The organism is Isoptericola dokdonensis DS-3, assembly GCF_001636295.1.
GTDB classification, from domain to species: Bacteria; Actinomycetota; Actinomycetes; order Actinomycetales; family Cellulomonadaceae; genus Isoptericola; species Isoptericola dokdonensis.
In genome coordinates, this window is sequence record NZ_CP014209.1 from 1,190,866 (window position 1) to 2,113,611 (window position 922,746).

Here is a 922,746-nt window from a genome sequence, read left to right on the forward strand (position 1 = left end):
CGAGGAGGGCTGCAGCCCAGGTTCATCCGGTGCCGCGACGGTGAGCACCACCCCGGCGACCGCGGGGTGCGCGACGACCTGCCGCTCGATCGCGTCGAGGCGCCGCCCCACGGACGACTCGACGTCGTCGCCCGTGAGGTCGACGGCGGCCACGAGGTACACCGACCGCGGCCCGACGAACTCCAGGCGCAGGTAGGTGACACGGTCGACGTCGGGCAGGGCGAGCAGGCTCGTCAGCGCGGCGTCCCGGACCTCGGGCCGCGTCACCTCACCGACGAGGAACCGGCGGTTGCGGTCGATGAGGACGACGGCGACGACGCCGAGCAGGAGGCCGATGACGATCGACCCCACGGCGTCGGGCACGGCCGACCCGGTGAGCTGGTGGGCGAGCACGCCCGCGAAGGCCACGACGAGCCCGATCAGGGCCGCGGCGTCCTCGGCCACGACGGCGCGCAGCGTCGGGTCGGAGGTGCCGACGACGTGGTCGAGGACGTCCTGGCGGGACTCCCGCGCCCCGGCGCGCGCCTGCCGCACCGCCTGCAGGAACGAGACGCCCTCCAGCACGAACGCGACGCCCAGCACCGCGTACGCGATCCCGAGGTTCTCCGCCGGCTCCGGGTGCACCAGCTCCTGGATGCCGTGCACCACGGACACGCCCGCGCCGACGGCGAACAGCCCGATCGCCGCGAACATCGACCAGACGTAGGCCTCGCGCCCGTGGCCGAGAGGGTGGTCCCGGTCCGCCGGGCGGCGGGCGCGCCTGCCGGCGATCAGCAGGAACACCTCGTTGCCGGCGTCGGCCCACGAGTGCACCGCCTCGGCGAGCATCGACGCCGACCCGGTGACGACAGCCGCTGCCGTCTTCGCCACGGCGATGAGCAGGTTGGCGACGAACGCGACCACGACGGTCAGCGTGCTCTCCCCGCCCTGCTCGCTCTCGACGACACGGGCGCTCTTCGGCCCCTCGACGGCCTGCGACGATTCCGGCATGGAGCCGGTCTACCAGCGACGACGGCGTCGCGCACGGGCGGGCTACCGCACGGGCCGGTAGCGCTGGGCGACCACGCCCGACCGGAGCTCGTGGCGATCCACCAGCTCGAGCCGGACGCGCTCGTGCAGACCTGCGAGCAACGTGGGGCCGTGCCCGGCGAGGACCGGCTGCACGAGGAACACGTACTCGTCGATCAGCCCCAGGTCCGCGAGCGCCAGGGGAAGGGTGACGCCACCCACGGAGAGGTACTCCCCCGGCTCCTCCTTGAGCCGCCGGACGGCCTCCCCCAGGTCACCGCGCACCAGCTCGGCGTTCCAGTCGACGTCGTCCAGCGTGCTCGACACGACGTACTTCTTCTTCGGGTCGAGGGCCTCGGCGAAGGGGGTCTCCCACTCGCCCATCCAGTCGGGCCACGTGCCCGTGGCCGGCCGCCGCCACGCCGCCTCCATCATCTCGTAGGTCACCCGGCCGAACAGGACGGCGCCGGCCTCCTCCATCTCCTGCGTCCAGTACCGCATCGACTCCTCGTCGGGCGGGAGCCCGGCCTCGTGGTGGCAGCAGCCGTCGAGCGTGACGTTGATCGAGTAGCGAAGCGGTCTCATCTTCCAGGTCTCCCTCGACGTGCGGGCGTTCTCACCGGACCGTGGAGGAGACCGTCGTCGACGCCGGTTCTCATCGGCGTCCGGGCAGGTGGAGTCGCCGCACCGACCAGTAGGGTGAGCCCGTGCCCCGTGAACGCCCCGCTGCCGCCGGTCCCGTCGAGGTGCGCGGAGCGCGTCTCGCCGACGAGTTCGACCGCGCCGCCGACCGTTACGACCTGCTGACCCGGCTCAACCCCGGCTACCTCCGCGCCCTGAGCACCGCGGCGGGCGAGCTGGTCTCGCGGCTGCGGCGGCGCGGTGGCGACGGGCCGCTCGTCCTGTGGGACCTCGGCTGCGGCTCGGGGCTGTCCACGCGGGCCCTCGTCGACGCAGCGGGCGAGGACGCCCGCATCGTCGGGGTGGACGCGTCCGCCGGGATGCTCGGCCGCGCCGAGGTCAAGTCCTGGCCCGACGGCGTGGCGTTCGTGCAGGCCTTCGCCCAGGACCTGCCCGAGGTGGCGCGCGAGCACGGGCATCGCGACGCGGACGGCGTGTTCGCCGCGTACCTGCTGCGCAACGTCCCCGAGGGGCAGCGCGACGAGGTCGTGGCCGCGATCCGCGACCAGGTGCGGCCCGGCGGGTGGATCGCCCTGCAGGACTACCACGTCAAGGACCGCCGGGTGGCCACGGCCGTGTGGTCCGCCGTCTGCTGGGGTGTCGTCATGCCGTTGTCGGCCGTCGTGCGGGGCAACCCGGCGATCTACCGCTACCTGTGGCGCAGCGTCGTCGACAACGACAGCACCACCCAGCTCCAGGCCCGCCTCGAGCGGGCGGGCTTCACCGACATCACCTGGCACACCGGCACCGGCTGGCAGCGCGGGATCCTGCACACCGTCCTGGCGCGGCGACCCGACGCCGACGCGGCATGAGCCGGCCCGTCCCGCCGGGCCGTGACCGCGGCGCCGTCCTCCACCCGGCCGCACCCGGTGCCGAGCGCGTCCGCGACGGCGAGCACGTCGTCGTCGTCGGGGGCGGCATCGCCGGCCTCGCCGCGGCGACGATCCTCGCGGAGCGCGGGGTGCGCGTGACGCTGCTGGAGGCGTGCGACCAGCTCGGCGGCCGGGTCCGCGCCTGGCCGGTCGAGGCCCCCGCCGAGGACGCGGACGACGCGGCCGACGACGGCGCCCGCACCGGCAGGACGATGAGTCGCGGCTTCCACGCCTTCTTCCGGCAGTACTACACGCTGCGCGCGCTGCTGCGTCGCGCCGACCCGGAGCTCGCCCACCTGGTCCCGGTGCCCGACTACCCCTTGCGCCGCGGCGACGGGCTCACCGACAGCTTCGCGGCGCTGCCGCTGACCCCGCCGGTCAACCTCGTGGCGTTCGTCGTGCGCAGCCCGACCTTCCCGGTCTCCGCCCTGCCCCAGGTGCACCTGCCCAGCGCTCTCGAGCTGGTCTCGGTCTCCTACCCCGAGAGCCACGAGCGCTACGACGGCGAGTCCGCGCAGGACTTCCTCGACCGGCTGCGCTTTCCCGAGGGCGCTCGGCACCTCGCCCTGGAGGTCTTCGCCCGGTCGTTCTTCGCGCACCCGACCGACTTCGGTGCCGGCGAGCTGGTCGGCATGTTCCACACCTACTTCGCGGGGTCGTCGGAGGGTCTGCTCTTCGACGTCCCCGACGACGACTACGACACCGCCCTGTGGGCCCCCCTGGGCCGGTACCTCGGCGACCTCGGGGTGGACGTGCGCACCGGCACGCGGGCGGAGTCGCTCGCGCAGGACGAGGACGGGTCGTGGCGGGTGCGGACCGCGTCCGGGGAGCTCACCGCGGACGCCGTCGTGGTCGCCACCGACCCGCGCGTCGCGCGCGAGCTGCTGGCGCCTCTCGCGGACGAGCGCCCCGGCACGGCCGGACCCGAGCGCGAGGACTGGCACCGGCGGGTCGCCGCGGGGCGCAACGCGCCGCCGTTCGCCGTGCTGCGGCTGTGGCTGGACGGTCCGGTCGCACCGGAACGAGAGGCCTTCCTGGGTACCAGCGGCTACGACCTGCTCGACAACGTCACCGTCCTCGAGCGCTTCGAGCAGGGGGCGGCCGACTGGGCTCGCGAGCACGGCGGCTCGGTCGTGGAGCTGCACGGCTACGCCGTCGACCCGGAGCGGGACCCCGACCTCGCCGGGGACGGGCCGCGCGGGCTGGACGCGCAGCGGCTGCGCTCCCGGCTCCTCGACGCCCTCCACGAGGTCTACCCCGAGACCCGCGGACGCCGGGTGGTCCACGAGGAGCTGCTCGTCGAGGACGACTGCGGCCTGGTGGGCACGGGCCCGTGGCGCGACCGGCTGACCGTCGACACCCCGTACCCGGGCCTGGCGCTGGCCGGGGACGGCCTGCGGGTCGACTGGCCGATCGCCCTCATGGAGCGCGCCGCGGTGACGGGTGTGCTCGCGGCCAACCACCTGCTCCAGGGGTGGGGGGTGCGCGGCGAGGACGTCTGGACCGTCCCGCTGCAGGGCGTGCTCAAGCGCCGGCCGGACCTGTCGGTGGCGCGCGCCGCCGTCGCCCGGACCGCGCGGTCCGCGCGCGCTCGCGTCCCCCTCGGCCGGCGATGACGGGCCGACGGCGCGCGGTACGCCCGGGCGAACCGAGCACCCCCCGCGTGGAGCGGCAGGGCGCCGACGGCAGCCGCGGGGTGAGCACCGTGTGGCGCATCCGGTCGCTCGAGACCGGGCGGCAGGTGCTGCGCGCGCGGCACGCCACGACCCAGGCCGGGTTCACCGCCGAGGCCATCCCCCAGGGCCAGCTGAAGCACCACCCGATCCTCGTCTCCGACGGACCGCTCCACGACGAGCAGCGCAGCAAGGTCGCCCGCTTCTTCGCCCCCGTGGTGGTGGCCGACCGCTACACCGCGCAGATGGAGGAGTGCGCCGACCGCCTGCTCGGGCAGACCGGGCCGGGTGGCCGCGTCGTGCTCGACGAGCTCGCGCTGCACTACACGGTCGAGGTGACGGCCGAGGTCGTCGGCCTGACGGAGTCGTCGGTGCCGCGCATGTCACGCCGGCTGGTCAGCTTCTTCCGCCAGCCGCCCTTCGACATCACGCGCCGCGACCTGGGCCGCACCCGACGCCAGTGGATGCGCGCGGCGTGGAACGGGCTCCTGCCGGTCGGGCGCTTCTACCTGGCGGACGTGCGCCCGGCGGTCCGGGAGCGCCGACGGGAGCGCCGCGACGACGTCATCAGCCACCTGATCGACGAGGGCTACACGGACGTCGACATCCTCGTCGAGTGCGTCACCTACGGCACGGCCGGCATGGTCACCACGCGCGAGTTCGTCACGATGGCCGCGTGGCACCTGCTGCGCGAGGACGCCCTGCGTGAGCGGTACATCGTCGCCGGGGAGCAGGAACGCTTCGCGATCCTGCACGAGATCATCCGGCTCGAACCGGTCGTCGGGCACCTCTACCGTCGCGCGCAGGAACCGATCGACGTCACCGACGGCGACGACTCGTGGACGATCGAGGCCGGTGACCTCGTCGACGTGTGCGTCCGGTCCGCCAACGCCGACCCGCAGGCCCTCGACGAGGACGGCCTGGACCTCTGCCCGGGCCGCACCCTGCCGCGGGGCGTCAACGCCGCCGGGCTGAGCTTCGGCGACGGCGCCCACCGGTGCCCGGGGCAGCCGCTGGCGATCCTGGAGTCCGACCGGCTGCTGACCCGGCTCCTGGCGCGTTCCCCGCGGGTCGTGCGCGAGCCCGAGATCGGCTGGGACGACCTCATCGAGGGCTACACGCTGCGCGGGCTCGAGCTGGAGCTGCCGGCCGTCTCGGCCGGGAGCCGGTGACGGAAGGTCCACGACGTCAGGGCCGTGACGAGCATCGCCAGCAGCACCCCGGTGAAGATGTGCACGGACCGCAGGTCCCCGCCGAGCTCGCCCAGCGCGAGCTGCACCGCCACCAGTACTGCCACCGCCACGGCGAGGGCCACGTTGACCGGACCCGCGGAACGGCGGAGCACGACGTAGAGGACGGCGCTCAGGACGGCGACGGCCAGCGTGACCCACGCGCCCGCCTGGTGGTTCGGGAGGTACTGCGGCTGCCCGCCGAGGAACGCCGCCGCCCAGCCCGCCTGCCCGACGACGCAGGCCAGGACGACGGTGGCCGCGCTGCGCAGCCAGATCAGGTGGGGGTGCGGCAGGGCGGGCAGGCGCGACCTGGGTGCTGCGCTCATGTCGCTCTCCTTCCGACATAGGGTGTGGCCCGGAGGTGGACGTGACGGACGTGGCAGTGGTCGGGCTGGGCCCCGCGGGGCGTGCCCTCGCCTCGCGGTGCGCGGCCCACGGCCTGTCGGTGCTCGCGGTCGACCCGCGGCCCGGCGCGGTGTGGACGCCCACCTACGGTATCTGGGCCGACGAGCTCGGCGACCTGCCCGCCTCCGTCGTCCGTGCGCGCGCGGCGAACCCCGAGCTGCGGTCGCGCGGTGTGCACCCGCTGGAGCGCGCCTACCTGGTCCTCGACAACGCGGCCCTGCAGGCGGCCCTGCCCCTGGACGGCGTCGAGGTCCGCACCGGACGCCTCGACGACGCCCAGGTCGCCGCCCTGCGCGACGAGGCCCGCGTGGTGGTGGACGCCCGTGGCCCGCGCCCGGGCGGGCTGCGCGCCGACGACCCGGCGCCGATGCAGACCGCGTACGGCGTCGTCGTGCCGGCCGAGGCCGCCGCACCGGCCCTCCAGGGGGCCGAGTCGCTGCTCATGGACTGGCGCACCGACTGGTCGGAGCACGAGCACCCGACGGCCACCCCGTCCTTCCTCTACGCCGTCCCCGTGGGCGAGGGCCGGATGCTGCTCGAGGAGACCTGCCTGGCCGCCGCACCGGAGCTGCCGGTCGCGGAGCTGCGGACGCGGCTCCGACGCCGCCTGCTGGCCCGGGGGGTCGACCCGGCCGTCGTGGACGACCCGCTCGAGCGGGAGGTCGTGCGTATCCCCATGCGGGGGCGGGATGCTCCCCCGCCCCCGGGCGTCCTGGCTGTCGGGACCGCAGGACGCGGCGGGCACCGGATCACCGGCTACTCCGTCGCGCACTCGCTGCGCCGGGCCGACCCGCTCGCGCAGGCCCTCGCCCAGGGTGACGCGCCGGCCGACGCCGACCCGATGGACGCCGCCGAACGCCTCCGGGAGATCGGCCTGCGCGCGCTGCTGCGGCTGAGCACGCCGGGCACGCTGGAGCTGTTCGAGGGCTTCGGCCGCCTGCCCGCCTCCCGTCGGCGCGACCTCCTCTCCCGCAGGTCCGGTGCAGGCGAGGTGGCGCGTGCCATGTGGGGGATGTTCGCGGCGATGCCCGTGGCCGCCCAGGCCGAGCTCGTCCGCGCCTCGGCGGGCGTCCCCCGGCGACGCGCCTGACCCGACGCGCCGCACTACGCAGGGCCATGCCGTCGACCCGGACGGCGGACGGCCCTCGAGAAGATCTGTCGGGGTGACAGGATTTGAACCTGCGACCCTCTGCTCCCAAAGCAGATGCGCTACCAAGCTGCGCCACACCCCGTGGTACCCGTCCGCCCTCGGGACGGCGGGTCCGGCGTCAGTGTAGTGGGCCGTCGCCCCGACACCGCGCGACTTCCCCGCGTCGACGTGCACGCGTCGTCCACGTGCACGGACGGGTGTCGCGTCTTTGCTAGGCTGACGCCGCATCCCGACGCACGTCGTCGGGCATCGTCGCGGGCGTAGCTCAATGGTAGAGCCCCAGTCTTCCAAACTGGCTACGCGGGTTCGATTCCCGTCGCCCGCTCCACGGCACACGCAGGGCGGCCCGGGCTCCGGGTCGCCCTGCGTCGTCTCTCGCTCCCCGGCCGGTTGCTAGCATGCGCGCAGCGTCGCGTGTCGTCGGCAGGCTGTGCCGGGCATGGAGGCGTGGGACCCGAAGGAGACGACGATGTCCGCGTCATTCCCTTCGCCCTCACGTGGCTGAGGGCGACCAGGCCAGGCTCGTCGCCTGGAGCCGTGAGATGCGCGCCGTGCACGGCCGCCTGCGCGACGCGTTGTCGGTGACGCAGTCAGCGCTGGAGTCCGGCGAACCCGGGCAGGCCGCGACCCGTGACCTGCTGCTGTTCTGTCACGGCTTCTGCACGGCGCTGACCGGCCACCACGAGGGCGAGGACCGCGCGCTGTTCCCGGCCGTCGAGGCCGCGCACCCGGAGCTGCGTGACACGCTGCGCTCGCTGGAGCAGGACCATTCGATGATCGCGCACCTCGTCGCCGCTCTGGAGTCGGCCGTCGCCCGTGCGGACTCTCCGGACGTGCTCGCCCGGCACCTGGAGGGCGTCGGCGCGCTCATGGAGAACCACTTCCGCTACGAAGAACGCCGGCTGCTCTCGGTGCTCGACACCCTCGCGCTCGACGCCGATCCTCACGACGTGCTGGGGCCGCTCTGAGACGGGCAGGCCCGGAGCTCCGCCCCCTAAACGGTTCGCCGGTCGCCCGGAGGGTTCCGGGCGTGGAGGGATGGAACTCGCCCGGGTCGCGTCCCGCGGCCCCGACGAGGAGGACAACGATGTCTCACTTGACCCGACGGCAGCGCGCTGCGATGGCGGCCGCAGCCGTCCTTGTCGCCCCGCTCGCCCTCGCCGTCGCCGTGACGGGCGGCGCGACCACCGCCGCGGCGCACGGCTCCGTCACCGACCCGCCCACCCGCAACTACGGCTGCTGGGACCGGTGGGCCGACGAGTTCCAGAACCCGGACATGGCCGAGCTCGACCCGCAGTGCTGGCAGGCCTGGCAGGCGGAGCCGGCGGCGATGTGGAACTGGAACGGCCTGTACCGCGAGCAGGTCGGCGGCGACCACCAGGGCGCGATCCCCGAGGGCCAGCTCTGTTCCGGCGGGCAGGCCGAGGGAGGCCGCTACGACGCCCTGGACGACCCCGGCGAGTGGTACGCCACGGGGGTGGACCACCAGTTCGAGCTGACGCTCACCGACCAGGCGAACCACGGCGCCGACTATCTGCTGGTCTACGTCTCGAAGGAGGGCTTCGACCCGACGACCGAGGCCCTCGGCTGGGACGACGTGGAGCTCGTCCAGGAGACCGGCTCGTACCCGACGCAGTCCCCGTACGTGACGGACGTGGACCTCACGGGGCGTGACGGCCGCGCGGTGCTGTTCACCGTCTGGAAGGCCTCGCACGCCGACCAGAACTACTACCTGTGCTCCGACATCAACATCGGCGGGCCCGACCTCGTCCCGGGCGACGGCGGCGTGGACCCGACGGACCCGCCCGTCGAGCCCACCGACCCGCCGGTCGAGCCGACGGATCCGCCCGTCGAGCCCACCGACCCGCCGGTCGAGCCGGATGCCGGGTGCACGGCGGAGGTGACGGTCGCCGGGTCGTGGAACGGCGGCTACCAGGCGACGGTGACGATCACCGCCGGCGACGCCGCGATCTCCGGCTGGGAGGTCGACGTGGCGGGCGCGACCATCACCCAGGCGTGGAACGGCGTCCGCTCGGGGAGCACCATCGCCAACGCCGCCTGGAACGGGTCGCTCGCCCCGGGGTCGTCGACGACGGCGGGCTTCCTGGGCAGCGGCGAACCGTCGGACCTGACGGCGGAGTGCACGGTCGCGTGACACGTCGGCGCGGGGTGCCTGTCGCCATCCCGGCGGCCGGCACCCCGCGCACGCGCGCCACCACACTCATCAGGCTTGTCGATCGATGAGCATGATCTTGTCGATCGGTGGTTTGGTGGATAGGCTCGACGCCGCAGGCCGATCCGGGCCTGCCGAGACGAGCCGAGAGGGACGACGCACCATGCTCACCGCGCATCCCCCCGTCGTCTTCCCGGCCATGTCGGCCTGCTGCTGTCGCTAGAGCGTCCACGCCACGCCTGACCCCGGCAGGGTCGTGGCGACCGTGCGACGCTCGCACAGCATCGACCACCTGCCCGCAGGACGCCCCCGACGCCGGAGGGCACCCCGACGACCGCCGCCGTCGAGCCCGGGTCGAACCAGACCACCGCACCATCGCACCCACCGAAGGATCATCACCATGGCCACCATCTACGACGACGCCACGAAGCTCATCGGCCGCACCCCGCTGGTCCGGATCAACCGGCTCACCGAGGGCGCGGGCGCCACGGTGCTCGCCAAGCTCGAGTTCTACAACCCCGCCAGCTCCGTCAAGGACCGCATCGGCGTCTCGATCGTCGACGCCGCCGAGGCCTCCGGCGAGCTCAAGCCGGGCGGCACGATCGTCGAGGGCACGTCCGGCAACACCGGCATCGCGCTCGCCTTCGTCGGCGCGGCCCGCGGCTACGACGTCGTGCTGGCCATGCCCGAGACGATGTCGAAGGAGCGCCGCGCCCTGCTGCGCGCGTACGGCGCCGAGCTGATCCTCACCCCGGCCGCCGAGGGCATGAAGGGCGCCGTCGCGGCCGCCGAGCGCATCGCCGCCGAGCGTCCCGGCGCGATCCTGGCCCGCCAGTTCGCCAACGAGGCCAACCCGAAGATCCACCGCGAGACCACGGCCGAGGAGATCTGGGCCGACACCGACGGCGAGGTCGACATCCTCATCGCGGGCGTGGGCACGGGCGGCACCATCACCGGTGTCGGCCAGGTGCTCAAGGAGCGCAAGCCCGGCGTGCAGATCATCGCCGTCGAGCCGGAGGAGTCCCCGATCCTCAACGGCGGCGCCCCCGGCCCGCACAAGATCCAGGGCATCGGCGCGAACTTCGTCCCGGAGATCCTCGACACCTCGGTGTACGACGAGGTCATCGACGTCAACGCGGAGACCGCCGTCGAGTGGGCCAAGCGGTCCGCGCAGGAGGAGGGCCTGCTCGTGGGCATCTCGTCCGGTGCCGCCCTGGCGGCCGCCGCCCAGGTCGCGCAGCGCCCGGAGAACGCCGGCAAGACGATCGTCGTGATCATCCCGAGCTTCGGCGAGCGCTACCTGTCCACCGTCCTCTTCTCGGACCTGCTCGACTGACGTGACCGACCACCACGACGCCGACCACGACGACACCGACCACCCGATGCCCGACGGGCACCGTCCGGGGCTGCGGCACCTCCTGGAGATCCTCGCGGAGGACCTCGGTGCGGCGCACGCCCACGACCCGGCGGCGCGCAGCCGGATCGAGGTCGCGCTCGGGTACCCCGGGGTGCACGCGCTGTGGACCCACCGGCTGGCCCACCGCATGTGGCACCGTCCGGGCCTGCGGCTGCCCGCCCGGCTGGTGTCCCAGCTCGCGCGGTGGCTGACCGGCATCGAGATCCACCCGGGGGCACGGATCGGGCGGCGCCTGTTCATCGACCACGGCATGGGCGTGGTGATCGGCCAGACGACCGTCATCGGGGACGACTGCGTGCTCTTCCACGGCTCCACGCTGGGCGGGCGGTCGATGGCCCGGGGCAAGCGGCACCCCACCCTCGGGGACCGCGTCATGGTCGGCGCAGGGGCCAAGGTGCTCGGTCCGCTGTGGATCGGCCACGACGCCCAGATCGGCGCGAACGCGGTCGTGACCAAGGACGTCCCCTCGGGGATGGTCGCGGTCGGGGTCCCGGCGGCGGTCCGCGCCCCGGGGCACCGGCCCGACCACGGTCAGCGCGTCGAGGACGCCTCCGAGCTCCTCGAGTACGTCATCTGACCGTTCCCGCCACGACGGCCCGGGGCCGTGCGACCTGACGTCGCGCGACCCCGGGCCGTCGAGCGTCCGGGCGGCGCACGAGCCCCGCCGACCGGACAACTGATTGCGATTCGGCAACGAGACTTGTACGTGCTCTTGCCTGGCACTAGAAAGGAACGCGGTGCGGAGCAACGGCGCTCCGCACCACTTCTTGTCGTTCCGCCTGGAGGTCACCGCCCCGATGCCCGCCGCCGCCCCGCACCGCTGGCGACGATCGGCGGTCCGCGCGATGCTCGGGGCCGTCGCGACCGCGTGGCTGCTCGCCGGTGCTGCCGTGCTGGTCGCGCGAGGCTGGCAGGACGACCTCCCCGACCGTGTCGCCTCCCACTGGGACGGCCAGGGGGTCCCTGACGACACGATGTCCCTGGGGACGTTCGTGCTCGTCGACGTCGTGCTGGTGCTCGCCCTCACCCTGATGTTCGCCGGCATCGGCGTGGCGGCCGGACGGGAGGCCTCGACCCGACGGACGCTCGCCGGGGTCGTCGTCTGGTCCGGCGGGCTGGGCGCGACGCTCCTGCTGGTCACGCTCGGAGTGCAGCGCGGCCTGACGGACCCCGCGCAGGCGGAGCTGCCGGGCTGGTTGCTCGCCGCCGTGCTGCTCGTCCCCCTGCTGCCCGCCGTCGTCGTCGCGGCGCTCGTCCCCGCGGACCCACCCCGGCCCACCACCACGCCCGTCCCCGCCGACGCGCCGCGCGCCGAGCTTCCGCACGGCACCGGCACGGTCTGGGAGACGCGGATCGGTCCCGGCCGAGGGGCGCTCGTGGTCGCCGCCGGGGCGGCCGCCTCCGCCGTGGTCGTCGCCGTGGCCGTCGGGTCGTGGTGGCTGCTGGTGGTCCCGGCGGCGCTCGTCGCGCTCTGCGCCGCGACGCTCGCCTTCACCGTCCGGGTCGACGCCTCGGGCCTGCGGGTGCGGTCGTCGCTCGGCCGACCGCAGACCCTGGTCCCCGCCGACGAGATCGTCCGCGCCGACGTCGTCCACGTGAATCCGCTCGGCGACTTCGGCGGCTGGGGCTGGCGGGTCGGGATCGACGACGGCCGCGTCGGCGTCGTGCTGCGGACCGGCGACGCGCTGCTCGTGGAGCGGACGGGCGGCCGGAAGCTGGTGGTGACCCTCGACGACGCCGCGCACGCCGCCGGGCTGCTCAACTCGGTCGCCGACCGCGCCCGTCCCTGACCCGGACCCTGCGACGGAGCTCAGGTCTCCTCGGGGTCCTCGGACAACAGACGCTGCGCCTCGGCGAGCCGCCGGGGCGCGCGGGCGAACCAGGCGTCCTCGACGGTCCGCGCCAGCGTCGCCGCATCGACGGCGTCCAGCCGGACGAGGACTGCCGCGTAGCCGTCCAGGTGCGGGATGGTGAAGTGCGAGGCGGGCTCGGCGGCGAGCACGACGTCCTTCTCGACGAGGTCGTCGACGGCGGCGGCGAGGATCGGGCCGGACGGCACGGGATCGTCGCCGAACCGGCGGAGGTCGGCCTTGGTGAACGGCCGCTCCCACACGAACATGCGCTCCCCCACCGACCAGACCCGCCACCCCCGCGAGACGCTCTCGTGGGTGCCGGGCAGGGCGAGCGCGAGGCGCGCGACGTCGTCGTAGGTGGCCACGACGACCAGCCTGCGAGATGTCGCACGGCGTCGCACGTCGGCTAGGGTGTCGGTGCCTGCGACGGCACGTCCTAGGTATCACTCGACGAGGAGAGACATGACCACGTTGCGCATCGGCATCCAGACCGGCTACTGGTCCCGCCGCCCGCCCGCAGGTGTCGTGGAGATGCTGCAGCAGGCCGAGGCCGCCGGCCTCGACTCCGTCTGGACCGCCGAGGCGTACGGGTCCGACGCCTTCACCCCGCTCGCCTGGTGGGGCTCGCACACCTCCCGCCTGCGCCTCGGCACCGGCATCGCGCAGATGGCAGCGCGCACCCCCACCGCGACGGCGATGCACGCCCTGACCCTCGACCACCTGTCCGGCGGGCGGTTCGTGCTCGGGCTCGGCGCGTCGGGGCCGCAGGTCGTCGAGGGCTGGTACGGCCAGCCGTACCGTCGCCCGCTGGCGCGCACCCGCGAGTTCGTCGAGATCGTCCGCGAGGTGATCGCCCGCGAGCGCCCCGTCACCTACGACGGCGAGTTCTACACGCTCCCCGTGGGCGCCGGCACCCCGGGCGCGACCGGTCTGGGGCGCCCGCTCAAGGCGACCGTGCACCCGCTGCGCCCCGAGGTCCCCATCGTCCTGGCCGCGCAGGGCCCGAAGAACGTGGCGCTGGCCGCCGAGATCGCCGACGGCTGGATGGCGGGCTTCTACGCGCCGCGCGCCGACGCCGAGCAGCGGGCGCTGCTCGACGAGGGCTTCGCGGTGCGGGCCGACGAGCGCTCCCGGCCCGAGGACTTCGAGGTCCTGGCGACGATCCCCGTCGTCGTGCGCGACGACGTCGAGTCCGCGGCGGACGTCGTGAGGCCGCACATCGCCCTGTACGCGGGCGGGATGGGCGCCAAGGAGGCGAACTTCCACAAGGCGTCGCTCGACCGGCTGGGATACTCCGAGGTCACGGACGAGGTGCAGCGGCTGTATCTCGCCGGGCGCAAGGAGGACGCCGCCCGGGCGGTGCCGACGGAGATGGTCGAGGAGATCGCGCTCGTCGGACCGGCCGCCAAGGTGCGGGCCGACCTCGCCCGCTGGGAGGGCACGGCCCTGACGACGCTGCTCGCGCAGGGCGACCCGGCGTCGGTGGCGGCGCTGCTCGGCTGAGCCCTCAGGGCAGCCAGACGGCCCGCCGCAGGTCCACGCGGCGCCCGTCGCGCGTGAGGGGGCAGCCCTCGGCGCGCAGCTCCGTCAGCGCCCGGTCGAGGTGCCGGGCCGGGGGCGAGCCCGCCGCGTTCACCACGCGCCACCAGGCCACGCCCGACCCCGCGCGCGCCACCACCTGACCGACCTGACGGGGGCCGCCGCGGCCCAGGACGTCCGCCACGGCGTCGGCGACGATCCCGTAGGTCGTCGCCCGGCCCGCTGGCACCCGCTCGACGACGGCCAGCACCTCGTCGAGGTACTCCTCGGCGAGGGTCGGGGCGTCGAGCGGCGCGTCGTGGTGCGGCGCGGCATCGGGGTGCGGGCGGGACGGCATGCCCCGACTATGGCACCCGCCGGCGACGTGCCCGGGCAGCGACGCCATGCGCCGCCACGGGGCCGGCACGAGCCACCGCGGCCCGGGCAATCAGGTGGCGCCGCCGGACCGGTGCACCGCAGGATCGGGGCATGGCCCACACCCGCGACGCCGCGCTCCCCGACGGCTACCGCTTCCGCACCCTCACCGCCGACGACCATCGCGCCGCGATCCGCCTCGACGCCTGGGCGTTCCCCACCGGCGTCTCCCTCGACGAGCTCACGCAGGTCCCCACGGCGCTGACGTGGGAGCGCACGGTCGGCGTCGAGACGACCGGCGCCGACGGCACGACGTCGCTCGCGGCGATGCACTCGTCGTACCCGTTCACGCAGTTCGAGGTCCCGGGCGGCACGCTGCCGACGGCGGGGCTCACCTGGGTCGGGGTGCATCCCCAGCACCGGCGCCGCGGTCTCGCCACGGCGATGGTCGACCGGCACCTGGCCCGCTGCCGGGAGCGGGGCGAGCCGCTGTCGGCCCTGTTCGCCGCGGAGTACGCCATCTACGGCCGGTTCGGGTACGGCAAGGCCGCCGACGACGTCCGGCTGACGATCCCGCGGGGCGCCCGCCTGCGCGACGTCCCGGGCGCCACGGAGCACACCGTGCGGATCGAGGACGCCGACGGCGCCGTGCACGGCGCCCTCGTGGACACCGTGCACCGGGCGGCCGGCCGCTCCCCCGGCGGCCTGGGCGTGAACCGGCCCGGCTGGGCGACGCGCGAGACCGCGGAGCTGCGGGCGCACTTCTGGGCCGACGTCCCCGCGTTCCGGGGCGGGCGGGAGACGCGGCGCGTCGTCGTCGTGGAGCGGGACGGCGAGCCCCGCGGCTACGCCCTGCTGCGCCGCACGCTGGAGTGGGTGCCGACGGGCACGAACGGCACCGTGGCGGTGTCCGAGGCGGTCGCGCTCGACGCCGCCGCGGCACGCGCGCTGTGGGGTGTGCTCGTCGACCTCGACCTCATGACCGAGACGAAGACCTTCGTCCTCGCGCCCGACGACGCCGTCCTGACCCTCCTGGAGAACCCGCGGGCGACCGCCCAGCAGCGGCTGGACAACGTGTGGGTGCGGCTCGTCGACCTGCCGGTCGCGCTGGCCGGGCGCCGGTACGCCGCCGACGTCGACATGACCCTCGCCGTGACGGACGCCCGGCTGCCGGACAACGCGGGGGTGTGGCGGCTGCACGCCGACGCGTTCTCCCCGGCGTCGTGCGAGCGCTCCGACGTCCCGTCGCAGGACGCGGACCTCGCCCTGGACGTGCGCGAGCTCGGTGCCGCCTACCTGGGCGGCACGTCGTTGGCCGTCCTGGCGTCCGCGGGCCTCGTGGCCGAGCGCACGCCCGGCGCGCTGGCCGCGGCGAGCACCGCGTTCGGGTGGCCGGTCGCGCCGGTCTGCTCCTGGGTGTTCTAGGCGCCCTGAGCCGACCAGGTCAGGCCTGGCAGGCCGGGCACCAGAACAGGTTGCGGCCCGCCAGCTCCTTGAGCAGCACCGGGGTGCCGCACACGCGGCAGGGCAGCCCGTCGCGGTGGTAGACGTAGAACGCCTCGTCGGCGGGCACCGCGCCCGCGTCGTCGTCGGTGTTCTGCCGGGTGCGACGTCGCCCGCCGTCGGGGACGTCGTGCCCCGCGCCGCGGTCCGCCGGCCGGGTCGTGACGATCCGGCCCGTCGCGGCGCCGTCGCGCATCAGGTCGACCAGGTCGTCCCAGATCGCATCGAGCACCGCGGCGGGGACGTCACGGCCGGGGCGCAGCGGGTCCAGCCCGGCACGGAACAGCACCTCGGCCCGGTAGATGTTGCCGACGCCCGCCACGACCGCCTGGTCCATGAGCTGCTGGCCGACGGTGACGCGCGAGCGCCGCACCCGGGCGACGAACGCGTCGCGGGCGGCCGCGAGCGACGCGTGGCCGCCGTCGGGCCGGATCGGGTCCGGCCCGAGCCGGCCCTCGACCGCCGCCTTCTCGACGTCGGTGAGGACCTCGCAGGCCGTCGGCCCGGTGAGGTCCGCGACGGCGTGGTCGGCGAGCAGGCGCACGCGCACGGCGCCACGGGGCTCCGGCGGCTCCCACGCCTCCGACGCCGCGGGCACGGCGCCGTCAGGCGCCTCCGGGACCGAGTCCCGTTCCCCGATGCGGCGGCGTGGTGCCCCGATGGCGTGCACGACGTCGTCGCCCTCGCCGGCGAACGTCCACGCCCCGTAGAGCCCCAGGTGGACGCGCAGCCAGTGCTGCACGCCGTCACCGGGCACAGGGGCGAAACCGCAGAAGAGCTGCTTGCCCCACGCCTCGGCGCGCACCAGGACGGACCCGTCGAGCAGCGCCGCGCCCGCGGCGAACCGGCCCTGCGGGCTGGAGACCGCGAGCCGCCGGCCGGCGAAGAGCACCTCCAGGGTGCGGGCCAGCCGGTGGACGGTGTGCCCCTCGGGCACGTCAGGAGGCGGCGGGCCGGGCGGCCTCGTAGTCGGCGAGCTGGTCGATGCGGCGCTGGTGGCGCGCGTCGCCCGAGAACGGCTCCGCGACGAACGCCTCGACGAACGACGTCGCCTCCTGCGTGGAGTGCATGCGCCCGCCGACGGCGATCACGTTCGCGTCGTTGTGCTGGCGGCCGAGCCGCGCGGTCTCCAGCGACCAGGCCAGCACTGCCCGCACGCCCGTCACCTTGTTCGCGGCGATCTGCTCGCCGTTGCCCGACCCGCCGATGACGATGCCGAGCGAACCCGGCTCCGCGACGACGGCCTCGCCCGCGGCGAGGCAGAACGACGGGTAGTCGTCCTGGGCGTCGTAGGTGTGGGCCCCGTGGTCGACGACGTCGTGACCGGCCTCGGTCAGGTGGGCGACGAGGTGGGTCTTGAGCTCGTATCCGGCGTGATCGGCGGCGATGTGCAGACGCATGGTCGCCATTCTCCCCCATCGCGCCGCGTAGGGTGACGCCATGACGACCGACGCGACCGGGCTGAGGTCCGGCATCGACCTGTCCGCCCTCGACGACGCCGTCCGCCCGCAGGACGACCTGTTCCGCCACGTCAACGGCCGCTGGCTCGACACCTACGAGATCCCCGCCGACCGCGCCATGGACGGCGCGTTCCGCGCCCTGCACGACGCCGCGGAGGAGCAGGTCCGCGAGATCATCACCGACGCGGGCGCCGCCGTGCTCGCCGGGACCGCGACGGGTTCGCAGGCCCAGGTCGGTGCGCTGTACGCGAGCTTCATGGACACCGACCGCATCGAGGCGCTCGGCACCGCGCCGATCGCCCACGAGCTCGCGGCCGTGCGCGGCGCCGCCGACGCCGCCGCCCTGACGCGCGTCCTCGGTGAGCTCCAGCGCACCGGCGGTGGCGGCGTCGTCGGCCTCTACGTCGACAACGACGCCAAGGACCCCGAGCGGTACGTCGTCTACCTCGTCCAGGGCGGACTCGGACTGCCCGACGAGGCGTACTACCGGGAGGAGCAGTACGCGCCCGTCCGCGACGCGTACACCCCGCACGTGGCCCGCATGCTCGACCTCGCCGGCGTCGACGAGGCGTCGTGGGGCACGACGCCCGAGGCCGCGGCCGAGCGCGTCGTCGCCCTGGAGACGGCGCTCGCCGCGCACCACTGGGACGTCGTGCGCGACCGGGACGCGACGCTCACGTACAACCCGACGACGCTCGCCGCGCTGGCGGCGTCCGCGCCCGGGTTCGACTGGCTCGCGTGGGCCGACGCCCTCGGCGCGCCCGCCGGGTCGCTCGACGACCTCGTCGTGCGCGAGCCGTCATTCGCGACCGGCTTCGCGGAGCTGTGGGAGCAGGCCGACCTCGCCGACTGGCGGCTGTGGGCCGCCTACCACCTGATCACGGCGCGCGCCCCGTACCTCGCGGACGCCGTCGTGCAGGCCAACTTCGACTTCTACGGCCGCACCCTCTCCGGCGCCCAGGAGGTCCGCGAGCGCTGGAAGCGCGGCGTGTCCGTCGTCGAGGGGGCGCTCGGCGAGGTCGTCGGCCAGGAGTACGTGGCCCGGCACTTCCCGCCGTCCCACAAGGAGCGCATGGACGAGCTCGTCGCGAACCTCGTGGCCGCGTACCGCGAGTCCATCACCGGGCTCGACTGGATGACGCAGGAGACCCGCACGCGGGCGCTCGCCAAGCTCGAGCAGTTCACGCCGAAGGTCGGCTACCCGGTGCGCTGGAAGGACTACTCCGCCCTCGTCCTGGCCGAGGACGACCTGGTGGGCAACGTGCGGCGCGCCCACGCCGTCGAGCAGGACCGCGAGCTCGGCAAGATCGGCAGGCCGCTCGACCGCGACGAGTGGTTCATGACCCCGCAGACGGTCAACGCCTACTACAACCCGGGCATGAACGAGATCGTGTTCCCCGCGGCGATCCTTCAGCCGCCGTTCTTCGACCCGGACGCCGAGGACGCCGTCAACTACGGCGGGATCGGTGCCGTCATCGGCCACGAGATCGGCCACGGGTTCGACGACCAGGGCTCCAAGTACGACGGCGCCGGTCGGCTCGAGGACTGGTGGACCGAGGCGGACCGCACCGAGTTCGAGAAGCGCACCTCCGCCCTGGTCGCGCAGTACGACGCCTACCGGCCCGCCCAGCTCGGCGACGACGGCCCGACCGTCAACGGGTCGCTCACCATCGGCGAGAACATCGGCGACCTCGGCGGGCTGTCCATCGCGCTGAAGGCGTACCGGATCGCGCTCGGCGGCGGGCTCGACGAGGCCCCCGTGATCGACGGCCTCACCGGTACCCAGCGCGTGCTCCTCGGCTGGGCGCAGGTGTGGCAGGCCAAGGGGCGCGACGCCGAGATCGTGCGCCGCATCGCCACCGACCCGCACTCCCCCAACGAGTTCCGCTGCAACGGCGTCGTGCGCAACGTCGACGAGTTCTACGAGGCGTTCGACGTCGCCGACGACGCCGCCCTGTTCCTGCCCGCGGCGGAGCGCGTGCGCATCTGGTGAGACGGGTGCGGTCGTGACACGGCCGTCCTGACCGGGTCATGACCAACGGCACTGTCCGGGCCGTGCGGGCGGTGCGAGGTTGAGCGGGTGAACCTCGCACCGCCCCGCACCGATCCCGCCCACGGCCCCGCCCACGACCCCGGTGGTCCCGCTCCGCGGCTGCGGCCGCCGCACCACCGCGTCGACCCGCGCGCGCTGCGCTGGTGGACGCTGCGGAACCTGGTCGTGTCCCTCGGCGCGCTCGCCGTCCTCGGCGCGCTCGCCTGGTGGTGGCAGGCGGCGCGCCCCTGGCTGCTCGCACCCGCCGTCGTCGTCGGCCTGTGGGCGCTCGTGCGCGTCGCCGTCGAGCCCCGGTGGCGGTACGCCGTGCACCGCTGGGAGGCCACCGACGACGCCGTCTACGGGCTCACCGGCTGGGTCGTGCGCGAGTGGCGGGTCGCCCCGCTGTCGCGCGTGCAGACCGTGGACGCCGTGCGCGGCCCCCTCGAGCAGGTGCTCGGCCTGGCGACCCTGCGCGTCACCACCGCGTCGTCCGCCGGGACGATCAGCATCGTCGGCCTCGACCGGCAGGTGGCCGCCGACCTCGCCGAACGTCTGACTCTCGTCGTCGAGCGCACCCCCGGGGACGCGACGTGAGCCCGACCGTCGCCACCGACGCGGTGCGGGAGGGTGACGTCCCCGCCGACACGCGCGACACGACCCCCTGGCTGCGGCTCGACCCCCGCGTCGTGTGGGTCGACCTCGCCCGGTCCCTGCTGTCCGCCGTCCCCGCGGTGCTCGCCGTCGTCCTCGGCGTCGAGCCCACGGGGGCCTCGTTGTGGCCGTTCCTCCTGGCGGGCGCCTGGGCGCTGGTGAGCGCGGTCGGGGACGCCGTGCGGTGGACGTTCACCCGCTACCGCGTCACCGCCGAGCACGTGGAGCGGCGCACCGGCGTCCTCGTGCGCCGCTACCGCTCGGTGCGGCGCGACCGGATCCGCAGCATCGACGTCACCGCCCGAGCGCGCCACCGCGTCGCCGGGCTGCGCGTCGTGCTCGTCGGCGCGGGTCAGCAGGTCTCCGGCGGCGAGTCCGCCCTGTCGCTGGACGCCCTGCACCGCCGCGACGCCGACGCCCTGCGACGGCTCCTCCTCGCCCCGCACCCCGGGCAGGACGCCGCGGCCCCCGAGGCCTCCGCGACCGGCGAGGCCGGGCCGGACGACACCCCCGCCGCCCTGGACCCCGTCGATCCCGCGGGCACCGAGGTGCTCGCACGGCTGCGGCCGTGGTGGGTGGTCCACAACATGCCGGGCGTCTGGGGCGTGGTCACCGCCGCCGGGCTGCTGTGGGGTGCCTACTGGCTCGCGTCCGCGTTCGGTATCGACCTGGCCGACCACGCCCTGGACCTGGCCGGACCGGACCGGCTCGGCACGACCGGGAGCGTCGTCGTGGCGGTGACCGGCACCGTCGCGCTCGGCGCCGTCGGCATGGGCGTCGCGTTCCTCGTGACCTCCTGGCGGTTCGAGCTCGCCCGCGTCCCCGGCCCGCAGGGCACCCGGCTGCGCACCCGCGCGGGGCTGCTCACGACCCGCGAGGTCGACCGGGACGAGGGCCGGCTGCGCGGGATCACGATCTCCGAGCCGGTGCTCTGGCGCTGGATGGGGATGGCCGACACCCAGGTGGTGACGACGGGCCTGTCGCTCTGGGCGATGTCGCAGCCCGCGGCCATCCTGCCCCGGGGTCCGGTGACCGAGGCCCGCAGGGTCGCGGGACGGGTGCTGGGCGGCGCGCCCGGCCCCCTGGAGACGCCGCTCGTCGCCCACCCCGCAGGAGCGTTGCGGCGGCGGCTGTGGTGGGCGACCGTCGCGGCCGCGGTGCTCACCGCCGTGCTGGGACGGCTCGTCGCCCTCGGCGTCCTGCCGTCATGGACGCCGTGGGGCGGCGCCGCGGCCTGGCTGCTCGGCCTGCTCGGCGCTCTCGTGGCCTACCGCGCGCTCGGGCACGCGATCAGCGGTCCCTACCTCGTCGTGCGTTCCGGGCTGGTGGCCCGGTCCACGACGGCGTTGCGCCGCGACGCGGTGAGCACGATCGTCGTGCGCGAGTCGCTGCTCCAGCGGCGGCTCGGGCTGCGCACCGTCGTGGCCGCCACCTCGGCGGGCTGGGGCGCCTACGACGCGCGGGACCTCGCCGCCGACGACGCCCTGCGGTTCGCCGACGCCGCCGCACCCGGCCTGCTCGGACCCTTCCTGGAGCCGGACGGGTCGCGGCGCTGACCGGCCGGCGCGGCGGGCGTCCGTCGACGCCCGCCGCCCCTGCTACGAGCTGGCGCCGATCCCGGCACGGGCCAGGGAGAACCCGTTGCCCGTCGGGTCGTGGCGGCAGTACATGCCGTCCTGCTCGGACGTGCAGGTGAAGTCGCCCTCGGTGACCGACTCCCCGTAGGCGAGCTCGTCGAGCTTCTTCGGCGCCTTCTTCGGCTTCTCGGCGACGCACGGCAGCGCCACGTCGCCCGCAGCGTCGAGCGCGACCACGTACCCGGACGACCCGTCGCAGCCCTCCACCGGGGCGGGCCGCTGGTTGAGCTCGGCGATCCCGCAGGACACGCCCGCCTCGAAGATCTGGCAGCTGATGTTCCGCGACGGCGACCGCAGCTCGGCGACCTGTGCGCCGAACCCACCCGCGGCCTCCTCCTCCGCCGCCGCGTCGTCCTGCTGGACGGCGGCCGGGGTGTCGGACGGCGTGGACACCGTCGGGACGTCCGACCCGCCGAGCGCCTGCACGACGAACACCAGCGCCACGACGGCGAGGACGACGTCGACGGCGATGAACGCGATCCACCCGGGGCTGAGGCGGCGTCGGGACGAGCGTCCCACGGCGGGGTTCTGCGTCGTCGCCGGGCCCGGGGCCGCCCGGGGCGCCTGCGGTGCGGGCGCCGGGGACGCGGCGTACGCGTGCTGCTGCGGTGCGTACCCGTACCCGTACCCGGGCGCCGGCGCGGGCTGGGAGTACGCCGGCTGCCGGGCGGGCGCCGTGGCCCGCTGCGCGGCGGGCGGGGCCGGCGGGTACGCCGCGGTCGGCTGCGCGACCGGCGGCTGCGCGGCCGTCGGCTGCGCGGCCGTCGGCTGCGGAGCGTAGGCACCCTGCGGCGGGTACGCGGCCGTGGGCTGCGCCGGGTACGAGCCCGGGGCGGGCCGGGGGGAGAACGCCGCGGTGGCCTGTCCGGCGCCGGGCGCGGCCGGGGACGACGGGGACGACGACGGCGCAGGCGGCACCGGGGCGTGGACGCCGTGGTGCACCTGCGTCGCCTGCGGGTCGGCCGCCGGGGCGGGCGTCGCCGCCGTCGGAGCGGCGGCCGGGGACGCGGCCGACCAGGGCCGCGCACCGGCGGGCGCGAACGACGGCGGGGCCTGGCGCGGTTCCTGCGACCGCTCGGCACCCGGCTCCTGCGGGGCAGGACCGGGGGGCGGAGGGGGCGGCACGGTGCCGGACATCTGAGCTCCTTCCCGCGTCCGACGAGGTGTGCGAACCCGGCCGACGCGATGACACGCAACGCGCAGGATGTCACGACCTCCGGCCGCAGGTCGAACCCCCCTGACCCGGATTTCCCCCGCGGGAGCCCGGAAACACGTTCGGGGGCGCACCGCGGAAGTGGCATGATCGACCGCGTGTCGCGACGACCTCGCGGCCCGCCGACCTGCCACCGTCCAAGGGAGCACCCGTGCCCGGAGAGAACCTCACCCGCGCCGAGGCGATCGAGCGCGCCGCCGTCGTGCACGGCGTCGAGTCGTACGCCATCGACCTCGACCTGACCACCGGCGCGGAGACGTTCTCGTCGACCACCGTCATCCGGTTCACCGCCGCCGAGGGCGGCGCCACGTTCCTGGACCTCGTCGCGCCGCACGTGCGCGAGATCGTCCTCAACGGCCGCGCCCTCGACGTCGCGGCGGTCTTCACGGACTCGCGCATCGCGCTGGCCGACCTCGCCGCCGACAACGAGGTGCGCGTCGTCGCCGACTGCGCCTACATGAACACCGGCGAGGGCCTGCACCGGTTCGTCGACCCCGTCGACGGCGAGGTCTACCTCTACACGCAGTTCGAGGTCCCGGACGCCCGCCGCGTCTTCGCGACGTTCGAGCAGCCGGACCTCAAGGCGCCGTTCCAGCTCTCGGTGACCGCGCCCGCGCGCTGGCACGTCGTGTCCAACCAGCCCACGCCGGAGCCGGTGGCCGCCGTCCACGCGACCGAGCCCGCCGTCGAGGCAGCCCGCTGGGAGTTCGGTGCCACGCCGCGCATCTCCAGCTACCTCGTGGCGCTCGTCGCCGGGCCCTACGCCGTCGAGCGCGGCGAGGTCACCTCCGCCGACGGCCGCGTGATCCCGCTGGGCGTGTTCTGCCGGTCGTCGCTGTCGCAGCACCTCGACGCCGAGGCGATCATGGCGACCACCCGCCAGGGCTTCGCGTTCTACGAGGGGACCTTCGGGGTCCCCTACCCGTTCGACAAGTACGACCAGCTCTTCGTGCCCGAGTACAACATGGGCGCGATGGAGAACCCGGGCTGCGTCACCTTCACCGAGTCGTACGTGTTCCGCTCCAAGGTGACCGACGCCGTCCGCGAGCGGCGCGTCGTGACGATCCTGCACGAGCTCGCCCACATGTGGTTCGGCGACCTCGTCACCATGAAGTGGTGGAACGACCTCTGGCTCAACGAGTCGTTCGCGGAGTACGCCTCCACGCTCGCCACGGCCGAGGCCACCGAGTGGGAGGCCGCCTGGACCACGTTCAACGCCATGGAGAAGACCTGGGCCTACCGCCAGGACCAGCTCCCCTCCACGCACCCGATCGTCGCCACCATCGACGACCTGGAGGACGTGCAGGTCAACTTCGACGGCATCACGTACGCCAAGGGCGCCTCCGTGCTCAAGCAGCTCGTCGCCTGGGTCGGTCGTGAGGAGTTCATCAGCGGCGTCTCCGCGTACTTCCGCAAGCACGCGTGGGGCAACACCGAGCTGAGCGACCTGCTCGTCGAGCTCGAGGCCACCAGCGGCCGCGACCTGACCGCCTGGTCGAAGATCTGGCTCGAGACCGCCGGCGTGAACACGCTGCGCCCCGAGATCGGCACCGACGCCGACGGCGTCGTGACGTCGTTCGCGATCACGCAGACCGCGCCCGCGGACCACCCGACCCTGCGCCCGCACCGCCTCGGCATCGGCTTCTACGACGTCGACGCGACCGGCGCCGTCGTCCGCACCCGCACGGTGCAGGTCGACGTCGACGGCGAGCGCACCGAGATCGCCGAGCTCGTCGGCACCGAGCGCCCCGGTCTCGTCCTGGTCAACGACGACGACCTCGCGTACGCGAAGGTCCGCCTCGACGACGCCTCCCTGGCGTTCGCCGTCGAGCACCTCTCCCGCATCGCGGACCCGCTGGCCCGCTCCCTCGTGTGGGGCTCCGCCTGGGACGCCGTCCGCGACGGCGAGACGCCCGCGTCGTCGTACGTCGATCTCGTGCTCGGCAACATCGCCGCCGAGACGGAGTCGACGACGGTCCGGACCACCCTCGCGCAGCTCGGGCTCGCCGTGCGCTCCTACGTGGACCCCGCCCGCCGTGCGGCCACCTCCGAGCGCGTCGGCGACACGCTGTGGCAGCTCGCCCGCGCGGCCGACGCCGGATCGGACCTGCAGCTGCAGCTCGTGAAGTACTTCGCGGCGCTGTCCTCGACGTCCGCCCACGTGGCACCGCTGCGCGGCCTGCTCGACGGGACCGTCGTGCTCGACGGCCTCGCCGTCGACACCGACCTGCGCTGGGAGCTCCTCGAGGGTCTCGTGCTCCTCGGCGACGCCGACGAGGCCGAGATCGACGCCGCACAGGCCGCCGACGACACCGCGACCGGCCGCCAGGCCGCCGCCCGGGCGCGCGCCGCGCTCCCGACCGTCGCCGCGAAGGAGCGCGCGTTCTCGTCCGTCGTCGACGACGCGGACGCGCCCAACGCGATCATCCGCGCCACCGCGTCCGGCTTCGTGCACGTCGTCGACCCGGCCGTGCTGGAGCCGTTCGCCCAGCGGTACGTCGACGCGCTGCTGCCGATCTGGGAGACGCGCAGCTACCACATCGCCGAGGAGCTCATCGAGGGGCTCTACCCGGCGCCGCTCGCCTCGGCCGAGCTGCGCGACACCGTCCGCGGCTGGCTCGACGCCCACCCCGACGCGCCGGCCGCCCTGCGCCGCATGGTCGTCGAGGGTCTCGCCGGCACGGAGCGCGCCCTGGCCGCCCAGGCGGCCGACGCGGCCTGACGAGTCAGCGCTCATCGGCGCGAGTCAGCGCAGGTTCTCAAGGAATCTGCGCTGACTCGCGCCGTTCTGCGCTGACTGGCGGGAATCTGCGCTGACTCGCGCCGTTCTGCGCTGACTGGCGGGAATCTGCGCCGGCTCGCGCCGGTCAGCGACCCTGCGCGACGGCGGCGAACAGGGAACGCAGGCGGGCGTTCTCGAAGAGGTCCTCGACCAGCACGGGGTTGCCGGCGGAGTCGCCGAGCGGGACCTTCCAGTTCGGGTACTCCCGGTCGGTGCCGGGCTGGTTCTGGGAGCGCCGCTCCCCGACGGCGTCGACGAGCTGGACGCCCACGAGCGCGGCCCGCGACCGACGCAGGTAGCGGTGCAGCGCCTCGACGACCTCCCGCTCGGACGGGTTGTCGCCGACGAGCCCCTGCTCGGCGAGCGCACGCACGGCGGCGGCCCGCTCGGAGCGGGCGCGGGAGCGCAGCACCTGGGGGTCCTCGGTGAGCAGGCCGAGGCGGTCGCGCAGGTCCACGTGCTCCCCGGCCAGGTACCCGGCGGTGGGGGGCATGTCGTGGGTGCCGACGGACGCGAGGGTGAGCCGGCGGTAGTCCTGCGGCGCGGTCGGCTGGTCGCCGTCCTGCTCGAACCAGAACACGGACGTGCCGAGCACGCCGCGGTCGGCGAGGTAGTCCCGCACCCAGGGCTCGAACACCCCGAGGTCCTCGCCGATCACGATCGCGCCGGCCCGGTGCGCCTCCAGGCAGAGGATGCCGACGAGGGCGTCGTGGTCGTAGCGGACGTACGCACCCTGCGTCGGCGCCATGCCGCGGGGCACCCACCACAGGCGGAACAGGCCGAGGACGTGGTCGACGCGCAGCGCACCGGCGTGCCGCAGCACGGTGCGGAGCATGTCCCGGTAGGGCGCGTACCCGGCCTGGGCGAGCGCGCGCGGGTTCCACGGCGGCTGCGACCAGTCCTGGCCCTGCTGGTTGTACATGTCGGGCGGGGCGCCGACGCCGACGCCGGAGGCGAGCACGTCGGCGTTCGCCCACGCGTCCGCACCGTCGGGGTGCACGCCGACGGCCAGGTCGTGCACGACGCCGATCCGCATCCCGGTGTCGACGGCGGTGCGCTGCGCGTCCCGCTTCTGCTCGTCGAACACCCACTGGAGCCAGGAGTAGAAGTCGACGCGGTCGGCGAGGCGTTCACGGGCCTGCGCGACGGCGGGCGACGCGGGGTCGGCGAGCTCGGCGGGCCAGCGGCCGCCCCCGAGCTCCTCGGTGAGGGCGCACCAGGTCGCGAAGTCGCGCAGCCCGGTGCCCTGCTCGGCGACGAACTCCTCGAACGCGGCCTGCCGGGAGGCCCGGCGCGGCGCCGTGTGCACGACCTCCAGCGCGGCCTTCTTCGCGTCCCAGACGGCGTCCCGGTCGATGGGGCCGTCGTCGGCGGCGAGGTCGCGCACCGGGTCGGACGCCCACTCGACGAGCGAGCGGTCGGCGGCGGTCAGGTAGGCGGTCTCGGGGATGTCCTCGACCCGCACGTACAGGGGGCTGCCGAACCGGCGCGACGTCGGCAGGTAGGGCGAGGGGGTCAGGGGGGTCACGGGCTCCGCCGCGGACAGCGGGTTGACGGCGATGAAGTCCGCCCCGGCCCGGTGCGCGGTGAGCCACGCGAGGTCGGCGAGGTCGGCGAGGTCGCCCATCCCCCACGACGTGCGGGACCGGACCGAGTAGAGCTGGACGAGCACGCCCCACGCCTGGCGCCGGTCGAGGTCGGTGCCGAGCTCGAGGCGGCGCGGGGTGACGACGAGCGTCGCGGTCGTCTCGTGCCCCTCGGTGAGGGCGTGCAGGGTGTGCCAGCCGAGCGGCAGGTCCGCCGGCACGGAGAAGGTGGCGCGGCCCACCTGCCGTCCGTCGACCTCGCGCGGCTCGACGAACGCGTCGACCTGCTCCAGGTCACGGCGGGGCCGGACCTGGTGGGGGCGGGCGGTGGGCTCGGCGCCCTCGACCTCCAGCCACACGTGCACGGACGACCCGTGGGTGACGTGCACGGGGACGTCGTGCCGGTCGCCCTGGCGGACGACGACGGCGGGCGGCAGCACGGTGCGCCACTCTTCGTCGCGGGCACGGCGCAGGCTGTGCGCGACCTCGCCCGGGGTGGACGCCGCGACACCGAGCGCCGTGAGGACGGCCACGAGGGTGGCGTCGGCCACGGCGTCGACCCCGCCGCCGTACCGGTGGTGCTCGGTGAGCACGCCGTACGTGGCGGCGAGCTCGCGCAGGTCGTCGGGCGCGGCGGCGTCGGGCACGGCCTGGGACGTCTCGGGTGTGCTCACGGGACGATCCTGCCACTTCCGCGGGCGCGGAGCACCGCCTCCACGCTGCGGCGACGGTCGCGGGAGGGCGCCGCCGGAGGGTCCACGGGTTTCACGCGGGCGCACCCGTGGGCGTTAGCGTGGCCCCGTGCTGACCTCTTCGCCCGCCACCGCCCTGCGCACGTCGACGGCACCCACGCCGTCCCCGGACCCGAGCGACAACCTGCTCCAGCAGACCGAGGACACCCTCGGGGAGGCGGGCCGGTCGTTCTGGGACTGGTTCACCGACTGGCCGCTGCACGTCATCGTGATCCTGGTGGTCGGCATCGTCCTGCTGGTGGTCCTGCGCCGGGTGATCAGCCACGTGTCCGAGCGGATCGCGACGGGCGCGCCGAGCGGGTCGGAGAGCCGCTGGCAGGACTGGTTCCGCAAGGCGCCGCTGATGGAGGACGCGATCGCGGTGGCGAACCCGCTGGCGAACGAGCGGCGCGCCCAGCGGTCCCGCACGGTGGGCTCGGTGCTCAACTCGACGGCCAACATCGTCATCTCGGTGATGATCCTGCTGAGCATCCTGGCCGAGGTGGGCTTCAACGTCGGACCGCTGCTGGCGTCCGCCGGCCTCGTGGGCATCGCGGTCGGCTTCGGCGCGCAGTCCCTCGTCACGGACTTCATCTCCGGCATCTTCATCCTCATCGAGGACCAGTACGGCGTCGGTGACGTGGTGGACCTCGGCTCGGGCGCGGAGGGCGTCATCGAGCAGGTGCAGCTGCGCACCACCCAGGTACGCGCGCTCGACGGCACCCTGTGGTGGGTCCGCAACGGCGAGATCCTGCGCGCCGGGAACCGGACGCAGCGCTGGTCGCGCGCCCTGGCGGAGGTGCGGGTCCCGGTCGACGCCGACGTCGACGTCGTGCGGGCGGCGCTCGGACGCGCGGCCGACGCCGTCGCGGCCGACGAGGCCTACGCGACCGAGTTCCTCGAGCCGCCGGCGGTGCGCAGCGGCGTCGACACCGTCTCCGACATCTCGATGTCGTTCACGATCCTCGCGCAGGTGCGCCCGGGCGTGCAGTGGGACGTCTCGCGGGCGCTGCTGCTCGCGGCGCAGGCGGAGCTCCGCACGGCGGGCGTGCTGCGCGGCGAGCCCACGGTGCGCGCCGAGGCGGCGACCGACGGGTCGTGAGCGGCGCTCGCCGGGCCGACGGGAGCCCCGTCGGCCCGGCGGGAGCTGCGGTCAGGCCGAGGCGAGCCGGCCGTCGAGCTCGGCGGCGAGGTTGTCGGCCTCGGGGCCGACGATGACCTGGATGATGCGCCCGGACCGGACGACGCCGAAGGCCCCGGACGACTTCAGCCCGTTCTCGTCGACGAGCGCCGGGTCGGACACCTGCACGCGCAACCGGGTGATGCAGGGCTCCAGCTCGACCACGTTGGCCGTGCCGCCGAGCGCCTCGAGGATGTTCTCCGCCTTGCTCATTCGGTGTCTCCCCAGTTCTTCATGGTCGTGCGGATCGCGTCGTTGCAGGTCCGTCCCCAGCCTAACCCCTGCGCGGGACGCCCACGGGGCGACGGCCGGGTGAGACGACCGGGTGACCGGCACCACGTCCGTGGCGGCGCCGTCGTCTGGGAGGATGACCCGGTGACGACCCCCAGCTTCTTCGAGGAGATCGGCGGACACGAGGTGTTCGTCCGGCTCGTCGACGTGTTCTACGAGGGCGTGGCGACCGACGAGGTGCTGCGCCCCATGTACCCCGAGGAGGACCTCGGTCCCGCCAAGGTGCGGCTGACCATGTTCCTCGAGCAGTACTGGGGTGGCCCGACGACGTACAGCGAGCAGCGCGGTCATCCTCGCCTGCGCATGCGGCACGCACCCTTCACGGTGAACCCGGACGCGCGCGACCGCTGGCTGAAGCACATGCGCGTCGCCGTCGACTCCCTCGACCTGGCGCCGGCCCACGAGTCCCAGCTGTGGGACTACCTGGAGCGGGCGGCGTTCAGCCTGATCAACACCTTCGAGCAGTAGCGGCACGGGCACCGCCCGGCACCCTCCGCCCCGCCCTCCCCCACGACCTGAGGACGACGAGCATGACGCACACCTCCCCCGACCCGCTGGACCGACTGCTGGCGGCGCTCGAGCTGCGCGAGATCGAGGGCTGGGGCCCGCGCGGCGAGGACGACGTGTGGCGGGGACGGTCGCTGCCGGGCCCGGCGCGGCGCGTGTACGGCGGGCAGGTGCTGGCGCAGGCGCTGATGGCGTGCGGACGCACCGTGGAGCAGGACCGGCTGCCGCACTCGTTGCACGCGTACTTCCTGCGCGAGGGCGTCCTGGACGTGCCGATCGACTTCGCGGTGGAGCGGTTGCGGGACGGCCGGTCGTTCAGCGCGCGGCGCACGCACGCGATCCAGTCGGGCAAGCCGATCCTGACGCTGACGGCGTCGTTCCAGACGGACCAGCCGGGCTACGAGACGTACCGGCCGGCCCCCGCGGACGTGCCGGAGCCGGAGGACGTGCCGTCGGCGGTGGACCAGCTCGGCCGGATCGACCACCCGGCGGCGCGGTTCTGGTCGCACGAGGCGGCGTTCGACCTGCGGCACGTGGGCGGGTCGATCTTCCTGGCCCCCGACGCCGCGCCGCGCCCGACCCAGCAGGTGTGGGTGCGGGCACGGCACGAGATCGCGTCGGACGACCTGCTGCTGCACCGCGCGCTGCTGGCGTTCGCGTGCGACCAGATGATGCTGGAGCCGGTGCTGCGGCAGGCGGGACGGTCGTGGGTCGACATCGGCACGACGGTGCCGATGGCGAGCCTGGACCACGCGATGTGGTTCCACCGGGACGCGCGCGCGGACGAGTGGCTGCTGTACGTGCAGGAGTCGCCGGGAGCGCAGGGCGGTCGCGGGATGGGCATGGCCCGGGTGTACGACCGCCGGGGTGCGCTGGTGGCGAGCATCGCGCAGGAGGGCATGGTCCGCCTCGGCGAGTGACGCCGTCGGCCCGACCTGCGCCGGGCGCCGGCGCGCAGCACACTGGCGGCATGCGTCTGCGCCGTGTGTCCGTCTCCGCCCCGGGTTACGCCCGCCGCCCCAAGGGTGACGGGTGGGTGTTCCTCGACCCCTCCCAGGTGCCGTTGACGGACGAGGTGGAGATCGCCCGATGCACCCGGCTCGCCGTGCCGCCCGCCTGGACGGACGTGTGGATCTGCCGGTACGCGAACGGGCACGTCCAGGCGTACGGGCGCGACGACGCCGGCCGAGGGCAGTACCTGTACCACCCGCAGTGGGTGGAGCGGCGGGCACGCCGCAAGCACGACCACGTGCTGGAGGTCGGGCGGCGTCTGCCGGGTGCGCGGCGCACGGTGACGCGCGACCTGTCGCTGCCGGGCGTGCCCCGGCCCAAGGCGCTGGCGCTGGGGTTCCGGCTGCTGGACGAGGCGTACTTCCGGGCGGGCGGCGAGGTCTACGCGCGCCGGCACCGCAGCTTCGGGCTGGCGACGATCCGCAAGGAGCACGCGACGGTGCGGCGGGACGGGTCGGTCCACTTCCGCTACCCGGCGAAGTCCGGCCAGGTGCGCGACACGGTGGTCGAGGACCCGGTGGTGGCCGAGGTCGTGTCGACGCTGAAGCGTCGGCGCGGCGGCGTGGAGCTGCTGGCTTGGCGGGAGAGGTCACCGGCCGGCGTGGTGTGGCACGACGTCACGAGCGCGGACGTCCAGGAGGACGTGAAGGACCGGCTGGGCGACGACGCGACGCCGAAGGACTTCCGGACGTGGCACGCCACCGTGATGACGGCCCGGGCGCTGGCCGCGGTGGAGGTGCCGTCGTCGCAGCGCGCCCGCCGGCGCGTCACGACGGGCATCGTCCGGGACGTGGCCGAGGAGCTGGGCAACACCCCGGCGGTGGCCCGCGGCTCCTACATCGACCCGCGGTTGTGGGACCTGTGGGAACGGGGCCGCACGATCGGTCCGACGACGTCGCGGTCGGCGGCCGAGCGGGCCGTCCTGGAGCTGCTGTCATGAGGGCGGCGGTCACGGGGGTCACGGGGTACGTGGGCGGCCGCCTGGTGCCGGAGCTGCTCGCGGCCGGGGTCGAGGTCCGGGCGCTGACCCGCGACCCGGCTCGGCTGGCGGGCCGGGAGTGGGCGGGCGACGTCGAGGCCGTCGAGACGGACGTGTCGGACCTGGACGCGGTGCGCCGTGCCCTGAACGGCGCGGACGTCGCCTACTACCTGGTGCACTCCCTGGGCACGGGGGCGACGTTCGAGGCCCGGGACCGCCGCAACGCGCTGACGTTCGCGCGCGCCGCGCGCGAGGTCGGGGTGGGCCGGATCGTCTACCTCGGCGGGCTGTACCCGGACGTGCCGGAGGGCGAGCTGTCCCGGCACCTCGCCTCGCGCAAGGAGGTGGAGGAGATCCTCCTGGCGTCGGGGGTGCCGACGACGGTGCTGCGGGCCGCGGTGATCCTGGGGTCGGGCTCGGCGTCGTTCGAGATGATGCGGTACCTCACCGAGCGGCTGCCGGCGATGACGACGCCGCGCTGGGTGGACAACCGGATCCAGCCGATCGCGATCCGGGACGTGCTGCGCTACCTCGTGGGGTCGGCGTCGATGCCGCCGGACGTGTCGCGGGGGTTCGACATCGGCGGGCCGGACGTCCTGACGTACCGCGAGATGATGCAGCGGTACGCGCGGGCCGCCGGGTTGCCGCGCCGCGTCATCGTCGGCGTGCCGGTGCTGACGCCGCGGCTGTCGAGCCTGTGGGTGGGTCTGGTGACGCCCGTGCCCTCGGGGATCGCCCGCCCGCTGGTCGAGTCCCTCGTGCACGAGGTGGTGTGCCGCGAGGACGACGTGCGGCAGTACGTCCCGGACCCGCCGGAGGGCCTGGTGGGGGTGGACGGGGCGATCGAGCTGGCCCTGACGCGCATCCACGACGGCGAGGTGACGACCCGCTGGTCGTCGGCGTCGGTGCCGGGCGCGCCGTCGGACCCGCTGCCCACCGACCCGGACTGGGCCGGCGGCTCGCTGTACGTCGACGAGCGGCGCATCGTGGTGGACGCCCCGGCGGACGTGCTGTGGCAGGTCATCGAGGAGATCGGCGGGCACGGCGGCTGGTACTCGTGGTCGCTGGCGTGGCGCGTGCGCGGTCTGCTCGACCGGCTGGTGGGTGGCCCGGGGCTGCGTCGTGGCCGCCGGGACGAGCACCGGTTGCGCGTCGACGACGCGGTCGACTTCTGGCGCGTGGAGGCGATCGAGCCGGGCCGCCGCCTGCTGCTGCGCGCCGAGATGCGCCTGCCGGGGCTGGCGTGGCTGGAGCTGCGGGTCGACTCCGCGGCCGCCGAGATCACCGACCCGGACGACGCCGGCCCCTCCCCCGAGGACGCCTCCGGCCCGGGGCGCACCTACTTCGCGCAGCGGGCGCTGTTCCACCCGCAGGGCCTGCTCGGCCAGGCGTACTGGTGGTCGGTGGCACCGTTCCACGGGGTCGTGTTCGGCGGCATGCAGCGCAACGTCGCCGCGGACGCCGAACGGCGCGCCCGCGGCGACGACTGACGCGCCGGTGTCGCCCCGGGCGCGCCACGGCGGGCGGAGCCTCGCAGCCCCGCCCGCCGTGCGTGCACCGGGAGTCAGTCGGTGCAGGTGAGGGTCTGGGCCGCCGGCGGCGTCCCGGTCCCGATGAACCCGACGGTCGCGGTCTGCCCCGCGCCGAGGTTCGCGTTCCACGCCTCGGGCGTGATCTTCCCGGCGGCGAGCTTCCCGCCCCACAGGTTGGAGGTCGTGAGCCCCGCGGGCGCCGTGACGACCCAGCCCTGGACGCCGCCGGAGCCACCCGTGACGGTGATGGTGCCCTGGTACCCGCCCTGCCACGACCCGGCCGTGGCATAGGTGGCCGTGCACGCGCCGGTCGGCTCGGGCTCGGTCTCCTCGTCGGTCGTGGCGGTGGCGGCGGCCGACGCCGCGGACGAGTTGCCCGCCGCGTCCTTCGCCGTCACCGTGTACGAGTACGTGGTCGCGGGCTCGAGGCCGTCGTCGGTGAACGACGTCGCCGTCCCTCCGACGCTGCCGACGACCACGCCGTCCCGGCGGACGTCGTAGCCGGTCACCCGCACGTCGTCGGTGGACGCCGTCCAGGTGACCTGGACGGTGGTGCCGTCGGCGGTGGCCACGACGGCACCGGGGACCGTCGGCGGCTCGGTGTCCTCGACCGGTCCCGGAGCCTCCCCGAAGAGCCGGTCGTAGTCCGCGAGCGCCGTGGCGACCGCGGTCTGCGCCCAGAACCGGTGGTAGGTGAACTCCGGTGCAGGGCCGCCGTCGAGGTGCGCCTGCACCTTGTCCCACTGCGGGTCGTCCTCGTAGAACGAGCGGATGTCGAGAAAGGACACGCCCGGCTCGACGACGTCGCCGTTCGGCATGGTGCCGCTCCAGCCCTCGGGCACGTACACCCCGTTGCCGTCCGGCGACGTCAGGACGTCGTCGAAGCGGGCGTAGTCGCCGCGCGTCTCGGTGGTGGCGACGCCGACGGCGTCGAGGTTCTGCTCCCAGATCGCGTCGAGGAGGTCGTGCGCGGTCTGCTGCGCCGCGGTGTCCCCGGACTCCGCCGCGTAGTACATGAGCGAACGGGCGAGCGCACCGGCGACGCCGACGTCCTGCCCGTAGCTCGTGACCTCGACGCTCAGGCCGGAGTTGTCACCGGGGTTCGCGGGGTCCCAGTCGTCCGGCTGCCCCTCCCAGGCGAGGTTGGACGGGATCTGCCAGGAGTCCTCGGTGATGGTGATGTGGTCGATGACCCACGGCACCCACTTGTCGAGGATGTCCCCGGCGCGCTCGTCACCGGTCTCCTCGTAGAGCTGCGCGATGCGCTCGACGCCCCAGCCCTGCATGCCCATCCAGGAGTTCGACGGCGGGTCGTGGTAGACGGGCGCCTCGGTGTAGCCCATGCCGTAGAAGGTGGCGACGTCGTCGGGCCGGTCGGCGTAGTGACCGTCCCAGCTGTTGGTGGACCCGCCGGCGATGCCGCCCTCGGGCGACTGCAGCCACTGGAACAGCTCGACCTGCCGGTCGAGGCTGGCTGACCAGTCGTCCTCCGCGGTGGGCGAGTCCGGCTGGAGCGCCGGGTCGTTCGCCAGGGCCCAGGCCGCCATGGGATTCTGGTACCCGAAGTGGGCGTGGCTGGAGCCGATGCGCCAGGCCCACGGCGAGGCGGTGTCGAGGGCGCCGCCCCACGCGTAGTACCAGGACAGCAGGTAGTGCGCGCTGTCGCGGCCGGTGCCCGCGGCGCAGGAGGTGGACTGGCAGTCCGGCGTCTTGAAGTACTTGTCGAAGAGCGCGTAGCGCAGGTAGTCGCCCATCTTGGAGGCCTTGCCGACGGTCTCGGCGACGGCCTCGGGCTGGCCCTGCTCGGTCGCGAACTTGTTGGCCCAGTAGGCGGCCTCGACGGCGCGGGCGTCGGCGTCCGGGGCGTTGGTGAACTTCCACTGCTTCGCGTAGGACGCGTCGCCGGTGAAGAGGTCGAGGTAGCCGTTCTCCCCGCCGTAGCTGAAGTCGTCGATGGACGGCTGCGGGACGGTCTCCCAGACGGACTCCTGCGGGCCGCGCTGGAAGGTGTTGATGTAGCTGGTGCCCTCGTGGTCGGGCCCGAGGAGCGTGCTGGAGCCGGGCGCGGCGCCGAAGCCGTAGATGTTGTCGACGTCGGCGAGCCAGTGCATGCCGTAGATCTCGGAGGTGCCGTACGTCGACTCGAGCTCGTTGCCGATGGGGTCCGTGCCGACGGACACCCCGGGGTCGAGCTGGGACGGGTACTGGCCCGGGTGGTTGAACTCGGGCGCGTACGTGGCGGGCTTCGACGGGTCGTAGGCGCCGTTGGTGGGCTGGTTCTCGGTGGTGGGGATCATGTACTGCTCGAGGGTGTCCCACGCGTGGTTGAACGGCTCCCAGTCCCCGGTGACCTGGCCGTACGACGTCTCGAGCCACAGCCAGAACGAGTACGCCTCGCTGGTGGTCTCGTGCCCGTGGTCGGGTGCCTCGACCATGAGGGTCTCCACCGCGTGGTAGGGGATGCCCTGGGGCGAGAAGTAGCCGTTGGCGGGGTCGTGGATCTTGGCGTAGAGGTCCAGGAAGCGCTGGGTGTACTCGCCGTCGGTGTCGAGGTCGACGGCGGCGGCGACGGGCGACGCGGCGGTCGGGGGCGCGGCACCGGCCGGGACGGCCGCCACGAGCGCGGCCAGGGTGGCCGTCGCCGCGGCGCCCGCCAGCAGGCGGGTGCGGACTGGTGTGCGTGGCATGGGTGATACCTCTCTCCGTTGAGGGGACACCCTGACGGTCGCGCCGTGGAAGCGATCCCACAACCAGCGAAACGTTTAGGCCGCGCCGACGCCGGCGCTCAGACGTCGACCGACAGCCGCGCGACGGGCACCGGCCGTCCCCGGCGCAGCACCTCGCCCGCCCGCCGCAGGACGGCCTGCGCGTCGAGGCCGCCCGCCGGCTCGCCCGTACCGACCGGCTCGACCACCACGTCGTCGCCGAGCACCGCCGCGAGCCGGGCCGCCAGCCGCCGTGCGGCCGCCAGGTCCTGACCGTCGAGCAGCACCACGACCCCGCGCGGGCCGAGCGAGGTGAGGCAGTCGTCCTCGCCGAGCTCACCCTGGAGCCGGTCCAGGGCCGCGGCGCCGGGCTCGGCGGGGAACGCGACCGCCAGCACCTGCCACGCGTACCCCGCCACGCGGCGACGACGCCGGATCGCCCGGTCGGTCCGGTCGACGAACAGCTCGCGGGGCACCGTCCTGAGACCGGTGCCGGCGCGGGCGGTCGGACGCGGCTCGCGGTCCTCGCCGCGCGGGTCGTCCACCCGCGCCATCGCCCCCACCAGGCGCGCGGGGCGGTCGCCCGCGTCGTGCACCGTCACCGCGCGGCAGCTCACCCGCACGTAGGCGCCGTCGGCCCGCCGCACGCGGTGCTCCACGTCCAGCGGCTCGCGGGACCCCGACAGCTGGGCCGCCACCGCGGCGTGGACCCGCTGGAGGTCCTCGGGGTGCACGCGGGAGAACCACTCGTGGGGGTCGTCGCCGAGGGTCGCCCGGTCGGTGCCGAGCAGCCGCGCCCACGCCGCGGAGTACCGCACGGTGCCCGCGTCGACGTCCCAGTCCCACGTGCCGTCCTGGGAGGCGATCGACACCAGGGCCGCGCGCTCCTCACCGGCGGCGACGTCGACGGCCAGCGCCCGCTCGCGCTCCGCCGCCTCGGCCAGCTCCCGGCGCTGCGCGCGCAGCGCCGTCAGCGCCTCTTCCGCGTCGAGCGCGACGGCCAGCATGGCCGCCCAGTGGTTGTACCGCGCCCGGGTGCTCGTGGCGCGGGTGTCGACGAGGCCGCCGACGACGAGGAAACCCCGGTCCGAGCGGCCGAACGCCACGGGGACCACGACGGTGAGCGAGCGCGGGTCGGTGAGCGACGTCGGCGGGAACTGGTCGGCCGTCATCACCCGTCCGACGAGCGCGTCGCCGCCGGGGTGCGGGCCGCGGGCGCCGACCACCCGCAGGAGCCGCTCCCCCGGCCGCCCCGGGTCGTCCTCCCAGAGGGCGAGGGCGGCCACCGAGGTGCGGGTGCGCGGCATCCAGTCGAGCCGGCGCAGCGCGTCGCCGTCGGAGCGCATCAGCTCCAGGTCGACGGCGTTCTGGTCGACGAGGTCCTGCTCGAGCCGCCCGGCACGGGCCAGGTCGCCGTGCCCGCACCCGCGGGCCAGGGCGGCGACGACCAGGCTCAAGGCCTCCTCGACCTCGTCCGCCGCTCCGGGCTCGAGGCCGCGCAGCCGGGGGGGCGCACCGGTGCCCGCCGCCTGGGCGGCGGCCCGCTCGGCCACGTTGCGGCGTACGCGTCGGCACTCGGCGTGCAGCGCGGGCACGAGCTGTTCGAGGGCGCCCGCACCGGGACGCAGGGCGGCCGTGCGGTCGCCCAGGGTGCGCAGCGCGGAGGACGGCGGGTGCTGGGCCGTGACGACGCAGGCCTCGACCACCTGCCGCACCGACGTCAGCCAGGCGTCGGTCGCACCGCGGCGCACGCCGTCCGTGCGGGCGAACACGACCCGGGCGACGGCGGCCAGCGGGTCGGGCTCGCCGCCGCCGGCCGTCCCGTCCACCACCACCGTGCTGCGGGTCCCGTGGGCACAGCCGCACGACTCACGGGTGACGAGCGCGGCGACGTCGAGCCGGTGGTCGCCGGGGACCTCCTCGCCACGGACACGTGCCAGCACGAGCTCCGCAGCCCGCTCCCCCACGACGTCGTGCATGGGGTCGATCGAGGTCAGCCGCGGCCAGGTGCGCGCGCCGGAGTCCGAGTTGTCGAACCCGACGACGGCCTGCACCGCGGGCACCTCCAGCCCCGCCAGGTGCAGCCCGCGCAGGAACCCGACGGCGTTGCGGTCGGTCGCGGCGAGCGTCGCCGTCGTCGTCAGCCCCTGCTCCGCGAGGCGGCGGGCGACGAGCTCCGCGCTGGACTCCTGGTTGTCCCGGGTCCGGTAGAAGTGCTCCGGCCCGTGCTCCAGCCCGTGCTGGGCGAGCGCGTCGCGGAACGCGTCGTACCGCTCGGCGATGTCGCTCTGCCCCGTGCTGCCGAGGAAGCCGATGCGCCGGTGCCCGTGGTCGACGAGGTGGTCGACCGCCGCCCGGACCCCGCCGACGTTGTCCGGTGACACCACCGGCACGGCCAGGTCCTCGGCGGCCACCCCCAGCCCGACCATGGGCACGCCGGATGCCTCCAGCCGGCGCAGGTCGGCGTCGGCCAGCGCGCTCGTCACCACGACGAGACCGTCGAACGCCCCCACCCCGGGGGCCGCCCGGCGGAACGGCGCGACGGGGAACTCGTCGCGGTCGAGGTCGGCGGGGTAGGTCTGCACCGCCACCACCCGGTGCCCCTCCGTGCGCAGCACGCGCGTCATGCCGGCGAGGATCCGGCCGAAGTAGTAGCCACCCACCACGGGAAGGAGCACACCGATCGTCAGGGGCGCGCCGTGACCGCCCCCGGCGCCACGTGTCCACGTCGACACCTCAACCACCGTCCTCGCCGTCGAGTCCTGCAGTGCGTTCCCCCCGCAGGTGCATCATGCCCCGAAACCCGGCAGCATGTGGGAGCGTGTCCAGAACGCAGCGCCGCGGGACCCCGAGAACCTCCGCCGGGCCACGAGTGACGATCACCGACGTCGCCCGGGCCGCGGGTGTCTCGATCGCCGTGGTCTCCTACGCCCTCAACGGCCGCCCCGGCGTCTCCGACAGCACCCGCCGCCACGTCCTGCGGGTCGCCGACGACCTGGGCTGGCGACCGAACGCCGCCGCCCGGTCCATGCGCTCGGCCGTGGCGTCGAGCGTGGCGCTGCACACGCTCGACCCGCGCAGCGGCTCGCTCAGCCGCCCGGTCGCGCTGGAGCTGGCGGGTGGCCTGCGACCGCACCTCGGGACCACCGCGCTGGCCCTGGAGGTGCTCGCCGACCGGGCCGCGGGCGCCGCCGCGCTGGAGGCCGGGTGGACCGAGCGGCGGCACGCCGCGTTCGTCCTGCACGACCTGCTCCTGGACGACGCCCGGATGCGGGCCGCGGGTCGCGTGGGGGCACCGGTCGTCGCGGTGACTCCACCAGGGATCGGCACCGCCGGGGTGACGGACCCCGTCTGGTTCGCCGGGCACGCCGAGGCGGCCGTCGGCCGTTACCTCACCGACCTGGGGCACCGGAACTTCGCGCTGCTCGTCGACGACGCCCGCGCCGACGTGGCGCGCGCCCTGCACGAGGGTCTGCTGGACGCGACGGCGGGCCTGCGCGCGGCTGTCGAGGTCGTCGAGGTGTCGGGCGCTGCCGAGGCGGGCGCGGCGGCGGCGCGGCTGCTCGCCCGCACCGACCGGCCGACGGCGCTGGTGACGGACGGGGACGTCAGCGCGCTGGCGGTGCTGGAGTCGGCGCGGCACCGGGGGTTCCAGGTCCCGTGGGAGGTGTCGGTCGTGGCCGGGTCCGACGCGGAGACGTGCCGCCTGGTCGACCCGCAGCTCACCGCGGTGTCGCGGCCCTGGCGGGCGCTGGCGCCGGTCGTGGCGGCCGCCCTCGACCTGGGTACGACGCCGGAGGATCCGGCAGAGCAGCCGCCGGGCCCCACGGTGCCCACGGCCCGGCTGGTGATCCGGGGGACGACGGCGCCGCCGCCGTCGTCGTGACCGCCTAAACGTTTCGGGTGCTGCGGTGGGAGCGCAACCAGGGAACCGTGGTGGAGGTCGGGCGACGAGGCCCGACGCACGGGCAGCGCCGCCCGTGCCCCCGAAGCACCTGGAGGATCTCGTGCGATCACGATCCCGTCGCCCCCGCGACCGAGCGGCGGTCCGCCCGCTGGCCGTCGCCGCGACGCTCGCCCTGACCGCAGCACCGGTCGTCGCCGTCGCGTCGTCGGCGTCCGCGGCCGAGCGGGTCGACAACCCGTTCGTCGGGGCCGACCAGTACGTCAACTCCTACTGGGCGTCCAACGTCACCCAGGCCGCGGCCGAGGCCGGCGGCGAGCTCGGCGAGAAGATGCTCACGCTCACCGACACCCCGACCTCGGTGTGGATGGACCGCACCAGCGCGATCGAGGGCAACGTCGACGGTCCCGGCCTGCGGTACCACCTCGACGCGGCGCTCGAGCAGCAGCAGGGCAGCACCCCGATGGTGTTCAACCTGGTCATCTACAACCTGCCCGGCCGCGACTGCTACGCGCTCGCGTCGAACGGTCTGCTGCCCGCCACCGCCGCGGGCCTCGCCGAGTACGAGAACGAGTACATCGACCCCATCGCCGACATGCTGGCCGAGCCGCAGTACGCGGACCTGCGGGTCGTGGCCACCATCGAGCCGGACTCGCTGCCCAACCTCGTGACCAACATGAGCGAGCCGAAGTGCCAGCAGTCCGCGCCCTTCTACCGTGCGGGCGTCGCCTACGCGCTCGACCGGCTGTACGAGGCGGGCAACGTCTACTCCTACATCGACGCGGCCCACTCCGGCTGGCTGGGCTGGGACTCCAACGCGGGCCCCGCGGTCGACGTCTTCCACGAGGTCGTCACGAGCACGGACCACGGCTACGACACGGTCGCGGGCTTCGTCACCAACACGGCGAACTCCACCCCGCTGCACGAGCCGTTCCTCGAGGACACGACGTTCGGCTCGGGCGGCGGCACCCAGGTGCGCCAGGCCGAGTTCTACGAGTGGAACCGCGACTTCGACGAGCTCGACTGGACCGAGCACCTGTACTCGCTGGCCACGGCCGCGGGCTTCCCGTCGGACATCGGCATGCTCATCGACACCTCCCGCAACGGGTGGGGCGGCCCGGACCGCCCGACGGCCCCCTCGACCTCGACCGTGCTCAACACGTACGTCGACGAGACCCGTGTCGACCGCCGCACGCACCGCGGCGCCTGGTGCAACCCGGACGGCGCCGGCCTCGGCGAGCGCCCGACCGTCGCCCCGACGGACAACGCCGCCTCGCACCTGGACGCCTACGTGTGGGTCAAGCCGCCGGGCGAGTCCGACGGCGGGTCGACGGACATCCCGAACGACCAGGGCAAGGGTTTCGACCGCATGTGCGACCCGACGTTCAACTCGCCCAAGCTCGCGGGCAAGCTGACGGGCGCCAAGGCGGGTGCCCCGCTGGCCGGTCAGTGGTTCCAGGAGCAGTTCGAGATGCTCGTGGCCAACGCGTACCCGGCGATCGACGGCGACGGCGGTCCCGTCGACCCCGACACCCAGGCCCCGACCGCGCCGACCGGCCTCGAGGCCACGGCGAGCACGGCGACCTCGGTGGCGCTGAGCTGGGACGCCTCGACCGACGACACCGGCGTGACCGGCTACACCGTGCGCGTCGACGGCACCGTCGCCACGACGGCGGCCGGCACCTCGGCCACGATCACGGGCCTGACGCCGGACACCACCTACGAGGTGACCGTGACGGCCCGCGACGCGGCCGGCAACGTCTCGGCGGCGTCCGCGCCGCTGACGGTGACGACGTCGTCGGACGGCGGCGGTGGCGACACCCAGGCGCCGTCCGTCCCGACGGGCCTGGCGGCCGGTGACGTGACCACCTCCTCGGTGGCGCTGAGCTGGAACGCCTCGACCGACGACGTGGGCGTGACGGGCTACCGCGTGCTGCGCGGCGGCCAGGTGGTCGCGAACGTCACCGGCACGTCGGCGACGGTGACCGGCCTCGCGGCCGACACGGCGTACTCGTTCCAGGTCGTGGCCGTCGACGCGGCGGGCAACGCCTCGGCGGCGTCCGCGGCGCTGTCGGTCACCACCGACGAGGAGGCGAGCACCCCCGGCGGCGCGTGCACCGTGACGTACCAGGCGAACTCCTGGAACAACGGGTTCACCGGCAACATCACGCTGCGCAACGACTCGTCGGCGGCCGTGTCCGCCTGGGACCTCACGTTCTCGTTCCCGAGCGGTCAGCAGATCACCCAGGTGTGGTCGGCGCAGTTCACCCAGACCGGTTCGGCGGTGACCATCACCCCGGCGGCCTGGACGACGAGCATCCCGGCGGGCGGCTCGGTGTCGTTCGGCTTCAACGGGACGCACTCCGGCACGAACACGACCCCGTCGGACTTCGCGCTCGACGGCGTCGACTGCGACGTCGCCTGACGTCCCCTCGCTGCGGGGACCCACCCGGCCCACCGGGTGGGCCCCCGCAGCCCGTCGAGGGCGCCTGCGCCCTTCCCCCCTCTCCCGCGGCCGGGACGACCGAGTCCCGGCCGCGGGCTCCACCTCGCACGGAGGACATGATGCGCACGGAGTTCGAAATCGATTACCACAGCCGACGGGGCCGCAGCGTCGCCGCCCTGGCCACGACCGCCCTCGTCGCCGTCGCCGGGGCCGCACTCGTCGGGGGCGCCCTGACGCCCGCACAGGCCGCCGAGCCGACGTTCGAGCCCTGGCGGGACGCCGCCGACGACCACGGGATCACCGTGGGTTTCGCGCTGAGCCCCGGTCACCTGTCCGACCCCGGGTACCGGGCGATCGCGGAGCGGGAGTTCAGCCTCGTCGTCGCCGAGAACGCCATGAAGTGGGACGCCACCGAACCCACCCGGGGCTCGTTCTCGTTCGGCCAGGCCGACCAGGTCGCCGCGTTCGCCACGGCGAACGACGCCGACCTCTACGGCCACACGCTCGTCTGGCACTCCCAGCTCCCCGGCTGGGTGGAGAGCCTCACCGCCCCCGCCGACCTGCGCGACGCGATGTACGACCACATCGACGCCGTCGCGGGCCGGTACGCCGGGGACGTCGTCGCCTGGGACGTCGTCAACGAGCTCTGGAACGACGACGGCACCCGCCGCCCGAGCGTGTTCCAGCGGGTGCTCGGCGACGGCTACGTCGCCGACGCGCTCCGGCGCGCGCGGCAGGCCGACCCCTCGGCGAAGCTGTGCCTCAACGACTACAACACCGACGGCGTCAACGCGAAGTCGACGGCGATGTACGACCTGGTCGTGAGCCTGAAGGCGCAGGGCGCCCCGATCGACTGCGTGGGCTTCCAGTCCCACCTCATCGTCGGGCAGGTGCCGAGCACCTACCGGCAGAACCTGCAGCGGTTCGCCGACCTCGGCGTCGACGTGCGGATCACCGAGCTCGACATCCGCACCACCGTCCCGGCGTCGGCGAGCGCGCTCGCCCAGCAGGCCCGCGACTACCGCACCGTGGTCGAGGCCTGCCTGGCCGTGGCCCGCTGCGACGGTGTGACCGTCTGGGGGATCGACGACGGCCACTCCTGGGTGCCGGGCGTGTTCAGCGGCCAGGGTGCGGCGCTGCCGTGGGACGCGCAGTACCAGGCGAAGCCCGCGTACACGGCCGTCGCGGAGGCGCTCGGCGCGGCGGTCGAGGGCTCCCCGTCTCCCGACCCGACGCCGACCACCAGCCCCTCGCCCGATCCCACCGGAGAGCCCGGGACGACCTGTTCCGTGACCTGGGGGGTCAACGCCTGGAACTCCGGCTACACCGGGTCGGTGACGATCCGGAACACCGGCGGCACGCCGTGGACGTCCTGGACCCTGCGGGCGACGCTCCCGGGTGGGCAGTCGCTCCAGCAGGGCTGGTCGGCGCAGTGGGCGCAGTCCGGCTCCGTCCTGACGGCGACGAACGCCGCCTGGAACGGCAGCGTCCCGCCGGGCGGCACGGTGCAGGTGGGCTACAACGCCGGGCACTCGGGCGACACGTCCGCCCCGTCCGGGGTCACCGTGAACGGCACCACCTGCGGGTGACACGAGGGACTACCGGTGGCCGCGGCGACGCGGCCACCGGTTCACCCTCCGAATCGCCTCAAGTGGCGCGTGCGCACCCTCCGCAGGGTGGAGGCTGTGCCCATGACCACGCAGAACCTGGGCGACGGCCCCGTGCCGGCCCGAGGCGACGACGCCTCCGCACGACGTACCCCCTCCCGGCGGCCCGCCGCCCGCACCGCGGCCCGCCGCGCCACCACCACGGTGGCAGCCGGCACGGCCGCCACCCTTCTCGCGGCGTCGCTCGTCGCCGCGACGCCCGCCACGGCGGCGCCGCTCGCGGCAGCACCGCTGGCGACGGCCCCCGCCGCGGACTGCGCGGCGCCCTTCCCCGTCGGCGAGGTGACCAGCGGCGCGCCCGTCACCGGTCTCACGGTGAGCAAGGGCACCACGCCGCAGGAGTTCACCGGTGAGGTCCTCGGCGTGGTCGCCGACGGCATCGCCCCCGGTCTCGACCTGATCGTCGCCGAGCTCGACTCCCCCGCCATCGAGAAGGCCGGCGGGATCTGGCAGGGCATGTCCGGCTCGCCCGTGTACGCGCAGGACGGCCGCCTGATCGGTGCCATCGCCTACGGGCTCGCCGCCGGCAGCTCGCCCGTCGCCGGGATCACGCCTTTCGGGGACATGGCGCGCTACCTCGGCGGGGCCGGCGGCGGCTCCGCCCCGACCACGGTCAAGGTCGGCTCGACGATGGCGAACCGCATCGCCGCGCAGACCGACGCGACGCGCGCGGAGGCCGGTCAGGGCCTGCGCCAGCTCCCGATGCCCGTCGGCGTCGGCGGGATCAGCCTGGCCCGGGCCCAGAAGTCCGCGAAGGAGCGCGGCACGTCGATGATCGACGCGGACTCCTACCGCATCGGCCGGTCGAGCAGCGCCGCGGCCGCGAGCGTCGACTCCGTCGTCGCGGGCGGGAACGTCGCGGCCGTCCTGTCCCACGGTGACATCACGATGGCGGGCGTCGGCACCGTGACGTCCGTGTGCGGCTCCCGCATGGTCGCGTTCGGCCACCCCATGAACTGGTCCGGCCCGGCCCGGATGGGTCTCGCCGCGGCGGACGCCGTGTACGTCCAGGAGGACCCGCTCGGCGTCCCGTTCAAGGTCGCGAACGTCGGCGCGCTCGGCGGCACGATCACCGACGACCGGCTCGCCGGCATCGCGGGCACGTTCGGCGCGGCACCCGCCGCGGCCACGGTCACCTCGAAGGTGAGCTACCACGGCACGTCGCGCACCGGCACGACGAAGGTCCTCAACAAGGGCGTCCTCGGCGACGTCGCGTTCTTCGCGACGAACTCCAACCACGACCGGGTGGCGGACGGCTGGATCCGCGGGTCCCAGCGGCAGTCCTGGACCATCCGGGCCACCCACGCCGGCAAGCCCTACACGCTGCGCTACGCGGACCGGTACCGCTCGACGTACGACATCGGGTGGGAGGGCGTCTTCGACGTCTCGGCCGTCGTCCAGGCGCTGTCCGCGGCGCCCGGCACCACCGTCACCTCCGTGGTCCACGACGTGCGCACCAGCGACGACATGCGCACCTACCGGGTGGCGAAGATCGAGCAGCGCGTGCAGGGCCGGTGGGTCGACGTCACCGGCAAGCGGGCCAAGGTCAAGGGCGGCAAGGAGCTGAAGCTGCGCGTCACCCTCGCCGGGTCGGACGGCGTGACCCGCACCTTCCGGCACACGACGAAGGTCCCGAAACGCTACCGCGGTGACACCGGGTTCGTCGAGGTCGTCGGCGGGAACCTGTTCCAGGGCGAGTTCTTCGAGGTGCGGCCCTCGTTCGAGGCCGTGCGGACGGCGCTGCGCACCAACCAGGGCAACGACGAGGTCCGCCTCGCCCTGCAGGTCGGAACCGGCCGGACCGCGCTCCAGCGCACCACGACCACGGACCCGCTGCCCCGGGTCGTCGGCGGGTACAAGTCGGTGCGGGTCAAGGTCACCCGCTAGTCCCCCGGGGCGCCGGACCGTCGCCTAAACGGTTCGGCGCCCCGCCCTCCCTGTCAGGGTCGAAGCGCTTCACCTACGGTGGCTCGCGGGCACGGTGCCGTGCCCGCGGGCCACCGTCTGCGTGTGCGCCCCGCCGTCCGCACGAGGGAGTGACCACGGATGAGACGTCGACCCACCGTCGCCGCGCTGGCGACGACCGGGCTGTTCGCCGCGGGGGTGGGCGTCGCCGTCGCCCAGACCCCCGCCGCACCGCTCGGCACCATCACCGGCTCCGCCCCGACGAGCGTCGTGGCGGACTACGCCTGGGGCAACGTGGAGATCGTCGGGGGCGGGTTCGTCCCCGGCATCGTCTACAACGAGGGCGAGCAGGGACTCGTCTACGCCCGCACCGACATCGGCGGCGCCTACCGTCTCGACCAGGCCACCGGGCGCTGGGTACCGCTGCTGGACCACGTCGGCTGGGACGACTGGAGCTACTCCGGCGTGCTGTCGCTCGCCACGGACCCCGTCGACCCCGACAACGTCTACGTCCTGGCCGGCACCTACACGAACTCGTGGGACCCGAACGACGGCGCCGTGCTGCGCTCGCGGGACCGCGGCGAGACGTGGCAGAGGACCGTGCTGCCGTTCCAGGTCGGCGGGAACATGCCCGGGCGCGGCATGGGTGAGCGGCTCATGATCGACCCGAACGACCACCGGGTGCTCTACCTGGGCAGCGAGGGCGGCCACGGCCTGTGGCGATCCACGGACTCCGGCGTGACCTGGTCGGAGGTCACCAGCTTCCCGAACCCCGGCAACTACGTCGCCGACCCCGACGACACCGGCGAGTACGGCACCACCAACCAGGGCGTGCTCTGGACGGTGTTCGACGAGTCGTCCGGCACGGCGGGCTCCCCCACCCCGACGCTCTACGTCGGTGTCGCGGACAAGGAGAACAACGTCTACCGCTCCACCGACGCCGGGGCCACCTGGCAGCGGGTCGCCGGTCAGCCCACCGGGTTCCTCCCGCACAAGGCCGAGCTCGCCGACGGGCAGCTCTACGTGACGACGTCGTCCACCGGCGGCCCCTACGACGGCGGGCTCGGCGAGGTCTGGCGGCTCGACACCGCGTCGGGCACCTGGACCGACATCTCCCCCGTGCCGTCCGACAGCCCCGACGCCCACTTCGGCTACTCGGGCCTGTCCGTCGACCGGCAGGACCCGGACACGCTCGTCGTCACCTCCCAGATGTCGTGGTGGCCGGACAACCAGGTCTACCGGTCGACGGACCGCGGCGAGACGTGGAAGCCGATCTGGGAGTGGGCCGGGTACCCCGCCCGCACCAAGCACTACACGCTCGACGTCTCCGGCGCCCCCTGGCTGGACTTCGGCAGCGCGGGCACCGCGCCGGAGGACAGCCCGAAGCTCGGCTGGATGATGGAGTCGTTCGAGATCGACCCGTTCGACTCCGACGCCTTCCTCTACGGCACGGGCGCGACCGTCTACGGCGGCGAGAACCTCACCGCGTGGGACACCGGCGGGACCGTCGACATCTCCGTCAAGGCGCAGGGCATCGAGGAGACCGCGATCCAGGACCTCGTCGCCCCGCCCGGCGCCGTCGAGCTGGTCTCCGGGATGTACGACATCGGCGGCTTCGTGCACCACGACATCACGCAGGTGCCGGCGAAGTTCGCGTACACCCAGCCGTACCACTCGGGCGTCCTGAGCCTCGACGTCGCCTGGAAGAAGCCCGCCACGATGGTGCGCGTCGGCACCGGTGGCGACCAGTACCTGGGCGTGTCCACGTCGGACGGCGACTCCTGGTGGGCCGGGCAGCAGCCGAGCGGCGTGACCGGGCCGGGCAACGTCGCGATGTCCGCCGACGGCGCCACGATCGTGTGGAGCCCGGCGGGCACGGGCGTGCACCGCTCGACCACGCTCGGGTCGTCGTGGACCGCGTCCACCGGCGTCCCCGCGGGTGCCACCGTGCGGTCGGACAAGGAGGACCCGCAGGCCTTCTACGCGTTCTCCGGCGGCACGTTCTACACGTCGCGCGACGGCGGCGCGTCGTTCACGGCGTCCGCCGCGACGGGGCTGCCCGCCGCGGGCAGGCACCACGTCGAGACCGTCCCGGGCAAGGCCGGGCACGTCTGGGTCGCCGGCGGCGAGACCGACGACGTGTACGGCCTGTGGCGCTCGACCGACTACGGCGCGACGTTCACCCCGGTGGCGGGCGTGGAGGAGGGCGACACGATCGGCTTCGGCAAGGCCGCCGACGGTCACGACCACCCGGCGGTGTACACGTCGTCGAAGATCGACGGGGTACGCGGCATCTTCCGGTCCGACGACGCCGGGGCGACCTGGGTGCGGATCAACGACGACGCCCACCAGTACGCCTGGACGGGAGCCGCCATCACCGGCGACCCGGACGTCTACGGCCGGGTGTACGTCGGGACCAACGGTCGCGGGGTGATCGTCGGCGAGTTCGACGGCCTCCAGCCGACGCCCGGACCCACCCCGTCGGCGACCCCGACGGTCTCCCCCGACCCGTCACCGAGCCCGTCGACCACGCCCGACCCGTCACCGAGCCCGTCCACGTCGCCCACGACGCCGCCGGCGGGCAGCTGCGCGGCCACGTACACGGTCGTCGGCCGGTGGCCGGGCGGCTTCCAGGGCGAGGCGACGGTGCGGAACACCGGCGCGGCGCCCCTGTCGTCGTGGACGCTGACCTGGGCGTTCACCGGCGGGGAGACGCTCGTGCAGGGCTGGGGCGGCACCGTGTCCCAGACCGGCACCACCGCGACCGCCGCCGCGCCCGGCTGGCAGACCGACCTCGCCCCCGGCGCGTCGGCCACCGTCGGGTTCATCGGGTCCGGCACGCCCGGCCCCGTGACCGACCTGACCGCGAACGGTGAGGCCTGCACCACCACCTGAGCGCCACCCGGCGCACGACCACCGACGGCGCAGGCGGCTCGTCCCGCCTGCGCCGTCGGCGTGCACAGCGCCAGTCAGCGCAAGATCCGCCCAGTCAGCGCAGGATCCGCCCAGTCAGCGCAGGATCCGCCCTGTCAGCGCAGGATCCGCCCAGTCAGCGCAGGATCCGCCCAGTCAGCACAGCCCGGCGCGAGTCAGCGTGAACTTCGTTCAGTCAGCGCACGACGGCGCGAGTCAGCGCAGGATTCGCCCAGTCAGCATGAACTTCGCTCAGTCAGCGACCGTCGTCGGGCCAGTTCTGCGGATGCGGTGAGCGAGTTGGCTCGAGCTCCGTACCGCAACTGCAGCAGCTCGCCGGTGTGCGCAGCAGGGCGGATCTCCCGAGGTCGGACCACGCCCCGCCGTCGTGCGCTGACTGAACGAAGTTCACGCTGACTCGCGCCGATGAGCGCTGACTGAACGAAGTTCACGCTGACTCGCGCCCTCGTGCGCTGACTGAACGAGTTTCACGCTGACTCGCGTCAGTGAGTGCTGACTCGCGGACTCGTCAGCGACGACGGCGGAACTCGATCGGCTCCCCGACGAACTCACCGAACACGGCCCGCTCGTCGTCCGACAGCCGTCGCGGGCGCCCCGTGGCGGCGTCGATGAGGACGATGGTCGTCACGGCGCGCGTGTACGGCGCGGCCCCCGAGGCCGGACCCGTGCGCGCGAACCCGGCCGGGCCGCCGTCGTGCACCTCGTAGCAGACCTCCAGCGACGCCCCGCCGAGGGACCCGATCCACATCTCCACCCGCACCGGGTCGCGGGAGAAACCGAGGGGCCGCAGGTACTCGATCTGCTGCCCGGCGACCAGCGTGTGGCTCGTCGCGTGCGGGCCGGTGTCGAGGATCGCCGTCGGCCACGGGTCCTCCGCCTCCGGGTGCCGCCAGAACGCGGTGATGCGGGCGTCCTCCAGGAGCCGGAACATCGCGACGTTGTTGACGTGCTGGTAGGCGTCGAGGTCCGACCAGCGCAGGGAGACGGGCACGTGCAGGCGACTCATCCCCGCATCGTCGCACGTCCGGCCGTGCGGTCCGTGGGAGCGGCCGCCTCGGCGCGGGTCAGGACGCCGCGGTGCGGGCCGCCGTCCGGCAGGCCGACAGGGCGTCGAGCTCCTCGGCGACGGGGACGCGCACCTGCTCGACGGCGACCGCCACGACGGACTCCCGCAGGCGGCGCCGCACCCGCGCCGCGCGACGCCGCGCCCCGACGGCGCCGAGCAGGCGGCCCAGCAGGGCGAGCAGCAGCCCGGCGACGATCCCGCCGACGGCGAGCACGGTGGGCCACGGCACCTCGAACGTGCCGCCGCCCCACCGAGTGAGGTCGATCGTCAGGTCCGGGGTGAGCAGCGGCGGGAGCTGGAGGTAGGCGAGCAGCGCGTCGACGCCGAGCCAGGCCAGCCCGACCACGGCGGCGGCGAGCAGCAGCCACTGGAGGAACCCGACGGCCCGCCACCAGAACGGTCGGCGCGCCTCCTCCAGCCGGGTCGACGCGACCGCCAGGTCGAGGGCGTCGGGGAGCCGGTCGGTCGCGTCCGTGCCCTTCGCCCGGGCGGTCAGCACCCAGGCGTCGGGGGCTCCGGCCGTCACCTCGTCGACGTACGTGCGCACCGCCGTCGCCGTGGCCGCGCGCACGCTCGGCCGCGACTGCGGCAGCGACGTGTGCTGCAGGTCGGGGCGCTCGACGGGGACGCGCACCTCGTCGCGGCGCAGCCCGAGCCGACGCAGCGGGTCCTTGCGGAAGCGGGCGAACCAGCGGGTCACGGGCCAGCCGGTGGCGAGGTGGGCGTCGCGCCGCGCCGACCTGCGGACGGCCTCCACGACGGTGGTGACACCGGCGGCGTCCTCGAGGGCGTCGACCAGCGCGCCCTGGGCCCGGTCGGCGGCGCGGGCCGGGGGCGCGTCGCCGCACGCCGCCACGACCTCGCGGGCCACGGCCCGGGTGTCCGCGGCGAGGCGCGCCGTGGCGGCCTCGCGGCGGCGCGCGGCGTCCGCCAGCAGGCTCCGCAGCCGGTCCACGCCCTCGCCCGTGCGGGCGGACACGGCGAGCACGGTGGCGCCGGCGAGACCGTCGGCGGCGACGAGGCGGCGCAGGTCCTCCAGCACGGCGTCCCGCTCGGCCGGGGCGAGGCGGTCGGCGTGGTTCAGCGCCACCACGACGACGTCGCTGCGCCCGGCGAGCGGCCTCAGGTAGCGCTCGTGCAGGGCGGCGTCGGCGTACTTCTGCGGGTCTACGACCCACACCAGCAGGTCGGCGCGCTCCACCAGTCGCTCTGCGCGCACCCGGTGCTCGACGACGACGGAGTCGTGGTCGGGCAGGTCGAGCAGCACCAGGCCCGTCGTGATCCCGACCGGCGTGCGGGTGCGCCGCAGCAGGCCGGTGGCCGTGGGCGCCTCGTCGGACGGTTCCATCTCGTGGCGACGTGGCACGTCCAGCCAGTCGAGGAGCGCGTCGGCACCGTCGCCCCACACGGCCGCCAGCGCGTGCGAGGTCGTGGGGCGCCGCACGCCGGGCTCGGCGAGGTCGGCCCCGGCGACGGCATTGAGGACGCTGGACTTGCCGGACCCGGTCGCGCCCGCGAGCGCGGCGACCGTGTGCTCGGCGCTGAGGCCGCCACGCTCGCGCGCCCGGCCGACGACGGCCCGCGCGGACACCAGCAGCGCCGGGTCGAGGCGGCCCTCCCCGGCGGCGACCGCGGACTCGAGCGCGGTGGTGCGGGTGGCCAGGTCGGCGGGCTTCATGCGTCCTCCCCGCGGCGCCAACGCCGCCAGAACGGTGTGCGGCGCGGCGCCTCGGTGGCGTCGGTGGTCTCCGTGCCCGTGCCCGGCACGCGGGGCACGCCGTGCGGCCCGGTGGGCGGCCGGAAGGTCCCGGCGCCACGCAGCAGCCCACCGCTCCACGGCCGGGTGAGCCCGTCGTCGGAGGTCGGGCGCCGGGACCGCTCGGTGCGGGCGGCCTCCGCGACACCGGTGGCGGCGTCGCGCAGGCGGTCGCCGCGCACGTCGTCGGTGCCGAGGGCGTCGAGCTGGGCGGTGTACCGGGCGGCCTGCCCGCGCAGGACGGCGTCGACGCGGGCGGTGAGCCGTTCCTTCGCCTCGGCGGCGAGACGTCGGACGGCGTCGTCGCCGAACACGGCCTCGAGCAGCTTCTGGGCGGCGACGGCGGTGCCGCCCGCGATGCCGACCTCCAGGCCGGTGAGCCCGGCGGTGGAGGCGAAGACGACGATCATGAGGCTGACGCCGAGCGCGTTGAGGCCGAACGACAGCGCGCGGGCGGTGCCGCGGCGGGACTCGCCCTGCTCGCGCACCAGGGCGAGCACGTCGCCCTGCCAGGCACGGATCGCGGCGGCGACCTCGGGGCGCAGGTTCGGCGCGGTGCGGGACAGCTCCAGCCCGTCGAGCAGCCCCGCCCCGGCCGGGTCGCCGCGCCAGTCGGCGTAGGTGCGTTCCGCGGACTGCTCGGCGGCGTCGAGCACCACCGACTCCACCCCGTGGGCGATGGCCTGCTCGACCTGCGGCGCCTCCTTGGGCCTCCCGCGGAAGAACCGGCCGACGGCGTCCCGCACCTTGCCGACGCCCGCCTCCAGGGCGCGGAAGAACTCGCCGGTGCCGACGAAGTCCTGCCAGCGGGCCAGCACCTCGCCGCGCAGCAGCGCGCCGTCGGACGTCGCCGCCTCGACCTGGCGCAGCGCCTCGGCGTGGTGGCGCTCGACGGCGTCCCGCAGCCTGCCGTCCGCGGCCCGCTGGGCGTCGGCGGCGTCCGCGAGGGTGCCGGCGCGACGCACCAGGTCGTCGACGACGCCGTCGCGCGTGGCCGCGATGACGCGTGCCCGCGACTCCGGGTCGCCGCCGAGCCCCGACAGCCACGTCGCGAGCTCGCCGACGGCGGGCTCGGGCAGCAGGCCGTCGACCATGCCCTCGCCCGCCGACTCGGGGACGACGAACAGCGACGCGTCGCGCAGGCCGTGCTCGGTCATGAGTCGTCGCAGGTCGTCGGCGACCTCCTCGACGCCCGGGTCGACGCGGTCCAGGACCAGCGCCACCTGGGCCCGTCGCCCGGCGGCCGTGGTGAGCAGGTCCCAGGGGACGGCGTCGGCGTAGCGGGCGGCGGTGGTGACGAAGAGCCACAGGTCGGCCGCCCCGAGGAGCTGGGCGGCGAGGTCCCGGTTCGCCTCCTCCACGGAGTCCACGTCGGGGGCGTCCAGCAGGGCGAGGCCCTGGGGCAGGTTGCCGCTCGCCACGAGGCGCAGCGCCCGCGCGGAACCGTCGCGCGGAGCCTCGGCGTGCGACTCGACGCGGGCCAGTCCCGGCAGCACGCGGTCGCCGGTGAACCAGCGGCCGTCGAGCGGGTGGTGGACCAGCACTGGCGAGCGCGTGGTGGGGCGCAGCACGCCCGGCGTCGTGACCTGCTCGCCGAGCAGGGAGTTGACGAGGGTGGACTTCCCGGCGCCGGTGGACCCGCCGACGACGACCAGCAGCGGCGCTCGTTCCGCCCGCAGCCGCGGCAGCAGGTAGTCGTCGAGCTGGTCCGTGGCTCGCGCCAGGTCCGTCCGGGCGGCGTGGACGCCCGGGACGTCGAGCGGCAGACGCAGCGCACCGAAGCGGGCGCGCAGGGTGTCCAGGGCGTCCAGCAGGGCGGCGGTGCCGACGTCGGGGGTGAGAGCCGAGTTCGCGGAGACCTCGCCGACCGTGGGGTCGGACGGCTCGACGGGGTCGTCCTGCGGTCCGGTCTCGGTCATGTGCCCAGTCTGCACACATCGGACGTTCCGCGCAGGTACCCCCGGGCCGCCGTGTCGGGAGGTCGGGGCGTCAGGCACGCAGGCGGCGGCGCAGCCAGGCGATCCCCGCCGCACCCTGGGCGCGCTGGAACGCCCGCACGTGCGGGATGCCCGGCGGGTCCGGCTCCAGGGACCTCGCGACGAAGTAGCCGACCAGGGCCACCAGGACCGCCGTGACGGCGTCGTCGTCGGTGCCCGCCGGGAGCGGGTGGCGCGCCAGCACCTCCTCCGGCGCGGGGCCACCCTCCGCCTGGACGGCGGGCAGCATCCCGACCAGGTCGAAGAACGCGGCGCCACGGTTGGCGTACGGCCAGTCCACGGCGACGGCGCGCAGGTCGTCGCCGGGGCCGACGAGCACCGCGTTGTCCGCCCGCAGGTCGCCGTGGACCAGCGCACCCCCGCGGGCGGCCGCCGCCGCGTGCTCCTCGAGGGCCGCCAGGTCGTCGAGGTGCTCGACGAACCACGGGTCGTAGGTGGCGAGTCCCGGCGGACGGTCCGCTGCCAGGTCCGCCGTGCAGGTGACGTCGAGCTCGTCCGCGAGCTCGGGCAGCACACCCGGGGCGATCTCGACGGCACCGATCTCCCGGGCCAGGCGTGCGACGGCGCCGAGCTCGGGGCCGATCAGCGGCGTCCGCGGCGCGCGTCCGGGGACCGCGTCGAAGGCGACCGCGACCCAGCCGCCCTCGGTGCCGTCCGCCGGGACGTCCAGCACCCAGCGCGCCCGCGGGGCGGGCACGTCCGGTGGCAGCACCGACGACCGTTCGACCTCCTGGCGGTAGACGCGCGCCGAGAACTCCTCGGCCACGGGCACGGCCTTGACGAACACCGGGCCGGCGGCCGTGGAGAGGGTGGAGGCCAGCCCCGGCGAGTACCCGCCGTCGTGGCTGGTCGCCGCGGTGACGCGCGTGCCGAGCCGCGCCTCGACCGCGGCGCGGACGGACGGCGGCAGCTCGGACCAGGTGGGGCGACGACGCATCCACCGACCCTGGCCGTCCCGCGGTCGGGAGGGCAACCCCTTTCGGGCGGAGGAGGCGCCCACCTGGTCCCGAGCAGCACGACGCCCCCGGGACCGACGGGTCCCGGGGGCGTCGTGGCACCCGTGCCGGACGGTCAGTCGCGCGTGAGGCGACGGTAGGTGACGCGGTGCGGGCGCGCCGCGTCGGCACCGAGGCGCTCGACCTTGTTCTCCTCGTAGGACGCGAAGTTGCCCTCGAACCAGTACCAGTTCGCCGGGTCCTCCTCGGTGCCCTCGTAGGCGAGGATGTGCGTGGCCACACGGTCGAGGAACCACCGGTCGTGGGAGACCACGACGGCGCAGCCGGGGAACTCCAGCAGGGCGTTCTCCAGGGAGCCGAGGGTCTCGACGTCGAGGTCGTTGGTGGGCTCGTCGAGCAGCAGCAGGTTGCCGCCCTGCTTGAGGGTGAGCGCCAGGTTGAGGCGGTTGCGCTCGCCGCCGGACAGCACGCCCGCGGGCTTCTGCTGGTCCGGGCCCTTGAAGCCGAACGACGCGACGTACGCGCGCGACGGGATCTCGACGTTGCCGACCTTGATGAAGTCGAGGCCGTCGGAGACGACCTCCCACAGGGTCTTCTTCGGGTCGATGCCACCGCGCGACTGGTCGACGTAGGAGATCTTCACGGTCTCGCCGACCTTGAGCTCGCCGCCGTCGAGCGGCTCCAGGCCCACGATCGTCTTGAACAGCGTCGTCTTGCCGACGCCGTTCGGGCCGATGACACCGACGATGCCGTTGCGCGGCAGGGTGAAGCTCAGACCGTCGATGAGCTGGCGGTCGTCGAAGCCCTTCTCGAGCTTCTCCGCCTCCAGGACCACGCTGCCCAGGCGCGGGCCCGCGGGGATCTGGATCTCCTCGAAGTCGAGCTTCCGCGTCCGCTCCGCCTCGGCCGCCATCTCCTCGTAGCGGGCCAGACGCGCCTTGGACTTGGTCTGGCGGCCCTTCGCGTTCGACCGCACCCACTCGAGCTCGTCCTTGAGGCGCTTGGCGAGCTTGGCGTCCTTCTTGCCCTGGACGGCCAGACGCTCCTGCTTCTTCTCCAGGTAGGTGGAGTAGTTGCCCTCGTACGGGTAGAGGCGGCCGCGGTCGACCTCGCAGATCCACTCCGCGACGTGGTCGAGGAAGTACCGGTCGTGGGTGACGGCGAGGATCGCGCCGGGGTAGGTCGCCAGGTGCTGCTCGAGCCACAGCACGGACTCGGCGTCCAGGTGGTTGGTGGGCTCGTCGAGGAGCAGCAGGTCGGGCTTCTCCAGGAGCAGCTTGCACAGCGCGACGCGGCGGCGCTCACCACCGGACAGCACGGACACGTCGGCGTCCGGCGGCGGGCAGCGCAGCGCGTCCATCGCCTGCTCGAGCTGGGAGTCGAGGTCCCACGCGTCGGCCGCGTCGATGGCCTCCTGGAGCTCGCCCATCTCGCCCATCAGCGCGTCGAAGTCGGCGTCGGGCTCCGCCATGAGCGCGGAGATCTCGTTGAAGCGGTCGATCTTCGCCTTGATCGGCCCGACCGCCTCCTCGACGTTGCCGAGGACCGTCTTCTCCTCGTTCAAGGGCGGCTCCTGCAGCAGGATGCCCACCGAGTAGCCCGGGGACAGCCGCGCCTCGCCGTTCGACGGCTGGTCGATGCCCGCCATGATCTTGAGGATCGTCGACTTGCCGGCACCGTTGGGGCCGACGACGCCGATCTTCGCGCCGGGCAGGAAGTTCAGCGAGACGTCGTCGAGGATGACCTTGTCGCCGTGCGCCTTGCGCGCCTTGTACATGGAGTAGATGAACTCAGCCACTGGCTCTGTTCCACCGTTCGATCGCGCTACGAGTGAGGGATTGCGGGGCGGCCGGGCCGGGGTCCCGGCGGGCGCCCGGTCCCCCAGCCTACGCGACCTCCCCCGTCAGGCGTCGACCAGGACCCGGTCGGGCGCCGGGTCGTCCTGCGCGGCGTCCGGCTCGCCCGGGGCGTCTCCGGGGGCGTCTCCAGGCGCGTCGCCCGGGGTGTCGCCCGGGTCGGCGGCCCACGGGTCGTCCGTGACCGCTCCGCCGGGGCCATGCCAAGGGTCGGACCCCGGACCCTGCGGGCCGCGCCCCGCCCCGGCCTCGCCCTCGGAGGCCTCGACCCGCACCCGCGCGAAGCGCGTGACGCCCCGGGTGGCGTCCGGTCCGACGGCGTCGGCCTCCACCACCAGGCTGCACCGCTCGCGTCCGTCGCGGTCCGTCCACTCGTCGGTGGAGAGCCGCCCGACGACCACGACGGGCTGGCCCTGCACCAGCGACTCCGACACGGTGCGGGCCGCGGCCCGGAACGCCTTGACCGTGAACCACGTGGTCGCCCCGTCGCGCCACTCGCCGCTGCGGGGGTCGCGCACCCGCCGGGTGCTCGCCACCCGGAAGCTGGTCCACGGCACCTGGTTGGCCGACAGGTGCAGCTCGGGCGTCGTCCCGACGTACCCGGTCACCGTCACGCTGGCCTCGCTCATCGCGTCCTCCTGGGTTCCCGCGGCCGGCCGTGCGCCGGTCGCGGGTCCAGGGTCAGACGGCGGCGTCGGCCCTGTCCTGCCCGGAACCTCCGGCTGTGGACGACGCGGAGGTGTCCGCCCCGGTGGGCAGCCGCAGCGCCCCGGTCAGCGGCCGCGCCGCCGTCTCCTCGCGGGCGGCCAGGGCCGACTCGCGCACCTGGCGCTGCTCCCCCAGGATCCGCTGCGTCGGCTCGCCCAGCCGTGCGACGAGCACCCGGCGCACCGCCGCCCGGCCGTCCTCGCGCACCTGCGCCGTGCGCCGGGACGCCAGCCGCCGCCGCAGCGACGTCCGCGCCGCCGCCAGGACCCCGGCGGCGACGACCAGCACCACGCCCGCCACGGTCACCACGACCCCCCAGGGGTCGTCCAGCGGGACCACGCCCAGCAGGGCGAGCACCCCGACGACCGCGAGCACCGCGCCCACGGCGAGGCACGCCCACGACGCGCGCCGCAGGAGCCGCGACGACGCCGGGCCCCGCACGTCGAGGTCCACGTCGCGCAGCGCCGCCGTGACGTCGGCGCGCAGGGCGTCCGACCCCGCGACCGCCTCGGCGAGCGAACGCTGCCAGCCGGGCCGCAGCGCGGCCCCCGCGCGGGTGAGCCACCGCGCGCGGGACAGCGCGATCGCGTCGCGGTCGGGCGCGGGCAGGTCCGGGGCGCCGTACCCGTTGCGCACCGCCGCGCCGACCTGGTTGGCGACCTGGTCGAGACCGGTGGCCTCGACGACGGGCTCCAGCTCGCGGTCGACGGCGGCGTCGAGCTGCCACGGCGTATCGGAGGGCACCTGGGCGAGCAGCGCGACGGCCGCCGAGTCGAGCTCCGCCGCCGCACGGCCGGCCGCCACGGAACGCCGCTCGCACGCCTCCTCGAGGATCTCGCGCACGCGCGCCACGCCCTCGCCGGTGCGCGCCGACACCGGCTGGACGTGCACGCCCTCCAGCCCGTCGTCGGCGAGCAGCCGGTCGAGGTCCTCGACGAGGTTCTGCCGCTGGGTCTCCGGGACGGTGTCGACCTGGTTGAGCAGCACCACCATCGACGACTCGGACCCGACCTGCGCCCGCAGGTAGCCCGAGTGCAGGGCGTCGTCGGCGTACTTCTGCGGATCCACGACCCACACCAGCAGGTCGACCAGCGGCAGCACGCGGTCCACGACCTCGCGGTGGGCGGGCTCGACGGAGTCGTGGTCGGGCAGGTCGAGCAGCACGAGCCCGGACAGCGCGCCCGCACCGTCGCCCTCGAGGTCCTCGCTGTGCGCGATGCGGCGCTCGCGGTCGACGCCGATCCAGTCGAGCAGGGCCTCGGCCTCGGCCGACCACGAGCAGGCCGTCACGCGCGCCGTGGTGGGGCGCTTGACGCCGACGTCGGCGAAGGACAGCCGCGACACCTTGTTGAACAGGCTCGACTTGCCCGAGCCGGTGCCGCCGGCGAGCGCGACCACCGTGTGGTCGACGCCGAGCGCGAGCCGCTGCCGCACGCCCTCCACGGCGGCGGCGACCCGGCGTGCGGTCGCCCCGTCGAGGCGGGGGCCTGCCAGGTCGAGGGCGGAGGCCAGCGCGTCGGTGCGGGCCTGCAGGGTGGCGTCGTGCGAGGTCGTCATGTGAGCCTCCTCAGCTCGGCGAGCCGCAGGCGCAGCGCGGCGGCGGCGTCGTCCGCCAGGTCGGGTGCGTCGAGGGCGGCGTGCACGGCCGCGACCTCGTCGTCGACGACGGTCTCCGCGCGGGCCGCGAGGTCCTCCCGCAGCCAGGTGACGTCGTCGGCGAGCCCGCCGGGCACCACCCGGCCCAGCAGCCGGACGGCGTCGTCGCTGCCGGCGGCGGCGGCGAGCAGGAGGGTCGCGAGCCCGCGGTCCCCGAACGCCTTCGCGGCGGCGGCCACCGGTGCGGACGGCGCGGCCGCCAGCGCGGTGACACGCTCGTCGCCGCCCGCGGTCCACGCCGCGACGGTCGCCGGGACGGCGGCCTCCCGCGCGGCGACCCGCTCGGCCTCGACGGGGGTGACGTGGCTCCCGCCGGGCGGTCCGGTCGGGCCGGTGAGCACGCCCCGCAGCCGGTCCTCGACGCGGGCGCCGGAGGCGGTGAGGGTGCGCGCCGCGGCTCCCGCGACGTCGTCGCGCAGCACGTCCAGGGCGGCGGACCTGGTCCGGCCCCGGCGCCGTGTGCTGCGCACCCGGTCGCCCTTGACGGTGATCCGGTCGATGCCGACCGTGCCGGACAGCTCGCGCCAGCGCGACTCGACCGACGCCCCGGCCACGACCCCGGCGAGCACCGCGTCCCGGGCGAGCTTGCGGGCGGCGGGGATCTCGGCGTCGACCACCCTGCGCAGCGCGTCGACCGCCTCGCCCTGGTGCTCGACCGCGTCGGCGAGCGTGGTCACCCAGGCGGGCAGCGCGTGCAGCGACCCCTTGAGGGTGCGCACGACCACCGCCCGCGACCGCTCCGGCCCGGCGAGCATGGTGAGCCACCGCTTCACGGGCGCCACCACGGACTCGTCCAGCAGGCCCTCGTGCGGGCCGACGTCGGGCACGACGAACAAAGGGGTGTCGGTCATGCCGTGGGAGCGCAGCCGCTCCATGAGGTCGCCACGGATCGTCGGCAGGTTCTCCTTCGGCACCCGGTTGAGCACCATCGCCACGGACGCGCCGCGCTCGGTGGCGCGGGACAGCGCCTGCCACGGCAGGGCGTCGCCGTACCGCGAGGCGGTGGTGACGAACAGCCACAGGTCCGCGCCCTCGAGGAGCTGGTGCGCCGTGGAGCGGTTCCCCTGGTCGAACGAGTCGAGGTCGGGCGCGTCGAGCAGCGCGGTGCCACGCGGCACCCCGGCGTGGTGGATCACGCGGGACAGCTCGGTCGCCGGGCCGTCGGCGATCACGTCGGCGTCGGCGGGGTTGAACGCGAGCACCGGCTCGCGCGTGGTGGGGCGCAGCACGCCCGCCGCGGACACCTCCTCGCCGAGCAGCGAGTTGTACAGGGTCGACTTGCCCGCCCCCGTGGAGCCCGCCACCACGACGACGGCGGGCGAGCTGAGCTCGCGCAGCCGCGGCAGGAGGTGCTCGTCGAGCTGGGCGAGCAGGCGGTCCCGCGACGCGGTGGCCTCCGCGGCGCCGTCGACGGGCAGCGGGAGGCGGACGTCGGCCACGTCACGGCGCAGGTCGCGGGCGACGTCGTGGACCGTGAGGCCGATCTCTCCGGCCGCGTCCGCGTCCGCACGCCCGCCGAGCAGGCGGCCGGAACGAGGGGTGGTTGTCACGCGCTCATCCTGGCGCGCCGATGCGCCTGTGCCAAACGCGCGCGCCGCGCGGGTCCGCACCAGGTCGCGGTTCAGTGCTCGTCGGCGCCCGGCGCGGGCCGGCCGTTCTCCCGCTCCCACGCGTCGAGCTGCTGGGTGAGCGCCCGGGCGAGCTCGAACACCTGCTGCGGCGGGATCCGCACCCGGGACACGACGCGGGCCGGCATGACCCGCCCGCCGGTCTGCTCCCCCGAGGCGGGGTCCACCACGGCCTTGGCGGGGGACTTGGCGGCGACGAAGTCCAGGACGAACGACGTGGACGTGTGCCACACGGAGGCGAAGTCGGCGGGGACGCCCGTCTCGTGCTCGGTGGGGAGGTCGATCTGGAGCTTCATCTCAGCGCCGGTCATGGCGGTCCTCTCACGGGCGGCAGGGGCCCCTCGACCGTACCGCCGTCCCGGGCCCGGCGGGTGTGGTGCCCCCGGCAGGACTCGAACCTGCAACCGACGGATTAGAAGGCCGTTGCTCTATCCATTGAGCTACGGAGGCGCAGGGTCATCGTAGTCACCCGTCGACGGCGTCCCGCGCCGTCGCCGCGCCCCGGTCGCCTGCCGTGACGGCACGCAGCCGCAGGGCCAGCAGCCCGCAGACCAGGCACACCGCCGCGTTGACGAGCACGAGGACCCGATGGTCGACGACGGCGAGCGCGGCGGCCCCGGCCAGCGTCACCAGGACGCCGGGCAGGTTCAGCACGACGTGGCTCGCGGCGCCGACGCGCCCCTGGAGCCGGGCGGGGGTCATCACCTGACGCTCGGTGACGAACGCGACGACCGACGACGTGACGGAGAACCCGACGACCCCCATCGCGACGACGGCGGCCACCACGCTCGAGGAGGCGAGCGGCACGAGGCCGACCCCGAGGCCGAGCAGCCCGGCGGTGAAGACGGGCAGGCGGCCCCACCGCAGCATGAGGCGCCCGGCCAGCAGGCCGGCGACGAGCCCGGCCACCCCCTGGAACGTGGTGAGCGGGCCGAGCAGGGCGGCGTCGAGCCCGAGGTGGTCGAGGATCGCGAACGCGACGGCGTTGACGAGGCCGACGGCGGCGAGCGCCCCGAGGATGGTCCAGGTCATCCCGCCCAGCGGCGGGGTGGAGAACAGGTGCCGGAACCCGTCGAGCGCCTCGTGCCAGAACCCGGCGCCCTCGTCGTCGGTGGCGACGGACTCCGTGAGGCGCACGCCCGCGAACACGGCGGCCGCGCCGAGGAACGCGACGATCGCGGCGGCCACCAGCGGCCCGGGGCCGGTCCACACGTACACGGCGGCGCCGAGCAGCGGCATGGAGATGCGGAACACCTGGTCGATGGCGGCGAGCCGACCGTTGGCGAAGCCGAGGGACTCGTCCGGCAGCAGGTCCTTGAGGAGCCCGGACTGGCAGGCCGCGGTGACGTAGGCGACGGTCGCGTAGACCACGGCGACCACGTAGACGAGCCACACGTGCGACGCCTGCGAGACCCAGAACAGCGGGACGAGCACGGCGGCGCCGGCCACGTACGTCCACACGAGCATCCGCCGTCGCGAGACGCGGTCGGCGAGGCGGCCGAGGAAGGGCGCGACGAACGCGGGCGCCCCGAAAACGGCGAAGGTCGCGCCGCCGAGCGCGGCGCTGCCCGTGAGGTCGGTGACCCAGACCGCGAAGATCAGCGACAGGACGGAGTCCGCGAAGTTGGTCAGCGCCCAGCCCGCGGTGAGGACGCGGAACGTCGTCGTACGCAGCGCGGCCGCGGGTGAAGTCACCGGCACACGGTACCGGCCGGGCGCGCGGCACCTCCGCAGAAGAAGGGGAGGAAAAGGCCGTGCACCACGACCCCTCCCTCCTCCATCCTGGAGGCTCACCGCGGTGACGTCCGTCCGACCTCCGGACGGTCGGGTGGTCCCTGGCCCGGACCGACAAGACCCACGTCACGAAGGAACACTCCCATGCACACCCTGGAATCGATGGCCCTGTACCGGGTCGTCCACGAGGACCGGGTGGCGGACGTCGAGCGCGAGCGCCGGTACCGCGAGGTCCGCCGCTCCGCCCGCCGTCCCCGCCCGCCGACCGACCCTCGGCCCACCGTCCGCCACCTGTGGTGGCACGGTGCCGTCGAGCGGCTGCACCACCTGTGGTCGCCACGCCACGACGACGCCGTGTCCCGGCACGTCGGGGCGCGGAACGTAGGCTGAGGCCCGTGAGCCCGAGCAACCCGAACGACCGCATCGTGTGGATCGACTGCGAGATGACCGGCCTGGACACCCGCGCGGACGCGCTGGTGGAGGTCGCCGCCGTCGTCACCGACTCCGAGCTGAACGTCCTCGGGGACGGTGTCGACGTCGTCATCAGGCCCCCGGCGCCGGCGCTGGAGCAGATGAACGACCTCGTGCGCGACATGCACACCACGTCCGGGCTGCTCACCGAGCTCGACGCCGGCACGACCCTCGCCGACGCCGAGGCGCGGGTGCTGGAGTACGTGCGCGAGCACGTGCCCGACCCCCGCAAGGCGCCCCTGGCGGGCAACTCGGTCGGCACCGACAAGATGTTCCTCGACCGGGACATGCCGGAGCTGGTCGAGCACCTGCACTACCGGATCATCGACGTGTCCTCCGTCAAGGAGCTGGCACGCCGGTGGTTCCCCCGCGTCTACTTCGCGGCCCCGGCGAAGGACGGCGGGCACCGCGCGCTGGCGGACATCCTGGAGTCCATCGACGAGCTCCGCTACTACCGCGAGGCCCTGTTCGTGCCGCAGCCCGGCCCGGACACGAAGACCGCGCGTGCGGTCGCGGCGCGCGTCAAGGAGACGTCCGTCACCAAGCCCGCGGTGACGTCCTGACGATGTCCTGATCACGTCGGGGAGCATGTACACTTTTCGACGGCCCGGTCCTTCGGTTCCGGTCCGTCCCCTGGTGCTCGAGGGCAGGCCCTGACAGCACCGTGGTGGCTATAGCTCAGTCGGTAGAGCGCCTGGTTGTGGTCCAGGAGGTCGCCGGTTCAAGCCCGGTTAGCCACCCCACGAGCTCGAGGCCCGGACGTCCGCGTCCGGGCCTCGAGCCGTCTCCGGCACCGGCACCGGACCTGTTTCGCGGCACGCCCGGCGGCGCAGCGCGCGCGCACGGCCCGGGTGTGATCGGCTGGGACGTCGGACCGCACCGGTCTGACCAGCACCAGGAGGCGCCATGATCGAGTTCCGGTCGGTCACCAAGACGTACCCGGACGGGACGCACGCCGTCGCGGACTTCGACCTGGTCGTCCCGCCGCACCGCACCACCGTGCTCGTCGGGTCCTCCGGCAGCGGCAAGACGACCCTGCTGCGGATGATCAACCGCATGGTGGAGCCGACGTCCGGCAGCATCGAGATCGACGGCGAGCCCGTCGCCGACCGCGACCCGGTGAAGCTGCGCCGCTCCATCGGCTACGTGCTGCAGAACGGCGGCCTGCTCCCCCACCAGCGGGTCATCGACAACGTCACCACGGTGCTGCGCCTGGACGGTGTGCCCAAGGCCGCCGCGCGGGAGCGTGCGCACGAGGTGCTCGACGTCGTCGGGCTCGACGCCGCGCTCGCGCAGCGGTACCCCAGCCAGCTCTCCGGCGGGCAGCAGCAGCGCGTCGGCGTCGCCCGTGCGCTCGCGGCCGACCCGAACATCCTGCTCATGGACGAGCCGTTCGGCGCCGTCGACCCCATCGTGCGGGCCGAGCTCCAGACGGAGACGCTGCGCCTGCAGCAGGAGCTGCACAAGACGGTCGTGTTCGTCACCCACGACATCGACGAGGCGTTCCTGCTGGGCGACCAGGTGGTCATCCTGGAGAAGAGCGCCGCGGTCGCGCAGATCGGGTCGCCGAGCGAGATCATCGAGAACCCCGCGAGCGAGTTCGTGGCGTCGTTCATCGGCGTCGAGCGGGGCGCCCGCGCCCTGCACACCCGGGCCACCGACCAGGGCACCACCGTGCTGGTGGACGCCAACGGGCGCACCCAGGGCGTGCTCGTGGAGGACGACCGATGACCTGGGTCCTCGACAACCTCGACCTCATCGGCCGCCTCACCGTGGACCACCTGCGCCAGTGCGTGCTGCCGATCGTGCTGGGCCTGGTGCTCTCGGTGCCGGCGGGCTGGCTGGCCTACCGGTTCCGGCTGACCCGCGGGCTGCTGCTCACCCTCGTCGGGCTGCTCTACACGATCCCGTCGCTGGCCCTGTTCGCGCTGCTGCCGCCGGTGCTGGGCATCAGCTTCCTGTCGGAGCTCAACCTCGTCATCGCGCTGACGATCTACGCGGTGGCGATCATGACCCGGTTCGTCGCGGACGCCCTGACCTCCGTCGACCCGGTCGTGCGGCAGGCCGCCGACGCCGTCGGCTACGGGGCGTGGCGCCGGTTCTGGCAGGTCGACCTGCCCCTCGCGGGTCCGGTCGTGCTGGCCGGGCTGCGCGTCACCGCGGTGTCCACCATCTCGCTGGCGACCGTCGGGATCCTCATCGGCATCGACAACCTCGGCTATCTCTTCACCAACGGGTACCAGCGGCAGATCGTCGCCGAGATCCTCGCCGGCGTCGTCGCCGTCGTCCTCATCGCGCTCGTCGTGGACCGGCTGCTCGCCGTCGCCGGGCGTGCCCTCATGCCCTGGGCCCGTGGAGGTGCCGCATGAACCTGTTCGCCGACGCGTTCGCGTGGATCTTCTCCCCCGACCGGGCGACCGGCTCGCTGCCGCTGTCCGAGGCGATCTGGACGCACCTCGCGTTCACGGTGGTGTCCGTGCTCGTCGCCGCGGCCGTCGCGATCCCTGCCGGCTGGGCCGTCGGGCACACCGGCCGGGGCCGCGAGGTCGCGGTCGCGCTGTCCGGCGCGGCCCGCGCCATCCCCTCGTTCGGGCTGGTGCTGCTGCTCGTGCTCGTCGTCGGGGTCACGCACAAGGTCGGCGCCGCCACCACGGCGTTCGTCCTGCTCGCGATCCCGCCGATCCTCGCCGGCGCGTACACCGGCGTGGAGGCCGTGGAGAAGCGTGTCGTCGACGGCGCCCGGGCCGTCGGGATGACGTCGGGGCAGGTGCTGCGCCAGGTCGAGATCCCGCTCGGGCTGCCGCTGCTCGTCGGTGGGCTGCGCTCGGCCACGCTGCAGGTCGTCGCCACCGTCACCCTCGCGGGGTACGTGGGGAGCTGGGGGCTCGGCTTCTACATCGTGCAGGGCATCCAGCTGCGCGACTTCGCCCAGATCCTCGGGGCGTCCCTGCTCGTCGTCGTCCTCGCCGTCGTGCTCGACGTCGTCTTCGCGCTCGCCGAGCGTGCCGTCGTCCCGCGCGGCGTGCGGGTCCGGCAGGGCTCCACCGGTGGGCGGACCCGGCGGCGCCGCGCCACACCGGCACCCGCCTGAACAGGACCAACCGGGCATCGCGTGCTTGACTGAGCCGCACCGACCTCCCCCGCCCGAGCCGACGCCGGGCACGCCCGCAGAGAGGCACACCATGCGCAACGCACGACGCACCACCCTGATCGCCGCCGGTGCCGCGGCGGCCCTGCTCACCCTCACCGCCTGCGGCGGCGACTCCGACCCGCTGGCCGCGGAGTCCGGCGCCGCCGAGAGCCCCGAGGCGGGCACCATCGTCGTCGGCTCCCAGGCCTACTACTCCAACGAGATCGTCGCGGAGATCTACGCCCAGGCCCTGGAGGGCGCGGGCCTCACCGTGGAGCGCAACTTCTCCATCGGTCAGCGCGACGCCTACATGCCGGCGCTCGAGAGCGGCGAGGTGCAGGTGTTCCCCGAGTACACGGGCAACCTGCTGCAGTTCTTCGACCCCGAGACCACGGCGACCACCGCCGAGGACGTCTACGCCGCGCTCGCCGACGCCCTGCCGGACTCGCTCACCGTGCTCGACCAGTCCACCGCGTCCGACCAGGACTCGTACACCGTCACCGGGGAGTTCGCCGAGGCGAACGGGCTGACCTCCATCGCGGACCTCGCGGGCGTCGCCGACCTGACCCTCGGCGGCCCGCCCGAGCTCGAGGAGCGGCCCTACGGCCCGCAGGGGCTGGCGGACGTCTACGGCGTCGACGTCGCCTTCGAGGCCACCGGCGACACCACCGTCCAGGACCTCGTCGCCGGCACCGTGAACGTCGCCAACGTGTTCAGCGCCGACCCCCGCATCCAGACCGAGGGCCTCGTCACCCTGGAGGACCCCGAGGGCCTGTTCCTCGCCTCCAACGTCGTCCCGCTCGTCAGCGCCGGCGTCGCCGACCAGGTCGCCGACGTCCTGAACCCCGTCAGCGCCGCCCTCACCCCCGAGGGCCTCGTCGCCCTCAACGTCGAGTCCACCGAGGAGAAGCGCTCCAGCGACGACATCGCCGCCGACTGGCTCGCGGAGAACGACCTCGGCTGACCTTCACCCGACCGCACGAGCGGGATCGGGTCCGAGGGCGGCGCGGCCGTCAGACGGGACGCGCAGGTCGCGCAGCGACCGTGAGCGCGACCGCGCCGCCCTCGGGTCCGGTCCCGCTCACGCGCACCGGTCCGCAGGACGAGACCTCAGCCGACCCGCGCCACGATCGCGTCGGCAAGCTTGCCGAGCGTGTCGGCGTCCCCGGCGTACTTGAGCCACAGCGACGGCTCGGTGAGCTCGAGCTCGATGACGGTGGGGACGTCGTCGGCACCGTTGACGAGGTCGACCCGGGCGTAGAGGAAGGGCTTGTTCTCGCCGGTGGCCTCGTGGGCGACGGCGAGCGCCTTGCGGGCGACGTCGACCTGGGCGGCGGTGGCCTCGACCGCGCTCATCTGCTCCTTGCGGTACAGGCCCTGGGTGGGGCGGCTGGGACCGGTGAGGAGCGCGTTCTTGTGGACGGCGTGCCGCAGCTCGCCCTCGACGAACACCACGCAGGTCTCACCGGCGGTGTCGACGCTGGTGACGTACGGCTGGATCATGACGGCGCGGCCGGACTCGAGGAGGTCCTTGGCGTGGTCGATGGCCATGGCGCGGGACTGGGCGCTGACGGGCTGGTAGCGGCCGGTGTCCCGGGCGCCCGCGGACACCACGGGCTTGACGACGAAGTCGCCGAACGCCGGCATGCGGGTGTGGATGGCGCGCTTGGAGAAGTGCCGCTCCGGGTCGAGCCAGATCGTGGGGATGACGGGCACGCCGCCCTGCTCGAGCGCCTGGAGGTAGGTCTTGTCGGTGTTCCAGGCGATCACGTCGGCGGCGTTCGCGAGGCGCGGGACCCTGCGCGCCCACTCGACGAACTCGTCGCGGCGCGGGGAGTAGTCGTACGTGGAGCGCACGACGACGAGGTCGTAGGAGTCCCAGTCGACGTCGGGGTCGTCCCAGACGACGGCCTCGGCGGTGACGCCGCGGGCCGCGAGGGCGGCCAGGAGGGGCCGGTCGTCCGCGTCGAGGTCGGGCAGGACGGAGCAGGTGGCGAGTCCGACTCGCTTCGTCTGGGTCACGTCCGAAGCCTAACCGGACGAGGTTTCGTGACGGTGCCACGTCCAGGGTGAAGGGGGTTCACAGGCCCGCGGTCTCGGCGAGGCGCAGCCACACCTCGCTGACGGTCGGGAACGCGGGCACGGCGTGCCAGAGCCGGTCGAGGGGCACCTCGCCGACGACGGCGATCGTGGCGGCGTGCAGCATCTCGCCGGCGTCGGGGCCGACGAACGTGGCGCCGACGATCACGCGGCGCTCGCGGTCGACGAGGAGCTGGGCGCGGCCCGGGTAGCCCGGGGAGGTGACGCCCGCTCCGGCGACGTCGCCGAGCGCGTAGGCCACGACCTCGACGTCGGTCCCGGCGGCGCGGGCCTGCGCCTCGGTGGGTCCCACCCATGCGACCTGGGGCCGCGTGAACACGACCTGGGTCTGGGCGCCGTGGTCGGCGGTGGCGCGGTAGCGGCTCCAGGCCCCGGCGTCCGCGACGTCGGCGGCGCGGGCGCCGTCGTCGCCGAACCGGGTGGCGACCACGTCCCCGCAGACGCGCGCCTGGTACTTGCCCTGGTGGGTGGTCGCGACGGACCCCGTGACGTCCCCGCAGGCGTACAGCCAGGGGCGTCCCGCGCCGTCGAGGTCGGCGGCCACGACGGCGGTGGAGTCGTCGACGGCGAGCGGCGCGTCGGGGTCGAGGCCGATGCTGCCCAGGCCGACGTCCCCGGTGCGGGGGCGGCGCCCGGTGGCGACGAGCAGCTCGGCGGCGGTGACCTCGGCCGGTCCGGCGCCGTCGGCGTCGGTGACGGTCACCGTGACCGGCCCGCCGGGCTCGGGGCGCTCCACTCCTTGCGTCTCGACGCCGAGCCGGACGTCGACCCCGGCGTCCCGCAGGGACGCCGCGACCGCCTCGCCCGCGAACGGCTCGGCACCACCCAGCAGGGTTCCCCGCGCCAGGAGCGTGACGCGGGCGCCGAGGTCGGCGTACGCCTGGGCCATCTCGCAGCCCACGACTCCCCCGCCCACCACGACCAGCGACTCCGGCACCGACTCCACGGCGGTCGCCTCGCGGGACGTCCACGGCGCGGCCTCGGCCAGCCCCGGCACCGGCGGCACGACGGGCGCGCTGCCGGTCGCGACGACGACGGCGCAGCGGGCCGTGAGGCGACGCACCTGCCCGTCGACGTCGTCGTCCACGCCCTGGGCGGGCGTCACCTCGACGGTGCGTTCGCCCACGAGCCGCCCGTGCCCCCGCACGAGCGCGATCCCGGCCGAGTCGAGCCACTGCTCCTGCCCGGAGTCGTCGCCCTCGCCCGTCCGCTCGTCGCGCCACGCGAGCACGGCGGCGACGTCGAGCGGGCCCGGGTCGGCGACCCCCGGCACCGCGGCCGCGGCCGCCCGGGCCGCGCCGGGGCGCAGCAGCGTCTTGGACGGGATGCACGCCCAGTACGAGCACTCCCCGCCCACGAGCTCGGCCTCCACGACCGCGACGGACAGGCCGGTACGGGAGGCGCGGTCGGCGGCGTTCTCCCCCACGGGGCCCGCGCCGATGACGATGACGTCGAAGGTGTCCATACGCGCATCGTGTCGTGCCGGGCGGCGAGGCGCAGCCCGAGCGGGTTGGCGGGACCGGCCACCACAGGGCGGACACCGTTGAAGGGTTGCGACAACGCGTTGTACGTTCCGTGCACTCCGACGACGTCACCCTGGCCGGCCGTCCGGCGAACGACCGACCAGGTGGCGGCCACAGTGGAAGGGCCCGACGACCGCCCGACGAGGGAGCACGATGACCGGCACCGACACCAGGCCCACCGGCGGCTCGCCGACCGCCGACGGACCCGCCGCCGGCGACGGCACCGGCGCACCGGACGTCGCCGAGACGCCGGCCCGCGGCGGGCGCGGCACCGCCGCCGACGCGGCACGGATCGCCACGTTCGCCGCGCTCATCGCCGTGCTGGGGATGCCGGGGCCGCTCGCGCTGTTCGGCAACGCCGTCCCGATCACGTTCCAGACGCTCGGCGTCATGCTGGCGGGTGCGGTCCTCGGGGCGCGGCGGGGGGCGCTCGCGGTGCTCACGCTGCTCGCGCTGGTGGCGGCCGGGCTGCCGCTGCTCGCCGGCGGTCGCGGGGGCCTCGGGGTGTTCGCCGGGCCGTCGGCCGGGTACCTCGCCGGGTTCGTCGTCGGGGCGTTCGTCGTGGGGCTGCTGGTGCAGCGGCTGCGCCGGGTGACGTTCGGCGGCGTCCTGGCGGCGAGCCTCGTCGGCGGGGTCGCCGTCGTCTACGCGATCGGCATCCCGGTGCAGGCGCTCGTCACGGGCGTGCCGCTGGGCGAGACCGCGCTGCTGTCGGTGATGTTCCTGCCCGGCGACGTCCTCAAGGCGCTCGCCTGCGCGGGCATCACGGTGGGCGTGGCCCGCGCCTACCCTGCCGCGCTCGCGCACCACCGCCGGGAGGTCTGAGTGCCCGTCGCCCACCAGGTGCTGCGCCGCGCGACCGGCCCCGACGCCGATCGCGCGGCGCTGCGCTGCGGGGACCGCACCCGCACGTGGGCCGAGCTCGCGGCGGACGTCGCCGCGGGCGCCGAGCACCTGCGCGGGGGCGGCATCCGCGCCGGCGACCTCGTCGCCCTGACCCTCGCCGACCCGCTGGACACGCTCGTCGCGATGCTCGCCGTCGACCACGCGGGGGCCGTCGCGCTCGTCGGCGACCCCGCCTGGGGCGTCCACCAGCGTGCCGAGGTGCTGCGGACGCTGGCCCCGGCGGTCGTCGTCGCGCTCGCCCTGCCGCGCGGGCGCCGCGTCCCCGCCGACCCCGGCCCGGCACCCGACGACGACGCCCCCGCCTGGGCCGGGTTCTCCTCCGGCAGCACCGGCCGGCCCCGCGCCGTGCGCCGCACCCGCGGGTCGTGGACCCGCTCGTTCGGGCACGTCACGGACCTCACCGGCACCACCACCCAGGACACGGTGCTCGTCACGGGGCCCCTCGCCAGCTCCCTGCACTGCTTCGCCGCCGTGCACGCCCTCGGCACGGGCGCCGCCGTCCTCGTCGCGCCCACCCCCACCACCGCGGTCGCCGCGCTGGCCGACGCCGACGTCGCGCACGTCGTGCCGTCCCGCCTCGACGACCTCCTCGACGCCCTCGACCAGGGCGCACCGAGCCGGCTGCGCACCGTCGTCGTCGGCGGTGCCGCGCTCGACCGGACCCAGCACGAGCGCGCCGCGGCCCACGGGCTGCGCCTGGTCGCCTACTACGGCGCCGTCGAGCTGAGCTTCGTCGCGGTCGACACCGGCGACGGCCTGCAGCCGTTCCCCGAGGTGGAGATCGACGTGCGCCCGGCCGCGCACACCGGGCTCGGCGAGGTCTGGGTGCGTTCCCCGTGGGTGGCCGACGGCTACCTGGCGGACGCCCGCGGCCCCCTGCACCGCGACGACGGCTGGAGCACCGTCGGCGACCTCGCCGACCTCACCGGACCCGGCGCACCGCTGGTGCTGCGCGGCCGGGGCGACGGCGCGATCCTCACCGCCGGGGCGACCGTCGTCCCGGAGGACGTCGAGCTCGCGCTCCGCGCCGTGCCCGGCGTCCGCGACGTCGTCGTCGTCGGTGCCCCGCACCGGCGGCTCGGGGCCGTCGTCGTGGCGGTCGTCGAGGCCGACGCCCGTCCCGGCCTGCGCGCGCACCTCGACCGGGTCGCGCGCGCCACCCTCGCCCCCGCTCAGCGCCCGCGACGCTGGTACCGCCTCGACGCCCTCCCCCGCACCGGCGCCGGCAAGCCCGCCCGGTCCGCCCTGGGCGCGGCCGCCGCGGGGATCGACCCCACCGCCGACGTCGGCGCGCTGGAGGCGCTGCCGTGAGCGTCGTCGTGGCGGCACGCCGCACCTGGGTCGGACGGGCCGGGCGCGGCCACGCCGCCCAGGACGAGACCACCCTTGCCGCTGCCGTGCTCGCGGCCTGCGCGCGCGACGCCGCCCGCGACGTCGACGACGTCGTCCTCGGCAACGCGGCCGGGCACGGCGGCGACGTCGCCCGCCGGGCGGCCCTCGCCGCCCTCGGGCGGCACGTGCCCGGGGTGGGCGTTGACCGGCAGTGCGCCTCGGGTCTGGCCGCCGTGAACCTCGCCGCGGCGCTCGTGGACGCCGGCCACGCGGACGTCGTGCTGGCGGGCGGGGTCGAGGTGGCCGGGCGGGCGCCCGCCCGTGCTCACGGCCCGCTGCGCTACGACCGCGCGTCGTTCGCGCCGCCGCCGTGGGCGGACCCGGACCTCGGGGTCGCGGCCGAGGCTCTCGCGACGCGCCGCGGCATCGGGCGCGAGCGGCAGCACGCCTGCGCCGCGGCATCCCACGCCCGCGTGCTCGCCGCCCACCGGGACGGCCGGTTCGCCGCCGAGACCGTGCCCGCCGCCGGGCTCCACCGCGACGAGCACGCCCGCTCCCTGCGCGCCGCCGTCGAGGCCCGGTTGCCCGGCGCGTTCGCGCCCGGCGGGTCGGTGACCGCCCTGTCGGCGGCGCCCGCCGCGGACGGCGCCGCCGCCGTGGCGATCGTCGCCGACGGCTCCCGGCCGACCGGGGTGCCGGGGCTGCGGGTGGTGGCGACCGCCACCGTGGCGGGCGTGCCCGCCCAGGCCCCGCTCGCCGTCGTCCCGGCCGTGCGCGCCGCCTGCTCCCGGGGCGGGGTGCGGCTCGACGACGTCGCCGCGTTCGAGGTCGTCGAGGCGTTCGCCGCGCAGGTCCTCGCCGTCGGCGACGACCTCGGTGTCGACGTCGCGACCGACCTCCGGTGGAACCCGGACGGCGGGGCGCTCGGGTACGGGCACCCGTTCGGGGCGAGCGGTGCCGTGGCGCTCGTGCGGCTCTTCGCCCGGCTCGTCGGCGGCGGCGCCCCGCCGGGGACGTTCGGGCTGGCTGCCGCCGCGGCCGCCGGGGGTCAGGGCGTGGCCGTGCTCGTGGAGGTGCTGAGATGACCGAGATCGTGCTGGACGACGTGCACGTGCACCGCGAGGGCCGGCACGTGCTGCGCGGGGTGTCCCTGCGGATCGCCGAGCGGCGCGTCGCCGTGCTCGGGGCCAACGGGTCCGGCAAGTCCACGCTCGCCCGGCTGCTCAACGGGCTCGTGCTGCCCACCCGGGGCAGCGTGCACGTCGACGGGCTCGACACCCGGCGCCGGGGCCGCGACGTGCGCCGCCGCGTCGGGTTCGTGTTCACCGACCCGGACGCGCAGATCGTCATGCCCACGGTCGCGGAGGACGTCGCCTACTCGCTGCGGAGGTCCGGCCTCACCCGCGACGAGGTCGCCGCACGCGTGGCAGCCGAGCTGGACCGGCACGGGCTCGCCGACCACGCCGAGCACCCCGCCCACCTGCTCTCCGGCGGGCAGAAGCAGCTCCTCGCCCTGGTGAGCGTGCTCGTGTCCGGGCCGCGGCTCGTCGTCGCGGACGAGCCCACCACCCTGCTCGACCTGCGCAACACCCGCGACGTCGCCGCGCGGCTGGCCGCGCTGACCCAGGACGTCGTGCTCGTCACCCACGACCTCGACCTCGTGGCCGCCTACGACCGGGTGCTGGTGGTCGACGACGGCCGCGTCGTGGTGGACGACGTCCCCGCCGTCGCGGTGCCCGCCTACCGGGCGCTCATGGAGGTGCCGGCGTGACCGGTCCGGCCCCGGGATCGACACGCCGCCGCCGTCCGCGGGCTCGGCGCGACGGCCGTCGGTCGTGCACCGGCTCGGGGCCGGCACCAAGCTGCTCGCGCTGTGCGGACTGTCTCTCGGGCTCCTGGCGGTCGGTTCGCTGCCGGGCGTCGGGGTCGCCGTCGGCGTCGTCGTGCTGCTCTACGTGCTGGCCGGGCTCGGCCCCCGGGCGCTGTGGGGGCAGGTGCGCCCGCTGCGCTGGTTCGTGCCCGTCCTGGCGGCCGTCCAGGTGTGGACCGTCGGGGCGCTCGGGGCGGCCGTCCTGACGACCCGGCTGGTCGTGCTGGTGGCCCTCGCCGGGCTCGTCACGCTCACCACGCCGACCTCCGCGATCCTCGACGCGCTCGAGCGGGCGCTGCGGCCGTTCGAGCGGTACGGCGCGGACGCCGACCGCGCCGCCCTCGTGCTCGCGCTCACGCTGCGGTCCGTGCCGGTGCTCGCCGACCTCGCCGGGAAGGTCCGGGACGCCCAGCGCGCCCGCGGTCGGGAGCGGGACGTGCGCGCCTTCGCGGTGCCGCTCGTCGTCGGCGCGCTGCGCCGGGCCGACGCGCTCGGTGAGGCCCTGCGGGCTCGGGGGCTGGACGACTGACCACGCGCCCACCAGATCGGCAGCACGTCAGCGCCGGACGAACTCCAGGTCCGTGACCGACCGGCCCGCGGTGAGGCCCTTGCGCTCGAAGCTCGTCATGACGCGCCCGTCGAAGCGCGGCGCGACGTTGCCGGTGCCGTGCGCGTTGTGGAACTGCTCCGCGGCGTCGCCGACGGCGAGCATCACCTCGCCGTACTCGGCCCAGTCGGTGGCGAGACGCCACACGCCGCCCGGGCGCAGCACACGCGCGGCGAGGTCCGCGAACTCGGGCGACACCAGCCGCCGCTTGTGGTGCCGCTGCTTCGGCCACGGGTCCGGGAAGAACACCCACAGCTCGTCAAGGCTCGCCGCGGGCAGCCCGTGCTCCAGCAGCGCGGCGGCGTCGGCCTGGAGGATCCGCAGGTTGGTGAGCTCCTGGCCCGGGGCGCCACCGGCGTCCGCCGGGTCGGTGCCGGCGTGGCCCGCCCGCACGATCGTGGACGCGACACCCGGGGTGTACACCTCGACGGCGACGTGGTCGCGCTCCGGGTGGGACGCGGCGGCGTGCACCACGCACTCCCCCAGGCCCGTGCCGATCTCCATGACCACCGGCGCCGTCCGACCGAACTCCGCGGCGGCGTCGAACCGCCAGTCCGGGTGCACCGACAGGACCCGGTCCTCGGCCTCGCGGCGCACGTCGACCAGGTACTGGTGGCGGCGGGTGTCCCAGGCGCGCTGCTGGCTCGGCGTGAGCCGCGCCGTGCGGCGCACGTAGCTCAGCGGGCGGCGCAGGTGCGGGGCCTCGCCGACGGTCGGTTTAGGGGTCTCGGGCACCGGCCAAGCCTACGGGCGCGGGCCGCGTGCGCCGCGCAGCGTCCCGGCGCCGACGGCGACCGACCGGGGCCGGGCGGGTCAGCCCTCGGAGGCGAGGCTGACCAGCGCGAGCAGCGCCTCGCCGTAGGCGTCCGCCGCCTCCGGCCCGCTGAACGTGCGCGGCTCGCCCAGGAGCTCCGCTTCCACGACCCAGCCGTCGTCGTCCGCCCGCAGCGTGCGGAACGTGCCGCCGAGCAGGTCGCGGAGCTGGTCCTCGCGCGGCAGCCACAGGGTGTCCTCGATCCGCACCGAGTCCAGCGCCCACTCGGTGGTGCCGTTGAAGCCGAGCACGGTGCCGGTCGGGAACTGGTGCGCCTCGATCGTCATCGTCGAGACCGTGAACACGTCGGCGTCGAGCTCCGGGGAGTCGATGTGGAACCGGTCACCGTCGGCCGGTCTCCACACGAGTCCCGCGTCGCGCAGCCGGGCGGCGAGCGAGGTCGAGATCATCGTCCCATCGTGCACGTCGCACGCCGGGACGCAACCGCCCGCCCGCGACCTCAGCCGGCGACCGGGTCGACGGGATCCGTGGCCGGCCGCCTTGCGCCCGCGGCCGACGGGCCCGACGCGAGCCCCAGCACCGCCGCGAACCCGGCTCGCTCGGAGACGCCGAGCTTGAGACCGGCCCGGTAGAGGTGCCCCTCCACCGTGCGCACCGAGACGGTCAACCGCCCTGCGATGGCACGGTTCGACGCCCCGCCGGCGGCGAGGGTGACGATCTCGCGCTCCCGGCCGGTCAGCGGCAGCGGTCGGACGGCGCTCGCCAGGGCGGGGGTCCGGGCGCCCGATCGCCCCGCCAGGTCGGCCGCGAGCGCCGCGGCGGAGTACGCGGACCCGCGGCGTCCGGCCCGGCGGTGCGCCGCGGCGGCCTGGGCGGCGGCGTCCCCCGCGGCGACGAGATCACCCAGCCCGGTCCAGGCCGTCGACACCCGCAGCAGGGCCGCGCCGTCGTCCGCGACGCGGGCTCGGGCGTGCTCGTTTGCCGTCGCGGCGCGCGGTCCGAGCCCGGCGAGCGCCGTCAGCGGGGCGAGCGCCGGCGTCGCGTCCCCGAGCTGGACCACGGTCTGCCAGGCGAGCACCTCCCAGGCGGGTGCACCGGTGGCCCGGGCGAGCTCGGCGGCGGCGGTCGCGTGGGCGGTGGCCTCGGTCGTCGAGCCCTCTGCGGCGGCGCCCCACGCCCGGGCGAGCAGGTCGTCGGGGGCGAAGATCCGGTAGGCCGGGTGCCCGCCGGCGACGATGCCGTCGAGGTGGGGGGCGGCCCGATCCGCGTCACCCGCCAGCGCCCGGGCGGTCGCGAGCAGCGTCCGGCACCGGAACCGGAACTCGTGCCCCGAGTCGGCCAGACCGGCCCAGGCGTCCTGCAGCAGGGGCAGCGCGTCGGCCACCCGGCCGCCGGCGAGGGCGGCGTGCCCCGCCACCACGAGGCCCATCAGCCGGGCGGGGCCGGGCAGGTCGGCGGACACGGCGACGAGGCGGCGGACCCGGTCGTCCGCGCGACCGGGGGTCCCGGCGAGGCGGTTCCCGAGCACCTGCATGTCCGCGAGCCCGAACCCGGGGATGCCCGGCGGCACGCGGTCGGCGCCCAGGCCGCCCACGTCGGCGGCCTCGTCGAGCAGCGCGCGGTCGCCCGTGAGGGCGGCCGCCGCCGTGACCGCCGACGACGCGAGGATGCGCACCAGGTCGTCCGCGTCGTCGGTGCGCAGCAGCGCCGGCCCCTGGGCGAGCACGGTGGTGACGTCCCCGGCGGCCGCGGCCAGGGCGAGCGACATCGCGGCGACGTGCAGCGGGAGCGCCGCGGTGGCCCGGGCGGCGGCGAGCGCGCGGTCGGCGTCGTCGGGCCGCGCCAGCGTCCACATGAGGTTCCCCGCACGGTGCAGGTGGGCCATGGCCTGCATCCCGGCGTCCGGCGCGGTGGCCGCCAGGTCCGCGAGGACGGCCTCGGCGTCGTCGCCCCGGCTGAGCCAGGACAGCGCTGCCGCGTGGACCAGCCGGGCGACGGGTGCACCGGTCGTGGCGGCGGCGCGGGCGAGCCGTTCGGCGAGCGGCAGGTCGAACAGCCGGGTCGCCGCCTCGGCGGCCTGCAGGAAGAGCGCCGGGTCCGGCTCGAGGTCGGAGTCCAGGGTGAGCACGGCGCGCGGGATCGGGTCGGGCGCGGTGTCGAGGGTCCGGGCGACCAGGCCCCGCAGGCGGCGGGCCCGCAGGGTCCCCATGCCGGACCGGCGCACCTCCCCGTAGAGCGGGTGTGCCAGCCGCGCCACGGTCTCGTCGGTCCGGACCAGCCCGCGGGCCTCCGCCTGCTCGACGTCGGCGGCCGACGTCAGACCGCACAGCGCCGTGACGGCGACGGGCTCGGCCAGCGCGACGACGTCCACGACGTCCTGCACGCCCGGGTCGAGGCTCCCGATCTGGCCGGCCAGGAGGTCGGCGAGCGCCGGTGAGAGCGTCGGCTCGCTGACCCACCGCCAGATCCCGGCGGAGACGGTGAAGCGGCCTGCCGACACCTCGCCCGTCAGCAGGTGACGCAGGAACAGCGGGCTGCCCTCGGTGAGCGTCCACAGCCGGTGCGCCGACGCGGCCTCGACCGGGCCGCCGAGCACCCGGGCGACCAGGGCTGTGGTCCGCGCGGGGTCCAGCGGCGCGAGGTCCAGGCGTCCGAGCCGATCGTCTTTCCACAGGGCGGTCACGGCGTCGGGGGTCGGCTCGCCGGTGCGCACCGTGACCAGCACCGGGGCAGCCCGCCGTTCCACCACCCGGTCCAGCAGGATGGCGGAGTGCTCGTCGAGCAGGTGCGCGTCGTCGACGGCCAGCACGGGCGAGCGGTGCCGGGCGAGCTGCTCCAGCGCCCGGCCGACGGTGTGCGCGGCGTCCCCGGGCGGCACGTCGAGCAGCCCGGCGAAGGCACCCAGCGGCAGCGGTCGTGCGACGGCGCTGCCGTGCGCCCAGAGGACCTGTGCCCCGCCGCGCGCGGCGAGCGCCACCGCCTCGCGCGCGAGCCGGGTCTTGCCCACGCCGGCCGGACCCGCCACGACGATGCCGGCCGCACCCGCACGGACGGCTGCCGCGACGGTGCGCAGCTCGTCGTCCCGACCGGTGAGCGGCCAGGTCCGCTCCATGGGACCAGCGTAGGAGCCGGATCCGGGTAGCGCACTACTCGCGCCGCCCGTGCGACGGCGCGCGACGGTGGAGCCATGAGCACGCGCACCGTCCTGGTCACCGGCGCCTCCCGCGGCATCGGCCGTGCGACCGCCCTGCACCTGGCGGGCCACGGCTGGCAGGTCTACGGCGGCGTCCGCAGCGACGTCGCCGCCAAGGAGCTCGCCGAGGCGTCCGACCGCATCACGCCGGTCGAGCTCGACGTCACCGTGCCCGAGCACGTCGAGGCGCTGGGCGCGGTGCTCCCCGACCGGCTCGACGCCCTGGTCAACAACGCGGGCGTGGCGGTGGCCGGGCCGGTGGAGACCCTGTCCCGGACGGACATGCTGCACCAGCTCGACGTGAACCTCGTCGGCCCCCTCGCGCTGACGCGGGCGGTGCTGCCCCGGTTACGCCGGACCCGTGGCCGGGTCGTGTTCATCTCCTCGATCAACGGCCGGGTGTCGTTCCCGTTCACCGGCCTGTACAACGCGTCGAAGTACGCGGTCGAGGCGGTGGCCGACTGCCTGCGCGTCGAGCTGCGGCCCTTCGGTGTGCAGGTCGCGCTCGTCGAGCCGGGTGTGGTGGACACCGAGCCGTGGCACCACATGGACGAGCTGCTCGACGAGCTCGAGGCGGGTCTCGACCCGGAGCTGCGGCAGCTCTACGCACCGCACTTCGCCGGTGAACGGCAGCTCGTCGCCCGGATCCGCCGGAACGCCAAGCCGGCGGGGCACGTGGCCGCCGCCGTCGAGCGGCAGCTCACCCGGCGTCGGCCGCGACCGCGCACGCTCGTCGGCGGTGACGCCCGGGTGATCCTCGCGATGAAGGCCCTGCTGCCCGCCCGCGCCCTCGACGCCGTCTGGGCCCGCGGCGTCCGAGGGTGAACCGGGGACGTCGAAGGCCCGCCGCCGGCCACGGCTCGTGAGCCATCGACCGAGGCAGCGCACCCAGGGCTGAACCAGGCAGAGCGAACGCATGACGAGGGCCTCCGCACCAGCGGCAGGTGCGGAAGCCCTGCGTGTCGTGGGGTGGTGCGGTCAGCCCACCCGGTGCGAGAACCTCTGGAACGCGGCTTGCCGCGTGGTGTCCAGAGCGGCGCCGATCACCGTCCATGAGTCACCCGCCTCGCGGGCCTCAGAGACAGCACGCACCAGTTTCTGGTCCGCCTCCTCCACCTCCTTGCGGGCCGCGATGATGGCACGGAAGTGGGTGGCGTCGCGTGAGGGATGGGACTTCGGGGTGACCGCGTCCAGCGCGCGCACCTCGCCGTCAGAGTTGATGGTGTTCGCCATGTCGTATCACCTCGAGTAGTCGTATCGCTGGGGCCTGAGCCTCTCGCAGTGGATGATCCGGGCGGGAGCTGCGCACGGAACCGCCACGAGTTCGAGCATCGTCCCGTGCGGGTCGGGGCCGATGACCAGGAGTCGATCCTCGCCGTCGTACTCGAACTCCACGAGCCTGATGGCGTTGTCCCAGGCGTGCCGGATGTCCTCGTCGGAGAACCCGTGCTTCAGCGCGGTAGGGAGGATCTCCATGTTGTCAACGCTATCTTGACGGCGCGGGGGCGGTCCAGCAGCACCGTGGCCGTCAAGGTCACCTTGACAGGATACAGCTCCTTGACCGTCCCGGCGCCCGCAGGCCCCGGCCGCCCTCCCCCGGCGCGCCCCACGCGGGCCCCACGCGGGCCCACTCGCAGCACCATGCGCCTGGCGCAAGAAAAGGGCCCTGACCTGGTGCATCCCAGGTCAGGGCCCTTCAGTCTCCGGTGCGCCATCAGGGACTCGAACCCCGAACCCGCTGATTAAGAGTCAGCTGCTCTGCCAATTGAGCTAATGGCGCAGGTGCGCGGACCACCCCCGCCGGAGCGGTGGAGGTCGTTGCCGGTGCGCCATCAGGGACTCGAACCCCGAACCCGCTGATTAAGAGTCAGCTGCTCTGCCAATTGAGCTAATGGCGCGTTGCGAGGTGAAACATTACCAGGCCTGCGGCTCCCGTTCGAACCGGCTCCGGCGCCCCGGGCTGTGACCTCCACGACAGTCCTGGCCGGGCTGCCGTGCAGGTCAGGCGACGCCCGGGCAGGTCACATGTACAGGCCGGTGGAACCGTCGTCGTCGCGGCGCTGGGCGACCGCGTGGACGTCGCGCTCGCGCAGCAGGACGTAGTCGGTACCGCCGAGCTCGACCTCGGCGCGCTCCTCCGGGTCGTACAGGACGCGGTCCCCGACGGCCACCTGGCGCACGTGCTCGCCCTGCGCCACGACCTTCGCCCACGCGAGGCGCTTGGGCCCGGCAGCGGTGGCCGGGATGACGAGCCCGGCGGACGACTGCCGCTCGGACGAGTCGACCTCCGGGTCCACCAGGACGCGGTCGTGGAGCATGCGGATGGGCAGCGGCTCGGTGCCGGACGACGGGGTGCTGGGTGCTGCGGAGCTCACGGGTCCACGCTACGCGAGCCACGGACGCGCTCCGCACGGCGGACCGGTGCTTCCCGCACCCCGGCCCTAGGCTTGTCCCCGCAGGCCGGGCGACGACCGAAGGGCACCGACGATGGACCTCGCGCACCGCATCGCCGTGGTCACCGGCGGCGCCTCCGGCATCGGGCGCGAGCTCGTCGCCCAGCTCGCCGCCGGCGGCACCCACGTGGCGGCCTGCGACGTCGACGGCGACGGGCTCGGACGGACGGTCCGTCGCGTGCGCGCCTCCACGCGCGCGGTGCGGGTGACCGCGCACGTGGTCGACGTCACCGACGAGGACGCCGTCGGCCGCCTCGCGACGGACGTCGCCCGCGAGCACGGCACCGAGGCGATCCACCTGCTCGTCAACAACGCGGGCGTGGTCGGTGGCGGGTCCTTCGTGGCCGGTCCGCGCGAGGACTGGGAACGCACGTTCGCGGTGTCGTGGTCCGGCGTCTACGTCTGCACCCGCGCGTTCCTGCCCCTGCTCCTCGCCGCCGACCAGGGCGCCGTGGTGAACGTCGCCTCGGTGAACGCCCTCTGGGCGAGCCTCGGACCGAGGTCGGCGCACACCGCCTACTCCACCGCGAAGTTCGCGGTGCGCGGCTTCACCGAGGCCCTGCTCGGTGACTTCCGCGTCCACGCGCCGCACCTCACCGCCGTGCTTGCGCTCCCGGGCCACGTCCGCACGGGCATGCCGGCGCCGCCTCGGTCCTGGCGCCGAGCGCTGGACTCGTCGTTCGCGGACTACGAGCCCGTCACGCCGGCTGAGGCGGCGAACGAGATCCTCGACGCCGTGCGCGACGGCCGCTGGCGGGTCGTCATCGGCCAGGATGCCGTCACCGTCGACGAGCGCGTGCGCGCCGACCCGTGGACCGCCTACGACTGACGGTCCCCGTGCGGCACGCACTAGTCTCGACGGCGCACCCGTACCGACCCGAGGAGACCTCGTGACGCTCGCCGCCGGCGACACCGCCCCCGACTTCACCCTGCCCACCGCGGACGGCGGCACCGTGTCGCTCGCCGACCTGCGCGCGTCGGCGGACCGGGGGGTCGTCGTGTACTTCTACCCGGCCGCGATGACGCCGGGCTGCACGACGCAGGCGTGCGACTTCCGCGACTCCCTCGCCGCGCTCCAGGGCGCCGGGTACGCCGTCGTCGGCATCTCGCCCGACGAGCCGGCCAAGCTCGCGAAGTTCGCCGAGAAGGACGCCCTGACGTTCCCGCTCGCGTCCGACGCGGAGCACACCGTGCTGGAGGCGTACGGCGCCTGGGGCGAGAAGAAGAACTACGGGCGCACGTACGTCGGCGTCATCCGCTCCACCGTGGTCGTCGGCACCGACGGCGTCGTCCAGGTCGCGCAGCACAACGTCAAGGCCACCGGGCACGTCGCCCGGCTGCGCAAGACGCTCGGCATCGACTGAGGCCTGTCGCCACCCGCACCCGTAGGATGCGGGGAGCACGCGCGAGTGGCGGAACAGGCAGACGCGCTGGGTTTAGGTCTCAGTGTCCTCGGACGTGCGGGTTCGACTCCCGCCTCGCGCACCCTTGAGCAGTTCCCTCGACGAGGGGCCGTGAGCAGACGCGCCCGGTGACGTCAGCGCTGGGCGGCGACCATGTCCTCGATCTCCTCCAGCACGAGCTCGGGGCGGTCCTTCGCGACGTCGTGCGAGCTGCCGTCGGCGTCGACCAGCGTGCGGTGCGGGCCGGCCTGCACGAACGACGCCGCGGCGTCCTTCCAGCGCTGGACGTCCTCCGGGGATCCGTCGAACGGAGTCTTCTCCGAGACGACGACCGTCGCCGGGACCGCGTCCGGCCAGGTCGCCTGGTGGAAGTCGGTGCTCGTCGCGACGAAGCTCTCCGCGGTGGACAGGAGCTGGCGGTTCTGCGGGTCGTCCGGGTCCTCCTCCGCTGCGTCGAGCTGAGGCTGGCTGAAGGCCACCAGGCGTTCGATCTGCTCGTCGGTGAAGAACGGAGGCAGGTTGGCGTCGACCAGGACCGCACCGGAGATCAGCTCCGGGTTGTCCTGCGCGAAGTAGGTCGCGATCTGGCCGGCCTGGGAGTGGGACACCAGGGTCACGTCGTCGGTGACCCCCAGCTGCTCGAGGCCGGACTCGAGGTCGCTGACGGCGCTCTCGACCTGCCACGGGCCGGGCACGACGTCGCTCTGGCCGAGCCCGGCCCGGTCGTAGGTGATGACCGTGGCGCCGGTGGCCTCGTGCAGCTCGGGGACGAGGTCCGACCAGTAGGAGGCGTCCTCCCCGCCGCCGGAGTCGAGGACGATGGTGGGGCCGGTTCCCTGCGTGACGTAGAACGCGACCCGGTGACCGCCGTTGTCGATCATGTGTCGTGTCGCCCCCGCGGGCTGGCCAGTCTCGGGCGAGGCGGACTGCGGAGCCCCCGGTTCGGACGCGGCCTCCGGAACCGTGCAGGCGGTGACGGCGCCCGCCGTCAGGGCCAGGAGCGCGAGGGCGGACAGGGGCGATCTCAGGGACCGGCGGGAGATCGTGCGGGACATGAGGATCCTTCGTCTCGAGGGAAGCTGGCGATCTCCATCCTTCGGCGATCCGGTGCGGCACGGAATCCGGCTGGCACACCAGTCGGCCGTGGGGCAGGCACGAGTGCGCTCGGGGGGTTGCCCGCCGTCGGACCTCGGTCTAGTTGCACGTGTCACTCATCGGAGTAACCTCTCGTTCACACACGCATCCACGGGCCCGCCCCGGGGTCGGCGACGAGGCCGACAGGGGGCTCCGGGCGGTCGCTCGCGCCGGGTGCCACACCCCATGAGGTGAACGAACGATGACGTTCAGGGACAGGGCTCCTGCCAGCAGTGACACGAGTCAGCACCAGCAACGACGACGCCGTACCGCGGGCGCAGCCGCGCTCGCGCTGCTCGTCGGCAGCGCCGTCGTCGCGACGGCCGCCCCCGCGAGCGCCGACATCGTCGACGTCGGCGAGGGCAGCTACACCACCGACCAGGTCGGTGCGACGCCGCAGGGCTGCGACGCGATCGAGGCCGACCCGCGGGCGTTCGTCACCGACGACGCGCCCGACGCCCCGCTGCCGACCAACGACTGGTGGTCGTCGCTGGCGTTCAAGGTGTTCGACTGCTCGTTCAGTGCGCCGCTGCACGCGCACCCCGCCTCCTACCTGCCGTCGGCGGGCGGGCTCGGCATCTCCTACACGACCACGCCGTCGATCAGCGGCACCCCCACCGGGGTCTCGGAATACCACTTCCCCTACGCCGAGGACCTGCGCGCCGGGGTCGTGGGGCTCGACGCCCCGCACGTCGCGGTGGGCGGCTGGACCGACTGGACGGTGGACCCCGTCTGGGACGACGGCCAGCAGTCGTTGCGCGCGACCATCGGGCACGGCCTGCCGGTCGCCTGGTTCGAGGCGACCGGCGGCGACGCCCAGCTCACGCTGAACGGCACGCCCGACGTCTGGCTGGACGAGCCGGGCCGGCTGGGACTCAGCGTCGGCGGGGCCGACTACCTCGCCGTCGTGCCCGCGGACGTCCGCTGGACGGGTTCCGGCACCACACGCAGCGCGGCCACCGACCGGTTCGCCGTCGCGCTGCTGCCCGACGTGAGCACGAGCGAGCGTGACGCCCTCGTGGACGCCTACACCGCGGCCGGCCGCGCCCCCGTCACCGGGACCCTCGCCGACTACGACTACGACGAGGCCGAGGGCGTCGTCCGGACCACCTACGCGCTGGAGACCACGCCGTGGCCCGGCGCCGCGGACGCCGGGACCGTCGCCGCGCTGTACCCGCACCAGTCGGCCTACCTCACCGGCGACGACCCCGCCGGCGCCACGTACGTCTCCCCGCGCGGCGACCTGGCCGTGCTCACGGGCGTCGACGAGTTCACGACCGCCACGCCGTTCGGCGGCCTGCTGCCGGAGGTCCCGGCCGTGGCGACGTCGTCCGGCGCGGGCCGGGCGGAGCTGGAGGCGCTGCTCGACGAGCTGGGCGACCCGCTCGGCCAGCAGAAGGCCGACACCTACTGGACGGGCAAGGCCCTGGGCCGCGCCACGCGCGTCGTCGAGATCGCCGACCAGCTCGGCCGCACGGGCCAGCGCGACGCCGCGCTCGCCGACGTCCGCGACGTGCTCACCGACTGGTTCACGGCCGCCCCCGGCAAGACGGAGCAGGTGTTCGCCTACAACGACGACTGGGGCACCCTCGTCGGCTACCCGGCGTCCTACGGCTCCGACACCGAGCTCAACGACCACCACTTCCACTACGGGTACTTCATCGCCGCGGCGGCCACGCTCGCCCGGTTCGACCCGCAGTGGGCGCAGGACTACGGGCCGATGGTGGACCTGCTGATCCGCGACGCGAACGGCTACGACCGCTCCGAGACGCGGTTCCCCTACCTGCGCGACTTCGACATCTACGCGGGCCACGACTGGGCGTCCGGCCACGGGGCGTTCGCGGCGGGCAACAACCAGGAGTCCAGCTCGGAGGGCATGAACTTCGCCGGAGCCCTCGTCCAGTGGGGCGAGGCGACCGGCGACACCGCCGTGCGCGACGCGGGCGCCTACATCTTCGCGACGCAGGCCGCGGCGATCGACCGCTACTGGTTCGACGTCGACGGCACGACGTACCCCGAGGAGTTCGGCCACCCGGTCGTCGGGATGGTGTGGGGCGACGGCGGGTCGTACTCGACCTGGTTCAGCGCCGAGCCGGAGATGATCCAGGGCATCAACACCCTGCCGATCACGGGCTCGCACCTCTACCTCGGGTCGTCGCCCGCCACCGTGCGGGCCGCGTACGAGCACATGGCGTCGGTCAACGGGGGTCCCCCGACGGTGTGGCAGGACATCCTGTGGAACCACCTCGCGCTCGGCGACGGGCCGCGGGCGCTGGACCTGCTGGAGTCGTCGTCGTACACGCCGGAGGAGGGCGAGACCCGCGCGCACACCTACCACTGGATCGCCAACCTGGCCTCGCTCGGCACGGTCGCGTCCGACGTCCGGGCGGACCACCCGCTGGCGGTCGCGTTCGACGCGGACGACGGTCGCACGTGGGTCGCGGCCAACGTCACGGCTGCGCCGATCACGGTGACGTTCTCCGACGGCCGCACCCTCGAGGTGCCCGCCGGGCAGACCGTCGCGACGGGGGCGAGGTCGTTCGCCGGCGGGTCCGGCACCGGCGGCCCGACGGATCCCCCGGACCCGACGCCGACGCCCACCGAGCCGACGTCCACGCCGACGCCCGATCCGACGCCGAGCCCGACGCCCACCGAGCCCGACCCGGAGCCCACGGGCGAGCCGTTCGCCCCGACGCTGCACCTCGGTGCGGGCGGCGACCTGACGGCCGCGCCGGGCACCGCCGGGCAGGTGTCGCTCGCGAGCGCCGGCGGCGCCACGCGGGACGGCACGCCGCACGCCCCGACGGTGTTCACCGCCACGGGCGTCACGGCGGAGCACACCGGGGGCGGGACGCAGTTCGCGTTCGCCGTCGACGGCGGCAGCACCGTGGGCCTGGCCGTGCAGGCGCGCGTCAGCTACGACCTCACCGGTGACGGCTCGTTCGACCGCACCGAGACGTACGCCTACTTCGCGACGGACCCCGTGCCCGGGCCGGAGACGTACTCCTCGCCGGGGCGGCCGGTGACGACGACGGGCGCGCTCGGCGACCTCGACGGCGGCACCGTGCGGGTCGAGCTGTGGAGCGTGCTCGGCACGGCGCAGCCGCAGGTCGCGCTCGGGCCGGCCTCGAGCGTCACCCTGCCGTTCGAGTAGCACCCCGCACAGCACGACGGCCGCCCCGGGAGCCCGGGGCGGCCGTCGTCCTGTCCTGCGGGTGGCGTCAGGCCTGCGGTGCGGCGTCCGCGGCGGCGACCTGGGCACGGACCTCGTCCATGTCCAGACCCTTCACGGCGTCCACGACCTGCTTGAGCGCCGGGCCGGGCAGCGCGCCGGCCTGGTTGAAGACGAGCACGCCCTCGCGGAACGCCATCAGTGTCGGGATCGCGGTGATCCCGGCGGCCGCGGCGATCTGCTGCTGGGCCTCGGTGTCGACCTTCGCGTGCACGACGTCCGGGTTGTCCGTGCTGGACGCCTCGAACACCGGCGCGAACTGGCGGCACGGGCCGCACCAGGACGCCCAGAAGTCGACCAGGACGATGTCGTTCTCCTTGATCGCCTGCTCGAAGGTGGTGTCGGTCAGCTCGACGGTGGCCATCGGTTCGTGTCCTCTCGTGGCGGTTCGTGTCCACCTGGTGCCAGCGTCCGGGCGGCCCCGGGTATTCCGGCGCTCCTGCACCGCGCGGGCACCGGGCCGGCGCCGGGTCGGCCACCACGCCGTCGGGCTGGTAGAAACGAGGGGTGACCGACACCGCCGAGTTCCCTCCCGACGACGATCCCGGACGCGACGGCGGTCCCGCCGGCTGGCTCACGCCCGAGGATCTCGCCGCCGCCCGCGCGCAGCTCCCCCTCGTCTACGTGGACGCCGTCCCGGTGCGGGTGGACGAGTCCGGTGACGTCGTCGCCGTCGGCCTGCTGCTGCGCGCCACCCCGCTGGGCAGCATGACGCGGGCCCTGGTCACGGGCCGTGTGCTCTACCACGAGCGGGTGCGCGACGCCCTGCTGCGGCACATCGAGAAGGACCTCGGTCCGGTCGCGCTGCCGCAGGTCCCGGCGTCCCCGCAGCCGTTCACGATCGCGGAGTACTTCCCCACGCCGGGCATCACGCCGTTCCACGACCCGCGCCAGCACGCCATCTCGCTGGCGTACGTCGTGCCCGTCGCCGGGGACTGCCGCCCCCAGCACAACGCGCTGGACCTCGCGTGGCTCACCCCCGAGGAGGCGTGCAGCGACACCGTGCAGGCGGAGATGGTCAACGGCCAGGGCACGCTCGTGCGCCAGGCGATGGCGCACGTCGGCCGGCTCGACTGAGCTCCTCCGCCCTGACGCGCCGACGACGCCGCTCAGGCGGGGACGGTCGCCAGGTCCAGGACGGGCCAGTCCGCGAGGTCGGTCCGCATGCGGCGGTCGTGGGTGGCGACGACGACGGCCGCGGACGTGCGCAGCAGAGCGGTCGTCAGGGCGTCCATGACGTCGACGGACAGGTGGTTCGTCGGCTCGTCGAGCACCAGCAGGTGCGGGGCGTGCAGCAGGGCGAGCGCGAGGTCGAAGCGGCGCTTCTGCCCGACGCTCAGCTCGACCAGCGGCCGCTCCAGCTCCTCCTCCGACAGCAGGCCGAGCGCCGCGACGGGCACCAGGTGGTCCGGGTCGAGCTCGCCACGACTCAGCAGCGCCAGGGCGTGCGCGGCGTACGCGTCGAACGCGGAGCGGCGGGCGTCCTCGGGCGCGACGGCGTCGCTCTCCTGCCCGACGACGCCGACGCGCAGCCCGTCGCGGGCCGTGCGGGTGCCGCGGGCGAGCGGCAGGGTGCCGGCGAACGCGGCGAGCAGCGTCGACTTGCCGGTGCCGTTCGGCCCGGTCACGAGCAGGCGACCCGACGGCGGTACCGCGAGGCGGGTTCCGGGCAGGTCGAGGCGGGTGGCGCCGTCGGGCGCGAGGACGTGCGGCGAGCGCACCTCGACCAGCGGGTCCCCCGGGTCCCAGCCCGCCGACAGGGCGGGCAGGTCGGGGAACGCGAGCGCCGGGGGCGGCGGCGGCACGTCGACGGCCTCGGCCTCGAGCTTCTCCACCAGGCGGTCGGCGGCCTTGACGTGGATGCGCGCCCGGGTGCCGCGCCGGTGCTTCTGGGAGCCCTTGGGCGGGCGCCACTCGTCCGACAGCCCCTCGTAGGAGCGGTCGAGGCGGTGCGCGAGCTCGGCGGCACGCTTCTGCTCGGCCCGGAACCGCTGGTGCCAGCGGGCCAGCATCTGCGCCTTCGCGAACCGGTACTCGTGGTAGCCGGGCTGCCCGTACAGGGCGGGGCGGCCGTCCATCGCGGGGTCGAGGTCGAACATCGCCGTGACGACGTCGTCGAGCAGCTCGCGGTCGTGCGTCACGACGACGACGGCCCCGCGCCACGACTGGATCGACTCGGTGAGGTACGCGACACCGGAGTCGTCGAGGTGGTTGGTGGGCTCGTCGAGCAGCAGCAGGTCGGCGCGCTCTGCCAGGCGGCACGCGAGCCGCACCCGGTAACGCTGCCCCACGGACAGCGTGTCGAGGCGACGGTCGTGGTCGCGCACCGCCCCGAGACGGGTGAGCGCGACGTCGACGCGGCGGTCCGCGTCCCACGCGGCCAGGTGCTCGACGCCGGCCAGCAGCCCGCCGAGCTGGCGCAGGTCGCCGGTCTCGTGGTCGAACGCGGCGGCGGCCTCCTCCAGCCGGGCGGCGAGCGCCCGCACGTCGGCCAGCGTCTCGGCGACGAGGTCGCCGACGGTGCGCCCCGCCGTCTCGGTGAGCTCCTGCGGCACGTACGCGAGGCTGCCGCGCCGGCGCACCTCGCCCGCCTTGGGCTTCAGCTCACCGGCGAGGACGCGCAGCAGCGTCGACTTGCCCGACCCGTTCTCCCCCACCACGCCCAGGCGCACGCCGTCGGACACCCTCAGGTCGACACCGTCCAGGACGGGCCGGCCGGGGTACGCGAAGGAGATGCCCGAGGCGACGAGATGCACCGCACCAGCGTAGGCGGACGGCAGGCGGGACCGCGCCACGACCCGATATCGTGCGGTCCACGCGGCGCGACGCTCCCCGCAGCCGCCCTCTCGACGAGGAGACGCTGTGCCGTTCGATCACCGCTCCACCACTGTCCGGGCCGCGGTCGCACTTGTCGGCGGCTTCGTCGCTGTCGCCGCCACAGCGGGATGCTCCACCGAGTCCGGGACCTCGGGCGAGGCAGCCTGCGCGGCGCCGACGGTCGAGGTCGAACCGAGGTCGGTCGCGCCCGGCGACGAGATCGAGATCACTGGGCGAGACTTCATGGACGGCTGCGAGGACCACCCCGGTGCCGAGGACTCAACGCCGATGTCGGGGCTGACCGTGCGCTGGCTCCAGGGTGGTGTCACGGCCGACCTGGGCGTCGTCGACGCCAACCAGGAGGGGACCTGGACCGTCATCGCCCCCGTGCCGGAAGACGCCGTCGCCGGTGAGGCCCGCATCGACGTGGCGCCGAGCACGGGCACCTCCGTCGTCGTGACGTCATAGCCGCAGCGTCAACCCTTGATCGACGGACCCGACTGGCAGTGGTCCGCGAGCCACTCAGCGATGCGCTCCACAGAAAGATGCGGTCCCGCGACGGTCAGCACGAACACCTCTGCCTGGTCGTCGTCCGCTTCGATGTGCAGTCCGGCAAGCTGATAGGTGCGCAGGACGAGGATCCACGACAGGCGTTTGTTCCCGTCGACCAACGGGTGCAGACGATTGACTGTGTCCATGAGTGCCGCCGCCTTGGCGTGCACCCCCGGAAAGAGCTCGACACCAAACTGACGACCGGCCGGGCGGGACAGGACGTGGAGCAGCGCCCCGGGTTCGCGCTCGTGCCAGCCGAATCGGCGGCAGATCGCCAGAGTGTCGGCGTGCGTGGGAAGCGCCGTCACGCGAGGCGGTCCAGCAGCGGGCCCCACCGCTCGGTGACGTCGTCCAGGAACGACTCGATGTCGGGTGCGGGTGTGGCATCCAGCAGTCGCGCCAACGCCTCGCCCTGACTGATCCCCTGGGCCTCGGCGCGCTCGCGCAGCCGGTCACGGACCTCGGTCGGCACCTTGATCGTCGTCATGGTCATACCTCGGAGTATACCTCCGGCTGCTGGGGGAGGGTCGGTCGACGTCGTGGCCCGACCAGAGGTCGCCGCACCCGACGTCGAGGGCGTGGTGGGCGGTGAGGTAGCGGCCCGCGCCGGTGTCCCCGGCGAGGCCTGCGCGCACGCCGTCCCAGTGGTCGCGGCCGATCACGACGGGGTGGCCGGGACGGCCGGCGTAGACGGCGCGGGCGAGCACGGCGGCCGGCGCTCCGGCGGCCTGTCGTGCGCGGTCGAGCACCCGGACGACGGCTGAGGGCGGCGCGTCGGGGGTGTCGACCGGCGTGACGACCAGTGCGTCGACGTCGAGCGACGCCGCGGCGTCGAGCCCGGCCCGCAGGGTGGCGCCGAGCCCGTCGGCCCAGTCCGGCACGACCACGACGCGCGCCGAGGCCGGGACGAGGGCGGCGACGTCGTCCGCGCGGGCGCCGACGGCGACGAGGATCTCGGGGCATCCGGCGGCGTCGAGCATCGCCACGGCACGCCCGACCCAGGTTTCACCCTCCGCCGTCCGCGCGAGCCCCTTGGGGCCGCCGAACCGTGTGCCCGCGCCCGCGGCGAGGACCAGACCGCACCACCGCATGCTCCTCCGTCCATCGGCGTCACAGAAGCGTAGTCCGCACGAAACAATGGCCGGGCTACGTTGAGTCCATGCTTAAGTCAGCGCTTGATCTGCTGCCGCTGGTGAGGTCGGGAACCCCCGTCGCCGCGGTGACGATCACGCGCGTGAGCTCCAGCGCCCCGCACGGCGTCGGGGCCGCGATGGCGGTCACTGGCGACGGCGCGGTCGTCGGGTCGATCTCCGGCGGCTGCGTCGAGGGCGAGGCCGTGGTGCTCGGGCGGCTCGCCGCCGTGACCGGCGAGGCACGCACGGCACGGTTCGGGTTCGACGACGCCACCGCGCACGCCGCGGGGCTCGCCTGCGGCGGGCAGGTCGAGGTGGTCGCCCACCGGATTGAACCCGACGACGCCCGCACCGTCCGTGCCCTGGAGGCGGCCGCCGCGGACCGCGCCGCGGCGCTCGGCATCGTCGTCTCCGGGCCGGACCTGGGGCGGGTCGTCGACGTCGATGCCCTCCGCGCGGGCGCCTCCCTGCCGGGAGAGCTCTCCGCGGCGCTGGAGTCGTCGTTCGTGGACCGCGAGAGCGTGCTGCTGCCGGGCGCCCTCGACGGCGCCGACCTGCTCGTGCTCCAGCACGCCCCCCGCGCCCGGCTGATCCTGCTGGGAGCGGGCGAGCACGCGGCCGCGCTGTGCCGCGTGGGCGCGGCGGCCGGGTTCGCGGTGACGGTGTGCGACCCGTGGGAGACGCTGGTGACGGCCGAACGGTTCCCCGCCGCGGACCGCCTGGTCACGGCGATGCCGGCCGAGTACCTCGCCTCCCTGGCCGCCGACGACACCGACGCCCGCACCGCCGTCTGCGTCCTCACCCACGACGAGCGCCTCGACGTCCCCGCGATCCGGGCGGCGCTCGCGCTGCCGGTGGGCTTCGTCGGGGCGCTGGGGGCGCGCCGCACCACCGCGCACCGCGCGGACCTGCTGCGCGCCGCCGGGGTGGACGACGTCGACCTCGCCCGCCTGCACTCCCCGCTCGGGCTCGACCTCGGCGGCACGACGCCCGAGGAGACCGCGCTGTCCGTCCTCGCCGAGATCATCGCGTCCCGCCGAGGCGGCTCGGGCATGCCGCTGCGCGAGACGACCGGTCGGATCCACCGGGATCCAGCACGCCCCGACGCCCCCGCCTGCACCACGAGCACCACCACCGAAGGAGCCCGGTCATGACCCGCACCATCCTCGAGAACGGCCACGTCGCGACGGTCGACGCCGCCGGCACGGAGCACGCCGACGGCCACGTGGTCATCGAGGGCGGCGTCATCACCGCCGTCGGGCCGGGCCGCGCGCCGGAGCACCTGCGTGCCGGGGCCGACGTCGTGGACGCCACCGGGTGCCTCGTCACCCCGGGTCTGATCAACACCCACCACCACCTGTACCAGTGGCTCACCCGCGGCTACGCGCAGGACTCCATCCTCTTCGACTGGCTGACGTCGCTGTACCCGCTGTGGTCGCGCATCGACGCGGGCCTCACCGGCGCCGGTGCCGCGGGGGCGATGGCGGTCCTCGCCCGGTCGGGCTGCACCACGGTCGGCGACCACCACTACGTGTTCCCGCAGGGGTCGGGCGACATCGTCGGCGCGCTCGTGGAGTCCGCCGCGACCGTCGGGGTGCGCCTGCACGCCACCCGCGGGTCGATGGACCTCGGTGCCTCGCAGGGCGGGCTGCCGCCGGACTTCGCCGTCGAGACCACCGACGCCGCGCTCAAGGCGTCCCAGGCCGCCGTCGAGACCTATCACGACGCCTCCCGTGAGGCGATGGTGCGGATCGCCATCGCCCCCTGCTCCCCCTTCTCGGTGACGAAGGACCTCCTGCGCGAGGCGGCGGTGCTCGCCCGCTCCCTCGACGTCCGCCTGCACACCCACGCCTCGGAGACGGTCGAGGAGGACGCCTACTGCCTCGAGCACTTCGGCTCCTCCCCCACCCAGTACCTGGAGGACCTCGGCTGGCTCGGCGACGACGTCTGGATGGCGCACGGCGTGCACCTGGACGCCACCGCCATCGCCCGCTACGCGGCCACCGGCACCGGCGTGGCGCACTGCCCGTCGTCGAACGCCCGCCTCGCCGCGGGCATCGCGCCGGTACGCGACCTGCTGGACGCAGGCGTGCCCGTCGGGCTGGGCGTGGACGGCGCGGCGTCGAACGAGTCCGGCCAGCTCGGCGTCGAGATCCGCGAGTCCGTGCTGATGAACCGGCTGCGCACGGGCGCCGACTCGATGAGCGTCCGCGACGCGCTGCGCGTCGCGACCATGGGCGGGGCCCGGGTGCTGGGCCGCCACGACGAGCTCGGCTCGCTGGAGCCGGGCAAGCTCGCCGACGTCGCCGTCTGGCGGGTCGACGGCGTGGAGCACGCCGGGATCCTCGACCCGGTCGCCGCCCTCGGTCTCGGCGCCCTGCCCCCGCTGAAGCGCCTCTACGTGGGCGGTCGCGCCGTCGTCGAGGACGCGACCCTCGTGACCGCGGACGAGCAGGCCCTCGCCCGCGGCGTCGCCGCCGCCTCGCGCGAGCTGGCCGAGCGGCTCTGACCATGGACGTCACCGCCGTCACGTCGTTCCGCGCGGCGAGGTCGCGCGCGGACCTCGCGCTCGCCCCGGGCGAGGTGGTCATCGCCGGCGGCACCTGGCTGATGAGCGAGCCGCAGCCCGGCACCACCGGGTTCGTCGACCTCACCACGCTCGGCTGGCCCGACCTCGAGGTGACCCCCGAGGGGCTGCGCGTCGCGGCGACCTGCACGATCGCCGCCCTGCGTGCCTGGGCCGAGGGCCGCGGGGCCGTCCCGGTGCCCGCCGGGTGGACGGCGGTCGCGATGGTCCCGGACGCCTGCGACGCGCTGCTCGCCTCCTTCAAGATCTGGAACACCGCGACCGTCGGCGGGAACGTCTGCCGCGCGTTCCCCGCCGCCGCGATGGTGTCGCTCGTCGTCGCCCTCGACGGCGTCGCCGAGATCTGGACGCCCGACGGCGGCACGCGCCGCACCCCCGTGGCGGACCTCGTCACCGGCGCCGGCACCACCGACCTGGCCCCCGGCGAGGTGCTGCGATCGCTGCTGCTGCCCGCCACCGCGCTGCGGGCCCGCGCCGGGCTCCGCAAGATCGCCCTGGCCGAGCTGGGCCGCTCCGGCGCCGTCGTCACCGGCCGGGTGGACCCCGACGGCGGTGCCGTGCTCGCCGTGACGGCCGCCGTCGTGCGGCCCGTCGTCCTGCGCTACGCCGCCCTGCCGGACGCCGCGACCCTGGCCGCCGACGTCACCGACGCCCCCGGCTACTACACCGACCCCCTCGGCGCGGCCGACTGGCGGCGCGGGGTGAGCGTCGTGCTCGCCGAGCGCCTGCGACGCGAGCTCGCCGGGACCGAGACCGTCGAGGAGCCCGCATGAAGATCGAGGTCAACGGGACCACCCACGACGTCGACCCGCGCCCCGGCCAGTGCCTGCGCACCCTACTGCGCGAGCAGGGGCACACGGAGGTCAAGAAGGGCTGCGACGCCGGCGACTGCGGCGCCTGTGCCGTCGTCCTGGACGGTCGGCCCGTGCACTCGTGCATCGTGCCCGCGCTGCGCGCCGACGGCGCCGCCGTCACGACCGCCGCCGGCCTGGCCCCCGGCGACGACCTGCACCCCGTGCAGGAGGCGCTCGTGCGCGAGTTCGGCTTCCAGTGCGGGTTCTGCGCCCCCGGCATGAGCGTGACGGCGTCGTGCCTCACCGCCGACGACCTGCCCGACCTCGACAAGAAGCTCAAGGGCAGCCTGTGCCGCTGCACCGGCTACCGCCCGATCCGCGCCGCGATCCGGTCCGTGCTCGACGACGGCGCGCCCGCGGCGGGCGAGGCCTGCGCCGGGCACGGCGTCGGCCGGTCGGTCACGCCCGAGCCCGCACGCCGCGTGGTGCAGGGCCGCGAACCCTTCACGTTCGACACCCCGCTCGCCCACGACGCCCTGGTGCTGCGCGTGCTCGGCTCCCCGCACGCGCACGCGCGGATCACGGCGATCGACACCGCGGCCGCCCGGGCGCTGCCGGGCGTCGTCGCCGTCCTCACCCACGCCGACGCGCCGCGCAAGCGGTTCTCGACCGCGCGGCACGAGCACCGCACGGACGACCCCGACGACACGCGCGTGCTGGACGACGTCGTGCGGTTCGTCGGCCAGCGGGTGGCGGCGGTCGTCGCGGAGTCCGCGGAGGTCGCCGACGCCGCCCTGGCCCTGATCGACGTCACCTACGACCCGCTGCCCGCCGTGCTCGACCCCGAGGCCGCGCGCCGTCCGGGCGCACCCCTGCTGCACCCCGAGCTCGGCCCGGAGGACCGCGTCGCCGAGCCCCACCGGAACGTGCTGGCCGGGCTGCACGCCGGGATCGGTGGCGACCCCGACGCCGCGCTGGCCGCGAGCGCCGTCACCGTGAACGGCACGTGGCGCACGGGCCGGGTGGCCCACGCGCAGCTCGAGACGCACGGCGCGATCGGGTGGATGGACGACGACGGCCGCCTGGTGATCCGCGCGAGCACGCAGGTGCCGTTCCTGGCGCGCGACGAGCTGGCGCACCTGTTCGACCTGCCGCGCGAGCGGGTGCGCGTGCACGCGGCCCGGCTCGGCGGCGGGTTCGGCGGCAAGCAGGAGGTGTTCGCCGAGGACCTCGTCGCGCTCGCGGTGCTCACCACCGGGCGGCCGGTGGCGTACGAGTTCTCCCGGCCGGACGAGTTCCGGCGGGCGGCGCTGCGGCACCCGTTCCGGGTGGAGGTGTCGCTCGGGGCGGACGCCGACGGTCACCTGACGGCCATGAAGCTCGACGTGCTGAGCGACACGGGCGCGTACGGCAACCACGGCATCGGGGTCCTGTTCCACTCGGTGTCGGAGTCGGTCAACGTGTACCGCTGCCCGGTCAAGCGGGTCGACGCGGAGGCCGTGTACACGAACACGGTGCCGTCGGGCGCGTTCCGCGGGTACGGGCTGGGGCAGGTGATCCTCGCCGTGGAGTCGGCGATGGACATGCTCGCCCAGGAGCTCGACGTGGACCCGTTCGAGTTGCGGCGCCGCAACGCGGTGCGCTCCGGCGACCCCCTGCTGACCGTGTTCGAGGAGCCCGAGGAGGACCTCCGCTGGGGCAGCTACGGCCTCGACCAGTGCCTCGACCTCGCCCAGGACGCCTTGCGCCGCGGGAACGGGGTGACCGCGCCCGCGGGCTGGCGCACCGGGGAGGGCATGGCGATCTCCTTCATCGCGGGCGCGGCCCCGGGCGGGCACCACGCGCACGCGACGGCGACGCTGCGCCCCGACGGCACGTACGTCCTGGCCGTCGGCACGGCCGAGTTCGGCAACGGCACCTCGACGGTGCACCGCCAGATCGCGGCCACCGTCCTGGGCGCGCCGCCGGACAAGGTGGTGCTGCGCGCCGCCGACACGGACCTCGTCGAGCACGACACCGGAGCGTTCGCCTCCGCCGGCATCGTGGTGGCGGGCAAGGCCCTCACGCGCGCCTGCACGGCCCTGGCCGACCTGATCGCCGCCGGCACGCCGGTCGGCCCCGAGGGCCTCACCGCCCACGGCCGCGACGACGGCCTGGAACGCAGCGTGGCGTTCAACGTGCACGCCGTGCGCGTCGCCGTCGACCCGGAGACGGGGTCGGTACGGGTGCTGCAGTCCGTGCAGGCCGCGGACGCCGGGTTCGTCATGAACCCCGCGCAGTGCCGAGGACAGGTCGAAGGCGGGGCCGCGCAGGGACTCGGCTCGGCACTGTACGAGGAGGTGCTGATCGACGACCGCGGGGCGGTGGTCAACCCCGTCTTCCGCACCTACCGCGTGCCGCAGTCCGCGGACGTCCCCGACACCGAGGTGTATTTCGCGGACACCTACGACACGGTCGGCCCGTTCGGTGCGAAGTCGATGAGCGAGTCCCCCTACAACCCCGTCGCCCCCGCCGTCGGGAACGCCATCGCCCGCGCCCTCGGACGGCGCCCCTACCAGCAGCCGTTCACCCGTGAGCGGGTGTGGCGGCTCGCGCAGGTGCGTTGAGGCTGGAGCTTCCCAGAACGACCTGCCGCGGCGCAGGGTCTGCCTTCATCTGGCGGCTCAACCTCCGACCGTCCCGTCGGCCACGCTCACCGACGCACCTTCAGGGGTCGCGGTCGAGAGGTCGTCCGCGATCAGCCCGTTGAGGACACGCACGACGACGCGATCGAAGAGGTCGTCGTCGGACGTCCTTGCATCGCCGAGGGCGGCCGCGAGGTGCGGGTGCCCGCCGCGCGCCACGATGTGCGCGAGGTACGCACCGGCGGTGGCCTGGGTCCGGGCGTCGACCGCGGCCCCCGTGGTCTCCGCAAGCTCGGCGCCGGCCAGCAGGCGCACGACACCGCTGAGGATGGCGAGCGCCTCAAGCTTCTCCCACCCGGGGCGTCGCACCTGGTGCAGCGCCGCCAGCCCGTGCTCCAGGTAGGCGGCGGCTCCCGGCCCGACCTGACGCCCGCTGCCCTGCGCCTCGATCATCCAGGGGTGACTCATGAGCATCGTGCGACTCTGCCGGGCGAGGGTGACCAGGTCTGCGCGCCAGTCACCGGAGAGTGGTTCGTACGGCACTGCGCCGACGACCTGGTCGATCATGAGCTCGACCAGCTCGCTGCGCGTGGCGACGTAGCGGTACAGGGACGCCGGCGCGGTACCGAGCGCCGTCGCCACCTGCCGCATCGTCGCGGCCTGCAGGCCTCTGACATCGGCGATCTCGATGGCCGCCCGCGCCAGCGCAGCGCGGCTGAACTCGGGCGCGGGCCCCCTGGCAGCCCGCTCGGGTCGCAGCCAGATGCTCGATGCGGGGTCGGTCACCACACTCACCTCCGTTTCTGCGAACAGTGTACTCAATGGGCTACCCTGAACCGCGAACACTGATCGCAGTAACAGGGGACGAAGCCATGACTGATGCCTGGACACCGACGATGCACGCCTGCAACGGGACGGTCTCCCTGGCGTACGACCGGCGTACGCAGTCCTCCGGGGAGCCACTGTTGCTCATCATGGGCCTCGGCACGTCCAGGTTCTGGTGGCCCACCGGCCTCGTGGACGCATTCGTGCAGCAGGGCTTCGACGTCGCGCGCTATGACCAGCGCGACGCCGGGGGATCCACCCGCATGCCGACCACCTCCACCAGCAACCCGTTCTCCGCACTCTTCGGGAAGATGGGCGACGCCTACTCCTCGGAGGACATGACCGACGACGCCGTCGCGGTGCTCGACGCACTCGGTTGGCGACGGGCGCACGTCTTCGGGCACTCCCTCGGTGGGGTGGTCGCCCAGCGCATCGCCCTGCGCCATCCCGACCGCGTGCTCAGCCTGGTTTCGTCGGCCGCACTGCCGAGCGACGTCTCGGGAGTCGGCGTCGCCCGCTACCTCCGGCCCGGACTGCTCGCCAAGCTCGCCCGCACGAAGTTCCCGGAGGGGCGCGAGGGGGACATCGCCGCGAGCCTCGCCGTGGCACGTGGGGTCGCTTCCCCGCGCTACCCCTTCGACGAGCAGGCCGCCCGCGAGTGGATCGAGCGCGAGGTCGACAGCGGCCCGCGCGATACCCAGGCTCAGAGCCGCCAGATCGGCGCACAGTGGCACGGGCCGCGGCTCGACACCCTGGATGTTCCCGCACTGGTGCTCCACGGTGACGCCGACCCGATCCTGCGCACCAGCGCCGGCCGGGCGACCGCACGAGCGATCCACGGGTCCCGCCTGGTCACTTTCCCCGGCGTCGGCCACGACCTCCCCGAACCGCTGTGGCCCACCATCGCCCGCGAGGTCGGTGCTATCGCGGCCGCAGCACGCAGGGTCTCGTGATCGGCTCCGACCGCCGCGGGGAACCGACCTCCGGACGCGCTCCTCGGCCGCGCCCAGCCCGCAGCGGGAGGGTGAAGTGATGGCTTAACCACGGCGAAACGCACGCACCGTCGTCCGGAAACGTCCGCTGCCTACGTTGCGGTACGTCACATCGGAAGACGTCGAGCGGAGTTCCACCCATGGCAGTTCACAGCAGTTCCTCGCGACGTGCCCGCCTGGGTGCCGTCGGCGCGATGGTCGCCGCGTCCGCGCTCGTCCTGGCGAGCTGCTCCAGCGGCGAGCCCGAGCCCGCGGGCGGGTCCGGCGAGGACGCGTCGTACGGCGAGATCAGCGTGCAGTACTCGTGGATCAAGAACGAGGAGTTCGCGGGCGAGTTCTACGCCTACGACAAGGGCTACTACGACGAGGCCGGCTTCGACGACGTGCTCGGGATCTCCGGCCCGGACACCGGCGTCGCGAAGCTCCTGTCCGGCTCGGTGCAGGTGGCGCTCAGCGACGCGGCGTCGGTCGGCGCGGCCATCGCGGAGCAGGAGGCGCCGCTGAAGATCATCGGCGCGACGTTCCAGAAGAACCCGTTCACGATCCTGTCCCTGGCCGACGGCGGGAACATCACCTCCCCCGAGGACCTCGTGGGCAAGACCATCGGCGTGCAGGACTCCAACGCGTCGGTGTTCGCCGCCCTGCTGCGGGCCAACGACATCGACGAGAGCGAGGTCACCGTCGTGCCGGTCGACTTCGACCCGACGCCGCTGATGAACGGCGAGGTCGACGGCTTCATGGCCTACCTGACCAACGAGGCCCTGACGGTCGAGCTCGCGGGCTACGACGTCACCAACCTCGCCTACGCCGAGAACGGCGTCCCCTACGTGGCCGAGACGTTCAGCGTCACCGACCAGTACCTGGCGGAGAACCGCGAGCTGCTCAAGGCGTTCCTCACCGCGGAGATCAAGGGCTGGACGCACGTGTTCACCGAGCCCACCGACGACACCGTCGCACTGGTCGAGGAGCACTACAACGCCGCGGCGGCCGAGTCCGCCGAGGGCCTGGAGGCCGTGTTCGGCGCGCTGGACCCCGAGAAGACGGCGATGGGCCTGGAGGCCTCCAAGGAGCTGATCACCACCTCCGAGACCGAGGCCAACGGCCTCTTCACCATCTCCGACGAGCTCCAGCAGCAGACCGTCGACTCCCTCGCCGCCGCCGGCTGGGAGGTCACCACCGACCAGCTGTTCGACACGTCGATCATCGACGAGATCTACGCCGAGTCCCCCGAGCTCGTCGACTACCTCCCGTAAGGAACCATGAGCAACGACCTCACGTCGGAGGCCACCGTCCCGGGGCCGTCGCAGGCGACTGCGACGGCCCCGGGCGGCACCGGCCTCGCCATCGACGGCCTCACCAAGACGTTCCCCACCGGCCGCGGCCGGAGCGTGACCGCCCTGCAGGACACCCACCTGCACACCGACCAGGGGTCGTTCCTCGCGCTCCTCGGCCCGTCCGGCTGCGGCAAGTCGACGATCCTGCGCGTGCTCGCCGACCTCGAGCAGCCGACGTCCGGCACCGTGCTCGTCGACGGCAAGACCCCGGCGCAGCTGCGCCGCGACAGCGAGCTGGGCATCGCCTTCCAGGACCACGCGCTGCTGCCGTGGCGCAGCGTCACGGCGAACATCCGCCTCGTGTTCGAGGTCGCTGGCCGCAAGGTCGACAAGGCGTACGTCGACGAGCTGGTCGCGCTGGTCGGCCTCACCGGGTTCGAGAAGGCCAAGCCCGCCCAGCTCTCCGGCGGTATGCGGCAGCGCGTCTCCATCGCGCGGGCCCTCGCCCTCAAGCCGTCCGTGCTGCTCCTCGACGAGCCGTTCGGGGCGCTGGATGACATGACCCGCCAGAACCTCAACCTCGAGCTGCTGCGCATCTGGACCGAGAAGCCCGCCACCACGCTGCTCGTCACGCACGGCATCGCCGAGGCGATCTTCCTGTCCGACCGCGTCGCGGTGATGTCCCCCCGGCCGGGACGCATCAAGGAGATCATCGAGGTCGACCTGCCCCGCCCCCGCACCCCCGACATGATGCGGTCCCCCGAGTTCCACGCGCTGGTCGACCGGGCCTCCGAGCTGCTGTTCGGGTCCGACGGCCGCGCCGCGGCGGAGGCCTGATGCGCCGCGGCCCCGGCGTGCCCACCTGGCTCGCCGGGCTCATCGGCGCCGTCGTGCTCGTCGCCGCGTGGTGGCTGTTCTCCGCCACGATCTTCGACCCACCGCCCGGGACCACCTTCACCCCCGTCCCGCCCCCCGGCGTCGTGCTCCAGACCCTCGCCGCCGACGGCCTCGCCCCCTACTGGTCGGTGTTCCAGGTGACCATCACCGAGGCGCTGATCGGCTTCGCGTGGGGCAACGGCATCGCGCTGCTGCTGGCCGCCACCGTGCTGCTCGCCCCCCGCATCGAGACGGTGGTCGTGCAGATCGCCGTGGTGAGCTACTGCTTGCCGGTCGTGGCGGTCGGCGGCATCGCCATCGTCGTCCTCGGCGGTGCCGAGCGGCCCGGCGAGCCCAGCGCGACGGCGATCTTCCTCGCGGCGCTCGCGGTGTTCTTCACCACTGTCGTCGGCGCCCTGCTGGGCTTCCGGTCCGCGGACCCGGCGAGCCTCGACGTCGTGCGCGTGTACGGCGGCTCGCGGCTCACCCAGCTGCGCAAGGTGCGGCTCGTCGCCGCGACCCCCGCCATCCTCAACGCCCTCCAGATCGCCGTCCCGTCCGCGTTCCTCGGGGCGGTGCTCGGCGAGTACATGGGCGGCACGGACCGCGGCGTCGGCATCACCCTCATCCGCCTCCAGGGCGAGCTCGACTCGCCCCGCGTGTGGGCCGTGTTCCTGCTCACCGCCGCCGTCGCCCTCATCGGCTACGGCATCGTGGGGCTGGCCGCACGACTCGCCACCCCCTGGGTGGCAGGACGGAGCACCCCGTGAACGCCGTCTCGTGGCGTCCCGTCGGGCGGGCGGTCCTCAACGCCGGCCTGACGCTCGTCATCGTCCTGGCCCTGTGGTGGGCCGTGGTCAACCTCACCGGCATCTCCGAGTACGTGGCCAAGGGCCCCGCCGAGGTGTGGGAGTTCCTGGTCACCTCGCCCGAGGCGGCGGCGAACCGCGCCGAGCTCGCCCCGCTGCTGGGGCGCACCCTGCAGGACGCCGCCCTCGGGTTCGTCGTCGGGATGAGCGTCGCCGCGGTGCTGGCGGTGTGCTTCTCGCTGTCCCGGACGGTCGAGGCCGGGGTCATGCCGCTGGCCCTGCTGCTGCGCTCGATCCCGCTGGTGTCGATCGCCCCGGTGATCATCCTCGTCACGGGCCGCGGCACCCAGGCGTCGGTGGCGGTGATCGGCTCCATCGTGGTGCTGTTCCCGGCGCTCGCCTCGATCATGTTCGGCCTGGGCCGGGCGAGCGCACAGTCGCTCGACCTGGTGCACGTGTACGGCGGGTCGCGGCTCACCGCGATGCGCAAGGTCAACGTGCCGGGCGCGCTGCCGTCGCTGTTCGCGGCCGCACGTGTCTCCGTGCCGGGCGCCGTGACGGGTGCGCTGCTCGCCGAGTGGCTCTCCACCGGACAGGGCATCGGCGGGTCGATCGTGAAGTTCACGGCGTCGGCGAAGTTCGACGACCTGTGGGCCTCCGTCGCGCTGATCACCGTCATCACGCTGCTGCTCTACAACCTGGTCCAGGTCGTGGAGAACGTCGTGCTCGCCCGCATGGCGATGACGTCCGCCCAGCGCTGACACCCTGCCCGCACGGCGGGCACGGGAGTGACGACCGGCCGGGCTCGGGGGACCCCGGCCGGTCGCCGGCCACGAGGGCCGCGCAGACGGTACCCCAAACTGACACGTGTCTGTTATTCGCGGCGACCGTGGGTGCCACCATGTCGCCATGGACACCCGGCAGCTCCGCACCCGCGCGCAGCTGCGCAGCGCGATCCTCGGTCTCGCTGCCCGGGAACCGGTCGGCACGCTCTCCGTCGCCGAGGTCGCCCGTGCGGCCGGCGTCACCCGCGACACCTTCTACCGGTACGCCGCGAGCCCGGTGGAGCTGCTGGCGGGCGTGCTCGACGACGAGGTGCGCGCCATCGAGCTGCCCGCCCAGAGCGGCGCCGACGAGTTCGAGGACGCCCTGCGGCTCCTCCTGGAGCACGTCGCGACCCACGCGGCCGTCTACCGCGCCGCGCTCGTCGACGGCGCCGACGGCAGGATCCGCGCAGTGCTCCACGACGTCGTCGCGGCGCGGCTCCAGGAGTACCTGAGCACACGACCCGCGGCGCTGCCGCCCGACGTGCCCGACGGGCTGCCCCGAGACACCGCCCGCGCGGCGCTCGTCGCGTTCTCGGCCGCGGGGACCGTCGGCGCGATCACCGAGTGGCTGCGCGCCGGCGGGCACGCGGCGGACATCCCCGCGCTCGCCCGCACCGTGCTGGCCGCGGGGCCGGCCTGGTGGCGCACCCCCGTCGCCGGGACCGCCTGACCCGCCCGACCCCTCAGGGCCGGTCGGCGGCCAGCTGCAGCACCGACTCCGCGAGCGCCCGCACCCCGTGCGCGACGTCACCGGTGGACACCGACTCGGCCGGGTGGTGGCTGATACCGTCCGGGTTGCGCAGGAACAGCATCCCGACGCCAGTGAGGGACGCGAGCGCCATGCCGTCGTGACCGGCCGGGCTGAACAGGGTCGCCGGTTCCTCGGCCCCGGGCCGCAGGGTCGAGACGATGCCCTCGCGGACGACGTCCTGGAGCAGCGGAGCGCAGAACACGGCGGGGGCGCTGTGCACCTCACGGGCCTGCCACGACAGGTGGCGGCGCCCGGTGATCTCGTCGAGCTCGGCCTCGATCGACCGCCACACGCGGTCCCGCTCACCGTCGAGCTCGCCGCGCAGATCGAGGCTGAGGTGCGCCTCCCCCGGCACGACGTTCACCGCCCCCGGGTACGCCTCGAGCTGCCCGACCGTGCCGATGACGTGGTGCTCGGCGCGGCAGAGCCGCTCGACGGCGAGCGCGGCCTCCGACGCGCCGAGCAGCGCGTCGCGGCGCCGCTCGTACGGGGTGCCGCCCGCGTGCCGGGCCTCCCCGGCGACGACGATCTGGAAGCGGCGGGCGCTCGCGATGGACGACACGACCGCCAGGGACTCGCCGGTCTCGTCGAGCCGGGGACCCTGCTCGATGTGCGCCTCCAGATAGCCGACGAGCTCCTCGGGCCGGCGCGCGGCCTCCCCGACCCGCCCGGGGTCGAGCCCGAACTCGCGGAACGCCTCCGCCAGGGTGACGCCGTCGGCGTCGGCGAGGTCCCACCACGCGGGGTCCCACGACCCGGCGACGGCGGAGGACCCGAGCAGCGCCTTGCCGAACCGGGTGCCCTCCTCGTCCCAGAACGCCAGCACCTCGACGGCGAACGGCAGCGGCGAGCGGAACCCGACGCCGTCCGGCCCGGGCACCCGCAGCAGCCGTACGACCTCCAGGGCCACCAGGACGCCGAGGATGCCGTCGTAGCGGCCGGCGTCGGGCACGGTGTCGAGGTGGGAACCCAGCACGAGGGCAGGCGCGTCGTCCCGGACCGCGCCGGAGGGCGAGCCTGCCTCCAGGCGCCCGACGAGGTTGCCCGCCGCGTCCTGGCGCGACGTCATGCCGAGCTCACGCATCCACTCGGCGACCAGCCGGTTGACGCGGGCGTGCTCGGCCGAGAGGTACACCCGCTCGATGGCGCCCGTCGTGGCTGACACCCGCGCGAGCTCGTCGCAGCGCGCCATGACGCGCCGGGCGGCCACGGCGACCAGGTCGCTCTCGGCGACGAGCAGCCGACCGGTCATGCGGCGGCCCGGTAGACGTCGGCCGCGGCCTCGACCCCGCCCGCCACCGGGACCTTCGCCCCGAACCGGCGCAGCACGGCCTCCAGCGCGGCCAGCGTGGTCAGCACGGCGTCCTGGCGCGCGTTGTACCCCATGGTGCCGATGCGCCACACCCGCCCGTGCAGGGGCCCGAACGACGTGCCGATCTCGATGCCGAAGTCCTCGAGCAGCACGGTGCGCGCGGCGTCCCCGGGGACGCCGTCGGGGATCTCGACGGCGACGACGTTGTGCATCTTGTGCGCGACGTCGCCGAAGACCTCCAGGCCGAGCGCCCGCACGCCGGCGAGCATGGCGGCCCCGGCGAGCCGGTGCCGGTCGATCACGGCGTCGCGCCCCTCGGCGAGCAGCACCCGGGCGCACTCGCGCGCCCCGTAGAGCATCGACGTGGCCTCGGTGTGGTGGTTGAGCCGCCGCGGACCCCAGTAGTCGAGGATCTGACCGAGGTCGAAGTAGTTGGAGCGCACGAAGTCCGCGGCGTCCGGGTCGCCGTCCTCGCGGATCCCCGCCTCGATGGACTTGCGGGCCACGACCACCTCGACCGCCCGGTCGGACAGCGTGATCGGGGACGACCCGGAGGGCCCGCCGAGGCACTTCTGCAGGCCCGCGGTCGCGGCGTCCAGGCCCCAGGCGTCCGCCTCGAAGTCGTTGCCGCCGAGCGAGGCGGTGGCGTCGGTGTAGAACAGGGCGCCGTGCCGGGCGCAGATCGCGCCGATCTCGTCCAGCGGCTGGTTCATCGTCGTGGACGTGTCGCCCTGCACCAGGGCCAGCAGGTGCGGCCGCACCCGGGCGACGGCCTCCTCGATCGCGGACGGCGTGAACACCTGCCCCCAGGGCACCTCGATCGTGTGGACCTCGGCCATCGCGCGTCGGGCGATCTCGGCCAGCAGGTGCCCGAACCGGCCGAACACCGGCACGAGGACCCGTTCGCCGGGACGCACGAGCGACGTGATGGCGGCCTCGATGCCCGCCCGGGACGTGCCGTCGACGAGCACGGTCGCCTCGTTGCGGGTCGACCACACGCCGCGGTACAGCTCCTGGGTCTCGGTCATCGTGGCGGTCATGAACGGGTCGTACTGACCGACCAGCGGCGCGGACATCGCGCGCAGCACGCTCGGGTACGCCGAGATCGGTCCCGGTCCCATGAGCAGCCGGGCGGGCGGGTCGATCGGGCCGGGCAGCGGGGCGTGCGTCATGCGGGGGAACCTCCGGGTGCAGGGACGTCGGCGGCGAGGCGCGCGAGGCGGCGGCCGAGCCGGACGAGGGCGATGTCGGTGCCGCGGCGCGAGACGACGCACACCCCGACGGGGGCTGCGCCGAGCAGCGACGGCACGGTGAGCAGCGGCACGGACAGGGCGGGCAGGCCCGCCACCGCGGCGGGGGTAGTCATGCGCAGCGTCGCGGCGCGCACGGCGTCGACGGCGGCGGCGTCCCGGGTGCGCATCGGTGCGGGGCCGGGCACGGTCGGCAGCAGCAGGACCGCGTCGTCGGTCAGGCGCTCCAGGCGTCCGGCGAGCGGGCCGAGGGCCTCGCGGGCGGCCGACTCGTCGTCGGCGGTCACCTGCGCCGCCGCGCGGAAGCGGTCCGCCACGGCCGCGCCGACGGCGTCGGGGTGCTCGCGCAGCCACGGCCCGTCGTTGCGCCACGCCTCGGCGCCCTGCACGGTGCGGAACGGGGCGAGGTAGTCGTCCAGCGGCCCGATGGGCACCTGCTCCACCGCGGGCGCCTCCGGGTGGGCGGCCAGCGCGGCCAGGAACGCCTCGAACGCGGCCCGGGTGGCCGGTTCGACGTCGTCGAGCACCTCGGTGGGGACCAGCAGGTGCCACGGCAGGTCGTGGCCCGACTCGCCGTAGACGCTCTCGGTGGACTCCGAGCCGTCGTAGCTCAGGCACCAGTCGGCGACGCGTTGCAGGGTGTCGCCGTCGCGGGTGAGCCAGCCGACGGTGTCGAAGGACTGCGCGAGCGGAAGCATCCCCTGCCGGGGCACCAGCCCGTGCGTCGTGCGCAGCCCCCACAGCCCCTGGTAGGACGCGGGCACCCGCACCGACCCGGCGGTGTCGGTGGCGAGCCCGACCTCGGCCTGCCCGGTCGCGACGGCGGACGCCGGGCCGCTGGACGACCCGCCGGGCAGCGCGCCGGGCAGGGCGCCGTTGGGCGGGGTGCCGTAGTGGGCGTTGTCCCCGGCGATCGAGTAGGCGAACTCGTCGGTGCGCGCGATGCCGCGCAGCGAGGCGCCGCCGCGCAGCAGGTCGCTCACCGCGGGAGCCATCGACCGCTCGGGCCGGGCCGTCTGCAGGAACGTCGGGTTCCCGGCGCCGATGCGGTAGCCCTGGACGGCGAACACGTCCTTCACCGCGACCGTCAGCCCGGCCAGCGGCCCGTCCCAGGCGCCCTGGTAGAGCGGGTCGCCGACCGTGCGCCACACGGACCGGTCGAACGCCTGCGCGCGGGGCGTGACGTGCGCGGCCGTGATGCGCCACGTCTCGCCGTCGCGCTGCCACACCTGCGTCTGCAGGCCGGTGCCGCCGCTCGCGTACCGGGAGACGGACACCAGCAGGGCGACGCCGGGCGCGAGCTCGCGGTGCTCGATCCGCTCGATGACGCGCGGCGGCACCCCGCCGCGCGTGGAGCGGAACGCCGAGATCGCGTCGTGCCCGACGAGCAGCCCGGCGGCATCGCCGCGCAGCGTGTCCGCGGCGGGCGCGAACGCGTCGTCGAGGTGGTCGAGGTCGTCGGCGGCGAGGGCCGCCTCGTACGCCGTGAACGCGGCCAGCAGCGCGGGCGGCACCGACCCGGAGCCGGGGACGCCGTCGGTGACGCTCATCGGGCGACCCCCTCGAAGTCGGCCTCGCGGATGCGGGCGTGGACGCCGCACACGACGTCGACCACCTGGGAGACGTCGAAGTCGGTGGCGGCGGACAGGTAGGCGTAGGCGAGGTGCTCGTCGAGCCCCCACCGGGCCTGGATCAGGGCGAGCGACGCGCGGACGGCGCGACGCATCGCCTCGTCGAGGTCGGGGTCCATCCCGGTCGGGACGAGGTAGCCGTCGGCCCGCACGAGGGGGCCCAGCACGTCGCCGAACTCCGCGAGCGCCTCGGCGCGCGGCACGACGTCGAACCGCAGCGTCGCGCGCAGCGACCCCTCCAGCGCGGTGAGCGCCACCTCGCCGTCACCCTGCGCGAAGTGCGGGTCGCCGACGTAGGCCAGCGCGCCGTCGACCTGCACCGGCAGGTACAGCACAGAGCCCTCGGTGAGCAGGCGGATGTCGATGTTGCCGCCGTGCGCGCCCGGCGGCACGGAGTGCGGCCGGTCGCCTCCCTCGACGGCGACGCCCATCGTGCCGAGGAAGGGCGCGAGGGGGAACTCCACGACCCGCGGGCCGCCCTCGGTGACGGGCAGCGTGCCGACGAGCCGCCCGTCACGCTCGGCGACGGGGCAGAACACGCTGACCGTGCCCGGCGTGCGGGGCAGCTCGCCGGGCAGCGCGCCCTTGCCGTGCCGGTTCGAGATGACGCCGTAGGGCACCCGCAGGGCAAGCTCCTCGACGGTGATGCGCAGCAGGTCGCCGGGTCGGGCGCCGGCGACCCGGACGGGCCCGGTGACGACGTGCGGACCGTCGACGCCCGGGTCGCGGGCGAGGGAGCCGGCGATCTCGACCGCGTCGTCGAGCACCTGCTCGCGCGGCACGCCGTGCCGGGCGAACCAGGCGGCCGGGTCCTTGCCCTGGTCCTCGAGGATCCCCTCGTGGCTGATCGTGTCGATCGTGACCGTCTCGCCGGGGGCGACCGTCAGCACCGGGGCGTCGGAGGCGCAGGGCAGCCGGCCCCACAGGACGGTGGCCGGCGTCGCGGGCAGGTAGTGGTCGCCGGGCACGGTGCCCGGGTGCGGCTGGAGGATCGGTGTCGGCACGGGCGGGGTCCTCTCGGTGTCCGGCGTCGTCGCCGGGGTGGCGGACGGCGGAGGTGTGGTCGACGTGGTCGCCGGCGTCGGCGCCGCCGCGGTCACCGCGCCGCCCCGGCCGTCGTGGCGGACCCGGTCGCGGCAGGCCCGGTCGCGGCGGTGCGCGCGGCGAGCAGGCGCCCCTGCGGCTCCCCCACGACCCCGCCGGCGGCGAGGTCGAACACCGTCTCCCCGTGCAGCCACGTGCGGTGCACGCGCCCGGCGAGGGTGCGGTGGTCGTAGGCGGAGACGGGGTTGCGGTGCAGGAGCGTGGCCGCGTCGACGACGAACTCGTCGTCGGGCGCGAAGACCGCCAGGTGCGCGGCGGTGCCCGGCTCGATCGCCCCGACGCCGGTCAGGCCGGCGACGGCGGCGGGACCGGTGGTGAACAGCGGCACCAGGGCCTCCAGCGGGACGCCGCGCGTGCGGGCCTCGGTCCAGACGGCCGACAGCCCGACCTGGAGCCCGGACACGCCGCCCCAGGCGAGCCCGAAGTCGCCGTCGCCGGACCGCTTGAGCTCGACCGTGGACGGCGAGTGGTCGGTGACGACGGCGTCGATCGTCCCGTCGAGCAGCCCCTGCCACAGCAGGTCCTGGTTCGCGGTGCCGCGGATCGGAGGGCAGCACTTGAACTCCGCCGCGCCGTCCGGGATCTCCTCGGCGGTGAGGGTCAGGTAGTGCGGGCAGGTCTCGACGGTGAGGTCGACGCCGTCCGCCTTCGCGGCACGGATCAGCGGCAGCGAGGCGGCGTCGCTGAGGTGCAGCACGTGCACGCGGGCGCCGGTGCGGCGCGCGGCCGCGACGACGGCCCCGATCGCCGTCGACTCGCTCGCCGGGGGCCGCGAGCGCAGGAACGCGTCGTAGCCGCGGCCCAGCGCCCCGGGGGCGGCCAGCAGGTCGGGGTCCTCGGCGTGCACGATGAGCCGGGAGCCGAGCACCGCGACCTCCGCCGTCGCGGCGTCGAGGCCCGCGCCGTCCAGGTGGCCGAACTCCGGGACGCCCGACGGCGCGAGGAAGCACTTGAAGCCGAACACGCCGGCGTCGTGCAGGGGTGCCAGGGCGCCGAGGTTCTCCGGGACGGCGCCGCCCCAGAACCCCACGTCCACCCGCACCTGCGGGGCGGCCGCGGACTGCTTGAGGGCCAGCGCCTCGGCGGTGGTGGTGGGGGGCAGCGAGTTGAGGGGCATGTCGACGATCGTGGTGACGCCGCCCGCCGCGGCCGCCGCCGTCGCGGAGGCGAAACCCTCCCACTCGGTGCGGCCGGGCTCGTTGACGTGCACGTGGGAGTCGACCAGGCCGGGCAGCAGCACGGCGTCGTCGGGCACCAGGGTCTCCGCGGCGCCGGGGACGGGGGCGTCCACCGGCAGGACCGCCTCGAACCGGCCGCCGTCGACCACGACCGCCGCCGGGCGGAAGCCGCCGTCCACGAAGGCACGGCGGGCGCGGACCACGTGGCGCGTCATCGGCGCGCCCGGGCATCGGTGGAGCGGATCGTCATGAGGCCTCCCGGTGGACGAGGCGGACGCGATGCACGCCCGCAGAGTGTCAAGTCATTGCTTAACACTCTCCCGTTTCACTCCGGTAACGCCGCGATGACGTCGGGCACCGCGTCCGGCACCTGCTCCGCCCCGCCCGGCTCCACCGTCAGCCAGATCGCCACCGCCACCTCGTCCGTCGCGTTGACCACCCGGTGCGGGCGCGACGCCGCGAACGACAACGACCCACCCGGCCCCAGCCGCACCTCGCCGTCCGAGAACTCGAACGTCAGCTCGCCGGCCACCACGTGCCCGCAGTCGTAGCCCGCGTGCACCAGCATCTCGCCGTCCGGGCTCGACGCCGCGCGCGGGGGGTACGTCGACTCGAACAGCGTCACCCCCCGCAACGGCGCCGGCGACAACCGCCGGTACGTCACCCCCTCCCCCAGGTGCGCCGGCCGGTCGTCGTCCCCGTAGGACACCAGCACGCCCGGCACCGGCTCCGCCACGTCGCCGCCCGCCGTCGCCCGCGGCGCCGCCACCGCGACGTCGTCGAAGATCGCCGACACCGGCGCCCCCAGCACCCCCACCAGCTCGACCAGCCGCTGCACCGACGGCTTCATCACGCCCGTCTCGATCTGCGACAACGCGCTCGACGAGATCCCCAGCTCCTGCGCGACGGAGGCCAACGACCTCCCCGACGTCGTCCGCAGCCGGCGCAGCCGCGTCCCGATCTGAGCGGGCAGGGGGGTGGTGTCCACGTCGTCTCCTGTCGGCGAAGGTGGCGTCATCGTAGGCCGACCACCCGGGCGTCACGCCGCCGACATCACCCCGAAACGACCCGGCAGCCTGCGCGACGTACGTTCGCCCGACGAAAGGAGTCCTGTGCACATCGACGACTTCGACACGCTCGACGTCCCCGCCGCCACGGCGACCGCCACCGTCTGGGCCGCCGTCCCGCCCTGGGCCGACGCCCTGGTCGCGGGCCGCCCCTACGGCTCGACGACGGCGCTCGCGGACCGGGCCGCCGCCCTGGCGGCCGGCTGGGGGCGCCCCGAGCTCGACGCGGCCCTCGCCCACCACCCGCGCATCGGCGAGCGACCGGCGGGCACCGGCGCGGAGGCCGCGGCCTCCCGGCGCGAGCAGGCGAGCATGGCCGACGCCGGCGCCGACGTCGCCGCGCGCATGGCCGCCGGGAACCGGGCCTACGAGGACCGGTTCGGGCGGGTGTTCCTGATCCGCGCCGCCGGGCGCACGCCCGACGAGATGCTCGCCGAGCTCGAGCGACGGCTCGCCCACGACGACGCGACGGAGGTCGTCGAGGCCTGCGACCAGCTCGCCCAGATCGCGCTGCTGCGGCTGCGCGCCGACGTCACCGACGAGGGGACCACCCCATGAGCCACCTGACGACCCACGTGCTGGACGCCACCGCCGGGACCCCCGCCGCGGGGGTCGGCGTGGAGCTGACCGATGCGGGCGGCTCCCTGGTCGCCGCGGGCGTCACGGACACCGACGGCAGGGCAGCGCTCGGCCCGGACCGCCTGGAGCCGGGCCGCTACCACCTGACGTTCGCCATCGGCGCCCACTTCACCGAGCAGGGCGTGGAGACCTTCTACCCGGAGGTCACCGTGACCTTCGAGGTCACGCCCGCGGGCGCCGACCGGCACCTGCACGTGCCGCTGCTGGCGAGCCCGTTCGCCTACTCGACCTACCGCGGGAGCTGACCGTGCGGATCATCGTCATCGGAGCCGGCGTCGGTGGCGCCAGTGCCGCCATCGCGCTCCAGCGGCTCGGCCACGAGGTCGTCGTGCACGACCGGATGCGCGAGAACCGTCCCGTCGGGGCGGCGCTGTCGCTGTGGTCGAACGGCGTCAAGGTGCTCAACTGGCTGGGGCTCGGCGACGAGGTCGCCGCGCTCGGCGGCCGCATGGAGGACATGGCCTATCTCGACGGGCGCACCGGCGAGGAGCTGTGCGCGTTCAGCCTCGCGCCCGTCACCGAGCAGACCGGCCAGCGGCCCTACCCGGTGGCCCGCGCCGACCTGCAGCGTCTCCTCATGGAACGGGTCGAGCACCTGCACCTCGGCCACGAGATGGTCGCGATCGACGACGACGGCGAGCGCGTCACCGTGACGTTCGCCGACGGCTCCACGGACACCGGCGACCTGCTGATCGCGGCCGACGGCGCGCGCTCACGGGCCAGGGACCACGTCACCGGTGCCGCCGAGGGCGGGCCCCGGATCGAGCGCACGTACTCCGGCTACACGAACTTCAACGGCCTGGTCGCCGCGGACCCGGCGATCGGCCCGGCCGACCGCTGGACGACCTACGTCGCGGACGGCAAGCGCGCCGCCGTCATGCCGGTGGCCGACGGCCGCTTCTACTTCTGGTTCGACGTCCCGCAGCCCGCGGGCCTGCCCGACGAACGCACGGACGGCAAGGCCCCGCTGGAGGAGGCCTTCGCCGACTGGGCCCCGGGCGTCAAGACGCTGCTCGCGGCGATCGACCCGGAGCGCTCGCTCAACCGGGTGGAGATCTGGGACATCGACCCGTTCCACACCTGGACCCGCGGCCGGGTCGCGCTCCTCGGCGACGCCGCCCACAACACCGCCCCCGACATCGGCCAGGGTGCCTGCCTCGCCCTGGAGGACTCCTTCGCCCTGGCGATCAGCCTCGCCACCAACACCGTGAGCGTCGAGGACTCGCTGCGCCGCTACGCCGCGAGCCGCTCCGAGCGGGCGGGCGACCTGGTGCTGCGGGCCCGCGCCCGCGGCGAGGAGACCCACGGCTACGACCCCGCCACCACCGCCGCCTGGTACGAGTCCCTGCGCGGCAACGACGGCGCCGGCATCATCCGCGGCATCGTCGGCAACATCACGGGCTCCCCCGTCAACCTGGGCGTCGGGGTCCTCTGACCCACCCGGCGATCACGACCCCGAGGTAGTACCCCCGGTCGCGAGGTCGCACCCCGGGGGTACGACCTCGCGACGGGAAGTACTACCTCGCGCACGGGACGGGACGACGAAGGGTGGGAGGACGGGTCTGCCGCGCGGTCGTCAGACCGGAAGCGGAGGGCGCGCAGCGCCCGTGAGCGCGACCGCGCGGCAGACCCGTCCTCCCACCCGCAGGTGAGACCCGTGAGCCGGCTACTCCGTCTCGGACACCCGCGCCGCCACGCGCCGGGCCGGGTACCGGATCTCCTCGACCATCTCCTGGACGTGCTCCGACGGTGGCCTGGTGAGCTTCGAGACCACCACGGTGACGATCAGGTTCACCAGGGCGCCGATGGTGCCGATGCCCTCCGGCGAGATGCCCCAGACGTGCTCGTTGGCGGGGGTGCCGAACACCTCGAGCGTGTAGATCATGTAGGTCGCGGTGAACACGAGGCCCACGATCATGCCGGACGCGGCGCCGACGGCGTTGGCTCTCTTCCAGAAGATCCCCAGGACGAGGATCGGGAAGAACGTGGACGCCGCCAGTCCGAAGGCGAAGGCGACCACCTGGGCCACGTACGCCGGCGGGTTGATGCCGCCGTAGATGGCGACGACGACGGCCAGGCCCATGGCGATGCGCCCGACGAGCAGCCGCTGCGACTCCGAGGCCTCCTTCTTCACGACGCGGAAGTACAGGTCGTGGGAGACGGAGGAGGAGATGACGAGCAGCAGGCCCGCGGCGGTCGACATGGCGGCGGCGAGGCCACCGGCGGCCACCAGCCCGACGATGGGGGCGGGCAGCCCGGCGATCTCGGGGGTCGCGAGCACGAGGATGTCGTTGTTGACGATGAGGTCGGCCCCGCTGGTGGGGTCGTTGCTCAGCGTCGTGATCGTGGTCGCGCCGTCGGCGACGGTGACCAGCTCGGTGGCCTGCCAGTTGCCCACCCAGGCGGGGAGCGCGTCGACGGCGACGCCGTTCACGGACTCCATGAGGTTGAGCTTGGTGAACGCACCGACCGCGGGGGCGGTGGTGTAGAGCAGGCCGATGAAGACCAGCGCCCAGAAGGCGGAGAACCGGGCGCCGCGCACCGACTTGGTCGTGTAGAAGCGGACGATGACGTGCGGCAGGCCGGCGGTGCCGATCATGAGGGACATGGTCACGAGGAACACGTCGATCTGCGGCCGGGCGGCGAACGCCTCGGTGTAGGCGGCGAGCCCGAACTGCTCGCTGAGCGCGTCGAGCTCGGCGAGGATCTGCCCGAACGTCACCTGCGGGACGGGGAACCCGGTCATCTTCTGCGCGATGGTCCACGCGGGGATGAGGTACGCGACGATCATCACCGTGTACTGGGCCACCTGGGTCCAGGTGATGCCCTTCATGCCGCCGAGCACGGCGTACATGAAGATGACGATCGCGGCGACGACGACGCCGCCCTCGATGGACAGGTCCAGGAACCGGCTGAACACGATGCCGCCGCCGCGCATCTGCCCGACCACGTAGGTGAAGGACACGATGATCGCGGCCACCGCCGCGATGAGCCGCACGTACTCGGAGTACCGGTCGCCGACGAACTCGGGGACGGTGAACTTGCCCCACTTGCGCAGGTAGGGGGCCAGCAGCAGGGCGAGCAGCACGTAGCCGCCCGTCCAGCCCATGAGGTAGACGGAGCCGTCGGAGCCCATGAAGGCGATGAGGCCCGCCATGGAGATGAACGAGGCGGCCGACATCCAGTCGGCGGCGACGGCCGCACCGTTGGCGACGGCAGGCACGCCCTGGCCGGCCACGTAGAAGCCGGCGGTCTCCTTCACGCGGCTGCGCCACGCGATGTAGAGGTAGACGGCGAAGGACACCCCCACGAAGACGAGGGACCAGATCTGGATGTCGCTCACAGCCGCTTCCCCTCCTCGTCGCGCTCGGCGACGCCATACTCGTCGTCGAGGCGGTCCATGCGCAGGGTGTACACGAGGATCAGGATGATGAACGTGTAGATGGCACCCTGCTGGGCGAACCACAGGCCGAGCGGGAAGCCGGCGATCACGATCTTGTTGAGCTGCTCGATGAGCAGGATCCCGCAGACGAACGACACCACGAACCAGATGGACAGCAGCACCACCATCAGTCGCAGGTTCTTCTTCCAGTACTCCTGACGCCAGCCGTTCGCCCCGGGTGGTGACCCGGGGTCCGGCGCGGTCGCCGGTCGGTCGTCGACCATCGGACGCTCCCTTCGTCGCGGTGACCCCGGACGCCGTCGTCCGGGGCACGTCCGTCCCTGTACCCGGTGAGCGAATCGCACCGTTCGTGCTGGTCACAAGGCCTGCCGCCCCGGCGGCGGGTCGGGTCCCGCGAGCGGTCGGCACGGCCTCGCGAGCGGTCGGAGCCCCGTCGTGGACCGTTCGCGGGCCGCTGCCGACCGTTCGCGGGACCGGAGGGACCGTTCGCCGATCGCCCGGGTCCGGCCCGGCCCGGCCCGACCTACAGTCGGTCCATGGCCTCGACGACGAGCTCAGCCCTCGGCAACCTCCTCCGTGCGGGAGGCCGCGCGCCCGCCCGGCGCCGGCAGGTGTTCCATCCCGGCAGCGTCGGGATGCTGACCGGCGCGCTGCTGGTGGTGGTGGGCAGCCTCCTGCCGTGGGTCGTGACCCCCTTCGGGAACCTGGGCGGGACCGCGGGCCCGGGCCTGTGGACGCTGTGCGCGGGTTTCATCGCCCTGGCGGGCGCGCTGCTGCCGCGTCGCTGGGTGGCGATCTGGCACGCGGTCGTGGCCGGCGGCACGGCGGGGCTCGTCGTGGGCTGGCAGCTCGCGCGGCTGGTGCAGGTGATGTCCTCGACGAACTCCTGGGGGCAGGCCATGCCCGGCATCGGCCTGGTGATGGTGGGCGGCGGCGCGGTGGTGCTGCTCGCGACGGCCGTGCGGCTGGTCCGCAGGCCGGCCGTCGCACCGGGTGCCTGACGGGCCTCGATCCGTGCCCGGGAGGGCTTTCCCGGAGGAGCCGTCGTCCGTAGGGTTGCCCGACATGGACGACGACGTCGCGACCACGGACACCGTGGCGGAGGTGGACGCCACCTTCCGCACGCTGCGCCGCGTCGCGGTCGGCTACTTCGTCGTCTTCGTCCTCGGCGTGGCCGCCTTCCCCGTGCTGTCCCTGACGCTGGACTGGTGGTCGCAGGCGCGGCTGCTGGGCGGCATGAGTCCCGGGTTCCTCGTGGCGGCGTTCGGGCTGTACGTGTTCTTCGCGGTCCTGGGCCTGGCGGCGGCACGCCTGTCGTCGGCGGTGGAGCACCGGATGCTGGGCGACACCCCGGCGACCGACGACGACCTGTTCCTCGACGACGGGCGCGCCCCGTGACGGGCGCGGGCGCCGCCGGCCTCGTGGTGGCGCTGGCCGCCGTGGCGACGGTGGCAGTGGTCATGCGGCCGCGGGGGGCCTCGACGGTGGACTTCTACCTGGCGGGTCGCCGCGTCGGGGTGGTGACGAACAGCTGGGCGATCTGCGGCGACTACTTCTCGGCGGCGTCGTTCCTCGGCGTAGCCGCGGCGGTCTACGCCACGGGCCTGGACGGCGCCTGGTACGCCGTCGGCTTCGCGGCGGGCTTCGTCCCGGTGCTGCTGTTCGTCGCCGCCCCCCTGCGCCGGTTCGGAGAGTTCTCCATCCCGGACTTCCTGGGGCGGCGTCTCGGCTCCGAGCGGGTGCGGCTCGTGGCCGTGGGCGTGGTGCAGCTGATCATCCTCACCTACCTGGTGCCGCAGACCGTCGGCTCGGGCATCACCTGGGAGCTGCTGGTGGGTGACGGCGTGCTCGGCATGTCGGCGTACGCCACGGGGGTGGTGGCCTCGACGGCGGTCGTGGCGACGCTGGTGGCGTTCGGCGGGATGCGGGGCACGACCTGGGCGCAGGCGGTGCAGTTCCTGCTGCTGCTCGGCGCGCTGGTGTGGCTGGCGGCGACCGTCGTCGGGGCGGGCTTCCACTACGGGGACGCGGTGCAGCACATCTCGACCGTGCCGCTCGAGGCCCCGGGGGCGGACGGCGCGCTGGAACCGGAGCAGAGCGCCCTGCACCCCGATCGCCCGGCGGTGTTCGGGGAACCCGGCGCCACCTATGGGGGGCTGGGCCAGCTCGCGCTCATCGTCACCCTGGCGATGGGCACGGCGGGCCTGCCGCACGTGATGAACCGCTACTTCACCGCGCCGACGGGTGCCGCGGCCCGCACCACGACCGTGTGGGTGCTGTGCCTGGCCGGCCTGTTCTACTCCCTGGCCGTCATGGTGGGCACGGCGGCCCGCGAGCTGATCCCCGGGGCGGTCGACGACAACCCGTGGCTCGCCGACCTCACCGTGGACGGCGTCCTGCTCGTGCCCGAGCACGCCCTGCCCGTGCTCGGTCGCCTGTTCGGCGGCGAGGCCGGGCTGGGGGTGGTGGCCGCGGGCGCCCTGGTGGCGGTCATGTCGACCGTGGCGGGGCTGCTGCTCGCGGCCGCGACGTCCTGGGGCCACGACGTCTACGAGCGGCACCTCAACCCCCGTGCGACCCAGCGCCAGGCCGTGCTGGCCGGCCGGGTCACGACGCTGGTGACGGCCTGCGCGGCCGCCGGGCTGGGGTTGCTCATGCGCCCCGACACGATGGTGGGCGCCACCCCGTCCGTCGTCGCGACGATGGTGACGTGGGCGTTCGCCGTCGCCGGGTCGGCGCTGACCCCCGTGTTCGTCCTGGCGATCTGGTGGCAGCGCACCACCGCCACGGGGGCCGTGTGGGGCATGGCGGTGGGCGCGGTCGTGTCCGTGGGGATGTTCACGGCGGGCGCCGTGTCCAGCGGCGGGCTGCTGCACGACGTGCTGGTCACCCCCACGCTCGTGGCCGCTCCCCTGGCCGCCTCCGTGACGGTGCTCGTCTCGCGGCGGACCACGCCGCCGCCCGACGTGGAGCGGTCGTGGCTGATCATGCACGGCACCGCGGCCGACCGGCGGGCCGAGCGCCTCGCCCGGCTGGTGGTGGCCGAGGACCGGCGCCGCCGGGAGGTGCGCCGTGCGCGGCGGTAGCGGGCTGCTGGCGGTCGTGCTCGCCGTCGCCTGGCTGCTCGTGTTCCTGGTGACGCAGGTGCTGGTCGCGCCGGGGCTCGACGTCGCCGCGACGCTCGCCGTGGGCCTGGTGGTGAGCACCGTCGTCGTCCTCGGCTACCCGTCGGCGTTGCGCGGGCCGCGCGCCGGCGGTCGCGCGGCCCGCGTGCCCCGTCGGACCCGCGACCCGCGCGGCATGCGCGACGGGCTGACGATCGCGGCGGCCGGCCGGTCGGTGCCGCTGCGGCGGGGCCTCACCCCCGACGCGGCGCGGCGCACGGCGCAGCTGCTCAAGCCGCTGCTGGGCGGGGACGCCGTGGCCATCACCGACACCGAGCAGGTGCTGGCGTTCGTCGGCCCGGGAGCCGACCACCACACCGTCGGCGGAGCGCTGCAGACGCGGGTCGCGCGAGCGGCGCTGGGCAGGCGGCGCACCGTCGAGGTGCACGCCCGCGACGGCATCGGCTGCCCGGAGCCCGGCTGCCCGCTGCGCACGGCGGTCGTCGCACCGCTCGCGATCGGCGAGCGCGTCGTCGGGACGCTCAAGGTGTACCGCACCCACGACGAGCCGCCGCCGCGCGTGCTCGTCGAGGACATGGCCTCGATGCTGTCGCTGCACCTGGAGCTCGCGGAGATGGACCGCGAGCGCCACCTCGCCGCGGACGCGAAGCTCGACGCGCTGCGGGCGCAGATCAACCCGCACTTCCTGTTCAACATCCTCAACACGATCGCGTCGAAGTCCCGCACCGACCCGGACGAGGCGCGCCAGCTGCTGCTGCGGCTGAGCGACTTCTTCCGGTACGCGGTGCGTCAGGACGGCCACTTCGCGGAGTTCAGTCAGGAGTACTTCTTCGTGCGCACGTACGTCTCGCTGGAGCAGGCACGGTTCGGGGACCGGCTGCGGGTGCGGTACGACATCGACCCCCAGGTGCTGACCACCCGGGTGCCGGTGCTGGTCATCCAGCCGCTGGTGGAGAACGCGGTGAAGCACGGGGTGGCGGACTCCGTGGGCGGCGGGACGGTGCACCTGCGGGCCCGGGTGGACCCGCTGACGCGGACCACGTCGATCCGGGTGTCGGACGACGGCGCGGGGATGGCGCCGGACGTGCTGGAGCGGCTCCTCGCCGGGACCCGGGACCCCGCGCCCGGACCGCGGCACTCGGGGGTCGGGCTCTGGAACATCTCGCAGCGCCTCGACGCGCTGTTCGGCGACCGGTACACGTTCGACGTCGTCTCCACCCCCGGCGCGGGGACCACCGTCGACCTGCAGATCCCGCTGAGGTGATGACCGTGCGCCCGAAGGCCCTCATCGTCGACGACGAGGCACCCGCCCGAGCTGAGCTGCGCTATCTGCTCGAGGAGGTCGGGCAGGTCCAGGTGGTGGGCGAGGCGACCAACGGCGAGGAGGCGCTGCTGCTGCTGGGCTCCCTCGACTACGACCTGGTGCTGCTGGACGTGCGGATGCCGGGTGGCTCGGGGCTGGACGTGGCGGCGGCGCTGCGCGAGCGGCCGCACCCCCCGAAGGTCATCTTCACCACCGCCTACCCGGACCACGCGGTCGACGCCTTCGACCTCGCCGCGGCGGACTACCTGCTCAAGCCGTTCGACGTCGACCGGCTGCGCCGCGCGCTGGACCGCGCGCTCGGCGACACCCCCGACCCGGCGGACAGCCCCGCCGAGCCGGTGGCGCGACGCGCGCCCCGCCCGGCGGGCGCCGACCCGGCCGCCCCGGACCCGGCGTCGTCCCCCGTGGCTCCGCTGGTGCGGATCCCGGTGCAGCGCGACGGTCGTACGGTGCTCGTCGACGGCGGTTCCATCGTCTACGCGACGGCGGCGCGCGGGTACTCCTACCTCAAGCTCGCCGACGAGCGGCTGCTGGTGACGATGTCCCTCAACGAGCTGGAGCGCCGCCTGCAGGGGCACTTCTTCCGCGCCCACCGTTCCTACCTGGTGAACCTCGACCACGTGCGCGAGCTCGTGCCGGACTTCCAGGGGTCGCTGGTGGTGGTGATGGACGACCGGCAGCGCTCCCGCGTGGAGGTGGCACGGCGGCACGCACGCGAGCTGCGCCGCCGGTTCGGCCTCTGACGGGCGGCCCGGACGCCCGCTCCACGCTAGGTAGGGTGAGCCGCATGACCACGACTCGCGCCGACGGCCGTACGCCCGACCAGCTCCGCCCCGTGACCATCACCCGCGGCTGGACGCGGAACGCCGAGGGCTCGGTGCTCGTCGAGTTCGGCGACACCCGCGTGCTGTGCACCGCGTCGTTCACGGACGGCGTGCCGCGCTGGAAGAAGGGCTCCGGCGAGGGCTGGGTCACGGCCGAGTACGCGATGCTCCCCCGCGCCACCAACGAGCGCAGCCAGCGCGAGTCCGTCAAGGGCAAGATCGGCGGTCGCACCCACGAGATCTCGCGCCTCATCGGCCGCGCCCTGCGCGCCGTCGTGGACGTCACCGCGCTCGGCGAGAACACGATCGTGCTCGACTGCGACGTCCTGCAGGCCGACGGCGGCACCCGCACCGCCGCGATCACCGGCGCCTACGTGGCCCTGGCCGACGCGGTCGCCTGGGGCACCCGGCACGGGCACGTCACCGGTGGGAAGAAGGTCCTCACCGACTCCGTCGCGGCGGTCAGCGTGGGCATCATCGACGGCGTGCCGATGCTCGACCTGCCCTACGTGGAGGACGTCCGCGCCGACACCGACATGAACGTCGTCACCACCGGCTCGGGGGCGTTCGTCGAGGTGCAGGGCACGGCCGAGCACGCGCCGTTCGACCGCGCCGAGCTCGACGCGCTCCTCGACCTGGCCACCGCCGGGACGGCCGAGCTGACCCGGATCCAGCGCGAGGCGCTGGAGCGCGCGCTGTGACCGTCGAGGTCCCGGCGGGCGCCCGGCTGGTGCTGGCCTCGCACAACCGCAAGAAGCTGGTCGAGCTGCTGGCGGTCCTGCGCGCGCAGCCGGGTCTGGACGCCCTGCCCGACGACGCGGTCGTCACGGCCGGTGACCTCGGCGCGCCGGAACCCGTCGAGGACGGCGTGACGTTCGCCGAGAACGCGCTGATCAAGGCGCGTGCGCTGGCCGCGGCGACGGGACTGCCCGCCGTCGCCGACGACTCGGGCCTGGCCGTCGACGTGCTCGGCGGTGCGCCGGGGATCTTCTCCGCCCGCTGGGCGGGCCGCCACGGCGACGACGTCGCGAACCTCGGCCTGCTGCTCGCCCAGCTCGGCGACGTCCGCGACGAGCACCGCACGGCGGCGTTCGTCGCCGCGGTCGCGCTCGTCACGCCGGACGGCCGCGAGGAGGTCGCGCTCGGCGAGATGCCGGGTGTCCTGGTGCGCGAGCCGCGCGGGGAGCACGGGTTCGGCTACGACCCGGTCCTCGTGCCGGCCGAGCAGGCGCCCGACGCGTCGGGCGCCCCGGGGACCCGGACGTCGGCGGAGCTCACGCCGGACGAGAAGAACGCGATCAGCCACCGCGGCAAGGCGCTGCGCACGCTCGCCCCCGCGATCGCGGCAGCCCTCTGACCGCAGCCGCGCGGGTCGACCCGTCGCCCTCGCCCGGCGTCAGCGGGCCGAGGCGGGGCGACGGCGCCGGGCGAGGCTCGCCAGCAGGCGCCAGCCGAGCAGCGTGGCCGCGAGGAACAGCGCCGTCACCAGGGCGAACGACCACTCCAGGCCACCGCCGAGCAGGGGCCGCAGGCCCAGCCCGAGGGCGACGGTCGCGAACCAGACCGCCACGCCCGTCGGCCAGGGCCGGGCCGGGTCGCGCCACGCCCGGGCGCCGACCCATCCGGCGGCCAGGCCCATCAGAAACGGCAGCGCGACGACGGCGACATGGACGAGCGAGGTCGCCGAGTCGTGGTTGACGGTCCCCACGAGGGCGAACGCCAGCACGCACACGACGTCGCAGACGACCGCGGGCCACACGGGGAGCCTCTTCCCAGGGCGAGCCTCGCCGCGGCCCGGCCGGGCACCGTGCGCGCCCGAGGTCGGGCGGGCGGCCGTCACAGGACGTGCGACCCGCCGGCCACGGCGAGCTCGACGGGACCGTCGTACTCGCGGCGGGCGTCCGCCACGGTCTGGTCCGGACTCGTCCAGGGCTGCAGGTGCGTCAGCACCAGCGCCTTCGCCCCGGCCTCGGCGGCGACGCGGCCCGCGCGACGGCCCGTGAGATGGATGCCCGGTGTCACGTCGTCGTCGCGACCCTCCTGGAACGCGGCCTCGCACAGCAGCAGGTCGGCGTCCCGGGCCCCGGCGACCAGGCTGTCGCAGTAGTCGGTGTCCCCGGAGAACACCAGGGTCGCGGACTCCCCGGCGCGCAGCGACGACGGGCCGGTCACGCGCACGCCGTACGCCTCGACGGGGTGCGCGACGACGAACGGCTCCAGGGTGAGCGGGCCGACCGTCACGGGCACGCCCGGCTGCCAGGTCGCGAACGCGTACTCGTCGTCCATCGACTCGTCGTCGCCCAGGCCGTACATCGCGGCGGCCCGCTCCCGCGTGCCCGACGGCCCGAGGACCGGCAGGTGGGGCGGCACGCCCGTCGCGACGGCGCCACGCTCCGGGTGGTAGCGCAGGTACACGTACAGGCCGCTGAGGTCGGAGCAGTGGTCCGGGTGCAGGTGCGACAGCGTGACCGCGTCGAGGTCCGCCGGGTCGACGACCCGCTGCAGCGCCCCGAGTGCCCCGGCCCCCAGGTCCAGGAGCACGTTCCAGGTGCGCGTCCCGTCGTCGGCCTGGACCAGGTAGCAGGACGCGGGCGACGCGGGGCCGGGCATCGACCCGGCGACACCGACGGTGACGAGTCTCATGCGGCCTCCACCAGGTTGACCTCGGGCCCGAGGAACCGGCGCGCCAGCTTCTCGAACGGTGCCGGGCTGCCCGTGGCGAGGAACCGGTGGGCGGGCGCCGGGGCGTCAGGCGACCGCTCCAGGCCGTGCTCCACCAGGTTGCGGTACACGTCCTTGGCCGTCTCCTCGGCGCTCGACACCAGCGTGACGCCCTCCCCCATGATGTAGGACACGGCGCCCGACAGCAGCGGGTAATGGGTGCAGCCGAGCACGAGGGTGTCGACGCCCGCCGCCTTGACGGGGTCGAGGTACCGGTGCGCGACCTCCAGCACCTCCGGCCCGGACGTCACCCCCGCCTCGACCAGCGGCACGAAGTCCGGGCACGCCTGGGTGGTGATCGTCAGTCCCGGCGTCACGTGGAACGCGTCGTCGTAGGCGCGCGAGTCCACCGTCGCCCGGGTGCCGATGACGCCGATCCGGCCCGTGCGCGAGACCAGGACGGCGCGGCGCGCGGCCGGGCGGATCACCTCGACCACGGGGATGCCGCGCCGCACCGTGTAGCGCTCGCGGGCGTCCGGCAGCGCCACCGCGGTGGCCGAGTTGCACGCGATGACCAGCATCTTCACGCCGGCGTCCACCAGGCGGTCCATCACGTCCAGCGCCATCGCGCGCACGGCCGCCAACGGCTTCGGCCCGTACGGGCTGTTCGCCGTGTCGCCGATGTAGAGCAGCTGCTCGTGCGGGAGCTGGTCCAGCACCGAGCGGGCGACCGTCAGGCCGCCCACACCGCTGTCGAAGATTCCGATCGGGGCGTCGTTCACGGCTCGCAGCCTATCGGCGCAGGCCCGCGCCGACCCGGTGTCGTGACCACCGACACGGCGTGGCACCGGCCACAGGCGACGGTCACCGGGACCGGCGGGCCCGCAGCTCGGAGAGCAGCTCGTCCATCAGCGACTCCTGGGCGAACCCCGCCGCGACGAACACCCCGCCCCAGTAGACCCACTGCTCGGGATCCATCCCGGCGGGCGGCACGACGTCGTCGACCTCGCCCCCGACGACGGCGTCGTGCAGCCGCTCCACCGCCTCGTCGTCCTCGAGGGACAGCCGCTCGGCCAGCACGAGCCGCAGGTCGGTCAGCGCGCCCGCGAAGTCCTGCGCCTCCTCGCGCGGCACGAGCACCTGGGAGCCGCCCGGTCCCTGGTCGTCGGCCGTCCCCCCGACGGCGGCGGCGAACGCCTCCAGACGGCGCACCTTGCCCGCGGCGAGGTCCGTCTGCGTGAGGTGCCGGAACTCCGCGGCGGCCTCCGCGTCGTCCCGGTGGGCGTCCGGCAGGAGCCGCATCACCGCCGGGTCGCGCGGCACCCGCGGCACCCCCGTGAAGGCGGCGTCGGCGTCCAGGCCGTCCGGCAGGCCGGAGTCGGCGCGCAGCAGGTCCGCGACGTCCCGCGCCACCCGGGCCAGCACCTCACGCTCGACGGGCTCCCACGTCGCGGCGAACCCCGCCGGCGTCGACCGGAACGGGGTCATGCCCCGCCTCCGGCCGCGCCCGGCGCGTCCGCGCGCTGCATCGTGGCCCACAGCCCGAACCCGTGCATGGCCTGCACGTCCACCTCCATGCGTTCGCGCGGCCCCGTCGACACGACCGCGCGGCCCTCCTGGTGCACCTGCAGCATGAGGCGGCGCGCCCGCTCCGGCGGGTGCCCGAAGTAGCTCTCGAACACGTACGCCACGTAGCTCATGAGGTTCACCGGGTCGTTCCACACGATCGTCACCCAGGGGTCCGCGACCTGCGCCGAGACGTGCGCGGCGGTCTCCTCGGCCGTGTCGGCACTCGTGATCGTCACGGCACCAGCCTAGGTGCAGCCCCGCCCGGTGCCCACGACCCGCCCCAGCGCTCGTGCCGCGGCCCGTGATCGCGTCGTGACCCGTACCGTAGGGGCATGAACGACGAGCGACGGGGCAACGGTGTCCCGGTCCAGACCGTGGCCGCGCCCCGGTCCCTGCCGGCGGCCCCCCTGCCGACGGTGCGTCCCTCCCTCGCCCTGCTCACCGACCGGTACGAGCTGACGATGCTCCAGGCCGCGCTCGCCGACGGCACCGCGCACCGCCACTGCGTGTTCGAGGTGTTCACCCGGCGGCTGCCGCCGGGGCGGCGCTACGGCGTGCTCGCGGGCACCGGGCGGGTGCTGGAGGCGCTGTCCGCCTTCCGGTTCGGCGACGCCGAGCTCTCCTACCTCGCCGGCACCGGCGTCGTCGACGACCGCACCCTCGACTTCCTGCGGGGCTACCGGTTCACCGGGACGGTCACCGGGTACGCGGAGGGCGAGACGTTCTTCCCCGGCTCCCCCGTGCTCCAGGTCGAGGGTACCTTCGCCGAGGCCGTGCTGCTCGAGACCCTCGTGCTGTCGATCCTCAACCACGACTCGGCGGTCGCGTCCGCCGCGTCGCGCATGACCAGCGCCGCCGTCGGGCGCCCGTGCCTGGAGATGGGGTCGCGCCGCGCGCACGAGCAGGCCGCCGTCGCCGCCGCCCGTGCCGCCGTCGTCGCCGGGTTCGCGGGAACCAGCAACCTCGAGGCGGGCTTCCGCTACGGCCTGGCGACCATCGGCACCGCCGCGCACGCCTTCACCCTCCTGCACGACGACGAGGAGGCGGCGTTCGCCGCCCAGGTCGCGTCCGCGGGCACCGGGACCACGCTGCTGGTCGACACCTACGACGTGCGCCGCGGCGTGGAGCGCGCCGTCGCCGCCGCCGGGACCTCGCTCGGGTCCGTGCGTCTCGACTCGGGCGACCTCGGCACCCTCGCCGTGGAGGTGCGCGCCCAGCTCGACGCCCTCGGAGCGCACGGCACGAAGATCGTCGTCAGCTCCGACCTGGACGAGTACGCCATCGCCGGGCTCGCCGCCGTCCCGGTCGACAGCTACGGCGTCGGCACCTCCGTGGTGACAGGCTCCGGGGCGCCCACCTGCGGCATGGTCTACAAGCTCGTGGCGCGCGCCGGCGCCGACGGCGTGCTGGAGCCCGTCGCCAAGGCCTCCACCCTCAAGACGAGCCAGGGAGGGCGCAAGGCCGCCGCGCGCCGCCTCGACGCCGAGGGACGTGCCGTGCAGGAGGTCGTCCTGTCCGGCCCGGATGAGGCGGTGACCGCCTGGGAGCCGCACGGCGCCGTCGCGGGCGACGGCGAGCTGCGGCCCCTGCACGTCCCGCTGGTGACGGACGGCGCCGTCGACTCGCGCTGGGTCGGCGCCTACGGCGTCGAGAACGCGGTGCTGCGGCACCAGGCCTCCCGGTCCGAGCTCCCGCGCGGTGCTCGCCGCCTCTCGCACGGCGACCCCGCCATCCCGACCGTCGAGGTCGCGCTGGCGGAGCCCGTCGCCCCCTGAGCGCCCGTCAGCGCCTGCCGACGAACCAGCCGCGCACCATCTCGATCCGCGCCTCGAGCTGGTCGGCCGTGGCCAGCGGGACCTCCGGGCCCCCGCAGCGGCGCCGCAGCTCGGTGTGCACCGAGCCGTGCGGGCGGCTCGCCTTGCGCGCCCACGCCGACACGAGCTTGGAGAGCTCCTTGCGCAGCGCGGCGGCCCGCCGGTGCTCCTGCTCGGAACGCTCCAGCTCCGCCGCGCGCGCCGACTCCGGGCCACCGGACCGGCCCGCGGCCTGCGCCGCCTGGTGCTGACGCAGCAGCAGGCCCACCTGGTCGGCGTCGAGCAGGCCCGGCAGGCCGAGGAAGTCCTGCTCGGCGGCCGAGCCGAGCTCGCCGCCCGTGCCGAACTCGCCCCCGTCGAACAGCACGCGGTCGAACGACGCCTGCGCGTCCAGCGCCTCGAAGGAGCCCGTCAGCTCGCCCGACGCCTTCTCCTCCTTGTTCGCCGCCGCGAGCAGGGCGGCCTCGGGGTCGTACTCGATCCCCTGCTCCTCGGCCGTGCGCGGCCGGTCGAGGGCGTGGTCGCGCTCGGCCTCCATCGCGTTGGCCAGCCCGGTGAGCAGCGGGACGGACGGGAGGAACACCGAGGCCGTCTCACCGCGCTTGCGGGCCCGCACGAACCGGCCGACCGCCTGCGCGAAGAACAGCGGCGTGGACGTGCTCGTGGCGTAGACGCCGACGGCGAGGCGCGGCACGTCGACGCCCTCCGACACCATGCGCACCGCCACCATCCACCGCTGCGTCCCGGCGGCGAACTCGTCGATGCGGGCGCTGGCACCGTCGTCGTCGCTCAGCACGACCGTCGGGCTCGAGCCCGTGATGCGCGCCAGGTAGCCGGCGTACGCGCGGGCGTCCGCCTGGTCCGAGGCGATGACGAGGCCGCCGGCGTCCGGCACCGCGCGGCGCACCTCGGTGAGGCGCTGGTCGGCCGCCGCCAGGACGGACGGGATCCACTCGCCGCTCGGGTCCAGGGCGGTGCGCCACGCCTGCGCGTGCATGTCCTTGGTCATCGCCTCGCCGAGGCGGGCGCTGACCTCGTCGCCGGAGCGTGTGCGCCAGCGCATCTCGCCCGAGTACGTCATGAACAGCACCGGGCGCACGACGTGGTCGCGCAGGGCGTCTCCGTAGCCGTACGTGTAGTCCGCCTTCGACCGGCGGATGCCCTCGGCGTCCGCCTCGTAGGTGACGAACGGGATCGCGGCGGTGTCCGACCGGAACGGGGTCCCGGTCAGGGCGAGGCGGCGGGTGGCGTCCTCGAACGCCTCGCGCACCGCCTCGCCCCAGCTGAGGGCGTCGCCGCCGTGGTGCACCTCGTCGAGGATCACCAGGGTCGGTGCCGCCTGGGTGCGCGCGCGGTGCAGGGCGGGCTTCGCCGCGACCTGCGCATAGGTCAGCGCGACGCCGTCGTAGTGGGTCCCGTGCCGCCCCTGGGAGTTCTTGAACGACGGGTCGATGCGGATGCCGACGCGCGCCGCGGCGTCCGCCCACTGGTGCTTGAGGTGCTCCGTCGGCGCCACCACGGTGATGCGGCGCACGAGGCCCGCCTCGAGCAGCTCGGTGGCCACCCGCAGCGCGAACGTCGTCTTGCCGGCGCCCGGCGTCGCGACCGCGAGGAAGTCCCGGCCGGACTTCGCGTGGTACAGCGCGAGGGCCTCCGCCTGCCAGGCGCGCAGGTTCGACGCCGTCCCCCACGGGGCCCGCCGCGGGTACGCGGGACTGAGGTGGGAGGCCGCCGCGGCGGACGGCGACTGCGGGAGCGGTCGGGGCGGCTCGGTCGGCTCGGCGGCGGCGGCGAACAGGTCGACGGACTCGGACTCGGGCAACGGCCCCGCACTCACTTGCCGGAGCCGCCCTTGCCGGAGCCGTCCTTGCCGTCCCCGCCGTCCTGCGGTGCGCGCAGGCCGTCGTAGATCTCCTGGCAGATCGGGCACACGGGGAACTTCGACGGGTCCCGGCCCGGCACCCACACCTTGCCGCAGAGCGCGATCACGGGCTTGCCCGACATCGCGGACTCCATGATCTTCTCCTTGCGCACGTAGTGCGCGAAGCGTTCGTGGTCGCCGGGTTCCGCGGTCTGCTCGCGGGTGTCCGGCCGCTCGAGGACGCTCGTGCCCGCACCGGTGTCCTGCGAAGGTGCCGCGGGGGGCGTGGAGAGGGGGTCGCTCATGGTCCTCATCCTACGGGTGGGGCACCGACATCGTCGGCCCGTGCGGCGTGAGCCGACGCACGGTCCGACGACGCCGGTGCCCGTGACCCGTGAGGTCAGAGCCCCTGCCAGGACGGCTTGGAGGCGTAGGTCTGGCGGTAGTAGTCCGCGAGCTGGAGACGCGACGCGGCGGCCTCGTCGACCAGCACCGTGGCGTGCGGGTGGAGCTGCATCACCGTCGCCGGCCACAGGGCGGACACCGGACCCTCGACGAGCTGGTGCACCGCCTCGGCCTTGTGCCGGCCCGTCGCCAGCAGCACCAGGTGGCGGGCGTCCATGATCGTGCCCAGGCCCTGCGTGAGGCAGTGCGTGGGGACCCGGTCGACGTCGCCGTCGAAGAACCGTGCGTTGTCCTCGCGGGTCTGCTTCGTCAGCGTCTTGATGCGGGTGCGCGACGCGAGCGACGAGCCCGGCTCGTTGAACGCGATGTGCCCGTCCGTGCCGATCCCGAGGATCTGGAGGTCGACGCCGCCCGCCGCGCGGATCGCCTCCTCGTACGCGGCGCACGCCGCCGGCAGGTCCGCGGCGAGCCCGTCCGGGCCCTGCACCCGCTCGGCCGGCCACGCCACGCGCTCGGCGATCTCCGTGGCGATGACGTTGCGGTACCGCTCCGGGTGGTCGGCGTCCAGGCCGACGTACTCGTCGAGCATGAAGCCCCGGGCCTCGGCGAACGAGAGCCCCTCCTCGGCGTGCCGGCGGGCCAGCTCGTCGTACACCTTGAGCGGGCTCGAGCCCGTCGCCAGCCCGAGCACGGTGTCGGCGCGGCGGCGCAGCAGCGCCTCGATCGCGTCCGCGGCCAGCACCGCGAGCTCCTCGGCGGGAGCGATCACGACCTCCATGGTTCCATCCCTTCGTCCTCGCCCGGGGCGCGGCCGGGCCGCGCCACCGGGATCACTCGTCGTCGGTCGTGCCGTCGAGCAGCGGCGTGATGATCGCGTCGTACTCCGCCGCGACCTGCGCCACGTCGCCGCCGCGCGCGATCTCCTTGAACAGGTCCTCGTAGATGGCGCGGGACTCGATCTCCGCCCAGCCCGGCGCCGCGGGCGTCAGCTTGGACGCCTCCGCCGTCTCGACGAGGGTGCGACCGAACTTGTCGCCCTCCATCGCCTCGGTGAACGTCGTGTTGGCGGGCCCGAGACCGGCACCCGCGAGCATCGTCTGGTACTCGTCGGAGTAGACGATCCGCAGCAGGTCCTCGGACAGCTCGACGTTGCGCGTGAGCGACGAGATCGCGAGGTTCGAGCCGCCCGCGAACACGGGCGCGACCCCGCCGTCGACGCCCGGCAGCGCGAAGATGTCGAACTTGCTGGTGTCCGCCATGCCGTCGCGGACCTCGGCGCCGTCGTCGTTGCGCACGAGGTCGCCCACCGACCAGCGGGCCCATGCCGGGGCCATCATCGTCGCCGCGGCCGGGGTGTCGGAGTCGACCCCGTCGTTGATGAAGTCCCAGTAGGACGCGTCGAGCTCGGTGGCCGGGAGGTAGGACGCGTTCGAGTACACGTCCTGCCACTGCTCGAGGCCCGCGACCGTGTTCGGGTCGGACAGCGTCGACACCCAGCGGTCGCCCTCCTTGACGGCGAGCTCGCCGCCGTTCGCGAACACCCAGGAGATGCCGTTGCGCCAGTCCTGCCCACCGAGGGCGAAGCCCGCCATGTTGTCGGTGTGGAGCTTCTTGACCGCGTCGCCGAACTCCTCGAGGGTCTCGGGCACCTCGACGCCGGCCTGCTTCCACACGTCCTTGCGGTAGAAGACGTACCGCGAGCCGAAGTAGTACGGCAGCGCGTACACGGTGCCGTCGACCGAGCCGGCCTCGACGAACGACTGCAGCAGGTCCTCCCCGCCGAGCTCCTCGTAGAGCTCCGGGGAGATCTCGCGGAACGCGCCGGACGTCGTGTAGGTCGGGGCCTGGGTGTTGCCGAGCTCGACCACGTCGGGCGTCAGCGCGGGGTCCACGAGCGCCTCGTCGAGGTCACCCAGGAGCGTCGACCAGTCCTTCTCCTCGATGGTCAGCGTCGCACCGGGGTTGCGCTCGGCGAACGTCGTGACCAGGTGCTCGCGCAGGTCCTCGCCGGTGTCGGGCCCGACGAGCCACAGCACGATGTCGTCGGAGCTCTCGGGGACGGGTTCGTCGGAGCCGCAGGCGGCCAGGGCGGGGACCAGCACCAGGGTCGCGGCGAGGGCTGCGGCGCGACGACGGGGGTTCACGGGGTGGGTGTCCTCTCGGTCGGGCCGGGCGCGGTCGGGGGTGGGCGCCACGCCTCGGCTCAGGGGTCGTGTCAGTACGAGCGGGTCGCCGGCGCGGCCAGGCCGCGGCCGACGACCGCCGCCCCGACGGCGCCGACCGGGACGCGTCCCGGCGCGAGCCGGACCCGCGCGGGCAGGTCCAGGGAACGCAGGAACGGCGAGGCGTCGGACTCGTCGGTCAGGGCGGCGCGCACCGCGTCGAGCAGCGGCACGCCGAGCTGGGCGACGCCACCACCGAGGACGACGTGCTGCACGTCCACGCTCAGCACGAGCATCCGCACGGCCGCGGCGACTGCGCGAGCGTACCTGTCCCGGGCGACCACCGCGTCGAGGTCTCCGCCGGCGGCGGCCTCGAAGAGCTCGACCGGGGCCGGGCGCCCGGTCCGGGACGGCCACAGGGTGCTGACGGCCGTGCCCGAGGCGTACAGCTCGAGGCAGCCGCGCTGGCCGCAGGGGCAGGCCGGGCCCGCCGGGTCGACCGGGACGTGCCCGATCTCCCCCGCGGCGCCCGAGGCGCCGCGGCGCAGCCGGCCGCCCAGCACGAGCCCCGCCGCCAGGCCGGTGCCGAGGGCGAGGAAGGCGAGGTCGGTGGAACCGCTGCCACTCTCGGCCTCGATCAGGTGCGCCGCGCCGACCGCGGCGGCGTTGAGGTCGTTCTCGACCCCGACGGGCACACCACCGAGCCGCGCGGACAGCATCGCGGCGAGGTCCAGCGGGTCGCCGTTCAGGCCGAGGTTGACCGCGTGCCGGACCGTGCCGTCGTCCGCGTCGACCAGACCGGGCACCCCGACGCCGACGCCCGTCACCGCGGAGAAGGGCATCCCGGCCTGCCGGGTCACCCCCTCCACGGCCCGGACCGCGCCGTCGATCACGCCGGTCGCGCCCTGCTCCGTGGCCAGGCGGGACTGGGCGAGGACGGCGCCGTCCGGGGCGAGCAGCACCGCGAGGGTCTTCGTGCCGCCGATGTCGAGGCCCACGCTGAGGCCGGGCGACACCGGGGGCGCCGCCGTTCCGAGGTCGCTCACGTCAGCCCTTCACCGCTCCGGACACGAGCCCGGACGTCATCCGGCCCTGGACGATCATGAAGAAGACGATGACCGGGACCGCGATGAGCGTGGAGGCCGCCATCACCTCGGCCCAGTTGATGCCCTCGTTCGCCGACGCCGACAGGAAGCTGCGCAGCCACACCGGCAGCGTCTGCTTCGACTCGGCGGGCAGGATCACCAGCGCGGTCGTGAACTCGTTCCACGCCTGGAGGAACGCGTACACGCCGGAGGCGACCAGCCCGGGGGCCAGCAGCGGGAACGTGATCCGGACGAACGCCTGCGTGCGCGACAGGCCGTCCACCATGGCGGCCTCCTCGAGCTCGGCGGGCACGCCGGCCACGAAGCCGCGCAGCATCCAGATGGTGAACGGGATGAGCATCGCCGTGTAGAGGATCGAGATGCCGAGCACCGAGTTGAGGCCGAGCGCGGGCACCGTCTCGCCGAACGACGAGAGCATCTTGTACTGCGCGATGAACAGGCCCTCGGCGGGCAGCATCTGGATGAACAGCACCGCCAGGACGAAGCTCGTGCGGCCGCGGAACTTCCACCGGCTGATGGCCAGCGCGCCGAAGAACGCGAACACCAGCACGCACACCAGGGTCACGCCGGTGATCATCAGGCTCATGCCCAGCGCCTTGGTGAAGCCGCTGTCGGTGATGACCGACTCGAAGTTCGACGTCGTGAAGTTCACCGGCAGGAAGCTCGGGGTGACGGAACGCAGGAGCGCGTCCGGCGTCACCGCCGACAGCAGCATCCAGTAGACCGGGAAGACCCAGACCAGTGCCAGGGCGACGCCGAGCACGCTGAGCAGGATCTTGCCCGGGCGGGGGCGCGGCCGGCGCACCGGCGGGTGCTGGTCACGGCGTCCGGGGACACCGCCGCGGCGGCGCGGTCGGGAGCGGTCGGCGGGGTCGGCGAGGCGGTCGCGGCGCTCATGCGGCGTCCTCCTTCATGAGGCTGCGCACGTACGGCGCGGAGAGCAGGACGGTGAGCAGCAGGACGAAGATCGAGACGGCGGCGGCCCCGGCGAAGTCCTGGGAGCCGATGCCGAGCTCGTAGATGAAGTTGCCCAGCAGGTTGGTCTCGGAGACCGGGGCCCCGGCGTCCTGGAGCAGGCGGATCTGGGCGAAGACGCGCAGGTCCCAGATGATCTGGAGCAGCAGCACGATCGCGAGCACCGGACGGACCAGGGGCAGCAGGATGTGGCGCAGGATCTGCGCCGGGCGGGCGCCGTCGAGCCGGGCCGCCTCGAGCACCTCCTCGGAGACCTGCGTGAGGCCGGCGTAGACGGACATCGCGACGAACGGCACGGACATCCAGATGACGACCAGCGAGGCGACGACGAAGAACGTCAAGGGGCTCGAGAGCCACGCGCCGTCGTGCGGCGGGGTGATCCCGACGCTCTCGAGCAGGTAGTTCACGACACCGGTCCGGTAGTCGAAGAGCCAGCGGAAGACGGTGACGGCGGCGACCATCGGGGTGGCCCACGCCAGCAGCAGGGCGACCTGGATGATGATCCGCACGGCGCCGTGCACGGCGCGCATCAGCAGCGCCAGGCCCATGCCGATGGCGACCGTGAGGAAGGCGTTGACCAGGCAGAAGGCGATCGAGCGGAGCACAACGGCCCAGAGCCGCTCGTCGGTGAAGATGCGGGCGTAGTTGTCCAGGCCGACGAACGTCGGCGGCGCACCGAACTGCTGCAGGAGCCCGTACTCCTGCATGGAGGTGACGACCTGCCAGTAGACGGGGTAGCCGAGGCCGACGAGCAGCGCGACGACGGCGGGGATCAGCAGGACGTAGGGGACGACGGGTCGGCGTCGGTGCCGGATCTCCACCGCGGGCGCCGAGGGCGCCGCCTGCGCGGGACTGGTCATACGAGGGGGTCCTTCTCCGGTCGAACCGGGGGCGGGGCGACGATGGTCGCCGCCCCGCCCTCGGAAGGGGTGTCGGTCGGCGTCAGCCGGCCTGGCCGTTGAGCATCGGCGTGAGCTTCTCGTCGTACTCGGTGGCGAGAGCGGTCACGTCACCACCCTCGGCGATCTTCTGGAAGAGCTCCTCGTAGACGAACGCGCCCTCGACGGCGGCCCAGCCCGGCGCGGCCGGGGTGAGCTTCGAGGCCTGGGCGGTCTCGACGGTGACCTCGCCGAACTTGTCGGTGGCCATGACGTCGGTGTACTCGGCGTTCGCCGGGCCGAGCCCGTTCTCCGCCAGGAGGGTCTGGTACTCCTCCGAGTAGATGATGCGCAGGAGGTTCTCGGAGAGCTCCGGGTGCTGCGACTGGGCCGAGACGGCGAGGTTCGAGCCACCGGCGAAGACGGGGGCCAGGCCGCCGTCGACGCCCGGCAGGGCGAAGATGTCGAACTTCGACTCGTCCACCATGCCGTCCCGGACCTCTTCACCGTCGTCGTTCGTGGTGAGGTCACCGATGGACCAGCGGGCCCAGCCCGGCGCCATGATCGTGGCGGCGGCGGGGTCGCCGCCACCCTCGGCGTCGTTCAGGAAGTCCCAGTAGGCGACGTCACGCTCGGTCGCCGGCAGGTTCGAGGCGGAGTAGACGTCCTGCCACTGCTCGAGGCCCGCGATCGTGTTCGGGTCGGAGAGGGTGGAGACCCACTGCTCGCCCTCCTTGACGGCGAGCTCGCCGCCGTTGGCGAACACCCAGGAGATGCCGTTGCGCCAGTCCTGGCCGCCGATGGCGAAGCCGGACATGTCCTTGGTCTTGAGCTCCTTGACCGCGGTGCCGAACTCGTCGAGCGTGGTCGGGACCTCGACACCGGCCTTCTCCCACAGGTCGGCGCGGTAGAACATGTAGCGCGAGCCGAAGTAGTAGGGCAGCGCGTAGACCTTGTCGTCGACCGAGCCGGCCTCGACGAAGGACTGGAGCAGGTTCTCGCCGCCGAGCTCCTCGTAGAGCTCCGGGGAGATCTCGCGGAACGCGCCCGCGTAGGTGAAGGTCGGCGCCTGCGTGTTGCCGATCTCGACCACGTCGGGGGTGTTGGCGGCGTCGGGCAGGGCCGTCGTCAGCTTGGTGACGAGGTCGGTCCAGTCCTGCTGCTCGATGGTGAGGCTCGAACCGGGGTTCTCCGCCTCGAAGGTGTCCACGAGGTACTCGCGCAGCGGCTCCGGGGTGTCGCCACCGGCGACCCACAGGGTGATGTCGCCGGGCTCGACCTCGGCCGCCGCGGTGTCCTCGGACTCCGCCGGGGCCTCGGACTCGGACGAGCACGCGGTGAGCGTGAGCGCCAAGGTGATGGTCGACGCCGCGGTCACGGCGACGAGACGGTTCCTCTTCACTGGGGATTTCCTCTCACTGGGTGTCGGGCGGCTCGGGCCGAGCCGTCCGGCGGGTTGGGGGGTCGGGGGTCAGGAGACGCCGAGCTGCGCCCCGAGCACGAGGACGGCCGCCCCCGCCAGGACGACGTCGTCGTCCAGCGTGGACATCCGCAGCTCGAGCCCGGCCGCGATGGCGGGCATGGCGCGTTCGGTGATGGTGTCGAGGGCGGCCTCGCTCAGGGGGCCGGCGAGCAGCTCGGGCGGCCCGGCGAGGACGACCTCGCGCAGGTCGAGCGCGCTGACGACGGGCGCGAGCGCCCGGCCGAGGATGCGGCCGACGTCGGCCAGGACGGCGTCCGCCGCGGGCGCGTCGAGCCCGTCGACGGCGCGGCGCAGCGCGGGCGCGGACAGCACGGTCTCCAGGCAGCCCCGGCGACCGCAGGCGCACTGCTCCCCGCCCTCGTCGACGACGGTGACGTGCCCGAGCTCTCCGGCGGCGTCCCGGGCACCGTGCACGCGGGCGCCGTCGACCATGACGCCGGCACCGACGCCCTTGCCGACCGTGAGCACGAGGGTGGAGCCGGTGGCGCCGCCGTAGGTGTACTCGGCGAGGGCGGCGGAGTTGGCGTCGTTGGCGACGTGGACCGGCAGCCCGAGTCGCTCGGTGAGGACCGCCGCGAGCGGCAGGTCGGTCCACTCGACGTTGGGGGCCTCGACGATCCGGCCCGACGGGTCGACGACGCCGGGCGAGCCGACGCCGATCCCGATGACCGGGCGGGTCGCCGCGGCGACGAGCCGGCGGGCGAACCGCCCGAGGAGGTCGACCAGGTCGTCGCCGCGGCGGCCGTCCACGGCCAGGGACCGGCGCTCGACGGCCTCCCCGGTGAGGGTGAGGACGGCGCCGCGCAGCACGGTGTCGTCGGACAGGTCGAGGGCGACGATCTGGTAGGCGTCCGTGCGCATCCCCACGAGGATGGCGGGCTTGCCGACGCGACGGCCGGGCTGGGTGCCGAGCTCCTCGACGAGCGCCTCGGCGAGCAGGACGCCGACGAGGTCGGAGATGGTGACGCGCGTGAGGCCGGTGGCGCGGGCGAGGTCGGCGCGCGAGGTGGGGCCCTCGTGGAAGAGGTGCTGGAGCACGAGGGACCGGTTGTGCGCGCGAGCGTGCTCGGGGAGCACCTTCGAGGTGGCGCGCAGACCGTTGCCCAGCCCCCGTCGGCTGGGTCGTGTCGTCGTCGTGGTCATGTTTGTTAGTACACCGTCCTTACAAGCCTCGGTCAATGTCCGCACCCCTTCGTTATCGGATCGTTACAGGGTGTCGCTGAACGCGGGACGCGCGCAGGTCACGACCATGGCACGGTCCCATCACGATCGTCACCGCGACCCTCGTCCGAGCAGGTCAGGGCCCTACAGTCGGAGCCATGACGCTCGCCGCACGCCGCCCGGTCGCCACCACGGCCCTCGCGCTGCTGCTCGCCCTCGGCCTCGCGGCCTGCTCCGGCAGCGACGAGAGCGCGGCCGAGTCCGCCGGATCGGCCGCCCAGGACCAGGCCGGTCCCGCCGCCGGCGAGGCCGCCGCCTCCGTCGCCCCCGGTGCCGACGCCGAGGAGTCCGCCGTCGTCGACCGGGAGGTCGTCGTCTCCGGCTCGGCGGAGCTCGTCGCCGACGACCCCGTCGCGGCGATCGACGAGATCGTCCGCATGGTCGAGCAGGCGGGCGGACGCATCGAGAGCCTGGTCGAGTCGCCGGGCGCCGACGGCGAGCCCGGCCACGGCTCGCTGCGGGCCCGCCTCCCCGTCGACCTGACGACCGGCACGATCGACGCCCTGTCCGACGTCGCCGAGCTGAAGAGCGTCGAGATCGGCCGCGAGGACGTCACCAGCCAGGGACAGGACCTCGACGCCCGCATCTCCGCCCTGGAGACCTCCACCGCGCGGCTCGTCGAGCTCATGGGCTCGGCGGCCACCACGGCCGACCTCCTGGAGGTCGAGCGCGAGCTCGCCGCCCGCCAGGCGGAGCTCGACTCGCTGGTCGCCCAGCGGGCGGCGCTCACCGACCAGGTCGCGATGTCCACCATCGACATCACCGTCACCGCGACCTCCGCACCCGTGAGCGCTCCGCGCAGCGGGTTCGTCGACGGCCTCGCCACCGGATGGAGCGCTCTGGTGGCCACCCTGAGCACGGTCGTGCTCGTCCTGGGGGTGCTCCTCCCCTGGCTCGCCCTCGCCGCGGCCGGCTGGGTCGCCTACCTCCTGGTCCGCCGTCGCCGCCCCGCGCCGCCGGCCGGGCCGGGCGACGGTCCCGGGGAGAGCGCCGACGACGACGGGCCCGCACCCGAGGCCCCCTCGCAGGACCCCGAGCGCGAGCCCGCGCTCACCCGGTAGACGTGTCGCCGGGGCGGGCGTCACCCCGCCCCGGCGGCCCTCCCCGTCAGGCCGCGTCGTCGACGACCGCGAAGGCGTCGATCTCGACCAGCATCTCCGCGCGCGGCAGGCCGGTCATGACCGTCGTCCGGCTCGGCAGTACCCCCGACGGGCAGTGCGCCGCGACGAACTCGCCGTACGCGTCGTTCATCGCGGCGAAGTCGTCCCGGGTCGTCAGGTAGACGCGGAGCATCATCACGTCGTCGAACGACGCACCCCCCGCCTCGACGATCGCCCGCACGTTCTCCAGCGTGCGCGTCGTCTGCGCGGCCACGTCCCCGGGGTGCAGGTACTCCCCCGTCGCCGGGTCCACCGGCCCCTGGCCGGACACCTGGAGGAACGGCCCGCGCCGCACCCCCTGGTGGAAGGTGTGGGCGGGGGCCGGGGCGTGCGGCGTGCTGATCGGGGTCTTGCTCATCGCTCCTCCTCAGAGCTCGAGGGCGAGCTCGTCGACGACGTCGAGGCCGTCGACGAGCAGGCCGGTGCGGTGCTTGTCCAGGGTCGTGCACGGGTGGGAGACGCCGAACGCGACGACGTCACCGGGCGCGAGGTCGTCGTCCGGGGTGTCGAGATAGGCGTGCTGGTCGTCGAGGGCCGTCACCGTGGCGGTCAGCAGCCGGGCGGGCCCGAGCCGACCCGCGCCGTCGACCGCGTGCGCCCGCAGCGGGATCGGCAGGTCGATGTCGAACGAGACGTCCCGGCGACCCATCCCGCACACGGCACGGCCCGGCTCGGGGGCCGACAGCACCGCCGCCCACACGGTGATCGCCGGCCGCAGCGGTGCGGCGCCGAGCCGTGTCCACGGGTCGGCGCGCCGGTAGTGGCCGTGGTCGTGCGTGACGTACGCGCCCGAGCGCAGCACGGCGCGCACGCCCGGCCGCCGCGCGAGCGCGGTGAGCACCACGTCGGCGTACGCGCTGCCGCCCGCGCTGACGACGACGTCGCCCGCGACCAGGTCGGCGAGCGCGTCGGCGGCCGCCAGCAGGTCGGCGCACCAGCGCGCGACGCCGGCCCGCGGGTCGGCGCCCGTCGCCGCCGGGCCCTCGTACCCCGCCGCACCGACGAGCCGCAGCCCCGCCGCGACGACGTCCCGCGCCAGGCCGACCGCCTCGGCCACGGAGCGCACCCCCGTCCGGCCGCCGGGCACGCCGAGCTCCACCAGCACCCCCAGCCGTTCGTGCGCGGTGTCGCCGAAGGCCGCGGCGAGGGTCCGCACCCCGGGCACGGAGTCCACGTACACCCACACCTCGTCGGCGCCGTCGGCGTCGAGCACGCCCCGCAACCACGCCGCGTCGCGCGGGTCCACCAGCTCGTTCGCCAGCACCACGCGGCGCACGCCCCAGCGCAGCACCGTCGCGAGCTGGCGCGGCGTCGCCACCGTGGCACCCCATGCCCCGGCCGCGGCCTGCCGCTCCCACAGCCCGCGCGCCATGTGCGTCTTGACGTGCGGCGCGTGGTCGACGCCGTGGGCGGCCATCACGCCCGCCACGGTCGCGACGTCGTGCTCCACCGCGTCGCGGTCCAGGGTCAGCAGCGGCCACGAGCGGCCGGGGTCGTCGATCCTCATGGCCTCAGCCTCCCGCACGTGGCGCCGGGTCCGGTGCGCCCGGGCGCAGCGCGCGCCCCGGTCGGGCGCGGGTCGCCTCGCCGTCGACCAGCACCGGCACCCCTGCGACGACGACGTCGTCGACACCGGTCGCGGGGCGGCGGGGGTCGTCGTAGGTGGCGCGGTCCACGAGCGTGGCCGGGTCGACCAGCACGACGTCCGCGACCGCACCGGGCGCCAGCGAGCCCCGACCCGCCAGCCGGAAGCGGCGGGCGGGCCGCGCCGACAGGTGCTCGACGGCGTCGTGCCACGACCAGTCGCCGGAACCCAGCACCTGCTGGGCGAGGAACCGCGCGAACGCACCCCAGCCCCGCGGGTGCGGGCGACCCTGCCCCGCGTCGGCGCCCACCGGCTGGTAGATGGCGTCCGAGCCGCCGAGGTGCGCACGGTGCCCGGCCAGCCGGCGCACCGACTCCGCGCTGTTCGTCGGTGGCTGGGCGAACACGCAGCTCGCCCGCAGGCGCGACGCCCGCAGCACCCGCAGGGCGGCGTCGCCCGGGCTGACGCCCCAGCGCGCCGCCACCTCGACGAGCGGGCGGCCCGCCACCTGCTCCTCCGCCCCGAGCCCGGGCACCCAGGCGAGCGTGACGCGCGGCCACAGGTCGTCCAGGCCCGCCAGGTGCGCCCGCAGGCGTAGCCGCAGCGCGGGCGCGTCGATCGCGGACAGGGTGGCGTCGGGGTCGGCCAGCGGCAGCCACGTGGGCAGGGCGACCATCGCGAGGATCGAGCAGCCGCGCAGGTAGGGGTAGGAGTCGAACGTGACGTCGTGGCCCTGGGCGAGCGCGTCGTCGAGCATCGCGACCAGCGTGTCCGCGGGACCGTGCAGGTGCGACACGTGGGTCGCCACCCCCGTGTCGGCGGACAGCCGCAGCAGCTCGGCGAAGGCGCGGGCGGCACGGGCCTCGTAGCCGCGCATGTGCGACACGTGCGGCAGGCCGTGCTCGGCCGCGACCCGGGCCAGCGCCACCAGCTCGGCGTGGTCGGCCCACGCCGCCGGCACGTACTCCAGGCCCGTCGACAGGCCGAGCGCCCCGTCGGCGAAGGCCTGCGCCACGACGGACGCCATCTTCTCCGCCTCGGCCCGGCTCGCCCGGCGCTGCGCGGTGCCGAGCACCAGGTGCCGGACCGTCCCGTGCGGCACCAGCACCCCGACGTTGACGGGCGTCGTCCGCTCGTACGTGGCCAGCAGCTCGGCGACCGTCCCGCCCGCGAAGCGCGGGTGGTCGCCGTCGATCCCGGCGAAGTAGCCGCTCGCCCAGAGCAGGCTCGCCCGGTCCGACGGCGCGTACCCGACGCCGTCGGCACCGGTCACGATCGACGTCACGCCCTGGCGCAGCAGCGCGAGCTGGACCTCCGGGTCGAACACCGCTCCCCCGGCGTGCACGTGCGCGTCGACCAGCCCCGGCAGGGCGATGCGACCACCCGCCTCCAGCACCCGTCCCGCAGGGGTCCGCGCCGACGCCGGGACGACGTCGCGCACCCGCCCCTCGGCCAGGTGGAGGTCGACCGGGCCGCTCAGACCGCCGTCCGGCAGCGGCAGCACAGCGCCCCGGACGACGTCGACCGCGCCCCTCACGACCCGTCCCCCGCACCCTCGACCCAGCCGCCGGCACCGCGCCAGCCCGCCGCGGCACGTTCGGCGGCGAGGTCGCGGGGGTGGCCCTGCACGCCCGGCCGGCGCTGCCACGGGTGCGGGCCGGCGGGCGGGCGGTACTCCACGCCCGCGGCGTCGAGCCGTGGCAGGTGATGACGGTCGAGGCGGTCGAGGAACCGCGCGGACGCGGGGCCGCCCACCGCCCGGGACTCCGGGCGGGTCGTCCACACCGCCTCGGCGAACGCGGCCAGCCGCGGGAACGTCGCGTAGTCGACCCGGCGCGCCGAGTCCAGGTGCTCGGTCCAGACCTGCGCCTGCGCCCCGAGCAGCCGGCCGGGGAGGTCGTCCGGCAGGTCGGGGCGGGACGCCCGCACGGCGTCGGGCAGCGGCTCGAACGCGAACAGGTCCGCCGTCGTGCGGACGAAGCCGACGGGGACGGGCTCGTCCGGGTCGTCCGAGGCGCGGTGGTCCAGGTAGACCTCCTGCTCGGGCGCCAGCACGACGTCGTGGCCCGCGGCCATCGCCTCCAGCGCCACCTCGTGGCCGCGCCAGCACAGCACGACGGCGTCCCCCGGCAGGTCCGGGCCGAACGCCTCGTCCCACACCACCGCGCGCCGCCCGAGCGTCCGCAGGTGGTCGGCCAGCCGGGCCACGAACCAGCCGTGCAGGCGGGCGACGTCGCCCGCGCCGGTGGCGTCCGTGAGGCCCAGCGCCGCGGCGCGCTCGACCAGGTCGGGACGCGCCCGCCAGGCGGTCAGCGGCACCTCGTCGCCGCCCAGCGCCACGAAGGGCGCGTCGAAGACCTCGCACACCTCGTCGAGGACGTCGCGGAACACCGCCAGCGCCTCCTCGGAGGGGTCGAGGACGTCGGCACTGACGCCCCACGTGGTGAGCACCTCGTGCGGGCCGTCCTGCGCGGCGAGGTGCGGGTACGCGGCCAGCACCGCCTGCGTGTGCCCCGGCACGTCGATCTCGGGGACCACCATGACGCCGCGCTCACGGGCGTACGCGACGATCTCGCGCAGGTCGTCCGGGGTGTAGTGACCGCCGTGCGGCCGACCGTCCGGCGTCCCCGTGCGCCAGGTGCCGACGGTGCTGAACGTGCGCCAGGAGCCGACCTCGTGCAGCCGCGGGTGCCGTCGCGACGCGAACCGCCACCCCTGGTCGTCCGTCAGGTGCAGGTGCAGCACGTCGAGGTGGTGCATGGCGGCGAGGTCGACGAACCGCAGGACGTCGGCCGTCGGCAGGAAGTGCCGGGCGACGTCGAGCAGCACGCCGCGCCACGCGTGCGCAGGAGCGTCGGTGAGGTTCACCGCGGGCAGCGCGAGGGTGTGGTCGGTACGGACCGGCGCACGCCGGAACGCGTCGGGCCCGGCGAGCTGGCGCAGCGTCTGGACCGCGGCGTGCGCCCCCGCCGGGTCCGCCGCGGTGACGTGTACACCGTCCTCGCCGGTGCGCAGCGTGTAGCCGCCGTCGGGGAGGCCGGGGTCGAGGTCGACGGCGACGCGCGGGGATCCGGGCCGCGCGTCGTGCGGTGTCGGTCCGGGTGCCAGGTCGCCGACGATCTCGAGCCCGAACGCCTCCTCGGTCACCCGGCGCCACCAGCGGCCCGCCGCGCGCAGCGCGGGGTGCACGGCGAGGCGGGTGCCATCGGTCAGGACGACGGCCCCGCCTCCCCCCTCGGCGCGGGCAGGTAAGGGCACGGTGGGCGGCGCCGACGTCGGCGCCGGGAACGGTGTGTCGTCGGCCACACCGCTCACCCTAGCGGAATTAGGGAGCGATCCTGACAATCTCCCCCGGCGCCACGCCGTGGTGTCCGGTCAGTGAACCGGGGCGTGCGGCACGACGACGGCACGCCCCGTCAGCGAGCCCTCCTCGAGCCGGCGGTACGCCTCGAGCGCGTCCTCCAGGGCGAACTTCTCGACGTCAGGGCGGATCTGACCGGCGCGGTACATCGCCACCACCTCGTGCAGCTCCTCGAGGGTGCCCCAGTAGGTGTTGGTCAGCGTCGCCTCGTAGGGATTCGCGAAGAACGACCACTCGGCCGCGCCCCCGGCGATCCCCACGACGGTGAGCCGGCCCTGGCGCGCCATCGACGCCTGCGCCGTGCGGATCGTCGGACCCGCACCCACGAAGTCGAAGGCGGCGTCGACGCCGCGCCCGCCCGTGATGGCGCGGATCGCCTCGACCTGCCCCTCGCCGCCGGGGACGGTGACGGCGCCCGCGGCGGCGGCGCGCTCCATGGCGTCCGGCTTCATGTCCGTCGCGATGACGGTCGCGCCCGTCAGGGCCGTGAGGATCTGCACGGCGATCTGCCCCAGGCCGCCGAGCCCGACGACGAGCGCGAAGCGACCGCCGCCCGCCAGGTTCGGCAGGGCGAGCTTGATCGCGTGGTACGGCGTGAGCGCGGCGTCGCTCAGCGGCGCGGCGGCGACCGGGTCGGCGTCCCCGAGCGGGACCAGGTTCCGCACCGGGACGGTCACGTACTCGGCCATGCCGCCGTCGCGGCCGATGCCGGTCGCGAGGTACGGCATGCTCGCCACGTTCTCGCAGTAGGTGTCCTGGCCGCGCGAGCAGGCCGCGCAGCGGCCGCAGCCGATCGGGCCGTAGACGAGGTGCGCCGACCCGACCTCCACGCCCCGGACTCCCTCACCGAGCTCCTCGACCCAGCCGGAGACCTCGTGGCCGAGGACGAACGGCGGCGCGATGCCCGCCGGGTTGTCCGCCGTGAACTCGGCGTAGATGCTCACGTCGGAGTGGCAGGCGCCCGAGCCCGCGACCTTGAGGAGCACCTCCCCCGGCCCGGGGGTGGGCCGGTCGACCTCGGTGACGACCGGAGCGGACTGGAACTTCTCGAACACGACGGCTCGCACGGCGATGCCTTCTTCCTGACGTGGTGACGTCCTCGGCGGGCCCGCCGCTCGTGACGGCGGGACACCACTCACCGTAAGCATGCGTTCGCATGGAAAGGTGCCTCGGGCGACAGAAGCGACCGACGTCACACCCCGGGCGTGCCGGCCCGTGCCACTCCGGGCACCGCCCCGGAACGACGAGAGGCCCCGCCGTGGCGGGGCCTCTCAGGGCTGTGGAGCTGCGGGGAATCGAACCCCGGTCCGGTGACGCTGTTCCAGGACTTCTCCGGGCGCAGTCTGCTGTGCTTTTCTCGGCCCCCGCACTCACGCAGACAAGGTGCGGACGGGCCCAGTCACCTGAAAGTCCCCGCCGCCCCGGTGACGAGGGCGACGAGCAGTGGCTCTCTAGATGACGCGAGCTACCGGGTCGAGAGCGATCCCGGGCTCACGGACTTCGGGACTCGCTCAGGCGGCGAGGGCGAAGTCGGTGCGCTTGTTATCGGCACCTATAGGTTTGCAGGCAAGCGTTCACGAGATGAGCCTGCATCCTCGGCCCGCTTCTCCTGGAAGCACGACCACCGTCGAAACCGATCAGCCCCTGTGGTGTTGTCAACCGCCGACCCGCAGGCCGACCGTCCCATCGTAGTGGAAGAACGCCGCGCCCCGCACCGACATTCCGGCGGGACAGCACGCGACCTCAGGAGAGCAGCTCCTGGTGGCGAATCGCGCGGTGCGCCTCGCGCATGTCCTGCTGCTCGCGCAGGGCGTGCCGCTTGTCGTACTCCTTCTTGCCGCGCGCCAGGGCGATCTCCACCTTGGCGCGACCGTCGAGGAAGTACAGCCGCAGCGGGATGATCGTGTGACCCTTCTCGCGCGCCTTCACCCCGAGCCGGTCGATCTCCTCACGGTGCAGCAGCAGCTTGCGCTTGCGCCGCGGGGCGTGGTTGTTCCACGTGCCCTGGAAGTACTCCGGGATGTGCACGTTCTCCAGCCACGCCTCGTCCCGGTCGATCGCGACGTAGCCGTCCACCAGCGACGCGCGTCCCATCCGCAGGGCCTTGACCTCCGTGCCCGAGAGCACGATGCCCGCCTCGAAGACGTCCTCGATCACGAAGTCGTGACGTGCCTTCTTGTTGTTCGCCACCACCTTGCGGGGGTCTTCCGGCTTCTTCTTGGCGTTCTTGGCCATGGCTCCTCCTTCCTGGTGCGACGTCCCAGGATACGCGGCCGACGACGACGTCCCAGCGATTTTCTCCGCCGGCGAAGCCCGCCCGAGCCGGGGCGGGTCAGCCCAGCCAGCCGCTCATCGGATCCACCGTGCTGCCGTTGACGTACACCTCGAAGTGCAGGTGGCACGCCGTCGACGTCCCCGTCGTGCCCGAGTAGCCGATGATCTCGCCACGGTCGACCTTCTCCCCCACGAACACCGTGTCGCGGGACAGGTGCAGGTAGCGGGACATCACGCTGTCGCCCTGGTGCCGGCCGTGGTTGATGAGCACGTTGTTGCCCGGCCCGCTGCCGAAGTACGCCTGCTCCACGTAGCCGCTCTCCGCGGCGTAGATCGGCGTGCCGCAGTACGCGCGGATGTCGGTGCCCGCGTGCAGGCGCCAGTAGTTCAGCGACGGGTGGTAGCGCATCCCGTAGGAGCTCGTCACCACCGGGTACGCCGTCGGCCACCCCAGGAACGGGCCCGACGACGAGCCGCCGCCACCGCCGCCGTTGCCGCCACCACCGGAGCCTCCGGAGCTGCCGCTCCCGCCCGAACCGCCGCCACTGCCGGAGCCGTTGCCCCCGCCCGAGCTGTTGCCGCCACCGCCGGAGCCCTGCCGCCCGGCCTCCTTCTCGGCCTGCCGCTCGGCCTCCTGCTCGGCGCGACGCTGGGCCGCCGCCTCCGCCTCCCGCTGCTTGCGCGCGGCCTCCTCGCGACGCTTGCGCTCCTCCTCGAGCCGACGGTCACGCTCCTCCTGCTTGACCATCAGCTCCTTGATCTGCGCCTCGAGGTCGGAGCGCTGGTCCTCGTTCTCCTCGAGCTCGGTGATCGTCTCGTCCCGCTGCTCCGCGATCGTCGCCTTCAGCGCCTCCTGCTCCGCGATGAGCCGCTCGACCTCCGCCTTGCGCTCGGCCGCTTCCTGCTCGGCCGCCTCCGCCGCCACCACGTTGGCGTCCGCCTCGGCCTTCAGCTCCGCGATGGTCTCGCGGACGGCGTCCAGGCGCGCCTGCTGGTTCCGCGCGACCGTCTCCGCCTCCTGCAGGTCCGTCACCGCGCGCGACCGGCTCCGCGCCGCCGACGACGTCACCGCCACGTCGTCGAGGAACTCCTGCGTCGACTGCGCGCCCGTCACCAGACCCAGCGTGCTCAGGTCGTCGCCGCGCCGGTACGCCTCGCGCGCCATCGCCACGACGTCCGAGCGGGCCTCCTCGACCTGGCCCGCGCCCTCCTCGATCTGCCCGGCGACCTCGCGCTCCTCGGCCTCCGCCGCCGCCAGCCGGTCCGCCAGGACCTCCGCCTTGCGGCGTGCCTCCGCCAGCACGGCCTGCGCCTCCGCCAGCTCCGCCTGCGCGACCGGCAGCCGCCCCTCCACCTCGTTGAGGTCGAGGACCGCCTGGCGGAACGCGTCGTTCGCGTCCTCCAGCTCGTGCTGCAGGTCCTCGCGCTCCGCCTCCTTCTGGCGCTGCTGCTCCTCGGCGGCGGCGCGCTGGTCGTCCAGCTCGTCCGCGCCCACCGGCATCGCCGGGCCGAGCAGGAGCAGCCCGACGAGGGCGGCGCCGAGCGCCTTGCGCAGGTCAGTGGCTCGCACGGGTCACACCCTCGTGTAGCGGTGCAGGGTCAGGGCGGAGGAGACGGCCGCCAGCGCGACCGCCACCCCCAGCAGCAGGGGCGCGATCGTCAGCACGTCCGTGGTGGTCACGCTGCTCACCCAGTCCACGGATTCCGCCAGCCAGTCCACGACCAGATACTGCACGGCCGCCCACAGTCCCGCCACCGCGAGCACCGCCCCCACCAGCGCCGCGATCGCACCCTCCAGCATGAACGGGAGCTGCACGAACAGCGTCGACGCCCCCACGAGGCGCATGATCCCGGTCTCCCGCTGCCGGGACACCGCCGACAACCTGATCGTCGTGACGATGAGCAGGGTGGCTGCCAGCAGCATCACCGCCGCCAGCCCGACGGCCACCAACGACGCCCGGTTCAGCACGAGGAACAGCGGCTCGAACGCGGCCCGCTGGTCCTCCACCACCTCGACGCCGTCACGCCCCGACAGCACCTCGTCGACCACCTGGTACTGCTCCGGGTCGGACAGCTGCAGGCGGAACGACGCCTGCATGTCGTCCTCCGTCAGCTGGGTGCCCTCGTACCCGTCCGGGTAGCGCTCGCTGAACGCCTCGAACGCCTCGGCCTTCGACTCGAACCACGTCGTCGCGACGATGTCGCCCAGGTCGGTCTCGATGGTCCGCTCCAGGGCCGCCACCTGCTCCTCGGTCGCCTCGCCGCCCGCGCAGGCCGGCGACGTCGACCCCTGCGGGCACAGGAAGACCGACACCTCCACCAGGTCGTACCAGTCGCCCTTGAGCTTCGTCACCTGGAGCTGGAGCAAAGCCGCCGCCCCGACGAACGTCAGGGACACGAACGTCACCAGCACCACCGACACGACCATCGTCGCGTTGCGCCGCAGGCCCAGGAGCACCTCACCGAGCACGAACTGGAGTCGCACGCTCAGACCTCCCGCTGACCGCGCGCGGCACCGGACAGCTCGTGGCGCCTCGGCCGCTCGTCCGGGCCGGCCGCACCGTCGTCCGGGAAGGCGTCGGGGCCGCCCGGGCCGTCCGGGCCAACCGGGCCGTCCGTGGCCGCATCGTCGAGAGCGTGCTCGTCCGGCGCCTCACCGACGGCCGGCGGGACGACCTCCGCGGCCGCGTCGGGGGCCACGTCGTCGCCGGACCGGTACGCGGGCGCCCCGCCACGCGTGCGGCGCGACGGCACGGTCTCCTCCTCGGGCAGCGGCTCCTCCTCGAACACCCCGTGCTCCGCGGCCTCCTCGGCCGCACGCTCCGCGGCCACGTCGCCCGGCTCCGGCTGCACCGTGATCCGCGGCGTCGGGACACCGCGCCCCGGGGCGTCCAGGCCCGGCGCGGGACCCACCGCGGGCAGGATCTCCTCACGCCGCCCGTAGGCCGCCTCGGCCTCGTCACGCACCACGTGACCGGTCGAAAGCTCCACCACGCGGCGGCGCATCTCGTTGACGATCTCGTCGTCGTGCGTGGCCATGACCACGGTGGTCCCCGTCCGGTTGATGCGGTCCAGTAGCCGCATGATGCCGAGCGACGTCGTCGGGTCCAGGTTGCCCGTCGGCTCGTCGGCCAGGAGGATCGGCGGCCGGTTGACGAACGCCCGCGCGATCGCGACGCGCTGCTGCTCACCGCCCGACAGCTCGTGCGGACGCCGCCGCTCCTTGCCGTCCAGGCCCACCCACTCCAGCACCTCGGGCACCGTGCTGCGGATGACGTGCCGCGGCCTGCCGATCACCTGCAGCGCGAACGCCACGTTCTCGTACACCGTCTTGTTCGGCAGCAGCCGGAAGTCCTGGAACACCATGCCGATCCCCCGGCGCAGGCCGGGGACCCGCCACGACGACAGCCGGGTCAGGTCGCGCCCGGCGACGTACACCCGCCCGCCCGTGGGCCGCTCCTCGCGCAGCACCAGCCGCAGGAACGTCGACTTGCCCGACCCCGACGCGCCGACGAGGAACACGAACTCGCCCCGCTCGACGTCGACCGAGACGTCGTCGAGCGCCGGACGTGCCCCGCGCTCGTAGACCTTCGAGACGTTCTCGAACCGGATCACGGCGTGCCCCTTCCCGGCCCGCACCGTCGGGTGCCTGCCGGATTCGAGAGTCGCACGCACGTCACCGGCGCTCCGGGGACGACACGCCGGGGCGCCGCGGGTTGGTCGGTTGCCTCGGACACCCGTTCGAGCCGGGTCAGCCCAGAGTGGCGCGAGTCAGCGCACGACGGCGCGAGTCAGCGCACGACGGCGCGAGTCAGCGCACGACGGCGCCGGGGGGCAGGGTCAGCTGTCCCTGCCGGAGCGGCGCCAGCGGATCCCGGCCTCGATGAAGTCGTCGATCGCGCCGTCGAACACCGCCTGCGTGTTGCCCGACTCGTGCTCGGTGCGCAGGTCCTTGACCATCTGGTACGGCTGCAGGACGTAGGAGCGCATCTGGTCGCCCCAGCTCGCCTTGATGTCGCCGGCGAGCTCCTTCTTCTTCGCGGCCTCCTCCTGCTGACGGATCAGCAGCAGTCGGGACTGCATGACACGGAGCGCGGCGGCGCGGTTCTGGATCTGCGACTTCTCGTTCTGCATCGACACGACGGTGCCGGTGGGGATGTGCGTCATGCGCACGGCGGAGTCGGTGGTGTTCACCGACTGACCGCCGGGGCCCGAGGAGCGGAAGACGTCGATCTTCAGCTCGGACTCGGGGATCTCGATGGAGTCGGTCTGCTCGATGAGCGGCACGACCTCGACGGCGGCGAACGACGTCTGCCGGCGGCCCTGGTTGTCGAACGGGGAGATCCGCACCAGGCGGTGCGTCCCGGCCTCGACGGACAGGTTGCCGAACGCGTAGGGCGTGTTCACCTCGAAGGTGGCCGACTTCAGCCCGGCCTCCTCGGCGTAGGACGTGTCCATGACCTTCGTCGGGTAGCCGTGGCGCTCGGCCCAGCGCAGGTACATGCGCATGAGCATCTCGGCGAAGTCCGCGGCGTCGACGCCACCGGCGCCGGCGCGGATCGTGACGACGGCCTCGCGGGCGTCGTACTCGCCGCTGAGCAGGGTGCGGACCTCGAGGGCGTCGAGGTCCTTGCGGATCTTCGCGACGTCGGCCTCGGCCTCGATCAGCGAGTCCTCGTCGTCCATCTCGTGGCCCAGCTCGACGAGGGCCTCGACGTCGTCGATGCGGCCGGCAAGCTTCTTGACACGGTCGAGCTCGGCCTGCACCGCAGACAGGGCGCTGGTGACCTTCTGACCCTGCTCGGGGTCGTCCCACAGGTCGGGGGCGGCGGCCTGCTCCGACAGCTCGGCGATCTTCGCCTGGAGGGCCGTGGGGTCGCTCACGGCCTCGATGGACTCGAGGGTGCTGCGGAGCGCCTTGATCTCGGCGGGGAAGTCGATGGTGGCCACGAGATACCACCCTACCGCCGGGTCACGTCCGGTCCCGCCTGTGACGGGGTGAGCACCGACCGGCCGAGGGCCGGCGCGGCGTCCGTGCCGGGCGCGTCAGCCACCGCGCGCGGTCGCGGTCGCCGTGACCGTGATGCCGCCGCCGAAGGCGTCGGTGAACCAGCGCAGCAGCGGCGGACGCGACGTCGCGGCGAGGGTCACGGTCGCGGACCGTCCGTCGGGCGTCGAGGCGTCGACCACGACGACGGAACGGAGACCGGGCGCGGTGGCGGCGGACTGGAGCGCAAGATGCTCGGCCACCCGGTGCGCGACGGAGGCGTCGGTGAGCGTGAGGGTCCCCGTCGCGTCGGGGGCAGCCACGGCGTCGCCGTAGTACACGTCCTCGGGCATCGAGTCGGCGCCCGCGACCGCCAGGGAGTCGGCGAGGTCGAAGAGGTGCTTGCGGTCGAGATGGACCGCGGCGGCCGACGACACCGCCGCGACCAGCATGAGACCCACGGCGAGGAAGCCGATGGTCAGCAGCATGATCCGCCCGTCGTCGTCGCCGGAACGGGCGTGGGCACCCCTCACGGCCTGACCGCCACGTGCTCCTCGACGGGGGCGACGTGCGACGCCTCCACGGGGACGGCCACGGGCACCCAGCCCTGCAGCGCCGCGGGGACCAGCGGCAGGGGGACGCTGTAGCGCACGTGCACGCCGACGGTGGCGCCGGGCGTCAGGCAGGGCTGGTGCGAGCACTCGAGGGTGAGCAGCTCGCCCGGGTCGACCTCGAACCCCTGGTCCGCCAGCGCCAGGGCGGTGGCGGCCTGCGCCCGTGCCGCCCCCTGCGCCGAGGTCTCCGCCGTGACGACGGACCGTGCGGCCTCCCGCGCCGCGCCCTCGACGGCGAACGCCGCCGCATGCACCTGCGCGAGCACGACCACCAGGTAGACCAGCGGCACGAGGAGCAGCACCCCGGCCCCGAGGAACTCGATCATCGCGGACCCCCGCTCGGCGTCGACGCCGCCTGCGCCGTCGGGCCCGCCGTCGACAACCGTCTCCCTGCTGCTGCGCATCAGGCGTCCTCGTCCAGGGCGTGCCCCTCGGCCGTCATCGTGCCGCTCGGTCCGAGCAGCCCGACGACGGGCAGCGGAGCCCGCACCGTGACCTCCACGACGGGCAGGCCGTCCCGGACCGTCTCGCGGACGCTCACGTCCCGTGCGTATCGCTCGTCGAGGGCCGTCGTGAGCAGGTCCCGGGTCCGGGCCGCGCCGGCGGCGAGGTCACGGTCCGTCCGCGCCGCGACGCGCGCCCCCTCGGCCGCGGCATCGACGACCAGCACCCGGACGTGCAACGCGAGCGCGAGCTGGACGACGCCGAGGAACAGCGCCACCAGCAGCGCGGAGACGAGGACGAACTCCGCGACCGCCGACCCGCGCTCCCGCACGTCGCGGTCGCGGGCGTCGTCGACGGCCGACGCCTCGCTCACGGACCGGTGACGCTCTGGATCGCGTCGGTGAACGTCTGCTCCAGGAGCGGACCGGCGAGCGCCCACAGGGCGACGACCAACCCGGCGGTCATGAGCGTGACGAGCACCCAGCCGGGCACGTCCCCCCGCTCGGGGTCGTCCACCGGTACGTCGACAGCGGAGCGGTCGGGGTGGTCGGTCGGGTCGGCGATCATGGTGCACCTTTCGGGTCGTGCGGACGGCTCAGAGTCCGATCCGGAGCGTGGCCAGGGACGGGAAGACGGCGAAGACGACGGTGATCGGCAGCACCAGGAAGACCACCGGCACGAGCATGGCGAACTCAAAACCACTAATCTGCCCTTGTGAGCACCCCGAAGCGCCCCGCCGCCGCCCCCGTCCGCGCCGCGATCTACGTCCGCATCTCGTCCGACCGGACGGGAGGCGGGCTCGGCGTCGAGCGGCAGGAAGCCGACTGCCGCGACCTCGCGGCCCGGCTCGGGTGGGACGTCGCGGCGGTCTACGCCGACAACGACGTCTCCGCGTACTCCGGTGCCCCCCGGCCCGGCTACCTCGCGATGCTGGACGACGTGAAGGCTGGGCGCGTGCAGGCCGTCGTCGCGTGGCACACCGACCGCCTGCACCGCCGCACCCTCGAACTGGAGGAGTTCGTCGCGCTCGCGGAGTCGCACGACCTGCAGGTGCAGACGGTCCGGTCCGGGCAGGTGGACCTCTCGACCGCCTCCGGCCGCATGGTCGCCCGGATGCTCGGCGCTGCTGCGCAGCACGAGGTGGACCACGCCCGCGAGCGTATGAAGCGCGCCAAGGTGCAGGCCGCGAAGGACGGCAAGTACCGGGGCGGGAAGCGCCCCTACGGGTTCGAGCGCGACGGCGTGACCCACCGCGAGGAGGAGGCGGACGTGATCCGCCACGCGACGAAGGCTGTCCTCGCTGGCCGCTCACTGCGGGCCGTGTGCCGCGACCTCAACGCCGAGGGGCACCTCACGAGCGGCGGCAAGGAGTGGGGCCCGATCCTGCTCCGGGACGTGCTCCTGCGGGCGCGGAACGCGGGGCTCATCGCGCACGGGACCGCGAACCGAGCCGGGTTCGAGGTCATCGGCACCGCGCAGTGGGAGCCGGTCGTGGACGAGGACTCCTGGCGCGCGGTCGTGTCGCTGCTGACAAACCCGAAGCGACGCACCAACTCGACGTCGTCGGAGAACCGCTGGCTCGGGTCCTACCTCTACCGCTGCGGGCGCTGCGGTGCCGTCATGCGCGCGGACTCCACGGCCGGGCCGGGGTCGAACCGGCCGAACCAGGCCAAGCGTGTCCACTACCGCTGCACTGCCGCTGCGCACCTCCAGATCACGCAGGAGCGCACCGACGCCTACGTGCGCGAGGTCGTCGCCGAGCGGGTGCGCGACCCCCGCGTCGTCGCCGCCCTGACGGCAGCGAAGGACTCCGACGCGGCGACCGCCGACCACGAGCGCCGCACCGCGCTCGCGGCCCGTCTCGCAGCGTTCGAGGACGACTACGCGGCCGGGCACCTCACGGGCGCGCAACTCGCCCGCGCCACGGCGACGGTCCAGGCCGAGGTCGAGCAGATCGACGCCCGGCTCGCGGCCCGTGTGTCACGCTCCGCGCTCGCCCCGGTGCTCTCCTCGAACGACCCCGGGAAGGCGTTCCTCGACGCCCCTCTCGACGTCCAGCGCGCGGTGCTCGCCGCCGTGCTCCGCGTCGAGGTGCAGCCCGCGACGAAGCGCGGCGTCTGGTGGTCCCCCGAGCGGCTGACGCTGACGGCCGTGGGCGAGTAGGCCCTCTGCGGCTCGGCCGGAGCCCCCACGGTCCCCGCGACCGTGGGGGCTCCTGCTTGTCCAGATAGGGCATCTGCTCATGGATGGGTGGAGACCCCATGGATGGGTTCGCTCGGCGGCCGGATCATGTTGTTGGCATGGGGCTTTGGGCTTATGTTCGAGACACACCGCTCGGGGGTCGGTCGCCTGATCGCCCGGGAGCACGGTCAGTCGCGCAACCCAGCACCGGGCACAGCGCGGGGAGGCGGCGAGGGAGCGACCCACCGGGTTCGCGAGGTGCGAGGTACAGCGGAACGGGACAACGCCTAGCGCCCCGGGACTGCGCGCTTCCCAGGAGCACTCGTGTCCGACCCGACCACTCCCGCCCGACTCCAGTACGTCTCCATCCCTGCGGCAGCCCGCATGTTCGGCCGCAGCGAGCAGACGATCCGCAACTGGCTGCACCGGGGCTACCTCACCCCTTACCGCGCTCCTGGCGAGCGCGGCGTGCGCGTGAACGTCCAGCAGGTGCGAGACATGCTGCGCTCGCAGCCGCCGAGCCGCGTCCACCGCGCCCGTCGGATCACCCACGCCGCCAAGCCGTTGCCCGCGAGCGCCCGATGAGCGTCGCCGACGTCGTCACCGCTGCCCGTCGAGCTGCTGCGGCACTTCCGCCCCTGACCGACGAGCAGGTCGCCCGCGTGGTCGCCGCGCTCTCCGCGAGCGCCCCGCCGGTGCGCCGACCCTAGACCGCCGCGCGGGCTGCACCTCTGCGGTCGAGGCGATCACCCCGGCTCCGGCCGGGAGCGGCCCGCGCGGCTCCCCCCAGATACGACGACGGCCCCACCTGACCGGGGTGGGGCCGTCCAGACACCGAACGGAGAGATTCGATGAGCACTACCGATGACCACCAGGCTACAGCGCGCACAGTTCGTTGGGCGTGCGAATGGGCGCGCCTTCCCGATGCGGACACGCCGACGTACGAGGCGGTCCACCGGCGGCTGCGGGCCTCGCTCGGGCGCGCCGCCGACCACGTATGCGCGACTTGCGGCGAGCAGGCTGCCGAGTGGGCCTACGACCACGGAGACCCCGAGGAGTTCGAGGGCACGTCCGGCGGGCGTCGCGGGGCCGTCGTCTACTCCATCGACCCGGAGCGCTACCGGCCCCTGTGCCTGCCCTGCCACCGCCGCGAGGACCGTCCCAAGCGCGACGTGTGCGGCTGGGGGCACGACATGAGCGAGGGGAGCGCGAACGTCTACGCTCCCCGCCCCGGCTACCGCCGCTGCCGCGCGTGCCACGCTGCCCGCGCTCGCGAGGAGCGCCTGGCTGCCCGGCTCGGGCTGTCTCGCGGCGTGCTCGTCTCGCACGGGCTCGGCGAGCGATGAGCCCCCACGAGGTGGCGGCGGAGCAGGCGCGCCGCGCCGCCTTGCGAGCTCGCTTCCCGGCAACCAACTTCGCGACGTTTCGCGACCGCCCGGCACGACAGTGGCACGTCCCGGGGCTCCTGCCGGTAGGCGCTCAGGTGTCCCTGGTCGCGGGAGCCGGTGCCGGGAAGTCGAATCTCGCGCTCGACCTGGCGCTGCACATCTCCCAGGGCTTGCCGTGGGCGGGGCTGGCACCGGCCTACGACCCGCTCTACAGCGAGGACTACGCGCCCTCGGTGCTGTACGTGGACATGGAGAACGGCCCCGACGACCTGGAGGAGCGCCGGGGCGCGCTGCGCGCCGCCGAGGGCGTGGACCCGGAACGGTTCATCCACCAGTGGATGCCGGACCTGCCGGGTCTGGACACCGCCGCCGGTGCTCGGGCGCTCACGGACATGCTCGACGGCTGGTTCATCGCCGAGGGTGACCTGCTCGTGCTCGACTCGCTCCAACGGCTCACCGAGGGGCCGGAGGACAAGGGCGACACGATGCGGGCCTACTACCGGCACACGGCCGCGATGCTGCGCCGTCGAGGGATCACCGTGCTGCGAACCGACAACACCGGCAAGGACGAGTCACGCGGCGCTCGCGGCTCGCGAGCGAAGCAGGACGACGTAGACATCGAGTGGTCGCTGCGGCGCACCTCCTCGGGCCTCACGTTGCGGCCGACGAAGAACCGGACCGGCGTCGCCCCGCTCGCCGTCGAGGCGGACATGGGCACGCTGCCGGACGGTCGCCCGGTCGTCACCGGCTACCGGTGCGCGCAGGCGAAGACCGACGTGACCATCATCGAGCGCGAACCTCGCGACGCCCTCCTCATCGCCCTTGCGGACGACGTGAGCGCACCGCGCTCCGGGTCCGGCCTGACGGCCCACCTCGGCTGGGGAAAGGGCCGGACCGCCCGCGAGCGCACGCAGGGGCTTCTCGACACGCTCGCCGCCGAGGGTCTGGCCGAGAACCGAGGCGAGGGGAAGCACCCGCGCTGGTACGTCACTGCGGCAGGGAAGGACGCTGCTGCCGAGGTGCGCGAGCGAGACGAGGCGGAGGCGTGACCGCCGGATCGGTTGCCCTTCTGGTTGGCAGCGGGGCAACCGAGGGGGCAACCAACCAGAGGGGCAACCAGGGGGCAACCGGCTCCCGAGAACCTCAGAATTCCAACGATTCTGGTTGCCCCCCAAGGGGTAACCAGGGGGCAACCACGGTGTAGATGGGGGTTGGTTGCCCCCTGCCCACACCCCGAAGGGGTGGGGGGCAACCAACCAACACACCCGCCCGTGGCGGGGGATGATGAAGAAGCACGACCACGAGTCGCTGGCAGCAGGGCCGGACTCTCCGAACGAAGGAGAGAGCCATGTCCAGCACGACCGGCACCGCTGCGCGAGCCGCCCGCAAGAAGCGCGCGAAGGAGCGCGCCCGACAGGACGCGCCGCAGCCCACCCTCGAAGTCCTCGCCCGCGCCGAGCGAGAGCGGCGAGCACGCGCCGACGAGGTCGCCCTCGCAGGCCGCGCGGTCATCCTGTGCGCCGGGTGCGAGACGCCGGTGCTCGCCTCCCGGCCCCGCGCCGGGGTCCTGTGCCCCGAGTGCGCCCGCCCGGCGGCGCTCCGGCCACGCTCGACGCCGCTGAACGACTCGCTCGGTCCGGCGATCCGCTCGGCGCTGGCGGTGTCGCGATGAAGGTCCTGTCCTACGCCGAGGGCGTCCTGCCCCGGATGCCACGCCGCCTGCCCCCGCTGCCGCCCGCCGAGCCGGAGCCGGTCACGTGGGCCTCCCTCGGGCTCGACCCCGCCGACGCCGCCGCCCTGGCCCGCCTCGCGGCCCGTGAGGAGTCCCTCGACCGCGTGCGCTGGGTCGCCGCAGGCCGTGCCCACCAGCGCGCCGAGGTCGAGCGGACCGGCCAGCGCAACGCCGCCCGCCGCGCGGCCGTCCTCGCGGGCCTGCCCGCCCTGCTCGCCCAGCGCCGGGCGGAGACCGCCCGGCAGGACGCCGACGCGGCAGCCCTCGACGCCGAGCGCGCCGATGAGCTCGACCGCTCGCGGCGCGTTCTCGCGTCGCTGCGCACCCGATGACCGACACCCCCGGAGGAACCATGAGCACCACGACCGACACGACCACCGACGCCTCGACCCGCTGGACCGTCCTCGACGGCCCCGACGCGCTCGCCTGCGGCTGGTGCGGGATCGCCGTCCCCGAGCCGGGCGAGCGGCCCGCCTGGACCATCGAGGAGGCCCCCACCATCGCCGGGTTCCGTGAGGACTCCCCGGTGCGCGCCGGTGCGCGGCACACGTTCACGCGCTGCGACCAGTGCGCCCAGCGCCGCGCCGAGGCCGGGGCGATCAGCCAGCCGGAGGCGTCCCGCTGGCACCGCCGCTACGGCAGCAGCGCCGCCGCGTTCGACGCCGCCGAGGCCGTGCTCGCCGCCCTCGACATGCTTGGCCGGCCCCGCGCCGAAGCCCACGCGCCGGACGCCGCCGTGACCCTCGCCGGGCTCGTCGCGGGCGGCACGGCCCTGCGCTGGTCGGGCTGGTTCATGCCCCGCCGTGCGGCCGGTGTGCCGCTGCGCGGCGCGACGACCGCCCCGTGGGCGCACATCGAACGTGAGGACCCTGACGGCGCTGTGGCCGCGCTCCGGGACGCCTACGGAGCCGTGCTGCGCCGCCGCGTCGCCGCCCGTGTTCCCGCGAGCACGACGCACGCCGCCGTGCCCGCCCCGGTCACCCTTGCAGGTCACTGGGCCCTGCCCGACCGGCACCTCGCGGCCCTCGGCGGCTGCCTGCTCTGCGGCGTCGCCAGCGCCGTCCCGCCCGCCTCGGTCCCCGGCCACCGGCTGCTGACCCCCGCCGCGCGCCTCGCCGCCACCTGGCACCCGGCGACCTGCAACCCGCAGTCCCTCGGCGGTCACCGGTCGCTGCGCACCAGCGGGCGACGCGCGGCCGGGTTCCTCTGCCCGCCCTGCCACGACGCGGCCGCGCGGGTCGGCGACGGGGATACGGTCGATGCCGCCGCCCGTGACGCCGCCCTGGCCGCCTGGCTGCGCGAGCACCAGCCCGAGGACGTCGCCGGGCTCCGGGTCGGCGGGACCGACCCCGCCTTCGACCAGCGCCGCACACCCGCGTGGGCAGTCCTCGCGACCTGGGACACGCTGCGCGGCGTCACGCGGCATGGGAACGTGACGCCCTGGGCGCACCTGCGCTGAGTGGGTGACGAAAAAGGACGTCGCGGCAACGCGCCAGTTCGTCCGTACCACACAACGCCATGAGCGGGTGCGCCAGTCGCTCAGGGCATAGTCCGGTAGCGAGGGGCGCTCGGCGTAGAGGCATTTTCGTCGGCATCCAACAGTGCCTCAACCGCGTCCGCAGTTCGCTCGCCGTTAAAGATGTGCTCCTCGAACAGGTCCACGAGGCGCAGCGTCGCCAGCGCGTAGAAGACCAGAGCGCCTAGGAGTAGCACGCTCCCGACTACGACCGCCCAAGTTCCGTTGCTTTCTAGCGTCACCAGTCCGGCAATGAGTCCGGCGTAGCCCACGAGCGATAGCCCAATGGCGGCGATGAGGTAGACGCCAGAGGTGGACCTCTCCGGCCTGCTGCTGGACATGTGCTGCCTCACTCGGATCGATGTGTGCTCTGGACGCGCAAGACTAGCGGCCCCTGTCAGGAAACTGGGGCTTCTCCGCCCAGTGGAAGGATTTCACCCGTGGAATGCTTCAGGCGGTCGGGGCCGTCGGGGAGGTCGGGGCGGAACCGGTCAACCAGCACTGGGGGTCGCGGGCGGGTCTTGTCGCTGGAATCCGGTGCCCTCTTCCCAGATCACGCTGCACCGATGCTCGTGGAGGAGTCCGATCAGGTCGTCGCTTGGCCGGAGAGGCAGAAGCAGTGCCCTGGACCTGTGCCCGATGAAGCGCCCGTAGTCGAGAATCTGCCCGAGTCCGGCACGGACGAAGGTTCGAGCGGCGGACGCCTTCGCCTCAATGAGTTCGTCGGTGGTCTTGTTGAAGACATCGGTGAACATGTACCCACCGCCGGGTATTGGCAGGCGGTGGCGACACGTGGCCTGACCTCGGACGTTGAGCCAATCAACGTATCGGCTGACGAGGAGAGCCTCGCGGCGAACGGCCGCGTTCGGCTCGTCTGGGCGCTCTGCGGCGTACACGTCGATGTTTCGAGCCTCGATCGGGAGTTCCTCCGGCTCGGGCGTGTCTGCGTCGGCCAGGTCTTCGGTATCGCGGAGAACATCCCCCGTCGGTACCAACCTGAAGACGAGAACCGATCGCGTCTCGCCGTTGCGGTCCAGGGCGTCGGCTCGGTAGTAAGGCGGATCAGCGAGCTCAAACTCGCCTGCGTACGTGGTGAGGCGTCCAGCACTCCGGAACACTCGGATAGTCCTGCCAAGCTGCTCCGCGATCATGACGGCCTTGTTACCACCGAGAGCGAGCGACTGGTCGCCCTCCTGGCCGTCACCCGTGTAGTGATAGGTGCCGTCAGAGTGCCAACCGTCGTACTTGTATCCGAAGGCACCGCCCGCGCTTGGGTTGCTGAAGAGGAAGACGCTCGCAGCCTTCACGGATGGCTCCATGCCACCGTAGCGGCCTCCGCCCCAGCGGTCATGGAGCTCTCGTCGGAGCAGGGTCTCTCCGACAGCGATGTCCCAGTTAGTCATGGATTGAGCGAACCACGACCGTACGACATCCACGTGTGCGACGCCGTGGCGGCACTGGCTCGGTGACCCTCGCTACGTCCTGGACGGCGTGTCTGCCCTACGGAGCCAGCGCCACCGCCCCGTCCGACTGACCTTGGGCTCGATCAGTTCTGGACGGCTAAGGTATGGGACCTTCCAGATGCGCCACTCGGCGTCGTTGACCAGGAGGAACGCGTCGCGGAGCAGCCCGGCGGTTTCGATCTCAAGATCGACGGTGGCCTCGTCACCCGGTGCAAGGTCCCCGACGACTCGGCCTGTGATCGCCCCGCTAAGGCTGCTCCTGCCTTCCAGTTGTACGTGCTGCAGCGGGCCGTCGGAGTCGTTGGACACGCGCCAGCGCTGGACCCCCTCAGGAGCGTTCCGCAGGTCCTGGCGGAACCGGACATGGCTGATCTGTGCCCCCTCGCGCAACCGGCGCGACTCAGCCTCAGCCGCCCTGCGGTCCCGCCGCTCAACGAACCAGAACACGAAGGGGGTGAGGATGGCCAAGAGGCCGACGACCGCCTGGGCGGCGTCCCAGTTGATTCCCCCCGCAGCCGCCCCGGCGGCGAGCACGATGGTCATGCGGGCGACCGTAGCGGTGCTCGCTGACAGACGCTCGGCGGCCGGGACCCAGCATCGTGCCGTGGTTGCAGCAGCCTAGGCTCCGACCAAACCCTAAGATTCCTGCACATGCCGCCCATCGAGATCGTACTGAATCAGGACTCTGGAGTCTGGACCACCTGGGGACCGCCAGTGGTGACTGCGATTGGCTCCATCACCGTCGCTCTGCTCACGCTCTTTGGAGTGCTGAGAGCGGCGTCTAGGAATGCTACGGCGGCTCGCAAGGCAGCGGCGCGGTCCGCCCGGGCACTGATCGAGGTTGAGAACGCGCGGATGGAGACCGAGCATCGGAGGCATCTACGGGAACTCATCGCCGAGTTCGGCGCTCTCACGATGCGGCGCGTAACGCTGATGAACGACGTCGCAGCCCAGAGGCAACTCACTGAAGAGTCGCCAGTCATCCTTCTAGACAGGAACCTTCACGATTTCATGAAGAGCGCGTCGCTCGTCCTTCTTGCGACCCGTGACGAACGCCTGCGGGCCGGTGTCAGGGAAGTCACCGACGCCGAGCGCGAGGCGAGCCGGATCGGTTCGCGCCTCTCGTCTGACCAAGACCTGGATGCTCTCGCTGGCGCCGCCCAACGTGTCGCCGAGGCAAGCGGTGCACTGGTCGGTACAGCCGCGGCGATCCTCGCCGAAGACGGCTGACGTGCGAATCGGGTGGCCAGCGGTCATGGGGAGGGCAGAAACCTGGTTTTGACACCTCCTTCTTGCCGCCGGCCTCCATGAGGGCACGGCGTCCGGCCTCCCGGACGTCCTGCGCCTGGGCGCGCAGGACGTCGGCGAGCGGCGTCCCTCGTTCGAGCGCGACGGCGACACCCTCGGAGAAGCGGGTGAGCGTGGCGAGGCCGGTGCGGTCGGCCATCGCGTGCAGGGCCCCGACGATCGGGGTTCCGGCGCGGACGTCCGCCAGCATGGCGGCGAGCTCGTCGGAGAGCTCGCCGCGGGCGGTGGCGGCCACCCGCTCCAAGGCGGGCACGGGACCTTCGCCCGCGGTGACGGCGAGGGCGAGGAGCTCGGCGACGGTGGGGAACTCGGCGAGCATCTGCTCCTCGCGGCGGCGGGCGGCCGCGGTCAGCTGCTGGTCGCACAGGACGAAGCCGACGGCGCCGACGATGAGCACGAGCACGGCCAGCACGACGGGCGGGCTGTCCCGGGTGGCGGCCAGGAGGAGGGCCAACGCGAGGCCCACCGCGAGCGCCGCCGTGGTCCAGACGAGCTGCCGGGCACGGAACTGCTCGACGGAGTCCGGGAGCCCTGCTCGCTCGAGGCGCCGCTGCACGTCGGCCCGGCTCGAGCCGAGGCGTTCGAACCAGTCGGCGACGTCGACGACGACGGGTGCGAGCAGCCGTTCCAGGGGTCCGAGCGTCCGCGGGACGTCGGAGTCCCGCAGCAGGGCCGAGCGTCGGTCACGGGGACGCAGGGTCGGGGCGAGCCGCTCGTCGAGGCTGATCCGGCGACGGCGGACCCCGGACGCGACGAGCACCAGGCCGAGGCCTGCGATCAGGCCGACGAGGGCGCCGAGGGCGGCCGGCGTCATCGCAGCACCCGCCGTTCCTCGGGCAGGCGGCCGATCCGGCGCATGACCCGGTAGGCGACGACTGTGCAGACGGCACCGGAGACGAGGACCGCCACCCCCGCGGCGGAGTCGTAGGCCGCCGCCGTCTGGGGCCGAGTGGCGAGGAGCGCAAGGACGATCCAGGGTCCCGCCGCCGCGACGCGGGCACCGTTGACGGTCCACGACTGCCGTGCCTCGAGCTCGCCACGGGTGCGGGCGTCCTCCCGCAGGAACTCCGAGAGGTTGCGCAGCAGCCGACCGAGGTCGGTGCCCCCGACGTCCCGGGTCAGGCGCAGGGCCTCGACGATCCGGTCGGCCACCGGGTCGGCGAGCCGGTCCTTGAGGAGGTCGAGGCACTCGCCGAAGCGACCGGTGGCACGGTAGTCGGCGGCGAAGCGGGCGAACGGCTCGCGCAGCGGTGCGGGTCCGCGCTCGCCGAGCTGGGCGACGGCCTCGGGGAGGGACAGCCCGGCGCGGACGCCGGAGGACAGGTGGTCGACGACGTCGGGCCACACCTGGCGCAGGTCGTCGCGGCGCCGTCGGGCCCGGGTGCGGACGAGGGCGCCGGGCGCGACGGCGGCGAGCACGGCGAAGGCGGCGGCGATGACCGGCGAGCGGGTGACCGCGACCCCGACGAGCAGCACGACGACGGCGGTGCCGGCACTGACGAGGTACAGCCCGCCGGGGGTGACGGTGGGTGCACCGGCCTGCACGAGGAGGTCCTGGAGGGCCTGGTGGCGCGCGCTGCGGCGGCGCGTCCGCGTGGGCCGTTCCCAGCAGGACCACCACAGGCTGAAGAGCCCCGCGCCGCCGACCAACCCGACCACGACCCCCATCAGGCGTCCCCGCTGAGCAGGGCGTGGACGTCCACGCCGATGCGCTCGTACCGCTCGACGCCTGCGGGGAAGCCGTCCCCGCGGACCAGCTCGCCACCGAGCGCGACCGGACGACGCCGGAAGATCTGGGCGGTCTCCACCCTGTCCTCCTCGACGCGTCCGGTGACCGCGACGACCTCCCGCACCTGCCGCACGCCGTCGGGCGTGACACCGAGGTGGACGACGAGGTCGAGGGACGCGGCGACGGCCGGGGTGACGAAGCGGTCGGAGACGTTCTCGCCCGCCAGCAGTGGCAGGGTGCACATCTTCGTGACGGCCTCCCGCGCGGAGTTGGCGTGCAGGGTGCACATCCCGGGTACGCCCGCGTTGAGGGCGACGAGCAGGTCGAAGCTCTCGGCCTCGCGGACCTCGCCGATGACGATCCTGTCGGGGCGCATCCGCAGCGCTTCTTTGACGAGGCGCCGCAGCGGGATCTCGCCCGTGCCCTCCAGGGAGGGTTGTCGGCACTGCATGGCGACCTGGTCGCGGACGGGCAGCCGGAGCTCGAAGACCTCCTCGCAGGTGACGACCCGCTGCCCGGCGGGGATCGAGCCGGCGAGCGCGTTGAGCATGGTCGTCTTGCCTGCCTGGGTGGCGCCGGCGACGAGGACGTTGGCGCCGGCGCGGACGGACGCGTCGAGGAACCGGGCGGCGTGCGGGGTGAGCGACCCGAGGCGCACCATGTGGTCCAGGTGGTGGGCGCGGACGACGTGCTTGCGGATGTTGACGGCCATGTGCTCGCGCGTGACGTCGGGGATGACGACGTGCAGCCGTTCCCCGCCGGGGAGGGTGGCGTCGACGAACGGGCTGGACAGGTCGAGCCGGCGGCCGCTGACCTTGAGCATGCGTTCGACGAGGTCGCGCACCTGGTCGGCGGTGAGCAGCGTGGTGGTGAGCTCGCTGACGCCGCGGCGGGCGACGAACACCTGCGCCGGGGAGTTGATCCAGATCTCCTCGATTTCGGGGTCGTCGAGGTAGGGCTGGAGTGGACCGAGCCCGCCCAGGGAGTCGGCGACGGCGCGGGCGGTCGCCTCGGGGTCGGCGAGGGCGGGCACGACGCCGAGGGCGGCACGTTCGGTGTAGTCGGCGAGGGCGTCGGCGACGAGCTGCTCGAGCCCGGCGCGGTCGCCGACGGGGTCGAGGCCGCGCCGCCTCACGAGCTCGCGCACCTCGCGCGCGACGGTGCTGACGGCGTCGTCGCGCGCCATGACGTCGATGGTCACCGGTCAACCTCTCGTCGGGGACGTTCCGGGGGCCTTCCACCAAGCGCGCCGAGAGTAGCGAAGACCGGCCGGGGCGCGTCGGCGGCCTGTGGACGACGGCGGACGCTGTCCCTGGCGGGCGGCGACGACGAGCCTGTGGACGGCCGAAGGCGCAGGCCACGGCCTGGATCCGCCTCCCGGCGCGATATCCACGCACGGAGCAGAGTGTGACGCGAGTCACAGCAGCGCGAGGAGGTTCGTCCTGGTTCGTCTCACGTGCTGAACAGCGGCCCGCGGCCCGTCGGTGGCCGGTCGGTAGTGTCGACGCATGACGACGACCCCCCGCTGGCGCGCCGTCGCCGCCGCGACCGGCCTGCTCGCCGCCGACGGCACCGTGGCCCGCACGATCTTCGCGGAGATGACGACCCTCGCCGCCCGGACCGGCGCGATCAACCTCGGCCAGGGGTTCCCCGACGTCGACGGCCCCGACTGGGTCAAGGCCGCCGCGAAGGACGCCATCGACGCCGGCCGCAACCAGTACGCGCCCGGCGACGGCGTGCCCGAGCTGCGTGCTGCGATAGCCGACCACCAGCGCCGCCACTACGGCCTCGACGTCGACCCCGACACCGAGGTGCTCGTCACCACCGGGGCGACCGAGGCCCTCACCACCGCCGTCCTCGCCCTCACCGGCCCGGGCGACGAGGTCATCACGCTGGAGCCCTTCTACGACTCCCACGCCGCCGCGATCGCGATGGCGGGCGCCACGCACGTGCCCGTACCGCTCACCGCCGACCTGCGCCTCGACGCCGCTGCGCTGCGGGCCGCCGCGAGCGACCGCACCGCGATGATCCTGATCAACACACCGCACAACCCGACGGGCACCGTGCTCACCCGCGCCGAGCTGGAGCACGTCGCCGCCGTCGCCCGCGAGCGTGACGCCGTCGTCGTCAGCGACGAGGTGTACGAGCACCTCGTGTTCGACGACGCGCGGCACGTGCCCGTCGCGACCCTGCCCGGGATGGCGGGGCGCACGCTGACGGTGTCGTCGTCCGGCAAGACGTTCAGCCTCACCGGCTGGAAGGTCGGCTGGGTCCACGGTCCCGCCGAGCTCGTCACGGCGATCCGCACCGTCAAGCAGTTCGTCACCTACGCCTCGGGCTCGCCGTTCCAGCCCGCGATCGCCCGGGCGCTCGCCGACGACGACGTCCCGCGCGAGCTAGCGGCCTCCCTCGCCGCCCGCCGGGACCTGCTGTGCGACGGGCTGCGTGCCGCCGGGTTCGACGTCGTCGTCCCGCAGGGCACCTATTTCGTCGTCGCGGACGGCGCCCCGCTCGGGTTCGACGACGGGCACGACCTGTGCCGGCGTCTGCCCGACCTGGCGGGCGTCGTGGGCGTCCCGGTGTCGGCGTTCTGCCGGGCCAGCTCCCCCGCGGCGGACGCTCTCGCGTCCCGGGTGCGGTTCACGTTCGTCAAGCGTTCGGACGTCCTGCGGGACGCCGTCGGACGCCTGGCCGCCCTCGCCGAGCTGCGCTGACTCGCGCCCACGAGCGCTGACTCGCGCCGACCTGCGCTGACTCGCGCGGAACTGCGCTGACTCGGCGAGATCTGCGCTGACTCGCGTCAGGCGCCGGCGACCAGCGACACGGCGACGGCGACCATGACGAGCGCGATGACGCCGTCGACGACGCGCCAGGCGCCGGGACGGCGCAGCAGGGGCGCCGCCGACCGGGCGCCGTACCCCAAGGCGACGAACCACACGACGCTGGAGAGCACGGCCCCGGCGGTGAACCACCAGCGGTCGTCGCCGTAGGACGCGGCGAGCGCGCCCTGCAGGACGACGGTGTCGAGGTACACGTGCGGGTTGAGCCAGGTCAGGGCGAGCGCGGTGAGCAGGACGGGCCGCAGCCGGCGGCCCGCGTCGGGGACGGCGCCGTCGGTCGCGGCGACGAGCTCCTCGCCGCCACGCAGCGCCCGGCGCGCCGCCAGGGCGCCGTAGGCGATCACGACGACGGCCCCGGCCCACCGGGCGGCGGTGACGAACCCCGGGTGGGCCTCGACGAGCGCCCCGAGGCCCGCGCCGCCGACGATGTACAGCACGGCGTCGCTGGCTGCGCAGACGGCCACGACGACGCCGACGTGCTCGCGGCGGACGCCCTGGCGAAGGACGAAGGCGTTCTGGGCTCCGATGGCGACGATGAGGGACAGGCCGAGGCCGAAGCCGGCGAGGAGGATCACGTCGTCGACGCTAGGCAGCGCCCTTGATGAAGTCCAACGAATCATTCTTCGTCCGATGAAGGGATACTTCATCCATGCGCTGGGACTCGGGACAGCTCGCCGCCCTCGCCGCCGTCGTCGCGGAGGGCTCCTTCGAGGGCGCGGCCCGCGCCCTGCACGTCACCCCGTCGGCCGTGAGCCAGCGCGTCCGCGCGCTGGAGGGCACCGCGGGCGCGGTGCTCGTGCAGCGGTCACGCCCCACCCGGCCCACCGGCCCCGGCCGGGTGCTGCTCCGTCTCGCCCGCCAGGTGGAGCTGCTCGGGGCGGAGGCCGCCGACGAGCTCGGGCCCGCCGATGCCGGGTACCGCCCCGTCACCGTGCCGATCGCCGTCAACGCGGACTCCCTGGCGACGTGGCTGCTGCCCGCGCTGGCCGCCGTGGACGGCGTGACGTTCGACGTCCACGTCGCCGACCAGGACCGCACCGTCGACCTGCTGCCCGACGGCGCGGTCATGGCGGCGGTGACGTCCCGGCGCGAACCCGTGCAGGGCTGCACGTCGACGCCGCTCGGCCTGACCCGCTACCGGCCCGCGGCGCACCGCGACGTCGTCGCCCGCTGGTTCCCCGACGGCGCCACCCCGGAGTCGCTCGGCCGCGCGCCGATGGTGGTGTTCGCCCGCACCGACGACCTCCAGGACGCCTGGCTGCGGCAGGTCGCCGCGGCCGCGGGCACCGCCGTCCCCGACCCGCCCCGCCACCACGTGCCGTCGACCGCGGAGTTCCTCACGGCGATCCGGCTCGGGCTCGGCTGGGGCATGTGGGGTCCGCTCCCCCGGCCGGGCGCCCGCTTCGGCGTGCTGGAGCCCGCCGACGACGTGGTGATGCTCGGGGACGACGTCGTCGAGGTGCCGCTGTACCTGCAGCAGTGGCGGCTGCGCTCGACCGTGCTGGACCGGGTCACCGACGCGCTGCGCGAGGCGGCGCGCCGGTCGTTGCCGCAGTCCTCAGGCGCAGACGCCGGGCAGGAGTGAGGCGCTCGGCGACGGCTCGGGTGCCGGCCGGTCGCCGGACGAGCCGCTCCCCGCCTCGTCGTCGCCGCCGTCGCCGCCGTCGTCCTGCCGGCCTGCGCCCTCAGAGGGTCCCGCCGAGCCGTCGTTCGTGTCCCGCGAGGGTGTCGGCGACGGGCTGGGCTCCGGGCGCAGGGGCTCGTCCTGGTCGAGCCGCTCCCAGATCTCGTCGGCCTCGGACGTCCACACGACCCGGTTGACGTCCGTCGGCGCGGTGGCCACCGGGACGGACTCGAAGACGATGTCGTTCGGGTCGATGTCCTTGATGCTCCACGCGAGACCCGCGAGCGCCGCGGGGCTGCCGAGCGCCGGGCTGGTGGACATGGCGCCGAGCGCGGCGCGCACCATCCGGTAGAGGGCCGGGGTGTCCGTGATGAGGTTCTGGCCGAGGACCTCGCGGAGCATCGAGTCGATGAACGCCTGCTGGCGCTCGATGCGGGCGAGGTCGCTGCCGAGCTCCAGGCCCAGGCCCTCGCCCTTGCGGACGCGCAGGAACTGGATCGACTCCTCGCCGTCGAGGGTGTGGGCACCCTGCGGGAGGTCGAGGTCGGAGTAGCGGGAGTCGCCGACCACGGGCTCCGGGAAGCACATGGGGACGCCGCCGAGGGCGTCGACGATGTCGACGACGCCGGTCATCTTCACCACCACGTGGTCGTGGATCCGCAGCCCGGTCAGGGCCTCGACCGTGAGGATGGTGCAGGCGGCGGCGCCGGTGATGTCCAGCTCGGGCCCGCCGCCGAGCGTGAACGCCGTGTTGAACATGGCGCCGTACTGCGGCGAGGTCGAGCTGCCGTCCGGGCGAGGGCACGAGGGGATGTCCACGAGGGAGTCGCGCGGGATCGACACGGCCTCGATGCGGGAGCGGTCGCCGCTGATGTGGACCAGCAGCGTGGTGTCGGAGTGGAACTCCTCGCCCGCCCCGGCGATCTTCGCGTTCGCCGCGTCCCGGAAGTCGGTGCCCATGACGAGGATGTTGCGGTCCTTGCCGGCGAACGGGTCGGACGGGTCGGCCATCTCGTCCGCCGGTTCCGCGATCGGGGCGGGGGCGTCCCGGCCGAGGAGCGCGTCGACGTCGGAGACCTCCAGCTGGTTGCGAAGGTCGACGTACGCGGCGACGGCCGCGGTCCCGAGGAACGCGAGCACGGCCGTCACGCCGAGCGCGACCCACCGGAGCACGGGATGCCCGGAGACCGCTCCGGCGTGCCGGGGTTGGACGTTCGTCACCTGCTCAGCCTATGTCGATTGTCACGTTGGCGAGGATCGAGAGGTCCGCGGGGCACGGCCCCGGGGCGCCAGGTGCGGCGCCCCGGGGGCCGTCCGCCGGGGCGCCATGGTCAGACGTCGCGGCCGAGGAGCTCGGCGGCGAGGCCCGGCTGGTCGGTGAACAGGCCGTCGATGCCGGCGTCGAGGAAGACCTCGATCTCGGCGGCCATGTCGCCGTGCGCGGCCGGGTCGGCCGAGCTGCGCAGGTCGGTCGGCAGGAACGAGTTCTCGGCGCGGAACGTCCAGGCGTGCACCTCGAGGCCGGCCCGGTGCGCGTCGCGCACCACGGAGGTCGGCTCGCCGAGGGTGCCGTCGGCGAGGCGCGGCACCAGCACGTCCTTCACGGCGCCGAGCCCGTCGGCGTACCGGGCGACGTCGCGCAGGCCCTGCCGGGTGAGCAGGTCGGCGTACGTGACGGGCGACCCGGCGGCCACCAGGTCGTAGGGGGCGCCGCTCGCGGAGACGAGCTGGGCGAGGCGGACGTCGGTCATCCGGTCGAGGTCGCGCAGGTTGCCCGTCTCGAAGGACTGGAGGATCACCGGGTCGCGGCGGGAGTCGAGGTCGTTCGCCTCGAGGGCGGCCACGAGCGGCTCCTCCAGGGAGAGCCCGATCGAGTCGAAGTAGGTGGGGTGCTTCGTCTCCGGGTAGACGCCCACCTGGTCGCCGTCGCAGGTGACCGAACGCCGGGCGAGGTCCATGACCTCGTCGAGCGTGGGCACCTGGTAGAGACCGTCGAACGCCGCGCTGCCGGGCCGCAGCTGCGGCAGCCGCTCGACGGCCCGCAGGGTGCGCAGCTCGGCGAGGGTGAAGTCCTCGGTGAACCAGCCGGTGACGGGACGGCCGTCGATGCTCTTCGTCGTGCGGCGGTCGGCGAACTCCGTGCGGGTCGCGACGTCGGTCGTGCCGCCGATCTCGTTCTCGTGCCGGGCGACGAGCACGCCGTCCTTCGTGGCCACGACGTCGGGCTCGATGTAGTCGGCGCACTGGAGGATCGCCTGCTCGTACGCGGCGAGCGTGTGCTCGGGCCGGTCGCCGGAGGCGCCGCGGTGCCCGACGACGGTCACGCCGTCGGGGCGGACCCGCTCGCGCTCGAGGTCGATCACCACCAGCTCGGTGTCGTCGGGCGTGCCGGCGACCCGGGAGGCGTTGCCCGGGTAGTTGTTGTCGTTGCCGAGCAGGACGCGGCCGTCGCGCAGGCGCAGCACCGTCTCGAAGGACTGCACGGGCAGCGCGTACGTCTCGCCGAGCCCGTAACCCTCGCCGGCGTCGATGCCGCGCGGGTTGGCGATCTTCAGCGCGTCGAGCACGAGCTCCTTGCGGAGGTTGCCCTCGGCGTCGGTGCGGCGCAGGTCGACCTCGTACACGCGCTTGGTGACGGCTGCCGGGCCGTCGAAGTTGTCCCGCTCGACGAACCAGAGCTTCCCCCGGCCCACGGTGAAGGAGTCGCCGACGAGGTTGCCGGGGGCGTCCACCTGGTAGCTCCACGTGCGCCCCGTGTACTGCCCGCGCCGGGTGTCCAGCTCGTGCACGACGCGGCGGCGCTCGTCGTCGCCGACCAGCCCGTTCTCGATCACCGGGTAGAGGTAGCGGCCGTCGGGCGAGGCGCTCATCGCCTCGAACCCGCTGCTGGCGCGCACCCGGGCCTGCTCGCCGGGGACGAGGTACGGGTTCTGGGGCGACTTCAGCCCGTCGGGCAGCGGGATCGGGTCGGACAGCAGCGTGCCGGTGGCGTCGAAGTGCAGCACGAAGGGGCCGAACTCCTCGCCCACCCAGAATGTGCCGTCCTTCGCGCGCACCACGGACTCGATGTCGAAGTCCGCCCCGGTGAGCAGGCGCTCCTCGGTGTCCTCGTGGACGATCGGGAAGTCCAGGACGTGGTCGGCGTCGTCGTAGTCGATCCGGTCGAGGATCTCGATCTCGCCGGTGCCGCCGCGCCGGGAGCCGGTGTCCCAGTCGGGCTCGACGAGGTAGCTGCGCAGCAGGAAGTCGGCGCTGTTCGCCTTCGACCCGAACCCGTTGTCGGGCTGCGCCCAGAACGTGCCGTCACCGTTGTCGACCATGGCGGAGAACCCGGGGACGACCTGCCCGTCCCACGGACCCTGGCGGCCGTTGGCGGCGGACGCCAGCGCGCCCGACGGCGGACCGTCGACCAGGTGGTCGGCGCTCAGGGTGGCGCGCCCCTCCAGGACGGGCACCGTGCGGGTGCCGACCGGGCCGCGGTCATCCCCGTGGCCGTGGCCCCGGTCCGCGGTGGTGGCCGCGGCCGCGCCGCCGACGGCGGTGGTGAGCATCAGGGTCGCGGCGGTTCCGACCGCGACCGTGCGGGCAAGGACTGCGGACTTCCGTGTGCGTCGCATGGGCCCATGCCAGCGGCGCGGGACGTCGTCGAGCCCAACCCCGGGTGAAACCTGGACGGCGACCGGGTGAAGTCGTCAGGCGAGCTGGGTCCAGCCGCCGCGCCGGTAGGCGGGGGTCGCGAGGGCGAGGACGGCCAGGGCGCACGCCCACGCGCCGAGCATGACGGCGGACATGGCCACCGCGTCGCCGCCCAGCACGCCCACCAGCGGCGAGACGAGACCCGCGACCCCGGACTGGACCGCACCGATGACGGCGGCCGCGGTGCCGGCCCGCTCGCCGTGCCGCGACAGGGCGATGGCGGAGGCGTTGGCGGGGATGAGCCCCTGGAAGGCGAGCACGATCCAGAGCATGACGAGCAGCCCGACGACGCCGCCGAACTGGGTGATCGCGACGACCAGGAGCCCGACGGCGAAGACGCCCTGCACGAGCAGCGCGGAGCGCAGCAGGCGGATCGGCGCGACCCTCCGCACGAGGGACGCGTTGACCTGGGCGGACAGCACGAGGCCCAGGCCGTTGATCGCGAACAGCAGGGAGAACTGGGTGTGGCTGAGGCCGTAGTACTCCTGGAAGACGAACGGCGAGCCGACGACGTAGCTCATGAGCACGGCCTGGCCGAGCCCGGGGATGACGGCGAGCGCCATGAAGTGCTTGTCGCGCAGCAGGACGCCGTAGCCGCCGAGGACGTTGCGCGCCCCGCCGCGCTGTCGACGCTCGACGGGCAGCGTCTCGGGCATGAGGCGCCACACGACCAGGGCCATGCCGACCCCGGCCAGCGCGAGGAACGCGAACACCCAGCGCCAGCCCGCGGCGGCGGCGACGGCGGAGCCGAACGCGGGGGCCAGCATGGGGGCGACGCCGATGATCAGCATGAGGCGCGACAGGATGCGGGCGGCCTCGGCCCCGACGAACCGGTCGCGGACCACGGCCATGGCGGCGACGCCGCAGGCGGCGTTGAAGAAGCCCTGGAGCAGTCGCAGCCAGATGAGGGTGGTCATGTCGGGGGCGAACGCGCACAGTACCGACACCACGACGTGCAGCCCGAGGCCGACCATGAGCGGGGCCCGGCGCCCGTACCGGTCGGAGAGCGGGCCGATGACGAGCTGTCCGACGGCGCCGCCGATGAGCATGATCGAGACGGAGAGCTGAGCGAGGGCGTCGGTGGAGCCGAGGTCGGCGGCGATCTCGGGCAGCGACGGCAGGTACATGTCGACCGTGAACGCGGGCAGCGCGGCGAGCGCGCCGAGCATGATCACCCAGCGGTAGGTGCGGGCACGCCGGGGTGAGGTCGGGTGGTCGGGCATGCCGGACATCCTATCGAATCGATACGAGAGCGTCCGCGTGTTTCCTGGTGACACCGCTCACCGCGCCGTGTCGGTGGCGTGCGCGAGGATCGAGGCATGTGCGGCAGGTATGCGTCCTTCACCGAGTCCCAGGACCTCGCCGACGAGCTCGCCGTCGCCGAGATCGCCGACGACGCTCGCCTGCTCGGGCCCCGCTGGAACGTGGCGCCCACCGACGACGTCCGCATCGTCGTCGAGAAGCCCCGCCGCGAGAAGCTCCCCGACGGCACCACCACCGCGGGTGAGATCACCCGCTCGATCCAGGCGGCCCGCTGGGGCCTCGTGCCGTCCTGGGCGAAGGACCCGAGCGTCGGCGCGCGGATGATCAACGCCCGCCGCGAGACCCTGCTCGACAAGAGCGCCTTCGCCAAGCCCCTGGGCGCGCGGCGCTGCCTGGTGCCCGCCGACGGCTACTGGGAGTGGCGACGCCTCGCGGCTCCCGAGGGCACCCGCAAGGTCCCCAAGCAGGCCTACTGGATCCACCCGTCCCGCGGCGGGGTCGCGGCGTTCGCCGGGCTCTACGAGTTCTGGCGCGACCGCTCCCGCGCCGACGACGACCCCGCCCGCTGGCTGGTCTCGACGACGATCATCACCCGTGACGCCGCCCCCGGCCTCGACCGCATCCACGACCGCATGCCCGTGCACCTGCCCGCCGAGCGCTGGGACGACTGGCTCGACCCGGCCGTCGGCGCGCAGGACGCCTACGACCTCCTCGACGACGCCGAGGTCGCGCTGAGCACCCGGCCCGTGCGCGCCGCGGTCGGCAACGTCCGCCACGACGACCCGTCGCTGCTGGAGCCCGACCCGGACCCGATCGACCCGGACGTCGTCGAGCTCTGACTCAGCCCGTGTACGCGCGCTGCAGCCGCACCGGCTGGATCTCGCCCAGCCCCTGCACCGACTGCGGGGTCTGGGCGGTGAGCGCGTAGCGCGCCGACGATGCCAGCAGCGCCGCCGTCGGCGGGTCCACCAGCACCGTCGAGGGCTCGGCCAGCTCGGTGATCCGCGAGGCGAGGTTGACGTCCGGACCGAACACGTCACCGAACCGGGACAGCACCCGGCCCCACACGAACCCGACGCGCACCGGGATCTCCTCGGCGCTCGCGTGCGGCGCCGCCAGCCCGAGCGCGACCTCCGCCCCGGTGACGACGTCGTCCGCGACGAACAGCACGGCGTCGCCGATGGTCTTCACCACGCGGCCGCCCGCCTCGACGATGACGTCCCGCGCACGGGACTCGAACGCCTGCACGTACTCCGAGAGCTCCTGCGAACCCAGGCCCGCGGTGCGCTTCGTGAACGACACGATGTCCGCGAAACCGACGGCGCGGCGCAGCGGGAGCTGGCCGCGGGACACCTCCGAGCCGTCGACGTCGCGCAGCTCCGTGGCGAACCGGCCCATGAGAGCGGCGAGCTGGCGCCGCCACGCGTGGTCGAGCTGGCGGGCCAGCACGTCGACGAACCGGGGCACCCGGTCGAGCGTCGCCTGGCGGGCGGCGACGTCGTCGAGGCCGAAGCGCCGCGACAGGTGCTCGACGAACGCCTCGACCTGCCAGAGCGCCAGCCGGTCGGCGGTGTGGCCGAGCGACCGCACCAGCGTCATCTGCGCCTGCTCGTCGAGCTGGCCGAGCTCGATGAGGTCGCGGATCTCCCGCAGCGACTCGACGTCGGCGGCGGTGAAACGGGCCTCGTGGTGGTCGCTGACGGGCAGGCCCAGCCAGCGCCAGTAGTCCTCGACGAACTCGGCCGAGGCGCCCGTCGCGGCGAGCAGGTCGTCGAAGTCGTACCGGCGGGGCCCGCCGAGGATCAGCTCGTCGATGCGGCCGGCGGCGTCGCGCGGACCGTCGTCCGGCAGGTCGGCCGACGCCGGGGGAAGGGGGACCTCGGGGGTCTCCTGGGGGGTCTTGCTGGTCACGCCCCCACTGTAACGGGGGTCACCTGGGCGTCCGCTGTGCCCGCTCCCGCCGCACGACCGCCCAGCGGAGGACCGTCACGCGCCGGCGAGGCGCAGGTGGTGCACGTCGCCCGCGGTGACGACCCGTTCCCGCACGCTGCCGTCGCCCTCCGTCGCGACGACCAGCGCCCCGTCGTCGGTCAGCCCGACGGCCGTCCCCTCGAGGACCTCGGCGCCACCCGCGAGCTCGACCCGCACCCGGGCGCCGAGGGTCGCCGACGCCGCCGCGCACTCCTCGGCGAGCCCGCACCCGGTCGCGTCACCGTCCGCCGCCTCGAGCCGCCCGAGCAGACCGAGGAGCTCGGTCGTGACGGCGGCGAGCAGGTCGCCACGGTCCGCGACCGTGCCGGCGAGGCGCAGCGACGTCGCCGTCGGGACGGGCAGCTCGCCGGCCTCCTGGTCCACGTTGAGCCCCACGCCGAGCACCACCGTCGGGTGCGCCGGGCCGGGCACCGCCTCGGCGAGCACGCCCGCCACCTTGCGGAAGGCGCCGAACCCGTCGATCTCGTCGGCGTGCGGCAGCAGGACGTCGTTGGGCCACTTCACGCGCGCCTCGACGCCGGTCGTGGCGAGGGCGCGCACGACCGCGAGCCCGGCGAGCAGCGGCACCCAGCCGAGCGCCGTCCCCGGGACGTCGGGACGCAGCAGCCAGGACGCGGTGAGTGCGGCTCCGGGCGGCGTCCGCCACGACCGGCCGGCGCGCCCGCGCCCCGCCGTCTGGTGCTCGGCCACCAGCAGCGCCGGCGCCTGGGCCGTCGTCGTGCGGGCGCGCGCGACCAGGTCGGCGTGCGTCGACGCGGACTCCGCGACCACGTCGAGGCGGGCCAGCGGGCCGGTGGGGCGCAGCAGGGCGCGTCGCAGGAGCTCGACGTCGAGCGGGGTGCGGGACATGGTGGACATGCTGCTACGCCACGACCCGCGCCGTCACGGCCGCGCGTCGACTTTGTGGGAAACGCACAAAAGTGCGCGAGGGGCGCGGGCCTGTCGCGCATCGATCCTCACGGCTGCACGACCTAGGGTCACGAGTGTGAAGACCACTGCCGACAAGCTCGCCGAGCTCGACCGCCGCCGCACCGCTGCGATCACCGAGCCGGAGGCGACCGCCCGGACCAAGCAGCACGCGCGCGGCCGGAAGACGGCCCGCGAGCGCATCGAGGCGCTGCTCGACGAGGGCTCCTTCGTCGAGCTCGACGCCCTGGCGACGCACCGCAGCCGCAACTTCGGCATGGACGCCAAGCGGCTGCCGGGCGACGGGGTCGTCACCGGCCACGGCACCGTCGACGGCCGCCAGGTGTGCGTGTTCTCCCAGGACTTCACCGTGTTCGGCGGGTCGCTGGGCGAGGTGCACGGCGAGAAGATCACCAAGGTGCAGGACCTCGCGCTGCGCACCGGGGTGCCGATCATCGGGATCTCCGACGGCGGTGGCGCCCGCATCCAGGAGGGCGTCGCGGCGCTCACCCAGTTCGCCGAGATGTTCCGGCGCAACGTCGCCGCGTCCGGCGTGATCCCGCAGATCTCGCTGATCCTCGGCCCGAGCGCCGGCGGCGCCGTCTACTCCCCCGCCCTGACGGACTTCATCGTCATGGCCGACGGGACGTCCAACATGTTCATCACCGGCCCCGACGTCATCAAGACCGTCACCGGTGAGGACGTCGACTTCGAGACGCTCGGCGGCGGCCGCACGCACAACGCGACGTCCGGCGTCGCGCACTACCTCGGCGAGGACGAGGACGACGCGATCGACTACGTGCGTCACCTCGTCGGGTACCTGCCGCAGAACAACCTGTCGGACGCGCCGACGTTCGCCCCCGAGGACGAGACCGCGCTCGAGGTCACGCCCGACGACGAGGCGCTCGATGCGATCGTCCCCGACGGCGACAACCAGCCGTACGACATGCGGGCCGTCGTCGAGACGGTGCTCGACCCGGACTCGTTCCTCGAGGTGCAGCCGCTGTACGCGCCGAACGTGCTGGTCGGCTTCGGGCACGTCGAGGGACAGTCCGTCGGCATCGTCGCGAACCAGCCGCAGCAGATGGCCGGCACGCTCGACATCAACGCGTCCGAGAAGGCCGCCCGGTTCGTGCGCACCTGCGACGCGTTCAACATCCCCGTGCTGACGTTCGTCGACGTGCCCGGGTTCCTGCCCGGCGTCGGCCAGGAGCACCAGGGCATCATCCGGCGTGGCGCGAAGCTCATCTACGCGTACGCCGAGGCCACCGTGCCGCTCGTCACCGTCATCACCCGCAAGGCGTACGGCGGCGCGTACATCGTCATGGGCTCCAAGCAGCTCGGCGCGGACGTCAACCTCGCATGGCCGACGGCCCAGGTCGCCGTCATGGGCGCCTCCGGTGCCGTGAACATCCTCCAGCGCCGCGCGCTGAAGCAGGTCGCCGACGACGGCGGGGACGTCGAGACCGAGCGCGCGCGGCTCACCGACGAGTACACCGAGGCCATCGTCAACCCGTGGGACGCCGCCGAGCGCGGGTACGTCGACGCCGTCATCCGACCGTCCGAGACCCGCGTGCAGGTCGTCCGCGCCCTGCGTGCCCTGCGCAGCAAGCGCGCCAGCCTGCCCCCGAAGAAGCACGGCAACATCCCGCTGTGAGCGGTGTCTGAGAGGATCGGACGATGAGCCACGAGGACACCACCCACGGACCCTCGCCGCTGGGCGACGTGGACGCCGACCCGATGCACCGGGCCGTCGACGCGCTGGCCGCGGCGCTGCACGAGTACGTCGACGCCGCCGTCGGCGTGCGCGCCGAGTTCGGTGCGCACGAGGCCGACGAGGACCCCCGGATCCTCGCGCTCGAGCACCGCGTGGGCACGCTCAACGGCACCCTGTTCGACGCCCTGCACGACGCGCTCGGCATGCACCCGGACCTCACCACGTCCGTGTGGGAGCCCGACGAGGCCGACGACCACGACGACGCCGAGGACCTGCCCGAGGGCACCGTCCCCGCCGAGGCGTTCTACCTCGGGTTCGTCGTCGCGGACTCCCCCGCCGGGGCGTCGATGACGCTCGACGGCGTCATCGAGCTGCTGGACGAGGCGGGCGAGAACGCCGCGGCGCGGCTCGTCGGCGGCGGCTACCACGTCATGGAGTGGGCCGCGTCGCGCGGTCTGCCGCCAGGGTTCGGCGACGACGCGGACGAGGAGGACGACGAGTGAGCCCCCAGGTGCGCGTGGTGCGCGGCGCCCCGGACGACGTCGAGGTGGCTGCGCTCGTGGCCGGCCTCGCCGCCGTCACGGCCCGCGACGACCTGCCCGACGACGTCGCCCCCGTGGACGAGTGGACCAACCGGGCCCGGAACCTGCGCGGCAACGGCGCGGCGACCGCCCGCAGCTTCGGCGGGCGCGCCGGACGGCACAACGTCGACGCCTTCCGCTGGAGCCTGCGGTCATGAGCGTGCGCTGGAACCAGGTCGACACCCCCGCCGAGGTCGAGGCCCCGCTCGGCGACCTGCCCGCCCCCGCGAAGCCGGGCCTCGTGCGGCGCTGGCTGTGGCTGGTCGGGCTCGTCGTCACCGCCGGCGTGTACGTCGCGCGGCGCCTGATCGACAACCCGTCCGGCGAGCTCGAGATGTGGCTCATGCTCGGCCTGCTCGGCGGCCTCGCCCTCACCGCGGTGGCCGCGCTCGTGCGGTACCGGGACGACCAGCGCCTCGCCGCCGAGACGAAGGCCGTCGAGGAGCTGCGCCGCGACGCCCGCTCCACGACGGGCTCGGTCACCGTGTCCGAGCGGCCCGCCGGGGACGACGTCATGCTGCGCGGCCTGCTCACCTACCCCCGCGGCGCCGAGACGGCCGAGGACACCTGGTCGCTGCTCGTCGCCGACGGCGACGCCCCCGGCCCTCGGCCCGGCGACCCCGTCGCCGTGTGGTGGGCGCCGGGCACCGACACCGTCGTGGTCCGCTACCACCGGGGCTGGGCGGACGACGTCCGCGGTCGCACCCGCCGCTGACTCCCCGGCCACCGGCCGCTCCCGCGCTGTGCCCCCTCACGAGCGTCTCTGAATGTCTCCCAACCTCCGGCTTTGAGCGACATTCAGAGACGCTCGCCCGCGCGTGCAGAGACGCTCGTGATCGACCGGACCCCAGGAAGCGGTTTCCCGGGGCGATAGGCTCTCCGCGTGACCCACGACACCTCCGGCGCCCCCACCTCGGGCAACCCCACCAGCTCCCCCCGCACCCCGACGCCGCTCGACGCCGTCGCCGACGCGTACGTCCGTGACTCCGCGGCGCTGCGCCCGGACGAGGCGACGATGATGGGGCTGCCGGGTCACGACCACGAGCTGCCCGATCTCTCCCCCGCGGGCCACGACGCCCGCGCGGACCTGGACCGGGCGCTGCTGCTCCGGCTGGACGAGCTGGAGGCCGCTGGCGAGGCACCAGTGGACGCCGTCGATCGGGTGACCCTCGCGGCGCTGCGCGAGCGCGTGGGCCTCGCCGTCGAGCAGCACGAGGCGGGCGACCCGCAGACGAGCCTCAACAACATCGCGTCGCCGGTGCAGGACCTGCGGGACCTGTTCGACGTCATGCCGACGGGCACGGTCGAGGCGTGGGAGAACGTCGCGGCGCGACTGAACGCGATCCCGGACGCTCTCGCCGGGTACACCGCGTCGCTGCGGTGGGGCGCGGAGCGCGGCCGGGTCGCGGCGGTCCGCCAGGTGCGCGCCGTCGTCGAGCAGGCCCGCGAGCTCGCCGGCGACGGCTCGACGTTCACGGCCATGGTCCGGGGCGAGGAGGCGGCGCGGGTGCTGGACGACTCGGCCGCGTGCTCGCTGGTGCGGGCCGAGCTGGAGCGCGGGGCGACCGCGGCGCGCGCCGCCTGCGCGGAGCTCGCGGACTTCCTCGAGTCGGAGCTGGCCCCGCAGGCGCCGGAGCAGGACGCCGTCGGGCGCGAGGCGTACGCGCGGTACTCGCGGGAGTTCCTCGGCGCGGCGGTCGACCTCGACGAGACCTACGAGTGGGGCCTGGCGGAGCTGGCCCGGATCGTCGCCGAGCAGGAGGCGCTCGCCCGCCAGATCGCCGGCCCCGACGCGACGGTCGCCGACGCCGTCGCCGTGCTCGACGCCGACCCGGCCGGCCAGCTCCACGGCACCGACGAGCTGCGCGCCTGGATGCAGGAGACCGCGGACCGCGCCGTCGCGGACCTCGCGGGCGTCCACTTCGACATCGAGGGCCCCGTCCGCACGATCGAGTGCATGATCGCCCCCACGCAGACCGGCGGCATCTACTACACCCCGCCGAGCGACGACTTCTCGCGCCCGGGCCGCATGTGGTGGTCCGTGCCGACGGGCGTCACCGAGTTCACCACCTGGCGCGAGACCACGACCGTCTACCACGAGGGCGTCCCCGGCCACCACCTGCAGTGCGCCGCCGCGGTCGCCGCGCGCGACACCCTCAACTCGTGGCGTCGCCTCGCCTGCTGGGTGTCGGGCCACGGCGAGGGCTGGGCCCTGTACGCGGAGCGGCTCATGGCCGACCTCGGCCACCTCGACGACCCGGGCGACCGGTTCGGCATGCTCGACGCCCAGCGGCTGCGCGCCGCCCGGGTCGTGCTCGACCTCGGCGTGCACCTCGGCAAGCCGTGCCCCGAGCAGTGGGGCGGCGGCACGTGGGACGCCGACAAGGCGTGGACGTTCCTGGCCGCCAACGCCAACATGGACGAGGCGTTCCTGCGGTTCGAGCTCGACCGCTACCTCGGCTGGCCGGGGCAGGCCCCGTCGTACAAGGTCGGGCAGCGGCTGTGGGAGCAGATCCGCGACGACGCCCGTTCGGCCGCGCAGGCCCGCGGCGAGGAGCTCGACCTGCGGGCGTTCCACGCCCGCGCGCTCGGCCTCGGCTCGGTGGGGCTGGACGTGCTGCGCGACGCCCTCGCCTGATGCAGGGGATCGTCACCGGCTTCGCGATCATCGGCGTCGTCATCGCCGCCGGGTACGTCGCGGCGCGGCTGCGCCTCGGCGGCCCGGAGGCGGGCACGGCGCTCAACCGGATCGGGTTCTTCGTCGCCAGCCCGGCCCTGCTGTTCACGGTGGTCGCCGACGCCGACCTCGGCGCGCTGCTCGGCCTGCCGCTGCTCGTGCAGCTGGTCTCCGCCGTCGTCGTGGCGGCGATGTTCGTGACGGTCAATCTGCTCTGGTTCCGGTTGCGCACCCCCGAGGCCACGATCGGCGCGCTCGGGTCGAGCTACGTCAACGCCGGCAACATCGGCCTGCCCGTCGCCGTGTACGTGCTCGGCGACGCCTCGGCGGCCGTGCCCGTGATCGCTCTCCAGCTGCTCGTCATCAGCCCGCTGGTGCTGCTCCTGCTGGACGCGTCGACCAGCGGGACCGTGTCGTGGAAGTTCGTGCTCAGCCAGCCGGTGCGCAACCCGATCATCCTCGGAGCGCTCGCCGGGGCGGCGGTGTCGCTGACGGGTGTCACGGTGCCGGACGTCGTGATCGCGCCGCTGGAGATCCTCGGCGGCGCGGCCGTCCCGATGATCCTGCTCGCCTTCGGCATGTCCCTGCACGGGTCGCGGCCGCTCCGCGGCGAGGAGGGGCGCGGGCCCGTCGTCGTCGCGTCCGTCCTCAAGGCGGTCGTCATGCCGGCGGTCGCCTTCGTCACCGCCCGGTACGTGTTCGGGCTCGACGACGCCGAGGTCGTCTCGGCGGTCACCCTCGCCGCCCTGCCCACGGCGCAGAACATCTACAACTACGCCGCGCGGTTCCGTCGCGGCGACGTGCTGGCCCGTGACGTCGTCCTGGTCACCACGCTCGCCTCACCGGTCGTCATGCTCGTCGCGGCGGTGCTGCTCACCTGACCCACGGCGTCGCACGGCCCGCCAGGGATGAACGGTCCGACGGCCACGACGGTCAGTTCGGTCGTTCGGAGCCGGTTCGGCAGCCCGAGCTGCCGAGCCGGGCCCGTCCTGCCGATCACATCCCAGGGGCTAGGGTCTTCCCGTGGTGCACCTCGTCCTGGCCAGCCAGTCCCCCGCCCGCCTGTCGACCCTGCGCAGCGCGGGCGTCGACCCGACGGTGATCGTCTCGGCCGTGGACGAGGACGCGGTGCTCGCCGCCGCCCGCGAGCGGTTCGCCGATCTCCCGCCCGAGGACGCGGTGCTCGCGCTCGCCCAGGCGAAGGCGGAGGCCGTCGCGAACCACGTGGAGGACACCGACGGCCCGAGCGCGCTGGTGCTGGGCTGCGACTCGATGCTGGAGATCGACGGCGAGATCGTCGGCAAGCCGGGCACGCCCGAGACGGCGCGAGAGCGCTGGCGACTCATGCGTGGCCGCTCGGGCGTGCTGCACACGGGCCACTGGGTGGTGGACGTGCGCGACGCGGAGGACGGCGGCACGGGCGCGACCCTGGGGGCGACGTCGTCGACCACGGTGTTCTTCGCGGACCTCGACGACGACGAGATCGACGCGTACGTCGCCACGGGCGAACCGCTGCAGGTGGCGGGCGCGTTCACGATCGACGGCCTCGGCGGCCCGTACGTGGAGCGGATCGAGGGCGACCACCACGGCGTCGTGGGGGTGAGCCTGCCGCTGCTGCGGGAGCTGCTCGGCGCGATCGACGTCTCCTGGCACCTGCTGCGTCAGGGCTGACCACAGCCGCCCCCGGCGGGGCCGACAGGACGGGCCCGCCTGCCGATTCCACCAAGGCCGGGCGCACCTCGGGCGCCCTGCGCCGGGTGCCAATGTGGGAAACCTCCAAGACGCACCCGAGGGGCGTTGGCCCGCGGCACAGACTTCCGCGACGACTCCTCCCGGGTGCGGGTCGGCGCTCCCCGGCGCGTTACGGTGAGCCGTGCCCACCATCACGAAGGTCCTCGTCGCGAACCGCGGCGAGATCGCCGTCCGCATCGCCCGCGCCTGCGCCGACGCCGGCATCGCCTCGGTCGCGGTGTACGCCGACCCGGACCGCCAGGCCCTGCACGTCCAGCTGGCCGACGAGGCGTTCGCCCTGGAGGGCGTGCGCGCGGCCGACACCTACCTGGACGTGGCGAAGCTGCTCGACGTCGCCCGCCGGTCGGGCGCGGACGCCGTGCACCCGGGCTACGGGTTCCTGTCGGAGAACGCGACGTTCGCGCAGGCGGTCATGGACGCGGGCCTGACGTGGATCGGCCCGCCCCCGGCGGCGATCGAGGCTCTCGGCGACAAGGTGAGCGCGCGGCACATCGCCGACCGTGCGGGCGCCCCGCTGGTCCCGGGCACGAAGGACCCCGTCGCGGACGCCGCCGAGGTGCGGGCGTTCGCCGCCGAGCACGGGCTGCCCGTCGCGATCAAGGCGGCGTTCGGCGGTGGCGGGCGCGGCCTGAAGGTGGCGCGCACCCACGACGAGATCGACGAGCTGTACGACTCCGCGGTCCGCGAGGCCGTGGCGGCGTTCGGTCGGGGCGAGTGCTTCGTCGAGCGGTACCTGGACAGGCCGCGCCACGTGGAGACGCAGTGCCTCGCCGACGCCCACGGCAACGTCGTGGTGGTCTCGACGCGCGACTGCTCGCTGCAGCGCCGTCACCAGAAGCTGGTCGAGGAGGCGCCCGCGCCGTTCCTCACGCCCGAGCAGAACGCCGAGCTGGACCGCGCCTCGAAGGCGATCCTGCGCGAGGCCGGCTACGTCGGGGCGGGCACCTGCGAGTTCCTGGTGGGCCTCGACGGCACCCTGTCGTTCCTCGAGGTCAACACCCGGCTCCAGGTGGAGCACCCGGTGACGGAGGAGGTCACGGGCATCGACCTGGTGCGCGAGCAGCTCCGCATCGCCGCGGGCGAGCCGCTCGGCTACGACGCCACCACGGTGCGGGGGCACTCGCTCGAGTTCCGCATCAACGGTGAGGACCCGGCCGCCGGGTTCCTGCCCGCACCGGGCACCATCTCGACGCTGCGCTGGCCGTCCGGGCCGGGCGTGCGCGTCGACACGGGCGTGGTCGAGGGCGACGCCGTCTCGGGCATGTTCGACTCGATGATCGCCAAGCTGATCGTCACGGGTGCGACGCGCACGCAGGCGGTCGAGCGGGCCCGCCGCGCCCTGCGCGAGCTGGAGGTCGCCGGCATCCCCACGGTCGTGCCGTTCCACCGGGCGGTGCTGGAGGCCGAGGCGTTCGTCCCGTCCGCGGGCGAGGACGCCACCACGTTCGGCGTGCACACCCGCTGGATCGAGACGGAGTTCACCGACGAGCTCGCCGCGCTGGCACCCGCCGCCCCGGCCGAGCCCGCCGTCGAGGACGAGCCCGAGTCCGCGCCGGAGCGCGTCGTCGTCGAGGTCGGCGGACGCCGCCTGGAGGTCGTGCTGCCCGCCGGGTTGGGCATGTCCCGTCCGCGTGCGGCGGGCGCCGCCCGGGGCGGACGCCGTCCGGTCCGGCGCAACGGGCGCGGGGGCGCCTCGGCGGCGAGCGGTGCGACGCTCGCCTCGCCCATGCAGGGCACCATCGTCAAGGTGGCGGTCGCCGAGGGCGACACCGTGGCCGAGGGCGATCTCGTCGTCGTGCTGGAGGCGATGAAGATGGAGCAGCCGCTGGTGGCGCACCGGGCCGGCGTCGTGCGCGGCCTGGCCCTGGAGCCGGGCGCGGGCGTCACCGCCGGCGCCGCGATCTGCGACATCGTCGACGCCTGACCGGGCTCGTCCCGCACGAGAGGGCCGCCCTGCCGCGTTCGGCAGGACGGCCCTCTCGCCTTCCGGGGACGTGCCGACGGCTTCAGCCGGTCGTGGTCCCGGACGTCGGCACCACGTCGCCGGCCCCCGCGTCCGCGTCCGCGTCCGCGTCGGCCACCGGACGCGAGACCGCGGCCAGGGACCGCCGGGCGGACGGGATCGCGAGGACGACGAGCACGAACGCGGTGAGCAGCGCACCGGCGAGCACGAGCAGGCTCTCGACCGAGTACCGGTCGGCGAGCGGCCCGAAGGCGACCATGCTGAGCGGCATCGCCACGGTCATGACGATGCCGACGAACCCGAAGACGCGGCCCTGCATCTCCGGCTCCACGGTCTCCTGGAGGATCGCCATGGCGGGCGCCGACATCAGCGTGAACGACGTGCCGACCAGCAGGCCGAGGACGAAGAACACCCACATGTTGGTGGCCAGCCCCAGCCCGGCGGTGAACACGCCCGCGGAGAGCACGACCCCGACGATGAGTCCCATCCGGTTGGTCACGCGCGGCCCGACCGCCGCCATCGCGATCCCGCCGAGCAGCATCCCGACGGCCCAGAAGATCTCGTTCGCGGTGAGCTTCCAGACCTCGTCCCCGAACGTGCGGGTCACCATCAGCGGCGTGAGGTAGGACGGCGCCCCGACGAGCACCATGGTCACGGCGAACACGGTCATCAGCCACTTCACGGGGCCGTGGGAGCGGATGTACCGCACGCCCGCGGCGAGGTCGCCGAAGTAGCTCGGCGGCGCCGCGGCGTCGGCGCGCACCAGCCGGGGCACCCGGACGGCCAGGAGCAGCCCGACGCCGATCAGCGCGGTGACGACGTCGATGAAGAACACCGCGACGATGTCGAAGTTCGCGTAGATCGCGGCCGCGACCACCGGGGCGAGCAGCATCATCCCGGACTGGATGGTCTGGTTGACGCCGTTGACGCGGATGAGCTGCGAGGCGGGCACGATCTGCGGGATCATCGCGCTCACCGCCGGGGTCTGGATGCCCGCGAAGGTGGAGCGGACCGCCAGCGCCGCGTAGATGACCCACAGGTCGTCGACGCCGGACACCATGAGCAGCGCGAGGGCGAGCGTCGCGACCGCGATGGCGGAGTCCGCGCCGATGATGAGGAGCTTGCGGTGGTGCCGGTCGGCCCACACGCCGCCGAAGATCGAGACGAACGCCTGCGGCAGCATGCCGAACACGATGCTCAGCATGAGTACCGACCCGGACTGCGTGGTGATGGTCAGGTGCCACATGACGGCGTACTGGACGAGCATCGAGCCCAGCAGGGACACCGTCTGGCCGGTGAGGAAGACCGAGACGTTCCGCACCCACCCGGGGTGCTCAGCACCGTCGGTCGGGGCGGGCGGCTCGGCGGGGGCGGGCGGCTCGGCGGGGGCGGGTCCGGTCATGGCGGTGCTCTCTCGTCCTGGTGGGGCGTGACGTCGTGGTGCGCCAGGTGGCGCGGGCGGTGCGCCTACTCTCGCCGGTAGCCTGGCCGGGTGCCAAGTCCAATTCCGCCCCGGGACGCGCCGCACCGGCACGCCGGTGACGGCTGGGTGGAGTGCGGCGACCACCGGCACTGGGGCCTGCACGGTGCGGCAGGGCTGTTCCTCGTCCGCCGGGAGACCGCGGTCGACGGCGTGCGGCGGGTGACCGACGTCGTGCTGCAGCACCGGGCGGTCTGGTCGCACGAGGGCGGCACCTGGGGGATCCCGGGCGGCGCCGTCGCGCCCGACGAGTCCGCGGAGGCGGGCGCGCTGCGCGAGGCCGGCGAGGAGGCGGGCGTCGACCCGGCAGCGGTGCGGGTCCTCGGCGAGCACCTGCTGGACCACGGCCCCTGGTCGTACACGACGGTCGTCGCGGAGGTCGCGCCGGGCGCCCGGGTGGACCCGGCGGCCACGGACGCGGAGAGCATCGCGGTGCGCTGGGTGCCGGTCGATGAGGTCCCCGCGCTGCCCCTGCACCCCGCGTTCGCGGCCGCCGTCGCGGACCTGCTCGCGGTGGCGTCCACGGCCTGAACCCGCTCGGGCGGGCCGCCGGGACGTCAGCGGGGCTGCACCTGCCCGTGCAGCACGCGCGCCGCCTCACCGATGGTGCCGGTGAGCGACGGGTACACGGTGAACGCCTCGGACACGTCGTCCACGGTGAGGCGGTGCGACACCGCGAGGGTCACCGGGAAGATGAGCTCGCTGGCGCGCGGCCCGACGACGACCCCGCCGAGCACCACGCCGGCCTCGGGGTGCGCGAACAGCTTGACGAACCCGTCGCGCACGCCGTGCATCTTGGCGCGCGGGTTGCGGGCGAGCGGCAGGGTCGTGGTGACGTAGCGGGAGCCCTGCGCCCGCAGGCGCTGCTCGGAGTAGCCGACGGTCGCGATCTCGGGCGCGGTGAAGATGTTCGCCGCGACGTTGCCGAGGTGCAGGGGCGCCACGGCGTCGCCGAGAGCGTGCGCCATCGCGACGCGTCCCTGGGTCGCCGCGACCGACGCGAGCGGCAGCACCCCCGTGCAGTCGCCGGCCGCGTACACGCCGCGCACCGACGTCCGCGACACCTTGTCGACGGCGATGTGGCCCGAGTCCGTGAGGCGGACGCCCGCCTCCTCCAGGCCGATGCCCGCGGTGTTCGGCACGCCGCCGACCGCGACGAGGACGTGCGTGCCCTCGACCGTGCGCCCGTCGGTGAGCGTCACGACGACGCCGTCGGCGGTGCGCTCGGCCGACGCGGCGCGGGAGCGGGACATGACGGTCATGCCGCGCGCCCGGAAGACGCCCTCCAGGAGCTCGGCGGCGTCCTCGTCCTCGCCCGGCAGCACGCGGTCGCGCGAGGAGACGAGCACGACGTCCGACCCGAGCGCCAGGTACGCGCCCGCGAACTCCGCGCCGGTCACTCCCGACCCGACGACGATCAGCCGCTCCGGCAGCTCGTCCAGGTCGTAGAGCTGGGTCCAGGTGAGGATGCGCTCGCCGTCGGGCTCCGCCGTCGCCAGGGTGCGCGGGGTGGCACCCGTCGCGACGAGCACGATGTCGGCGTCGAGCTCGACGTCCGGTCCGCCGTCGGACGGCGACGCCACGACCCGTCCGGGTCCGTCGAGTCGACCCGCGCCGTCCACGACCGTGACGCCCTCGCGCTCCAGGCGGGCGCGGATGTCGGCCGACTGCGCGGCCGCGAGCGCCAGCACGCGCGTGTTGACGGCCTCGAGGTCGACGAGCTCGCGGCGGGCCCTCTGACCGTCGGCCGGGGAGACGGGCGCGACGCCGGTGCGGATGCCGAGCTCGGGCGCGGACTCGGCGATCGTCAGCCACTCGGCGGTCGCGATGAGCGTCTTGGACGGCACGACGTCGGTCAGGACCGCCGCGCCGCCGAGCCCGGCCCGCTCCACGACGGTGACGGTCGCGCCGGCGCGCCGCGCCACCAGCGCGGCCTCGTACCCGCCGGGCCCGCCACCGAGGACGACGACGCTCTGGTTGGGACCGGCGAAGGATGCGTTCTGATCGGGCACGCGCCCATTGTGGCAGCCCCGGCAGGTGGCCGCGGGCGGAGATAGTCTCGGCCCATGAGCACCGACGCCCCCTCGACCCTCGATCTCGACGACCCCGCGACGGACCCCTTCGACGTCGCCCGCGCCGCCGCGGACCACATCGCCACCGCCACCGGGGTGTCCGGCCACGACGTGGCCCTCGTCCTCGGATCCGGCTGGGGAGGTGCCGCCGAGCTGGTCGGCGAGGTCGTCGCGGAGATCCCCACGCACGAGATCCCGGGCTTCTCGCGGGCGTCGGTGGAGGGTCACCGGTCGACGACCCGCTCGATCCGCGTGGAGCGGCCCGACGGCTCCACCCGCCACGCGCTGGTCATCGGCAGCCGCACCCACCTCTACGAGGGCAAGGGTGTGCGCCGGGTGGCGCACGGCGTGCGCACGGCCGCCGCGACGGGCTGCAGCGCCGTCGTCCTGACGAACGGCTGTGGTGGACTCCACATCTCGTGGCGTCCCGGCCAGCCGGTGCTGCTCAAGGACCACATCAACCTGACGGCCACCTCCCCGCTGGAGGGTGCGACGTTCGTCGACCTGACCGACCTGTACTCCCCGCGGCTGCGCGACGTCGCCCGCTCCGTCGACCCCGAGCTCCCGGAGGGCGTGTACGCCCAGTTCCCCGGCCCGCACTACGAGACGCCGGCCGAGGTGAAGATGGCCGGGATCATGGGCGCCGACCTGGTCGGCATGTCCACCACGCTGGAGGCCGTCGCGGCGCGGCACTGCGGCATGGAGGTCCTCGGGATCTCGCTGGTGACGAACCTGGCGGCCGGGATCAGCCCGGAGCCGCTGTCGCACGCCGAGGTGCTCGAGGCGGGCCAGGCCGCCGGCCCGCGCATCAGCGAGCTGCTCGCCCGGATCGTCCGGGCGATCTGAGGGAGGCACGATGGCCGAGTCCATGGAGTCCCTGCTGGCGCGCGTCGAGACGTGGATCCGGCACGACGTCGACGACGGTGACGCGGACGAGCTCACCCGGCTCGTGGAGCGCGCGACCGCCGACGACGGCACGCGGTTCCCGCGGTCCCTCGCGGAGCTGCGGGACCGGTTCGACGGCACCCTGGAGTTCGGCACGGCCGGGCTGCGCGGGGCGATGGCCGCCGGGCCGAACCGGATGAACCGTGCCGTGGTGACCCGTGCGGCGGCAGGTCTCGGCGCGTACCTGACCGACACGCTCGGTCCGGGTTCGGGCCCGCGCGTCGTCATCGGCTACGACGCCCGGCACCGGTCGTCGGACTTCGCGCACGACACCGCGGCGGTCCTCGCGGCGGCCGGTGCGGAGGTGCTGCTGCTGCCCGCGCCGCTGCCCACCCCCGTGCTGGCGTTCGCCGTCCGGAGGCTCGACGCGGACGCGGGGGTCATGGTCACGGCGAGCCACAACCCGGCGGCCGACAACGGCTACAAGGTGTACCTGGGCGGCCGGGTGGTCGCCGACGACGGGCAGGGCGCGCAGATCGTGCCCCCGCACGACGCCGGGATCGCCGAGCGGATCGCCGCCGTCGGGCCCGCCGACTCGGTGCCGCGCGCCGAGGGCGGGTGGGCGGTGCTGGACCGGGACGTCGTGGAGGCCTATCTCACCTCGCTGGTGCCGCTGCGCACGGCGGGCGCGGACGCCGCGGCCGCCCTGCGGGTCGTCACGACGTCGCTGCACGGCGTGGGCGGCCGGGTGCTGGCCCGGGCGTTGGCCGACGCCGGGTTCACGCACGTCGCCCCGGTCGAGGAGCAGGCGGCACCCGATCCCGACTTCCCGTCGGTGGCGTTCCCCAACCCGGAGGAGACCGGGGCGATCGACCTCGCGCTCGGGCTGGCGCAGGACTGGGGGGCCGACGTCGTCATCGCGAACGACCCGGACGCCGACCGGTGCGCGGTGGCCGTGCGCGACGTGACGCTCGGGACGCACCTGGGCGTCGAGACGGCGCGGTCGAGCGGGTGGCGGATGCTGCACGGCGACGAGGTCGGCATGCTGCTCGGCGCGGAGGCCGTCGCCGGGGCGGTCGCCCGCCCGGGCACGACGGTCGCGAGCTCGGTGGTGTCGTCGCGGGCGCTCGGCCGGATCGCGGCCGACGCCGGCGTGGAGCACGTCACGACGCTGACGGGCTTCAAGTGGATCTCCCGCACGCCGGGCCTCGTGTTCGGCTACGAGGAGGCGCTCGGCTACTGCGTGGACCCGGCGAGCGTGCGCGACAAGGACGGCATCAGCGCCGCCGTCGTCGTCGCCGGGCTCGCCGCGCGCCTCAAGGCGGACGGTCGCACGCTGGTGGACGCGCTCGACGACGTCGCCCGCGCGCACGGGTTGTACGTCACCGACCAGCTCTCGGCCCGGTTCGACGACCTGGAGCAGATCCCCGCGACCATGGCGCGCCTGCGCTCCGCTCCCCCGGCGACGCTGGGCGGATCGACCGTGCACACCGTCGTGGACCTCGCCGACGGCTACGACGGTCTGCCGCCCACCGACGGCATGCTGCTGCTGGCCGAGGACCACACCCGCGTGATCGTGCGCCCGTCCGGCACCGAGCCGAAGGTGAAGTGCTACCTGGAGGTCGTCACCCCGGTGGCGGTCGACGCGTCCGCCCTGGACGTCGGGCACGCCCGGGTCGCCGCGCGCGAGCGGCTCGTGGCCCTGAAGAAGGAGCTCACCGCGGCGCTCGGCCTCTGACTGGTCGCCACACTCCCTGGGGTGGCAACGAGCGTGCAGACCTGGTACCTCATCCGGCGCGATGAGGTACCAAGTCTGCACGCTCGTTGCATACCCGGGGGCGGTGTCAGAGGGTCGCGTCGTCCTGCTCGACGGCGGCGTTCCAGTCCCGCTTGGCGGCCCGCCACGCCTCGTCGTCGTGGCCGAGCCGCCAGTAGCCCGAGGCCGACAGCCGGTCGGTGCCGACCGCGAGCTCGGCGCGCGCCCAGCGGCGCAGGGCGCGCACGCACCCGGCCTCGCCGTGCAGGAAGGCGTGCGGGACGCCGTCCGGCAGGTCGCCCGCGGCGTGCGCGGCCCGCACGGCGTCCTCGAGCCGGACCGTCCCCCGGTGGACCCAGACGAGCGTGAGGTCGGCGGCGGTGGTGAGCGGCTGCTCGTCGGCGGACCCGGGCACCTCGACGAACGCCACGGCGCGGGCCCCCGCGGGCAGCGCCTCGACCGCGGCGGCGATCGCCGGCAGGGCGGAGTCGTCGCCCACCAGCAGGTGCCACGGCGCCGTCGGGTCCGGCGCGTACCCGCCGCCCGGTCCCAGGAACGTGACCTCCTCGCCGGGCTGCACGCGGGCCGCCCACGGACCGCCCAGCCCGACGTCGCCGTGCACGACGAGGTCGAGGTCCCACCCGTCGTCGCGCACCGCGCGGATCGTGTAGGTCCGCACCACGGGGCGGGCACCCTCGACCGGCGGCGGGCCCAGGACGAGCTTGACGTACCGGTCGGTGTGCTCGGTGACGTCGAGCGCGGCGAGCGCGGGCCCGGCGATGGTCACCCGCACCATGTGCTCGGTGAGCCACCGCACGGCGGTGACCGTCGCGCGGTGGGGGGTGCCGCGCCGGGGCGGTCCGGGGCGGTCGGTCGTCTGCGTCGAGGTGTCCATCACAGGTGAGCCTAACCTCCGGCCCGGTCCCGTCGTCAGGAGACCTGCATCACACGGGGGCCGAGCCCTGCTCAGCCCCGCTCCGCGCGCCGCACGGCGGCGACGGCCCATCCCCCGGCCACGACCGCGGCGAGGAGCACCGCGCCGGTCGCGGACCGGGTCGTCGACCAGGCCACCGCACCCACCACCAGCCACCCGCGCAGGTACCAGGCGGCGACGACGAGCGCCGAGAGGTCCCCCGTCGGGCCCACCGTCGGGGTGAACAGCCCCGGCGGCACGGTCGTCGCACCCGCCACCCCTACGCGCGCGCCGAGCACCGCCACGACCACCGCCCCGACGGCGGGACCGGCCCCAGGCCCGGCGACTCCCGCCGGTGCCGCGAGCACGACCCCGGCGGCGGCCACCACGATCCCGACGACGACCGGTACCGCGGCGTGCCCGGCCACCTGACGCCCGGGCCCCTGCGGCAGCAGCCCGCCCGGGACCGGCTGGGAGGCCATCGCCTCCAGGCCTCGGGTCCAGGTGGCGGACGCCGCGTAGAACGCCAGGGCCCCGACGACGGCGACCAGCGCCGCGGCGTCGGCGACCGCCACCGCGGCGGCGCCCAGCACCCCGACGAGGACGGACCCGGCCAGGCCGACCGGCCGGCGGCGCAGGCCGAGGACGTCGCGGGCGACCACCGGCGAGACCCGCAGCAGCCGGGCGGACAGCTCGGCCCGGTGCCGACGCGCGGGAGAAGTGGCCGGCCGGAGCCCGCTCGCGTCCCCGGCGGCCAGGCCGACCCCCGTGGTCCGGGCGATCGCCCCGGCAGCGGCCGTCGCGTCCGGGTCCACGGCCGCAGGGAGCACCCCCAGGACGAGCCAGGCGGCGACGGCCGCGACCGCGACGCTCCACCCGACCACGACCGCGGGCGGCCCGGCCGACGACGTCGCGACACCCGGTCCGGCGCATCCGGCGGGGTCCACGCAGAGCTCGGCCACCGCCGGGGCCGCGTCGACCGTCAGGCCGGGCCCGACGACGGCCACGACCGCGGCGACGACGACCACGCTCACCGCGACCGGCACCGCGACGGCACGCCATCGCGGGCACTGGGCCGCGACCCCGATCGCCACCGGTGCGAGCGCGATCCCGGCGGCGCACGCCGCCCAGCCGATCAGCTCCCCCGCGGAGGCCGGCCGGACCAGGGCGGACGCCAGGGCGGACCCGACGACCGTCCCCAGCACGGCGGCGAGGGCGAGCACGAGGGCACCGCGTCGCCACAGCACGGTCCGGGGACGCCAGACCCCGACCAGGGCGTACCGCGCGTCGGGCGCGGACACCCACAGCGGCAGTCCCGCACGCGGCAGGGCCAGGGCTCCGAGCCCCGCCACCGCGACGAGCGCCACCCCGGCCACCATGAGGGCGTCCGTCCCGGACCCGCCGCCGACCGTGCCCGCGGCCCGCCCCAGCGACGTCCCGGCCTGCTCGATCGCGACCCAGCCCATCGGCACGTACATCAGCGCGACGAGCACCAGCCCGTACAGCAGGGAGAGCCGCTCCCCGTGACCGCCGTCGCCCTGGCGTCGTGCGCCGCGGGCGCGCAGCGCGCGGACCCAGCGCCGCCACCGCCCGTAGGGCACGAGACGTTGCGGGTCGAGGCCGCCGGGAACGGGTCCGGGGGACGGCGCCGGGGAGGCGGGGACGGCGGCGGGACGGCCCGGTGGGTTCTCGTCGCTCATCGTGCGGGCGCGGCGAGCTCGACGACGGGGCCGCGGTCGGCGAGCGCGTCGCGCAGCCCGGGGTCGTGCGTGGCGGCGAGGACGGTCCGCCCGCGGTCCAGCGCGGCGAGCACGAGGCGCCGGGCGACGTCGCGCCAGACGGCGTCGAGGCGCTGCTCGGGCTCGTCGAGCAGCACCAGGGCGGCGGGGCGGTAGAGGGTGAGGGCGAGCGCGAAGAGCTGCGACTCCCCCGACGACAGCTCGCCGGGGTACTGGTCGCGCACGCGCTCGAGGTGCGCACCCGCGAGGGCCTCGTCGACCCCGGGCCCCGGGTGGTGCCCGCCCCACGCGACCTCGACGAGCCGCAGGTGCTCGGCCACGGTCAGGTCGGGGTAGGTGGGTGCGGCGCCCAGCAGCCGGGACACCTGGGTGCGGCGGCGCAGCCGCGCGTCGACGGCGGCCAGGCCCAGCACGGTCACCGTGCCGGCGGTCGGGGTGTCGGTGCCCGCGACGAGCCGCAGGAGGGTGGACTTGCCCGCCCCGTTGGCGCCGACGACGGCCGCCCCCTGCCCGGCTCCGAGGCACAGCGACGTCGGGGCGAGCACCTGGACGGTGCCGTGGGTGCGGGAGGCGGCGGTGACCTCGACCAGCGCGTTCACCCGGTCGAGGCTACCGCCGCCCGGCTCAGTAGCCGCTGCCGGCGTCCGGCGCGGCCTGGTCGCCGTCGAAGCCGGCGAGCACCGCCGCGGTGCCGGACAGCCCGAGCCGGGTCGCCCCGGCGGCGATCATGGCCTGGGCGTCGGCCAGCGTCCGGACCCCGCCGGAGGCCTTGACGCCGAGACGCCCGCCCACGGTGGCGGCCATGAGCCCCACGGCGTGCACGGAGGCACCGCCGGCCGGGTGGAAGCCGGTCGACGTCTTGACGAAGTCGGCGCCCGCGGCCTCGGCGGCGCGGCACACCGCGACGATCTCGTCGTCGGTCAGCGCCGCGGACTCGATGATGACCTTGAGGACCTTGTCCGCCGGGACGGCGGCGCGCACGGCCGCGACGTCCGCCTGGACGAGGTCGAACCCGCCGGCCTTCGCCGCGCCGACGTCGATCACCATGTCGACCTCGTCGGCGCCGTCCAGGACGGAGCGCGCGGCCTCGGCGGCCTTGATGTCGCTCGCGTGCTTGCCCGACGGGAACCCGCACACGGTGGCCACGGCGAGGCGTCCCGCGGCGGTCTCGACGGCGTGCGCCACGAACGTCGGCGACACGCACACGGAGAACACGCCGAGCGCGGCGCCCTCCTCGACGAGCGCGGTGACGTCGGCGGGCGTCGCCTCGGGCTTGAGCAACGTGTGGTCGACGTACGCGGCCAGCTCGGCCGCCGTCGTCGGCGTGCGCACCTGGCTCATCGCAGGGCCCCCTCGACCTTCTGGTAGCCGGGCAGGATGACGTCGTCGACGAGGGCGCGGCGCTCGTCGTGGTGCAGGAAAGCGCTCCACGCGGCCGTCAGCGTGACGTCGGCGAGGTCGTCGATCGTCCAGCCCGCCTCGGAGACCAGCAGACGCATCTCGTGCGACAGCGACGTGCGCGACATGAGGCGGTTGTCGGTGTTGAGCGTGACCGCGAAGTCGAGCTCCTTGAGCCGCGTGATCGGGTGGTCCGCGACCGAGGTGGCGCCGGGCGCCGCGTCCGTCTGGAGGTTCGACACCGGGCACACCTCGAGGACGATCTGGTGGTCGCGGACCCAGTGGGCCAGCGGACCGAGCTCGGCGGTGCGGTCGTGCTCCGACAGCCGCACGTCCTCCATGATGCGCACGCCGTGGCCGAGGCGGTCCGCCTGGCCCAGGTGGACGGCCTGGGAGATGGAGGCGAGCCCGGAGGCCTCGCCCGCGTGGATCGTCGTCGGGAAGTTCTGCTCCGCCAGGAACCGCCACACCCCGGCGTGCCGGTCGGGGGCGAACCCGTCCTCGGCGCCCGCGATGTCGAAGCCGACGACGCCCGCGTCGCGGTAGGCGACGGCGAGCTCGGCGATCTCCTGCCAGCGGTCGGCGTGGCGCATCGCGGTGACGAGCTGGCCGACGCGGATCGTGCGGCCCGCCGCGGCGGCCTCGCGCACACCCGCGTCGATGCCCGCCTGGACGGCCTCGACCGTCTCCGGCAGCGTCATGCCGCGCTGGACGTGCTGCTCCGGCGCCCAGCGCTGCTCGGCGTAGACGACGCCGTCCGCGGCGAGGTCCAGCACCGCCTCCTTGGCGACGCGGGCCAGCGCCTCGGGGGTCTGCATGACCGCGATGGTGTGGTCGAACGTCTCCAGGTAGCGGGGCAGCGAACCGGAGTCCGCGGCGGCCTGGAACCAGTCGCCCAGGGACTCGGCGTCGTGGGCGGGCAGGTCGTGCCCGACGGCGGCCGCCAGCTCCAGGACGGTCTGCGGGCGCAGCCCGCCGTCCAGGTGGTCGTGCAGGAGGACCTTGGGCAGGTCGGGGATCGCGTCGAGGAGGGCTTGCGTCATGGTGCCCAACCTACCGGCGCGCCGGAGCCGCTGCCGTCCCGTCGGGCCCCGCCGTGGCGGGGCTCACCCCGCCTCGGGGTCGTCCGGTCCGTCGGGGACGACGCTCGCCTGCTCGGCCACGTCCGCCTCGTCCGCGGACCCGTCGAGGTCCGGGCGGGGCGTCCCCGGCCGGTACTCCTCGGCGTCGGGGACGGTGGGCGGCGCGGGGGCGCGCGAGGTCTCGTCGACCAGGCTCGTCACCTCGTCGGGTTCCTCCAGCCCGGCGTCGCGCCAGGCGTCGGACGGCGTCGTGGTCATGCCGCCATCGTGACCCGCGTCAGCGGCGCTCGCACGGCAGGACCGCCCACACGACGTGCGGCCACCCGCCCAGCGCGCGGGTCCGCGCGGCGCGGGCCCGGGGCTCGTCGGACGCCTCGATCAGCACCGCGGCGGGCAACGTGTGCAGAGCGCCCGACGACGGTTCGTAGAGCGTCACGGCCTCGCCGGTGCCGCTACCCCGCGCGCCCGTCAGCAGGACGACGTGGCGCGGCACCGCGCGGTCGACGCCGCCCGCCACGTCACCGCCCGAGTAGAGCGGCACGGGCAGGCCCTGCCGGGCGGCGGCGACGGCGTGGCGGAGCACGGGCCGCCCGTCGCGGCCCACCACCCGGTGGGTGTACCGGACGGGCCCGAACCGGGCCTGCGCCGCAGCACCCCACGGCGGGGTGCCGAACCCGCGCGGCCAGGCGGGCAGCCCGCCCGGACCCCGGGTGGCCGCCGCGTGCACGCGCTCCTGCAGCCCGGAGAACGCGGCCGCCGGGTCGGCCGACCGCGCCAGCCGCAGCGCGAGCCGGGAATCCCCGGCCAGGGCCAGCATCGACAGGACGGCAGCACCGCACGTGACCGGCGACGTCTGCCGTGCCACGTGCCCGCCGGGCAGCCCGAGCGCGCGCGGCACCCAGGGGCGCGGCGGACGGGCGCGGACGAGCGGGTCGCGGACCCAGGTCGCGGCCTGCACCGGGAGCGCCTCGAGCGCCTGCTCGACGTCGGCGGGGAGCGCGTCCGACGGCGTCGGCGGCAACGGGTCCGGGCCGCCGGAGAAGAGCCGCGCCCCCGCGAGCAGGTCGGTGAGGCGCAGCCCGGCCACGTCAGTGGATCCGGTCGATGACGATCGGGTGGTCCGGCACCGCCGACCCGGGCGGCGCGACCCGCCAGCCGTCGTCGAGCGCGTCCAGGGCGCGGGCGAACCGCTCCGGGGTGTCCGTGTGCAGGGTGAGCAGCGGCTGCCCCGCCGCCACCCGGTCGCCCGGGCGGGCGTGCAGCTCGACGCCGGCACCGGCCTGCACCGGGTCCTCCCGGCGAGACCGCCCCGCACCCAGCCGCCACGCCGCGACGCCGACGGCGTAGGCGTCGAGGTGCTCCAGGACGCCGTCCTTGTCCGCGACGACCTGCTCGGTGTGCCGCGCGACCGGCAGCGGCGCGTCGGGGTCGCCGCCCTGGGCGCGGATCATCCGGCGCCACACGTCCATCGCCCGACCGTCGCCGAGGGCGGCACGCACGTCGGCCGGGTCCTGCGGCCGGTCCGCCGCCGCCAGCATCTCGACGGCCAGCGCGACCGTGAGGTCCACGACGTCCGCCGGGCCGCCGCCGTCCAGCACCTCGACGGACTCGCGCACCTCCAGCGCGTTGCCCGCGGTCAGGCCGAGCGGGACGGACATGTCGGTGAGCAGCGCGACGGTGCGCACGCCCGCGTCGGTGCCGAGCTCGACCATGGTGCGCGCGAGCTCGCGCGCCTGGGCGAGGTCCTTCATGAACGCGCCGGAGCCGACCTTGACGTCGAGCACCAGCGCGCCGGTGCCCTCGGCGATCTTCTTGCTCATGATCGAGCTCGCGATGAGGGGGATCGCCTCGACGGTGCCGGTCACGTCGCGCAGCGCGTACAGCTTCTTGTCCGCCGGCGCGAGGCCCGAGCCGGCCGCGCAGATCACGGCGCCGACGTCCTCGAGCTGGGCGAGCACCTCGTCGTTGGACAGCGCGGCGCGCCAGCCCGGGATCGACTCCAGCTTGTCGAGCGTGCCGCCCGTGTGACCGAGCCCGCGGCCCGACAGCTGCGGCACCGCCACCCCGAAGACCGCCACGAGGGGAGCCAGCGGCAGGGTGATCTTGTCCCCCACGCCACCCGTCGAGTGCTTGTCCGCCGTCGGGCGGGACAGCCCGGAGAAGTCCATGCGCTCGCCGGACGCGATCATCGCGTGCGTCCAGCGGGCCACCTCGCCGCGGCTCATCCCGTTGAGCAGGATCGCCATGGCGAGGGCCGACATCTGCTCCTCGGCGACGACGCCGCGGGTGTAGGCGTCGATCACCCAGTCGATCTGGGCGTCGGACAGGTGGGTGCGGTCGCGCTTGGCGCGGATGACGTCGACGGCGTCGAACGGTTCGTTCATCGGTTCAGGTTCTCCGGTCCGAAGGCCTGGGGCAACATCTCCGTCATCGGCACGACGCCCCCAGGGGTCTCGACGAGCAGGTCGGGGCCGCCGTGCTCCCACAGGAGCTGGCGGCACCGCCCGCACGGGGTGATGACGGCGCCGGCGGCGTCCACGCACGTGAACGCCGTGAGGCGGCCGCCGCCCCCGGTGACCAGCGCGGACACCAGGGAGCACTCGGCGCACAGCGTGACGCCGTAGGCGGCGTTCTCCACGTTGCAGCCGACGAGCAGGCGGCCGTCGTCCGCGTAGGCGGCCGCGCCGACCCCGTACCCGGAGTACGGGGCGTAGGCGCGGGCGGACACCTCGACGGCGGCGGCGCGCAGCGCCTCCCAGTCGACGCCCATCCCTACTCCTTGGTGTAGGGCTGGGCGAGCGCAGCGGGTGGCCGCGACCGTCCGACCAGGCCGGCGACGGCGAACAGGGTGACCACGTAGGGCAGCATGAGCATGAACTGGCTCGGCACCGGGGACCCGACGACGGACAGCACGTTCTGCAGGTTGGTCGCGAACCCGAAGAGCAGGCCGGCGAGCGCGGCCCGGATCGGGTCCCACTTGCCGAAGATCATGGCGGCCAGGGCGATGAAGCCCGCGCCCGCCGTCATCTCCTTGTTGAACTGGTTGATGGAGACCACGGTGTAGAACGCGCCGCCGATGCCGCCGACCGCGCCCGCGATGAGCAGCGCACGGTAGCGGGTGCGCAGCACGTCGATGCCGACCGTGTCCGCGGCGCGGGGGTGCTCGCCCACGGCGCGCAGGCGCAGCCCCCACCGGGTGCGGAAGAGGGCGAACCACACCGCCGCGACCACGACGAACATGAGGTAGACGATGATCGTCTGGTTGAACAGCACCGGCCCGATCACCGGGATCTGCTCCAGGAACGGGATCGGGAGGCGCGGGAACCGGGTCGTGGCGTTGAGCGCCTCCGTGTTGGGCACCAGGACGAGCGAGTAGAAGAAGCTCGTCAGACCGATGACCAGCACGTTGAGCACCACACCGACGATGATCTGGTTGACGCGGTACGTGATGGTGAAGACGGCCAGCACGAGGGACACCAGCGCGGAGGCCAGCATGGCGGCCACCAGGCCCGCCCACGGGCTGTCGGTGAGGGAGCCCGCGATGGCCGCCGTGAAGGCGCCCGCCAGCAGGTTCGACTCGATCGCGATGTTCGTGACACCGGCACGCTCGCCGATGACGCCGGTCATGGCGCCGTACACGAGCGGCACCGACAGCACCAGCGCGCCGCTGAGCAGGCCCACGACCGACAGGTCGCGCGGGCTGCCCGCGGCGGCCCACGCGAGGAACCCGACGAGCAGCACGGCGGCGAAGACGCCGACCGCCCACCGCGGGGTCCGGCGCTGCGCCCGGGTCGCGACGACCGACAGCACCAGCATGACGGCCGCGATCGCGCCGCACACCCACGCCGTCGGCATCGCCGGCACCACGAGCACCGGGAAGACGACGAAGTCGGTGGGCGTCGACAGCGAGAACCGGGAGCTGCCCTCGTGCGGCACCAGCAGGAGCAGCAGCGCGTACAGCGCCAGGACGACACCCAGCACGATCGGGGTCTTCCAGGACAACGTGCTGATCCGGCGCGGGGCGTCCGGCGTCGCGGCGGACGCGTTCTCGACGGCGGGGGCGGTCATGCCGACACCTCCTTCGCGGCGGCCTTGGACCGCTTCTTCTTCGGGGTGCTGCCCGGCTGCGGCAGCCGGAAGATCGCGCGGACCAGCGGGGGTGCGGCGATGAAGAGCACGATGAGCGACTGGACGACGAGGACGATCTCGATGGGGATGCCCTGGGAGGCCTGCATGGCGGAGCCGCCGGCCTTGAAACCACCGAACAGGATGCCCGCGCCGAGGACGCCGATCGGGTTCGAGTTGCCGAGCAGCGCGACGGTGATGGCGTCGAAGCCGATCCCGGCGTCGACGTCCGAGCTGAACCCGGTGGTGGACGTGCCGAGCACCTGCGTGACCCCGGCGAGACCGACGAGCGCACCCGCCACGAGCATGACCGACACGGTCGCCCGGGACACGTCGATGCCGGCGACGCGTGCGGCGCGCGGGTTCTCGCCGACGGCCCGGTAGGAGAACCCGACGGCGGACCGGTTGAGCAGCCACCACACGATCGCGACGGCCACCAGCATGAGGACGAAGCCCCAGTGCAAGGGGTACCGGTCGCCGAGCAGCGGCGGCAGGATCGCCGACTCCTGCATGGGCGGCGTCTTCGGGTTCGCCGAACCCGGCGCCTGCATGAGGCCCGGCGTCGCGAGGAAGTAGGACAGCAGGTAGAACGCGACGTAGTTCAGCATGATCGTCACAATGACCTCGTGCGCGCCGGTGCGGGCCCGCAGGAGGCCCGCGATCCCGGCCCACAGCGCACCCGCCAGGAGCCCGGCGACCAGCGCGACGAGCAGGTGGATCGGGAAGGGCAGCCCCGTGACGCCGAAGCCGATCCAGCCGGCCGCGGTGGCGGCCATGAGCATCTGCCCCTGACCACCGATGTTGAACAGGCCCGCCTTGAACGCGACCGCGACGCCCAGGCCGGCCGCGACGAGCGGCGTCGCGTTCGTCAGGGTCTGCGTGAGGGGGCGGATGCCGGTGGCGAAGTCGTCCGCGTTGAAGTTGTAGACCGCACCCTGGAACAGCGCCGAGTAGGCGCCGCCCACGGCCTGGCCGACGGCGGCCAGCATGTCCTGCGGCCGCGCGAAGAAGTACTGCGCGGTCGCCTGGACGTTCTCGTCGGTGACGACGATCATCAGGGATCCCGCGATCACCGCGAGCAGCACGGCGCCGAGCGAGACCGCCCACCCACCCGAGGCGATGCGGCGGAACGCGTCCCGCCAGCGGTCGCCCGACTCCTCGACGGCGAGCGCCTCCTCGCGGGCGCGCTCCTGCTCGAGCTCCTCGGCGAGACCGGGCTCGGTGGCGGGGTCGACCTGGTCCATCGCCTCGTCGAGGGTGTTCTCCCCCCGCTCGGCGGCGTCCTTCGGTGGCGTGTCGCTCACGCGGCCTCTCCTTCGGTGGACTCGGGAGCGATACCGGCCATCATCAGGCCGAGCACGTCGCGGGGGGTCTCGGCGGGCACGATCCCGACGACCTTCCCGCGGTACATGACCATGATCCGGTCGGCGAGCGCGACGGCCTCGTCGAGCTCGGTCGAGACGACGACGACGGGGATGCCGGCGTCGCGCGTCGCGACGATCTGCTTGTGGATGAACTCGATGGAGCCGACGTCGACGCCGCGCGTCGGCTGGGCGGCCACGAAGAGCCGCAGGTCACGGGACAGCTCGCGCGCCAGCACGACCTTCTGCTGGTTGCCGCCGGACAGGCGGCCGACCGGCAGGTCGATGCCGGTGGTGCGGACGTCGTACTCGCGGACCTTGTCGCGCGCGAAGTCGTCCCGGGCACCGAGCTGCAGGCTGCCCGCCCGGACGAACGGCGGCCCGTCGGTGCGGTCCAGCACGAGGTTCTCGGCCACCGTGAACTCGCCGACGAGCCCGTCGGTGCTGCGGTCCTCCGGCACGAACCCGACGCCGGCGTCGAGCACCTGTCGCACGCTGCGGCCCACGAGCTCGCGCCCGTCCAGCAGGACGGAGCCGGACACGTCCTGGTGCAGGCCGAGGAGCGCCTCGGTGAGCTCGGTCTGCCCGTTGCCCTGGACACCGGCCACGGCCAGCACCTCGCCGCCGCGCACGGTGAAGCTCACGCCGTCGACGGCGACCTGACCGTCGGGCAGCGCCACGACGAGGTCCGCGACGGCGAGCTCGTTGTCGGTGAGCCGCGGGGCGTCCTTGCGCACGGTGAGCTCGACGGCGCGGCCCACCATGAGGGACGCGAGCTCGGCGTCCGTGGCCGTCGGGGAGGCCTCGCCCACGACCCTGCCGTGCCGCACCACCGTGATGCGGTCGGCGACCTCGCGCACCTCGCGCAGCTTGTGCGTGATGAACACGATGGCGGCGCCGTCGTCCCGGAGCTGGCGCATGATCGCCATCAGCTCGTCGGTCTCCTGCGGGGTGAGCACGGCGGTGGGCTCGTCGAAGACGAGCACCTGCGCGTCGCGGCTCAGCGCCTTGATGATCTCGACACGCTGCTGCACACCGACCGGGAGATCCTCGACGATCGCGTCCGGGTCGACGTGGAAGCCGAAGCGGGCGGCCGTGGACCGGACGGCGTCGCGGGCGGAACCGAGGTCGAGCACCCCGGGACCGGACGTGCGCTCGTGACCCAGCATGACGTTCTCCGCGACGGAGAACACGGGCACCAGCATGAAGTGCTGGTGCACCATGCCGATGCCGGCCGCCATCGCGTCGCCCGGGCCGGCGAACGCCTGCACCTCGCCGTCGAGGAGGATCTCGCCCTCGTCGGCGTCGTACAGGCCGTACAGCACGTTCATCAGCGTCGACTTGCCGGCGCCGTTCTCCCCGAGGAGACAGTGGATCTCCCCCGGTTCGACCACCAGGTCGATGTGGTCGTTGGCCACCAGTGCACCGAAGCGCTTGGTGATGCCTCGCAGCTCGAGCCTCATCGTGTTGCGTCCGCCTTCCTCGCGGTCTGCGTCGGTGCCAGCCTAGGCCGCACGACGCCGCGGGACACGGGGGAAGCTTCCCGTGTCCCGCGGCGTCGTCAGGCGCTCGGGCGGATCACTCGGCCAGGTAGGACGTGACCTCGACCTCGCCGGCGATGATCTGCTCCTGCAGCGCCATGGTCTCCTCCCACAGCGCCGGGTCGACCTTCGACTCGAAGTCGTGCAGCGGGGCCAGGCCCACGCCCTCGTTCTCGAGCGTGCCGACGTAGGTCGACGCGTCGAAGGAACCCTCGCCGGAGGCCAGCACGGCCTCGTAGGTGGAGGTGTCCATCTTCTTGAGGATGGAGGTCAGCACGAACGGCTGGGTGGTGGGGTCGGTCTCGTAGAAGTCGGCGTCCACGCCCACGAGCGCGACGTCGCGACCGGAGTCCTCGATCGCGGCGATCGCGGACTGGTAGATCGGGCCGCCGACCGGCAGGATCACGTCGACGCCCTGGTCGAGGATGTTCTTCGCCGTGGTCTTCGCGGTCTCGTTGGCGACGAACTCGCCGGTGAACGCGCCCTCCTCGCCACCCTCGTAGCCGATGACCTCGACCTCGGTGCCGTTGGCCTCGTTGTAGTACTCGACGCCCTGCTTGAAGCCGTCCATGAAGATCGTCACGGTCGGGTACGGCGCGCCGCCGAAGGTGCCGACCTTGCCGGCCTCGGAGTAGCCGGCGGACAGGTAGCCCGCGAGGAACGCGGCCTCGGCCGTGTTGTACAGCAGCGGCTTGATGTTCTCCGCGTCCGTGGTGCCGTCGAAGTCGGCGTCGGCCGCGTCGTCGACGATGATGTAGTGCGTCTCCGGGTTGGCGGTCGCCGACTCGATGGTCGCGGCCGACAGGGCGAAGCCGACGGACACGATGGTGTCGCAGGACTGGTCGACGAGCGACTGCAGGTTCGGCTTGAAGTCCGAGTCCGAGGCCGACTGGACCTCCTTGAACTGCGCACCGAGCTCGTCGGACGCCTTCTTCGCACCCTCGTAGCTGAGCTGGTTGAAGCTCTTGTCGTCGAAGCCGCCCTGGTCCGAGACGATGCAGGCGGAGAAGTCGCTGGCCGGCGCCGCCGACTCGCCGGACTCGCCCGTGGTCTCCTCGGGGGCCGAGCCGCACGCCGCGAGGGTCAGCGCGGCCACGCCCGCGAGGGCGGTGAAACGGAACGCACTCTTCACCAGTTGCTCCTGTCAGATCAGGGGGCGTGAGGCCGGGAGGACCCCGTCTCACGATCAGAGACGACCAGCGTATCCACGCCCGGGAGCGCTACCGGTCAATCCGCAGGTGCCGTGGCCGAGTCGTTACCGAACGGGAACACGCCTGGAATGATCCTCGTCACACCGGGCCCTCGCCGACCTGCGCGAACGGTCCGGCGAGGGCGAACCGGGCGAGGAACCGGGCCCCGATCCCGATCGCCCGCTCGTCGACCTGCAGCTCCCCCTGGTGCAGGTCGTACCGCGGGCCGCCCGGCGTCGCGGTGCCCAGCCGGGCCATCGCCCCGGGCACCTTGGTGAGGTACCAGGCGAAGTCCTCCCCGCCCAGGGACTGCTCGGTGAGCACCACGCCCTCCTCGCCCAGCGTCGCCGTCGCCGCCGCCTCCAGCGCGGCCGTGACCTCCGCGTCGTTGTCGACCGGCGGGACGCCGCGCACGTGGTGCACCGTCACCTCGACGTCGTACGCCGCGACGACCTGCGCCACCGCCTCGTGCAGCACCTGGCCGGCCTTCTCCCACGCCCGCACGTCCAGGCAGCGCATCGTGCCCCGCACCGTCCCCGTCGCCGGGATCGCGTTGTGCGCGTTGCCCGCGTGCACCGACCCCCACGTGAGGTTCACGCCCGAGCGCGGGTCCAGCCGCCGCCCGAGCACCGCCGGGACCTGGGTGATCACCTGGCCGAGGGCGTAGACGACGTCACCCGTCAGGTGCGGGCGCGAGGTGTGCCCGCCGCCGGAGGACAGCGTGACCGTCACCATGTCCGACGCCGACGTGATCGGGCCGATGCGGGTGCCGATCCGACCCACGTCCAGCTTCGGCTCCGTGTGCACCGCCCCGATGCGCGCGACCCCGTCCAGCGCGCCCTGGGCGATGACGTCGAGCGCCCCGCCCGGCATGGACTCCTCGGCCGGCTGGAAGATCAGCCGGGCCGACACGTCCGCGCCCTCCTTGGCGAGCCGCGCGAGGGCCAGGCCGGCCCCGAGCACCACCGACGCGTGCACGTCGTGGCCGCAGGCGTGCGCCGTGCCCGGCACCGTCGAGGCGAACTCCAGCCCGCAGGCGTCCTCCACCGGCAGCGCGTCGATGTCCGCGCGCAGCGCCACCCGGCCGCGTCCGGGGACGTCCGGCCCGATGTCGCACACCAGGCCCGTCCCCTCCAGCAGCCGGGGCGTCAGCCCCGCCGCGACCAGCCGGTCCGCGAGCAGCGCCGTCGTGCGGAACTCCTGGCGCGCCGTCTCCGGGTGGGCGTGCAGGTCGCGGCGCACCGCGACCAGCTGGTCGGCCAGCCCGGCCACGATCTGATCGACCCTCTCGACGGGGTCCAGGGGCGCGTTCACAGCAGGTCCTCCCGCCCGTGGTCGCGCACCGCGTCGACGATGCGCCGCACCTGCTGCGCCCGGGCGCGGGTCGTGACCAGGACGGCGTCGGGGGTGTCGACCACCACGACGTCGTCGATGCCGAGGAGCGTCACGGTGCGGCCCGACGCCGGCACGACGACCGACCCGGCGCTCTGGACCCGCACGACGTCCGCGCTCTCGCCCAGCACCTTCGACCCCGCGTCGTCCTCCGCGGGCAGCAGCGCCGCCAGCGAGTTGAAGTCGCCGACGTCGTCCCACCCGAACGACCCGGGCACCATCGCCACCCCGCCGGTCGCGGCGACCGGCTCCGCGACGGCGTGGTCGATCGCGATCTTCTCCAGGCCCGGCCAGACCTGCGCCAGGACGGCGTCGCGGTCGGCGGTGTCCCACGCGGCGGCGATCCGCCGCAGACCCTCGTGCAGGGCCGGACGCTGCTCCGCGAGATGGTCGAGCAGCACGCCGGCGGACACGACGAAGATGCCCGCGTTCCAGCGGTAGTCCCCCGAGGCGAGGTAGGAGCGCGCCGTCGTCGCGTCGGGCTTCTCGGTGAAGCCCCGCACGTGCACCGCGCTCGGCGCGCCCGCCACCTCCAGCGGCTCCCCGCCCTGCACGTACCCGAACGCCACCGACGGGCGCGAGGCGGCGATGCCGACGGTCGTGACGTACCCGGCGCGGGCCGCCTCCACGGCCTCGCGCACCGCCCGCTCGAACTCCGCGCGGCCGGTGATCACCTGGTCGGCCGCGAACGAGCCGAGGACCACGTCGCCGTGCCGTTCGGCCAGGACCGCGGCGGCCAGGCCGATCGCCGCCATCGAGTCGCGCGGGGAGGGCTCCGCGAGCACGTCCTGCGCGCCCACCCCGGGCAGCTGGGCCCGGACCGCGTCGACGTGCCGGGCGCCCGTCACCACGAGGATGCCGTCCTCGCCCGCCAGCGGCACCAGCCGGTCCGCCGTCGCCTGCAGCAGGCTGCGGCCGGAACCCGTCAGGTCGTGCAGGAACTTCGGGGACGCGGCCCGCGACACCGGCCACAACCGGGTACCGGCACCGCCGGCAGGAATGACGGCGCGGAATCCCGGGATCGCAGCAGAAGGCATGTTCCGAAGCATAGTGACGCTCCGCGCGGACATGACGTGACCGCTGTGCAATCTGTCACAGAAACGCCGCAGCGGCGCCGATCTGCGGCACTCTGTGACCACATCGCGACCTGCTGTCACTACAGTGGCTTGCGACAGTCCGACCGATTCCGCCAATGGAGGCTCCCCCCGTGCCGACAGCCCCCGCAGGCACGCTCTACCGCGGCCGAGAAGGCATGTGGTCCTGGGTCGCGCACCGCGTGACCGGCGTGCTCATCTTCTTCTTCCTCCTGGTCCACGTGCTCGACACCGCCCTGGTACGCGTCTCCCCCGAGGCGTACAACGCGGTCATCGGCACCTATCAGACGCCGATCATGGGACTGGGCGAGGCAGGGCTCGTCGCCGCCATCGTCTTCCACGCCTTCAACGGTCTGCGCATCGCCCTCGTCGACTTCTGGTCCAAGGGCCCGCGCTATCACAAGGCCATGCTGTGGATCGTCCTGGGCCTCTTCGTGGTGACCATGGCCGGCTTCCTGCCGCGCCACCTCGGCAACGTCTTCGGAGGCGGTCACTGATGACGACCACGACCACCGTCCCCACGCCGCGCTCCCCCTACGCGCGCCGCCGGACCACCCGGGGCAACTACGAGCTCTACTCGTGGGTCTTCATGCGCGCCTCCGGCGTCGTGCTGATCGCGCTGATCTTCGGCCACCTCTTCGTCAACCTCATGGTCGGCGAGGGTGTGCACGCCATCGACTTCGCGTTCGTCGCCGGCAAGTGGGCCAGCCCGTTCTGGCAGGTCTGGGACCTGCTCATGCTCTGGCTCGCCATGATCCACGGCACCAACGGCGTCCGGACGATCATCAACGACTACGCCCAGAAGGACGTCACCCGCGGGGTGCTCAAGGGGCTGCTGTACCTGGCGTTCACCATCACCGTCGTCCTCGGCACCCTGGTCATCTTCACGTTCGACCCGTGCCCGCCGGACGCGCCCGCCGAGCTGCTCGCGTCGTTCTGCACGGCCTGACCGGCCCCCACCCCCCAGCCCGCACCACCACCTTCTCGCAGGAGGCATCGGACCCGATGCAGACCCACCAGTACGACGTCGTCATCGTCGGCGCAGGCGGCGCCGGGATGCGCGCGGCGCTCGAGGCCTCGAAGGAGGCCCGCACCGCGGTCATCTCCAAGCTCTACCCCACGCGTTCCCACACGGGCGCGGCGCAGGGCGGCATGGCCGCCGCGCTCGCCAACGTCGAGGACGACAACTGGGAGTGGCACACCTTCGACACGGTCAAGGGCGGCGACTACCTCGTCGACCAGGACGCCGCGGAGATCCTCGCGAAGGAGGCCATCGACTCCGTCCTCGACCTGGAGCGGATGGGCCTGCCCTTCAACCGCACCCCCGAGGGCCGCATCGACCAGCGCCGCTTCGGCGGGCACACGCGTGACCACGGCCAGGCCGCGGTGCGCCGCGCCTGCTACGCCGCGGACCGCACCGGCCACATGATCCTGCAGACGCTGTACCAGAACTGCGTCAAGCAGGACGTCGAGTTCTTCAACGAGTTCTACGTCCTCGACCTGCTCACGGACCACGACCTCACCACCGAGGAGCTGGAGGACGGCGCCGAGGTCAACGCGACCGGCGTCGTCGCCTACGACCTCGCCTCCGGCGAGATCCACGTCTTCCAGGCCAAGGCGATCATCTTCGCCACCGGCGGCGCGGGCAAGATCTTCAAGACGACCTCCAACGCGCACACCCTCACCGGTGACGGCATGGCCCTGGCCTACCGCCGCGGCCTGCCGCTGGAGGACATGGAGTTCTTCCAGTTCCACCCGACAGGCCTGGCCGGCCTCGGCATCCTGCTCTCGGAGGCCGCGCGCGGCGAGGGCGGCATCCTGCGCAACTCGGACGGCGAGCGCTTCATGGAGCGCTACGCCCCCACGATCAAGGACCTCGCCCCGCGCGACATCGTCGCGAGGTCCATGGCGAACGAGGTCCGCGAGGGCCGTGGCGCAGGGCCGAACAAGGACTACGTCCTGCTCGACCTCACCCACCTCGAGCCCGCGCACATCGACGCCAAGCTGCCGGACATCACCGAGTTCGCACGCACGTACCTCGGCATCGAGCCGTACACCGAGCCCGTCCCGGTGTTCCCCACGGCCCACTACGCCATGGGCGGCGTGCCCACGAACGTGTCCGGCGAGGTCCTGCGCGACGGCCACAACGTCGTCAAGGGCCTCTACGCCGCCGGCGAGGTCGCCTGCGTCTCCGTGCACGGCTCCAACCGTCTCGGCACCAACTCGCTGCTGGACATCAACGTCTTCGGCAAGCGCTCGGGCCGTTCCGCGGCCGCGTACGCCAAGACGGTCGCCCAGCACCTCGACCTGCCGGAGAACCCCGCCGCCCGCGTCGAGGCGCAGCTCGCCGAGATGCGCGACCGCCCCGACGGCGACCGCGTCGCGGACGTGCGCAAGGCCCTCCAGGAGACGATGGACGCGAACGCCCAGGTGTTCCGCACCGCGGACTCCCTGAACCAGGCGCTGTCCGACATCCGTGAGCTCCAGCAGCGCTACCGCAACGTGTCCGTCCAGGACAAGGGCAAGCTCTTCAACACCGACCTCCTCGAGGCCATCGAGCTCGGGTTCCTCCTTGACATCGCCGAGGTGACGGTCGTCGCCGCGCTCAACCGCAAGGAGTCCCGCGGCGGGCACTACCGCGAGGACTTCCCGAACCGCGACGACGCCAACTACATGCTGCACACGATGGCGTACCGCCGTCCGACGGCAGCGCCCGACGTGGCCGAGGGCCACGTCGAGGGCTACTTCGACCACGTCGAGTCCTTCGACGACTACAAGGTCGTGCTGGGGTCCAAGACCGTCACCCAGACGCGCTACGAGCCGATGGAGCGGAAGTACTGATGACTGCTGTTCTCGAGAATACCGACGCGGCCGCCACGCCCAAGGCGGGCGAGATCCCCTCGTTCGAGGTCACGCTGAAGATCCGTCGCTTCAACCCCGAGGTATCCGACGAGGCCACGTGGGAGGAGCACACCGTCACCGCGTACGGGACGGACCGCATCCTCGACGCCCTGCACAAGATCAAGTGGGACATCGACGGCTCGCTGACGTTCCGCCGCTCGTGCGCGCACGGCGTGTGCGGGTCCGACGCGATGCGCATCAACGGTCGCAACCGGCTCGCCTGCAAGACGCTCCTCAAGGACGTCAACCCCGACAAGCCGATCACCGTCGAGCCCATCAAGGGTCTGCCCGTCATCAAGGACCTCGTGGTCGACATGGAGCCGTTCTTCGCCTCCTACCGCGAGATCATGCCGTTCCTCATCACCTCCGGGAACGAGCCCAGCCGCGAGCACATCCAGTCCCAGGCCGACCGCGAGCGGTTCGACGACACCACCAAGTGCATCCTGTGCGCCGCGTGCACGTCGTCCTGCCCGGTGTTCTGGACCGACGGCCAGTACTTCGGCCCCGCCGCCATCGTCAACGCGCACCGGTTCATCTTCGACTCGCGCGACGAGGGCGCCACCCAGCGTCTGGAGATCCTCAACGACAAGGAGGGCGTGTGGCGCTGCCGCACGACCTTCAACTGCACCGAGGCCTGCCCCCGCGGCATCGAGGTCACCAAGGCCATCCAGGAGGTCAAGCGGGCGATGATCACCCGCGCCTTCTGATCGACCCCTCGACGGCACCGTCCCGCACCCGCGGGGCGGTGCCGTCGTCGTTCCCGGGTGCTGCTGCAGTCCCGTCCGGTCCCCACCCTCTCGCGTCGGGCGCGAGTCAGCGCTCGTCGGGCGCGAGTCAGCGCAAGGACGGGCGGCGGCACGTCAGTAGGCGTACAGGGCGCGGCGCACCCCGCGGACGACGGGGCTGTACGGTCTGCCCGAACCTCGGCCCTGGCGGACGATGCGCTCGACCTCGGCACGACGACGCATCTCGACGAGCTCGGCCTCCGCGCGGGCGATCTCGTCGAGGCGGGGCGGGTCGTACATCCACGCGCAGGCGACGAGCAGCACGCGGGCGACGAAGTTGATGAGCAGCAGGATGGCGGCGAGCGTCACGAACGGGACGAGGAGCGCACTGTTGGAGGCACTGGCGGTGACGACGGCGGTCCCGACCCAGCGGAGGCTGCCGGTGACGAGCCCGGTGGCGAGGCACCCGAGCAGTGCGTCCCGGCGGCGGCGCGGGCGGATGCGGGCCACGACCCGGATGACGAGGTAGACCAGCAGCGCGTCGAGCAGGACGGCGACGCCGAACGTGCTCGCGGCCAGGACGACGCCGAGCGTCCAGGACTCCCCGAACCATGCCTCGATCTGTTCCGTCACCGTCCGGGAGACGACGCTGGCGGCCGCGGAGACGACGAGCATCGCCCCGAGGATCGCGAACCCGACGAGCTGCCAGACCTTGCTCAGCACGGGGCTGACGCCGACGACGGGAGCGTCGAACATGAACCGGACGGAGTGGCGCAGGGCTCCCATGAAGCTGATCGCGGTCCAGAGGAAGACGACGGCGGCGATCGCGGTGGTGAGGCTCCAGGCCGTCTCGACCACGAGGGTCGAGACCGGCACCAGTCCGTCGCCGCTGCCGGTGTCGAGGAGACCGGGGAGCCAGGTGTCGATCTGCTCGTAGATCGCCGCCTGCAGCTCCGGGCGACGGGACAGCTCCGAGGAGAAGACGGAGAAGCCGATGGTGAGGGCCGCACCCAGGGAGAACAGGGCCGAGTAGGCGATGCCGCCGCTGAGCTGGCTCCCGCGCCGGGCGAGGTACCACTGCACGGAGCGGACCTCGCGCCGGTCCTTGGCCCAGTTCGTGGCACGCGCCGCCAGGGACCTGAGGCGTTCGATCCGTTCCGGCACATGCCGACCCTAGCGGCGCGCCGTGGCGTCGGCAGGTCGCCACGAGCGGGCACGGGCGCGGCGGCGACGCGTCCCGGACGAGCCCTCCGTGCAGGTCAGGCGGACGGTGCCGCGGCGGCGGTGAGCGGGAACGACCGCTGCGGGCGCCACACGCCGTCGTCGCCGTGCTCGTACTGCCACAGCTCGGTGACGTCGAAGACCGCCTCGAAGTCGCTCATCGCGGCGAAGGCCTCGTCGAGGGCGTCCTCGGAGACCTCGTGCGCGACGGTCACGTGCGGGTGGTAGCTGAACCGCAGCTCCTGGGCGAGCACGCCGGAGCGGGCCAGCTGCTCGACCAGCTCGCACTCGGCGATGCCCTCGACGAGCGCGACGAAGACGACGGGCGAGACGGGCCGGAACGTGGCGGTGCCGCGCAGGTGGACCCGGAAGGGGGCCGTCTCCGCGGCGACCTTCTCCAGGTGCTCGGCGACCGCCGGCAGCACGGACTGATCGACGACGGTCGGCCCGATCACGGTGATGTGCGGCGGGATGGCGTCGGCGAGGGGGTCACCGACGCGCGACCGAGCCTCCTGGAGCTGCCCGGCGTACGGTGCGGGGATCGCGATCGCCACCCCGATCCGTGCCTGGTCGGGCCCGCGCGGAGGCAGGTTCACCGGGCGCCCCGCGGCAGCAGGCCGAACCGGTCGAACATCCGGTCGCGGACGCCGCCGGCGATCTCGCGGGCGCGAGCAGCGCCGTCGTCGAGGACCTTGTCGAGCTGGGCCGGGTCGGACAGGTACGTCCCGGCACGCTCCTGGAACGGCTCGAGGAACGCGACGACGGCGTCGGCGAGGTCGACCTTGAGGTAGCCGTAGCCGCGACCGTCGTACTCGGCGGCGATGGCGTCGACGTCGCGGCCGGTGACGGCGGAGAAGATCGTCAGCAGGTTCGAGATGCCGGGCTTCTTCTCCCGGTCGAAGAACACCGCGTACGACTCGTCGGCGTCGGTGACGGCGGACTTCACCGCCTTGGCGGCCTTCTTCGGGTCCTCCAGCAGCCAGATGACGCCCTTGCCGCCCGCGTTCGACTTCGACATCTTCGCGGTGGGGTTCTGGAGGTCCTGGATCTTCGCGGTCGCCGAGACGATGTGGGCGTCGGGGACGACGGCGGTGCCGGCGCCGAACCGGGTGTTGAGCCGCTCGGCGAGGTCGCGCGTGAGCTCGAGGTGCTGGCGCTGGTCCTCGCCGACGGGCACCAGGGCGGCGTCGTACACGAGGATGTCGGCGGCCATGAGCACCGGGTAGGTGAAGAGGCCGACGGTGGTGCCCTCGGTGCCCTGCTTGGCGGACTTGTCCTTGAACTGCGTCATGCGGCTGGCCTCGCCGAACCCGGTCTGGCAGGCGAGCAGCCACGCGACCTCGGTGTGCTCGGGCACGTGCGACTGGACGAACAGCGCGGACCGCGCCGGGTCGACACCGCCGGCGAGGTACTGCGCGGCGGTCGCGCGGGTCCGCTGACGCAGCGCCTCGGGGTCCGGGTTCACCGTGAGGGCGTGCAGGTCCACCACGCAGTACAGCGCCTCGTGGTCGTCCTGGAGGGCGACCCACTGGGTGAGCGCACCCAGGTAGTTGCCCAGGTGGAGGGACGAGTCGGTGGGCTGCATCCCGGACAGGATGCGAGGACGGCGCGCGGCGTGCGTGCCCGGTGCGGTGACGTCGGACATGTTCCTCATTCTGGCAGGTCTGCGGGCCGAGCCGTCAATGCGCGGTATGTCCGGTAGGTCCGGTCCGCGGTCACGTCGCCTCGTCGTCGAAGGGTGCCGGCGCGCCGGCGGGGCGGGCCACCGGGACGGTCGCCGCCGCGGCGGCAGCTCCCGCACCGGCCGCGGCGGCCGGGCGGCGCGCGGCCGGCTCGTCGTCCAGCAGCGCCTCCTTGACGATCCGGCGCGGGTCGTACTGGCGCGGGTCCAGCTTGCCCCAGTCGACGTCCCGGAAGTCTTCGCCGAGCTCGTCGTCGACGCGGGTCTTGGCGTCCTGGAGCACGGACTTGCCCCGGCGGACGAGCGCGCCGAGCTGCGCCGCGTAGCGCGGCAGCCGCTCCGGCCCGATGAGCACGAGCGCCAGCACGATGATGACGACGAGCTCGCCACCGTTGATCCCCAGCACGCGCGCCAGCCTAACCCCGGGCGTCGGGCGTCGGGTAGTCGCCCATCAGTCGCTCGGGCTCTCCTGCAGCACGACGCGCAGCTCGCGCTCGTCGTCCCCCGTCCGGACGGTCAGCGTCACGGCGTCACCGGGCTGACGTGCCCGGATGGCGACGATGAGCTCGTCGCTCTGCGAGACGGGACGGCCGTCGATCTCGAGGATGAGGTCGCCGGGCCGGACACCGGCGAGGTCGGCCGGGCCGCCGGGCGTGACCGGCGCGACACCGTCCTGCGCCTCCTGCGCGACCTGGACGCCCTCGCCGGAGTAGCCGGAGTCCAGCAGGACGCCGATCACCGGGTAGGTGGCCTGCCCGTCCTCGATGAGCTGCTCGGCGGTGGTGCGGGCCTGGTTCGCGGGGATGGCGAACCCGAGGCCGATGCTGCCCGTCGCCTGGAGCGCGCCGGGCGGCTGCGCGATGGCGGAGTTGATGCCGACGACCTCGCCGTCGGCGTCGACCAGCGGCCCGCCGGAGTTGCCGGGGTTGATCGCGGCGTCGGTCTGGATCGCGTCGATGAACGCCGTCGTGGCCTGGTCCCCCGCCTGCACGGGCCGGTGCAGCGCGGACACGATGCCCGACGTCACGGTGGAGTCCAGGCCCAGCGGGGCACCGACGGCGAGCACCGCGTCACCGACGACGACGTCGTCCGAGTCGCCGAGCACGAGCGGGGTGAGCCCGTCGGCGTCGATCCGCACCACCGCGAGGTCGTAGTCGGAGGTGCGGCCCACGACCTCGCCCTCGTGCTCGCTGCCGTCGGCGAGGACGACGACGATCTCGCCGCCCTCGGCCCCGGCCGCCACGACGTGGTTGTTGGTCAGCAGGTAGCCGTCGTCGCGCAGCACGAAGCCCGACCCCGACGACCCGGCGCCGTCGGAGGACGTGACCTCGAAGGAGACGACCGACGGGAGCACGTCCGCGGCGATCGCCGCGACGGACCCCGCCGGGCGGGACGGCTCGGCCGCCTCGTCGTCGGCGGCCACGGGCAGGTTCGCCGCGGGGGCCGGGCCGGCGGTCCGCTCGGCGACCCGGTCGCCGGCGTAGCCGCCGGCGAAGCCGACGACGAGGGCCAGGACGACGACCGTCGCGACGCGGCTCGCGCCGAGACGGGCGGGGGCGGGCGCGGCGGCGGGAGCCGGGGTGTCGGTGCTGCGCGGCGCAGGACCGGCGGGGAACACCTCGTGGCTCGGCGGCCCGGTGGGCGCCGTGCGGGGCGGGACGGCCGGCGCGGGGCCGGGAGCGGTCGACCCCGTGGTCACGGGGCGTGCAGCCGGGTCGGCTGCCGCGGGGGCCCGCTCCGGCCGCGGGGCGGCGGACGGCTCGGGCGCGGCGAAGAGGTCGGGGTCCTCGGCGGTCATGGAAGGGTGAACGCTCCTGTCACGGTCGACCATCCCCGGCTGAGCCGAGGCAGCACCCCGGCATCGTAGTCATGACCCGGGAACGCGGCGACCACCTCGACGAGCACGTCCTCGGGGGCGTCCGTGGTGACCTCCACGACGACGTCGCCGTCCTGCCAGGCGACGTGCCACGGGTCGCGGGAGAGCACGACCACCTCGCGCCCGTCGCCGACGGAGAGCCGGTCCGTGGCGTCCTCGGCCAGCCGCCCGGGCTGCTCGCGGACGACGACGCTGCCGTCGGGTCCGGTGAGGTCGATCTGCGCGACGTCGCCGTCCACCTGCACGGCCGAGAGCAGGTAGCCGTCGGGGAGGGCGCCGGGGGCCACGAGCCCGCTCGCCGAGAGGTCGCCGACCGACGCCGGCGTGCTGCCGGTGGTCGCGGCACCCGAGAGGGTGGTCAGCGCGGCCGCCCGCGACGCCTCGGGGGACACGACGGGCGCCTGCCCGAGCGCGAACAGCGTGCACCCGATGACGCCGGCACCGGCGGCCCCGACGAGCGCCACCCGGTGCCGACGCCGCCGGCTCGCTGCCGCGGTCACGTCCCCCGTGAGGGTGGTGCGCCAGGCGTCGGGCACGGCCCACGTGTCGTCGTGCTCACGGGCCCGCAGCGGGTCGCCCTGCGTGGAGGGGATGGACTCCGACAGGGCGAGCAGCCGGGCGGTGAGGTCGGGGGCGGGCGCCACCTCGGCGGCCTGGGACAGCCGGCGCCGGGCCGACCGGGCGTGCTCGAGCTCGGCGGCGCACAGCGGGCAGCGCGCGACGTGCGCCAGCGCCCGCTCCGTCTCGCGCGGCGCGAGCTGGCCGTCGGCGAGAGCGCTCACCAGGTCGCCGAGGTGGGGGCTCACCGCACGACCTCGTCGCGCCGGTGCTCGAGCGCGTCCCGCAGCTGCGCGCGGGCGCGGTGGATCCGGGAGCGGACGGTGCCGATCTTCACGCCGAGCGTCACCGCGATCTCCTCGTAGCTGAGGCCCTCGATGTCGCACAGCACGACGGCGGCGCGGTACTCGGGGCGCAGCGCGTCCAGCGCGGCCTGGACGTCGTGGTCGAGGTTGCCGTGCTCGAACCCGCGCTCGGGGCGCGACCGGTCGTCGTCGGACACGACCCGGGCGGCGTCCTCGCCCATCTGCTCGAACCGGATGCGCTTCTTGCGGCGCACCTGGTCGAGGAACAGGTTCGTGGTGATGCGGTGCAGCCAGCCCTCGAAGGTGCCGGGCGTGTAGCTGGACAGCGAGCGGAAGACCCGCAGGAACGTCTCCTGCGTGAGGTCCTCGGCGTCCTGGCGGTCACCGGTCAGGCGGTAGGCGAGCCGGTAGACGCGGGCGGAGTGCTCCCGCACGATCTCGTCCCACGTCGGGGGGACCCACGGCGTCACCTCGGGTCCTGCTGTCTTGGTCATCACGGCCATCGTCCCATGCGAACGTGTGGGCGCCGTGAAGAGTTCCCACGTACCATCTGCCCAGCAGAGGGAGGCGCCATCACGACCGAGGCCGGTGCCCACGAGGGCCGTGGTGCCGCGTGGGCGTTCAGCGAGACGTACCTCGTGGAGGACGCGACGCTCGTGCGCGCCCGGGACCGTGGCGACGAGCTGGGTGCCCCCGCCGTCAGCACCGCGACGGGCGCCCTGCTGCAGGTCGTGGCCGGCGCGCTGCACGCCCGCGCGGTCGTCGAGATCGGCACCGGCAGCGGCGTGGCGTCGCTGTGGCTGCTGCGCGGGATGGCGCCGGACGGCGTGCTGACGACCATCGACGCCGACGTCGCGCACCACCGGGCGGCGAAGGCCGCCTTCGCGGAGGAGGGCGTCGAGCCGCAGCGCACCCGCACCATCGCCCGCCCCGCGGCCGACGTGCTCCCCCGCCTCGCGGACACCGCCTACGACCTGGTGGTCGTCACGGCCGAGCCGCACACGCTCGCCGCCTACGTCGACGCCGCGGTGCGGCTGCTGCGCCCCGGCGGGGTGCTCGCGCTGGTGGACGCCCTGCAGGCGGGACGCGTCGTCGACCCCGCCTGGCGCGACCACGACACGACCGCCGTCCGGCGGGTGCTGGCGGCCCTGCGGGAGGACGAGCGGCTCGCGCCCGCGATGGTGCCCGTCGGGGACGGCGTGCTGCTCGCCGTCCGCCGCGCCGACGCCTGACCGACCCCGGGAACCACGACGGGCGCGGGACGGTCACCCGTCCCGCGCCCGGAGTCGCTCCGACGACGTCGCGTCGTCAGCCCACGACGGCCTGAAGGGCCTCGCCCAGCTCGCCGGCCTCGGTGGCGTTCAGCTCGACCACCAGGCGGCCACCACCTTCCAGCGGGACACGCATGACGATGCCGCGTCCCTCCTTGGTGACCTCGAGCGGCCCGTCGCCCGTCCGCGGCTTCATCGCAGCCATGTGTGGCTCTCCATTCCGTTGTCCGGTTCCTCGACGCCTGCTCGCCGCGTCGACACGGCGGCGGGTCGGCACTGCCGGGCGGTCGCGGGAGCACGAGCGGTCCGAGCCATTCTAGCGCCGACCAGCACGGTTCCAGCACCGCACCCGCACGAACCCGCGCGCCGCAGCCCGCCGTCCCCCGGTCACCCCAGACCGCGGCGCGCGGCCCGGGGCGGCGCCTCGTCGCGCACCGCGGCGATCAGCTCGAGGGCGTGCCGGGTCGCCACGACGTCGTGCGCGCGGAACACGCGCGCCCCGTGCCACGCCGCCAGGGAGGTCGCCGCGAGGGTCCCGGCGAGCCGGTCGTCCGCCCCGACGTCGAGCACCTCGCCCACGAAGTCCTTGCGGCTCAACGCCATGAGGACCGGGTACCCGAGCGCCACGAGGGCCTGTGTGCGGCGCAGCAGGTGCACCGAGTGCCACGTGTTCTTGCCGAAGTCGTGCGTAGGGTCGATGAGCACCGACGCCGGCGGGACGCCGCACGCCACCGCGCGCGCCGCCGCCGCCGCGAGCGTGCTCAGCACGTCCCGGGTGACACCGTCGCGAGGGTCGTCGAGCGGCATCCACGGCACGTCGGCCGTCGCGCCGTCGACGCCCGTCTCGGGGTAGGCGACCCGGAACGGGTCGGTGCGCGGCAGCGCCCCGCCCGTGTGGGAGCAGACGACACCCACGCCGGCGGCCCCCGCGACCTCGACGAGCGCCGGGTCGTGACCGGCCCACGTGTCGTTGATCAGGTCGGCCCCGGCGGCGATCGCGGCCCGCGCGACGCCGGAACGCCACGTGTCGACGCTGACGAGCAGCTCCGGCACCTGGGCGCGGACCTGCTCGACGAACGGCACGACACGGTCGACCTCCTCGGCCTCCCCGACCTCCGGCCCCACCCCGGCCCGCACTCCCCCGACGTCGAGGATCGCCGCGCCGTCGGCCCACGCCTGGTGCGCCGCCGCGAGCGCCGCGCCGTCGTCGGCGAGGCGCGCGGGCGCGTAGAAGGAGTCGGTGGTGCGGTTGACGATCGCCATGACGACCGGTCGCAGCGACCCGTCGGTTCCCCGCCCCACCTCGCGTCCGCGCAGGACCAGCGGGGCCCCGGCGGGCGGGATCACGACCGGAACTCGGCGGCCAGCGCCCGCCCGCGCTCCAGCACGTGCTCCACGGCGTCGTCGGCGGTGTCCGCGAGGTGCAGCAGGTCGAGGTCGGCGGCGTTGATCATGCCGCGGTCGACGACCGCGGTGCGGCACCACTCCAGGAGGCCGCCCCAGTAGTCCGACCCGACGAGGACGACGGGGAACCCGGTGACCTTGTGCGTCTGGACGAGCGTGAGGGCCTCGAAGAGCTCGTCGAAGGTGCCGAAGCCGCCGGGGAGCACCACGAAGCCCTGGGCGTACTTGACGAACATCGTCTTGCGGGCGAAGAAGTAGCGGAAGTTCACCCCGACGTTGACGTGCTCGTTCATGCCCTGCTCGAAGGGCAGTTCGATCCCGAGACCCACCGAGGTGCCGCCGGCCTCGACGGCACCCTTGTTCGCGGCCTCCATGATGCCGGGACCGCCGCCGGTCATGACGGCGTAGCCCGCCTCGACGAGCCGCCGGCCGACCTCCTCGCCGAGGGCGTAGTCGGGGTGGTCGGGGCGTGTGCGGGCCGAGCCGAAGACGGACACGGCGGCCCCGATCTCGGCCAGCGCGCCGAAGCCCTCGACGAACTCCGCCTGGATCCGCATGACGCGCCAGGGGTCGGAGTGGACCCAGTCGGTGCCCTCGCCGGGGGCGAGGAGCCGCTGGTCGGTGGTCATGGCGGGGATCTTGTCGCCGCGCAGCAGGACGGGTCCCTTGCGGTAGCCACGGCCGGTCTGGGGCACGCCGTCGTCGGTGCGATCGCTCATGGTCCGAGCCTAAGCACCGCACAGCCAGGAGCGCAGGGCGTCCCGGCACAGGGCGAGCTCGCGCACGGGGACGCGCTCGTCGTCGGCGTGCGCGAGCAGCGGGTCGCCGGGCGCGAAGTTCACGGCCGGCACGCCGAGCGCGGCGAAGCGGGCGACGTCGGTCCAGCCGTACTTGGGCCGCGGTGCGCCACCGGTGCGGGCGAGGACGGCGGCGGCGAACTGGGCGGCGAGCGGGTCGTCGAGGCCCGGGCGGGCGCCCGGCGAGGAGTCCGTGACGACCACCTCGAACCCGTCGAACAGCTCGCGCAGGTGCGCCTCGGCGTCGGCCTCGGAGCGCGACGGCGCGAACCGGTAGTTCACGGTGACGGTGCAGGCGTCGGGGATGACGTTGCCCGCGATGCCGCCGGCGATGCCGACGGCGTTGACGCCCTCGCGGTAGACGAGGCCGTCGACCTCGACCTCGGCGGGCTCGTAGGCGGCGAGGCGGGCGAGGACGGGCGCGGCGGCGTGGATCGCGTTCTCGCCGCGCCAGGCGCGCGCCGAGTGGGCGGCCCGGCCGTGCGTGCGCACGTCGACCCGGATCGTGCCGTTGCAGCCGCCCTCGATGCCCGCGGACGTCGGCTCGCCGAGCACGGCGAAGTCGCCGGCCAGCAGCTCGGGGCTGTTCCGCACCAGCCGGCCGAGCCCGCTCTTGGTGGCCTCGACCTCCTCGTGGTCGTAGAAGACGTAGGTGACGTCCGTCGTCGGCTCGCTGCCGGGACGCCCCAGCTCCACGGCGAGGGCGAGGAACACCGTCAGGCCCGCCTTCATGTCGACGGTGCCGCGACCCCACAGGACACGGTCGTCGCCGGTGCCCTCGCACCGGGTGGGCAGGTTCGGCGGGTCGGTCAGCGGGACGGTGTCGAGGTGCCCGGCGAGGACGACGCGCCGGTCCAGCCCGAGGTGGGTGCGGGCGACCACGGCGTCCCCGTCGCGGTGCACCTCCAGGTGCGGCTGATCGCGCAGCACGGCCTCGACGGCGTCCGCCAGAGCCGTCTCGTGGCCGGAGACGGACTCCACGTCGCACACCGCCGCGAGCAGGTCGGCGAGGTCGGAGGTCGGCAGCACCGCCGGGTCCAGGAGGGCGGGGTCGAGGCGGTTCCGTGCAGCGGGCATGCGACCATCCTGCCAGCCGCCGTGGATAGGCTGGACCCCATGACCGCGCCCACCACCTCCGCCCGCCACGCCTGGGGCCTCGGCCTCGCGACGATCGCCGACGACCGCACCACGCTCGACGTCTGGTACCCGGCCCCCGCGCTGGGCGAGTCCCCCGACGACGTGGACGTCCCGGCCGAGCTCGCCGCGCTCACGCAGCGCGACGACGCCCGCCGCGTGGACGTGTCCGTGGTGCACACCCAGATCGACCTGGACGCCGCCCCGGCGAGCGCCGCGGACGCCTACCTGCGCCTGCACCTGCTGTCGCACCGCCTCGTCGCCCCGCACGGCCTCAACCTCGACGGCGTGTTCGGTGCGCTGGCGAACGTCGCGTGGACGTCGCACGGGCCCTGCAGCGTCGCCGGTTTCGAGGCGACCCGGCTGCGGCTGCGCGCCGCCACCGGCGCACCCGTCACCGTGTTCGGCATCGACAAGTTCCCGCGGATGGTCGACTACGTCGTGCCGTCGGGCGTGCGGATCGCGGACGCCGACCGCGTGCGGCTCGGCGCCCACCTCGCCGAGGGCACCACCGTCATGCACGAGGGGTTCGTCAACTTCAACGCGGGCACGCTCGGCGCCTCGATGGTCGAGGGCCGCATCTCGGCGGGCGTCGTCGTGGGTGACGGCTCGGACGTGGGCGGCGGCGCCTCCATCATGGGCACCCTGTCCGGCGGCGGCAAGGAGGTCATCTCCCTCGGTGAGCGCAGCCTGCTCGGCGCGAACGCCGGTCTCGGCATCCCGCTGGGCGACGACTGCGTCGTCGAGGCGGGCCTGTACGTCACCGCGGGCACCAAGGTGACGGTGCTGGACGAGATGGGCGACGAGGGCGAGCCCCGCGTCGTCAAGGCCCGCGAGCTGGCCGGGCGCGACCGGCTGCTGTTCCGCCGCAACTCCCGCACGGGCGCCGTCGAGGCCCTCACCCGGGGCGGCGTCGGCGTCGAGCTCAACGCCGCCCTGCACGCGAACTGATGGACGAACGGCGGCGCCCGGCCGCGCGGACGGCCGGCGCCGTCGCCACGTTCCTCCTCCTGGGGGGCGCTGCCGTGGCCGGGGTGGTCTGGTTCCTCGGCTCGCAGGAGCGGACGCGGGTCACCGAGGAGTGCTCGGCCGCGCTCGACGGCGACCGGTACGTGCTGTCGCCGGTGGAGGCGGGCAACGCGGCTCTCATCACCGGCATCTCGATCCAGCGTGGGATGCCCGCTCGCGCGGCGACGATCGGCCTGGCCACCGCCATGCAGGAGTCCCGCCTGGTCAACATCGACTACGGCGACCGTGACTCCATCGGGCTGTTCCAGCAGCGCCCCTCGCAGGGCTGGGGCACCCCCGCCGAGATCATGGACCCCGTCTACTCGACCAACGCGTTCTACGACGGGCTCGTCCAGGTCGACGGCTGGCAGGACATGGAGGTCACGGACGCCGCGCAGGCCGTGCAGCGCTCCGCGTTCCCCGAGGCGTACGCCCAGCACGAGCAGCTCGCCCGCGCCTGGGCCTCCGCGCTGACCGGCAACTCTCCCGGCGCGATCACGTGCACCCTGCGCCCGGTCGGCGACGACGACCCGACCGGCGCGGACGCCGCCACCGTCCTCACCGATCTCCTGGCCCGCGACCTCGGCGTCCCGCAGGGCTCGGACGGCGTACAGGTCGGCGAGCCCTCCGAGGACGGCGTGACCGTCGTCGTCGACGCGTCGTCCCTCCCTTACGACGACCCAGACCGCGCCGCCTGGGCGGTCGCCCACTGGGCCGTCACGACCGCCGACGCCACCGGCGCCGTCGAGGTCCGCGCCGCCGACCAGGTCTGGACCCGCGACTCCGCGCAGTGGTCCCCCACCCCCGACGGCACGGAACCCGTCCCCGCCGGCGAGGCCGTCGTCGTCGTCGCTCCCGCCCCCGCCTGATCACGAGTCAGCGCACACCGGCGCGAGTCAGCGCAGAACTCCACCAGTCAGCGCACGACGACGCCAGTCAGCGTGAATCGGCGCCAGTCAGCGCAAGATCCGACGAGTCAGCGTCGATCCGTGCCATACAGCGCAGGCCAGCGCATCGACCCGACCAGGCGAAGCGAACCCGGTCCGTGCTGACGACCCCGACCGGCTGACGGCTGTCCGCTGACTCGCCGGGTTCAACGCTGACGGGTGCCGATCTGCGCTGACTCGTCGGATCTTGCGCTGACTGGCGTCGAGGTGCGCTGACTCGTCGGATCTTGCGCTGACTCACGTCGAAGTGCGCTGACTCGCGGCAGGCCGAGCCGGACGAAGCGCGACCCACGGCAGAGCCCGGTGTCCGACGACGAGGGCGCGGTCGTCAGACCGGAAGCGGAGCGCCCCCTGGGGCGCGTGAGCGCGACCGCGCCCTCGTCGTCGGACACCGGGCGGACCAGCGCTGACTCGGCGGAATCCACGCTGACTCGCGCCGATGTGCGCTGACTCGGCGGAACGTGCGCTGACTCGCGCCGACGTGCACGGACCTGGCACGACGAGAGCCCGCACCGGACGGTCGGTGCGGGCTCTCGACGTACGCCGGGACGGCCCGGCGAGGGGTCAGCGGTTCTCGACGGCGACGAAGTCGCGCGCGGTCGGGCCGGTGTAGATCTGGCGCGGGCGGCCGATCTTGGTCTGCGGGTCCTTCATCATCTCGCGCCACTGGGCGATCCAGCCGGGCATGCGGCCGAGCGCGAAGAGCGGCGTGAACATGGCGGGCGAGAAGCCCATCGCCTTGTAGATGAGGCCGGTGTAGAAGTCGACGTTCGGGTAGAGCTTGCGCTCGACGAAGTAGTCGTCGCTCAGCGCGATCTCCTCGAGGCCGCGGGCGATGTCGAGGAGCTCGTCCTTGGCGCCGAGCTCGTCGAGGACGGCGTCGGCGTGCTTCTTGACGATGGCGGCGCGCGGGTCGTAGCTCTTGTAGACGCGGTGCCCGAAGCCCATGAGGCGGACGCCGTCCTCCTTGTTCTTGACCTTCTTCATGAAGGTCTCGACGGAGTCGTCACCCTTGCGGATGTTCTCGAGCATGAGCAGCACGGCCTCGTTGGCGCCGCCGTGCGACGGGCCGGAGAGCGCGTTGATGCCGGCGGAGACGGACGCGAAGAGGGTGGCGTTGGAGGAGCCGACGATGCGCACGGTCGAGGTGGAGCAGTTCTGCTCGTGGTCGGCGTGCAGGATGAGGAGCTTGTCCATCGCGGCGACGAGGGTGGGGTTGGCCTGCCACTCCTCGTAGGGGCGCGCGAAGGTCATGCGCAGGAAGTCGTCGACGTAGCCGCGGGCGGCGTCGGGGTAGAGCAGGGGCTCGTCCTTCATGGCGCGGTGCACGTAGGAGGTGATGGTGCGCGTCTTGGCGAGGAGGAGCACGGTGGCGAGCTCGACGGCCTCGTCGTCGTGGGGGTCGAGCGCCTCCGGGTAGTACGTGGCGAGGGCGTTGACCGCGGAGGCGAGGATGGCCATGGGGTGGCCGCCGCGCGGGAACGTGCCGAGGAAGGTGCGGAACGCCTCGGGGACGAGGGTGTGGCGGTTGACGCGGTCGGTGAACGCGTCGAGCTCGGTCGCGGTGGGGAGCTCGCCGTGGATGAGCAGGTACGACACCTCGAGGAACGAGGAGCTGTCGGCGAGCTGCTCGATGGGGTAGCCGCGGTAGCGCAGGATGCCCTGGTCGCCGTCGATGTAGGTGATCTCGGACTCGCAGGACGCGGTGTTCATGAACCCGGGGTCGACGGTGACCATGCCCGTGTTCTTGAGCAGGGAGGACACGACGATGCCGTCGTTGCCCTCGGTGGCGGGGACGACGGAGAGCGGGTTCTCCGACCCGTCCACGGTGAGCCCGACCGAGGGGGTGTGCTGGGTGGACGTCATGTCTTCCTTCCCTGACGGGCCCCGGCTCCCGTCGTCGGGGGCGCTGCGGGCACGCGATCTCATGGCAACGTGACGGGCTACCTGCCGGCACCGCCAAGGGCGGCGTCACCACAGGGCAGCCTCGGCCTGCGGATGAAACTACCCCCCAATCCCATGTGGTTCCAATCCCGGAGTCAAGGCGCTGTGATGCGCGACACAGCGGTCGCTATCGCCTCGTCGTGCGCGGTGAGGGCGACGCGGACGTGCCGGGCGCCGGCGGGGCCGTAGAAGTCGCCCGGTCCCACCAGGATCCCCCACCGGGCGAAGGTGCGCGCGAGGTCGCGGGAGGTGCTCCCACCTGCGGCGTCGTCGGCCCCGCGCACCCACAGGTACAGGCCGGCCTGGGAGTGGTCGACGACGAACCCCGCGGCCCGCAGCGCGGGGAGCAGGAGGTCGCGGCGGCGCCGGTAGCGTTCCCGCTGCTCGGCGACGTGCTGCACGTCACCGAGCGCCGCGACGGTCGCGGCCTGCACGGGGGCAGGCACGATCATGCCGAGGTGCTTGCGGGTGGCGACGAGGTCGGCGACGACGCGCGGGTCGCCGGCGACGAACGCGGCGCGGTACCCGGCGAGGTTTGACTGCTTGGACAGGGAGTAGGTGACGAGGAGCCCGTCGGTGCTGCCGCCGCTGACGCGCGGGTCGAGGACGCTGGGCACCTGGCTCGCACCGTCGGGGCCGACGGCTCCGCCCTCCCACCCGAGCTCGGCGTAGCACTCGTCGGACACGACGAGGGCCCCGGCGGCGCGGGCGGCGTCGACGACGGAGCGCAGCTCGTCGACGTCGGCGACGGCGCCGGTGGGGTTGGACGGGGAGTTGACCCAGACGACGCGGACGTCGTCGCGACCGGCCCAGTCGTCGATGCCGTTCACCGGCAGCGGGGTGGCGCCGGCGAGGCGGGCGCCCACGTCGTAGGTGGGGTAGGCGATCCCGGGGTGCACGACGACGTCCCCGGCACCGAGGCGCAGGAGCGAGGGCAGCAGCCCGACGAGCTCCTTGGAGCCGACGGTGGGCATGACCCCGTCGGGATCGAGGCCGGGCACCCCCCGGCGCCGCGCGAACCAGTCGGTGACGGCTTCGCGCAGCGCCGGGGTGCCGTGGGTGAGCGGGTACCCGGGGGCGTCGGCGGCGGCGCACAGGGCGTCGCGGACGACGGCCGGCGTCGGGTCGACGGGGGTGCCGACGGACAGGTCGACCATCCCGCCCGGGTGGGCGGCGGCCGTGGCCCGGACGTCACCGAGCGTGTCCCAGGGGTACGGGAGACCGGAGAGGTCGGCGAGCCCCATCCGGGGCCTCAGGCCTGCGGGGGCAGGACGGAGATGACCGGGTGGTCCTTCTCGATGAGACCCATCTTGGCGGCGCCGCCCGGGGAGCCCAGGTCGTCGAAGAACTCGACGTTGGCCTTGTAGTAGTCGCTCCACTCCTCGGGGACGTCGTCCTCGTAGTAGATGGCCTCGACGGGGCACACGGGCTCGCAGGCGCCGCAGTCGACGCACTCGTCCGGGTGGATGTAGAGCGACCGGGAGCCCTCGTAGATGCAGTCCACGGGACACTCCTCGATGCACGCCTTGTCCTTGACGTCGACGCACGGCTGAGCGATCACGTAGGTCACTGCGGACACCTTCCGGGGGGACGAGGACGGAGCGAGCTCCGGTGGTACGGGGGGAACTCTAGTATCGCTCACGTGAGTTACCCGAACGACGGTACGCACCTGTCCGACTGGCGAGACGCCGCGGTGGACAGCCGGGTCGTGGTGCGGTGCGGACTGGATCCTGACGAGGCACGACGCACGGGCCGGCGCTGGACCGACGTCATCGGCGTCGTCGTCGCCGTGGAGCCCGACGGGCTCACGCTGCGCCGTGACCCGGCGCGCCGCTCCGACCCTCGCGACGGCGCCGTGGTGCACGTCGCGGGTGCGTCCGTCGTGGCGGTGCGGCTCCTCGGGCCGCGGCCGCGGCCGCGGCGGCGCGACCACCGGAACGGCGCGCCGGGCGGTCCGGCTCGCGCCGACACCCCCGACCCGCCGGCGGACCCCGACGCCCGCCGCTGAGCTCAGCCCGCCGGCACCTCGAGGTCGGCGCCGTGGGGCGTCACGCCGACGACGACGGCCCCGGCGGTGCAGCGCTCGACGAGCGCGGCGGCCCAGTCCCCCGTCAGCGCGAACCGCTCGGTGCGGGCAGCGGCGCCGTCCCGCACCGCCCGGACCGGCCGGCCCGTCGCGCGCACGTCGTCCGCGGCGTGGAAGAAGTCGTGCGTCGCACCGTTCGTCTCCAGCGCCGCCACGAGCACCTCGAGGTCCCGCACCACCTTGCGCAGCGCGGGTGCCACCCAGCCGGCGTTCTGCCCGACCATCGCCGCGGTGCGCGCCGGGTCGCCGAACGCGACCCGGGTGCCGTCGCGGAAGCTGCCCGCCGCCAGCCGCAGGGCGACGTGCCGCACCGGCGCGCCCGCGACGGCGTTGAGCAGCTGCGTCGCCAGCACGTGCGGGACGTGGCTGACCAGCGCGGCGGCCTCGTCGTGCACGTCGTCGGTGACCACCGTCGCCCGGCCGCGCAGGGGGCCCGTGACGAGCGCCAGGACCTGCCGCAGCCGGTCGGGGTCCACGGCGGCCGGGTCGTCGACGGTGACCGCCCAGACGACGTCGTCGAGCAGGTCCGCGGTGGAGGCGTCGAAGCCGCTGCGCTCGGTGCCGGACATCGGGTGCGCGCCGACGAACCGGTCGCCGAGCCCGGCGGCGCGCACGGCGTCCCGCACGGGCCCCTTGACGCTGCCGACGTCCGTGACGGTGGCGTGGGCGGGCGCCGCGGCGGCCACCTGCTCCGCGACGACCCCCATGACGCGCAGGGGGACGGCCAGCACGACGAGCGCGGCGTCGGGGACGCACGCGGCCACGTCGTCCGCGACGGCGAGCCCGGCCCGGCGGGCGGCCTGGCGGGCGGCCGGCACGACGTCGGTCGCGACCACGTCGACGCCGCGGGCGTGCAGCAGGCGGGCCAGCGACCCGCCGATGAGCCCGAGGCCGACCACCGCCACACGACCCGGCGCGCCGGGCGGCAAGCTCACCACAGCAGGCCCTGCGCGACCGTGGTGGGGGCGTCGTCGGCCCGGACGCTGCCGGTGGGTGCGTGGTCGGCGAGGACACCGTCGAGACCGCCCTCCCCCGGCGCGGCGGGATAGGCGCCGAGCACTTTGAGCGCGTCGCCGGCGGCCAGGAGGTCGCCGAACAGGTCGCGGACCCCCGGTTCCCAGGGCGCGGCGTCGAGGGTCACGACGAACACGTACTGGCCCTCGCGGGCCTTCAGCGGCCGGGTGACGAGGCTCGACATGTTGACGTCGCGCTCGGCGAAGGCGCGGGTGACCCGCGCGAGCACGCCGGGTCCGGTGACGACGGGCGTCACGGCCACCATCGTGCGCCAGGCGTCGGCCGTCGTGGCGGCGAGCCGGGCGTGGGCGTCGGCACGCCGGTCGAGCACGAGGAACCGGGTGCGTGCCCCCGCGAAGTCCTCGACCCGTTCGGCGAGGGTGTCGAGGCCGTAGAGCTCGCCGCACAGTCGCGGCCCGAGGGCGACCTGGTGCGCGGCGACGTCCCGGCACGCCGCGGCGTTGGACGCCGCGGGGACCTCCGTCAGGCCGTGCGCGGTGGTGAACCGACGGCACTGGGCGAGCCCGTGCGGGTGCGCGGTGACCTCGGTGAGGGGGCCGTGACCGGGACGGACGAACGCGTCGAACGACACGTCGAGCACGACCTCGTCGACGGCAGCGACCCGGGCGGTGGCGAGCAGCATGTCGACCGACGGGACGACGTAGCCCTCCACGGAACTCTCCACCGCGACGACGCCGAGGTCGGCCGTGCCGTCCGCCACGGCGTCGTGCACGGCCGCCACGGTCGTCAGGGGCAGCGCGTCGACGTGTGCGGGCTCCGTGACGCGACCCGCCGCCCAGGTCAGCACGGCCTGGTGGGTGAAGGTCCCCTCGGGGCCGAGGTACGCGACCCTCACGCGCCGGCCCACCGCGGAGCCAGGGGGTCGGGGCCCGGCTCGAAGTGGCCGCCCGGCAGCACCGCGAGGGTGCGGTGGGCGACGCCGCGGGCGTCCAGCTCGGCCACCAGCGCGTCGAGGGCGTCGACGGACGGGCAGCGGAACGAGGTGAAGAAGACGTGCGGCCCCTGCGCGGACGGGTGGCTGCGCAGGTGCTGGAGGTCGACCCCCGCGTCGTCGATGACGGACAGCGTGTGCCGCAGGGAGCCGCGGTGGTCGGCGGAGGGCCCGAAGGCGAGCCAGACCTGGGCGGGATCGATGAAGCGCGGCCAGTCGGCGCGGGACTCCAGCAGGCCGTACCAGACGGGTCCGCGCTCGCCGAGCCGGTCGCTGCCCGCCATCGCGGTCCAGCCGGCGGGGACGCGCGTGTCCTCGACCACGAGCGACCCGTGCTCCCCGGCGAGCGCCACCCGTTCCTCCAGCGAGGTCGCGGTCGGCACCAGGCGCGGGCTGACGCCCATGCCACGCAGGACGTCGGCGCAGTCGCGCACGCCGGCCTCGTCCACGACGACCTGCCCCGCGCCGCCTCCCGGCCGCGGGGACACCCACACCCAGCGGGGGGCGACCGTCACCGCGGCGGTGACGATCAGCGACGGGTCGCCGTCGAGCAGCGCCTGCTCCAGCGACGGCGACGGCTGCTCCGGGTGGCCGAGGTGCACGACGGCGGCGAGGTCGTCGATGTCGGCGACGGTCGCGAGCGTCTGCTCCGTCGAGCCGAGGTCGAGCAGCTCGACCGACTCGTCGGGCACGGCCGACAGCACGGGCGAGCCGACCGCGACGCCCGACCAGCCGTGCTGGTGTGCGGCGAGCGCCGCGTGCACCGGGGACTCGCGCGAGGTGCGTCCCAGCATCAGTCGTCCTCGTCCTTCTTCTCGGTGTCGTCCGGCCGGTCGTCGCCGTCACCGGCCGCGTCGTCGCGCTCCTCGGCGCGGGACGCCGAGCAGCTCACGGCGTCGTCCGGCTTGTAGCGCCAGTAGTCGGACTCGTCCTTGACGAGCTCGCCCTCGAGGTAGACCTTGCGGTACACGGTGATGTCGAACCCGTCCTCGCCGCCGGGGTACGGCTCGCAGCCGGGGTCGCCCGACCGGTCGATCGTGGACGCGGGGACGACGTTCTGCTTGCCGGAGTCGCTCGTCTCGACGTCGTAGTACTCCGTCGACCAGATCTTGACGTAGAGGCGCCCGCCGGAGACGTACGCCTGCATGAGGGCGCCGTACGGGGTGTCGTTGGTGAACTTCATGTCGATCGAGCCGACGTAGATCGTCGCCTCGCGCCCCGCCGGGTAGCGGCTGAACCAGTAGCTGTGCTGGCGGTGCTCGACGTCGTCGAACCCGGCGAAGAACCCGGCGTTGTACGTGGTGGTGGCCATCTGGGACAGGCCGCCGCCGACGGCGTCGGAGTGGATGCCGTTGTTGACGACGCCCGCGGCGAAGTAGCCGTTGGACACCTCGATGGGCGACAGCGTCTCGACCAGGGAGAAGGTCTCCCCCGGCTTCACCAGCGTGCCGTCGACCAGCTCGGCGCCGCGCACCAGGTTCTTCGTGCGGATCGGCTCGCTGGTCAGCGGCGTGGAGAACTCCGAGACCACCTCGTCCACGCCGAGCTCCGCGAGCGACTCGCGGGTGTCCTCCGGGTCCTGCTCGACCAGCTCGACGGCGGCGGTCCGCTCCGTCGAGACGGCGGCGGCGCCGACGGAGTCCGCGACCTGCGCGGGATCGAGGGTCGTGCCGGTCTCGCCGCCGACGATCACCGGCTCGCCGCCGGAGAACTCGAAGTGGGCGTCGTCGGGCTCGGTCAGGAGGTCGTCGGTACGGTCCACGACGGCGCTGGTGAGCCGGTCGCCGTCGAACGTGGTGACGAGGTCGCCGTCCTGCGCGACGAACGACGTGGAACGGGCCAGGACCCGTGCGGGCAGCTCGGGGTTCTGGCCGCCGACGTCGACGGTCACCGGGCCGGACACGACCTGCTCCGCCTCGGCGAGGGCCGCGTCGGTGTCCGCCTGGTCGATCGCCGGCGGCACGGGCTCGGTCGGCAGCTCGATCGGGCCGGAGGTCACGAGCCAGCCCGTCACCACCGCGTCCTGCGCGGCGTCGACGACGACCGCGGTGCCGTCGGCGGGGTCGGTCGCGACGGGCTCGCCGCCCGTGAACCGGACGGTGCCGTCGACGGGCTCCTTCGCGAGGGACTCGGCGGCCGACCCGACCGCAGCCGACAGGGCGGACCGGTCGACGTCGACGACGGGCGCCACCTCGTCCCCGCCGAGCACGTGCTCGAGCAGCCGGGCCGGGTCGAGCGTGAAGCCCGTGAGGGAGTCGACCGTCGCCTGCGCGTCGAGCGTGAGACCGGCCTGCGCCGGGTCCAGGCTGCCCGTGGCGTCGCCCGCCTGCACCGCGACCGGCTCGACGGCTCGCGGCCCGAGGTCGGACTCGAGCGTGGCGACCGCCTCGTCCGCGGGGAGACCGCCGACGTCGACCCCGGCCACGGTGGTGCCCTTCGCGACGTCGTCCGCGACGAGCCACTGCGCGCCGGCGTAGAGGCCGGCGAGGATCACCAGACCCAGTCCCGCGCCGATCAGCACGCGCGGCCACCGGCTGGGGGCGCCGTCGCCGGCAAGACCCGCCAACGGGTCGGCCGCGGCAGTGCCGCCACCGGACCCTGCCCCCGCGGCGGCCACCGACGGGATCGCCTCGGTGGGCGCACCGGTGGGCAGCCCCGCCACCGGCGCCGAGATCGTGCCGATCCGGCGCTGCTCGTAGGCACGCACGGCGGGCTGGTAGGGGGTGTCGTCGTCCTCGGGGGCGTCCTGCGCGGCCGGGCCCTGCGCGCGCGCGGCCGGTACAGCGGCGGGCGCGGCCGGTACAGCGGCGGGCGCGGGAGGCGCGGGGGCGGGCGAGGCCACCGGGGACGCGGCCGACGACGTGGAGGCCGGGGCCGAGGACGGCGAGGCGATGGGCGCCGGCGGCGCGAAGGCCGAGGCCGCGGGCCGTCCGGTGGCCGGCGACGCGGACGGCGACGACGCGGAGGAGACCGCGGGAGTCGCCGCGGCGGGGGGCGTGGCCGGGGACGCAGCGACATCCGGCGCCGGTCGTCGCTGCGGCAACGGGGTGCGCTGCGGTGCGGCGGACGCCGGCGGTCCGGAGGGGGCCGGAGGCGTCGCCGGCGCGGCGGACGCAGGGGTCGTCGGGGCGGGCGGGCTCGCTGCGCTCCCGGCGGTCGTCCCGCCGTCGGACAGGTTCTCGTCGCCGTCGTTCGGCTGGCCCATCGACACACGCTCCGTGCTGCACTGGTGGGGACCCGTCAGGGCCCCGGGACGGTGGTCGCGGCTCAGCGCCACGCCAGCACGGATCCTACTCGGGTCCGCCGGACGGCTCGTCGTCGAACCAGCGCCGCGGCAGGAACGCCGCGACGGCGAAGAGGACCAGGCCACCGTAGGTCCACAGGTAGCCCGTGAGGTCCGCCGGGACGAGCACGTCGCCGCCCGGTCCGTCGGTCGCGAGCAGCTGGACGGTGACGAGCCAGCCCGCGCCGGCGGCCAGCAGCGCGCCCGTCCCGGTCCAGGCGCGGCACAGCACCGCGGTGGCGAGGGTCATGACGAGCGCGAGGACCAGACCCACCGGCAGGTCGGCCCAGGTGCTGCGGTGCGTGACCGTGCCGACGAGCCCGATCACGGCGCCGAGCAGCAGGGCCAGCAGGACGCGGCCGACCAGGCCGGGCACGGTCGGCCGGGTGCCCGGGGGTGCGCGTGGTGCGGTGCGGTGGGGCTCACCGGGCCGAGCCTACCGGCGCGTCGGTCGCGGCCACGCGCAGGTGGGCGGTCGCCAGGAGCGGGGCGAGCTCGTCGTTGCTCAGGGCGTAGCGGGCCACGACGCCGGGAGCGTCGAGGGCCGCGACGTGCTGCACCTGCGTGGCGTGGGCACGCAGCGCGGCCAGCACGCGGTCGAGCACGGGGGCGACGTCGTGCGTGCGGACGTCGCCGGCCGGGCCGTCGACGGCGACGGGCGGCAGCACGGCGTCCGGGTCGGCGACGCGGGCACCGGCGGCGACGAGCCGGCGCACCTCGGGGTCGGCGGCGAGGGCGCGGCGGGCGCCGCGCAGCGCGTCGGCGGGGGCAACGACCTCCCACCGGGCCGCCGTCCAGGGCTCACCGGCGACGGGAGCGGCCGGGTCCGCGGCGAGCTCGACGGCGCGCACGGTGACGTCGTGGGCGCGCACGTGGTCGGGGTGGCCGTAGCCGCCCCCGGCCTCGTAGGTGACGACGACGGCGGGGCGACGGTCACGCACGACGGCGGCGAGCCGGGCGGCCGCCTCGTCGAGCGGCACCCGGGCGAAGGCGCCGGGCCCGGAGTCGGGGGCGGGCCCGGCGATGCCGGGCGCGACCCATGCCATGCCGGAGTCCTCGAACCGGACGCCGTCCGGGGGCGTCGCCGGGGCGACCTCGTCGAGGAACAGGTGGTCGGCGACCCCCAGCGCGGCGAGCGCGGCGGTGAGCTCCCGTTCCCGGTGCGCGGCGAGCGCAGGCCCGTCGCCCTCCAGGTGCCCGAGCCCGGTCGGGTGGGCGGGGGTGTCGATGACCTCACCGCGCTCGCCGCGGGTGCAGGTCACCAGGGTGACCCGCTCCCCCGCTGCCGCCCAGGCCGCCAGGAGCGCGCCGGTCGCGAGCGTCTCGTCGTCAGGGTGCGCGTGCACCGCCAGCAGCGGCCCCACGGTCGGGTCGACCGGGTGGGGACCGACTCTGAGGCCGGCACCGGCACGGACGTCGGGCGGCGAGATCGGTGGACCGACCGGCGGGGAAGGGGTGCCCGGGCCTGCGGCTGCGGACGGCGAGCCCGCCGGGACGCACGAGGACGGGTCACCGGTTCCTTCGTCGCGAGGCTGGTCGGGCCTTGCGGGAGGCCGCGAGGCACGAGCCGCCGGATGGCGGCCTCGCGAGGAAGGAACCGGTGACCCGTCCGTCACCACGCGGTCAGGCGCGCTTCGCCCGGGCGACGGCGCGGGCGCGCTCGGTGGCGTCGAGGTGCACCTTGCGGATGCGGACGATCTCCGGGGTGATCTCCACGCACTCGTCCTCGGCCGCGAACTCGAGGGACTCCTCGAGGGTGAGCTTGCGCGGCGGCACCAGGTTCTCGAAGTTGTCGGCGGTCGAGGACCGCATGTTCGTCAGCTTCTTCTCCTTGGTGATGTTGACGTCCATGTCCTCGTTGCGGGAGTTCTCGCCGACGACCATGCCCTCGTAGACGTCCTGCGTCGGGTCCACGAAGAACGAACCGCGCTCCTGCAGGTTGATCATGGCGAACGGCGTGACGGCGCCGGCGCGGTCCGCGACGAGCGAGCCGGTGGCGCGGGACTCGATGGGCCCGTGCCACGGCTCGTAGCCCTCGGCGAGGGAGGACGCGATGCCGGTGCCGCGGGTCTCGGTGAGGAACTTGGTGCGGAAGCCGATGAGGCCGCGCGCGGGGACGACGAACTCCATGCGGACCCAGCCGGTGCCGTGGTTCGACATGGTCTCCATGCGGCCCTTGCGCTGCGCGAGGAGCTGGGTGACGGCGCCGAGGTACTCGTCGGGGACGTCGATGGTCATGCGCTCCATCGGCTCGTGGCGCTTGCCGTCGACGTCCTTGGTGACGACCTGCGGCTTGCCGACGGTGAGCTCGAAGCCCTCGCGACGCATCTGCTCGACGAGGATGGCGAGCGCGAGCTCGCCGCGGCCCTGGACCTCCCACGCGTCGGGACGCTCGGTGGGCAGGACGCGCAGCGACACGTTGCCGACGAGCTCGGCGTCGAGGCGGTCCTTGACCTGGCGTGCGGTGACCTTGTGGCCCTTGCCGCCCTTGCCGGCCAGCGGGGACGTGTTGATCCCGATGGTCATGGAGATGGCGGGGTCGTCGACGGTGATGAGCGGCAGGGGGCGCGGGTCGTCGACGTCGGTGAGCGTCTCGCCGATCATGATGTCGGCGATGCCGGCGACGGCGACGATGTCCCCGGGCCCGGCGGACTCGGCCGGGACGCGGTCGAGCGCCTTCGTCTCGAGGAGCTCGGTGATCTTCACGGGGCGCTGGGTGCCGTCCTGGCGGGCCCAGACGACCGTCTGGCCCTTGCGCAGGGTGCCGTTGAAGATGCGCAGCAGGGCGAGGCGGCCGAGGAACGGCGACGCGTCGAGGTTGGTGACGTGCGCCTGCAGCGGCATGTCCTCGTCGTAGGACGGCGCCGGGATGGTCTGCAGGATGGTCGAGAACAGCGGCTCGAGGTCCTCGTTGGCGGGCAGGGCGCCGTCGGCGGGCTGCTCGACGGACGCGCGGCCGGCCTTGGCGGACGCGTAGACGACGGGCACGTCGAGGACGGCGTCGAGGTCGAGGTCGGGGACCTCGTCGGAGAGGTCGGAGGCGAGCCCCAGCAGCAGGTCGGTGGCCTCGGCGACGACCTCGGTGATGCGGGAGTCGGGGCGGTCGACCTTGTTGACGACGATGATGACGGGCAGCTTGGCGGCCAGCGCCTTGCGCAGCACGAAGCGGGTCTGCGGCAGCGGGCCCTCGGACGCGTCCACGAGCAGGACGACACCGTCGACCATGGACAGGCCGCGCTCGACCTCGCCGCCGAAGTCGGCGTGACCGGGGGTGTCGATGACGTTGATGGTGATGCCGTCGGGCTCGCCGGCCGCCGCGGCCGCCGGTCCGGCGTACCGGACGGCGGTGTTCTTCGCGAGGATCGTGATGCCCTTCTCGCGCTCGAGGTCGCCGGAGTCCATCACCCGGTCGTCGACCTGCTGGCGCTCGGAGAAGGCGCCTGCCTGGCGCAGCATGGCGTCCACGAGGGTCGTCTTGCCGTGGTCGACGTGGGCGACGATCGCCACGTTGCGCAGGTCGGAGCGCACAGACATCTACGGTTCTCTTTCCGTGGGAGGGCGGCACCGGGACACCGGGGCCGGTCCATCCTACCCGGAGGTGCCCGCCGGCGGTTCGTCAGATCCCTCACGTCGGCGTCGGGGCGGACCGTTGCGGCGCCGTCGGGCGTCCCGATCGCCGTCGCTCTCGTGCGGCTTGGTGAAGACCGGGACCTGACCGGTGAGCGTCTCGAGGTGCTCGGTCACGTGCTCGGTGACGTGCTCGGTGACGTGCTCGGTGAGCTCGCGGCGGCGCAGCCGGCGTTCGGCGCGGGTGATGTCCTTGTACTCGGCGTCGAGCGCCTTCCACACGGCGACCGCCATGCCGATCATGACGAGCGTGAAGGGCAGGGCGGTGAGGATCGCCGCCGTCTGCAGCGACTGGAGCCCGCCGGCGTAGAGGAGCGCCATGGCGACACCGCCCTCGAGGACCGCCCAGAACAGTCTCGACCACAGGGGCGGGTTCTGGTCGCCGCCGTTGGCGAGCATGTCGACGACGAACGACCCGGAGTCCGACGAGGTCACGAAGAACACGACGACGAGCACGAGGGCCGCCACGGCCAGCAGGGTCCCGCCGACGGGCAGCGTGTCGAAGAGCTGGAACATGGCGGTGTCGGTGTCGACGGTGCCGTCGGCACCGAGCAGGGAGCCGGGGGCGTTGCGCTCCTGGTGGATGGCGGACCCGCCGAACACGCTGAACCAGACGGTGGTGACGATCATGGGGACCAGCAGGGTGCCCATGACGAACTCCCGGACGGTGCGACCGCGGGAGATACGGGCGATGAACAGCCCTACGAAGGGCGCCCAGGAGATCCACCAGCCCCAGTAGAAGATCGTCCAGGCGGACTCCCACTCGAGCCCGGCGTCGCCCTGGAACGCCAGGGTGTCGAACGTCAGGAACATGACGTTCTGGAAGTAGTAGCCGATGGACTGCACCCACTCGCGCAGGATGAACAGCGACGACCCGGCGAGCAGCACGACGAGGAGCACCGCCCCGGCAAGGATCATGTTGGCGTTCGACAGCCACTTGATCCCCTTCTCCAGGCCGGACGCGACCGAGATGGCCGCGATGGCGGTGATGGCGGCGATGAGCCCCATCTCCAGGGCGAGGGACGGTTCGGCGACGTCGAGGTAGTCGAGGCCGGCGGCGACCTGCAGCACGCCCAGGCCGAGCGACGTCGCGACGCCGAACACCGTGCCGAAGATGGCGAGCACGTCGATGACGTCGCCGAGCCGGCCCTTCACGCGGTCACCGAGGATCGGTTCGAGCGCCCAGCGGATGGAGACGGGCCGCCCCTTGCGGTGGATGGCGTAGGCCAGCGCGAGGCCCACGACGACGTAGATGCCCCAGGCGTGGAACCCCCAGTGGAGGTAGGTCTGGCCCATGGCGGCCTGGGCGAGCTGCGGCTCGTCGCCCGAGACCCCGGGCTTCGGCGAGGTGAAGTGCGACAGCGGCTCGGCGACGCCGTAGTAGACGAGGCCGATCCCCATGCCGGTGGCGAACAGCATCGCGAACCACACGGGCAGCTTGAAGTCGGGGACGCCGTCGTCCGGTCCCAGGGTGATCTCGCCGAACCGGCTCACCCCGACCCAGATCGCGAAGATGAGGAACGCCGCGACGATGACGATGTAGTACCAGCCGAACCCGCTGATCACCCAGCCCTGCAGGGTGCTCATGACGTCGGCCACCCCGTCGGAGAAGACCACCGTCACCAGGACGAAGAGGAGGATCAGTCCGGCGGCCGGGTAGAAGACCGCGGGGGCGAGTGTCGATCGTCGGGCCATGGCGTCACCCTCACCCGGTTCGTGGTGCCCGGCAAGCGCAAGGACGCCGGCAGGCCCGGGGGCCTGCCGGCGTCCTCGGCCGTGCGGTGGGCTCAGCCGGCGATCTGGTCGCCGACCAGGCCCGCGCCCGGGATGGCCGCGAGGAGGTCGCGCGTGTACTGCTCGCGCGGGCGGTCGAACACCTCGTCGGTGCTCGCCTGCTCCACGACCCTGCCCGACTGCATGACCACCACGTCGTCCGCGATCTGGCGGACGACCGCCAGGTCGTGGGTGATGAACAGGTAGCTCAGGCCCAGGTTCTTCTGCAGGTTGTCCAGCAGCTCGAGGATCTGCGCCTGGACGAGCACGTCGAGCGCGGACACCGCCTCGTCGAGCACGACGACCTCGGGGTTGAGGGCGAGGGCTCGGGCGATGGCGATGCGCTGGCGCTGGCCTCCGGAGAGCTCGTTGGGGAACCGGCGCATGGCGGACTGCGGCAGGGACACCAGGTCGAGCAGCTCACGGACCCGCTGCTCGCGCTCCTTCGCCGACCCGACGCGGTGCAGCTTCAGCGGCTCCTCGATCGAGCGGTAGATGGAGAACATGGGGTCGAGCGACCCGTAGGGGTTCTGGAACACCGGCTGGATGCGACGCCGGAACGCGAACGCCTCCTTGGTGTTCAGGGAGGCGACGTCGACCCCGTCGAACTCGACGGTGCCGGACGTGGGCTCGAGCAGGCCGAGCACCATGTTCGCGGCGGTCGACTTGCCGGAGCCCGACTCGCCCACCAGGGCGAGGGTGCGCCCACGGCCGAGGGTGAACGAGACGTCGTCCACGGCCTTGAAGTCGGTCGTCGAGCCCGGGCGGGAGCCGCGGATCTGGAAGACCTTGGTGAGGTTCTTCGCGACGACGACGTCCTTCGGGCCGGCCGGAGCCTGCTCCACGTCGCCGTGGTGCGCCTTGAGCTCCTCGGACTCCTCGCCGTGCTCGTGCGCGACCTGGATGCGGCGCGACGCGAGCGACGGGGCCGAGGCCACGAGCCGCTGGGTGTACGGGTGCTGCGGGTCGGCGAGGATCTCCCGGGCGGGCCCGGACTCGACGATGCGGCCCTTGAACATCACGACGAGGTGCTCGGCGCGCTCGGCGGCCAGGCCCAGGTCGTGGGTGATGAACAGCACGGCGGTGCCGAGGTCGCGCGTCATGTCCCCGAGGTGGTCGAGGATCTGCCGCTGCACGGTGACGTCGAGCGCCGAGGTGGGCTCGTCGGCGATGAGCAGCCGGGGGCGCGAGGCCAGGCCGATGCCGATGAGGGCACGCTGGCGCATGCCGCCGGAGAACTCGTGCGGGTACTGCCGGGCGCGGCGCTCGGCGTCGGGCAGGCCGGCCTCGGCCAGCACCTCCGCCACGCGGGCCCGCAGGTCGGCCTTGGACCCTTGGAAGCCGTTGGCCTTGAGGGCCTCGGTCACCTGGGTGCCGATGCGCCACACCGGGTTGAGGTTCGACATCGGGTCCTGCGGGACCATGCCGATCTCCCGGCCGCGCAGGGCCTCCTTGGCCTTGCGGGTCGCGCCGACGAGCTCGCGCCCGCCGAACGTGATGGACCCGCCGGTCACGCGGCCCGTGCCGGGCAGCAGGTCGATGATCGCCGCGGCGGTCGTCGACTTGCCGGAGCCGGACTCGCCGACGATCGCGACGCTCTGGCCGGGGTAGACGGTGAGGTCGACGCCGCGCACGGCCTGGACCTCGCCGACGGCGGTGGTGAAGGAGATCTGCAGGTCGCGGATCTCCAGCAGCGGCGTGCTCGGGTCGACGGGGCGGTCCTCGCCGTCGCCCTCGGTCACGGTGATCTGTGTCGTCATCGCTTGCGAGCCTTCGGGTCGAGGGCGTCGCGCACGACGTCGCCCATCATCATGAATCCGAGCACGGTGATCGCCAGCCCGGCGGCCGGGTAGAGCAGGATCTCCGGCGCGGTGCGGATCGCGCTCTGCGCGGCGGAGATGTCACCGCCCCAGGAGACCGTGGACGGCGGCAGGCCGATGCCGAGGAAGCTCAGCGTGGCCTCGGCCACGATGAACTGGCCGAGCGCCACCGTCGCGTAGACGATGATCGGCGCGGCCGAGTTCGGCAGGACGTGCTGGAGCAGGATCCTGCCCTTGCCCATGCCGAGCGACTTCGCGGCGGTGACGTACTCGTTGTTCTTCACCGACAGCACCGTGCCCCGCGTGATGCGGGCGATCTGTGGCCAGCCGAACACCGCGAGCACGAACGCGACGGTGAAGGCCGTCCGGTTCTGCGACAGCGACATGATGACGATCGCACCGAGGACCAGCGGGATCGCGAAGAAGATGTCGGTGGTGCGGGACAGGATCGTGTCGAACCACTTGCCGTAGTAGCCGGCGATGGAGCCCATCGTCGTGCCGATGACGACGACCATGAGGGTGGTCAGCACACCGACGACGACCGACGCGCGGGCGCCGTAGATGGTGCGCGTGTAGATGTCGCAGCCCTGCCGGTCGAAGCCGAACGGGTGACCCGCCTCCGGCCCGCCGAGGGCCTGGCTGAGGTTGCAGTCGAGGCGCGGGTCCAGCGAGGTGAACCAGGACGGGAACGCCGCGACGAGCACGACGACCACGATGATCACGCCGGCGACCCAGAACAGCGGGCGGCTGCGCATCTGGTGCCAGGAGTCGCGCCACAGGCTCGTCGGCGCCTCGTCGGTCCTGACGGCGTCGACGGCGCCGAGGCCGCCCTCGTCGAACGGCGCGGTGTAGCGCTCCTGGCCGGGTCGCGGGGTGGTGGCCGCGGCGCCCGGGGTGTCGTAGCGGTTCTCAGGCATAGCGGATCCTCGGGTCGAGGGCGGCGTACAGCAGGTCCACCAGGAGGTTCGCCCCGATGTAGACCAGCACCAGCACGGTGGTGAGCGAGACGACGGTGATGGACTCGCCGCGGGTGATCGCGTCGTAGAGCGTCCCGCCGACGCCGTTGATGTTGAAGATGCCCTCGGTGATGATCGCGCCGCTCATGAGGGCGCCGATGTCGGCGCCGAGGAACGTCACCACGGGGATGAGGGAGTTGCGCAGCACGTGGCGGCCGGTCACCTGGGACCGGCGCAGGCCGCGGGCGCGCGCCGTGCGCACGTAGTCGGCCGACAGGTTCTCCGCCACCGACGTGCGCGTGAGCCGCAGGACGTACGCGAACGACGTCGCCGCCAGCACCATCGCGGGCATGAGCAGACTGACGAAGTCGGGATCTCGTCCCGCGGTGACGGGCAGCCACTCGAGCTTCACACCGACGACGATCTGCATGACGAAGCCGACGACGAACGTCGGGACGGCGATGAAGAACAGGCTGACGACCAGCGCCGTGCCGTCGAAGATGCCGCCCTTGCGCATGCCGGCCCACAGGCCGAACGCGATGCCGAAGACGGCCTCGATGACGAGCGCCATGAGCGCGAGCTGGATCGTGACGGGGAACGCCGCGGCGATGACGTCGGCGATCTCGCGACCGCGGAAGTCGACGCCGAAGTCGAGGGTCACGACGCCCTTGAGGAAGAGCAGGTACTGGACGATGAACGGCTGGTCCAGGTTGTACTCGGCGCGGATCTGGTCCTGCACCGCCTCGGGCAGACCGCGTTCGCCGCCGAGCGCGGCGACGGGGTCGCCGGGGCGCAGGAACACCAGGGCGTAGAGCAGGAGGGTGGCCCCCAGGAACACAGGGATCACCTGCAGGAGCCTGCGTCCGAGATACCAGAGCATGCGAAAAAGTCTCCTCGTGGGCCCGGGAGGTTCTCCCCAGGCTACGGGTTACACGGGCCCGCGGCCCGGTCGGGCCGCGGTCACAGCGGTGGGCGGGGAGGCCTGGTGGGCCTCCCCGCCCGCGCGACGAGCGGTCGGCGGGTCCGAGGTGGACCGGGCCGACCGCTCGGTGCCCGAGGCGGCCGGGCCGGGAGAGTGTCCCGGCCCGACCGCCTCAGGGGGTCGTCACTCCTTGGTGATCTGGTACAGGATCGGGTCGCTGTCCCAGCCGAAGACGACGTTCTCGACGTTCTCGCTGAAGGCGCCGGTCGCGTTCTGGTACCACAGCGGGATGCCGGGGAGGTCGGAGAACAGGATCTCCTGCGCCTCCTTGTACAGCGCGGTGGCCGTCTCGGCGTCGGGGGCGGAGCCCGCCTCGGCGAGCTTGGCGTCGAACTCCTCGGAGGAGTACTGGGCGTCGTTCGAGCCCGCACCCGTGCCGTAGACCGGCCCGAGGAAGTTGCTCATCGACGGCCAGTCGGCCTGCCAGCCACCGCGGAAGATGCCGTCGACCTCACCGTTGTCACGGGCGTCGAGGAACTCGTCGAACGTCGTGTACGGTGCGAACTCGCACCCGATGCCCAGGTCCTGGCGGATCGTGGTGCAGACGGCGTCGATCCAGTCCTGGTGGTCCGAGTCGGCGTTGGAGGCGATGTTCAGCGTGTAGTCGCCGACCGGGTCCATGGACTCGGCCTCGTCCCACAGCTCCTTGGCCGTGGCCGGGTCGTACGCGAGCATCTCGGAGCCCGGGATGTCGTCCGACCAGCCGTCGATGACCGGCGACGTGAAGTCCTTCGCCGGGGTGCGCGAGCCGGCGAAGAGCTGCTCGGTGATGGTGTCGCGGTCGATCGCGTGCGAGATGGCCTGGCGGCGCATGTGGCCGGCCTCGCCCTGGAACTCGGGCAGCCACTCCGGGACGTTGACGACCTGGATGAGGGCCGACGGCTGGTTGACCGCCCGCTCGCCCAGCTCGTCCTCGAAGGTCGCGAAGGCCGACGACGGCACGTTGATGACGACGTCGAGGTTGCCGCCGAGGAGGTCGTTGTACGCGGTGTCCTCCTCGGTGTAGGCGAGGAGGTCGACGCCACCGTTGGCCGCCGCGCGGGGACCGTTGTAGGACTCGTTCGGGACCAGGTTGATCTCCTGGTCGTGGGTCCACGAGTCGAGGACGTACGGGCCGTTGCCGATCGGGGTCTCGTCGAAGGTCGACGGGTCCTCGAAGAACGCCTCGGGCAGCGGGGAGAACGCCGAGTAGCCGAGCCACAGCGGGAAGTCGGCCGCCGGCGCGGAGAGCTCCGCGGTGATCGTCAGCTCGTCGGTGGCCTCGACCGCGATGTCGGAGCTCTCCTCGGCGGAGAAGCCGGCGAAGCCGTTGAAGAAGTACTGCTGGTTCTGGGCGTTGTCGAGGTCCGCCGTGTACTTCCAGGCGTCCACGAAGGAGCTCGCGGTGACGGGGGTGCCGTCGGAGAAGGTCCAGCCGTCCTGGAGCGTGATCGTCCAGGTCGTGTTGTCCTCGGACTCGATGGACTCGGCGACCTCGTTCTGGATGCCACCCTCGGCGTCGTAGTAGACGAGGCCCGAGTAGATGTTCTTGACCACGAGACCGCCGTAGACCTCGTTGGTCATGCCGGGGGTCAGCGGGTTCTGCGGCTCACCGCTGCTGACGGAGACGACGCCGCTGCTGGCGCCGTCGCCCTCACCGGTGGCGGTCGAGTCGCCGTCGCCGGAGCCGGAGCTCCCGCACGCGGAGAGCAGGAGTGCCGAGGCAACGGTGAATGCCCCGATCCCTGCGAGTCGACGAGGGGTCACGTGTCCTCCTGGGTGTGTGTGCCGGTCCCGGGATGGTGCCCGGGCGGCCGGTCGCGGGTGCGGGTCCGCACTCGCGCCATGATCGCGAAGGAGCCTATCCCCTCGTTTGGTGGCCCCCGTCACCTATCGGGCCGGCTTGGCCCGATCGTGACCTGATTGGAACGCGCCCGACACATGGCGACCAGCGCAAGCGGTTTCGCAGATGATTCACTGTGATCTGGGTCACAGTGCGACGGTGGGGCCCCGGAGCGCGCCGTCGTGCAGGTCGACGACCCGGTCCGCCCGCGCGACCAGCTCGGGGTCGTGGGTGGTCACCACCGCCGCCGTGCCGGCCGTGTGCACCAGCTCGCGCAGCAGGTCCATCACCCGACGGCCGGTCGCCGAGTCGAGCTGGCCCGTCGGCTCGTCCGCCAGGAGCACCCGCGGCTCCGCGACCAGGGCGCGAGCGATCCCCACCCGTTGCTGCTGACCACCGGACAGCTCGTACGGGCGCTGGTCCGCGTGACCGGACAGGCCCACACGCTCCAGCGCGTCGGCCACCCGCTCCGCCCGCTCCCCCGCCGGGACCCGGCGCAGGCGCAGCGGCACCTCCACGTTCTCCGCGGCCGACAGCACCGGGACGAGCCCGAACGACTGGAAGACGTACCCGATCTCGTCACGTCGCGCGGCCAGCACCTCGTCCGCCGGGACCGCGGTGAGCTCCCGCTCCCCCAGCCACACCCGGCCCGACGTCGGGGCGTCCAGCCCGCCGAGCACGTTGAGCAGCGTCGTCTTGCCGGACCCGGACGGCCCCCGCACCACCAGCAGCTCCCCGGCGGCCACCTCCAGGGTCACCCCCTGGAGGGCGTGCACCTGCGCGTCGCCCCGGCCGAACGTCCGGGTGACGTCCGCGCAGCGCAGCGCCGCCGTCGGCGCCGTGGTGGCCGCGGCGGCCGACGGGACGGACGGCGGTGTCGTGGGGGTGCTCATCGGGGGTCCTCCTCGTCGCGGTCCGGGCGGACCTGCACGTGGTCGGGCTCGAGCGCGAGACGCACGCGCTCGCGCAGGTCCAGGGCCTCGACGAACTCGTGCGGCAGCTGGAGCCGGCCCACCCGGTCGAGGACCGCGTACTCCTGCGCGTGATGCGTCTCGACGCCGTCGGCGTCGGTCTCGGTGCGGCGCAGCACCTCCGTCGAGGTGCGGCCGTCCCGGATCTGGATCGTGCGCGCCACGTGCCCCGAGACCGTGGGGTCGTGCGTGACGACCAGGGTCGTGACACCGGTGGCCTCGTTGACGCCGCGCAGCGCCTCGAGCACCTCGACGCTGGTGGCCTCGTCGAGCTCGCCCGTGGGCTCGTCCGCCAGGAGCACCTGCGGGCGGTTCGCCACGGCGACGGCGATCGCGACGCGCTGCTGCTGACCACCGGACATCTCGCCCGGCCGCCGGTCGGCGACGTCCGCGACGCCGAGCAGGTCGAGCAGCTCGGCGACCCGGGGGCCGCGCTCGCCGCGGGGGCCCCGGGCGACGTCGAGCACGAGCCGGACGTTCTGCGCGGCCGTCAGGTACGGCAGCAGGTTCCGCGACGTCTGCTGCCAGACGAACCCGACCCGGTGCCGCTGGAAGTCGACGCGGCCCGCCCGGGTGAGGGTCGACAGGTCGACGCCGGCGACCGACGCCGACCCGCCCGTGGGGGTGTCCAGCCCGGACAGGATGCCCAGCAGCGTGGACTTGCCCGAGCCCGAGGCCCCGACGACGGCCACCAGCTCGCCCCGCTCGACGGTGAGGTCGAGGCCCTGGAGGGCCTGCACCTCGACCCCGTCGGTCGCGAAGATGCGCACCAGGCCGCGGCACACGATGTCGCTCATGGTCTCCTCCTTCAGTCCGTCCCGCCGCGCAGGTGATCGACCTCGCGGCGTCGTCCGAGCAGCCCGGTCACGGCCGCACCCGCGGCCACGACGACCAGCAGGCCGGCGCCCAGCGCGGCGAGCCACCAGGGGTCGGCCGCCAGGGTGGGGGCCGTGGCGGCCCCGGTGAGCGGGGTCAGGTCCACCATCGCCACGACGAGGGCGGGGACCGCCCAGGCCAGCACCGCGCCGGTCACCAGGGCGGCGCCGACCCAGGGCCCGACCTCCCACAGCACGAGGCCGCGCTCGGCGCCGCGCGGCAGGCCGAGGGTGCGCAGCACCGCGAGGAGCCGTGCCCGGGCCGGTCCTCCGAGCACGAGGGCGAGCACCACCGCGGCCGCGCTGAGCAGGGCGGACGCCACCACCGCGACGACGAACGCCGCCTGGAGCCCGGCGGCCGACGGCGTGGCGAGCAGCGCCCGCTCCCCCGCCAGCGGGTCGTCGACGACGGCGGTCGGCAGGAGCTCGGCGACCGCGGCGTCCACCTCGGTGCGGTCGGCGCCGGCGTCGAGACCGACGAGCGCCAGGCGCGCCGTCCCGTCACCCGTGCCGAGCAGCGCGGCGGCCGCCGCCTCGTCGGCCAGCAGCGCGGCGGACGTCGGCGGCAGGCCTGGCAACCGGTCGACGGTGTCCAGCACGTCCAGCGGCACCGGCGCGCCCGCGGCACCGGCGAGCGCACGGGTGGCGCCCACGTCGCCCGCGGCGACGACGGGCAGCCCGTCCCCGGCCGCGGAGAGCCGGTCGAGGTGCTCGGGAGCGCCGGGGACGTCCGTCTGCACCCGGGCGAGAGCATCGCCCGGGGTGAGGTAGAGGGTCACCTGGACGTCGCCCAGCAGCCAGCGGCCCGCGTCGCGCACGGTGGCGACGTCGTCCACGCCGTCCACGGCGGCGAGGACCGCGGCGGTGTCCGCGTCGACGACCGGGCCGGCGACCCGGACGTCGGCGCCGACCTCGCCCCACGCCTCGTGGGTGACGCCGGCGCGCACGGTCGAGGCCAGCACGACCGACGACGCGGCGGTCCCCACGGCGAGCACGAGCGCGACGGCGGGCACGAGCCCGCCCGCGGGGTCGCGGCGCACCCGGGCGGCGCCGAGGAACGGCACGAGGTCGCGCCGTCGTGCCAGGACCCGCTCGACGGCGTGCAGCACCGGCGGGACGGCGCGGACGGTCAGCAGCGCGGCGGTCAGGGACACGAGCAGCGGGGCCGCGACGAGCACGGGGTCGAGGCCGCGGCCGTCGGCGGCGCCGCTGACGACGCCCCGGTCGAGCGCGAGCCAGGTGGTCACCGCGGCCGCTGCCGCCACCGCGACCTCGCCCCCCAGCCGGGCACGCCGACGCCGCGCCGGGGCCGTCCCGAGGTCGCGGCGACGCTCCCGCAGGCCGGCGTCCCCGGCGGACAGCGCGAGCGCGACGGCGGGTGCGACGCCGCAGGCCAGCGCGGTGGCGACCTGCACCGCCGTCGGTGTCCCGGGCACCACCGCGAGGCCGGCGAGGAGCCCGAGCAGCGCTCCCGGGACGCCCACGACGAGGCCCTCGGCGGCGACGACGGAGCGCGCCCACGCCCCGGACGCCCCGCGGGCGCGGACGAGGGCGAGGGCGTGCCGCCGCTGGTCGACGACGAGCCGGGCGGCCAGGGCCAGCACCGCGACGAGGGCGCCCAGCGGCCCGACGGCGAGGACGGCGACGATCGCGTCGACTCCGCGCCGCTGCCCCAGGGTGGTGGCGAGCACCTCGACGAGGCCGGAGGAGGGCTCCAGCACGGCGGTGTCGGCCTCGACGACGGTCGACGTGGCGGCGGTGAACCCGCGCAGCTGGGCGAGCAGCTCCTCGGTGTCCGCCGCGGGCACGCCGGTGGCGTCGACGGCGTACCAGACGCGGGCGGAGGGGTCGTCGATCCAGCCTGCGAGGGTCCCCGGGTCCGCGAACACGGCACCGGTGACGATCCGCCCGACGTTCGGGTCGACCAGCATCTCGGGCGTCACGGCCAGCGGCCCGTGCTGCCAGTAGTCGGCGGTGGGGTCGACGGGCTCCCAGGTGCCGACGAGGCGCAGCGGTGGCAGCACCGGGTCGGCCGTCTCGTGGACGGACCCGACCGTCCAGCCGAGCTCGTCCGCGGCGGTCGTGGACATGGTGACCTCGATCGGTGCGACGGTGACGTCCACGACGCCGTCGGACCCGGGCAGCAGCAGGTTCGTGTCGGCGAGCACCGTGGTGGGCCGCGGCCACCGACCCTCGACCGTCACGACGCGATCGGCCGCCGTCGGTCCGGCGCGCAGCACCACGCCGGGGTCGGCGACGTCGTTGCTCTCGACGAGCGCGGTCTCGACGCGCGGCGAGCTGACGAGCAGGTCCGGCTCGCCCAGCACGCCGGCGAGCGGCTCCGGCTGGGCGGCGGCCAGGTCGCGCAGCCCGTCCAGGTAGGACTCCAGGTCCGGCTGCGGCGGCTCCAGCTCGTCCGGACCATCGGCGAGGTCGAGCCCGTGGTACGGCTCGAACAGTTCGCCGTACCCGGGGAACGACGTGCTCACGGACACGACATCACGGCTGACCGCCGACGTGGACGCGGTGGCCTGCGCGAGCTGGTCGGCGTGCATCGCGGCCACCGCGCGGGGGACGGCGGAGGTCACCCCGGCGGCCAGCAGCGCGACGACGCCGAGCGCGAGCGAGGCGGCCACCGCGGTGCGCAGGTGGCGGGCGACCAGGAGCAGCAGGCTCATCGCACCTCCGGACGGTAGTCGGTGTCGCGGGCCTGGGCCGCGACGACGGCGGCGACGGCCCCGGCGACCACGGCGGACCCGCCGACGGCGGCGAGGACGGCGACCAGGACGGGCCCCGGCAGGACGGCGACGGGGGCGGCCGTCCCCGGCACGACGCCCGCGACCAGGCCCGGCACGGCGAGCACCGCGACCACGCCCCCGGCGAGCAGCCCGGAGAGGGTCCCGGCAACGGCGACGACACCGAGCTCGAGCGCCCGCCCCGCCCCCTGCGCCCGCGGCGGCACGCCCAGCGCGCGCAGCACGACCACCTCGGCGCGGCGGCCCGCCGTCGTCGTGACGGCGACGGCGGCGAGCCCGAGCAGCGCGACGAGCACCGCGCCGGCGGCGACGACGAGGAACACGAGCCGCACCGGGGAGCCCGCGTCCGCCCCGGCGGCGTCGGCGACCGTCGTGACCGTCACTGTGCCGGGCTCCGGCGCTGCGGCCCGTGCCGTGGCCGCGGCGTCCTGCGCGAGCGCCGGGACGGCGTCCGGCGAGGTCGCGGCCACCCAGACCTCGCCCGGCCGGGGCAGGCCGGGGGCGGTGCGCAGCAGTGCCGCATCGAGGGTGCCGAGGTCGACGAGGACGGCGGCGGCACGGGACTGGCCGGGGACCTCGGCGACCGTGCCGACGACCTCCAGCGGCACCGCGGTGCCCGCCCACGTCACCTCGACGACGTCGCCGGCGGTGGCGTCCCACCGGGCTGCGGCCGCGTCGGTCACGAGGGCGGGGACGCCCGGGCCCGGGTCCGACGACCCGGCCACCAGGCGCGCCCACGACGGTGCGGGCGAGGTGAGGGTCGTGGTGAACCGCGGCACCCGTCCGTCGTCGAGGTCGTCGGCGGGCGCGGTACCGACCGGCGTCCAGCCGGCGTCGAGGTCGACGGGGACCTCCCCGGCCGCGGTCCGCGCGGTCAGGGCCTCCAGCCGGACGTCCACCCGGGTCGGCACGACGGCCGGGCCGAGGTCGAGGCCGACGGCGGCGAGCCGGGACCCGGCGGGCAGGTCCTCGACCGGCACGGACAGGCGGGTCCGCTCCCCCGCCGTGCCGAGCGCGGGCGAGCCCGCGTCGAGCACCGTCAGCGTGCCGTCGGGCGCGACGAGCCAGAGCGTGACGGCGACGGTCGGCGCGACGTCCGCGTCCTGCACCTCGGCGATCTCGGCGGCCGCGAGGTCCGGCGTGACGCTGCCGGCGAGGACGAGCTCGAGGCCGCTGGCGTCGTCGGGGAGCACCGGCGCGCCCGCGAACGGGTCGGTCCCGCGCAGGGGGTCCGCGATCGTCGCCGCGCCGGGAGTGCGCACGACGCCGGGGACGGCGTCCGCGGGCAGGGCGGTGGCCCCCACGTCCTCGCCCTGCACCGTCGCGTCGCCGACGAGTGCGGGTGCGGCCGCCGCGGCCCCGGGGAGGGCGGCGAACGCCGTCGCGTCGGGCGGCGGGGCCGACGGACCCAGCATGGCCCCGGCCGTGCCGGGCCCCGGCACGGCGACCCGCACGTCGGTGCCGACCGCCTGCACGGCGGCACCCTCGCGGGCCGCCTCCTCCGTCCCGGCGTACGCCCCGGCCAGGACCGCCGAACCGATGGCGAGCACGAGCAGCACGACCGGCACGACGGCGAGCCGCAGCCCGCGCGCCGTCCGCCGTGCCACGAGAACCCCCGTGAGGCGCGGGCCGCGCGCGGCGAGGGTGGCCCAGGCCCGGGTGGCCGGGCCGAGCAGCACGAGCACGGCCAGGCCGAGCGCGACGAGGGCGACCGCCGGGCCCGCGGCCGCCAGCGGGTCCGCCACGCCCTGCCCGCCGGGGACCGCCGGCGAGCCGAGGCTGCGCAGCCGCAGCAGGCCCAGCAGCGCGACCGCCGCCACGGCGACCACCGTGCCCGCGGTCGCCGCCTGCCGCAGCCGTCCCGACCGGTCCCGCGCACCGCGGGCGGCCACCGCACGGGCCTGCGCCGCGACGACCCCCGTGAGCACGGCGACGGCCGCGAGTGCCGTCACGGCCCCGGCGGCCACCGGCGGACCGGGCGTCCACGGGCCCCGGCCGGTGAGCAGCAGCGCGGCCAGCCCGGTCCCGAGCGCCGCCGCCGGCACGCCCACGACCACCGCCTCCACCGCCGCGGCCGCCACGAGGCGACGCGGGGACGCCCCCCGCGCGACGAGGATCTCGACCTCGTTCTCCCGCGCCCCCGCGAGCACCCGGCCGACCTGGGCCAGCGCGACGAGCGACACGAGGAGCAGCAGGGCCAGCGGGACGGTGACGACGGCGCGCGCCGCGCCGAGGGCGGCGAGCTCGACCGCCGCCCGCTCCCCCAGGTCACCGGTGACCGTGATCCCGCGGACGGCGACCGCGTCGTCCTGGCGCAGGGTGTCGCGCAGCGCGACGCTGCCCGCCGCGAGCCCCGCGAGGTCGTCCGGGACCAGCGCGGAGAGGTCAGGGGTCAGGGTCCACACCACGAACGGCGCGTCGCCCTCCGCGGCGGACTCGGTGCGCGCCACGCGCACGGGCGCGCCGCCGAAGAGGTCGTCGACGGCGGCGGTGAGGCCCGCCTCCTGGGCGGCGGGGTCGTCAGCGACCCGCGTCGTCACGACGAGGGCCGCCGGGTCGGTCCCACCCAGCGCCGCCCGGGCGGACGCCGTCGTCGTCGCGGTGAGCAGACCGAGGGCCGCCCCGCCCGTGGTCGCGACGACGACCACGAGCAGGGCGACCAGGGCGAGCAGCCCCCGGCGGGCGAGCGCGCGCCGCGCCGCGAGCGGCACCGTCAGCCGCCGTGGAAGGCGCCCGTCCCGAGGGGGTTGCCACCCTCGGAGCCGGGGACCTTGCGATCGGCCGGAGCCTCGTCGACGCGCAGCTCGACGACCTCGTCACCGAGCTCGGCGAGCAGCCGGTGCCGGTCCTCACGACGCTGCTTCTGCTGCCCGGGGTGCGGCACGGGCGCGGCGGCGAGCAGGCGGCGCGTGTAGTCCTGCCGCGGCTGGCGCAGCACCTCGTCGCGCGTGCCCTGCTCGACGATGCGACCGTTCTGCAGCACGACGACCCGGTGCGCCAGCATGTCGATGACCGCGAGGTCGTGGCTGACGAACAGGCAGGCGAACCCGAACTCCTGCTGGAGGCTGGTGAACATGTCCAGCACGGCGGCCTGCACGGACACGTCGAGCGCGGACGTCGGCTCGTCGGCGACCAGCAGCTCCGGCTCCAGCGTGAGCGCCCGCGCGATGGAGACGCGCTGGCGCTGACCGCCGGAGAGCTCGTGCGGGTAGCGGTTGTAGAACGAGCGGGGCAGCTCGACGGCGTCGAGCAGCTCCAGCACCCGCTTCTGCCGCGACTTCGCGTCGCCCACCTCGTGCACGACCAGGGGCTCGGCGATGGCCTCGCCCACCGGGAACCGGGGGTTGATCGAGGCGGCCGGGTCCTGGAACACGACGCCGATGCGGCGACGCAGCGCCTTGAGCTCCTTCTTGCTGAGCCGCGCGTAGTCCTGGTCGAGGATCCGCACGGCGCCGGACACGGCCGGGATGAGCCCGAGCGCGCACTTGCCGATCGTGGACTTGCCCGAGCCGGACTCGCCCACCAGGCCGACGATCTCGCCCGCGCCGACGGTGAACGACACGTCGTCCACGGCCCGGAAGGCCGGCTTGCCGAGGCGGTGGTACTCGATGACGAGGTTGTCGAGGGTGAGGGCAGGCACCCCGGCGTCGACGTTCTCCGACTCCACGGCCTTCGCGACCGCGGTGTCGTCCTGTCCGGTGCCCTCGCCGAGGCGCGGCACCGCGGCCAGCAGCCGCTTGGTGTACTCGTGCTGGGGGTCCGTGAGCACCTGCTCCGCCGTGCCCTGCTCGACGAGGTCACCCTTGTACATCACCGCGACGCGGTCGGCCATGTCGGCCACGACGCCCATGTTGTGGGTGATGAGCAGGATGCCGGTGTCGAGCTTGTCCTTGAGCGAGCGCAGCAGGTCGAGGATGTCGGCCTGCACGGTGACGTCGAGGGCCGTGGTGGGCTCGTCGGCGATGATCACCTTGGGGTCGCAGGAGATCGCCATGGCGATGACGACGCGCTGGCGCTGCCCCCCGGACAGCTCGTGCGGGTACTGCTTGAGACGCCGCTCCGGCTCCGGGATGCCGACCATGCGCAGCAGCTCGGCGGCGCGGGCGGTGGCCTGCTTGCCGTAGGCGAGCCCGTGCAGCTGGAGCGACTCGGTGAGCTGGTCACCGATGGTCAGCACCGGGTTGAGCGCCGTCATCGGCTCCTGGAACACCATGGCCACGTCGTTGCCGCGCAGCTTGCGCAGGCCGGACGGGTCGAGCTCCGTGACGATCTTGTCGCCCACGCGCACCGACCCGGAGACCCGCGCGTTGCCGGGCAGCAGACCGAGCGCCGTCGTCGAGGTCACGGACTTGCCGGACCCGGACTCGCCCACGAGGGCCACGACCTCGCCCGGGTGCACCTCCAGGGAGATGCCCTTGACGGCGTGGACGTCACCGAACTCGGTGCCGAACGTCACGCGCAGGTCGGTGAACTCCAGGACGGCGTCGCCCGGGGTGGTGGGCTCGGACGACGAGGTGATGTCGAGGGTGGTCATCAGCCCTTGCTCCTGTTCTGCCGCGGGTCGAACGCGTCGCGCAGCCCGTCGCCGATGAAGTTCACGCTCAGCGCGATGGCGAGGATCATCAGACCCGGCCACCAGAACAGCCAGGGTCGGGTGGTGAACGCCGTCTGGTACTGCGAGATGAGCAGGCCCAGCGAGGTGTCGGGCGGCTGCACGCCGAACCCGAGGAAGCTCAGGGACGTCTCCAGCAGGATCGCCGAGGAGATCGCCAGCGTGGCCGACACGATGATCGTGCCCACCGCGTTCGGCAGGATGTGCTTGAAGATGATCCGGCTGTTGCCGGTGCCGACCGCCGTGGCGGCGACGACGAAGTCGCGCTCGCGCAGGGACAGCACCTCGCCGCGCACGAGCCGGGCGAGCCCGGTCCACGTGACGATGCCCAGCATGAGGGTCAGGCCCCAGATGCCCCACGGGGTCGCGATCTTGCCGAGCACGGCCGCGAGGACCAGCAGCGGGATGACGATGAGCAGGTCGGTGAGCCGCATGAGCAGCGACTCGACGACGCCGCGGTAGAACCCGGCGACGGCGCCGATCACGGTGCCGATCACGGTCGAGAGCAGGCCGACGCCGAACGCGATGATGATCGACTTCTGCGTGCCGAGCATGACGAGGGCGAAGTAGTCCTTGCCGATCGTGTCCTGCCCGAACGGGTGCGCCCAGGTCGGGGCGCCGGTGCCGATCTTCTCGTACTGGGAGAACGGGTCCTTGTCCCACCAGCCGGGGATCGGGCCGATGCCGATCGACGTGAACGCGACGACGACGACCACGGCCAGCACGATCATCGCGACGATGGCGCCCCGGTGCCGGAAGAACCGGCGGCGGACGAGCTGGCCCTGGCTGTACGACTTCTCCTCGCCGGGCAGCGGGGCCGTGTCGAGGCCCGCGCCGACGCCGCCCTGGGCGTCGACCCCGGCCACCGACAGGATCGGCTGGTAGTCCTCCCCGTGCGGGTCGCTGTTCCTGATGTCACTCATGGTGGTCTCCCGCGGTGCGGATGGTCGTGGGGGTCACGGTGCGGTGGCTCACGGGGCTCACCGCCGGATCCGCGGGTCGAGGCCGGCGTACGCGAGGTCCGCGACCATGTTCATGACGATCGCGGCCGTACCGGTCACGAGGAAGAACGCCATGACGGGCGCCGGGTCGACGGCGTTGAGGGCGTCGGCGAACATCGCGCCCATGCCCTTCCAGCCGAAGACGCGCTCGGTGATGACCGCGCCGCCGATGAGGGCCGCGAAGTCGAACGCCACGATGGTGGTGATCGGGATGAGGGCGTTGCGGAACGCGTGCTTGGTGATCACGGCCCGCTCGGACAGGCCCTTGGACCGCGCGGTGCGCACGTAGTCCTGGTTCATCGTCTCGAGCATCGACGAGCGCGTGTACCGCGAGTAGGACGCGACGGAGACGAGCGTCAGCAGGATGGTGGGCAGGACGAGCTGCATGCCCGTGTCCAGCACCGACTCCCAGAAGTCACCGGTGAAGTTCGGGGTCTGCGAGCCGATCGTCGAGATCGGCCGCGACTTCAGCGCGAGGAAGCTCGACCAGTTCGCCACGAGGATGTCGAAGACGATCACCAGGGAGGTGATGACGCCGGTGACCCCGGCGACGAGCACCGCCTGCTTGCGGGCGTAGCCGCCCCAGGCGGCGCCGATGCCGATCGAGACGACGACGGCCACGGCGAACAGGCCGATGAGCACCCACCACGAGCTCGGCTCGAGCAGCAGGCCCGCGAACAGCAGGTAGCTGACGGTGCCGACCACCGCGGTGGTGAGCGCGCCGTAGAGCACCCGACGGTTGCCGAAGCCCGCGACGAGCGCGGTCATGAGCACGCCGGCGCCGAGCGACGTCAGCAGCACCATCCCGATGCCGAAGAAGGGGTTGCGGTACCAGTCGAAGATGTTCAGCACGTACAGCACGACCGCGACGAAGACGAAGACACCGGCACCGGTGGCGAGGCGACGCTTCCAGGTCCCGCCGAGGACCGCCGGGACGACGACCGCGAGCAGCAGCGCGATGCCCAGCACCATCGGTGGTTCCATGTCGCCGCTGGCGATCCAGTCGTTGAACCGGATGGCGCCGTACTCCTTGAGGAGCACCGCGGCCCAGAAGACGGGCAGCGAGAAGAAGAGGAAGGCCAGGAACGTCACCACGTAGTCGAAGCCCGAGTACTGGCGGATGGCCGTGAGGATGCCCAGCGAGATGCCGATGACGATCGCCAGCAGCGTGGCGAGGGTAACGAGGCGCAGGGTGGAGCCGGCCGCGGTGGCGGTCATGTCCAGCACGCTCTGGCCGTTGATGCTGGTGCCGAGGTCGCACGAGCCCGTGAAGCAGCCGCCCACACCCTTGAGCCAGTCCCAGTACCGCTCCCACCAGGGATCGTCGAGCCGCATGAGGTCGATGCGCGCCTGGATGAGCTGCTGCTTGTTCTCGGCGTTCGACTCGCGCAGATCCTTCAGGGGGTCGCCCGAGATCGTCACGAGCCAGTACAGGAGCATCGACGCGAGCCACAGGACGAGGACGGAGACGCCGAGCCGTCGGAGGATGAACTTGAGCACGGGGTGCCTCTTCACAGGCGGCGAGATGGTCGCCGCCGATCAACCGGGAGGGACAGGGTCAGCACACTGTACGGCGGGGGACGACGTGCGGATGACACGGCCCCGGGGCGCCTGGGTGTGCGGGGGGACGCCACCTGTGCGGTGGCAGAACCGTGGGGCAGGGGGCGCGGCCCCCTGCCCCACGGCAGGTGTTACCTCAGACCGTCAGGAGGCGCGGGCCCACTGCTCGGCGTTCCACACGATGCCCGACTGGGCGGCGGTGTCACGCACGTTGGTCAGGTCCGAGCTGTAGGCACCGACGCCCGGGTGGGCGAACAGCGGGATGCCGAACAGCGTGTCCCAGAGCTGCTTCTCGATGATCTTCGTCTGCTCGGTGTGGACGGCCTCGTCCACCGTCGAGGCGAGGGTGTCCCAGGCCGCGTCGACGGTCTCGTCCGAGTAGCCGCCGTAGTTCTGCGGCTGGCCCGTGGCGTAGATGTTCTGGCCCGAGGCGATCTGGCCGGAGCCGGCCCACGCGAACAGCGCGACCTCGTAGTCACCGTTCGGCAGGTCCTTGTCGAAGAACTCCGGCGAGCCGGTGTCGACGACGTTGAACCCGACCTGGTCGCACGACGCCTTGATCGCGGCGACCTCGTCGGCACGACGCGGGTTCGGGGCGGAGTAGCCGATGCGGAGCTCCGTGCCCTCCTCCAGGCCGGCGGCGGCGAACTTCTCCTTGGCGAGGTCGAGGTCGACCTCGTCGTAGCGGCCGTCGTACGACGCCGAGACGACGTCCTCGTACGAGTCCTGGAAGGGGAAGACCTCACGGGCGTTCATGACGACCGCGGCCTCGTCGATCGGCTTGATCAGGTCGTCGACGATCTTCTGACGCGGGACGCAGTAGGCGAACGCCTCACGGGCCTCGAGCGAGTCGGAGAAGATGCCGTTGTTGAAGTTGAAGTCCAGGTGCTCCCAGGTGAGCGTCTGGCCCGTGGTGACGGTGACCGCCGAGCCGAGCTGCTCGAGCTGGGCGACGGTGTCGACCGTGGCCTGCGGCTCGATGACGTTGAGGTCACCGTTCTGCAGCGCCTGCACGTGGGTGTCCGCGGCGGCGAAGCGGAACGTGACGTCCTGCGTCGCGGCCGGAGCGCCCCAGAAGTTCTCGTTGGCGGTCAGCGTGATGGACTGACCGGCGACCCAGCCGTCCGGCTTGAAGCCGTAGGCGGCCGACGACGGCGTGAGGGCGGGGTCGCCCAGCTCGCCGGCGGTCATGAGCCAGCCGGTGTTCCAGAACTCGGCGGCCGGCTCCAGGACCGACATGTCGAGCTCCTGGATCGCGGTGACGAGCTCGTCGGTGGTGACACCGATCTGCTCGGCCACGACGTGGGCGGGGAGCGGGGAGCCGATGAGGATCTTCCAGTCGGCGTACACGCGCTCGTAGTCGTACTGGAACGACTTGGCCTCCGCGGAGTCCGCGACGGGGCCCTCGGGGACGTAGTCACCCAGCGTCAGACCGGAGACGTGGTTGAACAGCGGGGTCTCCGAGGCGTCCTCGGTGACCGCACCGTCGGAGGTGATGGCCTGGGTGGCCCAGTCGAGGAGGAAGTCCGCGTAGGAGACGGGGGTGCCGTCCGACCAGGCGGCGTCGTCGGCGACCGTGTAGGCGACCTGCAGCGGGTCCTCGGAGACGGCCTCGTAGGTGCCGAACGCGTCGTCCGTGCAGATGGTGCCGTCGACGCCGAAGTACCAGAACCCACCGAGGATGCGCTCGGTGACGGCGCTGTTGTAGGTCGAGTACGTCTCGGGGGTGTTGGTGTTGTAGCCGAGGAACTCGTCCTCACCGACCGAGTACTTGACCTCGCCCTCGGCGGTCTCCGTGGTGCCCGTGTCCACCTTGCAGGGGTCGGACGGGGTCTCCGCGGCAGCGGTCTCGCCGGCGGTGGTGGTCTCCTCCGCCTCGGGCTCAGCAGCCGGGCTGGAGCACGCCGACAGCAGCAGCGCGCCGGCCGCGACGGCCGCGAAGGCTGCGCCTGAACGCCTGATCTTCACTGGGTTCCTCCTCAGGGGAAGGGCCCCCCGTCGACGCTGCCCGTCACCCGGGTGCGGGAGACGAACGTCACCGCAGGGAGGTCCGTGGTGTTGGACACACGCTACCCATCGCCCGGGCCGACAAATTGCCTGAGACCCCGATCACGTTTGATTGTTATCGATCTGAGACTGGTGGGTAGCATGTGGCGCGATTTGGGCGGTTGCGCCGAAACTCAGGGGAAACACCGGTTCCCGCACCATCACTCGACCCCCCCTCTATTCGCGTTATATATCGCGAGGAATAGTGCACCGAGGGGATTACCGGAGCGGTCGCGCGCAATTCGTGGCGCACTCATCGTCCGCCACGGGCTCCGCGCCCGCCAGTGCAGCGAGAGGAACCGTCCCACGCCCGTCAGCGGCGCCGGTTCCTCGCCTCAGCAGGCTCACGCGGCACGGCGTCGACCAGCCAGGCACGCAGCACCTCGACCCACAGGTCGAACACATCGAGGTGCGCGTCATGACTGCCGCCGACGAGATCGACCCGGTCCGTGGCCGGGCGACGACGGATCAGCTCGTCCTTGTCACCCGCGGAGAACATGCCGTCCGCAGCGAAGACGGCGAGGGTCGGGACCTCGACCGCCGCCCACTCGGCCCACCGCGGCACGTGGACCGCTGCGATCGTGCGTTCCATGACGTCGGCGTCGAAGCACGGACGAAGCCCGTCGGCCGTGACCTCGAGGTCGTCGACCCAGGCGCCCACGACCGCGTCGTGCCCGAGGTGCGCCCGCGCCGCGGCCCGGTCGACGAACGGCGTCGGCCAGGAGGCGAAGAACCGCCCGAGCCTCGCCGCCTCGTCCGGGTCGGCGCTTCCCGCGACGTGCCCCTCGAGCATCACCAGACGCTCGACGAGGTCCGGGCGTGCGGCTGCCGTGAGGAACGCCGTGTGCGCGCCCATCGACTGCCCGACGAGCGTGCAGCGCTCCCCCGGCAGGCATTGCTCCAGGACGGCGACGACGTCGCCGACGAACGCCTCGCGGGACAGATCGGTCGGACGTCGGGTGCTCCCACCATGGCCCCGCTGGTCCATCAGGAGGACCCGGAAGGATTCCCGGAGCGCGTCGGCCGTGGGCAGCAGCTCGCGCGAGCTGCCCGCGAGCCCGTGCAGGAGGAGCAGCGGTGGGCCATCACCGCCACGATCGGTGACCGCGACCGACACGTCACCCCGGGTGACCACCCGGGTCCCGTCGGTCATGCGGTCCGCAGCGGTGCGATCGCGCGCACCACGTCAGACGTTGAAGCGGAACTCGACGACGTCGCCGTCGCGCATGACGTAGTCCTTGCCCTCGATGCGGGCCTTGCCGGCCGCCTTGACGGCCGCCACGGACCCGGCCTCGACGAGGTCGTCGAACGAGATGACCTCGGCCTTGATGAAGCCCCGCTCGAAGTCGGTGTGGATGACGCCCGCGGCCTGCGGCGCGGTCCAGCCCTTGCGGATCGTCCACGCCCGGGCCTCCTTCGGCCCGGCCGTGAGGTACGTCTGCAGGCCGAGGGTGTCGAACCCGACGCCCGCGAGCTGGTCGAGCCCGGACTCGGCCTGGCCGGTCTCGGCGAGCATCTCGGCGGCCTCGTCGGGCTCCAGCTCGACGAGCTCGGCCTCGAACTTCGCGTCGAGGAAGATCGCGTGCGCCGGGGCGACCAGCTCGCGCAGGCGCTCCTGCATCCCCGCGTCCGCGAGACCCGCGTCGTCGGTGTTGAAGACGTAGATGAACGGCTTGGCGGTCATGAGCTGGAGCGAGGCGATCTCGGCGAGGTCGAGGCCCGCGGCGGCGGCGCCCTGGAAGAGGGTCGCGCCCTCCTCGAGGATGCGCTGCGCCTGCTGGGCGGCGGCGAACAGGACCGGGTCGCCCTTCTTGATCTTGACCTCCTTCTCCATCCGCGGCAGCGCCTTCTCCAGCGTCTGGAGGTCGGCGAGGATCAGCTCGGTGGAGATGGTCTCGATGTCGCCCGACGCGTCGACGGACCCCTCGACCCGCACGACGTCGCCGTCGTCGAAGGCCCGGGTGACCTGGCAGATCGCGTCCGCCTCGCGGATGTTCGCGAGGAACTTGTTGCCCAGGCCCTCGCCCTCGCTGGCGCCCTTGACGATGCCCGCGATGTCGACGAACGACACCGTGGCCGGCAGCACCCGCTCCGAGGAGAAGATCTCCGCCAGCGTGCCGAGGCGAGCGTCGGGCAGCGGGACGACGCCGACGTTCGGCTCGATCGTCGCGAACGGGTAGTTCGCGGCGAGCACGGAGTTGCGGGTCAGCGCGTTGAACAGGGTGGACTTGCCGACGTTGGGCAGGCCGACGATGCCGATAGTGAGAGCCACGTCGGACGAGTCTACGCGTCGGGCGTCTCGCCGCCGTGCTCGGCGACGACGACGTCCCGGTGCCAGGACTCGGTGGTGTACTTCGTGCGCCAGCCGAGGTGCACGTACAGCGACTCGGCACCGGTCGGGCTGTCCGCGTCCACCTCGAGGCCCACGCGGTTGCGGCCCCGCGCCGCGGCGTCCGCGACGACGGCGTGCAGCATCGCGGTGGCCACCCCACGCCCGCGCGCCACCGGGGTGGCGCCCAGGTAGTCGACGTAGGTGCCCTCGACCCCCGAGGCGTCCGGCGACGAGACCGTGGCGACGAGCGCGCCCGCCGCGACGGGCTCGCCGTCACCCTCCGCGGTGTCGGTCTCGTCGACGAAGGCGAGCCACCAGTGGTTCCAGCGGTGGCCCGGGTCCTCGCGCAGCCGCTGGACGAACTCGGGGAAGCTCTCCAGGTAGGAGTTGAAGTGGTCGCGGAACGCCTCCTCCAGCACCCGGTGGACGGTGTTGAGCTCCTCCGCGACGGGCACGCCGTTGTCGTGGTGGGCGACCTGGCGCACGGTCACGCCCGGCTTCGGGGCGGGCAGCGCGCCGGGTTCCGCCTCGTCGGGCGTGACCGGGCGGGACATCTGCCACCACGTGCGGGCGCGCTCGAACCCGGCCGCGGTCAGCCAGGCCCGGTGCACGTCGTCGCCCGCGAACGCTCCCGCGTCGAGCTGGGTCACCGGCTGCTCGCGCAGCCGCGCGAAGTCCACGGCGGCCTCGGTGAGCCAGGCGTAGCACCAGGCCGCGACGACGTCCTGGACCTCACGGGGCAGGGTGCGGTCGACCTCGACGCCGATGACGGCGCGGCCCGCGGCCCGGTCGTGGGCGTGCGCCCAGGCACGGATCACGCCGTCCGCGTCCTTGAGCACCGTCTGACGACGCGTCCACGACATCTGGCCGGCCACCTCGGCCTCGACCGTCGCCGTGTCGAAGCCCGCGGACCCCGTGAAAGGCTCGGCCTGCCGACCTCTGAGCTCCCCCAGCCGGGGTACGTCGGCGAGCTCGGGGACCACCGCCGTCCAGCGCGCGGGCAGGGTCTCGGACAGGCCGTCGTTCGCGGGGATCACGGGCACATTCTGTCAGGGTGCTGCGACACGCCCGAGCGCGGGGGCCGTCAGGAGAACGCCGTGACCTGCGCGAGCAGCTCGGGCAGACGCCGCTCATACGTGCGCGCACCGACCCGGACGCCGACCACCAGCACCACCACCGCCGTCGCCAGCCCGACCGCGAGCGCCACCGCGCCGAGCGGGGCGCTCGGCAGCAGCAGCGCCGGCAGCCCGACCGCGAGGGTGGGGACCATGAGGGCGGTCGTGGCGAGGAACGCGACCCCCTGGGCGAGCATCGTCGCCATGGCGGCGCCCTGCACCGTCTTGAAGGCGCTCTCCCCCGGCTTCGGGACGGGATACACCAGGCGCGTGGACACCGCGCTCGACACGCCGAGCGCCGCGCCGAGGACACCGAGGGTCAGGCCGAGCATCGCGGGCAGGTCGGCCCAGCGACCCGCGACCGCCACCCCGGCGACGGCGAGCCCCACGACCAGCGGCACGCCGAGGACGACGACCGGCACGACACGGCCCCACCGGTCGGCGCGGCCCGAGGTCCCGGTGGCGACGTGCAGCGCGAAGGCCGTGTTGTCGTACCCGACGTCGTTCGACAGCCCGAACCCGAGGACGAAGGCCGCCAGCGGCGCGACGAGCAGCAGCAGTCCGGCGCCCGCGCCGCTGGACACCCCCAGCACCACCACGACGAGCGGCATGAGCGGGACCAGCGCCAGCGACGCGGCGTACCGCGGGTCGCGCAGCCAGTAGGTGGCGCAGCGTGCGATCACGGCCCCCGTGGGGGTCGCGGGCACGCGGGCGAACCAGCCGAGCCCGCGGGTCCGGCCGGCATCACGGCCGCCGCCCCGGGGGGTGACGAGCGTCCGTGCGAGGGCCCGGTCCCACACCACCACGGCCAGGACCAGGGTGGCGACGACGACGAGGACCTGGGCGGCCAGGCGTCCCCACGCGCCGTCGTGCACCGCTCCGGCCCACGCCCAGGGCGCGCCGAACGGCGTCCAGGCGACGACCGACGCGGCGGCACCCACGGCGTCCTCCGTGCCCTCCCCGCCGTCGAGCGTGACCGTGGTCCCGCTGCTCCCGGCCGTCACGGAGGACAACCACGCGAAGAACGGGCCGATCGCCAGCAGCGGCACGATCGCCGCCACCATGAGCACCTCGCGGTAGCGGCGCGAGTCGAGCAGCGGGGCGCACAGCGTGGTGATCGCGCGGGAGCCGACGACGCACAGCGCGAGCGCCGCGACCGCGCCGAGCAGGGCGGCGACCAGCGCCAGGACGTCGGTGCTCCAGGCGAGCGCCGACCCGAGGGCGGCCAGCGCCGTCACGGCGGCGGGGACGGACACGAGCCCGGCGACCGCGAGCCCGGTCAGCAGCGTGCGGCGCGGGATCGCGAAGGTCGTGAACCGCATCGGGTCCAGGGTGGAGTCGAGCCCGAACGCGAAGAGCGGCACGACCCACCAGCCCAGCACGACCAGCGCACCGACGAGCGTCAGCGCGTCACCGGTCAGTCCGGGGTCGGTGCGGCCTCCGACGATCGCGGCACCGACGAGCACGGTGACGACCGACAGGCCGTAGAGGACGGCGACCGCCAGGCCGATGGTCTGCCACACGCTGCGCCGCAGCGTGTTGCCCAGCAGGGTGAGCCTCAGTCGGACGAGGTGCGCAACCACTCGAGCCCTCCCGCCTGCCTGCGGCCCCCGACGAGCTCGACGAACCGGTCCTCCAGCGTCTGGTCGCCGCGCACCTGGTCCACCGTCCCGGTGTCGAGCACGTGGCCGCCGGCGATGATCGCGACGTGCGAGCACATCCGCTGGACGAGGTCCATGACGTGGCTGGACACGACCACGGTCCCGCCGTCGTCGACGTACCGGCGCAGGATGTCGCGGATGTTCGCGGCGCTGACCGGGTCGACGGCCTCGAACGGCTCGTCGAGCACGAGCACGCGCGGGGCGTGGATCATCGCGCAGGCCAGGGAGACCTTCTTGGTCATGCCGGCCGAGTAGTCCACGACGACGGTGTCGCGGTCGCCGGTGAGGTCCATCGCGGCGAGGAGGTCCTCGGTGCGGGCGGCGACGGTGGCCCGGTCCAGGCCGTGCAGCAGCCCGGCGTAGGTGAGGAGCTGGGCGCCGGTGAGCCGGTCGAAGAGACGCAGCCCGTCGGGCAGGATGCCGAGCCGGGGCTTGGCGACGCCGGGCTCGGCCCACAGGTCCGTGCCGAGCACGTGGGCGGTGCCGAAGTCGGGGCGCAGCAGGCCCGTCGCCATCGACAGGGTCGTGGTCTTGCCCGCCCCGTTGGGACCGACGAGCCCGAAGAACGACCCGGAGGGGACGTCCAGGTCGACCCCGGCGACCGCGATCTTGTCGCCGAACCGGCGCCACAGCCCGCGCAGGCTGAGCGCCGCGGCCGGGTCGGGCGGCGGCGGGACGGTGGGCTCGGGGCGGGGGCCGGGGGCCGGCTCCGGGACGGCAGGTGCGCTCACCCCGTCACCGTAGCGGCCCGGGGCGGACCTGCGACGGGGCGCCTCACCGGCCGTGTCGGTCCCCCGTGACAGCCTGTGCCCCATGGAGACGACGACCGCTCTGCTCATCGCGTTCGGCACCCTCGTGGCCGGCGGGGTGATCGGCTGGCTCTGGCACGCGCTGCGCACGGCGGGGGCGCACCGGTCCCAGGAGATGGAGGCCGTCCGTGCCCGCACCGAGCTGGACGCCGCCCGGCGGGAGGCCGCGGCGCTGCGCGAGCAGGTCGAGGCGACGCGCGAGGACGGCGAGCTCCGGCTGGAGCGCGCGGCCGACGACGCCGAGCGGCGGCTCGCGGCCGCCCGCCAGGAGGCCGACCACCGCCTCGCCGAGGTCCGCGCGGAGGCCGAGCGTCAGCTCGCCGCGGTCAAGGGCGACCAGGAGCGCGCCGCGCAGCAGTTCCGCGCCCTGGCGGGAGAGGTCCTCACCTCCAGCAACCAGCAGTTCCTCGAGCTCGCCGAGCAGCGCCTCCAGGCGAGCACGGTGAAGAACGACGAGACGCTCGCCCAGCGCGAGCAGGCGTTCCGTGCGCTGCTCGACCCGATGAGCAAGACCCTCGACCAGGTGAACCGTCGCGTGGACGACGCCGAGAAGGCGCGCCGGGAGGGGCACAGCACCCTGACCGAGCACCTGCGCCACCTGCAGTCGGTCAACACCGAGCTCCGCACGGGCACGAACGACCTCGTCGCCGCGCTCCGGTCGAACCAGACGCGCGGCGTGTGGGGCGAGCTCCAGCTCCGCCGCGTGGTCGAGGCCGCCGGGATGCTGGACCACGTCGACTTCGACGTGCAGGTGCACCGCACCGACGCCGAGGGGGGCTCCCTCGTCCCCGACCTGGTCGTCAACGTCGCGGGCGGCAAGAACGTCGTCGTCGACTCCAAGGTGCCGCTGACGGCCTACCTGCGGGCCCAGTCCACGCACGCTCCCGACGAGGCCGACAAGGAGCTCGACGCGCACGCCAAGGACCTCCTCAAGCACGTCGACGTGCTGGCGGGCAAGGCGTACTGGTCGCAGTTCGACGCCGCCCCGGAGTTCGTCGTGCTGTTCGTCCCGGCCGAGCCGATCCTGTCCGCGGCCGTCGAGCGGCGACCGGACCTCCTGGAGTACGCCATCCGCAAGCGCGTCGTGGTGGCGACCCCCATGACGCTCGTCGCGATGCTGAAGACGGTCGCCTACGCGTGGCAGCAGGACGCCGTCGCGGAGGACGCCCAGAAGGTGCTCCAGACGGGCAAGGAGCTCTACGGCCGCCTGGTCACCATGACGGCGAAGATCACCAAGCTGGGCCGCTCGATGACCCGGGCGACGACCGACTACAACGAGTTCGTCGCCACCCTGGAGACGCGCGTCGTGCCGTCCGCGCGCCGGATGGTCGAGCTCAAGGTCGCCGACGCGACGACCCCGCTCGAACCGCTCAAGGCCGTCGAGGCGACGACCCGCCCGATCGTGCGCCCCGAGCTGCTCGCCGGAGCCGAGGGGGCCGTCGTCGACCTGGGAGACGTCGCGGTGACCACCGACCGCACCTCGGTCGAGGCGCTGGTCGAGGCCGACCGTGCCGCCCTGGAGCGCAGCACCGAGGACGACGACAGCGCGTCGAGCGCCGCCGCCGGCTGACGGGCCGACGGGCTCAGACCGGCCGGATCGGCAGGGTCCGGCGCTCGGCGGGCCGGGGGCGGTCGTCCCCGCCGCCGGTCCGGCTCAGGCCCGTGCGCAGCTCGCGCGGCAGCGAGAACATGAGGTCCTCGGTGGCGGTGCGGACCTCCTCGGGCTCCCCGAACCCGCGGTCGGCGAGCAGGCGCAGCACGTCCTCGACGAGGATCTCCGGCACCGACGCCCCGGACGTCACACCGACCGTCGCGGCCCCGGCGAGCCAGGCGTCCTCGACGTCCGCGGCGCGGTCCACCCGGTGCGCGGCGCGGGCGCCGGCCTGCAGCGCCACCTCCACCAGCCGCACCGAGTTCGACGAGTTCGCGGACCCCACGACGATCACCAGGTCGCACTCGGGCGCCAGCTTCTTCACGGCGACCTGCCGGTTCTGGGTGGCGTAGCAGATGTCGTCGCTCGGCGGGTCGGCCAGCAGCGGGAAGCGCTCGCGCAGCCGCCGTACCGTCTCCATCGTCTCGTCCACCGACAGCGTGGTCTGCGAGACCCACACGACCCGGGCCGGGTCGCGGACCTCCACCCGGTCGGCCTCGTCCGGGGAGCCCACCACCTGCACGTGCGCGGGCGCCTCCCCCGCGGTCCCCTCCACCTCCTCGTGACCGTGGTGGCCGATGAGCAGGATGTCGACGTCGTCGCGGGCGAACCGCTGGACCTCCTTGTGCACCTTCGTCACCAGCGGGCACGTCGCGTCGATCGTGTCGAGGTCCCGGGCGACGGCGGCGTCACGCACCGCGGGCGAGACGCCGTGCGCGGAGAACACCAGGCGTGCGCCGCGCGGCACCTCGTCCGTCTCCTCGACGAACACCGCGCCCCGCTCGCGCAACGTCTCCACGACGTGCTTGTTGTGGACGATCTCCTTGCGCACGTAGACGGGAGCGCCGTACGCCTCGAGCGCCTTCTCGACGGCGACGACGGCGCGGTCGACGCCGGCGCAGTAGCCGCGGGGCGCGGCCAGCAGCACCCGCCTGGCGCGGTCCGTCCCGGCCGGAAGCGTGTCGGTCACGCTGCCAGTGTAGGAGCGCGTCGGCCGATCGTCCGTGTCGGCGCGGTGCGGCATGCTGGACGCCGTGACCGATCCGGACCGAGGACCCGACCAGCGCACCGCGCCCGACGCCGACGCCACCGACGTCGCGCTGCCGCTGCCCGAGATGGCGGCCGACACCACCGCGCACCGCCCGTGGCCCGTGCGGCTGCTCTCGGCGAAGATCCAGGGCTACGTGGCGCGCATGTCGCCGGTGTGGGTCGAGGGGCAGGTCGTCGAGCACACCTACCGCCGGTCCGCGGGCATGCAGTTCCTCACGCTGCGCGACACCGACGCGGAGGCTTCCCTGCCCGTGCACATGCTCACCCGGGCCTTCGACGGGCAGCCCGCGCAGCCGCAGGTGGGCGACCACGTCGTCGTGCAGGCCAAGCCGGAGTTCTGGGTGAAGTCGGGCCGGTTGTCGATGCGGGCGTCCGCGATCCGGCAGGTCGGCGTGGGCGAGCTCCTGGCCCGGATCGACCAGCTCCGCCGCGTGCTCGCCGCCGAGGGCCTGTTCGACCTCGACCGCAAGCGCCCGCTGCCGTTCCTGCCCGCCGTCGTCGGCCTCGTGTGCGGGCGCGAGTCGAAGGCCGAGCACGACGTCGTGGTCAACGCGCGCGCCCGCTGGCCGCAGGTGCGGTTCGAGATCCGCGAGGTCGCGGTGCAGGGCGTGGACGCGGTCCGCGAGGTGAGCGCCGCCGTCGCCGAGCTGGACGCCCGCCCCGAGGTCGAGGTGATCGTCGTGGCGCGCGGCGGCGGCTCCGTGGAGGACCTCCTGCCGTTCAGCAACGAGACGCTGGTGCGGGCCGTCGCGGCGTGTCGGACCCCGCTCGTCAGCGCGATCGGCCACGAGACCGACACCCCGCTGCTCGACCTCGTCGCCGACCACCGGGCCTCCACCCCGACCGACGCCGCCAAGCGGGTCGTGCCCGACGTCGGCGAGGAGCGGGCGCGGGTCACCCAGGCCCGGCAGCGCGCCCGGTCGGCGCTGACGGCGCGCGTGGAGCGCGAGCAGCACGGGCTGGACGCGATGCGCTCCCGCCCGGTGCTCGCCCGGCCGGAGTCGATGGTCGAGGCCCGTGCCCACGACGTCGCCCAGCAGGTGCGGCACGCGCGCCAGCTGGTGCACGCGGCGCTGCTCACCGCGGCGGGCGACGTCGGCCGGCTCGCCGCCCAGGTGCGGGCACTGTCCCCCGCCTCGACCCTGGAGCGCGGCTACGCCGTGGTGCAGCGCGCCGACGGCACGGTGGTGCGCGGCGCCGACGACGTCGCGGCGGGCGACGCGGTGCACGTGCGCCTCGCGGCGGGTGCGCTGGACGCGGAGGTCACCGCCGTCACGTCGTGACGCGGGGTGACGTCAGCGGGCGCGGGCCACCCGGCCCTCGTCCCAGACCGCCTCGGGGGTCTCGCGGACCGTGCCGTCGGCGCCGAACACGAGGAACCGGTCGAACCCGCGGGCGAACCAGCGGTCGTGGGTGACGGCGAGCACGGTGCCGTCGAACGCCTCCAGGCCCTCCTGCAGCGCCTCGGCGCTCTCCAGGTCGAGGTTGTCCGTCGGCTCGTCGAGCAGCAACGCCGTGCAGCCGGACAGCTCCAGCAGCAGCACCTGGAACCGCGCCTGCTGCCCGCCGGAGAGCCGGTCGAACGGCCGCTCGGCCGCCTGCTGGAGCTCGTAGCGGCGCAGCACGGACATCGCGGCACCCCGGTCCTTCGCGTGGTCGGCCCACAGGATGTCCAGCAGGGTGCGGCCCACCAGCTCGGGGTGGGCGTGCGTCTGGGCGAAGTGGCCCACCACGACCCGCGCCCCGAGCCGCGCGGACCCGGTGTGCGCGACGTCCTGGCCGGCGAGCAGCCGCAGGAAGTGCGACTTGCCCGAACCGTTCGACCCGAGGACGGCGACCCGCTCGCCGTAGAACACCTCCAGGTCGAACGGCTTCATCAGGCCCGTGAGCTCCAGCGCCTCGCAGGTGATGGCGCGGGTGCCCGTCCGGCCGCCGCGCAGGCGCATCCGGATGTCCTGCTCGCGGGGCGGCTCCGGCGGCGGGCCGGCCTCCTCGAACTTGCGCAGGCGCGTCTGGGCGGCCCGGTAGCGCGAGGCCATGTCCGGGCTGCTCGCCGCCTGGGCCCGCAGGGTCAGCACCAGCTTCTTCAGCTGGGCGTGCTTCTCGTCCCAGCGACGGCGCAGCTCCTCGAAGCGGGCGAACCGTTCTCGGCGCGCGTCATGGAAGGTCGCGAACCCGCCGCCGTGCACCCAGGCGTCGGAGCCCGACGGCCCCGGCTCGAGCGCCACGATCCGGTCCGCGACCCGGGACAGCAGCTCGCGGTCGTGCGAGACGAAGAGCACCGTCTTGCGGGTGGCGAGCAGCTGCTCCTCCAGCCAGCGCTTGCCGGGCACGTCGAGGTAGTTGTCCGGCTCGTCGAGGAGCAGCACCTCGTCGGGGCCGCGGAGCAGCGCCTCCAGCACCAGCCGCTTCTGCTCGCCGCCGGACAGGGTGCGCACCTCGCGCCACTGCGCCTGCTCGAACGGCACCCCCAGGGCCGCCATGGTGCAGACGTCCCACGTCGTCTCGAAGTCGTACCCGTGCACCTCTGCCCAGTCCGCGAGCGCCTGCGCGTACGCCATCTGGGCAGGTTCGTCGTCGATCTCCATGACGGCGGTCTCGGCGTCCTCCAGCGCGCGGGCGGCCTCCCTCACCGGGGTCGGCGAGACCGAGGCGAGGAGCTGGCGCACGGTGGTGGCGTCCCGGACGGAGCCGACGAACTGCGGCATGACGCCGAGCCCGCCGCTGACGGTGACCGTCCCGGCGTCGGGCCGCAGGCTTCCGATGACGAGGCGCAGCAGGGTGGTCTTGCCGGCGCCGTTGGGGCCGACGAGCGCGGTGGCGCTGCCCTCACCGACGCGGAACGAGACGTCGTCGAGCAGCGTGCGACCGTCGGGCAGCACGTACTCGACGTGCGCCACCTCCAGATGACCCATGGGGCGAGGGTCGCACGGCCGCCGGTGCCGGGTCGACGCCTTTGGTGCCGGTGTGACGGGCGGCACCGCGGCGCGGCGAGACGGTTCGGCCGGTGTCGGCACGGTGCGGTTGACTGTCCTCGTGACCGACGAGACGCCGAACACCGACGTGTCCGCCCTCGGCTACGAGGAGGCCCGCGACGAGCTGGTCCAGGTGGTCGCCCGCCTGGAGGCCGGGGGCGAGCCCCTGGAGGACTCCCTCGCGCTGTGGGAGCGGGGCGAGGCGCTCGCCGCGCGCTGCCAGCAGTGGCTCGACGGCGCCCGGGAGCGGCTGGCCGCGGCCCAGGCGGGGGCGAGCACCGACGACGGCGAGGACGACTGATGCCCGCGCACGTCCTCGCGGTCGGCGAGGCGCTGGTGGACGTCGTGCGGGGTCGTGACGGCTCGGTCGCCGAGCACCCCGGCGGATCGCCGGCGAACGTCGCCCTCACCCTCGGCCGGCTGGGCCGGGACGCCCGGCTGGCGACGTGGCTGGGCACGGACGAGCGCGGTGACACGGTGCGCGCCTGGCTCGCCGGATCGGGCGTGACGACGACGCCGGGCAGCGACGCCGCGCCGGTCACCTCGGTGGCGCGGGCGACGCTGGACGCGTCCGGCGCCGCGACGTACGAGTTCGACCTGGACTGGCGGGTGCCCGCCGGTGCCGCCGCCGCGGCGGACACCCTGGCGGTGCACACCGGGTCCGTGGCGGCCACGCTGGAGCCGGGCGCGTCGCAGGTGCGCGCGCTGGTCGAGGCGGCCCGGGCGACCGCGACCGTCACCTACGACCCCAACGCCCGCCCCGCCCTCATGGGCGACCCCGCGGACGCCCGCGGCCCGGTCGAGGCGCTCGTGCGGCTCGCCGACGTCGTCAAGGTCAGCGACGAGGACCTCGGGTGGTTGTCCGACGGCGCGGCCCCGCTGGACGTCGCCCGCCGGTGGGTCCACGAGCTGGGCGTGCCGCTGGTCGTGGTCACGTTCGGCGGGGAGGGTGCCACGGCCGTCACCACGCAGGGCGAGGTCCACGTGCCGTCGGTGCCGGTGAGCGTCGTCGACACGGTCGGTGCCGGGGACTCCTTCATGGGCGCGCTCCTGGACGGGCTGTGGCGCGCCGACCTGCTGGGCGCGGACCGCCGGGCGGCCCTGCGCGGGATCGACCACGCCACCGTCGAGAACCTGCTGTCACGGTGCGTGGCCGTGGCAGCCGTCACCGTCTCCCGCGCCGGGGCGAACCCGCCGTGGGCGACCGAGCTGGAGGACGCATGACCACCCCCACCGAGGCCTGGGCCGCGCTGCGCGCCGGCAACGACCGCTTCGTCGCCGACGCACCGATCCACCCGTCCCAGGGCGCCGCCCGTCGTCGCGAGCTCGCGGCCGCGCAGCACCCGCACACCGTGCTGTTCGGCTGCTCGGACTCCCGCGTCGCCGCGGAGATCGTCTTCGACCAGGGTCTCGGCGACCTGTTCGTGGTGCGCACGGCCGGGCACGTCGTGGACACCACGGTGCTGGGCTCCATCGAGTACGGCGTCGAGGTGCTCGGCGCCCCGCTGATCGTGGTGCTCGGCCACGACTCGTGCGGCGCGGTCGCGGCGACGGCGAACACGCTGCGCACGGGCGAGCAGCCGCCCGGCTTCGTGCGGGCGGTCGTCGACAAGGTGATCCCGTCGATCGCGCACCTCGCCGGCTCCGCGGACGCCGGCTCGACGGAGGACACCGCGAGCGGGCCGTTCGCCGACCGGCTCCGCACCGCCCACGTCCGCCACACCGTCGGCCTGCTGCGCGGGTACTCCGCCGCGCTCGACCAGGCCGTCACCGACGGGCGCGTCGCGATCGTGGGCGTCGAGTACGACCTTCAGGACGGCTCCGCCCGCCTCGTCGAGGTCGCCGGCGACGTCGGCGAGCAGCCGCTGTCCTGACGTCCCTCGCCCGGGCGGCCCGGACCCCTCGGCGGGGATCCGGGCCGCTCGCGTGACACCTCTCACACCGTCCCCGCTCCTGGCGTGCGGCACGATGGACGCATGACTTCTGACACCGTCGTCCCCGGCGCCGACGCGCCCGAGGCCGAGTACCGCATCGAGCACGACACGATGGGTGAGGTCCGCGTCCCGGCCCAGGCCCTGTACCGCGCCCAGACGCAGCGCGCGGTCGAGAACTTCCCCATCTCGGGCACCCCCCTCGAGCGCGGCCACATCGAGGCCCTCGCCCGGGTGAAGAAGGCCGCGGCGCGCGCCAACGCCGAGCTGGGCGTGCTCGACCAGGACGTCGCGGCCGCCATCGTCGCCGCCGCCGACGAGGTCGCCTCCGGAGCCCTGGACGCCCACTTCCCCGTCGACGTGTTCCAGACCGGTTCGGGCACCTCGTCGAACATGAACACCAACGAGGTCCTCGCGACCCTCGCCACGCGCTCGCTGGGCAAGGACGTCCACCCGAACGACCACGTCAACGCCTCGCAGTCGTCCAACGACGTGTTCCCGACCTCGGTGCACGTCGCCGCCACCGCCGGCGTCGTCCGTGACCTCGTGCCCGCCCTGGAGCACCTCGCCGCGTCGCTCGGCGCGAAGGCCGACGAGTACGCGACCGTCGTGAAGTCGGGCCGCACCCACCTCATGGACGCCACCCCGGTGACGCTCGGCCAGGAGTTCGGCGGGTACGCCGCCGCGATCCGCTACGGCATCGAGCGCCTGCAGGCCGCGCTCCCCCGCGCCGCCGAGGTCCCGCTGGGCGGCACCGCCGTCGGCACCGGCATCAACACCCCCGCCGGGTTCCCGCAGCGCGTCATCGAGCTGCTGCGCGAGGACACCGGCCTGCCCCTGACCGAGGCCCGCGACCACTTCGAGGCGCAGTCGGCCCGCGACGGCCTCGTCGAGCTGTCCGGCGCGCTGCGCACCATCGCGGTGTCGCTCACCAAGATCTGCAACGACCTGCGCTGGATGGGCTCCGGCCCCAACACCGGCCTGGGCGAGATCTTCATCCCCGACCTGCAGCCGGGATCCTCGATCATGCCGGGCAAGGTCAACCCCGTCATCCCCGAGGCCGTGCTCATGGTCGCGGCCCGCGTCGTCGGCAACGACGCGACCGTCGCCTGGGCCGGTGCGAGCGGCTCGTTCGAGCTCAACGTGCAGATCCCCGTCATCGCGCAGGGCGTCCTGGAGTCGATCCGCCTGCTCGCGAACGCCTCGCGCGTCCTCGCGGACAAGACGGTCGACGGGATCACGGCGAACGTCGACAAGGCCCGCGCCTTCGCGGAGTCCTCCCCCTCGATCGTCACCCCGCTGAACCGCGTCATCGGCTACGAGGCCGCGGCGAAGGTCGCCAAGCACTCCGTCAAGCAGGGCCTCACCGTGCGCGAGGCCGTGATCGACCTGGGCTTCGTGGAGCGCGGCGAGGTCACCGAGGCGCAGCTCGACGAGGCGCTCGACGTGCTGTCGATGACGCGGCCGCCGCAGGCCTGAGCTCGTCCGTGCCGTGGTGGGGTTGCCCGGGCGCCGTCGCGCTCACGGTCGCTGCGCGACCTGCGCTTTCCGTCTGACGACGGCGCCCGGGCAACCCCACCACAGCACTCACAGGTGACCTGGGTCTCAGCGGGCGGACAACCCTTTGGTAAGCCTTACCTCACCTGCTAGTGTCGGGATCAAGCGAAAGGCGCGCTGCCGGTGCGCGGGGCTGGGGGGTTCCACGAGGCAGCGCGTCTTTTCGCATTCCCGGCACCTTGCCGGCCGAGGTCCCGACAGGAGCGCCCCGGAGCGAGGGTCCCGGCACGTCATCCCGCAGGCCTGCCGAGCGCCCTGCCGGTCAGTAGTCGACGGGGTCCAGGCGGTGCAGCACGACGGCGAGCAGGCGGCCGAGCTCGGCCCGCTGGGTCTCGTCGAGGTCGGCCAGCGCGTCACGCTCCCGGTCGACCTGGCGGGGGAACGCCTCGTCGACGAGTCGCTCCCCCGCCGCCGTGAGGGCGACGACGACCCCGCGGCGGTCGCGCTCCGGCACAGTCCGCTCCACCAGGCCCGCCCGGGCGAGGCGGTCGAGGCGCTTCGTGATGGAGGCCCCCGGCGCGCCGGTCATCGTCGTGATCTCGCCCGCACGCAGCGGCCGGCCCGCGCGGCGCAGCGCGGTGAGCAGGTCCAGCTCGGGCCGCGTGAGGTCGCGGCCCGCCAGGTCCGCCTCGGTCGCCGCGTCCAGCAGCGCCGCGATGCGCCGCACCCGGGCGCCGACCTCGGCCGGCGCGGTGTCGACGCCGGGGAGCCGCTCCGCCCACTGCACCCGCACCCGCTCGATGTAGTCCACGCGCCCAGCATAGGTGTGACGACCGCGATAGTTTCCTGATGTTTTACTCGTGAACTATCATCGAGGCGATGACCTCCCCCGTGCTCACCTCCGCCCGGGACGTGCTCGACCGGGGACACCTCCGCGAAGCGCTGCGCGTCCACCCCTCGCCCGCCACCGCCGCGAGCGTGCTCGCCGCCGTCCGCTGCGGGGCCGCCGTCGCGCTCGCGCTCGGCCTCGCCGCCGCCCTCGGCCGCCAGGACCTCGCCGGCTACGCCGCCCTCGGGGCCCTCGCCTCCCTCTACGGCCGCTTCGAGCCGTACCGCCGACGCGCCGAGGTCGTCGCCCTCCTGGGTGTCGTGCTGACCGTCGCCTTCACGGGCGTCGCGGCGCTGACGACCCTCGGCGCCCCCGCCCTCGGGGTGCTCGCCGCCGTCGCCCTCGTCGCCGCCGGGGCGACCGTGCTGTGCCTCCTGGTCCGCACCGGGCCGCCCGGCGGGACCATCGTCGTCTTCGCCGCGGCGGGCGGGATGGCCGCCGGCACCAGCTGGGCGGACGTCGGCGAGCGCGGGCTCGCCGTGGCCGCCGGAGCGGCCGTGGCCTGGCTCGTCGCCATGAGCGGGTGGGCCGTCCGCCCGGGCGGTGCCCTGCGGCGGGCCGTCCGCCGGGTCACCCCCGGACCGACCGCCACGACGCCGCCCGTCGCCGACACGACGACGCCGGTTCCGTCGGTACGGCAGACGCTCCGGGAGACCTGGCGCGAGCCCGGGTGGCGCCTCGGCGGGATCCGGGTCGCCGCCGCCGCGCTCGGCGCCGGCGTCGTCGCCCACCTCGCCGGGCTCGCGCACCCGGCCTGGGCGCAGCTGGGTGCCACCGCCACCCTCCAGGGGAGCACCACCCGGCACGCCGTCGTCCGGGCGCTCCAGCGCGCCGGCGGCACCGCCGTCGGAGCGCTCCTTGCCTGGCCCCTGCTCGCCGCGCACCTCGGGTTCGCCGCGACCTGCGTCGTCGTGGTCGTGCTCCAGGTCGTCACCGAGATCGTCGTCGGACGTCACTACGGGCTGGCGATGCTCACCATCACGCCCATGGCGCTGCTCATGACCTCCCTCGCCGCCCCCACCGACCCCGGCGGTGCGGCCGCAGCCCGCGCGCTCGACACCGTCCTCGGCGCCGCGCTCGGCGTGCTCGCCGTCGTCCTGGTCCACGCACGCCGACGGGGCGCCGCGACGACGGTGTGAACCGCCGCCCCGACGCCCCGCCCGCGGTGGCCCCGGGTCAGATCTCCAGGCCCTCCAGCATCTCCGTGACCAGCGCCGCCACCGGCGACCGCTCCGAACGCGTCAGCGTGACGTGCGCGAACAGCGGGTGACCCTTGAGCGCCTCGATGACCGCCGCGACGCCGTCGTGGCGCCCCACCCGCAGGTTGTCGCGCTGCGCCACGTCGTGGGTGAGCACCACCCGCGACGACTGCCCGATGCGGGACAGCACCGTGAGCAGCACGTTGCGCTCCAGCGACTGGGCCTCGTCGACGATGACGAACGCGTCGTGCAGCGAACGCCCCCGGATGTGCGTCAGCGGCAGCACCTCGAGCATCTCCCGGTCGATCACCTCGTCGAGCACCGCCGGGGAGACCAGCGCACCGAGCGTGTCGTGGACGGCCTGCGCCCACGGGTTCATCTTCTCGGACTCGCTGCCCGGCAGGTACCCGAGCTCCTGACCGCCGACGGCGTACAACGGGCGGAACACGATGATCTTGCGGTGCTGACGACGCTCCAGCACCGCCTCCAGCCCGGCGCACAGCGCCAGCGCCGACTTGCCGGTGCCGGCGCGCCCGCCGAGCGAGACGATGCCGATGTCGTCGTCGAGCAGCAGGTCGATCGCGACGCGCTGCTCGGCCGAGCGGCCGTGGACGCCGAACAGGTCCTGGTCGCCACGCACCAGCCGGACCCGCTTGTCGGCGGTGACCCGTCCCAGCGCCGACCCGCTCGCGCTGTGCACCACCAGCCCGGTGTGGCACAGCAGCGGGCCGGCGTCCTCGACCACTCCCGGGTCGAGGGCCGCCAGGTCGACCTCGGTGCCGTCGTAGAGCTCACCCATCTGGTCGTCCGTCATCGTCAGCTCGCGCATGCCGGTCCAGCCCGAGTCCACGGCTAGCTCGTGCCGGTACTCCTCGGCCCGCAACCCCACCGCCGACGCCTTGACCCGCATCGGCAGGTCCTTCGACACGACCGTGACGTCCAGCCCCTCCGAGGCCAGGTTGGCGGCGACGGACAGGATGCGGGTGTCGTTGTCGCCGAGCCGGAACCCGGCGGGCAGCACCGCCGGGTCGGTGTGGTTCAGCTCGACGCGCAGCGAGCCGCCGTCGGCCCCGACCGGGATCGGGGCGTCGAGCCTGCCGTGCTCGATCCGCAGGTCGTCGAGCGCCCGCAGCGCACTGCGGGCGAAGTAGCCGAGCTCGGCGTGGTGCCGCTTGGCCTCGAGCTCCGTGACGACGACGACGGGCAGGACCACGTCGTGCTCGGCGAAGCGGTAGATCGCCCGCGGGTCGGACAACAGGACGGACGTGTCGACGACGAACGTCCGACGGTCGGTGCTGGGTGTTTCGGTGTGGGCCACGATGTGCTCCCTCGCGCAGAGCGGAACGGGGTGTGGGGCGGGCGGCCGGTCCGGAGCGCACAGTGCGCGAGGACCGGGGCCGGCCCTCCTGCACGGAGCGTGCACTCCATCGGTTGGCCTCCCGGGGACACCCTGGGTGGGTGTCCTGCGCGCCACGTTACGACCGCCGACCGGTGACGGGTGTCACACCGGCGGCGCGTCGCGAACTCGTCACGCAGAGTTCACACCGCCGTGACCGCGGGGGCAGGATGGGACGGTGACGACGTACGCGGTGCTGCTGCGCGGGGTCAACGTCGGAGGCCACCGGCGCGTGCCGGCCGCCGACCTGCGGGCCGCCGCCGACGCCGTCGGGCTGGGCGACCCCCGCACGTACGCCACCAGCGGCAACCTCGTCGTGACCTGCGACGACGCCGCCACGACGGACCAGGTCGCCCACGACCTGACGACGGCGCTCGCCGACCGGCTCGGCCTGGAGGTGCAGGTCGTCGCCGTCGCCGCCGACCGGCTCGCCCGGCTCCTCGCGGCGGTCCCCTTCCCCGACGCCGCCCGCGACGAGCCCGCGAAGGTGCTGCTGCACGTCGGGCCGCGCGACGTGGACGCCGCCGGCGTGGCCCGCCTCGCGGACGAGCACACCGGGCCCGAGCGGGTCGCCGTCGCCGAGGGCGCCCTGTACGTCCACCACGTCGACGGCGTGGGGCGCAGCCGTCTCACCGGCGACCGGATCGACCGGGCCGCCGGGACGTGGACGACAGGCCGCAGCTGGCGCACCGTCATCCGGTTGCTGGAGATGGCCGCGCCGTGACCGGGTCGACCGCCGCACCGTCCAGCGGGCGGCGTGGCGGCGATCCGGAACCGGTAGGGTGTTCGCCAGTGGTGAGCCGGGAAGTCTGGTCGGTGGCACCGGCTGAGACGCCGGTCGACGAACCGACACCTCCTCGAAGGAGCACACCCTGAGCACCGACGTCTCCACCCCGTCCTTCGGCGCCCGCCTCGCCCGCTGGGTCTCCCGCGAGACCACCGGCGGGGCGCTGCTCATCGGCGCCGCCGTCATCGCGCTGATCTTCGCCAACTCGCCCTGGCGCGACGCCTACACCTCGCTCACCGAGTTCGTCCCCGGCGGCGACCTGCTGCACCCGCTGCACCTGGACCTCTCCCTCGCGGCCTGGGCGGCGGACGGGCTGCTCGCGGTCTTCTTCTTCGTCGTCGGCCTCGAGCTCAAGCACGAGTTCGTCGCCGGCTCCCTGCGCAGCCCGAAGCAGGCGGGCGTCCCGATGCTCGCGGCGGTCGGCGGCATGGTCGTCCCCGCCGCCATCTACGCGGTGCTCGTCGTCGCGCTGGGCGACTCGAGCGCCCTGCACGGGTGGGCCATCCCGACGGCGACCGACATCGCCTTCGCGCTCGCCGTGCTCGCCGTCTTCGGCAAGGGCCTGCCCGTCGCGATCCGCACGTTCCTGCTGACCCTCGCCGTCGTCGACGACCTCCTGGCCATCACGGTCATCGCGGTCTTCTACACGTCCGAGATCCACTTCGGCTACCTCGCCGCCTCCCTCGGCGTCATCGCCCTGTTCGGCTGGTACGTGCGGACCCGGCGCCCCCACTGGTGGCTCCTCGTGCCGCTGTTCGCCGTGGCCTGGACCTTCATGCACGCCTCCGGCGTGCACGCGACCGTCGCGGGCGTCCTCATGGGCTTCACCGTGGCCGCCCGGCCGACGCACGGCGAGACCGAGTCCCGCACCCACTACTACGAGCACTGGGTCAAGCCCTGGTCGCAGGGGATCGCCCTGCCGGTGTTCGCCTTCTTCTCCGCCGGGGTCAACCTGGTCGACGGCGGCGGCCCCGGCGAGCTCCTCGGCCAGCCGATCGTCGCCGCCATCGTCGCCGGACTCGTCGTGGGCAAGGTGATCGGCGTCCTGGGCACCACGTGGCTCGTCACCCGGGTCACCCCGCTCCGGCTGGCGCAGGGCATCGGCGTGCGCGACCTGCTGCCCGTCGCCCTGCTCGCCGGGATCGGGTTCACCGTGTCCCTGCTCATCGCCGAGCTCTCGTTCGAGCACGGCTCCGAGCACACCCTCGGCGCGAAGGCCGCCATCCTGCTGGCGTCCGTGATCGCCGCGGTGCTGGGGGCGTTCATGCTGCGCTGGGACGCACGCCAGGAGCGCAGCGCCGACATGAACCGCGACGACGTGCCCGACGAGGTCACGTCCTACATCGGCGACGAGCAGGACCGCGAGACCCACTGACCGTCGTCCGTGCACGGGCCCGGTCGGCGACCTGCCGACCGGGCCCGCTGCCGTCCGTGCGGGGTTACGGTGGACGGGAGGTCCGTGACGAGGAGGTCACCCATGATCAGCGCTCCCGACGACGTGGTGGTGGTCGCCGCCGCCCGCACCCCGCAGGGTCGCCTGCGCGGTGCGCTCTCGCCCCTGAGCGCCGTCGAGCTGGGGGCGGTCGCCGCCCGGGCCGCGCTCGCCGCGGCCGGGCCGCTCGCCGAGCAGGTGGACGCCGTCGTGCAGGGCCAGGTGCTCCAGGCGGGGGCCGGTCAGAACCCGGCCCGGCAGACGGCGGTCGCCGCGGGCGTCGCGCTCGACGTGCCCGCCGTGACGGTCAACAAGGTGTGCCTGTCCGGGCTGACGGCGGTGATCGACGGTGCCCGGCTGCTGCGCACCGGGGAGGCGTCGGTGGTGCTCGCCGGCGGGCAGGAGTCCATGACGAACGCCCCGCACCTGCTGCCCGGCGCCCGCGCCGGGTTCGGCTACGGCGACGCGACCCTCCTCGACGCCGTTGCCCGCGACGGCCTGACGGACGCGTTCGACGGCCGGGCGATGGGGCTGAGCACCGAGGAGCACAACGTCGGCGACGCCTTCGTGTCCCGGCAGGAGCAGGACGCCGTCGCGGCGGCCTCGCACCAGCGGGCCGCCCGCGCGACGAAGGACGGTGTGCTCGCGGACGAGCTCGTGCCCGTCGAGGTGCCGCAGCGGCGCGGCGACCCCGTCGTCGTGCGCGCCGACGAGGGCGTGCGCCCGGACACCACCCCCGAGTCGCTCGCACGGCTGCGCCCCGCCTTCTCCCCGGACGGCACGATCACCGCCGGCAACGCCTCCCAGATCTCCGACGGCGCCGCCGCCCTGGTGCTCACCACGCGCGCTCGCGCGGAGGCCGCCGGGGTGTCGGTGCTCGCCACCGTGCGGGCCGCCGGGCGGGTCGCCGGCCCCGACCGGTCGCTGCACTCGCAGCCCGCCCGGGCGATCGCCGCCGCCCTCGACCGGCAGGGCTGGACCGCCGGCGACCTCGACCACGTCGAGATCAACGAGGCGTTCGCCGCCGTCGCGGTGGTCTCGACACGCGCGCTGGGCCTTGACCCGTCCGTGGTCAACCCGCACGGCGGCGGCATCTCCCTGGGCCACCCGATCGGGGCGTCCGGCGCACGGCTCGTCGTGCACGCGGCGCACGTCCTGGCCCGGCGCGCGGCCGAGGGGCTGCCCGGCCGCGCCGCCGTCGGGCTGTGCGGCGGCGGCGGTCAGGGCGACGCGCTGCTGCTGGAGGTCTGACCCGGTCGGTCAGGCGGCGACCGGTCGGCGCGCCAGGAGCACGGCGACGACGACGCCCACGACGCCCGCGACGGCGGCCACACCGAAGGCCGCCGTGAACCCGCTCGCCGGGTCCACGCCGCCCCGCGCGAGGAGCACGCCCACCACGGGAGCCGCGGCGGCCGAGCCGACGGTCCGCACCACGCTGTTGAGGCCGGTCGCCGCGCCGGTCTCGGTGGCGGGCGAGAAGTCCACGACGAGGCGGGCGCAGATCGCGTACCCGATGCCGTTGCCCAGACCGAGCACACCGAACGCGACGACGATCCCCCACCCGCTGGTGGGCCACCCCGCCATGAGCGCGGCACCCACGGCCATCGCGCCCGACGCGACGGCAGCAGTCCTGCCGGCACCGATCCGGGCAACCATCGCGGGGGTCAGCCGTCCGCCGAGGAACACCATGACGGCGCTGGGCAGCATGGCGAGCGCCGACACCGTCACGGACATGCCGTGCCCGTAGCCGGTCGAGGTCGGCGCCTGGGTGAGGACCGGGATCGCGACGTAGCAGACGTAGGGCACGAAGCCGACGACGACGGTGAGGACGCTGGTCAGGACCAGGGAGGTGCTGCGGAAGGTTCGCACGTCGACGAGCGGTGCCGTGCGGCGCGACTCGACGCGGACGAGGACGGCCAGGAGCAGCAGGCCCACGACGCCGGTCGCGAGCGTGCGGGCGGAGCCCCACCCCCACGACGCGCCCTGGGACACGGCGAGGAGCGTCGCGACGAGCCCGACGGCCAGCAGGACGGTGCCGAGCCAGTCGGTGGACCGGCTGACGGCGGGGGCCCCGCCGCGCGGGACGAGCAGGACGATCGCGACCGCGGACGCGGCGACGAGCACGGTGCCGAGGGCGAAGAGCCAGCGCCAGCCGAGCGCGTCGACGACGATGCCACCGACGACGAGCGCGGCGCCGGCCCCGAGACCGATCATGCCGGGGATCCACCCGAAGGCGGCGGCGAGCGACCTGCCGTGCAGGAGCTGTCGGGCGAGGGCGAGGGCCAGCGGGAAGGTCGCGGTGCTGACGCCCTGCACCGCCCGGGCGGCGAGGAGGACCGACATGTTCGGGGCGGCGGCGGCCGCCGCCGAGGCGAGGGCGAAGACGGCGAGGGTGCCGAGCAGCACCCGGCGGTGCCCGAAGCGGTCACCGAGGTTGCCCACGACCGGGGCGAGGACGGCGCCGGAGAGCAGGAACGCGGTGATGACCCAGCCGGTCCCCTGGGCCGTGGCGCCGAGCTCGGCCCCGATGGTCGGCAGCGCGGGCACGACCAGGGTCTGCATGAGCGAGAAGGCCAGGACGACCAGGCTCAGGGCGACGGTGACGGCTCCCGGGCGCGCGATGTCGCGCGGGCCGAGGGGAGGGGTGGGCATGGCGAGGCCTCTCGAACGGTACGGGGAGGGGCGCTCGACAGGTTCTCGGCGCACCCGGAGGTTGTCGGAACGGAACATCCGTTCCGATTCACCTTAACACCGGCCGTGCGACTACCGTGATCCCATGCCCAGCACACCCGGCGACCACCTGCCCGGCCGGCAGCGCGAGGCACGCGCCAACGACTCGGCCGTGCTGGCCGCCGCTCGCGAGGTCTTCGCCCACCAGGGCCACGGAGCCTCGATGGCCGACGTCGCCCGGCACGCCGGCGTCGGCGTCGGCACCGTGTACCGCCGCTACCCCACCAAGGACGCGCTCGTCGAGGCGCTGCACACCGAGGCGGTCCGGGTCGCCGCGGCGCTCGCCGCCACCGTGGCCGACGCACCGGGCGCCGACGGGGCCGTCGTGACGTTCCTCGCCCGCCACGTGCACGAGGCCGAAGGCTCCCTGCTGCGCCCGACCGGGGCGACCACCCCGATCCCGCCCGACCTCGCGGCCGCCACGGCCGACCTGCACGACGCGCTCCGCCGACTCGTCGAGCTCGACCAGGACGCCGGCGTCGTGCCGGCCGGGTTCACCGCCGCCGACGTCATGCTGCTCCTGCTCCACCTGCGCCCGGCGCTCCCCCTCCCCCGCGAGCGTGCCGACGAGCTGCACCTGCGCTACCTCGCGCTCGCCGCGCGAGGACTGCGCGACCAGGCGGCGGACGGCGCGCTCCACGCCGGACCCGGCTGGGACGAGTGGGTCGGGACCTGGCACGCCTGACCCGCGTCACGACGTCGGCGCGTGCCGCTCCAGGAACTCGTACACCTCGGTGGTGTCCACCCCGGGGAAGGCGCCGGACGGCATCGCCGCCAGCATCGACGCGTGCGGGCGGGCGCTGGGGAACGCCTGACCGTCCCAGCGCTGCGCGAGGGGCGCGCGGGGCCGGCGGCAGCACGACTCGTCCGGGCAGCGCGACGTCGACCGCGCCGTCGTCTCCCGCCCGAGGAACCACTTGACCTGCGCGTACGGCACGCCCACGCTCACCGAGAACCGCCCGTCCGGGGTGTCCGTCACCCGTGAGGTGCACCAGTAGGTGCCCGTCGGGGTGTCCGTGTACTGGTAGTACGGGCTGAGCCGGTCCGCGATGCCGAACACCACGCGCGCCGTCCACTGCTTGCAGACGTGCTGCCCCTCGACCGTGCCCAGGGCGTCGGCGGGGAACCGCACCCCGTCGTTCTCGTACGCCTTGTGGATCGCGCCCGACTCGTGGACCTTCATGAAGTGCACGCCGATCCCGAGGTGGCGGGTGGCGAGGTTCGTGAACCGGTGCGCCGCGGTCTCGTAGGAGACGGCGAACGCGTCGCGCAGGTCCTCGATGGAGATCGCCCGGGCGTCCTTCGCGTCGCGCAGGTGCCGCACCGCCTCCCGCTCGGGCAGCAGCAGCGCGGCGCACAGGTAGTTCGCCTCGACCCGCTGGCGCAGGAACTCGCCGTAGTCGCGCGGCTCGGCATGCTCCAGCACGTGCGACGACAGGGCCTGCAGCAGCGCCGACCGGGCGTCCGAGCGCCCGCGGATGCCGTTGCTCGGCAGGTAGACGCGCCGGTGGCGCTGGTCGATGACGGCCCGGGTCGAGTGCGGCACGTCCGACTCGTAGTGGATCGTGAAGCCCAGGTGGGAGGCGATCTCCACCGCGGCACGCTGCGGCACCGGCCCGTGCGTGTGCCCGACGTCGTCGAGCAGCGACCGCGCGACGAGCTCCAGGTCGGGGAAGTAGTTGTCCTGCGCGCGCATGTCCGCCCGCAGCTCGGTGTTCGCGCGCCGCGCCTCCTCCGGGGTGAGCGCCCGCTCCGAGTGCAGGCGCTCCAGCTCCGCCTGGAGCGCGACGATCGCCTCCAGGGCGTCCGTCGGCAGCGACTTGCCGACCCGCACCGACTTCACCCCGAGCGCCGAGAAGAGCGGCCCTCTTTGCACGCGCTCCAGCTCGATCTCCAGGGCGTCGCGCCGGGACGGCGCCTCCGGCGACAGCAGCTCGTCCACCGTGGTGCCCAGCGCGCGGGCGACCGCCTGCAGCCGGGCGATCGTCGGTTCGCGCTTGCCGTTCTCCAGCATGGACACCTGCGACGGCGCACGTCCGATGGCCTCGGCGAGGTCGCCGAGCGTCATGCCCCGGCGGGCGCGCAGGTGCCGGATCCGCCGCCCGATCGTCAGCGCGTCGGGCTCGGCGTCCGCCGTGGTCGTGGTCGGCAGGGTCGGTGCCGGCCGCTGGGTCGTCGTCGTGGCCATGCCCCAGGGTGACATGCGGCACACCTTCTGGGAAGGAGAAGAACCGCCGAAGTTCTTCGCCGCGGAGGTGGCCACGGGGGTGGTGCGGGGCCCAGAGTCGTGGTCGAGGGGACGACGACGACGGCCCGGGAGAAGCCCTCCCCGCCTCCCCCGGGCCGCCGTCGGAACCCCGCACCGCTGGCAACGACGACCGGAAGGCGATCACCATGACCGCGACCCTCGACACCGCGACCGACTCCCGCACCACCGCCCGCCCGGGTGACCAGGTCGCCACGGCCGAGGCCCTGGCCGAGCAGTGGGCGACCGACCCGCGCTGGGCCGGCGTCACGCGCGACTACTCCGCGCACGACGTCGTCGCGCTCCGTGGGTCCGTCGGCGAGGAGCACACCCTCGCCCGCCGCGGCGCCGAGGTGCTCTGGGACCTCCTGCACACCGAGGACTACGTCAACGCGCTCGGTGCCCTCACCGGCAACCAGGCCGTGCAGCAGGTCAAGGCCGGGCTGCAGGCCATCTACCTGTCCGGCTGGCAGGTGGCCGGCGACGCGAACCTGTCCGGGCAGACCTACCCGGACCAGTCGCTCTACCCCGCGAACTCCGTGCCCGCCGTCGTGCGGCGCATCAACAACGCGCTGCTGCGCGCCGACCAGATCGAGGTGCAGGAGAAGGGCGCCCCGACCCGCAACTGGCTCGCGCCGATCGTGGCCGACGCCGAGGCCGGGTTCGGCGGCCCCCTCAACGCCTACGAGCTCATGCGCTCCATGATCGCGTCGGGCGCCGCGGGCGTGCACTGGGAGGACCAGCTCGCCTCGGAGAAGAAGTGCGGCCACCTCGGCGGCAAGGTGCTCGTGCCCACCAAGCAGCACGTGCGCACCCTCAACGCCGCCCGGCTCGCGGCCGACGTCTCCGACGTGCCGAGCGTCGTCATCGCCCGCACCGACGCCGAGGCCGCCACCCTGCTGACCTCCGACGTCGACGAGCGCGACCGCCCGTTCCTCACCGGCGGCCGCACCGGCGAAGGGTTCTACGAGGTGCGCAACGGCATCGAGCCGTGCATCGCCCGCGCCCACGCCTACGCGCCGTACGCCGACCTCATCTGGATGGAGACCGGCACCCCCGACCTCGACCTGGCCCGCCGGTTCGCCGAGGCGGTCAAGGCCGAGTTCCCCGACCAGATGCTCGCCTACAACTGCTCGCCGTCGTTCAACTGGAAGAAGCACCTCGACGACGACACCATCGCGAAGTTCCAGCGCGAGCTCGGCGCCATGGGCTTCAGCTTCCAGTTCATCACCCTGGCCGGGTTCCACGCCCTCAACCACTCGATGTTCGACCTCGCCCACGGCTACGCCCGTGAGCAGATGACGGCGTACGTCCGGCTCCAGGAGGAGGAGTTCTCCTCCGAGTCCCGCGGCTACACCGCGACCAAGCACCAGCGGGAGGTGGGCACCGGCTACTTCGACCGCGTGTCCACGGCGCTCAACCCCGACGCCGCCACCCTCGCCCTCGCCGGCTCCACCGAGGCCGCTCAGTTCTGACTCGCACCGTGACCGGGAGACCATCATGACCATCACCGCATCCGCACCCACCAGCACCCGCCCCGACCCGGGATCGCCGCACACGCCGCCCCGCGGCATCGCCCTGGCCGACTCCGGATCGGTCGCCGAGGGCACGATCGACGTCGTCGGCCCGATGGAGCCGCGCTTCGCCGAGATCCTCACGCCCGCCGCGCTGGACTTCCTCGCGCTGCTGCACGACGCGTACGCCGACGCCCGCACCGAGCTGCTCCTCGCCCGGCAGCGGCGCACCCGGCAGATCGCCGACGGCGCCGACCCCGACTTCCTGCCGAGCACCCGGCCCGTCCGCGAGGACCCGTCGTGGCGGGTCGCCGGGTCCACCGGCGCCCCGGGGCTGGAGGACCGCCGCGTCGAGATCACCGGGCCCACCGACCCGAAGATGACCATCAACGCCCTCAACTCCGGGGCGAAGGTGTGGCTCGCCGACGCCGAGGACGCCTCCAGCCCGACGTGGGAGAACGTCGTGGGCGGGCAGCTCGCCCTGCACGACGCGATCCGCGGCACCCTGACCCACACCAACGAGGCCGGCAAGCAGTACGCGCTGCGCTCCACCGAGCTCACCGACCTGCCGACGATCGTGTTCCGGCCGCGCGGCTGGCACCTGTTCGAGAAGCACCTCGCGTACACGGGCACCGACGGCTCCACCCAGCCGGCGTCGGGCTCGCTCGTCGACTTCGGCCTGTACCTCTTCCACAACGCCGCCGAGCTGATCGCCCGCGGGCGGGGGCCGTACTTCTACCTGCCCAAGCTCGAGGGGCACCGCGAGGCCCGCCTCTGGAACGAGGTCTTCGAGCTCGCGCAGGACACGCTCGGCATCCCCCGCGGCACCATCCGCGCCACGGTGCTCATCGAGACCCTGCCCGCCGCGTTCGAGATGGAGGAGATCCTCCACGAGCTGCGCGACCACTGCGCCGGCCTCAACGCCGGCCGCTGGGACTACCTGTTCAGCGTCATCAAGTGCTTCCGGTCCCGCGGCGACTCCTACGTCCTGCCCGACCGCGCCCAGGTGACGATGACCGCCCCGTTCATGCGCGCCTACACCGAGCTGCTCGTCGCGACCTGCCACCAGCGGGGCGCGCACGCCATCGGCGGCATGAGCGCCTTCATCCCCGACCGCCGCGACCCGGAGGTCACCGAGGCCGCGTTCGCCAAGGTCCGCGCCGACAAGCAGCGCGAGGCCGGCGAAGGGTTCGACGGGTCCTGGGTCGCCCACCCCGACCTCATCCCGATCGCCCGCGAGGCGTTCGACGCCGTGCTCGGCGACGCCCCCCACCAGGTGGCACGCCTCCGCGACGACGTCACCGCCGGTCAGGCCGAGCTCCTCGACATCGCCTCCGCCCGACGCGGCGGCGCCACCGTCACCGAGGCCGGGCTGCGCACCAACATCTCGGTGGGCATCCGGTACGTCGCCTCCTGGCTGCGCGGGACCGGCGCCGCCGCGATCGACCACCTCATGGAGGACGCCGCCACCGCGGAGATCTCCCGGTCCCAGGTGTGGCAGTGGATCCACTCCGGCACCACGACCGACGACGGCGTCACCATCACCCGCGACCTGTGCGAGGCGATGGTGCGCGAGCTCCTCACCACCGAGCCCCGCCGTGCCGGGGACCGGCTCGACGACGCCGCCTCGATCTTCCGTGAGATCGCCCTGGGTGACGCCTTCCCGCCGTTCCTCACCACCGGCGCGTACGCCCGCCACTTCTAGGCCTCGCCCTCGGCCCGTCGTCGTCCCACCCGGACGACGGCGGGCCGTCGTGCTGCCCGGACTTCATCCGCTCGCCGGCGCTGCGGACGTCCGGCGCCGTGCCATGCTCGCTCCAGCCGTTCGCACATCACGAAAGCCGGGACTGTTGGACTCGATCATTCTGCACAACTACGCGTACACCGGCCTCGCCGCCGCTCGCGACGGAATCCTGTCCAGAGAGAGCACGGACCTGGCGCGTTCGTGGTCGTGGAACCTCTGGCAGACGAGGCAGTCATCCTGGAACTGGGTCGAAGAAGGCCAGGTCATCGGGCTCGTCGCGTCCTGGGGCGCAGATCGACGGCTGGCGTGGCTCGTCCGGATGCACCAGGTGCTGAAGGTCGAGGTCGTCGGATGGGAATCAGCGGTCAAGGCGCTTCGCTCCCACACGGGCCTTCGCAAGGCAGAGATCCTGAGCGACGGCTACGCCGCGCGGAAAGCCGCCACCGACGTCAGGTACGTCATGGCGTGGCGATCCGAACCGGTGCGCTTCCTCGACGCCCCCATCCCCACGGACCTCAGACTTCTCGGAAACGGTTGGGCACGGGCCGACGCCTCGATGCTTGAGGCGGGACAGATCGCCTCGTCGACCTCCACGACGGCAGAGCATGTGCGCCTCGATGCCGAGTCCAGGCGCGCCGTCGAGCTTCGGGCCGTCGAGGTCGCCCTGGCGTGGTGCCGCGAGAACGGCTGGACGGACGTCCGCCACGTCGGCGACGTCTACGTGGACGGCGAACGCCGTTCCTGGGACATCGAGGGACGCGACGGCGACATCCCGCGTCGCATCGAGGTCAAGGGGACGACCGGCAGCCTCGGATCGGTGCAAGTGACGCGTAAGGAAGTCGACGCGGCACGCGGCAACGTCGACCACCTCATGGCGGGCGTGCACGGCATCGCACTCGGCTTCGACAGCAACGGCGATGTCTTCGCGAGCGCGGGCAAGCTCCGTGTCTACGACCCTTGGCTGCCCACTGAGGACGAGTTGACCGTCCGGAGCTATACCTGGTCGGCACGCATCTGACGGGCTCCGGACGACCGCGCTCGTTGGCTGCGAGCCCCGCCGCGCGGCCCAGCGCGCTCTCACCCGGACCTCAAGGTCGTTCGGAACCTGTGGATAACCCCGGCAAGGTACGCGAGCCCTCCGGCAGGGTGTCGCCATGAACACCGAGACCGTCCCCGCCGTCCGCACCGGCGACCACGTCCTGACCGACGCCGACCGGCTCCGCCTCGCCCGGATGCTCGCCGCCTCGGCGCTCCCCCGCAGCCGCACGCTCTGCCTCGCCTGGATCGACGTCGAGCGCCGGTTCTCCGGCGTCGCCGTGCCCGTGCGCGACGTCCCCGACCGCCCCGGCACCGACGACGCCGCCCGCTTCGGCATGGTCATCGCGTCGGTCACCGAACGCTCCGTGCCGTACGGCAGCGTCGTCGCCGTCTACGTCCGCCCCGGTGGCGACGCCATGACCGACGCCGACCGCGCCTGGAACCTCGCCCTGCGCGAGCAGGCCACCACCCACGGTTTCCATCTCCACGGTCTCTTCGTCTCCGGCGGTGGTGCAGTCCGCCCGCTCACCCTCGACGACGCCGTCTGACCGGCCGCCGCGAGTCAGCGCAGGCCCGCGCGGGTCAGCCCAGGCCCGCGCGGGTCAGCGCTGACCGCGCCGTCCCTCTAGCGTGGTGCGATGGCTCCTTCACGTGCGGACGATCTCGCCGGTGACGTCTTCGCGGACGTGCTCGCCGAGCACGTTCGGCGCATCCAGCAGCGGATCCCGCCTGCCCTCGCAGACGAACCCGACGCCGTGCACCGGCTCCGCACCGCTGTCAGACGGCTGCGCACGACGCTCGCCGTCTACCGCCCAGTGTTCGAGCGGCGAGCCAGTGACGACCTGCGCGACCGCCTCGCGGAGCTGGGGCACGTCCTCGGGCCCGCGCGCGACCTCGAGGTACGGCGTGACGACGTCGAGTCGACCGGTCGCGCGTCACGAACCCCCCTCGCCGCCCGGGAGCGGCTCGTCGTCGAGCTCACCGAGGCGCATGCCGCCGCGCACCGAGATCTGCTCGAGTGGTGTGCCGGGGAGCGCATGCGCGCGCTGAACGCCGAGCTGGTCCGGTGGGTGGCCGCCCCACCCTGGGCGGAAGCCGCCGAGAAGCCGGCCCGCAAGGTCGCGCGCAAACGCCTGCGCAAGGCGGTCCGCAGGTCGCTGAGCGCCGCCGACGACGTCGACCTCGGCGTCCTGGCCGACAGGACGGAAGAGCTGGCGCGCGACACACGCCCCACCGCGGACGACCTCCTCGACGCGGCACATCGGTTGCGCAAGGCCGGACGCCGCCTCACGCATGCCGCCCGCGACGTCACCAGGAAGCCCACCAAGGTGCTCGGGTCCCACGCCCGAGAGCTGGACATCGCGGGCAAGGCCGTGCAGTCCTCCCTCGGTGACCACCGCGACGCTCTGCTGCTCGCTCGTCGAGCCCGTGTCGTCGCTGACGCCGTCGAGACGGAGGGCGGGGACCGCCGGCCCTACGACCGGCTCGCACATGCCGCCGAGCGGAGGGCGTACGCAGCCCTCGACGACGCCGCACGGGCCGTCGCCGCGTTGCGCGACGTGGCGGGGCGCACCGGCCAATAGCCGTCCGCGCACTGCGCGGCCCGTCCGGACGAACGAGGCCGCTCGCCATTCCAGCGTCGCCCCGGACCGGAGTCACCGCACCCCGGGGACCACAGGTCGTTGTCCACAGGTTGGGACGCACGGTTCCGTCCGATACGTCGGATCGCTAGCCTCGGACCGGCCTTGTCCGCTGCCCCTGGAGACGCGATGACGCGCGCACGACAGCACCACCGCCTCGGCCCGACGACGGCGCTCGCCCTCGCGGCCACGCTCGCCCTCGGCGCGTGCACGTCCGACGATCCGCCGCCCTCGCAGGCTCAATCGCCGGCGCCGGTTGCCGAGTCACCGACTCCCGACGCGAGCCCGACACCGAGCCCTTCGCCTAGTCCGTCCGATCAGGCAGCCCCCGAACGTCCCGCAGCGATGGATCGTGACGACGCCGAGGGTGCTGCTGCTGCGGCGGCACATTTTCTGCGGCTGCGCGCACCAATGATGGCCTCTGGCGAAACTGCCGAGTGGGTCGAGATGTCTCATCAGGCCTGCGAGTTCTGCGCATCCGGCCTTGAGCAAGCAGAGACAATCCAAGAACGTAACGACACATATACGGGCGGCGATGCCACCACGGAGGCAGTCGAGGTGTACGCCATGGACCCGGTCACCGGAACATGGCCCGTTGAAGTCCGCATCACCGAAGACGCCTCACGTATCGTGAATTCGTCCGACGAGGAAGTCTTCGCCTCCGTCAGATCTACGACCAGACTGCTCGTTGAAGTAGGCCTGAGAGATGGGTCCTGGGTCATAGTTGGAGTCGGAGATGCTAAATGAACGCACTCATAGCTTCACTGGCGGTGACCACAGCTCTCGCAATGGGCGGCACCTTTGATGACCCTTACACAACTGCAGCCAACGATGTGAAGGACGAGATCTATGCGGAGCGGCTCAGTCCTGCCGAGCAGCAAGCCCTGATCGAGTCGACCAGCGGCAGCGGCGAGCCTTCGGACACCCGCTACGTCCGCGCCGACGCTGACATGTGCTGGCTGCGGGACCTGGACACGACGATCCTGGCGGCGGTGTGCGACGACGGCGAAGAGGTCGCGTACACCGGCCCTGATTGCTCCGAGGACTCCTACGAGCTTCCCGCTCTGTTCTCCGTGACGGTCCGCGACGACGGCTCCACCACGCCGCCGGTCTTCGAAGCCGAAGGCGTGTGCGTCACTCCCGCGGACCTCGCCGACGAGGCCCGCCGCGCCTGGCGCACGATGCCGATCGAACCCGCGCAGATCCAGCTCGAGGTCGAACGGGACTGGGCGATCGTCAATCTCGGCGTCCACCCTCGCACCACGGACGAGCCGCAGATCATGGACACCATGCTCCTCGGCGTCCCGGTCCAGCTCCAGGCCGTACCCACCGAGTACACCTGGGATCCCGGCGACGACTCCGATCCCGTCACGACCACACACCCGGGTGACCGCTACGACTCCCCCGACGCCATCCACCTTCCGTACCCCGCGCCTGGCGTCTTCACCCTCACCCTGACCACGACCTGGGAGGGTCAGTTCCGCATCACGGGGACGCCGTCCTGGACCTCGATCGACGGCACCGTCACGACCGACGACTCCACCGACCCGATCGAGGTGCACGACGCCGAGGTCCGACTCACCAATTGACGGACAAGGCCTGCGCACCGCCGCACGATGCGAGTGCGTTCCCCTGACATCCCTGCGCTGACTCGGCGCGCGCCACGCTGACTCGCCACGTTCTGCGCTGACTCAACGCGTCCTGCGCTGACTCGCGCCGCCCCGCGCTGACTCGCGCCGCCTTGCGCTGACTCGCGCCGCCCCGCGCTGACTCGCGCCGCCTTGCGCTGACTCGCGCCGTTCCCGGCAACCGGACGAACGGCGCAGAGCGGTGGATCTTGGGCTCGGGAGGCCGTGGCACGACGCCGGTCGGACCGAAAATGCTGGACTTCCGGGCATCTCACCTCTAGTTTTCATCGTGACGGACGCCACAGCGGCGCCCGTCCGGTGGTTGCTGAGCGACCGCCGCCGCCCGAGCCATCGACCCGACGAGGAGCCGCCAGCAGCGCACCGACCATCCAGGTCGGGCGCACCACCGGAAGGAGCAGGACCGTGGCCGACGTGCTGGTCCTCAACGCCGGCTACGAGCCGCTGCACCGCGTGTCCGTCAAGCACGCCATCACGATGCTGGTGCGCGAGGTGGCGGTGGTGGAGGAGTTCGTCGAGGGTGCGTCGTTCGGCCCGTATCCGCTGCCGCGGGTCCTCCGCCTGGTCCGGTACGTGACGATGCGGTGGGTGTACCGAGGTGGTGGGCGTCCGTCGGTGACGAAGGACGGCGTGAAGCGGCGGGACGGTGCGTGCGCGTACTGCGGTGGTCCGGCGCAGACCGTCGATCACGTGGTCCCGCGGTCCCGGGGTGGGGACAGCTCGTGGCTGAACCTGGTGGCGGCGTGCGAGCCCTGCAACCATCGCAAGGCGGACCGCACCCCGCTGGAGGCGGGCATGCCGCTGCGGGTGACGCCGTACGTGCCGGACGCCGACCACGGTCTGGTCCGACGTCACAGACGCGCGCGGACCCTCGCCGCCGCCTGACAGCCGGCGGGCCGCCGGCTGACGACGGACGGCCGTCAGACCGCCGTCCGGACACATCGTCCAGTCGCACCGGCAGCACCGGCAGCACCGGCAGCACCAAGGAAACCGGCGCCGTCGCACCTCACGCATCAGAGCCGGGATCCCGGAGGGACCGCAGCACCGCGCCCACCGATGCCGCAGGACCTCAAGCATCACCCTCCGATGCGTGAGGTCCTGCGGCGTCAGGCCGGGTTCAGCGCCCCTCGACGGGCTCCCAGCGGTCGGCGTCGGCCTCGTCGGCGGCGACGCGCGAGATGGCACCGGTGACGGGCTGCGGCACGGCCGGGCCCTGGGCGTCGAGCACGCGGGACGCGACGACGGTGCTGCCGAAGTTGGCGTGGCACTCGGTGCAGTACCACTCGGGGGCGGGCACGGGGACCTCGAAGCCGCCGTAGACGACGTCGGGCTCGGCGCTGACGACGTCGTCGGAGAACGTCATGCCCCACACGATGCGCTTGGTCTTGCCGCGCACGCCGCAACCGGGGCACTGGGGGCGCAGGCGGTTGCGCTGCGACGACACGCTGTGGGCGTGCATGAGGTCGTGGCACTGCCCGCACAGCAGGTGGACGTCGCGGATGACCTGGTCGAGGGTGCGGCCGCCGGCGGTGGTGGTGCCGAGGCGGACGGCGCCGTCGTCGTGGGCCTGCAGCTCGTGGACGTCGACGAACCGCTCGCAGGTGGCGCAGCGCTCCTCGCGGCGCATGGCCCAGCCGGTGACGGCACGGTGCCCGATGAGGCGCAGCACGTGGACGTCGGGCGCGGTGTGCCCGGCACCGCAGTCGCCGGGGTCGATGGTGTGCACGGGGCCGTCGTGGAACTGGTTGGCGACGCCGTCGAGCACCGCGCGGGCGTGCTCGGCGGGGAGCCAGCCCGAGGAGCCGATGTAGGCGTCGGCGCCGTCGAACAGGTCGGCCCAGACGATGGGGCGGTCGGGCCCGAACAGCTCGTCCGTCACCCAGGAGTCACCGTCGGAGGACCCCATGAGCTCGACCGAGGCGACCACGCCCGCGTCGCCCAGCACGGTCACGACGACGTCGCCGCGCTTGGGTCCGTCCGGCCCGCCGGGCAGCGAGTGCTCGCGGGAGCGCGTGGCGATGGCCACGGACTCGCGCAGCCAGTCCGTGGACCAGTTCAGGTACACGGACGGCACGAGCCAGGCCGGCAGGGAGGAGACGGACGGGAGGGCGTCGGCTTCGGTGCTCACGGCCCAGAACATACCCGTTCGTCCCGTCCGCGCCCAGACCCTTGCCCGCGGCTCCCCTCTCGGCTGCGCCGCCGCCGGCGCCGCTCACCGCCCGGCGAGCGCGTCGGCCTCGTCGTCGGTGAGCAGCCGGGAGCGGATGAGGAACCGGACGCCCTCGGGCGCCTCGACGCTGAACCCGGCGCCGCGGCCGGGCACGACGTCGATCGTCAGGTGGGTGTGGCTCCAGTACTCGAACTGCGCCCGGGACATCCATACGGGCACGGTGAACGAGGCGTCGTCGTCGGGGTCGGTGAGCGGAAGGTCGCCGAGGTGGACGTCGGCGTCCCCGACGAGGAAGTCGCCGTCGGGGTAGCACATGGGGCTGGACCCGTCGCAGCAGCCGCCGGACTGGTGGAACATGAGGTCGCCGTGCCGGCGCCGCAGCCGGGCGAGGAGCCCGGCCGCGGCGTCGGTGACGGCGACGCGGGCCGGGGGCGCCGGGGCGCCCGCGGTGGCGTCGTCGGACATCGTGAGCCTCCGGCCTAGAAGAAGCCGAGCTTCTGGCCGGAGTAGCTGACCAGGAGGTTCTTCGTCTGCTGGTAGTGGTCGAGCATCATCTTGTGGTTCTCCCGCCCGACGCCGGAGCCCTTGTACCCGCCGAACGCGGCCGCGGCCGGGTAGGCGTGGTAGCAGTTCGTCCAGACGCGCCCGGCCTCGATGGTGCGCCCGGCCCGGTAGGCGATGCCGCCGTCGCGGGACCACACCCCCGCCCCGAGGCCGTAGAGGGTGTCGTTGGCGACCTTCATGGCGTCGTCGAAGTCGGCGAACTCGGTCACCGCGACGACGGGACCGAAGATCTCCTCCTGGAAGATCCGCATGGAGTTCTTGCCCTCGAACACCGTCGGGGTGACGTAGTAGCCGCCCGCGAGGTCGCCGTCGAGCTCGGCCCGGTGCCCGCCGGTGAGGACCTTCGCCCCCTCGGCCTTGCCGATGTCGATGTACGACAGGATCTTCTCGAGCTGGTCGTTGCTGGCCTGCGCGCCGATCATCGTCCCGGTGTCCAGCGGGTCGCCCTGCTGCACCGCGCGGGTGCGCTCCAGGGCGTCGCCGAGGAACTGGTCGTAGATGTCGGCCTGGATGAGGGCGCGCGACGGGCAGGTGCACACCTCGCCCTGGTTGAGGGCGAACATGGTGAACCCCTCGAGCGCCTTGTCGTAGAAGTCGTCCCGCGCGGACGCGACGTCGGAGAAGAAGATGTTCGGGCTCTTGCCGCCCAGCTCCAGCGTCACGGGGATGATGTTCTGCGACGCGTACTGCATGATCAGGCGCCCGGTCGTCGTCTCGCCGGTGAACGCGATCTTGCGGATCCGCGGGCTCGACGCGAGCGGCTTGCCCGCCTCCACGCCGAACCCGTTGACGACGTTGACGACACCCGGCGGCAGCAGGTCGCCGATGAGGTCCATGAGGAACAGGATCGACGCGGGCGTCTGCTCGGCGGGCTTGAGGACGACCGTGTTGCCGGCCGCGAGCGCCGGGGCGAGCTTCCACACGGCCATGAGGATGGGGAAGTTCCACGGGATGATCTGCCCGACGACGCCGAGCGGCTCGTGGAAGTGGTAGGCGATGGTGTCGGCGTCGATCTCCGAGATCGACCCTTCCTGGGCGCGGATGGCGCCCGCGAAGTAGCGGAAGTGGTCGATGGCGAGCGGGATGTCGGCGGCGAGGGTCTCCCGGACGGGCTTGCCGTTCTCCCAGGACTCGGCGACCGCGATCTGCTCGAGGTTCGCCTCCATCCGGTCGGCGATCTTGTTGAGGACGACGGCGCGCTCGGTCGCGCTGGTGCGTCCCCACGCGGGGGCGGCGCCGTGCGCGGCGTCGAGGGCCTTGTCGATGTCCTCGGCGGTGCCCCGGCCGACCTCGCAGAACGTCCTGCCGGTGACAGGGCTGGGGTTCTCGAAGTACTCGCCCCGGGCGGGGGCCACGTACTCGCCGCCGATCCAGTGGTCGTAGCGGCTGCGGTACTCGACGATCGACCCGGGCTGTCCCGGGGGTGCGTAGACGGTCATGGGAGGTGCCTCCTCGCACTGCTCACGCGTCGCCGGGTCGCAGCGACGACGGCGCCTCGTCGCGCCGTGCGGCCGACGGTAGGACGGCGAGGGTTGCAACCCCGTTGCAGCGCGCCCGCCCGGTCCGGGCCACCGGTCGGGCGTGCCGGGGCGGTTCAGCGCAGGGCGGCGTCGACGACGACGAGGTGGGCGCGGGCGCGGTGCCAGCGGGCGCTGCCGGGGGCGGTCACCTGCACGAGGCGCTGCCACGCCTCGACGTCGTCGGCGCCGTCGTCGCCGGCCGTCCAGGCCTCGAGGGCGACGGCGTCCCCCCGGGCGAGGACGGCGGCCCGCAGGTCGGCGGCGAGGTCCGCGCGGGCGCGCTCGACGCCGGGCGCGGTCGACCGGGGCAGCAGGGGCCCGGGGCAGGCGGCGAGCGCACCGTGCAGGTCACCGCGGGCGAGGCGCTCGCGGACGACGTCGACGTCGCTGCGCAGCCCGGGTGCCCGCCGGTAGGGCCGGGAGCCGGTGACGACGTCCCCGGCGGCGCGGCGCAGCCGGGAGATCTCGGCGCGGACGGTGACCTCGGACAGGTCACCGGGGTGCAGCAGGACGGCGAGCTCCTCGCTGGTGAGGCCGCGCGGGTGCTCGCCGAGCAGGGCGAGGATCTCGGCGTGCCGCCCGGACAGGCGGTGGGGGCCGTCGGGCAGGTGCAGCAGCGGTGCGGGGCCGAGCAGGACGACGGCGGGGCGGCGCGGGTCGACGGCGGGGCCGGGCGCGCCGGCGGCGGCGAGCTCGCGCTCGATGCTGGCGACGGCGGCGCGGACGAGGGAGAGGGCGACGTGGGAGCCGGCGGCCCGTCCCCCGGTGACGTCGAGGACGCCGAGCACGCGCCCGGTGGCGTCGTGGACGGGGGCGGCGACGCAGTTGAGGGACTGCACGGGGCGCGCGAAGTGCTCGGCGCCGAGCACCTGCACGGCGCGACGGGTCGCCAGGGCGGTGCCGGGAGCGTTGGTGCCGACGTCCTGCTCCCGCCAGACGGCGCCCGGCAGGAAGCCGACGTGCTCGGCGGTGCGGCGGGTGCGGGTGTCGCCCTCGACCCACAGCAGGCGGCCGACGTCGTCGGAGACCGCGACGACGAGACCGTCGTCGGCGGCGCCGTCGACGACGAGGTCGCGCACGAGCGGCATGAGCGGCGCGAGGGGGTGGGTGGAGCGGTAGGCGTCGAGCTCGGCGGCGGTGAGGCCGGTGGGCGCGCCGGGGCCGTCGGGGTCGACGCCGGACGTGCGGCTGCGGCGCCACGACTCCGCCACGAGCGGGTCGAGGTGCGGTGGCAGCAGGCCGGTGTCGAGGAACGTCCCGTGGGCGTCGAGCACCCAGCGGCGGTCCCGCCGGACGTCCGCGCGCGGACGCTCCGTGGACGGTGTGCCACGACCCTGCACCGAGAACCTCCGACGTCGTCGTGCGGTGGTGCCGCCAGTGTAGGCACGGCACCGCCGCACGCTCGCCGAGCGGTCTCACATCGTGGTCCCACATGATGGACGACGGGTGTCGCCCCCGGTGAGGGCATGTCTAGGGTGGGCCCAGGAACCCGCCACGGACCAGGAGGACACCATGTCCGCACCGCTCGACCCGAACCCCCGCCTCCAGGAGTACGCCCACCCGGAGCGCCTCGTCACCACGGAGTGGCTCGCCGCCAACCTCGGCAACCCCGACCTCGTCGTCGTCGAGTCGGACGAGGACGTCCTGCTCTACGAGACCGGCCACATCCCCGGCGCCGTGAAGGTCGACTGGCACACCGACCTGCTCCTGCCCGTCGAGCGCGACTACCTCGACGGCCCCGGCTTCGCCGACCTGCTCGGCTCCAAGGGCATCGGCCGCGACACCACGATCGTGCTCTACGGCGACAAGAACAACTGGTGGGCCGCCTACACCGCCTGGGTCTTCACCCTGTTCGGCCACGAGGACGTCCGCCTCCTCGACGGCGGCCGCAACCTCTGGGTCGCCGAGGGCCGCGAGCTCACCACCGACGTCCCCGCCCCGGCGCACGTCGCCTACCCGCACGTCGACCGCGACGACACCACGTTCCGCGCCTTCAAGGAGGACGTGCTCGCCCACCTCGGCCACGGACCCCTCGTCGACATCCGCTCCCCGCAGGAGTTCACCGGCGAGCGCCTCCACATCCCGGACTACCCCGAGGAGGGCGTGCTCCGCGGCGGCCACATCCCCACCGCGCACAACGTCCCCTGGGCCACCGCCGTGTCCGAGGACGGCACCTACAAGCCCCGCGCCGAGCTCGAGGCCATCTACCGCGAGGGCGGCCTCGGCCTGCAGCTCGACGACAAGGTCATCACCTACTGCCGCATCGGCGAGCGCTCCAGCCACACCTGGTTCGCGCTGCGCTACCTCCTCGGCATCGACGACGTCCGCAACTACGACGGCTCCTGGACCGAGTGGGGCAACGCCGTGCGCGTGCCGATCGTCGCCGGCGACCAGCCGGGCGAGGCTCCCGGGCGCGCCGCCTGAGAGACACTGGGACCATGACCGACCACGCGCCCACCACGCCCGAGCTGCCCGCCCAGCTCGCCGCGATCCGCGAGGACTTCCTGGCGCTCACCGAGCCCGACCGGCTGCAGCTCCTGCTCGAGTTCTCGCGCGAGCTCCCCGAGCTGCCCGAGCGCTACGCGCTGGCACCGGGGCTGCTGGAGAAGGTCGAGGAGTGCCAGTCCCCCGTCCGCGCCTTCGCGGAGGTGGACGACGGCGTGGTGCACTTCTACGCCTCGGCACCGCAGGAGGCACCCACCACGCGGGGCTTCGCCTCGATCCTCGCCCAGGGGCTGTCCGGCCTCACCGCTCGGGAGGTGCTCGACGTCCCCGAGGAGTTCCCCCTCCAGCTCGGGCTGACCCGCGCGGTCAGCGCGCTGCGGCTCAACGGCATGGCCGGCATGCTGACGCGGGCCAAGCGCCAGGTCGTGGAGCAGCTCGCCGCGTCCTGACCCCGCCCGCCGCGACCCACCCCCGAGAGGCTCGCGCGCCCGTACCCTGGGCGCGTGAGCCTCTCGAGCGCGCTGCTCGTCCTGTCCGGATTCGTGCTGCTCGTCGGCGGCGGGGAGGCGCTGGTCCGTGGCGCGGCGTCGCTCGCGCGGACGATGGGCATGTCCGCCCTCGTCGTCGGACTCACCGTCGTGTCCTTCGCGACCTCCAGCCCCGAGCTCGCCGTCAGCGCCGGCGCCGCCCTGTCGGGATCCCCCGGGCTGGCCGTCGGCAACGTCGTCGGCAGCAACATCGCCAACGTCCTGCTCGTCCTCGGCCTCTGCGCGATCGTCGTCCCCCTGGTGGTGACGTCGCGCGTCGTGCGCACCGACATCCCCGTGATGATCGGGCTGTCCGTCCTCACCCTGCTCCTGGCGCTCGACGGGACGATCAGCACCATCGACGGCGTCCTCCTGCTCGCGCTCGTGGTCGCGTACACGGTCGTCACGGTCGTCCTGTCCCGCCGCGAACGTCCCGCCGAGCCGCCGCGGCCGCTCCCCGGGGCCGAGGAGCCGACGAGCCGGTTCCGGGCGACCCGGGCCCGCTCGATCCTGCTCGACGTGGTGCTCGTCGCCGTCGGCGTCGCCCTGCTCGTGGTCGGGGCACAGCTGCTGGTCCGTGGTGCGACGCAGGTCGCCACCAGCCTCGGGGTGAGCGACCTCGTGATCGGTCTGACCGTCGTGGCGGTCGGCACCTCGCTGCCGGAGCTCGCCACGAGCATCATCGCGGTGCGGCGCGGCGAGGGCGACCTGGCGGTGGGCAACATCGTGGGCAGCAACATCTTCAACATCGGCGCGGTGCTGGGCCTGACCGCCGTCATCGCCCCGGGCGGCGTCGGCGTCGACCCCGCCGCGGTGCACCTCGACCTCCCCCTCATGATCGCCGCCGCCCTCGCCCTGCTGCCCCTGGCGTTCACCGGCCAGATCATCAAGCGTTGGGAGGGCGCGCTGCTCGTCGTGCTGTACCTCGCCTACGTCGCGTTCGTGCTGCTCGCCGCGGCGGACCACGACGCGGCCCGGCCCTTCAGCTCCGCGATGCTCGGGTTCGTCCTGCCGGTCACGGCCGTGTGGCTGGTGGCCCTGGCCGCGTACGAGCTCGGCCTGCGGCGAGGCCGTCGGCAGGTGTGACAGAGTTGGGCCATGACGGTGCTCGTGGCCTACCACGCCTCCCCGCACGGCGAGGCGGCTGTCCGGACGGCACTGGAGGAGTCGCAGGGCCGCGACGTCCCCCTCCACGTGCTGGTGCTCGACCCGCAGCCCGCGGAGGCGCCGACGCCGGACGCGCTGGCGTCGCTGCTCGGGCCGGCGGACGTCGCGGTCACCTACCGCGGGGAGCACGACGAACCGGCCGACGCCATCCTCGACACGGCCGACGCGGTCGGTGCGACCCTCGTGGTCGTCGGGTCGCGCAAGCGGTCCAGCCAGGGCACGTTCCTCATGGGCACGACGACGCAGCGGGTGCTGCTGGACGCGTCGGTGCCGGTCCTGGTCGTCAAGGACGTGTACGACGCCTGACGCTCACGCGGTGAGCAGGTGCCGGTCGTCGTCCGGCGGTACGCCCACGTCGACGGTGGGGACGAGCTCGAGGCCGCCCGCGGCCTCCACCCACCAGGAGAGGTTGCGCGCCCGTTCGGCGTACCGGTCCCGCACGGCGTAGCGCACGGCCGTCTCCGCGAGGAGGACGGCGTCGGGCCAGCGCCCGTCTCCCGCGCCGGACGGCGGTGCGTCCTGGACCTCCGCCGTCGTCGACCGGGCCGGAGCACCGTCGGCGGACGTGAGCGCGAGGACGCGCAGACCGTCGCGGAACACCTGTCGGCCGTCGACGACCCCGGACCGGGACACGACGCGGCGGCCGAGGTTGAGGGCACGGAACAGCACGTTCGGGCCGGGGTCCAGGACGAGGGGGTCGTTGCCGCGCTGGCGGGCGAGCCGGGCACGGTCGAGCACGAGGCCGGCCCGTTCGAGCTCGTCGGCCATCCACTCGAGCGCCACGTCGGACAGCCCGGTGCGGGGCGCCCCTCCCCCGACGTCGCTGTGCGCGCCGGGGAACCACACCTGCTGCACGCGGCCGGGCGGGTCGCCGGCGGGAACCCGCCACAGGCACGGTGTGAACGTCATGCGGCGCTCGTCGATGGCGAGTCCCTGCCGGGCGACGTCGACGATGCTCGACAGGACGACGTCGTGGAACCCGCTGCGGCCCCGGGTGAGACCGGGGACGCCGAGCGCCCCGACGGTGTCGTAGACGCCGAGGAACCGCACGCGCGGGCTGCTGGAGTGCGCGGCCCGGAAGGTGTCCTTCGTCCGGCGTGCCCCCGGCTCGTCGAGCGACAGCCGGTAGGTGCTCAGCGCCTCGCCCAGCATCCCGGCGTCGACCGCCTCCGGGGTGAGCAGCCCCACCTGCGCGATCATCCCGACGACGCTGCGGGCGGTGAACGCGCCGCGGGAGAACCCCACGACGTAGATCTCGTCGCCGGGCGACCACGTGGTCGCCAGGAAGCGGTAGCCGTCGACGACGTTGCGGGTGAGCCCGTACCCGAACGCGCCGCCGAGCACCTGGTCCACCTTGTACCCGCGAGCCCCGACGCCGCCGACGTAGCCGACGATCTGCACGACGTCGTCGTCGGCTCCGGGGACGAGGCCCTGGACGACGCACCGCTGGAGCTTCTCCACGTTCGTCACCCGCGGGTTGACCGCGTGGTTCCACGTGCCGTCGCAGCACAGGACGATCCGTTTCATGGCGCACCTCCTGCCCGGAGGGAGGCTCGTCGGGGGCGTGTAGATACAGTCCGGTCCCGCCGGTGCGGCACCCGGCGCGGGGCGGACGGCGAAGGACGCGCCGGACCCCTCGGGGAAGGTCCGGCGCGCCCGGTCCAGGTGGACGCCCTCGCGGGCGGTCCGGGGCCGACGGCGGGTCGGCCGGGAGGCGGTCAGCGCGCGGTGGCGAAGAACACCGGGTCGGAGAACCAGCCGGCGGTGAGCGTCCAGGCGCCCGGAGCGCCGGCGGGCACGGCCACGCAGACGTTGCCCTGCGCGGTGCCGCCCTCGTAGAGCTCGTCGGTGTCCATGAGGTCGTCCGGGATCACGCCGCAGTAGTCGCTGTAGGTGACGGAGTCGTCCCCGACGAACTCGACGGTGAGGTCGACCCACGGGGTGCCGGTCTCGGTGCCGGTGTAGGTGGCCCGCACGGGCACGATCCAGAACTCCGTGCCGTCGGCGGGGGCGTCGTTGAACTCGTTCTCGGCACGGATCTCGTCCCACGCCTCGTACGGCCTGCCCAGGTCGACGGTCCAGTCGTCGGTGCTGACGTCCTGCGAGAACCGGTACGGGTGCTCCCGCGTCCCGTCGGCCGCCGCGGCGGGCGCGGCGTCCTGCGCGGTGTCCTGCACGTCGTCCTGCGCGGTGCCGGCCGGCGGGGCGTCGGCCGCCGCGTCCTCGACGGCGGTGCCGTCGTCGTCCGCCGTCGGGAGGTCCGACAGCTCGGCGGAGACCTCGTCGACCACCTTGCCGTAGAACGCCTGCGAGGCGAGCACGCCGATCCCGGCGAGGACGGCCAGCACGACGCCGGCCACGGCCAGGCCGCCACGGGGCGCCCCCTTGCGGGCCTTGACGACCCCCACGACCGCCAGGGCGAGCCCGACGACCGCGCCGAGGAAGGCGAGGTTGTTCACGATCGGGACCAGGCACGTCACCAGCGAGACGAGGGCGACGACGAACCCGGCGACGGCGAGGGCGTTGCCCTTCGCCGGCGGGACGGGCGGGGCGGCAGGCGCCGGGGCCTGCGGGAACGGAGCGGTCACGGTGACTCCTCGGACGACGGGTGAGCGGCCGGTGACGGTCCGCTCGAAGGAACGTCGTCAGCCTCGCCGCCGGGGCGGACGGCGCACATCACCCGGTCGGTCAGCACCGCCTGCCCGATCGGGTGTGGTCGGGCGTCGGTGGCGCTGCGTACCCTCGGCCGCATGTCCGTTCCTCTCCGCCCGGCGCCCGCCGCGGTCCACCCACCGCTCGCCGGGCCGTCCCCGCGTGCGGGCCGGCCGGCCGGTCGGGCGTGGTGGTCCCGCCTCGGCACGGCGGGCGTCGTCGTCGTTGCCGCCACCAGCTCGCTGGTGGCGGTCGCGATGCTGTCGCCGGCCGACCCCGACGACGTCGCGGTGATCGCCTCGATCCTGGCGATGCTGACCGGGTTCGTGCTCGCCGGGTGCCTCGTCCTGCGGCGTCAGTACCCGGTGCCGCTGTGCGTGGCCGCCTCGGTGGCGCCGATGCTGCTGCCCATGGACTCGGCGGCGGCGCTCCTGACCCTGCCGTGGGTGTGGGCGGTGGCGCGCGGCCGCACCGTCGCGCTGTGCACGGCGGCGGTGACGGCGGGCACGGCGGCGGCGCTGTGGCGCGACGCGGCCCGGCCCGCGGGCGAGCACGTCTTCAGCGTCGTCGACGAGGCCGGCGTGCTCTCCTACGACCCGGGGCCGGTGGCGTTCGTCGGGTGGGGCCTGCTCTTCCTCGGGCTGTCCGTCGCCGCCGGGATCGTGCGCCGGTCCCGGGCCGCGACGGCGTCCGCCCGGCGGGACACCCGGGACGCACGCGAGCAGACGGCCGCCGAGGTGGCGCGCAGCGCCGTCCTGCAGGACCGCATGACCCGGCAGGAGGAGCGTGAGCTCATCGCCCGCGAGGTCCACGACACCGTCGCCCACCACATCGCGTCGATCTCCCTGCGCGCCTCGGTGCTGGAGGTGCAGCACCCCGACGACGCACCGACGCGGGACGCCGCCCGCGAGGTCCGCGCCTCGGCGCAGCGTGCCGTCGCCGAGCTGCGCACGCTGCTGCACTCGCTGCGCACCGACGACGGCGACCTGCTGCCGGGCACCACCCTGGAGGACCTGGTCCCGCTGCTCGACCGGCTGCGGGCGGGCGGCACCCAGGTGTGGGGCACCGTGTTCGTCACCGACTCCCACCTCGCGGCGCCGCACGTGACGCGGGCGACGTTCCGCATCGTCCAGGAGGCCGTCACCAACGCGCTCAAGCACGCACCCGACCGGCCGGTGTCCGTCACCGTGCGGGCCGGGCGCGGCTCCGGCGTCGAGGTGCGCGTCGAGAACCCGCTCGGGACCGGGGCGCCCGGCCCGGGCACCGGGCACGGCATCACCGGCATGCAGGAGCGCGCCGAGCGGCTCGGCGGCAGCCTGACGGCCGGCCGGGACGGCGACCGGTTCGTCGTCACCGCGCGGCTGCCCTGGGCGGAGGTCGGTGTCGACCCGCAGCGCTGACGGCGTGTCGGTGCGGACCGCTAGGGTCGGTCGACGTGATCCGAGTGCTGCTCGTCGACGACGACCCCCTGGTGCGCCAGCTCCTGTCCGCCGTCCTGGCGGCGGCCCCGGACGTGGACGTCGTCGGCACCGCCACGGACGGTGACGAGGTCGCGGACGCCGTGGCCGCGCACCGGCCGGACGTCGTCCTCATGGACCTCCAGATGCGTCGCGTCGGCGGGATCGCCGCCACGGCCGCCCTGCAGCGCAGGCCGGACGCGCCGCGGGTCGTCGCGCTGACGTCGTTCGGGTCGGACGACGCCGTGCGCGCCGCGCTCGACGCGGGCGTCGTGGGCTTCGTCAACAAGACGGCCGACCCGGAGGACGTCGTCAAGGTGCTGCGGGACGTCGCGGCCGGGCACGGCGGGCTCGACCCGGCGGCGCAGCGCGCCCTCATCGACGGCCGGGGTGCCGACCGCGCGGGCACCGACCGGCAGCGGGAGGCGCAGGTCCGGCTGGCAGCCCTCACCGCCCGCGAGCGCGAGGTCGTGGAGTGGCTCCCGCACGGCCTGTCGAACCCGCAGATCGCCGAACGCACCTACCTGTCCGCCTCCACGGTGAAGCAGCACCTGTCGAGCGCGATGCGCACCCTGGGCGTGGACTCGCGGGAGGCACTCGCCGTCGTGGTGGACCGGGCCGGGGCCACCGCCCGCCCCGACTGACCGCCCCGGGCGCCCGCAGGGGCGGCGGTCAGCGCAGGCGCCGCAGGAACTCGCGGGTGCGCTCCTGCTGCGGGTCGTCGAGCACCTGGGCGGGGGTCCCCCGCTCGTGGACGCGGCCGTCGTGGAGGAACACGACCTCGTCGGCGACCTCGCGGGCGAACCCCATCTCGTGGGTGGCGACCAGCATGGTGGTGCCGTCGGCCCGCAGCGACGTCAGCAGGTCGAGGACCTCCCCGACGAGCTCGGGGTCGAGCGCCGAGGTGACCTCGTCGAGCAGCAGCAGCTCGGGGCCGGAGACGAGGGCACGGGCGATGGCGGCACGCTGCTGCTCCCCGCCGGAGAGCTGGTCGGGGTAGGAGCCGGCGAGGTGCGCGAGGCCCACCCTGTCGAGCATCGCGTGCCCTGCCTCGACGGCCTCGGCGCGGGCACGGCGGTGCACGAGACGCGGCGCGAGGGTCAGGTTGTCGAGCACGGTGAGGTGCGGGAACAGGTTGTACTGCTGGAACACCATCGCGAGGCGGGCCCGCACCGCGTCGGCGTCGACCCACGGGTCGGCCACGTCGACGCCGTCGAGGAGCACCTGGCCGTCGTCGATCTCCTCCAGCAGGTCCACGACGCGCAGCAGCGTCGACTTGCCGGACCCGGACGACCCGACCAGCACCACGCAGGAGTGCTCGGCGACGTCGAGGTCGATGCCGTCGAGCACGACCTTGCGCCCGGCACGGCGGCCGGGACCGGAGGGGTAGGTCTTGCGGACGTCGCGCAGGCTGAGCAGGGCGGGCACCGGCGCGACCGGGGCGGCCGTCATCGCAGCACCCCCGCCCCGGCGACGCCGCGCAGGCTGCCCCGCCAGCCCTGCCGGGCCGACCACGCGTCCACCAGGCGGGTGAGCGGGATCGACACGAGCAGGAACAGCACGCCCGCCACGACGTACGGGGTGAAGTTGTAGTCGCCGGTGGTGGCGATCTGCGCGGCGCGGATCGCGTCGACGGCGCCGAGGATCGAGATGAGCCCGGAGTCCTTCTGGAGCGAGACGAGCACGCTCGCCACGGGCGCGGTGACGTTGCGGACAGCCTGGGGCAGCACGACCCGCCGGACGGTCTGCCCGCGCGTGAGGCCGAGGGACCGGGCGGCGGCCACCTGGGACGGGTGCACCGACTCGATGCCGGACCGGAAGATCTCCGCGAGGTAGGCCGTGTACGTCAGGACGATGGCGAGCCCGCCGAGAAACGCGGCGCTGGTGGGCAGCCACTCCAGCCGCAGGGCGGGCAGCCCGAACCCGACGAGCAGCAGCACCAGGAGCACGGGGACGCCGCGGAAGACGTCGACGTACAGCACCGTGACGACGCGTGCGGGGAACAGCGCCGGGACGCGGGAGGTGCGCACGACGGCGAGCAGGAGCCCGACGACGAGCCCCACGACGGAGGCCACGACCCACACCCGCAGGTTCAGCCACAGCCCCTCGGCGACCTCGGGCAGCACCTCCCACGCCCGCTCGGGCGAGAAGAAGGCGTCGCGGGCCCGCTCCCAGCCGGGGGCGGTGGTGACGACCCAGAGCACCGCCGCCACGACGACCGCCGTCGCGACACCCGCCACCAGCAGGGCGCGCCGGTGCTGGGCGCGCCGGAACGCCGTGCGCGCCTGCGCGCGCGGCGAGGGGACGTGGTCGGCCGGGCTCATCGGACGCGGGTCAGGACAGCTCGGGGACGTCGTCGGACTTCAGCCACTCGGTGCGCAGGGCGTCCAGCGTGCCGTCCTCGTCCAGGGAGTCGACGGCGTCGGAGACGCACGCGGTGAGCGCGGAGTCCTTGTCGAGCACCAGGCCGAGCTGCTCGGGCTCGCCGACGGCCGGGAGGGTGCCCACGACCTGCGTGTCGGGGAAGTACACGGTGGACGCGGCGACGCCCTGGTCGACGTCCATGACCATCGCGTCGACGGTGCCGGAGCTGAGGGCCGTCATGCCGTCGCCGGCGGCGCTGAACGGCACGACCTCGACGGCGTCGCCCCAGGCGGCCTCCACGGCGTCCAGCGAGGTCTGCGCGGCGGTCACGCCGACCCGCGCGCCCTCCAGGTCGGCGAGGGAGGCGGCGTCGGAGAACTCGCCGGAGTCGGCGACGATGACGCCCTGGCGGCTCGTGAGGTACGGGCTGGAGAAGTCGACGGCCTCGGCGCGCTCCGGCGTGATGGACGTCTGGTAGGCGGCGAGGTCGAACGGCTTGATCGCCGGGGAGACGATCTGCTCGAACGTCACGGTCTCCCACACCACGTCCTCGGCGGCGTAGCCGAGCCGGTCGGCCACCGCGTACACCAGCGCGGACTCGAAGCCCTCGCCGGAGGTCGGCTCGCCCACGTACCAGGGCTCGTAGGGCTCCCCCGCCCCGACGGTCAGCGTGCCGTCGGTGAGGGTGGGCAGCGCGCCCGGCTCGCACGCCGCGGCGTCGGTCGCCCCGGGCGTGGCCGCGTCGTCGGCGTCGGTGCCGCCGGCCGAGCAGGCCGTCAGCGCGAGCAGGACGACAGGGGCGAGGGCTGCCAGGGCGCCGCGGGTACGCACGATGTTCCTCCGGAGGTGGGACGACGGCGCGGGTCACCGTCGTGGGCCGGTGTCGAGCCTAGGCCCGCGCCCCGACGGGGTGAACCTCCCGGCGGTGTGCCGCCGGTCACGCCGCCGCGGCCTCGTCCCGGCCGCGCCAGGACGGGGAGCTCAGGTGTGGACGTGGCCCTTCGTCCCGGTCGCCGCGGTGATGTCGTCCTCCGCCTGGCCGAGCATCGCGTCGGCGAGCCGGCGCAGCGCCCGCCCCGCGGCGACCTCGTCACCGATGACGGGGATCTCCTCGTCGTGCGGGTCCCGGCGCGCGTGCCCCACCGACCGCAGCGGCCCGACGTCGGCGTGCTCCGGCGGTCCCGCGACCAGCACCGCCTCGGCCGTCGTGCTGCCCGCCGCCTCGACGAGCGTGAGCTGGACGTGCCAGGTGGTCGAGCGTGCCGTCCGCGGTCCCGCGTCGTCGGGCTGTGCGCCCTCCTCCTCCGGCTGCACCAGGGAGTCGGGCCCCGGGAACACCAGCGTCTCCTCGCCGGTGTCGCTCCACCGGACGCGGTAGGGCGGCGAGCCGTCGTCGTGCGGGCAGTCCACCACCACCCCGGACCGCACCGCTCCGCCGACCACGCCGGACGCCGTCACGATCCTGTCCCCCACCGACGCGTGCATGGCAGGTCACCTCCGTCTCGTCGTCGAGGGTCTCCTCCCATGGTGCGCCTGTCCCCGCCCGCTCGCGACGGGCGGGGACGGGTCCCGCGGAACGGTCAGGACGACATCGCGGTCGTCCGGGCCACGGTGTGCAGGATGGTGTGGGCGCGGTCGCGCAATGCGGCGCCCATGCCCACCGGGTCGGCCTCGACGGCCGCCGTCGTGGCGTCGACCGTGGCGGCCGGGAACACCGCGAGCATCCAGTCGTTGCCGTGGCGGGCGGCGAGCTCGGGGTCCATCCAGCCGCCGAGCACGGCGTCGGTCGAGACGAATCCGTCGAAGCCCCACTCGCCGCGCAGGACGCCCTGCAGCAGGTCCTCGTTGCCGCCGGCCCAGCTGCCGCCCAGGTTGATGAACGAGCTCATCGCACCGGTCGCTCCGCCCTCCTTGACGGCGATCTCGAAGGGCCGCAGGTACAGCTCGCGCAGCGCCTGCTCCGAGGCGAACACGTTGATGCCGGAGCGCGCGTTGACCTCCTGGTCGTTGAGCACGAAGTGCTTGATCGTGGTGAGCACGCCCTGGTCCTGCGAGCCCGAGATCACGGCGGCGGCCATCGCACCGGTCAGCAGCGGGTCCTCGGAGAAGTACTCGAAGCCACGGCCGCCCATCGCGGTCCGGTGCAGGTTCATGCCCGGCGAGTACCAGACCTCGACGCCGTAGGCGTTCGCCTCGGTGCCCACCGAGGCTCCGACGGCGTAGGCCAGCTCGTCGTTCCACGTCGACGCCACGACCACCTCGGTCGGGTAGGCCGCCGCGTCGAGCGGGGAGAACAGCGAGTTGAGGCCGGCGGGGCTGTCGAGCATCGTGATCGACGGGACGCCGAGGCGGTCGATCGCGACCGACCGGTACGCGCCGTACGAGAACAGGTCGACCTGCTCCTCCAGGGTGAGCTGGTCGAGGAACTCCTCCCACCGGGGGTCGTCGCGCTCGAGGCCGACCATGTCGGCCAGCACGAGCCCGTGGTCGGCGCCGTAGGTCGGGGCGTCGCCCTCGGTGGGCGCGACCTGCGGGTCCATGCGGGCCAGCAGCTCGTCGGACGCGACGAGGTCCGCGTCCTCGACGGTCGGCCAGGTGCCGTCCCAGTCGGAGCGCGAGAGGTAGGTGAGGTCGCCCTCGACGTACCCGAAGCGGCTCTCGTAGGCGACGCCCGTGTCCGGGTCGGCGTCGTGCACGACGTCGTCGGCCACGGTGGTGGTGTACGACGCGACGGGGGTGTGGACGTCCGTGCGCACCGAGATCTCGTAGTCACCGGCCTCCAGCAGGTACACGCCGGCGGCGGTGTCCCAGGACGCCATGTCCCGCACCGCGTACTCGACGGTCACGGTCTCGGACGCACCGGGCTCCAGCACGCCCGTCTTGGCGTACCCCGCGAGCTCGATCGCCGACTTCTCGATGCCGCCCTCGGTGTACGGCGCCGAGAAGTAGACCTGCACGACGTCCTTGCCCGCGACGTCGCCGGTGTTGGTGACGGTGACGTCCACCGTCACGGTGTCCGCTGTGACGACCGGCTCGGCCGCGTCCCATGTGAAGTCCGTGTAGCTGAGCCCGTACCCGAACGGGTACTGCACCGCGGCGGCGTAGCCCGCCTCGTCACCGGCGTACCGCGTCTCGTAGTAGCGGTAGCCGACGTAGATGCCCTCCTCGTAGTCGAGGAAGCTGCGCGCCACGTTCTCGTAGGAGAAGTCGCCGAAGTTCTCCGTGGACGGCGCCGAGGTCACGTCGGTGGCGTAGGTGTCGGTGAGGTGCCCCGAAGGGTTCACCGCGCCGGTGAGCACCTTCGCCAACGAGGTCGCACCCTGCGGGCCGGGGGTGCCCATCCACACCGCGGCGGTGATCTCCGGGTACTCGTCGAGGAAGCCGAGCTCCATCTGGTTGCCGGAGTTCACGACGACGACGACCTCGTCCTGCACGGACGTGACCTTGTCGAGCAGGTCGTGCTGCGCGGCGGTCAGCCGGAGCTGCTCGGCGGTGAAGTCCGAGCCCTCCGAGCCGTCGTTGCCGACGACGACGATCGCGGTGCCCGAGAACTCCGCCGCCTGGGCGAGCACGTCGTCGGTCAGGTAGTCCGGCGCGGGCTCGTGGTCGCCCTGACCGAGCATGCCACCGGCGATCTGGACGAACGCGTTGCTCGGACCGTCGGCGTGCTCCGCCCCGGCCTCGACCATCGAGTCGTACAGGGCGGTGTTGTGCTCGATGCCCTGGGCCGCGAGCGCCTCGTAGAGGGTGGGCGCGCCGGCCGTGTTGGACCCGCCGGAGCCGCCGCCACCCAGGCGGAGGTTGAACGAGGCGAACGAGAAGACGTTGACGCCGCCGTCGAGCGGCAGGGTGCCGGCGTCGTTCTTCAGCAGGACGAGGCCCTCGTCGGCGACGTCCTCCGCCACGCCGAGCGCGGCCTCGCGCGCCGCGGCGGCGGCCGGGGTGTCGTCCGTGAACGTCAGGGAGGACACCCGGGCGATGCCGGCGGCGTACGGGGCGGCGAGCGCGCCGACGCCGACGACGGCGACCGCGGCGACGCCCCAGCCGACCGCACGGCGGGGACGGTGCCCGACCTTGCGGTAGACGCGCTCACGTCGCTTGTCGGCGCGCCGTGCGGCACGGTCCATCCCGGCGCGCGCCTCGGCGCGTTCGGCCTTCCGGTCCGCCTTCGCCGCTCGCGCGGCGGCCTTGTCCGCGGCCTTCGCGGCGCTGCGCTCGGCCGGGTCCATCGCCTTCAGCTCGGCGGAGCGCTCCCGACGGGCCGCGCGCTCGTCCTGGACGCGCGCGACGGCCTCCTGCTTGATCTCTCTGCGAGTTGCCATGTCTTCCTCAGTTCTTGCGTGAAGCGCGCTCGCTCCGTCGACGGGCGCACCAGGCCGACACCACGCGGGCCACGCCCGCGAGGAACCGACGGTTGACCATGAGCAGCAGGCCGTCGAGCATCGCGTCGTCGACCCTCCCGCCGCTCATGCGCGCCACCGACCTGAAGGGCAGGTCGAGCGCGAAGCGGGTGTTGTTGGCCGCGAGCGGCCGACCGAGCGCCAGGAGCACGGCGCCGGTGGCGTCGATCAGGCGGACCAGGAGGCCGCCGAACCCTCCGCGGCCGCGGGCCTGCGCCACGATGTCGTCGCGGGTGAGCGGCCGGCCGGTCTCCCAGCGCGCCGGGGGCGGGGTGCGGCCGAGCAGGGTCGCGAACTCCGCGTCGTCGACGCCGCGGACGTCGCCGCTGACGTAGTGGGGCAGCCGGTCCGCGTCGGGCGTCGTCCACGCCCCGCCCGGCACGACGACGTCGGCACGCAGCCGGACGTCGCGCGACGAGGCGCCGACGAGGGCGCCGTACGTGCCGCCGACCGTGCGCCACCGGTCGGCGGCGACGTCGTAGACGTCGAACGCGTGCTCGCGATGGGAGACCTCGACCGTCGCGCTCTCTCCCGGCGCCAGGTGCACCGTGGTGAACCCGGCGAGCTCGCGCGGGGCACGTAGTTCGCCGTGCGCGGCGCCGGGCGCCTCCGTGTAGACCTGGACGGTCTCGGTGCCCGCGACGGCGCCGGTGTTCGTCACCGTGACGCGCGTCTGCGTCGGGCCCGCGACGAGGTCGCTGTACGCGAAGGTCGTGTAGCCCAGGCCGTGCCCGAACGGGTAGCGGACCGGGGCCCCGACCTTGTCGAAGTACCGGTAGCCCAGGTAAACGCTCTCGCGGTGCTCGGACGTCGCCTCCGTGCGGCCGAACGTCGCCGACGACGGCACGTCCTCGCCCCGCAGCGGGTACGTCTCGGCGAGGCGGCCCGCCGGGTTCGCGGCCCCGGTGAGGAGGTCGGCGATCGCGCGCCCCCCGCCCTGTCCGGCGAGGTAGCCGTGCAGGATCGCGTCGACGTGCTCGGCGAAGGGCAGCTCGACGGGCGCGCCCCCGGACAGGACGACCACCACCCGCTTGCCGAGGTCCACGAGCTCGCGGGTCAGCGCGAGCTGGTTGCGCGCCAGGCGCAGGTGGGTGCGGTCGACGCCCTCGGCCTCGGCCGACTCGTCGAGCCCCAGGAACAGCAGCACGACGTCGGCCCGCCCCGCGAGGCGCAAGGCGCGCTCCCGCAGCCGGCGCGACGGCCTGTCGCGGCGGGGGAAACCCGGCTCGTAACCGACGACGTCGAGGTCGGTCGCGCGCAGCGCGTCCAGCGCCGCCTCGAGGCGGGTCGGGTTGACCAGCGAGCTGCCCGCGCCCTGGTACCGGGGGCGTGCGGCGAAGTCGCCGATCACGGCGACCCGCCCGGAGCCCGGTCCGAGCGGCAGCGTGCCGCGTGCGTTGCGCAGCAGCACCAGGGAACGGCGGGCGGCCTCGACGGCGAGCTCGTGGTGGGCGCCGTGGAGGGCGGCGCGGTCGCCACCGGCGACGCCCCCGCGGTCGGCCGTCCGGTCGATCAGCGCCAGGAGCTCGTCCACGCGGGCGTCGAGGACGGCCTCGTCCAGCAGCCCGGACTCGACCGCGCGGACGACCTCACGGTCGGTGGCGCCGTCGGTCGACGGCATCTCCAGCGCGTTGCCGGCGCGCAGCCCGGCGACGCGGTCGTTGTTGCCGCCCCAGTCGGTGACGACGAGTCCGTCGAAGCCCCAGGTGTCCCGCAGGGTCGCGGCGAGGCCGAGGTGCTCGTTGGCGTAGGTGCCGTTCACCTTGTTGTAGGAGGTCATCACGGTCCACGGGTCGCCCTCGGCCACCGCGACGCGGAAGCCCTCCAGGTAGAGCTCGTGGAGCGCGCGGGCGTCGACGACCTCGTCGACGCTCATGCGGTGCGTCTCCTGGCTGTTCACGGCGAAGTGCTTGAGGCAGGCGGCCACGCCGCGCGACTGGATGCCGCGCACGAGGGCGGCGGCCAGCCTCCCCGACAGCAGCGGGTCCTCGGAGAAGTACTCGAAGTTGCGGCCCGCGAGGGGGTTGCGCTTGATGTTCAGCCCGGGCCCGAGGAGGACGGCGACGTCCTCCGCGGCGGCCTCCGCCCCCAGCGCCTCGCCGACCTGCTCCACGAGCCGGAGGTCCCAGCTGTTCGCGAGCGTGGCGGCGGGCGGGAAGCACGTGGCGGGCAGGCTGGCGTTGAGGCCGAGGTGGTCGGCAGCACCGCCCTGCTTGCGCAGCCCGTGGGGCCCGTCGGTGAGCATGATCGACGGCACGCCGAGGCGGGTGACGGGCTTGGTGTTCCAGAAGTTCTGGCCCGACGTCAGGGACGCCTTCTCGGCGAGCGTCATCGCGGCCCGCAAGCGTCGTCGGTTGTCGTTGGTCGTCATGCCTCGATACCTTGAGTCAAGTTCCACCACGTGGTGGATGTCGAGGAAGATAGCAAGTTCCACCGCCTGGTGGAAATCTGGCGCCTGCGCAGCAGGCCGGAAGGAGTGCACGTGCCCGAGGAGCAGGTCGCGCAGCAGCGCGCGGAGGGTTACGCCACCGGGCGGGCGACCAAGCTGTCGATCGTCGAGAGCGCCGCCACCGCCTTCGCGCAGAAGGGGTTCCACGGCGCGTCGCTGCGCAGCATCGCCCGCGAGGCCGGCGTCGACCACTCGACCCTCATCCACCACTTCGGCAACAAGACGGCGCTCCTGCTCGCCGTCATCGAGTGGCACGACGCCCAGGACATGCCCACCGAGCTGCCGGCGGAGATCACGGCGGAGTTCGTCGCCGAGGGCTTCGTCGCCACCGCCCGCCGCAACGCCGAGACGCCCGGCCTCGTGCAGCTGCTCTCCGTGCTGACCGCCGAGGCCGGCGCCGAAGGGCACCCCGCCCGCGAGCCGCTCCGCCGCCGCCACGACGTCGTCACCACGCTCATCGCCTGGATGATCCGCACGCAGCGCGCCGCCGTCGACATGCCGCACGACCCGCTCAGCCCCGAGGATCGCGCCGCCGTCGTCGTCGCCACGTGGGACGGGCTGCAGATGTACGACGCGCTCCACCCCGGGCAGCTGGACGTCCCCGCCCTCGTCGCCCGCGCGCTCCACGACGCCTTCGGGCTCGAGTGAGCCGGGACGCTCCGCCCCCGCCGGACCGCCCGGGCACGACCGCCCGGGAATGACGAAGGCCGGGCCGACTGATGTCGGCCCGGCCTTCTCGGTGTCTACGACACCGCACTGGTAGCGGGGGCAGGATTTGAACCTGCGACCTCTGGGTTATGAGCCCAGCGAGCTACCGAGCTGCTCCACCCCGCGGCGATTCCTGAACACTACGTCATCGCCCGGGGCCCCGTCCAACCGGCTCCCGGCGCCCCGCGACCGGAGCTGCCAGGACCGGCTCTCCGCGCCGCCGAGGCCGCCGAGCCCGGGGAAGGTCCCGCGGAGGTCGAGCGGCCCGAGCCGCCGGCGACGCAACCCCGGACATGACGAAGGCCCCCGACCGGTGAACCGGTCGGGGGCCTTCGCGTGTGGTAGCGGGGGCAGGATTTGAACCTGCGACCTCTGGGTTATGAGCCCAGCGAGCTACCGAGCTGCTCCACCCCGCGTCGATGGGTGCACGACCCCCAGCGCCGTTCCTGGTTCGCCGCCCAGCGCACGCTGGTCGGGTGCGCCCGCCCGTCGAGGTAGCGCGCCGAGAGCTCCTGGGCACGGTCCACCAGCTCGTCGTCCGACGGGCGACGCCGGCGCTCCTTGTCCTCCAGGCGGGCCAGCATCTTGGCGACCCACTCCCGCTCCTGGGCCTGCGAGAAGCGCGCGGGAATGGCCACGACGGTCCGATCCCCGTCGCGGTACGCGCTCACCGTGGCGGTCCGGCGTCGGCTCCGCCGGACCTCGACGGACGCCGTCGTGTCCTGGGCCACGCCCTGACAGTACCCGGTGGACACGCCGTCCGTGACCTCGGACACACCGGAGGCCTGCGCGGACGCCGGTTGTCCACAGCCCGCGAAGGACGTCGTGACGACGCCGCGGCACCCGTGGCACGGTGCAGCCATGCCCCGGACCCGTCGCACCACGCCCGAGCCGATCCTGCGGCCGGGCATGCCGGTGCTCGACCGCGGCGACGGCGCGGTGCAGCTCGGCACCGATCCCCGCTGGGCGCTCGTCCTCACCGGGCTGGAACCGCGCGAGGTCCGCTGGCTGTGCGACGTCGCCGCGCACCGTCACGCCTCCCTGCGCCGGGCGGCCGTCAGGCACGGGGTCACCGCCGACCGCCACGACGCCGTCGTCGCCACCCTCGCCCGGGGTGGCCTCGTCCTCACGGTGCCACCGGCCCGCACCGACGTCACGGCGGCCGCCGGCGGCAGCGCCGACGTCACCGCCCTGGCCGCGCTGCTGCCCGACGGCGACGGCCTCGGCACGCTGGCGCGACGCGCCCGCCGGACGGTCGCCGTCGTCGGGCTCGGCCGGATCGGCTCGCTGCTGGCCGCGCACCTGGGGACCGGCGGGGTGGGCACGCTCCTGCTCGACGACGACGGCCCTGTGCAGGTGACCGATCTCGGGGTCGGCACGTACGCGCAGGCGGACGTGGGGCGGCGGCGCGCCGACGCGCTCCGCGAGCTGCTCGCCGGGCGCTCGCCCGGCACGGTGACGGACGCGACGCGCTGGCGGGACGACGCGCCGCCGGACGCCGTCGTCGTGGTGGGCGACCGGGTGGACCGCCCGGAGTCGTTCGCCCGCCTGAGCAGCCTCGGCGTCGCGCACCTGTCCGTGGTCGTCCGGGAGGCCGACGTGCTCGTCGGCCCGTTCGTGCTGCCCGGCAGCACCGCCTGCGTGACGTGCCGTCACCACCACGCCGCCGACGACGACGCCCGCTGGCCCGACCTCGCCCGGCAGCTCCGCGCGTGGCACGGCGTGACGGGTCAGGAGACGGTGCTGGCGACGACGGTCGCGGCGGTCGCCGCCGGGCAGGTGCTCGCCCGGCTCGACGGGAACCGCCCGGCCCTGTGCGACACCGTCGCCGAGGTGCGGCTGCCGGACGCGCTGCCGCGGGTGCGCCCGCTCGCACCGCACCCGGTGTGCGGGTGCACGGCGGCCGTCCCGCCGCCCTGATGTCCCCCCAGATGTCCCCCGAGGAGCGGCGCGGACGTGCGAGCGGGGCCCGTCGCTCGGCGACGGGCCCCGCGGGGTGGGTGCTTCAGGCGGCGGCCTGCTCCGACTTGCGCGGCCGGCCCCGGCCACGCTTGCGGGCGACGACGACGCCGTCCACGAAGACCTCGCCGCCCCAGACGCCCCATGGCTCGGATCGCTCGAGGGCACCGGCCAGGCAGCCCGCCTGGAGCGGGCAGTCGCGGCAGAGCGCCTTGGCCTGCTCCACCTGGGTGGTGTGCTCGGCGAACCAGAGCTCGGGGTCGTTGGTCCGGCAGGGCAGCAGGGCCGCGAACTGTGCGTCGAGCTCGGCCGCCTCGTTCGGGTCCTGGGTCACGGGCTGGTGGGGGGTCCAGTGGCGGGCACCACCGGCGGGGGCCGCATCGACCAGCCGCTCGTCCAACAGCTGTGCGAGACGCACGATGTTCCTCCGTCAGGTCCTGGGTGTGAATGAACGTCGGTGTTCAGGACCTGCGGTGGACCCCTGTGGTCAGAGGTCTGGCTCGTCCGGCCGGTGAGGGCCGACATCCCGGTCGGGAATGACGAAGGCCGCGGGTCCCATGTGGACTCCGCGGCCTGGACCGGTGCTAGACCGGTTGACTCCAGGTGGCGGAGCTGGGTGCGAGAGAGGCGAGGGGATCGCCTGCGACGTGGCGCGTACGGACGCGCACGATCGGCTCGAAGCCACGCAGGGCAGAGTTCTCCCCCGTGTATCCGCCGATCGCGCCGATGAACGGCTTCATGATCTCCATCTCTTCACCCACCTCCTCACTGTCTCGGGCCCGCACCTCTCGGCGCGGACCGCCACGAACTCGGTCAGCACGAGCATAGACCTCGGCGTCCGTGGCGCCACATCTTTTTTGGAACTTTTTCTCGACGTTCTTCTCGACGTCCTTCTCGACGTCCTTCTCGACCCGGCTCGCACCACGCTCCGCGAGCCCGTTCCGCCGCCGCGTCGTGCCCCTCAGGCGCCCCGTCCGGCCGTCTCGACGAGGCTCAGCAGCGTCTGTCCGTAGCGGTCGATCTTCGCCGGGCCGATGCCGTTGATCCGCGCGAGCTGGGCGGTCGAACCCGGGCGCAGCTCGGCGATCGCCGCCAACGTGGCGTCGCCGAGCACCGTGTACGCCGGCTTGTCCGTCTCACGCGCCACCGACGACCGCCATTCCCGCAACGCGTCGAAGAGGGCTGCGTCGGCCTCCCCGAGCCGCGCTCGCGCCTGCCCGCGCTGCGCCCGTCCCGTCCCGCCGCGGCGGTCGTCGGGCCACAGCCCGTCGAGGAACCGGGTGCGCTTGCGGGTCGCCCGTCCGCCGGGGTTGCGCGACCGCGCGAACGACAGCTCCAGGTGGTCGCGGGCGCGGGTGACGCCGACGTACAGCAGCCGACGCTCCTCGTCCACGCCCTCGTCCGTCTCCGCCAGGGAGATCGGCATGAGGCCCTCGCTCATGCCCGCGAGGAACACCGCATCCCACTCCAGCCCCTTCGCGGCGTGCAGCGAGGCGAGCGTCACGCCCTCGACCGTCGGGGCGTGCTGCGCGGCCGCCCGTTCGGTGAGCTCGGCGACCAGCGCCTCCAGGGTCGCGGGCGCGTCGTCCGGCGCCGCCGCGGCGAGGTCGTCGGCCAGGCCGACCAGCGCCTGCATCGCCTCCCACCGCTCCCGCGTCGCGCCCCGGGCCGCCGGCGGCTTCTCCGCCCAGCCCGCCGACAGCAGGACGTCGCGGACCTGCTCGGGCATCGGCTGGTCCGGGTCGGCGGACCGCGCCGCCCCGCGCAGCAGCACCACCGCGTCCCGCACGTCCTTGCGCGAGAAGAAGCGCTCCCCGCCGCGCACCTGATAGCTCACCCCGGCGTCGGACAGCGCCGACTCGAACGCCGCCGACTGGGAGTTCGTGCGGTACAGCACCGCGATCTCGCTCGGACGCACGCCGTCGGCGACCAGCCGGGCGGCCCGCGCCGCGATCCCCGCGGCCTCCGCCTCGTCGTCGTCGTACGTCGTGAACGCCACCGGCGGCCCGGACGGCCGCTGCGCGACCAGCTCGAGCGCGTTCGTGACCCGCCCGCGGCGCAGCACGTCGTTGGCCAGGTGCACCACCTGCGGGGTCGAGCGGTAGTCCCGCACCAGGCGGATCACCTGCGCCCCCGGGTGCCGGCGCGGGAAGTCGAGCAGGAAGTGCTGCGTCGCGCCCGTGAACGAGTAGATCGTCTGCGACGGGTCCCCCACGACGCACAGCTCCTTGCGGTCCCCCAGCCACAGGCCCAGCAGGTACTCCTGCAGGGGCGACACGTCCTGGAACTCGTCCACGAGGAAGTGCCGGTACTGGGACCGCACCTGGTCCGCGACGTGCGGGTGCGAGCCCAGCATGTCGGCCAGCATGAGCAGCACGTCCTCGAAGTCGATGACGCCGCGCTCCGTCTTCACGTCCTCGTAGGCGGCGATCAGCCGGGAGACCGTCTGGTGGTCGTGGCCCGACGGCGGCGGACGGTCCTCGGACGCCGCCGCCTTCTCGTAGTCCTCCGCGCTGATCAGCGAGGACTTCGCCCACTCCACCTCGCTCGCGAGGTCCCGCACCGCGACCCGGTCGACCGACACCCCGAGCCGCCGCGCGGCCTCCGCCACCGCCGCGGCCTTGTGCTCGAGGATCTGCGGCGGCGCGCCGCCCACGACCCGCGGCCAGAAGTAGCCGAGCTGGCGCAGCGCCGCCGCGTGGAACGTGCGGGCCTGCACCCCGGCGACCCCCAGGTCGCGCAGCCGGGTCCGCATCTCCCCCGCGGCGCGCGCCGTGAACGTCACCGCGAGCACCGACGTCGGCGCGTACGCCCCCGTCCGCACGCCGTACGCGATGCGGTGCGTGATGGCGCGGGTCTTGCCCGTCCCGGCACCGGCCAGGACACAGACCGGACCGGTCAGGGCGAGGGCGACCTCCCGCTGCTCGGGGTCGAGCGCGTCGAGGATCGCGTCGGGATGAAGAGGGGCACCCGGGGAGTTGGTCGTGAGGGACATCGTCTGCGATTGTCGCAGCCGAGACCGACACCGCCACCGCCGTCCACAGGAGACCCCCCGATGACCGCCACCCCGACGCTCCCCGAGCCCGGCACGCTCACCATGTACTCGACCACGTGGTGCGGCTACTGCCGCCGGCTGCGCACGCAGCTCGACTCCGAGGGGATCCGTTACACGGTGATCGACATCGAGGACGAGCCGGAGACCGCCGCGTACGTCGAGCAGGTCAACGGCGGCAACCGCACCGTCCCCACGGTCGTCTACCCCGACGGCAGCGCCGCCACCAACCCGACGCTCGCCGACGTCAAGGCCGCGCTCGCGTCCTGACCGCGGCCACGGTGGGACCGGTGCTCACCAGGACCCGGGCAGCTCCGCGCCGTACCACTCCTCGATCAGGGCCCGGGCGATCGACGCCCGGCCCGGCAGGCCCACCTCGCCGCTCTCGACGGCGGCCAGCAGCCCGGCCCGGGTGAACCAGCGCGCCTCGCTCACCTCGTCGTCGTCCGTCCGGACCTCCGTCGACACCGCGCGCGCCCGGAACCCCAGCATCAGCGAGGCCGGGAACGGCCACGGCTGCGAGCCCCGGTAGACGACGTCGCCCGGCCCGGCGCCGATCGTCACGCCCGCCTCCTCGGCGACCTCCCGGCGCACCGCGTCCTCCAGCGCCTCGCCCGCCTCCACGAACCCCGCCAACGTGGAGAACCGGCCCGGCGCCCAGGCCGCCGCGTGCCCGAGCAGCAGGCGGTCGTCGTCGTCGACCACCGCCATGATCACCGCCGGATCGGTGCGCGGGTAGGACTCCCTGCCGTCCACCGGGCAGCGGCGCGCCCATCCCGCCTGCACGACCGTCGTCGGGGACCCGCACCGCCCGCAGTGTTCGTGGGTGCCGTGCCAGCCGGCCAGCGCGACCGCCTCCACCGCGAGCCCGTGGGCCAGCACCGCCACGTCGTCGTCCGCGGCGAGCGCCGCCACCTGCTCCCGGGCGGTGTCGCGCAGCCCCGCCCAGCCGTCCGCGCCCGTCGGCACCCCCGGGTCGTCGTCCCCGGGCAGGACCAGGGCGAGCCGGGCGGCGCCGTCCTGCTCCCCGAGGAAGAGCCGCAGGCCCTCCGGCAGGCCGGACGGCGGCAGCAGCGCCGCCCGGGGCGTCCCGGCCCCGACGACGGCGAGCCGGCCGCGGTGCAGCACCAGCGTGCGGGTCGTGGGATCGGCGAGCGCGCGGTCGATCACGTCGGGCTCCGTGCGGCGGTGCGCCGCGCGGTCGTGCCGCGTGCGGATGAAGGGCAGGTCCAGGACGTCCACGCCAGCGACCGTACCCGCGCCGGGGCCCGCCCGGGCACGCGGCGCCCGGACACGCCCGCACCGCAGCGACCCGCGCCGCCCCCGACCGCACTACGGTGAGCACGTGCCCCGCAGCCCGCTCGCCCTCGCCGCCCTGTCGACGGCCGCCGTCCCCGGCCTCGACGCGCGCACCGTGCACGCGGAGGACGTCCCCGGCGACTACGACGTCGCCGTCGTCACGACCGTCGACGCCGAGGAGTGGATGGTGCGCGCCCCCACCACCGCGCTCGCCGGGGCCGCGCTCGAGGCCGAGATCGAGCTCCTGGAGTCGCTGCACCTCTACGTCCAGGCCGGGGTGCTGCCGTTCGCGGTGCCGCAGATCGCCGGGTCCGCGCTGCTGCCCGAGGGCGGGCGCGCCGTCGTCCACCAGCGCCTCACCGGCGTGCCGCTCGACATCGGCGGGCTGCGTCCCGGACCCGGCCTCGCCGCCGACCTCGGCCGCACCCTTGCCGCCGTCCACGAGCTGCCCGCCGCCGTCGTCGAGGCGTGCGGGCTGCCGTCCTACACCGCCGCCGAGTACCGCGAGCGTCGTCTCGTCGAGCTCGACGAGGCCGCCGCGACCCGGCGCGTCCCCGCCGACCTGCTGCGCCGCTGGGAGCACGCACTGGAGGACGTCAGCCTGTGGCGGTTCCAGCCCGTCGTCGTGCACGGCGACCTCGCGCCCGACCAGGTGCTCGTCACCGGCAACCGGGTCACCAGCATCAGCGGCTGGTCCGACGCCCGCGTCGCCGACCCCGCCGACGACCTCGCCTGGCTCCTCGCGGCCGCACCCCCCGAGTGCGTCGACGCGATCATGGAGGCCTACCAGCTGCGCCGCACCGAGCTCACCGACCCGCGACTGGTCGACCGCGCGCTGCTCGTCGGTGAGCTGGCACTGGCCCGCTGGCTGCTGCACGGCGTGCGGCGCGGGCTGTCGGACGTCGTCGCGGACGCCGAGTCGATGCTCGCGGACCTGGACGAGGCGACCCGGGAGGACACCCCCGCCTGAGGCGTCGGCGGCACGGTGCGCCCGCGGCGCAGCGGCGCGCACCGGTGCAGGTGGCCGGCGGCCTCAGGCGCCACGGACCAGCGCTTCGAGACCGGCTTCGTCGAGGAGCTCCGTCGGACGCACCGTGGTGCCGTCGGCCACGTGGACGAACGCCGCGCTGACCTTCTCCACGGGAATGCCCTTCCACCGCGACCACGCGAGCCGGTAGGCGGCGAGCTGCACCTCCCGCTGGGCCCGGTCGACGGGGTCGCGGGGTGCGCGGCCCGTCTTCCAGTCCACGACGACGACGGCCGGGGCCTCCCCGGGAGCGGGTTCCGGGGCGTCGGGGTCGGGGAACACCGCGTCGATGCGGGAGCGGACCATGACCCCGCCGACCGGGGTCTCGACGTCCTGCTCGACGGCGACGGGGGTGAGCGCCGCCCACGGGGTGCCCAGGAAGAGCTCCTTGAGCTCGTCGAGGGCGAGGTCGCCCGAGTGGTCGCCGGCGTCCTCGGCGCCGGGCATGTCCTCGACGTCGAGCAGGGACGCGGCGCCGAAGTACTGCTCGACCCAGGCGTGGAAGAGCGTCCCGCGCCGGGCGTGGACCGTCGGCTCGACGGGCACGGGCCGGCGGAGCTGGCGCGCGAACTCGTCGCGGTCCCGGGCGAGGCGCACCAGCCCGGAGGCGGACACGTGGGCGGGCATCTCGACGCTCGGCTCGACGCGGTCGGCCCGCTCGGCCAGGAGGAGGCGGGCGAGACCGACGAGGTCGTGCCCGGTCTCGTCGACGAGACCGCCGTCGGCGGGCTCGGCGTCCGCGGCCGCACGGACGCGCGCGGCGGTGCGGCGCAGCAGGTCGCGCGCCGTCGGCACGTCGCCCGGCGCCGTCGGCGCGCTCCCCGGCACCGCCGGTTCCGGGGCGGTCCCGCCGGCCTCGGGCGCGGGCCACACGCCCGTGGGCACCTCGCCGTCGCGCGGGTTGTCGGTGCCGTCGGGGGCCGGTTCCCAGCCCTCCGTCGACACCAGGCCCGCCTCGGCGAGCTCCTGCAGGAACGGTGACAGGGCTCGCGGCTTGGCGGCCGTGCCCCACCAGTGCGCCGTGCAGAACAGCTCACGGCGGGCGCGGGTGAACGCGACGTAGGCGAGACGCCGCTCCTCGGCGAGCTGGTGCGCCCCGCAGTCGAGGACGAACTCGTCGCGCCGGGCCATCAGCTCCTTCGTGTCCGCCACGGACGCGAGGTCCAGGCCCGGGAGGTCCTCGGCGTCGCCGCGCAGAGGGTAGGGCAGCTCGCCCAGACCGGACAACCAGCCCGGCGAGGTGCGCCCCCGGGAGCTCTCGGCGACGGTCGGGAACACGCCGTCGACCAGCCCGGGGACGGCGACGACGTCCCACTCGAGCCCCTTCGCGGCGTGCGCCGTGATGATCTGCACGGCGTCCGGGTCGGGCTCGCGGACCGGCATGTCGAGGCCGCGCTCCTGGTCGTCGGCGACGCCGAGCCAGGCGAGGAACGCGCCGAGGGTGGCGACGTCCGCCGACTGGGCGAAGGAGGCCGCCACGTCGCGGAACGCGTCGAGGTGCTCGCGGCCGCGGCGGCTCACGCCGTCGGCGGCGTACGGCCCGGCACCCGCGAGGCCGTCCGCCAGCAGCTCGGCCGTCGCCACCTCGACGTCCAGGCCGAGCGCGCGCTCCGCCGCCACGACGAGCTCCGGCAACGACAGGTAGGTGAGGGAGCGCAGGTCCCGCAGCAGCCGGGCGAGGGCCGCGAGGCGGGTGCGTCCTTCCGGGGTGAGGACGCGGCCGTCGCGGGCGGCGCGACCCGGCTCGGGCAGGTCGTCGAGGGCGTCCACGAGAGACCGGTGGTCGACGACGTCACCCTCGACGACCGTCACCTCGTCGCCGTCCGGCACGTCGCCGGGTGCGTCGTCGGGCGCACCCGCGGCGGCGTGGCGGCGCCGCGGGTCGTCGCGACGGGCCAGGTCCGCCGCCGAGGAGCCCAGGGCGTGCAGGTCGGCGGCACCGAGGTTGACCCGCGGGCCCGTGAGCAGCCGCAGCAGGGAGTCCCCTCGCGACGGGTCGTGCACGGCCTCCAGCAGCGCGACGACGTCGACCACCTCGGGCGTGGTGAGCAGGCCGCCGAGCCCGACGACCTCGACGGGCAGCCCGCGGCGACGCAGGGCCGTCTCGAGCACGGCGAACTGCGACCGCGCCCGGCACAGCACGGCGGCGGTCACCCGGTCGGCGCCGTCGGGCCGGGTGCCGCGCCGCCAGCGGGCGGCGACGAGCTCGGCGACGACCTCGGCCTCCTCCTCGAGGGTGGCGGCGACGTGCGCCCGCACGACGCCCTGGCCGGCGCCGTCCCGCAGGTGCAGCGGCGGCACCGGCACGGCCGTCCCGGCGTCCCGCAGCGGCCCCGAGGCGACGTTGGCGGCGGCGAGGACGGCGGCGTCGTTGCGCCACGACGTGCTGAGGAAGCGCACCGGGGCCGCACCGCCGTCGGCGTGCCGGAACCGGTCCGGGAACCGCGACAGCCCCGCGGCCGACGCGCCGCGCCAGCCGTAGATCGACTGGTGCGGGTCGCCGACGGCGGTCACGGCGTGCCCCCCGCCGAACAGGCCGGCCAGCAGCTCGACCTGCGCGAACGACGTGTCCTGGTACTCGTCGAGCAGCACGGCCCGGAAGCGCGTGCGCTCGGCGGCGCCGACCGCGGGCACGGTGCGCGCCAGCTCGGCGGCGAAGGCGACCTGGTCGCCGAAGTCGAGGGAGTCCGCGACCCGCTTGCGGCGCCGGTACTCGGCGACCAGGTCCAGGAGCCGGGCACGTTCGGCGACCGACCGGATCAGCTTCTCCACGTCCTGGGTGCGCGCCCGCTGCCGGGGCCCCAGCGGCAGGGAGTCCAGCCGCTCGACGATCCCGTCGAGGACGTCACGGGCCTCGTCGACGCCGCGCAGGTGCTCCCCCAGTGCTCCGGACAGCGACAGCACCGCCCCCACGACGGTGCTCACCGCCTTGTCGGTGCCGAGGTCGCCGTCCCACGACTCGACGACCTCGGCCGCGAGCTGCCACTGGTTGGCCTCCCCCAGGAGCCGTGAGCCCGGCTCGACCCCGAGCCGCAGGCCGTGGTCCGCCACGAGGGACGCCGCGTACGCGTTGTAGGTCGCCACGGTGGGGCGGGCGAGCAGGTCGAGGTCGGCCGTGGTGCGACCCTCCGCGCGGGCCAGCTGGGCGAGCCGCGACTGGACGCGGGTGGAGAGCTCGCCGGCGGCCTTGCGCGTGAAGGTCAGGCCGAGCACCTCCTCGGGCTCGACGAGCCCGTTCGCGATGAGCCACACGACGCGCGCCGCCATCGTCTCCGTCTTGCCGGACCCGGCGCCCGCCACGACGAGCACAGGCTCCAGCGGGGCCTCGATGACGGCCACCTGCTCGTCCGTCGGCGCGGGGCGGCCGAGCTTCTCCGCGATGTCCCGCGCCGAGTACCGGGGGCGCGACACATCGACCGGGCTCTCCAGCTCGGGGAAGCCGAGGTCGGTGTCACGGTGGTCGGCGTCGAGCGCCGCCCACCAGGTCTCGTCGCCGAGGGTGGCGTGCCCGTCGTCCTCGGGGAGCTGGTCGCCGGTGGGGTGGCTCGTCACGGGACGACCGTCCTTCCCTCGGGCTGCACGGGGCAGCTGCGCCGCACCGGGCACATCCCGCACAGGTCGTTCTGCTGGGCCGTGAACGCCGACGCCGCCATCGTGTCGGCGGCCTGCGTGACCAGCGCCCGCGCCCAGCTCGACCCGTCCGGCTCCGGCTCCAGGGCGGCCTGGGCACGCAGCGCCGGCCCCCGGGTGTCCGTCCCGACGTAGACGAGCCGCGCACCTGCGCTGCGTGTCCCCGCGGGCAGGTCGAGCGCACCCTCGGTCACGGCGAGCTGGTAGGCGCCGAGCTGCGGGTTCTCCGCCGCCTTGTCCTTCGACGTCGCCGACCGTCCCGTCTTGAGGTCGGCGACCGTGACGGCGTCGTCGCCGTCCCGCTCGACCCGGTCGATCTTGCCGCGCAGCAGGGCCCGGCCCACGGGCACCTCGAAGGCCGGCTCGACGAGCACGGGCTCCCCCGCCTCGGCGGTGTAGGCGGCCAGCCGCTCGATCATCGCCTCGGCCCGGCGGCGCAGCTGGCGGGCGGGCCAGCCGTCCGCGAGCGCGAGCTCGGGCCAGCGCCGGTCGAGCTCGGCCCGCAGCGCCGTGAGCGACCCGGCGGGATGTTCCTCCGCGATGCTGTGCACGAGGGTGCCGAGGCTCTGGTGGGTGGCGTCCGGCGCCGTGCCGCCCGCCGACTCGAACGCCCAGCGCACCGCGCAGGTGGTCACGGTGTCGACCTTGGACGGCGACACCGTGACGACGTCGTCGGGGCCCCACAGCGGGGCACCGCTCGACGTCGCCGCGACGCCGTACCAGGTGCGCGGGTCGGCCTCGGCGACGCCGGCCCCGGCGAGCCGGGCCAGCAGCGCGGCCGCGGTGTCCGCGGCGCCGCCGTCCGGCCCGGCCGGGCCGGTGCGTGCCGCACCCGGGACCAGGTCCGCCGCCGCCTCGCGGACCAGCTCCGCCCGGGCCGCCGCGACGACGCCCCGCAGGTCGAGCGGCGGGCCGACGCGCACCCGGCGCGGGTCGGGGCCCTCACCGTCGTCGCCGCGCGGGGACACGACGTCGCAGAACACCGACGGCGACTCCTCGGCGTCCTCGACGGCGGTGACGAGCAGCCGGCGACGAGCGCGGGACGTCGCGACGGCGAAGGAGCGCAGCTCGTCGGCGAGAACCTGGGCGCGCGCCTCCTTGCCGACCCCGTGGGCGTCCTGGCTGCGACCGGCGAGGAGCTCGACGAGCGCCTGGGAGCCGAGCAGGGAGTCCCGCAGGCGCAGGTCCGGCCACACGCCGTCCTGGACGCCCGCGACCACGACGACGTCCCACTCGCGCCCGGCGGCGCCCGCCGGCGTGAGGGCCTCCACGGCCCGCGCCCCCGTCGCGGACGCCGCGAGGGAGTCGGCGGGGAGGTCCTGGGAGGCGAGGTAGTCGACGAACGAGGCCACGGGGGCACCGGGCATGCGCTCGACGTAGGTCTCGGCGGCCCGGAAGAGCGCCAGCACGGCGTCGAGGTCGCGGTCGGCGCGCACCCCGGCCGGACCGCCCGCGAGGGCGAGGTCGCGCCAACGGTCGGCGAGGCCGGTGGCCGCCCACACGGCCCACAGCACGGTCTGGGCGGTCGCCCCGTCGGCCGCGGCCGCCGCCCGCCCGGCGGCGAGCACGCGGGCCACGGCGGTCGGGCCGCGACGCACGGCCGCGGGCAGGGTCGTGGCCCGGTCGGGGTCGCCCAGGACCTCGACGAGCAGCGCGTCGGACGACCTGCCGCCGCCGCCGGCGAGCTCCTCGGCCCGCAGGGCGCGGCGCAGCCGCCGCAGGGAGACCGCGTCGAGGCCGCCGACCGGGGAGGTGAGCAGCAGGGCGGCCGCCCCCGGGTCGAGCCCGTCCAGGTCGCCGTCGCCGGCCGGGGCGTCGTCGTCGGTCGGACGCAGGTCGGCCAGCAGGCGGTCGAGCGAGCCGGGACCCGCGCAGATCCGCACCGCCGTCAGCAGCGGGACGACCGCGGGCTCGTCGCGCAGCGGGACGTCCGAGCCGAGCAGCGCGACGGGCACGGACGCCGCCACGAGGTCGCGGCGCAGCGCGGCGAGCCGGTCACCGCTGCGCGCGATCACGGCCATGCGCTCCCACGGCGTGCCGTGCAGCAGGTGCTCGGCCCGGAGCTCGCGCGCGACGTAGGCGGCCTCCTGCGCGGCACCCGCCAGGACGGCGACGTCGACGCGCGGGGTCCCGGCCACGGTCCGGCCGGTGCCGGCCTTCCCGTCCCCGCCGCCCGGGCCGGCGTCGGCGCCGGACGGCTCCGTGGCGTCCGGCCCTCCGGGCCGGGCGTCCGCACCGCGGTGCAGCGGACCACCGACGGTGGGCACCCGCGAGGTGACGGCGCGGTTGACCGCGCGCAGGCGCTCCGGCTGGCGCCAGGAGGTCCCGAGGACGACGGGACGCGCGTCGAAGGCGCCGACCTCGTCCCCGCGCGCCCCGGCCCGCCCGACGAGCGCTGGCGCGGCGCCGCGGAACCCCTGCACGGCGACGTCCGGGTCCGCGACGAGCACCAGCCGCGCGCCGCCGGCGCGCAGCACGCCCAGCAGACGCGCGGTCGCGACGGTGGCCTCCTGGTAGTCGTCCACGACGACGAGGTCCCACGTCGGCGCGGGCACCTCCGGCACGACCTCCGTCCACGTCGCCAGCGCGTGCGCGGCCTCGTCGACGACGACCGCGGGGTCGAACCGCTCCCCCGCGTCCGGGGTCCCCTGCCGCAGCGCCGACACGAACCGGTACTCCTCGTAGAGCCGCGCCCCGAGCTCCCACTCGGGTCGTTCGTGGCGGCGGCCGAGCTCGGCGAGGTCCGCCGGTTCGAGCCCTCGTTCGGCGGCGCGCATGAGCAGGTCGCGCAGCTCCTGGCGCAGGCCGCGCAGCCCCAGCGCCTCGGCCGGCAGGTCCGGGGGCAGGGGGAGGTCGACGCCCTCGCCGTCGAGGTGCCCGGCGAGCAGCTCGCCCAGCACCAGGTCCTGCTCCGGCCCGGACACCAGCGTGGGCGACGGCTCGCCGAGGGCGTCCGCCCGGGAGCGCAGCACCGCGAAGGCGGCCGACGCGGCCGTGCGGACCATGGGCGCACCGATCGTGCGGCCCGTCGCCGCCGTCACCTCGTCGCGCAGCCGGGCGGCGGCACGTCGGGACGCGGCGAGCACGAGCACGCGGGCGGGGTCGGTCCCCGCCTCGACCGCTTGCACCGCGACCTCGCGGACCACCGTCGTCTTGCCGGTCCCCGGTGCACCCACGACGAGCGTCGCGGGCTCCGAGGACGCCGCCACCACCGCGGCGTGCTGCTGCGGGTCCAGCACGACGGCGGCCCCGGCGCTGCGCGCGGGGGCCGGCGGCTCGAGACGGACGGCGGCGGTCACGAGGAGATTCGACCACGGGCCACCGACACGGCCCGCGTGCGTTCACCCTGCGCGGACGACGACGCCTCGGCCCGGTCGGCGTGCATAGGATCGTGGCGGCCAGGAACCACCCGGCGTCGCGGGTCGCGGCGTCGATCGCGAAGGAGTCAACGTGGAGATCACGATCGGTGTGCAGAACCTCGCCCGCGAGCTGGTGGTCGAGACCGACCTCAAGCCCGAGGTCGCTGCGAAGGCGGTCCGCAAGGCCCTGGAGGACGGCACCCCTCTGGAGATCACCGACGACAAGGGCCGCCTCGTCATCGTCCCGGCGGCCACCCTCGGGTACGTGCAGATCGGCAGCGGCGAGCAGCGACCCGTCGGGTTCGGCTCGCTCTGACCCGCCGTCCGGTCGGCGGCCCGAGGAGACTCAGGCCGCCAGCCGGAGCCGGTCCATCCGACGCGTGTGCTCCGCCGTCAGACGACTGACGAGCCAGGCGCGCGGGTCGGCGTCCACCCCGAGGGTGCGGGCGGAGTCCCCGGCGAGCGCGGTCAGGTGCGGGCGGGCGTCGACGAACGTCGTGACGAGGCTCAGCGCCTCCCCGACGACCCGCCGCCCCCACAGCGCCAGGCGCGACGCGAGCACCTCGTCCGCCGCGGCGACCTCGTCCAGCAGACGCACGGCCTCGGCGTCCGCGCCGGCCGCCGCCTCGGCCTCCCGGCCCGGCGCGGGTCGCTCCAGCACGGTGCGCAGGGACGTCCCGACATGCCCCTGCACCCCCACGGCGAGGGTGCGGCAGAAGTCCTGCGCCACGCCGTGGCCGACGACGCCCTTGAGCAGACCCTCCGCCCACACGTCGGTGCGGGTGCGCATGTCGAAGTCGACGAACGCCCCGTCGAACGGGGCCACCACCACCGCGGCCGCGTCGGCGCTGCCGTCCGTGACCAGCGCGAGCAGTGCGTGCTGGCGGGTCAGCGCCCGTGCCGCGCCGTCGGCGAGCGCCTGCCGTGCCGCCAGCGTCGGGGCGTCCACCGACCGGGCGGCCAGCAGGCCGAACTCGGCGAGCTCGGTGTAGGCGGCCAGCCCCACGAGCTCGACGACGCCGGCGGGGACGGAGGGGTCGACGCCGGCGGCGCCCGGGGATGCACTGCTCACGTCCTCAGGATAGGCGCCACCGTGACGCACGCCTCCCCCGGTCCGGGCCCGCGTCGGATACCATGTGAGGCGTACCTCGGTTGCCCGGTCGTCTCGATGCTGACCCCCCGCGCGCACCGCGCGACGTGAAATACGCGATCGGCTGCCGACCATCTCGGCGCTGCGACGACCCGCGGCCTGGCCCTGTGGTCCCCGCGCCGACGACCTGCGAAGGCAACCAGTGACCACCACGAACACCACCGCCGACGACGCCACCACGGCCCCGGCGACCCCCGAGACGCTCGACTACTCGTCCGCCGCGGCCATCCAGGCCCAGGACGTCAGCTTCGCCGACTTCGGCGTCCGCGACGAGATCGTCGCCGCCCTGCGCGACGCGGGCATCACCCACCCCTTCCCCATCCAGGCGATGACCCTGCCGGTCGCGCTCCAGGGGCACGACATCATCGGCCAGGCCAAGACGGGCACCGGCAAGACCCTCGGGTTCGGCGTCCCGCTGCTGCACCGGGTCGCCGCGCCGGGCGAGCCGGAGTTCGACCTGCTCCCCGCGCCGGGCAAGCCGCAGGCCCTCGTGGTCGCCCCGACCCGCGAGCTCGCGGTCCAGGTCGCCAACGACCTGCAGACCGCGTCCCGGCACCGCGGCGTGCGCATCGTGCAGATCTACGGCGGCCGCGCGTACGAGCCCCAGATCGAGGCGCTGAACCGTGGCGTCGAGGTCGTCGTCGGCACGCCGGGCCGCATGGTGGACCTGCTCAACCAGGGACACCTCAACCTGACCCGCGCCGCGACCGTCGTGCTGGACGAGGCCGACGAGATGCTGGACCTCGGGTTCCTGCCCGACGTCGAGAAGATCCTGGCCCGCACCCCTGCCGTGCGGCACACCATGCTGTTCTCCGCGACGATGCCGGGCGCCGTCGTGTCCATGGCCCGCCGCTACATGAAGCAGCCGACGCACATCCGTGCCGCCGAGCCGGACGACGACGGCGCGACCGTGAAGAACACGCGCCAGGTCGTCTACCGTGCGCACGCGCTCGACAAGATCGAGGTCCTGGCCCGCATCCTGCAGTCCGACGGCCGCGGCCGCACCATCGTCTTCACGCGCACCAAGCGCACCGCCGCCAAGGTGTCGGACGACCTGCGCGAGCGCGGCTTCGCCGCCGGCGCCCTGCACGGCGACCTCGGTCAGGGTGCCCGCGAGCAGGCGCTGCGGGCGCTGCGCCACGGCCACATCGACGTGCTCGTCGCGACCGACGTCGCGGCCCGTGGCATCGACGTCGACGACGTCACGCACGTCGTCAACTACCAGTGCCCCGAGGACGAGCGCACCTACCTGCACCGGATCGGCCGCACCGGCCGCGCCGGCAACAAGGGCACCGCGGTGACCTTCGTCGACTGGGACGACGTGCCGCGCTGGCAGCTCATCGACCGCACCCTGAACCTCGGGTTCCCGGAGCCGGTCGAGACGTACTCGTCGTCCCCGCACCTGTACACCGAGCTCGGCATCCCCGAGGGCACCAAGGGCCGCCTGCCCCGGAGCAAGCAGGAGCTCGGCGGTCTGGACGCCGAGGTGCTCGAGGACCTCGGCGAGACGGGCAAGCGCACCGCCGCTCCGTCGCGCGGCGGCTCCCGCTCCGGCGGTCGTGACGGCGGCTCCCGGTCGGGCGGTCGCGACGGCGGCCAGCGCGGCGGCCACGGGGGCCAGGGCGGCCGGTCCGGCGGCCAGGAGCGGTCGGGCGCCGAGCGTCCGACCGACGCCCCGGTCTCCGAGCCCGCCGGCGAGGGCTCGGGCGAGGGCCAGCGTCGTCGCCGTCGTCGCCGCACCCGCAGCGGCGGCGGTCGTCCCGCCGGGCAGGGCGGTCAGGGTGCCGCTGCGGCACCCGCCGCCGACTGACCTCGCCCGTCGCGGCCGCAGCCGCTCGTCGTCGTCCCGCTCCTGTCACGGACAGGGGCGGGACGACGTGTCTCCGGGACCAGGTCCGCACCGCACCGACCGCACGGGTCCACGCGTGTCACCGGCCCGTCGTACCGTCAGGTCCGTGCAGCTCACCTTCACCGCACCGCTCTGGCGGTGGACGGCCCGGCAGGACGACGCGTGGTGGTTCGTCACCGTGCCCCCGGACGAGTCCGACCTCCTGGCGGAGCTGCCGCTGCCGCCGCGCGGCTTCGGCTCGATCCGGGTGGAGGTGACGGTGGGGTCGACGACGTGGCGGACGTCGGTGTTCCCGTCGGACGAGCACAAGGCGTACGTCCTGCCCATGAAGAAGCAGGTGCGCACGGCCGAGCACCTGGAGCCCGACCAGCCGGTGCCGGTGCGGCTGGTGACGGTCGACCTGTGACCCGTGCCGGCCGGGTCAGGCCGTCTCGGCGAACGCGAGGACGGCGTCGGCGATCTGCTGGACGGCGATCGCCGCGAGCAGGATGCCCGCGATGCGCGTGATGAGGGTGACGCCGGAGTCGCGCAGCACGCGGTGCAGGACGTCGGCGAACCGCATGGCCAGGTAGAGGCACACGTGGACCAGGACGATGGCGACGGCGATGGCGACGGCGGCAGGGACCCAGTCGTCGACGGTGTGCGCCTGCTGGACGAACACCATCGTCGCGACGATCGCCCCGGGACCGGCGAGCAGCGGAGTGCCGAGCGGGACGAGCGCCACGTTGGCGCCCGCGGTGGCGGCGGTCGCCTCACCGTTCTCGAAGTGCCCGGTGAGGAGCTGCATCGCGACGATCAGCAGCAGCAGGCCACCGGCACCCTGCAGGGCGGGCAGCGAGATCCCCATGTACGACAGCAGCTGCTGACCGAACAGCGCGAACGACACGATGACGCCGAACGCCACGCCGACGGCCTGCAGGGCCGCGCGCCGGCGTTGCTTGCCGCTCATCGTGGACGTCAGCGCGAGGAACACGGGGATGGTGCCCGGCGGGTCCATGATGACGAACAGCGTCACGAACGCCTGCGTGAACAGGGTCAGGTCGATCACCGCGCTCACGGGTGCAGCACCTCCAGGCGGCCACGCCCGGCCAGCTCCTCCAGGACGGCCGGGTCGGTGGCGTTCTCCCCGATCCGGTTGAGCTTGCCCGTGCCGTGATAGTCGCTGGAGCCGGTGACCAGCAGCCCGAGGTCGGCGGCGAGGCCGCGCAGGGCGGTCCGCTCGTCCGGGTCGTGGTCCCGGTGGTCGACCTCCAGACCCGCCAGACCGGCGTCGGCGAGCGCGGCGATCGCGTCGTCCGTGACGACCCGCCCCCGGCGCCCGGCACGCGGGTGGGCCATGACGGGCACCCCGCCCGCCGCGAGGACGGTCCGCACGGCGTCGGCCGTGTCGGGCGCGTGGTGCGGGACGTAGAACCGGGCGCCGGGGTGCAGGATCGTCGCGAACGCCTCGTCACGGTCGGCGACCACGCCCGCCGCGACCAGGGCGTCGGCGAGGTGCGGGCGCCCGACGGTCGCGCCGTCGGCGGTCTGCGCGAGGACGTCCTGCCAGGTGATCGGGTGCTCCTGCGCGAGCAGCCCCACCATGCGGCGGGCGCGGGACACCCGGTCGAGGCGGGTGCGGTCCAGCTCCGCCACCAGGCCGGGGTGGTCGGGGTCCGGCAGGTAGGCGAGCAGGTGGACGCTGAGGCCGCCGTCGGGGGTGTCGGTCCGCGTCGAGATCTCGATGCCGCGCACCAGTGCCACCCCGGTCGCGGCCACGGCGTCGGCCGCCTCGGCCCAGCCCGCGGTGGAGTCGTGGTCGGTGAGCGCGACGACGCGCACCCCGGCCGCAGCGGCCGCGGCCAGCACCTGCCGAGGCGTGTCGGTGCCGTCGGAGGCGCGCGAGTGGGTGTGGAGGTCGATCACGCGCCAAGTGTAGAGACGCGACGGCCGCTCCCCCACACGGTCTCCACGCGCCCTGCCCGGGCCGCGCGCCCGCCGCCACGCCCGGCCCGCCAGGATGGTGAGTCGTGACCGCTCTCCTCCTTGCGCCCTCCCTGACCGCACCCCCGGACGTGGCCCCGGCCCGTCGGCACGGGGTCGTGCTCGTGCACGGCATGCGGCAGAGCTCGCGCACGTGGGCGGCACAGGAGGCCTACCTCGCCGCGGCCGGGCACACCGTGGTCCCGGTGGACCTGCCCGGTCACGGCCGCCGCATCGGTCAGCGCTTCACGCTGGACGCCGCGCACGACGTCATCGACGACGCGGTCGAGTCCCTGCCCTCCGGCGACCCCGTCGTCGTGGTCGGCCAGTCGCTCGGCGGCTACACGACCCTCGGCTGGGCCGCCCGGCGCGCGACGTCGACCACGCACCCGCTGGCCGGCGTCGTGGCGTCCGGGTGCAGCACCGACCCGTTCGGCAAGCCCGTCGCGCTGTACCGGGGTGCGGCCGACCGCGTGGCGCGGACGGCGGCGTCCTGGCGGGACCGCCTCCCGGGTCGTGCGGGGCAGACCCCGCGGACCTCGCCCGACGGCTCGGCACGACCCGGGTGGGGTCTGGTCACGGACGCGCTCGGTGCGCTGGCGGGACGTTCCTCGCTCGCCGACCTGGCCGACGTCCGCGTCCCCGTGTGGTTCGTCAACGGCGCCCGCTGCCACCTGCGCTGGCAGGAGCAGCGCTACCTGCGCACCGCCGAGCGCGGGGCGCTGGTCGTCGTGCCGCGCACGGGGCACGACGTCCAGCTCGAGGCCCCGACCGTCTACAACCGCATCCTGGGCCGGGCGCTGTCGGACTTCACCCGGTCCGGCCCCCTCGTGGGCGCGGCCCACGGCGCGGGTGCGAGACTGGGGTCATGAGCGACACGACCCCCGTCGAGCAGAAGCTCGAGGACCGCGGGAGCAACCGGTCCCAGCGTCCCGACTCGCAGGCCTTCAAGGACTTCATCACCTCCGGGTGGGGTCCGCGCGCGGACCTCGGCGTGACGCCGGACCGTGCGGTGCCGTTCACCGCGGCCCGCCGCGAGCGCCTCTCCGCCCGTTTCCCCGGCACCCGCCTGGTGCTCCCTGCCGGCGCGTTGAAGCAGCGGTCGAACGACACGGACTACCGGTTCCGCCCGCACTCGGCGTTCGCGCACCTCACCGGCTTCGGCACGGACCAGGAGCCCGACGCGGTGCTGGTGCTGCACCCCACCGAGGAGGGCGCGGGCGACGGCGGCTCGAACCACCACGCCGTGCTGTACGTGCGACCGCTGGCGCCGCGCGACACCGAGGAGTTCTACGCCGACGCCCGCTACGGCGAGTTCTGGGTGGGCGCGCGCCCCTCGCTGGACGACGTCACCACCGCCACGGGCGTCGAGGCCCGCCACGTCGACGAGCTGCGCGACGCCCTCGCGAAGGACCTCGGCGCCGACGGCGTGCGGATCCTCGTGATCGCGGAGGCGGACGACGAGATCACGGCCGTCGTGGAGGCCCTGCGCGAGGAGGCCGGGATCGCCGAGGAGGCGTCCGACGCGGACCTCGCCGAGGCGACGTCCGAGCTGCGTCTCGTCAAGGACGAGCTGGAGATCGAGCTCATGCGCGAGGCCGTCGCGCGCACCGCCGAGGGCTTCGAGGCCGTCGTGCGGTCGCTCCCCCGCGCCGTCGGGCACCGCCGCGGCGAGCGCGTCATCGAGACGACGTTCGACGGGCACGCCCGCCTGGAGGGCAACACGGTCGGCTACGAGACGATCGCGGCCGCCGGGGAGCACGCCACCACGCTGCACTGGATCACCAACGACGGCCAGGTGCGCCGCGGCGAGCTGGTGCTCGTCGACGCGGGTGTCGAGGTCGACGAGCTCTACACGGCCGACATCACGCGCACCCTGCCGGTGGACGGCGAGTTCACCGACGTCCAGCGCCGCATCTACACGGCCGTGCTCGACGCCGCGGACGCCGCGTTCGCCGTCGCGAAGCCCGGCGCGCGGTTCCGCGACATCCACGCCGCCGCGATGGAGGTCATCGCCGCCCGCCTCGAGGAGTGGGGCCTGCTGCCCGTCTCCGCCGAGGAGTCGCTGTCCCCCGAGGGCCAGCAGCACCGCCGCTGGATGGTGCACGGCACGTCCCACCACCTCGGCCTGGACGTGCACGACTGCGCGCAGGCCCGCCGCGAGATGTACCTCGACGGCGTGCTGGAGCCCGGCATGGTCTTCACCATCGAGCCCGGCCTGTACTTCAAGGCCGACGACCTGGCCGTGCCCGCCGAGTACCGCGGCATCGGCGTCCGCATCGAGGACGACGTGCTCGTGACGGCCGACGGCAACGAGAACCTCTCCGCCGCGCTGCCCCGGCGCCCGGAGGACGTCGAGGCCTGGATGGCCGGGCTGCGCGACTGACCGCGGGTCGCTTCGGTCGGTCGTCACCGGTTCGGTCACCCGAGTGACCGAACCGGTGACGACCGACCGAACTCGTGCGGTCCCCCGTCAGTCCGGCAGCGGGAGGTTCCGGTTCACCCGGAAACCTGCCGCGACGACGTCCGGGAAGCGGGCGGACACCCTCGCCACGACCCGGGCGACGCCGCCGGGGCCGGTGGCCGTCACACGCACCGGGTTGATCCCCGTCGCCCGGATGGCGTCGAAGCGCAGCTTCTCTCGCCACAGCTCCTCCTGACCGGAGGTCGCGTACTTGGAGCGGCCGTCGAACTCGAGGTAGACACCGTGCTCGCGCCAGCCGAGGTCGCAGTGGTAGGTGCGCTCCGCGGTGACGACGGGGGCCTGCGTCCGGGGTCTCGGCATCCCCGCACGCAGGCAGACGTACCGCGCCCAGGTCTCCCACGGGGAGTCCGCCCCGGCATCCGCGTGGTCCAGCACCCACCGGGCTCGCACCCGGCCGTTGCGCCGCGGCGACTCGGCGAGCATCCGGCGCGCCACCTCGAGGTCGAGAGGATCGGGCAGCCGCAGCGCGGAGTCCGCGATCACGAGCGCCGCCAACGGGTGCAGGTCGAGCGCACAGTCCAGGACGGTCCGCTCGGGAGAGGTGATCGTGAGACCGGCGACCGACGTCCGCTGGTCCGCCGGCACCGACCCGAAGTGCCAGGCGACGTCTCGCGAGGCGTGCCCGGATCGTCGGTAGCCCCGCACGACGTGCGTGACCCGGGGCGTCCGCCAGGTGCGACAGCCCAGGAGGACCGCCGCCGTCTCGTGGCTGAGCACGGCGTCCGGGCCCAGCTGGAGCACCAGCGCCCGGGCGCGGTCGGCGACGGTGGGCTCCGCGTGCTCCGCCGCGAGGTAGGCGCCCCGGCGGACCGTGCGCACGGCACCGGCCCGTCGGGCGCGGCTCAGGGTCTCGCCGGGGAGGTCGCGCGCCAGGAGTATCTCTCGCTCGCTGTGCATCGCCCGATCATCGGGGGCGGTCACGGTGACCCGCAGCGCGTCGTCCTCCGGCTGTGGAGAAGGTCCGCCCGAGGGGCACGGTGGACGACGGGAGCCGTGGCGCCGGTTCGGTCGGTCGTCACCGGTTCGGTCGCTCTGGTGACCGAATCGGTGACGACGGACCGAACCCGGCGCCCGCGGGCTCAGCGTGCGGGCGGGGGCGCCCAGGGGTCGTCGTCGGAGTCGCCGGGAGCCGGCTCGGTGCTCGACGGCGCGGGCGGCTGCGGGCCCGTCTGCGGCGGCTGCGGGTGGGACGGGCCCTCGCCGCCGGCCACCGAGGTCGTCGAGGAGCCGCTGCCCGTGTCCGGCTGGTCCGGCGTCGACGGCGCCTCCCCGCCGGGACGCATCGCGCCGTAGCGCGGCGCGCCGTCGGGCAGCGTCCAGCGCGGGTCCGGGGCGGAGGGTGCCGGGGTCGTCCCGGCGCTCGTGCCCGTCGGGGGGCCGACGGCGGGGCCCGGGGCGGCGACCGCCCGCTCGGGACGGCGGGGCTTGCCCAGGCCCCCGGGGGACTCGGTCAGCATCCGCCGCGCCTCGCCGGAGTGCTCGGTCGCGCACAGCAGGGCGTAGGTGGACGCGACGATCTGCGACTGCGACGTGAAGTCCCGACGACCGCCGGTGAACGCGTAGGACAGCACGGAGAACATCAGGCCGAACCCGGCACCGAGCGCCATCGCGACGAGCAGCACGCTGGACTCGCCGCCCGCGAACAGCGTGAGGAGCAGACCGACGAAGAACCCGAACCAGGCGCCGGACAGCGCACCCGCCAGGGCGACCCGGCCGTACGTGAGACGTCCCGTGACGCGCTCCACCATCCGCAGGTCGGTGCCCACGATGGTGACGTGCTGCACGGGGAACTTCTCGTCGGACAGGTAGTCGACGGCCTTCTGCGCCTCGAGGTAGGAGTCGTAGGCCGCCACCTCGTCCCCCTGCGGCAGGGTGGGGACGCGGGGCACGGGCGACGGGCGGCTGAAGCTCATTCGCCCAGTATTTCCTACTGTGCGCACCGTGGCCACATGCGCTCCGCCTACGATCGGGTCATGAGCACCACCCCCCTGGAGGACAAGGTCCGCGCCGCGCTGGCGACCGTCGTCGACCCGGAGATCCGCCGGCCGGTCACGGAGCTGGACATGGTCCGGTCCGTCGCCGTGCGCGACGGGGCGGCGGGCGCGCACGTGGTCGTCGGGATCGATCTCACCGTGGCGGGCTGCCCGATGAAGTCGCAGCTGGTCTCCGAGGTCACGGCGGCCACGGTCGAGGTGGACGGCGTGGCCACCGCCGAGGTGGAGCTGGGCGTCATGACCCCCGAGCAGCGCGCCGCCCTGCGCACCCGGCTGCGGGGCGGCACGGGCGACCCGGTGATCCCGTTCGCCCAGCCGGGCTCGTTGACCAAGGTGATCGCGGTCGCGTCCGGCAAGGGCGGGGTGGGCAAGTCGTCGGTGACGGCGAACCTCGCGGTGGCGATGGCGGCCGACGGCCTGAGCGTGGGCGTCGTGGACGCCGACATCTACGGCTTCTCGATCCCGCGCATGCTGGGCGTGGACCGGCAGCCGACGCGCGTGGACTCGATGCTGCTGCCCCCGGTCGCGCACGGCGTCAAGGTGGTCTCGATCGGCATGTTCGTGCCGGCGGGGCAGCCGGTGGTGTGGCGCGGGCCGATGCTGCACCGCGCGCTGGAGCAGTTCCTCGCCGACGTGTGGTGGGGCGACCTGGACGTGCTGCTGCTCGACCTGCCGCCCGGCACGGGCGACATCGCGATCTCGGTGGCGCAGCTCCTGCCCGGCAGCGAGATCCTCGTGGTGACGACGCCGCAGGTCGCGGCCGCCGAGGTGGCGGAGCGAGCCGGGTCGATCGTGACGCAGACGTCGCAGGGGCTGGTGGGCGTGGTCGAGAACATGTCGTGGCTGGAGCAGCCGGACGGCTCGCGGCTCGAGGTGTTCGGGTCCGGCGGTGGCGCGGCGGTGGCGGAGCGGCTGGCGAAGGCGGTCGGCCAGGACGTCCCCCTGCTCGGGCAGGTGCCGCTGGACGTGGCCGTCCGCGAGGGTGGCGACGGCGGCACCCCGGTGGTGCTCACCGCCCCCGACGCGCCCGGTGCCCGCGTGCTGCGCGACGTGGCCCGCCTGGTGGCGGGCCGGCGCCGCGGGCTCGCCGGGATGCAGCTCGGCGTCACGCCGGTGCGGGCGGTCTGACGCATCCCGGACGGTGGGCCGAGAGCGGTCACAGGTCGGCGATACTGGGGGCCATGACGTCTCCCCAGTGGCTCGACTCCTGGACCGCCGACGACGGCGCCGCCCGCGTCCGCACCCTCTTCGCCGAGGCCTTCGGCGCCGACGGCGACCCCGACGGCGTGTGGTCGGCTCCCGGCCGCGTGAACCTCATCGGCGAGCACACGGACTACAACGCCGGGCTCGCCCTGCCCGTGGCGCTCCCCCACCGCACGTACGTCGCGCTGCGCTCCCGCACCGACGACGTCGTCCGCCTCGCCTCCGCACAGGCCCCCGGCACGACGTGGGAGACCACGCTCGGCGAGGTGGGGCCCGGCGCGACGACGGGCTGGGGCGCGTACGTCGCCGGCGTCGCCTGGGCGCTGCGCGAGGCCGGGCACACCGTCACCGGGTTCGACGCCGTCGTCGACTCGTGCGTGCCGTTCGGTGCCGGCCTGTCGTCGTCGGCGGCGCTGGAGTGCGCTGTCGCGGTCGCCCTGGACTCCGTCCACGACCTCGGTCTCGGCGCCGACGACGCCGGTCGCGCCGAGCTGACCGCGGCGTGCGTGCGCGCCGAGAACGAGATCGCCGGGGCGCCCACCGGCGGCATGGACCAGGCGGCGTCGCTGCGCTGCTCGGCCGGGCACGCCCTGCTGCTGGACTGCCGACCGGGCCTGTCCGCCCTGGAGTCCGGCCGCCGCGTCCCGTTCGACCTGGTGCCCGCCGGTCTCACCCTGCTCGTCGTGGACACCCGGGCCGAGCACGCGCTCGTCGACGGTCAGTACGCGGCCCGCCGTGCCGCCTGCGAGCGGGCCGCCGCGCTGCTCGGCGTCGAGAACCTGCGGGCGATCGACCCGGCGGACCTCGACGCCACGATGGCCCGGCTGGCCGACGCCGAGGACGGCGCCATGCTGCAGGCCCGCGTGCGGCACGTCGTCACGGAGATCGCCCGCACCGCCGAGTTCGCCGAGCTGGTGCAGGGCGGCCGGCTCGCCGAGGTCGGCCCGCTGATGAACGCCTCGCACGACTCGCTGCGCGACGACTACGAGGTGTCCGCACGGGAGCTCGACCTGGTCGTCGACGTCGCCCGGGCCCACGGCGCGCTCGGCGCCCGGATGACGGGCGGCGGGTTCGGCGGTTCCGCCATCGCCCTCGTGCGCGCCGCGGACGTCGACGCCGTCGTGGCGGCCGTGGACGGCGCGTTCGCCGACGCGAGGCTCACCGCCCCCGGCTTCCTGCTCTCCCCGCCGTCGCAGCCCGCCGGCTGAGGGCACAGGGACGACGACGGCCGGTCACCAGGACCTCGGTGACCGGCCGTCGCCGCGGGTCAGAGGGCCGCGGTGACCGCGATGAGCGCGAGCGGGATGCCGATGAAGACGCCCAGCACCCACGCGGCGGCCCAGGCCTTGTGGGTCGCGGCGAGGTTGCCGAGCCACGTCGCCCCGCGCAGCGGGATGTCCCGCAGCAGCGGCAGGCCGAAGACGACGGCGGCCGCGAAGATGTTGAACAGCATGTGCACGAACGCGGCCTGGAGGGCGAGGGTGGCGTCCGCGCCGGTGAACGCGAACGCCGCGATGAGCGCGGTCACGGTGGTGCCGATGTTGGCCCCCACGGTGAACGGGTAGATCTGACGCAGCGAGAACGTGCCCGACCCGGCCAGCGGGATCATGAGGCTCGTCGTCGTCGACGACGACTGCACCATCATCGTCACCGCGGCACCGCTGACGAGGCCGCTCACGGGACCACGCCCGACGGACCGGTGCAGCACCTCGGCCGCCCGCCCGACGAGCAGCGCCTTGAGCAGGCGGCCCAGCCAGTTGATGACCAGCAGGATGAGGCCGATCCCGAGCAGGATCATCCCGATGCCGTGCCACACACCGGGCAGGGCCGACGTGGCGCCCTCGAGGAGGTTCGCCAGCGGCTCCGTGACGGCGTCGACGACCGACCCGACGGCGCCGAACAGCGTCGCGACGAACCCGCCGTCCGTCCCGGACACCGTGCCCGCGAGCCAGCCGGACGTCCTCTCCAGCAGCCCGAACATCAGCTCCAGCGGCAGGAAGATGGCCACGGCGACCAGGTTGAAGAAGTCGTGGACGGTCGCCGCGGAGAACGCCCGGCGGAACGCCTCGCGGTCCCGGGCCGCGCCGAGGCTGACGAGCGTGTTGGTGAGCGTGGTGCCGATGTTGGCGCCCATGAGCAGCGGGATCGCGATCGAGATGGGCAGCCCGCCCGCGACGAGGCCGACCGTGACCGACGTCGTCGTCGAGCTCGACTGCACGAGCGCGGTGAACAGCACGCCGACCATGAGGGCGACGAACGGGTTGGACGCGAACGCGAAGAGCTGCTCCGCGGAGTCCCCCGTGGCGGCGGCGAAGCCCGACCCGATGAGCTCGACCGCGGTGATCAGGACGTAGACGCCGACGGCCACGCCGAGCCACCCGGCGGTGCGCTGCGCGCGATCCGACAGGCCGAACCGCGACAGCAGACCGACAGGTGCCGGTCCGGACGGCGTCGGGACGGGCGCCGGCGCGGTCGTGGTGGTCACGGACGCCTTCGGCAGGACGTCGGTCATCAAGGCTCCCGGGTGGGTCGGTGACAGCCACCGGTCGGTGGCCGCAGCACGTCATCGCGACCGAGTCGACCAGGCGTCGATGACCCGGACCCGGCGTCCAGGTGAACATCGGGTGAACTCACCCGGTCTCGTGCATCACACGTTCATCTCGCCGCCCGTCAGAGGTCGTAGGTGGCCAGCAGCGGGGCGTGGTCGCTCCACCGCGCCTCGTACGTCGCGGCCCGGTCCACCTCGACCTTGACGGCGCGGTCCGCGAGCACCGGGTTGGCGAGCTGGTAGTCGATGCGCCAGCCCTTGTCGTTGTCGAACGCCTGGCCACGCCAGGTCCACCAGGTGTAGGGGCCGGGACCCTCGCCGCCGTGGGCGCGACCGAGGTCCGTCCACCCCGCGTCGAGCCAGCGGTCGACGTAGGCGCGCTCCGTCGGCAGGAAGCCGGCGTTCTTCACGTTGCCCTTCCAGTTCGCGATGTCGACCTCGCGGTGGGCGATGTTGACGTCCCCCGCGACGACCACGGGCGCGTCGTCGCGGACGAGCTCGTCGAGCCGGGCGGACACCTTGTCGAGGTGCGCGTACTTGGCGGCCATCGTGTGCTCCTGGCCCGGCTTCGCCGACCCGGAGTGCAGGTAGGCGGACACGACGGTGAGGCGACCGCCGTCCGGCAGCGCGAGGTCGGCCTCGAGCCAGCGGCCGGTGTCCACGTCGGGTTCGGTCCCGTCCGCGCCCGGCAGGCCTGCGCGCGAGGCGGTGATCGGCAGCCGGGACACGACCGCCACCCCCGCGCGACCCTTGATCGCGCACGGCAGGTGCGCGACGTGCCACCCGTCGAACTGGGCGGCCACGACCTCGTCGGGGGCGCGGACCTCCTGGAGCAGCAGGACGTCGGGGGCTCGGTGGGCGGTCCAGGTGTCCATGCCGCGACGGACGGCGGCTCGGATCCCGTTGACGTTGGCGGTGGCGACGGTCAGCACGCCGGACATCCCACCACACGGCGCCCACATCGTCAGCGGCGCAGGTCACGCCCGTCCGACGACGGCCCGCCGCGACCCTCGATCAGTCGCCGCGGTAGGCGGCCTCCAGCGCGGCGACGTCGATCTTCGTCATCTGCAGCATGGCCTGCATGGCGCGGCGGTTGGCGGGCGTCGTGTAGTCCCCGCAGAGCTCCTCGAGCTGCTGCGGGACGACCTGCCAGCTCACGCCGAAGCGGTCCTTGCACCAGCCGCACGGGCCGGGCTCGCCGCCGTCGGCGGTGAACAGCTCCCAGTAGTGGTCGACCTCGTCCTGCCCGTCGCACAGCAGGTAGAAGCTGAACGCCTCGTCGAGGCGCAGCGAGGACCCGGCGTTGAGGCCGACGACGTCGATCCCGCAGACGGTGAACTCGACGATGAAGGGCGAGCCCTCGGTCGCTCCCGGCACGCCGTCGGGGGCGACGAGCACCTTCTCCACGCTGGACCCTGGCACGTGCTCGGCGTAGAACGCGGCCGCCTCGTGGGCGTTGTCGTCGGCGAACCACAGGTGCGGTCGGACGGTGACCATGTCTCCTCCTTCACGACCCCGCGGGCCGGGGTCCCAGGAGTCGGGACGGTGACGCGAGGGCGAACTCATCGCCCGGGTGCCGGCAGCAGGTGCGGTGCCGGCCACCGCGACGCAGGATCAGGGGTGCGGGCACGACGTCCGCCCGACCCGAGGAGCAGATGACGATGCGACAGACCCGCCGGTGGACCTCGTTCGCCGTCGCCGTGCTGGCGGCAGGCGCACTGACCGCGTGCAGCAGCGACACCCCGGAGGAGAACAGCGCCGACGCCTGCTCGAGCTGGACCGCCTACACGGCGGCCGTCGACGACCTGGTGGCGGTGCTCTCCTCGGAGACACCCACCGTCGGGGAGGTCCAGGACGCCCGCGACGCCGTGGGCGACGCGTACTCCGACCTGGAGGACGCCGCCGAGGACGTCGCGGCGGACCGCACGTCGGAGCTCGAGGACGCCTGGGACGGGCTGGAGTCCGCGCTCGGCGACGTCCCGGACGACGACACGCTGTCGGAGGCCCGCGCGTCGCTCCAGGAGGAGGCGACCGGGGTCCGCACGGCGGCCGACGGCCTGAACGCCGAGCTGGGCTGCTCCTGACCGCCGCCCCACCCGCAGACACCGACGCATCGAGCGTGCCGGCTCGACACCTCACCACCGTTCGTGAGGTGTCGAGCCGGCACGCTCGTCGACCGGACGCGGGCCCTCAGGTCGGACCGGGCAGCCCGGGTCAGGCGGCGGCGATCCCCGCGGCCCGCTCGGCGGTCTCGACGACGTTCGCGAGCAGCATGGCGCGGGTCATCGGCCCGACGCCGCCCGGGTTCGGCGAGTACCAGGACGCGACCTCGCGCGCGGCGGGGTCGATGTCCCCCACGACGCGGGACTTCCCGGTCTCCGGGTCCGTCTCCCGGGAGACGCCGACGTCGATGAGCACGGCTCCCGGCTTCACCATGTCGGCGGTGACGAGGTTCTTCACCCCGGCACCGGCGACCACCACGTCCGCGCGGCGCACGAGCTCCGGCAGGTCGCGGGTCCCGGTGTGCGTCAGCGTCACCGTGGCGTTGACGGCCCGCCGCGTCAGCAGCAGGCCGATGGGACGGCCCACGGTGACACCGCGACCCAGCACCACGACCTCCTTGCCGCGCAGGTCGACGTCGTGCCGCAGCATGAGGTCGATGATCCCGCGGGGCGTGCAGGGCAGCGGGGAGTCGATCTCCTCGTTGACGCGCAGCACGAGCCGGCCCAGGTTGGTCGGGTGCAGGCCGTCGGCGTCCTTGGCGGGGTCGACGAGCTCGAGCACGCGGTTCGTGTCGATGCCCCGCGGCAGCGGGAGCTGCACGATGAACCCGGTGCAGGCCGGGTCGTCGTTGAGGCGGCGCACGGCCGCCTCGATCTCCTCCTGCGTGGCGTCGCCCGGGAGGTCCTCCCGGATCGACTCGATCCCGACCTCGGCGCAGTCGCGGTGCTTGCCCGCGACGTACCACTGCGAGCCCGGGTCCTCACCGACCAGCAGCGTGCCGAGGCCGGGCACCACGCCGTGCTCGCGCAGCACCGCGACCCGCTCGCGCAGCTCACCCTTGATGACGGCGGCGGTGGCCTTGCCGTCGAGGACCTGCGCCGTCACTGGGCCAGGCCCGGGTAGAGCGGGAAGTCGGCGGTGAGCTTCGCGACGCGGGCGCGCAGCGCGTCGGCGTCGGCGGAGGCGCCGTCCCGCAGCGCGGCGGCGATGATGTCGGCGACCTCGGTGAACTCGGCGTCGCCGAACCCGCGGGTGGCGAGCGCCGGGGTGCCGATGCGCAGGCCGGACGTGACGCGCGGCGGGCGCGGGTCGAACGGCACCGCGTTGCGGTTCACGGTGATGCCGACCGAGTGCAGGAGGTCCTCCGCCTGCTGGCCGTCCATCGCCGAGTTCCGCAGGTCGACGAGCACGAGGTGCACGTCGGTGCCGCCGGTGAGGACGGAGACGCCGGTGTCCGCGACGTCGGCGTGGCCGAGCCGCTCGGCGATGATCTGCGCGCCGCGCAGGGTGCGCTCCTGACGCTCCTTGAACGCCTCGCCCGCGGCGATCTTGAACGCGACCGCCTTGCCGGCGATGACGTGCATGAGCGGGCCGCCCTGCTGACCCGGGAACACGGCCGAGTTGATCTTCTTGGCGTACTCCTCCTTGGCAAGGATGAAGCCGGAGCGGGGGCCGCCGATGGTCTTGTGCACGGTGGAGGACACGACGTCGGCGTGCGGCACCGGGGACGGGTGCAGGCCGGCGGCCACGAGGCCCGCGAAGTGCGCCATGTCGACCCACAGCTTGGCGCCGACCTCGTCCGCGATCTCGCGGAACGCCGCGAAGTCGAGGTGGCGGGGGTACGCGGACCAGCCCGCGATGAGGACGTCGGGCCGGTGCTCGAGGGCCTTCTTGCGGACCTCGTCCATCTCGATACGGTGCGAGACCGGGTCCACGCCGTAGGCGCCGACGTCGTACAGCTTGCCGGAGAAGTTGATCTTCATGCCGTGCGTGAGGTGGCCGCCGTGGGCCAGCTCCAGGCCGAGGATCTTGTCGCCCGCGTTGATGAGGGCGTGCAGCACGGCCGCGTTGGCCTGGGCGCCGGAGTGCGGCTGAACGTTCGCGTACTCGGCGCCGAACAGCTCCTGGGCGCGCGCGATCGCGAGGTTCTCCGCGACGTCGACCTGCTCGCAGCCGCCGTAGTAGCGGCGGCCGGGGTAGCCCTCGGCGTACTTGTTGGTGAGGACCGAGCCCTGGGCCTGCAGGACGGCGCGGGGCACGAAGTTCTCGGAGGCGATCATCTCGAGGGTGTCGCGCTGGCGGGCCAGCTCACCGTCGAGGACGGCCGCGATCTCGGGGTCGATCTCGGCGAGCGGCGCGTCGAACGTGGGGTCGGGAGTGCTCATCGGGCGTCTCCATGCTGTGTCGGCGGTGGTCGATCGTGGTGTCGCTCGTGGGCGAGCGATGTTCACAGGTGGTGCTTGATCGAGGACCAGGCCCAGGCGAACGACCCGTCGTCACACAGCGCGTCGCTCCCCGGTGGTGATCCACCTGTACGCCAGTCGCGACACGGCGATCCTAACCGATCGTCCGGTGTCGGGGCACGGGTACGCCGGACGTCCCGGCACCCCCGGCGCGGACCGTGGGCGCGTCGACCGGTCCGGTGGGTCAGGCGGCACCCTCGTCGCGCAGGCGGCGGAGGTCGGCGACGAACGCCTCCGTCGCAGCGGCGTCCGCCCAGCCGTGGCGGCTCGACCCCGACGCCAGGACCACAGGCACCGACACACCGTGCCGTGACTGCAGGACGACGGCGGGCACCTGCGTGAACTCCCACGTGGTGCTGCCGACGACGACGGCCGAGACCTCGTCCCACGCCCACGCCAGGACCGGTGCACGCCCCGGCGGGCACCACAGCTCGACCCGGTCCGCCCCGGCGGTGAGCACCAGGTCGGAGCCCGCGAGGTTGCGCAGCTCGGGCCGCCACAGCCCGGCCTGCTCGAGGGCGGGGCCCAACGCCGGCACCACGTGCGCCCGGCGGGTCTCCCAGCCCGGCCGCTCCCCGCACCCGGTCGTGGAGACGGCGCGCCTGCCCGCGCATCACGACGTTCACCAGCACGATCACCAGCACGATGACGGCCGCCGCGATCAACCAGGTCATAGCGCTTCCCCCGGGGTCGCGTCACCGTCGGCGGCGACGGTCATGACGACGGGCGGCTCGTAGGCGGCGACGAGCGGCGGGTACTGCGGGGCGGGGACTGCGGGGCGGGGACCACGTGACCTCCTGCGGCGACGCCCCACCGTACCGGCCGTCAGGACGCCGGCACCTCCGTCGTGGCCACGGGCCACCCGTCGCGCGTCCAGCCGAGGTCCTGGATCGACAGGCGGAACATCCCGCCGTCGTCGCCGTCGTAGAAGTGGTTGGCCAGGTGTCCGCGGGACAGCGACTGCCCGCCGGGGCCGATCACGGCACCCTCGCTCGCGAGCAGGGGCGTCCCGCCGCCGAGCGCCATGTCCTTGCCGTCGGCGTCGAGGAACGGACCGGTGACGTCCTGCGAGCGCCCGACCCGGATCTCGTAGGTCGAGTCGACGCCGGAGCAGCACTTCCCCCACGAGACGAACAGGTAGTACCAGCCGTCGTGCTCGGCCACGTACGGCGCCTCGATCTGGTTCTCCGGGACGCCCGCACGGGTGGCGACCATGACGGGCTCGGCGCCGTCGGCGGGCAGACCGTCGGGCCACTGCAGCGGCAGCACCTGGATGCCGCCCCAGAACGAGCCGAAGAACAGCCACGGGTCGCCCGCGGCGTCCGTCACGACGCCCGGGTCGATGGCGTTGTAGAAGGTCTCCCCCGCCTGCGACCGCCACACCGGGCCCTGGTGGGTCCAGCCGTAGCCCGGGTCCGCCGGGTCGAGCGTCGGGCTGGTCGCCAGCCCGATCGCGGAGGTGTTCGAGCCGAACGTCGACGCGGAGTAGTACAGGTACCAGGCGCCGTCGTGCTCCACGAGCTCGGGAGCCCAGAAGTGCTCCACGCCGTCGATGGTCTCGCGCACCCACTGCGGGTCGTCGGCTGCCTCCCAGGCGGGGCCGACCCGCTCCCAGGTGGCGCCGTCGTCGTCGGAGCGGTGGACCATCGGCGCGCCGAGCCCGCGGGCCGGGTCGCCGGTGGAGTAGACGAACCAGGGTTCGCCCTCGTCGCCGACGACGAGCGCCGGGTCGTGGGTGGCGAGGTCACCGTCCAGGGCGAGCGCCTCGGGAGCGGCCTCCCAGGGCCGCAGGACCGCGAGGGTCGCGCCCGCCGCGGCGAGCAGCACGGCGACCGCCACGGACACCACGGCGACCGCGCGACGCCTGCGACGCCGGGCGGACGGGGCGGGTGGGGCGACGGGTCCGGGCCGCCCGGTCCCGGCCGCGACGGCGGCCGACGCGTCGGGCGCGGTCGTCACGACAGGTCCATGGCGTGGGTCTCGTGGCGCAGCAGCCGCACGCCGTGCGCGGGCACCTCGAGGTCGAGGACGACGTCGTGGCCGCTCGCCGCCGTGGCGGGCAGGGTCACGACCTTCTCGTCGGACCAGACGTCGACGAGCGTGTCGGGGTGCCCGATGAGCCCGGCGGCGCCGGCGGGGACCGCGACGCGCCGGGCCTCGTCGGCGGTGTTGAACAGGGCGACCCACCGGACGGTGCCGTCGGGCGTGCCCGCCGCCCAGACGACGGTGTCGCCCTCGCGCAGCAGCTCGCGGCCGCCGGCGGAGCGGTGCAGCACGTCGATCAGACCCCGGTGGGTGAGGTCGGCGACGGTGGCGGCGTCGGTCGTGGGCAGGTCGCCGCCCATCATGAGGGGCGAGCGGGCCAGGCACCACAGCGTCAGCAGCGTGCGCCGCTCGTCGGTGCCGAGCAGCGCGTCGCGCGGCTCGCCGCGCTCCGCGCGCAGGCCGATCCGCCCGAGGGGCAGCATGTCGGCGTCGGGCCAGCCGGCGGACCCGGCGTGCGGGGCCCACCGCGCGGCGCGGCCGAGCTGGTCGACGACGTCCTCCCAGCGGTCCCAGAGGTCGTCGGAGACGCGCCACATGTCCGCGTGGGCCCGCAGGTGGTCGAGCCGGGCCAGGGACAGGTGCGTGCCGGGCGACAGGGAGATCGTCACCGGCCGGCCGTGCTTGGCCTCGGCGCGGCGCACGGCCAGCGCGAGGGCCTCGACGGCGTCGGCGTGGTACGGGGCGAGCATGTCGTCGACCTTGAGGAAGTCGACGCCCCAGCCGACGACGTGGTCGATCATCGCGTCGAGCCACACCTGGGCGCCCGGGTGGCTGTGGTCGAGACCGTAGTTGTCGCCGTTCCAGGTGCAGGTGCTGGTGGTGTCGGCGATGTCGGCGGTCGTCCACGGGGTGCCGGGCACGGGCAGCGCGGCGGCGACCGCGCGCCGGGCGATGCCCCGCATGAGGTGGAGGCCGAGCCGGAGGCCGAGGTCGTGGACGGCGGTGGCCAGCCCGGTGAGGCCCGAGCCGTCGGCCGCCGAGGGGAAGCGGGCGGGGACGGGCTGGAGGAACCCGTGCCCGTCGAACAGCAGCGGGGCGTCGTCGTTGTACCCGTGCGCCCGGGCGGTCGGCTCGAACCACTGGGCGTCGACGACGACCGTGTCCCAGCCGGTGTCGGCCATGTGCTCGGCCATGAAGCGCGCGTTGGCGAGCACCTCGGCCTCGGTGACGGTGGTGCCGTAGCTGTCCCAGGAGTTCCATCCCTGGGGCGGGGTGTTCGCGCGGTGCGGCTGCATTGCTCGTCCGTTTCGTGAGTACATCGATGTAACCGGACCATCCTCTCCGGCGCGCGACCCGGGGTCAACCTTCTCTGCATCGTTGTACATCCGTGACCCACGCCACTTGACCGATGGCCTCGAAGCGTGCGAATCTCTCACCTGTCGGTGGGCTTCCATCGATGTAAAGCGGCCCGCAGGCGTCGAAGCCCACGCGAGGTGCGCCAGGCTCCAACCCCGAGAGGACCTCGTGATGAAGAAGTCACGCCTGATGGCCGGTGTCGTCGCCGGTCTCGTCATCGCCAGCACCGCTGCCTGCAGCTCCGGCGCCGGCGGTGGCGACGAGTCCGAAGGTCTCACCTTCATGTTCCGCGGCGGTGAGGACGAGAAGGCCGCCTACCAGGCCGCCATCGACCGCTTCACCGAGGAGACCGGCGTCGAGGTGGAGGTCATCGTCACGGACGCCGACCAGTACGCCACCAAGCTCCAGGCCGCCATCGCCGGCAACACCGTGCCCGACGTGTTCTACATCGAGCAGGCCAACCTCCAGTCTTACGTCAACAACGGCATCCTCATGGACATCACCGACCAGGTGGCCGAGCAGGACGTCGACCTCGAGAACATCTGGGAGTTCGGCGTGAACTCCTACCGCTACGACGGCACCCTCCAGGGGACCTCCGAGGGCCGCCTCTACGGCCTGCCCAAGGACGTCGGACCGTTCGGCTTCGGCTACAACAAGACCATGCTCGAGGAGGCGGGGATCGAGCTGCCCGACGCCGACGAGCCCCTGACCTGGGACGAGTGGCTGCCGATCCTCACCGAGCTCACGAAGGACACCGACGGCGACGGCGAGATCGACCAGTGGGGCACCGGGCTCAACGTCCAGTGGAACCTCCAGTCGTTCGTGTGGAGCAACGGCGGTGACTGGACCAACGAGGACAGGACGCAGGTCACGGTCGACACCCCGGAGTTCGCCGAGGCGCTGCAGTTCTTCACGGACCTCACCACCGAGCACGCGGTGACGCCGAACCCCGAGCAGGCGCAGACCATGGACACCTACCAGCGGTTCATGGCGGGCGAGATCGGCTTCTTCCCCGTCGCGCCGTGGGACCTGAGCGTCTACAACGAGCTCGACTTCGACTACGACGTCATCCCCTGGCCGGTGGGCTCCACCGGTGAGACCGCGACCTGGGTCGGCTCGCTCGGCATCGGCGTGTCCACCACCACCGACATGCCCGACGAGGCCGTGAAGCTGGTGACCTACCTGTCCGCGGACGAGGAGGCGCAGCAGACGCTGGTCGACGCCAACATCCAGATCCCGAACCGGATCGACACCGCGCAGGAGTGGGCGTCCGCGCCCGACGCGCAGCCGGCCAACCGCCAGGAGTACCTGGACATCGTCGAGGACTACGGCCGCGCCATGCCGGCCGCGTTCACCTACGGTGCGCAGTGGTACGACGAGCTCTGGGTGAACATCCAGCCCGTCGTCGACGGCGACCAGCCCGCCGCGGAGTACCTCGCCGAGGTCCAGCCGCGCATGCAGGCGCTCCTCGACGAGTCGAACGCGCAGGCCGAGGCCGCCGCCGCGCAGAACAACGGCTGACGCCACCGAGACCGGCCGGGGTGCGGCCTGGCGAAGGCCGCCGCACCCCGGCCCCGTACCACCTGGACGAAGGAGTCTTCGATGACCTCCGCCACCACTCCCGCCGCGGTCGGACTGGGGACGGCCGCCCGCAAGAAGGCGGCCCGGCGCACGCCGGCCCCGCAGGACGGGGGCTCGACCAAGCTGCACCGGATCGAGCGTCGCTGGGCGCTGCTGTTCGTCGCCGCGCCCGTCATCGGGTACCTCCTGTTCGTCCTGTACCCGACGGGGTACGCCCTCGTCGCGTCGTTCACCCGCTGGAACGGCCTCGGGGCGATGCAGTTCGTGGGGCTCGACAACTACGTCGCGCTCCTGAGCGACGAACGGTTCCACCTGTCGCTCTACAACACGTTCTTCTACATGCTCGGCATCCCGATCGGGCTGGCGCTGTCGCTCGCGCTGGCCCTGGCGATGAACCGCCGGCTCGTCGGGCGTGCCGCGTTCCGCACCATCTACTACATCCCCGTGATCAGCTCGCTGGCCGCCATCGCGATCCTCTGGCAGTGGGCCTACAACGGCGACTTCGGGCTCGTGAACCAGTTCCTGGCGTTCTTCGGCATCGAGGGCCCGAACTGGCTCGCGGACGCCACCTGGTCCAAGCCGGCCATCATCATGATGGCGGTCTGGAAGGGCCTCGGGTACTCGATGCTGCTGTACCTGGCGGCCATCCAGTCGGTCCCCCGGTCGTTGTACGAGGCCGCGTCGCTCGACGGCGCCGGCGCCTGGCAGCGGTTCCGGGCGATCACCCTGCCGATGGTGCAGCCCGTGACGTTCTTCCTGGTGGTCACCAACATCATCGCCGGGGCCATGATCTTCACCGAGATCCAGATCATGACGCCGACGGGCGGGCCCGAGTACTCGACGGCCTCCACGGTGTTCCACATCTGGCAGCAGGCCTTCAAGTACCAGCAGATGGGCTACGCGACCGCCATGGCGATCGTGCTGGGGGTCCTGATCCTCCTCATCACGCTCATCCAGTTCCGTCTGAACAAGCGCAGCAGCTTCGTCATCGACTGAGGCCAGGAAGACATCATGCGAACCAAGGACCTGAGCCGCACGACGCGCTCGCGCATCACCGACGTCATCGTCTGGATCGTCCTCGCGGCCGGCGCGATCTTCATGATCGCCCCGCTGCTGTGGATGATCTCCACCTCCCTGAAGACCCAGCTCGAGGTCTTCGCCCTGCCCCCGGTGTGGATCCCCGAGGTGCCCCAGTGGGACACCTACGTGCGGATGTGGCAGGACTCCTACGTCCTGTCCGGCTTCCGGAACTCCGCGATCGTCGCGTTCACGGTGACGATCATCGGCACGTTCACCTGCTCGCTCGCCGCGTTCTCGCTGGCGAAGATGCGGCTGCCGTACCGCAACGCCATCTTCATCGGCCTGCTGTCCGGCATCATGATCCCGTTCCCGACGATCATGATCCCGCAGTTCGTGATGTTCGCCCGGCTCGGCTGGGTGGACACCCTGCTGCCCCTGATCGTCCCGGCGATCTTCGGCAACATCGTCATGATCTTCTTCCTGCGCCAGTACCTCGAGTCGGTGCCGAACTCCCTCATCGAGGCCGCGAAGATCGACGGCGCCTCGTACTGGCAGATCTTCTGGCGCATGATCATGCCGATCATCCGCCCCGCCGTGGCCGCGCAGTTCATCCTGTGGTTCATGGCGGTCTGGAACGACTACCTGGCGCCGATCCTGTACCTGAACACGCCGGAGAAGCAGACGCTGCAGGTCGTCATCGCGAACATGAACGTCCAGTACGCGACGCAGCGCGACTACCCGCTGATCATGGCGGCGTCGTTCGTCTCGCTGCTGCCGATCCTCGCCGTCTTCCTCGTGTTCCAGCGGCAGATCATCGAGTCGATCGCGCTGACCGGGTCCAAGGGCTGACATGACCGAGCTCCGCGAGCCCGCCGCCGGCCCCACCGGCGGCGGGCCGGGCGCCACCGCGCCCGTGATCCCCCCGACCGCAGCACCCGACGCACCCGACACGACGTCGTGGGGCGGGCGCCACGCGCACGACCCGACCGTCGCGCGCGACGATGACGGCGTCTACTGGTGCTTCTCCACCGACGCCCGGTACGACGGCCCCGTGCGCGCCGGCGTCCAGGTGCGCCGCTCGACCGACCTCGTGACGTGGGAGCTGACCGGCTGGGCGCTGCCCGGCGTCCCGCCCGCCGCGGCCGCGTGGGCGTCGGCGGAGGGCCTGTGGGCCCCCGAGGTGGTCCGCTCCCCCGACGGCGGCTGGCGCATGTACTACTCCGCGTCGTCGTTCGGGTCCCGCCGCTCGGCGATCGGGCTGGCGACGGCCCCGCACCCGGCGGGTCCGTGGACGGACGCCGGGCTCGTCGTCTCGTCCCGGCACCACGAGCCGCCGGAGGGGACGGGCCACCCCAACGCCATCGACGCAGCCGTCGTCGACGACGACGACGCGCAGTGGCTGGTCTACGGCTCGTTCTTCGGGGGGATCCACGCGCTCCCCCTGGACCCCGTCACCGGGCTGGTCGCCGAGCGGGCTGCCGCCTCCGCCGCGCCAGGTGCCCTCACCGACCACCCCGGCGTGCTCCTCGCGCGCCGCTCCCCCGCGGTCGACAACGGCGCCGTCGAGGGCGCCTTCGTCCTGCCCCGCCCAGGCGGCGGCTGGGCGCTGCTCGTCTCCTACGACTCGCTGGCGTCGAGCTACCACGTCCGGGCGGCGGTCGCCGACGCCGTGACCGGGCCGTACCGCGACCGGACCGGGCGGCTCATGACGGACACGGACGCCGCGCCGTGGTCCGTCGGGGTGCCCGTGCTGTCTGGGCACCGCCACGACGGCGGTCCCGGGGTCCTCGCGCCCGGCCACGGGTCGGTGCTGACCGAGGACCTCCCGGACGGCGGCCGGCGCCAGACGTTCGTGCACCACGTGCGCGACGCCGACGCACCCGCCCGGCACCGCCTGCAGGTCCGCCGCCTCGTGTGGACCCACGACGGGTGGCCGCTGGTCAGCCCGCAGCCGTGGGCGGGCGCCGCGCGGGAGACCGACGACGAGGACGCCTGGCCGTCCGACCCCGCCGTCCTCGACGGCCGGTGGGAGAGCTGGGAGCCCGGAGCGGACCCGACGCACGTCCGCACCACGACGACCGGCGTGCTCGAGCCCCGCGACGAGGTCCGCTCCCACGGGCGCGGCCGCTTCGGCTGGCGGGCCCCCGACGGCGCGGAGGTCAGCGCCGTCGTCCACCCCGGCTGGGACGCCGTGCGCGGGCGTGCCACCCTGGTCCTGACGGCGCTGGACGCGACCGGCCGCGTCGTGCTGGCCACCAGGGTGGACGAAGGAGCATGACGATGGACCGTCCGCAGGACCCGCGCGAGACGGCGCGCGAGCGCGTCGCCGACGCCGAGGTGCCGGGCTGGGCGGGCGGCGTCATGCTGGCCCTGCGCTGGGCCACGCTGCTCGTCGAGGTGCAGGTCATGGTGGTCCTCGGCACCCTCGCCGGCGGGGTGGTCGCCGGGCTCGGCCCGGCGCTGCGCGCGGGCGGCGCGGTGACCGCGCGGATGACCGACGAGCCGACGCCGTGGCGCACGTTCTGGCGCACCTGGCGCGACGGGTTCGGGCGCACCAACCTGCTGTTCGCGCCGTTCTGGGTGATCGCCGTGCTGCTGTGGTTCGACGGCGTCGCGGTGCGGCTGCTCGAGGGCCCCTCCGCCTCGGCGCTCCTCGGGGGCTGGTCGTGGTCGTCGCCTGGTCGGGCGTGATGCTGGCCTACTGGCCGCGCGTGGTGCTGCGGTACGACCGTTCCTTCGTCGAGACCTGGCGGTTCCTGCTGCTCAGCCCGCTGCTCGGCCCCGCGGTGTCCGTCGCCGTGCTCATGGTGCTCGTGGTCCTGTGGGTCGCCTGGACCTTCCTGCCGCTGGCGGCCGTGCTGGTCGGTGCGGCGTTCGTGCTGTGGGCGACGGGCCGCCTGGTGTCCGAGCGGCTGGACCGGATCGACACCGACGCCCGCTGAGCGGGGAGCCCGCCGGGCGGGACGCCCGCAGGCCCCCCGCCCGGCGTGGTCTCACCGCCAGGTGTCGTCCAGGACGAGGGTGCCGTCCGGCGCCACGGTCGCGGTCCGGTTCGACCCGTTCTCCCAGACGACGGCCCCCGAGCCGTCGACCTTGACGAACTTGTACTCGAAGGACGCCCCGGCGGGCAGGTCGACCGTCGCCGTCCAGACCGGGTAGGAGCCGGCGCCCAGGCGCACCCCGTGCTGCGGCGACCACGACCCGAGCTCCGGCAGGGAGCCCACGAGCCGCACGTCCTGGCCCCAGACCGTCGTCGCACGGACTGCCACGGAGGTCTCCCCCGTCGCCTCCTCGCCGCCGTCGCCGTCGTCGCCGTCGTTCCCGTCGGCCGCGAGCAGGGCGAGGGCGCCGTAGGCCGGGACCGTCGCCGTGAACGTGCCCGACGCCGAGACGGTGTAGGTGGTGGAGCAGTCGTCGGAGGCGACGACGTCGCAGTACGTGCCCGCCGGCAGCGAGGTCGCGTAGGTGCGGGTCACGGCCGAGGCCGTGTTGTTGATCGTCACGTAGCCGACGTCGCCGCGGCCGTAGCCGATGTGGTTGCCCCCGTCGTCCCACCAGCTCGTCACGGCCGTGCCCTCGACGGCGTTGTGGAACCCGACCATGCCGCGCACCTCGGTGGCGTCGTGGGTGCACGTCCAGGCGGACGACCCGCAGGACGCGTCCGGCACGGAGGTCTGGGTGGCGCCCGGGGCACCGGCGTCCTTGTCGGTCCACGCGTAGCCCGAGTAGACCGTCGGCGAGCCGTACGGCCACGACAGCAGGAACGTGTTGGCCAGCAGGTACTTGGCGCCCCACCGGTAGTTCATCGTCTCGCCGTTGCGCTCGGTGTCGTGGTTGTCGACGAACACCCCGGCGTCCGCGGACGGCAGCTTGCCGTCGCCGATGGTCCGCAGCCCGGCGATCGCTCCGTCGAACCGGGACCGCAGCTCGCGGGCGTAGTCGAACTCGTGCGAGTCGCCGCTGCCGAGGTACTCCGACGGGCGGATCGGCTCACCGGCCGCGCCGATGACCTCGTGCACCCAGAAGACGTCCGGGTCCGAGAGCCGCGACCGGATAGCCTCCAGGTCCGCCGCCGGGACGTGCTTGGCCGCGTCGATGCGGAAGCCCGCCACCCCGAGGCCGATCAGGTCGTTCAGGTAGGCCGCGATCCGGTCCCGGACGGAGGCCGACCCGGTGCGCAGGTCCTGCAGCGACAGCAGGCGGCAGTTCTGCACCTGGTAGCGGTCGCCGTAGTTCGAGATCGAGGTGCGGCAGTCGTTGAAGTCCGCCGCGGAGTAGGTGCCGGGGAACGAGTCGACGCCGAACGGGCTCCCGGCCACGCCGGTGCCGGAACCCTGGTCCGCGCCGGTGGTGTGGTTGACCACCGCGTCGACGACGACCCCCACACCCGCCGTGCGGCAGGTCTCCACCATGTGCGCGAACTCGGCGCGGGTGCCGAGCTTGGACTCGACGCGGTAGCTGACGGGCTGGTACGAGGTCCACCAGGCCGTGCCGCGGACGTGCTCCTGCGGCGGGGAGACCTGGACGTAGCCGTACCCGGCGGGCCCGAGGCTGGACGTGCACTCGGCGGCCACCGAGTCCCAGGTCCACTGGAAGAGGTTCGCGATGACGTTGCCGCGACCGTTCGGCGAGTCCACGACGGGGCTCGGGACGGGCGTCGTGGCGCCGGCGGGCCCGCCGGCCAGCAGCCCGGCGCCGGCGACGCCCAGGGCGGCCAGCGCGGCGAGGAGCCGGACGGGACGGCGGGCGGCCCGGGAACGGGGTCGTGCGGTGCGTGATCGATGTGCGAGCGGCATTGCTCTGCTCCTTCGTCGGGGCCCGTCGTCGGGCCCGGTGCGTCGCTCCCGGCGTCGGTGCCGGGGCGGTGCTGCGACCTGTGGGCCGCCTCCTGCGGGAGCATCATGTCGATGCAGTCCGCAACGTTACTGCAAGGCTTGCAAAACCACCAGCACCACCCGGGCACGACGGAGCCCGCGCACCGAGAGAGGTGCGCGGGCTCCGTCGAGCTCTCCGTCAGGCGGTCCGAGCCTCGCCGCCGACGACGATCTCCTCCACCCCGCCGGCCTGCTCGCCCACGACACGGGACGGGGCACCGGCAGCGACGCAGCCCGTGGACTCCCGGCCGACGATCCGGGAGGTCGGCACGACCCGGCGGAAGGTCCGCCCGGAACCGCCGGAGATGCGCTCCACGAGCAGGTCGACCGCCGTCCGGGCGATCTGCGCGCTGCCCGGGTCGACCGAGCTGACGGAGGGCACCGAGTAGCGCACGTCGTCGACGTCGTCGAAGCCGATGAGCGCCACGTCGCCGGGGACGTCGAGGTCGCGGGCGTGCAGCGCGTGCAGCGCACCCAGCGCCATCGCGTCGTTGAGGGCGAACACGGCGTCGACCTCGACGCCCGCGTCGAGCATGGCGCCCATCGTCTCGGAGCCCGTGGAGCGGTGCCACAGGCCCGCCTCGCCGACGAGCGCCGGGTCGTAGGGCAGCCCGGCCTCGGCCAGGCCCTGGCGGTAGCCCTCGGTGCGCAGCGCGGCGGAGCCCTGCTCCTCCCCCTCGTGCGCGCCGATGACGGCGATGCGGCGGCGGCCCATCGCGGCGAGGTGCAGCGTGGCCGCCTTGGCGCCGGCGACGTTGTTCATCGTCACGTGGTCGGCCGGGGCGTCGAAGACGCGCTCACCGAGCACGACGAGGGGGAAGTCGACCTCGAACAGGCCGACGTCCTCCTGGCCCAGCTCGAGCGGCGAGAAGATCACCCCGTCGGTGAGGTGCCGACGACGCCCGGTGAGGACGTCGATCTCCCGCTCGCGCGACCCGCTCGTCTGCTCGATGAGGACGTTGAGGCCCTGCTCCTCGGCGGCACGGATCACCCGGTCGGCGAGCTCGGCGAAGTACGGCAGCGACAGCTCCGGCACCGCGAGGGTGATCATGTCGGTGCGCCGGGTCCGCAGGTTCCGGGCGGTCGTGTTGAGCCGGTACCCGAGCTCCTCGATCGCGGCCTGCACACGGGCCCGCGTCTCGGGCCGGATGTGCGCGTAGCCGTTGACGACGTTCGAGACGGTCTTGATGGAGACGCCGGCGCGCTGCGCGACGTCGTGCATGGTCACTGCCACGTGACGATCCTCCTGTCGGTCTGCACAGCGTAGGGCAGCGGTGCCGGGTGGTGCGCAGACGGCCTGTCGTGATTGACTCTACATCGTTGTAACCAATGGCGGTACATCCGCTCCGTTCGCAGAGGAACACCGAGAACCATGGCTGACGCCCGCATCACCCTCCACCCCGACTTCCGCCGCGGCACCGTCGACCGGCGCCTCTTCGGCTCGTTCGTCGAGCACCTCGGCCGCGCCGTCTACACCGGCATCTACGAGCCCGGCCACGACACCGCCGACGCCCACGGCTTCCGGCGCGACGTCGCCGACCTCACCCGCGAGCTGGGTGTGTCGATGGTGCGCTACCCCGGGGGGAACTTCGTCTCCAACTACGTGTGGGAGGACGCCGTCGGCCCCGTCGAGCAGCGCGAGCCGTTCCTCGACCTCGCCTGGCGCACCGTCGAGCCCAACCTGGTCGGCACCGACGAGTTCCTGCAGTGGGCCGAGCGCGAGGGCGTCGAGCCGATGATGGCCGTCAACCTCGGCACCCGTGGCGTCGCGGCCGCCGCCGCCCTGGTCGAGTACTGCAACGGCGAGGCCGGCACCCGGTGGGCCGACCTGCGCATCGCGAACGGCCGGGAGGAGCCCTACGGCGTGACGCTGTGGTGCCTGGGCAACGAGATGGACGGCCCGTGGCAGATCGGCCACAAGGACGCCCACGAGTACGGCAAGCTCGCCGCCGAGGCCGGCAAGGCCATGAAGCTCGTCGATCCCTCGATCTCGCTGGTCGTCTGCGGCTCCTCGTCCATGCAGATGCCGACCTTCGGCGAGTGGGAGCGCACCGTCCTGTCGTACACGTACGACCTGGTCGACCACGTCTCCATGCACGCCTACTACGAGGAGCACGACGGCGACCGCGGCTCGTTCCTCGCCTCCGGCACCGCGATGGACCGGTTCATCGACCGCGTCGTCGCGTCCGCCGACGCCGTCGGGGCCGAGCGCCGCTCGGACAAGAAGATCACCATCAGCTTCGACGAGTGGAACGTCTGGTACCTCGAGACCCGGTTCCCCGGCGAGGGCAACCTGCCGATCGGCCGGGACGCCCCGCGCATCATCGAGGACGTCTACTCCGGCCTCGACGCCGTCGTCGTCGGCGACCTCCTGGTGACCCTGCTCAACCACGCCGACCGCGTCCCCGTCGCCGCGCTCGCCCAGCTCGTCAACGTCATCGCGCCGATCATGACCGAGCCCGGCGGTGAGGCATGGCGCCAGCCGACGTTCCACCCCTTCGCCACGACGGCCCGGCTGGCCCGCGGCACCGCGCTCGACGTGCGCGTCGACGCTCCGGTGTACTCCACCGCCCGGCACGGGGAGGCCCCCGTCGTCACCGCCGCCGCCACCGTGGACGACGACGGCTCGCTCGGCCTGTTCCTCACCAACCGCAGCGACCGGGCCGTCGAGGTCGACCTCGCGCACGTCGGCGCTTCGCTCGCACTGACCGAGGGCTGGCAGATGGTCGCCGACCACGAGCAGGCCGTGCACGGCCCGGAGCACGCCACCAAGGTGGCCGACGCCTGCTGGTCCGTGCTCGACGCCGCCGGGGCCGTCACCGGTACCAGCGCCGGTGCGACGACCGTCCGCCTCGCACCGGAGTCCTGGACCGCGTTCGCGGGTACCTTCGCCCGCGCCTGACCCCCTCGTACGCGCCGAGCGTCTCTGAAGGTCGGGCAACGACGGTCCTCGCCCAACTTTCAGAGACGCTCGGCGGCTTGCGGGCTGGGCGGCGTGGCCGCCCCGCGTGTCAGGCGTCGACGAGCTCGCGGTCCGAGCCGCCCGCGGGCTGCTGGTCCCTGTAGCGGCGCACGACGCGGCTGACGACGGACTTGGACGCGGACACCTGCTCGGCGATCTCGCGCTGCGTGAGGCCCTGGCGGGCGAGCTCGACGATGCGGCGGTCGCGCTCGGCGGTCGGGTCCTCGTCGCCTGGGTCCCCGTCGTTCTGGGCGGAGCCGGGGGAGGCGACGGCGGCCTCGGCCTGCTCCGCGGCGGCACCGCGCTGCACGAGGTCGAACACCTCGACGCGGCGGGTGTGGCCGGTGGCGGTCGGCGGCTCGACGGCGGGCGCGGAGGCGTCCGCGGGTGCCGGCTGGTCCCAGGGCAGGGAGTCTCGGGTGCCGAACGCCTTCCGGACGCTCGCACCGAACTCCAGCTCCTCGAACGCCGTCTCCGGCACGTACGGCTGGTCCTCGTCGTCGTCCGCGCGGGCCGGCGACGGGGCGGGCGTCGACGGCGCGACGACGGCGGGGCGGGTGGCCCCGGCGTCCTGCGCCGACTCCCGCACGAGCGCGGGCAGCTCGCGGGCCTCGGCGACCGGGACGGGTGCCGCCTGACGCGCGGCGGCCGCGGCGTCGGCGCCGGTCAGCGGCCCGCGTGCGGTGCCGCGCTTGACCGAGCTGGCGCCGATGAGGTCGAGGCGGTTGCCGTGCCGCTCGGCCGCCTCCAGCCGCTCGACCCACACCTGCATGCGGCGTTCGAAGTCCTCGACCGTGAGCAGCTTGAGCGCCCCGTCGCGCGCGGCACGCTGACGCTGGTGGGCGGCCCGCACCTTGCGCAGGTCGGCGGCGCTGCCGCTGGAGTCGACGCGGGCGTCCCGCCACTGCTCCAGCGCGGTGACGTACTGGTGCACGCGGCTCTCGCGGCGGCGCTCGTCGAGCGTGTGCCCCGTGACCATGTGCCGTTCGCCGACGAGGGCGAGGTGCCACATGAGCGCGGCGACCAGCGGCGGGACGAAGCGGAACACCACCATGTACGGGGTGCTCTCGGTCGGCACCGCGACCTCGTGCAGCGCCGCGAACACGCCCGAGGTGCCCGACAGCACCCAGGTCAGCGTGAGCAGGACCCCGTACGGGCGCCCCTCGAGCGCGGCGTTGCGCGCCATGAGCGCGACCGCCACGAGGCTGACCTCGAGGAAGCCCGCCATGCCGTAGGCCTCGATCGGGGTCATGTGCGCGACCTCGAGGCCGAACAGGACCATGCCGCTGTAGGCCAGCGCGGTGGCGATCGTCGCCGCGATGACGACGGCCACCATGGGCAGGTGCCGCCCTCGGTAGCGCACCTGTCGCGGCGAGCCGCTCGTCGCAGCCCGGTCCTGCTGTGTCACGTCGTCCTCCGAAATGTCGTATGAGCCGTCATATATCAGCACCTCGCACTTCGGGACGTCAACGCTCGGGCGCCGATCGCAAGCCGATCGTGACCAGCGACGACGCGGTCGTCGGGCCACGCTCGACGACGCGACGAGCCGCACCTGACGTACCGCCCGGTCGGTTTGCTAGGCTGCGGCCACCGTCAAGGAGGACGACCGATGAGCGAACGCCTCACCGCCCCTGCCGAGTCCGGCCCGAGCGGCCGCCCGACCCGCGCCACGACCGCGCTCGGCGGCTTCCCCGCGCTCGTCGACGACGGCGTCGAGCGCCTCCGCAACATCCGGTACGCCCGCGCCGACCGCTTCGCGCCCCCGGAACCGCTGCCGCCCGACCCGGACGAGAGCGCCGAGCTCCAGCACGTCGTCGTCGCCTGCCCCCAGCCGCCGTCCGCCGCCGACGAGATCTACGGCCCCCAGCTGCGCGACGTGCGGTTCACGGAGGACTGCCTGCGGCTCACCGTCACCCGACCCGCGGGCACCGGCAGCGGGGACGCCCTCCCCGTCATGGTCTGGGTGCACGGCGGCGCCTACGTCTCGGGCGCGGGCGACCTGCCCGGCTACGACCCCGCGGCCCTCGTGCGCGAGCAGCAGGTCGTCGTCGTCGCCGTCACGTACCGGCTCGGCGCGCTGGGATTCCTGGGGGACGACGCGGTCGACGACGGGGGCGCCACGAGTGTCCCGGACCGGATCCCCCTCCCCCTGAACCTCGGGCTCCTCGACGTCCTCGCCGCGCTGGGCTGGGTGCGCGATCACGTCGCCGCGTTCGGGGGCGACCCCGACCGGGTGACGGTGTTCGGCCAGTCCGCCGGCGCGGACCTGCTGGCGCACGTCCTCGGTGCCGACGGCGCCGACGGCCTGTTCCGGCGGGCGATCCTGCAGAGCGCGCCGCTCGGCCTGCGCGGCGGGCGCGACGAGGTCCGCGCCCTGCTGTCCCGGACCGCCGGGGACCTGCCGCGCACCGGGCCGGTGGCGGAGGTTCTGGACGCGCAGGTCCGCGCCGCCGAGGCGGTCAAGGGGATCAACGACCGCGCGGGCATGCCGTTCGCCCCCGCGTGCGGCCACGCCCCGCTGCCGCCGGAAGCCGGGTTCCTCGGGGCCTGGCGCCGTCGCGCACCGGACGTCGACCTGCTCGTCACGTGGACGTCGCAGGACGGCAGCGCGTTCGTCCACCTCGACCCGAAGGGCCGCGCGCTGCTCGACAGGCCGCTGGTCGGCAAGGCGTTGTTCGGCCTCGCGACGCGCAAGGTCACCGACGTGCTGTTCCGCACCGCGGCGCGACGGTTCGCCCGCGACATGGTGGCGGCGGGCGGCACGGTGGCCGCCGCCGAGGTCACGGCACGCGTCGTCGGCAACCCGCTCGGCGCCACGCACGCCGTCGAGCTCGGGCTGCTGTTCCCGCGGGCCGAGCGCTGGGCCGCGGCTCCGGTCATCGGGCCGGACGGCGCCGCCGACCTCGTCGCGGCGGGCCGTGACCTGCGAGCCGCGTGGGCCGAGTTCGCCCGCGGCGGCCGCTCCCCCGGTGACGTGCGGGTCGCCGACGGCACCGGCTGGACGGGCGGCCTGCGCGTCGTGCGTCCCTGATCGCGCCGCCCCCGTCCCGCAGACGACGAGCGTCTCCGGACGTCCCGGTCCGGCACGGATCAGGGACGTCCGGAGACGCTCGCGGTCAGGTCGCTCGATCAGGTCAGGGCGTCACCTGCCACGGGCCCCACGGTGACGACGCCGGCTCCTGGTTCCGCGTCCACCACCTCGCCGTGTACGTCACGCCGTCGTGCTCGACGACGTCACCCGCGGTGAAGATCCGCGACGGCGTCCAGATCGCCACCCCGCCGGTGGTCGAGGCGATCTCCTGCCACGCCGAGTACGGCGAGGCCCCGGGGGTCTGGCCCCTGGTCCACCAGGTCGCCTCGAACACCGCCCCCTCGTAGGTCACCCGGTCCCCCGCGGTGTAGACGCTCGACGAGTCCCAGGCCGCGTGCTCCGGCTCGGCGGGCTTCTCGGCGAGACGCAGGAACGTCACCGAGTGGGCCGGGAAGTCGTACGTGAACGCGTCCGCTCCCCCGTCCCAGGCACGGTCGACGGGCACGACGGCGTCCGGGTCGGCCTTGGTGTTGGTGACCGACGGGTCGGCCACGATCTCGGTGACGGCGACGTCGGCCGCGACCTCGAAGCCGCCGGTGACGGACACGTCGGTGCGCGCGGTCGAGGCGCCGGGGTTGACGACCTTGACGATCAGCTCGCCGGTGTCCGCGTCGTGGGTGACGACCTGGTAGAGCGACTTCTCGGTCGGCTCGGTGTAGGTCATCTGCAGCTCCCCGTCGAGGTAGAGCTCGACCGTCCGGCCGGACACCACGACCTTGACGCGGTAGTCCTGACCGGTGGTCACCGACTCGCCCTCGAGCGCGGCCACCTCGTTGGCGGACCCGCCGTCGGCCCGCTGGAGGACGGACCGGGTGTTGTTCCACCCACCGAGGTTCCACCAGAGGTAGTCGTTCGCGCCGCCGGCGGCGAAGCCGACGAGGAAGCCCTCGTTCCCGGAAAGCTTGCGGGCGTCGAGCTCGAGCGTGTAGTTCGACCAGTCGACGTCGTAGGCGCCGGTCGGCACGGTCCGGGCGTCGTTCGCGGTGCCCGACTGGACGTACTCGCCGTCCTGCACGGCCCACGACCCGGCGACCGGCGACCAGCCGGAGGCGTCGTCGAAGGAGTCGGAGTACAGCACCTCGCCGGTCTCGTTGTCCGTAACGGTGACGTCGTCGTACGCCGCCTGGGTGGCCCAGGTCGACAGGAAGACGCCGCCGTCGAGCGGGCCGTTGCCCGGCGCGGCCGGGCCCGTGTGCTCGCTCGGCACGACCTCGTCACCGACGTTGTTCATGAACAGGTGCTGGTTCCAGTAGTTCACCGAGGCCCAGGACTCGTCGTTGTCGAACCACATCATGTCCGGGGACCACTGGACGTAGTCCTCGTTGGCGAACATCGGCGCGTAGGAGGCCAGCTCGACGAGGTCGGAGTTGCGCTCCAGGCCGGTCATGTACGCCGCCTCCGCCAGGGCGTTGCCCCACGTGTTGCCGCGGGAGGCGTACTCCCCGAGGAACACGTGCGGGCCCTCGCGGTCGTAGGCGTCGTACCGCTCGTCGTTCTGCAGGAACCACGACGGGTCGTTGTAGTAGTGCTCGTCGACCATGTCGACGCCCTGGTCGCGGTTGAACTCCCACAGCTCGTCGAACCGGGCGCCGGTGTCGTCCGGGCCGGAGTTGGAGATGATCGTGACGTCCGGCCAGGCCTCGGCGACGGCGTCGCGGAAGGCCGGGAAGTTCGCCTGGAAGGTGTCGGTGTTCTCCTCGTTGCCGAGGCCGATGTACCGCAGGTCGAAGGGCTCCGGGTGGCCGAGCTCGGCACGCACGGCGCCCCACTCGGTGTCGACGTCACCCTTGGCGAACTCGATGAGGTCGACCGTGTCGGCCACCCAGCGGTCGAAGTTCTCGTCACCCTCGGTCATCTCGGGGATGGACGAGCCGCACCCGTTGGCGCCGACGGAGACCACGGGCAGCGGGGTGGCGCCGAGGTCCTCGGCCCACTCCATGTACTCGAGGTAGCCGATGCCGTACGACTGGTTGTAGCCCCAGAAGTTCCAGTTGGTCGGGCGCTCCTCGACGGGGCCGATGGTCTCCTTCCACTGGTACGTGCGGCGGCGGTCCTGGCCGTCGGAGCCGAGGTAGGTGTCGAACGTGCCGACGTTGGTGACGCACCCGCCGGGGAAGCGCAGGAACTGCGGGTCCAGGTCCTCGACCATCTGGGCGAGGTCCTTGCGCAGCGGGCTCTTGCCGTTCACCGGACCGACCCACGTGTCCTGCGGGAACAGCGACACCATGTCGAGGCGCAGCGTGCCGGCGGCGCCGGTGACGACCTGGAACCGGGCGTCGTTCGCGGTGCCCGCCACGGTGAGCGTGGTCGTGTACCGCTTCCACTCGTCGGAGCCGTCGACGGCGACCTCGCCGGTCGCGTAGGTGGTGGCGCCGTCGGTCGACACCACGCGGACGGTGAGGTCCTGGGCGGTGGCGCTGCGGGCCCACACCGAGACGTCGTAGGAGGCGCCGTCGTCGACGGCGACACCCTCGTTGTACGACGCGTTGGCCACGCCGGTCGTGCCGTCGGAGTCGACGGTGAGGTAGTAGCGGTTGGAGTCGTTGAGCCACTCGTCCCGCTCCGACTCGACGGCGATCGAGCCGCCGCCGACCTTCGACCAGCCGGTCAGGCCGGTGAAGGACGCGTTGTCGGACGCGTTGAACTCGAAGGACCGGTTGCGGACGAGCTCGGCGTACAGCCCGCCGTCGGCCGCGTAGTTGATGTCCTCGTAGAACGCGCCGTAGAGGTCGTCGCTCATGTCGGTGCGCTCGGCGGCCGTGTCGATCGTCAGCTCGTGCTCGGTCACGTCGACCGGCACGACGACGAGCCGTGCGGCGTCGTCAGCGTGGCCCAGCACGAGGGCTCCGTCGGCACCCGCGGTGAGCGCCTGGTCGCCGACCAGGACGGCGATCGTGCCGCCGCCGACGTCGGACAGCCGCACGACGACGGGCTCGTCGCCCGCTGCGCCGACCGTCAGCCGGTCGCCGTCGCGCACCAGCGGGGCGCCGGACGGCGTGGCCAGGGTGACCGGACCGGGCACGTCGCCCGTCGCGGTGGCGACGAGGCTCGTGGTCTCCAGCGGGCGGTCCGCGACGAGCGCGAGACCACCGTCGTCGACGAGGTATCCGCCGTCGGCGCCCGCCAGGGTGAACTCGCCCTCGGGCACGACGTCCGCGCCCTCCGGCTCGACGAGCGCGAAGTAGTCGAACTCGACCTCGTGGCTGGGCGCGCTGCCGGCCGCGAGCGCGTAGAGCCCGACCTGCGTGACGTCGGCGGCGAGCGTGGTGGTGGCCACCTGCGTCCAGTCGACGTCGTCCCACACGGCGACGGTCAGCTCGTCACCGGTGCGGGTGACGCGGATCGTCTCCCCGGTGGAGCCGGGACGTGCGGCGAAGGTCGCGCCGTAGACGGCGCCCGTCTCGGTGCCGGTCTCGATGCCGACGGGCTCGCCGCCGAACACGGACGCGTGGGTGAGGCCCGCGCGGACATAGTTGTCGTGGTCCTGCCAGGCGACGATGCCGGCGCCCTGGAAGTCGGCCTGCGGGGTGGCCGCCAGCGCCGTCTGCGCGACGAAGTCGCCGGCCGGGACGTCGAGGAGGAACACGTTCTCGTAGCTGTTGTCGCCCTGGTAGGTGTCGCCGGGCTGCGACTGCAGCGTGAGGGCCCCGTCGCCGAGGGACCAGGCGGACGCCTCCTCGCGGGCGATGCTCCAGCGGTCGTCGAGGTCGGTGCCGTCGAACGGGTCGACCCACGCGCCGTCGGGCAGCGGGGCCGCCGTGGGCGTGGTGACGGTGACGGTCGCGGACGCGGACGCGGTGCCGAACGGCGAGGTCGCGGTGATCGTCGCCGTGCCGTCGGCCACGGCCGTCACGACGCCGTCGGCGTCGACGGTCGCGACCGCCTCGGCGTCGCTGGACCAGGTGACCGACCGGTCGTCCGCGGTGATCGGCGTGACGGTGGCGGTCAGCGTCGTCGTGGCGCCCGCGGCGAGGCGGACGTCGGAGCGGTCGAGGGTGACGCCCTCGGCGAGCAGGTCGGGCTGGTACGCCTCCAGGAGGGCGGTCTGCTCGTCCGCGGTGATGGGCAGCACGGTGCCGTGCCGCGGGTTGCTCGGCAGGTCGACGTCGGGCAGCGACGTCCAGTCGCCGGACGCGAGGTCCTGCGTCCGGAACAGCATGTATCCCTGGCCGCCGTGGTACGACGGCTGGTCGATCATGAGGTACCACGAGTCGTCGGTGAGCGACGGGAACATCGTGGGGCCCTCGCCCGCGGTGAACGTTCCGCCCCACGGGTTGGGCTGGCCGACGCCGATGCGCTCGGCGACCAGGTCCCAGCCGTCGCCCTCGGTCACGCCCTGGGTGCGGCGCAGGTCGGTCGAGGTCTCCTGGCGGACCGTGTAGTCGGCCTCGTCCTTGGTGAGCCGGTGGTAGACGCTGCCGCCGGCGCCGTCGGAGACCTCCGCGATCGTGGAGTCGATCATGCCGCGGCCGGCGCCGCGGTCCATGTCGATCCACGGCTGCGGCTCGGTGAGCTCGGTGAAGTCCTCCGTCGTGGAGTACAGCATCCGCTGGTACGACGTGGCGATGTCACGGTCCTCGGGGGCGACGTCGTCGGGGTAGAGCGCGGAGGCCCAGTAGACGACGAACTCCCCGGCGGCGGCGTCCCAGTGCGCCTCCGGTGCCCACAGGTTGCCGGCCTCGGCGGGCGCGAGCTCGACCTCACGCTGCTCGGACCACGTGACGAGGTCCGGGGACTCCCAGACCATCATGGACCGGCTGCCCGTCTCCTGGGCGGTGCCGAAGTCGCCGCCACCGTAGATCTGCAGGTCGGTGGCGAGCAGGTAGTAGACACCCGTCTCGGGGTGGCGGATCAGGAACGGGTCGCGCAGCCCCTCGGTGCCGAGGGTGGACTCGAGGATCGGCTCGCCGTCGTTGAGGGTGTGCCAGGTGCTGGGGTCCTCGGACTCGCTGACCGCCAGGTAGATCTTCTCGCCGTCGGCGCCCTCGCCGGCGAAGTAGGGGAAGACGTAGGCGGCGTGGTCGGCGTCGACGGCTGCGGGCAGGGGGGCGGCGGCCGTCGCGGGGACGGCGAGGGCCGCGGCCGGCAGGGCCAGGGCCAACGTCAGTGCGGTGGGCACCGATCGGTGTACAGCTCTGTACATCGTGCTTGCTCCTCGCTGAGCGGGTCGTTGTGAGCGCTCACATTCGTGCGCGGTCGGTCGGTCTCGCAGAGGTGGGACAGGACGGACGACGGTCCGGGTCGCCCGCGACGGGCGGGCGACCCGGACCGGACGGGCGCTACGTGCGCCGAGCGGTGAGGACGCGCTGCAGGATGACGAAGACCAGCAGCAGGACGCCGATGAAGATCTTCGTCCACCACGAGCTGAGCGTGCCCTCGAACGTGATGACGGTCTGGATCAGGCCCAGGACCAGCACACCGAGCACGGAGCCGAGCACGAAGCCCGTCCCCCCGGTGAGCAGGGTGCCGCCGATGACGACGGCGGCGATGGCGTCGAGCTCCATCGCCACACCGGTCAGCGAGTAGCCCGACCGGGAGTACATCGCGAACAGCAGGCCGCCGAGGCCCGCGCAGGTGCCGGACACCACGTAGACGAGCACCTTGGTGCGCGCCACCGGCAGACCCATCAGCCGGGCCGACTGCTCGCCGCCGCCGATCGCGTACACGGTGCGGCCGAACTGCGTGTAGTGCAGCAGGAAGAACGCGACCGCCACCACCACCAGCGCCACGGCGACCCCCGTCGTCATGCGCCAGTAGCCGCCGATCCACGTCGTCCAGCCCGCGATCGCCGCGAAGGTCTCGTCGTTGATCGGGATCGACTCCGGGGCGATGACGAAGCACAGCCCGCGGGCGAAGAACATCCCCGCCAGCGTCGCGATGAACGGCTGCACGTCGAACACGTGGATCATCACGCCCAGCAGGAGCCCGATGAACGAGCCGACGAGCACCACGAGCGGCATCGCGACGGCCACGGGCCAGCCCGCGTCGATGAGGTACGCCGCCGTCACCGCGGACAGGGCGAGCACCGCCCCCACCGACAGGTCGATCCCGCCCGTGAGGATGACGAACGTCATCCCGACGGCCAGCACGATGAGGAACGAGTTGTTGATGAACAGGTTCGCCAGCACCTCGAGCGACAGGAAGTTCTCGTAGCGCACGCCGCCGACCGCGAGGATCAGGGCGAGCACCACGAACGTCCCCACGACGGGCATGTACCGGCGGTCGACGCGCCACCGGCGCGGCACGGAGGCCATCCGCGGCCCCTCCTTCCGAGGTCCGGACGCCGGTGCGACGGCGTCCTGCGGACCGGTGACGGGCGTGACGTCGGCAGCCATCAGACGGCCACCTCCTCGGGCCGGGCCGCGCGCCGTCGGGCGCGGGCTGCGAACGTCGCCCGGATCCGCGGCGACTGGAGCAGCGTCACGACGATGACGACGAGCGCCTTGAACAGTGGCGTGACCAGCGGCGAGATGCCGACGATCGTCACCGTCAGGGTGAGCGTCGTGATGATGAGCACCCCGACGAACGTGCCCGACAGCGAGAACTTGCCGCCCTGGAGCGACGTCCCGCCGATGACGACCGCGAGGATCGCGTCGAGCTCGATGAACAGGCCGGCGTTGTTGGCGTCCGCCGCCATGACGTTCGACGCGAGGATGAGCCCGGCCAGGCCGGAGAACAGCCCGGACAGCGCGAACACCGTCCACACGATGGTGCGGGCCTTGACGCCGGCCAGCCGGCTGGCCGCCGGGTTGATGCCGACGGACTCGACCAGCATGCCGAGCGCGGTGCGACGGGTCAGCAGCGCGACGAGCACGAACACCCCGTACGCGATGAGCATCGCCACCGGCAGGCCGAGGAGGAACCCCGTGCCGAGCGTCTTGAACGGCGCGCTGGTCACCGTGGTGATCTGCCCCTCGGTGATGAGCATCGCGATGCCGCGGCCCGCCGTCATGAGGATGAGGGTCGCGATGATCGGCTGGATGCCGACCACCGACACGAGGAACCCGTTCCACACCCCCAGCAGCAGGCAGACGCCGAGCGCCAGGCAGATCGCGGTGAGGACCGTGACCGGCGACCCGGGCGTCGGGGACGTCGCGATGTAGCTCAGCGACAGCGCCCCCGCGATGGCCACCACGGCGCCCACCGACAGGTCGATGCCCCGCGTCGCGATGACGAGCGTCATGCCGAGCGCCACCAGCATCAGCGGCGCGGAGTTGCGCAGGATGTCGATCGGCGCGCCGAAGAGGTGGCCGTCGCGGACGCCCACGGCCAGGAAGTCGGGGCTGAACGCCGTGTTCGCCAGCAGCAGCGCCGCCAGCGCGACGACGGGCCAGAACAACCCGTGCCGCGTCGCGCGACGCCAGGCCGGCTCGGTCGGGGCCGGCGCCTTGGTCGTGGCCGCCATCAGTGGTTCCCTCCGCTCGCGATGAGCTCGACGACGTCGTCGACGCCGACGTCGCCATTGTTGACGACCTCGGCCACCTTGACCCGGTCGCGCATGACGGCGATCCGGTGGCTGAGCCGCAGGACCTCCTCCAGCTCGGCGGAGATGAACACCACCGCCATCCCCTGCCCGGCGAGCTCGGCGACGAGCTTCTGGATCTCCGCCTTCGCCCCGACGTCGATGCCGCGGGTCGGCTCGTCGAGGATGAGCAGCTGGGGCGCGGTGGCGAGCCACCGCGCCAGGAGCACCTTCTGCTGGTTGCCGCCCGACAGGTTGCGCAGCAGCGCGTCCGGGTTCGCCGGGCGGATGTTGAGCGCCGCGACGTACTTCGCGACGATCTCGTCGACCTGCTTCGTCGGCAGCCGGCGCATCCAGCCGCGGTCCGCCTGCAGACCGAGCACGATGTTCTCGCGCACGGTGAGGTCGCCGACGACGCCCTCGGCCTTGCGGTTCTCCGAGGAGAACGCGATGCCGCGGTCGATCGCGGCGCGCGGGGTCCGCAGCCGGACGTCGTCGCCCCGGACGCGGGTGCTCCCGGCGTCCGCGTGGTCGGCGCCGGCGAGCAGCCGCGCCACCTCGGTGCGGCCGGACCCGAGCAGGCCGGCCAGGCCGACGACCTCGCCGGCGTACACGTCGAGGTCGAACGGCTGGACGCTGCCCCGGCGGCCGAGCCCGACCGCCTGCAGGAACGGGGTCGCCCCCTGCTCGACCGTCACCGTGTGGTCGGTGGTGACCTGGAGGTCCTCCAGGACCTCCATCGTCCGCCCGATCATCGTCGACACGAGCTGCAGCCGGTCGATCTCGGACGTGCGGTACTCCCCGACGCGACGGCCGTTGCGCAGCACGGTCATGCGGTCGGAGATCTCGTACACCTGCTCCAGGAAGTGCGACACGAACAGGATCGCGACGCCCTGGTCGCGCAGGCGGCGCACCACGGCGAAGAGCTGGGCGACCTCGTCGGCGTCCAGCGACGACGTCGGCTCGTCGAGGATGAGCACCTTGGCGTCGACCACCATGGCGCGGCTGATCGCCACGAGCTGCTGGACGGCGATGGAGTGCGCACCGAGCGACGACGCCGGGTCGATGTCGAGGCCCATCGTGGCCAGGTGCCGGGCGGCCTCGCGGCGGGTGGCCCGCCAGTCGATGGCGCCGAGCCGTCGGGGCTCGCGGCCCAGCATGATGTTCTCGGCGACGGTGAGGTTCTCGCAGAGGTTGACCTCCTGGTACACCGTGGCGACGCCCGCGGCCTGGGCCTCGCCGGGGCCGGAGAAGAGGTGCGGCTCACCGTCGACGACGATGTCGCCGGCGTCGATGCCGTAGACGCCCGTGAGCGCCTTGATGAGGGTGGACTTCCCGGCGCCGTTCTCGCCCATGAGGGCGTGCACCTCGCCGGGGAAGAGGCGGAGGTCGACCTGCTCGAGCGCCTTGACGCCGGGGAACTCGACGGAGATCCCGGTCATCTCGACGACAGGTCGCACCGCGGGGTCGGTGCTCGTCATCGCGTGCCTTCCGTGGTGCGCGGCGGGGTGCGTGCGCACCCCGCCGCGGGTTCGACGGGTGGACCGGCCGGGCGTCGTGGCGCCCGGCCGGTACCGCTCAGTACTCGCGGGTCGGCAGGGCCTCGATCGCGGCCTCCTGGTCGAACGCCTCGTCCTTGACGACGATGCGCTTCTCGACCTCCTCGCCGGCCACGACCTTCTTGGCGATGTCCGCCAGGTCCGGGCCGAGCAGCGGGTTGCACTCGACGATGTAGTTGATCTTGCCGTCGGCGAGGGCCTGCATGCCGTCCTTGACGGCGTCGATCGTGATGATCTTGATGTCCTCGCCCGGCACCATGCCGGCGGCCTCGATGGCCTCGATGGCACCGAGCCCCATGTCGTCGTTGTGGGCGAAGACGAGGTCGATGTCGTCGTACTTCTGGAGGAAGCCCTCCATGACCTGCTTGCCCTCGGTGCGGGTGAAGTTGCCGGTCTGGGAGTCGATGATCTCCAGGTCGGTGCCCTCGATCGCGGTGGCGAAGCCCTCCTTGCGGTCGATCGCCGGGGCGGAGCCGGTGGTGCCCTGGAGCTCGACGACCTGGAACCCCTCGCCGTCGTACTGCTCGGCGGCCCACTCGCCGGCCATCTCGCCCTCGAGGACGAAGTCGGAGCCGATGAACGACTCGTACAGGGTGTCGTCCTCGGAGTCGACGGCGCGGTCGGTGAGGACGACGGGGATGCCGGCCGACTTGGCCTCCTGGAGCACCGGGTCCCAGCCGGTCTCGACGACCGGGGAGAACGCGATGACGTCGACGCCCTGGGCGATGTAGGAGCGGATCGCCTGGATCTGGTTCTCCTGCTTCTGCTGGGCGTCGGAGAAGCTCAGGTCGAAGCCGTTCTCGGCGGTCAGGGTGTCCTGGATGGACTTGGTGTTGGCGGCTCGCCAGCCGGACTCGGCGCCGACCTGCGAGAAGCCGATGGCGATGGTCTCGTCGCCGGACCCGCCCTCCTCGGCCGCTCCGGTGGGCTCGGCGGTGCCGCCGGCCTGCTCGCTGGAGCACGCCCCGAGCGCGAAGAGCGCGACGGCGGACAGCGCGGCGACGGTGCCGCGGGTGAAGGTCGAACGTGCCATGGTCTCCTCCTCGAGATGCCGGGCGGCCGGTGCTTCCGGCCTGGGGGTCAGCTCCGACCCTCCGGCGAACGCTTGGCGTTGTGACCGCTAACATAGTCTCGGATGTGACCGGTCACAATAGTGCCGGCCGTCACCGGTGGTCACGATCCTGTAACAGCGGCTCCGGCGACCGTCAGTCGGCGTCGTCCAGCTCCGCCGCGATCATCTCGACGATCGTGTCCACCGTGACCCCCGGGCCGTTGCTCAGCTCGCCGATCTTCTCCCGGTCCTTGAGGACCACGATGCGGTCGCTGAGGCGCACGACCTCCTCGAGCTGGGAGGAGATGAACACGACCGCGACACCCTCCCCCGCCAGCATCGCCACCCGACGCTGGATCTCGAGCTTGGCGGCGATGTCGATGCCACGGGTCGGCTCGTCGAGGATCAGGACGTGCGGGCGGGTGGCGAGCAGCCGGGCCAGCATGACCTTCTGCTGCGTGCCGCCGGACAGCTCGCCCGCCGGGCGGTCCAGGTCCGCGGGCTCCAGGTGCAGCGCGTCCAGGTAGGTGTCGACCACCGCGTCCTGCTCGGCGCGGGACAGCGGCCGCGTCCAGCCCCGGAGCGCCTGCAGCCCCAGGACGATGTTCTGCCGCACCGTCAGCTCGGCGACGATGCCCTCGCGGCGCAGGTCCTCGCTCGACACCGCGATCCGGTGCCGCAGCGCCGCCGCCGGGCCGCGCAGCTGCACCCGCGCGCCGTCCAGCCAGAGCTCGCCCCGGTCCGGGCGCTCCACCCCGCCCATCAGGCGGGCGAGCTCCGTGCGCCCCGAGCCGCGCAGGCCCGCGAACCCGACGACCTCGCCCGGGGAGAGCTCCACGTCCGTCGGCTCCAGCGACCCGCGCCGCCCGATCGCCGCCGCCCGCAGCCGCACCGGCCGGGACTCCGCGTAGTGGTGCTCCAGCCGTTCGGAGTGCAGCGCCTGCAGCGCGTCGATGTCCTCCCCGATCATCTTCGAGATCAGCTCGGCGCGGTCCACCTCGGACGTGCGGTACTCCGCCACGACCCGGCCGCCCCGGAGCACCGTCATCCGGTCGCTCACCTCGAGCACCTGCTCGAGGAAGTGCGAGACGAACAGCACCGCGACGCCCTGGCCCCGCAGCCGCCGGACCACGCCGAGCAGCCGGTCGGCCTCGGCCTCGTCCAGGCTCGACGTCGGCTCGTCGAGGACGAGCACCCGCGGCTGGAGCACGATCGCGCGGGCCACGGCCACGAGCTGCTTCGTGGCGGGGGGCAGGGACGCCAGCGGCGCCCGCGGGTCGACGTCCTCGATGCCCAGGGTCGCCAGCGCGGCCGCGGCACGCTCCCGGTTCCGCGCCCAGCGGATGCCGAACCGCCCGCGCACCTCGTGCCCGATCATGATGTTCTCGGCCACCGACAGGTGCGGGCTGAGGTGGGACTCCTGGAAGACCGTCGCGATGCCCTCCGCCCGGCTCCGCGCCACGCTCGTCGGCGGGCGGGGCACCCCGTCGACCAGGACCGTGCCCGCCTGGATCGGCACGGTCCCCGTCAGCGCCCCGATGAGGGTGGACTTGCCCGCCCCGTTCTCCCCCATGAGCGCGTGCACCTCCCCGGGGCGCAGCGTGAGGTCGGCGGCGTCGAGCACCCGCACGCCCGACAGCTCGACGGTGATGCCGCGCATCTCGACCACCGGGGCCGTCACCGCGGTGCGCGCCATCAGGCGGTCTTCCGCGGGCGGGCGCTGGAGGCGCGGGTGACGATCTCGGCCGAGATCCGGGTCACGTCGGGGATCTCCCGCTCCTCGATCGCCGCCCGCAGCACCTCGACGATCGACACCCCGAGGGCGTCGAAATTCTGCCGCACGGTGGTCAGCGGCGGGATGACGTGACGGGCCAGCGGGATGTCGTCGAACCCGACGACGCTGAGGTCGTCCGGCACCGAGAACCCGCGCTCGTGCAGCCCGTGGACGAGCCCCACCGCCATGTCGTCGTTCGCGACGAACACGGCCGTGTACTCCGGGAGCTCGCGGATCCCGCGCGCGAACTCGTACGCGAAGTCCGCCGTCCAGTCGCCGACGACGACGGGACGCTCGCGGATCCCCCACGACTTGGCCCGGGCGTGGAACGCGCGCTCGCGGCTGCGGGCGTCGAGCCAGTCGAGCGGCCCGGCCAGGTGCAGGATGTCGCGGTGCCCGAGCGCGACGAGGTGGTCGACCGCGAGGGCCGTCCCCGCCCGCTGGTCGACGGTCACCGTGAGGAACGTGGGGTCCTTGTCCGGCTTGACGACGAGCACGGGGACGCCGACGGCGATGCGCCGCAGGTCCGCGATCGACGAGGACCGCGGCGCGACGACGCACAGCGCGTCGACGCCGAGCGCGACGAGGTGGTCGACGGCCTCCTGCGGGGTGATCTTGGCACCCGCCTGCAGGAAGACGGAGCTGACCTCGTAGCCCGAGGCGCGGGCGGCCGACTCGACGGCGTACAGGGTGCTGGTCGGGCCAAACGTCGTCGCGCTCTCGACGAGGACGCCGATGCGGTGGCTGCGCTGGGTGGCGAGCGCCCGGGCCGTCAGGCTCGGCCGGTAGCCGAGCTCCTCGATGGCCTCCTCGACGCGGCGCCGGGTGGACTCCCGGATGTTCGGGTGGTCGTTGAGCACCCGCGACACCGTCATGTGCGACACGCCGGCGAGCTGCGCGACCTGCCGGATGTTCGGCTTCTCGACGCCGGGACTCGCCATGCAGGGCCTCCATCGGACTCGCCGGACGACCGTCGGGCGGCGTGGCGACGCCAGGATACCGCCGCCCGGACAGGCGACGAGCGTGCAGACTCGGTACCTCATCCGGTCGGATGACGTACCAAGTCTGCACGCTCGTCGCTCAGGAGGGGGTCGCCCTGGGGGTCAGAGACCCCGGGCCAGGCGGTAGTAGACCTGGTTCCATCGGACCTGGTCGGCGAACGCGCGGCGCGTCGTCGACTCGTCGATGACCAGCAGCTCGGTGCCGGCGATCTGGGCGAACACCTCGAACGCCTCGATGCCCGCGGCGGTCGACATGACCGTGTGGTGGGCACCGCCGGCGGTCAGCCACGCCTCGGCCGACGTCGCGAAGTCCGGGCGCGGGGCCCACACGGCACGGGCGACGGGCAGGTTCGGCAGCTCGTGCGTCGGGGCGACGACGTCGACGACGTTCGCCGTCAGGCGGAACCGGTCGCGCATGTCCGCCAGCGACACGACGACGGCGCCCTCGACCGGGTCGGCGTCGAACACCATGCGGACCGGGTCCTCCTTGCCGCCGATCCCCAGCGGGTGGATCTCGATGCGCGGCGTGGCGGTGGTCAGCGACGGGCAGATCTCCAGCATGTGCGCGCCGAGGATGAGCTCCGAGCCAGGGGTGAGGTCGTAGGTGTAGTCCTCCATCAGGGAGGCGCCGCCGGGCAGCCCCTCGCCCATGACCTTCGCGGCGCGCACGAGGACGGCGGTCTTCCAGTCGCCCTCGGCGCCGAACCCGTAGCCCTGGGCCATGAGCCGCTGGACGGCCAGGCCGGGGAGCTGGCGCAGCGCACCCAGGTCCTCGAAGTTGGTGGTGAACGCCTTGGCGCCGCGCTCGACGAGGAACGCCTCCATGGCGATCTCCTGGCGGGCCGCGTACCGCAGCGAGTCGTGCCGCTCGGCGCCGGCGCGCAGCTCGGGCGCGACGTCGTAGAGCTCCTCGTACTGCGCGACGAGCCCGTCGATCGCGGACTCCTCGACGGCGTCGACCGCCGCGACGAGGTCGTTGACGCCCCAGGTGCTCACCGAGACGCCGAACTGCAGCTCGGCCTCCGTCTTGTCGCCCTCGGTGACGCCCACGTTGCGCATGTTGTCGCCGAACCGCACGAGGTTCAGCTCGTGGGTGGCCGCCCAGCCCGCGGCGCCCCGCACCCAGGTGCCGACGCGCTGCTGCACGGCCGGGTTCGTCACGTGCCCCACCACGGTGGTCCGCGCGACGCCGAGCCGGGACAGCATGTACCCGTACTCGCGGTCGCCGTGCGCCGCCTGGTTGAGGTTCATGAAGTCCATGTCGATGTCGGCCCACGGGAGCTCGACGTTCGCCTGCGTGTGCAGGTGCAGCAGCGGCTTGCGCAGCGCGTCCAGGCCGGCGATCCACATCTTCGCGGGGCTGAAGGTGTGCATCCAGGTGACGACGCCGAGGACGTCGTCCCGGGCGTTCGCGTCCAGCATCGCGCGGCGGATGGAGTCCGAGTCCTTGAGGACGGGCTTCCAGACGATCTTCGCGGGCACGGCCTCGGACCCGTCGAGGACGGACGCGACCTCGCGGGACTGCGCCGCGACCTGCTCCAGCGTCTCGGGGCCGTACAGGTCCTGGCTGCCGGTGAAGAACCAGACCTCACGGTCGCCGTAGGGCTTGCTCATGGTGTTCCTTTCGGTGGCGACGGCGCGTCAGCGCTGGCCGTAGACGTTCTGGTAGCGGGCGTAGAGCGCGTCGACGTGCTCCTGGGCGATGGGCAGCGGGTCGCCGAGCTGGCGCGCGACGTGCACGGCGCGGGCGACCTCCTCGCACAGCACCGCGGCCTTGACCGCGGCCTTCGCGTCGCCGCCGATGGTGAACGGCCCGTGGTTGCGCATGAGCACGGCCGGGCTGCGCGACCCGCTCAGGGTCTCGACGATGCCGCGACCGATGGAGTCGTCGCCGATGATCGCGAACGGGCCGACGGGGACGGGCCCGCCGAACTCGTCGGCCATCATCGTCAGGACGCAGGGGATCTCCTCGCCGCGCGCCGCCCAGGCGGTGGCGTACGTGGAGTGGGTGTGCACGACGCCGCCCACCTCGGGCATGTTCGCGTACACGTAGGCGTGCGCCGCGGTGTCGGACGACGGCGAGCGGTCGCCCTCGACGAGGTTGCCCTGCAGGTCGCAGACGACCATCGCGTCGGGGGTGATGTCGTCGTAGGAGACGCCGGACGGCTTGATGACGAGCAGGTCGTCCGTGCCGTCGGCGGCACCCTGGGTGTCGCGCACGCGCTCCGAGACGTTGCCGGCGGTCCACACGACGAGCTCCCAGCGGGGCAGCTCGGCGTGCAGGTCGGCGACCTTCTTCTTGGCGGCGTCGACGGCGGCGCGCAGGTGCGTCGGGACCTCGGTGATGGCCATGCGTGGTTCTCCGTTCGTGGGCGTCGTCGTGGCGACAGGTAGGTCAGAGCGCCGCGACGGCGGCGCGCTCGACGGCGAGCCCGGCCGCGTACCGCTCGAGATAGGTGGCGAAGCCGGCGACGTCCGCGGCGTCGGGCTCGACGACGTCGAGCTCGACGTCGGCGAACACCTGGTCCGTGAGGAAGCCGGCGAGGGTGAGGTCGGGCTGCTCGGCGGCCGCCGCGGCGAACGCCGCGAGCACGGCGATGCCCCAGGCGCCGCCCTCGCCGGCGGTGCGGCCGACGGCGACGGGCGCGTCGATCGCGGCGGCGAGGAGCCGCTGCGCGACGCCGGCGGTGCGGAACATGCCACCGTGGGCGAACATCGCGTCGATCTCGACGTCCTCGCCGTCGAGCACGCGCATGCCGAGGGCGAGGGTGCCGAACGCGCCGTAGATCTGGGTGCGCACGAAGCTCGCCAGCGTGAGGCGGCTGTCGGGGGTGCGCACGAAGAGCGGCCGGCCGGCCTCCAGGCCGGTGATGGGCTCGCCCGCCAGGTAGTTGTAGGCGAGCAGGCCGCCGCCGTCGGCGGCGCCGTCGAGCGCGGCGTTGAACAGGGTGCCGAACACGGCGTCGGGGCCGCTCGGGCCGCCGAGCGCGGTCGCGAACTCGCGGAACAGCCCGGCCCAGGCGTCGAGCTCGCTGGCGCCGTTGTTGCAGTGCACCATCGCCACGAGGTCGCCCGCGGGGGTGGTGACGAGGTCGAGCTCGTGGTGCACGGTGGTCAGCGGCTTCTCCAGCACGACCATCGCGAAGATCGACGTGCCGGCGCTGACGTTGCCGGTGCGCGGCGCGACCGAGTTGGTGGCGACCATGCCGGTGCCGGCGTCCCCCTCGGGCGGGCAGAGCAGCACGCCGGGACGCAGGTGGCCGGTCGGGTCGAGCAGGGCGGCGCCCGCCTCCGTGAGCCGGCCGGCGTCGGCGCCCGCGGGGAGCACCTCGGGCAGGAAGCCCTCGATGTCCAGCCCGGGTCGCTTCGCGGCGGCGAGGTGGGCGAACTGGGCGAGCATGCGGGCGTCGTAGTCGCCGGTGGCGGGGTCGATCGGGAACATGCCCGAGGCGTCGCCGACGCCGAGCACGTCACGCCCGGTCAGCGCCCGGTGGACGTAGCCGGCGAGGGTGGTGAAGGACGCGATCTGCGGCACGTGCGGCTCGTCGTCGAGGATCGCCTGGTAGAGGTGCGCGATCGACCAGCGCAGCGGGATGTTGTACCCGAACAGCGCGGAGAGCTCGGCGGCGGCGGGGCCGGTGCTGGTGTTGCGCCACGTGCGGAACGGCACGAGCAGCTCGCCGTCGGCGTCGAACGGCAGGTATCCGTGCATCATGGCGGACACCCCGAGCGCGGCGTAGCCGGTGGGCCGCACGCCGTAGCGGGCCTCGACGTCGGCGACGAGCGCGGCGTAGGCGCCCTGCAGCCCGGCGTGGACGGCGTCCAGGGAGTACGTCCACCGCCCGTCGACGAGCTCGTTCTCCCAGGCGTGGGAGCCGCTCGCGAGGGTGACGTGGTCGGGCCCGACGAGGCAGGCCTTGATGTTGGTCGAGCCGAGCTCGATGCCGAGGGTCGCGCGTCCTGCCGCGATGGCGTCGCGTGCGTCGTTCACCTGGTCTGGCAGCGTCATCGCCGTGTTCACTCCTTGTCGTCCGTCCGCACCATGTTAACGCTCACAACTCCGTGGCCCAACCCCGCGCCCGTGGGTCCGGGCGCGAACGGACCGGGCGCACCGCGTCGACGCGGGCGCCCGGTCCGGGACGTGCGGGGCCGGTCAGGAACCGGCGCGCGCGGGCCGCGGCAGGGTCACCTTCGCAGGCTCGCTCGTGACGCTACCGTGCGCGTTGGAGACCTGCGCCCGCACCTGGACCCCGGGTGACGCCTGGCTCCGGTGCAGCGACAGCGTCGCCGTGCCGTCGTGGGCGCGTTCCGCCGCACCGGCCGGCCGCCAGGTCCTGCCGCCGTCCATCGACCGCTCCCAGGTGACGACGGGCGCCGGCGCGCCGGCCACCTCGACCTCGAACCGGACCGTGGGGCCGGCCTGCCGCACCGACGCGTCCTGCGGCGGGGTGACGACGGTCGGCGCCTCGGCCGTCGTGTCCACGACCGGCCAGCCGTCCTGCGTCCAGTCGAGCCGGTGCAGGCCGAGGGTCGGGAACCCGGGGATCTCGGCGTTGGACGCGTCGTAGTAGTGGAACGCGAGGACGTCGTCGAACACGGACTGCCCGCCGGGGCCGACCATCGCGCCGTGCGACTCCAGGAGCACCGTGCCGCCGCCGCCGAACAGGTCGCGGCCGTCCTGGTCGAGGTACGGGCCCGTCACGGAGTCCGCCCGGCCGACCGCGATCTTGTAGGTGCTGTCCAGCCCCCGGCAGCAGGCGTCGAACGAGACGAAGGCGTAGTAGTAGCCGTCACGCTCGACGATGTACGGCGCCTCCACCGGGTTGCCCGGCACGAACCGGTCCACGATGTGGGTGGCGTCCGCCAGCGCGCCGTCGGCGAGCTTGCCCGACGGCCACTCGAGCTCCACCAGGAAGATCCCGTACCAGTACGACCCGATGGCCATGTACGGGGTGCCGTCGGCGCCCTCGACGATACCGGCGTCGATCGCGTTGAACGTCTTGCCGTTCTCGATCTCCTGCGGCGACGTGATGACCGGCCCCTGGTCGACCCACTCGTAGTCGGGGTCCGACGGGTCGAGCGTCGTGTTGGTGGCGAGCGCCGTGACCGAGGTGTTCGTGCCGAAGCGCGACGCCGAGTAGTACAGGTAGTAGGTGCCGTCGTGCTCGTACACCTCGGGCGCCCACAGGTTGTCCGGCAGCGCCCCGTCGGCGAAGTGCTCGTCGATCCACGCGGGGATCTCGTCCCACACGGTGCCGTCGGACGACCAGGTGACGCCGTCGTCGTCGGAGCTCCAGATCTGGATGGTGCCGCCGTTCTCCCGGTTGACGAGCCCGGTCGAGAAGACGTACCAGGTGCCGTCGTCGGCGACGATCAGGGCGGGGTCGTGCACCGGCGAGGTCTCGCCGGTGACGGAGAGCCCGCCGGTCGGCAGCACGGACGGTGCGGGGGACGGGTCGTGGCGGCCGGTGTCGACGGACGACGGCGCCGCCAGGGCGGACGGGCTGAGCGCCAGGCCGCCGACGACGGCGAGGGCGACACCGGCGGCCCATCGGCGGGCACGGTGGTGAGTTCGCACGAATTCTCCTCTACAACGATGTAGAACAACGATGTACAGAGGCTAGCCAGCCGTCGCCGACCGGTCAAGGGAACAGGCAGGCCGCCCGAGGGCTCAGCGCGGCGGCGCGGTCGAGGACCGCACCACGAGCTCCGGCTCGATCCGCTGCACCGGCACCGTCCGGCCGTCCAGCGCCGCCAGCAGCATCTCCACGCTGCGCGCGCCCAGCGCGGCGAACGGCTGGCGCACCGTCGTCAGCGGCGGCACGAAGTACGCCGCCCCGTCCACGTCGTCGAAACCCACCACCGACACGTCGTCCGGCACCCGCACTCCGCGCTCCCACAGCGCGCGCAGCACACCGAGGGCGAGCTGGTCGTTGCCGGCGAAGACCGCCGTCGGTCCCTCCCCCGCCGCGAGCGCCTCCGCGAGGTCCCGACCGGCGGCGTAGCCGTCGGCCGCCGACCACGACCGCACCCGCGCCCGCGCCGGGACGAGCCCCCGCGCCTCCATGGCCTCGCGCCACCCCGCGGCGCGCTCCCGGGCGTCGAACCAGTCCGGCGGGCCTCCGACGTGCACGAGGTCGCGGTGGCCCAGGTCCAGCAGGTGCTCCGTCGCGTGCCGCGCACCCGAGCGCTGGTCCACCGCGAGCGACATCGTCGACGACCCGGCACCGACGGGCACGGCACCGGCGACGTCGTCCAGCGCGGCCACCACGACCACCGGCACCGGCGCACCGAACGACTCCACCGCGGCCGCCACCTCGTCGTGCGGGGCGATGACGACGATCCCGTCGACGCCCTGGTCCATGAAGTGCTCCAGCACCTGGTGCATCGAGGCGGTGTCGTAGGTGCGCAGCGTCGCCACCGACACGAAGTAGCCCTGGTCCCGGGCGGCCTCCTCGACGGCGATGAGGGTGCTCGTGGGGCCGAAGAGCGCCGACCCGGTCGTCACGACGCCGAGGGTCGCCGAGCGCGAGGTGACGAGCGCCCGGGCGGCGCTGTTGCGCCGGTACCCGAGCTCGTCGATCGCCGCGAGGACCCGCAGGCGCGTCTCGTCGCGCACGCTCGGGTGGGCGTTGAGCACGCGGGAGACCGTCTGGTGCGAGACCCCGGCGACCGCGGCGACGTCGGCCATGGACGGTCGCCGCACGCGGCCCGTCCCGGCCGCGGTCACGGCCGGTCGGTCGGGGCCGGTGCGGTGCGACCCGCGTCGACGGCGTGCAGCACGCGGCGCAGGTAGGTGTAGGTGAGCTCGCCGGCGGCCTCGTCGTACTGGGCCTCGTAGCCGTGCTTGGTGTACATGGCGAGGTTGTGGCGCGAGTCCTTGCCGGTGAACGCCCAGATCTCGGCGACGTCCTCGGGCAGGTGGTCGAGGATCGCGAACAGCAGCGTGGTGCCCAGGCCCTTGCCCTGCTGGTCGGGCGCCACGGCGAGACGGCCGAGCGTCGCCCGGGACCCCTCGACCTCGACGCGGATCGACCCGACGAGCCGGTGGCCCTCCCAGGCGCCGATGGTCACGACGTCGTCGCGCGCCATGTCGTCGCGCAGCTCGGCCAGCGTCTGGGTCAGCGGCGGGATGTGCGGGTCGTCGTAGAGCTGCGCCTCGGACACGAACGCGGCGCGACGCAGCGTGAGGAGCTCTCCGGCGTGGGCGTCCTCGACGAGGGCGATCCGGGTGGGTGCGTCGTCCGCGGCGGCACCGGCTGCGCTGCCGGCGGAGGCGGGGGTGGCGGTGCTGTCGCTCATGGCCCCATCGTGGCAGACGGTGGGCGACAATGGCGTCCGTGACCACGCTGCCGAACCCCTCCGCCCCGGCCCGGCCGACGGAGTGGGTGCTCACCCTGTCCTGCCCCGACCGCCCCGGGATCGTGCACGCCGTCAGCGGCGCGCTGGCCGAGCACGGCGGGAACATCACCGAGTCGCAGCAGTTCGGCGACCCCGTCTCAGGGCTGTTCTTCCTGCGGATGCAGGTCGAGTCGGCGTCCGACCGCGCCGAGCTGGAGGCGGCGATCGCCGAGGTCGCGGGACGGTTCGCGATGACGTGGGAGCTCGACGTCGTGGGGCGCCCGGTGCGCACCCTGCTCATGGTGTCGAAGGCGGCGCACTGCCTGGTGGACCTGCTGTACCGCGAGCGGTCCGGTCAGGCGCCGATCGACGTCGTGGGCGTCGTGGGGAACCACACCGACCTGGCGGACCACGCCGCGTTCTACGGCAAGCCGTTCCACCACGTGCCCGTCACGGCCGCGACGAAGGGCGCGGCGGAGGACCGGCTGCGCGAGCTGGTGCGCGAGCTGGACGTCGAGCTGGTGGTGCTGGCCCGGTACATGCAGATCCTGTCGGACGGGCTGTGCCGCGACCTGTCGGGTCGGGTCATCAACATCCACCACTCGTTCCTGCCGTCGTTCAAGGGCGCCCGCCCCTACGCCCAGGCGCACGACCGCGGCGTGAAGCTCATCGGCGCGACGTCGCACTACGTGACGGGCGACCTCGACGAGGGTCCGATCATCGAGCAGGACGTCGAGCGCGTCGACCACTCGCGCGCGGTCACGGACCTCGTGTCCCTCGGCGAGGACGTCGAGCGACGCACGCTGGCACGGGCGGTGCGCTGGCACGCCGAGCACCGGGTGCTCCTCAACGGGCACCGCACCGTCGTCTTCCACTGACCCCGGCGGGCAGGTGCCCGCTCCGCACGGCCCGCACCGGCACACGTCGGGGCGGGCCGTCGTCGTCCCCGTCGAGCACGCCCGACACCATCTGGTGCCACGAATGACGCCATACCTCTTGCACTGACACCACAGTGGTGTCATAGTTGCTGTCATGCACCTCGACCAGTACGTCGCCGAGCTCCAGCAGCAGCTCGCCACCGCCGCCGCCGCGGGCGGCGACGAGGCCCGCGAGCTCGCCACGCGACTCACCGCTCCCCTCGACGCCGCCGCCCGGCTCGCCCTGCTCGCCGCCCTGTCCGACGCCGCCGGCGAGATCTCCGCCGAGCTCGCACCCGGCTCCGTCGACGTCCGCCTGCGCGCCGGCAACCCGGAGTTCGTCGTCACCGCCCCGCGCGCCACCACGACCGACGCCACGGCTCCCACCCCCGCCCCGTCGCCGCAGGCCACCGAGCCCGTGGACACCGACGGGCCCTCCACCACGCGCACCACCCTGCGCCTGCCGGACCACCTCAAGGCGCAGGCCGAGGTCGCCGCCGCCCGCGACGGCGTCTCGGTCAACACCTGGCTCGTGCGCGCCGTCGCCGGCGCCCTCGAGCAGTCCAGCGGCCGCCCGGCGGCCCGACCCGCGCAGCGCGGCTCCGGCCGCGTCACCGGCTGGGTGCGCTGACACCGGCCCACCTGCCCGCAGCCCCGGAAGCACGGCCGGCGACACCACCGGCCACCACCAGACACCACATCGACACCACCCGACCCAGGGAGAGTCCGTCATGCCCACGTTCCCCGCCCCCCGCCCCGTCCCCGTCACCGTGGACGTCCCCTTCGCGCAGCTGCACGTCGTCGCGAGCGACCGTGACGACGTCGTCGTCACCGTGCTGCCGAGCAACCCCTCGAAGTCCGGCAGCGTCCGCGCCGCCGAGGAGGTGCGCGTCGAGACCACCGGTGACGGCGTCTCCGTCAGCTACCCCGGCTCGTGGAAGCAGTGGGTGCTGCCGTTCGCGGCCGGCACCGCCGACATCACCGTCGAGCTGCCCACCGGCTCCCAGGTGCGCGGCAAGGTCGGCAACCTGCACGTCGAGGGCTTCCTGGCCGTCGTCGACATGTCGCTCAGCGCGGGTGACGCCCGCGTCGACGACGTCGACCGGCTCGCGCTGTCCGTCGGCGCGGGATCCGTGCACGTCGGCCGCGCCGCGTCCGCGGACGTCAAGGCCGGCGCCGGGTCCGTCCGGATCGAGCAGGTCACCGGCGACGCGACCGTCAAGGCCGCCAACGGCGGCACGAGCGTCGGCACCGTCACCGGGGCCCTCACCGTGCAGGGCGCGCACGGCGACATCGCCGTGAGCCGCGTGCGCGGCACCCTCACCGCACGCTCCGCGCACAGCAGCATCCGCGTGGACGCGCTCGAGTCCGGCAGCGTCACGCTCACCACGTCGTTCGGCTCGATCGACGTCGGCGTCCCCGAGGGCACGGCCGCCTACCTCGACCTGCAGACCGAGCACGGCACCGTCCGCAACCAGCTCACCCCCACCGAGGGCCCCGTCGACGACGAGGCCACCGCCGAGATCCACGCCGGCACGGGGTACGGCGACGTCGTCGTCCGACGCCCGCGCGCCTGAGCCGCCACCGCCACCGCCACCGCCACCGACCAGCAGTGCCCGTCGCCCGACCACCACCAGGAGAACACCATGCCCTCCCCTGCCCTCGAACCGGCGATCCAGGTCACCGGACTGCGCAAGTCCTACCCCTCCAAGCAGGGTCCGCAGCTCGTCCTCGACGGCGTGGACCTCACCGTCCCGGCCGGGACCGTCACCGCCCTGCTCGGCCCCAACGGCGCCGGCAAGACCACCGCCGTCGGCGTCCTGTCCACCCTGCTCCACGCCGACGCCGGCACCGTGCGGGTCGCCGGGCACGACGTCGCCCGCGAGGGTGACGCCGTCCGCGCCGCCATCGGCGTCACCGGTCAGATCACCGCCGTCGACGACCTCCTCACCGGCGCCGAGAACCTGCGGCTCATGGCCGACCTGCACCACCTCGGCCGCAGCGCCGGGAAGCGCCGCACCGCCGAGCTGCTCGACCAGTTCGGCCTCGCCGACGCCGCCGCGAAGCCCGTGGCGGCGTACTCCGGCGGCATGAAGCGCAAGCTCGACCTCGCGATGACGCTCGTCGGCTCCCCCGCCGTGGTGTTCCTCGACGAGCCGACCACCGGCCTCGACCCGCGCAGCCGCCGCACCCTGTGGGACGAGGTGCGCCGACTCGTGGCCGGCGGCACCACCATCCTGCTCACCACGCAGTACCTGGAGGAGGCCGACCAGCTCGCCGACTCCGTGGCCGTGCTGCACGGCGGCCGTGTCGTCGCGCAGGGCACGCCCGACGAGCTCAAGGCGGTGCACGACGCCGGCTCCCTCGACGACGTCTTCCTCGCCCTCACCGAGCCCCCCGCCGAGGACCTCCCCGGCGCCGACACCGCCACCACCAGCCCGAAGGAGGACGTCCGATGACCGCCGTCGCCACCCCCGCACCCGTGACCGCGCGACCCCGCCCCGTCGCCGACGTCACCACGATGGTGCGCCGCAACCTGCTCCGCGCGGTGCGCTACCCCGGTCTGACGATGTTCCTCGTCGCCGGACCGCTCGTCATGCTCGTGCTGTTCGTCTACGTGTTCGGCGGGGCGTTCGGCGCCGGGGTCGCCCCCGGCGTCACGCCGGGGGCCGAGGGCCGGGCCGCCTACCTCGCCTACATCGCCCCGACCATGCTGGTCCTGACGATCGTGGGGGCCGGGCAGTCCATCGCCATCAGCGCAGCCATGGACGCGGCGGGCGGCATCATGGCCCGCTTCAAGACGATGGCGATCTCCCCCGGGTCCGTGCTGTCCGGCCAGGTGATCGGGTACGTCCTGCAGGGGCTCGCCGCCGTGGTGCTCGTCACCGGCGCGGCGCTGCTCATGGGCTACCGGCCCGACGCCGGACCGCTCGACTGGCTGGGTCTGCTCGCCCTGCTGGTGGGGCTGGGCGTGGCCCTCAACTGGCTGTGCGTCGCCATGGGGCTCCACGCCAAGAGCGCGGAGACAGCGAGCAACACCCCGATGATCCTGCTGCTCCTGCCGTTCCTCGGCAGCGGGTTCGTGCCCGTCGAGACCATGCCGTCGGGCGTGCGCTGGTTCGCCGAGCACCAGCCGTTCACGCCGATCATCGAGACCGCCCGCGGGCTGCTCGCCGGCGGCGTCGGCCTCGAGACGTCGGAGGTCGTGCTCGCGTTCGCCTGGATCGCCGTCATCGGCGTCGCCGGGTACGCCTGGGCGCGGACGCTCTACCGCCGCGAGCGTCGCCTCTGAGGGCGCACGGACGACGACGGACGCCGCAGGCCGCACCGTGGACGGTGCGGCCTGCGGCGCTCGTGCGTGGGAGTCGTTCAGCCGACGGAGACCTCGACGAGCGTGTTCCACGGGTCGTCGAACCGCAGCGTGCGGCCGTCGTCGCGGGCGGCGATCCCGGCGTGCGCCAGCCGCTCGCGCAGCGCGCCGACCTCGTCCGCCGTGGGCACGGCCAGGGCCATCTGCCCGAGGCCGAGGGTCGCGGCGCGCGGGCCCACGCCCGCGCTGTTCCACGTGTTCACCGCGACGTGGTGGTGGTAGCCCCCGGCGGCCATGAACAGCGCGCCGTGGAACGTGGCCATCACCTCGAAGCCGAGGGTGTCGACGTAGAACTTCCGCGCGGTGGGGATGTCACCCACCTGCAGGTGGACGTGGCCCACCTGGGCACCCTGCCCGGCGGTGGTGCGCAGGGCGTCCTCGGTGAGGTGCTCGGCCAGGAACGCCTGCGGGTCGAACCAGTCGGAGCCCATGTCGACGCGTCCGGTGGTGTGCGTCCACGCGGAGCGCGGGCGGTCCCAGTACAGCTCGATCCCGTTGTCCTCGGGGTCCGTGAAGTAGAACGCCCGCGACACCCAGTGGTCGGAGTTGCCGACGAACCGCGACAGCGGGTGCCGGGCGGCGTGCGCGACGGCGGCCGCCAGCGCCTCCTCGGTCTCGAAGAGCACGGCCGTGTGGAACAGCCCCGCCTGGTTCCGGGCCGTCGCCGGCAGACCGGGGGTGTGCTGCAGGACGACGACGGGCGACGTCCCGCGGCCGAGCGCCACCCGCCCGGGCCCGGCGAGCGCCGGGATCTCCGTCAGGGCCAGCGCATCGCGGTAGTAGTCGGTCATGGTCGCGAGGTCGCCGACGTGGAGCGTGACCGCTCCCATGGTCGTGTCGGCCGCGAGCAGGTCACCGGCGGGGCGGGGCGTCGTCATGTCGTCAGTCTCCTCGGTCGCGGGGGTCAGGCCAGCACGAACCCGGCGTCCCAGCCGGTCTTCTCGCCGGCGGCGAGGGTGAGCTGGAGGAAGCCGACGGCCTCGAGCTCGCGGGCCCGGCGCAGCGGGCCGGCGTCGACGACGCGCACGCCGTCGATCGCGTCGGCGAGCGCGGCCTTGGCGTCGGCGTCGTCCCCGGCGACCAGCACGGTGGTGGGCAGACCGCCGACGGCGCCGGTGGCCAGCGTGGCGGCGAAGCTGGTGTTGAACGCCTTGACGACCTTCGCCCCGGGGAGGCGGTCGGCGAGCCCGGCGGCGGCCGAGGAGTCGGCGGGCACGACGAGCGCGTCGAAGGTGGCGAAGTCGAGCGGGTTGGTGATGTCGACGACGACCTTGCTGGCGAGCTGGTCGCCGTAGGTGGTCACGACGTCGTCGAGCGCCGGGTAGGGCAGGGCCAGGACGACGACGTCGCCGGTGAGCGCGTCGCCGAACGGCGCGGCGGTGACGGCGGGGTCGACGGCGGCGGCCTGGGCGACGTCGCGGGCGACGACCTGGACGTCGCTGCCGGCGGCGAGCGCGAGGCGCGCGATCGCGGTGCCCATGTTCCCGGTGCCGATGATGCTGATGGTGGCCATGAGGTCCTCCTTGGACGTCGCGCCGACCCGATTGGTTGACGCTACAACCAACATAGCGAGGTAAGGTTGTCTCGTCAACCTTCAGGCGAAGCAGCAGACCAGCGGACGAGAGGACGGTCACGGTGACGGACACGCAGGACGGCTCCGCACAGGGCGCAGGCGCAGGTGCCGGTGCGGGCGAGCCCCGCTGGCTCGACGACGAGCAGATGCGCAGCTGGCTGCGCCTCCAGGCCGTCGTCACCCTGCTGCCCGGCCTGCTCGACCAGCAGCTCCGGCGCGACGCCGACCTCACGCACTTCGAGTACCTCGTGCTGGCGATGCTGTCCGAGGCCCCCGACCGCGAGCTCCGCATGAGCGCCCTGGCGCGCCTCACCAGCAGCACCCTGCCGCGCCTGTCCCACGTCGCCAAGCGCCTCGAGGCGCGCGGCCTGGTGGCTCGGTGCGCGGCCCCCGACGACGGCCGGGCCACGGTCGCGCGGCTCACCGACGACGGCTGGGACAAGCTCGTCGACAGCGCCCCCGGCCACGCCCGCACCGTCCTGGAGCACGTCTACGACGACCTCGACGCCGACGACGTCCGCGCACTGTCCGACGTCCTGGCGAAGATCCTCGTGCACGTCGACCCGGGCGACTCCTTCCGCCGCGAGCACGAGCGCCCCGGCGCGGACTGACAGCCGAACGACCGGAAGAGCGCGGCGGGAGGGAAGGTCCGCGCGCGGTCGTCAGACCGGAAGCGGAGGGCCCCCTGGGGCCCGTGAGCGCGACCGCGCGCGGGCCTTCCCTCCCGCCGCGCGGCGAGGACCCCTCAGCGCGCCCCCGTGATCGCCGCGAGGATCGTCTCGTGGCTCTCCGTGGCGGGGAACGAGCCGTTGTTGCGGCCGTGGCGCAGCACCTCGATGCGGTCGGCGACGGCGCGGACGTCGTTGAGGTTGTGGCTGATGAGGACGACGCCGAGCCCCAGCTCGCGCAGCCGTTCGATGTGGGTGAGGACCTCGCCGGTCTGGGCGACGGACAGCGATGCCGTCGGCTCGTCGAGGACGACGATGCGGGGGTCCCCGATGAGGGTGCGGGCGATGGCGACGGCCTGCCGCTGCCCGGCGGACAGGTTCCGCAGCGGCGTGCGGACGCTGGGGATGCGCACGGTGAGGTGCTCCAGCAGGCGGCGGGTCTCGACCTCCATCGCGCCGGCGTGCAGGAGTCCTGCCTTGTTGCGCAGCTCCTGGCCGAGATAGACGTTGGCGGTGACGTCGAGGTTCTCGGCGACGGCGAGGTCCTGGAACACGCTGGCGACGCCGAGCTGCTTGGCGACGGACGGCGAGGAGATGTTGACGGCGCGGCCGTCGATCTCGACCTGTCCGGCGTCGGGGGTGAGCACGCCCGCGACGATCTTGGCGAGCGTGGACTTGCCGGCGGCGTTGTCGCCGACGAGGGCGACGACCTCGTGCGAGTACACCTCGAGGTCGACCCCGACGAGCGCCTCGACGGCGCCGAAGTACTTGCTGACCTCGCGCAGCGCCAGCAACGGCACCCGGGCGCGCGTCCCCTGCGGTGTCGTCATCGTCCTGCTCTCTCCTCTTCCCTGGTCTCGGCACGGTCGAAGACGTCGGTGTTCTCGAGCGCCAGCGCGATCGCCCCGACGATCTGCGCCCGCGTCCCGAGCGCGGCCGGCACGACGTCGGGCCCGCTCGCCTGGCTGAGCATGGTCCGGCGGCGCAGCTCGGCGCGGATCGGGCCGAGCAGGGTCTCCCCCGTCTCGGCCAGGTCTCCGCCGACCACGACCACCTGCGGTGCCAGCCCCGTCGCGAGCCCCGCGACGACGGACCCTACCCGAGCCCCGGCGTCGGCGACGATCTCCCGGCAGCCGGGGTCGTCCTCGCCGGCGAGGCGGACGAGGTCGCGCAGGGTGAGGTTGCCGTGGCTGGTGCGCAGCGGTTCGAGCAGGGCGGGCATGCCGACGACGGTGTCCAGGCAGCCGCGGCTGCCGCACCCGCAGATGCGCCCGGCGGGTTCGACCTGCACGTGGCCGATCTCGCCGGCGGTGCCGTCGGAGCCGCGGTGCAGCCGGCCGGCGATGACGATGCCGGCGCCGACGCCATGGGCGACCTTGACGTAGAGCATGTCGCGCCAGTCCCGTCCGGCGCCGAGGGTGGACTCGGCGAGGGCGCCGACGTTGGCGTCGTTGTCGACGTAGACGGGGCGGGCGAGCCGTTTCTCCATGACCTGGGCGATCTGCACGCCGTCCCAGCCGCGCAGGACGCCGCGGACGCTGATCATGCCGGTGACGGGGTCGACGGGTGCGGGGATCCCGATGCCGAGGCCGAGCAGCTCGTCGAGCTCGGAGCCGACGCGTTCGACGAGGTCGACGACGAGGAGGGCGGCGCGGTCGAGGCTGGTGTCGGCCTTGTGGTCGGCGGGCAGGGGCAGGACCTGCTCGGCGAGGATCTGGTGGCCGACGTCGGCGACGGCGACGCGCAGGTGCCGGTGCCCGACGACGATGCCGGCGACGAGGCCGACCTGGTGGGCGAGGGTGACGAGCTGGGCGCGGCGGCCCGAGCGGACGGTGCTGCGGACCTCGACGACCTCGGCGGCGAGGAGCTCCTTGACGATGACGGAGACGGTCGCCGCGGACAGCCCGGTCGCCCCGGTCAGCTCGACCTGGGTGAGGCCACCGTGCTTCTTGACCGCGTCGACCACGCGGGCACGGTTGGCCTCGCGCAACGACGACTGCGATCCAGCCATGGGTCGCCGTCCTCTCACCCGGGGAGTGTAGACGCCCGCGGCGGGCGGGTGCCCGGCACTTCCGTGCCCGGGGACCCACCCGCCGCGGGGATCGGATCAGCGCACGACCGACGCGCGGCGCTTGTTCCAGATGTCGAAGGCGACGGCGAGCAGGAGCACGAGGCCCTTGACGACCTGCTGGGTCGACTGCGGGACACCCATGAGCTGCATGCCGTTCGACATGACGGCCATGATCAGACCACCGATGACGGCTCCGCCGACGCGGCCCACACCACCGGTGGTGGAGGCGCCGCCGATGAAGCAGGCGGCGATGGCGTCGAGCTCGAACATGTTGCCGGCGCCCGGCTGGGCACCGTTCATGCGCGAGGAGTAGACGACGCCGGCCACGGAGGCGAGGACGCCCATGTTGACGAAGATCCAGAAGTTGACCCGCTTGACCTTCACGCCGGACAGCTCGGCGGCATGACGGTTGCCGCCCACGGCGTAGACGTGGCGGCCGAACACGGAGTTCTGGGTCACCAGGGCGTACGCGATGATGAGCACGGCGAGGATGATGAGCACGATCGGCAGACCGCGGGAGATCGACAGCTGGTAGCCGAACCACATGACGACCGCGGCGACGACGACGAGCTTGGTGACGAACAGCGGCATGGACTCGACCTGCTGCTGGTAGGCGATCTTGCCGCGGCGGCTGCGCCACTGGCTGACCGCGTACCCCGCGACGCCGATGGCGAAGATCACCAGGGTGAAGACGTCGAACCCGTACCCGCCGAACAACCCGTTGAGGAAGCCGTTGGCGATGTTGTAGTAGGTCCCGCCGAACGGGGACAGCGAGGCGTTGTCCAGCACGAGGAACGTCAGGCCACGGAAGATGAGCATGCCCGCCAGGGTCACGATGAAGCCGGGGATGCCGACGTACGCGACCCAGAAGCCCTGCCACATGCCGACGAGCAGGCCCACGAACAGGGCGGCCAGCACGCCGACCCACCAGGGCATCCCGTTGCGGATGACCACGACCGCGGACACCGCACCTGTCAGTGCGACCACCGATCCCACGGACAGGTCGATCTGTCCGGCGACGATGATCATCACCATGCCGATCGCGAGGATCAGGATGTACGAGTACTGCAGGACGATGTTGGTGAGGTTCCCGGGCGACAGGAAGCTGGGGTGCAGCACGGCGAAGATCGCGACGATGACGACGAACGCGATGACGATGCCGCTCTGGCGCATGTTCCGGGTCAGGACGTCCCGGACCGAGTCGATGGCATTCATGAGGCGGATTCCTTCGTGGGCAGGGGCTGTTCGCGCTCGATGGTCATGAGCTCCATGAGCCGCTCCTGGGTCGCGTCGGCGACGGGGAGCTCTCCGGTGATGCGACCGAAGGCGAGGGTGTACACGCGGTCGCAGATGCCGAGCAGCTCGGGCAGCTCGGAGGAGATGACGACGACCGCCTTCCCCTCGGCGACCATCTTGTTGATGATCGTGTAGATCTCGTACTTCGCGCCGACGTCGATGCCACGCGTCGGCTCGTCGAGGATCAGCACGTCCGGGTCGGTGAGCAGCCACTGGGACAGCACGACCTTCTGCTGGTTGCCGCCCGAGAGCTTGCCGACCTCGGCCAGGACCGTCGGCGTCTTGATGTTGAGCGAGCCGCGGTACTCCTCGGCGACGCGCAGCTCCTCGTTCCCGTTGACCCAGCCGCGCGAGGCGAGCCTGTCGAGGGAGGCGAGGGAGATGTTGCGCCGGACGTCGTCGATGAGGTTGAGGCCGTAGTGCTTGCGGTCCTCGGTGGCGTAGGCGATGCCGTGCCCGATCGCCTCCGAGACGGTCCGGGTGTGGATCTCCTGGCCGTTCTTGTAGATGCGGCCGTGCACGTTGCGACCGTACGACCGGCCGAAGATGCTCATCGCGAGCTCGGTGCGCCCGGCACCCATGAGCCCGGCGATGCCGACGACCTCGCCGGCGCGCACGGTGAACGAGGCGTCGACGATGACCTGACGGCCGGCCTGCGTCGGGTGGTCGACGTTCCAGTCCTCCACCCGCAGCACCTCGTCGCCCACGACGCTGGTGCGCTCCGGGTAGCGGTGCTCGAGGTCGCGCCCGACCATGCCGCGGATGATGCGGTCCTGGGTCGAGGTCGCCTCGGACATGTCGATCGTCTCGATGGTCTGCCCGTCGCGGATGATCGTCGTGCGGTCCGCGATCTCCTCGATCTCGTTGAGCTTGTGCGAGATGATGATGCAGGTGATGCCCTCGTCGCGCAGGGCCCGCAGGAGCTCGAGCAGGTGCTCGGAGTCGGTGTCGTTCAGGGCCGCGGTCGGCTCGTCGAGGATGAGCAGGCGCACCTCCTTCGAGAGCGCCTTGGCGATCTCGATGAGCTGCTGCTTGCCGACGCCGAGGGTGCCGATGGGGGTGGTGGGGTTCTCGACGAGCCCCACGCGCCGCAGGAGCTCTGCCGCGCGGTGGTTGGCGTCGTTCCAGTCGATCAGCCCGAGGCGTCCGCGGGTCTCGTTGCCGAGGAAGATGTTCTCGGCGACGGACAGGTACGGGACCAGGGCGAGCTCCTGGTGGATGATGACGATGCCGCGCGCCTCGGAGTCGTTGATCGACCCGAACTCCGCCGGCCGACCGTCGAAGACGATCTCGCCGTCGTACGTCCCGTGCGGGTACACGCCCGACAGGACCTTCATCAGCGTCGACTTGCCGGCGCCGTTCTCACCGCAGATGGCGTGGATCTCGCCCTGCTCGACGGTGAGGGTGACGTCCGACAGCGCCTTGACGCCGGGGAACTCCTTGGTGATGGAGCGCATCTCCAGGATGGTGCTCATCTGCGCTCTCGTCCCTCCTTCGGTGGGTGGCCCGTCACGGGGTACCGCGGCGGACCCGGGGCGGGCGACCCGTCGTCGCGTCGTGCGACGACGGGCACGCCCGCCCTGGGGTGGCTCCGTGCCTGCGGATCAGGTCAGTCCGCGACCTGTCCGGCCTCGACCTCTTCCTGGGTGAAGTACCCGGAGTCGATGAGGACGGGCTGGATGTTGTCGGCGAACACCGTCTCGACCTCGAGGAGGTACGACGGGACGACCTTGACGCCGTTGTCGTACGTGTCGGTGTCGTTGGCCTCCGGCTCCTCGCCGTTGACGAACGACTCGGCGGCGGTCACGGCCTGCTCGGCGAGCAGGCGCGTGTCCTTGAAGATCGTGGACGACTGGACGCCGTCGTTGATCAGCTTGATGTTCGCGACCTCGGCGTCCTGACCGGTGACGACGGGCAGGCCGTCCTCGAGGGTCGGGCCCATGCCGGCGCCCTGGAGGGCGTTGATGACGCCGCGGGAGAGCACGTCGGCCGGGGCCAGCACACCGTGCAGCTCGGCGTCCCCGCCGGTGTAGGTGGAGGTCAGCAGGTCCTCCATGCGGCTCTGGGCGGTCTCGAGCTCCCAGCGCAGCGTGGCGACCTGGTCGAACGACGTCTGGCCGGACGGGATGACGACGGTGCCGTCGTCGATGAGCGGCTGGAGGATCGACATCGCACCGTCGAAGAAGAAGTGCGAGTTGTTGTCGTCCGGCGAGCCGGCGAAGAGCTCGACGTTGTACGGGCCCTCCTCACCGGTGGGCTCGCCGCTCTCGTCGAGGTAGCCGAGGCCGCGCAGGAGCGCGTTGGCCTGGGCGACGCCGACGGCGAAGTTGTCGAACGTCGTGTAGAAGTCGACGTTCTCGCTGTCACGGATGAGGCGGTCGTAGGCGATGACCGGGATGTTCGCGGCCGCAGCGGCCTCGAGCTGGCTGGTCAGGGCCGTGCCGTCGATGGACGCGACGATGAGGACGTCGACGCCCTCGGTGATCATCGAGTCGATCTGCTGGGTCTGGGTGGGGATGTCGTCGTTGGCGAACTGGAGGTCCACCTGGTAGCCGAGCTCCTCGAGCCCTTCCTTGACGTTGTTCCCGTCCTGGATCCACCGCTCGTAGGTCTGCGTCGGCATCGCGACGCCGACCATGACGTTGTCGTCGCCGTCGCCCGCCGCACCGTCGGTGCTGCCGGAACCGGCGCCCTCGCCACCACAGGCGGTCAGGGTGAGCGCCAGCGCCGCACCAGCGGCGACCACGCCCATCTTCTTGCCGAGTCGCATCCTCGCGCTCCTTCTCGTCGTCGAGTGTCCTTCCGTGCGGCGACCGTCACCGCCGGTGCCCGCACGGGGCTGGACCGGGTCACCGAGTGACCGGGCTCCACTTTGCTGCGTTCGAGTCTCGAAGTCAAAGGGGGAACGGGCGAAGAACGGTAACGATCTGGTCACGCGGCCGAAACCCTGACGTTTGCTGGCTACCGGAGCGCCAGGCGGGGTCGGCCGATCTCGTTCGCCCGGCCGTCCGTTCCGTTCGAGACCCGAATGCAGGAGCCTCGGGCGACCGACCCGAGGACGACGCAGGGCCCGGCGACGGCCTTCGCCGACGCCGGGCCCTGCCCGCGGTGCGGGTGCCTCAGCGCTGCCGCTCCTCCAGCACCGCCACCGTCCGCCCGGGCACCGTGACCACACCGGCCCGGCGGTCCCAGCGCGTCTGCTTCACCACGCGGTCACCGCCGTCCGCCTGGACCTTCGACAGCCGCAGGTCGCGCCCGGCCCAGCCCGGCACCTCGACGGTCACCGGCTCCGGCGACGCGTTGAACACCGTCACCAGGCCGTCGAGCCGACGATCGGCGTCCTTGCCGAGGCGGTCGTCGACCGCCATGACGATGACGCCCGGCGCGGCGTCCGGGCCGGAGCCCGGGAACGTCACCTTCTGCCGGATCGCGTCGGCCGACCCCAGCCGGAACAGCCGCGTCGAGGAGCGCAGCTCCAGCAGCTCGGCCGCCCGGTCGGCGGACGTCGCGATGTCGGCGGGCGACGGCTTGAGCGCCGGGTCGGTCAGCAGGGGCCGCATCACGTCCCACTTCTCGGAGTTGTCCGCCGCCATCGGCAGCCCCCGGCCGAAGCCGTTGTCCTGCCCCGACCAGTCGATCGCGTTGAACCAGTCGCCGGAGTCGTAGGAGTTGCGGTCCAGCGACTTCGAGCGCAGCAGGTCCGTGCCCGCGTGCCAGAACGACGGCGTCTGCGCGAGGGCGGCCGTGGCCAGCGAGACCGTGTTCATCCGGACCCGGTCCGCCGTCGTGGTGCCCTGGGGCAGCTTGAGGGCGAGCAGGTCGAACAGGGTCTCGTTGTCGTGGGCGTCCACGTACGTGACGACCTCCTCGGGCGAGTCCGCGTACCCGGCCGGGGAGCCCCGGTAGTCGAGGTCCTCGCCGCGGGTGAGCTCGCCGTCGGCCGTCACGAACGCGAAGTCGCGCAGGTTGCCGGCCAGCCCGAGCCGCACCAGGTCCGTCTGGAGCGCGAGGTCGGCCGCCTCGTCCGCGCCGCCGTCGTTGACGGTGCCCGGCTCCCCCGTGCGCGCCTCGCGCCCGTTCGGGTCGGTGAACAGGCCGGTGCCGAAGCCCTGCGTGAACGTCGAGGCGCCGTCGACCGGCGACCCGCCGTGCACGGCGTCGCGGAGCCGGTCGGAGAACGTCCCGATCCCCGTCCCGCCGAGCTGACCCTGCGTGGCCTGCGTGAACAGGGCGTTGTCGGCCACCTCGCCGAAGTTCCACCCCTCGCCGTAGAGGTACACGGCCGACCCGTCGACGCCGTCCTCGCGCGGCGTGAGCGCGTCGAGCGCCTCGCGCACGGCGAGCATGGTGTCGCGGGAGTGGTGCCCCATGAGGTCGAACCGGAACCCGTCGACCTTGTAGTCGCGCGCCCACGTCACCACGGAGTCGACCATCAGCCGCTCCGCCATGGCGTGCTCGGTCGCGACGTTCTGGCAGCAGGTGCTCGTCTCCACCGCACCCGTGACCGGGTTCAGCCGGTGGTAGTACCCCGGCACCACCCGGTCCAGCACCGACTTCTCGCCCTGCCCGCTCGCCGCGGTGTGGTTGAACACCTGGTCGAGCACCACCTGCAGCCCCGACGTGTGCAGCCAGCCCACCATGGAGCGGAACTCCGCCACGCGGGCCGCGCCCTCGCGGTGCACGGCGTAGGAGCCCTCCGGCACCGAGAAGTGGAACGGGTCGTAGCCCCAGTTGAAGGCGTCGGAACCCTGCACCTGCGCCACCGCGGCCTGCTGCTCGGTCGAGTCCGGCGCGAACCCGCTCAGGTCGCCCGTGGTGGCCTGGTCGGCCGGGTCCTCGGGGATCGTCGCGATGTCGAACGTCGGCAGCAGATGGACGGTCGTCAGCCCGGCCCGCTCCAGCGAGCGCAGGTGCCGCATGCCGTCCGACCAGAACGCGCCGAACGCCGCGTACGTGCCGCGCAGCTTCGCCGGCACCGTCTCGTCGGACACCGAGAAGTCCCGCACGTGCAGCTCGTAGATCGTCTGGTCGACCGGGCGGACCTCCGGCTGCGGCGCGAGGCGCCACAGCAGCGGCTGCGTCGCCCGGTCGTCGAGGTCGACGACCACCGAGCGGGTCGAGTCCGTGGTGAGGCCCACCGAGTACGGGTCGGTGACGACGTTCGTCTCGACCTGCCCCGTGGCGGGGACGTACACCTGCACCGCGTAGCGGTACCGGGCCCCGACCCAGTCGAGCTTCTTGTCGGCCTGCTTGCCGTCCAGCGTCCACGTGCCGTCGTCGCCGCGGGTGGCGTCGAACCGGCGCGGCTCGTCGTCCAGGGAGGCCTTCGACGGCCACACCAGCAGGTCGACGTCCTGCGCCGTGGGCGCCCACAGCGCGAACGACGCCCACCTCCCGTTCGGGTGCACGGTCACGCCGAGCTCCCGGTCGGCCGCGGCGTCGGCGTACAGGTCGTCGAGGACGCCCGGGATCTGCACCCCGGTCGCGGCGGTGAGCGCGTCGCCGTCGGCGCGGGTGACCAGGAGCTGCCCGGTGAGCAGCTCCTCGACGGTCGCCCGGTCCAGCGGCTCCCCGTCCGACGTCGGCACGAGCGCCGTGTGGTCCGCGAGCGCCGGGAAGTCCGCCGACACGTCGTCGGGGACGTCACCGCCGGGCTCGAGCGCGTAGGACGCCGCACCGTCGGGGAGCGCGCCCCCGTCGGGTCCGGTGACCTCGCGGCCGCCGTCGCCCTCGGTGACCTCCAGGCCGCCGGCGGGCGCGGTCCAGAGCGTCCAGTCCCCCGCGCCCAGGTCGCCCGGCGCGAGGAGGAGCCCCTGGCGCACCCAGTGCGCGGCCTGCTGCCCGGTGCCCGCGAGCGGCGGGTCCTCGGTGCCGATCGTGAGCTCGTGGCTCGCGAGGTCGTAGGAGAACGTCACGGTCTCACCCTCGCTCACGGAGAAGGAGTAGTTCGCGCCGTCGGGCGCCCCGCCGACCCCGTAGTTCTCGGCCCACGTCATCCCGTGCGCGGCCTTGACCTCGTAGGCGCCGTCGGCCAGGTCGTCGGTCGACCACGTGTACGTGCCGTCGCCGTCGGGGTCCTTGGCCCAGGTGGCGAGGCAGTCGGGCGACCACGCCGCGGGGCAGCCGACCTGGTCCTGGTAGGAGCCGGGCAGGGTGATCACGGGCCCCTGGGCGGTGGACGAGAAGTCCTTGCTCACCGGGTCCCAGAAGAACGTGACCTCGCCGCCGTCGTGGGTGTAGGTCGCGTTGCCGCCGTCCGGCACGCCGCCGACGCCGTAGTTGAGCGTCCACGACCCGTTGACCGCGACCTTGTACTCGTAGGTGCCGGCGGGCAGGTCGAACGTGCCCGCCCAGACGCCGTCGGGGCGCTGCGTGAGGCGGGCGCCGTCGCAGTCGGGGGTCCAGTCGCCCGCGCAGCCCATCTCGTTGTTGTGGCTGCCGGGCACGGTGACCATGTCGATCTCGGGCTCGGGCTCGACGTCGCCCACGACGCCGGAGACGTCGACCCCCACGGACGCGAACGTGGAGGTGGCCGCATGGTCGCCGTCGGCGTCCACCGTCACGGCGCGGTACTCGACCAGGGTGCCCTCGGGCAGGTCGCCGGCGTCGTGGAAGACGCGCGGGGTGGTGTCCTCGGCGGTGCCGAGCACCTGCCACGCGTCGGTGCCGACCTCGCGCCACGCGAACGTGGTCTCGGCCCAGGCGTCGTCGTCGACGGTGGCGCGCACGGGGGCGCTGCCGTCCACGGCCGCGCCGGGGGCGGGCACGTCGAGCGTGATCGTCCCGGCGGAGTCCGTGCCCACGGTGCGATCGGCGCGCAGCACGACGGCGGAGGTCGCCGGGACGGCCAGGGTGACCTGCCCGTCGGCGTCGGCGCTCACGGCGTCGGTGCCGCCGTACAGCACCTCGTAGGTGGCGCCCGGGGTCAGGGTGGTGAACGTGGCCTCGGCGCCCTGGGCCGCGTTGTTCACCGCCACCAGGTGCTCGACCTTCTCCTCGCGGTCGACGCGGCTGAACGCGTAGTAGCCGCGCCCGCCGTTCGCGTCGTCGCCGACGAACCGCTCGAGCTGGGCACCGGTGGCGAGCGCCGGGTGTGCGTCGCGCAGGGCCGCGAGCGCCGCGATGTGCTCGTACAGCGGCGCGTCCGTGCCGTACCGGTCCACGCTGCCCGCCTGCTCGCCGGTGACCAGCGGCTGGTCCGCGTACTCGGTCACCTGGGTGGCGAACAGGGTCTGCCGGGCGTCCTTGTCGCCGCCCGTGCCCGCGAAGCCCTGCTCGTCGCCGTAGTAGACGACCGGCTGGCCGCGGGTGAGGTACATCAGCTCGTGCGCCAGCTCGTCGCGGGCCAGCGGGTCGTCCGTGCCGGACAGCAGGTAGCCGATCCGGCCCATGTCGTGGTTGCCGAGGAACGTCGGCAGCGCCGCGGCCGACGTCGTCGGGGTCGTGTAGCGGTCGTCGCTCGCGAACAGGGTTGCCAGGCCCCGCGCGCTGTTGCCGCTCGAGAAGCTCGTCGCCGCCGCCTGGAACGAGAAGTCCAGCACCGAGCTCATGTCGGTGTCGCGCACGTACGGGGCGGTCTTCGCGGCGTCGGCGTCGTACACCTCGCCGAACATGAAGAACTCGTCCTTGCCCTGCGCGTGGGCGTAGTCCATCACCTCGGTCGTCCAGGTCTCCCAGAACTCGGGGTTCACGTGCTTGACCGTGTCGATGCGGAAGCCGTCGATGCCGAGGTCGATCCAGTCGGAGTAGACGTCCACGAACCCGTCGACCACCGTCGGGTGCTCGGTCATGAGGTCGTCCAGGCCGTCGAAGTCGCCGTAGGTCACCGACTCCCCCGTCCACGTCGAGTTGCCCCGGTTGTGGTAGAGCGTCGGGTCGTTGAGCCACGCCGGGACCTTCACGTCGGCGTCCTCGGGGGCGACCACCGGCGTGTACGGGAACGAGGTCGCGGCGTCGAGCTCCGGGAAGTCCGCCGAGCCCGCGACGTCCGCCGGGTCGAAGACGTTGCCGTCGGCGTCGGTGTACGGCGACGTCGCCTGGTCGACGTAGGAGTACTCGCCCTCGGCGTAGTCGACGACGTCGGCCGTGTGGTTCGTGATGATGTCGAAGTACACCTTGATGCCGCGGGCGTGCGCGTCGTCGATCAGCCCGCGCAGCTCCTCGTTCGTCCCCAGGTGCGGGTCGATGCGCGTGAAGTCCGTGATCCAGTAGCCGTGGTACCCGGCCGAGACGTCGGCGCCCGTGCCCTGGACCGGTCGGTTGAGGAACGACGGCGTCAGCCAGATCGCCGTCGTGCCGAGGCCCTCGACGTAGTCCAGGCGCTCGCGGATGCCGGCGATGTCGCCGCCGGAGTAGAACCCCTTGTCGGTCGGGTCGAAGCCGTGGTCGAGGCGGTCGCCGTCGAGGCCGCCCGTGTCGTTGGACGGATCGCCGTTGGCGAACCGGTCGGTCATGACGAAGTAGAAGCGCTCGTCGGAGCCGGCCTGACGCACCGGCGGCAGCACGAGCCCGGCGTCGGTCGCCGCGTCGTACTCCCCGGCGAGCCCCAGCGGGGTCAGCGCGACCCGGTGGGTGGTGTCGTCGTAGGTGACGCGCAGCCGCGTGTCGCCGCCGAGCACGAGGGGCGCGTTCTCGTCCGTGCCGTCCCGGCCGTAGGACTCGTCCCAGGCGTCGTCGAGCGCGACCTTGTACTCGTACGTGCCCGCGGGGAGGTCGAACTCTGCCGCGAACGTGCCGTCCCCGGCGGGGGTGAGCTCGGTCTCGGCACAGGCCGGGTCCCAGTCGGCGGCGCAGCCGAGCTCGGACTGCAGGCTCCCGACCAGGGCGGCCGACCGCTCCGCGGCGGCAGCGGGGGCGGGGACGGCGGTGAGCGCCACGGCGCCGCCCAGGACGGGCGCCGCGACGGCGAGCGCCGCGACCGCGGCGACCACCGCCCGCGAGCGTGGCAGGGGGATGGGACGGACCATGGCGGGGACTCCTTCGTCGACCGGGGCGCGCGTCGCGACCTCGGCCCGACTGTATCGCTTGCAGCAATCTTGCAGCAATGGTCGAAGGAGGGTTCGGCTCCTGCTCGGGCGGGGCCGACGCCCCCGCGCCGACCATGCCCTGACGGCCGCCGAGCATGCGATCGGGGCCCGTCCCCCGGGTGGGACGGGCCCCGATCGCATGCTCGGCGGCGGGTGGTGTCGGTGCGGTCAGCCCGCCAGGTGCCCCCACCGGGGCGCCAGGTCGCTCCATGGCCCGACCTCGGCCACCTCGCCCTCGACCAGCACCACCACACGATCCGCCCGCGCGAGCGCCGCGCCCTTCGACGTCGCCCCGACCACCGTGGTGCCGCGTTCGCGCAGCGCCGCCCACAGCTCGATCTCCGTCGCCGCGTCCAGCGCGCTGGACACGTCGTCGGCGAGCAGCAGCTCGGCGTCCGCCGCGAGGGCGCGCGCCAGCGCCAGGCGCTGCACCTGGCCGCCCGACAGCCGCACCCCGCGGTGCCCGACGAGCGCGTCGTGGCCGCCCGCCTCCGACACGTCCTGCTCCAGCCGGGCGGCCGCCACCGGGCCGTGCACCTCACGCTCGTGGTCGAGGCGCACGTTGTCGGCGAACGTCCCGGACAGCACGCGCGGCAGCTGCGCCACGTACGCCACCTGGCCCGGGCGCAGGAACGACTCGGTGTCCGTGACGTCGGCACCGTTCCAGCGCAGCGCGCCCCGGTGCGGCACCAGGCCCGCCAGCGCGGACAGCATGCTCGACTTGCCCGACCCGACCTGGCCGAGCAGCAGGACGAGCTCGCCGCGGCGGACCGTCAGGTCGACGTCCAAGACGCCGATCGTGCCGTCGTCGTGCACCGCGGACATCCCTGCCAGCTCGAGCTGCTGCAACGGGCGTCGCTCCCCCGCGACCGGCGTCGGCGCGGCACCCGTCAGCAGGTCGACGCCGTCGGGCAGCACGACCAGGTCGGCACCCCCGGCGAAGCGGCTGGTCGCCTGCTGCCAGGAGCGCGTGCCCGGCGCCTCCGTGACGACCGCCCCCGCCACCGTGCCGAACCAGCCGAAGCCGGTCACGGCCGTCGCGACGAGCAGCGCCGTGGCGAGGTCCCAGGCACCGGCCAGCAGGCCGCCCCACGCCGCGACGACGCCCAGCTGGATCATCACCTGCGGCACGCCGTCGAGCGCGGCCTGCACCCGGTGCTCGAACACCGCGGCCTGCACCCGCCCGCCGTCCACCTCGCGCAGGTGCGCGTGCACCTGCGGCGTCCGGGCCGCGAGCTTGACGGTGCGGGCCGAGTCCAGCGCCGAGACCAGCGCCCGCCCGAACTGGGCGCGCGCGGCGGACGACTGCGTGGCCGAGCGGCCCGCGATGGGGCGGCCGAGCGCCGACGCGCCCGCCGAGACCACCATGACCGCGAGCAGCACCGTACCGGCGAGCCACGACCCGCTGATCAGCGCCGTCACGCCCGCGATGATGAGGCCGTTGACGAAGTCGACCCAGCGGTCGGCGTACCGCACGAACCGGTCGGCGTCCATCGCGCGGGCCACGATCTCCCCCGGCGGGGTGGCCGCGAGCCGCTGCTGGCGGGTCTGCCCGACCATGACCGCCATGCGCACGCGCAGCAGCACCTCGATCCACCAGCGCGGGTAGAGGTAGATGGCGTACGCCAGGGCGAGGGGGGCGGCGAGGATCAGGACGGTGAACGTCACGAGCAGGGCCGTCGGGAACCCGTCGGCGACGTCCTCGACGGCGCGTCCCCAGAGGTAGGCGGTGATCGCGCCCTGCGCGGACACCAGGCTCGCCACCAGGAACAGCAGACCCCCGACCACGCCCCACGCCGGGCGGACCACCAGGGCGTGCAGCACACCGCGGGCCAGGCTCGGGCCGTCCCCCGGGTCGCGGCGCGGCGGCGGGGTGCCGCGCCGACGGCGACCGCCGACCGCCTGCGGGCGGCCGTCGTCCTCGGTGCCGGGCGTGGCCGGGCCGTCCCGGCGCTCCGCCTCGCGGCCGGCTGTCGTCGCGGCGTCGAGGTCGCCGTCGGCGTCCGTCCCGTCCGCGGCGTCGTCCGCGCCGTCGTCCAGGACGTCGCCGCCGTGCGCGACGCTCGCCTCCAGCAGGTCGCGGTAGCGCCCGGGGACCCCGGCGAGCTGGGCGCGCGGCCCCTGCTGCACGACGCGGCCGTGGTCGAGCACGGCGACCAGGCCGGCCCGCTCGATGGTGGTCAGCCGGTGCGCGACGAGCACGCCGGTGCGACCCGTGAGGAGCCGCTCGGCCGCCGCGACGACGCGGGACTCCGTGAGCGGGTCCATGCGGGCGGTCGCCTCGTCGAGCACCACCACCTGGACGTCGCGGACCAGGAGGCGCGCGAACGCGACGAGCTGCTCCTCGCCCGCGGACAGCGTGGTCCCGCCGGGGCCGAGCAGCGTGTCGAGACCGTCGGGGAGCCCGGCGACCCAGTCGTCGAGCCGGAGCTCGCGCACCGCGGCCTCGACGTCCGAGCGGGGGACGTCCGCGAACAGCGCGACGTTCTCCGCGAGCGTGCCCGCCAGGATCTCGGTGCGCTGCGTGACGACGCCGACCGCGGCCCGCAGGTGCTGCAGGTCCAGGTCGCGCACGTCCGCGCCGCCGACGAACACGCTGCCCCGCTCCGGCTCGACCGCACGGGACAGCAGCGACGCCAGGGTCGACTTGCCCGACCCCGTGCGGCCCACCAGCGCGATCGTCTGCCCGGCGGGAACGCGCAGGTCGACCCCCGCCAGCGCGAAGGTGCCCTCCGCGTAGGAGAAGTGCAGGTCGCGCACCTCGATGCCGACCGGGCCGGCCGGCACGCGGTCGCCGCCGGCGGGCTCGGGCTCGATGTCGAGCATCTGGCGCAGGCGCGTCAGCGCACCGACACCCTCCTGGATGTCGGGCAGGTGGTGGACGAGGGTGTCGACCTGGCCGACGAACAGCGCCGTGACGAGGAACAGGGTGACGAGGTTCCCCACCGGCAGGTCGCCCTCGGCCGCGAGCGCGGCACCGGCGACCGCGACGCCCGCCAGCAGGCTCGCCAGGACGAGACCGGCACGGCGGAGCATTCGGGTCTCCACCGCCACGACCGCTCGGAACTTGGCGTGGACGTCGGCGGAACGCTGCGCCAGGCGGCGGATCGCGAACGCCTGGCCCAGGCTCGTGCGCAGGTCGTCGCGAGCGGCCACGGACTCCTCGAACGCGGCGGCGTGGTCGGTCCAGGCGGCCTCCTCGACCACCTTGCGGCGTGCGATCTCCCCCAGCATGGGTCGCACGAGCAGCGCGGCCAGCGCGGCCAGCGCCGGGAACAGGACCCAGGCGGGCCACCAGGTGACGCCGGCCACGACCCACATCGGCACGACGCCCACGAGCGTGCGGCCCGCGCCCCACAGCTGGCGGCGCACGAGCGTGCCGACGGCGTGGGTGTCGTCGTCGACCCGGTCGAGGACCTCGCCCACCGCCTGCTCCGTGAGCGTGGCGAGCGGCTGGTGCAGGGCCGCGGTCAGCAGGTCGCCCCGCAGCTTCCCCTCGGCGCGGTCGACGACGCCCGCCCACACGACCTGCCCGGCGGCGTCGAGCAGCGCGGCCCCGACGATGCAGAGCGCGAGCAGCAGCAGGGTGGACAGGGTCGGGTCCTCGGCGAGACCGCCGGCGATGACGGTGCCGAGCGCGGCGCCGACGGCGCCGACGGTGAGGGCGGACAGGGCGACCCCGGACAGCGGGGCACGCAGCCGCCGCCAGTCGAGGCGGCGGGCAGGGTCGGCACCGTGGCGGGCGGACGGGTCGGCGTCCGCCGCGCGGTGCGCGTCGAGGGATGAGGGTGCGTCGATCATGGCCCGTCGACGATACGTCGCGGGACCGACACCGTTCGACGGATTTTCCGGGCTCCCGAGCGGGCCGGCCGAGGTCAGACCAGGCCGAGCTCGCGCACCGTGTCGCGCTCCGCCTCGAGCTCCGCCACGCTGGCGTCGATGCGCGCCCGGGAGAAGTCGTCGATCTCCAGGCCCTCCACGACATGCCACCGCCCGTCCGACGAGGTCACGGGGAACGAGCACACGAGGCCCTCGGGGACGCCGTACTCGCCGGTCGAGACGACGCCCGCGCTGGTCCAGTCGCCCTCCGGCGTGCCGAGCACCCAGTCGTGGACGTGGTCGATGGCCGCGTTCGCCGCGGACGCCGCCGACGACGCCCCCCGGGCGTCGATGATGGCCGCGCCGCGCTTGGCGACCGTCGGGACGAACTCGTCGCTCAGCCACGCCGTGTCCGCCGTGAGGACGCCCGCGGGGGCGCCGGCGACCTCGGCGTGGAACAGGTCGGGGTACTGCGTCGCGGAGTGGTTGCCCCAGATCGCCAGCCGGCGCACCTCGGAGACGGGCACCCCGGCCTTGTGCGCCACCTGGGACAGCGCCCGGTTGTGGTCGAGGCGGGTCATCGCGGTGAACCGCTCGGCGGGGACGTCGGGGGCGTGCGCCGCGGCGATGAGGGCGTTGGTGTTGGCGGGGTTGCCCACGACCAGGACGCGGACGTCGCCGGCCGCGTGGGCGTTGATCGCCCGGCCCTGGGGGCCGAAGATCCCGCCGTTGGCCTCCAGCAGGTCGCCGCGCTCCATCCCCGGCCCGCGGGGCCGCGCCCCGACGAGCAGCGCGACGTTCGTGCCGTCGAAGGCGCGCGCGGCGTCGTCCTCGACGTCGACGCCCGCCAGCAGCGGGAAGGCGCAGTCGTCGAGCTCCATCGCGGTGCCCTCCGCCGCCTTGACGGCCTGCGGGATCTCGAGGAGCCGCAACCGCACCGGGGTGTCGGGCCCCAGCATGGCGCCGGAGGCGATGCGGAACAGCAGCGCGTACCCGATCTGACCGGCAGCGCCGGTCACGGTGACGTTCACGGGAGCAGTCATGGCCCTACTCTGGCGCACCCGGCGGGCACAGTCACCCCGACCCGGCCAGATCCGGCCACGAAGACGTCGCGCACGGGCGCCGGACGGCCCCGACCGGGCCCGTTCGGGGCCCCCACGGCCAGGTCGCGGGCGTGCAGGGGTGCCGCACGATACGGTGCAGGGGTCACATCCCGACGTGATGCCCGGCATACAGGTGAGTCACAGGAACCGGTGCCAGCATCGCCGCCGCGCGCCAAGCCGGCGCCCCTGACCTTCACCGACGACCAGCAAAGGACCACCCATGGCCGAGCACACCGTGACCGACGTCGAGGTCGAGACGCCGACACCGCCCCGCCTGTTCACCCGTCTGGCCGCCGAGGCCTTCGGCACCTTCGTGCTGGTGCTCGGCATCGTCGGGACGGCGACCTTCAACGCCGCCAACGGCGGCTCCATCCTCACCGTCGCCCTCGCGGGCGGCATCGCGCTGATGGCCGCGATCGCCGCCGTCGGGCACCTGTCCGGCGGGCACTTCAACCCGGCCGTGACGTTCGGTCTCACGCTGGCCGGCCGCGCCCGCTGGGCCGACCTCGTGCCGTACTGGGTCGCCCAGTTCGTCGGCGCCGCCGCCTGCGGCGCCCTGCTGCTGCTCATCATCCCGGACTCGTACGCCACGCTCGTCGGCCGGGCGTCGGCCGGTGAGGTGCTGGCCGCCACCGCGAACGGCTACGGCGACCTCTCGCCGATGTTCACCGTCTCCCAGGGCCAGGCCACGTTCGACCTGCTCCCCGCCCTCGTGGTGGAGATCCTCATCGCCGCGGTCTTCGTCGGCGTGATCCTCGGCGTGACCAACCAGCGCGCCGGCATCGCCTACCCGGCCGTCGTCATCGGTCTGACCCTCGGCGCGCTGCACATCGTGTCGTGGCTCGTCACCAACACGTCGTTCAACCCGGCGCGCTCCTTCGCCTCCCTCGTGTCCCCGGACGCCTGGGGCTCCGGCACGGCCGGCTCGCAGTACTGGCTGTTCGTGGTCGCGCCGCTCCTCGGTGGCGCGCTCGCCGCCCTGTTCGCCCGCGCCTTCGCCCCGGTCCCCGCGGTCCAGGCGATCGAGGACCCGACGTGGGACGCCCAGCCGGGCACCGCGCCCGCCGCCGCGCAGGCGGCCACCGTCGCCGCGACGGCCACCGCCACCGCGGCCGCCGTCCAGGCGGAGACCGCACCGGTCGTCGAGGAAGAGGTCGTCGTCGAGACGGTCGAGGACGAGCCCGTCGTGGCCGAGCCGGTCGACGAGCCCGTCCTGCCGGCCACGGACGACGTCGAGGCCCGGGGCGACGAGGGCGACGTGACGCCCCCCGCCAAGCCCTGACCCGCACGACGAGCCCGTCAGGGCCGTGACGCGCAGAGGCCCGCGAGCACCGCTCGCGGGCCTCTGCGCGTCCCCGGACGGGGCCGAGGATCAGATGCCGGGCGCGGTGAGCGCGAGCACCGAGATGCCGGTGGCGGCCGACCAGCACAGGAAGACGTCGAGCCCCCGGCTGCGGATCGCCAGCCCGGCCGGACCCGTCGGCGAGGTGGCCCGCCAGGCTCCCGCCACCGCGAGCGTGGCGGCGATCGTCAGCGACCCGACCTGCGCGCTCACCGTCAGCCCGAGGACCACCGACAGCAGGATCCCGGTCAGCGCCACCAGGATCGCCGGCACCGGGCTCGGTGCCGCACGGCCGGGCGCGGACGGCACCTCGACGGCGTGCCAGCGAGGGGCGGCGGGCTGCGGGGAGTCGGGGACCACGACGACGAGCGTACCCGGCACGCGGCCGACGACGGGCGGCGAGGCAGGCCGGTAGGGTCGCTGGCGTGAGCACCCCGCAGGCTCCTGCCGTCGACCTCCCCCCGCTCCCCCGCACCGTCGTCGTGGTCGGCGCCGGTCTCGCGGGCGCCCAGACCGTCGCGGCGCTGCGCACGCACGGCTACGACGGCCGGGTCGTCCTGCTCGGTGACGAGGGCGTGGCACCCTACGACCGTCCGCCGCTGTCCAAGGACCTGTTCACCCGGCCGGAGCCCGTGTGGCTCGCCGACGACCTCGGCGTCGACGTCGAAGCCCTCGCGGACGAGGTGCGGCTCGGCGACCCGGCGGTCGCCTGGCGGCCGGGCACCGTCACCACCCGCACCGGCGACGAGCTCGCCGCCGACGCCGTCGTCCTCGCCTGCGGCTCCCGGCCCGTCGTGCCGCCCGGCTGGGGGGCGGACGTCCTGCACACCGCCGGGGACGCCGACCGGCTGCGCCGCGACCTGCGCGCCGGCACGCGGCTCGTCGTCGTGGGGGCCGGCTGGGTCGGGGCGGAGGTGGCCGGGGTCGCGGCCGGCGCCGGGGCGGACGTCACCGTCGTCGAGGCCGGGCCCGCGCCCCTCGCGCGCCAGCTCGGGACGCACGTCGGCGCGCTGCTCGCCCCCTGGTTCGCGGACGCCGGGGTGCGGCTGCTCCTCGACGCGCCCGCGACCCGCGTCCGCCCCGACGGCGTCACCCTCGACTCCGGGGAGGTCGTCCCCGCGGACGTCGTCCTCGCCGCCGTCGGCGCACGTCCCGCCACCGAGTGGCTGCGCAGCACCCTGCCCCACGACGTGTTCGACGCCGTCGGCTCGCTCCGGGTCGACGCGGGCGGCGCCGTCGTCGGCGCGACCGGGCTGTGGGCCGTCGGTGACGTCGCGGCCCGGCCGCACCCGGTGCTCGGGCGGGTGCCCGGCGGGCACTGGTCGTCGGCGCTGCACGACCCCGAGGCCACCGTGCGGGCGCTGCTCGGCCTCGACGTCGGCCCCCCGCACGCCCCGTACGTGTTCTCCCGCCAGCTCGGCCACGACCTGGCCCTGTTCGGGCTCCCCCAGGGCGACCCGACGGTGCTGCGCGGCGTCCCCGGCGACGGCCCGTGGGCGGCGTTCTGGACCGCACCCGACGGCGGACCCGACGCAGCGGTCCCGGGCGACGGTGCGGGCGCGCCGAACGACGGCGCCCCCGGGACGGTGCGCGCCGTGCTGCTGGTCGACTCCCCGCGCGAGGTGGGCCCGGTGCGCAAGGCGATGAACCGGCCCGCGCCGCTGGTCGTCGACCTCGACCGGGCGGCCGACCCCGCCGTGCGCCTGCGCGACGCCCTCGCCGGCTGACCCGTCCGGGCTGCCGAGCCACCCCGACCTCCGAGACGCGACGACCTTCGAGACGCGACGAGCGTGCGGACTTCGCACCTCATCGGACTCGATGGGGTGCGAAGTCCGCACGCTCGTTGCAGACCCCGGGGGCTGCGTCAGTGCGCGAAGTGGCGCGTCCCGGTGAGGTACATGGTCACGCCGGCGGCCTGGGCGGCCGCCACGACCTCCTCGTCGCGGATGGAACCGCCGGGCTGGACGACCGCGCGCACACCGGCGTCGAGCAGCACCTGGAGACCGTCGGCGAACGGGAAGAACGCGTCCGACGCGGCGACGGCACCGCGGGCGCGCTCGGCGCCCTCGGCGAGCGTGTTGGCGCGCTCGACGGACAGGCGGCACGAGTCGACCCGGTTGACCTGACCCATGCCGATGCCGACGGCGGCGCCGTCCGCGGCGAGCAGGATCGCGTTCGACTTGGCGGCGCGCACGGCCCGCCACGCGAAGGCGAGGTCGGCGAGGGTCGCGTCGTCGGCGGGCTCGCCCGCGGCGAGGGTCCACGCGGCGGGGTCGTCCCCGGCGGCCTGGAAGCGGTCCACCTCCTGGACGAGCAGCCCGCCGGAGACCGGGCGGGTCTCCACGGGGGCGGTACCGCCCTCGGCGTCGTCGATGACGAGCAGGCGGATGTTCTTCTTCGCCTGGAGGACCTCGAGCGCCTCGGGCTCGAAGCCCGGTGCCACGACGACCTCGGTGAAGACGGGCGCGATCTGCTCGGCCGCGGCCTTCGTCACGACCCGGTTCGTGGCGATGACGCCGCCGTAGGCCGACACCGGGTCGGTGGCGTGCGCGCGGGCGTGCGCCTGGGCGACGTCGTCGCCCACCGCGATGCCGCACGGGTTGACGTGCTTGATGATCGCGACGGCGGGCTCGGTGTGGTCGTGGGCGGCGCGCCAGGCGGCGTCGGCGTCGACGTAGTTGTTGTAGCTCATCGCCTTGCCGTGCAGCTGCGTGGCCTGGGCGAGACCGGTCGAACCGTCGACGGCACGGTAGAGCGCGGCGCGCTGGTGCGGGTTCTCGCCGTAGCGCAGCACGTCGGCGCGCTCGTAGGCCGCACCGGCGACGTCGGGCAGGCCCGACTCGACGGCGGCGGCGTCGGGGGCGTACACCGACGCGAACCACGCGGCCACGGCGACGTCGTACTGGGCGGTGTGCGCGAACGCGGCGGCGGCGAGGCGCTTGCGCCCGGCGAACGTGAACCCGCCGCCCTGGACGGCGGCGACGACGTCGTCGTAGCGGGCCGGGTCGACCACGACGGCGACGCTCGGGTGGTTCTTCGCCGCGGCGCGCACCATCGAGGGGCCGCCGATGTCGATCTGCTCGACGACGGCGTCCGGCGCGGCGCCCGAGGCGACGGTCGCGGCGAACGGGTACAGGTTCACCACGACCAGCTCGAACGTGTCGATCTCGAGCTCGGCGAGCTGGGCGAGGTGGTCCGCCTTGCGGGTGTCGGCGAGGATGCCGGCGTGCACGCGCGGGTGCAGCGTCTTGACGCGCCCCTCCAGGCACTCGGGGAACCCGGTGAGGTCCTCCACCGGCGTGACCGGCACGCCCGCGTCGGCGATGCGCGACGCGGTGGAGCCGGTGGAGACGAGCTCGACGCCCGCGGCGTGCAGGGCGGTGGCGAGCTCGACGAGGCCGGTCTTGTCGTAGACGCTCAGCAGGGCGCGGCGCACGGGCCGCTGGGTGTCGTCGGCGAGCTGGACGTCGGGGGTGGAGGGGGCGGCAGACATCGTGGTGGTCTCCTCGGGACGGTCTTCGCGGAAACCCTGGCGCCCAGGCGGGCGGCGCTCACGGCGGTCTCGACGACGCCCGGCAGGCCCGGTGGTCGAGGCGGCCGCTCCCCGGTGGTTGTCCACCTTCGCCAGTCACGGCCGCCTCGATCCTACCCGGGCCCTCAGCCCTTGACCGCCCCCGCGGTGAGCCCGGCGGCCATGCGCGTCTGCACGGTCATGAACAGCGCGATCACGGGCAGCGCGATGAGCAAGGACCCCGCCATGATGCCGCCCCAGTTGGTCGCCTGGTTCGCGCCCGAGAAGTACTGCAACCACAGGGGCAGCGTCTGGTTGCCGTCGCTCATGACCACCAGCGCCAGCGTGTACTCGTTCCAGGCGGTGATGGTGGCGAAGATCGCGCCGGTCACCAGGCCCGGGCCGAGCAGCGGGAGCGTGATCCGCACGAACGAGCCGACGCGCGTGCAGCCGTCGATCATCGCCGCGTGCTCCAGCTCCACCGGGACGCCGTCGACGAACCCCTTGAGGATCCAGATGTTGAACGGGACGATGAGGCCCACGTACAGGATCGACAGGCCGACGACGCTGTTGAGCAGGTCCCAGCCGTCGAGCATCTTGTACTGGGAGATGAACAGCGCCTCGGCGGGGATCATCTGGATGACGAGGATGCAGGCGATGACGGCCTTGCGTCCCCGGAAGCGGAACCTGGAGATCGCCACGGCCGCGAGGAACGCCACGGACACCGCGACCAGGACCGCGACGCCGGTGACCTGCAGGCTGACGGTCATCGCCGACCAGAAGCGGTCGTCGCCGAGGACGCCCGCGAAGTGCTCGGTCGTCGGGTGGGTGTTGACGAACGTCGGGGTGGACGACCGGAACTCCGCGTTCGGCAGCAGCGCGGAGCTGATCATCCAGTACAGGGGGAAGAACCACACGAGTGCGGTGACGACGGCGAAGACGTCGGCCGCCCGCCGCACCCGCGCCCCGCGGGGGCGGCGACGGCGCGGCGGCGGGACGCTCGGGGGCGCCTCGGCCGGCGCCGGGGCCTGCGTGACGGCGGTCATGACGAGACCTCCCGGTCGTTCTTGAAGAGCTGGTGGACGTACGGCAGGGTCACGACGACGGTCAGGCCCAGCACGATCGTGGCGGTCGCCGCGGCCATGCCGAACTCGCCCTGCCCGATGCCGAGCCGGAAGATGTAGGTGCCCAGCACGTCGGTGTCGTCGAGCGGAGCCCCGGCGTCCTGCAGGATCTTGATCTGCGTGAAGACCCGCAGGTCCCAGATGATCTGCAGCAGGCCGATGAGCAGCAGCACCGGGGCGACCACGGGCACCGTGACCCGGAAGAAGCGCGCCCAGACCCCGGCGCCGTCGAGCTCGGCCGCCTCGTGGATCTCCTCGGGGACCTGGCTCAGGCCGGCGTACGCCATGAAGGCGACCAGCGGCACCGACATCCAGATGATGATGATCGACGCGATGGTGAGCATGCCCGTCGCCTGGCCGAGCCAGTTGTAGTCCTCGGGCCACCAGGGCACGACCCGCTCCAGCGTCCAGTTGACCACCCCGAACCGGGTGTCGAAGAGGAGCTGCCACACGGTCAGGGAGGACACGATCGGCACGGCCCACACGAGCAGCAGCACGGTCTGGAGCAGGAACCGGGCCCAGCCCGACATGCGCATCATGACGACCGCGACGAACACGCCGACCACGATCGTCACGGCGGCCGTGACGAGACAGAAGACGATCGAGCGGGCGAAGACCTCCCAGGTGTACGGGTCGGCGAGCACGGTCGAGAAGTTGTCCAGCCCCACGAACTCGGCGGGGGCGCCGAACTGCTGCTCCAGCCCGTAGTCCTGGAAGGCGAGCACGAACTGGCGCACGAGCGGGTAGCCGAGGGCGAGCAGCACGACGGCGGTCGCCCCGAGGAGCAGCACGTAGGGCAGGCGCGAGCGCTGGTCGCGGCGGGTCGCGGGGCGGGGCGACGACGAGGTGGTCGTCGGGGGTGACGGCGGTGCGGCCACGGGAACCTCCGGGTGTGACGGCGGACGGCGGCGCCGGGCGGGACCTCGGTCGGTCCCGCCCGGCGCCGTCACGTCACTTGTTGAGGAGCTCTTCGATGCGGGCGTCGACGTCCGCGGCCACGGTGGCCGGGTCCTCACCGCTCGCGATCGCCTTCCAGAAGTCCTTGTCGAGGTTCTCGCCCTCGACGAGCGCCCAGTAGCGGGCCGGCGGGGTGAGCTGCGAGTTGGCGGCGACCTCCGCGAGGAGCGCCGCGTTGTCGGCCGTGCCCTGGGCGTCGGCGAACGTCGTGTTGCCGGGCACCCAGCCGTTCTGGGCCATCATGATCTGGAACTCGTCGGAGTAGACGAGGTCGAGCACCTTGGCGGCGAGCTCCGGGTGCCGGCTCTTGGCGGCGATGCCGAGGTTCGACCCGCCGGCGAACGTCTTGCCGAGCGTGCCGGCCTCCAGGCCGGGCACCGCGAAGACGCCGACCTTGTCGTTCTCGCGCAGCTCCTCGGCGATGTTCGGGTACGACCACGTCAGGCCGGAGAACATCGCGACGCGACCCTCGTTGAAGTCGTTCCACGGCTCCTGCGCCGCGTCCACGGAGTCCTCGGCGCCGAGCACGCCGGCCGCGTAGAGGTCGGCGACCTGCTCGATCGCCGCCATCGACTCGGGGCTCGACAGGTTGCCGACCCACTGGTCGCCCTCCTGCACCGCGTACTGGCCGCCGTGGGTGTAGAGCCACGCCTCGAGGGTGTGCTGGTCGACACCCGCGATGTAGGCGCCCTGGAAGCCGTCGGTGCCCTCCGGGTTGGCCTCCGTGAGGGTCGACACGACCTCGGTGAAGTCGTCGAGCGACGTCGGGGCCCCGACCCCGGCCGCCGCGAAGAGGTCCTTGTTGTAGTAGAAGATCCGCGAGCCGGCGTAGAACGGCACGGTGTAGACCGTGTCGTCGACGGAGCCGATCTCGACGAACGAACCGATGAGGTCGTCGCCGCCCCAGCCCTCGACCTCGTCGGTCACGTCGGCGAACGCCCCCACGGAGGTGTAGGTGGGCGACTGGGTGTTGCCGACCTCGACGACGTCCGGCGTCTGGGACTCCGAGGCCATGGCCGTCTGAAGCTTCTCGACGATGCCGTCCCACTGCTGGATCTCGATCGTCAGCGACGAGCCGGGGTTCTGGGCGGCGAACTCGTCGGTCAGCCACGCCTGGGCGTCGTCCGGCACGGAGCCGTCCATGAACCAGACGGTCAGGTCACCGGTGCCGCCGCCGTCGGCGGTGTCGTCGTCGGCGCCGCCGCAGGCGGTCAGGACCAGTGCGGCGGTCGCGGCGGTGGCGACCGCGGCGAGAGAACGAGTGCGCTTCACGTGAGCTCCTTCGACGTCGTGGCGGGCGCCGGAGGCCGGCACCCGCTCACCCTCGTACGTGGTGTGGGTCACACTCTGACGACCCGTCAGCGGTTTTGCTATCTAGCCTCTCTAACTGTTACCAGACCGCAACACGGTCGTCATCACCGGCGGCAGGACGGCGCGAGTCAGCGCACGACAGCGCGAGTCAGCGCAGGCTGGCGCGAGTCAGCGCACGACAGCGCGAGTCAGCGCAGGCTGGCGCGAGTCAGCGCACGACAGCGCGAGTCAGCGCAGGCTGGCGCGAGTCAGCGCACGACGGCGCGAGTCAGCGCGGCGGCGCCGCGTCGAACCCGAGCAGCGCCCAGGCGCGCGCGGCGTACGACGCCCGCTCGGTGGCGGGGCGGCGGGTCAGGGCCGCGGTGACCAGCTCGACGCCGAGCAGGAGGTCCTCGACGGTCGTGCCGGGAGGCACGGCACCCGCCGCGACGGCGTCGTGCACGCGCGTGGCGAGGACGTCCGCGACCCGCGCCCGCAGGTCCATGAGGCGGCGGTCGGGGTGCTCCTCGGGGCGGGCCGAGACGAGGTCGATGCTCACCACGGAGTCCATGGCGTGCCGGGTGATCAGGCCGAGGAGGTCGGCCAGGCGGGCGTCGGGGTCGACGGCCCGCTCCTCGAGGGCGACGACCTGCTCCTCGAAGAGGGCGATGACGAGCTCGACGCGGTCCGGGAAGTGCCGGTAGAGGCTGCCCTGGCCGACGCCGGCGCGGCGTGCGACGGCGTTGAGCGGGGCGTGCGCGCCGTGCTCGGCGAACACCTCGCGGGCGGCGGCGAGCAGCGCCGCACGATTGCGCGCCGCGGCCCGCGGGCCGGGGTTGCTGCGGCGCGAGCTGCTGCCTGCCTGGGTGGTCACGGTGCTAGTGTAGGCAACGGAACCGGACAACAATGTCCGGTATCGATGGAGGACAGCATGACCACCGAGCTCACCCTGAAGAACACCGTCGCCGAGTGGCTCGCCGACCCGGTCGGCGAGCGTCTGCTCACCGAGATGCTGGCCGCGGCCGGCGCCACCCCGAAGGCGCTCACGCCCGCCCGCCGCCTCTCCCTGGGCAAGCTCGTCAAGCTCTCCCGCGGCAAGTTCCCCGCCGAGGCCGCCGAGGCGCTCGTCACCCGCGCCGCCGAGCTCCGTGCCGCCGGCGACACCGTGCCGTCGAGCACCGCCCCGTCGAGCACCGCCCCGTCGAGCACCGCCCCGTCGGACACCGCACAGTCCACGGTCGGGACGACCTCCGCGCCCGAGCCCGCCGAGTGGGTCGAGGAGATCTCCCCGGGCCGTTTCTCCGGCGAGACGGTCGTCGTCACCGGCGCCGCCTCCGGCATCGGCCGCGCCACCGCGTCCCGCGTCGCCCGCGAGGGCGGCCGCGTCGTGGCCGTCGACATGACGCAGGCCGGGCTGGACGAGCTGGCCGCCGACCTCGCCGGCGCACTGCCCGAGGGCGCTGCGGTCGTGCCCGTCGTCGCCGACATCACCGACTCCGCCGCGGTGGCGCGCGTCGTCGGGGCCGCCGGCGAGCGCGTCGACGCCCTGGCGAACGTCGCGGGGATCATGGACCGCTTCGCTCCCGTGCACAGCGTCGACGACGCCACGTGGGAGAAGGTCCTCGCCGTCAACGTGACCGGCACGATGAAGCTCCTGCGCGCCGTCGTGCCCGGCATGCTGGCCGCGGCCGAGGGTCGGGTCGTCAACGTCGCGTCCGAGGCAGGCCTGCGCGGCTCGGCCGCGGGCGCCGCGTACACGGCGTCGAAGCACGCCGTCGTCGGACTCACCAAGAACGCGGCCTACATGTACACGGGCACCGGCGTGCGCGTGAACGCCGTCGCCCCGGGCGGCGTCGCCACCGGCATGCAGCCGCGCGACGTCGACGAGTTCGGGATGGGCCGCGTCCAGGCGGGCATGGGGATCATGGCCGACATCGCGATGCCCGAGCAGCTCGCCGCGTCGATCACGTTCCTGCTGTCGAAGGACTCGACGAACGTCAACGGACAGATCCTGGCTTCCGACGGCGGCTGGTCCGCCGCCTGACCGGACCGCCGGCACCCGCTGCCCCGGCCCGCACCGCCCCTGTCCGGGCGGTGCGGGCCGTGCTGCGTCTCAGGGGACGACGACCGCGTCGTCGGCCCAGGTGTCGGGGCGGCCCACGCGGCGCAGCGGCCGGGCGCACGAGGTCCCGACGACCGTCACGCCGAGCACGGCGGCCAGGACGACGAGGGTGGGACCGATGCCGAGGAGCGCCAGCAGTCCGCTGCCGACCAGCGGCGCCAGCGGCAGCGCGGCCGACACCGACAAGTCCATGACGGACGAGAACCGGCCCTGGAGCTCGGGCGGGGTGATCGCGGCGGCGTAGCCCGCCATGGCGGCGTTGGCGGCGGGCACCAGCAGGACACCGGGCACGAGCGCGGCGACGTACCCGGGCAGCGACTGCGTCGTCGCCATGGCGGCCGCGGCCACCGCGACCATCGCCAGGGCGGCGGGCACGAGCCGGCCGACCCGCACCCGCGCCACGAGCCACGGGGCGAGGACGGCGCCGGCCAGCATCGCCGCGCCGACCGCGGCCGAGAGCAGGCCGATCCGCGGGGCCGGCACGCCCTCCTCCGCGAGGGAGAGGGTCACGGCCACGAGCAGGCCGCTGAGCAGCACGTTGATGAGGGCGAACAGCCCCAGGCAGAGCCGGAACAGCGGCACCGACCAGACGTAGGCCAGCCCTTCGCGCAGGGCCGTCACGGGGTGGGTGCGCCGGGCCGCGGCGGTGTCGCCGTTGAGCGGCTCGCGGACCAGGGCGGCGCACACCGCCGTGACGAGGTGCCCGACGGCGCCGGCGAGCAGCGGCAGGGCGTGAGCGATCCCGTACAGGACTCCGCCGACAGGGCCGGCGACGAGGCTCGCGGCGGCGTCGCGACCCTGGGTGGCGGCGTAGGCCGTGGGGAGCTGCGCGGCAGGGACGACGGCGCGCAGCGCCCCGGCGACCGACGGCTCGACGAACGCGCCGGCCACCGAGGACGCCAGCAGGACGATCGCGAGATGGACGGCAGTGAGGTGTCCGTCCAGGGCGGCCACCCCGGCGCTCCCCCAGGCCAGCGCCGCCACGGTGGCGGTGCCGACGAGGAGCCGCCGGCGGTCGACCCGGTCCGCGACGACGCCGGCCGGGAGCGTGGCGAGCAGTCCCCCGACGTGGCCGACGGCGGCGACGACGCCCGCCTGCCAGACGGAACCGGTGATCGCCAGGGCGAGCAGCGGCACGGCGAAGGCGGCGATGCCCGCGCCGAACGCCTCCGTGGTCAGGCCCGACATCAGCAGCAGGTAGGGCCGGTTGCGCAGGAGCCGGGGCGGGTCGGCGGCCGGGGCGCCGAGGGGCGTCGTCATGTGCGCAACACTAGTTGCGCACCTATTTTTGCGCAAGAGGTGTTGCGCAAGACTTGTCGATACGATCCACCGGTGGACGAGACCTTCCTGGTGCAGACCCCCGAGGCCCTCAAGGCCGTCGCCCATCCGGTGCGCCAGCGCATCCTGCTGCGGCTCGCCGTCCTGGGCCACGCCCGCGCCGCCGACCTCGCCCAGGACATCGGCGAGCCCGCGAACTCGGTGAGCTTCCACCTGCGCACGCTCGCGCGGGCCGGGATGGTCGTCGAGGCGCCGGAGCACGCGCGCGACCGCCGCGACCGCGTCTGGCGCAACGTCGCGCGCAGCTACCAGGTGGACCCCACCACACCCGGCGCGGCCGACCAGGCGCTCGGGCCCGTCCAGGTCTGGCTCCAGGAGCTCGTCGCCCTCGTCGGCTCGGGCACGCGCCCGGACCACGACGGTCGGCACCGCACCGTCGTCGTCAACAACCTGCCCCTCACCGCCGCCGAGGCCGAGGAGTTCTCCACCGAGCTCGTCGCCCTCCAGGAGCGCTGGAGCGACCGTGTGTTCACCAGCGCCCGGCAGGAGCCGGGGACGCCGCGCGAGATCTACCAGCTCCTCCTGGCGCTGGCTCCGCGCCACGGCGACGCCGGGGGGCCGACCGCCGGCTGACCCCCGCGGCGAGGAGGGCCGGCGGCGGGTCAGCCGATGCGCGTGCGGCGACCCTCGACGACGAGCCCGTCGCGCGCCACCCGGCCGACCGTCTCGACGAGCAGGGCCCGCTCGGCCACCTTGATGCGCTCGTGCAGCGACGACTCGTCGTCGCCGTCGAGCACCGGCACCGCGGTCTGGGCGACGATCGGGCCGGTGTCCACGCCGTCGTCGACGACGTGCACGGTGCACCCGGTCTGCCGCACGCCGTAGGCGAGGGCGTCCCGGACGCCGTGCGCGCCGGGGAACGACGGCAGCAGAGCCGGGTGGGTGTTGATCACGCGCGCCGGGAACCGGGCGAGGAACGACGGCGCGAGGATGCGCATGAAGCCCGCGAGCACGACCCAGTCGGGCCGGAACACCGCGACGGCCTCGGCGACGCCCTCGTTCCACGCGTCACGGTCGGCGAAGTCGGCGGGGGCGACCACGACGGACGCCACCCCGGCCTCGCGGGCCAGGTCGAGCGCGCCCGCCCCCGGCCTGTCGGACACCACGCCGACGACGCGGGCGCCGTAGGCGGGGTCCTCGTGGGCGGCGAGCAGAGCGGCGAGGTTGGAGCCGCCGCCCGAGGCGAGGACGACGAGGCGGGCGCCGGGGGCGGGGGCGACGGGGTGGCCGGACGGAGTCTGCACGGCCGTAGCCTAGCCAGACGCGGTCGGGGCCCGGCTCAGTGCGCGCCGCCCAGGCGGCCGGCGAGCCGCTCGAGGCGGGCGGAGCTGTCCGGGTTCAGCCCGCGGAACTCCACCTTCTTGCCGCGCGCGGCGTACTTGTGCTGGACGGCGTCGAGCGCCGCCACGGTGGAGGCGTCCCACACGTGCGTGTCGGACATGTCGACGACCACCCGGTGCGGGTCGCCGGTGTAGTCGAACTGGTAGACGAGGTCGTTGGAGGAGGCGAAGAACAGATCGCCGGAGACGGCGTAGACACGCTCGTCGTCGGCGTCGTCCGCGTCCAGCCGCGTCACGGTGGTGAGGTGGGCGACGCGCTGCAGGAACAGCACCGCGGCGACGACCACACCCACGATGACGCCGTACGCCAGGTTGTGGGTGACGACGGTGACCACGACGGTCGCGAGCATCACCGCGGTCTCGGACTTCGGCATGCGCCGGAGGGTGCCGGGCCGGACGGAGTGCCAGTCGAACGTGCCGACGGACACCATGATCATGACCGCGACCAGTGCCGCCATGGGGATGATCGCGACCACATCACCCAGCCCGACCACCAGGGCGAGCAGGAAGACACCGGCGAGGAACGTCGACAGCCGGGTGCGCGCACCGGAGGCCTTCACGTTGATCATGGTCTGGCCGATCATGGCGCAGCCGCCCATGCCGCCGAAGAACCCCGTGACCACGTTCGCGACGCCCTGGCCCCAGGTCTCGCGGGTCTTGTTCGAGTGCGTGTCGGTGATGTCGTCCACGAGCTTGGCCGTGAGCAGCGACTCGATGATCCCGACCAGCGCCATCGCCAGCGCGAACGGGGCGATGATCTGCAGGGTCTCGAGGTTCAGCGGCACGTCCGGGAACAGCAGCGACGGCAGGGACTCGGGCAGCGCGCCCTCGTCCCCGACGGTCGGGACGTTGATCGCCGCAGTGACGGTCGCAGCGGTGAGCAGCACGATCGCCACCAGCGGGGCCGGGACGACCTTGGTCCAGCGCGGCAGCAGCACCATGACGGCCAGGCCGACGACGACCAGGCCGTAGATCATCCAGCGGTTGCCGTCGGTGACCTTGTCGCCGAACAGGTGCGGGAGCTGGGAGGTGAAGACGAGGATCGCCAGCGCGTTGACGAACCCGACCATCACCGAGCGCGGGATGAACCGCATGAGCTTGGCGACGCCGATCAGGCCGAGGACGACCTGGAGCACGCCCGCCAGGATCACGGTGGCGACGAGGTACTCGACCCCGTGCTGCTGGACGACCGGGGCGACGACCAGGGCGACGGCGCCGGTGGCGGCGGAGATCATCGCCGGGCGTCCGCCGACGAACGAGATCGTCACCGCCATCGTGAACGCGGCGAACAGTCCGAGCCGCGGGTCGACCCCGGCGATGATCGAGAACGCGATGGCTTCGGGGATGAGGGCCAGCGCGACGACGAGGCCCGCCAGGACCTCGGTGCGCAGGGTCGTGACCGAGCTGAACGCGGCCTTGAACGACCCCGTGGACGTGGCCTCGGGGGGCGCCACCGGGACGGGCCGCGGGGCGGGGTCGGGCAGGGCGGCGCGGGATTCTTCCGACACGCGGCACTCCTTCGGTACGGGGGCGCGCACGCCCCGGGACCAGGTCGCAGAGACAAGGTCCGGGCAGACAGGACTGAGCACGCGACGCTGCGTACGCGGAAAGCGGGTGGGCGGTGCAGGCCTCCCCCTCGGGGGCGGACGACCGACGACGGCCGCAACTCTACCCTGACGTGAGGGTAGTCTTCGATCCGGCGTCGGGACGACGTCGGGACGTCGGGGAGAATGAGGCGATGGACGAGCGCAGCACCGGGACCGCCACCGGCACCACCATGCACATCGGCGCGGTCGCCGAGCGCACCGGGCTGTCGCTGCGCACCCTGCGGCACTACGACGACGTCGGCCTCCTGCGACCGTCCGGCCGAACCGACGGCGGCTTCCGCCTCTACACCGAGCGCGACGTCGATCGCCTGCTGGTCGTCCGGCGCATGAAGCCCCTCGGCTTCACCCTGGAGGAGATGCGCGAGCTGCTCGACCTGGTCGACCGGGTCGACGGCGACGGCAGCCGGGACGACGACGCCCGCGCCCGGCTCGCCGAGTACGTCACCCGGGCCGAGGAACGCCGTGCCGACCTCGCCCGCAAGGTCGACATGGCCGACGAGTTCATCGACCTGCTGCACGCCCGCACACGCTGAGCCCGACGCCGCCGGGACGCCCGGACGGCGTCAGGCGACCGGCCGCCCGCGCGCCGCGAGCCCCCACGCGACGAGCAGCACCACGGCCGCCCCGCCGCCGACCTCGGCGGCGACCAGGCCGCCCGTCACCCACGGGTCGGCCCCCACGTCGGCGAGCCGGCCGGCACCCGCCGCTCCCCCGGCGAGCCGCTGGAGCACCAGGGTCGTCGCACCGGCCGACAGTGCCGTCCCCGCGACGATCCACGCGACGTCCCGGATCCCGACGAGCGCCGGCTCGAGGTTCCGCCAGGCGAACCAGCCCGCCGCGGCGCCGCAGGCGACGACCAGCACGGGCGTCCATGCGGCCCACGACGAGGTCCAGGCCTCGCCGGGCAGCGCACCGAGCAGCGGCAGCGCGGGCAGCACGTCGGCCTGCGCCGCGGCGGTCGTGAACGAGCTGCCCGTCCCGACGGCGAACCCCGGCCCCGCGACCCACGCCGACGCCCACAGCACCAGGTTGGGCACGAGCAGCAGCTGCACCACCACGAGCATGACGACCCCGAGCCAGCTCCCGCCCAGGCCCGCGGCGATCTGGGAGACGGTGTCCCGGCCCGCGACCACCCACACCCCCACGAGCACGGCGGACAGGGCGGTGAGCAGCGCCACCCCGACGAGGCCGCCCCGCAGCCCCAGGCGCAGGGTGTCCGGCACCCACGGGTCCAGCCGGGGCGTGATGCCCGCGAGCAGCGGCCCGTCCGGAGCGGAGAACATGCCGAGCGCGAGCCCGCCGCCGCCGACCACCACGCCGCCCAGCACGGCCGCGCCGATCTGCAGCACGAACGCCACGACGTCGTCCGGGGTGGCCGTGCCCGCCAGGTCCAGGGCCACGGTCAGCGCGACGACGGCGCCCGTGTAGAGCACCGTGCCGCCCCACCACGCGGCGAGGGTCGGTGCCGCCGACCGCTTCGCCGCGACGTGCGCGGTGAAGACCAGCAGCGCGGTCAGGCCCAGCGGCACCACGGTCACCGTCGCCGCACCGGCCGCCAGCGGCACACCGTGCCCGAGCAGCCACAGACCGGTGGCCACGCCCACGCCCGCCGACAGGCCGCCGTCGGACCCGGACGTCGACGGGGCGTCCAGCACCGCGACGACGGCGAACAGCGCCACCACCGCGTACGACAGCCCCACCGCCTGGACCGCGGCCCACACCCCCGAGGACGCCAGCGCGACACGGGCGCGCCAGGGCGCGACGGCGGCGACCTGCTCGAGGAGCCGGGGCGGGGACGTGCGGGAGGTGCTCACGCCCCCATCGTCGCCCGTCGCGGCGTCGTCGTCGGGCAGCAAAACGCCGAGGCGCCGGGTTCGGGCCCGGCACCACCGTCGTGGTGGTACCGCACCCGGACCCGACGCCTCGGCGTCAGGGATGCTCGGATCAGAGCGCCTGGAGGATCTCCCGCATGAGCGCGGCGGTCTCGGACGGCGTCTTGCCGACCTTCACGCCGACGGCCTCGAGGGCCTCCTTCTTCGCCTGCGCGGTGCCGGCCGAGCCGGACACGATCGCACCGGCGTGGCCCATCGTCTTGCCCTCGGGGGCGGTGAAGCCCGCGACGTAGCCCACGACCGGCTTGGTGACGTGCTCGGCGATGTAGGCCGCCGCACGCTCCTCGGCGTCGCCGCCGATCTCGCCGATCATGACGATCGCCTTGGTCTCGGGGTCGTTCTCGAACGCCTCGAGCGCGTCGATGTGGGTCGTGCCGACGATCGGGTCGCCGCCGATGCCGATGGCGGTGGAGAAGCCGAAGTCCTTCAGCTCGTACATCATCTGGTAGGTCAGGGTGCCCGACTTCGACACCAGGCCCACGGGGCCCTTGCCGGTGATGGTGTGCGGCGTGATGCCGGCGAGCGACTCGCCCGGCGTGATGATGCCGGGGCAGTTCGGCCCGATCATCCGGGTGTTCTTGCCCTGCAGGTAGGCCCAGACCTCGGCCGTGTCCTGGACGGGCACACCCTCGGTGATGACGACGATGAGCGGCATCTCGGCGTCGATCGCCTCGATGGCGGCGTCCTTCGTGAAGGCCGGCGGCACGAACAGCACGGACACGTTCGCGCCCGTGGCGGCCATGGCCTCGGCCACGGTGCCGAAGACCGGGAGGGTGACGTCGTTGCCCTCGTGGTCCTTGTGCTCGACGGTGGTGCCGGCCTTGCGGGCGTTCACGCCGCCCACGATCTGGGCGCCCGAGTCGAGCATGAGGGCGGTGTGCTTCGCACCCATCCCGCCGGTGATGCCCTGGACGATGATCTTCGAGTCGGAGTTCAGGTAGATCGACATGGTGTTCTTGTCTCTGCTCTCAGGTTCCGTCGGCGGTCAGGCGTTGGCCAGCTCGGCCGCCTTGTCGGCGCCGCCGTCCATGGTCTCGGCCAGGGTCACGAGGGGGTGGTTCGCGTCGGCCAGGATCTGGCGGCCGAGCGCGACGTTGTTCCCGTCGAGGCGGACGACGAGCGGCTTGGTGGCCTCGTCGCCGAGGATCTCCAGCGCGCCGACGATGCCCTTGGCGACCTCGTCGCACGCGGTGATGCCGCCGAAGACGTTGACGAACACGCTCTTGACCTGCGGGTCGTTGAGGATGACGTCGAGACCGTTCGCCATGACCTTGGCGTTCGCGCCGCCGCCGATGTCGAGGAAGTTGGCGGGCTTCACGCCGCCGTGCGCCTCGCCGGCGTAGGCGACCACGTCGAGGGTCGACATGACCAGGCCCGCGCCGTTGCCGATGATGCCGACCTCGCCGTCGAGCTTGACGTAGTTGAGGCCGTTCGCCTTGGCCTTCGCCTCGAGCGGGTCGGCGGACTCGGCGTCCTCGAGCTCGGCGTGGTCCGGGTGGCGGACCTCGGAGGCGTTCTCGTCGAGGGTGACCTTGCCGTCGAGGGCGACGATCGCGCCGTCCTCGGTGCGGACCAGCGGGTTCACCTCGACGAGGGTGGCGTCCTCGGCGGTGAACACGGTCCACAGCTTGCGGATGACGTCGGCGACGGGCGCCTGGAGCTCCGGGGCGAACCCGGCGGTCTCGACGATCTCGGCGGCCTTGGCCTCGTCGATCCCGACGATGGGGTCGACGGCGACCTTGGCGAGGGCCTCGGGACGCTCGACGGCCAACTGCTCGATCTCCATGCCGCCCTCGACCGAGCACATGGCCAGGTAGTTGCGGTTCGAGCGGTCCAGCAGCACCGAGAAGTAGAACTCCTCGGCGATCTTGGCGCCCTGGGCGATCATCACGCGGTGGACGGTGTGGCCCTTGATGTCCATGCCGAGGATCTCCTCGGCCTTCTCCTGCGCCTCGGCGGGCGAGTGCGCGAGCTTGACACCACCGGCCTTGCCGCGGCCACCGGTCTTGACCTGGGCCTTGACGACGACTGTGCCGCCGCCGAGCTTCTCTGCGCCTGCGCGAGCCTCTTCGGGCGTCGTCGCGACGACGCCGCCGAGCACGGGGACGCCGTGCTTCTCGAAGATGTCGCGAGCCTGGTATTCGAACAGGTCCACCCTGCTGCGTCCTTCCATCGGTGATGCCTCTGGGTCGGCAGAGGCCGGCACGAGCGATGTCTCGACATCAAGACATCTCCGCCCAGGGTAGCCGCGTGCGCGGGCGCGGCGGCACCCCGGGCCGTCAGATGCCACTTCACCGTGACGGATCCCACACGGGATGCCGCCCTCGGTGGGAACTCCGGGCGCGAGTCAGCGCAGAGCGGCGCGAGTCGGCACGACCGATGTCAACCTGGGTTGACGCGCGTCTCATGTCAACCTAGATTGACACCATGACGGAGCAGACGATCGCCACCGCCGCCGGGGACGACCCCGCCGCAGGGATGCGCGCCGTCCGCGCGCTGCGCGACCTCGCCGACCGCCTGGAAGTCCTCCAGGTCGAGCGGGCCCGCGGCCTCGGCTGGTCCTGGCAGGAGATCGCCGACGCCCTCGGCGTCTCCCGGCAGGCGGTCCACAAGAAGCACAGCAGGAGGCCCTGATGTTCGAGAGGTTCACGCGCGACGCCCGGGAGGCCGTCGTCGGCGCCCAGCAGGTGGCCCGCGAGACGAGGTCCGCCACGATCGACACCCGGCACCTGCTGGTGTCGCTCGTCGACGGCGGCGGGCCGGTCCCCGACATGCTGCGGTCCGCCGGACTACGGCCCGACGACGTCTCCGCCCGCGCGCGACGGTCCCTCACGTCGGGCGAACCGCTCGACGCGGACGCGCTCGCCGCCGTCGGCGTCGACCTCGCCGAGGTGCGTCGGCAGACCGACCAGGTCTTCGGTGCCGGGGCGCTGGACCGGGCGGGACGCCGCCCTTCCCGGCGCGGCGGGCACGTGCCGTTCGCGAGGGACGCGAAGAAGGCGCTGGAGCTCGCGCTGCGCGAGGCGGTCCGCCTCCACGACAAGGGCATCGGGACCCGGCACCTGCTCCTCGGCCTGCTGCGTGCCGACAGCCCCGGCGGCCGCGTCCTGGAGACCGCCCTGCACGACGCGGGGACCGACGTGCCCGCCCTGCGCGCCGCCGTCGAGCGCCCCGACGCCGCCTGACCCCCGGCGCGAGTCAGCGCACGACGGCGCCAGTCAGCGCAGGTGGGCGCGAGTCAGCGCACGGCAGCGCCAGTCAGCGCACGGCAGCGCCAGTCAGCGTGGGTGGGCGCGAGTCAGCGCAGACCTCGACGTCAGGGATGCCCGGACGTCGCGTCGAGATACGCGCGACCACGCGGGGAGAGGCGGTAGCCGACGTCGAGGCTCTCGGTGAGGCCGAGCTCCTTGAGCCGACGGACGCGGATCTTGAACGGGTCGCGCTCCATGCCGACGTCGGCGGCGAGGACGCGCGCAACGACGGCGGGCCGGGCCGCCACGAGCTCGAGGTACCGGCGGGTCCAGGGTTCGTCGGCCGCGCGGTCCATGCGGGCGAGCCGCCGGGCGATCGCCGTGACGGCGTCGGCGTCCAGGTCGTCGTCGTCCCGCAGCGCGACCCGAGGGTCGGGCCCGGCGACGCGCAGGCCGACCCGGTACAGGTCGCCGTCGCCCCGGCGCTCGATCCAGGCGCGCGCGGCGTCCGCGGACCCGAACCCGGCGCCGGTCGCGTCGTCGGCGCTGATGCCATCCGGCTCCACCCGGTCGAGCGACGTCACCTCGACGACACCGACGCGCGTGCGCACCGCGGACCCGACGTGCACACGGACGACGGCCCACCGGCGGTACGTGTGGTCGACCGTCCCGTCGGCGAGCCCGCGCAGCGTCTTGGCGTCCAGCAGCACACGGTCACGATGCCAGTCGCTCCCCCGGCACGCGCGCCGGCCCGCGCTGACTCGCGCCCACCAGCGCTGACTCAGGCCTCGAACCGGTACCCGGCCCCGGGATGGGTGAGCAGGTGCCGGGGCGCGGAGGGGTCGTCCTCGAGCTTGCGGCGCAGCTGGGCGGTGTAGACGCGCAGGTAGTTGGTCTCGTGGTCGTAGCCCGGCCCCCAGACGTCGTGCAGGAGCTGCTGGCGGCCGACCATGCGGCCGCGGTGGCGCACCAGCACCTCCAGCAGCGACCACTCGGTGGGCGTGAGCCGCACCTCGACGCCGTCCCGCTCGACGACGCGGCGCGCGAGGTCGATGCGCAGACGGCCGGCCTCGACGACGGGGTCGCCCGGACCGGCCGTGTCGGCGGGCGCGGCCCGGCGCACGGCGGCCCGCAGCCGGGCGAGCAGCTCGTTCATGGCGAACGGCTTGGTCACGTAGTCGTCGGCGCCGGCGTCGAGCGCGTCGACCTTGTCCTCCCCGAGCTGGCGCGCCGACAGCACGACCACGGGCACGCTGCTCCAGCCGCGGATGCCGGCGAGCACGTCGAGCCCCGACATGTCGGGCAGGCCGAGGTCGAGCACGACGACGTCGGGGCGGGCGCCGGCGGCGGCGTCGAGGGCGGCCGCGCCGGTCCCGGCGACGGTGACGTCCCAGCCGTGCGCGCGCAGGTTGATGGCGAGCGCGCGGGCGAGCCCGGCGTCGTCGTCCACGACGAGCACGCGGTGCCCGGTCACGGACGTCCCTCCGGGGCGTCGGCGCGGGGCACGGTGACGAGCATGGTGAGTCCGCCGCCGGGGGTGTCCTCCGCGGTGACGGTGGCGCCGACGGCGCGGGCGAGCCCGTCGGCGACGGCGAGCCCGAGACCCAGGCCAGTCCCCGTGTCGTCGAGCCGCTGGAACGGCTGGAACATGCTCCCCTTCCGGTCGTCGGGCACCCCGGGCCCGGTGTCGACGACGCGCACCTCGACCTCCGTGCCGGTGGCGGACGCCGCGACCCGGACGCCTGCCGGCGAGTGTCGCACGGCGTTCGACACGAGGTTCGCGACGGTCCGCTCGAGGAGCCCGCCGTCGGTGCGCACGAGCGGGAGGTCCTCGGGGACGTCCAGGACGACGTCGGCGAGCCAGGGTTCGACGGCGAGCGGCACGACCTCCTCCAGCGACGTGGCCCGCAGCACGGGTCGCACCGACCCTGTCTGGAGGCGCGACAGGTCGAGCAGGTTGTCGATGAGCCGTTCGAGCCGCCCGGTGGACTCCTGGATGGTGGCCGTCAGGGCGTCGGTGTCTTCCGGGTCGAGGTCGACGTCGGGTGCGGCGAGCCCGTCGACAGCGGTGCGGATCGCGGTCAGCGGGGTGCGCAGGTCGTGGGAGACGGCGGCGAGCAGCGCGGTGCGGGTGGCCTCGGCGTGCTCGAGCTCGGTGGCGGCGGCCGCCTGCTCGCGCAGCCGCCGATGCTCCAGGACGATCGCCGTCTGGCTGCCGAACGCCTCCAGCACCTGCCGGTCACCGGCGGGCAGGGGCCGCCCGACGAGGACGAGCCGGCGGGTGTCGTCGACGCGCACCTCCGTGACGTCCCGGGACCCCGTGCCGGGGCCCCGCCGGGTGGAGGCCACGACGTCCCAGGCGGCCCGCTCGTCGGCGCGGTGCTCCAGCCGCACCTCCTCCAGGCCGAAGGTCGTCGCGAGCCGTTCCACGACGGCGAGGGCGGTGTCCTCCCCCGACAGCACGGAGCGTGACAGCGCGGCGAGCGTCGACGCCTCCGCCCGGGCACGGTAGGCCTGCTCGCTGCGCCGGGCGGCGAGGTCCACGACCGAGGCGACGGCCACGGCGACCAGCACGAACACGACCAGCGCCAGCGCGTTCTCGGGCTCGGCGATCGTCAGCCGGCCGGTCGGCTCGGTGAAGAACCAGTTCAGGCAGAGGAACGAGGCGACGGCGGCGGCGACGGAGGGCCGGCGCCCGCCGACGAGCGCGACGGCGACCACCCCGGCGAGGAACAGCAGCAGCTCGGTGGACAGGGAGTCGTCGGCGGAGCCGAGGGCGAGGAGCCCGAGGGTGAGCGTGACCGGCGCCAGCAGCGCGACCGCCCAGCCCACGGCGCGCCGCCGGGCCGACAGCGACGACGGACGCGCGGCGCGGCGGGCGCCGCGCCGGGCGTGCTCGTGGGTGACGAGGTGCACGTCGATCGCGCCGGACAGCCGGGCGATCTCGGCGCTGGACGACCCGAGCAGCGCCTGCCGCCAGCGGGAGTGCCGGGAGACGCCGACGACGATCATGGTCGCGTTGACGCCGCGGGCGAAGTCGACGACCGCGGAGGGGACGTCCTCCCCCACGACCGTGTGGAAGGTGCCGTCGAGCGCCTCGACCAGCGCGCGCTGGGCGGCGATCGCGGCGGGCGGTGCCGCCGGCAGACCGTCGGTGGGGAGCACGTGGACGGCGAGCAGCTCGGACCCGGCGGCCCGCTGCACGATGCGCGCGGCACGGCGCAGCAGGGTCTCGGACTCGTCCCCGCCGGTGACGGCGACGACGACACGCTCCCGCGCGGGCCAGGTGCCGGCGATGTCGTGGTCGGCCCGGTAGCGGGTGAGGGCGTCGTCGACGCGGTCGGCGAGCCACAGCAGCGCGAGCTCGCGCAGCGCCGTGAGGTTGCCCTCGCGGAAGTACCGGCCGAGGGAGGCGTCGATCTGCTCGGGCCGGTACACGTTGCCGTGCGCGAGCCGACGGCGCAGCTGCTGCGGGGACAGGTCGACGAGCTGGATCTGGTCGGCGTCGCGCACGACCTGGTCGGGCACGGTCTCGCGCTGGCGCGCCCCGGTGATGGCCTCGACGTCGTCCGTGAGCGACGCGAGGTGCTGGACGTTGACGGTGGTGACCACGTCGATCCCGGCGTCGAGGAGGACGTGCACGTCCTGCCAGCGCTTGGGGTGCGCGGAGCCGGGGGCGTTGGTGTGCGCGAGCTCGTCGACGAGCACCACCTCGGGCGCGCGGGCGAGGACCGCGTCGACGTCGAGCTCGGTGAGGGTGGCGCCGCGATGGTCGACCGCGCGGCGGGGCACGACCTCCAGGTCCCCCAGCTTGGCGGCCGTCCCGGCGCGGCCGTGGGTCTCGACGAGCCCGACGACGACGTCGGTGCCGCGGGTCCGACGACGCTCGGCCTCGTCGAGCATGGCGAAGGTCTTGCCCACGCCGGGTGCGGCGCCGAGGTAGACGGTGAGCCTCCCCCGGCGCCGCCCCGCGGACGGCTGTGCGGTCATGCGGGCATTGTCCGTCACCCGTGGTCCGGCGCCCCGGACGCGGCGTCCCCGGTCGTGCCGTCCGCCGGCCTGCCGGCCTGGTTCTCCAGCGCGAGGTTGAGCCCGAGGACGTCGACCCGGACGTCGCCGAGGACGCCGAGCGTGCGCCCGGTGGTGTGCTCGGCCACGAGGGCCCGCACGACGGCGGGGTCGAGGTCGCGCGCGGCGGCGACCCGGTCGACCTGGAGCGCCGCGTAGTCGGGGCTGATGTGCGGGTCGAGGCCGGAGCCGGACGCGGTGACGGCGTCGGCGGGCACCGCGGCGGGGTCGACGCCCTCGGTGGCCGCGACGGCGGCCCGCCGGTCGGTGATCGCGTCGACCAGCTCGGGGCTCTCGGGCCCGAGGTTCGACCCGCCCGAGGCGAGGGTGTCGTAGCCGTCGCCCGCGGCGGACGGGCGCGGGTGGAACCACTGCTCGCCGTCGAACGGCTGACCGACGAGCGCGGAGCCGACGGCCTCGGCCCGGTCGCGGGTGGGCTCGCCCGTCGCGGTGACCAAGGAGCCGTCGGCCCGCCAGCCGAACAGCGCCTGGCCCGCACCGGTGACGGCGAGCGGGTACGCGAGCCCCAGCAGGAGGGTGAAGCCGAGCAGGACGCGAGCGCCCGCGAGGGTGTGGGCGAGCAGCGTGCCGCGCCCGGTGACGTGGGTCGGGGTGGTCATGGGGGTTCCTCCGGGGTTCACAGGCCGGGCAGCAGCGAGACGACGAGGTCGACGGCCTTGATGCCGACGAACGGCACCACGAGCCCGCCGAGCCCGTAGACGAGCAGGTTGCGTCGCAGCAGGGCGGACGCCGACGACGGCCGGTACCGCACGCCGCGCAGCGCGAGGGGCACGAGCACGAGGATGATCAGCGCGTTGAACACCACCGCGGAGACGATCGCCGACTGCAGGCTCGACAGGCCCATGACGTTGAGCACCGCCAGGCCCGGGAACAGCCCGGAGAACATGGCGGGCAGGATCGCGAAGTACTTCGCGACGTCGTTCGCCACGGAGAATGTCGTCAGGGCGCCGCGCGTGATGAGCAGCTGCTTGCCGATCTCGACGATCTCGATGAGCTTCGTCGGGTCGGAGTCGAGGTCGACCATGTTGCCGGCCTCCTTGGCCGCCGACGTCCCGGACGCCATCGCCACCCCGACGTCCGACTGGGCGAGCGCCGGGGCGTCGTTCGTGCCGTCGCCCGCCATGGCGACGAGGCGCCCGCCGGACTGCTCGCGCCGGATGAGGGCCAGCTTGTCCTCCGGGGTGGCCTCCGCGAGGACGTCGTCGACGCCCGCCTCGGCGGCGATGGCACGGGCGGTCACGGCGTTGTCGCCCGTCACCATGACGGTGCGGATGCCCATCGCCCGCAGCTCGTCGAAACGTTCGCGCATGCCCTGCTTGACGACGTCCTTGAGGTGGACGACGCCGAGCACGCGGGCCGGGCCGTCACCGACCTGCTCCGCGACGACGAGCGGCGTGCCCCCGGTGCGGGACACCCCGTCGACGTGCTCGGCGAGCCGCGCGGCGACGTCGGCGCCCAGGTCGGCTCCGGTGCCGCGCACCCAGGCGGTGACCGCCGAGGCGGCGCCCTTGCGCAACCGGCGCACGCTCCCGTCGGCGCCGTCGCCGCCGACCGGCAGGTCCACCCCGGACATGCGGGTCTGCGCGGTGAACGGCACCAGCTCCGCACCGCCGGGCAGGCCACCGCCGAACCCGCCACCGGCGCGCGCGTCGACCAGCTCGACGATGCTGCGACCCTCCGGGGTGTCGTCCGCGAGGGACGCGAGCCGTGCTGCCGCGGCGAGCTCCGCCTCGGCGGCGGGCTCCACGGGCAGCACCGCCACCGCGCGCCGGTTGCCGTACGTGATGGTGCCGGTCTTGTCGAGCAGCAGGACGTCGACGTCGCCCGCGGCCTCGACCGCACGCCCCGACATCGCCAGGACGTTGCGCTGCACGAGGCGGTCCATGCCCGCGATGCCGATCGCCGACAGCAGCGCGCCGATCGTCGTCGGGACGAGGCACACCAGCAGCGCGACCAGCACCACGACGTCCTGGCGGCCGCCCGAGAAGGCGGCGAACGGCTGCAGCGTCGCCACCGCCAGCACGAACACCGCGGTGAGCGCGGTGAGGAGCAGGTTGAGCGCCACCTCGTTCGGGGTGCGCTGCCGCTCGCTGCCCTCGACCAGCGCGATCATCCGGTCCACGAACGTGTGGCCGGGAGGCGTGGTGATCCGCACGACGATCCGGTCGGACAGCACGACGGTGCCTCCGGTGACCGCGCTGCGGTCTCCGCCCGACTCCCGGACCACCGGCGCCGACTCCCCCGTGATCGCGGACTCGTCGACCGACGCGACGCCGTCCACGACGTCGCCGTCGCCGGGGATCGTCTCCCCGGCCCGGACCTCCACGAGGTCGCCCACCCGCAGGGCGGCGGACGGCACCTCGACGCTCGGGACCTCGTCGGCGCGCAGCCCGCGCAGGTCGCCGACGGCGGCCTGCAGCTTGCGGGCCGTCGTCTGCTCCTGCGTGGCCCGCAGCGTGGACGCCTGCGCCCGGCCGCGTGCCTCCGCGATCGACTCGGCCAGCGTCGCGAACAGGACGGTCGCCCACAGCCAGGCCGTGACCACCCACGCGAACACGCTGGGCTCCAGCACGGCCAGGACGGTGGTGGCCGCCGCACCGACCTCGACGACGAGCAGCACGGGGGTGCGCCACAGCCGGCGCGGGTCCGTGCCCCGCACGGCTCCGGGCAGTGCGGCCCGCACCTGCGCCCAGGACAGGGCACTGCTGCGGCGGGGACGCGACCGCCCGGGGCCGTCCGGGGCGGGGAGGTCTCCCGGCAGACGGCCGGGGCGGTGGACGGTGGTGCTGGTCATGACAGGGACTCCGCGACGGGACCGAGGGACAGGACGGGGACGAACGTGAGACCCACGACGACCAGCGCGACCGCGGTCACGAGGCCGACGAACAAGGGCTGGTGGGTCGGCAGCGTGCCGGCGGACGCCGGGACGGTGCGCTGCGAGGCGAGCCGCCCCGCGAGCGCCAGGACGAGCGCGATCGGCACGAACCGTCCGACGAGCATCGCCAGGCCGAGCAGGGTGTTGTAGAAGGGGGTGCCGGTCGCCAGGCCGGCGAACGCGGACCCGTTGTTGTTGCCGGCCGACGCGAACGCGTACAGCACCTCGGACAGGCCGTGCGGTCCCGACTCCTGGATGCCGGCCTGCCCCGCACCGGTGGACACCGCGACGGCCGTGCCGACCAGGACCACGGCAGGCGTCACCAGGACGTACAGCGCCACGAGCGTCATCTCGCCGCGGCCGATCTTCTTGCCGAGGTACTCCGGGGTGCGGCCCACCATGAGCCCGGCGACGAACACCGCCAGGATGGCCAGCACGAGCATCCCGTAGAGGCCGGCACCGACGCCGCCGGGCGCGACCTCGCCGAGCAGCATCTCGAAGAGCAGCACTCCGCCGCCGGGCGCGGTGAACGAGTCGTGCATCGCGTTGACGGCGCCGGTCGACGTGCCGGTCGTCGCGGCGCCGAACAGGGCGCTCGCGGCGATGCCGAACCGGGTCTCCTTGCCTTCGGTGGCGGCGCCGGCGAGCTGCGGGGCGGTGCCGGGGGCGGCCAGCTCGGCCCAGGTGACGAGGGCGACGGCCCCGACCAGGAGCGTCACCATGACGCCGAGGACCGCCCAGCCCTGGCGGCGGTCGCCGACCAGGATCCCGAAGGTGCGGGGCAGGGCGGTGGGGATCAGCAGGAGCAGGAAGATCTCGAGGAGGTTGGTCCAGGGGGTCGGGTTCTCGAGGGGGTGGGCGGAGTTCGCGTTGAAGAAGCCGCCGCCGTTGGTGCCGAGCTCCTTGATGGCCTCCTGGGAGGCGACGGGGCCACCGAGCAGGTGCTGGGTGCCGCCGCCGAGCGTGGTGACGGCGGTGTGGGGGTCGAGGTTCTGCACGACGCCGGCGCCGACGAGGACGAGGGCGGCGACGCACGAGATCGGCAGGAGGATCCGGGTGACGGACCGCGTGAGGTCGGTCCAGAAGTTGCCGATCCGCGCGTCGGTGCCCGAGCGGGCGAAGCCCCGCACGAGCGCGATCGCGACGGAGAGGCCGACGGCCGCGGAGACGAAGTTCTGGACGGCGAAGCCGGCCATCTGGAGCAGGTGCCCCGCGGCGGCCTCGCCGGAGTACCACTGCCAGTTGGTGTTCGTGGTGAAGCTGACCGCGGTGTTCCAGGCGCCGGCGGGGTCCAGGCCGGTGAACCCGAGGTTCCACGGCAGGTGCGCCTGGAGGCGTCCGAGGGAGTACAGGGCGAGGACGGAGGCGAGGGAGAACCCGAGGACGGACAGGAGGTAGGTGCGCCAGTGCTGCTCGGCGTCGGGGTCGACGCGCACGGCGCGGTACCAGAGCTTCTCCGCGCGCCAGTGCCGGGAGGTCGAGTGGACGCGGGCCATGTACGCACCCAGGGGCGCGTGGGCCGCGGCGAGCATCGCCACGAGCAGGAGGACCTGCCCGACGGCGGCGAGGACGTCGGTGCTCATCGGGCGTCAGCGCTCCCGTCCGTCGCGGAGCATCACGACGAGCAGGTAGCCCAGGGTGACGACCATGGTGGTCAGGAAGACGGCGTCGAGGACGGTCACGCGGACCTCCGACGGGCGACGAGGGCGACCGTGGCGAAGAACGCGACGGTGAGCAGGACGTAGGCGAGATCGCTCATACGTCCTGGTCTAGTCGCCGGCGCGGCCCTTCCCGCCGGTCTTGACGGGTCCTTGACACCCTGGGCGGGCGCTCTGACGGGACCCTGACGTCGGCAGCAGCGACCGGGACTCAGTCGATCTGCGCGAGGGTCTTCCTCAGCAGCCGGGCGTAGGCGGACGTGCCGTCGACGTCGGGGTGGGTCCGGTCGGCGTGCAGCAGGCCGGGCCGGTCCCGGACGACGTCGTCCCACGGCGCGACGTGGACGTTGTCGTGGCGCGCGGCGATCTCGTCGAGCGTCCGGTTCGTGCCGGGCACCCAGTCGCTGACGCCGACGACGGCGAACACGACGACGTCCCGGTCCGGGCCGACGACGTCCAGGACCTCCTCGAAGGCGTCGACGGCGCCGTCCCACGCGAACCCGCCGTTCGTGCCGAACTGGAGCACCACGACGTCGCGGAGCTCGCCCCGCCGTTCCGCCGCGCGGACGATCGCCGGGGCGTCGACCCACTTGCGGATCGGCTCACCGTCGATCGCGATGCCCGGGAACTTCTCGAACAGGGCGGGCGCCGCCCCGGACAGCACCGAGTCGCCGAACGCCGAGATCCGGTCGCCGGTCACCTTCTCGGCAGGCCGGGCCGCCTCCCTCGTCGGGTCCTGGACCGACGCCCGGACGATCATCGCCTGGCCCTGCTCGATCGCGAGCTGCGCCTGCGACGTCCCGGGTGCGGTGACGACCACGGCCCCCGTGACCACGACCGCGAGCCCCGCGGCGCCGGCGAGCACCCGCGCACGGGTGACGCGCCGTCCGGTCGTGGCGACCGCCGTGCGGACCCTCGCCGCGGTCCCCCGGAAGCCGTCGCGCCGGATCGGCGTCTCGACCCACCGGTACGACGCGGCGGCCGCGAGCACGGTGACGCCGAGCGCGACCACCGTGCCGCGCCACCACGGCACGGTGCCGGGCTGGGCCGCCACCACGGCGTCGACGAGCAGGAGCACGGGCCAGTGCCACAGGTACAGGCCGTAGGACCGGGTCCCCACCCACACCACGGGTGCCGACTCCGCGAGCCGCGCGCCAGGGCCGCGCCGTCCGGCGATCAGGGCGTCGGTCGTGGCGTCGGCGCAGCGGGCGACGAGCAGCAGGGCGAGCAGCGACGCGGCGAGGATCCCGCCGCGGTACGGCCACGCGGTGTCGGTGTGCGCCGTCAGGGTGAGGACGCCGAGGCCGGCCAACCCTGCCGGGACGGCCCAGCGGGCGCTCCTGCCGGGCAGCAGCCGGGCGCCCGTGCCCCGGTGCAGCGCCGCGGCGGCCCCGAGCAGCAGGCCGAACGCGTGCGTGTCGGTGCCGTAGTAGACGCGGGTCGGGTCGCCGGGGTCGAGCAGCACCGCCATGGCGACGGCGGAGGCGGCGGCGCCGACGGCGACGACCCGCACCCGGGAGCGCGTCGTCGGGGTCAGCACGATGAGCAGCACGAGCAGCAGCGGCCACACCAGGTAGAACTGCTCCTCGACGGCCAGCGACCAGAAGGTCTGGAAGAGCACGGGCTGCGTGGCGTCGAAGTAGCTCTGGCCCGCGGCGACCTCCAGCCAGTTGGTGCTGAACGTCGCGGCGCCGAGCACCTGCCGGCCCACCCCGACGAGGAGGTCGGGTGCGACGACCCGCGCCGCGAGGACGCTCACGACGACGACCACGGCGAGCGCGGGCAGCAGCCGGCGGGCCCGGCGGCGCCAGAACTCGCGCAACCGGATCCGGCGGGTGCCGGACAGCTCGCGCAGCAGCAGCGTGGTGATGAGGAACCCGCTGACGACGAAGAACACGTCGACGCCGACGAAGCCGCCGGGGAGCGCCGCGGGCGCCACGTGGTAGGCGACGACCAGCAGGACGGCGAGCGCGCGCAGCGCGTCGAGACCGACGACCCGCTCCGACCCCCCACCGGTCGGTGGGCGTCGGCTCGCGGTCGTGGACCGCTCGGCCCACGGCGCGGGTCCGTCCGCCGCGCGCGCTCGGTGCGGGGCGGAGGGCCGGCGGGCCGACGACGGCCGCTCGGGAGCGCTGCCGGGGGCGCGGTCGAGCGACGTGCGCTCCGACCCGACCTCCGTGACCATGGGCGCTCCTGCGACCAGGGGGCACGTCCCACGACGCGCCGTCGCCGGTCACGCTAGCGCCGGACCGCGGCGACGTGCGGGAGGCGCGCGACGGGCGTCGCCCGCCGCCGCCGCGACGGTGCCGGGCGGGCCCGACGGGGAGGTCAGAGCTTGGTGACGGGGCTGAACCGCAGCAGCAGCCGCTTGGTGCCGTCCGCGCCGAAGTCGATGCGGGCGACCGCGTTGTGCCCGGTGCCCTCCAGCGCGACGACCCGCCCGACGCCGTACGCGTCGTGGGTGACCTTGTCCCCCACGCTCAACGACGGGATGTCGGCGTCCTGGCGCGGGGCGGCCGACCCGAAGCTCGCGCTCGTCCCGCTGCTCGCCGGCGCCGCGCGGGGGGTCTCGCGGCGGGTCGTGACCCGGCCCGACGTCGCCCCCGAGCCGCCGGTCCACCCGCCGCCCTGGCTCGCTCGGGCGCCGCCGCCCCACGCGGAGACGCCGCGCCGCAAGGTCTGCGTCGCGGACTCGGCCCGCCGCCAGTCCAGCAGGTCGGCGGGGATCTCCTCGAGGAACCGGCTCGGCGGGAACTCGTTCGCCATGCCGAACGCCGACCGGGTGCCCGCCCGCGACAGGTACAGCCGCTGTCGCGCCCGGGTGATGCCCACGTAGGCGAGGCGCCGCTCCTCGGCGAGCTCGCCGTCGTCGTGCAGGGACCGCATGTGGGGGAACGTGCCGTCCTCCAGGCCGGTGAGGAACACGACCGGGAACTCCAGCCCCTTGGCGGTGTGCAGGGTCATGAGGGTGACGACGCCCGGGTCCTCGACCGGCTCGGCGTCGTGCTCGTGCTCGGCGCCGCCGTCGGCGACGTCCTCCGCGGGGATCTGGTCGGCGTCCGCGACCAGCGACACGCGCTCCAGGAAGTCGCCCAGGTCGCCCTCGGGGTCGGCCTCCGTGAACTCGGCGGCCACGGCGTGCAGCTCGGCGAGGTTCTCCACGCGGGAGGCGTCCTGCGGGTCGTCGCTGGCGCGCAGCTCGGCGAGGTAGCCGGTGCGGTCCAGCACGGCACCCAGCACCTCGGCCGGGGTCGCGCCGTCGGTCACCATCGCGCCCAGCTCCGCCATCATCTCGGCGAACGCCCGCAACGGCTTCAGGGTGCGGGTCGTCATGCCGGGGATCTCGTCGACCCGCCCGAGCGCAGCACCGAACGAGATGCGCCCGGCGTCGGCGAACCCCGCGACCAGCGCCTCCGCCCGGTCCCCCAGGCCGCGCTTGGGCACGTTCAGCACCCGGCGCACCGAGACGTCGTCGTCCGGGTTGGACAGCGCCCGCAGGTACGCGACGGCGTCCTTGACCTCCTTGCGCTCGTAGAAGCGCGTGCCGCCGACCACCTTGTACGGCAGCCCGACACGGATCAGCACCTCCTCCAGCGCCCGCGACTGGGCGTTCGTCCGGTAGAAGATCGCGACGTCGCCGGGGCGGACGCCGTCCGCGTCGCCGAGGCGGTCGATCTCCTGCGCGACGAACCTCGCCTCGTGGTGCTCGTCGTCGGCGACGTAGCCGACGATCTTCTCCCCCGGCCCGGCGTCCGTCCACAGCCGCTTCTCCCGGCGTCCCACGTTGCGGGCGATCACCGCGTTGGCGGCCGACAGGATGTTCTGAGTCGAGCGGTAGTTCTGCTCCAGCAGGATCGTGCGCGCGTCGGTGTAGTCCTCCTCGAACTCCACGATGTTGCGGATCGTGGCGCCGCGGAACGCGTAGATCGACTGGTCGGCGTCGCCGACCACCGTCAGCTCGGCGGGCTCCAGGACGTAGCCGTCACCCGCACCGCCGCCCTCCGACGGCTCGCCGCTCGCGGGGACGCCGGCGAGCTCGCGCACCAGCACGTACTGCGCGTGGTTCGTGTCCTGGTACTCGTCGACGAGGATGTGCCGGAACCGGCGCCGGTAGTGCTCGGCGACGGCCGGGAACGCCTGCAGCAGGTTGACCGTCGTCATGATGATGTCGTCGAAGTCCAGGGCGTGCGCCTGTGCGAGACGCGCCTGGTAGCGGCGGTACACGTCGGCCAGGACGGCGTCGAACCGGTCGCCGCCGTCCGCCAGGCCGCCGCCTGCGAGCGCCCGTTCGCGCCAGCCCGTCGCGGGGACGTCGGACGCGGACCGCTGCGCGTACGCGTCCGGGTCGACCAGCTCGTTCTTCAGGTCGCTGATCTTGTTCGCGAGCGACCGCGGCGGGTACTTCTTGATGTCGAGGTCGAGCTCGCGGCACACCAGCGTGATGAGGCGCTGGGAGTCCGCGGCGTCGTAGATGGAGAAGCTGGACCGCAGCCCGAGGGTCTTGGCCTCGCGCCGCAGGATCCGTACGCACGCCGAGTGGAACGTGGACACCCACATGCGGCTCGCCGCCGGGCCGACGAGCTGTTCGACGCGCTCCCGCATCTCCGCCGCGGCCTTGTTCGTGAACGTGATCGCGAGGATCTGCCCGGGCCGGGCCCGGCGCGTCGCCAGCAGGTGCGCGATGCGGTGCGTCAGGACGCGCGTCTTGCCCGACCCGGCGCCCGCCACGATGAGCAGCGGCGACCCGGCGTGCACGACGGCGTCCCGCTGGGCCGGGTTGAGCCCGTCCAGCAGCGCCGCGGCCTCCTCCTCGGCGGCGGCGTCCCTGGTGTCGTGCACGACGTCGCCGCCGGCGGCGCGCGGCACCCAGTCGGGCGCCGCGGCGTCGTCGTCCCACCGCGGGGCGGTCGTGGGCAGGGGCGCGGTGCCGCTCGCCCGGGCAGGGTCGAGACCGGGCAGGGAGAGGCTGTCGAAGAGCGAAGTCATGGCTGTCCCAGCGTAGGCGGTGCCGGGGACATCCGGACGCGCCGACGCCGCCGTGCGCGGCTATCTTGCGGCCATGAGTCAGACGCCGTCGGCCGGGACCGCGCCGCAGCAACCGCCGACGTCGTTCGCGGCCCTGCTCGCGCACCCGCGCGGTCTCGTCAACCCCTCGACCGTCGGCGGCGCGGTCGCCCTGGGCGTCGGGCTCGTCCTCGTGCTCGTACCGTCGCTCTCGCACGACCTCACCGAGGCCCTGCTGAGCGTCGGGCTGCTCGTGTCGGGCGCCAACGACGTGTGGGTCACCGCGCGGCGCCGCCACCTGCGCACCGCGACCCGGGTCACCGCCGCGCTGCGGGGCGTCGCCGCGATCGCGCTGGCGCTCGTGTTCCTCCTGGACAGCCAGGACGCCCTCGAGGCCGTCATCGTGCTCGGCACGGTGTTCCTGCTGCTGCGCAGCCTGCTCACCCTGCTGCTGGCCGTGGTGAGCCGGGACCGCGGGCGCCGCGCGCCCCGCTACGCGGCCGGTGCCGTCGGGCTGGCCTTCGCCGTGCTGCTCATCGCCACGCCCGCGGTCTACATCGACTGGATCGCCGCCGTCGTCGGCCTCGCGGCGGTCGTGGGCGGCACCATCACGCTCGCGTACGGCTACCGGATCGCTACCGGGCTGGTCCCCCGGCCGGAAGGCCTCTACCCCACGTTCACCGAGATCCTGTGGTCCTGGGTCGAGCACGTCGACGTCGGCGACGCGAGCCGCGACGACCTCGCGGGCCAGCTCTACCTGGAACGTCCCGAGGTGGCCGCCAAGCGGATCGCCTGGTGGACGATGCTCGTGCTGAGCGTCGCCATCGCGACGCTCGCCGTCCTGCAGGACTCCACGGCCGTGGTCATCGGCGCGATGCTGGTGGCGCCCCTCATGACGCCGATCCTCGGGCTCTCCGCCGCGCTGGTCAGCGGCTGGGCGGCCCGCACGCTGCGCTCCCTCGGCCTGATCGTCGCGGGTGTGGTCGTGGCGGTCGGGCTCGCGTTCGTCATCTCGTCGTGGGTCCCTGCCGTGGTGCCGTTCGACAGCAACTCGCAGATCTCCTCGCGGGTCGACCCGACGCTGCTCGACATGCTGGTCGCGCTGGCCGCCGGCGCGGCGGGGGCGTTCGCGACGGCTGACCGCCGGGTCGCGTCCTCGCTCGGAGGCGTGGCCATCGCCGTCGCGCTGGTGCCCCCGCTGTCCGTCGTCGGGGTGGCCCTCGGTGCGGGTCGCCCCGACGACGCCGCGGGCGCCCTGCTGCTGTTCGGCACGAACTTCGTCTCGATCGTGCTGTCCGCCGCGGCCGTGTTCGTCCTCATGGGCGTCGCGGACCCGGCCGCCCTGCGGCGTGGCGGACGACGGATCGCCCTGACGCTCGCCCCGTTCGTCGCCGCGGCGCTGCTCATCCTGCTGCCCCTGCTGCTCACGACCGACGGGCTGCTCACCACCACCGGCCAGCAGCGCACGGCGCAGGACGTCGTCACCACCTGGCTCGGCGACGACACCGGCCTGCGGCTGGCCGACGTCACCGTCGCGGGCGACACCGTCTCCGTCGCCCTCACCGGCGCGTCCGACGACCTGCCGTCCCTGGAGGACCTGCGCACCGCTCTCGACGACGCCCTGGACGGCTCGTGGGCCGTCGAGGTCGCCGTCACGCCCGTCGTCACCGAACGGCTGCCCGCGGCGGGGTGAACGTCACGGACCGATGAGTCCCGGCCCCCCACCCGGTCCACCCCACGACGCCGCACCCGCGGCGGGGACGGACCGGACCATGACCACGCACCTCACCACCCTGCACGCCGTCGCGATCCCGGTGCGTGACCAGGACGCCGCCCTGCGGTTCTACACCAGCACGCTGGGGCTGGAGGTCCGGCTCGACGCGCTCCTTGCCGAGGGCTTCCGCTGGCTCGAGGTCGCACCACCGGGTGCGGCCGTGCACCTCGCACTCGTCCACGCCGACGCCGACTTCCCCGCCGGCCGGGACACGGGGATCCGGCTCGTCTCGACGGACGCCGCCGCGGACCACGCCGCCCTCGCCGCCGCGGGTGTCGACGTCGGGGATCTGCTCCTGTGGGAGACGGCGCCGCCGATGTTCCACCTGCGCGACCTGGACGGCAACATCCTGTACGTCCTGGAGCCGCCGGCCTGACGACCCGGGCGCTCAGCGCCGCAGGCGCATCGGGGTGTGGGGGATGTCGTCCTCCAGGTACTCCGGGCCGTCCGCGACGAACCCGAACCGCCCGTAGAACCCGACCAGCGGGGACTGCGCGCCCAGCACGACGTCCTGGTCCGGCGCGGCGTGCGTCGCGGCGTCGACGGCGGCCCGCATCAGGTCGCCCGACGCGCCGGTCCCCCGGACGTCGGGGTGGCAGACGACGCGACCGATGCGCTGGGTGTCACCGTCGTCCAGCACGCGGGCCGTCCCGACCACGCGACCGTCGTCCAGCAGCAGCACGTGCCGGGTCCCGGGCTCCAGGTCGCGTCCGTCCAGGTCGGGGTACGCGCACTCCTGCTCGACGACGAACACGTCCTGCCGCAACCGCCACATCCCGTACGCGGTGCGGGGGTCGAGGGCGTCGAGGGTCTGCACGAGGATCTGCACGCGCACATGCTCGCACGGGTCACGGCCTCGGGTCCGCGTCCGTCGACGTCCCGGCCGACAGCACTCGGCCGTCCATCGGGACCGTGTGCTCCGCCGTCGCTCACCCTGCTTCGGGATGCGTGAGCTTCCGCAGCGGGGATCGACGTCACGCTGCGGTGTCTCACGCATGGTGCCGCCATGCGCGAGGTTCCGCGGCCCAGATCGACGGCGGGCCGACCCTTGTCACGCATCGTGCCGTGATGCGTGAGGTACGACGACGTCGGGACCGCGCTGCTCGGAGTTCCGCGGCGTGCACCGGAGGTAGCCCTCGGCCACCTCGGCGTCCGTCATCGTCTCGACGTCCACGACTCCCCCGGTCAGGTGACGAGCAGACCGACGACCCACGCCCCGGCGGCGACGAGACCGCCGAGGAGCTGGACGCCGATGGTGATGGCCATGGCCTGGAGGGCGGCGACGGTGGCGCGCCAGGCGGCGCGGGCGTCGCGGCGGCGCAGGTACTCGAGGATCATCACGGCAGCGGTGAAGAAGAGGAAGAGGCCGACGACGGGGACAACGAAGAACCCGACGACACCGGCGAGGCCGCCGACGGCCAGCACGCCCCAGGGGACCTCGGCGCGGCGCATGTGGCGTCCGGCGAGCAGCCACTGGCCGAGCTCGGCGAGCCCGATGGCGAGGGCGGCGACGGCGAAGCACACCCAGGCGGCGGTGCCGCCGGTCATCCACGCCCAGATGAGGATCGCGGTGAAGGTCAGCGCGTTGCCGGGCAGGATCTGCACGACGATGCCGACCAGCCCGACGGCGATGGCCAGGCCGACGAGGACTTCACCGAGGGCGCTCATGGGGCACACCATCCCACGCCGCGGACCGGCGACGGGACGAGCGGGGTCAGCGGGCGGGCGGCAGCACGTCGAGCGCGGGGTGCGGGACGCCGTCGAGCACCCAGGAGCGGATCATCGCGGAGAACAGGTCGGGATCCTCGGCGCTCCACTGGTGGTGCAGGCCGGGGGCGAGGCGGACGACGGCGCCGGGCACGCGCCGCTGCACGGTGCGCAGGGCGCGGCGGGCCGGACGCATGTCCCGGGACCCTGCGACGGCGAGCACGCGGGCACCGGACGACTCGATGCCGTCGGGCCAGGGCGTGCGGTACACGTCGTCGACCAGCCGTTCCATGGTGGCGCGGCGGATCCCCAGACCGGTGCGGACGAACGTCTCGCGGGCGTCGGCCGGGATCCCCATGACCCTCGCCTGGGCGCGCCAGTACCAGGGCCTGTCCCACACCTTCAGCTGGAGGCGACCCGCGGCGCCCGCCACCCCGTGGACGCCGTCGACGACGGCCCCGGACGCGAGCACGGACGTCACGAGCCCGGGGTGCCGCGCGGCGACCCGCAGCGCGACGACGCCGCCGAGGGACAGCCCGACGACGTGCACCGCGCGCCCGGGCCGGTCGGCACGGAGCCGCTCCACGAGGCCGGCGACGTCGTCGGCCACCGCGTCGAGGGACGCCGGGGTCTCCGCGGAGCGGGTGCCGAAGCCGGGCAGGTCGGGGGTCCAGAGGTCGAGGTCGGCGAGGGCCTCGACCTGCGGCTCCCACATCCACGAGGCGACGTTGCCGCCGTGCAGCAGCACGACGCCGGCCTGCTCGGTGCCGGGCGCGCCGTCCCGGGTGGCCGGGTGGTGCCCGGCGGCGGTCACGGGAGCACCTCGCGGGCGGTCTCGTCGAGCCAGGCGAGCTCGGTGCGGGCGTGGGCGAGGCCGCTGCGCAGGGTGGCGAGCCGCAGGGCGAGGCCGCGGTCGGCGGGGGCACCGGCGGCCTGGGCGGCGAGCTCGGCGGTGACCCGCGCGTCCTCCGCGGTGAGGGCCTCGAGCATCGCCTCGGCCTGGCGGCGGCGCGCGGCGAACAGGTCCGCGAGGGCGTCGTCGTCGAGGGCGTCGCCGAAGAACACGCGGCCGAGGAACGGGTCGCGCTGGTCCTCGACCTCGAGCGGCGAGGCCAGCCAGTCGCGCAGGGCCACCCGCCCGGCGGGGGTGATGTGGTGGACCTTGCGGTCGGGGTAGCTCTCCTGGGCGACGACCTCGACGTCGGCGTGCCCGGCCGCCACGAGGGCGGCGAGGGTGCGGTAGAGCTGCGAGCGGTCGGCGGCCCAGAAGTGCCGGACGCTGTGGTCGAAGGCGCGCTTGAGGTCGTAGCCCGTCATGGGCTGCACGCTGAGGAGCCCGAGCACGAGGAACCGAAGGACCATGCGACTAGTGGACCATGCACCTAGAAGGTCGTCAAGGGTTCCGGGAACGACGACGGCGCCCCGCGACCAGAGGTCGCGGGGCGCCGGGCGGGGGGTCTGCGGGCGTGCGCGGGTCAGTTCCAGAAGACGGCGACGACGATGTTCACGAGCGTCAGGGCGCCGATGGCGTGCTTGACGCCGGGGGCGACGGCACCGGTGCCGTTGTCACCCTTGGCGCCCTGCCGCTTGGCCACGAACGCCAGGACGGCGATGACCAGGGCGAAGGTGAGCTTGACGGCGATCTTGGCCATGTCGGGGCCGCCGTCGTCCCACATGCCGCTCGCCTCGGCGACGCCGACCATGCCGACACCACCGACCAGCGCGGCGAGCGCACCGTGGAACACGCCGCGGTACAGGCCGGGGCTGCGCAGGGAGACGAGGTAGCCGCCCAGGACGATCGCCCAGCCGACGAAGTGCAGGAACGCGAGCAGGTTGTAGACGAACTCCATGGGGGTCAGCGTATCGAGGTGACACCGGTGTCAGATACCCGCTCGTCGGGTTGCGACACATTTCACAAGTCTCACATCGTGAGAGCATCCCACGATGTGGACGAAGGGTTCCCTCGGCCGGTCGGCGCGGGTTAGATTTCTCCTCATGACCACGGCTGCGCCCTCCCCCCTCGCGACTCGTCGCGAGATGTCGGCGTGCCTGCGCATGTGCCTGCGCAGCTGTCAGTGCTGCTGTCGCTGATCGCGCCCCACCTCAGCCCGACCCGCACACCGCGGACCTGAGCACCGGCGCGCGCCGTCGGTCTCGGCCCGTCCCGCTGAGCACCCGTCGTCGCGCGTCCCGCCCCCCGAGGACCCGAGGATCTCCCCCCACATGACGACGCAGACCACGACCCCTGACGCCACGGCCGCCGAGGCACCGGCACGCCCGGCCCGGCCGGCACGCGCCGCCCGACCGAACGGGCAGTGGAAGGTCGACGGCACGACCCCCCTGAACCACAACGAGGAGTTCAAGCAGGAGGGCCCGCCCCTCGAGGTGCGCGAGCGCATCGAGACGATCTACGCCCGCGACGGCTTCGACTCCATCGCCGACGACGACCTGCACGGCCGGTTCCGCTGGTGGGGCCTGTACACGCAGCGCAAGCCCGGCATCGACGGCGGCCGCACCGCCACGCTCGAGCCCCACGAGCTCGAGGACCGCTACTTCATGCTGCGCGTGCGCTCCGACGGCGCCGCCCTGTCCCCCGAGGCGCTGCGCGTCCTGGGCGGCATCTCCGCGGAGTTCGCCCGCGGCACCGCCGACATCTCCGACCGGCAGAACATCCAGTACCACTGGATCGAGGTCGAGAACATGCCGGAGATCTGGCGCCGTCTCGACTCCGTCGGCCTGGAGACGACGACGGCGTGCGGCGACTCGCCCCGCCCGTTCCTCGGCAGCCCGGTCGCCGGCGTCGCCACCGACGAGATCCTCGACGCCACCGACGTGATCCGCGAGATCAAGCGGCAGTTCATCGGCAACCCGGACCTCGCGAACCTGCCCCGCAAGTTCAAGACGGCGATCTCGGGCCACCCGAGCCTGGACGTCGCGCACGAGATCAACGACATCTCGCTGGTCGGCGTCGTGCACCCCGAGCTCGGTCCGGGCTTCGACCTGTGGGTCGGCGGCGGCCTGTCCACCGCGCCCCGGCTGGGCGAGCGCCTCGGAGCGTTCGTCACCCCCGAGCAGGCGCCCGCCGTCTGGGAGGGTGTGGCCAGCATCTTCCGCGACTACGGCTACCGGCGGCTGCGGAACAAGGCCCGCCTGAAGTTCCTGCTCGCCGACTGGGGTCCCGCCAAGTTCCGCCAGGTGCTGCAGGACGAGTACCTCGGCTACGAGCTGCCCGACGGCCCTCCGCCCGCGCCCGCCACCCGCCCCGGCGACCACGTGGGCGTGCACGAGCAGAAGGACGGCCGGTTCTACGTGGGCGCCGCCCCCGTCGTCGGGCGCGTCGGCGGCAACACGCTGTCCGGCCTCGCGGACCTCCTCGAGAAGGTCGGCGCCGACGCCGCGCGCCTCACGGCCCACCAGAAGATCGTGGTCCTCGGCGTCCCCGCGGACCGCGTCGACGAGCTGGTCAACGGCCTGGAGCCGCTGGGCCTCACCGCCCGCCCGTCGCTGTTCCGCCGCTCCACCATGGCCTGCACCGGCATCGAGTTCTGCAAGCTCGCCATCGTCGACACCAAGGACACCGCGGCCGGCGTCATCGCCGACCTCGAGCAGCGCCTGTCGGACGTCACCGAGACCCTCGACGTGCCGATCGGACTCTACGTCAACGGCTGCCCCAACTCGTGCGCCCGCATCCAGACGGCCGACATCGGGCTCAAGGGACAGATCATCACGGTCGACGGTGAGCAGATGCCGGGCTTCCAGGTGCACCTGGGCGGCAGCCTCGCCGGGCAGGGCCAGGACGCGGGCGGCCTCGGCCGTACCGTGCGCGGCCTCAAGGTCCCGTCCACGGAGGTCGCGGACTACGTGGAGCGGATCGTGCGCCGGTTCGCCGACGAGCGTGCCGCGGGCGAGACCTTCGCCTCGTGGGCGCTCCGGGCCGACGAGGAGGCGCTGGTATGAGCGCCGTCCCCGTCGCCCTCGGCGTCGCCCCGACCCACGCCCGCACCGGCGGCGAGGGTTCCTCGCTCGCCGGGCTCGCGGCCGAGGCGCGCCGCAAGGCCGCCCTGCGCGAGCAGTCCCGCGCGCGCCGCAACGCCCGCGTCGACGGGCGGGAGCGTCGTCGGCGCTCGATCTCCGAGCTGTCCGAGATCGCCCGGCGCGGCCAGGCCGAGCTCGGCGGGTCCGGGATCGGCGCCGCGGACGAGGCGTCGGCCGAGGAGGTCATCGCCTGGGCCGTCGAGCAGTTCGGCGACTCCCTCGCCGTCGCGTCGTCCATGACCGACTCCGTGCTGTCCTACCTGGTGAGCCGCCAGCTCCCCTGGGTGGACGTGCTGTTCGGGGACACCGGCTACCACTTCGCCGAGACGCTCGGCACCCGCGACGCCGTCGCGCACTCGATCGACGTCACCGTGGTCGACGTGCGGCCGCGGCTCAGCGTCGCCGAGCAGGACGAGGCGTACGGCGCCGACCTGTTCGCCCGCGACCCCGAGTCCTGCTGCCGGATGCGCAAGGTCGAGCCGATGCGCGAGATCCTCGGCGGGTACGAGGCGTGGGCCACGGGCCTGCGGCGCGCGGACTCCGGCACCCGGGCCAAGGCCCCGCTGGTGACCTTCGACCACAACAACAACCTGGTGAAGATCAACCCGATCGCGGCGTGGGACGACGACCGGCTCGTCGGCTACGCGCTGCGCCACGGGCTGACGGTCAACCCGCTCCTCAACGACGGCTACCCGTCGATCGGCTGCGAGCCCTGCACCCGTCGGGTGTCGGCCGGGGAGGACTCCCGCGCCGGCCGCTGGTCGGGCGTGGACAAGACCGAGTGCGGCCTGCACATCTGACCCTCCGAGCGTGAAGATCGAGACGTGACCGACCTGTACCCCCTGGGCCTGCGCGTGCGCGGCCGGCTCGTCGTCGTCGTCGGCGGCGGGCCGGTCGCGGCGCGGCGCACCCGTGGCCTCCTCGAGGCGGGCGCCCGCGTGCGCGTCGTCGCGCCCGGGCTCACCGACGCCCTGGAGCCCCTCGCGGCGTCCGGCGACGTCGAGCACGTCGCGCGCCCGTACGCGTCCGGCGACCTCGACGGCGCCTGGCTCGTGCACACCGCCACCGGCGTGCCCGACGTCGACGCGGCCGTGGCGCGCGACGCGGAGGACGCGCGCACGTTCTGCGTCGTGGCGTCCGACGCCGACGCCGCCACCGCCTGGGTACCCGCGGTCGCGCGCCTCGACGACACCCCCCTCGGTGCCGTCGAGGCGCACGTCGGCGGGTCCGCCGACGCGTCCGAGGTCGTCGTCGCCGTGCACGCGGCACGCGACCCCCGCCGCGCGACCCGGCTGCGCGACGCCGTCACCGCGTCCCTCGACGCGGGCGAGCTGCCGCTGCGCCGGGTGCGCCCCTCCGACCGGCCCGGCCGGGTGGCCCTGGTCGGCGGCGGCCCTGGCGCTCCGGGCCTCGTCTCCGGGCGCGGACGGCGGTTGCTGGCGAGCGCGGACGTCGTCGTCGTGGACCGGCTCGGCCCCCGCGACCTGCTCACCACCCTGGCCGACGACGTCGAGGTGATCGACGTCGGCAAGACCGCCGGGAACCATCCTGTGCCGCAGGAGCGCATCAACGAGCTGCTGGTGGAGCACGCGCTCGCCGGGCGGGACGTGGTGCGGCTCAAGGGCGGCGACCCGTACGTGTTCGGCCGCGGCGGCGAGGAGCTGGCCGCGTGCCGCGCCGCGGGCGTCGAGGTCGAGGTCGTACCCGGCGTGACGTCGGCGATCTCCGTGCCCGCCGCCGTCGGCATCCCCGTGACGCACCGCCAGGTGGCGGCCGGGTTCAGCGTCCTCACCGCGCACGAGGCCGTGGGCTCCGTGCCGGGCGGCGCGGACCACACGCTCGTGCTGCTCATGGGTGTCACCCGCCTCGCGACGACCGCCGCCGCGCTGGTCGCGGCCGGGCGGCCCGCCGACACCCCCGTCGCCGTGGTCGAGGACGGGTACGGCCCGCGCCAGCGCGCCACGTTCGGCACCCTGGCCGACATCGCCGAGCGGGCCGCCGCGGCCGACGTCCGCCCGCCCGCGGTCACCGTCGTCGGGGACGTGGTGCGCCTCGCCCCCGGCTGGGCGGCTCACACCGGCGACGCCGAGGCCGTGAGCAAGGCGTGACACGTCGTCACGTGCACGACACCACCACGACCGATCCACGGCGTAGCGTGGCGGGCATGGCTGCCCCGACCCTCCTCGCGATCTCGCACGGCACCTCGTCCGCCACGGGCGCGGGCGCCGTCGCCACCCTCGTCGACGCCGTCGCGGAGCACCTCGGCGACGAGGCCCCGGTGCACGCCGGGTTCGTCGACGTCCAGCAGCCCGACGTCCCGGCCTGCCTGGCCGGCCTGCGGGACACCACCACGGTGCTCGTGCCGCTGCTGCTGTCCGCCGGGTTCCACGTGCACGTCGATCTGCGCGAGGACGTCGACGCCGTCGCCACGACCGGGCAGCAGGTGATCCTCGCCGGGGCGCTGGGCCCCGACGAACGCCTCGTCGACCTCCTGGAGCGGCGCCTGCGCACGGCCGGCCTCGCCGACGGGGACGTGATCGTGCTCGCCGCCGCCGGGTCGTCCGACGCCCGCGCCGTCGCCGACTGCGAGCGCACCGGCGCCCACCTGGCCGCCCGCACCGGCCTGCCCGTGCGGGTCGGGTACATCGCCAACGCCACCCCGCAGCTCGCCGAGGTCGTCGCCGCCACCCGCTTCGAGCACCCCGGTGCCCGCGTCGTCGTGGCGAGCTACCTCCTGGCCCCCGGCTACTTCCAGACCCTCGCCGAGAAGGCGGGCGGCGACGTCACCACCCCTCCCCTGCTGCTGCCCGACGCCGAGGCGCCCGCGGAGCTCGTGGAGATCGTCGTCGACCGCTACCGCGCCGCCGCCCGGGTCACCGCCTGACACCACCGGGTTGCCCGCCCGCCCAGGGCGCGCGACAGTCGCGGCATGACGACCCCGGACTTCCCCGACGCGATGGCCGCCTGCTCGCCACCGCCGCGGAAGACGGGTTCGACGTCCGCCTGGACGGGACGCTGTGGCTCGCCTTCATGGAGGAGAGATGACGGATCGTCGGCATCGCCCTGACCACGTCGGCCAGACCGAGTGCGACCTCGAACCGGTCGCGGAACGTCAGTTCGGCGGGTTCCCCTTGACGCTCCCGGACGACTCTCTCCTCTCCCCGCTCGACGACGAGGAGCTCGCCGCGTGGGAGTGACGTACCTGCCGGACACGCACCTTCTGACCTGACTCCTCGGGTCACTGGCGCGCCTGACCGCCACGACGCACGGAGGAGCGCCGACCTCGACCGGCGCGGGATGCCCATGAGCCGCGGTCAAGCCCCTCCGGGTCGGGCGGGGCCGTCGAGCAGACGGCGGACACGATCGGCGACCATCGGGAGGTGCCGCTCGAGGATGGTCCAGACGATGGCCGGGTCCACGACGTCGTACCCGTGCGCCACGAGGTTGCGCGCGTCCTTGAGGCGGCGGAGCCCGAGGTCCGGGTGCTGGTCGACGAACGACGAGTCGTCGCGATCGATGCGCGCCACCGCCTCGCCCAGGCGGATGAGCAGGTCCTCCCCCGCGTAGCGCAGCATCTCGTCGGCGTCGTAGGCGGTTCGGCCCCGGGAGACCAGCCGGGACGCCGCGTCGGCGTGGTCGACCAGGTCGCGCAGGAGTCGCCCGGTCCGTGGTGTCACAGCGGGACGGCTTCGTCGAGGATCGCGCGGTGCTTCTCCTTCAGCCCGCCCTCGCTGACGACGTCGACGTGGACCCCCAGGAGCTCGGAGAGCTCGCGCCCCGTCGAGACGAACGTCCAGGCCGCCTCCGGCGGGACGGTCACGAGGAGGTCCAGGTCGCTCGCCGGGGTGTCCTCACCTCGTGCCACCGAGCCGAAGACCCGCGGGTTGCGGCCGCCGTTGCGCTCGACGATCCGGGCGACCTCGTCGCGGTGGGCGCGCAGACGGTCCGAGGGCCGTACCGTCGCGCGCCGGATCCGCGCGATCATCGCCGGCGACGCGGCGCGCCTGCCCGACTCGTAGGCGGACAGGTTCGACGGCGCGATGCCGGCGAGCTCGGCCAGGCGGGCCTGGGTCAGGCCCGCCGCCTCCCGCTCCGCCCGGAGATCGACCACGCTGCGACATTATCACTGATAACTCCCGCCCCGACGGCAGCCGTCACAGGAGGCGGCGTGCCGCCGCCCAGCGGGTGAGCTCGTTGCGGTTGGAGAGCTGGAGCTTGCGCAGCACGGCGGACACGTGGGTCTCGACGGTCTTGACCGAGATGAACAGGTCGCCGCCGACCTCGCGGTAGGTGTACCCGCGGGCGATGAGCCGCATGACCTCCTGCTCCCGCTTGGAGAGCCGGTCGAGCTCGTCGTCGGCGACGGCGACGTCCCCGGCGGCGGTGCCGAACGCGTCCAGGACGAACCCGGCGAGCCGCGGGGAGAACACGGCGTCGCCGCCGGCGACACGGACGACGGCGCCCGACAGGTCGGACGCCGAGATGTTCTTCGTGACGTAGCCGCGCGCCCCGGCGCGGATGACGTCCACGACGTCCTCCGCGGCGTCGGACACCGACAGCGCGAGGAACCGCGTGGCGCCGCCCAGGTCGGCGCACCGCCGCACCACCTCGGCACCGCCGCCGCCGCTGCCGCCGGGCAGGTGGACGTCGAGCAGCACGACGGGCGGGCGGTGCTCGTGCACGACGGCGACGGCCTCGTCGACGTCGGCGGCCTCCCCCACGACGGCGACGCGCGCGTCCAGGCTGGCGCGCACGCCGGTGCGGAACATGTGGTGGTCGTCCACGAGGACGACGGGCACGGCAGCACCGGACGGGCCGGGGGCGCTCCCGCCGGAGTCGGTGGGGCGGGGTTCGATCACGATCGGGTCCCTTCGGTCGTCGCCGACGACGGCGACTCGGCGCCGGCGGTGCTGCTCGTGCTGCGGGCGGTGCGCGGCATGCGCAGCCGCACCTCGGTGCCCCACCCGGGCCGGCTGACCACCTCGGCCGCGCCGCCCCGTCGGTGCACCCTGCCCAGGATCGACTCTCGCACCCCGAACCGGTCGGACGCGATCTCGTCCATGGCGAACCCGTCGCCGCGGTCGCGGACGAACACCTCGGCGGCGGCGTCGGTGACCTCCAGGTAGACGGTGACGGGCGCGGCGCCGTGCACGACGGCGTTGACGAGGGCCTCGCGGGTCGCCTGCAGCAGCGCGGCGGTCGCCTCGGTGGGCGGGCAGTCGCCGACGACGACGAGCTCGACCTCGGCGGCGCGGCCGTCCTCCACCTCGCCGACGAGCCCGCGCAGCTCGGCCGCGAGAGACGTCCCGGCGGGCGGCCGGTCGTCGTACAGCCACTCGCGCAGCTCCCGCTCCTGGGCGCGAGCCATGCGCGCGACCTCCTCGGAGTCGTCGGCGCGCGCCCGGATGAGCGACAGGGTCTGCAGGACGGAGTCGTGCAGGTGGGCGGCGATGTCGGCGCGCTCGGCCTCGCGGGCGCGGGCGGCACGCTCGTCGCCGAGCTCGCGCACCAGCCGCAGCCACCAGGGGGCCAGCACCAGGGCGACACCGATCAGCACGGCGAGGGACGCGAGGGTGACCGTCAGCAGCTCCCGCGCCGGGGTCCCCTGGACGAACAGCAGCAGCACGCCCGCGGTGACGATGACGAGGCCGCCGACGAGCCGCAGCAGCACGCCCCGGCGAGAGGTCAGGTTCTGCTCGCTGCGGGAGCGCTGGACCGCGTCGAGCTGGCTCCACGCGAGCGCGGCACCACCGGCCACGACCAGCACCGGCAGCCACGTCGTGGGCAGGTCCCAGCCCGCACGGACCGCGAGCAGCAGGGCCGCGCCGACCAGCAGGCCCGCACCGACGACGACGTCGCGCGTGGACAGCCCGCCCCCGGCGGCGTCGCGACGCAGCCGCGGCGCGAGCCGGGACACCGCGGCGGGTCGGACCTGCGCGGCCGCGTCCCGCGGGTCGCCCGCCGGGACGGTGAGCCACCAGAAGACGTACACCGCGACGCCCGCGCCGCCGAAGAGGGCCAGCGCGGCCATCGCGACCCGCACCTGCCAGGCCGCGACCCCCAGGTGCGCGGCCAGCCCCGCGCAGACGCCGCCCAGCACCCGACCGGCGCGCGGGCGGCGCAACGGCAGGCGGGCAGGGTTCTCGGTGCTGGTCACGTCCCGATCGTGTCACGCCCCCGGGCCCGGTCGCGCGCTCCTGAGGGTGACCACCGGGGCGAATCAGGGACGGTTTCAGGGCATCACCCCATGCCGCGGGCGCCGCCACGGCGACATGATGCTCGCATGACCACGAACGACAGCTCCGAGCCGGGCGTCCCGCCCGGACCGTCCGGCCCCGCCCCGCGGCCCGCCGGGAACCAGTTCTTCGACTCGCTGCGCCGGATCGGCGTCGCCCGCTCCGACGACCGCTGGATCGGCGGCGTCGCGGCCGGGGTCGGCGAGCGGTACGGGCTCGACCCCCTGCTCGTGCGGGGCCTGCTCGTGCTCAGCGTGTTCGTCGGCGGCATCGGGCTGGTGCTCTACGGCATCGCCTGGCTGCTCCTGCCCGAGCGGTCCGACGGACGCATCCACCTGGAGCAGACCCTGCGCGGCACGTTCGACGTCGCCGTCGTCGGCGCCGCGATCATGCTCGTCGTCGGCTTCACGTGGAGCGGCGGCATCTGGCCGTGGTGGGGCGGTCCCGCCGAGTGGGTCGTGGTGCTGCTGTGGATCGCCTTCTGGGCCGCCGTCGTGTGGCTCGTGGTCAAGATGGTGCGCACGCGCCGCCGCGACGGCGCCGCCGCGGGCAACCCGGCCGGCCCCCCGCCCGGACCGTGGGCCGGGGCGGCTCCCACGGACCCTCCCGCGGCCTCGGCTGAGCCGTCGTCGCGCCCGACGACGTCCCCCGCCGAGGCGTTCACCCCCGCCCCCCGGGCGCACTACGTGTCCGCCCCCGTCACGCCCCCAGCGTCCGAGACCTCCTGGACCCCGCCGCCCGCACGGTCCGCCCGCCTCCGCGACGGCGCCACGCAGCCGGGTGGCCACGTCCCGCCGGTGCCGCCCGCGCCGCCGCTGCCGCCCGTGGGCCCGCCGCCCGCGCCGCGCCCCCGCACCCCGCGGGCCGGGTCCACGACGGTGGGGATCGTCGTCGGCCTCTCGCTGCTGCTCGGCGCCGCGATCCTGGCCGCGGGCCTCACGTTCGACCCGGCCGGGTCGGCGTGGGCGCTGTGGCTCGGCGGCACCCTCGTCCTGCTCGGTGCCGCCGTCGTGGTCACCGGGCTGCGCGGACGCCGCGGCGGCGGCCTGACCGCCCTCGCGATCCTCGGACTGATCGCCGCCGCCGTCACCTGGCCGTTCGCCGCCGGCGGGCAGAGCTGGGACTGGGACGGCTGGTCGTGGGACGAGGACGCGCAGATCGCGACCTCGGCCGGCACCGTCGTCGGGCAGGGCGAGGTCACGCCCCGCTCCGTCGACGAGGCCGCCGCCGGCTACCGGATCCAGTTCGGCGACGCGACGCTCGACCTCACCGGGCTCGACCTGTCGGGCGTCGAGCCGGGCGCCCCGGCCGTCGTCCCCGTCGAGACCACGGGCGGTCGCGCCGTCATCGAGATCCCCGACGGCGTCGCCGTCGAGGCCGTCGTCGACCTCAACGCCGGCCACTTCGCGTGGGACGTCGACGACCAGCACCTGTCCGTCAACGGCTTCACCGGCGGACCCGCCACCTACCGCAGCGTCGAGGCGGAGAACAGCGGCCCCGTGCTGCTGCTCGACGTCGACGCCCGCGCCGGAGAACTCGTCATCCAGGAGAGCCGATGAGCACCGACCCGTACCGTGACCCGTCCGACCGTCCGACCGGCTCGCCGGCCGACCCGGACGTGACCGAGCCCGGGACGACCGAACCGGTCACTCCCGACGCCGTCGACACCGATCGTGCCGATGCCGCGCCCGACGGCCCGCTCGACGCCACCGACCCGACGGACGCGACGGTCGAGGCGGACGCGGACCACGGGACACCCGTCGTCACGCACGACGAGCTCCCGGAGCCGCCCGGCTCGACGCAGGTGCTCCCCGTCGAGCACGCCGAGCCGAACGACACCCAGGTGCTGTCCGCGAGCCCGGCGGAGTCCGCGCCGGACGACACCCAGGTCCTGGGTGCCACCTCCGCCGATCCGGCCCCCGGCGGCACCCGCGTCTTCCCGGCGGCGACCCCCGCGTCGCAGACCCCCGACGCGTGGACCGATCCCGACGCGTCGTCGGGGCTCCACGACCCCGGGTACGCCACCCCGGCGCCGGCGGCCGGCGCCGACCCGTTCGCGGCGTCGGCCGCGTCCCCCGTCCCGGCGGCACCGTCGGCAGCCTCGGGCCCGGCCGCGCCGTCGGCGGACTCCGGGGCGGCCGTCCCGGTCGCCACGGTGCCGGCACCGCTGGTCAGCACCGGGCCCCGCACCAGCACGGTCGTGTGGGGGCTCGTCGTCGCGGTGATCGGGTGCGGTCTGCTCGCCCAGGCCGCAGGTGCCAGCATCGACCTCCAGCTCGCGACGATCCTGCTGCTCGGAGTCGCGGGCGTCCTGCTGGTGGTCGGCTCCGTCGTCAGCGCGGCCCGCCGCAAGCGCCGCCGTCCGACGGCGGCCTGACCGCGACGACCTCCCCCCGGGGCGGACCCCGGGGCACCCGGACGGCCCGGACACCTCGGTGTCCGGGCCGTCCGGCGTACTCCCCCAGCGGTGATGTCAGGCGCGGTCGGTACCGTCCTGCCGCCGGGTCGGGTCGACCGGCTCGGTGTGGGCGTCCGGGGCCGGGGCCGAGGACGCCGGCGGCGTGGCGGGCGGCTGGTCGGCCGGCGCCGGGTCTGCCGTCGGTGCGGCGGCCGGCGGTGCGGCGGCCGGCGGTGCGGCGGCCGGCGGTGCGGCGGCCGTGGGCGGCGGGTCGTGAGCGATGGCGGAGTGCCGCGCAGGGGCGGACGGCGCCGCCGCGGTCCCCGCCTCGGACAGCCCGCCGCCGGAGGCGAGCGCCGGCGTCTCGACGGACACCTCCGATCCTCCGGCCAGCCGTCTCAGCGCGATCCCGATGAGGATGAACATCAGGCCCAGCCCGATGACGAGGGCGCAGACGCCGAACGCGACGACGGACGTGAACAGCGACGCCCGCAGGAACGACGCGTTCATGACCGTCGCCCGGACGGGGTCGTCCTGCTCGAGCTCGGCGTACGTGGCACCGCCCGAGGCCTCCAGGGCGTGCTTGTTGATGACCTCGGCCTGCGCGAAGGCGGTGAACGGTCCGGCGACCTCCTGGCCGGCGAACATGTTCGCGTCGTCGGAGACGACGATCTTCTCCTCCTGGAGCGTCAGGGACACGACGATCCAGACGACGACCCCGGCGACGATCAGGATCACCCCGACGACGAGGGAGAACATCCCGATCCCCCGCACTCCTCTCGGGGGACGGACTGTGACGGTGCTCGACATGGCTCAACCTCTCGGTCGCTGGTGAAGAAACTGTGACGTGCTTCACCAGCACGGTAGCCCGGCGTGCGCGTCGCCGCCCTGCGAACAGTGAGGTCAGCGTCGTGACGGCGGCCCCGCGACCGTCCCCGAGAACGCCGCACGCCCGGCCGAGGAACCCGGCCGGGCGTGGGGACGTCGACGGCGCGGGGGCCGTCAGCTGCGGGAGGTCACTCCCACTCGATGGTGCCCGGCGGCTTGCTCGTCACGTCGAGGACGACGCGGTTGACTTCGGAGACCTCGTTGGTGATCCGGGTCGAGATGATCGACAGCACGTCGTAGGGCAGGCGCGTCCAGTCGGCCGTCATGGCGTCCTCCGACGACACGGGGCGCAGCACGATCGGGTGGCCGTAGGTGCGGCCGTCACCCTGGACGCCCACGGAGCGGACGTCGGCGAGCAGCACGACGGGGCACTGCCAGATCTCCTCGTCCAGCCCGGCCCGGGTCAGCTCCTCGCGGGCGATGGCGTCGGCCTGGCGCAGGATGTCCAGCCGCTCGGCCGTGACCTCGCCGACGATGCGGATGCCGAGGCCGGGACCGGGGAACGGCTGCCGGGCGACGATCGGCTCCGGCACGCCGAGCTCGCGACCCACCGCTCGGACCTCGTCCTTGAACAGCGTGCGCAGCGGCTCGACCAGCGAGAACTGGAGGTCGTCGGGCAGGCCGCCCACGTTGTGGTGGCTCTTGATGTTGGCCGCGCCCTCGCCGCCGCCGGACTCCACGACGTCCGGGTACAGGGTGCCCTGGACGAGGAACTTGACCTCCTCGCCGTGCTCGCCGGCGTCGGCGACGACGTCGCGCGCGGCGTCCTCGAAGACGCGGATGAACTCGCGGCCGATGATCTTGCGCTTGGTCTCGGGGTCGGAGTGCCCGGCGAGCGCGTCGAGGAACCGCTTGCGCTCGTCCCGCACGACGAGGTTCACGCCGGTGGCCGCGACGAAGTCGCGCTCGACCTGCTCCACCTCGCCCTCGCGCAGCAGACCGTGGTCGACGAACACGCAGGTGAGCTGGTCCCCGACCGCCCGCTGCACGAGCGCTGCGGCGACCGACGAGTCGACGCCGCCGGACAGCCCGCAGACCACCCGGGCGTCACCGACCTGCGCGCGGATCGCCGCGACCTGGTCGGCGATGACGTTGCCCGGCGTCCAGTCCGGCGCCAGCCCGGCGCCCTCGTACAGGAAGTGCTCCAGCACGGTCTGCCCGTGCGCGGAGTGCTTGACCTCCGGGTGCCACTGCACGCCGTAGAGGCGACGGCCGCCGTCCTCGAACGCCGCGACGGGCGAGCCGGGCGAGGTGGCGAGCACCTCGAAGCCCGCGGGCGCCTCGTGCACGGCGTCGCCGTGGCTCATCCACGTGGTCTGGTGCTCCGGGGTGCCGGCGAGCAGCACGCCGGCGGAGCACACCTCGACCTCGGTGCCGCCGTACTCGCGCGCTCCCGTCTGGGCGACCTTGCCGCCGAGCGCCGCGGCCATCGCCTGGAACCCGTAGCAGATGCCGAGCACGGGCACGCCGGCCTCGAACAGCGCCGGGTCGACGAACGGCGCGCCGGTGGCGTACACCGAGGACGGCCCTCCGGACAGGATGATCGCGGCCGGGTCCTTGGCCAGCATCTGCTCCGTGGTGAACGTGTGCGGCACGATCTCGGAGTAGACGTTCGCCTCGCGCACGCGACGCGCGATGAGCTGGGCGTACTGGGCGCCGAAGTCGACGACCAGCACGGGCCGGGGCGTGGGATCGGGGGTGGTGGCGGGAGACGTCACCGCCCCAGGATAGTCGCCCGCCCGCGCGGCACGGTCACCCCTCGAGGTCACCCCTCGAGGCGGTCCCGCAGCGCGCGCGCCGCCCGCTCGGGGTCGGCCGCCTGCGTGACGGCCCGCACGACGACGACCCGGGTCGCCCCCGCGTCGAGCACGGCGTCGAGCCGCTCGCCGTCGATGCCGCCGATCGCGAACCAGGGCGTCGTCGGGCCGCTCGCGGCGACGTCGCGCAGCAGGTCGAGGCCGACGGCGGCGCGGCCGGGCTTGGTGGGGGTCGCCCAGAGCGGGCCGACGCAGAAGTAGTCGGTGCCGGGGTCGGCCGCCGCGGCGGCGGCCTGGGCGGCCGAGTGCGTGGAGCGTCCCAGCACCGGACCGGGGCCGAGCAGCGACCGCACGGCCGCCGTCGGCAGGTCGCCCTGGCCCATGTGCACCACCGGCGCGCCGGTGAGGGAGGCAATGTCCGCCCGGTCGTTGACCGCCCACAGGGCGCCGTGCTCGGCGGCCACCCGGGCCACGAGCTCCTGCAGCTCCAGCTCGCGGGCGACGTCGAGGGTCTTGTCGCGCAGCTGCACGACGTCGACCCCGCCGGAGAGCACCGCGTGCAGGAAGTCCTCCAGGTCTCCACGCTCCTCACGGGCGTCGGTGCACAGGTAGAGGCGGGCGGCGGCCAGGCGGGTGCGGGCGTCGACGGTCACGGTTCGCGAGCCTAGCCGCCGACGTCGGCGCAGGTCGTCGCCGCTCGGCGGGGGCCGGTAGGGTGGTCCGAGCACGGGAGCCCTGCGCAGGGCTGAGAGGGCGCGGCGGCGCCGACCGTCGAACCTGATCTGGGTCATGCCAGCGAAGGGAGCACACCATGCAACGCGACCTCGTCGTGGTCGGGGGCGGGATCATCGGTCTCGCCGTGGCCTGGCGCGCCCTGGTGGCGGGCCTCACCGTCACCGTGCTCGACCCCGACCCGGGGGACGGCGCCACGCACGCCGCCGCCGGGATGCTGGCCCCCGCCACGGAGGCCGAGTTCGCCGAGAGCGACGCCCTGCACCTGCACCTCGCCGGCGCCGCGCACTGGCTGCGGTTCGCCGCCGAGCTCGAGGCGACCACCGGCCTCGGCGTGGGGCTGCGCGAGTCCGGCACCCTCACCATCGCGTACGACGCCGCCGACGCCGCCCTGCTGCGCCGCATCGTCGAGCTCCACGAGCGCCACCGCGTCACCTCGCACGAGCTCACCGTCACCGAGGCCCGCCGCCACGAGCCGCTGCTCGGCCAGCGCATCGCCGCCGCGGCCTGGGTGCCCGGCGACCACGCCGTCGACCCGCAGGCCACGCAGCGCGCGCTGCGCGCCGCCGTCGAGCAGCATCCCGCCGGGACGCTCGTCCACCGGGCCGCCGTGCGGCTGGAGCAGGGCGGCGACGGGCGGGTCACCGGCGTGGTCGACGACGACGGGACCCTCCACCGGGCGGGGACCACCCTCGTCGCCGCGGGCTGGGCGTCCGCCCCGCTGCTCGCCGGCGTCGACGGCGTCACCGTGCCCGTGCGGCCCGTCAAGGGGCAGACCCTGCGCCTCCAGACCGACCCGGCCCTGGCCCCGAGCCACGTCGTCCGCGGGCTCGTGCAGGGACGCCCCGTCTACGTCGTCGCCCGCGACGCCGCGACCGGCGGACCGTGGGCCGGCCACAGCGAGCTCGTCGTCGGCGCCACCACCCGCGAGCACCCTGACGACCGCCGCGCCGACGCCGGCGGGGTGTACGCGCTGCTGCGGGACGCCCGCGCACTGCTGCCCGCGATCGACGAGGCGGCGCTCGTCGCCGTGACGCCGCGGGCCCGCCCCGCCACGCCGGACAACCTCCCGATCATCGGCCCCACGGCCGTCCCCGGCCTGCACCTGGCCACCGGGCACCACCGCAACGGCGTGCTGCTGGCACCGCTGACGGCCGACGTCGTGGTCGCCCGGATCACGGGGACGTGGTTCGACGTCGGCCGCACCGCCGCCGACCCGCCCGCGACGCTGGCCGCGCTGCGCGCCTGCGACCCCCGCCGCTTCACGCCCGGCACCGACCCCCGCCCCGACGGAGCCCAGCCATGACCGCACCCCCCACCGCGCTCGTCAACGGCGCCCCCTACGACCTCGGTGCGGGTGGCGCGGTCCCCGTGGCGGACGTCGTCGCGCACCTGCTGCCCGGACATGTCGTGGACGGCGCTCCTCGCGGGGTCGCCGTCGCCATCGACGACGTCGTGGTGCCGCGCGGCGTGTGGGACCGGACGTCGGTGCGCGCCGGGGACCGGGTCGAGATCGTGACCGCCGTGCAGGGCGGCTGAGAGAGGGAACCATGACCACCACCGACACCACGACCGACCCGCTGGTCGTCGCCGGGACGGAGATCGGCTCCCGGCTCGTCATGGGCACCGGAGGCGCCGCGAACCTGCTGCTGCTCCAGGACGCGCTCGTCGCGTCGGGCACCGGCCTGACGACGGTCGCGCTGCGCCGCGTCGCGGCGGCCACGACGCCGGAGGCCGCCCGCGACGCCGGGATCTGGGGCCTGCTGGAGCGCCTCGGCATCCGCGCCCTGCCCAACACGGCAGGCTGCTTCTCCGTGCGCGAGGCCGTGCTCACCGCGCAGCTCGCCCGGGAGGCGTGCGGCACGAGCTGGGTGAAGCTCGAGGTGATCGCCGACGACGTCACCCTGCTGCCCGACCCCCTCGGGCTCGTCGAGGCGGCCGACATGCTCGTGCGCGACGGGTTCGTCGTCCTGCCGTACACCAACGACGACCCGATCCTCGCCCGACGGCTCGAGGACGTCGGCTGCGCGGCGGTCATGCCGCTCGGCGCACCCATCGGGTCCGGCCTCGGCATCCTCAACCCGCGCAACATCGAGGCGATCACCCACGCCGCGCGGGTTCCCGTCATCCTCGACGCCGGGATCGGCACGGCGTCCGACGCCGCGCTGGCGATGGAGCTGGGGTGCGACGGCGTGCTGCTGGCCACGGCGGTCACGCGCGCCGAAGACCCGGCCCGGATGGCCCACGCCATGCGGCTCGCGGTCGAGTCCGGGCGGCTCGCCGCCGGCGCCGGTCGCATCCCGCGCCGCGAGGGGGCGCTCGCCAGCTCGACGCCCGAGGGGCGGCTCGACCTGGCGCTCTGACCGGGCGCTACCCGAGCGCGGGCAGGCCCCCGACGACGGAGCGGGCGTCGACCCCGGCCGCGCGCGCGACGGCGGCCACCCGTGCCGACCGGGCGCCCACCGCGCACACCAGCACGACGGGACGGTCGGTCGGGAGCTCCGCGAGCGCCGCACGGGCGGTGGCGTCGGGGGCGTCGGCGGAGCGGCCGAGGAACGTGCCGCTGGGCACCAGCCGCGCCCCGGGCAGGGGGCGCACCTGCGCCTCCCACTCCTCGCGCACGTCGACGAGCAGCGCGGGCGGATCGGCGGCGAGCAGGGCGGGGACCTCGACGCCGCGGACCTCCGGGTCGGACGTCGGCGCGCCGGCCCCCGGCGTCGTCGCTGCGGATGCCGCGGGGGCGAGCCCGCAGAACGCGGCGTACGCGTCGTCGCCGGGCAGCAGCGCGGTGACGGGCTCGCGCGTCGGGTCGGGCAGCACGGTGAGCTCGCGCCATTCGGGGCCCAGCGCGTCGTGGACGGCGAGCCGCCCGAGCAGGGTGCGGCCGACGCCGGTGATCAGCTTGACGGCCTCGACGGCCATCGCGGAACCGATGGTGCCGCACATCGCGCCCAGCACTCCCCCGGTGGCGCAGTCGGGCACGGTGCCGGGAGGCGGCGGGACGGGGAACACGTCGCGGTAGGTGACGCCGCGCCGGGTCTCGGTGCCGTGCGCGTCGTCGGCGACCAGGTGGCGCGGCGCGCCCCAGAACACGGCGACCTGACCGTCGAACCGGTCGATCGACCCCCACACGACGGGCAGACCCAGCACCTCGGCGGCGTCGGACACGAGGTAGCGGGTCGGGAAGTTGTCGGCCCCGTCGAGGACGACGTCGTAGCCGCGCAGGACGTCGAGCACGTTGCCCGGGCCGAGACGCACCGGGTGCTCGACGACCGTCACGTGCGGGTTGACCTCGGCGACCGTCTCCCGGGCGGAGGCCACCTTCGCCCGGCCGACGTCCGACTGCCCGTGCGCGACCTGGCGCTGCAGGTTGGTGACGTCCACGACGTCGTCGTCCACGACGCCGAGCGTGCCGACGCCCGCCGCGGCGAGGTAGAGCAGCGCCGGGCTGCCGAGGCCGCCCGCTCCGACGACGAGCACCCGCGCGGCGGCGAGGCGCCGCTGCCCCTCCGGCCCCAGACCGGGCAGCGCGAGGTGGCGGGCGTACCGCGCGACCTCGGCGTCGCTCAGGGCGGGCACCGGCTCGACGAGCGGCGCGAGCCGGTCGGCGTCGCCGCTGACACCGGAGTCGGGCCGCAGCGCCGTCATGCGCCGTACCGGTCGGCCAGCGCCGTCAGCTTCACCTCGGCCTCGGCGTGGATCTTCTTCTCCAGCACGAACGACATCACCGGCACGACGCCCGCGAACACCATGGAGGCGAGACGGCCGTAGCCCCAGCGCATCTTCGCCCACAGGTCCAGCACGGTGATGAGGTACAGCACGTAGATCCACCCGTGCGCGAACGGGATCCACGACAGGTACGCCATCACGCCGTCCACGTCGACGAACGCCCCCACCACGTACTTGACGATCATCTCGCCGCAGAACACCAGCAGCGTCACACCCGTGATCAGCGCCATCACGCGGTAGCGGGACAGCGCACCGCGGGCCTTGCGGATCGCGGTCGCGGCCTGCTCGGTGGAGACGGTCGGGGCGGAGGGCTGCTCGGTGCTCACGCACTCCAGGATAGGCGGCGAAAATGCGGTGATCGGTGTCAGGTGCGCCACCTAGGGTCGACCCCGTGCGCCCCCTCCCCCTGCCCGACCTCGGCACGCCGCCCCTGACCTCCGCCCCCGCCTGCTGCTGTGGCAGGCGGGGCGCCAACGTGGCGTCGTCGCCCTCGCCGCGCTCGCGGGCACCGTGTCGATGCTCGCGTCGGCCGCGTCGCCGCTGCTGCTCGGGCAGGCCGTCGACGCCGGGCTCGCGGCCGGGTTCGGTCCGCAGCTGTGGGTGTGGTGCGGGTGGATGCTCGTCGCCGCCGCCACGATCGTCGTCTCCGGGTACTTCTCCCACACGTTCGACGTGGAGAGCTGGCTGCGCGCCACCTTCGCCCTCACCGAGCTCGTCGGCGACAAGGCGACCCGTGCCGGGCACGCCGTCACCCGCAAGCTCCCCACCGGGGAGGTCGTCGCGGCCGTCGCGAACGACGCGCTGCGCGTCGGCGACGTGTTCGCGATGTCCGGGCGGTTCGTCGGCGGGGTCGTCGCCTACGCCGCGGCGACCGGCGTCCTGCTCTCCCAGGACCTGCGCCTCGGGCTCGTCGTCGCGCTCGGCATCCCCGTCGTCGCCGCGGCCCTCGCCCTGCTCGTCAAGCCGCTGCAGGCCCGCCAGCAGGCCAGCCGGGAGGCCACCGGCCGGCTCACCTCCCTCGGCGCCGACACCGTCTCGGGGCTGCGCATCCTGCGCGGCATCGGCGGGGAGGACGTCTTCACCGCGCGGTACGCCGCGCAGTCGCAGGAGGTGCGCCGCCGCGGCGTGCGCGTCGCCGTCGTGCAGTCCGTCCTCGACGGGCTCCAGGTGCTGCTGCCCGGGCTGCTCGTCGCGCTCGTGCTGTGGATCGGCGCACGCGCCGTCGTCACCGGCGACCTCACCCCCGGCGAGCTCGTCACCTTCTACGGGTACGCCGCGTTCCTGTCGTGGCCGGTACAGATGGCCACCCAGATGCTCCAGATGACCACCAACGCGCTCGTGTCCGCCCGCAAGCTCCTCGGCGTCCTCCAGGTCACCGAGGCGACCCCGCAGGCCGCCGCGCCCGCCGCGGCGCCGCCCGCCGGCAGCGACCTCGTCGACCGCGCCAGCGGGCTCGTGCTGCGGCCCGGACGCGTCGTCGGCCTCGTCTGCGCCGACCCCGACGTCTCCGCCGCGCTCGCCACCCGGCTCGGCCGGATCGACGACGACGTCGAGGCGCCCCACCACGTCACCCTCGGCGGGGTGCGCCTCGCCGACCTCGACAAGGCAGCGCTGCGCGAACGCGTCGTCGTCGCCGAGGCCACGCCCCACCTGTTCTCCGGCGTCCTCGCCGACACGCTCGACGCCCGCGGCCGCGCCGCCCGCGACGACCTCCTCGCCGCGCTGCTCACCGCCGACGCCCAGGACGTCCTCGACTCCGTGCCCGGCGGCCTCGACGGCGAGATCCCCGAGAAGGGCCGGTCGCTGTCCGGCGGGCAGCGGCAGCGCGTCGCACTCGCCCGCGCCCTGCTCACCGACGCCGAGATCCTCGTCCTCGTCGAACCCACCAGCGCCGTCGACGCGCACACCGAGGCCCGCATCGCCGAACGCGTCGCCGCCGCCCGGCACGGCCGCACCACCCTCGTCGTCACCGCCAGCCCGCTCGTCCTCGACCACGTCGACGACGTCGCCCTGCTGTCCGACGACGGGCACGTCGTGGCCACCGCCACCCACGCCGACCTGCTCACCCGGACCGACGCCGTCGCCGCCGCCTACCGCGCCGTCGTCGGCCGGAGCCTCGACGACCCCGTCGCCGCGGGCCGGCCCGAGGCCTCCGCCGACACCGCCGACACCCTCGAAGGAGCCGCGCGATGAGCGCCACCGCGCCGCCCCCGTCGTCCGACCCCCGCCGCCTGCCCGTCGCGGACAGCGCCGAGGTCCGCCGCACCGTCGCCCGCCTGTTCCACCGCCACCGTGGCAGCCTCGGCGGCGTCGCCGTGCTGCACACGCTCGCGGCCCTCGCCGGCCTCACCGGGCCGTTCCTGCTCGGCCGCATCATCGACGAGACCACCGCCGGGACCACCCTCGCGCGGGTCGACACCCTCGCCCTCGTGCTGCTGGCCGCCGTCGTCGTGCAGGCCGTCGTCACGCGATTCGCCCAGCGACTGTCCATGGTGTTCGGCGAGCGCGTCTTCGCCGAGCTGCGCGAGGAGTTCATGGCGACCGCCACCCGCTTGCCGCTGTCCACCGTGGAGAAGGCCGGCACCGGGGACCTCGTCGCCCGCACCACCAACGACGTCAACAAGCTCGCGCACGCCGTCCGGTTCGGCGTGCCCCGCGTCCTGGTGTGCGTCGTCACGCTCACCCTGACCCTCGTCGCGTCGTTCCTCGCCGACCCCCTGGTCGCTCTCGCCCTGCTCGTCGGCGTGCCGATCATCGTGTTCACCCTGCGCTGGTACCTGCGCCGTGCCACCCCCGGCTATCTGCGGGTGTCCTCCGCGTTCGCGACCCTCAACGGGACCGTCACCGAGGCCGTCGAGGGCGCGCGCACCACCGAGGCCCTGTGGCTCGGCGCCGGGCTGCGCCGCCGGCTGCGCGGCGACCTCGCCGAGACCTTCACCGCCGAGTCCCACACGCTGCGCCTGCGTCAGCGCCTCATCCCGGGGCTGGACACCGCCGTCGCGATCGCCCCCATCGCCGTCGTCCTCTGGGGCGCGTGGCTGGCGTCGCAGGGCCTGACCACGGTCGGCACCGTCGCCACCCTCGCGGTGTACGCGCACCAGATGGGCGGGCCCGTCTTCGACCTCGTGTTCTGGCTCGACGAGCTCCAGGTCGCCGCCGTCGCGCTCGCCCGCGTGGTCGGTGTCGGGCTCGTCGCCCCCGACCGCGAGGTCTCCGGCGCCGTCCCGGCGTCGGAGGAGGTGCGGGCCGCCGCCGTGCGGTACGCGTACACGCCCGGGCGGGACGTCCTGCACGGCGTCGACCTCGACCTGCGCCCCGGCGAACGTCTCGCCGTCGTCGGGCCGTCGGGAGCGGGCAAGTCCACCCTCGGACGCATGCTCGCCGGCATCCACCCGCCCACCGGAGGCACCGTGACCGTCGGCGGCGTGCCGCTCGTCGACCTGCCGCTGGAGGACCTGCGCGGCCACGTCGCCCTCGTCACCCAGGAGCACCACGTGTTCGTCGGGACGCTGGCGGAGAACCTGCGGCTCGCCGACACCGGCGCGACCGACGACGCCCTGTGGGACGCGCTCGGCGCCGTCGACGCCCGCGGCTGGGTGCGTGCCCTGCCCGACGGGCTCGCCACCGAGGTCGGCTCCGGAGGCCACCCGCTCACCCCGGCGCAGGCCCAGCAGGTCGCCCTCGCCCGGCTCGTCCTGCTCGACCCGCACACCCTCGTGCTCGACGAGGCGACCTCGCTGCTCGACCCCCGCGCCGCCCGGCACCTCGAGCAGTCCCTCAACGCCGTCCTGGCCGGACGGACCGTCGTGGCGATCGCCCACCGGCTGCACACCGCGCACGACGCCGACCGCGTGGCCGTCGTCGACGGCGGCCGCATCACCGAGATCGGTTCGCACGACGACCTCGTCGCCGCCGGCGGGGACTACGCCCGCCTCTGGCACTCCTGGCAGGCCGACTGACCCTCCCCTCCCCCGCGAGATCGACCCTCCGGGATCGAGATCGACGCTCGGTGCGTCGATCTCGGTCCGGGAGGGTCGATCTCACCGACGGCCGTCCACAGGTTTGCCCGCGGCGCACCACCGCGGCCGCGCAGCTGGCACGCTGACGCCCATGACGGACGACTCCACCGGTCCCCGACGCCGCGACACCGTCCGCCCCGGCGACCGTCGCGGGCTCACGCCGGCGGCCGTCCCGCCCGCCGTGCGGTTCGACGAGCGACGCCGCCCCGAGCTGCGGCGCCGTCGCCGCGACGGCAGCCTCGAGCGGCTCCGCAAGGGCGTCTACCTCGCCCCGGTCGCCGGCGACGGCGGGGTGGCCCGCCGTCGGCAGGACGAGCTGTTGCGTCGCGTCCGAGCCGTCGAGAGCAGGCTCGACGTCGACCACTGGTTCTCCCACACCACCGCCGCGGTGCTGCACGGCTGCTGGACGTGGCGGCTGTCCGCCGTCGTGCACCTCACCCAGCTCCGCCCGCCCAACCAGTCACAGGTCCGCGAACGCGACCTCCACCGTCACTGGACGACGCTCCCGCCGCGCGACCGGACCGACGTCGGCGGCATCCCCGTGACGACGCTGGAGCGGACCGTCGTGGGCTGCGCACGTCTGGTGCCCCCGGGCCAGGCGCTCGTCGTCGCCGACTCGGCGGTGCGTGGTGGCGCGGACGTCGAGCTGATCGCCGACATCCTCGACGAGTCCGCCGGGAAGCGGGGCGTCGTGCGGGCCCGCACGGTGCTCGACCTGGTGGACCCCCGGTCGGAGTCGCCGGGCGAGTCGGTGCTGCGGTGGACCCTGCACGACGAGGGCCTCCCCCGGCCTGAGGTCGGCCTGGCCGTGGACACCCGGCTCGGGACCTTCTGGCTGGATCTCGCCTGGCCGGAGCAGAGGGTCGCGGTCGAGTTCGACGGGTTGGTCAAGTACTCGGGCGGCGACTACGGGGACCCGTCGGCGCGGGTGGTGGCGGAGAAGGCTCGTCAGGACGCGCTGGAGGAGGCCGGGTGGGTCGTCATCCGGGTCGTCTGGTCCGACCTCGCCGAGGGTGCCGCGCTGGCGGAGCGGATCCGCCTCGCACTCCGACGCCGCCACCGGTGACGAGATCGACCCTCCCGGATCGAGATCGACGCACGGTACGTCGATCTCGATCCGGGAGGGTCGATCTCGCGGCGACGAAAGGTCGCAGACGTCAGGACGGCAGGCCGGCGATGCCCCGGCCGACGGGGTCGTCGGTGCGGTCGTCGCGGCGACGGGTCTCCCGACGCCCCCCGGCCATCTCGTCGCGGACGAGGCGGACCCACAGGGAGAACGCGAAGAGGCCGAACACCCACCACTGGAGGGCGTAGAAGAAGTTCTGCAGGTTCACGTCGGTGCCGCCCTCCAGCACGGGCCGCGGCAGGGGTGCGGGTCCGCCGTCGGCGACGCCCGGCTGGGCGGGGTCGGAGTCCGTGAGCACGACGTAGCCGGTGTAGACGGGGCCGTCCCAGAGGTTGGCAAGCTGCGACGACGCGATGTCCTGCACGAGCGGCGGCCCGCCGGGGTTGGCGGGCAGGTCGCCGGTGCGCAGGGTCGACTCCGACGCCTGGAGCCAGCCGGAGACGCGCACCTCGCCGTCGGGGACGTCGAGCGCGGCGGCGTCGGGCTTCGGGGAATCGACCCAGCCGCGCACGACGGGCAGCACGGGCGCCCCGGAGAGCGTCGCCCAGGACTCGCCGCCGGTGCCGTCCTCGCTGACGCGCAGCGGGGTGAGGACGAGGTAGCCCTCGACCCCGTCGAGGGACCGGCCGGCGACGAGCACCTGGTCGTCAGGCTCGTAGGTGCCCTCGACCCACGTCTGGCGACCGACGAGCTCGCCGGGGAACGACGTCTGGGGCACCAGGAGGTCGCCGAGCGCGGCGGGTCCGGCGGCGGCGGCCTCGGCGGCCTCCTGCTGGGCGGCGAGGGTGGCGCGCTCGTAGGCGCGGTCGATCTGCCAGACGCCGAGGCGCCCGCACACGAGGGCGGCGAGCAGCAGGAGCAGCAGGATCGCCAGCATGCGCGGCTGGCGGGCCACCGACCAGAAGGTTCGGCGCACGGGTGGGGCGTCGGGCACGGGTCCACGGTATCGGGGCCGTGGCACCGCTCCGGCATCCGGTGACGCAGGTCACCGGCCCGGACGGCGGCCCGGTCCGCACGTGCCCGCCGCTCGCGCTGCGGTCCGGTGCCGCCTGGGGTGGAATGAGAGCGATCGCAAGAATCAGTGCAGCCCAGGGAGTGTGTGATGACCTCGAGCACCACGTCCACCGGCACCGACTGGCGCGCCACCGGCGTCGCCGAGCTGTCGGACACCGACGTCGAGCGCCTCGACCAGTGGTGGCGTGCCGCGAACTACCTGTCGATCGGGCAGATCTACCTGCTCGACAACCCGCTCCTGCGCGAGGAGCTGACCCGCGACCACGTGAAGCCCCGGCTGCTCGGCCACTGGGGCACCACGCCGGGCCTGAACTTCCTCTACGCGCACCTCAACCGGGCGATCCGGGAGCGGGAGCAGTCGACGATCTACGTGGCCGGTCCGGGGCACGGCGGTCCGGGCCTGGTGGCGAACACCTACCTGGAGGGCACCTACTCGGAGATCTACTCCGACGTCACGCAGGACGACGAGGGTCTGCGCCGGCTGTTCCGGCAGTTCTCGTTCCCCGGCGGCATCCCGAGCCACGTGGCCCCGGAGACCCCGGGCTCGATCCACGAGGGCGGCGAGCTGGGGTACGCGCTGAGCCACGCGTACGGCGCGGCGTTCGACAACCCGGACCTCCTGGTCGCGGCGGTCGTGGGTGACGGCGAGGCGGAGACGGGTCCGCTGGCGACGAGCTGGCACTCGAACAAGTTCGTCAACGCCCGCACGGACGGCGTCGTGCTGCCGATCCTGCACCTCAACGGGTACAAGATCGCGAACCCGACGGTGCTGGCCCGCATCAGCGACGACGAGCTGCGCGACCTGATGATCGGCTACGGGCACACGCCGTACTTCTTCGTGGGCGGGTTCGACGGCGAGGACCACGCGGCGGTGCACCGCCGGTTCGCGCAGCTGCTGGACGAGGTGCTGGACCACATCGCCCGCATCAAGGCGGACGCCGCGGCGGGGAACGACGAGCGGCCGGCCTGGCCGATGATCGTCTTCCGCACCCCCAAGGGGTGGACGTGCCCGCCCGAGATCGACGGGCACAAGACGGAGGACTCGTGGCGCGCGCACCAGGTGCCGCTGGCGAGCGCGCGGGACACCCCGGAGCACCTGGAGGTGCTGCGGAGCTGGCTGGAGTCGTACCGGCCGCACGAGCTGTTCGACGACACCGGTGCGCTGCACGCCGACATCGCCGCGCAGGCACCGACCGGCACGCTGCGCATGAGCGACAACCCGCACGCCAACGGCGGGCTGCTGCTCAAGGACCTGCGCCTGCCGGACTTCCGCGAGTACGCGGTGGACGTGCCGGCGCCGGGCGGCACGGTCGCGGAGGCGACCCGCGTGCTGGGCCAGTGGCTCACCGACGTGGTGCGACGCAACCCGGACAACTTCCGGATCTTCGGGCCGGACGAGACGGCGTCGAACCGTCTCCAGGCCGTCTACGAGGTGACGGACAAGCAGTGGAACGCGGACTTCTACGGGCCCGACGTCGACGAGCACCTGGCTCGTGCGGGGCGGGTCATGGAGATGCTGAGCGAGCACCAGTGCCAGGGCTGGCTGGAGGGCTACCTGCTCACCGGGCGGCATGGCCTGTTCACCAGCTACGAGGCGTTCATCCACATCGTCGACTCGATGTTCAACCAGCACGCCAAGTGGCTGAAGGTCACCAACCACATCCCGTGGCGGCGGCCGGTGGCGAGCCTCAACTACCTGCTGTCCAGCCACGTGTGGCGGCAGGACCACAACGGGTTCAGCCACCAGGACCCGGGGTTCATCGACCACGTGGTGAACAAGAAGGCCGAGATCGTGCGGGTGTACCTGCCGCCGGACGCCAACACCCTGCTGTCCACCTACGACCACTGCCTGCGCAGCCGCCAGTACGTGAACGTCGTGGTGGCGGGCAAGCAGCCGGCGCCCCAGTTCCTGTCGATGGACGAGGCGATCGCGCACTGCACGCGGGGCCTGGGCATCTGGGAGTGGGCGGGCACGGAGGTGCCGGGCGAGGACCCGGACGTCGTGCTGGGGTGCGCCGGCGACGTGCCGACGCTGGAGGTGCTGGCCGCGGCCGACATCCTGCGCCGCGAGCTGCCGGACCTCAAGGTGCGGGTGGTGAACGTCGTGGACCTCATGCGGCTGCAGGACGAGCACGAGCACCCGCACGGGATGTCGGACAAGGACTTCGACGGCCTCTTCACGTCGGACCGACCGGTGATCTTCAACTACCACGGCTACCCGTGGCTGATCCACCGGCTGACGTACCGCCGTCGGAACCACTCGAACATCCACGTGCGGGGGTACAAGGAGGAGGGCACGACGACGACGCCGTTCGACATGGCGATGCTCAACGACGTCGACCGCTACCACCTGGTCCTCGACGTGATCGACCGGGTGCCGGGTCTGGGGTCGAAGGTCGCGGGGTTCAGGCAGCGGATGGTGGACGCGCGGCTGGCCGCCCGCCAGTACACCCGCGAGCACGGGGAGGACGTCCCCGAGGTGCGCGACTGGGTGTGGCCGGACGCCGGCGACACGGCGACGGGACAGGGTGGCCCGCAGTACGACGCCGCGGCGACCACGGGCGGCGACAACGAGTGACGGCCCGCGCTGACGTCGCAGGTGCGCGGGCACCTGCGACGTCAGCACCCTCGTGACCGTTCTCACCGCGTCGGACGTCGGCGTGGCGCGGCACGATGGGGTGCAATGGGTGCACCGACCCAGGGCGATCAGGACAGGTGGCCAGTGAGCACACGCAGCATCTACATCGCGTCTCCCGAGGGGGACACCGGCAAGTCGACCGTGGCGCTGGGCGTCCTGGAGCTGCTGGTCCGCCAGGTGCAGCGGGTCGGGGTGTTCCGGGCGGTCTCGCGGGTGCCGGACCGGCCGTCCGCGGCGGGCGGCCAGGTGCGCGACCACGTCCTGGAGACGATGCTCGCCCACGACGGCGTCGACCTCACGTACGCGGAGACGGTCGGCGTGACGTACGACGAGGTGCACGCGGACCCGGAGGCCGCGCTGGCGCGGATCGTGGACCGGTACCACGCGGTCGCCGCGAAGTGCGACGCCGTGGTCGTCCTCGGCACGGACTACACGGACGTGTCCGGCGCGACCGAGCTGGCGTTCAACGCGCGCGTCGCGGCGAACCTCGACTCCCCCGTCCTGCTCGTCGTGTCGGGCCGTGACCGTGACCTGGAGGACGTGACGACGCTCGCGCGGCTCTCCCTGGCGGAGCTGCGGGCGAACCACGCGCAGCCGATCGCTGTCGTCGTCAACCGGGCGGAGGGCGCGGTGGCCGACGCGGACCGCGCGACCCGCGCCCGGCTCTCGGGCGAGGACCTGCCGACCTGGGTGATCCCGGAGGAACCGTTCCTCACGGCGCCGACGATCGCGCAGCTCACCGAGGCCGTGGACGGCACGCTGCTGCTCGGCGACAAGGACCTCATGGCGCGCGAGGCGCTGGACGTGATCGTGGGCGCGATGACGTTCGAGAACCTGCTGGGCCGGCTGGCCGACGGCACGGTCGTCATCACGCCGGGCGACCGTACGGACGTGCTCCTGGGGATGCTGGCGGTGCAGGCGGCGCCCCGGTTCCCGTCGTTGGCGGGCGTCATCCTCACCGGCGGCTACCGGCCGACGGGTCGCTCCGGCCAGCTCGCGGCGGCGCTGCAGCCGAACGTCCCGATCGTCCTCACCGAGCGGGACACGTACGAGGTGGCGCGGGCGGCGAGCCGCACCCGGGGCGCGATGACGGCGACGGCGCAGCGCAAGCACGACGTGGCGCGCGCGATGTTCGAGCAGCGGGTGGACGGCGACGAGCTGCTGGCCCGGCTCGCGGTCGAGCGGACGCCGGTGGTGACGCCGCTGATGTTCGAGCACGAGCTGATGGAGCGGGCGCGCGCGGACCGTCGCACCGTGGTGCTGCCCGAGGGCGACGACGACCGGATCCTGCGCGCGGCCTCCACGGTGCTGGCCCGCGGGATCGCGGACCTGGTGATCCTGGGCGACGAGACGGTGATCCGTGCCCGCGCCACGGCGCTCGGCCTGGACGTCTCCGCCGCCCGGGTGCTGTCGCCGCACGACGCCGAGCACGTGGAGCGGTTCGCCGCCGAGTACGCGCGGCTGCGCGCGCACAAGGGCATGACGGTGGAGCGGGCGCGGGAGATCGTCACCGACGTGTCGTACTTCGGCACGATGATGGTCCACCTCGGCCTCGCCGACGGCATGGTCTCGGGGGCGGCGCACACGACGGCCCACACCATCCGGCCGTCGTTCGAGATCATCAAGACCCGCCCCGGGGTCTCGGTCGTGTCGTCGGTGTTCCTCATGTGCCTGCCCGACCGGGTGCTGGCGTACGGCGACTGCGCGGTCAACCCCGACCCGACGGCGGAGCAGCTCGCCGACATCGCGGCGTCCTCCGCGCAGACGGCCGCGCAGTTCGGCGTCGAGCCGCGCGTCGCGATGCTCTCCTACTCGACCGGCACCTCCGGCTCCGGCGCCGACGTGGACAAGGTGCGCACCGCCACGGAGCTGGTCCGCGAGCGCCACCCCGAGCTGAACGTGGAGGGCCCGATCCAGTACGACGCGGCCGTCGACGCGTCGGTCGCGGCGTCGAAGCTGCCGGAGTCGTCGGTGGCGGGCCGGGCGAGCGTCTTCGTGTTCCCCGACCTCAACACGGGCAACAACACGTACAAGGCCGTGCAGCGGTCGGCGGGCGCGGTCGCGATCGGGCCGGTGCTCCAGGGCCTCAACAAGCCGGTCAACGACCTGTCCCGCGGGGCGCTGGTCGCCGACATCGTCAACACCGTCGCCATCACCGCGATCCAGGCGCAGGGCGCCACGAACGGAGAGTCCGCATGAGCATCGTCCCGGAGGCCGAGCGGCCCAACCCGTACAGCGCGTACGGCGCGCACGGGTCGGTGCTGGTGCTGAACTCGGGGTCGTCGTCGCTGAAGTACCAGCTGGTGAACCCGGTGGGCGGGGAGGCGATCGCGGCGGGCACGGTGGAGCGGATCGGCGAGCCGTCGGGCATCGTCACGCACACCTTCGCCGGCAACCGGACGCGCCGCGAGCTGGAGGTGCCCGACCACGGCGAGGCGCTGCGGCTCGCGCTGGGGATGTTCGACGAGATCGGCCCGCGCCTGGCGGACGCCGGGATCTACGCGGTCGGGCACCGGGTGGTGCACGGCGGGGCGGAGTTCTCGGGGCCGGTCGTGGTGGACGACGCCATCATCGACCGCATCGAGGCCCTCGTCCCCCTGGCGCCGCTGCACAACCCCGCGAACGTCCAGGGCATCCGGGTGGCCCGCGAGCTGCTGGGCGACGTGCCGCACGTCGCGGTGTTCGACACGGCGTTCTTCCAGGGCCTGCCGCCGGCGGCGTACACGTACGCGATCGACCGCGAGGTGGCCACCGAGCACGGGGTGCGCCGGTACGGGTTCCACGGCACGAGCCACCAGTACGTGGCGGGCAAGGTGGCGCGCGTGCTGGGCCGGCGGGTGCAGGACCTCAACACGATCGTGCTGCACCTGGGCAACGGGGCGTCGGCGTCGGCCGTCAGGGGCGGGGTGCCGGTCGACACGTCGATGGGTCTGACGCCGCTGGAGGGGCTCGTCATGGGCACGCGGTCGGGGGACGTGGACCCCGGGGTGCTCTTCCACCTGGCGCGCAACGCGGGGCTCGGCGTCGACGAGCTGGACACGCTGCTCAACAAGCGCTCCGGGGTGCTGGGGCTGTCCGGGGTCAACGACTTCCGCGAGCTGCGCTCCCTCATCGACGCCGGCGACGAGGACGCGCAGCTGGCGTTCGACGTGTACATCCACCGGCTGCGCAAGTACGTCGGCGCGTACGCGGCGCTGCTGGGCCGGGTGGACGTCATCGCGTTCACCGCGGGCGTCGGGGAGAACGACGTCGACGTGCGTGCCGCCGTGTGCGCGGACCTGGAGGGTCTGGGCATCGCCGTCGACCCGGAGCGCAACGCGCAGCGGGGTGGTGAGCGGATCGTCTCCCCCGACTGGGCGCAGACCCTGGTCATGGTGATCCCGACGATGGAGGAGCTGGCGATCGCCCGGCAGTGCGTGGAGGCCGTGGACCACCTCGAGCCGCCGCGGGCGGTCACCGCCGGCTGAGGGGCGTCCGGGTCCGGACGAGCCAGTCGACGACGAGCTCGACGACGACGTCGGGCGGGAGCGCCGTGTCCACGGCGAGCCCGTCCTCGTCGGCCGCGAGAGGTTCGAGCGTGGCGAGCTGGGACGGCAGGAGCGACGGCGGCACGAGGTGGCCGGCGCGGCCGCCGATCCGGTCGTGGATCAGGTCGGGGTTGCCGGTGAGGTGCACGAACCGGACCGGGCCGGCCTCCCGCAGCCGGTCGCGGTCGGCGCGGCGGAGCGCGGGGCAGGCGACGACGACGGAGCGCCCGACGGCGGTGGCGGCGGCGAGGTGCTGTCCGAGCGCGTCCGGCCGGGGCCGCGCGCGGGGGTCGCCGCCGGCGAACCCGATGCCGAGGCGGCCGACGAGGAGCTCGGCGATGGTCGACTTCCCCGCTCCGGCGACGCCCATCACGACGAGGTGACCGACCAGGAGCGGACGGGCGACGCCGCGGTGCGGCGGGCCGAACGCCGTGGTGGCGAAACCGGCTTCCATGGGCAACTCCTCGTCGTGGGAGCGCGACCACACCGCGCGCAGCACGAGCGTGACGCATTGATAGCACCTTCCGCAAGGAAGGTGCTATCAATGAATCGAGTCACGTCCCGGTACTTCACCCCGCCTCAGACGACGGCGAACACCGCACCGGCGATCGCGAAGCCCATCACGCCGATCGCCGTCTCCATGACGGTCCACGTGCGCAGCGTCGTCTTGACGTCCATGTCGAAGAACCGGCCGACCAGCCAGAAGCCCGAGTCGTTGACGTGGCTGAGCACCACGGACCCGGCGGCGACCGCGACCACGATCGCGGCGGTCTCCAGCGAGCCGAACCCGCCGGCCGCGACGGCCGGGGCGATGAGCCCTGCTGCGGTGGTGAGCGCGACCGTGGCGGAGCCCTGCGCCACGCGCAGCACGGCGGCGATGACGAAGCCCGCGACGATGACGGGCAGGCCGAGATCGCTCAGCGCCTCGGCGAGGGCGTCACCGATCCCGGAGGAGCGCAGGACGCCGCCGAACATGCCGCCCGCACCGGTGATGAGGATGACGGAGCAGACGGGACCGAGCGCGCCGTCGAGGGTCTTCTCCAGCGCGGTCTTCTCGACGCCGCGACGACGTCCCAGCACCCAGGCCGCGACCAGGACGGAGATCAGCAGCGCGACCGGCGTGGAGCCGATGAGCCCGGCCCAGGCGACCAGCGTCGAGTCGCCGTCGACCCAGCCCGCGGACGCGGCGGCCGCGAGCCCGGTGTTGGCGAAGATGAGCACGAGCGGCAGCAGGAGGATGCCGACGACGGTCCCGAAGCGGGGCGGGTTCGCCTCCTGCACCTCGTCGGCGCGCCCGAGGATCTCCGGCACGGGGAGCTCGATGCGGCGGCCCGTCACCCGACCGAACAGGTAGGCGGTGACGTACCAGGTGGGGATCGCGACGACGAGCCCGAGCAGCAGCACCATGCCGACGTTCGCCCCGAGGAACTCCGACGCCGCGACGGGGCCGGGGTGCGGCGGCACGTAGATGTGCATGACGGAGAACGCACCGGCGACGGGCAGGCCGTAGAGCAGCAGCGACCCGCCCAGGCGGCGCGCCACCGAGAACATGATCGGCAGCATGACCACGAGGCCGGCGTCGAAGAAGATCGGGAACCCGAAGATCAGGGACGCGACGCCGAGCGCGAGGGGCGCACGCTTCTCCCCGAAGCTGTCGATGAGCACGTCGGTCATCACCTGGGCGCCGCCGCTCGTCTCGATCAGACGACCCAGCATCGCGCCGAGGCCGACCAGCAGCGCCACCGACGCGAGCGTCGAGCCGAACCCGTCGAGCAGCACGTCGACGATCCCGCCGGCGGGCAGGCCCGTCGCGATCGCCGTGAGGAGGCTGACGAGCACGAGCGCGAGGAACGCGTGCAGGCGGAGCTTGATGATGAGGACGAGCAGCAGCGCGACGGCTGCGGCGGCGATGCCCAGCAGCGGGCCGGCCGTGAGGGTCTGGGTCCAGTCGTCGGTCATGGGGACCTTCCGGTGCGTCGTTGCGGTCAGGTGGTCGGGGTACGGACGGTCAGGTTCGGTCGAGCCAGGCGAGGACGGTCTCGACGATCTCGTCCGGCGTGGCGGTGACGTCGACGACGACGCCGTCCTCGTCGTCGGCGAGCGGCTCGAGGTCGGCGAGCTGGGACGGCAGCAGCGTGGGCGGCATGAAGTGCCCGCTGCGCTCACCGATGCGGCCGGCGAGCAGCTCGGCGCTGCCGTCGAGGTGGACGAACCGCACGGTGCCGTGGGCGGAGCGCAGCACGTCCCGGTAGGTGCGCTTGAGCGCGGAGCAGGTGACGACGGCGGCGTGGCCGGCGTCCGCCTCGCTGCTCAGCCAGTCCCGGATCGCCGCGAGCCACGGCGCACGGTCGGCGTCGGTGAGCGGGGTGCCGGCGGACATCTTGGCGATGTTGGCGGCGGGGTGGAACTCGTCGGCCTCGGCGAGCACGAGGTCGAGGCGGGCGGCGAGGCGACCGGCGACGGTGGTCTTGCCGGAGCCTGCGACACCCATGACGACGAGGTGCTCGGCGCTGCGGTGGCCGCTGTCGTCCTGGTGCCCGGCGGGCGCGGGGCGGGTGACGTCGGTGTCCATGTGGGTCGACTTCCTTGTCCTGGGCTGTCCGGCGACGGCGCCGTGCCGTCGATCGTCTCACGAGGATGGACCATTGATAGCACCTTTGGCAAAAATGATGCTACCAATCGTGCGGAGCACCGGCGCGCACTAGGCTCGGCGCCATGACCGTCCCCGCCCTGCACGAGAGCGTGCTCGACGCGCTCGGTCGTGCCGTCACCAGCGGCGACGTCCCCACCGGCACCTCCCTCACCCTCGAGGGCATCAGCGCCGAGCACGGCGTGTCCCGCACCGTGGCGCGCGAGGTCATGCGGGCGCTCGAAGGGCTCGGGCTCGTCCGCTCCCGGCGCCGGGTCGGGATCGTCGTCCTCGGCATCGAGTCCTGGAACGTCCTCGACACGCGGGTCATCCGGTGGCGGCTCCAGGGCCCCGGCCGCGACGCCCAGCTCCGCAGCCTCACCGAGCTCCGCCACGCCGTCGAACCCCTCGCCGCCGCCGGCGCGGCCCGCCACGCCGCACCCGCCGTGCGCGGCGAGCTCCTGGACCTCGCCCAGCGCATGCGCCGCACCGGCGAGGACGGCGACCTCGAGACGTTCCTCGCCCTCGACATCCGCATGCACGAGCTGCTGCTGCGCTCCAGCGGCAACGAGCTCTTCGGCAGCCTCGCCGACGTCGTCGCCGAGGTCCTCGCGGGCCGCACCCACCTCGGCCTCATGCCCGCCTCCCCCGTCCCCGAGGCCCTCGACCAGCACGAGGCCGTCGCCCGCGCCGTCGCCGCGGGCGACCCGGGGGCGGCACAGGCCGCCATGAGCGCCCTCGTCGGCGAGGTGCAGCAGACCCTGACCGACGGACCCGCCCGATGACGGTCCTGCTCGACCCGCCGGCCTGGCCCGCCCACGACCGCCTCTGGTCGCACCTCGTGTCCGACACCTCGCTGCACGAGCTGCGGTCCTTCGCCCGTGCCGTCGGCGTCCCCGACCGCGGCTTCGACCTCGACCACTACGACGTCCCCGCCGAGCGGTACGACGACCTCGTCGCCGCCGGCGCCGTGCCGCTCGACGGCGGCACGCTCGCCCGGCGCCTCGCCGCGTCCGGGCTGCGGGTACCCGGCCACGAACGCCGACGGGCGTACCGCGGCACGCTGCTCGACCGCTGGGACCCGCTGTGGCGCCACGAGGCTGCCGCCGCGCACCACCTGGCCGTCGGGACGGACCTCGTCGACCGCTGGCGCGAGCCGCACCGCGTCTACCACTCCCGGCTGCACCTCGCCGACGTCCTCGACCGGCTCGACGAGCTCGTCGCCGACGGCGCACCCGGCTCCCCCTGGCACGCCGCGGTCGCACTGTGGTTCCACGACGCGGTGCACGACGGCGCCACCCCGGCCGACGAGGACGCCTCCGCCGCGCTGGTCGGCGACCTGCTCGGCCCCCTGGTCGGTGTGGCGCACCCGGCGGTCGACGCCGCGCCCGACCCTCGCGCCGGCGCACGTGCCGGAGCCGACGCTGCGGGCCGGCCCGCACCGCTCACCGCGGCCGACGTGGCCGAGGTCGCCCGGCTGGTGCGGCTCACGGCCGGTCACGACCCCGCCCCGGACGACGCGATCGGCGCCCTGGTGAGCGACGCCGACCTCGCCGTGCTCGGCGCCCCGCCCGCCCGCTACGCGCGGTACGTCGCCCAGGTGCGTGCCGAGTACGGGCACGTCCCCGACGCCGCGTTCCGCCGCGGTCGCGGCGCCGTCGTCGACCACCTGCTCGCCCTGCACGACGGGCCCGGACTCTTCCGCACGGCTGCGGGACGGCACCGCTGGTCGCACGCCGCCGGGACGAACCTGCGCACCGAGGCCGCCGGGCTCTCCCGCGACGCCGCTGGGCCCACGCACGGGTCAGGGTCCGGGGCCGACGGCGGCCAGGGCTCGGGCAGCACGACCGCGGACGGGTCCCGTCCCGAGGGCCACGACAGGGACGAGGACGCGTGACCGACGGACCGTCGACCAGCCCGGACCGCACGGCCGCTCCGGTGGACCGCACCCGGCCTCGCCGCGCGCGCCGCCGCCTGCTTGTCGGCGGCACGGCCGTGCTGGTGCTCGCCGTCCTGCTCCCGGTGGCGTGGGTGCAGGCCACCGGGCACGCCCGCGTGCGCGGGTCCGTGGCGGAGGCCGCACAGACCCCCGTCGACGCGATCGTCGTGCTCGGAGCGGGCCTGCGCCCGGACGGCACCCCGTCGACCTACCTGCGCCGCCGGCTCGCCGCCGCCGCGGAGCTGTACGCCGCGGGCGCCGCCGACCGGGTCGTGCTGTCCGGCGACGGCGCCGATCGCGCCGACGGCACGCCCTACGACGAACCCGGGTCGATGGCGGACTGGATCGTCGGGCTCGGTGTGCCCGGCGACGCGCTCGTGCTGGACCGCGAGGGCTTCGACACCACCGCGACGTGCCGCCGCGCGCACGACGAGTACGCCGTGCGCACCGCCGTCGTCGTCACCCAGGACTACCACCTGCGCCGCGCCCTGTTCTCGTGCGCCCGGGCAGGCCTCGACGCCACCGGCGTCGGGGTGTCCGCCACCAGCGTCACCCCGGTCCAGGCCGCCTGGTGGCGGGTGCGCGAGCTGCCCGCCTCCTGGAGGGCCGCCGCCCGCGAGGCCTGGTGACTGCCCTGACCCACCGCACCCAGCGCTGACTCGCGAGACCCTGCGCTGACTCGCGCCCGGCTGCGCTGACTCGCGAGTCAGCGCAGGGTCGCGCGAGTCAGCACAGGGTCGCCACGGGTGCCGTCAGGGCATGCGCAGACGGCGCATCGTCCGCAGCGCGGTGGTGAGGACCGCGCTGGGCGTGTCGCCACCGAGCCGGTAGAGGGTGTCCATCGACACGCCCGCCCCGAGGCCCCGCTGGACGGCGACGGTCTGCGCCTCGGTGACGGCCTCGATCGCCTCGCGGCCGTGGCGACGGCCCTGCCCGGAGGCCTTCATGCCGCCCATCGGGGCACCTGCGCTCCCCCAGGCGGACGCGTAGCCGTCGTTGACGACGACGGTGCCGGCCTCGACCCGGGCGGCGAGCTGCCTCGCCCGGGCGACGTCCCGGGACCAGATCGAGGCGTTGAGGCCGAACTCGGTGTCGTTCATGGCGGCGACGGCCTCGTCGTCGCTGGCCACGCGGGACACGGTCACGACCGGGCCGAAGGTCTCCTCGCGCAGGCAGACGGCGTCGTCGGGCACGAGGTCGAGGACTGTCGGTGCGTAGAAGTAGGGGCCGACGTCCGCCCGGTGCACGGCACCGGTGAGGGCGCGCGCACCCTTGGCGAGGGCGTCGTCGACGTGCCCGGCGACCCGGGCGAGCTGGTCGGCCGACACGAGGGAGCCGACGTCGGCCGTGTAGTCGAGGCCCGACCCGAGGGACAGCTCGCGGACCGCCGGGACGAACCGCTCGAGGAACGCGTCGGCGATGCGCTCGTGCAGCACGAGCCGCTCGATCGACATGCAGAGCTGACCGGAGTTGGAGAAGCAGGCGCGGACGACGCCGGGCACGGCGGCGTCGAGGTCGGCGTCCGCGGCGACGTACAGCGGGTTCTTGCCGCCGAGCTCCAGGGTCGCTCCGACGAGCCGCTCCCCGGCCCGCGCGGCGACCTTCCGGCCCACGGCCGTGGACCCGGTGAAGACGATGTGGTCGACGCGCTCGACGACCGCCGCGCCGATGTCGCCGGCCCCGCTCACGACGCCGAGCAGGTCGTCGGGCAGGCCCGCCTCGGCGAGCAGCTCGGCGGCCCACAGCGCGGACAGCATGGTCTGCGGGTCGGGCTTGAGCACGACGGCGTTGCCCGCCAGCAGCGCGGGGACCGCCTCGGCGAGCGCGAGCGTCAGCGGGTAGTTCCACGGGGAGATCACCCCGACGACGCCGACCGGGCGACGGTGCACGCGCACGCCCGTCAGCAGCGACAGCGCCCCGGGCTCCCGGCGGTCCGCGAGGTAGCGCGGGCCGCGCACCACGTAGTGGCGGCAGAGCTGCGCGACGTCCGCGACCTCCTCGAACGCCGACCGGCGGGACTTGCCCGACTCCATCTGGATCAGGTCGAGGATCTCGGACTGGCGCTGCAGCACGAGGACGCCGAGCCGGTCCACGACGCGCAGCCGGTCCTGCAGCGGGCGGGCCGCCCAGTCGTGCTGGGCCGCGCGCGCCCGGGTGACGGCCTCGGCGACGTCCGCGACGGACGAGAGCGGCACCGCGGCCAGCGGCGCCCCGGTGAACGGCAGGATGCTGCGGTGCACCCCGGCGTCGTGGGAGGTGACGACCCGCCGGACCAGGGGTTCCACGACCTCGGGTTCGAGGACGTAGGTGGACGCGGGGAGCTCGGGGTCGATCACATCACCCAGAGCGCCGTCGCTCTCGTGCGCTGTTGCCATGGGCGACACCCTAGCCGGGCCCGGTGACGCTCCGGTGAACTGTGCCCCGGGATGTCCGGGTCGTTCGCCGTCAGCGTGACAGGTCGCGCCCGAGCACGGTGCACTCGGCGTCGGCGTAGCCCAGGGAGGCGTAGAACCCCAGCACGCCGGTGTTCGTGGTGCGCACCATCAGCCGCACCTTGTGCGCCCCGGCCCCGCGCAGCCAGTCCTCCGCCGCGGCTACGAGCCGCCGTCCCAGGCCGGTCCCCTGCCGGTCGGGGGCGACGGCGACGTAGTACAACCAGCCCCGGTGCCCCTCGTACCCTGCCAGCACGGTGCCGACGACGGCGTCCTGCTCGCGCGCGACCAGGACGGTGGAGGTCGGGTTGCGTCGGGCGTCGTCGACGTCCCGGTGCGGGTCGTTCCACGGCCGGGCGAGCCCGCAGGTCTCCCACAGCGCGACGACGTGCTCGACGTCGGCGTCCCGGATCTCGTCGATCACGGCAGGCTCGCTCGCCTGCACCCCGTCCGTCGTCGAGACCTTGCTCACCGGGGCTGGTACGGGGAGACGACGACCTCGACCCGCTGGAACTCCTTGAGGTCGGAGTAGCCCGTGGTCGCCATCGCGCGGCGCAGCGCGCCGACGAGGTTGGTCGTGCCGTCGGCGTGGTGACCCGGCCCGAAGAGGATCTCCTCCAGCGTGCCGGCGGTGCCGACCTCGACGCGCTCGCCGCGCGGGAGCTGGGAGTGGTGCGCCTCGGGGCCCCAGTGCCAGCCGCGGCCGGGCGCCTCCGACGCGCGCGCCAGGGCGGCACCCAGCATCACGGCGTCGGCGCCGCACGCGACCGCCTTGACGACGTCGCCCGAGCGACCGACGCCGCCGTCGGCGATGACGTGCACGTACCGGCCGCCGGACTCGTCCAGGTAGTCGCGCCGCGCGGCCGCGACGTCGGACACCGCGGTGGCCATGGGCGCGTGGATACCGAGGCTGACGCGGGTGGTGTGCGCCGCGCCGCCGCCGAACCCGACGAGCACGCCCGCCGCGCCGGTGCGCATGAGGTGCAGGGCCGCGGTGTAGGTCGAGGCGCCGCCGACGACGACGGGCACGTCGAGCTCGTAGATGAACCGCTTGAGGTTCAGGGGCTCGGCGTTGCCGGACACGTGCTCCGCCGAGACGGTGGTGCCGCGGATGACGAACAGGTCCACCCCGGCGTCGACGACCGTCCGGTAGTGCTCCTGGGTGCGGGCCGGGGACAGCGCGCCGGCGACCGTGACGCCCGCCGCACGGATCTCCTTGAGCCGCTGCGTGATGAGCTCGGGCTTGATCGGCTCGGCGTAGATCTCCTGCATCCGGCGGGTCGCCTGGGCCACGGGGAGGTCGCGGATCTCCGCCAGCAGCGGCTCCGGCGACTCGTAGCGCGTCCACAGGCCCTCGAGGTCGAGGACACCGAGGCCGCCGTGGTTGCCCAGCGCGACCGCGGTGTCGGGGCTCATCACCGAGTCCATCGGCGCCGCGAGGATCGGCAGGTCGAAGTGGTAGGCGTCGATCTGCCAGCCCGTGGAGACGTCCTTCGGGTCGCGCGTGCGTCGCGACGGCACCACGGCGATGTCGTCGAAGGAGTACGCGCGGCGTCCGCGCTTGCCACGGCCGATCTCGATCTCGTTGCTCACGCCCTCCAGCCTACCGGCGCGGCCGCGCGGGGGCCGCCCCCGTCCGCCGTCGGGATGGTGGCGGCCCCGGCGAGGAGCCGTGTCGGTGGCTCGTGGGACGTTGCGGTCCAGGACGTCGCAGGGAGGGATCCACATGGACGACACGGGTTGGGCCACCGGGCCGCTGCTCGGCTTCGACACCGAGACCACCGGGGTCGACGTGCACACCGACCGCATCGTCACCGCGGCCTTCGTGGTGCGGACCCGGCAGACCACCGAGGTGCGGACCTGGCTGATCGACCCGGGGGTCGAGATCCCCGCGGAGGCGGCCGCGATCCACGGCGTCAGCACCGCGCACGCCCGCGCCCACGGCCGCCCGCCCGCGGAGGCGCTGGAGGAGATCGCGACGTTCCTCGCGGAGCACGCGGCCGCCGGGGTGCCGGTCGTGGCCTACAACGCGGCCTTCGACCTCACGCTGCTCGACGCCGAGCTCGCCCGCCACGGGCTGCCCACCCTGCCCGAGCGGCTGGGCCGGCCGGTGTCGCCGGTCCTGGACCCGCTGGTCATCGACCGCTGGCGGGACCGCCACCGGCGCGGCAAGCGCCGGCTCGGCGACCTCGTCGAGCTGTACGGCGTGACGGGCGAGGGCGAGCTGCACACCGCCGACGTCGACGTGCTGGCCACCCTCGACGTGCTCGAGGCGCTGCTGCTGCGGTTCCCCGACCTGCGGTCCGTCGCGCTGGACGCGCTGCACCTGGCGCAGCGCGACGCGCACCGCTCCTGGGCGGAGGACTTCAACGCCTGGCGGCGGTCGCAGGGTCTGCCCGGCCCGGGCGCGTCACCGGCCTGGCCCGTCGAGCCGCGCGCCACCGGCTGACGCACCGGGCCTCCGGGCACCACCGGGAACGGAGGAGGGCGGTGCCACGGGTTTCCGTGGCACCGCCCTCACCGGACGCGACGGGTCAGGAGACGCGGTAGTTCGGCGCCTCGGCCGTCATGACGACGTCGTGCGGGTGCGACTCCTTGAGCGACGCCGACGTGATGCGCACGAACCGCCCCTTCTCCTGCAGCTCGGGGACGGTCCGGGCACCGACGTAGAACATCGTCTGGTGCAGCCCGCCGACGAGCTGGTGCGCGACCTGGGACAGCGTGCCCTTGTAGGGCACCTGGCCCTCGACGCCCTCGGGGACGATGAGGTCGTCGCTGGCCACCTCGGCCTGGAAGTAGCGGTCCTTGGAGTAGGACTTCTTGCCGCGCGAGCTCATCGCGCCGACGGAGCCCATGCCGCGGTAGGCCTTGAACTGCTTGCCGTTGACGAGGATGGTGTCGCCCGGCGCCTCCTCGGTGCCGGCGAGCATCGAGCCCAGCATGACGGCCTCGGCGCCGGCGACGATCGCCTTGCCGATCTCGCCGGAGTGGCGCATCCCGCCGTCGGCGATGACGGGCACGCCCGCGGCGCGGGCCGCCAGCGACGCCTCGTACACGGCGGTGATCTGCGGGACGCCGACGCCGGTCACGACGCGGGTCGTGCAGATGGAGCCCGGGCCGACGCCCACCTTGATGCCGTCGGCGCCCGCGTCGACGAACGTCTGGGCACCCTCCTTGGTCGCGACGTTGCCGCCGATGACCTGGACGTGCTTGGTCGCCGGGTCCTTCTTGAGCCGCTCGACCATGTCGACGAGCATCCGGACGTTGCCGTGCGCGGTGTCCGCCACGAGCACGTCCACCCCCGCGTCGACGAGCGTGGTCGCCCGCTCCCACGCGTCACCGAAGTAGCCGATGGCCGCACCGACGAGCAGGCGGCCCTGGCCGTCCTTGGAGGCGTTCGGGAACTGCTCGGACTTCACGAAGTCCTTGACGGTGATGAGGCCGGTGAGGCGCCCCTCCTCGTCGACCAGCGGCAGGCGCTCCAGCTTGTGCTTGCGCAGCAGGGCGGTCGCGTCGTCGCGGGAGATCCCGGCCGGGCCCGTGATGAGCGGCTGCGGGGTCATGACCTCGGACACCTTCGTGGTCGCCCACTCGGCCACGGGCGTGAACCGCAGGTCGCGGTTCGTCACGATGCCGACGAGCTTGCCCGCGGCGTCCAGGACCGGGAACCCGGAGACGCGGAACTCGCCCGCGCGCTGGTCGAGCTGCTCGAGCGTCGCGTCCGGGCCGATCGTCACCGGGTTGTCGATGATGCCGGTCTGGGTGCGCTTGACGAGGTCGACCTGCCGCGCCTGGTCCTCGATGGACAGGTTGCGGTGCAGGACCCCGAGCCCGCCCTGACGGGCCATCGCGATCGCCATGCGGGCCTCGGTGACGGTGTCCATCGCGGCGGAGACCAGCGGGACGCGCAGGGAGATCTCCCGGGTCAGCCGCGAGGTCGTGTCGATGTCCGACGGCGCGAGGTCCGAGTACCCCGGCAGCAGCAGGACGTCGTCGTAGGTCAGGCCGAGGAATCCGAACGGGTCGTGCGCGGGCGAGGAGGTGTCCGTCATGGCACGAGTCTACGGCGACGCCACGCACCCTCCGGGGCGGTGTCCGTCACACGCGCGGGCCGGCGGCCGCGCCCTCCTGACCTGGCCGCGGTCAGGCCTCGACGACCTCGAGGATCTCGTGCAGCATGCCCGTGAAGGACCGCACCCGCTGCACCTGGGGGGCCAGCGGCAGCTCGGCCGCGGCGTCGTCGCGGCGCAGCCCCACGAACACGGGCAGCTGGGGGAACCCCTCGTGCACGGCGTGCACCAGGTCGAGGTCGGGACGCCGTTGGAGCGTGGCCAGGACGAGCGCCGCGGGCCGGACCATCGTGATGAGCTCGAGGGAGCGCCGCACGCTCGCGGGGCCGGTGACGATCCGCGCCGTCTTGCCCTTCGCGGTGAGCGCCGCGGCCAGCGCGTGGGCGGACAGGGGCACGACCTCGTCCGGCGCCGCGAAGATCAGCACGATGTTGCGCATGCGGCTCGGGTGGTTGGCGGGCGGGCCCCCGTTCTGCACCACCGCCTGCTCCAGCGCCTCGGTGAAGGTGCGCAGCGCCTGCAGCGCGGCGGTGGCGAGCACCAGCTCGGGCACGGCACCGGGCCCGGCGAGGACGGTCCGCTCCGCGAGCCGGCTCCACGCCGGGTCGACGAGCTGCGACCACCACAGGGCGGGGTCGCCGTTCACGGGGATGCGCAGCAGGTCGTCGCAGCGGGACTGGTCGTAGGCGAGGGCGGAGTCGACGACCGCGGAGACCCGGCCGGACGTGTTCTGCCCGGCCGTACCGCCGGCGGCCGGTGCCCTGCTGCCCTGGCCGCCGCCGGGCAGGGCGCGCAGGTGCCCTCGTCCGCGGGCTGCGGCGTCGGCGGACTCGTCGGTCTCCGGGGCGGGTTCGCGCGGCACCGGCGGCTCGGCGCGGCGGGCGGCCTCGAGCTCCTCGACGTCGGCGGCGAGCGCCGCCTCGGCCGCGTCGACGGGTGCGACCCCCTCCAGCGTGAGCCGTCGCATGACGAGGAGCCGGGCGACGTCCTCCGGGGTGTAGCGGCGGTGCGACCCGGCGGTCCGGTCCGACGGGCCGAGGCCGTAACGCCGGTCCCAGGTGCGCAGGGTCGCCGGGGCGACGCCGAGGCGGCGGGCCACCGCGGCGACCGCGAGCCCGGGACCCGACGTGCGAGCGCCCCCCGAGTCCTGGGCGGGTCGCGATGTGGTCATGCGTCGATTCTGCCCAGGGGTGCCCGGTGCCGCCACCGCGCCCCGCGGCGCGCCTTGATCCGGATCGATGAATCATGTCGAACCAGGTCAGGCGATGGGCAAAGCGGGGCGCAAGCCGGTCAGGGGGTGTCCAGCCTGTCCTGCATGCCCAACTTGCTCCCGGGCCTTGAACAACTTCTGCACAACTTGTAGGTTGTTCGACATGACGGAGATCTCGAGACTGCCTGGGCCGGTCATGGAGCTGTGGGAGTGGCAGTACCAGGGTTCGTGCCGCGACGCGGACGACACCCTGTTCTTCCACCCCGAGGGCGAGCGGGGATCCACCCGCCGACGCCGGGCCGAGGCCGCCAAGGCCATCTGCCGGTCGTGCCCCGTGATGATGGAGTGCCGCGAGCAGTCGCTGCGCGTCCGCGAGCCCTACGGCGTCTGGGGCGGGCTCAGCGAGGACGAGCGCTCGGCGATCCTCGCCGGCCGCGAGCGCAAGACCGGCTGACGCCACCCCGCGCAGCACCCCCGCGCACCCCGCACAGCACGAGGCCCCGCATCGATGACGATGCGGGGCCTCGTGACGTACCTACGTCGTGGGCTGGATCAGCCGACGATCACGCTGTCGGCATCCCTGCGCCTCCGCTGCGGGCGAGCGCCTCGTTCCTCGGCCCTCACCCTTCGCTGCAGCCTCGGTCAGCCGACGACGACCGCGAGGATGTCGCGCGACGACAGGACCAGGTAGTCCACGCCGCCGTACTTGACCTCGGTGCCGCCGTACTTGGAGTAGATGACCTTGTCGCCGACCTTGACGTCGACCGGGACACGGTTGCCCTGGTCGTCGAAACGGCCCTCGCCCACGGCCAGGACCTCGCCCTCCTGGGGCTTCTCCTTGGCGGTGTCCGGGATGACCAGGCCGGAAGCGGTCGTGGTCTCGGCCTCGACGGCCTTGACGACGATCCGGTCCTCGAGCGGCTTGATGGGGACCGACACGTCGGACCTCCTTGTTCGCGATGACTAGCTGGACTGGGACGCGCCCGAGCGCTGTCCGTCGTCGCGGGTGCCGGCACAGCGAGTGCGCTGGGACCAAATCTAGGCAGCGGTTAGCACTCTGACAAGTCGAGTGCCAACAGGTGGACCTGAGACGATGGAGAGATGGACCCCTCGTCGCTCGCCAAGCTGCTCAGCCCCGAGGGCTGGGCGCTGGTCAACGCCCTGCCCCCGTACGACGAGGACCGCGCGATGGCCCTGGCCACGCGGCTGCGGGCCGAGGGAGTGGACCCGGACCTCGCCGCTGCGGCGCTCACCCAGTCCCGGCTGCGGGCCAAGGCCCGGGCCAAGCTCGGCGCGTTCGCCGACGGCATGCTCTTCACCCCCGACGGCGTCGAGCAGGCCACCCGGCTGGTCGTGGCCGCGCTGCACGCCCGCCGCTACCTCGCGGCCGGCGTGACGAAGGTCGCGGACCTCACCAGCGGCATCGGCGCGGACGCCCTCGCGTTCGCGGGCGTGGGCCTGCAGGTGCTCGCCACCGACGTCGACGAGGCCACGGCCGCGCTGGCGACCGTGAACCTGCGGGCGTTCCCCGAGGCGGAGGTGCGCCACGCCGACGGGCTGACCCTCGACCTGCACGCCGAGGGCGTCGACGGCGTCTACGCCGACCCGGCCCGGCGCACCCGCGGCGGCAAGCGCATCTTCGACCCGGCCGCCTACGCTCCCCCGCTCGACGCCGTGTGGGCGCTGCGCGCGCAGGTGCCCGCCCTCGGCATCAAGGTGGGGCCGGGCGTCCCGCACGCCGGGCTGCCCGCCGACGCCGAGACGCAGTGGGTGTCGGTGGACGGCGACGTCGTCGAGGCCGGGCTGTGGTTCGGCCCGCTGGCACCGGCCGGGCCCGGCCGGTCCGCCCTCGTGCTCCGCTCGACGGCCGGAACCGGGCAGGGCGACGGTGCGACGGCCCCGGGCACCGTCGGCAGGACGCTGCGCACGGGTCCGGACGACGTCGACCTCGTGCCGGACGTCGGCGCCGTCGGCGGCTACCTCTACGAGCCGGACGGTGCCGTCGTGCGCGCCGGTCTGGTCGCGCACGCCGCGGCCGAGCTCGGCGGACGGCTGGTGGACCGCACCATCGCCTACGTCACGACCGACTCCCCCGCCGACGCCCCGCGACCGGGCGAGGCGGCGCTGGCCACCGGCTACCGGGTGCTCGACGTCATGCCGTTCAACCTGAAGAAGCTCAAGGCGTACCTGCGCGAGCGCGGCGTGGGCAGCCTGACCGTGAAGAAGCGGGGCACCGCCGTCACCCCCGAGCAGCTGCGTGCCCAGCTCGCGCTGTCCGGCGACGCCGCGGCGACGGTCGTGCTCACCCGGGTCGACGGGCGTCAGCACGTGCTCGTCGTGGAGCCGCTCGGCGCCTGACCTCCCGGGCGCGACCCGCGGCCCGGCAGCAGCCCGGCGACCGGCGTGGAACGATGTCCGCATGGTCCTGGAGTTCGCGTCGTCACCCCGGTCGAGCGTCGGCCTGGAGTGGGAGCTGGCGCTCGTCGACGCCGACTCGGGCAACCTGCGCCAGGTGGCCCCGGCCGCGATGGCCGCCCTCGCGGGAGATCCGCGCGCCGCGCACGTCAAGCCGGAGTTCCTGCGCAACACGCTCGAGGTCGTCTCGGGCGTGTGCACGACGATCGGGCAGGCGACCGACGACATCGCCGCCGGGGTCGCCGCCATCCAGGACGTCATCTCCCCCATGCGGGCCGAGCTCATGGGCGCGGGCACGCACCCGTTCGCGCACTGGTCCCAGCAGCAGGTCACCGACAAGGAGCGGTACGCCACCGTGGTGGACCGCACCCAGGTGTGGGGCCGCCAGCAGGTCGTCTACGGGGTGCACGTGCACGTCGGGATCGAGGACCGCGACAAGGTGCTGCCGATCGTGCGCTCCCTGCTCGTGTACGTCGCGCACCTGCAGGCGCTGTCGGCGTCGTCGCCGTTCTGGGAGGCCGCCGACACCGGGTACGCCTCCATGCGCGCCCTGCTCTTCCAGCAGCTCCCCACCGCCGGGCTGCCGTACCAGTTCGCGCAGTGGCACGAGCTGGAGCGCTACGTCGACGACATGCTCCGCACCGGCGTCATCGACGACTTCACGGAGGTCCGCTGGGACGTGCGCCCGGCCCCGCACTTCGGCACGGTGGAGGTGCGGATCTGCGACGGCACCTCCAACCTGCGCGAGCTCGCCGCGCTGGGCGCCCTGGTGCACTGCCTCGTCGAGCACCTGTCGACGCTGCTCGACGAGGGCCGCCCGCTGCCCACGATGCCGCGCTGGTACGTGCACGAGAACAAGTGGCGTGCCGCCCGCTACGGGCTGGACGCGATCATCATCCTCGACGAGGACGGGAACGAGGAGCTGGTCACGGACGCGACGTCCCGGCTGCTGGACGACCTCGCCCCCGTCGCGGCGCGGCTCGGCTGCTCCGCCGAGCTCGACGGCGTACGCGACATCCTCCGGCTCGGCGCGTCCTACCAGCGCCAGCGCGCGGTGGCCGCCGCGCACGGCGCGGGGCAGCCCGCCCTGGAGGCCGTCGTGGCCTCGCTCGTGGCCGAGCTGCGCGCCGGCCGCCCGCTGCCGTCGGCCTGAGGGCACCCGCCGCGAAGGCTCAGACGGTGACGATCGCCATCGGCATGGACGAGTCGACGGGGATGTCGAGGTCGGACGGCGCGACGCCGGCCCGCACGACGGCCGACCCGAGCGCGGCGATCATCGCGCCGTTGTCGGTGCAGTAGCGCAGCGGCGGGATCCGCAGGTCGATGTCGGCGGCGGCGCAGCGCTCGGCGGCCATGTCGCGCAGCTGGCTGTTGGCGGAGAACCCGCCGCCGATGACGAGGGTGTCGACGTCGTGGGCCTGGCAGGCCGCGATCGTCTTGGCGGTGAGGACGTCCGCGACCGCGGCGGCGAACGACGCGGCGACGTCGTGCAGGGGGATCTCCTGCCCGGCGTCCTGGCGGGCCTCGACCCAGCGCGCGACGGCCGTCTTCAGCCCGGAGAACGAGAAGTCGTAGGCGTGCCTCTCCTGGTCCTTGCGCGCGGTGAGGCCGCGGGGGAACCGGATGGCCTCGGGGTCGCCCTCGCGGGCGAGGCGGTCGATGTGCGGGCCGCCCGGGTAGGGCAGGCCGAGGAGGCGGCCGACCTTGTCGAACGCCTCGCCGGCGGCGTCGTCGAGGGTGGAGCCGAGCTCGGTGACCTTCGTGGCGACGTCCTCGACGAGCATGAGGGTGCTGTGCCCGCCGGAGACGACGAGCGCCATCGAGCGGCCGGGGAACGGCCCGTCGACGAGCTGGTTGACGGCGGCGTGCCCGATGACGTGGTTGACGCCGTACAGCGGCTTGCCCAGGCCGATGGACAGCGCCTTGGCGGCGGACGCCCCGATGGTGAGCGGGCCGACGAGCCCCGGTCCCGCGGTGACGGCGACGGCGTCCACCTCGGACAGGTCGACGTCGGCCTCGCCGAGCGCACGACGGATGGTGGGGACCATCGCCTCGAGGTGGGCGCGGCTGGCGACCTCGGGGATGATCCCGCCGTAGCGCGCGTGCTCGTCCATGGAGGAGGCCACGGCGTCGAAGAGGAGGGTGTCGCCACGGACCAGCGCCACGCCGGTCTCGTCGCAGGACGTCTCGATGCCGAGGACCAGGGGGTCGCCGTTCGTCATGGACACATCTTGTCACCGCGCGGCCTCACGGCCGTCCGTCCCGGATGGTGAGACCGGACAAAAAGGGAAACAGGATGGTTACACGCGGAGCATCCGTCGGACACGTCGGCGTACTTAGGTTCATCTGAACCTAACCGGCCCGTCCCGGGCCCGACCGAACGGAGCAAGTCATGCGTCACCGTCCGACGTCACGTCCCGCGGCGCGGCTCGCCGTCACCTCGCTCGCGGCCCTCTCCGTCCTGTCCCTCGCCGCGTGCGGCGCCCAGGTGGACTCCCCCCAGACCGAGGGCTCCGCCTCGGCCGCCGGCAGCTGCGTCGACACCTCCGGCGACAGCGTCAAGGTCGGCTTCCTCAACTCGCTGTCCGGCACCATGGCGATCTCCGAGCAGACCGTCCACGACTCCCTCCAGCTCGCCGCCGCCGAGATCAACGCCGACGGCGGGGTGCTCGGCAAGCAGCTCGAGATCGTCACCGAGGACGGCCAGTCCGAACCCACCGTCTTCGCCGAGAAGGCCACCAAGCTCATCACCAGCGACTGCGTCGCCGCCGTCTTCGGCGGCTGGACCTCCGCCTCCCGCAAGGCGATGCTCCCCGTCTTCGAGTCCAACGACTCGCTGCTGTTCTACCCCGTGCAGTACGAGGGCCTCGAGTCCTCCCCCAACATCTTCTACACCGGCGCGACCACCAACCAGCAGATCGTCCCCGCGCTCGACTACCTCGCCGAGCAGGGCGTCACCTCGCTGTTCCTCGTCGGGTCCGACTACGTCTTCCCCCGCACCGCGAACAAGATCATCAACGCCTACGCGCAGGCCCACGGCATCGAGATCGTCGGCGAGGAGTACGCCCCCCTCGGCCACACCGACTTCTCCACCATCGTCAACAAGGTCAAGTCCGCCGACGCCGACGCCGTGTTCAACACCCTCAACGGCGACTCCAACGTCGCGTTCTTCAAGGAGTACACGAACGCCGGGCTCTCCGCCGAGGACATGCCCGTGCTGTCCGTGTCCATCGCGGAGGAGGAGATCGGCGGCATCGGCGTCGAGAACGTCGTCGGCCAGCTCACCGCCTGGAACTACTACGAGACGGTCGAGAGCCCCGAGAACGCCGCGTTCGTCGAGGCGTTCAAGGCGGAGTACGGGCAGGACCGCCCCACCTCCGACCCGATGGAGGCCGCCTACACCTCGCTCTACCTGTGGCGCGAGATGGTCGAGAAGGCCGAGTCGTTCGCCGTCGCGGACGTCCAGGAGGCCGCCGACGGCGTCACCTACGACGCGCCCGAGGGCACCGTCGTCGTGGACGGCGACAACCACCACATCTCCAAGACCTCGCTCGTCGGCAAGATCGGCGACGACGGCCTCATCCACACCGAGTGGAGCTCCGAGGAGCCCATCGAGCCCGACCCGTACCTCGAGGGCTACGACTGGGCCGACGGCCTGTCCTGACGAAGGGGCCGACGATGGACATCCTCTCCCAGCTCTTCGCCGGACTGAGCCTCGGCTCCGTCCTGCTGCTGGCCGCGCTCGGGCTCGCCCTGACCTTCGGCCAGATGGGCGTCATCAACATGGCGCACGGCGAGTTCATGATGGCCGGCGCGTACACGGCGTTCGTCGTGCAGGGCGTCGTCTCCGGCGCCGGCGTCAGCCTGCTGGTCGCCCTGCCGCTCGGCTTCGTCGTCGGCGGGCTGCTCGGCCTGCTGCTCGAGGCCACGCTCATCCACCGCATGTACGCCCGCCCGCTCGACACCCTGCTCGTCACGTGGGGCGTCGCGCTGGTGCTCCAGCAGGTCGCCCGGGACGTGTTCGGCGCACCCAACGTGGACGTGTCGGCGCCCACCTGGCTGTCGGGCGCGGTGGAGATCGGCGGGCTCGCCCTGCCCCGCACGAGGCTGTTCATCCTCGGGCTCGCCGTGGCGTGCGTCGTCGCCCTCACCCTCCTGCTGAGGGCGACGCCGCTCGGCCGGCGGATCCGCGCCGTCGTCCAGAACCGCGACCTGGCCGAGTCGTCCGGGATCTCGTCACGGACCACCGACCGGATCACGTTCTTCCTCGGGTCGGGGCTCGCCGGCATCGCCGGCGTCGCCCTCACCCTGCTCGGCTCCGTCGGACCGACGCTCGGCACCAGCTACATCGTCGACGCGTTCCTCGTCGTCGTGGCCGGCGGCATCGGCCAGATCAAGGGCACCGTCGTCGCGGCGCTGTCCCTCGGCATGATGCAGGCGTTCTTCGAGTACTCCACGACCGCCTCGGTGGCGAAGGTCCTCGTGTTCGTCGCCGTCGTCGCCTTCCTGCAGGTACGACCCCAGGGCCTCGTGTCGGCCCGGACGAGGAGCCTCGCATGACCGTCCTCGACAAGCTCCTCGCCCCCGGGCGGCCGCGCGTCCTGCTCGGGTTCGCCCTCGCCGCGGTCCTGCTGCTGGCCGTCGCACCCGTCGTGCTCAGCCCGTTCCGGCTCGGCCTGCTCGGCAAGTTCCTCTGCCTGGCCATGGTCGCCGTCGGCATCGGCCTCGCCTGGGGCCGGGGCGGCCTGCTCACCCTCGGGCAGGGCGTCTACTTCGGGCTCGGCGCGTACATCATGGCGATGCACCTCAAGCTCGCCGACGCCGGCCCCGACGGCGTGCCCGACTTCATGCTCCTGTACGGCACCGGCGAGGTCCCCGCCTGGTGGGAGCCGATGCGCTCGCCCGGCCTCGCCCTGCTCCTGATCGTCCTGGTGCCCGCCGCCCTCGCCGGGCTCCTCGGCTGGGCCGTGTTCACCCGGCGGGTGCGCGGCGCCTACTTCGCGATCCTGTCCCAGGCGCTCGCGGCGGCGTTCGCGATCCTGCTGATCGGCCAGCAGCAGACCACGGGCGGCACCAACGGTCTCAACGGCTTCCGCGGGTTCTTCGGCTACGACCTCTCGGACCCGGCGAACCAGCGGATGCTCTACCTGATCGCCGCCGTCGTGCTGCTGGTCATGGTGGCGGTCGTGCGCCAGCTGACCGTGTCGCGGTTCGGCGAGCTGCTGGTCGCGGTGCGCGACGGCGAGGACCGGGTGCGGTTCCTCGGCTACGACCCGGCGGCGGTCAAGACGGTGGCGTACGTGGTCGCGGCCGTCATGGCGGCGATCGGCGGCGCGCTGTTCGTGCCGATCGTGGGGATCATCTCCCCCGCCGACGTCGGTGTGGTGCCGTCCATCGGCTTCCTCATCGGCGTCGCGATCGGCGGGCGGGCGAGCCTGCTCGGCCCGGTGCTCGGCTCGATCGCGGTGAGCTGGGCGCAGACGTCCATCTCGGAGCAGTTCCCCTCGGGCTGGATCTACTTCCAGGGGGCGCTGTTCATCGGGGTCGTGGCGTTCCTGCCGGGCGGCCTCGCCTCCCTGGCGACCCGCCGGCGACGCCGCGCGACCTCCGACGACGACGGGCCGGACGATCCGGCAGCCCGGCCCGCACCGCAGCCCGCCCCCGAGGGGAGCACCCCGTGACCGACACCCCCGCCACCACCGGCCCCGACCTGCAGGCCGCGTCCGAGCTGCTCGGCACCGACACCTCGCGGTTCCGCCACGACTACCTCCAGGTGCGCGGCCTGCGCGTCGAGTTCGGCGGCTTCGTGGCCGTCCGCGACGTCGACCTCACCGTCACGCAGGGCGACCTGCGGTTCCTCATCGGACCCAACGGCGCCGGCAAGACGACGCTCATCGACGCGGTGACCGGGCTCGTCAAGGGCACCGGCTCGGCGACCTTCGGCCGCACCGAGCTGCTCGGCCGGGCCACCCACCGCATCGCGCGCGCCGGGGTGGGCCGCACGTTCCAGACGGCGAGCGTGTTCTCCGAGCTCACCGTCCTGCAGAACCTCGACATCGCCGCGGGCGCCCGGCGGCGGCCGCTGTCGCTGCTGCGCGCGCGCCGCGGGGTCCCGGACGCCGTCGAGCAGGCCCTGGAGACCGTGGGCCTGACCGCGCAGCGCGACGTGCCCGCCGGCATCCTCGCGCACGGCCAGAAGCAGTGGCTCGAGATCGGGATGCTGCTCGTCCAGGACGCCCACCTGCTGTTCCTCGACGAGCCGGTGGCCGGCATGACCCACGAGGAGCGCGAGGAGACCGGCGAACTGCTGCGCCGCATCGGGTCGCAGCGCGTGGTGGTCGTCGTCGAGCACGACATGGAGTTCCTGCGGTCGTTCGCCGACTCCGTCACCGTCATGCACCAGGGCCGGGTGCTCGCCGAGGGCACCGTGGCCGAGGTGCAGAACGACCCGGCCGTCGTCGAGGTCTACCTCGGGTCCCCGGTCGACGCGCCCGAGCCCGACCCCGAGCCCGAGCCGGACCCCGACCGGGCCCGCCGGGACGCCCCCGCCCTGGAAGGAGAGACCGCGTGATGCTGGAGCTGACCGGCCTGAGCGCCGGGTACGGACGCACCACGGTCGTGCACGACGTCGACCTCGGCGTCGCCGACGGCACCCTCACCGCCGTGCTCGGGCACAACGGTGCCGGCAAGACCACCCTCCTGCGGGCCGTGCTGGGCCTGCTGCCCGTGCAGTCCGGCCGCGTCGTGCTCGCCGGCGAGGACGTCACGACCCGGCCCCCGCACCAGCGCGTCCGTCGCGGCGTCGCCTACGTGCCGCAGGGCCAGCAGTCGTTCGGCCAGCTCAGCGCGCGGGAGAACCTGCAGGTCGTCGCGGACGCCCACGGCCGCGACGGCCGCCGCCGCACCGACGAGGCCCTCGACCTGTTCCCGGCGCTGCGCGACCTGCTCGGCCGGCAGGCCGGCCTGCTCTCCGGCGGGCAGCGCCAGCAGCTCGCCATCGCCCGGGCCCTGGTCACCGGTCCCCGGCTGCTCGTGCTCGATGAGCCGGCCGAGGGCATCCAGCCGAACGTCGTCGCGGAGATCTACGGCGCGATCTCGACGCTCCTCGCCGGCGGCGGCCTGTCCGTGCTGCTGGTCGAGCAGCACCTCGGGTTCGCCGTCGAGCACGCGGCGCAGTACGCCGTGCTCGCCACCGGGCGGGTGGTCCACCGGGGCGCCGGCGGCGGCCCCGACGTCGTGCCCGAGGTCCGCGCGGCCCTCGCCCTGTGACCGCACCCGCCACCCGGAGGGAGACACCGTGCACCTGACCCCTGCCGACACCGAGAAGCTGCTGCTGGCCGTCGCCGGGATGGTCGCGCGCGACCGCCTGGAGCGCGGCGTGCGGCTCAACCACCCCGAGACCGTCGCCCTGCTGTCCTGCTGGGTGCTGGAACGGGCCCGCGAGGGCGCCGACGTGGCCACCCTCATGCGGACCGGCCGGGAGGTCCTCGCCCGTGACCAGGTGATGGACGGGGTCGCCGACCTGCTCACCGACGTCCAGGTCGAGGCCACGTTCCCCGACGGCCGCAAGCTCGTCACCCTGCACCACCCGATCCAGTAGGAGGCTCCATGTCCAGCACCTCGTCGACCGGGCCTGGAGCGGTCCGGACCGCCGACGGCCACGTCGAGCTCAACGTCCGGCCCCCGCACGAGCGCCGCCGCCTGGTCGTCGTCAACACCGGTGACCGGCCCGTGCAGATCGGCTCCCACCTGCACCTGCCGGACGCGAACCCGGCCCTGGAGATGGACCGCGAGCGCGCGCACGGGTTCCGCCTCGACATCCCCTCGGGCACGTCGCAGCGGTTCGAGCCGGGCGCCAGCCGGGAGGTCGACGTCGTGACGCTGCGCGGTGCACGCCGGGTGCCCGGGCTGCAGCGGGGCAAGGCCGACGGCGGTGCGCTGGGCCCCGTCCCCGGCGCGGACGACGGCGACGCCGACGGCGGGGAGCGCTGATGGTCCGGGTCAGCCGCGAGCGCTACGCCGCCCTCTACGGGCCGACCGTCGGCGACCAGGTGCGCCTCGGCGACACGGACCTGTGGATCGAGATCACCGAGGACCGCACCGTCGGCGGCGAGGAGGCCGTGTTCGGGGGCGGCAAGTCGATCCGCGAGTCGATGGCGCAGTCCACCCGCACGCGGGCCGACGGCGCGCTCGACACGGTGATCACGAACGCCGTCGTGCTGGACTGGTGGGGCGTCGTGCGTGCCGACGTCGGCCTGCGCGACGGGCGGATCGTCGCGCTGGGCCGGTCGGGCAATCCCGACGTGGCCGACGGCGTCGACCCCGACCTCGTCATCGGCCCGTCGACCGACGTCATCTCGGGCGAGGGCCGCATCCTCACCGCGGGCGGCTTCGACCCGCACGTCCACCTGCTCTCGCCGTCGGCGCTGCACGAGGCCCTCGCCACGGGCATCACGACGATCGCCGGTGGCGGCACGGGGCCGTCGGAGGGTTCGAAGGCCACCACCGTCACCCCGGGGGCGTGGCACCTGCGCCAGGTGCTCCGTGCCCTGGACGACGTCCCCCTCAACGTGCTGCTGCTCGGCAAGGGCAACACGGTGAGCGCCGCGTCCCTGGCGGAGCAGGCGCTCGCCGGCGCGGCCGGGTACAAGGTGCACGAGGACTGGGGGTCCACCCCGGCCGCGCTCGACGCCGCCCTCACCGCGGCGGACGAGTGGGGCCTCCAGGTGGCGCTGCACTCGGACTCGCTCAACGAGGCGGGGTTCGTGGGCTCCACGATCGACGCGATCGGCGGCCGGTCGATCCACGCGTTCCACGTCGAGGGCGCGGGCGGCGGGCACTCCCCCGACATCCTCACCCTGGCCGGGCTGGGGCACGTGATCCCCGGGTCGACCAACCCGACGCTGCCGCACACGGTGAACACGGTGGCCGAGCACCTCGACATGCTCATGGTCTGCCACCACCTCAACCCGGCCGTCCCGGAGGACCTCGCGTTCGCGGAGTCCCGGATCCGCGCGACGACGATCGCCGCCGAGGACGTGCTGCACGACATGGGTGCCATCTCCATCACGTCGTCGGACGCGCAGGCGATGGGCCGCATCGGGGAGGTCGTGACGCGCACGTGGCAGGTCGCGCACGTCATGAAGCACCGCCGCGGGCCGCTGAGCAGCGCGGAGCCGGCGGACAACGAGCGTGCCCGCCGGTACGTCGCCAAGTACACGATCAACCCGGCGATCGGGCACGGCGTGGACGCCGAGATCGGGTCGGTGGAGCCCGGCAAGCTCGCGGACCTCGTGCTGTGGGACCCGCGGTTCTTCGGCGTGCGGCCCGACGTCGTGCTCAAGGGCGGCGTCATCGCCTGGGCGGCGCTCGGCGACCCGAACGCGTCGATCCCCACCCCGCAACCGGTGCTGATGCGACCGGCGTTCGGCGACGCCGTCGGCGCGGACACGTCGCTGGCGTTCGTCGCGCCCGCCGCGATCGACGACGGCCTCGCGGACCGCCTGGGCCTGCGCCGCCGGCTCGCCCCCGTGGCGCCGACGCGGGACGTCGGCAAGGCCGACATGCGCAACAACGACGCCCTGCCCCGCATCGACGTGCGGCCCGACACGTTCGAGATCCGCGTCGACGGCGACCTGGTGGAGCCCGCCCCCGCCGTCCGGCTGCCGCTCGCCCAGCTCTACTCGATGTTCTAGGCCGGTCGATGACGTCGCCGCACGCCCTGTCCGTCGCCATGCTCCTGGCGGACGCCCGCCTGCCCGGGGGCGGGCACGCGCACTCCGCGTCCCTGGAGCCCGCGCTGCTGGGCGGGCTGCCCGAGGCGGCCGTGCCCGCCTGGATGACCGGACGGGCCACGACCGTCAGCCTCGTCGAGGCCGGCACCGCCGTGGTCACGGCCCACCTGCTCCGCGCGGGTGCGCCCGCCGCGCTGCACGACGTCGTGCAGGCGTGGGCGGCGCGGACGCCGTCACCGGCCCTGCGGGACGCCGCCCGGCTGCTCGGACGCGGCTACCTGCGGGTGGCGCGGTCCTTGTGGCCGACGGATCCGGCGGTGCGGGCCGCCGTCGCGCGCGAGGCGGCCCACGGCCCGCTGCCACGCGCCGTCGTGCTGGGTGCCGTCGCCGCCGCGACCGGCCTGGCACCCGCCGACGTCGTCCGCCTCACCGTCTACGACGACGCCCAGACCGCGGCGTCGGCGTTCCTCAAGCTCGCGCCCTGCGACCCGCTCGTGCCCGCACGGTGGGTCCTGGACGCGTGCGCCGCGGCCGAGGAGCACGTGCCCCTCGTCGCGGCGTGCACCACCCCGGAGGAGATCCCGGCCTCCGGAGCCCCGCAGACCGAAGGCTGGGCCCAGGCCCACGCCCTGACGAACCAGAGGTTGTTCCGTGCCTGACACCATCGAGACCACCCCCCGCGCCCTCCGCCTCGGCGTCGCCGGCCCCGTCGGGGTGGGCAAGTCGTCGCTCATCGCCACCCTGTGCCGCGCGCTGGCCGACGAGCTCGCGCTCGGCGTCATCACCAACGACATCTACACCGACGAGGACGCCCGGTTCCTGCGCTCGGAGGGCGTGCTCGACCCCGACCGGATCCGCGCCGTGGAGACGGGCGCCTGCCCCCACACGGCGATCCGCGACGACGTCACCGCGAACCTGCTCGCGGCGGAGGACCTGGAGCGCGACTTCGCGCCGCTCGACCTCGTCGTCATCGAGTCCGGCGGGGACAACCTCACCGCCACGTTCTCCCCCGCCCTCGTCGACGCGCAGATCTTCGTGCTCGACGTCGCGGGCGGCGGGGACGTCGCGCGCAAGGGTGGGCCCGGCATCGGCCGCGCCGACCTGCTGGTCGTCAACAAGACCGACCTGGCCCCGCACGTCGGCGTGGACGTCGAGCAGATGGTCGCCGACGCCTCGGCGGCCCGCGACGGGCGCGCCGTCGTCGCCCTGTCCCGCACCGACCCCGCGTCGGTGGCGGCGCTGCGGGCCTGGGTGCTCGACGTGCTGGCCGGCTACCGCAGCGGCGAGCACGTCGCCCAGGACCCCGGTCCCATGGCGCCCCACTTCCACGCCGACGACGAGGCACCCGGCGGCGGCTACGTCCACAGCCACGACGACGCCCCCGCGCACGCGCACTGAGGCGTCCGCGGTGCTGCGCCCGTCGAGCGAACCCGCCCGCACGTCCGTGCACGTGCGGGCGGCCGCCGCGCCCGGAGCCCCCGTGCGCGTCGGCACCGTCGACGGCCTGCTCGCGGCCCGACGCGTCACCCACGGGACCGGCGCGGCCACCGTCGCGCTGGTCGCGCAGGGCGCGGTGCTGCTCGGCGGCGACCACGTCCAGGTGTCGGTCGAGGTCGACGACGGCCTCGCCCTGACGCTCCTCGACGTCGGCGGCACCGTCGCCTACGACGGCGCCGGGCAGGCGTGCCGGTGGGACGTCCACGTCCGGCTCGGCGTCGGCGCCCGGCTCACCTGGGCGGGGCTCCCCCTCGTCGTCGCGAGCGGCGCCGACGTCACCCGCACCACGACCGTCCGCCTCGCGGCCGGGTCCCGGATGCTGCTGCGGGAGACCACCGTGCTGGGCCGGACCGGCGAGCGCGGCGGCCGCGTGGTCGTGCGCTCGGTCGTGCACGACGACGACGGGCCCGTGCTCGTCGAGGAGCTCACCGCCGACGGCGCCGGCCCCGTGCCCGGGATCCTGGGCCGCCACCGCGTCCTGGACACGCTCAGCGACCTGCACGGCACCACCGCCGACGAGGACGACCCGCCCGCGGGGTCGGACCTGCAGGACGCGGACCTCACCACGCTGCACCTGGAACGCGGCGGCACCCTCGTCCGCTGGCTCGGGCCGGCGACGCACCGCAGCCCCCTGGACCGACCGGAGGAACCATGACCCCCACCACCACGACCCCGACCACGACGAAGGCGCACCGCTCCGTGACGCTGCCCGTCGTCGTCGGCATGCACCTGCTGGCGCTCGCCGCGCTCGTCGCGGTCGTCCTGGCCGGCGACGGAGCGGGCGCCCTCACCTGGGCGACGGCGCTCACCGCCTACGGCCTCGGCCTGCGCCACGCCTTCGACCCCGACCACATCGCCGCCATCGACAACACCACGCGACGGCTCGTGCGCACCGGGCGCAACCCGCACGGCGTCGGCCTGTGGTTCTCCCTCGGCCACTCGTCCGTCGTCGTGGCGGCCTCCGTGCTGCTCGCGGTGGGCGTCGTCGCCCTCGTCGGGATGATGGACGACGACGGCTCGCTCCTGCGCCGGGTCACCGGAGTCTGGGGGCCGCTGGTGGCCAGCACGTTCCTGATCGTCCTCGGCGCGATCAACGTGGTACTGCTGCGCCGGGCCCTGCGCGCCCACCGTGTGGTCGGCGACCGGACGACCGCCGTCACCGTGGGCGGGCCCGTGAGCTGGGTGCTGCGCCGCTTCGAGTGGGCCACCGACCGGCCCCGGCGGATGTACGGCGTCGGGCTGCTGTTCGGCCTCGGCTTCGACACCGCGACGTCGATCGGGCTGCTCGCCACCACGACCGCGGTGACCCTGGACCAGCAGAGCTGGGTCGCGGCGGTCCCGCTGGCGCTGCTGTTCGCCTCGGGCATGTCGCTGCTCGACTCCGCGCAGGGCTCCGTGGCACGGCGCATCTACTCCGGGACGGCGGCGGCACCCGCGGGGCGCACCAGGGTGCGCTACGACGTGCTCGTCACCGGGATGTCGGCCCTGGCGGCGTTCGGGATCGCGACCGTCACGCTGGTCCAGACGCTCGCGGAGAACTGGGGCCCCGCCGCCGCGCTGCCGGGCGCGTCGGCGAACCTCGACCCGTACGGGTTCGTCCTGACGGCCCTACTGGTCGCCGTCTGGTGCGTCGGGATGCTCGTGCTGCGCCGCCAGTCGCGCGGTGAGACGAGCCAGGACGTCGCGGCCGCGTGAGGACAGGTGGACGCGGATGACGCGGCGGTCGACACCGTCCACCTCCCGGTAGACCAGGGCGCGGGTGACGAGGCCGTCCACCCGGCGTCCCAGCGTCGCCTTGTCGACGAGGAGGGACTCGCGCAGCTGCGACATCGTGGGTCCGTCCTCGTCGCCGAGGACGTCCAGGATCATCCACTCGTCCAGGGTCGCGCCCTCGCGCGCCAGCACGGCGGCGGCGTCGCGGGTGGCCCGGCGCGCGGCGAGCACCGTCTCACGGAGCATCGCGACCGCGACGGCGCCCGACACGTCGTGCTCCGAGGTGCTGCGCGTCACCATCCGTCTCACCTGCCGTCCGATCCGTCGTCGCTCTTGTGCCCGCTCGTAGACTACCCGCCATCGCAGGCCAGAGCCCGTGACCGGGCTTCACCCACGGCGAGGCGTGATGTCGGAATTCGTGGTCGGAACACTGTTGCACTTCCAGGGCCCCGGCGGGATCTACGGCCCCTCCTGCCAGGCCGTCACCGAGCTCGCGGTCGCCGAGCTCAACGCCGCCGGCGGCATCCTGGGTCGACCTGTGCGCGCCGAGCTCCTGGACGCGGGGCAGCCCCGGCCCGCGCTGCGCGGCCAGCTCGCCCGCGCGCTCGACACCGGCCGCATCCACGCCCTCACCGGGTGGCACACGTCCGCCGTGCGCAACGCCGTCGTGCCGCTCGTGCAGCGCCGCGTGCCCTACGTGTACCCGGCCGCGTACGAGGGGGCCGAGACCCGGCCCGGGCTCTACGTCACCGGGGAGGTGCCCTCGGCACAGCTCTTCCCGGCCATCGCCCGCCTCCGGGCCGAGGCCGGGACCCGGCGCTGGTTCGTCGTCGGCGACGACTACGCCTGGCCACGCCGGACCGCCCAGGTCCTCGCCGCCCAGCTCACGTCGCTCGGCGTGCAGTTCGTCGGCGCGCGCTTCCTGCCCGAGCAGGGGCCCAGCGCCGCCCAGCTCGCCCACGTCCTGGCGGAGGTCGAGGCCACCGCCGCGCAGGGCGTCCTCGTGCTGATGGTCGGGCAGAACGGGGTGCGGTTCAACCGTGCCTTCGCCCGCCGCGGACTGCACGAGCGCGTGCTGCGCCTGAGCACCCTCATGGAGGAGAACATGCTCATGGGCAGCGGCGCCGCGGCCACGACCAACCTGTACTCCACGGGCGGCTGGTTCCGCAGCCTCGCCACCGGCGAGGCCCTCGACCTCGTCGGCCGGTACGTCGCGCACCACGGGAACGGCGCACCCGCCGTCGGCGCGGCCGCCGAGGCCTGCTACGAAGGGGTCTTCGCGCTGCGCACCATCGTCGAGCGCGCCGGCAGCCCCACCGTCGCCGCGACCGACCGCAGCGTCGACGGGCTCACCTACGACGGACCGCGCGGACGCATGCTGTTCCGCGGCAACCACGCCCAGCACCGCCTCTACCTCGCCCGGGCGGACGGCTTCGACTTCGACCTGGTCGGCGAGCTCTGAGCAGCGTGACGCACGCCACGGCCCCGCAACGGATGATCCGTTCGCATCGACCTGTTGTGCCGGGCATGACCGAGACCCTCACCACCGCCCCGCTGGCCATCGCCGACGAGGTCGCCGACCACCTCTTCCGCACGGCCCGCACCGCCCAGCAGTTCACGGACGAGCCCGTCACCGACGCCCAGCTCGAGGCCGCGTGGGACCTCGCCAAGTTCGGCCCCACCGCGATGAACTCGCTGCCGCTGCGCGTCCTCGTCGTCCGCACCGACGAGGCCAAGGAGCGCCTGGCCGCGCACATGGCCGACGGCAACGCCGACCGCGTCCGCACCGCCCCCGTCTCGCTCGTGCTCGCCGCCGACCCGGCCTTCCACCAGCACATGGACACCCTCTTCCCGGCCGTCCCCGGCGTCCGCGAGAACCTCGACGGTGCCGCCGAGGTGCGCGAGCAGATGGCCCGCAAGAGCGCCCTCATCCAGGCCGGCTACCTCGTCGTCGGCCTGCGCGCCGTCGGCCTCGCCGCCGGCCCCATGGACGGCATGGACTTCGCCGCCACCGACGCCGAGTTCTTCGGCGAGACCGGCTGGAAGTCGCTGCTCGTCGTGCGCGTCGGCCACGTCGAGGGCGAGGGCACCGGCTACCCGCGCTTCCCGCGCCTCGCCTACGACCAGGTCGCCCGGACCGTCTGACGCACCCGCGCTCGGCTCCGCGCCGGGGTGCGGGGTCGTCCTGCCGCGAGACGTCCGCTCGGCCACTCGTCCCTCGCGGCCTCCTGCCAGGCCCAGCCGGTCTCGCGGCAGGACAACCCCGCACCCCGGTAGCAGGCCGGCTCGCGTCCCGACGTCGGCCCGGCCGACCTCCGGGGGCGAACGGCCACCGAGCGTCGAGCCTGTCGCCAGATGGCGACAGGCTCAGCCCGTCGCCACGGGGCGGCTCGGGTCGTTCGACCACTGGGACCAGGAGCCCGGGTAGAGGGCCGCACGGACGCCGACGCACTCGAGCGCGGCGACCTGGTGCGCGGCGGTGACGCCCGAGCCGCAGTACACGCCCACCGGCAGATCACCGGTGGCGCCGAGCGCCGCGAACCGGCGCTCCAGCTCGTCGGTGGGCAGGAACGTGCCGTCGTCGGCGAGGTTGCCGACCGTCGGCGCGGACACCGCGCCCGGCACGTGACCCGCCTGCGGGTCCACGGGCTCCACCTCCCCGCGGTACCGCTCCGCGGCCCGCGCGTCGAGCAGCACGCCGTCGTCGGCGAGGTCCGCGGCGTCGTCCGCGTCCAGCACGGGCATGCGGCCGGGGTGCACGTGGAGGTGCCCCGGGGCGCGCTGCGTGCTCCCGTGCTCCAGCGGGTACCCCGCCCGCACCCAGGCCGCCAGGCCGCCGTCGAGCAGGTGCACCTGCGGGTGCCCGAACCAGCGCAGCAGCCACCAGGCGCGCGCCGCCGACGTCCCGCCGACGGCGTCGTACACCACGACGCGGGAGTCGTCCGAGACGCCCCAGCGACGGGCGGCCTCCTGGAACTCCGACGCCGACGGCAACGGGTGCCGTCCCTCGGCCGCCGACGCCGTCGCGGCGAGCTCCGACTCCAGGTCGACGAACACCGCCCCCGGCAGGTGCCCCGCCTCGTAGCGCTCACGTCCGTCGGTGCGGCCCAGCTCCCAGCGCACGTCGAGCAGCAGGGGCGCGCCGCCCGCCGGGTCCTCCAGGCCGCCGAGCTGCAGGTCCGCCGCGAGCGTCGCGGCGTCGACCAGGACGGCGGACCGGGCGTCGGCCGTCACGCTGCGTCCCCGTCGCCGGCGTCACCCGCGGGCGCGTCGCCGGCGCGGTCGCGCGCAGCCGCCGCCAGGTCGCGGCGCATCACGTACGCGTCCTTGTCCTCCGGCTGGTAGTAGCGCTTGCGCACCCCCACCTGCTCGAAGCCGAACTGCTCGTACAGCGCGATCGCCTTCGCGTTGTCGGTCGCCACCTCCAGGAACAGGGCCGACGCCCGCAGCGTCACCGAGCGGTCGACGAGTGCCTGGAGGAGCTGCCGGCCGACCCCGCGGTGCTGGTAGGCGCGCGCCGTGCCGATCGTCATCACCTGCGCGACGTCGCCGTCGAACCACAGCCCCGCGTACCCCACCACCAGCTTGTTGCCGAACCCGCGCAGCACGTCGCCGCACTCGGCGACGACGTACCAGCGGCCGAACCCGGCGAGCTCGTCGGTGAGCATCCCGTAGGTCCACGCCCCGGCACCGAACAGCTCGCGCTCCAGCTCGAGCACCCGGTCGAAGTCGCCGGACTCCAGCGGGCGCAGGCGGACGGCCAGCGGGTCGTCGGTCATGCCGTCGCCTCGCTCGCCCGCTTCGCGGCGCCCGGCACCTGCACGTCGGGTCGGCGCAGGTAGAGCGGCTCGGTGGGGAGGTCCTCCCCGGCGGCGCGCCGGGCCAGCGCCAGCCGGGCCAGCACCGTCGCGTCGGGGACCGTGGGGGCGTCCTCGTCCGCGGTCAGGTGCTCCGCGTAGAGCGTGGCGCCCTCGCCGACGACGGCCAGCCGTGCGCCGGCCTCCGCCGGAGGGTCCAGGTGCTCCGCCGCGACGTCCGCCGCCCTGCCGACGTCCGGTCCGCGCAGCCGGTCGACGACGGGCACGCCGTGCGGGCCCTCGTGCGCGACGACGCGGTACCGGGCCCAGTAGACCTCCTTGCGCCGCGCGTCCGTGGCGACCAGCACCTCGTCCCCCGGGGCCAGGCCGAGGTCTGAGACGGCCTGCGCGGCGAGCACGTCGACGCTGGGCACGCCCAGCACGTCCACCCCGAGGGCGAGCGCGAGCGTGCGCGCCGTCACCAGGCCCACCCGCAGCCCGGTGAACGGGGCGGGACCCGTCCCGCCGACCACGGCCGTCACGTCCGTGCGGGTCAGACCGGCGTCGGCCAGCACCTGCTCGATCAGCGGGGCCAAGGACTCGGCGTGCCGGCGCCGCTCGTCGGCGCTGCGGGCGGCGAGCCGCCCACCGTCGTCGTCGACCAGGGAGACCGTCACGGCTGCAGAGGTGTCGAGTGCGAGAACTGCCACGGCACCAGCCTACGGCGACCTGCCGCCGTCGTCGGCGCTGACTCGTGCGTCCGTGCGCTGACTCGACGGCCGGTGCGCTGACTCGACGGGCCGGTGCGCTGACTCGCGAGTCAGCGCTGGTCGGCGCGAGTCAGCGCTGGTCGGCGCGAGTCAGCGCTGGTCGGCGCGAGTCAGCGCTGGGCGGCGCCAGTCAGCGCAAGGACCGACGACGTCAGGCCGGGAGCAGGGCGGAGAGGTCGACGCCGGCCCAGCGGTCGCCGACGGCGCGCAGCGTCGCGTGTCGGGTGCCCGCCTCGGGGTTCTCCGTGTCGACGTCACCGCCCCGGGGCCGCTGGAGGTCGATCTCGAGGCGGTCCTCGGTGAGCGCCTCGGCAAGCCCCCGGCCCCACTCGACGACGGTGACGGACTCGTCGAGGGACGAGTCGAGGTCGAGCGCGTCGAGCTCGTCGAGGCTGCCGAGCCGGTACGCGTCGACGTGGACCAGCGCCGGGCCGCGGGTGCCGTCCTCGCGGGGCAGGGGCGGGTGCTCGCGGGCGACGATGAACGTCGGGGACGCGACCTGGCCGCGGATGCCGAGCGCGGCGCCGAGGCCCTGGGTGAGGGTGGTCTTGCCGGCGCCGAGGTCGCCGGTGAGGATGACGAGGTCCCCGGCGCGCAGCACGCCCGCGAGGGCCGCGCCGAGCGCACGGGTGGTGTCCGCCTCGGGCAGGTCGATGGTCACGGCGTCGCTCACTCGTGGTCTCCTTCGTGGACGTGCACCCGGGGCACGCGGGCTCCCAGGCGGGTGACGATCTCGTAGCTGATGGTGCCGGCGGCGTCGGCCCAGTCCTGCGCGTTCGGCACGGTGGCGCCGTCCGCGACGCCGTCGGACGCGCCGAAGAGCGTGACGACGTCACCTTCGCGCTCGACGGCGTCCGGGCCGAGGTCGAGCACCATCTGGTCCATGCAGACCCGCCCGACGACGCGCAGCACGCGGGCGGCGTCACCGGAGCCGACGGCGACGGGCCCGCCCGGTCCGGCGGTGCCGCCGGACGCGTGCCGCGGGATGCCGTCGCCGTACCCGAGGGGCACGAGCCCCACGCGGGTGTCCCGCGGCGTCGTGTAGAGGTGGCCGTAGGACACGCCCTCCCCCGCCGGGACGTCCTTGACCTGGGCGAGCCGCGCCTGGAGCGTCATCGCGGGCCGCAGCCCGAAGTCGCCCGGCGTGCCCAGCAGCGGCCCCGGGGAGAACCCGTAGACGGAGATGCCGGGCCGCACCAGGTCGAGGTGCAGGTCGGGGCGGGTGAGCGTGGCGGCGGAGTTCGCGAGATGCCGCACCGAGGGCCGGAGCCCGGCCTCGTGCAGGACGTCGGTGGCGGCGGCGAAGGCCGTCGCCTGCCGGTCGACCGACGGGTGGCCGGGCTCGTCGGCCGCCGCGAGGTGCGACATCAGCCCGACGACCTGCACCGTGCCCGCGGCCTCCAGGTCGGCCAGACGGCGGGCCACGTCCGGCAGCGCTGCCGGAGCGACACCGTTGCGGGACAGCCCCGTGTCGACCTTGACGTGCACGCGGGCGGGACGTCCGGCGGCGCGCGCCCCCGCGGCGACCTCGTCCACCGACCACGGCGCCGCGACCGTCACATCGACGTCGGCGGCGACCAGCGCGGCGAACGGCGCACCGGGAGCGAGCAGCCAGACCAGCAGCGGCACGTCGACGTCGCGCAGCCCGGCGCGCAGCGCCAGCGCCTCCTCGGCCGTCGCCACACCCAGCCACGACGCACCGCCCGCGAGCGCCGCCCGCGCGACGGGGAGCATGCCGTGCCCGTACCCGTCGGCCTTGACCACCGCCATGACGGCCGCCGTCGGCGCGTGCCCCCGCAGGGCGCGCACGTTGTGGGTGACGGCGGCGAGGTCCACGACGGCGCGCGCCGTGGTGCCGGCGGCGAAGGGCGGGATGGTCACGGCTGCGATTCTCTCACCCTGTCCGCCGGCCAGGCCGCGAGTCGCCGCTGCGACGTGAACGTGCGGGGACGGCCGGTGAGCGGGTCGTCGAACGTCAGCGAGCGGGCCAGGAGCTGCAAGGGCACGCCGTCCGGCCCGGCCGCGCCGTCGTCGTCGTCGAGCAGGACGGGCCAGAACGGGTCGCCGAGGATCGGCAGGCCGAGCGACGCGAGGTGCAGACGGAGCTGGTGGGTCTTGCCGGTGCGGGGCTCGAGCCGGTACAGGCCGAGGCCGCGCGCCTCGTCGCGGGCGACGAGGTCGACGCGCGACTCGGCGTTGGGCTCGCCGGGCACCTCCTGGGCGCGGACGACGCCGCGCTCCTTGACGATGCGGGACCGCACCAAGCGCGGGAACGCGTCGTCGCCGGGCGCGGGCAGGGGCGCGACGGCCTCGTACACCTTGGCCGCCCGGCGCTCCTGGAACAGCGTCTGGTAGGCGCCGCGCACCTGCGGTCGCACCGTGAGGACGAGCACCCCGGCGGTGGGGCGGTCGAGACGGTGGGCGGGGACGAGGTCCGGCAGGTCGAGGGTGCGACGCAGGTGGACGAGCAGGGTCTGCGTCACCCAGCGGCCGCGCGGCATGGTGGCGACCAGGTGCGGCTTGTCCACGACCAGCAGGTCGTCGTCGCGGTGCAGCACGGTGACGTCCGCGAGCGCCGGGACCGTCGGTTCGGCGTCGGGCGGGTCGCGGTACAGGTAGAGGAAGCCGCGCGGCGCGTACGGCGTCGCCGCGGTGACGGGCGTGCCGTCGCCGGTGACCACCTCGCCGGCGGCGACCTTCTCGTGCAGGCGGGGTGCGTCGTCGGGGAACCGGGCCAGCAGCCAGCCGAGCGCCGTGGGGTGCGCGGCGACGGTCGCGTCGTCGTGCGGGAGCACCAGGCGGGTCGGGTTGAGCCCGTCACGCACCGGCAGGGGTGGGACGTGCACGGCCGGGCCACGACGGCCCGACGGCGGGGACGACGACGGGAGGGGCACGTCGCCATTGTCGCGCGCCGTCGCCCGGGAACCGGAGTCGGCCCCTTGACCAGCACCGACGATGGGCGAGGATGAGGCCATGGACCTCTACGACATCGAGTTCGACCGCATGGACGGCACGAAGGCCAGCCTCGCGGAGCACCGCGACGACGTGGTGATGGTGGTCAACGTGGCCTCCCGCTGCGGCCTCACGCCGCAGTACGAGACGCTCGAGAAGCTGCAGCAGCTGTACGGCGAGCGCGGGTTCACCGTCGTCGGGTTCCCCTCGAACCAGTTCCTCCAGGAGCTGTCCACCGACGACAAGATCGCGGAGTTCTGCTCCACGACGTACGGCGTCAGCTTCCCGGTGGTGTCCAAGGTGAAGGTCAACGGCCGGAACGCGCACCCGCTGTACGCCGAGCTCACCAAGACCCCCGACGCGAGCGGCCACGACGGCCGCATCCGCTGGAACTTCGAGAAGTTCCTCGTCCTGCCCGGCGGCGAGGTGCGCCGCTACTCGCCGCGCACCGTCCCCGACGCCCCGGAGATCATCCAGGCGATCGAGGGGCACCTGCCGCGCTGACGCGGGGTACCACCGCAGCGCCGGACCCGGTCGACGTGGCCGGGTCCGTCCGTGCCAGGCGACACCCGACGGCGTCCAGCCCGGCGGTCAGCCCGGCGAGGACGTCGGCGGGCAGCCCGGCGACCAGGGCTTCCTCGTGTGCGAGCAGCTCCCGCACCACCCGGTCGACCCGTGCCCGCCCGGCAGGGGTGAGCCGCACGGCCACGGCACGGGGACCGGCGTCGGACGCCCCGCGGCTCACCAGGCCGTCGTCCTCCGCCCGCGCCACGCGCTGGCTGATCGCTCCCGCCGAGACGAGGCACTGCGCGGCGAGCTCACGGGTGGTGAGCGTCCACGGGTCCCCGGCACGCCGCAACGTGCTGAGCAGGTCGAGCGTGGCCGCGTCCGTGCCGAGCCGGGTCAGCGTGCGGCGGCGGTCGTCGTCGAGGAGCTTGGCGACGCGGCGCAGCGGGGTGATGACGCCGATGCTCGCCGTCGGCACCCCGGGCAGCTCGCGCTGCCAGGCGGCGGAGATCTGGGCGGGCGTTGGCCGCGTGCCGCCCGTGCCGCCCGTGCCGCCGGTGTGGTCCTGGTTCATCCCGACCTCCTGTGTTTAGATCTAAACATAGGAGGTTCCCCATGTCTCGCACCGTTCTCGTCACCGGCGGCTCCGGCGGCATCGGCCGCGCCGTCGTCCGCTCCTTCGTCTCCGCCGGGGACGACGTCCACCTCACCGGCCGGCACCACGCCTCGCTCGACGTCGCGGCTGCCGAGACCGGCGCCACCGGGCATGCCTGCGACGTCGCCGACCCGGACGACGTCGTGAGGCTCGCCGCCCACGTCGGACCGGTCGACGTCCTCGTGGCAACCGCCGGCGGCAACACCGACTTCGACGCCCCACCCGGCGAGTCCCTCTCCGACGTCGCCCGCTCCTGGCGCGCGAACCTCGACGCCAACCTGCTCAGCACCGTCCTCGTCGTGACCGCGGTCGCGCCGACCATGCCCTCCGCCGGCACGATCGTCACGGTCGGCTCCATCGGCGCGGAGTACGCGGGCACCTCGTACGGCGTCGCGAAGGCCGCCGTCCAGGCCTGGACGGCCGGCCTCTCCGCACGGGTCGGCCCGCGCGGCATCACCGCCAACTGCGTCGCGCCCGGCTACGTCGCGGACACGGGCTACTTCAAGGGCCGGCTGACCGACCAGCGCCGCGAGTCGCTGATCGCCTCCACGCACGACCGGCGGGCCGGACGCCCGGAGGACATCGCAGCGCTGGTCGAGTTCCTCGCCTCCCCCGGCGCCCGGCACGTCACCGGCCAGACGCTGCACGTCGACGGCGGTGCGTTCACGACACGCTGACCCCCGGCCGCAGGTCGGCCGTCATGAGCAGCCCGACACCCCCGGCGAACGGCACCCGGTGGAACGACGACGCCCGTGCCACCTCGCGAAAGCCCCACCGCCGGTGCAGCTCGATCGACGCCGTGTTCGCGGCGTTGACGAGGTAGTGGACGGCGGCGGTGCGCGGGGCGAGCCAGGCCAGCCGAGCCTCGGTGAGCGCGGCCCCGACCCCCTGCCGCCGGTGCTCGGGGGCCACCGTCACACCGCCGAGGTAGTGCCCGGCGGGCGCGGGGCCGTCGGCGTCCGGGTAGAGGTGCGTCTTGGCCCAGCCGACGACCTCGCCGTCGACGACCGCGACGACCACGGTCCGCCCGGGGTCGAGGATCGCCGCCCGCACCGACTCGATCTGCACGGAGCGTTCCGCGGCCTGCTCGACCCGCTCGACCGCGGCCAGGTCCGCGACGGTCGCGGTGCGCACCCCACAGGCCTCCTGGGGGCCCGGGGTCACGGTGCGGCCCGGAGCGTGAGCAGGTCCGCGACGGTGCCGGGCACGGCGTCGGCGACGTCCAGCGCGGTGACCGGTCCTCCGGGGGTCGCCCGCTCAGCGGCGAGGCCGTGCACGAGCGCCGCGGCGGCCGCGACCTCGGCGGCGAGCGCCGGGTCGGCGACGACGGCGGCGGCCCGCCCGGCGAGCATCGCGCCGAGGATCCCGGCAAGGACGTCCCCGGCACCGGCGGTGCCGAGCCAGGCGGGGGCGTCCGCCTGGGCGTAGACGACGCCGGGGCCGACGACGACGGTGACCGCGCCCTTGAGCAGGACGGTCGCGCCGGTGAGCTCGTGGGCGCGGCGGGTCCACCGCAGGGGTTCCGCCTCGACGTCGGCCCGGTGCACGTCGACGCCGTGACGACGCAGCACGGTCCGCAGCTCCCCGGCGTGCGGGGTGAGGACGAACCAGGGCGGGCACCTCTCCTCGACGAGGCCGAGCCCGCCGGCGTCGAGGACGGCGGGCACCGGGCCGCGGGACAGCCCGGCGAGCTCGCCGCGCGCGGCGGCGAGGCCGGCCCGGCCGCGGGCGGTCTGCCCGTCGTCGGCGTCGTCGGCCGCGGGCGGGACCCCGGGCCCGACCACCCACGACTGGACGCGCCCGGGGGCGGTGACGACCTCGGGGCGGGCCGCGAGCACCGCGCGGGCTACGACGTCCGAGCCGCGGTAGCGCACCATCCCCGCGCCGGTGCGGGCGGCGGCGGTGGTCGCGAGCACGGCCGCCCCGGGATAGGTGGCGGTCCCGGCGACGACGCCGACGACGCCGCGCGTGTACTTGTGGTCCGCGGGGCCGGGGACGGGCCAGGCGGCCGCGACGTCCTCGGCGGCGAGCCGCCGCACGGCCGGGGCACCCGCCAGGTGCAGCCCGATGTCGACGACGCTGATGTCGCCCACCAGGTGCGCGGCCGGGGGCAGCAGGAGCCCGGGCTTGGCGGCGCCGAAGGTCACCGTCCGGTCGGCGCGCAGCACGGGACCGGGGACGGTGCCGTCGTCGACGCCGATCCCGGACGGGACGTCGACCGCCACGACCCAGGGCCTGCCGGTCACCGGGCCATGGTCAGCGGGGCCACCCGTCGCGTCGCCGGGCACGCCGGGCAGCCCGTCGGCGACCAGGGCTCGCACGACGTCGCCCCCCGTCCCCCGCAGCGGCCCGCACGCACCGATCCCGACGAGCCCGTCGAGCACGACGTCGGCCCCGGCGACGTCATGGACCACGGACCGGACCCGTCCGGCATCGGAGGCGACGTCCACCGTGCGCCCGCCGGCGGCGCGCAGCGCGGCGAGCCCGCCGTCGTGCACCCGCTCGGCCGCCAGGACCGCGACGACCGCCAGCCCGCGGCGCGCGAGGTGCGCGCCCGCGTGCAGCGCGTCGCCGCCGTTGTTGCCCGCCCCCGCCAGGACGACCACGTGCGCGCCGCGGACGGACCGTCGTCGGGCCCGCAGGTCCGCCAGGACCGTGGTCGCCAGCGCGAACGCGGCCCTCTCCATGAGCGGCACCCCCGCGGCCAGCAGCGGCTCCTCGGCGGCGCGGACGTCGGTCGCGGACCAGGCACGGATCATGGGGCCGATCCTCCCCCGCCAGGCGCGCTCGCGCAGTCAGGGGAATAGGGTCGAGGCATGCGATTCGGACTCTTCATCCCGCAGGGCTGGCGGATGTCGCTCACCGACGTCCCCCCGGAGCAGCACTGGGAGACGATGCTCTCCCTCCTCCACTACGCCGACAACGCCGCGTCCGGGGAGGCGGTCCCGGGCGGCGACTGGGCGTGGGACTCGGTCTGGGTGTACGACCACTTCCACACCGTCCCCGTGCCGAGCACCGAGGCGACGCACGAGGCGTGGTCGCTCATGGCGGCGTTCGCGGCGTCGTCGCAGCGCGTCAAGCTGGGCCAGATGTGCACCTGCATGGCGTACCGCGAGCCGACCTACCTCGCGAAGGTCGCGTCCACGGTGGACGCCATCTCCGGGGGCCGCGTCCAGATGGGCATCGGTGCCGGCTGGTACGAGCACGAGTGGCGCGCGTACGGCTACGGCTTCCCGACGGCGGGCGAGCGCCTGCGTGCCCTCGACGAGGGCGTGCAGATCATGACGCGCATGTGGCGCACCGGCTCGTCGGGCAGGTTCGACGGCGAGCGGTACCAGGTCGACGGGGCGCTGTGCTACCCGCAGCCGCTGCAGCAGCTCCCGGTCGGCGACGGGGGTGCGGCGGTGCCGAGCATCCCGCTGTGGATCGCCGGCGGGGGCGAGAAGAAGACGCTCCGCATCGCCGCGCAGCACGCCCAGTACACGAACTTCGCGGGCCGGCCCGACGAGTTCGACCACAAGTCCCGCATCCTCGCGGACCACTGCCGCGACCTGGGGCGGGACGTCGACGAGATCACCCGGTCCGCCAACTACAACGTCGTCATCGGCGAGAACCAGGCCGAGGTCGACGACAAGCTCGCGTGGATCGAGGCGCACTACACGAAGCACGTCTCCGCCGAGCGGGGCGCGCAGGAGGTCGAGAGCTGGCGCAACGGGCCGCTCGTCGGCACGCCCGAGCAGATCGCCGAGACCCTCACCGACCTCAAGGCCCGTGGCATGACGTACGCGATCACCTACTTCGCGAACGCGGCCGCCGACCGCGACCAGATCGAGCTCTTCCAGCGCCAGGTCGTCCCCCACCTCCAGGACTGACCGCTCCCCGCCGGGCATGCGACGAGGGCCCGTCCGCTGCGGCGGACGGGCCCTCGTCGCACGGGCGGCACCGAAGGGGGTCAGCCTTCGGCGACCACCATCGCCGAGGCGATGCCGGCGTCGTGCGAGATCGACAGGTGCCAGTGCTTCACGCCGAGCTCGTCGGCGCGTGCCTGCACCGTCCCGCGCAGCTCGACCTGCGGGGGCCCGCCGACCACGCGGTGCACGGTGGCGTCGTGCCAGTGCATCGTCCCGGGGGCGCCGAGCGCCTTGGCGATCGCCTCCTTGGCGGCGAACCGGGCCGCCAGGGACGACGCCGGCAGGTCACGTTCGACCTCCGTGAAGAGCTTCTCCCGCAGTCGCGGCGTCCGCTCGAGGGTCGCCATGAAGCGCTCGACGTCGACGACGTCGATCCCCACCCCGACGATCATCCGCGCACCCCTCTGCGTCCTGCGGTGGCGGTCGAGGTCACTCGACGGTGACGGACTTGGCCAGGTTGCGCGGCTGGTCGACGTCGAGGCCCTTGGCGGACGCCAGCGCCATCGCGAAGATCTGCAGCGGGACGACGGCGAGCAGCGGCTGGAGCAGGGACGGCGCCTGCGGGATCCAGAAGATCTCGTCGGCGTACGCGCGCACCGCGTCGTCGCCGTCCTCGGCGATGACGAGGGTGCGGGCACCGCGGGCGCGGATCTCCTGGATGTTCGACACCATCTTGGAGTGCAGCTGGTCGCGGCCGCGCGGCGACGGCACGACGACGAACACGGGCTGCCCCTCGTCGATGAGCGCGATGGGGCCGTGCTTGAGCTCGCCCGCGGCGAAGCCCTCCGCGTGGATGTACGCGAGCTCCTTGAGCTTCAGCGCACCCTCCATCGCGACGGGGTAGCCGACGTGCCGGCCGAGGAACAGCACCTTGTCGGCGTCCTTCATGGAGCGTGCGGTGGCCCGCACGTACTCGCCGCGCTCGATGACGGTCTGGACCTTGCGGGCCATGTCCCGCAGCTCGTCCATGATCTGCGTGACCTCGTCGGGGTACTTGTTGCCGCGCAGCTGCGCGAGGTAGAGCCCGAGGACGTACGCGGCGGTGATCTGCGCGAGGAACGCCTTGGTGGACGCCACGGCGATCTCGGGGCCGGCGTGCGTGTAGAGCACGGCGTCGGACTCGCGCGGGATGGTGGAGCCGTTGGTGTTGACGATCGCGAGGACCTTGGCGCCCTGCTCGCGGGCGTGGCGGACGGCCATGAGGGTGTCCATCGTCTCGCCGGACTGCGAGATCGCCACGACGAGGGTGCGCTCGTCCACGATGGGGTCGCGGTAGCGGAACTCGTGGGCGAGCTCGACCTCGACGGGGATGCGGCACCAGTGCTCGATGGCGTACTTGGCGACGTGCCCGGCGTAGGCGGCGGTGCCGCACGCGATGACGATGATCTTGTCGACGCTGCGCAGCACGGACTCGTCGATGCGGAGGTCGTCGAGCACGATCCGGCCCGCGGTGTCGGTCCGGCCCAGCAGGGTGTCGGCGACGGCGTGCGGCTGGTCGTGGATCTCCTTGTCCATAAAGGACTCGAAGCCGCCCTTCTCGGCGGCGGCGGCGTCCCAGTCCACGGTGAACCGGCGGCCCTCGGCAGGGTTGCCGTCGAAGTCCGACACCTCGACGGAGCCCGGGGTGATGGTGACGATCTGGTCCTGACCGAGCTCCAGGGCCTCCTTGGTGTGCTCGACGAACGCGGCGACGTCGGACCCGAGGAAGTTCTCCCCCTCACCGATCCCGACGACGAGCGGCGAGTCGTGCCGCGCGCCCACCACCGTGTCGGGGGCGTCGGCGTGCACGGCGAGCAGCGTGAACGTGCCGTCGAGCCGGCGGGCCGTGGCGGCCATCGCGGCGGTCAGGTCACCGGCGGCGCGGTACTCGCGGGCGAGGAGCTGGGCGGCGACCTCGGTGTCGGTGTCCGACAGGAAGACGGCACCGTCGGCCGCGAGCTCGGCGCGCAGCTCGCTGAAGTTCTCGATGATCCCGTTGTGGATGACGGCGAGGCGGTCGTCGTCCGCGAGGTGCGGGTGCGCGTTGACGTCCGTGGGCCCGCCGTGCGTCGCCCAGCGGGTGTGCCCGATGGCGGCGGTCGCGTCGGGCAGCGGGTGCGCGGCGATCTCCGAGACGAGGTTGTCGAGCTTGCCGGCCTTCTTCGCGAAGGCGGCCTGCGCGCTCCCCGGGCCGACGAGCGCGACGCCCGCCGAGTCGTACCCCCGGTACTCGAGACGCTTGAGGCCCGCGAGCGCGACCTCCAGCGGGCGCACGGAGGCGAGACGCTCCGCGTCCACCGCTTCGGACGAACCCAGGCCTGCTCCGGCGTAGCCGACGATCCCACACATGCCGAGGAGTCTACCGAGCCTGCGACACGTTCCGACGTGCCCCTGTCCGGCCCTCCGACCGCCCCCGCAGACCTGCGGGCTTGCGCCCGGTACCCCGGCCTCGGGCAGAATCGGCGGGTGACCCTTGCCAGCGCGTCCTCCTCGTCGGGCGCCGACACCCCGGTGACCGCGCCGAACCCGCTGGTCGAGCACCTGTCCCGGTTCGCGCCCGCCTCCCCGTACGTCGACTTCGACCGGGCCGCGTGGAGCCGCCTGTCCGAGCAGACGCCGCTCCCGCTGACCGACGCGGACGTCGAGCGGCTGCGGGGCCTGGGCGACCCCATCGACCTCGCGGAGGTCGACGCCGTCTACCGGCCGCTGTCCCGGCTGCTCAACCTGTACGTGCGGGCGACCGCCGGGCTGCACCGGGCGACGTCGACGTTCCTCGGCGAGGACCCGCCCCGCACCCCGTACGTCATCGGTGTCGCCGGGTCGGTTGCCGTCGGCAAGTCGACGACGGCGCGCGTGCTGCGCGAGATGATGGCGCGCTGGCCGGACACCCCGAACGTCGAGCTCATCACGACCGACGGGTTCCTCCACCCCAACGCGGAGCTGGCGCGCCGCGGGCTCATGGACCGCAAGGGCTTCCCCGAGTCGTACGACCGCCGCGCGCTCATCCGGTTCCTGTCGAAGGTCAAGGCGGGGCAGGCGGAGGTCCGGGCACCGGTCTACTCGCACGTCGTCTACGACATCGTGCCCGGCGAGGAGCAGGTCGTGCACCGCCCGGACGTCCTCATCGTCGAGGGGCTCAACGTGCTGCAGCCCGCCCGCCCGGCGACGTCGGACGGCACGACGCTCGCCGTGAGCGACTTCTTCGACTTCTCCATCTACGTCGACGCGCGCACCCGCAACGTGCGCCAGTGGTACGTCGACCGGTTCCTCAAGCTGCGGCGGACGGCGTTCAGCCGCCCCGAGTCGTACTTCCGCCGCTACGCCGACCTGTCCGACGCGGAGGCGACGGAGCGGGCGCTGAGCATCTGGGAGTCGATCAACGCCCCGAACCTGGAGCAGAACGTGCTGCCCACCCGGGGGCGGGCGACGCTCGTCCTGACCAAGGGCGCCGACCACTCCGTCCAGCGGGTGCGGCTGCGCAAGCTCTGAGGCTCAGCGGGTAGCGTCCTCGGTCGCGGCGGCCTCGGCCACCGCCTCGGCCGCGGCCGCGTCGACGTCCTTCTCCGTGGGGAGCGGCGCGTGCTCGCGCATCTCCTCCAGGACCTCCTCGCGCGGCGTGAAGATCTGCACCACCCGGTCGACGAGCACGCCGAGCACGCCGCCGCCGATCACGCCGACGACCATCGCCAGGAGCGGGTCGTGGCCGAGCGCCTCGGCCGCCACCAGGCCGATCGCCGTCGAGTAGCCGACCCACAGGACCGCCGCGATGGCGGAGAACGTCGTGAAGCGCCGCTGCGGGTACCCCACGGCGCCGGCGGTCATGTTGACCGCGACGCGACCCACGGGGATGTACCGGGCGGCGATGATGAAGACGGCACCACGCCGCGACAGGGCGCGCCGCGCCCACGAGACCGCCTTGCGGCCGCGGGCCGAGCGGAGCATCCCGATGCGTTCGGTGCCGAACCTCCGGCCGAGCATGTAGGCGACCTGGTCGCCGAGCCAGGCACCGATGCCGGCGATCGGGGCGATCAGCCAGATCCACGGCACCCCGGACGCCTCCGCGGAGATCACCAGGGTGACGAGCACCGACTCGCTGGGCACGGGCGGGAAGAACCCGTCGATGAACGCCGAGGCGAACATCGCGGGATAGATCCACAGGGACGCGGCGACGTCCAGGATCCAGGCCTCGACCTGGTCGAGCATCGCGGTCAGTCCCAGCACGCAGTCCTCGGTTCGTCCGCCGGGACGGACCCGGCTGCGGGTGGCACCGTGCGGTGCCTGGGACCAGCGTAGGGGGCGACGGGCCGCTCGCCGTATCGGGGATGTCCCGGGTCGTCCCCTGAACAGCCAACGTTCACAGAGGTTTCACCCCGGCAGCACGACGCCGTCAGGGCAGAGCGAAGCCCAGCCCGGCCGCGGCGGGCGCCGGGTCGGGGGTGCCGGCCCAGAACCGCACCATGTTGTCGTTCGAGGTGAGCGAGCGCGTCTCCGCGCCGTCGAGGTACAGGCGCCCGCCGAGGTGGTCGGTCTCGTGCTGCACGATGCGGGCGGACCATCCGGTCAGGACGTCGTCGAACGGCACCCCGTGCTCGTCCTGACCCGTGAGGCGCACCCGGCGGGGACGGGCGACGACGGCCTGCCAGCCGCTGACCGACAGGCAGCCCTCGAAGAACGCCACGGACACCGGCCCGGCGTCGTCCGCCGGGAGCGGCTCGTACCGCGGGTTGACGAGCACCCGGAACCCGAGGTCCGCGCGCTCGCGCGGGTCGCCCGGGAGCCCGCGGTCCTCGCAGACGGCGAGCGCGAGCCCCAGACCGACCTGCGGCGCGGCGAGGCCCACGCCGGGAGCGGCGTGCATGGTGCGTCGCATCGCCTCGACCAGCCGGGGCAGCTCGTCACCGAGCTGGCCCGTGTACGGGGCGGCCGGGGTGCGCAGCACCGGGTCGCCCGCCTGCACGATCGGCAGCACGCCCGGCTGCTCGGGCCGCGCGAACGCGACGTCGAGCAGGTCCGCCACCGCGTCGCGCAGCTCCGGCACGACGCCGCCCGTCCACCCGGTCACAGGGCCAGCCGCTCCCGCACCACGGCGGCGAGGGTCTCCGCGACGCCGTCGGCCTGCGTCTGCGTCGCCGCCTCCACCATCACGCGCACGACCGGCTCCGTGCCGGACGGGCGCAGCAGCACGCGGCCGGTGTCGCCCAGCAGCGACTCCGCGTGCGCGACGGCGGCGAGGACCCCGTCGTCGTCGCCCGCCCGGGAGCGGTCGACGCCCTTGACGTTGACGAGGGTCTGGGGCAGGCGCGGGATCTCGGCGGCGAGGTCGGCGAGACGCCGGCCCGACGCCTTCACCCGGGCGGCCAGGTGCAGCGCGGTGAGGATGCCGTCCCCGGTGGTGGCGTGCTCGGCCAGGATGATGTGACCGGACTGCTCGCCGCCGAGCCCGAACCCGCCCGCGCGCATCGCCTCCAGGACGTAGCGGTCGCCGACGCCGGTCTGCAGCGTCGCGATGCCCGCCTTCTTCATGGCGAGCAGCAGACCGAGGTTGCTCATCACCGTCACCACGAGGGTGTCGCCGGTGAGGCGCCCCTCGTCCTTCAGGGCCTTGGCGAGGATGCCGAGGATCTGGTCGCCGTCGACGAGCACGCCGCCGTGGTCCACCGCGAGACAGCGGTCCGCGTCACCGTCGAACGCGACGCCGAAGTCGGCCTCGGCCGCCACGACGACCGCCTGGAGCTGCTCCGGGTGGGTGGAGCCCGCCTTCTCGTTGATGTTCCGGCCGTCGGGGCTCGCGTTGATGACGACGACGTCGGCACCCGCCGCGCGCAGCGCCTCCGGCCCGATCTGGCTCGCGGCACCGTTCGCCGCGTCCACGGCGATGCGCAGGCCCTCCAGCGGGCGGTGGTCCGCCGTCGTGCCGATGCTGGCGGTGAGGTGGTCGACGTACTGCTGGGCGGCGATGCCGGTGTCGGTCCGCATGCGGCCGACCTCGGCACCGACCGGCAGCTCGCGCTGCACGTGCAGGTGCTGCTCGATCTCGTCCTCGACCTGGTCGTCGAGCTTGAGCCCGCCGCGCGCGAAGAACTTGATGCCGTTGTCCGGCATCGCGTTGTGCGACGCCGACACCATGACCCCGAGATCGGCGTGCATCGCCCCGACCAGGTAGGCCAGCGCGGGCGTGGGCACCACGCCCAGGTTGACGACGTCGACGCCGGCGCTCGCCAGACCCGCCGCGACCGCCGCCGACAGGAACTCGCCGGACACCCGCGGGTCCCGGGCGACCACGGCACGCGGCCGGTGCGTCGCGCCCTCGTCACCGGCACCGAGCACGTGCGCCGCGGCGCTGCCCAGGTCGAGCGCGAGGGCCGCGGTCACGTCCCGGTTCGCCAGGCCACGGACCCCGTCCGTGCCGAAAAGTCGTCCCATCAGCTGTCCTCCTCGTCGGGCACCCGGTCGATCGGAGTGCCGCTGCGAACCGCTCGTCGTCGGAGCGGAGGTCCGGGCACCCGCCCGGACGGCCCGGGGCGACACGGCCCCGGACGCGCGGACGGCCCCGCCGGAACGAGTTCCGACGGGGCCGTGCGCCAAGCACTGAGGATCAGCGCTTCGAGTACTGCGGAGCCTTGCGGGCCTTCTTGAGACCGGCCTTCTTGCTCTCCACCGCACGCGGGTCACGCGTGAGGAAGCCGGCCTTCTTCAGGGCGGCACGGTTCGCGTCACGGTCGATCTCGTTCAGCGCACGGGAGATCCCGAGGCGCAGCGCGCCGGCCTGGCCGGAGGGGCCACCGCCGGTGATGCGGGCGATGACGTCGAAACGGCCCTCGACCTCGACCAGCTTCAGCGGGTCGTTGACGAGCTGCTGGTGCACCTTGTTCGGGAAGTAGTCCTCGAGGGTGCGACCGTTGATCGTCCACTGGCCGGAGCCGGGGACGAGGCGCACGCGCGCCACGGCCTCCTTGCGACGGCCCAGCGCCTGCCCGGGGGCAGTGATGGACTGACCGCCGTTGGCCACGGGGGCAGCGGTCTCGGTGGTGTAGTTGCTGGGCGTGTTCTCGTCCAGCTCGGTGTCGACGGTGGTGTCAGCCACTGAAATTCCTTCGCTTCGCGTCTGGCAGCGGCTCAGGCCTGCTGCGAAACCTGGGTGATCTCGAACGGCTGGGGCTGCTGAGCCGCGTGCGGGTGCTCCGCGCCACGGTAGACCTTCAGCTTCTTGAGCTGGTCGCGCCCGAGCGTGTTCTTGGGGAGCATGCCCCGGACGGCCTTCTCGACGGCCCGCTCCGGGTTGTTGTCGAGCAGCTCGCCGTAGCTCACGGAGCGGAGCCCGCCCGGGTAGCCGGAGTGGCGGTAGGCCAGCTTCGTCTCGCGCTTGTTGCCGGACAGGGCGACCTTGTCCGCGTTGATGACGATGACGAAGTCACCGCCGTCGACGTGCGGAGCGAAGGTCGGCTTGTGCTTCCCGCGCAGGAGCGTGGCGACCTGGCTGGCCAGTCGGCCCAGGACGACGTCGGTAGCGTCGACGACGTGCCAGGTGGCCTGGACGTCGCCGGGCTTCGGGGTGTACGTACGCACTGTTGCGTCACCTTTTCGTGTTCGGAGTCGTCGGGCGAGAAGCGGCGCCCGATGAACAGGGTGTTGTGCGCGGGTATCTCCTGAGATGGCGTCCTGGCCTTGCGTCGTCGCAACGGTGGGAACGTGGACGACGCCGGACGCCGGAGGCATAGCACAACGGCTGTTCAGTCTAGCCGCACCGTTCGGCGAGGGTCAAAGCGACGTCGGTCACGTCCTGCCGGACCCGCGCCCGCGCCCGACCGGGCTTGCCCTCCAGGGTAACGGTCCGGGCTGCGGCACGGCGTCTCCGGGTGCACCGTAGAGAGATGAGCGACGACACCTCCGCCACCCGCCCCGACCCCGAGTGGGGCGCCGAGGGCGACACCGACCAGCTGCCCCACGAGGACACCCTGGACGACCGGGGGACGCGCGACCTGCTCGACGAGGGCTACTCGCCGCCCGAGCGCCCCCGCAAGAACCACTGGGGCGAGACCGCGTGGGAGGAGTCGGCCGGCGAGCCGCTCGACCAGCGTCTCGCCGCCGAGGAGCCGGACGAGTGGGACGTGCCCGACCGTCCCTCGGACGCCACCCGCGCCGGCCGGCTCGTCGAGGACGACGACGCGGACCCCGGGGCCGACGGCGGCCGCTCGAACGACCTGTACGGCACCGACGCGGGCGTCGACGGCGCCGGCGCGACCGCGGAGGAGGCCGCCGTCCACTGGATCGAGGAGCCCTGAGCCGTGTGGCGGTGACGGCGGCTGAGTGGCGGTGACGGCGGCTGAGTGGCGGTGACGGCGGCTGAGTGGCGGTGACGGCTGGGGGTGGGGTTCCGGGCGCGGTCGCGCTCACGGGCCCCAGGGGGCCCTCCGCTTCCGGTCTGACGACCGCGCCCGGAACCCCACCCCCAGCCTTCGCTCTCGTCGCCTGGCCGCTCCACGCGAGTCAGCGCTCGCCGGCGCCAGTCAGCGCACATCGGCGCCAGTCAGCGCACATCGGCGCCAGTCAGCGCACATCGGCGCGAGTCAGCACGGGCGCCGGTGACGTCACCGGACGACGCCCGACCGCATCGCCGAAGGACGGCGGAGGGTGCCGCGCGTCGTCGTCAACCCCGAAGTGGAGGGCCCCCTGGGGCCCGTGAACGCGACGACGCGCGGCACCCTCCGCCGTCCGGAACCCGACGCACGCCGACTGAACGAGGTTCGCGCTGACTCGCCGCACCCTGCGCTGACTCGCGCCGACGTGCGCTGACTCGCGTCGAGACCTGCGACCCCGCGGGGTCAGCGTGGTGGCGCGACCTCGTCGGCGGAGCGGCGAGCGCGGATGCGGGTGGCGCGGGCGGCGAGCTCGTCGTCGGGCGGGTAGTCGACCTTCTCGAGGGTGAGCCCGCGGGCGGGGGCGACCGCGGCCGCCGCGGAACGGTTCCGACCGGCGAGGACCTCCGCGGGTGCCTCCGGGCCGCGGCGCCCCTCCCCCACGGCGAGGGAGATGCCGACGAGGGCACGCACCATGGAGTGGCAGAACGCGTCCGCCACGACGGTGGCGACGACGAGCCCGGCGTCGGGCCCCGCGTCGGGGCGCTCCCAGGTGAAGCGGCTGAGCTCCCGGATGGTGGTGGCGCCGTCACGGGGCTTGCAGAACGCGGCGAAGTCGTGGAGGCCGAGCATCGGCTGGACCGCGGCGTCCATCGCGGCGGCGTCGAGGGGACGGCGGTTCCACAGCACCCACTCCCGGCGGAGCGGGTCGCGCAGCGCGTGGTCGTCGGCGATGCGATAGCGGTAGGTGCGGGCGGCGGCGGAGAACCGGGCGTCGAACCCGGCGGGTGCCTCGGCGGCACGGTGCACGACGACGTCGGGCGGCAGGACGCCGGCGAGGCGGTCGACGAGCGCACGGCCGGGCTCCCGGTCGGACCGGCCGGGCAGCGCTTCCCAGGGGCCCCGCGGCACGTCGACGTGGGCGACCTGGCCGCGGGCGTGCACCCCGGCGTCGGTGCGGCCGGCGACGGTGAGGCGGGGGGCCGCGGCCCCGGTGGGCCCGCTGCGCAGCACGGTGGCGAGGGCGTCCTCGAGGACGCCCTGCACGGTGCGCAGGCGCGGCTGGGCGGCCCAGCCGGCGAAGTGCGTGCCCGCGTAGGCCAGGTCGAGCCGCACGCGGACGTCGTCGGGTGCCGGGCCGTCCGGCGTCGGGGTGCTCATGGACCCATTGTCCCCGGATGATGGGGGCCATGAGCGCTCCTCTGACCCTGGCGGTGGACTGCGGCGGCAGCGGCATTAAGGCGAACGTCCTCGACGGGGCGGGCACGGCCCACGCCGAACCGGTGCGGGTGCCGACGCCGTACCCGCTCCCGCCGGAGCGGCTGGTGGGCGTCGTCGCGGACATCGCCGCCCGGCTGCCACGGGCGAGCCGGGTGACGCTCGGGATGCCGGGGATGGTGCGGCACGGCGTGGTCGTGCACACCCCGCACTACGTGACGCGCTCGGGGCCGCGCTCCCGGGTCGACCCGGCGCTCGTGGAGCGCTGGCGCAGCCTCGACGTGCGGGCCGTGCTGCAGGAGCGGCTCGGTGTCCCGGCGCTGGTCCTCAACGACGCGGAGGTGCACGGTGCGGGCGTCATCGCGTCGTCGGGGCTGGAGCTGGTCCTCACGCTCGGCACCGGGCTGGGTGCGGCGCTGTTCGACGGCGGCCGCCTCGCCCCGCACCTGGAGTGGTCGCGGGCGCCGGTGCGGCGCGGCACCTCCTACGACGCGTGGTTGGGCGAGCCGGAGCGCCGTCGGCTGGGTGACGGGCTCTGGTCGCGCCGGGTCCTGACGGCCGTCGAGGCGCTCCGGCCGGTGTTCTGGTGGGACCGGTTGTACCTGGGCGGCGGAAACTCCCGGCGGCTGACGCGCTCGGCGCTGGACCGGCTGGGCGACGACGTCGTCGTCGTGCCGAACTCGGCGGCCCTCACGGGCGGGGTCCGCGCCTGGGACCTCCTCGTGGACTGACGCGGGCTCACGCGCGGGCGCCGACGGCGTCGTACGCCTCCAGCACGGCTCGGGTGAAGGCGACCGGCTGGTCGAGGCTGACGAGGTGCCGGGCGTGCGGGACGACGACGACGCGCGCGTCGGCGCCGCTGCTGCGTGCCGCGGCCAGCATCGACCGCTCGTGCCCGCGGAAGTGGTCCCACTGACCGTTGACGAGCCGGACGGGGCTCGTGGCGGCGCCCAGCGCGGCCCGGACGTCGATGCCGCCGACCGCGGCCAGGACGTCGGCCATCGCGTCGAGGGCGAAGCCCCCGGCGGCGAGGTCGACGCCGGACTGCGCGTCCAGCATGCCGCGCACCAGGAGCTCGTTGAGACGGGCCCCGCTGTCGGGCCAGCTCTCGATCCAGCGCGCCAGGTGGAGCCAGCCGGCGCGCAGCGGGGTGGCCGGGTCGGTGCAGCAGGAGGCGGCGACGAGCCCGGCGCTCTGCTCGGGGTGGCGGGCGCGGTGCTCGATCGCCACGTACCCGCCGAGGGAGAGCCCGACGACGAGGGCGCTGCCACCGGCGTCGTCGACGGCGACCCGCACGGTGTCGACGGCGTCGTCGAGCCCGAAGCGGACGTCCCGCCGGGAGCCGTGCCCGGGCAGGTCCACGGCGACGACCGGCACGTCGAGGCGGGTCAGCGCCTCGACCTGCCGTCGCCACATGGTGGCGGACGTGCGCGAACCGTGCAGCAGCACCACGGGGAGCATGCGTTCACCGTAGGGACGACGAGAGCCCCGCACCACCGGTGCGGGGCTCTGCGACGTGCTGCAGGGAGGGAGGCCTCAGGCCTCCTTCTTCTCCTCGGCCTCGGGGGCCTCGACCTCGGCGGTCTCGGTCTCGGTGGCCTCGGTCTCGGCGACCGGGGTCTCCTCGACCTTCTCCGGCTCGGCGGCCTTCTCGGTGGCCTTCGTGGCCTCCTTGACGACGGCCTGCTTCGGGCTGACCGGCTCGGTCACGAGCTCGATGACCGCCATCGGGGCGTTGTCGCCCTTGCGGTTGCCGACCTTGGTGATGCGGGTGTAGCCACCGTTGCGCTCGGCCATGGCCGGGGCGATCTCGGTGAACAGCGTGTGCACCACGGACTTGTCGCGCACGATGCGCAGGACGCGACGACGGGCGTGCAGGTCGCCGCGCTTCGCGAACGTGATGAGGCGCTCGGCCAGCGGACGCAGGCGCTTGGCCTTGGTCTCGGTGGTCGTGATGCGGCCGTGCTCGAAGAGCGCGGTCGTCAGGTTCGCCAGGATCAGGCGCTGGTGAGCCGGGCTGCCACCGAGCCGCGGACCCTTGGTGGGGGTAGGCATGTCAGGTTCTCCTTGGATGTGGTCCCGCGCCGCGCGGCCCCGTCATGTCGAGCGGTGCCGCAGCCTGCGCAGAGCGTCAGTACGACTGCTCGTCGCCGTAGGTGGTGTCGTCGTCCCCGCCGTAGTACTGCGCAGCGGTGGGGTCGAAGTCGAGCGGCGAGTCCTTGAGGGCCAGGCCGAGCTCGGCCAGCTTCTCCTTGACCTCGTTGATCGACTTGGCACCGAAGTTGCGGATGTCGAGCAGGTCCGCCTCGCTGCGCGCCACGAGCTCACCGACCTGGTGGATGCCCTCGCGCTTGAGGCAGTTGTACGAGCGGATGGTGAGGTTGAGCTCCTCGATCGGCAGCGCCAGGTCCGCGGCCAGCGCGGAGTCCGTCGGCGACGGGCCGATCTCGATGCCCTCGGCCTCGACGTTGAGCTCACGGGCCAGCCCGAAGAGCTCGACGAGGGTCTTGCCCGCCGAGGCGAGAGCGTCGCGCGGCGCGATGGCCTGCTTCGACTCGACGTCGACGATCAGCTTGTCGAAGTCCGTGCGCTGCTCGACACGGGTCGCCTCGACCTTGTACGTGACCTTGAGGACCGGCGAGTAGATCGAGTCCACGGGGATGCGGCCGATCTCGGCGTCCGGCATCTTGTTCTGCGCGGCGGACACGTAGCCACGGCCCCGCTCGACGGTGAGCTCGATCTCGAGCTTGCCCTCGTCGTTCAGGGTGGCGATGTGCAGGTCCGGGTTGTGCACCTCGACGCCCGCGGGCGGGACGATGTCCGCCGCGGTCGCCGCCCCGGCACCCTGCTTGCGCAGGTACATCACGACCGGCTCGTCGTTCTCCGAGGAGACGACGATGTTCTTGATGTTGAGGATGATCTCGGTGACGTCCTCCTTCACACCCGGCACGGTGGTGAACTCGTGGAGCACACCGTCGATGCGGATGGAGGTGACCGCCGCGCCCGGGATGGACGACAGCAGCGTGCGACGCAGCGAGTTCCCGAGCGTGTAGCCGAAGCCCGGCTCGAGAGGCTCGATGGAGAAGCGCGAACGGTACTCCGAGATGACCTCTTCGGTCAGCGAGGGGCGCTGTGCGATGAGCACTGGTTTGGTCCTTTCAGTGTGCGTCCGCCATATGACGCATCACGGATCCGCGGGTCACGCGGTCCCGGGCGGGATTCGGTCCACCCGTCCGGGCAGGGGTCCGGCCGGCCGAGCCTGGGCTCAGCCGGCCGGGACACGATCAGACGCGGCGACGCTTGGGCGGGCGGCAGCCGTTGTGCGCCTGCGGGGTCACGTCCTGGATGGAGCCGACCTCGATGCCGGTCGCCTGGAGGGAGCGGATGGCGGTCTCACGACCGGAACCCGGGCCCTTGACGAAGACGTCGACCTTCTTGACGCCGTGCTCCTGAGCGCGGCGGGCGGCCGACTCGGCAGCGAGCTGAGCGGCGTAGGGGGTCGACTTGCGCGAGCCCTTGAAGCCGACGTGGCCGGCGGAGGCCCACGAGATCACGGCGCCCGACGGGTCGGTGATCGACACGATCGTGTTGTTGAAGGTGCTCTTGATGTGCGCCTGGCCGAGCGGGACGTTCTTCTTGTCCTTGCGGCGCGGCTTGCGCGAAGCGGCGGAGCGAGTCTTGGGAGGCATGTGCTTGGTATCTCCTGGTCTGAGGTCGTCGGACCGGGGCGGACGTCAGCGACGCTGGTCCGCTCCACGGACTGCTGACGTCAGCGGGCCTTCTTCTTGCCCGCGACGGTGCGCTTCTTGCCCTTGCGGGTACGCGCGTTGGTCTTGGTGCGCTGACCGCGCACCGGCAGCCCGCGACGGTGACGCAGACCCTGGTAGGTGCCGATCTCGACCTTGCGGCGGATGTCGGCGGCGACCTCACGGCGGAGGTCACCCTCGAGCTGGAAGTTGCCCTCCAGGAAGTCGCGCAGCGAGACGAGCTCGGCGTCGCCGAGGTCCTTCACGCGCGTGTCCGCCGAGATGCCCGTCGCGGCGAGAGCCTGCTCCGAGCGGGTACGGCCGACGCCATAGATGTAGGTGAGCGCGACCACGACCCGCTTGTCACGGGGGAGGTCGACGCCGATAAGACGTGCCATGTGCCTTCCGGCTCCTGTACTTCGTCCAGAGGTCTTCGCACCTGCCTCCCGCGGGATCGCGGGCCCCGGCCCCTGGACCGAGGGTTCCCCTGCCGGTGAGGCAGGTTCGTGCTGGTGCGCTGGTGGCGTCAGCCCGGAGGCTGGACGCAGGTGGTGCGAGGGCTCAGCCCTGACGCTGCTTGTGGCGCAGGTTCTCGCAGATCACCATGACGCGACCGTGCCGGCGAATCACCTTGCACTTGTCGCAGATCTTCTTGACGCTCGGCTTGACCTTCATCAGTGTTCCTCCGCCGCCTCCTGAGTACCGGTCAGGGACCGGGTGCGCAGGCGGCGATGTCGATCGGGTGGGGGATGACGACTACTTGTAGCGGTAGACGATCCGGCCACGGGACAGGTCGTACGGGCTCAGCTCCACCACGACCCGGTCCTCGGGGAGGATCCGGATGTAGTGCTGACGCATCTTGCCCGAGATGTGGGCGAGGACCTTGTGACCGTTGGCCAGCTCCACGCGGAACATCGCGTTCGGCAGAGCCTCGATCACGCTGCCCTCGATCTCGATGACACCGTCCTTTTTTGCCATGTCCTCCGCTAACTCTCGTCTGTGTCTTTCGACGGACTGCACCCACGGCCTCGAACCCGCTGCGGCAGACCGCAGGGAGTCTCGGGGACGTGGGTCGTGTGCTTCCGCTCGCCCTGATGCCGACCTCGGTCCTCGCGATCTCTCGCAGGAGTGCCAAGGACGAGCGCTCACGAACGGACTACACCCGACTGACCATCGTACTCCATCGGATCGGTCGGGCAAGCCGGTGCTACGTCACACCCGTCGCGGGGTCACGCGAGCCCGTCCAGCGCGACCGGCGTCACGCCGAAGGGCTCCAGACCTGCGGCGCCGAGGTCCGGCGCCGTCAGGACCGCGACGCCGGACTCGAGGACGGCCACCGAGTGCTCCCAGTGGGCCGCCCGGGAGCCGTCGACCGTCACGACCGTCCAGTCGTCGGCCAGCACCCGGGTGTCGGCGGACCCCCGGGTGACCATCGGCTCGATCGCCAGGCACATCCCGGGGCGCACGCGCGGCCCCCGGTCCCCCGACGCCCGGTAGTTGAGGACGTCCGGCGGCTGGTGCATCGCCGACCCGATCCCGTGGCCCGTGTAGTCCTCCACGATGCCGAGCTCGGTGCCGTGCAGGTCGCCGGCCAGCTCGACGGCGGCCTCCACCGCGTCCCCGACCTCGCCGACGCGCCGTGCGCCCGCGAGGGCGGCGATCCCCGCCCACATCGACGTCCGCGTGGCCTGCACCAGCAGCACGTCGCCGGGGTCGAACCCCTCCCCCGCGTCCTCGGGGTCGTGGGCGCCGTCCTCGCCGAGCAGGAACGTCACGGCCGAGTCGCCGTGCCAGCCGTCCACGATCGCGCCGCAGTCGACCGAGACGACGTCACCCGCTGCCAGCACCCGGTCGCCGGGGATGCCGTGCACGACCTCCTCGTTGACCGACGTGCAGATCGTCGCGGGGAAGCCGTGGTAGCCGAGGAACGACGGATCCGCGCCGGCCGCGCCGATGACGCCGGCCGCGACGGCGTCCAGGTCCGCCGTCGTCATCCCCGGGCGGGCCGCGGCCCGCACCGCCGCCAGCGCGTCGGCGACCACCAGGCCGGCACGGCGCATGAGCAGCACCTGGTCGAGCGACTTCAGCTCGACCTTGTCACGGGACAGGAACACGGCACTCCTCGGGGCGCAGCACGACGCCGCCCCGCGCGAGGCGGGACGGCGTCGTGGTGATGACGGTGACGGGCACACCTCAGCCGAGCTGCTGCGCGAGCCCCGCGACGATGCGGTCGGTGACGTCGGTGATCTCACCGATGCCGTCGACCTGCACGAGCAGGTCCCGCGCGGCGTAGGCCGCCGTCAGCGGGGCGGTCTCGGCGTCGTAGATGTCCAGGCGGCGCGCGATGGCGTCCGGGGTGTCGTCCTCACGGCCCTCGATCTCGGCCCGCTTGGCGATGCGCGCGAGCAGCTCGTCGCGGTCCGCGGTGAGCTCGATGACGCCGTCGAGGTCCCAGCCGAGGTCGGTGAGGATCCCGTCGAGCGCCTCGACCTGGTGCGCGTTGCGCGGGTACCCGTCGAGGAGGAAGCCGGCCTGGACGTCGTCCTCGCCGAGACGGTCGCGGACCATCGAGTCCGTGACCTCGTCGGGGACGAGCTCGCCCTTGGCGGAGTACTCCTGCGCCAGCCGGCCGAGCTCCGTGCCGCCCTTGATGTTGGCCCGGAAGATGTCACCCGTCGAGATCGCCGGGATGCCGAACACCTCGGCGAGGCGAGCGGCCTGCGTGCCCTTGCCCGCGCCCTGCGGCCCCATGATCACGAGGCGCGTGACCCGCCCCTCGGCGTTCGGGGTGCCGTGGAGCTCACGACGGGTGGTCGGGGTGGTGGACTCGGTCAACGGAGGAACCCTTCGTAGTGTCGCTGCTGGAGCTGAGCATTGACCTGCTTCACGAACTCCAGGCCCACACCGACGATGATGAGGATCGAGGTGCCGCCGAACGGGATGTTCGTGGTGACCCCGAGGATCACCAGCACCAGCGTCGGGATGAGGGCGACGACGGCGAGATAGAGCGCGCCGGCGGACGTGATGCGGGTGATCACGAAGTCCAGGTACTCGGCGGTGGGCCGACCGGCGCGGATACCGGGGATGAAGCCCCCGTACTTCTTCATGTTGTCCGCGACCTCGTCCGGGTTGAACGTGATCGACGTGTAGAAGAAGGCGAAGAAGATGATCATCGCGATGTAGATCACGATGTACAGGCCCTGGTCCTGCTGGGCCAGGTTGTTCGAGATCCAGATGACCCAGTCGGCGCTCTGGTCGCCGAACTGGGCGAGCAGCGCCGGGATGGCGAGGATCGACGCGGCGAAGATGACGGGGATGACGCCCGCCATGTTGATCTTGATCGGGATGTACGTGCTCGTCCCGCCGTACATGCGCCGGCCGACCATGCGCTTCGCGTACTGCACCGGGATCCGGCGCTGCGACTGCTCGACGAAGACGACCATCGCGATGACCAGGACGATCATGATCAGCACGATGATGAAGTTGAGGACGCCGTTCGCGCCGCCCGCGATCGACCAGAGGGCCGTCGGGAAGCTCGCGACGATCGACGTGAAGATGAGCAGCGACATGCCGTTGCCGATGCCGCGCTCGGTGATGAGCTCGCCGAGCCACATGACCAGGCCGGTGCCGGCGGTCATCGTCAGCACCATGAGCGCCGCGGTCATGAACCGGTCGTCGACGACCACGTCGAGGCCGCAGCCCGGGAACAGCAGCCCCGTGCGCGCCGTCGTGATGATGGTCGTGGACTGCAGGATCGCCAGGGCGATCGTCAGGTAGCGGGTGTACTGCGTGAGCTTCGCCTGCCCCGACTGGCCCTCCTTGTGCAGGGCCTCGAACCGCGGGATGACGACCCGCAGGAGCTGCACGATGATGCTGGCCGTGATGTAGGGCATGATCCCGAGCGCGAAGATCGACAGCTGCAGCAGCGCACCGCCGCTGAAGGTGTTGACGAGCCCGAGCAGCGACGTGCTGTCCTCCAGCACCGCCGCGCACTGCTGCACGTTGACGTAGTCCACGCCCGGCGCCGGGATGAACGACCCCACCCGGAACAGCGCCATGATCGCGATCGTGAACAGCAGCTTGCGCCGCAGGTCCGGTGTCCGGAAAGCCCGGCCGAATGCGCTGAGCACCTATCCTCCTGACCCGCCTGGGCGGGGTGTCGTGTCGCCGACGGAGCCGGCGAGGTGTGGGGCGCGTCGTCGCGGAGTCACCGCGGCGCCGACGTCCCGGGTCGGTCGTGGTCCGGTCGGGGGGTTCCCGACGGCCCCGCACACACGCTGCGCGGAACGGACCGTGACGGATTCTACGTGCCTCAGGGAGTGACCCGGGCCACTGTCGTCCGCTGGCAACCTAGCAGACCGGCAGGGCGCCGTCCGGCGCCGGGGCGCCGCACGACGGCCGTCACCGGCCCGGACAGCACGCAGGGCCGGCGGCGCATGCGCACCACCGGCCCTGCGTCCGTTCTCAGTCCTCGGAGACCGAGCCGCCGGCCGCCAGGATCTTGTCCTTGGCAGAGCCGGACAGCGCGTCGACCGCGACGTCCAGCTTGACGGTGATCTCACCCGTGCCGAGCACCTTCACCGGCTGGCCCTTGCGGACCGCGCCCTTGGCGACGAGGTCCTCGACGGTGACGGAGCCACCCTCGGGGTACAGCGCGGCGAGCTTGTCCAGGTTCACGACCTGGAACTCGACGCGGAACGGGTTCTTGAACCCGCGCAGCTTCGGGAGGCGCATGTGCAGAGGCATCTGCCCACCCTCGAAGCGTGCGGGGACCTGGTAGCGAGCCTTCGTACCCTTGGTACCGCGACCTGCCGTCTTGCCCTTCGACGCCTCACCACGACCCACACGGGTCTTGGCCTTCTTGGCGCCGGGAGCCGGACGCAGGTGGTGCACCTTGAGCGGCTGCACCTTCTCGGTGTTGTCAGCCATTGTCAGTCGACCTCCTCGACGGTGACGAGATGCGCCACCGTGGCGACCATGCCGCGGATCTCCGGACGGTCTTCCTTCACGGCGGTGTCGCCGATCCGCTTGAGACCGAGGGTCCGCAGCGTGTCACGCTGGTTCTGCTTGCCGCCGATGGCGGACCGGGTCTGGGTGACCTTCAGACGAGCCATCACGCACCCACCTTCTCGTCAGCCTTCTTCGCGGCCTTGTCGGCGAGGCCCGCGGCCTGGGCACGCAGGAGGGAGGCCGGGGCCACGTCCTCCAGCGGCAGACCACGACGGGCGGCGACGGCGGCCGGCTCCTCGAGACCCTTGAGGGCCTCGACGGTGGCGTGCACGATGTTGATCGCGTTCGACGAGCCGAGCGACTTGCTCAGCACGTCGTGGATGCCCGCGCACTCCAGCACGGCGCGCACCGGACCACCGGCGATCACACCGGTACCCGGCGAGGCCGGACGGAGGAAGACCACGCCGGCGGCCTTCTCACCCTGGATGGGGTGCGGGATGGTGCCCTGGATGCGGGGGACGCGGAAGAAGTTCTTCTTCGCCTCCTCGACGCCCTTGGCGATCGCCGCGGGCACCTCCTTGGCCTTCCCGTAGCCGACACCGACGGTGCCGTCGCCGTCGCCCACCACGACCAGCGCGGTGAAGCTGAAGCGGCGGCCGCCCTTGACGACCTTGGACACGCGGTTGATGGTGACGACGCGCTCGACGAACGCGCTCTTCTCCTCACCGCGGGGGTTGCGGCGGTCGTCGCGCCGGTTGGACCGACGACCGTCGTTCTTGGACTCGTTGGCGCCCTGGGGGGCGCCGGTGTTGCGCTGCCCTGCAGCCATCAGAGGATCCTCATCTTCCGTGCGTACGTCGTGTCGATCACAGCGCCAGACCGCCTTCGCGGGCGCCGTCGGCGACCGCAGCCACCCGGCCGTGGTACTTGTTGCCACCACGGTCGAAGACGACGGACTCGATGCCGGCGGCCTTGGCACGCTCGGCGACGAGCTCGCCCACCTTGCGGGCCTTGGCGGTCTTGTCGCCGTCCAGCGCACGCAGGTCGGCCTCGAGCGTCGAGGCGGAAGCCAGGGTCTTGCCGACCGTGTCGTCCACGACCTGCGCCACCATGTGACGCGACGAACGGGTCACGACGAGGCGCGGACGCACCCCGGTGCCCTTGATCTTCTTGCGGAGGCGAAGGTGGCGGCGCTGGCGAGCGACGGACTTGCCCTTGCCCAGAATCTTGAGAGCCATCACTTACCAGCCTTTCCGACCTTGCGACGGACGACCTCGTCGGCGTAGCGCACACCCTTGCCCTTGTAGGGCTCGGGCTTGCGGATCTTGCGGATGTTCGCAGCGACCTCGCCGACCTGCTGCTTGTCGATGCCGGCCACGGTGAACTTCGTCGGGGACTCCACCGTGAAGGTGATGCCCTCCGGCGCGGCGATCTGGACCGGGTGCGAGAAGCCGAGGGCGAACTCGAGGTCCGAGCCCTTGGCGGTCACGCGGTAACCGGTGCCGACGATCTCGAGCTTCTTGGCGTAGCCGTCGGTCACACCGGTGATCATGTTGGCCAGAAGCGTGCGGGTCAGGCCGTGCAGGGCACGCGACTTCCGCTCGTCGTCGGGGCGCGAGACCTTGAGGGTCCCGTCCTCCTCGGCGACGGTGATGGGGGTGGCGACGGTGTGCTCGAGAGAACCCTTGGGGCCCTTCACGGTCACGAGCGCGCCGCTGATGGTGACGTCCACGCCGGCCGGGACCGGAACGGGGAGCTTGCCGATTCGAGACATTGGCGTCTCTCCTTTCCGATTACCAGACGTAGGCGATGACTTCGCCGCCCACACCCTTGGCCTGGGCCTGACGGTCCGTCAGGAGGCCGGAAGAGGTGGACAGGATGGCAACGCCGAGGCCGCCGAGGACCTTGGGCAGGTTGGTGGACTTCGCGTAGACACGCAGGCCGGGCTTGGACACGCGGCGGACGCCGGTCAGGGCGCGCTCACGGCTCGGGCCGTACTTGAGGTCGATGGTGAGGTTCTGCCCCACCGTCGCGTCCTCGACGGACCAGCCGGCGATGTAGCCCTCGGCCTGGAGGATGTCGGCGATACGCGACTTCAGCTTCGAGAACGGCATGGTGACCGTGTCGTGGTGCGCCGAGTTCGCGTTACGCAGACGCGTCAGCATGTCTGCGATCGGGTCGGTCATAGTCATCGGGCTCTAGCCCTTCCTCGCCGGGGTATCCGTGCGGTGCTCGTCGAGCACCGCACGGACCTACGGCGTAGTTGTTTTACCAGCTGCTCTTGGTGACGCCGGGGAGCTCGCCACGGTGGGCCATCTCCCGCAGGCAGATGCGGCACAGGCCGAACTTGCGGTACACCGAGTGCGGACGACCGCACCGCTGGCACCGCGTGTAGGCGCGCACGGCGAACTTCGGCTTGGCGTTCGCCTTGTTGATCAGGGCCTTCTTCGCCATGTCAGTTCTCCTTGAAGGGGAAGCCGAGACGGCGCAGCAGGGAGCGGCCCTCGTCGTCGGTCGTCGCCGTCGTCACGATCGTGATGTCCATACCGCGGACACGGTCGATCTTGTCCTGGTCGATCTCGTGGAACATCGACTGCTCCGTGAGGCCGAACGTGTAGTTGCCGTGCCCGTCGAACTGCTTCGGGCTCAGACCACGGAAGTCGCGGATGCGAGGCAGCGCGGTCGACAGCAGACGGTCGAGGAACTCCCACATGCGGTCGCCGCGCAGCGTGACGTGCGCGCCGATCGGCATGCCCTCACGCAGCTTGAACTGCGCGATGGACTTCTTGGCGCGGTTGACCTGCGGCTTCTGACCGGTGATGGCGGTCAGGTCGCGGATCGCGCCCTCGATCAGCTTCGAGTCCTTGGCCGCGTCACCGACACCCATGTTGACGACGATCTTCGTCAGACCGGCGACCTGCTGGACGTTGGCGTGGCCGAACTCCTCGAGGAGCGCGGAGAGGATCTCCTCGCGGTACTTCTGCTTGAGGCGCGGCAGGGCCGGGGCCTCGAGAGTCGTCTCGGTCATCAGATGTCCTTCCCGGAACGCTTCGCGACGCGGACGCGCACCGTGCGGGTGCGACCGTCCTGCTCGACCTGCTCGGAGCGGAACCCGACGCGGGTGCCCTTCTTCGTCTCCGGGTCAACCAGCATCACGTTCGACACGTGGATCGGCGCCTCGACGGTCTCGATGCCACCCGTGCGGGTGCCACGAGCCGACTGGCCGGCCTTGACGTGCTTGGTGACGCGCTGGACGCCCTCGACGATGACACGGTCGGAGTCCTTGAGGACCTCGAGCACGCGACCGGTGAGGCCCTTGTCGCGACCGGCGATGACGATCACCTGGTCGCCCTTCTTGATCTTGGCCATGGTCAGAGCACCTCCGGTGCGAGCGAGATGATCTTCATGAACTTCTTGTCGCGCAGCTCGCGGCCGACCGGCCCGAAGATGCGCGTGCCACGCGGCTCGCCCTCGTTCTTGAGGATGACGGCGGCGTTCTCGTCGAACTTGATGTAGGAACCGTCGGGACGACGGCGCTCCTTGACGGTCCGGACGACGACCGCCTTGACGACGTCACCCTTCTTCACGTTGCCGCCCGGGATCGCGTCCTTGACGGTGGCGACGATGGTGTCGCCGATACCGGCGTAGCGACGGCCGGAGCCACCGAGAACACGGATGCAGAGAATCTCCTTGGCACCCGTGTTGTCGGCGACACGCAGTCGCGACTCCTGCTGGATCATCGATTGATCTCCTGTCGTCGAGCTGGTTCTCGGCCCGGGAGGTCCCGGGCGAGCCTTGCCGAACGGATAGTTGCTGTGGTGGGGGGCCGGTGCATACGTGTGTCACACCGGCGCCCCACCGGGGAAGGTCGAGTGCTTACTTGGCCTTCTCGAGGATCTCCACCAGGCGCCACCGCTTGGTCGCGGACAGCGGGCGGGTCTCCATGATGACGACCAGGTCGCCGATGCCGGCGGTGTTCTGCTCGTCGTGCGCCTTCACCTTGTTGGTGCGACGCATGACCTTGCCGTAGAGGGGGTGCTTCACACGGTCCTCGACCGCGACGACGATGGTCTTCTCCATCTTGTCGCTGACGACGTAACCGCGACGCACCTTGCGGGAAGCCCGCTCCTCGGTGGTCACCGTGTCGGTGTTCTCGCTCATCAGTGCCTCACTCACTCACGCTCGGGGCCGTACGGATGCCGAGCTCGCGCTCACGCAGGACCGTGTAGATCCGCGAGATGTCACGCTTGACCGCCTTGAGACGGCCGTGCGACTCGAGCTGGCCGGTGGCCGCCTGGAAGCGGAGGTTGAAGAGCTCCTCCTTGGCCTCCTTGACCTTCGCGACGAGCGTCTCGTCGTCGAAGCCGTCGAGGTCGGCCGGGGCCAGGCCCTGGGTTCCGATAGCCATCAGTTCGCACCACCCTCGCGCACCACGAAACGGCACTTCATCGGGAGCTTGTGCATCGCGCGGCGCATGGCCTCGCGAGCGAGCTCCTCGGGGACACCGGCCAGCTCGAAGACGATGCGGCCGGGCTTGACGTTGGCGACCCACCACTCGGGGGAACCCTTACCGGAACCCATGCGGGTCTCGGCGGGCTTCTTCGTGAGGGGACGGTCCGGGTAGATGTTGATCCAGACCTTGCCGCCACGCTTGATGTGGCGGGTCATCGCGATACGAGCAGCCTCGATCTGGCGGTTCGTGACGTAGGCGGGCTCGAGAGCCTGGATGCCGAAGTCACCGAACGAGATCGTGGTGCCACCCTTGGCAGCGCCGGAGCGCTTCGGGTGGTGCTGCTTGCGGTGCTTGAGCCTGCGGGGGATCAGCATGACTCAGGCCTCCGTTCCGGACTCGGGCGCTGCGGCCTGCTCGGCCGGCGCGTCGGTCGCGGCAGGGGCGTCGGCAGACTGACGCTGCGGGCGCTCGGTACGACGACCGGCACCACCACGACGCTCGCCACCGCGCTCGCCACGGGGCCCACGGCCCTGGCGGGGAGCGGCGGTCGCCTGCTGCGCGGCGAACTCCTTCTCGGTGAGGTCGCCCTTGTAGATCCAGACCTTCACGCCGATGCGGCCGAAGGTCGTGCGGGCCTCGAAGAAGCCGTAGTCGATGTTCGCGCGAAGGGTGTGCAGCGGCACGCGACCCTCGCGGTAGAACTCCGACCGGCTCATCTCGGCGCCGCCGAGACGACCCGAGACCTGCACGCGGATGCCCTTCGCGCCGGCGCGCTGCGCGGACTGGATGCCCTTGCGCATGGCACGACGGAAGGAGACACGGCTCGCGAGCTGCTCGGCGATGCCCTGCGCGACCAGCTGCGACTCGATCTCGGCGTTCTTGACCTCGAGGATGTTGAGCTGCACCTGCTTGCCGGTGAGCTTCTCGAGCTCGCCGCGGATGCGGTCGGCCTCGGCGCCACGACGGCCGATGACGATGCCCGGGCGCGCCGTGTGGATGTCCACGCGGACGCGGTCGCGGGTGCGCTCGATCTCGACCTTGGCGATGCCGGCCCGCTCGAGGCCGGTGCTCATCAGCTTGCGGATCTCGACGTCCTCGCGGACGTAGTCGCGGTACCGCTGACCGGGCTTGGTGCTGTCGGCGAACCAGCGCGACCGGTGGTCGGTGGTGATGCCGAGGCGGTACCCGTGCGGGTGAATCTTCTGCCCCACTATCGGGCCCCTTCCTTCTGCTCACGCGGTGCGACGACCACGGTGATGTGGCTGGTGCGCTTGAGGATCTGGCTCGCACGCCCCTGGGCCCGCGGACGGAACCGCTTGAGCGTCGGGCCCTCGTCCACGAACGCCGCCGAGACGAAGAGCTCCGTCTCGTCGAAGCGCTCGCTCGCGCGGTCGGCCTTCACCCGGGCGTTCGCCACCGCGGACTCGACGACCTTCAGCACCGGCTCGCTCGCCGCCTGCGGCGCGAACTTCAGCACCGCGACGGCCTCGGCGGCCTGCTTGCCACGGATGAGGTCCACGACGCGCCGGGCCTTCTGGGGCGTGACACGGACGAACCGCGCCTGCGCCTTGGCTTCCATTGCTGTCCTGCTTCCTTTTCTCAGACAGTCCAGATCGCTACCACTGACCCGAGGTCAGCGGCGGCGACCCTTCTTGTCGTCCTTCACGTGGCCGCGGAAGGTCCGCGTAGGGGCGAACTCGCCCAGCTTGTGCCCGACCATCGACTCGGTCACGAAGACCGGGACGTGCTTGCGACCGTCGTGCACGGCAAAGGTGTGACCGAGGAAGTCGGGCGTGATGACCGACCGGCGGGACCAGGTCTTGATGACGTTCTTGGTCCCCTTCTCGTTCTGGACGTCCACCTTCTTCTGGAGGTGGCCATCGATGAAGGGGCCCTTCTTCAGGCTACGAGGCATCTGTCAGGCTCCTTGTCAGCGCTTCTTGCCGGTGCGACGACGGCGGACGATCAGCCGGTCGCTGGACTTGTTGGGGCGGCGGGTGCGGCCCTCGGGCTTGCCCCACGGGCTGACCGGGTGGCGACCACCGGAGGTCTTGCCCTCGCCACCACCGTGCGGGTGGTCGACCGGGTTCATGACGACACCACGCACGGTCGGGCGGACGCCCTTCCAGCGCATGCGGCCGGCCTTGCCCCAGTTGATGTTCGACTGCTCGGCGTTGCCCACCTCGCCGACCGTGGCGCGGCAGCGCAGGTCGACGTTGCGGATCTCGCCGGACGGCATGCGCAGCTGCGCGTACGGGCCGTCCTTCGCGACGAGCTGCACCGAGGCACCCGCGGAGCGGGCGATCTTGGCGCCGCCACCGGGGCGGAGCTCGACGGCGTGGATGACGGTACCCGTCGGGATGTTGCGCAGCGGCAGGTTGTTGCCGGGCTTGATGTCGGCGCCGGCGCCGGCCTCGACCACGTCACCCTGGGACAGCTTGTTCGGCGCGATGATGTAGCGCTTGGTGCCGTCCGCGTAGTGCAGGAGCGCGATGCGCGCCGTGCGGTTGGGGTCGTACTCGATGTGCGCGACCTTGGCGGGCACGCCGTCCTTGTCGTGGCGACGGAAGTCGATCACGCGGTACGCACGCTTGTGGCCACCACCCTTGTGACGGGTGGTGATGCGACCGGAGTTGTTGCGACCGCCGGTCTTCGACAGCGGGCGAACCAGCGACTTCTCCGGCTGCGAGCGAGTGATCTCGACGAAGTCGGCGACGCTCGAGCCGCGACGGCCAGGCGTTGTCGGCTTGTGCTTACGGATTCCCATGGAAGTAGTCCTCGATCTGCTCTCGTCCGGGTCAGCCGACCGGACCGCCGAAGATGTCGATCGAACCCTCGCGGAGGGTGACGATCGCACGCTTCGTGTCCTTGCGCTTGCCCAGGCCGTAGCGCGTACGACGCGCCTTGCCCTTGCGGTTGATCGTGTTCACCGAGGCGACCTTGACCCCGAAGACCTTCTCGACCGCGATCTTGATCTCGGTCTTGTTGGCGCTCGGGTCCACGACGAAGGTGTACTTGCCCTCGTCGAGGAGGTTGTAGGACTTCTCGGAGACGACCGGCGCGATCAGGATGTCGCGCGGGTCCTTCGTCACGGCGGTCACTTGGTGGCCTCCTCGGTCTTCGGCGCGAGGAACGCGGCGAGCGCGTCCTGCGTGAAGACGACGTCGTCGGAGACGAGGACGTCGTACGTGTTCAGCTGGTCCGCGCTGAGCAGGTGGACCTGCTCGAGGTTGCGGAGCGACTTGATGGTCAGCTCGTCCGAGCGCTCGGTGACGACCAGCACGTGGGTGCGGGAGGTCAGCGCGGCGAGCGTGCCGAGCGCGGTCTTGGTCGACGGCGCGCCGTCGAGGCCGAAGCCCGACACGACGTGCACGCGACCGGCGCGAGCGCGGTCGGAGAGGGCGCCACGCAGGGCGGCGGCCTTCATCTTCTTGGGGGTCCGCTGGTCGTAGCTGCGCGGCTGCGGGCCGTGGACGGTGCCACCGCCGGCGAACTGCGGGGCGCGGGTCGAACCCTGACGGGCGCGGCCGGTGCCCTTCTGCTTGTACGGCTTGCGGCCACCGCCGCGGACCTCGCCGCGGGTCTTGGTGGACGCGGTCCCCTGGCGAGCCGCCGCGCGCTGCGCGACGACGACCTGGTGGATCAGCGGGACGTTCGTCTCGACGTCGAACACCTCGGCGGGAAGCTCGGCGGTGCCGGCCTTCTTGCCCGCGGCGTCGAGCACGTCGACGGTCAGGTTAGCCATGATGCTCAGGCTCCCTTCGCGGCGGTACGGACGAGGACGACGCCACCCTTGGGGCCGGGGACGGCGCCCTTGACGAGCAGCAGGCCCTTCTCCGCGTCGACCGCGTGGACGGTCAGGTTCTGGACGGTCTTGCGGGCGTGGCCCATGCGACCGGCCATGCGCATGCCGCGGAAGACGCGCGACGGCGTGGAGGCGCCGCCGATCGAACCCGGCTTGCGGTGGTTGCGGTGCGCACCGTGCGAGGCGCCGACGCCGGAGAAGCCGTGGCGCTTCATGACGCCCGCGGTGCCCTTGCCCTTGGTGGTGCCGACGACGTCGACCACGACGCCCGCCTCGAAGGCGGCGGCGGTGATCTCCTGGCCGAGCGTGAACTCGGCGGCGTCCTCGGTACGGATCTCGGCCACGTGGCGGCGCGGCGTGACGCCGGCCTTCTCGAAGTGGCCCTTGAGCGGCTTGGTGACCTTGCGCGGGTCGATCTGGCCGGCGGCGAGCTGGATGGCCGCGTAGCCGTCCACGTCACCGTTGCGGACCTGCGTCACCACGTTGGTGGGGACGGCGACGACCGTGACGGGGACGAGCTTGCCGTCCTCGTTCCAGGTCTGCGTCATGCCGAGCTTGGTGCCGAGCACCGCGGTCACGTTCTTCTGCTGGTTGGTCATGATGTATCCCCCAGCCTCAGAGCTTGATCTCGATGTTCACGTCGGCCGGCAGGTCGATACGCATGAGCGAGTCGACGGCCTTCGGCGTGGGGTCGATGATGTCGATGAGCCGCTTGTGCGTGCGCATCTCGAAGTGCTCGCGGCTGTCCTTGTACTTGTGAGGCGACCGGATGACGGTGAAGACATTCTTCTCCGTCGGCAGCGGCACCGGACCCACGACCGTCGCACCAGCGCGAGTCACCGTGTCGACGATCTTGCGCGCCGAGCTGTCGATGACCTCGTGGTCGTAGGACTTGAGCCGGATGCGGATCTTCTGTCCCGCCATGGCGTCGTCTGACTCTCTCTCTCGAACCGCTACTGTCCGACCCCCGCGCTCGGGCGTGTCGCATTGCTGGACACAACCGGGCGCATGCCAGGACGGCGGGGGCCGTGGATGTGGTCCGCGGGAGCGGACCACGACGTTTGTCGAGCCTGTCGAACACTGGTGCTCGTGGGGCGCTCGTGCGCGTCGACAGCCGGCATCCCACGATCCCCTCCACCGGAGGGCCATCGCACTGGTGCACCACCGACCTGAGGTCCTGAGGTGCACCGCGGTGCTACACACTGTTCGACACGAGAAAGAACGCGCCCGTGACAGGCAACTTGACTATCTTGCCATACCCGCCCCAGGGATTCCAACCCCTGACGGGTGTGACGCCGGACGCACCGAGACCCGGACCCCGCGGACGGGATCCGGGTCTCGGCAGGACCGCGTGGAGCGTCAGCTCCCCAGGATCAGCAGGTGATCGTCAGATCACTTGTTGATCTTGGTGACACGGCCGGAACCGACCGTGCGGCCACCCTCACGGATGGCGAAGCCGAGGCCCTCCTCCATGGCGATCGGCTGGATCAGCTCGACCGACATCTCGGTGTTGTCGCCGGGCATGACCATCTCGGTGCCCTCGGGCAGCGTGATGACGCCGGTGACGTCCGTGGTCCGGAAGTAGAACTGCGGACGGTAGTTCGAGTAGAACGGGTTGTGACGGCCGCCCTCGTCCTTGCCCAGGATGTAGACCTGCGCCTCGAAGTTCGTGTGCGGGGTGATCGAACCCGGCTTCACGACGACCTGGCCGCGCTCGACGTCCTCGCGCTTGAGACCACGCAGCAGCAGACCGGTGTTGTCGCCCGCCTGGGCCTGGTCCATCTGCTTGTGGAAGGTCTCGATACCCGTGACCGTGGTCTTCTGCGGGTTGCGGATACCGACGATCTCGACCTCGGAGTTGAGGTCGAGGGTGCCGCGCTCCACCTTGCCGGTCACGACGGTGCCGCGGCCGGTGATGGTGAAGACGTCCTCGATCGGCATGAGGAACGGCTTGTCGAGGTCGCGCTCCGGCTCCGGGACGTTCTCGTCCACGGCGTTCATGAGCTCGATGACCTTGGCGGTCCACTCGGGGTCGCCCTCGAGGGCCTTGAGGCCGGAGACGCGGACGACCGGCGCGTTGTCGCCGTCGAACTCCTGCGACGACAGCAGCTCGCGGACCTCCATCTCGACGAGCTCGAGGATCTCCTCGTCGTCGACCATGTCGGCCTTGTTCAGCGCCACGAGCAGGTAGGGGACACCCACCTGGCGGGCCAGGAGGACGTGCTCACGCGTCTGCGCCATCGGGCCGTCGGTGGCGGCGACCACGAGGATGGCGCCGTCCATCTGGGCCGCACCGGTGATCATGTTCTTGATGTAGTCGGCGTGACCCGGGGCGTCGACGTGCGCGTAGTGGCGCGCCGGCGTCTCGTACTCGATGTGCGCGATGTTGATCGTGATGCCGCGCTGCTTCTCCTCCGGCGCGGCGTCGATCTCGTCGAAGTTGCGCTGGACGTTCGCGGGCAGGTCGGGGTACGTGTCCGCAAGCGTCTTCGAGATCGCGGCGGTCAGCGTCGTCTTACCGTGGTCGACGTGACCGATCGTGCCGATGTTGACGTGCGGCTTGGTCCGCTCGAACTTGGCCTTAGCCACTGTGTCCTCCTGGGACTTGGGTAGATGTTCCGAACGATTGCGAGGCTCGGCGATCAAGCCTAACCCTGCGGGCGTTGCGGTTCCTACAGGTTGATGGTTGTGCAGGTGGTCGACCTGTGGGGACTCACTCGCCCCGGGTCTTCTTGATGATCTCCTCAGCCACAGCCTTGGGGACCTCGGCGTAGCTGTCGAACTGCATCGAGTACACGGCGCGGCCCTGCGTCTTGGAACGCAGGTCACCGATGTACCCGAACATCTCGCTCAGCGGCACCTGGGCGCGAACGACCTTGACGCCGGTCGCGTCCTCCATGGACTGGATCAGCCCACGACGGGAGTTGAGGTCGCCGATGACGTCACCCATGTACTCCTCGGGCGTGCGCACCTCGACGGCCATGACGGGCTCCAGCAGGACCGGGTCGGCCCGGCGGACACCCTCCTTGAACACCATCGAACCGGCGATCTTGAACGCCATCTCCGAGGAGTCGACGTCGTGGTAGGCACCGTCGATGAGCGTGGCCTTGACCCCGACCACCGGGAAGCCGGCGAGGACACCCTGCTGCATGGCCGCCTGGATACCGGCGTCCACCGAGGGGATGTACTCACGCGGCACGCGACCACCGGTGACCGCGTTGGCGAACTCGTAGAGCTCGCCCTCCGTGGTCTCCAGCGGCTCGAAGGTCACCTGGACCTTCGCGAACTGACCCGAGCCACCGGTCTGCTTCTTGTGCGTGTAGTCGATCTTCTCCGCCGTGCGGCGGATCGTCTCGCGGTACGCGACCTGCGGCTTGCCGACGTTGGCCTCGACCTTGAACTCGCGACGCATGCGGTCGACGAGGATGTCGAGGTGGAGCTCGCCCATGCCGCCGATGACGGTCTGGCCGGTCTCCTCGTCCAGCTTCACGCGGAACGTCGGGTCCTCCTCGGCGAGCTTCTGGATCGCCGTGGAGAGCTTCTCCTGGTCGGCCTTCGTCTTCGGCTCGATGGCCACGTCGATGACCGGCTCCGGGAAGGTCATCGACTCGAGGATGACCTTGTCGTTCGGGTCGCTCAGGGTGTCACCGGTGGTGACGTCCTTGAGGCCGATGAACGCGTAGATGTGGCCCGCCTGCGCCTCGGGGACCGGGTTCTCCTTGTTGGAGTGCATCTGGAAGAGCTTGCCGATGCGCTCCTTCTTGTCCTTCGTGGTGTTGTACACCTGGGCGCCCTGCTCGACCTTGCCCGAGTACACGCGGACGTAGGTGAGCTTGCCGAAGAACGGGTGCGTGGCGACCTTGAAGGCGAGGGCCGAGAAGGGCTCGGAGGCGTCGGCGTGACGCTCGACGACCAGCTCGGGGTCCTTGACGTCGTGGCCCTGGACGGCCGGGACGTCGATCGGCGACGGGAGGTAGTCGATGACGGCGTCGAGCATGGGCTGGACGCCCTTGTTCTTGAACGCCGAACCGCACAGCACCGGGAAGGCCTCGGAGTTGATGACGAGCTTGCGGATGCCGCCCTTGATCTCGTCGATCGTGAGCTCCTCGCCACCGAGGAACTTCTCGAGCAGGTCGTCGTCGGACTCGGCGACGGCCTCGACGAGCTCGGCGCGGTACTGCTCCGCCTTCTCCTGGAGGTCGGCGGGGATCTCCTCGACCTCGTACTTCTCACCGAGGGCGGTCTCGCCGTGCCAGACCAGCGCCTTCATCTGCAGCAGGTCGACGACACCGGTGAAGTCGTTCTCGGAGCCGATCGGCAGCTGGATGACCAGCGGCTTGGCCTTGAGGCGCTCGACGATCGTCTTGACCGTGAAGTAGAAGTCGGCACCCAGCTTGTCCATCTTGTTGACGAAGCAGATGCGCGGGACGTCGTACTTGTCGGCCTGGCGCCAGACGGTCTCCGACTGGGGCTCGACGCCCTCCTTGCCGTCGAACACGGCGACGGCGCCGTCGAGCACGCGGAGCGAGCGCTCCACCTCGACGGTGAAGTCGACGTGCCCGGGGGTGTCGATGATGTTGATCTGGTTGTCGTTCCAGTAGCAGGTCGTCGCGGCGGACGTGATCGTGATGCCGCGCTCCTGCTCCTGCTCCATCCAGTCCATCGTCGACGCACCGTCGTGCGTCTCACCGATCTTGTAGTTCACACCGGTGTAGAACAGGATGCGCTCGGTGGTGGTGGTCTTGCCGGCATCGATGTGGGCCATGATGCCGATGTTGCGGACCTTGTTCAGGTCGGTCAGCACGTCGAGTGCCACGGTGTCTTACCCCTCGGGTCAGTGGGTCGGGGAACCGGTGCCGGAGACCCGCCGGCGGGCCGGCTCCGGATCCGCGGACGACCCCGGGGATCCCCCGGGGTCGTCCGTGCGCATCACCAGCGGTAGTGCGCGAAGGCCTTGTTCGACTCGGCCATCTTGTGCATGTCCTCACGGCGCTTGACCGCGGCACCGAGGCCGTTCGAGGCGTCGAGGATCTCGTTCATCAGACGCTCGGTCATCGTCTTCTCGCGACGGGCGCGCGAGAAGTCGGTGAGCCAGCGCAGCGCGAGCGTCGTGGAGCGCGTGGGGCGCACCTCGACCGGCACCTGGTAGGTCGCGCCACCGACACGGCGGGAGCGGACCTCGAGCGCCGGGCGGACGTTCTCGAGCGCGCGCTTGAGCACGACGACCGGGTCCTGGTCGGTCTTCGCACGGACGCCCTCGAGGGCGCCGTAGACGATCGACTCGGCGGTGGACTTCTTGCCGTCGAGCAGGACCTTGTTGATCAGCTGCGTGACGACGGGCGACCCGTACACGGGGTCGACGATGAGCGGCCGCTTCGGGGCCGGACCCTTACGAGGCATCAGGCCTTCTCCTTCTTCGCGCCGTAGCGGGAACGCGCCTGCTTGCGGCCCTTGACACCCTGGGTGTCGAGCGCGCCGCGCACGATCTTGTAGCGGACGCCGGGAAGGTCCTTCACACGGCCGCCGCGCACGAGCACGATGGAGTGCTCCTGGAGGTTGTGGCCGACACCGGGGATGTAGGCGGTGACCTCGATGCCGGAGGAGAGCTTCACACGCGCAACCTTGCGGAGCGCCGAGTTCGGCTTCTTGGGGGTGGTGGTGTACACACGGGTGCACACGCCGCGCCGCTGCGGGGAACCCTTGAGGGCCGGAGTCTTGGACTTCCCGGCCTTCGAGGTCCGGCCCTTGCGGACGAGCTGCTGGATCGTAGGCACTACGTCTCCGTCGTCTCTCGAGCTCACGGGGACCGGGCGGTCCCCGACGGTGGTCTGTCTGGCTTGTGCGTGCCGATCGCATGCGGCACACGCGGTCCTCGAAGGACCGCGACGCCACGTACCACCGGCTCGATGGCCCGAGCGCGCTCGTCCGCACACGGCGGTCCGAACGTTCACCCGGGATGCCCCCGCACGACGTCGGCGGCGCGTCCTCCCGATCTCGACGGACTCACGTCCGAAGCCTCGGTGGATGCACGGCACGACAGCACGGGCACGGCTTCCAAGATTACCCGCGGAAGCAAGCGGGGTCAAAGGGTGGGACGCCGGCCGTCCTGTGACGTCCGTCGCCCACCCCGTCGAGCGGTCGGTGGGAGCACCGCTCCCCCGCCGCCCAGAGCCGTCCCCCGGCGGTCGCGCCGGAGGACGGCTGTGAGGTGGGACGGCGACGGCGCGGGGGGACCCGCCGTCCGACCGGTCGTGCGCTCTCCCGAAGTGGAGGGCGCGAAGCGCCCGTGAACGCGACCGGTCGGACGGCGGGTCCCCCCGCGCCGCACCGAGAAAGGATCAGCGGAAGTCGCCGAAGTCCAGGTCCTCCAGCGGGATCGCCTCGCCCGAGCCCATGCCGCCCAGCGTCGGGAAGTCGATCTCGTCGTAGCCGAAGCTCGGGTAGAGCTCCGCCTTGGCCTGCTCGGTCGGCTCCACGTCGATGTTCCGGTAGCGGGCGAGGCCCGTGCCGGCCGGGATGAGCTTACCGAGGATGACGTTCTCCTTGAGGCCGAGCAGCGGGTCACGACGACCGCTCATCGCCGCCTCGGTGAGCACCCGGGTCGTCTCCTGGAAGGAGGCGGCCGAGAGCCACGAGTCGGTGGCGAGCGAGGCCTTCGTGATGCCCATGAGCTCCGGACGGCCGGAGGCCGGCTGGCCACCCTCCGCCACGGCCTTGCGGTTGGCGTCCTCGAAGCGGGTGCGCTCGGCGAGCTCACCCGGCAGCAGGGCGGCGTCACCCGCGTCGAGCACGGTCACGCGACGCAGCATCTGCCGCACGATGACCTCGATGTGCTTGTCGTGGATGTCCACGCCCTGCGACCGGTAGGTCTCCTGCACCGCGTCCACCAGCTGACGCTGGGTGGCGCGCGGGCCGAGGATGCGCAGCACCTTCTTCGGGTCGACGGCGCCCTGGACGAGCTGGGTGCCGACCGTCACGTGGTCGCCGTCCGCGATGAGCAGACGGGCACGCTTGGTGACCGGGTACCGGATCTCCTCGCCGCCGTCGTCCGGGGTGAGGACGAGGTGGCGCGTGCGCTCCGTGTCCTCGATCGCGACGCGGCCGTTGTACTCGGCGATCGGGGCCTCACCCTTGGGGGTGCGGGCCTCGAAGAGCTCCGTGACACGCGGCAGACCCTGCGTGATGTCCTCCGCGGAGGCGACACCACCGGTGTGGAAGGTACGCATGGTCAGCTGCGTGCCCGGCTCACCGATGGACTGCGCGGCGATGATGCCGACGGCTTCGCCGATGTCCACGAGCTTGCCGGTGGCCAGGGAGCGGCCGTAGCACTTGGCGCAGGTGCCGACGCGGGACTCGCAGGTCAGGACCGAGCGGACCTTGACCTCCTCGATGCCCGCGGCGATGACCTCGCCGATGACGACGTCACCGGCGTCCGAGCCGGCGGCGGCGATGACGGTGCCGTCGGCGGCCACGACGTCGGTCGCGAACGAGCGCGAATAGATCGACGTCTCGACGCGGCCGTCGGGGACCAGCTGGTCACCGATGCGCTCCGCGACGGGCAGCGTCAGGCCGCGCTCGGTGCCGCAGTCGTCCTCACGGATGATGACGTCCTGCGACACGTCGACGAGACGACGCGTGAGGTAGCCGGAGTCCGCGGTACGCAGCGCCGTGTCGGCCAGACCCTTGCGGGCACCGTGCGAGGCGATGAAGTACTCGAGGACGGACAGGCCCTCGCGGTAGTTGGACTTGATCGGGCGGGGGATGATCTCGCCCTTCGGGTTCGCCACGAGGCCGCGCATGCCGGCGATCTGGCGGACCTGCATCCAGTTACCACGGGCACCGGAGGAGACCATGCGGTACAGGGTGTTCCGCTCGTCGTTCTCCAGGTTCTCGCGCATGACCGCGGCGATCTTGTCGGTCGCCTGGGTCCAGATCTCGATGAGCTCCTGACGGCGCTCGTCGTCGGTGATCAGGCCCTTCTCGTACTGGCCCTGGACCTTCAGCGCACGCGCCTCGTGCTCGTCGAGGATCTCGTTCTTCTCCGTCGGCATCGCGACGTCGGAGATCGCGATGGTGACACCGGAGCGCGTGGCCCAGCGGTAGCCGGCGTCCTTGAGCGCGTCCAGCGACGTCGCGACGTCCACCTTCGGGTAGCGCTCGGCGAGGTCGTTGACGATCGCCGAGAGCTCCTTCTTGCCGACGACCTCGTTCTGGAACGGGTAGTCGACGGGCAGCGCCTCGTTGAACAGGGTGCGGCCCAGGCTGGTCTCGAACAGCAGCGTCTGGCCGGGCTCCCAGCCCTCGGGGGCCTCGAAGCCGTGGCTCGGCGGCACCAGGTCGTCGACGCGCAGCTTGATGGTCGCGTTGATGTCGAGCTCGCCGCGGTCGAACGCCATGATGGCCTCGGCCTGCGACGAGAACACGCGGCCCTCGCCCTTGGCGCCGGGACGGTCCGCCGTCAGGTGGTGCAGACCGATGATCATGTCCTGCGAGGGCATGGTCACCGGACGGCCGTCCGACGGCTTGAGGATGTTGTTGCTCGACAGCATGAGGATGCGGGCCTCGGCCTGCGCCTCGGCGCTCAGCGGCAGGTGCACGGCCATCTGGTCACCGTCGAAGTCGGCGTTGAACGCGCCGCAGACGAGCGGGTGCAGGTGGATGGCCTTGCCCTCGACGAGCTGCGGCTCGAACGCCTGGATGCCGAGACGGTGCAGCGTGGGTGCACGGTTCAGCAGCACCGGGTGCTCGGTGATGACCTCCTCGAGCACGTCCCACACGACCGCGCGGGTGCGCTCGACCATGCGCTTGGCCGACTTGATGTTCTGCGCGTGGTTGAGCTCCACGAGCCGCTTCATGACGAAGGGCTTGAACAGCTCGAGCGCCATCTGCTTCGGCAGGCCGCACTGGTGCAGCTTGAGCTGCGGGCCGACGACGATGACCGAACGGCCCGAGTAGTCGACGCGCTTGCCGAGCAGGTTCTGGCGGAACCGGCCCTGCTTGCCCTTGAGCATGTCGGAGATCGACTTCAGCGGACGGTTGCCGGGGCCCGTGACGGGGCGGCCGCGGCGGCCGTTGTCGAACAGCGAGTCGACGGCCTCCTGGAGCATCCGCTTCTCGTTGTTGACGATGATCTCCGGCGCGCCGAGATCGAGCAGACGCTTGAGCCGGTTGTTGCGGTTGATCACGCGGCGGTACAGGTCGTTCAGGTCGGAGGTCGCGAAGCGGCCACCGTCCAGCTGCACCATCGGGCGCAGGTCCGGCGGGATGACCGGGACGGCGTCCAGGACCATCGCCGACGGCGAGTTCGTCGTCGTGAGGAACGCGTTGACGACCTTGAGGCGCTTCAGCGCACGGGTCTTGCGCTGCCCCTTGCCGGAGCGGATGGTCTCGCGCAGCGACTCGGCCTCGGCGACCAGGTCGAAGCTCTCGAGGCGCTTCTGGATCGCCGCGGCGCCCATCGAGCCCTCGAAGTAGGTGCCGAAGCGGTCGACGAGCTGGCGGTACAGCATCTCGTCGCCCTCGAGGTCGGCGACCTTGAGGTTCTTGAAGCGGTCCCAGACCTGGTCGAGACGGTCGAGCTCCGCGTCGGAACGCTTGCGCAGCTGCGCCATCTCGCGCTCGGCCGAGTCGCGGACCTTGCGGCGCGCGTCGGCCTTGGCACCCTCGGCCTCGAGCTCGGCGATGTCCTGCTCGAGCTTGAGCGCGCGGGCGTTGATGTCGTTGTCGCGGCGGTCGGTGATCTCCTTCTTCTCCAGGTCGATCTCGTTCTGGAGGTTGGGGAGGTCTTCCTGGCGGGCCTCGTCGTCGACCCACGTGATCATGTAGGCCGCGAAGTAGATGACCTTCTCCAGGTCCTTCGGCGCCAGGTCGAGCAGGTAGCCCAGGCGGGACGGCACACCCTTGAAGAACCAGATGTGCGTGACCGGGGCGGCCAGCTCGATGTGGCCCATGCGCTCACGGCGGACCTTCGAACGGGTCACCTCGACGCCGCAGCGCTCGCAGATGATGCCCTTGAAGCGCACGCGCTTGTACTTGCCGCAGTAGCACTCCCAGTCCCGGGTCGGACCGAAGATCTTCTCGCAGAAGAGCCCGTCCTTCTCCGGCTTCAGGGTGCGGTAGTTGATGGTCTCGGGCTTCTTGACCTCTCCGTGCGACCAGGCGCGGATGTCGTCGGCCGTGGCCAGGCCGATGCGAAGCTCGTCGAAGACGTTGACGTCGAGCAAGATGTCCTACTTCCTCAAAGCTCTTTCGAAATATCCGTGGTGTTCAGCTGGTCGCTGGATCAGATCTCGTCGACCGTGGTCGCCGAGTTCGGACGGCGGGACAGGTCGATGCCGAGCTCCTCCGCCGCGCGGTACACCTCGTCGTCGGACTCCTTCATCTCGATGGAGACACCGTCGCTCGAGAGCACCTCGACGTTCAGGCAGAGGGACTGCATCTCCTTGAGGAGCACCTTGAACGACTCGGGGATGCCCGAGTCCGGGATGTTCTCGCCCTTGACGATCGCCTCGTAGACCTTGACGCGGCCCGGGATGTCGTCGGACTTGATGGTGAGCAGCTCCTGGAGGGTGTACGCGGCGCCGTACGCCTCGAGCGCCCACACCTCCATCTCGCCGAAACGCTGACCGCCGAACTGCGCCTTACCACCCAGCGGCTGCTGCGTGATCATCGAGTACGGGCCGGTCGAGCGCGCGTGGATCTTGTCGTCGACCAGGTGGTGCAGCTTGAGGATGTACATGTAGCCCACGGAGACCGGGTCCGGGAACGGCTCGCCGGAGCGGCCGTCGAACAGCGGCGCCTTGCCGTCGTGGCCGACCATGCGGTCGCCGTCGCGGTTCGGCAGCGTGGTGGAGATGAGGCCGCGCAGGGCGTCCTCCTCCAGGCCGTCGAAGACCGGCGTCGCCACCGGGACACCCGGCTCGGAGCGCTTGGCGTGCTCCGGCAGCTTGTCGCGCCACGACAGGTCGTCACCCTCGGCCAGCTCGACGTCCCAGCCACGGCTGGCGACCCAGCCCAGGTGGGTCTCGAGGACCTGACCGACGTTCATACGACCCGGCACACCCAGCGGGTTGAGCACGATGTCCACGGGCGTGCCGTCGGCGAGGAACGGCATGTCCTCCTGCGGCAGGATCTTGGAGATGACGCCCTTGTTGCCGTGACGGCCGGCCAGCTTGTCGCCCACCGTGATCTTGCGGCGGTTGGCGATGTAGACGCGGACCAGCTGGTTCACGCCGGCGGGCAGCTCGTCGCCGTCCTCCCGGTTGAACTCGCGCACGCCGATGACCGTGCCGGACTCGCCGTGGGGCACCTTGAGGGACGTGTCGCGGACCTCGCGGGCCTTCTCGCCGAAGATGGCGCGCAGCAGGCGCTCCTCCGGGGTGAGCTCGGTCTCGCCCTTGGGGGTGACCTTGCCGACCAGCACGTCGCCGGCGCCGACCTCGGCACCGATGCGGATCACGCCGCGCTCGTCGAGGTCCGCCAGGACCTCCTCGGAGACGTTCGGGATGTCCCGCGTGATCTCCTCGGGCCCGAGCTTCGTGTCGCGGGCGTCGACCTCGTGCTCCTCGATGTGGATCGAGGACAGGACGTCGTCCTCCACGAGGCGCTGCGACAGGATGATCGCGTCCTCGTAGTTGTGACCCTCCCACGACATGAACGCCACGAGCAGGTTGCGGCCGAGCGCGAGGTCGCCCTCGTCGGTCGCCGGGCCGTCGGCCAGCACGGAGCCGACCTCGACCCGCTGGCCGGCGTCGACCAGCACGCGCTGGTTGTACGACGTGCCCTGGTTCGAGCGGCGGAACTTCGCCACGCGGTACGTGGTGGTGGTCGCGTCGTCGTTCTCGACCGTGATGAGGTCGGCCGACACCTGCGCCACGACGCCCGGCTTGGCGGCGACGATGACGTCACCGGCGTCGACGGCGGCACGACGCTCCATGCCGGTGCCGACGAGCGGGGCCTCCGAGCGGACCAGCGGCACCGCCTGGCGCTGCATGTTCGCGCCCATGAGCGCGCGGTTCGCGTCGTCGTGCTCGAGGAACGGGATGAGGGCCGTCGCGACCGACACCATCTGGCGCGGCGAGACGTCCATGTAGTCCACGTCGGAGGCGAGGACGTCGTCCGTCTCGCCGCCCTTGGTGCGGACCAGGACGCGGTCGGTGAGGAACGTGCCGTCCTCGGCGAGGCCGGTGTTGGCCTGCGCGATGACGTGCCGGTCCTCGTCGTCCGCGGTGAGGTAGACGACCTCGTCGGTCACGCGACCCGCGACGACCTTGCGGTACGGGGTCTCGATGAAGCCGAACGGGTTGATGCGACCGAAGGACGCGAGCGAGCCGATGAGGCCGATGTTCGGGCCTTCCGGCGTCTCGATCGGGCACATGCGGCCGTAGTGCGACGGGTGGACGTCACGGACCTCCATGCCGGCGCGGTCGCGGGACAGACCGCCCGGGCCGAGCGCGGACAGGCGGCGCTTGTGCGTCAGGCCGGCCAGCGGGTTGTTCTGGTCCATGAACTGCGAGAGCTGCGACGTGCCGAAGAACTCGCGGATGGACGCCACGACCGGGCGGATGTTGATCAGGGTCTGCGGCGTGATCGCCTCGACGTCCTGGGTCGTCATGCGCTCACGGACGACGCGCTCCATGCGGGACAGGCCGGTGCGCACCTGGTTCTGGATGAGCTCGCCCACCGCGCGGATGCGACGGTTGCCGAAGTGGTCGATGTCGTCGGTCTCGACGCGCACGTCGACGGGCTCGCCGTCCTTGGTGCCGGCCATCGTCGTCATGTCGGCGTGCAGCGCGGCCATGTACTTGATCGTCGCGACGACGTCGGTGACGGCCAGCGTGCTGTCGGAGAGCTCGGCGGAGACGCCGAGCTTCTTGTTCAGCTTGTAGCGGCCGACCTTCGCGAGGTCGTAGCGCTTGGAGTTGAAGTAGAAGTTCTCCAGCAGCGCGCGACCGGCCTCGACCGTGGGCGGCTCGCCCGGGCGGATCTTGCGGTAGAGGTCGACGAGGGCCTCGTCCTGGGTGTGGACGTGGTCCTTCTCGAGGGTGTCGAGCACGGCGGGGAAGTCGGTGAACTCCTCGCGGATCTCCGCCTCGGTCATGCCGAGCGCCTTGAGCAGCACGGTGACCGGCTGCTTGCGCTTGCGGTCGACGCGCACGCCGACGGCGTCGCGCTTGTCGATCTCGAACTCGAGCCAGGCGCCGCGCGAGGGGATGATCTTCGCGGAGAAGATGTCCTTGTCGCTGGTCTTGTCGGGGGTGCGCTCGAAGTACACGCCCGGCGAGCGGACGAGCTGCGAGACGACGACGCGCTCGGTGCCGTTGATGACGAAGGTGCCGCGGTCGGTCATGAGCGGGAAGTCGCCCATGAAGACCGTCTGGCTCTTGATCTCACCGGTCGTGTAGTTGACGAACTCGGCGGTGACGAACAGCGGGGCCGCGTAGGTGAAGTCCTTCTCCTTGCACTCGTCCACCGTGTACTTCGGGGGCTCGAAGCGGTGGTTGGAGAAGGAGAGCGACATCGACTGGCCGAAGTCCTCGATCGGGGAGATCTCCTCGAAGATCTCCTCCAGGCCGGAGGACTCGGGGACGTCGTGGCGGCCGGCCTCGAGGGCGGCCGCGACACGGGACTGCCACGCCTCGTTGCCGAGGAGCCAGTCGAAGCTCTCGACCTGCAATCCGAGGAGGTCCGGAGCGGCGAGGGGCTCGTGGATCCTGGCGAAGGAGACGCGGCGGGAGGCGGTACGGTTCGCGATGGCGTCGGCGGACGGAGCAGAAGGGGTGCGCGAGGCAGCCAAGAGGGGTCCTTCCCTGCAGTTCGATGGCACGCTGTACGCTCGGTCGTGCGACGGGCACCGGGGCCGCGGGGGCGAGGACCGCGCCCGAGCGTCACGCGGTGAGTCCGGAGAGTCACACGTGGTGGCGGGGCGAGGACGTCGTCGGCGTGGTGGGAGCGTCGGGGCACAGTCGAGCGCAAAGCGCTAGCGTAGCCGAAACCGTCGAACAAGTCCACCCGCGTGGGCGCGCGAGCAGACGTCCTCGGGTTTCACGGATCTGAGGACGTTGTCTCGGTGGCCGCCATATGCCGCCCAAGAAACGGTACCCACCAACGTTACCCGCCTCGGTGCGACGTCGCCACCCTTCGGGCGGAGGGTTTGCTCACACTCCCGCAGACCTTCACGAACCGTCCCCCACCGCGTCCGCCGGGCCCACCGGGCGGGTTCACGCACGACAGAACGGCCCGCACCCCGAGGGGTGCGGGCCGTTCTGGGAGCGTCCGCGGTCAGACCGCGGTCACCGTGAGGTGCGGCTGGGCCGCACGGCTCACTTGAGCTCGATGGAGGCGCCGGCGCCCTCGAGGGCAGCCTTGGCCTTCTCGGCGGTCTCCTTGTTGACGCCCTCCAGGACGGGCTTCGGGGCGCCGTCGACCAGGTCCTTGGCCTCCTTGAGACCGAGGGACGTGAGCGCGCGCACCTCCTTGATGACCTGGATCTTCTTGTCACCGGCGGCGGTCAGGACGACGTCGAACTCGTCCTTCTCCTCCTCGGCGGCGGCGTCGCCGGCGCCACCCGCGGGGGCGGCCACGGCCACGGCGGCCGGGGCGGCAGCGGTGACGTCGAACTTCTCCTCGAAGGCCTTCACGAACTCGGAGAGCTCGATGAGGGTGAGCTCCTCGAAGACGGACAGGAGCTCTTCGGTGCTGAGCTTCGCCATGATGGCGTTCCTTTCAGTCAGCGCTTCACGGGCCAGTCAGGCCCGCCAGAAGCAGGGGTGGTGTGTCGGTGCGCCGCCTGGTCAGGCAGCGACACCAGCCGATTCCTGCTTCTGACGCAGGGCATCGATGACGCGGGCGACCTGGGCGGGCTTGGCGGTGAAGGCGTAGGCAGCCTGGCTGATCTTGGCCTTCATCACGCCGGCCGCCTTGGCCAGCAGGACCTCGCGGGACTCGAGGTCCGCGAGCTTGGTGATCTCCGCAGCGGTCAGGGGGGCGCCGTCGAGGACACCGCCCTTGATGACCAGCGCGGGGTTCGCCTTGGCGAAGTCACGCAGACCCTTGGCCGCCTCGACCGGGTCACCGGTCACGAAGGCGATCGCGGACGGTCCGGCAAGCTCGGCGTCGAGACCCTCGACACCGGCTTCCTTGGCCGCGATGGTGGTCAGCGTGTTCTTCACCACGGCGTAGGTTGCGTTGCCGCGCAGCGACCGCCGCAGCTCCTGGAGCTGCGTGACGGTGAGCCCGCGGTACTCGGTCAGCACGGCCGCGTTGGAGCTACGGAGCTTGTCCGCGATCTCCGCGACGGCGGCTGCCTTGTCCGGCCTCGCCATGGCAATCCTTCCGATGGTGGAGCCGCCGTCCACCCCGGACAAAGAGAAGAGCCCCGGCGCCGGTGCGCACGGGGCTCGGACTCCGCGGCCAGGCCGCGTGATCGTCGTCGTGTCACCTGCGCTGGTCTCCGCTCCGTGGCGGGACTTCGGTCTTCAGCGTCTCAGGCGAACCTGGGCAGCGTCCGACGACCGGCGGTCTTGGGTTACTCGAGAACCTTACACGACCTGCGCCCGCGCTCGAACCCTGCGGGAGGAGGTCCTCGTCACACCGGCAGCGGAAGCGGGCCGTAGCAGACGAGCGGGACGGGCTCGTCCTCCGGTTCGACGGCGGCGGCCAGCGCCGCCGCCGGCGCCTCCCCGGCGGCCAGCGCAGCGTGCAGGCGCGGCATCACCCGAGCGGCGACGTCGTCCCGCAGCGGGGCGACCGACGCGATGACCGCGCGGGCGCCGAGCCGGAGCAGGACGCTCTTGAGCCCCAGCGGCTCCCCGCCCACCCGGGTCGAGGCGCGCCCGACCTCGCAGGCCGACAGCACGACCACCGCTCCCCCCAGGTCCACACCGTCGAGCTCGTGGGCGAACAGCGGCCCGTCGGCCAGCCGGACGCAGGAGAACAACGGGTTGTCGGGCTCGTGGACGCCGTGCGCGGCGACGTGCACGACGGCCGCCCGCGACAGCTCGGCCGTCGTCGCGGCGCAGGTCGCGTCCGCGCCGGTGAGGAGCACGGCCTCGTCCCACTCCCCCGCCACCAGCCCGGCCTCGCGCTCCGCCGACTCCAGGTCGGGCCCACCCACCACGAGGGCACCGCGCCGGTGCGACGCCACCGGGGTCTCGCGCAGGTCGACCCAGGAGTGGACCCGCGTCGCCCGCCTGTCGCGGGACGGCAGCGACTGCCAGGGCAGGGACAGCAGCCCGTCGCGCGCCGCCACGTAGAGCGGCCCCTCGACCTCCAGGGGCACCAGCAGCATCTCGTCGAGACGGGAGAGCGAACGCCGCGCGGACTGGGCGGCGACCTGGCGCATCGGTGCGGGGATGAGCCGGTTCGCCAGCACCTCGAGGTCCTGGCGGACACGGCGGGAGAGCTCGGTGACCTCGGCCTGGGGCGCCAGCTCGACGAGCCGGGACCCGCGGGCGTCGACCCGCACGGCCGTCACGCGGTCCCGGAGCAGGAACGACACCACCGCGGCGTCCCGAGGCTCCGCGGCCAGCCCGGCGCTCACCCCGCGCGCCGTGGCGGGACGGGGCACCAGCCCGCCCGCGGACCCGCCGAGCTGCCACGACCGCTGCCGCGCACGCTCCTGGAGCCGCCGGGCCTCCATCGTCTTGCGGGCCGCCTCCTGCGCGTCGTCACCCTCGCCCGCGCCGAGCTCGCGCGCCTCCTCGGCGGCGCGCCGGGCGCGCGCCATGAGGTCCGCCAGCTCCGGGTCCTCGGGCGGGCGCACCCGCGCGGCACCGGCGAACGCCGCCCGCCCCCGCTCGGTCGCGTCGAACACGGTCCCCGGCCGTCCTGTCGACAGGGCCGCCTCCACGTCGACGACCGCCAGCCGGGCGCCGTGCGTCGCAGCGGCCGTCACCGCGTCCACCGAGCCGAGCCGGGCACGATGGTCGGCGAGGACGTCGTGACCGCGGCGGACCGCCGCCAGCCCGGCCCGGCGGTCGCCGACGGCGAACGCGAGCTGCGCGCGCACCGACTCGTGGTGCAACCGCAGCGGCAGGGGGCACGCCGTGAGCCGGCGCGGTGCCTCGGCGAGGACGGCGGACGCCCGGTCCGTGTCCCGGGCGAGCAGCGCCCATTCCGCGGCGAGCAGCCGGGCGGCCACCGACACCCCGGCCACCGCGGCCGGGCCACGGTCGTCGCCGGCACGGGCGAGGGCCAGTGCCTCGTCGCTCCGGCGCAGGAGCGTGGCGCGTCGTGAGGTGCGGGCACGGCGATCCTGGGACAGGCGCGCCTCGAGCTCGACCACCTGGGCCTGCAGCGCCCACGTCGTGTTGCCGACCCGCGCGAACGCCCGGCGCGCCTGCCGCGCCCAGCGCGCCGCCTCGTCGGGCCGTCGCAGGAGCAGCGCGCACAGGGCGCGCGTGTACAGCGCGTCGGCGACCTCCCCGGCGAGGTTGTCGACGGCCAGCAGACCGGCCGAGTCCGCCAGCACCTGCTCCGCCTCGGAGACGAGCCCGGCATCGACCAGCACCTGCGCCCGCGTGACCTCCGACCATCCGTCGCGGCCGTCCGGGTTGCGGCGTACCGCCGTCTCGAGCTCGGCCAGCGCCGCCGGGAAGTCGCCCTGCCGGTAGTACGCGTACCCGAGGTTGAAGCCGGCGAACGCCTCGTACCGTTCGTGGCCGATCGCGCGGGCATGGTGGAGGGCGCGCTCGTGGTCCGCGACCACGTCGTCCAGCGCACCGTTCTCCAGGCCCGCCGCCGCCCGGTTGATGTGCAGGACCGCCCGGTCACGGTGGTTCTCCGGCGCGACCCCCGCCAGCGCCCGGTCGAACGCGGAGACGGCACGGTGCGGTTCCCCGGACCACAGCAGGAGGAGCCCGTGCTGACCGTGGGCCACCGCGGCCAGCCGCTGGTCGTCGGCGTCCTGGGCGACCTGGAGCGCCTCGTCGATCATCCGACGCGCCGCGGTCAGGTCCCCGGTGAGGGCGTGCACACAGGACGCCTCACCCACCAGGGCGCGGACGCGCAGCTCCACCACCCACGAGCCCACCGTCGCCGGGTCGAGGGGCGCGACGTCGCGCAGCAGCGCGCGGAACGCCTTCGAGGCGGGCCGGACCCGGGAGGCCGCGTTGAGCTCCTGCGCCTCGCGCAGGCGCGTGTCGAGAACCGTCCTGCTCGTCACCCGGGTCCCGCCCCCTTCTGCTAGACGCCGGAACCGCCGATCGCCCCGCCGGACAGGTGGGTCGCCGTCGTCACAGCATCCCACGCGGCACCCACGGGCTCCGCCTGCGCGGCGGCACGCCGGGCGCCCTCCAGCCGCGCTGCGGCCACCTCGGCCGCCAGGTACGGCGCCGCGAAGGACGTGCCGCTCCACGTCGCGAAGCCGCCGGTGAAGTCGTCCGGGTCCACCGACGCCCGCGTGCCCGGCCGCAGCCGCTCCGGAAGGCTCACCTGCGGTGTCTCCGGGCCGTCGATCGTCTCCGGCATGGTCGAGACCACCGCGGCACCGGGCCGCACGCACGTCACCCACGGCCCGTCGTTGCTGAACACCGCCGTGGTGCCGTCGGGGTTGGTCGCGCCGGCCACCACGAGCGGCGGGTGATCGGCCGAGAGCTGCCGGTCGTCCACCGGCACCGGGACGGTGGTGCCGCCGTCGGCGCGCCCGGGTGCCGGGCGGCGCACGACGTGCGGCGCCCACGCCGCCGGGAACATGGGGCGGGTCGTCCCGTCGTTCCCGGACGCCACCACCACCACGACGCCCGCTCGGCGCAGTGCGCGCAGCACGCGCCGCAGCGGCCCGTCGTAGCCGTAGTCCTCCGGCTGCTCGTGGTAGTACCCCATCGCCAGGACGGCGACGTCGATCGGGTGGTACCCGGCCTCGCCCGACTGTCCACGACGGTGGAACCGCAGCAACCGCCACAGCGTGTGCAGCATCTGCCACTCCGGGATGTCGCCGGACCCTCCGAAGGCCCGCACGGCGACGATCACGGCGTCCGGGCACACCTGGTGCACGATCCCGGCCATGAAGGTCCCGTGCCCGGCGACCGGGTCCAGCGGGCCGGTGAGCGGGTCGACGCTGAGGCCGCCGTACTCGGCGTCCTCCGACTTGAGGTCGGGCACGGGGAAGGTGCCGACCGGCCTGCCGTCGTCGAGCGAGGCCGTCCGCACCACGACCGCGCTGTCCTGCGGGTCGTCCGGCTCGTACGGGCCGAACCACCGGTGGGACCCGACACCCGTGTCGACGATCGCCACCGCCGGGCGTCGCGTGCCGTCGGCGGCGACCCAGGGCGTCTCGCCGTCCGGCAGCTCTCGACGCGGGGGGCCACCGAGGTAGCGCACCGGTGCGAGCCCGCCCGAGCCCGGCCGCCCGTACTCGTCGATCGCGCTCACCGGCAGCGGCGTCGACTTCGGCCGCGAGACCGGCACGAAGGGCAGCGGGGTGGACTTCCCCCGACGCTGCGACCGCATCACGTGGTCGAGCGCCACCCGCGGGGCGGGACGCTCCCCCTCGTCGTCCGGGTCCGGTGCGTCGAGGTCACCGAGCTCCTCGGTGATCCGCTCGATCACCTGCCACACGTCCACCTCGAGGTCGTCGTCCCGGGCCGGCAGCAGCCGCAGGGCGTACCCGAAGGTCTCGTCGTCGACGTCGTCGACCGCCAGGTCACCGAGCGTGCCGTCGTAGACGACCCGGTAGCCCATGTCCGTGGCGATGCGCCGGACACCGTCCAGCCAGGTCGCCGGCTCGCCCTCCTCCGCCCAGGCGTCCAGCGCGACCACCGCCTCCTGGCCGCCCGCCGTCAGCCGGCCGGCGTCCCCCGCCAGCCGCTCGCGCAACGGTGCCGGCAGGTCGCCGCGCACGATCAGCCGGTCCGCCACGTAGGTGGTGTCCTGGACACGGCTCGCGCCCGGGCTGCGCCGCACCCGGTCCGGGTCGAGATGACGGACGGGACGGCGACCCCCGGCCGCGTCGTGGATGTACGACTCGCTCACGTGCTCCTCCTCGGATCAGGGCACGGCGAAGCCCGTGCCCACCGCTCGACGACGCTGTGGTGCAGGTGGTGCAGGTGGTGCCTAGAGCTCGACGACGGGTGTGGACACCGGTGTCTCGCCCTGGTGCATGAGCAGGCTCGCGGGACCACGCGGGACGTCCTCCAGGACGAACCGGCCGTCCTCGTCGGACCGGGTCGTGCGGACCCCGTCCGGCCGGCGCAGCTCGATGTCGAGGGCCGCGGCCGGGGCGAGCCAGCCGTCCACGCGGACCGTGCCGCGCTCGCTGCCGGCCGACAGCGCGATCATCACGGTGAGGCGCTCGTGCGTGAACGTGATGGTGCGGGTCTCGACGGGGGCGTCGCTGCGCACCGACCCGGCCGGGACCTCGAGGACCTGGAGCTCCATGACCTCCGCCTCGAGGCTCGCCAGGGTCATCGCGAAGCGGGACCGTTCGACGAGCCCGCCGGGGACCGGGTCGAGCAGGTCGTCGACGGCCGCCAGGCGGGAGAGCAGCGCGACGTCGGACCCGTCGAACGGGTCGTCCGCACCGGGGACGTGGTCGAGCTCGGTCAGGTCCATGAGGCCTCCCCATGTTGGGTGAGGACGGCCCGCAGCTTGGCGAGGCAGCGTCCCCGAGTGGCGCCGATGCTCCCGACCGGCATGCCGATCGCGGAGGAGATGGAACGGTAGTCCGGGCGGTCCGCCAGCGAGACGAGGCGCAGCAGCTCCTGGCAGCGCCTCGGCAACGTGCCGAGTGCCTGCCAGAGCAGCCGGTCCCGTTCGTCCTTCAGCACCTCGGCCTCCGGCCCCGGACCGGAGTCCGGGAGCGTCGCCGAGGTCTCCGCGTCATCGTCCGGCAGCTCGGTGCGGTGCCCCTGGTCGGCACGCTCCTTGCGGACCACCTCCCAGGCGGCCCGCCGCGCCGTCACCAGCAGCCACTTCAGCGTCGCCTTCGGCTCCGTGATGGAGTCCGCGTGCCGCACGAGCGCAGCCCACGTGTGCTGGACGACGTCGTCGGACGCCTCCCGGCTCACGCCCTGGGCCCGCACCGTGCGCCACAGCAGCGGCGTCGCCTCGCGGACGAAGTCGCCGAGCGCCTCGGGACGGCCCTCCCGGTACTCGAGCAGCGCGACGGCCGCGCGATCACCGAGACTGGACGTGTCGGCTGTGCTGGACATGGCGGAAGGCACCTCGTCGCGGTCGGGCGGGACTCCCCGGGCCGGGGATGGCCACGAGCCTAGGGGGGCACGAGGTGCCCCGCGTCCCTCCTGGACTCCCGTCACCGGAATTCACCCTTCACTTCATCGGCAGTGTCACCCGCGAGGGAGGGGTCGCCGACGGGCTTGATACACGTCGCGGAGAAACTTCACGAACCGCCGACCTCGACGTCGGCGAGCCGCCGACCAGCGGGGCGACCTCCGGGAAGATCACCCGGGGACGACGAAGGCCCGGCACCTGCGAACAGGTGCCGGGCCGTCGTCGAGCGCGGGAGGTCAGCCCTCGAGCAGCTTGGTGGTCTTCGACTGGTCGACCGGGATGCCCGGGCCGAACGTCGTCGCCAGGGTCGCCTTGGTGATGTAGCGGCCCTTCGAGGACGACGGCTTGAGACGCAGGATCTCGTCCAGCGCGGCGCCGTAGTTCTCGACCAGCGCGGTCTCGTCGAACGAGACCTTGCCGATGATGAAGTGGAGGTTCGAGTGCTTGTCGACGCGGAACTCGATCTTGCCGCCCTTGATGTCGGTCACGGCCTTGGTGACGTCCATCGTGACGGTGCCGGTCTTCGGGTTCGGCATGAGACCACGGGGGCCCAGCACCTTGCCCAGACGACCGACCTTGCCCATGAGGTCCGGGGTCGCGACGGCCGAGTCGAAGTCGGTGTAGCCGGCGGCCACCTTGGCGATCAGGTCGTCGCCGCCGACCTCGTCGGCACCGGCCGCGAGGGCCTCCTCGGCCTTCGCACCGTTCGCGAAGACGATGACGCGGGCGGTCTTGCCCGTGCCGTGCGGCAGGTTGACCGTGCCGCGGACCAGCTGGTCCGCCTTGCGCGGGTCCACACCGAGGCGGAACACGGCCTCGACGGTGGCGTCGGCCTTCGACGAGGCGGTCTCCTTGGCGAGCTTCACGGCCTCGAGCGGGCTGTACAGGTTCTCGCGGTCGATCTTCGCCGCGGCGGCGCGGTACGCCTTGCTGCGCTGTGCCATCTGCGTTCTCCTTGCTGCAGTCGTGGTCGTCGGGTCTGCGCGGACCCTCCCACGTGCCCGACGCTCGTCGGGTCTTGGTCGTCCGGGACGGACGGGGTGCTCCGGCTCTGGCAGGGCGGACCCTGCCGGAGCCGGTGCGACGTCACTTGCCGACGTGCTGACACGTCGCCGAGCGACTGCGCTACGGCCTCGGCAGGACTCGCTGCGCTCGTCCTACCGCTGCCTGCGCTGCGTCACTTGGCGACGGTGATGCCCATCGAGCGGGCGGTGCCCGCGATGATCAGCATCGCGCCCTCGATGTCGTTCGCGTTGAGGTCCTGCATCTTCGTCTCGGCGATCTCGCGGACCTGGGCCTGCGAGAGCTGAGCGACCTTCACCGTGTGCGGCGTCGGGGAGCCCTTGGCCACACCGGCGGCCTTCTTGATGAGCTCCGCGGCCGGCGGGGTCTTCGTGATGAAGGTGAACGAGCGGTCCTCGTACACCGTGATCTCGACGGGGATCACGTTGCCGCGCTGCGACTCGGTCGCCGCGTTGTAGGCCTTGCAGAACTCCATGATGTTCACGCCGTGCTGACCGAGCGCGGGGCCGATCGGCGGCGCGGGGTTGGCCGCACCGGCCTGGATCTGGAGCTTGATGAGGCCGGCGACCTTCTTCTTGGGAGGCATGGTGCTTCCCCTTTCCTGTGTTGTGGACCGACGCCGTGGGCGATGACCCGGTTGCAGTGCTGCCGCTCACGCGGCACGCCGGAGCGATCCGGCGGCGCGATCAGATCTTGGCGACCTGGTTGAACGACAGCTCGACCGGGGTCTCCCGGCCGAAGATGGAGACGAGGACCTTGAGCTTCTGGGCCTCGGCATTGATCTCGGAGATCGTGGCGGGCAGCGTGTCGAACGGACCGTCCGTGACGGTGACCGACTCGCCGACCTCGAAGTCGACCTCGATGGCGGGCCCGGCGGCAGCGCCGCCCTTGGCGCCCGCGGCGGTGGGCTTGGTGGGCGCGGCCTCGAGGACCGACGGGGCCAGCATGCCGAACACCTCGTCCAGCGACAGCGGGACCGGCTGGTGCGTGTGACCGACGAACCCGGTGACGCCCGGGGTGTGCCGGACGGCGCCCCACGACTCGTCGGTGAGGTCCATGCGCACGAGGACGTAACCGGGGATGCGGACGCGGCGGACGGTCTTCTTCTGCGCGTTCTTGATCTCGGTCACCTCCTCCATGGGGACCTCGACCTGGAAGATGTAGTCCTCCATGTTCAGGCTCTGGATGCGGTTCTCCAGGTTGGCCTTCACACGGTTCTCGTAGCCCGCGTAGGAGTGGATGACGAACCAGTCGCCGAACTGGCCGCGCAGCGTGCGCCGCAGCTCCTCGGCCGGGTCCTCCTCGACGTCCTCGTCGGTGGCGGCGTCGTCAGCCTCGTCCGTCTGGTCGGCGGCCTCGGCGGGCTCTGCCTCGTCGTCAGCAGCGGTCTCGTCCGCGACGGTCTCGTCGTCAGCAGCGGTCTCGTCCGCCTCGGGCGCGTCCTGCGTCTCGGCGGCGTCCAGGTCGGCAGGCGCGTCGAGGTCGGCCTCGGCGCCGGCGGCGTCGGGCTGCGTGAGGTCGACGTTCTCGGTCTGCTCCAGAGGATCCTGGGACACGAAAGAACCTGCTTTCTGACTGATGACGGGACGTGCGGTCGTGGGTCCGACCCGGAGGGTCAGGCCCCGAAGAGCCAGAAGACTCCGCGACCCACGAGGTAGTCGAGCGCGGTGACGAACAGCATCGCCACCGCGACGAACACGATCACGACGATCGTGTAGTTGACGAGCTCGGACCGCGTCGGGGTGACGACCTTGCGGAGCTCGCCCACCACCTGGCGGACGAACAGGGCGATCCGAGCGAAGACGTTGCGACGCTCCTTGCCGGACTGGGCGTCGTGCGTTCCAGCGGCGTGCGCGGAGGACTCGCTCACTTCCACTACCCCGTTTCGCGATCGGACCGCAGCCACGCCGCCTGCCGGCGACGCACCCACGGCACGGACTCTGGCGTTCCAGGCCGCGCTGGCGCGCGACCACGCTGCGCGGTCCCACGGGGGAACACGCTGGCAGGGTAGACAGGACTCGAACCTGCAACCTGCGGTTTTGGAGACCGCTGCGCTACCAATTGCGCCACTACCCTTCGTGCTCGACGGTCCGCGCCGGGGCAGCACCAAGGGCGCGACCCAGCATGGTGGCCGTCAACCACCGAGGGACAACTGTACGCGACGTGAGGCCGTAGGTCGAACCACGTCCACCGGTCGGTGGACCCGAGGTGCCATCGGGCGGTCGTCCCGCCCGCCCCGCCCGCGCGGCACGGTGGATCCATGGACACTTCGACACCTCGGACCGGGCCCGTCATCGACGTCCGGGGCCTGCGCCGACGCTATGGCACCAAGCAGGCCGTCGACGGCCTCGACCTGCGGGTCGAGCAGGGTGAGATCTTCGCCGTGCTCGGCCCCAACGGTGCGGGCAAGACGACCACCGTCGAGATCCTCGAAGGCTTCCGCAGCCGGGACGGCGGCGAGGTCACCGTGCTCGGCCAGGACCCCGCCACCGGCGGGCGTGCCTGGCGCAGCCGCCTCGGCGTCGTCCTGCAGGACTCGCACGACCAGGTCGAGCTGACCGTCCACGAGTTGGTGCACCACTTCGCCCGGTTCTACCCGGCCGGTCGGGACCCCGAGGAGGTGATCGACGCCGTCGGCCTCCGCGAGAAGGAGTCGACGCGCGCCCGTCAGCTCTCCGGCGGGCAGCGCCGCCGTCTCGACGTCGCTCTCGGGATCGTGGGCGACCCCGAGCTGCTCTTCCTCGACGAGCCGACCACGGGCTTCGACCCCCAGGCACGTCGCTCGTTCTGGGAGCTCCTCCGCTCGCTGCGCGCGGACGGCACGACGATCCTGCTGACCACCCACTATCTCGACGAGGCCGCCTTCCTCGCCGACCGGGTCGCGGTCGTGAGCGAGGGTCGCATCGTCGCCGTCGATGCTCCCGACGCCCTCGGCGGGCCCGAGGCCCGGCGCCCCGTGGTCCGCTGGACCGGGCCCGACGGGGTCCCCTGCACCGAGCGCACGGCGCACCCCACGCGGCTGGTCACCGAGCTCGCCGCGCTCGCCGGTGGCGAGATCCCCGGCCTGCAGGTCGTGCGCCCGAGCCTCGAGGACGTCTACCTCGAGCTCATCGGGGAGGCGGTCGCCGCCCCGACCGCCGCGTCCACCGCCCGGCCCGCCGGCCAGACCGTCTCCGACGCCCTCGCCAGCAGGGAGGTCGTCCGATGAGCACGGCAAACCCGCCGAGCCGGTCCGCGACCCGGGGCGACGGACGCCTGCCGTCCGCCGCACGCCTCGGCGTCGACCGCGCGGGCGTCGAGCTGCGCGCGTTCTTCCGGGAGCGCGACGCGGTGATCTTCATCTTCTCGTACCCGCTCATCATGATGGCGATCTTCGCGACGGTCTTCGGCGGCCAGGACCAGGGCACCGACGGGTACGGCGTGCCCTTCGCGCAGTACTTCCTGCCGGGGATGATCGCGACCGGCGTCATGCTGACGAGCTTCCAGTCGCTCGCGGTCGCGGTCGCCGTCGAGCGCGACGACGGCACGCTCAAGCGGCTGCGCCTCGCTCCTCTGCCGGCGGTGAGCTACTTCGTCGGCAAGATCGGGCTCGTCCTGGTCACGACGGTCGTGCAGACGACGCTCCTGCTCGTGCTCGCCGCGACGGTGTACGACGTGCCCATGCCGACCGACGTCACGTCGTGGGGGACGTTCGCCTGGGTTTTCGTGCTCGGCACCGCGACGGGCACGGTCTGCGGGGTGGCGTTCTCCTCCCTGCCGCGGTCCGGGAAGTCCGCGACCGCCGTCGTGACCCCGGTCGTCCTCGTGCTGCAGTTCATCTCCGGGGTCTTCTTCGCGTTCTTCGCGCTGCCCTCCTGGATGCAGGCGGTCGCCTCCCTCTTCCCGCTCAAGTGGATGGCGCAGGGCATGCGCTCGGTCTTCCTCCCCGAGGATGCGCAGGTCCTCGAGGTGGCCGGTACCTGGCAGCACGGCGCGACGGCTGCTGTACTGGGCGGATGGCTGGTGCTGGGTCTCGTCCTCGGCGTGCGCACGTTCCGGTGGCGACGCCGTGACGACGGCTGACCCGTCGTCCGGCAGCCTCGCAGCCCGCGCGGAGGGCGACGTCGACGACTGGGACAGGCAGGTGCTCTGGTGGGACGTCGCGTTCGTCGCGATCGTCCTGCTCACGGCGGTCGCCCTGCCGCTCAGCGGGCAGTCGGGCCGGCAGCTCTGGATCGCGTACGGGGCGATGGCCACGATCCTCGCCGCCTACGCGGCCTGGGGTGCCCCGGCGGCACGGTCGCGGCACCAGGGTCGCGCGCTGGCCTACGTGACGGTCCTCGTCCTCGCGACCGCTGTCGCCGTGTCCCAGGGCGGCCTGGCGACGTTCCTGCTCTTCGGCGCCTTCACCCAGCTCTGGATGCTGCTCGAGCCTCCCCGCCGGGCCGTCCTCGCGTCCGTGGCGCTGGCCGTGACCACGACGTTCGGCCTCGCCGTCGAGGCGGGCTTCTCGTCGCGAGGACTGCTCGCGGCAGCACCGCAGATGGCCGTCGCGCTCGCCTTCGCGCTGACGCTCGGGCTCTGGACCGCGACGTGGATGCGACGCTCCGACGAGCGGGCCCAGCTCCTGCAAGCGCTCCGGGCCACGCAGGACGAGCTGGCGCAGACCCACCATGCGGCTGGTGTCGCCGCCGAGCGGGAGCGGGTGGCCCGCGAGATCCACGACACCCTCGCCCAGGGCTTCACGAGCGTCGTGACGCAGGCGCAGGCCGCCTCGGCGGCCCTCGACCGGGGCGAGGACAGGACCGCTCGTGAGCGGCTCCACCTGATCGAGACGACCGCCCGGGAGAACCTGGCCGAGGCGCGAGGGCTCGTCGCGGCGTTCGCCCCGGTGCAGCTGCAGGACTCGACGCTGTCGGAGGCGCTGCGGCGCCTCGCGGACCGGTTCACCGCCGAGACGGGGACGACCGTGCGGGTCGACGTCGACGGCCCGGTGGACGCGTCCGACGACGGCGGGACGATCGGCCCGGCGTCCGACGTCGTGCTGCTGCGCGCAGCGCAGGAGGCGCTCTCGAACGTCCGACGGCACGCGGGCGCCTCCGCGGTCACCGTCCGGCTGCGCCGCGCGGACGGCGCCGTCGAGCTCGAGGTGTCCGACGACGGCCGCGGGCTGCCCCCGCAGCTCTCCGAAGGGTTCGGCCTGACGGGCATGCGCGAACGGGCGGCCGCGGCGGGCGGTGAGCTCGAGGTCGGTCCGGGTACCGCCGGCGGGACACGGGTCCGGCTCCGCCTGCCGGTGAGCGCGTCGTGACGACGATCCGTGTGCTCGTCGCCGACGACCATCCCGTGGTCCGCTCCGGGATCGTCGGCATGCTGGCCGGTGAGCCCGACGTCGAGATCGTCGCCGAGGCGGCCGACGGCGAACGAGCCGTGGCACTGGCCCGCGAGCTCTCCCCCGACGTCGTGCTCATGGACCTGCGGATGCCCGTGCTCGACGGCGTCGGCGCGACGGAGCAGATCGTCGGAGGGTCACCCGCCGGACCACGCGTCGTCGTGCTCACCACCTACGACACGGACGCCGACATCCTGCGTGCCGTCGAGGCCGGCGCCACGGGCTACCTGCTCAAGGACACGCCGCGGGCGGCGCTCGTCGCCGGGGTGCAGGCGGCGGCGCGCGGTGAGACGGTGCTGGCGCCGTCGGTGGCGACTCGCCTGGTGTCGTCCGTCCGGACGGCGGAGGAGCGACCGACCCCGCGCGAGGCCGAGGTGCTGCGGCTCGTGGAGCGCGGGCTGTCGAACGCCGCGATCGGCCGCGAGCTGTTCATCGCCGAGGCGACGGTGAAGACGCACCTCCTGCGCGTGTTCGCCAAGCTCCGGGTGGACGACCGCACCGCGGCGGTGTCGGTGGCCCGGCAGCGCGGCTGGCTGAGGTGAGTGGTGCCACACTGTGCGGGTGCGCGACCTGGCCAGCCTCCCGAAAGCCCACCTCCACCTGCACTTCACGGGCTCGTTGCGGGTGCCCTCGCTCGTGGAGATGTCCGCCCGGCACGGCATCCGGCTGCCCGCCGCGATCACGGACGGCGACCCCTTGCGGGTGCCCGCCGACGCGCGGGGCTGGTTCCGGTTCCAGCGGCTGTACGACGCAGCCCGGCACTGCGTGCGGTCCGAGGCCGACATGCGCCGCCTCGTCGACGAGGCGGCCGCCGACGACGCGGCGGAGGGTTCCGGGCGGCTGGAGATCCAGGTCGACCCGACGTCGTACGCACCGTTCGTCGGCGGCATCACGCCGGCCCTGGAGATCGTGCTCGACGAGGCCAGCGCGGCGAGCGCCCGCCACGGGCTCGAGGTGGCGGTGGTGGTGGCCGCCTCCCGGATGCGGCACCCGATGGACGCCCGCACCCTCGCCCGGCTCGCGGCCCGGTACGCGGGCGAGGGGCCCGGGGAGGTCGTGGGGTTCGGCCTGAGCAACGACGAGCGGCGCGGCGACACCGACGAGTTCGCGGCCGCGTTCCGGATCGCGCGGCGGGCGGGCCTGGCGTCCGTGCCGCACGGCGGGGAGCTGCTGGGGCCGGGGCACGTGCGCGACGTCGTGGGGGCGCTCGCGCCGGACCGGCTCGGTCACGGCGTCCGGTCGGTCGAGGACGCCTCGCTCCTCGCGTCGCTGGTCGAGTCCGGGGTGGCGCTGGAGGTGTGCCCGGCGTCCAACGTGTCGCTCGGCGTGTACGCCCACGACGAGGACGTGCCGCTGCGCGAGCTCGTCGACGCGGGGGCGCAGGTCGCGCTCGGCGCCGACGACCCGCTGCTGTTCGGCTCGCGGCTGGTCGCCCAGTACGAGACCGCGCGGGAGGTGCACGGGTTCTCCGACGCCGAGCTCGCGGACCTCGCGCGGGCGTCGATCCGCGCGTCCCGCGCGTCGGAGGGCAGCAAGGCGCGGCTGCTGGCCGGCGTCGACGACTGGCTCGACGACCCGGTGGCGCCGTTCGTCGGCTGAGGCCTGGCGCCCCGACGCCGTCCTGCCGGCGGGGCAACGTTTCGGCTCTCCCGGACGTCGGGGTGGGTGAGGCCAGGTCGTGGAGACGTGGCGCAGACAGGTCACGAGACGGTGTCGATCGTCGGGAGGTCGGCCCGGTCGGGTCGCCGCAGGGCGCGTTGCAGTGCACCGTGGTAGTCCGCGGGGCCGGGCCGATCGACGGCCCGGACCGGAGAGGTGGGGGCATGAGCACGAACCGAACGACGCTGCGCCGTCGGGCCACGGCCATGGCCGTCGCCGGGGCGCTCCTGCTGCTGCCCGGGTGCGCCGCGCTGTCCGAGCTGACCGGCGACGGTGGCACCACGACCTCCCCGAGCCCCGAGGCGGCGTCCGCGGAGCCGTCGGCCGCACCGTCCTCCGAGGCCCCGAGCCCCCGCGCCGAGCCCTCCGCGAGCGCGTCGCCGAGCGTCACCGCGGAGCCCTCCGCGAGCGCGTCACCGAGCCCGTCCGCCTCGCCGTCGGCGTCACCGTCGACCACCCCGCCGACCGACGACGGCGCCGCCGAGGCCGAGGACGGCGAGGGCGACGACACGAAGGACAAGGACAAAGCGAAGGAGACGGCGGAGCCGGAGCCGGAGTACCTGGAGGTCGGTTCCTCCGGCACCGAGGTCACCGCGCTCCAGGAGCGTCTCCAGGACCTCGGCTACTACCTGCCGTCCGTCGACGGCTCGTTCGGCCCCATGACGCAGCAGGCCGTGTGGGCCCTGCAGAAGGCCGCGGGGCTGTACCGGGACGGCGTCGTCGGCCCGAAGACGGAGCAGGCGCTGGCCGACGGCGTGCGGCCGGGCGCGGAGTCGTCGTCGGGCAAGGTCGTGGAGATCGACCTGGACCGCCAGCTCATCAAGGCCGTCGAGGACGGCGAGGTGGTGCGGACGATCAACGCGTCGTCCGGCAACGGCGAGTCGTACGAGGCGCTCGGCCGCACCTACACCGCCACGACACCGCGCGGCACGTACGCCGTCTACATGGAGCGCGACTACCTGCACGAGTCCACGCTCGAGCTGGGGTCGATGTACCGGCCCAAGTACTTCACCGGCGGCATCGCCGTGCACGGGTCCGGGTCGATCCCGCCCTATCCCGCGTCCCACGGGTGCATCCGGGTGTCGAACTCGGCCATGGACTGGCTGTGGGACACCTGGGGCGTGCCGAAGGGTACGACCGTCGTCGTCTACTGATCAGAGCGCGAGGCCGACCAGCACCGGCTCCGGCTCCAGCTCGACGCCGAACCGGTCGCGCACGCCGTCGCGCACCGCCCGCGCGAGCGTCACGACGTCCTGCGCGGTCGCGCCGCCCCGGTTGGTCAGGGCGAGGGTGTGGCGGGTCGACAGCCGCGCCGGCGAGTGCTCCCCCGCGACGCCGAACCCCTTGGTGAACCCGGCACGCTCGATCAGCCACGCGGCGCTGGTCTTGACGAGCGACGGGTCGACGGCACCCAGGCTCGGGCCCACCGTCGACTCCGGCACGGACGAGCGCACCGGGTAGCGGGGGGCGTCCTCCGGCAGCGTGGCGGCGTCGTCCGCCGAGACGATCGGGTTGGTGAAGAACGACCCGGCCGACCAGCGGTCGTGGTCCGGTGCCGCTGCTCCCCCGACGCCGTCGAGCAGCATCCCCTTGCCGCCGCGCAGCTCCAGGACGGCGGCGCGGACGTCGGCCGACGGCGCCCGCTGCCCGACCTCGATGCCGAGGGTGCGGGCCAGCTCGCCATAGCCGATCGGCGCCGACAGCGAGCCGAGCCGCATCTGGAGGTTCACCTCGAGCACGACGTATCGCGGCGTCGGGTACCAGAGGTCGGCACCGCCCGCCGTGCCGGCTGCCCGCATCGTGCGCTTGAGCACGCTGGTGCGGTAGCCGAATCCGAGCTCGGACAGCGTGAGGGTCTTGCGCTGCCCGGTCGCGCGGTCCCAGGTGCGCACGGACGCGACGACGCCGGACACCTCCTGGCCGTAGGCGCCGATGTTCTGCACGGGCGCGGCCCCGAGGGTGCCCGGGATGCCGGACAGCGCCTCGACGCCCACCCACTCGTTCGCCACGGCCTGCTCGACGAACGCGTCCCAGTCCTGCCCCGCGGGCAGGGACAGGCTCGCCCCGCCGCACGCGCCGTCGGTGCCGCAGGAGTCCGCGAGGTCGGCGTCGAGCCCCTGCCGGACGTCCCGCACGACGACGCCGTCGAACCCGGCGTCCGCGACGAGCAGGTTCGACCCCCCGCCCACGACGAGCAGCGGCGCGCCGGCGTCGTCGGCGGCCCGGACGGCGTCGATCAGCTCCGCCTCGGTGGTCGCCTCGACGTACTCCCCGACCGGCCCGCCCACGCGCAGCGTCGTCAGCTCGGCGAGGGTCGGCGCGGGGGCGTCGTCGGCGGGGGTGGAGGTCTGCTGGGCGGTCTGGCTCACCCGTCCAGCGTAGACGGCCCGCGCCGGCTCACCGGGTCTGCGTCTGCGGCAGCGGGCGGGCGGCCCCCGCCACGAGGATCCCGACGGCGACGGGCAGCGCGAGCACGAGCAGCGCGAGGCGGTAGCCGGTGACCTCGGCAAGGAACCCGATGAGCGCCGGGCCGACGAAGAACGCCGAGTAGCCGATCGTGGAGACGACGGCGACGCGCAGCGCGGCCCGCTGCGGGTCGTCGGAGGCGGCGGACATGCCCATCGGGAAGCCGAGCCCGGCTCCCGCGCCCCACAGGGCGACGCCGACGAGGGCGACGGGCAGGTTCGGCACCAGGGCGAACGTGGTCACGCCGACGATCGCCGCGACGCCGCTGACCCGCAGGACGAGGACGCGGCCGTACCGGTCGATGAGCGCCGTCCCGCCGAGCCGGGTGACGGTCATCGCGACGAGGAACACCGCGAGCGCCAGCGCGCCGATGCCGTCGCCGGTCTCGAAGCCGTCGACGGTGGCGAGGCCGACCCAGTCGTTGGCGGCGCCCTCGGTGAGCGCGGCCGCCATGACGACGAGGCCGATGAGCAGGGTGCGCGGCTCGCGCCAGGTGGCCAGGGTGTCCTTCAGGGAGTGCCCGTGGGACGGCTCGACGGCGGTGGCGGGGTCGGCGACGGCGTCCTGGGCGCCCGCGATCGACGTCTGCGGTCCGGCGTCCCGGGCGGGCAGGAACGCGCGCACGCAGAGCAGGACGGCGACCGCGTCGACGACCTGGACGGTGAGCAGGTGCGGGGTGAGGGGCACCTGCGCCCAGGCGGCGAGCGCCCCGACGCCGGCCCCGGCGACGGTGCCGAGGGAGAACGCGGCGTGGAAGCGCGGCATGATCGCCCTGCCGAGCCGCTGCTCGACCACGGCGCCCTCGAGGTTCATGGCGGCGTCCCACACCCCGACGCCGATGCCGGCGAGGAACAGGCCGACGCGCACCCAGACGTGCTCCCCGGCGTCGACGCCGAAGCAGGCGACGGCGAACCCGACGGAGGAGATGACGGCGAACGCGAGCACGGTGCGGGCCGCGCCGAGGCGGGAGCTGATCATCCCGGACAGCGGCAGGGCGCAGATCGACCCGATGGAGGCGGTGAGGAGCAGCAGGCCCATCTGCCCCTCGGAGTACCCGAGGCCGTCGCGCACCGCCGGGATGCGGGAGGCCCAGGTGGCCATGCCGAAGCCTGCCGCGATGAAGACGCCGAAGACCGCCCAGGTGGCGGCGCGCAGCCGACGGGCGTCGAGCCCGGGTTCCGTGGTGTTCACGCGACGAAGATCCCTGGTCCGCCGCGGATCGTCAAATCGTTTCGATCGCCCATCGCCGGTAGGCTGTCGCCACCTCGGCAGGAAGGAACCTCGTTGGGACGCACCCCGGGCGCCCGCCCGACCCTCGCGAAGGTCGCCGAACGGGCCGGCGTGTCCGTCTCGACGGCGTCGCTCGCGTTCTCCGGCTCCGGCCCCATCACCCCGGAGACCCGCGACAAGGTGCTCGCCGCCGCGTCCGAGCTCGGGTACACCGGCCCCAACCCGCTCGGCCGCCAGCTGCGCCGCGGCCGGTCCGGGATCGTCGGCGTCGTCATCGGGGACCAGCCCGGCCGGGCGTTCCGCGACCCCGTCGCCGTGCAGGTCCTCGACGGGCTCGTCGACGTCCTCGGCACCGACGGCCTGGGCGTCCTGCTCATCCCCGGGGTGCGCGACGGCGACACCGTCGACCCGCTGCTGGAGTCGGCGGGGATGGACGTCGCGGTGCTCGTGTGGGGCGCGCTCAGCGACGACCCCACCCTGGGAGCGCTCCAGCGCCGCAACGTCCCCGTCGTCATCGGCGAGGGACGTGCCGTCGAGGGGGCGCCCCTCGTCGCGCTGGAGGACAGGTCCGGCACCGCGGAGGCCGTCCGCCACCTGCGCGAGCTCGGGCACACCCGCATCGCCGAGATCGCCCTGCCGTTCGACCAGCACGAACGCTCCGGCCCCGTCGACGCCGCCCGCCTCGCCCAGGCCGACCGCACCCCGACGGTCAACCGGCTCGCGGGCGTCCGCGACGAGATCGAGCCCGTGCTCACCTGGGAGTGCCCCGCCTCCCTGGTCGAGCACGGCCGCGACGCCGCCACCGAGATCCTCGGCACCTGGGTCCCCGCGTCCGAACGGCCCACCGCGATCGTCGCGCACTCCGACCTGCTCGCCGCCGGTGCCGTCATCGGCGCCCGCGAGCTCGGACTGCGCATCCCCGAGGACGTCTCCGTCGCCGGGTTCGACGGCCTCGACCTGCCGTGGCTCTCCCCCGACGTCCTCACCAGCGTCCACCAGCCGCTGCGCGAGAAGGGTGCCGCGCTCGGCCGCGCCGTCATCGACCTCCTCGCCGGCGAGGACCCGGTCACGATCACCCTGCCCGTCGGGCTGATCCCGGGGACGACGACGGGGCCCGTCCCCACGCTCTGACCCGCGTCGCGAGTCAGCGCACGACGGCGGCGGAGAAGATCTGCTCGGCCCGTTCGCGGCTGCAGAACGCCAGGACGGCGTCCTTGCGGCCGTAGGCGGAGTCGAAGGAGATCTCCCCGGCGAGCTCGAACCCGCTCGCGGCGATCCGGGCGACGGCGGCGCGGTGACGGGCGTCGGGTTCGGCCACGAGGCGCTCCACGGCGGGCGGCGCGAAGGCGAAGGCGAGCATCGCCGGGCCCAGCACCGTCCACGGCACGGCCTCGGAGCCGCGGAAGAAGTGCACGCCGAGGTCGCCGGGGCGGGCGTCGTAGGCGGCGGCGACCGGGTCGTCCTCGGGGTGGTAGAGCTGCGCGAGGGCCACGGGCTCGCCGTCCGCGCGCACGAGGTAGGCGCGGTGGGTGGGCAGCGACTCCACGAACTCGTAGGTCTCGCGCAGCTCGTCCCGGGTGAGGCCGTCCAGCCCCCAGAAGCCCGCGTGGGGCCGTGTCACCCAGCCGTGCAGGACGTCGAGGTCCGCCACCGGGTCGAGCACGTGCGCGGTGAGGCCGGACCCGACGTCCGACCGCCACACCTCCGCGCCGCGTTCCCCCTCGAGCAGCCGGTCCGTCATGGTGCCTCCCAGGTCTCGGGGCGCAGGCGCGCCCAGTCGGTCTCGATCTCGTCGGTGCCGGCGGCCGCCCAGCGGGCGTGCTGGTCGGCGTGGTGCTCCGAGCGCGGGTCGCCGCTCGCCCCGAACGGGACGCCCCAGCGGCTGCGACGGCGGTCGGCGAGGTCCCACACCCAGCGGGCGACGCTCCCCCGCCACGACACGGTGGACACTCCGGGGACGCCGCCGGTGCAGCACACGGTGTCCGCCGAGCCGCCGACGGCGACCCGGCGCGCGGGCGCCACGCCCGGGACCTGCTCGCGGGGCACGCCGGTGGCGTCGACCAGGGCGTGCCACGGCACGACGGGGTGCAGCTCTCCCCAGGTGGCACTGCTGCCCGCCACCTCGGCGAGCGCCGCCGCGGCCTCGGCGGGGCCGTCGAGCGGTAGCCGTCCGGCGGCGCCGGCGGCGAGCAGCGCCGGCAGCCGCAGCCCGACGTTCGCCGCGACGTCCAGCCACGGCGCGAGGACGACGGGCAGCCCGTGCGGCGCGTGCAGCGGGGCGAGGGCGGGGTGCGCGGCGACGCGGCGCACCAGCGCGTCGCGCCAGCAGGCGAACAGCGCGGCGTCGCGGGAGTCCGCCGCCATGCGGGCGCCGTCGGCGGCCCAGGCCCGCAGCCGCAGCGCGGCGGGTGCGAGCGCGGGGTCGGTGACGTCGCGCAGCAGGTCGACGAGGGCCGCGGCGCCCGCGTCCGCGACGTCGGCGTGCACCCGCTGCTGGGTGGGCGGCCCCTCGCCGCCGCCGGGCGCGTCCGCGAGCAGCGCCCGGATGCGCGGGCCGCGGTGCGGCGCGTAGGCGAGCCCGAGGTCGGGGACCCGCTGTGTCTCGTCGGGACCTTCGGGTGCGTCGTTCGCGTCGACGGCGACGTCGGCCACGGGTGTTGCCGTGGCCGGCTGCCGCCACACGGGCGGCTCCCCGTGCGGCCGGACCACGTGGGGCAGCACCCGCTCCGACCGCGCACGCCGGGGCACCCTGCCGGCGGTGAGGCTGAGCACCGTGCCGGTCGAGTCGGCGGTGAGGACCCGGTTGACCGGGTCGACCCAGCCGCCGAACGCGGCGGCGACGTCGTGCGCCGTCCGCGAGCGCAGGAGCTGCCGCCACGACGCCACCCCGAGGTCGGCGTCCACCCGGACCGGCCAGCGCAGCGCGTGCCGGTCGGTGACGAGCGGGCCGCGCGCCGTCTCGGTCCAGGCGACGTCCACCGGGTCGGCGCCACGCACGGGCACCACCTCGACGCCGTGCGCGGCGCCCTCCAGCGTGGCGGGCGACTCCGTGAACACCTCGACGTGGTGCGCCATCGCGTTGGTGATGCCCCACGCGACCGACCCCTCGGCGTCCGGGCCCGCGCCGTCGTGCATCGCGTGACCGTCGTGCGCCGCGTGGCCGAAGTGCAGCACGCCCGGCACACCGGGGAACGCGAGACCGACGACGTCGTACGCGTCGCACGCGAGGCGGACCTGCTGGTAGATCCCCGGCAGCTCGAGGAGCCGGTGCGGGTCGCCCGCGAGCAGCGGCTTCCCCGAGGACGTCCGTGCCCCGGCCAGCGCCCACGCGTTCGAGCCGGACGACGCGCCGTCCGGCGTACCGATCAGCGGGTGGTCGGGCCCGAGGGTGCGGGCGACGTGCTCGCGCCACAGCAGCCCGGGCCAGCCGCTGAACAGCACGTGGTTCACGCAGAACACCCCCAGCGGCGCCCAGTCCGGCCACGGGGTGTGCTGGACCGGCCCGCCGGGTGACCGGTCGAGGAGCTGCATCTCGGGGACGTCCCGGCCGCCGTCGACCAGCCCCGCGTTCACCCCCGCGGTGTACGCCGCGAGCCAGTCGCGCTCCGGGCCCGCGAGCGCCGCGTGCACCCGCCGAGCGGTGTCCGCGAGGCGGACGCGCACCGCGAACCGGTCCCACTCCAGCCCGCCCGGGCCGAACCGGGCGGCCAGCCGCCCCTCGGCGCGCCAGCGGTCCGTCTCGACCTGCCAGCCGCGGTCCCGAGCGGTCACGTAGCCCTGCCCGTAGGCGAGGTCGAGCTCGTCCGCGGCGCGCACGTGCGGCACGCCGAGCCCGTCCCGGAACACCTCGAACGGACGCGTCACGGGCGGGCCACGGGGTTCGCCATCGTGCCCGCGTAGACGAGGGACGCCGACTGGTCGGTGAGGTCCACCATCTGCAGAGTGTTGCGCAGCTGGAGCCGGTTCAGGCAGGAGTGCGCGAACCGGGCGGTGCGCAGATCGACGCCGGACGTCAGGTCCGGGTGCTCCGCGTGGTGCCGGTCGACGACGTCGGCCACGACCGCCCAGAAGCGGTCCTCGGCGAGCACGCCGTCGAGGGCGAGGATGCCCGCCAGGTGCCGCAGCACGCCGTCGAAGACGTCGGTGAAGATCGCGAGCGCCTTCTCGTCGTCGGGGACGTCCGCCGCGATGCGGTCCACGCCGTCGGGCAGCGACCGCGCGGTGGAGAGCAGGGCGACCTCCTCGCCGACGTCCTTCATCAGTGCCCGCTGCACGACGCCGTCGCGCAGGACGAGGATCAGGTTCTCCCCGTGCGGCATGAACGCGAGGTCGTGGGCGCGCAGGCAGTGCACGAGCGGGTACAGGTACGCATCGAGGTAGGCGCGCAGCCAGGCCTCGGGCGCGATGCCGGACGCCCGCACGAGCTCCGTGGCCAGGGCCGTGCCCGCGACGTCCCGGTGCAGCAGGCTCGCCATCGTGGCCAGCCGCTCCCCCGGCTCGACGCGGGGCAGCGCCGACTCGCGCCACAGGGCGGCCAGCATCTTGCGGTGCGCGTTGGGTCGGGGCGTGCGGTGGTAGACGTCGCCGGTGTACCCGATGGAGGCGACCTCGCGCAGCAGCCCGAACCCGGCGGCCCGGAGCGTGGGATCGCCGGTGACCAGGTCGGACACCCAGTCGTTGATGCGCGGCGTGACCTTCATGTACGCCGGGGACAGCCCGCGCAGGAACCCCATGTTCTGGATCGCGAGCGCCGTCTTGACGTAGTGCCGCCCCGGGCGGGTGCGGTTCACCATCGTGCGGATCGACTGCTGCGGGGTGTACTCGTCGGCGCCCGGCCCGAGCGGCACCAGGTCGCCGCGTGCGACGTCCGCCGCGAAGGTGATCGGCAGCCGGTGATGGGCCTGCCACGGGTGCACCGGCAGGTAGAGGTAGTCCGCCGGGTCGTGGCCGCGGGCGGCGAGCCGGTCGGCGAAGGCCGCCCGCTCGGCGCCGCTGAGCTCCGCGTCGTAGTGCCCGGTCTCGGTCTGGTCCGCGCACAGCGCGAGGTGGGTGTGCTCACGACGCGCCGCCACCCAGTGCAGGCGCAGCCGCTCTCCCCGCTCCGGGGCATAGGCGCGGTAGTCGTCCAGGGAGAACCCGATGCGGCCGTTGTTCGCGAGGAACCCCGGGTGGCCCTCGCTCATCGCGGCCTCGACGGTCGCGAACGTGGCGGCGGTGCGGCGGGCGTCCTCGACGGCGTCGACGGCGCCCGCGGTGAGCCCGGCGGCGAGGCGAGGCGCGTCCGGGGTGAGCCCGGCCAGCTCACGGTCCCGCTTCGCCATCGCCGCGGCGAGCGTGGACGACAGCTCCTCCAGGTAGAGGGCCAGCAGGTCGTCCGGCACGCCCAGCAGCGGCCGGAGCTCCGCGACGAGCTCGAGCACGTCCACCGGCAGCACCACGCCGCCGGTGGCCGTGCGGGTGATCGACGCCGGGTCCACCACCCAGTGCTCGAGCGCGAACGTGCGGGCCGCGAACGCGTAGGTCACGCCGTCGAGGTCGAGCCGGTAGCGCCCCTCCCCCGTCGCGACCGGGGCGAAGAGCCGCTCGTGGGCGAGCTCCGCCAGCGCCTTGGCTGCCAGGTGCCGGTGCGCGTGCTCGGCCAGGTCCGCGCGCAGATGCGGGGCGAGGTCGACGCCCGCCCCCAGCGGGGACGCCGCGAAGTCCGCCCGCGTGCAGACGCTGAGGGCCGCCGTCTTCGTGTGCCCGCCGTCGGTCACCGCCACCTCCCGGAGCACCCGGAACCCCGCGGCCGCGTTCTTCGCCGCGATCGCCGCGTTGCCGACGTCCGGCTCCACGACCACCCGCGCGCCGGCCCGCCCGCCGTCCGCGGCCGGTGCCAGGCAGAACGCCACGACCGTCGCCATGACGGCGTCCGTCAGCCCGTGGCGCCGGGCGCCCGGTGCGGGAGGGGGCGCGACCAGCAGGTGCATGCCGACGTCGCCGGGCACCGCGTCGTGGACGTCCGTCAGCAGCACCGACGCCGGGTCGTACGTCTCGGTGTACGCCACGGGCTCGTCGTCGAGGCGGACGATCCAGGCGTCCTGGCCGGGATCGGCGGCCACGGTGGCGAGATGCTCGCGCACGTCGTCGACGGTGTGCTCGGCCATGTGCCAGGCCGCCGACGCCGGGTGCGCCAGCCACCGGTGCAGGAGCGCCGCGTCGGTGGCGGGGACGGCCGGGGAGACCGCGAGGTCGCCGACGCGCGTGCGCAGCGTGAACGCCGTCGTCGGCGCGTGCGTCGTCGCGGTCATCGGGCCACCTCCGTCCCGGCCGGCGCCAGGCCGGCCGCACCCGCCGGGACCCCGCCCGGCAGGCCGAACTGCTGGAACGCGATCCGGCGCTCCACGCGGTACGGCTCCCGGCCCGTCACCCGGGCCAGCACCACCGAGTTGCGCCACGGACCGAACCCGAGGTCCGGCGCCGTCACCCCGTGCGAGTGCTCCTCGCCGTTCAGAGTCAGCACCCGGCCGTCGTGGGAGACGACGTAGTCACGGGTCACGTCGAACCGGTCGCGCTCGTCGAGCCGCAGCCGGTCGCGCACCGGGTCCAGGAACGCCGGCACCCCCGCCCCGTACCCCGTCGCCGCGACCACCGAGCGCGTGCGGTGCTCCGCCGTCGTGCCGAGCTGCGCGTGCCGCAACGTCAGCACGACCTCGCACCCGCCGTCGTCGGCCCGCTCCGTGCGCGCCGCCACCACCTCCGTGTCGCTGAGCAGCGTCGTGGGCACCTGCGCGCCCAGCGCGGTGCGGCGGTAGAGGGTGTCGTAGATGTCGTCGATCAGGTCGCCGCTGATCCCCTTGTACAGGGTGCGCTGCTCGCGGCCCACCAGGTCGCGCAGGTCCGGGGCGAGCCCGTGGAAGTGGTCCGTGTACTCCGGCGACGTCATCTCCAGCGTCAGCTTCGTGTACTCCATCGGGAAGAACCGCGGCGACCGCGTCACCCAGTCCAGCCGGTACGGGCCGGCGTCCTCCAGCAGGTCCCGGTACACCTCCGCCGCGGACTGCCCCGACCCGACGACCGTCACCGCGCCCGACGCCCGCAGGGCGTCCCGGTGCGGCAGGTAGTCGGCCGTGTGCACGACCGGCCCGCCGCCCGACCCGGCCGCGTCCCGCGCGAGGTCCGCCAGCGGCGCGGGCAGACGCGGGGTCGTCCCCACGCCCAGCACCACGTGCCGGGTGCGATAGCGCTCGACCCGCACGCCGTCCAGCCCGCCCGTCTCCGCGACCACGACGTACACGTCGTCCGCCGGGTCGTGCTCCACCGCCACCACGCGCCGGCCCCAGCGCAGCGTGCCCAGCCGGCCCGCCACCCAGCGGCAGTACTCGTCGTACTCCGCACGCAGCGGGTAGAACGACTCCCGGACGTAGAACGGGTACAACCGCCCGACGTCCTTGAGGAACGCCAGGAACGAGAACGGCGACGTCGGGTCCGCCATCGTCACCAGGTCCGCGAGGAACGGCACCTGGATCGTCGCGCCCTCGATCATCATCCCCGGGTGCCAGCGGAACTCGTCCGCCTGGTCCAGGAACACGGCGTCCACGTCGTCCAACGGGTCCGCGAGCGCCGCCAGCCCCAGGTTGAACGGGCCGATGCCGATGCCGACGACGTCGTAGGTGTGCTCGCTCATCGGGTCACCTCCGTGGTGGTGCGGTCCAGGTGCGGGTGCACGTCGCGGCAGGGCGGCTCCTGCGCCTCGGCGAGTGCCTCGCCCGCGAGGATGCCGTGCGCGGCGTCGCGGACCAGCGTCAGGACGCGGCGCACGTCCGCCAGGGAGCGGCCCGGGTCCAGCAGGGTCAGCTTGAGGCAGGGTCGGCCGTCGATCACCGTCTTGGCCACGCTCGCCCGGCCCGAGTCGAACAGCACCCGGCGCACCTGCGCCACCAGGGCGTCCGCCTGGGCGTCGGTGACGCCGTCGGGCTGGTACCGGAAGATCACCGTCGACAGGTCCGTCGGGGCGACCAGGCGCAGCTCCGGGTCGCCGTCGAGGTCGGCGTGCACCGCCGTGGCGAGGTCGCAGACCGCATCGACCATCGCGCCGATGCCGTCCGGCCCGATCGCGCGCAGCGTCGCCCACAGCTTCAGCGCGTCGAACCGGCGGGTCGTCTGCAGGGAGCGGTCGACCTGGTTGTCCGGGTCGGCGGCGGGGTTGAGGTAGTCGGCGTGCCATGCGGTGCGCGCCAGGTCGGCATGCTCGCGCACGATCACCGCGCTGGCCGAGACCGGCTGGAAGAACGTCTTGTGGAAGTCGACCGTCACCGAGCGTGCCCGCTCGATCCCCGCGAGCAGGTGGCGGCGCGTCGGCGAGACCAGCAGCCCGCCGCCGTACGCGGCGTCGACGTGGAACCAGACGTCCGCGGCGTCGCACAGGTCCGCCACCGCGGGCAGCGGGTCGATCGTGCCGCGGTCCGTCGTGCCCGCCGTCGCGACGACCGCCATGACGACGTCGCCGACGGCGGCCGTGCGGTCGAGGGCCGCCGCGAGCGCGGCCGGGTCGAGGCGGCCGTCGACGTCCGTGGGGACGGTGACGACGGCGTCGTCCGCGAGGCCCAGCAGCATCGCCGACTTCGCCACGGAGAAGTGGCTCGCGTCCGTGGCGAGGATCCGCAGTCGGGCCTGCAAGCCGGTGCGTGCCAGACCACCCAGGCGGCTGCCGTCCGGGCCGGTCAGCGCCCGCTCCCGCGCCGCGAGCAGGGCGTGCAGATTCGACTGCGTGCCACCCGAGGTGAAGACACCGTCGCCGCGGGCGAAACCGATCCGTTCCGCCGTCCACGCCACCAGCCGGCGCTCCATCAGCGTCGCCACGGTCGACTGGTCATACGTGTCGACGCTCGTGTTGATCGCGGCCAGCATCGCCTCGGCCCCCACCGCGGCGATGTCGACCGGGCAGTTCAGGTGCGCCGCGTACGCCGGGTCGTGGAACCAGACCGCGTGCGTCGCGTACAGGTCGGCCGTCTCCTGCAGCGCGGCGCCGGTACCGACACCCGGGCCGTCCAGGTCGACGGCGTCCACCAGCGCGGCGAGCTCGTCGCGGCTCGCGCCGCTCCACGGCTGGGAGACGGCGGCGAACCGCGCGGCGACGTCGTCGACGACGTCGTGCACGACACGGGCGTACGTCCCCGCCGTCGCACCACGCAGGAGGGTGTCGGTGCTGGTCAGGGTCACGTCGTGCGGGGATCTGGACACGCCGGAGTACCTCCGTGAGAGGGAGAAATGAGGCTAGGCTCGCCTAACGTAGGACGCCCTTCGCGGACTGTCCATCCCTGAGCCACCATGCGAGACCCACAGCCCTGTGACCCTGACCACGACCCCGCGTCAGCAACCGCGCGGCCGGGCGCGAGTCAGCGCACGGCGGCGCGAGTCAGCGCAGGTTTCGCCGAGTCAGCGCGCACTCCGCGTCCGGACGTCGGAGGGTGCCGCGCGTCGTCGCGTTCACGCGCCCCAGGGGGCGCTCCACTTCGGGATTGACGACGACGCGCGGCACCCTCCGACGTCCTTCATCGTCCCGTCCGGTGTCAGACAGGTCGTCCTTGACGCTGACTCGCGACCACTCACGCTGAATCGGCACGACTCGCGCTGACTCGCGTGGGTGAGCGCTGACTCGCGCCGATCTGCGCTGACTGGCTGGAGCCTGCGCTGACTCGCGCCCTGCGTGCTGACTCAGCAGGGGCTCGCACTGACTCGCGGCCCCGTGCGCTGACTCGCAGGCCGTGCGCGGTCGCCCGTGCTGCCCGGCCGGGGGGCGCCGGGCGGGCAGCGGGGCGGGCGGGCGGTGTTGCCTGCTCAGCGAGCGGGGACCGTCGGGGTGGGGAGGTAGACCTCGCCCCCGGCCGCGCGGAACTCCGCGGACTTCGCGGCCATCCCTTCCTGGGCGATCCCGACGACGGCCTGCTGGGCGCCGGCGTCCCCGAACTCGTCGCGGATGTCCTGCGAGATGCGCATCGAGCAGAACTTCGGCCCGCACATCGAGCAGAAGTGCGCCGTCTTCGCGGCCTCGGCCGGCAACGTCTCGTCGTGGTACTCCTCGGCGAGCTCCGGGTCGAGGGACAGGTTGAACTGGTCGCGCCAGCGGAACTCGAAGCGGGCCTTGCTCAGCGCGTCGTCGCGGGCCTGCGCACCGGGGTGACCCTTGGCGAGGTCGGCGGCGTGCGCGGCGATCTTGTAGGTGACGACGCCGGTGCGGACGTCGTCGCGGTTCGGCAGCCCGAGATGCTCCTTCGGCGTGACGTAGCAGAGCATCGCCGTGCCGTAGCGGGCGATCTCGGTGGCACCGATGGCGGACGTGATGTGGTCGTACGCGGGCGCGATGTCCGTCACCAGCGGCCCGAGCGTGTAGAACGGGGCGCCCTCGCACAGCTCCTGCTGGCGCTCGACGTTCTCACGCACCAGGTGGAACGGGACGTGGCCCGGCCCCTCGACCATCACCTGCACGTCGTGGGCCCAGGCCCGCTTGGTCAGCTCGGCGAGCGTGTCGAGCTCCGCGAACTGTGCGGCGTCGTTGGCGTCAGCGATGGATCCCGGTCGCAGCCCGTCGCCGAGGGAGAACGCGACGTCGTAGGCCGCGAAGATCTCGCACAGCTCGTCGTAGTGCGTGTACAGGAAGTTCTCCTGGTGGTGCGCCAGGCACCAGCCCGCCATGATCGACCCGCCCCGCGACACGATTCCCGTCACCCGGTTCGCGGTGAGCGGGACGTACCGCAGCAGCACGCCCGCGTGGACCGTCATGTAGTCGACGCCTTGCTCGCACTGCTCGATCACGGTGTCGCGGTAGATCTCCCAGGTGAGCCGCGACGCGTCGCCGTCGACCTTCTCCAGGGCCTGGTAGATCGGCACCGTGCCGATGGGCACCGGAGAGTTGCGCAGGACCCACTCACGCGTGGTGTGGATGTCGTCGCCGGTGGACAGGTCCATCACGGTGTCGGCGCCCCACCTCGTGGCCCACTGCAGCTTCTCCACCTCCTCCGCGATCGAGGAGTGCACCGCCGAGTTGCCGATGTTCGCGTTGACCTTCACCGTGAACGCCCGGCCGATGATCATCGGCTCCGACTCCGGGTGGTTGACGTTGTTCGGGATGATCGCGCGGCCCGCGGCGACCTCGCTGCGCACCAGCTCGACGTCGACCCCCTCGCGCAGGGCGACGAACCGCATCTCCGGCGTGGCCTCGCCCCGGCGGGCGTAGTGCATCTGCGTGACCTTGCGCCCGGGCAGCGCCCGGCGCGGGGGTCGCGCCTCGCCCTGCCACTCCGCCGACGCCGCGCCTCGACGTCGTGCGCCACGACCGTCGTCGGCGAGGCTGCGGCCCCGACCCTCGTACGTCTCGGTGTCGCGGCGTTCGGCGACCCACGGCGTGCGCAGGCCGGGGATACCGCGGACCGGGTCGCCGCCCGGGCCGTCGGTGCGGTAGACCCGCACGGGCGGGTTGGGGGTCCCGTCCGGGGAGTCCGCCAGGGTGATCTCGGTGACCGGCACCGTGATGCCGGAGTGCTCGCACCGCTCGTAGGCGAGTGCGCGTGCGGGGACGACGTCGTGCTCCATGTGTGCTCCTGCTTCCTACGCCGGCATGACCCGGTCAGGTTCGACGGTCCGGACGGCAGCAGTCCGATCTCAGCCCTTGCCAGGGCACCCGTGGGATCGCACGACAACGTAGCACGGGAGGTCCGCGGCGGGTCGTCCGGGTCCGGGCCGCTACCGGACCTCGACGGCGCCCAGCGCTGACTCGCGCCGGTCTGCGCTGACTCGCGACACCCTGCGCTGACTCGCGCCGGGGCGGCCGCCCGTGCTGCGGGGCCTCACGTATCGACCGGCGACGGGTGAGGTGCGACGACGTCGGCCCGGGCGACACAACAGAACCTCACGCATCCAGCGTTGATGCGTGAGGTTCTGCAGTGTCGGCGGTCGCCGGGGCGGCCGTTCGGGGGCGGGCCGTCAGCGGCGCGACGGGCGCAGGCCGCCGACCTGGAGGGGGTTGGCACCCGCCTGCGCCATGAGGTACCACGACGTGGCACCGGTGTGCTGGGCCTGGAAGTAGCCGAACCCGAAGCCGGAGTCGATGAGGCTCGACGCCGCCACCACGCCCGAGCGTGCGGGCAGCGGCGCACCGCCCACGGTCTGGCCGGCCCCGACCAGGTCCTGGGCGCGGCGCACCTGGTCGAGCAGGGCGTCGGCGCGGCGGGCGTCGGACCGTCCCCGACCGCGGTCCACGAGGGCGCACGCGAGCTGGGCGGTGCCTTCCAGCCAGACGCCGTCGGGGTGCACGGGCAGCCCGTTGTACGTCGCCGTGGAGGTGAGGCTGGCGCTGGAGAACGTGACGCCGGAGATCGTCACGCCCGCCGGGAGCTGAGAGACGCCCCGCCCGGCGACGTCGCGGGTCGCGAGGTCGGACGCCGCCCAGTCGAGGGCACGGGCGTTGCGGTCGCTACGCAGCGCGAGCCATCCCCAGGTCTGGGGGTCGAGCGGCAGCGGGTCGCGGTTGATCTCGACGCCGTCGTTCGTGCCGGTGTAGTAGTAGCCGCCGCGCCGCTCCCACATGCGGTCGACGAACTCGCGGGCGTGCTCGGCGGCGTCGGCCCAGCGGCGGCCGCCGGCGTGCGCGCGCAGCAGCCGGAAGAACGCGACGCAGTCGACGTTGTGCTCGGTCGAGCCGTTCGGGACGGGCACGTTCCCGCCGTCGACGCCGAACGAGAAGCCGCCGAGCGGCCTGGTCGACCACGTGTTCTCGACGATCCACTCCCCGATCCGCACGGCGGCGTCCCGGTAGGGCCGCACCCCGGTCGCGGCGTACGCGTGCAGCAGCGCGATCCCGGGCCACGCCATGTCGCCGACGGCGGTGCCGAGGAACCCGAACTGCCAGCCGATGTTGGCCGTCCCGTCCGGCAGCTCCAGGCCGTAGGGCTGCGGGTTGCCGTCGTAGAACGTGTAGGGGCCGGTGTTGTAGCCCTGCCGCAGGCGACCGTCGTCGTGGGCGGGGTCGTGCTCCTGGGCGAAGACGAGCCCGTCGGCCAGGGCGCGGGCCACGTCGGTGCGGCCGCCGGTGAGGGAGGCGCAGATCGTCAGGGCCACGTCGTAGACGAAGGCGGTCGAGAACAGCCCGAGCTGGTCGGCGTAGGACTGCGCGAGGCGCGGGCCGGGGTTGACCGCCGGGTAGGCGTTGGTCATGACGTCGAGGAAGTCGTGGGCGCGGCGCACGGAACCGGAGGTGCCGGACGGCGTGCCCGGGCGTCCGGGGTGGCGGCCCGTCGCGACCGGGCTCGCGGAGGCGGTGCCCGCGGTGGCGGCGATCAGCGCGGTGCCCGCGCCGGCGACGAGGACGCCGCGGCGGCTGAGACCGCGCGCGGGCGGGAGGGTGTCGGCGTGCTGGAGGTCCGGTCCGGTCATGACATCTCCTTCGATGTGCGGCGGCCTCCACGGTGAGGGCGTCGTCGACGTCAGGTTACTCGTGTCACTTCGAGGATGTGAAGAGATCCGGACGAGAAAGAGGGTGGTTCAGGAGAGCCGGACGACGACCTGCGTGCGCCCGAGGACCTTCGCGCCGTCGTGCGACACGGTGAGGTCGATCCGGGCGGTGCCGGCCTCCGGGTCGAGGGCGCCGACGGCGGCGGACACCTCGACGGTCGCGGCGCCGCGCGGCGGCACCGGGACGGGCTTGGTGAACCGGGTCCCGTACTTCACGACCGCGCCCGGGTCGCCGACCCAGTCGACGACGACGCCCACCACGGAGCCCATCGTCAGCATGCCGTGGGCGATGACGCCGGGCAGGCCGACCTCGGTGGCGAACGACTCGTCCCAGTGGATGGGGTTGAGGTCACCGCTCGCACCCGCGTAGCGCACGAGGCTCGCGCGCTCGAGCTCCACGGTGCCCGTGGTCACGACGTCGCCGACGGCGAGGTCGTCCAGGGAGGGCCTCTGCCCCGGCGTCTGCCCGGTGACGGTCATCAGGACTCCTCGGGGCGGATCACGAGGCTGGACGTCACGGTGGCGACGTGCTCGCCGGGGGCGCCGGCGTCGTCCGCGGCGAAGATCTCGCAGCGGGTGCTCACCATGGAGATCCCGGACCGCTGGGTGACGGAGTCGACGTGCAGCACGGTGACCAGCTCGTCCCCGGCGACGATCGGCCGGTGGTGGGTGAAGCCTTCGTCGGCATGCACCACCCGGGAGAAGTCGATCCCGGCGGCCGGGTCGGAGACGTACGGCGACTCGGCGCGCTGCGCGATCACGACCGCGAAGGTCGGGGGCGCGACGACGTCCGGATAGCCGAGACCCCGCGCTGCCACGAGGTCGTGGTGCGCGGGGTGTGCGGCGCCGACGGCCGTGGCGAACTCGCGGATCTTCTCGCGACCGACGGAGTACGGCGCGGAGGCCGGGTACTCGCGGCCCGCGAAGTCAGGGTTCGCCACGACGTCGGGGTGCTCTGGACCGGAAGGTCAGCGGGTCTCGCGGTGCGAGGTGTGCTTGCCGCAGCGCGGGCAGAACTTCGCCATCTCGAGACGGTCCGGGTTGTTCCGGCGGTTCTTCTTGGTGATGTAGTTCCGCTCCTTGCAGTCCACGCAGGCGAGCGTGATCTTCGGGCGGACGTCCGCGCTCTTGGAAGCCATGGTGTGTCACCTCTCGCGCCCCCGGAAGGCGCAACGCAAGTCAAGGAAGTCGGTCCGACGCCGGCCGTCGGACGAATGTGATGCCTGTTGGTAGCGAGGGCGGGGCTCGAACCCGCGACCTCACGATTATGAGTCGTGCGCTCTGACCAGCTGAGCTACCCCGCCGCGCGTGACGAAACGCGAGACCGCCCGTCCGTGTACGGTGGACGGTCTCGCGTGATGTCACAGAGCCCCGAAAGGGAATCGAACCCTTGACCTTCTCCTTACCATGGAGACGCTCTGCCGACTGAGCTATCGGGGCAGCGGAGAAGACTCTACACGCTCCCGGGCCTCTTCCGAAATCCGGGTGTGCGTCACACCTTCTCCTGGTGCAAGGAGCGTCTCGACCGCGGATCGAGGCGTTCCGTGCGGTGGCAGGTGAGGGATTCGAACCCCCGAAGTCGATGACGGCTGATTTACAGTCAGCTCCCTTTGGCCGCTCGGGCAACCTGCCTAGCAGGGCCGCGAACGACCTTGCGTGGACAACCATAGCGGCACTTCGCGCCCAGGTGGAAATCGGTCCGCCGTGGCCCTGCTCACGCCCGCGGGACGCCCGTGCGCCGTCCCGCGGCCACCGTGTCGGTCGCCCCGGGCGGACATATCCTGCGCGGGTGACGACCCCTCCCGCCGCGGACCGCTGGGGGCTGCCCCTCGGTCTGGGCGCCTACCTCCTGTGGGGCGCCATGCCCCTCTACTTCCCGCTGCTGAAGCCGGCCGGTGCGCTGGAGATCATCGCGCACCGCATCGTCTGGTCCCTGCTGTTCTGCCTGGTGCTGCTCGCGGCCACCCGCACCCTGGGGCAGCTCGCGGACGTCGTGCGGCGCCCGCGCACCCTCGCGGTGCTCGCCGTCGCGTCGGTGCTCATCGTCGTCAACTGGGCCACGTACGTGTACGCGGTGCTGTCCGGGCACGTGCTCGACGCGGCGCTGGGCTACTACATCAACCCTCTCGTGACGACGCTCCTCGGGGTCGTGCTGCTCCGCGAACGGCTGCGCACCGCCCAGTGGTTCGCGCTCGGGTCCGGCGCGGCCGCCGTCGTCGTGCTCTCGACCGGCGTCGGCGGGCTGCCCTGGGTCTCGCTCGTGCTCGCGTTCTCGTTCGGCCTGTACTCCCTGACGAAGAACCGGGTGGGCCGCACGGTCGGGGCGCTGCCCAGCCTCGCGGCGGAGACCGCCGTCGCCACGCCGTTCGCCCTCGCCTACCTCGGCTGGCTCGTCGCCCAGGGCACCTCCACGTTCGCGCAGGAGGGCGCCGGGCACGCCCTGCTGCTCGTCGCGGCGGGGGTGGTGACCGGCGTGCCGCTGCTGCTCTTCGGGGCGGCGGCCCGGCGCCTGCCGCTGTCGGTGGTCGGCATGCTCCAGTTCCTCACCCCCACCCTGCAGTTCCTCGTGGGGCTGCTCGTCTTCGGCGAGCACATGTCCCCCGTGCGCTGGGTCGGGTTCGGGCTCGTCTGGGTCGCCCTGGTGCTCCTCACCGTGGACGGCACGCGCGCCGCCCGCGCCACCCGCCTGGCCGCCGCCGGACCGACTACGGTGGTCACCGAACCCTGACCCCACGCACCCAAGGAGCACCCCGTGGCCGACTCGTCGTTCGACATCGTCTCCAAGGTCGACCGCCAGGAGGTCGACAACGCCCTCAACCAGGCCGCCAAGGAGATCGCGCAGCGCTACGACTTCCGGGGCGTCGGCGCCTCGATCGCCTGGTCCGGCGAGGGCGTCCTGCTCGTCGCCAACAGCGCCGAGCGCGTCAACGCCGTCCTCGACGTCTTCGAGACCAAGCTCATCAAGCGCGGCGTCTCCCTCAAGGTCCTCGACACCGAGGACAAGGAGCCGCAGCCGTCCGGCAAGGAGTACCGCCTGCCGGTCGCCCTCAAGGAGGGGCTGTCGAGCGAGAACGCGAAGAAGATCACCAAGATCATCCGCGACGAGGGCCCCAAGGCCGTCAAGACGCAGATCACCGGCGACGAGGTCCGCGTGACCTCCAAGAGCCGCGACGACCTGCAGACCGTCATCGCGCTGCTCAAGGCCGCCGACCTCGACGTGGCGCTGCAGTTCACGAACTACCGGTGACGCTCCCCCGCCTCGTCGCGTCCGACCTGGACGGCACGCTGCTGCGCTCGGACGGCACCGTCTCGCCGCGCACGCGGGCCGCGCTGCGCGCCGTCGAGGACGCCGGGGTGGAGGTCGTGCTGGTCACGGCCCGGCCACCGCGCTGGCTGGACGCGCTCGCCGACTGCGTGGGCGACCACGGGCGGGTCGTGTGCCTCGGCGGCGCGGCCGTGTGGGACCTCGCGTCCGGCACGGCCCTGGACGTCCAGGGGTTCGCCGACGACGACGTCCGCGCCCTGGCCGCGGACCTGCGGGACGCGGTGCCCGGCGTCGCGCTCGCCCTGGAGCGGACGTCGGGCCCGGTGTTCGACCCGTGGTTCCCGCCGGACGAGACGGGGCTGCCCGCGCACGTGCGTGCCGCGACCGTCGAGGAGTCCCTGGGCGGTGCCGTGCACGAGCCCGGCACCGTCGGGAAGGTCCTCGCCGTGCTCCCGGGGCGCGGCCTGTCGACCCGGGTGGGCGACGTGCAGCGCGGCGACGTGCGCGACCCCGCGCAGGAGGAGTTCTTCGCGGCGGTGCGGGCCGCCGTCGGCGACCGCGCGCACCTGGCGTTCTCCGGCGCCGCGGGGCTGGCCGAGCTGCTGCCCGCCGGGGTGACGAAGGACCGCGCGCTGGCCCGCTGGAGCGCCCGGCTCGGCATCGACGCCGCGGACGTGTGGGCGTTCGGCGACATGCCCAACGACCTGCCCATGCTGCGCTGGGCGGGCCGCGGCGTCGCGGTCGCCAACGCGCACCCCGACGTCCTGGCGTGCGCGGACACCGTGGTGGCGAGCAACGACGACGACGGCGTCGCGGACCTCCTGGAGAGCGTGCTCGCGCTGCGCTGAGGTCAGGCGGGCTCGTCGGGCAGCCGGCGCCGCAGGTCGGCGATCTCGGAGCGCAGCGCCCGCAGCTCCGCGGTGAGCAGCGCCACCTGCTCCGGGGCGACCATCGACCCCGGGCCGGCGTCGATGAAGCGGCCGGGGGCGGCACCCGTCCGCACCTCCCCGCCCTGGTCGTCGCCCCCGCTCGTCACGGCGTCCGCGTCGAGCTCGTCGGCGACCTCGTCGTCGTCCCACGGGCCGGCGGTGACGATCTCGACCAGCCACGACGACAGCGTGGCCGTGACGACACCGAGCAGCGCGATGCCGCCGAGCATGAGCAGCACGGCCATCGCGCGCCCGATGGTGGAGACGGGCGCCATGTCCCCGTAGCCGACGGTCGTGACGGTCACCATCGCCCACCAGACGCCGTCGCCGAGGGTCTTGATGGTCGCGTCGGGGCGCCAGCGCTCGGCCTGGGTGACGACGAGGGACGCCGTGATCACCAGCAGGGTGGTCCCGACCGCGGCGTACCGCACCACCTTGCCGCGCAGGCGGCGCCGACCGCGCTGGTTGAGCCGCCCGACCACCGAGATGAGCAGCAGGGGCCGCAGCACGGGGACGAGGACGACGGCGAGCGCCAACGGGTGCCGGCGCACGTACAACCAGCGGCGTCGGGCCAGGGAGACGCGGACGACGTAGTCGACGGCGAACAGCACCCACGTGAACCCGAGGAACGCGAGGCAGGCGACGCGGACGGTCCTGTCCACGTCGGGGAACGCGATCGGGATGGCGTACGCGACGAGGAACAGCACGCCGACGACGGCCAGCGGCCGCTCGGTGGCGTCCTCCCAGCGGCGCAGGCGCGGCCCGACGACCTCGGCCCGTCGGCGGGCGAGGCTCAGCGGCAGGGACGGCTCGGACGACATCGCTGGTCAGCCTGCCAGACGCCGCCGCCGCCCGCGCGGGGTGGGCGGGTCAGTAGCGGGTGATGCCACCGGGGCCGAACCCGGTGCCGCCGGCCATCTTCTCGAGGCGCGCGATGCGCTCGGTCATCGGCGGGTGGGTGGCGAACAGCTTGGCCATGCCGCCGCCGCGGAAGGGGTTGGCGATCATGAGGTGGGAGACGTTCTCCAGCGGCTGCGTCTGCGGCAGCGGCGCGGCGGACGTGCCGCTGTCCAGCTTGCGCAGCGCCGAGGCGAGCGCCAGCGGGTCGCCGGTGAGCTGGGCGCCGTCCTCGTCGGCGTCGTACTCGCGGGTCCGGGAGATCGCCATCTGGATGAGCATCGCCGCGAACGGCGCCAGGATCGCCAGCGCCAGGGCGGCGATCGGGTTGCCGCCCTCGCGGCGGTCGCCCCCGCCGAAGATCAGCAGGAACTGCGCGAGCGACGTGATGACGCCCGCCAGCGCGGACGCCACGGACGACGTGAGGATGTCGCGGTTGTAGACGTGCATGAGCTCGTGCCCGAGCACGCCGCGCAGCTCCCGCTCGTCGAGGAGCCGCAGGATGCCCTCCGTGCAGCAGACGGCCGCGTTCTTCGGGTTGCGGCCCGTCGCGAACGCGTTCGGCGCCTGGGTGGGCGAGATGTACAGGCGCGGCATGGGCTGGCGGGCCTCGGTGGAGAGCTCGCGCACGATGCGGTACATCTCCGGCGCCTCGAGCTCGGTGACCGGGTAGGCGTGCATCGCCTTGATCGCGATCTTGTCCGAGTTCCAGTACCCGACGAACGTGCCGACGAGGCCGAGGGCGGTGAAGAGGAACAGCATGCCCTGGCTGCCGCGGAAGAACACCGCCCACAGGCCCAGGAGGACCGCCCACAGCACCCCGAAGAGGAGCACCGTCTTGAGCCCGTTGAAGTGCTGACGACCCACCGCTGTTCTCCTTCCGTGACGACACCCGTGCAACGCGCAGGCTACGTCCCCGGTTCCCCCGGCGCGCAGCGGCTCGCGTCACGCGGGCGTGCGCACCACCGGGTGCAGGGACAGCACGACGGCGTCGAACAGCCCCAGCATGGCCTCGCGCAGCGGCACGAACGGCGTCGTGAAGGACACGTTGAGCACGGGCTCCAGCCCGCGCCGGGCCGTCCAGTAGTCGGCGCGGAGCTCCGGCAGCGCCGGGTTGCCGTCGGCGTCCGTGCGCTCGGCCTCCGTCTGCCGCACCGCGCGCAGCACCCAGCCGTCCTCGAGCTCCTGCCGGTCCACGTCCGCACCGACCAACGACCCGGCCAGCCGGGCGACGAGCTCGTCGGTGCCGCCCGCCACGGCGTCCACGGGGAACACCGCCATCGTGCCGGTCAGCGCGACGTCGCCGACGTCCATCGCGAACACCGTGATGGCGGCGGCACCCGCCTCGGCCGCGCCGCGCGCCGCCGCCGCCAGGTTGTCCCGTGCCTCCCGGCGGGCCCGGGCCCGGTCGTCGCGCCGGCCGAGGCGCTGCGCGACGACGTCGCGCACGCGCGCGTCGATCGCCGCGGGATCGTCCAGCGGGACCGGCCACCAGCCGTTCGGGTACACGAACGCCCAGTGGGCGGCCGCCTCGGTGAGATCGACCCGCTCGCTGCTGGGCGCTGGCACGGCGTCGTCGCTGCCGGGCTCGCGTTCCTCGGTCAGGTGGGCGTCGACGCGGTCGGTGTCGAGCGGGTCGGTGGGCAGCGCCCGGACGTCGCTCATCCCGGGAACACCGCGATCCAGTCGGCCCACGCCTGCTGCTGCCGCCCGACCTCCCACCGCAGGACCCCGCCGTAGGCGAGGACCACCAGGGACACGAGCCCCAGCCGGAGCACGCCGACCTGCACCGCCCGCTTGCCGGACCCGTACCGCTGAAATCCGTGCAGGACGTAGGCGATCCCCCACACGACCGCCGCCATCACGATCACCAGACCCATCCAGCCCAGCACACCGATCCCTTGATCAGGAGGCACGGGGAACTCCTCCGGGCGACCCGCGGCCCACCACACGTCGAACCCGTCCTGGGCGGTCTCCCGCAAGGCGTCGGTCGCCAGCTGGACCACCACGAACGCGCCGGCGGCAGAGAACATCGCCCATCCCACACCGGCACGGAACACCCTCTCCGTGAAGTCGCTGACAGCCTCGGACAGGACGGCCCGGACGGCCGGCACACGGGCCCCACCCATCAGGCAGAACCAGCCGAAGAAGACGACCACGACGATCAGGAACAGCGCAGTCACGGTCTGGGACGGCCACGGCGGGTCAGCAGGAAAGCTCATTCCGGATCGTCCGTGGCGTAGACCGAGTCGTTCAGCAGCTCGACGAGCTCATCCTGCACCTCATCGACGAGGTGGCTGTACGGGGTGTCGCAGTCCAGCACGACGACCTCGTCCTTGAAGTGAGGAAAGAAGCTGAGCCGGCATGTGTAGATGAGCGTGCCATCGCGATCGGAGGTGTCGATGTACTGCACGACGAGCGGACCGTACTCTGCGTCGCCGGTCTCCACCGTGTAGCCGTGCACGTCGACGCCGGGGATCCGCGGCGCCCTACGGACGTCTTTGGCGAAGCGGCGAGCCGCCTTGCGCGCGTCCCCTCGCCTGCCGTAGGTCCGCAGCAACAGACTGGCCGTGGCGCGCCGTCCGTTCGACTCGGGGAACCAGATCCCGGCAGCCCAGACCTGCTCCTCGCCGACGGCGCGCTGGTCGACCGCGCGGACGGCGTCGACCACCGATGTCGCGTCCACGTCGCCAGCTGGCACCTTCCCGGCGATCTCGGCCCAACCCTCCGGGCTCAGCCCGGCAAGCCAGAACTGCCAGTCCGCACGCGGCTGGATCGTGAAGACGGGGTAGTCCTCCCAGGGTGGCACCGCGATCTCAGTCGTCATTGTTCCTCGCTGTCTTCACCAGGTTGTATCCGTTGAGCGTGGCGTCCGCACCGTAGGGGACGAGCACTCCCGCCAGTACGCTGAACTTGACAGGGTTCAAGGAGCCAAGGCCCTCCAGCGACTTCGCGAGGCCCGCCGACCGATTCCAGAAGTGCGGCACTGCACTGCTGTTTCGGAGCGCCTGGTAGGCCCGTGCGGCGTCCCCGTGACCGAGGAAGTTCATCACCCAGGCACGGCCTTGCAGACCTGAGAACGAGGCGATGCCCGACTTGAACCACGACACCGGGTTGGCCGTGACAAGGACGCTGCGGAAGGCGCTCTGCGCGTTGGTCCAGGCCGACGCGGCCGCTGCACGGTTGGCCGGGCTGCCGATCCGGGGCAGACGCCGCATCACGGTGGACTGACGCGCACCCCCCTGCGCGAGGCCTCGTAGCCCTGTGGACTTGGCGGCAGCCCCGGCGATCCTTCCGACACCGACGGTCGCGATGGCCACCACTCCGAGGATGACGCCGAGCCAGTCTCCCTCGCCCTTCAACGCGAGTGCGATGTCGGCGACCAGCGCCGCGACCGTCGCCACGAGCGCGATGACGGCGAGGACCTGCCCGAGGATCGGCACCCACCCGAGGACGAGCGCGGCGATGCCCGCCCACATGGCGATCTTCCCGGCCCACTTCGAGACGAAGCTCGCCAGGTCGGAGCCCCACTTCTCCCACCAGCCGTCGTTCAGGTCGCTGGCCCTGACGCCCTCGCGGATGTCTCCGGCGGCCTGCCGGGCGGCCGCCCGCCACGTGGAGAGGATGCCGTCGAGCTCGCCCACGGTGAGGCCGAGCGACGTCCGGGCGGTGTCGCGGGTGGAGACCTGCGTGCGCAGCATCCAGCTCGCCGCGGAGTCGACGGGTTCGCCCGTGGTGCGGGCGGTGGTGACGGCGTCGTCGTAGTCGCCCTGGGCCGTGGTGACCGCCTGCTCGGCCTCGTCGAGGGCCCCCTGGGCCTCCTGCGCCCGCGTCAGGAGCGCCGCGGCGTCGTCCTGCGCCTGCCGGTGCGCCACCGCGTACGTGGACAGCGCCGTGGCGACTGCGGAGTACCGGGTGCTCGCCTTCTGCAGCTCGGCGCGGACGTCGTCCGTCTTCTCGCGCAGCGCGTCCACGGCGTCCGAGGTGAAGCTGTCCGTCTCCTCGATGACACCGAGCGCCGCCCACGCGTCGTCCATGGCGGCGGCCACCTCGCCGTAGTAGGTCGCGGCGCTCGTCGAGACGTCGGGGTCCCCCGGCACGGGGTTCGCCGCCGCCAGCGGCTCCCAGCTCATGACTCCTCCAGCGACTTCGCGAGGTCGGAGTCCACGCCCTCGAACTGCTCGCCGACGGCACCCACGAGCTCGGCGACGTTCGCCACCGAGTCGCGCATCTTCGCGCGCCGTTCCTTCCAGTCCCCCGCGAACGAACGGATCGCCTCGGCCAGCTCGTCGTCGCCGACGGCGTCCGCGACCCGGCCCGCGTACGTGTCCGCGGCGTCGAACTCGGCGGCCACGAGGTCCAGGCCGGTGCCGGTGTCGACCAGCAGCGCGGTGTCGAGCCTCAGATCGGTCATGTCTCCCTGCCGTCACGTGCCGGAACGAGCGGCGGGACGGCCCTCGCTGGGCCGTCCCGCCGATCGGATGGTGCCTGCGTCAGCCGCGGATGCCCTGCGCGAGCTGGGCGTCCACGTCGGACAGCGTCTGGGCGGTCTGCTCGAGGAACGAGGCCATGCCCTCCAGGCCCTCGATGGCCTGGGTGGTGCCCGTGGTGAACTCCTCGTAGGAGGTCTGGAACGCGCCGGAGGCCTGGTCGGTGACGAAGCCGGAGGCGACCAGGTTGTTCACCTGGGTCTGCAGGGTCTGCAGGATCTCGGTCAGCTGCTGCTGGCCGTTGCGCAGCTGGCCGGCCTGGGACCGCAGCTCGTCGTAGGACACGTTGACGTTCGCCATGACATTGCTCCTCGTTGGTGGATGATCCGACCACGAGTGGTCGGTCCGTCGTCGGGTCGAGACTACTGACCCGATGCCCGGGGCGTCGATGGGGAGTACTCCCCATCCCGCCGGGTGGACGCTACCCCTGGTCGCCCAGGACGAACGGCAGCTGGACGCGCGTGTGCTTGCCCCGGGCCACCCAGGCGCCACGTCCGGGCGGGAACTCGCCCTTGCCGGACCGCGGGAGCGACGTCTTGAGGATCGTGTCGCCGTCGAGGTTCTCCGGCTGCAGCAGCAGGCCGCGGCGGCCGTTCTTCACCTCGCCGAACAGCGGCCACGTCGCGCCCCACGCGCCGGTCTCCGCCTCGGCGACGAGCAGGTGCTCGCTGGAGCGGATCGCCTTGGTGAGGTCCTGGATCGCCTTGTCGGCCGGCGTCTGGAGGTACTCGTTGATCGCCTCGACCACGACGACGATCCCGGGCGAGACGTCCTCGTCCTGGACCGCGGCGAGCAGGTCGGTCGCGAGACCCTTGACCTTCTCGACGCCGGTCGCGACGTCCGCCCAGGGGAGCTGGTCGGCGATCGCGGACCGTCCCTGCGCGAACAGGTAGAGCCGCGCGTCGGGGTTCGCGCGCAGCACCGCACGCCCGACGACGACGAGCGCGTTGCTGCGCCCCGCCCCGGGCGGCCCCGCCACGACCATCGTGCCGGTCGGGTCGAACGGCAGCGGCGCGATGCCGAGCGAGTCGAGCCCGAGCACCGGGCGGCCGTCCACGGCGGGCGGCAGCTCGTCCTGGCGGTACTCCGTGGGCAGGACCCGCACCGCGGGCGCCGGGCGGACCCCGGCCTCCAGCATCGACCGGCCCAGCTTCTCCGTGGCGGCCGCCTGCGCGGACACCGACGGCGTGCCGCCGATGACGGCGACCTGCAGCTCGAGGCCGTCGAGCAGGGCGCGACCGTTCGGCGAGTCGGTCGTGATGACGTCGCGGGGGGCGTTGAACGCGAGGTAGCCGTCGTCCGTCATCCGCAGCAGCAGGTTGCGCTGCACCATGGAGCGGACGTAGGTCGGCACGGCGCCGGACCGGTCCGCGGTGAACACGACGTGCATGCCGAGCGCGCGGCCGTCGTTGAGGATGTCGCGGAACGCGTCGAACCACTCCGACCGGCCCGCGCCGACCTCGAAGTCGTCGCGGAACGCCGGGAACCCGTCGACCAGCAGCAGGATGCGCGGGACGCCGGGCTGACCGGTGAGCCGGCGGTAGTCGGTGACGCTGGACGCCGACACCGCGGCGAACGCCTCACCGCGGCGGACGAGCTCGTCGCGCAGCATCCGCATGAGGCCCACGACGCGCTCGACGTCGTCGCCGCGCGCGATCGTGCCGACGTGCGGCAGCGACGACAGCATCCGCAGCGCACCGGCCGCGAAGTCGAGGCCGTACACGTGCACGGGACCGCCGCGCGGCGTGATGCCCGCCGCCGTGGCGATGCTCCGCAGCGCCGTCGACTTGCCGGCGCCGCCGGTGCCGTAGACGCCGAGGTGCCCGTCCGTGTCGGGGTTGAAGTAGACGGGCCGCTGCGCCTGCGCCTCCGGGATGTCCGCGACGCCGACGAGGATTTCCGTGTCCGTGCGCTGGTGCAGGCGCGTCAGGTCGTAGACGTCCGCCAGGGAGTCCAGCCACGGCCGCCGGGGCGCGGGCAGGCGCGCCGCCGTGAACGCCTCGGTGATACGGGCGACGAGCCGCTGCTGGTCGTTCGGGCCGAGGTCGACGTCCTCCTCCGGGGTGTCGACGACCGGCTCCTCCCAGCGCTCCTCGCGGCCGAAGTGCAGGCCCGCCACGCGGATCGCTGCCCGCTCCGGCGCCCGGCTGCTCCAGCCGCCCGCGTACGCGGACTGGAACGCCTGGAGACGCCCCGGCCCCGTCTTGACGACGCCACGGCCGGGGAGCGCCGGGTCGATGTGCGCGGCGTCCTTGATGTCGACGACGTCGCTGGAGTCGGACTCGTCGGCCATGCGCAGCGCGACGCGCAGGTTCGTGTTGGCGCGCAGGTTGTCCTTGATGACGCCCGCCGGGCGCTGGGTGGCCATGATGAGGTGGATGCCGAGCGAGCGGCCGCGCTGCGCGACGTCCACGACGCCGTCGACGAACTCCGGCACGTCACCGACCAGCGCCGCGAACTCGTCGATGACGATCACCAGCGCGGGCGGGGTCTCCGGGTCACCGCGCTTCTCCAGCTCCAGCAGGTCCTTGACCTTCTTGCGGTTGAACAGGTGCTCGCGGTGGTGCAGCTCGGCGCGCAGCGACGTCAGGGCCCGCAGCACCAGGTGCGGCGACAGGTCCGTCACGAGGCCGACGCAGTGCGGCAGCTGGACGCAGTCCGCGAACGCGGACCCGCCCTTGTAGTCCACGAACAGGAACGTCACGCGGTCCGGGCTGTACTCGGCGGCCATGCCCAGCACCCACGCCTGGAGGAACTCGGACTTGCCGGCACCGGTGGTGCCGCCCACGAGGGCGTGCGGCCCCTGGCTGCGCAGGTCCAGGTGCTGGGCGTCCAGGCCTGCGGAGCCGACGATCGCGCGCAGCGACCCGGCGCGCTTGCGCGGGCTCGCCTGGCTGCGGTCGTAGATCGACAGGTTCTGCCGCCAGCGTTCGACGACGGCGCCCGGGTCCTCGAACAGGTCGTGGCCGAGCAGGGCGGGCACCGAGACGGACCGCGGCAGGTCCGAGGAGTCCTCGACGATGGCGCCCGCGTCGAAGACGGGGGCGAGGCGGCGGCCGTACTCCAGGGCCGACGCCGGGTCGAGCTCCTCGAGCTCGACGTCGTCCACCCAGCGGCCGATGCGGACCATGCCGACGCGCGGCCCGGACTCGCCGAGGTCGACGAACGTGCGGCACGCCGCCGGGAGGTTCGCGCTGTCCGCGGCGAGCCACAGCGGGAAGACGCCCGCGTCCGGCCCCTGCTCGGCGAGCTGGATGAGGCGGGCCCGGTCGACGTCGATGTCGTCGGAGATGACCACGACGACGGCCGGCACCGGGGACCTCGTGCCCGCCTGCTGGGCGTCCGCCCCGACCTCGGCGCCGCGCTCCAGGGCGGCGTCGTCGGTGTCCACCGCGCCACGGCGCTGCACGCCGCGCACCGCCCGCAGCCGGGTGGTGACGAGCTCCTCCAGCTCGGCGATCAGCCGGGCGGCGCCGCTCGCGGAGTCGGCGAGGTGGTGGCCCTCGATCGGGCTCTGCGGCGAGGACGTGTGCGGGATCCAGGTGAGCCACTGCAGGTGCTGCGTCCACGCCGGGCTCACCATGCCGGTGACGACCAGCTCGGACGGCGAGTGCAGGCCGGTCAGCTGGAGCAGGGCCGCGTTGACGCTGCCCACCACCCGGGCGGGCGGGCCCGCGAAGCCGAGGGCGCCCGCGTCGTAGAGGTTCTCCACGACCGGGACGCCCGAGATGTCGCGGTACGTCTCGACGACCTCGTCGAGCTTCTCGCGGTACTCCTTGATCATCGCGCCGCGGTCGGAGTCCTTGACCCGGTTGCGCGACGGCATGGTGCCGATGCCGAACCGGACGTTGAGGAAGCTCCAGTGCTCGGGGCGGCGCGTCCACAGCAGCGGGCCGTGCCGCATCGCCTCCACGTACACGTGCTGGGTGGCGGGCGCCTCGCGCAGCCGCACGGCCCGCTCGGTGTCCTCCTCGCCGGCCAGCTCCTCGCGCAGCCCGTCGAGGCGCTCCGTGAAGCGCGCGATGTCGCGCTCCTTGCGCTTGCGCTGCTGCCGCCCCCGGGTGAGGTAGTTGCCCACGAGCATGATCGGCGTCATCGCCATGAACAGCAGGGAGATCACGCTGCCGCGGAGCACGAACATCGCCCCGCCCATGAGCAGGGGCGCGAGCATCGCCAGCATCGGGAACGGCTGCGGGTCCGTCTCCTTCGGCACCTCCGGGGCGTCGTACTCCGTCCCGTTGTACCGCGCCTCCACGCGGGGCGACCGCGTGAACGGCACCGGCCCCGCCTTGGGCGCGACCCCGGTGAGGTTCTGCGGCCGACGGCGCTCGATCGTCATCGTCGTGTCGCCGACGACGACGCGCTGCGTCCCCTCGACGCGCAGCCGCTGCACGTGGTCGCCGTCGACGAGGATGCCGTTCGCGGACCCCAGGTCGACCACGTCGACCACGTCCCCGACGTCGAGGCGCAGGTGCCGCTTGGACACCAGCGGGTCGGACAGCACGACGTCGCTGCCCGCGGCGCGGCCGAGCACCCAGCTGCCCTCCGGCAGGTCGATGACGGAGCCGTCGGCGAACCGCAGCGTCGCCCGGGTGTCCCGTGAGGACGCGTACTCGAAGCCGGGGCGGTCGGTGTCGACCACCGCGACCTCGGCACCGGAGCCGATCCATGCCTCGCCCAGCGCGGCGTCCGCGGGCAGCCGGACGGGGGTGTCCTGGCCGGGCAGCCGGGCCTCCAGCGTGCGGGGGTGGTCGCCGGGCAGTCCCGCCGAGCCCGGGTCCACGCGCGCGATGGTCGCCGCGACCTCGCCGATCGTCGCACCGGCGTCCGCGGTGACGACCACGTCGTCGTGCGTGGTGTCGGGGCGCCGCAGCGTCACCTTGACGCGCATCGTTCTCCTCGGGTCGTTCGGTCTCGAAGGTCGCGGGGGCGGGCCCCGCGGCGGCGCCGGAGCGCCGCCGGTTCAGTCGCGGGAACGTCTCACCAGGGCGACGACGCCACCGGCCACCGCCCCTACCAGACCACCGGTCGCGACGACGCGCCACGTGGCCGGGTCGGTGAGCTCGCGGCCGATGGCACGGTAGAAGTCGGCCGGGTCGCCGGTGCCCGCCCCGTCGGTCACGACGCCGGCGGTGAAGGTGACGACGAACGCGATGGCGGCGACGCCGACGGCGAGCACCACCACGAGCTGCCACCAGGTGGGGCGGGTCGCGCGGCTCACCGGGCCGTCTCCGGGGTGCTCACTCGGCGTCCTCGGACGTGTCCAGGTCGAGCAGCGGGAGGTCCTGCGACGTCACCAGCCGGGAGGCGACGGCGTACTCGACGAGGCGGGCGCGCCGGTTCGCGGCGGGCCCGTCGCTGCCGCCGCGCAGGCCGCGCACCCCGACGCGGTCGAGCTTCTCGCACACGTTGTCGAGCTTGCGGTTGAAGCGGGTCGTGGACCAGCCGAGCCGGGCCGCGGCGTCGCCCGACGACGGGATCTGCGACAGGCCCGTGCCGTCCCGGCGCAGCATCGGTTCGCAGAGCGCGACGACGAGCTGCCGCTGGCTGACCGTGAACGGGATCATGCCGATCGTCGTCGCCCCGCCGTCGGGCTCCTCGGTGCGGATCTCCGCGTACGGCGCGGGGGCGAGCCGGGCGAGCAGCTCGTACGTGGTGGGGCCCGCGGTGAACACGATCGACGTCGCGGGGAACACCAGCGGCAGCGACGTCCCGGGCGAGAGCCACGACTGCACGCCGCCCGCGGCGTCGCACACCGTCACGGACAGCCGGCCGCCCACGTTGGCGAGCCACCACAGCCCCCCGTCGTGGGTGAGCCGCAGGAACCGGCGGTGCAGGTACGGGTTGTCGTCGAGCTCGATGTCGCCCTCGCGGCCGATCTCGAACACCTGCTGCGGGTCGGGGTGGAACCACTCCCCCGCGAACTCCAGCGCGAGCTCAGCCATCGACGCACTCGACCTTCGGCTCGTAGGACGGCGCCCCGCTGCGGTTGACGACGACCTCGACGCACGTCTCGCCCGACTCGTCCCGCGGGACGGTCACCGTGGGCTCCTCGACCGGGGTGTAGGCAGTCTCCGCGCCGATGGCGGGCACGCGCCACCCGTAGGTGTCGCCGTCCTGGGGCTCGGGGTTGGTCCACGTGAAGACGACCTCGTCGCCCTGCACCTCGCCGGACAGGTCGCGCACGGCCGGGACCAGACCACCGAGGTTGTCGGCCGGCAGGCCCGGGTCCTCGACCTCCTGCTGGGTGGTCGGGGCGGCCTCGGGCTCGGCCTCGCCGTCCGGCTGCAGCAGCACCACCAGGAGCGTCACGACGGCGACGACGGCGACCAGGGCGGTGGCGACCAGCGCGCCGACCGCGCCGCGGGAGCGCGCGACGGGCTCGGCCTCCGGCACGGGTGCCGGGTCCGGCGTCGCGGCCGACGCCACCGCCCGGTGGACGGTGTCGCCGAGGTCCGGGGCGAGCTGCGCGGTACCCGCCTGCGCGGTCGCCACCGCCGGTCGCGCGCCGGTGGACGCCCACCCGCCCGGCGTGCCGGTACCGCCCGGCGCCGTCCACGAGGCCGGGACGGACGTCATGGACGTCGGTGACGCCGCGGAGGACGCCCCGCCGGCGCCCGGGCCGCGCGGGTCGACCGACACGACCTCGCGCAGCCGCGTGCCGACGTCGTCCTCGTCGTCCGGGCTGTCGCCCGACCCCGGTGCGGCGTCGGTCTCGTGCACCAGTCCCGCGTCGTCGAGCAGGTCGATTGGGGTGACGGCGAACGACAGCTCGGTCTGCACCGCCTGCAGGGCGCGGGCGAACGCGAGCGCCGTCGGGTACCGGGCGGCCGGGTTCTTCGCCATCGCGGTGCTCAGCACCCGCTCCAGCGAGGCCGGCACGTCCGTGCGACCCGTGGGCTGCAGCGGCGCCGACTCGATGCGGGACACCAGGTCGGCGCTGGAGTTGGTGCCGCCCGGCACCTCGAAGGGCGTGCGGGACGCCAGCAGCGAGTACGTCGTCGCCGCGAGGCCCCACACGTCCGTCCCGACACCGGTGCTGGGCGGGTCGCCGAACGACTCCGGCGGCGACCACGGGATGCTCATGCCCTCCGCACGGCCCGCGTCGTCGAGGGTCGAGGAGATGCCGAAGTCCGTCAGCGCCGGGTGGCCGTACTCGGTGACGAGGATGTTCGCCGGCTTGATGTCACGGTGCAGGATGCCCGCCCGGTGCGACGTCTCCACCGCGCCGGAGATCTGCACGGCGATGCGCAGCACGTCCGCGACGCTGAGCCGCTCGCTGCGGTACCGCGACCCGAGGTTCGGGCGCGAGCAGAACTCCATCGCGAGGTACGGACGGCCGTCCTCCGCGACGTCCGCCTCGTACATCGTCACGATGGAGGGGTGCGTGGACAGCGTGGCCATGAGGTCGGCCTCGGCGTCGAACGCCTCGCGCTGCCCCTCGCCCGTCCACTCGTGCAGCAGCACCTTGACTGCGACCCGGCGGCGCGGGCGCCGCTGCTGGTAGAGGAAGACGTCGGAGAAGCCTCCCGAGCCGACGAGCGACAGGTACTCGAACCCGTCGATCTGCGGCGGGGGCGACGGCGCGCGCTTGCTGCTCACCTCAGAGGATCCCTTCGAACGTCAGCGTCACCCCGTCGCCCAGGTCGACGACGTCACCCGCCACGACCAGCGCGGGCTCGCCCGGGTGCAGACGCAGCGGCGGCTGGCCCGAGCGCAGCAGCGTCGTCCCGTTCGTCGTGTTCATGTCGCCCACCAGCACGTGCCAGCCCTCGAGCCGCACCTCGAGGTGCGAGCGCGAGATGTCCTGCTGCGGGCTCGGCACCGTGACCAGGCGGGGCAGGTCGTCGCCGGTGACGCGGGGCGAGCGCGGACGCCGGCCGACCACCACCGGACGGTCCAGGACGACGCGCGGGCCGTCGGAGACGGCGAGCACGCCCAGCGACGGGCGGGGCACCTGGCGGGCCTCGCCGTGCAGCGGCTGGCCGCACGTGGCGCAGGCGTCCCGCTGCGGCGGGTTCGGGTGCCCGAGCGGGCACTCGCGGGCCAGGATCGTCGGGCGGGTCGGCGCCGGCGTCGCCGCGAACGCCGGGCCCGGGGGCACGGCGTCGGCCCGGGGAGCCGGTGCGCCGGCCCCCGCGGCGGGCAGCGGGTCGCTCGCCGGGACCGCGGCGCGCAGGTCGGCGATGGCCGACGACAGCACCGTGCTGCCGTCGATCTCGTCCTCGACGGACGGTGCCGCGGGGGCGGGCGCCGGGGCGGAGGTGACGGGGGCGGGGGGCGGCGGCGTGGCCGCGTCGTCCTCCTCCTCGTCCTCCTCCGGGGGCCGGACGGCCGCGTCCTCCACACCGCGCAGGACGGTCGAGCCCCACAGGTGACCGAAGCCGGTGGTCTCCTCGGGGGCGTCGGCGGACGGGGCCGGCTCCGGCGCGGCCGGGAGGGCGGCGTCCTCGTCGCGGACGCCGGCGGGCGAACCCTCGGCCTCGGCGGGCGAGGACTCCGCGGGGGCGGCCGCCGGGTGGAAGGTCGACTCGGGCGCGATCGTGGCCTCGGTGTCCACGGCACCGAACGGCACACCGCTCACCGGGGCGTCCGACGGCGGCAGGGGCGCCGGGGCCGCCGTGACGTCCCCCGCAGCGGGCGACGCCGCGGAGGCGGGCGACACCGACGATGCCGAGGACGCGGGCCGGTGCCGCGGCTCCGCCTCCCACGGCTCGGTCGCCGGCTCCGGACGCGGGGTCGCCGCGGCGGGCGCGGCCGACTCCGTGAGCCGCACGCCCACCGACGCCGCGAGCACCACCCCGTCACCCAGCGGCAGGCCACGGACGTCGACCAGGTCCTCGCGGGACTCGGTCACGCCCACCTGCACGGCCAGGTCCACGACGTCGTCGAAGGTGCGCTCGGCCCACGTCGTCACGCCGTCGCCCGCCACGTGCTCGCGGCCGTCCTCCCGGGCGATCGTCACCGACGCGCCGCCGCGGGCCGCCACCTGCACCCGGCGCCCCTCCGTGACCGCCATGGCGAACGGCGGCAGGGAGGCGAGCGACGCCCCGAACGCCCCCGTGAGGACCTCCAGCACGGCGACCACGCCGGACCGCTCCCCCAGGACCGTCCACAGCTCGTCGACGAGCTCCGGCGTCACCTTCTCCGGCAGCAGCACGACGGCGCCGCCGCGCACCACGACGTACGCCGGACCCATCACGTAGCGGGCGGTCATGAGAGCGTCTCCCTCCACGCCGCCGCGCGCGGCACCGTGTCCTCGTCGTCCCGGGCGTCGGCCCGCGCGTCGCGCGGCGCGGTGCTCTCCAGCCCGTCGGCCAGTCCGGTGGCGTCCACCACGACGACCGTGATGTTGTCCCGGCCGCCCGCCGCCAGCGCCTCGGCCACCAGCCGGTCGGCGGCCGACTGCGGGTCCGGCTGGGTGAGCAGCAGCACCTCGATGCGCTCGTCGGAGAGCTCGCCCGTCAGCCCGTCCGAGCAGACCAGCAGCCGGTCGCCCGCGTGCACGGGCAGGAACCAGTAGTCGGCGTCCGGGGTCTCGGGGGCTCCCAGTGCACGGGTGACCACGTGCCGTCGCGGGTGCGTCAACGCCTGGTCGGCCGTGATCTCGCCCGCGTCGACGAGCTCCTGGACCTCGGAGTGGTCGACGCTGACCTGCTCCAGCTCGCCCTCGGCGAGCCGGTAGGTGCGCGAGTCCCCCATGTTGACGACCAGCCAGTACGGCTCGCCGCCCTGCTCGGTGAGGACGACGCCCGTGAGCGTCGTGCCCGCGCCCCGTCCGGGGGCGGTCTCGATGGCGCGGACCGCGCCGTGCGCCGCACGGACGAGGCCGCGTACCGCGTCGACCCCCACGATCGCGTCGTCCAGCAGCGGGCGCAGCGCGTCCACCGCAGCGGCGCTGGCGACCTCGCCGGCGTCGTGGCCGCCCATGCCGTCGGCGACGAAGAACACCGAGCCGCCCGCGAGGTACGCGTCCTCGTTGAGCGTCCGCCGTGCCCCGCGGTGGGTCGACGCGCCCCAGAGCAGGCCGAGGTTCACCTCGACGCTCATGCTCCGGCGTCCGCCCCGAGCACGGTCAGCCGACGCTCGCCGAGCTGCACCGTCCAGCCCGCCGTCACGGTCGCCGGCGTGCCGGCGCTGAGCTCGCGCACCGAGCCGTCCGGCGCGATGAGGGCGCTGCCGTTGGTCGACCGCAGGTCGACGACCTGGAGGCCCTCGGCGGTGGGCAGGAGCTCCAGGTGGGTCTTCGACACCGAGCGCGTGGTGTCCTCCAGCCGCAGCAGCTCGGCCGCCGCGCCCTCGTCCTGCTGCGGGTTGCGGCCCAGCAGCGTCCGCCGGGCGACGTGCACCCGACGGTCGGTGTCGAGCTGCACCACGATGCGGGGCGGGGTCGCCGCCCCGCCCGCGCTGCGGTGCGAGGAGACGCTGAACCGGGTCTCCTCCAGGTCCTCGTCCAGCCCGGAGGGGGAACCGGCCCCGGGGTCGGCCCCGGGGTCGGTCACCCCGGGTGCCCGACGGGTGGGTGCGGACGGCGGCGCGGGCGCCGGGAACGGCGTCGAGGACGCCTGCACGGGCGGGGCGGCGGGCGCCTGCGCCGGGGAGGACGGGACCGGCGCCCGGTCGGGGGCGCCGATCACGGTGGCCGCGTCGACGGGCCCCGGGGCCGCGGGGGCCGGTGCGGGCGAACCCGGCGCGGGGGCCGGGGAGGCGGCCGGTGCGGCCGTCGGGGTGCCCGGCACCCCGGTGATGACGCCGCCCGCCGCGCGGTCGCCCGCGGGGAACCCCCACGGGTCGGCGGGCGCGGACGGGGGCCGAGCGGCGAACGCAGCACCTCCGCCGGCGGGGGCCGCGGCCGACGTCGCCGGGGGCACGGGGGCCGGGTGCAGCGCCGACGGCGGGCCCGCGGCGGCGCTCGCCGGGGCGAAGGTTCGGGGCGGGACCCCGCGGACGTCCTGCACGACGGCGCGGGACGCCTTGTCGTGCCAGCCCTGACGGCGGCCCGAGGAGTCGAACGTCGGGGAGACCAGCACGAGGACGGTGCCGACCAGCGGCGCGACGCCGCACAGCGCCAGCACGAGCCAGCGCAGCAGGCCGCGCCCGGCACCGATCGGCCCGCCGTCGACCGCCGAGACGGTCCGCAGACCGAGCAGGCGGCCGCCCAGGGTGCGGCCGGTGAGGCCGTCGGCCAGGGCCAGGGCAAGCCAGCCGAGCAGGCTCACCACGCCGATCGTCGCGTAGACCGCCACGAGCGACCCGAGCAGCGCGGCGGTCGCCGCCTCGAGGCCGAGCTGCGTGGTGACCTCGTTCAGCGCCGCGTACCGCCCCGGCACGCCCGACACGAAGGCCACGACGAGGCCGACGACGAACGCGACCAGCGACACCGCGACGACGTCGATCACGTAGGCGCCCGCGCGGCGACCCGTGCCGGCGAGCGGCGGCTGGTTGCTCTGCGCGCTCGCCCGCAGCATGTCGACGGCGCCGTGCCGGGTGCGCTCACGCATCTCCGGCTCGGTCGTCGCGTCGGTCCGCTCGCTGGGGCCGGAGTACCCGCTCGCGCCCAGGGCCGTGCCGCACACCGTGCAGAACCGGCCGCCCTGCTCCTGGGCACCGCACGCGGTGCACGTCGTCGTCATCGATCCTCCTGCTGCTGCGCACGCTGCTTGCGGCGACGCGTGCGGGCCATCCTGTCACGCACGCGGCCCACCGCGGCACCCGTCCGCCGTGCGGCCGCTCGCGGCAGCGCGGTCACGGCCGCCCACGCGGCGGCGGGCAGCGGCGGGGCCTCGGCCCCGCGCACCGAGCGCAGCGAGAACCGTGCCCGCACGCGGCGGCCCCACGGCACCGAGCGCTGCATGTCGCGCACGGCGGTGTCGACGTCCGCCCAGTAGGCGGCGGTCTCCTCGTCGGACGGCGTCCCCGCCCCGAACACGACCTGGTCGGCCCGGTGGGCGAGCGTCGTCGTGGTCGTCGCGGCCGACGCGGTGGCGGGCTGCTCGGCGAGCAGGCGGGCGCTCTCGCGGCGGGTCGCCGCGGCGGGCACCGCCGCACCCAGGTCGGTCGCGGTGTCCAGCACCTCGCGCCAGCCGCCGCTGACCCGGTCGACCGGGACGGGCGACCGCCGACGGCGCTTGTACCGGCGGGCCTTGAACAGCAGGATCGCGAGCAGCGGCGCGGCGAGCACGACCAGCGGGATGCCGACCGTCATCGCGACGATCGCGACCTGCCGCCAGTCGACCGACTCGGCGTCCTCGTCGTCCTTGTCCTCGTCCTCGACGTCGCCGGCGTCCGCCTGCGGCGGCTCCTCCGGCGTCTGCGGGTCCTCCAGCACGGGCGGCTTGGGCACCTGGCGCGAGCGCGGCAACGGCTCGACCTTGTTGTCCTCGTCCGGGACGACGTCGAACGGCACCCAGCCGTAGCCCTCGAAGGGCACCTCCACCCAGGCGTGCACGTCGGCACCGGTCACCGTGTAGGGGGTGCCCGGCTCCCAAGTCCGCTCGTCCGGGTAGAAGCCCATGACGACGCGCGCGGGGACGCCGACCTGGCGGGCCATCAGCGCCAGCGCGGTGGCGAACTGCTCGTCGTCGCCCACCATCTCGTCCTGGGAGAGCAGCGCGTCGATGCGCGCGGCGGAGTGCCCGGGCAGGGAGTGCGGCTGGTTGTCGAGGCCGCTGGAGTAGATGCCGGTGGCCACGAGGGTGTCGCGGATGTTGGTGAGCTGCTCGAACTGCTCGGTCGCCTCGGCGGCGAACTGCGCCGCCTTGGCCGGCACGGCGTCCGCGACGTCCTTCGGCGTCGGCAGGTCGACGTCCTCGATCGGGACGGACGCGAGGTCCTCCTCGGCCGGCGGCTGCGCGACGACCGTGTCGAGCTCGTACGTGTCGCCCGGGCGCAGGCCCGCGGTGACCAGGCCGGTGCCCGACGACGCGTTGTAGTACGTCGCGGTCTGGAGCGCCTCGGCGCGGTCGCCGGTGAACCGGATGCCGGCGAGCTCGCCGACGTCGGGCAGCCACACGTCGTCGTAGCCCGCGACCTCGACCTCGACCTTGGTGCGGGTGCCCTCGGCGACCGTGTCGATGACCTCGCCCGCCCGGTTGAAGACGCCGGAGCCGCCGCCGCTGGCCACGTCGTAGACGGTGCCGGCGTAGTCGTCCAGGGTGGCGAGGCGCACGCGGGAGCCCTCGGGCAGCCCGGTCACCGTGAAGAGCGCCGTGTCGGCGAGGTCCTTGGTGTAGCTGCGGTAGGACACGAGCGGGCTCGAGTACTGGTGCAGGTCGAACGGCGGGGTGACGACCTCGCGCAGCGCGAGGCGCTCCTGCCCGGTGGCCATGCCGGGCGCGACGAGCACGGCGGCCACGCCACCGAGGGCGAGCATCACGGCGCCGCCGCGCACCCGCTGGTTGCGCAGTCGGCGGGTGGCGTCACGGCTGGCGTCGGACAGCAGGCGGTTCGCCTCCATGCGGGTCTCGACGGCGCGCCACGACGCCCACAGCAGCCCGACCACCCCGACGACGAGGCCCTGCACCAGCGGGTATGCCGGCAGGATCGTGCCGAGCAGCGCGACCCCGGCGAACGCCACGACGACGGGCAGCAGCGCCCACGCGGCCTGCCGGGCACGCCACGCCAGGGTCCCCGCCAGGACGCCCGCGACCATCATGAGCAGGTAGGGCACGACGGCGAGCTCGGGGAACGAGGACAGCGGCGGGACGGTCGTGACGAACGCCTTCCAGCCCCGCACCGACTCGACGGCGAGCGTCTGCCAGGTCTCCGGGGTCGGCACGACACCCGCGACCGTCGTCCCCGGGAGGGCGAGCGCGCCGCCCAGCAGGAAGAACGCCAGGACCGTGGCCCCGGCGGTGAGCAGCACCGGCCAGCGCAGCGCGGCGGCCGTCCAGGCGACCAGCAGGCCCGCCGCGGCACCGCCGAGGGCGGGCAGCAGGTAGCCGGTGGTGCCCCAGGCGGGCCCGAACCCGAGCGCGACCACGCCGAGCAGCGCGACGAGGACGAGTCCGTCCACGGCGCCGCCCGGGGTGAGCGCGCGGGGCCGGTCACCGGGACGACGGCGGGCGCGCGTCGTGCCGGCCCGCAGGGAGGTGCGCGACGTCCCGCCGGTGCGGCCGGTGGAACCGGTGCCCTCGGCGGGACGGCCGCCCGGGTCGTCCCCGGGAGCGCGGCGGGCGTCAGTCATGAATCCTCCGCAGGGCGTGCGGCAGGTCGGCGAGCTCGCCGAGCGTGAGCACCTGCATGTCGGCGACGCGGCCGCGGCTGACGGAGGCGCCCGGCGTGCAGCGCAGGGCGACGAGCCGCGCGTCCACGGGGAGCCGCACGGCCGCGGCGCGCAGGTCGGTGGGGGTGACGGTGCTGCCGACGAGCACGGCGACGACGGACGCGTCGGTCGCCGACACGGACGCGGCGCGCGCGACGTCGGCGAGGCTGGTGCGTGCCGGCGACAGCTCGAGGCGCGTGAGGTCGTCCAGGAGGCGCGTGCGGTGGTCGCCGCGCACCCGGCCGGCCTGCACCATGACGGCCAGGCCGCCGTCCTCGCGGATCGCCTGGAGGCCGAGCGACCCGCAGACGGACACCGCGAGCTCGAACTCCTCGGGGTCGCCGTAGTCGTCGCTGCGCGTCGACAGGATGACGGCGAGCCGGGACCGGCGGGTCTCCTCGAACTGGCGCACCATGAGCTGGCCGGTGCGGGCCGTCGACTTCCAGTGGATGTGGCGGCGGTCGTCGCCGGGCACGTAGTCGCGCAGCGCGTGGAACGACACGTCGGAGTCGGAGATGTCGGGGGTGACGCGCCCCTCGAGGTCGTGGAGCAGACCCGTCGACGACCCGGACAGCGGCATGGTGCGCGGGTGGACGAACAGCTCCTCGGGCTCGGTCCACTGCAGCTCGCGGCGCAGCAGGCCCAGGGGATCGGCGCGCACCGAGCGCACCGGTCCCAGGGGGATGACCGCACGCTGGTGGGTGGGCACCGCGAAGATCTCCTCGTGCTCCGCGTCGGGACGCAGGCGAGGCACCGGGAACGACGCCATGCCCTGGCCGACCTGCAGCTCCATGACCGCCGGGAGCATCACGCGGGGCGACCCGTTGCGCACGAGCAGGCGCCCCACCGCGCGGTCGCCCACGACGACGCGCCGGGAGGCGACGTCGAGCGTGACCTCGTAGCGCAGCCGCCCGAGCACGAAGACGACGGCGGCGAGCAGCGCCACCGTGGCGGTCACCGCGACGACCGCCCACTCCTCCCAGTGCAGCACGGTCCCGGCGACCCAGGCTGCGGCCGTGAGCAGAAGCACCGACCAGCCCAGCGGGGACACGACGCCCAGCACCGGCGCGACGCGCGACCAGGCGGAACCTGCTCCCGCACGGGCCGACGTCCACAGGGCGGCCGCCCGGCGGGGACGTCGCTCGCGCGGAGCCTGCTGGCCGGACGCGTCCTGCGGCGTGCCGGGGTCGACGACGTCGGGCCGGTCCACCTCGGGGGCGGCGGTCGCCGCCTCCGGCGTGGTGGTCGTGGTCATGGCTGCTCCGGTTCAGGTGGTGCGTGGTGCGGTGCTCGTGCGTGCTCGCGCGATGCTCGTGCGGGGACGGCGCCTCAGGCGGTGCGGCGCTCCTGCGGCGCGGAGACGTCGGACAGCAGGCGCGCGATCGTCGTCTCGGCGGTGGCCCCGGCGAACTCGGCCTCCGGGTCCAGGACGAGGCGGTGCGCCCACGTCGGCTGGAGCAGGTCCTTGACGTCGTCCGGGAGCACGTAGTTGCGGCCGTGGGCGGCGGCCCACACCTTGGCGCAGCGCACCAGCGCCAGCGCGCCACGGACGGACACGCCCACGTGCACGTCGGCGGCCTGGCGGGACTCCTCCGCGAGCCGGGACACGTACTCCAGGATCGCCGGGTCGACGTGCGTCGCGGCGGCCAGCGCGGACATCTCCACGAGCGCCTGGCCGGTGATGACCGGCTGCAGCGCGGCGCTCCGATCGCGCACCGCGGAGCCCGCGAGGATCTCGACCGTCGACGCGAGGTCCGGGTAGCCGATCGACGTCTTCATGAGGAAGCGGTCGAGCTGCGCCTCGGGCAGCTTGTACGTTCCCGCCTGCTCGATGGGGTTCTGGGTCGCGATCACCATGAAGGGCGTGCCCACGGCGTGCGTGACGCCGTCGACGGTGATCTGCCCCTCCTCCATGACCTCCAGCAGCGCCGACTGCGTCTTCGGCGAGGCACGGTTGATCTCGTCCGCCAGGACGATGTTCGCGAAGATCGGACCCTTGTGGAAGTCGAAGCGGCCCGACTTCTGGTCGTAGATCGTCACGCCCGTCACGTCCGAGGGCAGCAGGTCCGGCGTGAACTGGATGCGGTGGTTCGTGCCCTGCACGCTCGCCGCCATCGCCCGCGCCAGCGACGTCTTGCCCGTGCCGGGCGCGTCCTCCAGCAGCAGGTGGCCGTCGGCCAGCATGCACGTCATCGCCAGCCGGATCTGGTCGTCCTTGCCGAGGAGCGCCTGCGCGACGTTGCCGACGATGCGGTCGAACGTCTGGGCGAACCAGGCGGCCTGCTCGGGGGTCATGGTGCTCATCGGGAGGGTCTCCAGGTCGTCATGCTCGGGGATGTGCGCGGGGAGGTCGGGTGGGTCGTGGTCATCGCGGCCACGCCCGCTTCTCGAAGGTCCAGTCCCTGCCGTCGACGGTCGCCCACACCTGAGCACCGTTCATGATGCCGACGACGCAGTACAGGTCCGCGTAGCCGCCGGGGCTGAGGTAGGCGGACTGGGTCGAGAAGTTGCTGTTCCTCCCGCCGAAGTTGTTCCAGCAGCGGAAGCTGTACGTCCCGGCCGGGACGTCGGCGTTGGCGTGGACCCGCACCCGTGTGCAGTTGTTGGTGTTGCAGCCGTCCACGCGCATCACGATGCCCGAGTCCGACGTCCAGATCGTCGGGTTCGGCGGGGCGTCCGTCGCTCCGCTGGCCGACCGCCAGGCCGAGCACCCGGCGTCGTTGCAGGCGCGGGCCTGCAGCGTGTACGACTTGCCGTACCCGCCGCCGACGCCGACGTTGCCGGCGCCCGTCCCGGACCTGTTCTCCGACCCGGACAGTGTCCACTGGACAGTGCCGGACTGGCCGTTCCAGCTCCCGGGGTTGCTCACGTTGAACCGGCCGTCCGTCGGCGAGGTCTTGGTCCAGCTCACGCTCGTCACGCCCGGCGCGGAGAACGGCCTCACTCCGTTCGACGCGGGGCTCGGGTCCGAGGTGCCGCCGGCGTTGGTGGCCGTGACGGTGAAGGTGACGTTCTGCCCGTCGGGCAGGCCCGTGAACTTCACGCTGCGGCCACCGGTGGTGGTCGTCCGCGAGCCGTTCGACGCCGTCACCGTGTACCCGGTGATCGGCGAGCCGTTGCCGTCCGCCGCCGCCCAGCTGACGACGACGTCCCCGGCATCGATCGATGCGCTGGGAGCCGCGGGGCGCAGCGGCTTGCCGTACGGGACGACCCCGGCGGACTGCGCGCCGGACTCGCCCCACCCGGCCTTGTTGTAGGCCTTGACGGCGAAGGTGTAGCTCGACTTCGTGCTCAGGCCGGTGAAGGCGTACGACGGTGTGGCGGTCTCCACCGTCTGCACCTTCGAGCCGTCCTGGTAGACGTCGACGGAGTAGTTCTTGATCGCGTCGCCGTTCTCGTACGGCGGGGTCCACGACACGTTGACCTGGCCGCCCAGCGGAGTGTCGACGCGCGAAGCCGTCGGGGCCGCCGGAGGCTCCGGCACCCCCGCCGGGATCTCCGACGCCGACCAGGCACCCCAGTCCGACGGGTCCGGCGCCAGGTTCTCCGCCTGCACGCGGATCTTGTAGGCGACGCCGTTCTCCAGCCCCTCCCACACGATCCGGTTGCCGGTCAGGCCCACCTTCTGCGTCTCGCCCGACGGCAGCGCCGGCGAGATCTCCAGGTTCACGGCCTGGATCGGCGAGCGGTCCGTGTAGGTCGCGTTCTCCCAGGTGACCTCGAGCGACTTGTCGCCGAAGACCAGCGTCGGTGCCGCCGGCGGGTCCGGCTTCTCGTCCGGGCGCGCCTCGGCGGACGCCGGCGACGCCTCCGAGTCGCCTACCTCGTTCGTCGCGACCACGGTGAACGTGTACGTCACGTTGTTGGTCAGACCCTCCAGCGTGCAGGTCGTCGTCGCGCACTCGAACGTGTCGCCCTGGTCGGAGGTCACCGTGTACCCGCTGATCTCCGCACCGTTGTTCACCGGCGGCGTCCACGACAGCACCACCGTCTCGGAGCGCACCTCCTCCACGATCGGCGTCGCCGGGGCCTCCGGCACACCGAGCACGGTCAGGGTGATGCGGCCCTCGACCTGGCGGTCCGCGTCCTGCGTGACGTCCTGCACGCGATAGACCACGACCATCGTGCCGACGAAGTCCGCGGCCGGGCTGACGACCACCGTGTCGGCGCCGTCGAACGTCGCCTCCCCGTCGCCCGTCTCGACGCTCGTGCCGACGATCTCCAGGCCCTCGGGGGCGAAGGGGTCGACGTCGTTGTCCAGCACCGGGACGGTGACGGCGACGCCCTGGTGGGCGCCCTCGACCGTGTCCGGGTTGGCGCGCGGCAGCGGGCGCGTCGAGGCGACCACGTCGACCGCGAGCGACCCGTCCACGGGCGGGTTCACGCCGTCGGACACGGTGAACGGGATGGTGAAGGACGAACCCTTGGAGACGTCCGGCTCCGCCTGGAGCGCGACGACGCCACCCGTGACGGAGGCCGACAGGCCCTCGGGCACGGAGCCCAGCGCGAACGTCAGGTCGTCGTCCGGGTTCGGGTCGCTGGCGTACCGCGACAGGTCGACGGTGCTCTCCTCGCCGGCGGCCACCTGACCGGACGGCGAGCCCGCCTCCGGGGGCAGGTTCTCCGGCGGCAGAACCGTGATGGGGATCTGGATGAGCGCGGAGCGCGGGTTGCCCTCGGCGTCCTCCAGCCCGTCGGTGACCCGCACGCTGACGCCGGCCGGTCCCACGTAGTCCGGGTCGGACACGAACGTCAGGCGCTGCGCGTCGAGGATGTCGACCGTGCCGGCGACGGCACTGACGCTGCCCGCGTCGGCGATGGCGGCGGTGCCGCCCTCGGCGACCGCCACGGCGTCGGTGAGGTTGATCGTCAAGGTCTCCCCGGACTCGACCTCCAGCGCGACGAAGCTGTCCTTGAGGCGCGGCGCGGGGCCGACGTCCTCGTGCTCCTGCTCCTCCTCGGGCCGCGGCGCGGCGGCCGAGGCCAGCGGCGGCACCTGGAGGAACGCCTTCGCGGCCAGGCCGTCCTGGTCGGTGACCGTGTAGGTGAGGAGCTGGCGCTCGGTGGTCAGCGGGACCGTCACCACGCCCTCCTCGTCCACGGTGGCCTGGGGCGAGTCGACGGTCACGACGAGCTCGTCGGCCGACCCGTCCGGGTCCTCGTCGTTCGCGAGCGCGACGATCGACACCTCGGTCATCTCCGCGGTGACGTCGTCGGGCAGCACGACGTCGTCGCGCGCGACCGGTGCGAGCAGCGGGGCGTCCTCGGCGACCTCGACGGACACCGTGCCCATGGCCCGGGCGCCCCAGAAGTCCTCGACCGCGTAGTAGAAGCTGTACGTGCCCTCGTCGCCCGGCGTCTCCAGCACGATCCGGTCCGCGACGACCTCGGGGTCGATCGGCCGCTCGGCCTCCAGCGCCCCCGGCACGAGGCCGATCTGGTCGCCGTCCGGGTCGGAGTCGTTGCGCAGCGCGGGCACCGCGACGCGGCGCTCGGGGCGCACGATCACGACGTCGTCCTCGACGACCGGCGGGTGGTTCTTCGCGCCGGGCTGGGCGATGCCGATGCTGATGGTGCCGACGGCGGTCTCGCCGCGGGAGTCCTGCACGGCGTAGGTGAGCGTGTCCTGGCCGAACACGCCCTGCGTCGCGCGGAAGTCGATGTAGCGACCCTCGACGATCTCCGCGATGCCCTTCGTGGGCGGGCGCACCAGGTTGAGCAGGCGCACCGAGTCGCCGTCGGGGTCGATGCCGTCGAGCGGCACCTGCACGCGCACGGTCCCGCCGGAGATCACGCGGGCGTCGACGTCGCGCGGCACGGGGGCGGCGTTGTCCTCGCCGCCGCGGATGTGGATCGTGACCTGGGCGGAGTCCTCCTGCCCGTTGGCGTCCTCGACCTTGTAGATCGCGTACGCGGTGCCGTCCTCGGCGCCGGCGCGGAAGCGCAGCATGTCCTCCGCGACGAACACCTCGCCGAGCGACGGGTCGACGCCCTGCTCCAGCTCCTCGTCGAGGATCAGCTCGAGGCCGTCGGGGTGCGTGTCGTTCGCCAGCACCGGGATGTTGACGTAGTCGCCGGTGTGCACCGTGACCTCGTCGGGCGACGCGTGCGGCGGCTGGAGCTTCTCCGGGGCCGGGACGGGCAGGACCCGCACCTGGCCGGTCGCGGACTCCTCGCCGTTCGTCACCGTGTACTCCAGGACGACGGGCTCGGAGATCCGCTTGGACTCCGTCACCTTGAGCATCTGGTGGCCCAGCACGGCCACGGTCACCCCGGCGTCCTCGGGCACCTCGACGGACTGCACGACCAGCACGCGGCCGGCCGGGTCGACGTCGTTGGCCAGCACGTCGACCAGGGTCGACCCGCCAGCGGGCAGCAGGCCGGTGTCGGCGACCACGACGGGCGCGCCGTCGGCGTCGTCCGGGTCGATGACGTCCACCCGGACGACGCCCGTCGTCGAGCCGGGCCCGTCGGAGACCTGGTAGAGGATGTCGTACGACTTCGGCTCCGACGCCACGAACGTGAACGTCCCGGCGTCGTAGTTCGGCGTGATCTCCGCCGGGGCGGCCTCGCTCACCGAGGCGAGCCGCAGCGTGTCGCCGTTGGGGTCGGAGTCGTTCTTCAGCGGTTCGACCGTCACCGGCTCGCCGGCGGGGACCACCACGTGGTCGCCCACCGCGATCGGCGGCTCGGGGCTGTCGGCGATGACGTCCACCCACAGGGTGCCCTCGACGGCCTCCCCCTCGCTGTCGACGACCACGAGATCGACCTTCTTGCGGCCCGACGCCGACCCGTCGTCCTGGAACTCGACCAGGCCGTCCGGGTAGGCGCGCACCTCGTCGCCCTTGACCGTCGAGGAGGCGGTCGCGAGGTAGACGTCGTCGCCGTCCGGGTCACGGAAGAACGGCAGGACGCGGATCTCCGCGGCGCCGCCCTGCTGCACCTTGAGCACCGGCTCACCGGACTGCTCGGGGGCGGAGTTCTCCTCCCACGGCACGACCTTCACCGCGACGTCCGCGGAGGCCTCGCCACCACGCCCGTCGCTCACCGTGTACCCGAAGTCGACCCGGCCCCTCGCGTCGTCGGGCACCACGGCCTGGAGCGCCTTGCCGCCCAGCACCTGCTGGATCGTCATCCCGTCCGGCTGGTCACCGTCGAACGCCGCCGTGATGACGTCGCCGTCCGGGTCGAGGTCGTTCGCCAGCACGTCGAGCACGGTCGTGCGGCCCGGGCGGACGCCGAACGAGTCGTCGTTGGCCTCCGGCGGGTCCTGCCGCTCCCGGTCCACGACCGTGTTGTCGACGAGCTCGGGGGTGTCGTCGTCGGCGTTCTCGTCCTCGCCGTCACCCTCCTCGGGCCGCTGGACCTCCCAGTCGTCGACCTTCTCGTACTCGTCGAGCGCCATCCACAGCGTTCCCGCGGACAGGTCGTTGAGGACGACCGCGTTGCGGTTGACGCGGTACTCCAGCCGGGTGTCGGACTCGATGCCGTCGAGCGTGCGGTCGAGGTCGGCGTCCGTGCCCGCGCAGTCGCGCAGGATCTGGCCGGTGCCGGCCCATGCACCGTAGAGGCAGCCGCCGAGCTGGACCGGCGCCGCGGGCGTACCCGACGCGCGGCGGGTCGTGGCGCTGCCGCCGTCCAGCGGCTGCACGACGAGGGCCGACGTCGTCGCGTACGCGACCCCGTCGCTCTCGCGGCCCGGCTGCTGGAGGCGGGCGCCCTGCGCGTCCGTCACGGTGACGACGTCGCCGCCGGGCAGCCGCATCCTCGCCCCGGTGCGGTCGAGCACCACCACGTCGTCGCCCACCGTCGTCAGGACGACGTCGTCGCCCTCGGCGAGCAGACCGTCGAGCTCGGTCGACACGGGCTCCTGGCCGGGCGCGAAGGTCCACAGCACGTCGTGCTCGGGCACGGCCACGAACGCGGTGCCGCCCTGCGAGACCACGACCTCCGCCACGCCGTCGAGCTCGGACGTCGGGTCGGTCTCCGCCGCGTCGAAGCCCGGCAGGGCCTCGATGGTCGTGACCCAGAACCGCCCGTCCTCGGGGTCGACGATCGCGACCCGGCCGCCGCCCGACGCGACCTGCGCGCCCGCCGGCAGCACCGTCGTCGAGCCGTACTTGAGGCGCGCCACGTCGACGACGCTCACCGAGCTGTTGCCCTTGTCGACCACCAGGACGTCGCCGGCCTGCTGCTGCACGTCGAACGACGCGCTGCCCGCGAGCAGGGTGCCGTCGAGCGCCTTCGCCTCGGTGTTGAAGCGGCCCACGAGGCCCGAGGACTCCTTGGTCACCCAGACGCCGGAGTCGTTGAGGTCGACGGACGCCGTCGCCTCGCCGTCGTACAGCATCGCGGCGAGCGCGACCCCGCCGGAGAAGGCGAGGACCACCGCCGTCGAGATGCTCGTGCGGCGGTCAGCGCGTAGGCGCGTCAGTATGCTCACTTCTCCCCCGAGGTGGTGGCGCGCCGCGACGTTTCCGCGTCGTCTGCGGCGAGGCTCGCGGCCCCAAGGATATCCATGCCCGGGTCAAGCGGAAGCCCCTATCCACGGATCGGGCATGGGGAGTACTCCCCATGCCCGTCGGGAGGGTCAGTGGTGCGAGCCGTCCCGGGGGTCCGTCGCGGCGCCCGTGAGCTCCGCGACGGCACGCTCGACGTCCGTGCCGACCGCACCCGCCGTGGCCCGCAGCGGGCGGTAGGCCGGGACGAGCACGGCGGCGGCCAGGCCGTCGTGCGCCCACACGGCGTCGACCTCCCGGCTGCCGTAGACGGCCTTGTTGCTGGTCACGCCGCCAGGCGTGCGCTGCACGACCCAGCGCGGCCCGGTGTCCTTGCGGCCCCACACCTCGAGCTCCGTCGGGGTGACGACGACCGCCACGGGGCTGCCGCCCATCGGCATCCAGCCGCGCGCGGACGCACCCTGGTGGCGGGCGATGTCCGTCATCTCCGCCGTCGTGAAGCCGGGGACGACGACGGCGCCGGGCCGGTACCGGGCCGCGTTGGCCGCGCAGGCCGCGGCCCGTCGCACCACGACCATCAGGGTGACGCCGACGATCGCCAGCACGACCAGCAGCGCGATCCAGATCGTCGCGGCCTCGGAACGGCCCTGCTGGAGGTCGCGCGCGAGGCGCAGGACCGACCAGGTGGCGAAGGCCACCAGGACCACGACGAACAGCACGCGCTTGTTCTGGGCGTTCACGGGGGACCTCTCCGTCGACGGCGGGACGAGCCCGGACCCTACCGCAGGGTGCCGGACGGCGACGGGCCGGGACAGGACCAGGGTCCCGTCCCGGCCCGGTGCCGGGTCGCCGGACGGTGCCGGCGGTGGTCGCTCAGGCGCGGCGGCCCTTGGCGACGTCGATCATGTCCTCGCGCGGGACGACCTTGATGCGCTCGCGCCCGGCGGCCTCGCCGAGACCGAGCTCGTAGGCGTCCAGCACGCTGAACTCGTCCCAGGTGACGACGTCGACGCCCCGCTCGACGAGGAAGTCGACGATCTGCTGCGGCTCGCCGTGCGGGGCGGTGCGGCCGCCGTCGAGGTCGCCCTGCGCGTCGGCGCCGGCCACGACGCCCGTGACGTCCTCGACCAGGTGCCGCACCGTCTCCGACGCGTCCGACTTGGTGTGGCCGATGAGGCCGACCGGGCCGCGCTTGATCCAGCCGGTGGTGTACACGCCGGGCAGGTGCTCGCCGTCGAGGTCGACGACGCGACCCTCCCGGTTGGAGATGACGCCCTTGAGGTCGTCGAACGGGATCTCCGGCAGCGGGGACCCGAAGTAGCCGACGGCCCGGTAGACGGCCTGGACGGGCCAGTCGTGGTGCTCGCCGGTGCCCTTGACGGTGCCGTCGCCCTGCAGGGCGGTGCGCTCCGTGCGCAGGCCGACGACCTTGCCGTCCTCGCCGAGAACCTCGGTCGGGGAGTGCAGGAAGTGCAGGTGGATGCGGCGCGACGCTGTCTGCTGCGACGGGTCGACGAGCGTCCAGTCGGTGAGGGTCTTGACGACCTGCTTGGTCTGGTTGGTCGCCTCGATGGCGGCCATCGAGCCCTCGTCGAAGTCGTAGTCCTCGGGGTACACGACGATGTCGACGTCCGGGACGTGCCCGAGCTCGCGCAGCTCCAGCGGCGAGAACTTGACCTGCGCCGGACCGCGACGCGCGAAGACGTGCACGTCGGTGACGGGCGAGGCCTCGAGCCCGGCCTGCACGTTCGCCGGGATCTCCGTGACCAGGAGGTCCTTCGGGTGCTTGGCCAGGATGCGGGCCACGTCGAGGGCGACGTTCCCGGCGCCGAGGACGGCGACCTCCTTGGCCTCCAGCGGCCAGGTGCGCGGCACGTCGGGGTGGCCGTCGAACCAGGACACGAAGTCGGCGGCACCGTAGGAGCCGTCGAGGTCGATGCCGGGGATCGGCAGCGCCGCGTCCTTGATGGCCCCCGTCGAGAAGATCACCGCGTCGTAGTACTGGCGGAGGTCCTCGAGCTTGAGGTCGACGCCGTAGTTGACGTTGGCGAGCAGGCGCACGTCGCCCTTGCTCAGCACCTTGTGCAGGGCGTTGATGATCGCCTTGATGCGCGGGTGGTCGGGCGCGACGCCGTAGCGGACCAGGCCGAACGGCGCGGGCAGACGCTCGATGAGGTCGATGCTGACGTCGAGGTCCGTCTTCGACAGGATGTCCGCGGCGTAGATGCCCGCGGGGCCCGCGCCGACGATCGCGACGCGCAGGGATCGGGTGCTGGTCACAGCCAGGTACGCCTTCCGGGTCGGGGCTTGCGTGAGGTTCGATTCTAGGAGGCATCCCTCGGGCGCAGGTGAGGTTTACCTCACGCCAAGGCCTCAACACTTCCAGGATGCCACAGACGTCTCGGGAACTGAACAGGCCGTCTCACCAGGCGAGCAGAAGTGGTTCATGGGTCGCCCTCCCGTCCGATCGAGCCTGTGGACGGCCGCGACGCGCCCACCCCGCCGCTGCGTAGCATCCGGCCATGCCGCCGACGCTGACGCGCACCGCCGACGAGATCGCCCCGCACCGCCGCGCCGTGACCTGGAGCCTCGTCCCCGCGACGGCCTGGGCGGTCTGGGTCAGCGGTCCGGGCTGGACGACACCCGCCGTCGTCGTCGCCGCGGCCGCCGGCGCGGCCCTGTGGGTCGTGGACGCCCGCACCCACCGGCTGCCCGACGCGATCACCGCCCCGGCCACCGTCGTCGTCGTCGCACTGCTGGCGGTCGCCGCGCTCGCCGGCGCGGACGGCGCGGCACTCGTCCGGGCCCTCGTGGGCGCGGCCGCCCTGGGCGGGCTCTACCTGCTGCTGCACCTCGTGCACCGGGCCGGCCTGGGGCTCGGCGACGTCAAGCTCGCACCGCTCGTCGGCCTGCTCACCGCCTGGGCCGGATGGTCGACCTGGCTCGCCGCCCTCGTCCTGCCGTTCGTCGTCGGGGGTGTCGTCGCCCTCGGCCTGGTCGCCGCACGTCGCGCCACCCGCAGCACCGCCCTCGCGTTCGGGCCGTTCATGCTCGCCGGCGCGGCGCTGGCGCTCACCGCCGCCCGGCTCGCCGGCTGACGCGGCGGTGCGGGCGGATCAGACGGTGCGGTCCGCCAGCGCGTCGGCCAGGTCGGCGAAGGCCTGCCGGACCGGCCCCTCGGGCAGCGGGGCGAGCTCCGCCGCCGCCTCCTGGGCCCACCGGTGCGCCAGCTCCCGTGTCCGGGACAGCACGTCGTGGTCGCGCAGGTCCGCCACGACGGCGGCCAGCGCGGCGTCGTCCGACAGGTCGCCGTCGAGCCGGGCCAGGAGGTCCGCGTCGGCAGGCGTCCCCTCGCCGCGCTCGACGCTCCGGCGCAGCAGCAGCACCGGCATCGTCGGCACGTGCTCTCGCAGGTCCGTCCCCGGCGTCTTGCCGGACTCGGCGCCCGTCGACGTGATGTCGAGGACGTCGTCGGCGAGCTGGAACGCCAGGCCCACCTTCTCGCCGTAGGCGGTCACCGCCTCGACCACCTCCGGCGGACAGCCGCCGAACATCGCACCCAGGCGGGCCGACGTCGCCAGCAGCGACGCCGTCTTGTCGCTGAGGACCTGCAGGTAGTGGTCGACGGCGTCCTCGCCGTCGCGGGGGCCGATGGTCTCGTGGAGCTGCCCGAGGCACATCCGCTCGAACGTGCGCGACTGCAGCACCACGGCCTCGGGACCGAGACCCGCGACCAGCGCCGACGCACGGGCGAACAGCAGGTCGCCCACGAGGATCGCCACGGTGTTGCCCCACACCTGGTGCGCCGACGGCGCCCCGCGGCGCATCGGGGCGGAGTCCATGACGTCGTCGTGGTAGAGCGACGCGACCTGCGTGAGCTCGACGACGACCGCCGCGTCGACGAGCTCCGGGACGGCCCCGTCACCGAGCTCGCCGGCGAGCAGCGTGAGCAGCGGGCGGAACCGCTTGCCGCCCGCTGCCACGAGGTGGCGACCGGCGTCGTCGGCGAGCTGGTCGGCCGAGCGCGTGGCCGCGTCGAGCGCGGCGTCGACCGCGGCCATGCGCTGCGCGATCCGGTCCGCCAGCGCCGGATCCTGCATCGGGATGCCCGTGGGCAGGGTCGCGGCGGCCTGCGCCGGGACGTGGGAAGCACCTGTCACGGTCCGAACCTATCTTCCGACGGCACCGGTGGCCGAACGGGACCCTCGCCGGCCGCCACTACGGCCGGAAGTCGGCGGCCTGCGTCATCCAGTCGAGCACCGGCCCCGGCACCACGCCGAGCGCGACGACCCCGAGGACGCACAGCGCGATCGCGACCGCGGCCGGGCCGCGGGACGCCACCACGACGACCCCGACCTGCGTGACGGCTCGGCGTGCCGCGGTGAGGGTGCGCGCGCCGCCGCCCGCCGCGTCGCCGTCGGCGGACTCGTCGGACGCGCGGCCCGTCGCGGCGGACGCTCCGGCGGCGTCCCCTGCGTGCACGGCGTCGCCTGCGTCTTCCAAGGGGGGCGTCAGCACCATGAGGACGATGAGCCGCACGTAGAAGAACACCGCGACCACGGACGCGAGGACACCGATCACGGCCAGCGGCCACGCCCCGGCGTCGACGGCCGCGGAGAACACCGAGAACTTGGCGATGAAGCCCGCCGTCAGCGGGATGCCCGCCATCGACAGCAGGAACAGGCAGAACGCGGCGGCGAGCAGCGGGGCGCGCCGCGCGAGCCCCGCCCACTGGGTGAGGTGGGTGGCCTCGCCGAGCACGTTGCCGTCGGCGTCCCGCTCGCGCACGAGGGTGACGACGGCGAACGCGCCGACCGTCGCCAGGCCGTAGGCCAGGACGTAGAACAGGATCGCCCGCGACCCGGTGGCGGAGAAGCCGACCGTGGCCACGAGCAGGAACCCGGCGTGCGCGATCGAGGAGTAGGCCAGCATCCGCTTGACGTCGGTCTGCACGGCGCCCGCGACCGTGCCCACGACCATGGTGAGGATCGCGACGACCCACAGCCCGGTCACGAGGTCCGCGCGGAGCTGCTCGTCCAGCCCGGCGGCCAGTGTGAAGACGACCCGCACCAGCGCACCGGCCGCGGCGGCCTTGACGCAGGCCGCCATGAACCCGGTGACCGGTGTGGGGGCCCCCTGGTAGACGTCGGGCGTCCAGGTGTGGAACGGCGCCGCACCGATCTTGAACAGCAGGCCCACCGTGACCAGCAGGGCGCCCGTGATGACCAGGCCCGGCATGTCGGCGAGCACGGTCGAGTCGGGGTGCTGGAGCACGTAGACGACCGTCTCCAGGCTGACCGACGCGGCGAAGCCGTACACCAGCGCGATGCCGAAGAGCATGAGCGCGCTCGCGAACGACCCGAGCACGAAGTACTTGAACGCGGCCTCCTGGCTGAGCAGGCGGCGACGGCGCGCGGTCGCGCAGAGCACGTACAGCGGCAGCGACATCATCTCGAGCGCGATGAACAGCACGATGAGGTTGTCGGTGGCGGGGAACAGCAGCATGCCGCCCGTGGCGAACAGCATCAGGGGGTAGATCTCGGTCTGCTGGAGACCGGCCTCGCGGGCCGCGTCCTCGTAGGCGGTGCCGGGCACCGCGGCGGCGGTGGGGGCGAACGAGTCCTCCCCCGCGCCGGTGCGGTCGGCGACGACGAGCACCCCCAGGAACGCCAGGACCGCGACGACGGCCTGGATGCCGAGCGTGAACGGCGTGAGCAGGAACGTGCCGTCGACGACGGCCGCGTACCCGTCCGTGGCGACGCGGTCCCACTGGAGCGCGACGGCCACGACCGTCCCCGCGAGCGCCGCGAGGGTGACGACGAGCTGGGTGGTGCGCCGGGCGCGCGCCGGGACGAAGGCCTCGACGAGCACCCCGACCACACCGGCGGCGAGCACGACGAGCACGGGCGACAGGACCGCCCAGTCGATCTGCGGGGCGTCGAACTCGTTCACTGCTGGCTCCCCTCGGCCGCGCCGAGCACGGGCTGCGGATCGGTGGCGCCCACCGTCTCGACGGACACGGTGGCGGGCTCACGGACGTAGTCGAGCGCGGGTCCCGGGACGAGCCCGAGCGCGACCAGCGCGGTCACCAGCACCCCGGCGACGACCTTCTCGCGGCGGCCCAGGTCGGGCACCCCCGCGATCTCGGCGCCGACGGCGCCGGTGAACATGCGCTGGTAGGTGAGCAGGACGTACACGGCGGCGAGCACCACGGCGGGCACCGCGACGAGGGCGGCGGCGGGCCAGCGCCCGTACGCGCCGAGGAACACCATGACCTCGGACACGAAGGTGGACAGTCCGGGCAGCGCGAGCGCGGACAGCCCGGCCACCAGGAAGGTGCCGCCGAGCACCGGGGCGACGGTCCGCAGGCCGCCGTAGTCGCCGATCTCCTGGCTGCGCCGCGGGTGCCGGGCGATGGCGAAGCCCGCGAGGAGGAACAGCGCCCCGGTGGAGACGCCGTGGTTGAGCATCATGAAGCTCGACCCGGAGATCCCCAGCGAGGTGAAGGTGAAGATGCCCAGGATGATGAACCCGAAGTGGGACACCGAGGTGTAGCCGATGAGGCGCAGCACGTCTGTCTGCCCGATGGCGAGGATCGCGCCGTAGAGGATCGAGATCACCGCGAGGACCACGACGAACGGGGCCGCCCAGCGGCTGGCGTCGGGGAACAGCGGCAGGCACAGGGTGAGCATCCCGAAGGTGCCGACCTTGTCCAGGACGCAGATGAGCAGCGTGGACGTGCCGGGGGTGGCGTTCTGCGTGACGTCGGGCAGCCACGTGTGGACGCCGAACATCGGGGCCTTGATCGCGAACGCGAGGAAGAAGGCGCCGAACATGAGACGCTCCGCGGTCGGGTCGAGCGTCAGCCCGGTGAGGGTGTCGGTCAGGAACGCGTCCGGCGGGCGGGTGCCCGTGGCGGCGTCGACCGGCACCTGGAGGTACAGCGAGACGACCGCGGCGAGCATGACGAGGCCGCCGCCGAGCGAGAACATGAGGAACTTCACGGCGGCGTACCGGCGCTGCGCCCCCTGCCCGAAGCCGCCGATGAGGAAGTAGGCGGGGATGAGCATCGCCTCGAACACGACGTAGAACAGGAAGACGTCGCGCGCGGCGAACACCAGCACCATGAAGCTCAGCAGCACCAGGACGGTGGCGAGGTAGCGTCGCAGCCTCACGGCGTCACCGCCCTGCTCGTGCCAGGCCGCGAGGATCACCAGCGGCACCAGGCCGACGGACAGCGCGACGAGCAGCAGGCCGACGCCGTCGACGCCGACGGCGTAGCTCGCGCCGAGCGCCGGGATCCACGCGTGGGTCTCGGTGAGCTGGTGCGTGCCCGCCGTCGCGGTGTCGAACGCGAGGAAGGCGCCGACCAGCAGCCCGACCTCGACCAGGGCGCCCACGAGCGCGACCGTGCGAGCCGTGCCGGCGCTGAACCGGCCACCGCCCGTCACGCCCGCCACGGGGCGCCCGCGCCCGACGCCGGTCAGCGCGGTGGCCAGCGCGGCCACCAGCGGCCAGGCCGCCAGCGCCGTCAACCAGGGGAATGTCACCATCGAAGCTCCTCCGCTCAGCTCGTGCCCTGGGCCACGAGCCAGATCACCAGCACCACCACACCGAGGCCGCCCAGCGTCACCGCCGCGTACTGCCTCGTGTACCCGGACTGCATCCCGCGCAGCGCGCGGCCGAACCGCCCGACGCCGCTCGCCAGCCCCAGCCAGCCCGCGTCGACGGCCGTCCGGTCGGCGTAGACCAGGGACCTCGTGAGCACCTGGCCGGGCAGCATCACGAGGGTCTCGTTGACGTCGTCCTGGTGGAGGTCCACCCGGGCCGCACGCACCAGGGCGGACGCCGGCGGGGGCGTCGTCGGGACGGCCGCGACCGCGTACTGCCGGAACGCGAGCACGGCGCCGAGCACGACGAGCAGCAGCGTGAGGGTCATGATCAGCCAGATCGGCAGCACGGGCTCGTGGTGCTCGGCGTGCCCGGTCACGGGCTCCAGCCAGTGCACGAACCGGTCGCCCGCGTTGAGCACGAACCCGAGCCCGACCGACCCGACGGCCAGGACGATCATCGGAACGGTCATGAGCAGCGGCGACTCGTGCGGGTGACGCTGCACGTGCTCGCCCCCGGCGTCCGGGCTCCACCGCTTGCGGCCGGCGAACGTCATGAAGAACAGCCTCGACATGTAGTACGCGGTGATCCCCGCACCGAGCATGGCCGCGGTGCCGAACACCCACGGCTCCCAGCCCTCGCCGACGAACGCCGACTCGATGATCTTGTCCTTGGAGTAGAAGCCCGAGAACGGCGGGACGCCGAGGATCGCGAGCCAGCCGAGACCCATCGTGATCGCCGTGACCGGCAGCAGGCGGGCGAGGCCGCCGAAGCGGCGCATGTCGACGTCGTCGTCCATCGCGTGCATGACCGATCCCGCCCCGAGGAACAGCCCGGCCTTGAAGAAGCCGTGCGTGACGAGGTGGAAGATCGCGAACGCGTACCCCACCGGTCCCAGCCCGGCGGCGAGCATCATGTAGCCGATCTGGGACATCGTGGAGGCGGCCAGCGCCTTCTTGATGTCGTCCTTGGCGCAACCCACGACCGCCCCGAACAGCAGGGTCAGCGTGCCGACGACCGCCACGACGAGCTGCGCGTCCGGCGCCGCCTCGAGGATCGGCCCCGAACGCACCAGCAGGTAGACGCCCGCCGTGACCATCGTGGCGGCGTGGATCAGCGCGGACACCGGCGTCGGGCCGGCCATCGCGTCCCCGAGCCACGCCTGGAGCGGGAGCTGTGCGGACTTGCCGCACGCGGCCAGCAGGAGCAGCAGGCCGATCGCGGTCCACGTGCCCTCGGGCAGCCCGGCGCCCTCGATCCCGTCCGCGCCGGTGTTCCCGAGGACGGTCGCGAAGTCCACCGCACCGACGTTCGCGAGCATGAGCATCATCGCGGCCAGCAGCCCCATGTCGCCGACGCGGTTCATGACGAACGCCTTCTTGCCGGCCACCGCGTTGGGCAGGTGGTGATCCCAGAAGCCGATCAGCAGGAACGACGCGAGACCCACGCCCTCCCAGCCGACGAACAGCAGCAGGTAGGAGTCCGCGGTGACGAGCAGCAGCATCGCCGCGACGAACAGGTTGAGGTAGGCGAAGAACCGGCGGCGGTCGCGGTCGTGGGACATGTACGCCACCGAGTACACGTGGATGAGGGTGCCGACGAACGTCACGAGCAGGACGAACGTCAGGGACAGCGGGTCGATCTGGAAGCCCAGGTCGACGGACAGCGGGCCCGCCTCGATCCACGTGCCGACCGTGTGCTGCGCCACCCGCTCCTCGGCGGGCGTGCCCAGCATGTCCAGCAGCATGACCAGGCCGATCACGAACGTCGCCGTCGAGGCGAGCACGCCCAGCCAGTGCCCCCACCGGTCCGTCCACCGGCCGAGCAGGAGCAGCAGGGCGGCACCGATCAGCGGCGTCGCGACCAGCCACGGCGCCAGGGAGAGTGTCTGCATCACCGTCGGCCCTTCAGCTCTTCAGCAGGTTGACGTCGTCGACCGAGGCCGACCGGCGGGCACGGAAGATCGTCACGATGATCGCGAGACCGACGACGACCTCCGCGGCCGCGACGACCATGACGAAGAACGCGAGCACCTGGCCGGTGACGTCGCCGTGCATCCGGGCGAACGTCACCAGGGCGAGGTTGGTGGCGTTGAGCATGAGCTCGACGCCCATGAACACCACGATGGCGTTGCGGCGCAGCAGGACCGTGGTGGCGCCCAGCGCGAACAGGATCGACGCCAGGTAGAGGTAGTGGGTGAGCTCCATCAGCGCTCCTCCTCGGGGCCGGTCTCCGGGTCGTCCGCCCGGGCCGTGAGCTGCTGCACGAGCGTGTCCTCGGCCGTGAGCAGCTCGGTGGCCGAACGCTCCTGACCGCGGATCCGCAGCACGCGGGGAACGGAGTGCTCCAGGGGTCGTCCCTGCGGGTCGAGCGCCGGGGTGTCCATCGCGTTGTTCTGCGCGTAGACGCCCGGGGCCGGCAGCGGGGTGAGGGTGCGCCCGCTCGGCAGGGCGGCGACCTTCGCCTCGGCGAGCGCCCGCTGCGTCGGCTTGCGGCCGAGGCTCCGACGGTGCGTGAGCACCAGGCCGGCGAGCGCTGCGGTGACGAGCAGGATGCCGACGGCCTCCATCGCCACGACGTAGTGCTCCATGACGATCCGGGCGAGCGCCACCGGGTTGGTCACCTCGTTCGCGGCGGCGAGCCCGCGCGCCGGCGGGAACGTCGCCTGCGCGATCACGCCGCACAGCACGGCGGCGAGCCCCAGCCCGAGGAGCACGCCGATCCAGCGCTGCCCGCGGATGGTCTCGGTGAGGGAGTCGGCGGCGTCGACGCCCACCAGCATGAGGACGAAGAGGAACAGCATCATCACGGCGCCGGTGTAGACGACGATCTGCACGATCCCGAGGAACGGCGCCTCCTGGGCGACGTAGAGCACGGCCAGGCCGATCATGACGAACACGACGCACACCGCGGCGTGCACGGCCCGGCGGGCGAACAGCAGCCCGGCGGCGGCGAGCACCATGAGCGGCGCGACGACCCAGAAGAGGACGGCCTCGCCGCCGGACACGGTCATGCGCGGGCCTCCCGCTCGGTCCAGCGGCCGTCGAGGTTCGACTCGTGCGCGGCGGCGCGCTCGGCCGCCGCGCGGTCCTGGTCGGGGCGCAGCTCGTGCTGCTCGGGCTCGGGGGCGGGGGCGTCCCCGGCGACGACGGCGGCCGCGGCGTCGAGCGTGGCGTCGTCGGGCCGGTGCTCGCGCACCCACTCGACCTGCTCGGCCGTGGGTGCCGTCACCTCGCCCCGGTAGTACTCGGTGTCCGTGGTGCCCTCGACCATGGGGTGCGGTGCGGCGAGCATGCCCTGCGCGAGCGGCGCGAGGATGTCCTGCTTCTCGTAGATCATCCCGGCCCGGGTGGGGCCGGCGAGCTCGAAGTCGTTGGTCATCGTCAGGGCGCGCGTCGGGCACGCCTCGATGCACAGCCCGCAGAAGATGCAGCGCAGGTAGTTGATCTGGTAGACGCGGCCGTACCGCTCCCCCGGGCTCATGTGCGCCTCGGGGGCGCCGTCGACGGCGTCGACGTTGTCGGCGCCCTCGACGTAGATCGCGTCCGCCGGGCACGCCCACGCGCACAGCTCGCAGCCGATGCACTTCTCCAGGCCGTCCGCGTACCGGTTGAGCTGGTGGCGGCCGTGGAAGCGCGTCTGCGGCGGCGTCTTGCGGCGGGGGTACTCCTCGGTGACGGCGGGCCGGAACATCGAGGCGAATGTCACCCCGAATCCGGCGACCGGGGCGAGGAGCTCGCCCACCGGTCCCCTGGTCGGGCGCAGCGGCTCGTACGGCGTGGTCATCGCGTCTCCTCGTCCTCGGGGCGCACGGGGGACGTCGCCGTGGCGGTCGTGGTGGTGGTGCCGGTGGCGCCCGTGCCGGCGGGCTCGGTGCCCGGCTCGGCCGGGGGCACCGACCGCCGTGCGCGCGGCGACGGCGGCAGGGACTGGCCCGGCAGCGGCGGCACGGGGAACCCGTCGGCGAACGCGTCGAACGTCGCGGTGCCGTCGTGTCCGGCGCCCGGGCCCGCGTCGTCGTCGGGTCTCGTGCGCGCCGGCCAGAGCCACAGCGTGAGCAGCACGACGGCGAGCGCCACGAGGATCGCGACGATCATCTGCGTCCGGGTCACGCCGGCCAGCCCCAGCCACTGGAACGTGGCGAGCACGACCAGCCAGCCGAGGGCGAACGGGATGAGGACCTTCCAGCCGAACACCATGAACTGGTCGTAGCGCAGTCGCAGCAGGGTGCCGCGGATCCACACGAAGACGAACATGAGGAGCCACACCTTGGCGAGGAACCACAGCAGCGGCCACCAGCCGGTGTTGAGCACGCCGTCACCGATCAGCGACAGCGGCCAGGGGGCGCGCCACCCGCCGAGGAACAGCGTCGTGGCGACGGCCGACACGTTGAGCATCGCGATGTACTCCGCGAGGAAGAACCACGCGAACTTCATCGACGAGTACTCGGTCATGTAGCCGGAGACGAGCTCGCCCTCCGCCTCGGGCAGGTCGAAGGGCAGACGGTTGGTCTCGCCCACCATCGAGATGAGGAAGATGACGAACGCGGGCGCCAGCGGGACGAACCACCACAGCCCGGCCTGCGAGGCCACGATCGACGAGGTCGACATCGACCCGGCCATGACGAACACGCTGACCAGGGACAGCCCCATCGCGAGCTCGTAGGAGATGACCTGCGCGGTGGAGCGCACCGACCCGAGCAGCGGGTACGTGGAGCCCGACGACCAGCCGCCCAGCACGATCCCGTACACGCCGATCGACGCGCACGCCAGGATGTAGAGCACGGCGACGGGGAAGTCGGTGAGCTGCAGCGGCGTCGTGAAGTCGGTGAACGGGATGGTGACGCTCGGCCCGAACGGGATGACGGCGTACACCAGCAGGGAGCAGAACACCGAGATCATAGGGGCCAGCAGGTACACCATCTTGTCGGCCCGGGTGACCGTCACGTCCTCCTTGAGCAGGAGCTTCATGGCGTCCGCCAGCGACTGGAGCAGGCCGAACGGGCCGTGCCAGTTCGGGCCCGGTCGCAGCTGCATCCGCGCCACGACCTTGCGCTCGAACCAGATCGCGAACAGCACGGAGGTCAGCAGGAACACGACGATGAGCACGGCCTTGACGATCGACACCCAGATGGTGTCGTTGCTGAAGTCGGCGTCGACGCCCGGGATCATGCGTCGTCTCCCTTCTCGGCAGGGGTGACGCGCACCGGGTCGCCCGGGGACGCGCCGAGGGTGTCGTGCACCCGGCATCCCCGGCCGGCCAGCGGCAGCCACACGACGTGGTCCACCATCTCCGTGATCGCCACGGGCAGGGTGATGGCCCCGCGGTCGGTCGACACGGTCACGCGGTCGCCGTCGAAGACGTCGAACCCGGCGGCGGTGACCGCGCTCATCCGCGCGACCGGCGTCTTCGCGGTGCCGGCGAGGAACTGCTCGCCGTCCTGCAGCGAGCCGTCGTCCAGCAGGAGGCGCCAGCCCGCGAGGACCGCGCTGCCGTCCGGCACGGGCGCCGGGTCGGCGGGCTGCTCCTGCGGCGCCGCGACCCGGTCCCCGGTCCAGGCGGGCAGGGCCGCGACCGCCCGGTGCGCCACGACGGGGTCCTGCGCCCCGAGCTCGGCACCGAGCTGCGCGGCGAGCGCGTCGAGCACCCGGTGGTCGGGCAGCGCCGACGAGTCGAGCGCCTGGCCGAAGGACCGCACGCGACCCTCCCAGTTCCAGTACGACCCGGCCCGCTCGGCCGGGGGCGCGACGGGCAGGACGACGTCGGCCAGGTCGGTCACCTCGGTGCGTCGCACCTCCAGCGAGACGACGAAGCGCGCCGCGGCGAGCGCCCGCCGGGCGTGGTCCGGGTCGGGCAGGTCGGCCGGGTCCACGCCGCCGACGAGGACGCCGGAGAGCTGCCCGACGCTCAGCGCGTCGAGGATCCCGGCGGTGTCGAGGCCGCGGGCCGTGGGCAGCGCGGCGACGTCGACGCCCCACGCGGCCGCGGTCTCGGCGCGCGCCGACGGGTCGGTGAGCGGGCGCCCGCCGGGCAGCAGACCGGGCAGCAGCCCCGCCTCCAGACCGCCGCGCTCCCCCGCGCGACGCGGGATCCACGCGATCCGGGCGCCGGTCGCCGCGGCCAGCCGCAGCGCCGCGGAGTACGCCCCCGGCGACGTCGCGAGCCGTTCCCCCACCAGGAGGACGGCGCCGTCCTGACCGAGCGCACCGGCGACGTCGGCCAGGAGCTCGCGGTCGGCGTCGGCCGGGACCAGGTCGCCCTGGGCCTGCGCGGCCAGGGTGCCCAGCCACTCCGCCTCGGTCCCGGGCGCACCCGGGAGCAGGGTCCCGTCGAGCCGGGCGAGGCCGCGGCTCGCGAACGGCGCCACCGAGAACACCCGGGCGCCGCGCCGCACCCCCTTGCGCAGCCGAAGGAACGTGACCCCGGCCTCCTCCTCGGCCTCCAGGCCCGCCAGCAGCACCGCCGGCGCCTGCTCGAGGTCCGCGAACGTCACGCCGACGCCGCGGCCGGCCACCGCGTGGGCGAGGAAGTCGGCCTCCTCGGCCGAGTGCGTCCGGACGCGCTGGTCGACGTCGTCGGTGCGCAGCACGGTGCGGGCGAACCGGGACCAGGTGAACGCGTCCTCGACGGTGAGCCGGCCGCCGGGCAGCACCCCGACGCCGCCGTCGTCGCGCGCCGCCGCCAGACCCTGCGCGGCGACCTCGAGGGCCTCCACCCACGACGCGGGCCGCAGCTCGCCGTCGGTGCGGACCAGGGGGGTGGTCAGCCGGTCGGGCGACGTCTGCCACGTGAAGGCGAACCGGTCCTTGTCGGTGATCCACTCCTCGTTGACCGCCGGGTCGTCCCCGGACAGCCGTCGCATGACCACGCCGCGGCGGTGGTCGACGCGGATCGCGGACCCGCACGAGTCGTGCTCGGCGATGCTCGGCGTCGACACGAGGTCGAAGGGCCGGGCGCGGAACCGGTAGCGGGCGCTGGTCAACGCACCGACCGGGCAGATCTGCACCGTGTTGCCGGAGAAGTACGACGCGAAGGGACGGCCGGAGGTGTCCGGCAGCGCGACCCCGAAAGGAATGTCCACCGGACCGCTGGTCCGGAGCGAGCTGGCGAGTGCAGGATCAGCGGGACCATCGGATCCGGTGTCCGCGCGCTGCCGGTCGGGGGGCGGCGCGAAGTCCAGCACGCCCTCGTCGAACCGGCCGACCTGCTGGTCCGCGCCGCGCTCCTGGAGCGCGATGAACGCGTCGCCCGCGATCTCCTCGCTGAACCGGGTGCACCGCTGGCACAGCACGCAGCGCTCCCGGTCGAGCAGCACCTGCGTGGAGACCCGGATCGGCTTGGGGAACGTCCGCTTGACGTCCTCGAAGCGGGACTCGGCGCGCCCGTTCGTCATCGCCTGGTTCTGCAGCGGGCACTCGCCGCCCTTGTCGCAGACCGGGCAGTCCAGCGGGTGGTTCATGAGCAGCAGCTCCATGACCCCGTGCTGCGCCTTGTCCGCCACCGCCGACGTCCGCTGCGTCTTGACGACCATGCCGGGCGTGACCGTCATCGTGCACGACGCCTGCGGCTTCGGCATGGGACGCAGGTTGCCCTCGCGGTCCGGCATCGCGACCTCGACGAGGCACTGCCGGCAGGCGCCGGCCGGCTCCAGCAGCGGGTGGTCGCAGAACCGCGGGATCTCGATGCCGACCTGCTCCGCGGCCCGGATGATCAGCGTGCCCTTCGGCACGGTCACCTCGACCTCGTCGATCGTGCACGTGACCGTCTCGACCGGCGTAGCGGCCGGCTTGTCGGTGGTGGCGGTCATGAGCGGCCTCCCGCCCCGGCCAGCGCCGTCGGCGCCTCGGGGGTGTCGTCGAACAGGGTGGACCGGGCCGGGTCGAACGGGCACCCGCGCCCGTCGAGGTGGGCCTCGTACTCGTCGCGGAAGTGCTCGATGCTGGACGTGATCGGCGACGTCGCGCCGTCGCCGAGCGCGCAGAACGCCCGGCCGAGGATGTTGTCGCACAGGTCCAGCAGCAGGTCGACGTCACGTTCCTCGCCGAGCCCCGCCTCGATGCGGTGCAGCACCTGCTTCAACCAGTAGGTGCCCTCCCGGCACGGCGTGCACTTGCCGCACGACTCGTGGGCGTAGAAGTCCGTCCACCGGGACACGGCGCGCACGACGCACGTCGTCTCGTCGAAGATCTGCAGCGCGCGCGTGCCGAGCATCGACCCGGCGGCCCCGACGGACTCGTAGTCGAGGGGGACGTCGAGGTGCGCGGCGGTGAAGATCGGCGTCGACGACCCGCCCGGGGTCCAGAACTTCAGCTCGTGCCCGGGGCGCACCCCGCCGGCGAGGTCGAGCAGCTCGCGCAGCGTGATGCCGAGCGGCGCCTCGTACTGCCCGGGCGTCACCACGTGCCCCGACAGGGAGAACAGCCCGTGCCCCTGCGACTTCTCCGTGCCCAGACCGGCGAACCAGTCGGCGCCCCGGCCGACGATCCCCGGGACCGACGCGATCGACTCCACGTTGTTCACCACGGTGGGTCGCGCGTACAGGCCCGCGACGGCGGGGAACGGCGGCTTGAGCCGCGGCTGGCCGCGCCGCCCCTCGAGGGAGTCCAGCAGCGCCGTCTCCTCGCCGCAGATGTAGGCGCCGGCCCCGGCGTGCACCGTCACCTCCAGGTCGTAGCCCGACCCGTGGATGTCCGTGCCGAGGTGGCCCGCCTCGTACGCCTCGCGCACGGCCTCCAGCAGGCGCCGGTACACGTGCAGCACCTCGCCGCGCACGTAGACGAACGCGTGGTGGCAGCCGATCGCGTAGCTGGTGATGATCACGCCCTCGATGAGGTGCTGCGGGCTCGCCAGCATCAGCGGGATGTCCTTGCAGGTGCCCGGCTCGGACTCGTCCGCGTTGACCACCAGGTACCGCGGCCCGCCGTCCGGCGGGGGCAGGAAGCCCCACTTCATGCCGGTGGGGAACCCCGCTCCCCCGCGCCCGCGCAGCCCCGAGTCCTTGACGGCCTGCACGACGTCCCCCGGCTCCATGCCGAGCGCCGTCCGCAGCGCGGAGTACCCGCCCGCGGCCTCGTAGGTCGCCAGCTTCCACGACTGCTCGTGGTCCCACGTGTCGGTGAGGACCGGCAGCAGGTCAGTCATCGTCGCCACCCTTCTCCGGCTCCGGGTTCGGCTTGCCGCCGTCGGGCAGGCGAGCCGGCTCGTCGTCCTCCGGCGCGACCTCCGTGCGCTCGGCGCTCGACTGCTCGCCGCCCGTCTCCGGCGCCGCCGTCCTCCCACCGTCCGTCGTGCCGCCGTCCGTGGCTCCGCCGTCCGACGAACCCGGCTCGGGCTGTCCCGCGGAGGGCGAGGGGGAGGAGTCCTTGTCGCCGGGCTGGCTGGGCCTGGCGGGAGGCTGCGAGGAACGAGGAGCCGGATGGTCGCCCGGCGACAAGGACTCCTCCCCCTCAACCGGACCGTCCACGGCCGCAGCGGCCCGCGCCAGCCGCAGCCCGGCGAGCGACGGGTCCCCCGCCCCCACGCCCTCGTCGGCGCGCCCGTCCGGGAACCCCGCGAGCACGCGGCTCATGGCCCTGAACGAGCAGACGCTCGCCGCCCCGCGAGTGGGGGCGACGTCCTCGCCGGCGCGCAGCCGGTCGGCCAGGTCGGTCGCGGACTCCGGGGTCTGGTTGTCGAAGAACTCCCAGTTGACCATCACCACGGGCGCGTAGTCGCAGGCGGCGTTGCACTCGACGCGCTCCAGCGTGATGGAGCCGTCGGGGGTCGTCTCGTCGTGGCCGACGTCGAGGTGCTGGCTGAGCCGGTCGAAGATGGCGTCGCCGCCCATGACGGCGCACAGCGTGTTCGTGCAGACGCCGACGGTGTACTCGCCGTTGGGGTGGCGCTTGTACTGGGTGTAGAACGTCGCGACGGCGGACACCTCCGCGGCGGTCAGACCGAGCTGCTCGGCGCAGAACACGATGCCGTCGCGGCTGACGTACCCGTCGACGGACTGCACGAGGTGCAGCATCGGGAGCAGCCCGGAGCGCTCGTCGGGGTAGCGGGCCTTGATCTGCTCGGCGTCGGCGCTGAGCGCCTCCAGGGTGGCGGCGTCGTAGCCGGTGCGCGAGCGGGCGCCCAGGGGTTCGGCGGTCATCGGTCGACGCCTCCCAGCACGGGGTCGAGGGACGCGACCGCCACGACGACGTCGGCCACCTGGCCGCCCTCGCACATCACGGACACGGCCTGGAGGTTGTTGAACGACGGGTCGCGGAAGTGCGCCCGGTAGGGGCGGGTGCCGCCGTCGGAGACGAGGTGGACGCCGAGCTCGCCGCGGGGGTGCTCGACCGTCTGCCACGTCTGCCCGGCCGGCACGCCGAAGCCCTCGGTGACGAGCTTGAAATGGTGGATGAGGGCTTCCATCGACTCCCCCATGATGCGGCGGATGTGGTCGAGGGAGTTGCCCTGCCCGTCGCCGCCGACGGCGAGCTGGGCGGGCCAGGCGATCTTGCGGTCGGCGACCATGACGGGGGCGCCGGTCGTGGCGTCGAGGCGTTCCAGGCACTGCTCGACGATGCGCAGCGACTGGTAGCACTCCTCGAGGCGGATGACGACACGGGAGTAGCAGTCCGACGCCGTGTCGGTCGGGACGTCGAAGTCGTACGTCTCGTAGCCGGAGTAGGGGAACGCCTTGCGGACGTCGTAGGGGTGCCCGGCGGAGCGCAGGACGGGGCCGGTGATCCCGAGGGCGAAGCAGCCCGCGAGGTTGAGCACGCCGACGTCCTGCAGGCGGGACTTGAAGATGGGGTTGGCGAGCATGAGGTCGCCGAGGTCCCTGAGGTAGCCGCGGACCTTCGGCAGGGCGGCCCGCACCTGGTCGGTGAGGTCGGCGGGGACGTCCTGCGCGACGCCGCCCGGGCGCACGTAGGCGTGGTTCATGCGCAGGCCGGTGATCGCCTCGAAGATGCGCAGGATCTCCTCGCGGGCGGTGAAGCCGATGGTCATCACGGTGGTGGCGCCCATCTCGTTGCCGCCCGTGCCGAGGCACACGAGGTGCGAGGCGACGCGGTTGAGCTCCATGACGAGCACCCGGATGACGTCGGCGCGCTCGGGGACGTCGTCGGTGATGCCGAGGAGGCGCTCCGTGCCGAGGCAGAAGGCGGTCTCCTGGAAGAACGGCGCGAGGTAGTCCATCCGGGTGCAGAACGTGGTGCCCTGCGTCCAGGTGCGGAACTCCATGTTCTTCTCGATGCCGGTGTGCAGGTAGCCGATGCCGCACCGGGCCTCGGTGACCGTCTCGCCGTCGATCTCCAGCATGAGCCGCAGCACGCCGTGCGTGGACGGGTGCTGGGGGCCCATGTTGACGACGATCCGCTCCTCGCCGATCGCTTCGCGCGCGATCTCGTCCCAGTCGCCGCCGGACGCCTCGAACCCGGCGACGCCGGGGCCGTAGTCCTCCGCGGCGGGTCGGGTGGCGTGCGGGATGCCCGCGGTCGCGGTCATGAGTACCGCCTCCTCGTGTCCGGCGGCGGCACCGTGGCGCCCTTGTACTCCACGGGGATGCCGCCGAGCGGGTAGTCCTTGCGCTGGGGGTGCCCCGGCCAGTCGTCCGGCATCTCGATGCGGGCCAGACCCGGGTGGCCGTCGAAGACGACGCCGAAGAAGTCCCACGTCTCGCGCTCGTGCCAGTCGTGGGTCGGGTACACGCTCGTGGTCGACGGCACGTGCGGGTCGGCGTCGGGGCACGTGACCTCGAGACGGATGCGCCGTCCGTGCGTCACCGACGTCAGGTGGTACAGGGCGTGCAGCTCGCGGCCCACGTCCTCCGGGTAGTGCGCGCCGGACACGCCGAGCGACAGCTCGAAGCGGAGGTCCTGGTCGTCGCGCAGGGCCCGGCAGACGGCGACGAGGTGCTCCCGGGCGACGTACAGGGTGAGCTCGGCGTCCGCGCTCGGCCCCTCGCCGGCGGCACGGCGGCGCGGGTCGGTGACGACGACCCGCTCGACGGCCGCGTCGAACGCGACACCTGCCTCACCGAGCACCTCGGCCAGCACGTCGACGGCCTCGTCGAACCAGCCACCGTACGGGCGCGACGCCGGGGCCGGCATCGTCAGGGTGCGCACCAGACCGCCGTAGCCCGTGGTGTCACCGGGACCGTGCACGCCGAACATCCCGGACGTCTCCCGGACGACCTCCGACGTCGGGGCGGCCGTCGCCGCGTCGGGCGTCGTCGGGCCCTGGAGGTCCTTCATCACCTCGTCGCCGGCGCTCACCGCAGCAGGCCGATCATCTGCGACGTCGGGGTGGCCTCGATCGCCGCGGCCTCCGCCGCCTTCGCCGCCTCCACCCGGTTGACGCCCAGCGGGGCGTCCTGGATCTGCTGGTGCAGCGCGAGGATCGCGTTGATCAGCATCTCCGGCCGCGGCGGGCAGCCCGGCAGGTAGATGTCGACCGGGACGATGTGGTCGACGCCCTGCACGATCGCGTAGTTGTTGAACATGCCGCCGCTGGAGGCGCACACGCCCATCGACAGCACCCACTTAGGCTCGCTCATCTGGTCGTAGACCTGCCGCACGACCGGCGCCATCTTCTGGCTCACGCGTCCCGCGACGATCATCAGGTCCGCCTGGCGCGGCGACGCACGGAACACCTCCATGCCGAACCGCGACAGGTCGAACCGCGACGCCCCCGCCGCCATCATCTCGATCGCGCAGCACGCCAGGCCGAACGTCACCGGCCACAGCGACGCCTTGCGCAGGTAGCCCGCGAGATCCTCGATCGTCGTCAGCAGGAACCCCGACGGCGCCTCTTCCAGCCCCATGACCCCTCCTCCCCAGGAGTGGCGCCGATCAGCTCGGCGCCCTTGCCGTTGTCGTCCGTCAGACCCAGTCGAACCCGCCGCGCCGCCACTCGTACACGAACGGCACGGTGATGAGCGCCAGGAAGATCAGCATCGCCGCCAGCCCGAACCCGGCCAGGACGGTGAAGTCCACCGCCCACGGGTAGAGGAAGACGACCTCGATGTCGAACACGATGAACGTCATCGCCACCAGGTAGTACTTCACCGGCAGCCGGCCGCCGCCCGTGGCGTGCGGCGTCGGCTCGATCCCGCACTCGTAGGCGTCGAGCTTGGCCCGGTTGTACCTCCGCGGGCCGATGACGGCGCTGGCCGCCACTCCCCCGAGCGCGAGCACGGCGGCGATCCCCATGAGGACCAGCACCGGGACGTACGGGTTGCTCATCGGATCTCCTCCACGGTCGTGCCACGCCGTCGTGCCACTGCGGATCTCATGCCTGCGGTACCACCCTCGTGAGGCCCGCGATGACCCGGTCGACCCAGTCGCCGCCGCGGGGCTCATAGCAGTCGGAGAGCAGCTTGAGGACGAACTGCATGACCACCGGCCGTGGCAGCCCGTACCGGACGCACGCCCGCATGATCGCGGGGTGCTCGATGAGCCGCACGAACCAGCGGCCCAACGTGTAGTAGCCGCCGAGGTCGGCGCGCATCCGCTCGGCGTACGTGCCGAGCGTCCGCTCCCGGGCGTCGTCGGTGACGCGGGTGCGTGCCTGGGCGATCGCGTCCCCCGCGACCCGCCCCGCCTGCAGCGCGTACGCGATGCCCTCGCCGTTGAACGGGGAGGTCATCCCCGCGGCGTCGCCCACCAGGAGCGTGCCGCGCGAGTACAGCGGCGAGCGGTTGAAGCCCATCGGCAGGGCCGCGCCCCGCACCGGTCCCGTCTGGTTCTCCGCCGTGAAGCCCCACTCGGGCGGGCTGGTGCGCATCCACGTGTCGAGCAGCGCCCGGTAGTCGTGGCCGATGGCGGACTGCCGCGCCGGGGTGGAGCTGACCGAGCCGAGCCCGACGTTGGCCGTGCCGTCACCGAGCGCGAAGATCCAGCCGTAGCCGGGCAGCAGGTTCGACGCCCCGGGCTCGCCGTCCCACAGCTCGAGGTGCGACTCCATGAAGGCGTCCTCGTGGCGGGTGGTGCCCTCGGTGCGGAAGTAGGTGCGCACGGCGGTGCCCATCGGGCGGTCGTCGCGGCGGGTGATGTCGAGCGCCGTCGCGAACCGCGACGACACGCCGTCGGCGGCGACGACGACCGGCGCCCGGAACGTCTGCTCCGCGCCGTCGCGGCGGCCACGACCGTCGAGCGGCTGGGACGTCACCCCGACGACCCGGCCCGACCTCTCGTCGAGCAGCGGGCCGGTCACCCTGGCGCGCTCCACGAGCTTCGCGCCGGACGCCTGCGCGTGCTGGACGAGCCGGTGGTCGAGCGACATCCGCGAGCGCGCCAACCCGTACCCCGGGTAGGTGGTGAGCTCCGGCCAGGCCAGCTCCCACGAGCGTCCGCCGGCCACGACGCGCAGACCCTCGTTGCGGATCCAGCCGTCGTCGGCGCGCGTGTCGACGCCCATCCGGGCGAGCTCGGCCACGGCGCGGGGGGTCAGGCCGTCGCCGCACACCTTGTCGCGCGGGAACTCGGCCTTGTCGAGAAGGAGGACGTCGAGACCGGCGGACGCGCACCAGTGCGCCGTCGACGCACCGGCCGGGCCGGCACCCACGACGATCACGTCAGCGTCGTCGCGCTGCGCTGCTCGCACTGCTCACCTCCTCGAAGTGAGACCTCGACGCCTTTGCCGAGGAACCCTTGTGAACTCGATCACAACGTTCTGCGAGCACTCTAACCACAGTCACGGAACTCTGTGTAGGAAGGCAAGCCTGACCTACGCGCGCCCGCTGCCACGCTGGCGTCCCGGCAGGTCACGGCATACGGTCGAAGACACACCGATCGGCCGTCCGCAATCCAGGAGGCACCACACCATGAAGGCCATCACCGCACTCGCCGCCGGCGTCGCGCTCGGCTACTACCTCGGCACCGACAAGGGCCGCGACCAGCTCGACAAGGCCAAGGGCTGGGCCGTCGACACCTGGAACGACCCGCGCGTCCAGGAGAAGGTCAGCGAGGTCCAGGAGAAGGTCACGAGCAAGGCCTGACGCTCCTCCGCGGCGCCTCCGGCCCGGGTGGACGGGGCCGCGCGTCCCAGGCTGTCGGCCCGGGTGGACGAAGGGTGTGCGCGGTCGCGCTCACGGTCGCTGCGCGACCTGCGCTTCCCGTCTGACGACCGCGCACACCCTCCGTCCACCCGGGCCTCGTCCGTGGCCCTGCGGTCACGTCGTGACGCGCCGACGCCGTCCTTCCTCACGCGTCAGCCCCGCAACACTGAGGAACCGCCGCACCGACCGAACCGGCGTCACGGTTCCTCACGCATCCGAGCCCGATCAGCAAGATTCCGCAGCATCGACCGATCCGACGACGCGGAACCTCACGCATCAGCCCCGCAAACCTCAGGAACCGCAGCATCGACCGGACCGGCGACACACTTCCTCACCCGTCGACCACTGGTCGGCGAGGGGAGGCAGCGTCGACCGGGCCGACGACGGAGGTCGGGGTGGGTGGGGTGTGCGCGCGGTCGTCAGACCGGAAGCGGAGCGCCCCCTGGGGCGCGTGAGCGCGACCGCGCGCACACCCCACCCACCCCGGCCGGACCAGACGGACCGGACGGACCCGAGGCGTCAGTCGACGGGACGCACCGCGCGGTGCAGGGCGACGATGCCGCCCGACAGGTTGCGGTAGCTCGCCCGCTCCCAGCCGGCGTCGAGGAGCAGGGCACCCAGCGCCTCCTGGTCGGGCCAGGCGCGGATCGACTCGGCGAGGTAGTCGTAGGAGCCCTTGTCGCGGGTGACCGCGCCGGCGACGGCGGGCAGCGCGCGCATGAGGTAGTTCATGTAGAGCGTGCGGAACGGCGCCCACGTGGGGTGGGAGAACTCGCAGATGACGACGCGACCGCCGGGCCGCACGACGCGCAGCATCTCGCGCAGCGCACCGGCGGTGTCGACGACGTTGCGCAGCCCGAAGCTGATGGTGACGGCGTCGAACGAGGCGTCGGCGAACGGCAGTCGCGTGGCGTCACCGGCGACGAACGGCAGGTCCTCGCGGCGCGACTTGCCGACGCGCAGCATGCCGAGGGAGAAGTCGGAGGGGACGACGACGGCGCCGTCCCGGGCGAAGGGCTCGCTGGAGGTGCCGGTCCCGGCGGCGAGGTCGAGGACCTTCTCGCCCGGCGAGGCGGCGACGGCGTCGACGGTGGCGCGCCGCCAGCGGCGGTCCTGGCCGAGCGAGATCAGGTCGTTCGTGAGGTCGTAGCGCTGGGCGATCCCGTCGAACATCGACGCGACCTCGGCAGGCTTCTTCTCCAGGCTGGCGCGGGACATGGCGCCATCGTGCCACGCCCCGACACGGTGGGCGGCGCGGCGTATGGTGGGGGCGATGTCTGCCACGCCCTACCCGGCGCCGGTCCCGCCGTCGGGCGCGTCCGCCGGCACGCCGACCGCCGCCCCCGAGGCCCAGCACCTGGTGGTGCGCACCGTGCGGATCGACTCGCTGCCGGGCGGCCCGACGGCTCTCGTCGACCTGCTGCCCGACGCCCGCCCGCTGACGTGGGTGCGGCGGGGCGACGGCATCGTCGGCTGGGGCGAGGCGCTGCGCCTGGACACGTTCGGTCCGGGCCGGTTCGCGGACGCTGACGCGGCGTGGCGCGCGCTGCTGGCCCGGGCCGTGGTCCGGGACGAGGTGCGGCTGCCGGGCACGGGTCCGGTCGCGTTCGGCACCTTCGCGTTCGACGACGGGCCGACGGGCGACGCGTTCGATGACGAGCGCCCGCAGGGCACCCTGGTAGTGCCGCGGGTGGTCGTGGGGCGGCGCGGCACGGTGACGTGGATGACGACGACGAGCGTGGGCCCGACGCTGGACGCGCCGGGGGACGCGGCGCTGGCCGCCGCGCACCGGGTGCCGGTGACGAGCCCGGGCCGCGTGACCCTGGTGGACGGCGCGGTCGGCTCCGTGGACTGGCCGGGCGTCGTCGCCGAGGCGGTGGACCGGATCCGGTCGGGGGCGCTGGAGAAGGTGGTGCTGGCCCGCGACGTCGTGGCGACGACGGAGCATCCGCTGGATCCGCGGTTCCTGCTGGGGCGGCTCGCGGAGGGGTACCCGTCGTGCTGGACGTTCTCCGTGGCGGGCATGGTGGGCGCGACGCCGGAGCTGCTGGTGCGCAGCGAGAAGGGGCTGGTGACGTCGCGGGTGCTGGCGGGCACGATCCGCCGGGAGCCGGGGATGACGGACGACGACTCGCTGCTGCACGCGGCGCAGCTCGCGCGGTCGTCGAAGGACCTGGAGGAGCACGAGTTCGCGGTGCGGTCGGTGGCGGACGCCCTGGAGCCGTTCTGCTCGTCGATGAACGTGCCGGACGCGCCGTTCGTGCTGCACCTGCCGAACGTGATGCACCTGGCCTCCGACGTGACGGGCGTGCTGGACCCGGCATCCCGGTCGGGGTCGTTGACGCTGGCGGCGGCGCTGCACCCGTCGGCGGCGGTGTGCGGCACCCCGACGGTGGCGGCGCGGGACCTGATCCGCGAGATCGAGGGCATGGACCGCGCCCGGTACGCGGGTCCGGTCGGCTGGGTGGGCGCGGACGGCGACGGCGAGTGGGGCATCGCGCTGCGTTCGGCGGAGCTGGGCGACGACCCGCACCACCTGCGCCTGTTCGCGGGCTGCGGGATCGTGGCGGCGTCGGACCCGGCGGCCGAGCTGGCGGAGTCCGAGGCGAAGCTGGTGCCGATGCGCTGGGCGCTGGGCGCCGACTGACCGGACCCGCTCCGCGGACGCCTGCCGGGCGCCGTTCCGGGGCGCCCTATGCTCGGGCCATGGCCTCGGCGCGACGCACCCGGATGAGTCCCGACGAGCGTCGCCAGCAGCTGCTTTCCCTGGGGGTGGCCGCGTTGGCGGACGGCCCGCTGGAGGCGGTGACGGTCGAGGAGCTCGCCGCGCAGGCGGGGGTGTCCCCCGGCCTGGTGCACTACTACTTCGGCAACCGGCAGGGCCTGCACTCGGCGATCGTGCGCACCGCGCGGGACGCGATGCTGCACGCCACCGAGCCGCGGCCGGACCTGCCGCCGCAGGAGCGGCTGCGCGACACCCTGGACCGGTTCGTGGTGTTCGTGCGCGACCACCACGCGACGTTCTACTCGCTGGTGCGGGGCGCGGCGAGCGGTGACGAGCAGGTCCGCACGACCATCCAGCAGGCCCGTGACGTCCTCGCCCGGCACCTGCACGACGTCCTCGCCGGGCTGGGCACGTCCCCCGGGCCGCTCCTCGACGTCGCGATCCACTCCTGGATCTCGTTCGCGGAGCAGGCGCTCATCGAGGCCGCGACCGACCCCGCCGTCCCCGCGGACGACCTGGCGGCGTTCCTCGAGCGCAGCGCCCTCGGTGTGGCCGCGGCGCTGCGCCCCACGGAAGGGCCGCACGCCGGCTGAACCGCACCGCGCCTGAGCCGCGCCACGACTGAGGCGCACCCGGCTGAGCCGCACCACGACTGAGCCGCTCGGGGCGCGCCGTCCGCCGCGAGGCCCTGGCGACGAGCCCCGCGCCGGGTCAGCCGTCGGAGGCGGGCGGCGTCGTCGGGCGCCGGGCCACCACGGCGGGCGGCAGCGAGGGGTCGAGGAGCGGGCTCGCCGGGTCCCACGCGTGCGGGACGGCCACCTCGAGGTACCACGTCCAGTAGCGCCGCCGGGCCTCGCGGTCCCCGACGACGCCCTCCCAGGTGGCCCCGCCGCTCGCGGCGAGGGAGCCGAGGAAGCACGCCTCCCAGTCGGACGGGTCGGACCGCAGCTCGCCGTCGCCCAGCGCGTCGAGGTCGGTGTCGTAGAGGGTCGTCGCCGCCGCGGCGGCGCAGGCGAGCAGCGTGTAGACGACGGTCGGGGCGACCGAGCCCGACCGCAGGAGGTCGTCGGCGTGCGCGACGGCCGTCTCGTACCGGGCCTCGAGCTCGTCGACGTCGTGCTCCCCGCGCATCGTCGCCGCCGTGGCGCGGAGCAGCGAGGCCGCCGCGGCACGCAGGTCCGGGTGCTCGTCGAGGTGGCCGAGGCCCCCGGACGCGCACGTCAGGGCCAGCTTGGCGCGGACGTACCGCGCGGCCTCGGGATGGATCTGACGCCCCAGCGTCTCGACGACGCGGTGCAGACGGACGCGCGCGGCCGCGGGGAGCTCGCCGTCCCGGTCGATGCTGGTGGTGGCGTCCTCGATCCCCGTGGCCAGCGGGCCGGGCAGCGGCGTGGTGGAGGTCACGGGGCGAGGGTAGGGCGTGCCACCCACGGGCAGACGTCCGGCCCGGACGCGCGAGGCGTGCCGGGCCGGACGGGACGCACCGGTCTGGCCGGTGCGGGACCGCGGCGACGGGACGGAGGGGGGAGGGGTGTCCCGTCGGCGCGGAGCTCAGTTGCCGAACAGCTCCTGGAGCCAGCCGGGGATGTTGTCGGGCTGCGTGGAGTCGGAGGACCCGCCGTCGTCCTGACCCTGCTGACCCTGCTGACCCTGCTCCTGGCCGGGCCACGGCATCTCGCCGCTGCCGGAGCCGTCTTCGCCCTGCGACCCGTCCTGCGAGCCGGACGAGCCCTGGCCCGAGGCCGTGGCGTCCTCGCGCACGGCGAAGGTGACGTCGACGGTCTGGGTCTGGCCGTCCCGGACGTAGGTGACGGTGGCCTGCTCGCCGGCGGTGCGCTCCCGGACGTACGCGGTGAGCGACTCGGCGCCGTTCACCGGGTCGTCGTCGATGGCGACGACGACGTCCCCGGCCTGGAGGCCGGCGTCGGCGGCGGGCGACCCGGCTGTGACCTCGCCGACCTCGGCGCCGCGGCGGGTGACGCCGTCGGCGGTGGCGGACGCGTCACCGAGCGTGACCCCGAGGAACGCGTGCTCGGCGGTGCCGTCCTCGATGAGCTGCTGCGAGACGGTGGTCGCGAGGTTCGCGGGGATGGCGAAGCCGAGGCCGATCGAGCCGGACTGGCCCGACCCGTCGGACATGGTCGCGATCGAGGACGTGATGCCGATGACGCGGCCCTGGGCGTCGAACAGCGGGCCGCCGGAGTTCCCGGGGTTGACCGCGGCGTCGATCTGGATCGCGTTGGTCACGACGACGTCGGAGCCGTCCTCGCCGGACGCGGCGACCGGTCGGTCGAGCGCCGAGACGATGCCGGTCGTGGCGGTGTTCGCCAGGCCGAGCGGGTTGCCGACGGCCAGGACGGAGTCGCCGACCTGGACGGCGTCGGAGTCGCCGACGGTGGCGGGCTGGAGGTCGTCGGGCGCGTCGACGAGCTGCACGACGGCGAGGTCGGTCGTCGGGTCGGTGCCGACGATGGTCGCCTCGAACAGGCGGCCGTCGCTGAGGGTGACCTGCACGGAACCGTCGGCGGCACCGGCGACGACGTGGTTGTTGGTGACGACGTGACCGGCGTCGTCGATGATGACGCCGGAGCCCTCGGAGCCGCCCGCCTGGCTGGAGACCTGGATCGCGACGACGGACGGCGCGACGGCGGCCGTGACGGCCTGCCAGTCGGGGTTCTGGTCGGTCGAGCTCGCGACGGGTGCGGCCTCGGTCTGCTCGGGGGCGCCGACCTCGGCGAGGGACGAGGCGGGGGCGTCGTCGTCGAGGACCGTGAGGAGCCCCGCGGTGGCACCGCTCGCGAGGACGGCGGCGCCGGCCGCCGCGGCGACGACGGGCACCCAGCGCGACTTCTGCCTGGGCGCGGGGGCGGGCTGCGGCGTCGGGGCGTGCTGCTGACCGGTGGCGTAGCCGTAGCCCTGCGGCGCGCCCGCGGGCGTCCCGTAGGGGGCGTAGGGCTGCGGCCGGGAGCCGCTGTGCGGGGCGGCCGGGTGGGAACCCTGCTGGGCGGTCGGGTGGGAAGTCTGCTGCGCGGCCTGGTGGGAAGTCTGCTGCGCGGCCTGGTAGGCGCCGTGCGGTGCGGCGGGGTGCGCGAACTGCGCCTCGCGCTGCTGCGGCGGCTGCGGGACGGGGTTGTCCTGGTGCGGGGCCGGCTGCGGCTGCTGCACCGGCGGCTGCTGCGCGGTCGGCGGCGCGGGCCGCTCGACGGGCAGCGGCTGGGTGTGCTGCTCCGCGGGGTGCTGCTCGGGGCCCGACGGGGACTGCGACGGCTGCGACGCGGGGGTGTTGTCGGTGCTCATGGGGTGCCCTCTCCTCGAAGTTCTTCCCCTAGTGGACGCCCCGATCCTTGGGCGCCCCTTGGGCGAACCTGAGAGTTCCCTGTCAATCTGCGTCGACGCAGGTCAGGGCGTCGTGAGTTCCGCCACCAGGGCGTGGTCGTCGCCCGGTGCGGCGATCCGCGGCCGTCGGTCTCGTTCGTGAGCACCCACAGGCGGCCATCGGGGGCGACGACGGCGTCCCGCAGGCGCCCGTGCTCCCCCGCCCAGTGCTCCTGCGACGTCGTCGGGTCGGCGACGGGTACGGTGCGCAGCACCTCGCCGCGCAGGTTCGCCAGGAACAGGGTGCCGCCGGCGTGCGCGAGGCCGCTCGGGCTGGCGTCCGACGGGCTCCACTGCTGCACCGGGTCGACGTACCCGTCCTCCCCCGCGATCCCCTCGACGTCGGGCCAGCCGTAGTTGGCGCCCGGCTCGATCACGTTGAGCTCGTCCCACGTGTTCTGGCCGAACTCGGTGGCGAACATCGTGCCGTCGTCCGCCCAGGCGATCCCCTGCGGGTTGCGGTGTCCGAGGCTGTACACCGGCGACCCGGGGAACGGGTTGTCGGCGGGGACCTCCCCGTCGAGGGTGAGTCGCAGGATCTTGCCGGCGAGCACGTCGAGGTCCTGCGCGGCAGCCGGGTCCCCGGCGTCGCCGAGGGTCACGTACAGCATCCCGTCGGGCCCGAGGGCGAGCCGTCCGCCGTCGTGGTTCGACGCCGCCGGGAGCCCGTCGAGGAGGGTCGTCGGCTCCCCCAGCGTCAACGACCCGGGCTCCCCGGCGACGTCGTAGCGCTGGACCCGGTTGCCGTCCGCGGCGGTCGAGTACACGTAGAGGCGGCCGTCGTCGTCCACGGCCAGCCCGAGCAGCCCGGCCTCCCCGACGGGCGTCACGCCCTCGACGACACCCACCTCGCGCGCCCCGCCGTCCTCGTCGAGCTCGAGGATGCGCGCGCTGTCCCGTTCGCTGACGAGCGGCACCCCGTCGCGGAACACCACCGACCACGGGGCGGCCAGGTCGGAGGCGAACGCCTCCGGCTCCCCGGCGAGGGTCGGGGCCGCGGCGACCTCGGACGGGGCCGCCGAGGACGCGGGTTCCGACGTGGCCGAGGCCGACGGGTCCGGGCTCGGCGCGGCCGGGCTCGGGGCCGACGGCACGTCCTGTGTGCACCCGGCGAGCAGCACGACGGCGAGCGCCGCGGCGGGGGCGGTCACGACGTGCCTGGTCATGGCCCTCACGACAGCGCCCCGGCCGCTGCCTGCACGACGCGGGCGGCGAGGTCCCGGGACTCGGCGAGCCGGTCCGCGCGGGGCACGCGCACCTCGACCACCCGGACGCCGTCCGCCGGCTCGGCCAGCACGGCGCGCAGCGTGGCGACGTCGGGAACGTGCCGGTGCGCGACGCCGTACCCGGCGCACAGGGCGGCGAGGTCGGCGCCGTGCGGGGTGCCGAAGACCCGCTCGAACGTGGCCGAGGCACCGTCGCCCGTCGCGGCGAGCGCCCCGTGCTCGAGGGTCGCGAAGATGGAGCCGCCGTCATCGTTGACGACGACGACGTCGAGGTCCGGCCGGGGTTCGGCGGGGCCGACGAGCAGGCCGCCGACGTCGTGGAGGAACGTGAGGTCGCCGACGAGCACGCGGGTGCGGCGCCCCGCGGCGAGGGCGACGCCCGCCGCGGTGGACAGGGTGCCGTCGATCCCGGCGAGGCCGCGGTTGGCGAGCACGGTGCCGGGCTCGCCGTCGAGGCCGAGCGAGAGCTCGACGTCGCGCACGGGGTTGGACGCGCCGACGACGAGCACGTCGTCGGGCCCGTTCGCGGCGAGGACGGCGCGGGCGACGGCGAGCGCGGCATGGGGGGCGTCGGCCAGCGTGCCGCGGGCGGCGTCGGTGGTGGTGCGCAGCACGGTGGCGGCCGCGGTGCCGGCGGCCTGCCAGCGGGCGAGGAACGTCCCGTCGGCGTCGTCGGGCGCGGGCCGGAACCACCGGTCGGCGAGGGCGTCGACGACGCGGGCGGCGTTGCGGGCGGCGTCGGGCCAGGGACCGCCGCCGGGCGCGACGACGGTGACCGCGACGTCGGTACGCGCGAGCAGCCGCTGCACGGGACGCGACAGCGTGGGGTGCCCGAGCACGACGACGTGCTCGACGTCGGCGGTCAGCGCATCCACGCCGAGCAGCAGCCGGTAGCCGGGGATCGCGTGGGTGCCGCCGCACGCCCCGGACGAGGGTTCGGCGAGCAGCGGCCAGCCGCGCGCCTCGGCGAGCCGCCGGGCGTCCGGGCCGGCGCCGTCGCCGGCGACGACGAGCGTGCGGGCCGGGTGGCCGGGCAGCAGCGGGTCGGCACCGGGTCCGGGCGCCGCAGGGACGACTTCGACGGGGTGCGGGCCCGGCGCCACTGCCCACGCGAGCGGTGCGGCGGGCTGCAGCGGGTCCCGGTAGGCGAGGTTCACGTGCACGGGGCCGGGGTGGCGGTCGCGGCGGCCGGTCGCGGCCGCGAGTGCGCGGCGGACCGTGCCGAGCAGGTCGCGGACCTCGCCGTCGCGCCCGTCGGGGGCGGGGACGTCGACGGCGGCACGGACCGCCGCCCCGAAGATCCCCACCTGGTCGGTGGTCTGGGACGCGCCGGTGCCGCGCAGCTCGTGCGGGCGGTCGGCGGTCAGCACCACGAGGGGCACGCCCGTGTGGTGCGCCTCCAGGACGGCAGGGTGCAGGTTGGCCACGGCGGTGCCGGACGTCGTCGCCACCGCGACCGGGACGGCCGCGCCGGTCACCAGGGTGGCGCCGCGCGCGAGGCCCAGGGCGAGGAACCCGGCCGAGCGCTCGTCGATCCGCACGTGCAGGCGCAGCGCCCCGGCGTCGGCAGCCGCCGCGAGCGCGTACGCGAGCGGCGCGGAGCGGGAACCGGGGGCGAGGACGACGTCGCGCACGCCGTGCGCGACCAGGTCGGCCACGAGCGCGCGGGCGGCCTCCACCGCGGGGACGGCGCTCATGCGGCGCGGCCGGTCTCGGCGAGCAGGGCCTCGAGCCGGTCGTGGCGGGCCAGCCAGCGCGCCTCGACGTCGGGCGGCGGCACGGCGGCGGCGAGCGCGGCGGCGTCGGGAGCGACCGGGCGCAGGGGCAGGGCGCCGTCCACGGGGAGCAGGGGCTCGGCGGTGACGTCGTGGACGAGCAGCTGGGAGGTCGCGAGACCGCACGCGTAGGGCAGCGCGGGCAGCGCGGCGGCGAGCGCCACCCCCGCGGCGAGCCCCACCGACGACTCCAGCGCGGACGACACGACGACGGGCAGCCCGACCTGCTCGGCGAGGTCCAGGCAGGCGCGCACCCCGCCGAGCGGCTGCACCTTGAGCACCACGACGTCGGCGGCCTCCTCCCGCACGACCCGCAGCGGGTCGGCGGCGCGGCGGATCGACTCGTCGGCGGCGACCGGCACGTCCACGCGGCGACGCACCGCCGCGAGCCCGGCGACGTCCGCGCAGGGCTGCTCCACGTACTCCAGCCCGCCGGACGCGGCGTCCAGGCGCGCGATGCGACGCACGGCGTCGTCGACGTCCCACGCACCGTTCGCGTCGATCCGGACCGCGGCGTCCGGCACCCCGGCCTCGACGAACGCGGCGCGCACGGCCTCCAGCCGTTCGACCTCCGCGTGCAGCGGTTCGAGGGTGCCGTCGGCGAGAAGTTGGGCGACCTTCACCTTGGCGGTGCGGCAGCCGCCCGAGGCCAGGACGATCTCGCGGGCCCGCTCGGGCCCGACGGCGGGGACGGTCACGTTGACGGGCACCCGGTCGCGCACGGCGGGCGGGAACCCGACGTCCGCCGCCTCCCGGGCCGCGCGCAGCCACGCGAGCGACTCGGCGTCGTCGTAGTCCCAGAACGGGCTCAGCTCGCCCCACCCGGCGTCACCGCGCAGGAGCACCCCGTCGCGGACGTCCAGCGCGCGGAACCGGGTGCGCAGGGGGGTCGACCAGACGAATCGTCTCTGCAGGGTGGCGGCCACGTCCCTCAGCGTAGGCGGCGCCGACCCGCGCCGGGTGCCGGGCGGGTGGGGGCGGGCCTCGCGGTCAGTCGGTGAACTCGGTCGGCATCGCGGGCGTGCGCGGGGCGGGCACCGTGGAGACCGGCACCGACTCGCGCAGGATCGCGGCGTCGTAGGCGATGAGCTCGTCGACGACCTCGTCCAGGTCCGTGACCTCGGGGCGGGGAGGGAACGTCGTGTCCATGCCTCCATGGTGCGCCTGCGATGTGCAGATCCCGGGGGCGACGCAGTGCCGTCGTGACCGGTCCGTGCGAACTAGGCTGGCGCGCGTGAACGACACCGCGCTCCCCCACCAGGTCTCCGAGACGTTCGACCCGACCCGGTGGCGCACCGTCACCGGGTTCGACGACCTCACGGACCTCACCTACCACCGGGGCGTCGAACGGTCGGTCGGCGCCGACGGGACGGAGCAGGTCCGCGACCTGCCCGTGGTGCGGGTCGCGTTCGACCGCCCCGAGGTGCGCAACGCGTTCCGCCCGCACACCGTGGACGAGCTGTACCGGGTGCTGGACCACGCCCGCATGACGTCCGACGTCGGCACGGTCCTGCTCACCGGCAACGGACCCTCCCCCAAGGACGGCGGCTGGGCGTTCTGCTCCGGCGGCGACCAGCGCATCCGCGGCCGCTCCGGCTACCAGTACACGTCGGCGCCCGACGGCGGCGGGGACGTGCACACCGCGGACGCCGTCGACCCTGCCCGCGCCGGGCGGCTGCACATCCTCGAGGTGCAGCGCCTCATCCGCACCATGCCGAAGGTCGTGATCGCCGTCGTCGACGGGTGGGCGGCCGGCGGCGGGCACTCCCTGCACGTCGTGGCGGACCTGTCGATCGCGTGCCGCGAGCACGGGCGGTTCAAGCAGACGGACGCCGACGTGGGCTCGTTCGACGGCGGGTACGGCTCGGCCTACCTGGCGCGCCAGGTGGGGCAGAAGCGGGCCCGGGAGATCTTCTTCCTCGCGCGGGAGTACTCCGCGGACGACGCCGAGCGCTGGGGCGGGGTCAACGAGGTCGCCGAGCACGACGACCTGGAGGCCCTCGGTCTGGAGTACGCCCTGACCATCGCCGGGAAGTCCCCACAGGCGGTGCGGATGCTGAAGTTCGCGTTCAACCTGGCGGACGACGGCCTCATGGGCCAGCAGGTGTTCGCCGGGGAGGCGACACGGCTGGCGTACATGACCGACGAGGCCGTCGAGGGCCGCGACGCGTTCCTCGGCAAGCGCGACCCGGACTGGTCGCGGTTCCCCTACGCCTACTGACGGCGCGGACGGGAGTCAGGAGGTGGACCAGGAGCCGGTCGCCGACGGCATGAGCTCCACCCAGGTGCGGCCGGGCGCGAGCTCGACGACGGCACCGTCGACGGTGAGCACGACCGGGTCCTGCACCGACTCCTTCGACCACTCGACCGCCAGGGTCCGCCCGCCGGTCGCGACGAGCCCCTGGCCGGACCCCACGAGCTGCGTCTCCGGCACCGGGGCGCCCGACGGGTCGCGGTAGGAGGTGTTGACGACCTCGACCTCCAGCACCACGACGTTCTCCGCGGCGTGCTGGACGCCCGAGGCCGACATCGACGGGCTCTCGCCCTCCGACCGCTGCCACGTGCCCGACTTCTTGTCCCACGCCCAGGCGCTGGTCTGCGCGGCGGACATCACGACGTCCACGCCCCGGGCCTTCGTGCCGTCGACGACGGCGGTGGCGCGGTCGGCGGCGGCCGCGAAGGCGAACTGCTGCGGCGGCGGGCTGGTCCGCTCGCCGTCGTCCTGCGCGAGGAACGCCTCCGGGTCGCCGACGACGTTGTGCGGGGCGTACCGGTTCGGGTCCCGCGAGAAGCCGGCGTCCCCGGCGTCCATGATCACCGACTGGACGCCCGCGTCCCCGACGGCGGCGATGAACGGCTGCTGCGCGCCCGAGTAGGCGAGGATCCCGTCCAGCGGGGCGACGATCGCGGGGTCCATGGGGCGCACCGAGCGCACGGGTTCCACGACGTCCGGGATGCTCGAGTGGTAGACGGCGACGTAGCGGGTGATGCCGCCCTCGACGACCTCCTCCCACACGGTGTCGGCGTCCTCCAGCCCGGTCTGCGGCCGCGCCTCGGGCGAGTTCTCGATCTTGACCGCGAGCGCGGGCCGCTCCGCGACCTCCTCGGTGCGCACGCCGGTCAGCGGCCACACGACGGGCACGGCGGGCGGTGCGGACTTCTCGGCGGAGGCCACCGGGGCGGCGACCGTCGTGGTGGGGGCGGGCTCGGGGTCGCCGGAGCAGGCGGCGAGCAGCGCGACGACGAGGAACGCACCGGCCAGGGTGGCGGGACGGCTCAGGGTCATCGGGACCTCCGGAGGTGTGTCGGCGCGCACACCCTACGTCAGGACACGCGCCAGGAGCCGTCATCACGCGGGACGAGCTCGATCCAGGTGCGGCCTGGTTCCAGCAGCACCTCGCCCCCGCGCGCGAGCCGCAGCCTCAACGGCGCCTTCGCACCCTTCTTCGACCAGGTGACCTTGATCGACCGGCCGCCGCCGAGGAGCCGTCCCTCACCCTTGCCGACGAGCTCCGTCTTCGGCACGGCGGCGCCCGACGGGTCGCGGTACCCGGTGCTCGTGACGCGCACGCTCAGCAGCAGCACGTTGCGGGCCGTGACCCGCTTCCCGGACGACATCGAGGCGCGGCCGTCGTCGCTGCGGCGGTACGCCTGGTCCTTGCCGTTCCACGTCCACGTGGTGCGCTGCGCACGGGACAGCCGCACGTCGGCCTCCCGGGCACGCTTCCCGCGGCTGCGGGCGGTGCCGTCGGCGCGCTGCTCGGCGTAGGCGAGCTGGGCGGGCGGCGGCTCGGTGCGGCGGCGGTCGGCCTGCCGGGCGAAGGCCCGCACGTCGCCGTAGACGTTGTGCGGCGCCGGCCGCGACGACGACCGCTCGAACCCGCGGTCGCCGTCGTCCATCGTGAGGAGCTGGGTGCCGGTCGCCCGCACGGCACGCAGGAACGGCGGCTGGCCGCCGCTGGCGGCGAGGATCCCGTGCAGCGGCGCGACCGTGGCGGGGTCCATCGGCCGCACGGATCGCACGGGCCCGACCCGGCGGGGCAGGTCGGAGTGGTAGACGGCGACGAACCGGCTGATGCCGCCCTCCACGACCTGCTCCCACACGATGTCGGCGCGGTGCAGCCCGGTGTGTGGCCGCGAGGCCGCGGAGTTCTCGATCTTCACGGCGACGGCGGGACGCTTCGCCACCTTGTCCGTCCGGATCCCGGTGAGCGGCCAGCGCGGGTCGGGCCGCGGCTCGGGCTCCGGCGCGGGGGGTGGCACGGGGGCGGGAGGGGCGATCTTGGCGCGGGTCATGTCGGGTGCGACCGTGACCTGGGCGGCCGGCACCTCGGTGGCGCCGCAGCCGGCCAGCGCGACCATCGTCGCGAGCACCAGTGCGGTCGCGCGCGTGGGACGCATCGGGCCCCTCCTCGTCGTCGGGTGGCACCACTGTAGGGGGCGACCGGACGCCGGTGGGACGCCACCCCGGGCGGCCCCGCGGCCCGGGCGAGCGCCTATCGTGACCCGGTGAGCACCACCGACCTGCCCGCCCTCGTCGACGCGGTGGCGCGCGCGCTCGACGGCGGCCCTGCCGTCTCGCCGCTCCCCCGTCTGAGCACGACCGCACCGCCCGCGGGCACGGCGGTCGTGGTCCGCACGTCCGGGTCGACGGGGACGCCGCGCGAGGTCGCCCTCAGCGCACCGGCGCTGCGGGCGTCGGCGACGGCGACGCACGCGCGGCTCGGAGGTCCCGGCCGCTGGGTGCTCACCCTCCCGCCGACCCACGTCGCCGGGGTGCAGGTGGTGGTGCGCTCGCTGCTCACCGGCCGGGCGCCCGTCGCCGCCCCCGCAGGCGAGCGCTTCACCCCGGCCGGGCTGGCGGCCCTGCTCGCCGAGCCGTTGCGCGACGACGACCCCGTGCACGTCTCGCTCGTGCCGACCCAGCTGCACCGGGTCGTCGAGGCGGCCGACGGCGGCGAGCCTGCGGCGCTGCGCGCCCTGGCCCGCTGCGGCGCCGTGCTGCTGGGCGGGGCCGCCACCCCGCCGCAACTGCTGGAGCGCGCCCGCGACGCCGGCGTGCCGGTGGTGCGCACGTACGGGATGTCCGAGACGGCCGGCGGCTGCGTGTACGACGGCGTGGCCCTGCCGGGCGTGCGGGTGCGCCTCGCCGACGGCGTCGTCGAGCTCGCCGGGCCGACGCTCGCCACCGGGTACGTGGGCGACGACCACGCCACCGCCGCGGCCTTCCACGACGGACCCGACGGACGGTGGTTCCGCACGAGCGACCTCGGTGCGCTGGACGGCGGCGTGCTCCGGGTGCTGGGGCGGGCCGACGACGTCGTGGTCACGGGCGGCGTCAACGTGGCGCCCGCCGCTGTGGAGGTGGTGCTGGGCGACCTGCTGGGCACCGAGGTGTGCGTGGTCGGCGTCCCCGACGACGAGTGGGGGCAGGCGGTCGTGGCGGTCGTCGTCGAGCGGGACCAGGACGCCGCCCGTGCCGGCGGCCGCGACGGCGCGCCGCGGCCTCTCGACGCCGCCGGGCTGGCGCGGGTGCGTGCCGTCGTCGCGGATAGGCTGGGCCCGGCCGCCGCGCCACGACAGGTGTTCCGGGTGCCCGCGCTCCCGCTGCGCGGACCCGGGAAGGTCGACCGCGCTGCCGTCGTCGACCTGGTGCGTCCGCGCACCGCCTGCTGAGAGGAGCACGCATGGCCACGCCCGCCGAGTGGGTCGCGGGATCGCGCCCGCGCACGCTGCCCGCCGCCGCCGCACCCGTCCTGGTCGGGTCCGGCGCGGCCGCGCAGGTGGACGCGTTCGCCTGGCTGCCCGCCCTGCTCGCCCTGGGTGTCGCGCTCGCGCTCCAGGTGGGCGTGAACTACGCGAACGACTACTCCGACGGCGTGCGCGGCACGGACCTGGACCGGGTGGGCCCGCTGCGGCTCACGGCCTCGGGCGTCGCCCGGCCGGGGCAGGTCAAGGGGGCGGCGTTCGCGTCGTTCGGGGTCGCCGGGGTCCTGGGGCTCGCGCTGTGCGCCGTCAGCGGCCACTGGTGGCTGCTCGCCGTCGGCGTCCTGTGCGTCGCCGCGGCCTGGTTCTACACCGGCGGCCGCCGCCCCTACGGCTACGCGGGGCTGGGCGAGGTCGGGGTGTTCGTCTTCTTCGGCCTGGTCGCCACCCTCGGCACCACGTACACGCAGGCCGACCGCCTGACGTGGCCGGCCGTGCTGGGTGCCGTCGGCGTCGGGCTCATCGCCTGCGCGCTGCTCATGGTCAACAATGTCCGCGACATCCCCACCGACGTCCTGGCGGGCAAGCGCACCCTGGCCGTGCGGCTCGGCGACCGCCGGGCCCGCCGCCTGTACGCCCTGTGGATCGTGCTGCCGGTGCTGCTCGCCCTGGTGTGCGCGCTGTGGAACCCGTGGGTGCTGCTCGTCGGCGTGCTGCTCCTGCCGGCGGTGCTGCTGGTCCTCCCGGTGCTCGCCGGGGCGCACGGCCGCGCGCTGGTCCCGGTCCTCGCGGGCACCGGGATGTTCGAGCTCGCCTACGGCGTGCTGCTGGGCGTCGGCCTGGCGCTCTGACCCCGCCCCGGCGACGCCGGGCCGGTGGGGTCGGGGCGCCTCAGCGCTCGGACGTGGCCGGCGGGTCGACGCGGCGCGGCTCGAACGCGGCGTCCTCCGCGGCGGCGTCGTCCGCGGCGATCGAGTCGACGGTCGTCTGCTCCCGGCCCCGGCGGGCGGCCCGCTGCTCGGCGCGCCGCGCCATCCACGCCGTCGCCGCGTCCCGCTGCCTCGGCAGCGCGAGGTAGGACACGGCGAAGGCCACGACCACGGCGACCAGGGCGAGCAGCCAGCCGCGCACACCGACCGCGTAGGCCAGCGCGAAGGCGGCCACGAGGATCAGCAGGCGCAGCACGGTGTAGGTCACGAGGGGCACCGTCCCAGCGTAGTCCGGCCGTCGCGGCCTCCGGGACGAGGGCCGTGCCGGAGAACCCCGTGCGGCAACTAGGCTGGACGCATGTCGCGTGTGCTGGTGGGAATCGTCGTCGTCGGGCTCCTCGTCTACGCCCTGTCCGACCTGGCGAGCTCCGAGGACGAGGACAAGGGCGGCCTGCCCACCTGGCTGTGGGTGCTCGTCATCGTGCTGCTGCCGATCTTCGGCCCGCTGACCTGGATCATCGCCCGCCAGGCGCGCAAGCGCCGCGGCGGTGCCGGCGGCCGCACCGCGCGCCCCGGTCGCGGCCCGCGCCGCCCGTCCGGGCCGATCGCCCCCGACGACGACCCCGAGTTCCTCTGGCGGCTCGAGCAGGAGAAGCGCAAGCGCCGACGTGACCAGGGCGACAGCGGCGGCTCGGGCGGGTTCGGCGGTCACGACTCCGGTGACACCGGCGGCGGGAGCGACGGCGGCGGTGGCGGCGGGGACTGATCGTCCCCGCACCGGTCACGGGACGCACGAAGGGCGGGGGACCTCACCGGTCCCCCGCCCTTCGTGCGCCCGCCGCGTCGTGCGGCGCCCCGGTCAGCTGATGCCGGAGTACGAGTGCTTGCCGTTGAAGATGAGGTTCACGCCCGTGAAGTTGAACAGCACGCAGGCGTAGCCGACGACGACGAACCAGGCGGCGCGGCGCCCGGACCAGCCGCGGGTGGTGCGGGCGTGCAGGTAGGCGGCGTAGATCACCCAGATGACGAAGCTCCACACCTCCTTGGGGTCCCAGCCCCAGTAGCGGCCCCAGGCGTCCTCGGCCCAGATCGCGCCGCCGATGATGGTGAACGTCCACAGCACGAACGCGACGGCGTTGAGGCGGAACGACATCGACTCCAGCAGGGTGGGCGTCGGGGTGCGGTCGAGCCAGCGGAAGCCGGGGCGGGCCAGGAACGGGGAGTTCTCGTCGCGCAGGTCGCGCAGCAGCTGCAGGACGGACAGCACGAAAGCGACGGTGAAGATGCCGGTCGCGGTGATCGCGACCCCGACGTGCAGCACCAGCCAGTAGTTCTGCAGGGCGGGCTGCACACCCGTCGCGGCGACGTGGAACGCGTTGAGCCCGAGCACGAGGAACAGCGTCACCAGGCCGGTGACGAACGCGCCGAGGAACCGCACGTCGCGGCGCAGGTTCCACCCGAGGAACACCGCCATCGCGACGAACGACCCGACGAGCGTGAACTCGTACATGTTCGCCCACGGGGTGCGCCCGGCGGCCAGGCCGCGCAGCACGATCCCGACGAGCAGCAGACCGGTGCCCAGCCACGACGTCGACATCGCGATGCCGACCGCCCGGCGGGGCGGGGCCGGCGTCGCGCCGGCGGGGTCCTGCGCCACGGCGGGAGCACCCGCGCCCACGGCGACCGCGGTGGCCGCCCGAGCGCTGACCTTCTCGTCGGAGCGACGGCCCAGGTCGACGGCGAACGCGATCATCGCGATGGCGAAGGTCGTCGCGGCGGCCCAGACGAGCAGGTCGCTCAGCTCGGCGATCTCCATGTCAGTCTTCCGTCCCTTGTTCGGTGGGGCTGTCGGGGGTGGTGACGCCCGGCACGGCGGCGCGCGTCCGGTCGACCTCGCCGTCCAGGCCGGCGTCGTCCCCGCGGGCCAGGCCCGCGATCTCGACGTGCGTGACGCCGCCGTCGCTCCATGATCGCACCCAGACGCGGCGGCGCGGGAGGAACAGCGAGCCGGTCAGTCCGGCGAGGGCGAGCAGCGCGAACGTCAGCACCCAGGCCAGCGACGGGTCGTGGCGCAGGTCGAGCGCCACGAACCGGGGGACGTCGCCGTCGGCGAAGCTGATGGTGCCGAGCCCGTCGGGCAGGTCCACGGTGTCGCCGGGTTCCAGCAGCAGCGTGACCCGCTCGCCGTCGTCGTCGAGCGACGGGGTGAGCTCGGCGGTGTCGAGGCGGTACACGTTCTGCGGCACGCCCTCGTCGAGGCCGAGGTCGCCGCGGTACACCTCGAGGACGAGCAGCGGGGCCTCGGGCAGCGGGAACGCGGAGCGGGCGGAGCCGTCCTCCTCGATGACCGCGGTCGGCAGGAAGTACCCGACCAGGCCGATCTGCTCCAGCCCGTCCGAGACGTCCGGCACCTTGACGACGCCGCGCGAGGTGTAGACCTGGTCCTCCGGGATGAAGGGCACGCGCCCGGAGAACGCGACCTCGCCCGCGGAGTCGGTCACGGTGATCTCGGGGGCGTAGCCGTTGCCCTGGAGGTAGATCTTCGCGCCGTCCACCTCGAGCGGGTGGTTGACCTTGATCGACTCGGCGCTCTCGGTGCCGTCGGGCTCGCGGATCGTCACGTCCGCGGTGAAGTCGCGCGACTGCGCGAACGCGACCGTGTCGGTGGCGAACTCGGAGGTGAACGCGTCGAGCGTCATCGAGAACGGCACGAGGGAGTCCTCGGCGAACCAGGCGCCGGACTCGAACGTGTCGTAGTCGACGACGGCGTTCGCGAAGCCGCGCCCCTCGGTGACGATCGCCTGGCCGCGGTAGTGCAGGAGCTGGCCCACCCCGACGGAGACCACGAGGCCCACCAGCGCCAGGTGGAACAGCAGGTTGCCGGTCTCGCGCAGGTAGCCGCGCTCGGCGGCGACGGTCCGGGTGGCCGGCCGGGCGGGGATCCGGCCGCGGGCCGCCCGGGCCTCCTCGGACCCGGTCTCGACCCGGAACGAGGGCAACCACCGCAGCCGGCCGCGCAGGTGCGTGGCGACGGCGCCGGTCACCTCGTCCGGCGTCGCGGACGTCGTGGCGGTCACGTGCGCGGGGAACCGCTCGAACCGTGCCGGGGTGCGCGGGGGGCGCGAGCGCAGCGCCCGGCCGTGGGAGAGGGTGCGCGGCACGATGCAGCCCACCAGGGACACCAGCAGCAGCAGGTAGATCGCGGAGAACCAGGGCGAGGAGTAGACGTCGAAGAACCCGAACCGGTCCAGCCACTCCCCCGCGGTGGGGTGCTCGCCGAGGTACTCGACGACGGCCGCCGGGTCCTGGGGACGCTGCGGCAGGATCGAGCCGGGCACCGCCGCGACCGCCAGCAGCATGAGCAGCATGAGCGCCACGCGCATGCTGGTGAGCTGGCGCCACGTCCACCGGAGCGTGCCGCGCCAGCCGAGGGCGGGGGCCTGCGGCGCCGCGCCGGAGCCCGGGGTGCCGCCGTCTGCCTGCTCGGGCTCGGCGCCCCCGGTCGTGAACTCGTCCGCGATCCCGTCGGGACGGTACGTCTGCCCTGCCATCACACCACCGTCGTGTATCCGCTGATCCAGCTCTGCAGCAGGCTCGTCACCGTGCCCCACACGCCGGTCACCATGGCCAGGCCGATGACGACGAGCAGGCCGCCGCCGAGCCGCAGGACGGCGAGCCGGTGCCGCCGCAGGAAGCCGAGCATCTTCTGGGAGGACTGCAGGCCGAGCGCCACCAGCAGGAACGGCACGCCGAGCCCCACGCAGTACGCGACGCCGAGCAGCAGCCCGCGCGTCGCCGACGCCTCGTCCAGCGCGAGGGACTGCACGGCCGCGAGCGTGGGGCCGAGGCACGGCGTCCAGCCCAGCCCGAACACCACGCCCAGCAGCGGCGCCCCCCACAGCCCGGCCTGCGGGCTGACGTGCAGCCGCCGCTCCCGCTGGAGGAACCCGATGCCGCCGAGGAACGCGACGCCCATCACGATGACGAACACGCCCAGCACCCGGATCAGCACGTCCTCGTAGCGCACGAGGTAGGCGCCCACGGCGCCGGCGGCGGCCATGAGCGCCACGAAGACCACGGTGAACCCGAGCACGAACAGCGCGACACCGGTCACGACGCGGCTGCGCGCGGGTGCGCGCGTCGCCGTCGTCGTGCCGCCGCCGGTGCCCGCGTTCGCCGCGGCCATGCCGCCGACGTACCCGACGTAGCCGGGCACCAGCGGCAGCACGCACGGGGACGCGAACGACACGATCCCGGCGAGCAGCGCGATGGGGACGGCGAGCAGCATCGAGCCGCTCATCGCCGTCGTCTGGAACGCCTCGCCCACGTCAGTCGCCCTCGGTGGACGTCGTGGTGCCCGCCACGGCGTCGTCGATGAGGGCCTCGAGCGTGGAGCCCGCGACCTGCCCGACGACGCGGGCCGCGACGCGGCCGTCGGCGTCCAGCACGACCGTCGACGGGACGGCCCGCAGCGGGACGACGCCGGACAGTGCCGCCACGACCTGCCCGCTGCGGTCCTCGATCGACGGGTACGGCACGTCGAAGGTGCGCTGGAACGCCAGCGCGGCCCCGGCCTCGTCCTCGGTGTTGATCCCCAGCAGGTGCACGCCGTCGGCGGCGCGCTCGTTCGCGATCTCGACGAGCTCGGGCGCCTCGGCGCGGCAGGGTGCACAGCCCGCGTACCAGGTGTTGAGCACGACGACGTCGCCGCGCCAGTCCGCGGTGGAGACCTCGTCGCCCTCGAACGTGGTGCCCTCCACGACGACCTCGTCCTCGCGTTCGTCGGGCTCCCACTGCTGGACCGTGCCGTCGCCGGACACGAAGCCCTGGCCGACGACGTCGGACGCGCCGGACTCGGCGGCGCACGCCGTGAGCAGCAGGGCCGTGCCCGTGGCGGCGGCGAGGGCCGCGGCGGCGCGGGCGCGCATCAGGCGCCCGCCACCGGGTTCGCGCCGGGCAGCAGGTCGGCCACCGGCTCGCTGTAGTGCAGGGACGTGAAGCGGCCGTCGTCGAAGCGCAGCGACGTCAGCGACGCCAGCGTGCACTCGCGGCGGCGCGGGTCGTGGGCGAGCCGGGACCCGGTCATCGCCAGGCGCGTGGCCCAGATGGGGAGCTGGTGGCTCACCAGCACGACCTCGTGGCCGTCGTAGGCGCGGCGCGCGTCCTCGACGGCGGCCCGCATCCGCACGACCTGGTCGGCGTACGACTCGCCCCACGACGGGCGCAGCGGGTTCCACAGCAGCTTCCAGTACCGCGGGTGGGCGAGCTGGCCGGGGCGGGAGCCGATCGTGGTGCCCTCGAAGCTGTTCCCGGCCTCGATCAGCCGCTCGTCGGTCGCGGTGGCGACGCCGAAGCCCTGCGCCACGGGCGCGGCGGTCTCCTGGGCGCGCTGGAGCGGGCTCGCGACGACGGCGACGACGTCCCGACCTGCGCCGACGAGGTGCTCGGCGACACGGCGGGCCATCTCCTGACCGCGGTCGGAGAGGCGGTACCCCGCGATCCGTCCGTACAGGACGCCGTCGGGGTTGTGGACCTCGCCGTGCCGCAGGAGGTGGACGGTGGTGGTGGCCATGCGCCCCAGTGTCCCAGATCCGTCCCGACGCTCCGGTCGGGTCCGGGCACCCTCCCCGGCGGTTGTGACAGGTCTCACAAGCGCGGATGTGATCTGGATCACGCCGGCGAGCAGGTCGCGGCCCGGAATAGGTCGGCACGGACCCTGGTTCATGCTTTTCGATGGACCCGCCCCCTCCGGAGCGGGCCCCACGGACCACCTCGACAAGGAGCACCCATGGCCACCGCACTGCCCACCGGTCTCGTCGCCGGCACCTACGCCGTCGACTCGTCCCACTCGACCGCGTCGTTCACCGTCCGCCACGCCGGGATCGCCAAGGTGCGCGGCACCATCGGCATCGCCGCGGGCACCATCACGGTCGGCGAGGACCTCGAGTCCTCCTCCGTGCGGGTCGAGCTCGACGCCACCTCCGTGAGCACCGGTGACGCGAACCGTGACCAGCACCTCGTGAGCGCCGACTTCTGGCACGCCGAGGAGCGCCCCACCTGGACCTTCGAGTCCAAGGCCGTGACCGCCGTCGCGGACGGCTACGTCGTCGTGGGCGACCTCACCATCAACGGCGTGACCCAGCCCGTCGAGCTGCCCGTCGACTTCGAGGGCACCGCCAAGGACCCGTTCGGCAACCAGCGCGCCGGCTTCGAGTCCGAGATCGAGATCAACCGCAAGGACTTCGGCCTCACCTGGAACGCCGCGCTGGAGACCGGCGGCTTCCTCGTGGGCGAGAAGGTCAAGATCGCCCTCGACGTCTCGGCGATCTCGCAGAACTGAGCCGCCCCGCACCGTCCGGACCCCGCGAGCCCGCCCGGGCTCGCGGGGTCCGTCGCGTCAGGGGCCGGTCGTCGCCGCGGGCTGCGCGGCCCGCGCGGCCGCCGTGGCGGGTTGCGCGGCACGCGCGGCCGCGTGGAACGCGAGGATCTGCAGCTCGCCCGCGACGTCCACGCTGCGCACGACCACGTCGTCCGGCAGCTGCAGCGACACCGGGGAGAAGCAGAGGATCTCCCGCACGCCGCACGCCACCACCCGCTCGGCCACCTGCTGGGCGACGCCGCCCGGCGTCGCCAGGATCACCATCGACACCTGCCGCTCCGCCAGGACGCGCTCGAGGTCGTCCACGTGCTCCACGGGCAGACCCGCCGCCGTCCGGCCCACCACGCCGGGATCCGCGTCGAGCAGCGCCACCAGCGAGAAGCCGCGCGCGGAGTAGCCCGAGTAGTTCGCCAGCGCGTGCCCCAGGTTGCCGACACCCACGATCGCGAGCCGGTGCTCCGACCCGAGCCCCAGCGCCGCCGAGATGTACGACGACAGCGACTCGACGTCGTACCCCACGCCGCGCGTGCCGAACGACCCCAGGTAGGACAGGTCCTTGCGCAGCTGCGCCGACCCGACCCCGGACCGCTCCGCCAGGTCGGACGACGACGTCACCTCGACGCCCTCCCCCGCCAGGTCCCGCAGCGCCCTCAGGTAGTACGGCAGCCTCGCCACCGTCGCCGTCGGCACCGCCACCTCACCGATCTCGATCACGCCTGTCCCCTCCCCGCCGGCCGGGCCAGCCGGCGCGCGAGCCGCGCACCGTCGACCCGCCAGAATCCCTGTTGCACGCCGTCCACCTCGACGACGGGCACGTACTCCCCGTAGCGCTCCACCAACGCCGGGTCGGCGTCGACGTCGACCTCCTGCCAGGTCTCCCCCGCCGCGTCGCACACCGCGGAGACCACCTCCCGTGCCTCGTCGCACAGGTGGCAGCCTGCCCGGCTGAAGATCACGACCCGGGCCTGCGCCTCGGGTCCGGTCCGGTGCCCGCTCACGGGGCAATCGTATCGGCGCCACTACAGTGGACGGCATGCCGTCTCACCCCACGCCCACCACGAGCTCCGGCGCGGCGGCATTCTTCGACGTCGACAACACGATCATCCGCGGCGCCAGCGCGTTCCACCTGGCCCGCGCTCTGTACCAGCGGCGGTTCTTCGGCACGTCGGACCTGCTGCGGTTCGGCCTCATCCAGGCGAAGTACCTGGTCTTCGGCGAGTCGCGGTCCCAGATCGAGACCGTCCGCACCCGCGCGCTGTCGCTCATCGCCGGCAGGTCCGTCGCCGAGGTCACCGCCGTCGGCGAGGAGGTCTACGACACCGTCCTCGCGCTGCGCATCTTCCCCGGCACCAAGCGGCTCCTCGACGAGCACCTCGCCGCCGGGGACCAGGTGTGGCTCGTCACCGCCACCCCCGTGGAGATCGGCGGGCTCATCGCCCGCCGGCTCGGCGCGACCGGCTGCCTCGGCACGGTGGCGGAGCACGACGGCGGCTACTACACCGGCGCGCTCATCGGCGACCTCATGCACGGCGAGGCGAAGGGCGCCGCGGTACGCGAGCTCGCCGAGCGCGAGGGCCTCGACCTCGAGGCCTCCTACGCGTACGGCGACTCCCTCAACGACCTGCCGATGATGCGGTCCGTCGGCCACCCGTGCCCCATCAACCCCGACGTGCGGCTGCGCCGCTACGCCAAGGAGGTGGGCTGGCCGATCCGCGAGTTCCGCGGCCGCGGGCAGCGCGCCGCGGGCCGGGGCGTGCGCACGGCGTCGTGGGCCGGGGCCGCGTGGGTCGCGGGGCTGGTCGTGCGGGCCGCCCGGCGCAGCCTGCGCAAGCGGCTCCAGGGTCGCTGACGGTCCCGCCCCGATCATCTCCGGTCCGGAACGCCCCCGGACGCGAACGAGCCCGGCACCCCCGAGGGGGTCCGGGCTCGATGCGTCACGCCCACCCGCAGGTGGGCACGACGTCACTTCTTGTTACGACGCTGGTGACGCGTCTTGCGAAGCAGCTTGCGGTGCTTCTTCTTCGCCATGCGCTTGCGGCGCTTCTTGATGACGGAGCCCATGAGGTCCTCACAATGCTGGTCGGTGGTGGAGCACGGTTGGTCCCGACGAGCCTGTGACCAGGTGCAGCCGACCAACGCGGAAAAGTCCGTCCCCCAGAATACCCGATCCTCGGGGTGGGTGAGCACACGCCCCTGTCGGAGCAGGTCAGTCGTGGAACGGATCGAGCCCGAGCTCGGGGAACACGTGCCGCCGGGTCGCCAGGACGGCCCGGTCCGTCGCGTCCGACGGGTCGTAGCCGTCGGCCCACCGCCGCCACTCGACGTCACCCCGGCCGAGGGTGCGTGCCGCCTCCAGCCCCGACAGCTCTTCGACGCCGTCCCGCCAGGACTCCGGGAGCGGCATCCCCGCCGCCAGGGGGACGTGCGCCGCCTCCGCCACGAGCGACGACCAGACCAGCGGCACCACGTCGACCACCGCGTACCCGCCCCCGCCCAGCGCCACCCAGCGGCCCTCGCACAGCTCGTGGCCGAGCTCGTGCACCCAGCGGGCGGCCGTCCGCTGGGCGTCGATCCCGACCGACAGGTCCGTCAGCGGGTCGTTGCCGTGCGCGTCCGTGCCGTGCTGGGACACGATCGCGTCCGGCTCGAACGCCCGCAGCACCGCGGGCAGCACCGCGTCCACGGCCCGCAGCCAGCGGGCCGAGTCGGTGCGCGGCGGCAGCGCCACGTTCACCGCCGACCCACGCGCGCCGCGCCCCCCGACGTCCGACGGGTTGCCCGTTCCCGGGAACAGGGTGTGGCCGTCCTGGTGGACGGAGAACGTCAGGACGCGCGGGTCGTCCCAGAAGATCGCCTCCACGCCGTCGCCGTGGTGCGCGTCCAGGTCGACGTACGCCACCCGCCGCGCGCCGGCGTCCAGCAGCCGCTGCACCGCCGCCGCCGCGTCGTTGTAGATGCAGAACCCCGACGCCGCCGCCCGCTGCGCGTGGTGCATGCCGCCGGCGATGTTCAGCGCGTGCGGCACCTGCCCCGACCAGACGGCGTCCGCCGCGGCCACCGAGGCACCCACCAGCCGGGCGGCGGCCTCGTGCATCGCCGGGAACACCGGGTCGTCCTCGGTGCCCAGCCCGCGGGCGAGGTCCGGTTCGCCGGTGGCCGCCGCGTGCTTCACCGCGGCCACGTAGGCCGGGTCGTGGACGGACCCCACGACGTCGTCGCCCGCCGGGGCCGGGTCGACCACCTCCAGGGCGCCCGACGACAGCAGGCCCAGCTCGGCCACCAGCCGCATCGTCAGGTCGAGGCGGGCCGGAGCCATCGGGTGACCCGCCCCGAAGTCGTAGCGCAGGAGCTCGGGGCTCCACAGCAGCCGGGCGACGGACATCCCGCCACGGTAGCCGAACGCGTGGCAGGCTGAGCACCACGCCTGGGGGACGAGACGACGGGAGGGCGCGGCCGGTGGCGAGACCGTTGCACGACCGCACCCGCACCCTGCGCGAGTGGGTGGACCGCACCGCCCGGCACTACCCGGCCCGCGTCGCCATGACCGTCTTCGCGGCCGTCGTCAGCATCTTCACCCTGCTGCTCCTGCCGCCCTGGGCGACGGCGTCCGGACGGCCCGCCCCCTTCGTCGACGCCCTGTTCACCGCCACGTCGGCCGTCTGCGTCACCGGGCTCGTCGTGGAGGACACCGGCACCTACTGGTCGGAGTACGGGCGCGTCGTCATCCTGCTCGGCATCAAGGTCGGCGGCCTGGGCGTCATGACGATCGCGTCGCTCGTCGGCCTGGCCGTGTCCCGCCGCATCGGGCTCACCCAGAAGCTCCTCACGGCGTCCGAGACGAAGTCGACCGGTCTCGGTCAGGTCGGCGACCTCATCCGCCTCATCGTCGTGGTGTCGCTGTCCATCGAGCTCGCCGTCGCGTTCATCCTCCTCCCCCGCTTCCTCGCCCTCGGCGAGTCGCTCGGGCAGTCCGCCTGGCACGCGCTGTTCTACGGCGTGTCCGCGTTCAACAACGCCGGGTTCGTGCCGACGGCCGAGGGACTGGTGCCGTACGCGTCGGACTGGTTCGTCGTCGTCCCGATCGCCCTCGGGGTGTTCATCGGCTCCCTCGGGTTCCCCGTCATGCTCAACCTGCTCCAGGCGCGGCGCGCGGGGAAGCGCTGGCGGCGCCTCATCACCCTGCACACCAAGCTCACCCTGACGACCTCGGCCGGCCTGTTCGTGGCGGGCGGTCTCGTCATCGGCGCGATGGAGTGGGGCAACCCGGCGACGCTCGGCGCGCAGGACCTGCACACCAAGGTGCTGTCCACGATCTTCGCGTCCGTCATGCCGCGCTCGGGCGGGTTCAGCACGTTCGACGTCGGGCAGATGCACGGCGAGACGTGGCTGGTCACCGACGCGCTGATGTTCGTCGGCGGCGGCTCGGCGTCGACCGCCGGCGGCATCAAGGTCACGACGCTGGCCGTCATGCTGCTCGCCATCCTCGCCGAGGCCCGCGGCGACCGGGACATCGACGTGTACGGGCGCCGCATCCCCCGCGACTCGTTGCGGCTGTCCATCGCCGTGGTGTTCATCGGCGCCACGATGGTGCTGGTGTCCTGCGTCGCGCTGGTGCGGATGACCGAGTTCTCCCTCGCGCCGATCCTCTTCGAGGTCATCTCGGCGTTCGCGACCGTCGGCCTGTCGACGGGCATCACCCCCGACCTCCCCGTCGGGGCGAAGTTCTGGCTGTGCGGCCTGATGTTCCTCGGCCGCATCGGCACGATCTCCGTGCTGGGCGCTCTCGCCCTGCGGGACCGGCGTCGCGTCATACGCTTCCCCGAGGAACGCCCGATCATCGGGTGATACGGAGGTGCAGCGCAGGGTGGGGACGAGGAACGAGGACCCGCCCGCAGCGGAACCGCAGGCTCACCCGACAAGATGACCGGGTGAGACGGAGGTGCAGCGCAGGGTGGGGACGAGGAACGAGGACCCGCCCGCAGCGAAACCGCAGGCTCACCCGATCATGTGAACCGAGTGACATCCCCGTCTGGAAGGACCACAGTGGCTGACAGGAAAGCTCCGGAGCGGGACGCAGGCGTGCTCGTCATCGGGCTGGGCCGGTTCGGGTCGTCGCTCGCGACGACGCTGGACCGGTTGGGCCAGGACGTGCTGGCCGTGGAGTCGGACGACCGGCTGATCGCGCAGTGGACCGGGCGTCTGCCGCTGGTGCAGGCGGACGCGTCGAACCCGGAGGCGCTCGAGCAGCTGGGCGTGCACGACTTCGGGGTCGCCGTGGTCGGCGTGGGCACGGCGCTGGAGGCGTCGGTGCTCATCACCGGCAACCTCGTGGACCTCGAGGTGCCGCAGATCTGGGCGAAGGCCGTCTCCGCGGAGCACGGGCGCATCCTCACGCGGATCGGCGCGCACCACGTCGTCTACCCGGAGTCGGACGCCGGGTCGCGGGTGGCGCACCTGGTGAGCGGCAAGATGCTCGACTACATCGAGGTGGAGGACGGTTTCACGATCGTGAAGATGCGTCCGCCGCGCGAGATGCAGGGCTTCACGCTCGCCCAGTCGGACATCCGCCGGAAGTACGGCATCACGGTCATCGGTGTGAAGTCGCCGGGCGTGGACTTCGCGTACGCGACCCCGGAGACGCGGGTGAGCTCGAACGACCTGCTGGTCTGCTCGGGTCACGCGGACCTGCTGGAGCGGTTCTCCGCCCGGCCGTGAGGACCATGCCGCCGCCCGTCGTCGTGCTCGTCTGCGGTCCGGCGGGGTCGGGCAAGACGACCCACGCCCGCGCCCTGGAGCGCGCCGGGTGGGTCCGCCTGTCCTTCGACGACGAGGCCTGGGCGCGCGGCCACCGGGACCACCCGGTGGACCCCGCGGCGGTGGCCCGGGTGCACGCCGGTCTGCAGGCGGACCTGCTGCGGCTGGTCGCGGCGGGTCGGCAGGTCGTGGTGGACACGTCGTTCTGGTCCCGGGCGTCCCGCGACGCCTACCGGGCGGTGCTGGCCCCGACGGGTGCCACCGTCGTCGTGCACCTGCTGGACACGCCGCGCGACGTCGTGCTGGCCCGACTGGCCGCTCGCCGCGGCACGGGCGGCGACGACGTCGTCGTGCCGCAGGAGCTCGCCGTCGCCTACCTGGACGGGTTCGAGACGCCGACGGACGACGAGGGTCCGCTGGTCGTCGTGCCGGGCACCGGCGACGACGACTGATCAGCCGAGCTCGGCGGCGAGCTCCTTCGAGCGGGCCTGGGCGGCCTCGAGGGCGGCCAGGAACGCGGCGCGCACGCCGCCCTCGTCGAGCTTCTGCAGGGCGCGGATCGTGGTGCCGCCGGGCGAGGAGACCTTCTCCCGCAGCACGACGGGGTGCTCGCCGGTCTCGGCGAGGAGCTTCCCGGAGCCGAGGACGGTCTGCACGGCGAGGCGGCGCGCGACGTCGCGGGTGAGGCCGAGCAGGACGCCCGCCTCGGCCATGGCGTCGACGACGTAGAACACGTACGCGGGGCCGGACCCGGCCAGCGCCCCGAACGCGTCGATGTCCTTCTCCGTGATGCGGACGGTCTCGCCGGTGCCGGCGAGGAGCGCCTCGACGAGCGCGACGTCGTCGTCGGACGCGGTGGGCCCGGCGACGACGGCGGTGATGCCTGCCCCCACCTGGGCGGGTGTGTTGGGCATGGTCCGCACGACGGGCTGCCCGTCGGGCAGGTGCGCGGCGTACAGGGACAGCGGCAGCCCGGCGGCGACGCTCACGACCACGGCACCCGGCTCCAGGGCCGGGCCGACGAGGTCGAGGAGCGCGACGACGTCCTTCGGCTTGACGCCCACGACGACGATGCGCGCGCCGGCGACGGCGGCGGCGTTGTCGGTGGTGGTGCCGACGCCGTACCGGTCGGCCAGCGCCTCGCCGCGCTCGGCGCGACGGACGGTCGCGACGACGTCGGACGGCGCCAGCCCGGAGGCCAGCGCCCCGGCCAGCACGGCCTCCGCCATGTTCCCCGTCCCGAGGAAGGCGACCTTCGTCCCGGCGATCTGCGTGCTCACGGTGTTCTCCTGGGTCACATCGGGAAGGACTGGTAGAAGTCCTCGACGAGCTCGGCGGGGCCGGTGGCCTGGAGGACGACGGTGCCGTTGCGCCACGTCACGACGGACGTGCCCGCCCCGCCGCCGGGCGTGACGGCGTAGGTGCCGACGGTCTCGCCGCCGACGGTGACGTCGCCGCTGAGGGTCGGCTCTCCCGCCGCCTCCAGCAGGACGGCGTGGACCTCGCCCGCCGCGTCGGCGTCCGCCCACTGCCCGACGACCAGGTCCACCTGCTCGCCGCCCTCGCTGCCGTCGCCGTAGGTGACGGTCCAGGACTCGACGGCGCCGGAGTCGTCGACCCACGCGGTGTTCTCAGCGACGTCGAGGCGCACGAGCTGGAGGACGGAGTCCGGCATCGAGGACAGCAGCTCGGTGGGGCCCTCGGGCAGCTCCGCGGCCTCGGCGGTGGGGGTCGGCGGCGGGGCGGTCACGGTGACGTCGGGCACCGGTTCGCCCTGGCGGGCGAACCCGGGCCACACGAACGCGGTGACGAGCGCGATCGCGACGACCGCGACCAGCGCGCCGACGAGCAGCAGCCGACGTCGGCGGACGACCGCCGTGTGCGACGTTCTCTGGTGCACCTTGTCTCCCGGGGTCCGGAATCCCGGGGAGAGGTACCCCGGCTTCTGGTCGACCATGGACGTCCTCCTGCTCTGCGACCGCAGGGCGCTCCGACGACCGCGACGCGGTGCAGCCTACGGCCTGACGCCCTCCGTGCGCCGTCGCGTCCACGGCCGGTCGCGGATCCGGCCGGTCGCCCCGCACCTGTCGGTGCCTCGCCCTAGCGTGGGCCCGTGACCACGACGACCCGCGCCGCCCGCTCGAAGTCCACGAAGCCCGCCTACCGGTGCTCCGAGTGCGGCTGGACCACTGCGAAGTGGGTGGGCCGCTGCGGCGAGTGCCAGGCGTGGGGCAGCGTCACGGAGGAGGGTCCGGCGTCGGCCGGTCCGCGCACCACGGCGGTGGCCCCGGTGCGTTCGGCGGCGCGTCCCATCGGGGAGATCGACGTGGACTCGGCGCGGGCGACGCCGACCGGCGTCGACGAGCTCGACCGGGTGCTGGGCGGCGGGCTCGTCCCGGGGGCCGTGGTGCTCCTGGCGGGCGAGCCCGGCGTCGGCAAGTCGACGCTGCTGCTGTCGGTCGCGTCGAACGCGGCGCGCGGGGCCGACGGCCGCCCTCGCACCGTGCTGTACGTGACGGGCGAGGAGTCCGCCGGGCAGGTGCGGCTGCGCGCGGAGCGGATCGGCGCGCTCGCGGAGACGCTGCTGCTCGCCGCCGAGACCGACCTCGCCACCGTGCTCGGGCACGTCGAGCACGCGGAGCCCGCGCTGCTCATCGTGGACTCCGTGCAGACCATCGCCTCGGCGGAGGTGGACGGTGCCCCCGGTGGCGTCAGCCAGGTCCGCGAGGTCGCGGGCGCGCTCATCGCCACCGCCAAGGCGCGGCAGGTGCCGGTGCTGCTCGTCGGGCACGTCACCAAGGACGGCACCGTGGCCGGGCCCCGCACCCTGGAGCACCTGGTGGACGTCGTCTGCCAGTTCGAGGGCGACCGGCACTCCCGGCTGCGCATGGTGCGGGCGGTCAAGAACCGGTTCGGCCCCACGGACGAGGTCGGCTGCTTCGAGCTGTCCGAGACGGGCATCGAGGGGCTGGCCGACCCGAGCGGGCTGTTCCTCTCCCACCTCGGCGCGGGGGTGCCGGGCACCTGCGTCACGGTGACCCTCGAGGGCCGCCGCCCGCTCGCCCTGGAGATCCAGTCGCTCGTCGCGCCGTCGCCGCTGGCGAACCCACGGCGCGCCACCAGCGGCGTCGAGTCGCAGCGGCTCGCGATGATCCTCGCGGTGCTGCACCGGCACGCCGGGCTGCGCCTGGCGGACAACGACGTGTACGCCTCCACCATCGGCGGCGCCCGCGTCACCGAGCCCGCCGCGGACCTCGCCACCGCGCTGGCCATCGTCTCCGCCCAGACGGGCGAGGCCCTGCCGGCCGGGACGATCGCCGTGGGCGAGGTCGGCCTCGCGGGCGACATCCGGCCGGTCACCGGCCTCGACCGGCGCCTCAGCGAGGCGGCCCGTCTCGGCTTCACCCGCGCCGTCGTGCCCGCCGGGACGACGGCCAAGGCGCCCGCCGGGCTCGTGCTGTCCGAGGCGCGCCACATCGCCGAGGCCGTCGAGATGGCCTCGAGCGCCCAGGATGCGGCGCGTACCCGGCGATGAGGTCCGCTCAGGCCGTAGAATGCCCAGGTGGCTCCCTCCTCCGCGTCCGCGCACCCCGACGCCCAGCTCCGGGAGACCCTCGCCACCGTGGCGCCCGGCACCGAGCTCCGTGACGGTCTGGAGCGCATCCTGCGAGGACGGACCGGCGCGCTGATCGTGCTCGGCCACGACAAGACGGTCGAGGAGATCTGCTCCGGCGGGTTCGTGCTCGACGTCGAGTTCTCCGCGACCCGCCTGCGCGAGCTGTCCAAGATGGACGGCGCGGTCGTCCTCGACCGCGACGCGACCCGCATCCGCCGCGCCGCCGTCCAGCTCCTGCCCGACCCGACGATCGAGACCAGCGAGTCCGGCACCCGGCACCGCACCGCCGAGCGCGTCGCCATCCAGACGGGGCTGCCGGTGATCTCCGTGAGCCAGTCCATGCGGATCGTCGCGATCTACATGGGCAGCCAGCGCCACGTCCTGGAGGACTCGGACACCATCCTCGGCCGCGCCAACCAGGCCCTCGCCACGCTCGAGCGCTACCGTTCCCGCCTCGACGAGGTGTCCGGCACGCTGTCCGCGCTGGAGATCGAGGACCTCGTCACCGTGCGCGACGTCTGCGCCGTCGTGCAGCGCCTCGAGATGGTGCGCCGCATCTCCGACGAGATCGACGGCTACGTCGTCGAGCTCGGCACCGACGGCCGGCTCCTCGCCCTCCAGCTCGACGAGCTCATCGGCGGCATCGGCGCCGACCGCGACCTCGTCGTGCGCGACTATGTGGACGTCGACCGGTCGGGCCGTGGCGTCACCGAGGTGCACGCCGACCTCGCCGCCCTGGACTCCGCACAGCTCCTCGACCTGTCCCAGATCGGGCGCGTCCTCGCGCTGCCCGGCTCCGGCGCCGCCCTCGACGCAGCCGTCGCGCCGCACGGCTACCGCCTGCTCTCCAAGGTGCCGCGCCTGCCGTCCGCCATCGTGGACCGCCTCGTGCTGCACTTCGGCGGGCTGCAGAAGCTCCTCGCCGCGAGCGTCGACGACCTCATGAGCGTCGACGGCGTCGGCGACCAGCGTGCCCGTGCCGTGCGCGAGGGCCTGTCCCGGCTCGCCGAGTCCAGCATCCTCGAGCGCTACGTCTGACGCCGCGGCGGCGCGCTAGCTGACCGCGTCCCCGGCGGCGGGCGTGCCGTCGTCCGGCTCGCCGCTCTCGTCGCCGGACGGCGGGGCCTCGCCCTCCTCGCCGTCGGCGGGCTTCTCGTCGCCCTTCGCACCGTCGCCCTTCGCGTCGGCGCCCTTCGCGTCGGTGCCCTTCGCGTCGGCGCCCTTCGCGTCGTCCTTCGGCTCCGGGGCCGGAGCATCGACGGCCAGGGTGAGCGGCTCGCCCTGCGCGCCCTGCACATCACCGAGCGCGGGCGTCAGGGTGTAGCTCCCGGCACCGACCTCGGACGGCTTGCCCTCGCACTTCGCGTTCGACGTCGAACCGCTCCAGCGCGTCGACACCTCCCACGTCTCGCCCTGGCCGAGCAGCGCCGGCGTCTCGGAGCCGCCCGTGCAGTCGGCCGACGACCACACCCGCTCGCCGTCGGCGTCGGTCACCGTGACCTGGAGGTTCGACGGCGAGGCGTCCACCAGGCAGGGCACGCGCCCGAGGTTGGTGACGGTGAGGGTGAGGTCGACGGGGTCGCCGGGGGTCATCCGGGTGGCGCCACCCGTGAGGTCGAGGCCCACCACCTCGGGCGCGCACGACCGGGCCACCCCGGCCAGGTCGAGCGGCTCGGGCGGTGCCGCCTTGTCGGCGAGCAGCTCAGGGACCGGGTCGGGCCACACGTCGCGCACCCACTGCACGCCCTGGGCGACGCCGTACCCGGCGGTCGTGCCCAGGCCGACGAGCAGGGCCGTGCACAGGAGCACCATGGCGGTCATGCGGTTCCGACGCTGCCGACGACGCAGCTCGGCGGCGCTCGGTCGCTTCGGAGCGGGCCGGGTCCGCGGACGCGGCGTGGCACCGGGCGCGACGAGCCCGTTGGTCGTGACCGTGCGGCGTCCTGACGACCCGGACCGCGCGGTGCCCGTCCGCTGGGCACCCGTCCGCGCCGACGACGACCGCGCACCCGAGGCGCTGCGGGACCGGGACGTGCTCGTGGAGGTCCGGGAGCCGGAGGCCCGGGGGCTCGTGGAGCGGCTGGTCGTGGACCTCGTGCCCGCACCCTTCGTGGCGCCGGAGGTGGAGGGACGGGCCTTCGCGGCTCCGGACTTCGGTGCGGCAGACCTCGACGTGCCCGCCTTCGGGGTCGTCGCGCGGCCGGAGGACGGCTTCGCGGGCCCCTTCGCCGCGCTCTTCGCGGCAGGGCGCGCGGAGGCGCCCTTCGCCGATGCCCCGCGCGCGGCCGGGCTGCCGGTGGTGCGCCCCGACGAGGTGCCCTTCGCGCCCCCCGTCCGCGGGGCGGAACCCGAGGTCTTGCGGGGGGCGGACGACCGCGACGAGCCTCCCGAGGCCGCGCGCCCGGACGAGCGCGCCGACGACGCCGGGCGTCCCCCGCCCGTCGCGCCTCGTCCGTCCTTCGATGCCGCCACTACGCCCCCGCCTTGTCGCACACGTCCTGCTGCGGCAACGCTACGCGTGCCGCCTCGGCGGGCGATCGCGCCGCGCCGACGGACCGGTACCCCGTCCGAGCAGGCACAATGGTCGACCGTGCAGCAGGTTGTCGATCAGGTCGCCGGTCAGGTCGTCGAGCAGATCACCGACTGGTTCGCGGGTGCCGCCCGCGACCTGCCGTGGCGCGCGCCGGACCGGACGCCGTGGGGCGTGCTGGTCAGCGAGGTCATGCTGCAGCAGACCCCGGTGGTGCGGGTCGAGCCGGTGTGGCGCGAGTGGACGGCGCGCTGGCCCTCCCCCGCCGACCTCGCGGCCGCTCCCACCGCGGACGTGCTGCGCGCCTGGGGCCGGCTCGGCTACCCGCGCCGCGCGCTGCGTCTCGCCGACTGCGCCCGCGCGATCGTGGAGCGCCACGAGGGCGTGGTCCCCGACGACGAGGACGCCCTGCGGGCTCTCCCCGGCGTCGGGGAGTACACGGCCGCCGCCGTGCGGGCGTTCGCCTTCGGGCGGCGCTCGGTCGTGGTGGACACGAACGTGCGGCGGGTCCAGGCCCGGGCGATCACCGGCGTCGCGCTCCCGGCCCCCTCCTACACCGCCGCCGAGCGCCTGCTCGCCGCGTCCCTGGTGCCGGCCGACGACGACGGCGCCGCACGCTGGGCGGCGGCCTCCATGGAGCTGGGGGCGCTCGTGTGCACGGCGCGCGTGCCGCGCTGCGGCGCCTGCCCCGTGCGGGCGGAGTGCGCGTGGCGGCTGGCCGGGTTCCCGCCCGACGCGCACGCCGACCGACGCCGCACCCAGTCGTGGGAGGGCACCGACCGCCAGGTGCGAGGCCGGGTCATGGCCGCCCTGCGCGGTGCGGACGGACCCGTGCCGCGGGCCCTGCTCGCCGACGCCGGACCGCAGCCGCAGCTCGACCGGTGCCTGGCCGGGCTCGTCGAGGACGGGCTGGCCGAGACCGACGAGGCCGGGCGCTTCCTGCTCCCGGCCTGATCAGAGCTCGAGCAGCATCCGGGTGTTCCCGAGGGTGTTCGGCTTCACCCGCGCGAGGTCGAGGAACTCGGCGACACCGTCGTCGTGCGACCGCAGCAGCTCGGCGTACACCTCGGTGGTGACCGGCGTGCCGTCGATCTCGCGGAACCCGTGCCGGGCGAAGAACTCGACCTCGAACGTGAGGCAGAAGATGCGCCGCAGCCCCATCGCGCGGGCACGCCGCACGAGCTCGTCGACCAGCGCGTGCCCCACACCCTTGCCGGTCCAGGCCGGGTCCACGGCGAGGGTGCGGATCTCGGCCAGGTCGCTCCACATGACGTGCAGCGCCCCGCAGCCGACGACGCCGAGCTCGCCGGCGTCCGCCACGGCGAACTCCTGGACGGCCTCGTAGTAGGCGACCCACTCCTTGGCGAGCAGGATCCGGTCGGCGGCGTACGGCTCGACCAGGTCGTGCACGGCGCGGACGTCCGCGGGCAGCGCGGGGCGGACGGCGAAGGGGACCGTGGGTTCCTCGGGCACGGCCTCACCCTACGTGCGCGCCCGTCGCGGGCACCTCGTCACGGCTGCTCGACCAGCCTCGTCGCGGTGATCTCGTCCACCACGAGGTCGGTCACGACGCCGGCCGCGAGCGCCGCGCGCAGCGGTGCCACCTTGCCGTCCCCGGCGGCGACGCACAGCCGGCGCGGGTAGCGGGCGAGCTGGTCGGGGGTGGGTCCGGTGGCGCGGGCGTTGATCGCGAGGTCGCGGAACGTGCCGTCGGGGCGCAGGAACACGGTGCACACGTCGCCGACGGCGCCCGCGTCGCGCAGCGCAGCCCGGTCCTCCGGGTCCAGGTAGCCGGCGGCGTACACGTGCGACGGGACGACGGACTCCAGCGCACCGACGGAGAACAGGGCGACGTCGGTGCGCGCCTGCACGTCGAGCACCCGGCGCACGGACCGTTCGCGCCACATGGCGGCGCGGGTCTCGGCGTAGTCGAAGAACGCGGGGACGGGGAAGTAGTGGGGCTGCGCCTCGAAGGCGGACGCGAACCTGTCGAGCAGGGCGCCGACGTACCCGTAGCCGGAGGTGCGGGTGTTGGCGGCGCCGTTGAGCTGCACGACGTGGGCACCGCGGGTGGGCTTGACCGCCAGGTGCTCGGCGACGGCGCCCACGGTGGTGCCCCATGCGATGCCGAGCACCATGTCGGAGTCGACCATGCGGGCCACGAGCCGGGCAGAGGTCAGCGCGACCTGGGTCAGCCGTTCGGCGGGGTCGGCGTCGTCGGGCACCGGGACGACGTAGACCTCGATGCCGTGCCGGGTGGCGAGCTCCCGGCCCAGGCCGGGTGCCAGGGAGTGCGCGGGCCGCAGCGTGATCTCGACGATGCCGGTCTCCCGGGCCCGGCGCAGCATGCGGGACACCGTGGAGCGGGAGGTGCGCAGGTGCCGGGCGATGGCCTCCATGGTCATGTCCTGGAGGTAGTACATGGTCGCGGCCATCACGACGTCGCGGTCACGGGAGAACGTCATATCCCCGAGGATGCGCCCCTCCGAGCCTCCGTGCACGTTTGTGCACTCATGTTGCGAGAACGTTCGAGGGGTGTTCGGGTAGGAGCAGCCCGAGAGGAGAACAGCCGATGGCGTCACGGATCACCGCAGACTCACGCACCCGCGCGCTCGCCGCGCTCGAGAGTTCCCAGGAGTCGGCCAGCGAGCTCGACGTCCTCGTCATCGGTGGTGGTGTCACGGGTGCGGGCATCGCCCTCGATGCCGTCACGCGCGGACTGTCGACCGCGATCGTCGAGGCGCAGGACTGGTCCGCCGGCACGTCGAGCTGGTCGAGCAAGCTCGTCCACGGCGGCCTGCGCTACCTGCAGATGCTCGACTTCTCGCTCGTGCACGAGGCCCTCACCGAGCGGGACCTGCTGCTCAAGGAGATCGCCCCGCACCTGGTCAAGCCCGTCCCGTTCCTCTACCCCCTGGAACACCGGGTGTGGGAGCGGGCCTACGTCGGCGCAGGCATCGCCCTGTACGACACGCTCGCGGCGATCGCGCCGGGACGTCGTGCCATGCCGATCCACCGGCACCTCACCCGCCGGCAGATCGCCCGCAAGTTCCCCGACCTCGCCCACGAGGCCGCCATCGGCGCCGTCCAGTACTGGGACGCCTCCGTCGACGACTCCCGCCTCGTGTCCACGATCGTGCGCACCGCCGTCGACTACGGCGCCCACGCGGCGTCCCGCACCCAGGTCGTGGCCCTGACCAAGAGCGCCACCGGGGCCGTCAACGGCGCCGTCGTCGTCGACCTGGAGACCGGGCGCGAGATCGCCGTGCGCGCCCGGCACGTCATCAACGCCACCGGCGTGTGGACCGAGGACACCGAGGCCCTCGCCGGCGACGAGGGCGGCCTGCGGGTCCTCGCGTCCAAGGGCATCCACATCGTCGTCCCGCGCGAACGCATCAAGGGCAAGGTCGGGCTCATCCTGCAGACCGAGAAGTCCGTGCTGTTCATCATCCCGTGGTCCCGCTACTGGATCATCGGGACCACGGACACCCCGTGGGACCTCGACCCCGTGCACCCCGTCGCCACCGCCACGGACATCGACTACGTGCTCGACCACGCCAACGCCGTGCTCGCCCACCCGCTGACGCGTGACGACGTCATCGGCACCTACGCCGGCCTGCGGCCCCTGCTGCAGCCCGGCACCAAGGAGGGCACCAGCTCCGCCAAGGTGTCCCGCGAGCACACCGTCGCCTCCCCCGCACCCGGCCTCACCGTCATCGCGGGCGGCAAGCTCACCACCTACCGCGTCATGGCCAAGGACGCCGTCGACTTCGCCATCGGGCAGCGTGCTGCCGCGCTGGCATCCGTCACCCACCAGATCCCGCTCGTCGGCGCCGTCGGCCTCGCCGCCGTCCGCCGCCAGGCCCGCACCTGGGCGCAGCGGTACCGCTGGAGCCCGGCCATGGTGGACCACCTGCTGCACCGGTACGGCTCCATGCTGCGCGAGCTCGTCACCCTCTGCGAGGAGGACCCGTCGCTCGCCCGACCGCTCGAGCACGCACCGGCCTACCTGCGCGTCGAGATCCACTACGCCGTCAGCCACGAAGGGGCCCTCCATCTGGAGGACCTCATGCTGCGCCGCACCCGCCTCGTCTACGAGGTCCCGGACAAGGGCCGCGCCGCCGTCGCGGAGATCGCCGACGTCGTCGCGCCCGTCCTCGGCTGGGACGACGCCACCAAGCAGCGCGAGATCGACTCCTACCTCGCGCGCGCCGACGCCGAGGACGCCGCCGCCCGCCAGGCCGACGACGAGACGGCCGACGCCGCCCGCAAGCAGGCCCCCGACATCGCCGCGTGGCAGCCGCTGCGCAGCTGACCCCCACGCCGCCCGGTACCCCGCCGGGCGGCCCGAGCAGGACCGGCGCCCCGACCGGGGCGACCGGAGAGCGGACGACGTCGTCCGAGACAAGGAGAGTCGACGATGGACTCATTGCTCATGAACGCCTTCTGGTCCGAGGTCGTCGGCACAGCGATCCTCATCCTCCTGGGTGCCGGTGTCGTCGCCAACGTCATCCTCCCCAAGACCAAGGGATTCAACGGCGGCTGGCTCCTCATCAACTTCGGGTGGGGCCTCGCGGTGTTCGCCGGCGTGTTCGCCGCCTACAAGTCCGGCGCGCACCTCAACCCCGCCGTCACCATCGGGCTGTACTCCGCGGACCTGCCGTTCGCGACCCTCACCGGCCCCGAGGGCAACATCACCGCCACGATCGAACCGACCGTCGGCAACATGTTCATGTACTTCGGCGCAGAGCTGCTCGGTGCGTTCATCGGCGCCGTGCTCGCCTTCCTCGCCTACAAAAAGCACTTCGACCAGGAGGCGCCCGCCGCCATCAAGCTCGCCGTGTTCTCCACCGGCCCCGAGGTGCGCTCCTACGGCTGGAACGTCGTCACCGAGTTCCTCGCCACCTTCGTGCTCGTGTTCTTCGTCGTCGTCTCCGGCAAGACGCCGTCCGGTCTCGGGCCGCTCGCCGTCGCCCTGATCGTCGTCGGCATCGGCGCGTCCCTCGGTGGCCCCACCGGCTACGCGATCAACCCCGCCCGCGACCTCGGCCCGCGCATCGCCCACTTCATCCTGCCCATCAAGGGCAAGGGCTCCAGCGACTGGGGCTACTCGTGGGTGCCGATCGTCGGCCCGCTGCTCGGTGGTGTCGCCGCCGGCCTCCTCGGCGCCGCCTACTCCTGACCCGCACCCCGCACCCGCTCCGCACCACACCGACGTGAAGGGACCCACCCGAAATGGCTGACTACGTCCTCGCCATCGACCAGGGCACCACCAGCTCCCGAGCCATCGTCTTCGACCACTCCGGCCGCATCGTCGCGACCGGGCAGCTCGAGCACGACCAGATCTTCCCCCGCGCAGGCTGGGTCGAGCACAACGCCGAGCAGATCTGGAACAACGTCCGCGAGGTCGTGGGCCTCGCGCTGACCCGCGCCAACATCTCCCACGTCGACCTCGCGGCCATCGGCATCACCAACCAGCGCGAGACCGCCGTCGTCTGGGACCGGACCACCGGCAAGCCCGTCTACAACGCCATCGTCTGGCAGGACACCCGCACCCAGTCGATCGTCGACGAGCTCGGCGGCGACGCCGGGGCCGACAAGTACAAGGCGGTCGTCGGCCTGCCGCTCGCCACCTACTTCTCCGGCCCCAAGGTCAAGTGGATCCTCGACAACGTCGACGGCGCCCGCGAGGCCGCCGACCGGGGCGACCTGCTGTTCGGCAACACCGACACGTGGGTCGTGTGGAACATGACCGGCGGCGTCGAGGGCGGCGTGCACGTCACCGACGTCACCAACGCGTCCCGCACCATGCTCATGGACCTCGACACCCTCAGCTGGAGCGAGGACATCGCCGCCGACATGGGCATCCCGCTGTCCATGCTGCCGGAGATCAAGTCGTCCTCCGAGGTGTACGGCGAGGGCCGCCTGCGCGGCATGGTCCCCGGCGTCCCCATCGCCGGCATCCTCGGCGACCAGCAGGCCGCCACCTTCGGGCAGGCGTGCTTCGACGTCGGCACCGCCAAGAACACCTACGGCACCGGCAACTTCATGCTGCTCAACACCGGCACCGAGAAGGTCCCGTCGAAGAACGGCCTCCTCACCACCGTCTGCTACAAGATCGGCGACGCGGACGCCGTCTACGCCCTCGAGGGCTCCATCGCCGTCACCGGGTCCCTCATCCAGTGGCTGCGCGACAACCTCGGCATGTTCGAGGACTCCCCCGACGTCGAGTGGCTCGCCCGCAAGGTCGACGACAACGGCGGCGCCTACTTCGTCCCCGCCTTCTCCGGGCTCTTCGCGCCCTACTGGCGGCCCGACGCCCGCGGCGCACTCGTCGGCCTCACCCGGTACGTCAACCGCAACCACATCGCCCGGGCCTCGCTCGAGGCCGTGGCGTTCCAGACCCGCGAGGTCGTCGACGCCATGCGGCTCGACTCCGGCGTCGAGCTCACCGAGCTCAAGGTCGACGGCGGCATGGTCGCCAACGAGCTGCTCATGCAGTTCCAGGCCGACCAGCTCGGCGTCGACGTCGTGCGGCCCAAGGTCGCCGAGACCACCGCGCTGGGCGCCGCCTACGCCGCCGGCATCGCCGTCGGCTTCTGGTCCGGCACCCAGGACGTCGTGGACAACTGGGTCGAGGGCAAGCGCTGGTCGCCGTCCATGGCGGACGACGAGCGCGAACGCCTCTACCGCAACTGGAAGAAGGCCGTCACCAAGACGTTCGACTGGGTGGACGACGACGTGCAGTAGACGTCGTCCGCGCACGACGAAGGGGCCGCTCGTCACGAGCGGCCCCTTCGTCGTGCCGGGACGCGCCTCGTACGCTGGGCCGGTGAGCAGCCCCGTCTCGTACACCCTGCCCGGCGTCCACGTCACCGACCGCACCCTGCCCGTCCCCCTCGACTGGACCCGCCCCGACGACCCGCGCACGCTCACCCTGTTCGTCCGCGAGCTGGTCGACCCCACCCGCCGCGACGACAAGCTGCCCCTGCTCGTGTTCCTCCAGGGCGGCCCCGGCGGCAAGGGTCCCCGCCCCACGGGACCCGACGGGTGGGTCGCCGAGGCGCTCAAGCGCTTCCGCGTCGTCCTGCTCGACCAGCGGGGAACGGGCCGGTCCTCCGCCGTCCGCGCGGGCGCTCTCACGGCGCTCGGCGACGGCGAGACGCAGGCGGCGTACCTCGCGCACTTCCGCGCCGACTCGATCGTGCGCGACGCCGAGCACGTGCGCACCACCGTGTACGGCGGGCGCCGCTGGTCCAGCCTCGGCCAGTCCTACGGCGGCTTCATCACCCTCACCTACCTGTCGATCGCCCCCGAAGGCCTCGCCGCGTGCTACGTCACCGGCGGCCTCGCCGGGGTCACCGCGAGCGCCGAGGAGGTGTACGAGCGCACCCAGGCCCGCGTCGTCGCGAAGAACGCCCGGTACCGCGAGCGGTACCCCGACGACGTCGAGAAGGTCGCACGCATCGCCGACCGGATCGCGGTCGGTGACGTCCGCCTGCCCGGCGGCGACCTGCTGAGCGTCGAACGGTTCCAGTCCCTCGGCATGGCGTTCGGCATGGGACCCGGGTTCGAGAAGGTGCACTGGATCGTCGACGAGGCGTTCGACGACGACGCACCCGACGAGCTCACCGACACCTTCCTCGCCGAGGTGGAGGCCGCCACGTCGTTCGCCACCAACCCGATGTACGCCGTCCTGCACGAGTCGATCTACGCCCAGGCCGGCGGCGGCCCCACCGCGTGGGCCGCGCAGCGGGTGCGCGACACCGACGGCGCGTTCCACCCCGCCGAGCGCCCGCTGCTGTTCACCGGCGAGATGATCTACCCCTGGATGTTCGACCAGGTCGCCGCCCTGCGGCCGTTCCGCGACGCCGCGCACGCACTGGCGCGACGGGACGGCTGGGGTGACCTCTACGACCTCGACGTGCTCGCGACCAACGAGGTCCCGCTGGAGGCCGCCGTCTACTTCGACGACATGTTCGTCGACGCCGACCTCTCCCTCGACACCGCCGCCCGGGTCCCCGGCGCCCGCACCTGGGTGACCAACGAGTTCGAGCACGACGGCCTGCGCGCCGGCGACGTCCTCGCCCGCCTCCTCGACCGCATGGACGCCCGCGGCGGTGCCCGCTCCTGACGCCCGCTTGGACGCCGCCGCGCTGACTGGCCGAAACCTGCGCTGACTCGCGCCACCGTGCGCTGACTGGCCGAAACCTGCGCTGACTCGCGCCCCCGGGTGTCCGCGAGTCAGCACGGTTCGGCGCGAGTCAGCGCGGTTCGGCGCGAGTCAGCACGGTTCGGCGCGAGTCAGCGCAGAACCCCGCGAGTCAGCGCGAGGCTGCGTGGTGGCGGAACGGCTCCAGGCCCTCGTCGCCGAGCAGCGGGCCGACGACGTCGATCCGCGCGTCGGACGCCGCGACGACGTCGGCACAGCGGAGCGTGAACCCCGGCGGGCCGGGGGCGACGGCGCGGATGTCGGCGGCCGCGGTGCCGAAGACGATGCGTGCGACACCCGACCACACGAGCGCGGCCGCGCACATGGGGCACGGCTCACCGGACGCGTACATCGTGCCGCCGACGACGGCGGAGCGGTCGGCGGACGCGACCGCGCGGACGGCGTCGAGCTCGGCGTGCGCGGTCGGGTCGCCGGTCTGCGCGACGGTGTTGCGGCCGGTGGCCAGGACGCGCCCGTCGGCGGCGACGAGGACGGCGCCGAACGGCTTGTTCCCGGCTGCGAGGGTGTCGAGCGCGATCCGCAGCGCCGCGTCGAGGTGGGTCGGGTCCACCGCGGTGAGGTCGTCGGTCATGGTGACCATCATGCCGACAGGTCGACGGCGAGGCCGCGTCCGGCGGCGCGGGCGGCGTCGACGAGCAGCCGGCCGATCGCGACGTCCAGCAGCCCGAGCCCGACGGAGTCGAACAGCGTGACCTCGTCGGCGGACCGGCGCCCGGCCGCCCGGCCGGTGACGACGTCCCCGAGCTCGAGCCGGCAGTCGTCGGCCGTGACGGCCCCCTCGGCGATGGCGAGCAGCGCGTCCCCGGACTCGTGCAGCGCGGTGGCCACGGAGTCCACGACGATGCGCGAGCGGCGCATCGCCTCGCCGTCGACCTCCCGGTGGTCCGGACGGGGCGGCGCGCCGACGACGTTCACGTGCAGCCCGGGGTGGAACCACTCGCCGAGCACGACGGGCTCGCGGGACGGCGTGAGGGTGGCCACGACGTCGGCGGCGCCCACGGCTGCGGCCGAGGTGTCGACCCGGGCGGCCTTGAGCTCGGGGTGCCGCGCCGCGACCTGCTCGACGAACGCCGCGGCGGTGCCGTCCGAGCGCGTCCAGAAGAGCACCTGCTCCAGCGGCCGCACCGCGGCGATCGCACTGACGTGCTCCAGCGCGAGCCCGCCGGCGCCGACGAGCCCGAGCACGCGGGCGTCGTCGGGGGCGAGCCACCGGGTCGCGACGGCGCTCGCGGCGGCGGTGCGCAGGCGGGTGGGCAGCCCGCCGTCGAGGATCGCGACGGGTGCGCCGTCGTCGGCGTCCGACAGGACCAGCACGGACCGCTGGGCGGGCAGCCCGCGGTCGCGGTTGCGGGGGATGTCGGCGAGCAGCTTCGAACCGCCGAGCCCGGCCCGGCGCGAGACGGCCGTCATGGGCAGGAAGTGCACGTCGTCGTCGACGGCGGCGACGCTCAGCGGGGCCTGCGCGGCCGTGCCGTCCGCGAGGTCGGCGAACGCCTGCTCGACGACGGCGACGACGTCGGCCGGGGCGACGAGCCCGGTGAGGTCGGTGCGGGTGAGGACGAGCGGCACGGGGCCTCCAGGGGTCGGGCGGACGGTCGGCGAGGGGCGGGCTGCGGGGCGGAGCGCGGGTGCGGTCACGCGAGCCGCCCCTGCCGCACGAACGAGGTGGTGAGCCCGGCGGGCGGGCGGCTGTGCGTGACGAGCCCGGCCACGGCCAGGAGCGCGAGCACGTACGGGAGCGCCACGAGCAGCGCGAACGGCACGTCCACCCCGAGGGCGGGCAGCGTGAACTGGAGCGCCTGAGCGAGACCGAAGACGACGGCGGCGACGGCCACCCCGACGGGCCGCCAGCTCCCCGCGATGACGGCGACCACGGCGAGGTAGCCCACCCCGGCGGTCATGTTGTCGGTGAAGGTGTGGACCTCGGACAGCGCGAGCTGGGTGCCGGCGAGCCCGGCGAGCAGCCCGACGACCACCACGGCGGCGAACCGGACCCGCAGCACGGGGATGCCGGACCGGTCGGCGCTGGCGGCGTCCTCCCCGACGGCGTCGATCGCCAGGCCCCAGCCGGTGCGGCGGGTCGTGAGGACGGCGAGCACGACGACGAGGGCGATCAGCGCGTACCCGAGGCCGGTCTGGCGGAACAGCGCGGGGCCGAGCACGGGCAGGTCGGCGAGAAACGGCACCTCGACGCGGGCGAAGCCGGGCACCGGGGTGCCGCGCTCCAGCAGGAGCCGGGCGCCGAACGTCGTGCCGGCGAGGGCGAGCGCGTTGACGGCGAGACCGGTGACGATCTGGTCGGCGCGCAGCCAGACCGACAGCGCGGCCTGGAGCGCGCCGACGAGGACCCCCGCCAGCGCCCCGCACGCGACGCCGGTGAGGGCGGACCCGCTGGCGGTGGCCCCGACGACGGCGGCGAACGCCCCGGTGAGCATCATGCCCTCGACGCTCATGGTGAGGACGCCGGCGCGCTCCCCCACGAGCTCCCCGCTCGCGGCGACGAGCACGGGGATCGCCAGCGCGATGCTGGCGACGAGCAGGTCGGTGATCATGACGTGACCTCCGTCGTGGTGCGGGTGCGCCGCGGGCGCCGGGCGGCCCGAGGCGTGCGGCGCACGGCCCAGATCGCGGTCCCGGCGACGCCGACGATGATGAGGCTCTCGAGGATCTGGGTGATGGACGCCGGGACCCCGGCTGCGAGCTGCAGGTTGATGCCGCCCGAGGTGAGGAACCCGAGGACGGTCGCGATGCCGACGGCCGCGCTGAACGAGCCGCGGGCGAGCAGCCCCACGACCAGGCCGGAGAACCCGTACCCGGAGGACAGCCCGTCGTCGAGCACGTGCGGCGCGGACGCGACGAGCACGCCGCCCGCGACCCCCGCCGCGGCCCCGGCGGTGGTGAGCGAGCTGAACCGCAGGCGGTCCACCGGCAGGCCGAGCCGCAGCGACGCGGGCCGGGACATCCCGACGGCGGTGAGGCGCACCCCGGTGGCGGTGCGCCGCACCACGACCGCCGCGACCGCGGCGCCGGCGAGGGCCAGCACGATCGCGACGGTCGCGGGCGAGCCGGGCAGGCCGAGCAGCGGCAGGTGCGAGGCCTCGACGAGCGGGGCCGACTGCGGCAGCGTCTCGGAGCTTGTCACCGGCTGGCGCAGCAGCGCCTCCTCGTGCACGGAGAGCACCAGCACGGCCACGCCGACGAAGTTGAGCAGCAGGGTGGTGATGACCTCGCTGACGCCGCGGCGCACCGCGAGCCACGCCGCGATGGACGCCCACGCCGCGCCGCCGAGCGCGGCGGCGAGCAGCAGCAGCGGGAGGGCGACGACGGCCGGCACCCCGGCCGGGAGGGTGGTGCCGACGGCGGTCGCGGCGACGGCGCCGACGCAGATCTGCCCCTCGCCGCCCACGTTCACCAGGCCCGCCCGGTGCGCCACGAGGAACCCGGTCGCGACCAGCAGCAGCACCGCGGCGACGTTGAGCGACGACCCGATGGCGTACGGCGTGCCGACCATGCCCTCCCACAGCGCCGTCGCCGCCTCCGCGGGGGTGGCGCCCGCGAGCGCCGCCAGCGCGGTGGCGACCGCCAGCGCGCCGAGGACGGCGGCCAGCGGGACGAGGACGGGCCGGGCGTCGAGGAGCCGGTCCTTCGGGCTCCGTGCCGGCCTGGCCTCCGGCGTGCGGGCCGCGGGTCCGCCGCCGTCGGGCGGTGCCGTGGAGGCGGCCGCCTCCCGGTCCGGGCCGGGGACGACGGCCGGCGTCGTCGAGGTCGGGACGGTCATGCGTCTGCTCCCGTCATGAGGTGGGCGACGCGGTCGCGCGCACCCGGGTCGGCGGTGGGGACGGGGCCGCTCAGGGCGCCCCGGTAGGCGACGTGCACGCGGTCGCACAGGGCGAGCAGCTCGGACAGCTCGCTGGACACGACGAGCACGCCCACCCCGGCGGCCGCGGCGGCGCGCAGGTGCCCGACGACGGCGTCGACGGCGCCGAGGTCGAGACCGCGGGTGGGTTGGGCGGCGACGACGCAGCGCAGGGGATCGAGGCTGAGCTCGCGCGCCAGGACGGCCTTCTGCTGGTTGCCTCCCGACAGCGACGACATCGGGGCCTCCAGGCTGGCGGCGCGGACGTCGAAGCGGCGGGCGAGGTCCTCGGCGGCGGCCCGCACCGACCGCCGGTCGAGCAGGCCGAACCGGCGGTGCCGGTGCAGGCGGCCGAGCAGCAGGTTGGCGCTGACGCTCAGCCCGGCGACTTCGGCCTCGTGGTGGCGGTCCTCCGGGACGACGCCGAGCCCGAGGGCCGTCCGGCGGCGCGGCGCGGCGGTGGTGACGTCGGTGCCCGCGAGGAGCACCTGCCCCGCGGTCGGGCGGACGGCGCCGGACAGCGCGGCCACGAGCTCGCTCTGACCGTTGCCCTCGACCCCGGCGATGCCGACGATCTCGCCGGGGCGCACCTCGAGGTCGACGCCGTCGACCCGGCGGGCACCGTCGTCGCCCACCACGACCAGCCCGCGCACGGCGAGCACCGCATCCACGGCGGGGATGTCCGGGGCGTCCGGGGCCGGGGCGGCCCGGACCGCGGAAGCCGGAGCGGCGTCCTGCTCCGCGTCCGCACCGCCGGCGGGCAGCGGCTCCAGGACGCCGACGCTCGCGGCGAGCACCGGGTCGAGGGTGGAGGAGTCCCGGCCGACCATGAGACCGACGAGGTCCCCGGCGGTGAGCCCCGGTGCGCCGTCTCGCGCGAGGGCGCCGCCGCCGACCACGCGACCGCCGCGGAGCACGGTCGCCCGGTCGCCGACCCGCATCACCTCGGCGAGCTTGTGGGTGACGAGCACGACGGCGGTGCCGGTGGCCGCGACCCGGCGGCACGTGGCGAGCAGGCCGTCGATCTCGTCGGGGCCGAGGACGCCGGTGGGCTCGTCGAGCAGCAGCAGGCGAGGGCTGTCGAGGAGGGCCTTGACGATCTCGACCCGCTGCCGGGCCCCGACGCTCAGCGACCCGGCGCGGGCGGCGAGGTCGACGTGCAGGCCGAGGGACTCGTCGATGTCGGCGAGCCGGCGCGCCAGGCCGGCACGGTCCGGGCGCAGGCGACGCACGCCCCGGCCCAGCAGCAGGTTCTCCTCGACGGTGAGCGTCGGCACGAGGGAGAAGTGCTGGTGGACCATCGCGACGCCGCGCGCCAGCGCGTCCGCGGGGGAGGCCGGGGCGAACGGCTCGGCGTCGAGCAGCACCTCGCCGCGGGTCGGCGGCAGGGAGCCGAACACGATGTTGCACAGCGTCGACTTGCCGGCGCCGTTCTCGCCGAGCACGCAGTGCACCTCCCCCGCGGCGACCTCCAGGTCGACCGCGTCGAGGGCCGTGTGGGCGCCGAACACCCGGGTCACGCCGCGCAGGCGCAGCGCGGGGGACGGCGCGGCGCCGTCGTGCTCGGGGTCTGCCGCGACGGGCGGCGGGAGGGTGGTCGACATCGGGGGGCTCCTCTCGACGGGTCGTGCCCGGCCGCCGGGTGGGCGGCCGGGCGGACGGTCCGGGTCAGTACGCGGCGACCTCGCCGCTCGCCAGGGCGGCGGTGAGCTCGTCGAGGGTGGCGGCGGTCTCCGGGTCGTCGGTGCAGAGCACGAACTCGGTCCCGCCGAGGTCGGAGGTCAGGCCGAACGGCACCTGCGCCGCCTCCCACGTGCCGTCGAGCACGGACTGCACGGCGTGCTCGACCTCCGTGCCGATGTCGGTGCGGACGTACCCGACGTACGGGCTGCCCTCGACGCACTCGCCCGGGATCGGGCCGCCGATCATCGAGGCGTCCGCGTCCTGCGCGGCCTGCTCGATGCCCTGCTTGCCGAGGTTGACGATCTGCCCGATGACGTCGACCCCGACGCCGTAGTTCGCGGCCGCGGCCTGCTTCGCCTTGGCGGGGTCGTTGAAGTCGCCGATGTACTGGGGGGTGACGACCTCGGTGCCGGGCACCGCGGCCTCGGCCCCGTTCGCGAACGCGACCGACGCGTTGACGATCGCCGGCAGCTCGACACCGCCGATGAAGCCGACCTTGCCCGTCTCCGACGACAGCGCCGCGACGGCGCCCGACAGGTACTCGGCCTCGGCCTGCTGCGGGTCGTAGTAGGCGAGGTTGTCCAGCGGCTCGGCGTCGGCGGGGCCACCGATCTCGACGAACTTCACGTCGGGGAACTGCGGGGCGACCTTGCGCAGGTCGGCGTCGGTCTGCCCGCCGACGGAGATGACGAGGTCGGAGGTGCTGGCGAACCGCTGGAGCGTCTGCTCGTAGTCGGCCGCCGCGACCTCCTCGACGAACGACAGCTCGACGGCGTCCCCGTGCTCGGCGGCGACCCGCTCGTAACCGAGGTGGGCCGACTCCATGAAGCCCGTGTCCGACGTCGAGCCCGGCAGGAACACCCCGACCGTGAGCGGCTCGGCACCGTCGGCCGGCGTGTCCTCGGCCTCGGCGGTGGTGCCGCACGCCGTGAGGACGACGAGGCCGCTCACGGCGAGGAACGCGCCGACGGCGGTGCGGCGGCTGCGGCGGGGGTCGGTGGGGCGGGACGGGGCGGCGGGGCGGGTGCTGCGCATGGGTCCTCCAGGTCGAGTTAGCGGTATACCACTAACCCGCAGTCTGCTGACCCCGTGTTTCCGATGCGTCAATCGGCCGTAAATGCTGCGTGACCTCTGTCACGGACGGGCGACCGACCGGCACGAGCGTCTCCGGTCGACCCACCACCGGCGCGGGCAGGGCCGCTCGGAGACGCTCGCGTCCGGCGGCGGCGACCGTCAGGCGGTCTGCCGGCCCCGGTTGCGGGTACGCGTGACCTCGACCGGGTCGATGGGCGCCGACGCCCACGACGCCGCGAGCGCCAGGCTCGGCTCCCGGCCCGACGTCACGTGCCCGTGCGCCAGCAGCGCGACGGCGTCCGCGTCGCGGGCCGCGATCGCCGCCAGCATCGCGGCATGCTCCTCGCACTGCTCGTGCGTGTCGCGCTGCTTGGTCAGGTGGAACAGCCACCGCACCCGTGCGTCCAGCGGCGCCAGCATCGAGCGCAGCAACGGGTTCCCGCACGCATGCACCACCGCCGCGTGGAACCCCGCGTTCGCGGCCGCCGTCGCGGCGTCGTCGTGCCGGGCGAGCGCGTCCCGTGCCGCGTCGACGGCGGCCCCCATCGCCGCCAGGTCGGCGTCCGAGCGCTTCAGCGCCGCCAGCCGGAACGCCAGCACCTCGACGCTCTCGCGCACCTCGAACAGCTGCTCGACGTCCGCCCGCGTGAACGGCGCCACCAGCGCCCCCTGGCGCGGCACCAGCACGACCAGCCCCTCGCTCTCCAGCTGGTGCAGCGCCTCGCGCAGCGGCACCCGTGACACCCCCAGCTCCGCGGCGATGTCACGCTCCACCAGCCGCTGGCCGGGATGCAGGTCGAGGCCGATGATGCGCGCCTTGAGCGCCTCGTACGCCGTCTCGCGCAGCGACCGGCGTGCGCCGTCGGCGGGTGCGGGGCTCGTCGTCACGCCCCTGATCCTAGAGAGCGCCGGCACGGACGGCGCACCGGCGCGAGTCAGCGCACGACGGCCCGGGTCAGCGCTGGACGGCCCGAGTCAGCGCACCCGGCCCCGGAACCAGCGGCGCCCTCCTCACGTTGCACAGTCGCTCCCCGGCCACGAGGGTAGGGGGACCGACCTGGAGGGAGATCGTGGACGCCGACACCTGGTGGAACATCGCACTGGTACTGGGATTCGTGCTGCTGGGGGGTGTGTTCGCCGGCACCGAGTTCGCCCTGGTGTCGCTCCGCGAGAGCCAGATCGACCAGCTCGAGCAGCAGGGGCCACGCGGACGCCGTGTCGCCGCCGTCGCGCGGGACCCCAACCGGTTCCTCGCCGCCGTCCAGATCGGCGTCACCGTGGCCGGGTTCTTCTCGGCCGCGTACGGCGCGTCGACGATCGCGCCCGACGTCGCGCCCCTGCTGGAGTCCGCGGGCCTGGCCCCGGCGCCGGCCGCGACCGTCGCCCTCATCGCGATGACCCTCCTCATCGCCTACGCCTCGCTCGTGCTGGGCGAGCTCGTGCCGAAGCGCATCGCCCTGCAGCGCTCGACGCAGTTCGCGCTCGTCGTCGGCCCGCCGCTGGAACGCTTCTCCGTGCTCATGCGCCCGGTGATCTGGCTGCTGTCCCGCTCCACGAACGCCGTCGTGCGACTGCTCGGCGGCGACCCCGAGGCCCGCTCGGAGGAGATCTCCGAGACCGAGCTGCGCGACCTCGTCGCCGCCCACCCGGGCCTCGACGAGGAGGAGCGCCGGATCCTCACCGACGTGTTCCTCGCCACCGAGCGCACCCTCGCCGAGGCGATGCGCCCGCGCGGCGACGTCGTCTTCCTCGAGGCGGGCACCGTCGTCGCGGACGCGATCGAGCAGACGAAGGACGGCCACTACTCCCGCTACCCCGTCATGGGCGAGGACTTCGACGACGTCGTCGGGTTCGTGCACGTGCGCGACCTCGTGCGCAGCGCGGCCACGCCTGCCGACCGGCGCACCCTGCGCGACGTCGCCCGCCCCGTGCTGGAGCTGCCCGGCACCAACCGGCTGCTGCCGTCGCTGTCCGCGATGCAGCGCGAGCAGACGCACCTGGCCGTCGTCCGCGACGAGTACGGCGGCACCGACGGCATCGTCACCCTCGAGGACCTGCTGGAGGAGCTCGTCGGCGACATCCGCGACGAGCACGACCCCGGCGAGGAGAAGCTGGCGTCGGGCGAGGTCGAGGCGGGCCTGACCATCGAGGACTTCGCCCGCACCACCGGCGTCGAGCTCCCCGAGGGCCCGTACGAGACCGTGGCGGGCTACGTGCTGGCCCGGCTCGGTCGCCTCGCCGAGGTCGGCGACGTCGTCGAGATCGACGGCCGGGCGCTCACCGTCACCGACGTCGAGAAGCAGCGCATCCGCGCGGTCCGGCTGGACGCCGTCGCGCCGGGCACCGACGCGCCGTCCGACGCCGACGCGCGCTGACCTGGACGGCCCCGCCGGCTCCCGTCAGTCGGCCGGACCGTCGCCGGCCGGGGCGTGCCGTTCGAGGAACCGGTAGACGTCGGTGTCGTCGACGCCGGGGAACACGCCGCGGGGCAGCGCCGCGAGGACCTGCTGGTGCATGCGCGCGCTGGGCCACGACACCTCCTCCCACCGCTGGGCCAGCGTCGCGGGCGGTCGGCGGCAGCAGGCCGGATCGGGGCAGGTGGAGGCACGCCGCACCTGCGTGTCCCGGCCGCGGAACCACTTGGCGTGCGCGTACGGCACACCGACGGTGACGGAGAACCGGCGCCCGTCCCCCGCCGTGCCGGTCTGGGTGGAGTCCCAGAACGTGCCGGCCGGGGTGTCGGTGTACTGGTAGGACTCCGCCGCGCGGTCCCGGCGGGTGAACGCCTCGCGGGCGGGCCACCACCGGCAGACGAGCTGCCCCTCGATGGCGCCGGTGACGTCCTGCGGGAGCGGCAGGTGGTCGTTGGCGTACCCGCGGAACAGGGCGCCGTCGTCGCCGACGCGCAGGAAGTGCAGCGGGACCCCCAGGTGCACGGTGGCGAGGTTCGTCAGGCGCATCGCGGCGGCTTCGTGGGTGACGCCGAACGTGTCGCGGAAGTCCTCGACGGCGAGGTCCTTGGCCTTCTTGCGCTCGTCGAGGAAGGCCACCGCCGCCGTCTGCGGGATGAGGCACGCGGCCGCGAAGTACGTGATCTCGACGCGCTGGCGCAGGAACTCGGCGTACGAGCGGGGCCGTTCGTGGCCGAGCACGCGGTGGGCGACGGCCTGCAGGGCGAGGGAGCGCAGGCCGTGCCCGCCGGGCGTCGACGCCGGCGGCAGGTAGACGCGGCCGTTGCGCCAGTCGGTGACGGACCGGGCCGAGCGGGGCAGGTCGTCGACGTGCAGGATCTCCAGCCCGAGGTCGGCAGCGATGCGCGCGACGGTGCGGTGCGTGAGCGCGCCCCCCGTGTACCCGGCGCGGCGCGTCATCTCCTCCGCGACGTCCTCGATGTCGGGCAGGTGGTTGCCGCGCGCCTCGCGCTCGCGACGCAGCATCGTGTTGGCGCGGCGGGCCTCCTCGGGGGTGGCGATGGCCTCCTCGTCCCGGCGGACGAGCTCGTCGTGCAGGCCGACGAGCTGCTCGAGCACGGGGACGGGCAGCTTCTGGCTGGGCTTGACGGTGGGCAGGCCCAGCGCCGCGAAGCGGGGCGCGCGCTGGGCGCGTTCGAGGGCGATCTCGAGTGCGGCGCGGCGCGACGGCGGTTCGTCGGCGAGCAGGTCGGCGAGCGGGACGCCGAGGGCGTCGGCGAGCGCGCGCAGCAGGGACAGCCGCGGCTCGCGGCGACCGTTCTCGATGAGCGACAGCAGGCTGGGTGCGGCCTCGACCTGCCGCCCCAGGGCCTCCAGGGTGAGCCCGCGGGTGGTCCGGGCGTGGCGTACCCGGCGGCCGAGGGTGATGAGGTCGGGCGCTTCCGACGTCGGTCCGTCCGTCATGACTTCACGCTACGTGAAGAATCGCGAAAATTGACAGCGATCCGTCGGTGAATCATCGGTCCACTGGCCGCAAGGTGGAACCAGGACCCGCCGCCCCAGGGCGGGACCGGCCAACGGACGGAGCAGTCATGACCTTCCTCGCGAACCCCCGCCGCACGCGGCTGGCTCTCGCCGAGCTCGCCCTCGACGACCTGGTGCCGCTCACCGCGACCGGGTCGGCGGGCGCACGCCCCGCGGCGCCGCTCGACGTCCGGGCCTGGGTCGCGGAGGTCGCCGCGCTCACCCAGCCCGACGAGATCGTCTGGTGCGACGGGTCGGCGGCGGAGAAGCAGCGGCTCCTCGACGGCATGGTCGAGGCGGGCACCCTGCTCCCCCTCGCGCAGGACAAGCGACCCGGCTCCTACCTCGCCCGGTCGAACCCGTCCGACGTCGCCCGGGTCGAGTCCCGCACGTTCATCTGCTCCCCGGACGAGGCCGACGCCGGCCCGACGAACAACTGGCGCGACCCCGCCGAGATGCGCGCCGAGCTCGACGGCGTCTTCGCCGGGGCGATGCGCGGCCGCACCATGTACGTGGTGCCGTTCTCCATGGGGCCCGTCGGCGGACCGATCTCGCAGGTGGGGGTCGAGATCACCGACTCCCCCTACGTCGTCGTGTCGATGCACGTCATGACCCGCGTCTCCCCGGAGGTGCTGCGCCTCGTCGACGCCGGTCAGCAGTGGGTTCCCGCCGTGCACTCCGTCGGCGCACCGCTCGTGGACGCGCACGGGGAGCGCACGGCCGACGTCCCCTGGCCGTGCAACGACACCAAGTACATCGTGCACTTCCCGCAGTCGCGGGAGATCTGGTCGTACGGGTCCGGCTACGGCGGCAACGCGCTGCTCGGCAAGAAGTGCTTCGCGCTGCGGATCGCCTCCGCGATGGCCCGCGACGAGGGCTGGCTCGCCGAGCACATGCTCCTGATCCGGGTCACGTCCCCCGAGCAGCGGCAGTACCACCTGGCGGCCGCGTTCCCCAGCGCCTGCGGCAAGACGAACCTCGCGATGCTGCAGCCGACGATCCCCGGCTGGAAGGTCGAGACGATCGGCGACGACATCGTGTGGATGCGACCCGGCCCCGACGGCTCGCTGCGCGCCATCAACCCCGAGGCGGGCTTCTTCGGCGTCGCACCCGGCACCGGCGTCGACACCAACCCGACGGCCATCGACACCCTCACCCACGACGTCATCTTCACGAACGTCGCCCTCACCGACGACGGCGACGTCTGGTGGGAGGGCCTCACCCCCGAGGCGCCGGAGCACCTGGTCGACTGGCAGGGGAACGACTGGACGCCCGCCGACGGCGCCGCCGGCCGCCCCGCGGCGCACCCCAACTCCCGCTTCACCGTCGCGGCCGAGCAGTGCCCGACGATCGCGGACGTCTGGGAGGACCCCGCCGGGGTGCCGGTCGACGCGATCGTGTTCGGCGGCCGCCGCGCCTCCAACGTGCCGCTCGTGGCGCAGGCGACGAGCTGGGAGCACGGCGTGTTCCTCGGCGCCACCATCAGCTCGGAGCGCACCGCCGCCGCGGAGGGCGCGCTCGGCGAGCTGCGCCGCGACCCGTTCGCGATGCTCCCGTTCTGCGGCTACAACATGGCCGACCACTGGTCGCACTGGCTCGAGGTCGGCGCCGCGCTCGACCCGGCGCGCCGCCCCAAGGTGTTCGGCGTCAACTGGTTCCGCAAGGACGCCGACGGCTCCTTCCTCTGGCCGGGCTTCGGCGAGAACTCCCGCGTCGTGAAGTGGATCGCCGAACAGGTCGACCGGTCGCGCGGCACCCGCACCGACGGTGGTGCCGTCACCTCCCCGGTCGGGCTGCTCCCCGCCCCGGGAGCCCTCGACCTGTCCGGCCTGGACGTCACCGACGCCGCGATGGACGCCCTGTTCGACGTCCCCGTCGACGCCTGGCTCGCGGAGTCGGACCTCACCGAGGAGTTCTTCGACACCTTCGGCGACCGCGTCCCGGCCGCCCTGCGCACCCAGCTCGACGCGCTGCGCCGGCGGCTCGGCGCGGAGGACTGACCTCTGCCACCTTCCTCCCCCGCCATGCAACGAGCGTGCTGACTTGGCACCTCATCTGGCTGGATGAGGTGCCAAGTCAGCACGCTCGTTGCTACCGGGGGTGGGAGCCGGGTGACCGGGGCGGTCAGTAGACGGTGCGCATGAGCTCGCGCACGTCCTGCAGGGTGGCGTCGGCGATCGCGTTCACCCGGGCGGCACCGCGGCCGAGGGCGTCGGCGACGACGGCGGGGGCGTCGGCGGCGAGGTCCCGGCGGCGTGCGCGCAGGGGACGCAGGCCCTCCACGACGGCGTCGGTGACGACCTCCTTGAGCCGGCCCGCCCCGGCGGAGCCGACGGACTCCGCGAGATCCTGCGGCGTCGTCCCCGCGAAGTGCGCGCCGAGGCGCAGGAGGTTCGCGACCTCCGGACGCTGCTCCGGGTCGAACGTGATGTGCCGGTCGCCGTCCGTGCGGGCCCTGCGGAAGTAGGCGGCCGTCGCGTCGTCGGACGCCCGCAGCTCGAGGACGTTGCCGCGCGACTTCGACATCTTCTCCCCGTCGTTGCCGAGGATCGTCGGGGTGTCCGTCAGCAGCGCGTCGGGCTCGGCGAAGTACGGCTGCGCGGCCGTGAACCGCTGGTTGAACCGACGCGCGACGGTACGGGTGGTCTCCAGGTGCGGCAGCTGGTCGGTGCCGACGGGCACGAGGTTCCCGTGCACGGCGAGGATGTCGGCCGCCTGGTGCACCGGGTACGTGAGCAGCAGCCCCGACATGCCGCGCCCCTGCCTCCGGGCGGCGTCGACCGCCTCCGCCTTCACGGTCGGGTTCCGCTCCAGCTCCGCGACGGTGACCAGCGCGAGGAACGGCAGCAGGAGCTGGTGCAGGGCAGGGACGGCGGAGTGGGCGAAGATCGTGCTGCGCGCCGGGTCGAGGCCCGCCGCGAGCTGGTCGAGGACGACGTCGCGGACGGCGGCGGGCAGGTCGCCCGGGTCGTCGCGGTCGGTGATCACCTGGTAGTCCGCGACGACCACGACGACGTCCACGCCGGCGTCCTGGAGCCGCACACGGTTCTCGACCGTGCCGACCAGGTGACCGAGGTGCAGGGGGCCCGTGGGGCGGTCGCCCGTCAGCACGCGGAACCGGCGCGGGTCGTGCGCGATCAGCGCCTCGACCTCCGCCGACCGGGCACGGGCCGTGCGGACGGACGCGGTCTCGCCGGGACTCGGGTCGACGCCGGGGACGGAGGGTGCGGTGGTGGTGCTCATGAGGGCTCCTTCGGTGGGGAGCGCCCACCGGTGCCCGACGACGTCGGAAACGACGAAGTCCCGGGCTGCGGCGGGCAGCTCGGGACTCGTGGCTCGGGGCGCGTCAGGTCACGGCTGCTGCTGCAGCCGCCACCAGTCGGTACGCCTCGTCATGCGCACCAGGGTAGACCTCCGCCCCGCACGCGCACCAGGGTCGACGACGGGCAGCCCGCCACGGGTGGGAGAATCGACGCCGTGCCGTCCCAGCCCGAGACCTCGCCCGCCCCGCCGTCGGACCCGTTCGTCCACGTCGTCTACTTCGAGCCGCGCATCCCGGGGAACACCGGGTCGGCGATCCGGCTGGCCGCCGTGACGGGCGCCCGGCTGCACCTGGTGGAGCCGCTGGGGTTCGACCTGTCGGAGGCGAAGCTGAAGCGCGCCGGGCTGGACTACCACGACCTCGCCGTCATGGACGTGCACGCCGACCTCACGACCGCCCTCGACGCCGTCGGCGCCGGCACCCCCGAGCGGCCGGGGGCGCGGGTGTTCGCGTTCACCGCCCACGCCGACACGACGTACACCGAGGTCGACTACCGGCCCGGCGACGTGCTGCTGTTCGGTCCCGAGCCGACCGGTCTGCCCGAGGACGTGCTGGACCACCCGCGCGTGACCGACCGCGTGAAGGTCCCCATGCTGCCGGGGCGCCGGTCGCTCAACCTCACCAACGCGGCGTCGATCGTCGTCTACGAGGCCTGGCGTCAGGCGGGGTTCCCGGGCGCCACGTCCTGACCGACGTCGGGCGCCTCCCGGCGCCGGACGACCCGGTGCCCGACGACGCTCCCGACGATGCCCGTCGCCGCGACCGGGACGAGCAACCAGTCGACGACGGTCGCGCCCGGGTGGTCGACCAGCGCGCCGTCGGTGGCGACCAGGGCCAGCGCGAACACCAGCACCGCCGTCGACAGCACCCCCGTCACCACGAGGGCCCAGAGCTGTGTCCGCCGCAACCCCGCGGCGGCCTCCGCCCGGGACTCCTCCCACACGACGCGCCACCAGCCGGCGTGCTGCACCCGGTCCGCGTCGGGGGCGGACGTCGTCCCGTCGAGCACGTCGAGGGCCTCGGGCGGGAGGCCGAGCAGCGTGACGAGTCGCGCGAGCGGGTCGGTCGCGCGGGTGCGGGCCCGCAGCAGGGCACGCAGGGCAGGGACGTCGATGTCACCGCCGACGTGGTGCGCGAGCACGCCGGCGATCTCGTCCCGGGTCTGCCAGCCCTCGTCGGCGGGGCGGCGCCAGCCGTCGTCCCAACCGACCTGCGCGACGGAACGGTCGCGCAGGACGAGGTCGAACCCGGCGGCCTTGCCGTCGCCCCGCCACAGCTGCAGGACCAGCGAACGGCGACGTCCTGCCGCGGCGGCGCTGAGGGTGACGAGCTGCTGCGAGGCGGGGTGGTCGGCGTGGAGCGCTGTCCACCGCCCGCCGAGGTCCGTCACCCCGACCCCGCCGGCGCCGGCCGCGATCCGGCCCGCGATCCGGGCGTCCGCGTGGCGGCCCCGGTGGAGGGTGACGGCACGTCGCCGCACCGGGTCGAGCACCGGCAGGGCGAAGTGCTCCTCGAGCAGCGTCGTCAGGCCCTCGGCGGACCGCACGTCGGCGAACGCGTCGTGGACGGGCGCGACCGGGTCGCCGAGGACCTGGCGCAGCGCGTCGACGACGGTCCGCGACGTCGGCGGCACGGCAGCGGGCCCGGCAACCTCCAGCGGCCACACCCGGTCCTCCTCCCGCCCGTCGCAGCGCAGGTGGAGGACGACGTGACCCTGCTCCGGCTCGTCCCAGACGGCGACCAGATCGACGCCGCCGAGCGCACGGACCGGCTCGTCACCGCTGCACCAGACCGCCGTCAGACCGGTGGCCGACGTCGGGCCGACGTCGGCGTCGGCGCCGGCGCCGGCGAGGGCGGCGACGACGACCTCCTGGGACGCGCGGGCGACGATGAGCACGACGGTCACAGTAGGGGGTGGACGGGGGCGGGCACCACGACGAGATCGGGGGAAGTTGTTCAGAGGTGGGGCAGCCGGGCACAGACCGGGACGAACCGCGTGCAGGACCCCTCGACCGGTGACGCCAGATCACCCGTCCTCGGCGCCACGCCCCCGGCGAGGCCGTCCCGCGGCGCGGTCGACGACGTGGACCAACCGTTCCGCTCCCCGGACCAGGCGGCGTCCGCGCAGGTCCTCGAGCCGGCGGACCTGCGCCTCCGCCTTCTGGGCGCGCCGGCGCAGCTTCCGGATCTTCTGGCGGTCGCGAGCCGCGGCATCCTCTGCCGCGACCGTGGCCGCCGCCGCCCGGGCGATCTCCTCGCGCAGCCCCGGGACCGCCGCCGCGGCGGCGGCCGCCTTGCGGCTGCGGGCCTGCAGGATGGCCCACTCCCGGCCGAGCGCGGTCACCGAGCGGTGCGCCGCCCGCGCGGTGCCGTCGATCGCCCGCGCGGGGCGGGGACGGGCCAGGCATAGCTCCCACAGCTCGTCCAGGGCCGGGCCGAGGAGCAGCCCCTCGACCTGCTCGGCCCGCAGCACCCCGGCGTCGGCCGTCGCGCGCTCGAACCCGTCGACCAGCTCGCGGGCGATGTCCTCCGGCGCCTTGCGTCCGAAGCCCCGGCCGGAGAAGTTGTGGTGCCGGGCCGTGGCGACGTTGTCCGGGTCGAGCCATCCCGGCCCGCCGAACCTGTCGTAGCAGTACACGGGGAGCCCGGCGACGAGCGCGTACTGGACGGACTTGCCGATGCTGAGGACGGCGTCGTGGCCGCTCAGGAGCTCCGGGTCGACACGCCTCGGAACCGCTCCGCGATCGCGCTGGGCACCGATCCTGGCGACCTCGACGTGGGGCGGCAGGGCCGCCAACGCCTTCACCAGCTCGTCCGGCAGGTGGTTGGACACGACCAGCAGGCGCAGCGGGCCGTCGCCGCGCTCCCGCGGCACGACGCCGGCCATGGCGTCCGGTGCCGGGTTGGCGAAGACCCGGAGCCGGTCGGCGTCGAACCCGTCCAGGACGCCGCTGTCGCGCTGCGCCTCGAAGCACTCGGGCGAGTTGAAGACCGACACGGTGGCCAGCGAGCGTTCGACGTCGGGGACGAGCACCTGCTCGAGCGGCTGGTAGGGCGACATGTGGTTGAACACCGTCGGGACGTCGAGCTCCCCGGAGAGCAGGGCGTCGGGGACGATCTGGTGGTGGATCCAGGCCAGGTCTGGCGGGTCGGTCCGCAGGTGGTCGTCGAGGCCAGGGTCCCGCGACGACCAGAGCTCGACGTCACCGGCCGCACGGAGCATCTCGACGATCGGTCCACCGTGCTGGTGGACGACCACGGTCACCCGGGCGCCACGCCCGGCGAAGTGCTCCGCGAGTTCGAGGGTCACCATCTCCGAGCCGCTGAACTGACACATCTGCCACTGGGTGATCAGGACGTGGCGAGGGCCGGTCGCCATCAGCCGTCCTCGTGCCGGGCGTGTCGCGTCGTCGGAGTCACGCGCCGATCCTGCCACGCCGCCCGCGTGCCGCGAGCCGGTCCGACGGGTCGCAGCCGCCAGGATGGGTCCATGCGCTCCAGCCTCTTCCACCACACCGAGCCCGAGGGCGAGCCCGGCTCGTTCATGCTCGCCACCAAGCACATGCTCAAGGTCGACCTGACCGGCTCCGGCGGGTTCTTCTACGCCAAGCAGGGGTCGATGGTCGCCTACCAGGGTGCCGTCGACTTCGCCTACGAGGGCTCCGGCGGCATGTCGAAGTTCCTCAAGAAGGCGTTCACCGGTGAGGGCATGTCCCTCATGAAGGTGTCCGGCGACGGCGACGTGTTCCTCGCCCAGGACGCCGACGAGGTGTTCGTCCTCTACCTGGAGAACGAGTCCGTCACCGTCAGCGGCAGCAACATCCTCGCGTTCGAGAGCACCCTGGCCTGGGACATCCAGCGCGTCGAGGGCGCGTCGATGCTCACCGGCGGGCTGTTCAACACGACGTTCTCCGGGACCGGCGCCCTCGCCGTCACCGCCTACGGCGCCCCGATCGTGCTCAACGTCGACGAGCCGACGTTCGTCGACATGCAGTCCGCGGTGCTGTGGTCGACGTCCCTGCAGAGCAGCGTCCGCAAGACCGCCAAGATGGGCGCGATGATCGGCCGCGGCTCCGGCGAGGCCTACCAGCTCGGCCTGCACGGCCAGGGGTTCGTCGTCGTCCAGGCCTCCGAGGGCCACCCGCTGCCGAACCAGAACGGCTGACGCGCCCCGTCCGTCACGCAGGCCGGCACCCCGCCTCGGGGTCGTCGGCCTGCGCTGACTCGCGCCCGCCTGCGCTGACTCACGGGGATCTGCGCTGATTCGCGCCCGCCCGAGCCGAGGCGGGTCAGTGGTCGAGGGGGCGGGCGGTGACGCGGGGGACGCCGGGCGAGCCGGTGACGATGGCGGTCTCGGGGAGCACGAAGCAGCGACGGCAGAGCGCCTCGTAGGTGAAGGTGCCGTCGTCGGGCAGCGGCTCGGACGCGCCGAGCGGTTCGAGGAACGGCAGCCCACCGGCGAGGACCTGCGTGAACGCGGCGTGCAGGTCCTGGCAGCGGTCGCAGACGGCGCGGCGGTAGCGCACCTCGCTGGGCCCGAGCTCCAGCAGGGCGCGGACGGTGGCGAACAGCTCGCCGCGGTGGTCGAGGTCGATGCCGCAGGCGAGCACGCGGGTGCCGCGCAGCACGAGCTCCTCGACGACGCGCACGTCGGCGGGGGTGAACATGTGCACCTCGTCGATGGCGACGACGTCCTCGTCGGTGTGCAGCAGCGGTTCGAGGGTGTCGAGCTTGATGGTGGGCACGGACGCGCCGGTGCGCGAGACGATGCGGGCGTCGCGCACGTGCCGGGCGGACTGCACGACGGCGCAGGTGAGCCGCGAGTACGCCAGGGGCGCGACCTGCGCGATGAGGTCGAGCGACTTGCCCGACTTCATCGGGCCGAGCACCAGCGACAGCTCCACCGGGCACCTCCCCGCTCGCGGCGGGCCCGGCGCCCGCCAGGGAGCACCCTAACCCCGGGGCACCGGCACGCCCGCCGGGTCGGCGTCGAGCCCGTCGACCACGTCGGCGGCGGTGACGTCACGCACCTCCTGGGCGGTCACGCCGGGCGCGAGCCGGCGCAGCACGAGCCCGTCGGGCGTGACGTCCAGGACGGCGCGGTCGGTGACGACCCGGTCCACGACCCCCTGGCCGGTCAGCGGCAGGGAGCACTCGGCGCGCAGCTTGGGCGTGCCGTCGCGGGCGACGTGGTCCATGAGCACGACGATGCGGCGCGCCCCGACGACGAGGTCCATCGCGCCGCCCATGCCCTTGACGAGCTTGCCGGGCACGGTCCAGCTCGCGAGGTCGCCGCCGGCGGAGACCTGCAGCGCCCCGAGGATCGCGAGGTCCACGTGCCCGCCGCGGATCATCGCGAACGACGCGGCGGCGTCGAAGTAGCTGGCGCCGGGCAGGGCGGTGACGGTCTGCTTGCCCGCGTTGATCAGGTCGGCGTCCTCGGTGCCCTCGATCGGGAACGGCCCGATGCCGAGCAGCCCGTTCTCGCTCTGCAGGGTGATCGACACCCCGGGCGGCACGTGGTTCGCCACGAGGGTGGGGATGCCGATACCGAGGTTGACGTAGTCGCCGTCGTGCAGCTCGGCGGCGGCGAGCGCCGCCATCTCGTCGCGGGTCCAGGTCATGACGCTCCTCCGGTGACGGCGGGGTCCGGCGGGCCGGCGACGACCGGCCGCACGGTGCGCTGCTCGATCGGCTTGTCGCGGGCGCGCGCGACGACGAGCCGGTGGGTGTAGATGCCGGGCGTGACGACGGCGTCGGGGTCGAGGGGCGCGTCGCTCAGGTGCTCGGTCTCGACGACGCACACCCGCCCGGCCGCGGCGACCAGGGGGTTGAAGTTGCGGGCCGTGTACCGGTAGACGAGGTTGCCGTAGCGGTCGGCACGGTGGGCGTGCACCAGCCCGAGGTCGGCGATGATGGCCCGCTCCTGCACGCAGGGGCGGCCGTCGAACTCGGCGACAGGCTTGCCCTCGGCCACGGGCGTGCCGACGCCGGTCGGGGTCCAGAACGCGGGGATGCCCGCCCCGCCGGCACGGAGACGTTCGGCGAGCGTGCCCTGCGGCACGAACTCGACCTCCAGGTCGCCGTCGAGGTAGCGCTGCGCGAACAGCCGGTTCTCCCCCACGTACGACGCGAGGACCCGGCTCACCTGGTCGTTCTCCAGCAGCAGCCCGAGCCCCTGCCCGTCCACGCCCAGGTTGTTCGACACGATCGTCAGGTCCCGCACCCCGGCGTCGCGCACCGCCTCGACGAGGTCGAACGGGTTGCCGCACAGGCCGAACCCGCCGACGGCGATCGTCATCGAGTCGTGCAGCAGCCCGTCCAGGGCCTCGTGGGCGTCCGTCGCGATCACGGTCACGACTCCTCCTTCCCGGCCCGGGCCAGCACGGCACGGGCGTGCGCCAGCAGCGGCGCGTCGATCATGCGGCCGTCGTGCCGCAGCACCCCGGCCGAGGTCCGGGCGGCCGCCTCCAGCAGGGCGCGGGCCTGCTCCACCTCGACGTCGGACGGCGCGAACGCGGCCCGCACGACGGGCACCTGGTCGGGGTGGACGCACAGCGTGCCCGCGAACCCGCACGCGGCGGCGTCCTGCGCCTCGGCCCGCAGTCCGTCGGCGTCCCCCAGGTCGAGGTGCACGGCGTCGAGCACCGGCTTGCCCGCGGCCCGCCCGGCGAGCAGCACCGTCGACCGCGCGTGCCGCGCCACGTCCCGGTACGCGCCGTCGGCGCCGCGGCTCGACGACCCGCCGAGCGAGGCGAACAGGTCCTCGGCGCCCCAGGCGAGCGCGACGACGTCGGAGCGCGCCGCGAGCGCCGGGGCCGCGAGCACCCCGGCGGCCGTCTCGCAGAGCGCCACGACGGCGTACGGGACGCCGTCGTGGCGCAGGAGAGGACCCACGAACCGGCCGTCCGCCTTCGGCAGCATCACCGTGGTGTACGCCGTGTCGGCCAGCGCGTCGAGGTCCACACCGTGGTGCGGGGAGCCGGGGGCGTTCACCCGCACCACGGTGCGTCCGGGGTCGAGCGGGTTCGCCCGCAGCGACCGTCGTGCGACGTCCTTGTCGTCCGCGCCGACGCCGTCCTCCAGGTCGAGGACGACGACGTCGGCGCTCGCGGCCGCCCGCTCGTAGCGGTCCGGGCGGTCGGCGGGGCAGAACAGGACGGCGGGCCCGCCGGCGAACGACGGGACGCTCATCGGTCCCGCCCCCTCGCCGCGTGCGCCTCGTACCCGGCCTTCGTCCAGACGAGCACGGAGCGGCGGGCGACGGCCACCACGACGTCGTCCTGGTTGGTGCCGACGTGCTCGAGGGTGACGATGCCGGTGCCCGGCCGGGACGCGGACGGCCGCCGGGCGGTCACCGTCGTCGCGCCGTAGAGCGTGTCGCCGTGGAAGACCGGCGCGGGGAAGCGCACGTCGGTGAACCCGAGGTTGGCGACGATCGTGTCGCGCGTCAGGTGCGCCACGGACAGCCCGACGAGCGTCGCGAGGGTGAGCATCGAGTTCACCAGCGGTCGCCCGAACGGCTGGGTCGCGGCCCACGCGTGGTCGAGGTGCAGCGCCTGCGGGTTCATCGTCACCGCGGTGAACAGGGTGTCGTCCGCCTCGGTGATCGTGCGGCCCGGGCGGTGCACGTACCGCACGCCCTCGCGCAGCTCGTCGTACCAGCAGCCGCGCTGCACGACCTCCTCGACGGTCCCCGGCCCGGCGTCGCGGGCGTCGTCGGCGGTCATCGTCCCCCCGTCCCGGCGCCCAGCAGGTCGCGCGCGAGGATCATGAGCTGCACCTCGGTGGTGCCCTCGCCGACCTCCAGCACCTTGGAGTCCCGGTAGTGCCGGGCCACGGGGTTCTCGTTGAGGAACCCGTACCCGCCGAAGATCTGGGACGCGTCGCGGGCGTTCGCCATCGCCGCCTCGCCGGCGGTCAGCTTCGCCACCGACGCCTCCGCCTTGAACGGCAGCCCGTGCGTCTGCTTGAGCGCCGCGTCCAGCCAGCACAGCCGCGCCGCGTGCACCCGCGCCTGCATCCGCGCGAGCGTGAACGCGACGTGCTGGTTCTCGCCGATGGCGTGCCCGAACACCTCGCGCTCGCGGGCGTACCGGACGGCCTCCTCCAGGCAGCCCTGCGCGGCGCCGGTGGCCAGCGCCGCGAACGCGATGCGACCCTCGTCCAGGGCGCGCAGGAAGTTCGCGTAGCCGCGGCCCCGCTCCCCCAGCAGGTTCGCCGCCGGGACCCGTACTCCCGCCAGGGTCAGCGGGTGGGTGTCGGACGTGTGCCAGCCGACCTTGTCGTACGGCTCCCCCACCGTCAGGCCGGGGGTGCCCGCCGGGACGAGGATCGACGACAGCTCGGGCGTCCCGTCCGCGTGCCGGTCCGTCACCGCGGTGATCGTCACGACGCTGGTGATCGGGGTGCCGGAGTTGGTGATGAACTGCTTGGAACCGTCGATCACCCACTCGCCGTCGTCCGCGCCCTCCAGCCGGGCCGTCGTGCGCGTCGCGCCCGCGTCGGACCCGGCGCCCGCCTCGGTGAGCCCGAACGCGGCGAGCGCGCGACCCGCCACGAGGTCGGGCAGCCAGCGCTCCTGCTGCTCGCGCGTGCCGTGCCGGAAGATCGGCATGATGCCGAGCCCCACCCCGGCCTCCAGCGTCACCGCGATGGACTGGTCGACCCGGGCGAGCGCCTCCACGGCCAGGCACAGCGACACGTAGTCCTCGCCCTGCCCGCCCACCTCGCGGGGGAACGGCAGCCCGAACAGCCCCAGGTCGCCCATCTGCGCGATGATCTCCAGCGGCAGCCTCCGCTCCGTGTCGTAGCGGTACGCGGCCGGTGCCACCACCTCGTCGGCGAACTCCCGCACCGTGGCGCTGAGCTTGCGCTGGGCGTCGGTGAGGGCGGTGGCAGAGGTGTCGGCGATCATGACGCTCCTTCGGGTTCGACGACGGCGACCACCTGGTCGAGGCGGACCTGGTCGCCCGGGCGGACGACGAGCCGCAGGGTCCCTGCGGTCGGCGCGAGGAGCGGGTGCTCCATCTTCATGGCCTCCACGACGACGACGGGGGTGCCCGTCGTGACGGGTCGGCCGTCCGGGTGCGGGGTCGCGGCGACCCGCCCGGGCATCTGGGCGCGGACCTCGACCGGTCCGGCGGGGGTGCCGTCGGCGGCCGGCGCGGTGGCGCGGAGCGCACGCCGGCGGGCGGCGAGCGCCGTCCGGTCGAGCAGCGTCCACGGCCCGGCCCGGCCGTCGAGCGACACCCAGACGACGTCGCCGTCGCGGGCGGCCGTCACCGGGGCCGTGCGGGACGCGTTGGCGCCCGAGGGTGCCGTGGTGAGCAGCAGGCGGTGCTCCCCGGCACGCCGGGCGACGACCCGCACCGGCTCGCCGCCGGCGGGCTCCACGACGTGCCCGTCGCCGTCGGCGGTCACGCGGACCTCGACGACGTCACCGCCCGGCGGACGCAGACCGACGACCTGCGGGGCGGCCGGGCCGTTGAGGCGCCAGCCGTCGGCGGCCCACGGGGCGACCGAGGGCTCCCCGGGGTCGGCCGAGGGCTCCCGGGGGTCGAGGGCGCCGGTGGCGACGAGCGCGGCCGCGGCGACGGCCACCCCCTCGGCGCCCCGGAGACCGGTCCGGTCGGTGGCGGCCGCGCGGGCGGCGACGAACCGGTCCACGAGGCCGGTGTCGAGGCGCCCGGCGCGGACGTCGTCGTCGGCCAGCAGGTCCCGCAGGAACCCGGTGCTCGTCTCGACGCCGAGCACGGTGACGCGTCCGAGCAGCCCGTCGAGCCGGGCGAGCGCCTGCGCCCGGTCGTCGCCGTGCGCGACGGCCTTGGCGAGCAGCGGGTCGTAGTCGCCGGTGACGACGTCGCCCGTGGCGACCCCGGCGTCGAGGCGCACGGGCGCGGCGGTCGGTCCGGCGGCCGCGCCGCCGTCGTCGAGCAGCAGCACCCGCCCGGCGGACGGCAGGAACCCGCGGTCGGGCGCCTCGGCGTAGACGCGGGCCTCGATCGCGTGCCCGGTGACGCGCACGTCGTCCTGGCCGAACCACAACCGCTCCCCCGCCGCGACGCGCAGCTGCGCCTCGACGAGGTCGAGACCGGTGACCATCTCCGTGACGGGGTGCTCCACCTGGAGGCGGGTGTTCATCTCGATGAACGCGAAGTCGGTCGGGTCGGCGGCCGGCACGAGGAACTCCACCGTGCCCACCCCCACGTACCCGACGGACCGGGCGACCTCGCACGCCGCCTCACCGAGGCGGGCCCGCGTCGCGTCGTCCAGCGCGGGCGACGGCGCCTCCTCGACGATCTTCTGGTGGCGGCGCTGGAGCGTGCACTCCCGCTCCCCGAGGTGCACGACGGCGCCGTGGGCGTCGGCGAGCACCTGTACCTCGACGTGCCGCGGGGCGTCCACGAGCCTTTCGAGCAGCAGGCCGTCGTCGCCGAACGCCGACGCGGCGACGCGGCGGGCCGACGCGAGCGCGGCGGGCAGGTGGGCGGCGGACCGCACGACCTCCATGCCCTTGCCGCCTCCCCCGGCGACCGGCTTGACCAGCAGCGGGAACCCGACGTCGGCCGCGGCCGCCACCAGGGCGTCGTCGTCGAGCGCGGCGTCGAGCGTGCCGGGCAGCACGGGCACGTCGTGCTTGGCGACGAGCCGCTTGGCGGCGACCTTGTCGGCCATCGTCTCGACGGCCTCGACCGGTGGGCCCACGAGCACGATCCCCGCGGCGGCGCAGGCGCGGGCCAGGGCCGGGTTCTCCGACAGGAACCCGTAGCCGGGGTGGACGGCCTGCGCGCCGGTCGCGAGCGCCGCGGCCACGACCGCGTCCGGGTCGAGGTAGGCGCGGGCCGGGCCGAGCCCGACGGCGACGTCGGCCTCGCGCACGTGGCGCGCCCCGGCGTCGGGGTCGGTGTGCACCGCGACGGAGCGGACGCCCAGGCGGCGCAGCGTCCCGATCACCCGGCAGGCGATCTCCCCACGGTTGGCGACGAGCACGGTGGTGAACATCGCGCTCACATCCGGAACAGGCCGAAGCCCGGCTCGGGGAGCGGGGTGCGGGCGCACACCGCGAGGGCCAGGCCGAGCACGCGGCGGGTGTCCACCGGGTCGACGATGCCGTCGTCCCACAGCCGGGACGTCGCGTGGTACGGGTCGCCGGCGGCCTCGTAGGCGTCCCGGATGGAGGTGCGGAACGTGTCCTCGGTGGCGGCGTCCCACTCCTCGCCGCGCCCCGCGAGCTGGTCGCGCTTGACGGTGGCGAGCACGGACGCGGCCTGCTCGCCGCCCATGACGGACACCCGGGACCCGGGCCAGGAGAACAGGAAGCGCGGCGAGTAGGCCCGGCCGCACATCGCGTAGTTGCCCGCCCCGAACGAGCCGCCGACGACGACCGTCAGCTTCGGCACACGGGTGGTCGCGACGGCGGTGACCATCTTCGCGCCGTCCTTCGCGATGCCGCCCGCCTCGGCGTCGGTGCCCACCATGAAGCCGGAGATGTTCTGCAGGAACAGCAGGGGGATGCCGCGCTGGTCGCACAGCTCGACGAAGTGCGCGCCCTTGAGCGCCGACTCGCGCAGCAGTACCCCGTGGTTGGCCAGCACACCGACCGGGTGGCCGTGGACGCGCGCGAACCCGCACACCAGCGTCGTGCCGTACTCCGCCTTGAACTCGGCGAGCTCGCTGCCGTCCACGAGCCGGGCGATCACCTCGCGCGGGTCGTACGGCCGGGTGACGTCCACCGGGACGACGTCGTAGAGGCCCGTCGGGTCGAGCAGCGGCTCGCGCGACGGGGCCACCTCCCACACCGGCGGCGGGTCGGGCGGCAGGGTCGCGACGATCCCGCGCAGCAGGTCGAGGGCGTGCTCGTCGTCGTCCGCCAGATGGTCCACGACCCCCGAACGGCGGGCGTGCAGCTCGCCGCCGCCCAGCTCCTCGGCGGTCACCTCCTCGCCGATGGCGGCCTTCACCAGCGGCGGCCCGCCGAGGAAGATCGTGCCCTGTCCGCGCACGATCACCGTCTCGTCGCTCATCGCCGGGACGTAGGCGCCGCCGGCGGTGCACGAGCCGAGCACGGCCGAGAGCTGCGGGACCCCGGCCGCCGAGAGCCGGGCCTGGTGGTAGAAGATCCGGCCGAAGTGGTCGCGGTCCGGGAACACCTCGTCCTGCCGGGGCAGGAACGCCCCGCCCGAGTCCACGAGGTAGACGCAGGGCAGCCGGTTCTCCAGCGCGATCTCCTGCGCCCGCAGGTGCTTCTTCACCGTGAGGGGGTGGTAGGTGCCGCCCTTCACCGTGGGGTCGTTCGCCACGACCATCACCAGCCGCCCCGCGACCCGCCCGACGCCCGCGACCACGCCCGCGCCGGGCCACGCGCCGTCGTCCTCGCCGTTCGCCGCGAGCGCCCCGACCTCCAGGAACGGGCTGCCCGGGTCGAGCAGGCGGTCCACCCGCTCGCGCGGCAGCAGCTTGCCGCGCCCGACGTGACGCTCCCGGGAGGCGGCCGGCCCGCCACGGGCCGCGGCGGCGGTGCGCTCGCGCAACCCGTCGGCGAGCGCCCGCTGGGCCTCCCCGTTCGTGCGGGCGGCGGCGGCGGCCGGGTCGACGGCGGACGTCAGGACGGTCATCGCGCCACCTCCGCCGGGCTGGTCGTGGCGGACCGGCCCGCCTCGGCGCCCGGCTCGACGCCCGGCTCGGCACCGGCGGACCGGGGCGGCGGGGGCGGCGCGGTCTCGTCGGCACCGCCGAGCAGGAGCGCGAGGCCCGGGTCGGTGAGCAGCGCCCCGAGGTCGGCGAGGAACAGGGCACCCTGCTCGCCGTCCACCACCCGGTGGTCGAAGGTCAGGGACAGCGTCACCACGCGGCGGAGCGCGACCTCGCCGTCGTGCTCCCACGGGCGGCGAGCCACCTGGCCGATGCCGAGGATCGCCGTCTCGCCCGGGTTGAGCAGCGGGGTGCCCGCGTCCACGCCGAACACGCCGACGTTCGTCAGGGTGAGGTGGCCCGGCCGCAGGCTCTGCGGGGTGCTGCGACCCTCGCGGGCCGTCGTCGTGAGGTCGGCGAGCGCGCGGGCCAGCCCCACCAGCGACAGGGTGTCCGCCGCGAGGACGTGCGGCACCACGAGGCCCCGGGCCGTCGCCACCGCCACCCCGAGGTCCACCTGCCCGGAGCGCACGAGCTTCGGCCCGTCGTCGGACTCGACCCACCGGGTCACCAGCGCCGGGTGCTCCGCGGCGAGCGCGCAGACCGCGCGCGCCACCAGGGTCAGCACGGTCAGGCGCACCCCGGCCGTGCGCGGGTGCGCGCGCAGCCGCTCCAGCAGGTCGAGGGTGTCGGTGACGTCGCAGGTCAGGTGGACCGTCGCCTGCGGGACGCCGACGCTCGCGACCATCGCGGCGGCCGTCTGGCGCCGGACGCTGCGCACCGGTTCCCGCACCTCGCCCGCCGGGCCGGTCGCGCCGGGGACCGGGCTCCCGGCGTCCGTGCCGACGTCCGCGGCGGCGTCCCTCGGCCCGTGACCGGCGTGCGCCGGTCCGCGGCGTCCGAACGGGTCGACCGGTGCCTCGACGTGCCGGCGCGGGCGGCGCGTCGGGCGGCCGGCCCGGGCGGGCCGCGCGCCGTACCCGACGAGGTTCGGCTGCGCGCCGTCGGTCCGCCCGTTCGTCGACCCGTCCGTCGAACCGGCCGACGACGCGTCGTCGGCCGGAGGTCCGTCGTCCGACCGCGGTGCTGCGGGGGCGCGCGTGCTCCCGGCCTCGTCCCCGCCCCCGGCATCGGCGGGCCGTGCCGCACCGGCGTCGGCGCCGTCGGCATCGGCGTCGTCGCCGGGGTCGGGGTCGGGGTCGGAATCGGCGTCAGCGGCGAACGTCACGAGCGGCTCGCCCACCTGGACGACGTCGCCCTCCTGCGCGTGCAGGGCCGCGATCCGGCCCGCGACGGGCGACGGCAGCTCGACCATCGCCTTGGCCGTCTCGACCTCGGCGATCACCTGGTTGAGAGTCACGACGTCACCGACGGCGACCTGCCACTCCACGATCTCCGACTCCGTCAGCCCCTCGCCGAGGTCCGGCAGCCGGAACACCACGTCCGCGCTCACGCGGCCACCCCCTGTCCGTCCGTGCGCACCGCACCGTCCGTCGACCCACCGGCACCCGCACGTGCACCTGCCGCTGCACCGAAGGCGGCCGTACCGGCCGGCCCCGCCGCGTCGTCGCCGTCCACGCTGTCGCCACCGTCCACGCTGTCGCCACCGTCGTCGTCCGCGCCGGCGAGCTCCTCGCCCCGTGCGGACCCCGCCGCGACGACCACCCGTGCGTCGAGCGGCACCCGGCCGAGCACCTGGTCGACGCCGTGGCACACCCGGTCGAGGTCCGGGAGCTGGTGCCGCTCCAGCTTGGCGGGCGGGTAGGGCACGTCGTGGCCGGTGACGCGCAGCGGGGGCGCCGCGAGGTCCGCGAAGCAGGCCTCGGTGACGGTCGCGCAGACCTCCGCCCCCACGCCCGCCTGCCGGGCTCCCTCGTGCACGACGACCAGGCGGCCCGTCCGTCGCACCGACGCGGTGACCGTCGCGGCGTCCCACGGCGACAGCGACCGCAGGTCGACGACCTCGACGGACACGTCGTCGTCGGCGAGCGCCTCCGCGGCGTCGAGCGCGGTGGCGACGTGCGACCCCCAGGTGACGACGGTGACGTCGCGGCCGGGGCGCACGACCTGCGCGGCGGACATCGGCGCGGCAGCGGCGAGGTCCACGACGTCGACGTCGCCGGCGACGTGGTAGAGCCGCTTCGGTTCGAAGAAGATGACCGGGTCGTCGCAGGCGATGGCCTGGCGCAGCATCGTGCAGGCGTCCTGCGGGTTCGACACCGACACGACGCGCAGCCCCGCGGTGTGCACGAAGTACGCCTCCGGCGACTCCGAGTGGTGCTCGGCCGCGCCGATCCCGCCCGCCACCGGGATGCGGACGGTCAGCGGCATCCGCACGCGACCGCCCGTGCGGGCGTGCATCTTGGCGACCTGGTTGACGAGCTGGTCGAACGCGGGCTGCACGAACCCGTCGAACTGGATCTCCACCACCGGCCGCAGCCCGCGCCACGCCATGCCCACCGCCGTGCCGACGATCCCCGACTCGGCCAGCGGGGTGTCGATCACCCGGTACGGCCCGAACTCGCGCTGGAGGCGGTCCGTCACCCGGAACACCCCGCCGAGCCGGCCGATGTCCTCGCCCAGCAGCACCACCCGGTCGTCGTCGGCCAGCGCCTGGCGCAGCCCCGTGTTGAGCGCCCCCGCGAACGTCGTCCTGCTCACCGTCGCACCTCCTCGTCCCCTGCGTCCGTGAACCCGTCCAGGTAGCGGGCGTAGACGTCCCGCTCCGCGTCCAGCGCGGTGTGCGGCTCGGCGTACACGTGCTCGAACACCGCCTCCCACGACGGGTCGGGCGTGGCCGTGATCCCCGCGCGCAGGGCCGCGGCGACGGCGTCGCACGTGTCCTGCACGGCCTGCTCCGCGGCGTCGTCGAGCGCCCCGAGGGAGCGCAGGTGCGCGGTCAGTCGGTCCACCGGGTCCTGGTCGCGCCACGCCTCGACGTCGGCGGACGTGCGGTACCGGGTCGGGTCGTCGGCCGTGGTGTGCGGCCCCATCCGGTACGTGACCGCCTCGATCAGCGTCGGTCCCCCGCCGGTGCGGGCACGGTGCAGCGCCCGCCGCGTCGCGGCCAGGACGGCGAGGACGTCGTTGCCGTCCACCCGCACGCCCGGCATGCCGTAGCCGCGCGCCCGCTCCACGAGCGGCACCTTCGACTGCAGCGCCACCGGCTCCGAGATCGCCCACTGGTTGTTCTGGCAGAAGAACACCGTCGGCGCCGACCAGGTCGCGGCGAACGTCATCGCCTCGTGCACGTCCCCCTGGCTGGTCGCGCCGTCCCCGAAGTACGCGACGGTCGCGGGCGTGCGCTCGGCGCCGTCCGACCCGGCCGCGCCCCAGGCGGCGGCACCGCCCGGCCCGGTGGCCTGCTCGACCAGCAGCCCCACGGCGTACCCCACCGCGTGCAGCGTCTGCGCGCCGATGATCACCTGCATGGGCGCCATCCGCGCCGCGTACGGGTCCCAACCGGAGCCGACGACGCCGCGCCACACGCGCAGCAGGTCCGCCGGCGCCACGCCACGCACCATCGCCACCGCGTGCTCGCGGTAGGAGGAGAACACGAAGTCGTCGGTGCGCAGCGCGTGCGCCGACCCCACCTGGGCGGCCTCCTGGCCGAGCAGCGGCGGCCACAGACCGATCTGCCCCTGGCGCTGCAGCGCCGTGGCCTCGGTGTCGACCCGGCGCGCCACCGCCATGTCCGTGCAGAGCTGGCGCAGCAGCGCGTCGTCGACGTCCGTCAGCCAGGGGTCCAGGCCGGGGTGCGCGTGCCGCGTGCCGTCCGGCGCGAGGACCCGCTCCGGCGAGCCGCCGGGCGCGTCCGGCCCCTGGGCGTCGGGTCCGGTGCCGTCCGCCGACGTGGCCGTCGTGGCGTCGGCGGTGCCGTCCGGGCGTCCGGCGACGGCCGGGGCTCGGTCCCGGGCTCCGCCGTGGGCGCTCTCGACCGAGGACTCGTCGTGACCCGCTCGTGACAGGTCGTGCCGCGTCCTCGGATCCGTGGTGCTGGGCATGGGTGGCCTCACCTCGCATCGAGGCGACGCTCCTCGTCGAGCGCCGCTGCCGCGAACGTAACGCCGCTCACACAGCCCGCACCACCGACCCCCGGCACGCTGTGCACCCTGCTCTGCCGGGCCCCCGGACGGCGTGCATCCTGCTCAGCCGGACCGACGTCGTGGTCCGGGCTAGGGTGGAGGCGTGCACAGCATCGACGCCGTGGACCTGGCCCTCCTGCGGGCGCTCGCCGACGACCCCCGCGCCACCACCGTCGCGCTCGCCCAGCGGCTGCGCATCTCCCGCAACACCGTGGCCGCGCGCCTGGCCCGCCTGGAGGACGCCGGCGCGTTCCTCCCGTTCGACCGCCGCATCGACCCCGCCGTGCTCGGCCACCCGCTGCTCGCGTTCGTCGAGGTCACCGTGCGTCAGCGCGACCTCGCGCGGATCGTCGAGCACCTGGCCGCGATCCCCGAGGTCGTGCAGGCCTACGGGCACAGCGGCGTCGCGGACCTCCGCGTGCACGTCGTCTGCCGGGACACCGACCACCTGTTCCGCATCGACGCCGCGATCCTCGCCGTCGACGGCGTGGAGCGCACCGAGACGTCGCTCGCGATGGGCGAGCTCGTCCCCTACCGGCTGCAGCCGCTGCTGGAGAAGATCCGCCGCGGGCTCTGACCGTCCAGGGCCGCGATCGAAGCTCTGCTATCGCTAGCGTCAGTTCCCTGCTAGAACTAGTGCAGCAGCCATGCTGATCTTCGTCTTTCCTGGTGGCAGGCTACTCGCGTCGACGACCGTCTCGACAGGCGCCAGCCCCGGCTCGCCGTCATCCCGGCGGCGCTGCTCGGCCGGTGAGCCGCGCCGCGCTCGGGGACGCACGTCGCAGCACCGGCCTCAGGCGATCCGGACGACGAGCGTCGCGCGGTCCCGGGTCTCGCGGACGACGGCGGCGTTGACCTCGTCCGACCCGTGCGCCCAGCGGTGCGCGTCGTCGCGGTCCTTGCCGAACGCGTGGTGCCGGTCGACGAGGCGGCCCCGTCGGACGTCGTCGGGCACGTCGACGTACCAGACCTCCGTCATGCGGTCCCGCGCGGCGGGCCAGGCCCCGACGTCGGCGAGCAGGTAGTTCCCCTCGGTGACGACGAGCGGCACGTCGGCGGGTACCTCGACCCCCGCGGCGACCGGCTCCTCGATCTCGCGGCGGAACGCCGGCGCGTAGACCGGGTGGTCGCCGGGGCGGGCGTCCGCGAGGCGGGCGACCAGCGCCGCGTACCCCGTGTCGTCGAACGTGTCGATCGCGCCCTTGCGGCCGGCGCTGCCGTGCGCCGCGAGCACCGCGGCCGACAGGTGGAAGCCGTCCATCCCGACGGCGACGGCGAGGCTCGGGCCCAGCGCGGCGACGACCGCGTCCGCCAGCGTCGACTTGCCCGCCCCCGGCGGTCCCGTGATCCCGAGGATCGTCCGCCGCCCCGGCACCGCGAGCGCCCGGGCCCGCTCGATCAGGGTGCGGGTGTCCAGGGTGAGAACGGCAGGACGGGTGGCTCCCGGGCGGGGCCCGGCCGGAGGCGTCGTCCCGCTGCGCATGGCCTCAGCGTAGGCCGACGAGGCGGCCGCGCCGGAGGATCACCCCGTCGTCCTGGCCGACCGCGTCCGAAGCGGCTCGCAGGGGCGTACGGTGGAAGCAGAGCGACAGGAGTGCCGTTCACCCGAGTGACCGTCCCGGAGCCCCGGCGCGGAGGCTCGCAAGTGGCGCCGGTCGTCACGGGAAGTGTGGACATGGTCCTCTCCCGATATCTCGACGAGTGCGCGGCCCGTGCCGCGGGTGTCCTGGGCACGGACGTCGAGGCGAGCGTGACGTTGCGGGAGCACGGCCTGACCCTGCGCGCGGGCAGCAGCGGCATCGCTGCCGCACGGTGCGACCGGGCCGAGGCGATGGTCGACGACGGCCCCTGCATCGACGCGATGGGTGACGACGCGGTCGTGGAGGTCCCGACCGTCGTCCCCGACGACCGCTGGCGGGAGTGGAGCGAGCAGGCACGCCGTGAAGGGTTCGTCCGGGCCCTGGCGGTGCCGTCCCAGGTCAACGAGGACGTCTCGCTCGCGCTCAACCTCTACTCCCGCAGCGCAGGCCCCTGGGACGAGCGGCTGGTGCACGCCGCCGGCGCCTACTCGGCGCTCATCGCCTCGGCGGTGAACCTCCAGCTCGCGTTCTCCGACCTGGACGACGCCGCCGGGACCCTCGCTCACGGCACCTCGGAGGACGAGATGGTCCAGCGGGCGATCGGCGCCGTCATGCAGACCAACGGGTGTTCCCAGGACGAGGCCGCCGAGCTGCTCCGGTCCGCCTCGCGACGGGGAGGCGTCCCGGAGTCCGAGGTCGCCCGCACCGTGCTGAGATCCCTGGCCACCGCGAGCACGGGCGACATCGTGGACGTCCTGGCGGCCGAGCGATGACCCCGACCCGGCTCGGCGCCCGTCCCGGAGATGGGCTCGCCCATCGAGCACCGCCGATCGGTGGAACACTGGACCAGACCGTAGGACGAGGTGAGGCGCGGGTGAACCCTTCTGAGCTGATGAGTCGGCTCGCGCGCTCGCTGGCCGCGGGTGACGCGGCCGTCCCCATGCCCCGCAGGCTGTGCCAGGCGTGCGTCGACATCCTCGACGGCCAGGGTGGCACCCTCACGGTCTCCGCCGTGCCCGGGGAGCGGGTCGTGGTGAGCACCGAACAGGTCTTCGCCGACCTCGAGTCGTTGCAGGAGGTGCTCGGTGAGGGGCCGGTGCAGCAGGCCCTGGACCTGGACCAGGTGGTGGTCTCGCGGGTGCAGGACTCGCCGAACCCCTTCCCCGTCTTCGCCGAGCAGGCGTCCCGCGCCTTCGACGACTCGTTGACGGTCTACGCCGTCCCGATGCGCGTCGGCACCCGGACCATCGGGGTGCTGAGCCTCTACGTGACGGGCACCGACAGGACGACCCGCAGCATCGACGACCTCCAGTTCCTCGCCGACGCCGTGGGGATCTCCCTCATCGGCGACATGGACGCCCTGGACTGGTCCCAGGAGGCCCGGATCCACCAGGCCACCGGTATGGTGGCGGCACAGCTGCGCATCTCGCCCGCCGACGCGCTCGCCGTGCTGAGGGCCCACGCGTTCGCGCGGGAGACGGACCTGCGGGCGGTGGCCGACGACGTGCTGGCGCGGCGGATGGCCTTCTCGCACGACGACGGACCGGGCGGTCCCGACAGGACCGGGCAGGGAGGCGACGCATGAGGGTGGAGAACGCGGCCGCGTCGCTCGCGAACGCAGCGGCCGCACTGGTGCACGACCACGACGTCCCCGACCTGCTGCTGCGGCTGACCCGGGACGCGACCCGCTGCTCCGGGGGCGATGCCGGAGGTCTGCTCGTCCGGTCGATCCGCTCGGGCGGTCTCGAGGTCCTGGCCGCGACCGACCACCGCGCCACCCACCTGGAGATCTACCAGGCACAGCGCACCGAGGGGCCGTGCGTCGACGTCCTGCACGACGAGGTGTCGATCCACGTCACCGGGAAGCCGGGACTCGTGTCCCGCTGGCCCGCGGTCGGGCGGGCGATCGTGGACGCCGGGTTCGCCGGCGTGCACGCCTACCCCTTGCGCTGGCGCGGCGAGGTCGTCGGCGGTCTCAACGTCTTCGCGCGCAGCGAGACGCACCCGGGGCCCGACGAGGTCCGCACGGCGCAGGCCTTCGCCGACCTGATGACGCTCGTCGTCACGCAGACCGAGGAGTCGCGCGCCGACGACCTCGCCCGGCGTCTGGACCTCGCGCTGTCCGGGCGGGTCGTGGTCGAGCAGGCCAAGGGCGCCCTGGCACAGCGGCTGGGGATCGACATGGCCGGCGCCTACGACCACCTGCTCGACCGGGCCGAGCGCGAGGGCACCTCGCTGACGGCCACCGCGCACCAGGTCCTGCGAGAGGCCCAGGAGGGCTGACGCCGGGTTCGGCGCCGAGCCGGTTCAGCGGTCCCGGACGTCCGCCAGCCAGGCACGCGGCCCGACGCTCGCCACCCGCACGCCCGCCACCCGGACGGCCTCCTCGCACGCCGCGACGAGCCCCGCTCCGCGGGCCAGGGTCGCCGTGAGCGCGCCGTGGAACGCGTCGCCCGCGCCGAGCGTGTCGCGCGACCGGACGCGGGGGACGGCGACGGTCCCGCTCTGGTCCTCGTCCGGCCGCCCGTCGGGATCGAGCGACCACTCGACCGGGTCCGCCCCGTGGGTGATGACGACGGCCCGCGCGCCGAGCGCGTGCACCGCGCGCCGGGTCCGCTCCCCCGCCGGAGCGCCCGGCGGGACGTCGGGGCGGACGGCGTCGGGCGGCACGGCGAAGTCGGCGCTGAGCGCGGCGACGTCGGCGTGCGGCAGCAGGTCGGCGAACAGGGGCCGCCACCGCCCGGCGTCCAGCACGACCTGCGGTCGCGGAGCCGTCGCCGCGAGGTGCGCGACGACGGCCCGCGCGACGGCGGGATGGTGGCCGTCGAGCAGGACGACGTCGGGCACCGGCAGGGCGTCGAGGCCCGACGGCGCGGGGGCGTCGGCCAGGGCGGCGTCGGCGGAGACCACGGACCGTTCCCCGCTCGCGTCGTCGACGAGCACCGCGGACACCGCGAGCGGGAAGTCCGCGCCGGGCGCCACGACGTCGTGCACCTCGACGCCGTGCGCCGCGAGGTCGGCACGCGCCGCCCGCGCGACCGGGCTGTCACCGAGGGCGGTGACCAGGACCGCCCGCACGCCGAGCGCCGCGGCCGTGACGGCGGCGTTGGCGGCCGGGCCACCCGCCGCGACGTCCTGCCGGGAGGCGGTGACCTTCTGGTTCGTCCCCGGTCGCCCGGCGGCCCGATGCACGACGTCGAGCGTCGTCAGCCCGACGAACCAGCAGGTCTTCATCTCGCTCCTCGCGGTCAGCGGCCGGTGCCGTCGACCGCGTGCGGCTCGATCGCCGCGATCTCGTCCTCGCCGAGCGGACCGGCGGCGAGCGCCGCGACGTTGTCCTCGAGCTGACCCACGCTCGACGCCCCGATGAGCGCGGAGGTGATGCGCGGGTCGCGCAGCACCCACGCGAGGGCGAGCTGGGCGAGGGTCTGGCCGCGCTGCTCCGCGATCTCGTGCAGCGCACGGGCGCGCGTCAGGTAGTCCTCGCTGAGCGCACCCGCGGACAGGAACGGGGAGTCGCTGCGCGCGGCCCGCGACCCCGCCGGGGCGGACCCGCCGAGGTACCGCCCGGTGAGCAGGCCCTGCGCCAGCGGGGAGAACACGATGGTGCCGACGCCGAGGTCCTCGACGGCGTCGAGCAGCGACTCGCTCTGGCGGCCGTCGTAGCGGTCGGGATCCGCAGTTCCTTCGATGTGTCGGTTGAACATCGAGTAGCTCGGCTGGTGGAGGAGCAGCGGCACGCCGAGGTCGTCGAGGATGCGCGCGGCCTCCCGGGTGCGTGCCGGGGAGTAGTTCGAGACGCCCACGTACAGGGCCTTGCCCTGCTGCACCGCCGACGCGAGCGCGCCCATCGTCTCCGTCAGCGGCGTCGAGGGGTCGGGCCGGTGGTGGTAGAAGACGTCCACGTAGTCCAGCCCCATACGGGTCAGCGACTGGTCGAGGGAGGACAGCAGGTACTTGCGGGAGCCGTGGTTCCCGTACGGGCCGGGCCACATGTCGTAGCCCGCCTTCGTGGAGATGATCAGCTCGTCGCGGTACGGGCGCAGGTCGGCGGCCAGGTGCCGACCGAAGTTCGCCTCCGCGGACCCGTACGGCGGGCCGTAGTTGTTCGCCAGGTCGAAGTGCGTGATCCCCAGGTCGAACGCGCGGCGCAGGATCGCCCGCTGGTTCGCCACCGGGTCGGTCTCCCCGAAGTTGTGCCACAGCCCCAGCGACAGCGCGGGCAGGTCCAGGCCGGACCGGCCGGTGCGGCGGTACGTCATCGTGTCGTAGCGGGCGTCGTCGGCCAGGTATCGCGGGGCGAGGGGCATGCTGCCATCCTGGCACGGGCTCGGACGCCGGAGCCGCGTCGGTTCGGTCGATCCGCACCGGTTCGGTCGGCATAATGACCGAACCGGTGCGGATCGACCGAACCGGCAGGCACAGGACCACAGGGGGCGGCAGGTGCACGACGACGACGGCGACGCCCGGAGCACGGCGCCCCGGTCGGTCGAGTGGTCGCTGGCCCTCGGCGTCGGCGCCCTGTTCTGCGCCGTCGTCCCCGTCATCGGCGACTGGATCTCCACACCCCTCGCGATCGCCGCCGTCGCCCTCGGTTCGCTCGGCTCGCACGTCGCCGACCGCGACCTGCGCCCCGGCGTCGCGCGCGGCGTCATCGGCGCGCTGCTCGGCATCGCGGCGCTCGGGATCGTCGGATTCGGCATCGCCGCGAGCCTCGGCCACCCCGCCGGCTGACCAGGACTCCGGTCTCCCGGTCTCCGGCGCGTCGGTGCCGACCTGACCCGTCCGGCATGCGGGCCCGCGGTCTCGCGGAGCTGCGTGAGGAGGCGGGTGGTGCGCGCGGTCGGCGCGCGCCCGTCTCCCTCCCGAAGTGGCAGGTCGCGCAGCGACCGTGAACGCGGGAACGTACCCAGGCGGGTGGTGCGCGGGGTCGGCGCGCGCCCGTCTCCCTCCCGAAGTGGCAGGTCGCGCAGCGACCGTGAACGCGGGCGCGCGCCGACCCCGCGCACCACCAGCCGGACGATCACGAAGCACCCGCCGGACGATCACGAAGCAGGCGTCACCGGGAAGTTCGCGCGGAACAGGTTCTCCGGGTCCCAGGTGGCCTTGACCCGGCGCAGCCGCTCCAGGGTGGCGGGCGGGAAGGCGTCGGTGAGCCGCTCGGGGCGGTCGTCCGTCTCGAAGGAGAGGTAGAGCCCGTCGGCGACGGGGCCGATCTCGGCGTCCCACAGGGCGTCGAGCGCCTCCTGCGACGGCGACATCGCGGACAGCAGGAAGTTCTGGTGCCGGTGCGCGTACGCCGTCGCGTCCGGTGGGACGTCGTGCGCGGCGCCGCCGGTGGCCCGCGCCTGGAGGAACGAGGCCCGGCCGGACGCCGCGACGCGTTCGAAGGCCCGTGCCGTCGCCTCGTCGAGGTGGTCGACGAGCGCGGAGCGCACGGCGGGGTCGCCGCCGCCGGAGTGGTTCTTCTCGGCGGCCTGCACGACGCCGGAGTAGGGCAGCAGGTAGGCCTGGTGGCCGAGCAGGGGGGCGACGTCGGCGAGGCGTTCGAGCTGGGTGACGGCGGCGTCGGTGTCGTCGCCCGCCCAGACGGTCATGAGCTGCGCGACGGGTCCCTGGCCGCGGCGGGCCGGGGACAGGATGAGGAAGCTCGTCAGCTCGCGCGGCGCGGACTCGACGGTGGCGCCCCACCGCTGCAGCAGGCCGGCGGTGTCGGTCGCGTCGAGCGCCATCTGGGAGAAGACGACCTCGCCGGCCTCCATCGCCTCCACCTCGACCCAGGTGACGACGCCGAGGTTCCCGCCGGCGCCGCGCAGACCCCAGAGCAGGTCCGGGTGCTCGTCGGCGGAGGCGTGGACGACCCGCCCGTCGGCCGTGACGACCTCCGCGGCGACGACGTGGTCGATCGTGAGCCCGAACGCGCGGCCGAGCAGCCCGATGCCGCCTGCGGTGGCGAGCCCGCCGACGCCGACGCCGCCGTAGTCGCCCGAGCTGATCGCCCAGCCGCGGGGGCTGAGGGTCTCGGCGACCTGCTGCCAGGTGGCTCCCGCCCCGAGCCGGACGCGGCGGGTCACCTCGTCGACGACCTCGACGGTGTCGAGCGCGCCCAGGTCGACGACGATCCCGCCGTCGTTGGTGGACCGGCCGCTGATGCCGTGGCCGCCGGAGCGGATGCCGAGCGGGACGGGCTGCGTGCGGGCGAACCGGACGGCGTCGGCGACCTCGTCGGCGGTGCGGGGTCGCAGGACGAGGCCGGGCGCGCCGGAGCGCAGGTAGTTGTGGCGCACGGTGTCGTAGGAACGGTCGCCGGGTTCGACGGCGGACGCTGCCAGGGAGGCGGGGACGGCCGCGTAGTCGATGCCGTCGCGGCGCAGCTCGATGGCCGCGCGGCCGCGCTGGGTGGCGGCGGGGGCGGTGCCGGCGGTGGCTCGTTCGGCGGCGACGAGCTCGCGGACGGCGGGGGCGATCTGCTCGCCGAGCACGGCCGTCGTGGTCGGGTCGTCGGTGGCGAGGACGAACGTGCCGACGCCGTCGGTGAGCGCCAGCGTGGCGAGCTCGTCGACCCACTGCTCGACCGGCCCCTGGAGGAAGCCGTCCCGGGTCGCCGTGATCGATCCCTGGACGTTGAGGAGGCGACGGATCTCCGCCGGGTGGCGCCCGGCCTCCTCCGCGGCCTCGTCGATCACCTTGTTGCCGCGGGCGAGGTCGCCGTCCTTCATGTACCCGAGGGACGGGAGCCAGCCGTCGGCCTGGCGGCCGACGAGCCGGAGCATGCGCGGCTTGTACGCGCCGACCCAGATCGGGACGTCGTGGGCGGGGGCGGGGCCGCGCTTGGCGCCGGCGACCTGGTGGTGCTCGCCGTCGACGCGCAGGACGCGGCGGTCGGCGGCGTCCCAGATGCCGCGGATGATCTCGATCGCCTCGGACAGCGCGGTCACCGACTCGCCGGGGGTGAGGCGGTCTGCGCCGAGCGAGGCGATGGCGTCCCAGAAGCCGCCGGCGCCGATGCCGAGGTCGACGCGCCCGCCGGTGAGCAGGTCGAGGCTCGCCACGGAGCGCGCGAGCACGGCCGGCTGGCGCAGCGGCAGGTTGAGAACGTTGCCCGCGAGGTGCACGCGCTCGGTGGCGGCGGCGACGTACGAGAGGAGGGTCCACGTGTCCAGGAACCCTGCGTTGTACGGGTGGTCCTGGAAGGTCACGAGGTCGAGGCCGGAGCGCTCGGCCGCCTGCGCGAGCCGTACCGCGTGGTGCGGGTCGCGGTTGCCGGGGGTGACGAAGGTGCCGAAGGCCAGGTCGTGGCCGTAGTCCGTCATGGGTGCTCCAGGATAGCGGGGTCGTCCGTGCGGGCGCTCCGTCGCACCAACCTCGCGAACGTCTGCACGATTCCCTCCGCACGGTGTGACGCCCGACGTCACGCCCGGCGACGCAGGAAGTGCCAGGCGACGCCCCACAGCACGGTGAAGACCACGGCGAACACGAGCATCGTCGTGCGGTACGCGTCGACGTAGGCGTCCTGCGAGACGGCGAGCACCTGCTCGTACAGGTCGGTGCCCTGCGCCCAGGTGGGGACGGCCCCCTCGGCGAACCAGCCGGTGACCGTGCCCTGCTCGCTCGGGGTGAGACCGAGCTCCGCGATCCGGTCGGGCAGGTCCCGGCCCAGGCCGGAGTAGAGCAGCGTGGAGCTGAAGGCGGAGCCGAGGGCGAACGACGCCTGGCCGATGGCCGGCTTCGACGCCACGGTCGCGCCCACGAGGTCCGGGGGCGGGACCTGGACGAAGAACTCCCCGGCGGCGGTCTCGGTGAGCATCCGGGAGAAGCCGCCGACGACCAGCGCGACGGCGAAGACCCAGTAGGGGGTGGACGCGCCGCCGACGGCGAGCAGGTACATGGCGAGCGCGACACCCGCCAGGCCCACCAGGACGAGCGACTCGGGCCGCCGGCCGCGGGCTCCGAGGCGACCGGCGGCGAACGCGCCGACGATCATCGCGAGCGTGGCCGGGAGCTGACCGATCGTGACGTCCAGCGGGCTGTAGGAGTACACGTACTGCCACAGCAGCGAGAGCTGCAGCACCATGACGGCCTGCCACATGTTGAACGAGACGTCGGCGGTCAGGGCACCGGCCAGCGAGCGGTTCGTGAAGAGCTTGACGGGCAGGGCGGGCTCGTCGTGGTGGGTCTCCCACCACAGGAACGCGACCAGGGCGGCGAGGCCGACGAGCACGGGCACCAGCACGCGGACGGAGAGCCAGCCGTGCGCGGCGTCGCTGACGCCCCAGATGATCCCGACGAGGGCGACCGCGACCAGCACCAGGCCGACGGGGTCCGCCTTGCTCCGGTGCACGGCCTTCGACCGTGGCACGAAGAGCTTGTTGAGGACGAAGGCGGCGACGCCGACGACCGGGACGACGAGGTAGCCGAGGCGCCAGTCCACCCCGATGAGCCAGCCGCCCAGGATGGTCAGCGGGAGCGTGAACCCCACCTGGCCCGCGAAGTACATCGACATCGCCCACGGGATGCGGTCCGGGGCGACGGTGCGGATCAGCGCGATCGACAGCGCCAGGGTCCCGGCGAGGCCGACGCCCGTGACGACGCGGCCGCCGAGGTAGACGGCGTAGGACGGCGCCACGGCGGTGATCACGCCCCCGGCGACGAGCGCGACGGCGCACCACATGAGGGTCAGACGGCGCCCGTAGCGGTCCCCCACGGTGCCGATCGTGAGGATCGACGCGGCCAGGGCGAGCGTGCCGATCGACGCGGCGATCGATCGTTGCGTCGCGGACATCCCGAGCTCTGCGGCGGCCGACGCCAGCGCCGTGTTGTGCAGCGACACGTCGGCCGCCTGGGCGACCCCCGCGACGGTGAGGGCGAAGATCGCCATCCCCGGTCGGCGGGCGACGCCGTCGGCCAGGGTGCCGGGCCCGGCACCGCCCGCCGGGCCGGAGGTCGTGCTCACGGCGCCTCGTACACGCTGACGCCGCGCTTGAACGTCCGCACGACGGCGATGTCCTTGATCGTCTCGGGGTCCACGTCGAGCGGGTTGGCGTCCAGCACGACGAGGTCCGCGAGCTTGCCGACCTCGACGGATCCGCGGTCGTCCTCGCAGCGGTGCTCGTAGGCGGCGTCGATGGTGACGGATCGCAGCCCTTCGGCGGGCGTGATGCGCTGGTCCTCACCGAGCACGACGCCGCCGGTGGAGCGGCGCACCACCGACGTCCACAGCAGCTGGAGCGGGTTGATCGGGGTGATCGGGTAGTCGGAGTGGTTCGTGGGGCGCAGCCCCTTGTCGATCGCGGACCGCATCGGGGAGATGCCGAACGCCCGCTCCTGCCCGAAGTTGCGGACGTGGGTGTCGCCGAAGATCAGGCAGTGGATGGTGAACATCGAGGGTTCGAACCCTTCGGCGACGTACTCGTCGAGCTGGTCCAGCCGCATCACCTGCGAGTGGATCGGCACCGTCCGTCCCGGGGGTGTCGCCCCGGCGGCGACCGCCGCGCGGTGGGAGGCGAGCAGCTGGTCGATGGCGGCGTCGCCGTTGCAGTGCGCGAACACCTGGACGCCGTGCTGGTACGCCGTCGTGACGATCGCGTCGGAGTCCCCCTGCTCGATGACCGCGAGTCCGTGCCAGTGCTCCTCACCGCCCGGACCGCCCGTGAGGTACTCCTGCGTGACGTGCGCCGTCTTCCCCTGCGGGGAGCCGTCCAGGATCAGCTTGACCCCCTGGATCGTGTGCCCGTTCGAGCTCACCCTGTCGGCATCGAACCAGCCCTCCTCGAGGGCCTCGCCGAGCTCGCTGAACAGCACCAGGGAGCGCACGTCCACCGGGATGCCCGGGCCGTCGGCGAGCGCCCGGATCGCCTCGATCTGCTGCACGGTGGCGGCCCCGTCCTGGACGGTCGTGACACCCCAGCGCGCGTACTCCCGCATCATGGCCAGCAGCGCCTCGTCGTCGGTGTCGAGCATGCCGAGCACCAGCGGCATCCAGGCGTTCTCCCAGAGCACGCCGTTGGGCGTCCGGGTGCCGGGGTACCGCACGATCGTGCCGCCCTCGGGGTCCTCGCACCCGTCGACGTAGCCGCGCTCGGCCAGGATCCGGGTGTTGACGACGCCGCCGTGGCCCGAGACGTGCACGATCGCGACGCGATGCTCGGGGAACTCCCGGTCGAGCAGGTCCGCGGTGACCGCGCCGCCGTCGTCCATCTCGTCCGGGTAGTAGCCCCAGCCGAGCAGCAGACCGCCGGGCGGTGTGGCGTTCTTGGCGAGGTTCGCGTGCAGTGCCGCCAGCAGGTCGTCCACGGTCCGGGTCGTGCCCACCGGCGGGGTCTGCAGCGCCGCGTGCCGGATGTACGGCGCGCCCATCGAGACGTGGCTGTGCGGGTCGACGAAGCCCGGCACGACGGTCGCCCCGTCGAGGTCCACGACCTCGGTGCCCGGGCCGGCGAGCGCGCGGACCTCCGCGGTGCTCCCGACAGCGGTGATCAGGCCACCGGTGACGGCGACCGCCTCGGCGGTGGTGTCGGCGTCGTCCACCGTCAGGACGGTGCCGCCGACGAGGACCAGGTCGGGTGCGCTCATGGTTCTCACTCCAGGAGTCGTGCGGTGATGGGCGTGCGGCGGCGTCAGTGCCGTGCGGCCGGCGGGGCGGGGTCGTCACCCGGATGGGGCGACGGCGCGGCAGGCCCCGCCTCGCCGGCGGATCCGCCGACGAGTGCCTGCGGTCGGCCGTCGGCGGTCAGCGGTCCGCTGGCGTACGTGCCCGCCTTGCGCATCCGGTTGGCCTTGGCGAAGAACAGCGTCGAGATGATCGCGAAGACCGTGAGGATGCCCGCGAAGATCAGCATCGTGCCGCCGAACGCGTCGACGAAGATGTCGGACGCCTGGCCGACGACGGCGTCGACCTCGGAAGCGTCGTACTCGGACATGTCCCCGCCCGAGATGTACTGCGTGATCATGCCGGTGTAGACGCCCTGCTGCTCGGGCTGGACGTTGGCGTCCTGGAACGCCTGGGCGATGCCGCGGCCGTACTGACCGAACACGAACGTGGTCGACAGGGCGGTACCGAGGGCGAAGCTCAGCTGGCCGATCGCCGTCTTGGACGACGCCATGGCGCCGGTCAGCGACGCCGGCGGCTTGCCGACGAAGAACTGCCCCATCGTGGTCTCGTTGAGCATGCGCGCGAAGCCACCGGCCAGCGTGAGGATCAGGAAGAACCAGTAGGGCGAGCCCGTCGTGGTGAAGCCGAGGATCACGAGGGTGCCGACGAGCACGGTGTGCCCGACGAGCAGGTTGACCGACGCCGGCACGCCGCGGGCGAGCAGCCGGCCGGCCACCGTGGCCCCGACCACCATCGCGAGGCTCATCGGCATCAGCGCCAGCGACACCGTCAGCGACTCGTACTGGTAGACGTACTGCCACAGCATCGACAGCATGATCGTCACCACGGCCTGCCACATGTTGAACGAGAAGCCGGTGGCGACCGAGCCGGCGAGCTCCGGGTCACGGAAGAGCTTGACGGGGAACGCGGGGAACTCGACCCGTGCCTCCCACCAGATGAACACCGCCATCGCGACGAGGCCGACGACGACGGGGACCAGCACCTGCGCCGACGTCCATCCGTACGTGGCGGCGTTGGACAGCCCGTAGATGATCCCGATCATCGCGACCGCGATCGCGCTCAGGCCCACGTAGTCGAAAGGACCGACCGTCTCTGCCTTCGCCTCGGGGAGACCCCGCAGGCACATGAGGAGCGCGACGACCGCGACGACCGGCATGAGCAGGTACCCGAACCGCCAGCTCAGCCCGGCGAGGTAGCCGACGACGATGCCGAGCACGAGCGCAGCCGCCGTCTGCCCCGCGAGCCAGAAGGCGACGGCCTTGGGCAGGTTGTCCGGCAGCACCGACCGCAGCAGCGCGAACGACAGCCCGAACGCGGCGGCGATCCCGATGCCGGTGATCGCGCGCCCGAGCATGAAGATCGGCGTCACCGGTGCCACGGCGGTGATGACACCGCCCGCCGCGGCGACGACCAGCCCGGCGAGCATCACCCGCCGGCGGCCCAGCCGATCACCGAGGGAGCCCGTGGTGAGGATGAACGCCGCCAGCGCGAGCGTGCCGACGGACGACGCGAACGCACGTTGCGCGCCGTCCATCTGCAGGTCGACCGCCGCGTCGACCACCGCGATCGAGTTCGCTGTCGGGTCCACCACCTGGAGGCAGGAGGCCGCCGTCAGGGCGATCAGTGCCGCGGTCGTGCCCTTCGCCGGTGCCTTCGTCGCCGTCGCCATGCCGTCCCCCGGTCGTGAGTTCCGTCACCACGAAGAACGTAGGTCACCAGGGAAGTTTGCGCGCGCCCAGCGTCCGCGGACCAGGGCTCGGGTGGGGTGTGCCGCGCGCGGTCGTCAGACGGGAAGCGCAGGTCGCGCAGCGACCGTGAGCGCGACCGTGCGCGGCACACCCCACCCGAGCCGTACTGACCACGGACGGCGGACCGCCCGACGGAGCACGGCCTTCAGGTGACGGCGCCGATGTGCCAGGGGATGAACTCCTCGGCGCCGATGCCGAGCTCCTCGGAGACGGTCTGCTCGCCGGACGCGACGGCGAGGATCTTCGCGAGCAGCTCGGCACCGACGTCCTCGACGGACGCCGTGCCGTCGACGATGCGCCCGGCGTTGAGGTCCATGTCCTCGCTCATGCGCTCGTACATGGGGGTGTTGGTGGCGACCTTGATCGACGGCGTGGGGCGGCAGCCGAAGACGGAGCCGCGGCCGGTGGTGAACACGACGACGTTGGCACCGCCGGCGACGATGCCGGTCACGGAGACGGGGTCGTAGCCGGGGGTGTCCATGAAGGTGAACCCGCGGTCGGTGATGGGCTCGGCGTAGTCGTACACGGCGGCCAGGTCGGCCTGGCCGCCCTTGGCGACGGCGCCGAGGGACTTCTCGAGGATGGTGGTGAGGCCGCCGGCCTTGTTGCCCGGGGACGGGTTGTTGTCGAGGGTGCCGTGCCCGGCCGCCATGTAGGAGCGCCACCACTCGAGCTGGTCGAGGAGCTTCTTGGCGACCTCGGGGCGCGTCGCCCGGGCGGTGAGCAGGTGCTCGGCGCCGTAGACCTCGGGGGTCTCGGCGAGGACGGACGTGCCGCCGTAGGCGACGATGCGGTCCGAGGCCCAGCCGAGGGCGGGGTTCGCGGTGATGCCGGAGTAGCCGTCGGAGCCGCCGCAGTTGAGGCCGAGCACGAGCTCGGAGACGTCGCAGTCGGTGCGGGTGCGGGCGTTCACCTCGGGGAGCATGGCGCGGATGGCGTCGACGCCGGCGCGCACGGTGGCGCGGATGCCGCCGGTGTCCTGGATCGTCATGGAGCGCACCACGGTGTCGCCGGGGATGGCTGCGAGCAGCGCGGACGACTCGTCGCGGTCGGGGGCGCCGATGCCGGGCATCCCGAGGTCGGTGACGGCTCCGGACCGCGCCGACAGCGCCGCACCGGGCACCATCTCGCAACCGAGCCCCAGGACGAGCAGCCCGGCGACGTTCGGGTGGGCGGCGTAGCCGCGCAGGGTGCGCAGCAGGATCTGCCCGCCCTCGGAGTCGGGCACGAGGCCGCAGCCGGAGGTGTGGGTGAGCGCGATGACGCCGTCGACGTTCTCGTAGTCGTCCAGCACGGACTGCGGGAACTGGTCGGCGATCATCTTCGCCGTGGAGGCGGAGCAGTTGACGCTCGTGAGGATCGCGACGTAGTTGCGGGTGCCGACCCGGCCGTCGGCGCGGCGGTACCCGCGGAACGTGGGCCGCGGGCCGTCGGGGACGGTGAGCTCGGTGTGGACGCCGCCGAGCGGCGTCTCCCGCTCGCCCGGGTCGAAGACGAGGTTGTGGGAGTGGACGTGCTCGCCGACGCCGACCTGCGTCGTCGTGACCCCGATGACCTGCCCGTACTTGCGCACCGGTGCACCCGGTGCGACGTCGACGAGGGCGATCTTGTGCCCGCGGGGGACGTCGCCGCGCGCCACGACCACTCGGCCGTCGGGCGTCGTCGCCTCGTCGCCGGGGGCGAGGTCACGGGTGGCGACGGCGACGTCGTCGCCGTCCCGGAGCACGAGCAGGTCCTTCATCGGGGGTTCTTCCGTCCTGGCGAAACGACTGAGCCCCGCCGACGGCGGGGCATGATCCGGCCCGGGGGCCGACCATCGGGTGCGGGGACGTCGCGTGGGCGGCGTCCCCGCACCTGACGGGTCAGGTGAGCTGAGCGATCAGCTCCCTACCGGGGTGGCTCAGCTGGCGGTGGCAGCGGCGACCTCGGAGAGGAACGCGTCAGCGGCCTCCTCCGCGGTCATGCTGCCGAAGAGCACCTCGGAGTTGATGCGGGTGATGATCTCCTGGACGTCACCGGCGCCGTTCGGCGGGACCGGGGGGCCGTCCACGATCTCGGCCTCGAGCTCGGTCATGAACTCGGCGACCTTGGCGTCCGCGTCCTGCAGCTGGTCGAGGATGGACTCGCGGACCGTCAGGTTGGACGGCAGACCGCGGTCGGTGAGCTGGAGCTGCGCGACCTCGGGGTCGTTGAGCAGGAAGTCGACGAACTTGGCCGACTCCTCCGGGTGCTCGGAGGTCGCCGAGACCGAGTAGAACATCGCCGGCTTGAAGTACATGCCGGTGCGCTCGTACTGCGACTCGCCCGGGAAGCGGAGCAGCTCGAGGTCACGGGCCGACGCCTCGCTCAGCGCGCCGAGCTGGTTCGACCACCAGGCGCCCTGGGCACCCGCGTTGGTGCCGAGCAGCGAGCCCTCGGGACCGGCGGCCTGGATCTCGGTGGTGCGGGAGCCGTCCGGCGCGCCGCCGTTGGCGACGAGGTCGGCACCGATCTGGAAGAACTGCGTCACGGTCTCCTTGTCCACGCCGAGCGAGCCGTCCTCGTTGAAGAGGGCCTGACCCTTCTGGCGGGCGAGGATCGACAGGCCGGCCTCGTTGAAGCCGATGTCCTGCGTGCCCCAGACGCCGTCGCCGGCACCCTTCGAGATCTCGCCCGAGATCGAGACGAAGTCCTCCCAGGTCCAGGCCGTGTCGTCCGGCACCTCGACGCCGGCGTCGGCGAAGATCTGCGGGTCGGCGATCATCGCGTACGCGTTGACGCCGGTCGCCAGGCCGTACAGGGTGCCGTCGACGCGACCCTGGTCGACGATCTGCTCGGGGATCTCGGAGGTCTCGATGTCGAGCGTCTCGAGGTCGGCGAGCACGCCGCGCGAGGCGTAGTCGGCGATGTACCGCTCCTCGTGGGAGATGACGTCGGGGGTGTCACCACCGGCCGTGGCCGTGGCCAGCTTGTCCCAGTAGCCGCCCCAGTCGGTGTAGTCGGGGACGACCGTGATGCCCGGGTTCTTCTCCTCGAACAGGTCGATGATCTCCTGCGTGGTCTGGTGGCGGTCGTCCGAACCCCACCACGAGAACTGGATCTCGACGCCGTCGCCGCCATCCTCGGACGAGTCGGTGTTCTCCGAGCCGGGCCCGCCGCCCGATCCGCCGGAGCAGGCACCCAGCGCCAGCGCGCCGGCCGCGGTCAGGGCGATGAACGCAGCGCGGGAGCGCCGCCGGGTGGTCGTTGCTCGCATGATTCTCCTTGTGTGTGCGTGACGAAACGTCGTCGTTGTCATCCAGCAGGGGTCCCGTCGGTGGGACCCGCAGGGGCTAATCGAGCGCTTACTTGATGCCTGTGGTGGCGATCCCCTTGACCAGGTACTTCTGGCCGAAGAGGAAGACGATGAAGACCGGGACCAGGGACACGATGGACATCGCGAACAGCGGTCCCCACGAGCTGTTGCTGGTGGAGTCGATGAACGTGCGCAGGGCGATGGGCACCGTGTACATGTCGGGCCGGGTCAGGAAGATCAGCTGGCTGAAGAAGTCGTTCCAGGTCCAGATGAACGTGAAGATCGCGGTGGTGGCGAGGGCCGGCAGGGACAGCGGCAGCATGATCTGCAGGAAGATGCGGCCGTGCCCGCAGCCGTCCAGCCGGGCGGCCTCGTCGAGCTCCTTGGGCAGCCCGCGGAAGAACTGCACCATGAGGAAGATGAAGAACGCGTCGGTGGCCAGCAGCTTCGGCACGATGAGCGGGAGGTAGGTGTTGATCCACTCCAGCTCGGAGAACAGGATGTACTGCGGCACGATGATGACGTGGATCGGCAGCATGATCGACATGAGCATGACGGCGAACCAGATCGGCCGGCCGCGGAACTTGAGCCGCGCGAAGGCGTAGGCCGCCATCGAGCAGGAGATCAGGTTCCCGATCACCGATCCGAGCACGATGATCGCCGAGTTCAGCAGGTAGTGGTGGAACGGGTGCAGGAGCGCGTTCCAACCCTCCGAGTAGTTCGTCAGGTCGATCTCGGTGGGGATCAGGCTCGTGTCGCGGAAGATGAGGTCGTTCGGCTTGAACGAGCTCGCGAGCATCCACAGCAGCGGGTACAGCATGATCAGGCCGAACGCGATGAGCAGGACGTGCTTGAGCACGCGCCGCACCTGCGGGCCCGCCTTGGCCTTGCGGGGCTTGTCGGGGATCTCGGCCGCCACCTCGGTGAGCGACCGGCGCTCGCGCACGGGGGGCCACGGGGACGGGTTCTCGGTGTGCGCGTCGGGGCGCACCGGCGTGTCAGTCATCGTAGAAGACCCAGTACTTGGAGGCGAGGAAGTTGACGACGGTCATGCCCGCGACGATGAGGAGCAGGACCCAGGCCATCGCGGAGGCGTAGCCCATGTCGAACGACTTGAAGCCGTTCATGTACAGGTACAGCGTGTAGAACAGGGTCGAGTCGACCGGTCCGCCGGTCCCGTTGGACACGATGTAGGACTGGGTGAACGACTGGAACGCCCCGATGAGCTGCAGCACGAGGTTGAAGAAGATGATCGGGCTGAGCAGCGGCATCGTGATCTTGAAGAACTGCCGCACCTTGCCGGCGCCGTCGATCGAGGCCGCCTCGTAGTACATGGCGGGGATCTGCCGCAGGCCGGCGAGGAAGATGATCATCGGCGCGCCGAACGTCCACACGTTGAGGATCATCAGCGTGCCGAGCGCGTAGTCGGGGTGGGAGACCCACCCGTAACCCTGGATGCCGAAGAACGCGAGCACCTGGTTGACCAGGCCGTCGGCGCCGAAGACCTGGCGCCAGAGCAGCGCGATCGCGACCGAGCTGCCGAGCAGCGACGGCAGGTAGTACACCGACCGGTAGATCGCCAGGCCGCGCAGGCCGCGGTCGAGCAGCAGGGCCAGCGCGAGGGCCGCGGCGAGCTGGAGCGGCACGGAGACGACCACGTAGAGGAACGTCACCTTGAGCGACTGCCACCAGCGCGGGTCCTCGAACATGCGGGTGTAGTTCTCGATCCCCACCCAGTTCGGGGCCTGCAGCAGGCTGTAGTCCGTGAACGACAGGTAGAGCGAGGCGACGAGCGGGAACGCCGTGATGAGCACGAGCCCGACGAACCACGGCGCGAGGAAGATCGCTGCCGCCTTGCCGTCGCCCTTCTGGACCTCGCGGCTCGCGCCTCGGGTCTTGGCGACCTCGTTGATCACCGACATGGCCGCACCTCCCCGTGCGGCGCCGTGGTGGACACCATCGTCGTCCCTCCAGATCTTCGTCGATCGCGGTCGAACCGGGGCCACGCCTGTCCATTCAGGCGGGAAACCGGTTGCTGTTGAGGACCGTAGCACAGCAGCAACCGGTTTCCTATGGTGTACCGTCATCAGGTGAGACCGGTTTCCCGTCGGACGCCGGTTGTTATCAGGACGTGATCCACGCGTGATCCACGCGTGACCGAGGACGGAGGCAAAGATGCCCGGAGCCACCACACGCCGTCCTGCCGTGACGATCGCCGACGTCGCACTGGCGGCCGGCGTCTCCCGCGCGACGGTGTCCCGGGTGATGAACGGTCGCAGCACCGTGGACCCGGCGATCTCCGCCCGCGTCCAGGAAGCCGCGATCGAGCTCAACTACCGGCCCAGCAACGTCGCCCGCAGCCTCTCGCTCGGCCGCACCACGACGGTCGCGCTCGTCGTCCCCGACCTGCGCAACCCGGTGTTCCAGCAGATCCTGCGCGGCGTCTCGTCGGCGGCCGGCCAGGACGGCTACCGCGTGCTCGTCGCGGACTCCGCGGAGGACCCCGGCGCCGAGGCGCAGCTCGCCCGCGAGGCCCGTGCCCGCTGCGACGCGCTCATCCTCGTCTCGCCGCGCATGCCCGACGCCGCGCTCGACGCGCTGCTGCCCGACGTCGCTCCCGTCGTCGTCGTCAACCGCGAGGTCGCGCGCAACGCGCCCAGCCTCGTCGTCGACTACGCCGACGCGATGGTGCAGGTCGTCGAGCACCTCGTGCAGCACGGTCACCGCCGCATCGCCTACCTCGCCGGGCCGCCCGCGTCCGTCTCGGACGTCGCCCGCCGCCGCGGCCTCGCCGACTGCTGCGCCACGCACCCGGACCTGGAGATCGTCGAGGTCCCCACCGGCTCCGACATCGCCGCCGGCCACGACGCCGCCCCGGCCGTGCTCGCCAGCCGCGTCACCGCCGCCGTCGCGTTCAACGACCTCGTGTCCTTCGGCCTGCTCGCCGCGCTCAACGAGGCGGGCGTCGCCGTCCCCGCGGACATCTCGGTGTGCGGCTTCGACGACATCGAACTCGCCCGGTACGCCACCCCGGGCCTGACCACCGTGGCCGTCCCCCAGGAAGACCTGGGCCGCCACGCCTGGAGGGAGCTCCACACCGTGATCGACAACGCCACCGGCGCCGCCGAGTCCACCCGCTTCGGCGTCCGGCTCGAGGTCCGCGCCAGCACCGGGCCCGTCCCGCCGACGGCGGTGAAGGCCCCCGCGCCGACACCCACCACCGTCGCCGACACGGCCGACGCGGCGCCTGCCGTCGACACCCAGGTCCCCACCTGGACCCTCGAGAACGGTGTGCCGGTGCTGCGCCGCCCCGCCGACCGGGTCGCGCTGTCCCGGTACGAGTCGGGCGAGACGATGCCGACCATCCACTCGCCGCGCCCCTACCTGCACCCCGTGCACACCCTCGACGGCGTGCCGCTCACCGAGGCCGGGCCTGTCGACCACCGCCACCACTACGGCGTCAGCATCGCCGTGCCCGACGTCAACGGGACCAGCTACTGGGGCGGGCGCACCTACGTCACCGACGTCGGCCCCACCCTGCTGCCCAACCACGGGCGCCAGACGTCCACCGGCACCACCGTCGACCCGAAGGCGCCGAACGTCCTGCACGACACCGTCGCGTGGACCGACCAGCACGGCGCCCCCGTCCTGCAGGAACGGCGCCGCATCGGCGCGCGCCTGCTCGACGACGCCTGGGTCCTCGAGTGGCGGTCCACCCTGCACGCGGAGCACGGCCCCCTCGAGGTCCGCTCCCCCGCCACCAACGGCCGCCCCGGCGCCGGGTACGGCGGCGTGTTCTGGCGCCTGCCCCTGACCCCCGTCACCCGCGTGCTGTCCGCCGCGGGCGAGGGCCAGGACGCCGCGCACGGCTCGACGTCGCCCTGGGTCGCGTTCGTCCAGGTCCACCGCGACGCCCGCGGCGACGAGCGCACCACCACCACCCTGCTCACCCAGTCCACGCCCGCGCGCCCCTGGTTCCTGCGGTCCGAGGAGTACCCCGGCGCCTGCCCCGCCCTCGCCTGGGACACCCCGCTGCACATCCCCGCCGGCGGCACCGTCGAGACGGGCGTCGTCGCCGCGATGCTCGACCGCGCCCTCGACGCCGACGAGGCGGCCGCGCTCGCGGCCCGCCTGCACTGACGGGAGCGCGCAGATGAGCCACGCCCGCATCGCCGTCGTCGGCATCCACGGCCACGGAGAGAAGCACGTCCAGCACGCCCTGGACCTCGGCCGCACGGGCCGCGCCCGGCTCACCGCCGTCGTCGACCCGCGCGAACCCGGCCCCGGGCACGCCGCGCACGGCACCGGCACTCCCTGGTTCCCCACGCTCGGTGACCTGCTGTCGTCCTCCGACGACGTCCGCCCCGACGTCGTCGTGCTGTCCACGCCCATCCCCACGCACCTGCCCCTCGCCCGGGCCGCGATGGAGGCCGGCATGGACGTCCTGCTGGAGAAGCCCACCACCGCCTCCCTCGCCGAGCACACCGAGCTCGTCGCCGTCGCGCAGGCCACCGGCCGGCTCTGCCAGGTCGGGTTCCAGACCTTCGGGTCGCACGCCGTGCCGGCCGCCGCCGCGCTGGTCGCCGCCGGCGAGATCGGCGACGTCGTCGGGTACGGCGCCGTCGGCACCTGGGTGCGCACCGCCGGGTACTGGGCGCGCGCCCCCTGGGCGGGCCGCCGTCGCCTCGACGGCCGCGACGTCGTCGACGGCGTCGTCACCAACCCGCTCGCGCACGCCGTCGCCACCACCCTGCTCGTCGGGGGTGTCACCCAGGCCGCCGACGTCGCATGGGTCGACACCGACCTGTTCCGCGCCAACCCCATCGAGGCCGACGACACCTCGGCGGTGCGCGTCACCGCCGCCGACGGCACCCGCTACGGGTTCGGCCTCACGCTCTGCGCCAAGGAGCGCTCCGCCGCCCGCGTGCTCGTCATCGGCACCACCGGCGAGATCGAGCTGCTCTACGAGTCCGACCGCCTCGTCCTGCGCACCGAGCGCGTCACCATGGACAAGACGTACGGCCGCACCCCGCTGCTCGACGACCTGCTCGACGTCCGCGCGTCCGGCGACCCCGATCGCCGCCTGCTGTGCGACGTCCGCGACACCGGTGCGTTCATGCGCGTCATGGAGGCCGTGCGCACCGGCGCCGACCCTCGCCCCGTCCCCGCCGACGACGTCGACTGGCAGGGCGACGGCGACGACCGCCGCCCCGTCGTCCGCGACGTCGAGGACTGGTGCGAGCAGGTCGCCCGCACCCAGCAGACGTTCACGGAGCTCGGCGCGCCCTGGGCGCACTGACCGCCCGCCCGTCGGCGCGCCGGTCGGGTTTCGCCGGGGGTCGGGGTGGCCGGGCACGGTCGCGTTCACGCGCCCCAGGGGGCGCTCCACTTCGGGTTGGACGACCGTGCCCGGCCACCCCGACCCCGGCTCTTTCGTGTCCATCGCGAGTCAGCGCACATCGGCGCCAGTCAGCGTGAACTTCGTTCAATCAGCGCTCGTCGGCGCGAGTCAGCGCACATCGGCGCCAGTCAGCGCTCGTCGGCGCGAGTCAGCGTGAACGCCGTTCAATCAGCGCACGACGGGCCGCTCGGGCACCACCTGCGGGTCGGCGGACGACGGTCAGAGGCGGGTGCCGAGGGTCGAGACCGGCACGACCTGGCCGGTCGCGAGCGAGCGGTTGCCGGCGACGCCGACGGCGACGGCGCGCAGGCCGTCGACGAGGCCCGCGCGGCGGCCGAGCGGGTCGTCGTCCGGGCCGCCGTCCGACGCCGGGAGGTGCCCGCGCAGGACGTCTCGCAGGAGTGCGGCGTCTCCCGTCCGGTGGCCGTCGTCGACGGGCAGCGGGATCTCCTCGGGACGGCCCCAGTGCTCCTGCACGACGAGTCGTGCGCCACGGGGACGGGACGGGCAGCAGTCGCCGCCACCGTCGGCGGCCGTCCCCAGCTGTCCCGGGAGCCCCGGCGTGGTGTGGCACCGCTCGACCACCTCGAGCTCCGCGCGACCGCGGGTGCCGTTGACGGCGACCCGGTAGCCCTCCCACGGGCTGTGCGCGGTGAGGGCGTAGGTGAGCGTGGCGCCGGACCGGTAACCGACCAGCACGCTGAGGGTGTCCTCGATGGTGGCGCCCGGGGCGAACGGGTCCTGGTCACGCCGGTAGCCGTCCTCGTGCGCGGCGTCGAGGTAGAGGGCTCGCAGGTCGTCGTCGGCGGAGAGGTCGGGCGCGTACTGCGCGCCGGCGGCCTGTGGACGGCCGTAGAACCGCAGCCCACCGCGGGCGAACACGGACTCCGGCACGTCGCCGGTCCACCAGTTCACCAGGTCGAAGTGATGGCTGGCCTTGTGCACGAGCAGCCCGCCCGACGCCTTCTTCTCGCGGTGCCAGCGCCGGAAGTAGTCGGCGCCGTGCGCGGTGTCGAGGAGCCACTCGAAGTGCACGGACACGACGTCGCCGATCCGGCCGTCGGCGACGACCTGCCGCAGCGCGGCGTTGCGCGGCGAGTAGCGGTAGTTGTGCGCGACGGTGAGGCGGCCCTCGGACCGGCGGACGGCGTCGGCGATGGTGTACATGCCGCCCGCGTCGATCGTGAGGGGCTTCTCGACGACGACGTCCGCACCGTGGGCGAGCGCGGTGGCGACGTGCGCGGCGTGCGTGCGGTCGGGCGAGGTGACGACGACGACGTCGGGCGCGACGTCGTCGAGCATCCGTTCGAGGTCCTCGGCGGCGAACAGGGCGGGCTCGCCGCGGCCGGCGTCGCGGAGGCGGTCGACGTGGTACCGCAGGCGGGTGCCGTTGGTGTCGACGAGCGCGACGAGCTCGGCGACGTCGTCGTGCTCACCGATGCCGTCGATGTACGTGCGGGCTCGCTGCCCGGTGCCGACGACGGCGTAGCGGCGACGGGCGGGTCGCTGCGACGCGGCGTCGGACCCGACGGCCACCGGGGCCGTGGGGGTGGCGACCGGCGTACCGGCGTCGAGGGTGGCGGACGTCATCGTCGGGCTCCTGTCGGATGGGCAAGCGCTTTCCATCACTCTACCCCGCCACCCGTGCCCTGCCAACAAGCCCTCCACATCGCAAGACCCGGCACCTGCCCGCTGCGACGAGGTGCCCGCCGCGCCGGGCGGCCGTGCGGCAGCACCCGGCGACGCGGGCACCTCGCGACGTTCGGCCGCGACAGACGGCGGCCAGACCGGGTCAGGTCAGGTCGACGCCCAGCCCGAGTTCCGCCAGCCGCACCGGCTCGCCCGTCTCCAACGACCGGTTCCCCGCGTAGCCCACGCCCGACGCCCGCAGCCCGTCGAGGAAGCCCGCCGCACGACCCAGCGGGTCCGCCTCGTCACGGCCGTGGAACACGTCGCTCAGCAGCAGGTCGTCACCACCGCCGTGCCCGCCCGAGCCGACGGCGACGATCGGCCGCTCCTCCGCGCGCTCCCAGTGCTTCTGCACGAGCAGGCGCTCGCCGGACGGACGCAGGTCGTCGTCGCCGAACGCGTCGGTGAAGCTCGGGTCCAGCACCGCCTTGCCGTTGCCGAACACGACCGAGCCGCGCTCGGTGACCTCCAGCTCCGCACGGCCGCGCGAACCGTTCACCACCACCCGGTAGCCCTCCCACGGGGCCGACGCCGTCAGCGAGTAGGTGAGCACGGCGCCGCCCGCGTACTCCACGAGCAGACCGAGCGTGTCCTCCGTGGTGATCCCGGCGTCGAACACCGACCGGTTGCGCACGTAGCCGTCGTGGGCGCGCGCCTCCGGGCCGTACAGCGCCCCGAGGTACTCGTCGCCGTCGACGTCCAGCGCCCACGGGTCGACGCCCTGCTCGCGCAGCGCCTTCTCTCCGTCGGTCGGCTCGTAGCCGTGCGCGTGCGCGGCGTCGTCGCCGTAGAACTTGCGACCGCCCGACGCGAACACGCGCACCGGGACGTCGTCGATCCACCAGTTGACCAGGTCGAAGTGATGGCTCGACTTGTGGACGAGCAGGCCGCCGTTGTTGACCTTCTCGCGGTGCCAGCGGCGGAAGTAGTCCGCGCCGTGCACGGTGTCCAGGGCCCAGTCGAAGTGCACCGACAGCACCGTGCCGATCTCGCCGGACGCGATGACCTCGCGCAGCGCGGAGTTCCGCGGCGAGTAGCGGTAGTTGAAGGTCGTCGTGACATTCCGGCCCGTCGCCGCGACGGCGTCGGCGATCTGGCGGGCCTCCGCCGCGGTGGCGGCGATCGGCTTCTCGACGACGACGTCGACCCCAGCGTGCAGGGCCCGCGACACCATCTCGGCGTGCGTGTTGTCGACGCTGGTCACCACGACGCGGTCGACCCGCTGCTCGGCGATCGCCTTCTCCAGGTCGGCCGGGTCGTACACGGGGCGGGTGCCGCCGAGCTTGTCGGCCACGCGGGCCTCGTGGACGGCGGCCCGGACCGGGTTCGGCTCGACCCAGGCGACGATCTCCCCCTCGTCGGCGTGGTTCTCGAGCAGGCCGCGCACGAACATGTTGGCACGGTGGCCCGCCCCGACGACGGCGTAGCGGCGGCGAGTGGTGCTGGACGGCATCGCTGGTTCTCCCCCATTGGTGAAAGCGGTTTCCCGCCACTCTACCGGAGGCCGCCGAATCGATGCGATGCCCTTTCGGACCGACGCCATGTCTGCGCTGACTCGCGCCGCCGAACGCTGACTCGGCGAGGTCTGCGCTGACTCGCGCCCGCCCGCGCTGACTCGGCTAAATCTGCGCTGACTCGCGACCACCGGTGGGCGCGAGTCAGCGCTCGGCGGCGCGAGTCAGCGTGCGGGGGTCATGACGACCTGACCGGCCCAGGTGAAGCCACCACCGAAGCCGAAGAGCAGGGCGGGAACCCCGGCGGGGACGTCCCCCGCGTGCCACCACTTCGACAGCCCCAGCGGGATGGACGCGGCGGACGTGTTCCCCGACTCGGTGATGTCGGTGACGACGATCTTGTCCTCCAGGCCGAGACCCTTGGCGAGCGGCTCGATGATGCGCAGGTTCGCCTGGTGGGCGACCAGCACCTCGATGTCGTCGAGCGCGAGCCCCGACGCCTCCACGACGCGGCGCGCGCGCTCGGCCGCACGCGTGATGGCCCACTTGAAGACGGCGCGGCCGTCCTGCGCGAACCGGTCGGCAGGCGCCTCGATGCGCACGGCGGGGGTGATCTCCGGCTCGGAACCCCACACGACGGGCCCGACGCCGGGGGTGTCGGCGGCCCGGAGCACGACCGCACCGGCGCCGTCGGCGGTGAGGATGCAGGTGGAGCGGTCGGTCCAGTCGGTGACGGCGGTGAGCTTCTCGGACCCGATGACGACGGCGGTGCGGGCGGAGCCGGCACGGATCGCCTGGTCGGCGAGGCCGAGGGAGTAGGCGAAACCGGAGCACGCCGTGTTGACGTCGATGACGCCCGGCCCGACGACGTCACGCAGGTCGGGCTCGTCCTCGCCCTCGGGCGTGCTGGCGCCGGGCTGCACGCCGGTGCGCAGGGCGTAGGCGACCCGGCCGGCGGTGTTGGGCGACCGGTCGGCGGCCGTCGTCGTCGCGACGATGACGAGGTCGACGTCGTCGCCGGCGATCCCGGCGTCCGAGAGCGCGTGCCGCGCCGCCGCGGTCGCCATGTCGGCCACCGTCACGTCGTCGGCCGCGACGTGCCGGGTCACGATGCCCGTCCGGGAACGGATCCACTCGTCGTTCGTCTCGACGAGGCGGGCGATGTCGTCGTTCGTGAGGATCTTCTCGGGCTGGTGGTGCCCGATACCGACGATCCTGGAGCCGGCGGCACCGGCAGGCAGCGTGAGCATGGTCCGATCATGGCACGCCCGCACCGCCTGCCGGTGCTGTCGGGTCAGTCCTGGAAGTACCGCCACAGGTCGTCGCCGCGGTCCCAGCGACCGGGGCGGCCCCGGTCGTCGGCGGTGGCGAACACCTGCGGGGCGGACGTCGTCACGCCGCCGCGCGAGGAGGTCGCCGTGACGACCCACGCGTACGCGGTGTCGCGGCGCAGCCCCTTCCAGCCGACGGTCGCGGTGTCTCCGGAGGCGACGGTCCGCTGCCCGATCTCGCGGTGCGGCACGTAGGCGGCGAGGGAGTCCGTCGAGACGGTGGTGGTGCGGCTGGTGAGGTCGACGGGAACCACCGTGTCGTCCTCGGAGCCGTCGTAGCGCTGCTCGTCGTCGTGCTCGGTGGCGCCGAACTCGTCGAGCAGCGGCGAGTACGTGTCGACCGTCATCAGGCCCGCGTCGACGTCGAACTGCAGCATCCGGAAGAAGCTCGCCCCGAACCGGAGCTGGTCGCCGGGCGCGTAGCCGCCGACCTCGGTGAGCCCCAGCCGGTCGGCCGACACCGTGTAGAACTGGTAGTCGGCGAGCATCTCCACGACGGCGTCGCCGGAACCGTGCCCCGCGTCCTTGACGTTGGTGCCGACACCGTGCCGGTGCCCGCCGAGCACGAGGAACACGTTCGGGTTCTCGGCGACCACCGTGTTGTACAGGGTCACGCCGTCGACCGGGGACAGCGCGGCGTCGCGGCCGTCGACCGCCGTGCTGGGCTGCAGGTAGTCGTGGGTGAGCAGGATGCCGTTGCGGTCGGGGTACCGCTCGAACACGGACGACGCCCACGCCGTCTCCTCACGGGTCACCCCGTAGGAGAGGCCGACGACGACGAAGTCCAGCCCGCCGGCGGAGAACAGGTCGTAGTGGTTCTCGTTGTCCCCCGCGCGCCACGGACCCCCGTAGGACGCGGACTCCCAGCCCTGCGACAGGGCCTCGTACCGTGCTGGGCCGTAGAACTCGTTGTACATCGAGCCGGCCCCGACCTGCGTCCCGGTCTGGTTGTCGTGGTTGCCCGCGACGACGCCGTTCGGGACCCCGGACGCCTCGATGATCTCCTGCACCTGCGAGGAGACCTCGAACTCGGCGCGGGCCCGGTCGACCTCCGCCGGTGACGTGGCGGAGCGGATGTTGTTCTCGATGATGTCGCCGGTGTGCGCCACGTAGGCGATCTTGCGGTCGTCGGCGTTGTCGGCGACCCACTGCGCGACGTCCCGGTAGGCCGACGCCCAGACCTCGCGCTCCGCGGCCGTCTCCTGCTCCACGGCACCCTCCGACAGGTACTGCGTGTCGGTGAGGTGCACGAGCGAGAAGTCGTGGTCGGCGGGGTCGGCGAACCCGTCGGCGACCTCGTGCTCGACGTCGTCCGCCATCGGGTCCTCGCCCGTGACCATCACCTGCACGGTGCCGCGCCGGACGTGGTCGCCGTCCACGGCACCCGTGAGCACGGTGGTGTCCTCGGCGCCACGGGCCGTCGCGACGACGTCCCACCGCTCGGCGTCGTGGTCCCAGGCGTGCAGGGTGGCCAGCCGGTCGGGGTCGACGGTGCCCGCCCAGCGCAGCACGGGGTCGGCGGCACGACGGCCCACCTCGACCTCGAACCGCTGGTAGGTGACGTCCGGCGACGACGGCGAGTCGAGCGTCCGCCCGTCGGCGGGGTCGAGGCCCCGGGTGCTCGCCCGACGCTCGCCGCGGGGCGACAGCTCGGTGGGCACCTCGTCGGCGGTGCCCTGCCACGCCCGCTCGGGGGTGGCGATCCGCGTCTCGGCGAAGGCGGCGGTGACCTCACCACCGCCCGGCACGGAGACCTGCGCGGACAGCTCGGCGGTGCGGCCGACGTCGGTGCTGCCGGAGGCCGGGGCGAGGGCGGCGGGGTCGTCGGGGATGCCCGCGGAGGTGAAGGTCACCTCACGCCGGGCAGGGTTGCCGACGCCGTCGGTCGCCTCCACGACGAGCGTGTGCTCGCCCGGCGCGAGGCCCGGCCCGACGAGGTCGCCCGCCTCGACGGGCTCTCCGTCGAGGGTGGCGGCGGGTCCCACGGAGAGGCCGGCCGGGTCGTCGACCGTGAGCTCGAGGGGGACGGCACGCCGGAGCGTGGCCCCGGCGGCCGGGACGCTGGAGGTCACCACCGGGCCGGAGTTGTCGGTGAGGAGCGTGCGGGTCGCCTCAGCGCCGGAGGTGGAGGTCGCCACGACCTGGTGCTCACCGTCCGCGAGCGCGGTGGTGTCGACGTCGACGCGCAGGCCGCGGGCCTCGGTCTCCACGAGGGCGCCGAGGTCGACCTGGCGCAGCGGGGTCGCGCTCGACCCGCAGGAGCCGTCGCCGATCGACCACGAGGAGGCCCCGCCCGGCACCGTCGCGGTCCCTTCCGCCGTCTCGAGGCGGACGTCGCTGATCGCGTAGTCGTCACGGTTGTCACCGCAGCTCGTGACGAACGTGCCCGCGACCAGGGTGATGGCGTTCCATCCGGGCTGGAGCCACTCGTTCGGGAACTCGACGACGGCCCTCTCGGAGACGAAGTCCTCCGAGAGGTACGCGACGCGGTCGTTGACGCGCACGAACGAGCGGTAGCGCGCCTCCAGGGAGTTCGACCCGACGGCGAACGACAGGCGGGCCGTGCCGCTGCCGGCCGTGCGGTACGTCGTGGCGGCGGGCGCGTCGAGCGTGAACGTCATCGGCGCCTCCGCGAGGCTGGTGGCCGACGACCCGCAGTTCCCGTCGCCCATCGCGTACGACGCCGCGAGGTCGGCGGTGGCGGACCCGACCGACGGCGTCAGCACGACGTCGGAGACCGTGAAGTCGTCGAGGTTGGCGCCGCAGGACGAGGTGACGTCGCCGGCGACGAGCACGATCTCGTTGGCGCCCGGGTGGAGGAGCCGGTTCGGCACCTGCACGTCGACCCGCCCGGAGGCGTGGTCGCCGCCGAGGTCGACACGGACGCCGTTGACCAGCAGGTGGTTGCCGTACCGGGCCTCGATCGCGTTGGATCCGACGTCGAACGACAGCGTCGCGGCGCCCTCACCGAGCGTCGTGACGGCCGGGGGCACCGCCCCGTCGACCGTGAGGGAGGCGGTGCCGCCGTCCGCGCCCGCGGGGGTCGCCGCGTGCACCGGCTGCGTGCCGGAGGCCAGCGTGCCGTCGGTCGGGAAGACGGCAGGGGCGCCGACCGGGGAGTTGTTCACCCGGACCTCGTGCTCGACCCGCCCCCCGTCCCGGGTCGTCGCGACGATCGTGTGCCGGCCGTTCGCCAGCGTCGTCGTGTCGACGTCCGCCCGCAGGCCCGTCGTGCGGGACGGTGCGCCGTCGACGTCGAACGTCAGGGTCGCCGAGGCGACACGCCCCTGGTTGGTCCCGCAGGAACCGTCGCCCAGGGAGTACACGAACTCGTTCGTGGCGCCGTCGGCCTCGCCGTCGAGGGTCGTCAGGGTGAGGTCGGAGACGTCGAAGTCGTCCAGGTTGACGCCGCACGACGACGTGGCGCCGCCCGCGACGATCTCGACGGTGTTGGCCCCGGCCCGCAGCACGTCGTTCGGCACGGCGATCTCGACGCGCTCCGCGACGACCGTGGTGCCGAGGTCGATGCGGTGATCGCCGTTGACGAGCAGGTGGTTGCCGAAGGCGGCGTCGGCGGAGTTCGAGCCGACGTCGAACGCGAACGTCGACGTGCCGGGGTCCGGCTCCGCGTCGAGCACCACGTCGTCGACCCGCAGCACCGTCACGCTGTCGTCCGCGGTCGTCGGGTCCGCCTGGACCTGCACCGTGCCCGACAGGTGCGCACCGTCCCGCGGCGCGAGCGAGGGTGCCGCCGCACGGGTGGCGGGGGCGTCGTCGTCCCACCACCGGTCCGGCCACTGGTGCGGGGCGCCGGCGGCGGGTGCGGCGAGCGCGGGTGCCGCTCCCGTCATGCCCACCGCCAGCGCCGTGGCCGCGGCGAGAGCCGCGCGCCTGCTCCGACGTGCCGTGTTCCGTCCACTGGGACGCATCCGAGTACCGTCCGTCCGGTTGGTCGTCTCGGGCAGCGATCACTGCCCCGCCCACGCTCTCCGCGCGGGGTGACGACCGGGCCGACTCGGGGAGAACGTCGGGCGACGGCTGGGACGACGCTGCCTGACCGCCGGGAGAACACGGCGCACCGGCCGTTCGCCTGCCGTTCGTCACCCGGTCGGGACGGCCGGTGCGGTGGCGGCTCGGATCAGCAGCTACCGACCTCCTGCCACGGCCCCCAGGGGCTCGCACCGGGCTGCTGGTTGCGCGTCCACCAGCGGGCCTCCCAGACGGTGCCGTCGGCGACGGCGCGGTCGCCCGCGGTGAACACCGCGGACGGCGTCCACCAGGCCGCGTCGCACGCGGGCGCCGGATCGGCGGCCGGGCCCGTCTCGGCCCACGCGCCCCACGACGTCGTCCCGGGCGTCTCACCCGCCGTGTGCCACAGCGCGGAGTACAGGGCGCCGTCGTGCTCGACGACGTCACCCTCGCGGTACGTGGCGTCCTCGGACCACACGACGTTCCCGGCGACGGCGTCCGTCGTGTACGCCGGGCGCGGCGCGTCGGGCGTCGTCATGCCGTCGCCGAGGAAGTACGACGGGTGGGGCGGCTGGTTGTAGCCGGTGTTCTGCCAGGCCACGGCGAGGCGGTACTGGGAGTCCGACATGAGGGAGCGCAGCCGGTGCTCGGTGGGGATCACCGTGGTCGAGATGCGCAGCGCCGACGAGTCCTGCGTCCGGGCGACGATCTCCTCGCGCCAGTCGCCGAACAGGTCGGCCTGCAGGGCGACGTTCCCCTTGGTGGAGTTGCTGGTGGACGTGCCCTCCGCGCGGTACAGCTCGACGGACCGCCCTTCCTCCCAGTCCCACTTCGCGACGGTGGGGACGCCGACGTCGGCCGGGCGGTCGAAGTCGTGGTCGCCGATCTCGCGCAGCAGGTCGCCGTCCCACCAGGTGAGGAAGTTCGCCGCCGGGATCGTGGTCGAGAGGACCTCGCCGTCCGCGGCGACGACGCGCCGCTCGGTCGGGTTGGCCCAGCCCTCGGCGCCGGGGTGCCGCGGGTCGATGTCGCCCATCGCGCCACGGCCCGTGTCGGAGGTCGCCGGGATCGACCACAGCACCTCGCCGGAGCCGGCGTCCCGGAACGTCGCACCCCGGTTCCCGGAGGCGCCCATCTCCTCGTGGACGGAGAACACCTCCAGCCCCGGACGCGACGGGTCGAAGTCGGAGACGTGCTGCGCGTCCCCGTGCCCGAGCCGGGTGTTGTGCAGGACCGTGCCGTCGTCGTCGAGCGTCATCGACCCGAACACGACCTCGTCCCGCTGGTCACCGTCGACGTCCGCCACCGACAGCGAGTGGTTGCCCTGACCGGCGTGCTCGCTGCCCGCCTCGTCCGAGTCGAAGACCCAGCGCCGCGTGAGGTGCTCGCCGTCGAAGTCGAACGCCGCGACCACGCTGCGCGTGTAGTAGCCGCGGGAGAAGATCGCCGACGGCGTCTGGCCGTCCAGGTATGCCGTCCCGGCGAGGAACCGGTCGACGCGGTTGCCGTACGAGTCCCCCCAGGCGCCCACGCTGCCGCGCGCCGGCACGTAGTCCACCGTGTCGACCGCCGCGCCCGTGACGCCGTCGAACACCGTGAGGTACTCCGGTCCCGACAGCACGTAGCCCGACGAGTTGCGGAAGTCGGCGTCGGCGTCACCGATGACCTCACCGGTGCCGTCGACCGTCCCGTCGGCCGTCCTGACGATCGTCTCGGCCCGTCCGTCGCCGTCGTAGTCGAACACCTGGAACTGCGTGTAGTGGGCGCCCGAGCGGATGTTCACGCCCAGGTCGATGCGCCACAGGCGCGTGCCGTCCAGCTCGTAGGCGTCGAGGTACGTGCTGCCCGTGTACCCGGACAGGGAGTTGTCCTTCGCGTTCGACGGGTACCACTTGACGACGTACTCGTACGCGCCGTCGCCGTCGAGGTCCGCCACCGACGCGTCGTTCGCCGAGTACGTGTACGGCTGCCCGTCCTTCGTGGTGCCGTCGGCGGGACGGTCCAGCGGGATGTCGAGCGTCTGGCCGTCCCAGACGCCGAGCTCGCCGGTGGCCCAGCGCTCGGTGCCGTCGACGACGGTCGAGACGCGGTACGTCGACGTCGCGTCCCCGTCCGGGTCCACGAGGTTCGTCGACCCCGTCAGCGGCTCGTCGGTCAGGCGCTCGCCGTCCCGGTAGACGTGGAACGCGACGTCGTCCGGGTCGTCGCCGAGCATCGCCCAGCCCACGTAGACGCCGTCGGGTGACGACGCCGCGACAGGGTTGCGGCCGATCCGCTCGGCCTGGCGCGCGAGCTCGACCCGCGCCGGCACGTCCACCGGTGCGGAACGCTCCGAACGACCGCCGAGCCCCACGGCGGCGACCTGGTAGGAGTAGCCGCGCGTCGGCTCGGCGGTGCCGTCGGTCCAGCCGGCGTCCGCCGTGGTGGCGAGCAGCTCGGCGGGTCCGCCGAGGCGCCCGCGGTAGATCTCGTGGACGACGGCGGCGGCGTCCGGCTCCCAGGCCAGGGTCACGCCGTCCGACGTGTCGACGGCGACGCCCGCCGGCGCGGAGGGCGGCGCGACGGAGGTGTCCACGGTGGTCACCTCGACCGGCTCGGTGGGCACCGACTCCCGGCCGGACGCCCCGACGGCGGTCACCGTGTAGGTGTAGTCGTGGGCGAGCCCGACTGCCGTGTCCGTCCACGACGTGGCGCCGGCGGGCAGGTCGGCGACCCGTTCGGCCGGGCCGCCGCCGACCGACCGCTGGACGCGGTGGCCCTCCCCGCCCTCGGCGGCCGTCCAGGACAGGTCGACGGTCGGGTCGGGGGTCACGTGCGCGGTGGCCGTCAGGCCGGACGGCGCCGGGACGGCCTCGTAGACCTCGAGCGCGTTCACCCGGATCGAGCTGCCGGTGAACCGCACCTCCAGGCGACCGTCGGTCACCGGGACGCCGTCCAGCACCCGCATCGTGACGTTGCCCGAGCCCGGGCTCGCCGCGTCGAGCGTCACCCCGTTGGCGACCATGCCGGTGTTGCTGGACGCGATGCCGTCGCCGCTGTGCAGCGCCAGGGAGTACACGCCGTCCGGGAGGTCCACGAGGAACCGCGTGCTGGTCGTCGCGAGGACGAAGTCGCGATCCTCGCGGCTGAGCTCGCCCCGGTTGCGGCACGCGCTCGACGCGAGCGTCGGGCTCAGCCCGAAACCCCGCGCCTCGGTGTAGCCGGTGCCGGGGGCGACCTCCGTCCAGCCGTCGGGCAACGGGTTGCCCGCGCACTGGAAGTCGAGGAGCAGGTCGGTCGTCGCGGCAGCGGCGGGCACCGCCAACCCGGCCGTGGCCGTCAGGGCGGCCGCCAGGGCGAGGCCGACCAGCGCCTGCGGGCGGGTGCGGCGGTGGACGGGCGGTGGGGTGGCGTGTCGTGAACGGTGCACGGGGACCTCGTCGTCTCGTCGTCGAGTCGGGCTGAGCATGGCGACGCCCCTCGTCGGTGAGGGTGGTTGAATGGATTCAAGCCGGCGTCGTCGGCTATCTTGCCGTCTCCATGGCGCCCCGTCCAGGGGGCCGGACCCTGCGCTGACTCGCGGGGATCTGCGCTGACTCGCGCCAGGCAGTGCTGACTCGCGGGTGCTACCCGCCCGCGAGACCGGTCTCGCGGTAGAAGCCCCAGATGTGGTCCGACATGGCGCGGACGGCGCCGTCGGCCTCCCCCGCGGACACGGCGGCGAGGATCGCGCCGTGCTCGGCGCAGAGTCGCGCGGCGGTCGACGGCCAGGACGGGAGCGCGCCGGCGCCCCGCGTGACGTAGGACGCCACGGCGTGGCGGAGCCCGATGAGGATCGCCTCGACGAGCTGGTTGCCGGCGAGCCGCACGATCTCCAGGTGGAACTCCTGGTCGAGGCGGATGAACTCCTCGACCGGCACCTCGGGTGCCGACATCCGGTCGAGCAGGTCCGTCGCGCTCGCGAGCCGCGCCGTCAGCTCCTCGGGCCGCCCGTCACCGGGGGCACCCTCGGCGGCCCCGCTCGCGGCGACCCGGTCCGCGGCGTCGCGCACCGACCAGGTCTCCAGCGCGGCGCGGGTGGCGACGACGTCGGCGACGGGCAGCGCACCCGAGGCGACGTGCCAGCGCACGGCGGCACCGAGCCCGGCGGCCGGGCGGTCGACGACGACGGCGCCGGCGTCCGGGCCCGACCCGACGCCGGCGCGGATGATGCCGAGGGCCTCGAGGATGCGGAGCGCCTCGCGCACGGACGGGCGGGAGACGCCGAGCTCCTCGGCGAGCGCCCGCTCGCCGGGGAGGCGCTCGCCGAGACCCCAGCGGCCGGCGGCGAGGTCCGCCTCGATCTGGGCGAGGACGCGTTCGTGGGTGCGCACGAGACGATCCTAGCGATCCGGGCGAGAATGGTCAGACCACGGACGCGACATGCCCTACAGTGGTCCGACCACAGCCCGATCCCCCCGGCACACCGACGAAGGAGCCGCCGTGCGCATCGCCCTCGCCGCGACCTGCATCGCCGACACCCTCTTCCCCGGCGCCCCTCGCGCCACCGTGCGACTGCTCGAACGCCTCGGCCACGACGTCGTCTTCCCCGGCGGCCAGGCCTGCTGCGGGCAGATGCACGTCAACACCGGCTACCTCGACGAGGCGCTGCCCGTCGTCGCGAACCACGTCGAGACGTTCGCGCCCGTCGCCGACGGCGAGTGGGACGCCGTCGTCGTGCCGTCCGGGTCGTGCACCGGCTCCGTGCGCCACCAGCAGGAGATGGTGTGCACCCGGGCGGGACGGGCCGACCTCGCCGCGACCGCCCGGGCCGTCGCGGCGCGCACCTACGAGCTGAGCGAGCTGCTCGTCGACGTCCTCGGCGTCACCGACGTCGGCGCGTGGTTCCCGCACCGCGTCACCTACCACCCGACGTGCCACTCGCTGCGGATGCTGCGCGTCGGGGACCGTCCCGAACGGCTGCTGCGCGCCGTGGCGGACCTCGAGCTGGTCGACCTGCCCGACGCGGAGGGCTGCTGCGGGTTCGGCGGCACGTTCGCCCTGAAGAACGCCGACACCTCGGCGGCGATGCTCGCCGACAAGACCCGCTCCGTCCGGGCCACCGGGGCGACCGTCCTCACGGCCGGCGACATGTCGTGCCTCCTGCACGTCGGCGGCGGGCTCTCCCGCCAGCGGTCCGGGGTGCGGGTGCTGCACCTCGCCGAGATCCTCGCGTCCACGCGCGAGGCACCCACCCCGCTGCCCGCCGGCACGTTCACCCGGGCGGAGGTGGCGGCCCGATGAGCACGTTCCTCGGCCTGCCGACCCTGCGTCGCCGCACCGGCGCGCCCGCCACCGGCGCACCGGACGAGCCGTTCGGTCCCGTCCCGCACCCCGCCGAGCCGCTGCGGTGGGGCCCCGCGTTCCCCGCCGCCGCGAAGCAGACGCTCCGTGACGAGCAGCTGCGCCGCAACCTCGGCCACGCGACCCGCACCATCCGGACCAAGCGCGCCGCCGTCGTCGACGAGCTGCCCGACTGGGAGGCCCTGCGAGACGCCGGTTCCGCGGTCAAGGAGCAGGTCATGGCCGACCTGCCCGCCCTGCTGGAACAGCTCGAGGCCAACGTGACCGCCCGCGGCGGCGTCGTGCACTGGGCGCGGGACGCCGCCGAGGCGAACCGGATCGTCACCGAGATCGTCCGGGCCAAGGGGGCCGACGAGGTCGTCAAGGTCAAGTCGATGGCCACCCAGGAGATCGGCCTCAACGAGCACCTCGCCGCGGAGGGCGTCGCCGCGATCGAGACCGACCTCGCCGAGCTGATCGTGCAGCTCGCCGACGACATGCCCTCGCACATCCTCGTCCCGGCCATCCACCGCAACCGCGCCGAGATCCGCGACATCTTCCTCGCCCGGATGGGTGACGCCCCCGCCGACCTGTCGGACGTCCCGCGCGAGCTCGCCATGGCCGCCCGCACGCACCTGCGCCGCAAGTTCCTGTCCGCCAAGGTGGCCGTCAGCGGCGCGAACTTCGGCGTCGCGGACACCGGCACCCTCGCCGTCGTGGAGTCCGAGGGCAACGGCCGCATGTGCCTCACGCTGCCCGAGACCCTCGTGACGGTGATGGGCATCGAGAAGCTCATCCCCACGTACGCCGACCTGGAGGTGTTCCTCCAGCTCCTGCCGCGCTCCTCCACCGGCGAGCGCATGAACCCCTACACGTCCCTGTGGACGGGCGTCACGCCCGGCGACGGGCCGCAGGAGTTCCACCTCGTGCTCCTCGACAACGGCCGCACCGACGTGCTCGCCGACACCGTGGGACGCTCCGCGCTGCACTGCATCCGGTGCTCCGCCTGCCTCAACGTGTGCCCCGTCTACGAACGCGTCGGCGGGCACGCCTACGGGTCGGTCTACCCCGGCCCCATCGGGGCGATCCTCACCCCGCAGCTCACCGCGGCGAGCGGCGGGATGTCCGGGTCGGACGACGTCAACGCGTCGCTGCCCTACGCCTCCACGCTGTGCGGCGCCTGCTACGACGTCTGCCCCGTGAAGATCGACATCCCCTCGATCCTCGTCGACCTGCGCGCCCGCGAGGTCGACGCCGACCGCGGCCGGACGAAGGTCGACCCGTGGCGGGCGGCCATGAAGGCGGCGTCCTGGGTGATGTCCGACGGCGACCGGTTCGCCGTGGCCGGACGTGCCGCCACGCTCGGGCACGCCCTCGGCGGACGCGACGGCGTCGTCTCGCACGCCCCGCCGCCCGCGTCCGCGTGGACGCGGTCGCGCGACCTGCCCGCACCCCCGCGCCAGACCTTCCGCCAGTGGTGGGCCGAGCACGAGGCCGCCGCGGCGGACGACGGAGGACCACCGGCCGGCCCGAGCCGGGCTGCCGTGGACGACGACCAGGAGGAGGGGCGATGAACGCGCGCGATGCCGTCCTGAACAGGGTGCGGGCCGCCCTCGGGCAGCCGGGCGTGGGCACGACGCCCGCCGGGCACGTCGGGACTCCGCCGCCCCCCGTGGAGGTGCCCCGCGCCTACCGGAGCACGGGCGAGCACCGGCCCGGCTCGGCAGCCGTCGTCGACCAGCTCGTCGACCGCCTCGTCGACTACCGGGCGCACGTGACCCAGGTCGACGGCGCCGACCTGCCCGTCGCCCTCGCGAACGTCCTCGCCGACGTCGGGTCCGTCGTCGTGCCCCCCGGCCTCGACGACGCCTGGCTCGCCGCCGTCGCCGACGACGTCGTCGTGCACCGCGACTCCCCCGACCCGCTGACCGCCGGTGAGCTCGACCGCGTCGGGGCCGTGCTCACCGCCGCCCGGGTGGCCTGCTCCGAGACGGGCACCATCGTCCTGGACGGCGAACCCGACCAGGGCCGGCGCGCACTCAGCCTGGTGCCCGACGTCCACGTGTGCGTCGTGCGGACCGACCAGGTCGTCCAGACCCTGCCGGAGGCGGTCCGCCTGCTCGCCGCGCATCCCGAGCGCCCCCAGACCTGGATCTCCGGGCCCAGCGCCACCAGCGACATCGAGCTCGACCGGGTCGAGGGCGTCCACGGGCCCCGCACCCTGCACGTGCTCCTCGTCGCCGACGACGGGCACTGACCGGCGCGAGTCAGCGCACACCGGCGCGAGTCAGCGCACCCGGGATCCTCGACGGGCACCTGCGGGGCGCCCGTCGAGGATCCCGGGAGCCGTCCGTCAGGAGACGAAGGCCGCGGCACTCAGGACACCGAGGCCGAACAGGGTCCAGTCGTTGAGGACGTGGGCCGTGGCCGACACCGTGACGTTCTTGGTGAGCAGGTAGGGCACGAGCAGGATGACGCGGGCCGAGCCGATGATCGCCAGGCACTGGATCACGTTCCAGTCGTAGGTCGGCAGGTGGAGAAGCGCGAACAGGACCGACGACACCACGACGGCCAGCACCAGCGCGCTCCGCCGAGACAGGTGCAGGAGAGACGTCCCGGCCGTCAGCACCGCCAGCAGCAGGACGATCGTGAACACCTCCTCGCCGACGAGCTGCGGCACCATGGCGGCGAACGTCGCCGCCCGCTCGCTGCCGCTCTCGGCGGCGAGCTCGCCACCCATCGGGTTCGCCGCGACGTCGGCAGCCGCGGAGACGGCCGCGCCGATGACGAACGTCACCACGACGTTGAGCGCCGCGACCCCCACCGCCAGGGCGAACCCGCGCCCGGTCAGCCGCCGGAAGAGCCGCCCGAGGACCCCCGGCGCGACGAGGTGGAGGACCAGCAGCGGGATGCCGCCGAACAGCACACCGCGCACCGCGATCCCGAGCCAGTCCGGCCCGGGGACGGGGAGCAGCAGGTCGCAGGCCGCGCCGACGACGACGGCCCCGATCACCGCCGCCCACGCACCGCCGGACAGGCGCGCCGGGGTGCCGTCATACAGAGGGAAGTCGGGGTCCGGGCGGGTCGCCGACGGCGCCGGGTTGGTCGGTCGGTCGTGGGAGCTCATCGCGGGTCTCCTGGTGAACGGCGGGCGAGGTCCCGGTCCTGTCGCCGCGTCCTGCGTCGACGGCGACAGTCTGGCCTTCCCCAGGTCATCGCGCTCGCCGACGCCGTCCGCGCTCGCGCAGGGCGCGGTTCGTCGACGTCCCGTGCAGCACGCCGTCGTGCGCCCGCTCGAACCCCTGCGCTGACTCGCGGAAACTTGCGCTGACTCGGCGCCACCCGCGCTGACTCGCGGAGACGCGCGCTGACTCACCGAGATCTGCGCTGACTCGCGTCCCGGGCGGGCCGCGAGTCAGCGCACGGCGGCGCGAGTCAGCGCGGGACCGGGCGCGGGGGTGGCAGACGTCGACGGCGGCGTCCGGGAGAATGGGGTCCCGTGAGCGACGCCCTGTTCGACCTGTCCCCCGAGGCCCGCCGGCCCACGACGCGGGTGGTGCTGCTGACCGGCCCGTCGGGGTGCGGCAAGTCGGCGCTGACCCGGCGCCTGGGGCTGCCGACGGTCGCGCTCGACGACTTCTACCGGGACCACGACCACCCGGGGATGCCGCAGCGGTTCGGCATCGTGGACTGGGACGACCCGGCGAGCTGGGACGCGGACGCCGCGACGGACGCGCTGCGCGAGCTGGTGACGACGGGACGCGCGGAGGTGCCGGTGTACGACATCCCGACGTCGCGGCGCACGGGCACGACGACGGTCGAGACCCAGGGTGAGCGGGTGGTGGTCGCGGAAGGCGTGTTCGCCGCCGAGCTGGTCGCGCGGCTGCGCGCGGAGGGGCTGCTGGCGGACGCGATCTGCGTGGCCCGGCCGCGGATGGTGACGTTCTGGTTCCGGCTGCTGCGCGACGTCGCGGAGTCGCGCAAGCCGTTGCCCACGCTGCTGCGGCGGGGCTGGGGGCTGATGCGCGCGGAGCCGGCCCTGGTGGCACGGTGGACGGCGCTGGGCTGCCGCCCGTTGTCGCCCGTGGTCGCGGAGCGGGAGATCCGTCGCGTGGCCTAGTCTGTGCGCACCGTCGTCGTCGTTGCCGATCTCGTGCCATCGCTGACCCACTTAGTCGTCACTCGTCGCACCCGCGCCGTAGCGCGCCCCCTTTCTCGGTTCTGCCCTCATTGCGCCCAGAAAGTGTCATGAAGACTTAACACGACGGTCATCCCTGCCACATCACGTGGCGTCACGGTTGTTCCAGGAGGTGGTCAGCGTGTTCGAGCACAGCTCTCTTCGTGTCCTGTCCCTGTACGAGGGATTCTTCTCCGGCGGGGCCCGCGTCCTGCACACCACGGTCGTGTCGGGACTGCACGCCCACGGGCAGCAGCAGCACTCCGCGCTGAGCATCCACAGCTCGGTGCGGCGCGAGTCGATGCTGCAGCACATGGAGGACGACCCGCGGTACCGCATCCTGCGTGCCGCCGGTGTCCGGGTGTCGTCCTTGGGCCGCTCGACGGACGGGGACCACGACCCCCGCACGTTCACCGACGCCGAGATGGCGGTCGCGACCCGCGAGGCGACCGGCGTCGACGTCCTGCTGTCCCTCAAGGAGCAGCCGCTGCGACTGGTCAACCAGGCCGGGTTCCCCGACCGGCCGGTGGTCGCCTGCCTGCACCGGTCCGACCCGGAGCACTCCGGTGCGGCCCTGGACGACCTGCTCACGGCGGCCGGCTCGGGTCGGCTCGCCGCCGCGATCTGCTGTGCGGAGTCGACGAAGGACGCGTACGCGGCCGCCGGGGTGCCGGAGTCCCTGCTGCGCGTGGTGCCGAACGGCATCGACCTGACCCGCTTCCACCCGGTGCGCCGGGTCCGGCGGATGTCCCTGCGTGGCGCCCACGGCATCCCGGTGGACGCCACCCTGGTGGCGTACGCCGCCCGGTACGACGCGATGAAGAACCCGCGCCTGTTCCTCGCCGCGGCGCGGTCGTTCCTCGAGAGGGACCCCGCCGGCCACGTCATGATGTGCGGCGCCGGGATGTCGACCGACAACCCCGGTCTGGTCACGGACCTCGCCGAGACCTTCGGCGACCGCACCGACCTCCTCGCCCGCGTGCACCCGCAGGGCGTGCGCCGTGACATGGAGACGGTGTTCGCGATGGCGGACGTCGTGGCGCTGACCTCGGCGTTCGGCGAGGCGGCGCCGCTGTGCCTCATCGAGGGCGCGATGTGCGGCGCGGTCCCCGTGACGACGCCGGTGGGCGACTCCGCGCGGATCGTCGACGGCATCGGTTTCGTGACGAGCCTCGACGCCGACGAGATCGCCGAGACCTGGATCGAGGCGGCGGCCCGTCGCGGCGAGCTGCGCGGAGCGCTCACCCACGCGCGGCAGCGGTTCAGCCACGTGCGGATGCTGTCGGGCTACGCGCAGGTGCTGGAGCAGGCCGTGCGCGGGGCCGGGGCGCGGGTCGTCGCCGCCTGACCGCCGGGCTGCCCGCCCTCACCGGGCGGGCAGCCCCCGGAACGCGAAGACGAGCACCCGCACGCCCAGCACCGTCCCGGCGAACCCGAGCAGCGCACCCAGCACCGGGAACAGGGCCACGCCGTCACCGAGCTGCGGGCCGCCCTCGGCGACCATGAGCAGCACGGCCGCGACGACGGCCGACGACGCGACGAACGTCGCGACCACCTGCTGCACGAGCGACGTGACGAAGGCGCGGTCCGACGGGTCGGCGAACGCCCGCACCTGCACGGTGAAGCGCCCCTGCTCCAGGTCGGTGACGAGCCGGGTCACGCGCCGCGGGAACCGTTCGACCTCCGGGGCGAGCCCGACGAGCTGCTGCGTGACCTTGCGCCGCACGGCACCGAAGGTGGTGTACTCCTCGACGAGCGGCCGGGTGGCCTCCCGCGCGCCGGCGATCAGGTCGAAGCCGGGGCTGATCCGGCGCAGCGTGCCTTCCAGCGACGTGAAGGTGCGGAAGGCGGCGGCGACGTTCGCGGGGACGGCACACCCGGCGTCGGTGACGAGGCGGAACAGCGCCGCGAACGACGCGTCCACGGCCGCGCCGGACCGGAACCGCAGCAGGAGCTGCCCGACGGACCGCTCGAGCCGACGGGCGTCGAGCCCGCCGGGTGGTTCCAGCAGCTCGAGCAGGGCGTCGGTCGCGGCCACGGCATCGTCGCCGTCGATGGCGAGGAGCAGCGCGGCGATGCCCAGCCGCTCGGGCTCGCCGAGCCGGCCGACGGCGCCCATGTCGAGCAGCCCGATCGTGCCGTCCGCCGAGACGAGCACGTTGCCGGGGTGGAGGTCGGCGTGGAAGGTGCCCGCCACCAGCACCTGACGCAGGGCGACGGCGAGCAGGCTGCCGGCCAGCTCGGCCCGCCGGCCGGCGTCGAACCGGGCCAGCACCGTCTCGGCGCGACCGACCGGTTCCCCGGCGAGCCGGTCCATGACGAGCAGCGTCGGCCCGGACAGGTCGAGGTCGACGTCGGGCACGACCACCGGCGCGGTCGCGCCGGGCGCCGGGGGCTCCAGGGTGGCGCGCAGCGCGATCGTGTTCTCGGCCTCGCGCCGGTAGTCGAGCTCCTCGTGCAGCATGTCGGCGAAGCCCTCCGCGAGCCCGACGACGCCGAGCGTCCGGCCCCACGCCGTGTCCCGTTCGAGGCGGCGGGCGAGGCGGCGCAGGATGGCGAGGTCGACCTCCACCTGGTCGCGCGCCCCGGGCCGCTGCACCTTGACCACGACCTCCCGGCCGCCCGGCAGCCGTGCGACGTGCACCTGGCCGACGGAGGCGGACGCCAGCGGCTCGGGGGAGAACTCGTCGAAGACCTCCTCGATGGGGCGCCCGAGCGCGGCGACGACGGCCGCCTCGACGTCGGCCCACGGTGCGGGCGGCACCTCGCTCTGCAGCGACGCGAGCGCGTCGGCGACCGTCGGCGACAGCAGGTCGCGCCGGGTCGAGAGCACCTGCCCGAACTTCACGAACGTCACCCCGGCGTCGCCGAGGGTGTCGCGCAGACCGGCGGCGAGGCGTCGTTCGTCCGTGCGTGACATCCGGACGCCGTCCGCGTCCCGAGCGCCACGTCGCAGCGTGCCACCGAGCCCGTGCCGCGCGCCGATGGCGAGGATCTGCGCGTACCGGCGGGACTCGCGACGTCCCTGCCGGAGCCCCTGGAAGGCGCGCCAGGGCCCGGGGACCGCGCCCGTCGGGACGAGCAGCTCCAGCACGAGCAGCACGCACAGCCCGAGCACGTACGCCCAGGCGAACGTCAGCACGACGGCGGCGAGCGCCACGGCCGGGTGGACGGTGAGGTCACCGGCGTCGGTGACCCAGCCGTTCGAGGCGAGCCCGTACGTCAGGGCGCCCGACGCCGCCGACAGGGTCAGGAACGACACGACGGCGGCGCGGACCCAGCCGACGGGGGCGCCCATGACCCGCCGGGACGTGGCGGCGAGCAGCCCGAGCATGACGACGGTCGCGACGACACCGACGAGGCCGGTGAGGAACCCGGAGATCTCCTGCATGCGCCCAGACAACCGGAGCGCGGCGGGACCTGCGATCCGAGCGCGGCGACCGGCGGTCGGGCACTCCCCCGAAACGGCACGCAACGGCACGAACCGGACACGGCGCCCCTCGGCGCCGGTCAGCGGGCGGTGGACTCCCGGAGCACGACCTCGTGGCCGACCTCGACGCGGTCCGGCTCGGCGTCGGAGACGGCGGCGGCGACGGCGAGCCGGCCGAGCTCCTCCAGCGGGATCCGGACGGTCGTCAGCGCGGGCGAGTGGTCGCGCAGGGTGGGGATGTCGTCGAAACCGGCGACGGCGACGTCGTGGGGCACGGTGAGCCCGAGCTCGCGCAGCCGGGCGACGAGCCCGATGGCCATGACGTCGCTGGCGGCGAAGACGCAGGGGGCGTCGAGGCCGTCTGCGGCGGAGGCACGGGCGAGCTCGGCGACGCGGTCGCCGGCGGCGAACCCGCCGTCGCGGGAGAACTCCTCGGCGACGACGGCGACGACCTCCCCGCCGGCCGCGGCCACCCCGACGGCGAACGCGTCGGTCCGTTCCCGCGCGGTGACGACGCGCTCGGGCGCGCCGAGCAGCACGAAGCGGTGGTGCCCCTGGGCGACGAGCGCCTGGGCGAGCGCCTCGGCGCCGTCGACGTTGGGCGGGTGGACGACGCTCGCGGTGCCGAGCGCCTGCCCGACGACGACGACCCGGCCGCCGGACGCCTGGAAGGCGGCCACCTCGGCGGCGACGGGGGCGTCCTCGGCGGCGGACCAGCGGGTGCCGGCGACGACGACGGCGTCGACGCGGTGCCCGGCGAAGGCGGCGACGGCGTCGCGCTCGACGGCGGGGTCGCGGTCGGTGGAGGCCAGCAGGACCATGCGGCCGTGCTCGCGGGCGGCGGCCTGGGCGCCGGCGGCGATGGTGGAGAAGTAGGGGTCGGAGATGTCCTGGACGACGAGCCCGAGCAGTCCGGTGCGGGACCGGGCGAGGGCCTGGGCCTGCGCGTTGACGATGTAGCCGAGGTCGGCGGCGGCGGCGCGGACGCGGTCGACGAGCTCGGGTCCGGGTTGCCGGGCGGACCCGTTGAGCACGCGCGACGCGGTCGCGAGGGACACCCCGGCGCGGTCCGCGACGTCCTGCAGCCGAGCTCTGGCCACCTGCCACCTCCTGGTCGGTCGGACGGGCGGCGGCGGCCGCGCGTCCTGTTCGGCGCGATCCTAGGACCGCCGTGGTCCTCGGCGCTTGACGCGCCGCCGCGGGACACCCTACCGTGGGGATCGGAAAGCGCATTCCGTTGCCGATGGCACGCATGGGGAGCGCTGGAGAACGACCCGCACCGCTCGCGCCCGACGAAGGAGTCACCGCAGTGACCAGTACCCGCACCCTGCGCATCGCCATGAACGGCGTCACCGGCCGCATGGGATACCGCCAGCACCTCGTCCGCTCCATCCTGCCCATCCGTGAGCAGGGCGGCGTCGAGCTCCCCGACGGCACCCGGGTGCAGGTCGAGCCGGTCCTCGTCGGACGCAACGAGGCCAAGCTGGCCGAGCTCGCCGCACGGCACGACATCGCCGAGTGGACGACCGACCTCGACGGCATCATCCACGCCGACGACACCGACATCGTCTTCGACGCCGCGATGACCAACCTGCGCGCCGCGACGCTCACCAAGGCCATGAAGGCCGGCAAGCACGTCTACACCGAGAAGCCCACCGCCGAGACCCTGGCCGAGGCGATCGAGCTCGCCCAGCTGCGCGTCGAGACCGGCGTGACCGCCGGCGTCGTCCACGACAAGCTGTACCTGCCCGGCCTGGTCAAGCTCCGCCGCCTCGTCGACGAGGGCTTCTTCGGCCGCATCCTGTCCCTGCGCGGCGAGTTCGGCTACTGGGTCTTCGAGGGTGAGCACCAGCCCGCCCAGCGCCCCTCGTGGAACTACCGCAAGGAGGACGGCGGTGGCATGACCACCGACATGTTCTGCCACTGGAACTACGTCCTCGAGGGCATCCTCGGTGCCGTCAAGACCGTCAACGCCCAGACCGTCACCCACATCCCCACCCGCTGGGACGAGCAGGGCAAGCCCTACGACGCCACCGCCGACGACGCCGCCTACGGCATCTTCGAGATCGAGACGCCCGGCGGCGACCCCGTCGTCGCGCAGATCAACTCGTCCTGGGCGGTGCGCGTCCACCGCGACGAGCTCGTCGAGTTCCAGGTGGACGGCACGCACGGCTCCGCCGTCGCCGGCCTGTTCTCCTGCGTCGCGCAGCAGCGCGCCCACACCCCCAAGCCGGTGTGGAACCCCGATCTGCCCACCGCGGAGAAGTTCCGCGAGCAGTGGGCCGACGTCCCCGCCAACGCCGAGGTCGAGAACGGCTTCAAGGCGCAGTGGGAGGAGTTCCTGCGCGACGTCGTCGCCGGGCGCGAGCACCGCTTCGACCTGCTCTCCGCCGCCCGCGGCGTCCAGCTCGCCGAGCTCGGCCTGCGGTCGTCGGCCGAGGGCCGCCGCCTGGCCGTCCCGGAGATCTCGCTGTGAGCGCCACCGTCGTGGGCCACGAGGGCGCTCCCGAGCTGACCGCCAGCGGCGCCACCGTGCGCCTGCCGCGGTTCGACGACGGCGGCCGGGTCGTCGGCACCGAGGTGCGCGAGCTCAACGCACCCGGCCCCTGGGTCGCACCGTCGGCCCCGATCCGCAGCCGTGTCGCGTTCGCCGCCGCGCACGTCGTCCCGCACGTCGGCGCGGAGAACGTGCCCGGTGCGCCCGCCGTCGTCGACTGGGACGCCACCCTCGCCTACCGCCACCAGATCTGGCGGTACGGCCTGGGCGTCGCCGACGCGATGGACACCGCCCAGCGCGGCATGGGCCTCGACTGGGCCGCCACCCAGGAGCTCGTGCGGCGCTCCGCCGCCGAGGCCGCGTCCGTCGGCGGCGCCATCGCCTGCGGCGCCGGCACCGACCAGCTCGACCCGGCCGCCGTCGAGCCCGGCGAGCAGGGTCTGGCGGCCGTCGTCGACGCGTACCGCGAGCAGGTGCGGGTCGTCCAGGAGGCCGGGGCGCAGGTCATCGTCATGGCGTCCCGCGCCCTGGCGAAGGTCGCCCGCTCCGCCGACGACTACGCCCGCGTCTACGACGCCGTCCTCGCCGAGGCCGACCAGCCCGTCGTCCTGCACTGGCTCGGCACGATGTTCGACCCGGCGCTGGCGGGCTACTGGGGCTCGGAGTCGGTGGACACCGCCACCGCGACGTTCGTCGACCTCATCAAGGCCCACCAGGCGAAGGTCGACGGCGTGAAGGTCTCGCTGCTCGACGCCGGGCACGAGATCGGCCTGCGCCGCACCCTCGCCGGGCTCGACGGATCGCCCGTGCGTCTCTACACCGGCGACGACTTCAACTACCCCGAGCTCATCGCGGGCGACGAGCAGGGCTACTCCGACGCCCTGCTCGGCATCTTCGCGGCGATCTACCCGGCGGCGTCCACCGCCCTGCAGTCGTTCGACGCGGCGCTGGACGGCGACGCCGCCGCGGCCACCCGGGGGCACGCGATCCTGGCCTCCACCGAGAAGCTGGGCCGGCACATCTTCTGCGCGCCGACCTACTTCTACAAGACCGGCGTCGCGTACCTGTCCTGGCTCAACGGGTTCCAGCCGGGCTTCCAGCTCGTCGGCGGCCTGCACTCCGGTCGCTCGCTCGCGCACCTGGTGCAGCTCGCCCGCCTCGCCGACGACTGCGGCATGCTGCTCGACCCCGACCTCGCCGCGCAGCGCCTGCAGGCGCTGCTCACCGTGAACGGGGTGGACGCATGAGCGACCTGAGCCGCTGCTCCCTGAACAGCGCCACCGTCAAGCACGCGTCGCTCACCGAGGCCGTCGAGGCCGCCGCGACCGCCGGCCTGGGCGCCGTCGGCCTGTGGCGCCACCAGGTGCAGGAGCACGGCGCCGGCACGGCCCGCAAGATCGTCGAGGACGCCGGGCTGCGCGTCTCGTCGCTGTGCCGCGGCGGGTTCCTCACGGCGGCCACCCCCGAGGGCGTCGCCGAGGCCGTCGCCGACAACCGCCGCGCCATCGAGGAGGCGGCGGGCGTCGGCACCCGCGAGCTGGTGTTCGTCGTGGGCGGGCTCCCCGGGTCGTCGCCCGAGCAGCCTCCCGCGCCCGGCACCGACCGCGACGTCGTCGCGGCCCGGCAGCGCGTCGCGGACCGCCTCGCGGACCTCGCCCCGATCGCCGCCGAGCACGACGTGCGCATCGTCCTCGAGGCGCTGCACCCGATGTTCGCCGCCGACCGGGCCGTGCTGTCCACGCTCGGCCAGGCGCTCGACCTCGCCGCACCGTTCGACGCGCGCACCGTCGGCGTCGTCGTGGACACCTACCACGTGTGGTGGGACCCGGACCTCCAGGCGTCCATCGCCCGGGCCGGGCGCGAGGGCCGCATCGCGGGCTACCAGATCTGCGACTGGAACCTGCCGTTCGCCTCCCTCGCGCTCAACTCCCGCGGGCACGTCGGGGACGGGTACATCGACTTCGCGACCATCACCCGCTGGGTCGCCGAGGCCGGGTACGACGGTGACGTCGAGACCGAGATCTTCAACGAGGAGATCTGGGCGGCCGACCCGCTCGAGACCGCCCGCACCGTCGGCGCGCGCTACGCGGAGCACGTGCTGCCGCACCTCTGAGGCGCCGTCGCCGAGGCGCCACCTCGGTCGGACGCCGCAGGACGCACGACGCCCCGGCACCCACCACGGGTGCCGGGGCGTCGTCGTCCGCTCAGCCCCGCTCGACGGGCAGCCAGAGCTCGCACGTCGCGTGGGTGGCGGTGAGCTCCAGGTAGCGCAGGATCGACGGGCCCGGGCGCAGCCGCCACGGGTTCGACGGGAACCACTCGGTCGCGGTCGCGGCCCACGTGCGCTGGAGCGTCTCGGGGAACGGGCCGCTGGACGCGAACACCGCCCAGTGCCCGGCGTCGACGCGGATCACGTCGAGGTCGTCGGGCGGAGGCGCTGCACCGTCGGTCGCGACGCCGTGCAGGTACGTGAGCAGGGTGCCCTCGGCGGCGTCGGGGTCGACGTCCGCCGTGACGGCGAGGATGCCGCCCGGATCGGCGCTCGACAGCGCCTTGAGCCGGAGGTGCTCAGCGGCCGGGATCGCGGCGACGTGCGCCTGGATGTGCGGGTTGACCCCCTCGTGGACGAGCGGGACCTGGGCGGCGTGGCCCACCAGGACGAGCTCGGGGCGGTCGGTGACGGTGACGTCCATCGGGATGCTCCCTTCGACGCTCAGGCGGAACCTGAGCACGGGTTGTGTCCGCAGGGGACCGCCGGCCCGCCGCACGTCGGCCGGCCCGGTGCCGTGCACCGCCCGGAACGCCCGCCCGAACGCCTCGACCGACCCGTACCCGTGGCGCACGGCCACGTCGAGCAGGTTCGGCGCCCCGGCGACGAGGTCGGCGGCGGCGAGCGTCATGCGTCGCCGCCGCACGTACTCCGACAGCGGCATCCCGGCGAGCGACGAGAACATCCGCCGCAGGTGGTACTCGGTGGTGCCGTGCCGCCGGGCGATCGCCGTGAGGTCCGGTTCGTCCTCGACGCTGCGTTCCACCAGGTCGACCAGGTCGTTCAGCGTGCCGATCATGCGATCCCCCCTTGCACCGACGATCCTGCGGGAGCAGGCGGCCCTCTGACCCGATCATCGCGGTCCGGCGTGATCGGTGCGGGCCCGGTCCGTGGCCGGGAACTCCCTCCGACGCCCGTTCGTCGTACGGTGTGGCCCGTCGGCACCCTCCTCCCGCCGACGGGCCACCACCGTCCACCGAAGGTCACGATGAGCACGAGCACCCCCTCCCCCGTCCTGCGCGCCACCGGCCTCTCGGCCGGGTACGGAGGCGCCGACGTCGTGCACGGCATCGACCTGGAGCTGGTCACCGGCGGTGCGCCGGTGGGCGTCGTCGGGGCGTCCGGCTCGGGGAAGTCGACGATCGTGCGGGCCCTGGCGGGCGTCGTGAAGCCCACGCGCGGGCACGTCACGTGGTCCGGGCGACCCGTGTCGAAGGTCGGCCTGCGGGACAAGAAGCGGTTCCGGGCACAGGTGCGCCGTGTCGCGCAGGAGGGCCTGGGTGACATCGACCCGCGCTCCACCGTCGACCGGGTGCTCGCCGGCGCGCTCACCGACGCGCGCCGGGCGGGCGTCGCCAACGGTGCGACCGTCGCCGAGCTGCTCGACCACGTCGCCCTCGAGCCGCGGTTCGCGACGCGCGTCCTCGGCACCATGTCGGGCGGGGAGAAGCAGCGCGTCGTCCTCGCCGCCGCCATCGCCACCCGGCCGTCCGCCCTGCTGCTCGACGAGCCGCTCACCGCCGTCGACCCGTCGATGCGCGGCGAGGTGGTGCGCCGGCTCGCCGAGACCACCGCCGCCGACGGCACCGCCGTGCTCCTGGTGTCCCACGACCTCGAGCTCGTGGAGCGCCTCTGCCCGCAGGTGCACGTCCTGGCCGGCGGCACGTTCGTCGCGTCCGGCAGCCTGTCACGGGTCCTGTCGGACTCCGAGCATCCCGCGGTGCGCGAGCTCGCCGAGGCCGCCCCGCTGGCGGTCCAGAGGTTCCGCTGACCACGGTCACGCGGCCGGCGTGACGGGGCCGCCCGGCGTGCCGCGGACGGCGGTACCGGCAGGCACGGGCCGTCGTGGACGGGTAGGCTCGACCAGGCGCTCATCCCCCCACCCGCTCCGAGGAGATCGATGCTGATCCGGTCCGACGGCAGCACGGCGGTCCACCCGTGACCGACTGGGTCGTCGCCACGCCGCCCGTCGTCGCGACGTGGGACGTCGTCGACGCGGAGGAGCTGGCGGGCGCCCGGCAGGAGCTGGAGTCGACCGTGTGCGAACGGGTCCCGGCCCTGGCGCTCCCGGAGCACGCCGAACCCCTGTCCCACGTGATCCTCGTCGCGAGCGAGCTCGTCACGAACGCGCTGCGGCACACCGACGGTCCGGCACGCCTCGACCTGCTGGCACCCGACGGGGCGATCGTCGTGACGGTGCTGGACCACCGGCCCGACGTCCCCCCCGTGCTCAGCCCGGACCGGGACCTCGGGCAGGGCGGGTTCGGGCTGCAGCTCGCCGTGCGGCTGGCGGAGGACGTCGGGTGGTTCCGCGCCGAGGACGGCAAGCAGGTATGGGCCCGGTTCGCGGTGCCGACCGCCACGACCACCGAGCCGCCGACCCCGGCGGAGCAGCCCGACCGACGGCCCCGGGCCGCGGCCGACCGGGCCTGACCGGACCCGACCCTCAGGCAGGTGGCTCGAGGGCGGTGTCGTCGGTCCCGCCCGTGAGGAACGCGGCCAGGCGGACCAGCGACCTGCCGCACCCCGGGTGCTGCGGCTGGTTGAGGTGGCCGTGCCGGGTGCCTTCCTCGCGCACCAGGACGACCTCCGTGCCCGCTGCCACGAGCTCGGCGGCGTAGGCCTCCCCGCCGGCCCGCAGGGCGTCCCGGTCGGACGTGACGAGCATCGTCGGCGGCAGGCCGCGCAGGTCCTGCCCGCCCGGGAAGGCGTACGGCGACGCGGGACCCCCGTCGTGGCCGAGGTAGTTGTCGTTCATCGCGCGGAGGCGCGGCGGTGGGAAGGACACGTCGGGCGCGACGCCGCGCAGTGCGGCGAGCAGCTCGTCGCTCGCGGGCGGCAGCACGTGGTGGGTCACCGGGTAGGCGAGGACGACGCTGTGCGGCGCCGGTGGCACCGGGGCACCCGACGGCGTGGGGACGACGCCTGGCACGCCCGCCGCCGCGTCGCGCAGCCGCAGCGACGCACCGGCCGCGAGGTTGCCGCCCGCGCTCGCACCGCCGATCGACCAGGCGTCCGGGCGGACGCCGAGGTCCGCGCCGGTGGCCCAGGCGTACGCGAACGCCATCTCCCGGGACGCCACGGGGAACCGGGCGTCGGTGCGACCCGACCCGGCACCCGGTGCGGGGGCTCGGTCGGCGCCCTCGAACGTCGGCGCCAGGGAGTAGTCGACGCTCACCACGACGACCCCGCGCGCCGCCAGGTACCGCGCCACGCCGTCGGCCTCGTGCATGTCCAGGTCACCGCGGTAGAACGCGCCGCCGTGCGCCCACACGAGCCCTGCGACGCGGTGCTCGGTGTCCGGCTCGTAGACGCGCACCCGCAGGTCGCCGTGCGGGCCGTCGAGGACCCATCCGGCGACCGTGACCGGCGTCGTGGCCGGTGCGGCGTCCGCTGCGGGCCCCGCGGCCATCAGGTGTCCCGTCCGGAGGATCGCCCGGCGGTCGCTTGTGCGCCGTCGGCCGCCGCGAGCTGCGTCTCGAGGTGGAAGACCTCGGTGAGCTCGGTCATGGACTCGTCGGGGCCAGCACCGTCGAAGAACTCCGCCATCTCCGCCTGCCAGCGGGCGTTCACCTCGTGCAGGCCTATGCGGGCGCGGGCGGCGTCGGGGTCGCGGCTCTCGAAGTAGCCGACGACCTGACCGTCCGGCGCGACGAAGATCGAGTAGTTCTCCCAGCCGGTGGCGTGCAGGGCACGCAGCATCTCGGGCCAGACCTCGCCATGGCGACGCCCGTACTCCGTGAGCCGGTCCGGGCGGACCCGGAACTGGAACATCACCCGGCGGACGGGTGGTCGTCCTGTCACGCGGTCCTCCTCGGCCAGGGAGTGAATCGTTTCATGGTCAGCCTAGCCCGCCCCGACGACGTCGGACAAGACCCGGGGACACCACTCCACGCCCGCCCACCGCGCGGCACGCCGACCACGAACCCCGCCCCCCGGACCGACGGGCCGGCCCCACGGCCCCGCCCCCGCCACCGTCGCCCGCCGGCATGCCTGCCGATAGCATCCGGGGACCAGCCCCGCCCGCCCCCACGGGACGCCGACGAGAAGAGACCCCATGCCCCCCGCACGACGCCGCACGTCGATCTCCGACGTCGCCCGCCGCGCCGGGGTGTCGGTCGGCACCGTCTCCAACGTCCTCAACCGCCCCGACCGCGTCACCCCCACCACCCGCGAGCGCGTCGAGGCCGCCATCGGCGAGCTGCAGTTCGTGCGCAACGGCTCCGCCCGCCAGCTCCGCGCCGGCACCATCACCACCGCCGGCGCCGTCGTCCTGGACGTCGCCAACCCGTTCTTCACCGACGTCGCCCGCGGCATCGAGGACCGCCTCGACGAAGCCGGCTACACCCTCATGCTCGCCAGCAGCGACGAGCAGCCCGAACGCGAGGCCCGCTACCTGCGACTCTTCGAGGAGCACGGCGTCCAGGGCGTCATGGTCGTCCCCGCCACCGACGACGTCACGCACCTCGTCGACCTGCACGACCGCGGGGTGCGCGTCGTCCTGCTCGACCGCCCCTCCCCCGTCGAGGTCCTGTCCTCCGTCGCCGTGGACGACCGTGCCGGAGCCGCCGCCGCCGCCGCGCACCTCCTGGACCTGGGCCACGAACGCATCGCGTTCCTCAACGGCCCGCACACCATCCGTCAGTGCGCGGACCGCTCCGCCGGGCTGCGCGCCGCCCTCGCCGACGCCGGTCACGACCCCGACGAGGCCGTCGTCGAGATCACGCTCGCCACCCTCAACGCCGACGGCGGCCAGACCGGCACCCAGCAGGTCCTCGCGCTCGCCGACCGCCCCACCGCCCTGCTCTGCGTCAACGACCTCGCCGCCCTCGGCGCCCTGCGCACCCTCCGCGCCGCCGACGTCCCCGTCCCGTCCGGCATGGCCGTCGTCGGCTACGACGACGTGGCGTTCGCCGCCGAGCTCGCCACCCCCCTCACCTCCGTGCGTCAGCCCACCCACCGGCTCGGCCACCGAGCCGCCGACCTGCTCCTGGCAGACGACCCCGCCCCGTCGCACGTCACCTTCCAGCCCGAGCTCGTCGTCCGCGCCTCCACCACCGGCCTTACCTGACGCGAGTCAGCGCACGGCGGCGCCAGTCAGCGTGAATTCCGTTCAGTCAGCGCACGGCGGCGTTCAGTCAGCGCGGATGGGCGCAAGTCAGCGTGAACTTCGTTCAGTCAGCGCACGGCGGCGCGAGTCAGCGCAGATTGCGCCGAGTCAGCGTACGTCGGGTGCCGGACGCCGGGGGGCGCCGCGCGTCGTCGCGTTCACGGGCCCCAGGGGGCCCTCCACCTCGGGCTTGACGACGACGCGCGGCACCCCCCGACGTCCTTTGCCCTCGCGTTCGGTGTCCGTCAGGTCGCCTTGCGCTGACTGGTGCTGTTGTGCGCTGACTCGCGGGAATCTGCGCTGACTGGTGGGGCCTGCGCTGACTCGCGCCGTCGTGCGCTGACTGGTGGGGCCTGCGCTGACTCGCGCCGGGCGGTGCGAATCGCGGACGCACGAGGGCCCCGCCGGATCGCTCCGGCGGGGCCCTCGGTCAGGTCGGATCAGGTGGGCCAGGCTCGACCCGTGCGGTCAGGCCCGACGACGGACGACGACGACGGCGGTGACGCCGAGGCCCACGAGCAGCAGCGCACCGAGCGCGAACGGCAGGACGGTCGAGCCGGTCTGCGGCAGCTCCTCCTCACCCGGCTCCACGGCCTGCGGGGTGACGCGGATGTCGTTCGCCCGCACGTCGTCAGCCTCCGCACCGGACTGGTCCCCGGGGACGACCTCGCTCTCGCCGACCCGGTCCGCGGTGTCGTCCTCCTCGTCGGCAGGGGGAACGGCGGACGCCGACGGAGCGGGCGTCGCCGAGGCGGAGGGCTCGGGCGTCGGGACGTCGGAGGGCTCCGGCGTCGCGGACTCGGAGACGTCCGGCGACGGCTCGGGCGAGGACTCGGGCGTCGGGGTGCTGCTCGGCGACGGGGTGGGGGTCGGGGCCGGCTCCACGGGCACCTCGGTGCCGCCGCAGGTGACCTTGCCCTCCCAGTGGTAGTTGGTCTCCGCGACCTGGACCCAGGTGTACGAGTACGACGTCCAGCCGGGCCAGTCGCGGTGCGTGGTCACGTCGAACGTGACGATGCCGCTGTAGTCCGTGTCGGAATGAAAGTTGAAGGTGCGGGACTCGCCGGTGACGTCGTTCACCACGGCAACGTTCACATGGTTGTTGTGGCGAAGGCCCTCGGGGAACGTGACGGTGAGCGCCCCTTCACAGGTGGGGGCCGGGTAGTACCAGCCGCCGCTGTCGGGGATCTCGCGCACGGCGACGTGGCTGATGTCCTGGGACCTGCCCTGGTGGTTGCTCGCCGGAGACTGCACGGTGAGCTCCTTCACCGGCGGGTCGACGGTCCACGTCTTCACCTCCTGAGCGGCCTTCACGCACACCTCGACGATCAGTCGCGCCTCGGCGGCCTCGACCGTGTACGAGGTCCCGCTGAGGCCGTCGATCTTTCGCCACCCGTCGCTGGACGAGCAGACCTCCTGGCCCTTGCCGGGGCCTTGCCCTCCCCCGGTGGCGTGAGCGCTCGAGGCGGTGGACGCGGCCCCGAGGAGCAGCAGGAACAGGGTGGCGATCAGAGCGATCGGCGCACGCAGTCGCACGAAGGACATCTCGAGGGGTCTCGCTTCCACGGTGGGACGGAGTGCTTGCCCCGGGAGCCTAGACGAATGTACGGAGTGTCCGGAAGATCGGAGATGCGGCTGTTATCGGATAGTGATATGTGCGGTGACGCCCCCGCAGACCTCCGTGGGCAGCACGAAGGGACCGGGGACGGCATCGTCCCCGGTCCCTTCATGGCTGCCGTCGCATCGAGCGACCGTGCGCTGACTCGCGCCACCCGAGCGCTGACTGACGCCGTCGTGCGCTGACTCGCGCCACCCGAGCGCTGACTGACGCCGTCGTGCGCTGACTCGCGTCAGGAGACGCTGCGCGCGCCGACGCCCTCCAGCCCGGCGAGCTCGACGACCTCGGCGGCGACGGCGTCGAGGAGTCGCGGGTCGAGCCCGGCCCCGCCGGGCAGCATCCCGGCGAGGGCGGTCAGGGCACGGGCGACGTCCTCGGGGCGGGCGTCGGCGGCGGACCCGCCGCCGACGGCGGCGACCATGCGCTGCATCTCGGGCCCGCGGGGGTCGTCGACGGCACGCCCGGCGACGGCTTCGCGGCGCACGACCTCGGACCACGCGGCCAGCGCGTAGGCGGCGCCGCGCGGGACCTCGCCGGCGGCGAGCCGCTCGACGATCGTGTCGCCCCAGCGGTAGGGGATCTTCTGGGTGCCGTCCATGGACACCTGCCGGGTGGTGTGCCCGGTGGCGGGGTTGGCGAACCGCACGAGCAGCGACTCGCCGTAGGCGCGCAGGTCGGCGCCCTCGGGCGGGGTGAGGGTGGGCAGGGCGTCGTCGAACAGGAGCTCGCGGGCGCGCGCGAGGATCGCCGGGTCCTCGACGGCCTCGGCGATGGTCTCGTGCCCGGCGAGCCGCCCGGCGTAGGCGAGCAGCGAGTGGGTGCCGTTGAGCAGCCGCAGCTTGGCGCGCTCCCACACGGCGACGTCGTCGGTGAGGGTGGCGCCGGCCTCCTCCCAGGCGGGTCGCGGCCCGGCGAAGCGGTCCTCGACGACCCACTGGCTGAACGGCTCGCCCACGACGAGCCCCTCGTCGCGCACGCCGAGGGCGGCCTCGACGTCGTCGCGCTGCTCGGCGGTGGTGGCGGGCACGATGCGGTCCACCATCGAGCAGGGGAACGTGACGGACCCCGCCAGCCAGGCGCGCAGCGCGTCGCCCTCGGCGCCGGGCAGGGCGGCGTCGACGGCCTCGCGGACGAGACGTTCGAGGACGCGCCCATTGTCGACCATGTTGTCGCAGGTGAGCACGGTGATCGGCCGGTGGTCGGCGTGCTCGGCGGCGGCGCGGAAGCGGGCGGCGAGGCCGCGGGTGAGCAGCCCGACAGCGCCGGAGGGTCCGTCGTCGGCCGCGTCGTCCCCGGCGTGCTCGGCGCGCAGCGCGGCGAGGTCACCCGCGACGAGGTCGGTGTCCAGGGCGCCGGACGCCGTCCGGCAGTAGCCCTTCTCGGTGACCGTCAGGGTCACGAGGTGCGTGGTGGGCTCGGCGATCGTCGCGAGGACGCGGTCGGTCTCCTCGGCGGGCCAGGCGACGTCGAGCACGGCTCCGACGAGGTCCAGCGAGGTCTCGGTCGCACCGGCGGTGAGCACCGAGTAGACGCCGCCCTGGGGGCGGAGCTGGTCGCGCACGGAGGCGGAGCGCTGCGTCACGCCGAGGATGCCCCAGCGCAGGTCGCCCGTGGCTCGCGCCGCCTGCTCGGTGTAGACGGCCTGGTGCGCGCGGTGGAACGCCCCGATCCCGAGGTGGACGATGCCGACCGACGCCGGCGTCACGGGCGCCGGGACGGTCCCCGGCAGGGTGGAGCGGTGCAGTCGGTCGGTCACGGTTCTCCTCGGTCGACGGGCGGTGCGGTGGGCGGGGCCGTGGAAGAACGGACGACGAGGTCGACGTCCAGCGGCGGCAGGTGGGGCGCCGGGCTCCCCGGCGCGGAGGCGACGAGCTGGTCGACGGCCGCACGGCCGAGCGCGCGCAGGTCGACGCGCAGGGTGGTGAGCGGCGGGTCGACGAGGGAGGCGACGTAGGAGTCGTCGCAGCCGACGACGGAGAAGTCGTCGGGCACGCGCAGGCGGCGCGCGCGCAGCCGGTCGACGAGCCCGACGGCGACGAGGTCGTTGAACGTGATGACGGCGGTGGCCCCGGTCGCGACGACGAGGTCGGCGGCGGCCTGCCCGCCCTCGACCTGGGGTCGGAACGCGCCGAGCTCGACGACCTCGACGTCGTCGTGGCGGGCGGCCGCCGCGGCGAGGCCGGCGCGGCGCGCCTGGTCGCTCCACGAGGAGGACGGTCCACCGACGTAGGCGATCCGGTGGTGCCCGAGCGCACGCAGGTGCTCGACGGCGCGGCGCATCCCGGCCGCGTGGTCGGCGCCGACGGCGGCGACGCCGTCGACGGCGTGGTTGACGAGCACGACGGGCCGCTTCTCGGCGGCGGCGAGCGCGCGGTCGACGGCCCGGGGCGAGCAGAGCACGACGCCGTCGGTCTGCGGGCCGAGGGTGTGCATGGCCTCGGCCTCGAGGTCGGGGTTCTCCTCGGTGTCGACGACGAACAGCCCGTAGCCGCGCTCGCGCGCCCGCTCCTGGGCGCCCTTGGCGACGGTCGCGAAGTAGGGGTTGGCGAGGTCGGGCACGACGAGCCCGTAGGCGCCGGCACGGCCGGCGCGCAGCGAGGACGCGGCGCGGTTGGGGCGGTAGCCGAGCTCGTCGGCGGCGGTGCGGACCTTCTGCCGGGTGGCGGGGGCGACCCGGTCGGGGTCGGACAGCGCCCGGGACACGGTGGAGATCGAGACCCCGGCGACGCGCGCGACGTCGTGCACGGTGACCATCGGTGGCTCCTTCATCCTGCGAACGTTTGCAACAGCGACTCTTCCGGACAGAGTATCGCGTCTCGGCACTCGCTTCCGCGCGCGTCACCGCGTAGGATGCAAACGTTGTCACGCCACATCCGTAGCCACACGACGTCGTACCCGATGTCACTCGACGAGGAGAACCGCACGTGAGCGAGCCGTGGACCCTGCACCCCGACCGGGCGCTGCCTGCCGACCCGACCGTCCGCGGCATCGCCCGCGAGGTCTACGCGGCGACGAAGGACCTGCCGATCGTGTCGATGCACGGGCACGTGCCGGTCGAGTGGTTCACGCAGGACACCTCGTTCGGCGACCCGGCACAGCTCTTCGTCGTCCCGGACCACTACCTGACCCGCATGCTCGTCTCCCAGGGCGAGACGCTGCCGCGCCTCGGGGTCGGCTCGACGCCCGACGAGGCCGTGGAGACCGACCCGCGCGAGATCTGGCGTCGGTTCTGCGCGGGCTGGAAGCACTTCCGCGGGACCCCGACCCGGTACTGGCTGGAGCACGCGTTCGTCGAGATCTTCGGCGTGACGCAGCGCCCGTCGGCCGAGACCGCGGACGCGATCTACGACCAGGTCGCCGCCCGCATCGCCGAGCCCGGCTTCCGCCCCCGCGCCCTGCTCGACACGTTCGGCATCGAGGTCATCGCCACGACCGACCCGGCGTGGTCGTCGCTGGAGGACCACACCCGCCTGGCGAAGGACGGCTTCGGCGAGCGCGTGCTGCCGACGTTCCGCCCGGACCCGCTGCTGCACCTGGACCGCGCGACGTGGCGGGACGAGATCGCGCTGCTGGGCGACGCCGCCGGCACGGACGTGACGAGCTACGCCGCCTACCTGGACGCCCTGCGCACCCAGCGCCAGAAGTTCGTCGAGGCCGGCGCGCGCGCCACGGACCACGGCCACCTGTGGGCGGACACCACGCCGCTCGACGACGCGGAGGCCGTCCGCATCTTCGACGCCGCGCTGGCCGGCACCGTCACCGCCGACGAGGCCCGCGTGTTCAGCGGGCACATGCTGTTCCAGATGGCCGCGATGTCCGCCGAGGACGGCCTGGTCATGCAGCTCCACCCGGGCGTGCTGCGCGACCACGCGAGCGCCCCCTTCCAGGCGTTCGGCCCGGACAAGGGCTACGACATCCCCGTCGTCACGGAGTTCACGCACTCGCTGCGCCCGGTGCTCGACGCGTTCGGCCACCACCCGAACTTCCGGATGCTGGCCTTCACGGTCGACGAGGACGTCTACTCGCGCGAGCTCGGTCCGCTGGCCGGCGTCTACCCCGCGCTGAAGCTGGGTGCGCCGTGGTGGTTCCTCGACGCGCCGGAGGCGATGCGCCGGTTCCGCGAGTCCGCGACCGAGACGGCGGGCTTCAGCAACATGAGCGGCTTCGTCGACGACACGCGGGCGTTCTGCTCGATCCCGGCCCGCCACGACCTGGCCCGGCGCATCGACGCCGGCTACCTGGCGCGGCTGGTGGCCGAGCACCGGCTGGAGCTGGACGAGGCCGTGGACACCGCCGTCGACCTGGCGTACCGGTCCGCGCTGGCGTCCTACCCGCGCCCCTGACGTCGCCGGTGGCCCCGGGGACGCCCCGGGGCCACCGGGCGCCAGCCGCTGGAAAACGATTCACACCGGACGACACGAGGACAGCACTGCGATGAAGATGGGCTTCCGCTGGTACGGCGAGGGCAACGACACCGTCACGCTCGACCACGTCCGCCAGGTGCCGGGCGTCGAGACCATCGTGTGGAGCCTGCACCACAAGCAGGCCGGCGAGGTCTGGGAGCAGGCCGAGATCGACGCGGAGGTCGCGAGGATCACGGGTCTGACCGATGCCGCCCGGGCGCGCGGGATCACCCGCACCTTCGACGCCGACGTCGTGGAGTCGGTCAACGTGCACGAGTCGATCAAGCTCGGCCGCACCGTGCTGGGCATGGGCCGCGACGAGGCGATCGACAACTACCGCACGACGATCCGCCGTCTCGGCCGGGCCGGGGTGAAGGTGGTCTGCTACAACTTCATGCCCGTCTTCGACTGGCTGCGCACGGACCTGTGGCACCCCCTGCCCGACGGGTCGACGGCCCTGTACTTCGAGAAGGCCGTGGTCGACCGGATGACGCCCGAGAGCCTCATCGCCGACATGGAGGCCGGCTCGCACGGCCTGACCCTGCCCGGCTGGGAGCCGGAGCGTCTCGCCGGGTTCTCCGAGCTGAACGCCGCCTACGAGGGCGGCACCCACGAGGACATGTACGCCAACTACCAGTACTTCCTCGAGGCCGTGATCCCGGTCTGCGAGGAGGTCGACGTCAAGCTCGGCGTGCACCCCGACGACCCGCCCTTCGACGTCTTCGGCTGGCCGCGCGTGGTGTCCACCCACGACGACCTCGCCCGCGTGCTCGCCCTGCACCCGAGCCCGCACCACGGCCTCACCCTGTGCCTGGGCAGCTTCTCCGCGAACCCGCAGGCCGACGCCGTCGCCGCGGTGCGGACGTACATGGACCGCATCCACTTCTCGCACGTGCGCAACATCAAGCACTTCCCGAACGGGGACTTCACCGAGGTCGCGCACCGGGCGTGCGAGGGCGACGTCGACACGGTCGGCATCATGACGGCGTACGCCCAGGCCGGGTACACCGGCTACATCAGACCCGACCACGGCCGCCACCTGTGGGACGAGAACACCACGAACAAGCCGCGCCCCGGCTACGGTCTGTACGACCGCGCGCTGGGCATCCAGTACCTGCTGGGCGTCTGGGACGCCGCCCGGCACGGCGCACGCTGACGTCGCGCGCCCCTCCGAGCCGAGCAGGGCACCACCACCGCCACGACGACAAGGACGACCTCGTGACCTTCGACATCGATTTCGGCACCCCGGCCCCGCACGCCGCGTGGCTCCCCGACGAAGCGTTCGCCGCCGTCGGGACCCGTCGCCTCGCGCTGGACGCCGCGGCGCCCACCGCGACCGACCTCGACCGGGCGGTCCTCGCCTCGCTCGTCACCGAGCTCGACCGGGCGACCGGCACCCACGGCGGTGCCGTCGTCGGCGCCGCGGACTCCCCCGACCTCGTCCTGCGCCTCGAGCCCGGCTCGGCCACCAGCCCGCCCGACGGGTTCACGGTGGCCCGCACCGACGGTCGGCCGACCGTCACGGCCAGGACCCCCACCGGCCTGCTCCACGGCTGGTTCCACGTCGTGCGGCGGGGCGAGGCGGCGTTCACCGGCCCGGAGGGCACGGAGCAGCACGCCCCGGCCGCCGCGCTGCGGATGCTGGACCACTGGGACAACGTCGACGTGCACCCGGTGATGGGGCAGGTGGAGCGCGGGTACTCCGGCGGTTCGATCTTCTACGACGCCGGGGTGGTTCGCGCCGACCTCACGCGCGTCACCGCGTACGCGCGGCTGCTCGCCGCCGTCGGCATCGACCGCGCCTGCATCAACAACGTCAACGTGCACGCTCGCGAGGCGCGGCTGCTCACCGACGACCTGCCCGAGGTCGCCCGCATCGCCGCCGCCCTGCGCCCGTACGGGGTCCGCACCCATCTCGCGGTGAGCTTCGCCGCGCCGATGACGCTCGGCGGGCTGCCGACGTCCGACCCGCTGGACGACGCCGTCCGCGCCTGGTGGCGCGACGCCGCCGACCGGGTGTGGGCGCAGGTCCCGGACTTCGGCGGGTTCGTCGTCAAGGCGGACTCCGAGGGCCAGCCCGGACCCTTCGCGTACGGGCGGGACCACGCCGACGGCGCGAACCTGCTGGCCGAGGCCGTCGCTCCGCACGACGGGCTCGTGCACTGGCGGGCCTTCGTCTACAACCACACGCAGGACTGGCGCGACCGGTCGACGGACCGCGCACGCGCCGCCTTCGACCACTTCGCGCCGCTCGACGGCCGCTTCGCGGACAACGTGGTCGTGCAGGTCAAGCACGGCCCGCTCGACTTCCAGACCCGCGAGGCGGTCTCCCCCGTGCTCGCCGCGATGCCGCGCACGCGCCTCGCGCTCGAGCTCCAGGTCACCCAGGAGTACACGGGTCAGCAGCGGCACGCCTGCTACCTCGGGCCGTGGTGGAGCGAGCTCCTGCGGTTCGCGCCGTGGGGCGCCGACGACGGCACGACCGGTGGCGGCACGCGCGTCGCGGACGTCGTCACCGGGCACGGGCCGGACGCCGCACCGGGCGTCGCCGCGGCCGGGGGCGGCGGGATCGCCGCGGTGTCGAACGTGGGCGACGACCGGTTCTGGACCGGCCACCCGTTCGCGCAGGCCAACCTGTACGCGTTCGGGCGCCTCACCTGGGACCCGACGCTGGATGCGACCGACCTGCTCGACGAGTGGATCACGCTGACGTTCCCCGACACCTCGGCCGACCTGCGGGCCGCGCTGCACGCGATCCTCGACGACTCGTGGCGCACCTACGAGGCGTACACGGCGCCGCTGGGCGTCGGCTTCATGGTGCGGCCGGGCCACCACTACGGGCCGGACGTCGACGGCTACGAGTACACGCCCTGGGGCACCTACCACTTCGCCGACCGTGACGGCATCGGCGTGGACCGCACCCGCGCCACGGGCACGGGGTACACCGGCCAGTACCCGGCACCGTGGCGGGACGTCTACGAGTCGCTCGAGACCTGCCCGGACGACCTGCTGCTGTTCTTCCACCACGTGCCGTACACGCACGTGCTGCACAGCGGCGTCACCGTGATCCAGCACGTCTACGACACGCACTTCGCGGGTGTCGAGCAGGTCGAGGCGATGGTCGCGCGGTGGGAAGAGGTCGCCGCCGAGGTGCCGGACGACGTCGCGCGGCGCGTCCGCGAGCGCCTCGCCGAGCAGCTGCGGTCCGCCGTCGAGTGGCGCGACCAGGTGAACACGTACTTCCTGCGCAAGTCCGGGATCCCCGACGCCCGTGGGCGGACGATCTACTGAGGGTCGCCCGGCTGAGCGGCGCCGCGGGGGCCGATCAGTCGACGTCGATGAACCGCTGCCGCACCTCGGCGAGCACGGGCCGCTCGACGCGCAGCAGCAGTGCCGCCCACAGCACGCCGAGCAGTGCGAGGACGGCGGGGGCGGTGAGCCAGACGATCAGTGCGGCGAGGACGAGCAGGGCGACGACGAGCAGGGTGACGCGCGGCAGCCGGGCGAGGAAGAACACGCCGAGGCGTGCGGTGTCGGGGGTGGGGAACGTGAAGAACGCCGCGATGACCGTGGCCTGCACGAGCCACAGCAGCACGAGGACGCCCACGCCGATGCCGATGCCGAGCACCCACGCCGGTGCGTCGCCGGCGACGTCGACGACCATGAACGCGAGGACGGCGAGGACGAGCAGCGCGGGCACCCACAGCTTGGCGGCGTCGAACAGGTTGAGTCGGTAGCCGCGGGCGAAGGCGGCGGCCGGGGAGAGACCGAGCTCGACCGGCCGGTCGCCGAGCGCGAACAGGCCCGCGGCGAGCGCCGGGCCGACGAGCACGGTGCTGAGCACCGCGAGCGCGGCGGTGGCGCCGCGCGGCCCGGTGGACAGGGCGAGCAGGCCGAGGGCGACGACGGTCGGCGAGACGGCGAGCGCCTGGAGCACGCCGACGACGAGCAGCCGGACGGCGGTCGGGGCGGGGCGGGGTGCGGGGCCGGTCTCGGGCGTGTTCACGCGCCCACGCTACCGGTGCCGTGGGCCGCCGTCGGCGTCGGTCGCACGGCGGCCGCCGGCGCGGGGCCGGTCGTCCCGCCCCTCTTGACAGCGCTCGGGGCGTCTCGGGAGCATGGCATCCGTCGAAGCGCTTCGATGAAGACGCGTCTCGACACCTCCAGCGGCGCCGCCCCGGCGCCGGACGTGCGCGACGAAGGGCACACCCGCATGAGGCATCTCCGCAGAACCCCGGCCGTCGCCGTCGCGACGGCGACGCTCCTCGCACTGACCGCCACCGCGGCGTCCGCGGGCCCCGGCCACGGCGACCGCCACCGGCCGGACCGCCCCGGCAAGACCCTCACCGCCGAGCAGACGGTCGAGGCGATGCAGCCCGGCTGGAACCTCGGCAACTCGTTCGACGCCGTCGGCGCGGACGAGACCGCGTGGGGCAACCCCGTGGTGACGCGCGAGCAGATCGCCGCGGTCGCCGACGAGGGGTTCCACTCGATCCGCATCCCGGTGACGTGGGGCCAGCACCAGGGCCCGGCACCGGACCACACGATCGACCCGGACTTCCTCGACCGCGTGGAGGAGGTCGTCGACTGGGCGCTGGAGGAGGACCTGTACGTCCTGCTCAACGTGCACCACGACTCGTGGATGTGGACGAACGCGATGCCGAGCGACCCCGCGGGCGTCACCGCGCAGTTCACCGCCACCTGGGAGCAGCTCGCCGACCGGTTCGCGGACCACCCCGCCGAGCTCACGTTCGAGTCGCTCAACGAGCCGCAGTTCGCCGGGGTCGACGACGACGCGGGCGACGCGCTGCTGCACGACCTCAACGTCGCGTTCCACGACGTCGTCCGTTCCTCGGGCGGCCACAACGACGACCGCCTGCTGGTCCTGCCCACCCTGCACACCAACGCGGCCCAGGAGCGCCTCGACGCCCTCGACGCGACGATCGACGGCCTCGACGACCCGCAGATCGCCGCCACGATCCACTACTACGGCTACTGGCCGTTCAGCGTGAACGTCGCGGGCGGCTACCGGTACGACGACGTCGCGCGCGCCGACATGACGGGCACCTTCGACCGGGTGCAGGCCACGTTCATCGACCAGGGCGTCCCCGTGATCCTCGGCGAGTACGGCCTGCTCGGGTTCGACCGGCACACCGGCACCATCGAGCAGGGCGAGAAGCTGAAGTTCTTCGAGATGTTCGGCGCCGAGGCCCGGGCGGCCGGGGTGACCACCATGCTCTGGGACAACGGCCAGCACCTGGACCGCACCACGTTCGCGTGGCAGGACCCGGAGCTGTTCGCCCAGATCGAGTCGTCCTGGCGGACCCGTTCCGGCACCGCGTCCACCGACCAGGTGTTCGTCCGCCCCGGCGCCGTCGAGCCGCAGACGATCACGCTCGAGAAGCACGGCACGCGGTTCCACGGCCTGTGGATCGACCGGCGGCCGCTGCTGCCCGTGCTCGACTACCGCGTGCGGGGCGACCAGGTCACCCTGACGAAGCGGCTGCTGCACCGCCTCACCGACGACGCGCACGGCCCGCAGGCCGAGCTCACCGCCCGGTTCACCCGCGGCGTGCCGTGGGACGTCGAGGTGATCGTGGCGGACACCCCGGTGCTCGCCGACGCCACCGGCACCACCGACGACTTCGGGATCCCCACGGAGTTCCGCGGCGACCGTCTCGCCACGATGGAGGCCACCTACGCCGACGGTTCCGCCGCCGGCCCGCACTCGTGGACCACGTACAAGGAGTTCGACGCGGCATTCGTCCCCGACGAGGCGGCCGGCGAGATCGTCCTGCGCCCCGCGTTCTTCGCGGAGGTCCGTGACGGCGAGCCCGTCCACCTGACGTTCCACTTCTGGAGCGGCGACACCGTGGAGTACACGGTGACGCGGTCCGGCGACACCGTCACCGGCCAGGTCGGCTGACGCCTCCCCCGCCGAGCGTCTCTGGATGTCGGGGTTCGAGCCCTCATTCCCGACCTTCAGAGACGCTCGGCGGCGACGGTCAGTCCTCCTGGAGCACGACGACGTCGGTCGGCTCGAGTCGGAGCGTCTCCCCCGCCTCGACGCGCCGCCCGGAGAGCAGGTCGGTGCCGGACGCGTGCGCGGCGACCTCCCGGACCTCGGTGGCGTGGTTGAGCACGAACGCGAACCGCCGGCCGTCCGTGGCGCGGACGGCGAGCTCGACGTCGTCGGCGTCGGCGTACGGGCCGACGAGCCCGTGGCGGTCCAGCACGCGCCGCACGACGTGCGCGAGCCCGGCGTCGTCGAGCCCGGTGGCGACGTACCAGGCCTCCCCGTCGCCGAACGTGTGCCGCGTGACGGCCGGCGTGCCCGCGTAGAACTCGGCGCCGTACGTGCCGACGACCTCGGCGCCCTCGGGGACGAGGACCTCGAACACGAGGCCCGCCCCGGCGGTGAGGTCGCCGTCGGGGCCGGTGAGGTGGACGGGGTGGACGACGCCGGGCTCGGCGGAGTCCGTCTCCTCGACCCGGATGCCGAACAGCGGGCCGAGCGGCCCGGGGGCGTCCATGAGGTAGGCGTTGGAGTCCTCGTCGACCCGGCCTGCCCAGAACGACGACAGCACCGTGCCGCCGCGGGCGGCGACCTCCTCCAGCCGTGCCACGACGTCCCCCCGGAGGAGGTGCAGCATGGGCGCGACGACGACGTCGTAGCCGGTGAGGTCGGCGGTCACGGGGACGACGTCGAGCTGCGCCCCGGCGTTCCACAGGGCCCGGTAGTACCCGAGGACGGTGTCCACGTACCGGGCGTGCCGGTTGAAGCCGTCGGTCATCTCGGCGGCCCACCAGGAGTCCCAGTCGAAGAGCACCGCGACGCGGGCCGGGGTGCGGGCGCCGAGGACGGCGTCACCGAGGTCGCGCAGCTCCGCGCCGAGCGCCGCCACCTCCCGGAACGACCGCGTGTCGGTGCGGCCCGCGTGGTCGAGGACGGCGCCGTGGTACTTCTCGCAGGCGCCCTTCGACTGACGCATCTGGAAGTACAGGACGGCGTCGGCGCCGTGCGCGACCGCCTGCCACGACCAGAGCCGCAGCACCCCGGGACGCTTGACCGGGTTGACGTCGCGCGACGCCGTGATGGTGGGCGTCTGCTCCATCACCCAGAACGGGGCGCCGTCCTTCAGGCCCCGCATGAGGTCGTGGGCGAGCGCCATCCGGGCGTGCTCCCGCTGCCCGGGCGGGTAGTTGTCCCAGCTCGCGACGTCGAGGTCCGCGGCCCACCGGTGGTAGTCGATCGGGCGGAACATCCCCATGAAGTTCGTGGTGACGGGGGTGGTGGCGTCGTGCTCGCGGATCCGCTCCTTCTCGTCCCGGTAGTTCGCGAGCATCGCCTCGGACATGAACCGGCGGTAGTCCAGCGTGATGCCCTGGAACGCCGTGTGATCGGGGCCGCGCCAGTGCTCGGACAGCATGTTCGGCGGGACGACCTGCTCGAAGTCGGTGAACGTGTGCGACCAGAACGTCGCGTTCCACGCCTCGTTGAGCCGGTCGAGGGTGCCGTAGCGCTCGCGCAGCCAGTCGCGGAACCCGGCGCCGCACAGGTCGCACCAGCAGCCGCCGTCGAACCCGCCGTACTCGTTGCCGACGTGCCACGCCACCAGTCCGGGGGTCCCGGCGTACCGCTCGGCGACGCGCCCGGCGAGCTCCGCGGACAGCCGCCGGTACACCGGCGAGCTCGGGCACGCGTTGTGCCGCTGGCCGTACACGTGCCGACGCCCCTGGAAGTCCGTGCGGCACACCTCCGGGTGGGCGTGCGCCAGCCACGGCGGCAGCGCCCCGGTGGACGTCGCCAGGACGACGTCGCGGCCACCCGCGACGGCCCGCTCCACGATCTCGTCGAGCTGCGTGAAGTCGTAGGTGTCGGCGTCCGGCTGGAGGGTCGCCCACGAGAACACGTTGAGGGTGAGCGTGTCGATCGCGGCCTCGTCGAACGCGGCGTAGTCGGCCTCCCAGACCTCGCGCGGCCACTGCTCGGGGTTGTAGTCGCCGCCGTAGCGGATCTGCGGCGTGCGGTGCTCGGACACGGGTCCTCCAGGGTCGGGGTCGTACGGTCGAACGGTTCCGGCGGGCCAGGGGCGCGCGCCGGCGGTCAGGCGACGAAGCGGTCGGTGACGTCCGCGAGCACGGGCGCGTCGACGCGCAGCAGGAACCAGAGCCAGGCGACGCCCACGACGACCAGCCCCACCTCCCCCGCGACGGCGACCACGCCGCCCGCGACGACGACGAGCGCCAGCAGGCCGACCGTCGCGCCGGGCCGCCGGGTCAGGTAGTGCAGGGCCAGCCGGGCGACGTCGCGGACGCGGAACCGGAACACCGACGCCAGGACGAGCGCCTGGAGCGCCCACAGCACCACCAGCAGCGCGACGACCAGCAGCACCACGACATACACCGTGCCGATGCCGGCCGCCTCGCGGTGCACGACCGACGTCGCGACGATCCCCAGCACCACCAGCGCCGGGACGACCAGCAGCAGGACGTCGCTGGTGTTGAGGCGCAGCCCGCGGGCGAACGTGCGCGCCGGGGCCGGCTCCTCGGCCCGCGCCCGCACGTGCAGCGTGAACAGCCCTGCGGAGACGAACGGCACCGCCGGGGCGAGGCACAGCGGCAGGACGAGCACGTTGCCCGGCGAACCGTCCAGCATCAGCAGCGCCACGAGCGACGGCACGCAGCCCAGCGCCACGAGCAGCCCCACCGTCGCGTACCAGTAGACCCGGCCCGCCACCCGGCTGAGGATCCCCTCGCCCGGGTCCCGGGCACCCGCCTGCGCAGCCATCAGGCGCCCTGCGCCGCGACCTGGCGGCCGAGGATCCGGGCGTCGTCCAGCCACGCCGGGGTCTCGTCGTGCACGGCGTCGATCTCCACGAGCGTCACCTCGTGCCGGTCGAGGGTGAGGTCGAGGGTCACGCGCCCGTCGACGACGTCGAGCGACGTCAGGGAACGCACGGGCTCGGACGCCTCGTGCAGCAGGTCGAGCTGGCGTGACGTCGGGGACCCCGGGCGGCCCAGGTGGCGCCAGGCGGAGTGCACGTCGCCCTGCTCGGGGGCGACGCGGGACCGGTGCACGGACACCCGGCCGGCGCCCGGGACGGGGAGCGACAGCCGCAGCTCGTGCCGTGCGGGCTCGTCGGGCGCGTCCGTGCCTCCCACGGGCTGCCAGGCGAGCACCGTGACGCGTCCGGCGTCGTCGCGGGTGACCAGGTGGTCGGCGCCGCGGTGCAGCACCTGCGTGCCCATCCGGGCCATGAACGCGTAGAGGTGGAACGCGGGCTTGCGGAGCTGGCGGTGGCCCAGCAGGCCGAAGCCGCCGTGCAGCGCCGACGTCGGGACGTTCTCCTCCTCGAAGACGTCGCAGAACGTCCAGTAGGAGAACGAGTCCACCAGGTCGCCGCCGCCCACCAGCACCGGCGCGAGCGACGCCGCCTGGTACGGGGTGTCGTGCACCGGGTTGTCCGGGCGGTAGCTCGTCGAGAACTCCGTGACGTGCGTCGGCAGACCCTCCAGCCGCGACCCGGCGAGCAGCTTCGCGGGCGTCGCGAACTGGTCGAGCAGCGACTGCGGGTCCCGCAGCGTCTGGTACGTGCCGAACGGGACGTGCTGCGCCGGACCGGTCGTGTACGCGTGGAACGACAAGAAGTCGACGGGCACGTCCCGGTCGGTGACGAAGTCCGCGAACGGCTGCCACCAGTCGTCGGCCCCCGGGGAGATCGCCGGGCCGCCCACCTGGAGCTCGGCGTCGACGTCCTTCACCGCGGCCGCCGTCACCTCGTACAGCCGGAAGTACGCCTCCTGCGAGGCGTCCTGCCAGAAGTTCACCAGGTTCGGCTCGTTCCACACCTCGATCGGCCAGCGCCGCACCTCGTCCAGGCCGTAGCGGTCGATCGCGTGCCGCACCACCGCCTGCACCAGGGCCGCCCACTCGCCGTGGTCGCGCGGGGGCGTCACGTTGCCCCTCCACCAGAACACCGTCTGGTCGCCCGACGCGAGCCCCGACGGCATGAAGCCCAGCTCCAGGAAGGGACGGATCCCGAGGTCCAGCCAGGCGTCGAGCACCTGGTCGGCGTACGTGAACGAGTACCGGGTGCCCCGGTGGCCTGCCACGTCGTAGGGGCGGTGGATGCCCAGGTCGTCCGACAGCAACCCGTGCCCCCGGACGTACCGGAAGCCGATCTCCGACTGCACCAGGGCCAGCGACTCCTGGTGGTCGGCGCGCAGCGCCAGGTTGAGGCGGCCGGTCCCGACGCACCGGCGCCAGGCGTCGCCGAGGACGCCGGTGGGAGAGGACGGGACGACGATCGTGGACACGCGAGACTCCTGCGACGGTGGGGGTAGGACGGCGGCGCCGCCGCCGGGACGAGGCCCGGCGACGACGCCGCGGAGGTCACTGCTGGCGTGCGAGCGCCGTGTTGTACGTGTCGACGAGCTGGGTCGCGCCCAGGCCCTCGAGCTCCGCCACGTAGGCGTCCCAGTCGTCCAGCGAGCGCTGGCCGGTGACGAACGCCGCGGTCGCGGCCATCACGGCGTCCTTGAGCTGGGTGTCCAGCAGGGAGGCCTGCTCGAGCTCCATCTCGTCCAGGCGGGCGGCCGGGGTCACCGGCAGCACCGTCTTGGCGTCCAGGACGGCGCGCGTCCACTCCTTGACCTCGTCCGACATCACGGACTCCAGGAGCTCCTGCGAGGAGCCGTTCGCCAGCAGGAACACGCCGTTGCTGTAACCGAAGTCGGTGTTGAGCATCTTCGGGGCGCCCGGGTTGAGGGCGTTCCAGCCGATGTCCTCCTTGAGGGTGCGCGCACCGTCGACGACGTCGTAGGTCTCACCCTCGACGCCCCACTGCGCGAACTCCATGCCCTCGTCCGAGTAGTACTGCCAGTCGACGTACTGCAGGAGCGCCTTGAAGTACGGCTTCTCCGCGGCGTCGGCCGCGATCATCAGGCCGGACGACAGGCGGCTCGGGAGCAGGTTGCTGCCCGCGGGGCCGCCCGGGAGGGTCAGCAGGCGGATCGAGGCGTCCTTGCCGGCGTCCTCCATGGCGGTGCGGTACACCGTGATCTCCTGGGTGTTGCCCGAGATCGCCGCCGAGGAGCCCGAGATGAACTTCTGCTTCGCCTGGTCGTCGTTCTGCGTGATCTCCGGGTCCATCGCCCCCGAGGAGACCATGCCTGCGACCGTCTCGAGGAGCTGGCGGTAGCCGTCCGACGTGCCGTTGAACGTGAACTGGCCCGCCGCGTCGTCGTACCAGGTGTTCGCGTAGCCCCAGCCGCCCGACGCCCCGAAGTTCGGCGCCATGTACTGCAGCATCGCACCCAGCGGCTGCGAGTCCGTCCACCGGTCCGAGAACGCGTAGTCGATGTCCGGGTTCGCCTCCTTGACCGTCTGCAGGTCCGCGGCGAACTCCTCCCACGTCGCCGGGTCCTCCGTGATCCCGGCCTTCGTCCACATGTCGTCGTTGATCACGACGGAGTACTGGACGTCCGTGATCTCCCGGAGACCGGGCAGGATGTAGAACTTGCCGTCGTCCTGGCGGAGGTTGTCGAGGTCCTCCTGGAGGCCCCAGTCCTCGATCTTCTGGGAGAAGTTCGGCATGTACTCCAGGTAGTCCGACACCGGCAGCAGCGCGCCGCCCGCGACGAACTGCACCTCCTGGCCGGGGTACGTCACCGACATGATGTCGGACGTCTCGCCCGAGCCGATGAGCAGTGCCTTCTTCTGGTCCCAGTCCGCCAGCGGCACGTCGGTGCGCGCGAACGTGACGTTCTGGTTCGCCTCCAGCTGCTGGAAGATCGACCAGTCGTCCTGCACCGGGTAGTTCGGGTGGTCGCGGTACAGCAGGGAGAGCTCCACCGGCTCGGTGGCCCGGAAGGTGTCGCCCGCGGCGAACTCCTCCATGGCGCCCACCGACTGCTCGGCGCCGATGGTCACGGCGTCACCGGTCGCGTCACCGTCGCCCGTCTCGCCCTCGTCGCCGCCGCCGCACGCGGCCAAGCCCAGGGCGAGGGTGCTGATCGACACGGCCGCGACCGCGGTCCGCATTCTCGTGCTCTTCATGATTCTCCTCGTGTGACGAGCGTCGTCGCTCTGACAGGTGGGGACGGCGAGGCGCCGAGCCCCCGGGGACGGGTCGGTCAGCCCTTGACCGAGCCGAGCATCACCCCGGAGACGAAGTACCTCTGGATGAACGGGTACAGGCAGATGATCGGCAGGACGGTCAGCAGCATCGTCACCGCCTGGATGTTCGCGCCGATCTGCACAGCCTCCATGCCGGTCGTGCCCGCGGCGGGGCTCGTCGCTGCCGCGATGAGGTTGCGCAGGTAGACGGTGACCGGGAACAGCTCCTTCTGGTCCAGGTACAGGAACGCGTTGAACCAGGAGTTCCACAGGCCGACCGCGTAGAACAGCGTCATCGTCGCGAGCACCGCCTTGGACAGCGGCAGCACGATCCGGAAGAAGACGCCGTACGTCGTCAGGCCGTCGATCGCCGCGGCCTCCTCCAGCTCGGCCGGGAAGTTCTCGAAGAACGACTTCATGACCAGCAGGTTGAAGACGCTGATCGCGCCCGGCAGGACGATCGCCCACATCGTGTTGCGCATCCCGAGGATGTCCGCGACCAGGATGTAGTTCGGGATCAGACCGCCGCCGAAGAACATCGTGAACACGGCGATGCCGATGAAGAAGTTGCGGCCCTTGAGGTGCTGGCGGCTCAGCGCGTACGCGTACGGCGTCGTCAGCGCCATCGAGATCGCCGTGCCGAGCACCGTGTACAGCAGCGTGTTCGCGTAGTTGCGCCAGAACAGCGAGTCGCCCATGACGACGTCGAAGGTGTCGAGGTTGAAGCCCCGCGGCCAGAGGTTGACCTCGCCGGCGGCGATGAAGCCCTCCGAGGAGAACGCCTTCGCGACCAGGTTGACGAACGGGTAGAGCGTCACCGCGCAGACGAGGAGCAGCAGGACCACGTTCGTCCAGCGGAACGTCCGGTAGCCGGGCGTGTCCTTGATCGTCGTCGTGCTCTGGCGGACCGCCGCCAGGTCCGGGGTCCGGGTTTCGGTCACCACAGCGAGGCTCCAACCATGCGGCGCGAGGCATAGTTCGCGGTCAGGACGAGGGTCAGCCCGATCACGGCCTCGAACAGGCCGATCGCGGTGCCGTAGGAGAACTGGGCGGACTGGATGCCGACCCGGTACAGGTAGGTCGAGATGACGTCCGCCGTCGAGTAGATGAGCGGGTTCTGCAGCAGCAGGACCTTCTCGAACCCGACCGCCATGAAGGTGCCGATGTTGAGGATGAGCAGCACCATCATGGTCGGGCGGATGCCCGGCAGGGTGATGTGCCACGTCTGCTGCCACCGGTTCGCACCGTCGATGCGGGACGCCTCGTAGAGCTGGTCGTCGATGGTCGTCAGGGCGGCGAGGTAGAGGATCGTGCCCCACCCGACGGTCTGCCAGACCTCGGAGCTCACGTAGATCGTGCGGAACCACTCGGGCTGCTGCATGAACGAGATCGGGTCGCCGCCGAACGCCGTGACGAGCTGGTTGACGGTGCCGTTGACCGACGTCAGCTGCAGCACGAGGCCGGCGACGATGACGATCGACATGAAGTGCGGCAGGTACGAGATCGTCTGCACGATCTTCTTGAACCGGCGCGACCGCAGCTCGTTGAGCATCAGGGCCAGCACGATCGGCAGCGGGAAGCAGATCGCCAGCGTCAGCAGCCCCAGGATCACGGTGTTCCAGAACACCGTCCAGAACTGCTGGTTGTTGATGAACATCTCGAAGTAGTAGAGGCCGACCCACTCGTCGCCGAGCGGGTTGCCGCCCGGCCTGAACCGGCGGAACGCGATGACGTTGCCGACCATCGGGGCGTACTTGAAGACGAGGAAGAACAGCACCGGCAGCGCGATGAACGTGTAGAGCCGCCAGTCCTTGCGCAGCGCCTGCCGCCACGTCACCCGGTGACGTCGCGCGCGGCGCGGCTCCTTGCCGCTCGGCCTGCTCTCGGTCGGCGGGGCGAGCTCACCGCCCGTGTCCGCCGGCGGGGCCGTCAGCGCCCCGGCACCGTGTGCCATACCTGCTCCCGTCACGTCATCGTGGCGAACGGGTCCACATCGCTGTGGGTGACCGCCCGAAAGTTTCGACACTGAAAACGTTATCGATAGCGGCAGAGTAGGACGCCCGTCACACGGCGGTCAAGTGGAGTCGGGATCACGGTCTGATCACAGGATCGGCCCGATCCTCGGGTTGCGGCGCTCAGATTCACCCGCTGAACTGGGGCGGCAGGCGGCGTGACAACGTTTGCAGGAGTTCTCAGCGAAGGGAGGGATGACTAGGATGGCAATCGAAACTTGCGACCTCAGACCGGGACCATGACCCGCGCGGGCCGGGCCCGGGAAGGACACCATGACCACCACGGGGATGCCCGGACCACGCGCCAGCGCGCCGACGATCGCCCAGATCGCCCGCGAGGTCGGCGTGTCCGCGCCCACCGTGTCCAAGGTGCTCAACGGCCGCGCCGACGTCGCCGAGACCACCCGCACCAAGGTCGAGGACGCCCTCGAGCGCGCAGGCTACCGCCGCCGCCGCGCCGCGCCGCCCGCCGCCGGCACCGGCCTCATCGACCTCGTGTTCCACAGCTTCGGTTCCGTCTGGTCGCTCGGCATCATCCGGGGCGTCGAGCAGGCGGCCGCCGCCGCCCGCACCAGCGTCATCCTGTCCGAGCTCGGCGGCCTCCACCGGCCACCCCAGACCTGGCTCGACGCCACCCTCCTGCGCCCGCCCGTCGGCGTGCTCCTCGTCGCCTCCGGCCTCAGCGGCGGGCAACGGCGCCAGCTCGTCAGCCGCGGCATCCCGTTCGTCGTCATCGACACCGACGGCGAACCCCCCGCCGACGTCCCCGTCGTCGGCTCCGACAACTGGAACGGCGGGCTCGTCGCCGCCCGCCACCTCCTCCAGCTCGGCCACCGGCACATCGCCGCCATCAGCGGACCCGCCGACATGCTGTGCAGCCGCGCCCGCATCGACGGCTTCCGCAGCGCCTTCGAGGGCTCCGGGGTCACGTTCGACCCGCACCTGCTGCGCGGCGGCAACTTCGAGGTCGAGGCCGGCTACCGCGCCGGACGTGACCTCCTCGACCGCGCCGACCGCCCCACCGCCGTCTTCGCCGGCTCCGACATGCAGGCCCTCGGCGTCCTGCGCGCCGCCCGCGACCTCGGCATCCGCGTCCCCGAGGACCTGTCCGTCGTCGGCTACGACGACCTCCCCCTCGCCCAGTGGACCACCCCGGCCCTGACGACCGTCCGCCAGCCCCTCGAGGAGATGGGCTCGGCGGCCGCCCGCATGCTCTTCGAGCTCGCCGACCAGCAGACCCCGCTGACCACCCGGCTCAACCTCGGCACCGACCTCGTCGTCCGCGAGACCACCGCTCCCCCGCCTCGCTGAGTCAGCGCCCGTCGGCGCGAGTCAGCGCAGGTTCTGACCAGTCAGCGCAGGTTCCGGGTGGTGGAGGGATCTCGCGCGTCGTCGCGTTCACGGGCCCCAGGGGGCCCTCCACTCCGGGTCTGACGACGACGCGCGAGATCCCTCCACCACCCTTCGTCGTCGATCGGTCGCCACCGGGCGCGAGTCAGCACACCTCCCCGCGGGTCAGCGCACATCGGCGCGAGTCAGCGCACATCGGCACGAGTCAGCGCAGGTCGGCGCGAGTCAGCGCAGGTCGGCGCGAGTCAGCGCAGGTCGGCGCGAGTCAGCGCACGATGACGACAGCAGCCACACGGGCTGCGATGCTTCGACGCGGGAGCACGTCGTCCACGGTCCCGTTGTCTCCCGAGCCGCCGACGCCGGGCCATATCCGTGCAGCAGTCCCTTTCGATCGGGCAACCGCTCGACGCACGCCGCGCCAAACGACTCCGCCCCGACCCGCCGGGCTCTCGCTGACTCCCGCTGATCTGTGCTGACTCGCGCCGATGTGCGCTGACTCGCGCCGATGTGCGCTGACTCGCGTGGATGTGCGCTGACTCGCGACAGGTCAGCGCTGGACGCGCGCGCTGCCCCCGCCGGCGAGCTTGGCGACCTCGGCGAGGTTCGCCGTCGTCGTGTCGCCGGGGGTGGTCATGGCGAGCGCACCGTGCGCGGCGCCGTACTCGACGGCCTCCTGGAGGGAGCCGAGCTCGAGCAGACCGTAGGCGAGGCCGGAGGCGAAGGAGTCGCCGCCGCCGACGCGGTCGTAGATCTCCAGGTCGGGGCGGTGGGTGGCCTCGACGAACCCTTCGCCGCGGGACCAGGCGATGGCGCCCCAGTCGTTGACGGTGGCGGTCTTGACGCCGCGCAGGGTGGTGGCGATGACCTGGAAGTTCGGGTACGCCTCGGCGGCCGTCTTGATCATGGCGCGGAAGGCGCCGGTGTCGAGGTCGGTGAGGGACTCGTCGACGCCCTCGACCTCGAAGCCGAGGGAGGCGGTGAAGTCCTCTTCGTTGCCGATCATGACGTCGACGTGGTGGGCGAGCCGCTGGTTGACCTCGCGGGCGCGCTCGATGCCGCCGATGCCCTTCCACAGGGAGGGCCGGAAGTTGAGGTCGTAGGACACGACGGTGCCGTGGCGGCGCGCGGCGGACATGGCTGCCTCGGCGACGTCGGCGGCGGACTCGGACAGGGCGGCGAAGATGCCGCCGGTGTGCAGCCAGCGCACGCCGGAGCCGAAGAGGGCGTCCCAGTCGACGTCGTCGGGCTTCATCTGGGAGATGGCGGTGTTGCCGCGGTCGCTGACGCCCACGGCGCCGCGGACGCCGAACCCGCGCTCGGTGAAGTTGAGGCCGTTGCGCACGGTGCGGCCGATGCCGTCGTACGGGTGCCACTGGATCCAGGAGGTGTCGAGCCCGCCGGTGAGGACGAAGTCCTCGACGAGGCGGCCGACCTCGTTGTCGGCGAGGGCGGTGACGACGGCGCCGCGCAGCCCGAAGGCGCGGCGGAGGCCGCGGGCGACGTTGTACTCGCCGCCGCCCTCCCAGACGTCGAAGCTGCGGGTGGTGCGCACGCGGCGGTCGCCGGGGTCGAGGCGGAGCATGATCTCGCCGAGGGCGACGACGTCGTAGCGGCACTCGGCGGCGGGGCGGGTGGTGATGGACGGGTTGGCCACGGTGATCAGGACTCCAGGGTGTGGGCGTGGGCGAGGTCGACGGCCTCGGCGCTGCGGCGGGTGATCTCGGCCCAGTCGCCGGCGTCGACGAGGGTCTTGTCGACCATCCAGGAGCCGCCGACGGCGAGGACGGGCTTGAGGCCGAGGTAGTCGGGCAGGTTGGCCGCGCTGACTCCGCCGGTGGGGACGAACTGCAGGCCGGGGAAGGGGGCGGCGAAGGCCTTGAGGGCGGCGGGGCCGCCGACGATCGAGGCGGGGAAGAGCTTGACGGTGCTGATGCCGAGGTCGAGCGCGGCCATGATCTCGCTGGGGGTGGCGACGCCGGGCAGGACGGGGACGCCGTGCTCCTGGGCGCGCTGGACGACCCGGGCGGAGAGGCCGGGAGAGACGATGTAGCGGGCGCCGGCCGCGACGACGGCGTCGACCTGGTCGGCGGTGGTGACGGTGCCGGCTCCGACGACGACGTCGGGCCGCTCGGCGGCGACGGCGCGGATGGCGTCGAGGCCGCCGGCGGTGCGCAGGGTGATCTCGGCGACGGGGAGCCCGCCGGCGACGAGGGCGTCGGCGAGGGCGAGGCCCTGGTCCGCGCCGTCGACGACGACGACGGGCACGATGCGGTGCTTGCCGAGGGCGTCCAGGACGGCGTCGTCTGAGGCTGTCATTCTCCACTCCGTTTCGTTATAGTGAACGCCAGTTGTTCACTGCGAAACACCCTACCGGAAGGTGGCCATGGGACCCAGCCCGCTCGGCAGCGTCGACAAGGCGCTCCTCACGCTCGACGCCCTCGGCCGCGCCGGCGCAGCGGGGATCCCGCTGGCCGACCTGTCGGCGGAGGTCGGGGCGAACAAGTCCACGCTCCACCGCACCCTCGCCGCCCTGCGGCACCGCGGCTACGCCGAGCAGTGCGACGACGGCGCCTACCGGCTGGGGCCCGCGATCCTCGCGCTGAGCAGCACGTTCCTCGCGGAGGAGAACCTGCCCGCCCTGCTGCGACCCGCCCTCGACGCTCTGTGCGACGACGTCGACGAGCTCGTGCACCTCGGGGTGCTCGCCGGCCGGGAGGTCGTCTACCTGGACAAGGTCGAGCCGCAGCGCGCCGTCCGCGTCTGGTCCGCCGTCGGACGCCGTCGCCCGGCCGCCACCACCGCCCTCGGCCGCGCGCTGCTGGCCGCGGGGCCGCTCCACGACGCCGACGACGCCTCCACGCTCGAGCCGTACCTCGCGCCGTCGACCACGCCCGACCGGCTCCTCGAGGCCCTCCACGAGGCCCGCGGGACCGGGGTCGCGAGCGAGACCGAGGAGAACGAGCGCGGCATCGCCTGCGCGGCCGTCGCGGTGCTCCGCGCCGGACGTCCCGTCGCCGCGGTGTCGATCACCGCCCCCGTCGAGCGGATGACGGGGCGCGCGAGGGCAGAACGCCTCGCCGCTCTCACCCGCACCCTGCCCGACCACCTGCCCCCGGGCCTCACCGTCCCGGCGCCGGCCGCGACCCGCTGACGCCGACCGGCGCCGCACCGCGGTCCCGGCCGTGTCGGCCGACGCCGCACGCCACCGTCGGGCAGCATGGCGTGCATGACCCGCAACCCCCTCGACATCCTCTTCGTCGGCGGTTCCGGCGTGATCAGCGCCGCGTCCGTCACCCGTGCCGTCGCGCAGGGCCACCGCGTCACGGTGCTCAACCGTGGCCGCTCGACCACGCGCCCGCTGCCCGCCGACGTAGAGCAGCTCACGGCGGACGTCACCGACCACGACGCCGTGGACGCCGCCCTCGGTAGCCGCGACTTCGACGTCGTCGCGCAGTTCCGGGCGTTCTCGCCCGAGCACGTCGCGCGCGACGTCGAGCGGTTCACGGGCCGCACCGGCCAGTACGTGTTCATCTCGTCGGCGTCGGCCTACCAGACGCCCCCGGCCCGGCTCCCCGTCACGGAGGCGACGCCCCTGCGCAACCCGTTCTGGCAGTACTCCCGCGACAAGATCGCCGGCGAGGACCTCCTCGTGCGGGCCCACCGCGAGGACGCCTTCCCCGCGACGATCGTGCGGCCGAGCCACACGTACGACCGCACGCTCCTGCCCACCACGGGCGGCTGGACGGACGTCGCCCGCATGCGGGCGGGCAGGCCCGTCGTCGTGCACGGGGACGGGACCAGCCTGTGGACGCTCACGCACACCGAGGACTTCGCGGTCGGTTTCGTCGGCCTCCTGGGCCACCCCCTCGCGGTGGGCGACGCCTTCCAGATCATGGGCACCCACACGCCCACCTGGGACCAGGTCTACACGTGGCTCGGCGAGGCCGCGGGCGTCCCCGACCCCGAGATCGTGCACGTCGCGTCCGAGACCATCGCCCGCGTGCTGCCCGACGTCGGCGACGGCCTGCTCGGCGACAAGGCTCACTCGATGGTGTTCGACTGCTCCCGCCTCCAGGCGCTCGTGCCGGAGTTCCGCCCGACCGTCACCTACGACGTCGGCGCCCAGGAACAGCTCGCCTGGTTCGACGCGCACCCCGAGGCCCAGCAGGTCGACCCCGCCCTCGACGCCGCGTTCGACCGGCTCGTCGCGCACGCCCGGTCGCTGCCCGCCGCGCCGTGATCCGTAGGGTGGCACCGTGACCTCACCTCTCGTGCTCCTCGACCTCGACGGCACCCTCATGGACTCCGCGCCCGGCATCACGGCGTCCGCCGCGCACGCCTACCGGGCCCTCGGCCTCGACGTGCCCGACGCCGCGACCCTGCGCACGTTCGTCGGCCCGCCCATCACCGACTCGTTCCCGGCGCACGGCGTCCCGCCGGAGCGGGTCGGCGAGGCCGTCGCCGCCTACCGGTCGGTGTACGCCGACGGCGGGATGTATGACGCGACGGTGTTCGACGGCATCCCGGACGCGCTGACGGCGTTGCGCGAGGCCGGGTGCACGCTCGCCGTCGCGACGTCCAAGCCCGAGGTGTACGCCCAGCCCGTCTGCGAGAAGTTCGGCCTGGCCGACCTCGTCGACGCCGTGTTCGGCGCCCCGCTCGACGAGTCGACCTCCACGAAGGCGGACGTCGTCGAACGCGCGCTGGTCACCCTGGACCTGCCCCGGCCGGGTGCGCCCGGCGCCGGACCCGTGCTCATGGTCGGGGACCGTGAGCACGACGTCCACGGCGCGGCCGTGCACGCCGTCGGCTGCCTCGGCGTCGCCTGGGGGTACGCCCTCGACGGCGAGCTGGAGCGGGCGGGCGCCCTCGCCGTCGTCGACGCCGTGGACGACCTGGCCGCCGCGGTGCTGGAGCTCCTGCGGGGTTGATCCCACCTCGTTCAGGCGGCCCCGGCGGGCTCGTCGCGCCGGAACGTGCGCCGGTACGCCGACGGCGAGGTGCGCACGAGCTGCCCGAAGTGGTGACGGAACGTCGCGGGGCTCGCGAAGCCCACCGCGGCGCCGACCTCCTCGACCGGCAGGTCGGTGCCCTCGAGCAGCGGTAGGCTCGCCTGCACGCGCTGACCCACCACCCAGCGCACCGGTGACGTGCCCGTGCGCTCCGTGAACCGTCTCAGGAACGTGCGTTCCGACATCAGGGCGGTGCGGGCCATCGCCGCGACCGTCACCGGGGCCGCGACGTCCCGCAGGACCGACGCCATCGCCAGGGACACGCCGTCCGTCCCGGCAGCGTCGGGCACGGGCGCGTCGACGAACTGCGCCTGGCCGCCGTCCCGGTGTGGCGGCACCACCAGGCGACGCGCGACCGTGTTCGCCACCACCGACCCACGGTCGGTCCGCACCAGGTGCAGGCAGAGGTCGATCCCTGCCGCACTGCCCGCGCTGGTCAGAACGTCTCCGTGGTCGACCCACAGCACGTCGGGATCCAGCTCGACGGCGGGGAACCGGCGGCGGAACTCCTCCGTGTACCGCCAGTGCGTCGTCGCCCGCCGACCATCGAGGAGCCCAGCGGCCGCCAGGGTGAACGCCCCCGAGCAGATCGACACGACACGGGCGCCACGCCCGGCAGCCCGGCGGACCGCGTCGACCACGCGCGGCTCGGGCCCGGTGCGGACGTCCACGGTGGCGGGCACGACGACGGTGTCCGCCGCACCGAGGACGTCCAGGCCGTGCGCGACCGTCAGCGAGAACCCGCCGACCATCGCCACGGGCACGTCCGGGTCCGGCGTGCACACGTCGAGCGTGTACCAGGGGCCGGGCACCTCGGGCCGGGGCAGGCCGAACACCTCGACGACGGCGCCGGTCTCGAACGGTGCCATGCCGGGAGTGACCAGCACGGCGACCCGGTGAGGCCGCCCGGGCGCGGAGAGCGGACGCGGCGGGCGGGGGTCGTCGTCGACCGTGACACGGCCGGGGGCGAGACGACTGTCCGTGCGGGGTGCGGGCACGCCGAGCTGGGGCATGGCGGGATTTTAACGATCATCGGCGTCCACGCCACTTCTGCTGCCGGTCGCGCTCCTCGACGATCAACGCATGGACATCACTTCCTCGCGCCTCGACCCGACCTCCGACCTCGACCCCGCAGCCGCCGCGGCGCACTTCGCGGCTCGCCTCGCCTTCGAGACCGACGTCGCCGACGTCCACGCCGCGGCAGCGGCCGGTGAGGCGTTCACCCTCGTCGACGTGCGGTCGCCCGAGGCCTGGGACGCAGGGCACCTCCCCGGCGCCGTGCACCTGCCCGGCGGAAAGGTACGCCTGCGTGCCGCCGGGACGATCGACCCCGACCTGCCCGTCGTCACCTACTGCTGGGGGCCGGGCTGCAACGGCGCGACCCGAGGCGCGCTGGCGTTCGCCGCCCTCGGCTACCGCGTCAAGGAGATGCTCGGCGGCTACGAGTACTGGGTGCGGGAGGGGTTCACCGTCGAGACGGGCGACGGGACCCTCCGCCACCCCGTTGTGGACCCGCTGACCAACGTTCGCTGACCGCCGTCGGCCCGTGCCGGACGTGCGCCGACTCGCGAGAACCTGCGCCGGCTCGCGAGCGGCCGGCTCCCGGCACGACGAAGGCCCCGGACCCTGTGAGGAGGGTCCGGGGCCTTCTGGCTCCGGTGGGACCGGGACCGTCAGGAGACGGCCGGGCGGGTCACTCGGCGCCGGCCTGCATCTGGCCGGTGGGCGGGAGGTCCTTGACGGACACCCCCGTCGGGGCGTCGAGCGCCGCGGCGGCGCCGACGGAGACCGGGCCGCGCTCGTGCTCGGCCTTGTCGACCCCGCGGAACGTGAACTCCCCGAGGATGCCCTCGCCCTGGCCGTCGACCAGGACCAGCTGGCCCGGACGCAGGTCGCCGAACAGGATCTTCTCGGACAGCGCGTCCTCGATCTCCCGCTGGATGGCCCGCTTCAGCGGCCGCGCACCGAGGACCGGGTCGTAGCCCTTCTCGGCGAGCAGGTTCTTCGCGGCCTGGGTGAGCTCGATGCCCATGTCCTTGTCGCGCAGACGCTTGTCCAGCTTGGCGATCTCCAGGTCGACGATCTCGATGATCTCCTGCTGCGAGAGCTGCGGGAAGACCACCGTGTCGTCGACACGGTTGAGGAACTCGGGCCGGAAGTGCTGCCGGAGCTCCTCGTTGACCTTCGCCTTCATGCGCTCGTACGAGGTCACCAGGTCGCCGCCGGCGTTGAAGCCGGTCTGGACGCCCTTGGCGATGTCCCGCGTGCCGAGGTTCGTCGTCATGATGATGACGGTGTTCTTGAAGTCGACCACGCGACCCTGGGAGTCGGTGAGGCGACCGTCCTCGAGCACCTGGAGCAGCGAGTTGAAGATGTCGGCGTGCGCCTTCTCCACCTCGTCGAACAGGACCACGGAGAACGGACGACGACGCACCTTCTCGGTGAGCTGGCCACCCTCGTCGTACCCGACGTAGCCGGGGGGCGAGCCGAACAGCCGCGAGACCGTGTGCTTCTCCGAGAACTCGGACATGTCGAGCTGGATGAGCGCGTCCTCGTCACCGAACAGGAACTCGGCGAGCGCCTTGGCGAGCTCGGTCTTCCCGACGCCGGTGGGGCCGGCGAAGATGAACGAGCCACCGGGACGCTTCGGGTCCTTGAGGCCGGCACGGGTGCGGCGGATCGCCTGGGAGAGCGCCTTGATCGCGATGTCCTGCCCGACGACGCGCTTGTGCAGCTCGTCCTCCATGTGCAGGAGCTTGCTCGACTCCTCCTCGGTGAGCTTGATGACCGGGATGCCGGTCGACATCGCCAGCACCTCGGCGATCAGCTCGTCGTCCACCTCCGCGACGGTGTCGAGGTCGCCCGACTTCCAGGCCTTCTCCTTGTCGGCGCGCTGCTGCGTGAGCCGCTTCTCGGTGTCACGCAGGCCGGCGGCCTTCTCGAAGTCCTGCTCGTCGATCGCCGACTCCTTCTCGCGGCGCGCCTCGGCGATCTCCTCGTCGAGCTCCTTGAGCTCCGGCGGGGCCGTCATGCGGCGGATGCGCAGGCGCGCTCCCGCCTCGTCGATGAGGTCGATCGCCTTGTCCGGCAGGTACCGGTCGTTGATGTACCGGTCGGCGAGCTGCGCGGCGGAGACCAGCGCGGCGTCCGTGATGGACACGCGGTGGTGCGCCTCGTAGCGGTCGCGCAGGCCCTTGAGGATCTCGATGGCGTGCTCGAGGGAGGGCTCGTTGACCTGGATCGGCTGGAAGCGGCGCTCGAGCGCCGGGTCCTTCTCGACGTGCTTGCGGTACTCGTCGAGCGTGGTGGCGCCGATGGTCTGGAGCTCGCCGCGGGCCAGCATCGGCTTGAGGATGCTGGCGGCGTCGATGGCGCCCTCGGCGGCACCCGCCCCGACGAGGGTGTGGATCTCGTCGATGAACAGGATGATGTCGCCGCGGGTGCGGATCTCCTTGAGGACCTTCTTCAGGCGCTCCTCGAAGTCACCGCGGTAGCGCGACCCGGCGACGAGCGCGCCGAGGTCGAGCGTGTAGAGCTGCTTGTCCTTGAGCGTCTCGGGGACGTCGCCACGGACGATGTCCTGGGCGAGGCCCTCGACGACCGCCGTCTTGCCGACGCCGGGCTCGCCGATCAGCACCGGGTTGTTCTTGGTGCGGCGCGACAGGACCTGCATGACGCGCTCGATCTCCTGGCTGCGCCCGATGACCGGGTCGAGCTTGCCCTCGCGGGCGGCCTGGGTGAGGTTGCGCCCGAACTGGTCGAGCACGGCGGAACCGGAGGGCTGACCCTCCTGCGGGCCGCCGGCCGCGACGGGCTCCTTGCCCTGGTAGCCGGAGAGCAGCTGGATGACCTGCTGGCGCACCTTGTTGAGGTCGGCGCCCATCTTGGTGAGCACCTGCGCCGCGACACCCTCACCCTCGCGGATGAGGCCGAGCAGGATGTGCTCGGTGCCGATGTAGTTGTGGCCGAGCTGCAGCGCCTCGCGCAGCGACAGCTCCAGCACCTTCTTGGCACGCGGCGTGAACGGGATGTGCCCGCTGGGGGCCTGCTGGCCCTCGCCGATGATCTCGGTGACCTGCGCGCGGACGCCGTCGAGCGAGATGCCCAGCGACTCCAGCGCCTTCGCGGCCACGCCCTCACCCTCGTGGATGAGGCCGAGCAGGATGTGCTCCGTGCCGATGTAGTTGTGGTTGAGCATCCTCGCCTCTTCTTGAGCGAGGACGACAACCCGACGGGCTCGGTCCGTAAATCTCTCGAACATGTGCTGCTCCCTCACGAGCGGCTTTTCCTGCACCCCGTCGGAGATGACGGCGACAGCCTGACCGCTACGACTCTATGCGGTGCCAACCGGCCCGACCCCCTCGGAATGCCCTTGTTCGCCAGGGGCGTGACGGCGTGCCCCGTTGCCGAGCACGCCCGAGGAGGGGCAAGGTCTGTGCAAGAGGGTCACGCTCACCGGGAGGTCCGCCATGGACGACGTCGGACGGGACGCAGGGCACGACGAGACCGGACGCGAGCGGGACTCCGCCGCGTCGGCACCGACGGACGCGGAGCGGCACGGGCTGCCGTCGGTGTCGGCCGACGAGGTGGTGGACGCCCGGCTGGCGCAGTTCTCGGGGGTGGTCGGCGAGGTCGACGACCCGTTGACGTGGGGCCTGGACCTGGAGGACGAGGCGCTCACCGGCGACGAGGGGCGCGTGGACCCGACGTCGGACCGGTTCGTGCGGTCGTACCGCACGTTCGCGGGCGAGGCGTTCGAGGTGGAGACGCTGCGCACCGAGGTGCCGGACGACCTCGTGGAGGACGTGGTGCGGGCGGCGTGCAGTGGGGCGCTCGCCGCTCCCCTGCACGCCGACATCGCCGCGCCCGTCGAGACGGACGGCGACGCCGCCGTGCCGGACTTCGCAGACGGGTTCGCGGACTACCGGTCGGCGATGCGGGCCATCGTCGCGGAGGTGGACGCCGTGCCGCTGGAGAGCGGCGAGCTCCGGGTGGACGGCGAGCCCTGCCGGGCCACGCGGGTGCAGGTGCGCGACGTCGTCGCCGTGCACGCCCCGGCCCGGGGGAGGGCGATCGTCGTCACGGGACCGGGCGACCTCGTGGACCAGGTCGACATCGTCACCCGGCCGATCCGGTCCCTCCTGCACCCGCCGCCGCGCTGACTCGCGGGATTCTGCGCTGACTCGCGGGCTTCTGCGCTGACTCGCGGGTTTCTGCGCTGACTCGCGCCCGCCCGCTCAGCCGGCGAGGCGGTCGCGGACGGCGCCGGACACCTCGGGGGCGAGGGTGCGGGCGAAGGTGGCGGTGAGGTGGCCGTGGTCGAAGTAGGCGACGAGCCCGCCGACGACGGCGTGGCAGAGCTCGGGGTCGCACATGAGGTCCTCGACGCCGGTCACCGACACGAGCCCGGTGGTGTCAACGGCGGCCGCGGCGGCAAGCGGGTCCGGTTCGAGCGCGGTGGTGGGCGCGCCGCAGCGGTCGAGGTCGTCGGGGTGCAGGGCCACGCAGTCGGGCACGTTCGCGGGCATCGCAGGGGTGTCGCGCAGCACGAGCACCGGGATCCCGGCGTCGGTGAACGCCGCGAGGGTGTCGGCGTAGGCGGCCTGCGCGGCGTCCTCCTGCTCGGCGTCGGGCACCCCGGCGATCGGCTGGTTGGTGCGGTCCGACATGACGACGACGTCGTAGCCGCCCGTGACGATCTCCTCGACCGCCCACCGGTTGACGTCCCGGCAGCCGTCGGCCTCGCCGGCGCCGTCGAACGCGAGCGGCACGTCGACGGTGTAGCAGACGGACTGCAGGTAGGTGGTGAGCCGCCAGTCCTCGGCGTCGAGGGCGTCGGCGAGGGCCGGCACCCAGTGACCGGCGTGCGAGTTGCCGACGAGCGCGACGCGGGTGCCGGCGTCGGCGGGCCCGTAGGTGCAGGTGTTCCGGCTGGTGAAGGGCGTGTTGTTCCAGCAGCCGTCGGCGTACACGACGGGCTTGTCCTGCGCGGCGACGAGCGGCGGCGTGACGAAGTCCGGCTGCGCGCAGGACGGGTCCCGGACGACCTCGGCGCCGACGCACGGCTGCGCCTGCTCGACGGCGGTCGCGAACTCGGTCGCGGCCTCCTGCTCGGCGGCGTCGGTGCGCACGGCCACCGCCGCCCCGGCACCGGCGACGAGGCCGACGCACACCGCGAGCAGCACGAAGGTGGCTCCCCGACGCCGGACGAGTCCCGGATGGTGGCGCAGCCGTTCCTCCACCCAGGTGCGCGACACCGCGGCGAGCGCGAGGGTGGCGACCAGGACGCCCACCATGACGAGCGGCCCGTCGACGTCGAGCGCCACGGGCACGATGACGACGAGCGGCCAGTGCCACAGGTAGACGGAGTAGGAGGTGTCCCCGAGCCACTGGACGGGACGCAGGCCGAGCAGGCGGCCGGGTCCGCCGCGCAGACCGTCGGCAGCGGCCGCGACCACGAGCGCGGTGCCGACGGTGGGCAGCAGGGCGGCGGTCCCGGGGAACGGCGTGCCCTCGTCGAAGGTGACGCACGCGACGACGATCATCACCAGCCCGGCCCAGGCCGCGACCGGGCGCAGGACGCGCGCCGCCGCGCCGTCGGCGGCCCCGGCGGACGGACGCAGCGCCGACAGCGCGGCGAGCAGCCCGCCGAGCCCGAGCTCCCAGAAGCGGGTGGTGGAGACGAAGTAGGCGGCGGCCGGTTCGGTGGCCGTGAGATGGACCGACCAGGCGAGCGAGGCGACGACGACGGCCCCGGTCACCACCACGGCGGCGACGACGACGGGACGGTCCGTCCCGTGGTGCGCCGCGGCGCCGTCGGGCGTCGAGGCCCGGGCGGCCCGGTGCCGCCGGACGACCAGCCAGGTGGCGGCGCCGAGCAGCACGGGCCACAGCAGGTAGAACTGCTCCTCGATCGCCAGCGACCAGTAGTGCTGCACCGGCGAGTGGGCCTGGTCGGCGGCGAGGTAGTCGGCCTCGGAGGCGGCGAGCTGCCAGTTCTCCACGTAGAGGGCGGACGCGACCACCTCGCGCGCCGTCGGGCCGAGCACGGTGGACGGCAACCACACGACCGCGGCGACGAGCGTCACGAGCAGCACGAGGCTCGCGGCGGGGATGAGGCGGCGCACGCGGCGGGCCCAGAAGTCGAGCAGCGCGCCCGGGGAGTCGACGGGGCGGCGCAGCAGGTGGCTGGTGATGAGGAACCCGGACAGCACGAAGAACACGTCGACGCCGACGTAGCCGCCCGCCAGCGCCGTCGGCCACAGGTGGAACACCACGACGGCACCGACGGCGAGCGCGCGCAGGCCCTGGATGTCGCGGCGGGAGCCGTCGCCGGACGCCGGGCGCGCCGCGGCGCCGTCGGCGCGCGCGAGGCTCACGGGACCGGTGCTGGGCATGCGCGCCAGGGTAGGTCATGCCGACGGTGCGGCGCCCAGCTCCCCCGCCCTGCCGGGCGCCGACGCCCGACCTATCCTGCAGGCATGGACGGCATCGTGGTCGGCGTCAACGGGTCGGTGGAGGCGGACGAGGCGCTGGACTGGGCGCTCAAGGAGGCCGCGTCCCGCCGCCTGCCGCTGACCGTGGTCCAGGCCGCCCCGGAGCGGGACGAGACCCGCCTCGCGCCCCTGCGTCCCGAACGCCTGGCGGTGACGCGAGAGATCGTGGACCGCGTGGCCGCGCGCCGCGGGGTCACGGTGGACACCGAGGTCCTCTGCCTGCCGGGGCCGGCGCCGGAGGCCCTGCTGGACGCTTCCGAGGGTGCGGACATGCTGGTGCTGGGCCGGCGGCGGCGCGGTCGCGTGGGCCGACGGATGCTGGGCAGCGTGTCGACGACGGTCGTGGAGAACGCCGACGTCCCGGTGACGGTGGTGCGCCGCCTGGACGACGGCCCGACGCCGGAGCTCGTCGAGGGTGCGGAGCACCGCGTCGTGGTGGGGGTGGACACGTCCGTGCCGTCGGTGGCGGCGCTGCGTCACGGCGCGGAGGTCGCGGAACGGACGGGCGCGGTGCTGGAGCCGGTGTTCGCCTGGCAGATCACGACGCTCGCGCCGCTGCCGGGGTCGTGGGGCTGGGCGCCACCGATCGACGACTACGAGAAGTTCGCCCGCCAGTGCCTGGACGCCGCCGTCCACGACGCGGGGGTGACGCTGCCGGCCGAGCGGCTGCGTCCGCAGGTGCTGCACGGCCAGGCCGCGAAGATGCTCGTGGAAGCGGCCACGGGTGCCGACCGGCTGGTGGTCGGCACCCGTGGGCTGGGCGGTTTCGACAGGCTGGTGCTGGGTTCGACCAGCCGTCAGGTGCTGGACTTCGCGCCCTGCCCCGTCACGGTGCTCAGGCGTTGACGGTCTGCTCGGCGGACACGGCGCCCGGGTCCGGGCGGCCGCGGTCGCTGCGCATGAGGACCATGGCGACGGCGGTCACGGCGACCACGACGACGCCCATGACGACGTAGGTCGAGCTGAACCCGATGGCGTCGTAGGAGCGGCCGAACACCCACGAGAAGATGAAGACGCCGGCGGCCTTGGCCATGTTGAAGCCGATCATGTAGGCCGTGGCGGAGATCCGGACGTCGAACATGCGGGTGATGTACTTCATCACCGAGATGAGCATGAGCGGCATCTCGATGGCCGCGAGGAGGCGCCAGACGATGAGCATCTCGGTGTCCACGATGAACGCGGAGCCGAGCACCCGGACGACCAGGACGATCGCGAACAGGATCAGGCCCCACTTGGCGCCGATCTTGTTGATGAGGAACGGCATGACGACCATGACGGCGGCCTCGAGCAGGATCTGGACGAACACGACCTGCGAGAACAGCACCTGCGGGTCCGCGACCTCCGTGGCGTGCTGGGCGAAGTAGATCGCGAACTGCTGGTCGAAGACGTCGTAGAGCGCCGCGGTGCCGAACATGAGGATCATGAAGCCGACGAAGGAGCGGTTCTTCAGCAGCGAGCGCACGGCCCCGCCGTCGACCTTGGGCGTGGCGCCGGAGGCGTCGGCGCTGATGGCGGTGTAGCCGGGGTCGCCGGGCCTCGGGGTGCGGACGACGAACAGCAGGACGCCGAGCAGGAGCGCGGAGAACGTGCCGGCCCACCAGATGTTGTTCGGGTCGGACGCCCAGATGAAGCCGCCGACGAGGGAGGCGGTGGCGCCGGCGAGGGAGCCGAAGAGGCGCACGTGGCCGTACTCGAAGCCGTTGGCGCGGGAGGTGCGCTCGTTGAACGCCTCCACGACGCCGACGCCCGCGTTGAGCACGAGCGAGAGGTAGATGCCGCCGACGACGGCCCCGACGACCTCGTTGAACGAGACGATCGGCAGGAACACGAAGGCGAAGAACGGCCCGATGAACGCGGCGCACACGACGACGAAGGCGAGCAGGTTCTTGCGGAACCCGAGCCGGTCCTGGATGTAGCCGTAGAACGGCTGGAGGCAGAACGCGACGAGCGCGATGACGGAGAAGACGAGGCCGATGTTCCCGCTGCTCATCCCTGCTTCCTCGGCCAGCCAGGGGCTGAGGAAGGTCATCGCCAGCTGCCAGATGGCGAAGTAGAAGAAGAACAGGCCTCCGACGTTCCAGAACACGGGGCTGCGCAGCGACGCGCGTGCCCCGGTGGTGGGACGGCCCTCGACCTCGACGGCGGTGTGGTGGTGGTCGGTCATCGACGCTCCTCGGGTGGTCTGCACCGTGTCTCCTGTCGACCCGGCGCCACTTCACGGTAAACGATGCAAAGAGTGCCCCGGCACACAACGAGGGCGCCGCTGCAGCTCTGACCTGCAGCGACGCCCCGGTGTGAGAAACCTGACGGTGCGACCTAGGCGAGAACCTCGTCCGCCACGGGCTCGGCGACGACCGCCGTGCCGTCCGGCGTGAGGACGTCGGTGGACGCCGGCACCGGGCGGGTCAGGGGCGCCGGGGTACCCCAGACCGGGTTGCCCTCGGCGTCGAACGGCAGCACCTGGGCGCAGGCGTGACGGTTCGGGTCCCACAGCGGGTCGCCCACGATCTCGGTGTAGCTGCGGGCGTGGTAGACCAGCACCGTCTCGCCCTCGGGCGACTCGGTGAACGAGTTGTGGCCCGGCCCGTACTGCTGCACCGACGGGTCGGAGACGAACACCGGGTCGGCGCTCTTGGACCACGACGCCGGGTCCAGGAGGTCGGCCGTCGCGTCGGCCGTCAGGACGCCCATCGCGTAGTCGATCCCCGTCGCGGCGCCCGAGTAGGTGAGGAGGACGCGGCCGTCGCGCACGAGGACCGACGGGCCCTCGTTGACCCAGAAGCCCTTGACCTCCCAGTCGAACTCGGGGCGGGTCAGCTCGACCGCCGGTCCCGCGAGGGTCCAGGGGTTCGCCATCGGGGCGATGTACAGGTTGGAGTGCCCGCGGACCTGGAAGTCCTGCTGCGCCCACACGAGGTACTGGGTGCCGTCGAGCACGAAGGTGGTGGCGTCGAGGGCGAACGACTCCCAGCCGGTGTCGACCTGGCCGCGCTCGACCCACTCCCCCGTCATCGGGTCGGCGTCCGTGCACTCCAGGACGAAGACCCGGTGGTTGAAGGTCTCGGCCGTGCCGGGCACGTCGGCGGTGCCGTGGTCGTTCGGGGCGGCCGCGTAGTACACGTACCAGGCGTCGCCGACGCGGTGGATCTCGGGCGCCCAGATGAGGTGGGACTGCGGCCCCGTGGCGTGCCGGGTCCAGATCGTCACCTCCGGCGCGGCCTGGAGGTCCTCGAGCCGCTCGGCCCGGCGCAGGACGACGCGGTCGTAGGCCGGGTAGGAGCCGGTGAAGTAGTACTGCCCGTCGTGACGCAGCACGTGCGGATCCGCGCGCTGGAGCACGATCGGGTTGGCGGCGACCTGTTCCGTCATGGCTGTCCTTCAAGTTGTACAACGATGTAGGACGCTCACGTTAACGCACCTGCCCCGACCCGGGAAACCTCCTGGGCGTGTGATCCGGTGCGCGGCGGACGGGCGCGGCGGGTGCCGTTCCGGGGCGCTCCGCTCAGTCGCCGGTGACGACGAGGCCCAGGGCCTCCGCCAGCACCACGGCCTGCGCGACGTCCACCACCGCACCGTCCAGCCGCGCCGAGCGCGGGTCCAGGGCCGACAGGTCGCTGCCGCGCAGCACCGCACCGGACAGGTCCGCGCCGTCCAGCACTGCGCCGGACAGGTCCAGGCCGAGGAGCGGCGCGCCCTTCGCCCGCACCTCCTCGAGGTCCGCCTCACGCAGCCGCAACGACTCCAGGTGCACGCCGTCGAGCACCGCGCGCCGGAACCCCGTGAACGACCAGTCCCCCTGCACGGCACGCAGCAGCGCGAACCGGCAGTCGTCGAACGTCGAGCCGATGAGCTTGCACCGCACCAGGTCGGCGTCGAACAGGTCGACGCGCGTGAACCGGCACGACGTGAACGCGCAGTCCGTCCACGACGACGCGTTGAGCTGCACGCCGCGGAACGTGCACCCGGTGAAGGTCGCACCGTCCACGCTCACCTCGGACAGGTCGACGTCGACCAGCTCGACGCCGTCGAGCACCACCCCGTCCAGGTCCTCGCCCGACCAGTCCTCCCCGACGACCCTCCCGCCGGAGCGTGCCCACCCGCCGGAGCGTGCTCCCGCCCACCCGCCCTGCCTCGACTCCATCCCCGCAACGTAGCGCGCCCCCCGGACACCCGATCGGCGACACTGGGGTCATGACCGCCCGCCCTGCCGGCCTCCTGCTCACCCCGGGCGCCGGGGCCGACCGCGACCACCGCGCGCTGCGCGCCGTCGACGACGCCGTGTCCGCGCTGGACCCGGCGGTCGCCGTCGAGCGCGTCGACTTCCCGTACCGCACGGCGGGCCGCCGCATGCCGGACCGCGCCCCCGTGGCTGTCGCGCACGTGCGGGCCGAGGCGGAGCGGCTCGCCGCGCGCCTCGGGGTGGGCACCGACCGGTTGCTGCTCGGCGGGCGGTCCTACGGAGGCCGCATGTGCTCGATGGCGGTGGCGGAGGGCCTGCCCGCCACCGGCCTGGTGCTGCTCAGCTACCCCCTGCACCCGCCGGGCAAGCCGGACCGGCTCCGCACGGAGCACCTGGGCGGGCTCGACCTGCCCGTGCTGTTCGTGAGCGGGGACCGCGACCCGTTCGGCAGCCCGGACGAGCTCGCCGAGCACACGGCGGCGATCCCCGGTCCGGTCACCCGGATCACCTTGCCCGGCACCCACGACGTCAAGGACCTCGACGCGGTCGCGGCGGCCGTCGTCAACTGGCTCGGCGGGCTCTGACCCGACGTCCGGGCGCCCGCCAGGGCCATTGCCAGGACGAGCGTGACGGGGGCCACCTCCACCCCGCTACGATGTCGCCGAACACGCCGGGCCGTCCGGCGCCCAGCGTCGGAAGGTCCCCGTGCGCGCCGCTCCTCCAGCCGCCCGAACCCTGCTCACCGTCGCGCTGGCGTGCGGTCTGGCCGCCTCGACGGCGGGGGCCGCGACGGCGGACGACGACGACCTCGAGGTCTCGGTCTCCGGCGTCTCGTACCACGACCGGGACCGGGACGACGACGACGACCGGGTCGGGTTCTCGGTCCGCAGCCTCGAGGGCTGGCGGTACGCCTGGCTGACCGAGCCGATGCCGCGCGGCCGCTCGGGCTGGGTGTCGTTCGACGCCGCCGCGACCGAGATGCCCGACGGCTACTGCGTCGTCTACGTCCGCGTGCCGGGCGTGGGCGAGTGGAGCGACGACGACGGCGCCTGCACGCAGGCCGCCACCCCGTCGGCGTCGCCGTCCCCCACGGCCGTCGAGCCGTCGCCCACGCCGTCGCCCAGCCCGGAGCAGGAACCCGCGGAGCAGGAGAAGCGGAAGAAGAAGCCGTCACCGAGCCCGAGCCCGGAGGCCGCCGACCCGACCCCCACGCCGACACCGACGCCCACGCCGAGCCCCAGCCCGTCACCGTCACCGTCCGCGAGCCCGTCGCCGAGCCCCAGCCCGTCGCCGTCACCGTCGCCGTCGCCGTCGGCGAGCCCCTCGCCCAGCGCCGCGGCGGCCGTCGCGGTGGACGACGTCGCGCCCGCCCCGGTGGTCGCGCTCGGACCGCGGGACGACAGCCCCCACGGGATCCTGCTCGACGGCGACCTGTGGGCGGGCGCCGGGCTCGTGCTGGCGGCGACGGGCGTCGCGGCGGGCGGGCTGGTCGCGTGGCGGTCCCGCCGCCGCACCGACTGACGCCTCCGGTCAGCGACCCCCGGCAGGCTCGGCCGGGTACTCGGCCGGACGCTTGCCGAGCTCGACGGCCAGCTCGTGCCGCTCGGCCAGCACGCCGGCGCGCTCCTCGTCCCGCTCGGCCAGCGCGCGCCGCTGCGCCTCGGCGTCCAGGTGGTCCCAGTACAGGGTGCCGTCGAGGTGCTGGCACTCGTGGACGTACGCCCGCGCCAGGTAGCCGGTCGCGTCGAGCTGCACGGGGGCGCCGTGCTGGTCCACGCCGCGCACCGACGCCGACTCGCGGCGGGCGAGCGGCTCGTACGCGCCCGGCACCGACAGGCAGCCCTCGTCCTCGGTGACGAGCTCGGAGGTCTCGTCGATCTCGAGCACGGGGTTGACGACGTGGCCGACGTGGCGGTCGCCGCGATCGTCGGTGAGGTCGTAGACGAAGACGCGCAGGTCCACCCCGACCTGCGGCGCGGCGAGCCCGACACCCTGCGCGACCTCCATCGTCGCGAACAGGTCGTCGACGAGGCGCGCCAGCTCCGGCGTCGAGAACTTCTCGACGGTGCGTGCCGGGGTGTGCAGCACCGGCTCCCCGATCTCCGTGATCCGCAGCACGCGCCCCCGCCGCGCCTCCGGCACCTGCGCGGGGTACGGGTCGACGGCCTCACCGAGGAGGTAGGTGGTGGGACGCCTGCGCCCGAAGCTCCATGCCATGCTCCGAGCGTATCCGGCCGTCATCCTCCGGTCTGACGCGGAGCCCGCCCGGATCGGCCTGCCGGCCGATGCGCGCCACGGCGGCCGGGTGGAACCGTGGAGGCCATGACCACGCTGCTGTCCGCCCGCGGGCTCACCCTCACCTACCCCGGCTCCACGACGCCCGCCCTCGACGGCGTCGACCTCGACGTCGCGACGGGCGAGTCGGTCGCCGTCATGGGCGCGTCCGGATCGGGCAAGACGACGCTCCTGCACTGCCTCGCGGGAATCCTCGCCCCCACCGCCGGCGACGTCACCGTCGCGACCCGGGGCGGCCCGGTCGCCCTCGGGACGCTGGACGACGCCGGCCGCTCCCGCCTGCGCCGCGAGGACCTCGGGTTCGTGTTCCAGCAGGGTCTGCTGCTGGACGAGCTCACCGCGCTGGAGAACGTCGCGGTGGCGCGGATGCTCGTGGGGGTGCCCCGCGCGCAGGCCGAGGCCGAGGCGGTGCAGCAGCTCGTCCGCCTCGGCCTGGCAGGCCTGGAGCAGCGCCGGCTCGGGCAGCTCTCGGGCGGGCAGGCGCAGCGCGTCGCCATCGCCCGCGCCCAGGTCAACGGCGCGCGCCTCGTCTTCGCCGACGAGCCCACCGGGGCACTCGACTCCGCGACGTCCGCCGAGGTGCTCGACCTGCTGCTCGCGTCGGTCGCGGAGGGCCGCACCCTCGTCGTGGTCACCCACGACGCCGAGGTCGCCGCGCGCTGCGCCCGGACCGTCGTCCTGCGCGACGGCCGTGTCGTCGCCGACACCACCGCCGGCACCACCGCCACCGCACAGGGTGGCGCCCGATGAGCCCCGCCGTGCCCGGCGCGCGCCCGTACCGGTCCGCCGGGGTCGCCCTGCGGCTCGCGCCGCTGTTCTTCCGCCGGCGGGACACGGGTGCCGGCGCCTGGCTGCCTGTGGCCGCCTACGCCGTCGTCACCGCGCTGCTGGCGCTCGTCGCGGGCGGCGCGCAGAGCTTCTTCGTCGGCGACGACGACCTCACCGCCACGTACGCGACGCTCGCCGTCATCGCGCTCGTGCTGCTCGTGGTCCCGCTGCTCACCGTCGGGGCCTCCGCGGCCCGGCTCGCCGCCCGCCGCCGCGACGACCGCCTGTCGTCCCTGCGGCTGCTGGGCGCGACCCGCGGGACCGTCGCGACCCTCACCGTGCTGGAGGCCGCCGCCGGCGCGTTCGTCGGTGCCGTCGTCGGGCTCGTGCTGTACGCCGCGACCGCGCCCCTGCTCGGCCTGCTCCGGTTCCGCGGCGCCCCCCTCGGTGACGCCGTGTGGCTGCCGTGGTTCGCGCTGCCGCTCGTCGTGGTCGTCGTGGTCGTGCTGGCCGCGCTCAGCGCCGCCGCGGGCCTGCGGGGCGTCGTCGTCACGCCGCTCGGGGTACGCACCCGGCAGCGGGCCGCGACCGCCGGGTGGGTGCGCGCCCTCGTCGCCGCCGTCGTGCTGCTCGCCGGCGTGGGCTCGTTCCAGGTGCTCGGCCTGTTCGGGGAGCTCGGCGGGATCGTCGCGGTCGTCGGGGTGCTCGCCGCCACGTTCGGCGGCATGCTGCTCGCCCTCGACCTCGCCGGGCCCTGGTGGGTCGCCGTGCGTGCCCGCCGCATGCTCCGGCGCGCCGACGACGTCCCGCGGCTGCTCGCCGCACGACGCGTCCTCGACGACCCGAAGGTCGCGTGGCGGCAGGTCAGCGGGCTCGCCATGACCAGCTTCGTCGGGGTGTTCGGCGGCGTCGGGCTCGCCCTGTCGAACGCCACCGACGCCTCGAACCCTGCCGAGCAGTGGCTGATGGCCGACATCTCCACCGGCCTGCTCGTCACCATGACCATCTCGTTCGTCATGGTCGCCTGCTCCGTGGCGATCAACCAGGCCGCCGCCACCCTCGACCGGGCCGCCGTGCACGTCGCGATGGACCGGTTCGGCGTGCCGCCCGCCGTCATGGCCGAGGCCGCCCGACGGTCCGTCATGTCGACCGTCTGGTCCGTCGCGGGCGGGTCCGCGCTCACCGCCGCGCTCCTGATGTTCCCGCTCGTCGGCTTCATGGTGTTCGTGCAGCCGCTCGCCATCGCGACGTTCGTCGTCGTGTTCGCCGCCGGGATCGGGGTGGTGCGCAGCGCCGCGTCCGTCGCGGCACGACTCGTGCCCGACATCCTCGCCCACCCTGCCCGAGCCCTCTGACCTCGCCCTTCTGTACGGTGGGTGCCCATGCGCGCCCTGGTCACCTACCTCGCCCTCGCCTTCGGGCTGTCCTGGCTCGTCGCGCTGCCGCTGTGGCTCGGCGACGGCCTGGACAGCCCGTCCCTCACGGTCGTCGCGATCGGGATGATGGCCACCCCGGCGATCGCCGCCGTCGTGGTCGCGCGGTTCGTGGAACGTCGGCCAGTCGCCCGTGCGCTCGGCATCGTGCCGGTACGCCCGTGGGGGCGGACCTTCCTGTGGGCCGCGATCGCCGTCGTCGTGCCGATCGCGCTCGTCCTGGTCGCCCTGGCCGTCGCGGCGGCGCTCGGCCTCTACCAGACCGACCTGCGGGAGTTCTCCGGGTTCCGCGAGATCCTCGACACCCAGCTCGCCGCCGCCGGCGGCGTCGAGGCCGCCGGGCTGCCCCTCGAGGTGCTCGTCGCCCTCCAGCTCGTCAACGTCGTCATCGGCACCTTCATCAACCTCGTGCCCGCCCTCGGCGAGGAGGCCGGCTGGCGCGGCTGGCTGCTCCCCCACCTCGCCGGGCGCCTGCCGATGTGGGGCGCCGTCGTCGCCTCCGGCGTCATCTGGGGCCTGTGGCACGCCCCGCTCGTCCTGCTCGGCTACAACTACCCCACCGCGTCACCGCTCGTCGCGCTCGCCTGCATGGTCGGGTCCTGCACCGTCCTCGGCGCAGTGTTCGCCTGGCTGCGCCTGCGCAGCGGCAACGTCTGGGCCCCCGCCCTCGCCCACGGCGCCGTCAACGCCGCCGGAGGCACCTACCTGCTGTTCGCCCAGGCCGGCACCACCGTCGACACCACCCAGGTCACCGTCCTCGGCTGGACCGGCTGGATCGTCCCCGTCGTGCTCATCGCTGTCCTCGCCGCCACCGGGCAGTTCCGCGCCCGGCCGGAGCCGGACACCGATGCCGTGCCCCGCCCCGAGCCCGTCCCCTCCGCCGGGCCCTGACCGGCCCCGCGACGGCCGTGGCCCGGCTCCCACCGGGAGCCAGCGGTCAGAGCAGCCAGGCGTCGTCGTGGTCGGGGTGGTCCGCGTACGGCAGGACGATGGCCCGCAGCATGCGCTCGCCGACGAACTCGATCCCGCTCTCACGGCGCGCGTTGACCTCGCGTTCGACGTCGCCGTCCATGTCGAGCCCCGTCGCCTCGTAGGCGAGGGTGACGATCCGGCGCTTCGCCTCGACCTCGGCCAGCGCGCGGGCAGGGCTGAGCCGCACGACACCGGGGGCGGCCGCCCCGCTGCCGGCGGGCACCGTCGTCGCCTCCTCTGCGCGCGCGGCCTCGCGTGCCGCCGCCTCGTCCTCGTCGAGCCGAGCGAGCAGGAACTCCGTCAGTGTCATCTGCCGATCCTTCCACGCACCACGACGGGAGTGTCCCGGAACGACGAACGGCCCGCCGGATCCTGAGGATCCGGCGGGCCGTTCGGGCTGAGCCGCCTGCGAGAATCGAACTCGCGACCTATTCAGTCTCCGCACCCGCATCGGCATATGTCGGGATGCGTCGGCATCCGTTCGTCTAAAGACGGCTTGACCTGGCCCCGCGCCGACATGCTGCGCGTTTCTCTAGACGCGCTGCGGAATGTCGCCCGCCGAATTTCCGGCGACTAAGCGGCGTCCGGACCTTGCGCGTACACGGGTAGCCGTGTACTGTGGTTCACGCCAGCAAGGAACAGGGCCGGGAGGCCCCCAGCCGAAGGAGCCACGATGATCGACACCGCCATGAAGACGCCCGAGCAGGTGCTCACCGCCAGCTACGACGCCGCGCAGAACGCGTTCCTCCGCGGGGACTACGAGGCCGCCGCCCGCCTCGCCAGCGACTGCGCTGACGCCTTCGAGCGCATGGACGACCTCGACCGCGCCGCGGACATGAACGCGTGCTACGCCGCGGCCACCGCCGCGGCGGACGCGATCGCCACCTGGAACCAGCGCATCTGACCAGCCGGCCGGGGCCGCGAGAGCGGCCCCGGTCCCGTCCGAAGGAGCACCTCGCCATGACCATCCAGTACCTCGCCCGCCCGCAGGTCGCCGCGCTCGTCGGCGTGTCTGCCGACACCCTGAACCGCTACCGGCTTCCCGAGCCGGACGCCCAGATCGGCGACCGCCAGGTCGGCTGGCTGCCCGAGACGATCGAGCGGTGGGACGCGGTGCGCGGCGGCCGCGGCTGGACGCTGCGCCAGCCGAGCGACCCGCGGTACGTCTCGCGCGACGAGCTCGCGGCCGCCGAGGCCGAGCTGCGCGGCCCGACGGCCGACTGACCGCCTCGCGGCCCTCGAGGGGCCGGCTGCCTCGCGGCGGCCGGCCCCTCGCCGTGTCGGCCGGATGCGATAGCCTGATGCCGCGGTCCCGGGTTGAGCCGTCGGTTGTTTCTTGCTGGCGCTAGAGCAGGTGGTGGCGCTCCCCGGGGCCGCTTCACGTGGAAAGGCCCCCGCACCGTCTCCGGTGCGGGGGCTTTTCGTTTGGGCCTAGACGCGGACGCCGGCGGCCTCGAGGGCCATCATCAGGTGGCCGCGCACCGCCTCGGCCTGCCGGCCGATCCCGGTGTCCCAGGAGCCGTCGTGCTCGGCCTGCCACTGCAGGGCGTTGAGCCGCTTGAAGATCTCGCGCACCTCGTCGCTCTGCGCGAAGTCCCCCACCGCGGCGAGCATCTTGCGGTTCGTGTCGGGGTTGCTCATCGGTGTTCCTCTCGTCGGAGCCGGCTGGCCCGTTCCTTGCTGGCATCCCCCATATTACACGCCTAGCCGTGTCGCATCCAGCCCTATCTCGACTTTCTTTTACACGCCTAGCCGTGTAACGTTGTTCTCGCCAGCAAGGAACAACCGAAGGAGTCACCGTGTACGACACGAACAACGAGTGCCAGGTCTGCGGCGAGCACCTGGCCGACCCCCACGCACCGGAGTGCTCGCTCGGCAACGCCGCCGCGCTGCGCACCTGGGGCGAGGCCGCGATCGCCGAGGGCCGGGACGAGGGATGGACCGCCCTCGCAGCGAGCGACCTGCTCGCCGCGGACGGCCGTGACGAGCTCGTGCTCGCCGACCTGTCGAGCCGGTTCATCGACCTCGTGAACGGCGCGCTGAAGACTGCGGGGCTGTTCGAATCCGCGGTGTAGTCCGGGCGCGCAATATGCCCCCCCCCCCCCCCCCCCCCCCCCCCCCCCCCCCCCCCCCCGCGCCGTGTGGCGCGGGGGGGCATATTGCTTACCGATTTGGCGATACCCGCCTAGCCGTGTAATGTAGTTCTCGCCAGCAAGGAACAACCCGAAGGAGTCGCCATGAACGCCACCACCGCCGAGCTGCTGAACCTGAAGGCCGACCTCGACGTGAACGTCCACTGGTACGGCGGCGTCATCGCCGACGGCGACGTCGAGACCATCACGATGGTGCCGGCCGAGGGCGTCGCCCTCGAGGACGCGGCCGCCACCCTCGCCACCTGGGTCGGCCGCCGCCGCGGGGTGCTGACCGTCTCGAAGGTCGCCCGGCTGCGCGGCGGCCAGTGGGACCGCCAGCGTCGGACCCACTACCGCGTGACCATGAAGCGCGGCTGATCGAGAACGACGAAGAGGCCCCCCTCGCCGGAAGGCGAGGGGGGCCTTGTCGTGTCAGCCGAGGTCGAGCGCGGAGCGCACCGCGGCATCCTTGCCCTCGAGCAGCTTGCGCAGTGCGACCGTCGTCTCGGGTCCGGCGGGCAGCGTGCGGTCGAGCTCGTGCGCGAGGTCCTGGAACCCGCGCGAGACGTCCCGCGCCGGCCCGTCGGGGATGTGCCTGTTCTCGAAGTACCGCAGGAGCGGGGCGACCATCAGGCGGCCTCGCCGTCGTCGACCTCGGGAACCTCCGGCAGGCGGCTGTAGAGGCCGAGCAGCACCGTCCCGATGACGGACGCGACGACCTGCAGCCCGAGGGCGAGCCAGTTGACGTCGGTCAGGAGGGTCGCGCCGGCGACCGTGGCCACGATGGTCTGGCCGAAGGTCCGGGCGGCCCGGCCGGCGAGGGCGCGCCAGAGCGGGACGACCTTGCCGGCGACCTCGGGGAGGCTCGCCAGCGACGTCGCGACCGAGAGGACCACGGCGAGGGCCGTCGTCGACGCGGCCGCGACGACGACCTCGCTGGTCGGGGTCGCCACGAGCTGCGGGATCCACGGCGTGACCACGGTGATCGCGGTCTTGGCCGCGCGGATACCGGCGGCGCGCCAGAAGGCGGCGGTGAAGAGCTTCACGGGGTGTCCTCTCAGGTCCAGAGCGCGACGAGCTTGTCGCGCGTGTTGGGGCCGGGGATGCTGTCCGCGTCGACGCCGAGGTACCGCTGCACGGCCTCGGTGCCCACGGCCGTCTTCGGGCCGAAGACGCGATCGCGCTTCACGCCGACGATGTACTGCAGCAGCTCGACGTGCGGGCCGCGGTCGCCCTCCCGCAGCCGGCCGTCGTCGTCGGAGAGCAGCGCGCGGGTCCACGTCTTCGGGCCGACGACGCCGTCGGGGTTCAGGCCCCGGTCGGCCTGCCACCGCTTGGTCGCGGCCGCGGTGTCGTTGCCGTACACCTTGTCGACGCCGGCCGAGCCGATCTTGTAGCCGTCGGCCTTGAGGATGCGCTGCCAGAGGCCGCGCAGGTATCCGCGGCTCTTGTTCCGCAGTGTCGCCGGCTGCCGCGGCTTGCGCTTGCTCTTGCTCGAGGTCGTGGGCTTGCTGGGCTTGGCCGGCTTGCTCGTCGACGCCGTCAGCGCCCCCGAGCGAACCGCGGCCATGACCGACGGGCCAGGGCACGCGGTGGACGCGCCGGGCACCTGCTGGTGGCCCATGACGGGCAGCTTCGAGCCGAGCTCGGCGCGCAGCGAGCGGAAGGCGGCGATCGCCTTGGCGCTGACGGCCTCGCCCTGCCCGACGACGAACAGGACGCCGTAGAGCTCCGCGTTGGCGTCGGGGTTCGCGCTGGACGCGGCGTGCGCCGCGGTGCGCTTGCCGGCGAGCTCCCAGATGCGGCCGGCCTGGTCGACGGCGTAGTTGTAGCCGATGTCGGCCCAGCCGCGGGTGTACACGTGGTAGTGCCGCCAGCCGCGCAGCGCGGCCGCGACGGCGCTCTTGCTGGTGCCGATCTTGCCGCTCGCCGGCCAGTGGCAGGCGATGCCCTCAGCGTCGACGTAGGGCGGCGTGCGCCACCAGCCGGGCTTGGTGCTGGTCCATGCGGACCGGGGGAGGATCGTGGCCATGAGGTGCCTCCTGGGCATGAGAAAGGCCCGCACGGCGGCGGGCCTGTTGGTGGGGGTCAGAGGAAGGTCTGCGGGGGCCTGGTGGGCGGCGGCGGCCCCTTGCCGGCGAGGATGTGCGCTTGGAGGGCGGCGATGAACTCGGCGTCGTGCCGCTTCTCTGTCTGCAGGACGTCGACGCGCCCGTTGGTCTGCGCGAGCTCTTCCCGTGTGGCGTTGAGCTGGCCCTGGGTGTCGTTGAGCTGGCCCTGGAGGGCCTCGGCGAAGTCCTGGAGGCCGGCGGTGACGGCCTTCCAGTCCTCGGTGTCCACTCGCCGCTTCTCGACGACGAGCTTGTCCCGCTCGCTGCGTCGGCCGATGAGCGCCCCGCAGAGGGTTCCAACGGCGGTCACGATCACCCCGACGGCCGCCAGGGTCGCCGCGTCGAGCGTGACGGTCACGAGGCCCACCCCGTGCCCGTGCCGGTGCGCGCCTCGGCGAGGACCCAGTCGGTCCCGTTGCCGATGTACAGCAGCGCGTCGATCCACTCGGTGCCGTCGCCGACCTTGACGGCCGAGAGCATGCGGAACGTCGCGGGCTCCGACCAGTCGGACCAGCCCACGGCGTTCCGCATGCGGACGCGCGCCCGGTAGGTCCGGCCGGGCTGGAGGCCAGTGATGCCGCTGTAGTACGGGGGGCCGTTCCCGTCGTCGAACGTGCCCAGCACGGTCCCGCTCGTGTCCTCGAGCCGGACCTGCCAGGTGGTGATCGCGTCACCGCCGGTGTTCGGGTTCTCGTAGTAGACGCGCATCGTCTGCGTCGTCACGTACTCGGCCGGCGCGGTCGGTCGAGCCGGCTTGTCGGGCCTCGTCGCCGCGGTGGTGAACGGGGCACGGTCTGACCAGTCGCCCCATCCGGCGGAGTTGTGGGCGCGCACCTGGATCACGTAGTCGGACGCCCGGTTGAGGCCGTCGACTCCGAAGAAGGGCGAGCCGTTCGGGTCGGTCCAGCGGCCGATGTCCGTGGACGAGCTGGCACGCTCGAGGTTGATCTCGTACTTGTCGATGCTCGCGCCGTTGGAGGCCGGGGCCTTGTAGTTGACGTTGCAGCCGCTCGACGTGATGGCGCTGATGGTCGGTCGCGCGACCTTGCCTGGCGGGAGCGGCGCGGTCGAGAAGGAGCGCTTGTCGGACCACGGCCCCCAGCCGGCGCTGTTGTGCGCTCGGACGCGCACGGTGTAGTCGCCGCCCGGGCTCATCCCGTACATGCGGTGGTAGTTGTCGGTCCCCGAGTTCCGCCGGTCGATGTCGCCGCCGGTGGGGCGCTCGACGAGGACGTCGTACTTGTCGACCGCTGCGCCGTTCGACGCTGGCGTAGACCAGCGGACGTCCACCACCGTGCTCAGCGGGCTCGCCGTCGGCCGGCCGACCTTGCCGGGCGCGGCGGCCGGACGGTAGGGCGCGGTGTAGCCGCGCGTCTTGGTCGGCGTCGCCCCGTTGAACGCCCCGGAGAGCGTCGCCTTGAACGTCCGGCTGGCCCGGCTGCTGTACGACAGGCCGACGGTCCGCGTCCTCGTGGCGACGAGCTTGCTCTCATTCGTGCCCGTCAGGCTGTTGTAGAACTCGACGCTGCCCGAGACGTCTCCGCTGAGCTTCAGCGTCTGCGTGTCCGCGAAGTTGTAGCCGTCGGTCCGCACGTAGTAGCGGATCGTCAGCGTCACCGAGGTCGTGCCGTTCGACGGCGACGACGGGCTCTGCGATACGTCGATGCCGACCTGCAGGCGGCCGTTCCAGCCACCCCAGCTGATCGCCACAGGGTCCCCCTCAGTTGATCGGCTTGATCCAGATCCGGTTGGTCGTTGGAGTCCCTGACGGCGTCGACGTCGAGATGACGACGTCGTAGCCGTTCACCGTCCTGGCGTTCGGCACCGTGGTCGGGATCAGGTCCACCCACTCGGTGCCGCTCCAGCACTCCCAGACGCCGGTCGTCTCGTTGAAGCCGAGCTGCCGGCGGCGCGGGGTCCTTGGACGTGTGGCGCTGCTCCACGAGCCGGTCCTCGCGCCGACGAACTGCCGTCGCTCGGTGACGTTCGCCGCGGCGATGGTGACGACGTTCGCCCCGACGGCGACGCGCGCGAGCTCGAGCTCGAAGACGCCCCCGGGCTCGTCGGCGAGGCTCGGCACGCTCGGGTTCGCCGCCGGCGTGCCCTGGACCACGGCGAGCGTGATCTGGTCAGCCGCCTGGTCGACCCGCACCACGACGACGTCGATGCGCGGCGAGGTGTCGGCCGGCTCGATCGCGAGCGTCTCCGCGGCGGTCGAGTCGAAGAAGAAGCCTTTCAGGATCGCCCGGCCGGCCTGGACGGTGACCTGCATCCCGGACGAGTCCGCCGAGACCTTGAGGTCCGACGCGCCGAACGACGCCACCACGCCGGTGTCCTGCCACTCGCTCGCGAGGGCCTCGTACTGACTCTCGGTGGTGTCTTGCGGCTCGAAGGGGTAGCCGTACTGGGTCATGATGCTCCGTTCTGCAGCGTGGCCACCGCCGCGGCGAGGTCGCTGATCTGCTGGGCCTGCGAGTCGAGCTGCGTGCGCTGGTGCTGCACCGTCGCGACGAGAGCCGCCGTAAGCCGGTCGTATGCGAGGCCGGAGAGGTTGCCGCCGTTGTCGTAGATGCCGAACTCGGGCAGCCCGGCGTCCTCCACGACTTCCTCGGCGACGAAGCCGGGGATGCGCTGGTTGATCTGGGAGCAGTCCTCCGTCGACCAGTCGATGACCTCGCCCTGTTCCTCTCGGTCGAGGAGCTCGGCGTAGTGCTCGACGGTGCCCCGATCGAGCCAGGTCCGTGGGCGAAGGGCGTAGATCTTCTCGGCCCAGTCGCTGGGCGCGTCCTCGATCTCGACCTTGGCTGCGCGGAGGGAGGTCGACCGTCCGAAGGTGCCCGCGGAGGTGACGACCATGCTCGCGTTCGACGTGTACGTGCGGCCGTGGACGAGGGTCGTGCTGGTCCACATGCGCGGCCCGGCGGAGTCCTCCCCGATCAAGGCGGCGTTGTCGTTCCCGTCGCGGATGCCGATGTTCGGGCCGCCAGAGGATCCCTCCAGGCGAGAGCCGTTGCGGAGGTTGATGTTCCCTGCGCTGTTGAGGATGATCCGGCTGTCGGTGTTGTTGCCGATCGCGACGTCGCCGCCGTCAGGGTTGAGGTAGAGGGTTGCGAGCGCGCCGTTGTTCATGGCGGTCACTTCGTTGCCGTCGATCCGGAGGTTCTCGACGCCGTCCGTCCCAATTTGGAGGGCGTGGCCGGTGGACGTCGCGCTGGCGTCTTCCGTGGCGGTGAGGCGGAGACGGGGGGCGGTAGCGACCCCGTCGGCGACGGCGAGCAGCTCACGCCACGTGCTCCACGTCGTGGTGTAGCGGGCGCGCACGTAGGTCGTGGCCGCGGTCCCGTACACCGTGTACCGCTGCCAGGTCATGTTCCCCTGGTCGAAGACTTCCAGGAGACCCGCGACGGGGACCGGGTAGTTCGTTCCCGTGGCCGCCTGAGCGGTGAGGGACTGGCGGTAGACGCCGGCCTGCGCGACCGTGTTGAGATCTACTGCGTCGCCGAGCTCAGTAAGGCGGAGGCTGGCTAGCGGGGCAGCGTGCCGCACCTGCTCCAGAAGCGCGGTCAGGTCGACCGGCGTCTCCGTGTTGCGCTCGAGCGCACTCACGCGCTGCTCGGTGTCCTCGACCCGAGCCGTGAGCGCGGCCGACCGCGAGAAGCCGGCCGGGTCGCCCAGCCCCATGCCGATGCGCAGGCCCTTGCCGACGTCCACGATCGGCGCGCTCGTGATGGTGCTGGTCGTCTCCTGCCCCTCGATCACGACCGTGACTCGGTCGCCAAGGTCCCAGTGGCGGCCGAAGGTCTGGCCGGTCTCGTCGGCCGGCACGACCGCCACGTTCGTCGCGGTGCTGCCGCCGTCGGCGAGATCCTCGTCGCCGGCCTGGTCGAGCTCGTCGAGGTCGTCGGTCTGGCGCTGGTCCTTGAACCGCTCGACGACGCGTCCCCACTCGTTCTCGGCGGCGGATGCTTCGGCCGATGTCCGGGTGCGGATGGTGCGGTCCGCGCCTTCGCCCTGCCCGGCGACATACACGCGCGTGACCGTCGGCGGGGTCGTGGCGACCTTCTGGGAGGCGAGGCCTCCGTTGCGGACATCGAGTCGCAGCTCGGCGGTCCGGTCGGTGGTCTCGGTGACCTCGAAGACGAGCGCGTCGCCCCGCTGCACGACCCGGAAGCCGAGGCCGTCGACGGCTGCGATCTCTGCGAGGAGGTCAGCCAGGTTGGCGAACCGCGCCCGCTTGGCGATGACGGTGCCGCGCCCGAGGTTCGTGCCCATCACGAGCTGAGACGCGAGCCGGCCCCGCCGCGACGTCGGCGCGTCCGGGCCGATGTTCGCCGAGACGTAGGCGTGCATGAGCGTCTCGGCCGCGCCGGTGCGCGCGTCGTAGGCGAGGGTCTGGGTCGTGGCGTCCCCGTTGCTGGGCTGGGGCCACGCCGCGGCGTCGACGAGCACGACGCTGTCGGTCACGCCCGTCGCCTTGAGCATGCCCCGGACGTCGCTCGCGCCTGCCTCAGTGGCCGGCTGCGTGACCGGGCCAGACCACCACACGTCGTCCGGTCCGGTCACGATGATGCCGCTGCCGGGCTTCCTGAGCTCGGCGGCCATGGGGTGCTCGGCAGGCACCTCGAGGCTCCACTCCCCTGCCCCGTTGAAGGCTGGCTTGGCTCGCAGGAGCCGGTCCTTCGGGAGCAGGATCCCGACGCGCCGCAGGCTGGAGTCGCGGACCTCGACGGTGAGCTCGTCGGAGCGCATCAGAACATCACCCACTTCCTGGGCCGCCACTGGACGAGGATCTCGGTGCGGTCGACGTTCACCGCCGCCCGCTCGATCGAGGCGGACGCGTGCACGGGTCCCGTCCACTCGGTGATGAACCGGCCGGTGTTGGGTGTCGACCCGTCGAAGTACCGATCGACGGCTGCCTCCGCGTCGGCCTGGGTCGCTGCCTGCTCGACGTGGACCTGGTCGAGCCAGAGCCGCCGGTCGGCGGGCAGGTTCGTGCCGTCGCTGGTCGCCATCGTGAGGTAGATCCTCATGCGCTCGGCGTTCGCCGGGACCTGCCCCGAGAAGGTGCGGAGGCGGCCGGCGTAGAAGTTGGCCCCGGTCTGCCACTCGGCCGCGGGCGACGTCAGCAGCGTGCCGGCCTCGTCGTAGAAGTAGACGACCTGGCGGACCCTCGGGTTGCCCGTGACGTCGTGCGCGTACCAGAGGCGGTACGCGAACCAGCCGCCCTCCGCCGGGTCGATCGGCCACTCGCACCAGGGGTACATCGTGGCCGTCGCGCCGTTGGAGGTCGCTTGGAGGTACGAGCTGCCGACCTTGCCGCCCATCGGGAACGACTCTCCGACGGTGAGCGTGCCGCCGTTGCAGCCCCAGTTGCCGACGCCGTCCTCGAACGACGGCGTCGGCACGAGGTTCTTCCTCGTGATCTTGCCGCCGACGATCGTGCCGGGGCTGGCGTTGGCCAGCGCGACCGACACTGTCGACTTGCCGGGCGGCAGCGCCCAGAACCTGGGTGCCGTCCCGAGCTCGCTGTACCGGTTCGCGCCGGTGCCGTCGACGACGGTGCCGGCGCTGTGGTCGATGATCAGCTTCTCGCCGGCGACGAGGGAGCCGTCCCACGAGATGGTCTCGCCCGACGGCGACGTGGCGACGAGGTGGTCTCCAGGCCCTGTCACCGTGATCGTCGGGTACGCCACGGCGTCGCCGGCCACGGTGATCGTCCTCGCGCCTTGCGCCTGCCCGCTGGTGAGGCGGAGCGCTGAGAGCGGTCCTGTGAGCAGCCCGCGGGCGGTGCCGCTGCCGGTCTCGATCTTGAAGTCCGACGGGCGCTCACGCGTCCAGAACGGGCTCCCCCGCAGCGGCACCGTGGTCTTCACGTACGTGCGGCCGTTCGTGTCGGTGCCCCATGCCCAGTCCGCCTTGCCCGTCCGCACGACCTGCGTCGACCAGGCATCGCCGGTGGGCTCGACGACGCGGAGCGATGGCGGGGCCATGCGCGGGTCGAGCAGGAGGGCGATGCGTGAGAGCGTCTCGGCGACCTGCTCGCGGTTCTCGCCGACGACGCGCAGCGGGAGCTTGAAGTCGCGGGGCAGCGGGCGCGCCCCGCGGAAAACCGCACCCTCGCCGGCCGCGTCGAACCAGTGCGTCTCGATGTCGGGGAAGCCGGCTCCCTCGAAGCCGCGGGCGATGAACGCGTCACCCCCACCGGGTACGTACTCGGTGAGGGTGATCGCGTCCGTCGCGCCGGCGAGCTGCAGCGCGAGCGTCACCATGTAGCCAGTCCTTCCTCGATCGGTTCGACGTCGCCCTCGAAGACGCGCCCGGCCTCGACGCGCATCCGGCCGATGAGCGCCCCGTCGACGTCGCGGACCTCGAGGACCCCGGGCATGCTGGCCAGGCCCTGCCCTGCCCGTGCCCGCTCGACGTCGAGGCGTGCGAGCGGTTCCGGGCGGCCGGTCCGGTTCTCGATGATCGAGCGGCCCGGCGGGAGCCAGCCGCCCTCGTCGAAGAGGAGCGGCGAGGGCAGGACGCCGCCGTTCGCCATCGCCCAGTGGATGTGGTTGTGGTGCATCGACTGGGTGATGGGCGCGAAGGCCGACGTGCGCTGCCCGTTGCGGATCTGCCGGCCGCCGGCCGGCGTGTAGATCAGCTCGGCGCTGTTCGGGAAGTTGTCGGACAGCCAGTTGAAGACGTCCCAGCGGGGCGGTGCGATGTCTACCGCGCGTCCCAGGCCGTGGAAGCTCGGCACGCCGGTGGCCGTAATGGCTCCAGGCCGGTACGTCGACGAGATCCCGATGCCGGGGAACGCCTCGCGTAGCAGGGAGACCATGGCCTGCCAGCCCATGCCGGGGCTCCCGCTGCCGGCGGGCGGGAGCGCGGTCTTGGCGAAGTCCTCGCTGCGGCCGCTCAGCGTGTCGACGACCATCCCGGGGATCGCCGTGACGATCTGGCCGAGCGAGCCGCCCCCGATGTTGCGCAGGAGCGCGTTCATCGGGCCGGTGATCATCTCCTTGATCGCGCCGGCGGGGTCGGAGAGGAACCGGCCGACCGACTGGGCGGCGTTGCCCGCCCAGTCCCAGGCCGCCTGGGCGGCTCCGGAGACGGCGTTCCACGCGTCGCCGGCCCAGCCCCACACGCCGCCGTCGGCGAACCGTCCGGAGCGTGCGTCGGCGTTCATGCGGGCGATGGCGGCCGGGCCGCCGACGGCCCGCGTCCACTCGGGCCGCATGATGGCCTCGCCGCCGGAGAGCTCCAGCCGGCCGCCCGTGGGCGACACGAAGCTGTGGACGTCCCTGCCCGGGGTATAGCCGGGCAGGACGCCGCCGGTTGCGAACCTGACGGGGCTCATCGCGGGCAGCTTGAGGTCGAGGCCGACGGCGTCAGCGACCTTGTTCCAGGTCGCCCGGACGCCGTCCATGTAGACGGTCTCGATCACGAAGTTGACCGGCTTGGCGGCGTACTCCTTGATCTTCGACCACGCCTTGTTGACGACGCCCGGCACGGCGTCGAAGGCGTCGCCGACCAGGCCGGCTCCCTTCTTCACCGGCGCGAAGACGTGCTCGTTCAGCCAGAGCCAGCCGGTCCGGAGCGCGTCGGTCATGCCGTCCCACGCGTCGCCGATCGCCCCGCCGGCGTCCTCGAAGCGGTCGCCGACCCAGGTCGCGCCTTGCTTCACCGGCGCGAAGACGTGCTCGTTCAGCCAGAGCCAGCCGTCCTCGAGCGCGCCGGTCATGCCGTCCCACGCGTCGCCGATCGCCTCGCCGGCGTCCTCGAACCGGTCGCCCACCCACGAGGCCCCCTGCTTGACCGGCGAGAAGACCTTCTCGTTGATCCAGTCCCAGCCGGACTTCAGGCCGCTCTGGACGCCGTCCCACGCGATGCCGATGACGACGCCCATGTCGCCGAACCAGTCGCCGACGTCGCCGAGCCAGTTGCCGATGGGTCGAAAGACCTTCTCGACCAGCCAGTCCCAGCCCGTCTTGACGGCCGCCTTGATCGTGTCCCAGTTGGCGATGATCAGGACCGCCGCCGCGATGACCGCGGTGATGATCCAGGTGATCGGGTTCGCGAGAATCGCGGCGTTCGCGGCCCACTGCGCGACCGTGTACCCGCCCCACGCGGCGGTCACCACGCCGAGGCCGGTCGCGATCGCCGGCAGCAGGCCGGGCACGCTGTTGGCCCAGTCGAGGACCTGCTTCGCCGGCTCCATGAACGGCTCGAGTCCGTCGGAGACGGTCGCGACGAACGACCGCTTGAGCTCGGTGAAGCCAGTTGCCGTGTTGTCGTTGAGCGTCTCGCCCATCTCGGCGGCACGGCCCGTGAAGTCGTCGAACGCGTCGCCGGCGGGGTCAAGCGCGCCGAGGAAGTCTGGGATTTTGCCGGTGCCGATGTCCTCGAGCGGGGTGCCGAACAGCGCGATCGCCGCGGCAGCCTGGTCGCTCGGGTCCTTCACGCCCTGCAGGCCGTGGATGATGTCGGCGAACGCGCCCTGTGCCTGGTCTCCCCCGGCCAGGATGCGCTCGGTCATCTTGTCGGCGTCGACGCCGATGGTCTCGTACGCGTCCGTCGTCGACTTGGACATGTCCGTCGACCGGATCGAGAACTCTTTGAGGCTGTCGCCCATCTTGTCGATGCCGAACTGGCCGTTCTCAAGAGCGGAGCGCAGCACGCCCATCGTGGTCGCGCCGTCGAAGCCGAGCTGGGAGAAGAACGCCGAGTACTCCTGGGTGGCGTCGGTCATCTCGCCGCGCAGGGACTTCGGCACCTCCTGCATCGAGCCGACGATGAGGTCGAACGCCTCGGTGGCGTCGGCTGCGAGGCCGGTCTTCATGAGGATGCCGGCGTTGCGCGCGGCTTCGTCGACGTCGAGGTCAAAGGCCTTTGCGATGTCGAGCGCCCCGGCGGTGACCTTCTCGAGCTCGGCGGGGCTCGCGTCCGCCATGCCCTCGATGGAGCTCATGACGGACTCGACGGCCCCGTTGACGTCCTCGAGGGACTCTCCCCACGCGCCGCTGTACAGGCTGCCGGCGACCTGGCCGGCGACGGCCGACTGCTCGCTCGTGAGGTGGAGCGCGGCGGCGACCTTGTCGGTGCCGGCCTCGAGGTTGATGTTCTGGGACCACGCCTCGCTCACGGTGGCGGCACCGGCGGCCATGAGGCCGAGCTGCGCGACGATGCCGCCGGCGCTGCTCGCCGCCTGGTCGAACTTCTCGCGGCCCTTGTTCACGGACGCCTTGAGCGAGTCCCACTTCCCCGAGGCGGTGTTCGCCTCGCGGCCGCCCTTGTCTGTGGCGTCGGCGAGTTGCTTAGTGACCTCGCGGTGCTCGTTCGATGCGGCCTTGAGCTGGTCTTCGCTCGAGGCGAGCTTCACGGAGGCGGCCCGCTGCCGGTCGCGCGCTCCCTCGAGGCGCTGCTCGGCGGCGACGGCGCGCGCGGAGCCGTCGCCGTACTTCTCGCGGGCGTCGATGAGGGCCTGCTCGGCGAGCGTGACCTTCGCAGTCGCGTCGCGCTCGGAGGCTCGCGCCTTCGAGACGACCGCGACCTGGTCGTTGACGACCCGCTTGGTGCGCTTGGACGCATCCTCGAGCTGGGCGACGACGTGCGACGTACCGCCGTCGGATGCCGCCCCCTTGAAGCCGTCGGTCCAGGTCTTGCCGCTCTTCGTGCCGGCTTCGGCAGCGGCCTTGGCCGATCCCTTGATCAGGTCCTTCGAGAAGGCCCCCATGTCGGGGAGCACATCGAGCCAGACGGCGTCGCCCGCCATGGGGGCCTCCCATCAGGTGGTGGTGCGCGCGAGGGTGCGGAGCAGCTCGGACCGCTCAGCGGCGTGCTGTTCCTGGTCGCGGGCTTCGGCCTCGCGCTCGTCGCGGCCCTTGGGCCTCGGCAGCGGCTCGGGCTGTAGCGCCGGCTGCCCCTCGCGGCGGTGGATGTTGTACGTCAGCGCCTTGAGGTCGCGGAGCTGGGCGTCGATGTCGTGCAGGAGGCGGTTCCGGTCGTCCCACGGGCCGTGGGCGTGTCGTGCCCACGCGTTGCCCGGCGGCAGGTGCTCGACCATCACGCGGAGCTTCCGCAGGGTGATCCGGCCGTCGAGGTACTCCTGCAGGGGGTCGCGTGGCGCGTACTCCTGCAGGAGGGCGGCCTCGATCGCCTCCGGCGCGTCGCCGAGGAGGTCGCTCAGCCCCTGTAGCGAAAAGCCGCGAGGCGGTCGCGTGCGGCGTTGGTCTCCGCCCCGACGAGCTGGCCGAGGTCGCCGATCGTGTAGCCGGCGTCAACCCACTTCAGGAGCTGCTCGTCGGCGTCGTGGTCAGGGTGGCCGCTCAGCACCACGCGGGCCATAGCCTCGCTGTCGTTGTTCTCGCCGGCCTCGCGGAGGCGGTCGGCATAGTCGTCGTCCTCCTCGAGGTTGACGGCGATCTTGATCCAGACGGTCTCGCCGTTGGGCAGGTCGACGGGGATCAGGCTGCCCTCGCCGACGACCTGCTCGGAGACCTGGTCCTTGAACTGGGCCATGTTGATCCGGCGGCGCTTGTTGTTCGGCTTGCTCACGGGGTGCTCGCTTCCTTGGGGGATCGGGGGGATGTAAAGGCCCGGCCGCGCGCGTCCCCCCACGCGCGCAGCCGGGCCGGTTCATGGCCGGGAGGCTCAGGCGGCCTCTCCGGAGGCCCACTGGCTGCCGTCCCAGTAGGCGTGCGAGTCGTCCTCGAGCTCGACGAACTGGCCCGTGGTCCACGGGTCCGTCGGGTTCGCGGTGATCGAGGACGCCTGCAGCGCAGCGAAGTCCGCGGGGACGGACGACCCGTTCGGCAGGAACACGCCGGGGGTGCCCGCGGTCGCGCTCGTGGCAAGCGGCGGCAGGAAGCCGGGGCCGTTCTCGCCGCGGCTCAGCGAGCGGCCGGCGATCGGGTCCTTGAACAGGCCGAACGTGAAGCCGATGTTCTCGGGGTTCGCGCGGGCGAGGGTGCGGTCGGTGGTCGCCGTGACCTTGGCGCGGTAGGCGTACTCGACGCGGTAGAAGACGTTGTCGCCGACGCCGTCCTGGGCGATGACCCAGAGGCGGTAGTACGGGTAGTCCGTGATGTCGCCGTCGTGGAACAGCCACGGGCTGTGGGGGTCCTCGGCGAAGTCGGCGACGCGCTTGCCGTGCAGGACGGCGTTCACCCACGCGTTCGACGACTCACCGAACGCGACGGTGAGCTGCTTCTCGATGCCCGTCATGTCGGTGCGCACGGGCTCGAGCTGCTGGTCCATCTGCGTGCTCTCGGACGAGATCGAGTTCGCCTGCGTGATGCCGTCGGTGGTGATGAAGCCGAGCTGCCGGGCGGTGGCCGGCAGCACCGGCTCGTTGAGCGCGGTGAAGAAGGCGTCGGGGACCGGCCGGTTGTAGTCCTCGAGCGCGAGCAGCTTCGTGCCCCACTTCCGGGTGGCGGTGTCGTTCGTCTGGAGCAGCTCGTCGACTGCAGACATGAGGCATGTCCTCTCGGTGGTGATGGGTGGCCCGCGGGCGCGGGCCGGCGTGGTGTGCGCTCGTCACCGCGAGGGGCGGCAGGTGAGCGTGTAGGTCGCCGTCGCGACGCGCTGCGCGCGGTCGGTGGCCGCCGGGTCGATGGCGAAGCCGAATGCCTCGACGACGTCGTCGACGTAGCCGTCCTTGGTGCCCGCGGCCGCGAGGGCGGCCATGGCCGTCTCGACGGCTCGGGCCGCGCCCCACAGCGCCGACCGGTCGCCGGCGTAGACGGTGACCTCGACGTCGATGTCGCGCTCGTGTGGGTCGAGGCGGCTGCCGCCGACCCGCGCGACGATCAGGTACAGCTCGGGCGGGTTGTCGCCCGTCTCGGTGTACGTGGGGATGCCGGTGCGGTCGGCGAGCCAGCCGCGCACGAGCCGTTCGGCGTTGGCCCAGGTGACTGCCTCACGCACTCGCCGACCTCCGTAGGATCTGCCGCCGTGTGAGGCGCGCGTCGGCGTCGGCTTCCTTCATCTCGTCGGTGACCTCGGCCTCGATGCGGGCGAAGGGTCGGCGGAAGCCGCCGGCCTTGGACCCGGGGCGCACGCCGGTGTCGACGTGCAGTGCGCCGGCGAGCTCGTCCGCTCCCGCGCTTAGCGCGAGGCGCTGGGCTCGTGGGAGCACCCGGCGCGCCTTGGCCGCGAGGGCGGCCTTGACGGCGTCGGTGAGGGCGGCCTGTTGGATCGTCTCGCGGCTGATCTGCGGCTTGCGGGCCATCGGTCACCCCCAGGTGGTCATGACGAGCTCGGTGTGGTCGTCGAGGACGCCGCCGGTGAAGTGCGCTGGCCGGCCCTCGACCCACCACTGGTCGCCGTCGTGCAGGAGCCGGTCGCCGGATGCGATCCACGGTGCGTGCGGCCCCGAGACGGCTCGCCGCTCGACGGGCCGTTCGGTCGGGGGCGGTGTCTCGCTGGTCTCGTGCTGGTGGACCGAGCACGGCCCCCACTCGCGAGTGGCGACTGTCTCGGTGGCGACGCCGTCGGCGTCGGGCGGGCCGTCGACGACCTGCTCGACAATCAGGGTGTGCGGGTGCAGGAGGCTGCCGATCATGGGCGCGGCCCCCAGGCGTACCGCTCGACGGTGTCCGTCCATCCCTGGGAGACGCCGGCCTTGGTGAACGTGACGGATTCCTGGCCGGCGGTCGCCGAGGCGACGCCGGCGATCGCGCGGTATTGGGCCTCAGCCTGCTCGAGCACGGCGTCTTCGATGTCGCCCGGGATGTTGTCCTCGGGCCAGCCGTGCGTGAACGTGACGTCGATGTTGTCCTCGCCGTCGGGCCAACCGGCCGCGCGGCGCAGGAAGCCGACGGCGCGGTTGACCTCGAAGTCGTCGACGGGTTCGCCGGCGATCGTGACGACGGGGTCGCCGACGACCGGCCGGCCCGGCAGGAAGAGGCGGGTGCCGCCGCTGCCGGAGACCTTGACCTGGTCGTCGACGACCCGTTCGACGCTGTAGCCGATCTCGCCCTCGAAGCGGGCCGAGGCTCGACGAAGCGCGAGCTGGACCTTGCCGTCGTTACTTGCTGCGCCGACGAGCAGCGCGACGTCGTCCGGCCTCGCCAGCGCCATCGGTCTCCCCCTCGCCGTCCGTGGACGTCTCGTCCGCCGCCGGCTTGTCGTCGTCGTCGCCGGCGGGCTCGTCGTCACCGGCGGGCTCGTCGTCACCGGCGGGCTCGTCGTCGCCGGCGGCCGCGGCCGTGGTCAGGACGTGGTCCTGGGTCGACGGCTCCCCCTGCGAGTCGTCGGCCGGGTCGGTCGGTGCGGTGGCCGTGGTCGGCTGGACGTCGACCTGGTCGAGCAGGCCGAGGGCCTCGGCGTCGTCGCGTCGGTAGCGGACGCCTCGAACGACGACCATCGTGCTGATCTTCTTCGCCATGGCTCAGTCCCCTCAGACGCCGGCCGAGGTCAGCTCGGCGATCGCGAGCTTCGCGGGCTCGCGGATCAGGAGCATCTCTCGGACCTCGGCGCGGATGTAGGTCAGGTTGTGTCGGGCGTCGTCCTCGTTCTGGTTGAACGCCTGGATCGTCAGCCCTTGCCGCTCGAGCAGGTTGACGGACGAGAAGTCGCCCAGGACGGCGGTGCCCGTGGGCACGGACTCGTCGGCGATGCGGGGGCGGCCCCAGATGGTGTTCGGCCCGTTGCCGAACGGCCCGTTGCCGTAGAACCGCTCGTTCGCGTCGCGCAGGAGGTCCAGGGCCTCGTCGTCCTCGGGGTTGAGCAGGACGGCCTGGACCTGGGTGCGGGACGTGGTCCGCAGCTGCGTGATGGCCTTGCGGATCGTGGTCACCATGTCGGTGTTGAACGCCGTGTTCAGCACGCCGGTGGTGTTGAAGATGCCGGTCGGCTCGTTGGTGCCGCTGCCGTTGAAGACGAGGTCGGCGACCTTCTCCCACAGGTTGCGCTGCAGGACCGAGTCGAGCAGCGACGCGATGATGCCGTCGTCGGCGAGCTCCTGGTTGGTGACCTTGAAACCGTCGGCCACGACGTGCGCGACGGCCTGGTCGGTGCCCATCGTGAGCTGCGACAGCGGCTTGAGGCCGCCCTCGGCCACGACGGCGGCCGCGGAGGCGATCGCCTGGAGCTGCCGGTACTCGACGTAGGACGACGCGGTCGTGCCGCGCGTGATGAGGTCGAGGATCGTCAGCGGCTTGGCGTACGTCAGGTCGACGATGCCCGGCTCGCGGTAGTAGTCGACCGCGCCGCCGAGGCTCGAGCTGACGGGTCCCGGGTCGCCGTCGGCCTTGGCCACGAAGCCGCCGAGGTTGTCGGCCTTGATGCTGACGGGGCCGCCCTCGACGGGCATCGGGTTCGCCTCGCGGAAGGCGCGCATCGCGGCGCTCTTGACGAACCGCTGGCCGAGGCTGCGCGGCGCGGCGTTGTCGACGTCGCCGCCGGCGTCGCCGGCGGTCTTGGCGGTCTTGGACGGCTGCGCCGGCTTGTCGGTGCTGAGCGCGTTGCGCAGCGCGGCGGTGGCCTTGTCGCGCTTCTCGATGGTCTGCGCGAGCTCGACCATGCGCTTGGCGACCGCGTCGGCGCGGTCGGCGTCCTCCGGGGTCAGGGTGTTGTCGTCGGCCTTGGCGAGCAGCGACTCGCGCTCGCTCTTGAGCTGCTGGAGCTCCAGCACGGGGTCCATGCGGACGTCCTTTCGATCAGATGAGCGCGAAGATCGCGCGGGTGCGGTTGGAAATGACGGCGGCCCCGGACGTGTCGTCCGAGGCCGTCTTGGTGGTGGGCTCGCCGCTGGCGTCGCCCGGGTCGGGTGCGCCGGGTGGCGCGCCGTCGTCGGTGGGCGGGTCGTCGCCGGCCGACTTGGACTCGACGGCGTCGAGCACGCCGCCGAGCTGCTCCTGGATCCCGCGGAGGGTGTCGACGTGCCGCTGTGCGAGCACGCGCCCTTCCTTCGTCGTGAGGCGTGCGGACAGGGCCTTGACGCCGAGCAGCTCGGTGTCGGGGTTCGCGCCCTTGAAGGTCGGGCCGACTTCCCACAGGTCGATGTCCTTCAGGCCGAAGGCCCAGGTGTCCTCGTCGACCTTGACCATCTCGCCCTCGCGGACGCGGCCGGACCACGAGAACTCGACGACGAGGCCGGAGTCCATGAGGTCGCGGACGTGCTGGGCGCGCTCGGTGTCGAGGTACTCGGCGGTCACGTACAGCCCGTCTTCGCGGGCCTCGATGGTCGCCTTGCCGATGAACGCTTCGGGGTCCCAGGTCTGGTGGGACCACACGACAGGAACGGGGCGGTCGCCCCATTCCTCGATGGTCCGGTCGAACGCGCCCGGCAGGACGACGTCGCCCTGGACGTCGACGTTGCCGAACGTCGAGACGCGGGCCTCGAAGCCGCCGGCCGTCTTGCTGACGACGGCGGCCACGCTCTTGCAGATCACCCGGTCAGTCACCGGTGCTCCCCTCTCCCGCGCTCGGGGGCGCGGTGTCTCTCGGTGACGCGAGGCCGCCCTCGGTCACGTTCAGCGGCGTGATGAGCTCGTCCGTGCCGTCGAGGTGCGGCAGGTTCTTCCGGGCGCGCGCCTCGGCGCGGGTGAGCCACGGGCCGCCGACGGCGGTCTGCAGCACGACGGCTTCCTCGACGAAGGAGCCGGCGATCGCGCCCTCGCGGTCGAGCTCGGCGTACATGCCGACCTTGCCCGCGAGGGCCGGCACGATCTCGCTGTTGAAGGCTTGGTTCAGCGCGGTGAGGATCGGGCCGAGCGTCGGGCCGTAGAGCATCTGGCGGAAGGCGGCGACGTTCGCCATGGTCCCCTCGCGCGCCCCTACGAGCTCGGGCGGGATGTGGTAGAAGGACGAGACCTCGATGTCCGTGAGTTGGCGGCCCTCGATGTCCTTGGCGTCGGCCGGCTTGAGTGTCTCGACCGAGCTGTACTTCATGCCGTTCTCGAAGATCGGCGTGCCGCCCGACTTGCTGCGGCGGTACTCGTCGAAGCCGGCTGCGAACTCGGCTCGTGCGCGGGGGTCCTTGAACTTCCCGGGGTGCTCGATGACGCCGGTCAGCTTCGCGGCGTGGTCCCACTGGTCGGATCGCCACTGGACGGCCCGTTCCTGCTCGTCCATCAACGAGCTGAGGGTCTTGGTCGGCGAGGTGCCGTAGGCCATCGACGTGTGCCAGCCGGCCCCGTACGCGACCGGCACGTCGAGCAGGTTGACGATCCCGGTCGGGGTGCTGACCGCGAGGCGGTTGACGCGGCCGAGGAAGTCGCTGCCGACCTCGAGCAGTCGGGGCGGGATTCGGACGAGCTCGTCGCCGATGAGGGCAACGCACCAGCGGTCGTAGAGCATCCAGTCGGTCACGATGTCGCGCTTGAGCTCGAAGCCGGACGTGAACCGCGCGGGGCGGTTGAGCGTCGTCTCGATGGTGCTGCCGGCGTCCCGCTGGCGGTCGGTGTCGTCGACGCGCTCGAAGGCGTGCCAGGCGACGGCCGCGACCGCCCTCGCCGCGAACTCGACGACCTTGCGGACGCTGGGCTGTGTCTCCCAGACGCGCTGCGGGTCGCGCCCCTCGAAGCCGAGGGCCAGCGGCGTGCCGGCGTCGACGACGGGGATCCCCCAGGACGTGTGCGAGACGGGGCCGGTGCCGAAGGTGAGGGAGTCGCCGGTGAGGTAGCCGGCCATCAGCCGGTCACCTGCGCGGTCAGGATCGACCTGTGCGGCACGAAGATGTGGCCGTCGACCGCGCGCCCCTCGCCGGGGCCGGTGAAGGCGTGCACGGCCTCGAGGCGCACGACTCGCCACCGCCAGGAGCGGCGGACGGTGCCGCGCAGGATGCTGCCGTCGGTGAGGTTGAGGAGCGCCGGGCTCCCGTTGCGCAGTCGCATGGTGCGCTCCTTACGTCGTCGTCGTGGTGAAGACTGGATCGGAGCCGCCGTCGCCGTTGGCCATGGCCTCGCTCATGGCGTTGACGAGGGCCGACCAGCCGTCGATCTTCTCGGCGGCCGCCGCCTTGTCGGGCTTGACGTTGCCGGCGGGGTCGCGCGCGACGGCGAGGTTGTCGGTCATCCAGCGCATGACGGGGTTGCCGCCGTGGTGGAGCATCGGCCGGTGCGCGCTCTTGCCGCGCAGGATGAGGCGCTGCAGCTCCTTCATCGGCGCGCTCGTGCTGGCGTATCCCTGCCCGACCTTGACCATCTCGACGCCGTCCTCCATCAGGTCGATCGAGAGCTGCGTCGCGTTCCAGCGGTCGAAGCCGACCGTCTCGACGTCGAGCCAGTCGAGGTCGTCTTCGATCTGCTGCCGCACGTAGGCGTAGTCGGTGACGTTGCCGGGAGTGACGTCGAGCCAGCCGTCCTCGACCCAGAGGCTCGCCTCGCCGGCCGTGCGCCGGTCGAGGTCGTCGAGCGCGTCTTCGGGCAGCCAGAACCGCCAGACGGCGTCGTACCCGTCGTCGTGGTCGCGCGGCATGAGCCAGCACAGCGCGGTGAGGTCGCTGACCGACCCGAGGTCGAGGCCGCCGTAAGCGGTGCGGCCGTCGAGCTGGTGCTCGTCGACGATGTCGCCGGCGTTGGCGTCCCAGGCGTCGAGGTCGATGAACCGGACGTCCTGCTTGGTCCGGATCCCGAGGTGGAGCCGCAGGAACGCCGCGAGGTCCGCGGGGCTGTTCTGCGCCTTGCGGGACTCGGCGGCGAGATACGCCTTGGTCGGGCTGATGCCGAAGCCGGGGTTCGCCTTGCGCCAGGTGCTCTCGACGTGCGGGTCGTCCTTCTTCCCGGCCGCCCACACGACGCCGTAGATCGACTCGTCCGTGATGATGCCGCGGGAGAGTCGCTCGACGAGCTCGCGCTTGCGCGCGTAGATCGTGCCGGGCCGGCCGCTGTCGGCGGTCGTGATGATGACCGACAGCGGCTGTGTGCGCGAGCCTCGGCCCGTCTCGATCGTCTCGACGAGGTCGGCCGTCTTGTGAACGTGCAGCTCGTCGACGATCGAGCAGTGGATGTTCGCGCCGTGCTGCGCGTCGGCGACCGACGAGACGACCTCGATGTACGAGCCACTGCGCGGGTGGATGACTTTCTCCGACAGGGCCTTGACGCGACTCTTGAGTGCCGGTGCGCGCTCGGCGAGGGTGCGGATCGGCGTGAAGACGAACCGGGCCTGGTCCTTGGTGGTCGCCGCGGTGACGACCTGCGCGCCCTGCTCGCCGTCGGCGCACGCCATGTAGATGGCGATGCCGGCGCTGAGCGTGCTCTTGCCGTTCTTGCGTGGGACGTCGACGTACAGGTCGCGGATGACGCGGACGTATCCGTCGGACTCGTCGTCCCACCGCACCCAGCCGAAGACGGGCGCGAGGATGTGCGCGATCTGCCACGGGTCCGGCTCGAGCGGCTGGCCGGCCCACCGGCCGGCGACGTGCCGGAGCGCCCGGAAGGACGCCAGCACGCGGTCGACGCGCTCGGGGTCGAAGACTGCGCCGGGCACCTCGCGGGGCTCGGGGGTCTTGAACGCCGGCGGGCAGTCGGGCAGCGGGATGTCGCGGGCGTCGAGGTACCACGCGACCTCGGGGCTGATCTTCAGCCGTCGCAGCTTGGCGGCGCTCGGGCTGCGACGGGCCTCGGCCGTCGCCCGCTTGGCGGGGTCGCCCGACCGAGTGGCCGCGCGCGTCGTGGCCCCGTCAGTCGAAGGGGTTTTCGTTCTCGGCATTGGCGGCCCCCGGCATCTTTCCTTCGGCCGCCGGCGTCAGCCCGAACTCGGCGCACCAGGCGCGGAAGTCCTTGCTGGCGCGTTCCTCGATCCCGACCCAGGGGGCCGTAACGACGCCTTGGCTGTTCTTCGACAACAGGCCCCGCTCGAGGCGGAACCGGACGGCTTCCTTCCATCGGGCGTAGGTCTCGCAGGCGACCCGGAGCGAGCCGCCGTCGAGGGGCTTGAGGAGCTCGACGTGCTCGAGCTCGGACGTGATCAGGTCCCAAATCCACGACGCGTCGTCGGACAGGTCGGACGGCTTGTCCGGTGCTCGGCGCGTGAAGTCTCGGGTCGGCGCGATCGGCCGGCCCCCGGAGTCGACGGGGTTGCCGGCTGCGTCGCGGCCGCCGTGGAGGATCCGCAGCGCGGCCGGCTGTTGCTTCCTGCCCGTCGCGGCCTGTTGCGCCATGTCGTCTCCCCTACTCGTCGAGCAGCGGCTCGGGCGCGCCGTTCCGCTCCGGGGTGCCGCCGGTGACCTTCTCCCACCGGCGCACGATCACGTCGCAGTACCGCGGGTCGAGCTCGACGACGCGGGCTCGAGCTCGGCGGTACTCGGCGGCGATGAGCGTCGAGCCGCTGCCGGCGAACGGGTCGAAGACGAGGCCGCCACGCTTGAGGCTGTTGTCGAACATGGCCGTGATCAGCGCGACGGGCTTCATCGTCGGGTGCTCGCGGTTGGCGGCCGGCTTGTCGAAGCACAGGACCGTGGTCTGGGCGTTGTTGCCGTACCAGCGCGGGCCGCCGCGGCCGAGGCGGCCCTCGCCGCCCGGGGCGAAGCCGTACAGGATCGGCTCGTGCCCGGTGGGCTCGTCGGGGGCGTCGTGCGCGGGGTCGCGCTCGTCGGCCGGCGGGGCCTCGCCCTCGAGGATCGGCTCGTGCTGGTAGTGGTAGTCCGACCGGCCGAGCACGAGGCTGTTCTTCACCCAGATCAGGTTCTGCCGCACGAGGAAGCCGGCGGCCCGCAGCGTCGTCTCGAAGGTCACCCGCTCGGTGTCGGCGTGCGCGACGTAAACGGGCGCGCCGGGCCGCAGCACGGCTCGGGCTGCGACGAACGCGTCGGTGAGGAGCTGGTCGAGCTCGGCCGCGCCGTCGTTCTGGATCGTCAGGGCCTCGGCCGTCTTGCCGACGTAGTCGACGCCGTAGGGCGGATCGGTCCACATGGCGTCGGCCGTCTCGTCGCCGAAGAGCCGCGCGAGGACCTCGGGGCTCGTCGAGTCGCCGCACACCAGGCGGTGCTCGCCGAGCTGCCAGACGTCGCCGGGCTCGGTGATCGGCTCGGGGCGCAGCGGCGGCGCGTCGTCGGCGGCGTCGTCGACGTCCGTCGGGTCGGTGTTGTCGACCTCGTCGCGCAGGTCCTCGAGGTCGGCCGCGTCGACGCCGGTTCCCTCGAGGTCGCCGAGCGAGTCGAGCACGGCGAGCAGCTCGGCCTGGTCGTAGGTCGCGAGGTCGTTCGACCGGTTGTCCACCACGACGATGCGCGTCGCGGCGTCGTCGTCGACGTCGACCTCGTGGACGTCGATCTCGTCCCAGCCGAGCTTCCTCGCCGCGGCGAAGGTGTGGTTACCGGCCAGGATCTCGAACGGCCGGCCCGTGTGCGTTCCGCGGTTGACGACGATCGGTCGGTACTGGCCGAGCTTGCTCAGCGAGGCCGCGATCGTCTCGACGTCACCGCGGCGCGGGTTGCGATGGAAGGGCCGCAGCTCGGCCAGGGCCATCTTGGGCATCGTGGGGTTCCTCCGAGGGGGCGAAGGTGGGGCGGTCAAGGGGGGGTCACCGATCTGAGACGCCGCGCGCGAGAGGTCGGCGTCGCGGACGCTCGGAAGCGGTCGCGAGAGCGCGACTCCCCTCCCCCATGGCGCTACCGTTCGGGCGTGGAGACAGGCGAGGTCGTGGCAACGGTGGTCGGGGTACTGGGCCTCTTGGCGGCGGTGGGGGCCTGGCTCCACTCGCGTCCCTCGACGCCATTCGAGATCGTCGGTGGAACAGGCGACGTGTTCGGGGTCCGCCGGCAGGGCTATGCCCCTGTGGTGGTGAAGCGCGTCTGGATCCCGCACCACGCGACATTGGTTCTAGCGAACGAGTCAGCGTTCGAAGGACCCTTCCCGATGCGCAGGGGCGAGGCGCATTTCTTCCACTTGGCTGGCGTCGAGGCTCCTGTCGACGTCGTGGTGGTGTGGCGGTGGCGGCTCGGCCGTAAGGAGCGCTTCTGGAGCACGTGGGTGCTCTAGCGGCGGTCGCCAGAGGCGGCTTGCTTGGCGTCGGGCTCGGTGTGGTCGAGGGCGCGTTCGGCGAGGCGGCGGTCGTGCCGGCAGAGCGCGCATCGTTCGGGGCGCGGGTCGCCGTGTCGGCACTCGTCGGTCATCGCCGGCGTGCTCGTGTGGCGCTGGCCGGGTTGCGCGGGACGCGGCGCGGTCGGCGCGGGTTGCTGGTGGCGCGGGGTCGGTAGCCGTACGGGCGGCGCGGGAGCAGTACGTCTAGGGCGAGGGTGAGCACCAGTGCGACGCCGAGGGTGATGGCTGCTGCGGTCATGTGCGCCTCCGTGCTTGTCGGGCTCGGCGGGCGAGCTGCGTCTTGTGCTGGTGGTGCTCGTGGCAGAGGCCCTGCCCGTTGGCGGGGTCGGTGCCGCTGCCGCCGTCTGCGATCTCGACGATGTGGTCGGCTTCGGTGGCGGGTGCGGTGCACCCGTGGGCTTGGCACACCTGGTCGCGGTCGAGCACGGCTGCGCTGAAGGTGCGGCGCTGGTGGCGGGTGAGGGTGCGGGTGTTGGCGCTGGGCCGCTCCCACGGGACGTAGTGCTGCTCGCAGCGCCCCCGTGTGTGTGCGTACTGCCGGCAGCCGTGGACGAGGCAGCGGGAGGGTGCTCCGGTGGGCATGTGTGTCTCCCGTTGGGCGGTGGGGTGTGGTGTCCGGCCCCGGGCCGTTGCTGCGACCAGGTCGTGTGTGCGCCGACGGGAGCTGGCCCGGGGCCGGAGAGCGGGGCGTAGTGGCTCGTAGGCGCACTTCGCCCGCTGCCAGGAAGCGTTGCAGTCTGGTCGTCTCCGCACAACCACGCACTCGTCTAGGACTCGTATCCGGACGGGTTCCGCTGGATGCCGATGTTTGGGGACGGCGACGCCCGTCGACGGGCGGAACTGCGGGCGTCGGGATGCAGCGACGGGTTCGGCTCTGGGACGATCACGGCACGTCGGACGGGGAGGTGGTCGTGAGCGAGGCGCTGCTGGTGATCGTCGGTGCGCTGATCGGTGTGCTCGGCACGACTTGGACCACGTGGCTCGGGCACCGCATGCGGCGACGCGACGAGGTGGCCGAACGCGTGCGGGTCGCGCTGCTCCCCGTCTCCGAGGCCCACGCGCAGTGGGCGACCGCGGTGTGGTCCTGTCTGCTCATCGAGGACAGCTCCGAGAGGCGCGAGAGGGTCGACGTCCTCGGGCTGGACTTCATGCGTATGCTCGGCGCGCTCGCCGATGCGTCGGCCGACCCGGAGATCGGACGTCGGAGCAGCGACGCGGCCGATGCGGTGCAGGGAGTCAGCATGAAGATCGGCATGCGGGCCACTGACGAGATCGTCGAGGCCGCGCTCGAAAGCGCCAACATTGCGGCCACCCTTGCCCAGCGCGCAGCGCGGCGGCGCGCCTACCCACGGACGCTGGGCGAACGATGGCGGGGCTGGCGTCTGGAACGCGCCAACAGGGAGCGGAGTGTGCGGGTGCACGTCCCGCGACAGGAGGGGAAGTCGTGAGCGAGACGTTGGTGGGCGTGATCGTTGGTGGCGCGGTCGGTGTCGCGTCTGCACTCATCACCGCGGTGGTAGGTCCCCTGCTGGCCGCTCGCCACGAGCGGCGGAAGGCGCGCGCGGAGCGCGTTCACGCGGTGCTCGCGGAGCTGCCCGAGACACGCGCCGTGTGGTGGGGCGGGACCTTTGCTGCCGCCAGCGGCCACGACTCGGGAATCACGAGTGAGCAGGTCGAGAACCTGACCCGACTGCTGTCTCGGCTCGCCACATCAGCGAACGATGCGGCCCTACGGCGCGCGACGACCAAGGCATCAGGATCCGTGTCGACCGCATGGACCATGGCGTCCGTCGCCGAGGTGGCGCGCCTCCGCGGGATGAAGGCGAGCGACGACGCGCTCGACAACATCGGGATCAAGTCGTACGAGGCGGCGGCCGACCTCGACGCCGTGACGGCGGCGGCGATGGAGATCGTCGACCCGACACCCTGGTGGCTGCGGCTCTACCGCCTCGCCTTTCCACCCGAAGAGCCGAAGGTGGACTACGCGGCAACCATGCGAGAACTGCGCAAGGTCGCACGCGCGGCCGGCGCGGTTGGGCTCACGGATAAGGCGAGCAGCTCGACGACTACCGCCGACTGACGGCGCTCGCCCAGACCCAGGCGAAGCCTTCGCGGCCGTGGGGGTCGAGGTAGCGGACATGGACCTGGCGGTCGGTCCAGGCGGTGGCATGGCCGTCAGCCTCGAACTCGCCGGTCTGCCGGGCGGTGAGCCAGACGCGGATGGCAGGCGGGTCGTCGGGCCGGGTGACCCGGGCGTCACGGCGCTGCGCGGCCGGCGCTTCCTCGGCACAGTCGCGCAGCGGCACCTGCTCGATGCTGTCGGGGGTGCTCCCCCACGGTGTCCGTCGTCGCGTGCCCATGCTGTCTACCTCTCGAACGCTTGTTCGAGTCTAGGTCAGGTGGACACCTCGCCGGCCGGGTGGCCGGTGCTCATCCGCGCAGCTCCCACGGATCGGGCTCGGGGGCGGGCGCGAGCTCGTGCATGAGCAGGGCCTGGATCGCGGGTGTGAGTCGCTGGAGCGCGGCCAGCGCGGCGTCGGCGGTCACGCCGTCGAGGGCGGCCAGCACGGGGATGCCGAGCCGCTGGACCTCGACGGTGCGGGTCGTGGTGTCGACGACGAAGGGCCGGGCGTCTCCGGTTCGGTCGTACAGCGGTGCGCGGCCGGCGAGCTCGACGACCTCGACGCGCTGGTGGTGGCTTGGGATGACGGTGCCGTGGTGGGGGCCGCCGATGACGATCGGGGTGGTGCACGGTGTCTCCGTTCAGGCGTTGTAGGTGGTGGCGTCGCACCGGCAGGAGTGGTGGGCGTCGTCGTGCTCGGCGCGGTGGCACTCGTGTGCTCCCCAGCCGTCGGTCCAGGTGTGGCCGCAGGTCTTCATCGGTTCCTCCGATTGGCGGGTCGGTCGCCCATGGCGACGCGGCGCACGTCGTCGAGGGCGTAGAGCTTGCGGCCGCGGCGGTCGCGGCCCTGGGCGGTGAGGTGTCCTCGGTTGGCCCAGGAGCGGATCGTTCGGGGCGCTACGCCGACGGCGGTGGCGGCGGCGTTGGTGTCCACGGGGATGTCCTGCTGCATCGTCTCGCGTTATCCTTTCTTCGTCTCGCGTTGGTAGACGCTCAGCCTATCCGTAGCGGCCGGCGGCCCCCGGCGAGGTGTCATCGGGGGCCGCTTGGCGGAGGCTATGGCGGGGCCGCTAGGACGCTAGAACCGCGGAATCTTGCGGTTTCTGCGCCTAGCGGCCCCGATAGGGCTATCGGGCCGGCCTAGCGGTCGGTGGCGTCGACGAGGGTCTGCCGGGCGAGGCCCTTGCCGTTGACCTGCTGGCCGTCGACGGTGCGGTTGACCTGGATCGTGCGCACGCCGTGGGGCTTGACGGCGGCGTGGACCTGCGCGGCGCTCCAGCCGTCGTAAAGCGTCGGGCGGGCCGCGGCGAGCCGCTCGGCGATGACGGTGCCGCGCAGCTTGTCGTCGTCGGTGGCGGGCCAGATGCCGAGGATGTGATCGATGACGGTGCTGTCGTCGATGTCCTCGGGCTCGACGCCGGCGGCGAGGCCGGTCAGGAGGCCGGCGCGCTCCCGGGCGGCGCGGGCGCGAGCTGCGATCGCCTCGGCGGCCGGGCCGTCGACATAGGCGGTGCGGACGATGACCGGGTCGTCGCCCTCGCCGACGAGGTAGCCGACGCCGAGGTCCTTGCGGCCGAACATCGTTGCGCGCACGCCGGCCTTGTACATGCTCGTGCCGAGGACCATGTCGTTCTCGACCTGGCCGAGCACCTTGAGGCAGAACCGCAGGATGGCGTTGGCGCTGATGGCGGTGGGGATCGACTTGGCGTCGGGCCGCTGGGTGGCGAGCCACGTCATGATGCCGACGGCGGGGCCGCGCTTGACGAGGTCGGTGACGATCTCCTCGATCTCCTTGCCGTGCTCGGGGTGCTCGAACATCACCTGCGTCTCGTCGAAGGCGAACATGACCGGGTGGAGGCCGAGGCTGCGGTCGCTGGCGATCTCGTCGGTGACCTTGGACTCGGGGCAGATGTCCTTGGGCAGGCCGCGGACGGTCTTGTACCGGCGGCGCATGTCGGTGCGGGCGGCGCGCAGGTCGGCGACGAGGTACGCCATGTCCTCGGGGTCGTCGCCGGTGCGGTAGGCGTGCGCGACGGCGGCGAGCGGCGCGTGGTCGGCCCCGCCCTTGAGGTCGTAGATGTGCAGCTCGACGCGCGGGTCGAGGGCGGCCGCGAGCTCGAGCAGGCGCAGCGAGAACGTCTTGCCCATGCGCGGCACCGCGCCGACGAGGCCGGCGGCGAACATCAGCGTGGTCTCGACGGTGCGGCCGCGCTGGTCGAGGCCGATCGGGGCCGGCTTGAAGACGTTCACGCGGCCGGCCTTGGCGAGGTCCCAGGTGGGGGTCTTGGCGTCGGCCATCGACTTGTCGGCGACATAGAGCACGAGGCGGCCCTCGTGCACCTCGGGGTCAGGCTCGGGCCAGACGCAGCCGAGCGGGCGGCGCAGGCCGGATGCGAGCTTGCTGCGCCGCTCGATGACCTCGGCGGCCGTGGTGCCGCCGGGGAGGTCGATGTCGGCGCGGAAGCCGGGGCCGTCCCGGACGATGGCGACGTACCGGATGGCGTGCGGGTCGCCCTTGAGCGCGGCCGTGATCGACGCGAGGCCGAGGCTGGCGAGCGACTCGGTGATCAGGTAGCCGGTAAGCGGCGGGACCTCGATCTTCTCGTTGGCGTCGCTGGTGACGCGGGTGTTGGCCTTGCGGCCCAGCGCGCCGAGGACGAGCAGGGCGACGGCGGCGGTGGCGACCTGCGCGGCGGTCGGGGCGGCGACGGCGACCCAGGCGATGGCGGCGGCCAACGGCCCGGCGATGAACGCGAGGGTGATGGCCCGCTGCTTGATGACGTGGCGACGCTCGGCCCGCACCTTGATGTAGTGGTTCGGGTCGTCGACCTTGCCCATGACGTGCCAGTGGATGTCCCGGCTCGCGGTGTCCCAGACCCAGGCCCAGGTGGCGGCGACGAGGCGGCCCAGGCCGATGGGGCTGCGGACCGCGAGGCGGCCCGCGTAGATCGGGGCGCGGAGCAGGTGGTACGCGCTGAAGTGACCCGCGTACCCGGCGGCCCAGGCAAGGGTCGCCCCGAGGGTGGCCCGGTCGCGCAGCCAGGTCGGGACGATGGGGCGGCGGTCGCCGTCCCGCTCGGGGCGGGCCTTGGTCCGCTCGGCAGGGCGGCTGCCGATGGGCTTGCGACCGTCGAGCGGGTCGGGCGGGTCGGTGACGGTGCGGTCGGGGTAGGAGTGGATCGTCGGGGCGAGCACGACGTCGGTCACCTCGCCGTACGCGGGGCGGTGGGACGTGTCGGTGGACATGGGGCACCTTCCTCGGTTGGTCTCTTGCTGGCGTCTACGAGTGTCCCATGGTTTGTCTCGTAGCGCTAGACAGTCACGGGGCGGCCCAGTACGTTGGGGCGTGCCAGCAAGAAACCGACGAAGGGTCGCCCCATGCCTGCAATCGCCCCGTCCGCCCCGGCCCACGAGGCCGCTCCGATCGCCCCGGCCCAAGCCGCCCCGGGCGTCGAGGACCGTCCCGCTCCGACCGGCGAGGCCCGGCCCGCGTGGGACAAGGTCCGCATGCCGGCCCGCCCCGCCGCGGCCGGCCCGCGTCGCAGCTCGCGCGCACTGGTGATGGTCGGCGCAGTGTCCGTCGCGCTCGTCTCGACCGCCAGCGCGTATCTCGCCATGGTCGGGTTCGGCGTCGACCTGCTCGCCATGTCGCCCCCGGTCGCCTACGCGACGGCGGGGGTGTTCGAGCTCTCGCTCATGACGGTCGCGCTGCTCGCCCGCGAAGCGGCGAAGGGCAACCGGCCGGCCGGCACGCTGCTGGCGCTGACCTGGGTGCTCTCGGGCGCGTCGGGGCTGTTCGCCGCGTGGCACGAGCTCGTCGTTGGTCACCCGGCCGGCGCGGCCGTGTTCCGGCTGACCGTGCCGCTGCTCGCGGCGCTGATGTGGCACCTGGCGCTGATCGGCGACCAGCACCTCGCCTCGGGCCGGACGTGGTCCGAGCTGCGCGCCGGGCGGCGCATGCACGCGCTGTTCCAGGCCATCGAGGCCGAGCGCCGCGCGCGGGTGCTCGACGACGGCTCGCGCCGTGCTCGCCGGCACGCGCTGCGGGCCGAGGCCCGTCGTCTGCGTGCGCGCTCGCTCGCGCTGCGGTCGGTCCCGCCGGAGCAGATGCGCGAGGTCACCGCTGCGTGGACCGATGCTTTCGCCGCGCTCGAGGCCGGGGCGGTCGCAGTGCTGGCCCGGTTCGACGATGGGGCGGCCCGGATGACCGCGGAGCCGCATGCCGCGAAGGCGACCCGCCGGTCGACGTCGACGCCGGCTCGGGAGGCCCGGCCGACCGAGGCGCACCCCGCCCCGGCGAGGCCTGCCCCGACGCCCCGCCCCGCCGGCGGGGACCGCGAGGCGCTGCGCGCCGAGGTCGAGCGGCTCGCCGGCGAAGGCCTGTCCCACCGCGAGATCGCCGACCAGCTCGGCGGCGTCACGAAGTCGACGGTGGGCCGCTGGCTCGCCTGACACAACAACGAAGCGCCCCGGCCCGCAAGGGTCGGGGCGCTTCGATTACTCGATCAGGAGCGGACGGCCGTGCGTCCACGCCCGCGCAGTTCGGTACCAACCGATTCAAGGAGTGCGCGAACTCGAGTGATCGAGTAGTCCGTCTCGGCGCAGAGTTGGCGGATCGACGCTCCCGACTCGTACCGCTCACGGAGGACTACACCGATCCGCTGCGCCGTTACCGAGGTCAAGCGTTCGTGAGGCTCGAGGTGCGGCACGGGAGCGACGTCGCCTCCGCCGTATCCACGGTGCACCTGACCGCGAGGGGTCGTTTCGTCACCTGCCTCATCTCCCCATGCAGTCCAACCCTCCTGCGGGTAACGGGCGAAGAGCTCAAGGAAGGGCCCAGGGCTGCATCGCTCAATGAGGTCGTACTGCTCATCAGGCTTGCGACTGTGCTCGCGCTTGCGCGTCTCGATCATGTTGACCTGAGACCGCGCCGGCGCGAGGGTGCGCATAGACCCCCGGACGCCGAAGAGCAGAAGCTCGGTGACGTTTCGGAAGTAGAAACCAACACCCCGCCCGTCGGGTCCACCGTCCTTGCGCCGCTTAGCCCAGACGATGTGCGAGACGTATCGGAAGCCCCATGCCTCCATCACTCGCAGACCATCCGGGAGGAGCGCGTTGGGCACCCACAGGTACAGGTGCGCGTCGTCCGCCGCACTCGTAGCAACCGGAATCTCAGCGATCTCGTCAACGGTCAGCGTCGAGTAGCGATCGAGCCGACGGTGCTCCGGAGCTACCTTGCCGGTGCGGTTGGTGAAGCGCCACGGCGGATCAGCGAGGATCGTCTTGAAACCACCGTCAGTCGCCGGCAGCGGCGGAGGGGCTTGAACCTCACGAAGAGGCGGCGCGGTAGCCGTCTGGATCGGGATCGCCAGTGATGGCTGAGGAACCTCGGTAGTTGTCTGGGCGGACATGGAGCCACCGTAGCCGCAAAGATCTACTTTGCCAAAGTGGATCTATGGCGTGTCTCCGTGCCACGTAGCCTCGCTGATGAACACGGCCAGGACCGGGCACCCGCCGCCGTCGCCTCGCTGCAGGCGCGGCACCAACTTGTTGAAGTTGGTCGTTGTCGACGTGTTGAGTCGCTTGCGGGCAGCCTCTTCGCTCTGTCCTGCGTCACGAGCGAGCCGGTAGGCAAGGTCTCGCAGTTCGTCGTGCATGCGCGTGATGATGACGGCCACGTCGATCAGCGCGAGGTCATACCAAGACCGGTACGCGCCCAGGTCACGGTCCAGGTTTCCGTCCTTCGCGTTCCACTCGACGTCGAGAGCCACGCGCTCGATCACGTTGTCGACCTTGTAGCCCTCGGCGGCGATGGTCGTCGAACTCACGAGCTCCGTGCCCTTTTCTCCCGCAGCCCCGTACGGGAACCTGTAGAGCTTGAGTTGGGTCTCAACGTCGGCACGTGACTCACGCCAACCGTGGGCTCTGAACGACGCGTTGAGGCGTGCCGCCAGGTTTGACTCGTTGCCGCCCGCAGCGACCAGGTCTGCCGTCAGGAGGGTGAAGTCGCGTAGGGCGCGCACCAGGTCCTCAAAGGCTCTCGGATTGGTGCCCGCAAGCACCGCGGCCGCGTTGCGGGTCTCGCGGAACTTGTACTTCGCAAGCACGTCCGCAGGAAGCGCTTCCTCATAGGAGTGAGTGAGGTCCACGCGCGAACCTTACAAGGTTGGACGCGGGCCATACTCGCTGGCCTCGGCCCTAAGCGCGCTCGGCCTTGGCGCGGAAGCCAGTTCGCGGCAGTGGATGCCACCAGCCGCGGTGCCAGCAGACGCCGTCGAGCCGCTCGGCGTCGGGGTCGCCGCCGCAGACGGCCCAGCCAGCCATCTCGGCTCTCGTGGGCCGCTGTGCGGCCGGCGGGTGGCCGGTGGGGCGCACGGGCTCGGGGCGGACGGTTACGCCGTCCCGGACGCGCTGGGCGCGCTCCGTGAGGGCCTCGAATGTTGGGACGGGCGTGCGGGGCACGGTGTCTCCTTTCAGTCGCTGCAGCGGCACTCGGCGGTGTGCGGGTTGATCCACCCACCGCAGGAGCCGCACCGCTCGGGTTGCTGCGGGCTCATCCGGCGATCCAACGCACGCCGGCGACGCCGATGCCGACGGCGGTCGTGAGGATGGCCAGGAGGATCGCGACGGCGATCACGCGCCCGAGGACGTTGACGGCGCTGGTGCGCCTCGGCTCGAGCCGGGCCGGGCAGGCGTGCCCGCAGGTCAGGCACATGTCTGTCGAGCGGTCGGTGGTGTTCATCGTGTCTCCGGTCGGGGGAGCCGGCCGTGGCCGGCGGGGCGGTGCGGGCAGAACCGCTCGAGATAGGCCGCGACCCATCTCGTGCGCTCGTGCTCGACGAGGGGCAGGCCGGCTGCGCGCTGCAGGGCGCGCCGCTCGCAGGCGCAGCGGCGTGCCATCAGAAGGGCGGTTCTCCGGCGAGGGCGGCCGCCGGCGTCGCCCACGGGTCGTGTGCGGGGGCCGGCGTGCCGGCGTCGCGGCCGCCCGCGGTGGTCGCGCCGGAGCGGCCGGCGCGCTGCACCTGCGCGGTGGCCCAGCGCAGTGAGGGGCCGATCTCGTCGACCTCGAGCTCGACGACGGTGCGCTGCTCCCCCTCGCGCGTCTCGTAGGACCTCTGGGTGAGGCGGCCCTGGGCGATGACGCGCTGGCCCTTGCGGAGCGACTCGGCCACGTTCTCGGCCGCGTCGCGCCAGACAGAGCAGCGCATGAACAGCGCTTGACCGTCGCGCCACTCATTGGTCTGTCGGTCAAAGGTGCGCGGGGTGCTTGCAATGGCGAAGTTCGCGACGGCCGCGCCGGCGGGTGTGAACCGCAGCTCCGGGTCCGCGACGAGGTTGCCGATCACCGTGATCATGGTTTCGCCTGGCATCGTTTGTTTCCAATCGTGAGGTTTCTCTAGACGCCTTGGGTCGAAGTATGGGGACGCCGGTCATGGCCGGCGTCCCCCTGTTGGCGGCACGCTAGTTGGAGTGCTCGCGCCCCTCGAACTCGGCCACCATCGTTCTCAACGCGTCGATGAGCTGCTGGGCATGGGAGAGCGATACGGGCTGCTCAGGGGGTTCGAGATCAAAGGTCACGTCCCCGTCGGTGATGTAGGTCTGGAGCGTTATCTCATCGCCCTCGCACTCGACGCTGATCGCCGGGCCGAGCTGGAAGCCGTCGTTGACTTCCTGGGCGGCGTGAGTGGCACTGCTCATCGTTGTGTTGCCCCCAGGGTGATCGGTGGGTGTCTTGTGTTTGTAGACGGTTCAACGTAACAGCCGGGTCGAACATCCATTCGACGTGCGCCCGCACGCAGGGTTGGAACAGCGTTGCGCGAGGTTCTGTGACTCAACCCACACAGACCGTTGCCCGCAGCGCTCACACGGGCGTTCACGCAGGTAGGGGGCCACAACATGGCCCGCCGCGGCCCGTGAGCGGTGGGTGAAATTTCGAAGCCGGATCGTTATCGCTTTCGCCTGCTCCAGGTCAACTTCCGTGAGGGTCTGGGCATGGTCTGCAAGGAATTTCAGGCGGCGGAGGACGGCCGCTTCACGCGGCGCGCCCCAGGCCGGTGTGGCCGGCGACTGCTGACGGAGCGCGGAGACGGCGAGCCAGTACTGCTCGTGGATTCCCTCATCCACCTGGGTGGTCGTGTCGAGGACGTGCAGGGCTATCGGGGCGGGCACGTCCTCGCCCCGCGAGGCGCGGCCGCCGTCCTGGGGGCCGCGCACCTCGGGATGCAGGAGGCCGACGAGCTCGACGCGGGCGGCGGCGAGCTCGTCGGCGTGCAGGGCGAGGCTGCTCGCGATCTCCTGCTGCTCGAGCGCGTGCTGGTGGAGGGCGTCGTTGCGCGCTGCGCGGGCGGCTCGTCGGCTCATGCCTCACTCCCCATCGCGTGTCGCTCGGTGCTCGTTTACGTCGGCCGGGGTGATGCGAACGGCCCCGCGGCCGGCGGCCCTGCCGCGGATACGGACGTACCCGCGGCAGGTGCCGCACCAGACGGTGGCGCTGAGGCCGTCGTGCTCGCTCACGCGCGCGCTCCGGCGAGGGCGGCGTCGACGGCGGCGCGGCCGCGCGCGTTGCGCTCGACGAGGGCGGGGTCGTGCTTGCAGGGCAGGCCGTTGCGGAGGCGGCCGTCGTCGTCACAGAGGCCGCAGGCGTCGATGTCGATGCGGGCCAGGCGGGTGCGCTCGGCACGCTCGGCGCGGAGCCGCTCAGCGTCTGCAGTGCGCTGGCGCTGGTCGCGCTCGGCCTCGGCGGCCTCGACGACCCGCCGGGCGCGGGCGCAGGCCCCGCAGGGCGGCGGGACGTCGGTGTGCTGGTGCTCGGCGCACCGCTCGGGGTGCTCGAGCCGCTGGGCGCGGGCCGTGGCGGTTTCCTGCGCCGCGAGGTCGCGGCGGTCGGTGGCCGCGGGCTTGGGGGCGGGTGCGGTGGGCTCGGAGGCGGCCGGCTTGGCCCCGCGGTGGCGGTGCTGGTCGGCGTCGGTGACGTGGTTCTTCGAGCGGTCACAGTCGGGCGGGCACGTGAGCGTGAAGGCGTAGAGGTTCGGGCGCAGGTGGTCCGGCGTGCGGGCGGTGCCGCCCTGCTGGCGGCCGCGGCTGACCTCGCCGAGCACCTGCAGCTCGTCGATCGCGCGCTGGACGCTGCGGGTGCTGACGTTGGCGTACTTGGCGAGGGTGGCGATCGAGGGCCAGGCCCCGCCGTCGCCGTCGTGGTTCGCGATTCCGAGCAGGACGACCTTGGCCGTGCCCTGCGCGCGACTGTGGTGCAGGGCGATGGTCATGGCTTCGACGCTCATGGTGGTTCTCCTACGTGGGGGGAAGTTCCTTGCTGGCGGTCGCGACAGTACGCCGACTGTTGACAACTGGCAAGCCGCACCTGCCATTCGTCTACGTTTCCGAGACGGTCCGGGCGCGAAGCGTCCCGGCTTGCTCGTGATCCGTCGTCTCTGCCGGGGGCTGCGACGGCTCGCCCGCGCCGTAGTGAGTTACCCACACAGCGCCACCCAGGAAGGACGGTTCTCAAGGACGGTTCTTAAGGATGGTTCGGGTGACACTGGCGTCAGGGGGTGGGGTGACACCAGCGTCAGGGGGTGGGGTGACACCAGCGTCAGGGGGTGACACTGGCGTCAGGGGGTAGGGGGTGACGTAGATGTCACCCCTGTGGAAAACGTCGCGGCGGCCGCTGACCGGGAGACACCAAGAGCGCCCGGCGGCATCGGCTCGAGGATGAACGTCAGGCAGGCCGGCCCGTTGGGATAGACGCGCTTGATCCACGGCCCCTCGACGACTCCGTCGTGGTCACCCGGCAGCGCGCCGGCGTCGGTGGCGACGCCGTCGAGCAGGGCCTTGACGGTGGGGTAGAGGTTGCCCGAGTCGCGGCGGTGGTTGTTCGGCAGCCGGACCTCGAGCCAGACCCGCACAGGCGTCGTGAACGCGCCGTGCTGCGCCTTGAGCCGCTCGCCGATGCCGGCCCCGAGCTCGCGCCACGGGCGGGTGCGCTTGGACGTGTAGCGGGTGTGCCCGCGGACGTCGTTGATGTTGATCAGGCGGCCGGGCCACAGGGCCTCGGGGATCGTGGCGGACCAGGGGGCCGGCTTGCGCTCACGCATCGGTGGTCGCCCGCCACAGGGCCGCGCGGCGGCCGGTCGTGCTGGTGCCGTGCGCGCCGGGCACTCGCTCGACGAGGCCGTCGCGCACGAGCTCGTGGACGCGGGTGCGCACGCTGGAGTCGGTGGCGGCCGGCCAGCCGATCCTGGTGCCGGCGCGCTGGCGGAACCGGCCGACGATGCGCTCGTGGGTGAGCGGCTCGGGGGCCTCGCGCATGATCGCCAGGACGCAGTCGCGCACGATCGTTCGGCGTCGACGCACGTCCGCTGCGGCGTCGTGGGACGTGTCGGGGTCGGTGCGGCGGGCGAGGGCGGTGCTCACTTGGTGTCCTCCGTGTCGGTCTCGTCGAGGGCGGGGATGTCGATGTCGCCGGCGTCGTACCGCTGGACCTGCTCGTCGGCCTGGACGGCGAAGCTGAGGGCGGTGCTCTGCGGCAGGAGCGGGACGAGGGCGCGCAGGGCTGTCTTGCGGACCATGGCGTCGTAGTCGGTGGCCCACGGGCTGTTGCTGCCGTCCTTGAAGCCGCCGCGGTCGCGCCGCTCGTGGACCTCGGCGAGCGAGAGGTACCGGTGCTGCACGTCCCCGCCGGCGAGGCGGGCGGCCGCCAGCGCGCCGACCGGCTTGCCGCGCTCGACGGCCGGCTCCCAGTCGAAGAAGAAGCCGCGCTCGGACGAGGCCCCCTCGCGGAAGGTGTCTCCTTCGTGGACGACCACGGCGTTCACCTGGCCGACGCCGGCCCGTCGGGCGAGGGTGATCAGGCCGCGGTAGCCGACGATCGGGACGACGGCCCAGCCGTCGCGCTTGAGCCGGCGCGGGGTGAGGTAGAACTGCCCGAGCGGGCCGCCGACCTCGAGGCCGACGCGGGCCGCGGTCATGAGCGCGCCGAGCAGGGACTCGCCGCTGCAGTTGCCGAGCTGCGGGTTCATCTTCAGCTCGGTGAGCGCCAGGCGCAGGAAGTTGTCGATGCTGGCGTGCTCGGGCAGGGCCTTGTGCAGCTCGCCGCGCATCGACTCGACGAGGTCAAAGGCGGTGCGGCGCTGGGCCGGCTGCTGGTCGGCGATGGCGGTGGCGAGGTCCTGTGTCATGCGTCGTGCTCCTTCGGGAGGAAGCGCCGTGCCGTGGACTGCTTGGTCACGGCCTTGGCGATGGCGGGGTAGTTCTTGCGGAGGCGGGCCGAGTCGATGCGGCTCGAGGTCTGGGGCTTCCAGGTGGCCAGCAGGCGGCCGTCGCGGTCGCGCAGCGCGGTGCGGTCGCCGAGGGCGGTCTGCAGCTCGAAGGCGGCGGCGTCGGCGTCGGCCTCGGCCTCGGCCTTGCGGCGGCGGGCGTCGACGAGGCGGCCGTGGGCGTCGAGGACGTCGTCGCTGGCGGTCAGGTCGTCGAGGTTCTGGTCGCCGGGCCAGAGCTTGTGCAGGGTCTTGCGGTCGCCGAAGGTCGGGGCCGGCTGCTCGCCGCCGACGACGTGGTCGTTCCACCAGCGGCCGCCGTAGTTGATGAGCTGCTCGATGACGCGCTCGTTGCGGTCGATCGGTATCGGGGCCGGCATGCGCTGGCCCCCGACGAGGACGGCGACCCAGATCCGGTCGAGGCCGGTCACGGCGAGCTGCTGCTGCACCTGGACCTGGATGCTCAGCGGTGGCAGGTTGTCCTCCCACCGCTGGATGTAGTTCGCCAGCGAGGTCGTCTTGACCTCGAGGGCCGCGAGGACCCGCGGGTTGGCCGTGCCGCGCTCGACGAGCAGCCGGTCGAGGGTGGCGAGCATCCACGGGTGCTCGGGGTGGCGCAGCAGGCCGGGCGTCGGGGCGATCTTGCCGAGCTCGCGGTGGCGCGTGCCGACCTTGCGGGCGACGACGGCCTCGAGCACGCTCCCCCACTCGGCGGCCTCGCTGACGTGGACGTCCTCGACGGGCGCGGTGCTGGTCTTGTCGAGCCAGACCTGCAGCGGGGTCTTCCAGTCGCTCAGGTTGAGCACGGCGGCCGTCTCGGAGGCCCCGAGGCCGGTGCGGCGCGCCTGGAGCCACGGGATGCGGGATCGGGAGTAGTCGCGGGCGTCGAGGATGAGCTCGCCGCCGAGGCCGTCGGGGAGCGTCATGCGCCGGCCCCCGCGCCCATCTGCCGCTGCGCGGCGATGAACGCTCGCACGTCGTCGGGCGCGAAGTGGTACGTGCGCCCGACGCGGATCGAGGCGATGTCGCCCGCGCGCCGCAGCTCGGAGACAGTTGTCGGCGCGCAGCGCAGGATGCGCCCGACCTCCGCCGCGGTCAGCAGTTGCTCGATGCCGAGCCAGCCGTTCTTGCGGTCGATGGACGTGGTCACGCTGGTTCTCCTGATTCGATCTGGGCGGCGGCCGCGGTCAACGTGGCGACCTCGACGACCCGGTGCCGGCGGCCGTCGAAGCCGACGACCTCGTGTGCGTGCCGCTCGGCAACGCCGCGCAGCGCGCTGGCTTGGGCGGCTCGGACGTAGCCGCCGACGTCGTAGACCTCGGCGTCGATGACGAGTCCCTCGATCTGCTCGTCGGCCACGCGGCCGTCGGCCCGTAGCCAGGCGATGGCTTCCTCGAGGCCGGGCTCGGGGTCGGCGGGGGCGGACCTGCGGTCGGCCTCGGCGTGCAGCCTGTTGTCGAGGGTGCTCATGCTCAGGACGGGTTCAGCGGTGCGCCGTCGGCGTGCACGAAGAGCTCGTGAACCGAGAGGCGGAGCGCGCCGGCGACGGCCTCGGCCTTGTCTCGGCTGATGCTCGAGCGGCCGCGCTCGACGTTGTTGACCGTGCCGTGCGAGACGCCGGCGGCCGCGCCGAGGTCTCGGACGGACAGGTCTGCCAGCGCTCGTGCTTGGGTGATCGCGCCGGGCCGTGCGATCACCGTGCTGCGGGGGGTTGGCATGCAGTACGTCTCCCTCTGCGTGATCTTCGTCTAAAAATCGTAGACGAATGTATCAGAGCGGTTCTGCGTTGCTCGTCTACCGGAAGACGCACACCGTGTAGCGTCGCGCTAGTCTGCCTGTGTCCATTTCTAATAGGCAGTGCAACGAGAGGGAGAGGCACCCCCTTGCCTACGAACAGTCGAACCATCGCGGACCTGATCCGCGAGTACCAGCATGCGACGGGCTCGTCCTACGGCGATATTGCAAGGCTGACAGGACTCTCGAAGCCGAAGATCGGCCAACTCGCCAAGCAGGAGCAGGTCCACATGCCGCGCGCCGACACGCTGGCGAAGCTCGCTCGCGGGCTCGGGCTGCCGCTCCACTCAGTGCAGGCCGCGGCGCTGGCGTCAGCCGGCGTCGTCGCGCCCGAGGTCTCCGAACCGGACGTGTCGCTGTTGGTCGAGCGCTACCGGGCGTTGTCCGACGACTCGAAGCGCAACGTCTCAGACTTCGTGGCGATGCTGTACCAGCGCGAGGCCCGCGGGGCGGCCAATGAGTAGGGGCCGGCCCCCGCTTCCCATCGGCACCTGGGGTGAAATTTCCACGCGTCGGCTGCCGTCCGGCGCGTGGCAGGCGAAGGCTCGCTACCGCGACTACGACGGGCGCACACGCGCCGTCACGCGCAGCGGCCAGACCGAGGCTGCCGCGAAGCGTGCGCTGCGCACCGACCTCGCCCAGCGCACGCCGCCGGTGCTCGACGAGATCAGCGACCGCTCGCGCCTGTCCGCAGTCGCCGAGGTGTGGCTCGCCGAGGTCTGGGCGGCCGTCGACGCCGGCGACCGCTCCCCCACGACGGCGAGCCGCTATCGGCAGGTGTGGCGGGTGCATGTCGACCCGGGGCTCGGCGAGCGGCTGATGCGCGAGATGAGCGTCCCGGCGGTCGACCGGTTCTTGAAGGCCGTAACGGCCGCCCACGGCGCGGCCACGGCGAAGCTGTGCCGCTCGGTGCTCGCGGGTGTGTGCGGCCTCGCGGTGCGCCACGGCGCGCTGACGACCAATCCCACGAAGGACGCCGGGACCATCCGGGTGGCGTCGAAGGAGCCGCGCGCGCTGACGCCGGTCGAGATCGCCCGGTTCCGCGCCTCGGCCCGCAACTATCAGGCCGGCGGCCCGCAGCCCGACGGGCGGCCGCGCCAGGGGCCGCCGACGACGGTCGGGATCGCGGACATCCTGGACGTGCTGCTCGCCACCGGCGCGCGCATCGGCGAGGTGCTCGCGCTGCGCTGGTCCGACGTCGACCTCGGCAAGGAGCCGACGGTGCGAATCTGCGGGACGCTGGTGCACGTCGACGGCCAGGGCTGGATCCGCAAGCCGAAGACGAAGACGGGCGAGGACCGTGTCCTCGAGCTGCCGCCGTTCGCGGTCGAGTCGCTGATGCGCCGCCGCGTCGAGATCGTGCTGCCCAACGTCCACGACGCCGTGTTCCCGTCGACGGCCGGCACCTGGCACGACCCGAACAACATTCGGACGCCGTGGCGCAAGGCGCGCGACGAGGCCGGCCTCGAGTCCTGGATCACGCCGCACTCGATGCGGCGCACGGTCGCCACGTACCTCGACGGCGCGGCCGATACCCGGATCGCCGCGCAGCAGCTCGGCGACACCGAGCACACGACTCGCCGGCACTACATCGAGCGCGACGCTCGGGGGCCGGCTGTGCGCGACCTGCTGCAGGTGCTCGCCGTGCCGCCGCAGGCCGGCTGACGTCCGACGAAGGCAAGGCCCCCGCTACCGGCTCGGAAGCGGGGGCCGCCGTGTGTCTGCGGCGGCTACGCGCACCATTCGCTGCCGCGCACGACCTCGACGAGCTGCGCGGCGTCGTCCTCGGTGACGCTGCCGCTGCCGTCGTCGAAGCGCAGCGTCGCACCCTGGACGAGGGCATCGTCGTCCGTGCCGCCGAGGATCGAGCTGCAGACGTTGCGGGCGGCGTCGACCGTCGCGTCGGGGTCGTCGGCGAGGGCGGGCACGGCGGCGGCGAGCTCGTCGACGAGGGCGTCGGCCTGTTCGTCGGTCGGCTCGGGGATCCCGCCGCCGGCGGACTCGGCGGCCTCGCCCACGGTCGTCTCGTCGGGGGTCGTCTCGTCGGCCGGCGCGGCGTCGTCGCCGCTCGAGCAAGCCGCGACGAGGACTGCGACGCTGGCGGCCAGGGCGAGTGCTCCGAGGTGTTTGCGCATGTCAGCAGGCTACTGGCGAGAGCTCGCCGGCTGCAGGGCGGCTGGAATATGCGGCGAATATTCGGCGAATGGGCGGTGCGCGCCGGCAACGAAGAAGGCCCCTCGCCAGCGTTTCCACTGGTGAGGGGCCGTGTCCTGAGCCGCCTGCGAGAATCGAACTCGCGACCTATTCATTACGAGTGAATCGCTCTACCGACTGAGCTAAGGCGGCGCGCCCGTGACCTCGATCAGCGGGCGCGCCCACACTACCCGACGGGCGGGCGGGACTCCAAAAGCGTTCCACGGTGCGACGACGTCAGGTTCGTCACGTCCCGCCGCGGTGGCCGCGGATCAGCAGGTGAGGCCGTCGTCGGGGGCGGTGCCGTCGACGAGGTAGTCCTCGACGGCATCCGCGATGCAGTCGTTGGAGCGGCCGTAGGCGGTGTGGCCCTCGCCCTCGTAGGTGACCAGGACGGCGGACTTCAGGGTGTCCGCCATGCCCTCGGCCCACATGTAGGGGGTGGCGGGGTCGTTGGTGGTGCCGATGACGACGATGGGCGGGGCGCCGGGCGCGGAGCGGTCGTAGTCGCGCTCGACGACGGGGTACGGCCAGTCGGCGCAGGTGACGCCGCCGTACGAGAAGAACGTGCCCACGGTGGGGGCGGCCTCCTCGATCTCGGCGGCCTCGGCGCGCATCGTGTCGACGTCGGCGCTGCTGCGGGCGTCGAGGCAGTTGATCGCGGTGAACGCCTCGATGGAGTTCGTGGCGTAGGAGCCGTCGGTGTTGCGGTCGTTGTAGAAGTCCGCGAGGTAGAGCAGGGTGTCGCCGGTGCCCGCGTTGATGGCCTCGTCCAGCGCCTGGGTGAGCACGGGCCAGCTCTGCTCGGCGTACAGGGTGACGGCGACGCCGTAGAACGCGAGGGTCTGCGTGACGACCCGGTCCCCGCTGGTGGGGTACGGCCGGTCGAGGGCACGGTCGAGCACGCCGCGCACCTGCTGCATGCCCTCGTCGACGGACCCGGTCAGCGGGCAGTCGGCGCCCGCCTGGCAGTCCTCGACGTAGGCGCGCAGCGCGTTCTCGAAGCCGACGGCCTGCCCCTTCGACACGGCCGCCGCGTCGAGCGTCGGGTCCATCGCGCCGTCGAGCACGAGCCGCCCGGCACGGTCCGGGAACAGGCCGGCGTAGGTGGCGCCCAGGTCGGTGCCGTAGGAGAAGCCCAGGTAGTTGAGCTTCTCGTCGCCGAGCACGGCGCGCAGCATGTCCATGTCCTTCGCGGCGCTCGGGGTGTCCACGCTGCCCAGCAGGTCGCCGGTGTTCTCCCCGCAGGCCTCCGCCCACCGTGCCGCGGCCTCCCGCTTGGCGGCCAGGCCCTCGTCGGTCGAGACGTCGAAGTCCGCGCTGAGGTACTCGTCCTTGCCGGCGTCGTCGTAGCAGGCCACCTCGGTCGAGGCGCGCACGCCGCGGGGATCGAACCCGACGACGTCGTACGCCGCCAGCAGGCGGTCGCCGAAGCTCTCGGCGGCTGTCTCGAGGAAGTCCGTGCCGGACCCGCCCGGGCCGCCGGGGTTGATGAGCAGCGACCCCTGCTTCTCGCCCGTGGCGCGGGTGCGCTTCAGGTCGAGCTCGATCGTGCCTGCCTCCGGGTCGTCCCACGTCAGCGGGGCGGTCGCCGTCGCGCACTCGAGGCCTGCGTCGCAGGAGGTCCACTCCAGGTCCTGGGAGTAGAGGTCGTCGAAGCCCTCCGGGACGCCCGCGGCGTCCGTCGGCGCCTGCGACGTGGCCTCGTCGACGGGCGTCGCCTCCTTGCCGGGGGCGTCGGCGTCGCACGCGGCCAGCGCGACGAGCGCGGCCACCGTCACGAGCGCGGCGGCACCACGCCGCGCGGGTCGCAGGGTCAGGCTCGGTCCGGAGGAGGGGAAGTTCACCCGCACAACCTACCGGGCGTCCCCGGGGCACGGCCTGGTTTCACGGAACCTCCCCGGCCTGGTCGGACGACGTGCGTCAGCCCTGCGGCCGCAGCGCCACGGCCATCGCCTCCAGCGCGAGCAGGGGGGCGACGTTGCCGTCCAGTCGTTCGCGCGCCTGCCCGATGGCGTCCATGCGGCGCACCGTCTGCTCGGGGGTCGAGTCGCGGGCGACCATCTGCACGGTCTGCGCGTGCTCGTCGTTGACGAGGTCGACCTCGGCGCCGAGCTGGACGACGAGCACGTCCCGGTACAGGGACAGCAGGTCCACCATCGCCCGGTCGAGCACGTCCCGCTGGCGGCGGGTCGCGCGACGCTTCTGGTCGTCCTCGAGCTGCTTGAGCTGGGACCGCAGCCGCGGCGGGAGGGTCTCCCCCTCGCCCGCGCCGAGCGCTCGCATCAGCTCCGCCTTCTCGACGGCGTCCCGCTCGGCGGTGTCGGCGGTCGCCTCCGCCTTCGCGACGTCCACGAGCTCGGCTGCGGCCAGCACGGCGTCGGGCACGCCGCGGATCCGGCGCGCCACCTCCAGCACCTCGTTCCGCCGCCGGCGGGCCTCCGGGTCGCGGGCCAGGCGTCGCGCCAGCCCGACGTGCGACTGCGCGGCCCGGGCGGCCCGCAGCGCGACCTCGGGGTCGACGCCGTCGCGCCGGACCAGCAGGTCGGCGACGTCGGCGGCGGGCGGCACCCGCAGGGTGACGCTGCGGCACCGCGACCGGATGGTCGGCAGGACGTCCTGCGCGCTGGGCGCGCACAGCACCCACACGGTGTGCGCGGCAGGCTCCTCGATGGACTTCAGCAACACGTTGGTGGTGCGCTCGGCCATGCGGTCGGCGTCCTCGACGAGGATCACCCGGAAGCGCCCCGCAGCGGGTGTGCGGGCCGCGGCGACGATGAGGTCGCGCACCTCGGCGACCTGGATGACGACCTTCTCCGTGGCCACCACGGTGAGGTCCGGGTGGGTGCCCGCGAGCGTGGTCGTGCAGGCGTGGCACCGACCGCAGCCGCCCGTCACGCCGTCGGTGCCCGTGCACTGCAGCGCCGCCGCGAACGCGCGCGCCGCGACCGAGCGCCCCGAACCGGGCGGGCCGGTGAGCAGCCAGGCGTGGGTCATCGCGGCGGGGTCGGTCGCGGCCCGGCGCAGCGCCCGGACGGCCTGCGGCTGCCCGACGACGTCGTCCCAGACGCTCACGGGGCGTCCCGGACCGTCACGGCCTCGTCCACGACCGGCGTGAGGTCCAGGCGGGCGGCGATGTCGACGCGGATCTGCGCCTGGATGTCGTCGACCGTGCCGCTCGCGTCCACCACGAGCCAGCGGGTCGGGTCCTCGGCGGCGCGGCGCAGGAACGTGTCCCGGGCACGGCGGTGGAAGTCGTCGCCGGCGCGCTCCAACCGGTCCGGCTCGCCGGTGAGCCGCCGGGCGGCCACCACCGGGTCGACATCGAGCAGCACGGTGACGGCGGGCAGCAGTCCACCCGTCGCCCACAGCGACATGCCCTCGACCTCGGCCTCCGACAGCTCGCGGCCGCCCGCCTGGTAGGCGACCGACGAGTCGAGGTACCGGTCGGTGACGACGATCGCGCCGCGCTCCAGCGCGGGTCGCACCAGGGAGGCGACGTGGTGGGCGCGGTCGGCGGCGTACAGCAGCGCCTCGGTGCGGGCGTCCATGTCCTCGCCGTGCTGGACGAGCCGGCGCAGCTCGACCCCGAGGGTCGTCCCGCCGGGCTCCCGCGTCGTGACGACCTCCCGGCCCGTCACCGCCGCGAGCCACTCGCCCAGCAACCGCACGTGCGTCGTCTTGCCGACGCCGTCGCCACCCTCGAACGACACGAAGAACCCAGGACCGTTGCTCACGCGGACACCCTAGCCGCGCCGTCCCACACCGTCCGGGCAGGAACGGCCCGGAGCCTGCCCGGACGATGTGGTGTGAGGTTGCGGACATTCGTCCGCCGGGGCGGCGGCAGGTCGCCGGGAGGACGACGATGGGAGGACCACCACCGAGGGAGGCGGACGTCATGTCCGAGCAGGCGACCATCACGACGCTCACCGACGACGAGTGCTGGGAGGTGCTGGCCGCAGGCTCCGTCGGCAGGCTGGCGACCGCCGTCGGCGGCGACCCGGAGATCTTCCCCATCTCGTTCGGCGTCGCCGGGCGCGCCGTCTACTTCGTGACGAAGGCCGGCACCAAGCTCGTCGAGCTGGTGGTGAACAACCGGGTCGCGTTCGAGACGGACGCGTGGGACGACACCACCGCCACCAGCGTCGTCGTCAAGGGCGTCGCCGCGATCCTCGAGACGGACGCCGACCTCGCCGCGGCGGAGGAGGCCGACGTCGAGCCCTTCGCCCCCGACGGTCAGAGCATCTGGGTGCGGATCACGCCCACCGCGGTCTCCGGGCGCCGGCTGCGCCGCTGACCGGCGTCACTCGCCGGGGTACACCACGCCGAGCTGCGCGCGGGCCTGGTCGAGGATGCCCATGACCTCCAGCGTGTCCGACCAGGGCATCCGCGGGCTCTCGGTGAGCCCCGCGGCGACGCAGCGCGCCACCTCGGCGGCCTCGTAGGCCTTGCCCTCCCCCTCGGGCGACGTGAACGACCACGACGTGCCGTCGGCGCGCACCACCTCGAAGGAGGTGGGCGTGAAGAACCCGCTCGGGATCTCGATGCGACCCCGCGTGCCGATGATCCGCGCGCCGGCCCCGCCGCTCGCCGTCGACGACGTGTGCAGCAGCGCCTGCGCCCCGCCGTCGTACCCGAGGATCATGCCGACGTGGTCGTCCACGCCGGTGGCGGCGAGGGTGCCGTGGGTGACGAGGGTGTCCGGCGCACCGAGCAGGTCGTGCGCGAGGGTGATCGGGTAGATGCCGAGGTCGAGCAGCGCCCCGCCGGCGAGCTCCGGCGCGAACAGGCGGTGCGTCGGGTCGTAGGGGAAGAACACGTCGAAGTCGGCGACGACCGTGCGGACCTCGCCGATCTCGCCGCGCGCGATCGCGGCCCGCAGCGCCGCGACGTGCGGCAGGAACCGCGTCCAGACGGCCTCCATGCAGAACACGCCGGCCTCCCGGGCGGCGTCGAGCAGGAGGCGCGACTCCGCGACCGACCGGGTGATCGGCTTCTCCACCAGCACGTGCTTGCCCGCCGCGATCGCGAGCAGCGCGTGCTCCAGGTGGTGCGAGTGCGGGGTGGCGACGTACACGACGTCGACGTCGTCGTCGGCCACCAGCGCCTCGTAGCTGCCGTGCGCCCGCGCACCGGGCGCGTGCGCGGCGGCGAACTCCTCGGCCTTGGCGACCGAGCGGGAGCCGACCGCGGTGACGCGCCCGGCCGTGCGGTCGCGGACGCCGTCGGCGAACGAGGCGGCGATGTTGCCGGCACCCAGCACGCCCCAGCGGACCGGCGGCGCCGCCATCAGGTCGGGGACCTCGCCCGACAGGTCGGCGGCGGTGAGGCGGGATGCGTAGGTGGCCGGGTCGACGGCGGCGGTGTCGGTCATGGCGGTCACGCTACCGGGCGCCCTGCGCGGCCGCGATGACCGCGTCGGCGGCCTCGCGCACCCGCAGCAGCTCCTCGACGTCGAGACCCGAGGCCGCGACGACCCGGGCGGGCACCTCGAGCGCCTCGGTGCGCAGCGCGACGCCGTCGGCGGTGAGGTGCACCTCGACCACCCGGGCGTCGACGACGGACCGGCGGCGGTCGATCCGCCCCTGCTGCTCCAGCCGCTTGAGCAGCGGTGACAGGGTCCCGGGGTCGAGGTGGAGGCGGGCGGCGAGGCCGGTGACGGTCGTGGTGCGGCCGGCGCGGGCGTCGTCCCACAGGCCGAGCAGCACGAGGTACTGCGGGTGCGTGAGGCCGAGGGGTTCGAGGACGGGCCGGTAGAGCCCGACGACGGACCGGGCGGCGGCGGACAGCGCGAAGCAGACCTGGGCCTCGAGCGCGAGGGGGTCCGGTGCCGGGTCGGTGATCATGGGGACAGCGTAGGGGGATATGGTTGGCCTACCAATCATTGGTGCCCCAAGGAATCGAGGAGCTGTCACGATGGGCCTGTTCCGCCGTCGCCCCGGCGACGACCGCACCTGGGGCATGCGCCTCACCGAGACGTTCCTGCCGTTCTTCGGCCCGGCGTCCATCCGGCGCACCCCGCCCCGGCCGCCGCGCCCCGAGGACGTCGCCCGCGAGGCCGCGCTGCGCGACTCGCTGCAGGTCGTCACCCGACCCGACGGTCACGCCTACGTCGTCGAGCGCCCCGCCGACCCGACGCCCTGAGCGGCCCACCACGGACGACGGGTCCGGGCCGGCAGCGCGCGCTGCCATCCCGGACCCGGCCCGCCGACCCGCAGGTCGGCTACTTCTTGGTCGTCGTCTTCTTCGCGGGCGCCTTCTTCGCCGGGGCCTTCTTCGCCGTCGACGCGCGCGCCGTCCGCTTCTTCGGCCCCTGCGCGCGCTTCTCCGCCAGCAGCTCGATCGCCCGCTCCGCGGTGATCGACTCGGGCGTGAGGTCGCGCGGCAGCGTCCGGTTCGTCTCGCCGTCCGTCACGTACGCGCCGAAGCGGCCGTCCTTGACGGTGATCGGCTTGCCCGACGTCGGGTCGTCGCCCAGCTCGCGCAGCGGCGGCGTCGCGGCACGCGCCCCGCGCCGCTTCGGCTCGGCGTAGATCTTCAGCGCCTCGTCGAGCGTGATCGTGAGCAGCTGCTCCTCGCTCGCGATCGTCCGCGAGTCCGTGCCCTTCTTCAGGTACGGGCCGTAGCGGCCGTTCTGCGCGGTGATCTCGGCACCCGACTCCGGGTCGGTGCCCACGACGCGCGGCAGCGACAGCAGCTTCAGCGCGTCGTCGAGGGTCACCGACTCCAGCGACATCGACTTGAACAGCGACCCCGTGCGGGGCTTCGGCTGCGCGGCCTTCGCCCGCTTCTGCGCGGCGGCCGACAGGCTCGTGTCGATCGGCGGCAGGTCGAGCACCTCGGTGACGTACGGGCCGTAGCGGCCGTTCTTCGCGACGATCTCGTTCCCCGACTCCGGGTCGGTGCCGAGCACGCGGCCGTCGTCGGCGCCCGCGGCGAGCAGCTCGCGCGCCGTGGCGACCGTCAGCTCGTCCGGCGCGATGTCCTCCGGCACCGACGCGCGCGGGGCCTTGCCCTCGGCGTCCGGCTCGGCGGCCAGGTCCTCCAGGTACGGCCCGTAGCGGCCCACCCGCACGCGCAGCCCCTCGCCGATCTCGACGGAGTTCACGGCGACCGGGTCGATCTCGCCGAGGTCGGTCACCAGGTCGCGCAGGCCCCAGCCGGACGTCTCCCCCGAGCCGTCGCCGAAGTAGAAGCGGGTCAACCACGCGACGCGTTCCCGGTCCCCGGCGGCGATCTCGTCGAGGTCCGCCTCCATCTCGGCCGTGAAGTCGTAGTCGACCAGCCAGCCGAAGTGATCCTCGAGCAGCTTCGTCACGGCGAACGCGAGCCAGGTCGGCACCATGGCCTGGCCCTTGGTCCGCACGTACCCGCGGTCCTGGATCGTGGAGATCGTCGCGGCGTACGTCGACGGACGCCCGATGCCGAGCTCCTCCAACGCCTTGACCAGCGACGCCTCCGTGTACCGGGCGGGCGGGCTCGTGGAGTGGCCGTCGGCCGTGAGGTCCGTGCCGGCCAGGGCGTCGCCCTCGGCCATGCGCGGCAGACGCGACTCCTTCGGGCCGGACGACGTGGTCGCGGCGTCGCCCTCCGCCGCCTCCACGTCGCGCGACTCCTCGTAGGCCGCGAGGAACCCGCGGAACGTGATGACGGTGCCCGAGGCCGAGAAGACGGCGTCGGAGCCCGCGCGCTCCCCCGCCCCCGCGCCGAGCGGCGCCGCGAGCCGCACGGACGCCGTCGAGCCCTTCGCGTCGGCCATCTGCGAGGCGACCGTGCGCTTCCAGATGAGCTCGTACAGCTTGAACTGGTCACCGGAGATCTCCCGCGCGACCTGCGCCGGGGTGCGGAACGAGTCCCCCGCGGGGCGGATCGCCTCGTGCGCCTCCTGGGCGCCCTTGTTCTTCGAGGCGTACAGCCGCGGCGCACCGGGCACGTACTCGGGGCCGTACAGCTCGGCCGCCTGGCGCCGCGCCGCGTCCGTCGCCTCGGCCGACAGCGCCGGGGAGTCCGTCCGCATGTACGTGATGTAGCCGTTCTCGTACAGCGCCTGCGCCGTGCGCATCGTCTGCCGCGACGCCATGCGCAGCTTGCGCGACGCCTCCTGCTGGAGGGTCGACGTCGTGAACGGTGCCGCCGGCTTGCGCGAGTACGGCTTGGTCTCCAGCGACCGGACGGAGAAGTCCGCGCCGTCCAGGCCGGCGACGACGGCCGTGGCCGCCGCCTCGTCGAGGTGCACCACGCCCGTGCGGACCTTGAGCCGGCCCAGGTCGTCGAAGTCGCGGCCCGAGGCGACGCGCTCCCCGCCGAGCCCCGTCAGCCGGGCGTCGAACAGCTGGCCCGCGTCGTCGCCGTCGGTCGGCGCGAACGCCCCCGTCACGTCCCAGTAGTCGGCCGCGACGAACGCCATGCGCTCACGCTCGCGCTCCACCACGAGCCGCGTCGCCACCGACTGCACGCGCCCCGCGGACAGCCCCTGGCGGACCTTGCGCCACAGCACCGGGGACACCTCGTAGCCGTAGAGCCGGTCGAGGATGCGGCGGGTCTCCTGCGCGTCGACGAGGTCCGTGTCGAGCTCGCGCGTGCTCTCCAGCGCGCGGCCGATCGCCTCGCGGGTGATCTCGTGGAACACCATGCGGCGCACCGGCACCTTGGGCTTGAGCGCCTCGATGAGATGCCACGCGATGGCCTCGCCCTCGCGGTCCTCGTCCGTGGCGAGGAAGAGCTCGTCGGCGTCCTTGAGCAGGCTCTTCAGCTCGCGGACCTTCGCCTTCTTGTCCGCGTACACCTCGTAGTACGGCTCGAACCCGTTGTCGACGTCGACGGCGAACTTGCCGAACGCGCCCTTCTTCATCTCCGCGGGCAGGTCCGACGGCTGCGGGAGGTCACGGATGTGGCCCACGCTGGCCTCGACGACGTAGTCGTCGCCGAGGTAGCCCTGGATCTTGCGAGCCTTGGTGGGCGACTCGACGATCACGAGCTTGCGGGCCTGGGGCATCCGTTCCTGCTTTCGATGAGGGTGTCCGCCGGGGCGGCGGTCATGTCACGGTACGACACGGACGACGACGGCGGCACTCTACCCACGAGTGCCGCCGTCGGCGCGCCCGGTCCACAGGCCGCCCTCCACCCCTCTGGGGTGACGGAGATCAGGCCTGTCGCTCCCAGGGGCCCCGCGCCGACACGCCGGGCACCTGGTTGCGGGTCCACCACTGCGCGACGTACGTCACGCCGTCGTGGCTGACGACGTCACCCGCGACGAACACCCGCGAGCCGGTCCACACGGAGGTGCCGTCAGCCGTCTCGGCGATCTCGGCCCACGCGCCCCACGGCGACGCGCCCGGCGTGGCGCCGCGGGTCCACCACAGCGCCTCGAAGACGCGCCCGTCCACGACCACCCGGTCCCCGGCCGTGTAGGTCGCGGTGGCGTCGTAGGCGGAGTACGACGGCAGGGTGTCCCCGACCCGCTCCAAGACGAATGCGTCCACGGTGCCCCAGGCCCCGGCGACGAGGTCGAAGGCGGCGGTCACCGTGGCGGTGCCGTCGGCCCCCACGGTGAGCGTCCCGGTCGTGGCGGTGCGCCACGTCTGCCAGCCGGCGAGGTCGAGCGGCGCCGTGACCGACGCGTCCCCGGACGTCAGGCTCAGCACGCGCGAGTCGGAGGCAGCGCCGTCACCGCCCTGCGTGGTGGCCGACACCCGGTACTCGCCCGGCTCCAGGCCGGTCACGGTCTGCGAGACCTCGAACGCGTAGTCGGCGCCGTGCCAGAAGTCCACGGAGTGGTCGAGGTCCGCAGAGTTCGCGGTGCGGGCGACGGCCGCCCCGGTCCCGGTGATCGTCCACGCGGAGCTGCCCTCCTCGAAGCTGCCGTCGACGAGGTGGTTGCGGACCTGCACGAGCACGGTGACGGTGACGTCCACCCCCGCGTCGGTGACCCCGGCGACCTCGTACGAGCCCACGCCGTCGATCGCGGCGACGTCGTCGGCGTCCCAGGTGACCGCCTGCGGCTCGGTGGCCCCGTCGTTGTACGCGACGTCCACGGTCGCGGGCAGCTCCACGGGCTCCCCGGCGACGAGCCGCACCTCGGCGGGCGTCACGCCCGTGACCTCGCGCGGGGCGACGGCACCCGTGCGGACGTAGGAGAAGACGTTCAGCGACTCCAGCGGGTTGCCCGCGAAGTCGAACATCGCCTGGTTCTCCCACGACGACCCGCCGTACCACTGCCCCGCGTCCTCGGGGTCGTACTCGCCGGCGTAGCTGGTGGCCCAGCCGGAGCCGTGCTCCTGCCACAACGCCTGGTTGGCCTCCCACTCCTCGGGCGGGCCGACGGGCAGCCAGGCGGGCTCCCAGTAGTAGACGCCGATCCCGGCGTCCCCGACGGCGGACACGGCCGCCACCACGTCACGCACCTCGGTGGCCTGGCCCTGCACGCTGGTGGGGTACTGCGGGTAAGCGGTCTGGATGGTGTTGGTGTGACCGTCGCCCTCGTCCAGCGTGTACGCCCACGACGTCTCGGCGACCATGACGTCCTTGCCGTACGTCGTCGACACCGACGACAGCACGTTCGTCAGGTTCGTCAGGGTGCCGTGCCAGTACGGGTAGTAGGAGCTGGCGAAGACGTCGTAGTCGACGTCGTACGTGTCGAGCTGCGCGGCATACCCGGCGTACCGGCCGGCCGTCTCGGGGTTGGTGAAGTGCAGGGCGACCTGGGCGTCCGGGAACACGTCGCGGACGGCGGCGCTGCCCGCGGAGAACATGCGGGCGCGGTCCGGCCACGCGGTGACCCCGGCGACGCCGTTGTTCGTCTCGTTGCCGATCTGGACGGTCTCGACGTCGACCGCGGCGTCGGCCAACGCGGCGAGCGCGTCGTGGGTGAACTCCCCGACGGCGGCGACCTTGCCGTCGACGTCGAGCGCCTCCCAGGCCTTGGGCGCGTGCTGCTTGGCGGGGTCGGCCCAGAAGTCGGAGTAGTGGAAGTCGACCAGCACGCCGAGCCCGGCGGCCGTGGCGCGCTGCCCGATCTCGACGGCGCGGGGCACGTCGGTGTTGCCGCCTCCGTAGCCGCGGCCCTGGGCGTCCCACGGGTCGTTCCAGACGCGCACGCGCACGTCGGTGACCCCGGCGTCGGCGAGCACGTCGAACAGGTCGGCGGGCTCGCCGGCCGCGTCGCGGAACACGACGCCGCTGGCCTCCAGGGAGAGCACGGAGGACACGTCGACGCCGAGGTCGAAGTCGGCCGCGAGGCCGTCGACCTTCTGGACGCTGATGCCCGCCTCGACGGGACCGTCCTCGGCGGCGACGGCCGGTGCGGTGGCGGCGGTGCCCGCCACGACCAACCCTGTGAACGCTCCCAGTGCGCGGCGCGCTGCGCTGCTCATGGTCTTTCCTCTCGATCGACGGTGATCTCGGCAGTGAGGTCGACGCCCGCGCGGCCGACCCGGCGGGCCGGCCGCGCGGACGCCTCAGCCCTTGACGGACCCGGACGTCAGCCCGCCCACGATGTACTTCTGCAGGAACAGGAACAGGGCCAGGATCGGCAGCGCCGCGATCACGGCACCCGCCGCGAACAGGCCCCAGTTGGCGTTGAGCTGGTCGGACACCCAGCCGTACATGCCCACGGCCAGCGTCCAGTTCTGCTCGGAGGTCAGCACGACGCGCGCCAGGATGAAGTCGCCGAACGTCGCGACGAACGTCAGCAGCGCGACCGTCGCCAGGATCGGCGTCACCAGGCGCAGGATGATCGTCCAGTACGTCTGCGCGTGGGTCGCGCCGTCGATCTTCGCCGCCTCGTCCAGCTCCCGCGGGACCGTGTTGAAGAACCCGTACATGAGGAACGTGTTGCTCCCCAGCGCGCCACCCAGGTAGACGCAGATCAGGGCGAGCTTGGAGTTCAGCCCCAGCGCCGGCACGACCTCCCCGAGCGTGAGCAGCAGCAGGAAGATCGCGATGAACGCGAGCATCTGCGGGAACATCTGCACCACCAGCAGGGACGTCAGCGACACCCGGCGCCCGGTGAACCGGAACCGGCTGAACGCGTAGGCGGCCGCCGCACCCATGAGCACCGCGCCCACGACCACGCTCAGCGCGATCACCAGGCTGTTGCCGGCCCACTGCCAGAAGCGCGTGTCACCGAGCGCGGAGAAGTTCTGCGCCGAGATCTCGCGGAACAGCTGCGTGCTGCCCGTCAGCGTGCCGGACGGCGACAGCGACGCCGACAGCACGTAGGCCAGCGGGAACGCCGCGTAGAACACGACGACGGCCGCCAGGGGGTACTTCCAGCCGACCTCCAGCCACCAGCGGCGGCGGCGGGCGCCCCGGCGGGACGCGTCGGGGGTGACGACCGGGGAGTCGGTGGTCGCGGTCATCACAGGACCTCCTCGAGCTTGCGGGTGCGACGGAACGCGAAGGCCGAGACGGCTCCCACGACCAGGAACACGATGATCGACAGGGCGCTCGCCAGGCCGTAGTCGGCGCTGCCGCCCTGCACCCCGGAGATCTGGTAGATCATCGTGATGAGGATGTCGGTGTGACCCAGCGGCGCGGACGTGTCGGTGAACCGTGGACCGCCGCCGGTGAGCATGTAGACGATGACGAAGTTGTTGAAGTTGAACGCGAAGCTCGCGATGAGCAGCGGGGTCGTCGAGATGAGCAGCAGCGGGAGCTGGATCGCGCGGAAGTGCCGCCAGCGGCTCGCGCCGTCGATCCGCGCCGCCTCTTCCAGCTCGTTCGGCAGCGACTGCATCGCCCCGGTGCACACGAGGAAGAAGTACGGGAACGTCAGCCACAGGTTCACACCCAGGATCGCGAGCTTCGCGAGCCACGGGTCCGTGAGCCACTCGATGCGCGCACCGAAGAAGAACAGGCTGTTGACGATCCCGTAGTCCGGGTTCGCGTTGAGCATGCCCTGCCACAGCAGCGCCGAGAGGAACGCGGGGAACGCGTACGGCAGGATGAACAGGGTCCGCATCACCCGGCGGCCACGCAGCCGCTTGTCGTCGAACAGCAGGGCGATGGCGAGACCGAGCAGGAAGCTCGACGCCACGGTGAGGAACGCGAACGCGAACGTCCAGGCCGTGATCTTCCAGAACGGGCCCGCGTAGTTCGGGTTCGTGAACGCCGTCGTGAAGTTCTCCAGCCCCACGCCGACGCGCCAGCCGACCGTCAGCGTGCTGCCGTCCGCGGCGACGAACTGCCCCGTCTCACCGTCGGCGGAGTACACCGTCCCGGTGGTGGAGTCCGTCATCGTCTGCGCGTCCGGGTCCCAGTCGAGCGACGACGAGTACACCGTCGCCCGCGTCCCCTCACGGGTGCGGTACGACCCGTCGTCGGCGTCCTGCGAGGCCGGCACGCGCAGCGCCAGCACCTCCTCCTGGAGCGCCGGGTCGGCGAGCAGCGTGCCGAGGTCCACGACGTCGTAGCCCGGGACACCCGTGACCCGGTCGCCGTCCGTCGTCGCGCCCGCCGCCGCCTCCATCGGCTCGGCGGCCGTGCCGACGAGCACCTGCCCGGACTCGTCGACGACGGCGAACCCGACGTCCTCGCCCGACCGCACGATCGTCAGCGGGTACGTCGGCGCGTCCTCGACCGGGCGCTCGTTCTGGATGAGCAGCGCGTCGACCGCCTGCTCCTGGGTGCTGTTGTGGCCCGTCCCGTAGTTCGTCGTGGCCACGTAGACCGTGTAGGCCATCGTGAACACCTGGAACACCAGCAGGAACACCAGGCCCGGGTAGATGTACTTGCCGGCCAGCCGACGCCGCGAGAAGTACACGACGTCCGCGACGACGACCAGCGCCAGCGACCCGACGAGCACGCCCCACTGGTCCACCGTCCACGCCGACCACGCGACGTAGATCCCGAGGGCGTTCACCGCGGCCATGAGCACGAGCTTGGCGGCGAAGCCCCAGCCGGTCCCCTCCCACGTGCGGGCGTGCGACTCCCGCACGGGAGGCGGGGTGGTGTCGGTCGACATCGGTCCTCTTCTCGGGACGGGCAGGTGTGCCGGCGGGGTCGGGGTGGTGGAACGGGCGGGGGGCGCCGCGGCGCGCAAGCCGCCCCCCGCCCGGGTCAGGGTGCGATCAGCCGTTCAGCGTGGTGTCGAGGTCCGCGAGCATCTTGTCCCACGCGGCCTTCGGCTTCGCCTGGCCGGAGATGATCGACGCCTCGGCGGCGTTCCAGTGGTCCCACACGTCGCCCATCTCGGGGATGGACGGCATCGGGGTGCCCTGCTGGGCCGAGGCGAGGAAGCCCGCCACGATCGGGTCGGACGCGACGGCCTCCGCCGTGGTGCTGAACGCCGGGAGGCGCGGGTCGGCGTCGTAGAGCGCCTGCATGGCCTCGTCGGTGGTGATGTAGTTCGTGAGGAACTGCGTCGCGACGAGCTTGTTCTCGCTCTGCGCCGACAGGTAGAAGCCCTGCACGCCCACGAACGGCGCGGCGGTCTCGCCACCGGCGGACGGGATCGGGTCGACGGCGACGTCGACGCCCGCGTCGGTGAACGTCGAGATGGCCCACGGGCCCGCCACCGTGTAGGGGGCGTTGCCGTCGGAGAACTCCTGGTTCGCGATGTCGTAGGTCCAGTCGGTGCTCAGCACGCCCTCGCCCGCCTGGCCCTGCTCGGCCAGCCAGTCCGCGTAGGCGTAGCCCTCGTCGCCGCCCATGCCGATCTCGGTCGTGTACGAGCCGTCCTCGTTCTGCACGAACACCGGCGCACCGAACGAGGTCTGGAAGGCGTAGTAGGTGTAGGCGTCACCGTCGGCACCGGCCGTGTTGATGACGAACGGCAGCTTCGCGTCGGTCTCCCCCGCGGCGGCGACCATCTCGTCGAACGTCGCGGGCGCCGGCTCCGGCGCGAGCTCCGTGTTGCGGACCAGCGCCACCGACTCCAGGGCGTACGGCAGGCCGTACAGCTGGCCGTCGTAGGTCATGGCCTCGATCGCGACGTCCTCGAACTCGGACTCGCGCCCGCCGAGGTCGATCGTGTCGACGACGCCGTTGACGATGAGCGAGCCCAGCCAGTCATGGGCGCCGATCGTGATGTCCGGGCCCTCGCCCGTGGGGACCTGGGCGAGGAAGTCCGCGCGGATGTCCTCGAAGTTCTTCACGACCGTCTCGACCTCGACGCCGGTCTCGGCGGTGAAGTCCTCGGCGGCCGCCTCGACGGCGGGCTGACGGTTCTCGTCGACCCACACCACGAGGCTGCCGGACGCCGCGGGGGCGGACGACGCGGCCGCCGGCTCGCTGGCGGCGGGCTCGGGCTCGGTGCCGCCGCTGCACGAGGCGAGCAACGCCATCGTGGCGACGGCGGCGACCGACAGGGTGGTCTTGCGCATGGTGGTTCCTTCCGGACGTGGCCGCGATGCCTTCCGGGGCTTTCCTCGCGACACTGCGAACTGAGCGGGGCTCAGGGTGCGAACTGGGCTGCTGCGACGGGCTGACGCCCGCCGGGTCGGGTCAGGACGCCGGATCACCTCCGGGCGTCGCGGGGGTGCGCACGACGACGACGTCGCCCGCGGGGACGGTCAGGTCGGGGCCGACGTCGGTCCCGTCGCCCAGCGCCGTCCCGGTGACCCCGGGCACGACGGCCGGGGAGTCGGTGTGGTTGATCGCGAAGGTGTAGTCCGCGTCGTCGGCGCGCCGGACGACGACCTCCAGGTCCTCGGCGAGCCCCGACGGCGTGACGCCTGCGTCGGCGTAGACGTCGCCCAGGACGGTGGCGAGCTCGGTGACGTCCAGGACCGTGGCGACGTACCAGGCGTGCCCGGCGCCGTGGGCGTTCCGGGTCACGGCGGGCATCCCGGCGGCGGGGCCGTCGAGGTGCGTGGCGACGGTCTCGGCACCCACGGGGGTGACGTGCTCGTGCCAGACGCTCGCGGCGAGCGTGCGCCCGGCGCTCTCGGCGGACCCGCTCCACGCGACCTTCGTCGACTCGGCCTCGCGCAGCGGCAGGAACTCCTGGACGCGGACGCCGAGGACGTCGCGCAGCGGCGCGGCGAAACCGCCGGCGTGCACGGCGTCGTGCTCGTCCACGACCGCCGAGAAGCAGGACACGACCAGGGTGCCGCCCGCCTCGACGTACCGGGTGAGGTTCGCCGCCGCGGCCGCGGTGAGCAGGTACGACGCCGGGGCGACGACCAGCCTGTACCCCGACAGGTCCGCCTCGGGGTGCGCGAAGTCGGTCGTCACGCCGTCGCGCCACAGCCGCTCGTAGTAGGCGCGCGTCCGTTCTCTGTGCGTGAGGTCGACCGACGGCCGCCACTCCTGGTCCTGCGCCCAGTGGGACTCGGTGTCCCACAGCAGCGCGACGTCCGCGCGCACGGTGGAGCCCTGGACGGGCGCCAGCGCACCCACGTGCGCGCCGAGGTCGACGACCTCGCGCCACACCCGGGAGTCGGTGCCGGCGTGCGGCAGCATCGCCGAGTGGAACTTCTCGGCGCCCACCCGGGAGGCGCGCCACTGGAAGAACCCGACGACGTCGGCGCCGCGGGCGACGTGGGACAGCGAGTTGCGCGCCATCTCCCCCGGCCGCTTGGCGATGTTGCGGGGCTGCCAGTTCACGCCGGAGCTGGAGTGCTCCATGAGGATCCACGGACGCCCGCCCGCGACGGAGCGGGTGAGGTCGGCGGCCAGGGCCAGGCCGACGTGGGCGCGCGGGTCCGCGGCGGTGAGGTAGTGGTCGTTGGAGACGACGTCCACCTCGCGCGCCCACGCCCACAGGTCGGTGGTGGGGCACTCGTTCGCCATGAAGTTCGTGGTGACCGGCTTGTCGGAGTACCGGCGGATCGCGTCGCGCTCGGCGACGAACAGCGCGCGGAGCTGGTGGTCGGTGAACCGTGCGAAGTCGAGGACCTGCGCCTGGTTGCGCACCGACGGCGTCGGGCCGGGGAGCATGACGTGCTCCCACTCGCCGTAGACCTGGCCCCAGAACTTCGTGCCCCAGGCCGCGTTGAGCCCGTCGAGGGTGCCGTAGCGCTGCCGCAGCCAGATCCGCCAGGCGGTCAGCGCGGCCTCCGAGAAGTCCTCGCCCACGGGGGCGCCGTACTCGTTGTGGACGTGCCACATGACGACGGCGGGGTGGTCGGCGTAGCGCTCGGCGATGCGCGACGCGATGTCGCGGGCGGCGCGCTGGTAGGCGGGGTGCGACGGGGACGCCGCGCCGCGGGAGCCGGGACCCATCGGGACGCCGTCGCGGGTGACGACGCGCGCCTCGGGGTAGGTGGCGAAGAACCAGGCCGGAGGCGCCGCCGTCGGCGTCGCGAGGTCGACCATGATGCCGCGGGAGTGCAGCAGGTCGAGCAGCTCGTCGAGCCAGGCGAAGTCGTGCTCGCCCTCGCGGGGCTCGAGCATCGCCCAGGAGAAGATCCCGACGCTGACGAAGTTGACGCCGGCCTCCGCCATGAGGGCCACGTCGGCGTCCCACGTCTCGCGGGGCCACTGCTCGGGGTTGTAGTCGCCCCCGTAGCCGAGCGCGGAGCCGGTCGGCCAGGTCGTGACGGCCATGGTGCGGCGTGCCTCCTGTCGCGCCACCGTGGCGCGGTTGGTGCTGTGAACGGTCACAGCATAGCCGCACGTTTCGTGAGCGTGACAACCCCCGCACAGCGCCGTAACGAAACTGTGACCGCGCACGGTCCGCGGCGAGGCTCGGGCGCGACCGCCGCCACCGTGCGTCGGCGCCGCTGCGCTTCCTCACGCATCATCCGGTCGATGCCTGAGGAAGTGCGTCACGGCTGCCGCCGGCGCTGCGGTCGCTCAGGGATGGGTCGGTCGATACATGAGAAACCGCAGCGGGGCGGCGGACGAGGACGCGGAGACCGTCACCTGGACGCTCGACGACGGGACCGTGCGCACCGCACCGGCGTCACGGCTGGGCGGGTGAGCGGCCCCGGTCAGTCGCGCGGGCGAGCGGTGGCCTGGCGCAGCAGGAGCAGCACTCCGAAGGCGAGCGCGGTGACGGCCAGGACGGCGAGCGCACCGGTGGCGTAGGCGCCGATGTCCGGGGAGACGCCGAGAGTGTCGGCGCGTGCGAGGCGCAGCGTCGCGGCGGCGGAGATCGCGCCGGTGACGGCGGCGCCGAGGAGCAGCAGGCAGCCGACGACGGACGACCCGGGAGACGCGAAGGCGTGCGGGCGCGGCTCGCCGGACGGCAGCCGGTGCCGGCGCGGGGCGACGTCGAGGGAGCTGGCCGGGGTGAACGCGCAGACCAGCGCGCCCCAGGCGAGGACGACGAGGACGGCCGCGACGACGTCGGAGGGGCGGTGCCACTGCCCGACCAGCGTCGAGACGCCGGTGGCGGCGGTGTACGCACCGCCGGCGAGCGCCACGACCGACCGCCAGGAGCGGGGGGTGGCGAGCAGGAGCGCGACGGAGACGGACGCGGCGATGGTGGTGTGCCCGCTGGGGAGGCTGTTCGCCCCGTTCCAGCCGTCGAGCAGGTCGGGGCGGTCCAGCACGTAGCGCTTGAGCACCTGGGTGGTGAGGTTGGCGCCGCCGACCAGGACGGCGACCTGGAGCGCGAGGACCCAGCGGCGGCGCACGAGGGCGACAGCCATGGCGACGCTGATGCCGATGACGACGAACGACTCGGAGACGACGTCGAGCACGGGTCCGGCGACGCGCCACAGGCTGTCCTGGCCGTGCACGGCACCCTCGCGGGCGAGCTCGTCGACGTGCTGGCCGAGGGTGGTGGTGACGAACAGCCGGTAGGTGAGCCCGACGCCGACGGCCGCGAGCACGGCGACGAGGGCGGCCACGACCCGGGGGATCCGCCGGACCTGGGGTGCGGGCCGCTGCGGGTCCCGGGCGGCATGGTGAGGAGCCGACGACGGTCCCGCGATCGGCACCGTCGGCGGCACGGCAGCGGGCTGCTCCCGGGTGTCGACGTTCACGCAGGTCAGCCTACCGAGCAGTTGTGGTGCCCGCGTGGACGCGCGGTGAGGTCGCCGCAGGGGCCACCGCGCCGCCCACCACCGCCTTAGCCTGGGGGCCATGACGGACGTCGCCGCGCTCCTGGACCGGTTCGTCGCCCGGGCCGCACGACGACGGGTCGGCGTCGTGGTCGGGCACCTGGCCCCGGACGGGACGACGACGTACCGGGCGGCGGGACGGACGACGCTCCCGGACGGCCCGGCACCGGACGTCGCGACCCGGCACGAGATCGGGTCGATCACGAAGACGTTCACGGGCGTCCTCCTGGCGCGGGCCGTGGTCGCGGGCGAGGTCACCCTGGACACGCCCGTCGGGGAGCTCGTGGACGAGGTCGCCGGGCTCGGGCGCGACGGCGTGCCCGTGACGCTGCGGCACCTCGCGACGCACACCTCCGGGCTGCCGCGGGTGCACCTGTCGGCGCTCGGGAGCACCGTCGACGTGCTGCGCGGCATCGACCCGTACCGCGACCACACCGAACCCGTGCTGCTGGAGGCGATCCGCACCGGCCGGCTGCGCCGCACGCCGGGGACCGGCCGGCAGGCCTACTCGAACAGCGGGTTCGGGCTGCTGGGCGTCGCGCTCGCCCGCCGGGCGGGCACGCCGTGGGCGGACCTCGTCCGGGACCGGATCACGCGGCCGCTCGGGCTGGCGGACACCGGCACCCGCGGGCAGGCGACACCCGAGCAGCGTGCGCGCACCGCCACCGGGCACCACCGGCGCCGGTCCGCCGCGGTCGCGTGGAACCTCGAGGCGCTGCCCGGTGCGGGGGCCCTGCTCTCCACCGCCCGCGACCAGCTCGACTGGGCCGCCGCCCACCTGCGCCCGCCCGCCGACGACCTCGGGGCGGCGATCCGCCGGGCCACCGCCCCGCACGGGCCCCACGTCGGGCTCGGCTGGCAGCTCGCCGGGGAGTCCGCCGCGGGAGACCGTGTCGTCTGGCACTCCGGCGGCACCGGCGGGTTCCGCTCGATGCTGTGCCTGCGCCCGGGCCGGGGCGACGCCGTCGTGGCGCTGACGAACCACTCGCGCAGCCTGACGCTCGCCACGATGCGCCTGCTCGCGTCCACCGACGGCACCTGACGGGCCCGGCGACCAGGCTCCGGCCCTGACGGCGGGCTCAGCCCTCGACGGCGAGCACCTCGTCCACCGCGAGACGCCGATACGCCGGCCGCCCCAGGAGCCGGTCCACGAGACCGCCCCCGACGCGGTCCGCCGCACCCTTGCCGACGTCCGACAGGACGGCGTCGTGGATCGGCACCACGACGCGCGGGGCGACGGCCACGGCGTAGTCCACGGCGTCCGCGATCTTCACCCACGGGCCGCCGACGGGCAGGGCGAGGACGTCCACCGTGACGTCGCCCGGCACCGGGGTCCACGAGTCGCCCGGGTGCAGCACCGCGCCCTCCACCAGGTAGGCGAGGTTCACCGGGACGGCCACGGCCGGGTGGATCGGGGCGTGCTCGCCGCCCGGCAGCACCCGCGCCGCGAAGCCTGCCGCGGTGAAGGACTCACCCGGCCCGACGGCGTGGATCCGGTCCGTCGGCGCGCCGGCCGAGCGCAGCGCGTCGACGACGGGCGCCGGCGCCCACACCGCGAGCGCCGGCGAGGACTCCAGGGCGGCGGCGAGGCGTTCGGGCACCACGTGGTCCGGGTGCTCGTGCGTGACGAGCACGGCCGCGGCGCCGTCCAGCACCGCCGGATCCGTGAACGAGCCCGGGTCGATCACCAGGCGCACCCCGTCGCGCTCCAGCCGCACCCCGGCGTGCCCCCACGTCGTCAGACCGATCCCCGCCACGTCGACCTCCGTCCGTCGTCCTCGCCACGACCCTACGTGGCCCGTCTGGCGTCCGGGCGCCCCGATCCCCACAATGAGGCACGTGCGACCACCCACCCCGCCGGGACGGCGGCACCCCGGACGTCCCGGCACCGGGCGCCCGGCCGCGACGAGCCTGCGCCGTCGACCCGCCCAGGTGGTCGCCCTGGGGTTCCTCACCGCCATCGGCATCGGCACCGCCCTGCTCCTGCTGCCCGTCTCCGCGACCGGGCAGCGGGCGTCGTTCGTCGAGGCGCTGTTCACCGCGACCTCCGCCACCTGCGTCACCGGGCTGACCGTCGTCGACACCCAGACGTTCTGGACCCCGTTCGGCCAGACCGTCATCCTCGTCCTCATCCAGATCGGCGGGTTCGGCGTGATGACCGTCGCGTCGCTGCTCGGCCTCGTGCTGACCCGTCGTCTCGGCCTGCGCAGCCGCCTCGTCGCCGCCGAGTCGACCCACTCCGTCGGCCTGGGCGACGTCAAGCGCATCATGGTCGGCGCCCTGTGGATCACCCTCGTGGCCGAGGTCGCGCTCGGCCTCGTCGTCGCCGCCCGGCTGGTCGTCGGGTACGACGAGGGCGTCGGGCACGCCCTGTGGTCCGGGTTCTTCCACTCGGTGTCGTCGTTCAACAACGCCGGGTTCTCGATCTACTCGGACAACCTCGTGCGGTTCGTCGCGGACCCGTGGGTCTGCCTGCCGCTCAGCGCGGCCGTCATCGTCGGCGGCCTCGGGTTCCCCGTCCTCATCGAGCTGTGGCGGCACGCCAGGACACCCCGGGTGGAGGGACGCCGGCAGGCCCTGTTCACCATGTCCCGCTGGAGCATGCACACGCGGCTCACCGTCGGGACGACGGCGATCCTCCTGGCGGTCGGCACCCTGTTCTTCCTCGCCGTCGAGTGGGCGAACCCGCGGACCATGGGGCCGCTCGACGTGCCCGGCAAGATGCTCGCGTCGTTCACGCACTCAGTGATGACCCGCACCGCCGGGTTCAACGCGATCGACGTCTCCGGGATGAACCACGGCTCGTGGTTCCTCACGGACGTCCTGATGTTCATCGGCGGCGGCTCCGCCGGGACCGCCGGCGGGGTCAAGGTGGGCACGTTCGCGCTGCTCGCCTTCATCATCTGGTCCGAGCTGCGCGGCGACACCGAGGTGACCGTCTTCGACCGGCGCGTCATGCCGTCCACGCTGCGCCAGGCGCTCGTCGTCGCCCTGAGCTCCGTGGCCCTCGTCATCACCGCCACCCTCTTCATCACGGTCACGGTGCCACCCGAGCGGTTCGCGCTGGACCGGGTCCTCTTCGAGGTCGTCTCCGCGTTCTCCACCACCGGTCTGTCCACCGGCATCACCGCGGACCTCGACCAGTGGCACCAGGTCGTGCTCGTCGTCCTTATGTTCCTCGGGCGCCTCGGCCCCATCACCCTCGGCACCGGGCTGGCGCTGCGGGAGCGGGCCAAGGTCTACCGGTACCCGGAGGGGTCCGCGCTCGTCGGGTGACGAGGGTCAGCGGCCGAAGACCTGCACCCACCACGGCCCGCCCGAGCCGTCCGCACGCCCCAGACCGTGCCGGGTCAGGGAGCAGTCCAGGATGTTCGCGCGATGCCCGGGGCTGTCCATCCACGCCGCGACCACGGCCGCCGCGTCCGCCTGGCCGCGCGCGATGTTCTCCGCCGCCACGCCGTCGACCCCCGCCGCCGCGGCGCGGTCCCACGGGGTGCGTCCGTCCGGGTCGGTGTGGTCGAAGTAGCCGCGGTCGCGCATGTCCGCCGCGTGCGCCGCGCCCAGGCCGTCCAGCGCGGTGTCCGCCCGCAGGGCAGGGCAGCCGGCCGCCGCACGCTCCGCGTCGACGAGCGCCAGCACCGCAGCGGCGTCCGTGGCCGGCTGCTCGGCAGCGTCCGCGGCCGGCCGCTCGGTGGTGTCCCCGGCACCCGCCTCGTCCTCCGTGGCGCCGTCGGCGTCGGCGTCGTCCTGCACGCCGGGGTCGTCGTCGTCCCCGGCCGCGGTGTCACCGCGGTCGTCGCCGGTGTCCCAGGCGTCGTCCGGCCGGTCGACGTCCCGCCCGCCCCGCCCGCCGTCATCGGTGCCGTCGTCGCTCGAGCCGTCGGACGGGCCGTCGGTCGGGTCGTCGGTCGGGTCGTCGGTCGGGTCGTCGGTCGGGTCGTCGGTCGCAGTATCCGGGGCCGCGGAGGGCGGCACCGAGGGATCGGCGTGGACGTCGGCGCCGCCCCGCGACGCGGCCGCGTCGTCGGGCGTGCGCGACCAGGGAGAGGCGAGCGCGGCGGGCGGTTCGGGCAGCCGCATCAGGTCGGGCGCGAACGCGCCCCCGGCCAGCACCAGCACCGCCCCGGCGCCGAACGCCGCCAGCAGGCTGGTCACCTGCCGCCACCCCGACGCTCCCCGACGCTTCGTCACCGCTGCACCGTACCGATCCCGAGGGTCTGCGCCCAGCCCCGCGGCCCGGACGGCCGATCAGCCGTCCCGGCGCTCCAGGTAGCTCGCGTAGGCCGGGGTGCGGCGCACCGCCTCGGCGTGCGCCCCGAGCGCGGCGGCCCGGACCACGTCGACGTCGAACCGCTCGACGGCGTCGCGCCGCCAGCCGACGTACTGCGACCAGGACAACGGCTCGCCCTCCAGCGCGACCGGCACCACCCCGGGCTGGTCCAGCAGCAGCGGCTGGACCAGCGCCACGGCGTGGCCGTCCCGCACCTGCTCGACGGCGGAGGCACGCTCGACCTCGCTCACCTCGTGCGGCGCGAACCCCGCCCGCGTGCACGCCGCGACGAAGCAGCGCTCGAAGCAGCCGTCACCGGGCGCGGTGAGCCACGACTCCTCCGCGAGCCCGCCGAGGGGGACCGTGTCCTGGCCGGCGAGGGGATGCTCCGACGCGAGCAGCACGAAGACCGGGTCGGTGTGCAGGCGGAACCACTCGACGTCCCCGTCGGTCGGCAGGGTGTCGTTCTCGCACGCGCCCACGAGCGCGAGGTCGAGCGTGCCGCGCCGCAGCCGGGTGGCGGCCTCGTCCGGCGACCACGACGTGTACGACGTCAGCGCGACCCCGCCGAGCCCCGAGCGCAGCCGGTTGAGGAACAGCCCGCCCAGCACGGTCGTGACGGTGCCGACCCGCAGGGACGTCGCCTCGCCGGTGCGGGCGGAGACGTGGCGGCGGACGTCCTCGCTGAACGCGTCCATGGCGGGCAGCAGCACGCGGGCGTGCCGCAGCACCAGCTCCCCCAGCGGCGTGGGGCGGGTACCGTGGCGGTCCCGGACGAAGCACGGGCCGCCCAGGGCGGTGTCGATCCGGTTCAGCTGGGCGGTCAGGGCGGGCTGCGCCATGCCGAGCACGTTCGACGCCCTGGTGACGCTGCCCTGCTCGGCGACGACGGTCACCAGTCGCAGGTGCCGCAGGTCGATGTCCATACCGCGAACCATATCCCCGACAGGGTATGCCCCCGGAAACCCGTCGCAACGATCCTGACATGCGCGGGACACACGGGTCGTGGGACAACGGTCGGGTACCCGCCGCCCCGCCCGAGGAGCCTCCATGGCCGAACGCGTCACCTTCACCAGCAGCACCGGACCACGCCTGGCCGGGCTCGTCGACGTCCCCGACGGGGAGGTCCGGGGCTGGGGCGTGTTCGTGCACGGGTTCACGCTCGGCAAGGACTCCCCCGCCGCGGCCCGCACGTGCAAGCAGCTCGCCGCCGAGGGCATCGGGATGCTGCGCTACGACAACCTGGGCCTCGGCGACTCCGAGGGCGACTGGGGCGACGGGTCGTTCACCGTGAAGGTCGCCGACACCGTGCTCGCCGCGCGGTTCATGGCCGAGCGCGGCACGCCCGTCGAGCTCGTCGCCGGGCACTCGTGGGGCGGCGCGGCCGCCATCGCCGCTGCCCCCGAGATCCCCGGGGCGCGGGCCGTCGCGACGCTCTGCGCGCCGTTCGACCCCGGTCACGCCGAGCACCACTACGACGGGCTCGTCGACCAGGTGCTCGCCGCGGGCAACGCCGTCTGGCAGGTGGGCGGCAAGCGCCTCAACCTCAAGCGCGGCATGGTCGAGGACGTCCGCGCGGCCGACCTCGCGCACCGCATCCCCGCGCTCGGGCTCCCGCTGCTCGTCCTGCACTCCCCCACCGACGACACGGTCGGGATCGACAACGCCAGCGAGATCTTCCGCGCCGCACGCCACCCGCGCAGCTTCGTCTCCCTGGAGGGCTCCGACCACCTGCTCACCCGGCCCGGCCAGGCGCAGCGGGCGGGCCGCATCATCAGCGCGTGGGCCGACCAGTACCTGCGGCAGGACTGAGGAACCCGTCGCGCACGAGACCGCGGACGGCGGGCAGCAGCTCCGCGGCGAGGTCGTCGGCGGGCACGTCGAGCAGCGCGCCCAGCGCGCCGACGATCTGCCCGACGGCGAGCTCACCGTCGCACACCCCCACGAACGCCGCCAGCCCGGTCGACGCCTGCAGGCCGCGGCCCAGGCCGTCGCCCTGTCGCACGATGACGACGTTCGGGTCGGCGGCGCCCGGCGTCAGGTAGCGCTCCTCGGTGACGTCGGCGGCGACGACGAGCCGCTCGGCGGCCAGGTCGTCGTCGTCCCGGGCCTCGAGCCAGTCGTGCGCCGCGAGCGTCGCCGCGAGGTGGCCGCCCAGCGGCTGCCGCAGGCTGCCGTGGTGCTCCTCCAGCCGGCGCAGCGACGGGCGGGCACCCTCCGCCGGGCGGCGCAGCGTCACGATGCCGAAGCCCACGCCCTCGACGTCACGGCCCGCGAAGTCGTCCAGCCAGGCCCCGTAGGCGGCGTCCCAGGCGGCCTGGTCGCGGGCCGCCGTCGTGCCGCCGTCCCGGATCCACGTCTCGGCGTACTCCGCCGGGTCGAGCAGCTCGCGCTCGATCACCCAGCCGTCCAGGCCCGACGCGTCCAGCCAGCCCCCGACCCGGTCCGTCCAGTCCTGCCCGCGGCGGTGCTCCCAGTTGCCGAGCATCTGCACCACCCCGCCCGGGGCGAGGACGGCGCCGACGCCGGTGATCAGGTCCCGCACCAGGTCGTCGCCGCTGCGACCGCCGTCGCGATACTCGAACGCGCCGATCGCCCGCTCCACGGCCGCGCCCGCCGCACCCTCGTGGGGCGTGATGACGAACGGCGGGTTGGACACGACGAGGTCGAAGCGGTCGTCGGCGACCGGTTCCAGCATCGACCCGAGCCGCGTCTCGACCTCGGCGTCCGGGGTGTTGAGCGCCACGTTGAGCCGGGTCAGGTCGAGCGCTCGCCGGGAGACGTCCGTCGCGACCACCCGGGTCGCGTGCCGTGCCGCGTGCAACGCCTGGATGCCGCACCCCGTGCCGAGGTCCAGCACGCGCCCGACCGGGTCGCGCATCGTCACCTGCGCCAGGGTCGTCGAGGCTCCTCCCGCGCCGAGCACGTGGTCGACGGCGAGGCGGCGGCCCGTGGCCAGCTCGCCCAGGTCGCTGACGAGCCACCACTCGACCGGGCCGCGGGCGTCGGTGGCGGCGTAGGGACGCAGGTCCAGCACGGCGCGCACCGCGTCGTCCGCCCCGGCCCCGGCGGCCTCGACCAGGCCGAGCGCCGCGGCGCCGGCCGTGCCGACACCCGGCAGGGCGGCGTCGACCGCGCCGCGCGACACCTCGTCACCCAGGAGGAACAGGCTCGTCAGCGTCGCGCGCCGGTCCGCGGACCGCGTCGCGACGACGCGTCGCGCCGGGACCGACTGCTCCCGGTGCAGCGCCGCGGACGCCAGCGGACCCAGCAGGTCCTCCACGCCGTCGACCGTGTACGCAGCGTCCGTCAGCGCCGTCCGCAGCGCCGCCACGTCGCCGGGCGGCGGCGTGGTCACGCGCGGCACCCGCCGTCGAGGTACGTCGTCACCTGCTCGTGCGCGACCGCCGCACGCGCCGTGTCGGCCTCCGAGAACGTCAGCGTCAGCACCGACGCCACCGCGTCCGCGTCGTCCGGGTCGACGTCGGCCAGCGCGCTCGACGCGGACCCCAGGTAGTCGCCCATCGCGTCGAAGCCCGTCACGTCCGGCACCTCGACCGCCGTGAAGGCGCGCTCGGCCTCACGGAAGCCCGCCACCAGCAGGCGCGGGTGCTCCTCGTCGATCCCCGCGAGCGCCCGGTTGGTCTCGGCCCACATCTCCTGGAGCTCGAGGCACTCGGCGCTCAACGACGGCGCGGGCGCCGGACCGTCCCCGTCGCCGGGGTTCACGGCGAGGCCTGCGTCGATGGAGATCGCGGGCGCGGGCTCGGCCGCGTCGGGCGTCGGCTCCGCGGTGGAGCCGCACGCGCTCAGGGCCAGCACCGTCGACGCCACGACGGCGGCCACGACGGCGCGGTGGACGGGCAGGGCGGGGGTCGGCATCCGTCCATGGTGGCCCACGCCGGGCGGAAGCGGAAACCCCGCGCGCGGGAGGTGAGCGGGGTCACGACGGACGGTTCGGTGCCGCTCCACGGCGCCTCAGCCGGTGCAGTCCGTCGCGAGATGGTCGGTGACCTGCTGCGACGCCGCCGTCATCGCCGCCGTGTCGAGCCCTTCGAGCGCCCCGACGACGGCCGCCTCGAGGTCGCCGTCCTCGACGCCCTCGCCGGCCGCGACGACGGACGCCACGTACTCGGCGACCGTCTGCCACTGCGCGGCGACGGTGGCCGGCGCGGGGGCCGCCGCGAGCGCGGTCTGCGCCCGGGCGAACCCGTCGCGCAGCGATGCCGGGTCGGTGACGTCCATCTGCACCTGCGCCTGCGCCGCGCGCGACCACGCGACCTGCGCGGCCGCGCACTCCTGCGGGGACGTCACGGGGACGACGGCCGCCTCCGGCGCGGCGTCGCCGGAGCCGAGGGCGTCGAGCGCGGCGCCCGCTCCCGTCCCGACGACCAGCGCGGCGGCGGCGGCCGCGGCCAGGCCGCGCTTGCGGGCAAGGACACCCTGCGGACGGCCACGGACCTTCCCCACGACCCTCTCGACCTGCCGGCCGGCGCCCGCCAGCGTCGTGGCGTCGACCCTGGGCACGAGCGACCGCAGGTCCCGGTCTCCTCTCGACCGCGCGCCCGTCGACCGCCGGCCAACCGGCTCCTCACCGCCGGTGTCGGCGTCCGGCGCGGGGGCGGGCCACGGCGGCGGCGACGGCTCCGCCGTCGGGGCCTCCGGCGGGTCAGCGGTGATCTCCGCAAGGACCGGCCGAGCCTCGGTCGCGCCACCGGCGAGCGGCCACCCGGGCGCCGCGACCGGCGCAGCAGGGACGGCAGCGACGTCGTCGTGCTCCTGCGGGCGCTCCCCGCGACCCTTCCCCTTGCCGCGTCGCGACCTGTCCTTGCCCGGCCGGCGTCCGCCCCGGGAGCCCCGGTCGCCACCGCGACCCCCGGCGCGCCCCCGCCCCGGCGTGGCGCCCACGGCGCCGAAGAGCTCGTCGGGCGGCGGGGCGTCCGTGACGGCCGCCGTCGAGCCCCACGTCAGGGCACCGCCGCGCTCCGCCCCGCCGCTGACGTGCGACGACGCGTCACCGTCCGCGGGGGTCTGCCTCATGGTGGCGAAGGTTACCGCGCGGCCGGGCGGGCCTGTCCAGGCCGTCGTCCGCGGCCTTGTCCGGATCGTTAGCATCCCTGACCTTGACCTGACGGCCTCCTGGCAGGGACATTGTGCGCGTGAGTTCGACGTCGACGGGCATGTGGCTCGCCCCAGAGCAGGATCCGCGCACCTCCGGCATCGACCCCGTGGGCGAGAAGGAGACCCTCTGGGAGTACCTCTGCCGCTACCGCATGACCCTCGTCCTCAAGTGCGAGGGCCTCGACGCGGAACAGCTGGCGCGCCGCAGCGTCGTGCCGTCCACCCTGTCGCTGCTCGGGCTCGTGCGGCACCTCGCGAACGTGGAGCACCACTGGTTCACCCGCGTGCTCTCCGGCACCCGCGATCCCGGCCCGTTCGAGCGGCCCGGGCTCGAGGACGTCGACTTCGACGAGGCCGTCGGCACCGACGAGTGCGTCGCCGAGGCGTGGTCCGCCTGGCACGCCGCCGTGGAGGCCGCGGACGAACGCATGGTGCACGAGGACCTCGACCGCGAGGTCCCGTTCGACGGTGGCACCGTCGAGGTGCGCGACGTCGTCATCCACATGGTCGAGGAGTACGCCCGTCACATGGGCCACGCCGACCTGCTGCGCGAGTGCGTGGACGGGCGGATCGGGCTCTGACGCCCTGGCAGCAGGTCCCGCTCCGTCTGCGCGCCTCCCACCACAGCTTCTTCGGTGCGTCCGCGGACGCCTGGTGCGACGCCGCCCCCGCGGTGGCGCGGCGCCTCGCCGCCGCCTGGCGGCTCACACCGGACGGACCCACGACCCACGGCGGGGTCGCCTGGGTCCTGCCCGTGCGGACCACCGACGGCACGCGTGCCGTGCTCAAGGTCCAGCCCGTCGACGACGAGACGCGCGGCGAACCCCTCGCCCTGGCCGCGTGGGACGGCGACGGCGCGGTGCGCCTGCTCGCGCACGACGTCGACTCCGGCACCATGCTGCTCGAACGTCTCGGCGCGTCCCTGGAGGCAGAGCCCGACGACGTCGCCGGGTGCACCGTCATCGGCGGGCTGCTCGCGCACCTGCGCACGCACACCCCGCCCGCCGGGCTCCCCCGGCTCACCACCGTGCTCGGCAACCTGCTCGAGCGGGCCCCCGCCGCGATCCCCCGCCTGCCCGACGACGCCGGACGTGACGCGCTCGCCCGCTGCGCCGCCGTCGGCCACGAGCTCGCCGCCGAACCCGCCGGCGACCGGCTGCTGCACTGGGACCTGCACTACGCGAACGTCCTCGCCGCGCCCGACCCCGCGCGCGGCGACTGGCTCGCCATCGACCCCAAGCCCCTCGTCGGGCACCAGGGCTTCGAACTCCTGCCCGCGCTGCGCAACCGGTGGGACGACGTCGTGCGCGCCGGCACGCACGACCACCTGCGGCGCCGGTTCGACGTGCTGTGCGACACCGCCGGGCTCGACACCCGCCACGCCGCCGCCTGGACGTGCGTCCGCGTGCTGCAGAACCTCGTCTGGGAGGCCGAGCAGGACGTCCCTCGGTGGACGGCGTCCGCCGAGCGCGTCGTCGCGGACGTCGTCCTGCCGCTCGCCCGCTGAATCCCTCCTGCCCACCCGCCGCGATCCGTCCTCCGCGCTGAGGGCGTGCTCGCCCCTGATCAGGCGGAATGTCGGGAGCAACGACCGGGAGCGGTCCTGGTCAATAGACCGAAAACGATTGCCAACAGCGCACGAGCCCGTTAGGGTCCCATCTCGAAAACCTTTTCGACAGGGCAGACCAGCGTGGGTCCGCCCGGGGAGGAACAGGATCAACGATGACCCGAGAACTGCCCTCGAGAAGCACCACCAGGCGACGCACTGGAGCGCTCGCCACCCTCGCCGCGATGGTGATCACCACCGGCATCGGCGTCGGCTCCGCCCAGGCGGCCGGCTCCACCCTGCAGGACGCCGCGGCCGAGTCCGGCCGCTACTTCGGCACGGCGATCGCCGCCGGCCGCATGAACGACCAGCAGTACACGACCATCGCGAACCGCGAGTTCGACATGATCACCGCCGAGAACGAGATGAAGATGGACGCGACGGAGCCGTCGCAGAACCAGTTCAGCTACGGCAGCGGCGACCAGATCGTGAACTGGGCGCTCAGCAACGGCAAGCAGGTCCGCGGGCACGCCCTGGCGTGGCACTCGCAGCAGCCGGGCTGGATGCAGAACATGGAGGGGCAGCAGCTCCGCCAGGCGATGCTCAACCACGTCACCCAGGTCGCCACCCACTACCGGGGCAAGATCCACTCCTGGGACGTGGTGAACGAGGCCTTCGCGGACGGCTCGTCCGGCGCCCGCCGCGACTCCAACCTGCAGCGCACCGGCAACGACTGGATCGAGGCCGCGTTCCGCGCCGCCCGCGCCGCAGACCCGGACGCCCAGCTCTGCTACAACGACTACAACACCGACAACTGGAGCCACGCCAAGACGCAGGGCGTCTACCGCATGGTCGCCGACTTCAAGGCGCGCGGTGTCCCGATCGACTGCGTCGGGTTCCAGGCCCACTTCAACTCGGGCAACCCGGTGCCGAGCAACTACCACGAGACCCTGCAGAACTTCGCCGACCTGGGCGTGGACGTGCAGATCACCGAGCTCGACATCGAGGGCTCCGGCACCTCCCAGGCCGAGCAGTACCGCGGCGTGGTCCAGGCCTGCATGGCCGTCGCCCGCTGCCAGGGCATCACCGTGTGGGGCGTACGGGACACCGACTCCTGGCGCGCCTCCGGCACGCCGCTGCTGTTCGACGGCAACGGCACCAAGAAGGCCGCGTACCAGTACGTGCTCGACCAGCTCAACAGTGGTGACGGCAACGACAACGGCGGGGACGACGGCGGGCCCACGGACCCCGGGGGCGACGGCACCTGCTCGGTGACGGCGACCAGGACCGACTCGTGGGGCGACCGCTTCAACACCACCTTCCAGGTCAGCGGCGCCGACGACTGGGTCGTGACCATCCGCACCGGGTCCGGCCAGTCGGTGCAGAGCTCGTGGAACGCGGACGTGTCCGGCACCACCGGCACGCTCACCGCCACGCCGAACGGCAACGGCAACAGCTTCGGGATCACGCTCTACTCCAACGGCAACACCACGACCCCGACCGCCACCTGCTCGTCCGCCTCCGGTGGTGACGGCGGAGCCGACGCCTGCACCGTCACGGTGACGAAGGCCGACTCGTGGGGCGACCGCTTCAACACCACCTTCCAGGTCAGCGGCGCCGACGACTGGGTCGTGACCATCCGCACCGGCACCGGCCAGTCGCTCCAGAACTCGTGGAACGCGGGCGTCTCCGGCACCACCGGCACGCTCACCGCCACACCGAACGGCAACGGCAACTCGTTCGGGATCACCCTGTACTCCAACGGCAACACCACGGCCCCGACGGCGAGCTGCACCACCGCCTGACGGCCCGTCCTGCTGATCCCCGCCTCCGGGTGCCGCACCGGCACCCGGAGGCGGGGATCCGTCGTCCCTCAGGCCGACGCACGCACCACGAGCCGAGGCTCCAGCACCTCGTGGACGTCGTCGTTGCGGCCGTCCAGGCGTTCACGGAGCAGCGCGACGGCGCGCGCGCCGAGCACGTCCCGCTGCTGCTGGACGGTGGTGAGGGCGGGCCGGACGCGGCGGGCGAGGACGGTGTCGTCGTAGCCGACGACGGCCAGGTCGGCGGGGACGCGCAGCCCGGCGTCGACGGCATGGTCGAGGACGTCGCACGCCTCGACGTCGTTGCGGGCGAACACGGCGGTCACGTCGTCGTCGAGGAGCGCGGCGAGGGCGGCCGGGTCGGGCGGGACGACCCGGGCGAGGTCGGACAGCCCGGCGGCGGCCATCGCAGCCCGGTACCCGGCGGCACGCGCCAGGCCGGCGGGACGGCGGGAGCCGTTCACGTGCGCGATCCGTTCGTGGCCGCGTGCCGTGAGGTGCTGCACGACGAGCGCGGCTCCGCGCTCGTCGTCGTTGTTGACGGAGTCGATCCCGCTGACGGGTCGCGCGGTGCGCCCCACCATGACGACGGGCGCGCGACGGGCCGCGGCCACCAGGACGTCGTCGGGCACCCACGACGACACGACGACGAGCCCGTCGACCCCGAGATCGAGGAGCTGCTGCACACGCTCGGCGAGCCGGCCACGCTCCCGCGACCCGTGCGCGAGGACGACGGACTGCCCGTGCCGCTCGGCGGCGTCCTCGACGGACGCCACGATCTCCGTGTGGTACGGGTTGTCGAGGCTGGAGATGACCACCCCGACCAGCATCGACCGCCCCTCCTTCAGCGTGCGGGCCGTGAGCGACGGGCGGTAGCCGAGCTGGTCGGCGACCCCGACGATGCGGTCCCGCGTGCCGGGCGCCACGCCGTCGTCGCCCCGCAGCGCGAGCGAGACCAGGGACTTCGACACCCCGGCCGCGGCGGCGACGTCGCGCAGGGTGGGCCGGGCGGGGCGCGGGGCGGAGGGCACGGCCTCATCGTGCCCGGCACCGGCCCGGGACGCGAACGTCGGCGAGCGGCGAGTCAGCGCTCGACCGCGCCAGTCAGCGCTCGACCGCGCGAGTCAGCGTGTGGTTCCGCACGAGTCAGCGCAAAGTTCCGCGAGTCAGCGTGGTTCCGCACGAGTCAGCACTCGGCGGCGCGAGTCAGCGCCCACTCCGTCGGCGAACGTGGCCGAGGTCAGCGGCGACGCTCGAAGGAGGGCGGACGATGCCGCGCGTCGTCGTCAATCCCGGAGTGGAGCGCCCCCTGGGGCGCGTGAACGCGACGTCGCGCGGCATCGTCCGCCCTCCGGAACCGCAACGCACGGACAGCCGAGCACTGACTCGCGCCGTCGTGCGCTGACTCGCGGGAACCTGCGCTGACTCGCGCCGTCGTGCGCTGACTCGCGCCAACCAGCGCTGACTCGCACCTGGAACGTTCCAGACGTTCGGCCGCCGTTCACCGCCCGGCCACCGCGGCGCCGCCGGGGGGTCGCCGCCCGTCCCTAGCGTCACGGTCGTGACCATCGCCCCGGCCTCTCCCGCCCCGACGCCCGCCCCGACCGTGACGCCCGCCGCGAGCGCCGCGGCTCTGGGTCGCCGTCCGGACGCCCTGCTGCTCGACTTCGGCGGGGTCCTGCTCACCACGAGCAAGCGCCCCGGCGGGCTGGAGGAGATGTCGCGGCACGTCGCCGACGTGCTGGCGCGTGCCGGCCACCACCGCAGCCCGGCCGAGCTGGCGGAGGTCCTCCAGGGGGGCAAGAAGGCACTCAAGGACTGGAAGAACGCGGCGTCGCGCCGGCTGGAGCCGGCCGAGCTCGACCACCGGACGATCTGGCGCGAGTTCTACGGCTCACCGTTGACGCCTGCCGAGCGGGAGGTGCTCGCGGGGTCCGCGGGGACGCTCCAGCACGTGATCACGCGCACCCTCACCGACCATGCCGTCCGTCCGGGCGTGCGAGAGCTGCTGGCGCTGGCCCGTGAGCTCGGCGTCCCGGTCGGCGTGGTCTCCAACGCCCACTCGGGGCGCGCGCACCGCGAGATCATGGACGAGACGGGGCTCGCGCCGTTCGTGGCGGTGCAGGTGTACTCGGACGAGGTCGGCATCCGGAAGCCGAACCCGGGCATCATCGAGCTCGCCGCCCGCGCGCTGGGCACGACGGCGGAGCGGTCCTGGTACGTCGGCGACACGTTCGACCGGGACGTCGCCGCCGGACGCCGCGCCCGCGCCGGTGCGGTGGTCCTCACCCGCGACCACCACACGGACCGCCCGCCGTTCGCCGTCGCCGACACGCCTGACGCCGACCTGCCCGACCCGCGCGGCCTGGTCGACCTGCTCCGCGCCACGGTCGTCGTGCCCGCGGGGCCCGACGGCGTGGATGCCGGTCCCGGTGCGGGGCGGCGGGGCGCGCTGCTCCTGGACCACGGCGGCGTCATCGCGGTGTCCCGTCCGGACGGGTCGGTGCGCCGCTCGTTCGCGGAGTCGTTCGCCGCCCGGCTCACCGCGGCGGGGTACCCGACCGGCACCGACGAGGCGCTCGACGTCCTGGAGCACGCCCGCGCCGCGCACAAGGCGTGGAAGGCCGACCACGAGCAGGGCCGCAGCAGCGACAGCGACAGCGTGACCGAGATCGACGCCTCGACGTTCTGGGTCGATCTCGTGGGTCCCACGCTCGACCACCACGGCCCCGGCGTGCTGGCGTGGCTGCGTGCCGAGGCGCACCCCCTCATGGTCGGCTACGCGCGCACCAAGTCGGTGCCGACGGTCCGGCCGGGCGTCCGCGACCTGCTGCTCGCGGCGCGCGAGCGCGGCGTGCCGGTCGCGATCGTGTCGAACACGGTGTGCGGCCGGGCCGTGCGGGAGGAGCTCGTGGAGTCGGGCCTCGACGACCTCGTCGGCGCGCACGTCTACTCCGACGAGCTGGGCCGCCGCAAGCCAGACCCCACCACCGTGCATACCGCGCTGACCGCCCTCGACGCGGACGCCTCGGCGTCGGTGTTCGTCGGCGACAAGCCGCAGCGCGACGTCGCCGCGGCGCGCGCCGCCGGTGTCGGCACGGTCGTGCTGCTGCGCGGCGGGTCCACCGACGACGCCACGCTCGACGCGCTGGCGCCGGACGGACCCACCACCCCCGACCACGTGCTCGCCGGACCGGCCGACGTCGTCGGCCTGCTCGGTGCGCACGTCACCGGCTGACGCCGGCACACCGCAGGACGTCCGAGCACGACCCGACGAGCACGACCCATCGAGGAAGGCCACCATGACCAGCTCGCCGACCACCGACCCGTCCACCCGCGCGGCCGCGCCGTCCGGGTTCCGCCGGTACGACCCGGACCACCTCTCCAGCGCCCAGAAGCTCATGATCCTCGTGCTGTCGATGACGTTGTTCGGCGTCGCCGACATCGTGGCCGACATGCTGCCGTCGTTCTCCGTCGGCCCGCTCGAGCTCGAGGTCGCGTACTTCGCGTTCATCCCCGTGGTCCTCGCTGCCCTGTTGAACCCGCTCTGGGTGGCGCTCGGCGTCGCGATCGGGGAGGCGGTCATCGCCGACCTCCTGCTCGGCAGCTTCGGCGGGTTCGGCGAGCTGGAGGGCTTCCTGCAGCTGTTCGTCGGCACCTACGTCGCCGGCTGCCTCGTGAAGGACCCGCGCAAGGTGTCGCAGCTCTTCGTCGCGGCCCTCGCCCTGGTCGGCATCGACAAGATCAGCTCGGCGGTCATCGACGTCGCGAAGGTCGCCGTCGGCGTGGATCCCGAGGCCCTGGACGACGCGGGCGGCACGATCGCCGCCGTCGTGCTGTCCGAGGGTCTGGAGCTGCTCATGGCGCTCCTCATCACCGGCGTGGTGTTCGGCGGGCTCGCCGCCGCCTGGCTGGCGCCTCGCCTGTACGGCAAGATCGAGCCGCTGATGGGCCTGCGCCCCCGCGACCCGCAGCACCCGCCGCGCCTGACCGGCCCGTGGGGTCTGTCGTTCTGGTGGGTCGCCGTCCTCGGCATCCTGGTCGCCGCGCTCATGGGCGTGCTCAGCCAGTGGGAGGAGTTCGTGGGCCGGGAGGACGACGCCGTCACCACCGTCGGGTCGTTCGACGCCGAGCTGGCGGACACCTACGGCGCGGACGTCGCCTGGATCACGGCCCTCGTCGGCCTGGTCGTCGGCCTCGCCGTCGTGCTGGCCGTCGCCGCCGTCGTCCGGCGCCGTCGGGCGCGGGCCGTGGGCTCGGCCGCCGAGAACGAGCAGGCCCGCTGATGACGCCGCCGACCACGACCACGACCGTCTTCCCCGGCCCGGCCGAGGACGTCCCTGCCGTCGAGGTGCGCGGTCTGACGTTCCGCTACCCCGGGGCGTCCCGCGACTCGCTGCGCGGGGTGGACCTGCGGATCGAGCGGGGCGACTTCGTGGCCGTGGTCGGCGGCAACGGCTCCGGCAAGACGACGCTCTGCAAGGCGTTCAACGGCCTCGTGCCGCACTTCTGGAACGGGGACGTGACGGGCCAGGTGCTGGTCCTCGGCCGGGACACCGCCGAGCTGGACGTCGCGACGCTCGGCGCCGACGTCGGCTACGTCTTCCAGGACTTCGGCAACCAGCTCGTCCGTCCCACGGTGCGCGACGACGTGGCGTTCGGACCGCTGAACGCCGGTCACGACGACTGGGCGGCCCGCGCCGACCAGGCCCTGGCCGCCCTGGACCTCGGGCCGCTCGCCGACACGTTCACATGGCAGCTCTCCGGCGGGCAGCAGCACCTCACCGCGCTCGCCGGCGCGCTGGCCCTCGCCCCACGCGTGCTGGTCGTGGACGAGCCCGCCGCGGAGGTGGACCCTGGCCGCGCCGCCGCGATCTACGACCACCTGGAGCGACTCAACCGGCAGGGCGTGACGGTCGTCGTCATCGAGCACCACGCCGACCTCGTCGCCCGGCACGCCCGCTCCGTCGTGCTCATGGCCGACGGCGTCGTCCGCTGGCACCTGCCCACCCGGGAGGCGATGGCCCGCACCACGGACCTCGCGGAGGCCGGCATCCCCGTCCCGCAGGTCGTCGCCCTCGCCGACCGGCTCGTCCCCGGCACCCCGCGCCTGCCCCTCACCGTCGACGAGTGCGCCACCCTCCTCGACTCCGCGCTCACCCCGTCGTCGGCCTCTCCGCGCCCCGCAGGGCCCCCCGACCCGACCACGACCACGACGGTCGCGCGACTCCGCGGCATCACCCACGGCTACCGCAGCGTGCGCGGCCCCCGCAGCACGGTGCTGGCCGGCCTGGACCTCGACCTGCACGACGGCGAGCGGGTGGCCCTCGTGGGGTCGAACGGCGCGGGAAAGTCGTCGTTGCTGAGCCTGCTCGCGGGCCTCGCGCTCCCCCGCGAGGGCACCGTCGAGGTGTGCGGTCGCGACACCCGCCGGGCGAGCGCCGCGGCGATCGCGGACGACGTCTGCTATCTCGTGCAGCACCCGGAGGAGATGTTCCTGACGGACTCGGTGCGCGGCGACGTCGCGATGCACCCCGTGGGTCGCGGCGTGGCGGACGCGGACGCGCTGGTCGCCGACGTCCTGGACCGGATGCGGCTGACGGAGCTGGCGGACCGCGACGGGCGGTTGCTGTCGGGCGGGCAGCAGCGGCGGGCCGCGCTGGCCGTCGCGCTGGCGATGCGTCCGAGCCTGCTGCTGCTGGACGAGCCGACCTCCAGCCTGGACGTCGCCACCCGGGACGACGTGATCGCGATGCTCTCGGCGATGGCGGAGCGCATCCGGTGCACGGTGGTCGCGACGCACGACATGCACCTGGTGGCGGCGTGGGCGGACCGGGTGGTGGTGCTGGACGAGGGCCGCGTGCTGGCAGACACGGACCCGGCGTCGCTGTTCGCCCGGCCCGACGTCATGGCGCGGGCGCGGCTCGTGCCGCCGCAGGTGAGCCAGGTGGGGCTGCGCCTGGGACTCGATCCCGTCCCGTTGTCCGTCGACGAGCTGGTCGCCGCCGTCGCACCGCGTCCTCTGGAGGTTCCCGCATGAGCACCGACGTCGTCGACGGCACCCGGGTGGACGCCGGGCGGGAGCGCAAGGGCTTCGACCGGTCCGGGGTGGAGTGGCTGAAGCTGGAGCTGATGCGGGTCGCGTACGCGACGCGCGGCGGGTTCCTCGCACGCCGGGACCCGCGGGCGGTGGTCGCCTGGTACGCGGTGTGCGCGCTGGCGCCGTGGTTCACGTACGACCTGACGATCCTGACGGTGTTCTTCCTGGCGGCGCTGGGTTGCGCGCTGGCGGCCCGGGTGGGTCCGCTGCTGCTGGGGCTGTTCGTGCTGTCCACCGTCGGGCAGGTGGCGTACCTGCTGCTGCTGGTCCTGGTCCTGGGCGGCGACGTGGGGTCCGTGGTGGGGCTGACGCAGGCGTACCTCAAGCTGAGCACGGTGTCGCTGGTGTCCATGGCGGCGTTCGTGTCGATGGACCCGGAGAAGGTGTGCGACGCGCTCCTGGCGCTGCGGGCGCCGGCGATCCTGGGGTTCGCGGTGAGCTACGGCTACCGGATGGTGCCGGTGCTGGTGGACGAGTTCCAGACGATCGTGGACGGCCACCGGCTGCGCGGGGCGCCGTCACGCGGCGCGGGGTTCCTCGGGTGGCGTGCGGTGGCGCGGGTGGGTCGGATCGCGGTGCAGGCGTTCTACCCGCTGATCCTCAACACGGCCAAACGGACCCGCACCACGGTGGAGGCGCTGGAGACGCGCGGGTTCACGGCGGCGATGCGCACGGGCGCCGGCCGGGAGCAGCGGCTCGCGCACCTGCGGTACTCGGCCGGTGACGCGGTGCTGCTCGGCGTGACGGTCGTCGTCGTGGTGGCGGCCTACACCGTGCTCGGGCCGGCCGTCTGACGACAGCCCTGGACGACTCAGCCCGGCCGCGCAACACGCCGGTGTGCGCCAGGTCACATCCAGGAAATGTCCGGGGGGCATCCTGACGTCCCGGACGTCGCGCACCGTCGGAGTCCGGGTGGACCTGACGAAGGAGCCAGATGAGACTGCACCGCACCGTCGCCGGCCTGAGCGGCATCGCCGTGGCCACCTCCTGCGTCGTCGGCCTCGCGCCGACGGCGACCGCCACCCCGTCCCCCGGCACGAGCGGCCCCGACCGCGCCGAGGCGGCGGGTGCGTCGGCCCGGTCGTCGTTCGCCGACCTGGTCGCGGCGGCGAAGAAGTCCCTGCCCGAGCGCGCCACGGACGGCGCGATCGACATGCCGTCGTCGTACCCGTCGCAGCCCGCGCTGAAGGTCTTCGACCCGGTCGCGGACGACGCGACGACGAGGAACGGCACGATCGCCTACTCCGACATCGCGCCGCGCCTGACCGAGCTCATGGCGAGCAGCGACCGCGTGTCGACGCAGGTCGTCGGGCAGTCCACGCAGGGCCGCGACCTGTACCTGGTGACGATCACGGCGCCGGAGTCGCGGTCGCAGACGACGCAGCAGACGCGGTGGCGCGAGAAGATCCGCACCTCCCCCGCGGCCGCCGCCAAGGACCGTGCGCTCGCGAAGGGCTACAAGACGCCGGTCTGGTTCAGCTCGAACATCCACGGCAACGAGTGGGAGGGCACGGACGCGGCGATGCGGCTCCTCGAGGAGCTCGCGACGTCCGACGACCCGGCGACCCTCGACCTGCTGCGCGAGCACCGCGTGTACCTGTCGCTCACGCTCAACCCGGACGGCCGCACCGCCGCGACCCGCGCGACCACGCTGAGCCTCGACGCGAACCGGGACATGGTGACCGGGACCACGCCGGAGGCGCGCTCGTTCGTCGCCACGACCCAGGCGCTGCAGCCGCTGTACGCGGCGGACTTCCACGGGTACACGGGTGTGCTCCAGGTGGAGCCGTGCGGTCCGCCGCACGGCGACAACTACGAGTACGACCTGTTCATCCCGCACGGCTACGCGCTGGCACGGCAGGTGGAGGACGACGTCGTCGCGGCGGACATCCCCGGCAACACGTACTACGACACCGCCACCGGCGACGTCGTCGAGGAGAACACCGGCAACATCCTCATCCCCTACCGGGACACGCCGTCGGGCTGGGACGACTACCCGCCGATCTTCACCGCGCAGTACGCGGCGTTCCACGGCGCGGTGACGAGCACGGTCGAGCTGCCGCACGGCCGCGACCGGGGGCTGGGCACGACGACGCCACAGGACGCCGCGATCAACACCGAGGTCGCGCACGCCACGATGGTGTCGATGCTCGACTACGTGGCGGCGCACAGCGACGAGATGCTGGCCGACCAGATCGAGGTGTTCCGGCGCGGGGTCGCCGGCGCCCCGAAGCAGCAGCTCACCGAGGCGGGGGTGGCGGCGGTGCCCGGGCCGGACGAGTGGAAGGCCCTGTGGGACGTCAGCGACGACCAGGAGCCGGTCGACCTGCCGCGCGCGTACGTCATCCCGGTGGGTGCGGGGCAGCGGTCGTCGTCGGACGCGGAGGCGCTGGTGGACCAGCTGCTGTTCCACGGCGTGGAGGTGCAGCGGCTGTGGACGCCGACGACGATCGACGGGGTGCGCTACCCGGTGGGGTCGTTCGTCGTGGACATGCACCAGCCGCGCCGCGGCCTCGCGAACGTGCTCCTGGCGACGGGTTCCGACATCTCCGCGAAGCTGCCGTCGATGTACGACATCTCGGCGTGGAGCCTCGGTGACCTGTGGGGGGCCACGGTGGACGCCGTGGGCTCCACGACGGACCGCGAGCTGCGGCTCACCGTCCCGCTGCAGCTCGTGCCGCAGGACGGCTACCTGCCGTGGGGCGCGAAGCACGTCGCGTTCGACCTGGCGGGCGTCGAGGACTTCCGGGCACTCAACGCGCTGCTCGAGGAGGACGCCCCGGTGTGGCTGCTCGACGACGGCCGGGCCGCCGTCGGACCGGCCGGGATCCCCGCGGCGCGCGACGCCGTGGCGGACTTCGACATCCGGTTCGAGGCGCTGAGCGGCAAGGAGGTCAAGGCCCTGGGTGACGCCACGGAGCTGGAGGACCTCACGGTCGCGTACGTGGGCGCGCAGGACGACCTGCTGTCCCTCACCGAGCTCGGCTTCGACGACCTGGTGCGGGTCACCGCGTCCGGCGTGGACGCGGGTGCGGCCACGGGGACGACGGGCCTGGAGGACGCCGACGTGCTGTGGGTCGGGTCGTCGTTCAACCCGGGCGCGACCGGCGACGCCGCGGTCGAGGCGTGGCTGGCCGACGGCGGCGCGATCGTGGGCCGCACGGCGGCGGCGTTCGACGCGGCGGCGGCGTACGGCCTGGTCGAGGGGCAGGCGGTGACGGGCAACCGCAGCGGCAACGGCATCGTGGCGGTCGACACCCCGGACGCGTCGATGTTCGCGGACCACCCGCAGGACGAGTCGTTCATCTACCCGGCGGTGTGGTTCACCGGGCTGGGCGAGGGGACGACCGTCGAGCTGTCGTACGCCGACGACCCGCTGCTCGCGGGCCACTGGAACGCGTCGTCCGGGGCGGGCCCCGACCAGGCGGCGGGTCAGGCCGCCGTCGTGTCGGGCGAGTCGGCGGACGGCGCCCGGGCGGTGGTGTTCGGCACGACGCCGTTCTTCCGCACCCACCCGAAGGGCGGGCTGAGCCAGGCGGCCACGGCGATCTTCTGGGCCACCTCCGACTGACGGGCACGCTCGCAGCAGCACGAAGGGCCGGCACCGGTTCCCCCGGTGCCGGCCCTCGTCGCGCTGCGACGCCGCGCGCGGGAAGGATCGAGCGTGCAGGCCCCGACCTACCCGGCGTCTCCGGCGTCACCGGCGTCGTCAGCACGGTGGCGTCGCAGCACGGACTCCATGGCATCGATGTCGGCGCGGACCCGGGCACGTTGGGTCGGCGCCAGCCTCCTGAGCTGCAGGGCCATCACCGCAGCCTCCTGGTCAGGCGTCAGACCGTCCAGCGGCAGCGGCTCACCGCCGGCGACCGCCGCCGCCACCTCTTGCCATCGATCCTGCGCGAGCGCGATCGCCCTCAGCACGTGCAGCCGCAACTCGAGCTCCCTGGTCTCCAGCGGCCGGGGGTCGTCGCCGGGCACGGTCTCAGCGTTCACGTCGTCAGGATGTCACGGCACCTCGGCGACCGCCCGGAGGCGCTGTTCCGTCGACCAGGTGCTGGGATGGCGACGAACGGCCGCCGCGGTCAGCGCACCGGCACGGCGTCGGCCGACTGCTCGGCGTCCACCCGCGCGGCCCGCAGCCGGGACAGGACTACCGCGCCGAACGCGATCGCGGCGGCCACCAGCGCGATCCCGATGCGCAGCGTGTGGTTGGCGTCCGCGGGCACGCTGAGCATGACGACGGCGGGGGCGATGAGCAGCGAGACGAGGTTCATCACCTTGATGAGCGGGTTGATGGCCGGGCCGGCGGTGTCCTTGAAGGGGTCGCCGACGGTGTCGCCGATGACGGTGGCGGCGTGCGCCTCCGAACCCTTGCCGCCGTACGCGCCGTCCTCGACGATCTTCTTCGCGTTGTCCCACGCGCCGCCGGAGTTGGCGAGGAAGATCGCCATGAGCACGCCGGCGCCGATGGTCCCGGCGAGGAACCCGGCGAGCGGCCCGACGCCGAGCCCGAACCCGACGGCGATCGGCGCGAACGCGGCGAGCAGGCCGGGGGTGGCGAGCTCGCGCAGCGAGTCCTTCGTGCAGATGTCGACCACGCGGCCGTACTCCGGGCGCTCCTCGTACGTCATGATCCCGGGGTGCTCGCGGAACTGGCGGCGCACCTCCATGACGATGGCCCCGGCGGCACGGGTGACGGCGTCGATCGCCAGGCCGGAGAACAGGAACACCGTGGCGGCGCCGAGGATGACGCCCACCAGCGTGACGGGCGAGATGATCTCGTAGCTGAGCATCGACCCGACCAGCCCGGACCCGACGGTGGTGACCTCGGCGACCGCCTTCTCGACGGCGTCGGCGTAGGACCCGAACAGCGCGGTGGCGGCGAGCACCGCCGTCGCGATGGCGATGCCCTTGGTGATGGCCTTGGTGGTGTTGCCGACGGCGTCGAGGTCGGTGAGGATCTGCGCGGCCTCGCCCTCCTCGGCGTCGTTCGCGGAGACGTCACGAGACATCTCGTAGATGCCCTGCGCGTTGTCGCTCACGGGCCCGAACGTGTCCATCGCGACGATGACGCCCACCGTCGTGAGGAGGCCGCAGCCGGCGAGCGCCACGAGGAACAGGGACAACCAGATGGACCCGCCGGCCAGGAGGAACACGCCGCAGATGGCGGCGGCGATGATGCCCGCGGTGTAGACGGCGGACTCGAAGCCGACCCCGATGCCGGACAGCACGACCGTCGCGGCGCCCGTCTTCGACGTGGCGGCGACGTGCCGGGTGGGCTTGGAGTCGGTGCCGGTGAAGTAGCCGGTGACCCACAGGATGATGCCGGCCAGGACGATCCCGACGAGCACGGCGAGGGAGGCGACGACCCGCGGGTCGGAGGTGACGCCGCTGAGGTCGGCCGTGCCGCCCATCGCGGCGAACGAGTCGGGCAGGTAGGCGAACGCTGCCAACCCGGCGAGGACCGCGCCGACGACGGCCGAGATGTAGAAGCCGCGGTTGATGGCCCGCAGCCCCGACTCCGTGCCGCGCACGCGGGTGATGAGGACGCCCAGCAGGGCGACGAACGCGCCGATGGCCGTGACGACCAGCGGGAAGACGAGCCCCTGCTCCCCCATGACGGCCTTGCCGAGGATGAGCGCGGCCACCAGGGTGACGGCGTAGGACTCGAAGAGGTCGGCGGCCATGCCGGCGCAGTCGCCGACGTTGTCGCCCACGTTGTCGGCGATGGTCGCGGCGTTGCGGGGGTCGTCCTCGGGGATGCCTTGCTCGACCTTGCCGACGAGGTCGGCGCCGACGTCGGCCGCCTTGGTGAAGATGCCGCCGCCGACCCGCATGAACATCGCGAGCAGCGCGGCCCCGAACCCGAAACCTTCCAGGACGGCCGGTGCGTCCCCGCGGTAGATCAGCACGACGACGGCCGCCCCGAACAGGCCGAGGCCGACGACGGACATGCCGACGACGCCGCCGGTGCGGAACGCGATCCGCGCGCCGGTGGCCCGGCCGTCGGGGCCGGTGGCCGCGGCGGCGACGCGCACGTTGGCCCGCACGGCGAGCCACATGCCGAGGTAGCCGATGGCGGCGGAGAAGCCGGCGCCGACGAGGAACGCGATCGACCGGCCGATGCGGACGTCCCCGTCGCCGGGGAGCAGGAACAGCAGGCCGAACACGACGACGGCGAACAGTGCCAGCGTGCGAAACTGCCGGCTGAGGTAGGCCGACGCACCCTCCTGCACGCCACGGGCGATGTCCTGCATCGCGGCGGTGCCGTCGCCGTAGGCGAGCACCTGCTTGCGCAGCACGGCTGCGCACACCAGTGATGCCAGGGCGATCACCGCGATGACGGCGACGATCGTGATGCTGTCCGCTCCGAGTGTGAGCATCCGTCCTCCTCGACGTGTGCCACGTGCACCTGGTCGACGGCGACCGGGCGCAGCGCCTGGGGAAAAGCTCCCGTCGTCGCCGTTGACGACGGGATGCCGGGGAGTCTACCCACATGTGACGGCGGTCACGAACGCGCCCCGGGCGACGAGTCGTGACGCCCCGACGACGCACGTGCCGACGCACGTGCCCACGACCTGCGGATTCGAGAACCCGCGCGGCTGCCCCTAGAGTCGGGGCGAAATCGTGTCAACGACGACCGGACGGGAACGCGCATGAACTCCCTCGTGCTGATGATCGTCGGCCTCGCCATGGTGCTGGCCGGCTACTTCCTCTACTCGAAGTTCCTCGGGAAACGTGTGTACCAGCTCGACGCGAGCTTCCGCACCCCGGCCCACGAGGTGAACGACGGCGTCGACTTCGTGCCGACCAACAAGTTCGTCCTGTGGGGCCACCACTTCACCTCGGTCGCCGGCGCGGCACCCATCGTCGGACCCGCCGTCGCCGTCATCTGGGGGTGGCTGCCCGCCTTCCTGTGGGTCACCCTCGGCACGGTGTTCTTCGCGGGCATGCACGACATGGGCGCCCTGTGGGCGTCCGTGCGCAACCGCGGCCAGTCCATGGGCATGCTGTCCGGGCGGTACATCGGGGCGCGCGGGCGCAACCTGTTCCTCGTCGTGATCTTCCTGCTGCTGCTCATGGTGGTCGCGGCGTTCGCGACCGTCATCACGAACCTGCTCATCTCGACCCCGACGTCCGTCATCCCCGTGTGGGGTGCCATCGTCGTCGCGCTGATCGTCGGCCAGATGATCTACCGCTGGAAGATCAGCCTGCCGCTCACCACCGTCATCGGCGTCGTCGCCCTGTACGGGCTGATCCTCCTGGGCGACCGGTTCCCGGTCGAGCTGCCCGACCCGATCCTCGGCATGTCCCCGGCGGCGTTCTGGATCACGGCGCTGTTCCTGTACGCGGGCATCGCGTCCTTGCTGCCGGTGTGGGTGCTGCTCCAGCCCCGCGACTACATCAACGGCGTCCAGCTCTTCGTCGGCCTCGCGCTGCTCTACGGGGCCGTGCTGATCGCCAACCCGACGATCGTGGCCCCCGCCATCAACAGCGCCGTCCCCGAGGGCACGCCGTCCATCGTGCCGCTGCTGTTCGTGACCGTCGCGTGCGGCGCCATCTCGGGCTTCCACGGCATGGTGTCGTCCGGCACGTCGTCGAAGCAGCTCGACAAGGAGACCGACGGCCGGTTCGTCGGCTACTTCGGGGCCGTCGGCGAGGGCATGCTGGCGCTCGGCGCGATCATCGCCGCGACGGCCGGCTACCAGACGCTCGCCGACTGGGAGGCCGTGTACAGCGCGTTCAACCAGGGCGGTGTCTCCGCGTTCGTCGAGGGCGGCGGCGCGATCATGAACGCGGGTCTCGGGATCTCGCCGTCGCTCTCCGCGACGATCCTCGCGACGATGGCCGTGCTGTTCGCCGCCACCACCATGGACACCGGCGTGCGCCTGCAACGGTTCGTCGTCCAGGAAGCCGGCGAGGTGCTGGGCGTGAAGGTCAACAAGGCCGTCGCGACGCTGGTCGTGCTGGTCGTCGCCATGGCGCTGACCTTCTCCACCGGCGCCGACGGCTCCGGCGGCCTGCTCATCTGGCCGCTCTTCGGCACGACGAACCAGCTCCTGGCGTCGCTGACGCTGGCGATCATCGCGGTGATCCTGCTGCGCAAGAAGCGCAACCCGCTGCCGGTGCTGATCCCGCTCGTGTTCGTCATGGTCATGTCGATCTACGCGCTGATCGTGCAGCTCGGCACCTTCTGGAACGACCAGAACTGGCTGCTGCTCGCCCTCGACGTCGTCATCCTCGTCGCGTCCCTGTGGGTGGCGCTGGAGTCGGCGATCGCGATGCAGGCGGCCCGCAAGGGCACGTTCGACCCGGAGACGGACGAGCCCGTCACGTCCGGCTCGGTCGGCGCGGGCACGGAGCGCTGATGCGCGGCACCCTGGGCGCCTTCTCGGCGGGGCTGCGCGAGTTCTACGAGGCGCCGTACCGGCGCACGATGGCTCGTGCCCGCCGCGACGAGGACGACCTGTTCACGCTCGTCGTCCTCGCCGAGGCGCTCGGGGTGCCGAACCCGGCCTCCTACTACACGGTCGAGATGCTGCCCCTGGTGGCGGACCGGGTGCACGAGTGGCACACCCGGATCGGCCTGGAACGCTCGCCCCTGGACCACGTGTCGTGCTGCTAGACCTCGCCGCGCGGCGGCGCGTGCTGTTCCTCGGCGGCAAGGGCGGCGTCGGCAAGACGTCGGTCGCGTCGGCGACGGCGTTGGCGGCGGCGCGCTCCGGGCGGCGCGTGCTGGTGGTGTCCACCGACCCGGCGCACAACCTCGGACACCTGTGGGAGCGCACGGTGGGCGACGACGTCGTGCGCCTCGCCGACGGGCCGGCCGGACCCGACGGGGCGCCCGCCGGGTTCCTCGACGGCGTGGAGGTCGACCCGGCTCGGACGACCGCGGCGCACCTGGCCGCGGTGCGCGCGACGCTGCGGCGGCTCATGCCGGAGCACCTCGGCGGCGAGGTGGACCGCCACCTCGACCTCGCCCGGGACGCCCCCGGCATGCACGAGGCGGCCGTGCTGGAGCGCGTCGCGGACCTCGTCGGCGTCGGGCTCGCCGACTACGACCTCGTCGTGTTCGACACGGCCCCGTCGGGTCACACGGCGCGCCTGCTGTCCCTGCCGGAGACGATGGGGGCGTGGACCGACGGGCTGCTGCGGCGTCGCGACCGGTCGGAGCGGCTGGGGGCCGCCGCGCAGATGCTGGGCGGGCGCGGGGAGGCGGAGGCCCGGCGGGACGCCGAGATCCGGTCCGTCCTGACGCGGCGGCGAGAACGGTTCGCCGTGCTCGCCGACGTCCTCACCGACCGGGAGCGGTGCGCGTTCGTCGTCGTGCTGGCGGCGGAGCGGCTGCCGGTGCTGGAGTCCGTCGAGCTGGTCGCGCAGCTCGAGGCGCTGCGGGTGCCCGTCGGCGGGCTCGTCGTCAACAAGCGCTCGCCGCGCGACGCCGGCCCGCTGCTCGCCGCCCGCCACGACGCGGAGGCCGGGCACCTGGCCGTGCTGCGGGACCGCCTGGGGCACCTCCCGCTCGTCGAGGTGCCGCTGCTGCCGGACGACCTCGTGGGCGCGGACGCCCTGGTCGGGCTCGGCGACCTGCTCGGCGGGCGGCCGGCGTAAGGGTTCTCCACACCCCCGGCGCGGGGCGTGTACGGGTGTTGTCCACCCGGGGGCGGGGCGGCCAGACTCGGGAAAGTCCGCATTCCTCACGAAAGGCCGACGACCATGACCCGCACGACAGCACACGCCCGGCGCAGCCCGGTGCGGCACCGCGTCGCCACCGCCCTGGCCGCCTTCACCGTCGCCGCCGCCGGACTCCTGGTCTGGTCCACGGCGGGCCCCGCCGCCCCGGCCGGCGCCGCCACCTGCGCCGCCGCCTGGTCCTCCACGGCGGTCTACACCGGTGGAGCCGCCGTCTCCCACGGCGGTCAGAACTGGACCGCGCAGTGGTGGACCCAGGGTGAGACGCCTGGCACCACTGGCCAGTGGGGCGTCTGGCGCGCCGACGGCGCCTGCGGCGGCACCACGACGCCCACCGACCCGCCGACCGACCCGCCGGCCACCGGCGACCTCGTCGTCAGCCGGGCCCAGTTCGAGCAGATGTTCCCGCAGCGCAGCTCCTTCTACACCTACGACGGTCTCGTGGCCGCCGTCGGCGCCTACCCGGACTTCGCGTCCGCCGGCGGCCCCGAGATCGCGAAGCGCGAGGCCGCGGCGTTCCTCGCCAACGTCGACCACGAGTCCGGCGGGCTCCGGTACGTCAAGGAGATCAACACCGCGAACTACCCCCACTACTGCGACGCGTCCCAGCCGTACGGCTGCCCGGCCGGGCAGTCCGCCTACTACGGCAAGGGCCCGATCCAGCTCTCCTGGAACTACAACTACAAGGCCGCCGGTGACGCCCTCGGCATCGACCTGCTCAACAACCCGTACCTGGTGGAGACCGACCCGGCCGTCGCCTGGAAGACCGCGCTCTGGTACTGGAACACCCAGTCCGGCCCCGGCACGATGACCGGCCACCAGGCCATCGTGAACGGCGCCGGGTTCGGCGAGACGATCCGCTCCATCAACGGCACCCTCGAGTGCAACGGCGGCAACCCCGCCCAGGTGCAGAGCCGCATCGCCGCGTTCCAGCGGTTCGTCCAGGTCCTGGGGACGACCACGGGCGGCAACCTGAGCTGCTGAGCCACCTCGGGCCCGGGGGCCGTCGGCGGTGCGACCGCCGGCGGCCCCTGCCCGTCCACCGGCGCTGCGCCCGGCGGACCCAACGTTTCGCGCCCCCTGGTCGTCCTGCACAGTAGGACGACGGAGGGGACGGTCATGGCCGACTGGGAGGACGAGCTCGCCGAGCTCGCACGACGGCGCGGACGAGCGCTCGTCGGGTACGCCTACGTGCTCTGCGGCGAGCAGCGCCAGGCGGAGGACCTGGTGCAGGACGCGCTGGTCAAGGTCTTCGCCCGGCTGCGCCGCCCGGCCCGCACCGGCGCGGGCGTGTACCCGCTGGACGGCGACGCCCCGGCGCGGCGCACCCCGGGCAGCGAGACGAACGAGGCGTACGTGCGCCGCGCGATCCTCACCCTGTACCTCGACGAGTACCGGCGTCGACGCCGGTGGCGTGCGGTGGCGCACCTCGCCGCCGACGACGAGCACGTGCGCGGACCGGCGTCGGGCGCCACGGCCCGCGCCGACGTCGCCGCCGCCCTGGGCCGCCTGAGCCCCCGGCAGCGGGCCTGCGTGGTCCTGCGCTACTACGACGACCTCACCGTGCCCCAGGTCGCGGCGGAGCTCGACCTCGCCCAGGGCACCGTCAAGCGGTACCTGGCGGACGCCGCGGCGACGCTGCGCGACCTGCTGGCCGTGCCCGACGACGCTCCCGCCACCACGCACGGCACCGACCGGAGGGCAGACCGATGAGCACGAACCACGCCCGCGACGACTGGGCCGACCCCGGCACCGGTTCCGTGCTGCGCCGCGAGCTCGACGTCCTCGCCGGTCTCGGCGCGCAGGCGTCGCAGCTGGACGACGCGCTCGGGACGGTGCGTGCCCGGGTGCGCCGCCGACGCACCGCCAAGCAGGTCGCTCTGGGTGCGTCGACGTTCGCCGTCGCCGGGGCGCTCGTCGTCGGTGGTGCGACCCTGCTGCCGGAGCCGCCGCCGGACCCCGTGCCCGCGGTCACGCCGACGCCGTCCGACGACCCGGTGCCGACCGACCCCGTGCCGACGGCGTCGGAGACCTCGGGCGCGGACGACCGGGCGCTGTTCCAGGACGGCCACCAGCCGTCCTGGATGGAGCAGACCGCCATCGTGTGCGGTCTGCCGGTCGAGGACCTGCCCCCCTCGTGGGGCGGAGGGACGCTGACGACGAACGGCGAACCCGCCGACGGCGTGCTCGCCGAGCCCGGCACGGCGGACGACCCCGCCTACGCGCGGGTCGGGGTGCGGCTCGCCCTCGGCGACGACGCGCCGGACGGGACGCAGGTCAACGGGGTCACCCTGCTCTGGGCCCAGGACGGCCGCCTCGTGGACCTGGGGACGAACACCCTGGAGAGCATCCTCGACCCCGCCGCCGCGACGGTCGACCTCACGGCCGAGGACACCGTCGGCTGGTCGTGCGCCCCGGACGGCAGGGTGGAGGGCCGTACGGCCTACCCGCACGACCTGCCCGCGGGCGCCTACGAGGTGCGGGCGTTCACCCGCGTGTGGTCGGCCGACCTCGAACCCCTCGGGCTGCTGCTCGGTGAGCCCTTCGCCGTGACGGTCGACCCGGACGGGACGGTCCGCGCCCCGGCCCTCGGGGGCGCGGGCGGCTGACCCGCCCGACGGGCGTCGTGGGAGGATGCGGGACATGGTCGCCGCAGCCAACAGCACGCACGTCCCCGACGACGCCCGCACCCACGCCGAGGACCTCGGCGCGTTCGTGGTCGCGTCCCCGTCCTCGTACCACGCCGCCGCGGAGGTGGCCCGCCGCGCGCAGGACGCCGGCTACGCACCGCTCGACGAGACCGCCGCGTGGGACGTCGTGCCCGGCGGGCGCTACGTCGTCGTGCGCGACGGGTCGGCGATCGCGTTCGCCGTCCCGGAGCAGTCCGGACCGACGACGCCGTTCACGGTGCTCGGCACCCACACCGACTCCCCGGGCTTCAAGCTCAAGCCGCGCCCGACGACGGGCCGTGACGGCTGGTGGCAGGCGGGCGTCGAGGTGTACGGCGGGCCGCTGCTGAACTCCTGGCTGGACCGCGAGCTGGAGCTCGCCGGCCGCATCGTGCTGCGCGACGGCTCCGAGCACCTGGTCCGCACCGGACCGTTCGCGCGCATCCCGCAGCTCGCGGTCCACCTCGACCGGTCCGTGAACGACGGGCTCACGCTCGACAAGCAGCGGCACACGCAGCCCGTGTTCGGCCTCGGCGACGTCGCGGACGCCGACGTGCTCGCCGAGCTGGCGGCGCGCGTCGAGTCCGCCGACGGCGCCGTGGACCCGGCCGACGTGCTCGGCTACGACGTCGTCGTCGCGGACACCCAGACGCCGCGCGCCTTCGGCGCGGGCGGGTCGCTGTGGGCGTCGGGACGCCTCGACAACCTGCTGTCGACGCACGCCGCGCTCGTCGCGCTCCTCGCCGTCGACCCGGCCGACCTGAGAAGCGTCGCGGTGCTCGCCGCGTTCGACCACGAGGAGATCGGGTCGGCGTCCCGGTCCGGGGCCGCCGGGCCGTTCCTCGCGGACGTCCTCGGCCGCGTGTCCCGCGCCCTGGGGGCGGGCGGGGAGGACCGTCGCCGCGCGTTCGCCGCGTCGCTGTGCGTCAGCTCCGACGTCGGGCACGCCGTGCACCCCAACTACCCGGAGCGCCACGACCCCGCGAACCACCCGGTCGCCGGCGGCGGTCCGATCCTCAAGATCAACGCCAACCAGCGCTACGCCACCGACGCGCACGGCGCCGCCCGCTGGCAGCAGGCCTGCGCGGCCGCGGGCGTGCCCACCCAGGAGTTCGTGTCGAACAACGCGATCCCCTGCGGCTCCACCATCGGCCCGATCACCGCGACCCGGCTCGGGATCCGCGTGGTCGACGTCGGCGTGCCCATCCTGTCGATGCACTCCGCGCGCGAGCTCACGGCCGTCGTCGACCCCTGGTACCTGTCCCGCGCGATGGCGGCGGTGCTGGCCGGCTGAGCGAGGTCAGCGCAGGCCGAGCTTGCGGGTGCAGTGCGGCCACTGGCCCCAGCCGGCACGGTCCTGGAGGATCTGGGCGCGCTTGGTCTGCTCGGCGGCGCTGTTGCGGTGCGGCAGGCTCCGGCCGCCCACGGCGCGCCAGGTGGAGGCCGTGAACTGGTACATGCCGTAGTAGCCGTTGCCGGTGCTGATGCCGGGGCGCCCACCGGACTCGCAGTTCGCGAGCTGGCCCCAGACGTCGCGCCGGGTGAGCTTCTTGGCCGACACCCAGCCGGTCTTCCCGTTCGGAAGCTCGACCTTGACGCGGTTGGTCTCCCGACCGGTGGTGCGCGCGACGCGCTTGACCTCGGTGCCGAGGGCGGCGCGCGCGACGGAGCGGGACGCACCGTTCACGCGCTTGGTCACGGTGACCTTGCCGTCGGTGTACCGGGTGCCGCCGACGTTCGCCAGCGGCGTGGTGGTGACGACCGCCTTGCGGATCCAGCCGACCTTGCCGCCGGGCAGCCGCACCTTGAGCTGGTGGTTCGCGCGGTCGACGACGACGAGGCGGACGCCGTCGCTCGGGCGGGCGATGACGCGGCTGTCGCGGTCCCGCTTCGCGACGACACGGGCGCGGTCCTTCTTCACCCAGCGGACGGCGGAGCGGGACGCGGCCGGGAGGGTGGCCGTGCGGGCGGTCGCGGGGGTGGCGGCGGTGGTCGTGGAGGCGTGCGTGGCGGGGGCGGCGGACGCCGGGGCGACGCTCAGGGGGACGAGCGCGGCGGCCGTCACGGTGGCGAGGGCGGCGGCGAGCCGAGGGGTGCGGAGTCGGGGCATGCCCACCAGGAAACGAGATCACGCTTTGATAACGAAGTCGATCGGCGAGAATTCACAACATCTTCAATTTCGCTCGACATGTCGCGCGTCGCTTAATGCACATCGCCACTCCTATCGCGCAGAGACAACAAAGCGCTCTTTCATGCTCTCGCCGTGACATGCCGTGCGAAAGACGGAGAATGCCTCAGCACCGTACGAACCGCACCTCGGTGTCGCCGGTGCGAGACTGTGGCCGTGCCGACCGCCCCACCCCCCGACGCCGCGCAGCACCCGCTGCTCGACGTCCTCACCGCGCACGGCACCCGCGCCGACCGGCTTACCCACGCCCGCACCCTGCCCGGCCGCACCGGCACGCACGCCGACTGGCCCTCCTGGGCGGACCCGGCCGTCGTCGCCGGCTACCGCGCGCTCGGCGTCGACCGGCCGTGGCGCCACCAGGTCGAGGCCGCCGAGGCCGCCTGGTCCGGGCAGCACGTGGCCCTGGCCACCTCCACCGGGTCCGGCAAGTCGCTGGCGTTCTGGCTCCCCGCGCTGAGCGCCGTCCGCGCCGACCGCGCCGCCGCGCTCGAGGCACCCGGCCGGGTCGAGGCCGTCGTCCGCCGCAGCACCGCCCTCTACCTCGCCCCGACCAAGGCGCTCGCCGCGGACCAGCTCGGCGCGCTGACCCGGGTGCTCGACGCCGCAGGCACGCGCGACGTCCGCGTCGCCACCTGCGACGGCGACACCCCCGCCGAGGAGCGCCGGTGGGCCGTCGAGCACGCCGACGTCGTCCTCACCAACCCCGACTTCCTGCACTTCGCGCTGCTGCCCGCGCACCGCCGCTGGTCGCGGCTGCTGCGCGGGCTGCGGTACGTCGTCGTCGACGAGGGGCACGCCTACCGCGGCGTCTTCGGCGCCCACGTCTCCCTCGTGCTGCGACGGCTCGCCCGCCTCGTCGAGCACCACGGGGGCCGGGCCCCCGCCGTCGTCGTCGCGAGCGCCACCACGGCCGACCCCGCCGCCACGGCCGCGCGGCTCGTCGGCACCACGCCCGACGGCGTCACCGCCGTCACCGCGGACACCTCCCCCGCCGGCCGCCGCACCGTGGTGCTGTGGCGCCCGCCGGAGATCGCCGGGTACGCGCACCGCGACGAGCCGCCCGGCGACGACCCGTGGGCGCTGCCCGACCCCTTGGACCGCGACGCCCACGAGGCCGACGCCGTGCTCACCCCCGAGGGCTCGGCCGACCACCCCCGGCGCTCCGCCACCGCGGAGACGGCCGACCTGCTCGCCGACCTCGCCGCGCACGGCGCCCGCACGCTCGCGTTCACCCGGTCGCGGCGCGGCGCCGAGTCCGTCGCCCAGGCGACGCGCGACCACCTGCGGCACGTCTCCCCCGACCTCCCCGCGCGCGTCGCCGCCTACCGCGGCGGCTACCTGCCCGAGGAGCGGCGCGAGCTCGAACGCGCCCTGCGCACCGGCGAGATCCTCGGGCTGGCCACCACCAACGCCCTCGAGCTCGGCGTCGACATCTCCGGCCTGGACGCCGTGCTCGTCGCAGGCTGGCCGGGCACCCGGACGTCGCTGTGGCAGCAGGCGGGACGCGCAGGCCGCGCCGGGGCCGACGGGCTCGTCGCGTTCGTCGCCCGCGAGGACCCGCTCGACACCTACCTCGTCACGCACCCCGAGGCCGTGTTCGACGCCCCTCTGGAGGCGTCCGTCTTCGACCCCGCCAACCCGTACGTGCTCGCCCCGCAGCTGTGCGCCGCCGCGCAGGAGCTGCCGCTTCGCACCGAGTCGCTCGGCCTCTTCGGCGACCCGCAGCGGGTGCGCGAGATCCTCGACGTCCTCGTCGCGCGCGGGCTGCTGCGCCGTCGCCCCTCCGGCTGGTACTGGACGCACGCCCAGCCCGCCGCGGGCATGGCCGACCTGCGGGGGTCCGGCGGGCAGCCCGTGCGCGTCGTCGAGTCCACGACGGGACGCCTGCTGGGCACCGTCGACGCCGCGTCCGCCGACGGGCACGTGCACGACGGCGCCGTGTACGTCCACCAGGGCGTCACGTTCGTCGTGGAGCGACTCGACCTGGAGGACCGGGTGGCGCTCGTCGTCCGCCGCGACGTCGACCACGGCACCTGGTCGCGGGAGGTCATGGAGATCGCGATCGCCGAGCCGGGCGACGCCGAGCACCCCGCTCCCGAGGGGGCGGCACCCGCCCGGCGCCGCGAGTGGGGCCCGATCACCTGGGGCCTCGGTCCGGTGGAGGTGACGAGCCAGGTGGTGAGCTTCCAGCGGCGCCGCGTCCCCGACATGCAGGTGCTGGGCACGCAGGCCCTCGACCTGCCGCAGCGCACCCTCGGCACCCAGGCGGTGTGGTGGTCCGTGCCGACGCACGTCCTGCGCGCGGCGGGGGTCGACGACGACGCCGTGCCCGGCGCCCTGCACGCCGCCGAGCACGCCGCCATCGGCCTGCTGCCGCTGCTGGCGACCTGCGACCGTTGGGACCTCGGGGGCGTGTCGACCGCGCAGCACCCGGACACGGGCGAGGCGACGGTCTTCGTCTACGACGCCTACCCCGGGGGTGCCGGGTTCGCCGAGCGCGGGTACGAGCTCGGGGAGCAGTGGCTGCGCGCCGTCCACGACGCCGTCACCGCGTGCCCCTGCTCCGACGGCTGTCCCGCCTGCGTGCAGTCCCCCAAGTGCGGCTCCGAGAACTCGCCGCTGGACAAGGCCGCGGCCCTGCGCGTGCTGGGGGCGGTGCTCGCGCACGCCCCGGTCGGACCTACGATCGGGGGATGACGACGGACACCGATCTCGCGACGCTGCGGGAGACCCGCGAGGCGCACCGTGTCGCCCCGGCGAACGCCCGCTCCTGGCTCCTGCTCAACGCCCTGCGCGCCGACACCTTCGACGCCGCGCAGCTCAGCCGCGCCGACCAGGTCGTGCTCGACTGCGAGGACGCCGTCGACGACTCCCGCAAGGCCGAGGCCCGCGATCTCGTGCTCGACTGGTTCGCCGGTGGCGGGCAGGCGTGGGTGCGCATCAACGAACGCACCTCCGCGGCGTGGGAGGACGACATGACCGCCCTGCGCGACGCCGACGGGCTGCTCGGCGTCGTGCTCGCCAAGTGCGAGAGCGCCGACCAGGTGGTCGACACCGCGCAGCGCCTCGGCGGCCGCGTCCCGGTGATCCCGCTCGTGGAGTCCGCGCTCGGCATCGAGGACGCCGTGTCGATCGCCCGTGCGCCGGGCGCGTTCCGCCTCGCCTTCGGGTCGGGCGACTACCGCCGCGACACCGGCGCCGCGAACGAGCCCCTCGCCATGGCCTACCCCCGCTCACGGCTCGTCACCGCCAGCCGCATCGGCGGGCTGCCCGGGCCCATCGACGGCCCGACCGTCGGGTCGAGCCACCCGCTGCTGCGCGAGCAGTCCGGCGACGCCGTCGCCCTCGGCATGACCGGTCGCCTCTGCCTCGACCTGGAGCAGCCGGCGGTCGTCAACGAGTGCCTGTCGCCCGCTCCCGCCGACGTCGTGTGGGCGATGGACTTCCTCGCCGAGTTCGAGGCCGCCGGGTCGATCATCCGCGACGGCTCGGACAAGCCGCGCCTGGCCCGCGCCCGCCTCATCTCCGAGCGCGCTCGGCTGTTCCGCGTCATGCCGTCGTCCTGACCGTCGCGGTCGGGTCCGGCCCGGCGCGCGCCCGGGCGGTCGCGTCCCCGATCGGCAGCGGGCCGCCGGCCCGCACGGTGACGGTGATCGTGACCGTCCCGCCCTCGCCAGGCTCGCACCCGACGAGGTCCGCCCCGTTGCGCCCGGCCGCGGCCCTCGCGATCTCGCACGCCCCGAACCCCGACCGGTGCCCCGTCGCGCCCGCGAGCGCCGCGAGGTCGGCGGCGCTCTGGGCGCGGGCGCGGGCGTGCTGAGCGCCGCCGAGCGCCGACAGCCCGACGACGCACAGCAGCACGACGGCGACGACGCCGAGCAGCAGCACGGTCCCGGCGCCCCGCGCGGGGTCGGTGACCGCCGCGCGACCGGCGGGAGTCACGGCTCGACCCAGGCGACGGCCTCGCCGTCGGCGGTGAGCGGCAGCCCGGCCAGCCAGCCGCCGGCCAGCGGGCGGGTGACGACCACCCGCACCCACTCCCCCTCGGTGACCACGGCGACGCCGGCGTCGGGCCCGCCGACCCGGGCGACCGCGGCGCGGACGGCCGCCTCGTCCTCGCCGATCGCGACCATCCGGGCTCCCGCCCGGGCCGCGTCCGCCGCGCGGAGCTGCGCGGAGGACACGGCCACGAGCGTGAGCACCGCGACCAGGAGCAGCACGACCACCGGCATGCCGACGGCGAGCTCGGCGGTCACCGACCCGCGTTCGTGGCCGGGCCTCGACGGACCCCGGTCGCGGCGGCTCATACGGACAGCGCCGAACCGATGATGCCCTCGAGCATGCCCCGCACGGTGTCGCTCTTGAGGACGAGGATGAGCAGCCCGGCGAACCCGACGGCCGCGATGGTGGCGATGGCGTACTCGGCGGTGGCGAGGCCCGCCTCGGGGTCGTGCGTCGTGTCGTGCATGGTTCCTCCTTCGACGGCCGGGCGGTCGCCCGGACGGGTGGGTGCGGGCCGGGCGGCCCGCACGGTGCCGCCCACGGGGGCGGACGATGGTCAGCCGGACAGCAGGTCCAGGCCGAGGGAGAGCAGCACGGGGGTGAGCCCGAGCAGGACGAAGGCCGGCAGGTAGCAGGCGCCGAGGGGCAGCACGAGCCGGACGGCCAGACGGGCCGCGGCGGTGCGGACAGCGGCCCGACGCTCCTGACGGACGTCGGCGGCGGCGGCCCGCAGCGCGTCGCCGGGGGCGGCGCCCTCCTGCCACGCCTGGCGCAGGGCGTCGCGCACGGGGTCGAGCCGGGCGTGGCCGCCGCTGCCGGCCCAGGCGGCGTCCCACGGCGCGCCGAGCCGCAGCCCGGCCGCCACCACGACGAGCGCCCGGCCGTCGGAGCCGCCGACGGCCCGGCCGGTGGCGTCGAGGGCTCGTGCGAGCCCGGCCCCGGAGCGGACGGCCGCCGCGACGAGCTCGAGCTGCACGGTGACGTCCACCAGGGCGCCGGGGTCCGGTGCGACGACGGCGGGCGCCCTGCGCAGGCGGGCGGTCCGTGCCGTCGCCCGGCTCCGCGCCCACCACCACGGGGCGAGGCCCACCAGGGTCAGCAGGCTCACGGCGGCGGCCAGGCCGAGGGGGTTCATCGGCGGGCCTCGTTCATCCGGGTCCCCGGGCCGCTCGTGCCGTCCGACGTCATGGCGTCCCCCCGGCACGCCGGGCGGCGGCCACGAGCCGCCGGGACCACCAGCGGCCCACGCCGAGCGCCAGGACCCCCACGACGACCGCCGCGGTCCCGGCGCCGCCGTCCGTCGCGGTCCCCCACGGGTCGGCGCCGAGCACGGTGCCGAGCACGAGCCCGAGGACGGGGAGCCAGAGCAGCACCCGGGCGGTGGCCTGCGGTCCGGCGAGGGAGGCCGCACGCTCGGCCTCCGCCTCCGCCTCGGCGGTGAGCGCCGCGCCCACGGCCTCGAGGACGCGGGCGGGCGGGGCGCCGACGTCGTGGGCGAGCCGTGCGGCCGCCACGACGGCCGCGGCGGCTCCTGCGCCGCCCAGCACGTCCGCGAGCACGTCCCGGTCCGGGACGCCGTCGGGTCCGGTGGGCACCCCGGCGACACGCGTCCAGGCGACGCCGGGCGGCGTGCCGGCGCGCAGGGACGCCACGACCTGCGCCACGACGACCCGCACCCGGACGGCACCCCCGGTCCCCCGCCGTCGCCACCGGGCGACCGACCGTGGCGGGCGAGCGCCCAGCCGGGCGGCGGCCCGGCCACCCCGCCTGGCGACGCACCAGACGGCCAGCGCCGTCCACACCCCCACCCACGCGGTCACCGGACCCACCGGTCCAGCAGGGCGTCCCAGCCGCGTCCCGGGATCGGTCCGGGACCGTCGGCGCCGTCCCAGCGCGCGGCCACGTCGACGGTGAGGCCGGCGGCGGAGGCGACCCCGACGGTCGCGACCTGCGCGACGAACCGACTCCCGCGGTGCCGCCGCAGGTGCAGCACGACGTCCAGGGCTGCGGCCGCCTGGGCGGCCACCGCCTGACGACCCATCCCGGCGAGCGCGCCGAGGGCTTCCAGGCGGGCCGGGACGTGCTCGGCGGCGTTGGCGTGCAGCGTCGCCATGCCGCCGTCGTGGCCGGTGTTCAGCGCCAGCAGCAGCTCGCGGACCTCGGCGCCACGGCACTCGCCGACCACGATCCGGTCGGGCCGCATCCGCAGCGCGCCGCGCACGAGGTCGCTCAGCGTGACCTCGCCGACGCCCTCGACGTTGGGACGGCGGGCCGTCAGCGGCACGACGTGCGGGTGCACCGGTGCGAGCTCGCGCGCCTCCTCGACGGTGAGGATCCGCTCGTCGGCGGGCACGCGGCCGACCAGGGCCGCGAGGAGCGTCGTCTTGCCGGTGCCGGTGCCGCCGGTGACGAGCAGGTTGGCCCGGCCCCGGACGAGCCCGTCGAGCAGGGGCCGCCACGGCTCGGGCACCCCGCCGCCCGCGACGAGTGCCGGCAGGTCGAGCGTCGCCTGCCGCAGCACGCGCAGCGCGATGACGGCGCCCGCCTCGGCGACGGGCTCGACCGCGGCGTGCAGCCGCGTCCCGTCGGGGAGCCGCGCGTCCACCACGGGGCTGGCGTCGTCGAGCCGCTGCCCGGCCAGCGCCGCCATGCGGGCCGCGAGCGCCCGCACGTCCGCCGCGTCGCCGACGTCGAGCTCGGCGCGCCGCAGCCCGTCGCCCTGGTCGACCCAGACCTGCCCGGGGCCGTTGACGAGGACGTCGGTGACGCCCGGCGTCTCCAGGAGCGCCTGGAGCGGACCGGCCCCGGTGAGCTCGGCACGGGCGGCGCGGGTGAGGTCGACGAGCGCCTCGGAACCCAGCACGCGCCCGCTGGCTCGGAGCGCGTCGGCGAGCGCGTGGTCGTCCGGGAGGCCGCCCGTCGCCGAGACGCGGGAGCGCACGCCGTCGAGCAGCCCGGGGTCGAGGCGGTTCACGGTGCACCGACCGGCTGCGGCGGGACGGCGGACGCAGGTCGACCGTCGTGCGAGGCGCCGTCCACGAGGGCCGCGAGCCCCGCCGCGGCCCTCTGCAGCCGGCCGTTGCGGCGGGGCGCGGGTCCGGCGCCGAGCTCGACCGCGGCGGCCAGGCGGGGGTCCCAGCCGACGACGACGTCGACCGGGCGGCCGAGGGCGCGTGCCAGGCCCGCGGGGTCGACGCGCCCCGGGGCGGGGCCGCGCGCCACGACCGTCGGGCGCGGGGCTCCGGCGGCCGCGAGCTGCGCCGTGGTGCTGACCGCTCCCGCGACCCCCGGCACGGTGAGCGGGACGACGAGGGCGACGGCGTCGGCCGCGGCGAGCAGCGACCGGGTCGAGGCGGTCCAGCCCGGGGCACGGGGCGCGTCCAGCACGACCCGCTCGCCGGCCCGCAGCAGCGCCGTCGTGGTGTCGAGGACGACGTCGTCGGCGGGTGGGCGCGGGTCGTGTCGGCTGCCCGACAGCACGGGCACGGCGCCCCAGCGGGGCAGGGTGGCCAGCAGCGCCACGCCGTCGACGGTGCCGCGGGCGTCGGCGAGGTCCGACCAGCGCGACCCGCGCTCGTCCTCGACGCCGAGCAGCACGTCGATCCCGGCGCCGGGCACGTCGAGGTCGACGAGGGTGGCGGCCGGGCCGCGCCGCCGCCACGCACGGGCGAGCGCTGCCGCGACCACGCTGGTGCCGGCACCGCCGGCGGCGCCCACGACGGCGACGAGCCGGGCGGGGCGGTGCGGGGGCGGGGTGTCCGGTGCGGTCATGCGGCCACCCTGGCCGAACGGTGCGGCCCGCCGCCGGGACCGGCGGCGGGTCTGTGGACGCCGCGGCGCTGGGGACGGGCCGACGCGGGCCGACGCACCGCACGCCGACCGGGGACCTGCTGGTCAAGCGGCCCGTTAGGCTCCCCCTGTGAGCGTCTCGCCCCAGGATCCGTCGCCGCCGCCGGGTGCCGTGCCGAGCCGTGCCGGTCGACGGGTCGCGGCGTTCTTCGACCTGGACAAGACGATCATCGCGACGAGCTCGGCGGCCGCGTTCTCCAAGCCGTTCTTCGCCGGCGGGCTCATCACCCGCGGCGACGTGCTGCGCAGCGCGTACGCGCACTTCCTGTTCCACGTCGGCTCGGCCGACGCCGCCCAGACCGAACGGATGCGCCAGCACCTGTCCGAGCTCTCGACCGGCTGGGACTCCGCGCAGGTCCGCCGGATCGTCACCGAGACCCTCCACGAGCACATCGACCCCGTCGTGTACGCCGAGGCGGTCGAGCTCATCGCCCAGCACCACGCGCAGGGGCACGACGTGGTCGTGGTGTCGGCGTCGGGCACCGAGCTGGTCGAGCCGATCGCCGCGATGCTCGGCGCGGACCACGTGGTCGCGACGCGCATGGAGGTCGTGGACGGCCGCTTCACGGGGCAGATCGACTTCTACGCGTACGGCGAGAACAAGGCGTCCGCGATGCGGGAGATCGCGGCGGCCCGCGGGTACGACCTCGATCTCTGCTACGCCTACTCCGACTCGATGACGGACGCGCCGATGCTCGCCGCCGTCGGGCACGGGTTCGCCGTGAACCCCGATCGTGCGCTGCGCCGGCTCGCGGTCGAGAACGGCTGGGGCGTCCTGGCCTTCAGCCGTCCCGTGGCGCTGCGACCGCGGCTGCGCCCGGTGCCGACGGTCGCCGTCTCGGTGCTCGTCGTCGGCGCCGTCGCCGGCTGGCTGGTGTGGCGGGCCGCACGGCGCCGCCGGGAATGACCGGGGTGTCCGGCACCGTCCGATGCCGTTTCGAACACCGCTAGAACACGGTGTGGAAGGTCGCCCGGGGCAGGCTCCCGGGGTTGCGACGGCCCGCGCCGAGGGCTGTCATGGAGGGACGACAGCATCGCGGCGGTACCCACGTCATGAATGTCCCCGTAGAGGACTCGCTGACCGGGGTGAGCAGTCCACGACGGACCTCGCCCTGTCGCAGCGGCTTGGACGAGACGCCTGATCGCCGCCGCGGTGCTGGCTCTCCTCCCACCCTTCACGCGTGCCGGTCGCTGGACACCGTCGATTTGTGAGGCCTCTTTACGATATCGTCGCGCGGGTGTGATCGGGGACACTCCCCGGCGCTACACTCGCCAGGAGGCCGGCCGGGCCAGCGGCAGGCCGGACGCACGGAACGCGACGACGCGGAGGAACCAGTGACCGACACCCAGTCCACCAGCCACGGACTCGAGAACCTTCTCCACGAGACCCGGGCGTTCCCCCCGGCTCCCGAGTTCGCCGCCCTGGCGAACGCCCAGGCGTCCCTCTACGAGACGGCCGCCGCGGACCGGCCCGCGTTCTGGGCCGACCAGGCGCGCGAGCTCGTGACCTGGCGAACCCCCTTCACCGAGACCCTCGACTGGTCCGACGCGCCCGTCGCCCGCTGGTTCGCCGACGGCACCCTCAACGCCGCCTACAACGCCGTCGACCGGCACGTCGAGGCCGGCCTCGGCGACCGCGTCGCCCTCCACTTCGAGGGCGAGGGCGGCGACACCCGCACCGTCACCTACGCGGACCTGCAGCGCGAGGTGTCCCGCGCCGCCAACGCGATCTCCGCCCTCGGCGTCGGCAAGGGCGACCGCGTCGTCATCTACCTGCCGATGCTCGTCGAGTCCGTCGTCGCGATGCTCGCCTGCGCCCGCCTGGGCGCCCCCCACTCCGTCGTGTTCGGCGGGTTCTCCGCCGACGCGCTGCGCAGCCGCATCGCCGACGCCGAGGCCTCCCTCGTCATCACCGCCGACGGCGGCTTCCGGCGCGGCGCCCCCAGCGCCCTCAAGCCCGCCGTCGACGAGGCGCTCCAGGGCCAGGGCACCGACACCGTGAAGCACGTGCTCGTCGTGCGCCGCACCGGGCAGGACGTCGGCTGGACCGAGGGCCGCGACGTCTGGTGGCACGACGCCGTCGACGCCGCGGACACGTTCCACGAGCCCGAGTGGGTCGACGCCGAGCACCCCCTGTTCATCCTCTACACCTCCGGCACCACCGGGAAGCCGAAGGGCATCCTGCACACCACCGGCGGCTACCTCACCCAGACGTCGTTCACGCACAAGAACGTGTTCGACCTCAAGGCGGAGACCGACGTCTACTGGTGCACCGCCGACATCGGCTGGGTCACCGGCCACTCGTACGTCGTCTACGGCCCGCTGCTCAACGGCGCCACGCAGGTGATCTACGAGGGCACCCCCGACACCCCGCACCGCGGCCGCTGGTGGGAGCTCGTCGAGAAGTACAAGGTGTCGATCCTCTACACCGCCCCCACCGCGATCCGCACCTGCATGAAGTGGGGTGACGACATCCCCGGCGGGTTCGACCTGTCGTCCCTGCGCGTCCTCGGCTCGGTGGGCGAACCCATCAACCCCGAGGCGTGGATGTGGTACCGCCGCGTCATCGGCGGTGACCGCACCCCCATCGTCGACACCTGGTGGCAGACCGAGACCGGCGCCATCATGATCAGCCCGCTGCCCGGCGTCACCGCCACCAAGCCCGGCTCCGCGCAGGTCGCGCTGCCCGGCATCGCCGCGGACGTCGTCGACGACGAGGCGCACCCCGTGCCGGACGGCGGCGGCGGCTACCTCGTGCTGTCGGAGCCGTGGCCGTCGATGCTGCGCGGCATCTGGGGCGACCTCGAGCGCTTCAAGGACACCTACTGGTCGCGGTTCCCCGGCATCTACTTTGCCGGCGACGGCGCCAAGAAGGACGACGACGGCGACATCTGGCTGCTGGGCCGCGTCGACGACGTCATGAACGTGTCCGGGCACCGCCTCTCGACGACGGAGATCGAGTCCGCGCTCGTCTCCCACGAGATGGTCGCGGAGGCCGCCGTCGTCGGGGCCGCCGACGAGACGACCGGGCAGGCCGTCGTCGCGTTCGTCATCCTCCGGGGCGGGCACGCCGCGAAGGCCGAGACCCCCGAGGGGTCGGCGGAGGTGTCCGAGCTGCTGCGCGCCCACGTCGCCAAGGAGATCGGCCCCATCGCCAAGCCGCGCCGCGTCCTCGTCGTGCCCGAGCTGCCCAAGACCCGCTCCGGCAAGATCATGCGCCGCCTCCTGCGGGACGTCGCCGAGAACCGCACCGTCGGTGACGCCACCACGCTGGCCGACTCGTCGGTGATGGACCTCATCTCGGCGGGCCTCCAGACGGGCGGGAAGTCGGAGGACTGACCGGAGCGAGCTCGCGAGTGCAGGTCAGGCCGACCAGACAACCCGAGGACTGACCGGAGCGAGCTCGCGAGTGCAGGTCAGTCCGACCGGACAACCCGAGGACCGACCGGAGCGAGCTCGCGAGTGCAGGTCAGTCCGACCGGACAACCCGAGGACCGACCGGAGCGAGCCCGCGAGCAGCTCCTCGTCGATGCTGCACCTTCTCAGGCGTCGGGTGCTGATTCGGAAGAACGTGCAGCGCCGAGAAGTCCGACGACGCGAATCCTCCCGCATCGCACGGTGATGCGTGAGGAAGGTCGACGTGGGGTTGCCATCCGCCACCGTTCGGGGCAGGTCACACCGCCCGTGCGCTGACTCGCGGAGATCCGTGCTGACTCGGCGGAACCTGCGCTGACTCGCGAGTCAGCGCAGACCGGCGCGAGTCAGCGCACACTTCGTCGGCGGGCGTGCCTCGAGAGGTCCCGTACGGTGCGGTCGAGCGGGGACTGAATCGTTTCGGTCGGTCCGCGCGCGCCGACGAGCGGAGAGGGTGGCAGACGAACGGTCCCACCGACAGACAAGGACGTCCGACGATGTCACCCTCACCCTCCCGACCGGGCCCCGTGGCCGACGTCGCGGCCCGGCGCTCGCGGGCGACGGCGGCGACCGCCGCCGTCACCGCGGCGACGCTGCTCGCGGCCGCCGCCGCGGCGTACGTCGCCGCCGCACCGCCCGCCCAGGCGGACACGCCTCCGGGCATCCACGTGTCCGACGGCCGGATCGTCGAGGCCGACGGCACGGACCTGGTGCTGCGCGGCGTCAACCACGCGCACACCTGGTACACGCACACGACCGACTCCTTCGCCGACATCAAGGAGGCGGGTGCGAACTCGGTGCGGGTGGTGCTGTCCAGCGGTGACCAGTGGACGCGCAACTCGCCGGAGGACGTCGCGAACGTCGTCGACCTGTGCGAGGAGAACCGGCTGGTCTGCGTGCTGGAGGTGCACGACACCACCGGCTACGGCGACCAGTACGCCCCGGACGCGGCGACGCTCGACCAGGCCGTGGACTACTGGGAGGACCTCTACCCGACGCTCGCCGGGAAGGAGGACTTCGTCATGGTGAACATCGGCAACGAGCCGATGGGCAACGACGACGCGACGAACGAGACGTGGGCGGCGGAGACGTCCGCGGCGATCCAGCGGATGCGTTCCATCGGGTACGAGCACGCGCTGGTCGTGGACGCGCCCAACTGGGGCCAGGACTGGAAGAACTACATGCGCCCGGCAGCGGCCGGGGTGTTCGCCGCCGACCCGGACGCGAACACGGTGTTCTCCATCCACATGTACAGCGTGTACAACCAGCCGCAGACGATCACCGACTACCTCGAGTTCTTCGTGGACAACGGGCTGCCGATCATCGTCGGCGAGTTCGGGTGGCAGCAGACCCCCGCCGACGTCGACGAGGACGTCGTGCTGTCCGAGGCGGAGCGGCTGGACCTCGGCTGGCTGGCCTGGTCGTGGAGCGGCAACACCGACCCGTACCTCGACATGGTGCTGAGCTTCGACCCCGCGACGCCGAGCGCCTGGGGCACCCGCATCGTCGACGGGCCGCAGGGCCTGAAGGCCACCGCGGTGGAGGCCGCGTGGTTCGGCGGCGGTGGCGAGCCGACCGAGGAACCGACCGAAGAACCCACCGAAGAACCGACGGAGGAGCCGGCGGACGACGCGTGCACCGCGACGCTGCGGGTCGCGGGCTCGTGGCCCGGCGGCTGGCAGGGCGAGCTCACCGTCACCGCGGGCGACGCCGCGATCACCGGCTGGGAGGCCTCCTTCACCGTGCCCGGTTCGACGGTGAACAACCTGTGGGGCGGCGTGCACACGACCGACGCGAGCGGCGTCCACGTGACCAACGCGGCGTGGAACGGCTCGCTCGCGGCGGACGGCAGCACCACTGCGGGGTTCATCGCCACCGGCACCGCGCCGTCGTCGGCCCCGGCAGTGACCTGCGTGGCCGACTGACGCTCCCTCGCACCCGAGCGCGACGACGCCGGTCGCCCTGGCAGGGCGGCCGGCGTCGCGTCGTCCCCGACGAACGTCGTGGCGCTCGATCACGGGTCGCCGGTGGTCGTGACGGGGACGGACGGGTCGTCGGCGGGCAGCCTCTGGCGGGGCGTCGGGGACGGCTCAGCCGGCGTCGACGACCGTGCTCTTGCGCCGGTACACCGCCGGCGTCTCGCCGGTGAGACGCACGAACGTGCGGGTGAACGACGGCTGGTCGTAGAACCCGGAGCGGACGGCGACCTCGGCGAGCCTCAGGTCGGACCCGGTGAGCAGGGAGATCGCCCGGTCGACGCGGGCGCGCAGGAGGAACTGCTTGGGCGACAGCGCGAAGACGCGCCGCATCCGCCGCTCCAGGACGCCGGCGGTGCAGCCCGCCGCGCTCGCGAGGTCGGCGAGGCCGAGCCGCTCGTCGAGGCGCTCGTCGACGAGCTGGACGACCCGGGTCAGGGACCCGATGACCTGGTCGTCGACGTCCCCGGTGCGCAGGTCGCGCGAGGTGGACACCAGGCCGACGACCTCGCCGTCGCGCCGCACGGGGATCTTGGTCGTCAGGTACCAGCCGGGCTCGCCCCGGAGGTTGCGGATGAGCTCGAGCTCGTTGCGCAGCGGCCAGCCCTCGCGCAGCACGTAGCCGTCCTGCTCGTCGTAGCGCTCCGCGAGCTCGGGGGCGAACAGCTCGGCGGAGGTGCGGCCGACGACCTCGCGCGGGGACCGGCGGTCGGCCCGGTCGACGAAGGTGCGGTTGACCAGCGCGTACCGACCCGTGACGTCCTTGGCGCAGAACATGGTGGCCGAGAGGTCGTCGAGCAGGAGCACCAGCTCCGGGGAGAGGGCGTCGAGGAGCCGCTCGGCCTCCGGCCACAGGCTCGCCGCCGCGCTCCCGGTCCGCCGCGCGCCGGAGCCGGTCGGGCCGGTCGCACCCGACCGCCGCGCCGTGCCGGCTTGCGGCGCGGTGCCCGGTGCCACGATCGCCATGACGCGTGACGCTACCACCGCCGGGCGGGCCCGAGCCGCGAGCGCGGGCGGGGCCGCCCGGAGGAGGCAGGATAGGGGGGTGCGCCTCCCCGTCCCGATCGAGATCGGCCCGCTGACCCCCGCCGCGCAGGACGCCGTGCGCGCCCTCGCCGACGACGCCGCACGCCACGACGGCGTCGCGCCGCTGTCCGAGCAGCCGCTGCTGCGGCTGGGCGTCGACGACGCCTCGACCACGCACGTGGTGGTGCGGAGCACGGGCGGCGGCACGGTCGGCTACCTGCAGGTGGACCGCTCGGGCGACGTGGCGAGCGCGGAGATGGTGGTCCACCCGCAGGCCCGGCGGGGCGGCATCGGGTCGCTGCTGCTGCGCACGGCGCAGCGGGACGCCCGGCTCCCGGACCGGTCGGGGGCGCCGGGGCAGCGGGGCAAGCCGCTGCGGGTCTGGGCGCACGGCGACCTCGGCCCGGCGCAAGAGTTCGCGGCGGCGCGGGACCTGCACGCGGTCCGCGAGCTGCTGTTCCTCGCCCGTCCGCTGGGCGAGGCCGACGACCTGCCCGAGCCCGACCTGCCCAGCGGCCACGCGCTGCGCCCGTTCCGGCCGGGGCAGGACGACGACGCGTGGGTGGCTCTCAACGCGGCGGCGTTCGCCGGTCACCCGGAGCAGGGCCGCCTGACGGTGGCGGACCTGCACGACCGCATCGCCGAGCCCTGGTTCGACCCGGCCGGGTTCCTGCTGCTGGAGGGCCCGGACGGCGCACTGGTCGGGTCGGTGTGGACGAAGGTCGCGACGGGCCAGCCGGAGACGCCGGGCGGGGAGGTCGACGGGGAGATCTACGCCGTCGGCACCGCGCCGGACGCCCGGGGCCGGGGCCTGGGCACGGCGCTGACGGCCGCGGGTCTCGCGCACCTGGCCCGGGCGGGCTGCGACCGCGCCGTGCTGTACGTCGACGGGGACAACACGGCCGCGCGCCGCACCTACGACCGTCTCGGGTTCACGACCGCCGCGGTGGACGTGCAGTACGCCCCGGCCTGACCGCCGGCGCGCGGATGTGCGCCTCGACACCCGCCGTTCACGCGAAGGTGCCACGATGTGTCCATGACTGCGTCCACCTCGCGAACCGCGCGGCAGCGTGACGCCCGCGGGCGGTTCGTGCCCGCCGCCACCTCCGCACCGACAGACACCCGCACCACCGCGAAGGCAGGCCCCCGCCGCATGGACCCCCAGCTCGCCGCCCACATCGCCGAGCACATCGCCGAGGAGCCCGCGGACCCTCCGGCCGTGGTGGTGCCGGCCGAGCTGGCGCCGCTGCCCGCGGACCGGTTCGCGGACCGGGAGCTGAGCTGGCTGGCGTTCAACGAGCGGGTGCTGGAGCTCGCGGAGGACCCGACGCTGCCGCTGCTGGAGCGGGTGCGGTTCCTGGCGATCTTCGCGTCGAACCTGGACGAGTTCTTCATGGTGCGGGTCGCGGGCCTGAAGCGACGCATCGCGACGGGCATCGCGGTGACCGCGGCGTCGGGGCTCTCGCCCCGCGAGGTGCTGGAGGCCATCGGCGCGGGCGCGCACCGGCTGATGCGCCGCCACGCGGACGTGTTCCGCGACCAGGTGCAGCCGGTGCTCGCGGACGAGAACATCACGATCCTGCACTGGGAGGACCTCGCGGAGAAGGAGCAGATCCGGCTCCACAAGTTCTTCCGCAAGCAGATCTTCCCCGTCCTGACGCCGCTGGCGGTGGACCCGGCGCACCCGTTCCCGTACATCTCGGGGCTGTCGTTGAACCTCGCGGTCGTCGTGGCGAACCCGGTCACGGGCAAGGAGCACTTCGCGCGGGTCAAGGTGCCGCCGCTGCTGCCCCGGTTCATCGCGGTGGACGACCGGGGCCGGCCGAGCGCGCCGACGCCGACGCAGGGCGGCGGCACGCAGACGTCGTTCGTGCCGCTGGAGGAGGTCATCGCCCACCACCTCGACCACCTGTTCCCCGGCATGGAGGTGCGCGAGCACCACACGTTCCGCGTGACCCGCAACGAGGACGTGGAGGTGGAGGAGGACGACGCCGAGAACCTGCTCCAGGCGATGGAGAAGGAGCTGCTGCGCCGCCGGTTCGGCCCTCCGGTCCGTCTGGAGCTGGCGGAGGGCATCTCGCCGCGCATCCGCGAGCTGCTGATCCGTGAGCTCGGCGTGGTCGAGGAGGAGGTGTACGAGCTCCCGGCCCCGCTGGACCTCACCGGCCTCAACGTCATCGCCGACATCGACCGGGCGGACCTGCACTACCCGCGCTTCATCCCGACGACGCACCGCCAGCTCGCCGAGGTGGAGTCCGCGATGCCGGGCAACG

828 protein-coding genes, 14 tRNA genes, 1 other RNA gene, 1 pseudogene and 4 riboswitches (2 of these 848 cut by a window edge) are annotated in these 922,746 nt (G+C 73.8%); of the genes and pseudogenes, 305 read left to right on the forward strand and 539 right to left on the reverse strand.

Features of this window, described 5'->3' with window-relative positions; all coding sequences use genetic code 11:
- On the reverse strand, positions 1-990 hold the 5' portion of the coding sequence (locus I598_RS05665; RefSeq protein ID WP_083972918.1) for a cation diffusion facilitator family transporter. 9 nt of this gene lie to the left of the window's left edge; only the first 990 of its 999 coding nucleotides appear in the window; its start codon is at positions 988-990; the stop codon falls past the left edge of the window.
- Positions 991-1,032: 42 nt separating this feature from the next.
- A complete protein-coding gene (locus I598_RS05670; protein WP_068202035.1) occupies positions 1,033-1,593 on the reverse strand; it encodes a dihydrofolate reductase family protein in 561 nt (186 codons plus the stop codon).
- 122 nt (positions 1,594-1,715) lie between these two features.
- Here I598_RS05670 and I598_RS05675 point away from each other — a divergent pair, with 122 nt between their 5' ends.
- From I598_RS05675 to I598_RS05685, 3 genes are read left to right on the forward strand one after another with little or no spacing between them, the layout of a single operon-like run.
- Complete coding sequence (locus I598_RS05675; RefSeq protein ID WP_198155758.1) at positions 1,716-2,501, forward strand: methyltransferase domain-containing protein; 786 nt, start codon at positions 1,716-1,718, stop codon at positions 2,499-2,501.
- Entirely contained in the window at positions 2,498-4,177 is a 1,680-nt protein-coding gene (locus I598_RS05680; RefSeq protein WP_083972920.1) for an FAD-dependent oxidoreductase, read from the forward strand. Before I598_RS05675 ends, I598_RS05680 begins: the two co-directional genes overlap by 4 nt.
- A 47-nt stretch (positions 4,178-4,224) precedes the next feature.
- On the forward strand, positions 4,225-5,406 hold the full coding sequence (locus I598_RS05685; protein ID WP_232314273.1) for a cytochrome P450: 1,182 nt from the start codon (positions 4,225-4,227) through the stop codon (positions 5,404-5,406).
- Here the strand turns inward: I598_RS05685 and I598_RS17580 are convergent.
- Positions 5,349-5,792 (reverse strand): hypothetical protein, encoded by a 444-nt coding sequence (locus tag I598_RS17580; RefSeq protein WP_157557161.1) that lies wholly within the window; start codon positions 5,790-5,792, stop codon positions 5,349-5,351. The genes I598_RS05685 and I598_RS17580 overlap by 58 nt on opposite strands.
- A 41-nt stretch (positions 5,793-5,833) precedes the next feature.
- Here I598_RS17580 and I598_RS05690 point away from each other — a divergent pair, with 41 nt between their 5' ends.
- On the forward strand, positions 5,834-6,961 hold the full coding sequence (locus I598_RS05690) for a lycopene cyclase family protein (protein WP_198155759.1): 1,128 nt from the start codon (positions 5,834-5,836) through the stop codon (positions 6,959-6,961).
- Positions 6,962-7,029: 68 nt separating this feature from the next.
- On the opposite strand, the gene I598_RS05695 is transcribed toward I598_RS05690, so the two are convergent.
- Positions 7,030-7,103, reverse strand: a tRNA-Pro gene (locus tag I598_RS05695).
- A gap of 172 nt (positions 7,104-7,275) precedes the next feature.
- Between I598_RS05695 and I598_RS05700 the strand changes: the two genes are divergently transcribed.
- The 6 genes from I598_RS05700 (at position 7,276) to I598_RS05725 (ending at position 12,401) form a co-directional block, all read left to right on the forward strand.
- A tRNA-Gly gene (locus I598_RS05700) sits at positions 7,276-7,349 on the forward strand.
- 169 nt (positions 7,350-7,518) lie between these two features.
- On the forward strand, positions 7,519-7,989 hold the full coding sequence (locus tag I598_RS05705) for a hemerythrin domain-containing protein (RefSeq protein ID WP_068202039.1): 471 nt from the start codon (positions 7,519-7,521) through the stop codon (positions 7,987-7,989).
- 119 nt (positions 7,990-8,108) lie between these two features.
- Entirely contained in the window at positions 8,109-9,176 is a 1,068-nt protein-coding gene (locus tag I598_RS05710; RefSeq protein ID WP_068202041.1) for a lytic polysaccharide monooxygenase, read from the forward strand.
- Positions 9,177-9,594: 418 nt separating this feature from the next.
- Positions 9,595-10,530: a cysteine synthase A gene (gene cysK, locus I598_RS05715; RefSeq protein WP_068202043.1), complete on the forward strand. Its 936-nt coding sequence runs from the start codon at positions 9,595-9,597 to the stop codon at positions 10,528-10,530.
- 46 nt (positions 10,531-10,576) lie between these two features.
- Entirely contained in the window at positions 10,577-11,188 is a 612-nt protein-coding gene (gene epsC, locus I598_RS05720) for a serine O-acetyltransferase EpsC (RefSeq protein WP_068205002.1), read from the forward strand.
- A gap of 160 nt (positions 11,189-11,348) precedes the next feature.
- Positions 11,349-12,401, forward strand: coding sequence for a DUF1648 domain-containing protein (locus I598_RS05725; RefSeq protein ID WP_232314274.1), 1,053 nt, complete (start codon positions 11,349-11,351; stop codon positions 12,399-12,401).
- A 20-nt stretch (positions 12,402-12,421) separates the two neighbouring features.
- Here the strand turns inward: I598_RS05725 and I598_RS05730 are convergent, their stop codons facing one another.
- Positions 12,422-12,829 carry an MmcQ/YjbR family DNA-binding protein gene (locus I598_RS05730; protein ID WP_068202045.1) on the reverse strand — a complete coding sequence of 136 codons (408 nt, stop codon included), beginning with the start codon at positions 12,827-12,829 and terminating at the stop codon, positions 12,422-12,424.
- 106 nt (positions 12,830-12,935) lie between these two features.
- Here I598_RS05730 and I598_RS05735 point away from each other — a divergent pair, with 106 nt between their 5' ends.
- On the forward strand, positions 12,936-13,967 hold the full coding sequence (locus tag I598_RS05735) for an LLM class F420-dependent oxidoreductase (RefSeq protein WP_068205007.1): 1,032 nt from the start codon (positions 12,936-12,938) through the stop codon (positions 13,965-13,967).
- A 4-nt stretch (positions 13,968-13,971) separates the two neighbouring features.
- Here I598_RS05735 and I598_RS05740 read toward each other — a convergent pair whose 3' ends face one another.
- Entirely contained in the window at positions 13,972-14,340 is a 369-nt protein-coding gene (locus I598_RS05740) for an MGMT family protein (RefSeq protein ID WP_083972922.1), read from the reverse strand.
- 131 nt (positions 14,341-14,471) lie between these two features.
- On the opposite strand from I598_RS05740, the gene I598_RS05745 reads away from it, so the two are divergent.
- Positions 14,472-15,782, forward strand: a complete 1,311-nt coding sequence (locus I598_RS05745; protein ID WP_068202047.1) for a GNAT family N-acetyltransferase — start codon at positions 14,472-14,474, stop codon at positions 15,780-15,782.
- 19 nt (positions 15,783-15,801) lie between these two features.
- On the opposite strand, the gene I598_RS05750 is transcribed toward I598_RS05745, so the two are convergent.
- Both I598_RS05750 and I598_RS05755 read right to left on the reverse strand, forming a co-directional pair.
- Positions 15,802-16,797 (reverse strand): Fpg/Nei family DNA glycosylase, encoded by a 996-nt coding sequence (locus I598_RS05750; protein WP_068202048.1) that lies wholly within the window; start codon positions 16,795-16,797, stop codon positions 15,802-15,804.
- Position 16,798: 1 nt separating this feature from the next.
- Positions 16,799-17,260, reverse strand: coding sequence for a ribose-5-phosphate isomerase (locus I598_RS05755; protein ID WP_068205011.1), 462 nt, complete (start codon positions 17,258-17,260; stop codon positions 16,799-16,801).
- Positions 17,261-17,300: 40 nt separating this feature from the next.
- On the opposite strand from I598_RS05755, the gene I598_RS05760 reads away from it, so the two are divergent.
- The 3 genes from I598_RS05760 (at position 17,301) to I598_RS05770 (ending at position 21,562) form a co-directional block, all read left to right on the forward strand.
- On the forward strand, positions 17,301-19,313 hold the full coding sequence (locus tag I598_RS05760; protein WP_068202050.1) for a M13 family metallopeptidase: 2,013 nt from the start codon (positions 17,301-17,303) through the stop codon (positions 19,311-19,313).
- 87 nt (positions 19,314-19,400) lie between these two features.
- Entirely contained in the window at positions 19,401-19,949 is a 549-nt protein-coding gene (locus I598_RS05765; protein WP_083972924.1) for a PH domain-containing protein, read from the forward strand.
- Positions 19,946-21,562: a PH domain-containing protein gene (locus I598_RS05770; RefSeq protein ID WP_232314275.1), complete on the forward strand. Its 1,617-nt coding sequence runs from the start codon at positions 19,946-19,948 to the stop codon at positions 21,560-21,562. Before I598_RS05765 ends, I598_RS05770 begins: the two co-directional genes overlap by 4 nt.
- Before the next feature lie 42 nt (positions 21,563-21,604).
- Here the strand turns inward: I598_RS05770 and I598_RS05775 are convergent, their stop codons facing one another.
- The gene (locus tag I598_RS05775; RefSeq protein ID WP_068202055.1) at positions 21,605-22,780 is read right to left on the reverse strand and encodes a hypothetical protein; all 1,176 of its coding nucleotides are present in this window, start codon (positions 22,778-22,780) and stop codon (positions 21,605-21,607) included.
- Between the two features lie 227 nt (positions 22,781-23,007).
- On the opposite strand from I598_RS05775, the gene pepN reads away from it, so the two are divergent.
- On the forward strand, positions 23,008-25,578 hold the full coding sequence (gene pepN, locus I598_RS05780; RefSeq protein WP_068202057.1) for an aminopeptidase N: 2,571 nt from the start codon (positions 23,008-23,010) through the stop codon (positions 25,576-25,578).
- 145 nt (positions 25,579-25,723) lie between these two features.
- Here the strand turns inward: pepN and malQ are convergent, their stop codons facing one another.
- On the reverse strand, positions 25,724-27,898 hold the full coding sequence (gene malQ / locus I598_RS05785; RefSeq protein WP_232314276.1) for a 4-alpha-glucanotransferase: 2,175 nt from the start codon (positions 27,896-27,898) through the stop codon (positions 25,724-25,726).
- A 127-nt stretch (positions 27,899-28,025) separates the two neighbouring features.
- Here malQ and I598_RS05790 point away from each other — a divergent pair, with 127 nt between their 5' ends.
- The gene (locus tag I598_RS05790; protein WP_083972926.1) at positions 28,026-29,057 is read left to right on the forward strand and encodes a mechanosensitive ion channel family protein; all 1,032 of its coding nucleotides are present in this window, start codon (positions 28,026-28,028) and stop codon (positions 29,055-29,057) included.
- 51 nt (positions 29,058-29,108) lie between these two features.
- On the opposite strand, the gene I598_RS05795 is transcribed toward I598_RS05790, so the two are convergent.
- Positions 29,109-29,348 carry a PTS sugar transporter subunit IIB gene (locus I598_RS05795; protein WP_068202060.1) on the reverse strand — a complete coding sequence of 80 codons (240 nt, stop codon included), beginning with the start codon at positions 29,346-29,348 and terminating at the stop codon, positions 29,109-29,111.
- Between the two features lie 162 nt (positions 29,349-29,510).
- On the opposite strand from I598_RS05795, the gene I598_RS05800 reads away from it, so the two are divergent.
- The 4 genes from I598_RS05800 to I598_RS17830 all read left to right on the forward strand — a co-directional run bounded on the left by I598_RS05800 (position 29,511) and on the right by I598_RS17830 (position 33,413).
- Positions 29,511-29,894, forward strand: coding sequence for a globin (locus I598_RS05800; RefSeq protein ID WP_068202062.1), 384 nt, complete (start codon positions 29,511-29,513; stop codon positions 29,892-29,894).
- A gap of 62 nt (positions 29,895-29,956) precedes the next feature.
- The gene (locus I598_RS05805; RefSeq protein ID WP_068202064.1) at positions 29,957-30,853 is read left to right on the forward strand and encodes an acyl-CoA thioesterase; all 897 of its coding nucleotides are present in this window, start codon (positions 29,957-29,959) and stop codon (positions 30,851-30,853) included.
- A gap of 50 nt (positions 30,854-30,903) precedes the next feature.
- Positions 30,904-31,884: a DNA topoisomerase IB gene (locus I598_RS17825; protein ID WP_068205021.1), complete on the forward strand. Its 981-nt coding sequence runs from the start codon at positions 30,904-30,906 to the stop codon at positions 31,882-31,884.
- Positions 31,881-33,413, forward strand: a complete 1,533-nt coding sequence (locus I598_RS17830; protein ID WP_068202065.1) for an SDR family oxidoreductase — start codon at positions 31,881-31,883, stop codon at positions 33,411-33,413. Before I598_RS17825 ends, I598_RS17830 begins: the two co-directional genes overlap by 4 nt.
- A 74-nt stretch (positions 33,414-33,487) precedes the next feature.
- Here I598_RS17830 and I598_RS05820 read toward each other — a convergent pair whose 3' ends face one another.
- A complete protein-coding gene (locus I598_RS05820; RefSeq protein WP_068202067.1) occupies positions 33,488-36,142 on the reverse strand; it encodes a glycoside hydrolase family 48 protein in 2,655 nt (884 codons plus the stop codon).
- A 98-nt stretch (positions 36,143-36,240) separates the two neighbouring features.
- The gene (locus tag I598_RS05825) at positions 36,241-38,838 is read right to left on the reverse strand and encodes a substrate-binding domain-containing protein (RefSeq protein ID WP_157557163.1); all 2,598 of its coding nucleotides are present in this window, start codon (positions 38,836-38,838) and stop codon (positions 36,241-36,243) included.
- Between the two features lie 194 nt (positions 38,839-39,032).
- On the opposite strand from I598_RS05825, the gene I598_RS05830 reads away from it, so the two are divergent.
- The 5 genes from I598_RS05830 (at position 39,033) to I598_RS05850 (ending at position 48,977) form a co-directional block, all read left to right on the forward strand.
- Positions 39,033-40,046: a LacI family DNA-binding transcriptional regulator gene (locus I598_RS05830; RefSeq protein ID WP_198155761.1), complete on the forward strand. Its 1,014-nt coding sequence runs from the start codon at positions 39,033-39,035 to the stop codon at positions 40,044-40,046.
- Between the two features lie 121 nt (positions 40,047-40,167).
- A complete protein-coding gene (locus I598_RS05835; protein ID WP_083973549.1) occupies positions 40,168-42,489 on the forward strand; it encodes a glycoside hydrolase family 6 protein in 2,322 nt (773 codons plus the stop codon).
- A gap of 140 nt (positions 42,490-42,629) precedes the next feature.
- The gene (locus tag I598_RS05840) at positions 42,630-44,099 is read left to right on the forward strand and encodes a glycoside hydrolase family 10 protein (protein ID WP_083973550.1); all 1,470 of its coding nucleotides are present in this window, start codon (positions 42,630-42,632) and stop codon (positions 44,097-44,099) included.
- A gap of 102 nt (positions 44,100-44,201) precedes the next feature.
- Positions 44,202-46,064 (forward strand): SpoIVB peptidase S55 domain-containing protein, encoded by a 1,863-nt coding sequence (locus tag I598_RS05845; RefSeq protein ID WP_068202078.1) that lies wholly within the window; start codon positions 44,202-44,204, stop codon positions 46,062-46,064.
- A 159-nt stretch (positions 46,065-46,223) separates the two neighbouring features.
- Positions 46,224-48,977, forward strand: coding sequence for a cellulose binding domain-containing protein (locus tag I598_RS05850; protein ID WP_068202080.1), 2,754 nt, complete (start codon positions 46,224-46,226; stop codon positions 48,975-48,977).
- A 547-nt stretch (positions 48,978-49,524) separates the two neighbouring features.
- Here the strand turns inward: I598_RS05850 and I598_RS05855 are convergent.
- From I598_RS05855 to I598_RS05905, 11 genes are all read right to left on the reverse strand, one after another.
- Positions 49,525-50,022: an acyl-CoA thioesterase gene (locus I598_RS05855; protein ID WP_068202081.1), complete on the reverse strand. Its 498-nt coding sequence runs from the start codon at positions 50,020-50,022 to the stop codon at positions 49,525-49,527.
- 58 nt (positions 50,023-50,080) lie between these two features.
- The gene (locus tag I598_RS05860) at positions 50,081-51,760 is read right to left on the reverse strand and encodes a GTPase (RefSeq protein ID WP_068202084.1); all 1,680 of its coding nucleotides are present in this window, start codon (positions 51,758-51,760) and stop codon (positions 50,081-50,083) included.
- Positions 51,757-53,757: a dynamin family protein gene (locus I598_RS05865; RefSeq protein WP_083972934.1), complete on the reverse strand. Its 2,001-nt coding sequence runs from the start codon at positions 53,755-53,757 to the stop codon at positions 51,757-51,759. The genes I598_RS05860 and I598_RS05865 overlap by 4 nt, the downstream gene beginning before the upstream one ends.
- A 70-nt stretch (positions 53,758-53,827) precedes the next feature.
- Complete coding sequence (locus I598_RS05870) at positions 53,828-54,772, reverse strand: aminoglycoside phosphotransferase family protein (RefSeq protein WP_068202085.1); 945 nt, start codon at positions 54,770-54,772, stop codon at positions 53,828-53,830.
- 134 nt (positions 54,773-54,906) lie between these two features.
- Positions 54,907-56,589 carry an energy-dependent translational throttle protein EttA gene (gene ettA / locus I598_RS05875; protein ID WP_068202087.1) on the reverse strand — a complete coding sequence of 561 codons (1,683 nt, stop codon included), beginning with the start codon at positions 56,587-56,589 and terminating at the stop codon, positions 54,907-54,909.
- A 105-nt stretch (positions 56,590-56,694) separates the two neighbouring features.
- The gene (locus tag I598_RS05880) at positions 56,695-57,276 is read right to left on the reverse strand and encodes a single-stranded DNA-binding protein (RefSeq protein WP_068202090.1); all 582 of its coding nucleotides are present in this window, start codon (positions 57,274-57,276) and stop codon (positions 56,695-56,697) included.
- A gap of 52 nt (positions 57,277-57,328) precedes the next feature.
- Positions 57,329-58,912: a GTPase gene (locus I598_RS05885; RefSeq protein WP_068202092.1), complete on the reverse strand. Its 1,584-nt coding sequence runs from the start codon at positions 58,910-58,912 to the stop codon at positions 57,329-57,331.
- Positions 58,909-60,561, reverse strand: coding sequence for a GTPase (locus I598_RS05890; RefSeq protein ID WP_068202094.1), 1,653 nt, complete (start codon positions 60,559-60,561; stop codon positions 58,909-58,911). The genes I598_RS05885 and I598_RS05890 overlap by 4 nt, the downstream gene beginning before the upstream one ends.
- A 71-nt stretch (positions 60,562-60,632) precedes the next feature.
- Entirely contained in the window at positions 60,633-60,950 is a 318-nt protein-coding gene (locus tag I598_RS05895; protein WP_068202096.1) for a DUF3467 domain-containing protein, read from the reverse strand.
- 63 nt (positions 60,951-61,013) lie between these two features.
- Positions 61,014-61,089 (reverse strand) — tRNA-Arg (locus tag I598_RS05900).
- Between the two features lie 15 nt (positions 61,090-61,104).
- Positions 61,105-62,334 (reverse strand): MFS transporter, encoded by a 1,230-nt coding sequence (locus I598_RS05905; protein WP_068202098.1) that lies wholly within the window; start codon positions 62,332-62,334, stop codon positions 61,105-61,107.
- Between the two features lie 183 nt (positions 62,335-62,517).
- Here I598_RS05905 and I598_RS05910 point away from each other — a divergent pair, with 183 nt between their 5' ends.
- From I598_RS05910 to I598_RS05940, 7 genes are all read left to right on the forward strand, one after another.
- The gene (locus I598_RS05910) at positions 62,518-62,763 is read left to right on the forward strand and encodes a hypothetical protein (RefSeq protein ID WP_068202100.1); all 246 of its coding nucleotides are present in this window, start codon (positions 62,518-62,520) and stop codon (positions 62,761-62,763) included.
- A gap of 5 nt (positions 62,764-62,768) precedes the next feature.
- Complete coding sequence (gene orn, locus I598_RS05915; protein ID WP_083972938.1) at positions 62,769-63,407, forward strand: oligoribonuclease; 639 nt, start codon at positions 62,769-62,771, stop codon at positions 63,405-63,407.
- 104 nt (positions 63,408-63,511) lie between these two features.
- Positions 63,512-63,587, forward strand: a tRNA-His gene (locus tag I598_RS05920).
- Positions 63,588-63,750: 163 nt separating this feature from the next.
- The gene (locus I598_RS05925) at positions 63,751-64,575 is read left to right on the forward strand and encodes an ABC transporter ATP-binding protein (RefSeq protein WP_068202102.1); all 825 of its coding nucleotides are present in this window, start codon (positions 63,751-63,753) and stop codon (positions 64,573-64,575) included.
- Positions 64,572-65,213: an ABC transporter permease gene (locus tag I598_RS05930; RefSeq protein ID WP_068202104.1), complete on the forward strand. Its 642-nt coding sequence runs from the start codon at positions 64,572-64,574 to the stop codon at positions 65,211-65,213. The genes I598_RS05925 and I598_RS05930 overlap by 4 nt, the downstream gene beginning before the upstream one ends.
- Entirely contained in the window at positions 65,210-65,935 is a 726-nt protein-coding gene (locus I598_RS05935; protein WP_068202106.1) for an ABC transporter permease, read from the forward strand. The genes I598_RS05930 and I598_RS05935 overlap by 4 nt, the downstream gene beginning before the upstream one ends.
- A gap of 91 nt (positions 65,936-66,026) precedes the next feature.
- Positions 66,027-66,938 (forward strand): ABC transporter substrate-binding protein, encoded by a 912-nt coding sequence (locus tag I598_RS05940; RefSeq protein WP_068202108.1) that lies wholly within the window; start codon positions 66,027-66,029, stop codon positions 66,936-66,938.
- Between the two features lie 146 nt (positions 66,939-67,084).
- On the opposite strand, the gene I598_RS05945 is transcribed toward I598_RS05940, so the two are convergent.
- On the reverse strand, positions 67,085-67,996 hold the full coding sequence (locus I598_RS05945; protein WP_068202110.1) for an ATP-grasp domain-containing protein: 912 nt from the start codon (positions 67,994-67,996) through the stop codon (positions 67,085-67,087).
- 58 nt (positions 67,997-68,054) lie between these two features.
- Complete coding sequence (locus I598_RS05950; protein ID WP_068202112.1) at positions 68,055-69,539, reverse strand: dihydrolipoyl dehydrogenase family protein; 1,485 nt, start codon at positions 69,537-69,539, stop codon at positions 68,055-68,057.
- Between the two features lie 211 nt (positions 69,540-69,750).
- Here I598_RS05950 and I598_RS05955 point away from each other — a divergent pair, with 211 nt between their 5' ends.
- The 5 genes from I598_RS05955 (at position 69,751) to I598_RS05975 (ending at position 74,234) form a co-directional block, all read left to right on the forward strand.
- Positions 69,751-70,422 carry a biotin transporter BioY gene (locus I598_RS05955; protein ID WP_083972940.1) on the forward strand — a complete coding sequence of 224 codons (672 nt, stop codon included), beginning with the start codon at positions 69,751-69,753 and terminating at the stop codon, positions 70,420-70,422.
- On the forward strand, positions 70,423-71,814 hold the full coding sequence (locus I598_RS05960) for a class I adenylate-forming enzyme family protein (RefSeq protein ID WP_068202114.1): 1,392 nt from the start codon (positions 70,423-70,425) through the stop codon (positions 71,812-71,814).
- Positions 71,811-72,920 (forward strand): thiolase family protein, encoded by a 1,110-nt coding sequence (locus tag I598_RS05965; protein WP_068202116.1) that lies wholly within the window; start codon positions 71,811-71,813, stop codon positions 72,918-72,920. Before I598_RS05960 ends, I598_RS05965 begins: the two co-directional genes overlap by 4 nt.
- On the forward strand, positions 72,917-73,606 hold the full coding sequence (locus I598_RS05970; protein ID WP_068202118.1) for an energy-coupling factor ABC transporter ATP-binding protein: 690 nt from the start codon (positions 72,917-72,919) through the stop codon (positions 73,604-73,606). The genes I598_RS05965 and I598_RS05970 overlap by 4 nt, the downstream gene beginning before the upstream one ends.
- A gap of 64 nt (positions 73,607-73,670) precedes the next feature.
- Positions 73,671-74,234, forward strand: a complete 564-nt coding sequence (locus tag I598_RS05975) for an energy-coupling factor transporter transmembrane component T family protein (protein WP_157557164.1) — start codon at positions 73,671-73,673, stop codon at positions 74,232-74,234.
- A 27-nt stretch (positions 74,235-74,261) separates the two neighbouring features.
- Here I598_RS05975 and trmB read toward each other — a convergent pair whose 3' ends face one another.
- The 3 genes from trmB to I598_RS05990 form a co-directional block, all read right to left on the reverse strand.
- Entirely contained in the window at positions 74,262-75,047 is a 786-nt protein-coding gene (trmB, locus tag I598_RS05980) for a tRNA (guanosine(46)-N7)-methyltransferase TrmB (RefSeq protein ID WP_068202121.1), read from the reverse strand.
- Positions 75,048-75,125: 78 nt separating this feature from the next.
- Entirely contained in the window at positions 75,126-75,536 is a 411-nt protein-coding gene (locus tag I598_RS05985; protein WP_068202123.1) for a pilus assembly protein CpaE, read from the reverse strand.
- A 50-nt stretch (positions 75,537-75,586) separates the two neighbouring features.
- A complete protein-coding gene (locus tag I598_RS05990) occupies positions 75,587-78,199 on the reverse strand; it encodes a LuxR C-terminal-related transcriptional regulator (protein ID WP_068202124.1) in 2,613 nt (870 codons plus the stop codon).
- Positions 78,200-78,274: 75 nt separating this feature from the next.
- Between I598_RS05990 and I598_RS05995 the strand changes: the two genes are divergently transcribed.
- A complete protein-coding gene (locus tag I598_RS05995; RefSeq protein ID WP_068202126.1) occupies positions 78,275-79,105 on the forward strand; it encodes an SDR family NAD(P)-dependent oxidoreductase in 831 nt (276 codons plus the stop codon).
- Between the two features lie 153 nt (positions 79,106-79,258).
- Here the strand turns inward: I598_RS05995 and I598_RS06000 are convergent, their stop codons facing one another.
- From I598_RS06000 to I598_RS06020, 5 genes are all read right to left on the reverse strand, one after another.
- Positions 79,259-79,513 carry a hypothetical protein gene (locus I598_RS06000; RefSeq protein ID WP_068202128.1) on the reverse strand — a complete coding sequence of 85 codons (255 nt, stop codon included), beginning with the start codon at positions 79,511-79,513 and terminating at the stop codon, positions 79,259-79,261.
- A 6-nt stretch (positions 79,514-79,519) separates the two neighbouring features.
- The gene (locus I598_RS06005) at positions 79,520-79,756 is read right to left on the reverse strand and encodes a hypothetical protein (RefSeq protein ID WP_068202130.1); all 237 of its coding nucleotides are present in this window, start codon (positions 79,754-79,756) and stop codon (positions 79,520-79,522) included.
- Positions 79,757-79,987: 231 nt separating this feature from the next.
- A tRNA-Lys gene (locus tag I598_RS06010) sits at positions 79,988-80,060 on the reverse strand.
- 45 nt (positions 80,061-80,105) lie between these two features.
- A tRNA-Lys gene (locus I598_RS06015) sits at positions 80,106-80,178 on the reverse strand.
- Between the two features lie 123 nt (positions 80,179-80,301).
- Positions 80,302-80,598, reverse strand: a complete 297-nt coding sequence (locus I598_RS06020; RefSeq protein ID WP_068205030.1) for a GroES family chaperonin — start codon at positions 80,596-80,598, stop codon at positions 80,302-80,304.
- Between the two features lie 169 nt (positions 80,599-80,767).
- On the opposite strand from I598_RS06020, the gene I598_RS06025 reads away from it, so the two are divergent.
- The 3 genes from I598_RS06025 (at position 80,768) to I598_RS06035 (ending at position 82,218) form a co-directional block, all read left to right on the forward strand.
- On the forward strand, positions 80,768-81,562 hold the full coding sequence (locus tag I598_RS06025) for an SDR family NAD(P)-dependent oxidoreductase (protein ID WP_068202132.1): 795 nt from the start codon (positions 80,768-80,770) through the stop codon (positions 81,560-81,562).
- A gap of 61 nt (positions 81,563-81,623) precedes the next feature.
- Complete coding sequence (gene bcp / locus I598_RS06030; protein ID WP_068202134.1) at positions 81,624-82,097, forward strand: thioredoxin-dependent thiol peroxidase; 474 nt, start codon at positions 81,624-81,626, stop codon at positions 82,095-82,097.
- A gap of 39 nt (positions 82,098-82,136) precedes the next feature.
- A tRNA-Leu gene (locus I598_RS06035) sits at positions 82,137-82,218 on the forward strand.
- Between the two features lie 52 nt (positions 82,219-82,270).
- On the opposite strand, the gene I598_RS06040 is transcribed toward I598_RS06035, so the two are convergent.
- The gene (locus I598_RS06040; RefSeq protein ID WP_068202136.1) at positions 82,271-83,191 is read right to left on the reverse strand and encodes an alpha/beta fold hydrolase; all 921 of its coding nucleotides are present in this window, start codon (positions 83,189-83,191) and stop codon (positions 82,271-82,273) included.
- A gap of 281 nt (positions 83,192-83,472) precedes the next feature.
- Between I598_RS06040 and I598_RS06045 the strand changes: the two genes are divergently transcribed.
- A complete protein-coding gene (locus tag I598_RS06045) occupies positions 83,473-86,424 on the forward strand; it encodes a glycosyl hydrolase (protein ID WP_068202139.1) in 2,952 nt (983 codons plus the stop codon).
- Positions 86,425-86,491: 67 nt separating this feature from the next.
- On the opposite strand, the gene trxA is transcribed toward I598_RS06045, so the two are convergent.
- Entirely contained in the window at positions 86,492-86,866 is a 375-nt protein-coding gene (gene trxA, locus I598_RS06050) for a thioredoxin (protein WP_068202141.1), read from the reverse strand.
- A gap of 143 nt (positions 86,867-87,009) precedes the next feature.
- Here trxA and I598_RS06055 point away from each other — a divergent pair, with 143 nt between their 5' ends.
- A complete protein-coding gene (locus tag I598_RS06055; protein WP_068202142.1) occupies positions 87,010-87,579 on the forward strand; it encodes an NUDIX hydrolase family protein in 570 nt (189 codons plus the stop codon).
- 32 nt (positions 87,580-87,611) lie between these two features.
- Here the strand turns inward: I598_RS06055 and I598_RS06060 are convergent, their stop codons facing one another.
- A complete protein-coding gene (locus I598_RS06060) occupies positions 87,612-89,258 on the reverse strand; it encodes an ATP-binding cassette domain-containing protein (RefSeq protein ID WP_068205031.1) in 1,647 nt (548 codons plus the stop codon).
- A 106-nt stretch (positions 89,259-89,364) separates the two neighbouring features.
- Between I598_RS06060 and I598_RS06065 the strand changes: the two genes are divergently transcribed.
- Positions 89,365-89,787 (forward strand): hypothetical protein, encoded by a 423-nt coding sequence (locus I598_RS06065; protein WP_068202143.1) that lies wholly within the window; start codon positions 89,365-89,367, stop codon positions 89,785-89,787.
- 8 nt (positions 89,788-89,795) lie between these two features.
- On the opposite strand, the gene I598_RS06070 is transcribed toward I598_RS06065, so the two are convergent.
- From I598_RS06070 to I598_RS06075, 3 genes are read right to left on the reverse strand one after another with little or no spacing between them, the layout of a single operon-like run.
- Positions 89,796-90,179 carry a type II toxin-antitoxin system death-on-curing family toxin gene (locus I598_RS06070; protein WP_068202145.1) on the reverse strand — a complete coding sequence of 128 codons (384 nt, stop codon included), beginning with the start codon at positions 90,177-90,179 and terminating at the stop codon, positions 89,796-89,798.
- Positions 90,176-90,364: a hypothetical protein gene (locus I598_RS17585; protein ID WP_157557165.1), complete on the reverse strand. Its 189-nt coding sequence runs from the start codon at positions 90,362-90,364 to the stop codon at positions 90,176-90,178. The genes I598_RS06070 and I598_RS17585 overlap by 4 nt, the downstream gene beginning before the upstream one ends.
- Entirely contained in the window at positions 90,324-90,962 is a 639-nt protein-coding gene (locus tag I598_RS06075) for a nucleotidyltransferase family protein (RefSeq protein WP_068202147.1), read from the reverse strand. The genes I598_RS17585 and I598_RS06075 overlap by 41 nt, the downstream gene beginning before the upstream one ends.
- A gap of 68 nt (positions 90,963-91,030) precedes the next feature.
- Here I598_RS06075 and I598_RS06080 point away from each other — a divergent pair, with 68 nt between their 5' ends.
- From I598_RS06080 to I598_RS06095, 4 genes are read left to right on the forward strand one after another with little or no spacing between them, the layout of a single operon-like run.
- Positions 91,031-92,158 carry an XdhC family protein gene (locus tag I598_RS06080; RefSeq protein ID WP_068202149.1) on the forward strand — a complete coding sequence of 376 codons (1,128 nt, stop codon included), beginning with the start codon at positions 91,031-91,033 and terminating at the stop codon, positions 92,156-92,158.
- Positions 92,155-93,513, forward strand: a complete 1,359-nt coding sequence (locus I598_RS06085; protein WP_068202151.1) for an 8-oxoguanine deaminase — start codon at positions 92,155-92,157, stop codon at positions 93,511-93,513. The genes I598_RS06080 and I598_RS06085 overlap by 4 nt, the downstream gene beginning before the upstream one ends.
- Positions 93,514-93,515: 2 nt before the next feature.
- Entirely contained in the window at positions 93,516-94,364 is an 849-nt protein-coding gene (locus tag I598_RS06090) for an FAD binding domain-containing protein (protein ID WP_068202155.1), read from the forward strand.
- Complete coding sequence (locus I598_RS06095) at positions 94,361-96,991, forward strand: molybdopterin-dependent oxidoreductase (RefSeq protein ID WP_068202157.1); 2,631 nt, start codon at positions 94,361-94,363, stop codon at positions 96,989-96,991. Before I598_RS06090 ends, I598_RS06095 begins: the two co-directional genes overlap by 4 nt.
- A 57-nt stretch (positions 96,992-97,048) precedes the next feature.
- Here the strand turns inward: I598_RS06095 and I598_RS06100 are convergent, their stop codons facing one another.
- Positions 97,049-97,795: a TetR/AcrR family transcriptional regulator gene (locus I598_RS06100; RefSeq protein WP_198155762.1), complete on the reverse strand. Its 747-nt coding sequence runs from the start codon at positions 97,793-97,795 to the stop codon at positions 97,049-97,051.
- Positions 97,796-97,830: 35 nt separating this feature from the next.
- On the opposite strand from I598_RS06100, the gene I598_RS06105 reads away from it, so the two are divergent.
- The 6 genes from I598_RS06105 (at position 97,831) to I598_RS06130 (ending at position 103,282) form a co-directional block, all read left to right on the forward strand.
- On the forward strand, positions 97,831-98,787 hold the full coding sequence (locus I598_RS06105) for an alpha/beta fold hydrolase (protein ID WP_232314277.1): 957 nt from the start codon (positions 97,831-97,833) through the stop codon (positions 98,785-98,787).
- Positions 98,788-98,966: 179 nt separating this feature from the next.
- Positions 98,967-100,079 carry an ABC transporter substrate-binding protein gene (locus I598_RS06110; protein ID WP_068202161.1) on the forward strand — a complete coding sequence of 371 codons (1,113 nt, stop codon included), beginning with the start codon at positions 98,967-98,969 and terminating at the stop codon, positions 100,077-100,079.
- 6 nt (positions 100,080-100,085) lie between these two features.
- Positions 100,086-100,937, forward strand: a complete 852-nt coding sequence (locus tag I598_RS06115) for an ABC transporter ATP-binding protein (protein WP_083972948.1) — start codon at positions 100,086-100,088, stop codon at positions 100,935-100,937.
- Positions 100,937-101,746: an ABC transporter permease gene (locus I598_RS06120; protein WP_068202163.1), complete on the forward strand. Its 810-nt coding sequence runs from the start codon at positions 100,937-100,939 to the stop codon at positions 101,744-101,746. Before I598_RS06115 ends, I598_RS06120 begins: the two co-directional genes overlap by 1 nt.
- Positions 101,743-102,546, forward strand: a complete 804-nt coding sequence (locus I598_RS06125; RefSeq protein WP_068202165.1) for an ABC transporter permease — start codon at positions 101,743-101,745, stop codon at positions 102,544-102,546. Before I598_RS06120 ends, I598_RS06125 begins: the two co-directional genes overlap by 4 nt.
- A 148-nt stretch (positions 102,547-102,694) precedes the next feature.
- Positions 102,695-103,282, forward strand: a complete 588-nt coding sequence (locus I598_RS06130; protein WP_068202167.1) for a TetR/AcrR family transcriptional regulator — start codon at positions 102,695-102,697, stop codon at positions 103,280-103,282.
- Positions 103,283-103,295: 13 nt separating this feature from the next.
- Here I598_RS06130 and I598_RS06135 read toward each other — a convergent pair whose 3' ends face one another.
- From I598_RS06135 to I598_RS06160, 6 genes are all read right to left on the reverse strand, one after another.
- A complete protein-coding gene (locus tag I598_RS06135; RefSeq protein WP_068202169.1) occupies positions 103,296-104,615 on the reverse strand; it encodes an allantoate amidohydrolase in 1,320 nt (439 codons plus the stop codon).
- On the reverse strand, positions 104,612-105,847 hold the full coding sequence (locus tag I598_RS06140; protein ID WP_068202171.1) for a pyridoxal-phosphate-dependent aminotransferase family protein: 1,236 nt from the start codon (positions 105,845-105,847) through the stop codon (positions 104,612-104,614). The genes I598_RS06135 and I598_RS06140 overlap by 4 nt, the downstream gene beginning before the upstream one ends.
- The gene (locus I598_RS06145; RefSeq protein ID WP_068202172.1) at positions 105,844-107,475 is read right to left on the reverse strand and encodes an AtzH-like domain-containing protein; all 1,632 of its coding nucleotides are present in this window, start codon (positions 107,473-107,475) and stop codon (positions 105,844-105,846) included. Before I598_RS06145 ends, I598_RS06140 begins: the two co-directional genes overlap by 4 nt.
- Positions 107,472-108,560 (reverse strand): acetamidase/formamidase family protein, encoded by a 1,089-nt coding sequence (locus tag I598_RS06150; protein WP_068205034.1) that lies wholly within the window; start codon positions 108,558-108,560, stop codon positions 107,472-107,474. The genes I598_RS06145 and I598_RS06150 overlap by 4 nt, the downstream gene beginning before the upstream one ends.
- A 92-nt stretch (positions 108,561-108,652) precedes the next feature.
- Positions 108,653-110,053: an allantoinase AllB gene (gene allB, locus I598_RS06155; protein ID WP_068202174.1), complete on the reverse strand. Its 1,401-nt coding sequence runs from the start codon at positions 110,051-110,053 to the stop codon at positions 108,653-108,655.
- A 110-nt stretch (positions 110,054-110,163) separates the two neighbouring features.
- Positions 110,164-110,826 (reverse strand): helix-turn-helix domain-containing protein, encoded by a 663-nt coding sequence (locus I598_RS06160; protein ID WP_068202176.1) that lies wholly within the window; start codon positions 110,824-110,826, stop codon positions 110,164-110,166.
- A gap of 124 nt (positions 110,827-110,950) precedes the next feature.
- On the opposite strand from I598_RS06160, the gene uraD reads away from it, so the two are divergent.
- From uraD to hpxO, 3 genes are read left to right on the forward strand one after another with little or no spacing between them, the layout of a single operon-like run.
- Positions 110,951-111,463, forward strand: coding sequence for a 2-oxo-4-hydroxy-4-carboxy-5-ureidoimidazoline decarboxylase (gene uraD, locus I598_RS06165; RefSeq protein WP_083972954.1), 513 nt, complete (start codon positions 110,951-110,953; stop codon positions 111,461-111,463).
- Positions 111,460-111,789: a hydroxyisourate hydrolase gene (gene uraH, locus I598_RS06170; protein WP_068202177.1), complete on the forward strand. Its 330-nt coding sequence runs from the start codon at positions 111,460-111,462 to the stop codon at positions 111,787-111,789. The genes uraD and uraH overlap by 4 nt, the downstream gene beginning before the upstream one ends.
- Before the next feature lie 2 nt (positions 111,790-111,791).
- Positions 111,792-112,979 carry an FAD-dependent urate hydroxylase HpxO gene (gene hpxO / locus I598_RS06175; protein WP_068202179.1) on the forward strand — a complete coding sequence of 396 codons (1,188 nt, stop codon included), beginning with the start codon at positions 111,792-111,794 and terminating at the stop codon, positions 112,977-112,979.
- Between the two features lie 231 nt (positions 112,980-113,210).
- Here the strand turns inward: hpxO and I598_RS06180 are convergent, their stop codons facing one another.
- Positions 113,211-114,887: a sodium:solute symporter family protein gene (locus I598_RS06180; RefSeq protein WP_068202181.1), complete on the reverse strand. Its 1,677-nt coding sequence runs from the start codon at positions 114,885-114,887 to the stop codon at positions 113,211-113,213.
- The gene (locus tag I598_RS06185; protein ID WP_083972956.1) at positions 114,884-115,210 is read right to left on the reverse strand and encodes a DUF4212 domain-containing protein; all 327 of its coding nucleotides are present in this window, start codon (positions 115,208-115,210) and stop codon (positions 114,884-114,886) included. The genes I598_RS06180 and I598_RS06185 overlap by 4 nt, the downstream gene beginning before the upstream one ends.
- 273 nt (positions 115,211-115,483) lie before the next feature.
- Here I598_RS06185 and I598_RS06190 point away from each other — a divergent pair, with 273 nt between their 5' ends.
- The 7 genes from I598_RS06190 (at position 115,484) to I598_RS06220 (ending at position 121,577) form a co-directional block, all read left to right on the forward strand.
- Positions 115,484-115,948, forward strand: coding sequence for a hypothetical protein (locus I598_RS06190; RefSeq protein ID WP_068202183.1), 465 nt, complete (start codon positions 115,484-115,486; stop codon positions 115,946-115,948).
- A 64-nt stretch (positions 115,949-116,012) separates the two neighbouring features.
- Positions 116,013-116,345 carry a hypothetical protein gene (locus I598_RS06195; RefSeq protein WP_068202187.1) on the forward strand — a complete coding sequence of 111 codons (333 nt, stop codon included), beginning with the start codon at positions 116,013-116,015 and terminating at the stop codon, positions 116,343-116,345.
- Positions 116,342-118,033 (forward strand): sodium/solute symporter, encoded by a 1,692-nt coding sequence (locus I598_RS06200; protein ID WP_068202189.1) that lies wholly within the window; start codon positions 116,342-116,344, stop codon positions 118,031-118,033. The genes I598_RS06195 and I598_RS06200 overlap by 4 nt, the downstream gene beginning before the upstream one ends.
- Positions 118,020-119,336: a histidine kinase gene (locus tag I598_RS06205; RefSeq protein ID WP_068202191.1), complete on the forward strand. Its 1,317-nt coding sequence runs from the start codon at positions 118,020-118,022 to the stop codon at positions 119,334-119,336. The genes I598_RS06200 and I598_RS06205 overlap by 14 nt, the downstream gene beginning before the upstream one ends.
- Positions 119,336-120,139: a LytR/AlgR family response regulator transcription factor gene (locus I598_RS06210; RefSeq protein ID WP_068202193.1), complete on the forward strand. Its 804-nt coding sequence runs from the start codon at positions 119,336-119,338 to the stop codon at positions 120,137-120,139. Before I598_RS06205 ends, I598_RS06210 begins: the two co-directional genes overlap by 1 nt.
- A 44-nt stretch (positions 120,140-120,183) precedes the next feature.
- The gene (gene rph / locus I598_RS06215) at positions 120,184-120,921 is read left to right on the forward strand and encodes a ribonuclease PH (RefSeq protein WP_068202194.1); all 738 of its coding nucleotides are present in this window, start codon (positions 120,184-120,186) and stop codon (positions 120,919-120,921) included.
- Positions 120,918-121,577 carry a non-canonical purine NTP pyrophosphatase gene (locus I598_RS06220; RefSeq protein WP_068202196.1) on the forward strand — a complete coding sequence of 220 codons (660 nt, stop codon included), beginning with the start codon at positions 120,918-120,920 and terminating at the stop codon, positions 121,575-121,577. Before rph ends, I598_RS06220 begins: the two co-directional genes overlap by 4 nt.
- 39 nt (positions 121,578-121,616) lie before the next feature.
- Here I598_RS06220 and I598_RS06225 read toward each other — a convergent pair whose 3' ends face one another.
- The 5 genes from I598_RS06225 to clpS all read right to left on the reverse strand — a co-directional run bounded on the left by I598_RS06225 (position 121,617) and on the right by clpS (position 124,686).
- Positions 121,617-121,979: a DUF3054 domain-containing protein gene (locus I598_RS06225; RefSeq protein ID WP_068205040.1), complete on the reverse strand. Its 363-nt coding sequence runs from the start codon at positions 121,977-121,979 to the stop codon at positions 121,617-121,619.
- Positions 121,980-122,056: 77 nt separating this feature from the next.
- Positions 122,057-122,863 (reverse strand): MBL fold metallo-hydrolase, encoded by an 807-nt coding sequence (locus I598_RS06230; protein ID WP_068202200.1) that lies wholly within the window; start codon positions 122,861-122,863, stop codon positions 122,057-122,059.
- Positions 122,860-123,663 carry a glutamate racemase gene (gene murI / locus I598_RS06235; protein WP_068202202.1) on the reverse strand — a complete coding sequence of 268 codons (804 nt, stop codon included), beginning with the start codon at positions 123,661-123,663 and terminating at the stop codon, positions 122,860-122,862. The genes I598_RS06230 and murI overlap by 4 nt, the downstream gene beginning before the upstream one ends.
- Before the next feature lie 82 nt (positions 123,664-123,745).
- Complete coding sequence (locus tag I598_RS06240) at positions 123,746-124,369, reverse strand: DUF2017 family protein (RefSeq protein ID WP_068202204.1); 624 nt, start codon at positions 124,367-124,369, stop codon at positions 123,746-123,748.
- Positions 124,366-124,686, reverse strand: coding sequence for an ATP-dependent Clp protease adapter ClpS (gene clpS, locus I598_RS06245; protein WP_418268507.1), 321 nt, complete (start codon positions 124,684-124,686; stop codon positions 124,366-124,368). The genes I598_RS06240 and clpS overlap by 4 nt, the downstream gene beginning before the upstream one ends.
- Positions 124,687-124,782: 96 nt before the next feature.
- Between clpS and I598_RS06250 the strand changes: the two genes are divergently transcribed.
- Entirely contained in the window at positions 124,783-126,225 is a 1,443-nt protein-coding gene (locus I598_RS06250; protein WP_083972958.1) for a nicotinate phosphoribosyltransferase, read from the forward strand.
- Positions 126,226-126,232: 7 nt separating this feature from the next.
- Here the strand turns inward: I598_RS06250 and I598_RS06255 are convergent, their stop codons facing one another.
- From I598_RS06255 to I598_RS06295, 9 genes are all read right to left on the reverse strand, one after another.
- Positions 126,233-128,062 (reverse strand): DEAD/DEAH box helicase, encoded by a 1,830-nt coding sequence (locus I598_RS06255; RefSeq protein ID WP_068205045.1) that lies wholly within the window; start codon positions 128,060-128,062, stop codon positions 126,233-126,235.
- A 35-nt stretch (positions 128,063-128,097) separates the two neighbouring features.
- Positions 128,098-128,430 (reverse strand): DUF3039 domain-containing protein, encoded by a 333-nt coding sequence (locus tag I598_RS06260; protein WP_157557167.1) that lies wholly within the window; start codon positions 128,428-128,430, stop codon positions 128,098-128,100.
- A gap of 95 nt (positions 128,431-128,525) precedes the next feature.
- Positions 128,526-129,308 (reverse strand): glucosamine-6-phosphate deaminase, encoded by a 783-nt coding sequence (nagB, locus tag I598_RS06265; protein ID WP_068202207.1) that lies wholly within the window; start codon positions 129,306-129,308, stop codon positions 128,526-128,528.
- A gap of 52 nt (positions 129,309-129,360) precedes the next feature.
- A complete protein-coding gene (locus I598_RS06270) occupies positions 129,361-130,674 on the reverse strand; it encodes an extracellular solute-binding protein (protein ID WP_068205047.1) in 1,314 nt (437 codons plus the stop codon).
- A gap of 71 nt (positions 130,675-130,745) precedes the next feature.
- Positions 130,746-131,738 (reverse strand): ROK family protein, encoded by a 993-nt coding sequence (locus I598_RS06275; protein ID WP_198155763.1) that lies wholly within the window; start codon positions 131,736-131,738, stop codon positions 130,746-130,748.
- 1 nt (position 131,739) lies between these two features.
- Positions 131,740-132,603, reverse strand: a complete 864-nt coding sequence (locus I598_RS06280) for a carbohydrate ABC transporter permease (protein WP_068202209.1) — start codon at positions 132,601-132,603, stop codon at positions 131,740-131,742.
- Positions 132,604-132,691: 88 nt separating this feature from the next.
- Complete coding sequence (locus tag I598_RS06285; RefSeq protein WP_068202210.1) at positions 132,692-133,633, reverse strand: carbohydrate ABC transporter permease; 942 nt, start codon at positions 133,631-133,633, stop codon at positions 132,692-132,694.
- 82 nt (positions 133,634-133,715) lie between these two features.
- Positions 133,716-135,053 carry an extracellular solute-binding protein gene (locus I598_RS06290; protein ID WP_068202212.1) on the reverse strand — a complete coding sequence of 446 codons (1,338 nt, stop codon included), beginning with the start codon at positions 135,051-135,053 and terminating at the stop codon, positions 133,716-133,718.
- A gap of 69 nt (positions 135,054-135,122) precedes the next feature.
- Positions 135,123-136,277 carry an ROK family transcriptional regulator gene (locus tag I598_RS06295; RefSeq protein WP_068202213.1) on the reverse strand — a complete coding sequence of 385 codons (1,155 nt, stop codon included), beginning with the start codon at positions 136,275-136,277 and terminating at the stop codon, positions 135,123-135,125.
- 176 nt (positions 136,278-136,453) lie between these two features.
- On the opposite strand from I598_RS06295, the gene I598_RS06300 reads away from it, so the two are divergent.
- Complete coding sequence (locus tag I598_RS06300) at positions 136,454-137,416, forward strand: DUF4349 domain-containing protein (protein ID WP_068202215.1); 963 nt, start codon at positions 136,454-136,456, stop codon at positions 137,414-137,416.
- 46 nt (positions 137,417-137,462) lie between these two features.
- Here the strand turns inward: I598_RS06300 and I598_RS06305 are convergent, their stop codons facing one another.
- From I598_RS06305 to I598_RS06375, 15 genes are all read right to left on the reverse strand, one after another.
- Positions 137,463-137,873 carry a RidA family protein gene (locus I598_RS06305; RefSeq protein ID WP_068202216.1) on the reverse strand — a complete coding sequence of 137 codons (411 nt, stop codon included), beginning with the start codon at positions 137,871-137,873 and terminating at the stop codon, positions 137,463-137,465.
- 9 nt (positions 137,874-137,882) lie between these two features.
- Positions 137,883-139,022 carry an alanine racemase gene (locus I598_RS06310; protein WP_068205051.1) on the reverse strand — a complete coding sequence of 380 codons (1,140 nt, stop codon included), beginning with the start codon at positions 139,020-139,022 and terminating at the stop codon, positions 137,883-137,885.
- A gap of 4 nt (positions 139,023-139,026) precedes the next feature.
- A complete protein-coding gene (locus tag I598_RS06315; RefSeq protein ID WP_068202218.1) occupies positions 139,027-140,637 on the reverse strand; it encodes an N-acyl-D-amino-acid deacylase family protein in 1,611 nt (536 codons plus the stop codon).
- Positions 140,634-142,406: a beta-N-acetylhexosaminidase gene (locus I598_RS06320; protein WP_232314278.1), complete on the reverse strand. Its 1,773-nt coding sequence runs from the start codon at positions 142,404-142,406 to the stop codon at positions 140,634-140,636. Before I598_RS06320 ends, I598_RS06315 begins: the two co-directional genes overlap by 4 nt.
- A gap of 69 nt (positions 142,407-142,475) precedes the next feature.
- Positions 142,476-143,528 carry an NAD(P)-dependent alcohol dehydrogenase gene (locus I598_RS06325; protein ID WP_068202221.1) on the reverse strand — a complete coding sequence of 351 codons (1,053 nt, stop codon included), beginning with the start codon at positions 143,526-143,528 and terminating at the stop codon, positions 142,476-142,478.
- A 210-nt stretch (positions 143,529-143,738) separates the two neighbouring features.
- Positions 143,739-144,106: a transfer-messenger RNA gene (ssrA, locus tag I598_RS06330) on the reverse strand.
- A 98-nt stretch (positions 144,107-144,204) separates the two neighbouring features.
- Positions 144,205-144,696: an SsrA-binding protein SmpB gene (gene smpB / locus I598_RS06335; protein WP_068202223.1), complete on the reverse strand. Its 492-nt coding sequence runs from the start codon at positions 144,694-144,696 to the stop codon at positions 144,205-144,207.
- 97 nt (positions 144,697-144,793) lie between these two features.
- Positions 144,794-146,305 carry a M23 family metallopeptidase gene (locus tag I598_RS18280; protein WP_068202225.1) on the reverse strand — a complete coding sequence of 504 codons (1,512 nt, stop codon included), beginning with the start codon at positions 146,303-146,305 and terminating at the stop codon, positions 144,794-144,796.
- 3 nt (positions 146,306-146,308) lie between these two features.
- Positions 146,309-147,220, reverse strand: a complete 912-nt coding sequence (gene ftsX / locus I598_RS06345) for a permease-like cell division protein FtsX (RefSeq protein ID WP_068202227.1) — start codon at positions 147,218-147,220, stop codon at positions 146,309-146,311.
- A 2-nt stretch (positions 147,221-147,222) separates the two neighbouring features.
- The gene (ftsE, locus tag I598_RS06350; RefSeq protein WP_232314279.1) at positions 147,223-148,350 is read right to left on the reverse strand and encodes a cell division ATP-binding protein FtsE; all 1,128 of its coding nucleotides are present in this window, start codon (positions 148,348-148,350) and stop codon (positions 147,223-147,225) included.
- A gap of 225 nt (positions 148,351-148,575) precedes the next feature.
- Positions 148,576-149,685, reverse strand: a complete 1,110-nt coding sequence (gene prfB / locus I598_RS06355) for a peptide chain release factor 2 (RefSeq protein WP_068202229.1) — start codon at positions 149,683-149,685, stop codon at positions 148,576-148,578.
- Between the two features lie 96 nt (positions 149,686-149,781).
- Positions 149,782-150,255 (reverse strand): hypothetical protein, encoded by a 474-nt coding sequence (locus I598_RS06360; RefSeq protein WP_068202231.1) that lies wholly within the window; start codon positions 150,253-150,255, stop codon positions 149,782-149,784.
- Entirely contained in the window at positions 150,252-150,740 is a 489-nt protein-coding gene (locus tag I598_RS06365; protein ID WP_083972962.1) for a pilus assembly protein TadE, read from the reverse strand. Before I598_RS06365 ends, I598_RS06360 begins: the two co-directional genes overlap by 4 nt.
- The gene (locus I598_RS06370) at positions 150,740-151,153 is read right to left on the reverse strand and encodes a TadE family protein (protein WP_083972964.1); all 414 of its coding nucleotides are present in this window, start codon (positions 151,151-151,153) and stop codon (positions 150,740-150,742) included. Before I598_RS06370 ends, I598_RS06365 begins: the two co-directional genes overlap by 1 nt.
- Entirely contained in the window at positions 151,150-151,347 is a 198-nt protein-coding gene (locus tag I598_RS06375; RefSeq protein WP_068202233.1) for a hypothetical protein, read from the reverse strand. The genes I598_RS06370 and I598_RS06375 overlap by 4 nt, the downstream gene beginning before the upstream one ends.
- Positions 151,348-151,494: 147 nt before the next feature.
- Between I598_RS06375 and I598_RS06380 the strand changes: the two genes are divergently transcribed.
- The 8 genes from I598_RS06380 to I598_RS06410 all read left to right on the forward strand — a co-directional run bounded on the left by I598_RS06380 (position 151,495) and on the right by I598_RS06410 (position 157,540).
- Complete coding sequence (locus I598_RS06380) at positions 151,495-152,943, forward strand: recombinase family protein (protein ID WP_068202235.1); 1,449 nt, start codon at positions 151,495-151,497, stop codon at positions 152,941-152,943.
- Positions 152,944-153,285: 342 nt separating this feature from the next.
- Positions 153,286-153,546 (forward strand): helix-turn-helix transcriptional regulator, encoded by a 261-nt coding sequence (locus I598_RS06385; protein WP_068202237.1) that lies wholly within the window; start codon positions 153,286-153,288, stop codon positions 153,544-153,546.
- Entirely contained in the window at positions 153,543-153,671 is a 129-nt protein-coding gene (locus I598_RS18250) for a hypothetical protein (RefSeq protein ID WP_257722474.1), read from the forward strand. The genes I598_RS06385 and I598_RS18250 overlap by 4 nt, the downstream gene beginning before the upstream one ends.
- Positions 153,672-153,812: 141 nt before the next feature.
- Positions 153,813-154,307, forward strand: coding sequence for a hypothetical protein (locus I598_RS17835; protein ID WP_068202240.1), 495 nt, complete (start codon positions 153,813-153,815; stop codon positions 154,305-154,307).
- A complete protein-coding gene (locus I598_RS17365) occupies positions 154,304-155,398 on the forward strand; it encodes an AAA family ATPase (protein ID WP_198155765.1) in 1,095 nt (364 codons plus the stop codon). Before I598_RS17835 ends, I598_RS17365 begins: the two co-directional genes overlap by 4 nt.
- A 299-nt stretch (positions 155,399-155,697) precedes the next feature.
- Positions 155,698-156,021, forward strand: coding sequence for a hypothetical protein (locus tag I598_RS06400; protein ID WP_068202244.1), 324 nt, complete (start codon positions 155,698-155,700; stop codon positions 156,019-156,021).
- Positions 156,018-156,413 (forward strand): hypothetical protein, encoded by a 396-nt coding sequence (locus tag I598_RS06405; RefSeq protein WP_068202247.1) that lies wholly within the window; start codon positions 156,018-156,020, stop codon positions 156,411-156,413. The genes I598_RS06400 and I598_RS06405 overlap by 4 nt, the downstream gene beginning before the upstream one ends.
- 20 nt (positions 156,414-156,433) lie before the next feature.
- Positions 156,434-157,540, forward strand: a complete 1,107-nt coding sequence (locus I598_RS06410; RefSeq protein WP_068202249.1) for a hypothetical protein — start codon at positions 156,434-156,436, stop codon at positions 157,538-157,540.
- A gap of 80 nt (positions 157,541-157,620) precedes the next feature.
- Here the strand turns inward: I598_RS06410 and I598_RS06415 are convergent, their stop codons facing one another.
- The 6 genes from I598_RS06415 to I598_RS06440 form a co-directional block, all read right to left on the reverse strand.
- Positions 157,621-157,938, reverse strand: coding sequence for a hypothetical protein (locus tag I598_RS06415; protein WP_157557169.1), 318 nt, complete (start codon positions 157,936-157,938; stop codon positions 157,621-157,623).
- Positions 157,939-158,088: 150 nt separating this feature from the next.
- On the reverse strand, positions 158,089-159,000 hold the full coding sequence (locus tag I598_RS06420) for an SRA domain-containing endonuclease (RefSeq protein ID WP_068202253.1): 912 nt from the start codon (positions 158,998-159,000) through the stop codon (positions 158,089-158,091).
- Between the two features lie 72 nt (positions 159,001-159,072).
- Entirely contained in the window at positions 159,073-159,603 is a 531-nt protein-coding gene (locus tag I598_RS06425) for a hypothetical protein (protein WP_068202255.1), read from the reverse strand.
- A 535-nt stretch (positions 159,604-160,138) separates the two neighbouring features.
- Entirely contained in the window at positions 160,139-161,182 is a 1,044-nt protein-coding gene (locus I598_RS06430) for a type II secretion system F family protein (protein ID WP_083972970.1), read from the reverse strand.
- The gene (locus I598_RS06435; protein WP_068202256.1) at positions 161,179-162,036 is read right to left on the reverse strand and encodes a type II secretion system F family protein; all 858 of its coding nucleotides are present in this window, start codon (positions 162,034-162,036) and stop codon (positions 161,179-161,181) included. The genes I598_RS06430 and I598_RS06435 overlap by 4 nt, the downstream gene beginning before the upstream one ends.
- On the reverse strand, positions 162,036-163,283 hold the full coding sequence (locus tag I598_RS06440; RefSeq protein ID WP_068205059.1) for a CpaF family protein: 1,248 nt from the start codon (positions 163,281-163,283) through the stop codon (positions 162,036-162,038). The genes I598_RS06435 and I598_RS06440 overlap by 1 nt, the downstream gene beginning before the upstream one ends.
- 322 nt (positions 163,284-163,605) lie before the next feature.
- On the opposite strand from I598_RS06440, the gene I598_RS06445 reads away from it, so the two are divergent.
- Entirely contained in the window at positions 163,606-164,811 is a 1,206-nt protein-coding gene (locus I598_RS06445; RefSeq protein ID WP_068202257.1) for an aminotransferase class I/II-fold pyridoxal phosphate-dependent enzyme, read from the forward strand.
- An 86-nt stretch (positions 164,812-164,897) separates the two neighbouring features.
- Here I598_RS06445 and I598_RS06450 read toward each other — a convergent pair whose 3' ends face one another.
- Positions 164,898-165,557: a LysE/ArgO family amino acid transporter gene (locus I598_RS06450; protein ID WP_068202258.1), complete on the reverse strand. Its 660-nt coding sequence runs from the start codon at positions 165,555-165,557 to the stop codon at positions 164,898-164,900.
- A 29-nt stretch (positions 165,558-165,586) separates the two neighbouring features.
- On the opposite strand from I598_RS06450, the gene I598_RS06455 reads away from it, so the two are divergent.
- Positions 165,587-166,522 (forward strand): LysR family transcriptional regulator ArgP, encoded by a 936-nt coding sequence (locus tag I598_RS06455; protein ID WP_068202259.1) that lies wholly within the window; start codon positions 165,587-165,589, stop codon positions 166,520-166,522.
- Here the strand turns inward: I598_RS06455 and I598_RS06460 are convergent.
- The 3 genes from I598_RS06460 to I598_RS06470 all read right to left on the reverse strand — a co-directional run bounded on the left by I598_RS06460 (position 166,496) and on the right by I598_RS06470 (position 171,480).
- Positions 166,496-167,782: an LCP family protein gene (locus tag I598_RS06460; protein WP_068202260.1), complete on the reverse strand. Its 1,287-nt coding sequence runs from the start codon at positions 167,780-167,782 to the stop codon at positions 166,496-166,498. The two genes, I598_RS06455 and I598_RS06460, sit on opposite strands and share 27 nt — an antisense overlap.
- Before the next feature lie 110 nt (positions 167,783-167,892).
- A complete protein-coding gene (locus tag I598_RS06465; protein ID WP_068202261.1) occupies positions 167,893-170,178 on the reverse strand; it encodes an esterase-like activity of phytase family protein in 2,286 nt (761 codons plus the stop codon).
- Between the two features lie 75 nt (positions 170,179-170,253).
- Positions 170,254-171,480, reverse strand: a complete 1,227-nt coding sequence (locus tag I598_RS06470; protein ID WP_068205061.1) for a multidrug effflux MFS transporter — start codon at positions 171,478-171,480, stop codon at positions 170,254-170,256.
- Positions 171,481-171,576: 96 nt separating this feature from the next.
- On the opposite strand from I598_RS06470, the gene I598_RS06475 reads away from it, so the two are divergent.
- Positions 171,577-172,359, forward strand: a complete 783-nt coding sequence (locus I598_RS06475; RefSeq protein WP_068202262.1) for an SOS response-associated peptidase — start codon at positions 171,577-171,579, stop codon at positions 172,357-172,359.
- 1 nt (position 172,360) lies between these two features.
- Here the strand turns inward: I598_RS06475 and I598_RS06480 are convergent, their stop codons facing one another.
- Positions 172,361-173,431, reverse strand: a complete 1,071-nt coding sequence (locus tag I598_RS06480) for an adenylate/guanylate cyclase domain-containing protein (RefSeq protein WP_157557170.1) — start codon at positions 173,429-173,431, stop codon at positions 172,361-172,363.
- Positions 173,432-173,506: 75 nt separating this feature from the next.
- Positions 173,507-174,361 carry a biotin--[acetyl-CoA-carboxylase] ligase gene (locus I598_RS06485; RefSeq protein ID WP_083973560.1) on the reverse strand — a complete coding sequence of 285 codons (855 nt, stop codon included), beginning with the start codon at positions 174,359-174,361 and terminating at the stop codon, positions 173,507-173,509.
- Between the two features lie 136 nt (positions 174,362-174,497).
- Between I598_RS06485 and I598_RS06490 the strand changes: the two genes are divergently transcribed.
- The 8 genes from I598_RS06490 (at position 174,498) to I598_RS06525 (ending at position 183,069) form a co-directional block, all read left to right on the forward strand.
- Entirely contained in the window at positions 174,498-176,075 is a 1,578-nt protein-coding gene (locus tag I598_RS06490) for an acyl-CoA carboxylase subunit beta (protein WP_232314281.1), read from the forward strand.
- A 23-nt stretch (positions 176,076-176,098) separates the two neighbouring features.
- On the forward strand, positions 176,099-176,638 hold the full coding sequence (locus I598_RS06495; protein ID WP_068202264.1) for a hypothetical protein: 540 nt from the start codon (positions 176,099-176,101) through the stop codon (positions 176,636-176,638).
- Positions 176,635-176,874, forward strand: a complete 240-nt coding sequence (locus I598_RS06500; RefSeq protein ID WP_068202265.1) for an acyl-CoA carboxylase epsilon subunit — start codon at positions 176,635-176,637, stop codon at positions 176,872-176,874. The genes I598_RS06495 and I598_RS06500 overlap by 4 nt, the downstream gene beginning before the upstream one ends.
- Positions 176,871-177,431: a hypothetical protein gene (locus tag I598_RS06505; protein WP_068202266.1), complete on the forward strand. Its 561-nt coding sequence runs from the start codon at positions 176,871-176,873 to the stop codon at positions 177,429-177,431. Before I598_RS06500 ends, I598_RS06505 begins: the two co-directional genes overlap by 4 nt.
- A gap of 168 nt (positions 177,432-177,599) precedes the next feature.
- Positions 177,600-179,354 carry a DUF885 domain-containing protein gene (locus I598_RS06510; RefSeq protein ID WP_068202267.1) on the forward strand — a complete coding sequence of 585 codons (1,755 nt, stop codon included), beginning with the start codon at positions 177,600-177,602 and terminating at the stop codon, positions 179,352-179,354.
- On the forward strand, positions 179,354-180,274 hold the full coding sequence (locus tag I598_RS06515) for an AEC family transporter (RefSeq protein WP_068202268.1): 921 nt from the start codon (positions 179,354-179,356) through the stop codon (positions 180,272-180,274). The genes I598_RS06510 and I598_RS06515 overlap by 1 nt, the downstream gene beginning before the upstream one ends.
- Positions 180,275-180,416: 142 nt before the next feature.
- A complete protein-coding gene (locus I598_RS06520) occupies positions 180,417-181,064 on the forward strand; it encodes a Maf family protein (protein ID WP_068202269.1) in 648 nt (215 codons plus the stop codon).
- Positions 181,065-181,266: 202 nt separating this feature from the next.
- Complete coding sequence (locus I598_RS06525; protein ID WP_068202270.1) at positions 181,267-183,069, forward strand: acetyl/propionyl/methylcrotonyl-CoA carboxylase subunit alpha; 1,803 nt, start codon at positions 181,267-181,269, stop codon at positions 183,067-183,069.
- Between the two features lie 82 nt (positions 183,070-183,151).
- Here the strand turns inward: I598_RS06525 and I598_RS06530 are convergent, their stop codons facing one another.
- The gene (locus I598_RS06530) at positions 183,152-184,510 is read right to left on the reverse strand and encodes an MFS transporter (protein ID WP_083972972.1); all 1,359 of its coding nucleotides are present in this window, start codon (positions 184,508-184,510) and stop codon (positions 183,152-183,154) included.
- Between the two features lie 90 nt (positions 184,511-184,600).
- Between I598_RS06530 and I598_RS06535 the strand changes: the two genes are divergently transcribed.
- Positions 184,601-185,119: an NUDIX domain-containing protein gene (locus I598_RS06535; RefSeq protein ID WP_232314282.1), complete on the forward strand. Its 519-nt coding sequence runs from the start codon at positions 184,601-184,603 to the stop codon at positions 185,117-185,119.
- A 26-nt stretch (positions 185,120-185,145) separates the two neighbouring features.
- Here I598_RS06535 and I598_RS06540 read toward each other — a convergent pair whose 3' ends face one another.
- The gene (locus I598_RS06540; RefSeq protein WP_068202271.1) at positions 185,146-186,600 is read right to left on the reverse strand and encodes an NAD(P)H-quinone dehydrogenase; all 1,455 of its coding nucleotides are present in this window, start codon (positions 186,598-186,600) and stop codon (positions 185,146-185,148) included.
- A gap of 54 nt (positions 186,601-186,654) precedes the next feature.
- Here I598_RS06540 and I598_RS06545 point away from each other — a divergent pair, with 54 nt between their 5' ends.
- Both I598_RS06545 and I598_RS06550 read left to right on the forward strand, forming a co-directional pair.
- Positions 186,655-187,506, forward strand: a complete 852-nt coding sequence (locus tag I598_RS06545) for a purine-nucleoside phosphorylase (RefSeq protein WP_068202272.1) — start codon at positions 186,655-186,657, stop codon at positions 187,504-187,506.
- A gap of 10 nt (positions 187,507-187,516) precedes the next feature.
- A complete protein-coding gene (locus tag I598_RS06550; protein ID WP_068202273.1) occupies positions 187,517-189,283 on the forward strand; it encodes a phospho-sugar mutase in 1,767 nt (588 codons plus the stop codon).
- 106 nt (positions 189,284-189,389) lie between these two features.
- Here I598_RS06550 and I598_RS06555 read toward each other — a convergent pair whose 3' ends face one another.
- The 15 genes from I598_RS06555 to I598_RS06625 form a co-directional block, all read right to left on the reverse strand.
- A complete protein-coding gene (locus I598_RS06555; protein WP_068202274.1) occupies positions 189,390-190,196 on the reverse strand; it encodes a siderophore-interacting protein in 807 nt (268 codons plus the stop codon).
- Positions 190,197-190,267: 71 nt separating this feature from the next.
- Positions 190,268-191,914: a hypothetical protein gene (locus I598_RS06560; RefSeq protein WP_157557171.1), complete on the reverse strand. Its 1,647-nt coding sequence runs from the start codon at positions 191,912-191,914 to the stop codon at positions 190,268-190,270.
- Positions 191,911-192,552, reverse strand: a complete 642-nt coding sequence (locus I598_RS06565) for an ABC transporter ATP-binding protein (protein WP_068202276.1) — start codon at positions 192,550-192,552, stop codon at positions 191,911-191,913. The genes I598_RS06560 and I598_RS06565 overlap by 4 nt, the downstream gene beginning before the upstream one ends.
- A 25-nt stretch (positions 192,553-192,577) precedes the next feature.
- Positions 192,578-193,294, reverse strand: coding sequence for a deoxyribose-phosphate aldolase (deoC, locus tag I598_RS06570; protein ID WP_068202277.1), 717 nt, complete (start codon positions 193,292-193,294; stop codon positions 192,578-192,580).
- A complete protein-coding gene (locus I598_RS06575) occupies positions 193,291-194,394 on the reverse strand; it encodes an adenosine deaminase (RefSeq protein ID WP_068202278.1) in 1,104 nt (367 codons plus the stop codon). Before I598_RS06575 ends, deoC begins: the two co-directional genes overlap by 4 nt.
- Before the next feature lie 63 nt (positions 194,395-194,457).
- Positions 194,458-194,691, reverse strand: coding sequence for a hypothetical protein (locus tag I598_RS06580; protein WP_068202279.1), 234 nt, complete (start codon positions 194,689-194,691; stop codon positions 194,458-194,460).
- Between the two features lie 19 nt (positions 194,692-194,710).
- Positions 194,711-195,520: a hypothetical protein gene (locus I598_RS06585; RefSeq protein WP_068202280.1), complete on the reverse strand. Its 810-nt coding sequence runs from the start codon at positions 195,518-195,520 to the stop codon at positions 194,711-194,713.
- Between the two features lies 1 nt (position 195,521).
- Positions 195,522-196,817 carry a thymidine phosphorylase gene (locus I598_RS06590; protein ID WP_068202281.1) on the reverse strand — a complete coding sequence of 432 codons (1,296 nt, stop codon included), beginning with the start codon at positions 196,815-196,817 and terminating at the stop codon, positions 195,522-195,524.
- Positions 196,814-197,203, reverse strand: coding sequence for a cytidine deaminase (locus tag I598_RS06595; RefSeq protein WP_068202282.1), 390 nt, complete (start codon positions 197,201-197,203; stop codon positions 196,814-196,816). The genes I598_RS06590 and I598_RS06595 overlap by 4 nt, the downstream gene beginning before the upstream one ends.
- Before the next feature lie 2 nt (positions 197,204-197,205).
- Positions 197,206-198,501: an ABC transporter permease gene (locus I598_RS06600; RefSeq protein ID WP_083972974.1), complete on the reverse strand. Its 1,296-nt coding sequence runs from the start codon at positions 198,499-198,501 to the stop codon at positions 197,206-197,208.
- Positions 198,498-199,862, reverse strand: coding sequence for an ABC transporter permease (locus I598_RS06605; RefSeq protein WP_232314283.1), 1,365 nt, complete (start codon positions 199,860-199,862; stop codon positions 198,498-198,500). The genes I598_RS06600 and I598_RS06605 overlap by 4 nt, the downstream gene beginning before the upstream one ends.
- Positions 199,859-201,382: an ABC transporter ATP-binding protein gene (locus I598_RS06610; RefSeq protein ID WP_068202283.1), complete on the reverse strand. Its 1,524-nt coding sequence runs from the start codon at positions 201,380-201,382 to the stop codon at positions 199,859-199,861. Before I598_RS06610 ends, I598_RS06605 begins: the two co-directional genes overlap by 4 nt.
- Before the next feature lie 115 nt (positions 201,383-201,497).
- Positions 201,498-202,592, reverse strand: a complete 1,095-nt coding sequence (locus I598_RS06615) for a BMP family lipoprotein (RefSeq protein WP_068202284.1) — start codon at positions 202,590-202,592, stop codon at positions 201,498-201,500.
- A 157-nt stretch (positions 202,593-202,749) separates the two neighbouring features.
- Complete coding sequence (locus tag I598_RS06620) at positions 202,750-203,964, reverse strand: amidohydrolase (RefSeq protein WP_068202285.1); 1,215 nt, start codon at positions 203,962-203,964, stop codon at positions 202,750-202,752.
- Positions 203,961-205,079, reverse strand: a complete 1,119-nt coding sequence (locus I598_RS06625) for a mannose-1-phosphate guanylyltransferase (protein ID WP_157557172.1) — start codon at positions 205,077-205,079, stop codon at positions 203,961-203,963. The genes I598_RS06620 and I598_RS06625 overlap by 4 nt, the downstream gene beginning before the upstream one ends.
- Before the next feature lie 170 nt (positions 205,080-205,249).
- On the opposite strand from I598_RS06625, the gene sdhC reads away from it, so the two are divergent.
- From sdhC to I598_RS06645, 4 genes are read left to right on the forward strand one after another with little or no spacing between them, the layout of a single operon-like run.
- On the forward strand, positions 205,250-205,633 hold the full coding sequence (sdhC, locus tag I598_RS06630; RefSeq protein ID WP_157557173.1) for a succinate dehydrogenase, cytochrome b556 subunit: 384 nt from the start codon (positions 205,250-205,252) through the stop codon (positions 205,631-205,633).
- A complete protein-coding gene (locus I598_RS06635; RefSeq protein WP_068202288.1) occupies positions 205,633-206,085 on the forward strand; it encodes a succinate dehydrogenase hydrophobic membrane anchor subunit in 453 nt (150 codons plus the stop codon). The genes sdhC and I598_RS06635 overlap by 1 nt, the downstream gene beginning before the upstream one ends.
- Positions 206,086-206,141: 56 nt before the next feature.
- Entirely contained in the window at positions 206,142-207,977 is a 1,836-nt protein-coding gene (gene sdhA / locus I598_RS06640) for a succinate dehydrogenase flavoprotein subunit (protein ID WP_068202289.1), read from the forward strand.
- Complete coding sequence (locus I598_RS06645) at positions 207,977-208,744, forward strand: succinate dehydrogenase iron-sulfur subunit (protein WP_068202290.1); 768 nt, start codon at positions 207,977-207,979, stop codon at positions 208,742-208,744. The genes sdhA and I598_RS06645 overlap by 1 nt, the downstream gene beginning before the upstream one ends.
- Before the next feature lie 153 nt (positions 208,745-208,897).
- Here the strand turns inward: I598_RS06645 and I598_RS06650 are convergent, their stop codons facing one another.
- The 7 genes from I598_RS06650 to sigE all read right to left on the reverse strand — a co-directional run bounded on the left by I598_RS06650 (position 208,898) and on the right by sigE (position 214,897).
- A complete protein-coding gene (locus I598_RS06650) occupies positions 208,898-209,926 on the reverse strand; it encodes a YihY/virulence factor BrkB family protein (protein ID WP_068202291.1) in 1,029 nt (342 codons plus the stop codon).
- 95 nt (positions 209,927-210,021) lie between these two features.
- A complete protein-coding gene (locus I598_RS06655) occupies positions 210,022-210,579 on the reverse strand; it encodes a 2'-5' RNA ligase family protein (RefSeq protein WP_068202292.1) in 558 nt (185 codons plus the stop codon).
- Positions 210,576-211,628, reverse strand: coding sequence for a tryptophan--tRNA ligase (trpS, locus tag I598_RS06660; protein WP_068202293.1), 1,053 nt, complete (start codon positions 211,626-211,628; stop codon positions 210,576-210,578). Before trpS (I598_RS06660) ends, I598_RS06655 begins: the two co-directional genes overlap by 4 nt.
- Positions 211,629-211,698: 70 nt before the next feature.
- Entirely contained in the window at positions 211,699-212,070 is a 372-nt protein-coding gene (locus tag I598_RS06665; protein ID WP_068202294.1) for a twin-arginine translocase TatA/TatE family subunit, read from the reverse strand.
- Positions 212,071-212,115: 45 nt separating this feature from the next.
- Positions 212,116-213,462 carry a S1C family serine protease gene (locus tag I598_RS06670; protein ID WP_068202295.1) on the reverse strand — a complete coding sequence of 449 codons (1,347 nt, stop codon included), beginning with the start codon at positions 213,460-213,462 and terminating at the stop codon, positions 212,116-212,118.
- Positions 213,459-214,346 (reverse strand): zf-HC2 domain-containing protein, encoded by an 888-nt coding sequence (locus I598_RS06675; protein ID WP_068202296.1) that lies wholly within the window; start codon positions 214,344-214,346, stop codon positions 213,459-213,461. Before I598_RS06675 ends, I598_RS06670 begins: the two co-directional genes overlap by 4 nt.
- Positions 214,343-214,897, reverse strand: coding sequence for an RNA polymerase sigma factor SigE (gene sigE, locus I598_RS06680; protein ID WP_068205075.1), 555 nt, complete (start codon positions 214,895-214,897; stop codon positions 214,343-214,345). The genes I598_RS06675 and sigE overlap by 4 nt, the downstream gene beginning before the upstream one ends.
- A 144-nt stretch (positions 214,898-215,041) precedes the next feature.
- Here sigE and I598_RS06685 point away from each other — a divergent pair, with 144 nt between their 5' ends.
- Entirely contained in the window at positions 215,042-215,635 is a 594-nt protein-coding gene (locus I598_RS06685) for an O-methyltransferase (RefSeq protein ID WP_068202297.1), read from the forward strand.
- Positions 215,636-215,711: 76 nt separating this feature from the next.
- Here I598_RS06685 and I598_RS17370 read toward each other — a convergent pair whose 3' ends face one another.
- From I598_RS17370 to dapE, 4 genes are all read right to left on the reverse strand, one after another.
- Positions 215,712-215,879 (reverse strand): DUF3117 domain-containing protein, encoded by a 168-nt coding sequence (locus I598_RS17370; RefSeq protein ID WP_083972980.1) that lies wholly within the window; start codon positions 215,877-215,879, stop codon positions 215,712-215,714.
- 182 nt (positions 215,880-216,061) lie between these two features.
- A complete protein-coding gene (gene folP / locus I598_RS06690; protein WP_083972982.1) occupies positions 216,062-217,021 on the reverse strand; it encodes a dihydropteroate synthase in 960 nt (319 codons plus the stop codon).
- A complete protein-coding gene (locus I598_RS06695) occupies positions 217,018-217,797 on the reverse strand; it encodes an LOG family protein (protein WP_068202298.1) in 780 nt (259 codons plus the stop codon). Before I598_RS06695 ends, folP begins: the two co-directional genes overlap by 4 nt.
- A gap of 9 nt (positions 217,798-217,806) precedes the next feature.
- Positions 217,807-218,952 (reverse strand): succinyl-diaminopimelate desuccinylase, encoded by a 1,146-nt coding sequence (dapE, locus tag I598_RS06700; protein WP_068202299.1) that lies wholly within the window; start codon positions 218,950-218,952, stop codon positions 217,807-217,809.
- A gap of 39 nt (positions 218,953-218,991) precedes the next feature.
- On the opposite strand from dapE, the gene dapD reads away from it, so the two are divergent.
- Positions 218,992-219,960, forward strand: coding sequence for a 2,3,4,5-tetrahydropyridine-2,6-dicarboxylate N-succinyltransferase (gene dapD, locus I598_RS06705; RefSeq protein ID WP_068202300.1), 969 nt, complete (start codon positions 218,992-218,994; stop codon positions 219,958-219,960).
- Positions 219,960-220,886: a hypothetical protein gene (locus tag I598_RS06710; protein WP_068202301.1), complete on the forward strand. Its 927-nt coding sequence runs from the start codon at positions 219,960-219,962 to the stop codon at positions 220,884-220,886. Before dapD ends, I598_RS06710 begins: the two co-directional genes overlap by 1 nt.
- A gap of 642 nt (positions 220,887-221,528) precedes the next feature.
- Here I598_RS06710 and I598_RS06715 read toward each other — a convergent pair.
- The 3 genes from I598_RS06715 to fdxA form a co-directional block, all read right to left on the reverse strand.
- A complete protein-coding gene (locus I598_RS06715) occupies positions 221,529-222,830 on the reverse strand; it encodes a citrate synthase (RefSeq protein WP_083972984.1) in 1,302 nt (433 codons plus the stop codon).
- 173 nt (positions 222,831-223,003) lie between these two features.
- Complete coding sequence (dapC, locus tag I598_RS06720) at positions 223,004-224,152, reverse strand: succinyldiaminopimelate transaminase (protein WP_068202302.1); 1,149 nt, start codon at positions 224,150-224,152, stop codon at positions 223,004-223,006.
- 8 nt (positions 224,153-224,160) lie between these two features.
- Positions 224,161-224,478: a ferredoxin gene (gene fdxA / locus I598_RS06725; RefSeq protein WP_068202303.1), complete on the reverse strand. Its 318-nt coding sequence runs from the start codon at positions 224,476-224,478 to the stop codon at positions 224,161-224,163.
- 72 nt (positions 224,479-224,550) lie between these two features.
- On the opposite strand from fdxA, the gene I598_RS06730 reads away from it, so the two are divergent.
- The gene (locus tag I598_RS06730) at positions 224,551-224,916 is read left to right on the forward strand and encodes a hypothetical protein (RefSeq protein ID WP_157557175.1); all 366 of its coding nucleotides are present in this window, start codon (positions 224,551-224,553) and stop codon (positions 224,914-224,916) included.
- Positions 224,917-224,918: 2 nt separating this feature from the next.
- On the opposite strand, the gene I598_RS06735 is transcribed toward I598_RS06730, so the two are convergent.
- The 25 genes from I598_RS06735 to I598_RS06855 all read right to left on the reverse strand — a co-directional run bounded on the left by I598_RS06735 (position 224,919) and on the right by I598_RS06855 (position 260,883).
- Positions 224,919-225,929: a prephenate dehydrogenase gene (locus I598_RS06735; RefSeq protein ID WP_232314284.1), complete on the reverse strand. Its 1,011-nt coding sequence runs from the start codon at positions 225,927-225,929 to the stop codon at positions 224,919-224,921.
- The gene (locus I598_RS06740; protein ID WP_232314285.1) at positions 225,926-226,864 is read right to left on the reverse strand and encodes a prephenate dehydratase; all 939 of its coding nucleotides are present in this window, start codon (positions 226,862-226,864) and stop codon (positions 225,926-225,928) included. Before I598_RS06740 ends, I598_RS06735 begins: the two co-directional genes overlap by 4 nt.
- Positions 226,861-227,754, reverse strand: a complete 894-nt coding sequence (locus I598_RS06745; protein ID WP_068202307.1) for a hypothetical protein — start codon at positions 227,752-227,754, stop codon at positions 226,861-226,863. The genes I598_RS06740 and I598_RS06745 overlap by 4 nt, the downstream gene beginning before the upstream one ends.
- Positions 227,754-229,802, reverse strand: coding sequence for a VanW family protein (locus I598_RS06750; RefSeq protein WP_232314286.1), 2,049 nt, complete (start codon positions 229,800-229,802; stop codon positions 227,754-227,756). Before I598_RS06750 ends, I598_RS06745 begins: the two co-directional genes overlap by 1 nt.
- Positions 229,803-230,250: 448 nt before the next feature.
- A complete protein-coding gene (locus tag I598_RS06755) occupies positions 230,251-230,619 on the reverse strand; it encodes a DUF6113 family protein (RefSeq protein WP_068202308.1) in 369 nt (122 codons plus the stop codon).
- A gap of 46 nt (positions 230,620-230,665) precedes the next feature.
- Positions 230,666-231,589 (reverse strand): PIG-L family deacetylase, encoded by a 924-nt coding sequence (locus I598_RS06760; RefSeq protein WP_232314287.1) that lies wholly within the window; start codon positions 231,587-231,589, stop codon positions 230,666-230,668.
- Between the two features lie 277 nt (positions 231,590-231,866).
- A complete protein-coding gene (gene typA, locus I598_RS06765; RefSeq protein WP_068202309.1) occupies positions 231,867-233,777 on the reverse strand; it encodes a translational GTPase TypA in 1,911 nt (636 codons plus the stop codon).
- A gap of 54 nt (positions 233,778-233,831) precedes the next feature.
- Complete coding sequence (locus I598_RS06770; RefSeq protein ID WP_068202310.1) at positions 233,832-235,565, reverse strand: BCCT family transporter; 1,734 nt, start codon at positions 235,563-235,565, stop codon at positions 233,832-233,834.
- 92 nt (positions 235,566-235,657) lie between these two features.
- Complete coding sequence (locus I598_RS06775) at positions 235,658-237,403, reverse strand: dipeptide ABC transporter ATP-binding protein (RefSeq protein ID WP_068202311.1); 1,746 nt, start codon at positions 237,401-237,403, stop codon at positions 235,658-235,660.
- A complete protein-coding gene (locus I598_RS06780; protein WP_068202312.1) occupies positions 237,400-238,380 on the reverse strand; it encodes an ABC transporter permease in 981 nt (326 codons plus the stop codon). Before I598_RS06780 ends, I598_RS06775 begins: the two co-directional genes overlap by 4 nt.
- Positions 238,373-239,299, reverse strand: a complete 927-nt coding sequence (locus I598_RS06785) for an ABC transporter permease (protein ID WP_068202313.1) — start codon at positions 239,297-239,299, stop codon at positions 238,373-238,375. The genes I598_RS06780 and I598_RS06785 overlap by 8 nt, the downstream gene beginning before the upstream one ends.
- A gap of 225 nt (positions 239,300-239,524) precedes the next feature.
- Positions 239,525-241,147, reverse strand: coding sequence for a peptide ABC transporter substrate-binding protein (locus tag I598_RS06790; RefSeq protein ID WP_068202314.1), 1,623 nt, complete (start codon positions 241,145-241,147; stop codon positions 239,525-239,527).
- A 222-nt stretch (positions 241,148-241,369) separates the two neighbouring features.
- The gene (locus tag I598_RS06795) at positions 241,370-242,116 is read right to left on the reverse strand and encodes an ABC transporter ATP-binding protein (protein WP_068202315.1); all 747 of its coding nucleotides are present in this window, start codon (positions 242,114-242,116) and stop codon (positions 241,370-241,372) included.
- Positions 242,113-242,991, reverse strand: coding sequence for an ABC transporter ATP-binding protein (locus I598_RS06800; protein ID WP_068202316.1), 879 nt, complete (start codon positions 242,989-242,991; stop codon positions 242,113-242,115). Before I598_RS06800 ends, I598_RS06795 begins: the two co-directional genes overlap by 4 nt.
- Before the next feature lie 11 nt (positions 242,992-243,002).
- Positions 243,003-245,747: a hypothetical protein gene (locus tag I598_RS06805; protein ID WP_068202317.1), complete on the reverse strand. Its 2,745-nt coding sequence runs from the start codon at positions 245,745-245,747 to the stop codon at positions 243,003-243,005.
- The gene (locus tag I598_RS06810; RefSeq protein WP_068202318.1) at positions 245,744-248,536 is read right to left on the reverse strand and encodes an FtsX-like permease family protein; all 2,793 of its coding nucleotides are present in this window, start codon (positions 248,534-248,536) and stop codon (positions 245,744-245,746) included. The genes I598_RS06805 and I598_RS06810 overlap by 4 nt, the downstream gene beginning before the upstream one ends.
- A 2-nt stretch (positions 248,537-248,538) precedes the next feature.
- On the reverse strand, positions 248,539-250,359 hold the full coding sequence (locus tag I598_RS06815) for an ABC transporter ATP-binding protein (RefSeq protein WP_068202319.1): 1,821 nt from the start codon (positions 250,357-250,359) through the stop codon (positions 248,539-248,541).
- Positions 250,359-251,360: an ABC transporter permease gene (locus tag I598_RS06820; RefSeq protein WP_068202320.1), complete on the reverse strand. Its 1,002-nt coding sequence runs from the start codon at positions 251,358-251,360 to the stop codon at positions 250,359-250,361. Before I598_RS06820 ends, I598_RS06815 begins: the two co-directional genes overlap by 1 nt.
- Before the next feature lie 57 nt (positions 251,361-251,417).
- A complete protein-coding gene (locus I598_RS06825; RefSeq protein ID WP_068202321.1) occupies positions 251,418-252,938 on the reverse strand; it encodes an ABC transporter permease in 1,521 nt (506 codons plus the stop codon).
- A 204-nt stretch (positions 252,939-253,142) separates the two neighbouring features.
- Positions 253,143-254,966: an ABC transporter substrate-binding protein gene (locus tag I598_RS06830; RefSeq protein WP_068202322.1), complete on the reverse strand. Its 1,824-nt coding sequence runs from the start codon at positions 254,964-254,966 to the stop codon at positions 253,143-253,145.
- A gap of 391 nt (positions 254,967-255,357) precedes the next feature.
- Positions 255,358-256,197: an alpha/beta fold hydrolase gene (locus I598_RS06835; protein WP_068202323.1), complete on the reverse strand. Its 840-nt coding sequence runs from the start codon at positions 256,195-256,197 to the stop codon at positions 255,358-255,360.
- 33 nt (positions 256,198-256,230) lie between these two features.
- Positions 256,231-257,316, reverse strand: coding sequence for a redox-regulated ATPase YchF (gene ychF, locus I598_RS06840; protein WP_068202324.1), 1,086 nt, complete (start codon positions 257,314-257,316; stop codon positions 256,231-256,233).
- Positions 257,317-257,327: 11 nt separating this feature from the next.
- Positions 257,328-258,413, reverse strand: coding sequence for a GNAT family N-acetyltransferase (locus I598_RS06845; RefSeq protein WP_232314288.1), 1,086 nt, complete (start codon positions 258,411-258,413; stop codon positions 257,328-257,330).
- Positions 258,414-258,460: 47 nt separating this feature from the next.
- A complete protein-coding gene (locus I598_RS06850; protein WP_068202326.1) occupies positions 258,461-260,074 on the reverse strand; it encodes a hypothetical protein in 1,614 nt (537 codons plus the stop codon).
- Positions 260,050-260,883, reverse strand: a complete 834-nt coding sequence (locus I598_RS06855; RefSeq protein WP_068202327.1) for an ABC transporter ATP-binding protein — start codon at positions 260,881-260,883, stop codon at positions 260,050-260,052. Before I598_RS06855 ends, I598_RS06850 begins: the two co-directional genes overlap by 25 nt.
- Positions 260,884-260,965: 82 nt before the next feature.
- Here I598_RS06855 and I598_RS06860 point away from each other — a divergent pair, with 82 nt between their 5' ends.
- Positions 260,966-262,531 (forward strand): DNA recombination protein RmuC, encoded by a 1,566-nt coding sequence (locus I598_RS06860; protein WP_068202328.1) that lies wholly within the window; start codon positions 260,966-260,968, stop codon positions 262,529-262,531.
- A 13-nt stretch (positions 262,532-262,544) separates the two neighbouring features.
- On the opposite strand, the gene I598_RS06865 is transcribed toward I598_RS06860, so the two are convergent.
- On the reverse strand, positions 262,545-263,582 hold the full coding sequence (locus I598_RS06865; RefSeq protein ID WP_232314289.1) for a 4-hydroxy-3-methylbut-2-enyl diphosphate reductase: 1,038 nt from the start codon (positions 263,580-263,582) through the stop codon (positions 262,545-262,547).
- 52 nt (positions 263,583-263,634) lie between these two features.
- Between I598_RS06865 and xseA the strand changes: the two genes are divergently transcribed.
- Positions 263,635-264,945: an exodeoxyribonuclease VII large subunit gene (gene xseA, locus I598_RS06870; RefSeq protein WP_083972992.1), complete on the forward strand. Its 1,311-nt coding sequence runs from the start codon at positions 263,635-263,637 to the stop codon at positions 264,943-264,945.
- Positions 264,946-264,957: 12 nt separating this feature from the next.
- Here the strand turns inward: xseA and I598_RS06875 are convergent, their stop codons facing one another.
- A complete protein-coding gene (locus I598_RS06875) occupies positions 264,958-266,577 on the reverse strand; it encodes an ABC-F family ATP-binding cassette domain-containing protein (RefSeq protein ID WP_068202329.1) in 1,620 nt (539 codons plus the stop codon).
- Between the two features lie 121 nt (positions 266,578-266,698).
- On the opposite strand from I598_RS06875, the gene I598_RS06880 reads away from it, so the two are divergent.
- The 4 genes from I598_RS06880 (at position 266,699) to I598_RS06895 (ending at position 270,047) form a co-directional block, all read left to right on the forward strand.
- The gene (locus tag I598_RS06880; RefSeq protein WP_068205089.1) at positions 266,699-266,938 is read left to right on the forward strand and encodes an exodeoxyribonuclease VII small subunit; all 240 of its coding nucleotides are present in this window, start codon (positions 266,699-266,701) and stop codon (positions 266,936-266,938) included.
- Positions 266,938-267,861 carry a PfkB family carbohydrate kinase gene (locus I598_RS06885; RefSeq protein WP_068202330.1) on the forward strand — a complete coding sequence of 308 codons (924 nt, stop codon included), beginning with the start codon at positions 266,938-266,940 and terminating at the stop codon, positions 267,859-267,861. The genes I598_RS06880 and I598_RS06885 overlap by 1 nt, the downstream gene beginning before the upstream one ends.
- Positions 267,858-268,511, forward strand: coding sequence for a carbonic anhydrase (locus tag I598_RS06890; RefSeq protein WP_068202331.1), 654 nt, complete (start codon positions 267,858-267,860; stop codon positions 268,509-268,511). The genes I598_RS06885 and I598_RS06890 overlap by 4 nt, the downstream gene beginning before the upstream one ends.
- Before the next feature lie 102 nt (positions 268,512-268,613).
- Positions 268,614-270,047, forward strand: a complete 1,434-nt coding sequence (locus I598_RS06895; protein WP_068202332.1) for a class II fumarate hydratase — start codon at positions 268,614-268,616, stop codon at positions 270,045-270,047.
- 340 nt (positions 270,048-270,387) lie between these two features.
- Here the strand turns inward: I598_RS06895 and I598_RS06900 are convergent, their stop codons facing one another.
- Entirely contained in the window at positions 270,388-270,876 is a 489-nt protein-coding gene (locus I598_RS06900; protein ID WP_068202333.1) for a MarR family winged helix-turn-helix transcriptional regulator, read from the reverse strand.
- A gap of 68 nt (positions 270,877-270,944) precedes the next feature.
- Here I598_RS06900 and I598_RS06905 point away from each other — a divergent pair, with 68 nt between their 5' ends.
- Complete coding sequence (locus I598_RS06905; RefSeq protein ID WP_068202334.1) at positions 270,945-272,093, forward strand: FUSC family protein; 1,149 nt, start codon at positions 270,945-270,947, stop codon at positions 272,091-272,093.
- A 37-nt stretch (positions 272,094-272,130) separates the two neighbouring features.
- Here the strand turns inward: I598_RS06905 and I598_RS06910 are convergent, their stop codons facing one another.
- Entirely contained in the window at positions 272,131-273,471 is a 1,341-nt protein-coding gene (locus tag I598_RS06910) for a PhoH family protein (RefSeq protein WP_232314290.1), read from the reverse strand.
- A gap of 256 nt (positions 273,472-273,727) precedes the next feature.
- Between I598_RS06910 and I598_RS06915 the strand changes: the two genes are divergently transcribed.
- From I598_RS06915 to I598_RS06925, 3 genes are all read left to right on the forward strand, one after another.
- On the forward strand, positions 273,728-274,273 hold the full coding sequence (locus I598_RS06915) for a DUF1697 domain-containing protein (protein ID WP_068202335.1): 546 nt from the start codon (positions 273,728-273,730) through the stop codon (positions 274,271-274,273).
- Positions 274,274-274,529: 256 nt separating this feature from the next.
- Positions 274,530-275,711, forward strand: coding sequence for a Na+/H+ antiporter NhaA (gene nhaA / locus I598_RS06920; protein ID WP_335583281.1), 1,182 nt, complete (start codon positions 274,530-274,532; stop codon positions 275,709-275,711).
- Positions 275,712-275,813: 102 nt separating this feature from the next.
- The gene (locus I598_RS06925; protein WP_068202337.1) at positions 275,814-277,019 is read left to right on the forward strand and encodes an acetyl-CoA C-acyltransferase; all 1,206 of its coding nucleotides are present in this window, start codon (positions 275,814-275,816) and stop codon (positions 277,017-277,019) included.
- A gap of 9 nt (positions 277,020-277,028) precedes the next feature.
- On the opposite strand, the gene I598_RS06930 is transcribed toward I598_RS06925, so the two are convergent.
- A complete protein-coding gene (locus tag I598_RS06930) occupies positions 277,029-278,420 on the reverse strand; it encodes an MFS transporter (protein WP_068202338.1) in 1,392 nt (463 codons plus the stop codon).
- Positions 278,421-278,544: 124 nt separating this feature from the next.
- Between I598_RS06930 and I598_RS06935 the strand changes: the two genes are divergently transcribed.
- Positions 278,545-279,183, forward strand: a complete 639-nt coding sequence (locus tag I598_RS06935) for a TetR/AcrR family transcriptional regulator (protein ID WP_068202339.1) — start codon at positions 278,545-278,547, stop codon at positions 279,181-279,183.
- Between the two features lie 6 nt (positions 279,184-279,189).
- Here I598_RS06935 and I598_RS06940 read toward each other — a convergent pair whose 3' ends face one another.
- Entirely contained in the window at positions 279,190-280,686 is a 1,497-nt protein-coding gene (locus I598_RS06940) for an XRE family transcriptional regulator (RefSeq protein WP_068202340.1), read from the reverse strand.
- A 206-nt stretch (positions 280,687-280,892) separates the two neighbouring features.
- Between I598_RS06940 and aceA the strand changes: the two genes are divergently transcribed.
- The 8 genes from aceA to I598_RS06975 all read left to right on the forward strand — a co-directional run bounded on the left by aceA (position 280,893) and on the right by I598_RS06975 (position 289,210).
- On the forward strand, positions 280,893-282,218 hold the full coding sequence (aceA, locus tag I598_RS06945) for an isocitrate lyase (protein WP_068202341.1): 1,326 nt from the start codon (positions 280,893-280,895) through the stop codon (positions 282,216-282,218).
- A gap of 25 nt (positions 282,219-282,243) precedes the next feature.
- A complete protein-coding gene (gene aceB / locus I598_RS06950; RefSeq protein ID WP_083972996.1) occupies positions 282,244-283,962 on the forward strand; it encodes a malate synthase A in 1,719 nt (572 codons plus the stop codon).
- A 145-nt stretch (positions 283,963-284,107) separates the two neighbouring features.
- Entirely contained in the window at positions 284,108-285,019 is a 912-nt protein-coding gene (locus tag I598_RS06955; RefSeq protein WP_068202342.1) for a protein NO VEIN domain-containing protein, read from the forward strand.
- 136 nt (positions 285,020-285,155) lie between these two features.
- A complete protein-coding gene (locus tag I598_RS06960) occupies positions 285,156-285,587 on the forward strand; it encodes a hypothetical protein (RefSeq protein WP_068202343.1) in 432 nt (143 codons plus the stop codon).
- Between the two features lie 90 nt (positions 285,588-285,677).
- On the forward strand, positions 285,678-286,622 hold the full coding sequence (locus tag I598_RS06965; RefSeq protein WP_083972998.1) for a CHAD domain-containing protein: 945 nt from the start codon (positions 285,678-285,680) through the stop codon (positions 286,620-286,622).
- A 402-nt stretch (positions 286,623-287,024) separates the two neighbouring features.
- Positions 287,025-287,426 (forward strand): DUF6318 family protein, encoded by a 402-nt coding sequence (locus tag I598_RS17595; RefSeq protein ID WP_157557176.1) that lies wholly within the window; start codon positions 287,025-287,027, stop codon positions 287,424-287,426.
- On the forward strand, positions 287,423-288,268 hold the full coding sequence (locus I598_RS06970; RefSeq protein WP_157557177.1) for a hypothetical protein: 846 nt from the start codon (positions 287,423-287,425) through the stop codon (positions 288,266-288,268). The genes I598_RS17595 and I598_RS06970 overlap by 4 nt, the downstream gene beginning before the upstream one ends.
- 462 nt (positions 288,269-288,730) lie before the next feature.
- Positions 288,731-289,210 carry an HNH endonuclease gene (locus I598_RS06975; RefSeq protein ID WP_068202346.1) on the forward strand — a complete coding sequence of 160 codons (480 nt, stop codon included), beginning with the start codon at positions 288,731-288,733 and terminating at the stop codon, positions 289,208-289,210.
- Positions 289,211-289,442: 232 nt separating this feature from the next.
- Here I598_RS06975 and I598_RS06980 read toward each other — a convergent pair whose 3' ends face one another.
- The 4 genes from I598_RS06980 to I598_RS06995 form a co-directional block, all read right to left on the reverse strand.
- On the reverse strand, positions 289,443-290,453 hold the full coding sequence (locus I598_RS06980; RefSeq protein ID WP_198155767.1) for a hypothetical protein: 1,011 nt from the start codon (positions 290,451-290,453) through the stop codon (positions 289,443-289,445).
- 84 nt (positions 290,454-290,537) lie between these two features.
- Positions 290,538-290,960, reverse strand: a complete 423-nt coding sequence (locus I598_RS06985; RefSeq protein ID WP_068202348.1) for a DUF779 domain-containing protein — start codon at positions 290,958-290,960, stop codon at positions 290,538-290,540.
- Positions 290,961-290,974: 14 nt separating this feature from the next.
- Positions 290,975-292,498, reverse strand: a complete 1,524-nt coding sequence (gene exaC, locus I598_RS06990) for an acetaldehyde dehydrogenase ExaC (RefSeq protein ID WP_068202349.1) — start codon at positions 292,496-292,498, stop codon at positions 290,975-290,977.
- A 155-nt stretch (positions 292,499-292,653) separates the two neighbouring features.
- Positions 292,654-293,919: a helix-turn-helix domain-containing protein gene (locus tag I598_RS06995; protein ID WP_068202350.1), complete on the reverse strand. Its 1,266-nt coding sequence runs from the start codon at positions 293,917-293,919 to the stop codon at positions 292,654-292,656.
- Positions 293,920-294,091: 172 nt separating this feature from the next.
- Between I598_RS06995 and I598_RS07000 the strand changes: the two genes are divergently transcribed.
- The 4 genes from I598_RS07000 to I598_RS07015 are packed head-to-tail and all read left to right on the forward strand — an operon-like array spanning position 294,092 to position 297,024.
- Complete coding sequence (locus tag I598_RS07000) at positions 294,092-295,003, forward strand: sulfurtransferase (protein ID WP_068202351.1); 912 nt, start codon at positions 294,092-294,094, stop codon at positions 295,001-295,003.
- Positions 295,004-295,017: 14 nt separating this feature from the next.
- Positions 295,018-295,473 carry a SufE family protein gene (locus I598_RS07005; protein ID WP_068202352.1) on the forward strand — a complete coding sequence of 152 codons (456 nt, stop codon included), beginning with the start codon at positions 295,018-295,020 and terminating at the stop codon, positions 295,471-295,473.
- Between the two features lie 54 nt (positions 295,474-295,527).
- Positions 295,528-296,637, forward strand: a complete 1,110-nt coding sequence (locus I598_RS07010) for a calcium/sodium antiporter (RefSeq protein ID WP_068202353.1) — start codon at positions 295,528-295,530, stop codon at positions 296,635-296,637.
- A gap of 12 nt (positions 296,638-296,649) precedes the next feature.
- Positions 296,650-297,024 carry a universal stress protein gene (locus I598_RS07015; RefSeq protein ID WP_068202354.1) on the forward strand — a complete coding sequence of 125 codons (375 nt, stop codon included), beginning with the start codon at positions 296,650-296,652 and terminating at the stop codon, positions 297,022-297,024.
- Positions 297,025-297,027: 3 nt separating this feature from the next.
- Here the strand turns inward: I598_RS07015 and I598_RS07020 are convergent, their stop codons facing one another.
- A complete protein-coding gene (locus I598_RS07020) occupies positions 297,028-298,245 on the reverse strand; it encodes a DUF2235 domain-containing protein (RefSeq protein ID WP_068202355.1) in 1,218 nt (405 codons plus the stop codon).
- A gap of 191 nt (positions 298,246-298,436) precedes the next feature.
- The gene (locus I598_RS07025; RefSeq protein ID WP_068202356.1) at positions 298,437-299,306 is read right to left on the reverse strand and encodes a DUF4190 domain-containing protein; all 870 of its coding nucleotides are present in this window, start codon (positions 299,304-299,306) and stop codon (positions 298,437-298,439) included.
- 162 nt (positions 299,307-299,468) lie between these two features.
- Between I598_RS07025 and I598_RS07030 the strand changes: the two genes are divergently transcribed.
- Together I598_RS07030 and I598_RS07035 are read left to right on the forward strand one after the other, a co-directional pair.
- Entirely contained in the window at positions 299,469-300,770 is a 1,302-nt protein-coding gene (locus tag I598_RS07030) for a sensor histidine kinase (protein WP_157557178.1), read from the forward strand.
- A gap of 35 nt (positions 300,771-300,805) precedes the next feature.
- Complete coding sequence (locus tag I598_RS07035; protein WP_083973000.1) at positions 300,806-301,471, forward strand: response regulator transcription factor; 666 nt, start codon at positions 300,806-300,808, stop codon at positions 301,469-301,471.
- A gap of 28 nt (positions 301,472-301,499) precedes the next feature.
- Here the strand turns inward: I598_RS07035 and I598_RS07040 are convergent, their stop codons facing one another.
- From I598_RS07040 to I598_RS07065, 6 genes are all read right to left on the reverse strand, one after another.
- Entirely contained in the window at positions 301,500-302,279 is a 780-nt protein-coding gene (locus tag I598_RS07040) for an amino acid ABC transporter ATP-binding protein (RefSeq protein WP_068205094.1), read from the reverse strand.
- Positions 302,276-303,151, reverse strand: coding sequence for an ABC transporter permease subunit (locus I598_RS07045; RefSeq protein ID WP_068202359.1), 876 nt, complete (start codon positions 303,149-303,151; stop codon positions 302,276-302,278). The genes I598_RS07040 and I598_RS07045 overlap by 4 nt, the downstream gene beginning before the upstream one ends.
- A gap of 10 nt (positions 303,152-303,161) precedes the next feature.
- Positions 303,162-304,022, reverse strand: coding sequence for an ABC transporter substrate-binding protein (locus I598_RS07050; protein WP_198155768.1), 861 nt, complete (start codon positions 304,020-304,022; stop codon positions 303,162-303,164).
- A 150-nt stretch (positions 304,023-304,172) separates the two neighbouring features.
- Entirely contained in the window at positions 304,173-304,676 is a 504-nt protein-coding gene (locus tag I598_RS07055) for a dsRBD fold-containing protein (RefSeq protein ID WP_068202361.1), read from the reverse strand.
- Between the two features lie 95 nt (positions 304,677-304,771).
- On the reverse strand, positions 304,772-307,513 hold the full coding sequence (locus tag I598_RS07060) for a glycoside hydrolase family 3 protein (protein ID WP_068202362.1): 2,742 nt from the start codon (positions 307,511-307,513) through the stop codon (positions 304,772-304,774).
- A gap of 7 nt (positions 307,514-307,520) precedes the next feature.
- The gene (locus tag I598_RS07065) at positions 307,521-309,962 is read right to left on the reverse strand and encodes a glycoside hydrolase family 3 C-terminal domain-containing protein (protein WP_068202363.1); all 2,442 of its coding nucleotides are present in this window, start codon (positions 309,960-309,962) and stop codon (positions 307,521-307,523) included.
- 111 nt (positions 309,963-310,073) lie between these two features.
- Between I598_RS07065 and I598_RS07070 the strand changes: the two genes are divergently transcribed.
- The gene (locus I598_RS07070; protein ID WP_068202364.1) at positions 310,074-310,688 is read left to right on the forward strand and encodes a TetR/AcrR family transcriptional regulator; all 615 of its coding nucleotides are present in this window, start codon (positions 310,074-310,076) and stop codon (positions 310,686-310,688) included.
- Between the two features lie 109 nt (positions 310,689-310,797).
- On the opposite strand, the gene I598_RS07075 is transcribed toward I598_RS07070, so the two are convergent.
- Positions 310,798-310,874: transfer RNA gene (locus I598_RS07075), tRNA-Met, on the reverse strand.
- A 213-nt stretch (positions 310,875-311,087) separates the two neighbouring features.
- A tRNA-Met gene (locus tag I598_RS07080) sits at positions 311,088-311,164 on the reverse strand.
- Positions 311,165-311,609: 445 nt separating this feature from the next.
- Here I598_RS07080 and I598_RS07090 point away from each other — a divergent pair.
- Entirely contained in the window at positions 311,610-312,668 is a 1,059-nt protein-coding gene (locus tag I598_RS07090) for a ThiF family adenylyltransferase (RefSeq protein WP_068202365.1), read from the forward strand.
- An 85-nt stretch (positions 312,669-312,753) separates the two neighbouring features.
- Here I598_RS07090 and I598_RS17840 read toward each other — a convergent pair whose 3' ends face one another.
- On the reverse strand, positions 312,754-313,125 hold the full coding sequence (locus tag I598_RS17840; protein ID WP_068202366.1) for a WhiB family transcriptional regulator: 372 nt from the start codon (positions 313,123-313,125) through the stop codon (positions 312,754-312,756).
- 543 nt (positions 313,126-313,668) lie between these two features.
- The gene (locus I598_RS07100; RefSeq protein WP_068202367.1) at positions 313,669-315,702 is read right to left on the reverse strand and encodes an ATP-dependent helicase; all 2,034 of its coding nucleotides are present in this window, start codon (positions 315,700-315,702) and stop codon (positions 313,669-313,671) included.
- 60 nt (positions 315,703-315,762) lie between these two features.
- On the opposite strand from I598_RS07100, the gene I598_RS07105 reads away from it, so the two are divergent.
- Positions 315,763-316,029, forward strand: coding sequence for a mycoredoxin (locus I598_RS07105; RefSeq protein ID WP_068202368.1), 267 nt, complete (start codon positions 315,763-315,765; stop codon positions 316,027-316,029).
- A gap of 24 nt (positions 316,030-316,053) precedes the next feature.
- Here I598_RS07105 and nudC read toward each other — a convergent pair whose 3' ends face one another.
- A complete protein-coding gene (nudC, locus tag I598_RS07110) occupies positions 316,054-317,001 on the reverse strand; it encodes an NAD(+) diphosphatase (RefSeq protein ID WP_068202369.1) in 948 nt (315 codons plus the stop codon).
- 103 nt (positions 317,002-317,104) lie between these two features.
- Here nudC and I598_RS07115 point away from each other — a divergent pair, with 103 nt between their 5' ends.
- Positions 317,105-318,028: a phosphotransferase gene (locus I598_RS07115; RefSeq protein ID WP_068202370.1), complete on the forward strand. Its 924-nt coding sequence runs from the start codon at positions 317,105-317,107 to the stop codon at positions 318,026-318,028.
- Between the two features lie 63 nt (positions 318,029-318,091).
- Here the strand turns inward: I598_RS07115 and I598_RS07120 are convergent, their stop codons facing one another.
- Complete coding sequence (locus I598_RS07120) at positions 318,092-321,637, reverse strand: ATP-dependent DNA helicase (RefSeq protein ID WP_083973565.1); 3,546 nt, start codon at positions 321,635-321,637, stop codon at positions 318,092-318,094.
- On the reverse strand, positions 321,634-325,014 hold the full coding sequence (locus tag I598_RS07125) for a UrvD/REP family ATP-dependent DNA helicase (protein WP_068202371.1): 3,381 nt from the start codon (positions 325,012-325,014) through the stop codon (positions 321,634-321,636). The genes I598_RS07120 and I598_RS07125 overlap by 4 nt, the downstream gene beginning before the upstream one ends.
- A 151-nt stretch (positions 325,015-325,165) precedes the next feature.
- On the opposite strand from I598_RS07125, the gene I598_RS07130 reads away from it, so the two are divergent.
- Entirely contained in the window at positions 325,166-325,390 is a 225-nt protein-coding gene (locus I598_RS07130) for a DUF3107 domain-containing protein (RefSeq protein ID WP_068202372.1), read from the forward strand.
- 30 nt (positions 325,391-325,420) lie between these two features.
- On the opposite strand, the gene I598_RS07135 is transcribed toward I598_RS07130, so the two are convergent.
- Positions 325,421-326,146, reverse strand: a complete 726-nt coding sequence (locus I598_RS07135) for a ferritin-like fold-containing protein (RefSeq protein ID WP_068202373.1) — start codon at positions 326,144-326,146, stop codon at positions 325,421-325,423.
- A gap of 220 nt (positions 326,147-326,366) precedes the next feature.
- Between I598_RS07135 and I598_RS07140 the strand changes: the two genes are divergently transcribed.
- Both I598_RS07140 and I598_RS07145 read left to right on the forward strand, forming a co-directional pair.
- A complete protein-coding gene (locus I598_RS07140) occupies positions 326,367-328,034 on the forward strand; it encodes a DEAD/DEAH box helicase (RefSeq protein WP_068202374.1) in 1,668 nt (555 codons plus the stop codon).
- 145 nt (positions 328,035-328,179) lie between these two features.
- On the forward strand, positions 328,180-328,479 hold the full coding sequence (locus tag I598_RS07145; protein WP_068202375.1) for a DUF1905 domain-containing protein: 300 nt from the start codon (positions 328,180-328,182) through the stop codon (positions 328,477-328,479).
- Positions 328,480-328,494: 15 nt separating this feature from the next.
- Here I598_RS07145 and I598_RS07150 read toward each other — a convergent pair whose 3' ends face one another.
- Positions 328,495-329,130 (reverse strand): MarC family protein, encoded by a 636-nt coding sequence (locus I598_RS07150; protein ID WP_068202376.1) that lies wholly within the window; start codon positions 329,128-329,130, stop codon positions 328,495-328,497.
- On the reverse strand, positions 329,127-329,978 hold the full coding sequence (locus tag I598_RS07155) for a PHP domain-containing protein (protein ID WP_068202377.1): 852 nt from the start codon (positions 329,976-329,978) through the stop codon (positions 329,127-329,129). Before I598_RS07155 ends, I598_RS07150 begins: the two co-directional genes overlap by 4 nt.
- 104 nt (positions 329,979-330,082) lie before the next feature.
- Between I598_RS07155 and I598_RS07160 the strand changes: the two genes are divergently transcribed.
- Together I598_RS07160 and I598_RS07165 are read left to right on the forward strand one after the other, a co-directional pair.
- Entirely contained in the window at positions 330,083-330,907 is an 825-nt protein-coding gene (locus I598_RS07160) for an alpha/beta fold hydrolase (RefSeq protein WP_232314291.1), read from the forward strand.
- Positions 330,904-332,421: an aminopeptidase P family protein gene (locus tag I598_RS07165; protein ID WP_068202378.1), complete on the forward strand. Its 1,518-nt coding sequence runs from the start codon at positions 330,904-330,906 to the stop codon at positions 332,419-332,421. Before I598_RS07160 ends, I598_RS07165 begins: the two co-directional genes overlap by 4 nt.
- Positions 332,422-332,508: 87 nt before the next feature.
- Here the strand turns inward: I598_RS07165 and I598_RS07170 are convergent, their stop codons facing one another.
- Together I598_RS07170 and I598_RS07175 are read right to left on the reverse strand one after the other, a co-directional pair.
- Positions 332,509-333,417, reverse strand: coding sequence for a type IV toxin-antitoxin system AbiEi family antitoxin domain-containing protein (locus tag I598_RS07170; RefSeq protein WP_068202379.1), 909 nt, complete (start codon positions 333,415-333,417; stop codon positions 332,509-332,511).
- A gap of 182 nt (positions 333,418-333,599) precedes the next feature.
- Positions 333,600-334,433 (reverse strand): YflT domain-containing protein, encoded by an 834-nt coding sequence (locus I598_RS07175; protein WP_068202380.1) that lies wholly within the window; start codon positions 334,431-334,433, stop codon positions 333,600-333,602.
- A 60-nt stretch (positions 334,434-334,493) separates the two neighbouring features.
- Between I598_RS07175 and I598_RS07180 the strand changes: the two genes are divergently transcribed.
- A complete protein-coding gene (locus tag I598_RS07180; RefSeq protein ID WP_068205097.1) occupies positions 334,494-335,642 on the forward strand; it encodes an Mrp/NBP35 family ATP-binding protein in 1,149 nt (382 codons plus the stop codon).
- A gap of 53 nt (positions 335,643-335,695) precedes the next feature.
- Entirely contained in the window at positions 335,696-336,925 is a 1,230-nt protein-coding gene (galK, locus tag I598_RS07185) for a galactokinase (protein ID WP_068202381.1), read from the forward strand.
- Between the two features lie 59 nt (positions 336,926-336,984).
- Here galK and I598_RS07190 read toward each other — a convergent pair whose 3' ends face one another.
- The 3 genes from I598_RS07190 to I598_RS07200 form a co-directional block, all read right to left on the reverse strand.
- Positions 336,985-338,229 carry a Na/Pi symporter gene (locus tag I598_RS07190; RefSeq protein ID WP_068202382.1) on the reverse strand — a complete coding sequence of 415 codons (1,245 nt, stop codon included), beginning with the start codon at positions 338,227-338,229 and terminating at the stop codon, positions 336,985-336,987.
- Positions 338,230-338,387: 158 nt separating this feature from the next.
- Positions 338,388-339,197 (reverse strand): exodeoxyribonuclease III, encoded by an 810-nt coding sequence (locus I598_RS07195; protein ID WP_083973567.1) that lies wholly within the window; start codon positions 339,195-339,197, stop codon positions 338,388-338,390.
- Between the two features lie 82 nt (positions 339,198-339,279).
- Positions 339,280-339,762: a VOC family protein gene (locus I598_RS07200; protein WP_068202384.1), complete on the reverse strand. Its 483-nt coding sequence runs from the start codon at positions 339,760-339,762 to the stop codon at positions 339,280-339,282.
- A 164-nt stretch (positions 339,763-339,926) separates the two neighbouring features.
- Here I598_RS07200 and I598_RS07205 point away from each other — a divergent pair, with 164 nt between their 5' ends.
- Positions 339,927-340,349 (forward strand): hypothetical protein, encoded by a 423-nt coding sequence (locus I598_RS07205; protein ID WP_157557179.1) that lies wholly within the window; start codon positions 339,927-339,929, stop codon positions 340,347-340,349.
- Between the two features lie 130 nt (positions 340,350-340,479).
- Here the strand turns inward: I598_RS07205 and I598_RS07210 are convergent, their stop codons facing one another.
- The 5 genes from I598_RS07210 to I598_RS17850 form a co-directional block, all read right to left on the reverse strand.
- On the reverse strand, positions 340,480-341,373 hold the full coding sequence (locus I598_RS07210; RefSeq protein ID WP_068202386.1) for a bifunctional methylenetetrahydrofolate dehydrogenase/methenyltetrahydrofolate cyclohydrolase: 894 nt from the start codon (positions 341,371-341,373) through the stop codon (positions 340,480-340,482).
- Entirely contained in the window at positions 341,370-342,653 is a 1,284-nt protein-coding gene (glyA, locus tag I598_RS07215; RefSeq protein ID WP_068202387.1) for a serine hydroxymethyltransferase, read from the reverse strand. The genes I598_RS07210 and glyA overlap by 4 nt, the downstream gene beginning before the upstream one ends.
- 83 nt (positions 342,654-342,736) lie before the next feature.
- Positions 342,737-342,823: riboswitch (ZMP/ZTP riboswitch) on the reverse strand.
- 92 nt (positions 342,824-342,915) lie between these two features.
- A complete protein-coding gene (locus tag I598_RS07220; RefSeq protein ID WP_068202388.1) occupies positions 342,916-343,260 on the reverse strand; it encodes a hypothetical protein in 345 nt (114 codons plus the stop codon).
- A 296-nt stretch (positions 343,261-343,556) separates the two neighbouring features.
- Complete coding sequence (locus I598_RS17845; RefSeq protein ID WP_232314292.1) at positions 343,557-344,690, reverse strand: arabinan endo-1,5-alpha-L-arabinosidase; 1,134 nt, start codon at positions 344,688-344,690, stop codon at positions 343,557-343,559.
- The gene (locus tag I598_RS17850) at positions 344,687-346,012 is read right to left on the reverse strand and encodes a glycoside hydrolase family 27 protein (RefSeq protein ID WP_198155769.1); all 1,326 of its coding nucleotides are present in this window, start codon (positions 346,010-346,012) and stop codon (positions 344,687-344,689) included. Before I598_RS17850 ends, I598_RS17845 begins: the two co-directional genes overlap by 4 nt.
- A gap of 232 nt (positions 346,013-346,244) precedes the next feature.
- Between I598_RS17850 and I598_RS07235 the strand changes: the two genes are divergently transcribed.
- From I598_RS07235 to I598_RS07260, 6 genes are all read left to right on the forward strand, one after another.
- Positions 346,245-347,594, forward strand: coding sequence for an ABC transporter substrate-binding protein (locus I598_RS07235; protein ID WP_068202390.1), 1,350 nt, complete (start codon positions 346,245-346,247; stop codon positions 347,592-347,594).
- Positions 347,595-347,675: 81 nt separating this feature from the next.
- Positions 347,676-348,650: a carbohydrate ABC transporter permease gene (locus I598_RS07240; RefSeq protein WP_083973006.1), complete on the forward strand. Its 975-nt coding sequence runs from the start codon at positions 347,676-347,678 to the stop codon at positions 348,648-348,650.
- A gap of 15 nt (positions 348,651-348,665) precedes the next feature.
- Positions 348,666-349,523: a carbohydrate ABC transporter permease gene (locus I598_RS07245; RefSeq protein WP_198155770.1), complete on the forward strand. Its 858-nt coding sequence runs from the start codon at positions 348,666-348,668 to the stop codon at positions 349,521-349,523.
- A gap of 1 nt (position 349,524) precedes the next feature.
- Positions 349,525-350,952 carry an arabinan endo-1,5-alpha-L-arabinosidase gene (locus tag I598_RS07250; RefSeq protein WP_083973008.1) on the forward strand — a complete coding sequence of 476 codons (1,428 nt, stop codon included), beginning with the start codon at positions 349,525-349,527 and terminating at the stop codon, positions 350,950-350,952.
- Between the two features lie 2 nt (positions 350,953-350,954).
- Positions 350,955-351,365, forward strand: coding sequence for a YesL family protein (locus I598_RS07255; protein WP_068202391.1), 411 nt, complete (start codon positions 350,955-350,957; stop codon positions 351,363-351,365).
- Positions 351,341-351,616: a hypothetical protein gene (locus I598_RS07260; protein WP_068202392.1), complete on the forward strand. Its 276-nt coding sequence runs from the start codon at positions 351,341-351,343 to the stop codon at positions 351,614-351,616. Before I598_RS07255 ends, I598_RS07260 begins: the two co-directional genes overlap by 25 nt.
- A gap of 51 nt (positions 351,617-351,667) precedes the next feature.
- Here the strand turns inward: I598_RS07260 and I598_RS07265 are convergent, their stop codons facing one another.
- Entirely contained in the window at positions 351,668-353,470 is a 1,803-nt protein-coding gene (locus I598_RS07265) for a carbohydrate-binding module family 20 domain-containing protein (RefSeq protein ID WP_083973012.1), read from the reverse strand.
- Between the two features lie 217 nt (positions 353,471-353,687).
- Positions 353,688-354,782 carry a LacI family DNA-binding transcriptional regulator gene (locus I598_RS07270; RefSeq protein ID WP_068202393.1) on the reverse strand — a complete coding sequence of 365 codons (1,095 nt, stop codon included), beginning with the start codon at positions 354,780-354,782 and terminating at the stop codon, positions 353,688-353,690.
- 138 nt (positions 354,783-354,920) lie between these two features.
- Here I598_RS07270 and arfA point away from each other — a divergent pair, with 138 nt between their 5' ends.
- Positions 354,921-356,450 (forward strand): arabinosylfuranosidase ArfA, encoded by a 1,530-nt coding sequence (arfA, locus tag I598_RS07275; RefSeq protein WP_068202394.1) that lies wholly within the window; start codon positions 354,921-354,923, stop codon positions 356,448-356,450.
- Between the two features lie 109 nt (positions 356,451-356,559).
- Here arfA and I598_RS07280 read toward each other — a convergent pair whose 3' ends face one another.
- Positions 356,560-357,918: a helix-turn-helix domain-containing protein gene (locus I598_RS07280; RefSeq protein WP_157557180.1), complete on the reverse strand. Its 1,359-nt coding sequence runs from the start codon at positions 357,916-357,918 to the stop codon at positions 356,560-356,562.
- Between the two features lie 201 nt (positions 357,919-358,119).
- Here I598_RS07280 and I598_RS07285 point away from each other — a divergent pair, with 201 nt between their 5' ends.
- Entirely contained in the window at positions 358,120-359,541 is a 1,422-nt protein-coding gene (locus tag I598_RS07285; RefSeq protein ID WP_083973014.1) for a carboxylesterase family protein, read from the forward strand.
- 103 nt (positions 359,542-359,644) lie between these two features.
- On the opposite strand, the gene I598_RS07290 is transcribed toward I598_RS07285, so the two are convergent.
- From I598_RS07290 to I598_RS07350, 13 genes are all read right to left on the reverse strand, one after another.
- Positions 359,645-364,720: an alpha-L-arabinofuranosidase C-terminal domain-containing protein gene (locus tag I598_RS07290; protein WP_068202396.1), complete on the reverse strand. Its 5,076-nt coding sequence runs from the start codon at positions 364,718-364,720 to the stop codon at positions 359,645-359,647.
- A 160-nt stretch (positions 364,721-364,880) separates the two neighbouring features.
- Entirely contained in the window at positions 364,881-365,855 is a 975-nt protein-coding gene (gene yjfF, locus I598_RS07295) for a galactofuranose ABC transporter, permease protein YjfF (RefSeq protein WP_068205104.1), read from the reverse strand.
- A gap of 80 nt (positions 365,856-365,935) precedes the next feature.
- Complete coding sequence (locus I598_RS07300; RefSeq protein ID WP_068202397.1) at positions 365,936-367,006, reverse strand: ABC transporter permease; 1,071 nt, start codon at positions 367,004-367,006, stop codon at positions 365,936-365,938.
- Positions 367,006-368,544 carry a sugar ABC transporter ATP-binding protein gene (locus tag I598_RS07305; RefSeq protein ID WP_068205105.1) on the reverse strand — a complete coding sequence of 513 codons (1,539 nt, stop codon included), beginning with the start codon at positions 368,542-368,544 and terminating at the stop codon, positions 367,006-367,008. Before I598_RS07305 ends, I598_RS07300 begins: the two co-directional genes overlap by 1 nt.
- Before the next feature lie 97 nt (positions 368,545-368,641).
- Positions 368,642-369,655 (reverse strand): ABC transporter substrate-binding protein, encoded by a 1,014-nt coding sequence (locus I598_RS07310; RefSeq protein WP_068202398.1) that lies wholly within the window; start codon positions 369,653-369,655, stop codon positions 368,642-368,644.
- Positions 369,656-369,827: 172 nt separating this feature from the next.
- Complete coding sequence (locus I598_RS07315; protein ID WP_068202399.1) at positions 369,828-371,369, reverse strand: sugar ABC transporter ATP-binding protein; 1,542 nt, start codon at positions 371,367-371,369, stop codon at positions 369,828-369,830.
- Complete coding sequence (locus I598_RS07320) at positions 371,369-372,388, reverse strand: LacI family DNA-binding transcriptional regulator (RefSeq protein ID WP_068202400.1); 1,020 nt, start codon at positions 372,386-372,388, stop codon at positions 371,369-371,371. Before I598_RS07320 ends, I598_RS07315 begins: the two co-directional genes overlap by 1 nt.
- 162 nt (positions 372,389-372,550) lie before the next feature.
- Positions 372,551-374,062, reverse strand: coding sequence for an L-arabinose isomerase (gene araA / locus I598_RS07325; RefSeq protein WP_068202401.1), 1,512 nt, complete (start codon positions 374,060-374,062; stop codon positions 372,551-372,553).
- Between the two features lie 27 nt (positions 374,063-374,089).
- Positions 374,090-374,800 (reverse strand): L-ribulose-5-phosphate 4-epimerase, encoded by a 711-nt coding sequence (locus I598_RS07330; protein WP_068202402.1) that lies wholly within the window; start codon positions 374,798-374,800, stop codon positions 374,090-374,092.
- Between the two features lie 43 nt (positions 374,801-374,843).
- Positions 374,844-376,457: a xylulokinase gene (locus I598_RS07335; protein WP_068205106.1), complete on the reverse strand. Its 1,614-nt coding sequence runs from the start codon at positions 376,455-376,457 to the stop codon at positions 374,844-374,846.
- Positions 376,458-376,601: 144 nt separating this feature from the next.
- Entirely contained in the window at positions 376,602-378,026 is a 1,425-nt protein-coding gene (locus I598_RS07340; RefSeq protein WP_068202403.1) for a glycoside hydrolase family 43 protein, read from the reverse strand.
- 93 nt (positions 378,027-378,119) lie between these two features.
- A complete protein-coding gene (locus tag I598_RS07345) occupies positions 378,120-379,139 on the reverse strand; it encodes a LacI family DNA-binding transcriptional regulator (protein ID WP_068205107.1) in 1,020 nt (339 codons plus the stop codon).
- 35 nt (positions 379,140-379,174) lie between these two features.
- Positions 379,175-379,750, reverse strand: a complete 576-nt coding sequence (locus I598_RS07350) for a GNAT family N-acetyltransferase (RefSeq protein ID WP_083973018.1) — start codon at positions 379,748-379,750, stop codon at positions 379,175-379,177.
- A 29-nt stretch (positions 379,751-379,779) separates the two neighbouring features.
- Between I598_RS07350 and purU the strand changes: the two genes are divergently transcribed.
- The 5 genes from purU (at position 379,780) to I598_RS07375 (ending at position 383,998) form a co-directional block, all read left to right on the forward strand.
- Positions 379,780-380,667 (forward strand): formyltetrahydrofolate deformylase, encoded by an 888-nt coding sequence (gene purU, locus I598_RS07355; RefSeq protein WP_068202404.1) that lies wholly within the window; start codon positions 379,780-379,782, stop codon positions 380,665-380,667.
- Positions 380,668-380,821: 154 nt separating this feature from the next.
- On the forward strand, positions 380,822-381,337 hold the full coding sequence (locus I598_RS18255; protein ID WP_068202405.1) for a toxin-antitoxin system HicB family antitoxin: 516 nt from the start codon (positions 380,822-380,824) through the stop codon (positions 381,335-381,337).
- A gap of 100 nt (positions 381,338-381,437) precedes the next feature.
- Entirely contained in the window at positions 381,438-382,283 is an 846-nt protein-coding gene (locus tag I598_RS07365) for a DUF4097 family beta strand repeat-containing protein (protein WP_068202406.1), read from the forward strand.
- Between the two features lie 69 nt (positions 382,284-382,352).
- Positions 382,353-383,165, forward strand: coding sequence for an ABC transporter ATP-binding protein (locus tag I598_RS07370; protein ID WP_068202407.1), 813 nt, complete (start codon positions 382,353-382,355; stop codon positions 383,163-383,165).
- Positions 383,162-383,998, forward strand: a complete 837-nt coding sequence (locus I598_RS07375; protein WP_083973020.1) for an ABC transporter permease — start codon at positions 383,162-383,164, stop codon at positions 383,996-383,998. Before I598_RS07370 ends, I598_RS07375 begins: the two co-directional genes overlap by 4 nt.
- Before the next feature lie 77 nt (positions 383,999-384,075).
- On the opposite strand, the gene I598_RS07380 is transcribed toward I598_RS07375, so the two are convergent.
- On the reverse strand, positions 384,076-384,954 hold the full coding sequence (locus tag I598_RS07380; RefSeq protein ID WP_068202408.1) for a VOC family protein: 879 nt from the start codon (positions 384,952-384,954) through the stop codon (positions 384,076-384,078).
- A 26-nt stretch (positions 384,955-384,980) separates the two neighbouring features.
- Entirely contained in the window at positions 384,981-385,589 is a 609-nt protein-coding gene (locus I598_RS07385; RefSeq protein WP_068202409.1) for an NADPH-dependent F420 reductase, read from the reverse strand.
- 122 nt (positions 385,590-385,711) lie between these two features.
- Here I598_RS07385 and I598_RS07390 point away from each other — a divergent pair, with 122 nt between their 5' ends.
- Complete coding sequence (locus tag I598_RS07390; RefSeq protein WP_418268508.1) at positions 385,712-386,260, forward strand: MarR family winged helix-turn-helix transcriptional regulator; 549 nt, start codon at positions 385,712-385,714, stop codon at positions 386,258-386,260.
- A 134-nt stretch (positions 386,261-386,394) separates the two neighbouring features.
- Here the strand turns inward: I598_RS07390 and I598_RS07395 are convergent, their stop codons facing one another.
- From I598_RS07395 to I598_RS07430, 8 genes are all read right to left on the reverse strand, one after another.
- Positions 386,395-387,147, reverse strand: a complete 753-nt coding sequence (locus tag I598_RS07395; protein ID WP_068202410.1) for an ATP-binding cassette domain-containing protein — start codon at positions 387,145-387,147, stop codon at positions 386,395-386,397.
- Entirely contained in the window at positions 387,144-388,328 is a 1,185-nt protein-coding gene (locus tag I598_RS07400; protein ID WP_068202411.1) for an ROK family transcriptional regulator, read from the reverse strand. Before I598_RS07400 ends, I598_RS07395 begins: the two co-directional genes overlap by 4 nt.
- 96 nt (positions 388,329-388,424) lie before the next feature.
- On the reverse strand, positions 388,425-389,603 hold the full coding sequence (gene mmsB / locus I598_RS07405) for a multiple monosaccharide ABC transporter permease (RefSeq protein ID WP_068202412.1): 1,179 nt from the start codon (positions 389,601-389,603) through the stop codon (positions 388,425-388,427).
- Positions 389,600-391,159, reverse strand: a complete 1,560-nt coding sequence (gene mmsA, locus I598_RS07410) for a multiple monosaccharide ABC transporter ATP-binding protein (RefSeq protein WP_068202413.1) — start codon at positions 391,157-391,159, stop codon at positions 389,600-389,602. The genes mmsB and mmsA overlap by 4 nt, the downstream gene beginning before the upstream one ends.
- 134 nt (positions 391,160-391,293) lie before the next feature.
- Entirely contained in the window at positions 391,294-392,454 is a 1,161-nt protein-coding gene (gene chvE, locus I598_RS07415) for a multiple monosaccharide ABC transporter substrate-binding protein (protein WP_068202414.1), read from the reverse strand.
- A 349-nt stretch (positions 392,455-392,803) separates the two neighbouring features.
- Complete coding sequence (pulA, locus tag I598_RS07420) at positions 392,804-398,650, reverse strand: pullulanase-type alpha-1,6-glucosidase (protein ID WP_068202415.1); 5,847 nt, start codon at positions 398,648-398,650, stop codon at positions 392,804-392,806.
- A 228-nt stretch (positions 398,651-398,878) separates the two neighbouring features.
- A complete protein-coding gene (locus I598_RS07425; protein WP_068202416.1) occupies positions 398,879-402,511 on the reverse strand; it encodes an ATP-binding cassette domain-containing protein in 3,633 nt (1,210 codons plus the stop codon).
- Positions 402,512-402,585: 74 nt separating this feature from the next.
- Positions 402,586-403,572, reverse strand: a complete 987-nt coding sequence (locus I598_RS07430; RefSeq protein ID WP_068202417.1) for a malate dehydrogenase — start codon at positions 403,570-403,572, stop codon at positions 402,586-402,588.
- A gap of 280 nt (positions 403,573-403,852) precedes the next feature.
- On the opposite strand from I598_RS07430, the gene I598_RS07435 reads away from it, so the two are divergent.
- Positions 403,853-404,914: an aquaporin gene (locus I598_RS07435; RefSeq protein ID WP_068202418.1), complete on the forward strand. Its 1,062-nt coding sequence runs from the start codon at positions 403,853-403,855 to the stop codon at positions 404,912-404,914.
- 90 nt (positions 404,915-405,004) lie between these two features.
- Here I598_RS07435 and I598_RS07440 read toward each other — a convergent pair whose 3' ends face one another.
- Complete coding sequence (locus tag I598_RS07440; RefSeq protein ID WP_068205111.1) at positions 405,005-405,334, reverse strand: DUF3017 domain-containing protein; 330 nt, start codon at positions 405,332-405,334, stop codon at positions 405,005-405,007.
- Positions 405,335-405,399: 65 nt separating this feature from the next.
- On the opposite strand from I598_RS07440, the gene I598_RS07445 reads away from it, so the two are divergent.
- Positions 405,400-406,701 (forward strand): NAD(P)/FAD-dependent oxidoreductase, encoded by a 1,302-nt coding sequence (locus tag I598_RS07445; protein WP_068202419.1) that lies wholly within the window; start codon positions 405,400-405,402, stop codon positions 406,699-406,701.
- 137 nt (positions 406,702-406,838) lie between these two features.
- On the opposite strand, the gene purH is transcribed toward I598_RS07445, so the two are convergent.
- The 5 genes from purH to I598_RS07470 all read right to left on the reverse strand — a co-directional run bounded on the left by purH (position 406,839) and on the right by I598_RS07470 (position 412,730).
- A complete protein-coding gene (purH, locus tag I598_RS07450) occupies positions 406,839-408,467 on the reverse strand; it encodes a bifunctional phosphoribosylaminoimidazolecarboxamide formyltransferase/IMP cyclohydrolase (RefSeq protein WP_068202420.1) in 1,629 nt (542 codons plus the stop codon).
- A 34-nt stretch (positions 408,468-408,501) separates the two neighbouring features.
- Positions 408,502-408,616: riboswitch (ZMP/ZTP riboswitch) on the reverse strand.
- Between the two features lie 15 nt (positions 408,617-408,631).
- Positions 408,632-409,531, reverse strand: a complete 900-nt coding sequence (locus I598_RS07455) for a carbohydrate ABC transporter permease (protein ID WP_068202421.1) — start codon at positions 409,529-409,531, stop codon at positions 408,632-408,634.
- Positions 409,528-410,487, reverse strand: a complete 960-nt coding sequence (locus I598_RS07460; RefSeq protein WP_068202422.1) for a carbohydrate ABC transporter permease — start codon at positions 410,485-410,487, stop codon at positions 409,528-409,530. The genes I598_RS07455 and I598_RS07460 overlap by 4 nt, the downstream gene beginning before the upstream one ends.
- Positions 410,488-410,560: 73 nt before the next feature.
- On the reverse strand, positions 410,561-411,838 hold the full coding sequence (locus tag I598_RS07465; protein WP_068205112.1) for an extracellular solute-binding protein: 1,278 nt from the start codon (positions 411,836-411,838) through the stop codon (positions 410,561-410,563).
- 307 nt (positions 411,839-412,145) lie between these two features.
- Positions 412,146-412,730: a TetR/AcrR family transcriptional regulator gene (locus tag I598_RS07470; RefSeq protein WP_068202423.1), complete on the reverse strand. Its 585-nt coding sequence runs from the start codon at positions 412,728-412,730 to the stop codon at positions 412,146-412,148.
- Positions 412,731-412,787: 57 nt separating this feature from the next.
- Between I598_RS07470 and I598_RS07475 the strand changes: the two genes are divergently transcribed.
- On the forward strand, positions 412,788-413,900 hold the full coding sequence (locus I598_RS07475; RefSeq protein WP_068202424.1) for an SDR family NAD(P)-dependent oxidoreductase: 1,113 nt from the start codon (positions 412,788-412,790) through the stop codon (positions 413,898-413,900).
- Between the two features lie 69 nt (positions 413,901-413,969).
- Here I598_RS07475 and I598_RS07480 read toward each other — a convergent pair whose 3' ends face one another.
- A complete protein-coding gene (locus tag I598_RS07480; RefSeq protein WP_068202425.1) occupies positions 413,970-415,238 on the reverse strand; it encodes an MFS transporter in 1,269 nt (422 codons plus the stop codon).
- Positions 415,239-415,310: 72 nt separating this feature from the next.
- Here I598_RS07480 and I598_RS07485 point away from each other — a divergent pair, with 72 nt between their 5' ends.
- The gene (locus I598_RS07485) at positions 415,311-415,889 is read left to right on the forward strand and encodes an ArsR/SmtB family transcription factor (RefSeq protein WP_068202426.1); all 579 of its coding nucleotides are present in this window, start codon (positions 415,311-415,313) and stop codon (positions 415,887-415,889) included.
- 29 nt (positions 415,890-415,918) lie between these two features.
- Here the strand turns inward: I598_RS07485 and purN are convergent, their stop codons facing one another.
- Both purN and I598_RS07495 read right to left on the reverse strand, forming a co-directional pair.
- Complete coding sequence (purN, locus tag I598_RS07490; RefSeq protein ID WP_068202427.1) at positions 415,919-416,560, reverse strand: phosphoribosylglycinamide formyltransferase; 642 nt, start codon at positions 416,558-416,560, stop codon at positions 415,919-415,921.
- Between the two features lie 35 nt (positions 416,561-416,595).
- Positions 416,596-418,164, reverse strand: coding sequence for a SulP family inorganic anion transporter (locus I598_RS07495; protein ID WP_157557182.1), 1,569 nt, complete (start codon positions 418,162-418,164; stop codon positions 416,596-416,598).
- Between the two features lie 230 nt (positions 418,165-418,394).
- Between I598_RS07495 and I598_RS07500 the strand changes: the two genes are divergently transcribed.
- Positions 418,395-418,796: a MerR family transcriptional regulator gene (locus tag I598_RS07500; protein WP_068202428.1), complete on the forward strand. Its 402-nt coding sequence runs from the start codon at positions 418,395-418,397 to the stop codon at positions 418,794-418,796.
- 30 nt (positions 418,797-418,826) lie between these two features.
- On the opposite strand, the gene I598_RS07505 is transcribed toward I598_RS07500, so the two are convergent.
- The 3 genes from I598_RS07505 to sucC all read right to left on the reverse strand — a co-directional run bounded on the left by I598_RS07505 (position 418,827) and on the right by sucC (position 422,310).
- Positions 418,827-420,077, reverse strand: coding sequence for a cell division protein PerM (locus I598_RS07505; protein WP_068205114.1), 1,251 nt, complete (start codon positions 420,075-420,077; stop codon positions 418,827-418,829).
- Positions 420,078-420,207: 130 nt separating this feature from the next.
- Positions 420,208-421,104 carry a succinate--CoA ligase subunit alpha gene (gene sucD / locus I598_RS07510; protein ID WP_068202429.1) on the reverse strand — a complete coding sequence of 299 codons (897 nt, stop codon included), beginning with the start codon at positions 421,102-421,104 and terminating at the stop codon, positions 420,208-420,210.
- A gap of 36 nt (positions 421,105-421,140) precedes the next feature.
- Positions 421,141-422,310, reverse strand: a complete 1,170-nt coding sequence (gene sucC, locus I598_RS07515) for an ADP-forming succinate--CoA ligase subunit beta (protein ID WP_068202430.1) — start codon at positions 422,308-422,310, stop codon at positions 421,141-421,143.
- 272 nt (positions 422,311-422,582) lie between these two features.
- On the opposite strand from sucC, the gene I598_RS07520 reads away from it, so the two are divergent.
- Both I598_RS07520 and I598_RS07525 read left to right on the forward strand, forming a co-directional pair.
- A complete protein-coding gene (locus I598_RS07520) occupies positions 422,583-422,789 on the forward strand; it encodes a helix-turn-helix domain-containing protein (protein WP_068202431.1) in 207 nt (68 codons plus the stop codon).
- Complete coding sequence (locus I598_RS07525; RefSeq protein ID WP_068202432.1) at positions 422,789-423,340, forward strand: Clp protease N-terminal domain-containing protein; 552 nt, start codon at positions 422,789-422,791, stop codon at positions 423,338-423,340. Before I598_RS07520 ends, I598_RS07525 begins: the two co-directional genes overlap by 1 nt.
- Positions 423,341-423,471: 131 nt before the next feature.
- Here I598_RS07525 and I598_RS07530 read toward each other — a convergent pair whose 3' ends face one another.
- The 8 genes from I598_RS07530 to I598_RS07565 all read right to left on the reverse strand — a co-directional run bounded on the left by I598_RS07530 (position 423,472) and on the right by I598_RS07565 (position 436,954).
- On the reverse strand, positions 423,472-424,056 hold the full coding sequence (locus tag I598_RS07530; RefSeq protein WP_068202433.1) for a hypothetical protein: 585 nt from the start codon (positions 424,054-424,056) through the stop codon (positions 423,472-423,474).
- A 71-nt stretch (positions 424,057-424,127) separates the two neighbouring features.
- Complete coding sequence (locus I598_RS07535; protein WP_068202434.1) at positions 424,128-424,820, reverse strand: response regulator; 693 nt, start codon at positions 424,818-424,820, stop codon at positions 424,128-424,130.
- Positions 424,817-427,336, reverse strand: a complete 2,520-nt coding sequence (locus tag I598_RS07540; protein ID WP_068202435.1) for a DUF4118 domain-containing protein — start codon at positions 427,334-427,336, stop codon at positions 424,817-424,819. The genes I598_RS07535 and I598_RS07540 overlap by 4 nt, the downstream gene beginning before the upstream one ends.
- 14 nt (positions 427,337-427,350) lie before the next feature.
- Positions 427,351-428,034 carry a potassium-transporting ATPase subunit KdpC gene (gene kdpC / locus I598_RS07545; protein WP_083973030.1) on the reverse strand — a complete coding sequence of 228 codons (684 nt, stop codon included), beginning with the start codon at positions 428,032-428,034 and terminating at the stop codon, positions 427,351-427,353.
- A 17-nt stretch (positions 428,035-428,051) separates the two neighbouring features.
- A complete protein-coding gene (kdpB, locus tag I598_RS07550) occupies positions 428,052-430,229 on the reverse strand; it encodes a potassium-transporting ATPase subunit KdpB (RefSeq protein WP_083973032.1) in 2,178 nt (725 codons plus the stop codon).
- Positions 430,226-431,893 (reverse strand): potassium-transporting ATPase subunit KdpA, encoded by a 1,668-nt coding sequence (gene kdpA / locus I598_RS07555; RefSeq protein WP_068202436.1) that lies wholly within the window; start codon positions 431,891-431,893, stop codon positions 430,226-430,228. The genes kdpB and kdpA overlap by 4 nt, the downstream gene beginning before the upstream one ends.
- Before the next feature lie 286 nt (positions 431,894-432,179).
- Positions 432,180-434,153, reverse strand: coding sequence for an acyltransferase family protein (locus tag I598_RS07560; protein ID WP_083973034.1), 1,974 nt, complete (start codon positions 434,151-434,153; stop codon positions 432,180-432,182).
- A 143-nt stretch (positions 434,154-434,296) separates the two neighbouring features.
- On the reverse strand, positions 434,297-436,954 hold the full coding sequence (locus I598_RS07565; RefSeq protein WP_068202437.1) for a UvrD-helicase domain-containing protein: 2,658 nt from the start codon (positions 436,952-436,954) through the stop codon (positions 434,297-434,299).
- A 73-nt stretch (positions 436,955-437,027) separates the two neighbouring features.
- Between I598_RS07565 and I598_RS17380 the strand changes: the two genes are divergently transcribed.
- Both I598_RS17380 and I598_RS07575 read left to right on the forward strand, forming a co-directional pair.
- A complete protein-coding gene (locus I598_RS17380; RefSeq protein ID WP_083973036.1) occupies positions 437,028-438,665 on the forward strand; it encodes a DUF389 domain-containing protein in 1,638 nt (545 codons plus the stop codon).
- 79 nt (positions 438,666-438,744) lie between these two features.
- Positions 438,745-439,122, forward strand: a complete 378-nt coding sequence (locus tag I598_RS07575) for a VOC family protein (RefSeq protein WP_068202438.1) — start codon at positions 438,745-438,747, stop codon at positions 439,120-439,122.
- Between the two features lie 12 nt (positions 439,123-439,134).
- Here the strand turns inward: I598_RS07575 and I598_RS07580 are convergent, their stop codons facing one another.
- The 5 genes from I598_RS07580 to I598_RS07600 all read right to left on the reverse strand — a co-directional run bounded on the left by I598_RS07580 (position 439,135) and on the right by I598_RS07600 (position 442,303).
- The gene (locus I598_RS07580) at positions 439,135-439,575 is read right to left on the reverse strand and encodes a GNAT family N-acetyltransferase (RefSeq protein ID WP_068205118.1); all 441 of its coding nucleotides are present in this window, start codon (positions 439,573-439,575) and stop codon (positions 439,135-439,137) included.
- Positions 439,576-439,931: 356 nt separating this feature from the next.
- The gene (locus I598_RS07585; RefSeq protein WP_068202439.1) at positions 439,932-440,414 is read right to left on the reverse strand and encodes a DUF456 domain-containing protein; all 483 of its coding nucleotides are present in this window, start codon (positions 440,412-440,414) and stop codon (positions 439,932-439,934) included.
- A 46-nt stretch (positions 440,415-440,460) separates the two neighbouring features.
- The gene (locus tag I598_RS07590) at positions 440,461-441,267 is read right to left on the reverse strand and encodes an alpha/beta fold hydrolase (RefSeq protein ID WP_083973038.1); all 807 of its coding nucleotides are present in this window, start codon (positions 441,265-441,267) and stop codon (positions 440,461-440,463) included.
- The gene (locus I598_RS07595) at positions 441,264-441,815 is read right to left on the reverse strand and encodes a PadR family transcriptional regulator (RefSeq protein ID WP_068202440.1); all 552 of its coding nucleotides are present in this window, start codon (positions 441,813-441,815) and stop codon (positions 441,264-441,266) included. The genes I598_RS07590 and I598_RS07595 overlap by 4 nt, the downstream gene beginning before the upstream one ends.
- A gap of 113 nt (positions 441,816-441,928) precedes the next feature.
- Complete coding sequence (locus I598_RS07600) at positions 441,929-442,303, reverse strand: hypothetical protein (protein WP_068202441.1); 375 nt, start codon at positions 442,301-442,303, stop codon at positions 441,929-441,931.
- Between the two features lie 373 nt (positions 442,304-442,676).
- On the opposite strand from I598_RS07600, the gene I598_RS07605 reads away from it, so the two are divergent.
- The 5 genes from I598_RS07605 (at position 442,677) to I598_RS17600 (ending at position 447,685) form a co-directional block, all read left to right on the forward strand.
- Positions 442,677-444,410, forward strand: a complete 1,734-nt coding sequence (locus I598_RS07605) for a nitrite/sulfite reductase (RefSeq protein WP_068202442.1) — start codon at positions 442,677-442,679, stop codon at positions 444,408-444,410.
- Positions 444,407-445,288 (forward strand): phosphoadenylyl-sulfate reductase, encoded by an 882-nt coding sequence (locus I598_RS07610; protein ID WP_068202443.1) that lies wholly within the window; start codon positions 444,407-444,409, stop codon positions 445,286-445,288. The genes I598_RS07605 and I598_RS07610 overlap by 4 nt, the downstream gene beginning before the upstream one ends.
- Positions 445,289-445,312: 24 nt before the next feature.
- Positions 445,313-446,596 carry a uroporphyrinogen-III C-methyltransferase gene (gene cobA, locus I598_RS07615; RefSeq protein ID WP_068202444.1) on the forward strand — a complete coding sequence of 428 codons (1,284 nt, stop codon included), beginning with the start codon at positions 445,313-445,315 and terminating at the stop codon, positions 446,594-446,596.
- A 56-nt stretch (positions 446,597-446,652) separates the two neighbouring features.
- Positions 446,653-447,372 carry a sirohydrochlorin chelatase gene (locus I598_RS07620; protein WP_068202445.1) on the forward strand — a complete coding sequence of 240 codons (720 nt, stop codon included), beginning with the start codon at positions 446,653-446,655 and terminating at the stop codon, positions 447,370-447,372.
- Positions 447,373-447,529: 157 nt separating this feature from the next.
- On the forward strand, positions 447,530-447,685 hold the full coding sequence (locus tag I598_RS17600; protein WP_157557183.1) for a hypothetical protein: 156 nt from the start codon (positions 447,530-447,532) through the stop codon (positions 447,683-447,685).
- A gap of 117 nt (positions 447,686-447,802) precedes the next feature.
- Here I598_RS17600 and I598_RS07625 read toward each other — a convergent pair whose 3' ends face one another.
- The 4 genes from I598_RS07625 to I598_RS07640 form a co-directional block, all read right to left on the reverse strand.
- On the reverse strand, positions 447,803-448,165 hold the full coding sequence (locus I598_RS07625; RefSeq protein ID WP_083973040.1) for a HepT-like ribonuclease domain-containing protein: 363 nt from the start codon (positions 448,163-448,165) through the stop codon (positions 447,803-447,805).
- Positions 448,162-448,599, reverse strand: a complete 438-nt coding sequence (locus I598_RS07630) for a helix-turn-helix domain-containing protein (RefSeq protein ID WP_068202446.1) — start codon at positions 448,597-448,599, stop codon at positions 448,162-448,164. Before I598_RS07630 ends, I598_RS07625 begins: the two co-directional genes overlap by 4 nt.
- A 43-nt stretch (positions 448,600-448,642) precedes the next feature.
- A complete protein-coding gene (locus I598_RS07635) occupies positions 448,643-449,257 on the reverse strand; it encodes a LuxR C-terminal-related transcriptional regulator (RefSeq protein WP_232314328.1) in 615 nt (204 codons plus the stop codon).
- A gap of 86 nt (positions 449,258-449,343) precedes the next feature.
- Positions 449,344-450,645 carry an ATP-binding protein gene (locus I598_RS07640; protein WP_068202447.1) on the reverse strand — a complete coding sequence of 434 codons (1,302 nt, stop codon included), beginning with the start codon at positions 450,643-450,645 and terminating at the stop codon, positions 449,344-449,346.
- A gap of 126 nt (positions 450,646-450,771) precedes the next feature.
- On the opposite strand from I598_RS07640, the gene I598_RS18290 reads away from it, so the two are divergent.
- Both I598_RS18290 and I598_RS07650 read left to right on the forward strand, forming a co-directional pair.
- A complete protein-coding gene (locus I598_RS18290) occupies positions 450,772-452,283 on the forward strand; it encodes a PspC domain-containing protein (protein WP_068202448.1) in 1,512 nt (503 codons plus the stop codon).
- On the forward strand, positions 452,280-453,101 hold the full coding sequence (locus I598_RS07650; protein ID WP_068202449.1) for a hypothetical protein: 822 nt from the start codon (positions 452,280-452,282) through the stop codon (positions 453,099-453,101). The genes I598_RS18290 and I598_RS07650 overlap by 4 nt, the downstream gene beginning before the upstream one ends.
- A 96-nt stretch (positions 453,102-453,197) precedes the next feature.
- On the opposite strand, the gene I598_RS18355 is transcribed toward I598_RS07650, so the two are convergent.
- The 3 genes from I598_RS18355 to thiE all read right to left on the reverse strand — a co-directional run bounded on the left by I598_RS18355 (position 453,198) and on the right by thiE (position 456,420).
- A complete protein-coding gene (locus tag I598_RS18355; RefSeq protein WP_335583278.1) occupies positions 453,198-453,932 on the reverse strand; it encodes a hypothetical protein in 735 nt (244 codons plus the stop codon).
- 206 nt (positions 453,933-454,138) lie between these two features.
- Entirely contained in the window at positions 454,139-455,728 is a 1,590-nt protein-coding gene (guaA, locus tag I598_RS07660) for a glutamine-hydrolyzing GMP synthase (protein WP_068202451.1), read from the reverse strand.
- Positions 455,729-455,775: 47 nt separating this feature from the next.
- Complete coding sequence (gene thiE / locus I598_RS07665; RefSeq protein ID WP_068202452.1) at positions 455,776-456,420, reverse strand: thiamine phosphate synthase; 645 nt, start codon at positions 456,418-456,420, stop codon at positions 455,776-455,778.
- Positions 456,421-456,483: 63 nt separating this feature from the next.
- A riboswitch (TPP riboswitch) is annotated at positions 456,484-456,588 on the forward strand.
- Here thiE and thiO point away from each other — a divergent pair.
- The 3 genes from thiO (at position 456,579) to I598_RS07680 (ending at position 458,862) form a co-directional block, all read left to right on the forward strand.
- On the forward strand, positions 456,579-457,805 hold the full coding sequence (gene thiO / locus I598_RS07670; protein ID WP_068202453.1) for a glycine oxidase ThiO: 1,227 nt from the start codon (positions 456,579-456,581) through the stop codon (positions 457,803-457,805). Its footprint overlaps the riboswitch before it by 10 nt.
- Positions 457,802-458,038, forward strand: a complete 237-nt coding sequence (gene thiS, locus I598_RS07675) for a sulfur carrier protein ThiS (protein ID WP_068202454.1) — start codon at positions 457,802-457,804, stop codon at positions 458,036-458,038. The genes thiO and thiS overlap by 4 nt, the downstream gene beginning before the upstream one ends.
- A gap of 11 nt (positions 458,039-458,049) precedes the next feature.
- Positions 458,050-458,862: a thiazole synthase gene (locus I598_RS07680; protein WP_068202455.1), complete on the forward strand. Its 813-nt coding sequence runs from the start codon at positions 458,050-458,052 to the stop codon at positions 458,860-458,862.
- A 7-nt stretch (positions 458,863-458,869) separates the two neighbouring features.
- Here the strand turns inward: I598_RS07680 and I598_RS07685 are convergent, their stop codons facing one another.
- Positions 458,870-460,147: a ThiF family adenylyltransferase gene (locus I598_RS07685; RefSeq protein WP_068202456.1), complete on the reverse strand. Its 1,278-nt coding sequence runs from the start codon at positions 460,145-460,147 to the stop codon at positions 458,870-458,872.
- Positions 460,144-460,554 (reverse strand): DUF3817 domain-containing protein, encoded by a 411-nt coding sequence (locus I598_RS07690; protein ID WP_068202457.1) that lies wholly within the window; start codon positions 460,552-460,554, stop codon positions 460,144-460,146. The genes I598_RS07685 and I598_RS07690 overlap by 4 nt, the downstream gene beginning before the upstream one ends.
- A gap of 190 nt (positions 460,555-460,744) precedes the next feature.
- On the opposite strand from I598_RS07690, the gene I598_RS07695 reads away from it, so the two are divergent.
- From I598_RS07695 to I598_RS07705, 3 genes are all read left to right on the forward strand, one after another.
- Entirely contained in the window at positions 460,745-462,421 is a 1,677-nt protein-coding gene (locus I598_RS07695) for an ABC transporter transmembrane domain-containing protein (protein ID WP_335583279.1), read from the forward strand.
- Positions 462,418-464,187, forward strand: coding sequence for an ABC transporter ATP-binding protein (locus I598_RS07700; RefSeq protein ID WP_068202458.1), 1,770 nt, complete (start codon positions 462,418-462,420; stop codon positions 464,185-464,187). Before I598_RS07695 ends, I598_RS07700 begins: the two co-directional genes overlap by 4 nt.
- A 151-nt stretch (positions 464,188-464,338) precedes the next feature.
- On the forward strand, positions 464,339-465,313 hold the full coding sequence (locus I598_RS07705; protein ID WP_068202459.1) for a hypothetical protein: 975 nt from the start codon (positions 464,339-464,341) through the stop codon (positions 465,311-465,313).
- Positions 465,314-465,404: 91 nt separating this feature from the next.
- Here the strand turns inward: I598_RS07705 and I598_RS07710 are convergent, their stop codons facing one another.
- Positions 465,405-466,307, reverse strand: coding sequence for an SURF1 family protein (locus I598_RS07710; protein WP_068202460.1), 903 nt, complete (start codon positions 466,305-466,307; stop codon positions 465,405-465,407).
- Between the two features lie 168 nt (positions 466,308-466,475).
- Between I598_RS07710 and I598_RS07715 the strand changes: the two genes are divergently transcribed.
- From I598_RS07715 to I598_RS07725, 3 genes are all read left to right on the forward strand, one after another.
- Positions 466,476-468,965 (forward strand): phosphoketolase family protein, encoded by a 2,490-nt coding sequence (locus tag I598_RS07715; RefSeq protein ID WP_068202461.1) that lies wholly within the window; start codon positions 466,476-466,478, stop codon positions 468,963-468,965.
- Positions 468,966-469,070: 105 nt separating this feature from the next.
- On the forward strand, positions 469,071-471,224 hold the full coding sequence (pta, locus tag I598_RS07720) for a phosphate acetyltransferase (protein WP_068202462.1): 2,154 nt from the start codon (positions 469,071-469,073) through the stop codon (positions 471,222-471,224).
- The gene (locus tag I598_RS07725) at positions 471,221-472,492 is read left to right on the forward strand and encodes an acetate/propionate family kinase (protein WP_068202463.1); all 1,272 of its coding nucleotides are present in this window, start codon (positions 471,221-471,223) and stop codon (positions 472,490-472,492) included. Before pta ends, I598_RS07725 begins: the two co-directional genes overlap by 4 nt.
- On the opposite strand, the gene I598_RS07730 is transcribed toward I598_RS07725, so the two are convergent.
- The 3 genes from I598_RS07730 to I598_RS07740 all read right to left on the reverse strand — a co-directional run bounded on the left by I598_RS07730 (position 472,479) and on the right by I598_RS07740 (position 475,124).
- Entirely contained in the window at positions 472,479-473,006 is a 528-nt protein-coding gene (locus tag I598_RS07730) for a gluconokinase (RefSeq protein WP_068205122.1), read from the reverse strand. The two genes, I598_RS07725 and I598_RS07730, sit on opposite strands and share 14 nt — an antisense overlap.
- Before the next feature lie 125 nt (positions 473,007-473,131).
- A complete protein-coding gene (locus tag I598_RS07735) occupies positions 473,132-474,511 on the reverse strand; it encodes a GntP family permease (protein ID WP_068202464.1) in 1,380 nt (459 codons plus the stop codon).
- 49 nt (positions 474,512-474,560) lie between these two features.
- The gene (locus I598_RS07740; protein WP_083973044.1) at positions 474,561-475,124 is read right to left on the reverse strand and encodes a gluconokinase; all 564 of its coding nucleotides are present in this window, start codon (positions 475,122-475,124) and stop codon (positions 474,561-474,563) included.
- A gap of 143 nt (positions 475,125-475,267) precedes the next feature.
- Between I598_RS07740 and I598_RS07745 the strand changes: the two genes are divergently transcribed.
- Genes I598_RS07745 through I598_RS07755 form a run of 3 tightly spaced genes read left to right on the forward strand, consistent with a single transcriptional unit; the run spans position 475,268 to position 477,749 of the window.
- Entirely contained in the window at positions 475,268-475,966 is a 699-nt protein-coding gene (locus I598_RS07745; RefSeq protein WP_068202465.1) for a FadR/GntR family transcriptional regulator, read from the forward strand.
- Complete coding sequence (locus I598_RS07750) at positions 475,963-477,078, forward strand: DUF4031 domain-containing protein (RefSeq protein WP_068202466.1); 1,116 nt, start codon at positions 475,963-475,965, stop codon at positions 477,076-477,078. Before I598_RS07745 ends, I598_RS07750 begins: the two co-directional genes overlap by 4 nt.
- On the forward strand, positions 477,075-477,749 hold the full coding sequence (locus tag I598_RS07755; RefSeq protein WP_068202467.1) for a SanA/YdcF family protein: 675 nt from the start codon (positions 477,075-477,077) through the stop codon (positions 477,747-477,749). The genes I598_RS07750 and I598_RS07755 overlap by 4 nt, the downstream gene beginning before the upstream one ends.
- 123 nt (positions 477,750-477,872) lie before the next feature.
- Here I598_RS07755 and I598_RS07760 read toward each other — a convergent pair whose 3' ends face one another.
- From I598_RS07760 to I598_RS07770, 3 genes are all read right to left on the reverse strand, one after another.
- On the reverse strand, positions 477,873-479,495 hold the full coding sequence (locus tag I598_RS07760; protein ID WP_068202468.1) for a succinic semialdehyde dehydrogenase: 1,623 nt from the start codon (positions 479,493-479,495) through the stop codon (positions 477,873-477,875).
- A 70-nt stretch (positions 479,496-479,565) separates the two neighbouring features.
- Positions 479,566-480,024, reverse strand: a complete 459-nt coding sequence (locus I598_RS07765; protein ID WP_232314294.1) for a GNAT family acetyltransferase — start codon at positions 480,022-480,024, stop codon at positions 479,566-479,568.
- A complete protein-coding gene (locus tag I598_RS07770; protein WP_068202469.1) occupies positions 480,021-481,145 on the reverse strand; it encodes a GuaB3 family IMP dehydrogenase-related protein in 1,125 nt (374 codons plus the stop codon). Before I598_RS07770 ends, I598_RS07765 begins: the two co-directional genes overlap by 4 nt.
- A gap of 133 nt (positions 481,146-481,278) precedes the next feature.
- Here I598_RS07770 and I598_RS07775 point away from each other — a divergent pair, with 133 nt between their 5' ends.
- A complete protein-coding gene (locus I598_RS07775; protein WP_068202470.1) occupies positions 481,279-482,001 on the forward strand; it encodes an exonuclease domain-containing protein in 723 nt (240 codons plus the stop codon).
- A gap of 85 nt (positions 482,002-482,086) precedes the next feature.
- On the opposite strand, the gene guaB is transcribed toward I598_RS07775, so the two are convergent.
- Together guaB and I598_RS07785 are read right to left on the reverse strand one after the other, a co-directional pair.
- The gene (gene guaB, locus I598_RS07780) at positions 482,087-483,604 is read right to left on the reverse strand and encodes an IMP dehydrogenase (protein ID WP_068202471.1); all 1,518 of its coding nucleotides are present in this window, start codon (positions 483,602-483,604) and stop codon (positions 482,087-482,089) included.
- Between the two features lie 91 nt (positions 483,605-483,695).
- Entirely contained in the window at positions 483,696-484,793 is a 1,098-nt protein-coding gene (locus I598_RS07785) for a MerR family transcriptional regulator (RefSeq protein ID WP_068202472.1), read from the reverse strand.
- A 202-nt stretch (positions 484,794-484,995) separates the two neighbouring features.
- Here I598_RS07785 and I598_RS07790 point away from each other — a divergent pair, with 202 nt between their 5' ends.
- Positions 484,996-485,286: a WhiB family transcriptional regulator gene (locus I598_RS07790; RefSeq protein WP_068202473.1), complete on the forward strand. Its 291-nt coding sequence runs from the start codon at positions 484,996-484,998 to the stop codon at positions 485,284-485,286.
- A 188-nt stretch (positions 485,287-485,474) separates the two neighbouring features.
- Here I598_RS07790 and groES read toward each other — a convergent pair whose 3' ends face one another.
- Complete coding sequence (gene groES / locus I598_RS07795; protein ID WP_068202474.1) at positions 485,475-485,771, reverse strand: co-chaperone GroES; 297 nt, start codon at positions 485,769-485,771, stop codon at positions 485,475-485,477.
- 162 nt (positions 485,772-485,933) lie between these two features.
- Here groES and I598_RS07800 point away from each other — a divergent pair, with 162 nt between their 5' ends.
- Positions 485,934-487,190: a class I SAM-dependent methyltransferase gene (locus I598_RS07800; RefSeq protein WP_068202475.1), complete on the forward strand. Its 1,257-nt coding sequence runs from the start codon at positions 485,934-485,936 to the stop codon at positions 487,188-487,190.
- A 61-nt stretch (positions 487,191-487,251) separates the two neighbouring features.
- On the forward strand, positions 487,252-488,400 hold the full coding sequence (locus I598_RS07805; protein ID WP_068202476.1) for a glutamate--cysteine ligase: 1,149 nt from the start codon (positions 487,252-487,254) through the stop codon (positions 488,398-488,400).
- Between the two features lie 19 nt (positions 488,401-488,419).
- Here the strand turns inward: I598_RS07805 and tsaD are convergent, their stop codons facing one another.
- The gene (tsaD, locus tag I598_RS07810; protein ID WP_068202477.1) at positions 488,420-489,469 is read right to left on the reverse strand and encodes a tRNA (adenosine(37)-N6)-threonylcarbamoyltransferase complex transferase subunit TsaD; all 1,050 of its coding nucleotides are present in this window, start codon (positions 489,467-489,469) and stop codon (positions 488,420-488,422) included.
- A gap of 170 nt (positions 489,470-489,639) precedes the next feature.
- Here tsaD and urtA point away from each other — a divergent pair, with 170 nt between their 5' ends.
- From urtA to I598_RS07870, 12 genes are read left to right on the forward strand one after another with little or no spacing between them, the layout of a single operon-like run.
- Positions 489,640-490,911: an urea ABC transporter substrate-binding protein gene (urtA, locus tag I598_RS07815; RefSeq protein WP_068202478.1), complete on the forward strand. Its 1,272-nt coding sequence runs from the start codon at positions 489,640-489,642 to the stop codon at positions 490,909-490,911.
- A 14-nt stretch (positions 490,912-490,925) separates the two neighbouring features.
- The gene (gene urtB, locus I598_RS07820) at positions 490,926-491,807 is read left to right on the forward strand and encodes an urea ABC transporter permease subunit UrtB (protein WP_068202479.1); all 882 of its coding nucleotides are present in this window, start codon (positions 490,926-490,928) and stop codon (positions 491,805-491,807) included.
- Entirely contained in the window at positions 491,804-492,928 is a 1,125-nt protein-coding gene (urtC, locus tag I598_RS07825) for an urea ABC transporter permease subunit UrtC (protein WP_068202480.1), read from the forward strand. Before urtB ends, urtC begins: the two co-directional genes overlap by 4 nt.
- Complete coding sequence (gene urtD / locus I598_RS07830; protein ID WP_083973046.1) at positions 492,925-493,818, forward strand: urea ABC transporter ATP-binding protein UrtD; 894 nt, start codon at positions 492,925-492,927, stop codon at positions 493,816-493,818. The genes urtC and urtD overlap by 4 nt, the downstream gene beginning before the upstream one ends.
- The gene (locus I598_RS07835; protein WP_068205126.1) at positions 493,818-494,516 is read left to right on the forward strand and encodes an ATP-binding cassette domain-containing protein; all 699 of its coding nucleotides are present in this window, start codon (positions 493,818-493,820) and stop codon (positions 494,514-494,516) included. Before urtD ends, I598_RS07835 begins: the two co-directional genes overlap by 1 nt.
- A 28-nt stretch (positions 494,517-494,544) precedes the next feature.
- Complete coding sequence (locus tag I598_RS07840; protein ID WP_068202481.1) at positions 494,545-494,847, forward strand: urease subunit gamma; 303 nt, start codon at positions 494,545-494,547, stop codon at positions 494,845-494,847.
- Between the two features lie 8 nt (positions 494,848-494,855).
- Positions 494,856-495,239, forward strand: a complete 384-nt coding sequence (gene ureB / locus I598_RS07845; protein WP_068202482.1) for an urease subunit beta — start codon at positions 494,856-494,858, stop codon at positions 495,237-495,239.
- Positions 495,239-496,942 carry an urease subunit alpha gene (locus I598_RS07850; protein ID WP_068202483.1) on the forward strand — a complete coding sequence of 568 codons (1,704 nt, stop codon included), beginning with the start codon at positions 495,239-495,241 and terminating at the stop codon, positions 496,940-496,942. Before ureB ends, I598_RS07850 begins: the two co-directional genes overlap by 1 nt.
- Positions 496,943-496,950: 8 nt before the next feature.
- Positions 496,951-497,640, forward strand: a complete 690-nt coding sequence (locus I598_RS07855; protein WP_068202484.1) for an urease accessory protein UreF — start codon at positions 496,951-496,953, stop codon at positions 497,638-497,640.
- Complete coding sequence (gene ureG, locus I598_RS07860; RefSeq protein WP_068202485.1) at positions 497,633-498,379, forward strand: urease accessory protein UreG; 747 nt, start codon at positions 497,633-497,635, stop codon at positions 498,377-498,379. Before I598_RS07855 ends, ureG begins: the two co-directional genes overlap by 8 nt.
- Before the next feature lie 10 nt (positions 498,380-498,389).
- The gene (locus I598_RS07865) at positions 498,390-499,133 is read left to right on the forward strand and encodes an urease accessory protein UreD (protein WP_157557184.1); all 744 of its coding nucleotides are present in this window, start codon (positions 498,390-498,392) and stop codon (positions 499,131-499,133) included.
- A complete protein-coding gene (locus I598_RS07870) occupies positions 499,130-500,173 on the forward strand; it encodes a HoxN/HupN/NixA family nickel/cobalt transporter (RefSeq protein ID WP_068202486.1) in 1,044 nt (347 codons plus the stop codon). The genes I598_RS07865 and I598_RS07870 overlap by 4 nt, the downstream gene beginning before the upstream one ends.
- On the opposite strand, the gene I598_RS07875 is transcribed toward I598_RS07870, so the two are convergent.
- Positions 500,087-500,491, reverse strand: a complete 405-nt coding sequence (locus I598_RS07875) for a MarR family transcriptional regulator (RefSeq protein WP_068202487.1) — start codon at positions 500,489-500,491, stop codon at positions 500,087-500,089. The two genes, I598_RS07870 and I598_RS07875, sit on opposite strands and share 87 nt — an antisense overlap.
- Before the next feature lie 106 nt (positions 500,492-500,597).
- On the opposite strand from I598_RS07875, the gene I598_RS07880 reads away from it, so the two are divergent.
- Both I598_RS07880 and I598_RS07885 read left to right on the forward strand, forming a co-directional pair.
- A complete protein-coding gene (locus I598_RS07880; protein WP_068202488.1) occupies positions 500,598-501,653 on the forward strand; it encodes a substrate-binding domain-containing protein in 1,056 nt (351 codons plus the stop codon).
- A gap of 65 nt (positions 501,654-501,718) precedes the next feature.
- A complete protein-coding gene (locus I598_RS07885; RefSeq protein ID WP_068202489.1) occupies positions 501,719-502,336 on the forward strand; it encodes a malonic semialdehyde reductase in 618 nt (205 codons plus the stop codon).
- Between the two features lie 222 nt (positions 502,337-502,558).
- Here the strand turns inward: I598_RS07885 and I598_RS07890 are convergent, their stop codons facing one another.
- The 6 genes from I598_RS07890 to I598_RS07915 form a co-directional block, all read right to left on the reverse strand.
- A complete protein-coding gene (locus I598_RS07890; protein WP_068202490.1) occupies positions 502,559-503,425 on the reverse strand; it encodes a sulfurtransferase in 867 nt (288 codons plus the stop codon).
- A complete protein-coding gene (gene rimI, locus I598_RS07895; protein ID WP_068202491.1) occupies positions 503,422-503,970 on the reverse strand; it encodes a ribosomal protein S18-alanine N-acetyltransferase in 549 nt (182 codons plus the stop codon). Before rimI ends, I598_RS07890 begins: the two co-directional genes overlap by 4 nt.
- Positions 503,967-504,698: a tRNA (adenosine(37)-N6)-threonylcarbamoyltransferase complex dimerization subunit type 1 TsaB gene (gene tsaB / locus I598_RS07900; protein WP_068202492.1), complete on the reverse strand. Its 732-nt coding sequence runs from the start codon at positions 504,696-504,698 to the stop codon at positions 503,967-503,969. Before tsaB ends, rimI begins: the two co-directional genes overlap by 4 nt.
- A 211-nt stretch (positions 504,699-504,909) precedes the next feature.
- A complete protein-coding gene (gene tsaE / locus I598_RS07905; protein WP_068202493.1) occupies positions 504,910-505,431 on the reverse strand; it encodes a tRNA (adenosine(37)-N6)-threonylcarbamoyltransferase complex ATPase subunit type 1 TsaE in 522 nt (173 codons plus the stop codon).
- Positions 505,428-506,639 (reverse strand): alanine racemase, encoded by a 1,212-nt coding sequence (gene alr, locus I598_RS07910; protein WP_157557185.1) that lies wholly within the window; start codon positions 506,637-506,639, stop codon positions 505,428-505,430. Before alr ends, tsaE begins: the two co-directional genes overlap by 4 nt.
- Positions 506,636-507,652: a pseudouridine synthase gene (locus I598_RS07915; RefSeq protein WP_232314295.1), complete on the reverse strand. Its 1,017-nt coding sequence runs from the start codon at positions 507,650-507,652 to the stop codon at positions 506,636-506,638. The genes alr and I598_RS07915 overlap by 4 nt, the downstream gene beginning before the upstream one ends.
- A gap of 79 nt (positions 507,653-507,731) precedes the next feature.
- Between I598_RS07915 and I598_RS07920 the strand changes: the two genes are divergently transcribed.
- Entirely contained in the window at positions 507,732-508,214 is a 483-nt protein-coding gene (locus I598_RS07920) for a glutathione peroxidase (protein WP_068202496.1), read from the forward strand.
- On the opposite strand, the gene I598_RS07925 is transcribed toward I598_RS07920, so the two are convergent.
- A complete protein-coding gene (locus I598_RS07925; protein WP_083973050.1) occupies positions 508,180-508,791 on the reverse strand; it encodes a MarR family winged helix-turn-helix transcriptional regulator in 612 nt (203 codons plus the stop codon). The two genes, I598_RS07920 and I598_RS07925, sit on opposite strands and share 35 nt — an antisense overlap.
- A gap of 41 nt (positions 508,792-508,832) precedes the next feature.
- Between I598_RS07925 and I598_RS07930 the strand changes: the two genes are divergently transcribed.
- Complete coding sequence (locus tag I598_RS07930) at positions 508,833-509,549, forward strand: SDR family NAD(P)-dependent oxidoreductase (RefSeq protein ID WP_068202497.1); 717 nt, start codon at positions 508,833-508,835, stop codon at positions 509,547-509,549.
- On the opposite strand, the gene I598_RS07935 is transcribed toward I598_RS07930, so the two are convergent.
- Both I598_RS07935 and I598_RS07940 read right to left on the reverse strand, forming a co-directional pair.
- Complete coding sequence (locus tag I598_RS07935) at positions 509,536-510,006, reverse strand: GNAT family N-acetyltransferase (RefSeq protein ID WP_083973052.1); 471 nt, start codon at positions 510,004-510,006, stop codon at positions 509,536-509,538. The two genes, I598_RS07930 and I598_RS07935, sit on opposite strands and share 14 nt — an antisense overlap.
- A 26-nt stretch (positions 510,007-510,032) precedes the next feature.
- Positions 510,033-511,631, reverse strand: coding sequence for an NAD(P)H-hydrate epimerase (locus I598_RS07940; RefSeq protein WP_068202498.1), 1,599 nt, complete (start codon positions 511,629-511,631; stop codon positions 510,033-510,035).
- A gap of 57 nt (positions 511,632-511,688) precedes the next feature.
- Between I598_RS07940 and I598_RS07945 the strand changes: the two genes are divergently transcribed.
- Positions 511,689-512,744 (forward strand): LLM class F420-dependent oxidoreductase, encoded by a 1,056-nt coding sequence (locus I598_RS07945; RefSeq protein ID WP_068202499.1) that lies wholly within the window; start codon positions 511,689-511,691, stop codon positions 512,742-512,744.
- 80 nt (positions 512,745-512,824) lie between these two features.
- Here the strand turns inward: I598_RS07945 and I598_RS07950 are convergent, their stop codons facing one another.
- Both I598_RS07950 and glmS read right to left on the reverse strand, forming a co-directional pair.
- Positions 512,825-513,175 (reverse strand): holo-ACP synthase, encoded by a 351-nt coding sequence (locus I598_RS07950; protein ID WP_068202500.1) that lies wholly within the window; start codon positions 513,173-513,175, stop codon positions 512,825-512,827.
- A gap of 37 nt (positions 513,176-513,212) precedes the next feature.
- Entirely contained in the window at positions 513,213-515,111 is a 1,899-nt protein-coding gene (gene glmS, locus I598_RS07955) for a glutamine--fructose-6-phosphate transaminase (isomerizing) (RefSeq protein ID WP_068202501.1), read from the reverse strand.
- 162 nt (positions 515,112-515,273) lie between these two features.
- Between glmS and coaA the strand changes: the two genes are divergently transcribed.
- Entirely contained in the window at positions 515,274-516,251 is a 978-nt protein-coding gene (coaA, locus tag I598_RS07960; protein ID WP_068202502.1) for a type I pantothenate kinase, read from the forward strand.
- 3 nt (positions 516,252-516,254) lie between these two features.
- On the opposite strand, the gene I598_RS07965 is transcribed toward coaA, so the two are convergent.
- The 5 genes from I598_RS07965 to rplM all read right to left on the reverse strand — a co-directional run bounded on the left by I598_RS07965 (position 516,255) and on the right by rplM (position 520,328).
- Entirely contained in the window at positions 516,255-516,983 is a 729-nt protein-coding gene (locus I598_RS07965) for a DedA family protein (RefSeq protein WP_232314296.1), read from the reverse strand.
- Positions 516,984-517,149: 166 nt separating this feature from the next.
- Positions 517,150-517,824, reverse strand: coding sequence for a peptide deformylase (locus I598_RS07970; RefSeq protein WP_083973056.1), 675 nt, complete (start codon positions 517,822-517,824; stop codon positions 517,150-517,152).
- The gene (gene glmM, locus I598_RS07975; protein WP_068202503.1) at positions 517,821-519,185 is read right to left on the reverse strand and encodes a phosphoglucosamine mutase; all 1,365 of its coding nucleotides are present in this window, start codon (positions 519,183-519,185) and stop codon (positions 517,821-517,823) included. The genes I598_RS07970 and glmM overlap by 4 nt, the downstream gene beginning before the upstream one ends.
- 172 nt (positions 519,186-519,357) lie before the next feature.
- On the reverse strand, positions 519,358-519,846 hold the full coding sequence (gene rpsI, locus I598_RS07980) for a 30S ribosomal protein S9 (RefSeq protein ID WP_068202504.1): 489 nt from the start codon (positions 519,844-519,846) through the stop codon (positions 519,358-519,360).
- 32 nt (positions 519,847-519,878) lie between these two features.
- Positions 519,879-520,328 carry a 50S ribosomal protein L13 gene (gene rplM, locus I598_RS07985; protein WP_068202505.1) on the reverse strand — a complete coding sequence of 150 codons (450 nt, stop codon included), beginning with the start codon at positions 520,326-520,328 and terminating at the stop codon, positions 519,879-519,881.
- A gap of 305 nt (positions 520,329-520,633) precedes the next feature.
- On the opposite strand from rplM, the gene I598_RS07990 reads away from it, so the two are divergent.
- Positions 520,634-521,044 carry a DUF5709 domain-containing protein gene (locus I598_RS07990; protein ID WP_068202506.1) on the forward strand — a complete coding sequence of 137 codons (411 nt, stop codon included), beginning with the start codon at positions 520,634-520,636 and terminating at the stop codon, positions 521,042-521,044.
- 540 nt (positions 521,045-521,584) lie between these two features.
- Here I598_RS07990 and truA read toward each other — a convergent pair.
- Positions 521,585-522,499, reverse strand: a complete 915-nt coding sequence (truA, locus tag I598_RS07995) for a tRNA pseudouridine(38-40) synthase TruA (protein ID WP_068202507.1) — start codon at positions 522,497-522,499, stop codon at positions 521,585-521,587.
- 29 nt (positions 522,500-522,528) lie between these two features.
- Between truA and I598_RS08000 the strand changes: the two genes are divergently transcribed.
- A complete protein-coding gene (locus I598_RS08000) occupies positions 522,529-523,287 on the forward strand; it encodes an ROK family protein (RefSeq protein WP_157557186.1) in 759 nt (252 codons plus the stop codon).
- A 7-nt stretch (positions 523,288-523,294) separates the two neighbouring features.
- Here the strand turns inward: I598_RS08000 and I598_RS08005 are convergent, their stop codons facing one another.
- The 48 genes from I598_RS08005 to I598_RS08240 form a co-directional block, all read right to left on the reverse strand.
- A complete protein-coding gene (locus tag I598_RS08005) occupies positions 523,295-524,017 on the reverse strand; it encodes an alpha/beta fold hydrolase (RefSeq protein WP_068202508.1) in 723 nt (240 codons plus the stop codon).
- 75 nt (positions 524,018-524,092) lie between these two features.
- Positions 524,093-524,611: a 50S ribosomal protein L17 gene (gene rplQ / locus I598_RS08010; RefSeq protein ID WP_068202509.1), complete on the reverse strand. Its 519-nt coding sequence runs from the start codon at positions 524,609-524,611 to the stop codon at positions 524,093-524,095.
- 76 nt (positions 524,612-524,687) lie between these two features.
- The gene (locus tag I598_RS08015; RefSeq protein WP_068202510.1) at positions 524,688-525,701 is read right to left on the reverse strand and encodes a DNA-directed RNA polymerase subunit alpha; all 1,014 of its coding nucleotides are present in this window, start codon (positions 525,699-525,701) and stop codon (positions 524,688-524,690) included.
- A gap of 139 nt (positions 525,702-525,840) precedes the next feature.
- A complete protein-coding gene (rpsK, locus tag I598_RS08020) occupies positions 525,841-526,245 on the reverse strand; it encodes a 30S ribosomal protein S11 (RefSeq protein WP_068202511.1) in 405 nt (134 codons plus the stop codon).
- A gap of 80 nt (positions 526,246-526,325) precedes the next feature.
- Positions 526,326-526,700, reverse strand: coding sequence for a 30S ribosomal protein S13 (gene rpsM, locus I598_RS08025; RefSeq protein ID WP_068202512.1), 375 nt, complete (start codon positions 526,698-526,700; stop codon positions 526,326-526,328).
- A gap of 163 nt (positions 526,701-526,863) precedes the next feature.
- Entirely contained in the window at positions 526,864-526,977 is a 114-nt protein-coding gene (gene rpmJ, locus I598_RS08030) for a 50S ribosomal protein L36 (protein WP_009740505.1), read from the reverse strand.
- A gap of 81 nt (positions 526,978-527,058) precedes the next feature.
- Positions 527,059-527,280 carry a translation initiation factor IF-1 gene (gene infA / locus I598_RS08035; protein ID WP_012877432.1) on the reverse strand — a complete coding sequence of 74 codons (222 nt, stop codon included), beginning with the start codon at positions 527,278-527,280 and terminating at the stop codon, positions 527,059-527,061.
- A 251-nt stretch (positions 527,281-527,531) separates the two neighbouring features.
- Positions 527,532-528,362, reverse strand: coding sequence for a type I methionyl aminopeptidase (gene map, locus I598_RS08040; protein WP_068205132.1), 831 nt, complete (start codon positions 528,360-528,362; stop codon positions 527,532-527,534).
- Between the two features lie 133 nt (positions 528,363-528,495).
- Positions 528,496-529,053, reverse strand: a complete 558-nt coding sequence (locus tag I598_RS08045) for an adenylate kinase (protein WP_068205133.1) — start codon at positions 529,051-529,053, stop codon at positions 528,496-528,498.
- Between the two features lie 80 nt (positions 529,054-529,133).
- Positions 529,134-530,432, reverse strand: coding sequence for a preprotein translocase subunit SecY (secY, locus tag I598_RS08050; RefSeq protein WP_068202513.1), 1,299 nt, complete (start codon positions 530,430-530,432; stop codon positions 529,134-529,136).
- A gap of 334 nt (positions 530,433-530,766) precedes the next feature.
- Positions 530,767-531,231, reverse strand: a complete 465-nt coding sequence (rplO, locus tag I598_RS08055; protein WP_068202514.1) for a 50S ribosomal protein L15 — start codon at positions 531,229-531,231, stop codon at positions 530,767-530,769.
- Positions 531,232-531,233: 2 nt separating this feature from the next.
- Positions 531,234-531,416, reverse strand: a complete 183-nt coding sequence (gene rpmD, locus I598_RS08060; RefSeq protein ID WP_068202515.1) for a 50S ribosomal protein L30 — start codon at positions 531,414-531,416, stop codon at positions 531,234-531,236.
- Positions 531,416-532,081, reverse strand: coding sequence for a 30S ribosomal protein S5 (gene rpsE / locus I598_RS08065; RefSeq protein ID WP_068202516.1), 666 nt, complete (start codon positions 532,079-532,081; stop codon positions 531,416-531,418). Before rpsE ends, rpmD begins: the two co-directional genes overlap by 1 nt.
- 37 nt (positions 532,082-532,118) lie before the next feature.
- Positions 532,119-532,490, reverse strand: coding sequence for a 50S ribosomal protein L18 (rplR, locus tag I598_RS08070; RefSeq protein ID WP_068202517.1), 372 nt, complete (start codon positions 532,488-532,490; stop codon positions 532,119-532,121).
- Positions 532,490-533,026, reverse strand: a complete 537-nt coding sequence (gene rplF, locus I598_RS08075; RefSeq protein ID WP_068202518.1) for a 50S ribosomal protein L6 — start codon at positions 533,024-533,026, stop codon at positions 532,490-532,492. Before rplF ends, rplR begins: the two co-directional genes overlap by 1 nt.
- Positions 533,027-533,045: 19 nt before the next feature.
- On the reverse strand, positions 533,046-533,444 hold the full coding sequence (gene rpsH / locus I598_RS08080; RefSeq protein ID WP_068202519.1) for a 30S ribosomal protein S8: 399 nt from the start codon (positions 533,442-533,444) through the stop codon (positions 533,046-533,048).
- Between the two features lie 76 nt (positions 533,445-533,520).
- A complete protein-coding gene (locus tag I598_RS08085) occupies positions 533,521-533,706 on the reverse strand; it encodes a type Z 30S ribosomal protein S14 (protein ID WP_013837851.1) in 186 nt (61 codons plus the stop codon).
- A 1-nt stretch (position 533,707) separates the two neighbouring features.
- The gene (gene rplE, locus I598_RS08090; protein ID WP_068202520.1) at positions 533,708-534,280 is read right to left on the reverse strand and encodes a 50S ribosomal protein L5; all 573 of its coding nucleotides are present in this window, start codon (positions 534,278-534,280) and stop codon (positions 533,708-533,710) included.
- Positions 534,280-534,621, reverse strand: a complete 342-nt coding sequence (gene rplX, locus I598_RS08095) for a 50S ribosomal protein L24 (protein WP_068202521.1) — start codon at positions 534,619-534,621, stop codon at positions 534,280-534,282. Before rplX ends, rplE begins: the two co-directional genes overlap by 1 nt.
- 2 nt (positions 534,622-534,623) lie before the next feature.
- Positions 534,624-534,992 (reverse strand): 50S ribosomal protein L14, encoded by a 369-nt coding sequence (gene rplN / locus I598_RS08100; RefSeq protein ID WP_068202522.1) that lies wholly within the window; start codon positions 534,990-534,992, stop codon positions 534,624-534,626.
- Between the two features lie 136 nt (positions 534,993-535,128).
- On the reverse strand, positions 535,129-535,413 hold the full coding sequence (gene rpsQ, locus I598_RS08105) for a 30S ribosomal protein S17 (protein ID WP_068202523.1): 285 nt from the start codon (positions 535,411-535,413) through the stop codon (positions 535,129-535,131).
- A 7-nt stretch (positions 535,414-535,420) separates the two neighbouring features.
- A complete protein-coding gene (gene rpmC / locus I598_RS08110; RefSeq protein WP_068202524.1) occupies positions 535,421-535,660 on the reverse strand; it encodes a 50S ribosomal protein L29 in 240 nt (79 codons plus the stop codon).
- On the reverse strand, positions 535,660-536,079 hold the full coding sequence (rplP, locus tag I598_RS08115; protein WP_068202525.1) for a 50S ribosomal protein L16: 420 nt from the start codon (positions 536,077-536,079) through the stop codon (positions 535,660-535,662). Before rplP ends, rpmC begins: the two co-directional genes overlap by 1 nt.
- 3 nt (positions 536,080-536,082) lie before the next feature.
- Positions 536,083-536,916 (reverse strand): 30S ribosomal protein S3, encoded by an 834-nt coding sequence (gene rpsC / locus I598_RS08120; RefSeq protein WP_068202526.1) that lies wholly within the window; start codon positions 536,914-536,916, stop codon positions 536,083-536,085.
- Complete coding sequence (gene rplV, locus I598_RS08125) at positions 536,916-537,284, reverse strand: 50S ribosomal protein L22 (protein ID WP_068202527.1); 369 nt, start codon at positions 537,282-537,284, stop codon at positions 536,916-536,918. Before rplV ends, rpsC begins: the two co-directional genes overlap by 1 nt.
- A gap of 54 nt (positions 537,285-537,338) precedes the next feature.
- Positions 537,339-537,620, reverse strand: a complete 282-nt coding sequence (gene rpsS, locus I598_RS08130) for a 30S ribosomal protein S19 (RefSeq protein WP_068202528.1) — start codon at positions 537,618-537,620, stop codon at positions 537,339-537,341.
- 15 nt (positions 537,621-537,635) lie between these two features.
- Positions 537,636-538,472: a 50S ribosomal protein L2 gene (rplB, locus tag I598_RS08135; RefSeq protein WP_068202529.1), complete on the reverse strand. Its 837-nt coding sequence runs from the start codon at positions 538,470-538,472 to the stop codon at positions 537,636-537,638.
- 31 nt (positions 538,473-538,503) lie between these two features.
- The gene (rplW, locus tag I598_RS08140; protein ID WP_068202530.1) at positions 538,504-538,806 is read right to left on the reverse strand and encodes a 50S ribosomal protein L23; all 303 of its coding nucleotides are present in this window, start codon (positions 538,804-538,806) and stop codon (positions 538,504-538,506) included.
- Positions 538,803-539,450 (reverse strand): 50S ribosomal protein L4, encoded by a 648-nt coding sequence (rplD, locus tag I598_RS08145; RefSeq protein WP_068202531.1) that lies wholly within the window; start codon positions 539,448-539,450, stop codon positions 538,803-538,805. The genes rplW and rplD overlap by 4 nt, the downstream gene beginning before the upstream one ends.
- 5 nt (positions 539,451-539,455) lie before the next feature.
- Positions 539,456-540,109: a 50S ribosomal protein L3 gene (rplC, locus tag I598_RS08150; RefSeq protein WP_068202532.1), complete on the reverse strand. Its 654-nt coding sequence runs from the start codon at positions 540,107-540,109 to the stop codon at positions 539,456-539,458.
- A 16-nt stretch (positions 540,110-540,125) separates the two neighbouring features.
- Positions 540,126-540,434 carry a 30S ribosomal protein S10 gene (gene rpsJ, locus I598_RS08155; RefSeq protein ID WP_013837837.1) on the reverse strand — a complete coding sequence of 103 codons (309 nt, stop codon included), beginning with the start codon at positions 540,432-540,434 and terminating at the stop codon, positions 540,126-540,128.
- Between the two features lie 468 nt (positions 540,435-540,902).
- Positions 540,903-542,099, reverse strand: coding sequence for an elongation factor Tu (tuf, locus tag I598_RS08160; RefSeq protein WP_068202533.1), 1,197 nt, complete (start codon positions 542,097-542,099; stop codon positions 540,903-540,905).
- Positions 542,100-542,223: 124 nt separating this feature from the next.
- Positions 542,224-544,326, reverse strand: coding sequence for an elongation factor G (gene fusA / locus I598_RS08165; RefSeq protein WP_068202534.1), 2,103 nt, complete (start codon positions 544,324-544,326; stop codon positions 542,224-542,226).
- A 113-nt stretch (positions 544,327-544,439) separates the two neighbouring features.
- Positions 544,440-544,910, reverse strand: coding sequence for a 30S ribosomal protein S7 (gene rpsG / locus I598_RS08170; protein ID WP_068202535.1), 471 nt, complete (start codon positions 544,908-544,910; stop codon positions 544,440-544,442).
- Positions 544,910-545,284: a 30S ribosomal protein S12 gene (rpsL, locus tag I598_RS08175; RefSeq protein WP_068202536.1), complete on the reverse strand. Its 375-nt coding sequence runs from the start codon at positions 545,282-545,284 to the stop codon at positions 544,910-544,912. The genes rpsG and rpsL overlap by 1 nt, the downstream gene beginning before the upstream one ends.
- Before the next feature lie 564 nt (positions 545,285-545,848).
- Positions 545,849-549,733 carry a DNA-directed RNA polymerase subunit beta' gene (locus I598_RS08180; RefSeq protein WP_068202537.1) on the reverse strand — a complete coding sequence of 1,295 codons (3,885 nt, stop codon included), beginning with the start codon at positions 549,731-549,733 and terminating at the stop codon, positions 545,849-545,851.
- A gap of 59 nt (positions 549,734-549,792) precedes the next feature.
- Positions 549,793-553,305: a DNA-directed RNA polymerase subunit beta gene (gene rpoB, locus I598_RS08185; protein ID WP_068202538.1), complete on the reverse strand. Its 3,513-nt coding sequence runs from the start codon at positions 553,303-553,305 to the stop codon at positions 549,793-549,795.
- Positions 553,306-553,831: 526 nt separating this feature from the next.
- Positions 553,832-554,221: a 50S ribosomal protein L7/L12 gene (gene rplL, locus I598_RS08190; RefSeq protein WP_068202539.1), complete on the reverse strand. Its 390-nt coding sequence runs from the start codon at positions 554,219-554,221 to the stop codon at positions 553,832-553,834.
- 81 nt (positions 554,222-554,302) lie between these two features.
- The gene (rplJ, locus tag I598_RS08195) at positions 554,303-554,833 is read right to left on the reverse strand and encodes a 50S ribosomal protein L10 (protein WP_068202540.1); all 531 of its coding nucleotides are present in this window, start codon (positions 554,831-554,833) and stop codon (positions 554,303-554,305) included.
- A 263-nt stretch (positions 554,834-555,096) separates the two neighbouring features.
- Positions 555,097-557,673 carry a CHAT domain-containing protein gene (locus I598_RS08200; protein WP_068202541.1) on the reverse strand — a complete coding sequence of 859 codons (2,577 nt, stop codon included), beginning with the start codon at positions 557,671-557,673 and terminating at the stop codon, positions 555,097-555,099.
- A 20-nt stretch (positions 557,674-557,693) separates the two neighbouring features.
- A complete protein-coding gene (locus tag I598_RS08205; RefSeq protein WP_068202542.1) occupies positions 557,694-559,481 on the reverse strand; it encodes a S8/S53 family peptidase in 1,788 nt (595 codons plus the stop codon).
- Between the two features lie 81 nt (positions 559,482-559,562).
- Entirely contained in the window at positions 559,563-560,060 is a 498-nt protein-coding gene (locus I598_RS08210; protein WP_083973063.1) for a hypothetical protein, read from the reverse strand.
- A complete protein-coding gene (locus I598_RS08215) occupies positions 560,051-560,659 on the reverse strand; it encodes an RNA polymerase sigma factor (protein WP_068202543.1) in 609 nt (202 codons plus the stop codon). The genes I598_RS08210 and I598_RS08215 overlap by 10 nt, the downstream gene beginning before the upstream one ends.
- Before the next feature lie 315 nt (positions 560,660-560,974).
- The gene (rplA, locus tag I598_RS08220; protein ID WP_068202544.1) at positions 560,975-561,682 is read right to left on the reverse strand and encodes a 50S ribosomal protein L1; all 708 of its coding nucleotides are present in this window, start codon (positions 561,680-561,682) and stop codon (positions 560,975-560,977) included.
- Positions 561,683-561,915: 233 nt separating this feature from the next.
- Positions 561,916-562,347 carry a 50S ribosomal protein L11 gene (gene rplK / locus I598_RS08225; protein WP_068202545.1) on the reverse strand — a complete coding sequence of 144 codons (432 nt, stop codon included), beginning with the start codon at positions 562,345-562,347 and terminating at the stop codon, positions 561,916-561,918.
- Between the two features lie 100 nt (positions 562,348-562,447).
- Positions 562,448-563,317 (reverse strand): transcription termination/antitermination protein NusG, encoded by an 870-nt coding sequence (gene nusG / locus I598_RS08230; protein ID WP_068202546.1) that lies wholly within the window; start codon positions 563,315-563,317, stop codon positions 562,448-562,450.
- 59 nt (positions 563,318-563,376) lie between these two features.
- Positions 563,377-563,631, reverse strand: a complete 255-nt coding sequence (secE, locus tag I598_RS08235; protein WP_068202547.1) for a preprotein translocase subunit SecE — start codon at positions 563,629-563,631, stop codon at positions 563,377-563,379.
- A gap of 130 nt (positions 563,632-563,761) precedes the next feature.
- Positions 563,762-563,837 (reverse strand) — tRNA-Trp (locus I598_RS08240).
- Between the two features lie 184 nt (positions 563,838-564,021).
- On the opposite strand from I598_RS08240, the gene I598_RS08245 reads away from it, so the two are divergent.
- The 6 genes from I598_RS08245 (at position 564,022) to I598_RS08270 (ending at position 569,945) form a co-directional block, all read left to right on the forward strand.
- On the forward strand, positions 564,022-564,969 hold the full coding sequence (locus I598_RS08245) for an ABC transporter ATP-binding protein (RefSeq protein WP_068202548.1): 948 nt from the start codon (positions 564,022-564,024) through the stop codon (positions 564,967-564,969).
- Complete coding sequence (locus tag I598_RS08250) at positions 564,966-565,823, forward strand: ABC transporter permease (RefSeq protein ID WP_068202549.1); 858 nt, start codon at positions 564,966-564,968, stop codon at positions 565,821-565,823. Before I598_RS08245 ends, I598_RS08250 begins: the two co-directional genes overlap by 4 nt.
- Positions 565,810-567,051 carry a sensor histidine kinase gene (locus I598_RS08255; RefSeq protein ID WP_068202550.1) on the forward strand — a complete coding sequence of 414 codons (1,242 nt, stop codon included), beginning with the start codon at positions 565,810-565,812 and terminating at the stop codon, positions 567,049-567,051. The genes I598_RS08250 and I598_RS08255 overlap by 14 nt, the downstream gene beginning before the upstream one ends.
- A gap of 59 nt (positions 567,052-567,110) precedes the next feature.
- Positions 567,111-567,674 carry a response regulator gene (locus tag I598_RS08260; RefSeq protein WP_068205135.1) on the forward strand — a complete coding sequence of 188 codons (564 nt, stop codon included), beginning with the start codon at positions 567,111-567,113 and terminating at the stop codon, positions 567,672-567,674.
- Between the two features lie 19 nt (positions 567,675-567,693).
- Complete coding sequence (locus I598_RS08265) at positions 567,694-568,731, forward strand: adenosine deaminase (protein WP_068202551.1); 1,038 nt, start codon at positions 567,694-567,696, stop codon at positions 568,729-568,731.
- A 224-nt stretch (positions 568,732-568,955) separates the two neighbouring features.
- A complete protein-coding gene (locus I598_RS08270) occupies positions 568,956-569,945 on the forward strand; it encodes a L,D-transpeptidase family protein (protein ID WP_068202552.1) in 990 nt (329 codons plus the stop codon).
- On the opposite strand, the gene I598_RS08275 is transcribed toward I598_RS08270, so the two are convergent.
- Both I598_RS08275 and I598_RS08280 read right to left on the reverse strand, forming a co-directional pair.
- Positions 569,946-571,160, reverse strand: coding sequence for a UDP-N-acetylmuramate dehydrogenase (locus I598_RS08275; protein WP_068202553.1), 1,215 nt, complete (start codon positions 571,158-571,160; stop codon positions 569,946-569,948).
- 28 nt (positions 571,161-571,188) lie between these two features.
- Entirely contained in the window at positions 571,189-572,448 is a 1,260-nt protein-coding gene (locus I598_RS08280; protein WP_068202554.1) for an MFS transporter, read from the reverse strand.
- A gap of 93 nt (positions 572,449-572,541) precedes the next feature.
- Here I598_RS08280 and I598_RS08285 point away from each other — a divergent pair, with 93 nt between their 5' ends.
- Positions 572,542-573,618: a LacI family DNA-binding transcriptional regulator gene (locus I598_RS08285; protein ID WP_068202555.1), complete on the forward strand. Its 1,077-nt coding sequence runs from the start codon at positions 572,542-572,544 to the stop codon at positions 573,616-573,618.
- A 13-nt stretch (positions 573,619-573,631) separates the two neighbouring features.
- On the opposite strand, the gene I598_RS08290 is transcribed toward I598_RS08285, so the two are convergent.
- From I598_RS08290 to I598_RS08350, 13 genes are all read right to left on the reverse strand, one after another.
- Positions 573,632-574,228, reverse strand: a complete 597-nt coding sequence (locus I598_RS08290) for a GNAT family N-acetyltransferase (RefSeq protein ID WP_068202556.1) — start codon at positions 574,226-574,228, stop codon at positions 573,632-573,634.
- Entirely contained in the window at positions 574,225-576,351 is a 2,127-nt protein-coding gene (locus tag I598_RS08295; protein ID WP_198155771.1) for a penicillin acylase family protein, read from the reverse strand. The genes I598_RS08290 and I598_RS08295 overlap by 4 nt, the downstream gene beginning before the upstream one ends.
- Entirely contained in the window at positions 576,348-578,777 is a 2,430-nt protein-coding gene (locus I598_RS08300; RefSeq protein WP_068202557.1) for a GNAT family N-acetyltransferase, read from the reverse strand. The genes I598_RS08295 and I598_RS08300 overlap by 4 nt, the downstream gene beginning before the upstream one ends.
- A complete protein-coding gene (locus I598_RS08305) occupies positions 578,774-580,153 on the reverse strand; it encodes a lysine N(6)-hydroxylase/L-ornithine N(5)-oxygenase family protein (RefSeq protein ID WP_068202558.1) in 1,380 nt (459 codons plus the stop codon). The genes I598_RS08300 and I598_RS08305 overlap by 4 nt, the downstream gene beginning before the upstream one ends.
- On the reverse strand, positions 580,150-581,709 hold the full coding sequence (locus tag I598_RS08310; protein WP_068202559.1) for a pyridoxal phosphate-dependent decarboxylase family protein: 1,560 nt from the start codon (positions 581,707-581,709) through the stop codon (positions 580,150-580,152). The genes I598_RS08305 and I598_RS08310 overlap by 4 nt, the downstream gene beginning before the upstream one ends.
- A 597-nt stretch (positions 581,710-582,306) precedes the next feature.
- A complete protein-coding gene (gene thiC, locus I598_RS08315; RefSeq protein ID WP_068202560.1) occupies positions 582,307-584,058 on the reverse strand; it encodes a phosphomethylpyrimidine synthase ThiC in 1,752 nt (583 codons plus the stop codon).
- Positions 584,054-584,158: riboswitch (TPP riboswitch) on the reverse strand. (Overlaps the previous gene by 5 nt.)
- Before the next feature lie 290 nt (positions 584,159-584,448).
- The gene (locus I598_RS08320; RefSeq protein ID WP_068202561.1) at positions 584,449-585,897 is read right to left on the reverse strand and encodes a Tat pathway signal sequence domain protein; all 1,449 of its coding nucleotides are present in this window, start codon (positions 585,895-585,897) and stop codon (positions 584,449-584,451) included.
- A 108-nt stretch (positions 585,898-586,005) separates the two neighbouring features.
- Positions 586,006-586,455, reverse strand: coding sequence for a MaoC/PaaZ C-terminal domain-containing protein (locus I598_RS08325; protein WP_068202562.1), 450 nt, complete (start codon positions 586,453-586,455; stop codon positions 586,006-586,008).
- Positions 586,455-586,916, reverse strand: coding sequence for an FAS1-like dehydratase domain-containing protein (locus tag I598_RS08330; protein ID WP_068202563.1), 462 nt, complete (start codon positions 586,914-586,916; stop codon positions 586,455-586,457). The genes I598_RS08325 and I598_RS08330 overlap by 1 nt, the downstream gene beginning before the upstream one ends.
- A 27-nt stretch (positions 586,917-586,943) precedes the next feature.
- Positions 586,944-587,114 carry a 50S ribosomal protein L33 gene (gene rpmG / locus I598_RS08335; RefSeq protein ID WP_068202564.1) on the reverse strand — a complete coding sequence of 57 codons (171 nt, stop codon included), beginning with the start codon at positions 587,112-587,114 and terminating at the stop codon, positions 586,944-586,946.
- An 88-nt stretch (positions 587,115-587,202) separates the two neighbouring features.
- Positions 587,203-587,279 (reverse strand) — tRNA-Met (locus I598_RS08340).
- Positions 587,280-587,342: 63 nt separating this feature from the next.
- A tRNA-Thr gene (locus I598_RS08345) sits at positions 587,343-587,415 on the reverse strand.
- 110 nt (positions 587,416-587,525) lie between these two features.
- Positions 587,526-587,607: transfer RNA gene (locus I598_RS08350), tRNA-Tyr, on the reverse strand.
- A gap of 157 nt (positions 587,608-587,764) precedes the next feature.
- Here I598_RS08350 and rarD point away from each other — a divergent pair.
- Genes rarD through I598_RS08365 form a run of 3 tightly spaced genes read left to right on the forward strand, consistent with a single transcriptional unit; the run spans position 587,765 to position 590,088 of the window.
- On the forward strand, positions 587,765-588,703 hold the full coding sequence (rarD, locus tag I598_RS17855; RefSeq protein WP_068202565.1) for an EamA family transporter RarD: 939 nt from the start codon (positions 587,765-587,767) through the stop codon (positions 588,701-588,703).
- A 24-nt stretch (positions 588,704-588,727) separates the two neighbouring features.
- Complete coding sequence (locus tag I598_RS08360; RefSeq protein ID WP_068202566.1) at positions 588,728-589,222, forward strand: YajQ family cyclic di-GMP-binding protein; 495 nt, start codon at positions 588,728-588,730, stop codon at positions 589,220-589,222.
- Positions 589,219-590,088, forward strand: a complete 870-nt coding sequence (locus I598_RS08365) for an HAD hydrolase family protein (RefSeq protein WP_068202567.1) — start codon at positions 589,219-589,221, stop codon at positions 590,086-590,088. The genes I598_RS08360 and I598_RS08365 overlap by 4 nt, the downstream gene beginning before the upstream one ends.
- A gap of 2 nt (positions 590,089-590,090) precedes the next feature.
- On the opposite strand, the gene I598_RS08370 is transcribed toward I598_RS08365, so the two are convergent.
- The 21 genes from I598_RS08370 to I598_RS08470 form a co-directional block, all read right to left on the reverse strand.
- Entirely contained in the window at positions 590,091-590,990 is a 900-nt protein-coding gene (locus tag I598_RS08370; protein ID WP_068202568.1) for a potassium channel family protein, read from the reverse strand.
- A 49-nt stretch (positions 590,991-591,039) separates the two neighbouring features.
- On the reverse strand, positions 591,040-591,933 hold the full coding sequence (htpX, locus tag I598_RS08375) for a zinc metalloprotease HtpX (protein WP_068202569.1): 894 nt from the start codon (positions 591,931-591,933) through the stop codon (positions 591,040-591,042).
- A 78-nt stretch (positions 591,934-592,011) separates the two neighbouring features.
- Positions 592,012-592,731, reverse strand: a complete 720-nt coding sequence (locus tag I598_RS08380) for a hypothetical protein (RefSeq protein ID WP_068202570.1) — start codon at positions 592,729-592,731, stop codon at positions 592,012-592,014.
- Positions 592,728-593,288: a hypothetical protein gene (locus tag I598_RS08385; protein ID WP_068202571.1), complete on the reverse strand. Its 561-nt coding sequence runs from the start codon at positions 593,286-593,288 to the stop codon at positions 592,728-592,730. Before I598_RS08385 ends, I598_RS08380 begins: the two co-directional genes overlap by 4 nt.
- Positions 593,285-593,893 (reverse strand): hypothetical protein, encoded by a 609-nt coding sequence (locus I598_RS08390; protein WP_068202572.1) that lies wholly within the window; start codon positions 593,891-593,893, stop codon positions 593,285-593,287. Before I598_RS08390 ends, I598_RS08385 begins: the two co-directional genes overlap by 4 nt.
- Positions 593,883-595,199, reverse strand: a complete 1,317-nt coding sequence (locus I598_RS08395) for a hypothetical protein (RefSeq protein ID WP_068202573.1) — start codon at positions 595,197-595,199, stop codon at positions 593,883-593,885. The genes I598_RS08390 and I598_RS08395 overlap by 11 nt, the downstream gene beginning before the upstream one ends.
- Positions 595,196-595,480: a hypothetical protein gene (locus I598_RS08400; protein WP_068202574.1), complete on the reverse strand. Its 285-nt coding sequence runs from the start codon at positions 595,478-595,480 to the stop codon at positions 595,196-595,198. The genes I598_RS08395 and I598_RS08400 overlap by 4 nt, the downstream gene beginning before the upstream one ends.
- Positions 595,481-595,559: 79 nt before the next feature.
- Positions 595,560-595,856, reverse strand: coding sequence for a WXG100 family type VII secretion target (locus tag I598_RS08405; RefSeq protein ID WP_068202575.1), 297 nt, complete (start codon positions 595,854-595,856; stop codon positions 595,560-595,562).
- A gap of 121 nt (positions 595,857-595,977) precedes the next feature.
- Positions 595,978-600,447: an FtsK/SpoIIIE domain-containing protein gene (locus I598_RS08410; protein WP_068202576.1), complete on the reverse strand. Its 4,470-nt coding sequence runs from the start codon at positions 600,445-600,447 to the stop codon at positions 595,978-595,980.
- 72 nt (positions 600,448-600,519) lie between these two features.
- Positions 600,520-600,777: a hypothetical protein gene (locus tag I598_RS08415; RefSeq protein WP_068202577.1), complete on the reverse strand. Its 258-nt coding sequence runs from the start codon at positions 600,775-600,777 to the stop codon at positions 600,520-600,522.
- 19 nt (positions 600,778-600,796) lie between these two features.
- Positions 600,797-601,501, reverse strand: a complete 705-nt coding sequence (locus tag I598_RS08420; protein WP_068202578.1) for an FHA domain-containing protein — start codon at positions 601,499-601,501, stop codon at positions 600,797-600,799.
- A complete protein-coding gene (locus I598_RS08425; RefSeq protein ID WP_068202579.1) occupies positions 601,494-603,158 on the reverse strand; it encodes a serine/threonine-protein kinase in 1,665 nt (554 codons plus the stop codon). Before I598_RS08425 ends, I598_RS08420 begins: the two co-directional genes overlap by 8 nt.
- Position 603,159: 1 nt before the next feature.
- Positions 603,160-604,773 (reverse strand): FHA domain-containing protein, encoded by a 1,614-nt coding sequence (locus tag I598_RS08430; RefSeq protein WP_068202580.1) that lies wholly within the window; start codon positions 604,771-604,773, stop codon positions 603,160-603,162.
- Positions 604,770-605,606, reverse strand: coding sequence for a PP2C family protein-serine/threonine phosphatase (locus tag I598_RS08435; protein WP_068202581.1), 837 nt, complete (start codon positions 605,604-605,606; stop codon positions 604,770-604,772). The genes I598_RS08430 and I598_RS08435 overlap by 4 nt, the downstream gene beginning before the upstream one ends.
- Entirely contained in the window at positions 605,603-607,189 is a 1,587-nt protein-coding gene (locus I598_RS08440) for an RDD family protein (RefSeq protein ID WP_068202582.1), read from the reverse strand. The genes I598_RS08435 and I598_RS08440 overlap by 4 nt, the downstream gene beginning before the upstream one ends.
- Positions 607,186-609,741 carry a transglutaminase-like domain-containing protein gene (locus I598_RS08445; protein WP_068202583.1) on the reverse strand — a complete coding sequence of 852 codons (2,556 nt, stop codon included), beginning with the start codon at positions 609,739-609,741 and terminating at the stop codon, positions 607,186-607,188. Before I598_RS08445 ends, I598_RS08440 begins: the two co-directional genes overlap by 4 nt.
- Positions 609,734-611,074, reverse strand: coding sequence for a DUF58 domain-containing protein (locus tag I598_RS08450; RefSeq protein WP_083973065.1), 1,341 nt, complete (start codon positions 611,072-611,074; stop codon positions 609,734-609,736). The genes I598_RS08445 and I598_RS08450 overlap by 8 nt, the downstream gene beginning before the upstream one ends.
- Positions 611,075-611,148: 74 nt before the next feature.
- On the reverse strand, positions 611,149-612,123 hold the full coding sequence (locus I598_RS08455; protein WP_068202584.1) for an AAA family ATPase: 975 nt from the start codon (positions 612,121-612,123) through the stop codon (positions 611,149-611,151).
- Between the two features lie 61 nt (positions 612,124-612,184).
- The gene (locus tag I598_RS08460; protein WP_068202585.1) at positions 612,185-618,208 is read right to left on the reverse strand and encodes an Ig-like domain-containing protein; all 6,024 of its coding nucleotides are present in this window, start codon (positions 618,206-618,208) and stop codon (positions 612,185-612,187) included.
- Between the two features lie 201 nt (positions 618,209-618,409).
- A complete protein-coding gene (locus I598_RS08465; protein ID WP_068202586.1) occupies positions 618,410-619,018 on the reverse strand; it encodes a hypothetical protein in 609 nt (202 codons plus the stop codon).
- 133 nt (positions 619,019-619,151) lie between these two features.
- Positions 619,152-620,558, reverse strand: coding sequence for an FAD-dependent oxidoreductase (locus tag I598_RS08470; RefSeq protein WP_068202587.1), 1,407 nt, complete (start codon positions 620,556-620,558; stop codon positions 619,152-619,154).
- Between the two features lie 242 nt (positions 620,559-620,800).
- On the opposite strand from I598_RS08470, the gene I598_RS08475 reads away from it, so the two are divergent.
- Entirely contained in the window at positions 620,801-621,376 is a 576-nt protein-coding gene (locus I598_RS08475; protein WP_068202588.1) for a prepilin peptidase, read from the forward strand.
- 18 nt (positions 621,377-621,394) lie between these two features.
- Here the strand turns inward: I598_RS08475 and I598_RS08480 are convergent, their stop codons facing one another.
- From I598_RS08480 to I598_RS08555, 16 genes are all read right to left on the reverse strand, one after another.
- Positions 621,395-622,378 (reverse strand): polyprenyl synthetase family protein, encoded by a 984-nt coding sequence (locus I598_RS08480; RefSeq protein WP_068205138.1) that lies wholly within the window; start codon positions 622,376-622,378, stop codon positions 621,395-621,397.
- Positions 622,379-622,496: 118 nt separating this feature from the next.
- Positions 622,497-624,230 (reverse strand): NADH-quinone oxidoreductase subunit NuoN, encoded by a 1,734-nt coding sequence (gene nuoN, locus I598_RS08485; protein WP_068202589.1) that lies wholly within the window; start codon positions 624,228-624,230, stop codon positions 622,497-622,499.
- Complete coding sequence (locus tag I598_RS08490; RefSeq protein ID WP_068202590.1) at positions 624,227-625,831, reverse strand: NADH-quinone oxidoreductase subunit M; 1,605 nt, start codon at positions 625,829-625,831, stop codon at positions 624,227-624,229. The genes nuoN and I598_RS08490 overlap by 4 nt, the downstream gene beginning before the upstream one ends.
- 14 nt (positions 625,832-625,845) lie before the next feature.
- Positions 625,846-627,783 carry an NADH-quinone oxidoreductase subunit L gene (gene nuoL, locus I598_RS08495; protein ID WP_068205139.1) on the reverse strand — a complete coding sequence of 646 codons (1,938 nt, stop codon included), beginning with the start codon at positions 627,781-627,783 and terminating at the stop codon, positions 625,846-625,848.
- Between the two features lie 13 nt (positions 627,784-627,796).
- Positions 627,797-628,096 carry an NADH-quinone oxidoreductase subunit NuoK gene (gene nuoK / locus I598_RS08500; protein WP_068202591.1) on the reverse strand — a complete coding sequence of 100 codons (300 nt, stop codon included), beginning with the start codon at positions 628,094-628,096 and terminating at the stop codon, positions 627,797-627,799.
- A complete protein-coding gene (locus I598_RS08505) occupies positions 628,096-628,902 on the reverse strand; it encodes an NADH-quinone oxidoreductase subunit J (protein WP_083973067.1) in 807 nt (268 codons plus the stop codon). Before I598_RS08505 ends, nuoK begins: the two co-directional genes overlap by 1 nt.
- On the reverse strand, positions 628,899-629,675 hold the full coding sequence (gene nuoI, locus I598_RS08510) for an NADH-quinone oxidoreductase subunit NuoI (RefSeq protein WP_068202592.1): 777 nt from the start codon (positions 629,673-629,675) through the stop codon (positions 628,899-628,901). Before nuoI ends, I598_RS08505 begins: the two co-directional genes overlap by 4 nt.
- Complete coding sequence (gene nuoH, locus I598_RS08515) at positions 629,672-631,060, reverse strand: NADH-quinone oxidoreductase subunit NuoH (protein WP_083973068.1); 1,389 nt, start codon at positions 631,058-631,060, stop codon at positions 629,672-629,674. Before nuoH ends, nuoI begins: the two co-directional genes overlap by 4 nt.
- On the reverse strand, positions 631,057-633,696 hold the full coding sequence (locus I598_RS08520) for an NADH-quinone oxidoreductase subunit G (protein WP_068202593.1): 2,640 nt from the start codon (positions 633,694-633,696) through the stop codon (positions 631,057-631,059). The genes nuoH and I598_RS08520 overlap by 4 nt, the downstream gene beginning before the upstream one ends.
- Entirely contained in the window at positions 633,693-635,030 is a 1,338-nt protein-coding gene (gene nuoF / locus I598_RS08525) for an NADH-quinone oxidoreductase subunit NuoF (protein ID WP_068205140.1), read from the reverse strand. Before nuoF ends, I598_RS08520 begins: the two co-directional genes overlap by 4 nt.
- Positions 635,023-636,024 (reverse strand): NADH-quinone oxidoreductase subunit NuoE, encoded by a 1,002-nt coding sequence (gene nuoE, locus I598_RS08530; protein ID WP_083973069.1) that lies wholly within the window; start codon positions 636,022-636,024, stop codon positions 635,023-635,025. Before nuoE ends, nuoF begins: the two co-directional genes overlap by 8 nt.
- A complete protein-coding gene (locus I598_RS08535) occupies positions 636,021-637,370 on the reverse strand; it encodes an NADH-quinone oxidoreductase subunit D (RefSeq protein ID WP_068202594.1) in 1,350 nt (449 codons plus the stop codon). The genes nuoE and I598_RS08535 overlap by 4 nt, the downstream gene beginning before the upstream one ends.
- Complete coding sequence (locus tag I598_RS08540; RefSeq protein ID WP_068205141.1) at positions 637,367-638,119, reverse strand: NADH-quinone oxidoreductase subunit C; 753 nt, start codon at positions 638,117-638,119, stop codon at positions 637,367-637,369. Before I598_RS08540 ends, I598_RS08535 begins: the two co-directional genes overlap by 4 nt.
- A 17-nt stretch (positions 638,120-638,136) precedes the next feature.
- On the reverse strand, positions 638,137-638,688 hold the full coding sequence (locus I598_RS08545) for a NuoB/complex I 20 kDa subunit family protein (protein WP_068202595.1): 552 nt from the start codon (positions 638,686-638,688) through the stop codon (positions 638,137-638,139).
- A 58-nt stretch (positions 638,689-638,746) separates the two neighbouring features.
- Positions 638,747-639,109 (reverse strand): NADH-quinone oxidoreductase subunit A, encoded by a 363-nt coding sequence (locus I598_RS08550; RefSeq protein ID WP_068202596.1) that lies wholly within the window; start codon positions 639,107-639,109, stop codon positions 638,747-638,749.
- Between the two features lie 46 nt (positions 639,110-639,155).
- The gene (locus I598_RS08555; protein ID WP_068202597.1) at positions 639,156-640,469 is read right to left on the reverse strand and encodes a geranylgeranyl reductase family protein; all 1,314 of its coding nucleotides are present in this window, start codon (positions 640,467-640,469) and stop codon (positions 639,156-639,158) included.
- Between the two features lie 220 nt (positions 640,470-640,689).
- On the opposite strand from I598_RS08555, the gene I598_RS17605 reads away from it, so the two are divergent.
- Positions 640,690-640,863, forward strand: coding sequence for a YtxH domain-containing protein (locus tag I598_RS17605; RefSeq protein WP_157557187.1), 174 nt, complete (start codon positions 640,690-640,692; stop codon positions 640,861-640,863).
- Between the two features lie 579 nt (positions 640,864-641,442).
- Here the strand turns inward: I598_RS17605 and I598_RS08560 are convergent.
- Positions 641,443-642,141: a demethylmenaquinone methyltransferase gene (locus tag I598_RS08560; RefSeq protein ID WP_068202598.1), complete on the reverse strand. Its 699-nt coding sequence runs from the start codon at positions 642,139-642,141 to the stop codon at positions 641,443-641,445.
- A gap of 55 nt (positions 642,142-642,196) precedes the next feature.
- On the opposite strand from I598_RS08560, the gene I598_RS08565 reads away from it, so the two are divergent.
- Positions 642,197-643,570 carry an isochorismate synthase gene (locus tag I598_RS08565; protein ID WP_068205142.1) on the forward strand — a complete coding sequence of 458 codons (1,374 nt, stop codon included), beginning with the start codon at positions 642,197-642,199 and terminating at the stop codon, positions 643,568-643,570.
- A gap of 59 nt (positions 643,571-643,629) precedes the next feature.
- Positions 643,630-644,241, forward strand: a complete 612-nt coding sequence (locus I598_RS08570; protein WP_068202599.1) for a TetR/AcrR family transcriptional regulator — start codon at positions 643,630-643,632, stop codon at positions 644,239-644,241.
- A gap of 118 nt (positions 644,242-644,359) precedes the next feature.
- Here I598_RS08570 and I598_RS08575 read toward each other — a convergent pair whose 3' ends face one another.
- The 6 genes from I598_RS08575 to I598_RS17860 form a co-directional block, all read right to left on the reverse strand.
- Positions 644,360-645,052, reverse strand: a complete 693-nt coding sequence (locus I598_RS08575) for an Imm5 family immunity protein (protein ID WP_068202600.1) — start codon at positions 645,050-645,052, stop codon at positions 644,360-644,362.
- A 147-nt stretch (positions 645,053-645,199) separates the two neighbouring features.
- Positions 645,200-646,945 (reverse strand): S1C family serine protease, encoded by a 1,746-nt coding sequence (locus I598_RS08580; RefSeq protein WP_068202601.1) that lies wholly within the window; start codon positions 646,943-646,945, stop codon positions 645,200-645,202.
- Positions 646,942-648,189 carry a PQQ-dependent sugar dehydrogenase gene (locus I598_RS08585; RefSeq protein WP_068202602.1) on the reverse strand — a complete coding sequence of 416 codons (1,248 nt, stop codon included), beginning with the start codon at positions 648,187-648,189 and terminating at the stop codon, positions 646,942-646,944. The genes I598_RS08580 and I598_RS08585 overlap by 4 nt, the downstream gene beginning before the upstream one ends.
- A 5-nt stretch (positions 648,190-648,194) precedes the next feature.
- On the reverse strand, positions 648,195-649,946 hold the full coding sequence (gene menD / locus I598_RS08590) for a 2-succinyl-5-enolpyruvyl-6-hydroxy-3-cyclohexene-1-carboxylic-acid synthase (RefSeq protein WP_068202603.1): 1,752 nt from the start codon (positions 649,944-649,946) through the stop codon (positions 648,195-648,197).
- Positions 649,943-650,959, reverse strand: a complete 1,017-nt coding sequence (locus I598_RS08595; protein ID WP_068205143.1) for an o-succinylbenzoate synthase — start codon at positions 650,957-650,959, stop codon at positions 649,943-649,945. Before I598_RS08595 ends, menD begins: the two co-directional genes overlap by 4 nt.
- Positions 650,960-651,014: 55 nt before the next feature.
- On the reverse strand, positions 651,015-651,173 hold the full coding sequence (locus tag I598_RS17860) for a hypothetical protein (RefSeq protein ID WP_198155772.1): 159 nt from the start codon (positions 651,171-651,173) through the stop codon (positions 651,015-651,017).
- An 85-nt stretch (positions 651,174-651,258) separates the two neighbouring features.
- On the opposite strand from I598_RS17860, the gene I598_RS08600 reads away from it, so the two are divergent.
- On the forward strand, positions 651,259-652,245 hold the full coding sequence (locus tag I598_RS08600) for a 1,4-dihydroxy-2-naphthoyl-CoA synthase (protein WP_068202604.1): 987 nt from the start codon (positions 651,259-651,261) through the stop codon (positions 652,243-652,245).
- A 15-nt stretch (positions 652,246-652,260) separates the two neighbouring features.
- Here I598_RS08600 and I598_RS08605 read toward each other — a convergent pair whose 3' ends face one another.
- Both I598_RS08605 and I598_RS08610 read right to left on the reverse strand, forming a co-directional pair.
- The gene (locus tag I598_RS08605) at positions 652,261-653,310 is read right to left on the reverse strand and encodes a DUF3048 domain-containing protein (protein WP_068202605.1); all 1,050 of its coding nucleotides are present in this window, start codon (positions 653,308-653,310) and stop codon (positions 652,261-652,263) included.
- A gap of 38 nt (positions 653,311-653,348) precedes the next feature.
- The gene (locus tag I598_RS08610; protein ID WP_068202606.1) at positions 653,349-654,425 is read right to left on the reverse strand and encodes a DUF3048 domain-containing protein; all 1,077 of its coding nucleotides are present in this window, start codon (positions 654,423-654,425) and stop codon (positions 653,349-653,351) included.
- A gap of 108 nt (positions 654,426-654,533) precedes the next feature.
- Here I598_RS08610 and I598_RS08615 point away from each other — a divergent pair, with 108 nt between their 5' ends.
- Both I598_RS08615 and I598_RS08620 read left to right on the forward strand, forming a co-directional pair.
- A complete protein-coding gene (locus I598_RS08615; RefSeq protein ID WP_157557188.1) occupies positions 654,534-655,700 on the forward strand; it encodes an AMP-binding protein in 1,167 nt (388 codons plus the stop codon).
- 11 nt (positions 655,701-655,711) lie between these two features.
- Positions 655,712-656,581, forward strand: coding sequence for a 1,4-dihydroxy-2-naphthoate polyprenyltransferase (locus I598_RS08620; RefSeq protein WP_068202607.1), 870 nt, complete (start codon positions 655,712-655,714; stop codon positions 656,579-656,581).
- 40 nt (positions 656,582-656,621) lie between these two features.
- Here I598_RS08620 and I598_RS08625 read toward each other — a convergent pair whose 3' ends face one another.
- Positions 656,622-656,936, reverse strand: coding sequence for a DUF4229 domain-containing protein (locus tag I598_RS08625; RefSeq protein WP_068202608.1), 315 nt, complete (start codon positions 656,934-656,936; stop codon positions 656,622-656,624).
- Positions 656,937-657,017: 81 nt separating this feature from the next.
- Here I598_RS08625 and I598_RS08630 point away from each other — a divergent pair, with 81 nt between their 5' ends.
- Positions 657,018-657,425, forward strand: a complete 408-nt coding sequence (locus I598_RS08630; protein WP_068202609.1) for a PLD nuclease N-terminal domain-containing protein — start codon at positions 657,018-657,020, stop codon at positions 657,423-657,425.
- A 93-nt stretch (positions 657,426-657,518) separates the two neighbouring features.
- Here the strand turns inward: I598_RS08630 and ccsB are convergent, their stop codons facing one another.
- From ccsB to I598_RS08655, 5 genes are read right to left on the reverse strand one after another with little or no spacing between them, the layout of a single operon-like run.
- Complete coding sequence (ccsB, locus tag I598_RS08635; protein WP_068202610.1) at positions 657,519-658,475, reverse strand: c-type cytochrome biogenesis protein CcsB; 957 nt, start codon at positions 658,473-658,475, stop codon at positions 657,519-657,521.
- 1 nt (position 658,476) lies between these two features.
- On the reverse strand, positions 658,477-660,210 hold the full coding sequence (gene resB / locus I598_RS08640; RefSeq protein WP_068202611.1) for a cytochrome c biogenesis protein ResB: 1,734 nt from the start codon (positions 660,208-660,210) through the stop codon (positions 658,477-658,479).
- Entirely contained in the window at positions 660,210-660,986 is a 777-nt protein-coding gene (locus tag I598_RS08645) for a cytochrome c biogenesis CcdA family protein (protein WP_083973072.1), read from the reverse strand. The genes resB and I598_RS08645 overlap by 1 nt, the downstream gene beginning before the upstream one ends.
- A 1-nt stretch (position 660,987) precedes the next feature.
- Complete coding sequence (locus I598_RS08650) at positions 660,988-661,587, reverse strand: TlpA family protein disulfide reductase (RefSeq protein ID WP_068202612.1); 600 nt, start codon at positions 661,585-661,587, stop codon at positions 660,988-660,990.
- On the reverse strand, positions 661,587-662,231 hold the full coding sequence (locus I598_RS08655; RefSeq protein WP_068202613.1) for a histidine phosphatase family protein: 645 nt from the start codon (positions 662,229-662,231) through the stop codon (positions 661,587-661,589). Before I598_RS08655 ends, I598_RS08650 begins: the two co-directional genes overlap by 1 nt.
- A gap of 216 nt (positions 662,232-662,447) precedes the next feature.
- On the opposite strand from I598_RS08655, the gene I598_RS08660 reads away from it, so the two are divergent.
- On the forward strand, positions 662,448-662,999 hold the full coding sequence (locus tag I598_RS08660; RefSeq protein ID WP_068202614.1) for a YceI family protein: 552 nt from the start codon (positions 662,448-662,450) through the stop codon (positions 662,997-662,999).
- Between the two features lie 57 nt (positions 663,000-663,056).
- On the opposite strand, the gene I598_RS08665 is transcribed toward I598_RS08660, so the two are convergent.
- On the reverse strand, positions 663,057-663,752 hold the full coding sequence (locus I598_RS08665) for a redox-sensing transcriptional repressor Rex (RefSeq protein ID WP_068202615.1): 696 nt from the start codon (positions 663,750-663,752) through the stop codon (positions 663,057-663,059).
- Positions 663,749-664,036 (reverse strand): glutaredoxin family protein, encoded by a 288-nt coding sequence (locus I598_RS08670; RefSeq protein WP_068202616.1) that lies wholly within the window; start codon positions 664,034-664,036, stop codon positions 663,749-663,751. The genes I598_RS08665 and I598_RS08670 overlap by 4 nt, the downstream gene beginning before the upstream one ends.
- 35 nt (positions 664,037-664,071) lie before the next feature.
- Between I598_RS08670 and I598_RS08675 the strand changes: the two genes are divergently transcribed.
- Positions 664,072-664,887, forward strand: a complete 816-nt coding sequence (locus I598_RS08675) for an HAD family hydrolase (RefSeq protein WP_068202617.1) — start codon at positions 664,072-664,074, stop codon at positions 664,885-664,887.
- 113 nt (positions 664,888-665,000) lie between these two features.
- Here the strand turns inward: I598_RS08675 and I598_RS17395 are convergent, their stop codons facing one another.
- Positions 665,001-665,099 (reverse strand): 30S ribosomal protein bS22, encoded by a 99-nt coding sequence (locus I598_RS17395; RefSeq protein WP_003792170.1) that lies wholly within the window; start codon positions 665,097-665,099, stop codon positions 665,001-665,003.
- 145 nt (positions 665,100-665,244) lie between these two features.
- Entirely contained in the window at positions 665,245-666,420 is a 1,176-nt protein-coding gene (locus I598_RS08680; protein ID WP_068202618.1) for an acetoin utilization protein AcuC, read from the reverse strand.
- A 74-nt stretch (positions 666,421-666,494) separates the two neighbouring features.
- Here I598_RS08680 and I598_RS08685 point away from each other — a divergent pair, with 74 nt between their 5' ends.
- The 3 genes from I598_RS08685 (at position 666,495) to I598_RS08695 (ending at position 669,244) form a co-directional block, all read left to right on the forward strand.
- Entirely contained in the window at positions 666,495-667,883 is a 1,389-nt protein-coding gene (locus I598_RS08685) for a TrkH family potassium uptake protein (RefSeq protein ID WP_232314299.1), read from the forward strand.
- A 198-nt stretch (positions 667,884-668,081) separates the two neighbouring features.
- Entirely contained in the window at positions 668,082-668,753 is a 672-nt protein-coding gene (locus I598_RS08690; protein ID WP_068202620.1) for a potassium channel family protein, read from the forward strand.
- A gap of 5 nt (positions 668,754-668,758) precedes the next feature.
- Positions 668,759-669,244: a P-loop nucleotide/nucleoside kinase family protein gene (locus I598_RS08695; protein ID WP_068202621.1), complete on the forward strand. Its 486-nt coding sequence runs from the start codon at positions 668,759-668,761 to the stop codon at positions 669,242-669,244.
- Here the strand turns inward: I598_RS08695 and proC are convergent, their stop codons facing one another.
- Positions 669,245-670,072 carry a pyrroline-5-carboxylate reductase gene (gene proC, locus I598_RS08700; RefSeq protein WP_335583280.1) on the reverse strand — a complete coding sequence of 276 codons (828 nt, stop codon included), beginning with the start codon at positions 670,070-670,072 and terminating at the stop codon, positions 669,245-669,247. It lies immediately after the preceding gene.
- Between the two features lie 14 nt (positions 670,073-670,086).
- A complete protein-coding gene (locus tag I598_RS08705; protein WP_083973074.1) occupies positions 670,087-670,749 on the reverse strand; it encodes a hypothetical protein in 663 nt (220 codons plus the stop codon).
- 156 nt (positions 670,750-670,905) lie between these two features.
- Between I598_RS08705 and radA the strand changes: the two genes are divergently transcribed.
- Positions 670,906-672,327 carry a DNA repair protein RadA gene (gene radA, locus I598_RS08710; protein WP_068202622.1) on the forward strand — a complete coding sequence of 474 codons (1,422 nt, stop codon included), beginning with the start codon at positions 670,906-670,908 and terminating at the stop codon, positions 672,325-672,327.
- A gap of 27 nt (positions 672,328-672,354) precedes the next feature.
- On the forward strand, positions 672,355-673,446 hold the full coding sequence (disA, locus tag I598_RS08715) for a DNA integrity scanning diadenylate cyclase DisA (protein ID WP_068202623.1): 1,092 nt from the start codon (positions 672,355-672,357) through the stop codon (positions 673,444-673,446).
- A 15-nt stretch (positions 673,447-673,461) separates the two neighbouring features.
- Here the strand turns inward: disA and I598_RS08720 are convergent, their stop codons facing one another.
- Positions 673,462-674,229 (reverse strand): hypothetical protein, encoded by a 768-nt coding sequence (locus I598_RS08720; protein WP_068202624.1) that lies wholly within the window; start codon positions 674,227-674,229, stop codon positions 673,462-673,464.
- A gap of 769 nt (positions 674,230-674,998) precedes the next feature.
- Here I598_RS08720 and I598_RS08725 point away from each other — a divergent pair.
- Positions 674,999-675,892, forward strand: a complete 894-nt coding sequence (locus I598_RS08725) for an HhH-GPD family protein (protein ID WP_068205148.1) — start codon at positions 674,999-675,001, stop codon at positions 675,890-675,892.
- Here I598_RS08725 and I598_RS08730 read toward each other — a convergent pair whose 3' ends face one another.
- Complete coding sequence (locus I598_RS08730) at positions 675,893-676,411, reverse strand: amino-acid N-acetyltransferase (RefSeq protein ID WP_068202625.1); 519 nt, start codon at positions 676,409-676,411, stop codon at positions 675,893-675,895.
- Between the two features lie 38 nt (positions 676,412-676,449).
- Complete coding sequence (locus I598_RS08735; protein ID WP_068202626.1) at positions 676,450-677,403, reverse strand: sugar-binding transcriptional regulator; 954 nt, start codon at positions 677,401-677,403, stop codon at positions 676,450-676,452.
- Between the two features lie 107 nt (positions 677,404-677,510).
- On the opposite strand from I598_RS08735, the gene I598_RS08740 reads away from it, so the two are divergent.
- The 4 genes from I598_RS08740 to I598_RS08755 all read left to right on the forward strand — a co-directional run bounded on the left by I598_RS08740 (position 677,511) and on the right by I598_RS08755 (position 683,072).
- Positions 677,511-679,253, forward strand: a complete 1,743-nt coding sequence (locus I598_RS08740; RefSeq protein ID WP_068202627.1) for a glycerol-3-phosphate dehydrogenase/oxidase — start codon at positions 677,511-677,513, stop codon at positions 679,251-679,253.
- A 105-nt stretch (positions 679,254-679,358) separates the two neighbouring features.
- Positions 679,359-680,120, forward strand: a complete 762-nt coding sequence (locus tag I598_RS08745; RefSeq protein WP_068202628.1) for an MIP/aquaporin family protein — start codon at positions 679,359-679,361, stop codon at positions 680,118-680,120.
- A 53-nt stretch (positions 680,121-680,173) separates the two neighbouring features.
- Positions 680,174-681,688 (forward strand): glycerol kinase GlpK, encoded by a 1,515-nt coding sequence (gene glpK / locus I598_RS08750; RefSeq protein WP_068202629.1) that lies wholly within the window; start codon positions 680,174-680,176, stop codon positions 681,686-681,688.
- 82 nt (positions 681,689-681,770) lie between these two features.
- Complete coding sequence (locus I598_RS08755; protein ID WP_068202630.1) at positions 681,771-683,072, forward strand: alpha/beta fold hydrolase; 1,302 nt, start codon at positions 681,771-681,773, stop codon at positions 683,070-683,072.
- Positions 683,073-683,262: 190 nt separating this feature from the next.
- Here I598_RS08755 and I598_RS08760 read toward each other — a convergent pair whose 3' ends face one another.
- The 7 genes from I598_RS08760 to I598_RS08790 form a co-directional block, all read right to left on the reverse strand.
- Positions 683,263-683,742 carry a nucleoside deaminase gene (locus I598_RS08760; protein ID WP_068205149.1) on the reverse strand — a complete coding sequence of 160 codons (480 nt, stop codon included), beginning with the start codon at positions 683,740-683,742 and terminating at the stop codon, positions 683,263-683,265.
- Between the two features lie 8 nt (positions 683,743-683,750).
- Positions 683,751-684,809, reverse strand: a complete 1,059-nt coding sequence (locus I598_RS08765; RefSeq protein WP_232314300.1) for an ornithine cyclodeaminase family protein — start codon at positions 684,807-684,809, stop codon at positions 683,751-683,753.
- A complete protein-coding gene (locus I598_RS08770; RefSeq protein WP_068202632.1) occupies positions 684,806-685,723 on the reverse strand; it encodes an ABC transporter permease in 918 nt (305 codons plus the stop codon). Before I598_RS08770 ends, I598_RS08765 begins: the two co-directional genes overlap by 4 nt.
- A complete protein-coding gene (locus I598_RS08775; protein ID WP_083973076.1) occupies positions 685,720-686,949 on the reverse strand; it encodes an ABC transporter permease in 1,230 nt (409 codons plus the stop codon). Before I598_RS08775 ends, I598_RS08770 begins: the two co-directional genes overlap by 4 nt.
- Positions 686,946-688,631: an ABC transporter ATP-binding protein gene (locus tag I598_RS08780; protein ID WP_068202633.1), complete on the reverse strand. Its 1,686-nt coding sequence runs from the start codon at positions 688,629-688,631 to the stop codon at positions 686,946-686,948. Before I598_RS08780 ends, I598_RS08775 begins: the two co-directional genes overlap by 4 nt.
- Positions 688,632-688,695: 64 nt before the next feature.
- Positions 688,696-689,745, reverse strand: a complete 1,050-nt coding sequence (locus I598_RS08785; RefSeq protein WP_068202634.1) for a BMP family protein — start codon at positions 689,743-689,745, stop codon at positions 688,696-688,698.
- A gap of 198 nt (positions 689,746-689,943) precedes the next feature.
- On the reverse strand, positions 689,944-690,672 hold the full coding sequence (locus I598_RS08790) for a GntR family transcriptional regulator (RefSeq protein WP_232314301.1): 729 nt from the start codon (positions 690,670-690,672) through the stop codon (positions 689,944-689,946).
- 182 nt (positions 690,673-690,854) lie between these two features.
- Here I598_RS08790 and I598_RS08795 point away from each other — a divergent pair, with 182 nt between their 5' ends.
- Positions 690,855-692,159: a hemolysin family protein gene (locus I598_RS08795; protein ID WP_068202635.1), complete on the forward strand. Its 1,305-nt coding sequence runs from the start codon at positions 690,855-690,857 to the stop codon at positions 692,157-692,159.
- Positions 692,160-692,183: 24 nt separating this feature from the next.
- Here I598_RS08795 and I598_RS08800 read toward each other — a convergent pair whose 3' ends face one another.
- Entirely contained in the window at positions 692,184-693,659 is a 1,476-nt protein-coding gene (locus I598_RS08800) for an XRE family transcriptional regulator (RefSeq protein WP_068202636.1), read from the reverse strand.
- Between the two features lie 128 nt (positions 693,660-693,787).
- Between I598_RS08800 and I598_RS08805 the strand changes: the two genes are divergently transcribed.
- Positions 693,788-695,719 (forward strand): phosphoenolpyruvate carboxykinase (GTP), encoded by a 1,932-nt coding sequence (locus I598_RS08805; RefSeq protein WP_083973078.1) that lies wholly within the window; start codon positions 693,788-693,790, stop codon positions 695,717-695,719.
- A gap of 124 nt (positions 695,720-695,843) precedes the next feature.
- On the opposite strand, the gene trpS (I598_RS08810) is transcribed toward I598_RS08805, so the two are convergent.
- The gene (trpS, locus tag I598_RS08810) at positions 695,844-696,962 is read right to left on the reverse strand and encodes a tryptophan--tRNA ligase (RefSeq protein ID WP_068202637.1); all 1,119 of its coding nucleotides are present in this window, start codon (positions 696,960-696,962) and stop codon (positions 695,844-695,846) included.
- A 234-nt stretch (positions 696,963-697,196) separates the two neighbouring features.
- On the opposite strand from trpS (I598_RS08810), the gene I598_RS08815 reads away from it, so the two are divergent.
- A complete protein-coding gene (locus I598_RS08815; RefSeq protein WP_068202638.1) occupies positions 697,197-697,730 on the forward strand; it encodes a tRNA (cytidine(34)-2'-O)-methyltransferase in 534 nt (177 codons plus the stop codon).
- Here the strand turns inward: I598_RS08815 and I598_RS08820 are convergent.
- Complete coding sequence (locus I598_RS08820; RefSeq protein WP_157557189.1) at positions 697,700-698,938, reverse strand: hypothetical protein; 1,239 nt, start codon at positions 698,936-698,938, stop codon at positions 697,700-697,702. The two genes, I598_RS08815 and I598_RS08820, sit on opposite strands and share 31 nt — an antisense overlap.
- Before the next feature lie 129 nt (positions 698,939-699,067).
- Positions 699,068-700,420, reverse strand: coding sequence for a glycosyltransferase family protein (locus I598_RS08825; protein WP_068202640.1), 1,353 nt, complete (start codon positions 700,418-700,420; stop codon positions 699,068-699,070).
- A 111-nt stretch (positions 700,421-700,531) separates the two neighbouring features.
- Here I598_RS08825 and I598_RS08830 point away from each other — a divergent pair, with 111 nt between their 5' ends.
- Complete coding sequence (locus I598_RS08830; protein WP_068202641.1) at positions 700,532-701,206, forward strand: AIM24 family protein; 675 nt, start codon at positions 700,532-700,534, stop codon at positions 701,204-701,206.
- A gap of 124 nt (positions 701,207-701,330) precedes the next feature.
- Here the strand turns inward: I598_RS08830 and I598_RS08835 are convergent, their stop codons facing one another.
- From I598_RS08835 to pdhA, 11 genes and pseudogenes are all read right to left on the reverse strand, one after another.
- The gene (locus I598_RS08835) at positions 701,331-701,945 is read right to left on the reverse strand and encodes a thymidine kinase (RefSeq protein ID WP_068202642.1); all 615 of its coding nucleotides are present in this window, start codon (positions 701,943-701,945) and stop codon (positions 701,331-701,333) included.
- A gap of 48 nt (positions 701,946-701,993) precedes the next feature.
- Entirely contained in the window at positions 701,994-702,665 is a 672-nt protein-coding gene (locus I598_RS08840) for a 3-oxoacid CoA-transferase subunit B (RefSeq protein WP_068202643.1), read from the reverse strand.
- Positions 702,662-703,399: a CoA transferase subunit A gene (locus I598_RS08845; RefSeq protein WP_083973079.1), complete on the reverse strand. Its 738-nt coding sequence runs from the start codon at positions 703,397-703,399 to the stop codon at positions 702,662-702,664. The genes I598_RS08840 and I598_RS08845 overlap by 4 nt, the downstream gene beginning before the upstream one ends.
- A complete protein-coding gene (locus tag I598_RS08850; protein ID WP_068202644.1) occupies positions 703,396-704,235 on the reverse strand; it encodes an HpcH/HpaI aldolase/citrate lyase family protein in 840 nt (279 codons plus the stop codon). Before I598_RS08850 ends, I598_RS08845 begins: the two co-directional genes overlap by 4 nt.
- Positions 704,232-704,771, reverse strand: a complete 540-nt coding sequence (locus I598_RS08855; protein WP_068202645.1) for a MaoC family dehydratase — start codon at positions 704,769-704,771, stop codon at positions 704,232-704,234. The genes I598_RS08850 and I598_RS08855 overlap by 4 nt, the downstream gene beginning before the upstream one ends.
- The gene (locus I598_RS08860; RefSeq protein ID WP_068202646.1) at positions 704,768-705,958 is read right to left on the reverse strand and encodes an acyl-CoA dehydrogenase family protein; all 1,191 of its coding nucleotides are present in this window, start codon (positions 705,956-705,958) and stop codon (positions 704,768-704,770) included. The genes I598_RS08855 and I598_RS08860 overlap by 4 nt, the downstream gene beginning before the upstream one ends.
- Entirely contained in the window at positions 705,955-708,045 is a 2,091-nt protein-coding gene (locus tag I598_RS08865; protein ID WP_198155773.1) for an ATP-binding protein, read from the reverse strand. Before I598_RS08865 ends, I598_RS08860 begins: the two co-directional genes overlap by 4 nt.
- Before the next feature lie 5 nt (positions 708,046-708,050).
- Entirely contained in the window at positions 708,051-709,658 is a 1,608-nt protein-coding gene (locus tag I598_RS08870) for a carboxyl transferase domain-containing protein (protein ID WP_068202648.1), read from the reverse strand.
- Positions 709,655-711,127 (reverse strand): dihydrolipoamide acetyltransferase family protein, encoded by a 1,473-nt coding sequence (locus I598_RS08875; RefSeq protein ID WP_068202649.1) that lies wholly within the window; start codon positions 711,125-711,127, stop codon positions 709,655-709,657. Before I598_RS08875 ends, I598_RS08870 begins: the two co-directional genes overlap by 4 nt.
- A 230-nt stretch (positions 711,128-711,357) precedes the next feature.
- A pseudogene (locus tag I598_RS08880) lies at positions 711,358-712,335 on the reverse strand (alpha-ketoacid dehydrogenase subunit beta); the annotation flags it as partial.
- Positions 712,332-713,678, reverse strand: a complete 1,347-nt coding sequence (pdhA, locus tag I598_RS08885) for a pyruvate dehydrogenase (acetyl-transferring) E1 component subunit alpha (protein WP_083973083.1) — start codon at positions 713,676-713,678, stop codon at positions 712,332-712,334. The pseudogene I598_RS08880 and the gene pdhA, both read right to left, overlap by 4 nt.
- A gap of 184 nt (positions 713,679-713,862) precedes the next feature.
- Between pdhA and I598_RS08890 the strand changes: the two genes are divergently transcribed.
- Positions 713,863-714,336: an Lrp/AsnC family transcriptional regulator gene (locus I598_RS08890; protein WP_068202650.1), complete on the forward strand. Its 474-nt coding sequence runs from the start codon at positions 713,863-713,865 to the stop codon at positions 714,334-714,336.
- Positions 714,337-714,552: 216 nt separating this feature from the next.
- Here the strand turns inward: I598_RS08890 and I598_RS08895 are convergent, their stop codons facing one another.
- Positions 714,553-715,242: a nucleoside/nucleotide kinase family protein gene (locus I598_RS08895; protein ID WP_083973085.1), complete on the reverse strand. Its 690-nt coding sequence runs from the start codon at positions 715,240-715,242 to the stop codon at positions 714,553-714,555.
- Positions 715,243-715,434: 192 nt separating this feature from the next.
- On the opposite strand from I598_RS08895, the gene I598_RS08900 reads away from it, so the two are divergent.
- The 3 genes from I598_RS08900 to I598_RS08910 all read left to right on the forward strand — a co-directional run bounded on the left by I598_RS08900 (position 715,435) and on the right by I598_RS08910 (position 717,622).
- Complete coding sequence (locus I598_RS08900) at positions 715,435-716,112, forward strand: ANTAR domain-containing protein (protein ID WP_068202651.1); 678 nt, start codon at positions 715,435-715,437, stop codon at positions 716,110-716,112.
- 119 nt (positions 716,113-716,231) lie between these two features.
- Entirely contained in the window at positions 716,232-716,924 is a 693-nt protein-coding gene (locus tag I598_RS08905; RefSeq protein WP_068202652.1) for a GAF and ANTAR domain-containing protein, read from the forward strand.
- Positions 716,921-717,622: a GAF and ANTAR domain-containing protein gene (locus I598_RS08910; protein ID WP_157557190.1), complete on the forward strand. Its 702-nt coding sequence runs from the start codon at positions 716,921-716,923 to the stop codon at positions 717,620-717,622. Before I598_RS08905 ends, I598_RS08910 begins: the two co-directional genes overlap by 4 nt.
- Positions 717,623-717,646: 24 nt before the next feature.
- On the opposite strand, the gene I598_RS08915 is transcribed toward I598_RS08910, so the two are convergent.
- Together I598_RS08915 and mgrA are read right to left on the reverse strand one after the other, a co-directional pair.
- Positions 717,647-718,573: a PfkB family carbohydrate kinase gene (locus tag I598_RS08915; protein ID WP_068202654.1), complete on the reverse strand. Its 927-nt coding sequence runs from the start codon at positions 718,571-718,573 to the stop codon at positions 717,647-717,649.
- A 14-nt stretch (positions 718,574-718,587) separates the two neighbouring features.
- On the reverse strand, positions 718,588-719,649 hold the full coding sequence (gene mgrA / locus I598_RS08920) for an L-glyceraldehyde 3-phosphate reductase (RefSeq protein WP_068202655.1): 1,062 nt from the start codon (positions 719,647-719,649) through the stop codon (positions 718,588-718,590).
- Positions 719,650-719,782: 133 nt separating this feature from the next.
- Between mgrA and I598_RS08925 the strand changes: the two genes are divergently transcribed.
- Complete coding sequence (locus I598_RS08925; RefSeq protein ID WP_068202656.1) at positions 719,783-720,073, forward strand: hypothetical protein; 291 nt, start codon at positions 719,783-719,785, stop codon at positions 720,071-720,073.
- Positions 720,074-720,384: 311 nt separating this feature from the next.
- Here I598_RS08925 and I598_RS08930 read toward each other — a convergent pair whose 3' ends face one another.
- The 8 genes from I598_RS08930 to I598_RS08965 form a co-directional block, all read right to left on the reverse strand.
- Entirely contained in the window at positions 720,385-722,652 is a 2,268-nt protein-coding gene (locus I598_RS08930) for an LLM class flavin-dependent oxidoreductase (protein WP_068202657.1), read from the reverse strand.
- Positions 722,653-722,750: 98 nt separating this feature from the next.
- Complete coding sequence (locus I598_RS08935; RefSeq protein WP_068202658.1) at positions 722,751-724,292, reverse strand: MFS transporter; 1,542 nt, start codon at positions 724,290-724,292, stop codon at positions 722,751-722,753.
- On the reverse strand, positions 724,289-725,911 hold the full coding sequence (locus tag I598_RS08940; RefSeq protein ID WP_068202659.1) for an amidohydrolase: 1,623 nt from the start codon (positions 725,909-725,911) through the stop codon (positions 724,289-724,291). Before I598_RS08940 ends, I598_RS08935 begins: the two co-directional genes overlap by 4 nt.
- Positions 725,912-725,955: 44 nt before the next feature.
- Positions 725,956-727,620 (reverse strand): MFS transporter, encoded by a 1,665-nt coding sequence (locus I598_RS08945; protein WP_068202660.1) that lies wholly within the window; start codon positions 727,618-727,620, stop codon positions 725,956-725,958.
- Positions 727,621-727,844: 224 nt separating this feature from the next.
- Positions 727,845-729,440, reverse strand: coding sequence for a UxaA family hydrolase (locus tag I598_RS08950; RefSeq protein ID WP_068202661.1), 1,596 nt, complete (start codon positions 729,438-729,440; stop codon positions 727,845-727,847).
- Between the two features lie 159 nt (positions 729,441-729,599).
- Positions 729,600-730,934, reverse strand: coding sequence for an ABC transporter substrate-binding protein (locus I598_RS08955; protein WP_068202662.1), 1,335 nt, complete (start codon positions 730,932-730,934; stop codon positions 729,600-729,602).
- 88 nt (positions 730,935-731,022) lie between these two features.
- Positions 731,023-731,979 carry a carbohydrate ABC transporter permease gene (locus I598_RS08960; protein WP_083973087.1) on the reverse strand — a complete coding sequence of 319 codons (957 nt, stop codon included), beginning with the start codon at positions 731,977-731,979 and terminating at the stop codon, positions 731,023-731,025.
- Positions 731,972-732,895 (reverse strand): carbohydrate ABC transporter permease, encoded by a 924-nt coding sequence (locus I598_RS08965; RefSeq protein WP_068202663.1) that lies wholly within the window; start codon positions 732,893-732,895, stop codon positions 731,972-731,974. Before I598_RS08965 ends, I598_RS08960 begins: the two co-directional genes overlap by 8 nt.
- Before the next feature lie 253 nt (positions 732,896-733,148).
- Here I598_RS08965 and I598_RS08970 point away from each other — a divergent pair, with 253 nt between their 5' ends.
- Both I598_RS08970 and I598_RS08975 read left to right on the forward strand, forming a co-directional pair.
- A complete protein-coding gene (locus tag I598_RS08970; RefSeq protein ID WP_068202664.1) occupies positions 733,149-735,113 on the forward strand; it encodes a DUF6807 family protein in 1,965 nt (654 codons plus the stop codon).
- A 13-nt stretch (positions 735,114-735,126) separates the two neighbouring features.
- Entirely contained in the window at positions 735,127-736,272 is a 1,146-nt protein-coding gene (locus I598_RS08975; protein WP_068202665.1) for a Gfo/Idh/MocA family protein, read from the forward strand.
- A 321-nt stretch (positions 736,273-736,593) separates the two neighbouring features.
- Here I598_RS08975 and I598_RS08980 read toward each other — a convergent pair whose 3' ends face one another.
- The 6 genes from I598_RS08980 to I598_RS09005 form a co-directional block, all read right to left on the reverse strand.
- Entirely contained in the window at positions 736,594-737,964 is a 1,371-nt protein-coding gene (locus I598_RS08980) for a Gfo/Idh/MocA family protein (protein WP_083973089.1), read from the reverse strand.
- A 202-nt stretch (positions 737,965-738,166) separates the two neighbouring features.
- On the reverse strand, positions 738,167-739,516 hold the full coding sequence (locus tag I598_RS08985) for a Gfo/Idh/MocA family protein (RefSeq protein WP_068202666.1): 1,350 nt from the start codon (positions 739,514-739,516) through the stop codon (positions 738,167-738,169).
- 225 nt (positions 739,517-739,741) lie between these two features.
- Positions 739,742-740,767 (reverse strand): beta-ketoacyl-ACP synthase III, encoded by a 1,026-nt coding sequence (locus I598_RS08990; RefSeq protein WP_068202667.1) that lies wholly within the window; start codon positions 740,765-740,767, stop codon positions 739,742-739,744.
- 44 nt (positions 740,768-740,811) lie between these two features.
- A complete protein-coding gene (locus I598_RS08995; RefSeq protein WP_068202668.1) occupies positions 740,812-744,699 on the reverse strand; it encodes a metallophosphoesterase in 3,888 nt (1,295 codons plus the stop codon).
- A 287-nt stretch (positions 744,700-744,986) separates the two neighbouring features.
- Positions 744,987-747,170: a rhamnogalacturonan lyase family protein gene (locus I598_RS09000; RefSeq protein ID WP_472382567.1), complete on the reverse strand. Its 2,184-nt coding sequence runs from the start codon at positions 747,168-747,170 to the stop codon at positions 744,987-744,989.
- A gap of 1,252 nt (positions 747,171-748,422) precedes the next feature.
- Complete coding sequence (locus I598_RS09005; RefSeq protein ID WP_068202670.1) at positions 748,423-749,169, reverse strand: FadR/GntR family transcriptional regulator; 747 nt, start codon at positions 749,167-749,169, stop codon at positions 748,423-748,425.
- Between the two features lie 109 nt (positions 749,170-749,278).
- Here I598_RS09005 and I598_RS09010 point away from each other — a divergent pair, with 109 nt between their 5' ends.
- From I598_RS09010 to I598_RS09020, 3 genes are read left to right on the forward strand one after another with little or no spacing between them, the layout of a single operon-like run.
- On the forward strand, positions 749,279-750,079 hold the full coding sequence (locus I598_RS09010) for a (Fe-S)-binding protein (RefSeq protein ID WP_068202671.1): 801 nt from the start codon (positions 749,279-749,281) through the stop codon (positions 750,077-750,079).
- The gene (locus I598_RS09015) at positions 750,076-751,692 is read left to right on the forward strand and encodes a LutB/LldF family L-lactate oxidation iron-sulfur protein (protein ID WP_068202672.1); all 1,617 of its coding nucleotides are present in this window, start codon (positions 750,076-750,078) and stop codon (positions 751,690-751,692) included. Before I598_RS09010 ends, I598_RS09015 begins: the two co-directional genes overlap by 4 nt.
- Positions 751,689-752,375: a LutC/YkgG family protein gene (locus I598_RS09020; protein WP_068202673.1), complete on the forward strand. Its 687-nt coding sequence runs from the start codon at positions 751,689-751,691 to the stop codon at positions 752,373-752,375. Before I598_RS09015 ends, I598_RS09020 begins: the two co-directional genes overlap by 4 nt.
- Before the next feature lie 96 nt (positions 752,376-752,471).
- Here I598_RS09020 and I598_RS09025 read toward each other — a convergent pair whose 3' ends face one another.
- A complete protein-coding gene (locus I598_RS09025) occupies positions 752,472-753,245 on the reverse strand; it encodes a CPBP family glutamic-type intramembrane protease (RefSeq protein ID WP_068202674.1) in 774 nt (257 codons plus the stop codon).
- Between the two features lie 372 nt (positions 753,246-753,617).
- Between I598_RS09025 and I598_RS09030 the strand changes: the two genes are divergently transcribed.
- Both I598_RS09030 and I598_RS09035 read left to right on the forward strand, forming a co-directional pair.
- Entirely contained in the window at positions 753,618-754,238 is a 621-nt protein-coding gene (locus I598_RS09030; protein WP_068202675.1) for a uridine kinase family protein, read from the forward strand.
- A gap of 199 nt (positions 754,239-754,437) precedes the next feature.
- The gene (locus I598_RS09035; RefSeq protein ID WP_068205157.1) at positions 754,438-755,643 is read left to right on the forward strand and encodes a glycosyltransferase; all 1,206 of its coding nucleotides are present in this window, start codon (positions 754,438-754,440) and stop codon (positions 755,641-755,643) included.
- Positions 755,644-755,661: 18 nt separating this feature from the next.
- Here the strand turns inward: I598_RS09035 and I598_RS09040 are convergent, their stop codons facing one another.
- Together I598_RS09040 and I598_RS09045 are read right to left on the reverse strand one after the other, a co-directional pair.
- Positions 755,662-757,686 carry an ABC1 kinase family protein gene (locus tag I598_RS09040; RefSeq protein WP_068202676.1) on the reverse strand — a complete coding sequence of 675 codons (2,025 nt, stop codon included), beginning with the start codon at positions 757,684-757,686 and terminating at the stop codon, positions 755,662-755,664.
- A 119-nt stretch (positions 757,687-757,805) separates the two neighbouring features.
- Positions 757,806-758,825: a LacI family DNA-binding transcriptional regulator gene (locus I598_RS09045; protein WP_068202677.1), complete on the reverse strand. Its 1,020-nt coding sequence runs from the start codon at positions 758,823-758,825 to the stop codon at positions 757,806-757,808.
- A gap of 239 nt (positions 758,826-759,064) precedes the next feature.
- Here I598_RS09045 and I598_RS09050 point away from each other — a divergent pair, with 239 nt between their 5' ends.
- The 3 genes from I598_RS09050 (at position 759,065) to I598_RS09060 (ending at position 762,335) form a co-directional block, all read left to right on the forward strand.
- Complete coding sequence (locus I598_RS09050) at positions 759,065-760,201, forward strand: Gfo/Idh/MocA family protein (protein ID WP_068205158.1); 1,137 nt, start codon at positions 759,065-759,067, stop codon at positions 760,199-760,201.
- Between the two features lie 62 nt (positions 760,202-760,263).
- Entirely contained in the window at positions 760,264-761,469 is a 1,206-nt protein-coding gene (locus tag I598_RS09055; protein WP_198155808.1) for a dihydrodipicolinate synthase family protein, read from the forward strand.
- A complete protein-coding gene (locus I598_RS09060) occupies positions 761,466-762,335 on the forward strand; it encodes a sugar phosphate isomerase/epimerase family protein (RefSeq protein ID WP_068202678.1) in 870 nt (289 codons plus the stop codon). The genes I598_RS09055 and I598_RS09060 overlap by 4 nt, the downstream gene beginning before the upstream one ends.
- A gap of 91 nt (positions 762,336-762,426) precedes the next feature.
- Here the strand turns inward: I598_RS09060 and I598_RS09065 are convergent, their stop codons facing one another.
- Positions 762,427-763,290 (reverse strand): AraC family transcriptional regulator, encoded by an 864-nt coding sequence (locus I598_RS09065; RefSeq protein ID WP_068202679.1) that lies wholly within the window; start codon positions 763,288-763,290, stop codon positions 762,427-762,429.
- A gap of 189 nt (positions 763,291-763,479) precedes the next feature.
- Between I598_RS09065 and I598_RS09070 the strand changes: the two genes are divergently transcribed.
- A complete protein-coding gene (locus I598_RS09070; protein ID WP_068205160.1) occupies positions 763,480-764,262 on the forward strand; it encodes an ABC transporter ATP-binding protein in 783 nt (260 codons plus the stop codon).
- Between the two features lie 167 nt (positions 764,263-764,429).
- Positions 764,430-764,924: an ATP-binding protein gene (locus tag I598_RS09075; RefSeq protein ID WP_068202680.1), complete on the forward strand. Its 495-nt coding sequence runs from the start codon at positions 764,430-764,432 to the stop codon at positions 764,922-764,924.
- A gap of 13 nt (positions 764,925-764,937) precedes the next feature.
- On the opposite strand, the gene I598_RS09080 is transcribed toward I598_RS09075, so the two are convergent.
- Positions 764,938-765,903: an alpha/beta hydrolase fold domain-containing protein gene (locus I598_RS09080; protein ID WP_068202681.1), complete on the reverse strand. Its 966-nt coding sequence runs from the start codon at positions 765,901-765,903 to the stop codon at positions 764,938-764,940.
- Positions 765,903-766,295: an L-rhamnose mutarotase gene (locus I598_RS09085; protein ID WP_335583258.1), complete on the reverse strand. Its 393-nt coding sequence runs from the start codon at positions 766,293-766,295 to the stop codon at positions 765,903-765,905. Before I598_RS09085 ends, I598_RS09080 begins: the two co-directional genes overlap by 1 nt.
- 253 nt (positions 766,296-766,548) lie before the next feature.
- Here I598_RS09085 and I598_RS09090 point away from each other — a divergent pair, with 253 nt between their 5' ends.
- Positions 766,549-767,562, forward strand: a complete 1,014-nt coding sequence (locus I598_RS09090) for a LacI family DNA-binding transcriptional regulator (protein WP_068202683.1) — start codon at positions 766,549-766,551, stop codon at positions 767,560-767,562.
- 507 nt (positions 767,563-768,069) lie between these two features.
- Here I598_RS09090 and I598_RS09095 read toward each other — a convergent pair.
- The 3 genes from I598_RS09095 to I598_RS09105 all read right to left on the reverse strand — a co-directional run bounded on the left by I598_RS09095 (position 768,070) and on the right by I598_RS09105 (position 771,973).
- Positions 768,070-769,167 carry an LPXTG cell wall anchor domain-containing protein gene (locus I598_RS09095; protein WP_157557192.1) on the reverse strand — a complete coding sequence of 366 codons (1,098 nt, stop codon included), beginning with the start codon at positions 769,165-769,167 and terminating at the stop codon, positions 768,070-768,072.
- 284 nt (positions 769,168-769,451) lie between these two features.
- Positions 769,452-770,975, reverse strand: coding sequence for a mannitol dehydrogenase family protein (locus tag I598_RS09100; protein WP_068202685.1), 1,524 nt, complete (start codon positions 770,973-770,975; stop codon positions 769,452-769,454).
- Positions 770,972-771,973, reverse strand: coding sequence for a LacI family DNA-binding transcriptional regulator (locus I598_RS09105; RefSeq protein WP_068202686.1), 1,002 nt, complete (start codon positions 771,971-771,973; stop codon positions 770,972-770,974). The genes I598_RS09100 and I598_RS09105 overlap by 4 nt, the downstream gene beginning before the upstream one ends.
- Positions 771,974-772,143: 170 nt before the next feature.
- Here I598_RS09105 and uxaC point away from each other — a divergent pair, with 170 nt between their 5' ends.
- The 3 genes from uxaC to I598_RS09120 all read left to right on the forward strand — a co-directional run bounded on the left by uxaC (position 772,144) and on the right by I598_RS09120 (position 776,913).
- The gene (uxaC, locus tag I598_RS09110) at positions 772,144-773,562 is read left to right on the forward strand and encodes a glucuronate isomerase (protein ID WP_068202687.1); all 1,419 of its coding nucleotides are present in this window, start codon (positions 772,144-772,146) and stop codon (positions 773,560-773,562) included.
- A gap of 91 nt (positions 773,563-773,653) precedes the next feature.
- Positions 773,654-774,778, forward strand: a complete 1,125-nt coding sequence (locus I598_RS09115) for a mannonate dehydratase (RefSeq protein ID WP_068202688.1) — start codon at positions 773,654-773,656, stop codon at positions 774,776-774,778.
- Positions 774,779-774,840: 62 nt separating this feature from the next.
- Positions 774,841-776,913, forward strand: a complete 2,073-nt coding sequence (locus tag I598_RS09120; RefSeq protein WP_068202689.1) for an alpha-glucuronidase — start codon at positions 774,841-774,843, stop codon at positions 776,911-776,913.
- Positions 776,914-776,947: 34 nt separating this feature from the next.
- Here the strand turns inward: I598_RS09120 and I598_RS09125 are convergent, their stop codons facing one another.
- Entirely contained in the window at positions 776,948-777,628 is a 681-nt protein-coding gene (locus I598_RS09125; RefSeq protein ID WP_068202690.1) for a hypothetical protein, read from the reverse strand.
- Between the two features lie 135 nt (positions 777,629-777,763).
- Between I598_RS09125 and I598_RS09130 the strand changes: the two genes are divergently transcribed.
- Positions 777,764-779,548, forward strand: a complete 1,785-nt coding sequence (locus I598_RS09130) for a cellulase family glycosylhydrolase (protein ID WP_232314121.1) — start codon at positions 777,764-777,766, stop codon at positions 779,546-779,548.
- A gap of 79 nt (positions 779,549-779,627) precedes the next feature.
- Here the strand turns inward: I598_RS09130 and I598_RS09135 are convergent, their stop codons facing one another.
- The 6 genes from I598_RS09135 to I598_RS09160 all read right to left on the reverse strand — a co-directional run bounded on the left by I598_RS09135 (position 779,628) and on the right by I598_RS09160 (position 787,697).
- Positions 779,628-781,664: a beta-galactosidase gene (locus I598_RS09135; protein WP_068202691.1), complete on the reverse strand. Its 2,037-nt coding sequence runs from the start codon at positions 781,662-781,664 to the stop codon at positions 779,628-779,630.
- Between the two features lie 65 nt (positions 781,665-781,729).
- Positions 781,730-782,413 carry a hypothetical protein gene (locus I598_RS09140; protein WP_068202692.1) on the reverse strand — a complete coding sequence of 228 codons (684 nt, stop codon included), beginning with the start codon at positions 782,411-782,413 and terminating at the stop codon, positions 781,730-781,732.
- Positions 782,413-783,942: a GH39 family glycosyl hydrolase gene (locus I598_RS09145; protein WP_068202693.1), complete on the reverse strand. Its 1,530-nt coding sequence runs from the start codon at positions 783,940-783,942 to the stop codon at positions 782,413-782,415. Before I598_RS09145 ends, I598_RS09140 begins: the two co-directional genes overlap by 1 nt.
- Positions 783,943-784,018: 76 nt before the next feature.
- Positions 784,019-785,683 carry an ABC transporter substrate-binding protein gene (locus I598_RS09150; RefSeq protein WP_068202694.1) on the reverse strand — a complete coding sequence of 555 codons (1,665 nt, stop codon included), beginning with the start codon at positions 785,681-785,683 and terminating at the stop codon, positions 784,019-784,021.
- A 77-nt stretch (positions 785,684-785,760) separates the two neighbouring features.
- Positions 785,761-786,687, reverse strand: coding sequence for a carbohydrate ABC transporter permease (locus tag I598_RS09155; protein WP_068202695.1), 927 nt, complete (start codon positions 786,685-786,687; stop codon positions 785,761-785,763).
- Positions 786,681-787,697 (reverse strand): ABC transporter permease, encoded by a 1,017-nt coding sequence (locus tag I598_RS09160; RefSeq protein ID WP_068202696.1) that lies wholly within the window; start codon positions 787,695-787,697, stop codon positions 786,681-786,683. Before I598_RS09160 ends, I598_RS09155 begins: the two co-directional genes overlap by 7 nt.
- A gap of 331 nt (positions 787,698-788,028) precedes the next feature.
- On the opposite strand from I598_RS09160, the gene I598_RS09165 reads away from it, so the two are divergent.
- A complete protein-coding gene (locus tag I598_RS09165; protein ID WP_068202697.1) occupies positions 788,029-789,066 on the forward strand; it encodes a LacI family DNA-binding transcriptional regulator in 1,038 nt (345 codons plus the stop codon).
- A gap of 586 nt (positions 789,067-789,652) precedes the next feature.
- Here the strand turns inward: I598_RS09165 and I598_RS09170 are convergent.
- Complete coding sequence (locus I598_RS09170; protein ID WP_068202698.1) at positions 789,653-790,759, reverse strand: sugar kinase; 1,107 nt, start codon at positions 790,757-790,759, stop codon at positions 789,653-789,655.
- A gap of 5 nt (positions 790,760-790,764) precedes the next feature.
- Positions 790,765-791,421, reverse strand: coding sequence for a bifunctional 4-hydroxy-2-oxoglutarate aldolase/2-dehydro-3-deoxy-phosphogluconate aldolase (locus tag I598_RS09175; protein ID WP_068202699.1), 657 nt, complete (start codon positions 791,419-791,421; stop codon positions 790,765-790,767).
- 67 nt (positions 791,422-791,488) lie between these two features.
- Between I598_RS09175 and I598_RS09180 the strand changes: the two genes are divergently transcribed.
- The 3 genes from I598_RS09180 (at position 791,489) to I598_RS09190 (ending at position 794,036) form a co-directional block, all read left to right on the forward strand.
- A complete protein-coding gene (locus I598_RS09180; protein WP_068202700.1) occupies positions 791,489-792,256 on the forward strand; it encodes an IclR family transcriptional regulator in 768 nt (255 codons plus the stop codon).
- 75 nt (positions 792,257-792,331) lie between these two features.
- Entirely contained in the window at positions 792,332-793,345 is a 1,014-nt protein-coding gene (locus tag I598_RS09185; RefSeq protein ID WP_418268490.1) for an NAD-dependent epimerase/dehydratase family protein, read from the forward strand.
- Between the two features lie 16 nt (positions 793,346-793,361).
- The gene (locus I598_RS09190; RefSeq protein WP_083973091.1) at positions 793,362-794,036 is read left to right on the forward strand and encodes an HAD hydrolase-like protein; all 675 of its coding nucleotides are present in this window, start codon (positions 793,362-793,364) and stop codon (positions 794,034-794,036) included.
- A gap of 11 nt (positions 794,037-794,047) precedes the next feature.
- Here the strand turns inward: I598_RS09190 and I598_RS18295 are convergent, their stop codons facing one another.
- Positions 794,048-795,130, reverse strand: a complete 1,083-nt coding sequence (locus tag I598_RS18295; protein WP_083973093.1) for a helix-turn-helix domain-containing protein — start codon at positions 795,128-795,130, stop codon at positions 794,048-794,050.
- Positions 795,131-795,200: 70 nt separating this feature from the next.
- Between I598_RS18295 and I598_RS09200 the strand changes: the two genes are divergently transcribed.
- Positions 795,201-795,650, forward strand: a complete 450-nt coding sequence (locus I598_RS09200; RefSeq protein WP_068202702.1) for a rhodanese-like domain-containing protein — start codon at positions 795,201-795,203, stop codon at positions 795,648-795,650.
- Between the two features lie 160 nt (positions 795,651-795,810).
- Here I598_RS09200 and I598_RS09205 read toward each other — a convergent pair whose 3' ends face one another.
- Complete coding sequence (locus I598_RS09205; protein WP_068202703.1) at positions 795,811-798,378, reverse strand: ATP-dependent Clp protease ATP-binding subunit; 2,568 nt, start codon at positions 798,376-798,378, stop codon at positions 795,811-795,813.
- A gap of 208 nt (positions 798,379-798,586) precedes the next feature.
- Between I598_RS09205 and I598_RS09210 the strand changes: the two genes are divergently transcribed.
- A complete protein-coding gene (locus I598_RS09210) occupies positions 798,587-799,279 on the forward strand; it encodes a hypothetical protein (protein ID WP_232314122.1) in 693 nt (230 codons plus the stop codon).
- Positions 799,280-799,354: 75 nt separating this feature from the next.
- Here the strand turns inward: I598_RS09210 and I598_RS09215 are convergent, their stop codons facing one another.
- The gene (locus I598_RS09215) at positions 799,355-801,514 is read right to left on the reverse strand and encodes an acyltransferase family protein (RefSeq protein WP_083973095.1); all 2,160 of its coding nucleotides are present in this window, start codon (positions 801,512-801,514) and stop codon (positions 799,355-799,357) included.
- An 84-nt stretch (positions 801,515-801,598) separates the two neighbouring features.
- On the opposite strand from I598_RS09215, the gene I598_RS09220 reads away from it, so the two are divergent.
- Positions 801,599-802,459, forward strand: a complete 861-nt coding sequence (locus I598_RS09220) for a universal stress protein (RefSeq protein WP_068202704.1) — start codon at positions 801,599-801,601, stop codon at positions 802,457-802,459.
- Here the strand turns inward: I598_RS09220 and I598_RS09225 are convergent.
- The 3 genes from I598_RS09225 to I598_RS09235 all read right to left on the reverse strand — a co-directional run bounded on the left by I598_RS09225 (position 802,449) and on the right by I598_RS09235 (position 805,754).
- Positions 802,449-803,777: an oligosaccharide MFS transporter gene (locus tag I598_RS09225; protein WP_157557193.1), complete on the reverse strand. Its 1,329-nt coding sequence runs from the start codon at positions 803,775-803,777 to the stop codon at positions 802,449-802,451. The genes I598_RS09220 and I598_RS09225 overlap by 11 nt on opposite strands.
- Before the next feature lie 152 nt (positions 803,778-803,929).
- Positions 803,930-804,982: a glycoside hydrolase family 43 protein gene (locus tag I598_RS09230; RefSeq protein ID WP_068202705.1), complete on the reverse strand. Its 1,053-nt coding sequence runs from the start codon at positions 804,980-804,982 to the stop codon at positions 803,930-803,932.
- Between the two features lie 133 nt (positions 804,983-805,115).
- Positions 805,116-805,754 (reverse strand): pentapeptide repeat-containing protein, encoded by a 639-nt coding sequence (locus I598_RS09235; RefSeq protein ID WP_068202706.1) that lies wholly within the window; start codon positions 805,752-805,754, stop codon positions 805,116-805,118.
- Between the two features lie 50 nt (positions 805,755-805,804).
- On the opposite strand from I598_RS09235, the gene I598_RS09240 reads away from it, so the two are divergent.
- Positions 805,805-806,377, forward strand: a complete 573-nt coding sequence (locus I598_RS09240; RefSeq protein WP_068202707.1) for an alpha/beta hydrolase family protein — start codon at positions 805,805-805,807, stop codon at positions 806,375-806,377.
- Positions 806,378-806,498: 121 nt separating this feature from the next.
- Positions 806,499-807,314 carry a hypothetical protein gene (locus I598_RS09245; protein ID WP_068202708.1) on the forward strand — a complete coding sequence of 272 codons (816 nt, stop codon included), beginning with the start codon at positions 806,499-806,501 and terminating at the stop codon, positions 807,312-807,314.
- 9 nt (positions 807,315-807,323) lie between these two features.
- Here I598_RS09245 and def read toward each other — a convergent pair whose 3' ends face one another.
- On the reverse strand, positions 807,324-808,010 hold the full coding sequence (gene def, locus I598_RS09250) for a peptide deformylase (RefSeq protein WP_157557194.1): 687 nt from the start codon (positions 808,008-808,010) through the stop codon (positions 807,324-807,326).
- Positions 808,011-808,115: 105 nt separating this feature from the next.
- Here def and I598_RS09255 point away from each other — a divergent pair, with 105 nt between their 5' ends.
- The 3 genes from I598_RS09255 to I598_RS09265 are packed head-to-tail and all read left to right on the forward strand — an operon-like array spanning position 808,116 to position 811,180.
- Positions 808,116-808,838 (forward strand): ABC transporter ATP-binding protein, encoded by a 723-nt coding sequence (locus tag I598_RS09255; protein WP_068202710.1) that lies wholly within the window; start codon positions 808,116-808,118, stop codon positions 808,836-808,838.
- Positions 808,835-810,211, forward strand: coding sequence for an FtsX-like permease family protein (locus I598_RS09260; protein WP_068202711.1), 1,377 nt, complete (start codon positions 808,835-808,837; stop codon positions 810,209-810,211). The genes I598_RS09255 and I598_RS09260 overlap by 4 nt, the downstream gene beginning before the upstream one ends.
- Before the next feature lie 27 nt (positions 810,212-810,238).
- Entirely contained in the window at positions 810,239-811,180 is a 942-nt protein-coding gene (locus I598_RS09265; protein ID WP_068202712.1) for a CPBP family intramembrane glutamic endopeptidase, read from the forward strand.
- A gap of 46 nt (positions 811,181-811,226) precedes the next feature.
- On the opposite strand, the gene I598_RS09270 is transcribed toward I598_RS09265, so the two are convergent.
- Complete coding sequence (locus tag I598_RS09270) at positions 811,227-811,571, reverse strand: DUF6221 family protein (RefSeq protein ID WP_068202713.1); 345 nt, start codon at positions 811,569-811,571, stop codon at positions 811,227-811,229.
- Between the two features lie 363 nt (positions 811,572-811,934).
- On the opposite strand from I598_RS09270, the gene I598_RS09275 reads away from it, so the two are divergent.
- The gene (locus I598_RS09275; RefSeq protein WP_068202714.1) at positions 811,935-812,165 is read left to right on the forward strand and encodes a hypothetical protein; all 231 of its coding nucleotides are present in this window, start codon (positions 811,935-811,937) and stop codon (positions 812,163-812,165) included.
- Between the two features lie 56 nt (positions 812,166-812,221).
- Positions 812,222-812,485 (forward strand): helix-turn-helix transcriptional regulator, encoded by a 264-nt coding sequence (locus I598_RS09280; protein WP_068202715.1) that lies wholly within the window; start codon positions 812,222-812,224, stop codon positions 812,483-812,485.
- A gap of 207 nt (positions 812,486-812,692) precedes the next feature.
- On the opposite strand, the gene I598_RS09285 is transcribed toward I598_RS09280, so the two are convergent.
- Entirely contained in the window at positions 812,693-812,902 is a 210-nt protein-coding gene (locus I598_RS09285; protein ID WP_068202716.1) for a hypothetical protein, read from the reverse strand.
- A 158-nt stretch (positions 812,903-813,060) separates the two neighbouring features.
- Here I598_RS09285 and I598_RS09290 point away from each other — a divergent pair, with 158 nt between their 5' ends.
- Positions 813,061-813,336: a hypothetical protein gene (locus I598_RS09290; RefSeq protein WP_068202717.1), complete on the forward strand. Its 276-nt coding sequence runs from the start codon at positions 813,061-813,063 to the stop codon at positions 813,334-813,336.
- A 162-nt stretch (positions 813,337-813,498) separates the two neighbouring features.
- Positions 813,499-813,771, forward strand: a complete 273-nt coding sequence (locus tag I598_RS09295; protein ID WP_068202718.1) for a hypothetical protein — start codon at positions 813,499-813,501, stop codon at positions 813,769-813,771.
- Between the two features lie 54 nt (positions 813,772-813,825).
- On the opposite strand, the gene I598_RS09300 is transcribed toward I598_RS09295, so the two are convergent.
- The 24 genes from I598_RS09300 to I598_RS09415 all read right to left on the reverse strand — a co-directional run bounded on the left by I598_RS09300 (position 813,826) and on the right by I598_RS09415 (position 835,912).
- On the reverse strand, positions 813,826-814,023 hold the full coding sequence (locus I598_RS09300) for a hypothetical protein (RefSeq protein ID WP_068202719.1): 198 nt from the start codon (positions 814,021-814,023) through the stop codon (positions 813,826-813,828).
- Positions 814,023-814,439: a hypothetical protein gene (locus I598_RS17865; protein ID WP_068202720.1), complete on the reverse strand. Its 417-nt coding sequence runs from the start codon at positions 814,437-814,439 to the stop codon at positions 814,023-814,025. Before I598_RS17865 ends, I598_RS09300 begins: the two co-directional genes overlap by 1 nt.
- 11 nt (positions 814,440-814,450) lie before the next feature.
- Complete coding sequence (locus tag I598_RS09310; protein WP_068202721.1) at positions 814,451-815,425, reverse strand: peptidoglycan recognition protein family protein; 975 nt, start codon at positions 815,423-815,425, stop codon at positions 814,451-814,453.
- 56 nt (positions 815,426-815,481) lie between these two features.
- Positions 815,482-815,862 (reverse strand): hypothetical protein, encoded by a 381-nt coding sequence (locus I598_RS09315; RefSeq protein ID WP_157557195.1) that lies wholly within the window; start codon positions 815,860-815,862, stop codon positions 815,482-815,484.
- Entirely contained in the window at positions 815,859-817,214 is a 1,356-nt protein-coding gene (locus tag I598_RS09320; protein ID WP_068202723.1) for a fibronectin type III domain-containing protein, read from the reverse strand. Before I598_RS09320 ends, I598_RS09315 begins: the two co-directional genes overlap by 4 nt.
- 10 nt (positions 817,215-817,224) lie before the next feature.
- Complete coding sequence (locus I598_RS09325; RefSeq protein ID WP_068202724.1) at positions 817,225-817,917, reverse strand: hypothetical protein; 693 nt, start codon at positions 817,915-817,917, stop codon at positions 817,225-817,227.
- Positions 817,914-820,253 (reverse strand): Gp37-like protein, encoded by a 2,340-nt coding sequence (locus I598_RS09330; RefSeq protein WP_068202725.1) that lies wholly within the window; start codon positions 820,251-820,253, stop codon positions 817,914-817,916. The genes I598_RS09325 and I598_RS09330 overlap by 4 nt, the downstream gene beginning before the upstream one ends.
- Positions 820,253-821,773 carry a phage tail family protein gene (locus I598_RS09335; protein WP_068202726.1) on the reverse strand — a complete coding sequence of 507 codons (1,521 nt, stop codon included), beginning with the start codon at positions 821,771-821,773 and terminating at the stop codon, positions 820,253-820,255. The genes I598_RS09330 and I598_RS09335 overlap by 1 nt, the downstream gene beginning before the upstream one ends.
- Positions 821,767-825,264 carry a phage tail tape measure protein gene (locus I598_RS09340; RefSeq protein WP_068202727.1) on the reverse strand — a complete coding sequence of 1,166 codons (3,498 nt, stop codon included), beginning with the start codon at positions 825,262-825,264 and terminating at the stop codon, positions 821,767-821,769. Before I598_RS09340 ends, I598_RS09335 begins: the two co-directional genes overlap by 7 nt.
- 12 nt (positions 825,265-825,276) lie before the next feature.
- Complete coding sequence (locus I598_RS09345) at positions 825,277-825,555, reverse strand: hypothetical protein (protein WP_068202728.1); 279 nt, start codon at positions 825,553-825,555, stop codon at positions 825,277-825,279.
- A 119-nt stretch (positions 825,556-825,674) separates the two neighbouring features.
- Positions 825,675-826,046: a hypothetical protein gene (locus I598_RS09350; protein ID WP_068202729.1), complete on the reverse strand. Its 372-nt coding sequence runs from the start codon at positions 826,044-826,046 to the stop codon at positions 825,675-825,677.
- A gap of 96 nt (positions 826,047-826,142) precedes the next feature.
- Positions 826,143-826,964 carry a hypothetical protein gene (locus I598_RS09355; protein WP_068202730.1) on the reverse strand — a complete coding sequence of 274 codons (822 nt, stop codon included), beginning with the start codon at positions 826,962-826,964 and terminating at the stop codon, positions 826,143-826,145.
- 63 nt (positions 826,965-827,027) lie between these two features.
- Positions 827,028-827,417 (reverse strand): hypothetical protein, encoded by a 390-nt coding sequence (locus I598_RS09360; protein ID WP_068202731.1) that lies wholly within the window; start codon positions 827,415-827,417, stop codon positions 827,028-827,030.
- Entirely contained in the window at positions 827,410-827,721 is a 312-nt protein-coding gene (locus I598_RS09365) for a hypothetical protein (protein WP_068202732.1), read from the reverse strand. The genes I598_RS09360 and I598_RS09365 overlap by 8 nt, the downstream gene beginning before the upstream one ends.
- Before the next feature lie 3 nt (positions 827,722-827,724).
- A complete protein-coding gene (locus I598_RS09370; protein WP_068202733.1) occupies positions 827,725-828,054 on the reverse strand; it encodes a hypothetical protein in 330 nt (109 codons plus the stop codon).
- A complete protein-coding gene (locus I598_RS09375) occupies positions 828,051-828,572 on the reverse strand; it encodes a hypothetical protein (RefSeq protein WP_068202734.1) in 522 nt (173 codons plus the stop codon). The genes I598_RS09370 and I598_RS09375 overlap by 4 nt, the downstream gene beginning before the upstream one ends.
- Positions 828,520-828,879: a hypothetical protein gene (locus I598_RS09380; protein ID WP_068202735.1), complete on the reverse strand. Its 360-nt coding sequence runs from the start codon at positions 828,877-828,879 to the stop codon at positions 828,520-828,522. The genes I598_RS09375 and I598_RS09380 overlap by 53 nt, the downstream gene beginning before the upstream one ends.
- A 12-nt stretch (positions 828,880-828,891) precedes the next feature.
- Positions 828,892-830,136 carry a phage major capsid protein gene (locus I598_RS09385; protein ID WP_068202736.1) on the reverse strand — a complete coding sequence of 415 codons (1,245 nt, stop codon included), beginning with the start codon at positions 830,134-830,136 and terminating at the stop codon, positions 828,892-828,894.
- 16 nt (positions 830,137-830,152) lie between these two features.
- Positions 830,153-830,899 (reverse strand): HK97 family phage prohead protease, encoded by a 747-nt coding sequence (locus I598_RS09390; RefSeq protein ID WP_083973099.1) that lies wholly within the window; start codon positions 830,897-830,899, stop codon positions 830,153-830,155.
- The gene (locus I598_RS09395; protein WP_068202738.1) at positions 830,892-832,127 is read right to left on the reverse strand and encodes a phage portal protein; all 1,236 of its coding nucleotides are present in this window, start codon (positions 832,125-832,127) and stop codon (positions 830,892-830,894) included. The genes I598_RS09390 and I598_RS09395 overlap by 8 nt, the downstream gene beginning before the upstream one ends.
- Positions 832,127-832,330 (reverse strand): hypothetical protein, encoded by a 204-nt coding sequence (locus I598_RS09400; RefSeq protein ID WP_068202739.1) that lies wholly within the window; start codon positions 832,328-832,330, stop codon positions 832,127-832,129. Before I598_RS09400 ends, I598_RS09395 begins: the two co-directional genes overlap by 1 nt.
- Positions 832,331-832,340: 10 nt before the next feature.
- Positions 832,341-834,146: a terminase large subunit gene (locus I598_RS09405; RefSeq protein WP_083973101.1), complete on the reverse strand. Its 1,806-nt coding sequence runs from the start codon at positions 834,144-834,146 to the stop codon at positions 832,341-832,343.
- Positions 834,118-834,597 carry a phage terminase small subunit P27 family gene (locus I598_RS09410; protein WP_068202740.1) on the reverse strand — a complete coding sequence of 160 codons (480 nt, stop codon included), beginning with the start codon at positions 834,595-834,597 and terminating at the stop codon, positions 834,118-834,120. The genes I598_RS09405 and I598_RS09410 overlap by 29 nt, the downstream gene beginning before the upstream one ends.
- A gap of 10 nt (positions 834,598-834,607) precedes the next feature.
- Complete coding sequence (locus I598_RS09415) at positions 834,608-835,912, reverse strand: DNA modification methylase (protein WP_068202741.1); 1,305 nt, start codon at positions 835,910-835,912, stop codon at positions 834,608-834,610.
- 147 nt (positions 835,913-836,059) lie between these two features.
- Between I598_RS09415 and I598_RS09420 the strand changes: the two genes are divergently transcribed.
- Complete coding sequence (locus I598_RS09420; protein ID WP_068202742.1) at positions 836,060-836,416, forward strand: hypothetical protein; 357 nt, start codon at positions 836,060-836,062, stop codon at positions 836,414-836,416.
- Between the two features lie 130 nt (positions 836,417-836,546).
- Here I598_RS09420 and I598_RS17610 read toward each other — a convergent pair whose 3' ends face one another.
- Positions 836,547-836,717, reverse strand: coding sequence for a hypothetical protein (locus I598_RS17610; protein WP_157557196.1), 171 nt, complete (start codon positions 836,715-836,717; stop codon positions 836,547-836,549).
- On the reverse strand, positions 836,714-837,061 hold the full coding sequence (locus I598_RS09425; RefSeq protein ID WP_068202743.1) for an HNH endonuclease: 348 nt from the start codon (positions 837,059-837,061) through the stop codon (positions 836,714-836,716). The genes I598_RS17610 and I598_RS09425 overlap by 4 nt, the downstream gene beginning before the upstream one ends.
- A 329-nt stretch (positions 837,062-837,390) precedes the next feature.
- On the opposite strand from I598_RS09425, the gene I598_RS09430 reads away from it, so the two are divergent.
- On the forward strand, positions 837,391-837,927 hold the full coding sequence (locus I598_RS09430) for a hypothetical protein (RefSeq protein WP_157557197.1): 537 nt from the start codon (positions 837,391-837,393) through the stop codon (positions 837,925-837,927).
- Positions 837,924-838,559, forward strand: a complete 636-nt coding sequence (locus tag I598_RS09435) for a hypothetical protein (RefSeq protein ID WP_068202745.1) — start codon at positions 837,924-837,926, stop codon at positions 838,557-838,559. The genes I598_RS09430 and I598_RS09435 overlap by 4 nt, the downstream gene beginning before the upstream one ends.
- Here I598_RS09435 and I598_RS09440 read toward each other — a convergent pair.
- The 4 genes from I598_RS09440 to I598_RS09450 form a co-directional block, all read right to left on the reverse strand.
- Positions 838,546-838,839 (reverse strand): hypothetical protein, encoded by a 294-nt coding sequence (locus I598_RS09440; RefSeq protein WP_068202746.1) that lies wholly within the window; start codon positions 838,837-838,839, stop codon positions 838,546-838,548. The two genes, I598_RS09435 and I598_RS09440, sit on opposite strands and share 14 nt — an antisense overlap.
- A gap of 70 nt (positions 838,840-838,909) precedes the next feature.
- A complete protein-coding gene (locus tag I598_RS17615; RefSeq protein WP_157557198.1) occupies positions 838,910-839,047 on the reverse strand; it encodes a hypothetical protein in 138 nt (45 codons plus the stop codon).
- 308 nt (positions 839,048-839,355) lie between these two features.
- Positions 839,356-839,553 (reverse strand): MerR family transcriptional regulator, encoded by a 198-nt coding sequence (locus tag I598_RS09445; protein WP_068202747.1) that lies wholly within the window; start codon positions 839,551-839,553, stop codon positions 839,356-839,358.
- 188 nt (positions 839,554-839,741) lie between these two features.
- Positions 839,742-841,847: a hypothetical protein gene (locus tag I598_RS09450; RefSeq protein ID WP_068202748.1), complete on the reverse strand. Its 2,106-nt coding sequence runs from the start codon at positions 841,845-841,847 to the stop codon at positions 839,742-839,744.
- 132 nt (positions 841,848-841,979) lie between these two features.
- Between I598_RS09450 and I598_RS09455 the strand changes: the two genes are divergently transcribed.
- Positions 841,980-843,053, forward strand: a complete 1,074-nt coding sequence (locus I598_RS09455; protein ID WP_068202749.1) for a MalT transcriptional regulator family protein — start codon at positions 841,980-841,982, stop codon at positions 843,051-843,053.
- 53 nt (positions 843,054-843,106) lie between these two features.
- On the opposite strand, the gene I598_RS09460 is transcribed toward I598_RS09455, so the two are convergent.
- The 14 genes from I598_RS09460 to I598_RS09530 form a co-directional block, all read right to left on the reverse strand.
- On the reverse strand, positions 843,107-844,012 hold the full coding sequence (locus I598_RS09460) for an MT-A70 family methyltransferase (RefSeq protein WP_083973103.1): 906 nt from the start codon (positions 844,010-844,012) through the stop codon (positions 843,107-843,109).
- A gap of 42 nt (positions 844,013-844,054) precedes the next feature.
- On the reverse strand, positions 844,055-844,750 hold the full coding sequence (locus I598_RS09465) for a BglII/BstYI family type II restriction endonuclease (protein ID WP_068202750.1): 696 nt from the start codon (positions 844,748-844,750) through the stop codon (positions 844,055-844,057).
- 404 nt (positions 844,751-845,154) lie between these two features.
- Positions 845,155-845,343, reverse strand: coding sequence for a hypothetical protein (locus I598_RS09475; protein ID WP_068202752.1), 189 nt, complete (start codon positions 845,341-845,343; stop codon positions 845,155-845,157).
- Between the two features lie 157 nt (positions 845,344-845,500).
- Complete coding sequence (locus tag I598_RS09480) at positions 845,501-845,971, reverse strand: single-stranded DNA-binding protein (RefSeq protein WP_068202753.1); 471 nt, start codon at positions 845,969-845,971, stop codon at positions 845,501-845,503.
- A gap of 91 nt (positions 845,972-846,062) precedes the next feature.
- Positions 846,063-846,299, reverse strand: coding sequence for a hypothetical protein (locus tag I598_RS09485; RefSeq protein WP_068202754.1), 237 nt, complete (start codon positions 846,297-846,299; stop codon positions 846,063-846,065).
- 51 nt (positions 846,300-846,350) lie between these two features.
- A complete protein-coding gene (locus I598_RS09490; protein ID WP_068202755.1) occupies positions 846,351-846,962 on the reverse strand; it encodes a hypothetical protein in 612 nt (203 codons plus the stop codon).
- A 149-nt stretch (positions 846,963-847,111) separates the two neighbouring features.
- Entirely contained in the window at positions 847,112-847,882 is a 771-nt protein-coding gene (locus I598_RS09495; protein WP_068202756.1) for a helix-turn-helix domain-containing protein, read from the reverse strand.
- 330 nt (positions 847,883-848,212) lie between these two features.
- Positions 848,213-848,695, reverse strand: a complete 483-nt coding sequence (locus I598_RS09500) for a RusA family crossover junction endodeoxyribonuclease (RefSeq protein WP_068202757.1) — start codon at positions 848,693-848,695, stop codon at positions 848,213-848,215.
- The gene (locus I598_RS09505; RefSeq protein WP_068202758.1) at positions 848,688-849,014 is read right to left on the reverse strand and encodes a hypothetical protein; all 327 of its coding nucleotides are present in this window, start codon (positions 849,012-849,014) and stop codon (positions 848,688-848,690) included. The genes I598_RS09500 and I598_RS09505 overlap by 8 nt, the downstream gene beginning before the upstream one ends.
- Complete coding sequence (locus I598_RS09510; RefSeq protein ID WP_068202759.1) at positions 849,011-849,778, reverse strand: recombinase RecT; 768 nt, start codon at positions 849,776-849,778, stop codon at positions 849,011-849,013. Before I598_RS09510 ends, I598_RS09505 begins: the two co-directional genes overlap by 4 nt.
- Entirely contained in the window at positions 849,775-850,782 is a 1,008-nt protein-coding gene (locus I598_RS09515) for a YqaJ viral recombinase family nuclease (RefSeq protein WP_068202760.1), read from the reverse strand. Before I598_RS09515 ends, I598_RS09510 begins: the two co-directional genes overlap by 4 nt.
- Complete coding sequence (locus tag I598_RS17620) at positions 850,779-851,006, reverse strand: helix-turn-helix domain-containing protein (protein ID WP_068202761.1); 228 nt, start codon at positions 851,004-851,006, stop codon at positions 850,779-850,781. The genes I598_RS09515 and I598_RS17620 overlap by 4 nt, the downstream gene beginning before the upstream one ends.
- Positions 851,003-851,326 (reverse strand): hypothetical protein, encoded by a 324-nt coding sequence (locus I598_RS17625; protein ID WP_068202762.1) that lies wholly within the window; start codon positions 851,324-851,326, stop codon positions 851,003-851,005. Before I598_RS17625 ends, I598_RS17620 begins: the two co-directional genes overlap by 4 nt.
- Before the next feature lie 2 nt (positions 851,327-851,328).
- A complete protein-coding gene (locus I598_RS09530; RefSeq protein WP_083973109.1) occupies positions 851,329-851,574 on the reverse strand; it encodes a helix-turn-helix domain-containing protein in 246 nt (81 codons plus the stop codon).
- A 165-nt stretch (positions 851,575-851,739) separates the two neighbouring features.
- On the opposite strand from I598_RS09530, the gene I598_RS09535 reads away from it, so the two are divergent.
- Both I598_RS09535 and I598_RS09540 read left to right on the forward strand, forming a co-directional pair.
- Positions 851,740-852,114 carry a helix-turn-helix domain-containing protein gene (locus I598_RS09535; RefSeq protein ID WP_068202764.1) on the forward strand — a complete coding sequence of 125 codons (375 nt, stop codon included), beginning with the start codon at positions 851,740-851,742 and terminating at the stop codon, positions 852,112-852,114.
- Positions 852,107-853,315: a tyrosine-type recombinase/integrase gene (locus I598_RS09540; RefSeq protein ID WP_068202765.1), complete on the forward strand. Its 1,209-nt coding sequence runs from the start codon at positions 852,107-852,109 to the stop codon at positions 853,313-853,315. Before I598_RS09535 ends, I598_RS09540 begins: the two co-directional genes overlap by 8 nt.
- A 65-nt stretch (positions 853,316-853,380) precedes the next feature.
- On the opposite strand, the gene I598_RS09545 is transcribed toward I598_RS09540, so the two are convergent.
- The 5 genes from I598_RS09545 to tmk all read right to left on the reverse strand — a co-directional run bounded on the left by I598_RS09545 (position 853,381) and on the right by tmk (position 857,580).
- On the reverse strand, positions 853,381-853,785 hold the full coding sequence (locus I598_RS09545) for a hypothetical protein (protein ID WP_068202766.1): 405 nt from the start codon (positions 853,783-853,785) through the stop codon (positions 853,381-853,383).
- Positions 853,786-853,923: 138 nt separating this feature from the next.
- Positions 853,924-853,996: transfer RNA gene (locus I598_RS09550), tRNA-Thr, on the reverse strand.
- 119 nt (positions 853,997-854,115) lie between these two features.
- Positions 854,116-855,690 (reverse strand): alpha/beta hydrolase, encoded by a 1,575-nt coding sequence (locus I598_RS09555; protein WP_083973111.1) that lies wholly within the window; start codon positions 855,688-855,690, stop codon positions 854,116-854,118.
- 76 nt (positions 855,691-855,766) lie between these two features.
- On the reverse strand, positions 855,767-856,918 hold the full coding sequence (locus I598_RS09560; RefSeq protein WP_068202767.1) for a DNA polymerase III subunit delta': 1,152 nt from the start codon (positions 856,916-856,918) through the stop codon (positions 855,767-855,769).
- Positions 856,915-857,580: a dTMP kinase gene (tmk, locus tag I598_RS09565; RefSeq protein WP_068202768.1), complete on the reverse strand. Its 666-nt coding sequence runs from the start codon at positions 857,578-857,580 to the stop codon at positions 856,915-856,917. Before tmk ends, I598_RS09560 begins: the two co-directional genes overlap by 4 nt.
- A 161-nt stretch (positions 857,581-857,741) precedes the next feature.
- Here tmk and I598_RS09570 point away from each other — a divergent pair, with 161 nt between their 5' ends.
- Positions 857,742-858,140 carry a pyridoxamine 5'-phosphate oxidase family protein gene (locus tag I598_RS09570; RefSeq protein WP_068202769.1) on the forward strand — a complete coding sequence of 133 codons (399 nt, stop codon included), beginning with the start codon at positions 857,742-857,744 and terminating at the stop codon, positions 858,138-858,140.
- 6 nt (positions 858,141-858,146) lie between these two features.
- On the opposite strand, the gene I598_RS09575 is transcribed toward I598_RS09570, so the two are convergent.
- On the reverse strand, positions 858,147-859,217 hold the full coding sequence (locus I598_RS09575; protein WP_083973584.1) for a Gfo/Idh/MocA family protein: 1,071 nt from the start codon (positions 859,215-859,217) through the stop codon (positions 858,147-858,149).
- Positions 859,218-859,227: 10 nt separating this feature from the next.
- Positions 859,228-859,689 (reverse strand): MarR family winged helix-turn-helix transcriptional regulator, encoded by a 462-nt coding sequence (locus I598_RS09580; protein ID WP_068202770.1) that lies wholly within the window; start codon positions 859,687-859,689, stop codon positions 859,228-859,230.
- Between the two features lie 70 nt (positions 859,690-859,759).
- Here I598_RS09580 and I598_RS09585 point away from each other — a divergent pair, with 70 nt between their 5' ends.
- Complete coding sequence (locus tag I598_RS09585; protein WP_068202771.1) at positions 859,760-859,987, forward strand: hypothetical protein; 228 nt, start codon at positions 859,760-859,762, stop codon at positions 859,985-859,987.
- A 79-nt stretch (positions 859,988-860,066) separates the two neighbouring features.
- On the opposite strand, the gene topA is transcribed toward I598_RS09585, so the two are convergent.
- From topA to I598_RS09620, 7 genes are all read right to left on the reverse strand, one after another.
- Positions 860,067-862,838: a type I DNA topoisomerase gene (topA, locus tag I598_RS09590; protein WP_068202772.1), complete on the reverse strand. Its 2,772-nt coding sequence runs from the start codon at positions 862,836-862,838 to the stop codon at positions 860,067-860,069.
- A 148-nt stretch (positions 862,839-862,986) separates the two neighbouring features.
- A complete protein-coding gene (locus I598_RS09595) occupies positions 862,987-865,215 on the reverse strand; it encodes a glycosyl hydrolase 53 family protein (protein ID WP_083973113.1) in 2,229 nt (742 codons plus the stop codon).
- Positions 865,216-865,299: 84 nt separating this feature from the next.
- Positions 865,300-866,202 (reverse strand): sugar ABC transporter permease, encoded by a 903-nt coding sequence (locus tag I598_RS09600; protein ID WP_068202774.1) that lies wholly within the window; start codon positions 866,200-866,202, stop codon positions 865,300-865,302.
- Positions 866,202-867,806 (reverse strand): ABC transporter permease subunit, encoded by a 1,605-nt coding sequence (locus I598_RS09605; protein WP_068202775.1) that lies wholly within the window; start codon positions 867,804-867,806, stop codon positions 866,202-866,204. The genes I598_RS09600 and I598_RS09605 overlap by 1 nt, the downstream gene beginning before the upstream one ends.
- A 106-nt stretch (positions 867,807-867,912) precedes the next feature.
- On the reverse strand, positions 867,913-869,166 hold the full coding sequence (locus I598_RS09610) for a sugar ABC transporter substrate-binding protein (RefSeq protein WP_068202776.1): 1,254 nt from the start codon (positions 869,164-869,166) through the stop codon (positions 867,913-867,915).
- Between the two features lie 121 nt (positions 869,167-869,287).
- A complete protein-coding gene (locus I598_RS09615; protein WP_068202777.1) occupies positions 869,288-871,333 on the reverse strand; it encodes a beta-galactosidase in 2,046 nt (681 codons plus the stop codon).
- 386 nt (positions 871,334-871,719) lie between these two features.
- Positions 871,720-872,718: a phosphatase PAP2 family protein gene (locus I598_RS09620; protein WP_232314123.1), complete on the reverse strand. Its 999-nt coding sequence runs from the start codon at positions 872,716-872,718 to the stop codon at positions 871,720-871,722.
- A 100-nt stretch (positions 872,719-872,818) separates the two neighbouring features.
- Here I598_RS09620 and I598_RS09625 point away from each other — a divergent pair, with 100 nt between their 5' ends.
- Positions 872,819-873,838 carry a serine hydrolase domain-containing protein gene (locus I598_RS09625; protein ID WP_068202778.1) on the forward strand — a complete coding sequence of 340 codons (1,020 nt, stop codon included), beginning with the start codon at positions 872,819-872,821 and terminating at the stop codon, positions 873,836-873,838.
- 37 nt (positions 873,839-873,875) lie between these two features.
- Here I598_RS09625 and I598_RS09630 read toward each other — a convergent pair whose 3' ends face one another.
- Positions 873,876-874,553 carry an MBL fold metallo-hydrolase gene (locus tag I598_RS09630; protein WP_198155666.1) on the reverse strand — a complete coding sequence of 226 codons (678 nt, stop codon included), beginning with the start codon at positions 874,551-874,553 and terminating at the stop codon, positions 873,876-873,878.
- A gap of 82 nt (positions 874,554-874,635) precedes the next feature.
- Between I598_RS09630 and I598_RS09635 the strand changes: the two genes are divergently transcribed.
- Positions 874,636-876,072: a TrkH family potassium uptake protein gene (locus I598_RS09635; protein WP_232314124.1), complete on the forward strand. Its 1,437-nt coding sequence runs from the start codon at positions 874,636-874,638 to the stop codon at positions 876,070-876,072.
- A gap of 6 nt (positions 876,073-876,078) precedes the next feature.
- Here the strand turns inward: I598_RS09635 and I598_RS09640 are convergent, their stop codons facing one another.
- Both I598_RS09640 and I598_RS09645 read right to left on the reverse strand, forming a co-directional pair.
- Entirely contained in the window at positions 876,079-876,987 is a 909-nt protein-coding gene (locus I598_RS09640) for a CAP domain-containing protein (protein ID WP_198155667.1), read from the reverse strand.
- A gap of 57 nt (positions 876,988-877,044) precedes the next feature.
- Complete coding sequence (locus tag I598_RS09645) at positions 877,045-877,992, reverse strand: LysR family transcriptional regulator (protein ID WP_068202781.1); 948 nt, start codon at positions 877,990-877,992, stop codon at positions 877,045-877,047.
- Between the two features lie 124 nt (positions 877,993-878,116).
- On the opposite strand from I598_RS09645, the gene I598_RS09650 reads away from it, so the two are divergent.
- Entirely contained in the window at positions 878,117-878,878 is a 762-nt protein-coding gene (locus I598_RS09650) for an alpha/beta hydrolase family protein (RefSeq protein ID WP_068202782.1), read from the forward strand.
- Here the strand turns inward: I598_RS09650 and I598_RS09655 are convergent.
- The 3 genes from I598_RS09655 to I598_RS09665 all read right to left on the reverse strand — a co-directional run bounded on the left by I598_RS09655 (position 878,841) and on the right by I598_RS09665 (position 882,106).
- Positions 878,841-880,424: a DUF7059 domain-containing protein gene (locus I598_RS09655; RefSeq protein ID WP_068205173.1), complete on the reverse strand. Its 1,584-nt coding sequence runs from the start codon at positions 880,422-880,424 to the stop codon at positions 878,841-878,843. The genes I598_RS09650 and I598_RS09655 overlap by 38 nt on opposite strands.
- Positions 880,421-880,948: a hypothetical protein gene (locus I598_RS09660; RefSeq protein ID WP_068202783.1), complete on the reverse strand. Its 528-nt coding sequence runs from the start codon at positions 880,946-880,948 to the stop codon at positions 880,421-880,423. The genes I598_RS09655 and I598_RS09660 overlap by 4 nt, the downstream gene beginning before the upstream one ends.
- A gap of 96 nt (positions 880,949-881,044) precedes the next feature.
- Positions 881,045-882,106 (reverse strand): hypothetical protein, encoded by a 1,062-nt coding sequence (locus I598_RS09665; RefSeq protein ID WP_068202784.1) that lies wholly within the window; start codon positions 882,104-882,106, stop codon positions 881,045-881,047.
- 119 nt (positions 882,107-882,225) lie between these two features.
- Here I598_RS09665 and I598_RS09670 point away from each other — a divergent pair, with 119 nt between their 5' ends.
- The 3 genes from I598_RS09670 (at position 882,226) to I598_RS09680 (ending at position 885,538) form a co-directional block, all read left to right on the forward strand.
- Positions 882,226-882,768: a DinB family protein gene (locus tag I598_RS09670; protein ID WP_335583259.1), complete on the forward strand. Its 543-nt coding sequence runs from the start codon at positions 882,226-882,228 to the stop codon at positions 882,766-882,768.
- The gene (locus I598_RS09675; protein WP_198155668.1) at positions 882,741-883,694 is read left to right on the forward strand and encodes an aminoglycoside phosphotransferase family protein; all 954 of its coding nucleotides are present in this window, start codon (positions 882,741-882,743) and stop codon (positions 883,692-883,694) included. The genes I598_RS09670 and I598_RS09675 overlap by 28 nt, the downstream gene beginning before the upstream one ends.
- Positions 883,695-883,978: 284 nt before the next feature.
- Positions 883,979-885,538 (forward strand): glycoside hydrolase family 10 protein, encoded by a 1,560-nt coding sequence (locus I598_RS09680; protein ID WP_232314125.1) that lies wholly within the window; start codon positions 883,979-883,981, stop codon positions 885,536-885,538.
- A gap of 68 nt (positions 885,539-885,606) precedes the next feature.
- Here I598_RS09680 and I598_RS09685 read toward each other — a convergent pair whose 3' ends face one another.
- Complete coding sequence (locus I598_RS09685; RefSeq protein ID WP_068202786.1) at positions 885,607-886,587, reverse strand: LacI family DNA-binding transcriptional regulator; 981 nt, start codon at positions 886,585-886,587, stop codon at positions 885,607-885,609.
- A 530-nt stretch (positions 886,588-887,117) separates the two neighbouring features.
- On the opposite strand from I598_RS09685, the gene I598_RS09690 reads away from it, so the two are divergent.
- The 5 genes from I598_RS09690 (at position 887,118) to I598_RS09710 (ending at position 895,227) form a co-directional block, all read left to right on the forward strand.
- Positions 887,118-888,794: an HAD family hydrolase gene (locus I598_RS09690; RefSeq protein ID WP_157557200.1), complete on the forward strand. Its 1,677-nt coding sequence runs from the start codon at positions 887,118-887,120 to the stop codon at positions 888,792-888,794.
- A gap of 64 nt (positions 888,795-888,858) precedes the next feature.
- Positions 888,859-889,842 (forward strand): DUF8171 family membrane protein, encoded by a 984-nt coding sequence (locus tag I598_RS09695; protein ID WP_068202787.1) that lies wholly within the window; start codon positions 888,859-888,861, stop codon positions 889,840-889,842.
- Complete coding sequence (locus I598_RS09700; protein ID WP_068202788.1) at positions 889,842-891,596, forward strand: ABC transporter ATP-binding protein; 1,755 nt, start codon at positions 889,842-889,844, stop codon at positions 891,594-891,596. The genes I598_RS09695 and I598_RS09700 overlap by 1 nt, the downstream gene beginning before the upstream one ends.
- Positions 891,593-892,450: an energy-coupling factor transporter transmembrane component T family protein gene (locus I598_RS09705; RefSeq protein ID WP_083973120.1), complete on the forward strand. Its 858-nt coding sequence runs from the start codon at positions 891,593-891,595 to the stop codon at positions 892,448-892,450. Before I598_RS09700 ends, I598_RS09705 begins: the two co-directional genes overlap by 4 nt.
- Positions 892,451-892,590: 140 nt before the next feature.
- A complete protein-coding gene (locus I598_RS09710) occupies positions 892,591-895,227 on the forward strand; it encodes a M14 family zinc carboxypeptidase (RefSeq protein ID WP_068202789.1) in 2,637 nt (878 codons plus the stop codon).
- A gap of 107 nt (positions 895,228-895,334) precedes the next feature.
- On the opposite strand, the gene I598_RS09715 is transcribed toward I598_RS09710, so the two are convergent.
- Both I598_RS09715 and I598_RS09720 read right to left on the reverse strand, forming a co-directional pair.
- Positions 895,335-895,649: a hypothetical protein gene (locus I598_RS09715; RefSeq protein WP_068202790.1), complete on the reverse strand. Its 315-nt coding sequence runs from the start codon at positions 895,647-895,649 to the stop codon at positions 895,335-895,337.
- Between the two features lie 89 nt (positions 895,650-895,738).
- Positions 895,739-898,039, reverse strand: a complete 2,301-nt coding sequence (locus tag I598_RS09720; RefSeq protein WP_068202791.1) for a sodium-translocating pyrophosphatase — start codon at positions 898,037-898,039, stop codon at positions 895,739-895,741.
- A gap of 273 nt (positions 898,040-898,312) precedes the next feature.
- Here I598_RS09720 and I598_RS09725 point away from each other — a divergent pair, with 273 nt between their 5' ends.
- From I598_RS09725 to I598_RS09755, 7 genes are all read left to right on the forward strand, one after another.
- Positions 898,313-900,025, forward strand: coding sequence for a carbon starvation CstA family protein (locus I598_RS09725; protein WP_068202792.1), 1,713 nt, complete (start codon positions 898,313-898,315; stop codon positions 900,023-900,025).
- Positions 900,025-900,282, forward strand: a complete 258-nt coding sequence (locus I598_RS09730) for a cory-CC-star protein (protein WP_068202793.1) — start codon at positions 900,025-900,027, stop codon at positions 900,280-900,282. The genes I598_RS09725 and I598_RS09730 overlap by 1 nt, the downstream gene beginning before the upstream one ends.
- Positions 900,273-901,268, forward strand: a complete 996-nt coding sequence (locus I598_RS09735; protein WP_068202794.1) for an ArsA family ATPase — start codon at positions 900,273-900,275, stop codon at positions 901,266-901,268. Before I598_RS09730 ends, I598_RS09735 begins: the two co-directional genes overlap by 10 nt.
- 105 nt (positions 901,269-901,373) lie before the next feature.
- Positions 901,374-902,333 carry a glycoside hydrolase family 19 protein gene (locus I598_RS09740; RefSeq protein ID WP_083973122.1) on the forward strand — a complete coding sequence of 320 codons (960 nt, stop codon included), beginning with the start codon at positions 901,374-901,376 and terminating at the stop codon, positions 902,331-902,333.
- A 135-nt stretch (positions 902,334-902,468) separates the two neighbouring features.
- A complete protein-coding gene (locus I598_RS09745) occupies positions 902,469-903,062 on the forward strand; it encodes a sigma-70 family RNA polymerase sigma factor (protein ID WP_068202795.1) in 594 nt (197 codons plus the stop codon).
- On the forward strand, positions 903,059-903,958 hold the full coding sequence (locus tag I598_RS09750; RefSeq protein WP_068202796.1) for a hypothetical protein: 900 nt from the start codon (positions 903,059-903,061) through the stop codon (positions 903,956-903,958). Before I598_RS09745 ends, I598_RS09750 begins: the two co-directional genes overlap by 4 nt.
- A gap of 34 nt (positions 903,959-903,992) precedes the next feature.
- Positions 903,993-905,312, forward strand: a complete 1,320-nt coding sequence (locus I598_RS09755; RefSeq protein ID WP_418268491.1) for a M18 family aminopeptidase — start codon at positions 903,993-903,995, stop codon at positions 905,310-905,312.
- A gap of 6 nt (positions 905,313-905,318) precedes the next feature.
- Here I598_RS09755 and I598_RS18325 read toward each other — a convergent pair whose 3' ends face one another.
- Positions 905,319-906,128 carry a transglycosylase family protein gene (locus tag I598_RS18325; RefSeq protein WP_198155670.1) on the reverse strand — a complete coding sequence of 270 codons (810 nt, stop codon included), beginning with the start codon at positions 906,126-906,128 and terminating at the stop codon, positions 905,319-905,321.
- A gap of 234 nt (positions 906,129-906,362) precedes the next feature.
- On the opposite strand from I598_RS18325, the gene I598_RS09765 reads away from it, so the two are divergent.
- Positions 906,363-908,903, forward strand: coding sequence for a DEAD/DEAH box helicase (locus I598_RS09765; protein ID WP_068205179.1), 2,541 nt, complete (start codon positions 906,363-906,365; stop codon positions 908,901-908,903).
- Positions 908,900-909,772, forward strand: a complete 873-nt coding sequence (locus I598_RS09770) for an HpcH/HpaI aldolase/citrate lyase family protein (protein ID WP_068202799.1) — start codon at positions 908,900-908,902, stop codon at positions 909,770-909,772. Before I598_RS09765 ends, I598_RS09770 begins: the two co-directional genes overlap by 4 nt.
- On the opposite strand, the gene I598_RS09775 is transcribed toward I598_RS09770, so the two are convergent.
- From I598_RS09775 to I598_RS09800, 7 genes are all read right to left on the reverse strand, one after another.
- Positions 909,756-910,148 (reverse strand): Rv3654c family TadE-like protein, encoded by a 393-nt coding sequence (locus I598_RS09775; RefSeq protein WP_083973124.1) that lies wholly within the window; start codon positions 910,146-910,148, stop codon positions 909,756-909,758. The genes I598_RS09770 and I598_RS09775 overlap by 17 nt on opposite strands.
- Positions 910,145-910,462, reverse strand: coding sequence for a TadE family type IV pilus minor pilin (locus tag I598_RS09780; RefSeq protein ID WP_232314126.1), 318 nt, complete (start codon positions 910,460-910,462; stop codon positions 910,145-910,147). Before I598_RS09780 ends, I598_RS09775 begins: the two co-directional genes overlap by 4 nt.
- A 47-nt stretch (positions 910,463-910,509) precedes the next feature.
- On the reverse strand, positions 910,510-910,674 hold the full coding sequence (locus I598_RS17410) for a DUF4244 domain-containing protein (RefSeq protein WP_083973126.1): 165 nt from the start codon (positions 910,672-910,674) through the stop codon (positions 910,510-910,512).
- A gap of 90 nt (positions 910,675-910,764) precedes the next feature.
- A complete protein-coding gene (locus tag I598_RS09785) occupies positions 910,765-911,343 on the reverse strand; it encodes a type II secretion system F family protein (RefSeq protein WP_068202801.1) in 579 nt (192 codons plus the stop codon).
- A gap of 49 nt (positions 911,344-911,392) precedes the next feature.
- The gene (locus tag I598_RS09790) at positions 911,393-912,028 is read right to left on the reverse strand and encodes a hypothetical protein (RefSeq protein WP_068205180.1); all 636 of its coding nucleotides are present in this window, start codon (positions 912,026-912,028) and stop codon (positions 911,393-911,395) included.
- Positions 912,025-913,182: a TadA family conjugal transfer-associated ATPase gene (locus I598_RS09795; protein WP_068202802.1), complete on the reverse strand. Its 1,158-nt coding sequence runs from the start codon at positions 913,180-913,182 to the stop codon at positions 912,025-912,027. The genes I598_RS09790 and I598_RS09795 overlap by 4 nt, the downstream gene beginning before the upstream one ends.
- A complete protein-coding gene (locus tag I598_RS09800; protein WP_068202803.1) occupies positions 913,179-913,979 on the reverse strand; it encodes a P-loop NTPase in 801 nt (266 codons plus the stop codon). Before I598_RS09800 ends, I598_RS09795 begins: the two co-directional genes overlap by 4 nt.
- A 148-nt stretch (positions 913,980-914,127) precedes the next feature.
- On the opposite strand from I598_RS09800, the gene I598_RS09805 reads away from it, so the two are divergent.
- The 3 genes from I598_RS09805 (at position 914,128) to I598_RS09815 (ending at position 919,396) form a co-directional block, all read left to right on the forward strand.
- A complete protein-coding gene (locus tag I598_RS09805; protein WP_083973128.1) occupies positions 914,128-914,964 on the forward strand; it encodes an HAD family hydrolase in 837 nt (278 codons plus the stop codon).
- A 428-nt stretch (positions 914,965-915,392) separates the two neighbouring features.
- On the forward strand, positions 915,393-917,396 hold the full coding sequence (gene acs / locus I598_RS09810; RefSeq protein ID WP_068202805.1) for an acetate--CoA ligase: 2,004 nt from the start codon (positions 915,393-915,395) through the stop codon (positions 917,394-917,396).
- Between the two features lie 572 nt (positions 917,397-917,968).
- A complete protein-coding gene (locus I598_RS09815; RefSeq protein ID WP_083973130.1) occupies positions 917,969-919,396 on the forward strand; it encodes a cellulase family glycosylhydrolase in 1,428 nt (475 codons plus the stop codon).
- Positions 919,397-919,561: 165 nt separating this feature from the next.
- Here I598_RS09815 and I598_RS09820 read toward each other — a convergent pair whose 3' ends face one another.
- Positions 919,562-920,413, reverse strand: coding sequence for an AraC family transcriptional regulator (locus tag I598_RS09820; protein ID WP_083973132.1), 852 nt, complete (start codon positions 920,411-920,413; stop codon positions 919,562-919,564).
- Between the two features lie 79 nt (positions 920,414-920,492).
- Here I598_RS09820 and mshD point away from each other — a divergent pair, with 79 nt between their 5' ends.
- Together mshD and I598_RS09830 are read left to right on the forward strand one after the other, a co-directional pair.
- The gene (mshD, locus tag I598_RS09825; protein WP_068202807.1) at positions 920,493-921,446 is read left to right on the forward strand and encodes a mycothiol synthase; all 954 of its coding nucleotides are present in this window, start codon (positions 920,493-920,495) and stop codon (positions 921,444-921,446) included.
- Positions 921,447-921,626: 180 nt separating this feature from the next.
- A protein-coding gene (locus tag I598_RS09830; protein WP_068205182.1) for an RNA degradosome polyphosphate kinase crosses the window boundary here: on the forward strand, positions 921,627-922,746 show its 5' portion. It continues 1,112 nt past the right edge of the window; the window shows 1,120 of its 2,232 coding nt (coding positions 1-1,120); the start codon lies at positions 921,627-921,629; its stop codon lies off the right edge, out of view.

Excerpts from the sequence above, each read along its gene's own strand:
- I598_RS08630 (WP_068202609.1), top strand. The coding sequence starts at position 657,018 with ATGTCGCGTGTGCTGGTGGGAATCGTCGTCGTCGGGCTCCTCGTCTAC.
- exaC (WP_068202349.1), bottom strand. The coding sequence starts at position 292,498 with ATGACCGTCTACGCACCCCCGGGACAGCCCGGGTCGATCGTCGAGTAC.
- I598_RS08655 (WP_068202613.1), bottom strand. The coding sequence starts at position 662,231 with ATGGCCACCACCACCGTCCACCTCCTGCGGCACGGCGAGGTCCACAAC.
- I598_RS17625 (WP_068202762.1), bottom strand. The coding sequence starts at position 851,326 with ATGAGCACCCTCGACAACAGGCTGCACGCCGAGGCCGACCGCAGGTCC.
- I598_RS06795 (WP_068202315.1), bottom strand. The coding sequence starts at position 242,116 with ATGAGCACCCCCACGACACCGCCGTCCGTCCCGTCGGCCGCCGCGGCC.
- I598_RS09200 (WP_068202702.1), top strand. The coding sequence starts at position 795,201 with ATGGACATCACTTCCTCGCGCCTCGACCCGACCTCCGACCTCGACCCC.
- I598_RS08855 (WP_068202645.1), bottom strand. The coding sequence starts at position 704,771 with ATGACCGCCGACGACGCCCGCGACGCCGGGCCGGGGACCGTCGAGGAG.
- I598_RS06970 (WP_157557177.1), top strand. The coding sequence starts at position 287,423 with ATGAACGCACTCATAGCTTCACTGGCGGTGACCACAGCTCTCGCAATG.
- I598_RS07240 (WP_083973006.1), top strand. The coding sequence starts at position 347,676 with ATGACCTCCGCCACCACTCCCGCCGCGGTCGGACTGGGGACGGCCGCC.
- I598_RS08985 (WP_068202666.1), bottom strand. The coding sequence starts at position 739,516 with ATGCCGTCCAGCACCACTCGCCGCCGCTACGCCGTCGTCGGGGCGGGC.
- I598_RS07680 (WP_068202455.1), top strand. The coding sequence starts at position 458,050 with ATGACCACCACCGACACCACGACCGACCCGCTGGTCGTCGCCGGGACG.
- I598_RS06445 (WP_068202257.1), top strand. The coding sequence starts at position 163,606 with ATGACGACGACCCCCCGCTGGCGCGCCGTCGCCGCCGCGACCGGCCTG.
- I598_RS07385 (WP_068202409.1), bottom strand. The coding sequence starts at position 385,589 with ATGGCCACCATCAGCATCATCGGCACCGGGAACATGGGCACCGCGATC.
- ureB (WP_068202482.1), top strand. The coding sequence starts at position 494,856 with ATGTCCAGCACCTCGTCGACCGGGCCTGGAGCGGTCCGGACCGCCGAC.
- I598_RS17395 (WP_003792170.1), bottom strand. The coding sequence starts at position 665,099 with ATGGGCTCCGTCATCAAGAAGCGCCGCAAGCGCATGGCGAAGAAGAAG.
- rplF (WP_068202518.1), bottom strand. The coding sequence starts at position 533,026 with ATGTCTCGAATCGGCAAGCTCCCCGTTCCGGTCCCGGCCGGCGTGGAC.
- I598_RS06465 (WP_068202261.1), bottom strand. The coding sequence starts at position 170,178 with ATGCGACGCACACGGAAGTCCGCAGTCCTTGCCCGCACGGTCGCGGTC.
- I598_RS06610 (WP_068202283.1), bottom strand. The coding sequence starts at position 201,382 with ATGAGGCTCGAGCTGCGAGGCATCACCAAGCGCTTCGGTGCACTGGTG.
- I598_RS07835 (WP_068205126.1), top strand. The coding sequence starts at position 493,818 with ATGCTGGAGCTGACCGGCCTGAGCGCCGGGTACGGACGCACCACGGTC.
- trxA (WP_068202141.1), bottom strand. The coding sequence starts at position 86,866 with ATGGCCACCGTCGAGCTGACCGACACCACCTTCGAGCAGGCGATCAAG.
- I598_RS09600 (WP_068202774.1), bottom strand. The coding sequence starts at position 866,202 with ATGACCGCGACCACCGACTCCCCGGTCGTCACCCCCGACGCGTCCCGC.
- I598_RS06365 (WP_083972962.1), bottom strand. The coding sequence starts at position 150,740 with ATGCGCAGCAGCAGGGAGACGGTTGTCGACGGCGGGCCCGACGGCGCA.
- I598_RS08610 (WP_068202606.1), bottom strand. The coding sequence starts at position 654,425 with ATGCGTCCCACGCGCGCGACCGCACTGGTGCTCGCGACGATGGTCGCG.
- I598_RS07475 (WP_068202424.1), top strand. The coding sequence starts at position 412,788 with ATGACCACCGAGCTCACCCTGAAGAACACCGTCGCCGAGTGGCTCGCC.
- I598_RS05805 (WP_068202064.1), top strand. The coding sequence starts at position 29,957 with ATGACGCACACCTCCCCCGACCCGCTGGACCGACTGCTGGCGGCGCTC.
- I598_RS09480 (WP_068202753.1), bottom strand. The coding sequence starts at position 845,971 with ATGCCAGGCGAAACCATGATCACGGTGATCGGCAACCTCGTCGCGGAC.
- I598_RS09595 (WP_083973113.1), bottom strand. The coding sequence starts at position 865,215 with ATGAGCAGCGCAGCGCGCCGCGCACTGGGAGCGTTCACAGGGTTGGTC.
- I598_RS18325 (WP_198155670.1), bottom strand. The coding sequence starts at position 906,128 with ATGCCCCGACTCCGCACCCCTCGGCTCGCCGCCGCCCTCGCCACCGTG.
- I598_RS05850 (WP_068202080.1), top strand. The coding sequence starts at position 46,224 with ATGAGACGTCGACCCACCGTCGCCGCGCTGGCGACGACCGGGCTGTTC.
- I598_RS05895 (WP_068202096.1), bottom strand. The coding sequence starts at position 60,950 with ATGACCGGCGCTGAGATGAAGCTCCAGATCGACCTCCCCACCGAGCAC.
- mmsA (WP_068202413.1), bottom strand. The coding sequence starts at position 391,159 with ATGAGCACCATCCTGGAGATGCGCTCCATCACCAAGGAGTTCCCCGGC.
- I598_RS06595 (WP_068202282.1), bottom strand. The coding sequence starts at position 197,203 with ATGGGCGTCGACTGGGAGGCGCTGCGCGCCGCCGCCGTCGAGGTGTCC.
- rph (WP_068202194.1), top strand. The coding sequence starts at position 120,184 with ATGACCACGACTCGCGCCGACGGCCGTACGCCCGACCAGCTCCGCCCC.
- rpsH (WP_068202519.1), bottom strand. The coding sequence starts at position 533,444 with ATGACTATGACCGACCCGATCGCAGACATGCTGACGCGTCTGCGTAAC.
- I598_RS09800 (WP_068202803.1), bottom strand. The coding sequence starts at position 913,979 with ATGACCGCACCGGACACCCCGCCCCCGCACCGCCCCGCCCGGCTCGTC.
- I598_RS08385 (WP_068202571.1), bottom strand. The coding sequence starts at position 593,288 with ATGAGCTTTCCTGCTGACCCGCCGTGGCCGTCCCAGACCGTGACTGCG.
- I598_RS06455 (WP_068202259.1), top strand. The coding sequence starts at position 165,587 with ATGCGCTGGGACTCGGGACAGCTCGCCGCCCTCGCCGCCGTCGTCGCG.
- I598_RS07605 (WP_068202442.1), top strand. The coding sequence starts at position 442,677 with ATGACGACGCAGACCACGACCCCTGACGCCACGGCCGCCGAGGCACCG.
- I598_RS08270 (WP_068202552.1), top strand. The coding sequence starts at position 568,956 with ATGAGCACGAACCGAACGACGCTGCGCCGTCGGGCCACGGCCATGGCC.
- I598_RS07265 (WP_083973012.1), bottom strand. The coding sequence starts at position 353,470 with ATGCCGCTCGCACATCGATCACGCACCGCACGACCCCGTTCCCGGGCC.
- I598_RS06075 (WP_068202147.1), bottom strand. The coding sequence starts at position 90,962 with ATGCGGTGGTGCGGTCTGGTCCTCGCCGCGGGCGCGGGCACACGGTTC.
- I598_RS09330 (WP_068202725.1), bottom strand. The coding sequence starts at position 820,253 with ATGCGCTCCGACGAGCTCACCGTCGAGGTCCGCGACTCCAGCCTGCGG.
- I598_RS08910 (WP_157557190.1), top strand. The coding sequence starts at position 716,921 with ATGAGGGTGGAGAACGCGGCCGCGTCGCTCGCGAACGCAGCGGCCGCA.
- I598_RS09265 (WP_068202712.1), top strand. The coding sequence starts at position 810,239 with ATGCGCGCCCTGGTCACCTACCTCGCCCTCGCCTTCGGGCTGTCCTGG.
- purU (WP_068202404.1), top strand. The coding sequence starts at position 379,780 with ATGGCGTCCGTGACCACGCTGCCGAACCCCTCCGCCCCGGCCCGGCCG.
- I598_RS09725 (WP_068202792.1), top strand. The coding sequence starts at position 898,313 with ATGAACTCCCTCGTGCTGATGATCGTCGGCCTCGCCATGGTGCTGGCC.
- I598_RS09410 (WP_068202740.1), bottom strand. The coding sequence starts at position 834,597 with ATGGCGCAACAGGCCGCGACGGGCAGGAAGCAACAGCCGGCCGCGCTG.
- I598_RS08865 (WP_198155773.1), bottom strand. The coding sequence starts at position 708,045 with ATGTTCACCACCGTGCTCGTCGCCAACCGTGGGGAGATCGCCTGCCGG.
- I598_RS09700 (WP_068202788.1), top strand. The coding sequence starts at position 889,842 with ATGACGCCGCCGACCACGACCACGACCGTCTTCCCCGGCCCGGCCGAG.
- I598_RS07350 (WP_083973018.1), bottom strand. The coding sequence starts at position 379,750 with ATGAGCGACAGCACCGCCACCCCCGCCTCCGCCGGCAGCGCAGCCGGT.
- I598_RS07950 (WP_068202500.1), bottom strand. The coding sequence starts at position 513,175 with ATGATCGTCGGGGTGGGGATCGACGTCGTCGACGTCGAGCGCTTCATG.
- I598_RS07425 (WP_068202416.1), bottom strand. The coding sequence starts at position 402,511 with ATGATCGACGCACCCTCATCCCTCGACGCGCACCGCGCGGCGGACGCC.
- I598_RS07650 (WP_068202449.1), top strand. The coding sequence starts at position 452,280 with ATGAGCACCGACCCGTACCGTGACCCGTCCGACCGTCCGACCGGCTCG.
- I598_RS06085 (WP_068202151.1), top strand. The coding sequence starts at position 92,155 with ATGACCCGCACCATCCTCGAGAACGGCCACGTCGCGACGGTCGACGCC.
- I598_RS08775 (WP_083973076.1), bottom strand. The coding sequence starts at position 686,949 with ATGACCGTCCCGACCTCGACGACGCCGGCCGTCGTCCCCGGCCCGGAC.
- I598_RS17370 (WP_083972980.1), bottom strand. The coding sequence starts at position 215,879 with ATGGCTGCGATGAAGCCGCGGACGGGCGACGGGCCGCTCGAGGTCACC.
- I598_RS06110 (WP_068202161.1), top strand. The coding sequence starts at position 98,967 with ATGGCAGTTCACAGCAGTTCCTCGCGACGTGCCCGCCTGGGTGCCGTC.
- I598_RS06875 (WP_068202329.1), bottom strand. The coding sequence starts at position 266,577 with ATGGGTCATCTGGAGGTGGCGCACGTCGAGTACGTGCTGCCCGACGGT.
- I598_RS09755 (WP_418268491.1), top strand. The coding sequence starts at position 903,993 with ATGGTCGCCGCAGCCAACAGCACGCACGTCCCCGACGACGCCCGCACC.
- I598_RS08770 (WP_068202632.1), bottom strand. The coding sequence starts at position 685,723 with ATGATCACCGACCTGCTCGTCGCCAGCATCGCGCTGGCGATCCCCGTG.
- thiC (WP_068202560.1), bottom strand. The coding sequence starts at position 584,058 with ATGGAGCACGACGTCGTCCCCGCACGCGCACTCGCCTACGAGCGGTGC.
- I598_RS09040 (WP_068202676.1), bottom strand. The coding sequence starts at position 757,686 with ATGCAGGAGATCTCCGGGTTCCTCACCGGCCTCGTCGGTGTCGTCGCG.
- glyA (WP_068202387.1), bottom strand. The coding sequence starts at position 342,653 with ATGAGCACTCCCGACCCCACGTTCGACGCGCCGCTCGCCGAGATCGAC.
- I598_RS07310 (WP_068202398.1), bottom strand. The coding sequence starts at position 369,655 with ATGGCACGTTCGACCTTCACCCGCGGCACCGTCGCCGCGCTGTCCGCC.
- kdpA (WP_068202436.1), bottom strand. The coding sequence starts at position 431,893 with ATGAGCACCGACGTCCTCGCCGCCGTCGGGCAGGTCCTCCTGCTCGTG.
- I598_RS08210 (WP_083973063.1), bottom strand. The coding sequence starts at position 560,060 with ATGGACCTGACCGAGCTCGACCACGTCCCCGGTGCGGACGACCCGTTC.
- I598_RS05985 (WP_068202123.1), bottom strand. The coding sequence starts at position 75,536 with ATGATCTCGACCTCGCTCGCCGCCCGGCTGCGCGACGCGGGACTCGTG.
- I598_RS08805 (WP_083973078.1), top strand. The coding sequence starts at position 693,788 with ATGACCTTCCTCGCGAACCCCCGCCGCACGCGGCTGGCTCTCGCCGAG.
- I598_RS08520 (WP_068202593.1), bottom strand. The coding sequence starts at position 633,696 with ATGACCGCCACCACCGACAAGCCGGCCGCTACGCCGGTCGAGACGGTC.
- I598_RS07330 (WP_068202402.1), bottom strand. The coding sequence starts at position 374,800 with ATGGCCATCACCGAGGTCCCGACGCACCTGCGCGCCGCCGTCGACGCC.
- I598_RS07600 (WP_068202441.1), bottom strand. The coding sequence starts at position 442,303 with ATGGAGTTCGTCTACAACCTGCTCGCGTTCCTGCACTTCGTCGGCTGG.
- I598_RS06555 (WP_068202274.1), bottom strand. The coding sequence starts at position 190,196 with ATGGACACCTCGACGCAGACGACCGACCGCCCCGGACCGCCCCGGCGC.
- I598_RS06925 (WP_068202337.1), top strand. The coding sequence starts at position 275,814 with ATGATCAGCGCTCCCGACGACGTGGTGGTGGTCGCCGCCGCCCGCACC.
- I598_RS09695 (WP_068202787.1), top strand. The coding sequence starts at position 888,859 with ATGACCAGCTCGCCGACCACCGACCCGTCCACCCGCGCGGCCGCGCCG.
- I598_RS17860 (WP_198155772.1), bottom strand. The coding sequence starts at position 651,173 with ATGGACACGACGTTCCCTCCCCGCCCCGAGGTCACGGACCTGGACGAG.
- I598_RS07255 (WP_068202391.1), top strand. The coding sequence starts at position 350,955 with ATGGACCGTCCGCAGGACCCGCGCGAGACGGCGCGCGAGCGCGTCGCC.
- menD (WP_068202603.1), bottom strand. The coding sequence starts at position 649,946 with ATGAGCGCCGTCCCCGCGGTGGAGGCCGCCCGCGCGCTCGTGGCCGAC.
- I598_RS07105 (WP_068202368.1), top strand. The coding sequence starts at position 315,763 with ATGACCGCCACCCCGACGCTCCCCGAGCCCGGCACGCTCACCATGTAC.
- trpS (WP_068202293.1), bottom strand. The coding sequence starts at position 211,628 with ATGTCCGACGTCACCGCACCGGGCACGCACGCCGCGCGCCGTCCTCGC.
- I598_RS06475 (WP_068202262.1), top strand. The coding sequence starts at position 171,577 with ATGTGCGGCAGGTATGCGTCCTTCACCGAGTCCCAGGACCTCGCCGAC.
- I598_RS05840 (WP_083973550.1), top strand. The coding sequence starts at position 42,630 with ATGCGCACGGAGTTCGAAATCGATTACCACAGCCGACGGGGCCGCAGC.
- I598_RS09175 (WP_068202699.1), bottom strand. The coding sequence starts at position 791,421 with ATGACAGCCTCAGACGACGCCGTCCTGGACGCCCTCGGCAAGCACCGC.
- I598_RS07165 (WP_068202378.1), top strand. The coding sequence starts at position 330,904 with ATGAGCGACACGACCCCCGTCGAGCAGAAGCTCGAGGACCGCGGGAGC.
- I598_RS09580 (WP_068202770.1), bottom strand. The coding sequence starts at position 859,689 with ATGATCACCGACCCGGCACCGGACCCCCTCGCGCTCGAGGCCCAGGTC.
- I598_RS06430 (WP_083972970.1), bottom strand. The coding sequence starts at position 161,182 with ATGACGCCGGCCGCCCTCGGCGCCCTCGTCGGCCTGATCGCAGGCCTC.
- I598_RS08045 (WP_068205133.1), bottom strand. The coding sequence starts at position 529,053 with ATGGGGCCGCAGGGCGCGGGCAAGGGCACGCAGGCCGCTCGCCTCGCC.
- I598_RS09355 (WP_068202730.1), bottom strand. The coding sequence starts at position 826,964 with ATGTCTGCAGTCGACGAGCTGCTCCAGACGAACGACACCGCCACCCGG.
- I598_RS09310 (WP_068202721.1), bottom strand. The coding sequence starts at position 815,425 with ATGGCCACGATCCTCCCCCGGTCCGCATGGACCAGCACCAAGCCCGGC.
- I598_RS08550 (WP_068202596.1), bottom strand. The coding sequence starts at position 639,109 with ATGAGCAACCCGTACGTCCCGGTGCTGGTCCTCATGGGGATCGCCGCC.
- I598_RS09140 (WP_068202692.1), bottom strand. The coding sequence starts at position 782,413 with ATGGCTGCGCAGGCGGGTGCCCGGGACCCGGGCGAGGGGATCCTCAGC.
- I598_RS09770 (WP_068202799.1), top strand. The coding sequence starts at position 908,900 with ATGACGACGGACACCGATCTCGCGACGCTGCGGGAGACCCGCGAGGCG.
- I598_RS08585 (WP_068202602.1), bottom strand. The coding sequence starts at position 648,189 with ATGACCAGGCACGTCGTGACCGCCCCCGCCGCGGCGCTCGCCGTCGTG.
- I598_RS06550 (WP_068202273.1), top strand. The coding sequence starts at position 187,517 with ATGGCCGAGTCCATGGAGTCCCTGCTGGCGCGCGTCGAGACGTGGATC.
- I598_RS08300 (WP_068202557.1), bottom strand. The coding sequence starts at position 578,777 with ATGACCGCGACGACGCACGCGCCGACGACGGCGTTCACGCTGCGCACG.
- purH (WP_068202420.1), bottom strand. The coding sequence starts at position 408,467 with ATGTCTGCCGCCCCCTCCACCCCCGACGTCCAGCTCGCCGACGACACC.
- I598_RS08290 (WP_068202556.1), bottom strand. The coding sequence starts at position 574,228 with ATGACGGACCGGCTGCTCGAGGGGGAACGCGGCGCGGAGGTGTGGCGG.
- thiS (WP_068202454.1), top strand. The coding sequence starts at position 457,802 with ATGACCGCACCCCCCACCGCGCTCGTCAACGGCGCCCCCTACGACCTC.
- I598_RS06560 (WP_157557171.1), bottom strand. The coding sequence starts at position 191,914 with ATGAGCGACGAGAACCCACCGGGCCGTCCCGCCGCCGTCCCCGCCTCC.
- I598_RS08580 (WP_068202601.1), bottom strand. The coding sequence starts at position 646,945 with ATGAGCACCGACAACACCCCCGCGTCGCAGCCGTCGCAGTCCCCGTCG.
- I598_RS06130 (WP_068202167.1), top strand. The coding sequence starts at position 102,695 with ATGGACACCCGGCAGCTCCGCACCCGCGCGCAGCTGCGCAGCGCGATC.
- I598_RS09575 (WP_083973584.1), bottom strand. The coding sequence starts at position 859,217 with ATGACCGACACCGCCGCCGTCGACCCGGCCACCTACGCATCCCGCCTC.
- I598_RS09275 (WP_068202714.1), top strand. The coding sequence starts at position 811,935 with ATGATCGACACCGCCATGAAGACGCCCGAGCAGGTGCTCACCGCCAGC.
- I598_RS08560 (WP_068202598.1), bottom strand. The coding sequence starts at position 642,141 with ATGTCCCGCGCCAGCCTGGAGAAGAAGCCTGCCGAGGTCGCGTCGATG.
- I598_RS05870 (WP_068202085.1), bottom strand. The coding sequence starts at position 54,772 with ATGCGTCGTCGCCCCACCTGGTCCGAGCTGCCGCCGTCCGTCCGCGCC.
- I598_RS07715 (WP_068202461.1), top strand. The coding sequence starts at position 466,476 with ATGACCTCGAGCACCACGTCCACCGGCACCGACTGGCGCGCCACCGGC.
- I598_RS08695 (WP_068202621.1), top strand. The coding sequence starts at position 668,759 with ATGCCGCCGCCCGTCGTCGTGCTCGTCTGCGGTCCGGCGGGGTCGGGC.
- I598_RS06040 (WP_068202136.1), bottom strand. The coding sequence starts at position 83,191 with ATGTCCCGCACGATCTCCCGCCGGTCCCTGAGATCGCCCCTGTCCGCC.
- pulA (WP_068202415.1), bottom strand. The coding sequence starts at position 398,650 with ATGGTCCGTCCCATCCCCCTGCCACGCTCGCGGGCGGTGGTCGCCGCG.
- urtB (WP_068202479.1), top strand. The coding sequence starts at position 490,926 with ATGGACATCCTCTCCCAGCTCTTCGCCGGACTGAGCCTCGGCTCCGTC.
- I598_RS08445 (WP_068202583.1), bottom strand. The coding sequence starts at position 609,741 with ATGACTGACGCCCGCCGCGCTCCCGGGGACGACCCGGGCGGCCGTCCC.
- I598_RS06115 (WP_083972948.1), top strand. The coding sequence starts at position 100,086 with ATGAGCAACGACCTCACGTCGGAGGCCACCGTCCCGGGGCCGTCGCAG.
- I598_RS06600 (WP_083972974.1), bottom strand. The coding sequence starts at position 198,501 with ATGACCGCCCCCGCCGTCGAGAACGCGTCCGCCGCGACGCCGGACGCC.
- I598_RS07005 (WP_068202352.1), top strand. The coding sequence starts at position 295,018 with ATGACCGACCACGCGCCCACCACGCCCGAGCTGCCCGCCCAGCTCGCC.
- rplA (WP_068202544.1), bottom strand. The coding sequence starts at position 561,682 with ATGGCACAGCGCAGCAAGGCGTACCGCGCCGCCGCGGCGAAGATCGAC.
- I598_RS07565 (WP_068202437.1), bottom strand. The coding sequence starts at position 436,954 with ATGACTTCGCTCTTCGACAGCCTCTCCCTGCCCGGTCTCGACCCTGCC.
- I598_RS07685 (WP_068202456.1), bottom strand. The coding sequence starts at position 460,147 with ATGACGGCGCTGCGGCCCGACTCCGGTGTCAGCGGCGACGCCGACCGG.
- I598_RS08735 (WP_068202626.1), bottom strand. The coding sequence starts at position 677,403 with ATGACGTTCTCCCGTGACCGCGACGTCGTGATGGCCGCGACCATGTAC.
- rpsK (WP_068202511.1), bottom strand. The coding sequence starts at position 526,245 with ATGCCTCCCAAGACTCGCTCCGCCGCTTCGCGCAAGCCGCGCCGCAAG.
- I598_RS09705 (WP_083973120.1), top strand. The coding sequence starts at position 891,593 with ATGAGCACCGACGTCGTCGACGGCACCCGGGTGGACGCCGGGCGGGAG.
- I598_RS07850 (WP_068202483.1), top strand. The coding sequence starts at position 495,239 with ATGGTCCGGGTCAGCCGCGAGCGCTACGCCGCCCTCTACGGGCCGACC.
- I598_RS09270 (WP_068202713.1), bottom strand. The coding sequence starts at position 811,571 with ATGACACTGACGGAGTTCCTGCTCGCTCGGCTCGACGAGGACGAGGCG.
- I598_RS06820 (WP_068202320.1), bottom strand. The coding sequence starts at position 251,360 with ATGAGTGACATCAGGAACAGCGACCCGCACGGGGAGGACTACCAGCCG.
- I598_RS08000 (WP_157557186.1), top strand. The coding sequence starts at position 522,529 with ATGAGCGCTCCTCTGACCCTGGCGGTGGACTGCGGCGGCAGCGGCATT.
- I598_RS09400 (WP_068202739.1), bottom strand. The coding sequence starts at position 832,330 with ATGCGACTGCGCAACGGGAGCCCGGCGCTCCTCAACCTCACCGACGGC.
- I598_RS05950 (WP_068202112.1), bottom strand. The coding sequence starts at position 69,539 with ATGGACACCTTCGACGTCATCGTCATCGGCGCGGGCCCCGTGGGGGAG.
- rpmJ (WP_009740505.1), bottom strand. The coding sequence starts at position 526,977 with ATGAAGGTCAAGCCGAGCGTCAAGAAGATCTGCGACAAGTGCAAGGTG.
- I598_RS06005 (WP_068202130.1), bottom strand. The coding sequence starts at position 79,756 with ATGGAGATCCTCCCTACCGCGCTGAAGCACGGGTTCTCCGACGAGGAC.
- I598_RS09440 (WP_068202746.1), bottom strand. The coding sequence starts at position 838,839 with ATGGGCACGCGACGACGGACACCGTGGGGGAGCACCCCCGACAGCATC.
- I598_RS08705 (WP_083973074.1), bottom strand. The coding sequence starts at position 670,749 with ATGGTCGACCAGAAGCCGGGGTACCTCTCCCCGGGATTCCGGACCCCG.
- I598_RS06305 (WP_068202216.1), bottom strand. The coding sequence starts at position 137,873 with ATGAGCAAGACCCCGATCAGCACGCCGCACGCCCCGGCCCCCGCCCAC.
- I598_RS08565 (WP_068205142.1), top strand. The coding sequence starts at position 642,197 with ATGTCTGCCACGCCCTACCCGGCGCCGGTCCCGCCGTCGGGCGCGTCC.
- I598_RS07920 (WP_068202496.1), top strand. The coding sequence starts at position 507,732 with ATGGACCTCTACGACATCGAGTTCGACCGCATGGACGGCACGAAGGCC.
- I598_RS09485 (WP_068202754.1), bottom strand. The coding sequence starts at position 846,299 with ATGAGCAGTGCCACTCACGCCGCCCAGGAAGTCAACGACGGCTTCCAG.
- I598_RS06800 (WP_068202316.1), bottom strand. The coding sequence starts at position 242,991 with ATGAGCGACATCGTGTGCCGCGGCCTGGTGCGCATCTTCGCGACCGAC.
- I598_RS18250 (WP_257722474.1), top strand. The coding sequence starts at position 153,543 with ATGAGCGTCGCCGACGTCGTCACCGCTGCCCGTCGAGCTGCTGCGGCA.
- dapD (WP_068202300.1), top strand. The coding sequence starts at position 218,992 with ATGACCGCGCCCACCACCTCCGCCCGCCACGCCTGGGGCCTCGGCCTC.
- I598_RS06375 (WP_068202233.1), bottom strand. The coding sequence starts at position 151,347 with ATGATCGCCGACCCGACCGACCACCCCGACCGCTCCGCTGTCGACGTA.
- I598_RS06300 (WP_068202215.1), top strand. The coding sequence starts at position 136,454 with ATGACGCTCGCCGCACGCCGCCCGGTCGCCACCACGGCCCTCGCGCTG.
- I598_RS09570 (WP_068202769.1), top strand. The coding sequence starts at position 857,742 with ATGTCCGAGCAGGCGACCATCACGACGCTCACCGACGACGAGTGCTGG.
- xseA (WP_083972992.1), top strand. The coding sequence starts at position 263,635 with ATGCTGGACGCCGTGACCGATCCGGACCGAGGACCCGACCAGCGCACC.
- I598_RS08830 (WP_068202641.1), top strand. The coding sequence starts at position 700,532 with ATGCGCTCCAGCCTCTTCCACCACACCGAGCCCGAGGGCGAGCCCGGC.
- rpsQ (WP_068202523.1), bottom strand. The coding sequence starts at position 535,413 with ATGAGCGAGAACACCGACACGGTGACCACCGAGGAGCGGGCTTCCCGC.
- I598_RS06940 (WP_068202340.1), bottom strand. The coding sequence starts at position 280,686 with ATGGCCACGACGACGACCCAGCGGCCGGCACCGACCCTGCCGACCACG.
- rpmG (WP_068202564.1), bottom strand. The coding sequence starts at position 587,114 with ATGGCTTCCAAGAGCGCGGACGTCCGCCCGAAGATCACGCTCGCCTGC.
- I598_RS07725 (WP_068202463.1), top strand. The coding sequence starts at position 471,221 with ATGAGCATCGTCCCGGAGGCCGAGCGGCCCAACCCGTACAGCGCGTAC.
- I598_RS06935 (WP_068202339.1), top strand. The coding sequence starts at position 278,545 with ATGCCCAGCACACCCGGCGACCACCTGCCCGGCCGGCAGCGCGAGGCA.
- I598_RS06860 (WP_068202328.1), top strand. The coding sequence starts at position 260,966 with ATGGAGACGACGACCGCTCTGCTCATCGCGTTCGGCACCCTCGTGGCC.
- I598_RS08430 (WP_068202580.1), bottom strand. The coding sequence starts at position 604,773 with ATGACCGCCCGCTACGTGATGGGTCCGGCGTACGTCGTGGTGCGCGGC.
- I598_RS05670 (WP_068202035.1), bottom strand. The coding sequence starts at position 1,593 with ATGAGACCGCTTCGCTACTCGATCAACGTCACGCTCGACGGCTGCTGC.
- I598_RS07000 (WP_068202351.1), top strand. The coding sequence starts at position 294,092 with ATGTCCGCACCGCTCGACCCGAACCCCCGCCTCCAGGAGTACGCCCAC.
- I598_RS06785 (WP_068202313.1), bottom strand. The coding sequence starts at position 239,299 with ATGCTCTGGTATCTCGGACGCAGGCTCCTGCAGGTGATCCCTGTGTTC.
- I598_RS07245 (WP_198155770.1), top strand. The coding sequence starts at position 348,666 with ATGCGAACCAAGGACCTGAGCCGCACGACGCGCTCGCGCATCACCGAC.
- kdpC (WP_083973030.1), bottom strand. The coding sequence starts at position 428,034 with ATGACCACCCCGACCCACGTCACCGGGCGCGGCACGCTGCTCGCCCAC.
- I598_RS07315 (WP_068202399.1), bottom strand. The coding sequence starts at position 371,369 with ATGGCGCGCACCGCGGTGACGGCCCCGGTGGTCGAGATGCGCGGCATC.
- I598_RS09750 (WP_068202796.1), top strand. The coding sequence starts at position 903,059 with ATGAGCACGAACCACGCCCGCGACGACTGGGCCGACCCCGGCACCGGT.
- rpsM (WP_068202512.1), bottom strand. The coding sequence starts at position 526,700 with ATGGCACGTCTTATCGGCGTCGACCTCCCCCGTGACAAGCGGGTCGTG.
- aceB (WP_083972996.1), top strand. The coding sequence starts at position 282,244 with ATGACCATCACCGCATCCGCACCCACCAGCACCCGCCCCGACCCGGGA.
- I598_RS05860 (WP_068202084.1), bottom strand. The coding sequence starts at position 51,760 with ATGAAGCCCGCCGACCTGGCCACCCGCACCACCGCGCTCGAGTCCGCG.
- I598_RS07635 (WP_232314328.1), bottom strand. The coding sequence starts at position 449,257 with ATGTTCCGCACCGGCGTGCGCGCCAGCCTGGACGCGCGCGTCGCCGTC.
- urtC (WP_068202480.1), top strand. The coding sequence starts at position 491,804 with ATGACCGTCCTCGACAAGCTCCTCGCCCCCGGGCGGCCGCGCGTCCTG.
- I598_RS08410 (WP_068202576.1), bottom strand. The coding sequence starts at position 600,447 with ATGCGCGTCAAGGTGACGCTGCGGCGCCCCGACACCACGCACGACGAC.
- I598_RS06240 (WP_068202204.1), bottom strand. The coding sequence starts at position 124,369 with ATGACCCCGTTCCGGTCGACGCCGGCGGGGTTCGCCGCGACGTGGGAG.
- I598_RS06185 (WP_083972956.1), bottom strand. The coding sequence starts at position 115,210 with ATGGTCGACGACCGACCGGCGACCGCGCCGGACCCCGGGTCACCACCC.
- I598_RS06285 (WP_068202210.1), bottom strand. The coding sequence starts at position 133,633 with ATGACCAGTCCCGCGCAGGCGGCGCCCTCGGCGCCCGCGGTGGAGATC.
- I598_RS06090 (WP_068202155.1), top strand. The coding sequence starts at position 93,516 with ATGGACGTCACCGCCGTCACGTCGTTCCGCGCGGCGAGGTCGCGCGCG.
- I598_RS06895 (WP_068202332.1), top strand. The coding sequence starts at position 268,614 with ATGACTTCTGACACCGTCGTCCCCGGCGCCGACGCGCCCGAGGCCGAG.
- I598_RS09105 (WP_068202686.1), bottom strand. The coding sequence starts at position 771,973 with ATGGTCACCGTGCACGACGTCGCGCGCGTCGCCGGGGTCTCGATCTCC.
- I598_RS06120 (WP_068202163.1), top strand. The coding sequence starts at position 100,937 with ATGCGCCGCGGCCCCGGCGTGCCCACCTGGCTCGCCGGGCTCATCGGC.
- I598_RS17825 (WP_068205021.1), top strand. The coding sequence starts at position 30,904 with ATGCGTCTGCGCCGTGTGTCCGTCTCCGCCCCGGGTTACGCCCGCCGC.
- I598_RS17585 (WP_157557165.1), bottom strand. The coding sequence starts at position 90,364 with ATGACCATGACGACGATCAAGGTGCCGACCGAGGTCCGTGACCGGCTG.
- I598_RS08915 (WP_068202654.1), bottom strand. The coding sequence starts at position 718,573 with ATGAAGACCTGCTGGTTCGTCGGGCTGACGACGCTCGACGTCGTGCAT.
- I598_RS17580 (WP_157557161.1), bottom strand. The coding sequence starts at position 5,792 with ATGAGCGCAGCACCCAGGTCGCGCCTGCCCGCCCTGCCGCACCCCCAC.
- I598_RS09370 (WP_068202733.1), bottom strand. The coding sequence starts at position 828,054 with ATGATCGGCAGCCTCCTGCACCCGCACACCCTGATTGTCGAGCAGGTC.
- I598_RS07525 (WP_068202432.1), top strand. The coding sequence starts at position 422,789 with ATGTTCGAGAGGTTCACGCGCGACGCCCGGGAGGCCGTCGTCGGCGCC.
- I598_RS08720 (WP_068202624.1), bottom strand. The coding sequence starts at position 674,229 with ATGACCGCCATGGTGCTCCTGTGCACGGCCCTGCTCGTCGGCCTGGGC.
- I598_RS06425 (WP_068202255.1), bottom strand. The coding sequence starts at position 159,603 with ATGACCATCGTGCTCGCCGCCGGGGCGGCTGCGGGGGGAATCAACTGG.
- I598_RS07190 (WP_068202382.1), bottom strand. The coding sequence starts at position 338,229 with ATGACCGACGTCCTGCCGAAGGCGTCCGTGACCACCACGACCGCGCCG.
- I598_RS09475 (WP_068202752.1), bottom strand. The coding sequence starts at position 845,343 with ATGAACACCACCGACCGCTCGACAGACATGTGCCTGACCTGCGGGCAC.
- I598_RS05880 (WP_068202090.1), bottom strand. The coding sequence starts at position 57,276 with ATGAGCGAGGCCAGCGTGACGGTGACCGGGTACGTCGGGACGACGCCC.
- rplD (WP_068202531.1), bottom strand. The coding sequence starts at position 539,450 with ATGGCTAACCTGACCGTCGACGTGCTCGACGCCGCGGGCAAGAAGGCC.
- I598_RS07320 (WP_068202400.1), bottom strand. The coding sequence starts at position 372,388 with ATGGCGAGTCCCGGCGTCGAGAAGCCGAACATCCGGCAGGTCGCGCAG.
- epsC (WP_068205002.1), top strand. The coding sequence starts at position 10,577 with ATGCCCGACGGGCACCGTCCGGGGCTGCGGCACCTCCTGGAGATCCTC.
- I598_RS06295 (WP_068202213.1), bottom strand. The coding sequence starts at position 136,277 with ATGACCACGACGACGACACGACCCAGCCGACGGGGGCTGGGCAACGGT.
- I598_RS07930 (WP_068202497.1), top strand. The coding sequence starts at position 508,833 with ATGTCTCGCACCGTTCTCGTCACCGGCGGCTCCGGCGGCATCGGCCGC.
- glpK (WP_068202629.1), top strand. The coding sequence starts at position 680,174 with ATGGCTGACTACGTCCTCGCCATCGACCAGGGCACCACCAGCTCCCGA.
- I598_RS06045 (WP_068202139.1), top strand. The coding sequence starts at position 83,473 with ATGACGTTCAGGGACAGGGCTCCTGCCAGCAGTGACACGAGTCAGCAC.
- I598_RS06230 (WP_068202200.1), bottom strand. The coding sequence starts at position 122,863 with ATGAGACTCGTCACCGTCGGTGTCGCCGGGTCGATGCCCGGCCCCGCG.
- I598_RS17830 (WP_068202065.1), top strand. The coding sequence starts at position 31,881 with ATGAGGGCGGCGGTCACGGGGGTCACGGGGTACGTGGGCGGCCGCCTG.
- I598_RS08305 (WP_068202558.1), bottom strand. The coding sequence starts at position 580,153 with ATGAGCGAGCACACCTACGACGTCGTCGGCATCGGCATCGGCCCGTTC.
- I598_RS07575 (WP_068202438.1), top strand. The coding sequence starts at position 438,745 with ATGACCACGCACCTCACCACCCTGCACGCCGTCGCGATCCCGGTGCGT.
- smpB (WP_068202223.1), bottom strand. The coding sequence starts at position 144,696 with ATGGCCAAGAACGCCAAGAAGAAGCCGGAAGACCCCCGCAAGGTGGTG.
- I598_RS08450 (WP_083973065.1), bottom strand. The coding sequence starts at position 611,074 with ATGACCACGACCACCACGCCGGAGGCGGCGACCGCCGCCCCCGAGGTG.
- I598_RS06985 (WP_068202348.1), bottom strand. The coding sequence starts at position 290,960 with ATGTCCGACGACGCCACCGCGGGCGCCCCGGCGCCCCCGGCCCGCGTC.
- I598_RS07370 (WP_068202407.1), top strand. The coding sequence starts at position 382,353 with ATGCCCTCCCCTGCCCTCGAACCGGCGATCCAGGTCACCGGACTGCGC.
- I598_RS09025 (WP_068202674.1), bottom strand. The coding sequence starts at position 753,245 with ATGAGCTCCCACGACCGACCGACCAACCCGGCGCCGTCGGCGACCCGC.
- I598_RS06105 (WP_232314277.1), top strand. The coding sequence starts at position 97,831 with ATGGGCTACCCTGAACCGCGAACACTGATCGCAGTAACAGGGGACGAA.
- I598_RS06405 (WP_068202247.1), top strand. The coding sequence starts at position 156,018 with ATGAAGGTCCTGTCCTACGCCGAGGGCGTCCTGCCCCGGATGCCACGC.
- nuoH (WP_083973068.1), bottom strand. The coding sequence starts at position 631,060 with ATGATCCCGGGCGTCGACGCCGACTTCAGCAACGACACCATCTGGGTG.
- I598_RS09515 (WP_068202760.1), bottom strand. The coding sequence starts at position 850,782 with ATGACGCTCCCCGACGGCCTCGGCGGCGAGCTCATCCTCGACGCCCGC.
- rplB (WP_068202529.1), bottom strand. The coding sequence starts at position 538,472 with ATGGGAATCCGTAAGCACAAGCCGACAACGCCTGGCCGTCGCGGCTCG.
- I598_RS07855 (WP_068202484.1), top strand. The coding sequence starts at position 496,951 with ATGACGTCGCCGCACGCCCTGTCCGTCGCCATGCTCCTGGCGGACGCC.
- I598_RS09255 (WP_068202710.1), top strand. The coding sequence starts at position 808,116 with ATGACCACGCTGCTGTCCGCCCGCGGGCTCACCCTCACCTACCCCGGC.
- I598_RS06890 (WP_068202331.1), top strand. The coding sequence starts at position 267,858 with ATGACCACCCCCACCGAGGCCTGGGCCGCGCTGCGCGCCGGCAACGAC.
- I598_RS05745 (WP_068202047.1), top strand. The coding sequence starts at position 14,472 with ATGGCCCACACCCGCGACGCCGCGCTCCCCGACGGCTACCGCTTCCGC.
- nuoL (WP_068205139.1), bottom strand. The coding sequence starts at position 627,783 with ATGCAGACACTCTCCCTGGCGCCGTGGCTGGTCGCGACGCCGCTGATC.
- I598_RS08905 (WP_068202652.1), top strand. The coding sequence starts at position 716,232 with ATGAGTCGGCTCGCGCGCTCGCTGGCCGCGGGTGACGCGGCCGTCCCC.
- I598_RS08455 (WP_068202584.1), bottom strand. The coding sequence starts at position 612,123 with ATGAGCACCATGACCCCCGAGCAGGCCGCCTGGTTCGCCCAGACGTTC.
- I598_RS09615 (WP_068202777.1), bottom strand. The coding sequence starts at position 871,333 with ATGGCCGTCACGACCTGGCCGACCGGCTCCGCGCTCGGCTACGGGGGC.
- truA (WP_068202507.1), bottom strand. The coding sequence starts at position 522,499 with ATGAGCACCCCGACGCCGGACGGCCCGGCACCCGACGACGTCCGCGTG.
- I598_RS09680 (WP_232314125.1), top strand. The coding sequence starts at position 883,979 with ATGGTGATCACCACCGGCATCGGCGTCGGCTCCGCCCAGGCGGCCGGC.
- I598_RS08620 (WP_068202607.1), top strand. The coding sequence starts at position 655,712 with ATGGCCACGCCCGCCGAGTGGGTCGCGGGATCGCGCCCGCGCACGCTG.
- I598_RS07380 (WP_068202408.1), bottom strand. The coding sequence starts at position 384,954 with ATGACGACGCCCCGCCCCGCCGGTGACCTGCTCGCGGCCGACACGACC.
- I598_RS06580 (WP_068202279.1), bottom strand. The coding sequence starts at position 194,691 with ATGACCACGACGCCGTCCGACGCCTGGCGCGACGCCGGGCTGGAGGAA.
- I598_RS09340 (WP_068202727.1), bottom strand. The coding sequence starts at position 825,264 with ATGGCGGGCGACGCCGTCTGGCTCGATGTGCTCCCCGACATGGGGGCC.
- I598_RS07730 (WP_068205122.1), bottom strand. The coding sequence starts at position 473,006 with ATGGAAGCCGGTTTCGCCACCACGGCGTTCGGCCCGCCGCACCGCGGC.
- I598_RS07065 (WP_068202363.1), bottom strand. The coding sequence starts at position 309,962 with ATGACGACCAACGACAACCGACGACGCTTGCGGGCCGCGATGACGCTC.
- I598_RS09260 (WP_068202711.1), top strand. The coding sequence starts at position 808,835 with ATGAGCCCCGCCGTGCCCGGCGCGCGCCCGTACCGGTCCGCCGGGGTC.
- I598_RS09510 (WP_068202759.1), bottom strand. The coding sequence starts at position 849,778 with ATGACACAGGACCTCGCCACCGCCATCGCCGACCAGCAGCCGGCCCAG.
- rpmC (WP_068202524.1), bottom strand. The coding sequence starts at position 535,660 with ATGGCTATCGGAACCCAGGGCCTGGCCCCGGCCGACCTCGACGGCTTC.
- I598_RS07750 (WP_068202466.1), top strand. The coding sequence starts at position 475,963 with ATGACGGTCCTGCTCGACCCGCCGGCCTGGCCCGCCCACGACCGCCTC.
- I598_RS09180 (WP_068202700.1), top strand. The coding sequence starts at position 791,489 with ATGGGACCCAGCCCGCTCGGCAGCGTCGACAAGGCGCTCCTCACGCTC.
- I598_RS09080 (WP_068202681.1), bottom strand. The coding sequence starts at position 765,903 with ATGGCCGCGGGGCCCGCAGCGGACGCCGCACCGGCCACGACGCCGGTC.
- I598_RS06780 (WP_068202312.1), bottom strand. The coding sequence starts at position 238,380 with ATGCCTGAGAACCGCTACGACACCCCGGGCGCCGCGGCCACCACCCCG.
- I598_RS07595 (WP_068202440.1), bottom strand. The coding sequence starts at position 441,815 with ATGGTCCTTCGGTTCCTCGTGCTCGGGCTCCTCAGCGTGCAGCCCATG.
- I598_RS09495 (WP_068202756.1), bottom strand. The coding sequence starts at position 847,882 with ATGAGCGTCGAAGCCATGACCATCGCCCTGCACCACAGTCGCGCGCAG.
- I598_RS06210 (WP_068202193.1), top strand. The coding sequence starts at position 119,336 with ATGACCGTGCGCCCGAAGGCCCTCATCGTCGACGACGAGGCACCCGCC.
- I598_RS06470 (WP_068205061.1), bottom strand. The coding sequence starts at position 171,480 with ATGCCCGACCACCCGACCTCACCCCGGCGTGCCCGCACCTACCGCTGG.
- I598_RS09730 (WP_068202793.1), top strand. The coding sequence starts at position 900,025 with ATGCGCGGCACCCTGGGCGCCTTCTCGGCGGGGCTGCGCGAGTTCTAC.
- I598_RS08945 (WP_068202660.1), bottom strand. The coding sequence starts at position 727,620 with ATGGCGACGGCGACGAAGGCACCGGCGAAGGGCACGACCGCGGCACTG.
- I598_RS08680 (WP_068202618.1), bottom strand. The coding sequence starts at position 666,420 with ATGTCCGTCGCCCGGCTGCTGTGGAGCCCCGAGCTCCTGCGCTACGAC.
- I598_RS05820 (WP_068202067.1), bottom strand. The coding sequence starts at position 36,142 with ATGCCACGCACACCAGTCCGCACCCGCCTGCTGGCGGGCGCCGCGGCG.
- thiO (WP_068202453.1), top strand. The coding sequence starts at position 456,579 with ATGCAACGCGACCTCGTCGTGGTCGGGGGCGGGATCATCGGTCTCGCC.
- I598_RS07870 (WP_068202486.1), top strand. The coding sequence starts at position 499,130 with ATGACCCCCACCACCACGACCCCGACCACGACGAAGGCGCACCGCTCC.
- I598_RS06635 (WP_068202288.1), top strand. The coding sequence starts at position 205,633 with ATGACGACCACGACCACCGTCCCCACGCCGCGCTCCCCCTACGCGCGC.
- I598_RS17365 (WP_198155765.1), top strand. The coding sequence starts at position 154,304 with ATGAGCCCCCACGAGGTGGCGGCGGAGCAGGCGCGCCGCGCCGCCTTG.
- I598_RS07335 (WP_068205106.1), bottom strand. The coding sequence starts at position 376,457 with ATGACGCTGCCAGACCAGGTGAACGACGCACGCGACGCCATCGCGGCA.
- I598_RS09365 (WP_068202732.1), bottom strand. The coding sequence starts at position 827,721 with ATGGCCCGCAAGCCGCAGATCAGCCGCGAGACGATCCAACAGGCCGCC.
- def (WP_157557194.1), bottom strand. The coding sequence starts at position 808,010 with ATGGCATGGAGCTTCGGGCGCAGGCGTCCCACCACCTACCTCCTCGGT.
- I598_RS08320 (WP_068202561.1), bottom strand. The coding sequence starts at position 585,897 with ATGACCGGACCGGACCTCCAGCACGCCGACACCCTCCCGCCCGCGCGC.
- pdhA (WP_083973083.1), bottom strand. The coding sequence starts at position 713,678 with ATGCCCAGCACCACGGATCCGAGGACGCGGCACGACCTGTCACGAGCG.
- I598_RS05855 (WP_068202081.1), bottom strand. The coding sequence starts at position 50,022 with ATGAGTCGCCTGCACGTGCCCGTCTCCCTGCGCTGGTCGGACCTCGAC.
- I598_RS09490 (WP_068202755.1), bottom strand. The coding sequence starts at position 846,962 with ATGAGCCGACGAGCCGCCCGCGCAGCGCGCAACGACGCCCTCCACCAG.
- sdhA (WP_068202289.1), top strand. The coding sequence starts at position 206,142 with ATGCAGACCCACCAGTACGACGTCGTCATCGTCGGCGCAGGCGGCGCC.
- I598_RS08085 (WP_013837851.1), bottom strand. The coding sequence starts at position 533,706 with ATGGCGAAGAAGGCCCTGATCAACAAGGCGAACGCCAAGCCGAAGTTC.
- rpmD (WP_068202515.1), bottom strand. The coding sequence starts at position 531,416 with ATGGCTCGTCTGAAGGTCACCCAGACCCGGTCCGCCATCGGCGGCAAG.
- rpsE (WP_068202516.1), bottom strand. The coding sequence starts at position 532,081 with ATGGCTGCAGGGCAGCGCAACACCGGCGCCCCCCAGGGCGCCAACGAG.
- I598_RS08535 (WP_068202594.1), bottom strand. The coding sequence starts at position 637,370 with ATGACCGCGACCGCGGGCATCCCGCACGCCACCCGACCCGCCGCGGAG.
- I598_RS08570 (WP_068202599.1), top strand. The coding sequence starts at position 643,630 with ATGGCCTCGGCGCGACGCACCCGGATGAGTCCCGACGAGCGTCGCCAG.
- I598_RS06695 (WP_068202298.1), bottom strand. The coding sequence starts at position 217,797 with ATGAGCGATCGCACCGACGACGGCGTGCCCCAGACCGGCCGTGGCTAC.
- infA (WP_012877432.1), bottom strand. The coding sequence starts at position 527,280 with ATGGCAAAAAAGGACGGTGTCATCGAGATCGAGGGCAGCGTGATCGAG.
- I598_RS07175 (WP_068202380.1), bottom strand. The coding sequence starts at position 334,433 with ATGAGCTTCAGCCGCCCGTCGCCCGTGCCCCGCGTCCCCACCCTGCCG.
- I598_RS08005 (WP_068202508.1), bottom strand. The coding sequence starts at position 524,017 with ATGCTCCCCGTGGTGCTGCTGCACGGTTCGCGCACGTCCGCCACCATG.
- I598_RS08475 (WP_068202588.1), top strand. The coding sequence starts at position 620,801 with ATGCCGCCGACGCTGACGCGCACCGCCGACGAGATCGCCCCGCACCGC.
- I598_RS05955 (WP_083972940.1), top strand. The coding sequence starts at position 69,751 with ATGACCGGCACCGACACCAGGCCCACCGGCGGCTCGCCGACCGCCGAC.
- rplR (WP_068202517.1), bottom strand. The coding sequence starts at position 532,490 with ATGGCTCTCAAGATTCTGGGCAAGGGCAAGTCCGTCGCTCGCCAGCGC.
- I598_RS09165 (WP_068202697.1), top strand. The coding sequence starts at position 788,029 with ATGACCACCACGGGGATGCCCGGACCACGCGCCAGCGCGCCGACGATC.
- nuoE (WP_083973069.1), bottom strand. The coding sequence starts at position 636,024 with ATGACCGCCGAACCCCTGGGCGCCCGCTCGCGCACCGGCTACGACGCC.
- I598_RS09325 (WP_068202724.1), bottom strand. The coding sequence starts at position 817,917 with ATGACCCAGTACGGCTACCCCTTCGAGCCGCAAGACACCACCGAGAGT.
- map (WP_068205132.1), bottom strand. The coding sequence starts at position 528,362 with ATGCGCCGTGCCGGCCTGGTGGTCGCCGACGCGCTGGCGGCGGTGCGG.
- I598_RS05995 (WP_068202126.1), top strand. The coding sequence starts at position 78,275 with ATGAGCACGCGCACCGTCCTGGTCACCGGCGCCTCCCGCGGCATCGGC.
- I598_RS08540 (WP_068205141.1), bottom strand. The coding sequence starts at position 638,119 with ATGAAGGACCTCCAGGGCCCGACGACGCCCGACGCGGCGACGGCCGCC.
- I598_RS08760 (WP_068205149.1), bottom strand. The coding sequence starts at position 683,742 with ATGACCGACGACCTCACCGCGGTGGACCCGACCCACCTCGACGCGGCG.
- mgrA (WP_068202655.1), bottom strand. The coding sequence starts at position 719,649 with ATGCCCCTCGCCCCGCGATACCTGGCCGACGACGCCCGCTACGACACG.
- I598_RS09385 (WP_068202736.1), bottom strand. The coding sequence starts at position 830,136 with ATGGACCCCGTGCTGGAGCTCCAGCAGCTCAAGAGCGAGCGCGAGTCG.
- I598_RS08825 (WP_068202640.1), bottom strand. The coding sequence starts at position 700,420 with ATGGCGACCGGCCCTCGCCACGTCCTGATCACCCAGTGGCAGATGTGT.
- I598_RS07520 (WP_068202431.1), top strand. The coding sequence starts at position 422,583 with ATGACGGAGCAGACGATCGCCACCGCCGCCGGGGACGACCCCGCCGCA.
- nuoK (WP_068202591.1), bottom strand. The coding sequence starts at position 628,096 with ATGGAGCTCACCCACTACCTCTACCTGGCGTCGATCCTGTTCGCGCTG.
- I598_RS07030 (WP_157557178.1), top strand. The coding sequence starts at position 299,469 with ATGTCCGTTCCTCTCCGCCCGGCGCCCGCCGCGGTCCACCCACCGCTC.
- pta (WP_068202462.1), top strand. The coding sequence starts at position 469,071 with ATGGGTGCACCGACCCAGGGCGATCAGGACAGGTGGCCAGTGAGCACA.
- I598_RS05970 (WP_068202118.1), top strand. The coding sequence starts at position 72,917 with ATGACCGAGATCGTGCTGGACGACGTGCACGTGCACCGCGAGGGCCGG.
- I598_RS09460 (WP_083973103.1), bottom strand. The coding sequence starts at position 844,012 with ATGTCCGCCCAGACAACTACCGAGGTTCCTCAGCCATCACTGGCGATC.
- I598_RS08840 (WP_068202643.1), bottom strand. The coding sequence starts at position 702,665 with ATGACCTGGACCCGCGACGAGATGGCGGCGCTCGCCGCCGCCGAGCTG.
- I598_RS05885 (WP_068202092.1), bottom strand. The coding sequence starts at position 58,912 with ATGACGACCTCGCACGACGCCACCCTGCAGGCCCGCACCGACGCGCTG.
- I598_RS08850 (WP_068202644.1), bottom strand. The coding sequence starts at position 704,235 with ATGAGCGTCCCGTCGTTCGCCGGCGGGCCCGCCGTCCTGTTCTGCCCC.
- rimI (WP_068202491.1), bottom strand. The coding sequence starts at position 503,970 with ATGACCGACGACCCGCTGGCCGTCCGCCTGCGCCCGCTGGAGTCCGGC.
- I598_RS07180 (WP_068205097.1), top strand. The coding sequence starts at position 334,494 with ATGAGCACCACCCCCCTGGAGGACAAGGTCCGCGCCGCGCTGGCGACC.
- I598_RS06440 (WP_068205059.1), bottom strand. The coding sequence starts at position 163,283 with ATGGCGCGCGACGACGCCGTCAGCACCGTCGCGCGCGAGGTGCGCGAG.
- I598_RS06450 (WP_068202258.1), bottom strand. The coding sequence starts at position 165,557 with ATGATTCGTTGGACTTCATCAAGGGCGCTGCCTAGCGTCGACGACGTG.
- I598_RS09545 (WP_068202766.1), bottom strand. The coding sequence starts at position 853,785 with ATGCGCAAACACCTCGGAGCACTCGCCCTGGCCGCCAGCGTCGCAGTC.
- I598_RS09090 (WP_068202683.1), top strand. The coding sequence starts at position 766,549 with ATGCCCCCCGCACGACGCCGCACGTCGATCTCCGACGTCGCCCGCCGC.
- I598_RS09335 (WP_068202726.1), bottom strand. The coding sequence starts at position 821,773 with ATGGTGACGCTCGCGCTGCAGCTCGCCGGCGCGACGGACGCGATCACC.
- I598_RS09650 (WP_068202782.1), top strand. The coding sequence starts at position 878,117 with ATGGCCGAACGCGTCACCTTCACCAGCAGCACCGGACCACGCCTGGCC.
- I598_RS08780 (WP_068202633.1), bottom strand. The coding sequence starts at position 688,631 with ATGTCGACCACCCTCCCGCCGCCCGTCGCGGCAGACCCCGAGCACGAC.
- I598_RS07740 (WP_083973044.1), bottom strand. The coding sequence starts at position 475,124 with ATGGACACCGACGTCACCCGCCCCGCGCCCGCCGGGCACCAGGACGAC.
- I598_RS17610 (WP_157557196.1), bottom strand. The coding sequence starts at position 836,717 with ATGACCGCAGCAGCCATCACCCTCGGCGTCGCACTGGTGCTCACCCTC.
- I598_RS07015 (WP_068202354.1), top strand. The coding sequence starts at position 296,650 with ATGACGGTGCTCGTGGCCTACCACGCCTCCCCGCACGGCGAGGCGGCT.
- I598_RS08970 (WP_068202664.1), top strand. The coding sequence starts at position 733,149 with ATGCCCGGAGCCACCACACGCCGTCCTGCCGTGACGATCGCCGACGTC.
- resB (WP_068202611.1), bottom strand. The coding sequence starts at position 660,210 with ATGGCAGGGCAGACGTACCGTCCCGACGGGATCGCGGACGAGTTCACG.
- I598_RS05740 (WP_083972922.1), bottom strand. The coding sequence starts at position 14,340 with ATGCCGTCCCGCCCGCACCCCGATGCCGCGCCGCACCACGACGCGCCG.
- I598_RS17595 (WP_157557176.1), top strand. The coding sequence starts at position 287,025 with ATGGATCGTGACGACGCCGAGGGTGCTGCTGCTGCGGCGGCACATTTT.
- I598_RS09665 (WP_068202784.1), bottom strand. The coding sequence starts at position 882,106 with ATGAGGCAGACCCCCGCGGACGGTGACGCGTCGTCGCACGTCAGCGGC.
- uraH (WP_068202177.1), top strand. The coding sequence starts at position 111,460 with ATGAGCCACCTGACGACCCACGTGCTGGACGCCACCGCCGGGACCCCC.
- I598_RS05755 (WP_068205011.1), bottom strand. The coding sequence starts at position 17,260 with ATGCGTCTGCACATCGCCGCCGATCACGCCGGATACGAGCTCAAGACC.
- I598_RS09740 (WP_083973122.1), top strand. The coding sequence starts at position 901,374 with ATGACCCGCACGACAGCACACGCCCGGCGCAGCCCGGTGCGGCACCGC.
- I598_RS07940 (WP_068202498.1), bottom strand. The coding sequence starts at position 511,631 with ATGATCCGTGCCTGGTCCGCGACCGACGTCCGCGCCGCCGAGGAGCCG.
- I598_RS08800 (WP_068202636.1), bottom strand. The coding sequence starts at position 693,659 with ATGACGGACGGACCGACGTCGGAAGCGCCCGACCTCATCACCCTCGGC.
- I598_RS09820 (WP_083973132.1), bottom strand. The coding sequence starts at position 920,413 with ATGGCGATCGTGGCACCGGGCACCGCGCCGCAAGCCGGCACGGCGCGG.
- I598_RS07040 (WP_068205094.1), bottom strand. The coding sequence starts at position 302,279 with ATGACGGCCGCCCCGGTCGCGCCGGTGCCCGCCCTGCTCAGCCTGCGC.
- I598_RS09020 (WP_068202673.1), top strand. The coding sequence starts at position 751,689 with ATGAACGCGCGCGATGCCGTCCTGAACAGGGTGCGGGCCGCCCTCGGG.
- araA (WP_068202401.1), bottom strand. The coding sequence starts at position 374,062 with ATGAGCAAGCCCTACGGCGACCGTGAGGTCTGGTTCTTCACCGGCAGC.
- I598_RS09225 (WP_157557193.1), bottom strand. The coding sequence starts at position 803,777 with ATGACCGACCACCACCACACCGCCGTCGAGGTCGAGGGCCGTCCCACC.
- I598_RS05990 (WP_068202124.1), bottom strand. The coding sequence starts at position 78,199 with ATGGAGCGGACCTGGCCGCTCACCGGTCGGGACGACGAGCTGCGCACC.
- dapE (WP_068202299.1), bottom strand. The coding sequence starts at position 218,952 with ATGCCCGCTGCACGGAACCGCCTCGACCCCGCCCTCCTGGACCCGGCG.
- I598_RS17605 (WP_157557187.1), top strand. The coding sequence starts at position 640,690 with ATGAAGGCCATCACCGCACTCGCCGCCGGCGTCGCGCTCGGCTACTAC.
- I598_RS08650 (WP_068202612.1), bottom strand. The coding sequence starts at position 661,587 with ATGCGCGCCCGCGCCGCCGCGGCCCTCGCCGCCGCCACGGGCACGGCC.
- I598_RS08325 (WP_068202562.1), bottom strand. The coding sequence starts at position 586,455 with ATGACCGTCACCGGGCAGACGCCGGGGCAGAGGCCCTCCCTGGACGAC.
- I598_RS09500 (WP_068202757.1), bottom strand. The coding sequence starts at position 848,695 with ATGCGTGAGCGCAAGCCGGCCCCCTGGTCCGCCACGATCCCCGAGGCC.
- I598_RS07250 (WP_083973008.1), top strand. The coding sequence starts at position 349,525 with ATGACCGAGCTCCGCGAGCCCGCCGCCGGCCCCACCGGCGGCGGGCCG.
- I598_RS06260 (WP_157557167.1), bottom strand. The coding sequence starts at position 128,430 with ATGAGCGACCCCCTCTCCACGCCCCCCGCGGCACCTTCGCAGGACACC.
- urtA (WP_068202478.1), top strand. The coding sequence starts at position 489,640 with ATGCGTCACCGTCCGACGTCACGTCCCGCGGCGCGGCTCGCCGTCACC.
- I598_RS07785 (WP_068202472.1), bottom strand. The coding sequence starts at position 484,793 with ATGACCACATCGCGACCCGCCCAGGACTCGGGGGGCGCTCGCACGTCG.
- I598_RS08870 (WP_068202648.1), bottom strand. The coding sequence starts at position 709,658 with ATGACCGTCCTGACGTCCGCCGTCGACCCGGCCGCCGCCGCCGCCCGC.
- I598_RS09660 (WP_068202783.1), bottom strand. The coding sequence starts at position 880,948 with ATGCCGACCCCCGCCCTGCCCGTCCACCGCGCCGTCGTGGCCGCCGTC.
- I598_RS06420 (WP_068202253.1), bottom strand. The coding sequence starts at position 159,000 with ATGACTAACTGGGACATCGCTGTCGGAGAGACCCTGCTCCGACGAGAG.
- nuoI (WP_068202592.1), bottom strand. The coding sequence starts at position 629,675 with ATGACCACGCCGTACGAGCCGCTGCGCCCGACCAGGGGACCGGTGGGC.
- I598_RS07945 (WP_068202499.1), top strand. The coding sequence starts at position 511,689 with ATGCGATTCGGACTCTTCATCCCGCAGGGCTGGCGGATGTCGCTCACC.
- I598_RS06590 (WP_068202281.1), bottom strand. The coding sequence starts at position 196,817 with ATGAACGAACCGTTCGACGCCGTCGACGTCATCCGCGCCAAGCGCGAC.
- I598_RS06135 (WP_068202169.1), bottom strand. The coding sequence starts at position 104,615 with ATGACCGGTCGGCTGCTCGTCGCCGAGAGCGACCTGGTCGCCGTGGCC.
- I598_RS07925 (WP_083973050.1), bottom strand. The coding sequence starts at position 508,791 with ATGAACCAGGACCACACCGGCGGCACGGGCGGCACGGGCGGCACGCGG.
- I598_RS08380 (WP_068202570.1), bottom strand. The coding sequence starts at position 592,731 with ATGAGCGACGTCCGGGCGCTGCCCACCGACCCGCTCGACACCGACCGC.
- I598_RS06025 (WP_068202132.1), top strand. The coding sequence starts at position 80,768 with ATGGACCTCGCGCACCGCATCGCCGTGGTCACCGGCGGCGCCTCCGGC.
- I598_RS07365 (WP_068202406.1), top strand. The coding sequence starts at position 381,438 with ATGCCCACGTTCCCCGCCCCCCGCCCCGTCCCCGTCACCGTGGACGTC.
- I598_RS06080 (WP_068202149.1), top strand. The coding sequence starts at position 91,031 with ATGCTTAAGTCAGCGCTTGATCTGCTGCCGCTGGTGAGGTCGGGAACC.
- I598_RS17600 (WP_157557183.1), top strand. The coding sequence starts at position 447,530 with ATGACGGATCGTCGGCATCGCCCTGACCACGTCGGCCAGACCGAGTGC.
- I598_RS07205 (WP_157557179.1), top strand. The coding sequence starts at position 339,927 with ATGCGACAGACCCGCCGGTGGACCTCGTTCGCCGTCGCCGTGCTGGCG.
- I598_RS06770 (WP_068202310.1), bottom strand. The coding sequence starts at position 235,565 with ATGGCCCGACGATCGACACTCGCCCCCGCGGTCTTCTACCCGGCCGCC.
- I598_RS09395 (WP_068202738.1), bottom strand. The coding sequence starts at position 832,127 with ATGGCCGGCTACCTCACCGGCGACTCCCTCACCTTCGGCACCGGCCCC.
- sigE (WP_068205075.1), bottom strand. The coding sequence starts at position 214,897 with ATGACCAAGACAGCAGGACCCGAGGTGACGCCGTGGGTCCCCCCGACG.
- I598_RS09235 (WP_068202706.1), bottom strand. The coding sequence starts at position 805,754 with ATGGAGTCGAGGCAGGGCGGGTGGGCGGGAGCACGCTCCGGCGGGTGG.
- I598_RS09240 (WP_068202707.1), top strand. The coding sequence starts at position 805,805 with ATGACCGCCCGCCCTGCCGGCCTCCTGCTCACCCCGGGCGCCGGGGCC.
- rplC (WP_068202532.1), bottom strand. The coding sequence starts at position 540,109 with ATGACCAACCAGCAGAAGAACGTGACCGCGGTGCTCGGCACCAAGCTC.
- I598_RS08400 (WP_068202574.1), bottom strand. The coding sequence starts at position 595,480 with ATGACCGATCTGAGGCTCGACACCGCGCTGCTGGTCGACACCGGCACC.
- rplX (WP_068202521.1), bottom strand. The coding sequence starts at position 534,621 with ATGGCCAAGATCAAGAAGGGCGACCAGGTGATCGTCATCGCCGGTCGC.
- deoC (WP_068202277.1), bottom strand. The coding sequence starts at position 193,294 with ATGAGCCAGGTGCGCACGCCGACGACGGCGGCCGAGCTGGCCGCGTAC.
- I598_RS08860 (WP_068202646.1), bottom strand. The coding sequence starts at position 705,958 with ATGATCGCCGACACCTCTGCCACCGCCCTCACCGACGCCCAGCGCAAG.
- I598_RS07800 (WP_068202475.1), top strand. The coding sequence starts at position 485,934 with ATGGACCCCTCGTCGCTCGCCAAGCTGCTCAGCCCCGAGGGCTGGGCG.
- I598_RS07760 (WP_068202468.1), bottom strand. The coding sequence starts at position 479,495 with ATGGCAACAGCGCACGAGAGCGACGGCGCTCTGGGTGATGTGATCGAC.
- I598_RS17850 (WP_198155769.1), bottom strand. The coding sequence starts at position 346,012 with ATGCAGCCGCACCGCGCGAACACCCCGCCCCAGGGATGGAACTCCTGG.
- I598_RS07885 (WP_068202489.1), top strand. The coding sequence starts at position 501,719 with ATGACCGAGACCCTCACCACCGCCCCGCTGGCCATCGCCGACGAGGTC.
- rplK (WP_068202545.1), bottom strand. The coding sequence starts at position 562,347 with ATGCCTCCCAAGAAGAAGGTCGCCGGCCTCATCAAGCTCCAGATCCAG.
- I598_RS08370 (WP_068202568.1), bottom strand. The coding sequence starts at position 590,990 with ATGTCGTCCGAGCCGTCCCTGCCGCTGAGCCTCGCCCGCCGACGGGCC.
- I598_RS06505 (WP_068202266.1), top strand. The coding sequence starts at position 176,871 with ATGAGCGTGCGCTGGAACCAGGTCGACACCCCCGCCGAGGTCGAGGCC.
- I598_RS07705 (WP_068202459.1), top strand. The coding sequence starts at position 464,339 with ATGACGGACGACTCCACCGGTCCCCGACGCCGCGACACCGTCCGCCCC.
- I598_RS07170 (WP_068202379.1), bottom strand. The coding sequence starts at position 333,417 with ATGCACAGCGAGCGAGAGATACTCCTGGCGCGCGACCTCCCCGGCGAG.
- I598_RS06495 (WP_068202264.1), top strand. The coding sequence starts at position 176,099 with ATGAGCCACGAGGACACCACCCACGGACCCTCGCCGCTGGGCGACGTG.
- I598_RS05795 (WP_068202060.1), bottom strand. The coding sequence starts at position 29,348 with ATGAGCAAGGCGGAGAACATCCTCGAGGCGCTCGGCGGCACGGCCAAC.
- I598_RS06745 (WP_068202307.1), bottom strand. The coding sequence starts at position 227,754 with ATGCTGGGACGCACCTCGCGCGAGTCCCCGGTGCACGCGGCGCTCGCC.
- I598_RS08745 (WP_068202628.1), top strand. The coding sequence starts at position 679,359 with ATGGACTCATTGCTCATGAACGCCTTCTGGTCCGAGGTCGTCGGCACA.
- I598_RS08545 (WP_068202595.1), bottom strand. The coding sequence starts at position 638,688 with ATGGGGCTGGAAGAGGCGCCGTCGGGGTTCCTGCTGACGACGATCGAG.
- I598_RS06670 (WP_068202295.1), bottom strand. The coding sequence starts at position 213,462 with ATGACCGCCGAGGACCCCGACCTCTTCGCCGCGCCCGAGCCGTCCGCC.
- I598_RS09185 (WP_418268490.1), top strand. The coding sequence starts at position 792,332 with ATGACCCGCAACCCCCTCGACATCCTCTTCGTCGGCGGTTCCGGCGTG.
- I598_RS06145 (WP_068202172.1), bottom strand. The coding sequence starts at position 107,475 with ATGAGCGTCACCGACGGCGTCCCCGGCTCCGGGTCGGTGCCGCCCGCG.
- I598_RS07455 (WP_068202421.1), bottom strand. The coding sequence starts at position 409,531 with ATGACCGCCGTCACGCAGGCCCCGGCGCCGGCCGAGGCGCCCCCGAGC.
- I598_RS07695 (WP_335583279.1), top strand. The coding sequence starts at position 460,745 with ATGCTCGCGTCGGCCGCGTCGCCGCTGCTGCTCGGGCAGGCCGTCGAC.
- I598_RS09205 (WP_068202703.1), bottom strand. The coding sequence starts at position 798,378 with ATGTTCGAGAGATTTACGGACCGAGCCCGTCGGGTTGTCGTCCTCGCT.
- ccsB (WP_068202610.1), bottom strand. The coding sequence starts at position 658,475 with ATGGAGATCGCCGAGCTGAGCGACCTGCTCGTCTGGGCCGCCGCGACG.
- I598_RS08960 (WP_083973087.1), bottom strand. The coding sequence starts at position 731,979 with ATGACTGACACGCCGGTGCGCCCCGACGCGCACACCGAGAACCCGTCC.
- I598_RS06775 (WP_068202311.1), bottom strand. The coding sequence starts at position 237,403 with ATGACGACACAGATCACCGTGACCGAGGGCGACGGCGAGGACCGCCCC.
- I598_RS06195 (WP_068202187.1), top strand. The coding sequence starts at position 116,013 with ATGGACGACGACGTCGCGACCACGGACACCGTGGCGGAGGTGGACGCC.
- I598_RS09445 (WP_068202747.1), bottom strand. The coding sequence starts at position 839,553 with ATGCAGCAGGACATCCCCGTGGACACCAACGCCGCCGCCACCGCCGTC.
- I598_RS07235 (WP_068202390.1), top strand. The coding sequence starts at position 346,245 with ATGAAGAAGTCACGCCTGATGGCCGGTGTCGTCGCCGGTCTCGTCATC.
- I598_RS09605 (WP_068202775.1), bottom strand. The coding sequence starts at position 867,806 with ATGTCGACCGACACCACCCCGCCTCCCGTGCGGGAGTCGCACGCCCGC.
- I598_RS07090 (WP_068202365.1), top strand. The coding sequence starts at position 311,610 with ATGCCCCGGACCCGTCGCACCACGCCCGAGCCGATCCTGCGGCCGGGC.
- I598_RS09720 (WP_068202791.1), bottom strand. The coding sequence starts at position 898,039 with ATGCTCACACTCGGAGCGGACAGCATCACGATCGTCGCCGTCATCGCG.
- nuoF (WP_068205140.1), bottom strand. The coding sequence starts at position 635,030 with ATGACTGACCTGCTGCCGGTCCTCACCGACACGTGGGACCACGAGCAG.
- I598_RS17835 (WP_068202240.1), top strand. The coding sequence starts at position 153,813 with ATGAGCACTACCGATGACCACCAGGCTACAGCGCGCACAGTTCGTTGG.
- I598_RS09280 (WP_068202715.1), top strand. The coding sequence starts at position 812,222 with ATGACCATCCAGTACCTCGCCCGCCCGCAGGTCGCCGCGCTCGTCGGC.
- I598_RS07990 (WP_068202506.1), top strand. The coding sequence starts at position 520,634 with ATGAGCGACGACACCTCCGCCACCCGCCCCGACCCCGAGTGGGGCGCC.
- I598_RS09745 (WP_068202795.1), top strand. The coding sequence starts at position 902,469 with ATGGCCGACTGGGAGGACGAGCTCGCCGAGCTCGCACGACGGCGCGGA.
- I598_RS08245 (WP_068202548.1), top strand. The coding sequence starts at position 564,022 with ATGGACACTTCGACACCTCGGACCGGGCCCGTCATCGACGTCCGGGGC.
- I598_RS06530 (WP_083972972.1), bottom strand. The coding sequence starts at position 184,510 with ATGACCGGACCCGCCCCCGCCGAGCCGCCCGCCCCCGCCGAGCCGCCC.
- rplO (WP_068202514.1), bottom strand. The coding sequence starts at position 531,231 with ATGGCTGACAACACCGAGAAGGTGCAGCCGCTCAAGGTGCACCACCTG.
- I598_RS07060 (WP_068202362.1), bottom strand. The coding sequence starts at position 307,513 with ATGGCAACTCGCAGAGAGATCAAGCAGGAGGCCGTCGCGCGCGTCCAG.
- I598_RS06415 (WP_157557169.1), bottom strand. The coding sequence starts at position 157,938 with ATGTCCAGCAGCAGGCCGGAGAGGTCCACCTCTGGCGTCTACCTCATC.
- I598_RS07375 (WP_083973020.1), top strand. The coding sequence starts at position 383,162 with ATGACCGCCGTCGCCACCCCCGCACCCGTGACCGCGCGACCCCGCCCC.
- I598_RS05935 (WP_068202106.1), top strand. The coding sequence starts at position 65,210 with ATGAACCTGTTCGCCGACGCGTTCGCGTGGATCTTCTCCCCCGACCGG.
- I598_RS09375 (WP_068202734.1), bottom strand. The coding sequence starts at position 828,572 with ATGGCGCTGGCGAGGCCGGACGACGTCGCGCTGCTCGTCGGCGCAGCA.
- I598_RS06400 (WP_068202244.1), top strand. The coding sequence starts at position 155,698 with ATGTCCAGCACGACCGGCACCGCTGCGCGAGCCGCCCGCAAGAAGCGC.
- I598_RS09645 (WP_068202781.1), bottom strand. The coding sequence starts at position 877,992 with ATGGACATCGACCTGCGGCACCTGCGACTGGTGACCGTCGTCGCCGAG.
- I598_RS05910 (WP_068202100.1), top strand. The coding sequence starts at position 62,518 with ATGCACACCCTGGAATCGATGGCCCTGTACCGGGTCGTCCACGAGGAC.
- I598_RS07880 (WP_068202488.1), top strand. The coding sequence starts at position 500,598 with ATGTCGGAATTCGTGGTCGGAACACTGTTGCACTTCCAGGGCCCCGGC.
- I598_RS07305 (WP_068205105.1), bottom strand. The coding sequence starts at position 368,544 with ATGACGAGCACCGACCCCGCGGTGCGACCTGTCGTCGAGATGACCGGG.
- rplV (WP_068202527.1), bottom strand. The coding sequence starts at position 537,284 with ATGGAAGCCAAGGCGCAGGCGCGGTTCGTCCGTGTCACGCCCCAGAAG.
- I598_RS05925 (WP_068202102.1), top strand. The coding sequence starts at position 63,751 with ATGATCGAGTTCCGGTCGGTCACCAAGACGTACCCGGACGGGACGCAC.
- I598_RS09215 (WP_083973095.1), bottom strand. The coding sequence starts at position 801,514 with ATGCCCAGCACCGGTCCCGTGAGCCTCGCGCGCGCCGACGGCGCCGCG.
- I598_RS08490 (WP_068202590.1), bottom strand. The coding sequence starts at position 625,831 with ATGGTGACATTCCCCTGGTTGACGGCGCTGGCGGCCTGGCCGCTGGTG.
- I598_RS06960 (WP_068202343.1), top strand. The coding sequence starts at position 285,156 with ATGAACACCGAGACCGTCCCCGCCGTCCGCACCGGCGACCACGTCCTG.
- nagB (WP_068202207.1), bottom strand. The coding sequence starts at position 129,308 with ATGGAGGTCGTGATCGCTCCCGCCGAGGAGCTCGCGGTGCTGGCCGCG.
- galK (WP_068202381.1), top strand. The coding sequence starts at position 335,696 with ATGACGTCTCCCCAGTGGCTCGACTCCTGGACCGCCGACGACGGCGCC.
- I598_RS05940 (WP_068202108.1), top strand. The coding sequence starts at position 66,027 with ATGCGCAACGCACGACGCACCACCCTGATCGCCGCCGGTGCCGCGGCG.
- I598_RS06575 (WP_068202278.1), bottom strand. The coding sequence starts at position 194,394 with ATGACGCAAGCCCTCCTCGACGCGATCCCCGACCTGCCCAAGGTCCTC.
- I598_RS08965 (WP_068202663.1), bottom strand. The coding sequence starts at position 732,895 with ATGTCGGTGATCAACGAGGTCGCCAAGACCCGAGGCGCGAGCCGCGAG.
- I598_RS08505 (WP_083973067.1), bottom strand. The coding sequence starts at position 628,902 with ATGACCGTGTCCGGCGGCGAGGCCGTCCTCTTCTGGGTCGTCGCGCCG.
- trpS (WP_068202637.1), bottom strand. The coding sequence starts at position 696,962 with ATGAGCACCACCACCGCACCCTCCGTCCCCGGCGTCGACCCGAGTCCC.
- I598_RS08895 (WP_083973085.1), bottom strand. The coding sequence starts at position 715,242 with ATGCGCAGCGGGACGACGCCTCCGGCCGGGCCCCGCCCGGGAGCCACC.
- I598_RS09585 (WP_068202771.1), top strand. The coding sequence starts at position 859,760 with ATGGGCCTGTTCCGCCGTCGCCCCGGCGACGACCGCACCTGGGGCATG.
- I598_RS06645 (WP_068202290.1), top strand. The coding sequence starts at position 207,977 with ATGACTGCTGTTCTCGAGAATACCGACGCGGCCGCCACGCCCAAGGCG.
- I598_RS07745 (WP_068202465.1), top strand. The coding sequence starts at position 475,268 with ATGACCGTCCCCGCCCTGCACGAGAGCGTGCTCGACGCGCTCGGTCGT.
- I598_RS08250 (WP_068202549.1), top strand. The coding sequence starts at position 564,966 with ATGAGCACGGCAAACCCGCCGAGCCGGTCCGCGACCCGGGGCGACGGA.
- I598_RS05930 (WP_068202104.1), top strand. The coding sequence starts at position 64,572 with ATGACCTGGGTCCTCGACAACCTCGACCTCATCGGCCGCCTCACCGTG.
- I598_RS18290 (WP_068202448.1), top strand. The coding sequence starts at position 450,772 with ATGACCACGAACGACAGCTCCGAGCCGGGCGTCCCGCCCGGACCGTCC.
- guaB (WP_068202471.1), bottom strand. The coding sequence starts at position 483,604 with ATGACGGACACCTCCTCGCCCGCGCACGACCCGTTCGGATTCCTCGGC.
- I598_RS06190 (WP_068202183.1), top strand. The coding sequence starts at position 115,484 with ATGGCCTCGACGACGAGCTCAGCCCTCGGCAACCTCCTCCGTGCGGGA.
- I598_RS08660 (WP_068202614.1), top strand. The coding sequence starts at position 662,448 with ATGGCCACCGCACTGCCCACCGGTCTCGTCGCCGGCACCTACGCCGTC.
- I598_RS06095 (WP_068202157.1), top strand. The coding sequence starts at position 94,361 with ATGAAGATCGAGGTCAACGGGACCACCCACGACGTCGACCCGCGCCCC.
- rpsS (WP_068202528.1), bottom strand. The coding sequence starts at position 537,620 with ATGCCTCGTAGCCTGAAGAAGGGCCCCTTCATCGATGGCCACCTCCAG.
- I598_RS08900 (WP_068202651.1), top strand. The coding sequence starts at position 715,435 with ATGGTCCTCTCCCGATATCTCGACGAGTGCGCGGCCCGTGCCGCGGGT.
- I598_RS09345 (WP_068202728.1), bottom strand. The coding sequence starts at position 825,555 with ATGGTCGAGCACCTGCCGCCGGGCAACGCGTGGGCACGACACGCCCAC.
- I598_RS05865 (WP_083972934.1), bottom strand. The coding sequence starts at position 53,757 with ATGACCGAGACCGGACCGCAGGACGACCCCGTCGAGCCGTCCGACCCC.
- I598_RS08605 (WP_068202605.1), bottom strand. The coding sequence starts at position 653,310 with ATGACCCTGAGCCGTCCCGCCACCCTGGCCGGTGCGTTCCTCGTCGTC.
- I598_RS06835 (WP_068202323.1), bottom strand. The coding sequence starts at position 256,197 with ATGACCGACGGGACCCGGGTGGTCACCCGGGGTGACGTGTCGGTCGCG.
- I598_RS07620 (WP_068202445.1), top strand. The coding sequence starts at position 446,653 with ATGGCTGCCCCGACCCTCCTCGCGATCTCGCACGGCACCTCGTCCGCC.
- I598_RS08975 (WP_068202665.1), top strand. The coding sequence starts at position 735,127 with ATGAGCCACGCCCGCATCGCCGTCGTCGGCATCCACGGCCACGGAGAG.
- I598_RS06625 (WP_157557172.1), bottom strand. The coding sequence starts at position 205,079 with ATGCCTTCTGCTGCGATCCCGGGATTCCGCGCCGTCATTCCTGCCGGC.
- I598_RS09300 (WP_068202719.1), bottom strand. The coding sequence starts at position 814,023 with ATGGTCGCCCCGCTCCTGCGGTACTTCGAGAACAGGCACATCCCCGAC.
- I598_RS09610 (WP_068202776.1), bottom strand. The coding sequence starts at position 869,166 with ATGCGCAAGACCACCCTGTCGGTCGCCGCCGTCGCCACGATGGCGTTG.
- rplP (WP_068202525.1), bottom strand. The coding sequence starts at position 536,079 with ATGCTGATCCCCCGCAGGCTCAAGCACCGCAAGCAGCACCACCCGAAG.
- I598_RS08950 (WP_068202661.1), bottom strand. The coding sequence starts at position 729,440 with ATGAAGGACCTGCTCGTGCTCCGGGACGGCGACGACGTCGCCGTCGCC.
- I598_RS09530 (WP_083973109.1), bottom strand. The coding sequence starts at position 851,574 with ATGCCAACCCCCCGCAGCACGGTGATCGCACGGCCCGGCGCGATCACC.
- I598_RS07805 (WP_068202476.1), top strand. The coding sequence starts at position 487,252 with ATGGTCCTGGAGTTCGCGTCGTCACCCCGGTCGAGCGTCGGCCTGGAG.
- I598_RS18295 (WP_083973093.1), bottom strand. The coding sequence starts at position 795,130 with ATGCCCCAGCTCGGCGTGCCCGCACCCCGCACGGACAGTCGTCTCGCC.
- I598_RS08480 (WP_068205138.1), bottom strand. The coding sequence starts at position 622,378 with ATGCAGGATCCGGCGCTGGCGGACCGGATCGCGCAGCGCATGGCCGCG.
- I598_RS07300 (WP_068202397.1), bottom strand. The coding sequence starts at position 367,006 with ATGGCGGCCACGACCAAGGCGCCGGCCCCGACCGAGCCGGCCTGGCGT.
- I598_RS07585 (WP_068202439.1), bottom strand. The coding sequence starts at position 440,414 with ATGAGCGCCCTCGGTGAAGTCCTCGTCGGCCTGGCCATCGCCGTCGGG.
- I598_RS06715 (WP_083972984.1), bottom strand. The coding sequence starts at position 222,830 with ATGACGTCCACCCAGCACACCCCCTCGGTCGGGCTCACCGTGGACGGG.
- I598_RS06140 (WP_068202171.1), bottom strand. The coding sequence starts at position 105,847 with ATGACGCACGCCCCGCTGCCCGGCCCGATCGACCCGCCCGCCCGGCTG.
- I598_RS06000 (WP_068202128.1), bottom strand. The coding sequence starts at position 79,513 with ATGGCGAACACCATCAACTCTGACGGCGAGGTGCGCGCGCTGGACGCG.
- I598_RS06410 (WP_068202249.1), top strand. The coding sequence starts at position 156,434 with ATGAGCACCACGACCGACACGACCACCGACGCCTCGACCCGCTGGACC.
- I598_RS07200 (WP_068202384.1), bottom strand. The coding sequence starts at position 339,762 with ATGGTCACCGTCCGACCGCACCTGTGGTTCGCCGACGACAACGCCCAC.
- I598_RS08420 (WP_068202578.1), bottom strand. The coding sequence starts at position 601,501 with ATGGCTGAGCTCGCGCTGGAGTTCGCGGGGGAGTGGTTCCACCCCGAC.
- I598_RS09285 (WP_068202716.1), bottom strand. The coding sequence starts at position 812,902 with ATGAGCAACCCCGACACGAACCGCAAGATGCTCGCCGCGGTGGGGGAC.
- kdpB (WP_083973032.1), bottom strand. The coding sequence starts at position 430,229 with ATGACCAGCACCACCGTCCACCGCCCCGGCCGTCTGCCGGGAGACCTC.
- I598_RS18355 (WP_335583278.1), bottom strand. The coding sequence starts at position 453,932 with ATGTCGAGCACCGTCACAGTCCGTCCCCCGAGAGGAGTGCGGGGGATC.
- I598_RS09785 (WP_068202801.1), bottom strand. The coding sequence starts at position 911,343 with ATGAACCCCCTCGGCCTGGCCGCCGCCGTGAGCCTGCTGACCCTGGTG.
- chvE (WP_068202414.1), bottom strand. The coding sequence starts at position 392,454 with ATGCGACTCGGCAAGAAGATGGGCGTGGTCGCCGCTGGTGCGGCGCTG.
- I598_RS09070 (WP_068205160.1), top strand. The coding sequence starts at position 763,480 with ATGAGCACGAGCACCCCCTCCCCCGTCCTGCGCGCCACCGGCCTCTCG.
- I598_RS09130 (WP_232314121.1), top strand. The coding sequence starts at position 777,764 with ATGAAGACGCGTCTCGACACCTCCAGCGGCGCCGCCCCGGCGCCGGAC.
- I598_RS08215 (WP_068202543.1), bottom strand. The coding sequence starts at position 560,659 with ATGTCCAGCACAGCCGACACGTCCAGTCTCGGTGATCGCGCGGCCGTC.
- rplN (WP_068202522.1), bottom strand. The coding sequence starts at position 534,992 with ATGATCCAGCAGGAGTCGCGACTGCGTGTCGCCGACAACACGGGTGCC.
- I598_RS09115 (WP_068202688.1), top strand. The coding sequence starts at position 773,654 with ATGAAGATGGGCTTCCGCTGGTACGGCGAGGGCAACGACACCGTCACG.
- I598_RS08395 (WP_068202573.1), bottom strand. The coding sequence starts at position 595,199 with ATGAGCTGGGAGCCGCTGGCGGCGGCGAACCCCGTGCCGGGGGACCCC.
- I598_RS09230 (WP_068202705.1), bottom strand. The coding sequence starts at position 804,982 with ATGACGGAACAGGTCGCCGCCAACCCGATCGTGCTCCAGCGCGCGGAT.
- I598_RS09415 (WP_068202741.1), bottom strand. The coding sequence starts at position 835,912 with ATGCCCAAGATGGCCCTGGCCGAGCTGCGGCCCTTCCATCGCAACCCG.
- I598_RS07400 (WP_068202411.1), bottom strand. The coding sequence starts at position 388,328 with ATGGCTGGATCGCAGTCGTCGTTGCGCGAGGCCAACCGTGCCCGCGTG.
- I598_RS08740 (WP_068202627.1), top strand. The coding sequence starts at position 677,511 with ATGGCGTCACGGATCACCGCAGACTCACGCACCCGCGCGCTCGCCGCG.
- I598_RS06435 (WP_068202256.1), bottom strand. The coding sequence starts at position 162,036 with ATGGGGGTCGTGGTCGGGTTGGTCGGCGGCGCGGGGCTCTTCAGCCTG.
- I598_RS09150 (WP_068202694.1), bottom strand. The coding sequence starts at position 785,683 with ATGAAGAGCACGAGAATGCGGACCGCGGTCGCGGCCGTGTCGATCAGC.
- I598_RS07435 (WP_068202418.1), top strand. The coding sequence starts at position 403,853 with ATGGCCGAGCACACCGTGACCGACGTCGAGGTCGAGACGCCGACACCG.
- I598_RS07540 (WP_068202435.1), bottom strand. The coding sequence starts at position 427,336 with ATGACCGCACAGCCGTCCGCGGGGCGGCGCCGGGGGAGGCTCACCGTC.
- I598_RS17380 (WP_083973036.1), top strand. The coding sequence starts at position 437,028 with ATGAGTCAGACGCCGTCGGCCGGGACCGCGCCGCAGCAACCGCCGACG.
- glmM (WP_068202503.1), bottom strand. The coding sequence starts at position 519,185 with ATGGGACGACTTTTCGGCACGGACGGGGTCCGTGGCCTGGCGAACCGG.
- I598_RS07055 (WP_068202361.1), bottom strand. The coding sequence starts at position 304,676 with ATGCACGCGTCGGTGGGGGACAGGATCGTGACGGCGTCCGGCGTGGTC.
- I598_RS09050 (WP_068205158.1), top strand. The coding sequence starts at position 759,065 with ATGAACGGCGTCACCGGCCGCATGGGATACCGCCAGCACCTCGTCCGC.
- I598_RS07100 (WP_068202367.1), bottom strand. The coding sequence starts at position 315,702 with ATGTCCCTCACGACCAACTCCCCGGGTGCCCCTCTTCATCCCGACGCG.
- I598_RS07875 (WP_068202487.1), bottom strand. The coding sequence starts at position 500,491 with ATGGTGACGCGCAGCACCTCGGAGCACGACGTGTCGGGCGCCGTCGCG.
- I598_RS09540 (WP_068202765.1), top strand. The coding sequence starts at position 852,107 with ATGAGTAGGGGCCGGCCCCCGCTTCCCATCGGCACCTGGGGTGAAATT.
- I598_RS08990 (WP_068202667.1), bottom strand. The coding sequence starts at position 740,767 with ATGCTCACGCTGCCTGCCGGTGCCGCCGGCTCCAGGATCGTCGGTATC.
- I598_RS08940 (WP_068202659.1), bottom strand. The coding sequence starts at position 725,911 with ATGAGCGCACCCGACCTGGTCCTCGTCGGCGGCACCGTCCTGACGGTG.
- I598_RS08405 (WP_068202575.1), bottom strand. The coding sequence starts at position 595,856 with ATGGCGAACGTCAACGTGTCCTACGACGAGCTGCGGTCCCAGGCCGGC.
- I598_RS08785 (WP_068202634.1), bottom strand. The coding sequence starts at position 689,745 with ATGCGCAGCACCCGCCCCGCCGCCCCGTCCCGCCCCACCGACCCCCGC.
- I598_RS09710 (WP_068202789.1), top strand. The coding sequence starts at position 892,591 with ATGAGACTGCACCGCACCGTCGCCGGCCTGAGCGGCATCGCCGTGGCC.
- I598_RS06805 (WP_068202317.1), bottom strand. The coding sequence starts at position 245,747 with ATGAGCCTGCTGCTCCTGGTCGCCCGCCACCTGCGCACCGCGGTGGCC.
- I598_RS09015 (WP_068202672.1), top strand. The coding sequence starts at position 750,076 with ATGAGCACGTTCCTCGGCCTGCCGACCCTGCGTCGCCGCACCGGCGCG.
- I598_RS06310 (WP_068205051.1), bottom strand. The coding sequence starts at position 139,022 with ATGAGGATCGACGACCCCGGCCGCTCGTGGCCGCTGCTGACCCTGGAC.
- I598_RS07735 (WP_068202464.1), bottom strand. The coding sequence starts at position 474,511 with ATGACCGACGACTGGACCCAGACCCTCACGGCCGGCCCGCTGCTGGGC.
- rpsJ (WP_013837837.1), bottom strand. The coding sequence starts at position 540,434 with ATGGCGGGACAGAAGATCCGCATCCGGCTCAAGTCCTACGACCACGAG.
- I598_RS09210 (WP_232314122.1), top strand. The coding sequence starts at position 798,587 with ATGGACGACGTCGGACGGGACGCAGGGCACGACGAGACCGGACGCGAG.
- I598_RS06250 (WP_083972958.1), top strand. The coding sequence starts at position 124,783 with ATGAACGACGAGCGACGGGGCAACGGTGTCCCGGTCCAGACCGTGGCC.
- I598_RS08440 (WP_068202582.1), bottom strand. The coding sequence starts at position 607,189 with ATGACGACGACGTGCACCGCGTGCGGTGCCCAGGAGCAGGGCGGCCGG.
- I598_RS09815 (WP_083973130.1), top strand. The coding sequence starts at position 917,969 with ATGTCACCCTCACCCTCCCGACCGGGCCCCGTGGCCGACGTCGCGGCC.
- I598_RS09160 (WP_068202696.1), bottom strand. The coding sequence starts at position 787,697 with ATGGCACACGGTGCCGGGGCGCTGACGGCCCCGCCGGCGGACACGGGC.
- I598_RS08955 (WP_068202662.1), bottom strand. The coding sequence starts at position 730,934 with ATGCGAGCAACGACCACCCGGCGGCGCTCCCGCGCTGCGTTCATCGCC.
- I598_RS08260 (WP_068205135.1), top strand. The coding sequence starts at position 567,111 with ATGCTGGCCGGTGAGCCCGACGTCGAGATCGTCGCCGAGGCGGCCGAC.
- I598_RS07700 (WP_068202458.1), top strand. The coding sequence starts at position 462,418 with ATGAGCGCCACCGCGCCGCCCCCGTCGTCCGACCCCCGCCGCCTGCCC.
- I598_RS08435 (WP_068202581.1), bottom strand. The coding sequence starts at position 605,606 with ATGAGCGTCGAGGTGAACCTCGGCCTGCTCTGGGGCGCGTCGACCCAC.
- I598_RS06485 (WP_083973560.1), bottom strand. The coding sequence starts at position 174,361 with ATGTCCCGCACCCCGCTCGACGTCGAGCTCCTGCGACGCGCCCTGCTG.
- tsaD (WP_068202477.1), bottom strand. The coding sequence starts at position 489,469 with ATGACGAACGGCGACCCCCTGGTCCTCGGCATCGAGACGTCCTGCGAC.
- dapC (WP_068202302.1), bottom strand. The coding sequence starts at position 224,152 with ATGGGGCTCGCCGACCTCTCCGGTCTCCCGTACCCCTGGGACACGCTC.
- I598_RS07285 (WP_083973014.1), top strand. The coding sequence starts at position 358,120 with ATGAGCGAACGCCTCACCGCCCCTGCCGAGTCCGGCCCGAGCGGCCGC.
- I598_RS17410 (WP_083973126.1), bottom strand. The coding sequence starts at position 910,674 with ATGCACGACACGACGCACGACCCCGAGGCGGGCCTCGCCACCGCCGAG.
- I598_RS08675 (WP_068202617.1), top strand. The coding sequence starts at position 664,072 with ATGCCGTCTCACCCCACGCCCACCACGAGCTCCGGCGCGGCGGCATTC.
- I598_RS06885 (WP_068202330.1), top strand. The coding sequence starts at position 266,938 with ATGCCCGCGCACGTCCTCGCGGTCGGCGAGGCGCTGGTGGACGTCGTG.
- mmsB (WP_068202412.1), bottom strand. The coding sequence starts at position 389,603 with ATGAATGCCATCGACTCGGTCCGGGACGTCCTGACCCGGAACATGCGC.
- I598_RS08390 (WP_068202572.1), bottom strand. The coding sequence starts at position 593,893 with ATGACGACTGAGATCGCGGTGCCACCCTGGGAGGACTACCCCGTCTTC.
- I598_RS08930 (WP_068202657.1), bottom strand. The coding sequence starts at position 722,652 with ATGACGGACTACGGCCACGACCTGGCCTTCGGCACCTTCGTCACCCCC.
- I598_RS09455 (WP_068202749.1), top strand. The coding sequence starts at position 841,980 with ATGCCTGCAATCGCCCCGTCCGCCCCGGCCCACGAGGCCGCTCCGATC.
- I598_RS08980 (WP_083973089.1), bottom strand. The coding sequence starts at position 737,964 with ATGACGTCCGCCACCCTCGACGCCGGTACGCCGGTCGCCACCCCCACG.
- glmS (WP_068202501.1), bottom strand. The coding sequence starts at position 515,111 with ATGTGTGGGATCGTCGGCTACGCCGGAGCAGGCCTGGGTTCGTCCGAA.
- rplE (WP_068202520.1), bottom strand. The coding sequence starts at position 534,280 with ATGACCGAGACGACTCTCGAGGCCCCGGCCCTGCCGCGCCTCAAGCAG.
- I598_RS06905 (WP_068202334.1), top strand. The coding sequence starts at position 270,945 with ATGACCTCCCCCGTGCTCACCTCCGCCCGGGACGTGCTCGACCGGGGA.
- typA (WP_068202309.1), bottom strand. The coding sequence starts at position 233,777 with ATGTCTGTGCGCTCCGACCTGCGCAACGTGGCGATCGTCGCCCACGTC.
- I598_RS09380 (WP_068202735.1), bottom strand. The coding sequence starts at position 828,879 with ATGGCGAAGAAGATCAGCACGATGGTCGTCGTTCGAGGCGTCCGCTAC.
- I598_RS07480 (WP_068202425.1), bottom strand. The coding sequence starts at position 415,238 with ATGACGACGCCCCTCGGCGCCCCGGCCGCCGACCCGCCCCGGCTCCTG.
- I598_RS09065 (WP_068202679.1), bottom strand. The coding sequence starts at position 763,290 with ATGATCGGCACGCTGAACGACCTGGTCGACCTGGTGGAACGCAGCGTC.
- rplQ (WP_068202509.1), bottom strand. The coding sequence starts at position 524,611 with ATGCCTACCCCCACCAAGGGTCCGCGGCTCGGTGGCAGCCCGGCTCAC.
- I598_RS06930 (WP_068202338.1), bottom strand. The coding sequence starts at position 278,420 with ATGCCCACCCCTCCCCTCGGCCCGCGCGACATCGCGCGCCCGGGAGCC.
- arfA (WP_068202394.1), top strand. The coding sequence starts at position 354,921 with ATGGCTGACGCCCGCATCACCCTCCACCCCGACTTCCGCCGCGGCACC.
- I598_RS09425 (WP_068202743.1), bottom strand. The coding sequence starts at position 837,061 with ATGCCCACCGGAGCACCCTCCCGCTGCCTCGTCCACGGCTGCCGGCAG.
- aceA (WP_068202341.1), top strand. The coding sequence starts at position 280,893 with ATGACCGCGACCCTCGACACCGCGACCGACTCCCGCACCACCGCCCGC.
- I598_RS06815 (WP_068202319.1), bottom strand. The coding sequence starts at position 250,359 with ATGACCACCCTCGACATCACCTCGTCGTCCGAGCCCACCACCCCGGGC.
- I598_RS06545 (WP_068202272.1), top strand. The coding sequence starts at position 186,655 with ATGAGCACCGACGCCCCCTCGACCCTCGATCTCGACGACCCCGCGACG.
- cysK (WP_068202043.1), top strand. The coding sequence starts at position 9,595 with ATGGCCACCATCTACGACGACGCCACGAAGCTCATCGGCCGCACCCCG.
- I598_RS07775 (WP_068202470.1), top strand. The coding sequence starts at position 481,279 with ATGGACGACACGGGTTGGGCCACCGGGCCGCTGCTCGGCTTCGACACC.
- I598_RS09060 (WP_068202678.1), top strand. The coding sequence starts at position 761,466 with ATGAGCGACCTGAGCCGCTGCTCCCTGAACAGCGCCACCGTCAAGCAC.
- I598_RS09625 (WP_068202778.1), top strand. The coding sequence starts at position 872,819 with ATGACGGACGTCGCCGCGCTCCTGGACCGGTTCGTCGCCCGGGCCGCA.
- I598_RS07395 (WP_068202410.1), bottom strand. The coding sequence starts at position 387,147 with ATGACGACACCGCAGGGGACGCGCGCCCGGGTGCCGTTGCTGGCGCTG.
- I598_RS07610 (WP_068202443.1), top strand. The coding sequence starts at position 444,407 with ATGAGCGCCGTCCCCGTCGCCCTCGGCGTCGCCCCGACCCACGCCCGC.
- yjfF (WP_068205104.1), bottom strand. The coding sequence starts at position 365,855 with ATGGCCTCCGTGCCGCGCCGGTGGCGCGTCGACCGCCGGTACATGCCC.
- I598_RS05760 (WP_068202050.1), top strand. The coding sequence starts at position 17,301 with ATGACGACCGACGCGACCGGGCTGAGGTCCGGCATCGACCTGTCCGCC.
- I598_RS07430 (WP_068202417.1), bottom strand. The coding sequence starts at position 403,572 with ATGACTGCTCCCGTGAACGTCACCGTGACCGGCGCTGCCGGTCAGATC.
- I598_RS06710 (WP_068202301.1), top strand. The coding sequence starts at position 219,960 with ATGGACGAACGGCGGCGCCCGGCCGCGCGGACGGCCGGCGCCGTCGCC.
- I598_RS05845 (WP_068202078.1), top strand. The coding sequence starts at position 44,202 with ATGACCACGCAGAACCTGGGCGACGGCCCCGTGCCGGCCCGAGGCGAC.
- rplL (WP_068202539.1), bottom strand. The coding sequence starts at position 554,221 with ATGGCGAAGCTCAGCACCGAAGAGCTCCTGTCCGTCTTCGAGGAGCTC.
- sucD (WP_068202429.1), bottom strand. The coding sequence starts at position 421,104 with ATGTCGATCTACCTGAACTCCGACTCGAAGATCATCGTCCAGGGCATC.
- I598_RS06515 (WP_068202268.1), top strand. The coding sequence starts at position 179,354 with ATGCAGGGGATCGTCACCGGCTTCGCGATCATCGGCGTCGTCATCGCC.
- I598_RS18255 (WP_068202405.1), top strand. The coding sequence starts at position 380,822 with ATGCACCTCGACCAGTACGTCGCCGAGCTCCAGCAGCAGCTCGCCACC.
- I598_RS05680 (WP_083972920.1), top strand. The coding sequence starts at position 2,498 with ATGAGCCGGCCCGTCCCGCCGGGCCGTGACCGCGGCGCCGTCCTCCAC.
- I598_RS05775 (WP_068202055.1), bottom strand. The coding sequence starts at position 22,780 with ATGTCCGGCACCGTGCCGCCCCCTCCGCCCCCCGGTCCTGCCCCGCAG.
- allB (WP_068202174.1), bottom strand. The coding sequence starts at position 110,053 with ATGACGCGCCACGTGGTCCGCGCCCGCCGTGCCTTCGTGGACGGCGGC.
- I598_RS05710 (WP_068202041.1), top strand. The coding sequence starts at position 8,109 with ATGTCTCACTTGACCCGACGGCAGCGCGCTGCGATGGCGGCCGCAGCC.
- I598_RS07560 (WP_083973034.1), bottom strand. The coding sequence starts at position 434,153 with ATGGTCACGGAGGTCGGGTCGGAGCGCACGTCGCTCGACCGCGCCCCC.
- topA (WP_068202772.1), bottom strand. The coding sequence starts at position 862,838 with ATGCCCCAGGCCCGCAAGCTCGTGATCGTCGAGTCGCCCACCAAGGCT.
- I598_RS09405 (WP_083973101.1), bottom strand. The coding sequence starts at position 834,146 with ATGCCGAGAACGAAAACCCCTTCGACTGACGGGGCCACGACGCGCGCG.
- rpsG (WP_068202535.1), bottom strand. The coding sequence starts at position 544,910 with ATGCCTCGTAAGGGTCCGGCCCCGAAGCGGCCGCTCATCGTCGACCCC.
- I598_RS07045 (WP_068202359.1), bottom strand. The coding sequence starts at position 303,151 with ATGAGCCCGGCCGACCACGTCCCCTCGCCGCGCGCGCAGGCGCGCACG.
- I598_RS07500 (WP_068202428.1), top strand. The coding sequence starts at position 418,395 with ATGGACGAGCGCAGCACCGGGACCGCCACCGGCACCACCATGCACATC.
- I598_RS09295 (WP_068202718.1), top strand. The coding sequence starts at position 813,499 with ATGAACGCCACCACCGCCGAGCTGCTGAACCTGAAGGCCGACCTCGAC.
- I598_RS06965 (WP_083972998.1), top strand. The coding sequence starts at position 285,678 with ATGGCTCCTTCACGTGCGGACGATCTCGCCGGTGACGTCTTCGCGGAC.
- I598_RS07020 (WP_068202355.1), bottom strand. The coding sequence starts at position 298,245 with ATGAAACGGATCGTCCTGTGCTGCGACGGCACGTGGAACCACGCGGTC.
- rplJ (WP_068202540.1), bottom strand. The coding sequence starts at position 554,833 with ATGGCGAGGCCGGACAAGGCAGCCGCCGTCGCGGAGATCGCGGACAAG.
- I598_RS08995 (WP_068202668.1), bottom strand. The coding sequence starts at position 744,699 with ATGACGGGAGCGGCACCCGCGCTCGCCGCACCCGCCGCCGGCGCCCCG.
- I598_RS09450 (WP_068202748.1), bottom strand. The coding sequence starts at position 841,847 with ATGTCCACCGACACGTCCCACCGCCCCGCGTACGGCGAGGTGACCGAC.
- I598_RS07345 (WP_068205107.1), bottom strand. The coding sequence starts at position 379,139 with ATGGCCGACGTCGCCGCGGTCGCCGGGGTCTCGCACCAGACGGTCTCC.
- I598_RS07790 (WP_068202473.1), top strand. The coding sequence starts at position 484,996 with ATGACGGAGATCTCGAGACTGCCTGGGCCGGTCATGGAGCTGTGGGAG.
- I598_RS06020 (WP_068205030.1), bottom strand. The coding sequence starts at position 80,598 with ATGCTCCACGACCGCGTCCTGGTGGACCCGGAGGTCGACTCGTCCGAG.
- I598_RS09220 (WP_068202704.1), top strand. The coding sequence starts at position 801,599 with ATGGACGGCATCGTGGTCGGCGTCAACGGGTCGGTGGAGGCGGACGAG.